Below are 922746 nucleotides of genomic sequence, written 5' to 3'. Positions count from 1 at the left end.
CGATGTTCGCCGGGCTGCCGAATTTGTTAAAGAAAAATTACAGGCAGCCGGTTTAGATAATGCTCAACTCTTTGAAACGCCTGGCCATCCAATCGTTTATGCGGAGAAGCTGATCGATCCGGCCAAGCCTACGGTGCTGGTTTATGGACATTATGATGTTCAGCCCGCCGATCCTTATGAACTCTGGCATACACCTCCGTTTGAGCCTACGATCCGGAATGAACGGATTTATGCACGCGGAGCCTGCGATGACAAGGGCCAGTTCTACATGCACGTGAAGGCCATCGAGGCAATGGTGGCAACGGATGGGCTGCCGTGTAATGTGAAAGTGATGATTGAAGGTGAAGAAGAGGTGGGTTCCGACCATCTGGGCATCTTTGTCGCTGAACACCGGGATATGCTGAAAGCGGATGTCATCCTGGTATCCGATACCAGCATCATATCGAACGATACGCCTTCGCTGGAGACAGGTCTGCGTGGCCTTTCTTACGTAGAGGTACACGTAACGGGTGCTAACCGGGACTTACACTCGGGTGTATACGGCGGTGGGGTAGCCAACCCAATCAATGTATTATGCGACATGATTGCGTCTCTCCACGATGAAAATGGTAGAATCACCATCCCAGGCTTTTATACGAATGTCGCCGATTTAAGTGATGCCGAACGGGCTGAACTGGCAAAAGCACCTTTCGACTTAACTGAGTATAAGCGTGATCTGGGCATTAATGAGGTGATGGGCGAGGCTGGTTATTCGACCAATGAGCGTACCTCTATTCGGCCAACGCTCGATGTGAATGGTATCTGGGGTGGCTACATCGGCGAAGGTGCCAAAACGGTATTGCCCTCTAAAGCATCGGCTAAAATCAGTATGCGGTTGGTGCCTAACCAAACGCCTGAGGAGATTACGGAACTGTTTACCCAACACTTTACATCCATTGCACCAGCCGGTGTCACGGTTACGGTTGTGCCACATCACGGTGGCATGCCCTATGTTACGCCCGTCGATTCCATTGAATTTGAAGCGGCCAGTAAAGCGTTTGAAGATGCCTGGGGAAAAAAGCCAATTCCAACACGGGGTGGTGGAAGTATTCCCATTATGGCTCTCTTTGAGCAGGAGCTTGGCGTGAAATCCATCCTGATGGGTTTTGGCTTGGACAGCGACGCCCTGCACTCACCCAATGAGAGCTACGGGCTGTTTAACTTTTACAAAGGCATCGAAACCATTCCTTATTTCTACAAACATTACGCCGAACTCAAACAGTAATCCTACCCCTTACCTAGCTTACTTATTAACCCCGATTTTTCCTTTATGAAACAAACGCTGTCGGTTCTTTTACTGAGTATTTTATTAGGAGCAGGAGCTTTGGCACAAACGCCGACCACACCACCTGCCCGTGTTTTAACACCTGCTGAGCAGCGGCAAAAAGAAAAAATAGATCGGGAAGTTCAGCGCGAACGCCAAATTCGGGCAGAATGGTTGCAGAAACAACGCGAATACGAAGCCAGACAGGCCGAGAAGGAGCGGCAACGGGCTGCCAAGAAAGCGGGTAAGCCTATTGCCCCGCCAGCGCCCGTTACTGCCCCGGCATCCACGGGCAACCCACCGTCGACAAGTACACCCGCACCAACTGTTGCTGAGCCAACGCGCAAGGAAAAGCGCGAACAACGCAAAAAAGAAGCGGCTTCAGCACCAACACCTGCTAACGCGCCCGTTGCCGAACCTGACGCTCCGCCGGCCCCGGCTGCCGAAGCTCCTGTTACAACGCCACGCCCCGAACGGGTTAAGCGGGAAAGAAAGCCCAAACCGGTTAGTTCAGAGCCTGTTGTTGCGGAAAGTAATCGCGACGCAAGCGTCGTTCGGCCGGGACGGGAATTTCTACCGAAGGGACATTTATTTGATCCGATCTTGCTGGACCCCCTCGAAGCGCAAACTTACGGGAGCATTCTGCCGGGTTACTGGACGGAAGGTAAAAAATACAAAGGAAGCATCGTGCCGTTTGCTTTTGGGTTTGCCAAGCCATTTTATCGTCGCTCAACCGACGCAACGCACGCAGAGGAATGGGTACTGGATTTAGCGTCCTTCACGCAGTTTGAGGCTTATCATGACGATGTACAGGATAAAGCCCGTCGGCAAATCATGAATACTGATTATAAAATCAGCATTATTTACAATGTTCGCCGGGGTGAAAACAACTACCGGTTTCGGGTTTATCACATCTCTTCTCACCTGGGCGACGACTATATCTACCGAAATAAACTGACCGCTCCATCGCCTAATTCAGTCAACTATGAACAGCTAGACGCTACCTACAGTCGTGTGGTTGATAACTGGCGTTTATATGGTGGGCTAGGCATTGTGTTGCGGAAAGCGGAAGAACGTAAGCTGATGAGCGCTCAGTTGGGTGCATTCTATAAAAAGCCTTCGGCTAGTGCGGCTCGTCTGGTAGGTGGTGTTGATATTAAATTCTGGCAGCAGACGGATTTTCGGCCCGGTATTCATGGCGGCATTGGTATTGAGTTGGGCCGTACACAAAATAACCTGACGTTTCTGCTGGAAGGCTATTCCGGTTTCCGGCCTTATAGCCAGTATGAACAACAACAAACATCGTGGATAGGGGTTGGCCTGTATCTAAACCCGTTTTAAGAAGGGTATGATATAAGTATATGCTGTATGATACATGGAAAGCTGATCTATATCATCCGTCATATACCCTCTATCATACATCATACATTTATCATAAACATGAATTTATCTGCATTAACGGCGATCTCGCCAGTCGACGGTCGGTACCGGTCCCAGGTTGACGCTCTAGCCCCTTATTTTTCTGAATTGGGCTTAATTCATTACCGCGTTCGCATTGAGATCGAGTATTTCATTGCGCTCTGCGAGTGGCAGGTTCCCCAACTGGCCGGTGTGGATCGGTCGCAGTTTCCAGCGTTGCGGGCGCTTTATGAAAACTTCACAGAGGGTGATGCGTTGCGCATAAAGGAAATTGAGAAAACGACCAATCACGACGTTAAAGCTGTTGAATACTTTATAAAAGAAAAGCTGGAAGGCTCGTCTGTGGAGCCTTTTCTGGAGTTTGTCCACTTCGGGCTAACCTCACAGGATATTAATAATACGGCGATTCCACTGCTTCTGAGCGACGCCCTCGATACAGAGATCGTTCCGCTCTATCGGGATGTATTTATGCGATTGCAGGTGTTGGCTGAACAATGGAAAGACGTTGCCATGCTCGCCCGCACCCATGGCCAACCCGCTTCCCCGACGCGTTTGGGCAAAGAACTCCTGGTGTTTGTAGAGCGAATAGAAAAGCAACTCCAGCTTTTGTCGACCATACCAACGGCCGCCAAATTTGGGGGCGCAACAGGCAATTTCAATGCCCATATGGTTGCTTATCCTAAAGACGACTGGAAGAAGTTTGGGGATACCTTTGTAGAAGGCTTGGGCATGGTTCGCAGCCAGTTTACGACCCAGATTGAACATTACGACATGCTGGCCGCTACGCTCGATGCCTTCAAGCGTTTGAATACCATCCTCATCGACCTTGACCGTGATGTGTGGACGTATGTCTCCATGAACTACTTTAAGCAGAAATTGAAAGAAGGAGAGGTGGGCTCTTCGGCGATGCCGCACAAGGTCAATCCCATTGATTTTGAGAACTCAGAGGGTAACCTGGGTATTGCCAATGCCTTGTTCGAACACTTATCCGGCAAGCTTCCGATTTCCCGGCTTCAGCGCGATCTGACTGATTCGACGGTATTACGAAGCATTGGCGTTCCGTTCGCCCATTCGGTTATTGCGCTGAAATCCTTGTTGAAAGGGCTGAGCAAACTGGAGCTAAACCCTGCTGCCATTGCGGCCGACCTGGAAGAAAACTGGGCCGTCGTTGCCGAAGGTATCCAGACCATTCTCCGTCGTGAAGGCTATCCCAAACCCTACGAAGCGCTTAAAGCCCTGACCCGCACGAATCAGAAGATTACGGCACAAACGATCAGCCAATTTATTGACGAGTTAAACGTCTCTGATGCTGTAAAGGCCGAACTACGCGCTATAACGCCGTTTTCGTACACAGGTTTGTAGCTATAGATGTGTTTCGGTAAGCGTCACAACGATTAACTAGTTTTGACTTCGAATGCCTATTTCCCGCATAAAATCATCTTTGTAATTACTCCCAATTGGTAGTTCTATTGTGTCAATAAAAACTCGATTGCCTTCAATATGAGTGATCCTGGATTTGTTGACGATAAACGAGCGATGTATACGAATAAAAACTTTTTGGGGAAGTAGTTCGGTGAAGGTAGAAAACGCCATGCTAGGTGTAATCAGGTTTTGCATGGTAACGATCTTTGTGTAATTGCCATTGGCTTCCGCATAGAGTAAATCATCGTGCAGGATCTTACATATTTTCCCGTCAAATTTGATAAAAAGGTAAGCGTCTCTTTTTGTGGAATCTGTTGTGGGCATGCCCTCCGGCGCTAATTTTTCGACCGCTTTATCAACAGCGACAATAAAGCGGTCCAACGAAAAGGGTTTGAGCAGGTAATCGCAGGCCGATAGATCGAACGCGTTGACAGCGAACTCTTTGTACGCTGTGGTGAAGATTACCTGCGGTTTACTTTTCAGCGTTTTTAAGAATGCGATTCCATCCAGTACAGGCATATTGATGTCCAGAAATAAAATATCAATTGCCTTTGTTTGCATGACCGCTTTCGCTTCCAGCGAATTGCCACACATGGCGGCCACGTGCAGATTGGGTAAATGACCGCAATAGGTTTTAACGATCTCGCGGGCAATCGGTTCATCGTCTACAATCAGGCAATTATAGGTGGTCATGTTATTTCATTTTTAGCTGCAAGCTTACGGTATAAAACTCGCTATCGTTTTGAAACTCTAGTATGTGTTCGTTAGGATATAGCAAGGTTAATCGTTTCGCCACATTATCCAGGCCCAGACCGTTGCCCTTTCCGGAAGGAGTAGTTTCTGCTTTGCTATGCGAGTTTTTCACGAAAAAGAGAATCATTTTTCCCCAAGTCTTTAACGCCACCTCAATAAATATTTTTTCATTTGCCGTATTCTTGGAATGTTTAAATGCATTTTCTATGAAAACAATCAATAGCATGGGCGCAATTTTTATATCCGTACGCGCTATGTTTTCAATATCTGTCTTTAGCTCCAGTCTAGTGCCAATACGTATTTTTTCGAAGTCAATGTAATTATTGATGTAAGCTAACTCATCGACTAAGGGCACAAACGTTTCCTTCACATCATATATAGAATAGCGCAATAGATCCGATAGTTTTAATAATAAGGGTGGAATTTTTTCATGCTGCGTCAAGGATAATCCATATAAATTATTAAGTGTGTTGAATAAAAAATGTGGACTTAATTGCGATTGCAAAAGTTGCAGTTCGCTTTGACTAGTAGCCGCTGATGCCTGCGCTTCCTGTAATTGGTTCTGGGTAACTGCACGAACCAGTTTTATGAGTATACCCAGAGAAAAACTTATAACGGCAAAGGGAATCCAAAATAATAAAAGGTTAATGGCTGCTCTGCCCTGAAGCGGAAAATCGGCGTGGAAAAATAGCCAGCAGATATTCGCTATAATTAAAATAAACAGTCCTCCGATAAGCACATTTGATACGGGCTTTATTCTTGCCGACCAGAGCTGAGCCATATACCGACCCGCAAAAACGCCGACAATAAAACAGCCCGTTGCGGCAGTGGCCACCGCTTCATCTTCGTGTACTTCAATCGATCTTACATACGTTTCGATGGCCAGGTATATGGGTACCGAAATGATAAGCGACAGAAAAAAATACAGGCTTCTGCCAAAAAAACTACTAACCCAATTGTTTGCTGTACGATTCATGTTGCACCTGTTTTCTTTTACTACTGGGTTGTAAAGTTGGGCAACTAATACAAGGTGAAGAAATTATACTGACGAACACCCCGGAACGGATGATAGAAACCGCGTGACAGTGTTTAAACGGTTTTAACACCGAAAAATGGTTTTCTGTCAGGTGTTATCCAAGGTACAACATAATTATTTCAGGCTGCATTTTGACCGATCAATATTTGCTGAGGATTTTTTACCAGTAACGCAAGCAAATAATGAAACGAATATGCTACACGCCCCTCCTCTGGCTTTTCATGCCAGCAGCCTTTGCCCAATCTGTGCCTAAGATGATTTCCGGAGCCGTAAAAGATGACAGAAATGACGTTATTCCAAGAGCAACAGTACGTTTATTGACCGCTGGCGATTCCGTCCTGGTGAAAGGTGAAGTTACAAATGCTGATGGGAAGTTTCAGTTAAGCAGTCTGGCTAATGGCACGTATATACTAGCCATTACGGCCATTGGTCAAAAGCGTTTTACCAGCGTACCGCTTACCATCGACGATGCGCATACGACCATCATGTTGCCCGCATTTGTTCTGATGCCGGCCAAAAATATAGACCTGAAAGAAGTGGTCGTATCGGCAAAAAAGCCTTTGATTGTCCAGGAAATTGATAAAACAGTTGTCAATGTAGACGCAATGTTAAGCAGTGCGACGAGTAACACGTTGGAGGTATTGGAGAAAACGCCGGGTGTAACCATCGCTAGTAATGGAGAAATTAGCCTGAATGGCCGGAGCGGTGTGACAGTGCTCATTGATGGCCGAAGTACATATATGTCGGCGCAGGATTTAACGGCTTACCTGAAATCATTGCCTGGCGGCATTCTGGATAAGCTGGAATTGATGGATAATCCACCTGCCAAATACGATGCTGCAGGCAATGCAATCATTAATATTCGTCTTAAAAAAAATAGAGTTGGTGGTTTAACGGGAAACGTATCGATGGGATATTCGCAGGGTAAATATGGCCGGAGTAATGACGCCGTTAACCTAAACTACAAGTATAAAAAAATCAACCTATTCACAAATCTGGGTTATACACAGGAAAAAACGTATAACCTTGACAACTATGATCGCCGGTTTTATTCGCCAACGGCTGAATTAATATCAACCGTCGATCTGAAAAATAACTTGCTGAACAGGAGCCACGGACAAAGTATAAATCTAGGTTTAGATTATGCTGCTTCAGCCAACACAACGATTGGGTTCATTGTCAATATAAATGGAGGTAGCGGAAAAAGTAATTTTGATTATACCAGTAAAAATTACGATGCTAAACACCAAGTAGATTCTATCGGAGCAGGAAAAACAACCGGTAATACATCACGGACAAACGTGGGTACTAATCTTAATTTTTTACATAAATTTAGTAACTCGGGCCGGGAGCTTTCTGCGGATATTAATTACCTCACCTACCGTTCAGAGACGAATCAGTCTTTGCAGAATTTTGTGTATCAGCCGAATGGAGCCTTATCGAATCGGACTGATTTTTTATATGCGATCCCCTCGCTTATAAATATCTACACAGCTAAAGCCGACTATGTCCACCCTTTTAAAAATAAAGCAAGACTGGATGCTGGATTTAAGTCGAGTATTGTCGATAATGACTACATCGCCCAATATTATGATGTGGTCAATACAGTTAGCTTCATTGATAATGCAAAGTCGAACCACTTCAAATACCATGAAAACATTAACGCTGCTTATGTAAATAGTCAGAAAGAATGGAAACGATTTGGCTTGCAGTTGGGCTTACGGGTCGAAAATACACAGGCCCGTGGCCAGCAATTAGGCAATGAAGCCGTAGGGCAGAGTAACTTCACTAAAAACTACACGGGTGTTTTTCCAAGTGCATTTTTGAGTTATAAACTGGATACACTTAATAAAAATACGTTTAGCCTAATGGCTGTTCGACGGATTAACCGGCCAAATTACCAGTTACTTAATCCGTTTGTCTTCTTTAAAGACCAATATTCTTATACGTCAGGAAATCCATTCGTGAATCCCCAGTATCAGAGCCGCTACGAGCTAAAATTTCAGCATAAACAACTCCTGAATATGGGACTGAGCTACAATAAGTTCACAAACGTAATCTTTCAAACGACGCAGGCTGTCGATAATATTTTTATTACTAAACCTGAAAACATAGCCAACGGGTATATGACAATCTTAAGTACCAGCTTGTCGATTTCGCCCAGGAAGTGGTGGTTTGTCAACTATACAGTCAGGTTTTTACACATGAACCTTGAAGGGCAGGTATATACCGAGAATTTGAATTTCAGCACCAATGTGGTCCGGTTTGAAGCTAATAATTACTTCACGATCAATAAAAACTGGAATGCCGAGTTTAGTGGCTATTATGCCAGTAGGGATTTGAATGGACAAACGGTTACGAGCGGCATGTACCAGCTAAGGGCTGCTGTACAGAAGAAAATATGGAACAACAAAGGCAGTATTCGTTTGAGCGTTGACGACCTGTTTCATTCGTGGATTTATCACAACCGGTCAGTCGGTTTGAAGCAGGCCGAGTATTTTCAAACCAGCAAGTCCGATACCCAGCGAATTGGTTTTGCCTTCACATATCGCTTTGGCAAAGACACATTTGCCCGCAAACGCAGGCATAACAATAATGCTTCAGAGGAGGAAACTGGCAGATTATAAGGAAATATAGTACGTTGACAAATAGCTGGCTATGAGATGAGCTATCCTTTCGACAATTCTGTTGAGCGGGTCTGGGCGGCCTTTATACCGGAAACGAGTGTATCGGCTAACCCACCGCTTTCAAACGCACGTAGGGCAGCTTCGGTGGTTCCACCTTTTGAGGCTACCGCTTTAATGAGTTCGTCAAGCGATTTGTCGGCGGTGTTGATGAGGTGATACGCGCCAAGCATGGTCTGTTTGACCAGTAAGGCCGACACGGCATCATCAAAACCCATTTGTTTACCGGCGTCGATCATGGCCTTCACCACATAATAAAAGTATGCGGGACCACTGCCACTAAGCGCCGTAACGGCATCGAGCATCGATTCGTCTTCCAAGAAAATAGACCGGCCCGTAGCATTGATCAGGTTTTCAACCCGGCGCAGGCTGCTCGAATCCACCTCTTTGGCGGCTGTAAAACCGGTTATGCCCATACCCAGCATGGCGGGCGTGTTGGGCATGGCCCGGATGACTAATGGATGCCCCAGTTTTTCCTGAATCTGCGCGATTGGAATCCCAGCCATGATCGACAGCACAATCTGCGTCGGTTGGATAACGGCCCGGAGGGCTTCATGAACGCTGTTGAAATCCTGTGGTTTCACTGATAAAATGATCAGATCCGTTTCGCCGATATGGGGCCCAATGGTGTCTACAACAACACCCGCTTTTTCGTTTTTAAGCGCTTCCGAGCGATCCGCGCTCTTTTCAATCAGCAGTAGGTTGTCTTTCTTTACCAGATCGTACTGCAAAAACGATTTGGCGAAAGCCATGCCCATATTACCACAACCAACGATAGCAATTTTCATTTTTTCAATGAGTGAATTAGTGAATGAATCATGGTTGATGAAGTATTTCCTTGACCTTAGCCAAAAGAAAAAGGGTCAGGTGTATAACCTGACCCCACAAAACTAATGACTTGCGATTAACCTATTGGCCACCTTTCAGAATTTCTTCTAATTTCTGTTCCAAAGCCTCGCCCCGCAGATTCTTGGCAATGATTTTTCCGTCTTTATCGAGCAGGAAAGTGGCCGGGATGGCCTGCACACCGTATTGCTGAGCGGCCGCCGATTGCCAGAACTTCAAGTCCGAAACATGAGTCCAGGTAAGGTTATCGTTCCGGATGGCTTTCGTCCAGTTGGCTTTTGCCTGATCGAGCGAAACACTGTAAATAGCGAAGCCCTTGTCTTTAAATTTGTTATACATCCGAACCACATTGGGGTTCTCAGCCCGACAGGGGCCACACCAAGATGCCCAGAAGTCGATCAGCACGTATTTTCCCCGTAATGATGACAGCGGAACGGGTGTACCTGTAGTGTCATTCAGCGCAATTTCGGGCGCTGGAGCGCCAACAGATACGCCTTTGATCCGGGCAACCCGACCGATCAATGATTTGGCATGCGGGCTATTGGGATTTTCCTTCTCGAATCGTTGCGCCAGGGATTCGTAGGTCGCAAAATCGCTGTCGATGTTAATGAAATTCAGCGCAAATAGCGACACAAGCGAGGTGCCCATTTCGGGCAACATCGCCTTCACTTTACTAACGACATCCTGTTCGGCGGCCTGATACGCCTGCTCGATCTGTGTAATTCGCTTGTTATCTTTCTTCTCGGTCGCTGCGGCAACTTCTTTGTTCCAGTTTTTCACCTTCGCTTCCATTTCGGTACGGAGAGCGGAAAGCTTTCCGTAGTACTCCATGTTTTTAGAGCCCGTAACGGTTGCTTTCCCGATCTGGCCTGTTTTGGCATCCATCACAAAGCCATCGGCCTGTACATTGAGCGTTTCACCCCCTTCTACCAGAAGCGCCATTTTCTGATTTCCGCCTACATTCAGCACAAATACCTCTCCGCCATCGGCTACCTTGCTGTTCAGGGTAAACATATTACCCGCTGTCACTTTGGCCGAGTCAATTTTGTGCGTGGGTTGCGAGTTCGTTTCCAGATAAACGTAGCTCCCCGGCGTGGCTTTGTTGATTTTGCCCGTTACCGTAAATGGCTTGGTGCCCTGGGCATTGGCTGTCAGGCTCAACGCTATCAAACTGGCGACACTAAAAAATAAGTTTTTCATGCTTTTTGTAAGGTCTTTGCTAATAACTCATTTACCAATTTGGGATCGGCCGAGCCTTTCGATTTTTTCATTACTTCACCAACAAATAAACCTAGTAAGTTCTTTTTACCTTTTTGGTATTGTTCGACTTTGTCGGGCCAGGCAGCCAGTACCTCTTCTACCAACGTTTGCAACGCGTCTGTATTGCGGTTCTGTATGAGGCCATTCGCTTTGGCAATGTCTGCGGGCCTGGCATCTGATTGCCCAACCATCAGTGTAAATACTTGTTGAGCAGCTGTTTGGCTGATTGTCCCGTTGTCGACCAGGTTGATCAGGTCGGCCAGTTGTTCGGCCAGGACCGGAAACTGGCGGTCACGCAGGCTTTTCTCATTCAGTTGCCCTTTCACTGGTCCCATGATCCAGTTCGACGCGGCCTTGTAGTTGGTCGTATGCACGCAAACGGCTTCGTAATAGTCGGCCAGTTCTTTGGCATCGGTCAATAAAGCCGCGTCATAGTCCGGAAGACCATACACCGTGGTAAATTTCTGATACAGGGCAGCTGGCAACATCGGCATAGCCGCCTGAATAGCAGCCAGCCAGGCATCGGAAATAACTACTGGCGTCAGGTCCGGGTCGGGGAAGTACCGATAGTCGTTCATCGTTTCCTTCTCGCGCATACCATAACTAAGCCCCGTGGCTGCATCGAACGTTCGCGTTTCCTGAATAATGCGCCCGTTCGTCTCTGTCAGTTCAACCTGCCGCAAAAATTCGCTCTCGACCGCTCGCATTACATTCCGAATCGAGTTCAGGTTTTTTACTTCAACCTTCGTGCCTAAATGTGTAGCGCCCTTTGGCCGGATGGAAACATTCACGTCGCAGCGCAACGAGCCTTCCTCCATGTTGCCGTCGCAAATGTCCAGATACCGAACCAGTCGCCGAACTTCGGTCAGGTATTGACCCGCTTCTTCGGCTGTGCGAATGCACGGGTCGGTTACCATTTCGATGAGGGGCGTTCCGGCGCGGTTGTAGTCTAACTGTGTTGCCCAGTCGTCGCCGTCGTGAATAGATTTCCCGGCATCTTCTTCAAGGTGAATGTGATGAATCTGGATCGTTGTCTGGTAGGGTTCGCCCGTAATCGGGTCTTTTGCTTTAACCAGAATGCCCCCACCAACGCAAATTGGCCCTTTATCCTGCGACAGTTGGTAGCCTTTTGGCAGGTCGGGATAAAAATAATTCTTACGGGCAAACACATTATGACGCGTGATGGAACTGCCACAAGCCAGGCCCATTCGGATGGCATAATCAACGGCTTTGCGGTTGAGTTTGGGCAGCGTACCGGGGTGCCCCAGCGTAATGACACTGATATGGGTATTTGGTTCAGCACCGAATGCATTGGCATCGGCCGCAAAAACTTTGCTTTGCGTGAGCAACTGACAGTGTACTTCTAACCCAATAACAGCTTCGTATTGAGACAGAACCTCCGGCGAAATAAGCACTTGGTCCACCATTGTAAGAACTAAATAAGTTTAGGCAAAGATAGGCAGAAATTAAACAGAGCATTGCCGCGTGTATGCTTTAGCCTAACGAAGTAAAACTACCAAACAATAAATAGACCAAACGGCAAGTGTCCATTTAAGTAGACGTGTAGTCTAAAAACTAATAAACATCAACCCTCCTGCCCAATGGCTACCCAGACAGTCGAATTAGTACGCGATAAGAATATCGTTGTGGAGAAAAAATACCACATGAGTTATGAAGAATTTGCGAAGGAGCATCTTTTTGCGAACTACCCGGTTGTGATTGGAGATGCCTGCGAAGCCTGGTCGGCAAAGAATAAATTTACCCCCCAGTTCTTCAAAGAGCGCTACAGTGACCGGGAGGTGAGCATAGCGGGGAAAACTTATAATTTCGGTGACTACATCGACTGGATGTTGACGGGCACCGAGGAGAATCCTGCGCCATACCCGTGTACGCTACAGATTGAGCGCGATTATCCTGAATTACTGCCCGATGTGCTGCCCCGACTGAAATACGCCCAGCCTGATCGTATTCACAGTAAACTCCTGCCAAATCGGTTGCTGTCGGGGGCAAACACACTGGAGATATTTTTTGGTAGCCCAGGGGCGCAGTTTCCTTATGTGCATTACGACTACATGAGCCTTCATGCATACATCACGCAGTTGTACGGCCATAAGGAATTTACGGTTATTCCACCCGACCAAACGCCTTATGTGTATCCAAAGCCGGACAATGCCTGGGTTTCTGAAGTAAATGATATTCGAAATCCTGACCTGGAGAAATACCCGTTATTTGCTAAAGCAACGCCAGTCACGTTTGTCGTTGGCCCCGGCGAAACCCTGTTTATTCCCTGTGGATGGTGGCATACGGCTCGTTCGCTCACGCCAACCATATCTGTAGCACTGGATTGCCTGAATGCCTCTAACTGGAAAAATTTTATGCAGGAAGTTGATACCAACATGAGCCAGCGCCGACCTGCATTAGCCAAAGCTGTTCAAACCTATTTATCAGTACTGGGGGGCGTGCTGGGAACCTTTGAACGGTAATCCGGATACGTGGATTCGGCAAAGTCCACGGATTAAAGCACATTCAGCCGATACTTCAGATATGTTTGGGCCAGCAGCGCAAATTTTTGTGGGTTAGGTACCCTGACTCGTTCCGTTTGAATGCGCGTGGCGGACAACTGCTTTATCTTATTAAACAAAGTTTGGTAATAAATGTACGCCAGGTAAACGCCCATTCTGGCTCCACGCGGCAGATTCATAATGCCAATATAGGCTTCATCGAAGTCACGCTGAATATCCGCTTCGATGAGTTGCTTGGCATCGCGCCCAAAATCGTTGAAATCCACACCGGGGAAGTATGTACGGCCCCGATCAACGAAATCGCTTTTCAGATCGCGGAGAAAATTCACTTTCTGAAAGGCCGAACCAAGCTTGCGGGCCGATGCCCGAAGGCGATCAAACTCAGCTAAATCACCCTCGCAGAAAACCCGTAAGCACATAAGGCCAACCACTTCCGCAGAACCATAAATGTATTCGTTATAGCCGTCAGCGTCGTAGTCCTGACAATACAAGTCCATTTCCATGCTTTTCAAAAAAGCTTCGATGAGTTCGTGTTCAATCTTATACTGACTAACCACTAACTGGAAGGACTGCAACACCGGATTCAGGCTAATGCCTTCTTCGATGGCCTGGTACGTATCGTGTTTAAAGCGCATCAGCAGCGTTTTTTTGTCATAATCGTGGAAGGTGTCCACGATCTCATCAGCGTACCGAACAAATCCATAGATAGCATAAATCGGCAAGTGGAATTTACGGTCAAGCGTTTTAATGCCTAACGTAAATGACGTACTGTAATGCTCCGTAATAAGCTTACTGCATTCCAGTGCGGTTTTGTTGAACAATGCCATCATAAAAATAGAGTGTATGGTAGTTTTTGAGGTAAGGAATGAACGATAAAAAGACTGTAAACGGCGTAAGTTACAAGGAGTCAGGCGGATTATAGACTGGGCCCTTTCGCCGGAACCAGTTGTAAATCGCTGAAATCAAGTAACTTCTTTAGCCACTTCATCGGCCACTACCAGTCCTGAGATAAGGGAAGGAGGCACACCCGGCCCCGGTACGGTGAGTTGACCGGTGTAGAACAAGTTGTTGACCCGTTTGTTCTTTAGAGATGGCTTCAATAAGGCTGTTTGTCGTAAGGTATTCGCGAGGCCATACGCATTGCCCCGAAACGCATTATAATCCTGTTTAAAATCGCTGTGTGCATAACTACGTTTGAAGACAATGTGGCTGCGAATATCTTCGCCAACATACGCTTCCAGCCGATCCATGATCATGTCAAAATAATACGCTCGGGTTGTTTCATCATCCGTAAGATCGGGTGCAACGGGTATGAGCAAAAACAAATTTTCATATCCTTCCGGCGCAACCCCAGGGTCCGTTTTTGAGGGTGCTGATGCATAGAATAAGGGTTTGGACGGCCAGCGGGGCGTTTCGTAAATCTCCTGGGCGTGAAGCTTAAAATCTTCGTCAAAGAATAGCGTATGGTGTTTCAATTTTGGCACACGCTTATTGATACCCAGATAATATAACAGCGAGGAGGGCGCCATAACGCGCGTGTTCCAATAAGCGTCGTCATAGTTTCTGTTTTCCGGGGTGACTAAACTGGTTTCGACGTGGTTATAATCGGCTCCAGCTACAACCGCGTCTATCTCAAAAATACCATCGGCGGTCACCACACGCCGGGCTTTATTTTTAAGTATATCAATCTTCTGAACCGTCTGATTCAGTAAAATCTTAACGCCTTTCTCTTCTGCCAGATTGACCATCGCTTTCACAATTTCGTGCATGCCACCCATCGGATACCAGGTTCCCAACGCCATTTCGGCATAGTTCATCAGGCTATACATCGCGGGTGTATTGGCAGGTGTGGCACCCAGGAACAGGACCGGAAATTCAATGATTTCGAGTAAACGTGGATTCGTAAAAAACTTCCGGGCGTGGCTGGCAAACGATTTGAATACGTCTAGGCGTGCAACATCGTAGAGTAGTTTGAGGCTGATAAACTCGGAAACTGACCGGCTCGGCTTCCAAACGAATTTATTCATACCTACCTCATACTTATAGGCAGCCTGCTTCAAAAACTCGCGTAGTTTGGGGCCGCTTCCGGGTTCCAGTTGTTCGAATAGGGCTTCCAGATTATCTAGCCCGGCAGGAAGATGGACCGCTTCATCGGGCCCAAAGACAACGGTATAGGAGGGGTCAAGACGAACTAGCTTGTAATAATCAGCGGGTTTTTTGCCAAAGCGGGCGAAATATGTTTCGAATACGTCGGGCATCCAATACCAACTTGGCCCCATATCGAAGGTGAAGCCTTCTGCCTCAAAAACGCGGGCTCGACCACCCGGCATGTCATTTTTTTCGAGGATAGTAACGTCGTAGCCTTTATCGGCTAGGCTTGTGGCTGCCGCCAGCCCGGCAAACCCGGCTCCTATAACAAGAACTCGTTTGGGCATTGATGGTTAAATGAGTAGGTAAGAGTTTAAAAAAGTTATTGATGAAGAAATTTGTTTGGGCTAAACTATCTAAAATTTCCAACCAATGGGCTCTTATCTACACAACGACCATGTCGTTTTAGGGGAGGGGAGGGGTAAACTGAGGGAATAATAAACCACATTGAGAAGATTCACTAATGCTAAACCTGTGGCGTTAACAGAGTTTCTATTTTACCTATTTTGCTTGTAATCATTGATAATGAGCGGGTTATAAAAGAAAAAAGTTGGGTAGAAACTACCCAACTTTTCGAACCTTCCTCTTTTTTAACCAAAAACTACTCAATCAATAAACCTTAGACGACTAACTTTTAAAAAGTATCGCTTAGGCGTTAAAATATGCGTAAACTTTTAGTTGGCCCTTCAATTCCTTACGAGCGATGTGAATCCGATTCTTCACTGTGCCAATGGGGATATTTAGTTTCGCGGCAATTTCGTGGTATTTAAAACCCCGGAAATGCATCATAAATGGAGTCTTGTATGTATCGTCCAAACCGTTTACAGCCCGGTTGATGTCATCCTGTGCGAAAGAAGAATAAGCAATGTTATCTGTGCTGCTCTCGATCGAGTTGATGTAATGCAGATTGTCAGTTGTGTCGATGAAGGTGTTTTTCCGCACCATACGCTGGTAGTTGGTGATGAATGTATTCTTCATGATTGTATATAACCAAGCTTTCAAATTTGTTCCATCCGTGTATTTGTCACGATTGGTAAATGCCTTCAATAATGTATCCTGTAGTAAGTCGTTTGCATCTTCAACATCTTTTGTCAAACGCAGGGCAAACGGACGCAACGATTTAGACACTTTGCCAATATGGTTAGTAAATTCGAGAGCGGTCATGGCTGTTTAAGTTTTTCTGTTGAATCTATTGAATCAAATACACATAACCATTAGACAAAAAAGAAACCAGTCTTTTTTTGTTAAAGGTCAAATACTTGAGTCACTGGCATAAATATCTGTAAGTCAAGCGTTTGGTAGTCATTAAAATTGTGCCAGTGCACCTATGAATAATCCTTACTTACTGTGGAGTGTGGAATATTTCCCCCATTGTGGGGAATCCACACTGTGGATTTTGTTTAACGTTTGCGCATCGGCATTAAACAAAAATAGGCAGAACTCTTCGCCCTACCAATATTTGCGGAAAGTCGTTTGAACTAGCCAGACATCTATAGGCAATAGGAATCGATAAAAGGTCAAACAAGACCCTCTTTGAGCAAATCATGCAGGTGGATAAAACCTAGCACTTGATTCGCTTCAGACACCACAAGCTGTGAAACGTCACGTTCCTGCATCAATTGCAGAGCTGCAGCCGCGTATTCATCCGGATCTACGCAGACGGGTGTAGGGGTCATGACATCTTTTGCGCAGAGTTCCCAGAAAGAAGCGTGGTCATAGGCCATCCGACGAATGTCTCCATCGGTAACAATGCCCTTCAACTGCCCATTTTCATCAACTACTGCTGTGGCACCCAGCCGATTAGCGGAAATTGTAAAGATCACTTCTCTCACTGGCGTTGTGAGTGCAACTTGCGGGCACTGGTTGTGTGGAAAAATATCCGCGACTCGCAAATACAACCGTTTGCCAAGCGATCCACCCGGATGGTAGCGGGCAAAATCCTGTCGGGTAAATCCACGGACCTCCAGTAAACTTACAGCTAGGGCGTCACCAACGGCCAGAGCTACCGTCGTACTGGTTGTGGGAGCCAGATTGAGCGGATCGGCTTCAACTTCGGCATAGGCATGAAGTACGTGATCGGCATGCTGGGCCAGATACGAATCACGGGCGCTTACTAGGGCAATTAAGCGAACGCCGGTTCGCTTTAATAAAGGCACCAGAACTTTTATTTCGGCCGTATTACCGCTCTTTGAGATCAGCATAACCACGTCATTTACCTGAATCATACCCAAATCGCCGTGGATCGCATCGGCCGCGTGCATAAATAGCGACGGTGTTCCCGTCGAGTTCATCGTAGCCACGATTTTCTGGCCGATAAGCGCGCTTTTCCCCACCCCCGTTATAACCAGCCTACCCGAACTGTTCAGTATGGTTTCAACGGTAGCATCGAATTGATCATCGAGTAAATCAACGGCATTTCGGATTGCTTCGGCTTCGGCCAACAAAACCGAACGGGCGATAGTCTTAGGATTTTTTATTACTTTCAACGTCAGGTTTGATAATCAGGAAGTGATTGGTACGTATATTCGCTAACTTTATATAGCAAAGATACGGCAAGCATATTGAGTAAAGTAACTTTTGTACGATTTGTAGAATGATGCAGGTTGATCAGTCGGTCCATTCAACTCTTAAAGAGCGGCTAAAAGAAATTTTTGGGTATAGCCAGTTTCGGGGCGAGCAGGAAGCCATTATTTATAGCATCCTGGCAGGGCGAAATACCTTTGTGATTATGCCCACCGGAGCCGGTAAATCGTTATGCTATCAGCTCCCTGCTATTGTCAGTGAGGGTACAGCCGTTGTTATTTCGCCCTTGATTGCCTTGATGAAGAATCAGGTCGATCAGCTTAATGCGTTCGGTATTAACGCGCAATTCCTTAACTCGACGCTCTCCAAGGCGGAGATGAACAAGGTCAAAAAGGATACGCTTAATAGTTCGCTTAAGCTCTTATACATTGCGCCCGAGTCATTGACTAAGGAAGAGAATTTGGATTTTTTGAAGAAAGCCAATATCTCCTTCGTCGCTATCGACGAAGCCCACTGTATTTCAGAATGGGGGCATGATTTCAGACCAGAGTACCGTAAAATTCGCGGCATCGTTGATAATATTGGCAACTTACCGGTCATAGCCCTCACAGCGACCGCTACGCCCAAAGTGCAGCAGGATATTCAGAAAAACCTGCAGATGGAAGATGCTAATTTATACAAGACATCCTTCAATCGAAAAAATCTATACTACGAAATCAGACCGAAGGTCGACGCTAAAAAGCAGCTCATAAAATACATCAAACAAAACAAGGGGAAGTCAGGAATCATCTATTGTCTCAGTCGTAAGACGGTTGAGGAGATTGCCGAGCTCCTGCGTGTGAATGATGTAAAAGCATTGCCTTACCATGCGGGTCTGGACCCCCAAACGCGGATGAATAACCAGGATGCGTTCCTGAACGAAGACGCCGACGTTATCTGTGCGACCATCGCTTTTGGAATGGGCATCGACAAGCCCGACGTTCGGTTCGTTATTCACTACGATGCGCCCAAGTCGCTCGAGGGCTATTACCAGGAAACGGGCCGGGCCGGGCGCGATGGTCTGGAGGGAAACTGCCTGATGTTTTACAGCTACGACGATATTGTTAAGCTCGAAAAATTCAACAAAGACAAGCCCGTTACCGAACGCGATAACGCCAAACATCTATTGGCTGAAATGGTTTCCTATGCCAACCTCGGCGTTTGCCGCCGTCGGCAGTTGCTTGGCTATTTTGGCGAGTATATGGAGAAGGACTGCGGTTTCTGCGACAACTGCCTGAAGTCGCCGGAGAAATTCAAAGCCCAGCACGAAGTAGTCCTGGCGCTGCAAACGGTTCTGCAAACGGATCAGCGTTTCGATGTGGCGCACTTAGCCGATGTGTTGACGGCTACGGGAAATCAGTATGTAACGAGTTATGAACACGACCGCCTGGCCGTGTATGGTAAAGGACTGGAATTTAATGAAGATTGCAACTTCTGGTGCTCGCTGATTAAACAGATCACGATTTACGGTTATCTCGAAAAAGACGTCGATAACTATGGGATACTAAAAGTGTCCCAGCGCGGCCTGAATTATATTGAAGATCCTTATCCAATCACGCTGACGAAGGATCACGATTATGAGCAGCAGAGTACGGAAATAAAGGAAGATGAGGACAAAGATTCGTCGCCGGCATCGGGTGGTGTTGCCTACGATGAAGAACTGCTCGGATTGCTGAAAGCCCTTCGGAAACGAATTGCCAAAGAAAAAAATCTGCCACCTTATGTTATTTTCCAGGAGACATCCATGGAAGAGATGGCGACAACTTACCCGACCACGCGCGAAGAGATGGCGCAGATCAATGGTGTCGGGATGGGTAAGGTGCAGAAATTCGGACGGCAGTTCATTGATCTTATAACAAAGTACGTTGAAGACAACGAGATAGAAACGGCGAAAGACGTCGTTATCAAGTCGACCGTTAATAAATCGAAAGTCAAGATTTTTATTATTCAGCAGATTGACCGGAAGGTAGACCTCGATGAGATTGCCGAATCGAAGTCGCTAACGATGGAAGACCTGATGGAAGAGATTGAACACATCTGTTACTCGGGCACGCGCCTAAACCTCGATTACTACATAAACCAGGTAATGGATGAAGACCGGCAGGACGAAATTTTCGAGTATTTCATGCGGGCCGAAAGCGATAATATCGCTGTAGCATTGCGTGAATTTGGGGGCGATGATTTCACCGAACAAGATCTGCGCCTGATGCGCATAAAATTCCTGTCGGAAGTAGCTAACTAAATGATGAGCGATGCGCAACACAGGGTGAATGGGTTCACATTAGTCATCCTGTAGTGCGCATCACTCATCATTCATCATTTTTTATGAATATACTAATACTTGGGTCGGGTGGGCGCGAACATGCCTTTGCCTGGAAATTAGCGCAAAGCCCATTGTGTGACGCGTTATTTGTTGCACCGGGTAATGCCGGAACTGCACAGGTAGCCACCAACTTGCCCATTAGTTATAATGACTTTCCGGCTGTTGCTGACGCTATCCGGGATAAAAAAATTGATTTGGTTATCGTTGGTCCCGAAGAGCCGTTGGTAAAAGGAATTGTTGATTACTTGCATGCACAAACCGGTTTATCTGGCCTGCGGATTGTTGGACCCGATGCCAAAGGAGCTCAGTTAGAAGGAAGTAAGGACTTTTCCAAGCAATTCATGCTTCGGTACAATATCCCAACGGCTGCGTCGCAAACGTTTACGGTGGATACGCTTCAGGAGGGGCTTAATTATCTGGAAAGTCATGCCTTGCCGATTGTGATTAAGGCCGACGGGCTGGCGGCCGGTAAGGGCGTTATTATTGCCGAAACGCTGGCGGAGGCTCAAATAGCCCTTCGGGATATGCTCGATGGGCAAAGGTTTGGCGAAGCGGGCAGTAAAGTTGTCGTGGAGCAATTTTTGCGGGGAATTGAACTGTCGGTTTTTGTCTTGGCCGATGGAACAGGGTATAAAATTCTGCCTGAAGCCAAAGATTACAAGCGTATCGGCGATGGTGACACAGGACCAAATACAGGTGGTATGGGTGCTGTCTCGCCGGTTGTATTTGCCAATAAGTCGTTCTTGCAAAAAGTTGAAGATAAAGTTGTCAAGCCTACACTGGCTGGTTTGCAGAAAGAAGGTATCATTTATAAAGGGTTCATTTTCATAGGGTTGATGAAAGTCAACAGTGAGCCCTATGTGATTGAGTACAATGCTCGGATGGGTGATCCTGAAACCGAAGTCGTACTACCGCGTATCCAGAGCGATTTTGCTGAATTGATGATGGCAGCCGCGGATGGGACACTGGATGATGTTGCGATTCAGGTGTCCTCTCAGACAGCCGTAACAACGATGCTGGTATCGGGTGGCTACCCCGCTGACTATGAAACGGGTAAACTGATTTCAGATCTGGAGCGTTTAGAAGATGTGATGGCGTTCCATGCCGGAACGCTGGGAAAAGACGGTCACGTGTTGACCAATGGCGGACGGGTACTGGCCATTACGGCACAGGCCAATTCGCTTGAAAACGCTGTTCGTAAGTCGCAGGAAGCGGCCCGGATGGTACAATTTGACGGAAAACAGTATCGAAAAGACATTGGGCTCGACCTAATTCGGTACTCCGACTAACGAAGTTATACTGTTATAGAGTTGTAAAGTTGTCGAGTTACTCTAGGGTAAAGCTTTATAACCTCATGGCGCTATGGCTTCATAACTATATATATATGTCCTGCAAATCTTGTGCAACCGGTGGGTGTGGAACCCAGCGAGGAGCATCCGACGGCGAGAAAACGGCCACTACCGGATGCGGTAGCGGAGGGTGTAGCAGTGGAGGCTGCAACAAATTGAATTCTTTCGACTGGCTCAGTGATATTGCGATGCCAGGTCTGCGATATGACGTAGTTGAAGTGAAATTTAAAGGTGGGCGCAAAGAATATTATCGAAACGTTCATCAGCTGGATCTTACAACGGGCGATTATGTAGTCGTTGAAATGCAATCGGGTTTTCACATTGGCGCTGTATCGCTGCAAGGCGAGTTAGTACGGCTTCAGGTGAAAAAGCGGGCCGTTAAAATCAACGACGACACAAAGGTCATTCATCGAATTGCGACGCCGAAAGATATGGAACGCCACGAACAGGCTGTTCTGCGTGACCTCCCTGCGCTGTACCGCTCCCGTGAAATTTCACGTGAGCTGAAGCTCAATATGAAACTGTCTGATGTCGAATTTCAATCGGACAATACCAAAGCAACCTTTTACTACTCGTCTGAAGAGCGGGTTGATTTTCGGGAGCTGATCAAAATGCTGGCCAGTGAATTCAAAGCCCGAATCGAAATGCGGCAGATCAGCCTTCGGCAGGAAGCTGGTCGGCTGGGCGGTATTGGTTCCTGTGGCCGCGAACTCTGCTGCTCGACCTGGCTGACCGATTTTAAAAATATTGCGACATCGGCGGCCCGGTATCAGAATCTATCGTTGAATCCGGCCAAACTGTCGGGGCAGTGTGGGCGACTTAAGTGTTGCCTGAACTATGAGCTGGATACGTACATGGATGCGCTGCGGGATATTCCAACGATTGAAAAACCGCTGGAAACGCAAAAAGGACGGGCTTATTTACAAAAGACCGACATCTTTCGTAAACTCATGTGGTTTGGCTACGGAGCAGAGAGCACCTGGTATCCATTGCCCATCAACCGTGTGCTGGAAATTGTTGAGTTGAACAAAAACGGAGTCATTCCCGAATCGTTCGATGTGTTGACACCCATGGGTGCCAAAGAGCCTGTCACTGCAGCGGCCCTGAATAGCGACCTGCAAAAGCTGGATGCCAAATACACCGCTCGAACCAGTAGTAATAAAAAGAAGAAAAAGAAATCGCGGGGGCCAGAGGGTGGCTCTCCGCGGCCCGCATCGAATGGCAAAATATAATAAAAAGCCCCGACTTAACAGATCGGGGCTTTTTATTGATAACGGTATTCGTGTTGACACACGAGGTGTGATGTCAGATGTAAGCATCTGACATCACGAAAAAACTCTAGAAATCACCCGTATAAAAGGGGCTAAAAACGTAGTAACTGCTATCCCGCTTGGCGCGTTTGGGGGACGTCTCGATGGACAATTGAAAGCGGGGTAAGGGATTGTCGGCGCGGAACCACTCGATATAAGGACGCTCTTTTGTGTAAAGGCGGGCCACTTCCCGAACATGAACCGTCTTGACATCGGCAAGGGTTGCCGGTAAATGGTTGATTTCAATTTCTACTGCATTGGCGTAGTCTTCATACACACTTAGGTGTTCGTTCTTGGTTCGTTCAACAAGCGCATTTTTGTTGTGGAAAAACGTCGCTTCGAGCAGTTGATTCATGTTGAAAGAGAACGACTCTCCCAAGGGATATTTTGACATAGCAGCCGCTTGTAAGAGTGTGAAAAACTGCTTCCGCTTACTATCAAATGGGACTGGTTTCGGGCTTGTTTCAATGAATATCTGGTAGGGTTTCGCCTGTTTGTCGGCGTTGGCCCTGTTTTCCCACTGATGCATCACAAATAATTCGCGGACAAACTCTGGAGATAGCTTGACTAATCTATCAACCGGAACCTCTTTGCCGTCAATATAGAGTGCCGACTCATATTTATAATCGTCGGGCAATACAAACCGATCCTGATTCAGCTGGAGTATAATGGGGTTACTTTCAATAATTTGTGTACTGAACTTGTCCCGGTATAGAGCCATATGGCGATACCAGGTTCCCTTTTCTTCCAGGTCGGCAACCATGGCTCGTGCCGGACTAATGGCAGGAAGCTCTTTCGACGAGAACGGTTGACCGGAAAAGTTAATCGTCTGATTCCGTTCGTGTTGACAAGCCAGAATAGTGGTGCCTATCAATAATAACCAAACTGCATACCGCCACCAGGCCGTTGGTCCAGAGGGTTGGCTGTTTATCATGCCAACGCGCTGGCGTAGAGATGGGCCATTAAACTGGTTGGTGATTGCCAATGGCCCAGCCGACAAACTCACTTTCAGAAGATTGTACTGATAAGCTTTTGCGTCGATACCTTCGGCTAGTACGGCACGGTCGGCGCTGAATTCTAGGGTTTGGTGAAGCAAATGGCGGAATAGATAAGCGGCTGGATTAAACCAGAATACGATGCAGACCAACTCCACCGCAAGCATGTCGATGCTGTGTCGTTCCCGCACATGGACCCGCTCGTGTCGGAGAATCTGGTCCAGTTCGTCAACTGTGTGCTGATTGGGATTCAATACAACCCAGTTGAAAAACGAAAAAGGTGAGGAGACAGCCTCATTCCGGACCAGAATAAAATCGTCGTAAGGATCATGTACCGATTGGTGGATGAGTTTCCGGAGCGATACTAGCTGGATGCCAAGCCGGATCAATAATAAGAGAACGCCAGTGATGTAGAGGCCAAACAGGCCCGTATACCACGACCAGGCAGTGCGTTTTGGCTGCGACTGAAAGGCACGAAATGTCTGTTGATTGGGGAAAGTAATCGTTATGTCTGGTTGGGCGGGTACTATTTTTGGCACAATGACCTGAGCCGTTTGTTGCATTGCCCTGCGTATGGGTTGAGGGCGCCAATCGGGTAAGTCAACCAGAGGGAGTAGGAGGGAACTTAATGCACCCAGCCATAATGCCAGTCGATTTGTACCGAAGAAGGTTTCGCGCCGAAGCAATAAATAATAGGTAACGCTTACCACGGCCAGCAGGCCATTGACTAACACCACATAGCGCAAAGTTTCCATAGTGGATAACGTGTCCTGGACAGACGTCCGGTTTGATTTTTTGTGAAACCGGACGGCTGCCCGGGACGAAGCTGCCTATTTTTTCTCAATCATAGCCAGGATTTCCCGTAATTCATCCGCCGAAATCTTTTCGTTTTTAGCGAAGTAGCTCACCAGATTCTTATACGAGTTATCAAAATACTCACCGACTACTTTGGTTAGCACAAACCGATTCTGATAGGCTTCTTTTGTAATAATTGGGTAGTATTCATGGGTGTTGCCATAGGCTTTGTGACCTATGTATCCCTTTTCTTCGAGGTTACGGACAATTGTCGAAACGGTATTGTAATGCAACGGTGGGTTAGTAAACTGGGGAACCATGTCTTTCACATAGCCTTGCTCCATTTTCCACAACACCTGCATGACTTCTTCTTCTTTGGCGGTTAACTTTTCCATAAAACAAAGCTAGAACTATTCATCTCGTTTTCAAACTAGTTACGTAGTTTTTTGTCGTTTGAAAAGCCAGTCCTACCGTCGTAGCTTTGTAAACTATTTAGGGATGTATATGAAACGATTGGGAATACTGCTGTGTCTGGCCTTGTTGATGGGCAGTTGCGACACAAATGCGGTCTATAAAGAATACACGGATATTGAGGGCGGAAAGTGGTACATTAAAAATGCACCCTCGTTCACATTCGAGATTACAGATGCCACACAACCCTACAATATTTATTATAACCTCCGAAACAGCCTTTCCTACGGGTATTACAACCTTTACCTAACTCGTTATCTGCGCGATGCCAACGGGAAAGAAATTGAATCCCGGCTAGATGAACTGATTTTGATGGACCCCAAAACCGGTAAGCCCAATGGCGATGGTCTTGGCGACCTTTTCGACCATAAATTCCTGATGAAGCGTAATTATCGTTTTCCGAAACCCGGAAAATACACCATGCAGATCAAGCAATATATGCGGCAGGACCCCTTGTTGAATATCATGAGCGTGGGCATTACCGTTGAGAAGGCTACTCCGGCCCATTAACCCGATTTTGTGTTTCTGATGGTGTTCGACTTGTTCCGAAAAAACCGGCTCTTTTTCCTGCCTTACGGGTTGTTGTTGGTGGTGTTTGGCACCTTGCAGGTAGTTTACTCACAGGAGCATCTGATGCAATGGGTCAACAGCCGGAACAGCCCATTGGCCGACTTAATCTTTCCTTATGTCACATATGTAGGCGATGGGGCCTTTTTTATCGTTGTCTGTCTTTTGCTTCTTGCCCTGGTCAACTGGCGGGTTGGGCTCATGGCGTTCGCTAGTTTCGCGCTGTCATCGCTTACATCGGAGTTTTTAAAGAAAATTGTTTTCGATGGTTCGCCCCGGCCGCTTAAATATTTTGAGCATTCTACCTTTCAATATCACGTAATTGAAGGCCTGGATATCCATAGCTACAATAGCTTTCCCTCGGGCCATACGACCACGGCTTTTGCCATGTTTGGGCTGCTGGCTTTTCTGGATCAAAAGAAGAGCAGAGGCTGGGTGTGGTTGTTGCTGGGGGTTTTGGCGGGCTATTCACGCGTATATTTATTTCAACATTTTGTTGAAGATGTTTTTGCTGGTTCGTTGGTTGGCACCCTTTCCTCGATCATCATTTACGGGCTAATGTGTCGCTGGGCGACACAACCGAACCCTTTAAAAGGTCATTAGCTTATCTTTTTTTGATTACATTTGTTCAGGGCACTGCCGAACCATTGCCTATGCAGCGCCGTTACCTCAGTACTACATAAATCAACGAGCTTCGAAAACTCTCTCATGAGCGACGCCATCAAACATGAGTGCGGTATTGCCCTAATCAGGCTACGCAAACCGTACCAATATTACATTGATAAGTACGGAACAGCGCTCTACGGAGCCAACAAACTCTACCTGCTTATGGAAAAGCAGGTCAATCGAGGCCAGGACGGAGCCGGAATTGCCAATATCAAACTCGACGTACCCGCCGGTCATCGGTACATCAGCCGCTACCGATCCGTCGATCAGCGCCCTGTAACGGACATCTTCGAAAAAGTTAATAAGAAATTCCGCAAGGCGCTCAAAGGCAACAAAGACAAGGCCAGAGACGCAAAATGGCTCCAGGAAAACATTGCCTTTACGGGCGAAGTATGGATGGGCCACCTGCGTTACGGTACGCATGGCGCCAACGAAATCGAAAATTGTCACCCCATGCTCCGCCAAAGCAACTGGCGCAGCCGAAACCTGGTTGTGGCGGGTAATTTCAACATGACAAATGTTGACGAATTGTTCGATAAGCTCGTTTCGCTGGGTCAGCATCCAAAGGATAAGGTTGACACCGTGACGGTGATGGAAAAAATCGGCCATTTTTTGGACGAAGAAAACCAACGCGTATTCGAACGATTCAAGGGTATCTATGAAAACCCCGACCTATCGGATATTATTGAGGATAACCTCGACATGCAGCGCGTTTTGCACCGGTCGTGCCGCGATTTTGATGGCGGCTATGCAATGGTCGGTATGACGGGCTATGGGGCCGCCTTTGTTGCCCGCGACCCAGCTGGTATTCGTCCAGCTTACTACTACGCTGATGATGAAGTTGTTGTGGTAGCCTCGGAAAAACCAGCTATTAAGACGGCTTTCAACGTCGATTACAGCGCCATTCAGGAAGTGAAACCCGGCCATGCCCTCATCATCGACAAGTATGGTGAATACATGGAGCAGGAGTTCGTGAAGCCAATCGAAAAGAAATCATGCAGTTTTGAGCGGATTTACTTCTCGCGGGCCACTGATCCTGATATCTATAACGAACGCAAAACACTGGGAAAACTGCTCATCCCGCAGATTCTTAAAGAGATCGATTACGACCTCGAAAACACCGTTTTCTCCTACATTCCCAATACGGCAGAAACGGCTTTCTTCGGCATGGTAGAAGGGCTGGAGGATCATCTGGCCAAACAGCGTAAGAAAGCCATTATGGATGGCATTCTTTTCGAAGAAGAACTGGATCGCGTACTTTCTTTCCGACCGCGCATCGAAAAGCTGGTTGCCAAAGATGTAAAACTCCGGACATTCATTACGGATGATTCCCAGCGCGACGACATGGTCTCGCATGTGTACGATACGACGTTTGAAGTCATCAAAAAGGGAAAAGACAACGTGGTCGTTGTCGACGATTCTATTGTGCGGGGAACAACGCTGGAAAAGAGCATTCTTCGTATGCTGGACCGTCTGGGACCTAAGAAAATTATTATTGTTTCATCGGCTCCGCAAATCCGATTCCCTGACTGTTACGGCATTGATATGTCGAAGTTTAAAGAATTCATTGGCTTCCGGGCTGCTCTTGAACTTCTCCGGGACAGAGGGCAGGAAGAACTGCTGGACGAAGTCTACGGCCAGTGCGTAGCCGCCATAGAAACGGGTAATGCATCGAATCAAAACTATGTAAAGGCTCTTTTCGAGCCCTTCACCCACGAAGAGCTATCGAAAAAAGTAGCGCAGATAATTACCCCCGCCGATCTCAACGCCGAAGTGGCTGTCGTGTATCAAACGGTTGAAAATCTGCATAAAGCCTGTCCAAATCACTCTGGAGACTGGTATTTCACGGGCGATTATCCAACGCCGGGTGGTAACGTCGTCGTGAATAAAGCCTTTGTGAATTTTATGGAAGGCAAATTAGTGAGAGCGTATTAAGTCACAAAAAATAAACAAAACGAGGCTTCTGAAACTAGTTTCAGAAGCCTCGTTTTGTTTATAGCTCGTCGCTATTTCTGCCAGGCCAGAGCATTGACATTGGTACCTATTTTCTTGCCTTCGGTGAGCCCGGTTTCATTATCCTGACGGGTATGAATGTTACCATAGAAACGAGAGTCGGCTGACTCCTGAGCCGCCTGTGTAAAGGATGTAAACGAACGGGCTTTGAACTCAATATTTCGCTGTGCATCTTTTGCCCGACCAATATGCGAATCATCTGTGAAAGCAAAGTTCTCCCCATACAGAGCCGTCAGCACCGTAGCGGCCGATGACGATTGGGTAGCATGGCCCGATGGAAAACCCGGAAAGGGAGGAGCAGGCCAGAATGCTGTCCAGCTAGGGTCAATGGCGAGTCGGATATAGGTGTAAGGCCGGATGTTGTTGTAGACATACTTACAGCGCCAGCAAAGGGTAAAGGCGTCGGCGACTGAAATGCCTGTGCGAGCAAACGTTTCGGCTGCTTTGGCCAGCGTCGCTTTGGCTGTTAAAGCCGCAATTCGGGCGATGCTATACGAGTGACCCGGTGGCGTAAAGGTTTCGGCGGGATTATCGGCCCACCAAACGGCAATCTCCTTTTCGGTTTGGGTTAAGTTTTTTGATTTGGTGTATACATCAAAATACTGGGCAAACGTAGCCGACTTTGCATCTGTTGAATAGGGCAGAGGCTTGGGCATGGGTAGTTCGTTATTGGCTTTTACAAACGTCCGATTTTGTCCCCAATATGGTTGCATTGGAATTTTCTGACCGTTTTCAGTAGGTTGCCATAGACCGGCACCTGTTGGGACAACGTAACTAGCTGGAAAATTACGCGAGTAACCAGCATCGCCCCCGTCGGTTTTGGACCAATCGAACAGCGCAGCTGCAATCTTCTTCCCAAACTCAGCGGAGCGCTGATTCACGGTTTCATCCGTTTCTTTGAAAGCGGTTAGCAGGGCTGTTTCCAGCGAATCAATCGTCGCTTTATTGGCCGCACTTGTGGTCGGATATAGGCTCCGGAGCATAGCAGCCTCGGCCGCATTGGCACTTAAAGCCCAGTTATAGATTTGTCCCGATTCGACTTGTGGTAAGGCGGTAAGCCCCTGCAACTGGCCAACAAGTGACTTGCCCGTTGGCATGCCCGGCACGACAGCCTCGTACATGGCTATGCCCGCATATCCATACGCCCGTGAGGCTACTGGTGGCGTAAAACCAGCCGTAGATTTAGTTATTTTTAGTTGTAAGGCAGCCCATTGAGTGGCTACGTCACCGGTATACTGGTCGGCAGATTTGCCACCGGGCGTAACAACAGGATCTGTATCGGGTTGAACACGGCAGGCCTGTAGGGACGCAAGCAGGAGCAGGCTGGCCAACAAGCCCAGATAGCTTCGGTAGATACTTGTTGGGATATAAGAGGGTTTATGGGTTACGGTGGGGAAAGGTACATTCATGATTGATTACGGTAAAAAAGTCGTGTCATTCTATAGTGGGGCTGAGTCTCAATAAGGACGGGTAGCAAAAACGCTGCCAGAATAAATTAACTTATGAATGCTTCCTGAGTAACCGGTAAACAAGCGCGAAACTTTCGCTGTACATTTGATAATCTATTTTAACCAGTACCTGATCAATGCGAATTCCTGAAGAAACAGTTGAGCGAATCCGTCAGTCAACCGACATTCTGGAGGTCATAAACGACTTTGTATCCTTAAAGAAACGGGGCAGTAATTACATTGCCTGTTGCCCGTTTCACAATGAGAAAACGCCATCATTCAACGTCAATCCCACTCGGCAAATTTATAAATGCTTCGGTTGTGGTAAGGCAGGTGATGCTGTCCGTTTTGTAATGGACATCGAAAATATTGGCTATGGAGAAGCACTGCGCTATCTGGCCAAAAAGTATGGCGTTGAGATTGAGGAACAAGAACAAACGCCGGAAGATTTACTCCGCCAGAATGAACGTGAGAGCTTATTGATTGTTCTCAACTTTGCGAAGACTTTTTTTCAGGAGACCATGCGAACGACTGACGAAGGGAAGAGCATCGGCCTGAGTTATTTCCGGGAAAGAGGATTCACAAACCCTACCATCGACGCCTTTGAGCTTGGCTATACATTAGACCAATGGGATGCCCTGTTGAAAGAAGGCCAGCGCCGGGGTTACAGTCGTGATTTGCTCGAAAAGGCCGGGTTAATTTTAATCAAAGACGGCACAGCAGGGGGCGAAAAAAAGGTATTTGATCGGTTCCGGGGGCGGGTTATGTTTCCTATCCACAACGTATCGGGGCGGGTCATTGCTTTCGGGGCCAGAATTCTGAAAGTCGATAAAAATCAGCCTAAATATCTCAATTCGCCCGAAACGACGGTCTACCATAAAAGTCAGGTTTTATACGGGATTTTTCAGGCTAAGCAGGCCATACGCCAAGAAGACGTCTGTTACCTGACGGAAGGGTATACCGATGTGATCTCCCTGCATCAGGCCGGTATAAAAAACGTAGTGGCGTCATCGGGTACGTCGCTCACGACGGAGCAAATCCGATTGATTTCCCGCTTTACGCCTAATGTTACCATTCTCTATGACGGTGATGCCGCTGGCATTAAGGCGGCTCTGCGTGGGCTGGACATGGTACTTGAAGAAGGGCTTAATCTTAAACTGTTGCTGTTGCCCGATGGCGAAGACCCCGACAGTTACGTACACAAGGTAGGAGCCGATGCGTTTAAAACGTATATCCGGGAACACTCACAAGACTTTATCGACTTTAAAGCCAGTCAATGGTTAACCGAAGCGGGTGATAATCCACTTAAGCGGGCAGAAGGTATTTCGGACGTTTGTGCCAGCATTACCAGAATACCCGATCCGCTTAAGCGTCAGACGCTCTCGCAACGGGTAGCGCAGGTGTTTCATGTCAGCGAACAGTCAGTTATTTCTGAGATAAACCGTCTACTTCGTAAGCAGCAGGATCAAAGCAAAAAGGATGTTGAACGCCAGCAGCGGGTAGGCGATAATGGTAAAAAAAACACATCGGGCTCGATGAATAGCCCGACCGAGCCATCTTTTGAGGATATAAATTCGCTACTCGATGGGTTTAGCGCTGAACCATTTGATCAGGCACCTACGCCCAACGGTTCAGAGCCAGACAGATTCTACAGAGATGAGCGTGTAAAGCCCGTTAGAACGCCTATATCCTATCAGGAAGAGGAGTGTGTCAGGTTATTGATTAATTACGGTACGCGTGAACTGGAGCCCGGTATAACGCTCTGTCAGTATGTGCTGAGCGAGCTGCACGAGATCGATTTTCAAACGTCACCTTATGACCTTATTCTAACCTTATTCAGGGAGGCTTACAGCCGGGGGGATATTCTGACGGCCAATGATTTTTTAAATCGCCGTTCCGATGCCCCTGAGCGATCGGATGATGTCGCGCTTCAAAGCCAGGCGATTCACCTAACAACCCCTCGATATGAGATTAGTGGTGGATGGCTGAAGCATGAGATTCTCGTGCCTTCAGAAGAAGAGGTCGGGATTCTGGCGGACTCGGCTTATCGGAATATTCTACGAATAAAAAAGATGCTGGCCGAACAGCGTATGGCCACATTACAACAACTACTTCGTGAAGCCAGTAATAAATCGGCAGATGAGGCTGACCAGTTGTTAGCGGAGTTTATGCATTTCAAACGAATCGACATTGAAATTTCAAGCCTTCTCGGTACGGTGATTTCTGGGTAGGCACCAAAGCCGATATAAAAAAAGCCCCGGCAATGCCGGGGCTAACCTTTATAGGAGGGGAGGGTGAACACTAAGCTTGAGCGACGTGCGTGACGCTAATCAGTTCGACATCAATTTGTCGATTCAACTCATCCAGCAAATTAGCATGTGAATAGAGTTGACCAGGTTTAGATAACTGAGCCGGTTGACCTGTCTTTTGGTTTGACATGTCAATCAGTAAGGTCATCAGTACATCGCCCATATGTTGCCGCAAGGCGACAAGCCGGTTCAACCGAGCCCGGTTCGCTGTGGGCTTCCGACGAGATGCTGTCTGTAACGTATTGATCAGGCGATCCAATTTAGCAAAGCGGTAATGAAAAGCTTCCGTTGCCTGCGCCCATGCTAAAATGACTTTTTGGATCTCCTCTTCTGAGGCTTCGTAGCCAAACGATATTGCTGATTCTTCCTGATTCATCATTCGATGGTCAAATATGTGTTGTGCAATTGGATGATCAAAAATAGGCGCCTATTTAGGCTGAAAGCAAGCCGGTTTGCGTGAAATCACCATTTTCCCGGACGAAATCACCCAAATAGTTTTGACTAAATAGGTGATTTCGTCCGGAAAAAGGTTGATTTCATCCGTCGAGTATTGCCGAATGGCCTTTATCGTTGTTACCTTGTTCCACCTATAGATGTAAATGATCATGAATCAAGTAGACAGTCGTGAAGAACTCACAAAAAAGTTCGCGATTCGGCGACGGGACTTCTCAATCCTCGTTGCCCAATCTGAGTTATTTAATTGCGAGGTTTTGAGTCAGCTATTGAAAGAGCAAGGCTATAATGTTGTAGGCCGGGCGGTTGAGATGGAAGACACATTACAGCAAATCAGAGTGAAGCGCCCGCAGTGTGTAATTCTGGAAGCGGAAATTTCAGGTCAGCAGAGCTTTGGGATTGTTGAGCAGATGCAACAATCGAATCAGCAAACAAAGTTTATCCTGTATACCCGCAATTCTGATTTGAGAATGGTAGCTAATGCTATGCAGATTGGCTTCTTTGGGTTTCTGTATGCTACAGATGGCCTGGATGAGTTGTACCGCTGCTTTCAGACGGTTAGCAATGGGGGCTGTTATTACAGTAATGGCTTTATGAACTTGCTGAAAGGGTATGGCGTAGACGTGATCTCTGATTCTACCCGTGCCGAACTCAGTCGCCTGACCCAGCGTGAACGGGAAGTATTACGCATGATTGCAAATGGGCATACTGCCACTGATATTGCTGATAAACTGAATATTAGCTATCGGACGGCTGTAAATCACAAAGCACACATAGCTAAAAAACTCCAGTTGAACAGCTGCCGTCAGTTACCAAAATATGGTATAGCGGTTAAAAATTACTTGTAAAATGCCTTTAGGTAGCCAACATAAATGAATCGGACGTAGCAAACGGCCCCTGACCACTCTGAAGCCATTCTCTAAATTCCTGCATTCGTGCGCGGGGAACGATAATGTCGTGGCCTTCAGGTGTGTTTACGCGGACAATATATTTCCCATTTTCCCAGTAGGCATAGTTTAAAACAGCCTGCCGGTTAACAATATAGTCTCGTTTTATCCGGAAGAACTGGGTGGGGTCTAACTCTGCCTCCAGTTCGTTCAGTGTTTTACTGATCATATATCTCCCTTTGGCCAACTCAGCGTAGTAAAATCGCTCCTCAATGGTAAAATAATAAACGTCGTTTACAGGGAAATCAAGTTCGCCGAGTAAGTTCTTTCCTTTTAGATAGGTAAGAAAAGAAGAAGGTACAATGGGTTTTGGCAGAAATGTTGCGGATAGCGCTAATGCTTCCTGAGCAGCTTTGGCAGCTTCTGCCTCAGCGATCTCTTGGGCTTCCCGGCGTTGGTGCAAGAAGTCCTGGAGAAGAGAAATGTTAAGAGCTGTGTAACCAATCAAAAGTACTGGGAAGAAATACATGAAGTAGACATGCCATGTATACGTATCGACTATATACGATTTCCAGTAATTGCTGAAGGAATAAGTAGGGTACTGTTCTAATAAAAAACGAATGGTCTGTGTAACCGGATCAAACAGCCAAAAGGCTAAGGCCAAAACTGGTAGGAAACGTAGCTCATAACGGCCTATTTCTTTCCAGGTGTTTTCGACGATTTCCATATTAAACCACTTATGGAAACGATTGACAAGCGATATAGTAATAAACAAGGTGAATAATTCCGGAATTAGGAACTTAACCAGAAATACGCCTACATAGTAGAAATAGCCGCCGGCTTTTTCCACCTTATGTGCTTTTATATCATAACCGATAGACCACGAAATAGCCTCAATAAGCACGATAATACTGAACAGTATGATAACACTGTTGGTCGGTTTATTTAGGAAGCCCCGTGTTAGTCGAATTTCCTTCATGCTGTCCCCTTATTCAAATATCATACTAATATACTAGTAATATTTAACTAATTCCAAGTTCGGATAGTGACTTTTTCTTCATTGATGACCCTTGCTTCAGCCAGTAGCTTTGTATCAACAAAAAGGCGCTGTTCAGGCGCTGATCAAACAAAGCAACTTCTAACTATCATTTAAACAATAGGTCATCATGAAAAAGCAATTCACTATCAAACCAGCTCAAGTTGTTAAAGCCATCACCAATTCGGTAGCTAAGTCAGAATCAGCCAACGTATTGAAATTTCTTGCAGATGGCGCTTGCTGCAGCAGCTTCGATCTGTCGAAAATGGTAGCAACCCGCTAATTTATATAGGTTATACTAACTGCAAAGCAACTTCTAACCATCATTTAAACAATAGGTCATCATGAAAAAGCAATTCACTATCAAACCAGCTCAAGTTGTTAAAGCCATCACCAATTCGGTAGCTAAGTCAGAATCAGCCAACGTATTGAAATTTCTTGCAGATGGCGCTTGCTGCAGCAGCTTCGATCTGTCGAAAATGGTAGCAACCCGCTAATTTATATAGGCCATGCTAACCGCAAAGCAACTTTATAAGCAAGAGCTGGAGAATTGCCGTAAACACTTTGAGCAGGTAGACCTCGAAAAAGAACAAGGATACCTGATGAAGTTTACAACGTTCTCAGCTACCGTTGGGAACCTCCTGCCCGATGTACCCCGCAACAGACATGCAACAATGTTCAGTCAATTATTGTTGCAGCAAGTTTTTACCACGTTTGATCAGGAATGTTTAGCTGCTGGCGATCTGGTAAAACTGCGTGGGGCGCATAAAATGCTGAAGAAGGAAGCGGGACCCCGTATTTATTGTACCTATCACCTCGGTTCTTACCGTCTACTGACCAGCATACTGTTTAGGCAGGGAGTAGATTGTGTATTGCTGGTGGGTAGTAACATGAATCGGGCCCAGGGCGATGGCATGGCAGAACATATTGAAGGATTACGCAAAAAACATGGGTTAACGAATGTTTTTCGCGTAGTTGAAACAGGAAGTCCCTCAGCTGGACTGACGGTTCTGCGGGAGTTGAAAGCCGGACGATCATTGATCGTATATGTGGATGGTAGCCCGGAAACGGCACCTGAAGCGGGTGACGAAGCGCAGTTTCTGTCCGTGCGATTCGGAAATCGTCGGGTTAAAACCCGCAAAGGGGTTGGTTATCTCTCGCATGCAACAGGTATTCCCATTATACCCGTCGTGAGCTATCGACAGCCCGACATGACCAATGTTTTACATTGCCTGAAACCAATTCGACCCATTGCGCAAAGTGATCGGGAGATCTATTGTCAGGAAGCTATGCAGCAGATTTATGATGCTTTTTGGCCATTCCTGAATCAATATCCCGAACAGTGGGAAGGTTGGAATTATATACATTCATTCTTAGAGCCTGAAATGCCTAAAGACGGGCTTTCTCGACGGGGAGGCATTCGGCCTGCCTTTAATGAAGAGCGATATTCACTGTGTGATCTTCAACAGGCACCGATCCTTTTTGATCGACAGCTCTACCAAACGTATGAGATAACTGAAGACTTGCGTGATTTATTACTCAACCTAAATGGAGTTGAGTCGGTAGAAGAAGTTGTAGGAGAGGAAATTTTCGGAGAGTTACTGGAAATGGAAGTGCTTCGTTAATCAACGTTCTGGTTTGACATAAATGAGGGCCGAATCTAGTACTAGATTCGGCCCTCATTTATGTCAGAAACGTAGTAAAATTTTACTACGTTTCTACCCATTTGTACCTACTTCGATTTCCTCTCCCGACTTGTTGAAAAATTTGAAATTCACAATACCAAGTGAGGTGTCCTTGACCAATTTCACCCATACTTTATACTTCATATACCACTGAACCTGCTTCGAGTAGATTCCTTTTGTGTAATAAGCATAAAGAAAGGGATTCATTGAGATCGAAATGCCACGCTCATTTTGCTTGGTCAGTATATAATCAAGATTGTTTTCAATGACGTCGGTTACTAGAACACTGGCTTGAATGGTGCCCGTGCCTCCGCAAGTTGGGCAAACTTCTCTGGTAACAATATTCATCTCAGGCCGGACACGCTGGCGCGTAATCTGCATGAGGCCAAACTTCGTTAAAGGAAGGATCGTAAACTTCGATCGCTCGGGTTTCATCTCATCGCGCATGATGTCCTGCAGCAGCTTTTTATTCTCTGCTTTCTTCATGTCGATGAAATCAATAACAATAATGCCACCCATGTCGCGCAATCGAAGCTGGCGGGCTATCTCCTTAGCCGCTTCGCGGTTGACGCTTACGGCAGTTGCTTCCTGGTCTTCTTCAGAATTTGATTTATTGCCGCTGTTTACATCAATAACGTGCAGCGCTTCGGTATGCTCAATAATCAAATAACCACCGCCTGGTAAACTAACAGATCGGCCAAATAACGATTTTAGCTGTTTTTCGAGCCCTAATGCTTCAAAAACCTTCGTTTTACCCGTGTGAAGTTTAACAATTTTCTCCTTGTCGGGGGCAATCGTGTGAATGTAATCTCTGATTTCGTCAAATGACTCGCGCGTATCTACAGTAATACTCTCAAATGATTCGTTGAGCATATCCCGTAAAATTGACGAAGCACGGTTCATTTCGCCCAGTATTCTATCGCGGGGCTTGGCATCGGCCAGGGACTTTATGGCCTGGTCCCACTTAGCTAGTGAGTTTTGCAGGTCTCGGTCGAGTTCTTCAACGTCTTTATCCTGGGCGACAGTCCGGACAATAACGCCAAAGTTTTTGGGTTTAAGCGACGACATCAGCCGCATCAACCGCGACCGCTCGGCACGGTCAGTAATTTTTTTAGATAGGTTTACGCCATCTGAAAAGGGCACCAGAACTAAATAGCGTCCGGCAATAGAAATGTCGCAGGAAAGGCGTGGACCTTTGGTTGAGATAGGTTCTTTAACTATCTGAACCAGAATGGGCGCGTTTTTCGTCAGTACCTTATCGATTTTCCCAATTTTTTCGATAACGGGCTCCAATTGATTCGCATTGAGCCGTCCGGTAGTGACGCGCTTGGCAATTACATCTTTGACCAGCTTGTTGAGCGAATTAATATTCGGCCCCAAGTCCTGATAGTGCAAGAAACCATCTTTTTCGTGACCAACATCAACAAACGCTGCGTTGAGGCCCGAGGATAATTTTTTGACTGTTCCTAAGTATAGATCGCCAACGGTGAAGCTGCTGTCTAACTCTTCTTCGTGATACTCCAGCAATCTCTTGTTTTGCAAGAGCGCAATCCGATCACCTTTCTGAGTCGAACTGATAACTAATTCATTACTCACAAGATGAATGTACGGTTAGAATGGCTGTATAAAAAGAAAGAAGCCACGTTCGGGCTTTGCAGACCGGCCGAGGCTTCTACAAAATAGTTTACAGTTTGTCATTTGCGGTTGGCTGACGCAGGAGTATATGGCGCGTCAGCCAACCGTAAACGACAAACTGTAAACTATTTTTTCTTATGCCGATTTTTTCTTAGCCGTTTCTTCCGCTTGTGAGTGGCAATCTTGTGCCGTTTCCGTTTCTTACCGCAAGGCATAGTTAAACAGTGTTTAATGGTTGAAAATACATATCGGCCGCCCACCCGGACGGCTTGAAAAGTTTATAGTGTTAAAGTTATACGGTTATCCTGTTGATAGACAGTTTCTTAACAACTTTTCTACTCTATAACTCAATGGGATAGTCGCTCTTCGTACTCGCGTACAGCGGCTAGAATCTGCGGGTCTTTCTCCTGCTTCTTTACCTGAGCGAGCACTTGTCTGGCCTCGGCTTTCTGACCGGCCTCGGCTAAACTAACGCCTAGATAAAACTGCGCTTTTCGGCTTGTTGGGTTATTCACCAAAATTTGCCGGAATCGCTCAATTGCCCGTTCGTACTGGTTCGACCGCATAGATAGCAGACCCAGGTTAAACAGGGCTAATTCATTTGTTGGTTCCTGTTTTAATACCTCGCGTAGCAGCATAATGCCCTGCATTGGCGTATCGGTATTTACATAGGTCATGGCCATATTTGCCTTGGCCGACAGCAGATTCGGGTTTTTAGCCAGCGCCTGTTGGTAAAACTGCCGGGTCTTCTGACCCAAAATGGCTGTTTTCTTATCGTCTACGGCAAATGTATACGCTTCGAAATACTCATCGCCAGCCCGTACCAGCGTTCGCTCATTGGGCTGGGCTAAGGCAACCAGTTCCGCATAATGCGCAGCGCTATCATAGCGGGTGGCTTCACGGAACAGGTTGATCAGCTTCAGGCCAACCGCTTCTTTCTGTGCCGGGCTAGCGGAGGCAAACGCTGTTTCCAGTGTTTCTATCTGCTTCCGTTGCGCTGGCGATACAGGCTTCTCGTGGATTGCCGACGCGTCGGCCCCGTTTCTGGTCGATTGTTCGTTGGGAGAATTCGTTCCTGCTTGAACAGTGTTGGGCGCTTGCATTGCATGACCTCCAGAGGTTGCTGTAGCAATCTGTTTATCTTCATTGCGTACGACCACTTTCGGGCGGGTATATAACCCAACCGTTAGAGCTGCAGCCAGCAGAATAACAAACAACACAGATTTGTTCATAGGAGATTTGTGTTACAAGGCAAACGCCCTGACCTGTTCGATTCAGGTTACTTGTCTTACTCCGCCGTTACTTTGGCTTTGTCGCTGGTTTTCACCTGCTCAACAAATACTTTGGCGGGTTTAAAGCTGGGAATAAAATGCTCATCAATTACCATAGCAGTATTCTTTGAGATATTCCGGGCTACTTTCTTGGCTCTTTTCTTGTTGATGAAGCTGCCGAACCCTCTCACATAAATGTTCTCTCCCTCGGCCAGCGAGTCCTTAACTACTGAAAAGAAAGTTTCCAGCGTGTTTGTCACTTCTGCCTTGTCAATTCCGGTCTTATCGGAGATCTCGGCAATTACATCTGCTTTCGTCACGACTTCTTAAACTTTAACGTTTACTGTATTGTTGAAAATTGGGGTCTCAAAAATGGGAGCACAAAGGTAGGGGTTTCCCATAAATTATAAAACCCTGTACTCTCGTTTTTCTAAGTAACGACTTAATTTTTCGTTTTATTTTGAATTGGCAATCAGACTCTAACGGTATCCGAACCACGTTTGCACCCATACTGGAACAGTGGTATGCGTTGCATAAACGAGACCTTCCATGGCGCCATACCGTTGATCCCTATCGCATTTGGTTGTCGGAAATAATTCTCCAGCAAACCCGCGTTGCGCAGGGAAAACCGTATTATGAACGCTTTGTCGAAGCCTACCCAACGGTAGTGGATATGGCCCAGGCTGATGAGCGGGAGCTGCTCCGCCTTTGGCAGGGACTCGGTTATTACTCCCGCGCTCGAAACCTTCACCAGACTGCCCGCTATGTAACTGATAAATTGGCCGGTAAGTTTCCGGATACCTACCATGACCTCTTGAAAATGAAGGGAATAGGTACGTATACCGCAGCCGCCATAGCTTCATTTGCGTTCGGTGAGCGAGTGCCTGTGGTTGATGGAAACGTGTATCGAGTATTGGCACGTGTGTTTGGGATTACCGAAGACATCACCACGACGGCGGCCAAGAAAACGTTTGCTAGCCTGGCCATGCAACTGATTCAATCGGCTAATGATCCAGCCACCTATAATCAGGCAATCATGGAGTTTGGGGCCATTCATTGTACGCCCGTTGCGCCCGACTGCCTTTTGTGTCCGGTTCAGCAGCAATGTGCCGCTTTTCTGACCGGTCGGCAGCACCTGCTGCCCGTTAAATCGAAAAAAGCACCTGTGCGTGAGCGGTTTTTCAATTACTTTATTTTCAGACACAATGGCCGCCTGGCTCTTCGGGAGCGAACTACCCGCGACATTTGGCAAAATCTCTATGATTTTCACTTGCAGGAAACCGATGAGCCAAAAACTGCGTTGCGAGACATACCATTAGCCGATCTGGTTGGCCAGATCATTCAGGAGGGCGTCCTGGTTGCCCCGCCCGTTGAATCGGTACAATTATTGTCCCATCAACGAATACGGGCTAAATTTTACCTGATTGATGTGCCGGATGCGTTGGCTAATAGCTTGCCGATTGACTTACAATGGTATTTGCCAACGGAGATAAGTAAACTACCTAAGCCTGTTTTGATTACAAACTATTTGGACCAGCAGTTTGGATAAGTTGCTATAATTCACTATCTTTAATTGTCTAAACGCTACCTATTTTTAAGAAGTAACCAACAAAACAAAGAGTATGGCAAGTCTTAATAAGATGACAATTATCGGTAACTTGGGAGCTGATCCTGAAGTACGTTATCTGGACGGCGGAGCTGTCGTCGCTACGTTTAACGTGGCAACTACCGAAAAATATACCAATCGGAATGGCGAAAAAGTGGAGCAAACCGAGTGGTTTCGGGTTGAGCTATGGAATGAACAGGCTAAAGTAGCTGAGAAATACTTAAAGAAAGGCAATTCAGTATACGTTGAAGGCCGTTTACGGACGGAGTTGTGGACAGATAAAGAAGGTAAAGAGCGGACTTCGTTACGCGTGCGGGCAAACACCATGCAACTGCTGGGTAGTCCAAATGATGGCCGTCAGGATGAGCCCTCGTACGAGGCTCCCCGGCAGCAGGCAGCGCCGACACAGCCAGCCAGCGCTCCCCGTCAGCCAGCAGCTCCAACCCCACGTCAGCAGCCAGTGCAACGTCGGGAGCCCGAACCAGTACCCTTTGAGAGCAATAGTAGCGATGACGATTTACCGTTCTAACCTACGTAGCGCGCTCACTTGTTGAACGAGATTTGATATACATGGACCTTAGTGATCCTCTTCCTCGACAGGTGCTCCTGGCCACAGACGGCTGGGGCACCTATTTTGATTTATACGGCCCCTATACGGCGCTTATTTTATTACTGCTTACGCTGGCTGGTTTAGTATCAGCTTCCGAAGCAGCCTTCTTCTCGTTATCGCCTGATGATCGGGCTTCCTGCCGGGATAGCCATTTGGCCGATGACCAGCGTATTGCCAGCCTTCTCGAACGGCCAAAAAGGCTTCTGGCTTCGCTGGTGATCTTTAATAACCTATTGAATATAGCTATTGTCGTTATTGTCACCTACCTGACCTGGGAGTTCTCCCAAACATCGCAGGGGCTGGGCTGGGTATTGCCTGTTGTCACATTGGCAACCACCATTGCCATTGTATTATTTGGGGAAATAGTACCTAAAGTATATGCTAGTCAGAACAACCTGACTGTGGCGCGTAAAACGGCATCGCTGGCAAAAATCGGTCTGGCCGTATTTCGGCCGCTGGCTATGGTTTTGGTTAATTTGAGCAATCAGGTTGACCGTCGAATTGAACGCAAAGGCTATAAATTGTCCGTTGAAGAGTTGAGTCAGGCCGTTGAATTGACGGGCACGAACGCTACAGTTGAGGAGAAAGAAATCCTTAAAGGAATTGTTAATTTCAGCAACCTGACGGCCCGTCAAGTGATGCGTGCCCGATTGGATATTTCTGCGGTTGAGGACGATCTGACATTTAGTGAACTCATGGAGCAGATTAATGCATCAGGCTACTCTAGAGTACCCGTTTTCCATGAATCGCTCGACCAGATCGAGGGTATCTTATACATCAAAGATTTGTTAACGCACATTCATCAGGATGATTCGTTCAACTGGCAATCATTGCTGCGGCCAGCATTCTTTATTCCGGAAAACAAGAAGGTGGATGACCTCTTGCAGGACTTTCAAAAACGCCGTGTGCATATGGCTGTTGTGGTTGACGAATACGGTGGTACGCGGGGGCTGGTTACACTGGAAGATATTATTGAAGAAATATTTGGTGAGATCAACGACGAGTTCGATGACGAAGCTCCTCTTGGCTACAGGAGGGAAGATGACAGTTCGGTCGTCTTTGAAGGGAAAATACCACTTACCGATGTATGTCGGGTCTTAAATGTCGACGCAACCACATTTGAAGCCGTTCAAGGCGATAGTGAATCACTTGGCGGATTGCTGTTAGAGCTGTTTAACCACTTGCCTAAACCTGGTGAAGAGATTACCTGCGCTGGATTTCTCTTCCAGGTTTTATCCGCAGATGATAAACGCATCAACGAAGTACGGGTCAAAAAAAGTAACCAGAACATAGAGGCTGGTTAGGAAGGACCATATCCTTATATACACTATCTACCGTTTAGTAATTAGTGGTCATGAAAACAGCTAGCTTTGAGTAAGTTTACTCGAAGCTAACTATCCAAACATATGACCAGTATTCTTACTAAATTGAAAACTGTTGCCAAACAGGTATTGCGTCCAGAACAAAAAGCGAAATATATTACAGAATTTGCCTATGATTCATTGCCCTGGATCGACAAGAGCGATGCTGACATTGACGCTTTTGTCAAGCAGTTTCCGGCAGCCAAAGAATTACCATATGATTTAGGTGAAAAACTACTATTCTGGCGCGAGAACGGATACGTCATTTTGGGGCAGGCTATCCCAACGGAATGGCTCGATCAGCTTTGGCGCGAAATTGAAGAATTGATTGAGCACCACGAAAAATACCAGACTCAGGTACGTATCGACCTGCCAGAATACCAGGCCAATCCGGTGCAGCCCGTAAAAGATGTTCCTAAATCTGTGTTGAACGGGCCGTTTCTCAAATTCAACGATTTCCACGATAATTCGGTGATTGGCAAAAAGATAATGCTTCACAAAAATATCGTTACTTTTCTGGAAGCTGTGTTTGGTGATAAAGTAATTGCTATGCAGAGCTTGTTGTTTAAATATGGCAGCCAGCAACCAACGCATCAGGACTTTGCTTATGTAGTCTCAGAAATTCCCAGCCACTTGGCCGCTGCCTGGATAGCCCTTGAGGATGTACACATTGATTCAGGGCCGCTATCGTATTATCCAGGTTCGCATAAAATCAAGAAGTTTGATTTTGGCAATGGTATCTTTTTCAACGGTAAATCAACGTTGAATCCGAATGATTTTGCCAAGTATCTCGATGCTGCCTGTCAGCGGGCCGGACTCAAGAAGAAAACGCTGCTTATCAAAAAAGGGGAGGTCTTAATCTGGCATGCTGCTTTAGCACACGGCGGGGAGGAAATTCGTAATCCAGCTCAAACCCGAAAGTCTTACGTATGCCATTACTCGTCAGAAAAAGCCTATAAGCATCATCGTCAAAGCCCGACCACTGAGCCTGTACGGCGTACGATGAATGGTGCCGACGTGTTCGTTAACCCAACAATGCCTGATCAGGAGGATATATTTGATCAAGGCAAGATGATGTAAGCAAAAAATTTTGCTTATGGCTGGTAGTGATTACACCCAGAGTCCGCGACCCTGGTTGTAATCGTTGCCGATACGCTGGATTTCGCTGGCAGAATACGTCAGGAAGCCTTTTTTGCGCAATTCGCGCAGCCGTTTCTTTTCAATAAAAGACAGCTTCCCATCCACGAGAACCCCAAAAACGATAAGTCGTTCAAGACTCCGGCGCACCTCAACGGGGGCCTGAGATACCTGCTCCAGAAAGTTACCGGTTAGGGCTGCATCAGCCTTCAGGTCAAAACGGTCAATGAGCGTTTCGGTGAGCAGAAAGTGGGCATAGTTGTATTGCCGCTTAAGGATTGCCACATACTGTAGCGCTTCCAGAAGTAAGGGCCGTAACTGGTCGTTCTTTCCCCATTCTTCGTGCAGTTCATGGACAAATTCCCGGATCGTTGTCGGCGCCATGACACGGACCTGGGCCTCATGAAGTACCTGCCAGGAAGCCCAGGCGTTCCAAAAGGCATAAATTGGCATGCCGGCTAAGTCTGTTAGCTGACGCAGCATGTAACGTCCCAAAAATCGTTTTAATAAAAACTTAAGGGCTAAATTACTCAACGCTGCTTTCATCATATTCAGCAGGAAGTAAATTGTGAGCCCCCAACGCGGCATATTCAAATAAGGATCGATGCCAAAACGTAAAATGCCCCTATTCGTTTTTTCGAGCGCAGCGTCGGCTAAGGCCTGCAAGTGTCGGTCATATTGTGCATCGTGGGCGTTGGGAAACTGACAAATACGCATGATTGTCTTTACCCCGCGGAGGTTTAACATAACCAGCATATTCACTTCCAGATACACCAGCAACACCCCGTATAGCATTGTAATCAGCGGCAACTCATACGTATTGCCAAAAAACGAAACGGTGGTATTGGAAAATAAATCCGGCCACATATACTGAGGTCCGTATAGCAGAACAACACCCATAATGCCGAGCACGGAGGCAATACTCAGGGTAACGATTTTTGTCCGTCTGATTACGCGACTCTCAATGGAATTCAGTACATACGGTTCATCGGCTGGATGTGATGTATCCAGGGATTGACGCAGGTAACGAAGCGCCAAATGGTCGAATGGACCTGTGCTGTCATTAGGTGGCCGAGTGGACATTATCTTAATGTTAACAGTGAGTTGATTTGTAAACTATCAAATGGCAACTGTTGTTGGCAAAACGCTCGTTTATTGAATAAATCGTTTGATTTTGTGGGAATTACAATCAAATAGGTAAATGTCGAACGTAGCCAGCTTTGTGATTTACCGATCAATATTTTTACTTATGAAACGCTTACTTTTCTGCTGGCTACTGGCTGTTCCGACGCTGGCTCAGCAAACGACAACCGCCCCAAAACCAACGGCGGCCCAACAACGAATTAAAGATGAAATGCTGGATGCCGTCACCACCTTTATGGGGACACTTACGGCCGATCAGCGAAAACTCGTGACCTATCCGCTCGATGATGCGGAGCGGTTCAACTGGCACTATGTTCCCCGTGAACGCAAAGGACTCCCGCTGAAACAGATGACCCCCGACCAGCGTCGGGCAGCTATGGCGATGCTCAAAACAGGGCTGAGCGATCAGGGGTATGAGAAAGCAACATCCATTATTGATATGGAAAACGTGCTGCGTGTCATTGATAACCGCCCTCCGAACGACACATACCGTGATCCTGAAAATTACTCCTTTACTATCTTCGGTGAACCGTCCGCCAAAAATCCGTGGAGCTGGCGCATTGAAGGGCATCATTTGTCGCTGCAGTTTTTATCACTTACTGGGCAGGTACTGGCACAAACGCCTACATTTTTTGGCAGCAATCCGGGGGTACTTAAGTACGACACGCACATGGCCGACAAACGGATGAGCGATCCACGCGTGGCCGATTTACCCCAGAAAGGACGAGAAATATTAAAAAAAGAGACAGAACAGGCTTTTGCTCTACTGAAAACGCTCGACGCTGAGCAGCGGAAAAAAGCAGTCATTGCCGCCGTCGCCTACCCCGAAATCGTAACTAGTAATAAACGAAAAGCATCGCTGGAAAAGATGGATGGACTAATGCTGTCCGACATGAACGCCGGTCAGCGTAAGCTGTTTTTAGACTTGTTACAGATCTACATGACCAATTATCGGATCACGCTGGCTAAGCAGCAAATGGCGAAGCTGGAGAAATCGGGGTTGGATAGCCTCCGGTTTGCCTGGGCGGGTGACCTCACGCCCGAACTGGGCGAGGGGAAAGGTTGGTATTACCGGATTCATGGCCCAACCATCTTAATTGAATACGATAACACCCAAACCAATGCCAACCACATTCATACCGTAGTCCGGGATTTGACCAATGATTTTGGTGAAGACTTATTACAGGAGCACTACAAAAATAGCCATGTAGCGAAGCCATAAAGAAGAAAACCAGACTCGTTTAACAAATTTTAAGGTAAACTTAAGCCAGGTTCTTCGTAATTTGTGAGGAATTTTTGTTCTTAATTCATGAAGAAACTCCTTATTAGCGCGTCTGTCTGTCTGTTCACAGTAGCAGCGTCGGCGCAGGAAACGCAGTGGTATCTGCGTGACAAAACCGATAATACAGCCGGTATCAGCGTTGAGCGTACCTATAGTGAATTACTGAAAGGGCGTAAACCAACACCAGTAATTGTTGCCGTTATCGACGGGGGAATCGATACGACCCACGAAGATCTGCGTCGGGTGTTGTGGGTGAATCCGAAAGAAGTGGCTGGAAATGGCAAAGACGATGATAAGAATGGCTATGTTGATGATGTCCACGGCTGGAATTTTATTGGTGGAAAAGACGGTCGCAATGTCGATTATGAAACGGCAGAAGTGACCCGGCTTTATGCCCAGTTGAAGCCAACCTACGAAGGTAAAGACCGTAAAACGCTTAAGCCCGAGCAGCAAAAAGAGTACGATCTGTACGTAAAAACGAAAGCGGAGGTCGAGAAAAACCAGGCGCAGTACAAGCAGCAGTATCAGGGCATCAGTCAGTTCTATACCCAATATTCAACGGCGGTTGCTACCCTGAAAAAAGCGCTGAACGTTACAAAACTCGATACGCTAACGCTTAGCAAAGCGGCTGATACACTCCGCGACGCAGCTCTGAAACGGCCCGTCACGGGTATCCTCCGCTTGCTGCGTCAACAAAAAGCCGCTGATACGGATGTGGTAATGAGCGAGCTTGAAAAAGCTAATGAGCAGCTCAAATCCCGCGCCGAATACAATTACAACCCGGATTTCAATAGCCGCACGATTGTCGGCGACAATCCGAATGATGTAAATCAGCGCGATTATGGCAACCCCGACATTGCGGGTCCTCGCCCCGACCACGGTACACACGTTGCAGGCATTATTGGTGCTGATCGGACCAACAATCTGGGCGTAATGGGTATTGCCGACGCCGTACAGATTATGGGGGTTCGGGCGGTGCCGGATGGAGATGAGCGCGATAAAGATGTTGCCAACGCCATTCGGTATGCGGTTGACAATGGCGCGCAGATAATCAACATGAGCTTCGGTAAAGATTACTCGCCCCAGCGCAAGACGGTCGAAGACGCTGAACGATATGCGCTTTCGAAAGGGGTTCTGATGATTCATGCTGCGGGTAATGATGGCAAAGACATCGATACCGCTGCCAATTACCCGGCTCCCCGCTTTATAGATGGGTCTGCCATTCCGAACGTAATCACGGTAGGCGCCAGCGCCGAGCCAAACACCGCCGACCTGGTAGCCAGCTTCTCAAACTATGGCAAACAGAATGTAGATGTTTTCGCGCCCGGTAAAGACATTTATTCGACGGTGCCAGGCAGCAAATATGAAAACAACAGTGGTACAAGCATGGCCTCACCCGTAGTGGCTGGTGTGGCGGCTGTATTGAAGTCGTACTTTCCTAAGCTGACATATGCCGATATAAAGCGCATCATTCTGCAGTCGGCAACGCCTTATGCAACCAAGGTGACGAAGCCAGAGTCGACCGATACGGTAGCTTTTGCTTCCCTGTCCAAAACGGGTGGTATTGTCAATTTATATGATGCGGTTAAACTGGCGTTGACACAGGAGGCTGCCGCTGGCAAAGGAAAATAAAAGCCTAACCCCGCTATCCTTCATTGGATATACAGGAATAGTGAACCGGTTTTTGAGGGCAAATGCCTCTCGAAAACCGGTTCTACTTTTTTATAAACTGAACTGCTTGAGTGAAATGGCCATCTGTCAGGTGAAGGACGTAGGTGCCGGCCGATAGGGCCTGAACAGACAGGTCGGCTTTTATGTGGCCATTCTGGGCGTTTACGAAAAACGGCGGTTGTTGCAGAACGCCCCGTAAATCAACGATACTGATGGTTGTCTGCTTGGCAAGCGAGCCCGTATAGCGTATGGAAAGCGTGTGCTCGGCAGGATTGGGATAAACGAAAACTTGATCGCTCGGATCAGTAGTCAGGGCTGTGACAAGGGATGCCGGACTTATCGTTCGAGCGGTTGACCAGGCCACACATTCCCGCTGTTTAACCTGTAGCTTATAAACACCCGGCTGCGTAACCAAAAGGCGATAGTCATTGGCCTTCGCTAACGCCTGCTCGTTTTGATACCATTGGTACCGGTACGATGAGTCGATGGAGGCTTTTAGGGTTACGGATGCTCCCACAGGTAGCATCAACTCTGTTTCTTCAGGGCTGACATTCAGGCTGTTAACAGAACTAAGCAATACATCTGTTTCGGTCGATAGCGCCTGACAACCATCTTTGGTGACCCGAACCTGATAGCGACCTGACTGACTGGCCAAGATTGTCGCTGTATGAGCAAAAACAATGCCATCGCGTAGCCAGTCAATAATGGCGTCATTTGAACTCGTTGAGGTTTGAAAAGAAACCGCTGGTTTATTCGGGCAAAGCCATTGATCACCACTTGGGCTGATGGCGGCCGTTGCGGTCCGTACTTGAACCTGTACCGGCTGCGAAGTGGCTGCACAACCTTTGCTGTCCGTAATCCGCAACAGATAAGAACCCGTCTCCGTGACCTGGTAAGCGTCTGCTGGCGCATTGGGTATGGCAATACCATTGCGTAGCCATTGGTATCGTAAGCCAGTTGGTTTATTGGCTGCCTGAAGAACAAGACGGGTTCCACTACAAATGGTGGTGTCCTGCGCCGGCAGAATAGAGGCCGCTAATTTGCAATCCGCTCTGCGTAAGCCACTAATAATGACGGTAAACGGCTGGCTGGAATAAGTCATTTTGCCCTTGTGCGAAACCACAAGGGTGTAGGTCTGGCCAGCGATGGGGCTGGCAATGTAGATTTGTTCAACATTGTCACGAATGTTATCTCCCCGCGTCGCTGCCTGCGCTGGTTGAGCTGGATTTAACACAAAGGGAAACTCACTTTGCTGATTCGTTTTCAGCCGCAAATCGAGATCGTTGATGAGTTTTGGGGTTCGGCTATTAACGGAACTGGCGGTTATGTTGGTGGCAACACCTTCGGGGTCCGTCCAGCAAAGCGTGACGATCAGCGGTTCATTGCCCTGGGCTGTAATGGATTGGATAAACGTGCTACCCGGCGTCAGGCTTTTTTCCAGAACCAGATTGGCCAGGTTTTCATTTAACAACAAGCGGGCCGCGGCTTCGGTATTCAACAAACCCCACCCTTGCCGGTAATCGGGACCTGCTTCTGGTTTGGCCCGATTGGCGGTGTGTAGGGCTAGCCCTTTCAACGTGGCCGCCCGCATAAATTGCCCACCAGTAGGCAGGCCTGGCGCTCGTTGACTAGCGTACAATTCCTGCAATAGAAACAGCGACCCGGTAACATTAGCGGCTGCCATTGATGTGCCACTGTAGGTGCCATAGGCTGTATCGCTGGTGGCCAATGACGACAGAACATCGGTGCCGATACCCAGTAGATCGGGCTTTATGCGGCCATCGTCGGTAGGGCCCCAACCGCTGAACGCCGTCGGTCCTGCCAATACAGCTTTATTTTGTCCGGTAAACGAAACCGTAGCGGCTCCCACGGTGAGTACGTTTTTGGCGTTTGCTTCGGCCGGAATAACGTCGTAGGCATCGTTGTGGCTTCGGGGCAGCACACTTTGGGTGGTTGTATTTTTTAGAAAATAAGGTGTTCCGGCGGGTGGGCCGGTTTCGCTTCGTTTGTTGTCTGCCGAGCGGACCATCAAGAAAAACGGATTGTTATAGGCTATCCGATCCAGGTCGCGGGCGTTGGCGGTGTAGAAACCAAACAGATAATCTTCTGTAGCGCTTATGGCGGTATTTCCCCACCACTCCCATTTCAGGTCCGGGTTGGCGCCGGGCCTCGATTCGTTGTAGACCCAACCGACCACCGGCCCATACGAATGATTGGAGACGAGCAGGTTTGGAGCCGCCGTGACTAGCTCCGTGATGTCGTTGGTATAATCCCAGACCGACAACTGTGAGCCGTAAGCCATTCCTTTGGCGGGGGCATTAACGCCTTTCGCAATGAGTGTACCGGCCAGGTGTGTCGTGTGGTTATTCAGGGTCGTCCCATCCTTCTGGAGAATTCGGGATGTGGTGCCTGTAGCCCCGGCAAATTCACTATGCGACCCCAATGCCCGGCCACCATCCCATAGCCCCAACCGACCAGCCACTGATGCCGAACTTCCTGATAAGGCGATGGGTAGTGAGCCAGTGCCATACAACGCCTGGGTTTGCGTGCCACGGGCAGCTTCTGTATTGTGAAGTGTATAATAAACGGGTTGGCCAAACGGGTCGATCTCCTGAAGGGTCAGGATGCGCTGATTGGAATAGTTTTTGCTAAGAGACCAGCTATTTGTTTTGGCGGCCTGGAGCGTACGTTCCCGAAGGCTTGTATGCCGGGTGGTTAGTTCTGTCTGCCAGCCTTGCCCAACCATTCCTGAGAGCGATTGAGCAGTGATTTGGGTACCTGAACCGATCAGAAACGACAAAACGAAGTACCCTGCAATTGGAGAAAAACCTCCTGCATTGCATTGTACCTCGCTTTCTCTCGAAAAAATACTTCGATATAATCGTTGCAGATACGTGGACAATTATTGTTTGCGAATCCGTTTTACCCGGACGCTCTGCGTCTGGTCATCTTCGACAACCACAAAAAACGTACCGCCGGGTAAATCGGCCACATCAAAACTTGTTGAATAATTTTTTCCGTCCCGTAGAAGCGTTCCGGTACGTACCGTTTGGCCGTTCAGATTCGTCAGGCGAACGGATGGCGGTTTGGGTAAAGCCAGTGAAGCGCCCAGCGATACAGTCACCTGCCGAACCGCCGGATTTGGATAAACACTCAGATTCCCGTCTTCGGTAGTCGGCTCCGTGCCTAGTATCGTCAGATATACTTCGTCGGAGATTGCCTCCCCGCAGCCATTGACGCTACCCTTGACCGAATAACGCCCTGTTTTAACAACCGTATAAGTAGGGGAGGTGGCCCCTGGAATAGCTACGCCGTCCACCAGCCATTGAATATTGGTCGTTACGTTGGAACTAAGCGAAAAGCCATTGGCCGTAATTAACGGTGTCTGGGTTGTTTTTACCGTTACCGCAACAGCCGTCGAGTTAACGGGCAAGCAATTATTGGCGACCTGAACAACGTAACTCCCTGCGGTTGCTGTTGCCAGCGTACTGCTGGTAGCTCCGGTAATCGGTTGCCCGTTCCGATACCACTGGTAAGAAAAGTCAGTACCTGTGTTGGCCTGAAGAATAAGGCTGGAGCCTTGGCAAATACTCGTTGACCCATTCGGTGTGATACTGGCCGTGGCCCCTGCGCCCGTTGTCGGTGTAACCGCTATCCGTTGCGGACTGGGACAGTCGAGCGCTCGAACCCGCATGTTGTAAAAGTAATACCAGGCCGTTTTCAAGGTATCTGTAGAGGTGCCATTATTGAAGAGCGAGCCTTTGATGGTAACGACAGGCTGACCTGTCTGCGTTTTCAACTGGTAAGGAAAGCCCGCGACCGAGACGTTACTGCGGAAGATAGACGCGCCATCGCCGTAATCAATCGTAATTTTATAATCGCCCGCTGCTGGAATGCGTAAATTCAGGGCATAGATAGCGCCCTGATCGTCGGGGTCATCGGGATAGGTACCGCCAGTCGATGCGGTTATGCTTTGCGTACGTGTAGGTGACACATCCAGCGTAACACTCGATACAGCCGTGTTATCGTATTTACGAACCGTGAAGGTCAGGGTGCCAGCCGAGCCGATATACAGGCGCGCACTTTCGATCAGCAGCGGAACCTGAGTCGAAATGAGGGGCGCGGGTTGAAACCCCGTTCCGTAGGAGCCTCCGCCATATACAGTTTTATCGACGGGGCCAATTGATCCCGAAAAATCGTTCAGCGTAGCATAGAACTGGCCGCTGGCAGGCAACGCTTTGACGCCAACCTGATTGCCCGCTGCCAGTAAATTACCACCCGTTGGCGCATCATACCAGAAGGCCGTACCGGTACCAATATTCCGCAGCGAGATGGCTGTATCGCTACCGCAACGAGTGACGGAAAAGATACCGTTGGCCGGTAGGGGGGCCGTAGCGCGCGTTTCGGTAATGGTATTGTTGGCCGTGTTCTGGTCGCTGTTGAGGTTTGTCGACACCGTGAACCGATACGTCTGTGTAGCCACGAGGGAAATACTAGCCGGTAATTTTAGTGAAATGGTACTTTCCCGGAACGCTGCAATTCGCGGTACAGTACCGGTCAATGTCGTTACCTCGTTGTTGTTGGCATCGGTAATTTTAACAGTCACGGGCACGTTGGTCTGGTTAGCGGTGCCGTAGTTATGGAGTCGCACAGAAACCGTTACATCGGTACCCGTTTGGCCGCAAAAATTCGCATCGGGCGACAGAAGTGCCGTTGCTCCCACATCGTTCGTCGTTTGAACCACATTCAGCACATAATCCTGTGTTTCGCCATTGCCGTAACTGCCACACGAAACCACGGCTGCGGGGTCGCTGGTTTCCACAGCTACGATCCGAAACCGGACGTTTTGGGCGGTTTGAACCGTGCTGGGAATGGTGACCGTTGCTATGAACTGAGCCGAGTTGGCCAGTACGCCCGACGTGGCCACCGTTTCATCGGCATCATCGAAGCTGCCGTTCTGGTTCCAGTCGGCAAAGGCTTTTACAATCACGTTTTTAACGGCTCCACAGGTGCCCAGAGACACTGTTAATGGAATCTGCTGGCCCGCCTGCACGGTGGCTACGGACTGCGAGAAATCATTGTAGGAAGTACATCCGCTGGCTCCGGCCTGGTTGATGCTGCCAAACTGAACCTGATTGATTTTCGTGTCGGCGGTGGAGGTCGCTCCTGATGCACAGTAGGCTTTGCCCCCAATGCCACTAACGAGCAGGGCATAATCCTGCTTACCGCCACTTAAGGTTCCTTTATTGGTAACGGTAATCGTGTAGGACCGTCCGGGTATGGGATTAGCTACTAAAACCTGCTCAACATTGTCGCGGATATTGTCGCCCCGTGTGGCGGCTGCCGATGGGTTATTCGGGTCCAGAATCCAGGGTAACGTGGTGGCCTGACCGTCGCTGATGCGGATGTCGATGTCATTGACGAGCTTGGGTGTCCGGTCGTTCAGCGTAGCTGTCGATGGTATAGACGCGGTTCCGGCGGGGTCTGTCCAGCAGATAGTCGAAACGAGCGGCCCCAGTCCCGACGCCACCACCGTAAGCGAATAGGTTTCGGCCTGATTGAGGGTTCGTTCATCGAGCAGATGATTCTGGTTGCTGTTCAGGATGACCCGCCCGGCCTTCTCGGCGTTCAGGAGTCCCCAGCCAAACTGGTAATCGGGGCCGAGTGTAGTGCCCGCTTCATCGGCGGTGTGAAGCGCCAGCCCCTTCAGCGTCGATGACCGCATAAACTTGCCGCTGTTGCGTTGCGAATACAATTCCTGTAACAGAAGCAGACTACCCGCCACGTTGGGCGATGACATCGAGGTGCCATCATACACGACATAAGCACTGTCGCTTTCCGAACTTGACGAAAGAATACCGACACCGATACCGGCAATATCGGGTTTGATGCGCCCATCGTCCGTTGGCCCCCAACTCGTAAAGTCGCTCAAGGGCACGTCGCCCGCCTGGTTGTATCCATAGTTTAAATTGCCAACAGCGCCCACCGTCATAATATTTTTGGCGTTTCCATATGTACTAATTTGGTCGTAACCATCCTGATTACTACGGGAGCGGGTACTTATAACATCCGTATCATCATTAGTTGGAATATAATAAGGTTGCCCTGCACCGGGGCCATCGGAACCATGGCTGTTTCCGCCCGATTTAACAATTAGATAGTAGGGCGCATTTTGGGCAATCCTATCCCAAGAAGCTGTTGTTGCATTATAAAAGCCAAATTTGTAATCTTCCGTTTTACTGACGGTAGTGTCGCCCCACCATTCCCACTTGGTTGCTGTGGTTCTGGCATCGTTGTAAACCCAGCCTGCATTAGAACCATAAGAGTGGTTTGAGATAAGCAAATTACCTGCTGCGGCACTCATCTCGCTTACATCGTTATTAAAATCATAAGCGCGCAGGTTTGTGCCAAAAGCCATGCCTTTTACATCGGGATTGACACCGGCCGCTATCAGGATTCCGGCGACGTGGGTGGAGTGGCTGACCAACGCGGTTGCGTTATCAACACTTGTAACCCGACTACCTGTGCCATTGCGAAATTCGACATGTGTAGTACGTACTTTACCGCCGTCCCAAACCGCAAGCTTATTGGCTAGTGTACTGCCGGAGAGCGAAACGCCCAGGCTGCCACCGGCGTAAAGTGAGTTTGTGTGGGTGCTTATTCCCGCCTTGGTAGTGCTGTAAGTAGCATCGTAGAGGAGTTCGCCAGTGGGGCTGATGCCGCGTAACATAACTACCCGCCCGGTGGGTGATATTTGTTGAATGGGCCGCTTAAGTTGCTGCGCTTTGGCAACGGCCTGGCGGTAGTTTTCAGTTTGTGCCTGCTCAATCGTTTTTTGCAGCTCTTTCTGCTGTGCCCGCTGGAGACTGCTGTATTGGGGTAACGATTGAGCGGATAAAAGTGCGCTGGCCGTCATGCCTAAAAAAACGGTGAGCCAGCCTGTGCGAGACCATAAACGTTGAGTCATATAACTGAAATAAAGCGGATGTCGGCCTAAGAATGAATATATATATCCAATACGGAAAAAGAATGTTTTCTGTTGCGTCATAAAGCGACTTTGTCATTCCTTTTATGCACTTTTAATGTGCCTTGAAATAAGCTCGTTCGTTTCGTGATAGGCTTGAATGGTATAGGTTAAGGCCTTGCTCATGACTAAAATTGTCATTTGTTTTTATTAGTCGGCGTTAGCCAGATGCCAGATGGATTGGCTCTTAAAACAGTTAAAGTTTAAACCAGTTCTAAACGATCATTTACGGGAGGTAGAGGGAAGTCTACTGTTTCGGCAATTTTGTTAAAACCTAAAGCTGATGACCTAACGGTTTACTTGACTCTTGTCCTGTCTAGATTATACTCGTCGGCGAACAGGCTACTGCAAAATGGTTGTGAAAACAGAATGAATACTCTGTCTCCACAACTATTTTGCACGTTTCATTTATTCAATACGCTTTGGTAACTGTACACCTATCAACTCGTTACCTAAATTTTAATCTTCAGCCTATTAAACGTTTGCCGTCTTGCCTTGTCATATGCCAATAGGCAACGGTTGACAGGCATGGATAAACTGACGAGACAGCAACAGATTCGCTACCTCTTTGCACGAGCGGGCTTTGGCGCTACCCTAACCGAACTGGACGAGGCATTTGATCGTAAATCGATACGGAAAGTTGTACGGCAATTGTTCGATGATAGTAAATCTGTACAGGCATTGCATGTCGTGGAGCCAGACGAAACCGAAACGAAAAAGCAGTTGAAGGGCTTGGTTCGGGATGGGCAGTTCGATAAGGACATGCTGAAAGAGCGCATCCGGCTCAATGCCGAAAAGGTGCGCGACCTGAACCTGCAATGGCTCGACCGCATGGCATCCGGCCAAGGAGCCCTGCGCGAAAAAATGGCTCTATTCTGGCATGGGCATTTCGCCTGCCGAACGCAGGGACGCAATCCGCTCTTCATGCAGCAATATGCCAATACGATCCGGCAAAACGCGCTGGGACGGTTTGGTGATTTGCTCATGGCGGTGTCGAAAGAACCGGCCATGCTACAATTTTTGAACAACCAGCAAAACCGGAAGAATGCGCCCAACGAAAACTTTGCCCGCGAGGTCATGGAGCTCTTTACGCTCGGCCGGGGCAACTATTCGGAGCACGATATTAAAGATGCCGCCCGTGCCTTTACGGGCTGGCAATTTACACCCGATGGTCAGTTTATTTTCCGGCAGCAGGTACACGACGAAGGAGAGAAAACGATTTTCGGGAAAACCGGCTCATTTACCGGCGAAGACGTGATCGCGATGCTGCTGGCCAATAAGCAAACGGCCCGTTTCATCACGGGCAAGATCTATCGCTTTTTCGTAAACGAAACCGAAGACAAAAAACAGATCGATACACTGGCCGAGCAGTTCTACAAAAACGGCTACGATATTGGTGATCTGATGGAGACGATCTTTACGTCAGACTGGTTTTATGAGCCTAAAAATAGGGGTGCCCACATTAAGTCGCCGGTGGAGTTGCTGGTTGGACTACGCCATACGCTGGGTATTCAGTTTGAGCAACCCCAATCGCAGATTTTTGTGCAACGCACATTAGGACAAGTCCTGTTCTATCCACCGAATGTGGCGGGCTGGCCGGGCGGGAAAAACTGGATCGACTCATCGAGCTTACTGTTTCGGATGCAGTTGCCAAACTATGTTTTGAACGCTACGGAAGTAGCGGTACAGCCCAAAGAAGATGGCGACGTGAACACCCAACTCTTAGCCCGACGAGGCAACGCCAGGTTCCGAACTAAGGTCAATTGGGCTGATTTTGAAACTGCCTTTGCCAAAATACCCGATACCGAATTGACCGACGCGCTTGCCCTAACCTTGTTGCCCTTTCCGCTTCGTCCAGACCAGCGTACCTTAATTGACAGTCAGACTCCCGGATCTCAAACACGTCCCGAACGCATTCAGACGCTGACGGTCGCCTTAATGAGCCTGCCCGAGTATCAACTTACTTAATGGCGAAAGAGCGAAAGCCGTCCGATTGGCTAGCGCTTTTTACACCGGACGGCTTTCGCTCATTCACTCATTCTTTCACTCTTTAAACCATGAACCGCAGGAACTTCCTTAAACAATCAGCTTTCACGACGGCGGGCACTATGCTGATTCCGCATTTTCTGAAAGCGTATGAATCGCAGATGCTTGGCAAAGGGCCAGCGTCGAATGGTAAAATTCTGGTGGTCGTGCAACTGTCGGGTGGAAATGATGGCCTTAATACTGTTGTGCCTTATCGAAACGACATCTATTACCGGGAGCGCCCTACCATTGCCATACGAGCCGAGAAAGTCCTTCCGTTAAATGATGAAATCGGGCTGCATCCCGCTATGGGACCTCTAAAAGCGCTGTATGACGACGGGCTGATGACCGTAATAAATAATGTGGGCTATCCGAACCCCGACCGATCGCATTTTCGCTCAATGGATATCTGGCAAACCGCTAGTGATTCGGATAAATACCTCAATACGGGCTGGGTTGGCCGGTATCTGGATGCGTCCTGCACCGGAAAAGCCCAGCAGCCTTTTCGGACCATTGAGGTAGATGACACCTTGAGCCTGGCCCTGAAAGGCAGTAACCTGAATGGGCTGGCCGTGTTGGACCCTAAGAAGCTGTATAACCAGACCCGCAGCAAATTCATAACGGGTTTGAGCCATGAACAGGCGCATACCCACGGAACCCACGAACCCGAATCGGTAGCGTATCTCTATAAAACCCTGGCCGAAACCGTATCGTCGGCCGATTATGTGTATGAAAAAGTGAGCCGTACCACACGGCCTGTTTCGGCGGCTTCCGCTCCAACCACACTGACAACCTATCCAAATCACGAACTGGGAAACCGGCTCAAAACCGTATCGCAACTCATCCTGTCGGGTGTCGAAACCAGCATTTATTACGTGTCCATCAGTGGGTTCGACACGCACATTAACCAGCCCGGTCAGCAGGAGCGACTGTTGGGGCAATATGCCGAAGCCGTCGGGGCGTTTATGGCCGATCTGAAAACGGCTGGCCGTCAGAAAGATGTCTTGCTGATGACCTTTTCGGAATTTGGCCGACGGGTAAAACAGAACGCCAGCAACGGTACAGACCACGGTACCGCGAACAATGTATTCCTGATCGGTGGTGGGCTACCGGCGCAACGGGTTCTAAACGAAGCGCCAAACCTTACCAACCTAACCGAAGGTGACTTGACTTATTCGGTCGATTTCCGACAGATCTATGCAACGCTGCTCCACGATTACCTCGGTGCCGATGATGTGGCCATTCTGGGGCGTAAATTCGATGGAATAAAAATTGTCTGATGGCGCAGGACCGTCGCTTCTTTGAGCTGTAAGCAACGGGTCTATCGGGTTGATTGGTGTACCTTTGCACCACTCACCCGGAAAGTGGCAGGATTTAGGGCCGGGAGAAAAAATTAGTTGTCATACGGCCAGAATCTGCGGTAAACTCCGTTATTTCGCAGAGAGTCAAATTCATAGTCTTCTGAATGGTAGGTATAATAATGGGCAGTCTCTCCGACCGGAAGGTCATGCAGGAGGCCGCCGACATCTTAACCGAGTTGGGCGTAACGTGGGAAATGGATATTGTGTCGGCCCACCGAACACCCGAGAAAATGGTCGAGTACGCAAAATCAGCCCGCGATCGGGGTATTTGGGTGATTGTGGCAGGAGCAGGTGGAGCCGCGCATTTGCCGGGTATGGTAGCCTCCCTGACCATATTACCCGTTATTGGCGTTCCCGTAAAATCCAGTAATTCAATTGATGGCTGGGATTCGGTCTTATCCATTCTTCAGATGCCCGGTGGCGTACCGGTTGCTACAATGGCGCTCGATGGCGCCCGAAATGCCGGAATTCTGGCTGCGCAGATTGTTGGCACGTTCGATGAAACGGTGGCCGCTAACCTGACCCGGTTCAAAGAAAGTTTAAAGGAAAAAGTGGCTGAAATGAGTCGCCAGTTATAACCACACCCCAATCCAAATTTACATTATGGAGGCTGACAACCCATCATCCAACCCGCGTCCCACTGGTAATTCCAGTCTTCCTGCCATCACTCTCGTTGTTTTAGTGGGGCTTATTGCGGCTCTGCTATATATTGGTTACGGCTACGTTACCGATGATACCAATGGCTCCGACGAACTGACCAATGTGGCGCTCGATACGGCTTCGCAACAGCCCATATCGCAGAATGACCCCGAAATGCTGATGGCACCCGAAGAGAAAGATACCTCGTCTCAACCGGCACCCGTCGACCTGTCGCAGGCTACACCGCCTGCCGATGCCCCTGAGGCAAATGCCAAAGCCGAAGAAGTAGCTGAAGAAAATCGCGAAACGACCGATGGTAAACCTGGTCCCGACGAAAAGCTGAAAGAGAAATCAGTTGCCGAAAAACCGAAAGAGAAGCCTGTTGAGAAAGCCAGCGAGCCTAAGCCCAAAGAAAAACCGAAAACCGAAGCTGCGGCCGAAAAGCCAGCGATCGTTCGGCCGAAGATTAAGCCGGGTGGCGTAGCCACTAAATATACGGTTGGGGCTGGTGAAACCTTTTACGGCGTAGCTAATCGCTATAACATGAAAATCAACACGTTGAAAGAACTCAATCCGGGTGTAACCGAAAGCGATATCAAAGCCGGGGTGACAAAGTTAAATGTGAAAGCGATGGCCGTTCATACGGTTGGGCCGGGCGATGTGTTACGCGTAGTGGCGCAGAAATATGGCGTTAGTAAGGAGGCCATCATGCGAGCTAACAAAAAAGACAAAGACATCGCCCAGCGGGGCGAAAAACTGATTATTCCTTTCCCGGAAAAACAGTAGCTATTCGTTTAAAAATAGCGAGGGGATGCAAACGCACTAATTTAGTGTGTTTGCATCCCCTCGCTATTTTCGTTCGTATACCAAGCCCACCGTAAATCGAAGATCATTGTTCTGACGACCGGGCACCACCAGACTCTCGTAGGCATTGGCCAACGTTGTGCGTAGGCTAGTGGCCGAGGTTAACTTTATCTGAACACTCAGGCTGGCGTTCCATCGGATGTTGTACTGGCCCAGCGCAGGCTGATAAAAAGCCGTGTGGGTAACAGTGACACGGTCATTCGCTAACGAATACTCACCAAAAACACGCAGCGAGTTACGGACAATATAAATGTCTTCCAGTTCAATAAAGTCCGTGTTTTCATTCATAATCACATCGGTAATCGAGATGTAGGCTCGTTTGTGATTAAGGAGTTTGTAGCCAATACCGCCTGCCGCTGTCCAGCGGTTATTGATCTGCCGGAGGTTGCTCCGCTCATACGATCCAAAGGCCAGGTAATAGAGTCTCTTTTCGTACCGATACGTCGTCCGAAAATCACCGAACCATTCCCGTTCCGCCAGTATCCCATTCTGTTTGCCATACACAAACGACGGACTGCTCGATAGCTTGAAATAATGGCTCAGTTCATAGTCGACGGCGCTGGTAAGTTGCAGGAGCGTGCGGTTAACATTACCCGATGTAATGGTGCCATCGGCCGTAAAGCGGTATCGGAAAATGTGTGTCTGTGTTGGAGTGGTTGTGTCTTTTTTGGTAGTACTGCTGCTATCTACCGCCTTTTTGCTTGAGTCTGCCGGGGTTTTGGCCTTTGTACTATCGGGCGTAATTGTCGATGGGCGCAGCGGGTCGGGCTGTTCGACAATTTGGGCGAACGAAGCAGTTTGCACCAGAAAAAAAAGAAAAGATAAAAAGAAGAATGGACTGCTTTTCACGGATTGTTGAGTTGTTGAGGGTGCAACTTAGAAAAAAAAGATACATTTGACGGCTGGCCAGATGGTCAATTTATTCAATAGCTAACCTCTCTTAACCCTTTACCATGACTCGCTGGGGAATTCTAGGACCGGGCCGTATTGCCCACAAATTTGCGCAGGATCTGCTTACCTTACCTGATGCTCAACTGTATGCAGTGGCATCCACGAATCAGCAACGGGCGGAAGAATTTGCTTCTGCGTATGGTGCACCGCATGCGTTCGGTTCGTACGAAGAGCTACTCACTTTGCCTGATCTGGATGTGGTTTATGTGGCCACCCCACATATCAAACACCACGAAAATGCGCTGATGCTGCTCAATGGGGGCGTTTCCGTATTGGGTGAGAAGCCCTTTGCCATGAACAGCGAACAGGTTCGGGACATGGTTGATCTGGCCCGTGCGAAGGGGGTATTTCTGATGGAAGCCCTCTGGAGCCGATTTATGCCCGGCATTGAAAAAGCCCTGGCGCTCGTTCAGGCTGGTGCTATTGGTAAGGTCGTCTCTGTGAAGGCAAACTTTGGCTTTAAAGCTCCTTTCTCGCCCGAAGGTCGGCTTTTCGATAAAGCGTTGGGCGGTGGGTCATTACTCGATATTGGTATTTATCCCCTGTTTTTATCCTATCTCATTCTGGGTAAACCCACGGGCGTGAAGGCATCGGCTATTTTCGGGTCAACTGGCGTCGATGAACAATGTGGCATGGTGCTAACCTATTCCGACGGAGCCATAGCGTTGCTGGACAGTACATTACAAGCGCAAACGGACTGCATAGGCCTGATTCAGGGCGAAACCGGGCAGATCCGTATTCATAGCCGATTCCACGAAACGATGGGTGTTACTCTTGTTAGGGAAAACGAGGAACCAACCGAATTTGATTTTACCCGAACGACGCATGGCTACGACTACGAAGCCCGGCATGTGATGCAGTGCCTGGCCGAAGGGCGGACCGAAAGCCCGCTCTGGTCGCTCGATGATAGCTTAAACCTGATGGCCTTGTTAGATGCCGTTCGGGCGGAGGCTGGCATCGTTTATGACAGCCATCAATCTTCAAAAGGAGCTCTCCTGTAACTTCATCAGGCTATTATAAGCCTCCTTTGGGGGTTGGGGGCTTTTCTCCTTACCTTTGTCCCATGACAGATCGGTATGCCCAGCGCGGAGTTTCCGCCAGTAAAGAAGACGTTCACAACGCGATTGCCCAACTCGATAAAGGCCTGTTTCCGAAGGCATTCTGCAAAATTGTGCCCGATACACTGGCCGGCGATCCAGACTATTGCACCATTATGCACGCAGACGGAGCCGGCACAAAGTCGGCACTGGCATATCTTTACTGGCGCGAAACTGGTGATTTGAGCGTTTGGAAGGGGATAGCGCAGGATGCAGTTGTCATGAATACCGACGACCTGATCTGTGCCGGGGCAACGGGCCCCATGCTCCTGTCATCGACGATTGGTCGTAATAAAAACCTGATTCCGGGCGAGGTTATTGCCGAAGTCATTAACGGCACGGAAGAGGTGTTGCAGATGCTGCGCGATCATGGCATCGAGATTTATAGTACCGGGGGGGAAACCGCCGATGTCGGTGATTTAGTAAGGACCGTTATTGTCGATAGCACAGTTATTGCCCGGATGCGACGCGATCAGGTAATCAGTAACGATCGAATTCAAGCCGGTGATGTTGTGGTTGGGCTTGCGTCCTATGGGCAGGCATCCTACGAAACCGCTTACAACGGTGGCATGGGCAGCAATGGCCTGACATCGGCCCGGCATGATGTGCTGGCTCATTATCTGGCCAACCAATACCCCGAAAGCTTCGATCCCGCCATTAATAAGTCGTTGATCTATAGCGGGTCCAAAAAGCTAACGGATACGCTGTCCCCCGTTTCGTCGGAAAGTGGACCGGCACAGCTCGCTGTTCCGGCTGGTGTTACTGTAGGGCAACTCATTCTATCGCCTACCCGTACCTACGCGCCTGTTGCCAAAGTGTTGTTGGACGAACTCCGGGCTCAAATTCATGGCATGGTTCACTGTTCGGGAGGGGCGCAAACGAAAGTCCTTCATTTTGTGGACAACCTGCATATCATTAAAGATAACCTGTTCCCAATACCTCCTTTATTTCGGCTGATTCAGGCTGAAAGTGGCACAAGTTGGCAGGAAATGTATAAGGTCTTTAATATGGGGCATAGACTGGAGATTTATTTGCCAGAAGCGAATGCCCAACGGGTTATTGATATAGCCGAAACCTTTGGTATTGAGGCTCAGATAATTGGCCGGGTAGAGCCATTCGATGGCAAGCAGGTAACAATAGAAAGCGAAGTAGGTAAATTTGTGTACTAGGTTACTTATATTTTTATAGGTTGCAGGCGAAATATGTGTTCTCGCACAAATACGCCTGTCTATGAGGAAATTTTCCGTCATTTTTGCGTTTGTCTGGCTGTTAGCCTTGTCGATCGGAAAAGCCCAGACAACCCCGTTTACGGCTAGCTGGACATTCGAGGGGAACGACAACGGTACCTCGTCGAGCGGGTTAGTAACTGCCTCAAGCGTTAGCTATGTGGGTGTTAATTTGCTGGCTGTGAGTCCGTATTCATCCGGTTACGTCAATTCAGGAGCCAATGTGCAAAACTGGTCAACAACGCGCTGCGACCAGACGGAGTATGTTCAGTTTTCAGTGCAACCAGCCGGTACAGCTACTATTACCTTAACTACTCTGTCATTTGCTTTCGCCCGATCGGCACAGGGGCCGCAGCAACTGACCGTTCGCTCGAGTGTTGATGGATTCAGTAGTGATATTCATTCACAAAGTACAGCAACGAATTACCAGGTGGCCTCAATTGCCTTGACCAGCGCCGGGTTTATTAATCAGTCAAGTGCCATCACGTTCCGCATTTATGCCTGCAATCCGACGGCAGGTGGTGGAACGCTTAAACTGGATGAGATTCAGATCAACGCTGTCGTATTGCCAGTTACTTTACTTTCGTTCACGGCCAAACCCGAAGGCGACCGCGTTCAACTGGCCTGGTCAACAGCCAGTGAATACAACGCCGATCACTTTCGGGTTGAACGTAGTGACAATTTAGACGAATTCATCCCTGTGGGTGAAATTGCAGCCGCTGGCACTATAAATGAGCGCCAATATTATGGGCTAACTGATCTTAATCCCCATACTGGAGCTAATTATTACCGACTGAAGCAGATCGACGTGGGCGGGAAAATTCACACGTACGCTGTTATATCAACGATCATACGGGCCAATGAACCGGTAGTCAGTGTGTATCCTAACCCGGCAAGTCCTACTCAAATTCATGTGCGGCTATGGAATACCGACGAGGCTACTATCCAACTAACAGCACCTACGGGACAGGTTTTGACCGGGCGGATTGACAGGAAGCCCGGCGAAGCTGATTTGATTTTTGACCAACCGCTGCCGTTGGGTCTATACTGGCTTAAGGTGTACGGAAAGGGTTATCGACAGACTTTTACCGTGCTGATTCGATAGCCGAACGGTAGGCGTAACAGGTAAAACGGTTTGCGCCAACACACAGCAGCCCGACCATCCAATGGTCGGGCTGCTGTGTGTTGGCGTACTTGTTTGTTAGCTTGACCGAGTCAACGCTTACTTAGCGTTGCTTAGAGCGCGTTGATATTTCGAACAAAGATGTTATTAGTCGAATTCCCGTCATATGTCTTGCTGGGGTCGTCATTAACGTTTACCGTAAGATTTGATGTACTCGGCGAACTTGCCCCTACTCGCGTCATAGTGAAACCAAGAGTAGCCGTGCCGAGGCCAGAAATTACCTGGCCTGCGTTGATGGTCAATGTTAATTGCCTGCTGCCCGATGTACTCGTCCATTTCGTGTTATCTACAGTTACAGGGTTAGTGAGCCCGCCAGAGACATTGATTGTAGTACGGGTGTTATCAAAGTCAAGGGTATAACCCAGTGGTGCCGTGATCGTAATCGCTACATTTCCACTAGATGTCGCTTGGCCATTGTATTCAGTTAGCTCTACCGTAAAGTTTCGTGTTGCATCGTCGCCAGATGCCGTAAAGTTGGCCTGTGGAAGCCGGATAATCGGAGATAAATCCGCAGACGGTATGGTAAACCGGGCTACGCTTGGATCATGGTCGCTATCCTGATCAAAGAATTCCGAGTTGATGTGTACGACGTCATATGCATCTAAGCGACTTCTCAATCCGCTACTGACCAGAATATGGTCAATCACCTGCGCATTTCCACCGAAATTATAGGTGTATTGTTCGTTTGATGGTAGGGTTTCAATCAGCGTTGTAAGCGAAGTAGGACCACTGCCTTTCAGAATGGTAAGTGGGTTCGAGAACTGAAAGTCGTTTAAATCACCAGCGACAAGGATGCTTGCATTCGGGTCGATTGCCTGGATGCTGGATACAAAATCCCGGACGATGGTCGCCTGCTGTCTGCGCTGGGTTTCGCTGCTGAGGACTGGTGGCTGTGTTTTCCCGAACAGATCCTGATCACCCCCTTTCGAGTTGAAGTGGTTCGCGATGACAAAAATCTTCTGCCCGTTAAAGATAAACTCACCGACCAGTGGTTTACGGCTGCTCGTGAAAGCCGAGTTGGTTGGATCGATTCGCCCGGGACTGAACGAGAGTTGAGGCTGGCCGCCCACGTTCGTTACGTTAACGGCTGCGGTAGACGTTCCGCCCGGACGGTCGACGAAAGAGACACGGGCTGCATTAAAGAGAAAGCCTACGCGAATGTTGCCGCCTGGCTCACCACCATCCTGCCCATTGACCGGGTCAATTTGCCGATAAGAGTACGTTGGACCACCAGCCGCCGTAATGGCACTAATAAGTGTCTGGAACGTGGTAGAGGCATCGACCGTACCATTGTTTGTGGCGCCGTTATTATCCTGAATTTCTTCCAGGTTGATAATGTCTGGCGAGCGTAGATTATTGACGATGCGGCTGGCTAAATTGTTAAATTTAGTTGCTCCATCATTGGGATCTAAATTTTCGACATTAAACGTACCAACTGTGAGTTGATTGGTTGTTGGTACCAGCGATGATATTTCGCGAGCCAGCGTGCTGGGTGTGATGGTCAGGGCAGTGGTCGGCAGAACTTCATAATCTCCACCGAAGTAATCCATAATCCCCGTTAGTGAGCTGATGCCCGCATTGACGTTGATGCCCGCAAGTGAGGTAGCTGGAAAACTGCCGCCACCGCCGGTATACAATAGAATCCGCTCCGGGTTAAAGTCGCTGGCGCTGATCGCAATGCCACCGCGTGGTGTGCGACCTGTCGCATTAGCCCCATTATCGGCTAATACCCAGATTGAGCTATTGTCAAGTGTGGGACTGGATGTGACAGGGTTGTTAATCGCTACTAGCATGCCCTCCAGACTCTCGTAGAAGTCAATCCCATCACTGGCCGGATCAAATGTTAAGCCGCTCGTTTCTACGTCACCCACCTGGTCTTCAATGATCTGGGTTGGAATGGCCCGTCCGCCATTACCCAGTATTGTTGCGGCTGGCAACGTATTCCCGGTGGTAAGGACTGTAATTGTTGGCGTACTAATCTGCGTAGTCGTGAGGTTATTTCCCCCGCTGCTACCACCTGACCGGAACTCAGCTACTGTACCGCCCACCGTAACCGATGCACCAATAGGAACCGTTGGTGTCGCATTCTGAAAGACGAAAATGCCTTCCGACGTGCGGTCGTCATTGTCTGGATTAGGGTCCTGCATGTAAAAACCGTTGCTCCGCAGGGCCGTAACGATACCCTGCACATTGGAAACAGTCTGCCCATTGAGTGGCGACAGATGAGTTATGCCCTGGATAGTACGAATAAGCGTTATCGCACTGTTATCGACAACTGTTCCATTTACTGGCAAATTGAAGCTAGCGCCCCCACCAGCGAAAGCCAGCGTAGTCGAATAAGTAGCTGCACTGAGTCCGGGGGCTAATTGCGCGACAAGTGTGGTACTGGTCAGGCCTGAATTTGTATAAGGGAGTGTGACCGAATTACCAAAACTTCCTCCGTTGGAGAGGGTAACGGCGGTGTTTGATGAGGTTACGGTGATGTCACCGGCCGCCGGATTCAGATTGCTGGCATTTACAGTTATGGTCTGCGAAGATGGACCACTACCGAGATTATAAGTCAGCGTAACCGGGTTAGGGGTGGCACTCACTGTTGGTGAGGGGGGACTTACTACGTCACTAGTTACACTTGCCCAGGTAGTACCAACCCGAATATAATCAACCCGAAGGCCAGCAGCGTTTGTTCCGCTACCCTGTCGTAGGGCAATTGAACCAATGTTGTCGGCAGGGTCTGTGGTTGATGGAACGACATTTATTAAGGATGATGGCTCTGGTTGCCCTAATGTTGGTGAGACGAATAAATCAACCTGATCATTTGAAGCACCAGTAATAAAAGAGTACTTCAAAACAACAAGATAGGTTACCCCAAAGTTGTAGACTGTTGACGCATAAGTGGGAGTTTCTGCACCAGCCGCTTTTGCCAGCCCAAATTGGAAACCTCCTGTTGTACTTTTTACAAAGACGCGTCCGACAAATGTGGTCCCTAATGTTGAAGGGCCTAAATGAATAAAATAATCTCCAGTACCCTGTGCCGTGGCAACATTAACCAGAAAGGACGCATAGACGGCCCCACTGGTCTGTGCTGTAAACTTGCGATTAATATCCTCGCCAGAAGTGGTCATTGTAGCTGATCCACCAGTTGTTGTTAGGCCTGTGAGGGTTAGCCCTGGATCAGTTGCCTGTATACTATTAGCGCCGGCGCTGTGTACTGACCAAGAGCTCGGAGCGCTGGTTAAAGAATAAGGTAGCGTGGTTGCATTAAAATCTTCCGTGAGCAGAGGGGTTTGAGCCCAGCTGTTCGATAATAATCCTAACCCAAATGAGAGGATTAAACATAAATGGAGAATGCGGACGACTTGCGTTCGTATAGTTTGTGTCATGAAATAGAGTTGATTTGTTTTCGCTTCTATTACAAAGTTAACCTAGTCGTTTTCTATTATGTCTTATCAAATTGTTATGTTATAAACATTTTTCTATTTACTTACATGTGCATACTTTTTGTTTATATACTAGTATCCTTTTAGATCAATTATGTGTAGCTAAAGTCGCATTTTTATTATTAATAACATCAAGTACAAGGAACTATAAATAAAGAAAATTTAATGCACCTGTCTCTTACATGAGTCTCACATAATTGCTCATTCAAACACCTTACTAAAACTTTTTTAAAAAGTATATTGAAGACGCTATTTGTATTGACTAATTTATCAAAATGAGCAATTTGTAAACAAGCCGAAAAGGCCTACATTTAAAGGTAATTAGACTATCGTGGCCGAAGCGGCAGTTGATCGTATGTAGATTAATCTTTTGCACGCGTTTACTATCTAATTATTAAACATTTAAACGATTAAAAATGAAATTATTCACGAGTTGGTCATTAGCTGGATTGCTGGTTCTGGTACTGACTCAAGTAGGGGCAGCCCAGAACACAAAAGGCTATAGTCTTGGCGATGCTGTAGCCGATCTTCGTTTAAAAAACGTGGACGGTCGCCAGATTACGCTGGCTGACTATCGGTCTCAGAAAGGACTGATCGTCGTTTTTATGAGTAATCACTGCCCTTTTTCAAAAGCTTACGAAGATCGTCTTATGGCACTGGATCGTAAATTTTCATCGCAGGGCTACCCGGTGCTGGCCATTATGCCTAACGACCCCAAGGCCTACGAAGACGACTCGTTCGAGAATATGAAAATCCGCTCGCGCGAAAAAAGTTACTCGTTTGCATATGCCATGGACGAAACGCAGGCTACCGCCCGTGCGTTTGGCGCCACCCGTACACCCGACGTGTATGTGTTGAAGCAGGCTGGCGGTCAGTTTATCCTCGAGTATATGGGAGCCATTGACGACAGTCCACAGGATAGTGCCAGTGTACAGCGCCGGTATGTCGATGAAGCGGTTAGCAGTCTCCTCAGCGGGCGTCCCGTACAATCCCCAATTACTAAACCGATTGGTTGTGCTATAAAGTGGAAGTAAAACAGGCCTAACTGAATCAGTTTGGTAAATGTTTTCAGTTGCTTTCTTTTCGGCGTTCTGTCTGTTTTGGCATATCGTTTGTCCGTTGAGTTGATGAAAATCAAACTACACGACGATTATGAAAAAATATCCATTGATGCTTACCCGGATCAAACACGTTGCTGGTACCGTAATGCTGGTGTCATCGCTGGCACTTTTACAAGCTTGTGGCTCCGATAACAAGAATGAATCCCGGACTGAGGACGCACTCGAAAAAACGGGCGATGCAATCGCTGCTGATACGAAGGATGCAGCGGCTGATGCAAAAGAAAATATGCATGAAGCGGGTGATAAAGCAGACGCTAAATCGGATGAGATTGCGGCAGATTTCAAACGCGAGCGCGACGAGGCTGTGGCAAAAATGAAGGTTCAGAAAGACAAGCTGGACGCTAAGATCGATGAATTACAGGCCAAAGCAGATAAACAGAGCGATAAAGCCAAAGCCGAAACCGAACGCCAAAAAGAGAAGCTTGAAGTAAAGCGGAGAGAGTTGGGCGAAGATATGGATAAAGCTCAAAACGCAACAGCCGACGCCTGGAAAGACGTTAAAGCCGGGTTCAAGCAGGCGGGTCATGAGATCGGGGATGCTTTCGATAAAGCAGGCGATAAACTCAAACGGGACGATAACGAATAGAAAGCCATCTTTTTTATAGATTATCCCATACGGTGCCGACTTTCGAAGAAAGTCGGCACTTTTTTTGTTTCAATGACTGTAGAGCCTTTTCCTCAGTTTTGAGGACAGATATGCAATTACTACTTGTATTCCAACAGGGAAAATTGTTATTTTGCGGGCTAAATTGACTGTTAAAAGCGAAATGTCTGTCATTAATAAGATCAGAGAACGTTCGGGGCTGGCTGTCGGTATCATTGCCGTCAGTTTGATCCTGTTCATTGTGGGTGGTGATTTGCTGGGCGGCCGTAGCTTGCTGTTCGGCGGAAACCAGCAGGAAGTTGGTGAGATTGCAGGTCAATCCATTGATTACCAAGAGTTCAACGCCAAGGTGGATGAGCTTCGGGCACAGTTTGAGCAACAATCCGGACGGGCTCCCGTCGAACAGGATTTAGCCCAGATCCGCGAGCAAGCCTGGAATCAGATGCTGTTTGATATTGCCTACCAGAAAGAATTCGACAAACTTGGCCTTACGGTTTCGTCTGAAGAACTTGTCGACATGGTACAGGGTAACAACATAAGCCCAGCCGTTCGCCAGGCGTTCACGAATCCGCAGACCGGCGTTTTCGACAAAAGCTCAATCATCAGCTACCTCAAAGGGTTGAAAAACCTGCCTGCTCAACAGCAGGCTGCCTGGGCTAGTTTTGAGAAGAATCTGGCTTCCAACCGGCTCCGGGATAAATACGAAGGCCTGATGCGCCTGTCCGTATTTGCCACGACAGCTGAAGCACAGAAAGAATACCAGGCTCAAAATTCGAAAGCAAATGTGAAAATGCTGTTCGTGCCCTATTACACGATCAATGATACGACGGTAAAAGTAACGGACGCTCAACTGCAGGATTACCTGTCGAAGCACAAAGATGAGTATCCTGGCACAGATAGCCGTTCAATTCAGTATGTGACCTTCTCGGTAGCTCCGTCAAAAGAAGATAGCGCAGCGCTTTATAGCCAGATTAAATCGCTGGCTCGTGGACTGGGAGCAGCGACAAACGATTCGAGCTTTGCTCAGCAAAACAGCGACGTTCGGGTACCGCTTTACCTGACGGCTGGCGAAATGCCAGAGCAGCTTCGGGCGGCTATTCCTACCTTCTCGCCAGGTGGTATTTACGGACCTTTCCGTGAAGGCAATACGTATTTCATTTACAAATACAGCGGAACCAAGAAAGACACCAACTTTACGGCTCGTGCTAGTCATATTCTGATTCAAACCAAAGGACTTGCCGATTCGGCTAAAGCCGATGCCCGTCGTAGGGCGGAAGGCATTCTGAAGCAGATTCAGGGTGGAGCCAGTTTTGAAGCGTTGGCTCAAACGAACAGCGACGATGGTTCGCGTTCGGTTGGTGGTGACCTGGGCTATTTCAAGAATAATGGTCAAATGGTGAAACCTTTCGAAACGGCAGTGTTCGGTGCTGCTTCGGCTGGGTTGATTCCTCGTCTGGTCGAAACCGAATTCGGTTACCATATCATTAAGGTTACGCAACCTAAAACAAACGTATTGTATCGCATAGCGGCTATTGGTAAATCAATAACGCCAAGCCAAACCACCCGCGACGAAGCGCTGCGTAAAGCTGATCAGTTTGCATCCGATGTAAATTCCAAAGAAGCGTTCGACGCTAAAGTGAAAGAAGATAAATCGCTGGTTGTGGCAACGGCTGATCGGATTCCGGAAGGCGCCAATCAAATTAATGCCCTGACGGGTTCGGAAGTCCGGCAAATTGTTCGGTGGGCTTTCAATGACAAAACAGATATTAACTCCGTTTCTGAGCCATTTGAAGTGGGTGATCAGTATGTCATCGCTGTGTTGACCAACAAAACGTCCAAAGACAAAGTCGAAGTTAATGACTACCGGAATGAGTTGACTGCTAAAGTTCGTAACGAGTTGAAAGCGGAGCAGATCATTACGAAGCTGGGAAATACCAGCGGGACGCTGGAAAGCATGGCACAAAAATTCGGTGCGGGTGCGCTGGTTGAAGTTGTCGATGATGTGAACCTGGCAACGGGGTTCCTGCGTAGCGCCGGTGTTGATCCTGTCGCCTTGGGAAAAGCGTTCGGACTGAAACCTGGTAAACACTCCAAGCCATTTGCCGGTGAAGGTGGCGTGTTGGTTATGGAAACGTTAACTTTGACACCAGCCCCGGCTGTTGCTGATTACGCCATGTACAAAACACAGATTCAGCAGAACAACACATCACGGATTGGTTTCTACATCAACGAAGCCATTAAAGAAGCCGCCAAAGTTGAAGATCGCCGGGCTAAGTTCTATTAGTCTTCTCATATACCTTTACAAAAATCCCTCGCCTGTGGATCAGGCGAGGGATTTTTTATGTAGCTTGGTAGTGCGGCATTCCGAGTTCTGGTCCGCGTAGCCGTGGGTTAAAAACATCCGATAACAACTAAGCCTACAGCTACGACGGCTAGAGGTCGGAATGCCGCACCACCAAACTACATGGTCTGCTCCTTCAAATACGCAATCATTTTGGCCAGCGCTTGTGCCCGGTGGCTGATAAGGCCTTTCTCATCAATTGTCATTTCAGCAAACGTACGGTCATATCCATCAGGTAGGAAAACAGGGTCGTAGCCAAAGCCGCCCGTTCCGCGTGGGGCTGTTAGTATCTGCCCGTTAATGATACCATCAAACTGGTGCTCAACCCCGTGTAGTACCAGCGTAAACACCGTAAGGAAGCGGGCTTTTCGGTTGCTTTCGCCGGCCAGGTTACTCAGTAGTTTCTGAATGTTCTGTTCGTGATTCCGGCTACCTGAATAGTGTGCCGAATCGACACCCGGCTCACCCCGTAAGGCATCGACCTCCAGACCAGAATCATCCGCAAAGCAGGAAACGCCGAAGTGTGTCCAGACATAATCAGCTTTTTGGCGAGAATTGCCTGGAATCGTTCCTGACGTTTCGGGTAGTTCATCGGTACAACCAATGTCCAGTAGTGTCTTTAGTGTAAAAGCATCACCAAGTTTGGCAGCGACTTCCGCTAATTTGTGTTCATTGTTTGTAGCAAAGCATAATTCCATAGGCAACAAAAAAAGCCGTTTACAGTCGCAACTGCAAACGGCTTTCGATAAAATTAGCGTGTTAGCTTACCGACCTGGCTGTGGCATGCCTGGCTGTCCCTGACCCGGTTGGCCTTTCTGGATATCGATCAGGTCGATGTCAAACAACAGAACGGAGTTTGGGGCGATACCCTGATTTCCGCGTGGGCCATAAGCCAGCGTCGACGGAATGATCAGCGTAGCTTTCTCGCCTTTGTGCAATTTGCTAACGCCCTCTTCCCAGCCTGGAATGACCATGCCAACCCCAATCTGAAACTGCGCCGGTTTGCCACCTGCCTGGGGGTTTGTTCGCGAACTGTCGAATACTTTACCATCTAACAGCTTTCCGGTGTAATGCACCTGTACGACATCCCCTTTGTTGGGCGTTGGGCCAGTACCGGGTTGTGTTACTACATAATACACTCCTGACTCGGTCTTTTGCGCTTTACCCGTCAGTCCATTTTTAGCGAGGTAATTTTCAATAACCTTGGCATCAATACCTTTCTGCTTCTCCATATCGATAGCCTGAGCTTTCTTATACTCCTCTTCGGTCTGTACGTTCAAAAGCTTTACGGCGATACCGATGTCGGTGCCTTTCTGAACACCTGGAGGTAATGGTTGCATGGCACGTGTGAAGAGCGAATCCGCGCTGACATAGAACGTGGCGCTATCCCCTTTGCCAAGCATTGTTAACCCTTCTTCGTAAGAGCCTTTAAAAGGAGGAACCTGCAACAGCATCTGGAAGGGAACGCCTTCTTTGTGGGTATCGCGCAGAACGGAATCCTTGTTATTCATCAAGGTCAGGTGGAGCGTAAGAATATCCCCAACTTTACCTTTCCGGCTTCCTTCGGTTTGTTCGTGAATTGTGTACTTCAGGCCGTTTTCCGTCACCTGTTGGCGGTTCTTACCGCAGGCCGCAACAACAGCGACAAGGAGGGCGGCTTTCCCGAAATTTTTAAGAGACATGAGAGATTACTTGGTTTATACTTAAAATGCGTTTACGCTGCTGGCGGTTCCCCGCCGGGATTTACGGTAATTATACTCGGACTACATCGGCTTACTACCGTAAACTATAAACCGAACACCGTAATTTTTACACTGTTTCCAGCAACAGCTGCTGGTATTCGGGCAAAACGGTTAGTAGTTTTTGTTCTGTTTCCGCCAGAGACAGTTTGGATCGTCCGCCGGAGGCATTGCGGTGCCCACCGCCATCAAAATGCTTATTGGCCAGGTCACGTACAGAAAAATTACCTATAGAACGAAATGAGATGCGGATCTCGTCGTTTCGGTCAATTAAAATTGCCGCCATCACCACGCCTTCAACTGCCAGCGCGTAGTTGACCATGCCTTCTGTGTCGCCCGTTTTAGAACGATACCGCTTTAGCTCAGCGTCAGTAAGGGTAATGTAAGCAAACTTGTATTCTGGTAAAACCCGCAGTTTTTCATTCAATACATACCCCAGCAATCGAAACTTATCAATCGTTACATTGTCAAAAATGCGTCGGTGAATGCTACTGACATCAATCTTAAGGTCTACTAGTTCGGCCGCCATGCGGTGAACGTTCCCCGTTGTATTCGGGTGCCGGAACGATCCGGTGTCCGTCATTAGGCCTGAATATAAACATTCCGCAATAGGAATATCGATCAGGTCTTTGTCGCCCAGTGCCACAATCAACTGGAAAACTAATTCAGCGGTAGCAGCTGCCGTTGGATCCCACAGGGCGAGGTCCGCAAAGGACTCCGGTTCCAGATGATGGTCGATCAGAATTTTACGGGCGCGGGACTGGCGCACGAGGGGGGCTAATTCACGAATACGGTCGAGGCTTGAAAAATCAAGACAAAAGATAACGTCAGCTTCGGCTATGAGTTGACTAACCGATACGCGTAGTTTTTCGTCAAACGCAATAACGCCGTCATTACCCGCCATCCAATGAAGGTTCTGAGAATAATCGGTTGGTGTAATAACCGTTACGTGGTGGCCTTTTTTGCGAAGGTAGCCCGCCAGCCCCAGCGATGACCCCATCGCATCAGCATCGGGATTTTGGTGAGTCGTAATCAGTACGGTTTGGGCTTGCCCAATAACTGCACCAATTGCTTCAATGTCTTGCATATAGAAATGGCCTTGGCCATAATCGAAACCCAAAAGTACGAATAATACTAATTCCGATTGATGATTTAGCTATCGTTGCCAATAACTTTGCTCCTCAATGCTCGGCGTTCTCCTTGTAGACAGGCTTGTAATAAACACAACATGACATTTATCGGGTAAAGCCTTACATTTGCGGGCGACCCGCGAAGGGAAATAAAATTTGGATATAAACATTTAGAATGGCAACGAACCAAACATTCACTATGATTAAGCCCGATGCTGTAGAAGCGGGGCATACGGGAGCAATTATTAAACTGATTGAGGAAGCGGGTTTCCGGATCGTAGCAATGAAAAAGACCCAACTAACGACCGAACGGGCTGGCCAGTTCTATGCCGTGCACAGTGAACGGCCGTTCTACAATGGCTTGCGTACGTACATGTCCTCGGGCGCTATCATCCCGATGATTCTGGAGAAAGAAAATGCAGTTGCTGATTTTCGTAAACTGATTGGTGCCACCAATCCGGCCCAGGCTGAAGAAGGTACCATCCGTAAGTTGTTTGCTAAATCACTTGAAGCCAATGCAATTCATGGCTCCGATTCAGATGAAAATGCAGCTATAGAAGGTAGCTTCTTCTTCGCAGGAACAGAACAGTATTAATGAGCGGTAAAGTAATAAGTGGCTGACGCAGGACGGTTGCTTTTGCGCGTCTGCTGATGCGCCAGCTACTTATCAGCTTACTACCTTCTCATAATACTTACAAAACTCCCTCAACTCACAAACTCCGCACTTAGGCGTTCGGGCAAGGCATACGTAGCGGCCGTGCAGAATGAGCCAGTGGTGCGCTTTTGGAACGTGTTGTTTAGGGATATGCGCCATTAATGCTTTCTCGACCGCCAGGGGCGTAGTGGCCGTTAACGGAGCCAAGCCCAGCCGATGCGATACCCGAAATACGTGCGTATCAACCGCCATGGTTGGCTCATTGTAAACTACCGATAAAATCACGTGAGCCGTTTTGCGGCCTACGCCCGGCAGTGTCTGCAATTCCTCTACCGTCGCCGGAATTTCTCCCCCATATCGCTCCATTAGCGTTCTGGCCATCCCGACCAGATGTTTGGCCTTATTATTTGGATAGGAAACACTACGGATATAAGTAAAGACTTCGTCGGACGAGGCCGCGGCCAGCGATTCTGCTTCTGGAAAGCGGGCAAACAGGGCGGGAGAAATCTGATTAATGCGCTTGTCTGTGCATTGTGCCGACAAAATAACTGCTACCAGCAACTCATAGGGGTTGCTAAAGTTCAACTCTGTTTTAGGCTCCGGGTAATGTACTGTGAAGTACTCGATGAAGCGCCGGAACCGTTCTTTTTTTTGCATGGTACTACGCATCTTAGGCTTTGCCTGAATACCCATCGGATACACAGGCAAAGCCTAGGACACTAAGATCGGCAAATCCATTTGTCGCTTACGTTTGGCGTAGGCGAGCAGGTGGATTTGCCGGATGGTTTTTTGAATAATTTAGGATTGACTGAACCGTATTTCGACGGGGTTCACGTTCGATCTTATTCATCAAAGCCCGTAATTCGAGGGCTTCGAGAAAGAACGTCATCAATTCCGGTTCCGTCATTAGGGAGTCTTCAATGAGCAGATTTTCCTCTGGCGAGGTCTCCTCATAGACATACCGGATCACATCATCTTGGGTAAAGGTTTTTATCATAACTCGGCGAACGTTTGCTTAGTTGTTTGCGCAAATTAATTAACGCATAACGCATACGCCCCAAAGCCGTGTTGATGCTGACGCCGGTTGCATCGGCAATCTCTTGGAAACTCATTTCCTCGTAGTGCCGCATGATAAGCACCTGACGCTGTTGTTCCGGCAATCGCTGAATCAGTTCGCGCAAATGCTCGTGTGTTTCCTGTCGAATCTGGAGTGATTCAACTGAATCCTCCGCAAACTCAAGCGTATTGAAAACACTGCTTCCGTCTTCAAACACCACACTAGGGTAGCGTTTATCTTTTCGGAAATAGTCAATGGCCAAGTTGTGAGCAATTCGAATAATCCAGGGTAGAAATTTTCCCTCCTCGTTGTATCTACCTGACTTAATGGTGTCCACTGCTTTAATAAAGGTGTCCTGCATTAAGTCTTCTGCAATGTACTGATCTTTAACAATCAGGTAAATTGTCGTGTAAATCTTCGATTTGTGCCGTTGCACTAGTTTCGCAAAGGCTTTTTCATTACCACGGATGTACAGGGAAATCAACTCACTGTCGTTTACCTGGGCTTTTTCCATTTTCAGTAAGACAATTAGGTAACGTAGAGCAGTGTTTCGATAGTGTATAGCGTATTAAGTTTTTGAGAATTTTTATTTTTCCAGCCTTAAAAGTAAGAAAAAAATAGGCATAACTGCAAATATATGTTGCAAAAAATCTGCCAAACGGTAGCTTTTCTACTAAAAACTTATTTTTTCTTCAGGAAAAGCACCGAGCCGTACTCCTTTAACCAAATATAGCTTATTCAGAGAATTAATTGTACTTACGTTCGATAGTTTTTTATAGATTTAAATGAATACGATACGTTTAAACGAACATTAAATTTTTAGCTTATTTTTTAATATGTCATCGAATGCTTTCACCGCCAATCTTAGCCTATACACGCTTCAGTGCATTGCCTTGTAAAATTGCGAATCGCCTGTCGATGGGTCATGAGTAGGATTACATTTTTTGCCCAACCTATTGATTTACTGTAGTAAATACTTACTTTAGAGTCTCCTATCAGCTGTTGGATAAGCTGATACATGCCCTATGAAATCACGTTGGCCTGTAATCATATTGCTTGGCTGCTATACGGCCTGCTTCGGACAAGCGTGTCCTAAATTGCCGGAATTAAACTTTGACCGGCGGGGCGATGCCGTTTACATGGATAGCTTACTTTCTCTGGGCCGAATACATCGGCAGATTGCCAGCGGGCTGCCCCGATCCTTGCCTAACGATACGTTACGTTTGGAGGGGTTACGGTTTATGGCACTGGTATTTAAGCAAATGCGTGGCACACAGCGTGATAGCAGCTTTCTCTATGCCAGGCAGTTGGAAGAGCAGGCTTTGCGCTATCACAATACGCTGTATGCCGTGCGGGCTATGATGTTGCAGGAGCATTACATTCGAACCATTAAAGGCGATTTCCCCCAGGCGCTACGCATTAATCAGCGGGCCTCTGAGTTATGTATAAAGCTACCCCGCGAAAGCTCTCCCCGCTGGCAGGTTCAGATGAATATGGGTGATATTTATCTCCTGCTGAAAGAATATGATAACGCCCTCCGAAGCTACCAGCTTTCACAGACTTTGCTAGGGTATAATACATCATTAACGCCCAAGAACAGGAAATTACTCACTAGTCAGGCAATTACTCAGCTCGGTGAGGTGTATGAAATTCGCGGTCAGTATGAACTGGCACGCCAGCAGTTTGAAACCAGTTTGAAGATTGCCCTGGAGGCACGCTCGCAAGTGAATGTGGCGTACACAAACGAACGTCTGGGCGATTTTTTCCTCAGTCGGCATCAGCCCCTGGAAGCTATTAACTATTTTAACGATGCACTTACCGTTTGGACCCAACTAAAGGATCGGGGTGGCCAGGCGGCTGTGTGGGCACGACTGTCGGAGGGGTATACGTTAACCAACAAGCCAGAATTGGCTATTGAGTTTGGCGAGAAAGCCGTTGCCGTAGCCCGCGAGCTGGGTTTTAATCGAATACGGCAGATGGCGACTCAATCGCTGTACCAGGCTTACCGATTGGCCAATCAACCCGCTCAGGCACTCACCATGTATGAAGAATATAGTACGCTTCGCGATAGTCTGACAAACCTGAAGCGGGTAGAAGAACTATCAACTGTACAAAAGAAGTACGACATCAACCAAATTCGTCTTGCTGCCGATAAAGAACGTGTTATTCAACAGCAGCAGTTACTGAATATTCGCCGACAGGCCGAAATTGCCCGGCTACGGGCTGAAGCTGAACGCGACCAATTAGCCGGAGAAACCCGTGTGAGCCAGCTTCGGCAACGAATCGAAACGGAGCGTCTCCGCGCCGAATCGCAGAAAAGCCGATTAGAGAATCGGGCACATATTGATAAGCTGAGGCACGACATTCAGCAGGCCAATCTGATGCGGGTCGTTATGGTCGGAGGGTTGGCCATGCTCCTTGGCTTTGTGATGGTTTATTACCGTAAAAATCGGCTGATCAACCGCCAGAAGTGGGAGATTGAAGGGCTGAATCGGGATCTGGAAGACAAAGTGTTTGCCCGAACAGTTGAGTTGAAATTAGCCAATGATCAATTGCGGGCTAAAAATCGGGAAATTGAAGAAGCACTCCTGCGTGGACAAACGCTTGAACGAAAGCGTATGGCTGCCGATCTGCACGATAGTTTGGGGGGCCTACTTGCGGCTATAAAAACCAGCATGTCGGCGCTGAACCCGGCACACATGGCCGAGGGGGAACAGAAGATTTATTACAATTTACTAAACATGACCAAAGAGGCCTTTGCCGAAATTCGTTACCTGTCGCATAATTTGCAGCCCGACGAATTAGAGAAGCAAGGCTTGTCGGAAGCCTTGGTACGATTAGTGACCAAACTCAACCTGACCCAGAAAATAACATTTCGGTTAGATAATAAAGAATTACCTCGCTTAGGCAAAACGGCTGAGTTTAACCTCTATTCAATCTGCATTGAGCTTTGTAGCAATATTCTTCGGCACTCGGAAGCTACGGAGGCCGATATTCTGTTTCGGCGTTTCAACAACGAACTGAATATGATCGTAAAGGATAACGGCTGTGGTATGGACCCAACCGATGCCACCGGTATGGGCCTTCATAATATTCAGGCTCGTATGGATCTTATTCAGGGGCGTTATGAGATTCACTCCAGCAAAGGAGAAGGCACCACATTTATTTTTATCCTGCCTGTTGCCTCAAATCTGGCCATGGCCTGATCGTCTGTAACCAGTCGTTATTGCAACCGCCCGTCAACCAGAAATTCATTCTTGTCGAAATAGGGTAGTTTCTGGAAACCCGATACTGTATAATGCCGAATACCCCAACCTGTATTGACGCCAGGCCCACTGTGGAGGGATAAACGACGTTCCGACGAATAAAGTGGGTTCTTGGTCTGCAAAACAGCGTCAATGCGGCTTGGCTTGTGCGTAGCCGCATCAAGACGCACCGTAAGCGACCGAACCGTCAACCGCTCCTCCGAATTTTTCAGAGTATACTGATACGTGAGCGAATCGGGCCGGGTAATCTGGTAGCTGCTACGAAGGGCGGGTTTGTTGATATCGGCCTGCGTGAATAATTCCAGCTCGCGCGTCCAGTTAATCTCGCGGGTCGTTTGCTGATTCCGCTTTTCATTGATGGCAACCGTCTTGCTGATGAGAGGTTTTTTGGCCGACAAGTCAGTGATCTGGCCTTTCACATAGCTTAACACATCATAATAAACGTTCGGTTGTGTTTGCTGAGCCGGGTCGTTGCAACTACTGACTACCAGTGTGGATAAGAGAAGAACAAGATAAACGAAACGCATAAATCAAGATAAAACGGCCCTTGATGAAGAGAACCTTACGATAGAACCAACACGATTTTTAACAAATCGGTTTGGGTAATCAAATTCTGAACCAAATTTGCAGTCAGAATGCTTTCTTGGTAAACAGGTTGATGTTTGTGGTTTGAGGTTTTCGGTTGTCCAGCGGGCAACGGATTTGGCCGTGAGCTAGCAACAAACCTCAAGCCACAACCATCAAAAAAATAATTTCATTCATGGAATACGATGTGATTTTCATTGGTTCGGGGCCGGGTGGCTATACAGGCGCGATTCGCTGTGCCCAACTCGGACTAAAAACGGCCATTATCGAAAAATACCAGTCGCTGGGTGGCACCTGTCTTAATGTAGGCTGCATTCCATCGAAAGCGCTACTCGACTCGTCAGAGCATTATTACAATGCTGCCCACACGTTTGCCGAGCATGGAATCAAGCTGGCCGACCTGCAGGTCGATCTGGCCCAAATGATTGCCCGCAAGGCTAGCGTGGTCGATCAGACAACGAAAGGAATCACCTTTCTGATGAAGAAAAACAAGATCGACGAGCTGCATGGTTTTGGCTCGTTTGTCGATCCGCATACCATCAAAATTACCAAGGAAGATGGCTCGGAACAGATTATCAAAGGCAAAAACATCGTGATTGCAACGGGGTCGAAGCCGATGTCGTTTCCCTCGATGCCAATTGATAAAAAGCGGGTGATCACGTCCACCGAAGCACTTACACTTTCTGAAGTTCCGAAGCACTTGATTGTGATTGGCGCGGGTGTGATTGGCGCGGAATTAGGGTCGGTATACGCCCGGCTCGGCTCGAAAGTGTCATTTGTGGAGTTTGCCGATTCAATGATTCCAACCATGGACAAAACGATGGGCAAAGAACTTCAAAAGGCTATCAAAAAACTTGGTGCCGATTTTTACTTCAGCCATAAAGTGACCAAAGTGGAGAACACGGGCGATGAAGTCGTTGTCAGCGTCGACACACCCAAGGGCGAACAGATCACTCTCACCGGCGATTACTGCCTGGTGTCGGTTGGCCGTCGCCCCTATACCGATGGATTAAACCTCGAAGCGGCTGGCCTGAAAACTGATGCTCGGGGGAAAGTTGAAGTAGACAATTACCTCCGGACAAGCGTTCCGCACATCTATGCACTCGGCGATGTTATTCGGGGTGCTATGCTGGCGCACAAAGCCGAAGAGGAAGGTACGTTTATTGCCGAAACCATCGTTGGGCAGAAGCCGCATATTCACTACCGGCTGATTCCGGGTGTGGTCTATACCTGGCCAGAAGTAGCATCGGTCGGATACACCGAAGAGGAAGTGAAGCAGGAAGGTATTCCGTATAAAGTCGGTTCGTTTCCGTTTAAGGCACTGGGTCGTGCCCGCGCGAGCATGGACGTGGATGGATTAGTGAAAGTGCTGGCTCATAAAGAAACCGACGAGATTCTGGGCGTTCACATGATTGGTGCCCGCACCGCCGATATGATTGCCGAAGCAGTTGTTGCCATGGAATTCCGGGCCTCTGCCGAAGATGTATCACGTATGTCGCACGCGCACCCAACCTATACCGAAGCGTTCAAAGAAGCCTGTCTGGCTGCTACCGACAATCGGGCGATCAATATGTAATTGCCAGAACATACATGCACACAAGCCCGGTTGCTGGAAAGCAGCCGGGCTTTTCTGTATATTGCCTTCTTAACCAATACAGCCGCTACAATGAAAAAAACAATTACGCTTCTCTTTACGGTGCTGGTCGGGTATGCCCAGGCGCAAAACGCCGACTCGGTCACCATCCGGAAAATCTATAACGAAGCCCTCGCCAATGGCAAGTCGTACGATTGGTTGCGTTACCTGACAAAACAGATTGGCCCGCGCCTGAGCGGTTCGGCAGGTGCTCAGAAAGCTGTTGACTGGACGAAACAGGTCATGGAAAAAGAGGGGTTCGACCGGGTGTTTTTGCAGGATGTGATGGTGCCGTATTGGGTGCGGGGCGCTAAAGAAGAAGCCTATATTCGCATTGGAAAACAGAAAACGACGGTGCCGATTGCTGCCCTGGGCGGTTCGGTGGCCACCGGTCCAAAAGGTGTCGAGGCTGGCGTTATTGAAGTGAAAAGCTTCCCTGAATTGCGGGAATTAGGGCCGGATAAAGTGAAGGGTAAGATTGTCTTTTTTAACCGCCCCATGGACCCGACCAAAATCAATACCTTCGAAGCCTACGGCGGAGCGGTCGACCAGCGGGCCAATGGCGCTACAGAAGCCGCTAAGTTGGGGGCTGTTGGTGCTATTGTACGCTCCATGACCAACATACACGACGATAACCCGCACGTGGGCGGCATGCGCTACGGCACCGGTGTTCCGCTGATTCCGACGGCAGCCATAAGCACCAACGGAGCCGATTTATTGAGCAAGTCTTTAGCGGAGAACCCAGGGCTGATGTTCTATTTCAAACAAAATTGCGAGTCCCTGCCCGATGCCAAGTCATACAACGTAGTGGGCGAAATCAAAGGCAGCGAAAAACCCGATGAAATCATTGTTGTGGGTGGCCACCTGGATTCTTGGGATTTGGCCGAAGGGGCGCACGACGATGGTGCGGGCTGTGTACAGTCTATCGAAGTTCTCCGAATTATGAAAGTCCTGGGTATCAGGCCAAAGCGTACCATTCGGGCGGTTATGTTCATGAACGAGGAAAACGGCCTTCGGGGCGGGGTGCAATATGCTGACCTAGCCAAAAAGAACAACGAAAAACACATTGCTGCCGTCGAGTCCGACAATGGAGGATTCACGCCACGCGGCTTTGGGATTGTGGGTACGCCCGATCAACGGGCAAAAGTAATGCCCTGGAAACCACTGCTGGCGCCCTACGGTCTTCTGGAAATTGGCGCTGGTGGGGGCGGAGCCGACATTGGCCCGTTAGCGCAATCAGGAACGGTCCTGTTTGGGTTTAAGCCTGATTCTCAACGGTATTTCGATTACCACCACACGACAATTGATAAATTTGAGACCGTTAGTCAGCGCGAACTTGAACTCGGTGCTGCTTCCATGGCGGCCCTGGTGTATTTGCTGGATCAACACGGATTATAGAAGTTGAGCTAAGCGGAAACAAGGTTAATTTGAACGCTGCTCTGGCCGCCATGCAAGTGTCAACACCCTGAAGACCAAATGCTGGTGGGCAAAATAAACGGTACCGTGCTGATTTAGCTGATCTACAGATTTTTGTCAATCAATTTCTTGACTTCATCAAACGCGCCCGGCAAGGGCGCGTTTCGTTTTACGATCTTTCCCGTTCGATTAATGACTGTTCCTGAAAGGTCATTGTCGGAGCGGAGCCGCTCAACGACATCAAGCAATTGATTATCCGTTAATAAAAGATGATCACCGGCGAGATTATACCGGGTAGAAATTTCAGGCCATAAGGATTGATCAGTACCCGGCAATGGCAGATAAACGAGCGAGAAATCGCGCGAGCTGTAGGCGTTTCGCAGGCGCTGGGCATCAATGGCCGCCTGCCGGGCGGCTTCGTCGGTCGGCGAAAAGAAAAGCAGGTAGATTACTTTCCCCCGGTTTGCATTAACCACCTTGTCAAAAAGCGAAAAGCCACCGGCAAGCGTCGATTTTGTGACGAAAACGCCGGGTGAAATTTCTAACGAAGAGGCCGTATTGCCGGCTTTTTTCAGCGTTTCGATAGCTGCCCGGATGCGGGTACTGTCTTTCACTTCAAGCCGATACAACTCGTCGAGTGATTGTGCCAAAGCGGGGTCTTTTACCTGCGGACGACCATAGTCGTACAGCAGCTCGGCAAAATTGAGCGTTAGACCAGGCAGGGAAGTCGCTAACCAGTAGGCGGCAATGTAGTTTACCGCCAAACTATCGAATTGCCGGATACTGCGCTGAATCAAGGTTTCGTAATTGACCAGCCGCTGAAGTGTATCGGGACTCCGTTTGATCAGGCCATCGAAAAACTTTAAATCCGATGATTTAGCCGAGTTTGCCAGCGCATAATCGCTAAGCCGAAGGCGTTCATCGGCCGTCAGATTCTTGCCATACCGTTCCAGCAAAATTGACAACGCGCGCACCGTAAGCCCGTTCGAGCGACTATTCGTTGACTCCGTCATCACGCGTTGGGTGGCGTAGCTGGCGAAGCGATTCATGGCCGAAGTACGGGCTGCGGTCAGTATATTATCATTGGCCGGACGGAGCGAATCCGTCAGCGAAACCGGGATCTTTTCGGCTTCATAAGCGGCTTTGTCATACAAGAAGGCGGCTGCATTGTAACGATTGCTCGACGTGATCCAGCGGGAAACCAGCGGAAACGCTTTTTCTTTTCGACTAAAGGCCACAAAAGGTGCCTGATAGGCTTTGGTGAGCACCTCAAGCGCTCGTTCGCTGGACAAACTAGCTACTTGTGTCGTGAGTTTCTTGCCGTCCGGCTTATCGGGAAAAGCCGCTTCAAAAGCTTTGTAGCGGGCAAACTGACTGTTCACCTGGGCGTTGACACCCCCAAATCGAAAGGGAACGGCTGCCGTAAACAGCGAGTCTGCATCTAGGTCAATCGTTAGAGCGCCGGGTGCGGCCAGAAACGCCGTTGATATGCGTCCGTAGTTAAAATACATTTCCTCCTGCGAATAAGTAAGCGGCAGCGATACCCGAAAGGTGCCATCGACAGCCAGGGGAGCCGGACGAACCAGCTCACGGCTGGCCTGCAGAATGTTATTGCGGCTCACCAAAACCGTAGGCGACTCCCGGTACAGCCGGGCCGACAGATTTCGAATTCGGCCCGTCACGATAACCGAGTCGGTTTGGGCAGGGCTTAGAAAAGAAATGAACAGGAGCGTACTTAACAATCCACTACAAAAGGGCCGGGAAAGATTTTTCATTGGTTTAGGCATACAGATAGAGCAATAACAACCGAAAACCGAAAACAGTCAACAAATGCGCTGAAATGTCGACAGCTTATTTTGTTTTTATTCCATGGTATTGCTCTTCTTCCTGATAATCGGTGCGAAGTGGATGGCCAATCCAATCGGTGGGTAGCAAAATCCGGCGTAGATCGGGATGGCCTTCAAACTGAATACCAACCAGGTCGAACGCTTCCCGCTCGTGCCAGTCGGCGGTTCGCCAGACATGGGCTACACTGGGCACAACGGGTAGTTTTGCACCACTCGTTGTGCGTGGCACCACTACCTTGAGCATCAGGTTGTGCTCGTAAGGAATGGACGTAAGGTTATAAATAACTTCCATGGTGTTGGCCTGCGCCCCATTATCGATGGCTGTAATACAAGCCAGCAGGTCGAAAAAGAGTCGTTCGTCATCACGCAAGAACTGGCAAATATCGACTAGTTGACCAGTTGGGACCGTCAGATAAGGCTGCAGATTCTGGGTGTTGTCTACTACGGTATCAGGCCCGAAGTGTAGCGAAAGGAGGTTAGTTATTTCAGCGAAGGTCATTATCGTTAAAAATATAGCTTGTAACACTACGCCAGCCAGGCCAGCCATTGCATCCAGTTTTCGATCCAGAACAAAAATTTAGTGGCAAATTTAGCCGCTGGGGCTGAAGATGGCGTTAAAGTTAAACTATTGTTATTCAGGTTGGTATCCATGTAAATCCTCTGTTTCGGATCGACATTGGCCCACACTGCTTTAGCATTTTCAGTTACAGTAAACTGGCGTTGACGGCCCTTGCCGTCCCAGAACAACAGTAGCTCACGCCCATTGTCAAAATGCACCAGCACATCAACGGGCATTGTTCCGTCGCCGTTGCGTTGGACCGTGATGACACTCTGTTTCCGGCCAGCCTGGGTTCTGTTTTTTAACGAAATAAGTTCGTAATCAATCACCTTGTCGCCATATAAGACCTGATCGAAAAACCAGTTCATATCAGGGCCATATTTAGTGCCCAGGCGCTTAGGCACAAGTTCATTCACGATGTCGATGAAGTTCTGGCCGTCGGGGTGTTTAAATTTCCACCGGTTAAAATACGTCTGCATGATTTCGTCCATCACCGGCCGACCGGCCAGGCCTTCGAGCGTCCGTAGCCAGGTGGCCGTTTTGGAGTAGGTCAGCACGCCATATTGCCCTTCAGGCAATTGCCAGGTATTGCCAAATGACGATCCAATGGCCGGGTTATCCTGATGCACATAGCTATCCCGCGAGCTTTCCAGGTCGCCCATTCCAAAACCCAACAAGTCGATCTGCGAGGAGCGAGCGCCATAAGTAGCGTCCATAATCCGCCCTTCATAATATTGGTTGAAACCCTCGTCGAGCCAGGCTTCTTCAAACTCGTTGGTTGCCAGTAACTGCATAAAGTACTGATGCCCAAATTCATGAATGGTCACCTCCTCCGGAAACCGTGCGCCGGCCGGCAGGAACCAGGCGCTTCCGGCGGTAATAAACGTGGGATACTCCATGCCGAAGGAACCCTGCGCATGGAATGGCGGGTCAACGATGGTCAGATTCGGGAACGGGTATTTGCCCAGGTGTTTGTCAAAATAGGCTAATGCCGCTTTAATCGCATCAAGATGTCGCTGCGCCTGGTGGGCGTGTTCCGGCTGCATCACCAGTTCCAGACTGACAAAACCACCATCGGGGCGTTTCCACTTGTCTTCAATAACCTTGAAATGGGGCGAGGCTGTCCAGGCAAAATCAACGACATCTTCGGCATGGTACAGAATCGTTTTGGTCCCGTTGCTATGCAGTTTCTCGGACTGATACAAGCCCGTGGCACTTACCCAATACGCTTTGGGTGTGGTGATGTTCACATCGTAAACGCCGTAATCGGCATAGAACTCAGAATTAGCGTGAAACTGGTGGCAGTTCCACTGGCCTACTTTCGCATACCGGGTTCCGGCGGGTTCGTAAACCCCAATTTTAGGAAACCACTGTCCTACCAGGAAAAAATCCCGGCTAAAACCGGTGCGGGCGAATATTTTGGGGAGCTTAGCTTGAAAGGCAATGTCAAGAACTACGGTCTCGCCCGGTCCAACGGGCTTGCTCAATGGTACCCGAATAACCGTATGATCGTCTTTGTTTTGGGTCCCGGCTGCCTGGTCGTCGGGCTGAATAAACTGGTAAGCCAGCGGCTCCGATGTGCCCGGCGCGTTCCCCGCCGACTGGCCACTGCGCCTGCTCATCGAAACAATATCGATGGAGCCATACGGATTTTCTTTCGCATTTCGGTCAATCACAGCACCCCGCAACTGCCCGCCCGACTCCCGCATGAAGGTTGATCTCTCATTGCGAAACGCGTTCAGGTAGAGGTGAAACTGCAACTCCCGGATAACATCGTTGGAAGGGTTACGCCAGGTCAGCGTTTCGCGGCCGTTAATTTTCTTGGAAACGGGGTCCAGCGTCACGTCAATCTGGTAGTTGGCCAGACGTGGGCTTAGGGGCGTTGGGAAAATAGGCTTGGCTGGCTGCGCAACGCTGCTCAACGACATACCCAGCAGGAGCAGGGACAAAATTTGATTCATAGCCGGGCTAATTCGGTACAAGTGGCTAAGTACCGAAAAACCACGCGGGATTGCAACCAACAACTGAGGTGCCTATGCCAGATGGCCGTCTGTTGAGCAGGCTTATCGATCACACACCCAGTTTTCCGAATGGCTGGTGTACGATCGCTTTCTGGGTGCCCAATTATATCGGAGTTGACTCTTTTCGAAAACCAAAATTTATAATCGCTCTTCCGGCGAGGCTGTGCGATAGCTAGTTTTGGCCTGGTGAGTGCTTCGTACAGCTGCAAAATTTCCACTACATTAGGTTAGAGTGGTTTTGTTTTCACCTGAAAAACAGCCACATTGATAACCGATTTATCTTTTATACAACCTCGCCAGACAATCAATGCATTATCGTTTCCTGCTTCTTTTCGTATGGTTTTTCGTCTCCGGTCTAATATATGCTCAGCCGTATGATCTTATTATCAAAAATGGTCGTGTCGTCGACGGGACGGGTAACCCCTGGATATACGCCGATGTAGCGGTTCAGAATGGCCGAATTGTTCGACTAGGTACCTTCGCGCCAACCGATGCCAAACGGACCATTGATGCCACCGGGCTCATTGTTGCTCCTGGTTTTATTGATGTACACACCCATGTAGAAGGCAGTCTGGAAGCTCAGCCCGGCGCTCCCAATTTCATATTCGACGGTGTAACCACGATGATCACGGGCAATTGCGGGGGCTCAAGCACGAATCTCCGTACGTATTTCGACACCCTTCGAATGCAGGGTATTTCGGTGAATTTGGGGTCGCTGATCGGGCATAATACCGTGCGGATGAACGTGATGAAAATGGCGTTTCGTGAGCCAACCGCCCGCGAGCAAACCGAGATGGAAAGCCGGGTGGAGCAGGCAATGAAAGATGGGGCCGTAGGCTTGTCAACGGGGCTAATTTACACCCCAGGCACCTATGCCCGAACACCCGAAGTGGTCAATCTGGCCAAAATGGTCTCGCGCTATGGCGGAGTTTACGCGTCGCATATCCGCAACGAGGGACAGAACGTCAAACAGGCGGTTGAAGAAGCGATTCTGATTAGTCGGGAAGCTAAGATTCCCGTCGAGATATCGCATTTTAAAGTCGCTAGTAAACCGCTCTGGGGGAAAAGCACCGAGACCGTTGAACTTGTAGAAGCGGCTCGTCGCGAGGGGCTCGATGTGACCGTTGACCAGTATCCTTATACGGCCTCCAGCACGTCGCTGGAGAGTATTGTTCCTTCCTGGGCGCTGGCCGACGGCGATTCTGCGGTGCTAGCCCGGTTTAGGAATCCTGTTTCCCGTGCTAAAATCAGGGCTGAGATGCTGGATGGTCTGGCGAAAAACCTGCGTAAGAACTATGAATATGCCGTGGTTGCCAGCTATAAACCCGATTCCAGTTTCAACGGAATGAGCATTAGCGCCATCAATCAGAAGTTGGGCCGGAAGAATTCCGCAGCCACGGAAGCCGATCTCATTATGGAGTTGATGGAGCGCGCCAACCTGAAACGAATACAGATGGTATACCACACCATGTCGGAGACGGATGTCGAAACCATTATGCGCTACCCAAATACTATGATCGCGTCGGACGCCGGAGTGGCTAAACTGGGGTCGGGCATGCCGCACCCTCGTGCCTATGGCACCAATGCCCGTGTATTAGGCCGTTATGTACGCGAGCGGCATGTTATTCCCCTGGAAGAAGCCATTCGGCGTATGACTTCCTTACCCGCGCAGCGATTTAAGCTCACAGATCGGGGGCTACTCCGGCCAGGTTATGCCGCCGATATCGTCCTGTTTGATGAAAAAACAGTTTCCGATAAAGCGACCTACGACCAGCCTCATGCTTACACCACGGGTATTTCCTGGGTATTAGTGAACGGCACGCCCGTTGTTGAAAATAACCGGCATACCGGCCAGCGCCCGGGCCAGCTACTCATGGGACCGGGTTATGTGAAGTGAGAAGAGGTCCATGACTTTACCAGACTTCTATTTAAGGCAGGTGTGGTTGATTATACAATAGTTTGGCGAATGTGATAAAGCACAAGGTAACAAGTGGCTAAACGAACAGGCTACGTCGCCCATTTGCCAGCAGAAACCCATCTCTGTCAATTAAACGAAGCTCTGAATGCCAAAGGCGATTGATTCGTTTTTGTCTTGAACAATTTACTGAACGATGGCAAGTGCTCGAAGCCTAATGCGTAGGCAATTTCACCAACCGATAAGTCCGTGGTTGAAAGTTTTTCTTTGGCCTTTTCAATCAGTTTTTCATGGATGTGTTGCTGGGTGTTTTGACCGGTCAGCGTACGTAGCAGATTACTTAAGTACTTCGGCGAAAGATTCAATTGGCCGGCAATATGCTGAACCGTTGGCAGCCCCCCTTTATCCCAGGAGTCATTATCGAAATAAGCATCAAGCAATTCTTCCAAACGTTCCAACACCTGATGATTCGCCTTTTCTCTGGTAATGAATTGGCGATGATAAAACCGATCGGAATAATTGAGCAACGTTTCCAGTTGTGAGATAATGATCTGCTTGCTGAAGCGGTCAATGGTAGCGTGGTATTCCTGCTCAATAGTTTCACTAATGTTGTTGAGCATGGCTTCTTCTTTTGCCGACAGAAACAAGGCTTCATGCAAGGTGTAACTCCAGAAATCGTAATGCCTGATGGTTTTAGCCAGGGGCGTATTCCACAGGAAATCAGGATGGATGTTTAACACCCATCCTGATTGGTTGACTTCATCATCGGTATTCACAAGGTCAAGGCTGATAACCTGTCCAGGCGCCATAAACGACAGAATACCTTCATTAAAATCAAAGGATTGCTGCCCGTATTTCATCTTTATATTAGATACTCGTTTTAGAGCAATGCTATAGAAATCAAACACCAGACTCGTCGGTTCGTCGTGATGTAATTGCTTCACATGATCAACATGGATGAGACTGATCAGCGGATGCAGCGGTTTAGGCAGATTTCTGAAAGTATGAAACTCGCTGATCGTTTTAAAATGCTTCATAGTGTCTGTTATTCCTGGCGTACTTCCAGAATCAATTTGCCTCGAACATGCCAGGTTTGACTTTCGCGGTGAGCTTCGGCCACCTGCTCCAACGGAAACACCTTGCTGACAAAAACCTTCACCTTGCCTTCGTCAATCAGCTGGGCCATTTCGGCTAACCAGTCCTGCCTGGGCTGGTTAACTGCAAGCTCGCCTTTAGCCTGTTTCCTGGACAAGGCTGCCAACACTGTATCATTAAACGGCAAGTCTATGTTGGCGGTTACGAATATACCTCCTTCCTTCAATACGGTCACTGATTTCAATCGCTCCTGGTTATCACGCAGTGGCGACGCTTCGAACACAACGTCAACATTGTGTACCAACTCGTCAAACGGCTGGCTCCGGTAATCAATGACCTCGTCGGCACCAAGCTGCCTTAGGTAATTCAGGTTGCTCGCCGAAGCAATCCCAATGACATAAGCCCCTTTTGCCTTGGCAAACTGTACTGCAAACCCCCCAACGCCCCCCGATGCACCCTGAATTAAAATGCGTTGTCCTGGCTGCAACTTTCCGTGTTCGAAGAGAGCCGTCCAAGCTGTGAGCCCAGCCAGGGGTACACCCGCAGCCTCCTTGAAACTGATACTTTCAGGCTTGAGGGCAAATTGACTTGCTTTGGCCACACAATATTCTGCATAACTACCATCGCCGGGGAAATTAGGAACACCGTACACAGCATCGCCTTTCTTCAAGGAGGTTACGTCGCTGCCTGTTGCTTCGACAACGCCTGCTGCATCCCAGCCTAGTGTCAAAGGCAATGTTAAATAAGGCCTTAACACGTCGTTGCCGCCTTCCCGAATTGCCCAATCTGTAGGATTGACGCCACTGGCATACACGTTGATTAAAATTTCATCAGCTGCTGGAACAGGACGCTCTATGTCTTCTAACTTCATGACTTCTGGTCCACCAAATTCGTGAATTCTCACTGCTCTCATACCAATCCGCTTTTAGTTAATTGATGAAGCAAATGTCATCAACCAATTGAAATCAGATTTAGTAAGAATGCCCTTTGTCTTAGCCAAAACAGCCTATAAGCAGCCCTATCGCAACAGTGGATCGCACCGGTGAACCAATTGTAACGATTCTCGTACCTTTCTGGGATAGTACCAATATATTATACGATCTTTCCATATCATACATTTTTCACTCTAATTGAACCCAAACGGTTACGTAGTCCTTTTGCGGTAAACTATCTGAAACGTCTTTTTGCATTTTGGCAAATTCAGCATTTCCTCAATCTCCCGATCAACTGTTCGGTAATCTGTTCAGTGATGTACAACTTAGCCGTGTTTTCGCCGACTCCAAAACATTTGTAGACTGTACGCCTAAACAGGCTCCGGCCGAAGTCGTTGCGCAATACGAGAGCCAGAAAAGCCAGCCTGACTTTGATCTGAGTGCGTTTGTGCATGCTTATTTTACTATGCCCGAAAAAGTGGCGGATAAGTATGTAAGCGATACATCCATCAGCACGGCTGAACATATCGACCGACTGTGGGATCACCTCACGCGCCAGGCCGATGGAGCATCAATCGACGGTAGTTCGCGCATACCGCTGCCGAATCCATATGTTGTGCCAGGTGGGCGGTTTCGTGAAATCTTCTATTGGGATACCTACTTTACTATGCTTGGCCTGAAAGAAGCTGGACGAGCCAATTTGATTCGGGCCATGCTCGATAATTTTGCGTTTCTGATTGATGAGTTTGGCTTTATTCCGAACGGGAACCGAACCTATTTTCTAAGCCGGTCGCAGCCACCCTATTTTGCATTGATGGTGGGTCTGCTGGCTGAGGCTGCGGGACCTGAAACATGGGCAACCTACAAGCCTCAATTGCTGCGTGAACACGATTTCTGGATGCAAAACCAGGAGAAACTTTCTGATGAAACGCCTATGGGTAGCCGCGTTGCGAAGGTAGCCGGTCAGTACGTACTGAATCGCTATTGGGACGATACCCCGCGGCCTCGACCGGAAGCCTACCGGCAGGAAGTTGACTTGTCGCACAGCGCCGAACCACTGGGGGTTGTACCTGACGAGCTATACAATCACATCCGGTCGGCCTGCGAATCTGGTTGGGATTTTAGTAGCCGCTGGTTTCGCGATCAGAAAACGATGACCAGTATTCACACGGCTCACATTTTATCCGTCGATTTGAACTGCCTGCTCTATTCACTGGAAACAGCCCTGCAAACGATACCCGACGAGCCTGATGCAGCAGGACCTCCAAGCGAAAAATTTGCTGAATTGAGTAACCAGCGTGCGCAGGCGATTCAGCAAACGTTCTGGAACGAAGACACTGGATTCTTTCATGACTACGACGTTGTCGAAGGATGTCAAACGGAGGCCGTAACGTTAGCGGGCGTGTTCCCTTTATTTTTCAAGCTTGCCACGCCCCAGCAGGCAGCCCGCGTTCATGACCGGCTCAAAGCTGACTTCCTGCAGCCGGGTGGCTGGGTCACTACACTTCATCAAACAGGGCAGCAATGGGACTGGCCTAACGGTTGGGCTCCCTTACAATGGATTGTTTATCAGGCCTTAATAAATTATGGCTTTGTCGAAACCGCGCGCGAAGGCCGAAACCGCTGGATGGATTTAAATGACAAAGTATTTCGGGCCACGGGCAAAATGATGGAAAAGTATAATGTTGTTCACGCGGCTCTGACCACCGGCGGGGGTGAGTACCCTAACCAGGACGGCTTCGGCTGGACGAATGGCGTGTATGTGGCGATGGAGAAGGATGTAAAGAGCGAAAGAGTTAATGAGTGAAAGAGCGAATAAGGCAGACGCGCGCATCCCTTCTGCCGGGCTATTTTGCGCTCTTTCACTCATTCATTCTTTCACTCATTATTTATGGCACTGAATTTGTAGAGTGAGCTTTATTACCTTACTCGATAAGTAATTAGCCATGAAAAAGCTCTTCATCACGGTGTTGGCCGCTGGTATGACCACCGCTGCTTTTTGTCAGAAGACGTTTATTTTATCGCATCAGGATAAAAAAGGATTTTTCTCCGTGTCGGCAGGAGCCAGTCTCCCCGTTGGACGGTATGCCAGTTGTGAACCCGCTGATGGACAGGCCTGTATGGCCGGCCAAGGGTTTGCCTTTAACGTATCAACCGGTTATCGGGTTGCTGGCCCCATTGGTCTTATGATTCGGGGAGAACAGCACAGAAATACAGTGAATACCAGCGCCATGCTCAGTGCGCTCTACCGCAACGACTCCGATGTCTGGACGGCTAAAGCCGATAACTGGTCTGTTCTCAGCGTGATGGCTGGCCCCTACATCTCTATTCCGATGGGTCTCTTTTCCATAGATGGACGCTTACTGGCTGGCCGGGCTTTGGCGGTGCTGCCCAATACGGCAATGGCTGGTAACTTCGGAACAACTGAAATGTCGGTGAAGACAACCGGTGCCCAGAGTACGGCGTTGTCGCTGGGGGGCGGCCTAACCCTGCGGTATCGCCTTGGCCGAAGCACAGCGCTTAATCTCAACGCCGACTACAGCCGTGCCGATTTTACCTTCAATAACCTGACGTCGACCGCTACGAACGGATCTATTCGTTCAGAAAGTTTGATTTATAGCAGCAATAGAGTCGTTAGCGTCGTTAGTGTATCGGCCGGTGTAACTATATTATTTGGTAACAGCTTCCGTCCCTTCTAGCGACCGTTGATTGACTAAGCCGACGGTTCATCCACATCGGGTTGTAACCCTCGGCTTAGCGCCGTAGTTTAGTGGCTGAACATCATATTATTCAGGCCATGACACCCCTTCGTCAGCATGCCGTTCTTCGGCGCGTAAAAGACATTACCCTCAGTGCTACTCTTAGTCTGGCGCTCCTCAATGGGGCCGCTATGTTGCAGAGTTGCGGCAGCAATAATTCCGACGAAGCGGGTGAACGAACCGAAACAAGCTTCCAGAAAGGCGTTCGAACCTACATTACTGAGACGGCTCCCGGCAACTTTAAAATTACCGACGAAGTACAAACAGGCCCCGGCCAGGCGGGGGCTATCGTTAGTTACTTCGATGGCCATCGGGACACACTGAGCGTTGAAGCCGCCAAGAAACTTGTTGAAACAGACCAGTCAACAAGCACCTATTTTAACAATCCCAATAGTTATCAGGCGCACCATCACAATGGTTTAGCCAACGCGTTGCTCTGGGGCAGTCTGGGCTATATGCTGGGTCGCTCCAATTCCTCTCAATACCGCGATGATCAACGTCGATACGGTGCTGGTGTGTATGCGAATCCAGGCCTCTATCAGCGGTCAACGCAGGTTGGCGAGAATATTCGTACATCGCGGGTAACCCGAACTGTCCGGCCATCGGGTGGCCGCAGCGGTTTTTTTGGTGGCCGTAGCCGGAGTTTTTCGGGCTAGGCAAGCGATTGGGGCGAGGTGCCGCATGTGGGTATGCAGTGAACTAAACGTCCTGTATTATACCTAATTAGACAGAGGTCAGATGATGTTCGTTGTTGATTAACTTAGCCAATAACCGTGTACCTTTACGTATGAATCGGAAAAAAAACTGGGAGCGGCTGCGGCAGGAAACGTTTGATATTTGTATAATCGGGGCGGGCGCTAGTGGTGCTGGTGCTGCTTTGGACGCAGCCTTGCGCGGTTACCGCGTAGCGCTCATTGACCGGGGTGATTTCGCCGGAGAAACCTCCTCCCGTTCCACAAAGTTGATTCATGGCGGGGTCCGCTATCTGGAACAGGCCATTAAAAAGCTTGATCTGGCGCAACTACGGCAGGTGCGTCATGGGCTGGCCGAACGCCGAACCGTCATTCGAAATGCTCCTCATTTAGCCCACCCGCTGGCCATCTTAACACCCGTATTCAGTTGGTTTGAGGGTATGTATATGACCATTGGGCTGTCACTCTACGACTTCATTGCCGGTCATGATGCCTTCCCCAAAGGCCGCTGGCTTAATCAGGTACAGGCCTTGGAAAAAAGCCCGATGCTCACGCGCCAGATGCACAGTGCGGTACTCTATTACGATGGCCAGTTTAACGATGCGCGCTACGCGCTAGCCCTGGCCCATTCGGCCGACGAAGCGAGTGCTGCGGTTGTTAATTATGCCGCTGTTACTGGCTTTGGGCGGGAAAAAGGCCAGCTCAAAACGGCTGTTGTTGAGGATCAACTGACAGGAGAGATCATTAACGTTCGGGCAACCGTATTTTTGAATTGTACCGGTCCTTATGCCGACGGGATTCGACTGCTGGCTAACCCCGACCTCGAACCGCGCATTCGACCCAGCAAGGGCGTGCATATTGTACTGCCCCGCGAAACCCTGCAAAGTGATTATGCCATACTGATTCCGAAAACGGCAGACGGACGGGTCGTTTTTGCCATTCCATTTGGCGATAAAGTGTTTGTGGGAACAACTGACAACGATTATTCGGATTTAGCGCAGGAACCGGTGCTGGAGCCGGACGAGGTCGATTACCTACTCGAAACCGTAAAGCCTTATTTGGCAAAAACGCCACTTGGGGCGGAGGTACAGGCTGGTTTTGGGGGCATTCGGCCGCTGATCGTGAGTAGCCGTGCCGATACAAAAACACTGCTTCGCGACCATGAAGTTGAACATGACTCGGAGTCGGGTTTGCTGAGTTTGCTGGGTGGCAAGTGGACAACCTACCGGCTCATGGCCCAAGACGCGGTTGACCGGGCGGGTGAACTCCTGAAACGAACGGTTCCCGGCCGCACGGAAACGCACTACCTGATTGGGGGCGAAGCCTATCGCTTCGAAGATTGGCAGGTCCTGCAAACTCAGTATGGCTTACCCGCCGATGTGTGCCAGCACCTGATGCAAACGTATGGAAACCGGGCTGAACGCGTCGCTCAACTCACCAGCAAGCAATCCCTTCTGGCCGAAAAGCTAACCGATAGCCAGCCCTTTATTAAGGCCGAAGTAGTGTACCAGGTGCGCGAAGAAATGGCCGTTACCCTGCGTGATGTGTTGGCTCGTCGGTGGCGACTTGAACTCTCCAACTGGCAGCTAACCGCTCAGCTAACACCACAGGTAGCTCGTCTGATGGCCAATGAATTAGCCTGGGACGATGCTTACCGGATTGAGCAGATACAAGCGTATCAAAACTTATTGGAGTCGTTTATCAGGCAGGCCGGCCTAACGGCCAATCAGTCAGCAGTAGAAACCAGCTGATTGGACTTAATCTCTCTCATTGACGCCAAACGGGAAAAGTGCCCAGCTTCATACTCCCTGAGCATTTAGTGGATTGGTTTGCTGTTTGGGGCAGTACAGATCACCTTGCGCAAAAGGTTAGAGCTTGTTCAATTAATGCTTGGTGTTATTATAATGCCATGCCACTTATATAACAACTATGAATCTATGCAATAGTAAGCTTTCAGGCATCTAAAAGAGTAGAATCTAATTTTGACTCAACCGATGCACTCAATTACCTACCCGCGCTTGTTAGCCATAGTTTTACCTATATGCCTATTAGTCTCTGTAAGTGGTTATGCCTGTAGCTGTCAAGACAGGGGCTCTATTCTTGACAATATAAAGGTATCATCCATTGTCTTTTCTGGAACAGTACTTTCCGTTAAGGAAAGTGATAATAAGGGATGGGTAGCTTATAAAATTAGAATTGATAGACTTTTTAAGGGCCAGGTTAAATCGAATGCAGTAATCATCTGGACTCCTAGCGAAAACACCTCATGTGGGTTAAAACTCGCGGCTAGAAAGGTGTTGATCTATGCACAAGATGCGGCTTTTTATCGGCTAAAGTCATACGTCAAAGGCTTCTCCTTTTATACCAATGTCTGCCTACGCAGTGGCCCTTACTTACTTTCTGAAGAAACGGGAATATTACAAGCATTAAAACGAATCTAGTTGAACTTAAGCTAGAAACGACACCAGCCATTTTATAAATATGGCTCTATATTAAATCACTTTACATAATCCTAATTATAATACAGCTCTGGAAAACATACAAATTATAGCCTGTCAGTTTAATTGTATGTTAGATAGGCGACGAATTTTTATGAAACAGCAAAACTATCCTTTTAACGGCTTTCGTGTGGAAAATCGCTCACTGGCGCCAGTAGGGCATTTCGGCCGAGGTAAAGAGTAGTTTGCGGTTTTGGGCGGGCTGGGCTGTTCCAGTCAACTCAATGGTGTATACCGACCGTGTGCCGTTGCCTGTATTGTCGACATTGGTAAACAGCAGTTGTGATCCATTGGGCGAAAAACGTGGGTCTATGTCATTTGTGCCGGTCGGCTTATTCGTTTGCCCTGTGTTCGACGACGAGCTTGGCGTAACCGATAAATCCGTCAATCCATTCGTTGATAAGTCGAGCAAGTATAGCCGGGCGTCCAACTGGCGGCCTTGCTCGTTCATAAAGCCACTAACATCAGCCGAGAACACCAATTGACGGCCATCGACCGAAAATACTGGATTACCGACGCGGCTGTCTTTCCGCACATAAACGGATTTTGCGCCAGAGCCATCGGCCAGGAACGTTGTAATTTCATTGTCGTACACGCTGGTCCCCGTTGTCCGGGCTGCCATTCGGTTCCCCTGCGGAGTCCAGTCGCAACCCGCAAAGATGCGTCCGGAAGGTGCCTGAGCCACTACCCTCAGGCCGGTTCCGTCGGTTCGTATGGCAAAGAGCCTGTCGTTGTTTGGATAGAGTAGCTGTGTACCGTCCGGCGACCAGCAAAAGGATAAATCGGTCTGATACAATCCGGCAATTGGCACGGTCGTCACTTGTCGGCTATTGCTGCCGTCGGCGTTCATAACAAACAATTGCAGGTCAGTATTGATGTTGGAAATGTAGGCAATCTGCTGCCGGTTGGGGCTAACGATAGGTCGCCAGTTGCTGCCATCACGCGTAAGCTGAGCCATAGGCCCCGTTGCATTCGCGGTGAATAGCTGGTATTGCCCATTGATCCGGCGGGCAAACACGAAACTGTAATCGGGCACCGGACCCGTGCTAAACGACCAGATTGAACCATTTACGGTATTGATCCCATCTTTAACAATCACTTGCCATAAATAGGTGGTGTTATAAAGCAGGTTCGACAGGTTCAGCGTATCGACTGTCAGGCCCGTATACGAAGCTGTAGGGGTGGCGCTCCCGGACTTAAACAGCAGCACATCGTAGGTTAGACTGTCTCTATTTGGGTCTGTGGCGGTCCATTTGAGCGTAACCATGTTTGAGGAAATGACCGTGGAAGAGTTCGGAGAAACCAGCGTTGGCGCGGTTGGCGGGCGATTTTGAGTTTGGTCGTCAGTTAGCAGAATCGTTACCAGGGGCGAAGCATCGGCCGTTACGGTAATGGTCGACGATTCGGTGCCGTAGTTGACCTTGGCTGCCCGGATCGTATAACTCCCCACCAGCACGCTATCGAAGCGAAAACTGCCGGACGAGTCCGTGGTGACGACCCGGCTAGTTGGCGATAACGTTACCGTCGCATTCCGAATGGGTTGTTGGTTAACACTATACAGAACCCGTCCCCGAACAGTGGACAGTTGAATGGGATCGACATAGGTGTCTTCGTTGCAACTCCAGAAAACCAGCAGGCTCGAAAAAAGAAGAAGTAGGTAACGCAAATGTTTCATTGATGGTGAGGAATCAGTTCGAAGTGTGTAATGAAGCCATGGTTACTTTTGGGGCGTCACGCGGGGAGGGACGGCATTTTGTTGAGGTGCTGCCTGCGGAGAAGAAATCGGCCGGGACTTTGGTAGCGAGAACCGGCCAATGTGAATAACCAACCCCAATGTGCCGCGCAGGTAATAGTCATTGCGCGCCCCCGCAACCCGCCCATCCAACGCATCGGTAAAGGGCTGGTTGTAGGATATAGTCGACCGGAAACCAATGGCTTTAGTGGCCGAGAACTGCACGCCTAAGCCTCCCTGCGCCTGCAAATAGCTGGCCCCCTGAAACTGAAAGGGAGTAGACCCACTTTGCGCTACTGCCCCCGCCCCAACAAACAGCAACGGTGTCCAGCGTTCATACGGCATTGTCCGAAAAATTAGATTACCCTCCAACGAAGAAATATTTCGGGAAAAGGCACCCTCGCTGGCCAATACGCCTGTAGCGCCATTTACTTGAATACCAAAAGCGGGCGTGATGTGAAAATCCAGCGATGCGCCATAGCTTCCCTTAAGCGTATGCCGGGCATAATCGCCGTAATAACGAACGACTCCGGCATAGGTATGAAGACTAAGGAATGGCGGAGCCACTTCTTTGCGGAGGCCATATACGTCCGTCTCGCTCATAACCGTTTTCTCCTGTTCATAGGCATCGAGCGTTTTTTTCATCGCTCCGGCCGATTTATCAGCCGCCACCCATAAGCCATCCCGAACACCTTCAATGATCAACCCTTCGACTGCTTTCTCGATGGCTTCGGTCACCGCCAGCTGACCGGGCTCGGTTGTTGTGAGACCCGTTTCTGTTTCGAGTAGCCGCTTAAAGGTTACGTAGCGAAACAGGCTGGCATTAACGGTCTGAGACAAAATGGTTTTGGATGTGTAAATTGTTTTGAGAATTTTTCCGGATTTAGTCGAGACCGCCCGCAGGTAAACCGTTACGCGATCTTGGCGGTATTGCGTAGAACCACCAGCGCCAAAGTACTGCACACCCCCGCCACCAGTAATGATATTGGCGTCGTACGAAACAACGCCACCCTCCAGAATAATACCGGCAAATAGGAGCGGAGGCAGGTTTTCACCTTCCTTAAACTGCGCAACACTAGAACGGACGATCTTGCGTTCGTTGAGCAGATTGCTCACGTTCTCCCGCTCAATGGCCACAAACCAGCCACTCTCTTCGAGCGCTTTAAGCAAGATGTTCGTAGTTCCCTGCGTAACGGCTGTTGAAAAGCCCGTTCCCGTTTCAGTTTGTTTATACTGGCCCGTCAGATCCCTGAATTTATAAACAGCGGCCACGATTTTTTCTTTAGCCAAGGGCAATTCACGAAGCGACACCGTGGTGGGCGTTTCTTCGCCCAGCCGGGCGCGCCGGGCCTGTGTAGGCTGGTGGAAGAAAGCCGAGCAACCGGCTAAACTGCCAACCAAACTACTCAGAATACAGGCCCGGATGGCTGCAACTAAACGTACGTTCATGATGTAAAAAAAGAGGAAGGATAAGCGCAATTAGTTTCCGCTAATGATTTAAAATCCTAAACGATGTACTTAAAAATAATTCAGGTAGCGAGATGGCAGGCTTATGTACAACAGATTGGTAATCCGTTGTACATGAGCCGCTAATGAACTAAGTCATGAGCGTATCCCGCAACTTGAACTAAAAATAGGGGATGGTAATGGACGTTTCGCCCCCTTTCCCATCCACAATACGGACGACAACGCCATCGGTCCCATTGCTAATCTGAACCTGATAATCGCCGAACGTGTAATTGCCGGGCTTTAACGTGCCTTCGCCAAACTGATTACCAACCAAGCTATTGGTAATTCGGTTGAGTAGCTGATTTTGTAAGCTCTGGGCAAAGTTATTGAGGGAATTTGGGGCACCGGCTGTGGTTCGGGACGCGGTGGTAGCCGTTGGATCTTTGGTTTTATCCTGCGCTTGAGCAGAGCTCAGCATCCACGAGTAATTGAACGTATTGCCCCCGAAATTTGGGTTATTCGGGTGATACACAAACGCCTGAGCTGACGAATGAGCTCTTACACCAAAGCAGAGAAGAAAGAGAAGTAACGTTTTTTTCATGATGAGTAGGGTTGATGAATGTGTAAGTCAATGGCTTCTTTCAGTACATTAAAATAGACCACTGCCTTTTTGGTCTTCATTTTCGAGAGACCGCTGAACATCCTGATAATTTAATACATACTGATTCACCACTTCGGCCGCATTGAAGGCATATTGTTCAAGAATTTCCTGTCGGATTTGTACATAATTCTGCCACACTACCTGATCATTCAGCGATACGGAAATGATGCTTGTGCCGATGCCAAACGCGGGTAATTCATCGATAGTAACAATGAATGCGTTGATGTCAAGCTCGAGTTTAGGGCTTATTTTAAGGGTAGTATCGGCCAGCGCAGCGGGCGAAACGGCTTTGGGGAGCTCAACGTAGTGTCGAAAGAAGGCTTCGTAAAAATCACGCCCAATTTTTGAGCGCGTATTATCCAGCAGTAACGTCTCGGTGCCTTCTTCCGCAACAACCGCTTCGGTCAATATTTCCTCTTCGAGTTTGCCTTCCAGTTCCGGGTCCTGTGCCCAGGTGGCAACGCTCAGCAGCCCAAACATGACAATAAGTAGCGCCCGTAGCTTTTTCATCGCATTAGTTTCCGAAAAGTCGTCCGTTTTGAATCGTTGCTGTGGCACCTCCGCTTTGCTCAATTCGCAGGTTGGGCAACCCCACTCCACTCGCATCCCGGAACAATGAGGTATTGTCAATGGTCAACGTATTGTTTCCAATGCCTTGAGCAACCTCAAGCCGGGTATTCGATTGCTGAAGACCGGTCATCTGTAGGCGATCACCGCCATCCTGGGTCAGCATGAATCGATTGTTGGCACCACTCAGCCCAAATGAAGTGCTGTTGTTGCCACCCGTCTGGTTCAACAGCACGCTGTTGTTTACGCCCGACAGCGTCACGTCGCTATAGTTATGCCCATTGGTTTGGTTCACCTCCAGCCGATTTTGAGCCCCCGATACGATAGATAATAAAGCTGTATTGTTGGCCCCATCCTGACGAGCTGTAACATCGTTTAAGGATGATCCTGGATCGGAAACGCTGTTTGTTCCTAGTTTAAGCGTTGCCTGTACCTGGCTCGGAACGGAGGTCAAGTTCCAGAAAGCATCCTGTGTATTACGGGTGCCTGACTGGCTCTGTGCCTGCGCTGCTATGCCCGCAATCCAGAAAGAAAATATGAAGAAGCGCTTCATAACCGACTCATATTTAGTTAGTTGAAATTACTACTTCGTTCAGCTGTGGTTGTATCTGCGGGCTTCAGCCGATATGTACGTCAAATCAACTGGCCATATCACCGACCCATATTATACACGGGCTGAAGCCGTGGGTACAACGTCAACACTCTAATTTCTAGGCTGTTTTTTCGCTGATCTCTTTTTCCGGTCTGTCGGGGCAGGGCCTGTTTGATAAACGCTGATTGTATTGCCGTCGTTTGTCTGGTTGACAATCGTTTCGCCCTCGCCCGATTGTGAGGTTACTACTGAATTTTTTGGTCCTGTGGTGCCATCCGGCATGCTCCCCTGCGTAATGGTTGCTACATTGCCGCCACCCAACTGAGAAATAACCACACTATTCGACGAGCCTGCGCCAGACTGGCTGATAACAGACGTGTTTCCAGCCCCCCGTTGTACTACCGATACATCATGGGTGTTGCCTTGCTGGTTAATAACGGCGGTATTTTGAGCCATAGCGGCTACGCTACCAAGCGCTGCAAAACTTAAAAAAATGGCCTTTTTCATATGCCTGCTATCTTGTCGTAATAAATTGGAATAAAGCGTAATGATGTAGTTTCCTGATCGGTTGGCTAGTTGCTGGTTTGGGTGATAACCGCTTTGTTACTCGTACCCATTTGGCTGACATGGGCTATGTTTCCGGCTCCACCCACGCTATTCTGCGTGATGTAAAGCTGATTACCAGAACCGATCTGACGAGCAACGGGATCACCGCCCAGCCCTTCCAGTATATTGCCGTTTCCGGCCTGATTGATGCTGGCAAAATTGTTGGTGCCCACTTGTTCGTTGCGGCTTATGTTATTGGCGTTTTCCTGAATGACGATCGTGTAGTTGCCGCCTGACACATCGGCACTGCCGCTTCCCTGGCTTACTTCGGCCACGTTGTTTCCATTGCTGCCACCGAAACTAAATTGGTTTTGTATGACGCGTGCCGTTCCTGACACCTGATTGGTTTGTCGGATAAGCGCCGTATTTGCCAGCCCAGACGGGAACTGATCGATGTAGGCGTCACTATTGCCTACGCTGCCGGTTTGGTATATACGTCCATCGTGCCCATTGCCTGATTGACCAATTCGGGCTATATTATCGTGGCTATTGTTACTCTGCTCAATAATCGCCGTTCCACCATATACGGGTGTCCACCCAGCCGGGTATATGCCGGTTGGCCCGTCTCCTCCCATGTCAATTGTCGCCTTATTATTGAAGGAGTTATTCGACTGAGTGATGCGGGTTTCGTTGTTACTATCGCCATATTGATTCAAATAGGCCTTATTGTTAAAGCTGGTGTTTGTTTGCTGAATACTGGTAGCCAGATTATTGTTGCCGTGTTGAAACAAAAGGGCGGTGTTGTCGACGGCCAGATTACGTTGATTAATTTCGGCCGTTTGGTATGTACCAATCTGAATGGTGGAGGCTGTATTGTAGGCGTTAATGGTTGTGTTTGTTCCAGTTCCCTGTGTTACTACTGAGTTTAGATGACTACCTGCCTGACTCTGCTGGCTGGTCTGCTGCGTACCAACCTGACTAAGGGTAGCCTGGTTTTGAGCAACAACCACTGATAAAGTCATGAAGGCAATGCCAGAAAGGAAAAGTTTTTTCATTGTGGGATAGACTGAACAACTGCGTTTGTCAACGCTTTAGCTGTTGATTGTAATGTCAGTGATGATGGGAACGCAACTTAATTTCTGAACTATTTACCCCAGGCAATACCTGACGTTTGTCGGTATTAACCCAGGGTAAGCTAGATTAGGTTGGATTAGCGTAATTAGTTGCCTGTCTGGTTGATTGTACCAACGTTTCCAGTTCCAAGTTGCTGAACCTGAGCGTATTGGCCAGGGCCACCAGCTAATGAAGCTTGCGCTACCGTCAGTGAGTTGCCGACGCCGATTTGCAGGCCAGCGGGACCAGATACACCCGTTACAACGTTCAGATCACCTGTCTGGCTGATGGCTGCCTGGTTGTTGGCACCGCCATATTGGGTAAGGTTAGCATAGTTGGCGTTACCTGTCTGCCCGATGGTTGCCGACGAGCCGCTCGTGAATGCACCGCCACCCCGCTGCTGGAGGTAAGCCTGGTTGCCGTTACCCAACTGGGAAATGAAACCAGTGGTAGATACAGTAGCGAAATCGGATTGATCCAGGAAGCCTATGTTGTTATTGCCATTCTGATTGATAGTGGCCACATTGTTTGGACCAGCGTCATTGCTTTGATAAATCTGAGCGTTGTTGTTATCACCCAGTTGGCTAATGGTAGCATCCTGAGGGCCAAACACGCTGTACTGCTGGATAGAGGCATAGCTATTTGAGCTGCCCTGACTGCCGTTACCCTGCGTAATCGTTGCATTGTTGCTGGCACCGGTCTGATCGGTAATAGCCACATCATTGATGGCATAATGCTGTACGACCGTCGATTTTAGGTTTTGTCCATTTTGAAGAACGGTAGCCTGTGAGTTGATAGTAAAGAAATCAGACTGATCGACCAAGGCCGTGTTGCCGCCAGCACCCGTACCATTCTGCGTAACCGTGATAAAGTTGCCTGGGCCCGCATCTGCGTTCTGATAGGTATTGGCCGTATTCGTCAGACCGGTTTGAGTAATATTGGCCTGTTGGGTAAAGTGGCTGAACTGTTGGTTGGTGTTGGTGTTGCCGGTTCCATTTTGCGACACGGTTACTGTTTGAAGCCGCCCAGCTTGAGCGGAGTTAGAACTGTTACTTGTACCATTCTGACTTAGGGAAGCGCTGTTTTGCGCGAAGGTTGTGGTGAGTGCACAAACGGCAACGATGGAAAGAATTATTTTTTTCATGGTTTATGAAAGAGAAAAATTAAAAAGAATGAATTGAAAATGAGGTCTTTGGCGCCTTTACGCCTTTGTGTGTCGTAGTACGGTTCAGCTGGGTGACTGTCTCCTGGCCAGCGAGCGTTGCCACCATGTTGTACGTGCGTTACCCAACGTTGATTCAGAAATCACCGTGGGTACATTCCTTAGCCCGAGCCTGATGTAGATCATGCCCAGCCACACGAATCATCGTTTGGAAACATGACAGTTTCCTGGGTTTGTCGAATAATCCAAACCCGCTATCGGTATGTTTATGGGTGTACTTGCACCATAAAGGACAAGTCGTCTGGTTTATTTTTCTGAAGATCGCCAGCTAATCGTGCTGTTAATTTTTGGGCAATAAGCCAGCGTATGATAAAGAGTAAGACAACCCGTTATTCGCTACACTTCAGAAAAATTGATAAAAATAATCACCGTAGAATCAGGTGATTATTTGAGATAATACAGACAAACTAAGATCCGCAATGGAGTCTTGACAATTGCGGATAAAGTAGGGAGAGAAATGTGTTAGCATAGTCAAGTGGATAGTTAACGTGAGCCTTGTTAATACTTGCTGTTAAGTCAAACTTTCAGAGCAAGTGATACAGCTTTCGCGTTTGGATGAATCAAAGGTATAGTGACAAACTATAAAATCAATATGTAGCTTATCTATCGGAACGATAGTTTAGATTTATTTAGATATCATTAAATTGTACAAATTTTTCTTGTAAATAATATAAAATAAATTTTTTCTGTTGTTTAATTGATTCATAATCAGTGAATAGTACCATTCAGTCAAATACTTAAAATAAAGCATATTTGTATTTATTCAATATTGTTATAATTTTTCATTAGCCCCTCTTTAACCCGTTTCATGTCTTCATATTTAGCAAGCGGTAGGTGCCGTATACTTTCACTATGTGGATTTACTTTATAATTATTTAAATATATACTGTAGATGGATATGAGTAATATATCAATAGAATTTGTATGTTTTTTAAAGTATTTTTAAGTTTTTTAATCAAAAAATCAACACTGGTAACAACTCAATCGAATTACTCCATCTGATAATTTATTGAATGATTAATTTATTATATTAAATATTGATAAAATCGGCAAAACTATAAACTTAGTGTATCAATTTGGCCAGGGCTTAATGTATGTAAACACAAATCCGGCTTAAGTAATCAAGCAACGAAGAACGTTTTCACACATCCGTATGCTTGATTACTCAATGGCTTCTGCCCGTTCCTACCAGGTTCGTTTGCTCATCACTTTGTCTAATTCCGGTTTGGTCATACTGCCCAGTTCAGGGTGCTTACCAAGCCAGGCAAGGAAATTCGTTTTGATCTCATCGGTCCATTGGCTGTCGATTTGACCGGTGGTGTACTTCCCCGATTTAACCATTTCGAAGCCAAACTGGTCCTTCCGAGTCACAAACTCGGCTGTGCTGACAACCTGCTCGGCCATATGCGCAGGTACGAACAGGACCCCCTCCCGCTGAGCGATGACCAGATCGCCGGGCAACACCATCACGCTGCCTATGCGAATGGGCGCATTCAGACCCATCAAAACCATCTCTTCCAGAAAGGACGGATGAAAATCACGAACAAAGGCATTGAACCCCTTAATGTTCTGAAGTTCCTGCAAGTCTCGGGCTGCCCCATTAAAAACGACTCCGTTGCCGGTTTTGCTGAAAATGGCATTGCCCAGAGTAGCGCCCATAAGCGTTCCCCCGCCAATTTTGCCGAAAGCATCGGCCACATAGACATCGCCCTTGGTCAGTATTTCGATGGGCCAGGTGTTGGTGTTGCCTTTGCGGCCTTGTTTAGAAATACCCCGTTCCTTAATCGTTTTCTCGACATCTGGTCGGCTGGGCATAAACATAGCGGTTACGGCCCGGCCTGTAACCGGCACGTCGTCGTGTATCAATTTCCAGTTTCCTTCAAATTGGTTGGTATAGCCTTCATTTTTTAAGACCGTCCAGGCATCATCAATGCCAATGTGTTTAGCCCGTTCGACCAGATCGTCCGAAATTTTCGGACGCCCATCCGGAAACCGATCGCCTTTCCACTCGGAGGTTAAAAAGACCAGTTCGTCTTTCGGGATGGTTTGTCCCCGTAAGGAGTGATCCGTACAGAATACGGTAATACACGATACTAAAAACGCAATTCTGAATTTCATTCGTCCGGTTAATTAATGGAGGTAAGTGAGTAAGCCTAAAATCGAACGTTGCCGAACCGTAAGAAACAGACACGTGGGTAGTAGCTCCGCGGTGGCTATTTACGATTCGGCAACGGGCCAATTTACGACGTATAAACGAAATCAATGCCCTTCTTTGGCCAAATAAGCCTCCAGGTCCTTATCGGTTATGGCTAGCTTCTTAGGATATTTGCCAACCCAGGTTCTAAATTCCCCTTTGATTTTGTCGGACCAGTCGCCATGAATCTCACCCGATGGGTATTTGCCTTGCTGCAAAAGTACCCGTTCGAATTCGTCGCGGAGAGCCGTCATTTCGGAGGCCGAGACTAGTCCTTCTACGAGGTGAGACGGAATAAATACGGTGCCGTATTCATTGGCAAACACCGCATCGCCGGGAATTACCGTCACATCACCAATTCGAATTGGGGCATTGATGGAAGTCGGCGTCATGTCTTTGATGTAAGACGGATCATGGCCCTTCACCCAGGCATTGAAGCCTTTGGTATCCTTGAGTTCCTGCATATCCCGTACTGATCCGTAGAAGATAACGCCCTTTCCGGTTTTGCCGTAAATGGCATTGCCCAGGCTCGACCCAATCAGGGTGCCATCTTTAATTTTACCGAACCCATCCGCTACATAAATATCGCCTTTTGTCAGTACATCAATTGGCCAGATATTGATACCTCCTTTCTGGGAGCGGCCTTCCGCTTTACCCTGCGACCGTACCAGGCTATCGAGGTCTGGGCGGGTCGGCATGAACTGAGCCGTAACGGCACGCCCGGTCATGGTCTCGCCGGGTTTGAGGATGATCCAGTTTTTCTCGACCTGATTTCGGTACCCTTTCTGGCCCAGATAACCCCAGATTTGCTCCAGCGTGCAATTGGCCAGCCGTTCCAGAACAATATCCGGAATCTTGGGCCGACCGTCGGGGAAGCGTTCGCCTTTCCAGTTGGCCGTCAGCGCTTTAACGTATTCTGGTGATGAGCCTACGCGTTGGGCCTGGGCTACAAAGCCGCCCATAAGGGTAATGGCCGTAGCGATTAGTAACGTTTTTTTTAGCATGATGTTAGTAAAGGTTAATGAGTTGAGGAGACAAGGACGTGCTCGATTGAGTAGGCAGTGTGCACTGCGGATATAGCATCACTTTTTGCATGAACGGAAGACGGGTTTTTAAGGGAATTTTAGTCAAAAAGACGTGAGCATAAGTAAAATACTGCTATAAACAGACTTATGTAACTATCGGAAAAGTTGTAGTAATCCGTCCTGCCTGATAGGGGGTAAGCCTGGAGCAAAAACTGTCAATTAACACCATAAACTCCTGAATCCTTTTTTGCCATGAAGAACATTTTCTCCCGATTGTCGGCCTCCGATAAATCGTCTGACCGCCGTGACTTTTTGCGAAATGCTGGCTTAGGCGGCTTATCTCTTGGTTTCATGTTCGATAAGCAGACCGCGTATGCTGCCGAACAGGAAATGGAATACATCACCCAAAAAGTGCCTCGTGACTCAAAACCCGCCGATCTGAAAATCACAGACATGCGGGTTGCCGTGCTGAACGGCGTACCCTTTAGTAGTCCAATTATTCGGATCGACACCAACCAGGGGCTTGTAGGTTGGGGCGAGGTACGCGATGGAGCCAGCGCCAATTATGCGCTGATGCTGAAAAGCCGTTTGCTGGGCAAGAATCCCTGTAACGTAGAGCAGATTTTTAAGCAGATCAAGCAGTTTGGTGGCCACAGCCGTGCGGCCGGGGGTGTTTGTGGCGTTGAAATGGCACTCTGGGATTTAGCCGGAAAAGCCTATAACGTCCCGGCGTATCAACTAATGGGGGGCAAATACCGCGACTTTATCCGGCTGTATGCCGATACACCCGAGGCCAACACTTACGAAGGGTTTGCCGAAAACATGAAGAAGCGCCGGGATCAGGGTTATACCTTCCTGAAAATGGACTTCGGCATCGGGATGCTGGCCGATCAGCCGGGTATGCTCGTAAATGCTAACAATTGGAGCGTAAAGCAGCAATGGAATGACAGAGAGTCGGGTAAGCTTGGTAACTATGCCAACACAAAGCATCCATTTACCCGTATTCAGGTCACCAAAAAAGGCCTCGATAGATTGGTCGAACACGTAGGGAAAGTGCGCGACATCGTCGGCTACGATACACCCCTGGCGGCCGATCACTTTGGCCACTTCGACGTGAACACAGCTATCCAGATTGGTAAGGCTATGGAACCATTCCGACTAGCCTGGCTCGAAGACCTCGTGCCCTGGTTCTATACCGACCAATGGAAACAGATTACCGACGCTATTGATACCCCAACTCTGACGGGCGAAGATATCTACCTCAAAGAAGGATTTATTAAACTCATAGACGCGAAAGCCATCGACATGATCCACCCCGATCTGGCTACGTCAGGCGGTTTGCTCGAAACCAAGAAGATTGGCGATTATGCGGAAGAAAAAGGGATTCCCATGGCCATGCACTTTGCCGGTTCGCCCATCTCGATGATGGCTAACGTGCACTGTGCGGCTGCTACCGAGAATTTCGTAGCCCTTGAACACCATGGAGTTGACGTGGCTGGTTGGGAAGACTTGGTTACGGGCATGAAGCCAATCGTTGAGAAAGGCTTTGTTAAAGTGCCCGACAAGCCTGGCCTGGGCGTTGAACTGAATGAGGATGTTGCCAAGAAATTTCTCAAAAAAGGCGCTACCTGGTTTGCGCCAACCGAAATCTGGAATACAAAAGATTCGGCCGACCGTGAGTGGAGTTAATAAGTTCGTAGCGTGGTGCGGCATGCCGCACCACGCTACGTTTACGTTAATAAATCCTGCAGTGCCGTTTTCAAATCGGAATGCTGATAGACAAAGTCTGTCTCGTCGGCGATTCGTTTATTGAGCACGTAGTTGCCACCGGTGACAACAATTGCCATTTCGCCGTAGAGCAGTTTAATGGCAAAATTTGGAATATTAGGCAACAAAATAGGCCGGTGAAGCACCCCGGCAATAGCCCGTGTCAAGGTTTCGTTGGTAACGGGATTGGGAGCAACCGCGTTGTAAACGCCCTGCCAGGTTTCGTCCGAAAGTCCCCGACTGAATAATCGACACAGGTCGTCGAGGTGAATCCAGGAAATGTATTGCTGACCCGAACCGATAGGTGCACCTGCGCCCAGCCGAATGGGCTGCGCCAATTTGGGCAACGCTCCTCCTTCCGCCATCAGCACCACCCCAATTCGAAGCTTTACGGTACGAATACCGAGTGCGGCTATTTGCTCTTCCGAACGCTCCCAGGCTCGCACCACCTGAGCCAGAAAGTCGGACCCACCCTGACTGGTTTCCGTAAGCGGCCGGTCGGCGGTGTCGCCCCCGTAATAACCAATCGCCGAAGCACCCACAAACGATTTTACATGATGTGGGTTCTTCGCCAGTGCCTGCACCAGTAAGTCAGTCGATTGGGTGCGGCTGTTTAGAATGTCTTCTTTCCGCTGGTCTGACCAGCGCTCATCGGCGATTGCTTCACCAGCTAAATGAATGATATGATCGGCTGTGGCAATGGCCTGCGGGTCGATATGCCCCTTTTTGATATCCCACTGATACACACGCACATCCGGAATAGACTTGGGCGACCTACTCAACAAGGACACCTGGTAGCCTTCCTGTCTGAGCATTTGCGTTAGGCGACGACCAATAGAGCCAGTGCCGCCTGTTATTAAAACAGTTTGATTCATACGTCAGCAAATTGATTGGTGGGTATAGCTACATAACACACCAAAGGGGTGTGGTGTTCGCCAAACAGTGGCCTATACCTGCCACTCTTTAGGTAAACCCAATTGCCGGGCGTAGTGCGCAGGGGCGGCTAAGACACGACGCTCGTTCGGCTATCAAGAATATTCAGGATGATAACCTGCCGTTCAACCACAGCATAATAGATCATGTTATAAGGCTGAAGGGGCAGCTTCGAACAGCCATTAAGGTGTCGAGTCGCCGTCCGATAAAGGGCATTGTTTCTAGAATACGCAGTTTGCTACTGATTGTATCTGTAAACCGGTCGGCTATTGCGAAACCAAATGCATCCAATAAGTATAAGGCAATACGCCGGTAGTTTTCTTTTGCTGCCTCCGACCAGACTACTGTGTAATCCATTGTTTTGCTTCGCTGGCCACTTGGTCGTGGGTTGTCAACTTAGTCGACTGAACTGAGGCTAACGCTTGTTCCAATTGGGCAAGCAAGGCTGGTGTTTCGGTAAAGATATTCGTACGCTGGCTGACAAACTCACTTACGGTCAAGAGCAGGTCCTGAACGTCTTGTGGGTCTTCAAGGCGGTCAATTTGCTCATGTAAAATTGACTTCAGATCAGCAGTAATCATGGTCTTGACGTTTTTATCAACTATAAATTATAAATCTCAGACCTGCCACTCTTTGGGTAGACCTAATTGCCGGGCGTAGTGCGCAGGGGCGGTATAATGCACCCAACTGAGTAGTTTATTGATCTCATCGGCAAACTCGATATGATAATCAGGGTCGAGCTTAAGCGCTTTTTTCAACACCTGATCGGTGCGTTTGGCAATGTATTCGGCAGCTTTGTCGGAGCGGGAATTGTACTTCTGCAACAGGTGGGCGTTGTGCTCGTAGAAGGTATTGAGCATACACAGCATCAATTCAACTTCGCCATATTTGTCTTTAGTGACTTTAAGGTGACGGCTGATATAACCGCTGGCGGTTCGCATGTCCATCATCAGCCAGCCGGGCGTGTCGGCATGCAGCCTGGAGGTCCGATCAATGAACTCCCGAATCAGGCTGCGCCGTTCGTCAATGGTTTTGCCCTCTTCAACCAGCTCAAATTGAAGCTTTTCGGTCAATACCGCATCTTTCGCGATCAGCCGAAGCAGTAATTTATCTTTCTCCCCGCCCGACATTCGAACGATGGCTTTTTTGAGATCAGGATCGAGAGCGGGCATTTTCAGTGAAGAATGTGAAATGAATAATAGAGGGTAGGAACTAGTAAAATTATTTATTCTTAACCATTCACTCAACATTCTTCATTAAACTCCTACCGTGTCGCCTTCGTCGGTGCGAATTTTGTCTTCGATGTAGGCGATGATTTGCGCGGCAACGTCGATGCCGGTAGCATTTTCGACGCCTTCCAGCCCTGGAGACGAATTGACTTCCAGTACCAGAAGGCCCCGGTCGGAGGGAAGCATATCGACACCAGCCACTTTCAGGCCGAGGGCGCGGGCAGCAGCAATGGCGGTTTGTTCTTCGTGCGGGGTCAGCTCGACCGCAACGGCGTTGCCTCCTCGATGCAGGTTGGAGCGGAAGTCGCCCTCCAGCCCCTGTCGCTTTATGGCCCCTACCACGCGGCCACCCACCACAAACGCCCGAATATCGGACCCTTTGGCTTCAGCAATGAATTCCTGCACCAATACATTCTTTTTCAGGCCATAAAACGCTTCGATGGTCGACTTGGCGGCTTTGGTTGTTTCGGCGAGTACGACGCCAATGCCCTGAGTGCCTTCCAGCAATTTGATGACAACGGGCGGGCCGCCAACGAGGTGAATGAGTTGCGTAATGTCGCCGTTTTTAGGGTGATTGGCGAACATGGTTTTGGGCAACCCAACGCCCGCTTTCGAGAGTACCTGCAAACTGCGGAGCTTGTTGCGGGATCGCATGATTGCCTGCGATTTGCCCGTTGTGAAGACATTCATCATCTCGAACTGCCGGACAACCGCACATCCATAGTCCGTTACCGAAGCTCCGATGCGGGGTACAATTGCATCGAACGAGTCTAATTCCTTGCCTTCGTAGAGCACAGAGGGTTTACCGCCTTCAATCATGACGTGGCAGTTCAGGTGGTTCACAAGGACGCCCTCATGGCCACGCCGATTGGCGGCTTCGAGCAGTCGTTGCGTCGAGTATAAGTTCGGATTGGCCGATAAAATGGCAATTCGCATTGATTCAGTGATCAGTTATTCGTGAGTAGTTGTCAGCGAGTAGGGGTGAGCGGTTTATTCGTTTGCTGGCTGCGTCGCTAACGTGTAGGCTTTACGGGCGATTTTGGCTTCGTATGACAGATTTTTCTCGGACACATCGACGATAAATCGATTTCGGAGCAGTTTTCGGCCCAAAAGTACAGGGTTTTTTAGTTGTTCGCGGTCAGCCAGAGTAAACTCTGCCCGAATGGTTCGTCCGAATAAAACGATACGGGTTGTTATGACATACCGTAATTCGGCCACCCCAAACGAGTTCCGGATCATCCGCTGGCTGAAGTGGTCGCTGCGAAATTTTCGGGCTGGTAGCCCCGTTTTGTCGATTAACCAGAAACTTAGCTTTGTTTTCAATCCCGATTTTACCAGCCGGACATCTTTACAATGGAGCGCCGACGTAAACGCACCCGTATCGACTTTCGCCTGTATATCGAACAAGCCCAGATCCGGAAAATCGACCAGATCGGTCATGCCAATAATTTGCTTGGGCTTGGGGGAACGGGGTTTCATGAGGAGAATGGGTAGTTGGTTTACGGTTTGTGGTTGGCTAGTTTGTGGTTTTACGGTTTGTGGTTTACGGTTGGCTGGCGCACGAGTGTTGCTAACGCGCCAGCCAACCGTAAACCACAAACCGTAAAACCACAAACCCTAAACCGTACTACGTGCGTATCAAACGGCTGAATGTGAGTGACATATCAAGCATGATCATTTTAGCCCGGGCGTTTCGTTCGAGGTGGTAAGCGGCTTTGTTAAGGTCATGTACAATGTGCTCGATGTGGTTGATGGTAAGGATTTTGGCGAAGTTTTTGACAAAGGCCATCTCGTCATCAGGCAACCGTAATAGTTCAGCGGCTCCCTGTTGCCACAAAAACAAATCGCGGTACAGGCGAATGCTATAGTCGAGTAACCCTTTCTGCTTCTCCTTGCTGAAACCATCAAACTGGTCGGCCTGTTTAACGAGCGCGATTAAATCCTGCCGATAGCAGGTACGCATCCATTCGGCAAACCAGACGTGCTGATCCGTTGAACTTGTATCATGCTGACCCAACTGCAGGGCTTCGGCCAGGTTACCATCGGCGAGGTAAGCCAGGCGTCGGGCCGTCGTTTCGTCCAGATTCAGGTGCTGGCGCAGGTAAGTGGCCACTTCTTCGTCCGTGAATGCCCTGACGGCTACGCGCTGGGTTCTTGACAGAATCGTGATCAGCAACTTATCCGACTGGTTAGTTGCCAGCAGAAACAGCGTTTGCGCCGGGGGCTCTTCCAGTACCTTCAGCAGCGCATTGGCCGACGTCACGTTCATGAGTTCGGGTAGCCAGATGAGCATAATTTTATACGCTCCTTCGTAGGCTTTCAGCGATAGCTTTTGCAAAATATTCCGGGCTTCTTCTGCCGAAATGTTGCCCTGTTTATTATCGGCTCCAACTGATTCGAGCCAGTCGGGCAGCGTACGGTAGGGCGAACTGAGCAGAAACTTCCGCCAGTCAGTCAAATACGTTTCGGATGTTTTCCCTTTTCCCTGATTGGTAACCGGGAAAACCATGTGCAGGTCGGGGTGCACCAGTTTCTGGACCTTTATGCACGAGGCACAACGGCCACAGGAATCCTGGCGCTGTTTGTCTTCGCAGTTGACATACTGCGCCAAGGCAAGGGCCAGCGCCAGATTGGCACTACCCGTTGGGCCATCGAACAGCAAGGCGTGCGCCAGGTGGTTCGATTGCACCGCCCGCAGCAGCAGCTGCTTGGTTTCGTCAAGACCGATTATTTCTGAGAATTGCACGTCGGTTTCAGTGATGAATGATTTATAACACCGCTCTTGCGGTGGCGTCAGATGTTAGCCCGTGGTGTCAGATGCTTACATCTGACTCGGTGAGGTTTCTCAAAACCTTGCAGTCTCAGCTTAAAGAACCTGACGCCACAACCACGCCACAGGAAATGGAAACTACTCAGTATGGATCATTGAAAAAATGGATCGAAGGATTGTTTCTTCTACGTCGTCGAACGCCTTATCGCGTCGGATAAACGCTTCTTTTGCCACTTGCAGCGCCTTCTCGATGCGGTAAGGGGTACTGCCTTCGGCGGCACCACCCCACGAAAAAGAGGGAACGTGTTTGTGCTGAAAACCCGCGCCAAACACGTTTGCACTGACACCCACCACAGTGCCTGTGTTGAACATCGTGCTTATACCGGCTTTGGTGAAATCACCCATCATCAGGCCGCAGAAAATCCGTCCGGTATCTTCCAGCCGGTTTGTAGCATAGGAGTGAAGCTTCACATTGCTATAATCGTTCTTCAAATTCGAATTGTTGACGTTGGCGCCCAGATTGCACCATTCGCCAATGACCGAATTACCCAGAAACCCATCGTGCGCTTTGTTACTATAGCCCAAAAAAACGGAGTTGCCAACCTCGCCCCCTACTTTGCAGAAGGGCCCGATGGTGGTGTTACTCCGCATCTTGCCGCCCCAGTTGACAGTCGATCCTTCGCCGAGCGAAAACGGCCCGATCACGATGGAACCTTCGCTGATCGTGGCATCACGTCCAATGTAAATGGGGCCGCCCTCTGCATTCAGAACAGCCGCCCGAATGGTAGCGCCGGGTTCAATAAAGATGTTTTCCGGTGCGTAACACCGGGTAAAAGGATCGGTAATTGGTTCGGATGTCCGTCCGGCGGTTAGTCGGGCGAAGTCGGCCCGGAGTTGATCGCCATTATTTACGAAAATATCCCATAGGTTGCGAACAATGGTTAGCGGCTCCATGAACGTACGGAACGGATAGCCGTCGTTTACTGTCGGCGGCTCCGACAGCGTTTGGGTTGTCCGTACAGCCAGAATCAATCCGTCGTGGGTAATCAGACCGGTATCAGATGGCAGAGCCGATATAGTTTCGGCCAGGGCATCGGTTGGGCAGACGGCCCCATTCACGTACCAGTTATCAGCGCCTGCGTTCTGCGGAAATTTGGCCTGCAAATAGGCTTCAGTCAGGTACGAAGGCGTTTGTGCTAGTGTATTCGCCCATTTTTCGGCCAGCGTGAGTGTACCGATACGGATACCTGCCACCGGCCTCGTAAACGTAAGGGGTAATAAAGCCGTGCGAATGACCGGATCGTCGAATAAAATCAAAGTTGGCATTGATTGCATCAGGGTAATCAGGCGGCAAATATCCAACCTTAATCTGGAAAAAGAGAACGAATGAAACGGTACTTTTGCGAAAATATGGCGGTTCTAACCCTCGACAGTATTATCCAGCGAATTGCTGATTTGCAGGCCGAAATGGGTCTGTTTCCGTCGTTTCGCCATAATCCGTCGATTTTTTACCGGCGTCCCGATACCAATGTTTTCTTTACGGCTGTAACTGTATTTACGTTGCAGCATATCCGTTCGGCAGCATCACCCGAAAGCCAGCAATTGATTGATCATATTGCCAGTCGGGCCGCAACGGCTTACCCGATTTTTCGGAATAAAGACGGGCTGAATACGTATAATTTCTGGCCTACACGCCCCTCGCAGCACTTTTCCAACGGCTATGTGTTTCGTCATTTCGAACACTTTCGTATTCCCGACGACATTGACGATACGGCCATGGTGTACCTGACCGCCCCGCCGGCTCCTGCCGAACGCCTTTGGCTGAAAGAAAAACTAAGCCAGCACGCCAATGGGAGTCAGTCGCAGCGCATTCGGAATACCTATCCGGAGTATCGTTCGTTGCGGGCTTACTCGACCTGGTTTGGCAAGCACATGGGCGTCGATTTTGATGCCTGCGCATTAAGCAATATCCTGTATTGCATCTACCAGTATGACTTACCCCGCAATGAGCACGATACGGATTCGCTGGCCTACCTGCGGTCTGTTGTCGAATCGGGTCGGTATGTAGCCGCCCCATTTCAGTGTGCGCCCCATTACGCGCGTACGTCGCTCATTATTTATCATTTAGCAAGACTCATAGCGGCTTTTCCTATTGCCGAGCTGGAGCCGATTCGCCCGCGCCTGATTGCCGATACGCGCTCACTGCTGACGACCTCCCAAAACCGGGTAGAGCACCTGTTACTGGCAACGTCCCTGCACCGACTAGGTGAGGACGTTCCCAAAATCAACCTCAATGGCATAGAACAGGATTTCGCTACTTTTCATTTCTTCATTGCGGGTCTGTTGACGGCCTATGAGCAACCCTGGCTACGTCAATTTGCCGACCGTCCGCTCATGCAGATGCGCTGGCAGTGCGAGGCTCACTGCTGGGCGCTGGTGGCGGAATATGTTATGATGTATGATGTATGATGTAGGGTTTATGAGGCTGTCGCTTTGGGACGCAGTGGCCCTGAATGGAGTGAGCGAACAAGGTATAAAGCCGTAACTTTACGAACGTGTAAATAACCAACTCATGATAACACATTGCCAGTCGGCTTTGCTGACTCTTCCTGGAAATAAGCTTATCACAGCTGGTTTTGCTGCCTTTGTCCTTTTATCGACTTGTGTGCAGCAAACAGTCGCTCAGCAACCGCTTCAGGCGCTTGTGAAGCAGGTCGAGTCTATTTCCGGTAAAAAAGAATACCTGGCATCGCCCTTCGTAACGGCTGGCAATCGGTTGTATATGGTTGGTCATCAGGACGGTAGGTTTCCGGATCTTGGCTGGCACATAACGGGCGAAATGGGCGGCATCTGGGATCATCCGATCAAATTAATGGATGGGTTTACAGCGTCGGTCGCCATTGATCAAAAAGAGGTTTGCCTCGATAAAGCCGATGCGTTCATCAACTATCCGTTTGCCAATAAGCACCTGTATCAACAGGTTGCCGATGGTCTGGACATGGAGCGCTTCCAGTTTGTGCCCGACAATAAAGAGAGCATGGTGGTGGAGTACACCTTCATCAATAAGCAATCCAGGCCGCTCACGCTTCAGTTTACCTGGACAGCCCATACGGACCTTCGTCCTACCTGGCTGGGCGAACGAACCAACATGGTCGATGCTCCAGACCAGGCTATCTGGGATGCAAAAAGCCAAGTCTGGGTCGCTAAAGATCAAAAAAACGACTGGTTCGTTGTTTTTGGTGCCAATGTTCCCGCCCGCCAGCATCATCAAAATAAAGGCTGCGAATTTGTATCGGCTGGGAAGGGGTGTGCGGCTTCGCTGGTGTACACGATTACGGTGCCCGCCAACAGAAAAACACAATTGCCGATCACCATTGCCGGTTCATACAAGTCGGCTGAAGCGGCCAGGCGGACCCTGGCTGACGTTCAGAAAAATGCTTACGTGTACCTGAAAAGCAAGAAAGACCGGTACGCCACCATCGACCAGTTGGCATCGGTGCATGTGCCGGACAAAAAGCTGGAGCAGGCCTTTCGCTGGGTAAAATACAATACCGATTGGCTAATTCGGGAAGTGCCCGAAATCGGTCGGGGTCTGTCGGCGGGTTTGCCCGATTACCCGTGGTGGTTTGGGGCTGATGGCTGTTACACCTTATCGGGTCTTATCACAACGGGAAACCGGCAACTGGTGTATGATTCGGTCGATCTGCTGAATAAAATCTCAGAAAAGGAAAATGGCAACGGCCGAATTATCCATGAAGTGTCGACGAACGGTGCGGTGTACAATCCCGGTAATTTGAACGAAGTGCCCCAGTTTGCCAGCATGATTGCTGCAGTCTACCGATGGACAGGCGACAAAAACTTTCTTCGCAAGTACTTCCCGACGGTAAAAAAGGGGATGAGCTGGTTGCTGGCCGAGAATGATAAGGATAAAAACCTGCTTCCCGACGGTTTCGGCATGATGGAAATACATGGCATGAACAGCGAGATGATCGATGTGGCGGTGTATACGCAGGAGGCTTTTGCCAATGCGGCCTACATGGCATCCGAACTCGGCGACAAAACGCTGGCGATGGATTACCAGCGCAAAGCGTCTACTCTGAAAACGAAAATAAATACAGATTTCTGGGTGCCCGAAAGCGGTTCGTATGCTGATTTTATCGGAACAAAAGCCGAGGCTTTGCAGCTTGTCGAAGGGGCCATTGTTCGCGCCGATACGCTGCACAAACCCTGGGCTGTTGAGGAACTGAAAGCAACCCAGCGCAAACTTCGTGCATTGCCCGACGACACCAAAAAAGGCTTTGTACTCCACCATAACTGGGTGGTTAACACCCCTATGGAAACGGGTGTCGCTGATCCCGATAAGGCTGATATTGCGCTTCGGACAGCCAGCAAATTTACGAACCCATTTGGCCTGTTTGTAACGGGTATTGATCGAGACGAATCGGCTGGAACCGACGAAGGGTCATTTACCCTGAACAAAAAAATATTTACGTATACAGGGGCGGTGATGACCCTGCCCACGGGTGTAGCAACGATTGGTGAAAATAAGTACGGCCATCCTGATAAAGCACTGGGCTATCTGAAACGAATGACTAAAACGTTTAGCTATGCCTTTCCGGGCTCTATTTACGAAGTATCGCCGGACTACGGCATGGTCACGCAGGCCTGGAATATGTATAGCTATGCGGTACCAATCATCAAACAGTTTTTTGGTATTCGCCCGGAAGCGTCCCGCAAATTAATTGTTATTCAACCCCAAATGCCCAGCGCCTGGGACAAAGCCAGTATTGAAAAAGTGGCTACAGGCGACAATATGGTATCGATGGATTATGCCAAAGCGGGCGAGCAGCTAACGTTGTTGATTAGGCAAAAACAACCGAACTGGACCGTGAGGCTGGCTTTTTCAAAAGGCAAGTACCGCAACTGGCAGGTAAATGGCAAAAAAGTGTCTGTACAGAGCGGTACCGATTCTGATTTTGTTGAGTTAAGCGGCAGTTCAATACGTGTGCAGTTGCAATAAACCTGACACAAATAAACACCGGCTGTTAAATTACGCCCTATCCATCATGGAAGCGATTGTAAAACCAGACTAGCGAATCACTTTTGACGATAGAAAGTATCGGTATGTACAACTTGAATTACTTTTTAACCACAGAGGCACGGAGAGCACAGAGATAGCTCAAATCAATAATGCATATCTCTGTGCTCTCCGTGCCTCTGTGGTTAACGATTAAGTTAATTCCCTAGTAAGTCTTCGTCATGTCGGCGGGTATGGCCAGAACGAAATCTGCCAGATTCCGATTATCGGTGCCGGGCTTCTCGATGTCGGCTAATTCGACGGAAGAAAGGGTCAGAATTTTCAAGGCAGGTTGTTGCTGGCGAAGATACCAGACAATTCCATCAAAGTTCTTGGAATGGTAGTCGCCGTTGAAATGCAGCAGCGTCTGGCCGGGTTTCAGGTTCTGCAAAATGAAGTAGGCCATCGTGGCGTCTTTAACGGCTTGAGCCCGCGCAAAATTAGCCGTCATGTCGGGCTGCGCTCCGTGTGGACTAGTGCCGGCCTTGCTATCCGTACCGCCCATCATCTCCATCATGGCTTTGTAGCCGGGTAAAGTCAGGTCAACAGATATGGGTAATGGCGCAATCTGACGTTTGGCATCAGCCGATACCGTATCGAGGGCTGACAGACCCTGCCGGGAGACCAGACGAGCATACCGACGCGGTATGTTGGTGGCCACGAACGGAATGTGCTGCTCACGGGCAAAATCAGTAATGGGTTTGTAGTCGGTATCGAAATTGGGCCACAAACGAGCCTGGGTAGCCAGTTCTTTGCTGGTCGTTTTACCCTGCACGTAATCGCTGAGGGCCAGCTGGTTATCGGTTTCAAACATTTCGGCTCCCAGCACCAGATTGCCTTTTTTGGCAGATTGTAAGTCTTTTGCCAACTGAAATTCCAGCCAGTGACAGATTGGGTTGTTGTGCAGTTCGCCGAATAAAACGACATCGGCTTCCGTTGCCTGGCGCAGCAATTTGGCGTAACTGGTCGCCTTCAGGCCTGGTGTATAAAAACGGTAAGCAGGTTTGTCATCCCTAAAGGCGAAAGCCAATAAACAAAGCAACAGGATCGTCAGACGCATTGGATAAGTATAAGTAGGCCGTTCGTACGTACTGCTGTAACCAATCTGTTTTATAATTGGTTACCAGTCTGTCTGTTAATGCCCTCCTTTTTATGAATCTGTTAGAAACGCTACACGAATTTCCGGCTTTCGCTAATGTGCCGGATGCGCAACTGCAATGGGTTATTGACCGGAGCGAAGAGGTATCTTACCCAAAAGAGACGGTACTTTATAAACCCCACGAGCCAGTCGACCACTTATTATTGTTGCTGAACGGCCGTATTCGCATTGATGCCGGGGCGAATGGAGCCGACGATGAATTGATTGTCTACGGCGATCACTCTATTCTGGGTGTGTTACCGTTTTCCCGGATGAAAAGCCTGTCAAACCGGTTAATCACTGAGCGGCCAACAACACTTCTGCGGCTTCATCGTGACAACCTGCCTGATTTGGCCAAAAACTGCTATGAGCTTACCGAATCGCTGGTGCATCAAATGACGACCCGTGTTCGGGACTATACGAAACTCACGCAGCAAAACGAGAAAATGGCCTCGCTGGGACGTTTGTCGGCGGGGTTGGCCCATGAACTCAATAACCCGGTAGCAGCTGTTGTGCGCTCGGTCGATACGCTCAATACGCATTTGCGGGCCACTCCCGAAGCATTCAAAGTCGTTATGAACCTCAATCTGACAAGCGATCAGGTCGATTGTGTGACAGACGTATTCTTCAAAAAACTTGACCAGCAATCAACCGTTGACACACATCGGTTGACCTTACTCGAACGGACGAGCCTGGAAGATGATGTGACCGATTGGCTGGACGATCATGGCGTTGAAGACCATATGGATCTGGCCGGTCCATTGGTCGGCTATGGGTTTACGGTCGACGATCTGGATTGGATACTCGAAAAGATTGGCGATGAAAATCTGGCGGGTGTAGCCAATTGGCTGGTCAATAATTTAGTAACCGAGAAGCTGGTGTCTGATATTGGGGAGGCTTCGAAACGGATAGCAACGCTGATTGATTCCATCAAAAACTACACCCAAATGGATAGGGGCGTGGGCAAGCAGGAAGTCAGGTTGGCCGAAGGCCTTCGCAATACGGTTACGTTGCTGGCTCATAAAATTAAAAGCAAACACATTGACCTGACGTTGACAATTGCCGACGATTTACCCGTTATTTGTGGCTGGCCCGGCGAATTGAACCAGGTCTGGACCAACCTGATCGACAATGCCATCGACGCGATGCCCGACGGTGGTAAACTCGAAATCAGCAGCCAACCCGACAAGCGGTCGGAAGACGAAGCGTTTGTACTAACCAAAATCATCGACAATGGAGCTGGTATCCCAGAAGACATTCGGGATAAGATATTTGACCCATTTTTTACGACCAAAGAAATTGGGAAGGGCACCGGACTCGGTCTTGATATTGTACAGGGCATTATGAAACACCATAACGGCTCCATCAAGGTACAGTCTGAACCCGGCCACACAGAATTCAGTGTTTGCTTACCAGTTTAAAGAGCGAAAGGGTGAATGAGCGCAAGAGCGAAGCCATCTGGCAGGTTCTTTCGCTCTTTCGCTCTTTTACTCATTCACTCTTTCCTATGAAGCTACCCATTATTTTCTCTATTGACGATGATCCGCAGGTCTTGCAGGCGATACAGCATGATTTACGACAGCAATACCGAAAGAAATACCGGATTCTTTGCACCAGCTCGGCGCAGGAAGCGCTTGATTCATTGGCTGAGTTGAAAAAAAAAGGGGAGGAGGTTGCGCTCTTCCTGTCCGACCAGCGGATGCCAAGCATGACGGGAGTTGAATTCTTAACCCAGGCCCGGAAGGTATTTCCAAATGCCAAACGGGTATTGCTGACCGCTTACTCGGATATCGATGCGGCTGTGCGGGCCATCAACGAGGTTCAACTGGACTATTACATTGCCAAACCCTGGGACCCACCCGAAGAAAAACTGTACCCGGTATTGGACGATCTGCTGAGCGACTGGTTTTCAGACTACAGGCCACCCTCCGCAGGGTTGAAGCTGGTTGGTTACCAGTTTTCGCCCCGTTCGCACGAGTTAAAAGACTTTTTGGCGGGTAATCTCTTTCCTTACCAATGGTTTGATATTGAAGGCAATCCCCAGGCGCAGGAACTGCTCGACCTGCACGGATTAAGTGCCAGTGATTTGCCCATTGTTATCCTTGAGGGTGGAGCGGTGCTACAACAACCGACGCTGGCCGATCTGGGCGAAAAGCTTGGCTTACAACCCAAAGCATCGGAAGGGCTCTATGATCTGGCTATTATCGGCGCGGGTCCCGCCGGGCTGGCAGCTGCCGTATATGGCGGTTCAGAAGGCTTAAAAACAATTTTGATTGATAAACGGGCCCCTGGTGGACAGGCCGGCACCAGCTCACGGATTGAAAACTACCTGGGCTTCCCCAATGGCCTGAGTGGGGCCGATCTGACACGGCGGGCTATTACGCAGGCACAACGGTTCGGAGTGGAGTTTCTGGCTCCGCAGGAAGTGGTGTCTATCAAGTCGCAGGGTCAATACAAGCACATCGCGTTAGGTGGGGGCAATGAAGTTGTCGCACGGTCCATTATCCTAAGTACAGGTGTTTCGTATCACCAGTTGGACAACGAAAGTCTTCAGAAATACACGGGTGCGGGTGTCTATTACGGAGCCGCTACTACCGAAGCCTTTGCCTTTAAAGGGCAACCTGTTTATATTGTTGGCGGAGGGAATTCAGCCGGGCAGGGGGCTATGTACCTCTCCCGAACGGCTTCCGAAGTATATATATGTGTACGTCGCCCCGATCTGTCTGAAACGATGTCGCAGTATTTGATTGATCAGATCGACAAGACCCCCAATATCACCGTATTGGGTTGTACTGAAGTCGTGGAGGGGCTGGGCAAGGAGCGGCTGGAATGCCTGGTGTTGGAAAACATGGACAACAAAGAACGCCGGACTGTGCAGGCGGGTGGCCTCTTCATTTTCATCGGTACAAAACCCCTAACCGATTGGATTGAAATGGACATTATCAAAGATGCTAAAGGATTTATTGCCACGGGCCGCGACTTAGCCAAGTATGCCGATTTCAAACAAGTCTGGCGATACAATCGGGAGCCGTTCTCGCTCGAAACCTGTAGCGCAGGAATTTTTGCCGCTGGCGATGTTCGGGCGGGGGCTATGAACCGGGTTGCATCGGCCGTTGGCGAAGGTGCCATGGCCGTAAGTTTCGTTCATAAATACCTGGCAGAGAGTTAGAAGAGATGTATGGTGTAGGCTGTATGATATAGGCAAAATACATCATACAGCCTACACCATACATCCCATATCCTCCAAGGGCCGTGAGGACACGGCCCTCTCAGGCGTCAGCAACGGGGTAACCATCCTGTAGGGAGGGCTGTGAGGACATAGCCCTTGGAGTGACGTTTTGCCATACATCCTACATCCCATATCCTATATCTTTCTTATGGTTAAGCCAACAATTTGCTCTCATTTATCCGCAATCACGGAGCTCCGGGTTGCCAGTGATTATGTTTGTGAAGAATGCATCAAAACGGGCGATTCGTGGGTTCATTTGCGTACTTGCCAGACCTGCGGAACAACGCTTTGCTGCGATTCGTCGCCCAATAAGCATGCAACAAAGCATTTTCGGGCGAGTGAACACCCGGTTGTCGCTTCTGCCGAACCCGGCGAGCGCTGGCTTTGGTGCTATGCTGATGAACAAATGGCTGAATACTAAACAAGGTGCTTCATTTATCGTTAAACAAATAGTACACTCTATAGACTTTTAGAGCGCTCATAACGACAAATCTGAATGATTGCCGAACAAACGCTTACCGAACAATACTATCGGGTACGGTTGCATTCTGAGGCCATATGCCGGGGTCTCGAAACCGAAGATTATGTCGTACAACCTGTTGCCGATGTTAGCCCGCCAAAGTGGCATCTGGGGCATACAACCTGGTTTTGGGAGACATTCGTGTTGAAACCCAATGTACCCGGTTATCGCATTTTTCACGACGATTTCAGCTACGTTTTCAATAGTTATTATGAAACGGTTGGGAAACGCGTCCTACGTACCGATCGTGGAAATCTCAGTCGCCCGACGGTAGCGGGCGTGTATGCCTACCGGGCTTATGTAGACGAGCAGATGAGCCGTTTTTTAGACACGGCTGAGCTATCGCCTGACCTCCATGCGCTGATTCTGCTGGGGCTGAACCACGAGCAACAGCATCAGGAGCTACTCATTACAGACATCAAGTACATTCTGGGGCATAACCCATTGCTACCGGCTATCGAGATGCCTTTTCAGGAGCACCAATCGCAGTTGCCAAGTCCCGATGCCGTACTTGCCGAAGGAATATACACGATTGGTTATCACTCACCAGATAGTCAGACTGGCGGCTCTTTTTACTTCGATAATGAGGTGGGATCGCACAAGGTGTATCTGAACAAAACGACGCTTAATGGAAATTTGGTGACCAATGAAGCGTATCTTGCTTTCGTCGAATCAGGTGGTTATCAAAACTTCCGGCACTGGCTTTCCGACGGCTGGGCGTGGGTGAAAGCAAATGATATTCAGGCACCTTTATACTGGCACCGGATCGATGGCGCGTGGTGGCAGTACACCCTCGACGGGCTGCGGCCCGTTGATCTGAATGCACCGGTTTGCCATGTAAGCCATTATGAAGCTGATGCCTATGCCCGATGGACAGGCCAGCGGTTACCAACTGAACTTGAGTGGGAAGCGGCTGCTCCACAACTTAACTGGGGTGCGCGGTGGGAGTGGACCAATTCAGCCTACTTGCCTTATCCCGGCTTTGTAACTGCCGAAGGAGCTGTGGGCGAATACAACGGTAAATTTATGAGTGGACAGATGGTTTTGCGCGGGGCATCTGTAGCTACGCCTGAGGGACATTCACGGGCCACTTACCGCAATTTTTTTCAACCAGACAAGCGATGGCAGTATACGGGAATACGTGTAGTGAAGAACTAGAAGCAATGGGCATAGGGCAATGTGCTGCTGAATTAGAGCGGGTTAGCGGGCCAATTGGGATGGGAGCAGCTATTGTGGATAGTCAACTGCCAGAGTCAGCAGCTCTTGCCGATGAAGTACGAACAGGTTTACAGACAACACCCAAGCGCTTATCGTCGCGTTTCTTTTACGACGCCGAAGGCAGCCGGTTATTTGCTGAAATCATGCACTCGCCGGACTATTACCTGACCCGGTCGGAGTATGAAATTCTGGAAACGCATAAAGCGGACATGTTGCGACAGTTTTCGCCCGGCAATCAGCCTTTCGAGTTAGTCGAACTTGGGGCGGGCGATGGCCTGAAAACAAAAATTCTGCTCGGTTTTTTTGAAAGCCAGAAAGCAGATTTCACCTACGCGCCAATTGACATTTCAGCCGATGCACTGGATGGACTGGTTGCCGACGTGCGAAGACAGTGGCCTGATTTGCAGGTAAATCCGCGCCACGATGATTACTTCAGCGCGCTGGAACTGCTTTCTCAGGAAACAGATAACCGCAAGGTTGCTCTATTTCTGGGCTCAAACATTGGCAATTTTGCGCCGGATGATGCCGTTGATTTCTATCAGCAACTGCATGACCGGTTACAACCCGGCGACATTGTGCTGACGGGATTTGACCTGCAAAAAAATCCTGCCATAATTCATACGGCCTATAATGACCGGGAAGGCTTAACAAAGGCGTTCAATCTGAATCTCCTCCGGCGAATTAACCGTGAACTGGAGGCCAATTTCGATCTGGATGCTTTTGACCATTATGAGACCTATAATCCTGAAAATGGTGAAGCGCGGTCCTATCTGGTAAGCCAGAAAGTGCAGACCGTAACGATTAAGGCATTGGATATGCAGGTGCCCTTTCAACCCGGTGAAATAATTCATACTGAAATATCACGCAAATTTAGCCGGACACAGATCGAGCAGCTAGCTCAACAGACAGGCTTCTCGGTGACGGCTTGGTTTACGGATAGTCAAGGTTATTTTGCTGACGTAGTATTCGAACGTTAGTTTATAAGTTGATAATTTACTTGTCGCTGGCCAGTCCGTCAAATACGAATAATCATATAAAATAGCGCAGTGCGTGTATCGCCTGAATTGCAGCGTTCGTAGTTGCAATTCAGGCGATATTTTGTGTAAAACCGTCTGTGGAAATTATTTATATTTTATTCGAAATACCTAAAGTAACTATTTATTTATTATGCTTTTCGTGAACATAAAATGTGAAGTAACAAAGGGCCTATACTTTATTGATTAATAATTAAAAATGATAGTTATAGATTTGGGTAAACTATGAACATATTATAGCCAATTATTCAAATTGCGTTAAGATATATATTTAGGTAGTTTATTCATTATCAGGCATTTAATTGCTGATTTTTATAGCAGTAAATATATTTAGCGGTTAGTTGTCCTGCCTCAGGTATTAAAAAATAGTAGTACTTTCAGCGTAGAAATTACTAAGTATATAGCGCTATTAGTCAGTTTGGTATATCCCTTCCTTGTTTACTGTATTTTACTATTGACGACTATGATTCCACAACTATTCACTCCTATTTTTAATGAAGCTGACCCTAAGGAAATTGCCGATGAACTTAGGACTAAAAAAGGATATCGTATTTTTGAAAAAGCTATAGCGCTAGGGACATTGGCAGATATTGTCAATAAAATTGAGATAAAAGATTATTTAATAAATAATAACAACGTAGGTGTTGTTCGTTCGTCCTGGAGTAACTTTCTCTCACATACACTAGCCGTATCGCAACAGTGTTATGACATTATCACGTCCGAACAGGTAAGGGCTATCTGTCGAAACTATTTTGATGGACCGTTTAAGTTAAGTAGTCAGCGCTTATACGAAACGCATACGCAGGCACACTTGCCGTGGCATACGGATAATAATCTGCTGGCGGAGAATAAATACAAAGCTAAGCATAGCATGCCTGGGCTCGTCTTTCTGTTCTACCTAAGTGATGTATCGGACATCAATCCGTTTCAATTAATTCCAGAGTCCTATACCTGGGCCGATACCAGCACGGATCGTTATTTTTCAGATAAATACATCAACGACAACTATGCGGATCAAATCGTATCTGTCCGTGCGCCAAAAGGAACGCTGATTTTATCCAATTCACATCTAGTCCATCGGGCAGAGCCGTTCAAATGCGCCGGTTTCAGACGGTATACGTTTATTTTTCAGGTAGACGAGATGTCGGAGAACTACGCTGGTCATGGCGAGCGGCTGCTGATCAATCCCGCCTTTGTGAACGATACAAGTCCCGAAGTCCTGCGTTATTTAGGATTCGGCACACGATCGGATTATGTCACGCTGCCGCAAACATCGGTGTCCACGTTGCTGCCACACGATCTGTTGTTGATGCAAAAGAATATTTTACCTCAGGCCTTTAGGGGTTTGATGCTCTCCGTAGCGAAAAGTCTGATTCCAGCCGTAATGTTGAACAGGATTAGAAACCGGGTTTTCTGAATAAATGGATTGCGTACTCTTTGTACTACAGGAACTGTGTCATCACAGCCCTCACGGGCGTCAGCAACGGAGTCGCCATCTGGAGAAGTGGGTTGTGTCCTAACGACCACGGAGAAGGGTTTCTGGAACGCCAGCCCGGTCAAAACCTCGTTAGCTTGACGGCAGGCTGACCGCCCATTCAACAGGTTTTAAGAAACTGACAGCACAATGGCAAAGCCCTCAGGTTAAGAGGCTGGAAACGAATAAGCCCAACCAGTTACGGTCGGGCCTGTTCATGTGGAATAGAAAGAAAATGGTTATTGCTTGTCCCACCAAACGCGGGTGTCGAGGTTGTCGGCTCCCTGCCGGGTAACGGCTTCCTGCCGGTTGGCCGTATTGACCGACTGCTCTGAATCGGGATACGACAAGCGATTGATGAAATTGCCCTTTATTTCCTTGCCCGGATAGGGGTTAGGCGTCAGCGCGGGGAAACCACTCCGCCGGAAATTAGCGAATACTTCAGGGCCATTCAGGAACGAAGCGATCCAGTACTGGGTGTTGATCAGCTCCAACCCTTTAGCTGCCGAATACGGATTCTTGGCTAAATAAGCGGTAATGTCGGCATCCGCTACCGCCGATGTAGACCCATAGTCGGCTAGCTGTTTCATGTGTGCTGTGACACCCGCATTGTAGAAATCGGCCGCATTACCGGTTGTCCAGGTGCGTTGAGCTGCTTCGGCCAGTAGCAGTTGAGTTTGCGCATACGTGACCAGATAGCAGGGAGCAAACTGGCTGCCCATGCGGGTACGATCCAACTGCGAATAACCGTAGAAAAATGGAATACCAAGGTCGGTGGTAGCGCGAGCCGTAATAGTGCCATTATCGTAGCCAAGTGGCATCCCGATTTGCATGGCCGGGTCGCGGGAGGCCAGGGTCGCCGTTTGTTCCGGTCCACTTTTGGCACCTACATACCGTACGGCAATGGATACCAGACGTGGGTCGGATGTTGATTTGAGGTAATCCACAAACGTCTTGGTCAGGTAGTAGTTGGCTGCTTCAGTCGAGTTAACGGTAGCGCCTACGGCATTGGTATAGTTGGCGTTGTTCCGAACCAGTGCATTGTCGGCGTTCGATTGCATAAGGCCTCCTGCAACGGCCTTCTGAACGGTTGACTGGGCCAGGGTTGGGTTCACTTTCGACAGGCGCATACCCACCCGAAGCAGAAGCGAGTTACCAAACCGTTTCCATTTCGTGATGTCGCCACCATAGGTAATTTCACCGGCTTCCGTCGGTTTGGATGCATCCAGAGCGGCTGTTGCTTCGGTTAGCTCCTTGATGAGATCGTTGTAAATACTCTCCTGCGTGTCATACTTCGGTAATACGTTGCCCGAAATATACCCTACACCAGCCTGACTGTAAGGAACATCGCCGTAGGTATCGGTTAGTACATGAAAGGTGTAGGCCTTCCAGATACGAGCCATATTATACAGATTTGTCCGGTTTGCATCAGATTTGGTCTGGTTGATCACGTCGACCAGATAGCGAACTACGTTCTGGTAATATTGCCGCCAGATGCCCCCATTCACGCCAGATGGACCCCGGTTGTCGATGTTGAAATTACCACCGGCAACGATGCCTGAGTTCGGTGTGAACATCTGCTGAACCGTGGGCTCCTCGAAGGTCAGTATACTACCCGGAAAGGACGTACCAACCATGGCATTGTTAAACGTAAAAACGGGGTTCAGTGTCGTTGCTGCTGTTGGGTTGACGTTCAGCTCATCGAACCCTTTGTCGCAACTACTCGTGGTAAAAAGCAGCGCAACCAGTGGTATATATAAGAGTGTCTTTTTCATTTTTGGAGTGTTTGTGGTTCTGATATTCAGTTTTCGGTATACGGTTGGCTGGTGCGTGATGAGTGTTTGCGTCAGCTAATTGTATACCGAAAACTGAATATTAGACCCCTTAAACTTGGTTAAAATTTAACATTCAGGTTAAAGCCTACACTGCGCGTGGTGGGTAGGCCCGTCGATTCCAAACCAATCAGGTTATCCGAGCTAAAGCCAAACTGTTCGGGGTCGATGTTGGGTACCCATTTTTTAATGATGGCCACGTTGTTCGCTACGGCACTCAGGCGTACGCCTTTAATGAACAGGGTTTTGGGTAGAAGTTTAGTGAAATCGTAGCCCAGGCTGATCTGGCGCAGTTTCCATAAACCGGCATCATACACGACCTGCTCGCCCAGGCTTTTGGACCGGCCCACCGAATAGTAATCCTGTACAAACGCCCGAACGGCATTGACCTCACCCTTTTCGTTGACACCCGGCCCTACCATTTTGTTATCCGCATCGCCACGACCAACTAGCGTTTCTTTTTGCAAGCCATGCCGGAAAGCATTCAGGTTAGTACCTGAAATCATTTTTCCACCCAGTTTAAAGTCAATCAGGAAGGATAAACTTATGCCTTTATAATTGAAGCTGTTGGTAATGCCGCCTACATAACGGGGCAGGGCTGAACCGAACGAGATAGGCGAATCTGTTCGTACAGGAAGACCATCACTTCCATTAATAAGTTGCCCCTGCTCATTGCGTTTATAGCCGTACGTATACAATTGGCCCAGCTGCTGGCCGACTACCTGGCGCAGTTCACCTACGTAAATGCCTGTACCGACTACGATTTGCTCGGGCAATTTATCGTTGTTATAGTCTTTGCCCGGTGTCCCGTCGTCATCAGTCAATAACCGGAGCAGTTTGGTCTGATTGTACGAACCATTCAGCGTAATATCCCACGAGAAATCCTTGGTCCGCACGGGCGCCAGGTTCAGCAATACTTCAATGCCCTGATTGCGGCTTTGGCCACTGTTGATGAGCGAACTTGTATAGCCAGACGCATCAGACGATTGCTTGGCAACAATCTGGTCGCTGGTAATCTTGTTGTAAACCGCCACATCCAGGCCCACCCGGTTGTTAAACATCTTCAATTCCAGCCCTAATTCGGTTTCAGCGACACGACTGGGTTTGAGTGTAGTACTGGGAACCGTATTGGACGTAATATAGCCCAGGGGCTGGCCATTACCGGCAGGATTCGGGAAGAGATTGGCATTGACCGCGTAGAACAGATTATTCGAATACGGCCCTACATCGCCGTCGCTGCCCACTTCTGCATAAGCGGCCCGTAATTTACCAAAATTCAGCCAGGTGGGTAAGTTATTGAAGGCCTGCGAAAAGACGAAACTACCCGTTACAGATGGATATAGGATACTGCGGTTTGCCGGAGATAGCGTCGAGAACCAATCGTTCCGAACGGTTCCGTTCAGGAAGAGAACATCTTTAAACGAAAATTCAGCGGCTGCATAGAGCGAGTTTACTTTGCGTTCGCTCAAACTGTACTGCGGGTCTTTTACCCGGCCATTCTGTGGTGTATAAAGCCCCCGGACAACGAAATCAGTAGCCAGAACGCTGTTCAGATCAGACCGGCGATAGAGCTGGTTCCCGCCCAGCGTTAGGTCGATGCCCAGAACACCAAACTTGTGGTTAGCCCCAATCAGGAAGTCGGTATTGACTTCGCGGAATCGGCGGGCTTCCTGCACATAAGCCCCATTCACAAAACCGGCTGGAGCGGCCGCCAGGGAAGCCTGCCCCGTGGGGAAGTTATAATCCTGGTCGCGTGACCAGTAATCCTGCCCGACCCGGCCCTGAATATAGAGCCAGTCGGTCACGTTGTAGCGGGCTGAAATATTACCGAACAGACGATCCCGGCGGATGTTCTCAAACTTGTTGTTGAGCACAAAGTAGGGGTTTGTCCGGTTCATAAACCGCGAATAAATAAACTCGTTGCCGGTAGCCGGATTGATCTGGTTGGCTTCCAGCACGTCGAGCGGCATGGAGTTGGCCAGCGTGTAAAGTACGGTAGGCGTACTGTTGTCCTGCTGAGCAATCTGGGGCGGGTTCTTGTTGTACTCGTTCGAGTAGTTCATCGTACCCGTGACCGTCAGTCTCGTCGACAGGTTGTAGCTGAAACCCAGGTTGATGGTTTTCCGGTTGAAGGTGTTGTTGCGGGTAATGCCCTTGTTATCCAGGTTAGAAACGGAGAGGTTGAAGCCCCCCTTGTCGCTACCCGACGAAACGGCAACGGAGTTGGTCATCGTTGACCCATCCCGGTAGAAGGCATTGATCCGATTCCGAACCGGTGCGTAAGGCAGCGTTATGCCACCAAACAGCACCTGTGTTTGCCCGGCAAATTTCTCACCGAAGCTCCAGACGCCCGAGGTTGGGTTGGGGGCCGTTGGCCGAACACCATATTCGCCCTGACCGTATTCATACTGATAGTCGGTGTAGTCCAACGGATGGTCGCTGGTGTAGTTCATGTTGTAGGTTACACCAATTCCCTGACCTGTCCCTTTCGTTTTGGTAGTAATCAGAATAGCGCCGTCTTTTGCCCGTGAGCCATATAAAGCTGCCGCCGTACCGCCTTTCAAAACGGTCATGCCTTCGATATCGTCCGGGTTGATGGACGATAGCCCGTCGCCACCATCGGAGTAGTTCCGGTCACGGTTACCAATGGAATTGTCGCTGCCGTTGTTGCCATTGTTCTGGCCGAAGTTGGTGTTATCGACCGGCACACCATTAATAACGATGAGGGGCGAGTTCTGTCCTGAGAAAGATGACTGACCCCGGATACGAATTTTACTCGTACCGGCAGCACCCGTACCAAGGCTGGAAATGTTTACCCCGGCAATTTTACCCTGCAGGGCATTTATAAAGTTAACGGACCGGTTTGTGGTTACCTGTTCAGGGTTGACAGTGGCTGTAGCGTAGCCAAGGCGTTTTGCTTCTTTCCTGATACCCAAAGCTGTCACAACGACCTCGCCCAGGCTTTGCTCGGCTTCCTGAAGTGTAACGGTCAACTGGGTCTGATTGCTTACTTCAACGGTATTTCCGGCATACCCAATGGCGCTGAAAACGAGCGTAGCCTTGGCAGGAACGTTCAGTGTAAAATTGCCATTGCCATCTGTCGTCGTACCTAATTGAGTATTTCTTACTAAGATGTTAACGCCTGGTATGGGTTGCTGGTCTTTTCCGGATAATACCCGGCCCGTAAGCCGGTGATCTTGCGCAAAGGCTGCCTGACTGATCAGGAATGAGATCCAGATGTATGCTAGACAGGCGCTAATCCTTGTCTGTAAATTATGTTTCATAAAAGTAGCAAGTTGGTTTTAGATTCATGTGTTCAAATAAGTGCAAAATAATCTTTTTTTTATTACAGAAGTCTAAAGGGTATTATTTGCTGTATCTACTTTAATTTTAGGAGTCAATAGGATGAGTTTTGAGAACACTCAATAAAAATTTGGAAAAAGAAAAATCATTATTCACCTTTGCCTATCAAACTAAGCGACTATTGCCTTATATAGTCCATTAGCTTATGAAATTTGACCAACAACCAGCCTATTTGTGCTCAGTGACCCATCTGGTAACCAATCATCTCACTATGATGATGGGTATGCGTTGTTGTTAAATTAGTCTTTCTAGCCTGTCTGAGCCCGAATAGGCTCCCGGTAAATTCCTCCTTTTTGTGGCAAATAATTAGTTGCCTTTTTTATTAGCAGTAATACTATACTTATTCTGTATAGTAAATAGAAAATAAGAATAAATCAGTTCAAACGACACTAACGTTCAACTCTATGGTAGCATTATCTGGTAATTTGGCTTCTGTTCTTCCTGCACAAATACTAAGCGCAGAGGAAATCGCTTTCTTTGAAAAAAATGGGTTTCTACACATTAGAAACTTCGTCAGCCGTGATACCGTGCAGGTTTTTCTCCATGAATTACAGCGCGTTGAAGCGGACTGGATTGCCGAAGACGTTGACAAAATCAATGGTATTCCCATTAAGTACGGTCGTGATGAAAACGGGCAGCGTATTGTTCAGCGATTTGCGTTTACATCTCTCTTTAGTCCTGTACTACACGAGTTTTTACAGGATGAGCGTCTGAAAGGCCTTACCAGTCTTCTGCAGCCCTATAGTGGCCGTATTGGCGAAGAAGAAAAGGATGGCCTGGTGGTAAACCATTATGTTCGCACGCCTGAGAGCAACTTCTCGCGTATGGGCTGGCATACAGATAGCCCGCGCGATTTGTTTCTTGGACAGCGAATCCGGCCTATGCTGAACGTGGGACTTCACCTCGACGACTGCCCGATGAGCAATGGAGGATTGCGCGTCTTGCCGGGTACCCACAAACAAAACACGTTGCTAACGCTGTTCCGTAAACGTCAGTTTATAGATCACCGCCCCGATCCCCGCGAAGTAGGGTTCGATATCGAAGCTGGCGACCTGACCATTCACAACGGCAGCTTGTGGCATCGGGTAGAGCAGTCGCCTAATATTGGGGCCGAGAGCCGCCGTCGGGTCATGTACATTCCGCTAGTTACGGGTGACTATCAGCCCAAAAATGCGGCCAGCAAAACGCCATTTTATCATCGGTTAGGGGCTAAGATTCTTCGGTAAGCAGTTTACTAGGACAGAAGACGCAAGGTGTTGCGTCTCTACAATGCATTGACGTATGCACTATAACTGGCTGGCTCTCGCGGTTCCGCTGTTTCTCTTCTTTATGGGACTGGAATACCTGGTGGCGAAACGGCAGAATAGATCCTACTTTCGGTTCAACAACTCGGTGGCTAATCTTAACGTCGGCATTGCCGAGCGGTTGCTGGATACGTTTACCACCGGTGCGTTCTTCTTTTTTTACGAGTACCTGCATCGCCATTATGCCCTGCTCGATATTAAGGCTACAGTTTGGGGCTGGCTGGCGTTGCTGATCGCTACGGACTTTGTCTGGTACTGGTATCATCGGCTGGCTCACGAAATCAATGTATTCTGGGCCGTGCATGTGGTGCATCACCAAAGCGACGATTTCAACTATACCGTTTCGGCTCGTATTACGGTATTCCAGGCGGTTGTGCGCACGGGCTTCTGGGCTATCCTGCCCATTGTGGGATTTCCGGCCGAAATGATCACGGGTGTCTTGCTGATTCACGGACTGTATCCATTTTTTATTCATACCCGCACCATTGGCAAGTTAGGGTGGCTCGAATATATTCTTGTAACACCGTCTCACCACCGAGTACACCACGCCAGCAACCCACAATACCTCGACAAGAACTACGGCGACATGTTCATTATCTGGGACAAACTGTTCGGTACGTTTGCCGAAGAACAGGAGGAGCCTGTCTACGGGCTGACCAAACCACTGGACAGTCACAGTTTTCTGTGGCAGCATTTTCATGGCTTGCTCGAAGTGTTCGTTGCCGTTCGACGGGCACCCAGCCGGCGGGCAAAACTGGCGGTGTTAATTAATCGCCCCGACTCTATTGATTCAGCTATTCGGGACCGACTGGAATGCCAGTTCCTGTCGGCCGACGCTGCGGGCCGCTCGACGGTTCATAACAGCAACTGGCGGTTTCGAGGCTATGTGGGTGGGCAGTTGGCCGGTACGCTGGCCATTTTATTTGTCTTTCTGCTGATTGAACGTTCCGTACCGGCTTCGCTTCAACTACTGACCAGCTTATTTATACTGCTGACGGTGATCAACTGCGGTGCGTTGCTTGAGCAACGTCGCTGGGTGCTGTACCTGGAAATTGGCCGGCTGGCGGTGCTGTGGATAGCGCTGTATGTGACCTTGGGAAATCCCATGCTGATTGTCCTGGCCTACATCGGCAGCTTGTCGATCTGGGCGTACTTTTCCCTCGTTCAAAAGCGCTATTTCCAGTTGGTGTATGGCGTACACTAAGCTTACCCATTCTCGAAAACAGAATAGGGTAGTATAAAACTAAAATCCAGTAAACACGTATAACTATGACGCTCGAATTTCAAAATGAACTGGGTGATATTCGTACAGTGAACGCACAGCAGCGCTCGAAAACGGTTCCGACCAATCCATTAAAAACGGGCGATCTGGCTCCGTTTTTTAGTCTGTCTGGCGCGCCGAACGATTGGCGGGCATCGGTTTTTGGTCAGAAACTATCGGGTGGCGAAACGTCGCTGCTCGATCTGGTCAATGAACGGCCGTTGGTGGTCAGTTTCTACTGCCCTTGTTGGGGACGCTACGCGCGGCCTTATCTGGAATCGCTCATCCGGCTCAACCAGTCATTACTGGCGGTCGATGCGGAGTTAGTTGTGTTTTCCAATGAATCGCCCAGCATTCTGGCGCGGCAGGTGGGTAGCCTGGACTTTCGGGTAGCCTACGATGCCGAATCGAGCGTGGCGCAGCGGTTTGGGGTTTATAGTGAAGATTATCCGGTTTGGGAGCGCGTGTCGGGTATTTCGGAAGAAGCCTTCACACCTGCTTTATATGTCATTGGCCAGGATCGGCGGATTGCTTACCATTTTCTGGACGAAAACTTTGACCGTACCCTCGACTCGGAAGCGATTTCTTCCGTTATTGACAACCTTAATCCTGTTCATCATGCAACGTATTAAGCAGGTATCGAGACCGCTGAATGGCTACTCACGCTGTTTTTTCGGCGTATGGTTTCTGGCAATGGCCGCGTCTGTGGGGTGGAAACACGCCGACGAACCATCGTATAAGGCACAAATTGATGAGTGGCATCAGCATCGGGTGAGTTCCCTCAAAAGCGAAACGGGCTGGCTGAACCTTGCCGGATTGTTCTGGCTGACCGAGGGTAAGAACTCACTCGGCCGTGGATCTGACTTCGATTTGGCTTTTCCGGCTGCCAATGCTTCCGTCGATTTAGGTACACTTTACCTCGAAAAAGGCGAGGTACGCTTTGCCCCGAATGCAGACAAAACCGTGCTGGTCGATGGGAAGGCGGTCACCGAACCACTCGTCATTTTTGCATCCAATACGAAACCAACGGTATTGGCTAATGGCTCGCTGCGGTGGTTCATTATTAAGCGGGGCGATAAATATGGCGTTCGATTACGCGACCTGGAAAGCCCTTATCTGAAAGAATTTCAGTCTATTGACCGCTACCCCGTTGATGAAAGCTGGCGGGTGAAGGCGCGTTTCGAAGCACCCGCTTCACCAAAAACCATTCCGATCATCGACGTATTAGGCATCGTATCGCAACAGCCACTGGCAGGTACGCTGGTGTTTGAGCGGGCGGGCAAAACCTACCGGCTGGATGCCGTTGGCGAAGGAGAAAAATTGTTTATTCTGTTCGGAGATAACACAAATGCGCACGAAACCTACGGTTCAGGCCGGTTTCTGTATGCCGATAAACCAATTGCTGCCGGAAACGGGAATTCACCATCGGAGAAAGAATGGGTAACGCTTGATTTTAACCAGGCCATTAACCCGCCCTGCGCGTTTACACCCTACGCTACCTGCCCCATACCGCCTAAACAAAACAAGCTGGCGCTGGCTGTAACCGCTGGCGAAAAGCGTTATGGGGATCATTGATCGGGACGCTGGGAAAGCCATGTAAATCAGGTGAGAATGAGTATACAAAAAATAGAAAGGATAGGAGCCGGACTTGCCTCCAAACTACCAAACGTAGGCACGACGATTTTTACCGTCATGTCTAAACTGGCAACCGAAACGGGCGCTATCAATTTATCGCAGGGATTTCCTGGCTTCGACTGCGCGCCCGAACTGGTGTCGCTGGTTGAGCACTACATGCGGAAAGGCTTTAACCAGTATGCGCCGATGACTGGCGTGCCAGTCCTGCGCGAAGCCCTGGCTCAGAAAACGTTTGAGCAGTATGGCGTAGCCTACGACCCGGATACGGAAGTGACGGTTACGTCGGGCGCAACGGAAGCAATTTTTGCCGCTGTTACGGCAGTCGTGCGGCCCGGCGACGAAGTGCTGGTCATTGAACCCGCTTATGACAGTTATGTGCCCGCCATCGAACTCAATGGCGGCATTCCTGTTTATGTGACGCTAACCCCACCGGACTACAGCATTGACTGGCAGGCCGTTCGTGAGAAAATTACGGACAAGACAAGGCTGATTTTAGTCAATACACCCCACAATCCAACGGGCCACGTCTGGACCACCGATGACCTGAATAAACTGGCAGAGTTGATCTACGACCGCAACATCTGGATTGTGAGCGATGAAGTATACGAACACATCCTGTTCGATGGCCGGACCCACCACTCCCTTATGACGCATCCGGTGTTGCAGGAGCGCACGTTTGTGGTGGGATCATTTGGAAAAACGTATCACATTACCGGCTGGAAAATCGGGTATTGTCTGGCCCCGAAAAGTCTCAGCGTTGAGTTTCGTAAAATTCACCAGTACCTGACCTTTAGTACCGTTACCCCAATTCAGTACGCGCTGGCCGATTACCTGAAACAACCGGAGCCTTACCAGCAACTGTCTGCTTTTTACCAGCGTAAGCGCGATTTGTTTCTGGATGGGTTGCGGAGTTCACGATTTACGATCAAACCAGCGGAAGGAAGTTTTTTTCAGACCGTTTCGTATGCAGCTATCACCAACGAACCCGATTACGACCTGGCCATACGGCTTACCAATGAGATCGGGGTTGCGGCCATTCCTGTTTCTGTGTTTTATCACCAGAAAAACGACTACAAAATCCTGCGTTTCTGTTTTGCCAAAGAGGACGCCGTCTTGCAGGAAGCTGCCGATCGGTTAAGTAAGTTGTAAGGACTCTTATATAGATTTAGGCCAGCAGAGCCTCTTCCACGGTCCGTGAGGACACGGACCGTGGAAGCAGTGAATGTGTTGACCTGCCTCTGAACGGGGACGACAAACCACAAACTCTTTTCTAACTCACCCAGCTATGCCTCGTATTACGCCCCTGTCAGCTACCGAAGTGACCCCTGCTATTGACGCGGCTTTTGAGGCCCACGTGACGGATTATCCGGGTAGCCGGATCACCAATATGAAAGCCACGCTGGGCCGCTCACTGCTGGCCTTTCAGGTGTATATGCAATGGTACCCGTTGTACGAAGAGGTCAAGAAAATTGTGGGAAACCGGCAGGCGTATCTATTTGCGCACGCTATTTCGGAAGGGTCGAACTGCCCGTTGTGCACGACCTTTTTCCGGCGAATCATCATCGACAATGGCGAACGTCCCGAAGATCTTCACCTAACGGATTCCGAACAGGCACTTATTGATTTCGGCAGTGCCATTGCGCAGCATAAAGGTGAGGTTTCGGATGAACTGTATGCCCCCATTGCGGAGCGTTACACGGATCAGCAGATTGTGGTGCTGGTGGCATTTGCGGGCCAGATGATTGCGACCAATGTGTTCAACAACGTGCTCGACGTCAACATTGATGAGTATCTGTACCCGTATCTGCCTTTAACCAACAAAACTCAACCCTAGCCAATGGCCGAATTACAAGGTGAAGTCGCGTTTATTACCGGAGCTGCTCATGGGCAGGGGCGGGCGGTGGCTCTGGCGTTAGCCCGGGAAGGTGCTCACATCGTAGCCTTCGATCTGGCCAAACCGCTGGCCTATCCCGGTTATGCGCTCGGCTCCGAAAGTGAGCTCGACTCGTTGATCCGTGAGGTGGAAGCCCTTGGAGTGTCCTGTGTGGCAGCCCAGGGCGATGTCCGGCGCGATGCCGATATCAAACAGGCCGTCGATGCGGCTATGACGCGTTTTGGCCGTATCGATATACTGTTCAATAATGCCGGTATCTGTGCCTATGGACTCGTTCATGAATTGCCCGAAGACGAGTGGGATGCCATGATCGACATTAATTTGAAGGGTGCTTGGCTGGTAGCCCGGCGCATAATTCCAGTCATGATGGAGCAGAAATCGGGCGTGATCATCAACAATTCATCCATTGCCGGGCTTCGCGGCATGAACCGACTGAGCCATTATGCCGCGTCGAAGTGGGGGCTGGTCGGCCTGACGAAGTCATGGGCCATTGAACTGGCTCCGCATAATATCCGGGTCAACTCGATTCACCCGACGGGCGTTAATACGCCGATGAACGATGGACTGGCTGAACTGGAAGGCACTACCACGCAGGAAATCGCCGAACGCTCGGCGGGAAACTTGCTGCCTGTACCCTGGGTAGAACCGGAAGACGTTTCGGCGATGGTGCTGTTTCTGGTGTCGGATAAGTCCCGGTATGTGACCGGTTCGCAGTTTGTACTGGATGCTGGCCTGCTGACGCGCTGATCGTGTAAGGCGGACATCTTGTCCGCACTATACCATCGGCAATAACGGAAACTGTCCCATTAATACCTTCTGCACATCGTCGGGCGGCAAATTGAGCCACTGCTGTAGAACGGTAGCGTAGACCGACCGGAAGTCGTGCTGCATGGCAATGTTGTCGTTTACGGTAGCATTGGCGGGTAGCTGCGGATTGGTGCCGATAATGCCCGCTTTAACGGCATTTCCAAAGTAGAAAACCGGGGCGGCTGCGCCATGATCTGTACCACCGCTGGCGTTGGATTTTATCCGTCGACCAAACTCGGAGAAAGTCATGCCCATCACCCGATCGGCTACATTAAGCCCCTTCAGATCGTCCATAAACGCGCTAACGGCCTCTGCCACCCGACCCAGCAATTGAGCATGGACGCCCGTTGTGGTGTCGTCGGGTTCGGCCTGCCTGGCGTGCGTGTCGAAACTGCCGGTACTCACCAGGTATACTTTTGTCCGAAGGCCACCCGCCACGAGCCGGGCAACAATTTTTAGCTGATCGGCCAGAGCGTTTTTGCCCGCTGCCGGATACTTGTCGGATTGCTTCGTAACGCTCAGGGCAGCTTTCCTGATGACGCCCGCATACTGGTCGGTTTTCCGGGATACTTTTTCGAGGTAAGCCAGCTGTTCGCCCCAGCGCGTGTTGCTGGTAGTATCGGTCTTATCTTCGATCAGGTTGTAAAAATTGCCTGGGTTACTAATCGCCAGCCCCATGGTAAACGACGGTCCCTGAAAAGCCGACGCCACCACCGACCCGACCTGAATGGCCAGCGGATCAGGCATGGTTTCATTAGGGTATTTATCGGGAAATCCTGGAAATATGTCGTTCAGGTAACGCCCTGCCCAGCCCGTCGGCAGTATCTTATCGGCGTCAGAACCCGTCATCCAGATGTCGGTGGCCCGGAAATGCGAGAAATTTGGCTTCGGGTAACTTACCGCCTGCACAATGCCTGCCTTGCCCTCATTGATCAACTGCTGAATGCCCGCCAAAGCCGGGTGCAGCCCCGTTGCGTCGGCACCGGTTAGTTTCAGGATTTTGTTCTGCGGTAGCGCAATGTTGGATCGCGCGGCCTGATAGGCACCGTATTGATCGATTGGAATAACGGTATTCAGGCCGTCGTTCCCGCCGTTCAACTGGATCAGAACCAGCACCCGGTCATTTGTCAGATCATGGCCGCTGGCTGGTATCAACGACGTTTGCGCCATGGCTTTTACGGAAAATCCGCTTAAAAATTGGGGTAGCACAACCCCGGCAATAGCCGTATTTTTCAGGAAGTCTCGACGTTGCATAAGAAAAAGAGCGAAAGAATGAATGAGCGAAAGAGTGAAAACTGCTATCAGCGAAATTCGCTCTTGTACTCATTCACTCTTTCGCCATTAAGTGAGTTGATACTGAGGTAAGTTCATGAGGTACTTATACAAACTCTTCAGTTTTCGGGTCACGTTGGTTTTGTTGACCGTGTCGTCGGGCTTGGCGGTTATGTTTTGCCAGGACTGCGTCCAGTAATGGTCCGACTTCATATCCTGTAGACCCGAGAGCAAAATGCTGGTTTTAATGTACTCTTTGTCTTTATCCGGCAGTTCCAGCATATACAATCGCCGAACGGCATCATCGATCAGGGCGACCGGGTCGGCGGGATTGGGCAGCGTTTGGGTGAAGGCAATAACATCAATGAGTAGCTTTTTGCCATTACGGCCAATGCTGCCGGTTGTCATGCCATCCGAAAACACGTTGCGCTTGGGTAACGTATCAGAGTTGACCCAGATCTTGTCGAACATGGGTTCCTGATAATAAGCTGGCCAACCGGCCACGTTTGGCGGATCACCGATGTTTTGCTGCATGGCCGAGGCTTGATTTTGAACCGCCAGCCAAAGCCCATATTGATCCGCGTAGTTTGTGGCATCGGGAAACGCGATGCCAAACTCCCGACAAAGGCCTACGGTATAATCCAGCGGACTTTTGATGATTGCCCCGCGATTATTGGCTTCAAAAAAATGGCGGCTTCCGAATAGCTCGCGCAACACCGGTTTGATCTCGTATTTATTGGCCCGGAAAACAGCCGCCAAGGGCGTAATGACGCTAACTTCGGTGTCGGCGTCGATCTGGTGGTAGACAAAAAAACGGTAGAGTTTTCGGCAGATGAACCGCGCCACCTCGTCCTGGGCAAAAATCATCGTGAGCAGATCATCTAATTCCTGTTCGCCTTCTGGTCCGCGCCGTCCTTTTATGATGGTATTCCCGTAGAAGTCTGAAAAGGTTTTGTCGCTGCTGTCATGCCGACCCGGATCGAAGAGGCTCACATACGTGATGGTATCATTCCGGAAGCCCGTCAGCACTTTGGCCGCTTCTTTTACATCGACTTCGGTGTAGTGCGAGCCGGGGCCTTTGCCTACGGTAAATAATTCCTGCAATTCGCGGCCGTAGTTTTCGTCGGGGGCTTTTTTGTTGCTGGCCGTACCGTTCAGGTATTTGAGCATGGCCGGGTCTTTGGTAACGGCTTTCACCAGTTCCTTAAAATTTCCCAGCGCATGTTGCCGCAGCAGCGCATTATGGCGGTAACACATCAGCGCATTGTCAACCATGTTGGTCTCGGTAACGAAATGGTTATGCCAGAAAACCACCATTTTCTCGCGCAGGCTCCGATTCTGGTTCAGCATTAAGCCCAGCCACCAGGCTTTGAACGAGTTTCGGCGCCGACCGTTGTTCATGCCGTCGTAATTGATGGATGTTGTCCAGGTTTCGCCGGGCTGAATCTCGTCGTCGGTATATTTCTCGTCGTTGTAGTTGTTGACGGGTGGGGGAGGAGCCGGTTCGTCCGTCAGCAGTTCGTTGAGGGCTTTGCGGATGGAGAGCGTACGCAGATGAGCAACATCCTGGGGCCTGGCCCCAAACGTTGTACGCTTCAGCAAATGCTTTACGTCTTCGTCGTCCCATTTGCCACGAAATGGCACTAGCTGAAGGGCGGTCTCGGTCGTTTCCATAAGGTCCATTTAGAATAGATAATGGCTTTACAGTCCCTATTTAACACCGACGAGCCATAACTGGCTCACTTTTAACGGAAGTTTAACTAAAGCTATCCGCGCCGTTTGCTCAGTCGGCCAAGCTTTCATCCATTCATCCTGTCTAAGAACCGTTCCAGTAGTTTGCAATGCATAGTACTGTCTGTGGCCCATATCTTTGTTTCACCAATCGGGAATGACCCGACCAGCATTTACTCCAAAAGATAAAACTATACAAACATGAAAACGCTCGTTAAAACATTCGTAGTTGCCCTTTCACTAGGTGTTCTTTCCTCAGTTGCTTCCTTTGCCGAAGGTAAACCCGGATCTCGTCCAGCAACGGTAGCTGCCTATAAGGCAGGTATCTATACATCGGTCGACGGTAAGCTTAACATTGGCCTCGATAAAGAAAAAGGAGGCCCGGTTGATGTTATGCTCAAAGGGACTGACGGTAAGATTTACTACAGCCAGCATCTTGGCAAAAATGAAAAAATCTATCGTAGCCGCCTGAATATGAGTGAACTGCCCGATGGCGTGTATGTCGTCGAAATTACAAACGGTGTTGAAACGACAAAACACCAGGTAACGCTATCGACCAAACAGCCAGAAGCGCCCACTCGCCTTGTTGCAATCAACTAACAGATTGTACCCGAAAGTTTAAAAAGCCGCCCCTGACTGAATAGGGGCGGCTTTTTAAACTTTCGGGTACAATCTGTTAGTTCGGTGAAGTCAGGTTTAAGAACCTGACTTGGGAGGTTTTGAGAAACCTCCCAAGTCGGTTATAAGTAACCGACATCACGGAGCAACAACGGTGCCTATCGGCAATCCATTCTATTGATGAGGGCTGGAGGGTCAGCTTGGTGGCATGTAATGATCCTCGTGGGTGTACCCATACTCGGCTACTTTCTGAGCCCGATAACGGTATAAGTCCGGACTTTCAGGAGCCCATGTATCCAAACCATCGACGTAGCGGTTAAACATGCAGAACGCGGCCGCAATCAACACCGTATCGTGAATATCGCGGTCGGTAGCGCCTTCGGTTCGGGCGTTTTCAATCTGCTCAGAAGTTACCTGTTTGCCGCCCTGTTGTACGCTTCCGGCAATGGCCAGCAATGCTTTTAACTTAGCCGAAATGGCCGCCTGGGCATAGTCCTGTTTCACCGATTGCACCAGCGACCAGTCTGCGTCGCCCAGGTGATGACTGGCTACCGCGCCATGAATGGTCTGGCAGAAAAAACAATCGTTACGGGCCGATACGTACGTGGCAATCAGTTCCCGTTCCCCTTCACTAAGTGTTGATTCAGGATGGGTTGCGTTCGCGCGAAGCAGAACGTTAACGAGGTCGTTGAGGGGGCGGGCCGTCTCGGGGCTAAACGCCATAGGTCCGCGAATACCCGGCAGTCCGGGGAGAAAATCGATATGAGGCATGGTATTCAGTTTGGTTTAGTTTGGTTTGGGTAAGACGTACCCCAGCGTTCCCATGCGTTCCCCCATAGCTTCGTAGGCGGCCGGGTCGTTGGGAGTGAGCGTAGCCAGCCCATCGACGTAGCGGTTATACATTGAAAACGAAGCGGCAATCAGGACCGTATCATGAATATCGCCATCGGTAGCGCCATGTGTGCGGGCAGCCGTGACCACATCGTCTGTGACCGTGCGGGCATCGGCGGTTACACGTGCGGCAATAGTGAGCAGGGCACGAAGCTTGGTCGAGATAGGTGCCGTTTCTGGGTTTTGCAGCGTCTGGTCGACGAGATGGGCCTGTTCGCCAAAAAGATAGCGTGAAGCGGCCGCATGGCTGTTCATGCAAAAATCGGTGCAGTTCTGATTCGATACAAACGCGGCAATCAGTTCGCGTTCCGCATCAGAAAGCGTACTGTCAGGCGAACCCGCACGAAGCAGCGCCTGAGCGAGTTCATAGAGAGGTTTACCTGTATCGGGCCGGTACATAACCAGACTGCGAATACCCGGCGCATCATTATTAAGTTGAATATGAGCCATTTGTGAATAATTGTTTAGCTGAAAAATGTTTGGTTTAATGACGTAGAACCGGGCTAAAGTGAAGGAGAACCGGGTTTATACCGGATAAAAACAGCAAGCCAGGCGACCAGAAACGCCAGGGAAAATACCAGTAATGCATTCCCGAATCCGCCCAGCCCGGCGACCATCATACCGACGAAGAACACGGCCGTTGCCGTAAAGAAACGACCGATGTTGAAGCTGATACCAGCCGCTGTAGCGCGAATCCGAACCGAGAATAAAGCGGGGATAATACTCGACAAAGCGCCCTGGCTGATGCCAAAAAACAAGGCGACGAAGGCGGTTTCGGCATAAATAACCGGCGAAAACTGACGGTTCGATAGAAACAGCAGCGCACAACCGCCTGCGCATCCGGCGAAGGTTAACAGCAGCGTTGTTCGTGAACCGAGCCGCCCAATCAGCGCGCCCGACAGCAGACCACCGACAATGCCCCCCATACCGAGCAGCATCATGGTCAGCCCCCGTTCCCGCCCACCCGTCTGGCCCGCTGGCAGGAGCGATTGTACCCAGGTCGGAATCCAGGAGAACGTACCCCACAGCCCGATCAGCACCGCTCCAAAAACCAGGACGCCCGTTAGCAGATTGGTCCGGTCGGTCCGTGTCCAGCTTTTTTCAGGGTTCGGTTGCTGGCGCAGACGTGCCCAGTGGGCTGATTCAGGTAAGCGAACGAGCATCAGAAGGGCGACCAGAACGGGAATCAGACCCAGCCAAAAGGCCTGCCGCCATGGAACCAGTCCGGCATTCAACCCGCCTGTCGCCACAATACCTACCGGAAACATGACGGCCAGAATGCCCAGTACCACCGCCCGACTTTTCTCGGGCCAGATTTCCGACAAATAAACGGTGGTAAGCAACAACACGCCACCTACACCCGCACCTGTCAGAAATCGGCAGAACAGTAGCACTGGCCAGTTAGGCGCAAAAACGGTACATAACATGGCCGCGCCGTAAAGGAACGTAACGAACGCTACGGCCCGCGCCCGGCCTAGCCGATCACCGATCAAGCCAAACAAAAGCCCGCCCGCCATCCAGCCGTACAAAAAAGCCGCATTGATGTAAGCCCCGACATCGCCCAACTGGGTTGCAGAAGCCGATTGGCCCAGCAACTCCGGGATGGCAACCGGTAGAAACGTAGCCATGAGTGTTGAGGCCGTGCCACCCAGCAAATACGATAGTGAACATAGACCAAAGGCGAACCAGTTGGCCTGTAGTGTTTCGGGTTTAGCTACGATTGTTTCCATATAGCGAAAGAGTGAATGAGCGAAAGAGCGAAGACCATTTGCCAGGCGCTCTTTCACTCGTTCACTGTTTATTTAAGTCCCTGGTCAAATACGATTGATACATAGTAAAGTCCGCCTACCGCCGGAGACCCATAGGCCTGCACGACATACTGATTCGTCAGGTTTGTCGCGCCAAGTTTCAGAACTGTTTTCAACGATGGTACCCGGTAGTTGACCTGCGCGTCGAGCAAGTGGTAAGCCGGTACGCGTCCGGGAATGAGCGCGTTGAACGAACTCACCCAGTCGAAACTTTCCTGCCAGTGCCACGCAACATTGAAACCGATATTCGGTGCAATATTGCGGTGGCCGAGCGTTACGTTGGTTTTGAAACGGGGCGTATTGAAAGCCGCTACGTTGTTAGGATCTGCGTTCCGTATGTTGAACGATGACCACGTACCGTTGGCTCCAATCTGGTAGCCGCCCGCTGTCCGATACGTCAGGCCGAGCGTGGCCCCCTGTGCCGATACCTTGTCGGGGGCGTTCGTATAAAGCTGGAACAACTGCGCCTTACCATTCAGAATTTCCTGGGCGGCTGCCGCATTGGGCTTGCCATCTGACCCCAGTACCGGACTATCAGGACGTAACACAACCGTGTTGAGAATGAAGTTGGTATAAACGCCGTAGTAATAATTGGCATCGACCGACAAGCGGCTATTGAGCAGACCACGGTACCCTATTTCGAAACTATTGACCCGTTCGGGCGCTATGTACGGTACGTTCGATTTCTGCAGTTTATCCTTGTTGTTCAAGAGCGCCTGTTGCGGCCCCACCTTGTTTACATCGGCTCCGAAACCAGCTCCAAACAGGTTGGCACTTGTAGCTGTATACGAATTTTCGTACACATTCATACCCGCGCTGTTGCTGGGCGCACCACCCAAAATCGTAACGGTTGGCCCTACCGAGAGTTTAATAAATTGATCAGAAGGAGTGGGGTTGCGGAAACCCGTCTGATAACTGGCCCGGAAATGGTGCCGGTCCGTTGCCGAATATACTGCCGAGGCACGGGGCGTGAAATATCCCGCGAAGTTCTGGTTTTTATCGTACCGGCCCGATACCGTTAGTTTGAGTTTGTCGGCCAGCAATGCTTTACTGATCTGGGCAAAGGCACCGAATTCGTGGTAGATAATCCGCCCCCCTTTATCGTCGAAAAGGGTACCGTTGGTGAACAAACTATACTGACGGAAATTACCGCCAACGAGCACATCCGCTACGTTGTTGAGCGCCGACGTCAAGTTATACTGACCGTCGGCATGCCACATGCTAGTCTGGCTTAGAATACCTGCACCCGCCGAACCCTGAATGGCCGTCAAGCGGTTTTTCTGCGCTTCGTATTCGGGCGTGCCAGGCAGCAATCGACCCTGATCGGCGAAGGTACGGGCCGCCGTTTGATCGGTACCGGTTACAGTCGGGATGGTGCCGCTATAGGCCGCCGTGTACCGGGCGAACCACGTATCATCGGCTTTGTCGGGCGTTACGACGTTGCCGTTCAGGTCGCGGACCCATGTCCGGTTGATTTGCTGTCCCAGCGACCGGGTGTTGTACGAATCGTGCGAGTCTTCGGCATTGCTGTACCAGCGGACAAAAAATTGCTTTCCGCGTATTTCCAGCCGGTGCTGCGTGAGCGAGAATCCATTGACCGAAAAGCGATTAGAGCCCGTGTAATTGGCGGTTCCTTTGGCGTAATTGACCGCATAAATGGCTTCGAGTTTAGGCGTAATTCGGTAGTGGAGCGCTCCGTTTAGTTTCAGGCTATACACGTTATAGTCGGTCAGGTCTTTTTCCAGATAGCCCGTCCGCGACACCTGCCCCGCGCCCGGCAAGGTTCTGACCACCTCATCGCCGTAAATATTGAGGCCATTCCGGGCCGGGTTCTGCGCGCCACGTTGCTCAGAAGGGGTCGATTGGTTTACGTCGGTATAATCGGTGGCAAACCAGTCGAGCCCCCGCATGTAGGACGCATTCACTTTAAAGGCAAACCGATTGCCAAACGCTTTGGCGTAACGGATGGCATGGTCATTGTAAATGGCTGCGCCTGTCGGTCCGGCGTTCCGGTTGGGGTCATTGAGGTGATTCACACCCACTTTGGCCTGGACACTCAATCCCTGGTACGTAAACGGGTCTTTACTCGTCATCAGCAGGGCTCCGTTGAAAGCCGCCGGGCCGTATAAGGCCGAGGCCGCACCGGGCACCAGCTCTACACTTTCGGCATCCAGATCACTCAACCCAAACATATTACCTACTGAAAAGCCGAACCCGGCGGGCTGATTGTCCACGCCGTCGATAAGTTGCAGAAACCGGCTGTTGCCTGTACTGGCAAAGCCCCGTGTGTTGATTTGCCGATACGTAAGGCCACTCGTCACCATATCAACGCCCTTCAGGTTATTGATACCCTCGTAGAATGTAGCGGATGGTGTTTCGCGAATGCTGCGGGCGTCCATTTTCTCGATCGTAACCGGAGCCCGAACCAGACGCTCTTCAACGCGGGAAGCGCCTACGACCACTTCATCCAACTCACTGGTGGCCGAATTCAGGTGAATCGTGAGCGGAGCGTTGGCGCTTGTTACCGAAACCGTTTGTGGTTCATAACCAACCATCGAAATCTGGAGCGTAAGCGGTCCTGTTCGATTGGTCGGGATGCTGAATGAGCCTGTATGGTCTGTTACCGTGCCTTTGTTTTGCCCTTTGATGATAATGCTGGCACCAGGCAGTGGTTTGCGCGTAACGGGGTCCATGACCAGGCCGGTTACCTTTACCGATTGCGCCATTGTGACGGTACTAATGAGCCAGAGCCATGCGTAAAGCAAGGCGTGCTTCTTTATGTTCATGAGTTGAAATGCTTGGTAAAGTGTACGCAGTCCCTCTCCTTCCCAAAGCCTACTGTGGGCAATGGAGAAGCTGGGAGAGCTACGTAGCGGTTTGAGTATAAATTTTTTGTGCCTGTTACTGAGCCGGATAGCCTCCCGGTGGACGGTTATATCCCCGGTTCACAATGCGGTCGCCCAGCGTGTCGTAATAGGCCGGATCGGTGGGCGTTACAGTCGCCATGCCATCAACGTATTTGTTATACAGACAAAACAGGGCGGCAAGCAGGACTGTATCGTGAATTTCACGGTCGGTGGCACCAGCGGCCTGAGCACGGCCGATGGCCTCCGGCGTGACAGCACGACCGGATTGCTGCGTCAGGGCGGCAATCTGGAGCAGTGCTTTCATCTTGTCACTGACAGGCGCAGTTTCAATGTCGGCTTTTACCGCAGCCGCTGTTTTATCGTCGCCCAGAAGCAGGTCGGCCGCTTTCGTATGGGCGGCATTGCAAAAGTTGGTGCAATTGCGCGACGAGACGAGAGCCGCAATCAACTCGCGTTCACCCTGTGTGAGTGTCGATTCGCCCCGTAGTAGCAACTGGGTCAGTTCCCGAATCGGCATAGCTGTATCGAGCCGGTATTCGAGCAAGCCCGTAATACCCGGCAAATGGTCCGGTAAAGGAATATGAGGCATGATTTAATCCAAAGTTGAGGTTGGTCACAGCCTGCTACATCTGATAGCGGTTTACGACCAACGTGTTTGTTATCAGTTAATGGCGTACACATGCTGTTTCTGTGCGCCTGATCGGGGCATAGAAAACAGTGCGAACGATTACAGATATCGTTCACCTGAACAGAAATAGGGGAGTGGTAGCGACGGGATAATCTTGTTCGTTGCCGGGTAAGTACGGCAAGCCCGTTTGGCTATTACGATTCTCGCAATAGCTATAGTTCTGTGTTCACGGGTGCGACAATATGTTCAGACGCTAAAGCGACTGATTTGAAACAGAACGAACAGGAAGTTCGCTTCAGACTTCGGGCGGTGGAGAAGAAATTCGCAAGGCTAACTGATGGCACAGAAACGGTTTTTCGGGAATCCGAATGTCGTTATGCCAACGGGGCGAAGAGAAATAAAAGGTAATTCTTGGGGTAGGCGAGTATTCTTTTAGTAAAAGTTTCAGCAATGTGTTGGTTTTATCAGGGGACTTACCCGCCCCGGATACGTGCTCTTGCATGAACGACAGCAAATCACCCTGCCAGAACGAATCGTTGTTCGTTTGAAGGCTAGCAATGAACAAGGTATCGCCCTGAATACTCATGCTGACGACTGAATAATACTGTCCTCGATACGTGAAGCCATCCGACGTCGTGCGGGTGATCGAATTGGCATCAGGCTTGTCTTTAAGTGGAATCTGAAATTCTACGATGCTATCGACAGAGCGGTATACCTGGAGCCGTTGAGAGAGGTCGTGTTCGGCCTGCCACCACGTACCTACGCACACCAGTACATACGCCAGGATATGGTGCAGGAGCAAACCAAACAAACCAATCGATATTGCCTTCTTCACACGAATACTACAGGGGAATTTTTTCCAATAATAATACTAAATTTTAAACAAAGCTACGGGTTCGTCTATTGGACATCCTAATGCATTCCAGATAACCAGACTGGGCGGTTGATCGCGATCGTATCCGTTTTTATCCGGTTGGTGCAGTCAGGTTTAAGAACCTGACTGCACAGCACCATCATTTACAATTTAATGCCCCATTCCTTATTCATGGGTCGGCCGAGCAAGGCATTGGCTTCGGGGTCATCCTTAAAGGATTCCTTTTTGGGGTTCCAGGCGAGTGAGCGTTTGAGCTGATAGGCGATGTTGCCAATGTTGCAGACCGATGCCGTCCGGTGGCCCACTTCTACGTCGCAAATGGGCTTGCTCCGTTTGCGCATGGCGTTCAAAAAATCCTTGTAATGGTTTTCGCTGGCGTACACGTGTTTTTCGGTTTCGCCAATAACTTTCGTTGCCAGCGAAGCGGGGGTTGTTTCCAGCTTTCTGCGCTGTACCCGAAGTTCGCCCTCCGTTCCGGTAAACAGAATCGCGTTGTTCCACTCCCAGGGCTGGTGAGTCATCGTAATGCCATTATCATAGCGATAGGTCAGAAATGGATGCTCTTTGCCATCCGGGGCAATGACTTCTACCGGACCACTGTTGTCCATATCCAACGCCCACTGCACAATATCGAACATGTGCGCGCCCCAATCCGTCACCATGCCCCCGCCGAATTCCCGATAGTTTCGCCAATTCGGAAAGACGTCCTTCGAAAGGGGAGGAGCCAGCTCAGCGTTGAACGGCACGGGTGCGTTTGGGCCAAGCCAGGATGGCCAGTCCAGTCCTTCAGGAACGGGTTCGGCCGGCAGATTGTAGGGAACCGGTGGTGGCCCTACATTGACCTTAATGCTTTTGACGTCGCCAATGTAGCCGTTTCGGATCAACTCAGCTGTCTGCCGAAACTCGGGCCAGGAGCGTTGCATGCTACCCGTCTGAAAAACACGGTTGTATTTCCGGGTAGCATTGACCATGGCGCGGCCTTCTTTAACAGTCAGTGCCAGCGGCTTTTCGCAGTAGATGTCTTTCCCGGCTTCGGCGGCCCGAACGGCCATGGCAGCGTGCCAATGGTCGGGAGCGGCAATCACAACGGCGTCGACATCCTTGCGCGCCAAGATCTCCCTGAAGTCCGCATAAACGGGAATATCGGAGAAGGTGCCAAGCTGGGTATTCTTGGCGTAATGGTCTTTAATCCGATCTAAAGTCAGTTGGGCTTTTGCTTTGTAAACCTCACTGATGGCCACAATCCGGGTTTCGTTTGTGTTCAGGAATGATGTTGTCAGCCCTCTTCCCTGCTTGCCTGTGCCAATAAAACCCAGTGAAATGACATCGCTGGGGGCGGTGTAGGCTGTGCCATCGGGTCGTTTGCCGCCCAGAACAAAGCGGGGAACGATCATAAATCCGGCCACGGCTGTGGCCGCTTTCCCGACAAAATCCCGGCGATTAATTGGCTGTTCCTTTTTCATTATTGAGTTGCGTTAAAGGTTTCGGTTTTGTAGACGATTTGTAGTCAGGTGGTTAGGTTTGAGCGGCTTAATCCGATGGCTAGTTCCATGACATGGAAATGGCCCCTGATCTGGTTTTTAGCCCATTTGCAGGGTCTGGTTTTCGCCATTAATAACCGGTTTGCGGTCAGACCCGCCGTATAGTCGCTCATCCAAATACTCATAGAAAACAGTTGTTGCCTGATTCAGCTCTTTTACTATGAATGTTCCCCGTTTTCTGGAGGCTGTGAGGACACAGCCCCCGGAGGATAACTAAAGCCCTTTCCCTTCGTTCTTTTACCCGGCCTGCGCCCGTTTACATGCCTGAAACCGTGGACCGCAATCAGAAAACACCCGGTCGGCCCACCAACAGTCGGCTGATGGGCCGGTAGTCGGTAAAGTCAATATCGGGGGCAACATAGCCCGGTTTTATGGGCTCTTCCCGAACCAAATCTGTGCTGAGGTATTTCTTGTTACTGTCGCAAAGAATCGTCACGACACGGGCTTCAGGGCCCAGTTCGCGCTGAAGGTTGATGGCCCCGATCAGGTTGGCACCCGATGAAATACCCACCGCTACGCCCAGTTGGAGGGCCAGTTTTTGGGCCACTAATATCGAATCGCCGTCATTGGCCTGGACAATGTGATCCAGTTCATCTAGTTTTAGAATATCCGGAATGAATTCGTCGAAAAAGCCCTGAATCCGGTGCGTTCCGGTTTTATGCCCTACCGAGAGTGTTGGCGACTCAGCGGGCTCGAGCGGGTGAATGCGAATGTCGGGTTTGCGGGATTTGAGGTAACGCCCCACACCCATAACCGTTCCGCCCGTTCCGACACCTGCCACAAACGCATCGGGAGTAATGTCCACGCTCTGGAGTTGCAGCCAGATTTCCTTGCCCGTAGTCAGGCGGTGGGCGTCGGCGTTGTATTTGTTGGCGAACTGACGAGGCAGAAACACCTGCGGATCGCTGGCGGCCAGTTCCTCTGACCGTCGGATGGCCCCCATAAAACCGCCTTCTTCTTTGGTAAAAAGCACAATGTCGGCACCCAGGCTCCGAATGATATCGATACGCTCCTGGCTGATGCCTGCTGGCATAATGATCGTGACGGGATGCCCCAACGCACGCCCCACCGCCGAAAACGCAATGCCCGAACTACCGCTGGTTGCTTCGACGATGCGGTCGCCCGGCCGGATGTTCCCTTCCCGATAGGCCTGGTGCAGCACATGCAGCGCCATGCGGTCTTTCATGCTGCCAGTCAGGTTGTAGTGTTCGCACTTGACGTAGAGCGAGCGCGGCTGGCCCCGGTCGGTATAGAATAATTCCAGCATAGGTGTATTGCCAACCAAATGCCAGAGGTGCTCAAATTTTTCCTGAATAGCCGGCTTTATAGTCGGTTCGATAGGTGACGTCATGCGGTTGATTATCAGGGTTTAGTCGCCAGGATTTCTTCTAATTTTTTGCCCAGCTCCTCGCCCCGAACATTTTTGGCCACGATTTTACCATCGGGACCAATTAGAAAGTTCTGGGGAATGGACCGGATGCCATACTGCCTGGCGACTTCATTATCCCAGAATTTCAGATCCGAAACCTGCGTCCAGTCCAGCCCATCTTTATGAATGGCTTTCAACCAGGCTTCCCGGGCGTTCGGCCGATCCAGCGAAACACCTAAAACGGTGAAGTTCTTGTCTTTATATTGGTGGAAGTTCTTTACCACATTCGGGTTTTCGGCCCGGCAGGGACCGCACCAGCTCGCCCAGAAGTCAACCAGTACATATTTTCCGTGGAAACTGCTTAAGGCTACGCTCTTACCCGATGTGTCTGCCTGGGTAAACTCGGGAGCCATTGACCCAATCGAAGTCGCTTTAATCGTTGCCAGCAGTTTTGCGTATTCCTGACCGCCTTTGCTGGTCTTTATTTTATCGGACAAGCCATCAAACAAGGGGCCTACCTCGGCGTAGTCTGGCGTATACGAGTACCGCTGTAAGGCGTCCAGGCTAACTAAGCTGGATGGATTCTCCTTAATGAACTGCGCCCGGATCTTCTTTTGATCGGCTTCAATGGCTTCGTAACGCTTGTCCAGGGCTTCTTCAAGTTCCTTCGACTTGCGTTGCTCCGGCGTTAAGGCCCGGTATTCTCTCATAAGTTGGGCCATTTTGTCGGTAGCGGGCTTCATCATCGCGTTCAGCTTCTGATAATCAGTATTCAGCGGAGTGCCACTGGCGATGGCATTATCGAGCGAATCGGAACTGGTTACGGTGATGGTACCTGGCTCCAGATAGAGACTGCTGGTGGCCGTGGGGCGGGTACGGCTAAAACCAGTTCCTAGTTTGTCGACGAACAGGGTGGCCTGGGCTGGGTTCTCAATCGTTCCTTTGAACGAGAATAAGCCGTTCTGGATTTTGGTTGAGTCCATTTTAGCCGTACCTCGTTCCATATAGCGTAGATACGCTTTAGCAGGCGCTTTATAAGCTGGTAATTTCCCGTTCAGGGTAAATGAACCGCCTTGCGCCCAGAGCAGCGAAGGGGTAATGAGCAGCGCGGTCAGAATGGAATGTCTCATAATAAATAGTTCGTTTGCTGGTTGTAGTGCTCAAACATAGCAGAAAAACGTAGGTTAAGCTATTGATAAACGCAGGATTGCCCGTGATACGCCCCTTGCCATGATTTGTGTAAATATCACTTGTAGGCCAGGCGGTAAGCGTCTGCACCGGTTTTGGCGCTACTATGGGTGGTTAGTCCTGCCCATAGCGTTGTCCATAAATCCATTGCGAGCCCAGCACTCAGGTAAAGACAGCTATCAGGTAAGGGTGACGACAAAAGATGGGAGCCGATTTCGGGGGCCTTTTCGGGATATAGACAGTGCCAACTTGTACGTATATGACAATTACTGGACGAACCGCATCCCCTTACAGTCGATTCGGCGGGTAGTACTTCGACGGGAGAGTAAAAAAGAAGTACAAATTACGGGGGCTATACTGGGGGGTTTAGGGGTCGGCTATGTCGCAACGGAAACACCCTACCGAAGCCCAGTCTTACACGGGGTAACGGTCACGTTTGCCGCAGCCGGAGGGGCCGTCGCGGGACTTTTGTTAAGTTCGGCCATCAGCAGCTTTGTTTCTCGTCGGCGGGTGATTCGCCCGCTCAACGTAGCCAATCCGACAATACGCTTGTACCGAGAATTGGAGCCGTTTTCAGACCGTTATCAGCGCGATTTACTGGATCGTCTACCGGCCAGAGAGCGCTAGGAAGCCATTTTTACAGGCCAATGAGTATACATGACCCGTTAACGGATGGCTGTATACTCATTGGCCTGTCGCCCGAATAGGCGAAATGAAAAGTTTAAAGGCATTAATCAGGCAGCAGGGCGGGAGCGGGTAAAATGGCCAACTCCCACCAATAGCGCCGTAAAGTATAAAAGCACGAAAGCCATTTATGGTAAACCGTAGGCTTGGTGATGTAAGCGGCTACACTGAAGCTATACGACTTGACAATGTCTTTGTAATCCTGGGAATGGCTCAGGGTGATAACCGGAATGTGTTGATACTGTGGATGCGCTTTGATCGACTTTAACAGCGCCCAACCATCTTCCTGGCTTGGGAGATAGGGTTCCAGCAAAATCAGCCGGGGTAACCGATTGCTGTCAGACAAACACTTGTCCAGGTAAGACAAGGTTTGGGAGCCATGATTCATCCAGATCGGTTCTACTTCAGGAAAGCACTGAGCCAGCGCCGAGCGGATGATGAGCCAGTGATCGGCGTTGCTCTCAACAACCAGGATCGGTGTCCGGGTTGCCTTCCGACGTTTTGGATTAGTAGTGGTAGCCATGAATGGGAGCGTGTTAAGTCGTTCGTTATTTAATAGTTAAGGATAAACGTAAAGAATCACCATATACATTTCTGGTGGGCATCGGACGCAGCGGACATGATATAAAGCGTATTTTTTTACGGATAGTCCGGGCTAAGACGCTAGTAAAAAAGCTTTTGCCTTTAGTTTATAATTTGTTGGTTTTCCTGGTTCAGCAGACCGTATTGATCGAAACCTTAGTCTGAGTTAGCTCTGCCGGATTGCTTCAGCGCACCAGATAGGGCAAACCTGTTTGGGGTTTCAGTGCGTTGTTGAATAGCCTAAGAGAGCGATCCTGAGAAGCTCCCCGTTTTCCGGGGCAGGATTCTGAGGGGTGAACTTACGAGTTGACCCAAGGGTGATAAGGAGAGGTGGCCGGGCAGGCGCGGGAGTAGAAAGAAGATGTTTCATAAGAGAGTAGTAGAGTCAATATAGCTTCCTGAGTATCCACTTCCGACACTTTTAGCGAAGTGTATACAGAGGATAAAAAGTCTTATGGCAAGACTACTCAATTAGATTATAGAAAGCAACTAAGGCTTCTGATTTACAGATAGTTACCTTTGTTTGAAACAAATAAACTTGTTTTGCCAGATGGCGGGTAGTTGTGAGGAGGTAGTCGGAATGGCCCTGTATACTATTGACAATAGTACAATTCTGTATATATATAGGATTCTTAAAAAAGATAAGTGTAGTAATTTAGTCTACCAGATTAAAATTATAGCGTAGCTATTTAATATTTTTAATAAGTGTGATCAATTATAACAGATAATCCAGATAATAACTTGTTAACCTATTGAGAATCAGCCTGAATTTCCATTCAGTAAAAAGGGTAAGATCAAGGTTGCCATTGCCGGATAAACCACTCTTTACCTGGCGATAAGTTTACCCGTATAGGCCAGATTGAGAACCAGGTTGGTTGTTATGTTAACGTGATTTTGGGGTTAGCTTTGTCGTTCTGGTAGGGCTTTAACCATTTTAAACGTGCCCGAACTAGCTATTTTTTGTCATTCATACTAAGGTCGAAATGATAAAAAATAGCTAAAAGTAAAAATTTAAACAGCTACGGTGCGTAACTGCCTACCAAGTGCAGGCTATGCCGAATACACGTTAAATCAAAATAGGTTGGTTAATTAAAATCAGAGTCTCTGCTTAATAAAGTTATGACTGATCATACCGCCTTCGTCGGGCTCAACCAGCAGAACGTACCTTCCGGTTGGTAGACTCTGTACATCCAGATCAATGACATTCGTTGAGGAGCGGGTATCGACAAGCAGCACGCCCGCCGTCGAATACACCTTAAACTTGGCACCCGCAGTAGACAACTGTACGTGTAATTCACTGGTCGCCGGATTCGGGTAAATCCGTACATCTGAGCGTGGTGTACCGATCGGGCTGGCTACGCATATCGTCGTTCCAATAGACGTCAGACTAGTCCCATCAAGGCGGTCATCTTTGAGCAAATTGGTTGTATTCTCTAAACTCATGCCACACACAAGTGTGTTGTGAGAGCCGGAATTTACATATAGCGCATTATCACAATTGGCGGCCGTGTTATTCTGAAAAACGCTGCCCAATATGGCCGGTATATTATCTTCAACATACGGTTTATGGAGTGGCTGAAACTGCAAGTAGTTTAGGTAACCTTCGGGGAAGGGCGCATCCACAATAGCCGGAATGTTGGGATGGGCCGTGAGTAAGTTATTGTTGCGGACCTCCAGCCCGATCACCGAGGTGCCAAACGTACGCTCCTGTATAGCTTGCACGGTATGCACCCCAATGAACACCCCGTTCGAGCCATCCGTATTCGAGACGGAATTGGCCATGATCTGATTGGTGTACATGGGAATAAACTTCTGACTGCCGTCGTCGACCTGGATAGGAGTCAAGTCGATCGAGCCGCTGTTGACCAGCGTGTTCATCACCAGAGCCACCTGGGTGGTCGCATTGTGATACAGAGTGATGCCTCGCCGGTTGCCCTCCATGTAGTTGCCCGACACCAGCCAGTTGCGCGAGCCCCAGTTGAAGATCGTGTACCGGCTCCCCCCTTCGGGCGCCACATCCCAGGCCCGGTCCAGACTCAGCGTGTTGCCACTCCGGCTGGTGATCCATCGCCACTGCCCCATGCCCCTCCCACTCACAATGGCCACCACCGGCCTGAGCCGGGCGGGGCCCCAGTTCTTGCTCTCGTCCCGCAGGTTTACACCCCCCGCCCAACTGACCGTCCCCGTCTCCTCATCGATGCGGTCACCGCCCCCCCCCTCACTGATGATGGTCTCCCCATCGTTGCGGTTCTGGGCCGGGCCGTTGATGACCTTGAAGACGTTGTCGAGCACCGCCAGGTTGTAAGTGAAGTTGACCACCAGCACGTGGTTGACCGTGCTGGTGGGGTAACGCGCCGAGCCATCCCGGTAGACCTGGTTGTTCTGGAAGATGCCATCGTGGGCGAAGTTGAAGTTGAGTCCATCGACCGCATAGGTGAACGTGTTGTCGCGGACCACGAAGTTGACGCAGCCATTGAGCATCAGCGGGCCGTGGTAGTTGGTGCGGCTATCGACGCCCTGGGTGAAGTCCGAGCCCGCGATGAGGATCTTCTCCGAGTTGGCCCACCACAGCCAGTCGCCCTGGTTGAGGGCGAAGCGCACCCGCAGCAGGAAGGCCTCCCTGGCCTGCCCCCGCATGTTGCCCACCTGCTCACTGCCCGAGTTGTCGACGTTGATCAGGGCCAGGTCCGCCAGCCCGGCCTGGGTGGTGATGGGTGGCCAGTAGAGGCCCATGTGGGGGGCCTCGAGCTGGTAGCCGAACTTGAGCAGGGTTCGGTCCTTGCCCTGGCCCTGCAGGACCACCCGGTCCCGCATGTGGATGTACTCGAAGTAGGGGGAGGTCAGCTTGTAGGTGCCCGCTGGCAGGTAGACGATGCCGCCCCCATCGGCGCTGGCCCGGTCGATGGCGGCCTGGATGGCGGGCTGGTCGTTGGCCTGCCCATCGCCGATGGCTTTGCGGGCGAGCCGGGGATCGGTCTTGACGTTGTAGACGTTGCCATAGAAGGTCAGCTTGCTGGCCCAGGGCAGGCCCAGCTGGAAGTAGTCGGTGGCGGCCGGGATGGCTGTCAGGGGCTGTTCGAGTGGGGTGAAGGCGTCGGCTCCACCGAGTCCATTGGAGACCTTGAGGGTGTAGATGCGTGCGGGCTGGATGGTGGCGGGCAGTTGGATGGTGAGGCAGAAGGCGTCGCTCTGGTTGGGGATGACGGAGGCCTGCAGGGTGTTGGCTCCTTCGGTGAGCTGGACCAGGGGAGTTCCCCGCTTGAGGAGCAGGTTACGGCCGAAGATGCGCAGGGTTCCTCCGGGGGTGATGTCGGGGGAGTCGGTGTGCATGGGCCAGGCCTGGTTGATGGTGACACGGGGGGAGTTCGCTCCCTGGTCCTGCAGCCAGATCTGGTATCGGTCGATGGGGGTGTTGGCTGGAATCTGGACGGTAGCCTGTCCGGTGGTCTGGACCAGGATGGGCAGGGTGGTGGTGGTGGTGGAAGCGCCGACGGTCATGAAGGCTTTGGCCGAGCTGGAGAAGTTTCCCTGCAGGCTGAGTGCTTCGCCGGGTTGGATGGATGGGCTGGTGTTGAAGATGACGGGTTGTTGAGCGCTGGCGGGGCGTGAGCAGGTCAGAAACAGAAACAGAAACCGAAGCAAATTACGATGAGTCATAAAGAAACAGGTTTGGTAGGAGAGTAAGCCTCCGATGTCGACTAATAAAAAGTTCAGATCAATGATTTATCAATGCCCTGAGACGAACCATCCACTACCCCTTCTTATCGAGTACATGTATCTCAAATAAAGATTTTAATAAACCACCAGATGGTCCTAGTTTTCAAAATACATAAAACGAATACGTGTATCCGGGTGGGTTATTTTTTGCCCAATCAGGGGCTTGGGTATAAGGTAAATATACATTTCTTAGCTAATGCTTTGCGACAGATAACGCATAAAAATACTATACGGTAGTTTTTGTTTAAGTCTGTATGTCAGCTATTTAGGTGACGATATGAACCGCTTCATCCGTTGTTATTATGGTCGGACGTAATTCGCCAAAACACATAAGGGCAATGGCATTCCAATAACAGGAATGCCATTGCCCTTACACGATTTTCTACTGTAATCAGCGCTTATTAATTACATCACGTACTCATCTTATACAGCTTAAAATGGACGCATGAATTTGATGGAAAATGAAGTTGTCTCAGCCATCCTGTTTAATAAAGTGCTGCTTGGATTGTGGCCCTTTGTCGGGTATAACGAGTAAAGTATACACGCCGGGCGCAAAACGATGTATGTCCAGTTTGGCCTCCGCCGTATCGGTACGGCTATCCATAAGAATTACCCCCATTTCTGAATAAATAAGCAGGCGGGCACCCGCACTGGACAGGCTTACATGCAATTCAGACGTAGCCGGGTTTGGATAAGCTTTTATGATAAGTTCTTCGGCCTCCGCCAGCCGACCCGATCGTTGCGGAAGGGGTGTGCAGGAAGTCGTGGCAACGGCGGCATGCGTAACCCGATCTAATTGGGTGTCCTTTAGTAAGTTAGGGGTATTGTCCTGGCTCAGATTACAGATATACGTATTGTAAGAACCCGAATTCAGGTAGAGGGCATTATCGCAGTTGGTCGCCGAGTTATTCTGAAAAATGCTGCCCAATATGGCCGGTATACGTTCATCGTTGTAGAACGTAATAGGGTGGTATTCGAGATAATTCAGGTAGCCTTCGGGGAAGGTGTCGTCCACAATGGCAGGTGTGTTGGGATGTCCGGCAACGACATTATTTCCACGTACTTCCAAGCCAATTACCGAGGTGCCAAACGTACGCTCCTGCGCATGTTGCACGGTATGCACCCCAATGAACACCCCGTTCGAGCCATTTGTATTGGCAACCAGATTACCAACGATCTGGTTGGTGTACATGGGAATGAACTTCTGACTGCCGTCATTGAGCTGCATAGGCGTCAGGTCAATCGAGCCGCTGTTGACCAGCGTGTTCATCACCAGAGCCACCTGGGTGGTCGCATTGTGATACAGAGTGATGCCCCGCCGGTTGCCCTCCATGTAGTTGCCCGACACCAGCCAGTTGCGCGAGCCCCAGTTGAAGATCGTGTACCGGCTCCCCCCTTCGGGCGCCACATCCCAGGCCCGGTCCAGACTCAGCGTGTTGCCACTCCGGCTGGTGATCCACCGCCACTGCCCCATGCCCCTCCCACTCACAATGGCCACCACCGGCCTGAGCCGGGCGGGGCCCCAGTTCTTGCTCTCGTCCCGCAGGTTCACACCCCCCGCCCAACTGACCGTCCCCGTCTCCTCATCGATGCGGTCACCGCCCCCCCCCTCACTGATGATGGTCTCCCCATCGTTGCGGTTCTGGGCCGGGCCGTTGATGACCTTGAAGACGTTGTCGAGCACCGCCAGGTTGTAAGTGAAGTTGACCACCAGCACGTGGTTGACCGTGCTGGTGGGGTAACGCGCCGAGCCATCCCGGTAGACCTGGTTGTTCTGGAAGATGCCATCGTGGGCGAAGTTGAAGTTGAGCCCATCGACCGCATAGGTGAACGTGTTGTCGCGGACCACGAAGTTGACGCAGCCATTGAGCATCAGCGGGCCGTGGTAGTTGGTGCGGCTATCGACGCCCTGGGTGAAGTCCGAGCCCGCGATGAGGATCTTCTCCGAGTTGGCCCACCACAGCCAGTCGCCCTGGTTGAGGGCGAAGCGCACCCGCAGCAGGAAGGCCTCCCTGGCCTGCCCCCGCATGTTGCCCACCTGCTCACTGCCCGAGTTGTCGACGTTGATCAGGGCCAGGTCCGCCAGCCCGGCCTGGGTGGTGATGGGTGGCCAGTAGAGGCCCATGTGGGGGGCCTCGAGCTGGTAGCCGAACTTGAGCAGGGTTCGGTCCTTGCCCTGGCCCTGCAGGACCACCCGGTCCCGCATGTGGATGTACTCGAAGTAGGGGGAGGTCAGCTTGTAGGTGCCCGCTGGCAGGTAGACGATGCCGCCCCCATCGGCGCTGGCCCGGTCGATGGCGGCCTGGATGGCGGGCTGGTCGTTGGCCTGCCCATCGCCGATGGCTTTGCGGGCGAGCCGGGGATCGGTCTTGACGTTGTAGACGTTGCCATAGAAGGTCAGCTTGCTGGCCCAGGGCAGGCCCAGCTGGAAGTAGTCGGTGGCGGCCGGGATGGCTGTCAGGGGCTGTTCGAGTGGGGTGAAGGCGTCGGCTCCGCCGAGTCCATTGGATACCTTGAGGGTGTAGATGCGTGCGGGCTGGATGGTGGCGGGCAGCTGGATGGTGAGGCAGAAGGCGTCGCTCTGGTTGGGGATGACGGAGGCCTGCAGGGTGTTGGCTCCTTCGGTGAGCTGGACCAGGGGAGTTCCCCGCTTGAGGAGCAGGTTACGGCCGAAGATGCGCAGGGTTCCTCCGGGGGTGATGTCGGGGGAGTCGGTGTGCATGGGCCAGGCCTGGTTGATGGTGACACGGGGGGAGTTCGCTCCCTGGTCCTGCAGCCAGATCTGGTATCGGTCGATGGGGGTGTTGGCTGGAATCTGGACGGTAGCCTGTCCGGTGGTCTGGACCAGGATGGGCAGGGTGGTGGTGGTGGTGGAAGCGCCGACGGTCATGAAGGCTTTGGCCGAGCTGGAGAAGTTTCCCTGCAGGCTGAGTGCTTCGCCGGGTTGGATGGATGGGCTGGTGTTGAAGATGACGGGTTGTTGAGCGCTGGCGGGGCGTGAGCAGGTCAGAAACAGAAACAGAAACCGAAGCAAATTACGATGAGTCATGAAATAATGTTTAAACGTATTGACTGCCCTGCAGACACAGTGATACCACCTATAAAATCTGAGCAGATTTTATACTACAGAAGTATATACGTTCAGTGAATGTGGGCTGATTAATTGATGAACTGGCCATAAGGCATGGATATTCGAGGACCAACTGCAAAGCCACAGTAGGCTGATAACCTCTATCCATTAAAGACAACGATTGACTAACTAATTCAGCCAGGAATTAGTAATAATTTGTGGGTTACTCGTAGCACTTTGTCTACATATATATGATAGTTAGTTGAAGAATTTATACAAACATAGTAAAACTACCGTTTAATAAATAAACTTTTTTCCGGGTGAAATAATGTCGGTAAAAAAATCAGGTAGGCTTGCCCTAATACGCTACTCGTCTTTTCCATTTTCACGTATATCTACAATGAATAATTGGTTATTTATAAATAAATTAAAAGCAAATCTGCTAACTACTTTTTGTGTTCACTGTTTCGGCATAAGTAGATAAATAGCCTGGTAATTGTCTGATTCTTTTATTAATTTGATTTCGTTTGCTCTGGTTATTTTTTGTAAAAATTAAAGTTGATTTGGTCTTTATTAAGAGTGAAAAAAATTTGAAATATTTTTTTCGAAGCATACTAGACAAATGATGTTTATTGGAAATGTAACTTAGACTATTGTTCGCAAATACAAAATTTACAAGTGCGTCTATTTACGTTTGTCTATATAGTAGCACTCATGGATACACTGTAATTGATAAATTTTTCAAGTTTAATTTAATAGCTTACGAGTGTCTTTTGTAAAGGAGAACTATCTAAGTGGTCGACTGAAGAGTTCATCTCTAATCCAGCCGACTCTTCTAGCAAAACTACTTGTTTTTATTAATGACTGATCATTTTTGGTAACAATGGTGGATATACAATCTACTATAGTAACCTTATTACCTGTATCTGTATAAATTTTTAAAGATAAAGTTTAGTAAATAGAAAAGTGTACTGACTAAGGCACAGTTAGCATCTAGTTGATTTTGTATAGTGCTGGATACTTTTTAATCATCAAATGGATATACCCCGATTGTAAGCGTCTTCAAATAAAACTATTGGCTTTATGTGGATTTAATTTTTTCATTAAAAAACGTGGTACTTTATTTGGCTAATTAATTAGCCAAATAAAGTACCACGTTTTTTAATGAATGTTTATATAGTACTACTTATTCCAGCTGACAATATAAGCTTAGTAGTTGAATAAGAATTGATGTGTACATATTATTATTCTTTACTATCTAACAGATTCTGGAGGATTCTAGCGAACTCTTTATCATTAGGTGGATTAAATAGACTGGCATGATCACCCGGTACTTTGTGGACAGTAACGCCCTTCAGAGCAAATGGTTTCCAGCCTAAGAATTCAAAATCTTGTATATAATACATCCGTTTCTCTGCCCGAAATAAATCTATACCTATATTCTGTGGCGTTAACCGGTAATTACGTGTGGCCTGCTGGTTGCTTCTGTATACTTTATACTGATTTCCGTAAAACATTTTATGGTAGTCTTCTGTATATTTTAGCTTTCCATAGATCTTATTAACTCTACGTTTTATGGAGCCTTTTTTGTAACTGATTGTTCCCGAAATATCATTCTTTAATAGAATAAAAGTGTACAGGTATTTCTTTATAGTCGACTGCACTGTTTTCCAAACCTTACTTACCCAGGGGCCAAGGTAATTTGATTGATCCGCGTGGGTATCAAACATGGCCAGCACCTTAACCTCTTTGCCATCCTGTTTCAATTGGCGGCACATTTCATACGCTATAATTCCACCAAATGAGTAGCCCGCTAATGAATAAGGTCCCGTTGGATTCTGTACTTTAATGGCGTCGATGTAATAGGTCGCCATGGCCTCGATACTGCTCAACGGTTCGTCAATGCCATTTATCCCTTTCGCTTGTAAGCCGTAAATGGGTTGGTCAGCATCCATGTTTTTCGCCAGCGTATTGAATAACATCACGTGTAACCCGGCGCCATGAATGATGTAAAGTGGTGTTTTGGTGCCTTGGGGTTTTATCGGGACAAGGGAATCCCAGACGATAAACTTTCCATCCATTTGTAACGCCAGGGATAGCTTCTCTACCGTTGGGTATTCAAACAACATGGACAGGGGCAGGTGTTTACCGGTCTCTTTTTCCAAACGAGTCATGATCTGAACCGCAATCAACGAGTGCCCGCCCAGCTCAAAAAAATTGTCGAGTACACTGATTTTGTCAAGCCGCAAGCTTTCCATCCAAATTTCGGCCACTTGTTTCTCGATGTCTGTTCGTGGGGCCGTTAGCGTAGCATGGCTTTCTGCTTCGTGCCGACCCACCGGCGGCAACGCCTTGCGGTCTATTTTGCCATTGAGTGTGAGCGGCAGGCTGGTTAGCATCACAAATTCGCCAGGAACCATATAAGCCGGGAGCGTTCGTCTAAGCTGCTGTTGCCACGCCTGACGCTGGGCTACGGCCAGGGTGGGCGCAAAGGGGTTTCGGCAGAAATCCTTCAACGATGCGTTAGCCGCTTTATCGATTGCTGGCGGACTGGGTATCTGTTTTGTGGGCTTACAGGGAATGTAAACAACATCCATTAAGTTATCCGTGCCGTCGGTAGACCATCTTACGTGAGCGGAGAAATTATGTTTCTCGCCTAACGACCAGAGTATAGCCGGGTCTAGGCCGGTTTGGATAGGGCTCATTTTTTGCCGGGCCTCCCTGAGTAAGCAATCATCCGCTAAACCGTCGATCAACAGGAGAAGGCCATAATCCTGCGCTGTACGATTATTGACGATGTTTCTTACCTGAAAGATGGCCTGTGGTTTTTCTGTAAGAGTCTGTTCAAGATGCGTCAGGGAGAAATCGGGATGCCAATCGATAACTGTTGTGGGGCTAACGACTTCCGGAGGATTACCGACATACAGCCAAACATCATAGTGGTATTTGGTCGTTTCGTTGAGAAACTTGCCTTCCCGAAGTTGAACATCGACTGCGGAGATCGACGGTATGTCATTTTGTAGCAAATAAAAATAAGCAGGGTCGGCCAGCAATTCATCATCAATCAGGACGCGTCTCTCCGTCACTTTTTTGAAATCAGCCACGGTAGTTTCGTCGGACGACCGCTGAAACTGATCGGAAGTATGGTGCATTCTCAGCGTATTTTTCCCCTGCATATCGCCAATGAAAATGCAGCCGCCCGGAACCACCGCTTTAGCTGCCCGCTCAATGACGCGTTGCAGGTAGTCGGTATCGGGAAAGTACTGCGCCACGCTATGAATAAGCACCAGGTCCAGTGAGGCATCCGGAATCATACTAAAATCATCGGCTGGTGCTACCGATGACGTTACAGCATGCCACCGGGCAGGATCTGTAGCCACCAGGGTCTGTAGCTTATCAATCGCAGCCTGCGAATAATCGGTGGCGGTGTACTGGATGACGTCGGGGGCCAGTTCAAGAAGCAATTGCCCATCGCCACAACCTACCTCCAGTATACGTTTTGGCTGTAAGCTCTTTATTCGTTTGAGCGACTGCCCTGCCCAGTCCTTTAGTTCAGCTTTAACATCTTTCTGGCTGCTGAACTGTTCCGCAACGCTCATGCCGGTGTTATAGATGGCGTCCCAGCGCTCCTGCCAGCTTACCGAGTCGCTGGACGCGATGGATGCTGGAACCACATAAGCGATCAATCGTTGCTCGCCCGGCCGATCTTCCTGCGCGACCACAACGGCTTCTTTTATGTCGCTGATAGTCAGCAGAGCAGTGTCTATTTCACCCAGTTCGATGCGGTGCCCCCTAATTTTTACCTGTTGATCGACCCGGCCCAGGTATTGAATTTCCCCGTTTTTTAACAATCTGCCCAGGTCTCCCGTACGGTAGAGTACGTGTTCGGGCTGTTTATCGAACGACAGTTTCACAAACCGTTCGGTCGTCAGGTCGGGCCTATTCAGATAGCCTCGGGCGACGCCATCACCGGCAATAAACAATTCGCCTACTGTGTCTGTCGCTACGGGTCTGAGGAATTTATCGAGGATATATACCTGTGTATTGTTGATGGGCTGCCCAATTGTAACCAACTCGTTTCTGTTGATCTTTTTAACCGTCGACCAGATCGTTGTTTCCGTGGGGCCATACAAATTCCATAACTCATGGCATCTGTCGGTAAGCTTTTCCGCCAGATCCTGCGGCAACGCTTCTCCTCCGCAAAGCGCTTTTAGCGGAAGTAACGTATTCCAGCCCGCATCCAGCATCATTCGCCAGGTAGACGGCGTGGCCTGCATGATGCTTACCCGCTTCGTGTCGGCCAGCGCCAGCAACGCACGGCCATCCCGGGCGGTGGCCGTGTCGGCCATCACGACCGTGGCGCCAGCCACCAGGGGCAGGTATAATTCCAGTCCGGCTATGTCAAATGAGATGGTGGTGATTGCCAGCAAAACATCGTCACTTGTGATGCCGGGTGCTACCAGCATACTCCACAAAAAATTAACCAGGTTACGGTGTTCGATTAAAACACCTTTCGGTTTTCCGGTCGATCCGGACGTGTAGAGCACATAGGCCAGCTCATCGCCAGAAACAGAGCGGTCAGGTTCGTCAACCGGATACGCCTTTAATTCCGCCAGGGCCTGCTCGATAAGCACTTGAGTGATCGGCGCGCTCAACCGTTCCTGATATTTCTCCGTGGTGATCAGCATGGCGGCTGCCGAATCCGTCAGCATAAACGTCAGCCGATCCGTAGGATACTCAGGATCGAGGGGTAAATAAGCCGCGCCGGTTTTCAGAACGGCCAGTAACGTAATGAGCATTTCCGGCGAGCGGTCCAGCGCAATACCGATAACCTGCCCCGCCTGAATGCCTTTCTGGATCAGCAGGTGCGCCAACTGGTTGGCGGCTTCATTGAGGGACTGGTAGCTGAATTCGCGGTTGTTGAACGACAGCGCAGTTTTGGCAGGATAGGTAGCGGCTGTCTGGGCAATCAACTGATGAACCGGGGTTTGACGTGGATACACCGTCTTCTCGGGCGTCCATTGCGACAGAGTATGGAGTAGCTTACGCTCAGAGACAAAGGCAATATCACTAATTAATATGGACGGTGTATCGACAACGGTTTTCAACAGATTGTTAAAATCGGTCATCATCCGATCAATTGTTTCCGCTTTATACAGGTTCGTATTGTAGGCCCACTCCAGGGTCAGGGTGCTTTCAGACCCGCTGGCATTAAAAAACAATTCGAAATTTTCGTATTCTTTCGGGTGGCTGATGAGGTGGTGGCTCAGGCCGTGGAAGTTCACCCCGTCGTTCATGCCCAGATCTACGTTGAAGACGGCAGAAACAAACGGCGTTCTTGACAGATCACGGGCCACATTCAGCTTTCTCAACAAATGACTAAACGTCAACCGCTGGTGTTCGTGGGCATCCAGAACAATACTTTTGCAGTTCTTCAGGAAGTCGGAAAACCTCAGATTCGGATCGAGATGGCTACGGATGGGTAACAGGTTTACACAATGGCCAACCAATCGTTTGTTACCCGTAGCGGACTGCCCGGCGGTGGGTAAACCGACGACGATGTCTTCCTGACCCGATAAACGGTGCAGCAGCACTTCGAAAGCGGCCAGTAAGGTTGTGACAAAGCTGCACCCGGCTTTCAGACCCATCTTTTTGACGGCCATCACTAACTCACCATCCATCGGATAATCAATTCGTTTGCTCTCGAATGTATGGACCGCAGGCCGTGGATAATCGGTTGGCAGATCCAACGAAGGAATCCTGTCTTTGTAGGTATCGATCCAGAATTTTTCGATTGCCCGATAAGCGTCCGTTTTAGTGAAATCAAGTTGTTCTTCTGCGTATTGAGCAAACGACGGGGCTGCGGGCAGGTTAGGGGTAAGGCCCTGCGCGTAGCTCGTGTAGAGTGCGCCCAAATCCTGTAGCATAATGCCCATCGACCAGCCATCACGAACAATATGGTGAGACGTTAAGACCAGATGGTGGACCTGCTCGGCCAGTTTGAACAACCCGACGTTGAACAGAGGCCCCTCGGCCAGGTTGACGACCCGCTGGGCATCCAGCGTTACATAGTGGGCAATCAACTGCGCCTGTTTATCCGTAGCGGCCGCTGAAATATCCTGATAGGCGATGGGCGTTTTGACGTCCCTCAGGATAAAGATGTGTTCGCCGTTGGCGCTGAATACCGACCGTAGGGCATCGTGCCGCTGCACCAGCGCCTGTATGGCCTGCTCCATGGCAAGCCTGTTGAACGTACCTTCGAGCCGCAGCGAGTTGGAAAGGTTGTAGGACCGGGTCGCGTTCTCGCCCCCGAGCAAACAGGCTATCCATATTTCCAGTTGTGGCTCGGTGGCGGGTGCAACGCGCACAATTTCCGGCCCGGCAAATGGATTAAATGCACTCGTGTTAACATCTGGGATAGTAAAGTTTTCAGTCATATCAGTGTGAATAAACTTGTATGTAATGGCTCGGGTGAGCCGGATCTGCAATAAACCACGCTGGGTTACCGGCCCGGTCTCTACCCAGTTTTGCATCGGGTACCGGGGGCTTGCTAAACACATAGGAGGAAGCCACGACAGGCACCTGAGACGTTATGGGCGAAATGGGTTGAGACCGTGTTTTCTGGAAAAAATCAGCCTCCATCAGTTCGGCGAGACTCTCGCGAAACAGGTCGATGAACTGGTCAATTTCTGCGTCGGTATGGGCTTCGGTAATAAAGCAGGGGAACCCATCCCAGATGTGAAATCCTTTTTGCCGCAGCAGCGTAAAGAGTAATTCGCTATAGGGTATTTCCTCCTGAACTTTAATCCGCCACAAGGAGCCGAACTGGGCCACAAACAGCGGAATCTGATGCCGCTCAAGCTCCGTATTCAGGGCGGTTGCCACACAATGCGCTTTATCGGTCAGGGCTTTTTGTAAGCCTGGCCCGGCGGCCTTTAGGTGCAGTAAAGACGCTTTGGCCGCAGCCAGCGCCAGCGGGTGCCGAACAAAGGTGCCCGCAAAATAGGTTACGCCCTGTTCGGGAATGGATGCGTCGCCGTATTGCCAGGAGCCGCCGTCCAGCGCATCCATGAACCCTTTGTTACCGGCAATGACGCCAATGGGCAGGCCACCCCCAATGACTTTGCCGTAGGTTGCCAGATCGGCTTTGATGCCGAACAGTGCCTGTGTGCCGCCGGGGTGCATTCGAAAGCCGGTAATCACTTCGTCAAAAATCAACGCTGTTCCGGAAGCTGCCGTAAGCTGCCGCAGTTCGTGAAGGAAGTCGACAGGGACAAATTCGGGTCGGCGACTCTGCACCGGCTCTACCAGGACAGCAGCTAATTCGTGCGCCCGCTTCCGGATGATATTCAGGCTTTTATCGGTGCCATACTCCAGAATGAGCATGTTCTGAACGGCTTCCGGCATGATGCCCGGTGAGGCCGGAAACGATTTTAACCGCTGGGAACCCCGGACGATGACCTCGTCGACAATGCCATGATACGAGCCGGAAAACGCAACAATCAGTGAGCGGTTAGTAACCGTGCGCGCAATGCGCATGGCCCCCAGTACGGCCTCTGAGCCCGTATTGCAGAGCGCCACTCGGTCAAAACCCGTAAAATCGCAGAGTAACCGGCTTACTTCACCCGCCAGTTCATGCTGCGGACCAATCTCGTAGCCGCTATCAATCTGGTTGTACAGGGCATGCCGGATAAAGTCGGGCTGGTATCCGAACATAATCGAGCCGAAGCCATTGAGCATATCGATGTACTCATTGCCATCCAGATCCCACAAGCGGCTGCCTCTGGATTTGTTGATGACAATGGGGTAAACAAGTTCTTTCGTGGCTGGCTTGAAGCCCGATACCACCCGTGGGTCGGCCATGTATGGGCGATGTTCCTGCGTATAGGCTTTGCTCCCCTTTGTTTTTTGGTTATACCGGTCCGTTAGCTGCCGCAGAAAAGCCTGTTGTTTGGGGCTTAGTTCTGTAAGCTGGCGCTCAATGCGGGCACTGGCACCAAATGGTTTTTTTAGCTCAATTTCTTCTTCGGGTGTCAACTCAGCCTTTGTCATTAAAACCGGCTCACGGGTTGTTTTCAAGCTGGCTACACCTTCTGGTATGGCGGTCGTTTTCTGGGTTCCGGCCTGCAGCAGTGCCACCTGCTTCGACAGAATCTGAAGTTGCTGGGCCATTAAATCCAGGACTGAACCGCCATCCGGTTGAGCGGGCGCCATGACCTGAGCCGTGGGCGAACCGTGTTGGGTAACGGGTGGCGGACTAACCGGCGGCTCATAGGCTCCGGCGGGTAAGTTGCCGTCGAGGTAGTTGACCAATGAATCGAGGGTAGCATATTCCTCATTCAACTGACGGAAGGTGATCGGTACATTGAATTGCTTTTTAAGGACTAAGGCTAGTTGGGTGAGCAGCAGTGAATCAAGACCAATTTCCAGAAAATGCATATCAGTCGTCACATTTTTCATCTCGATACCCGAGGCTTCTTCCAGTATTTCTTTGACCTTATCGACTAGTATATCTTTTCTCATCTTGATAGAATAGACAGGTTGTTCAGCAGGAAATTGGTCCGGTAGTCCCTGCGCCGTCGGTGTATCCCGAACGTGGTTCATTGGCGAAACTTTAACGGCTGGATCAATCCAGTATCGTTTCTTATCGAAGGCGTAGGTGGGCAGCGTCACCCGTTTTCTGTTCTGGTGGGCGTAGAAGGCTCGCCAATCGGGTTCGAGCCCATTCAGCCAGAGTTGACCGAGGGCATTTAGCACGGACTCGTATTCGGTTTTCGACTCCTTACGCTCCAGGCTGGTCAGGATGGTTGCCGCTTTGGAACCGGCTTGCTGGCGGGCAAATGAGGCTGTTGCATTGCCGGGCCCAACCTCCAGAAGGATAGGCTGATTTTGCGTTAGAACCGAGTCAAGCGCATCCGCAAAGCGGACCGTCAGGCGTAGGTGCGTGGCCCAGTAATGGGGGTCGGTGGCTTCGCTATTCGATAGCCAGGTGCCCGTAACCGTCGATACGATTGGTTTGGTCGGCGTGTTCAGGGAAACCTCCGCGAGTACTTTTTCAAAGTCAGCAATGACGGGCTCCATCATGACGGAATGGAACGCATGGCTGGTCGATAGAACCCGGTTGGAAATCTCCATGTTGTCAAGAACGCTGGCAAAATCAGCGATGTCTTCATCATGACCCGCCACGACGCAAAGCTTTTGGCTGTTGATGGCTGCAATGGACAAAGGCTCAGGCATGAGCGCGCCAATCTTCTCGGCTTCCATACGCACAGACAACATGCTGCCGCGGGGGAGCTCGCTCACCAGACGCCCCCGTATACTGATCAGTTTGAGGGCATCAGCCAGGGTGAAAACACCGGCCAGATGAGCCGCCAAGAATTCGCCGATACTATGGCCACACAGGATAGCGGGTTCAATGCCCCAACTCATCCATAATTTGGCCAGGGCATATTCTGTACTAAATAAAGCGGGTTGGGTATAGCGGGTGTTTTGCAGGCGTTCTTCAGCACTCTTGTTGCCTTTATCGAAGTAAAGAACCTGCCGTATGTCTGTTTCCAGATAGGCATCGAGCAGTTCGGCACATTCATCAATGGCGTTGCGATATACGGGTTCATCTTCGTATAATTCACGACCCATGTTTGGGTATTGGGAGCCTTGGCCAGGAAACATGAATACGATTGGTCCCGGAGTCTGTTTTACCGTTTGGACGTTAACCGACGATGGCGCATTGAGCTTTTCCAAACAGTCATCCGCCGAAGTCGCCACGACAAACCGGCGATGGGCAAAGGCTGACCGGGCTGTTTGCAGGGTAAAGGCGACATCGGCTAAATTGACCTGACGGGCCTGCCGACAATAGGTAGCCAGACTTTGAACATAGGTGTCACGGCTGTCAGCAGATTTTGCCGACCAGGTAATAAGCTGGTAGGGCCGGTTATTGTCGTTCGTGGACAGGGGCGCCTTTGTCTCAACTTCTTCCAGGACAACATGGACGTTTGTGCCGCCCACACCAAATGAGCTAACGCCCGCCCGGCGCACCGTGGTTGACTGCCAGTCTTTTAAGGATGCGTTGACATAAAAAGGACTGTTGCTGAAGTCAATAGCTGGGTTGGGCGTTTCATAAAATAAAGAGGGTGGAAGCTGCTGGTGGTACAAACTCAAAACCGTTTTTATAAATCCCGCAACACCGGCAGCGCTTACCAGATGGCCAATGTTGCTTTTGATGGAGCCCAGCGCACAAAAGGGCTGTTCGACCTGTGTGCCAAACGCTTTGCGTAGCCCCTCTATTTCTATTGGGTCGCCCAGGGGCGTAGCTGTACCATGAGCTTCAACATACGAAATAGAAGACGGGTCCACCCCGGCGTCCTGCATCGCCATGTTGATGGCACCCGCCTGCCCATCGGAACTCGGAGCGGAAAAACTGCCCTTGTCGCCACCGTCGTTAGTTACACCAACGCCCCTGATAATGGCATATATCGTGTCCCCATCTTTTTCGGCCTGCTGTCGGCTTTTCAGCAGAACAACCCCCGCGCCATCGCTGAATACGGTTCCCCTGGCGTTTGCATCAAACGGTCGGCAATGCCCGTCGCTACTCAGAATGGACCCCTCTTCGTACAAATGCCCACTGTTGACGGGTGCTGTAACGGTAGCTCCACCGGCCAGTGCCATCGCACACTGCCCTTTACGGATACTCTCTACGGCCTGCGCAATGGCCAGCAGTGAGGTGGAGCAGGCCGATTGCACGGTAACCGCAGGCCCTTTTAAATTCAAGGCATAGGCTGTCCTTGACGAAATATAGTCCTTGTCATTGAAGGTCATGACGTTGAAAAAGCCCGCCTTATCAACTAGATCCGGATTCGAAGCAAGATTATTCAGGTAATAGGAATTGAACCGGCACCCGGCAAAAACGCCAATCTGACCCTCCTGTTTTTCTGGTACATAGCCCGCACTTTCCAGGGCCTCCCAGGCTATTTCCAAAAAGATACGCTGCTGCGGGTCCATTAACTCCGCCATTTTTGGGTTAATGCCAAAAAAGGCAGGATCAAATTTGTCGACGTTGTCGATGATACCCCGGGCTTTTACATACATTGGGTCAGCTTTTACGTGATCAGGTATACTCGGGTCCAGTTCCTGATCGGAAAAGAAGCGGATGGCCTCTTTCCCTTCTTTTAAAAGTGTCCAGAGCTCATCAACCGTATTCGCGCCAGGGAAGCGCCCAGCCATACCAATTACCGCGACTTCATCGGTTCGCTGGCTAGCTGACGGCTTTTCTGGCTTTGTTTTTACCTGCCTGTCGTCTTTCCGCTCCAGAAATTGGGCTATGTTTTTGATCGTTCTGTATTGATACAGCCTGGCAATTGGTAATCGATAATCGAATCGCTCTTGTAGCGCAGCAACGAAGTTTACGGCCAATAAAGAATTTCCGCCCAGAGCGAAGAAATTGTCGTCCGTACCCACTTCGTCCAGGTGGAGTAATGATTTCCACAGATCAGCGATCTGTTTTTCCAGACTAGTTTCAGGAGCTCGGTACAGGGTAGCTAATTCGGGCCTTTTGATGGCCAACGTAGCCAGCGCTTTCCGATCTGTTTTGCCGCTGTTGTTCATTGGAAAACGATCTATTTCAACAACATAGGCAGGTGCCATGTAGTCGGGCAACTTATTTTTTAGATAAAGCGTAATGATTTCTTTGTCGAATTCTTTTTCCGGTATCACATAGGCTACCAACTGGTTGGCACCCATCGAATCCTCTTTCGTCACGACCACAGACTGACGAATCGACGGATGATGGTTGAGCACCTGTTCGATTTCGCCTACTTCGATTCGATACCCTCTGACTTTTACCTGATCGTCGGTTCGGCCTACGTAGACTAGTTCACCATCGGGCAGAAGCCGCACCAAATCGCCCGTTCTATACAGGCGTGAACCGGCCAAGCCAACTGCCGAATGCACAAACTTGCTGGCTGTTAATGCAGCCTGATTCAAATAGCCTCGGGCTACCTGAATGCCACTAACATGCAGTTCGCCCGTTCCGCCAACTGGCACGGCCGTATTATCGGCATCTAAAACATAGAATTGTGTATTCGGTAGGGGCTTTCCAATCGGGAGATGCGTTTCGTATTTTTTTTCCTGACTGTACGAATGATAGCTTACGTTAACGGCGGTTTCGGTGGGGCCATATTTATTGAAAAAGCGAACGTATGGACTCCACTGTTCGGCCAGTTCAATCGGGCAAGCTTCGCCACCCGAACAAACGCGTTTCAGGCGCGTGTAGGGTTGCGGTTTTATCGTTCTTAAAAAGGTTGGCGTGGTTTGGAAGTGCGTAATGCCCGCTTCGTCAATTGTTTTGGCTAATGTGTGCGGATCGAGCTGATCACTCATCGAAATCAAAACAACACAAGCGCCACTAATCAGCGGCACGAAAATTTGCTCGACGGAGGCATCGAATGTGAAATTGGCCAACACCAACTGCTTATCCGAACTATCGAAGCCAAACAGCGAGGAGTAGCTACTGATTTCATTCGCTATTGACCGATGCTCAATCAAAACTCCTTTGGGTTGCCCGGTCGAGCCCGACGTATAGATGACATAAGCCAGATTGTGAGGAGCCAACGCCGTATCTGGAGCTTGCGTTGATTCTTGTGCAATGGCTTCCCAATCCCGGTCAATGTAGATTAGTGGTTGCGTAAAGTCTGCCAACGCCTGGACCGATTGAACATTAGTAACGATGACAGTTGCCCCGGTATCCGAAAGAATATACTGTAACCGTTCCCGCGGATAATCTGGCTCGATGGGTACATAGGCACCCCCTGCCTTCAGAATAGCCAGCAGGCCAATAATCATTTCCAGGGAGCGGTTAAGGCAAATCGGCACAAGCGTTTCTTCCGTCACGCCACGCTTCCGGAGGTAATTGGCCAATTGGGAGGACCGCTCGTCTAGCTGGCGATAGGTCAGTTGCTGGCCGTCAAATTGTACGGCAACACACTGCGGGTGCTTACTAACCTGTTCAGAAAATAAAGCGGTGATCGTCTGCTCGTTTGGGTAGTTAGCTACCTCTTGAGGACCAGGCTCAGTTAATGCATTTTTACTAAGGAAATCGGTGTGGTATATGTCTCTCATCGCCTACAGAATTTATAACACTCGAAAGCGGATTTGCACAGGCCTTAGGCAACACCGGGTTGAAAGCCGGTGCAATGCATCAGGTAGGTCATTTGCACCCGGTTTCAATCCGGTATTGCCTAAGGCCTGTTATGAATAAAAAAAGGACGTAATGTTTCAGACTAGAGTAGTTGTGACAAAGGATCGGTATTGCGATGGCCGTTAATGGGAGCCACCTATAGGTTAATGGTATGGACTGCTTAGTTAAGGTAGTAGGTTTATGTATGATTTAAGAAAGCTTGGTTGAGCTACTATCATATGGGTAAAACGCTTTCCTCGATTGGGCTGGGCACGTTTTGTAAAGCCAATAGCTCTCGTTCGAACTGCTGAAGAATAGCCTGTTTTTCAAGGTTATTTCTGGCAAATAACCGTGCCCTCGCCTTTATTTCGGATAAGTCGAGGCTCAGCGCTTTGTTTATCCCCTTAATCAACGCTTCGCTCGATTCCGGCTCGATCAGCATACCGATCTGATGGCGGTTGATAATATCGTACAGCGTGGTGCCGGGTGTGGCAGAGACTAACGCGCACCCGCCAGCCGCCAGAATACCCGTTAACTTTGACGGAAGCACTAAGTCAGAGGCTGATTTTTTTTGCAGAACCAGATGAATATCAGCCGTGGCCAAAAGGGCTGATAACTTTTCATAAGGCTGTAACGGATGGAACCATACGTTTGTCAGGTTTCTCTCTTTCACTAGAGATTCCAATGATGATTTGGCTCCCCCGGCACCAAAAATCAAAAATTTGACGTTGCTTTTGACCGCGAAATGATTGGCGGCATCAATGATCAATTCCAGACCCTGTTTTTCACCCAGGCTACCGGAATACATAACCACTTGATCGTGCTCACTCAGGCCTAGCTCTTTCCGCAGCGATTCCTCACGCGGTAAGGGTTTGATGGAGAATTCATCTACCCAGTTCGGGAATAACAAGCAGGTCGATTGAATCACATTTTTTTGGGCTACTTTACGCACCATTCCCTCGCTGATGGTGGACACAACGGTGCATCGCTTCAGAATAAATTCTTCTATCAGAAACAGCAGTTTCAGGAAGTTCTTGTTTTTGAACATCTTCAGCTCTTTGGCCATATCGATTTGCAAGTCCTGTATATGACACCAGAGCGGTACTTTACGAAGCCTCGTATAAATAACGGGTAATATGCCGATGTGGAACGGTGGCGATATACAGATGACAACATCGTAACGCTTAGCGAAAAAAATACCCAACCAGTAAATCAGGCTGCTGGCCACAAAGGAGAATTCATGGAGAATTCGGGTCAGCGATGTCACCTTGGCAGGAACGTAGAACGGGCAGCGATTAACAGTTGCCCCCTCAATAGTTTCGGTAAACCATAGCTTTCCTCTATACTGCTTGTGCACTTTCCATTCCGGGTAATAGGGCATGCCAGTGATCACGCGTACCGAATGGCCCTGTTGGGCCAGCCAGGCACCCATCTCACCCGTATATCTGCCGACTCCTGTAAGTTCCGGCGCATAATTAATGTCGTAAATTAAAATGTTCATTAGCCTGTAAATGCTTTAAAAAGAGGAAGATTCTTTCAGGTTGTATAGTGTCGGGAGCTAGCTATTCAGATGCTCCTGTTCTCTTAATAACTCCTTCGTTTTCAGTACAATAAAATACTCGTAAATCGCCTGAAGGGTTGCGTTGGTTAAGCCAGCCTGGCCGTCGAGAAAAGAGAGACGCCAGAAAACCATGTAAAACCACTTGATCAGCGGCCGACCGGGTAACTTGTAGAAAAGGCCTTTCTGGTGGTAGCGCTGGTCGCTGAAATCACGGTTGAGTAAGGCCTTTTTTACCGAGAATTTGATATTCCCCTTATGCTCTTCAACCCAGCGCTTAGCCTCCATGGATGAGTACTGGTTGTGTTTGTTGAGCCAGTGCCGAAACCCTTTCGAAAACGGGTAATGGTTGAAATAGCCGTCGATTTCTTCTACCGTTCCGTCAACCTCCAGAACTTCATTAATTTCCCGATGATAATGGGCTTTCCCCAAACGGACCAGGCGAATATAAAAAGGCGTCATTTGAGAATATTTGAGCCATTTTTTGCCAATGTAATCTCTTCGCCTAAGCCGAAAACCGTTGGTTGTATCCGTTGCTTTTTGGATATGTTCCTGCATTACAGAAAGCAACTGACCGGGAATTTGCTCGTCTGCATCCAGAATAAACAACCATGGATATTTGTACGGTAAATCTCGTAACGCAGCGTTACGTTGGGCCGCATAACTATCGAATTTTCGCTGTGTAACGATTGCCCCCGCTTTCTGAGCTATTTCAACCGTTCGATCATTGCTAAATGAATCGAATACATGAATATCATCGCACCATGACACGGACTTCAGGCATTTGGGTAAATCCTGTTCTTCGTCTTTGGTAAGTATGAGAACTGATATCATAATGTATCGAACTAGTTTACTTTTAGATGAACGCTGCTTGTCGATAAATGCACTTCCTGATCGGTTATAGCATCTGCATAAAATGGCTTCTTACTTAGTAATTAATGAGCCTCATAGTTAAGATGACGTGTGGTAGAAGCCTTATGTAAATGGTGATTGTTTAATCGAAAAATTTAATGTACATGATGCCTACTCTACCTTGAAAATGATAACTGATTGGTCTGACAAATAGACTAGAAAATAAGCGCTGAGGATAGATCAATTAAGATGTAATTCCTGGATAGCACTTTTTTTATTCAGATTAGACTTCACCGATCAAAAACCTCGGAACTTGTGCGTTCATACTTGGCTAGCTGCTAAGCGAACCATTAAGATGCAGCCTGTTTTTTGGTAGCCTATATTGACGAACAGGTTCGCCTGGTATTTTTATGATTTCCACTTTTGTGAATACTGAATTAGAAGAGTGTTTCATGATCGGCGTAAATTACGGGTACTTCCTCAACGGTAACCGGGTAGGTTCATTCAGAAGAGAAATAAAATGGATAAAAAGTCATACTACAAGACTACTCATTTGATACAGAATAAACAAGTAAAACTTCTGATTTTCAGGTGGTTAATCGATATGAAAAATCAATATACTTTATTAAGGAAGATGACTGTCTTTTCAGGCAACTTGATGACTAAGGTCCAAATAAATATTACCAATAATTGAAAAACGTAAATAGTAAGCTTCTTAAAAAAGTTGATAGTCATTATTTAGTCTACTGTTTATTACTTTGATAACCGCTATTCTGATTTACCCGAAAAAGAGCCATTCTTTCTATAAATTAAGATGAAATTTAGCTTAACTGATTGATAATCAGTTTTTATTTCCGCTAAGTAAAATTTTTGCCAATGCGTTATTAATGACGTACTTTATTTTGCTGATTGTTTACTAAAATAAAGCATTTTTAGCCGTTGCCTGATTATAAGCAGATATGTAGAAAATGGTATACTATTTTTTGTTGATATAGTCTACTTGTTTCTCTTAAATTACAGGCCTGCTATGATTGATTAGCCAGTATTTTTTCTTTGAAAATAAACTTATTTCCAGTTAAAAGTATATGTAAAGTCGGTTACTTATAGCTGGCTTTACATATAGTTGTTTTATGTTTATCGATTCGGCTAACTGAGTAGTACATTTATAGTATACTATTATTGAATGAACGTATTGACTCAATATTATTTTTTAAATGTTGCTGATTAAACATCGAGCAAAGGACTACACTATTGGGAAAGTCTTCAAAAAGCTTGTTGAGCTTTTCGGATGGCGTCATGGTTTTTGTGCCTCCGCTGAGTGGTGAGAATAAAATATTAGCTCGTGAACCCCGCTCTGCTACCACATGATCGTATCCTGGTGAACCCGGAGAATTGTCGAATTGCAGAACATCGAAATTCGAGAGATAGGCTTTGTGGATAGGCTCCTGTGACCTAAAATAAGCTAGCCCCCAGGCCCGGATTTTTCCTTCCCTCTTCAATTGCTCGGCCGTGAGCGCTAATTCATCAAAGTAGATAAGATCCTCCTGGGGCTCATGAATGAAAAAATAATCCAGATAATCCGTGTTTAGCGCCCGCAAACTCTTTTCCAGACTTTGGCGCATCTGCATGGCCCGCAGTGGAATTCGGTCATGGAAACGATCAGCTACGCTAGTTGGCTTATTCGATGTCAATGTTATTTTTTCTGGCGAAGACTGCCTGCGCCAGGTATCCAGCATCACGCGGACCAGTGGTTTGACTGGTCTGAACAAGGCGGCTTTCCAGTTTGCCTGAACCCCAAATTTACTGGCCAGAACTACCCGGTCCCGACGGCCTTTGATGCGCTTTCCAACAAATTCTTCAGCTTCTCCGTACCCATAAGAACGGGCTAGGTCGAGGTGGGTAATGCCACAATCGAGAGCACAGTCGAGCGCTCGTTGCGCCTTTACTTTATCAACCGAGCCTAGTATTGGCGCACAACCAAAGCCTAAAGCAGAAGACTTAATTCCGCTGACTAATTCCACTGTTTTCATATACGTCGCTTAAGTATTCGGCCAGGCGTATGGCAAAAGCGCCCAAAAAGAAGGTTGGGTTGGCCTGCCCGGAGGTTGGAAAAACAGAACTGCTGCACACAAAGACGTTTTGCGTGCCCCACACCTTTAGGTTCTGGTCGACTACTCCTTTGGCAGGAGAATCGGCGATCCGGGTCGTACCCGATTGGTGAATACCATCGCGGGACATACTGCGGATGGCGGCAGGCAACTCGTCCTCGGTGTACCAGTAAATCAACTCGCCACAGCCACAGTCCCGCAGCCATGTATCGAGTACGCGGTGTAATTTGATCACCGACTGAATGTCAGCTTCTGTCAGATCATAATGAACGACCAGGCCTTCGCCATCAGGGCCAAGCTCCATGCGATTGTTGGCGTCAGGCACCTGTTCGGCGTGAAAATGAAGTGCATAGCGATTCTGCGGACTGAAGAGGAAAACGCCCGGTAGTTTCCGGTTCAAAAAATACCGTTTGTAGAAAATAGACGCCGGGGTTGTCAATGAGTTAGGAAAACCACGAACAATATTCCAAACGTGTTGAGGCACACCCGTTACCTTTCCTTTGGTGATCGAGTGGGCAATCGCGGGGGGCGCCAGCTTTTTGCCTAAAATGGGCATGATCATGGCGAGGTACATGAACGACATGGCCCCACTACGGTGCTTTGGGTTAAAGTAAAGCGGATTATCGAGCCAGATAGCTGTATTCAGCAGATTTTGTTCGGCAAGAAATTTAGAGGAAAACTGAAAACGCCGTCTCACATACGTCCCATCACTGTCTCGCAAGAACCCAAAGTCTGTTTTTGACGGGTTTCCGGTAAACTGGATGGAGGCAATTTTTCCCGAAATATGTCCTTGGTAATACTTACCTAAAGCGCTTGGAATAGTGCCCAGATTCTTGAAGAGCTGCGTATTTCGGAGTAAGATGCGCGTACTCTCCTGCGTTCCGGCGGCAAGTACAAACGCTTTGGCTTTGATTTCGTAGATTTTTTTGTCTTTGACATGCCGGATAAACATCGACGATACGTTACCCCTCTGGTCTGGTGCAGCAAAGTCACGGGCTTCGTATCCCTGAATCAGCGTAAGGTTTGCCTGTGCAGCAATATCATTGGCATAGCGGTCGCCAAACCGGGTGGGCATGCTCCAGCGCTCAACGACAGAGTCTGTCACGATTCCTTCCCGAAAGTTTTCGGCGATTCTGGCGTTCCCATAGTTGGATGATTCGTGGAGATCAAAAACGGGATTGCCGCATTCGAAATAGGTGGCTGCGCGGGGAATATACTTCGTCATTTCCCGATACAAATCAGGCCCCCAGGTGCAACCGTCTGCCACAATTGGGCGATCAATGAAGTCAATCTCGTCGTACATAACGCACCGCCCGCCCCAGGTGGCCGATGAACCGCCCAGCCCTTTGTTCGTGCATTCATAAGGGCTGTGATGATTTATGGCATTTTTGATCTCGATTGTATCGTCGAGACTATTCACGGGAGCTTGTCCTTTGTAGCCGTATTCAATGAGCAGCACTTGCCGTTCTCGGTTCAGACGGCTGTACTCAAGAGCGAGTGTAATGCCCGCAGGGCCGCTGCCTACCACACACACATCGTACTCTTTTTGAGGTAAAATTTCTGCAATCATATCAGTAAACTTCTTCCTTAACCGTAAAATTATGACGCTCTTTCAGGGGTTTGGCGGGGTTGCCACCGTAGACTGTCCACGGCTCAAGGCTTCTTGATGTGAGCGCAGCTGCCCCAAGGACGCTGCCTTCCCGGCAATGAACCCCAGGTAAGACAATCGCTCTGGCGCAAACCCATGCGTAGGGGCCAATGGTAATTTTACTTTTCAAATAGGTGAATTCGGCACTGTTATAATTATGCGTTGCGCCACACAGGTAAGCGTCCTGGGAAATGATAGAATGGTGGCCCAGGTAAATTCCGCCGGGATTGTAGATCTCGACCCCGGAGCCAATCGTAACAACATCCTCTGTCTCCAATAGCCAGGGTGCCCATATTTTACAGGAGGGATAAATGAAATTTGTCCGGCCGATTTTGGCCCCGAACTGCCGTAGCATCCAGATGCGCCAGGCGTGCATTGGGTTGGGCGTCCACTGGCAGAGTAAGCGCCAGGTAACGCTCCACAACAGTCGACGTAGCTTATTTCGGACCGAAAATGAAGGCCGCAGATAAGGGTCTGGATTCGAATAAGTATGGCTTGATAGCATTGACGTATGTAGTTGGTATTCTTTATCGGCCCCAGGAACGATGAGCCGCATCGACCTGGCTTATTTTATAGTTCCAGTCTTTTACAAGGCCATGACTCGCGAAGCTGAATTCTTTACCTTGCGCTCATCCATTCGGTAAAAGTGCATCGCAATCAACAAGTGCCGACAAATAGAAACCGTTTATGGATGGTTTGAAGAATAAAGTGCAGGGATATTAAGTCTCCGGCTCAAGAACGGGATGGCTTGACGTAGAGAATGTGTATTTTATTTTTGTGGAGAGTTTAGCGAAAGGTTTTTCGAACGTCCTGTAGAATATCCACGCTAATAAAGTCGTCACTAAAATGGTTAGAAGGAAAAGTATCCATTTGTTGACTGGAGAAAAATAAGGATTAAGTAAATTAATAAACTTGATGCCAAGCGGAAAATGAATCAGGTAAAATGAATATGATATTTCCCCTATAAAATTTGGCAACTTACCTATGGATCCCTGATACCCTAAAATAAAGCCAATTGTAACCGATGCAACCAACGCTTCTGTAGCTCCGTATACTACATATGTCAACGGAAGTAGGGAAATTAACGCAATGGTATTGAGTATTTTCGAGCCTTGGTTTGTGTAAATCATAAACCCGATAATGCCTATTAAAAAATAAACGATGTACGAGAAGAACAGAATATAGTCTATTAATTGTGATTGACCAATTAGTATCAGGATTGGCGTGAATACAAGGATGTATGTCCTGGGTAACTTTACAATTATAGTATAAAGTAAACCGATGAAAAGGTAATATTCTGCTTCGACAGCTAATGTCCAGAATACTGGATTGTCGTCTGGAAAATGAAAATAAAACAAACTGGCTATGATTGATTCGACTGTTTCGGGATAGTTTATGCCGCGTATTTTATAAGAGAAAAAACTTATTAGTAACGTAAGGGCGAGGGCTGCGAGGTAAGGTGGATGCAAGCGAAGAAGCCGTTTCAGGAGAAAACGGAAATAATACTCAATTGAATACCGGCCCATGTACAAACTTAAGGGTATGACAAAGCCCGAAACGACAAAGAAAATTTGTACACCGTATTTTCCATAGTCGTAGAAAAAGACAAATAAATCGTTATACGCGTTTTCGGCGTATAGCGGATACCCAAAATGACAAAAGCATACAGCAATTACGGCTATAGCTCTTAGGAGTATCAAACTGTCGAGTTTATTTCTTTTCATAACAAGGTTCAACACAGGATTAATAAATACGAGCCTGTATCAAGTTTCAATAGTGAGCTTACCAGAAATTCAAAATGGGTTAGCTGCTCATGATCTCGGAAAATAAGCGAACGTTATGACTTCGTTGCAATGACTATTTTAAAAACACCTGCCTTTTTCGACGTATTTACCTGATAAAATAGGGATAGAAAAACGTTTCCTGGATAATGGCAATTCGCCATAAAAAGATATGAAAGGCTGTCTTATCAAGTGCTGAATACATCAATTAGATGTTGAGTCGTAAGCACTATTGAAAATGTTTTTTGAAATGTTTCCAGGGCATTCTTGCTCATTTGTTGCTTCTCAGCCATTGATAAATTCAGCCACTGCTGTATTACCTGGTACACGCCATCAATAGTGTCGGGTGCAACAAAACCACTACATGACTGGTCAATTTCCCGCCAGATATTTACCTGATTCGAGATCAGGACAGGTTTTCCACAAGCCAGCGCTTCGACAACGGCAATACCAAAATTTTCCTGATGACTCGATAGCACAAAAGCCTCGCACCCATAAAAGGCGCCCCATTTGGCATCGCCACTGAGCATGTTGACAAAAGAAATTGCTGATTCCTGTGCCTGGTCTGCCTGCGCCAACTGCTGGACAGCCTGCCCATAGAGCGTATCCAGCCCAGGACCCGCAATGAGAAGTCTGGGTATACGTACCTCTTCATCAGGCAGGGCTTCATGCTGAGAAATGCCTACTTCGGCAGTTGCGTAATGATTGACGATCTGCTGGTAGGCTTTCACCAGCAGATCGACCCCTTTTTTTTGATTGATACGGCTCAGAAACAGGATGTAAGGCGTATCGCTCAGCTCCGGGCATTTCTCCAGAAAGGCTTCCCGCATGGCCGGCGTGTATACCGGCGGCTCCTCAACCCCCAGGCCAACCACAATCTCCGATTTTGGTTTGTAGGGGTGAAAAGGCTCCCGAGCGAGTTGCTTCTCCTCTTCGCAAGTGAACAATAAGCCATCGGCCTCATTAATTACTTTACTTTCAATTAGTTGCCAGTAAAGCCAATTGCGGAGTGCCTTCATTTTTCTGCCCGGGGCCTGTTGAAAATAGGGGTCCAGCATACCATGAGGCATGATGAAAAATCGTGGCCGTGCTTCATTCCCTGACTGGCTCCGGCAGGCCTGAATGGCTTTCCGCAAGGCATAGCCATGGTAAAGCCATAGTCCATGAAGTAGAACAATATCGAATCGATGAAGATTATCCACCAGCCAGGGCCTGAACTTAGCCCCATAAGACCAGGGCGTTTTGGCCGGACCCAACATGTGAATGAGCGCCGGTTCATTTAGCAGAAAAGGTTCTCCGGGACTATCAAGACCAGTTACTTCATTGTATATCCCTTGTTTCGAAAGCTCGGTACACATGGTTCGGACAGCTTGGCTTACACCGCCTAGGTTCGGATTCATGCCAGCAATAACATGGAGAATTTTCATGGATAAATGGTTGATTTCGAAGCCATTAGGGTTCACTGATACTTTACCATGACACTGTATTCAGGCTAAAAAGCCAGTCTGCTTTCGGATCGAAATGGTTTTCAGTATAGCCTCCTGCACTTCACTGACGGTGATCGAAAGGATGCATTTCTTCTGCTGCTCAACACAAACCTCAAGGCCGCAACCGGCGCACTCCGTTCGGTGATAAATAATTTGGTTTCTGGACCCTCGTGGAAACCAGCGACCGGGCAGATTCCTCGCCGAAAAAATGCCGACACAAGGCGTTCCAACGCAGGCCGCCAGATGCATTGGGCCACTGTCGTGGCCAACAAAGACGCTGGCCCGTTTCAGAACAGCGGCTGAAACTCTGGGCGTCAGTTTTCCGCAAAGGTTTAGTCCGTTACCTCCCCAGGCTTCCAGAAGTTTAGCCGACCGTTCGGCTTCTTCAGCGGCCCCGATCAACACCAGTCGCCAGCCCGGTAAGGAAGCCTGAAGCTGGTTGAAGAGCTTAGTCCAGTTGTGGGGCTCCCAATCATTGGCCTGGTTTTTTGTGCCAATACTGACGGCTATGATTGGGGTTCGGGATGAAATAGTAGACAGCGCCTGTTGGGCTAGTTGAAGCTCAACAGCAGTAAGTCGGAGGTCCCAATAGTGGTTGTCATCAAGCGGAACTACCCCCAGCGTATTTACCTGTCGGGCTAATCGAACAGCCTCCCATTCGGGTTCTCTGGAACTGTCAGGAGACGTACCGGAATTTTCGTCTGCAAAACCGATGAACTGGCTAATCCCGGCCGTTTTGAAGAAAAACCGGTCACGTTTGATCGCTAGTTGCGATCTGGCCGACATCAGACTAACCACAGTATCTATTTTCAGGGATCGTATTTTCCAGATTAGATCGGCAAAAACGAATGGATTTCTGGTGCCAACCGGATAATTCATCACCCTGTTAAAAAAATAATCTTTCCCTAATACGGTTTCCAGTGGAGCCGCTTTTGTGGCAACCGGACGATTGGTTAGCAAGGTTAGGTCAGCATCTGGAAAAGACTCTTTTACCTTATGAAAACATGGAAGAGCCATCACTGTATCGCCCAAACTGCCAAGTCTATAAATAAGAACTTTATTGCCAATTGCTTTCATAATATAGGTTGTATAGTATCGACGAAAAATTAATAGTATCAAGAATTTTTACTAATTGTCCCGGAGCTTAATGACCTTATGATAAACTGGCAGCATGTATTTTTCTGACTGCACATTTCGTAATTTCTTAATCGTTTGACCACTTATTCCCTTAATGAGCTTATCCAATAAACGGGTTGAATGATAAAACAGAATATACAGTAGTATTATCTGTATCCAGCCGCGTAATAAAAACGTACCTATGCCTTCTACACTTTCAATAGTCAGAAATCGAAAGATGTCTGTTAAAACCAGCAAACCGCATAAGCTAAAGGTTATTGGCGTTGATTTTTTGGTAGAGAATCGGGTCAGTTTTCTTATTGAAAACTTATCATAAAGTAAAAAAACCGGAATAATGCCTATGCCTAAAATAGCTAAATACCACCAGCCAAATGCCGACATGCTTACGCCAGAAAGATGCCCGGTTCGAAAGCCCCCAATGGCCCAGGGATTTCCCGTTACTTTATAATGGAAATAATCTCCGAATGAACCAGAACTAACAAATCCTTTGTCAACATTAATGCCGAGCGTTTGTAAAAAAGGCAGTGGGAGTATGGCAAAGAAGTGATCGATGGTGTAATTCAGCATATCCGAATCGGGGTTGCTGACCTTCGATGCCATTATAAGACTTAAGTCATTGTATTTGAGGTTGGAAAACCGGGCCAGGAAAATATTGTCCATATAATACTCGTCCCAGAATCGATTCTCTGCGATATCGGTGCCCATCAATCGAAATAATCGGATTCCTTCCTTGTCAAAAAAATTGATAAACGTTCGCTCCAGAAGTTCTGTATACGTAATGTTATGGCGGTCGTCCCGAACCATAACCATAGCCGTACTAACATCGGCAACAGGGCCGGTAATAATCCATAAACTTATCGCGCCAATAAATACGTTTTTTAATGTAAAAAAACGGGGCTTGAAATAATCAATCAGTAGCCCTAACCCATAAGCGAAACTGATGGATGTGAAACCGACTATAAACCCAGTCCGGTTGTTACGGGCAATGCTGACAATAAAAAGGAAGATGGTAAATACAAGTAAATAAATCGTCGTTCTTTTTGTGATTGTTTCCTTGCTGCCATAGAGCTTTCCAACCGGAATAAAGTAAGGCGCATATGAGAACGGAATCAATGCCTGAATGAACTTGTCGGATGCGGCTCCCGTTGGAGACCAGCCAACGGGCGTGTATATGTAACTATAAAATGTAGCGGCAACGCCCATCAAGCCCATCAGCCATAATTGAAGGCTAGTTGGTGGATTAAAAAAGCCGACTTTATTAAGGACGGAATGGGTTCGATTAATTGTTTTTTTAAAGACGAGTTGATAAAAAATATGCGCCAATACAATGACGAATAGCGAAGCCATTGAGTGGAGAAATACGTCATAGGGACGCTCCAGATTAAAGATAATTGGCTTGCTTTCAATTAGGGTGAATAATAAGGGAAAGTAGAATTGGGTTGAGGCAAAACCCAGGACTAAAATCGTAGAAAGCGGGTAGTTCAGTAAAACGCTTGAACGTAAAAAGACTTTTGTCGTAACGGCCCAGGCAATGAGTACGCATATAACGGCAACCCAGTTGGCAGTAACTTGGAAAAGAATACATTGCAGTACAGAAGCTATAATCAGCGTAATCCAGGACCACCTCACCACAATAAAAACAAACTTCTCAGTTGCTTCTGGGGCAAACTGCTCCTGTTCCGGGTAAGCCATTGGCCGCTCATATGCATCTGGTATCTTAGGGGTCATGCTGCTTAACGATTAATGTCCTGGATAGCTCAAACAGGCGATTGAAAGAAGTGAGAGTAGAGATAGGCAGGCTTTAGTCAGACAATTGATCGACGGGTTGCATTTTTCGTGCACCTGGTAAATTCATCAGGAGTTTTCGGATACGTTTTGTTGCAAACGCGGGTAGGATTTGCCAATACCGCCAGAAATTCCAGGAAAACAGAGCGATAGCCACCAGGAGGATCATCCACTTCATGTGGGGCAGTTGCGTCATGGCTCCCATGGCAAAGGCAGCGATCCAAATCGACATAACCGCTATACTGAATGGCTGCCTGGGCCACCGTAAGTCATTCGTTTCCAGCCAGCGCTTGGCCACCGTTTTATACCCAATGGCAGCGGCTATCTCGGCCAGCAGTAAGGCAACGCCTGCGCCAAGTATGCCATTGCTCGGTACCAGAATGAAGAGTCCGGCAATCACAATAAAGGCTGCCAGGGCCGGAAGCACGACCTGAGGCCCCAGCATATTATTGCCGATCACAACTGCCATGGCCGGTTGCGCTACGGCATAAACCAGAATAGCCAGCGAAAGGATGGCGAACAATAAGGAGTCGAAAGGAACCTGCCCACGAGTCCAGATTGTATACAGTGGCTCAACAACGGCCTGCAAAACAACGATGGCAGGTGCAATGAGCGCAACGACCATGATCCATATGATGCCAAACGAGGCATCGACCCGGTCCTGATCGCGCTGGTGTAAAAAACGTACCAGTTCGGGCATCAGCGGATTCGTTATAGTCCGCAATCCCTGCAAGGCAACATTGGCCCCCGTACGCATGGTTGAGAAAGCGACCAGTCCGGTAGCGCCGGATAAAGGCGCCAGAAAAAGCCGTACGCCCTGTTGCCGAACATTTTCAAGCAACACTTTCCCAAATATGGCTAATGAACGGACGAAGTTATACGAGCCTAATGCCCAGGATGGCTTGCTGAATTTGATCTTTTCCTTTCGGGCTAAAAAGAACAAATCTATATAGATCGGAATATTGAAAATGGTTATTGCGCAGGCTGTTATTAATCCCGTTGTCAATAAATCAGCCCCAAAGATTACAGCCGTAATCGGCGCGGCAGAATTTACAATTGCGGTAAGGAAATTCCACCAGAACATGCGTGGAGAATGTCCGTAAGGAGCCAGCGCTCGAAAAAATATTCCAGCTATACCGAAAACTGGCCAGGTAAAACTTTGGAATAATAAAACGAGTCCGGCGTCATGAATAAGCGTAGTATCTGTATTCTTTGCTTTGCTGATCAGAAAATCTAATGAATTCGTATTAATTAAAATAACGATCAGTAAAACTTCCGCCAGATTGATGAGTATGTTAATGAATATACCCGACCATAAATAATTACTTAATTCATGATTATTTTCTTTGCCGATGCGCAAAAATTCGTACCCTAAAAATTCCTGATGACCAAAATCCACTATCGATAAAATACTGATCAGTGCATAAGTAGACAGCCAGATACCATAGGTAATAACGCTCCAATGAGACAAATAAATTGGGACCAATGCTATCTGCGATACCATGGTGACTCCAATTTGTGCCCAGGATGCTGCACTGCCAGATAGTACCCGTGATGCTGTAGACATAAATGAACTAATTGAATTAAATTAGGCGCAACTTGCTTCTGAAATTTTTTTCGATAAGTAAACAACTAACTGACATGTTTATCGAATCAGCAATTACCAGGCGTTTTTATCGCCCTTAAGCATTTCTGTTACAGTCCACCAACAAATTTTTATATCGAACAGCAATGTGTGTTTTCTAATATAAAAAAGATCATACTGTAATCGGTGGTGGATTTTTACAAATTTATCCGTAATGCCACGTGAACCACGAACCTGCGCTAAACCAGTAATTCCGGGTAATGCCGCATAGCGATTATGATATCCTTTTAGAACGCCCCAGTAGTTCGCATCATGCTCGACGGCATGCGGCCTGGGCCCAACAACACTCATATTACCGAGTAACACGTTTAAGAACTGAGGCATCTCATCTATATTCGTTCTTCTCAGGAATTTTCCTATGCGTGTTACGCGCTCATCATCTTTTGTGGCTTGCCTAAAAACAGCGTTGTGCTCGTAAGTCATCGTTCTGAATTTAAAACAAAAAAAAGGTCGGCCATTACGCCCTGTTCGTAATTGAATAAAAAGTATAGGCCCTCGTGATTCCAGCTTAATGAGCAGGCCAACGAGTGGAATTAGCCATATCAGAATTGATACCGTCATTAGAATGGCTAACGATAGATCGAATAAGCGTTTATAGACACTGATATGTTTTTGTTCAATAAACAACGTATCATGTTCTACTTCTGGCTGAAAGGTTTTGACGTTAATAGAAGTTAACATAATTAATATGTTTTATTGATGGATAAAGAGGAGGCCACTTCAAGCTAATTAGCGTTTACTACGTTATCAGGACAGTATCCATTTTTTTCGGCCTGGCTTTCCGTACACGTAGTCTTCGTTTTGGGTATTACTGTATTGATAAGCGTCACTGCCGTCAACAGCGTTCAGGATAATATTTAACCGAGGAAACCGATTATCCATATGCAGCTTATCAATCATTCGCAGGTGGTTCTTCGGCGTTACGTTATGACGAACCATAAAGAACGTGGTATCAACCAAGGGTGCAATTATTCGGGCATCAGAAACGAGACCAACAGGTGGGGTATCAATAATTATATAATCAAATCGGTCGCGGAGCTCTGTAATTAATTGAGTAAGCCGCGGGCTACTTAATAATTCGGACGGGTTGATGGGTATATTTCCACTTGTAATGACATAATAATTGGTGCTGCCAGGTACAGGTGTCAACACATCATCAAGCGTAGCCTCTCCCTGTAAATAATCGCTAATGCCTATTGAGTTATTGAGACAAAAAACTTTATGAAGTTTAGGCGCTCTTAAATCCATATCCAGGATAACGGTCGGTTTATTCACATAAGCCAGACTCATCCCTAGATTGATCGATACAAACGACTTCCCTTCTCCACTAATGCTTGATGTAAAGAGCAGCGCCTGGCTTTCTGTGGCTTCATTCCGGAGAGAGGGCAGGCAGGCGCGCAGGGTTCTAATCTGTTCTGCAATAACGGATTGGCCTTTGGGGGTAATCACTAATGAGCCTTTTTGCCGTTTTTTTACCAGCTCACCAAGAATTGGAACCTGTGTAACTTCTTCAACATCAATCCGTCGTGTTACCCGGTTATTTAACGCGTCATTACTGGCCACCACAGCAATTGGTATAACAAGTCCTAATAGGCTGAATAAGGCGTAAATAATTGACTTATTAGGCCGTACAGGTTCATCTTCACTTAAGGCCGTATCAATCGTGCGCGTATCAGCCATTGTTGAGGCAAAAGCAACAGCTGTTTCTTCTCGTTTCTGGAGCAAATACGTATACAAGCTATTTTTTATGGCTTGTTGCCGGGTAATGTCCATGAGCACTCGTTCTTTCTGCGGAATTGTCCGAATAGCGCCCTCAACTGAGCCGTTTTTTTCGACGTACTGACGTTGCGTACTCAGCAGCATATTCTTCATAGTCAGGATTGTACTAGCCATATTATTTTTGGTTATTTTAATCTGGCTATCGACCGTTTCCAGCAGCGGATTTAATTCTGACGTAGTATGCAAAAGGTGATCCCTTTGCTGCTCAAGCTGGGTTAAATTATTAATGAGGCTCAAAAGAACGGGATCACTTAAACCAACGACGGCTGGTGTATTTCCTCTGGTATCGCCTTTGCCTTCTATGTATTTTTGCAGATCATTTAGCGTGGCAAGCTGAATTTGTACCTGGTTCATCAAGGCGTCATTTTGTTGTACTGTTTGCAGAAATGTTTGCGCTTGTACACTCAGGTCAGTAATACCCTGGTGTGATTTATATTGCTCTACATTTCTTTCGGCCGAAGCCAATTCACCCGAAACGATATTAAGCCTATCTTCTATAAATTTTAAAGTGCTGGCCGCCACTTTGTTTTTATCCATTATAGCAGCTTCATTATATTCTCTTATTAATTGATTTAATATAGCTTCGCCTTTGGCTGGTACGGCATCTTCAAGGGAAAGCAAGATTACTGTTGAGCCTTTTCCTGTCGGAATTGCATGGAGATTAGTCAGGTAATTTTTTACAGATGTAGCTCGTTTAGTGACCTGGATAGAATAGGGATTTTCGCTGTCAAAAGTTTGTTTTTTGGTTACGATTTTAAGGCGCCCGTAAGGTGTTTCTATCGCGTGATTTACGGGATAAACCTGTTCATTTATTTTTACTGCTTTATTGCTTAGCATACTTACTTCCAGCGGTTTTTTATACAGCTCGGGCTTGCCTGACTCAACAATTAATTCGATTGGTGAATCAGTATAAATTTCTCGCTTACCAAAGGTGGTATTCTGGAAGTAACGTACATCTAGATGAAGTTTATCTGCGACCCGGTTCATGAGGGTGAACGAGCGTAAAATTTCAATTTCGTTTTCGACAACTTGTTTATGCGCAAATACACCTAATTCTTTTAATGAACTGGATTGTTCGCTCCCTTTTTGCTGATCCTGAACCAGTAAACTAGCTTGTATTTTATATATTGGTTGCTTGTTTGATATATAAATGTGGCCAATAGCAAGCATTAATACTGTAGATAGTATGAACCAGGGCCATAATTTACTATACTTTGATAGCAACGCTCTAATATTTAGGCCATCTGATTCGACTAACTGATGTTGTGTGTATGTATACGTATTCGCTGACATAATCTGAAAGGTTATTTTAAACTATTGTTAGTACCAATAAACTATTGGTATTCATTGCTGATCAGGAAAACATAGTTCGTTAATGTGTAGGTAAAATTTATGGGCATGGTCTGTTCAAGCACATAAATTCCTGAGCGATAGTTAAAATAAAATCGCTTGTTATGTATAGTCTTTGCCGAAAAATAAAACTAATATGTAGGCAAACACGTAGTAACTGAATCCCGTAAGTCTTTGTAGACGCCCTGGAAATGCTTAAATGGCCTGGACTTCTTAGCTTGTAATTTTAGCTGAGGTGATAGGGAAAGACTATACATCCTAAACCAAAACCTTAGTACTGGACATTATAGCGTCTACTTGTATGAAACCGTATATTTTACGCTATACTTTATTGAGGTTGTCCGTATTGATAATTACTAAACGAACGACTCACAGAGTGCTACTAGGCAAATAATTGATAAGTGCGTTATTGAAATAACATTATGAAGGTAAAGAGCTTTTTATAATGTTGAAAGCTGTAAGTGTATGATATGAATTAGTTTAGTATTTCTAAGTTTCAAACCTTGGCTAGTTTGGGACTATATATTTTACTTAAGTTTATTCTTATGGAAAATGAGAAAATAAGCACTTGTATTTTTTAAGGTGCTAGTATGAATATTCCTCATTATAGCCACTGAATAGATTACCTCTGGATTTTGGGCTTCGGTGTGAAAAACGAGGAGGTTGTTCGAAAACAGGCTATTAAATTATTTTCTGGTCTTTAAGGTTACATGGGAGCAAAAATTATATATTTGTTAGTATAGTCAAAAAGTAGACTTATTGTATACAGGTGTTTTGCTGGCTAATAACCATGTAGGGAAATCAGGAGAGCTCTCCGCTTAAGTGATACAATTCTTGCTCGCAATGCCATTTTGCAAGCGTTAGTAGTGAAGGTTAAAACTTGTTTACATTGCTGACGCCTATCAGACAGGTTAGGAGATCCTCTCCCCATGTACCGATTACTTTTTTGCTTTTTACAAGTTTGTACTTTCCAAAATACGTACTTCGTTCGGGAAGTACGTATTTTGTAACAAACCGTAATGGCCTCATATTACTTGTATGAAGAAAAACCCCTTTGTGCCTGGCCCCTGGACAATCATATTTTCGATTGTTATTCTCGTCTTTATCCTGCTTGCTATCTGGCTGATGAGATTAATTTTTTAACCACTTGCCTATGCTATAGCCCTTGCGCTGTGGTAATCTGGAACCGGGCGTGACAGTAGGCTGTCACAACTAGTTCAACAATGAATGGATATAGATAATCAAAATCGCATAAGCAAGAAAGCCATGGTCGATAAGACCATGGCTTTCTTGCTTACAGGCAACATAATTTACTGATAAAGGACTTCACGCTTCAACCTAACGCCAGGCTATGTTTCAACGGTGGCCGTTACTTATCGGTAGGTGAAGCGCGGAGTTAAGGCTTCGGTTCACCAGCGGATGTGTTGCCGTTGGACGCTGCCAACGAATTGATCCAGGCTGCTATCTTGAGCGCATCCGCTTTTGGAACCTGTGGCATGGGCGGCATCTCGGTAGCATAGTCAGGCCAGTTTTTGGGTTTTGGACTGTAGATCAAATTCAAAATCTGGTCGTTGGTGTATTTGCGTTTGGCTACATCGGCAAATGCCGGACCTACCTGCCGTTTGTTGGCCTGATGGCAGGCCGAACAGGTATGGCGGTTAAGCAGGCCTTTTACTTCATCGTAGGTTGGCGCTTTGGCCATTGTTACGGCCTGCCCTTCCACTAGCTTAGGCTTAGCGCCCGTAACAGGTTTGGCACCGGCTTTGGCGGGCGTTGCCTTTTTGCTTGTTTCGGCAGCGGCTGGTGTGGCCGGCGTAGTCGCTGAATTTCGGGTACTTACCTCGCTCATTGCCAGTTTTTCGCCTTCGGGGATGTTGTTCAGCGTGTAATAAGCAATTGGGTGAACCAGCGAATAAGAGCCTTCGGCACCCCGAACGCCATCCAGTGTCAGTTGGTGAATGTAGTATTTACGAAGGTCGCCTACAATGATTCGGGCTTTGAGGCCGTCCGCCGACACTTTTACGCCTTTGAGGGGCAAGGCTTCCTTGTTGATCGTCGGGCTGCCGTATACCGCGTGGTATTTATACAGGAAACTCTCGACCCGGTAAGACGCTAAATCTTCGGCCGATTTCCGATCGACGGGTTTTGTGAATTCTACTTCGAAGCCATCGGGCATTGCTTTCACGGTACGCATCTCGAAAGGGATAGCGCCATTCCAGGCTACCCGCTGCAATCCTTCGTTGGCTTCGCCGGCTGATCCCCAGCCCCGGTTCGTTTCACCAACGAACAACGAGCCATCTTTAGCGAAAGCCATCCGCAAGACACCCGACCGGAAACCGTTGCGGAATTCGATGGCACCACCCTGATACTCGCCATTTATTTTCTCCATAAATACCCGCGAGATTTTGCTCATGCCCTGGTCACCAACCAGCAGTTGCCCCGCAAAAGGCCCGAAGGCTCCATCCGGAATTTGCACGATTTCGGAGTTTGAGATGCCCAGAATACCATGGGGCAGCCAAACGGCGGGCGTCTGGATTTCGGCGTTCGGAAACAGTTCTTTCAAACCATAGAGCACGTTTGGGGTCTCATTAACGACGTTCTCAGGTTTGATGGCCCGTCCGTTTTCATCCCGCCGACGCCGTTCGTCGATCTTCGCGTCAAACTGTTCGGTAGTGAGTTTAACCGGCGAGTTGGGCATGCCCGTCCAGCGCAAACCCGCCGGGTGACCTACGAAGGCCCCTTTCTTCACGTGTACGATGCCGCCGGAACCCATCCAGTCGCCCTGGTTATCGGCATAGAAGAGTTCGCCGTCAAAAATGCCCAGTCCGCAGGGAGAACGCATACCGGTAGCCCAGGGCTGCATGGTGCCGTTCTCGCTGATCTTCATGGTCCAGCCCCGCCAGGGGACCCGGCTTTCGCCCCGCCACCATTCTTCATCACCGAAGGCTACATTGCCCGTTACGAAGAAACTGCCATCTGGTGCAATCTTCGGACCGAAGCTATACTCGTGGTAATGACCCGATAGCGGCCAGGCATAAACGGTTTCAAAAATATCGGCTTTCCCATTTTTGTCCGAGTCGACCATTTTGGTGAGTTCCCCACGTTGAGCGCAGTAGAAAGCGCCGTCTTTGTAAGTAAGTCCCAGAATCTCGTGCAGACCCGATGCAAACTTGCGGAAGAATGGCTTCCGGCTGGTTGGATTCTCAACAATCCAGACATCACCCCGGCGAGTGGCTACCCCCAGGCTCCCGTCGGGCAGCACCGTCATGCCACCCACTTCGAGTAGCGTACCTTCGGGAGCCGACACTTTCAGAATCTTAAAAAAATCTTCTTCCTTCGGCGATTCCTGAGCCGAAGCAGCCGTTGTTGTAAAGGCGGCTATGAAGATGAGGGGAATTATTTTTTGTATAATTTTCATCGCTTAAACTACCCCTTTGGGGTTTGGGGCCTTTAAAACAAGATTGAGTAGGTCACTTTTCCTTTCACGGGAACGATCAGTTCCTGGCGTCCATTGGCATCCCGAATAGTTGGCTTGGCGCCAGAGGCATCGTCTATACGCACATACGCCTGCCCATCAATCAGGTACATGCCGCCATCCATGGGCGTAATGCTTGAGCCGCTGATGAGCCGGGCGTATAAATCGCCCGCGGGGTTGGTGATGGTCACTTCACGCTGAACACCCTTTCCTTCGGGCAACACCCGGATTTTATCGTCGATGGATGAGCCAAAGCTCTGGTACCGAAACGTGGGTCGATCGCTCTCGTCCAGCACGTATCCTTTTGGGCGGTAGCTGGAGCCGGTGGTATCGGCCGCCCAGTTCGCTTGTGGCGACGCCAGCTTGCTCAGGAAAAGTACTGGCGCACCCAACCGTTGAACCATGCCCATGGGCCTTGACGAACCGTCACCCCGATCATGCCACATGGGGGTTGCGTCCAGAAATGAACCTCGCCAAACCTGTACCAGGGCCCCTTTGTCCAGATCGTACGTATAATGTACTTGCTCGGGGCTGCCGACGGAAATCGCATGAACCACACGGAGCGTGCGGCCCTGCGTGTTTTTCTCGCCAGGCATATCCATAAAGCTGCGGAGAACCGTGTTGCCGGGCGCATCAATAATAATCGGGTCAACCTCTTCGCCGTTGCTACCCGCTCCTTCGCTGATAACAAACTCACGGACACCGGGTCCGGCAACAGTCAGGCCAAGGGCGGGCTGCGCCCAATCCACAAATTTGGCATAAAAGAGCTCGAAGGGCAGATCGCCTTTGGGTAGGGTCGCTTTACCGCTACCATTCCAGCCACCTGGTGTAATCACCGACTGGTTATTGATCTTAAGCATACCTCCGCCCCCTGGCACTCCGAGGTTGAAGCGATACTCGCCGGGCTCGGCCACGCGCAGTGTACCCGAGTACCGAATTAAAAACTCGTTCGGAATTCGGCTGACCGAGGCCGAAAGGACCTTGGTCGCTCCTTCCGATTCTGGTGCCGTTTTATCATAATCGGGTTCTTTCTCATATTTGCCCTTGTAGACCGCGTATTTAAGGTTGAGCAGTTCGGGGCGTGGCTTGTCGTAGGCTACATAACGTATGTTGCGGAAAGCTACCGCGCCATGATCACCCTGAAAGCGGAGCGGCCCCAGGGGTTTTTCATCCGCAAATGCCGAGCCACGGGTAGGACCAGTGAGTTCAACATCTTCCTGAATAGGCACTCCATTCAGCTCAATCCGGATTACGCGCCCATTCTCGGTTTTCTGCGGTACCCCGCCGGGCCCATTGGTGTTGAAGCGGGGTGCCTGGAACGAGATTTTCATGTGCTGCCATAAGCCCGGCGCACGGCTGGCATTCTGGCGGGCTGCGTGGCCTTCATAGCCTTTCTGGCCTTCGGGACGTTTATCGTCCCAGCGCTCATAAACGGCTCCGTTATCATGCACGTTTGGCGTCCGAATATCCCAGCTATCGCGTAGTTGAATTTCGTAACGGCCTTGCAGATACACGCCTGAATTTGACTTCGACGCCATCATATAGTCGAATTCCAGATCTAAATCGCCATGCTGAAGCGTGGTAACCAGATCGTATTTGTAGGGGTTTTTGGCATCGACTGGCATTTTTGCCAACGGGACATTCACTAAAATGCCGGAGCCTTTTTCGGTTGTGATGGTGTTGGCTTTGTTCAGATCAGCCCGAACGTTACCAACAATACGCCAGTTGTCGGTGGGGGAGGTAAACGCACTTAAGTCGTTGAGTGGAACGCTAATACCAGGCGCTGGAGCAGGTTGAGCAACGGCCAACCCAATGCCAACCGCCCAGCCTACGCCCATCGACCAGAAAAAACGGGTCGTACTAAAGGGGGTTATCATGAGATAAAAAATGGAGTTTTGAGGACTGAAAGTTACATTTTTTCCATGTAAAAGACCGCAAATTGACATTTAACCTATCTTTGGGCGTTTTATATACGGAATTCTTTAACCCGGATTTTTTCCATGAAAAACTTAAGTGTATCGCTGGCTGTCTGCCTGAGCCTTGCCTTTACGAATCAGGCTTTAGCCCAGCTTGAGCCAACCAAACAAACACCACAGTCTACTGAGATTTGGGAGCCAGTGCCGCCCGTTGTGACGCCCGGTAATTTTTCGGCCAGCACAAGCGGCACGACGCCCCCATCCGATGCCATTGTGCTTTTCGATGGTAAAAACACAGATCAGTGGGTTGCCATCAAAGGCTACGCGCCCGCCAACTGGGAGAAGACCAACGAAGGGCCGTTGAAATGGCCGGTAACCGATGGGGTAATGTACTCCACCAAAGGATTCTCGGCTCGCTCAAAAAAGGAGTTCAATGATTTTCAACTCCACATCGAGTTCAAAACGCCCGAGAAGGTAGAAGGCAACAGCCAGGGCCGCGGAAATAGTGGCGTCTTTTTGCAAGGCCGGTATGAACTACAAGTCCTCGACAACTACAACAACCCGACCTATGTGGACGGTATGGTCGGTTCGATTTACAAGCAGGCGATTCCGTTGGTAAACCCAAGCCGGAAGCCCGGCGAGTGGCAATCCTACGATGTCATTTATCAGGCACCACGGTTCAATAAAGCGGGTATGATGCTCGATTACGCTTACGTAACGGTGCTGTTGAATGGTATTCTGGTACAAAATCACGCAGCGATTCGTGGTACGACGGAGTACATTGGTTACCCGAAAGTTCAGCCACACGGTGCCGGGCCAATTCTGTTGCAGGATCACGGTAATCCGGTTGGTTTCCGCAATATCTGGGTTCGAGAGTTGTAACCACCTGTGTTCGTAGTCATTGACCGAACCACTAGCTAAAGCCTCCGGCATTCACCGGAGGCTTTTTTGTATACTTGTAGTCTACAGTTTGCACTCAGCCTATGCGTCTTTTTACTCCGAATTCGTTGCCCTGCCAGGTTTCAACCTGGCATGATGTGTCAATCAAACCAGGTGCCCAGGGGTCTGGCCCGATGTTGCGAAAAGTCTATGTTCTTTTTATTTTCCTGATTGTCCTATCAACGGCCTGTTCTACAACCACCGTCTACATCGTTCGCCACGCCGAGAAACAAAACGAAACGGATACGACCGACCTTACACCAGCGGGCTATGCGCGGGCGGACGCACTCGCTGAAAAACTGGCCAATCGTGGAATCGACTCTATTTTCTCAACGCCCTATTACCGAACCCGCCAAACGGCCCAGACCTTAGCCCAACGTATTGGCGTTCCGGTAGTAGACTATCCGGCCAAACCAACCGAAGCCATTGTAAACCGTGTTGTGGCAATCCGCCATAAAACCGTGCTGGTTGTTGGGCATAGCAACACGATTCTGGAAATTGCCAGAGGGCTTGGCGCGAAACCGACGATGACTAAAATAGAATCGGGCGACTTCGATAAATTATTCCGACTCCGTATTCATCACGGGCCGTTCCGTCGTTCGGTCAACTTCTTCCCCGATACATACGGACAGCCCACCGCTCCCTAACGGGCGGCTAAGGCCCGCTATCTACCGGTTCATCGCTTCATTCGCTCAATTCATACAAATGCAGTATTGTCCCGACAAACGCGAGTTTTTACTTTGCCAGACATTCTTTTACTTCTGATGAATCAACTATTCCTAAACTTACTGTCTGTTTTTCTGTCGTCGAGCCTGCTGCTCGCCCAGGGACAGCCTATTCGCGCCACTGGCGATGAGATGCCTGTTATCCGGGAAACGACCACAGCTACGCTCCCAACCACGTATACCGGCCGACAAATCCTGGTGGGTAGCGGGGGAGGGGTTACCGGCTTTTCCACGACATACTACCTGCTGGAAAACGGCAAACTCTTTGGGCGACGCAGCCGCGATACTACTTTCACGTTTATTGGCCAGCAGACGGCGACCAATACCAAGCGTGTGTTTTCCGTGGCAGAAAGCAAGTGTAAACTCAAAACGGCCAAATTCGACCATCCCGGTAATGTCTACACATTTATCGAGTGGAAAAAGGGCAAACAGGAACACAAGGTTGCCTGGGGTGCTACGGGCAAGGTAGTTCCGGCCAATTACAAGCAATTTTATAATTCGTTCATGGCCATGATTCCGGCTCCTTCCAGACTCAACTAGTTTCCTGCTTTGTACCGTAAACAACCTATTAAACGAACACTCACCTTATGAAACTACATCTACTGGCCTTAATCCTGCTAACAACCACATACGGGCTGGCTCAGCAACCCGACGCGGGCTTTAAGCGGAAAAGCAAAGTGACGTCCTCTTCGACAGGGCTCGCCAATCGACTCAACGCCGTCGTCATACCGGTGCCCAATGATCGAACCGGCCGGCAAACGCTCTCCAGGTCGCTGGGTACGAACCCGACCATGCAATCGCTGCGGCTGCATGTGGTAAATGACTCGACAACGGGACTGCCTGTCTTTATCGAGCGAAAGCCGAATAAACAAATCAGTAAAAACGCAGCGAAAAACAGCGGGGCACGGCTTTCGGCGGCGGCCGCGGCTTCCATGACGTACCAGTTTATGGGGCAGGTACGTGACTTGCTTAGGCTGGAGAATCCGGAATCAGCGTTTAGCGTTGCCCGCACTGAGACGGATGATCTTGGACAAACGCACGTTCGCCTAACCCAGACGCATCGGGGTGTACCGGTACTGGGGGCCGAACTGGTAGCCCATTTGACCGATGGCGAAGTGACTCTATTAAACGGACGTTATCAGCCCATACCAACAGAATTGACGACAACGCCCCGGCTGGCACTTGCCGATGCTGCCGACAGGGCACTGACTGACGTGCGTAAGACGTCCACTGTGCGCTCATTTGGGGATAATATTCTAAAGATGAAATCATCGGAGGGAATGTTATGCGTTTTTGCCGAATATGGGGTGAGTAAGCTGGCCTACCAGCTCACCATCCGGCCTAATATGCTCGAACGCTGGGAGTATGTCATTGATGCCCAAACGGGGGATGTGCTCGACAAGTACAACCATACCTGTACGGTAGTGGGGCCAATCAAGGCATCGGGCCGGGATCTGAACGGCGTAACGCGCACATTTGAGACGTACCAGCAGAGTAGCAATGCGTATTACATGATTGATGTGTCGCGCCCGATGTTTAACCCAACAGCCTCGAAAATGCCGGGCGATCCGGTCGGAGCCATCTGGACCGTTGATGCAAAGAATATCAAAGGCGATAACCCTAAATTATACCAGCTAACGTCGAGTAACAATACCGACTGGAGCCCGACGGCTATTTCGGCGCATTATAATGCGGGCGTTGCTTACGAGTATTACCAGAATACGTTCAAGCGCAATGCCCTGAATGGCAACGGAGCGACCATGGTCTCGCTCATCAACGTAGTAGACGACGATGGCAAGGGCTTGGATAATGCTTACTGGAATGGCCAGATTATGGCCTACGGAAACGGGCGATTGTTGAAGCCGCTGGCGGGCGCACTGGACGTAGCTGGTCACGAAATGACCCACGGGGTGATTCAGAACACGGCTAACTTACAATACAAAAGCCAGTCAGGAGCCATCAACGAATCGTTTGCCGATGTATTTGGGGCCATGATCGACCGCGACGACTGGACGTTGGGCGAAGACATTGCAACCCCGAGCGTACTGCCATCGGGTGCCCTGCGTAACCTGTCGAATCCCAATCAGGGGGGCAAGAGTAAAGATCCGAACGGGTATCAGCCCGCCACCATGTCGCAGTACGAAACAACGACCGAAGACAATGGCGGGGTTCACATCAATAGCGGGATTACTAATTTTGCATTCTATAAATTCGCTACCGTTGTTGGAAAAGACAAGGCCGAAAAGGTGTATTACCGCGCCTTGACAACGTACCTGGTCCGCACCTCGCAGTTTCTGGATTTACGTCTGGCGATCATCAAAGCGGCCGGGGATCTGTATGGAGCAACGGGGACGGAGGTAACAGCCGCTAAAAATGCGTTCGATGCTGTGGGCATTACCGAAGGTACCCAGTCGACACCCGGCAAACAGCCCGACGTTCCGGTGGCTGCGGGACAGGATCTGCTGTTGCTGGCCGATGCAACCAACTCAAAACTGTACTCGACAGTGGTGGGTGTTAGCCCCGCCAAATTTGACCCGAAATCAACGCTGGGTATGCGGCATCGCCCGAGCGTAACCGACGATGGAAAGACCGCGTATTATGTGACGTCCGATAAGCGCATTCGGGCGGTTAACCTGACCGGCACGCCAACCGAAACGGTAATTTCTGACGAGACCGTTTGGGACAATGTCGCTATCTCGAAAGATGGTACGAAACTGGCCGCCCTAACGGCCGACCAGGATGGGTCGGTGTATGTGTACAGTTACGCAAAAAAGAAGTGGGCCGAATTTAAACTATATAATCCAACCTATACCGAGGGTGTTCAAACGGGCGATGTGCGCTATGCCGATTCGTTTGAGTGGGATTTCGCCGGAGAGAACATCGTGTACGATGCTTATAACGAGCTTCAGAATACGAGTGGCGATGCCCTTGATTATTGGGATGTGGGTTTCATTAACGTCTGGGATAATAAAACGGGCGATTTTGCCGCAGGCGATATTGAAAAGCTATTTTCGGACCTGGAACAGGGCGAAAGCATTGGTAACCCGTCATTCTCTAAAAACTCGCCCGATATTATTGCGTTCGATTACTTTAACGAAAACGATGATACGTATTACGTCGTGGCTACGGACCTGAGTTCGGGTACCTTAAAGGCGGTTTATAAAAACAATACATTAGGATTTCCCAGCTATTCCCGGCTGGATAATAAGCTGGTGTTCAGCACGGAGTCGAGTACTGAAGACATATCGGGAATCAATCTGGGCGCCGACAAACTGACGCCTTCAGGGGGTGTGTCTGTCCTCTACACCAACGCAAAATGGCCAGTCTGGTACACACAGGCTACCCGAACGCTGCCGACGAAAACAGCGCAGACCATTACCTTCGATGCGATTGCTGACCGCTATAATAATCAAGGTGACCTGACGCTCAAGGCAAGTTGTTCCTCCAGTTTACCGGTCAGTTTTGAGGTAAAAAACGGTCCGGCTACGCTAACGGGATCAACACTCAAATTTACCGGAACGGGCCTCGTAACGATTCGGGCTTATCAGGCCGGTAACGCACAATTTTATCCTGCCACATCGGTTGAGCGTTCGTTCAATGTATTGACTGTTACGGGTACTGAACCGCTCTGGTCAGATGCACTGGTGTTCTATCCCAACCCTGCTCATGCGTCGTTGACTGTTGAGTTACCCGGTACGGAAACCTTTGAGCGGGTATTGCTCCGGAACCTCACAGGCGCAACGGTCGTTCAACCGCTCCTGCCTTTGCATCAGCGCACGGCTACACTGGATGTCGGGCATTTACCCAAAGGACTGTATTTTCTTCAAGTTCAAACACCCACCGGAACGGCTACCCGGAAAGTGGTTAAGGAATAGTAGATGCTTTTTGTTTGTACCAGACAGCACCTTGCTGTCTGGTACAACGCTTACTTAGCTGACTCCTCGGTCTGTGAGGACACAGGCCGGGGAGTAGTCTATAATTTACTTAGCCTGATCCGTGAAATCGACGACGGTAACTTCGGCCAGCCAGGGGCCAACGATGCCACCAAATGCTTTATGAGCTGGGTGAGGCAGGTAGGCATCCCGATCTTTCTCATTGTCGAAGGTCAGAATAAACGCGTGCGTCAACCCTTTATTCAGGTTTTCGGGGCTGTTGTTTGTTCCCCACTTGAATCCTTTGATCTGGCTGATCTTCGAGGGCAGGGCCTCGAAAGCCGCCACGATTTCTTTCACTTTTTCAGCCGTCGTTTCAGGCTTGAACTTAAAGAGCACGATGTGCTGAACAGAACTGCTTTTCATTTTTTTTACGGGTGGTTCGCCGGTTGGTGTATGGGCATAAGCCGCGATCGTAAGCAACGAAAGAACGGCGATTGTGAGTATGTACTTCATAAAGCGATTAGGGTTTGAGCGATAAAGATAAAAAAAATGCCGCCCCACTATGGAGCGGCACTATCATAAAAACTCGGTTACGCTAATTTCACTTTCAGATTTTCGTCCAGCGCTTCGAGGAAGTCTTCGGTGTTCAGGTAATGCTCACCCGCCACTAACTTCGTACCGGCCGGGTAGGCCGACAGGGCCAGATCTTTCGTCATTTTGCCGCTTTCAACGGTTTCTACGCAAACCGCTTCGAGGGCATTCGCGAAATCGATGAGCGCTTGGTTGTCATCCAACTGACCACGGAAAGCCAGACCACGCGTCCAGGCGTAGATTGACGCAATGGGATTAGTTGAGGTTTTGTTGCCTTTCTGATACTCGCGGTAGTGGCGTGTAACCGTACCGTGAGCCGCTTCGGCTTCCATTGTTTTGCCATCGGGGGTAACCAGTACTGACGTCATCAGACCCAGCGAACCGAAGCCCTGCGCTACAGTATCCGATTGAACGTCACCGTCGTAGTTTTTACAAGCCCACACAAAGTTACCTTCCCATTTCAGAGCTGAAGCAACCATGTCGTCGATCAGACGGTGTTCGTAATGAACCCCTTTGGCTTTGAACTCAGCGTCGTAGATTTCCTGGAAAATATCCTTGAAACGACCATCGTATTTTTTCAGGATGGTGTTTTTGGTTGAGAGGTACAATGGCCAGCCTTTTTGCAGGGCCATGTTGAAACAGGCTTTGGCAAAACCACGGATCGACTCATCGAGGTTATACATACCCATGGCTACACCAGCGCCGGGGAAGTTAAATACGTCATATTCTAAGACCGTACCATCTTCGCCTTCGAACTTCATGGTCAGCTTCCCTTTGCCTGGTACCAGGAAATCGGTGGCGCGGTACTGATCACCGAATGCGTGACGACCGACAATGATCGGGGCTTTCCAGTTGGTTACCAGACGGGGCACGTTGTTCATCACGATAGGCTCCCGGAAAACCGTGCCATCCAGAATGTTGCGGATCGTGCCGTTCGGCGACTTCCACATCTGCTTCAGATTGAACTCTTTAACGCGGTCCTCGTCGGGGGTGATGGTGGCGCATTTGATACCGACACCGAATTCTTTGATAGCGTTGGCTGCATCAATCGTTACCTGATCGTTGGTTTCATCGCGATACTCAATACCCAGATCATAGTATTTAATGTCAACGTCAACGTAGGGCAGGATCAGCTTGTCTTTAATGAATTTCCAGATGATACGGGTCATTTCGTCGCCATCCAGTTCGACAACCGGATTTGCCACTTTAATTTTTTCCATTTGACTTGATTATAAACGATTGAAAACGATACGAAAACTTAGCAGGGTCGCCTGCGCGGTGCAAAAGTAGTGAAAGCGGGGCAAGGGAGAAAATGAAAAAAAACAAGTCTGTGCCTGATTCGCCTACGTGTTCAGCGAATAGAGCAAGTCAGGTAAGCCTGGCTTATTTCCGGAGCTTGGCCTGTTTCTACGTGAATCATGGAAGGCATCGATTTTTGTTTACTTATTCGAACTAAGGTGATTTTTAATAATAGGTAATACGTCATTTAAGCTATTTATCAGTACATTTATTGGTTCGTATTGGAAAAGCCTAAACAAAATTTGGTATTACTTATGAAAAACTGTACAAAATTAGTACTCGTCTTCTTTTTGATCCCGGCCGTACTCTTCGGTCAGTCAAAAAAGGGAGCCAAAGGCGGAGACAAAATAGAAAAACTGAAAGCCGAAGCGGTAGCGGCTGTTGAGGCCAATAAAGACCAGGCTCAGCAAATCAACGATATGCTGTTTAGCTTTGCCGAACTGGGCTTTCAGGAGGAAGAATCGTTTAAATACCTGACGACGCTTCTCGAAAAAGAGGGATTTACGGTGAAGAAAGGTGTCGCTGGCATTCCGACGGCCTGGATCGCGACCTGGGGATCAGGGAAGCCTCTGATCGCGATTGGCTCCGATATCGACTGCATTCCTAAAGCGAGTCAGAAACCCGGTGTCGCCTACAAAGATCCGATTGTAGAAGGAGCGCCTGGTCATGGGGAAGGCCACAACTCCGGGCAGGCGCTTAACATTGTGGCGGTGCTGGCCGTGAAAAAACTGATGGAACGGGAGAAAATTCCTGGTACGCTCATGCTCTGGCCAGGCGTTGCCGAAGAACTCGTTGGTACCAAAGCGTTTTACATTCGGGATGGGTATTTCAAGGATGTAGATGCCTGTATTTTCACGCACGTTGGCAATAACCTGGGCGTTTCCTGGGGCGATAATGGTTATAACGGCCTGGTTTCCGTACGGTTCAACTTTGAAGGGCAGGCCGCCCACGCAGCGGGTGCTCCCTGGCGCGGTCGTTCGGCACTGGATGCCGTCGAACTGATGAACATTGGCTGGAACTTCCGGCGTGAACACCTTGAATTGACCCAGCGTTCGCACTACGTCATTTCTGACGGGGGCGATCAACCCAACGTCGTTCCATCCAAAGCTGCCGTCTGGTACTACTTCCGCGAGCGTACCTACCCGAAGATTAAGAAGCTTTTTGAAACGGGGGTGAAGATGGCCGAGGGGGCTGCCCTGATGACCGATACCAAGTTTACCTATGAGATTCTGGGCTCGGCCTGGCCCGTACATACGAACCGCCCGATTGCTGCGGCTATGTATGACAACATCAAGAAAGTGGGCCTGCCTACTTGGACCGACGATGATCAGTTGTTGGCGCGGGCTTCACAACTGGAATTACAGGCGCCTAAAGTAGAAGGTCTGGCGGTTAAGCTGGATTCGATGGGTATGCCGACGTCGACTGCCCCTGTTGTGATGATGGGTGGTCAGGCGATGACGCCCATGGGTGGCGGCTCGGACGATATTGCTGATATTTCGTGGTCACTGCCGACCATTGTTCTGCGCTACCCCAGCAACATTCCGGGTTTGCCGGGTCACCACTGGGCCAATGCGATCTCGATGGCGACGCCCATTGCACACAAAGGTATTGTAGCGGGTGCCAAAGCGGAGGCTATGACCTTGCTGGATATGCTGCTGAAACCGGAGATTATCAAAGAGGCCTGGGCGTATTATAAAGATGAACAGACCAAAGACATCAAGTATGAATCGTTGATTACGTCGAAGGAGCAACCGGCTATTTATCTGAATAAAAAGATTATGACCGAGTTCAAGCCTAAGCTAGAAAAGTTTTATTACGACCCAAGCAAGTACAAAACGTATCTGGAGCAATTGGGCATCAAGTACCCAACGGTTCGCGACGACCAGCGGCAAGCGGTGAAAAAAGAAGTGGAGAAAGCTGCGGCTAAAGTTTCGTCGTCTTCCTCCCGGTAGTTGGAGAAACCAGAACAGCAGCACGGCATAGCCGGCAGATTAGGATAAAACAGGTAGAGCACGTCCACGGTCCGTGGACGTGCTCTACCCTAAAACCAGAATACTCAAACGGAGACTTTGCTCACTGTGAGCAAAGTCTCCGTTTGAGTATTCTGGTTTTAGGGTAATTACTTCAGCACCACTTTCACCACGACCGGTTGGTGGTCGGAAGGGTAGCGCTGCTCTTTGGCGTCGGTCAGGACGCCGTATTTCAGGACATCGAATTGCTTACTGACAAAGATGTAGTCGATTCGTTGATCCATGGGCGCATCGAATTTAAAGCTATTGAATGTGCCTTCGGGGCCGTAGGGCGGCATTTTTGTTACGCTGTGTGAATCATTGAGCAAGGTCTGGATGGTCTTGATCTGCTCCGTGTCGGGCGTTGAGTTAAAATCACCCACGAGAATTGCCGGCGTGTTTTTGGCGATTCCTTTAATCTTTTCAACCATCAGCTTGCCCGATTGCCGCCGGGCTTCAACACCCTGATGATCGAAGTGGACGCTGAAGAAATAAAAGTCTTTTTTCGTTTTCAGGTCATTAAACTTGGCCCATGAGCATATCCGGTTGCAGCAGGTTGCATCCCATCCCTTACCCGGTTTATCGGGAGTTTCGCTCAGCCAGAAGTTGCCGGACTGGAGAACCTTGAACCGGTCCTTTTTGTAGAAAATAGCCGAGTGCTCGCCCGCTTCCTTCCCATCATCGCGCCCGGCGCCCAAAAAGGCAAACTCGGTCAATTCGGCCACATCAGTCAACTGATCGCGCAGGGCTTCCTGGGTTCCAAACAGGTCGAACTCATGGAACTGAATCAACGCTTTCACGTTTTCCTTTCGATTCGGCCAGGCATTTATCCCGTCGCCTTTGTTGTTGTAGCGGAGGTTGTAGGTAGCAACGGTGATCGGTGTATCTTTTTGGGCAAATGTCGTAGTCGTTGTTAGTAAACTGCCAAGCAGGAGAAAGATCAAAAGACGCATTTTTACTGAGTTTAAACGAGCAAATTAGTTTGTAGAGCGCGAAGTTATTTGTCAATTAGGAAGCTCCACAGATGACAAACCGCAAACTACCGGATTTCTACCAGCCTGAAGTATAAACACAAATACCCGGCGGTCTAAATCGACCACCGGGCATTCGCGTAGGTGAGGGTAGAAAATATTACTTACTCGTGTTCGTGTGCGCGTTCCGTATTTCGCGCGCCATGTTCATGAGTCGTTTCCAGCAACGGCCAATGGTCTTCTTATCTTCTACTTTTTTTTCTTTTGCAGCTGACGTCGCTCCTGCTGGTTCTGGTTTTACTGGCGTGTTTTTAACCAGCACAGGTGTTTTCTCCAGATTGACCGGCCGGGCCTGGGTATCTATAAGGGGGGCTTTTGTTGATGATGTAATCGTGAAGGCATCTCGCGCTGGCATAGCGCTGATTTCTGATGAGATCAGCGGGCTGGTTAGCAGCGAGGCAATGGCAAAACAACCCGTGGCAGTTCTTCTCAAATTAATTCTCATAAAGAAATTGGTTTTATAATCACTAATGATCTACATCCGTGACGACTGCAAACGGCAATGCCTTCATCACAAATATATGTAATAGTATTATTGCATCATATATTTGTATTAAGTAATTGTAAAATAATTAGTCTACTGTTGGCATATACAAACACAGTGCCAACTTTTTTTTGCCAGGCTACTAACTTGACCGATTATTATATTGCCAGAAAGAAAAGTTCTTATTTATCGGGGCGCAGGTGGGGAATTTTTCGCAATTCCCTTTCGATGGATGAAGAGCGAATGTGCGAGAATAACGTACAAGCTCATCTTAGTAGTATGTCACTGCAAAAACGCCCGCCAGAAACTGTTATCTTTGTGTCATTGTTTGTGATAGACTATGTTTGAGAACCTTCAGGATAAATTAAATAAGGCCATAAAGACCCTAAAAGGGCAGGGCCGTATTACCGAAATTAACGTTGCCGCGACGATCAAAGAAGTACGTCGTGCACTGACGGATGCCGACGTTAACTATAAAGTAGCGAAGGAAATTACGGATCGCATTCGTGAAAAGGCCCTTGACCGGAAGGTGCTCATATCGGTGGAACCCGGCCAGTTGTTCGTCAAGATCGTGCAGGAAGAACTGACCGAACTGATGGGGGGCGAAGCACAGGGCATTAACATCAAAGGCGATCCGGCGATCATTCTGATTGCGGGTTTGCAGGGGTCGGGTAAAACAACCTTTTCGGGTAAGCTGGCGTCGTATCTGAAAAAGCAGGGCCGGGGTGTGCAGCTTATTGCCGCCGACATCTACCGCCCGGCCGCTATCGACCAATTGAAAGTGCTGGGTGAGCAGGTTGGTGTGGAGGTGTACGCAGAGCCTGAAAACAAAAATGCCGTTGAGATTGCTCAAAACGGTATTGCGTTGGCGCGGAAGACCGGAAAGAAAATCGTTATTGTGGATACCGCCGGACGTTTGGCCGTCGATGAAGCCATGATGCAGGAGATTGAAGCGCTTAAACGGGCCATTTCTCCCTCCGAAACGCTATTCGTCGTGGATTCCATGACCGGGCAGGACGCCGTCAACACCGCCAAAACCTTTAACGAGCGCCTTAATTTCGATGGTGTTGTGCTGACTAAACTCGACGGCGACGCACGGGGTGGAGCTGCCCTTTCTATCAAGACGGTCGTTAATAAGCCCATCAAATTTATCAGTACGGGCGAAAAGATGGAAGCCCTCGATGTGTTTTATCCTGATCGGATGGCCAGCCGGATTTTGGGCATGGGCGATGTGATTTCGCTGGTTGAACGGGCTCAGCAGGCATTTGACGAAGACGAAGCCAAACGCATCAACGCCAAAATGCGTAAGAATCAGTTCGACTTCGACGACTTTCTGTCGCAGTTGCAACAGATCAAAAAGATGGGTAACGTCAAGGACCTACTCGGCATGATTCCGGGTATGGGTAAGATGATCAAAGACCTGGATATTGATAATGACTCGTTCAAGCCTATTGAGGCTATCATTAGCTCCATGACGCCTAAAGAACGCAGCCGCCCCGATATTATCGATGGAAGTCGCAAGAAGCGCATTGCTGCCGGTAGTGGTACGAACATCACTCAGGTAAACAACCTGTTGAAGCAATTCGATGAGATGCGGAAGATGATGAAGAAGATGAATACCATGCAGGCATCAGGCAAGATGAACAAGATGATGCGCTAGTTTCGGTTTACGGCTATAAAGTTTATAGTTTGTGGTTTACGGTAGGCTGACGCACGCATTTGCTGGCATGAGCCAACCGTAAACCACAAGCCTTTTAACCAAGCACTCCATGGCCTGTGTCCTCACAGGCCATTTTTGCGAATAGAAACAGTTGCTGACGCCCGAGTGGCCTGTGAGGGCGCAGGCCACGGAGTAAGATGTTTGTAGTTCGCGTCAGCCTACCGTAAACCAAAAACTGTAAACGACAAACCTTTACAACTTCAAATAGTAAGCTCGTTTTGCGGGCTCAAACCGCTCAATGGCGTAGCGAAGAGCCGTACGGGGCATCTTGCTGACGTGATCGTGCAGAAACTCCTCCAGGGCGTCTGAATTACGTTTACCCACCTCCCGGAGCATCCAGCCAACAGCTTTGTGAATGAGGTCGTGTTTATGCGGCAGCAATTGTTCAGCAATGGCAAATGTGTCGCCAAACTGTTCAACCCGAATTAGCGCTAATGTTGAGACGATTGCCATTCGCTGGCTCCATAAGTTATCTTCGCTAGCCAGTTCGTAAAGAATCGATCGATCTCCCTTGACCGCGTATCGGCCAATGATGTAGGTACAGGTAACATCTACCAGATCCCAGTTATTGATGAAGCGTCGATTGACCAGGTATCGTTCCCGGATGATGGCCTGTTGACTTGGAATGGCTTTACTGGATTGCTTTACCCAAATGAGTAATCCGACCATTCTGCATTCGTGGATTGGGTCCTGAACCAGCTTTTCTACTTCCGCTAACGAAAGATTGGCGTACTGATTGACAACCGTGTGTTGCTGCGGCATAGAAAGCCCCAGAAACTGGTCTCCTTCGGCGTATTGCCCTGGTCCGGTTTTGAAGAAGCGGGCCAGGGCAATGGCTCGCTGCGGTTGGGCCAGGCTTACGAGCGTACTTCTGGCATCTGTAAACGTCGATTTCATATGGACAAAAGAAAAGGCAGAAATTCGTGTGAATTTCTGCCTGCTAACGGAAATGTATTTTTTACACCCGATCAATCATTCAATTTCGAACGAACGAACTCCTGCTCAGACAGCATCGGCAGGGAATAGAGCATGGTCTTATTCCGCTCGAAAGTAGGCCGGTCGAGGTCAGCGGCTAGATACTGCCCTTTTGTAAAGGCTTCTACCATGCGCTTGATCATGTCGGCATCGCTGGGCCGTTCTTCATCGTCGAGCAGCAGCACATCGGCTTCATCCTGATAAGGGCGGATGATGCCGGGCGTTTCTGGACGAATGATCGTTGTGCCATTGTAACTGGTTGGCGTTTGCTTATCGTCCGACTTAATACTCAAGCCAGAAAGAGTAGGATCGATTTCTTCACCATCGCTATCAACCAGTACCAGTTCTTCTTTGGTATCTTCCTGCTCCTGGCTATCTTCCGGTAAATCAACGACGATAGCTTCTGGTTGGGCAGGAACCTCTGGCAAGGTTGTATCCTTCAACTGATCCATCAGGGTCGTCGTGCCGTCAAATCCTGCTGCAATGATGGTTACGCGCAGATTTTCGCCAAGGTTATCGTCCGTAATTGCACCGAACTTAAACATCTTGGCTTCGCTCTGAATCTTTTTGGCCACGTGCTCTGAGATGGCCATCTGTTCTTTCAAACGCATGGCATGCTCTTTACTCGATGAGATCGTGAGCAGAATACGTTTGGCTCCCCGGATATCATGGTCGTTGAGCAGTGGTGAATTCAGAGCCGCTTCGATAGCGCGCAGCGCACGGTCTTCGCCCCCAACCTCAGCCGATCCCATTACGGATTGCCCGGCCTGTTCGAGGACTTTCTTCACGTCGGCAAAGTCAGCGTTGATATCGCCCTGTGTGGTGATGATCTCGGCAATACTTTTCACGGCGTTTGCCAGCACATCATCGGCATGTGCGTAAGCTTCTGTCCAGGTTAATTCGCTGTATAACTCGGCGAGTTTGTCGTTCAGAACAACCAGTACTGTATCGCAGCTATTCTTGAGTTTTTCAATACCCTCACGGGCCTGTTCTTTCTTGTCCGTTCCTTCGTACCAATACGGGGCCGTTACAACAGCCACCGTCAGTAAGCCCATTTCGCGTGCCACCTCAGCGACTACAGGGGCTGCGCCCGTACCCGTACCACCACCCATACCCGCCGTAATGAAAACCATTTTGGTAGGAGGAGCCAGTAAATTTCGGATTTCGTCAATACTGGCACGAGCCGCATCTTCACCGGCTTTTGCTTCGGTACCTGCGCCCAACCCGTCGCCTAGTTGCAACTTGGTTGGCACAGGATTACTCATAAGGGCTTGGCGGTCAGTATTGCATACAGCAAAACTCACATCCTGCATCTTTAATTTGTGCATGTGCTTGACGGCATTGCCGCCCATGCCGCCCACGCCAACAACCTTGATAATGATTGGGTTGTCGTCTGGAAGTTCGAATCTATAGCCCTGACTATTCATCGTGTGGGTATATGGTGTCTGTTCGTTGTGAAAACTGCCTGCTTGCCTTTGCGCCGGCTCAAGCCGGTTTGGTTCCATCATCAATACGTATCGGTTTCGTTGCCCCGCGTTGGTTGAAGTGCTTCTTTAAGCTTATCAAACCAGCTTTTCTTCGGCTCGGGTTCAGGCGCCTTCACGCTGGGTTGTGATTTTGGCGTACTACCCCCGGTTGGGTACACGGGCCGAACGGGACCAACAGGCTGCTCGTCTTCTTTATAAGCCCGATTCGGATCACTGATAAACGAGATTCGGTTATCAATCGTTTTGTAACCTGCCCAAACCAGGCCTACAGCCGTGGCATAAGCGGGGTCACCCACTAAGTCGGCACGGCCATTGGGTTCAAGATGCTCCGGATAACCAACGCGAACTTCTTCAACCCCCGTCACCCGGCCAAATATATGCTCGACGCCTGGAATCAGAGCTGAGCCACCGGTCAATACAATACCGCCCAGTAACTTGCCATCGTAGCCCGACCGAATAATTTCGGCCTGAACCAGTGCGGCAATTTCACGCAGCCGATCTTCGATAATGACAGCCACGTTTTTGAGCAGTACATCTTTAGGTTTGCGATTGCTGAGACCCGGTACGGCAACAACTTCGTTGAGGTTATATTCGCCGGGGTTAGCACTGCCAAATTTTTTCTTGAGGAGTTCGGCCTGATTGGGGAGAATTTTGCACCCGGCCTGAATATCCGACGTCAGGCTGTTACCCGCCCACGGAAATACCGCCACATGGCGTAATACATTTCGGTAATAAATGGCCATTTCGGTGGTACCGCCCCCAATGTCCACCAGGGCAACGCCCGCGTATTTCTCTTCGTCAGTCAACACCGCCAGGCCCGATGCCAGCGCCGACAGCATCATGGTATCCTGCGCCAGATTATTGCGCAGAATGCACTTGCGAATGTTGCGGGCTGCGTTGGCCTGGGCTGTAATGAGTTGAAAATCAGCACCTAGTTTGACGCCATTCCGGCCAACAGGCTGGTTGACACTGGTTTCGTTATCGACCACAAAATCCATTGGCAAGACATGGATAATTTCCTTATCTGCCGGAATTGAGGTACGATACATATCGTTGAGCAAGTGGTCAATGTCTTCGATCTGCACTTCATCGCCCGAAGACGACCGGGTAATGCTACCGCTTGACTTGACCGACGTTACGTGCGAGCCGCTAAAACTGACATTGACCAGATGAATGTTTAGGTTCGATTGGTTCGATGCATCAGCGACCGCCCGTTTGATGGCATTTACGGTATTATTGACGTTGACAACAGAGCCTTTTGCTACACCGTCGGTCAAATTTGTTTCGCCCACACCCAATACTTCGAGTGTTTCCTGTTCTTTATTGTTTCGAATCAATCGACCGGCAACCGCACATACCTTGGTGCTGCCAATGTCCAGACCCACCACTATTTTCTCGTCCATGCCCGTTGGTATCATTCGCACACTATTTGATTTCGATACTGAACGCTTACCCGGCTGTAGCGGTCCCAACCTTTGGCCGGTAAAACGTCTGTATATACTAATTTCAGTTTCTTCAATTTCTCATCTACTTCCGTTGGTGGTCCAAAGTCGATAGTATGATTACCCACTTGAGGCCACATTGTTATTTCGCCCCGCTCATCGACCGATAATTCGGTAATCTGTGCCCGCCAGAACGGATCGTCATGAATCCGTTTCAGTAAGTTCAGCAGCGGTCTGTTTCGCTCATTGGCTAGTGAACGGTTCTGGGCAAAATAACGACCCGTCAACACCGGCACACGAGCCGAGTAATTCATTGAAACCGGAAAAAAACGCCCTTCTTCACTCACATACTGTCCTGATGCAGACCGAACGCCATCGCCCGAAGGCATTAGCCGAGCCAGCGGGTGAGGTTGTTCAATCACGACGAGCAGGCTACCGGCTAAGTCACGAAATACCTGACATTTCTTTACTAAGCCGTGTTGCTGTAACCTCGTTTCCAGCTTACGCAAATCAACCTCTCCGTAATTCTCGCCAATAACCGGGTCTGCTCCCTGATTGGTTAGGTACCCCATCACATCCCGACGCGTCAGAAAACGATGTCCATCCACCTCATCCAACTGCACGATTACGTCACGAACGTGCTTCTGGCCATGCCGAATTTCGGTAAACGCAATGAGCCCGAACAGGCATAAAACACTTCCGGCCGTGAGTAACCACTTTTTGGATGATTTAAAGGTAGAAAACATCTGTAAATAAGCTGGATTGTTTTTGGGATATATTTATCTATTGGTCTACAAGTGTGTCTTTTAAAAGTATTAACATTTGGTCAATGTCTCCCGCGCCAATGGTTACAAGTAGTGTGGGTTTCATTTTTCGCAAAACGTCGGGTAACTCCGCTTTGGTGCATTTTTTCTTTGTTTTCGAGTGTACGTCCCGAAAAATCAAGTCTGAGGTAACACCTTCTATGGGTAATTCACGCGCTGGATAAATATCCAGGAGAATAACATGGTCGGCCAGCGACAGACTTTCGGCGAACCCTTCCGCAAAATCCCGGGTGCGACTAAATAAATGGGGTTGAAAGATAGCCGTTACTTCTCGATCTGGATAAAGGGCCTTTACCGACGATAAAAATGCCTGCACCTCAGCCGGGTGGTGAGCGTAGTCATCGATAAATACGATAGAATCGGTTTTTAGGATGTATTCGAACCGGCGACGAACGCCCCGGTAGCTGTTGAGAGCCAGGCGAATAGCCTCGGGCGATACACCAACTTCAAGCGCAACCGCTCCCGCAGCTACCGCATTCTCGACATTGTGAAAGCCCGGAACGGTCAATCGAATATCGGTAATAACACCGCCTGGATAAACCAGGTCGAAGATGAATGTGGCTTGCTCGATCCGTAAATTCTGACTGTAATAATCGCCCTCTTTCAGTGAATAGGGCCGAACAGAAGCTTTGGTTTTATCGGCAAGTGACAAGCCTTGCTTCATGAACAGCACACCCTCGGGTTCGATCTGACTAACAAACTTGCCGAATGAGTCGAGCACAGCGTCGTGGGCTCCATAAATGTCGAGGTGGTCGGCATCGGTGGAGGTGACAATGGCGTACGTTGGAAAAAGGGTTAAAAACGAGCGGTCAAACTCATCGGCTTCAACCACACACACCACAGACCGGAGGTCATCGGCAGGTTGATTAAGCAAAAAATTTGTGCCATAATTATTTGTAATACCGCCCAGGAAAGCCGCACAGTTAACTCCGGCATCGCGCAGAATATGCGCCACCATCGACGATGTAGTGGTCTTTCCGTGCGTACCGGCCACCCCGATCGTTGTCATCTGGCCTGCCAGTAAGCCCAGCACCTGCGAGCGTTTCTGGAGAATAAACCCCTGTTCCGTCAGGTATATGTACTCCGAATGCGTTTTGGGAATGGCAGGCGTATAAATGACCAGCGTTTCGGCTGGGTTTTCTCGAAACGCGGTCGGGATCTGCTCAACATCATCCGTAAAATGGATAACCATACCTTCGGCCTGAAGGGCTTCGGTAAGAGCCGTGGGGGTTTTGTCATATCCGGCTACAGCATAGCCATTCACCTGAAACCAGCGGGCGAGCGCACTCATGCCGATTCCGCCGATTCCCAGAAAATAAATGTACTTAAATTGGTCTAATGTCATTCTTGTTGGGAGGAAGGAGCAGAAGCGCATGCGTATACGTCGCCTGCGTATATACTACTCCAAATAGCCTCATTTTGTTAATTTCACTACTTCATTGGCAATATCCCGAGCCGCGTTTGGTCGGGCAAATGTCTTAATCTGCTGGCTTAATTGCTGCTGTTGAGCCTGATTCGCCAGCAGATTAAGGGCCGCTGTAACCAGTTCCTGTCGAGCTGTTCGGTCGTTCACGAGTAGGGCAGCGTTATGATCGACCAAACTCATGGCATTTTTGGTTTGATGATCTTCGGCGGCTGCCGGAAACGGTACCAAAATGGCCGGGCGACCAACCAGACACAGCTCCGATACCGACAACGCGCCCGCCCGCGACACCACCGAATCGGCAACAGCGTAGGCTTTGTCCATATCGTAAATGAAATCATAAGCTTTGATCAGGTCTGAGCCAGTGGCAGCTATGGCTGTTTTCGCCCGTTCAATGAAGGCTGGTCCCGTTTGCCAGATTACCTGAATACCCGCGTCAACAAAGCGTTGCAGCCCGCTTTCTATGCTCTCGTTTATGCTGCGGGCTCCCTGGCTGCCCCCAATAATCAACAATGTGGGGCGGTTAGTTTCCAAGCTAAAGAGCGTTTGGCCAGCCGTTACCTTTTCACTGGAAAACTGAATATCGCTGCGAACGGGATTGCCTGTAACCTTGATCTTTTCGGCCGGAAAAAACGCGTCCATACCCGGATAAGCAACACAAATTCGTTTCGCCCAGCGGGCCAGGACTTTGTTGGTCAGCCCTGCATAGGAATTTTGCTCCTGGATTAGCGTTGGGGTACCATGCATAGATGCGGCCAGGAGTAGGGGACCACTGGCGTAGCCACCCACGCCCACGGCTACGTCGGGGCGGAAGTCGCGAACGATTTGCCGGGCCCGAAGTAAACTGGTCCCTAATTTAAACGGAAAGGCCAGATTTGCCATCGTCAGTTCCCGTTTGATACCCACAATGGGCAAGCCCACGATAGTATAGCCAGCGCGAGGTACTTTTTCCATTTCCATTTTCCCTTCAGCGCCAACAAACAAAATTTCTGTTGTTGCATCCATGGTTTTGAGTTCGTTGGCAATCGCAATAGCTGGATAGATATGCCCGCCAGTGCCGCCCCCGCTGATAATAACTTTCATCCAGTAAGTGGTTATGGAATACGGTTTACGGTTTTCTGTTTACGGTAAGACCATTCGGTAGGGCCAACGTCCGTAAACAGAAAACGGTGAACCGTACACCACGAAGGTTAAATTTTACTTTCGTCGGCTTCGTCGCGGCTCACGCTCAGCACAATACCGATTGCCAAACCCGTGAAAATGAGCGACGTGCCACCCATACTTAGTAGCGGGAGTGGCTGTCCTGTTACAGGGGCCAGGCCAATCGCTACGCAAATGCTGGCAAAGGCCTGAAAAACAATGCTAAAGGTTAAACCCGCCGATAACAGTCCTCCAAAGGGGCGGGTTGCCTTTTGGAGGGTTTTCATCCCTCGCCACAAAAACCAGATATAAGCCAGCACAACCGGAATGCCTCCCAGCAGCAGGCCATATTCTTCGACAATGATTGCGTAAATGAAATCAGAAAATGGGTTGGGCAGGGTATTCCGCTGGTGGCTGTTGCCCGGTCCCTGACCCGTTAGTCCACCGTTGGCCAGGGCGATATACGATTGCTCGACCTGATAAAAAATTGTATCGGAACTCATGAAATTCTTTACCCGGTTCGAGGCTGTGCCGAAGCGTTGCCCGGCCGCCAGGGCTATCCCACCAAACACAACACAGACCGCAATCATATAACCCAGGTAGCGCACCGGCACCCGGCCAATGTACATGAGCAAAAAGCAGGTTGCGCCGAGCAACAGGGCGGTTGACGTGTTCGAGAGGATAATGAGCGAGCAAATGACACCAATCCAGAGAATCAGGTTGAAGAGCACGATCGGGTCGCTCATGAAACGCTGCCGCTTGGCCAGCATTGCGGCCAGGTTGGAAATAAGGGCCAGTTTGGCCAAATCGGAGGGTTGAAACGTTTGGTTGATAATTGGAATTGTTACCCAACGCGAGGCATCATTGAGGGTTGAGCCTTTAAAGAATGCCCATAGTAATAAAGGAATGGAGAGCCACAAGCCAAATTTCGAGAGCCGGGCGTAATACACGTAATTGATCTTGTGCGCGAAATACGTACAGGCCAGCCCGATAAGCAGGAGGGACCCATGTTTGAGCAAAAAGATCTCGGTATTACCGTCGAGCTCACGAAAGGCTTTGGTACCCGTTGCGCTGTAAACAACCAGCACACTCATGATGGACAGATAAAGCACGATCCACCAGATTTGGCGGTCGCCTTTAAGATGTGTACGAATCCAGTCGCGAAGAAACATGATTTTTTGATGTATGATATAAGAGGTATGATGTATGCGAATCTGTAGTATAGAATATAGGCTCTATATCATGCATCATACATCTTTCTTACAGCTGCTTTAAACTGATTCCCGCGATCTTCGTAATTTTTGAATAAATCAAAGCTCGCGCAGGCGGGTGATAACAACACGACATCGCCGGGATTTCCCCATTCGAGTCCTTTCATTATAGCATCGGTAATGTCCTGTGTTTCGTAAATCAAGGGAACCATACCACCGAAATATTCTACTAATTTATGATTGTCTACGCCTAAACAAATCAGTGCTTTTACTTTTTTATGCACCTGTTCATCTAACTGACTGTAATCGTTTCCTTTATCCTGGCCCCCTGCAATCCAGATGGTTGGCGCGTCCATGCTGGAGAGCGCGTAAAAAACAGAATCCACATTCGTCGCTTTTGAATCATTGATGAACTGAACGCCGTTGATCGTACCGGCTAGCTCGAGTCGGTGGGCTGCATTCTGGAACGTTTTCAGGCCTGCCTCAAGAGCGTCGTTCGGGATACCCACCGATTGGGCCACCAGTATAGCCGCCAGCATGTTTAGGGCATTATGTGGCCCGCGTAAGGGCGTATCACTTTGCGAAATGGCAAACGAAGCCGTCTTGTTTCTCGCAATCAATTGCCCATCAATGACATAGCCACCGGGCGACGGGGTGGCTTTTAGAGAAATGGGCAGGTGCAGTACGTCTGGCTGTCGCTTTGCCAATTCGTCCGTAATGGGCTGGCTTTCCACAAAATAAATGAAGGTATCCTGCGGCCGGGCATTCTGTAAAATCCGAAATTTGGAATCTACGTAATTCTGAAAGCTGTAGTTGTAGCGGTCGAGGTGATCGGGTGTAATGTTAAGCAGCACCATGACGTCGAGATGGGTCTGATACATATCGTCCAGTTGGAAACTGCTCAGTTCCAATACATAGTAATCGAAGTTGTCCGTTATAACCTGAGCGGCAAAACTGTCGCCGATGTTTCCGGCCAGCCCTACATTCAGCCCGGCTGTTTTAAGCAGATGGTAAGCCAGCAGCGTGGTGGTGGTTTTGCCATTGCTGCCGGTTATCCCGATGAGGGTTGCCCGGGTGTATCGAGCCGCAAATTCGATTTCAGAAATCACAGGCGTTCCCTGGGCCCGGAGCTTTTGGACGAGTGGAACCGTTGCCGGAATACCAGGACTTTTGACGACTTCTGTGGCCGCTAAAATGCGTTCTTCAGTATGTTGACCCTCTTCAAAGGGAATACCGGCTGCCTGCAGGGTGGCTCTATATTCGGGCTTAAGTGCCCCTCTATCAGAGAGAAAGACATCGAAACCTTTGGCTTGCGCCAGCAGGGCCGCTCCGACGCCACTTTCGCCCCCACCCAGAATGACTATTTTTTGACCTGACATAAAAAAGCTTTACAGTCAGCAAAATAACGCATAAATGGAGAAGCCCTGACTATAGGTCAGGGCTTCTGGGGTAAATTTTTTCCTGGCAGGCGTCAGGCCTTAGGAGCCAGTGAGCTCGATAAACGGGCGCGATTGGCAAGTTTAACAATCAGAAAAACAACCCAGGCAATGATCAGGAACTGTATAAGTGTATTCAGGAAATTGCCGTATCGGATAGCAACTTCGGGAGTTGTACCAACGGCCTCTTTTAGCACAACTTTTAATTGACTAAAATCAACACCACCAAGAAGCAGCCCTAGTATGGGGTTGATGATGTCCTCAACTAAAGAGGTTGTGATCTTGCCAAAAGCAGCGCCGATGATGACACCAACGGCTAAATCTAATACGTTACCCTGGGCGATGAATGTACGGAATTCGCTTAGCATAAGGCTATTAATTTAGTTTAGAAAATTAATATACGCTAAAAGCGACCAGAAGTAGGGTCAGCCTTGTCTTTCTTTTTACGGAAAGAGCTTAAATTATAGGAAAGGCCAATTGCCACTGTTTGCTGAATTTGTAAAGAAGCGCTAAAATCTTTATTGTACAGGGCGATAAAGCCAAGCGTTGTGTTTAAATACCGACTCACTTTAGCCGTTAAAATAAGGTCGAGCCGGTGATTAATGTTATTGAACTGTGAATACTCGGTAAACAGCTGATAGCGAGTGTTTAAAGAGACGTTTTCGCTTAAATTTTTATTCAGAACAGCCTGCAATTGAAATGCCAGCCATTCCGTTCGGCTGCTTTTTCCCGGATCAACACCATAAACTTTTTGAGTAGGATCAGCCACATAATTACCCGTTGTAGCGTCTTGCCGCACACGTACACTTTGGTCCGCCAGGAACGTAAAACGGGGAGCCAAAGGACTTAGGCGGAGGGCAAACCAATCGGTGGGTTTATAGGCTAAACCGGCGGCAAAGGTCAACTGCGCCGGTGCGAAAAAGTTGGAAACTTTGAGACTGGTTTGATCGGCTGGAAGCTTGTCGTACCGATAACCGGCAGTGAAAAAAGTATTGAACGTGCCGGAAATGAATAAATCCCATTTGGGGGCTATTTGATGACCCAGCACAGAAATTACAATAATCTGGTCGGCTGCTTTGCGGGTATTTCCCAACTGGGTAACATAGCCTAGTTGAAGATCGGCGGTATTGTCCCAGGAAGTTTTCCCCTTTTCATACAAGGCGCGGGCCGCGATAACGCCCCCAATAGCTACCGAATTGACGCCCCCTCCCGACCAATTGCTGAAGGAGGCCTGATTGAAATTAAGGCCTCCACTGAATGAGCGCTGCCAATAAGAGGTATCAATTTTGACGGCTACCGTGTCCTTAAAATTTGTCGTTACTCTGGTCGAATCCTGTGCTGTTACCTGGCTTTGTATAAGCCAGCCCATCAGCAGATATACTACATTCTTCATAGTTAAAAGAAAAAACTTTGTGGGTAATCGCCTATAAATCAGAAGCCTGGAATAGCTCTACATTTTTCGTTTGTAAGACTTGTATAGGAATCACGGTGGTGGTGTCGCCGGTGCGAAGTGTCAATGACAACGAGTCAATTTTGATAATTTCACCCTTTACCTGATCGATTTGTACGGTCTGCCCTTCTTTGTATTTATTTTTTGTATAGAATGAGGACAGAATATTGGCCATCAAATCCCGTGAGGCAAAGCCATAGCCTATGGCAAAGGAGAATATTGTTCCTCCAATAATGAGATTGAAACTTGATTCCAGTAGTTCTGTATTGATGCCTGCCTGACCCAGTGCACTGATGATGGTAACAATCAGGAAAAAAACAAAGACAATCATACTAAGCAGCCGCCCCGAACTAATATTGAACGATTTACACAAGCCAAGGACTGCTTCCCGCAAGGCATCGGCCAGTAAAACGCCTACTTGTAACATAATGGCCGCCACGACCAGCTTGGGAATGAAATTCACCAGCGACGATACCATATCGGTGATCACCCCCACGCCCAACGTTTCAGTCGAAGCTGTAATGAACATCAGCAGAATGTAGTAATAGAGAATTTTGGCAATGATCTCGCTGAGTTTGATTTCGGTTTTGAGCTGTTTAATGATACTGATTTCGTTCAACCGGTTCCCAATTTTATCGAACCCTACCCGGCCCAGAATCCGCTGAATGATAAAAGCCGCTAATCGGGCAACACCAACGCCAATAAACAAAATCAGCACTGCTCCAAATATGCGGGGTACAAATTCAATGAACTGATTGATTAGGTTCTGGAATGTGTTACGGATTACTTCGGCTAGATTAGGAAGCTGTTTCATAAAGAGGGTTTTTTTTCAGTTGGCATTATGAGAAGTGGGTCTGCGAGGACGGCAGCCAGATCAAACAAATCGCCGATGTAGACATCGACAAGAGTGATTGCGTTTCTGATCAGATCGATTTCAGAAACTATCTCATTTTTTAAATGAGGTGGGCAAACAGCATCTGATTCGAATTCTTTAAAAGGATTTGGAGTTTCCATCGGGAGTTGTTTAGCGAAAAGGCCAGCGAATAGAAAGAGCTAGTTTAATGGCTATCAGTAGCCAGAATACAGCCCCTTCGAGGTAGTGTTTACGGAGTTTATCACGAGATCGTTTGAGCCGCATTTTAACTGCACTCTCTGTCAATCCATTCAAATCAGCAATGTCCCGGATGCTAATGTCATCCTGGTATTTCATAAGTAACATTGTCTGTTCTTCAGGAGGAAGTTGGTGGAGGGCTTTTTGAAGTTGTTTAGCCTCCAGTTCGGCTAATTCGGCCAGGCCGTCGTCATTGCCAACGTCTAGTCGTTCCCAACCGTCGTCCATGTACACTTCCCGGCGCAGATTTTGTGACCGTAACTGATCCGTACAGTAATTGTAAGTGATTGAATAGAGCCAGGTCGAGAATTTAGCCTGCTCGCGAAAGCTACTTAGTTTAACAACTAGTTTGAGGAAAATATCATGCGTCAGGTCTTCCGCGCGGACCGGATCTTTTATAAACGATAGGCATTTTCGATAAACTCTATCGCAGTATCGTTCATATAATCGCTCAAAATAGGCGTTCCGCTGTGTTTCTACGTATAAGCGTACTAACTCCTCATCTGAAATTGTCTCCATTCTTTACAGTAATGGTTGATAAGACATGAAAAGGTGCTGAAAGTAACAGCAACTTAAGGTCTGATAGTAAAAAATGTCGTTTCTGTTAAATTTTCCTCAAAAGGGTTACAACCTTTGGTTGAACCAGTCCAACATTTTGTAGCAGACTTTTAAATCCGGCCAATTTGGATAAGCCCGGTCAATGAAGTTATATAAAACAAGCTTATTAAGAAACAAAAATAGTCAAAAATGTCTATTTAAATATAGGTAAAATTTATACTATTGTATAATAAAAGGAAATTTATAGTGCATTGTGCATTGTTTGGGTATGAGCTTCCTTTACTGTGTAACAATGGCTAATCTGATTACTTTATGATGTACGAATACGCTTACTTTCAACGGTGTCCTTTCCATTCAGAAATGGAAACCCTATAAACGCAAAATACCCGGCTATTCAGCCGGGTATTTTGCAATGCTATTGATAAGAAATATTAACCAATCGATACCCGCTTGAAAGCCGTGACGGTTAATCCTTTGCTTGTTTTTTCTAACAATTGGGCAATCGTCAGTGAGTTGTCTTTAACAAACTCCTGGTTCAACAAGGTGTTGTCTTTGTAAAACTTGTTAAGCTTACCCAAGGCGATTTTTTCGAGCATAGCTTCGGGCTTACCTTCCTGGCGAGCCTGTTCTTTGCCGATTTCAATTTCGCGTTGTACGATTGTTGCATCAACGCCGTCTTTATCTAAAGCAACGGGCTTCATAGCCGCAATCTGCATAGCGATATCTTTGCCAACTTCAGTGACGTCTGTACCATTCGTATTCGTCATACCTACCAATACGCCTAACTTGCCGTTTGAGTGGATATACGATACAACTTGATCAGCAGTAACTGTTTCAAAAGAAGCAACATCGACTTTCTCGCCAATTTTACCCATCAGATCGGTGATGTGATCCTGAAGAGAACGACCATCGGCTTGTGGTGTAGCCAGCAAAGTCGCTTTGTCCGTCGCGTCTGTGGTAACGGCGGTGCTCATAACGGTCATTGCCAGATTCTGGAAATCGGCCACCTTAGAGACTGGCTCGGTTTCGCAGGCCAGAGCGATTACTTTACCGCTTTTGCCATCAGGACTAACGTGTGCCAGTACAATGCCTTCAGCCGTTGTGTTGTCAGCCCGTTTATCGGCTATTTTCTGACCCTGCTTACGCAGGATTTCTTTTGCTTTTTCAAAGTCGCCATCGGCTTCGGTGAGGGCTTTTTTACAGTCCATCATGCCGGCTCCGGTTTCTTGCCGAAGTTTATTTACGTCAGCAGCAGTAATTGCCATAATAATAGGGGATTGTCTAATTAAATTGCCAAAAAATGTTTGGTACTCAAGGCATTACATCCTGAAATGGAATAGCCCATAGCGGCTGGCTACGGGCTATTCCATTTCGGGTTTACGGTATTCAGTATATAGTTCCCAGTGCGTTAACAACCGTAGCGACGGACCGCCGAAAACTATATACCATAAACCTTTTTATGCGTCCTGCTCGTCGTCTTCAGCAACAGCAGCCGTAGCTTCAGGCTGAGTTTCGCCTTCGGCCTTAGCCTGGGCTAGATCTTCAGAACGTTTAGCTTCTTCCTCTTCCTGAACGCGCTGATCGTCTTTATCCTGTTTCCGCTCCATCAGACCTTCTTCAATGGCCTTACCGATGGCAAGCGTAATCAGCGAAATCGACTTATAAGCATCATCATTGGCTGGGATCGCGAAGTCAACTTCTTCGGGGTTCGAGTTCGTATCGCACATAGCAAATACGGGGATACCCAGACGGTGGGCTTCAGCAACCGCAATGTGTTCACGCTTCACGTCAACAACAAACAAAGCCGCTGGCAAACGAGTCAGGTCGGCAATACCGCCCAATACGCGCTCCAGTTTTTCTTTATCACGCGTACGTGTCAAACGCTCCCGCTTGGCAATGCTCTTGACGGTCTCCTCGTCTTTCAGCATTTTGTCCAGCGTTTGCATTTTCTTCAGCGACTTGCGGATTGTAGCGAAGTTCGTTAACATACCGCCCTGCCAGCGATCTGTCACGTAGGGCATTTTCAGGCGACGCGCTTCTTCCGAAACGATTTCCTGAGCCTGCTTCTTCGTTGCTACAAACATCACTTTCCGGCCTGAACGAACGATACCTTTGATCGCATTCGCGGCTTCGTCCAGTGCTGCCACTGTTTTGTTGAGGTCAATAATATGGATGCCGTTCTTCTCCATGAAGATATACGGAGCCATCCGGGGGTCCCACTTACGCGTAAGGTGGCCAAAGTGCACACCAGCGTCGAGGAGATCTTTATATTCAATTTGTGCCATTTCCGACTTGAAAAATGAATGTTGTTAAAAAATACGCAGCACCACCCGTCGGCATCATCTAAGGGTAGTCTGGACAAAATCGGTATAAGGTTTATCGCTTTCAGTGGTCGGTTATCAGCAAATAAGTTGAGAATCTGACAGAAAACCGTGAACTGAATACGTGAAACCAAATTAACGTTTCGAGAACTGGAACCGACGACGGGCTTTCCGACGACCGTATTTCTTCCGTTCTACCATACGCGAATCCCGCGTCAGGAAGCCTTCTTTTTTGAGGGCCGGACGGAACTCAGCGTTCATTTCGACGAGTGCACGGGCAATAGCCATACGCGTAGCTTCGGCCTGACCGGCCACACCACCACCACGAACGTTCACTTTTACGTCGTAACCACCAACACCGTTGACCGTTGCGAACGGCTGGTTCAGAATGATTTGCAGGACTTCGGTAGGAAAATACTGTTTGTAATCTTTTCCGTTCACCGAGATGGCTCCGCTGCCCGCCGACATGTAGATGCGGGAGATGGCAGTTTTACGGCGGCCAATGGTATTAATACGATCCATTATGACTTAGAATTTAACTTCTGTTGGTTGCTGAGCCTCGTGAGGGTGTTGACCACCGGCATAAACGTACAAGTTGGTATACAACCGACGACCAAGCCGATTTTTCGGCAACATACCTTTTACGGCGTGTTCGATGATACGCTCGGGATGTTTTTCAAGCAGCAACCGGGGCGATGCGAACCGTTGACCACCAGGATAACCTGTGTGGCGGACATAGACTTTGTCGGTCATCTTGGCACCGGTCAGGCGAACCTTGTCGGCATTGATGACAATCACGTTGTCTCCGCAGTCAACGTGTGGCGTGAAGTTGGTTTTGTGTTTGCCGCGAATCAGGCGTGCGATGTTGCTGGCCAGCCGACCGAGCACTTCACCCTGAGCGTCAACCACAACCCACTCCTTCTGCGCCGTTTCTTTGTTGGCAGAGATGGTTTTGTAACTGAGCGTATTCACTATTATGGAGACTAATTGTTTGATTTATAATACCTTATCTGCTTAAAAAACAGGTCCGTCCTGAAACGGGAGTGCAAATATAGGAGATATAGCACTGAAATACAAGGGGATAATAAGAAATCATGCCTACCGCAGCTTCAGCGTCGCTAAGGCCAGTACGGCCAGGATAATTCCGACGATCCAGAAGCGCGTGACAAGCTTGGCTTCGTGGTACCCTTTTTTCTGAAAATGGTGGTGCAGGGGCGACATGAGGAAGATTCGCCTGCCTTCCCCAAACTTGCGCTTCGTGTATTTAAAATAGCTGACCTGCATAATCACCGAGACCAGCTCGACCAGGAAAATGCCGCAGATAATGGGAATCATCAGCTCCTTTCGAATGGCCAGAAACAACACCGCTATAACGCCCCCCAACATCAGACTGCCCGTGTCGCCCATAAATACCTGAGCCGGATAGGAGTTATACCATAAAAACCCGACGCAGGCTCCCACAAAGGCCGCACAGAAGATTACCAGCTCGCCCGAATTCGGGATATACATGATGTTGAGATACTGCGAAAAAACTTTGTTACCCGACAGGTAAGCCAGTACCCCAATTGTAAGACCGATGATGACAGAGGTACCAGCGGCCAGTCCGTCGATTCCGTCCGTAATGTTCGCGCCGTTCGATACGGCCGTAATAATGAATATGCAGATAATGACGTAAATGATCCACGTATAACTATCCGGCACAAGTCCGAATAATAGCGAGTGGTAGTCAAATTCGTTATTTTTTATAAACGGCACCGTTGTCAGGGTAGACTTGATATCGGTATACACGTCGGGTACGTTGGAGGTGCTGAGCAGCCGGGGGGCATAGACCCGAATTTTAACGGAGTCGTTGAAGTACAACGTCAACCCGACAATCAGTCCTAAACCCACTTGCCCAACTACCTTAAATTTGCCTTCCAGTCCTTCTTTATTTTTCTTGAAAACTTTGATATAGTCATCCAGAAAGCCAATTAAACCTGTCCAGACGGTCGATACGAGGGCCAGGATAACATAGACGTTTGACAGTTTGGCAAAGAGCAATGCCGGAATCAACAGGGAGGCCAGAATAATAAAGCCACCCATGGTGGGCGTACCACGTTTCTGCATCTGCCCCTCCAGTCCCAAATCCCGGATCGACTCACCGATCTGGAGGTTACGCAGCGTGTCGATAATGCGCCGACCGAAGATGGCCGCAATCAGCAGCGAGGTAATAACAGCGCCAAGCGCCCGGAATGAAATGTATTGGAAAACTCCCGCGCCGGGGAAGTTGTAGCGTTCGTCAAGAAACTGGAAGAGGTAATAGAGCATTTTTAAAGAGCGAAAGAGCGAAAGAGTGAAAGAGTGAAAGAGCAGGAAAGGAATAGCGGGTTACGTACGCTCTTTCACTCATTCGCTCTTTCACTCTTTGTACGACCAAAGTTACTGATTTCGACGTTCTGTGAAAGCCTCGCGTAGTACGACCCGGTCGTCGAAGTCATATTTGACGCCTTTTATCTCCTGATAGGTCTCGTGGCCTTTGCCCGCGATCAAAATAATGTCATGCGGGCGGGACAGGGAAACGGCCCGGCGGATGGCCTCGTGCCGGTCTTCTATCGTGATTGTTTTCTTAACGTCAACAGGCGATACACCGGCCTGCATCTGCTCCAGAATCGCCATTGGGTCTTCGTTGCGAGGGTTGTCGGAGGTCAGAATGACCCGGTTGCTCAATCGGCAGGCGATGTCGGCCATAATTGGGCGTTTGGCCGCATCGCGGTTGCCTCCGCAGCCGACCACGGTGATAACTTGGGGCAAGTAATCCTGCTCGTCGGTAGCGCGTAATTCATTAATGGTTTCCAGCACGTTCAGCAGGGCATCGGGCGTGTGGGCATAATCCACAATACCCACAATCTGATCATCGGAAACCACCTGCTCAAACCGACCCGATGGGGGCGTAATGCCGGATAAGGATGTCAGAACTTCGGTCGGGTCTTCGCCCAGCAATACAGCTGTTCCGTATACGCTCAGAAGGTTGTACGCATTGAAACGGCCAATGAGCTTGAACCAAACCTCGCGGTCGTCGATGAACATATTCAGCCCAAACAGGCTGTCGGCAATTACTTTCCCCTTGAACGTGGCGAGGGTTTGCAACGAGTAGGTTTCTTTCCGGGCGGCCGTATTCTGAAGCATCACCAGCCCGCGCTTATCGTCCACGTTGGTCAGGGCAAAGGCGGACGCCGGAAGCTGGTCAAAGAATCCTTTTTTCGCCCGGATGTAGTTGTCAAACGTGCCGTGAAAATCGAGGTGATCATGCGTAATATTGGTAAAAATACCGCCGGCAAAGGTCAAACCGGCAATACGTTCCTGCACGACCGCATGCGAACTGACCTCCATAAACACGTGCGTACAGCCGTGCGCCAGCATTCGGGTGAGTAGTTGATTCGTCGTAATGACATCGGGCGTTGTGTGGGTAGCGGGTATCACCTCATCGTCAATCTGGTTTTGCACCGTCGAGAGTAACCCGCAGCGATAGCCCAGCGAACGAAACAGCCGGAAGAGCAGTGTGGCTACGGATGTTTTGCCATTTGTGCCGGTTACGCCAACCAGTTTCACTTTCCTGGAAGGCTGATCGTAAAAGTTGGCTGCCGCAAAGCCCATCGTCCTGGCCGAATCCTGCACCCGGACATACCCCACATTCGGGTTGATGTCTGTCGGAAAATCTTCGCACAGAATCGCGCTGGCCCCCTGTCGGATAGCGGTTTCTATGTACGAATGTCCGTCGGTGAGGGTGCCACGCACGGCAATAAATAAACTGCCCGGCCCGACTTTACGCGAGTCCATCGTCAGGCTCGTTACGTCGGTGTTCATGCTGCCGGAGGTCGCCAGTAGCGGAATTTTATAAAAGAGATCTTTGAGTTGCATTCGCGGGTCGAACGAACAACGGGTTCGTTTGTCGGATGCAAAAAAACAGATTAGGCTTAGGACTACCTAATTTTATCTGCTCGGGTTTAGCCCAGCGTCAGGGTTATTACTTTTCCTGTTGTTTTATCGGTTTCCTGACCCGGTGTGATCGACTGGTCTTTCACTTTGCCCCGCCCTTCAACCAACACCCGGAAGCCCCGGTTTTCGAGCAAGAACAGCGCATCGCGCAGGGGTAGGCCCCGCACATCGGGAACCCGGTCGGCACGGGTTGGCCGACTTTTCCAACGTCCATTGAGAGCCGTTTCAACCCAGCCTTCAGTCGACGGTTCGTTCGGTAGGTTCAGGGCCGAACTGATCGTATGCAGGTCATCGGCATAACCCGCGACCAGATCCGTCGATGAGCGGGGTTGCGAGGTATTGGCACGAATAGGCGCGTGCATTTGATAATCATAAGCGACAATCCGATCGGCTACGGCTTTAAAGACCGGTGCTGACACGGCGCCTGCATATAAACTACCTTTATTTTCTCCCTGCTGCGGATTATCAACCACCGCGATCATGCTGTATTTGGGCTTGTTAGCCGGGAAATAACCGATAAATGATGTATAATAACGGCCAACCTGATACTGTCCGTCAATGACTTTCTGCGCGGTTCCTGTCTTTCCGGCGATCTCATAAAACGGATTATTGATGTGTTTGGCCGTTCCATTCTGGACAACGCCCCGCAATAAATCCTGCGCCTTGCGCGCCGTTTCTTTTGAGCAGATCGGGTCGGGGGCTACGTATGGTTTGTTATCCTCAATAAGCTCGTCGGCCAGTTTGATTTGCTTCACAATGACCGGCCGGACCCAGCGCCCGCCATTGGCAACGGCATTGTAGAAGGCCAGCATCTGCAAGGGTGTAATCTGCATTTCATAGCCATAGCACATCGAGGTGAGCGATACTTTGCTCCAGCCTTTCATATCGGGATTTCGCACAATGGGCGTGGCTTCTCCTTTCATGTGAATACCCGTTGGCTGGGTCAGGTGAAACTTACGCAGGTAACGGCAATAGAGGTCAGGGCGCTTGTAGAAATAACTACGCATCAGCAAGTGAGTGCCGATGTTCGATGATTTTTCGAATACCTGACGGGCCGTGATTGTGCCGGAACCACCTCCGTTGGAATCCACAATTTTCAGCCCGTTGTACCGCACCGCATGCTGACCCGTTTCAACAAGCTGATTGAGCGAGATAGCTTTCTCTTCCATCAGCGCCATCATGGTGGCCAGTTTGAACGTAGAGCCGGGGTCGGTTCGGCCAGCCAGCGCATGGTTGAAATTTTCAACGTAACGAACTTCACCATTGTTGCCTTTTACTTTCGTCAGGTTGGCCATTGCCCGGATTTCGCCCGTTGCCACTTCCATGACGATCACACAGCCCTTGGATGCACTGTATTTTTCCAGCGTTGACCGCAGCGCCGATTCGGCCATGTCTTGGTAATTAACGTCGATGGTCGTGTAGAGATCCATGCCGGGTTCGGGCCGCATTTCGGGACCATCGTCAACGGGTTTGCGAATCCCTCCCGATAATACTTCCACCAGACCAACGGCATTTCGACCCGCCAGAGCGGGCTGAAAACTAGCCTCCAGGCCAATCAGGCCCCGCCCGGTTTTGGCATTAAGGTTACCGATAGTACGTTCAGCCATCTGGTCGTAGGGATGGTAGCGTTCGTAATACGGACGCAGTACGCCACCCCGCGCGGCAACTTTGTTGGAAGACCGGAAGAACGGCCATTTAAGCATCTGCTGGCGTTCCTGAAACGTGACCCGCCGACGGTTGAGCAACACATACCGGCGTTTATGGGCGCGGGCATCCCGAACAAGGTCAGTATAGTCACGCGCGGAGCGATCCCGGTAAATCCGGGACAGCAGCAGGCCTAAAGAGTCCACTTTTTTGTTGAAGTACTCGGTCTTTGCCATGGTTGGGTCCAGACCGACCACGTAGGTTGGTAAAGAGGTGGCCAGCAGGCTGCCATCATTGGCGTAAATGTTTCCCCGCATAGCCCGCACCGTATCCCGTTGAATCAGGGTAGCAGCCACGCGTTCCCGCCAGAATTTCCCTTTCAGGTCTTTCTTGAAATACTGTACCGAAACCAGCCGGATGACGACACCAACGGCTAGGAAAATGACAATGTAAAAGACGTGATTCGCCCGTTGAATGATATCCTGCTTAATGTTCATCGGTCTTGACCACTATTTTATGGGGTGGAGTCTGGCTATCGGCCAGGCCGAGTGTCGCCACACGTTTACTAATTTCGGATTGTTTGCCGCTCTTGTTGAAATCGGCCTGCAGGACCGTAAACTGCGATCTTAATTCATCGACCTGGGCTTTGGCTCGCAACGTTCGTCGAACCAGCCGTTCGGCGTTGTGATTCAGGCCAATGTAAAGAATGAGCAGAAACGTAACCCACAGAATGCGGTCAATGTGCTGAATGGGCCAGGCGTTATCTTCCCCAAACAGACGGTCTAACCCAATGAATTCATTGAGCCAGGAAGCCAGTTTGAGCTTGCGCCGTTGTTTTTTCTGCTTGGCTATACGCTCGGGTTGCCGGAAGGTATTTTTAGCCATGATGGGTTAGGGTACGATGTATGTACAAAGAAACAAAATCATCGCGATGGGCACCGCCCGGTCGTGGCTAAATTTTGAAAAATCCGAGTTAACTCACTCTTTCCACCGCCACTCGTTGGCAATTTGCAGGGGTGTACGGAGGCCCTGTGCCACCAGATAATCGCGGGTTTGCGTATCCGTTTGCCGATGCGCTGGAATGTCATCGGCATCGGCCAGGGCGTAGAGTAGCATGGACGAATACCGAACGGTGTTTTTTAACTGGCTGGCGTTGACGAGGTTGATGCGGTCGCAGTTGGCGTGATAGCAGTCGAGAACTTCTCGGGACAGGTGGCCATTCATACCCACCACCGGGACCCCTTCGAGCATAAATGGCTGATGGTCGGAGTGAAGCCCGGCCTGGTTTTCCATTTGATTAGGAAAAGCCGGTTCGACGTCTTTCATCGTTTCGCCAATGGTATTCAGAAACGAGACCATGTCCGAGTGGCCAAAGGCGTTCAGGCCGGTCGGGTCGTTGGTCATGTCGAGGTTCATCATATAGCGCACCTTGTCCAGTTCACCCGATTTTTTCAGCTTTTCGACCATCGCCCGCGAGCCGAGCAGGCCCTGCTCTTCGCCCATAAACAAGACGAACTCGACGGTGCGTTTGGGCTTTAGTTTCAGGGCTTTGAACGTGCGGGCAATGTCCATAATGGCAAAGGAGCCAATGCCATTGTCGATGGCGCCTGTGGCCAGATCCCAGGAGTCCAGATGACCGCCCACAATGATTTTCTCGTCGGGGTAGGTCGATCCTCGCAGGGTTGCCACTACGTTACGAGCCCGTATTTTCCGGCTCGTATTGGTCATGTGAATCTGCGCGTGTAATTTCTCATGTTCTTCCTGCATCCACGCCCGCAGCGCCTGGCCACTTTCAAGCGAAATGCAAACCGACGGAATGGGAATCAGCTTGCCCGTTACCGAAGCCGTTCCGGTTAGCAGCACATTGCCCGCAACCAGATTGACCATGATGACACCCGTAGCACCGTATTGAATGGCCAGAGCGGTCTTCTCCGATCGGTGCAGGTTTCGGGCACCTTGGGTTGGAGCCGCCAGACCAATATTCACCAACGCGACTTTCCCCTTTAGTTTGTTTTTAAGGGCCGCAAAATCACCTTCCAGCCCGTTGCCAACATCAACGATTTCACCCTGTACATGGGCTTCTACGGGCGAATGAGCCAGGGCCACCACCGGAACATCCCGAAAGTTGTCACTTTTGTTCGGGACAATAGCCAGGGTAACCGTGTCACGCATCCACGACTCTACTTCAAAAGGTTCGTAGCGAATTTCCTTAAATCCGTAGGATGACAGCAGGTTAAACGCATACGCTTCGGCGCGGGCTCCATTTGGGCTTCCCGTTAGGCGATGACCTACGCGTTGTGAGGCATCGGCCAGAGTTTCGTAAGCACGGCTGTGTTCGATTACTTCCGTGTTTATGCGGGTAAATGCCTTACGAAAGGAGAGTGTACCAGGGTAAAAAGCCGTTAATGTACTGGCAGTGCCGATACAGAGTAACACAAGTCGAAAACGAGGCACGTAAAATGTGCGGGCCATGGAAAGACAGATGGAAGAGTGCCTAATTAAAAAAGCTGATGGATTTAGATGCCGAAAGAGTAGACGCAAAGTAGGCCTAAAGCGTTCGATCTATTTCAGGAAAAATATATAATTCAGGTGTAAGGGCCTGTTTTCAATTTAGTTTTTATTTAAAGGTCCAAAGTCAGAACGTCGCGCAGGGGAAATCCTTTACTGAGACGGATTAACCTGCTGGTGCTTCATCTGTTTCAACTGAACGGTTTGGCGTCCAGCCAGCCAGTTCGGGTCAATACCAACGACACCAAATACACGGTCCCAGCTTCGTTCGAAACAGTGGGCTGCATCCGGAAAAGAAACCGAGATGTTCAGGGCATGTTCATAAAAAGAGCGTGGTCTGCTTTGGACAAGGGTTTTATGAACAGCAAATTGAGCACCCAGCACGAAGGTATAAAAATCGGGTCCATCGGTGCCAAACAAGGCATGATGAAACCCAATCAAATCAAGATCTCGCCCATCCTCGTTTTTACTCCAGGGCACAAAGAGCCGATGGCCCTGGTTATCATCGGTATCGATCAGATGCCCGAACCACCGGAACGATCGGAGTTGAGTGGCACCGGGATCAATTCCGGTGCCACTCAACTCCGATCGTTCCGAATCAAACTCCCGTATCGTTTTCTTGAAGTCATACGCATGATCGAAGGGTTTGCCCTGGCAAAAAATCGTCCAGTCGGCTAGCGAATCGTAGCGGCTGGCAAGGTGGTGCAAATAGGTGTGCGCTTCTCGTCCGATGTTGGGCAGTGGAAGGGTGTGGGGCTCGGTTATGGGCTCAGGACTTTTGGTGTAAACTGTTGTGCGTATGCCTGTTGGCAGGTTCCGCAACCAGTTTAGGTTTTCCGTATAATGAGCAACAACGAGTTCGAGCATGGCATCCTAACCGTCAGAACCTAACGGTTACGCAAAGATCGTGAAGAAATTAATGGTCTCTTTGTGCACGCTACTACCCGTTGCGCCCAAACAAACATTATTTTTACGGAAGAACTTCCGAAACGACCTAAAACGACGTCCTCTATGAAACGGACTTGTCTACTTTTCATTACTTCTCTCACGCTCTATAGCATGACCCAAGCACAACCCATTACACCGCCCAAAGCGGCTGTGAAACCTAAAGAACTGATCACGAACGGTCATAAACGAACCGACAATTATTACTACCTCAACGAACGCGAAAATCCGGAAGTCATCAATTATCTGAAAGCTGAGAACGCCTACCTCGATCAGGTACTGGCGCCGGTCAAGGATTTGCAGACTAAGTTGTTTGAGGAAATGAAAGGGCGCATCAAACAGCAAGACGAATCGGTGCCTTACAAAGAGGGGGCTTATTACTACTACACCCGGTTCGTTACCGGGGGCGAGTACCCGATTTATTGCCGCCGGAAAGGCTCGATGCAAGGGGCCGAAGAAATCATGTTCGACGGAAATGTGATGGCGAAAGGTCATAATTATTACCAGATCGGCGGTTTCGAGGTGTCGGACAACGACGAGCTGGCCATTTTCGCCGAAGATACCGTTAGCCGTCGGCTCTATACATTGCGGGTGAAAAACCTGAAAACGGGTAAACTATATCCCGAAGCTATTCCAAATACCGAAGCGGGGAGCTTTGCCTGGGCAACCGATAACAAGACGCTGTTTTATGTCAAAAAAGACCCGCAGACGCTGCTTGGCTATCAAGTCTATCGGCACGTATTAGGAACCGACTCGAAAAGCGATGTGCTGGTGTATGAAGAAAAAGACAACCAGTTCTACATGGGGCTGGGTCGTTCGAAATCAAAAAAATACATCGAGATCAGCTCCGATCATAACGGCGTAGCCACCGAGTACCAGTTGCTGGAAGCCAGCAAACCGACGGGGCATTTCACCACCTTCCTGCCTCGCCAGAAAGGGCATGAGTATGACATTGTTCATTACAAAGACAAGTTTTACGTTCGGACCAACTGGAAGGCCGAGAACTTTCGGTTAATGGAAGTGCCCGAAGGAAAAACGACAGACCGGACCGCCTGGAAAGAAGTGATTGCCCATCGGCCGGATGTGTATCTGGCCAATATGGATGTGTTTGCCAAGCACCTCGTGTTGGGCGAACGGAAAGCAGGGCTGACCAATATCCGGGTGATCAACCAGCAAAGCAAAGCCGATGAATACCTTGATTTTGGCGAGCCAGCCTATGTGGCGGGTATCAGTTATAACCCTGATTTCAATACCAACGTGTTGCGGTATAGCTATTCGTCGCTGACGACGCCCAACTCCACCTTCGATTATAACATGGATACGAAGGTGAAGACGCTCCGGAAACAGCAGGAAGTGTTGGGGGGCTTCGACAGGAACAACTACGTATCGGAGCGGTTTTTTGTGACGGCCCGCGATGGCGCCAAAGTGCCCGTGTCGCTGGTATATCGCAAAGGCACCAAAAAAGATGGCTCGGCTCCGTTGCTCCAATATTCCTATGGTTCTTACGGGTACTCGACCGACCCTGGGTTTAGTTCAACACGCCTGAGCCTGCTCGACCGGGGCTTCATTTTTGCCATTGCACACATTCGGGGTGGTCAGGAAATGGGACGCCGGTGGTATGAAGACGGCAAAATGCTGAAAAAGAAAAATACCTTCAACGACTTCGTTGACGTGTCGGAGTACCTGACCAAGAACAAATACACCAGTACCGACAAACTCTTTGCGATGGGTGGCAGCGCGGGTGGGCTGCTGATGGGTGCCGTAATCAACCAGGCTCCGCAGCTGTACCGGGGTGTGGTGGCGGCTGTTCCCTTCGTCGACGTGGTCACCACCATGCTCGACGAAAGCATTCCGCTCACAACGGGTGAGTTTGAGGAGTGGGGTAATCCAAAAAACAAGGATTATTATGATTACATGCTGTCGTACTCTCCATACGACAACGTTGAGAAAAAGGCTTATCCGAATCTGCTCGTGACAACGGGGCTGCACGATTCGCAGGTGCAGTATTGGGAGCCTGCCAAATGGGTGGCCAAGCTACGCGTCATGAAAACGGATAACAACCAGCTTCTGCTGCATACCAACATGGAAGCGGGTCACGGTGGCGCATCGGGCCGGTTCGAGGCCTTAAAAGAGATCGCCCTGGAATATGCGTTTATCCTGAACCTGGTAGGAGAGCGGCAGTAAGCGAGTAGCCTGGACGGCCACGTTCGGGAATGGACGTATGCATTCCTTTCACCCGGACGTGGCCGTCCAGGCTACGAATAATTAGGCAATGAGTACCCTTAAGCGATCTTTTTTTCAGCTTTATCAATACGCATTTATTAGTGCGGCTGTGTGGATAGCCGTTGGCAGTTGCCAATCGGGGAAGGACGCTGCCCTGAACGATCCGGCTCTTGCCGAAGGGAAGCAACTGGCACAGCAGCATTGTGCTGGCTGTCACCTTGTTCCATCGCCCGATTTGCTGAATAAAGAAACTTGGGTGAAGCACGTGTTGCCCGCTATGGCTCCAAATCTGGGACTTGAGGTATATTCAGAAGGGGTATATTATGCGGGCGCAAAGGCGTCTATTTCGTTCGACAACTGGCAGAAATTACTTCTTTATTACCAGACACTGGCGCCTGAAACCCTGGAAGGGGCCAAAGCGCCTGAACCCGTGACGAATGACTGGGCCATGTTTTCGCTTGAAAAACCCCGGCTCGACACAACGCAAACGGCAATGACGACCCTGGTGGCGATGGATACGATTAGCCATCAGTTGTATTCAAGTGATGCCTTTCAGAATAATCTGTATCGGTGGAATCGGGCGTTGCAACCAACCCTGTTCAATCGGCTGAATTCGGCCGGGGTTAGTGCTACGTTTTTCCGGGACAAAACAGGCATCGAGCATGGTGTGTTCAGTTGCCTGGGCACGATGCGGGCTGCCGATATTTCGAAAGGCGAGCTGATCTCACTGACCATAGCCGGTAAACAAGGGGCCGATTCGTCAGCGGTGGCTACCGACTTACCCCGACCCCTTCAATCGGTATCCGCTGACTTCAATAAAGATGGGCTGACAGATTGGGTTGTTTGTGGATTCGGACACAATATGGGCGGACTGTACTGGCTCAAACAAGGGGCGAATCATCAGTATACCAAATTGCCCATTCGGGAGGTGGCCGGAGCCAGTCAGGCCGTAACGGGTGATTTCAATGCCGACGGTTGGCCCGATTTGATGGTGTTGTTCGCCCATGCCGATGAAGGCATCTGGCTATTTCTGAATGATAAACGGGGCGGTTTCACGGAGCGGAATCTGCTTCGGTTTCCATCCGTTTATGGCTCGACCAGTTTTCAGCTGGTCGATTTTAATCAAGATGGCCGGTTGGATATTCTGTACACCTGTGGCGATAACAGCGACTACTCAAAAGTGCTGAAACCGTACCACGGCGTGTACATCTACCTGAACGAAGGTGGCGAACGCTACAAGGAAGCCTATTTCTATCCAATCAATGGCTGCACCAAAGCCGTCGCCACCGATTTTGATCAGGATGGCGATCTGGACATCGCGACAATTGCCTTTTTTGCTGATTTTAAACACAATCCCGCCGAGAGCTTTCTGTTGTTTGAACAGCAAAAACCGTTGCAGTTTCATCCCCATGCCCCGCCTGTCAATAGGCTTGGGCGCTGGATTTGCATGGATGTGAACGATTGGGATAATGACGGTGATGCCGATGTCATTCTGGGTAATTTCTCGAAAACGTTCATCATTCAGGAAGGACTAAAGCCAACCTGGGATACGCACTTGCCCTTGATCGTGCTGACGAATAAAACGCGGTAGTTGTCCCAAACAGCTATCCGGTTTACTGGTCTGTGTCCTCACGGACCAGGGGAGTCTAGTTGATCCTTCGTGATCCGTGTCCTCACGGACCACAGAGGCTTACTTCACATCAAATCCCAGCCTTTCCGATACTCTCGCGACAGCATCGCGTTGGCGTCGGCATTATGCCGGAACTTCTCTTTGCGGGCGTTCCATTCCAGCGGCTGGCCTAGTCGGTAGGAAATAAGGCCGAGGTGCATCGGCATGGTCATTTGGCGGGCGTAGGCCAGATTTGATTCCGGCTGTTCACGGGACTTCACCGCGTCCACAAAATTCTGCTGATGGCCCGGTGACCGCTCCAGCGTGATGGGAATCTCGGCAATATCATTCATCACGACACCATTGATGGTGATTTCGCGGGTGCTATAGTCGCAGAGAAGCGTTCCCTTGTCGCCCTCGAAATAAGCACCGATTCCCCGTTTTTCGGCACCCGGTACGTTGGGCGGTGTACTGGTCCAGTGCAGCGAAAGGTTATCAAATTGATAGTCAATGTCTATCCACTTGGGGGCATCGCCAATGCCTTCGGGGCCCGCTCCTTTGGCATTGATACTTTTTAGTCCGGTGGGGTTGATAGCCCACCAAACCACGTCGGCAATGTGGCACCAGAAATCCTGAAATACACCGCCCGAATAATCCAGAAAATAGCGGTAGGTAAAATGGCAGCGTTCGGGTGTGTACAAAGAAGCCGGCGCTGGCCCCTGCCACATGTCCCAGTTGAGGGTAGCCGGTGGCGTCTGGTAATTGGCCGGGCCCAGCACGGGCGGGAAGCCTGTTTTCCAAAGCCGTACGGTATGCACCTTGCCAATGGCCCCGCCCCGAATCAGCTCGACTACCCGGTGGTAATTATCGCCCGCGTGGATCTGCGTGCCCAGTTGAAAAATCCGGTCATAGCGATTAACGGCCTTGAGCATCTTTTGCCCCTCCCGAACACTGTAAGAAAGGGGCTTTTCACCATACACGTCTTTCCCGGCCTGAAAAGCCATGATCGCGATCTGGGCATGCCAATGGTCGGGGGTAGCGCAGGTGATGGCATCGATATCCTTCCGGTCGAGAAGGTGCCGGAAGTCGGCGTATGTTTTGGCGGTTGTGTTCGGTTGTATCCCCTGCAACGTATTGAGGGCTTTACTCAGATGCGTCTCGTCCACATCGCACAACCCAACGACGTCGACTTCAGGAAGTCGGGCAAACCAGTTGAGGTGATTGGTACCCATGCCGTTCAGGCCAATATGCGCTACCCGTAGCTTATCGCTGGGAGCAACTTTTCGTTTCAAGCTCGGAAACAGCGCCAGGCTGAGGGCGGCTGCACTTCCTTGTTTCAGAAAATCACGGCGGTTCGATTGGCGCGTCATGGCAGTAGAAGCAACTGGGTTTCCAGGTTTTAATTCTTGCCTAAAATGCCGTTCCGGCGATCTATCTACTGCATCGGGACATTAATTCTGAGCCAGTCAAATCTATTGCGTACATGAGCGGTAGGTTTTGCGTAAAAGCTGCTTACCCTAACTGATCGGGCTGACGAATAAGCTTATCCGGTTTAGTCTGGGAATTAGTTGGTTTAGTAGTCCATTTTTCATCTTGCATACTGCCAAAATAGGGTAGTACGCAGGATGAAAGTTTAGAATCGATACCCGCACAAATTCATACTATACGATGCCACGAGCCGCTTTTCTGATCATACTACTTTTGTGGGCCATGAGTGCCCAGGCGCAGGACTATCCCATTGTGCCGGTGCCCTTCACGAGTGTGACCATAAACGGCGGCTTCTGGCAACCCCGACTGGCCACCAACCGCACGGTAACCATTCCGTTCGATTTTAAAAAGTGCGAAGAAACCGGCCGAATCAGCAACTTCGCCGTAGCCGGAGGGCTTGCTAAGGGAACCTTTCGGGGGCTGCGGTACGACGACTCCGATGTCTTTAAAGTGGTGGAAGGAGCGTCCTATTCGCTTCAGACGAAATACGATCCCCAACTGGATCGCTACCTGGATAGTCTGATTACACTTTTTGCTGCCGCTCAGGAGCCGGACGGTTATCTGTATACCATCCGTACCATCCTGAAAGACAGTACGAACAAAAAAGATAACCAGGCCGGGCCAACACGGTTTTCGTATGTGGCAGGTAGCCATGAGCTTTACAATGTGGGGCATATGTACGAAGCCGCCGTGGCCCATTTCCTCGCAACCGGCAAGCGTTCATTCCTGAATGTGGCGTTGAAAAATGCCGATTACCTGATGCAGACGATCGGTCCCGACAAACTCATTGTGGTGCCGGGCCATCAGGAAATCGAACTGGGGCTGGTCAAGCTCTACCGGGTTACGAACGACAAACGGTACCTCGATTTTGCCCGTTTTCTGCTCGACATGCGCGGCCGGTCTGACAAGCGGACCCTCTTCCCCGATCCGGCTAATTCGGGTCAGGGAGCCAGCTACTTACAGGACCAGGTGCCAGTGACGCAACAAAAAGAGGCCGTGGGCCATGCCGTGCGGGCGGGGTACATGTATGCCGCTATGAGCGACATTGCGGCCATTCAGCAGGATAAAGCTTACATGAATGCGCTACTGGCAATCTGGAACGACGTTGTCGAACGCAAACAATACCTGACGGGTGGCTTGGGCGCGCGCGGACATGGGGAAGCGTTTGGCGCAGCCTACGAACTACCCAACGATGTTGCCTATGCCGAGACTTGTGCGGCTGTGGCCAATATGCTCTGGAACCACCGCATGTTTTTGCTGACGGGCGAATCAAAATACATGGACGTGTTTGAGCGGGTACTTTACAACGGGTTTCTGGCGGGTGTTTCCCTCGAAGGCGATTCGTTTTTTTACGTTAACCCGCTAGCCTCCGACGGTCAGCGTAAGTTCAACGTTGGGCAGGCCGCAACCCGCGCTCCCTGGTTTGGTACATCCTGCTGCCCCACCAACGTTGTGCGGTTTATGCCGTCGCTGCCCGGTTATGTGTATGCTACTAAAGGCGATAACCTCTTTATCAACCTGTTTCTAACCAATCAGGCGAAGCTGGTTGTCAATGGAAAACCCGTTCAGATTCAACAGACCACCAACTATCCCTGGGCGGGTAACGTATCCGTAACGGTTCGGCCGGAAAAAGCCCAGACGTTTACGCTCCAGGTTCGGATGCCGGGCTGGGCAGCGGGTAAACCCATGCCTGGTAACTTATATCACTATGTGAACACAGCGGCAAAACCCCTGGTCTTGACGGTAAACGGTCAGCGAGTTAAGTACACCACCGAAAATGGCTATGCGCGCATCAGCCGGACCTGGAAACCCGGCGACCGGCTTGAGTGGACACTAGACATGCCCGTTCGGGAAGTAAAAGCGAATGAACAGGTGGCCGATGACTACAACAAAGTAGCCATTGAGCGCGGCCCGATTCTGTATTGTGCCGAAGGCGTCGATAACGGCGGGAAAGCCCTATCGTTGGCCGTTTCAACTGGGCTGGCATTCCGTCCAACCCTGGAGTCCCAAAAGCTGGGTGGCATTGTGTCGTTGTCGGGCAACGCATCCGGCAAGCCGCTCACCCTGATTCCTTATTATGCCTGGTCGCACAGAGGGCCTAACGAAATGGCGGTCTGGTTTGGGCAAGTAAAGTGACGAATTGATTACTGACTCCGCTTTGAGAAAGCGGAAGAGCTAGATCATTACTTTATTTTCATGCCGGGCACCAGCGGAGTGGCCTCGACAAGTTCGAGCGACTTCACCATTTCGTTCGTAGTCGTCTTGTACTTTATGAAATGAGGTGTCTTTAAGTGCGCCTTGTACGCAGCTGTATCGGCATAAATTTCCAGGATGGTCATGTGGGTGGGATTGTCTTTCTCCGAAACAGCGTATAACGTCAGCACGCCGGGTTCAAGGCGTACAGATGCTTCTATCTCCTCCTTAAGGGCGGCTTTGTAGCGTTCTACCTGAGGGGAGTCAATGACAATTTTGGCCAGACGAACCATTTGTTTTTTATCCTGTGCAGAAGCGTTGTTGCAACCGGCGACTAAGAGTACGCCCAGGCTGAAAATAACGTAGTTGACGGCCCGTTTTCCCGTTATTACGATCATGAATGGTATTGTTTTGCTCTGTTTTAAACGTTCATTTCCAAATGAAAACAGGGCGTCTTTTGTCATTCCGACGATAGGAGGAATCTTAATTTCTCCTACAAGGCAAGATTGAGGTTCCTCCTATCGTCGGAATGACAAAAACGCTCATTTCGAGCCTGACTTTTAAACGCTTAAACAGCCACTTCTCCCTAGGCCCGTGCGGTCGGCGTTCCGGTCTTCACAGTCCGGGTAGGTCCTGGCTGACGCACATCAACCTACACGAGTTCCACTTCTTCCAATTGCTGATTGATAAATTCAATCTCGTCTGCCGATAATTGAATGTCAATAGCTTTGGCATTCTGGGTGGCCTGTTCCGCGTTGCGGGCACCCACCAGCGCCACAGTAATGCCAGGGCGTTCGATGGTCCAGCGAATGACTAACTGGCTCAAACTAGCATTTTTACTGTCGGCCAACGGTTTGATTTTTTGCAAAAAAGCATCGGTTTGTCGGATGTTCTCTTCTTTGAAGAATCGATAACCGGCACGGTGGTCGCCTTCGGCAAACTGGTGGCCGGGTTTGATTTTACCCGTCAGCAGTCCGCGCTCCATGGGGCTATAGGCCAGAATCGCCTTTTTGTTGGCAAGGCAGTAGGGAACGAGTTCCGCTTCAATACCCCGGTTGATCATGCTGAAGGGCACTTGGTTCGAGGCCAGGTTGAGCACCGTCTCGGCCTGTTTCATCTGATCGACGTTGTAATTACTGACCCCGGCCTGGCGCACCTTGCCCTGCTCGATCAGCCGGAGTACGGCTTCCATGCTTTCCTCGATGGGCGTCGTTACGTCGGGCCAGTGCATTTGGTACAGGTCGATGTAATCGGTGCCCAGCCGCTTCAGGCTATCTTCGCATTCTTTAATAATGCTCTCCTTGCCGGAGTATTTATAGACATCAATCGGATTGCCCTCGTTGTCCTGGCTCTTGAAGCCAAAATCACCTTTTGCCAAATCCCAGCGCATGCCGTACTTGGTCAGAATCTGCACTTTATCGCGGGGGATGTCCTTGATGGCTTCGCCCACAATTTCTTCACTCGTTCCCTGTCCGTAAACCGGCGCCGTGTCAATAGACGTAACGCCCAGATCATACGAAGCCCGAATGGCGTCGATAGCGCCTTTTCGTTCGGTTCCGCCCCACATCCAGCCGCCAGCGGCCCAGGCCCCGAACGTAATCACGGAAACGCTTAAATCAGATTCTCCCAGTTTTCTGTATTCCATAGGTTGTATTGACGCTTAGTCGCTTTTAGGTAATTATAAATAGTTGGCAAAGTTGAGGTTATAACCGATTGATTATCAGTGATATTCTTTCATTGATAGTCAGCATTATTCTACTTGGCTACTTGTGCAATCATGCAGAATTAATTTAACCACAGAGCCGCAGAGGACACGGAGCATAAATGAGTCAAAATAGACGCCTTAATCTTTGTGTTCTCCGTGTCTCTGTGGTTACTAATTTTGCTTAATCGCTCTTACCAACGGGTAGTACGTTGTTTTGTTAAATTTGCCGTCGTCTGAATTTAATCGGTTGCTGCTTCAGGAGCCCTGTTTGGCCTTGCGACTACGTGCTTTATTTTTGAGCGAATCGCTTTTTGTAACAGGAAGTGCCGGATTAACGACGGGTCGTCCACTCTGCCCACTCGCCCCGTCGTCTGTTGCACTCATCATGGCAGCGCTGTCGGCCACTGGATTACTATCCGGGGAGCGTCTGCTCGATTTATGTTGCCCCGTTTTGGCTGTGGTTTTGCTCCGATTCGCTGAATTGGTCGTTTGTGCTTCGACACTGAAAGCCGTTACCCCAACTAGTAAAATACCCATTATCATCAGCCTTTTCATATCCGTTGTCTATAAAGTGGTTACGTCAATTATCGTTAGAGTAACCACAGACAGGGCAGAAAGGCTAGCCCAAACGGGTATACTGAGCCAATGGCAACTGATTAGAGCAACAAACCTTTATGTTAGCTTCTAAGGCTGACGTTACCCGTCAAGGCTAGTAAGTTACCCAGTTGCTGGGCCGTGCGGACCAGATTCTGCCGGGTCAACTGCATGGCTGTAGGAATATCTGCTGGTCCATTGCCGATGGCCAGCAACACGTCGAAATACTGGTTTAATGCCTCGTTTGGCTCCAGAGGAACTTTGCCTGCTATACCCAGCACCGGCAATTTTTTTTGTTTTGCCTGGAAGGCAACGCCAAACGGACCTTTTCCATGCAGCGTCTGCTCGTCCAGGCTGCCTTCGCCGGTAAGGACCAGATCGGCCTGATCCAGCGCTTTTCCGAAGTTCGTAAACCCGAGAAAGAAGTCGACACCATTGACCAGGTTCGCCTTGAGAAATGTATGGAGTCCGGCTGCTACACCGCCTGCGGCACCACCATGTTTTAAGTAAGTCATATCCACGCCGGTTTGACGGTGTGCTACCTCGGCAAACCGGCGCAGGCTGGCATCCAGTTTGTTGACACTTTCGGGAGTAGCCCCTTTTTGCGGACCGAAAACGGCGGCCGATCCCTGGTCGCCAACTAACGGATTGTCGACATCGCAGAGGATGGTTATCGTACAGGCCAGAATGCGCGGATCAAGCCCGGATACATCAATGGTTTCCAGGTTGGTCAGGCTTTCGGGAGTGGTTAGCGCTGTACTATCGGCCGCCAGAAATTGGATGCCGAGCGCCCGTAAAATGCCGGTGCCGCCGTCTACCGTTGCCGATCCGCCAATGGCCAGTACCATTTCCCGGACGCCTTTGTCAAGAGCCAGCCTGATCAATTCGCCGGTCCCGAATGACGTGGCCCGAAGTGGATCCAACTCGTCGGGCTGTAGTAGCTGGAGCCCCGACGCATTCGCCATTTCGATGACCGCCGTGTGGCCGTTGTTCACCAGTCCGAAAGACGAGGGTATGGGGCGGCCAAGTGGGTCGTTGACGGTTGCTGAAACGAGCAAGCCATCGTGTTTTTGAATCATTAACGTCCCCGTGCCATCGCCCCCATCACCGACGGGAAAGCATTCACAAACGCAGTCGAGCGCGCTTTGCGTTAACCCTTGTTCAAGAGCAGTGGCTACATCCGTAGCGTTCAGGCTATGCTTAAATGCATTAGGAGCAATCAGGATACGGATGGGTTTCATGGCGGCTGGCTAATTGACGACATTGACGGGGTTTCCGTTCAAAAAAGCCGCCAGATTATCGACGGTGATTTTCATAAGCCGGGTTCGGGCTTCCAGCGTTGCCCAGGCAATGTGCGGGGTAATCAGACAGTTTTTGGCCCCGAACAACGGGTTGTCGGCGGAGGGCGGCTCGGCCGACAAGACATCGATACCTGCTCCGGCAATGACGCCTTCGTTCAGCGCATCGGCCAAATCCTGGTCGACAACGATGGGGCCGCGCGCGGTGTTCAGCAGGAAGGCAGAAGGCTTCATGCGAGCCAGGTTCTCTTTATTGATTAGGCCATTGGTGTCGGGCGTCAAAGGCGCGTGAATACTCACCACATCCGATTCGGCCAGCAATTCCGGGATGTCGGCCCACTTGAAATTTTTGCGGTGTGACTGGTCCGTAGGGTGCCGTTTTGAGCCGATGATGTTCATACCAAAAGCGGTGGCTACATCGGCCACACTCTCGCCGATACTACCAAAGCCAATAACGCCCAGCGTTTTTCCGGCCAGTTCGATGAGCGGGTAGTCCCAAAAACTAAAATCGGCCGAGCGAGCCCACTTGCCATCGCGCACAACATCGCTATGCCGCTGAACATGCAGGGTCAGTTCGAGAAGTAAGGCGAACGTAAGCTGAACCACCGACGCGGTGCTGTAACCCGGCACGTTGCTGACGGTAATGCCTTGTTTACGGGCCACATCGGTATTGACAATATTATATCCCGTTGCCAGCACACCAATGAATTTGGCCGATGACAGTTGTGTCAATATAGCCTCGTTCAGGGGCGTTTTATTGGTAAAAATGATGTCGGCATCTTTTGCCCGTTCCACTACGTTATCGGCCGATGTGCGGTCATAAACGGTCAGATCGCCTAATTTTTCCAGCCCTTCCCAGGATAAATCGCCCGGATTCAATGTATAGCCATCTAAGACAACAATCTTCATGCTTACTGTGTCGGTTTCGTTAATAATTGTCCGCCTGGCAGACTTGACTACGGATTAATGGACTGGCGCGCGTGTTTGTTTTCCTGATTCCAGGGTTCGTGTCCTCACGGACCTATGCCTGCGTCAGCAATGACAAGTAAAGGTCCGTGAAGAAGAACCCTCACCCGAGAATTCGTTTCCTTATTCATTTGTCAGGGCTGGCGATTGTTTTCTTTTGCTGGCTATCGAACGGATGGCGACGGCCAGCGCAGCGAGCAGCAAGGCCAAGATCAGCAAATATGTATGGCCACGGCTTAAGTCGGGGAGTGTTGTCAGCCTTTTGGTGTCGAGCATTTCATACGTCGGAATAATCCACTTCAGGACGTAAGCCTGCGCCAGGGTCAGAACGCAAATGAAAATCAGCATAAAGAAACTGTGTTTCACCGTAAAGCGGAACAGTTGCGACTCTTTGCCGACCAAGTCACCGGCAGCTGCGGCCACCGCAATGGACTGTGGCGAAATCATTTTACCCACCACCCCACCCGATACATTGGCGGCCACCGTTACCACAGGGTCGACGCCAATGGACTGCGCCGTAGCGTACTGAAGCTTACTGAATAGCGCATTGGCGGAGGTGTCGGAACCCGTAATAAAGACGCCCAGCCAGCCCAGAATAGGGGCGAAAAATGGAAACAGGATGCCCGTACTCGCCAGAACGGCCGCCAGCGTGAGCGTAATGCCGGAGTCGTTCAGAATGTAGGCGAAGGCCAGTACCGAGGCCACCGACAAAATAGGAAACCGCAACTGGATGAGGGTTTCCTTAAAGACGGTTATCCCAACTCTGTACGTCAGCCCGACCAGCGGAATGACGATGAGAGCCGCCAGCAGAATAGCCGTTCCGGCCGCCGACAGGTAGTTGACCTTGAAGAGCTTGGGGATTGGATTGCCATCGCTGCCCAGAATGGCGTTGTGCAAACCCGGAAACTCGAACTGAAGCATCCCGGTCATGTTGAGCACGTCTTTTATGGGTTGTATACCCCAGGCAATGATCAGAATCGTCAGGACAATAAATGGCGACCAGGCCCGGATCGTCTGGCCGCCTGTGTAGCTGATGTGGGCGTTGCTGGTTGCGGCAGGTTCATTGGCAAAGCGCCAGATGGTTTTGGGTTTCCAGACCCGCAGGAAGGTCATCAAACAGATAATTGACCCCAGACCGGCAATCACATCGGGCAGGGCCGGGCCGAGGAAATTGGACGAAACATATTGAAGAAAAGCAAACGAAATGCCGGACACCAGAACGGCGGGCCAGATTTCCCGGGCTTTCGTAATCCCGGCAATGATACTGACCAGGTAAAAAGGCAGCATGACGGACAGGAGGGGCAGCGTTCGGCCCACCATTTGCGAAATAGGCAGTTCGGGAATGCCTGATACCTGCGAGGCCACCGTAATTGGGATGCCGATGGAGCCGAACGCAACCGGCGCTGTATTGGCAATCAGGCAGATGCCCGACGCATAGAGCGGGTTGAACCCCAAACCCACCAGCATGGCGGCTGTGATGGCTACCGGTGCCCCAAAACCCGCCGTGCCTTCCAGAAACGAGCCGAACGAAAACGCAATCAACAACGCCTGTAATCGGCGGTCGGCGGTGATTGACCCCATGAAGTGTTTGATGATCTCGAACTGGCCACTTTTGACGGTGATATTGAACAGGAAGACCGCCATGATCACGAGCCAGCAAATGGGAAACAGCCCGTACAGCGCCCCATGCGCTGCTGATAAAAGGGCTAGCTTGACCGGCATGCCATAAACCAGCGTCGCAATGAGCATGGCAATACCCGTTGCAATCAAACTCGCCTGGTACCCTTTCATTTTTCGGATTATCAGCGCCCAGAAGATAAACAGAACGGGTATGGCCGCTACCAGTACCGAGAGCGTGATGTTTCCGAACGGATCAATAACTTGTTTCCAGGTCATAGGGTGAATGAGTTATCAGGTCTCTGTGATGTCGGGTTTAAGAACCCGTCCTCGCTTGTCAGTTTTAAGAAACTGACATCACGGAATTGAGAGATCTAGCCCAAATCCAGCGCCACAATTTCATGGTCGAGAATCTGGGGAACGGCTAGCGTTAATGCACCATTTTTGATCTCAAACTTGGGCGTTTGCTCACGCATGAGTAGTTTGACACTCGCTACGTTCGCTCCGGCTGGTAGCTTGATGGTTACCTGTGTATCAATGGGAATCATCTCCCGAAAGGGGCCTTTCATCATCATCGGATTGGTCAGGTTGACCAGGTGTACCGTCATGGATTTCGCCTGTCGCCAGACGTTCACGTCGATTACGCCGGGTCCTTCAATAGCCACAATCGGCTCTTCATCGAGCGCCCAACGGACAATATTGCCGAGCAGTTTCCCGTGATCAGTGCTCATCAGTTGCCAGAACGAGCGGTCCAGATCGCCGGGAATGTATGCCACGCGTCCTTTGCCCACCTGCCGAAGGTACAGCTCCCGTGTATCGGTTTCGGCGACACGCGGGTAAACATCTTCCATCGGAAGGTCAGGATAGCTTGGGATGAGAGTAATGGGGCTGGGAAACGCAGTGGTGGGTTTTACGTCGACCTGATAAGCCGTGTTGATGATGCGGGGCGTATCGTCCAGACCGGACAGAATTAGCTGCGTTTGGCTGTTTTTGGCATCCGGACGCAACTGTAAATAGCTATTCCGCATGGGGCCTTCTACTTTCTGATTGTAGGAAACACCAAATAAGCTGGCCAGTCCAAAGTCGGGGCGTTGCTTGCCGTCTTGGTCATAAAGCGACGTTTCGAAGGTGGCGACCAGGCTACCTCCGGCGTTCACGAAGGCTAGTAGCTGAGCGCATTGAGCGTCGGAGAGAGCGGCTATATTGGGAAGTATTAACAGCTTGAATCGCTTCAACTCGTCGAGCGTGAGCAAGCGGTCGTTGACCATATCGAAGGGAACCCGGCTTTCCACAAGCGCGTGGTACATACCATCCAGGTGATCACCGCTTTTCTGCTGCCAGGGTTGGCCGCCGTAATTGCGGTTGGTTTGTTCGGAGTAAACAACACCAACGCGGGCCATCGACGCCGTATTTCGAAGGTATTTCTCGTTTTTATAATAGCCTTCGTACAACCTGGCAACGGCATTCATCCATCGTTTGTCATAGATGTCGCCCCCAAACTTGACGAAGCAGGGGCGCATCCCATTGGCCGTGCCTTCGGCTACCCAAATCCGAATTTCGGCGTCGCTCTGTACCGAGTCTTTCCAGCGGAGTTCTTCTTCAATACCCACGCTGAAAATGCCGATCAGCGGTTTCTGGCCCAGCGTCGACCGAAGTTCCTTGGCCCCTTTTCCATTCGACCAGGGGGCCATCAGACCCCGCCGGGCCTGCTGATCGGCGAAGAAGAGATCAGCCTCTTTACCCGTCAACACCTTATCGGGAAATCCGTTGGGAATGAACCGGGAAGCTGGTCGTTCGTTGCGGATACCAGCGTCCCACAAGGCCCACAATTCCCGCAGCCGCGTCACGCGCCACTCCGACCATTTGCGGTACGTAGGGTCGAGCCGTTCTGCTTTCCGGGGGAGCGGCTGACCCGAATAGGCGGTAAAGTTCCGGGTACAATGCTCGCAGTAGCAAATGTCCGGACTTGCCCATCGGTTCGAGAAAATGCCTTCGGGCTGATACCGTTGCATGATCTCGGCATTCACCTGGGGCATAAACTCGAAATTGTACGGTCCTAATGAGCAGGTCACCCACAAATCGGGGTTGGCCCAGTGACGGCGTTTGGCGCCATCGGCATTGACTGCAATCCAATCGGGGTGGGCGTCGTACACAGCCTGCCGGGCGGCATGAGGATCGGTACGAAGCATGATCTTCATGCCCAGTTTTTTGCAACCAGCAACCAGATAACCCAGTGGATCTGTATCGCCCAGGTAGTCGCTCCGGTGGTGGAGCGGAATCTTCGTTGGATAAAAAGCGACCACGCCCCCGGCGCTCAGTAAGGCGCCATCGGCATGAATTCGTTTAAAATAGCTGAGCCAGAAATCGGGGTCATAATGGCCGGGGTCACGCTCGACAAACGCCAGTTGTACCCAGCGCATGGGCCCATCGAGCCAATACCCATCGGTCGGGGCGAATCCGGCAAAAGAAGCCTGTCCGATCAGTGCATAGGCTCCGCTTAAAAGACTGGTCGTCTTAATAAACTCTCTTCGTTCCATAGCGGTGAAAAGCAACCACACAGCTACGCGTGCAGCGATTCGGATGAGGGTGACTACAGCCCACAAAGCACACTCATCTTTCCTCTTTACTCAAACTGGCTGTCAGAAAGTTAGGCGCTGACGAATTTTGCCATCGCCAGGCCCGATGTAAACGCTCCTTCGACGTTGCCCATACCGAACCCATCACCGCCAAACAGCAGCGGGAGCGAGCCATCGACTGCCAGAAAAGGGGCCGGGTGGCGCTGGTCGGCCAGGCTATAGCGCCACCGATGTACCTGAACGGTGCTGAGGCTATCGGCCGGAATCAGCGTTGGTAACTGGCCGATCAGTTGCCGACCGATCGTTGCCAGATCATCATCGAAATGCGTTCGGCTGAAGTCGGCACTGGCATGGATCGTAACGGACGGCTGAGCAGGCGAGATGCCTTTCTGCCCGTTGTCGGCAACCCACGCAATGTCGCCGGTTTCGTACCGGACGGCACCGGGAGCGGGCAGGTTGCTGGGTCGGTTCAGGGCTACCATGACGGCGATACAGGGACGATAAGTTATAGCCGAGAGCGTCGACTGATCGGACGGTGTCAGTGCAAACCCACTTTTCTGAATCAGGGTGAGCGCCTGCGGAGCGGGTAGGGTAATCAGTAAAGCATCAGCCCGGAACGGCTTGCCCGATTCCGTCTCAACAAGCCATTGGGCATTCTCCATTCGAAACGAAACAACGGTTTCGCCCGTCAGCACGGTCAGGTTTCGACTCAGCGTTTTCGCCACAGCATTCATGCCTTCAATGCCAATATAGTATGGATAGCTGAATGCGGGATCTGCCATATTGTTGTGTTCGAGCGGCCATTGGGTAACGACCTGATCGGTTGCCAACTCCCGAACGACTTTCTGGAAATCGGGTGTGGTGGCGGAGAAGTACTGGGCGCCATGATCGGCGCGGGCCTGGTCAATTCGGCGGGTAGCCAGTCGGCCGCCCACACCCCGACCTTTATCGAGCACGACAACCTCCCAACCTTGTAAGCGCAATTCGCGGGCGGCCGTAAGGCCCGACATGCCCGCGCCAATGATGATAGAAGACGGCATTTGGTTGAAACGGATGGTTGACGTTTAGAGGTGAGTCAGCTTATCGTGGTGTCAGTTTCTTAAAACTGACGTGTCAGGTTTCTAAAAGCCTGACTTATATACTAGTAGCCTGACGAAGTTTGAAGAATCTTTGAGGGATTGTGTCTGGGCCAAGCCGGAGCTTGGCCCAGACACAATCCCTCAAAGATTCTTCGCCTTGAGCTGTGCCACGGCATAGCTGGCGGCTCGGGCTGTGAGCGCCATATAGGTGAGCGATGGGTTTACATTCGAGGCCGACGCCATCGCCGAGCCGTCTGTGACAAATACATTTTTGCAGGTGTGTACCTGGTTGTACTTGTTGAGCACCGACGTTTTCGGGTCTTTACCCATGCGGGCAGTCCCCATTTCGTGAATACCCAGCCCCATGTGTGCCGCCGGGTTATCGTATGTGGTGACGTTTTTGAACCCGGCAGCTTCCAGCATTTCGGCGCCATCGTTCATGATGTCTTTCCGCATGGCCCGGTCGTTGGCGCTGAAATCGGCGTCGAACACCACCTGCGGCAGACCCCATTTATCGGTTTTGTCGGGACTGAGGTAGAACCGGTTGTTGGGATCGGGCAGCACTTCGCCAAAGCCGGTCAGACTCATTTTCCAGGGACCGGGCTGCGTCAGGCGTTTCTTGAAGTCAGCTCCGAAACCCGGTTCTGTACTGCCCCTCGACCAGTCAGCGCGGGCGGCCCCACCCTGGTAGCCAAAGCCGCGCAGGTAGTCGCGTTTTTTGTCGTTGCCCCAGTTGCGGAAGCGTGGGATGTACAGACTGCCCGGACGAGCTCCGAAATAGTAATCGTCCTCAAAACCTTCGATATCGGCTCTGGCTCCAACGGCCAGGTGATGATCCATCAGGTTGCGGCCGAGTTGATCGCTGTCGTTGCCCAGTCCGTTGGGAAAACGGGCTGATTTCGAGTTCATCAGAATAGACGTAGAACCAATGGTGCCTGCATTCAGGAAAAGCACTTTGGCGTAGAATTCCCGCACTTCCATCGTGTTCTGGTCGATGACCCGCACGCCTTTGGCTTTCTGGTCATGATCGTCCAGGATGATCTCTTTCACAATGGCGTTGTGAAGGATCGTCAGCCGGTTGGTGCTTCGGGCGGCTGGCAGCGTGGCCGCCAGCGAGCTGAAATACCCCCCGTATGGACAACCCCGCGTACAGCGGTTCCGAAACTGACAACTCGCCCGGCCCACGGCCGTATGCCAGGGCTGCGGCTTGGTGAGGTGCGCCACCCGTCCAATGGTTATGGGCCGATTTAGTTTCTGTGCGACCGATTTTTTAAAATGCACTTCCGGGGCAGTCATCGCCATGGGCGGCAGAAAGGTGCTATCGGGCAACACGGCCAATCCTTCAGCCTGTCCGCTGATACCTACGAATTTTTCGATGTAGGTATACCACGGCACCAACTCTTCGTAGCGAATAGGCCAGTCTATCCCGATTCCCTCTTTGGTATTGGCCAGGAAATCTTCCCGGTTCCAGCGGTAGGTATGTTTGCCCCAGATCAGCGATTTCCCGCCCGTATGGTATCCCCGAATCCAGTTGAACGGCCGTTTCTGGATGTAGGGATGCTCTTTGTCGTTGGTGAAATTGAACTGACTGCCCTCTTTGGCCGAGAAGAACATGCTGGCATAATGTTCTTCGGCGGCTACCGTCGTGATTTTTCCCCGGTGTTCAAATTCCCAGGGATCCTGCATGGCGGTTTTATAATCCTCAACGTGTTTGATCTCGTAGCCGCGTTCCAGCACGAGTACGTTCAAGCCTTTTTCGGTAAGTTCTTTAGCGGCCCAGCCCCCCGTCATACCGGAACCCACCACGATGGCGTCGTAGGTTTGAGCTTTTTGTGCGTTTATATTCAGATTCATACAGTGAATGATCGACCTGGTGAGTGATGTTAAACCTGGTTGCCGTACATAAAATCTTTCTGACCCGGCCTGATCTTGATAGCCTCGAATTTTCCCGGAATGGGCTGATAATCGAATGAGGACTTGATGCCCGCTTCGGATGTAAAATACCCCCAGACGGTCAGCTCCTTGATCAGTTGCCAAAACGATACCGAACCAGCTTTGGCATTGGCCAGTGTCTGGGCTTCGACCTGTTTGAGGAGTGTTGTTTGCTGATCGGCCGAAGCGGTCAGGAACCCTTTACCAGCCAGATCGCCGAGGCCCGTCAGAAACGTATCCTGCACGGGCTTGGTGTAGCCCTCGCGCAGCATCAGTTCAATAAACGCTGGAACACCAACATCAATAGCGCCCGGCGTATCGGTTTTGGGAATAATGCGTTCGGCCACACGCGCCATAATTTCCCGCTGCTCTTCATTCAGGATTGATGGGCTGTTTACCCGGCTTTCCGGGGTCATCTGGTTCCAGCGATCAAAGGCCAGTAAGGTCGGGGCCGAGAGGGTACCGCCCAGCATCAGGCTCACCCGTGATAATGCTTCCCGTCTGTTCATCCGTTGTGTTTGGCTAAGTCTGTTCACAAAAGGCGGTTGATGGCAATTAATACCGCGTTGGCAACTTGATTTTGTTGGTGGTTGAGTTCCAGCGATGTTAGCAGGCGGCCGTTGCTTAGCGATAACGAAGTGACAAGACGGGGAATTTGTCTGTTGCTGGATTATATTTACCTGTTCCATATCCCTGTTTTATGCCTCCTTTTAACCAGACACAACTAACCATCTACACCCGAAAATTTACGAAGCTTAAACAGGGAGGAACTCCGTATGGAAAAGCTCCTCATAAGCCCATTTTTCTGCTTACGTTGATTGAGTTAATCGAGAAGCAACTCATCACCGAAAACCGGGTCACGATCACCCCCGAACTGGTGGCTACGTTCAAAGAGAACTTTTCATTGCTCGTTCAAACAGCGCACAAAGACGATTTCACACAGCCATTTTTTTATCTGCAATCCGAAGGGTTCTGGTTTCTAAGACCCAAGGTAACAGAGCGAATAGAGGTTTATATCCGTAGTGTTCAGACCCTCAGCGACCGGCTTGACTTTGGTTATTTTACCGATGACCTGTTTGATCTGCTGACAAACGAGTATGCCCGGCTATTCCTAAAAAATACCCTTCTTGATCACTATTTTGCAGATACCAAAGCCGAATTCATGCGTGTTAAAAACGCTGGACGCAGCTACCTGCTTGACCTGGAAACGTATCTGCTGAATGAGAAGGAAGCGGCCTATATACCGGTACAAGTAACCGACGATGAAGAAATACGCTTTATACGGGGTGGCTTATTCAAGAAACTGGTGCCCAAGGTCTATGATTTTACCTGTGCTATTTCGGGTATGAAGGTGATTGCCGTAGATGGTTCGTCACTGGTCGAAGCTTGCCACATTGTTCCTATCAGTATTTCCGGCGATGATAAAGTCACGAATGGAATTGCCCTGTGCCCGAATCTGCACACCGCTTTCGACAAAGGCATGATTGGCGTCGACGAGCGTTTGCGCGTGGTAGTCTCACCCTCGTTAGCTGATGAGATCACCAGTCCCTATAACCTTAAGCAGTTTCACGGCCAGCCGTTGCGACTGCCGTTTGGTGAGGTACATTATCCCAAAATGGATAGTTTTCGGTGGCACATGCGGGAGCGGTTTAAAGGCTGAATCAATAAACCGCTGGCCCCACATACCCCTGATGCAACTGCGCCACGGGAAAAATTAAATCCCAGTCCCGACCCCAAACGACGTTGCCCCGTTCTGCCTTAAATCGTTTGAAATTTGCCAATTTACGGTACTTATCATGCTGCGGATGTGGGTGTATTAATAAAAAAGGACCAAAGTCAATAACTTGTGAGGTTTCGTCAGAAAACGTTACTCTCAACCGGTATTGATCTATATACTCTGCTTCGGTAACTGCGAGCGTTCTCATAGTCTCTTTGTAATCTTACGAATTTTTGGTTTTTTCTTTAAAACAAAGAAGTCAAGCCATTTCTGGGCTATTTCATCAGCATACAACTCGACCACTTTAATCGCTTCTTTTTGATCTTTGGCTGGTAGCATTTCTACACCATCTGCCTTTCTTAACTGAACATCGGTTAGCTTGCCATCTTCAAAGAATAATTCAAAAATAGTTTCGTACTCAGCCTGGCTTACGTGTACATGAACAGCTATAGAAATAAAAAAATTAATCCAAAATATTCGATTAGTTTAGGCATACAAGTACGTTTTATCACTCAAATATACTGGCATTTTTCACTCACACCAGAGCCCGCAAGTCCTCCACAACGCCCTTGATGGCGTCGACCGTCGCTACCACATCGGCTTCAGTGTTAAACCGCCCTCAGGCTGAACCGCAGACAGGAAAGATCTTCCGTTTCGTCATGTATGTGTTAGAATCGATTTGGAAAACCGTTATTTGCTAAAAACTCATTCATGAAAAACATAACGATTACTCTTGACCTTAAATCCATTTGCGTGGGTGCCTTAAGCGTACTCGCCATTGTGTCGCTATCCAATTTCAACAAAGCCGATGAACACCGAAACGATGCCTCCGACGAAGTTCGTCGCTATCAGGCTGTAATGGGCGAAAAGGGTAGTATCATCATTCTGGACACGAAAACTGGCAATTATTTGATTGATAACAGCATGACCCCTAAGCCGCGCTGGTTAAAAGGAGATTTTACGGCTACGCATAAGAACCCGTCGATCAAAACAGATTGAGTAAGTTATTGACAAAAAAACAATCACAAGTACCCTTTCATGGCCGATCCACTGATGATGGGAGGGCTCGCTAATACGACGGCTGGGTTGAGTAATACCTACACTACCTAGCCTATATAATCAAAATAAAGTTTGCTCTATTTCTGTTGGTGACATTATAGTTTTCATTATGTTTGGTGCATATTCTTGTATTATGTTCAGTCGTCAGTTTTTACCGCTTGCCCTGGCCTTTGGCCTCTCTGTTTTATTCACTAATGGCTTATCGGGTTGCCAGTCCAAAGGATCTACAGCCACCGAAAACGCTGCTGGTTCGGCAGTCGATTCGTCGAGTAGCTCAAAAGCGGCCGAAAAAACAACCGCTAAGACCGCCGAGAAAACTGGGACCGCAACGCCGGCCAGTATTCCTGCTAATAAAATAGCCGATGCGGCTACAATCCTGGCTCGTCCGCAGGTTCCCATTTTGTGTTACCACCAGATCCGCGACTGGCGTGCGAGTGATTCTAAATCGGCGAAAGACTATATCATCCCTGTGGCGGCCTTCCGCGAACAGATGAAGATGCTGGCCGATAGCGGTTACCATACCGTGTTGCCCGATCAACTCTACGCTTATCTGGCTACCGGTGCTCCGTTGCCTCCTAAACCGATCATGCTCACCTTCGATGACGGTGATCTTGACCAATATACGGTGGCCGCTCCTGAACTCGAAAAGCACGGTTTCAAAGGGGCGTTCTTCATCATGACCGTCGCCATTGGCCGACATGGAAAACAGCCATACATGGACAAAACGCAGATCAAAGATCTGTCGGATCGGGGACACGCTATTGGCGCCCATACCTGGGACCACCATAACGTGAAAAAATACCAGGGCGACGATTGGAAAATCCAGATCGAAGAGCCTAAAGCGAAGCTGGAAGCGATTGTGGGTAAACCCATTAAGTATTTTGCCTATCCATTTGGACTATGGAACAAACAGGCGCTGCCCGAACTACAAAAGCGGGGCTATGCAGCCGCCTTTACGCTGGCCGATAAACGCGACGATAGCATGCCGCTTTACACGGTTCGGCGGATCATTGCCGGTGGACAGTGGAAGGCTACGACCATGTATCGGAACATGATTCAGAGTTTTGATTAAGGGTCAACGAATCATCTTGGTTGATAAAAGCGGCTTCGGTCGCTTTTGTCGTTTTAAAACTACAGCGCAGCTTGAAGCAAGGAGTAATTCCAGGCCGGGCTTACCTGATCAAGCGTAGTTACGTTGACCTTTGACAAAGCCGATCATGCTAATAATCAAAATAGGTATGGAGCACCGCTTTGTCAAAGGTTTCTGCCTTATTGGGTAGTATTTTTGCGGTTAAAATAGCCTTTCAGGTAGTAACTCCATTTGTACTTCTACTGACAATGACTGGCCGAATTCTACTTTTACTGACGTTTCTTTTTTCCGGCTTGTGCGCTGGTATGGCGCAATCGAATCCACCCCGTCTGCTTGTTCGGGGCGACGATATGGGCTACTCGCACGCGGGCAACGAAGCCATTCTGAAATGTTACAAAGACGGTATCGAAAAGTCTATCGAAGTGTTGGTACCCTCGCCCTGGTTTCCGGAAGCGGTTGACATGCTGAAGCAAATCCCGACGGCCGACGTGGGTATCCATTTAACCCTGACCAGCGAATGGGATAATGTAAAATGGCGGCCTTTATCTGACTGTCCCAGCCTGCGCGATGCCGATGGCTACTTTTACCCTATGGTTCGTCCGAACAAAAATTACCCCAAACGCTCGGTGGTGGAAAATGACTGGAAACTGGCCGATATTGAAAAGGAGTTCCGCGCGCAAATCGAACTGGCCATGCGGAAAATCCCCCGAATAAGCCATCTGTCGGGGCATATGGGTTGTACAAGCCTGAACGATGAGGTAAATACACTGGTCAAAAAACTAGCGCAGGAGTATCACATCCCTCAGTATGACGCGAAACTTGGCGAGGCTGGCGTTGTGCATGCGGGCTACATCGGTGCACACACGACATCGGAAGAAAAACTGCAAAGCTTCCTGAACATGCTCGAAAGCCTTGAGGCCGGGAAAACCTACATTTTTGTCGATCATCCCGGACTGGATACCCCCGAAGTGCAGGCAATCCATCACATCGGCTACGAGAATGTAGCGGCTGATCGTCAGGGCGTAACGGACATCTGGACGAATCCACGCGTTAAAGAACTGATCAAGACGAAAGGAATTCAGTTGATAGGCTACAATGATTTAGGGAAATAGACAGGTAAACGTATCGTGATGTCGGGTTCTCAAACCCGACATCACACAAACCCATGCGCCACTAGAACCGCCCGGCCCATTCGATGCCAGCGACAATGTGCGGCATGGCGTATTGGTCGGTGAAGGTTTCGTTGGTGTGGCCAAAGCCCGTATAAAACACCCGACCTTTCCCGACGACATTCGTCCAGGAAATAGGATGATCGCCACCCATGGCTTTTGGCCAGACTGCTTTGTAAGTGGCTTCGTTCAGAGTCAGCAATACCTGAATACTGTCTTTTCCCCGGACACTCTGCTTGAAGTTATACCATTCATCGACCCGGCGAAAGGTGGCGGGCAGGTGTTTGGTCGTTGGGTGCGTCTGGGTGTCGGTAATAATCTCGGCTTCGGGCAGGTGTTCAGGATATAACGGATGATCACGGAAGTGCGTCCCGAGCATGTGGTCGTACCAGTCCCATCCGTACTCAGTGTCGGAAGCAGCATGAATACCCACGTAGCCTCCTCCGTTCTCAACGAATTTCGCAAAGGCTTTTTCCTGCTCCGGCGTCAGCACGTCACCTGTGGTAGACAGAAACACGACCGTTTTGAACCGGCGGAGGTAATCGTCGTTGAAGTAAGCGCCGTTTTCGGTTGTCCGAACGTCCCAGCCTTTCTCCTTACCCGCTTTCCTGAGGGCGTCGATACCCGGTTCAATGGATTCGTGCCGAAAACCGTTTGTTTTTGAAAAAATGAGCACCCCTTTCTCGCCAACCGGGCCCGGATCGGCTGGCCGGGCGGTATCAAAAACGGGTTTCTGCCACGGCAGTTGCCGCGTCACATATAGGCCAAAAACAACAAACCCGCCCACCAGCAGGGCCAAAAACAAAACCAGGCCCAGCAGGATTTTTACAACGTTACGAAGCATATGCTAGGGAAAATGAAAAGACAGACTTAGGCCAATTCCGTACGTACGCGTTCGAGCAGCGTCTTGGTGGCCCGGATGCCCTCGGTAGTGGGTAAATAACCCCCCGTTGGGTTGTACATGCTCATGATGCCTCCCTCGTATTCAATGCCTACATAACCCTTAAAACCAGCGTCTTTAATAATCTTGAACATCTTCCGGAAATCCGTTTCGGTCTCATTGCCACTGGCATCGAACTTATGCGTTTTGGCGCTAATGCCTTTCGCATAAGGCATCATCTTCCTAACGCCCTCATAGCGGTCGTATTCCTTGATGCATTTGGTGCCCATGATGCCTTTGATGTCATTGGTTTCGGGGGTGCTGCGCTGCCGACAGAAATTGCCAAAATCGGGTAGGAGACCCGCGTTGGGCATATTGACCTGTTTGAGCACACCAACCAGCCAGTCAATATCGGTCGAATTGCCAAAGTGATTTTCCACAATGACGTTCATGTTCGATTTGGCGGCATATTCGAGCAATTTATGATAGCCATCAGCGGCAGACTTGGCGGCTTCATCGGCCGGATCATCGGCTACGCCCGTTATCGCTTTGGACGTATCGCCCAGATTGACCCGAATGGCAGGGCAACCCAGAAACTTGGCGGCATCGACCCAGGCATAATGCGCTTCGACAGCCTGCTTCCGTTTTGCTGCATCCAGATCGGCAATGTTTGCGCCATCGACCATGATCATATTGTTTTTCATGCCGAGGTCATCGCAACGCTGCTTAAGCTCTTTCAGGTAAGTTTGGTCGGTGTGCTTATTGTTGAAAAACATGGACACGTATTCCAGCACGTTGATTCCAAAGTCATTTTTAGCTCTGGCGGGGAATTCCATGTTGGTCATCTTTCCCGACATCAGTTCCCCGGCGAAAGAGAACTCTGCTAAGGAAATGTCGAATGTGAATTTGGTTGGGGCCATTTCGGCAAATAGATCAGTAGAGATAGTGGAGGCAAGCCCCATGCCAGCGGCTGTCAGGCCAAGTTGATTCAGGAAAGTGCGACGGGATTGTGTCATGGTTGAAAGGAGAAAGCCCTTCTCTTTTTTCGGGAGAAGGGCTGTATGTGAATTTAGTTAGAAAATTGAACTGTAGCGGGCACGAACAGAGGTGACTTACCCGCTTTCTCATTCTTAAAGACGAAGTACAAATTGTGCTGACCTGTCGTGGGCGTAATGCTGACCTTGGCCATGCTGGGCTTAAACATATCGGCCGGGTCGTTGCTTGTATTTGGCAAAAGCTCCTCGGTCTGTCCGAGCAGTGGGCCGTTAGGCGAGTCGATTCGTATTTCGATGCGGCCACCTACCGCAATGAGCTGCGCCTTAGGAACCGCTACGGCAAACTCCATCGTCTTGATGCCCGTCAGGTCGAGCTGGTCAAACTGCACGTAGGTATCTGACGCCATTACCACAACCAACGGATAGGGTTGGGTACCCATTTTGAAGAGGGTAATTCCTTTTGACTGGCTGCTGCTTGCGCCCATCGCCACCAGCGGGTTGCGTAACACCAGTACCTGGTCAGCCATTTGTGGCGGTAAACCATTGGCACCCTTGTCCTTGTACGATGCCCGGAAAACCAGACTTCCTTTCTCGTTTTCTTTGGGCATATACGTACCCTGCGGAGACAGCGACGGGCTCGCTACTTTTTTGTCCGATAGCGTTAGTATGTACTTGACAATCTCGTTTGCGTCGGGCATCGCCAGTTGTGGATGCGCTGTCATGATGGCATCTCCCCAGGAACCGCCCCCTCCTTTGATGATTTTGTTCGATAAACTGGCTACGGCATTGGCATCGTTTTTATACCGTTTCGCTACGTCGGTGAAAGCGGGTCCTACCGACTTTTTATCGGTGAAATGACATGCTTTACAGTCACTTTTCTCCATCAGAGTTTGGCCTGTCGATAGATACGTTGCTTCCGAGAATTTATGCCCTGACTCGCTCTTTGTCTGAGCGTTTGCTTCGTCCTGATAGGTGGCCTGCACCAGCACCTGCTTGGGCAGAATCCGGCCGTTGGCCAGGCTGCCGTCTTCTTTATCCGTTACCTTGACCTGATAAGCAATGGCCTGACCAGGAAAATAAAAGCTTTTGTTCCCTTTGGCTACGTCCAGTGTTACCTGGGGTGGCTGGTTGCCCGCCATGATATCGACCTCGCGGGAATCTTTCAGACCTTTCGCATCGGTTACGGTCAGAATCGCTTTGTACTGACCTGGTTTCTGAAACGTAAACGTCGGGTTGGGCTCCGTCAAAACGATTGGCCCATCCCCTTTTGCCCCTCCGGCCTGACTAACGATCTTCCACTGATACGTCAGGGCATCGCCGTCAAAATCTTTCGTGCCGTTGGACGATAAATTGACTTTCAGGGGAACTGCTCCTGCTGTCTGGCTGGCTGCAATCTGTATGTTGGGCTTACGATTACCCCCATTGAATTCAATGCGCACCAGGCGGGAATCATCGTTTTTAAGGAACCAGCCCGTGCCGTATTCGAGGACGTACAGGTCGCCATTTGGGCCGAACGCCATGTCGATAGGGTGACTGAAGGACATATTTGGCAGAAAGCGCTCCATTTTCGTCATAGCGCCTTTGCCATCGAAGCTAACGGCCAGAATCATGTCACGCATCCACTCATACATAAATACTTTCCCGTTGTAATAGTCCGGAAAAAGACGTTTTGCGTTCTTGAAATCGTCTTTGTAGTAGGTTGGTCCAGCCATAGCGCTACGGCCTCCGCTGCCCATGAGTGGGAATTTCTTAGTCTCGCCTGCCGTGTACGAAATTAAAGCCGGTTGGGCCGGAGGGAGGTCACGCAGGCCTGTGTTGTTCGGCGAGTCGTTGACCGGATGAGCCGGGTCAAATTTTGCGCCTGATTTATTCGATGCGAAATCGACATCGTTGTACGCTTTGTTATCGCCCACAAAGTAGGGCCATCCAAAATTTCCGGGCTTTTGAGCCTGATTGTACTCATCCTCTGCCGTTGGGCCAACACCCACCGAATCGACGCCCGCATCGGGTCCGACATCGCCCCAGTACACGTACCCCGTCCGCTTGTCCACCGAAATCCGGTAAGGGTTGCGGTGGCCCATGGTATAAATTTCCGGACGGGTATTTGGGGTCCCTTTGGGAAATAAATTGCCGTCGGGAATGGTGTATGTACCGTCGGCTTCGGGATGAATACGCAGAATTTTTCCCCGCAAATCATTGGTATTCCCTGACGATTTCTGGGCATCCCAGGGGCCGCGTCCGGGTCGTTCGTCGATGGGCGCGTAGAGGGTTGCGCGCGGGCTGGTGTTGTCGCCGGTAGAGAGGTACAGATTACCGTCGCGGTCCCAGTCGATGGAGCCACCCGTATGGCAGCATTGCTCGCGCTGGGTGGCCACGTCCAGTAAAACTTTTTTAGACGAAAGCACCAGTTCATCACCCCGCAGTTCGTAACGGGTCAGGCTATTCTTCGATTCAGCGCCAGCGGGCGAGTAATAGAGATAAACCCAGTGGTTTTTCTCAAAATTAGGGTCAATATTAACGCCTAGCAGGCCGTCTTCTGCTTCGGTTTCATTCCCTTCTTTATCTTTATATTTTGTGCTGACCGGAATTGTGGCAATCGTTTTGATTTGTTTGGTCGCCGGTGAATACAGTCGAACGTCGCCGTGTCGTTCAACGAGTAGCACACGCTCATCGGGAAGAATGGCCATCTCGAGCGGCTCGTTTAGCTTTTCGGCGAGCACTACCTTTGTGAAGCGATTCTCATCGGGTAAGTCGCCTGGATCGACAAGTGGTTTTGCCGAGTAAGACCAAAGGCCTATAGCCCCCAGGCACAAGACTGTCAATGTGCGGTAGGACCTTAATGAATAGGAGCTAGATTGCATAGTTGATGTGTAAAATCAACACAATAATAGTATTATTTTTCATTGTGTTGGTTTTACACACTATAAATAAGTTAAAAATTCCTCTATGGAGTACCAAAATGAAGTGCTGCGGTTCATTGACGAACTGAAAAATTACTTGCCCCATATATCCCTCGACTGTACCATCTTCGGATTTCACGATGGGCAACTGAAGGTATTGCTGTTGCGCTGGAAAGGAACAGAGGACTGGTGCCTGCCGGGCGGCCGGGTGCTTCATGGGGAAAATCTGGATGACGCAGCCCATCGCAACTTACAGGAACGGACCGGTCTGAGCGAAATTTTTCTGCAGCAGTTTTACACCTTTGGCGATGTAGAGCGGTATAAGAATTACTCGTTCCAAGAAACGCTGGCAAAGCTGGGGCTGCCCATTGAACTAGGTAAAGAGATCATTACCCGTGACGTGTCGGTGGGGTACTATGCGCTGGTCGAGTTTGCCGAAGTGACGCCTTCACCTGATTTCTTTACGGAAGAGTGTCGCTGGTGGGATATCGATCAAATTCCGCCCTTGCTGTTCGATCACAACGACATGGTTACGCTGGCACTGAAAACCCTGCGCCGTCAACTCAGCTACCAGCCTGTTGGCTACAATCTGTTGCCGACTAAGTTCACCATGCCCGATTTGCAACAGCTGTACGAAACAATTCTGGGGCAATCACTCGATCGGCGGAATTTTCAGAAACGGATGCTCGGATACGACATTCTGGAACGCCTGGAGGAGCGCAAAACGGGTGGTGCTCATAAGGCTCCGTATTTGTACCGGTTTGATAAAGAGAAGTATGAGAAAGCCTTGAAAGATGAAATTCTGTTTGTCGGGTAAGTAAGCCGGGCAATTCTGTCGATAAAGGTGGTAATTGATCTCAGATTTCGCGGATTTTAAGATTCCTACTAAATTATTCGCTTATTGACCTTTTCTTGCTAATGGCTTCGTATTTAAAAAAACCTTACATCGGTTGTGTGGTTAATTAATGGCAGCCGGTATATAGGTCGTTACCGTTGTTGTTACGTATACTAATGCGTTCGTTATCAGCAAATTAATTTGTTTAGAATGGCCTGCATGGCGACCCTTAATTTTTGATCTGGCCCATAAGAGCCGTAGCATTACCGTAGTATGAATACTCGCATTCGTTTAGCCCTTGATAGGACACCTAATACTAACCATACCGGCTTTTATGTTGCCCTGGCCAAAGGGTTTTACAGTCAGGTAGGGCTCGACGTAGAACTTATATCGCCCGATCAGGATGAGTACCGGACAATGCCCGCCCGGCGGGTATCTAAAGGAGAAGCCGAATTAGCCATCACTCCCTCAGAGAGCGTGGTTAGCTACCAGACAAATGGCGTGCCCCTAATAGCGGTTGCGGCCGTTCTTGCACGGGACATTAGCGCCATCGTTACCCTTAAAGAAAGTGGCATCAGCCGTCCTCGGGAGCTTGATGGTAAAGTTTATGGTTCGTATGGCGCTCGCTATGAGGACGATATGATTCGGCAGCTTATTCAGAATGATGACGGACGCGGGCAGTTTATCTCCCATAAACTCGGGTGGGACGGCATTTGGCGGGCTTTGTTAACCCGCGAAGTTGATGCGGCCTGGTGCTGGTTGACCTGGGAAGGGGTGCAGGCCGATATTCAGGGCGTTGATCTGAACCAGTTTTTGTTTGACGAATACGAAATTCCCTATGGCTATAATCCCGTGCTGACGGCTCACAGCCAGTGGACAGAACAAAATGGCGATGCGTTGCGCCGGTTTCTGGAGGAGACGGCGGCTGGCTATCGGTTTGCGATAAAAAACCCGGATGAATCGGTTCGGCTGTTGATGAAAACGGCCAATCATCCAACACTCACCAAGCGAAATTTTCTGGAGCAAAGCCAGCAACTGGTTTCGGGCTATTACCTGGATGGTGAAGGCCATTGGGGCTTCATGCACCGCAATGTATGGGTGTCTTTCGTCAATTGGATGATCCGCAACCACTTGCTCAGTGATCGAGATGGTGAGTTGATTCAGCGTATGGACGTTGACACGTTGTTCACGAACAAGTTTCTGGATGGTGTTCCCGCTATGATGCGCTAGAGCTTAAGTAAGCATCCATTAACGCTAGCTATTACCCGCCAATGGTAGACATCGACTCCGTAACAGTATCTCGTTGCTGTTCGGCTTCGAAGCCATTGGCCGGGCGGTGCGAAAAGGCTTTCAGGAAGGCAACCGTTAGCTCGTCGTCCGAAGCGCCACCCCGAAGCAAGGCCCGAACATCCAGCACTCCGTTGTCATACAGGCAGGTTTTTAAGGTACCCTGCGCCGTCATACGAATTCGGTTACAGGTGCCGCAGAAAGTCCGGCTGAAAGCCGCAATGACGCCAATAGTGCCCTGATGCCCTGGAACCTGGTAATTGGCTGAAGTAGAAAAGGGTGGGTCTGGTAACTTCTGTAGATCGGGAAAGTGGCTCTGAATTTCTTCGACAATTCGGCGGTGCGTCCAGTGGAGCACCGGGTAATGGCTGCCTTCGCCATTGAAGGGCATTTCCTCAATAAACCGGACGTCAACGGGCATGGTGCGGGTCATGTCCGTCAGCGGAACCAGATCCTGCGTATTCTGTCCGTCCATGACCACCGCATTAATCTTCGTATGAATACCGGCTGCCAGGAGCGCATCGAGGGTTTTCAAAACGGCGGGTAACTCATCGCGCCGGGTTATCTGGCGAAATCGCTCCCGATCGAGTGTGTCCAGGCTTAAATTTACCGACTTAACGCCCAGAGCAGCCAGTGCCCCGACGTGCGGAGCGGTTAAAACACCGTTTGTTGTGAGGGAAATGTCATTCAGGCCGTCAATCTCAGCCAGCCGATGCAGGAAATCCATCAGACCTGCTCGCACGAAAGGTTCTCCACCTGTAATCCGCACTTTTTGAACCCCTAACTGAGCCAGCACCCGTACCAGCCGCTCCATTTCTTCGTAGGTCAGTACCTGATGCTTCGGTAAATACTTAATGCCTTCTTCGGGCATGCAGTAGAAGCACCGTAGATTGCAGCGGTCCGTTACGGCCAGCCGGACGTACGTGATGGGGCGATTGTGGTTGTCGTAAATCATGCGGTAGTCTACTAACACAAATCTACAGCTTTTGATTGCAGCGGGCAATCTCATTTCTGGTGGTACTTGTCGGATAGACAGAAGGATAAAGTAGGTTAACGATGCATTCAGGCGGAAAAAGTCTATAAAGGGCGTGCATTGGCATACTATTTGGTTGACGGTGACCAGAAGCACTTTCTCCCCACCGTTCTATTGATCAATGCGTTACGTTTATCTCTTTTGTTTATTGATATATGGTCCGATAAGCCTGGCACAGGACTGGACATTTTATGGGTTTTTTCCGGCCCTCTCTCAATCCGGGAATCTGAGTAAGAAGTTTCAGTACAACCTATATCTGTCATCGACAATAGACGCGTTTCACCAAACCGTTGAAAATAAGGAGTTTCCGGCCACTGCCCTTCAGTATTACCTACAGCCGAGTCTGCTGTACAGAATCCGGCCAAACATGCAGCTTGGCGTCGGTTATGCCTATGTGAAGCACAACCTGTTTGGGTTGCATGTCAATGAAAACAGGCTTTGGGCGCAAGTTGCTGTTACACACGATGTGTCCAGTCTGGGGCGGTTGAAAGTGTCGCATCGGCTGCGGTATGAAGAACGATACCCGCTCAACATGAAAACCAGCCAATGGTCCTATGCTACCTTGTTTCGGTATCAGCTGGGCGTCAATCTGCCGTTGTATGATCCCAAACGTCAGTCGAAGGGGTTCTACGCATCGGCCTCCAATGAAGCTTTTCTATGCCTGTCGGGCGCAAAAAACAGCCCTATCAGTGCCAGGAATGCTTTTTACGGGGAGAACTGGCTGTATGGAGGGATGGGTTACAACACCGGTCGATTTGGCAAGATTGAATTGGGCTACATGTACCAGTACTTAATCCGAAACCCGCAGCAGGACCATCGCTATTTACACCTGTTGCAGGCTACCTGGATCACTTCGTTTGACTTATCGGAGGTGGGCGTCTGGTTTTTTACCCCTCAAAATTGAGTAAAATTACAGGAAACCCGGTTGGTATGTCTTTTGTTAAAAAATTTTGTATTATTTTTGAGAAAACTTTAACTCACTATAGTTTTGAAAAAAGCGGTTTCCATTGGTCTCTTTGGCCTGTTCCTCTACCACACACTGGCTTATGTGCTGGTGTTTGTCGGTACGTGGTGGCAGGCAGAGCATGACTTATCGGAACGGCTTATGGTATACCGCTCGGTCGATAGCATGGTGGAGTTTCAGATTCCGCTGAAAGACAAACCCGATGCCAATGCCCTTACCCGCACGACCTCCGACGGGTTCAGCTATCATGGCCAGTATTATAGTGTCGTGAGCCTGGAAATTCAGGGGGATATCCTGCATATCACCGGCTTGCAGGCCGAGAGTCATTCGTTCTGGCAGAGTGATCTACTCTCGTTCATGAATGACCACGTTTCCGGCGCGTCGGATTCGCACAAAAAAGCCAGTAAGCTGCTTAAGTTTTTACTAAAAGAGTATTCGCCCAACCCGCGCGACATTTTCAATTTTTGCTCTCCTACCTGGCGTGAAGCGATTCGTATTCCGAATCTGTTATTCGTAACAGCGGCCCGCGCCCTCCCCGTTCATTCGCCCCCTCCCGAAGTCTGAGGTGAATTCCTGATCGTGTTTCTGGCTGCGCTTTCTGGCGTGAGCAGGCTGTAATGATGCGTTTCGATGCCCCTGAGGGCACCAGCGAAACATCGGCCATACCGCTAGCTGACCAGTTCCAGGCGCGATTGCGAGCCTATTTATTCCTGTCAATGAGTTCATGTCCGGCCTCAGCTTGTGCCCTGCACTGGCTGGATGCTGCGTTGTCTCCTGTCGACAGGGATCATACGTCAATTCATTTTCTCTCATTCAGACTTTGTTATCCATGAAATCGATTTATACAATCGTTCTGGCGTTCGCTTATATCGTTCTTTTTAATGCGTCTGCGTTGGCGCAGGGTTGTGTGGCCGTTCGCCACATGAGTTGTGCCGCTCCCGCGGGCTCGGCTGATTACTTCAAACAACGGAATGGTCACTGGCAGGTATCGGCGGGCTACCGGTTCTATCGCTCCTACAAGCATTTTGTTGGCGACGAGGAGCAAAAACAGCGCGTTGAACAAGGCACCAACGTCATCAACGTGTCGCATGCCATCGATCTGGGACTTACCTACCTGGTCAATCAGCGGTTATCATTCTCGGTCAATCTGCCCATTCAATATAACGACCGTTCGTCGCTTTATGAACATTATGGCAACACCATTGCCCAGAATCCTCAACAAAAACGGTTTGATACCCAGTCGCAGGGAATTGGTGATTTGCGCCTTTCGGGTAGCTACTGGCTTGTGAACCCAGTAAAGTTACCAAAAGCCAATTTAGCGGTGGGTCTGGGTGTAAAACTGCCGACGGGCAATTATGGCGTAACTGACGACTTCCACCGACTGACCAAGGAAGGCACAGATTATACGATCAACAAACCTGTTGATCAGTCGATTCAATTGGGCGATGGTGGCGTGGGGGTAAGTGTTGAGCTTCAGGGGTATATGTCGCTTACTAAAACGCTGACCGCCTACGCAAACGGCTTTTATCTGTTCAACCCACGCGAAACCAACAGCACCGTGCGCAACCCGGAAGCCACAACGATTGATCTGGTAACGGGCAATTTCTCCGTAGCCGATCAGTTTGCCGCTCGCCTTGGCTTAAGCCAATCCATCAAAGCGATTCCGGGTCTGGCCGTTATGTTGGGTGGCCGCGTAGAAGGCGTGCCCGCCATTGATGCGTTTGGCGGTAGTAGTGGATTCCGTCGTCCTGGTTATATCGTGTCGGTCGAGCCGGGCCTGTCGTACATGCGTCATAAAACGTCCATCGCGGCCACGGTGCCGGTGGCTGTTTACCGCAACCGCATCACCAGCTATGCCGACCGACTCGATCCGCTGGGCCTGAAACATGGCGATGCGGCCTTCGCCGATTACCTGGTTTCAATTAATGTATCGCGCTGGTTTTAATTCCCTGACGTTGCGGGTGGAACGGAGAGTCATTGAATTGAACAGTCTCTCTGTTCTGCCCGAAAATCTGCTTATGAAAAATAGGGAAAGAATACGGCTTTGGCTGTTTAGTTTAGCCGTCTGTCTGACGGGTAATCTAATAGCTCAGCCGTTCACCCAACGCCTGGCATATGGGCCATTAACGGACTCGTTACCCAGCCGAACACTGAATCAGGTAACGGTAAAAGGGTTTCGCCCAACGGTAGTTGAGTCGTTGCCTGCTGTGCATGGTACTTACCTAATGAGCGGAAAGCGCAACGAAGTCATCCGGTTGGCCGACATTGATGCCAACGTGGCAGATAAAAGCCCCCGTCAGCTGTTTGCGCGCATCCCTGGCGTGTTTGTTTATGACATGGACGGCACCGGGAATCAGATCAATATAGCCACTCGGGGACTCGATCCGCACCGGTCGTGGGAGAATAATATCCGGCAGAATGGCATCATTACCAACTCGGATATGTATGGCTATCCGGCCAGTCACTACTCGCCCCCTATGGAAAGCATTAACCGAATTGAGTTGGTCCGTGGTACAGCCTCACTACAATATGGGGCTCAGTTTGGCGGTATGCTCAATTACGTAACCAAGAGCGCCGATACCACACGCCAGTTTGGCTTCGAGACCGTAAACTCCGTTGGTTCATACGGGTTGCTGAGCACCTACAACGCTGTGGGTGGTCGCGTAGGCAAGTGGACCTATTATGCATACTACTATCGGCGCCACTCGAACGGGTACCGGGAAAATAGCCGCTCCGATGCCAATGCCCAGTTTGGCCGCCTACAGTATCAGGCCACTAAGCGGTTGGGGTTTACGGCCGAACTGGGTCGGTCAACGTACAATTACCAGATTCCGGGACCATTGACGGATGCGATGTTTGCCCAGGACCCGCGCCAGTCGACCCGGAGCCGGAATTATTTTAACCCGGACATCTATATCCCATCGCTGAAAACAGACTGGCAACTGTCGGATCGGACTCGGCTTCTGTGGACGGTATCGGCTGTTTTGGGGGCTCGTAACAGCGTTCAACTGGATGCTTTCGCTACCGTTCCCGATACCATCAGCCGGGCAACGGGCCAATATAAAGCCCGGCAGGTTGATATTGATAACTTCAACAGCTATACCTCCGAATGGCGGTTGCTGCATCAATATAAACTGGGTAACGTTGGCTCAGTCCTGGCGGTGGGTGTACAACTAATGAACAATGACCTGCACCGTCGTCAGCTTGGCGTGGGTACGACCGATACGGATTTTGATCTGTCGCTGACCAGTCCGTTTAGGCGCGATCTGCATTACCGAACCCGAAATGTTGCAGCCTTTGCCGAAAACCAGTTTCACCTGACGGATCGGCTGACGATTTCGCCAGGTATGCGGCTCGAAAGTGGTAAGACAGAGATGCGCGGTACGATTACCTATTACGCACCGGAAAACTTACCGACCGATATCAGTCATCATTTCCTATTGTTGGGCATCAATGGCGAGTACCGCGTCAATGAGTCTGTTAAGGTATATGGCGGCTGGTCACAGGCGTATCGTCCGGTTGTTTTTAAGGACATCATTCCAGCGTCCGTCTACGAGAGAATCGACAAGAACCTGAAAGATGCCTACGGCTACAACGCCGAAATGGGGATTGACGGTCGCTGGCAGACTTTGCATCTGAATGTTACGGTGTTCGACTTGCTCTACCGGAATCGGCTGGGCACGGTCCTGTTAACCAACACCGATGGAACAAATTACATTTTCCGAACCAACATTGGCGACAGTCGGAGCACAGGTGTAGAGGCACTCGTAGAAACCCAGCTTGTGCGAACGGAGCGAATTATGATTAGCGGATTTACATCAACGGCCTATAACAAAGCGCGTTACCTGAAGGGTCAGGTATCAGCTGGCGCTGAAAATCGGTCAGTAGTGGGTAATCAGGTGGAATCAGCTCCGGAATGGACCAGCCGCAACGGACTGACCGCCCGCTACGGAACCACTAGCCTGACATTGCAATACAGTTATGTCAGCCAGACGTTTTCCGATGCACTGAACACACCCGTTGCGTCGGCTAATGGAGCCGTTGGCCCGGTCTCTGCCTATAGCCTCTGGGATTTGAACGGGACCTGGCATAGCAAACGTGGCCTGACGATTCGCGGAAGTGTGAACAACCTCCTGAATCAGCAATATTTTACCAAACGCCCCACATTTTATCCAGGGCCGGGTGTCTGGCCATCGGATGGCCGCAGTGCCGTATTGACGGTTGGCCTCACTATTTAACATCCATCGTATCAGAAACTAAACAAACCTATGAAAACACATCTCAACTACCTGCTCATCGCTTTTCTGCTGGCACCGTTTATCACCAAAGCTCAGATGCCTCAGGATGCTATCTACATGAATAAAAACCAGGTTTGCGTGGCGGGTATGTACACGCACAGTTCATGGGATCATTATTGGGAAAATAGCCTCAAGCGGGAGAACCTGAATATTGGTACGCAAACTACCCAAAGCTTTATGCTGATGCCCGTTATCGGCATCAGCAAGCGCGTCAACGTTATCCTGAGCCTACCGTATGTCTGGACGAGCACGAGCGCAGGTAACCTCATGGGCCAGCATGGCATCCAGGACTTATCGGCCTGGCTAAAAGTAAAAGCTGTAAGCGTCGGTGGATTTTCGCTCAACGCAGTCGTCGGTGGCTCGATTCCGCTGGGCAATTACGTACCGAGTTTTCTACCCATGTCGATTGGGCTGCAATGCCGCACGTTTACGGGTCGATTGCTGGCCAACTACCGGGAACCTAAAACCGGTCTTTATCTGACAGCCCACGGCAGTTACGGCTGGCGGGGTAACACGAAAATCGATCAGGACGCGTATCAGGCCGACGACCGGGTGTATAACACCAACCAGGTACAGGTTCCCAATACGTATGATGCGGCCGTTCGGCTAGGGGTATTGCGGAAGGGCTGGCAAACGGAATTCTGGGCTGAGCGTACGGCCTGTCTCAGTGGTGACAATATTCGCCGGAACGATATGCCTTTTCCAACGAATAACATGCAGGCCACATCGGTGGGCTGGTATGCCAAAGTGCAGCCGCATAGCATCGGAGTTAACGCCCGCGTGGGGTATGTCGTCGACGGCCTGAACGTGGGCCAGAGCACCAGTTACATGGTGGGACTGTTGTATCAAATCAATTTTAAAAAATAGGGAAGTTACCGTAGCCTCATGAAAAAATATAGTCAATTACTCACAATCAGCTGCGTATTGATCGGGTTGTCAGCCGCTGTTATTTCCTGCGACAAAAGCATTTCCGAACCGCAACGAGTTGGCTACACACCGGCCAGCATAGATGATAAAGCAGGTACCTGGAAAACCTACGTGCTCACGGCACCCACCGACGTAACGGTGGCAACGCCTGCATCGGTAACGTCAGCCGCGTATCTGGCCGAAGTGGCAGATCTTAAATCGAAATCAGCCAGTTTGACGCAGGAACAACAGGAGGCCGTCGTGTATTGGGGAACCGGGGCGGTTTACCGCTGGAATGAAATTGCGCGGGAACTGGCAGCCCGCTATAACGTGCCGCCCGCATCGACAGCCGACGGGAAATACCCGGTGCCCGATGCCGCCAATCCACTCGCTGATCCTCGGTTTCCGTTTGCCAATCCGCCGTATACGGCCCGCGCTTTTGCTTATTTAAGTGTCGCCCAATATGATGCGCTGGTGGCTGCCTGGAATTATAAATACACCTTCAAGCGGTCGGCGCCTTCGAAAGTAGATGCCACCATTCGGGTTGCTCTGCCTACCTCTGCACTACCCGCGTACCCGTCCGAAGATGCCGTGGTGGCTGCTGCGTCTTACACGGTATTAAAGGCCATGTTTCCAGGCGAAGTACCGTATCTGGATGCGAAACTGGCCGAACACCGCAACAGCCGCCTATGGGCTGGTATGAATGTCATGAGTGACCTGAATGCCGGTGGCGATTTAGGAAACCAGGTAGCGGCCAAGGTGATGGCCCGTGCTAAAACGGATGGCATGAGCGCGGCCAACAACCAGGCCCTTACGGCGGGTATGATCGCCGATGCCAAAGCACGGGGGCTAAGTGAGGTGTGGGTGAGTCAGGAAACGCCCGCCCGCCCACCGATGCTGCCCAATTATGGGGCTGTACAGAACTGGAATTTCGATGCAGCTACGAAAGTTAAACTTCGCCCTGGCCCACCACCGGCCATTGGTAGCCCGGAGTTCACGGCGGCCCTGGACGAACTCAAAACGATCAATAAAGGACAAACCCGCGAACAAGCCCGCATTGCTAATTACTGGGCTGATGGAGCCGGGAGCTACACGCCCCCCGGTCACTGGATGCGGACCGCAGCCAATGCAGCGAATGATGCGAAATACTCGGAGGTACGCATGGCCCGAACGCTGGCGCTGGTTAGCACCGCGCTGATGGATGCGGGGGTTTGCTGCTGGGATACAAAGTCGTTTTACTATTATCCCCGGCCTCAGCAGTTTGGTATGAAAACATCGGTGGGGCTGCCTAATTTTCCGTCCTATACATCAGGACACTCAACCTTTTCGGCGGCAGCAGCCGTCGTACTGGGCAGCATCTTCCCCGATCAGGCCGACGATTTCTGGGCAAAAGCGCAGGAAGCTTCGGATTCGCGTGTGTACGGCTTGATTCACTACCGGTTCGACTGCTCGGCAGGACTTGCCTGCGGGAAAAATATTGGCGCCTATGCCGTAGCACGAGGCAAAGCCGATGGCTCGGGCTTATAATCGAATAATTACGTTTTTATCATAGGTTAGGTTGATAGTCCCCAGTCATTCTATGGCTGGGGTACTTTTTTTTACTTCGGCAAGAAAATCGAAGAAATCCGGCGTTCGGTTAACCACTAACGAGGAAAACGGTCGTTCATAGGATATGCTCCTCCTGAACGACTACTTTTGTTCAACCTAAAATGGATTTATGCGATTAATAACCGTTACTGCCAGTGTGCTGGTACTGCTGAACCTCGCTTCGAAAACCCAGGCGCAGGGGTTAATAGACGGATTTATGCGTGGCCAACGAAAGGCCAGTCTAGCCCTAATCGGTTCCCAGTCGACCTTCGACACGTATTATGTCAATAAAACCGAAACAAAAAATCCGAACCTTGGCACTGTAACCACCCAGGCCCTCACCCTCGTTGGCACCTATGGGCTCGGCTACGACCTCGACCTGATCGTGGCGGTTCCTTACGTTCGTACACAGGCCAGTGCTGGCTATTCGCCCAAACAGGAAGGCTTTCAGGATGCCTCCGCTACGCTACGCTGGGAAGCCTTCGACTACAAATTTGGCAAGACCAAACTCTCCTGGCTATTCGCCGTAGGGTACTCGGTGCCGGTCGAAAACTATGTAAACGATGCGCTGGTTGCCATTGGCCGGGGGTCACGTAATCTCGATGGGCGCACCATGCTGCATTTTAAGGCGCGGTCGTTTTTTATAACGGGTCAGTACGGTTACATCCGAAATGGGCAGGTAACGCTCGATCATACCGTCAATTATTACGACCCTAGTCAGCTTAACCCAAACAGTGGTTCCGTCGTCAACGTACCCGACGTGACCGAGATCATCGTGCGCGGAGGAATCGTATCGAAGGTGTTTAACATCGATGTTTGGGGGCAGCAGCAAACGCCCCACAACCGGGGTACGGATATCGGTCCTGGTGTTCCCTTTCCGACGAATGCCGTTGGTTTCACCAGGGTAGGGGCAACCGCCTACGTGCGCCTGCTCAAGCAATTTGGGCTACTGGCAGGCTACAGCGCTACACTGGATGGGCGTAATATTGGCAAAACAACACAGGTCAATGGCGGCATTGTTATTGGCCACTGGACCGCTAACAATTAGGCTTCCGCAATTTTTGACTGTTTTCCGGCCTGGGGTGTAGCTCCAGACGAACGTTCTACAACTATGAAACTTATATTTTCGTCTATACTGCTGAGTACGTTGCTGATCTGGGTAACGGGCTGTAAAGAACCAACCATCGATGAAGGTATTTTGCCCTTTACCGCGCCGGGCTCCCCAGATGCCGACGGCGGAACGTGGCGCACGATTGTGTTGAAATCGGCCGCCGACATTACCGTCCCCCAACCTACAGCCATTACGTCTGATGCGTATCAGAAAGAGCTGAGCGATGTGAAAAACGGGCTGCTGAGCGCTGGTCCGGAACAGAATACGGCGGTCAACTACTGGGCAGCCGGGGGCGTTTTGCGCTGGAATCAGATTGCCCGGCAACTGGTAGCCAAATACAATACCCCGCCCGGTTATGACAATGCAACGGGGCAGGTTGTCACCTCTGATGCAGCTAACCAGTATGCCGGGTCGCCGTATGCGGCTCGGGTATATGCCCTGTTGAGCGTTGCGCAATACGACGCGCTGGTTGTTGCCTGGCGAGCCAAATACCAGTATAATCGACCCTCTCTGGAAAGCCAGGGCGTTATCACGAGGATTCCGGTGGTGGATGTGCCCTCGTATCCGTCGGAGGACGCGGCCATTGCCGAAGCGTCGTGTCAGGTGCTGACGTATTTATTCCCGAGTGAAGTGGCTTTTCTGAAGGCCAAAGCGGCAGAGCACAAGCAAAGCCGGGTTTGGGCAGGAACCAACGTGCCCAGCGATGTAAAAGCTGGCGAAGAACTGGCGGCTGCCGTGACCGCCAAAGTCATTGATCGGGCCAAAACGGACCGTTTCAGTCCATCGATCGACGCAACGAACAGTTGGCAGGCAAAGCTCGCATCGGCTCCTTACGATCAAAAGTGGCGTAGTCTGGAGTTGCCTGCCCGCTCGCCCGTTCTGCCCCTGGCGGGTAAGGTGAAAACCTGGTTCGATTCGACGGCTATTTTTCAGGCCATTCCGGCTGCGCCCCCCGCTACCAGTTCGGCTGACTTTCAGAAAGCGCTCAGCGAAGTGCGCGATATAGCCACTATGCGCACACGCGATCAATGGCGTATTGCTAACTACTGGGATAACGGGACCAATACCTACTCGCAATCGGGTCAATGGAATTTTCTGGTTGAAGACCTCACCCGGCAGAACAGCCAGAATGAGCTTCGGACCGCCCGTACGTACGCACTCATGAACCGGGCCATACAGGATGCCACAACGGCGGCCTGGTATACAAAATACACCTACTTTACGCCACGCCCTTCGCAGGTTGATGCGAGCATTAAAACGGCAACCGTCATTCCGAACAGCCCCGGCTATGTATCTGATCAGGCAGCGGTTTCGGCGGCTGCTACCACCGTGCTGGCTTACCTGTTTCCAGATGAGTCGACGAACCTGGCTGCGCAGGCTGCTGAAGCGGCCATGGCGGAATTGTATGGTGGAACGAGCTTTCGGTTCGATACCGAAGCGGGCGCAAAGCTGGGTGCGTTTATCGGGCAAACGGCCGTTGCTGGGGCCAAGGCTGACGGGGCAAAGTAGGCACAATCCAGCGGCTTAAGAAAACGACGAATGAGCCCAGTTCTGACCATTTGCGCGCTTACGCATGACCCGTGTAGCTGTTGGTAGAATGTCAGCCTTGTTAATCAAGGAGCTTACCGGGTAAATGCGTATATTTGTTAAACAGCAAAATTTGTCAACATGACTGATTCGATCGTCGAACTGCTTCGGCAAAAGAAAAAACAAGTTTTAACCACCTGGATGCGCGTTCAATTGGCCGATGATAGTCTTCGAGAGGATTTAATGCCAAATGATGAGCTTCGGAACCAGTCAAGTGAGCTTCTAAATACCCTCTTCGCCGTCCTGACCGATGCTAACCTTTCAAATATAGATGCGCCCGATCTCGAACCACTGATAAGCATGCTGTCGGGAATCTCGATGTCCCGGGCCCGGCAGGGCTATACGCCCCGCGAGACAGCCGTATATATCTTTAGCTTAAAGGATGCTCTACTGGAAACGTTACAGGCGGAGCTAACGAATGATTCGCAACGCCTTTACCTGGAAAGCCTGAAAATCAGTAAGTTTTTAGACAGCCTCGGTATTGTCACGTTTGAAACATTCATTCAGGGACGTGAGGATATCATTCTGCGCCAGACCGATGAGATGGCCAGTATATTAACACCCGTCGTGAAAGTATGGGATGGTATTCTGGCCATGCCCATTATTGGTACGCTGGATAGTTCCCGCACGCTGCTTGTCATGGAAAACCTCCTACAGGAGATTGTCAATACCGGCAGTGATATTGCTATTCTGGATATTTCGGGCGTGCCCATGGTCGACTCGATGGTGGCCCAGCACTTGATAAAAACCGTCAATGCCACCCGATTAATGGGTGCTGAGTGTATCATTAGCGGCATCAGACCCGAAATTGCCCAGACAATCGTGCACTTGGGTATCGACCTGTCGAACGTAGTGACCAAGGCTACGCTGGCCAGTGCGCTCAAATATGCTTTTCGAGTGTTGCGCCTGGAAGTAAAAAAAGCACCGTCGGGCGCAAGATCATCTGAAGAAACTAGCCTATTTTAATCCGTATCAGCAATGGAACGAATTCCTATTCTAAAAATGGGCCGGTTTCTGCTGGTAACGATTCAGGTTGATCTCTATGATCGGCTGGCGCTCGACCTGGAAGCCAATATTATCGGAGCCATCACAAAAAACAACGCCAGTGGAGTTCTGATTGATATTTCGGCTGTGTCTATTGTCGATTCGTTTATGGGTCGTATTCTGAGCAACATTGCCAGCATGGCCCGTGTGCTGGATGCCGAAACAGTAGTAGTGGGCATGCAACCTGCCGTTGCGATCACCTTAGTAGAGCTTGGTTTACCGTTAAAAGGCGTTTACACAGCGTTAAACGTGGAGAAAGGTATGGAACTTCTGCGGAGTAAGACCTTATCCGACGATGCCGAATCCGACGATTAAGGTTACGGCTACCGAAACAATGGCAATAGGAGTTGAACGGGATGTAATCCATCTCACGGCCTATGTTCGTATGCAGGCGGTGCTGATAGGTATGTCGGTACTAAATCAAACCAAGTTAATCACCGCTGCCAGCGAGTTGGCCCGCAATATGCTTAATTACGCGAATGGGGGCAATGTAACAATCGACCTGATGCATCGGGATAAACAAACAGGCATACGGTTAATTTTTGCGGATAAAGGTCCCGGCATTGCCGACATAGAACTAGCCATGCAGGACGAATATTCCACCGGTTCGGGAATGGGTTTAGGACTACCCGGTGCCCGGCGTCTGGTGAGTGAATTTTCTATTGAGAGTACGGTTGGGCAGGGAACAACCGTAACAATTATTAAATGGACGAATGGATAATACGCCCCACCGCTCTTTTATCATACCTGATCGTAGCTACGGGGCAACCATTAAACGAGATGTACGGTTAATGGCGAGCGGGCTTCGGTTCAACGAAAAAAAAATGGGAGAGCTCGATATTATCCTTGCCGAGCTGCTCTCCAATCTAGTTAAATATGCTACCAACGGGGAATTGCTGGTCAAGGCCATACCCAATTCCATTAATGCCAGCCTTGAATTAATTAGTGTCGATAGTGGCCCCGGCATGCTTGAGGCAAACCGGATGCTGATTGACGGCGTATCTACAGGCGGATCATTAGGGCAAGGGTTGGGTGCTATCAAGCGGCTGGCCAGTGAGTTTCAACTCTATTCACAACCGGAGCGCGGAACGGTTGTGCTGGTCCGGATGTATGAAAAAGCGCATCAGCCGGCTAACCCGCCCCTTCGGGCGGAGGTTCGCTGTATCTGCGTACCAAAAGATGGTGAAACAGTTTGTGGGGATGCCTGTTACAGTAAACAGACAAGTTCATCGCTAACGGTATTTCTGGGGGATGGCTTAGGGCATGGTTTGTTGGCTCAGCGCGCCGTTGAACAGGCAATTCGAACCCTGAGGCAGGACCTGGACCCTAGTCCCAATACCTTAGTCGGGGCTATTCATGAGGCTTCTATGGGAACCAGGGGCCTGGTAGGAACGTGCGCTGTGTTTGATTTTACTAGTCGAAAGTGGAAATTTTGTGGAGTTGGTAATATCATGACCAGGCTTAGCGGCTCATTGGGTGTGAAAGGATACATGTCTCAGAATGGTATTCTGGGGCACAATATCCCCGGAAGACTCCTGGTGCAGGAGATGCCTTATGAGCGAAATCAATTGCTGGTGATGACCTCTGACGGGTTATACACGCGGTGGAATCCTGCGCGTTATCCGGGTATTGTAAATTATGATCCGTCTGTTTTAGCGGCCCTGATTTACAAAGAATGTGCTCGCCATACTGATGACATGTCGGTGTTGGTGAGTAAGCTTTACTAACGTTATGCATGAGTTGACAAAATTAATGCTGGATAATGAAATGGACCTGATTCTGGTTCATAAGCGCAGCATGAAACTAGCCGAGTTGGCAGGGCTTTCATTAGCCGCTCAAACAACCTTTGCAACGGCTGTCTCGGAGGTTGCCCGACTGGCCGTAATCAGTGGCGAGCAGGCATCATTACGGTTGGGCGTGAAGAGCAACGACACAAAAGGCTGGCGCATTTTTGCTTACTTACACGACCGTCGGGAGTATTCAGCGGGGACCTTTGAAGCAGCTCTGGCACACGCCCGACGGCTGGTCGATGACCTTAGCATTCAGGTAAATGGAAAGGGGACCGAGATTCAGCTGTACTGCGCCGTTCAGGATTCGAAATCGGTTAATTCAGACCGCATCCATGGGTGGAAAAAAACATTCCTACGGGAGCCTCCTGCCTCTCCCTACGATGACATCAAACGCAAAAACAGCCAGCTCCAAGAACTGGCTGAGCGGCTTGGTCAGAGTGAACAGCAGTACAAACAGGTAACCAATTCATTGCCGTTGCTGATTTTTTCAATGACGTCAACTGGGCGGTTAACGTATGTAAACCAGGGATTTACCAATTTCTTGGGTAAATCGATGGAAGAACTGAATGAAGAAAGCTGGCTTCGTCATTTTCACGACGAAGACTACATCGACCTAACGCGGATTTGGGCGGATAGTATTGCTGCTGGTTTGCCCTTTAAAGGGGAAGGGCGCCTGCGTAATCGTCTAACTGGGAGTTATGTCTGGCATCTGGTTTCCGCTACGCCACTCCGGGATGCCAGTCAGGAAGTGATTCACTGGACCGGGTTTCTGGCCGATATTGATGTGCAGAAGGGTATTGAACAGACACTACGGGATAACGAAGAGTTACGGCAAAACAAGAGTCAGTTGGAAACTAGCCAGCAACAACTGGCCGACGATATCGGCGAATTGAGCCGGAGCAATACCGAACTATCGCAGTTCGCCTATGTTGCCAGCCATGATTTGCAGGAACCACTGCGTAAAATTCAGGCGTTTAGCAGCATGCTGACGGAACAGTATGGCCCGGCGCTCGATTCAAACGCACAGGATATCATTCGCCGAATGCAGATGGCTACGGGTCGTATGCAGGAGTTGATTCGGGGACTTCTGGCGTATTCGCGGCTTAATACCGAAAAGCATTCCTTTCATGTGGTGTCTCTTTCGGCCCTGGTAGCCGAGGTGCAGGGCGATCTGGAAACGGCCATTCGGGATCGAAATGCGCAGATTCAGGTTGATGCCTTGCCCGTTATTCAGGGAAACACGTTGCAGCTAAGGCAACTGTTTCAGAATCTGCTGAGTAACGCGTTGAAGTTTACCCCATCCGACCGTTCACCCATTGTTCGGGTCAACACCCGAACGGTTCCCGCCGATCAATTGCCTATACCAATTGCCGGAAAATCGACCAGCTATCTTGAGGTGAGTGTGGTTGATAATGGAATTGGCTTCGACGACAAATACGTCGATCGGATTTTTAATCTGTTTCAACGCCTGCACGGCCGTAGTGAATACGCTGGTACGGGTATCGGGCTGGCTATTTGCAAGAAAGTTGTCGACAATCATGGCGGTTACCTGACGGCGCGTAGCCAGCCGGGTAAGGGCGCTACATTTCTGGTATACTTACCCATGAACTAACTAAAGTGGCCAGTAACATCTACGTTTCACAGACGGGTAATTTTGCCATTTCGAACAAGCTCTTGGCGTTTTAAAGCCATTTGTATTCAGCTATCGGCCAATCGTTGACCAATGATAACCTTGCTGCTTTATCGTGGCGCTGGCCGGGCGGTTATGGTTATTCTTTACGGCCTGACGTTGATCAATAGATCTCATGCTACGGGGAGCGGGGCAGTGCCTCGTTTCATAGCCTGAACACAGGCAAAACGCGACAGTTTTACAAACGTATGACCAACACCATACGTTTGTAAAACTGTCGCACAAACTCATCTGTAATGCTGAAAAAGGTATGTTGATTTGTGAGATGGGTTTTTAAGACCATCGATCAAAGCTAGGAGCGATTACAGACCGATAGTTCAACGTCTCGCAGAAACGGGCATTTATTAAAACACTACCTCTTATAATTGCGGATAAAACAGTCAACTTACTTGCCTCGACTTTTGTCTTACAGCTGTAAGACAGGGCTTGTTTTTGTCATACATTCTGTAGTACTTAACATAATTCAGGTAGCTGTTGCAAAAGTCGGTACTGTTGTTAGTTGGCTCCTCGAACCGATTATAAGTAGCCATTTGTTTGCCTATAATTAGCCCACAATTTAGGTTTACTTTACCTATTACAATACAAGTTGCGAGATTAATCTGAATTGGGGGTAAGTCCGTCCAGACTAATCTCGCAACTTGTATTACTGATAAAAACTATGCCTTTAGGATCACACGTGTAGTGTAGACCCTAAAGGCATAGATGTATGTGCCAGGCTTTGAATTTTCTATCTAATCTACTGATTCAATTTTAGCGTTTAAGCATAGCTGAGATATTTTCTCTGGTGCCTTTTAGCTTCGCTTTTAAATATTCTGATAGTGGTGATGGCGATGACTGACTCACTGGCGCACTAGCAACGGGTCTAGCTGGGGCTACTCGCCGTGGGCCACCACTCGCTGCAGCTCTCGCCTGAGCAATTTGCTGTGGATTACCACTCACGGCTGGCATTGAGGCCCTTTCAACTGAGTCTTTGGGAGGAGATTGAATGATAGCATTTCTCCTTTGGATAGTTTTCGGTCGTTGAGGAATCATAGAAATAAAGGATTATATGTGAATAATTGGAAAATTACTTAATCAAAGCTTCTGCCTGTGCCTATATGCAGGAACTTCACAAAATGAAGATGACGGGGCCGCCCGCGCGGTGATAAATCAGGCTTTAATCGACGATTGCATCGCTTGCAAGCCACCCTCTTGATTATCTTTCGGGCACTGGGCCTGAGTTAGGCGAGCTACGCCCATCAGCAGAAACAGTAGCCACCCGATTGATAGAGGGTTGAAGGCAGCAGAGATAAGTTGTAGTCCTGAAAGCATATTGATTGATTTTGTTGACCAGGGCGTAGCAGCGCAAAAGGCTCTGTTCAACGCTGGGGCAAGATTACGGTTTACGCCAGCAAAGCAGTCGGAGATTTCACCCAAAAACTCGGAGAATTGTCCCGACCGGGCGTGAAAGCGACTATTTTTTGGTTAAATCCCGAAATTGACCCGGACTCCTCGGCCAAGACCCGGCCGAAGTAACCCGGATCTAGCGTTGCCATACAGGGTAATTAGTGGAAGAATCCGGGCTATAATTTAGTGAACCAAATAAGCATTTGTACGACAATTGTCGTACAAATCGGGCGTTTAATAATACAAATAAGCCAACCTCCGCTCATCATTCATCAGCCTACCCAGCCTGGCGCGGATCAGCCCTGGCAGCTATCAGGCTAACTGGACTAGTTAACCAGCCACGACCCAGCTTTGGGCAGTGTCCCACTCGCCGATGCGGTGGGCTCCTAGGAGCCCAGTTACTTCGGCCAGGTCTTTGCCGAGGAATTTGGCCTCTCGCCCAGTCAATACCGGGATGTGCACAATAAATAATCGCTTTCACCCCCGATTGGGACAATTCTCCGAGTTTTTGGGTGAAATCTCCGACTGCTTTGCTGGCGAAACGCATAATCTTGTCCCAGCGATAAATGGGGCATTTTGATTCGCTATGTACTGTACATCCGCTGGCTTATCTGGCTGTCCGTGCAATGGGCTACACCAGTGATCCCATAAATCTCACGCCAACCAATTCCCCTTTACAACGCTCAACTAAACGCCCTAGCTCACGAGCCCTGATTAATGCCGATGTCAACTCATTACCCTCTTCTTTTTAACTAGCCACTCGCGTAAACCTACGGCAAAGCAACCATTTAACTAATCTCCATCCCTTATGCAGCCAGTCGGTTAACTGATTGTTTTTTTCGTTTAAAACCAAATCATTCGCTACATGTGCACTGACGGCACCAGCCGCTAATCAATACCTTACCCATGATGAATTTCCTGAAAAAGCTATTTCAACAAGAAGAACCCCAGCCAACCGAACTGGACCCCGCCCTTGCTAAAGAAGTAGCTACGCGCTTAAAGCATGCTACTGAATTACGTCTGAATAAACACTATGAGCTGGCTATATTCGAATGCAATAAAATCCTGCAGTTCCACCCTACCTGTCAACTGGCTTACCAGATTCGGGCTCTAGCCAAATATGATTTGAATGATCAGGATGGCGCTATCCGGGACTGGAATCGGTTCAAATCGTTGCAAAAGTGGCTAAAATAAATCGGCTAGTTTTATGGCGTATGCGACTGATAGTATTGGACAGGTATTAAAAATCACTGTCTCAGAATACGCTCCCAACTGAGACGAAGAGAGATTGACGTACCCGTATTTCGAGTGTTTCGCGAAATGCTAAGCATCAAAGAAAGCATTGTCTATGAACCACACGGCTTGTCTAAATGCAAAAGAGCACCTCGAAATAGTCCTTTTCAAGGTGCTCCCTAAACATGAATGTGTGAACTAGTTCGCACCAATAATGATTTCAACTACCTCACGTTTCGTGTGAAGATTCCAATGCGTTTGGGCCACTTCGTCAACATGGATAGTTGGCATATGAGCCGGGAAATCACCTTTTGAGCCTAGGCCCTCACCAACCACGATGGCCCCAATCGATACGATACCCACGTAAATATGGTCCTGACGGAGATCCTCGTGAAGTAAACGCGCATAATTGAGTAAGGCCCCAGCCGCCACGCCAAAACTAGCTGTAGCCACGTTAGGACGCTGCGCGGCTGAGGCCGTAGTGAACAGGATACTGCCTGCCTGACGCTCGACCATCTGCGGGAGCACGGTTTGAACGGCCGTGATGGCCGAGAGCACCTGAAAATCTAAATGATATTGTCCATTCTCCACATCAATGTTTCGCGGAGTTCGCAGGGTCTGCCAGGCAGGCGAAGGACTGAACTCCAGTACATCAATCGAGCCATAGGCATCGATTACTTGATTGAGCGCCTGAGTAAGGCTATCCCGGTCCAAAATATCGACTCGGAAAATGCCTGCCTCAATGCCCTTGGCTTGCAGCTTGCTTTGGAGCGGGGCAAGCTTCTGGGTATTTCTGGATAAGAGGGCTACGTTGTAGCCCTGCAAACCAAATTTTTCAGCGATTGCCAACCCGACACCAGGGCCAGCACCGATAATGGCGAGTGTTTGTGCCATAACTAAAGACGATTGTTGGACGTGAGAACTACGAAATCTGGCGGGTGGCTTTAGGCTGAAACAGTCGCTGCCAGGCCCAATACGAAACTCCTGCAGCGGCAAGAATCAATAGGGTAACACCCCATTTTTCAGGGCCGCCATGGGTAGCCATCAGGGTGTAAGTTGCCCCCATGAAAGATAAATCCGAAATAGGCGGCTTGTTGGAAGCCTCGAAGCGCAGGGACCAAAATTGTAATGGCGCCAACCACTTTGACGAAACCCAAAAAGGGCATGAAATAATCGGGTAGTCCCAGCGATCGGTTGACCTGCACCAACTGGTCAACCATCAGGATGTTGAAGATACCCGCTAAGCCAACCAGGGCCAGCAATAGCGTGGATGTCCAATAGATGAGTCGTACGTGCTTGGTATTCATGATGGATTGATAATTAGAAATTGTATTGCACTGAACATTACTTACATGTGCTAATTGGTAGGGGGCGTCCGTTTGTTTCTTAACAAAAGTAGCTACATTTGATTACCTAAAGTTATCAGTTACCCATAGGTAATCAGTTACCTTTTGGTAATCAATTAAGAAAGCTATGCCTAATTACAGAGATTGTTTATCCGCTTTGATCCCCATTAGAGATGCGTTAGAAGTAGTGAACGGCAAGTGGAAACTGTTAATCTTAGTGTCCATCGGGGTAGGCAATCATCGGTTTCGCGAAATCCAGCGCAGTATTCCCGACCTAAGTACGAAGGTGCTGGCCAAGGAGTTAAAAGACTTGGAAGAAAATGGCTTGATTAAACGGACGGTTGACGATGGCTACCCGGTTCTGATCACTTATACCACGCTGCCTTATGCGGAAACCCTGGGGAGTGTGATTGAAGCGTTGAAGAACTGGGGCGCACAGCACCGGGAGCAAATTATGGGAGCCTCGGCCTAACAATCACCCAGCCAAGTAGAAGGGAATAAATACTGTAAAATTGGAACGGGGTAGCCATCATCAGACAGCTCTCTGTACGTTATGTCCATTCTCAAAAAAGGCTCCAAATTGAGACGAGGGAGTGGTTATGATTCGGGCGCTTAGGTGGCTGGTTTGTTTTAATAACTGTCAAGTGGCCCGCTACCGCGGTACTATCCGTAGAATACGATGATTGTTTCGCCTATAAAGGCTTTACCTGATTCGGGTATATGGTGATCTTACAAGTAAGCAAGCAGAATCCAGTTGGTCGGAGTGGCAGTGTTTAGGCTTGAACCAGGGGAAGCAAGACTGTAAAATAGCCGTCTGCTTCCTGAATAGCAATGTCAGGCTGTTCCATCATTTGAAATTTGATCGCAATACTACTCAGACCTACACCATGACTGAGCACTCGACCACTTTTACGTTGCAAATTGTTACGAACCATCAACTGGCCAGCCCGAGTCGTTTTAATTTCTACCAGTAGCGGGTACTTAACCTGCACCACATTATGCTTTACGGCATTTTCAACCAGCAATTGAAGCGTCAGCGGTGGTACTAAATACGTTTGATCGTGGGCAGGTACCTCAACCTGGAGCGAAAAGCCAGCTCCATAGCGCGTGCGCAGAAGATGGGCATAGGATTCAATAAACGTCAACTCGGCTTTTAGACTAGTCAACTCCCGTTCGTTGGCCTGAAGCAGATACCGATATACTTTGGCGAGTTGGTCTACATACTGCCCTGCCTGAGCAGGCGATTCGTCGATCAGGGAGGACAAGGCGTTCAGGGCGTTGAACAGAAAATGTGGGTTGACCTGGCTTTTCAAGGCATCAAAACGAGCCTGCCATTCAGCCTTTATCAGGCGTTCTTTTTCTTGATAAAGCTGTTGCCACTGCCGGAACAGATAGATGCCTTCGTAAATACCCCAATAAATACTATGATAGAAAAGTTGAATTCCGGCCGTCAATACATACTGCCGAAACGATGTAGTTCCGGCTGAATCCAACTCAAACCATTCGAATCCGGCGTTCGAAGTGGATTCAAGGCCAAGCCAGCCGAGCGGTTCAGTCCGCAGAAGGGTGCCGATGACGATCAATATTGGCAACAGCAAGCCGTAAATAGTCGAACGACGTCGAGTCCGCTCGATGCCGGGATAGCGAACCTGTAGCCTCAAGAGCACCCACCGAGCAATGTGCCAGTTAATAAACCCCGCGACTATGCCGACCAGATCATAGCGGTATAAATCGGCGTAGTTAAAATCAAGTACGGTGTTTAATCGAAAAAAGAGCGTCCCACATACAAACAATACGAGCGGCCCAATTAAGCGCAATTTGGTATCGATCGATGCGTTCAAGGCGTGCTCAAAAAGGATACGTTATATCGAAGCAAATTAATACTTTGTCTGGGTTTATCCAATCAAGGCATGTTCCAAGATAGCCCTATTTCTTGGGTAGCCTTTACCGAGTAGGCTAAAAATTGAATGGACTAGATAGTAGATTAGTAAGCCCCCAAAATTCTCACAAAATGCTCCCACCTGAGACGTATGGGCTCCTCATGTTCGTATATGGGGCGTTTCTTGAAACAATTAATACACGACTATATAGCTTAAATTTTTGTGCTTTGGTATGTTACCGTTGATAAACAGACTAACTAATTAGGGGTACATCCAAATCAGAACCTACAGCTTGTTTCAAAATCACATCCCGCAAACGGTCTTCGTGTTCATCACCCCATTGCCCTAATGCAGTAATCACTGGGATCAACGTCTTACCAAATTCGGTAAGGCTGTATTCTACTTTTGGCGGTAAAACGGGATAAATTTTTCTCGTAACCAGTTCGTGTTCTTCTAATTCGTTCAACTGCATAGTCAATACCCGGCGGGAAGCATCGGGGATTTTGCGTTGCAGTTCGCTTGGGCGTTTATGACCGATATGGATAAACCACAGCAAACGGATTTTCCATTTCCCGTAAAGGACTTCACCGATCAGGTCAAGTCCACAATTTAAGTTCGGTATTGTTTTTCTTTCATACATATTGCAAAATTATACGTATGTCCCAGTTGGGACAATAGGGGATAAATTTATCCCTATATGAATCGTAATACCGTACTTGTCCAAACTTCTTTTATACGCCACTTTTGCCCTATAGTTAATTCTCAAAAGTAGGGCTATAAAATGGACCAGTTTAATTTCAATAATGAATTATCAGGCAAGATTGCCCTGGTAACAGGAGGGACAAAAGGAGCCGGAAGAGCCATTGCAGAAAGGCTTTTACAAGCGGATGCAACGGTTATTATTACCGCCAGAAACGCACCGGAAAAAGAAAACAGCAAGTTCCATTTCATTCCCTCCGATTTAAGTAAGGCAGAAGGATCACAAAAAGTAATCAGCGAGGTGCTATCAACCTATGGGAGGCTAGACATCCTGGTCAACAACCTCGGTGGATCATCTACGCCTGCTGGCGGTTTTGTCGCCTTAACGGATGACGATTGGGAATCGACGCTACAGGCTAATCTACTGGCTCCTGTCCGATTGGACAGAGGATTTCTGCCACAGATGATCGATCGAAAAAGTGGTGTCATCATTCACATTGCTTCGATCCAGGGCCTATTGCCGCTTTACGATTCTACGTTGCCATATGCAGCGGCCAAAGCCGGATTGAGAAACTACAGTAAAAGTTTATCTAATGAAGTTTCCCCTAAGGGTGTTCGGGTGTTGACTGTTTCGCCAGGATGGATCAATACGACAGCATCGGGAGCCTGGCTGGGCGAAATTGCAAGAAACGCAAATAGTACTGTAGAGGAAGCGCAACAAAGTGTCATGGATGCCTTGGGTGGAATACCATTTGGCAGACCGGCAGAACCCGAAGAAGTTGCAGAATTTGTAGGCTTTTTGGTTTCGCCAAGAGCAAGTTACCTCACAGGGGCAGAATATGTCATTGACGGTGGAACTGTACCCACTATTTAACAACCTAACAAAGAAAAAGAATGAACTTACCGAAAGTAGTAGCCGATTTAGTCGAAGCGCAAAACCGCTTTGATAGCGTTGCTTATGCCAATTGCTTCTCTGAAACAGCCCTAGTTTTTGATGAAGGAAAAACGCACCATGGAAGAAAAGAAATAGAACATTGGATCGCCGATTCGAACGAGCGATACAAGGCTACAATGAAGCCTGTTGGCTTTGAAGAAAAAGAAACGGAAAGCCTTTTGAAGGCAGAAACTTCAGGAAATTTTGAAGGCAGCCCTATTGTATTAACTTATCATTTAGAGATAGTTGATGAATTGATCCAGTCATTGAAAATTACGGGATAACAGGGAATGGTTAATTTTAGGCATTCCCAAAGGAACGGCTAAAACTAGTCGTTCCTTTTCTGCTTATAACAATAAGAAAAGTAGCTAAAGAATGTCTTATATCGATCTGCAACGGGCGTTTCTAGTTCGTAATCCTTGTTTTATGGATTCTCACAAATCGCTCCCCAAAGTGAGAGGAGTAAGCGCTTATAAATCTGCTTTATAATTCGGGCGCTTTATGATTCGGTTATTTAAAGCAAGGAAATGGCATACCAATTTTTAGCTAATTCTCATATCGAACTACTTCTCGTTAATCAACTCAAATGGATCGCTTGATCTTCCTACCCGTGTTTTAGATCGATAGGCTTGACTTCGTTTGTAAATCCGAAGCATTTATGCCAAACTTCCTGTTGAAAGAAGCCGAAAAATGCGATAGATTTTCAAAACCAACTTCCAGATACACCTCGGAGGGACGTAGGTGTTTCTGAGAAATCAAATAGTAGGCTTGCTCCAACCGTTTCTGCTGTAACCATTTTTCCGGCGTCGTTTCAAATAGTTTCGTAAAATCGCGCTTAAAGGTGGACAGGCTACGTCCCGTCAGTTTGGCAAAGGACATCAGCGGGATGTTATACTGATAATTATGGTTCATATAGGCCTCCAAATCAATCTTGTAAGGTTCTTGGAAATCAAACAAAAATCCCTGAAACAGATCACCTGCCTGGAGCAATAATTCAATGGCTTCCTTAGTTTTAAGCGTCGCTACGTTTACGGTAAGTTTTTGGGGATTGTTGATATAGGGCACCAAGGAGTCAAAAAAACCTTTCAGAAACACATTTTCGCTTAAGTTGACCATGGGTGGACCTTTATAGGTACTTTGCTTGACGATCTTATGTTCGGTGGCATACTCGTGTAACGATTCCTGGTCGAGAAACAGGCTGATTAACGCAATGGGCTCCCCATGGGGACCCAGATTCTTCAATTTTTTAAATAACTGATGTCTACGCATCAAACAAATGGCCCCTTGGTTCATCACAAATGTTCCCTCGTTGGTGAAATACTGCGATTCGCCTGATAGCATGATGCCTAAAGCGTGCTCCGGAAAGTAATGTTCAGTACTCCTTATTTTTTGGTCGCTGTGGGAATACATAATGTTGTGTTGAAGGCGGATGGTGTTTTCCATAATCGGTCATTTTAGGGGAGTCATGATTCGTTTAATCAGTAAACTAGTCTGAAAAATGGTCTTTTTGCTAGCGGTGAAAATGGCCACGGAATAGCGATCAGGATGACCAATAGTCCTAGGGTAAACCAAATGGCCATTGTCTTAAATTTCTCCTGGTCATGGCGTTTGTTTTTCACTCTGACAGAACCAATTGAAATAAGTAGGGTGGCCATGATCATCATAAAGGCATGTTCAATGCCAAAAAAGCGCATTTCGCCCACGTGGACTGCCACTTGGTAGTGGTGCGAAAAATAGGTAGTAATTGGGCTAATTGCGTATAAAACAAGGCCGAGACTAACCTGGATATTGGTAATTGTTACCACAGCAAGCCTGACCGCTTCGTCAAACGTTGAAAACGCTTTGCCTGAATACCAGCCCCTAAAAGCACGTTGAATGGCAAAAAGTAAACTTGGCAGAACGAGCCATCGAGTTAATGAATGAATGGCCAAAAGTGTCGTATACATAGTTTTAGTGAATCGTCAATATCCTTACTTAACTGCTTGCTGCTTCGACAACACGTATCAATAGGATTCTGCCTATGATACGTGCTTAGCGAGGGGGGGGCTTTTATACTTTGTCATTTTGTTTGGCTCAGTATTAACCGATCCATCATTCTATCCGGTAATGTGCTTCGGAAAAACAACAACAGTTTTGCCATCGAACCACCTGCGTAGCGTGTTTTTGGCTGATTGGCTTCAATAGCTCTCTTAATCAATTTGGCAATCACAATCGGTTCGGAGTTATTGTTTTCTGTTCGTTGATAACTTTTTTGGGCTCCCTTAACCATGTCTTGGTAGGCCGAGCTTCCCGATACCCGAACTAAACTTTCCATAGCAATCTCACCCCATTCTGAATTTATGCCACCGGGTTCAATGACAATTACATCGATACCAAATGGTTTGACTTCCATCCGCATCGAATCACTTAAGGCCTCCATGGCAAACTTACTGGCGTGATACCAGCCGCCAAGGGGTAACGCAATTTTGCCGCCCACCGAAGAAATGTTGACAATTTTACCCGATCTGTTTTGTCGCATGTTCGGTAAAACCAATTGGGTTAAACGCATGGCCCCGAACACGTTTACCTCCATTTGATAACGGGCGTCTTGTATAGGCAGGTCCTCAATAGCCCCTTCTGAACCAAAACCGGCGTTGTTGATTAGGATGTCAATACGTCCGGCTTGGTGAAGAATCTGGTCGACACAAGCCGTAATGGTTTCCTCTTTGGTCAGGTCCAATGCGACCGGTTTAATGCCGTACACTTTAAGGTCTTGCATGTTTTCCGTCCTGCGGGCAGCCCCATAGACCTGGTAACCGTTTTGGGCCAAAAAAATAGCGGTTGCTTTTCCAATTCCCGCCGAAGCTCCGGTAACTAACACTGTTTTTGCCATGAGTATGAATGTTTTGTAAGGCAAAATTAGGCTAGGCCCGTTCGTGAGGGTTTGCTGAAACGTCCAAGTTTGTTTGCTGAAACGTTCAGTACAAACAGTTACCTGCAATAAGTTGAGCCAGCAGGGAACGCTGTCGATTTATCCCGCTTCTTTACAGCAGTAAGTACAAGCTCCGTCTTATAGGATGTTGCACTTTTAGCGAAGGCGTTTAATCTAAATAGATCTTTTGCGAGGTATGCTGAACTAAGCTGCTACTGGGTATAAATTAGTCAATCCTGACTAATACGATCAACCTAGGGTCGCCCAATTGGTTAATCAAATAGATAGTGTAGCTATCAGTTGTCCGTTCTCAATCTCAAATAATGCTCATTTATGAGACTAAGCGGCTTCTGCTCGCTGGGTCGCCTTTGTCAATCGTTTCCATTAGCCTACGTAGCTTTGTGAGTGCATGATTAGGTGCATTTCTAACTAGTCAAATCATAACAAGGGCTGTCCTCTCTGATAGGAGATCTTCTTAAAACATTAACGACATATAAACTCATGGAAGAGAAAGTCTTGACCCAACTCCGGTGGTTGAAAATTTATACGTTTACGACCACTGCCATCTTCTCCCTTTATTTGTTTACGGCCTTCAACCCGAGCAACGCCCCGAAGCGATTTGAAGAAATAGACGTAGAACGGATTAACGTGGTTGAAAAGGATGGAACCCTTAAAATGGTCATTAGTAATGAGGCAAAGCAACATCCCGGTATTGTGGATGGTAAAATTATGGCTCCTCGTAAGCGTTCTGCAGGAATCATTTTCTTCAATACGGAAGGAGATGAATGTGGCGGGTTGGTCTATGAAGGCACTAAAAAGCAGGCGTCCCTGGCTTTATCGATTGATCAATATAAAAATGATCAACTCATGCAGTTACAGTATGATGAGAAACTTGATGATCAGCAGCGAGCCCGGTCATATGGGTTGAAATTATGGGATCGGCCCGACCATTTCACGCTGGGCCAAGTTGTAAACCGACTCGACTCGTTAGAAAAACTGAATAACGAAACCTTGTACAAAAAAGGCCTGGCTGATCTGGAAGCAAAACGCCTTCTTGGCAAGGAGCGCCTTTTCGTAGGGAAAACGTATGGGTCAGAAACCGGTGTATTCATTCGTGATGAAGCGGGTAATGCCCGAATCAAGCTGTACGTCGATAAGAAGGGGGAAGCAAAATTCGAATTATTGGATGCCGCTGGCAAAGTCCTCCCTCTTCGTTGAAGAAGTATATCAAGCGTAATTACTATTGGTTCATGAATGAGACTGTTCAAGCCGGAATGCTTTTTGGAGTGATAGCTTTAACGTTGAAATCATTTACAAAAAGGGGCGTTATTTGAACCAACACTGTACGTCGTTAAATGAAAGTGGACATAACCAGGGTGAGCATAGTAAACCAGGTATGGGGCTTCTTCCGTCTAAAAAAACTACCAGTTTAGTCAGGCAATAGCGGGATCGACTTCTCCAACTGCGTGGGAGATCATGCCGCAGAGAGGCACTGGCCTTTTTGAGTGGATAAAAAAAGGTAAAACCATTCGTTCACTTTCTCTTTTCGGCAAATTCTGGCTGGAAGCCAATTAGCTGAAAGAGTTTACCCGATTGAGTTTTTGCCTGTAAACCAGTGAAGAAAGTAGTGTAAATGGAAAGAACGATGTTTACGCCATACCGATTTGCATCCCCGTCACCATCATGAATATCAATATGGTCGATAATACCGGGTGGAGGGGGCTCTTGACCTGAGCCAAACATTTGTATGTCGTCGACAAAAACGGTGTAACGAGCATGGGGCTCATACCGCTTTAAGCGAGGTATAAAATAGCGACTCAGGACGATTTCTAAGTTACTGAATCCACCATTGATTATTTTTTGGCGGTCAATGGCAACTGTTGGCGGGGTAACGAAAGCCCGTTGACGGGTGGGAATAGTAGATGCCTTAACGGTTACTGCTTGTAAGGTAATACCCTGTAACTGCCTAAGCTTATAACGATTCTTCTGCAATGCCTCCAAGCGGTCCTCAATCAATGTTGGTGGTAGGTTGCCGACTATGGTTGCCCAATCGATGGGAACGAGCTGGGCTTGGATGGGTGGTATAGTCAGCGAATCCAGGCGAATACGGGCAGCCGTATTCCCGATCTTTGCCGTCAGCAACGCATTATTGGTTCCATATACCTCGAGCCCGTTAAAACTAAACCGACCGGATGTATCCGTTTGGGTGACCAACAATTGGCGTTGATGGAGCGAATCTTCGGTCACGGGTACCACCAACAAAGACACGGCCACTGGCGAGAGAATTGATTTTCCATTCCATTTCGTAACCTGACCTACAACCGGTATACCGGACTCGGTAACAAACGGATAGCGATGCGGCTGGGTCAGATCATGCCAATTAAATAAGATGTTATGGCGGAACACTAACGCCTGGCTAATGGGACGAGCCTCCTGAAAAGAAATAGGCATATCTAATTCGTTATTCAGCCATGGCACCGAATGCAGTGAATCAACGGCTAAAGGAGGTTGATAAACCATTCGCTCGTTAAGGGCTATGTTCTGACTATCCACTAAGCTTAGATTCGTGATGCCTTCCGAAAGTGCTTTCCGGGCTATGTAGATGACTGTCACGGGAGACTGCCTGGGAATACGACTGTAGGCGATCACCTTTCCTCTATTCTGGGCGATGAAGGTGAGCGTGTCGGTAGCGCCTGGATACCGATTTTCAATCGTAATACGCAGCCGATCCGGGTAGGTACTATCATCGCAACGAAGGACAGAGCCCGCAGACTTTATGGTCGTCAGCGGAATACGCAAGTGCCCAGACTGGACCCAGTAGGTACTGGCTGTATCGGGCGTCAATTCAAAGGAAGTTAAGCCTGTCTTATCGGTTTGGAAGACGGCCACGGTATCACCACGGCCCCGACCAATAAACCCGTTGGTAGGGATGCCTCGGCCAAACGTGTCGCTGGCACAAATAACCAGCTTATTGTGTAGGTGAGCGACCAGTGTACCCCCTTCAGCGCCAACTTGGAGCGAATGAACATGGGTGCTGAGATCTATTCGTGCCCGAGATTGCGTATGTTTAGTTGGATCGATGACCAGTACAGCCAGTTGACCAAAGGCTTGGGACGAAAAATTGCGCATCCAATTGGTATAAGCTCGGATCTGGTAGTAACCTGGTGGTAATGAATCGGCCAGCGTTATCCTGAAGGAAGCCAGCCCCCGGTTGGGCTTCAGGATAACTCGATCCAGTAGCATGCCGTGTTGTTGGTCGATCCAGTCGATATACAGAGGGGCATCAAGTGAATCAGGTTGGTGCGTGGACGCATCGACGATGTGGGCCTGGCCAGAAATAGTTTCTCCAGGTAAATAGTAGACCTGATTCAGCTGACTCCTATTCTCTAAATCGAGTAGCACCGTCAGGCGATACGTCGTAAGTTGAGCGAATGTTAGGGTCTTACTAAACAATAGCCCTAAAAATAGAAGCGCCCCAACCGTTTTCATCGCTTTTGTTTTCATTATCAAACAGGCGACGGTGTAGTTGGTTATAGCCCCACTTCTAATTTAACAAGCTTATAATTTGTTCCTCCTAATTAGGCTGTATAGTCAAGTAATCATCAAGCAAAAAACGATCAATCGACGGTTCGATATTGATAGCTTGTTTTACCAGCTCCTGCTACTCCATCGTGCGGGATAAACAGGAGATTCTCTAAGAAACTTGACTAAGAAAAGTACCCTTTAAAAGCAACCAATTTGTTGACATGATGTGCAGAGAATCGTTCCTTTATGGCTGTACAATGACCAATGAGCCAACAATCTTTTTGAGAAATAGTTGGTAAGCCAGGAAAATTTCGAATTCTCTTAAAACCCTCAAATCCTGCTACTTCTTCCACAAAGGTGGGTCGTGAATAATGGACCGAAAACGCCAACACAACCCCAAGCGACGGCAGGTTGTGTGCGACTCCGAGACCAACCCTAAATTATCCCCTAGGATGGCCCCGTTTTTTTCGCAGAACTGTCCCTTTTTATGCTTAGTCAATTAACAACGTAAATAGATTACGTTTAGATAGAATTAATATTGACCAATTGAGGAAGACTAAGCCAATTTAGTTGATTACCTGGATTGATAAAGGCCTGTTTAGCCACGACGAAAGCACATTCCGTATCCCCTAAAGTTCTGGTACTCTACTCTATATAAGGGGATTGTACTGATAATCCATCAGTTAGCCGAAGAATAAGTCTGATCCATTAGTCACTGTGACGCGATTCAGTCATAACAAAACTACAGTCAACATGAGAAAATTAGTGTTGTTCGCCCATGTGTCTTTGGATGGGTTTGCCGCAGACGGTCAGAATGGCCTGGGCTTTTTATCATACACGCAGGAGCTTCAACAATTCGCCGACGAACTGGTCAAAACGGTTGGCGCTCCGATATACGGCAAGAATACGTATCAGTTAATGGCAGACTACTGGCCAACTGTTTTAACCGATCCAACGGCTAGCCAACCCGAACTTGACCATGCCCGATGGGTGCAGGAAATCCCCAAAATCGTTTTCTCCACCACCTTGCCCCGGGCAGAATGGCCTAACACCACCCTGATCAAGGACAATGTGGTTGATCAGGTAAACCAACTTAAACGGAAATCCGGCAAAGACCTGGTGATTTTCGGAAGTCCTGGACTGGCCAGAAGTCTGATGAAACTGAGACTCATCGATGAATACAAATTAACCCTGCATCCGATCATTTTAGGGCAAGGCATCCCCCTGTTTGACAGTTCTACGCCAATGAGTATGTTGACCTTAGTGACATCAAAAACGCTTGGCTCGGGCGTCGTGACATTGCATTACACAGGGCGATCATAAACGAAAACCAGCCACTCATCTGCTACTAGTCTCTATGAATACACAAGAACAAATCGAAACGTATCTAGCAAGCCAACCTGAACCCAAACGCAACGACCTACAAGCGTTGCACTACCTTATGCTAGAGGTTATGCCACCCGGCAAACTATGGTTCCTGGATGGTAAAAACAGTAACAATAAACTGGTGACTAATCCGGCTATTGGCTATGGCGTTCGCACCATAATCTATGCAGATGGAAAAACCAGGGAGTTTTATCAAATCGGTATCAGTGCCAACACGGCCGGAATCTCAGTTTATATCCTGGGTATCGATGATAAAACGTACTTAGCAAAACGGTTTGGCGAAACGATTGGCAAGGCAAGTGTGAGCGGCTATTGCATCAAGTTTAAGAGGCTAACCGATATAGACCTGGATACACTTAAAGCAGCCATACGATATGGGATTGAGATGACAAATAAAGAGTAAGGTCAACCCTCAATTTTATAAAAGCGCTCGCCTAGTTGAGAATTAGCGATCAGGCTACTGATGATCACGAGGTCTATCGAGCAAATTTTTATACCATGTTGAATCGGATGTTCACGCCTTTCCCCATTTTGAAAACGGAAAGGCTTACGCTCAGGCAAGTAGGAATGAATGACGAGCAGGAAATAGTTGCTCTACGGTCTGATCGTGAAGTAAATAAATATCTGGGTAGACAACCAAGCAATACGATTGATGAGGTCAGGAATTTTATCAATCAGATCAATGAGAATAGCCTAAAAAACGACTCGATCTATTGGGCCATAACGGTCAGTAACCACCCAGATTTAATTGGGGCAATTGGTCTTTTTGGCTTTTCCGAGAAGCAGGGTAATTGTGAAATCGGCTATGAACTGTTGCCTGCCTATCAAGGACAGGGGATCATGCAGGAGGCTGTTAGGGCCGTGATTGATTATGCCTTTGCTACCATTAATGTTCAAGCCATTGAAGCCACCCTTCACCCAACTAATCAACGTTCCATAAAGCTGTTGGAGAAATTCTCGTTTAGGGCTTCCAACCAGACTGGCAGTACAGATTCGGATATACTCGGTTATCAATTGAACAAGAGTAATTGACACCTCCCGGGTGGAAACGCCAAACACAAAACGTCAGGTTAACAACTTGTCGGGTATCTGTATCCTGAAAGGCTCCTACATGAGACGGTAGAATGTTTATAAGTCTGCGTCCTAAAAAAGGCAATTATTGATTACTAATTCGTTCTTAGTCAATGCCCCTACGTCATTTCAATGAGTAGTAAGAAATTGATTTTGGGGTTACTAATCTTAGGATTGAGTTGTGGCAGAAAGACGACAACTAATAACTTGTTAGGTACAGAACTTGATTCATGTAATTATGTTAATGACGTTGTGTCAGCCCATTCATTATTAGTCGGGCGTTGGCGCTTAGTGCGCTTTAAAGCCAACAGTTGGGGTAATACATCCGACAAGCCCCTGCTAAACCCGTTGAAATGATAGTTAGCCTACAAGGTCAATTAACCCTATATGAAGCGGACGAAGCTATTTGGTCAGGACGACTCCTCTTAACTTAACCTCATCCAGAGGTTGTCCGCTATGTAGTATTTGCCTCACCGACCGTAGACTATACGACGCAAAAGACATTATCTAGGCCCGTTTCATTTTACTTTCCACTAGATGGTGGTTTCCGTATTTGTATAAATCACTTAATTATAGGGAGTTCTGATCTTGATGGAGCTGATCTGTACTAGTTACGGATAAATGCTAGATGACCTCGTCCGATACGCTTTAGATAACACCGTTTGCACCTTTTTATCAGCACGTTTCAGGTCGTATGCGACTTACTGGAGTTTAGAGTTATTCAAAAAATAACCGTTTCAAAATAGGCTCTAATCGAGGCAGCATGAGGACCCTCCGTATCGGCCTCTTGAAACAAGTAATCCTTGAAAACCCCTGAATTATGTAGCGATCATTCGGCTTAGCCATCCCAGCACACAACCGGTTTGGCTCTCCCTACGGGAGCGGTTAGTTTTTTATGTACCTTTCACCACTCTATCCACTATAGAGGTTATCTGCTGGTATGAACGACCTGTCGCTGCCGACCTTTTCCCTTCCTGAACTTCTCGACTACGCTCCCTACGGCTTAGCCTATTTCGAACCGATTTGGGTCAGCCAAACCATTACGGATTTCAACCTGATGCGGGCTAATACCCCCGCCCAGGCCTGGCTGGCCCTCACGAGTGGGCGGGAGCCCTGGGTCAGCCTGAAAGATGGCTTTCCCGGGGCGTTGGAGGATGGGCTGCTCGACCGGCTCGTGACGGTTTTTCTGACCAAAACGGTCATTCAGTTTGAGCATCACGATGGGTCGGCCCGGCACTGGGCCCGGTGGTCGCTGCGCCCCTTGGGGACAGGACTGCTGGTAAGCTTTGAGAATCTAACGCAGGGTAAGATTGAACAGCAACTGGAGGCCCGGCAACAGGCCGAACTGCTGCTGTCCGTACTGGATGCTTCGCCGGCTATTGTTGTCGCCTACGAGTTGATCCTTGACCCGACCGGGGTAGTGACGGACTTGCGGTATGTGCTCCAGAACCATGCCCACCGGCAGGCTATTGGCATGACCGATGAAGAGGTCATAGGGCAAACCATGTTGACGTTATTTCCCTCCTTACGGGACAGTAACTTACTGACTTTATACACACAGGTCGCGCAGACGGGCCAGCCCTTTCGGGGGGAGCATCTGTTTCCCGATGGGTACTGGTACGATGTGTCGGCCATCAAGCGGGGCGATGGGGTAGTCGTCACGGCCACCAATATTCATGCCCAGAAAACGGCTCAACAGCAGATGGCCGTTTACCAAAGCCAACTAGAAGCGGCTAATCAGGAGCTTAAGCAAGCCAACCGGCAACTACAACAAACCAACCAGAATCTGCACCAACTGACCTACTCAGTGAGTCACGATTTGCAGGAACCCCTGCGTAAAATTCAGACGTTTAGTGACCTGCTGCAGGTCCGGTATCAGAGCTATCTGCCTCAACCGGCTCAGGCCGACTTGCAGCGTCTACAACTGTCGGCGGCCCGGATGTCAGTGTTGATCCGCGACATCCGGACTTACTCCGGGGTGGTGGCGAATACCGAAGCGTTCCGGACGGTTTCCTTATCGGCGGTGGTCCGTCAGGTAGCCCGTGCGTTGGCCCAACCGGTGGCGTCCTCGGGTGCCATTCTATCCATTGGTGAATTACCCCGGGTAGTGGGGGCTGCTGACCAACTTCAGCAGTTGTTCTATAACCTGCTGAGCAACGCCCTTACGTTTACCCGCCCCGGGGTCACCCCTGACCTGTCAGTAACGGCTCATTCGCTCGAACCACATGAGGTTCCCCTGCTCCTGCAGGGCCTGACAACGGTCAACTGGTGGGAGATACGCGTGCAGGACAATGGCCCTGGCTTCGAGGAGAAGTATCTGGACCGCATCTTCAGCTTGTTTCAGCAATTACAGGGCAAGAGCCGTCATGAGGGCAGCGGTCTGGGACTAGCCCTCTGTAAGCGGGTGCTGGATAATCATGGGGGCGCTATTACAGCCCGGAGTCAACCCGGTCAAGGGGCTACATTTATTATCTATCTTCCCGCTAGCTAAGTATTAAGGTTTTCATCAGGAATGAAGTGGTAAATGACCAATCTCAAGAAACGCTCCCTTTCGAGACGAAAGAATGTTCAAGCGTCTGTTTTTTAAACGGGCGTTTCAAGGTGGTTTGGATGATCAAACACTTAGCAATTTTCGTACTTTAAGAAGAAAAGTGCGAAAGCCGTCATTAAGATAGGGCAACAACGCAAGTGGTCGTTATCATGTTGCAAGGTAGATCACTTGTATTCATTGCTTTCTCTAGTTTACTACTTAGTTGATCCCTGATCATGCGCTCCACTACTTGGCAGATGAGTCTTGGCTGCCTACTTTGTCTGCTGCTACTCGCCTGCGTGGATCCCGAAGAGCTAATCTATAGGGGGACGGTGGATGTCATTGTAGTCGATGGTACAATTACCAATCTAGCCGAACCCCAGCTCATTAAGCTTAATCGCTCCCGAGCCGATCCACTTACGGGACGCTTTGGGGTATTACCCATTACCAAAGCCAACGTTCATGTCGTGGTCGATTCGGCGCAAATTATTTCGGCAACGGAAATTGCGGATGGTACCTATCAATTGCCCAGCGATTTTCGGGGCCAGGTTGGTCATGCCTATCAACTTCGGATCACGCTCAGCGATGGAAAACAGTTAGTATCTACCCAGCAGGTTATGCCTACTGTGCCACCGATTGATAACCTGTCGATCCGCTTTAATGCAACCGCGTTTGCTCCCGGCCAGTACCCCAATGGTTTTCGAGCGGGTTACAACTGCTTTATTACCACAAAAGACCCCGTTGATCAACATAACTATTACCGTTGGGACTGGAAATTATGGGAGAAACAGCACTGGTGCCGGAGTTGTTACCAAGGGTACTATGTTGATTCTGTTCAGCAGAATTATGTACAAAACGGGGTGCTTATATCGGTTCGAAGTGCCGTTGAAGATTGTGTGGGGTTTCCCCGAGATTTCGGACAAACTGAACGCGATCTCTGGTTTGAGTATACCTGCCGAACTCCCTGTTGGGATATTAGTCAGAATTATTCCCTCACTCTTTTTGATGACCAACTGACCAATGGTGGGGCTGTCAATGGTCGTCAGGTTGCTGTGGTGCCGTTTCTGACTCGTCAACCCGCCCTGCTTGAAATGCGTCAGGTCGCCATCACGGCATCGGCTTATTGGTTTTATGATCTTCTACAGCAGCAAACCCAAAAAACGGGGGGACTCGCTGATACACCCCCGACGGCCATCGTTGGGAATGTAACAAACCGGGCTAATGTGCGAGAAGCCGTAGTCGGCTTTTTCACCGCTAGCGCGGTTGCCACCACTCGTCGCTTTCTGGATAAGAACGATGCTACGGTCTTATCCTTTGGGGCCTATGATGAGCTGGGCAAAATCATTGAGGCTAACGATGAGTTATTCTACGTACAGACCCGCCGTATCCCAAATCCGGGTCCCGACGGAAAACCGTTTACAGCGGGTGGGCCAAGTCGGTTTATAACAGCGCCTTGTATTCCCGGTGAAACCCGAACGCCGACCAAGCCTGAAGGCTGGCCAAACTGATACCAGACGGCTCCAACCAAAGTTGCTCTATATAGGTCATCCGTATGTAATGGTTTGTCCTTTGCAAGGAGTAACCACATAACTAGCTAGCGTATGCGATGGATTGTATTAGACAGATACTAGAAATAGTAATGTCTTATATAAACGCGCCTGTTCGAGACAGCCGTGTACGCCAAATTGCCGTTTAGGAAACTACCCTCGACTGGATTAATGCCGCCATTACAATGAACCGCCTATTGACTAATCCAGTCGATGGCCGCTTGTAAAGCTCGATCTGTGCCTGTTAAATAGTCAGTAGCACTTGGTGTTGCGTCTATATCAATGGGGACGCCGGGGCCCAGAATTAACTGCCTCTCCAGCGTATAAACACCCCGCCCACTAAAGCGGGTTTGATAACCACCCGGAAACATCACATAACTCACATCACCGTTGGCACCCGCTGAGGGCGTGCCAATAATCTTGGCCTGAGGAGCCGTTCGAAGGGCCATGCACGTCGATTCTGCTGCGCTTTGTGTACGGCTGTTACAGAGAATGGCGACTTTACCCCGGTAGTAATCTGGGTTATTTCGCCCAACGTACTGTACCTCGCTCCAGGTAAACAGTCCGGGAGAAGTTGGATCGGGTTTGGTGTAAAGCGCAAACCCCTTAGGAACTGGATTTAAATACTCACAAATTCGCTGGAAGGTCCCTTTGGGGTAGGCCCGCACATCGAAAATAATGCCTTGCCGATTTCGGTACTGCTCCATGACTTGTTTGACCTCGCTTACCTGGAGCGTACCCAAGTCAACATAGCCAATGGTTGAGGGAATGGTTTCGGCCTTAAGGGGTAACGGGGGACGATAGTTCATTCGCTCGAACCGATATCGATGCATCGTTTTTCGGACCCGTTGGCCATCCCGAATCAGATCAATTTCAACCACAGGCTGCGAGCCAGTGAGCAAGACCGGCAAGATCTGCCGAATCAGCGCCGATCGATTCGAGCCCGAAAAATCTGGCGCTCGTTGATCGATCAGTTCAGTTACCGAGCGATCACCAATTTGAATCAGACGGTCTCCCCGGCGAATATCATCGAGTTGGCTTAATGAGTCATTGAGGTAGCCCGTCACCAGCAACGTATCAATCAGCAGTCGGTAATCAAAGGGCGGAAGCAGGAACGGTTTGGTCCAGGGGAGTCGATACGCTGGGGGAATAACCAGCTCGGCATGGCCGTCGTGAGTGGCACTAATTAACCGTTGCAACTCTTGTTGATAGCTCAGCGTATCAGTAGCCTGTTGGAAGCGGGGTACAAACTGGGTCAACACCTGATGCCAGGGTTGAGTCATGGCATATTTAGTGGGATGAAAATATTCGATTATATTCCAGTAACGAAACAGCCCCAACAGCCGGTATGATACGTTTGGCAAAGCCATGGCAGCATACTCTGCTTCAGAAAAGTCTAATCGATTCCGGAAGGGGTCCCAGTGGACATAGTAATTGGTGTGCTGGTTTCGATTGGCGGCAATAAAGGTTAGTTGCTGGCAAAGGGCTGGGTTAAACAGGGACGAATCAGCCAGCCAACTTAAATCCTGGTTTCGGCTAAAGCGAGCCAAGTCGGGCGGTGAACAGCGTGCACAAGGTTTAACCGGTCCTAATAGGTTAACCCAGCCTAGCAGTCGGGCGGACAAGTCAGCTTTGGAGTGGATAGTAGGGGATTCATTGATGAGTTGAACGAGCTGGCCATCCCAATCGACTTTTCCGGTAGCTACTTGAGGATGATAGTACTTAAGAAAGCCCCACACCTTCCCGATGGCCACTAAGGTCTGGGACTGCGTTACTGATTGAGCAAGTGCGGTTGATGACAGCAGAAGCAGGGCAAGAAGATACCGCATAGTTTGGGGTTTATCTATGGGTTTAAACCTATGAACAGTGACTTGTAAACGCTAGGCAAGACTAGTTAAAGTATGTTAAAGAAAGTTATAGATGCCTTCGCTAAACTAACTATCACTTGATGGCTATTCAACCTTGATACAGCCTATCATCGTAAGCTAGTTATTCTCACGAATCGCTACCTGTTGAGACGAAGGATCGTTCAGGTATCTGCTTCTTGAATTGTGTGTTTAATTAGATGACCTCTTTCAATAAAGGTTAATCTCCCTGTTGTTCTTTAACTAAATCTACTTTAGTCACACAATTTATTTGAACGTATGTGTTCTGAACCTAGGTAATGAGCCATTGGCCAATAAATAGATTGAGTTTTTTACCATAGAGTACTTCAATGTTAAATATCTCCACTGATGGTGTGGTCTAGGTATACAATGTGGGTAATTGCACTCTTTTTTGTGTTCAGTTTTAAACCCTTAAAGTTGACACCAGCAAGAAGTGTTGCTTATCCGGCTAGTCGTAGCCAGCTTGTAGTAACGGCTACAGATAGTATTGTTTTACTGTCCCGCGATTCATATTGCCGAGGAGGAAGTCCTGAGTTAACCGTTACCGGGACCAATGTAAACTGGTATGCTGATGCGGGAAAAAAACAACTACTTTATCAAGGGAACACCTATCATTCTCCTCCCCTTGACCAAACCACTACCTTTTATCTGACCCAAACTATTTCTGGAGTGGAAACTGCGCCAGTTGCCATCACGATTGAAATGGTTGAAGCTTTTCTTCGCAATACGGTTGTAACACCGGCCAGTTGTGGAAAAAGTGATGGTGCTATTTCAGTTACGGCTACCGGTGGAACGACCCGTAATCCCCTCTATTATAGTTTAAATAAGGGGCATGCCCAACGATCCCCCATATTTACAAATCTGGCAGCGGGTACTTATCTGCTCATGGATTCGGTGGCTGCGGGGTGTTGGGGAACCATTAATGTGGTCGTGCCGGGTCCCCCAGGTCCTAGCCTTTCAACTATTGCAGTGGTTGATCCCCATTGTGGCCAGGCAGACGGGACAATCACCGTTTCGGCGTTTGGGGGAAGTGGTTCCCTAAGTTATTCGTTGAATGGCGTCGATTTTAAGTCCAACAATCAGTTTACGAACTTGACCGGCGGAGCTTACACCATTACAATTAAAGACCAGGATCAGTGTACTGTTTCTAAATCCACGTCCCTGAAAAACTCAGTGCGTCTTTCAATAAACCAGATTGATAACATAGCGACTAGCTGTGGACAGTCGAATGGTCGTATTCGCGTAAATAGCCCGACAGGTAATGGACGTATTACTTATTCAATCGATGGCTTAACTTATCAGGTTTCTAATACATTTGATAACCTTACGGCTGGAAAGTACACCGTGTATGTGCAGGATGAAACGGGTTGTGGCGAAAGGCAAACGGTCCTAATTGACGCGAGTAAAGGGGCTATGATTACTCATATTCGTGCAGAAACAGCGACTTGTGGCGCTGCTGATGGTCAAATCAGTATTACGGCCACTGGTCAGGGTAGTTTATCGTATAGGCTTAATGAAAAGCCTTATCAAGGCGATTCGTCGTTTACCCAACTGTCAAGTGGAAGTTATGAAGTTCAGGTAAAAGATGAACAGAATTGTATTAGTCAGCAACAGGTTAGCTTGGGCGAACCTTGTGAAAATGCGATTTACCTACCGGATGCGTTCACTCCGAATCAGGATGGGATTAATGATAGCTGGACCATCTACTTCCCGTTTCCAAATTTACAATTGGATGCATTAACAATTTTCAACCGGTGGGGAGAGGTGATCTATCATAGTGATTCCCGTATGCTTACGAGTGGTGATTCACTTTGGAATGGCATGTATAAGGATCAACGGCAGGCGGGAATTTACACTTATCTATTGAAAGTTCAGTTTTCTCCTGCTGGCAAAATTTTCATTTACCAAGGTACTGTTTTGTTAACTCTGTAAAGATGGGGAAATCGAACTGGCTGTCACAGTTGATTTTTCAGTTTCGTTCACATATATATTGCCGTTAAACACCCAATCCCTATAAGAGAGCATTCTCTTTAAACGCTCCCACCTGAGACGAGGTGTACCTAATTTGGGCGTTTTATAAAACTGAAAACCTCCAATGCATCAAGCATTCGTCGATGCATTGGAGCGATCTTGTAATAACCCGTTGAGTTATTCGCTACGCAAACTTTTTACTGGATTCACTAAAGCCGCTTTGATACTTTGAAAACTCACCGTCAGCAAGGCGCCAACCCCTGAGGCAACGAATACCCAGGCGGATAGTGCCGTTCTGTACTCATAGTGTTGCAGCCAGTTGGTTAAATAATACTAGGCAACCGGGACGGCAATCAGGCAGGCAATAAGCACCAGCCAGGCAAACTCTCCTGACAGCATTTGCCATAAATTGTACATGGATGCGCCTAGTATCCTACGTACCCCGATTTCTTTTTTGCGCTGCTCGGCCATAAACGAGGCCAGGCCAAATAAACCCAGACAGGAAATAAAGATGGCCAGGATGGTGAAGAAGGTGGCCAGCTTGCCGATGCGGTCTTCGTCGGCAAATTTCTTGGCATAATCGTCATCATTAAACCGATAATTGAAAGGCAGACTGGGATTGTATTTTTTAAAGGCCTGTTCGATTTTAGACAGGGCATCTTTTATCGGCACGCCTGTTTTCATGGCCACCGTTACCGTACCAATCCATTCACGACTCGTTAAATAAACCATCGGCGTCACTGACTTGTAAGGCGATTCTTGGATGATGTCTTTCACTACACCAATCACCTGGTAATTTTTACCCTCGTACTGGATCGTCTGTCCCACAATGGCCTTCTTCATGCCGATTTGTTTCACGGCGGCTTCGTTCAGGATCATGGCGGAACTGTCCGTGCTAAACTCCCTGGAAAAATCCCGGCCTTCTCATGGTCCAGCGCGACATAGCAACGTTTTTAAAGTCGCTGCCGTACTTGCTGCGCAGTTCACCAGCAATGGGCTGGGGAACTAATGGATTGGTACTCATCGCTCCATTATCGCCAACCGTGGTCGTCATTACCTGAGCGAGTTGTTTATGGTTGATAAATGAGCGGTCATAGGTCAGCTCATCGTTGATCCATAAACCGATCAGCATGGCTATGGCCATGCCTGCTGCCAAGCCACCAATGTTGATAAAGGAATAGCCTTTCTGGCGGGTCAGATTCCGAAAAGCTATTTTGAGATAGTTCGTGAACATAGCACTGCGTTTTAATGGTCCGGGAGCCCAGTTGGATAGACTTTCTGAACGCAATACTACCGGCCTGATGCGTGAGGAAGTGGCCAACTTATCAATTGGCCATTCTTTTTTCAGGCTGTTTTTGTAGTCAATCGGGGTTTTGCCCGTCATCTGTTTAAAAACCCGGTTGAACGTTCGTTGAGAATTAAATCCCGACTCGTAGGCAATACCCAGCAGGGTGAGCCGGTCATAGGCCGGATCACGCATTTTCCGAGCAATTGCCCGAACCCGAAACTCATTAATGAAATCGCTGAAGTTTTTTCCAGCCCCAAGTTGATGATCCGGGACAACTCATGGGGATGAATCGCTAGTTTCTCCGCCAGCGCGGTCAAGGTCAGTTCGGCATCCTCATAGAGGTGGTTTGCCGCCACGGCTTCCTTCAGCTTTCGGCCTTTCCGTTTTGCATCCGATCGATCAGCGATTGACATTTCTGGCTTGACCGGGCTATCCGATTGGAGGATCACCTCAACGGCCATTCCCATCAGCACAACCGCAATAGCCAAAAAGAACGACTCACTCACTAGCGTTAACAAGCAGGACCAGCCGATCAGGATCAGCGCTTTTTCCAGCCTGCGGAAAGCATAACGCGGCCTGTCCATCAACACGGGTTGCAACCGCTTATAGAAATCCTGAATTAGCCGGTGTGAGAGAAACAAATAGGGGGTGACCGAAATAATAACGAGCCAGCCCGGCATCCAGCCTCCCCCCAGCAGCGGCCCAAAATGCAGCCACTCTTTGGGTTGAAATCGCCACTGGGAGCGAGTCAGGTGCTTAGTATAAAAATACAATAGCGGCCCCAGGGCTGGTAAAAAAGCCGCTGAAAGTCCACCGGTTTTTAGGACGATGACGCCAAGGGCCAAACTTAAAAACAGGTTCGCCCGTTGGGTAGACCTGTTAGCGAATCCGGCAAGTATGGCGAGCGTCAGCCCCGAGAACAAGGAGCCCAGGGCAGCCAGATCGTAAAGGCTTCTATGAAAAAAAACGGGTCTCACATGTTTACGAATTGCCAATAGCAATGTTGTGGATTTTCTGGCTGACTACTCTTTCTTAGAAAGTCGTTTCGGGTAGTCTACTTGATCGTCTACAAATCATTTGTCAAGCTAATGTACGGGTCAACCTAGGTTTTATGGATACGATCTGCCTCAATTTTAGGGTCATCTTGTCCAAAAATGGACACCTAAAAATGGGCTAAACACGTCTGAAGTTCCAGGTTGGCATCAGCAGCTGCCCGTCCATGGATTTCAAATCACCAGCCACTTCATTACGGTCAGTAAGGGCTTATAGCTGATGGTTACTTATCTCATAATAGGCTCCCAGGCGAGACGAAAGGACGTCCAACGTCTGCCTCTTTATTGGCATTTAAAGAGACGACTTGTTTTAGTACCTGTTAACGACTATCCCTAGGATAGGGTTGGTATTACAGCGTCCGCAATTTAATGTCTCGGAACCAAACACCCGTGTTCCAGTCTTGTAAACCGATTCGTCCACTTAATTTCCCTTTGCCAACAGGGGCATCTTTGAGCTTGCTGGCGGCCATGCGTTGTTTCCAGTCAGCGCTGGTTAGATCGTGCTCCTGAACGGTAAACCCGTTAATCAGAACAGTCAGCTTATTCTTCTTTAGGGTCAACTGCATTTGGTTCCAACTGCCCAGCGGTTTGGGCTCCTGCATTCGTACGTCGGCGATACCAAACAGATCGCCCGAGCTGTGCGGGTGATCGACTGGCTTCTGATAAAGCACGTCGTCGCCCACTTGTACCTCCATTCCCGTACTATAAACCTTTGGATTCTGTGGACTTTCCTGCACGAAGAAAAAGAAACCGCTATTGGTATACTTCTCAATTTTAAATTCCGCTTTGAACTCAAAATCACCGGAAAACACACCATCTGTTACCAAATCGCCTGCGTCGCGTGGCGTAGCAGATGCCGTTTGTGGAACATCCAGGTGCAAAACACCTTTCTCAATTTTCCAGGACGAAGGTACGCCTTTTCCGTTGTAGCGATGCCAACCCTTCAGGTCTCGACCATCGAAGAGAAGCTTCCAACCCTCTTTCTTTTCTTGAGCGGACAGGGTATTAGGCGTCTGTGCCTGTGTGCCCGCTAGGGTGAGATATAATAGAAATGCTAAAGCAATACGTTTGGAAACCATAAAAATTTGAGATAAGACTAAAATAGGACCGCTAGTACTATCGTAAAGAGTCAAGCGGCAATTACTTACTACTTTCAGGGCGTTGGGTTTAGTGGCGGAAATGGCGGAAAACGACGACAAAACGCTCCTATTCCTACGCTTGCAACTGGTCAGACAACCGGTTAGGAGGGAGGCCACCGGTTTCGCTTATCCTTTACGTAGCCTACACTTTACCCGCTGGTTGACTTATAGAATAATCCTTCCGGAACAGGTAAGGCGTCTATTGGCAAATTACTCAGCCAGGTTGGACGTGTTCTGGGCAGCCTGTTGCGTTTGACGGGTATTGATGGCGACTAGCCCGATCAGTGCGGTCATTAACGTATGTCACGAATAGTCTTGAACAGAAATTAAAAAGTTAGTGTCTCAGTAAAGGCTCCAATGTGAGACAAAGTAGATTCGCATGTCCGACCGTCCTTAAGTCTTCTTAACCCGAGCGGTAGAGGCCGCTGGCCTTTCAGCCTGTTTCTGTAATCGTTCATCGAACTCATGAGCCACTACTTCTACCACCTTCACCTGACTCATCAGCGGGTGTAAAGGATTGATCAGAATGTTGCGCGAAGGCGTATTCCTGACAATCACCGACGGGATGGCAAAGGCCAAAGCAGGATAGGTAGGCACTAGCTTGGGTAATAAAAACGACGGTAGGCTTTCGGGATACTTGAGCGCATCCCAACCTGTGGGCAGCTCAGATAATTGAATTGCCTCAATGGCGTCCGGTAGTTCGATGCTCATTCGTACAAACGGCGGCAAATCGCGCACAGGTGTACCATCTAAATGTACTAACGTTTCCAGCAAGGCCAACTCGGGTGTTATCGACGTGTAGACTAAGGGAGTACCTGGTGGATTCCAGCGACCACCGTTCAAACGCGCTCCTTCCCCCGTTAGTACTGACTCAATGAACTGCTTCTTTTGAATACGATAGACTAAAGGCATTGCTTAACTATAAACGCCGTACTCAATGCGGCCTAAGATCTGATCCACTACTTGGAAACCAGTAGCCGTATCCAGCAATTCTAGGGGGGATTGACCTTCCAGGATCTCCAAGGGTCGGCGCAACCAGCGGTTGAACTTACCTTGATCTTCGAACACGCGCAGGCCATGGGCCGCTACAGCTTTGAGCAACAGGAGTCGTTCAGATTCCACCTTGTTTAATGAGCCACTCAATAAGCGACGAGCCATCGTCCGCTCGTTCATCGATAGCAGGATGGCTAACTCCCGAATCGTCAGCTCCAACAAAGAAGCCAGTTGTCGCACCTCGGCATGGGCCACCCCTGAGCGCGACTGGGCAATGAGTTCGAAGGGGCCGGTTCGTTCGGGTAAAATACGAACTATGGTATTAGCTGCCTCAAATATAGGTTGTCGTGTGCTGCTGTCTTTAGCGTCCGGCCTGTCTTTGCGATCTTTCTCGGTAGTTGCTTTCATAGGCAACAATTTGTCAGCAACGTTACTGACATTTTACGTAACTGTAACCTATACAGTCAAAAAAAAGTTTGTATGATGTCTTTTATATAAATCCCTGCGATACTGACCGCGTTTCAGCAGGGAATCGTATGGTGGCTAGTGAATTGTTGAATCAGCAATTTAATCATTCTGTACCAAACTGATCACCGCTGGTCGGCTTTACGAAAGCTACTGGAAATTCTGCGAGAAGATGATACGGTCATTGTTTGGAAGCTTGACCGGCTAGGCAGATCACTAAAAGAACTATTTACGCTAGTCAACGACTTTCAAATTTAAGGACCGGGTCGCCGGAGCGATTGGCTTCCGCAGTCTGAATGATGCCGCGCCACGGTGGCCATAGATACCACAACTGCACAAGGCCGCTTGGTATTTAATCTATTTGCGTCACTAGCCGAATTTGATGGCACCGGCCACCCGGCGTGATCTGATCCGGGAACGAACTAAAGCCGGTTTAGCTGCGGCTCGAGCCAGGGGACGCATCGGTGGACGACCAAAAGACCTCACAGCCGAAGCCCAAGCGAAAGCACGGGCCGTGAAGTCTATGTACGCTCTTAAGACCCATACGATTTTAGAGATTGGTTAGTTATTTCACCTAAGTCGAGCAACGGTTTATCGCTACGTAGCTTGGCAAGAAGTAAAATAACGGTTGCTTCATAAAATGGGCGTTTAGGAAGACAAAAAATTGATCCGATCCAGAAAAGTCATCGTTTGAACAATCCATTCTAACCAACAGAAAATTATATTATAAAGCTATTAAATAGACTATAATTAATAGCTTTAGTGAATTCTGGACAAGCAAATAGCTACACGCTGCCACTTTTATAGCTACTACATTGCCACAACCCTTATGTTACTAAAAAAACTTATGATATTGTTCCCTCAGAATCTGATTGGTTAAATCCTCAATGGGCTTGGGATCGACTTGCTGGCTTTTGAGCGAAGCCATTGACCAACCATCTGAGAACTGTTCAGGAAGCTGATAGATATAGGTTGCAGCCGGATCATTGCCCAACTGATTGCAAGCTGTTAAGCCAATGAATACAGATATACGAGCCAGTACATGAAAAAACTTCATTCTTCTCTGTTAAGTTGTTCACAAAAGTGTGGCCTTCCAGAAATCAGTAAAAGCTTGACAGCCAACCTTAACTTAATTTAACAGGCTTTCGAAAGCAAGCTAGCCATATGTATCGATTGTCAACTGCTTCCCCTTTGGCATACTGTTTGGCAGTTTTACCCTATTCTCATAAAACTCTCCCAAATGAGACGACGATGTACTACAGGAACTCTCTGAAGTAGTTGCAACCGATCAAGACAAACGAAGTAAAGAGATGGCTGTTCTCAACCCAGAGTCGTCTCAAACTTGCTGGTAATGACCCGTGTCGACGGAAGGAATAGCCATATACGAATTGGATTCGTATATGGCTATTCCTCCGGAATCGAGCGAATAGCTTGGCGTATGCAGGACGGGGAAAATAGATTTTTCATTCATTTGACTCAAGAGACTACCGAGTTCTTTTTTGAAGATAGTCCGGGTCGAATCCATACTCTTTTGTGGCTCCGGTTAAGCGGATACTAAAGGTATCTTCCGAGTTGTCATCAGTGAAATGAACGTGTGCTGCGAACTCAATGTCTTTCATTTTCTTTGAAAGGAACACCAGCTAGTGGTTGGATTAACCTAAATTGACGGGTTATTATCATGTCTGGTTTTGTTGAACTACTCAACCTGACTTTCCTGTACCAGTGTCAATCAGTATTCCAGTCCTGTGGGTAATGTTTTAGCCTGCTCGATAAAGTCAGCAAGCTGCTCAAGCGAGGGGGGACGAAGCGTCAATTCTTTAGTCGAGTTAATTTCAGTAATTTTGACAAGTAAATTTTCCGCAGACCGCCGGGCTAATTCTTTAACAGTATCGACACCTGCCTCTTCCAATAAGTCGCTGTATACACCGCCAATACCTGTTATACGAGCCAGGTCTGCCCGGTTCGCTAAATCTAAAATTACACTTGCCTCTGTATTGGCCAGCGCTGCCAGCTTCTTCCGATCAGTGGGGGTACGGCTGGCTTCTAGAAGCGCTTCGCTATTGGTAATGCCCTGGCCTTTTAATGCGTCGATAAGAGCATCTGTGCTCCCTTTCAGTTCAGTTATTGATAAGCTCATCGATGTTAATTAGTTGAAGGAATACTATTAAGTTATTCCTAAGACGGCCTTTTGGGATAATGTAACACCTTTATAAAAAATGATCCTGCTTGAGCCGATGAAATGCTCATGAATAGGCTCCTGCCTGAGCCGACCAAGTGTTTATGACCTGCTCATTAATTCGGGTGTTTCTAAAGACGCTAGTGGTTCACGATCTTTTGCTCTCTAATATACTTTTGAATAAGGACAATTATCGACTAACTTGGTGGGCTAAAACCATATGGTAACTTAGTGGTTTGCCAAAGAGCCTTTGCCCGGCCATGAACAGCCTATTACAACCCGATCCACTGCAGGCTGCCGCTACACAGCGCACCCGAATCCAGAACCAGGCCTTTCAGGCGGCCGTCAACGGCGAGCCCTTGGTCAACTCCTTGAACATACTCGCTCGAATAGTCAAACTGGAGTTGGAAATCGGGGTGCGCACGGCCTTTTATCTGGCCTATCCCGACGGCAAACGCTTACATGCCATCGAAGGGGCGGGCGACATGGACCCAGCCTACACGGCCCCCTTGAATGGCTTTCCCGTTGGCGACGACTCGTTTTGCAGCGGCTATGCCATGGCTACCGGCCGCCCCGTTCACACCCAAGATGTGTTCCAGGCCCCACAATGGCAACCCTATCTGCCTATGGCCACCGCTCATCAGTTTCGAGCCGCCAGCTCCTACCCGATCCTGACCCGGCAGGGCAAAGCCATCGGTAGTTTGGCCCTCTACTTTCCGGACGTCCATCAGGCCACGGCTCAGGAAGCGGCCTTAGCCAAGGCCATTACCCAGGCCGCGGCCATCATCCTTTCCCAGGATACCCAAATAACGGAACACACCCGCGCCGAAGAAGCCCTGCGCCAATCGCAGGAAAAATACCGTACCCTGTTCGAAACCATCGACGAAGGCTACGCTTTCTGTCAACTCGTACGCGACCAGGCAGGGCGGGCCACGGATTACCGGATTCTGGAATTGAACCCCGCTTTTGAGCAACAAATCGGTGCCCGGCGCGCCGACTTTCTGGGACGCACCGCCCGCCAAGTTTTTCCTGGCTACGATGATTGGTGGATTGACACCTATGCGCGCGCCGTGGACACTAACCAACCGGTGCATTTCGAGCATCCGCTGGACAACACTGGGCGTTGGTATACCATTTCGGCCTACCCCCACGGGGGTGACCATTTCGCCGTTCTCTTCCAAGACATCACTGAACGCAAACGGCACGAGCGTCAGCAAGCCTTCCTGCTGAGGTTTTCGGATCGTTTGCGCTTGGAGTCCGACGCGGATGCTCTGGCCAACCAAGCCCTGCAACTGCTGACCGAGCATCTGCAACTGGATCGCTGTTGTATTGCCGTCTACCGGTTAACCGACGATCAAGCCGATATCACCCACCAGGTGGGTAACGACCGGCTGCCCCCGATGCCCCAGTGCCTTCGTCGGTCAGATTTGCCCGACGCCTTTTCGATCGTTTCGGAGGGGACACTGGTCATCGACGAGGTGGGCCAAACGAAAGGACTGACCGAGCTGGATCGACAGACTATGGGGGCTTGGGGCTTTTCGGCCCTGGTGGCGTCGCCCCTGCGGCAGAGAGCGCACCAGCCCATGTGGGTAATCCTCGCTGTCTCCGCGCGTCCACGGCCTTGGAGGCCGGTTGAGATCCAGTTGATCGAAGAGGTAACCGAACGCATCTGGGCGGCCATGGAACGTATCAAAGCCGATGAAGCGCTGCGCAACAGCGAAGCGCAGTACCGCCATTTATCGGCCCACCTCGATGAGCAAGTTCGGCAGCGCACCGCCCAGTTGGAGGTGTCGGTCCGTGACCTCAAACGTTCCAACGATAACCTTGAGCAGTTTGCTTCCATTGCCTCCCATGATTTGCAGGAGCCGCTGCGGAAAGTGCAGCAGTTTGGCGACTTGCTCACAAGCCAGTACGGTCCTCAACTTGGCCAGGGCGTTAGGTACCTCGATCGGATGCAGCTGGCAGCCAGCCGCATGTCCATCCTGATCAAAGACCTGCTGACTTTCTCGCGCATTTCGACCCGTCAAGAAGCCGGAACGCCCATTTCACTAAGCGAAATAGTGGCGGGCGTGCTGTCGGATCTGGAGCTGCAGATTGAGGAAACCGGTGCCCAGGTGATCATCGAACCCCTTCCCACCATCGTGGGCGAGGGCTCACAACTGGGTCAACTGTTTGCCAACCTGCTGGGTAACGCCCTCAAGTTCCGACGCCCCCAGGCCCAGCCGAAAATCCGGGTCAGCAGCCATCGCCTGGCGGCCGGGGGGCTACCGCTTACGGTGCGTCCAACTCGAATGGCCCCGGCCTACTACCAGATTGACGTCTCGGATAATGGCATTGGCTTTGAGCAGAAATATGTCGAGCGCATCTTTCAGATCTTCCAGCGGCTGCATGGCAAGGGCGAGTTTGCGGGTACGGGCATCGGCCTGGCGATTTGTGAAAAAGTAGTAACCAATCACGGAGGTGCTATCACGGCCCATAGTCAACCCGGAGAAGGGGCTATCTTCTCCATTTACCTACCCGCCTAGCTTATTGACTAGTTTACCTATCACTAAGGTTTTAAGAGATGCTTGTTTTCTAGCAACTGTCCAACATAACGCTCTTTATAACAGGCAAATAAACGCCAACGCCCGCTTTGTTAGAATAGATAGTAGTAAAGTAAGCTCGTAATGCCTTTATTTTAATAACGCATCCGTGATTGTCAATGGATAAACCACTTGCTTGCAGCCATAGTCAGCAGCCGAAGGATTGTGCTTTCGCTTGAGCCACAGTGAATTCTGCACTGGGTCTTGCTGATAAATCACGTTTTGTTGGCCAGCCACCAGCGTGTATAATCTAAAGCTGGAAAACGTATCGGCTGGGTGAGGACTAGACCTAAAATTGGCATCTTGCCCAATCAATATTCGTAACCCACTAGCAATGCTAGTGGCGGAATCAAGTTGCTGGTTAAGGAGAGGTCCCTCAAACTGAATCAATAGATTCCGGCTGCTTTGCTTATCCAGGATGTTAACCTACAGCAGAATAAGTAGATAAGTATATTGATTTTTCATCACAAGGAAATCAGCAGTTCCCTTTTATTGATTCGTTTAGAGTTAGTAGGGTTGGAATGATCCCGCTCTACTTATTGAATGGCGGCAAAGATCCTGACTGCCCTTTGCGGGTTTCTCCCGAGATGGAAATTGGTAATATAGGTTTTCTAGCCTACATTCGCTTATATTGAGATTGACCGTGGCTTATTCTCAGCGAACGCTCATTTAGAGCATCTACACTAACTAGAAAGTAATAGGTTATACAGCTCAGACGATCAAAATAGAACGTCAAATCGTAGCCCTTTCACTGCTCGGTAGCCAGCTTTTATTCGGGCAGGTACACTCGAAAGGTTGCTCCATGGCCCGGTTGGCTCTGGGCCGTTAACCAGCCCCCATGATTGGCTACCACTTTCTCACAAATGGCCAGGCCAATTCCCGTTCCGGCATACTCATTCCGAGTATGCAAGCGCTGAAAGACCTGGAAGATGCGATCCAGATATTTCTCCTCAAAACCAATCCCATTGTCTACTACGTCAATCCGATAATAGCCGCTGACCGCTCGGTGGGGCCTAAACTCCTTCGGTAAATCATGGGCCAACACACGACTCGACAGGATCTGAATCTGGGGTGCCACGCCTGGAGTACGAAATTTAAGGGCATTGGAGAGCAGATTCTGGAACAATTGTTCTAATTGGGAGGCATCACCGGCTAGCTCAGGCAAGTCACTCAGTTGGATGGCTGCACCTGTTTCATGGATCAGTGGCGATACGTTCTGGACCGCCACTTTTACGATCGTCGTGAGCGATACCAGCCGACTGGTATCTCGTTGGGTAGAGATCCGCGAATAGGTTAATAAGTCTCGAATTAGATTCGACATCCGATGGGCTGCCTGCTGCATGCGCTCTAAATACGTCACGCCTTGTCCTAACTCGGTGCGGTATTGATCCTGGAGAAGGTCACCGAATTGCTGTACTTTGCGAAGTGGCTCCTGCAAATCGTGCGAAGCGATATAGGCAAACTGTTGCAGGTTTTGGTTAGATCGCTTCAAGTCCTGAATCGAATCCTGCAACTGCAGTGTTCGCTCAGCCACTTGTTGGTCGAGGTCTCTGGATTGCTGATGTAACTGCTCTTCTCTCAACAGCAGCGCTTGATGAGTGGCCACCTGTTGGGTAATTTCGACGCCCGTCGCTATAATGCCATACACCGCCCCCTGCTTGTTTTTGAGGGCTTTAAATGAAAAATCAAAATAGACAGTCTTGGAGACTCCATTGACTACCATCTGGGCGGGGGTGTTGTTGGTGGCGAATGTAACGCCCGTGGTAAAGACCTCATCCAGGATGGCCAGAAAGGGTTGGCCTTCCATCTCGGGGATGGCTTTGGCTAAGGGCATACCGAAGACAGCATCTCCTTTCCCCCATACGGCTAACTGAGCTTGATTGGCTACAGTGATAATCAATTCCCGACCCACCAGCAGAGCAATCGGAATGGGCGATTCCATGACCAGGGCGCGGAAAATGGCTTCATTATCGAGCGTTTCAGGACTATCAACCATATAAGAGTAAAGATAAGCTACAGCGTTCTAATCATCATTGTCCGATTTAGTTTTTTGGATTATCCCTACTGAGTTAATTCATTAAACTATAGTTCTTAAAACGCTCCCAAGTGAGACGAGGAAACGTTCATAAATAGGCTCCCGTCTGAGACGACGGAGTATTCTTGTAGCCGCTCATTAATTCGGACGTTATGGTAAACGCCATTGTATCATATTGGAGGGCACCTTCGCTAATTCGTGTGCGTCGCTGGTAAATTGACTTACCCTGGTCCTACGAAGAGAAATGTATCCTTCAGCAGCCTCTTTTTACCATTTGGTAACTCGTATTCAGTCACACATGCGGAACTTTGTCGACGATATAACCCCCCAGTTATGCCTCCAATAAGGAGAGGGGCTAAATAAATTGACTTGGTTAATTACTTACGGATGGCTCGTATCTTTATTACTGGCTCCTCGGATGGGCTGGGCAAAATGGCAGCCGCGCTTTTGCTAGGGGAAGGCCATCAGGTTGTTCTTCATGCCCGCAATGAACAACGGGCAGAGATAGCCCGGAAAGCCAACCCTTCGGCAGAAACTGTGCTCATCGCCGATCTCTCTAGCCTGACCCAGACGGTCGGTCTAGCTGAGCAGGTCAATAGATTAGGACAGTTCGACGCCATCATTCATAATGCCGCCGTCGGTTATCGGGAACCCAACCGGATCACCACCGTCGATGGCCTGTCCCACGTGCTGGCTATCAATAGTCTGGCGCCCTATCTGCTAACGGCACTTATCCATAAACCTTCGCGGCTTATTTATGTAAGCTCTGGCCTGCATCGGGATGGGGACAGCAGCTTACGGGATCTTAACTGGGAGAAAAGGCCCTGGAATGGCTTCCAGGCTTATGCGGACTCAAAACTGCAGAATGTATTGCTTGCCTTGGCGGTTGCTCGCTTGTGGCCAGACGTATTCAGCAATGCCTTGGAGCCTGGCTGGGTGGCCACCAAAATGGGCGGAGCTTACGCGCCCGACAGTTTACAGCAAGCGCCACTAACTCAGGTGTGGCTGGCTTCTGCTACCGATCCGCAGGTGCTCACATCGGGCGGGTATTATTACCATCAGAAACCACAAGCCGTTTATCCGGATGCCAGAAATGTTACAATCCAGCAACGATACCTCACCCAGTGCAAGGAGTTTACGGGGGTAGAACTGCCAGCCTGAGTCATCCACAAATACGGACGATGACCGGTGTCACTTTGTAAAGCAGGCCGTTTAGGAAAAACAAATCGTACGCCTTAACTGAGCTACCCGTACCTGTACTTTTTTCTGAGCACCCGCCAGCAGCGCTTCCCTCACTTGTCTTCCCCTTGAATACAATCAGTCGTTTCCTGTTCCTGACAACGTGAGGTTTCGCCGGATCCGGCTCAGCGATTGCTGGGTTATGCCCAGATAGGACGCGACATCGCTCAGAGGAACCCGTTGCAGGATGTCAGGGTGCTGCGCCATAAATTTAAGGTAGCGAGTAGTCGCTTCTTCACCCATCAGGCTATTGCGGAGTTGAATCTTATCCAGCAGGGCCTGTTGGATGATGCCTTCAAAGAGCTCTTTAACCGAAGGAAGCTGTTGATAGAGTCGGTGTAACTGGGGTCTGCTAAAGACAAAGACCGCCCCGTCGGTAGCGGCCATAATACCTTCCTGAGAAACCACCTGCCCCATAAAGCTATAGAGGACCGTGCAAAACTTGTTTTCCTTCACAAAGAACTGGATCACCTCATTACCTTTCTCGCTGGTGGAGATAATTTTCAAAATGCCGTTGGTGACAAAAAACAATTCCCGGGCTGTTTTGCCCTGTTCCAATAGGTGGTCCCCCGCCTTTATTGTCCGCCACTGCATATGCTGACAAATCAGGTCAAAATCAGTAGCCGGAATCTGCTGGTATTGGTTCAGGAAGGTATGAAATAAGGCGAAGTCGAGGTTCATAATGAAGTACCTGGTTTACGAACGGTTACGCTACCACTTTCGGCTTGAATGACTACTGATCTGAATAAACAGGCAGCGTTGTCGCGAGCGTCTCTGCACCTGCTGCTTCTGCCCGTATACGTCGCAGTGGCAGAACCACTGTGGCTTTTCGTCAATGACACGTTGTCTCATCAAGCGTCGTACTGTTGATGGGTAAGGGTTACATCCCCGGGTTGTTAGTCCGACCCAAGCCACTTTTCGCCCCACTCGCAGAAGCGGGGAACCAGGGTTAGTAGTTCGTCGGCCTTTTGGGTCAGATAATACGTCACCACCACATGCTTGGGGTCAGCAGCGGTCACTTTGTTGACAAACCCCTCCTTGGTCAACTCGGTCAGCCGTTTACTGAGCATTTGGTCCGAAAGAGAAGGGTATACTTTTTTCAATAAGCTAAACCGGTTGTCTCCCCACTGGATCGAAAACAGAAGTTGCATCTTCCATTGGGGAGCAATCAGCCGCATGACTTCATTGAAACGACAGGCCTCTTCCAGCACCGCTTCGTTCAGACTCGTGGATGAATTTACTTTTTTAATCGTTGCCATATCCCTACTCATTTTCGGGTGAGTTATTGCCCCCTTCCTTGCCCTACGCTACGTTTGCTGAAACAAAAAAACAAAGGTATGGAAACTATTCAGGAGCAAACAACCGACACCATCACCGTCATTCAATCGCTGGTTGAGGGACTCAATGCCACGGACCGAAAAGACTTTACCCACTGGCGTACCTTACTCGCCGATGAATTGACCATTGATTTTGGCGGGGTCAAACCAGCACAGACCATTAAGGCCGATGACCTGGTGGCCTGGGCCAAGGTAGCCTACCAAGACATGATAACGATGCATATGTCATTTAACCATGAAGTCACCTTGGATCAGCAGCAAGCGCATGTTTACTCCTACGGTAGAGCGTTACATCGCCAAGCGGTCAGTGTGGGTGAAGACTACTGGTTTATTTACGCCCGGTATGAGCACCGGTTGATCAAGCAGGATGGCGTTTGGAAGATTACCCGTTTGCAAATGACGCCGGTCTTTGAGGAAGGCAATTCGAACCTGGTTAACCAGGCGTATGAAGATGCCCGCCAGCAAGACTAAGTAGCCATACCTTAGCTTAGACTGCAGGATCGTTCTGTTGACGGAACAGGTCCGTTGCGTTAAGCATAGCGGGCTAAGCACGCAGCAGGCTGTACCCCAGATGAATCAGTGCCGACCAGCTTGACCACTTGAACCGGTCCAAACCCGCCGAGAGCCGGGAAACGCGGATCAATTTCTGGGGCGGAAACGTCGAGGGAAGCCTGGCCATGGCCTGCACGGCTTGATCACGTCGTTGAGCAGCCCGCGTTGGATTCGCTTTGCTTAACAGAACCGGTAATTCATCCAGCGAAGCGTCCGTGCAGTAAGCGGGCTGGCCAGGCTGCTGCCGCCAGGAAGCCGCTAACCCACCCGCATCGTAGCTGGCGAAGCCAAGCGCTTTCACCAACGCCCCAACCGTTGCCCGGGCGAGGGGATCATCCCCCGAAACCGGCAAGGCAATTCGGTGATCAACCTGACCGGAGCTGGCGTTGTGATCCAGGCTATACGCCATAATACTGTTAAACGCTTTAACAACGGGGTGAGCCAATTGCTGCGCTGTCCACACGCTCTCGGGTAAGCCCTGATCGACTGGCCGTATCGCTCCATCCCGATCGGGGTAGTAGTTGCTGGCGTCCACGACGATGATTTTCTCGGGAAGCTGGAGCCCTCGACTCACCTCACTGATACGGCCGAAGGGTATCGCCAAGATCAGCATGTCCACCTCCTGCGTTATATCGTCAAGGGAAACGGCCTTGGTTCCTGTCTCGGCGGCAAACGCATGCATACTGCCTGGACCCCTAGAGTTCGTCGCCTTAACCGGGTAGCCCAGGGCAACCAGCCGTTTGGCTAAAACACTACCCACGTTCCCGGTACCAATGATCCCAATTGGTTGCTTCATCCTATTCATCTATATTTCCTACTTCGTTACCTGAACGGCTCTCTACAACCGATCGTCGACAGCCAGATTGCGTTCCCGATCTAGCGTAACGGTTGTGTTGGCGAGCCTGGGGCAAACTTATTTTAAACGAATCGTATCGTTACTATCCGTTACCCGTAGGTAAGTCCCTATTACTATGGCCCAGACAACATGCACACCCGATGAAAAGCGCTTAAACCAGCAGATGGTAGCGCTTCGTGATGCCATTGAGCTCTTGAGTGGCAAGTGGAAATTTGGCATTTTACTGGCCTTACACGTCCATGGAGCGTTGCGATTCAGCGCGTTACAGGAACGTTCAGCCGGTATTTCACCCAAGGTGTTAGCGGAAGAATTGCAGGACTTAGTAGCCAATCGACTGATCACCCGAACGATCAATAACACAAAACCGATTACCGTTACGTACGCCATTACCGAGCATGCCTTTGCCGCAGAGCCTGCGATTCTGGCCTTAATCGAATTTGGGTTGAAGCACCGACAAAAAATTATGAGCGAATAAGGCCATACGTCGTAGGCTTCTAAAAAAGAGCGCTCCCGTACCCTGTCCCCGACATAGTAGACCGGCATTTCGGGTTAGTGAAGGCGTTTTCTCCTGGCAGGGCTTACGGCTTCGCCCCTAATCCTTCTGTTACCTGCGTCCTGAGCATGTCCTCTAACAACGTTTCCCCGTATACAGGCTCGGCCTTACCGCCTTCAAAGACAATCCACTGTCGGTTGAACCCGTCGTTCATTTCGGCCATCAGCCGGGAGGCATCCTGAGTGAAGCCAAACGACGAATAGGTTTGTTCATAGTCGGCAGGTGAGATCGCCACCGCCCGAATCGGCCGACCGGTATGGTAGGCCAGTATCGAGGCTACGTTGTCGGCTGAATACCGGCAGGGGCCTTCCAGCTCGAGGATACGGGCTCCCGTCCAGGACTGAGTCAGCAGTTCAGCCGCTAGCTGACCAATATCCTGGACGGCAACCATTGGAATAAGTAGGTCGGTAGGGTTCAAAAAACTGTGTAGTTGTCCCGATTGAACCGCCCCCGGAATACTGCCGATAAAGTTCTCCATAAACCAGCCCGCCCGGATACCCGCGGTGGGTATGGGTAGCCGCGTAAGCGCCTGTTCCAGGTCATACAATTTACGGATGGCCCCGGTGCCATGGAGTAAATGACCACCAATGGAGGAGAGATAAACGACCTTTTTAGGGTGGGCACTTTTTAATGCCATACTGATAGCCGCTACCATCTGCTGGTGTTGCTCAAGGACGTTCTCCAAATCCAGCCCCGGTGGCGTCATAATAAAAACGGCTTCGGTACCGCGAAAGGCTTGGGTGAGCGCGGCTGCATCGAGTAAATCAGCGGCTACGACCTCCGCCCCCCGGGCTGCCCACTGGGTTGCCTTGGCCGGATTCCGAACAACGGCCCGGATGGGTTGGTGTTGATGGAGCAACAGTTCCCCGATTACCTGGCCAACCTGGCCGGTGATTCCAAGGATTGCAATCATGTTTTTTAAGGAATATAGCGAGAAAGAAATAAACGCTAGACCAATGAAGCCCCACCGTCTATCGTAAAGCACTGCCCCGTAGCAAAGGGCTGCTTCATCATAAATAAAAAGGTTTGGGCGATTTCTTCCGGCTCGCCGATCCGCTTGACTAACAACTGGTTACCAATTGATTCAAACAAATTTGCCCGGTCGGCCTCGTTCATGCCGCTCCATAAATTGGTTCTGACCAAGCCGGGCGAAACGATATTGACGCGTATGGGGGCCAGCTCAACGGCCATGGCCCGGCAGAATCCTTCCATGGCGCTGCAGATACTGGTTCCCAGCGACCAGCCAGCCCCCGGCCGCTGGCTGGTGATGCCGCTGGTCAGGCAAATGGAGCCACCTGACTTAATGTGCGGTGCCCCGTATTTTACGGCGGCAAAGGCACCCCAGAATCGAACGGCAAAATAGTCTTTGGCTTGCGCGATATTGAGAGTTTCAAGCCGATTGAGGCTGATGTTCTCTCCGGCGGTATATACCAAATGATCAAAGGGCCCAATGTGGTCAAAGAATTCGTGTATGTTCTCTTCCTGACTCAGATCGAGCGCAACCCCTAAACTATCGCTCGAAAGCTGAGCGAGCGCGTCATTGACCCGTTGCTGATGGCTGGATACAATAACCACATGAGCGCCCTCGGCTGCGGCTGCTTTGGCGGTGGCGAGTCCCAGGCCGGAACTTCCGCCTAGAAGAATGATTCGTTTGCCACTTAAGGAGAATGGCTTATCGGGTGTATTCATCATCGTTTGCTTTGTGAAGACAAAGGTCACGACGACAAATCGCCCACGATTTACCAAATGGTAAAAAACGATTTAAACGTAGCCAACTGAATGAGCCCTCTGAGGTAAAAAATGTAGTTGGGGACCGGCCGGTGCGCAGCCGGAGTTGGGTAAAGACTTCACGCAAGGCCTGCTGCTACTGGGGCCGCTCGTCGGCCTTCTGGGGAATGGCCACTTTGCCCAGACCCCGCCGGTAAGCCATGAGCTTACCCGGAATCTGGTCGACGGTCAACACCTCATCGGTCAGGTCGGTGGCAATAGCCTGGCTCCGCCGTTTTCCTTGATGCGCTTAAGACCCATGGATCCGTCGGTCCCCGTGCCTGAGAGCACCACTCCGACGGCCCGTGGCCCGTGCAAATCGGCCAGGGTACGAAAGAATATATCAACAACCAGTGCCCGGCGTTTCTCCTGGGTGGTGTTGGGCAAAACGGCCCGGTGGCCATCCTCCATCACCAGATGACCATTGGGTGAAATAACGTAGACCGAGCCGGGCTCCATCTTAAGCCTGTCGTTTACTTGGCGAATGGGGAGTGAGGTTACGGTTTGTAAAATGGGCCCCAACTGGCTATCAAAGTCGGGCGACAGATGCAGAATCACAATGAAGGCCAACCCCGATTAGGGGCACCTGTTCAAAAAAAGCCATTAGGCATACGGTACTTTTTTAGATATACCTACTTACTGTAAAAGCTCATTCTCAAGTGGCGCTTGTGCCTGAGACCACAGAGAATTTACGCTTAGTTAATGTTGGTCATAAAGGGTACTTACTATCATTTGTTTCGGCAATATTGTCGATCATTACAGGGAATTATTTAACCACAGTAACTCATTGATGCCAACCCATTCGATCCCAGTGGCTAATGGCTTACGGATGCTCTTTGACAAGGCCGTGGCCCAAGGAGGGCAACTGGTGGACGGCAATCTACAGTTGCCACCCAGCTTGGGTAAGGGCTTTATTAAGCTGGTCTCCATCGAACCTGGTCTACTGCTGACCATTCACCGCTACTGGCTGCAAGAAGAAACCCTCGTAGAACGCCTGGCCGAAGAGAATCAGTCGGAACGATTATTGGTTTCATTTCAATCCGTTGACCCTGCTCTATCCGCTGCGGGTCACCTGTCGACCGCACAGCTCGCTTCCACAACCCTTACCGTCAGGACCGTCCTACCCGCACACACTCTCATTTTCTTCGTTGGGCTAGTCGTGGAAAAAACCGTGTTGGCTTATTGGTTGGGCCACCCCCAGGCTGGACCATTAAGCCTATTCACTAATCAGCAACCCCGATTAGTGGAAGCTTTGCTCACGCCTGAAATCCAGATAGCCTTACAGCAGATAACGGCCCTACGTCCTGAGGATGAGTTGAATGGGTTATTTTATCGCATCAAGGTACAGGAGTTGCTTTATTGGCTGTTTCGAGAACTAGGCCAGCGCTCGATTGGTAATTCCATGGTATTGCATTCGACGGATGTAGCGCGCATTTTTCAGGTGAAGACTCTTCTGCTCGCTAAGCTAGACAAATCACCCAGTCTGGCTCAACTGGCTCAGACGGTGGGCTTGGGTGAAACCAAACTTAAGCAGTTATTCCATCAGGTATTCGGCACCAGTCCTTATGCCTACTATCAAGCAGCTCGCTTACAGCAAGCCAAGCGCTTACTAGCCCAATGGTCGGTATCGGAAGTAGGTCACCAGCTTGGCTTTACTAATTTGGGCCATTTTGCGCAGCTATTTAAACGTCAGTATGGCCTCACCCCCAAACGCTACCAGGCGGCCTTATTAATAAAGAAGGAGCCGTAGCTTCGCCGGATACGAATAGTAATACGCCTAAATAGGCTATTTTGTCCGTAAACATCATCAGACCTTTGTGAAAAGAATAATTAACTCAATACACTTTTCACGCATGGATGCTACGAACCAAACGCCCTCCACTCAACTCCGTATTGGCATTATCTTAGGCAGCACTCGACCTGGTCGCCGAGGTGACAAGCTGGCTTCCTGGCTTCTCGAGAGGGCCAACTCTTACGGTGGAGCTGCTTACCAACTCATCGACCTGGCTGATTATGAGCTGGGTAACCTGGATGAGCCCAACAATCCATCGCTGCAAAACTATCAACATGAGCACACGCGTCGATGGGGAAAATTAATTGACAGCTTCGATGGCTATGTTTTTATTACTCCAGAATACAACCACTCCATACCGGGAGCCTTAAAAAATGCGTTGGACTATGTCTACAAGGAGTGGAATGATAAGGCGGCCGGAATTGTCTGTTATGGCGGTTGGGCATCTGGCTCCCGCGCTGCCGAGACGCTACGGATTATTTTGCCAGAACTTCAAATCGCCACCGTACGGGCGCAGGTATGTGTGTCAACGCATGCGGTCTTTGGGACGGGTGACTTTGTTCCAACTGCCTCCCTAACGACTTCAGTCGAGTTAATGCTGGCCCAACTGTTAGCCTGGGCGAAGGGGATGCGCAACGTACGTGAGGAGAAGGCAAGCTTAGTAGCTTAGAACGAGTCTAGCCCGAGTGAGGGGTAGACCTTTGAGCACTGTGAAAAGCAAATTAACCTCGCCGTTTGGTAGAATCTCAAATAAGGCCCTATTTATTGAAAAGTCAGTTTTTATACGTTGTCAATTTTATTCTGAAGCATTCGGTCATATGCTTAAGGCTTTGCTCTCCCAACAAATCGACCATTTCCCAGCAAAAAATTGATTGCTCTGCCAACGTTTCGGTCAATGCTTTCCTGGTTTTTCAGCTTAGTTATGTAGCGCACGATCTCGTGTTGCAGCGAAGGGCGTAAGTTCTCAAATATTGCCTTGGCTGGTGGGTTTGCCTGCAGCGCTTCTTCTAACTGGGGGTGAAGTTTTAGGCGTCGGTCAGTGGGGTCAACCTCGATCGTAATCTCAAGGGTCTCACCAATTCGTTTGGGCGAATTTTTCAGCATTTTGGTGTTGATGTAAAGCCGCCAGTCACCCCTGTATTTGACTAAAGTCTGTTGGTAGGGCAGTTGGTTGATAGTGCCACGTATCGGAATTTTCCCTTTTTGGTTGCTGGGGTGGTTAAGAATTGGCTCCAAAATCTCTTGTGGTACAAACACAAAGGGGTTTACGCCGATTATGTTAAGGTCAGCAGTAAAGTTGTACATGGGATTTTTTAGTGACTGGACAGGGTGGCTGCCGCAAAGAATTACCTCATTAATCAGTAAATTAATTTGTATTGAGACGAAAAAGATTCTTCTATCCTTGCGAGGAGCGTCCATGCAACATAATATTCCAACAAATAAGAAAATGATATCATTGAGAACTTGGGCTTAGGACAGTCCAAGTGCGGATATATAGATCCTTTTTCATACTTTCAGTAGAAAGTACGAAAGCAAAACCGAGTTTGTCTTGCGCTTGCTTTAAAATAGAAATTATACCTGTGGTAGCTTTGTGCTAATCAGCAAGTTGCTATTTGAGTTTGGGCTATCTTCATTCTTTTTGTCGAATGCTTTAGCAATCTTCTTAAGAATAAGGTTGACGCCGATTCCATCAAAGAGCCAAAAAAGCCACTTGGCGAGCACTTCAAGTAGGTCCATAGCTAGTAGAGTAAGTAAATCAGAAAACAGTAAATCCTTTGCTGAGCGTAAGCATTAACCGCCGTCCATCTACTCTACGAGTATAAATTAACGTAAGCTACTATTACATACAAGAGAGAGTATATATCTTGGGGACAAATGGTTAGTCTTGTATCATTGGACAGGTATAAACTAATCGCTGTCTCTTTAAAGGCTTTATTTCGCTAGAAGATGATTTTTGAGTCGTGAATGTTTTTGTGCCTTTTTCAATTGTACCCCATTTAAGCAATCTCCGTCAGTTTGGGTAAATTGAACGCTTAACTGACATGCCTTTTTTAAACGTTAAATTTGATCAATTCGTCAAACGTCGATAGAAGTCATCCCGGTACGTGTCGCCTACGGGAATTATGGCTTGCCCAATACAGATTCGGCTCCGCTCGACCGAGTCAATTTGATCCAGATTGACTACATAAGATTTGTGCACCCGTACGAACTGAGTAGCGGGTAATTGCTGGACGAGTTGGTGGATCGGCTGTAAGGTCATTAGCCGCCCCTCGGTCAGGTGCAAAACCGAATAGTTTTGCATGGCTTCGATGTAGCGAACCGACCTGAAATCAACCTTTACCAGACGGGTTTCCGTTTTAACGAAAAAATAAGGTCGGTTCGGTTCGGTGGTGGGCGGTAAAGCGACCGTAGAAGCCAGGGAAGTAATTAGCGCACGGGCTTTAAGCACGGCTTTATAAAACCGTTCAAATGAAATGGGTTTCAGCAAGTAGTCGACGGCACTGTGTTCGAAGCCCTCCAAGGCATAGTCGGCGTAGGCCGTCGTAAAAATGAGTCGTACTTTAGGGGCGATCAGCCGGGCTAGTTGCAGCCCATTCAGCTGGGGCATCTGAATATCCAGAAAAAGCAGATCGATGGGTTCTTCACTGAGGTGCGTGAGCACCTCCAGCGGATTAGTCGTGGCTTGAACGAGCGTTAGAAACGGCACGTGCGTAATGTGGGCGCGCAAGACCTCGATAGCCAGCGGCTTATCATCAACGATACCACAACGGATGATTGGGAAGGCCATTACAGGGTTACAGTTAAATGAATAGCAAACGAAGCCGATGAATCAAGAATTTGCAACTGGTGTCGCCCCGGATATTCCAGCTCGAGTCGACGACGCAGGTTAGCCAGACCAATGCCGCCGGTAGCATCTTTATTTCCCATCCGTTTTGCATTACAGCAGCGAAACAATAATTGATTGGCCTCGACCTGACAGGTAATAGTAATGGGCTGCCGGGCATCGAAAAGCGAGCCATGCTTGAACGCGTTTTCCACAAACGGAATCAAGAGCATCGGCGCAATCTGTTGGTCACTGATCTGCCCGTCAATATGCGCATGTACCTGAGCCTGCCCACGCTGGGAAATTTGTTCCAGATCGATGTAGCTCTTCACATAGGCGATTTCGTCAGTCAGCGGTACGGCCGCTGACTGACTCCGGTATAATACGTAGCGCAGCAAATCTGACAATTTTAAGAGCGCGTCCGGGGCCTGCTCGGGACAGGTAAGCGTTAGGGCGTACATATCGTTGAGCGCGTTGAAAAGAAAGTGCGGGTTAACCTGTGCTCGCAATAGGGCTACCTCCGCCTTCATCTGCTCACGATCCCGTTGCTGCTGGCGCACGTATTGCTGGGCAAAGCCAAAAAGGGTGCCGTAAATGACCCAGTTCCAGTAGTATAGACACGCATTTTTCACAAACCATCCCCAGCTAAAATGGGCGTTGACCGCGTAATTATCGTAGTTGAGTAGAGGTTTGAGAAAGCCAAACTCAACCAGATAGCGCATCCCGACAATTAAACTAAGCGTTGTTAACACATGGCCCAGACCGACCCAGCCGTAGCGAATAAAGGAACGATAGACCAGCCCGTACCCTCCATAGAACGCGGTTAGGGTAATCAACAGGTAGGCTGAGCTAATGAGTAGCGTCTGTCCCGCCGACCGCTCAAAGCTGTGACGCGCTTGATGCTGGGCAACCTCGCTGAGCAGCCACAGGGTCCAAAATAGGAAATGGTATAAAAGTAGGTAGGGCCGTTTCATGCTGCTTACGATGGCTCAAATTACCAAAAAACTAGCGTGCCATCCGGTTCGACTTGACAAACGGCCGATTTATGACGACCAACGCCTGGTTAGCCGGGATCAGTCAATTGTTAAACTGGAACCGGTGTTCATCAAGGCGAATCCGGCGTTGGTCAATCGAAGTTGACCGGCAAGCGGAGCCAGTCTAGTTTTGACGGTTCATTTCCCGCTAATTCGCCTTAAACCCATGAAAACGATCCTTTTTCTTCTCCTACTCAGTTCCATCTGCTTCAGTCAGGTGCCCAGGTCGGCCCTGCCTTACGGAGCCAAAGCTGATGAGAAATTGACGGTAACCGTGCATCCTGGCGTCGAACTGTTGTCCATTATTCAGTACCTGGCCGGTCACGCCGGACCGGGGGCTTCCCCTTATCGAACGGCCGTTCGTGCTCATTTTGCTCAATTTCGTAACCACCCAGCCGTCCTGTTTCTCTTCAACTCCGACGCCCGCTTTGGCTACGATCTACCCGAACTGGGCTGGTGCTTCGACCATCCACTACACCCAACATCGTTTACCATACCTGATTCGACATACTGGCTCAACAACTTTTCCCGTTCCGATTTAACCCGCTATCTGACACTGTGTATAGACTTCGCCCAGCAGAGTCAATTTGCCGCCTTCTACCAGTCCCATCAAGCCGACTACGATCGTTGGGGACAAGCTTACCGCCGACAGGTCGATTCGGCGGGGGTAGTACAGAAATTAGAATCATTTTTCCACCAACCGACGGCCAGTCGGTGGTACATCTGTTTAGATCCGCTCAACAGTGCGGGGGCGCACGCCATCATGACCAAGACGCTGTCGCCGACATACGGTCAGTACATCGTCTACCAACAGGGGTATTGGAATCGGCAGGCCAAACCGACGATTGACCCTACCTTCGAGGCAGACGTGTACAACCTGGTTTGGCATGAGGGGAGCCACGTGTACACGAATCCAATTCAGCAAGCATACCGAGCCCAGATCGACTCGCTGAGCTATCTAATGCGCCCAAATGAGCTATTGAGTCGACAGAATATCACCGACTGGCCGCACTTCGTCGATGAGTCACTGGTACGAGCCATTGCGACGGCGCTTAGCCGGGCTTACCGGTCCCCTCAGCAAGCCCAGCAGCGACTGGTGGCCGAGCAGCGGAGCGGCTTCGTGTACACCGATCAGCTGGCTCAACTGATTCTGGAGGACTATATTCAAACGAGGACCTATTCAAGCTTTGCCGCTTACTTTCCCATCTTGCTAAAAAAATGGGCACGACTCAAGCCAGAAGTGATAAATTAAGAGACACCGCTATGAACCGTACCCTACGGCTTGAGTTAGACAAATATTAAAAAATAAGCTTGGTTTTCTAAAAGGCCCATTCTCATTAATGGCTCCCCAGTGAGACAAGGAAACGATCATGAATAGGTTCCCGCTTGGGACGACGTAGTATTCATGTATTTGCTCATTCATTCAGGCACTTACTGAAACGCCCGCCTAAATTCAAGCGGAGACTGGTTGGTTTTATTTTTGAATAACTTGCTGAAGGATGGCAGGTGTTCGAAGCCTAGTTCGTAAGCGATTTCGCTTACCGTTAGGTCCGTGGTAGACAGCTTTTGTTTGGCGAGGGCGATTAGTTTTTCGTGAACGTGTTGCTGGGTACTTTGTCCGGTCAGTGTTTTGAGCAGGCCGCTTAAATAATTGGGTGACACGTTAAGTTTTTCGGAAACGTACTGAACCGACGTAGCCCCATTGAGCACTTGTTCATTTTGATTAAAATAGTTGTCTAATAAGGCTTCTAGTTGCGAAAGCATCCGATGACTACTGATACGTCGCGTAATGAATTGACGGTTGTAAAACCGATCGGCAAGCGAAGAAGGCCTTCCAGTTGGGTAATAATGATTTGATGCGAGAACTGATCGATATTACCCTGGATCTCCCGACTAATGTTTTGACTGATTCCATGAATAATTTCCTCTTCTTTTCCGATAGAAAAAGGGCCTCATGACAAGCATAGCCGAAAAAATCGTGGCGACTGATGTTTTTCGATAAAGGGGTGTTCCACAGAAAATCGGGATGGATCAGCAGCAGCCAACCCGATGGCTTGCCGGTCGTATCTTCGACCGTTTCTATGCGCAGCACTTCCCGGGAGCCAGAAAGTACATAACTCCTTCATCAAAATCATAAGGCTGTTGCCCATACATAAGCTTACCAATCAAATCGCGCTTTACCGAAATCGAGTAAAAATCGAAGACGGCGCTGGCTGGATTGTTGCCCTGCGCATTCCAGATGAGGGAATAGTCGACTAGGCTGATCAGCGGGTGAAGTGGGGAAGGCAAACCGGTCACCCGGTGGAAATCGGTGATCGACTTTACTCGAAGCGGTATTGTAGTTGCTATTGGGGATTCAATTTCGAGCTTTTGCTTTTTGGATACTTGAATCAAGCATGTTTAGGGTGATATTCGGCGCAATCCGACTCATCGCTTTTAGCACTTTAGCTAAACCGGGTTTGATTTCACTCGTACCATTCATAATGCCTTTAATGGCGAGCTTAACTAGTTTATCCGTTATCATATTCATCCCGCTATCGACCAACCCTTTGAAAGGATCGCCTAAAGGTGTGTCGGTGGCGGGTGGGGCCAATTCAATGACCTCTACGTTGGTTTCTTTTAATTGCAGCCGTAATACCTGTGTGTAGGCGTGAACGCCTGCCTTGGCAGCACTATAAATTGGCGATACCGGAAACGGAATGAACGCTAAACCCGAAGAGACATTCACGATGGCAGCCGACGGCTTGGTAAGTAGATGGGGAAGGAATTGATGCACCATTCGAATGATACCGGAAAGATTTATATCGATCTCAGCGGTTATAGTCTCCAGGCTCAGACTAGCGTCCCGCACATCAAGGTTACGCATGATACCCGCGTTATTGATGATCATATTGAGTGTGGGAAACTGCTTGGTTACGAAGGTATATAAGTTTCTAATATCTTCTGGTTTACTGACATCACTCTGAATGGTATAAATCTGAGGGAGTTCTGTTTGAATCTTACTAAGCCTGTCGGCGTCCCGGCCAGTAATAATAAGGGTAGAAGCGCCCTGGGTCAGTAGCTGTTTAGCCAGTTCCAGACCAATGCCACTGGTTCCGCCGGTAATGAGTATCGTGCTGTTTTTGATGTCCATCTGACTTTTTGTTTTGATGGACAAAATTGGGACGTCATCACGGGTTAGGTTTATCCAGACCTATGTATAGTTTAGTCAAAAAGGGGTAGAAGAGCAATGAATTCAATCGGTTGATGAAAAGTGGTCGTTTGCCTTCCAATAAAATAAGAAATTGTTGGCCACGGGGAAAACCGACAGAGCGTGAATGGGCAGGCCTAGCCCCCGGTCGCGGGCCATCATGCTCACGGTGATGGCCATGTACCCTCCCGCACTTTCACCAGTAACGGCGACTTTGACGGGGTTACCGTTAAGCTGAGCGGCATTGTTTTTGACCCTCAAATGTAAATGTCGATGGGGTTGTCCAACTGTTTTCGCTGATCGCGTCCCGGCCGCTAGCGGCCGGGACGACACGGGGAACCGCACGGTGGTCAGATTAACTATAGGATAATCTTATAATTAACTATATATTGGCTTGAGGAGTCTGACGGTCACTTTGACACGAAATCAACCGCTGCGTCGGGCCGCTGGCCGAAAGCACTGAAATTTCCAATAAGGGATAAGTTTTTTATGAAAAATATGGGTCCGCTGACCATTCGTGTCTTAATCTGCACCCAGTGGTTGATCAAGTTACCTAGAATTTATAAGTTTAGTAGATACACACAGAAGACGACGCCTGCCGCGTAAAGCCGATGCAAGCGGGTTGATAATTCATTCTCAACTCATCTTGCTTATCTTGCAACCAACTGTACGGACACCAACCTAAGCAACGTCCGTTCCAGAAGTAACCAATGAGTGAACTAGAATCAACGGAGGCATTTTTGGCTGGCGGGGGGGAGATGGGCCAGCTAATCCGGACCATGGATTGGTCAACCACCCCCTTGGGGCCGATTGCCGATTGGCCACAAAGTTTACGTACCTCCGTTAGTTTATGCCTTTCCTCCACCTTTCCCATTTTGATTGCCTGGGGTCCTGAAACCATCCAGCTTTACAATGATAGCTACCGGCCGATCTGTGGGGCAAAGCACCCTGAATCGATGGGACAGAATTTTCGAATTTGCTGGGAAACGGCCCTGCCCGTGGTAGGAGATGCCTTTACCCGGGGCCAGCAGGGAGAAGGCACCTATATCAAGGATCAGCGAATGCTTTTGGATCGCTATGGGTACCTGGAAGAAGCGTTTATGACCTTTTCCTTCGCCCCTATCCGGGACGAAACAGGCCAGGTGGGCGGCATTTTTCACCCCATAACTGAGACCACCGATAAGATGTTGAGTGCCCGCCGGACCCATGTCCTACGGGAAGTGGCCGCTCGAACCGGAGGTGCCAAGACCAAAGATGATATTTACACGGGCTTAGGTGACTGGCAAACCGATTTAGCCCTCGACCTACCTTTTCTACTCTTTTATGAATTGGTCGATGTAGGTCAAAGGGCCAACCTAGTGCAAACCATCGGCCTGGTAAAACAGGCGATACCATCCCCACTTTGGTCGCTGGACGTGGAATCCACTCCCTGGCTAGCCAACCTAGACCAACAAGAGATTCTTTCAGACCTGATTTCTCTCTTTGGACCACTGGCCGTCGGGCCTTATCCAGAGACGCCCCATCAGGCTGTCCGATTGCCCATTCAACTGCCCGGCCAGGATCAACCCGTTGGTTTTTTACTGGCCGGGGTAAGCGCCTTACGGGCACTGGACGAGGATTACCTGAACTTTTATGGTTTACTGGGAAATACCATAGCGACGGCGTTTTCGAATGTGTATGCCTACCAGCAGGAACAACAGCGAGCGGAAGCACTGGCTGTCCTGGATCAGGCTAAGACTACCTTTTTTAGTAATATTAGCCATGAGTTTCGTACGCCCCTAACCTTGATGCTGGGTCCCCTGGAAGAGCTGCAGCAACTGCCAACCCTAGCCGCTACTGGCTACCAGGAGCCGATCGAGACGATCCATCGGAATGCGCTTCGTTTACTAAAACTGGTCAATAACCTGCTGGACTTTAGCCGACTGGAAGCGGGCCGGACGAAGGCCATTTTTCGGCCGACAAACTTGTGGGAATTTACGCAGAATTTAGCCAGCAGTTTCCGCTCCCTGATCGAGCGGGCGGGTTTACGTTTCGAGGTAGTAGGACATCCCTTACGGACTTTGGTGCCGGTCGATGCCGACATGTGGGAGCAGATCGTATTAAACCTGCTCTCGAACGCCTTTAAATATACTTTACAGGGAAGCATCCAGGTACAGCTGCAGGAAGATGCGGAATGGGCCGTTTTAACGGTGTCCGATACGGGTGTAGGTATTCCCGCCAGCGAATTACCCCACATGTTTGAACGCTTCCACCGGGTAGCCAATGCTGGGGGAAGAACCCACGAAGGCACGGGCATTGGCCTCTCGCTAGCCAGCGAACTGGTCAGTTTGCATCAGGGAACCATCGAGGTGCATAGCCAGGAAGGCAAGGGCAGCACATTCACCGTGCGTATTCCCATGGGGGGGGCAGCATCGACTTCCCCAGCGGTTGACGCCGAGCGTCAGCCCAAGCCAAGTGGACAGGGGAATCTCCTGCTACAGGAAGCCAGTGCCATGCTCCCTGAACTAAAGGAAACCAGCTCCTTAGTGAAACCGATCATGACCGACGGGGAGCCCCAACACCAAATACTGGTTGTCGATGACAATGCCGACATGCGGTCGTACCTGAAACGTCTGCTGGACCCTCATTTTGTTGTTAACACAGTAACCAATGGGATGCAGGCTCTTGAGTGGTTACAGCACAACACTCCCCAGTTAATTCTGAGCGATTTAATGATGCCCGTGCTGGATGGTAGCCAGCTCTTACAGCGAATACGTCTGAATCCCGCCACGCGTCATATCCCGCTCATCTTTCTGTCGGCCAGGGCCGGTCAGGAAGCTCGGATCGAAGGCCTGGAAGCGGGGGCCGATGATTACCTGGTGAAACCCTTTTCGGGCCCCGAACTATTATCGAGAGTGCGTACCCAGGTCAGTCTGGTCCAGTCACGTCGTCAGGCCGAACGGCGGCTGCGCAATTTGCTGGAACAGGCCCCGGTAGCCATCATGCTGGTCAGTGGCGAAGCGCTGCTGGTGGAACTCATCAACCCCGCTATGTTAACCCTAATTGACCGGGAGGAGGGTGTCGTGGGTAAACCCCTATTGGAAATCATGCCTGAACTGGATGGCAATCCGGCCGTCGACGCCTGTAAGCAGGTTTGGCGAACGGGGGTAACCTACCAGGGTCAGGCCTTGCCCGTTCCCGTCAAGCGGCAGGGTAAATTGGATACGGGGTACTACAGCGTTACCTATACGCCGTATCAGGAGGGTGGCCTGCGCATTGGAGTCTTACAGGTGGTCGTAGAGGTAACCGACCAGGTTAAAGCACTCAAGAAGCTGGAGATTAGTGAATCTCGGTATAAAGAGTTGGCCAATCACCTGGAACAGCAGGTTCAGGAACGAACGCATCAGTTGCAGGCTTCCATTCAGGAGTTACAACGCTCGAATCTAAACCTGTCGCAGTTTGCCTACGTCGCCAGCCATGATCTTCAGGAGCCCCTGCGTAAAATTCAGTCGTTCGGGGATCTGCTCAGTAGTCGGTATGCGGCATCGCTGGGGGAGGGGGCCGATTATGTGGCCAAGATGCAATCGGCGGCCAGCCGCATGTCCATTCTCATCAAAGATTTATTGTTGTATTCGCAAATCACTACCCGTCAGCAAAAAAGTAGCCCTGTGTCGATAACGCAGGTCATCGAGCGGGCACTGAGCGCGTTGGAATTTTCCATTCAGCAGACTGGAGCCTTTATAAGCGTCGAGACCATGCCAACTCTACTGGGGGATAGCTCTCAACTGAGCCAGCTGTTTCAGAATTTGATCAGTAATGCCCTTAAATTTCGACGTCCTAAGACTACCCCAACAATTCACATACAGTCTAACCTTATCTCGTCGGCCGCCTTGCCAGTCAGCTTTAAAGCGGCTAATCCGGAAATGAATTATCACCAGATAGACGTTACTGACAATGGAATAGGCTTTGAGGAAAAGTATTTGGATCGCGTCTTTCAGGTCTTCCAGCGACTTCATACCAAAAGCGACTACGCCGGCACGGGCATCGGGTTAGCTATCTGTGAAAAAGTAGCCGCCAACCATGGTGGTTTTATCACGGCCAGTAGTAAACCGGGTCAGGGAGCCACCTTTACGGTCTATCTTCCTGCCTAGCGCTGCGCTAATACCACTAGCAACGATAAGCGTAAACGCTCGCCAAACGCTCCCAACTGAGACGAGGAGTGCTGTCGGTAAATGGGGCATCTGGTGAATCGGTTAACTCATCAAAAGCTTCATCGTTTGACTAGCAGACAGGAAGAGTCTGTAGAACTTTCCCTGCTTTCCTAAGGCAAAGTTTTACAAAACGAGAGACTAGTTCTTAAATCATTTTCCTGATTAAACTTAATCGAATGTTCCTTTAAGTATTGTTTAACAATGCCTTTGTTTTTAGCGAATAAATGCAAGAAACCCACTTGGCTGGCCGGATGAAATTGGCCATTAGTATCCCGTAATCTGAACGCTGCTTTTTTTGAAAATACCATATCACTATGAGTGTCTAACCGGGCTATCGGTCCATTACTAGCTGAATACGTGGTCGTTGTTCGTATCGAGGAGGCACCCATTGACTGTTGGTAGCCGCCTTCCTTTTCTCGATCAATCAAAACCATTGTTCGTTTCGTTAGCAATTGAGCGGAACCATAGGTCCCTACCAACTGCCAATACGTCTTGGGATACTCGTAGTAAAACGAGTCGGGGCCGATAACCACCAGTTGAAGGGTGGGATCATTTTCCAGGGCGAGTGTATCGCCGGTAGCGTTGATAAACTGCATCTCGTTCAAAAAAAGATGATAGTTAAATCGAGCTGCTGCCGACTTGTTGGCTGCATAAACAAGCTTGCCCATGGTAAATTGAGGATATTGGTAGCGGTCCGTAAACGACAGGGAACCCGTCAAGTTCTCCCCCGCTTTAATCCGGATATATTGATTGCTTTGGGCAGCCACCTCCGAATACACCCCCATCAACAGGAAACCAACGAACGCTACAACTTTCATACCCGAGACTAGTAAATCGTATAAGATTTGGAAACGATAGGCCTTGGCGCCTGTTCTGTCAAATGCAAGCTCGATATTTCGGAAGGCATGTAAGTTAACGGGTTAACGTAAGTTAATGGGTTAACAGAATAGATGCGCTATAGGTGTTAAAAACACGGCAGGTGTTAGCTAACGGCATGTCGCTCAAAACCCTGGTTTTACTAGGCAGATCATATATCTGCACCTTAAAAGAGGCATTTGATTAAATGATTTTTGAGTAAAGGAAGTGAGTTGTTACCCATGAACGGTTTTGATACGTCTCAACGAGAACCTGAAGCATACGTAGCTAAGTTGACGGGTTAACTTCTTAACTCCAGCAAAATAATTTGTCAGCGTGGGTGATAAATAGGCCGCTTGATGATTAAGTATGTCGGCCCTTAAGTTAGGGTCTCCTTAAACAAGCATATTTATGCAAAAACCATCTGTTAAACTACTTTTACTTGCTGCCTGCTTACTAACGATTTGTTGTCTGTATTTTTTGTTTGGCCGCTAAACCCCTTCCCCTAAAACCGCCTGAGAGCATGAATATTTGGAACATCAAAGAATATGAAGGGGACGGGCTCCGTTGTCCTATTGTACCCCTTGACTTGCCATGGTATAAAAAAACAGTTTTGTTTTTCTTTCGATTTGGTATTTGCCCCCTGTGTGTAGTCAGCAGTATGGGGTATGGTCTGATGAAAGCGTTACGCAATCTAAAAACATAACGTGACCAATGGGTTTAACCAGACTTTCCGATGAGCGCCTGCTTGAACTGCTTCGAGCGAATAAATCAGAGGGACTCGTTTTTTTCTATCAGCACAGTTATCCAACCGTTGAACGGTACGTGCAGGCCAATCAAGGCACGGCTGAGGAGGCCCGTGATGTGTTTCACGATACGCTACTGATTGTGCTCAATAAAGTAGATAAGCCGGATTTTCAGCTCACTGCATCGCTTAATACGTATGTAGTTTCGATCAGTAAGCACTTATGGCTGCAACACCTCAAGCGCAAAAAACGGTTTGCCTCCCTTGACGTCGATGAGTTAGACCCGCCAGCCGACGAATCGGCCGACACGGCGGCTAAGTTATCCCCCTTTAAACTGATAGGGGCCATATTGTCCTCCATCACAGCAACTTGTCTTACCTTGCTAACCGCCCTGTTTTTTCAGAGGAAATCCATTGATGCGTTGATGCATGAGATGGGATATGCCAATCGACATACAGCTCAGAACCAGAAATATAAATGCCTGATGCAGGCGCGTCGTCAGGGCCGCGCTTTGTTGGACCGAATTGATGAATAGCCTGCCGGTTGCTTCATTGAATAGAGCAACTGTGACTTGTCTTGCGCTGGCTGGAATTGAAAACTATCAATTAAGGCTGCTATCGAGTACTAAAAGTGCTCATTTCCTTTACAGCATAGTACTAACTATTATTGACCTTTATAAACCCCAGTACCAATGACCGAATATCAAACACCCAAAGACCGAGCCTTTACTAACCTGCTGTTGAAATCAGCTCCCCAAGAGTCCGCTGCCTTTATGAATCTTAAGCATAGCGCTGAGCGTACCGATGGCGTCATTCCTATTAAGTATCGGGAGCTGATGTCAGTGGCCGTTGCGTTGACAACTCAATGCGGCTACTGCATCGAAGCTCATATCAACAACGCTGTGCAGGCGGGTGCCAGTCGTGAGGAGATTGCCGAAACGGTCTTTATCGCAGCCGCGTTGCGGGCGGGTGGTGCCGTGGGGACGGGCTTGATGGCGATGCGTCTGTTTGAGGAGGCTAGCTCGTCCAGCCAATGAGGACTCTCATTGCGCCTTTACTAAACCCCTGATAGGTTCAACTGACAATCACACCCACAGATCTTTATTCTCATAAAAGCCTCTTATTTGGGAGTAGACAGCATTTATGTATCTGCTATGCACGCAACTGGTTTAAGTGTATATCGTCAACTGAAAGTGGACAAAAAGGGTGAAAGTAGGAAGAGACAATTCAGTAAATTGTTTCACCCAAACCACCTTAGTTATGTCCAAATCGGTCAAATCCCAATGAAAACGTTCCGCGACCAACTCCTCAACTTTTGCTGAACGCAAACCAGCCCTATCCATTATTAAAGACAGCCAGCGTCAGACGCGTCGGCAGTATACCAAAGGCAAAATTGGTTTCGCTGCGCGTTTCAATGGTGATTATGTGTGCCGTGAAGATTGGAGCCTATTTAATCAGTTGTTACAATCGCCTGGTAGGCAACATCATTTTACTAATATAACGCGATAAATTACCAGGAAAACCCAGAGTTGCTCGTATCTCTTGTTGCTTTTCTCCTAATTCGTCGGAAGCCATATTCTGGAAACGCCTGGCGTAGTAGAATCAGCTTTTTTGTAACATTGCTCAGCCGTTTACGATTAACTAATCAAACGATTTTGTGATGAGCCTACCTACTTCGCTTTCCGGACAACCTGATTTTGGTCGTTCCCGTGTTGTTATCGAACGTGTCAGTCCCGAACTGGACGGTGGTCAATTTCCTATAAAAGCTATTCCTGGCGATGTGGTGGCCGTAGAAGCCGACATCTTTGCCGATGGACACGATTACCTAACGGCGGTTTTGTTGTATAAACATATTGACGAGGCCAACTGGACCGAAATGGCGATGGCTCCTCTTGTGAATGATCGCTGGGGGGCCTCATTCGTTGTCGAAAAACAGGGCCGTTACCTCTATACTTTCGAAGCCTGGATCAATCACCCTGCCTCCTGGCAGCACGAGATCCATTTGAAAGTAGCCGATGGGCAGCGAATTACCAGTGAACTACTGGCGGGAGCCACTTATCTGGACGGTATGCTCGAACGAGCCGGGGGTAAAAAAGCCGATGCAACTGCTGTAAAATCAAAAAGTAAAAAGAAGGTCGAGGTTAGCGAGGAAACGCCCGATGTTAAGGCACTCCGGGAGATGGCTGCTCTGTTTCGTGCCGGATCGGCCGCAGCCGAAGGCGACCCGTATAACGAAGCCGTATCCGTAGCCGAAAGTGATCAGTTTACGTTTTACGCCAACCGCTACCCCGAACGCAGCCACACCACCCGCTATGGGCATGAGTTGGGGGTAGAAGTCGACCGGGCACGTGCCGGATTCAGCACTTGGTATTGTCTTTTCCCCCGATCGGCTTCACGCCAGGAAGGGAAGCACGGTACGTTTCGGGATGTAGAAGCGTTGCTGCCCCGCATATCGGGCATGGGTTTCGATGTGCTCTATTTGCCCCCTATTCACCCCATCGGAACCGCTCACCGGAAGGGTAAAAACAATTCGGTCATCTGCCAGCCGGGCGAGCCGGGTGTACCGTATGGCATTGGCTCCGAAGCAGGTGGGCACGACACGATCCATGCTGAACTGGGTACAGTCGATGACCTCAAACACCTGATTGCCATTGCCAAAAATTACGACATGGAGATTGCCATGGACCTGGCTATTCAATGCTCTCCCGACCATCCCTGGGCCAAAGAACACCCGGAGTGGTTCAAGAAGCGGCCCGATGGCACCATTCAATACGCCGAAAATCCACCCAAAAAGTATCAGGATATTTACCCGGTCTATTTTGAAACAGACGATTGGCGAAACCTTTGGGAAGAATTAAAACGGGTATTGCTGGTGTGGGGATCGTGGGGCGTTCGGATTATCCGGGTCGATAATCCGCATACCAAGCCCTTCGTTTTCTGGGAGTGGATCATTGCGGAAGTCAAAAAAGAATACCCGGATATGATCTTTCTGTCTGAGGCCTTTACCAAGCCGAAGGTGATGCAGGAACTGGCCAAACGGGGTTTTACCCACTCGTATACGTACTACACCTGGCGCAATACCAAAGCCGAGTTGCAGGAATACATGACAGAGTTGACGCAGGGCGAAATGAGGCATTACTTCCGCCCTAACTTCTGGCCGACCACCCACGATATTAACCCCTACAGCCTGCAGTCGGGTCATGAGCCACAGTTTCTGATTCGTTATTTCATGGCGGCTACGCTATCGAGTAATTACGGTATTTATGGCCCGTCATTTGAGCTGATGGAGCATATTCCCTTCCCCAATAAAGAGGAATACCTGAATTCAGAGAAGTACGAAATCCGGCTGTGGGATTGGGACAAAACGAACAAACTCACGTACCTCATCACGCTTGTCAACCGGATCCGACGCGAGAATGCAGCCTTACAAACCACCAACAATCTGACGTTCTGCACCGTCAGCGACGACGCCATTATGGCCTATCTGAAAATAACGGGTGGTAATCGACTACTGATCGTGGTCAACACGGATGCCTATCAACGGCGGGCTGGTATGGTGCAGGTACCAATCTGGCAGCTGGGCATTGGGTATGATCAACCGTACAAAGTGCACGACCTGCTCACCGGAGCGTATTACACCTGGCAGGGAGAACAAAACTACGTTGAACTGGACCCCTACGTGCTGCCCATGCACTTGTTACGAATTGAACTGTAATCAATTTTTGTCATCCCGACCGATCCGCCAGTCGGGATGACAAAAATCGATTCATGGACACCTACAGCTTTACCAACGTGTTCGAATAGGAGAGTGTGGTCTCGGCTATTTCGGAGGTACCCGTTACGGGGGCGGCACCGATGGGTTCGGAAGTACAGGCCAGCGCAATGTGCCCTTCGGTAGCTAACATACCTGATGTTGGATCGAGGCCGATCCATCCGGCACCCGGAATAAATACTTCTGCCCAGGCGTGCAGTGCCAGCGAATTTTCTGTCAATTCGGAGGGCCCTTCTGGTACGACCTGGGCCAGATAGCCGGAAACAAACCGGGCGGCCAGCCCAAATCTCCGCAGTGTCTGAACAAGCAGCCAACCCGAATCACGGCAGGAGCCAATGGCGAGGTCAAGCGTTTCTTCAGCCGTTTGTACACCGGGCTCCATGCGCGTAGTGTAGGCAATATCCTGAAAAATGCGTTTATTCAGGTTAATCAGAAAGTCGATAGTGCCCTGCGTCGTTCGGTCAATTGTCTGAAGCCACTGTTCATAATGGGTTCCCTGCTCCGTAACCTCCAGATAAGGGGCAAGGTCTTTTTTTAACTGGGCCTCATAATCGAAAGGGAACGAGATGGCATAGGTGTCCAGAAAGAAATCGAACGGGTTGACCGGCTCCAGGCTGGCAATAATATCCACATCAATGGACATCGACTGCATGGGCTCCCAAAAATCAATACGGGCAATGAAGTTGCCGAAAGGGTCCTGCTGCCAGTGAATAGCGTGATTGGCGGGCTGAATCGTTAAGGAATAGGACTCAATAGTAGCCCGACTATGCGCCACGGGCCGGAGCCGGATTAAATGGGGCGAGAGCGAAACCAGTCGATCATAATCATACTGGGTGTGGTGGTGAATCGCAACGCGGGTAGACATAATTAGCGAAGGGCGTAGTTATACTTTTTCAAAAACCAGTCGGTAATGCTCCATCGTTTCCCGCTGAAAGCATACCCGGTTCGGACTAACTCTAAAGACAGCAATCAGGTCCTGAAAAGGTTTGTTAGTTAGTAACTTCGGCAATAGTGACACATAAAGCAGGTACTTTTTCAGATTGAAAGCCCGAAAGCGCTTACGCCACTGACCAATTGTTTCGATGTAATCGAGCCGTCCGCTGCTTTGAGAAACAAGCTTAAAAAGAGGCTGGGCATTCCGGATGATCTGTTCGGAGCCATACGGAAGCCAGGAGCCCGGAAACTGGGCAATCATCAGCGCCAGTGCATACGAATCCGAATCCTTAGGTGCATGCAGACTGATTTCGTCGAGGGGAATCATGTTCTTGGCAAACACCATCGTTTGCACATAAAACCGCCCGCCCAGAGGGAGCAATTCATACAGCTTTTTGAAGAAATCGGCGTATACCTGGTCCTGCTGACCAGCCCGATACTGTTCGATGGAACAGAAATGCTCCATGCCACCAATGCAGGTCACCGCATCGAAGGTGCCATAATCAGCCGGTGTAATGGTACGGCAATCCCTGACGTCAACCGTCAGTCCATTAGCCCGGCAAGCTTCGGCCTGTCCGCTGGAAAGTGTCACCCCCCGACAGTCGGCCCCGCGTTTTTTGATGTACGTCAGAAAAGGACCCCAGCCACATCCCATATCGAGCACTTTCGAGCCCGCCGTTACGCCCAGGCTATCGGCAATGAATTTATGCTTTTGCTCCTGGGCCTGCTCAAGCGTCAGCGAAAAGTCGCCGTTGTACATGGCCCCGCTATAATCGCCGGTTTGCCCAAGGCTCAGGCGGAAAACTTTGTCGATCGTGGTATACGTAAAATCGAGGTCTTGCTGTGATGCCATAATCTGGAAGAGGATAGGGTTGGGTACATTTTATGGCAAGCCTGACCAGACCTTATAAGGAAGGTTCAGGCACTCGTTGAGTCAGCGGTAATATAGTATGTTCTCCTGGTTTAGTTGATTCGACCTGGCCTAATGTTCGTAACAGGCGGAAGTGAGACACAAGCGCAGAGCCAAAACTGCGATTTTCCAGATAGGGCAGACCAAATTCATGGGCTGTTTCCTTGACAATTTTACTGATTGCCGGATAATGAATATGGCAAACTTTTGGGAATAAGTGGTGTTCGATCTGGCGGTTCAGGCCACCACACAGGAAGGCGGCCATCGCCGAATCGGGTGCGAAATTAGCCGTTGTATGCATCTGGTGTACTGCCCAGGCCGACTGAATATCGCCCCGTTCGTCGGGTATTGGAAAGTCTGTACCTTCTACGGCATGGGCCAACTGGAAGACCAATCCCAGAACCAGCCCTTCAGCTACGTGCATTAGCACAAAGCCTATGACCAGTTGCCACCAGGTCAGGTCAAGAATCACATACGGCAATACCAGAAAGCAAATGTAATAGATCGTTTTGGAGACAAACAGCTTGATATACTCGGCACGGGGGTGCGATGAGTTGTCGTGATGCCCAATCTTGCTCTTAAAGAATTTCAAAAAGTCCTTACGAAGCACCCACGATAACGACGCCAGTGCATACAACGGGAAGGTGTACCACTGCTGATACCGGTGCCAGGGGCGAAGATCTTCCTGCGAGTCCAGGCGTACGAGGCCCGGAGCCAGTTCGATGTCTTCATCATGGCCGGGTATGTTCGTGTACGTGTGGTGAACAATATTGTGGGTTATTTTCCAGATATAAGGGTTGGCTCCCAGTATATAAAAACTGTTGCCCATCAGCCGATTGACCCAACTGCGTCCCGAAAAAGAGCCGTGCAAACCATCGTGCGATACATTAAAGCCAATAAAAGCCGCGAACATGCCCAGCACAATCGCTAACCCGAGCATCGTCCACAACCCGAATTGGTTGGACAGAATCAGGCCATACAGGGTTGCATAGCCAATCAAAAAGAAGCTTGACTTGGCCCACATAGCCCTGTTGGCATGAGTGGAAAGGGCGTTTTCGACGAAATAGGCGTCGACTCGTTTGCGGACGGTAGGGAAAAATTGCGATCGGTTTTTGTCTTTGAATTTTAATGGATTTGACATTATGTATCAGTTAAGGGTTTGGCCGATTTACTGGACCTGTTTCAAAATAGGTAAAATCAGTCGGCCTCGTTTGGTGAGTATATAGTCGACTCGTAGAGGAACGTCAGTGAAAGCCTCCCGTTTCATAACGGCTAAAGTGCCGACGGCTTTTAATTCGCTGGCTAAAACTTTTTCACTGACTCCCGGATGTCTATTGTTGAGTTGACTGTACCTGAGCGTTTGTTCGCCTACTACCAGGATGATATAGAGTCGCCACTTACTGGAGACGATCACTAGGGCATTACTAACGAAAAGCAGGTCAGGCTCGAAAGATAGCTCGTTTCGGTTACTTTTTGGTATTCTGGTGTAAATGTTAACAGAACCGAAACAGGGAGGTGGCCCAGGCCTGGGCAGTGAATAAATGAATTTATTTACTCTGGGTCATGATCAGGCTGATTGCGGCTGTGCCATCAGGTAGGCCCAACGAATAACCTTAACGCTTAAAATTGCTTAATAAAAGGGCAGGTATGAGGGTTGTATAATAAGAAATAAAGAGAATTAGTATAGAGCAAGCCCGCTTGATTGAATGCGGTTTTTCCGAAAAAACTTAACGAGTGAAGAATGAAAGGAGCCAGAAATGATGAAAAATGGAAAGACTGGCTATGGGAAGATAGGCTAAAGAATCAGTAAGCCACTGTCTCATGGGTAACTTAATTACATACAGGTAAGTTCCTGACATAAAAGTTGCCGAGTTGCTTAGATCCTATATACACGTAGTTGTGAGCAACTCGGATTGCCCGACGTTCCTGTAAGCTGAAACAAAACGTCTGAAGCCTTTATTTGGCCCGAATGGCGATTACAGGGTCGAGACGAGCGGCTGAAAAGGCCGGAATGATACCGGATAGAATACCAATGACGCTCGAAACCCCTAATCCCAGGGCGATGTTGGCCGCTGTGAGTTGGAGCACCAGACTACCCAGGCTCATGAACGTAAGCAGGTAAACCAGTAAAATGCCGACCAACCCGCCAACTAGGCTCAGCAAGACCGCTTCGAACAGAAACTGGAAGAGGATCACGTAATTTTTGGCGCCTAATGATTTTTGAATTCCGATAATGTTTGTTCGCTCTTTTACGCTGACGAACATGATATTGGCGATGCCAAAGCCGCCAATTAAAATCGAAAAGCCCCCAATGACCCAACCCGCTACGGTCAGTACCGCAAAAATGCCACTGATGGCCTGAGCGGCCGCTTCGGGGCGGTTAATGGCGAAATTGTCGTCCTGCAGGGGGCGCACACCACGTCGGGTACGCAACAGTCCCCGAATTTCGCTTTCCAGTTCGAGGAGGCCCTCGTCGGTATCGTACCCTTTTATGGCAATGTCGATGCTGGGATTGATCGAGTGGAACATCTTGGCGAAGGAGCCGTAAGGAATCAGGCATTTGATGTCGGGGTTGCCACCTACGTTGAGGATACTTTCCCCTTTTTTGCGCTGCACACCGATAACGGTAAAATTCAGCCCGCTGATCTTGAAGGTTTTCCCGATCGGATCCTGACCAGGAAAAACGTTTTCGGCGACATCGGAGCCGATGATGGCCACATTGCGGGCCACGTCGATTTCCTGCTGGGTAAAATAACGACCCTGTTCAACGGGTACATCAGAGATTACATTGTAGTCGAGTGTGGTCCCCTGAATAAGCGCGGCCATGCTGTTATTCCCGTTTTTGACCGTCACGCGTCCCTTGAAGTCCATCGCCACAACGGCCTGCGCGTTTTCTAGCTTTTCCTTCAGGAACTTGTATTCTTTGTAGGTGGGTTCTGGCCGCTGGAAGTATTTCCACCATTGGTATTCACCCCCAAACGACCAGGGCCACTTTTGCACATACACGACCTTGTCGCCGATAAATGACAGACTTTCTTTGATATTTCGTTCCAGCGAATCGACCAGCGTAAACACGGCGATAATGGCAAAAATGCCGATGGTTACGCCTAACAGCGAGAGCATGGTACGCAGCAGATTCGACCGCAGCGCCTGCCACGCAAATCGAAAACTTTCAAAGGTCTGACGAATGAACTTCACGCAGATAGAAAAGCGAAAGAGTGAAAGCCGTAAAGTGCGTTACATCCGAACGACTTTACCAACGGAAAATACGATATGCGTTAGTATTCACCAAACCATTTCGGACAAGTGTGACCTTCAGGCGGATAAGTGGCTGATTTGGGTATCATGCGGATAACGTTATTTTTGTAAATTACTGTACAACCGCAATCTGAATACTCCATGCATAAACGTGTCACTCCTTATTCCTTATGGGTCCTCCTGGCGATAGTGGTCGGTGCCTGCAAAACCCAGTCGACAACCCAATCAACGGCTGATACGAAGGTAACCCAGAGTCAGGGGGTTTATCAATACCGCGACGAAGACCCCACGGTCAAACCTTTCTTCTCTGATCGGGTGGGTGTTATCGGGCGAAATGGTATGGTGGCATCGGCTCATCCGGAGGCCTCTCAGGTTGGGCTCAACATTTTGAAAGCGGGTGGTAATGCCGTCGATGCCGCCGTGGCGGTGCAGTTTGCTCTGGCTGTCGTTTATCCCGGAGCGGGTAACATTGGTGGAGGAGGCTTCATGGTCTACCGCGAGAGCGTCGGCAAAGCCTATTCGTTGGATTATCGGGAGAAAGCACCCGGACGGGCTACCCCAAACATGTATCTTGACTCGGCGGGCAACGTTCGGCCGGGACTCAGCATCAGCGGTCATCTGGCCAGTGGGGTGCCGGGTTCGGTCGATGGGATGGCCGAAGCGCACAAACGCTTTGGTAAGTTGCCCTGGGCGCAGGTGTTGCAGCCCGCCATCGATCTGGCCCAGAAGGGCTTCGCACTCACCGAACGGGATGCCGTTGGCCTGAACCGGATCAAAACGGACCTTACTACCATCAACCCCGGTAAAGCCTATTTTTTGAAAAGTACATCGGTGACCGATACGGTTAGCTGGCACAAGGGCGACTTGCTGGTGCAGGCGGATCTGGCGAAAACCCTGCAACGCATTCAGGTACAAGGCCGGGCTGGTTTTTACGAAGGTGAAACCGCACGCCTGTTAGCCGAAGAAATGGCAGGTGGTAAGGGCCTAATTACGGAAGAGGATTTGAAAAACTATCATTCCGTCTGGCGTGATCCCATTCAGGCTACGTACAAAAATTACAATGTAATTACCATGCCGCCAACCTCGAGCGGAGGAATAGCTCTGGTGCAGATGATGCGTTTCACGGAGCCTTTTCCCCTGCGTAAATGGGGTTGGAATCGCGACAGTACGGCGCAGGTTATGATTGAAGCCGAACGGCGCGTGTATGCCGACCGGGCCAAATTTCTGGGCGATCCCGATTTTGTGAAGGTGCCTGCCACGCAATTGATGAGCCCGGACTACCTGCGTACCCGCTGGAAAGATTTTTCCTGGGCGAAAGCAACCGACAGCCGGGCCATAAAGGGCGGATCGATTCCCGGTTACGAGAGTCTGGAAACAACCCATTTCTCGGTGGTAGACAAAGACGGAAATGCCGTTAGTATCACCACAACCCTTAACGGCGGCTACGGCAGCCGTGTCGTGATTGGTGGAGCCGGATTTTTTATGAACAATGAAATGGACGATTTCAGCGTGAAGCCGGGTGCGCCAAACATGTACGGATTGATTGGCAACCAGGCCAATGCCATTGCGCCCAACAAACGAATGCTGTCGTCCATGACACCAACCATTCTGGAGAAAGACGGGAAACTGTTTATGGTGGTTGGCACGCCCGGTGGCTCAACCATTATGACGTCGGTGTATCAAACGATTCTGAACGTGATCGAACATGGCATGACCATGCAGCAGGCGGTGAACGCGTTGAAGTTTCACCATCAGTGGCTTCCCGATAAAACGATTTTCGAGAATGGCGCTTTCTCCGACGCCACAATAGACGCTCTCAAAAACCGGGGATACATACTGGAAAAACTAACGAATACCCTTGGGCGAATGGATTGCGTACTGATTCGGCCTGATGGTTCCTACGAAGGAGCATCTGACCCACGGGCCGACAACACAGCGCGGGGCTACTGATTGGTTGTGCGTCTGTTCATCGAGTAGGTAAGCGTAAACTTTCCCCTACCCCAACCCTTAGTTCAAGGGGAGGGGTGGGGGTAAACGCTGAAACGATTGCACAAATACATAACTGGACCCGTCGGCCCGTAAGCTTAACGTGGCCAGGTAGCACTCCGGGTAATTATAAATTGCCCGGACGAAATAGCTCATCAATCCCCACTGGTCCTGATAGCTCGATAACTAGGTGAATTGTGTGCCGACCGACAGATAGGGTACGGCATTGGATGGAAAACCCGTTACGGATGCGCTGGAAGTAAACCGATCCGATTCCTGAACAGATTGCCCTACCAGTAAGACCGTGTTTTTCGTTCAGATCCGGCTTATAGGTCAGCGTGTTTTCCCATAGCCACATAACCTGCTGGTTTGTGCCCATGCGGGCGCTGTTATCTGAATACCGGGAACCTGACCCTATAGTGCCTGACCAAAACCAGCAACTGGCTGTCGCTCAATGGCCCGGCTGCTTACAGACGTGACGGCGGCCGGTAAGGCAGATGATTGTCTAGGAGGGTGGCAAGCTTTCCGGAAAGCTAACGAATCGATTCTGGCAATCAACTAAGTCAACGAATTTTTAGGGCTCATTCAGTAACCTCCTGGAGTTAGTACGACCCTTTATTTTGTTTTTTAGACGGCTGTTCGATTGGGTAATATAACTCATAGACACGGCTACGGTATAAGGCCATCCAGTGCCTAATGGAATTACCCATTTCGGCATTAGGCTTGAAGGGCTCCTGATTTTTTATTTTCAAATTTGGCTTTCCTGTCTCTTCTGGCTCCATCAGTAAAATTGCCGTTTATACTTAATTTCCTCGTTTATATTCATGAGTAACTTACTAAGTAAAAAGTGCAATTGCATATGGGAAAAAAGTGAGATAATGGTCCAGGCATAATTAAGTAAAAATGATACTGTAATTGCCGTTTTTATTTGGCCTTAGCTTGTTCTCAATATATAATTATGATAAGGGTTGAGGTTACTACTAACGTTATTAATTAATCTGTATGTAATGTTAGAAAACCTCTATTATTTTTACTAAATATGAATATAAACAATTGATAATGTTGGTATTAACTCCAGGGTTATATATATCACCATACCTAAAGGTAAAGACGTTGGATAGTGGTAATGGTTGACTAATGTGCGTGCCCTGTTTTTGCAATCAAGTTGACTATGGACTTACTGTTTAGATAAATAGACTGACTAAAAATATCTATTAAACATACCTATTTTTAGGTGGAAACTTACCTATAAAAAGATATTTATTAAATGGATTTGCAGTAACTTTATAATGCCAACATCTCCCTATGTAATATATGAAAAGTTTCCACGATCAAGTAAGGATTAAAGAAAATTTTAAACGAGCGAAAGTACTGGTCATTGAGGATAATGATGATCACTGGCTATTCATCAAACGTGCCATGCAGCAGTGCCTTTCAGAAATAACGCCTATCCGGGCAGTATGTCCACAAGAGGCCCTTACGTTCTTGCATGAATGGCAGCATCAGGAATGGGAAATTCCGAAGGTGATCATACAGGATTTATATTTACCCAATCGTACGGCCGGATGGCAACTACTCAGGCAGATTAAACAGATGCCTATCCCGTTTTGTCAGGTTCCGGTTATTATGCTGAGTTCGTCTAATGATAGCAACGATATAATGGAAGCCTACGCCTTTGGCGCTTCTTCGTATCTGGTGAAACCAATAACGTTTGACGGCTGGCTTACTTATTTCCTGGAATTACGCACCTACTGGTGGGAAACCGTTAGTTTACCTCCCTTACATTATGTGTTGTAATACACAACCTAAATGGCGCTGATGGCGCTTCCGGTTTGTCTGGCAGGCGGGGTTCAGGTTCTTTTAGAGTTGACTTCGCCTATCTTGTACGCATTAATACGCAGCTCCATCTTTTTCGTCTCGGGATCCTGATTCTATAACCTTTAGCCTAAAAAGCTGTTAATCTGTAAAGAACACAGGTAACTAGTTAGTACCGTCTTGCCCAGCCAAGATCGGCTGGGTTTGACAGGAGCCGTACAACCAGATGTTTTTATGGATACCCCTACCTTAGACCGCTATTCAACCACTTCAGAACTAGTCAAGTACATATTTGCCCGGCGAGAAGCCATTTTACAAAACTGGCGTGTAGCCTGCGAACAGGACCCGGCTTTAAGTAAAGTTTCCGTTCTCAGTCGGGAGGAATTCAACGACTTGCTACCCATCGTTCTGGATATTTTAGAGCAACGCCTGCTGAATCAACAACCGGAAGTTGATCTGAGCATAACGGCCAAATCGCATGGATTGCATCGCTGGCAAAAAGCGCTTGCTTTGGCAGAGACAATACGGGAAATTAACCATTTGACAAAAAGCCTGTTCAACGAGCTTCAGGCTTATCTGGAGTTATTTCCGCAAACAGATGCACGGGTGCTGCTCCTGGTACAGGAGCAGATCGTTCAGGTTATGAATGAAACCATGCATGGTAGTGTGAAAAAATACGATGAGCTTCAGCGACTTGAGGCCGCTAACCGGGTGGCTACGCTGCAGCAGGTCATCGATCATATGGAAGTACTTTCTCGTCAGCGAGGAGATATACTTCGCACTTCTTCCCATGATTTAAGGGGCAGTTTTGGGATTATCAATAGTGCTGCTTACCTGCTTAAAGCCGAAAATCTAAGCGATCAGGAACGGGAGAAGTATACAGAAATGCTGAGTCGTAACTTGACCAATGCGCAGTCGATGCTGGATAATCTCATGGCGTTAGCCCGGCTGGAAGCCGGTGAAGAAACGCTTCAGATGGAACACGTTAATGCCAGCGAGCTACTAAGGGGAATTGTCGAAGATGCCCAACCGATGGCCACCCAGCGAGGCTTGGTCGTCCAAGCTAGCGGCCCCGACTCTCTACTGGTTGAGACGGATAAAATTAAACTTCAGCGGATCGTGCAGAACCTGCTGGTTAATTCACTGACGTATACGGCCAGAGGATTTGTATCTGTTTCCTGGTCACAACAGGGTGATGCACGCTGGGTAATCGGTATTCAGGATTCAGGGCCGGGCTTGCCGCCGGGATTAACCGGCCTCCTGGTGAAGCAACTCAAACCAACCGTCGATGCCACCAGCACAACAGGTACCGATCAGGCAGAGCCAGTTTCGGTTCTACCTGATCAGGATCAGGAGATACCGCCCGGCCCAACGTTAGTTAAGGAAGTGGCTCGTACAGGCGGAGAAGGCGTTGGTCTTCAAATTGTTAAACGGTTGTGTGACCTGCTGGATGCAAACCTCGAAATTGAAAGTCAGTCTGGTCGAGGAACACTTTTTCGAATTCGTATGGCTATCCGGCAAGCAGAGTAAGGCCTGACTACGCAGCCTGTTTGAACGACAAATAACCCAGAAGACGCAAGCTCAGAAAGCTACTGGGTTGGTTGACCGGATAAGTGTTGCGGCTGTTGACTGCAACCTACAAGATGAGGAATCCATTGCTCATCGCTTGTTTCTGTGGAGAAATAACCACCACTCAAAATGGTAAATGTTGGGTAATTAGATCAATTTTTGGCAGGCCAATCAGGCAAAATACTATCCCTACTACAGGATGGCGCTTATCTTCAGGCCAGTGGCCCGTTGCCCCTCTTTTTACTTGGCATATATTTTTCCAGACACTGTCTTGTCGGCTATCCAATCAGGTCCGACTAAACAATAGACAGCGTTATGAAAAGGAATGTATGGTTAATGATTATGTGGCTTACGGCTGCCGGAAGCAGTGTACTGGCCAGGGACTCGGATGTGTGGAATCAGGGCGAACTGGTGTTGATGAATGGCACGGAACTGAAAGGGGATATTGATTATAACTGGAAAGCCGGGGTGGTACAGTATCGGGAAGGGAATAAAATCAGGGCCTATTCGGCTTATCAGGTTCGGGCATTCAGGTATTTCGATGATCATCAGAATGTCCTTCGGAAATTTGTCACCTTTGACTATGCTGACAAGTCTGGTAGTCGGCAGCGACCGCTCTTTCTGGAAGAAGTTGTTATGGGATCTTTACCCGTTTATCGGGAAGTACGTTCGGTTCATGAACCAATAAAGCTTAAGAACCTGTCGATGTTTAATTCGGATAAAGAATTGGTTAAGGACCTTGCAAACTTTACTTACCTGGTTTTATTGAATGGTGAATTAATTAACCTCAATTTGTTTTACCGGGCCATGTGGCCTGCGCTAAAGGAGAAGTACGAGGCTGAGCTTAACCGATATGCTATGCGCATTCAGTCGGACATTGCACCTACGCTGTTGCAACTGATGTTGATCAATCAATACAATTATTTGACCCAGCACCAAACTGAAGAACAAGAAAGTAATAGGCCTGTTGGGCGAGAATAAAAGCGTGACCGACTGTTTACTAAGGGGCCGTTTCCTCATTATATGAAACTTTTCAATTGGTTACTTGTCTTACTTGACAGTAAATTTATAGTACTACTTATTATTTATTTATTCCATGAAAAAACTCAACGAATTAATGCAGCCGATAGGTCCGGCAGTCAATGCTCACCGGCGGTCATTTTTGCGAACGGTTGGGGCCGCAGCGGTAACGGGCGGCCTGCTGACCGCCTGCTCCACCGCCGATCTTCAAGTTAGCCCCGATGGGGCCCGCGCTGCCGCTCCCGGCGACGTCATTACCCTACCCGGCGGAGACCTTGGTATTCTGAACTACGCCTTTGTGCTGGAGCAAATCGAGTCCCGTTTTTACGAATTAGTGCTGGCTAATCCCTATGAGAAGATTACTGCCATGGAATTGCAGTTGTTTCAGGACCTGCGCAACCATGAAGTAACGCACCGGGCATTTTACCGCGCTGCCCTAGGTAGTGCTGGCATACCAGACCTGACACTTGATTTCAGTAGTATTAATTTTCGGCAGCGTACCGACGTGCTGGAGGCATCGCGCATGTTTGCTGAACTCGGAACGGCGGCTTATAACGGGGGCGGCAAGTACCTGACCGATCCCGAGAATCTGGCAGTAGCCGGTAAAATCGTTTCGGTCGAAGCCCGGCACGTATCCATCATCCGTGAAATGGAGTACATGAATCAAACGGCTTTTGCCGGCGATAACATTGTGGTGGATGCCGGCCTGTTCATCAAACTCGAACCGATGGAAGTGCTGCCTAAAGCCCAGAAATACGTACGTGAAATAATCGATGCCCGCAACCTACCGACCAACGTCGCCTAAACCTGTTCAACAACTATGAATCTCCAATCTATTTTTACCGAACTCGACAAGGTTGACGAAGCGTTTTTTGACCGGCTGGAACATGTGTCGCGTCGGGGCTTATTCAGTACACTAACCCGCAAAACTGTAGCTGTGGCGGCTCCCGCCATTATGGCTTCAGCGCTGACTAAAGCCTATGGCCAAAGCAGTGAGTTGCCTCAGAATGTAGTAGACGTACTGAACTTTGCGCTGTTGCTGGAATACCTTGAATCCGACTTCTACGAATTTGGTACCAACGTACCAGGCCTGATTCCTAATGAATTTAAGCCAGCTTTCGAATACATCCGTCGGCACGAGGAGCTGCACGTTAAACTGCTGAAGACGGTACTGGGACCGAAAGCCATCGCTAAGCCACCTTTCGATTATTCGGCCAAGGGTATGTTTACGGATACCTTCACCAATTTTCAGACATTTTCAGCCGTTTCGCAGGCTTTCGAAGATACAGGTGTGCGGGCCTATAAGGGTCAGGCGCCTAATTTGATGAATGCCAAACCCATTCTGGAGACAGCTCTACGGATTCACGCTACCGAAGCAGCACACGCTGCCCGGATTCGGTACATGCGCGGACAAAAAGGCTGGATTCCACTAGCCAGCCTGTCGGGCTTACCTCAATCGGTTGGTTCTATGGTCTACATGGGTGAAGACAATGTGGTACAGAAGGGCATCAACCTGGCCAATTTACTTTCGGGCCAGGTACCGCTGGAAGGCATTACCGAAGCCTTCGATGAGCCACTGACCCGTGAGCAGGTGACGACTATTGTTAAACCATTCCTGGTGTAAGCAAGCGAGTTCACATACATAAGCATAAGCCGCCGATGCCGTTAATCCGTGCATCGGCGGTTTTTTTGAACACAGCAATGTAAAAAGGCAACCGAAAGTGGTTTACGTATATACATATCGTTCATTGAACCCACCTGTAGAACATAGTTATTAAATCCGTAGTTTGTCGTACAGACAATGATTAACGACAGGAAGTGAAAGAACGGATCATCGCCGAGGCAAGGCATCTATTTAATCAATTCGGCGTGCGTACGGTTCGTCTGGACGACGTTGCCCACCAACTGGGCATTTCCAAAAAGACGCTCTACCAGCATTTTATCGACAAAGAAGAACTCGTCAGGCTGGTACTGGAAACGCAACTGGATGAGAACTTACGGGAAGCCAGAGTCATTCATACACTGGCCTCGAATCCAATCGTTGGCGCCTTACGCATCTGGGACCGGCTTATTGCCTACCGCCAAACGACGAATCCAAATTTACTGCGTGATATTGAACGGCATTATCCAACCGTCTGGAGTGTATTTGAGGCATTTCGGACAACCTACATCAACACGATTCTGGCCGCCAATATCCGGGCGGGTATAGAGCAGGGACTGTATCGGCCTGATGTCGATGAACCCGCTCTGGCCTGGCTGTGGGCCGCCCAAAGTCAATGGGATATACCGTACACAGGCGCCGAAACGGCCATAAAGCATCATTTTATTCGTGGCCTGCTAACCCAAAAAGGCCTGACTTTGTATGAAGCTAAAGACGTGTGCTGAATTAGCTGTACCCACCCACGGGCTTCAGCCCGTGTTGTATACTCATTCATGAAACACAGGCTGAAGCCCGTGGGTACAGCTTTAATTTTTCAACCGATACCAGGCTGAACCATAGCCTGCCAGCTTAATCGAAACCGCCCCACTGCCACCAATGGTATTGTTTGTCTGGTCGAATAAATTGACCAGTGTAAGACCCGTTTTGATGGAGCTTTTCACCTGGCATTGCTGAGGCTCCGAACTAAAATTATAGACTGTCACTAAGGAGCGTCCCTGCCAGTCGTATTGAATGGCAACCACATGATCGGAGTTGGTGTCGAGAATTTTCCCATTTGCCCAGCCAATTTCGGGGCACTGTTTCCGAAGGCGGGCAAAGTGGCTAATCCGGTTTAGGAGCGAGGACGAGTCCGCGCGTTGAGCCGCTACATTAACGGTTTTATAGCTGTAAGGTCCCTGGCTAATGATGGGCCGAACGGGTTTGGCCGATGTCGAAAAACCAGCATTAGGCTCCGCTGACCATTGCATCGGCGTTCGAACCGACAGCCGCTCTTTCAGGCTAAGGTCATCGCCCATACCAATCTCTTCGCCGTATCGAATAACGGGCATACCAGGCAACGAGAAGAGTACACTATAGGCCAAATTGATCAGGCGTGGGTCGCCCAGCATGGGTGCCAAGCGCCGACGAATGCCCCGGTCATAGAGTTGCATGGTGGTGTCGGGGCCAAACCGGGCATACACTTTACTCCGTTCGGTATCGCTTAACCGACCTAAGTCAATTTCATCGTGGTTGCGGAGAAAGTTGGCCCACTGGGCTGTGGGGGGAATGTTCTTCGTTGCGTTCAGAGCCTCTTTTAGCGAGGCTGTTTCGCCGGTAGCCAGCGCATAGAATAAATGCTGATTGACGAAGAAGTTAAACATCGTTTGCATGCCCTGCCCTTCATTCCCAAAATAAGGCTCCTGTTCTTTGGGGTCTACATTGGCTTCGCCCAACAGGATAGCATCCCGTTTATGCCACTGGCTGTACTGATGCAGTTGGGTGATCATGTCGAACTGATGTTCGGGTTTGTCAGGGTCGAAGTCTGCATTGGCTACCTCGATCAGAAACGGAACCGCATCGACCCGAAAACCAGCTATGCCTTTGTCGAGCCAGTACCGGATAATTTTCCGCATTTCTCGCTGCACCGCCGGATTCTGCATATTCAGGTCTGGCTGGGCCTCATAGAAGCGGTGGTAATAGTACTCGCCTGCCTGTTTATCGTACGTCCAGATATCTTTTTGAACTCCCGGAAACACCATGCCACTATCCCATTTTTTCGGGCGCTCTTTGGCCCATACATACCAGGACCGGTAGGGCGAATCTTTGCTCCGACGAGCCTGCTGAAACCAGGGATGCTGATCGGACGTGTGGTTCGTAACTAAATCCATCATGATTCGAATTCCCTTTTGATTGGCCTGACGGATGCATTCGTCAAAATCCTGGCTCGTACCCAGGCGCTTATCTATGCCATAAAAGTCCGATATATCATAGCCATCGTCTTCGTTGGGGCTGGGCTGGAAGGGAGCCAGCCAGATGGTTTCGACGCCTATTGTTTTGAGGTAATCCAGTTGCTGGGTCAGCCCGTCAAAATCACCGACGCCATCGTTGTTGGAGTCTTTAAAGACCTCGACATCGACACTATACACGAGGCCGTTTTTATACCACAATTCCTCAATAAAATCAGTTGGGAGCGGGGCTGGGGGCGCTGTATTTGCGTCTGTTTTCGTATTGCTGGAATGGCAGGATACAAGGATACCGATAAAAAGAGCAAGAATGAGTTGTTTCATAGACACGTAAGAATGGCTCGACTACTAATCCAACCAGTTGATGAACCATCCTGTTACCCTTTTGCTCATTTCCTGATTGTCTGGCTTACAAATGAAGGACTGAACTTGTTTGGTTTTGTGTGATTGCCCTAAAGGAAAATTTGTCTGCCTAGGAGCCAAAGTCCCCTTTAGGGAATTTAGGAGCAAGTAGATCGGAAAGAACAGGCCAGGAAACGCTCTATACACCCTTTTTTCAACGGTACATGAATAAAGATAGATTTTTTCCTATTACTCAATCAATTCTATAGTACAGACAGTTAAGCGAAAATGAAAAAAGAGAATATCTGGTTGGAGGACTGGCAACGAATATTGATCGGGGATGCACCCGTCGAATTTTTACTGGAAGTGTTTCTGCGTACATCGTTCATCTATCTGGTACTACTGGTCATTATGCGACTGCTTGGCAAACGCATGAACGGACAGCTTACCAATCTGGAACTGGCCGTTATGCTTACTATGGGCGCGATCATGGCTCCGGCTATGCAGATACCTGATCGGGGGTTATTATCAGGGGTGGTGGCGCTGGTTTGCGCGCTTACATTTTTGAGAGGCACAAACTTACTGGGGTTCAAGAGCAGTAAAGCCGAAAAGTTGATTCAGGGAACGGAAACTGTTTTAGTCAAAGACGGCATTATTCAACTGAAGCAACTGACATCGAATCAGTTGTCGCATCAGCAAATTTTTGCCGCTTTGCGGAGCGAGAATGTGTATAATCTGGGTAAAGTGAAACGTCTCTACCTGGAGGCCTACGGAGTATTTAGTATTTACGAAAATGACCAGAGTAAGCCCGGCTTGTCGGTGCTGCCGCCCGCCGACGATGAAGTGCGAACTATTTACGAGCATACGGATGATAAGCAACTCGCCTGCACCAATTGTGGAAACACCGTTGCCGCCTTGCCAAAGCCGGGACCTTGTGCCGTTTGTCAGACTGATAACTGGGTAGACGCGATTCTTTAAGTTCATCATGAAAAAAGATGCAATTCACCTGGCCGACTGGCAACGGATTTTCCTCGGGGAAGTGCCGGGAAGTTTTTACGTTGAAATTCTGATTCGGGCCGCTGTCGTCTACCTCATTCTGGTCGTGTCGATGCGTTTGATGGGCCGCCGTATGTCGTCTCAGCTAAGCCGGAATGAAATGGCCGCTATGGTCTCGATGGCAGCCGCCATTGGAGTTCCTATTCTGGACGCCAGCAGAGGGCTTTTGCCCGCTGTCATTATTGCACTGGTTGTGGTAAGCACCCAGCGGCTTGTTTCGTACTGGGCATCCAGAAATGAGACGTTCGAAGGTATTTCTCAGGATATTAACAGTACGCTGGTCGAGAATGCCGTTATCCAGCTGAAAGCCATGAAAGAGGCCCGTATGACCCGTGAACTGCTCTTTGCTCAACTTCGCTCAAGCGGATTGATTCATTTAGGACACGTGAAGCGGCTGTATATCGAAGCGAATGGGGAATTTACGCTCATTAAAGAACCGGAGCCTAAACCGGGCCTTTCGCTATTGCCCGAATGGGATACCGACTTTATTGACGAACAGGAAAAAGCCCCGGAGCACTGTGTTTGCTACCACTGCGGAAACCCACAACCAGCATCCGGTCGGGAAGCCGATGCCTGCGCTCGTTGCGGGCATCAGGAGTGGGTTCCGGCGCTCAAGTAGTTAGCCTGACCAAGATACCCTCATCCCCACCCAAACTAATTGTCTCGCTAATAAAGCTGCCTTCCCATTCAGGCAACGTAGCCACTTCGACAATGCCTTTTAGTGCGTGATCCGTTAACGTAAAATAAGCGGGATGGTGACTTAGGTTCAGCACAATCAGGAACCTCGGGGCGTTCTTTATATGCCGGATGTAGGCAATAAGTTGTGCATCCGAATAGACTGGTAAATAATCACCGGCCTTTAGGGAGGGCTCCTGCTGCCGCAGGTCGATCAGCCGTTTGTAGAGCGCAAGCATCGAGTACGGGTCTGCCTGTTGCTGGTCAACGTTTTGGCGGGCGAAATCACGAGCCAGCCTGAGCCAGGGCTTGCCTTCCGTAAAACCGGCATTGGGTTGGCTGTTCCATTGCATGGGAGTTCGTTCGGGGTCGCGGCTCAGGTTCTTCTCCGGCATGTTCAGGCCTTGCGGGTCCTGCACCTCATCGAACGGAATTGCAACATCCCGCATACCGATTTCATCCCCATAATACAGCGTAGGCGTACCCCGAAGCGTCAGCAACAACAGAGCCGCCACCCGAGCCTGTTCTGTTCCTACCCGGCTCGCAATCCGGGGACGGTCGTGGTTACCCAGTACCCAGTTGGGCCACCCGTTGACGGGTAACGCCCGTTCATACTCTGCAATGGCCGTGGCGATTTGAGGAGCTTCCCAGGGTAACAGCAGCAATTGAAAGTTAAAGGGTAGATGCACTTCATTGCCATCAACACCATAATAGGCCATCAACTGCTGAACAGGCAGGTAAATTTCGCCAATCAGTAGTCGCTCCTCATACGTGTCTACAAGCTGGCGCATTTGCCGGATCAGGTCATGAACTTCCGGCTGGTCAGTGGAGTAGACGGGCACCAACTGATCGTAGGTAGCCATGTGCGGCTCATAATCAGGATTGACGGGGTTGTCGCGCAGTTGATTATCTTTTATCAGATGCCAGATCACATCGACCCGAAAACCATCGACACCTTTGTCCAGCCAGAAGCGTATGGCCGTAAACATGGCTTCCTGTACGACTGGATTTCGCCAGTTCAGATCCGGCTGTTCCTTCAGAAATCCGTGATAATAGTACTGCTGCGTTGGTTCGTCCCATTCCCAGCCACTGCCCCCAAATACACTGAGCCAGTTGTTGGGTGGCGATCCGTCGGGCCGGCCATCCTGCCAGATGTACCAGTCTCGTTTCGGATTGTCCCGCGAGGAACGGGATTCCAGAAACCAGGGATGCTGACTGGAGGTATGGTTGGGCACCAGATCAAGAATCAATTTCATGCCCCGGCTGTGGACTTCGGTCAGCAGCACATCAAAATCGGCTAGTGAGCCAAAGAGCGGACTAACGTCTTGGTAGTCAGAAATATCATAGCCGAAATCGGCCATAGGCGAGGGGAAGATCGGCGATAGCCAGATGGTTGTAACGCCCAACGACTGCACATAGTCGAGCCGGGTCGAGATACCGGGAATGTCGCCGATTCCATCGCCGTTGCTATCCTGGAACGATCGGGGGTAAATCTGGTAAATAATTCCTTCCTGCCACCACAGGTAGTTCTGATGCGGTTCGGTCATTTGTTGAGGCTTTGTTATAGCCTGAGTTTTACGCCGGGAATATGGGTGTTTTGTCTGGGCCAAGCCAGAGCCTGGCCCAGACAAAACACTTGTACTTGAATACTTATTAGCTCAGAACAGCCGATGGTTAACTTGGTTTTGCCCAGGAGTGTGAAATAAGGATGTGGCGCTACTCCCGTGGTCCGTGTCCTCACGGACCACGGGAGTAGCGCCATGGTTATCATCCCTGCGTTGCCAGCAGCGTCAGCAAGGCTTCTTTCACCTTGTTTTCAATGAGGAGTCGTTTGGCCCGTACATGGAGCAAATCCGGTAAATACTGGCAACCGTTCCGGGCTTCGTCAACTAATTCCGTCAATGCGCCGGACTCCCGGTAGGCCTTTATTTCCTCGGCAGTAGGAAAGGCCTGAAAGCTGCCGAGTTTTCCCAGGTCATTACCGGATAAAATGGCGCTGTTCCGAATATCGGCAGGCAGTTGATCGACGCCAATCCCGACTTGCGGCCGGGCTACCTCAAAAAGGGCATCCCCGTGGGCGCGGCAATACCAGTCAGCGCCCATACGCCCAATCAGGTCGAGTTGGTTTGGATCAATGGCTCCTTTGGCGTCGAAAATAGTATCGTGAAAATGGCCCATAACCACCTCACAGATAACCAGGCTACCCGCGCCGGGGCCATCGCCCGTATGAATGATTTGCTTCACGACGCACTCAAAAGCCGCCGGTGATTCGGCGACGCGGGGTGGGCGCACCCGATCCGACGAAATCGCTGTAAAACCCGCTTTATCGAACTCGTTGATGCCTTGTTCAAATTCGGCACTGGCCAGCGACATTTGCTCAACCATCGCGTAATTGACGATGTTGATCACGACTTCACCTACTTCCTCCAGGTTCAGGAGCGTGTGTTTTTTGTGGCCGTGCCGGTTCCGGCTTGGGGCGAAAACTAGCGTGGCCGGATTATAGCCAAAGATATTGAAAAAGCTGAAGGGGCTTAGGTTAACGGCTCCGCTGGCTCCTATCGTACTGGCAAAGGCAATGGGTCGTGGGCCAATGGTTCCGATCATGAACCGGTAGAATTCATTGGGCTGTAAATCGGCTGGATTGATTGTTCTCATGATTGAATAGTTCCTGTTACATCGCCTAGATCGGCCAGAAAGCCGTGCCGGAAACCCCGGCCCCGTAAGGTTACTGTATCGCCATCGGCCAAAAATGTCCGGGCCACCGAATGAGATACATGGAGGGGGCGTTCGCCATTCCAGCTTATTTCCAATAGTGACCCGTAACTGCCGGGATCTGGTCCCGAAATAGTGCCGGTGGCCAGCACATCCCCAATATTGAGGTTACAGCCATTGATCGTATGATGCGCAATCATCTGCGCAAAACTCCAGTACAGATACCGGGCATTGGAGCGGGCAATGCAGACGTCGTCACCATCGGCGGGTTGTAGCCAAACCGACAGATCGAGGTCGAAATGGCCGGGCTGGCTGCTTTGCAAATAGGGGAGAGGGGCTGGTTCCTGAGGCATACCCGCCACGCGAAACGGCTCCAGTTCATCAAACGGCAACACCCAGGCCGACAAGCTCGATGCAAAGTTTTTGCCCAGAAAAGGTCCCAGCGGTTGGTATTCCCAGCGCTGAATATCCCGCGCCGACCAGTCATTGAAGAGCGTGACGCCAAAGATGTACTCTTCAGCCTTATCAATGAAAATCGGCTCGCCAAGCGCCGACGATTTGCCAATGATCAGGCCCAGTTCCAGCTCAAAATCCAGGGCTTTCGTCGGGCTGAACGTCACTTGATCACCATCCAGAAACTGCCCACTCGGCCGACGGACAGGTGTTCCCGATACAACAATGGACGAAGCCCGGCCGTGGTAGGCGACCGGCAGGCGTTTGTAGTTAGGGAGCAGCGGGTCGCTTGTAGGCCTGAACATACGGCCTACATGCTCGGCATGATGAATTCCGGCGTAGAAATCGGTATAGTCGCCGATACGAACGGGCAAATGCATGCGTACCCGCGACGCGTGAATGAATACCTGGTCGTGAACGTCGGCCAGCGTGCTGGCTTCATTGTCGAGTAACTCCCTAAGCCGCTGTTTAATAGCCTGGTGGGTTGGCCTGCCAAGGGCGATAAACTCATTCAGGACGGGTTTGGTAAACACCACGGGGTCAACGGCGAGGCTGTCAAAATAACCAAGTAGCGCCACCACTTCGAGGTCGAGGACATAATCCTTGTGTTTAAAACCCACTCTGGGCGTCGACGTATCGTAACTGAAAATACCGTAAAGCATAAGACAGAAAAATGGCTGGTGAACGACTACGCGCCAACATCGACTGCCGCCCGTACCTGGGGCATAAGTCAATTATATAATGACAGTAGTCTTTATTATGTTTGCCTGACCGGCAAAGGTATCGCTGCGAATGAGGGGTAATGATAGCCTAAACTAAACAAATTCGCTACCCTTCTCTTGTTAACATGCCTTGTGTTAAGCCGTTTCGCATCCACATGAAAAACCTGATCGTTCCTGTTTTTTTTCTGGCGACATCGACTCTCTACGCACAAACTCAGTTGTTTGTCGCGCCATCGGGCAACAATGCCAATCCGGGTACGCTCGCCCGGCCGCTGGCGAGTCTGGAAAAGGCACTGACGAAAGTAAAGTCGTCGCCTTCCGATAAGGTTCAGATTTTTTTGCGAAAAGGCATTTACTATCTGCCCAAAACGGTCCGTATCGATCCGCAAATTACGCAGGGAAAGAGTTTGACCATTAGTAACTACCAAACCGAAACGGCCCAGCTAAGTGGGGGAAGACGGTTGCAGCTTCGCTGGAAAAAGAACCCGAACGGCATCTGGACGGCAGTGGTTACAGGACCTGCCTTCGAGCAGTTATTGGTCAATGGTCAGAAACAGGTGCTGGCTCGCTACCCGAATTATGACGCCAAAGCCCGTGTCTACAACGGTACAGCCGCCGACGCCTTGAGTGACGAACGAATCAGGCGCTGGAAAGCGCCAAAAGGAGGCTATGTGCATGCTCTGCACAAAGGCGAATGGGGCGATTTTCACTACCGGATAACGGGAAAAGAGGCTGGTCAGGTGAAACTCGAAGGCGGCTGGCAGAACAACCGCCCGGCACCCATGCATCCGCAGGAGCGGTTTGTCGAAAACATTGCCGAAGAACTGGACGCGCCCGGTGAGTGGTTTTATAACCGAACAACCCATGTGCTGTCGCTCATGCCGCCACCGGGCGTCAACTTAACGACCGCACGCATTGACGTATCGCGGTTGAAAGGGCTGCTTGAACTCAAAGGAAACCCGAAGGATCCGCTGAAAAACGTACACGTTCACACCATCCGGTTCGTCAACGCCGAGCGGACGTTTATGGAAACCAACGAGCCACTTCTACGCAGCGACTGGATGATTTACCGGGGAGCTGCCGTTTTTCTGGAAAACACCGAAAACTGCCAGTTTACCAATTGCGAGTTTACGGAGTTGGGCGGTAACGCGCTGTTTATGAGTGCCTACAATCGAAACTCCGTTGTGAAAGGGTCTTACTTTCATGCCATTGGTGCCAGCGCTATCTGTTTCGTGGGTGACTCATCGGCCGTTCGTTCACCGGCTTTTCGGTATGAGGAGTTTGTGCCGTATGCAAAACAGGATCGGTTGCCCGGTCCCAAAAGTGAGGCTTACCCGGCCCAGTGTGTGGCCGAGGATAATCTGATTCATCACATCGGACAGCTCGAAAAACAAGCCGCTGGTGTTGAGATTTCGATGGCTTCCGGCATCGTTGTCCGGCATAATTCCATTTATCAGGTGCCACGTGCCGGGATAAACATCAGCGAGGGCACCTGGGGCGGGCACCTGCTGGAATACAACGACGTGTTCGATACTGTACTCGAAACGGGCGATCACGGCTCGTTCAATTCGTGGGGCCGCGACCGGTTCTGGCATCCTAATCGGGCTACAATGGACAGCCTGGTGGCGGCTCATCCTGAACTGATCGACCTGGATGCAAAGGCGACAACGATCATCCGGAATAACCGATTCCGCTGCGATCATGGTTGGGACATTGACCTCGACGACGGGAGCAGTAATTACTTGATTACCAATAATGTTTGCCTGAATGGAGGACTTAAATTTCGGGAAGGATTCAACCGGGTGGCCGAAAACAATATTCTGGTCAACAATTCCTTTCACCCGCATGTGTGGTTCAAAAACAGTGGCGATGTTTTCCGGCGGAACATTGTCATGCGACCCTACGCGCCAATTGGCATCACCGAATGGGGAAAGGAGGTTGATTTTAATGAGTTCCCCGATCAGGCGGCCTTATTGAAAGCGCAGAAAAACGGCACCGACGAACATAGTCTGGCGGGTGATTCCCAGTTTATGAATGCCGCCAAGGGCGATTATCGGGTAATGCCCGATAGCCCGGCGCTGAAAATCGGGTTTCAAAATTTTGGGATGAACCAGTTTGGCGTACAACGACCCGCGTTGCGCTTCATTGCCGAAACGCCCAAATTACCCGTGCTGCTGAATGCACAACTGGAAGATACTGTCAAGGAAATGGTTTGGCTCGGCGCCACCATTCGCAATGTGCAGGGTTTGGGCGACCGGTCGGCGTTTGGGCTGCCCGATGAAAAAGGCGTTATTGTCGTTAACATCCCGACAGAAAGCCTGCTGGCTGCATCAGGGCTGCAAAAGGGAGATGTGATCCGGACGGCAAACAACGAAGAAGTGCCGACCATCGGCCGATTGATTGCTATTCAGCAGCAGATCAACTGGACGGGGCGTTTACCCGTGACCATTATGCGCAATCAACAGGCTCTTGGGCTGACTTTACCCTTAAAGTAGCGTTCCGGCGTTCCGATAACCGATATCACTCGCTGATGTTGCTGTAGATAGAATCCATGATCCGGACAAAGTGCTGGTAATCATCGTCACTTAGGTCGCCCCAGCCTTTGCGTCGCATGGCCGATACGACGGGTAATACCTCCGCATATTTCGCTTCGCCAGCTTCGGTCAGGTAAACCAGAAACTTACGCCGGTCGGTATCGGCCATGCGCCGTTCCGTTAAGCCTTTCTGACTGAGCAGGTCGATAATACGCGTAACGGTTGGAGCATCTTTGGTAGTCATTTCCGAAATGGTATTCTGACTGATGCCCGGATTGCGATACAGGTGGTCAATGATTACCCACTGATCGACGGTCAGGTCGAAACCCGCATCGGTAAATTGCTTTTGCAACGCATTCCGAATTTTCTTGATCGTGGTATCAATCTTGAAAAAATAAGCACGCGTATCAGATGGGTGGGTCATTGGCAGAAATCAGAGTCGGTTAGCAGGAAGCAACGAGTGCAACTGACAAAAATAACCAATCTAACTTACTAATAAGCTCTCCAGGGTCTCTTCGATTTGCGATACAGATTGATAAAGCTGTTCGAAGGACTCGATAACGAAGTACTGTTCCTGAAAATGATCGATGATGTACGGCGTTTTAAGCAATGTCTCCACGGCATAGGGAATTCGTTGCGGCTCCAGGCTAAACAAGCTGTACGTTGTTTCGCCAGGAGAGGACAAAATGCCCCCGCCATAAATTCGTAGCTGATCGCCTTCCCGAATCAACCCAAACTCAACGGTATACCAGTACAAACGGGAGATCATAGCAATGGCTTCCTCACTGTCGATATGATGCAGGGCGATCTGGCTCAGTGCAGCCAGAAAATCGCAGAAAGCCTGATTAGACAGCATGGGCACATGCCCGAAGGTGTCATGAAACATGTCCGGCTCCGGCAAATAATCCAGTTGATTGCGCTGACGCAGCCAGGTGGTCGCCGGAAAATTCCGGTTGGCCATCAGTTCAAAAAAATCACGGTTCGGAATCAATCCATCGACGGCCTGCACCCGCCAACCCGTTAACTGTTGCAAGCGCGGGTTGAGATCCCGTTCGAAATCAGGAATGCGATCCGCCCGAAAACCCGTTGCCGTAATCCCGTCCAGATAAGCCTGGCTGGCTTTGCCGGGCAACTGCGCCATCTGCCGCGAAAACAGAAGCTGCCAAACGGCCTGGTCGTCGGGGGTATAGTTGGAGTATGTCATTGTAAAAAGAGTGAAAGAGCGAATGAGCGAAAGGCGGATGAGTGAACGGGTAAATTGGTCATGAGCACTTCTGCGTAGCAATTCGCTCTTTCACTCATTCGCTCTTTCGCTGGTATTACAACGTTCCCCGCAGCGCCTGTTCGCGTTCGATGGCTTCGAACAGGGCTTTGAAATTGCCTTTCCCGAACGAACGGGCTCCTTTGCGTTGAATGATCTCGAAAAAGAGCGTAGGGCGCGGACAAATGGGTTTCGTGAAGATCTGGAGCAGATAACCCTCGTCGTCCCGGTCGACCAGAATGCCGAGCGGCCGTAAGGTGTCTATATCCTCATCAATTTGCCCAATACGGTTGGCAAGATGTTCGTAATACGTTTCGGGAACCGTCAGAAATTCGACACCGCGATCCCGAAGCGCCAACACCGTTTCTACAATGTTGTCCGTTGCTACGGCGATATGTTGAATGCCGGGGCCGCCGTAAAAGTCCAGGTATTCTTCAATCTGCGACTTCTTTTTACCTTCGGCGGGTTCATTGATCGGAAACTTCACCCGCCCGTTTCCATTGCTCATCACCTTACTCATCAGGGCCGTGTAATCGGTCGAGATGTCTTTATCATCGAACGACACGAGTTGCTGAAAACCCATCACATCCTGATAGAACGCCATCCATTGATTCATTTCGTGCCAGCCCACATTGCCAACCATGTGATCTACATAGTTCAGGCCCGTGTTGGCCGGTCGATAGGCAGGTGTCCAGGGCTGATAGCCCGGTAAAAACACGCCAGTATAGTCGTTGCGCTCCACAAATACATGCACCGTGTCGCCATAGGTATGAATGCCCGACCGAACGACATACCCATGCTCATCCTGTTCACGGGTGGGCTCTAGGTAAGGCTTCGCACCCCGTCGGGTTGTTTCGTTATAAGCCTGTTTTGCGTCATCAACCCACAAGGCCACCACCCGAACGCCGTCGCCGTGCTGGTCGAGGTGTCGGCCAATGTCGCTGTCGCCATGCAGGGGTGACGTCAGCACAAGCCGGATTTTACCCTGTTGAACGACATAGGATTCCCGGTCGCGCAAACCCGTTGCCAATCCCGCGTGCGCCACCGGCTGAAACCCAAAAGCCGTCTGAAAATAATGGGCCGACTGACGGGCATTGCCCACATACAGCTCCAGGTAATCAGTACCGTTTAACGGTAAAAAGTCTTCCCCCGACGATGTAACGGGTTGTTCTATTTCGAGCGTTTCCATAGTTGTTTGTTGATGGTTTGTTGTGCGGACGTCTGGGTCGCATAGCTTGTGAAGTGTTGATAATTAGGACTTAATCTATGGCTGTGCAGACGGAACGTCGGTATGCTGCATCACCCCATTACATAAGCCACGATTTATAGTATTTCCCATCGTCAAGCGCCACGGCTTGTTCGGTTAGCATGAGCGGGCGGAATGTATCGACCATGACGGCGTATTCCTGGGTTTCTTTTTTGCCAATGCTGCGCTCCATGGCACCGGGTGCAGGACCATGCGGAGTGCCGCCGGGGTGCAGCGTAATGTGGCCGGGAGCAATGTCGTTGCGGCTCATAAAGTCGCCATCTACGTAATAAATGACCTCGTCGGAGTCGATGTTCGAGTGGTTGTACGGAGCTGGAATGGCCTGCGGATGGTAATCGAACAGGCGCGGCACAAACGAGCAAACCACGAAAGCATCGGTCTGGAAGGTCTGATGAACCGGCGGTGGCTGATGGACCCGACCTGTGATGGGTTCGAAGTTGAAAATCGAGAAACCATACGGGTAATTATAGCCATCCCAGCCAACGACATCGAACGGATGCGATGCATAAACAAGCGAATGCAACGCTCCCTGTTTCTTGATTTTTATCAGAAAATCGCCCATTTCATCATGCGTTTCCAGGTTACCCGGACGGAGGATATCCCGCTCACAGAAAGGCGAATGTTCGAGCAGTTGCCCGAACTGATTCCGGTAGCGTTTGGGCGTGTAAATGGGCGAATGCGACTCGACGTACAGAAGTCGATTATCAGCAGAATCGAATTCGATCTGGTAAATTACCCCACGCGGAATAATCAGGTAGTCGCCGTATTGAAAGGGAATCGTCCCGAACAGCGTTCTGAGTTTGCCCGAGCCACGATGCACAAACAGAAGCTCGTCGGCATCGGCATTTTTGTAGAAATAGTCCGTTAAGGATTGGCGTGGAGCGGCCAATCCAAAAATCAAGTCATTGTTGACCAGAAGCGGTACCCGGCTGTCCAGAAAATCATCGGCTGGCTCGACACCAAATCCCAGCAATTTCCGCGATAGCATATTTTTCGCAACAGCCAATTTCGGTGTCATGTCCACGCTCTCCAGTACATCGCGCACCATAGTCGGTCGGTGAACATGATACAGCAGCGATGACATGCCCTCGAAACCAATGGTGCCAAACAACTGCTCGTAGTAAAAGGGGCCGTCGCCTGGGCTGGTAGTCCCATCGGGCCGGGCAAACTGCGTATGGCGTTTGGGCGGAATCCGGCCCAGTGTCTGATAAAAAGGCATCGCTTTATAACAGTTTTCCAACAAACTGACCGCATAATCAGGTTATTGGTAATAAGTAATCAATAAATCGTTATTATTTGCTAAGACAAATATTGTCTGGCATACAATTATACTAACAACTAATAAGAATTGCACATTGTTTAGATTAAATTTTATTAAAAGATGTGAGAAGAGGTAGTAGGGACTAAACAGCACTTTAAATAGTAAAGCCCATTGCCTTTTTTTAATTTTGGCGGGCAACCGTTGCCACAACTGACGATTGATAACTGTTTAACGCACCGGTGCTCCGGTGATAACTGAAATGCAACCTACCCTTTTGATTTTAGCGGCCGGAATGGGCAGTCGCTACGGTGGTGTCAAACAACTTGACCAATTCGGGCCAAATGGCGAAACGATTATCGATTATTCCCTTTTCGACGCCATACGAGCCGGTTTCGGTAAGGTTGTTTTTATTATCCGCGAAGAACTTCGGCAGGATTTCGAAGAGGTTTTCGCCGGAAAACTGGCGGGTAAAATTGACGTCGATTACGCAATTCAGGCGCTTGATTCCTATGTGCCGGAGGAGTTGGGCGAAGTGAAACGCACAAAGCCCTGGGGAACGGGGCATGCCATGCTATGCGCTAAAAACCATACGCAGACGCCTTTTGCGGTCATCAACGCCGACGATTTTTATGGGCTCGAAGCATTCCAACTCATCAGCGACTTTCTGACAACTGACACGGATGATCAACTTCATGCCATGGTAGGTTATGAAGTGAAAAACACGCTGTCGGAGAATGGTTCGGTATCCAGAGGGGTGTGTGAAGTCGCCGAAAACGGCAATCTGATTTCGGTCATTGAACGCACCAAAATTTATGAGCAGGAAAACGGGTCAAACGATAAGAAGATTGTCTTTGAAGAGGGCGATACGCTGACGCCTTTGGCACCGAATACGCCTGTGTCCATGAACTTCTGGGGTTTCAAGCCCAGTGTGTTTCCGTTGGTGCAGCACCAGTTCGAAAGTTATGCGATTGCGAACATCAACTCGCCCAAAGCGGAATTTTATATTCCAACCGTTATGTCTAACTTAATTCAGACCGATACGGGCCACTGCAAGGTTTTCCGGAGTCAATCGGCCTGGTTTGGGGTTACCTATCCCGACGATAAGCCCGTTGTTCAGGCTGCTCTGAAGCAACTCCACGACGATGGAGCTTACCCAGCGCAGTTGTGGTAGTTCGTTGTTTGTTGATGACGCAAGGCTGGAGCCTTGCGTCATCAACAAACAAAATCAAATAGGCCCAACTAACATAGTGTTAGTTGGGCCTATTTGATTAATGGAACACCTCCTTTAGCTGGTACGATCGGGAAACTTCTCCGCAATCCGCTCGGCTTCTTTTTGCAGTTGAGCCGCAATGCGGGCTGGATCACTAACGGCGTTCTGGACAGAGCCACGCCACACTAATTGACGGGTACGGGCATCAACCATATCGACAACCAGCGTGCCAGCCTGATATTGTTGCTGGGTGTACTGTTGGCCACCATAGCCCCACCAGCCGGGTCCCCAACCACCGTAGCCCCACCGGCCCCATCCCATGTAGGGCCCGTACATCGGTGATGGATTGGCCACTGTCTGGGTTTTATTTTCGACAAAGAAATGGTAGCCTATCAGCAAATCGGGCTTGGATGTTGTCTCCTTAAGGCCTTTTTGCTGCAAGACGCTCCCCATTGTATTTTCGACATTTTCAGTAGCTATCTGATTGTAGTACAAAGGGTTTTGTCCGGCTTTTACATCCGTATCCATCCAGGCGAACGTCTTGTACTTACTAAAGTCGGCTCGACTGTTTCTATCGACGGTAACCCGGGGAGCACAGCCGTAAACTAATGCTAGAAAAATAACAATACTGAGTAATCGCTTCATAACGTAGAGTTGTTTTGTTCACTCTACCTAACGCGTTTTTAAGTTGAAGGTTTGATTTTAATGAGGATACAGGGCTACTAAAGAACAGGGTGTTTTTTGTTCCAATCAGTAGCGTCCTGATAAGCTTTCGCTACTGCCAGCACCTTGCCTTCTTCGAATAACTGACCCATAAAGGTAATGCTCGTAGGTAGGTTTTGCTTGGTAAAACCGTTGGGCAACACCACGCACGGATGACCCGTGAGGTTAGTTAAAGTAAGATTTCCACCGGCATAGGCTGGCGATACATATACATCGATCTTGGCCGCCTTTAGTTGAGCCGCCATCTCATTGATGAGTTTGGTACGGGCGCGGTTGGCCTGAATATACTCAACCGCCGGAACGAAACGCGCCGAACGAAACGCATTAGGCCAAGCACCTTTGCCTTGTCGTACCAGCAAATCATCGCGGCCCGAGCGGGTTAGTTCATCAAACGAAGCCGCGGCTTCTACGGACAAGAGAAAGGATATTCGACCCGGCGGGACGCCTGTTGGCAGATCAAACGGAACCAGTTCCGCCCCTAATTGACGCAGCGTTTGAAGCGTAAGGGAATCGTTCGCCCGGTTGGGATAGTTGCTTTCAAAGGCTTTTTTGACATAGCCAACCCGCATGCCTTTCAGGGTAGTGAGCGGAGCATAGCGAAAAGGAGCAGCCATGACAGTCGGGTCATTCCCATCGGGTCCATAGATGGCGTTGAAAACCAGCGCGCAATCCTCCACCGACCGGGTAATGGGTCCAATTTTATCCATACTCCAGCTCAAGGCCATGGCACCATGCCGACTTACCCGACCAAAAGTTGGCCGTAGTCCTGTTGTACCACAAACGGTTGATGGTGAGACAATAGAACCTAAGGTCTCGGTGCCAATGGCAAACGGCAGCAGCCCTGCCGATACACTGGACGCAGACCCCGCCGATGAGCCGCTGGAGCCCGCCGTGGTGCTCCACGGATTACGCGTTATACCGCCGTACCACACATCGCCCATGGCCAGGGCGCCGAGGGTCATTTTGCCGCAGAGGACGGCTCCCGCTTTTTCCAGCCGCTGAATAACTGTCGCGTCGAGGTCAAGCGTCTGGTCTTTGTATGGAGTGGCTCCCCAAGTCGTCTTGTATCCTTTTTTAGCCAGCAGGTCTTTGGCTCCGTACGGAATGCCGTGCAAAGGACCCCTGTATTTACCGGCTTTCAGTTCATCATCGGCCCGTTTGGCCTGGCTCAGAGCCAGATCCTCGGTTAATGTGATCACACAGTGTAGTTTCGGGTCGTATGTTTTAAGCCGGTTCAGGAAAAATTTGGTGAGTTCGACGGAGGATATCTGCTTCGTCCGAATCAATTCGCCCAACTGCCCAACGGTGTAAAAGGCCAGTTCATCACGATTCGTAGGGAGAGCAACTTTCCCTGAGGAGGACGCTTTGAACGATGATGGACCCGTAGGCATGATAAAGCCTGCCGGAAGCGGGTTGAAATACAGGGCAGGTGCTATGTCGTTGGGCAAATCAATTTTGCGCAGAGCCTCGTAGTTTGTCCGGGCATTGTTCAGGTTGTCGAGCATCGAATCGCGCTCCGCAGCTGTAAACTCCAGGTCAAATAGCTTCGACGCTACCTCAACCATACCAGCGGTGAGGGGCTTTTTGGGATCATCGTTGGTAACAAAGGCACCGAGTAAAAAGCTGCTGGTACAGGCAGCAAGCAGAAGGAAAGTTCGTTTCATTTAATTTGGCTGATTGACGAAGTAATCGACCAAATTACGGCGGAAAGGGAATTAATTTGAGGCTTGTTGTAAAAAATCATTGTGAAGCCGAATTATCTGTGGCAACAGCAACTGGCTTTCATCGTTTTCGATCACATAATTTGCTAATTGTAAGCGCTCGTCGTCGCTAATCTGACGGTCGATGATCTGTTGAATTTCCGCTTCGGAGCGTTGCGGGTCACGCTTGCGAATGCGCTCAATACGAAGGGCAACGGGCGCCTGCACCACAATTACCTTATCAAGTGAATTTCCTGAGCCAGCGGCTTTCATCAGCGCAGCCTCTTTGACAACATAAGGTTTATCGGCCTGCTCATTGACCCAGGCTGCCGTGTCGGCAAGTACTCTCGGATGAATGACCGAGTTAAGCGCCGTCAACAGAGCCGGGTCGGCAAACACTTGTGAGGCTACCCAGGCCCGGTTGTAATGCCCCAGCGCATCGTAGGCATTGGGGCCGAGAACCCGCTGAATATCGGCTTTCAGGATTGGGTCATGCTCCGTCAACCATTTCGCTCGTTCGTCGGCGGCATAAACCGGAATCCCCAGTGATGCAAACACCGCGCAGACAATACTCTTGCCTGAACCAATGCCACCCGTTACGCCAATCTGGAGGGGAGTTTTCATAAAGAGCGAAGGAGTGAAAAGACGAAAGAGTGAGAGAGTGGCTTGCCAGATCACAGCCGGCAGATAGACCGCTCATTCACTCTTTCACTCATTTATTGGGGTGATAGCAGTTCGCCAACTTCAAAGCTAACAGCAACCCGGTCGGCGCTGGTGTGCAGGAGCGGATGGCGTAGTTGAGTCAGCGGAATCTCCTCGTCATAATTATCAGAAATCCGTTTGCGCGGAATCTTTACCCATACGGTATCGGGAAGGCCCCGAACCAGTTTTGCCGGGCCATTGATCTCGATTGTGCGGGGCGTCATATTGATAACACTCGACACCATAAACCGGGGAGCTAGGTTCAGATGCAGGCTGTCGGGAACCAGCCGAACCGTTTTGGTCATGCGCCGGTCGAAACTCATGGCAAGTGTATCGGCAACGACGTAATTGACGTGTAGTTTTTTAACCTGTTCGGCCAGGGCAGCTGCCAGTGAAGATGTATTGATAACGGTTTCCCGTAAAGGGTTCGCTACAATATAATCGACAGGTTCGACCCGGAAAGGCAACCACGAATGACGCAGCAATCCCCAGCCATCGCTCGATACGTTGACCCGAACGGCATGGGGGAGGGGCAAGGTAGGAATGAACAGGGAGTCGTCGTACACAAACCGGACAGGATACTCTACGTTGAGCGTATAGCCCGGTTTGTTGAGAGCGTTCAGAAACCAGAATAGCGCAGCGGCCCCTAAGCAAAGCAGCGCTTTGGTCGGTTGAAACGAGCGGACGTTTTGGGCAGTGTTCACACGTTATTGCTTCTCAGCTTCAACCGGTTTTACTGTTGCCTCGCGGGAAATGGAGCTTTTCTCAAACGTCATCTTAACGCCCCGGTCTACTTCGAGTGTAACCGTTGTCGCTTCTACCGAAGCAATACGCCCGTGCAGGCCGCCAATCGTCACGACGTTGTCTCCCTTTTTAAGATTGTCGACAAAACTCTTCTGATCTTTCTGCTTTTTCTGCTGCGGGCGGATCATAAAGAAATAAAACACGCCAATGATGGCTACCCAAAGCAGCACATTATAAATCATTGAGGTATTGGAGCCAGCTGCGGCCTGTAAGAGAATGGTCAACATAAATAGGTGAGTTTACGACGTTTTGGTAGTATCGGCCTTTGGTTTTACCAGGGCTTTGAATTGCAGGTCGGTCATGGCCGGTTCCGTATTGGCAAAGATGGTGACGGTTTTATTCTGTTCACCCATTTTGCCACGGCTATTAAAACGAACCCGAACCGACGATTTTGCGCCGGGAGCGACCGGTTCGCGGGGCCAGTCGGGAGTAGTACATCCGCAGGACGCGGTAACATTGTTGATAATCAGCGGAAATTCGCCTGTATTGGTGAAGGCGAAGGTGTGTTCAACGGTATCGCCTTCGGTCAGCGTTCCAAAATCGTAGATGCCTTTTTCCGAAAACGTGATTCGGGGCATCTTAGCCGAAGCCGTTTCTTTAGAGGCCTGGCCCTGCTTCCGGTTATCGCAACTAAGCTGACCGAAACTGATTCCGGCCACGGCCATAGCCACCAGCCAATGTTTAAGGTGCATTTTTGGTTCGAGGTTTACGGGATTCGGTTTGTGGTTTACGGCGGTCCGGAAAAAACAATACAGACGCGTCAGCTAACCGTGCGACGGACCGCCGTAAACCACAAACTACAAACCGAAATTACGCGTTTTGCTGCTTAATTTGGGCCATCAGCTTATCGACATCCTCCAGCAGACGTTCGGCTTTTTCGCGGGCGTCATTGACGACACGCTGCCCTTCATTTTTCGACGAATTTTCGGGTAAATCAGCCGAGTTGCTCAGGTCGTCTAGCAACTGATTAATTTGCTCTCTGTACTTCGACAGCCGGAACGATAGCCGATCGCGGGTAATCTTGCCCTTATCAGGCGCATACAATAAGCCAACAAGAGAACCGGCGGCAATACCGGTCAGCAAAAAAGTTAAGTCACGTCCAGTTCTGCTCATTTTTCAAGAAGGTTTGTGGTTTTCGGTTTACAGGTTTGGTTTTCGATTTTTGGCATACGGTGGATGACGGGTGTGTAACCACCGTATACCAAAAACCGAAAACCAAACCTGTAAACCGAAAACCCTTTATTTATTGTCCAACAACCCGCGTCCACTTTTACGCAGACGTCCCGAGGCAATTAGCTTCTCGGACAGGTTATCTAGTATACCGTTGACAAATTTACCGCTTTTAGGCGTACTGTATGCCTTTGCCAGCTCGATATATTCATTAATCGTTACTTTGACCGGAATGTTTGGGAAACTGAGCAACTCGCAAACGGCGAGTTTCAGAATGATTTTGTCGATAATGGCTACCCGTTCAACATCCCAGTTTTGAAGCTGATCAGCGAGTAACTGCTCATAGTCAGCATCGTTTTCAATTGATTTCTCAAACAGGGTGTTAAGAAACAATTCGTCTTCTTCCCAATCATCGGTGAGGGGTTCGAGTTTAAGGCCTGTTGGGCTTTGCACCGATTTCAAGGTTCGAATGGACAACCCCCGCACGACTTCGCTGTTTTCGGTCCAGCTCAAGTCAATTTCAGCCAGATGATCCCGGATAATCTCATGCTTGAATATAAGCGTACGTAGCACATGTTGTGCCAAAGCCTGATCTTCGTCGGCCGTATGGGTTCGTTGGTCGCAGTAGGCGCGGTAGGTATCGTCAGTTTTAAGGGCTTCGCGGAGCGCTTTACGAATAAATGGCTGATCGTCGACCCAGGAAATTCCATGGCGAACGGCCTCGTTGGTGAGCGGCTGGTGTTCGGCCAGAGCTTTTACGACCCGGTTATCGCTTAAATTTGATTCAAATGGAAAGACGGTTTCATCCACATCACGGTACTGACGCTCGCTATCCAGTTGGGCCGCGTGGCCGAGTTCGACGAGGAGCAGCATGACCCGCAGATAATCGTCGTAGATGCCATTGACCTGCTTAATCATCATCTGAGCAAGGTGCTGCCGATCTTTTCTCGTTCGAATTTGATAGAAGACAAAGCCGTCGTTGGCTGCTTTGAGCACATTCCGGGGTGCGTCGTCGTCCTGAGCCGATTGATTGTTTTTTACGGCCTCTTCAAACAGCAAACCGGCAAGCTTTCGGTAGCCTTCGAGTTGCCGCTTATTCTGCGGCAGCATCGAATTCAGGTCGGGTTGGAAGAGGTCATTGATGCCGTCTATGGCTAGTTGTTGATTGGAAAATTCGGCCTGCCGAAGCGCGTATAACGCCTGCATGACCTTTATTCGGAGTAGTCGCCGATTGAGCATCCCGCCTAAGTCTAATTGCTACCAGTAAGAAAAGAACTTCTTGAATCGGGTGCAAAAATACGATTTTTTCGAGGAAAAGGCAAGGTGTGTCGCAAAAAGCAGGTTGTAATGAGTGAATTACAGCCTGCCCGACACGATGTTTCGGGTGCCTGGGTCCGGCTAGTCCGGCTTCCTGTTCGCTGCCAACCACCTGCAACTTTTCGCCGGTTGGGGCGGTTACGAATAAAACGCTGTTTGGCTGTACTGTGAAATCACTTTCTTACCTCAATAAATACCTCGTCAAGTATAAATGGTACCTGATTCTGGGGACGCTGTTTACGGCGATCTCCAATCTGTTTGGTATTTTCCCGGCCCAACTGGTCCGCTACGCCCTTGATCTGGTTCGCGAAACGCTGGATGTTTATTACCTCTACGATAAATCTCCTTTGCAATCAAGTCTTTACGAGGTATTTACCTTCAGTATTTTGCTGTTTGGGATCATGACACTCGTGCTGGCGCTGTTGAAGGGGTTTTTCCTGTTTCTGGTCCGCCAGACGCTTATCGTCATGTCCAGGCATGTAGAATATGACCTGAAAAACGAGATATATAACCACTATCAGACGTTGCCACTGAGCTTCTATCGCCAGCACAATACCGGCGATTTGATGGCCCGTATTTCTGAAGATGTCAGCAAGGTTCGGATGTATGTTGGGCCAAGCATTATGTATGGTCTGAACCTGATCGTGCTGTTCATCCTGGTCATTACCTACATGGTTAGCATCAACGCGCGTCTTTCGTTGTATGTGCTGTTGCCGTTACCGGTTTTATCGATCGCGATTTACATTGTGAACAACATCATCATTCAACGGTCGGAAGAAATTCAGCGCTCTCTGTCGCGGCTTTCAACTTACGTGCAGGAAGCGTTTTCGGGTATTCGCGTCCTGAAGGCATTTGTACAGGAAACGAACTCTGCTGCTAAGTTCGAGATCGAAAGTGATGAATACCGGAGCAAATCGCTGAGTCTGACACGCGTCGACTCGCTGTTTTTTCCCATCGTTGCCATTCTGGTCGGGTTGAGCAACGTGCTGGTTATTTTTGTGGGTGGTCAGGAAATTCTGGCCGGCCGACTGACACCGGGCAACATAACCGAATTCATCCTGTATGTGAACATGCTGACCTGGCCCGTAATGGCCCTCGGCTGGACCACGAGCCAAACCCAGCGGGCGGCTGCTTCACAGGAGCGCATCAATGAGTTCCTGAATATCAAGACGGATATTGTTTCGCAAAAGGATATTCAGCGCACCATCAACGGCGAGATTGAGTTCAAACATGTTCGCTTCGTTTACCCGGATTCAGGGATCGTGGCCATCAAGGATTTTTCGATGCATGTTCGGGCGGGCGAAACGGTGGCGATTCTGGGAACGACCGGATCGGGCAAGAGTACCCTGGCGAACCTTCTGACCCGTATGTATGACGTAACCTCCGGTGAAATTCTGGTGGATGGGATTCCGATTAAAGACTATAACCTGACGTCGCTGCGGGAGCAGATGGGCTACGTGCCCCAGGATGTATTTTTGTTTTCGGAAACGATCAGCAACAACGTTCGTTTCGGGAAACCGGAGTTGCCGCAGGAGCGCGTTGAGCAGGCCATCCGCGATGCCGATTTGTACCAGAATGTACGGGAGTTTCCTGAGCAGTTCGATACCCGCGTTGGTGAGCGTGGGGTTACCTTGTCGGGTGGGCAGAAGCAGCGATTGAGTATTGCCCGCGCCATTGCCCGCGATCCTAAAATCCTGATTCTGGACGACTGTCTGTCGGCGGTGGACACCAATACAGAGAACATCATTCTCAATAATCTTCAGCGCATCATGGCCGACCGTACCTCAGTCGTGATTTCGCACCGGGTATCGTCGGCGAAACTGGCCGACTTTATCATCATGCTCGACGAAGGGACGATCATCGAGCAAGGCACCCACGACGACCTGATTTCCCGCAACGGCGCCTACCGCGAACTGTATGAGAAGCAATTGCAGACGGAAGAGGCTTAGGGGATGGTTTTCGGTTTATAGTTTTGGGTTGGGCGAAGATAGGTTGATATCTTCGCCCAACTTGTTTTTAAGGCACTCGGGATATGGCTACGGAAAGTCCCCGCGTCTGGTTCAAGCGTATTTCACTCGAAAACGTCCGTTCGTTTGGCACGAGGCATATACTTCACGGATGATGGATGGTACGGAAAATGGCAATGCTGCCCGTTGGAAACCAGCAACAATGGAAATCCGTTTTGGCCGGTTTCCATCCGTTACTCTTCACAACACGGTGTCGGTTGGGGGGCGGGACTATAACGAGGATCGTTGATGAATGCCAGAATCTCTTCAGTGGGGAGACAGTCTCCTAAAAACTGGTTGTAATAAACTCGTTTAAGTAATCCATCTTCGCTGATCAGGAAGTCGCCACCCAGTAGATTAGAATGTCCCTCTGGCTCGAAGGCATGCTTTGCCCGCTTTTTACCTTCTACTTTTTTTGCATATACGCCTTTGTACATGGAGAATAACAACTTCAGCGTATTCAACTCAATGGCATACATTTCATACAAGTCAAATTCCGGGTTTGCAATCAGCCGGGCATGGTAATGTTCATTTTCGCTATAGCGTAAAAGATTATCTGCGCTGCTTTCATAGACGGCAAGGACGACCAGACCCTTCTCGCGGAACGCCTGGTCGTGACTACTCAATTCCAGAAACCGGAGATGGTTAACCGGGCAGCCAACGTGCCGGTAAAAAGTCAGCAGAATCTTGTTTCCCTGAAACTGGCTAAGCTTTATCGGGTTGCCCTGTATATCGCGCACGGTAAAGTCGGGAGCAGATTGGTTGGCTTTTAGGATCATATTTAAAAAATTTAAGTACGAAATTGACCCTTCAACCTGGTACTAATTTTAACTTAAGTTAAAAAAGTAAGATGTTTTTGTGCCAAAGTTTGTACCATCGAACCGTTGAAAACCTCCATAGGTGTAATCACTCAGGTTTATAAGTGAGAGTATACCCAATCCATTCACCATGGGAAATGGTAGGGCCTAAAAAAACATACCGATGAGCCAACATCATGAAATTCTTAATGCGCACTTAAGAAACTTTGCTGCATTAAACGACAAGGATATTGTTGATGCCAGTAGTCTCTGGAAACCACGCAAGATCAATAAAGGTGATTTTTTTAATATGCAGTTCGTGGTTTGCAATGATCTCGGGCTGGTCGTTAAGGGTATTTTCAGGATCTATTACGTGGACCCGGAGACCAGTGAAGAAAAGAACCTCTTTTTCTTCTCCGAAAATCAATTTCTGGTTTCCTTCCGAAGTTTTATCTCTCGTAAAGCCTGTCATTACTTTATTCAGGCACTGGAGGATTCGGAGATTATATATATCTCTCACCGTGATCTGAACGGTCTTTATGAAACGCATCCTAACTGGGCGATATTCGGACGTTTGTTGGCGGAGTTGTTTTTTACCTATTCACAAACCCGAACCGAAGAGTTATTATTTTTTAGCCATGAGCATCGCTTTATCCGATTGCTAGACGAACACCCAAATATTATCAACCGTATCCCGGCCTATCATATCTCGTCCTTCCTCGGGATCACCAATCCGTCGTTGAGTCGTATCCGAAAACGGATAAACCGGTAGTCTTTATTTCTTTTCCATACCTAATGAGACAGACCTACTGTTAGGCAAATCTCATTAGGTATGGAAAACAAACAGATAAGTAGGCTTTGTTTAAGCGTCCAGCTTCATAAACAAATTATTCAGCGATTCTGAATAGGTCGGGTGAGCAAAAACGCAATACCGAATACGATCATACGTGATGCCACCCATCATTGCCATTTGAATCACTGTCATGACCTCTCCGCCTTCTTCCCCTAATATTGCCGCTCCAAGTATTTGCCTGGTTTTGGCATCGACGACTGCTTTCATCACACCCAGGGCTTCGCCGGTCTCCACCGCCCGCGCCACCTGGTTCATGGGCAGCTTCGCGACTTTGATGGTATAGCCCTGATCCCGTGCCTGCTTTTCTGTTAAGCCAATGCGCCCCAACTGCGGATCCGTGAACATACAGTATGGCAATGGCCGCTCGGTCGTCTTGTCATCAGCGCCTTCGAACAGGTTGCGATAGACGATAATATAATCGTTATAAGCGATATGCGTAAAGGCTGGCCCACCGTTTACATCCCCCAGCGCATAAATGCCTTTCGCGGTAGTTTCCAGTTTCTCATTTACCTGAATAAAGCCGTTCTCATTCAATTTGATACCCGATAGCTGCGGTGCCAGCGCTTCAGTTAACGGCTTCCTGCCCGTTGCTACCAGGATGTGTGAGCAACTAATTTCTTGTTGAATGCCGTTGACGACGATCGTTGCCTTAATGCTTTCGTCCTGCCTCTCAAACTTAACGGATTGGGCATTCGTATACACGTCCAGTCCCTCAGCCAGTAGTATTTTTGTCAACTCATCAGAGATATCTTCGTCTTCGCGCGCAACAATCCTTGGCCCACGCTCTAACACCGATATCTTACTGCCGAAGCGATGGAACATCTGGGCAAACTCCAGTCCCACGTAATTGCCGCCAAGTACCAGCAAATGCTCCGGTACTTCCTCTACATCCAGTAGTGTAGTCGAGGTAAAGTAGCCTACCTCCTGCAATCCCTCAATAACTGGAATGACCGGTGTCGTACCGGTATTGATGAAGATCAATTCGGCCTTTACATCGACCTCGCCACCCTCGTTTAGTTTTACTGTCAAGGTTTTATCTCCGGTAAACGTGGCCTCGCCGAAGATGAGATCAAGATTTTCGGTGTTCTCCATGGCTCTCCGGCTTCCGTTGCGCCAGCTCAACACAAGCTCGTCCTTACGGTGCCTGATCTGCTTCATATCGATATGATGGCCATCAATATGAACGCCCAGTTTATCGGCGTGTTTGGCCAGGTAAGCCGCCTTCGCCGAGCCGATCATGGCTTTTGTTGGCGTACAGCCATCATTCACACAGGTGCCGCCAATAAAGCGTTTCTCGATGAGTAAGGTTTTTTTGCCAGCTTTGGCCAGTTGTTTACTTAAAGGTGATCCGGCCTGTCCCGAACCGATCACGATAGCGTCGTACTGTTTCATATTAGTCAATTGTATGGTGTATAGGAGTAAGTTTGGAAAGGCGAATGGCTCTGCCAACGAGTGTAGCGTGATTATTACTCCAGTAGTTCAAGCTACAACCGAAGCAGCGTTGATGGTCTTGGTCAATCTGAAGGCGGATAGCAGAAAATAAAACGCTCCAAAGGCGGCATAACCGGCCAGTGTCGTGATGCCCTGATTTGGCGCGTGGGCCATGACAACAAAGGATACACCAGCCAGCATAGACTGGCCCCCACTGATAATCATTGGCCACTGGGCACCTAGTTGTTTCCTACGACGCAGGCCCAGGATGAGTTGGATCAGACCGGTCAGAAATGCCCAGGCTCCAAATACGATCAATGCCTCAGGAATGCCCTTTTGTAAAGCGATGATAACCGCCACCGTCGTGGTAATACTGATCGCGATGTTTACATACTGCGGCATTTTATTGGCTGTGGGCGGATTCGCGCGGATATCGAAGAACGTTGCCAGAGCGTCCCATGCCGGGTAAATGATGAAGAGAGCATTCGCAATACCGATATTGGTTTTTGCTAAAGCCAAAACTAGGATTACCCATACGATTGAAAATGCAGCACGAAGGAAGTAGAGCTTTCTTAATGATTTGGCCGTTTGAGCCGCCTGATCAGAAACAATGATGTTTGCTTGATTTGATGAATTCATGACGTGACGTTTTTAAGTTTTTTGCCACATCAAAGGTCACTGATACGAATTCGCCAGTTTTTCACTTAAGTTAAAACCAGCGAAAAAAATAAAACGCACGTCAATATCTTTCGCAGGCACCGAAATTCACAGCGACAGAGTTTACCCTAAATCGTTGATAGGCTGGTGTTAGACCGATGGCAAAGATATGTATCAACAAAAACTCGTTCGGCTGCGCAGTACTCCGTCCGGTGTATACCGAAAGAGTCGCGTTCTGTCACCGTGCGCTGTGTTAGGATCAGGCGAGTGAAAGCTTGACCAGCCGCTAGTATTGTAGTGGAATAATGGGTTGCTCTAATTGAGCCAAACTCCAATTCAACCCTGTTAGTATAGAAGAGAGCGCCAAATCCCACTCAAATTCTCGTTGCGTTCTGACTGAAGACTGCCATGTAGTAGCATACTGTTTTTGAAGGTAATAAGCCTCTGTTACGCCGTCTATCATATCCGTTGACCCAACGATGGAAATGTGATATAATCGTTTGTTCTTAGCAATCTTTAATGCGCCACCACTCTGGTCTGCTAAACATACAGGTAGATAACAAAGAGGCTGATCGGAGAGTAGCATCTTTTGCCATAACCTGATTAACAGAGAAATATCAGTTTTCTTGGCCGTTATTAGATCGTCATCAGTCCATGAATTGCCTTCATCGGTGTTGAAGAAAGCACCCAGCCAGGTTGAGTCTGCAATCCAGACGTGCGTTGGGCTTCCGTCAATTTTAATGAATAAGTCCTTGGTACCGCTTCCGTGGTCATCGAATAAAACTCTCAACATATTACTTCAAATCGGGCTATCTGGTGGCTGAAGCTCCATTTAAGGAGATAAAAATTGGGGTAAAATAAACGTGTTTTACCCCAGTTCCAACGCCAGCACCTGATCTTTATGTCGGTCGATGTGGAAGCGCAGGAATTCGTACCGTTGGTGGATGTCTAATGGGCCCGAGAGTGGATGAGGATGAATAATCGATTCATGATCTTCATTCGCTAAAGCAACAGACAGGTCGTGCAGGGGCTGTTGCAAACTGTTAAAAGCCGATAGCCAAAAAGCCAACGGGCCACCCATGCGGGGAGCCGCAATGGCGGGTACTTTCTCCTTCGGCTGCCAGGTGCGCTCAATAATGGTTTCAATGGGGAGGCCTTTGTGGATCAACTCACCTTCCCAAACGGGGCTGCCTGCCCGTTTGGCATAATAGGCCCGCCACATGCCCCAGATAGCTCCGTGTTCGGCCCAGTACAGGTGTTCTGTGTTGTCTAGGGCACTCCAGACGTCGGGCGAGGGTTTCCATTGGGCTTGCTGGTCGGTGAGTTTGCTGACGGCGTTGCTGTAGCGTACTCGCGCCAACGCTACTTCTTCGAGAAGTTGATTCAGGTGGGACATCGTTCGGGAAAAGAAATTTTAAGCAGGCCTGATTTGGCTACTTTTCCCAGAAAACTACACGTTGTCAGTCACATGGCCGCTACGTGATTTAGTTAATGGCCGTAATCGGGCTGAGGTCAACTAATGCACAACACTTCAATAAGGAAATTGCCGGGTGCCGTAACGTAGAATGACATCGTTCCCCGCCCTCCATAAGTATGAGGTTCTTTACCAACGTCGATGCCATTCGCTTTCAGATTCTGGTAGATGGCCATAACCTGTTCGGGTGTTTCCTGCACAAAGCCAAGGTGAAAATCGGCAGGATACTGGACTGTCTGGTCTTTGTGGAAGTTGCTGATCGACAAAATAAAGTCATCCTCGTCTTTCAGGATGGCAATGATGTTATCTCCTTTTACTTCCAGACACTGGAAACCAAAATACGTTTCGAAAAAAGCTTTTGTTTCTGCCACATCGGGCACCGATAAGTTCAGATGCTTGAGCGCCATATGCTTGTTTTTAACTGCTTCTACAAATGTACACATATAAAAGATTGTTCAGGATAACCCATGAAAAAGGCCGATCCTGCTGAATCGGCCTCGTTGGTCAGGCGTGTTGCCCTTTGTGTTTTCCTTCTCTGATTTCTTCAATCATTTTTCGATTGAAAGCCGGTATGTCATCGGGCTTGCGACTGGTCACCAACCCCTGGTCGGTGACAACTTCTTCGTCTACCCAGTTGGCGCCAGCATTCTTCAGATCCGTCTGGATAGATGGGTAAGACGTGAGTTTCCGCCCCCGAACAACGTCGGCTTCGATGAGCATGATTGGCGCATGGCAAATGGCCGCCACGGGCTTCTGCGATTCGAAGAAATGCCGGACAAACTGCACGGCCTGGGGCTCTGTCCGGAGGTTATCCGGGTTCATAACGCCACCGGGTAATAATAAGGCATCATACTGATTTGGGTCAGCGCCAGCCAGAGGCAGATCGACCGGGAAGCTGTCGCCCCAGTCCGTTTCATCCCAGCCCTTTACCTCACCGCCCTTCGGCGAGATAAGGTGCGTCGTGGCACCTGCGTCCTGTAGCGCTTTGCGTGGTTCGGTCATTTCGACCTGTTCAAATCCATCGGTTAGCAGAATCGCTACCTTCTTTCCCTGCAATCGTTGCTGCGTTTCCATAATACGTTGAGAATTTAGTTTTGGCAGGCTTTTATAATGAGCCTGATAAAGTATCAACTGCGGAAACAGGCTTAAGGTTATGTCTATGAAGCACGCTGTTAATAATCAACGTATCTTTAATTTCTGCCTGATAGAGAGTGGCGTTGAAGGTGCGTTGCTACCTGAATGACAGGGCTGGCGAGTCTGCTCAACGTCTTATAAACCCTTCCATACTGGTAAAAGGCGAGCCTGGTCATTCAGCACATTAACCCGCCGTTTTTTGTTACGTTTGTATTATGGATTCTAAATCATGTGAGAAAGCCACGGGGGCTATGGCCGATAAGTATCGGCTCTCGATCATACTGGAATTAGCCCAGCGGGAGAGTATGACTCCAACTGATATTCAGGAGCTAACGGGCCTGTCGCAACCTTGCGTGTCGCACCACGTCCGGCTGCTGACCGAGAGTGAATTGGTTTATGCGGCTAAGGAAGGACGCAATGTGCACTTGCGTCTCAATAAAGAGAAGGTTAAACAATTATCGACTTTTCTGGCAAAGCTGATCTAAAAATTTAGTTAAAGACATTCAAACTTTTAAATATATCAAAGCGTTTTCTGCCCGAATACTACACGCTAAATCCGTATCCGTCGTGATACTAACAGATGGCACAAAAACTTTTTTCAGAAGCGAGCCTTGGTAATCTGACTCTTCAGAACCACATCGTTATGGCTCCCATGACGCGCAACCGCGCAACCGTCGATCATGCTGTAACGCCTATTATGGCAACGTATTACGCGCAGCGGGCATCGGCTGGTTTGATCGTAACAGAAGGAATTGCTCCATCGCCCAATGGCAATGGGTATGCCCGCGTGCCGGGTCTGTACACGGCTGACCAGGTAGCAGGCTGGAAAAACGTGACAGACGCTGTTCATGCAAAAGGTGGTAAAATTTTCGCCCAGCTTATGCACTCAGGCCGCATTGGGCATACTGTCAATATGCACGAAGGGGGCGAGGTTGTGGCTCCATCTGCCCTTGCTGCCGGTGGACAGATTTACACCGATACCGATGGCATGCTGGATCACCCAACGCCCCGTGCCCTATCAACCGATGAGGTAAAGCAAACGGTACAGGAATTTGTGCAGGCGGCTAAAAATGCTATCGAGGCTGGTTTCGATGGGGTCGAAATTCACGGTGCCAACGGCTATCTGGTGGAGCAGTTTTTGCGTTCGACCACTAACCAACGGACTGACGAATACGGTGGTTCGGCTGAAAACAATGCCCGCTTTGCCCTCGAAGTTGCCGAGCAAACAGCGCAGGCCATTGGAAAAGAGAAGACGGGTATCCGGCTGTCGCCTTATGGTGTGTTCAACGACATGCCCTATTCGCCAGATGACGACAAAATCTATCATTATGTAGCCAAGAAGCTGTCCGATTATGTAGTCTACGTTCACCTGGTCGATCACGAATCGATGGGCGCGCCCGCTGTTGATCCGGCTATTGTCGAGGCTATTCGCGAGAACTATACGGGTACGCTGATTTTGAGCGGAGGCTACGATGCTGAACGGGCCGAAGTCGACCTGATAAGCGGAAAAGCCGACTTAGTGGCCATGGGCCGGCCATTCATTGCCAACCCCGATCTCGTAGAACGGCTGAAAACGGGTGCCGAACTCAATCAACCCGACTTTAATACGTTCTATACACCCGATGAAAAAGGGTATACGGATTATCCGGTGCTGGAAGAAGTGAAGGCATAACCTTCGCTCTGGTTTGTTATACAAGCGTGCCCATCTGACTGGTCAGATGGGCACGCTTGCGTTACAGGCTTTCGTTAAACCGGGTTTTCAATTTTGGCGTTTTGCTTATGTTCGCTCAACGATAAGAGAAGATTGTTGACTACTTCAAAGCAGGCATATAGGTGGTCTGGAATATTATTCCGGAACAGGAGGTGGTTTACGTCTACACCTCTCGTAAGCAGGTTACCATCGGTTTAGAAGGTGACGTTTGCTCAGCTTTCCCGGTTTTGTCTGATTTTATGATTACCGTCAACGACTTGTTCGCGCCATTCGTAGCTTAGGACGATTGATAGTATAAACGCCGAAGGCGTATCATGGAATACCTCTTTTCAGGATTACATGATATGCCTTCGGCGTTTATACTAGATTAAGGTCGGAATTAGACCAAAACTGCCTTTAAAATTTGCTCTAAAATAAGCCGTCCATTTATGTTGCCGAGTGCTGGGTCAGCAGCGCGCTCAGGGTGGGGCATCATACCGAATACGTTTTTGCTTTTGTTGGTTACGCCCGCAATATTTTCCAGACTACCATTGGGGTTGGCTTCTTCTGTTACGGCGCCGGTAGCGTCGCAATACCGAAATAGTACCTGGTTATTGTCGTTAAGCGCTTTCAACGTATCTGCATCGGCAAAATACCGACCATCGCCATGAGCGATGGGGATTTTGTAGGCGGGTTTAGTCAATTCGGCGGTTAAGAGGGCGTCGGTCGATTCGGGTTTCAGATAAATATTCTTGCAAACATATTTCTGGCTGCTGTTTTGCAGCAAAACGCCCGGCACCAGCCGAGCCTCGGCCAAAATCTGGAAACCATTGCAGATACCCATCAGGTAACCACCCCGGTTGGCATGGGCAATAACCTCGTTCATGATCGGCGAAAACCGGGCCACGGCTCCCGTGCGCAGGTAGTCGCCATAAGAGAAACCACCGGGCAGAATAATAAAATCGCAGCCTTGCAGGTCATGATCTTTATGCCAGAGTTTTACAACTTCCTGGTCCATCAGTTCCAGTGCGTCTACTGCGTCCTGATCGCAGTTGGAACCGGGAAAAACAACAACGCCAAATTTCATAGCGGGAGAATTGCTAAATCGAAGTAATACACAAAGATAACAGTTCAGTCGCTACTTCTACGACTCAATTGTCGTCTTCTCGCTAATTCAGCACCAATAAGTTATACGGCAGGTGCCCATATAAACAGACCGCCGGAGATTAACCCGGCGGTCTTACAATCTTCAGGAAGGCGATGTGGTATGTCTGTAGATAGAAATTACTCTACAAATATGATGGATAAGCCTAGTTGAGTATAGGGGAGATTTCACCAATGTAAGGCGGGAAAAACACGGTACTTAACATGGGAAATTTCCCGTTGTTCACCCCAAAAATTTGACCACTATTAGCTAACTTGTTAATAGTTAAGGCTATATGCAAAGTGCTATTCTAGAATAGACTTTTTGTTTGTGTCTACATGTATACCTTTGCTAAAATCGGCACCTTCACTCATTTTTAATCTTTGACTATGTTAGAGTTCGTGTTTAAAAAATCAGATATGATTGCGTTAATTGACGAATCGGGTGATCCTGCTGAGGGAAATGTGGTGGTCAGATTGAAGTTTGGCCACAAAGACGGCAACTCGTTTCCGGCTTTTATAACCGCCTACTGCGAACGAAACGCGGGCGAGATGACAACAGACGAAATTGATGGTTGCCCCCGGCCTCCTGGCTGTGATTAACCGGCTTATTATTTACACCCTTTACCCGATCGTAGGCAGTGGTTTCAAAAGCCATTAACTATCTTGATACTGTCCCGCCTTTGCTGTTACTCATCCTGGCCCTTCCCACGGTGCGTTGGCAAGAGCGGAACTATATCGTGTATTATCTGTGCGGCCAATTTTTTTTCAATGGCTATGCCAATTGGCTGAACGAACTGGAGAAGGATAACCTGTTTGCCTATTCACTGAATTTTTCCTGGGCTTATTACAGCCTGTCACTGTATTTTGCCCGGCTTTATGCATCCCGCAAATGGGAATGGTTTATTCTGGGCCTGGTTGCCTTGTACCAGCTAAATTTAATCTATACGCTACAGGCGTCGAGCACGGTGGCTGATTTCAATAGCGTATCCTTTGGGGTAGTTAGTTTACTCATTACAATTGCCTGCCTGTTTTACTACAGACAACGGCTGGCTGAACAACCAAAGGAAAATATTTTAACGGTTAGTGATTTCTGGTACGTCAACGGTATCTTCACGTATTACACCAGCAATTTCTTTATTTTCCTGACTTACAATTCACTGGTTAGTCGAAACTATGCCAATATTGGCATAATCTGGAAAATTCATAATGTGGTTTTTCTGGTGATGTGCGTTTACTTTTTTATTGGTATGCGATGCAAGCCCTTACCGGAGAAATAGAAATCGTTAGTATCGCTACGATATTTTTACTGTTCATAACGGGGGCACCCATTGCCTTTTTCATGATGCACCAGCGGCAGTATCTGCGCTATCTGCAGGATAAAGAACAGATTAAGAATCTTTACCAGCGCGAACTCCTCCAGTCGCAGCTCGAAATTCAGAACCAAACACTTCAGCAGGTGGGTAGTGACCTGCACGATAATGTTGGGCAACTGCTCACCGTCGTCGTGATGCGGCTCAACGAACTCGAAGACGAGATCATGGAACCAGCCAGGCAGGAAGGGGTTCAGCAAACCCGCGAGTTGGTCCGAACGGTCATCTCCGACGTTCGCGCACTGTCCAAAACGCTGGATCACGATACTGTGCGCCGGTTTGGGCTGTTGCCCAGTCTGACCCTTGAACTGGAACGAATTCAGCGAACCAAGCGGATACTGGCCGAATTGACTACCATAGGGGAACCCTATTCGTTGGGCGAGCAAACGGAAATGGTCCTGTTGCGGATGACCCAGGAATCCCTTAACAATGCCCTCAAACATGCACAGGCGAGAAATTTGCACGTGCTGACCGATTTTAAATCAGATAGCTTCGCACTAACGATCAGTGATGATGGCCGGGGGTTCAGCGTGACAGAAGCCACTACCCGGCAACTGGAAGCCTCGGGGGCGGGGTTGAGTAACCTGTATCGACGGGCGGGGTTGCTGGGTGGTACCTGCGTTATTCATAGTACACCTGGTGCCGGTACACGCGTTGAAATTCGCATCCCTTACCCCCAAATCAAGCAAGGATAATGGCCAGAAGCTATTAATGTAATGAGTACGGTATCGGAATTATATCTGAAGTTAAAAATAACCTAAGCGCTCTGTTGTGTAGTTTGATTTAGCGGGCTACTTTCAGCCGCCCATAATGCTTATACCAATCGCCCCATGTCTGTACTCATTGCCATTGCTGACGATCATACCTTATTGGCTTCTGCTTTGTCAGACATGATTCGAAAATTTGAGCACTACGATGTATTGCTCGTAGCCGAGAATGGGCGCGATTTGCTGGATCAGTTGGCGCATAGTACGCAGCTACCCGATATTTTACTGCTGGATTTGAGCATGCCTGTAATGGACGGGTTTGAAACGGCCATTCACCTGCGGCAACTGTATCCATCCATACGCGTATTGGCGCTTTCGATGGATGATCGTGAGGAACACATTATCAAAATCATACGCGACGGCGCCCGCGGTTATCTGCTTAAAGGGTGCCGACCGGCCGAGTTTCGTCTGGCACTGGACGAAATTATGGCAAAAGGGTATTACTATTCTGAATTTCTGACAACGCAACTAATCCGGAATCTGAATGCCCCAGCCGAGAGCATTCCTAAGCCGCCCTTTGCTCTGAACGGCCGCGAACTTGAGTTCCTGAAAATTGCCTGCAGCGAATTGACCTACACCGAAATTGCGGACAGAATGTGCGTTAGCCCGCGTACCGTAGATGGCTACCGGGAGGTTATCTTTCAGAAGATGAACGTAAAAACGCGCGTAGGTATGGTCATTGAAGGACTTCGGCACGGCTTAATAACGTTGTAGAAGCGTCCTTTCTCCTATCTTTACAGCATGCAATTGCTCTTTCACCGGGTCGATCTTCGGCTTAATCACACATTTACCATTGCGCACGATAGCCGCGACGTTCAGCCAACTCTGATTGTTGAATTACGGGATGGCGACTACCGTGGGTTTGGCGAGGCTACCGCAACCCGCTATTACGGAATTACCATTGATGGTATGATGGCGGCTCTTGAGGCCATCCGAAGCCATATCGAAGCCTACTCTTTACAGGATCCTGCTGATTTCTGGGCGGCTACACAGCCGTATCTGGCGCAAAATCCGTTTGCGCTCTGTGCGCTCGATCAGGCTGCCTGGGATTTGTGGGCAAAAAAACAGCACCAACCGCTCTACAAACTGTGGCAGCTGAACCCGGCGAACAGCCCGTTAACCGATTACACAATCGGGCTGGATACACCCGAGCGGATGGTCGAAAAAATGCAGGAACGCCCCTGGCCACTGTATAAAATTAAATTGGGACGGCCCGACGAGGACTTAACGCTTGTCGGAGCGTTGCGCCAGCATACCGATGCCGTTTTTCGTGTGGATGCCAACTGTGGCTGGTCGGCGGCTGACGCTGTGGCTAAATCCGGCCAACTGAAAGCGTTGGGCGTTGAGTTTATCGAGCAGCCACTCCCCGCCGACGATTGGAACGGGGCCAAACAGGTGTATGAGCAAAGCGCCTTGCCCGTTATTGCCGATGAAAGCTGCATTGTTGAAAGCGATGTGGATCGATGTGCCGGTTATTTTCACGGCGTAAACATCAAACTGACCAAATGTGGCGGACTAACCCCCGCCCGACGCATGATCAGCCGGGCACGCGCGCTGGGTTTACGCGTTATGGTTGGCTGCATGACCGAATCGAGCGTTGGTATTTCGGCCATTGCGCAACTACTTCCCCTGCTCGATTATGCAGACCTGGACGGAGCCATGCTTATTGGCAATGACCCGGCCACCGGTGTTACATTCGACTATGGTAAAGTCGTTTACCCTCCCGAAAATGGCACCGGGGTAAATTTATTGATAAGCGAATGAGTGCGATTTTTTACATAGACCAACTCCCCAACCGAACGATAGACCACGATGGGCAGGCGTATCTTTTCTTTAGTGGAACCGCTTATTTAGGGATACCCCAGCATCCGGACTTTCATCAGCTAATGGCCGAAAGTATGCGCCGGTACGGTACGGTTTTTGGCAGTTCCCGGAACGGAAACGTACGCATTAGCGTGTATGAAGAAGCCGAATCAATGCTGGCCACCCGAATTGGCGCTGAATCAGCCCTGACACTTTCGTCGGGAATGATGGCCGGTCAGGTCGTTATTAACTGGTTGCAAAGTCAGCACTACACCTTCGTGTACGCACCCAAGGCACACCCGGCGCTTTGGCATGCACCGACGGTTACGCTGCCTCAATTGGCCTTTGCCGACTGGACAGCCCAACTACCCGGCCAACTGAGCGCGCTTTCGCCGGGCCCGGTGGCTATTCTGGTCAATTCGCTGGATGCCGTTTGTTCCGACTATTACGATTTCGATTGGATCAATCAGTTGCCCGATAACCGGCCCATCACGCTTATTGTCGATGATTCGCACGGCCTGGGCGTATTGAATAATGGACGCGGAATCTGGCCAACGATTCTACAAAAATCAGTTGATAAGCCCGCATCTGTCCGTATCGTGGGCACGGGGTCGCTGGCGAAAGGAATGGGGTTGCCCGGCGGGGTGGTTTTCGGAGATGCAAACGCGATACAATCCATTCGTCAAACAGCCTTCTTCGGTGCCTGTTCGCCAATGCCACCCGCTTGTCTGGATGCCTTTTTGCGGGCGGATGCCTTGTATGCTGAAGGGCAGGAGCGACTTCAGCGGAATATAAAATTGGCGGAGCACTTGTTGTTACCAACCGGGTTGTTTCATCAGGCAAGCGGGTATCCCGTGTTTTTCACGGAACACGATGCGTTGTACGCGAACCTGCTTCAGAAGAATATATTGATTTACTCATTTGCGTATCCAACGGCGGCTGACCGGGCCAATACCCGTATCGTAATCAGTGCTTTTCACGAAGTAGCGGATATTGAATGGCTGGCGGAGTCGATTTTCGGCTAGTATGCTGGAGTCGGCTGGTCTATAGTATCTTGGCAAGCTCCAGTCTGGCCATCAGTATAAGAACAACACGGGCCAAGCTGGAGCTTGGCCCAGACAAAACATTCCTCATGAATCGACCCATCAACAAACTACTTACGTCGCCAGTACTCGTTATCCTGGTCCTCGCTTTGGGGCTTTTACCCGTTCAGGTGGTTACGCCATCGGCTACGTCCGGGCGGGCAGCAGCGCCCATCCTGACCGGGGCCGATCAGGTTGATCGCTATCTGCCTTACCTGAAAGGTAAGCGGATTGCTCTGGTTGTCAATCAGACGTCAATCATTGGTACGCGGCCTAGTGTCGATAGTTTGTTGAGTCGGGGCGTTAAGATTGTGAAAGTCTTCGGGCCTGAACATGGCTTTCGGGGAAATGCCAGCAACGGCGCGAAGGTGAGTGACGAAGTCGATGCGAAAACAGGCATACCGGTCATCTCCTTATACGGCAAAAACAAGAAACCTTCCCGCGAGCAGCTGGCGGATGTCGATCTGCTGATTTACGACATTCAGGATGTGGGTGCCCGTTTCTATACGTACATCAATACGCTGGATCATGTCATGGAGGCTTGTGCCGAAAATGGCAAGGAACTCATGATTCTGGACCGGCCTAACCCCAACGGTTATTTGGTCGATGGCCCTATTCTGGACGATCACCTGCATTCGGGCATCGGGATGCACCGCATCCCCATCAGCCATGGCCTGACCATTGCTGAGTTTGCCCAACTGATCAATGGGGAGGGCTGGCTTCCGAACCGGGCTCAGTGTAAACTGCGAATCGTTAAGGTTGCGAATTACGCGCACGACATGCCTTATGAATTGCCCGTGTTTCCCTCGCCTAATCTGAACACCCAGCAATCCATACTACTATACCCCAGTATTTGCTGGTTCGAAGGGACGATCATTAGTCAGGGACGAGGCACCTACATGCCGTTTACGGTGCTGGGTGCTCCGGCGCTCAAAGGGCAATACTCGTTTTCATTTAAGCCGGTTAGCCTGAAAGGGATGAGCGAAACCCCGCTGCATCAGGATACTGATTGTTACGGACTCGATCTACGGCAGTACGATACCGCTAAGCTTCGCAAAAGTAAACAGCTTAATCTGGCCTGGTTGATGGAGTTGTACAAGGCTTATCCAGATAAGGAACGCTTTTTCGACGCCACCCAAAGTAAGCAGATGGGTAATTTCGATAAACTGGCGGGTACCGAAAACCTGAAAAAGCAGATCATTGCGGGGACGCCGGAAGCGGAGATTCGTAAAAGCTGGGAGCCGGGCCTTTCGGGCTTCAAAACCCTGCGCAAGAAGTATTTACTATATCCATAACGGCGTACCAGGAACGCAAGGATAAGCCCGTTTTCTATAATCTTAAATGGATTGCCACAAAAGACACTGATATCGTGTATAGGGCAAACAAAGGTTATCAACTATGAAAAAACGGTACGCCCTCCTTGTCCTCGTTACACTGGCTTTTGCTGCCTGTAGCAAGAAATCAGACGTTACACCCGCTGACCCTGCCACGGTAGTCGCGGGTACGTATGCAATGACCAACCTGCGCTACGATTCGGCCGGTGTGAGTGTTTATAACATTACCTTACCCGCCAACTCGATATCCGGGACAATTGTCGCCCGGCGCGACTCCGCTACGGTCATCTATACGACCTACACCATCAAACAGACTGGGTACAGTGATTACAACGATACGTTTGGTCAATTGAAGTTGCAGGGTACTACGGCTCCATATGACATTTATTATGGAGCAAATAAAGTAGGTACTACGGATGGGAAAACGTTTACCATCGATTATTCCTATACAGATCAGGGCACGACTTACCGTGAGGTTTACGCCGGACAAAAGCAATAAGGCATTGGTGATGCCTTTTGTCATAGCGCCAACTTGCTCCGTTTTACCTGTCGGGATCAACTAATCACTTCAGTCCTGATAAAAAGGCCAGACTTGGGAGCATTTGTTCCATGGAGCGCGACGATTCGTCCTCGATGAAGAAATGCTTCACGCCTGATTTTTTGGCCTGTTTCATGATGGCCGCAATCCCCACATCACCCTGTCCCAGGGCCACGTTCGACTCAACGTCGGAATGGCCGTTGTTACTATCGGGGGTGCCGGGTTTGCGGTCCTTTAAGTGCATCAGCAGAAACCGCTTGTGGTATTTCTGCAACAGGGCCACCGGATCATAGCCGGGGGCTTTTACCCAAAAAACATCCATCTCGAAATTAACGGATTTTGGGTCCAGGTTCTCGGCTAAATAATCGAAAAACGTCCCGTCTTTGTAGGTCTGGAACTCATAGCCGTGGTTGTGGTAGCAGAACGTTATCCCGTTCTCGGCCAGTAGTTTACCCGCTGTATTGAACACGTCGATGGCTCGGTCGGCATCGTAAATGGTGAACGCATCGCCCGCGTGAGGAATCCAGGTACAAACCACATATTTAGCGCCCAACGCTTTGGCTTCGGCAATAATCTTCGGCACATTATTGTCCAGATCCTCATAACTGGCACCTGTACTAATGGCTTTGATACCATTTTGGTCCAGCAGTTTTCGGAAATCAGCTAAACTCAGGCCGTAGGTTCCCGCAATCTCTGCTTCGCGGAAGCCCATTTCTTTCACTTTCGCCATCGTTCCCGGAACATCTTTGGCGAATTGGGTGCGGAAACTATACAGTTGCAGACCCACAGGGGCCGGTTTCTGCGCCAGGGCAACCAAACCACTCAGGAGTAGCCCGGCGAGTAAGCAGGTAAATTTTGTGTTCATGGAGCGAAGGTTTGTGGTAACTGTTTTATGGTTTGTGGTTTACGGTTTTTGGTATTCGGTAGGCTGACCGCACCGGCGGACCGGCGAAAGCAAGACGTGTGTGTCAGCCACCGAATACTAAAAACCGTAAACCACAAACCATAAACTATTTACCTGTCTGGGTAGTGAACGTACTCTCAAAAATCTTGTCGGCGTTGCCAGTTTCGAACCCTTCGCGCCGGTGCTGACGGGTGAGCTGATCGGCGGGAAGGTACCGGAAGGGGGGCAGCACGCGCCGTTCAGCAAACTCAACATACGAACCCGCAATGCGGAAAATAGCCCCATCGGCAAACTCGGCGTCGATCATCTGGGCTACGGTAGAGGCCTGTCGCAGGTCGCCGTCCGGACTGACTTTAATAATACCACCTGCCGAATTGAGTCGTAAACCCCGCTCCTGCAGAAAAGCCACAAACTCGTCGATGGTGTTATAACCCGGCTTGAGGTTGTGTACACTGATGGTAAAATGATTCAGGTAATAGCGGTTGTAAATAACCCAAGCCGCGTATTCGCTTTCGGCTAGGAGCGTCTGGTAGTCGGCCAGTGTGGGCGTTTCCCAAAGTGGCTGGTGCAGAAACTGGTCAATGGCCTGGGCGTCGTTCAGATCCAGCGAATCGACGGGGTCGCTGGTTACCGTGTCTGTGTAGCGATGAATGATCCGCTGGGCTTCTACCGACAATTCATTGACGCGCAGCTCGCTGGCGAAAATCCGGGGCAGATCAGGCCGGGGCGAGTCCACGCCGGGCGGACTGTACCAGTAAGCGGACAATTTCTTCTCGACGAAATTGTAGCTATCGCGCCGTTCGTAGCCAAGATGCATGAATATCTTCTCGAACGAGGCCAGACCCAGATTGGGGACGCCCATTGTCCGGAAGGCAATATGGTCATTCTCAATCTCATTCGGCGACTGAATAACGCCCGCATCGAGCATAGCGTCCAGTACCTTCTGCACATCAGGAACGCGTTCGCTGTATCGGCGCATCAGTCCGCTCATTACAGCGTCAACCGTGGTGGTCGTTGGTGAAGTTGTCATGTTTTTCAGTTGTGGTTGTGGTATACGGTTTGTGGTTTAAGGCTCTCGACAAACCGTATACCACAAACCAAAAACCGTTAACTTTCCCGCCACCGGCTTCTGGCCAGGATAACATCTTTGCCCGATTCGGTCTGGACGATCCGATGACGTATCGACGAATCGGTCTCGTCCATCGACTGAATCTCCAGCCAATCATGCCAATGACTTTCAGTACGGTAAACTAAATCAATTTCGGCAATTTCCCGCGTTTGTAACACATCCGCATCAACGGCTTCGAGCAACCATTGTACATACGCCACATTATTGACGTGTTTATTCTGGTCGATGCTCAACCAACCGACTTCTACCCGTTTAGTATCCGTGGGCGAAAACGCAGCCATTTGAAAATCGGGTTTGGTGGGTAAAGTGGGTAACGGATCAACGTTGGTTGGTGGGCTCAGGCTCCGAATAAAATCGGGTAGCGCAACCATGCTCCGTTTTTCCATACTGAAGACAAGCCACGTACTGCTGGCATCGGCCAACAGGGTTCCATCTTCCGCAACGACCCGAAAATCACGATGAATAAAATACTTTTCAACCGTTGTAGGGTACGTCATCAACTGGATTGTCTGGCTGTAACGCGGATATTGGTGCATCCGGAGGCAAAAGCGCATCAGCATCCAGCCAAAGCCCTTTTGGGCCAGGTCGGCAATACCGATGCCGTAGTCAATGGCGTTGCGATTAGCCGACTCCTGCATCAGGTTCATCAGGGCCGGAATACTCATTCGCCCAAAAGCATCGCATTCGTAGCCGCGCAGGGTAAAGGTGTCTGTCTGGATAAAAGCCATAGTGTAAAGGTAAGCGGAAGGCACAAGAAAAAGCCCCATTGCGGCTGGCGCAATGGGGCTTTTTCTATGCTAACGAACCGACTACTGGGCAGTCGATGTTGGCGTTGAATTCTCTTTGGTACCGTACCGCTTGCGGAACTTGTCCACACGACCGGCCGTATCAAGCAGTACGTTTTTACCCGTGTAGAAAGGGTGCGACTGCGAGCTAACTTCAATCTTTACGAGCGGGTAGGTCTGGCCTTCATACTCGATAGTGTCTTTGGTTTGAACGGTTGAGCGGGTCAGAAATTTATAGTCGCTCGACAGATCGTGGAATACCACTTCGCGGTAATCCGGGTGAATGCCCTTTTTCATGATGAATCTCAGTTTCTTATCATCTTCTCGGTTTCCGACCGAAAAGGACTGCAAATGTACGGTCTTTCGCTGGAATAGCCAAGCCTTTTTTTGCTTCTTTTATGAGGTGATTATGAGGCAACTAAATCTGTGCCGTTTCCTAATAATTCGGTAACAAAGCCTTGTGGCTCTCTTTCTTTCTTCTTATTTTTCCAGTGAAATATACTTCCTTCTTTGAACAGTACAGGACGGAATCTGTCCAGCCGCCCGATTAATAAAATCTCTTTTTTTTATTTCCTAGATCAGTTCTCCAACGGGATATTGTTAAGTACCTAACACTGACGTCTTAACAATTTCTTAACCTGATTGGTAGAGTTGCACCTTTCAAGGATTGATCAATGTACCTGAACCTTCCAGGTTGCTTTTCCGTCTATTTCAAAAGAACTTTAGAACGCCATTCGATTCGGCAACAGCCCTTGGTTGTGGTTGATCTGGGTCGGATATGGTCTGCACCAATAGCCTTCAGAAAGGCAAGAATACTTTACCGTTGAATCTGAACGTAGTATAAGTCTATCTTAAATTGAATTAGTCATCTTTTTTATACATTAAAACTAACCCAAACGCTCATGTTTGTAGTTAAACGCGATGGCCGCCGGGAGTCGGTAAAGTTCGACAAAATCACCGCTCGGATCGAGAAACTATGTTATGGCCTCGACCCCGCTTATGTACAGCCTGTAGAGGTAGCTGTAAAGGTCGTTAGTGGTCTCTACGACGGAGTTAAAACCACTGAACTCGACAACCTGGCTGCCGAAACAGCCGCGTCGATGACGACAAAGCACCCGGATTATGCTATTCTGGCTGCCCGGGTCGCTATCTCGAACCTGCACAAGGAGACCAATAAGTCATTTTCGGGAACGATTAAAAAACTCTACCAGTACGAAGACCCCAAAACCGGTGAAAATGCCTCGCTGATTTCCAAAGAGGTGTATGACGTTGTGCGTCAGCATGCAGCCCTGCTGGATTCGACGATCATTTACGACCGGGATTACGGCTATGATTATTTCGGGTACAAAACACTCGAAAAGTCATATTTGCTGAAGCTGGACGGCCGGATTGCCGAACGTCCGCAGCACATGCTCATGCGCGTAGCCGTCGGGATTCACCAGGAAGATATCGATGCGGCCATTGAGACGTACCACCTGCTCTCCGAAAAGTGGTTTACGCACGCAACGCCGACCCTGTTCAATGCCGGAACGCCAAAACCACAAATGTCGAGCTGTTTCCTGCTGACGATGAAGGACGACTCCATCGACGGTATTTACGACACGCTGAAACAAACCGCCAAGATTTCGCAGTCGGCGGGCGGAATTGGCCTGAGCATCCATAACGTTCGGGCGACGGGTACCTACATCAAAGGCACCAACGGAACCTCCAATGGGATTGTACCGATGCTGCGTGTTTTCAATGACACGGCTCGCTACGTAGATCAGGGTGGTGGTAAGCGGAAAGGCTCGTTTGCGATCTATCTGGAGCCCTGGCACGCTGATGTATTCGATTTCCTGGATCTGAAAAAGAACTCCGGTAAAGAGGAAGGACGTGCCCGCGATTTGTTCTACGCCCTCTGGACGCCGGATCTGTTCATGAAGCGGGTGGAAGATGACGATGTCTGGTCGTTGTTCTGCCCCCACGAGTGCCCCGGTCTGGCCGACTGCTACGGCGATGAGTTTGAAGCGTTGTATACGCGCTACGAACGCGAAGGCCGTGCCCGCCGGACGATAAAGGCGCAGGAGTTGTGGTTCAAAATTCTGGAATCGCAAACCGAAACCGGCACGCCCTACATGCTGTATAAGGATGCGGCCAACAAAAAGTCGAACCAGAAAAACCTCGGTACCATCAAGTCATCGAACCTCTGTACCGAAATCATCGAGTACACGGCGCCCGACGAAATAGCGGTTTGTAACCTGGCCTCCATTGCGTTGCCGAAGTTTATCAAGCGCGATCCGGATGGAATCATGCGTTTCGATCACCAGAAACTGTATGAGGTGACCCGGACCGCTACCCGCAACCTCAACAAGATCATCGACATCAACTATTACCCGGTCGAGGAAGCCCGTCGGAGCAACATGCGCCATCGGCCAATCGGACTGGGTGTGCAGGGTCTTGCCGATGCGTTCATCATGCTGCGGATGCCGTTTGAATCGGAGGAAGCGCGTCGCCTGAACGAAGATATTTTCGAGACCATTTACTTTGGGGCCATGACGTCGTCGATGGAGCAGGCCAAAGAATCTGGTCCTTATGAAACCTGGAAAGGGTCGCCGATCTCAGAAGGGATCTTCCAGTTCGATATGTGGGGTGTAAAACCAAAATCAGGCCGCTGGGATTGGGAAAGCCTGCGGAAGGATGTCGTAGAACACGGCGTTCGGAACTCGCTGTTGCTGGCTCCGATGCCAACGGCGTCGACCTCGCAGATTCTGGGTAACAACGAGTGTTTCGAGCCGTACACGAGCAACATTTATACCCGTCGCGTGTTGTCGGGCGAGTTTGTCGTGGTGAACAAACACCTGCTCAAAGATCTCGTCAAACTGGGCCTTTGGAACGATGCCATGAAGAACAACCTGATTCTGGCCAACGGCTCGATCCAGGCGATTCCGAACATCCCGCAGAACATCAAAGACCTCTATAAGACGGTTTGGGAGATTAAGCAGAAGCACATCATCGACATGGCCGCCGACCGGGGTGCCTACATCTGTCAGTCGCAGTCGCTGAACATCCACATTCAGGATTCGAACTTCGGCAAACTGACGTCTATGCACTTCTACGCCTGGAAAGCAGGTTTGAAAACGGGTATGTATTACCTCCGCACGAAAGCGGCTTCCGACGCGGTGAAGTTCACGGTCGTTCAGCCACAAGCCGAACCCCAGCTGGAGCCGGTTATGGCCGAAGCCATAGCCATCGAAAAGCCCCTCGACTACGTGCAATACGCCAAAGATCACGCGCAAAACACGACGCCACAACCCGTACCGATGGTAACGGACCTCGAACAGCAGTATGCCGCCATGACCTGCTCGCTGGACGATCCGGAAGGCTGTGAGATGTGTGGAAGTTAGTGAATTAGTGTAATGAGATTTTCGCGCTCCCGGCTGTGGTTAACATGGCCGGGAGTTTTTTATTAGTTTTTACTTCGTGCTTCGCCTATTTATATTAATAGTTCAGAAAGTTGTAATGGAGTCGCAAACCGAAGGTTGTTTCAGTTTATGGAATAATTGCAATGGAATTCATTATGCTGTACTTTATAGCCTATTAACCTTAACTCACCTATAGAATGGAAAAAGTTATACCATCCTCGTCAAAGAAATTTATACCTACTCAACCGAAGTTTAACATAATAACCAATCCAACCATTATGGGCTGGATTGCGATAATTGGCCTGCCACTTGGGGCTTGGGGAATATATCTAGCTTATGCTTTTAATAAAGAAGCAAAACCTGTATATAGAGTTATTTCTGATGTGGTTGTAACTGAAAGCCGGTTAAACTCTAAAATAAAGGTATACTATGATTCAATCGAAGTTCAAAATGTCCGATCTGTAACTATAACCTTTTGGAATGCAGGTAACGAGTTTTTGGGTAAAATGGCCTTTTCTCAAGATAAGCCAATCTCCTTAAAAAGGACTACACCTGCTCAAATATTGGAAGCACAATTAGTCGCTACAACACGACCAAACTTGAAATTTTCTCAAGTTTATCAGAGAGGGAAAGTCCCTGGAACATTTGATTGTATTAATTTGCAAATTCAGGGTGACGAAGGATTAGAAGCGAACGACGGAGCAACTTTTTCCATACTTTATACGGGTAAGACAAATGGTAGTTGGTTCGTGGATGCCCGAATAAAAGGAGTACCAAAGGGAGTTCAGCAGGCAGTAGAACAAAATAGGAAATACGACTTTGGAGATATAATGGTTTTCGTAACGTTACTTCTAAGCCTATCAATTCCCTATGGTGAAGTACGTAGAAGAGGGATTACTCCGTTTAGTATATTTCTTTCCTTAATACTGGGCTCACTATTTATATATTTTCTATGGGATATAATTTATATTGGCTATCAAACTGCTACTTTATTATCACCACCTGAAGTATTAGTCAAGTAAAATAATATATCTCTACTTAGATAAGTATTTGATATAGACACAGACTACGCTCAGCCTAATCTGTGTCTGTATAGATTGCTGATACTGCCCTTTATTATTCTACCATATCGGCGTGCAGATACACTTTTATTAATCCTTCTATACTGACGATAGGCATGGCATATGTAACCCCATTACGGTCTGCAAATTCCAGCATATAGTGGCTGTTAGGACCGATGTCAATTAAAACACCAATATCACCCCGGCGGAGATTGTGTTCAGATATAGCTCTTGTGAGTGCTACAACATTATATAGTTTCAACTCGTCCATCGAGTTGTTCATTAGTCATTGATATAACAACTAGTTAATCAAGGAAAGTCTTTGGTGTTATGAATCAAGTAAACTTTAGTCTTTAATTCATTAGCATTATTTCCTTCTCAATCGCTCTTGTCGAATCCCGAATGACTAATTCTCCTTCGAGATTAGCCTGCGTGATGGTGTTATTTTTCTTGATGGCATTCAGCAGAATTTTGGTTGCCAACTGGCCCATTTCCAGCAGGGGCTGTTTTATGTAGGTTATCGGGGTTTGAAACAGGTTGTAGGCTTCGGCCTGATCGATGCTGACGACGGCAATGTCTTCAGGAACGCTCCGGTGCAAGGCGTTGAGCTGCTGCAACCCATACAAGGCAAGGGTATTGGACGCAAACAGAAGCGCGTCGACGGGTTTTGGACCTGTGGTAAGATCGCTCACCGCCTTTCTGACATCGGCTTCTATCGACCCGATGCCTAATTCTTTCACCCACGTTTTGCGAATCGGGATATGGTTATCCTTAAGAGCCGATAGGTAACCCTGTTTGCGATCCTGCAACGTGATTAGGCTCGTCTGAAATGTAATGAGCCCGATCCGCTGATACCCCGAATCGATCAGGTGCTGCACAGCTGTATAAATGGCTCCGTAATTGTCTAAAGCCACATAATTGGTTTTAAGGTCCGGGAAATAACGGTCGATCAGGACAAACGGAATACCTTGTCGTTGCAGCTCGGCAAGCTGTGGCTCAGCGCCTTCGGGGGGCGCAATCAATAAGCCATCGACTTGCCTGTTGAGCAAGGTCGTAATGAGCTTTTGCGACTTCTGAAGCTTTTCATCCGAGCTTCCAAAGAGGACGGTATAATTATACGTATCGGCTTCATCTTCAATAATACGCGCCAGCGACGACGAAAACGGATTCGAAATATCGGATACCACCAGGCCCAGCGTGAAGGTCTTATTTGTCTTGAGACTCTTGGCAATCTGGTTGGGCTGATAGTTCAGTGATCTGGCCACTTCCCTAATTTTCTCGGCCACTTGTTTGTTGATCCGGTTTATCTTCTGATTGTTAAGGACATACGAAACGAGCGTTGTTGAAACGCCCACTAACTGAGCAATATCCTTCAGCGATGTCTTCCTGGTCATGGGAGCAAACATAGGAAAAAGTCAATAAATAATTTAATCGTTTAAACAATTGAATTGTTCAGGTATCGCTCCTAAGGGCCGTATGTTCATCGAAAAGGAATAAAATTGCACTAAAAATTGTACTATTCCGTTAAATTTAGGCCGCTATATAAAGAACTTTCGCCGGTTTAGGCCTAAACCGTTGAAACGTTTAAACCAAACTAATTTGGCTGGGGTTTTATAGCTGACAAATCAGTACCATGTCGCAATGTGAATTCGCTTAGTAAGAGCGGCTTATCAAGTGTGAGTATAAGCATAGAGGAGTTGGATAAGCGCGCAGAAAATCGGTGACGAATGCATTCACAGACAAGCCAACAGGTCTATTCTTCGGGCTGCCCAAGTATGTACAGAGGGCATGGCCGAGTGGACTGCTAAACAAACAAAACGATGAACTTCATACACAATCATAATACAACGAACCAGGTAACGGCAGGTAACCTGAAAAGCCTGGTTCGGGAGTCAGTTTTAACATTTATCAATCGGCATGCTGGGGTGTTCGAGGCTTTGACCCGTCACCAGACCCCATTTGGCGGGTCTTTTCTGGCTGGCAATCGCTAAGCCGTTGTATTCACTTAATTTTCATCAGCATGAATCGTTTTTCTGTTTTATATATGCTTAACGGACAGTATCATCACATCGGCTCGTCTACTCATTCAGAAGCTATGTCCGTTTTACAAAACCTATCAAGAAATACAAAACGGGTTCCCGTTGGTATCTATGATGCTAAAACTGAGTTGTTCGAGTGGGAACCGGGTCGTCAACAAAACTACAATCAGGCCGACATTGAAGAGCAGGGTAAACTGGCCGATCAAATCATTACGATCGCGCAGGCCCTGCGTCGTCGGGATGCCAGTTGGCAGCCAGCAGGCACGTTTAAAAGGCCTAGTTTTTTTGCATAAGTAACGTTCTTTCACCTTCAGGCGTAGAAAACAACACCAGGACCAGAGAATCTATTTCTCCGGCCTGTCTGTGTTGTCTTCCTTCGTATCTACAGGCTTCAGCCCGTATTACCGTCCCATTAACATACGAGCTAAAGCCCGTTAGGACAACACCTGTATGGTGAAAATAGGCACGCGCTAATTCGACATCAACAACACGCAACATCAATTCTGTATGTTTACAACCACTCAGGAGGCCTCAACGCGCCCCCTCGTCAATGCGTCGCATAGCGTACTGGCGTATCCGGCTATTCTGGCCGGCCATCGAACAATACAGGAAGCTATGGGAGATGGCTCTATTAATACGTATCTGCGCACATTTTTAACGACAACGGGCAAATCACTGGCCTCAATGGCACTTTCCGACGATGTAGAAGAGCCAATCGTCCAGTTATTGAATTGCCTGTCAAAACCGGTAGAGGGTGATTCATTAAGCCATTTATGCCGCGATGGAGCGTCTAGGCTACAGGAATTCGTCATTCCAACTTTGCTTGACCGGCTCAAACAGGGGAAAGATATATCATCGCTGGCGTTTTTGCTGGCGGCTTACGGCCATTACCTGCAAGCGGGCGTCGATGATAAAGGACAGAATTATTTGGTCGATGAGCCTCAGCTTACTGACGCCGATTGGACTATGCTAAAAGAGGGTGATATTCTCTCTGTTTTAACTATCTCGCCTTTGGCTCCTGCGAATCTGCGGTCGTATCCGCAGTTTGTGGCTCCTTACAGATCCTACCGGAATCAGATTGCCTGCTATGGTCTTGCCTTTTCGCTGAAACAAACTCTGTGTGCTTTCTGGGAGGAGGACGCTGAACTGCACAAAGGGGCAACGGCCTGATCCAAAGTGGGTTTATGGGCACCTATCCTCGGCTCGTGTCTTTACGGACCGCTCACACCAGTCCGCCTTACTTACCAGACGTGCGGTTCGTGTCTTCATGAACCGTAGGAACACGAGGAGAAAAGAACATGTTCTGAAGATAACCTTTACCGGAGCCACGGCGTTGTGTCAGAAAAGCAGGCTGGAAAAGCTGGAAATGACTTAACTATGGACTACAGACAACTAGGTGGATCAGGACTACAGGTGCCGGTATTGAGTTTTGGTACGGCTACGTTTGGCGGAGGCAACGAATTTTTTAAGGGCTGGGGCAGCACTCAGGTTGACGAGGCCACGCGGCTGGTCAATCTGTGCCTCGATGCTGGCGTCAATCTGTTCGATACCGCCGACATTTATTCGGACGGGCTGGCGGAGGAAATTTTGGGTAAGGCTATTGTCGGCAAGCGCGATGATCTGCTGATCTCGACCAAAGCTACATTTCCCTTTGGGGAAGGCCCTAATAATCAGGGATCATCCCGCTTTCACTTGCTCAGGCAATGTGAAGGCAGTTTGAAACGCCTGAAAACCGACTACATCGATATTTACCACATGCATGGTTTCGACGGAGTTACTCCGCTGGAAGAAACCATACGTACGCTGGACGATCTTGTCCAGAGCGGCAAGGTTCGTTACATTGCCTGCTCGAACTATTCGGGCTGGCATCTAATGAAATCGCTGGCTATTTCCGAAAAATACGGCTGGAATCGGTTCGTAGCCCACCAGGTTTACTACTCGCTGGTGAATCGGGAATACGAGTGGGAACTGATGCCCCTTGGCCTCGACCAGAAAGTAGGTGCGTTTATCTGGAGTCCACTAGCGGGTGGTCGTCTGGGCGGAAAATATGGCCGCAACAAGCCCGCGCCAACCGAAGGGCGAGTGTCTGAAGGCAAAAGCCCGGTGCCGCAGTCGGCGGTTTCTGAAGAAGTTTTTTACACCATCACCGATGCGCTGGAGGAAGTAGCCGCCGAAACCGGCAAGTCGGTAGCGCAGGTATCACTCAACTGGCTGTTGCAGCGGCCAACGGTGTCGAGCATCATCATTGGTGCCCGCAACGAAGAGCAACTCCGGCAAAATCTGGATGCGGTCGGCTGGAATTTGACCCTAGAACAGCTAAAGAAACTGGACACGGCCAGCGATGTGCCAACCATATATCCCTATTGGCACCAGCGCCAAAATTTGACGTTGAATCCACTCCCAAGATTCTACTGAAACAATGATCCAGTTTACCCGCTTAGATCACATTCTCATATCTATTCCGGAAGGGAAAACGGCCGAGGCCCGAGCTTTTTACAGCCAGGTACTGAACCTTCGGGAAATTCCGGGCGAGCATCCGGGAGGAGCCATCTGGTTTGAGATAGCCGGTATACAATTGCACTTACGGGAAGAACCGGGAGGAAGTTTGTCGCTGCGGCATCCCGCCTTCGAAGTCGAAGACCTAGCCGGGGCGAAGCACGAATTAGAGCAGAAAGGAGTAGCTATTTCGTACTCGTCAGACATTGATGGGCGACAGCGGTTTTTCTTCCGCGACCCGTTTGGGAACCGTATCGAGTTACTTGAATTTACTAACTAGGCGGATGCATAGCGGCATCGTGTAGCACCATACGGCCAAGCGTTCAGCCTAAATTTCAATCTATATTGCCAGGGCCCTGGCGTTGATCCCATATTGGTACGGGTTAATGCCAGGGCCTACCTGCTTTGTATTAAAATAGCATTAAAAATTCGGCCAGTGAACATAGGGCATCTTGGTGGCCTGCTGGCGCGTAATTTTATGGCGTTTAAACGCTGTCAGGCCCCAAATGCCTACATTGAATGGGTGAAAAAGCACTGATGCCACAGCGCTTTTTCAGCCACTATTTTGGCTTATTGCTAGTCATCTTCTCAACAGAACATAAGCTTCAGCTATTTTTTGCGTTGAAATACAGTAAGTCTATATACTAGACATTAATTTTCCACACAATCGGCGAATAAGTGACACCTGCTCATTAGGCAACATTTGGCCTTGGGAACAGATGGGTATTGTCTTCATTACGCCTTAGCCTTGTGGTATTCTTCATCATACGTAGAATATCTTCCCAGAATCCAGTCTCCACATGCTGGTAATTCATCAGACCAAAACGACAAATTCTTTACGGAATCTCCGTCAGACTCCTTTAAACTCTAGCTTCTAAACACAGCCATTTGATGACTAAATTTTAATCTTTTCTAATTTTCAGGTTGTTTTTTCCAATGAACCGTATCGTCTGTACTATCTCTACGCTCCTTTTTTTATTGCCTCTATTGGGTTACTCCCAGATTACCATGCCGCTTTCCCGGATGGTTTTCCAACGCGATAATGGCAATCAGGCCCAAGTTCCTATTCAGGGTAACTGCCCGACCTCCGCTTCCAGTTTTCAGGTTAAAGCCACCGCCATCAATGGTGGGCAGTCGGTAGATTGGACAACCATTGGATCCGCCAGCAATGGTGCTTTCTCGGGTTCACTGACGCTGGCCGGCGGCTGGTACAGTCTTCAGGTTCGTGCGCTGGCCGGTGGCTCCGAAGTGGGCAACTGGACACTGGACCGGGTAGGTGTGGGCGAAGTCTTCATTACGGCTGGTCAATCGAACCAGTACGGCTCTCCTTATGCCAATAACCTCAACGCCCAGGATGATCGGGTGTCGGTGCTTGGCTACTATAACTGGCCTCAGGGGAATATTGACGAAACCGCATTGCCTAAACAAATGGTACAGGCCGGAAATGGTGCGCAGTCGGGTCCGCATGGTGCCATGTATATCTGGGGCGGCCTGGGCGACCGACTTGTGGCTCGCCTGGGTGTTCCGGTCATGTTCCTGGGCGCTTCCTACGGAGCAACTTCCTCGTCGGAATGGCGTGATGCCGCGAACGGTGTCGAAAACGTTGCTTCGTTCAATAAGTCGTCTCCGTATCGCCCATTCGGTGTAGCCCTTATGTATTACATCAAACGCAGTGGCGTTCGGGCGGTTTTATGGCATCAGGGCGAAGCCGATAACAATGTTAGTTCGCAGGGGGATTACGTCAATAATTTAACGACTGTCATTAATAAGAGCCGGTCGCAGTCGGGTATGGGTGCACTGAGCTGGGTTATTTCCAAAGTGTCGTACTTTCCTGGAAATGGGCACGACTACGATCAAAACATCATCAATGCCCAGGAACAGCTGATCGGTCAAATCAACAACTGTTTTGCGGGTATCTCGACGGATGGCTTTACGGGCCCCGACTGGCGGTCGGATGGGCTGCACTTCAAAGATTCGGTCTATCCTCAGGTCGCCGACTGGTGGAATCAGGCGCTTTCCGATGCCTTCTTTTCGCAATGCCAGCCAAGCCAGCCGGCCACTACGCCCAGCATTACGGCGGGTTATATATTCCCAATCAATCGCAACGGGGGTGAGCATATTCAACTCCCTTACATGGTTACGGCACCCATCAACTCCGGCAATCAGTATACCATAGATGTATATACCGAAGGGGGCGGTTTGGTGGGTAACGTACCCGGCAGCCAAATCGGTAACGTGCTGGATTTTGTGCTGCCGACTTGGGCGGATGGCCGGGTGAAAGTGCGGATCAAATCCAGCTCCCCTGCCTGGACAGGGGAGTTTTCGGAACTGTTTACGGCCCATCGAACGGGCGACAGACCATCGCAGAGCCCTATACTAACGACGCCTTATGCAGCCTTGAGCTTTGCCTTGGGAAGTCCCGTCAATACTTCTTTACCGGCTAATTTCTCTGATCCGAATAATTCAGCGCTCTCGTATTCCTGGCAAAACCTGCCTTCGGGTTTATCGGGTTCCGGCCTGACCCTCACTGGGACGCCTTCCGGTAATGCCGGGAACTATACGGCTACAATAGTCGCCACAAATGCATCAGGAGCCTCGGCTTCGGCGTCGGTTGTTATTCAGTACTATTCTTCCAGCCAGCCTCCCTCTTCGAACCAGGCACCAACGGTAGCGGCTACGGTAAACTTGGGCGTTGCAAGCCGAAATCAACGGTACGACCTAATGATCCCAGCCAATACCTTTACTGATCCCGAAAATGCACAACTAGTGTACACAATCAGTGGTTTACCAGCGGGTTTGTCGGCATCGGGTCTGACAATTAGTGGGACGCCTTCCGAAGCCGGAACCTATACGGTTCGGATTCGCGCGACTGATCCCGGCAATCTGTTTGCAGAAACAACAGCTACACTAGTCGTTAATGACGGGCAGATAACCGCGGCTGGAAATTATGAAGGCTACGTAGATGGAAAGGGCTGCTCGAGCCTGAATGGCTGGGTTTACAATAGCTCGGCGGGCAATGATCCCGTGGTGATTGAGGTCGTTACGGGTGGCCGGGTTGTATCGACGCAAACGGCTACTCAGTTTCGGGCCGATCTGGTAGCGGCAGGGAAAGGCAATGGCTATCATGGATATAGTTTCGATACACCCGATGCCCTGAAAACTGGCAGCGATATCAGTGTGATGGTTCGCGTTCAGAACAGCAATTACGTATTGAATGGCGGTACATTTACCCTCAATTGTGCCGGGAACGCTGTGCCGCCCACGCCCACCATGCCTGACCCCACGCCACCTGTTACTCCGCCTACGCCTGTCACACCTGCACCAACGCCGACGCCCGCGCCTACAACGTTGGTAAGCCCACAGGGCTGGGTCGATATCTCCGATTGTAACCGGCAATATGGCTGGGCCAGGGATGCAGGCACCCCCAATGCTTCGGTGCAGGTAAACGTCAGCTGGGATGGCGCTCTGGTAACTACCTTAACCGCAACTACATACCGGCAGGATCTGGCATCGGCTTTTGGCGATAATGGCCAACACGCGTTTAGTTATGACGCACCGGGCAACCTGGCTACGGCTGGAGCACATCAGGTTGTTTTGCAGATTGTTGGCGCGGCTAATCCGTTCCAAACCACGACGGTATATTGCAATACGGGTGCCCGACTTGCTTCCTTATCGGCTGAAGAGGAAGCGCTGGCGTGGCGGTTATTACCTAACCCCGCGGCCGATTATGCGCTGGTAACGATTCCGGCTGCGTATCAGAAAGCGAAGCTAAAGGTAAGTGTCGCCACTATGGATGGGCTGACACAACCGTTAGGCTACACCTCGGTGGCAAACCAGCTTAAACTTGATGTGAGTCAGTTCAAGACGGGGCTGTATCTGTTGCGGATCGAAGCCGATGGCCGACACATATCCAGCCTGAAACTGCTCAAACAGTAAGAGTCGTGAGGGTCAGCCAGATTAGTCCCAAGACTACCCGGCTGACCTTCACTATCCTTTCTTATCTTTGGTCAGAATAGTAGCCGGTAAATTGGCTGCTTTAGCCTTTCTGACTCCATTCTGTATGCGTCTTTTATTGATTCTGCTGGTTTGTCTGTTTGCCAGAGTAGCCATGGGGCAAACTCCTTTTGCTGAAGCGCTTGCCAAACATCGCGAGACCTACAAAAAAGATCTTATGGCTTCCGCGGGTGGACCATTGACCGCCGAGGCCGATTTGTCGTATGTCCAGTTTTACGCAGCCGACTCAACCTATCGCGTAACGGCTACGGTAGAACGGATACCCAACGCAGAACCCTTCGAAATGCCAACCTACAATGGTAAAACAAGACCACACGTTGCCTATGCGTTGCTGTCGTTCATGCTCCAGGGTAAGCCACAACAGTTAACCCTTTATCGAAATTTGAATGTTATTCGGATTCCGGAATACCGCGATTATCTGTTTCTGCCTTTTAAGGACGCGACGTCGGGGCAGGAAACCTACGGGGGCGGTCGTTACCTTGACTTACGTACGGGCGATATTCAGAACGGGCGTGTGACGCTGGATTTCAACAAAGCCTACAATCCTTACTGCGCTTTTAAAGAAGGTTATCCGTGTCCAATCCCGCCCAAAAACAACCTACTGACGGTGCCCGTTGAAGCTGGGGAGAAAACCTTTGGTAAAGACCATTGAGCGTCATCAATCATTTCTTTGCCCAGATCAGCCCATAGTCCATTTGCGTAGGAATGTTTTCCGACGTGGGCTTCAGACCAGCGTCGGCCAGCCAGCCTCTGTATTCGGCCCGGCTGTAACAGCGGCCTTTGGTGCCCCAGAAAAGTTGGGCGGAGTAGTCGGTTACGGGTAGCGGCCCATCGAGTGTATCGTTCAGGAAGGCATCGTGCACCCACAACTCTCCACCCGCGCGCAGGGCCGAGGCAAAGCGATGCGCCAGCAATTGACAGGTTGGCGTGGGCCAGTCATGGAAGAGGCTGGCGGCTAGTAAAATATCCGTTTGCGGAAGTTCATCGGTCAACATATCACCCGGCAGAAAGCTTACCCGCTCCGACAGCCCACTGGCTCCCGGACGGCCACTGCGGCTAAATTCGGCCAGTATTTCGGCGGCTACGTTCAGTACAGCAGGACGGTCGAATAGAGTCGCGGTTGAGTTGGGGTTGGCCAATAACCATTCGTAGGTGTAAAAGCCTGTACCCCCAGCGACATCGAGTAGATGACCTTCGCGCTTTGTCATACTTGCCGCGACGATAGGCGACAGGTGTCTGGCTCGTCCGGCCAGGCCCAGCGTGAACTTGCGGGCCAGCTCGGGATCGTCCATGGGCGAGGGGCCTTCCCCTTCTTTCACAAATGAAATACCCTCCGCTGTGTCTAAAGGGCCGTCGTTTCGAAGCCGGGCAGCCATTTCAATAACCCCTGCATCGTCTTTCTCCAAACCCGTGTAGCCTGTCAGGTTGGGCGTTTGTGACTGCGTCAGGTAACGACCCAACTCGGTAATGGCTAACCGCCCCGCTTCGTCGTAATCAAGGAGTTCCATAGCGCACAGGCCCGGAAGGAGAACCATGGCCGGGCGTTCACCAAGGCCTAGCCGATGACTGATTTCGGCTAATGGAAGCGGCTCATCGCTTAACTGGTCAAACACATGGAGGTGGTGAACAGCGGCTACTAACAAGCGAGAGCCAAACATGGCCCGCAAATGCCGGGTGATGGGTGCCAAATCGAGTGGAGGAGTGTTGAGCATATTCGTTCTATATGTACTGGCCGGAGCAGCCAGTTCGGGCGAACGCCAAAGATACTAGTGGTTTAGCAGAAATAGTTGTCTTCTGCTCGGAGACACGACCCACCTGTCGGATAGTATTGCTGACAAATGTGTGGACCGTGTCCTCACGGACCACATTCGCGTCAGCAACAGGCTCAATTGGGTGCATCCGCCACGCCCTTGACCGAAGCGGCTTTCGAATCGTGCTGCACAAACCAATTGTAGCGATCGATCAACAGCAGGCGTCCGGGTAGTAGACGGTCGTTTATATTGTGGGTCTGAACATACTGGCGTATTTCCTTCTTAAACGTCGTCATGAGTGGCTCGTAAATGTCAGTATAAAACCGATTCAGGGCCAACAGCCGACCGGCATCATACACGAAGTAGTCGAAGAGGTCTATATTTTCCGTCAAGCTGGGCTGATCCGTGGCGTGGGTTGGATGGCTAAGCAGGCGTTTCAATAAGCCGTGCGACTGGCGTAGCCGACGAACAACAGTTAATGAACCATCCATGCAGACTTCATAAAACACCTGGTTAATGAGGCCTTTATCTGCGGGATTTGCCAGCGCGACAAAATTTCTCAGCTTGTGCTGTGAATAATCGAACCATCCGAACCGGGCCACCTGATTGGCTGAGAAGGTACGAACCCGGCCGTCTTCCTGACGGATGGACACCATTTCGGCGGCCCAGTTGTAGGATAAGTCACCTTCCAGATCGGTTCTATCCCAAAGCTCTACATGACCCGCATGCCAGATAACTTTCGGGTAAGAAGCCTTGGAAGAGGTTAATGAGAATAGTACAAAAATTGTGGAGAATATAAATACGTATGCCTTTTTCATAATGATCAGAATTCAAGTTGTATAAGTAGAATTGCTCAAAGACGATCCCCTGATTTCTATTTATGGGATTATGGTCTTTGTTCCAATATAATAGATTACCAAAAGCCTTGTTTCTCGCTAAAAAATTGTCCTATTTTTGATTTTTCATTATATCTGGATTGAATAGAATCGATGCAAGAGGCTGAGGGGAGAGTTGGATTTTTCTCTTTTTAGAGTAGACGGAGATTAAAAAGCATATTTATTTTACGGTTCAAACTTCATGAGACCGTTTCCTCTAAGCTTGGTATAGTACAATAAAATAGAATGGTTTTCGCCGGACATTATGCCCTGCTTAGCGCCACGAGGCATCCATCTGGTGCAACTTAAATTGGGATTGGAAACTGATCGGGCTATCCGGATAGCCCGAGCGAGGCCGAATCAGGCCGGAGCTGCCTATGGGCGTTTTTAGCCGCTTACATTCAGCTGGCTAGTCAGGCAAAACGCATCAACCCTGCTCAATGGAGTCGATAAGAAGGAAAATGGAAATCTGGTGGTAGGCGACTTGCGGTGAGTTCGCTGGACACTTAGCTAATAAGCTCAGGGGCACTCTTTGAGAGGGAAATAGAGTATGATCGGCAGAAAACTTGCCGATCATACGGTCGAAAAAGCGGGTCTTGGTTTGGTATAAAGTAAGCTGACCGTTGGTACTGATTTTTACTGAATTCCGGGCTCGTACTTAACCCACAATTCCATACAGATTTGTACTCAGGAACGCATTCCGAAACTTACCCTTTGGGTCATATTCCTGCACGATCTGTTTGAACGCGGGCAGCTTTTCGTAGCGTGACTGAAGCTGTGCAGGAGCCATCGTAAATAACTTGCCCCAGTGCGGCCTTGGGCTGAAGGGGGCCAGTTCTTTTTCGATCAGTGGTAGTACCTTCCGGACGGCGGCCCAATCCTGTTTCCAGGTAAAATGAATCGCCAGACTGGGTTGCTTGTAACAGGGACTCATCCAGAGGTTATCGGCGTCGATAGTACGCAGTTCCGAAATCATCAGGTGTGGGCTGACCTGATCACGGAGCCGCTCAACAGCCAGAATCGCTTCTATGGCATTTTTTCGGGGAACGAAATACTCGGATTGGAGTTCTTTCCCGCTGCTGGGCGTGAAGCCCATACGGAAGTGCGGCATACGTTCGTACCAGGGGCCGGGCACGCCCATTTGCTCGGTGCAGTTCACGGCCGAAAGCTCAACAATGGGATGGACATTCTTTTTAGCCAGCGTAGCCCCAAAGTACGTTGGAGCCGCGGGTTCGACCTTAGCCCCTTTATCGATGCGCTGTTTGATCCAGACTTCGTTGATGCGGCCCTTCTGCCAGTCGGTGAACAAGCTTACGCTGTAGCCTGCCGATGCAATAGTCTCAAAATGATCCTTGAGTTGCGCCATGGGCAGGTTTTCGTAGACATACTGGCGCATCAGAAAGGTAGGCTGAATATCGAGGGTGACCTTCGTTACAACGCCCAGCGCGCCTAGGTGGACAACGGCGGCCCGGAAGGCATCACCGTCTTTAGCACGGGATAATGTCCGTATCTCACCTGCCGCAGTGATAATTTCCATGCCAGACACCGCCGTCGACAGGTTTCCGTTTTTCACACCAGACCCGTGTGTTGCCGTCGCGCAGGCACCGGCAATAGAAATATGAGGCAACGACGCTAAGTTATGCAGGGCAAATCCTTTCCCATCCAGGTAAGGGGCCAGTTGACCGTATTTCATACTGGCATCGACCGTTACGGTATGGGCTTTTGTATCCAGGGCCACCACGTCATCCATTGCTTTAAGCGAAAGCAGATTGTCTTTACTGTCTGCAATTCCGTTAAAACAGTGGCGTGTGCCCAGCACCTTTACCTTTGGGTATTTTTTGATAAGCTCCTGAACCTGCCCAATTGATTTGGCCGGGTAGAGCCGGTCGGTGCTGTATTCGTAATTACCAGCCCAGTTTTTCAATTTTTCGTCGGCCACCAGACCAACGAGCGGAGATAATACAGGGGTTGCCAAAAGAGTAGACGATAGTTTGAGAAAAGTTCTTTTTTCCATGGTTATAGGGATAGGGCTTTTGCCGTCTGCCTTGCTACGTTATTGATGTTCGGCAGCAACCCTTTCGGCAAAAGTCTCAGGGGTTTAACGCTAAACTAAGTGGATAATTTAACAAATTGGTCGCCAAGTCAGTAAAAGCTGATAAAATCAGCCGCAAAGCCACTTGGGTGGTTTGTGGCCTGCGTACCCTTTACCAACGAAAGCCTATGAATCCCTGGAGCCAGGTTCCCTACGCTGATTATGAACGCCATATGAACCACGAGACCGTTGAGCAACTGGCGTTGATGAGCGAGATTACCAAAGAGAAAGTGGAGCAGCGTTATCCGCAGACAGTAGCGGTTTATGGAGCCTGTACCGGCAATGGGTTTGTCCACTTTGTGGAGGCCCGGACCGTGTATGCCATAGATCTTAATACGGCCTACCTGGCTGTCTGCTATGAGCGATACGAGCCTATTTTGAATGAACTGATTCTGGTGCAGGCGGATATTAATCAGGATCCCGTTCCAATTCCTCCTGACTCGGTCGATCTGATTATCTGCCATTTGTTTCTGGAATACGTCGATCTGGACCGCGCGTTTGCCAGCATCCGACAAACGCTCCGGCGGGGAGGTCTGCTAAACGTTGTGCTTCAGCGAAGTAACGATAGCGGTTGGGTGAGCAACACGGGCGTAACGACGCTTCAGCCCGTGGCCGCCATTGCCCATGAACTAGCCGAAGAGACCTTATTGCAGCATACAACACCAGCGTTGCGTTTTGAGGGGCGGCAGACCTACCGAATGCCCAACGGCAAGAGCCTGATTTCGTATGATTTTATTAAGCAGTAGACACAGTTTTAAGTTGTTTTTTCGCAATTGCAGCGGTTTGGCCAGGCCAAACCGTGCCACAGTGAGTAGTCAACGCATAAGAACTGGTTTTATAACGGCAAGCTAACTCCAGGCCTGAACGAATGACTGCTTCCGACATAACGGCGCTCTTCCAACGATTTTCAACCATACGGGTGGGCGTTATCGGCGACTTTGCCCTCGATCTTTATTTTACCCTTCAAACCCAAACCGGCGAACGCTCTCTGGAAACCAAGCGGGATGTATTTTGGGGGAGTCATCCCAGAGCGTCCCTCGGCGCTGCAGGTAATGTTGTGCAGAATTTGATGGCGCTTGGTATAGCAAATTGCCGGGTGATCGGTTGTGTGGGCAATGATCTGTTTGGCCGCGAAATGCACTACCTGCTGAACACCCTCGGTGTCGATACGCGACACCTGTATACCGTTCCTGACGGATGGGACACGTGTTTATACACCAAGCCGAATTTGAATGGGCAGGAAGCGAACCGGATTGATTTCGGGGTAGCTAACCAACTCGCTGACAACCTGTTCGCTACACTGATTACTGGACTGGAGGAGGCTCTGACCGATCTGGATGTGGTGGTGATCAACCAGCAGTTTGCCAGTCCGCTCCTGACCGAAAGCCGGATGGCCGTGCTCAACGAATTGATCGCTCGCTTTCCAACTGTCCGGTTTCTGGCTGATATGCGCGATATGGGAACTCAGGTACGGGGAGCCACGCTGAAAGTGAACACAACCGAACTGGCTAATTTTCTACAGATCAAGGCGCCCGAATCGCCTGATCTGGATTGGTGCACTCGCCACGGAAACGCCTTTCGCGAACGGTCGGGTGGGCCGCTGCTCATTACGCGCGGTCAGGCGGGCATGCTTTATCTGGACCAACGCGAAACGCAACGGGCGGAAGGCTTGTCGCTCAGGGGCGAACTCGATACCGTTGGCGCAGGCGACACCGTGGTCGCTACCTGGGCCGCTTGTATGGGAGCCGGAGCCGCACCCACACAAGCTGTGCAAATCGCTAACCTGGCGGCTGCCGTCACCGTTCAGAAACTAAACCAGACGGGCACGGCCAGCCTATCCGAAATTCTGGCGTTGCACGCCATGCATGCTAACCATGACTAACGAAACCTTACTGCGGTGCCGTCAGGAACTGCACACCCACCTCACCACCGAGCTGTTACCGTTCTGGACAGCCCGAACCGCCGATTACGTAAACGGAGGCTTCATTACGCACTTCGATCAACACGGGCGTGATTCGGGTGAAGACGAGAAATCATTGATTGCTCAAACCCGCTCCATTTATACGTATTCGTCGGCACACCGGGCGGGATATGGCGGGGAAACTGAAGACCAGCCTTCTCTTGCTGATCTGGCCCGGCATGGCGTTGACTATCTGCTGACCCGCATGTGGGACAATGAACATGGCGGATTTTACTGGATGACCAACCGAAAGGGTGAGGTGCTGAACGATCAGAAAATCGTGTATGGGCAGAGTTTCGCCATTTACTGCCTGAGCGAATATACACTCGCAACGGGCGATCTGCGCGGGGTCGAGTACGCCGAAAAAGTATTCGATCTGCTGCAGAAATATGCATCAGATACCTGCTATGGCGGTTATTTTGAGATGTTCGACCGGGCCTGGACGCTTAAAGGACCAGGCGCTGCCGGCGGAAACCGGAAAACGCTTGATGCCCATATGCACCTGATGGAAGCGTTTACGAGTTTATACGAATGCACGCGTCAGCCCATTCATCGCCGGAAACTTCTGGAGGTGATTAGTTTATTGGTTGGGCGAATTATGCATCCCGTTTATGGAACAGGTGTGCCGCAGTTCTGGGCCGACTGGCGGGTAGCGCCCCAAATCAAATTCGACATTATCTGGGGCTGGGATCGCTTTACCGAAGATGGCGTTAAGCGGGAAGCCGAAGACAACACCAGCTATGGCCATAATGCGGAGTTTGCCTGGTTGTTGCTTCATGCGCTCGACGTACTCGAAATTCCCTACGAAACCTATTTCAACAAATTACAGAAAGCCTTGTCGCATGCGGCTGATCATGGCGTCGACTGGGAGTTTGGGGGCGTATTCGTCGAAGGGGCGCACAGTGGGCACGTATACGACCGGGAAAAGGAATTTTGGCAGCAGGCCGAAGTGCTCATCGGGTTTTTAGACGCCTATCGCATCTTCGGCGACGAAAAGTACTGGAAAGCCTACGAGAATGTGCACCGATTCGTGCTGGATAAAATGGTGAACCACGAAGTAGGGGAGTGGTGGCCCTTAATGACGCGGCAGGGGGTGCCAATCTGGACGCACATGAGCCATTCCTGGAAAATCAACTACCATACCGTTCGGTCGATGGTCCAGTCGATTCGGCGACTGGACAGATTAATCGAGACGTAAACGATACGTGGCTGACGCATCTGGATTCCTGACGCGTCAGCCACGTACTAACTAAGTTATGGGCTGTGCCGATACGGCCCATGGAGAACTACTTACCTAAGCCGAAGTTTTTCGAAATACCGAAACTGGCTCCACTACCGAAAGCAATACCAAAGGTGGTTGCGTTCGACGAGCTTCCATCGAATTTCTGAGACGAGAAATTGATTGATCCGAAGGAGAAGTTCAGGGCGAAACTATTTTTCAGATTCACGCCAATAGCCGGAAATAAAGTTGCGCCAAACCCATTGTAGTTGACGTTTGCGACTTTACCCGACAAATAGTTTGTATTGAGCTGGCCATAAATGGCAAAAACACCGGCTAACGGTTGCGTGTAACGTATGAAGGGACCAACCGAAAATGAAGATGTTTTATCGAGGCCCGTTTTCGCATTGCCTACGCTAAAATTCAGACCGCCCGTCCAGTTATCATTCCATTGATACCCTACTCCCGGTGAGAGACTGAAAGTATTGCCTGTTGTACCGTCTACCTTCGTAGTCGTATAATTGACGGTTCCGTACACCAACAGCGTATTACTTTGGGCCTGTACACTCGCTAATCCGGCTGCTGATAATAACAAGCTGAAAATCAATTTTTTCATTAATCGAAGTATTTAGTGAAACACACGAGCAGGCACTTTACCAGCCCGATTTGGTAGGTTCATAGACGAGAAAAGGTGAATAAGTCACGGAGTTTCTTTATTCACCTGGCCAAGTGTTTCCCTATTTTCGTAAAAATTGATTAATGTGTAAAAGGTAGCCGAGCGTATGACCAGGGGGTTTCCCTAGTTGAACACTGGGCAGAATACCTAATTCGTCAGTTGATGGAGTACTAAGCGTATGCGATTGGTATTTTGTTATCTGTATACTAAAAGTTCAAAATAATGATTGTATAATTTAATATAGTTCTATAACTTGACTGGTAACTAAACACTTACTGGTCATGAAAACGCTCCTTTTGGTAACTGCCCTAGTGCTGAGTTCCGTTGTGTGTGTGTTAGCTCAGGCTGACGACGATGCCATTAAACGTGTGTTGCGTAGTGAAACTGAAGGCTTTTTTAAGCGCGATAAAGCAGAGTGGTCGAATGCCTGGGCCCATACGCCCTACATTCATTTTGCGGCCAATTTGTATGGGGGCGATTTTATGCTGGTGAAGGGTTGGGACAAATTAGAGAAGCAGTTTGCCAGCCAGTTCAAAAGCTCTAAAGTATCGGATAAGGTAACCGTGCAAAATTCGAACTATACCCTTCATCAGAACGGGAATATGGCCTTTGTTGCCTACGATCAGACGCTGGTGGACAGTCACGGCAAAACGACATCGAAAGAGTCGCGAACCGTTGAGAAAATTAATGGGCAGTGGAAAATTATTAACGTCACGGCACTCACCAACCTGAAAAGCTTTGGGCTGGCGCAAAATTCAAAATAAGACGATTGCGGTTGTAAGTACTCAGGCTAATTTACAGTAGAGTACTTTGTCACTTATTTTTGTCATGCTGACGAAGGAAGCATCGTAAAGAAACCTACCGAAGATGCTTCCTTCGTCAGCATGACAAAAATCTAACCTATTTGCCCTGAACTTCCCCAGGCCTGTGTCCACACAAGCCATTCTCGCAAAGGCCATCCGGGTAAGTGGTTCGTGAGGATCGGAACACCGACCTCACGAACCACTGAATTAAATGATTAGTTGCCAAACTGCCTGACCAAGCCTTCCAGCGTAGTCAAGGGTTGAACACCCGACTGGCGCCAGACGATTTTGCCATCCTTGAACATAATCATGGTCGGAATGCTCCGAATCTGATATTGCTGGGCAGCCGCCTGGGCTTTGTCGACGTCAATTTTAACCACGCGTACCTTGTCGCCGGAGCGTTCGGTAAGTTGCTTCAGAATAGGAGCCTGCTGTTTGCAAGGCCCGCACCAATCGGCGTAAAAGTCAACCAATACTGGTTTGTCGCCGTTGATAAGCTCTTTAAACGATTGCTTGTTCATGATTATATAGGTTGTTCGGTTTACAGTTTGTGGTTGGCTCCTGCAGGTGTACTACTTTCGCCAGTGCCACCACGAACACTGTAGCGTCAGTCAACCACAAGCCATAAACCACAAACCAACTTATTGCTCTTCATTTACGGGCTCATTCATAATCGTATGACCCATTTTGTCGCGTTTTGTTCGCAGGTAGCGTTCATTGTGCGGATTCGGCTGGATTTCGATGGGGACGGTATCCACAATTTCCAGCCCGTAACCCATTAAGCCCGCCCGTTTTTTCGGGTTGTTTGAAATGAGCCGGAGTTTACGAACGCCAAGGTCGCGCAGGATTTGTGCACCTACACCATAATCGCGGGAGTCCATTGGCAGGCCTAAATCGAGGTTGGCCTCAACCGTATCGCGGCCCATTTCCTGAAGCTTGTAGGCTTTCAGTTTATTGATCAAGCCAATGCCACGCCCTTCCTGAAACATATACACAACAATGCCTTTTCCCTCCGCTTCAACCATTTTCATGGATGCATGGAGTTGTGGCCCGCAGTCGCAACGGCACGAACCAAAGATGTCGCCCGTAACGCAGGACGAGTGTACCCGCACCAGCACTGGTTCGTTGGGTTCCCAACTGCCTTTTATCAGCGCCAGGTGGGTATCGCCGGTATTGCTTTGTTTGTAGGCAATCAGATCGAAGTGGCCCCATTCAGTCGGCATATCCACGCCAATTTCGCGACGGATTAAGGTTTCGGTGCGGAGCCGGTATTCAATCAAATCCTGGATGCTGACGAGCTTCATCCCGAAACGGTCGGCCAGCACGCGTAGCTCTGGCAGGCGGGCCATGGTGCCGTCTTCGTTCAAGACTTCAATCAGGACACCCACCGGCGACAAACCGGCTAGCCGGGCCAAATCAACGGCCGCTTCGGTATGTCCTGCCCGACGGATAACGCCCCCTTCTACGGCACGTAGTGGGAAAATGTGACCGGGTCGGCCCAAATCATCGGGTGTTGTGTTGGGGTCTACCAGAGCCTGAATAGTCTTGGAGCGATCGGAAGCGGAAATGCCGGTTGTACAGCCATTGCCCAGCAAATCGACCGATACCGTGAACGGCGTGGTGTGAACGGACGTATTACTGGTCACCATCATGTCTAAACCTAGTTCGTCGCAACGTTCCTGGGTAAGGGGCGCACACATAAGGCCGCGGGCCTCGCGAACCATGAAATTAACCATTTCAGGGGTTATCATCTCGGCCGCGCAGATCATGTCACCTTCGTTTTCGCGGTCTTCATCATCGACCACCAGGACAATCTTACCCGCCTTGATGTCGGCAATGGCGTCTTCGATACGATCCAGCCGAATGGGATTTAGGTCGATAGTATTTCCCGGATTTTGGGCGGTGGTTTCAGAGTTGGTACTATTATTGCTCATCTTATTGGTTGATGCGTGTCTATGCAGGTATCTTTGAGGTGCAGTGATTCCGTTGGATTTTGAATGGAAAACTGATTTTAAGAAAGATACGTTTCGCGGGATGCGAAAATGTCGACTGAAGCCGTTTTCAGGTATAGAACCGACTTATATATACGAACGATAAAAATCTACTCTTCGTGCGAATTTTACGACTGTGGCTGATTGGAGCAAGAGTGAAGGCTGGCGGATTAGCTGGTTTTTTAGTGGCTTTCTTTATTCTAATCTCCTTTCCAATTAAATCAGTTTTTGCCCAGGACCCCAACAATAATTACTGTGTAGATCCGCAAGGTGCCGCTACGGGTGGATTTACGCTTGATAAATCCAGAGTTTGTGTTGGAACGGCCATTCGGGTTACGGGTGGTATTCCAACTGGCATGCTAAATATTGGCTATATAAAAGAATACGATGGGAAAGGTATTCCCGCCAACTTTGAACTTGGGCCTTTTCAATATACGAAGCCCGGGTCATATACTATTTTACAGGTAGGCACTATCAACGGGACCAGGGCATTGGCCTGCAAAATCGTTACTGTACTGCCGCTGGACCCTATTAAATTTACCGTTCAGGCCTGCCTTGGCCGTAGGGCGACGGTGACCATAGATCCCTCCACACTCGGTCAGTACGATAGTTACATCATTCGGTGGGGTGATGGCGTAGCTGATGAGAAAAGCCGGGCCGAGATGCAGGCTAACCCATCGCACACCTATAATAGTGGCGCATCGGCTTCACCGACTATAACCGTAGAAGGTGTCTATGGTTCGATCGCATCCCCGCTTTGCAACGGGCCACAAACCAGCCAACCCATCACGTTGCTAGCAGCCGCTACCCAGCCGGTGATCACCGCTTTGACCACCACTGGCGATAAGGCGATTGAGATCAAGTATCAGACCAGTACAGGAAGTTCGGTCCAGCTTTACCAGAAAGTAAACGGGACTTATACCGCTACGGGTCAGAAGGGTTCGGACGTTGGTACATTTACCGTTCAGACGGATGCCAAACAGGTACAATGCTTTCAACTCGTCACGCAGGATGCCTGTAACAGCACCGCTTCTCAGAAATCAGACGAAGTCTGTAGTCTGGTGCTGGATGTGAAGGCGGTCAACAAACAGAATATCCTGACATGGAAACGCTATGAAGGAACCTTATCGGCAACCTCGCAATTTCGCTACTACCGCGTTATGCGAAACAATGCTCCTTTTGGGGGAACTATAACTAATCCATTTACCAGCAGCTATTCTGATGCGTCGACTATTGATTGCGGAACCCAGTACTGTTATTCAATTGCTGCTACGATTTCGGGGGCTGGTCAAACGATTGTTACATCGGCACCCATTTGTGTGAATGGCATCAATGGCGATGTGCCAGGCGATGTCGGTACGGCTCTTGTCTCCATTGAGGATGGGCATCCCCGATTAATCACCACACCACCCACCGAAATTGGGCCGACAGACAGCTATACTATGATCGTCAGCCGGGCATCGGGTTCGTCGGGAAATTTCCAGCCCATTGCCACCCTTGACCGAAAGAGTACGTATACGGACGAAAGCGCTAACCCATCGGCGGGCTCTTATTGTTATCAGGTAACGTATCAGAACAGTTGCGGCCTGCAATCGAAACCGTCGACGCCCGTTTGTACGGTGTTTCTGGAAGCAAAATCGAGTACTGGAATTGACTGGAATACAGATTCACCGTTTACACCTGAGACAGTTGCCAATTACACCCTGGAGGTTGTCGACTCATTGAACGGAACAAAACAGGAAATTCAGCTTGGCAGCAATACGCACTACGAACCCGATCCAAATGATCCGAATCTGCAATCGCAGAGATACCGCATCATTGCCGTTTCAGATGGGGGAACCATTAGCTATTCCAACTATTACACCTTTCGTCGGGAAGCCCGAATCCTCATTCCCGATGCTTTTACACCCAATGGCGATGGCATGAATGACGAGTTCCTGCCGAAAGGTATTTACGTTGACCAGTTTATCATGAACATCTATAGCCGCTGGGGCGAGGTTGTCTATAGCACAACGAATAAAAGCCAGGGCTGGGATGGTAAAATTAATGGACAGAATGCCGCCACGGGTCAATACATGTATCGCATCGAACTCGTAGACCTGACGGGCCTCAAAACTGTTCGTACGGGTGCGTTGTTATTGATACGATAAAATAGGAACAAGTTGTCTGGCAAATCATGGTTAATTGACCAGCCTACAGCGTTATACTTAACCCAATACACGTATGAATATGATGGATATGTTCGGGAAGATGAAGGAAGTTCAGTCCCGAATGAAAGATGCTCAGGAAACGCTCAGCGCTGTGACAGAAACGGGCGAATCGGGTGCAGGCCTGGTAAAGGTCACTGTAAACGGGCTGAAGAATGTCCTCAAAATTGAAATCGACCCGGATCTCATAAAGTCGAACGCGCCCGCCGACCGCGAAATGCTACAGGATCTCCTTGTAGCAGCTACTAACAAAGCGATGGGTAATGTCGAGACAAAAGCCCGTGAACACCTGCGGCAGGCTACCGAAGGGCTACTGCCAAACATCCCCGGCCTGAACCTGGATGGGTTAATGTAGGAAAGTGTTCGTAAGTTTGTTGTTTATAGTTTACGGTTTTTGGCCTGATAGAAAACCAGAAACCGTAAACCGTAAAGTATAAACTACAAACCCGTTCTGTGGATACCCTTGCCATTGTCATACTTAATTACAACGGGCAACCGTTTTTAGCCAAATTTCTGCCTGCGGTACTGGCCAATGCCGATGGCCATCCGGTTTACGTGGCTGATAGTGCTTCCGTCGATTCTTCCGTTTCCTTTCTGCGTGCCAATTTTCCCGCTGTCCGCGTTATCGAGCTTCCCCGAAACGAAGGCTATGCCGGAGGTTATAATCTTGCCCTCGAACACATCCGAACGCAATACGGGGGCGCTAAATATTATGTTCTTCCTAACTCCGACATTGAGGTAACGCCAGGTTGGTTATCGCCCATGCTGGCTTTGCTGGAAGCTAACCCACGGATTGCAGCCTGCCAGCCCAAAATTCGATCCTACGATCAGCGTACCTTATTTGAACATGCCGGGGCGGCCGGTGGATTCGTCGACTGGCTTGGCTACGTATTTTGCCGGGGGCGGGTCTTCGCCACCTTCGAAACCGATACTGGGCAATATGACGACAATCGACAGGTATTCTGGGCTACAGGGGCTTGCCTGTTCATGCGGGCAGATGTGTTTCACCAGACGGGAGGCTTCGATGCATCCTTTTTCGCACATATGGAGGAAATCGACTGGTGCTGGCGCATACAACGGCTGGGCCATGAAGTATGGGCCTGCGGTCAATCAATGGTCTACCATGTTGGCGGGGGAACGCTGCACAAATCGAATCCACACAAGACCTACCTCAATTACCGCAATAGCCTCTTTATGCTCTATAAAAACTGGCCCGCTGATGGCTGGTTATGGCCTAAGATAATGCTTCGGTTAGTACTCGACGGGCTGTCTTCTCTTCTCTTCCTGAAAGTTGGACAGTGGCCCGATATCTGGGCTATTATACGCGCTCACTTTGCTTTTTACGGCCAATTGCCGCGCCTTCATCGACAGCGAAATCTTTTGAGAAGCCAGCAAACGACAGAAGTCGTTCTTTATCCGTACAGTATTGTCTGGCAATACTTCGTCGAAAAGAAGAAAACGTTTAAGGAAATGTAAGATCAATGGTGTGTGATATATGACATAAGGTGTATGAGTAGTTATATAACACATCATACATCACACACCATACATCCTCTACTACAGCTCCCAGATAGTCGGGTGAGCGTGCCGACGTAGGTGCTTGCTCATTTCCATCCAAAAGGCCATAATCAGGTATAAAATGACAGGTGAGCCCAGGGTGAGGAACGACGTATAAATAAAATACAATCGAATACTGCTAGCCGAAATGTTCATCTTCTCGCCCAGTCGTGAACAGACACCAAATGCCTGACTCTCAACGAAATACCTGATCTTATTCATGCCTTTAGTTTGCGAAGTCTGTATAAAGTTATTTACCGTCATTCAGAGAAATTAACGAAAACCATTTATAGAATGTTTGCCGTTTACACAGAATGTCAATACAAACGCAGTGAAAATAGCTAAAAAAAGGGTGTAATCTACTTGAAGTCGGAACATTTTTCTTTTCTTTGTAGTGTAACGACGTCGATGGTTTACACGAGCTATCTCCGTTTTTGCGACGACAAATCTCGCTGATTTTTAACAATGTATCTAAACTATTTAGATATCCTGATGTTTGGTTGGCAATTTTGTTAGTAACTGACCCTTTAAGTTTTTAATTGTTAAATTGTTTAAGTTTTATGCAAACAGGTGTAGTAAAATTCTTTAACGAAAGTAAGGGTTACGGATTCATTGTTGAAGACGATACCAACCGGGACATCTTCGTCCACATCACCGGCCTCAATGGGGTTACCATCCGCGAGAAAGATCGGGTACAGTTTGAAGTGGTTGACGGCAAAAAAGGACTAAACGCCGTAAAGGTGAAAAAGATAGATTCAGATTATTAAGTCTATAGCGCGTCTTTACAGAAACGTATAACCCTCACCTGATATCAGATGAGGGTTTTTTTATGGTCAAGGCTTCATTCAGAAGCTTAAGTAAGAAACAGGATGTTTTCGTCATTCCGACGCTAGGAGGAATCTTGGTCTTACCCTGTAGGCAAGTTCGAGATTCCTCCTAGCGTCAGAATGACAAACCAATCAGATTAGGAGCCTGACTTGCTGAGGTCAAACAACTACCAGCCCCTAGTTCAGCCAGCCTTTAACTTCATCGAGTGTTGGCATTTTAGCGGTTAACTTCAGCTTTTTCCGAACACCGCCCAGATCGTTGAACAGTTTGTTGGGATTTGCCGCCTGAAGTTGGTCTACTGTCATAAAGCCAAGCTTCTGTACGGCCGGAACCCACTCGACCGGAACGCCTGCCGAAACGAAATCGCTTTCGTCAGATTGCTCCTGCTTCTTCTCAGGGCGCATCTGTGGGAAAAACAGCACGTCCTGAATAGACGCCTGATTGGTCATAATCATGGCCAGGCGGTCGATGCCCAGCCCTACACCAGCCGTTGGCGGCATGCCGTATTCAAGCGCCCGCAGAAAGTCCTCGTCCAGGGCCATGGCTTCCTCATCGCCCCGTTCGGCCAGGCGCAATTGCTCCTCAAACCGCTCCCGCTGGTCGATGGGGTCGTTTAGCTCAGAATAGGCATTGGCAATCTCTTTCCCATTACAGATCGCTTCGAAGCGCTCGACAAGGCCCGCTTTGCTGCGGTGCTTCTTGGTCAGGGGCGACATTTCAACGGGGTAATCCGTAATGAATGTCGGTTGAATCAAATTGGGCTCGCAGGCATCGCCAAACAACTCGTCGATGAGCTTCGACTTACCCATGGTGTTGTCGACCTTAATGCCCCGACCTTCGGCTACCTGGCGAAGTTCCGCTTCGTCCATTGCCGATACATCCACGCCCGTATATTCCTGAATGGCTTCAAACATGGTTAGCCGTTTCCAGGGTCGTTTGAAGTCAATCACATTCTGGCCAACCGTCACTTTGGTGGTGCCCGCCACATCGAGCGCTACTTTTTCCACCATTTCCTCAATGGTGTCCATCATCCAGAGATAATCCTTGTAAGCCACGTAGAACTCGACCTGCGTAAACTCCGGATTGTGCGTACGATCCATGCCTTCGTTCCGGAAGTCTTTGGCAAATTCGAATACGCCGTCATAGCCGCCCACGATCAACCGCTTCAGGTATAACTCGTTGGCAATCCGCATATACAGCGTCATGTCGAGCGAGTTGTGGTGCGTACGAAATGGCCGTGCAGTCGCCCCGCCGTGGATGGGCTGAAGAATGGGCGTTTCAACTTCCAGATAGCCTTTTTCACTCAGAAACTGTCGGATTGAGTTGACCAGTTTCGTGCGTTTGACGAAAATATCGCGTACCTGTGGGTTTACGATCAGGTCTACATAACGCTGCCGATAACGTTGCTCGGGATCGGTAAAGGCGTCGTAGGTTTCTTTCTCGCCCTGCTCATTGACTACTTCTTTAACCACCGGTAGCGGCCGCAACGATTTGTTCAGGATTTTGAACTCCCGAACATAAACCGACAGTTCGCCGGTTTTGGTCGAGAACACGTTACCCCGAACCCCAATGATGTCGCCAATATCCAGTAACTTTTTGAAGACCGTATTATAGAGCGTTTTGTCTTCGCCGGGGCAAAGGTCGTCACGCCGGAAATAAAGTTGCAGCCGACCGGTCGAGTCCTGCATTTCGGCAAAAGACGCGCTTCCCATCACACGGAAGCCCATGAGCCTGCCTGCGAGTTGAACATTCCCCCAGCGTTCGTCGCCGGAAAGATCCTGTTCAGGCTCAATATCGCTACTGGGGCCATCAGGCTGGAATTGGGCTCGAATATCGGCAATGGTTGTGTTTACGTCAAATAACTCGGCGGGGTAGGGGTCAATGCCCATCCGCATCAATTCTTCGCGCTTTTGTCGGCGATTTATTTCCTGTTCACTCAGCAGCATGATCGTCAATGAGTCGGTTAGTCAATACGCTAACCCGTATTTTGAGGGGGCAAAAATAGTGAAAAGGATTGGCGTTTATAGCGATAACGGTGCGAATACGTTTGCCTGGTTAGTCAAAAACAAAGTTCACGGATTGAAAGACCCGCTGATGGACTGGCCCGACCGTTCCCACAATTTTTGTGAAAGTGAGCAAAAAGCTATTTATCATTGTGATATCAAAATGATATTACTTACTTGAACTATTATTTACGGTCATGCAGGAGAAAAAGCTTACGTCCGTTTCTGGGTACCTGTTTTTATTGGTCGCCCTTCTCTGTTTCGCTTTAGCTGGAGTTGCTTTCTTTAAGCTGTTCCAGAGCTATGGCCCACTGCCGGCCATGCTGTTGGTGTTTGTCGGTATTTTTATCCTGAAGGGCATTGTTATCATTTATCCAAAAGAGGGAATGACGGCCACTTTCTTTGGCGATTATGTTGGCACGATCAAAGAAACAGGGCTGCGGTGGGTGAATCCATTGTATAATAAAGTCAAGATCAGCCTGCGGGCCCGTAACCTGAACGGTCAGACGCTGAAAGTCAATGATAAAATGGGTAACCCCGTCGAAATTGCGGCTGTGGTTGTTTGGCAGGTGAAGGACACCGCCAGGGCCTTGTTTGAGGTAGACAACTACGTGAATTTCGTGCAGATCCAGTCGGAAGCAGCCGTGCGCAAGCTAGCCAATTCATACGCGTACGACCATATGGAAGACGAAACCTCTTCGGTAACCCTGCGCGACAGCACTGGCCAGATCAATGTGTTTCTGGAAGAAGAACTGAACGAACGGCTCGAACGGGCGGGTGTCGATATCATTGAAGCCCGCGTCAGTCACTTAGCCTATTCTTCCGAAATTGCCGGGGCCATGTTACAACGACAACAGGCATCAGCCATGATTGCCGCTCGTCGGTTAATTGTGGAGGGAGCAGTCGGTATGGTCGAAATGGCCCTGGAACGTCTGGAAAAAAATGGTGTTATTGCGCTGGATGAAGAGCGTAAGGCAGCTATGGTCAGTAACCTGCTGGTCGTCCTTTGCGGTGAGAAATCGGTAAGCCCGGTTGTCAATGCGGGAACGTTGTATAATTAGACAATAACAGGAGCGAGTCGTGAGAAGCAGGGAGGTTTAGATTTCTCTGCTTCTCACGACTCGTTTTTCGCTCCTTAAAAAAATGGCTGCTGAGAAAAAAGCATTTGTCCTGCGTATTCAACCCGAAACGTTGAAGGAACTAGAGCGCTGGGCACAGGAGGAGTTCCGGAGCGTGAATGGCCAGATTGAGTATTTACTAAGTGAGGCTTTGCGCAAGCGCAAGAAACCAAAGTCTGGCAGCACTGATCCAAGCCCGTCGGCCGAAGCTGAAGACTAACGGATTTTGGCTCCGTTACTGCTGTGAAGCGGTTACCAGCTCACCAATCAGGCGTATACCATCTAATGTCAGCGACGGGACAATATCCGTAAATACATCCTGTAATGAGGGAATTCGGCCCGACAAACCACCCGTAGCGACGGCAATGCAATCGCCGTGAAGCTCAGTTTGAATTCGGCTAACCAGCGAACGCACCAGTCCCTCATACCCTAACACAACGCCCGCCTGGATGGCGTGGGTCGTACTGATACCGAGCGCCGACGAAGGTACTTCGATGGGTACTTCGGGGAGTTGCGCCGTATTCGCAAACAGGGAGCGAATAGCGGTTTTTAAGCCGGGGGCAATGGCTACTCCCAATAGTTTTCCTTCGCCCGATACTGTAGTAAAGGTAAGAGCCGTTCCGAAATCAACGACTACGCACGTTCGTTGGTAGCGCGTGTAGGCTGCCAGAGCATTGGCAACCAAATCGGTACCAATTTCATGGGGACGCAGCACCTCAATTGGTAGGAGCGGATAAACGCTCGGCCCGACAACAACGGGATCATACCCGAATAAGTCAGCCAGCATGGCGCGCATCGTTGGCGTCAGATCGGGTACTACACTGCTCAGAACCGTTGCCTGAATCGCGCTAAGCGGAACACCCGCTTCGAGCAGCCACAGCCGCAGCCGACGTTCGTAAGACTGTGCGGGCTCATCGCGCTGGAGGTTCGGCTTTCCGATGGGTGTCCGCCAGATGTGCTGCCAGGAGTTTGGAGAATATAATCCGAAAACGGCGTCGGTATTGCCAATGTCAACGATGATCTGCACAAGCGATGGAGGTAGTTGCCGGGGCGAAATAAGGGGAAAAACAGCACATTCACACCGTATTGACGTCGTCATTCAACTACTTGAGCCGTCAGTGGCTCAAAACATCGGCTTTTTGGGCTTTATCGCCATGAAATCTTTCAGGTAAAACGGTTCAAACGTGGCGACATCTTCAAACTGGCCCTGATCAAAGGCGTCAATCGCCAATTGACCAATGGTGCGGGCTGAAGGCAGAACTGTGGTCGCCGGGAAGACGGCGTTTGGATGAACACCCAGTATGGAACGACATTTTTCGGCTCCATCGCCAAAAAAAATGATTGGTCTCTGGGTCAGTTCGTCAGCAAAGGATTGCTCATCGATGATCGTTGCAGCTGTCGGCTGGACCTCCCTTCCGTGGGTATCATAGAGTGCACAATAAACTTCCATTCGCCGGGCGTCGATCATGGGGCAGAGCAAATGAGTCGCTGGAACGTAGGGCCGGACCTGTTCAGCCATAGCCATTAGGGTATTTATCGCCAGCAGTGGTTTGCCTAAAGCAAAGCACAAGCCTTTTGCCGTTGAAACACTAATCCGTAAGCCCGTGTAAGAGCCCGGTCCCTTAGCTACGGCAATTGCATCCAGTTCAGGTAAGGTGAAACCAGCCTGCCCGACGATGTCGTTGATGAGCGTTGTCAGCATTGCCGAAGAGGTCCGTTCGATAAATAGTTCGTAACAGCCGAGCAATGGGTTTGCGGATGAGTCGTTCTGACGATGCAGAGCAACTGAACAAACCGTGGTGGATGTATCGAGGGAAAGAATAAGCGCCATAAGCCGGAAAACAAAACAGGTTTCAAAGTAAGCCCTGCCAGAAGAATTAACAAAACGGTTGTTGCTACTTCGTAAAAGTAATGGGGGCAATGGCCCTTTTGAGCGAATGAGGCCCTTTTTTGATTGATCTATTCCTGCAGTGGTCCCGTTCGTCAGGTAAACAAAATAGCCTGTTTTGACAATAAGATGCAACTGTTTTGATAGGTAGGTTTAGGCTTGCAGGCCTGCCAACGACTAAGGGAAGATACCACAAACAATGAGTATAAATGCTAAATAAATTGCTTTAAGTTCATTAGTTCATTGTTAATTATAGTTATGTACTTAAAATAAATAGTTGTTTTAAGGTGACTTTTTGTTAACTATAAATTCTACATTAGCAGTAAGTATCTAATGTTGCCTCCGATTATAGATGGAAAAAATCAGAAGAAACCGCGCAGAAACCACACAGCGCATCGTAAATGCCCTTGAGGATGTACTGGCTGAGCAGGGTCTTGAAGGGGCCAGAATCAATCAGATCGCCGAAAAAGCGGGCATTAGCAAAGTGCTGATCTACCGTTATTTTGGTGGTTTAGATGGATTAATGGAATATTATGTGCGTATGGGGCGGATGTTCCCACAGTTCACACCAGCAATGCTGGATCAAATTCGTCCGATTCATCATGATGATCTGGCGAAGGTGTGGTATCGGCAGGCTATTCAGATGTTTCGGTATATGCGGACATCGAAGGCGGCTCGCGAAGTACTAAAAGCCAATGTCGTTGAAAACGACCCAACGGCCGATGTCATCAGCAAAGCACAGGACGATGAACTGATGCGGTTGGTTAACCAGCTTTCATTCATTGAGGGTCCAGACATTCAGGCCGTTTCGGCGGTGATGCTGGGGGCTTTATCTTATTTGACTATTCAGGCTCAGAACAACCATACAATGGTTGGTATCGACCTGCGAAGCGAACAGGGATGGCAACGTATTGAGGGGGCGGTTAAGGTGATTTATCTGGCTTTAAATAAAATGGCCGTTGACTCCCAAGCTGTAAAACTGAGTGCTCAGACAAAAGCCCAACCTGCAAGTCAATGGTAAAACCTCTGTCTATGCTTGATGAATATGCATAAAAAAAGCTTCCAACTACTATGGAAGCTTTTTTTATGCCAGACTCTTTCTGTTTTGGTACGTCATAAACCTATTTAACGAGAATAATGGCTCCATTAATCGGCTGAATAGCTCTACTTGATACCCATTACTCGCGTTGTTTCTTAAAGAAGAGAGAAATTGAGCATTTCCCGACCAAATTTCTGAATCAATGATTCGATCTGGCGCGCCTGTTGACCAGAAGGGTAGCGCTTATTGGTCATAAACTGACTTAGCAATTCCTGCGAAATAGCTGTATGTTCAGCCAGACTGGTTACTCTGAACTGTTGAAGAAGCTCTCTGACTCGCGTCAGATCATACTGATAATCAAAAACGAACTCGGTAGGGGGCACTTGTTGGTTGTGGTATTCTGTGCGCGTATACGTCACAAATTCATTCAGTTGAACGGTCAATTTTTTCGTTACTGCTTCGGTGCTATTTCCTGAAGCAATCGCCATCATACCGTGCCATTCAATCCGGCCCCAGGATTGACTACTCTGCTTTTCAAGAATCACACGAATGACGGGAAGCTCCCCATCTTGAGGAGTCGTGGGTTCTTTTTGTATATAAGGTGATCGAAACATGGCTTCCAATGTGCCTGGAGGGATCTTTCCTGTACTTTTTAATGGTAGCAGTAAGTGTTGGTCTTTACTTCTATATATACAGCACGATCTTGTTTGGTGTACTAATTCCCAGCTTCTGTTTTGTAATATATATATTGAAGATTGTAAATTCATAGTATATGGATTATGGATTTTGCAAATATGCAACTTTTAAATACCGTCCCATCGGCCCTTTTATAGGATATTTGTTATATTTTATAATTTCAAAGAATAATATAAAAAGGGCTTTAGGATACACTGTTGTATCTATTTATAAGCATATGAGCTAGTCTAATCTGTTTTAATACCTATCAAATGGTAAGTAGTATCTACCTATATACTTAGCAGAATTGTAACTAACTGAAAGTAAACGCGGTATAATTGAGAGTAGATACACTATCATAAGTATGGTAGCATATTAGTTTATGTTTTTTTTAAAGTGTTAATATAATATATACCATAATCTCTTGCTACTACAGTTTAGATAAGATATATTTGAAAAGTGATAACAATGAAATAAGGGCTATAATCAATCAACTATGGTCAATTTACTAATAATAAAGAAGGTCAATTGATGCAAACCGGACTTAGGGTGATCAATTGCCAAAGTAGGATTCTTATCAGTTCAGTCGTTTACTATCGCTTTATTCCGCTTTCCCTAATTTACGCTTGCCATTTATGCTTTCACTTACGTATGTTAAAAAGCTACCTATACTGATTGGGCTAGTTTTAATTTCACTTGTATCGGGATGTGTTTCATCGAAGAAACTGGTCTATTTTCAGGGACAGCCAACCACCGCCGATTCAATAAAACTAATGGATCGATTTATACCAACGATCCAGTCAGGCGACATTTTAACCGTTCGGGTAAGTAGCTTAAGCCCAGAGGCTACGTCCTTTTTCAACCCACCCTCGGCAACCATGCCGGTCGATCGGATGATGACGCCAACTATGACGTCACTTCCGGAAATGACGGGTTATCTGGTTGGGCAGGACGGTACTCTGGAATTACCATTGATTGGAAAAGTAAAAGTAGGCGGATTGAGCACGGCCCAGGCTAGCGACCGGATCCGTGAAGAACTTAAGACATACCTCAAGGAGCCAACCGTGAATATACGGAACCAGAATTTTCGGGTTTCGGTCATGGGTGAAGTGGCCCGGCCATCGCTCTTTACTATTCCGAATGAGAAAATCACGATGCTGGAAGCCCTTAGCCTGGCCGGTGACATTACCATCTACGGTCGACGGGATAACGTGCTGCTTATCCGGGAAGTAAACGGCCAGCGAACTTTTACCCGCATTGATATGACTAGTCGGGAGCTCTTCCGTTCCCCCTATTATTACCTGCATCCCAACGACGTCATTTATGTTGAGCCTGGCAGAGCTCGTGTCGCCACTGCCGATCGAACGTATCAATTATTACCTATTGCTCTCAGTGCGCTTTCTTTTCTAGCTATCATCTTTAGTCGTTACTAACTAATACTCTTATGTCTGAAAATGCCTACTCGTATACGCCCTACCAGGTTTATGGCGCCGAAAATCAGCCCAACCTGCGTGTTATACTGCTTCGGTATCTGAAGCACTGGAAGTGGTTTGTCTTGTCATTATTGCTGGCTGGGGCTGGGGCCTATATCTATTTAATCTATCAAACGCCCATTTATAAGGTTCAGGCCAGCCTGCTCATCAAAGATGACAAAAAAGGCCTCGACGGCGAGAACATCCTGAAAGAAATGGATATTCTAAAACCGAAAAAAACGGTTGAGAATGAGATTGAAATCATCAAATCCTACACGTTGATGGATAAAGTGGTCAACAAGCTCAATCTGGATGTCCAGTATTTTCGGCCAACGAAAACGGTCGATCAGGAGGTCTACAGCGAGCTACCGATTCGGCTGGTTGTCGAGCAGCCATTTTCATCGCTATATGGAGAAAAATTGCAGCTTAGTTTCGTTAATAGCAACCACGTACGGATCGATGACCAGGTTTATCCGGTCAACCAATCAATAAAAACGCCCCATGGTCGTCTGCGGGTCTTTGCTAGCAAGCCACTAAGAGCTTCTTTAGAGCCCCTCAAAGTGGTAGTATCTCCCCGCACGGAAGTGGTAAATGGATATTTGAAAAACCTGACGGTTGAAACAACCAGCAAAGCGTCGACCGTATTACAGATCACGCTCGAAGAAGCTGTACCGGCCAAGGGAGAAGCGTTGATGAGACAACTGATCGAAGAATACAACCAGGCCGCTGTTGTCGATAAGAATCTGGTTGCAGCTAGCACACTTGATTTTATCGAGGATCGCCTACGGTTAATTTCCGGTGAACTGACCAACGTCGAGAAGGATGTTGAATCGTATAAAACGAGCGAAGGCATTACGGATTTGAGTGTACAAGCACAGTCGTTTCTGCAAACGGTTCAGGCTAACGATGCCCAACTTAATCAGGTAAACATTCAGCTGAGTTCTCTGAAAGATATTGAGCGGTATGTCGACAGTAAAGCTGATAGCCGCGGAACGACGCCGGGTTCAGTTAGCTTAAGTGACCCTGTTCTACTAGGCTTGGTAACAAAGCTGACTGATTTGGAACTTCAGCGCGATGTACTGGCTCGGACAACCTCGGAGCGTAACCCGCTTCTACAAACACTAGATGGCCAGGTTAAGTCGACCAAAGAAAGCATATCTGAAAATATCCAGACCATAAAGCAGCAACTGACCAGTACTAAAAACCAACTGACTTCCACTAATCGGAAAATGGAAAGCATGGTTCGTACGGTACCGCACAAAGAGCGGGCATTGCTCAACATTACCCGGCAGCAGGCCATCAAAAACAACCTGTATACGTACTTATTGCAGAAGCGGGAAGAAACGGCTTTATCGTACGCATCTACATTACCTGATAGCCGCACGGTTGATCTGCCTCGGCACGAGAAAAAGCCAATAAGGCCAGTACGAGCTACAACATTTATGCTGTTCGGCCTGATTGGTTTATTGCTCCCTGTGGGGGCTCTAGCGGCCAAAGATATGTTGAACAACCGGGTTGTACGCCGGTCAGACGTGGAAGATGTCTCCAGAGTGCCCATTCTTGGCGAGGTTGTCCAGTCTGACGGCAAGAAGGCATTGGTTGTTGTATCGAAGAGCCGGTCGGTTATTGCTGAACAAATACGAGCCTTACGCACTAACCTACAATTCCTGCGCAGTAATCCGAATGGCAGCCAGGTATTGTTGTTCACCTCGAGCATCAGTGGCGAAGGTAAATCGTTCATGTCGATGAACATTGGTGCCAGTCTGGCCCTGGTCGACCGCCCTACGGTGATTCTGGAGATGGACTTGCGGAAGCCTAAACTTCACATGTCGTTGGGTATGCGCAATGCGGTTGGTATAAGCAACTACCTGATTGGCGAGGCTACGCTGGACGATGTACTGCAACCAATAGATGGATTCCCTAACTACTTCCTGATCAGTAGTGGTCCTCTGCCGCCAAACCCATCGGAATTACTCAATGGTCCCTATCTGGGCAAATTATTTGAGGAGTTGCGCGCCCGGTTCGAATATGTGATTGTCGATTCTCCACCCATTGGACTAGTGACCGACGCACAGGTAATTGCCCCGTTTGCCGATGCAACGCTTTACATGGTCCGGCACGACATAACGCCCAAAACGTACCTGAAAATGGTTGATTCACTGTATAAAGAAAACCGGTTTCATAACCTCAACGTCATTCTGAATGCCGTAGGTGACGGAGAATCTTATTACTACAGTTACAGCTATGGTGGCTATTACGAGGACGATAAGTCGGACAAAAAGGCCCGTAAAGCACTGTCTTAGTTCAAGAACATATCCATGAAAAGCAAATCCCGAAACTTGTATGCTTAGTAATGCCTCTCTTTCCAACACCAAGCCTTACATCGACGCAGAGGACGACGTATTTGTGTCATCGGTTGATGAGCAGAGTATGCTCGGTAAACGCCTGTTTGACGTTGCGTTTTCGCTCATGGTTTGTCTTTTTGTACTGTCGTGGCTTATTCCAATCTTAGGGATGGCTATCCGGCTAAATTCGCCTGGCCCTATTTTGTTCGTTCAGTTACGTACGGGGCGCGGGGGCCGACAGTTCCGGTGCTTCAAGCTCCGAACAATGGTTAGCCGGCCGGAAACGGTATTTCAACAAGCCACTAAAAATGATCCTCGCATTACTAAGTTAGGGCAGGTGTTACGCAAAACGAATCTGGACGAACTGCCCCAGTTTTTAAATGTACTGCTGGGAGACATGAGCGTAGTTGGGCCACGTCCGCACCCCATTCCGCTGGATGCCCAGCATTGGTATACCCTACCGAATTATCCAGAACGCTACATAGTCAAGCCCGGTATAACGGGTTTGGCCCAGGTACGCGGTTGCCGGGGCGAAACCGATACGCTCCAAAAAATGGAGCACCGAGTCCGTTTAGATCGCTGGTACATAGCCAGACAGTCACTAGGGCTGGACTTGAAAATTTGCTGGTGGACAATTGCTAAGACACTACAGGGGGACGAGAAAGCACACTGAAATTACGCTAATCGCTCAAGATATTGATCTATACACATACAGAACGCTTAATAAAAGATATAATTAGAGATGGTAGCTGCTTTAAAAGGTAAGATTACTGGTTTTTTTATCAATGGGCATGAGAGAACATTAATTGCTAAGAAGAATATTGCTCTGTCTTTCTTGGTCAGAGGGGGGGGGATATTAATAGGCTTAATTTTAGTACCAATGACCATTGATTACGTGTCGCCTACGCAATATGGTATTTGGCTCACGATAAGTTCAATACTGGGGTGGCTTAACTTTTTTGATGTAGGTTTAGGAAATGGACTAAAAAATACATTAACTAAGTCTTTTGCTCTTGGAGAAATGAATAAGGCAAGAGAATATGTTAGTACCACTTACGTGGCACTTGTAATAATATCAACAATCTCCTTTGTAATATTTTCAATAGCGAATAACTATATAAATTGGAACAGCACCTTAAATGTGAACACAGAAAATGAAGAAACGTTAAAGCTAGTTATGTGGGTTGCTGTAAGCTGTTTTTGTATACAATTTGTTGCACAGCTTATCAATACTATACTAACAGCAACCCATCAATCAGGAAATTCTTCAATTATTACATTCATAGGTCAAGTTCTGACGTTAATCGTTATATTTTACTGTACAAAACTAAAATCAGGTGATTTGTTGACATTGGTTACAATTGTGGCAAGTATGCCTGTTATCTCGTTGATTATATCATCATGGGTACTGTATAAGAATAAACTTAAGAATTTGTCGCCTAGCTGGAGGCTTGTGAAAATTAAATATATATATAATCTTTTAAATACGGGTGGTAAATTCTTTCTAATACAAATCGGGGCATTGATATTATTTCAAACGAGTTATATCATAATAAGTCAGATACTTGGCCCTGAGAGTGTAACAATATATAGTGTATGTTATAAGCTATTCTCTGTCATGATCATGATTTTTACAATAATCATGACTCCTTTGTGGAGCTCATTTACGGATGCATATAGTAAAAGTGACTTTAACTGGTTGAAAAACAGTGTTGATAAAATGCGAAAGCTATGGATTGTTTTTTCGATATTTACGTTGATGATACTGTTTATGTCGGATTATCTGTTTAAATATTGGATAGGTAATAATATTAAGGTGCCACTATCTTTGTCAATATGTATGGCTATTTACGTAATTGCTTACATGTGGCAAATGCTACACGTCTACCTTCTAAATGGAATTGGTAAAATACGCTTACAACTAATTGCAGTCACAGCCAGCGCAATTGTAAATATACCCATTTCAATAATTATGGGAAGAAACTTTGGTCTGCCTGGAATCGTGGCAACAAATACAATATTATTTATATTAATGGGGACAATTTTTTCTGTACAATGTGAAAAAATTATTAAACAGAATGCTTATAATATTTGGGATAAATGAAAATAATAAGACGATTATACTGGGCCCTAAGAAACTTGCTTAATTTGTTAAGCGTGATGTCGAGATATGATAAGTTCTATTGGGATTGGAATGCGTGTAGGACTAACAACTGTAATGTTGATGACACTGCTATAATTTATGGTAATTATATGCTGACTAATGTGAATATTGGTTACTCGAGTTATGTTAGCTTCAACGCATTTATGGCTAATACGGACATAGGGAAATTTTGCTCAATTGGTCCCAATGTTGTAAGTGGGATGGGTATTCATCCTACTAATGGAATTTCAACTCATCCAGCGTTTTATTCTAGCAAAAAGAAAAGCAAAATAACATATTGCCATTCTACTTTTGTTGAAGAGCATAGACCTGTTCATATAGGAAACGATGTATTTATTGGTGCTAATGTAACAATATTGGATGGTGTTAAAATTGGTGACGGTGCGGTTATTGGGGCTGGATCTGTAGTCAGTAAAGATATTCCACCCTATGCTATTGCAGTAGGGTGTCCAATAAAAATAATAAAATACCGATTTCCAGAAAATATCATTGATGACTTAATGTCAATTAAATGGTGGAACCAAGAAGATGTAACGCTGATGAGGGCAAAGGAATATTTTTATGACCTAGAGGGATTTGTTAACATTGAAAAAGAAGAAAATCTAACAAATATTTAATAATTATATGCAGGCTAGAATAAAAGATTATCCTATCAAAGACATTTTATTTGTCTATTTCATTATTGCATACTCAACTGTGCCATTTTTCAGAAATAATTTTGGACAAGCCTTGCTTCTTATCTGTATTTTTTATTCACATAAAGAAATTTTAAGAGTATTAAGGATTGAAGGTTTGTATGCTTTATTATTAGTTTTTGTCTTAGAATTTTATCATTTTGTTTATTTTCCTGATTACGATACAGGTGTTTTTAGACAAGTTGTAACTTCATTTTTAATTTCCTTATGCGTAGTATACTATTTAAGATTAAATTTCTTTGATATTTACATAAAAATAATGTATATAACTGCAATTGTCAGTTTCTTTTTTTTCTTTAGCCTGTTAGTTAGTCCTAGTTTTGTTCATTCGATCGATGATTCAATTCCAAATATATTTCGGGTGGGAGCAAAACACGCTCAGTATTATGGGGTAGACCTGGTTAGGGTAAATCCAATTATATATAACTTTGATTATAATTTTTATTCAATAAGAAACAATGGTCCTTTCTGGGAACCTACTGTATTTGCTTCATTATTGTTAATAGCACAAATATTTAACTTTATTATTTATAAAAAATTATTTAATAAAAATGGTATAATATTTACAATTACTATTTTAACTACTCTTTCCACTACGGTCTTTGTAACATATTTCTTTTTTTTAGCAAGTACTATTCTTATTAACCCTAAAATAAAATTCATATTAAAAATAATATTGCTTGCTGGTACAGCTATAATTAGCGCATACCTATATTATGAAATGCCATTTTTACAAGAAAAAATAACTAAGCAAATAACTGAAGTTGATGAAAATATAGAGTTAACGGGTGATTCACGTATAGCAGGTGCTACATTAGATTTATTCGAAATATCTCAAGATAATTTGTATATACTATTTGGTAAAGGGAGTGATAGGGATTCAAGGATTGCGGGAAAAGATAAAACTGTGCAGAGAAACTGTGGCTTAACGGGATTGCTTATCGAATGGGGAATTTTCTTTTTCTTGATTTACATTGCTTTAATATATTATTCATTTTACCAGATAAGCCGTGTTTTTGGTACAAATACATTATTCGCTTTGCCATTCACTATATGCATATTAATTGTTTCTTTTAGCGAAGTTTTTTTTGAACTTTCTCTTTTTCATGCGTTTATGTTTTTTGGACTTGCATTGAAACACCATAATAAGCAGAATTACAACCATGTAAGAATCATGCAAAAGGCTAATCAAGATAATCATCATGTAATGATGGCTTAGGCGAAGAAAGGTATTGGAGTTAAGTTGCTTCATGAGTAATTCATGATTGAAGGCGCAATTAATGTATTATGTGTGTATAATTAAGTGATCTAGAAAATGAAAAAGTTTTCTTTAATAATTCCAATTCATAATAGGTTATTATTAACAAAAGTTGGAATTAAATCTCTGTATGATTCTCTTTCTTATTACGAGAGGGATAATAATTTAAAAAAACATTATTTTTCTATAGTAGTTGTCGATGACGGTTCTACAGACGGAAGTGAAGAATGGATAAAGGAAAATTATCCAGAAATTCATATTTTGAAAGGTGATGGTAATCTTTGGTGGACAGGAGCAATAAACAAAGGTACTAAATATGCAGTAGAGCAATTAAATTCTGATTACGTTATTCTTTGGAATGATGACACACAATGCGATATTTTATATTTTAAAGATTTAGTAGCAGTAATTGATAGTAATAAAATATATCAATGCTCTATTCTTGCGTCAAAAATATATTGGCTCAATGAGTCAAATACTATTTTTAATTACGGATGCTATTATTCGAGGAAGACAGGTAAGAAAAAGCTTATCGGTTGGAATGAGATAGATTCTAATCAATACAATGAAATTAAACTAATCGATTGGTCAGGTGGAATGGGTACAATAATCCCTGCTAAAATTTTAACAGAAGTAGGATATTTTGATGCTGATAAATTCCCACAATATCATGGAGATATTGACTTTTTTTTGAAAGCTGGTAGATTAGGTTACAAGTCGTATGCTATGCCAATGCTCAAAATATACAATAATCGCGATTCCTCAGGTCTGTCAAATGTTGAGAATATAAATGATCTAAAAAAAGTGCTCTCTTCAAATCGTTCAAACTATAATATTAAACAGAATTTCATATTTAATAGGCGCCATGCGAATACTTTTTTGAGTTGGTTGTACTTCGGGTTTAAATATTCATTATTAATTGTAAGTTCTATAAAAAAGATGAGATGGGCCTAACATTGTTGGAGTTTGCTAGATCACTGCGATTGTATTTATATAATGCATTTTTTTGTAAAATTCCTTTTTCTAACGTTCGATTATTTTTTATTCGTTTTTACGTTCAGCTGGGTGAAAAATCAAATGTATGCACGAACGTGAAGATATTAAGTAAGAAAATTAAACGAAACCACATCAGTATTGGGAATAATTGCATAATTAATCCAGGATGCTTATTGGATGGGCGGGAAGGTAGAATAACAATTCATAATAATGTTGATATTGCACGTGGTACATGGATATTTACTCTTGAACACGATCCACATTCGGATTACCATTCTACGAAGTCTGGAAATGTTATAATAGAAGATTATGTATGGATAGCTTCTCGAGTAACAATTTTGCCAGGTGTACGAATTGGTCGTGGGAGTGTTATAGCTTCAGGTGCTGTTGTCACAAAGGATATACCTCCAATGTCAATTGCGGGTGGTGTACCTGCTAAGATAATAGGCACACGAGAGTCCCAGCTTTTATACAAAAATAATTACTTTCCGCATTTGTATATATAAGGATATATTTGAAATACAGTATGGGAAGAATATTTAGAAAACTAAATATATCTACTCATATTGTATTATAAGTTCACTGAGAGATGCATTGTAATATGGAAAATTTGCCATTGAGCCCAATAATCTTGTTTGCTTATAAACGTGCAGATACGCTTGCTAAAACAATAGAGGCTTTACAGCATAATTCGCTAGCAATAAAAAGTAATTTATATGTATTTGTGGATGGACCTAAAAGGCCTAATGATGTTTCGAAAGTAAATGAAGTGAGGCTTTTAGTGGATAACATAAGTGGTTTTAAGTCAGTTGAGCGGTATTACAGTGAAGCCAACATAGGACTAGCTGATTCTGTTATAAGAGGTGTATCACAAGTATTAAAAATTTATCAATCAGTAATCGTATTGGAAGACGATTTAATACCAAGTCATAATTTTCTCGATTTCATGAATCAATGCTTAAATAATTATAGTAACAACAAGCAGATTTTTTCAATAAGTGGATATTCAATGCCTTTTAAAAAACCTGATGGTTATCAATTTGATGCATTTACATTTCCCCGAACAGGTTCATGGGGGTGGGCTACGTGGGCAGATCGATGGCAACTAGCTGACTGGCAAGTTTCTGATTATAATATATTTAAAACGGATAAAGAGGCTCAACGTAGATTTAACGAAGGTGGGAGCGATAGGACACGTATGCTTCGTCATCAGCAGCAGGGCACCATAAACTCTTGGGCAATCCGTTGGTGCTACAATCAGTTTAAACAGGGAGGATACACAATATATCCAACAGAATCTAAAATACAAAATATTGGGTTCTCTGAAGATTCTACACATACTAATGTGTACAATAGATACAAAACAATGCTTGATAATGGAGAACGACGGACTTTTGAATTACCTAGCGTTGTAACACCTATAGAAGCATATAAAAGGCAATTTAGAATGCAATATAGTATACCCATAAGAGTGTTTAACCGATTAAAAACTTACGCTGGTTTGCGCATGTAGCCGGAAATGAATGCTCTAATAATTATGAAAATACTTTTTATACATAATCGTTATCAACAACATGGTGGTGAAGACGTTATCTTCGATCAAGAAGTTAGTTTGCTGAAAGCTGCTGGTTTTGATGTGGAGGTTCTGATTTTTAATAACGAAAGTTTCTCTAAAGAGAAAGGCGCCTACAAGCTAGTTGCAGGTTTAAAAACATTTTACAATAACGAATCAGCTAAGATAGTAGAAATGACTATATGTACCTTCAAGCCAGATGTAGTACATATACACAATTTATTTTACACCGCTTCTCCATCAATCATATCAGCAGTAAAAAGATTAGGTGTACCTGTAGTCATGACACTACATAATTACAGATTGGTATGTAGTGGCGTTTTTCTAATGAGAGAAGGTGAAGTTCCATGTGAGCGTTGTGTAAGTAAAACAGTCCCTTTGGATGGAATTAGATATAAGTGCTTCAGAAATTCAAGGCTACAATCAGCGCAATTGACATTAGTTACATCATTACATAAAGTAATCAATACCTGGAAAAAAGTAGACAAGTATGTTGTTTTGACTGATTTTGCGAAAACTAAAATTTTGCAATCATCACTGAATTTATCATCTGACCAGATAACCGTAAAGCCAAATTCTATATCAGATTTGGGTTATGTTACACCATCTAGTAGGAAAAATTTTATTCTGTATATCGGCCGTCTGTCTCCGGAAAAGGGAATTAGTACCTTACTAGATTCGATTAGGAAGTTACCACCTATAAATATAAAAATTATAGGCGATGGCCCTTTGCGGGATAGTGTTGATGAATTAAGTCGAGGGTTTCCAATGGTCGAATATTTGGGACAACAACCTAGGGAGGTCGTCGTAGAATATCTAAAGCAATGTAAAGCACTCGTTGTCCCTTCTGTATGGTATGAAGGTCTACCAACAGTTATACTTGAAGCATTGTCTACTGGCACACCTGTATTATGCGCAGATAATCCTAATCTACGTTCTATTGTAGGGGATTGTGCTAGCTTTTTTGCTGCTGGTGATGAGCAAGATTTAGCTCGGAAGATAAGTCATCTCTACAACAATGAAATATCAGACTTGGATTGTGTTCGTTCAAGAGACCAGTATGAGAAGCGGTATACTCATGAGATAGTGTTACAAGAGCAAGTAGATATATACTCTTCTCTTGTAGTAAGGGCTCGTATTTCTGAGCATTACCTACCTGATACAGTTTAGCTAGCTTTATTATAGAAACGCCTATTATTAAACTTGCTGAATCACTTAACTAGTTTTATGATAAAGCCTTGCCTATATATTACGCCTAACCTAGCCTTCACAACTGATAAAATAAAAAATCCATATATAACTGACTTAGCGCAAGCTTGGGAGGTAATAGGGGCGGATGTTATACGTAGCCCATATGTAAAATGGCTACGTACAGCTGATCTATTACTCTTTTTAAGTAAAGCTGATATTTTGATGCTGAACTGGCCTGAAGATTTATATCATAGACCTTTAGGGCGTGTACAAGTGTGGGCTCTTAAGAGATTAATAGAAATCTTTAAACTAAAGAAAGGGAAAATCGTGTGGACTATGCATAACCGAGTTTCTCATCGTGCAGATGCCCGTGAAGAACAAAAAGAGTTTATAGAATGGATTGTAGACAAGTGTGACTTAATTGTTGTCCATGCTGAAGAAGGCTTGAGTTTAACTAAATATCCCCACAAAACTATCTATTATCCCCATCCATTTCGAGCAACAGTTCATCAGGGCCATAGTGAAAAGGATTTTAAGTACGATGCTTTAATATGGGGCAATTTGTCTCCCTATAAGGGAGTAGATGTCTTCTTAGAGTTTTTGTACAGTAAAGGTTTACAGGATAGTTACAAATTATTAATATGTGGTAATTGCAGTGATAAGGAATATGCTGATAAACTTAAGCAGTATCAGTCGTCATGCATTACAATTCAGATTGGATTTGTGTCAGATGAAGAACTTACAATTTGCTTTAATCAGTCAAGGACAGTATTGTTTACGCACTCAGGTGAAAGCGTTCTGACTTCAGGTACCTTGGCTGAAAGTCTATCTCACATGAAAACTGTTATTGCACCGAATAGAGGTAATTTTAAAGACTTTTCCGGACTAGGTTTAGTTTATACCTATGAAGATTTTGAAGAGGTACCATTGTTATTGTCATCCTGCAAAGAAAACCCTAAAACGTATCTGTTGTCTCAAGACGTTATAGGTTCTACTATTAATAAATATACATGGTCATCTTATGTTGAAACATTACGCAATGAGCTGTTGAGTAAAACCTAGGATTAAAAGTTGAAGATTATAGCACTATTTTGTTTTTATGCGTTGAAGATCTAAAAATCTGTTCTGCATAATAGAAGACGAGGTTCGAAACAAGCGTAGATAATACAAACTTGTTTTGAACCTCGTCCTTTTTTATAATCTATAAATATAGTGTTTTAATACTTATTGCTTGAGCGCATTCAGTATTCCATAAAAAGAAGACTTTTTGTTATACTCTTTATCAAATAGAGTTGGCATTTCTGGCTTCTGTGCAGTAACTAACCAGCTATCAGCGTCGCTCAAATCCCACATTGTAATGCCATATTGAAGGTAACTTGGTACATTCGATTTGTATAGCTTAACTAGGTTGTAGAATTTCAATGATTGTTCATTTTGAAGTGCGTTTGTACAGGTGAAGTTAGTTTCGTTCTGGACATTTACTTTAATATCTAGTTCTGAAATATGAATTTGAAGTCCAGTGTCAGCGAGTTTACGCAAAGAGTTTGCAATACCAGACTCAGGAGTTTTGATTGAAATGTGCATCTGCGTTCCTAAGCCGTGAATAGGAATTCCACTCTTTTTAAAATCATTTATCATTTTAACAACTGCATCTATTTTCGCAGCAGATACCTCATAATCAAAATCATTGTAGAACAGAAGAGCATTTGGATCTGACTCGTGGGCCCATACAAAACATTTTTTTATAAAGTTCATATAGTCTTCGTCATTTTTGTAAAGTTTTCGAAACGAAGTGTTTCTTAAAGTCCCGTTACCAGTAATAATCTCGTTTGTGACATCCCAGCTTTTGAATTTTCCTTTGTAACGACTTACAATTGTTTGTATGTGATTCTTTATAACTTTTTCAAAATCGTTAGTGCTACCCGAATAGTTGCTTAACCAATCAGGCGTTGCCATGTGATACAGTAAGCAGTGGCCATGCATTCTTATTTGCTTGTTATTGGTATAATTTGTCCAATAGTCGGCTTCACTAAAATTGAATTTGCTTGGAGCGTATTCAATGTTCATGTAAGCATGAGCAGTTACAGAGTTGAATTGATTTGAGAACAGATTGTAAACTTTACTACTGTTGACTAGAAGATGATAATTTGGCGCAGCGCCTATTGGAAAGGAAGCTACAGATCTTAAGGTCGAGTTACTGTCGACAACCATATTAGCTAGCTGGTTTGTCGACATAACGCTTGTTGATAGGTCTGCTGACTCTACTGCTTGGGGCGCAATTGCAGTATCTTTTGGGTTGCAGGCCGTCAGGAAGCTGAATAGGACGAAAGTGAACAAAACCGTGAATCCTTTATAAGAAGAAGTTGAAGAAACTTGGTTGCTCGAAGTAGATGACCGTAACATTTTGGCGAGTTGTTTTTGATTCGATGATCAAATCTCGCCTGCTACGCCCCCTCAAATCGGTCATTTTCGATGAATGACCTGGATCAGCGGTTTTTCTGATACTTATCAGATTTTTTCGGTTTTCTCATTTTTATCACTTTGCTAGGTAGTGAGCATTCTTTTAGAAATTGGATTTAAGTTAGTTTTTGATAAAATGTAAATAATAGGTTAACAGCCTTGTAAGCCTAATTACCGTAAAGTCTCTCTTATTGCTCGCTATAGAAACGCGGCTCGTTTCGCCTTTGATTTAGGCGAACGACGATTTTATAGGCTTTTTAATTCCTAGTCTGGGTAGTTAGTGAAGCAGGCTTATTATACGTGCCTATGAAGTTGATGCTTAGAAAGATAAGCTTACTTAAAGTCAGCATTATAATTGAATAATACAATAAATACCCTAACTGTAATTTTATTATACTTAAAGTTTATCATAATATGATTTGGTAACATTTTTTTGATTAAGTTTGAGTAGGTAAACATCCCTTGCCAGGCTACATAACTTGTAAACTCTATAAACGTTTTTAGGTGTTTTTACCCATATAGCTCCTTAGTTCAACCTCAACTTTTATTCATCTATGCGTATTGCTTTAATAACTGGCTCGGCCGGATTGATTGGTAGCGAATCTGTTGCCTTCTTTGCTGATAAGTTTGATTTAGTCGTTGGCATTGATAACAATATGCGCCAATACTTTTTTGGCGCCGATGCATCGACCGAGTGGAATCAGAACCGCTTGCAGGAGGCTCATACGAATTATATACACCGCCCTGCCGATATACGGGAGGTGAACCAGCTTGATCCCATCTTTCGGGAATTCGGTACGGACATTAAACTGATCGTGCATACAGCTGCTCAACCTAGTCATGACTGGGCCGCCCGCGAACCTTTTACCGATTTTACCGTGAATGCTAACGGGACACTAAACATGCTGGAAATGACTCGTCAGCATTGTCCGGAGGCTGTTTTTATCTTTACCTCAACGAATAAAGTCTATGGCGATAACCCAAATTACCTGCCGTTGATTGAGACAGAAACGCGCTGGGAGATCGATGAAAGCCACCCTTACTTTCAGGATGGGATCGATGAATTCATGAGTATTGACCATACCAAGCATTCGCTGTTCGGAGCTTCGAAGGTGGCGGCTGACATCCTGGTGCAGGAATACGGACGCTATTTCGGTATGAAAACCGGCGTGTTTAGAGGTGGATGCCTGACAGGCCCAAATCACTCAGGAGCGCAGCTGCACGGATTCTTGTCATACCTAATGAAATGTGCCATCACGGGAACGCAGTACACTGTTTTTGGCTATCAGGGCAAACAGGTTCGCGATAACATTCATAGCTACGACCTGGTCAATATGTTCTGGCATTTTTACCAGAATCCACGGGTTGGTGAGGTATATAACGCGGGTGGCGGACGTCACGCGAACTGTTCTATGCTGGAAGCGATTGCCCTCTGTGAACAAATTTCGGGTAACAAAATGAACTATACTTACTCAGAAACAAACCGCATCGGTGATCACATCTGGTATATTTCAAACTTGAACAAATTCAAAAACCATTATCCAGACTGGACCTGGAATTATGATCTGAATCAGACCATGGTGCAGATACACGACAGCATGGTTGCCCGGTTGGAGCAAACCGTTTAGCGTTTAAAAAGAGTATTGAACAAAGGTCGGCGGGATGAAGAACATATCTTCATCCCGCCGACCTTTGTTCGTTTTTCGCTGGAGAACTGGTTATAGCGTACCCCACTACAAAGCGCTGGAAATTCGTAGCCCCTTCTGCCTGTATAGTGCTATATACAGGCAGAAGGGGCTACAAACTGAATGATAATCTGGCAATCAGGCCTGCGCGCTGACCGGCGATGTTCGCTGGATTATAAACTGGCGCATGACATAATAAATGTACAGGGAGTTTGTGACAGCGTAGCGTTTGAACAACCGACGCGGTTCCTGCGATAAGCGGAAAAGCCATTCTAAACCAGACTGTTGCATCCAGGTCGGTGGACGTTTTATGTTGCCAACGAAGTAATCGAAAGCTGCTCCAACGGCCATCATAACGGCATTAACTTCGCCCAAATGTTGGGATACCCAAATCTCCTGACGCGGACAACCCCGGCCGACCAGAACGATATGTGCACCCGACGCATTGATTTTCTTGATGTCTTCCGCTTTTTCTTCCGGAGTTGCATCCCGGAAGCGGTCTACATGAATACCGCAGATCGTTACGCCCGGAAACACACGGGGTATGTATTCGCTGAGTTTTTCAAGTGTTGAAGCTGTACTGCCATACAAATAAACTCGTAGTTGCTTTTCACCTGCTGCTTTTAATACATGCCGGGTGAGGTCAGGGCCATAGACGCGGTCCTTCAGTGCTGCTTTGTTAAACGCATTCAGCGCCCATTGAACGGGTTTCCCGTCTGGAACCACCATGTTGATCCGGGATACGTGTCCGCCAATTGTTTCATTGCGCTTCGATTCCATTAAGCCATGAACGGCCAGCGCTGATACGCCGAAACTCGTTCGTTTCTCGGCGTACTGAATAATAATGTCTGTCGCCGATGTATAGTCAACCGACGCGTAGGAGATGCCGAATAAGGGCGTTGTGGCGAACTGTTTAGTCATAGTTATGTCAAAGACAGGTTGAAAAAGACCGATCTGGTTACAGAATAAATGGCGTTGATAAGACAGAAGCACAGAGGCCATAACAGGCTGAGCCGAGCGCTTCTGTTCAGGCATTTATCATACCTGGCGTGGGTGATACTTGATAATGGCAAGTGTATCACCCGTTTACAATGCTAATATATAGGCAAATGGCTTATAAAAATAACTATTTGTTTAAAATTATTATTTTTAGTAACATGTAGTATTGTAAAATGGATTATGTGTATAATTTGTATTGATTAACAGGTGTAGATAAGGTACCGTGTAGTTCTGACAGGTAAAAGCAACCTGATAGCCTTCGTGAAGCCATATATGAGTTTATAACTTATCACGTATAAATCCTCGATAAAGCTGGGACTTTTAGCCGCTTGATTATCAAAGTTATCCGCTTTATCAACGTGCAACTTGACTACTTAACTGGGTGCGCACGATCAATCAATTGTCAATACAACGCTACTGACTCCATTGGCACTGACGCACGGTATGTGCGCCGAACGATGTAATTCTTCTTACCCTGCGATTCGTGGTAAGTGCGCATCTGGAGATCAAGAACAAGGCCAAATGCAAGGAATTGCAGGCCAGCCAGTAACCAGACAATGCCGACCGCAAACCGGTCAAGCCCATTCACGTTTGCGTCAGTAACCCACAAAAAACGCATCGCCAGACATAGGCCACTGACCAGCAGAGAAAGGCCAAGGCCGCCAAACAGGTGCATGGGTTTGTTGAGGTAGCGTTTGAGGAATACCAGCAACAGCAGGTCGCTCAAAACCCGACCCGTACGGCCTAATCCATATTTGGACTGACCGATCCGGCGGGGATGATGGCGCACGGGAACCTGCACAATCCGTGCCCCATCAAAGTGGGCCAGGATGGCTATAAACCGGTGAAGTTCGCCGTATAAGCCGATCCGTTTGGCAAAGTCAGCCCGGAAGATCTTGAGCGCGCAGCCGTTGTCGCTGATGGGTAGTCCAACGGCTCGCCGGATAAGGCTATTGGCCAGCCGGCTGGGTAAGCGACGTAGCCAGGCGTTGTCCTGTCGGTTGTGCCGATGGCCAACCACCAGGTCCACATCGCGTTCTTCCGCCACTTGAAGCATCGGGATGATGTCGAGCGGATCATTTTGCTGATCGCCATCCATCGTCGCAATGAACTGGCCCCTGGCCGCGCTGATGCCGGCTGCCAGAGCCGCACTCTGGCCGTAGTTTTTCTGAAGGTCCAGGATCGTCAGCCGCTCGTGTTGAATCGCTAAGAGCTCGGCCAGCGTCGTATCTGTAGACCCATCGTTGACGTAGATGATCTCATAATCGAGCGTTTGTAGCGCTGCTGTTATCTGGGCAACGAGGGGTTTGCTATTGCCCGCTTCGTTATACGCACACACAACGACCGATACATACGGATGGTCCGTAATCGGCTGGTTAATCAAGGGCTGGTAGGTAGACATGGTTTTGCTGGTAGCTGATGACCATTCGGCGCAGGCCTTCTGCCAGATCGGTGGTCGGTTGATAATCCAATAGCTGGCGGGCTTTCCGGATGTCAGCGTGCGTATAAGGCACATCACCCGGCTGGTCCGTGAACCAGTTGAGCGGAACGCGCCGTTTGGTTTGCTGTTCAAGCAGGGCGATCAGTTCGAGTAGCGTAACCGGATTTGCACTGCCCAGATTGATAAGTTCAAAGCCTTTTACCCGTTCTATGGCCCGGCTGATACCCAGCACAATATCATCGACGTATGTGTAATCGCGCTGGCTACGTCCGTCTCCGAAGAGGCAAATGGGCTGACCTGAATGGAGTTGATGGATAAAGCGGGAAATGGCCATATCGGGCCGTTGCTGGGGGCCGTACACGGTAAAAAAGCGCAGGCAAAACACATTCAGGCCGTATAGCCGATGGTGCTGCTGGCACAATCGCTCGGCGGCCCGTTTGGATAGCGCATAGGGTGACACTGAGTCTTCTGCTGAATCGGTTTCCTGAAATGTTCCCCCTGCCCGAACCCCGTAAACCGATGAGGACGACGCAAAGACCAGCCGCTTCACGCCCGCGTTGCGCATGGTGTCCAGAAGCACCGCGGTACCGTTTACGTTATGGTCGAAATAGGCGGCCGGGTTTTGCAACGAAGCCCGTACGCCCGCTAATCCTGCCAGGTGAATGACCCCGTCGATGGCGTTCGCCTGAAAAACTTGGCGCATGAATCGCTTGTCGCGAATATCGCCCTGAAGCAGCGACCAGTTGGGCAAATGCCTGAGGGATTCGATATGCTGCCATTTAATAGCCGGATCGTAGCTATCATTAAAATTGTCCACCAGCAGCACCGTATGCCCCTGGTTCAGCAAATAGTTGGTCAGCGTATGGCCAATAAAGCCTGCCCCGCCCGTGATCAGGATTGTCATCGTGAGAATGGTTTACTCAAATTGAACAATAGACGCTGGGTGCCGGTCGAACAGCACCAGTTTACCAACCGGCCTATAACGCTCCCTGGCTAGGGTGAGCGAATCGCCGATGTAAAGAGCCCCCGGTATTTTCTTGCTGGTTCTGCGCAGGATCTCGCCCCTAGTCGCGGTGATGTGAAAGGAGCTGACGTCGGTAGCCGGACCATCGCCCACGGTTGTTTTGTAGCCATATAGCGGCCGTCCGAGCGTCAGGAGAGCGGCCTGCGTGGCACTATCCTGATAAAACTGGCGTTTCGTGGCCCGACCCGGCAGTACCAGCCAGTTGAAGCCCAGCCGAACAACCACAAGAACTGCGATCAACAGCCCAAGTCGGTTGGCCGACGGGCGGCTCATGAGCCAGGCTAAACCGGCGAGCAGTCCCGACAGAAAGGCTGTTTTCCAGAAGGCAGCGGGTAGAACACGTGTGGTTGGGTAAAAAACAGCCGTCCAGGCACCAATCGCCAGCACGATGGTCAGAATCAGCCAGACCCGCTCCACCCACCAGCGCCCCCGATCAGCCGGGCTGGAATGTTTGTGGTATAAGTAAGCCAGAACTGTAAAGAAGAGAGGCACTAACCCGATCAGGTAGCGGCCATACGCCTGTGGCGATGACCAATAGATGAGCACCGTTAGGCTGAAAGTCAACGTGTTAAAGACAATGAAGGGATTTTTTGTCAAGATTGTCCAGACACCCCGCCGGATGAACAGAACCAGCAGCAAGGTGTATGGCGCGAAGTGGTAAATGAACTCAAATGGAAACGTAAGCAGATGCAGGAGCGTTGGTCCCCAGCCAAAAGCAAGTCCGGTTCGTTTGGTGCTTTCGGTCAGTAAAACACCCGCTACATCCTGAAACGGAATGGCGTTTCGGCTGAAATAAGCCAGGTAATAACTCCCCGTAATCAGGAGAAAGACGCCAATCCCGACGAAGTGGGCCGGGTGGAAAAGCAGTTTAAATCGACGCGTGTAAATAAACCAGCCCAGCAGCGTCAACGCCTGAAACGCGAGTGGCGGTAATCCTTTGAGCAAAAAGGCAATGGCCGTAAGGGCATAGGTTGTGAGGTAGAGCAGCCAGTAGTTACGCTTCCGATCGTAATAATAGACCAGCATCATGGCCGTATAGGTGGCCAGCGAGAACGTGATCTCGATGAGGCCCAACATGGAGTCATAGAGCAGTACCCGGCCATTCGTCAGCGTCATGAGGGTCGCGGCCCAGGCAACCGTTGGACTGCTGTATTTGCGGACAAAAGTAAACATCGTTACCCCTAGCAGTACCAGCGAAACAAGCATAGGAAACCGAAGGGCAAACGACGAATAATTGCCAAACAGGCGGTAGGAGCCAATAATCAGCCAGTTGTACAACGGCGGCTTATTGAAATAGCGTTCGCCATGCAGGGTAGGGGTAATGTAATCTCCGGAGAGCATCATTTCCAGAGAAACCAGGGCTCGCCGGGCTTCGTCGCCTGTATCGAGCGGCATAAATCCCAGATGCGACACCAGCACAAGGAGCAGACCAGTGCTGATGAGCAGTGTCCATTGGGGTTTAGACCAGGCATACGCCTGGGGGGCTGTTGGATGAGGAACCATTCGGATGAGGTATAGTCGTTCTTATCGTCTCTGAATAACTTTTCGCAGACTCAGCCAGCCACCCACGTTGTTGGTCAGCCATTGACCCTGGTCGAGAGCCAGCGCCAGGTTGAGTTGAGAGCCGCCCAGCCAGTTTACAGGTAAAGACAGTTGAGCCATGCCCGAGAATTGGGAAAAAGGCGCTCGTGGATCACTTGTAATCGGTCGTCCAAAATTTCGGCTAAAGGAGAGCAGGGCGCGTAGCTGCGCGCCGGAAGGCCATTGACCCAGCAAGCCAAGATGGCTAACCTCGACGCGGTTATTGCTGATAGCCATAAGCCCGTGGTTCTTAAACCCTCCTTTCAGATCGTGCAAATCCGCGCGCGAATCCTGCCAGCGGGTTAGAAAAGGCGTTCCAATAACGTGCTGGCGGTGCGTCCAGCCATCAACGTACTGGTAGTTGTTGAAGTAATCATCAGCTCCATTATACAGACGGCTACCAATCTCAAAATTGAAGTTAGTCTGATTCATAGTGGTCAGGAATTCGGCTGTGACCTGGGTAAGGCGGAAGCCCGTGTGAGCGTCGTTTCGTTTGTTTTTCCAGCGAACACCATACAAGCCATCGGGTAAATTCTGGAAGGCGACGCCCGACTTATCTTCGAAAGGATGCTGATAATATAGATACCAGTTGGCCTGATCCGTATCCACTTCGAGGGCTACATCAATGGAGCCCAGGTGGTTACCCGCCTGATTGATTAAGTCAAAATTGCTATACTGCGTTGGGTCATTGGGAGGCTGCCTGACCAGGATAATATCTTTGTAGGTGGACAGTGAGCTCGGAATTTTTCCGTTCACTGTTATCCCGTCCTTAAAAATAGTCGATGAGCCGCCCCACTGCGCTACATGGGTCATTCCCCCGTACAGCCGCACCCGATTGTGAAAAAGATTGATTCGTACAAACAGGGCCTTCTGGTGCAGAAACGAGTTCTGGATGGAATCGGTATTGCTGAACCAGCCGTGGGCGTACATGCCGTTTACTGCGACAACGCCCTTTGTGAACCCCAGTGGAACATAACCACGCGTACCAAACTGAATTTTATAGAGCGGAAGGGCATTGCCAGACCAGGCATAGGAGCCCGATGAAAGCAAGGTATCAACGAGGCCAAATACTTCCCGCCGACGACCGGCGTATACTTCAAAATTCTTTGTAAATAAACTCGCATACGCCACCGGTAAAATGAGTTGCGAACTGGAGCCGACATTCGCGACGCCTTCAATCGACACTTTTGCGTGTAGTTGACGCTTGTTCTGCAAATCGCCGAATTGCCTCGTCACCCCAAGGCGCAGAATACCCGCGGAGCCGTTTAACGGGACCGTTCCATACTGTCGTGAGCGGAACCAGAAGGGGGTTTGGGCGGCTGAGGACCCGAATCCACCTACTTCAGCCAGGATGCTTTGCTGTGCGGTTACCGTGTCGGGAATGGCTTGTCCAACTAGTTGGTGAGCCGAAACTAGGCAGAGGGAAAAGAAGAGAGAAAAGAGTAGTTTATTAAGCATTGAATCAAAGGATTGCGTAACTCCCAGACCGTGTTTCTGATCAAATAAGCTGGTTCGAGCAAATTAGTCCAACGTTGGTCAGATGGGGTATATACAAACTAAGGGTGCATTATAGTATTTTTAAAGATAATAATTAGTATCCATATATTGTTAATTATATTGAATTAGTAAATTATATTATAAAAATGTTAACTAATCGACTGGCTATTTTCAAATAAGGTTTAGACATTGAATAGGGTTTCAGCAGTCCTATAATCTCGAGTAAAAATCAGTTGCTTAAAACGTCATACCGGCAACAGCCTGAAAGTTTTTGGTATTATCGCCATAGGCTTTTACGGCTACCCCGCCCGTAAATCCATTGCTAAACCTATACAGTAGGCCATATTTTTGATACGTAGCTGGCTTGTACCAAAGTGGGCGAGCTACATTCCAGCCCATGTGGGCCGTAAACGAAAAATGGCCCTGCCAAAATTCGTAGCCCGCCAGTAAGGTGCCCTGTCGATATGGTTGGTAACGACCTGTCCATTGCTTGATCTGCTCCTTGAAATAGCGGTCATCAAGGAGCTCGATTCCTCCTGACAGAACATGCGTTCGGGTTAAATGATACCCTCCAATCAGGTTCAGACCAAAAACGGGATAGCCTCGTTCGGGGTACTCTTTGTTGGCTTCCAGCACCTTAACGGAACCTAAAGCCATCACGCGGAACATCCAGCGTTTGCCCGGATCGACGTTACGCCAATTTTGCGGATTGGGTAAGGTCGATGAACCCATATAACGTTGTATACCAACGGCTAAGGCCGGTATGTTCAAGCCCTGATTCGGGAGCCGGACACCCGCATTGGAGATGTGCTTATAATCGAACCCGGCCAGCAAACGCCAGCCTGGCGCAAAGGCATAGCGGGCATAAAGCCCAGCCCCAATCAATCCATTGATGGCCGTTCCAAAAGCGCGGTTGCCTGGGTTAGTGATGGCATCGTAATGGCGCGACACATACGCTAATCCCGCCAGGGCGCGCACGGAAAGGCCCCAGCGAGCCCGATGCACCAAAATGGGTTCGTAAAAAAGTCCGGCACCAATCGACTGGCCGAGCGCTTCCGGATTGCGAAACGAATAGGCATTGACAAAAACACCCGACCGAAAAAAGCACTGGCATTGCTGCCAGGATTCTCTACGCATGTGTAAACGGCTGTACCGTAGCTCAATACCAACCGGCGTTTGGGTGGAAATGGGAGTAATGTAAGTGGGTTTACTTATTCCTTGCAAGGCAATAACGCCCAGTTCCCGTTCTTCATCGGGTTCATTTTCTTGGCCAAAAGCCAGCACAGTACTACTGATGACGAAGCAGGCGATTAATAAGTAGCGAGACGTAAACATATAGAAATGGCATCTACGAAAGGAGGCCGCTGGTGATTGCTTCCGCTATATTCATCCTTTTAAGTTAACTTTTAAAACAAATCAGATAAAATAAGGATGTAAATTAATAAAAATATAAATTTACAGTATGCTTACTAACGGCTCTAAGCCGAAACTGGTCGATACTATGGTTCGTATTTGCCTTTGTGCATTCGTGTGCTGGCTAAGTCAGAAGGAGCTCAAAGCCGCTCAGTTCGTGCCGCCAGATTCTATAATCACGCAGTCATTCTACCAATCAATTAGTGTTCAGATCGGTACGACAGGCCCCGGCGTTTACTACAATCGGCTGTTGAGTCGGTCCAATCGGTTGACGCTTCGGGTGGGCGGACAGTATTTTGCCTATCGCAAACTTATTCGGGTAGAAGCCGCCACGGATTCGTATATACAGATCAAGCCTGATTTAATGATTGGGATTGCCCAGGCCAACCTGAAATGGCATCCGTTTCCACGGAGTTCGTTTTTTGTTACGGGCGGACTAGGGTACACCTGGCACCCGGCTATGCGGTTTGTCATCACTGCCGAGAATACCCTGAACCTGGACGGGCTTGAGTTAACGCCCGAAGATGTAGGAACCGTCAATCTAGGGTTTCGCTGGCACCCGGTTGTGGGTTACCTCGGCTGGGGATTCGGTCGGAGTTTGCCCAACAAACGTTTGGGAGTTGGCTTCGAGATGGGCGTTTTTTATATCGGAAAACCAAGCGTGCAGCTTGATTATGAGGGTTTTCTGGAAACAACCACCATTGATCAGCAGGTGCCTACTGTGGAGCGGAACCTGTCGAATTACCGCTACCTGCCTTCCATTAATGTAACGCTTTCCTATAAACTCAACTAAACGTGAACGATCAAAAGAATGCGACGACACAACGGACGTTGAACGAGCGAAAGAGGGTTTGGCGTGCCCGCAGTCAACATGGGTTGCGGCACTCTTTTACTCATTCAACATCCGTTGCGGCACTCTTTCACTCATTTGTTTGCCTGCTGGTTTTTGTGGTCTTCGCCGGGTCCTGCCATAACCCCCTCGATGGCTTAACCATTGGCCTGAAAGATCCCATCCAGGAAGGGGTTGTGGAGTGTCGGTTTTATGATCCGGCTGGTAATCCGTTACCAACCGATAATCTGGTAAAAATAGCCGGTGCTGATGCCCCTAAGGTGGTAACGACATTGAACACGACAAAATTCAAAATTAACAGCGACGGGAATTTGTTGGTAGCAGCTTCCCCAACGGCTAGCCTTTCGCCACAAGATCCCTTCAAATTTACCGTTGTTGTCGAAGCCCCGGATTATTTAGCCGTTGTTCAACCGGTTGTGCTCACGAATGGTAGCCGGCAAACACGCACGATCCGGCGGATCAATATGCTCAAGCCACCCCGAACGCTCAACGCAGCCCGCACGACGGGAAGCGCCAGCAGCGATGGGACGGTGGCGGCCAACCTGAGTGTGACAACGGCGCCCCAAACTAACGACGCTGATCGGGCCACCGTCACCCTCCAGCCGGGGACTAAGCTCGCTGACCGCGACGGAAGCGCAGTAGACGGTGCCCTGACGCTGGCCATCATCCATACCAATGCCCGCAACGATGAAGCGACCAGTTACATTCCGGGTGGGGGGGTACTGACAGCAGTGGCAGGGCGGGATGGAGGCCCTGCGCCGGGAACAATGCGGCTTCTATCCGTGGCTGGTTCAGTCACGATTCAATTGTATAATGAGCGGTATGCATTAGCCAGAAGCTTGTCGCCAGCTGCTCAGTGGACAATGGATCTGAACCCGCTTGCCTACAATGTAAGCGAAGGCCGGTCTATACGGGCGGGCGATCCGATTCCTTTATACAGCTATGATGAGTTCACGAATCGCTGGCAGGAAGAAAAACCGGGTGTCGTCAGGCAGAATGCACAAACGGGCCGCTTGCAGTACCAGGCCGAGGCCGCCAATGCAGCCGCCTACGTAGTGGGCTGGACGGAGTCGATCTGCGATGCCGGACCCATTTTTAAAGTAAGCAGCAAGCTGTCTGGGGTAGATGTGAACTACCTCTGTAAGCTGATTGATGTGGCTACCGGCAAGCAGGTTGCTTCTTTTTATGCTAACGTAAACAATGGTTCGCTCATCCGAATCGGGAATCAGTCGAAAAACAAGAAACTGAAGTTGCAGGTATACGACGAAACCGATGCCTGGGGCAAAGGCGCCAAAGGCGGATTGATTGCCGAATCGGGGCCGGGCCTCACTTGTGATCAAACCCCGGTAGCGATCAACCTGGCGCCCTTACCCGTACCCCCTGTCATGAAACTTGAATTTTCCTTTTCCTGCCCCGGCGGTACCACACTGGATGAGTCCTCGTTACCGGCACAAATCAAAACCCAGTATAGCGAAGTTGGCCAGGAAAAATGGCATGACCTTATAACGGCTACGCGTACCTATCGAAAAGCGGCCTCCTACAAATTAAAGGTGGGCCGTTCCTACGATTTTCGAGCCAGTACCGATGGCGGTGCCACTTGGCCCCTGCATCAGAATAATTATTTAGTTGACAAGCCCGAATGGACACTTAAAATCCGGGCAGAGATGTACTGCAAATGAAAATCCTCATCCTACGCTTTTCGTCTATTGGCGACATTGTGCTGACAAGCCCCGTGATTCGGTGTTTGCGGCAAACTATGGAAGGAGCTGAGATTCACTACTGTACCAAGCGCCGGTATCAGGAACTGATTGCCCACAATCCATACATCGATAAGTGCCATTACCTGGATGATAGTTTGATGCAGTTAGTCGGGCAATTACGGAGCGAACACTACGATCTGGTCATTGACCTGCACAATAGTTTACGTACTCGCCTGATCAAAGGCATGCTGGCGAAGCGGTCGGTTACTGTCAACAAGATCAATATGCAGAAGTGGCTCTATGTTCGGTTCAAGGCCAATGTGATGCCACCCGTACACATTGTTGATCGCTACATGGATACCATTCGTGCGTTGGGCGTCAGCAACGACGAAAAAGGGCTTGACTATTTCATTTCGGCTGAAGACCAGGTGCCCCTTAGTCAATTACCGCCGACGCACCAATCTGCCTACGTGGCCTACGCACTGGGTGGGCAGCACGCTACCAAGCGACTGCCCGTAGAACGCATGATTGACCTGTGCCGAAAAATAGATAGACCGATTGTGTTGCTGGGCGATCAGCACGATCGCCAAACGGGCGAACTGATTTGTAGCGCGCTGGGCGACGACTTGATTTACAATGCCTGTGATTTATTTTCGGTCAATCAGTCGGCCTCGCTTCTTGGGCGGGCGCAGATGGTCTACAGCCATGATACAGGCCTCATGCACATTGCGGCAGCGCTCAAAAAACCGATTGTGTCGATTTGGGGGAGCACAACGCCCCAATTGGGCATGTATCCGTATAAAACCCGTCACCTGATTGTTGAGAACACGGCGCTCAACTGTCGGCCCTGCTCCAAAATAGGCCATGATAAATGCCCGCTTGGGCACTTCAAATGCATGAATGACTTATCGTTCAGCATTGACCCGGCTTTCATAGGAAGCAACGAAATGCAGAATCAGTACTGACGTATTAAACTGCCCAAACGGATTAGGGGATTAGCAAAGACGCGTTTCGTAAGGGTTGCGAACGGAGCAGGTCGTAGTCGGACAGTGAAAACAGCGAGCCCAGCGCCGGCAAATCTTCGGGTCGATGGAGGTCACTGCCGATGAAATCTACCCAGTTGTTTTTAAGGATTCGTTGCGCCTGCGACCGAACCTTATTGCCATACCGACCGGTTAAGGACAGCCAGTTGAGCTGGAACAGACACCCGACGTCGCGTATGCGGGCCAATGACGCGTCATCCCCATGGTAATAGGTATAGCGTTCCGGATGAGCCAGCACGGGTGTATAGCCACGTGTTTGAATACGGAATAAAATATCTTCCAGTTGTTGTGGGGCAGCCGCCCAGCCTGTTTCTACGAGCAGATAACGCTCGGTACCAAACGTGAGCAGATCATCGGTGTTGAGCAGATCCGGAAAAAACTCATCCAGCATGTATTCAGCAGCCACATCAATCTGAATCGGCAAGTCGTTGGCATCTGCCAGGGCCTGCAGTTGCGCCTGCCCTTCCCGTAAAACAGTTGAGGAGTTAGGATACCAGTCGCGGCTGACATGCGGGGTAGTGATGATCCGTTCAATGCCCCATCCCATCATTTGCCGTAAACAGGTAAGTGTTTGTTCAGGGTCTTTGACGCCATCGTCAACGGCGGGGAGTAAGTGAGAATGCATGTCTACCTTCCAGAAACAAGCCTCCTCTACTGATCCCAGGTCGTTACCTGAAGTCGGAATGAACCGTTTCTTAAATCGTTCCCAAGCGTTCATAGTTGCGTAATGTCCCCAAATTTACATAATCAGTCGGCTAACAAAAAACAGGATGCATGTAACCAACTTTCCTGAACGTGCGTAATGGCTCGTCTGGAGAAGGGAAAAGTCGATGGAAAGGCCGTCAAATACGTCAATTGAATTGATTTATGACTCCCCGCTTTGGTCTGTGTGTTAACCAAAATTTGTTATTCGGCTTTTAATTTTCCTTTAATGTCACATTAAGGGCTTGTTAAGGTGTCTTCCAGGCCTAAACGACGCTACTCATGCATGAGCGATAAAAACAATTAACGCTGGCGGGGGTTCTTTTACATAGTATACCAATAGGCGAACGGCCATTGAAACATACGTAAACAAGCCTTACTTTCTCCCAACGCCATGAAACGATTGCTAACCATAGTGGCCTTGCTTTTACTGGGTGTATCGGCAATGGCACAAACGAAGCCAGCAACGGCTACGCCACCATCCGTTGTGTCGGTGATTGAAGGGGTGTCGGGAAAGCGCTTCCTGCCTGATACGGCCTATGCGGCTCTGTCGGATGAAGACGAAGCCCTGATTGCGAAGGAACCCCTGGCTAACTGGGGGCTAATCCAGGCATCCAGCCGGTACATCAGTTATTCTAATCTGGTCATTGGCACTCGATCCTATCAGCTATTGATTGCCAAGTCGCCAAAAGAAGAATTTCCGGTAGCGACGCTCATGCGTTATACGACGCCCAAGTCGAAGCCAGAGCCGATTGCCCGTGGCACGCTAAAGCCTAAGGTGGACGACAAAGCCAAGTAATGCTTCCTGTATACCCAGAAATTGTAACTAGACGTTATAGAATAGTAAGCGCGCCCGCCTGTGGAAAACAGGCGGGCGCGCTGGCAGTGAGGAGTAGGCGTTCTTACTCTGCCTGCGATTCAAAAATAACCATGGCTTTATCGATCGTCTCGTCGTCTACGCCATCAATCGTCAGTTCGTTATCATTTTCCACGTTACTAACAATGGTAACGGTGGCCATGTCCAGGCCAGGGTCGGCCAGAAACAGCGCAGCTCGAAAGCGTTCTTCGATCCGACGATTCAACGCGTCGTTGATGTCGTGGGTAAGCGCGTTTGCTAGTTGGGCTTCGTCTTTATTACTAAGCATTCGTAAAGGTTATTTTAAGGTCATTTCGGTGATAAAGTTAACCAAACAAAGCTATAGACCAAACAGGTAGACCTGGTTTTACAATAAGATAATGACACCTTCATTCACGGCGTTGCGGTTGGTGTAGGTATACAGCTAGCCAGCCTGTGTATCAGACAATATGCTTTGCTTGTTTGATACACAGGCCATAAACCAGGAAAAGACAGGAAGAGGCAACTGCTGGCTTCTAGGCCATGTCATACATGCTGGGCTCCATGACAGACTCTTTCTGATTTAATTCTTTCAGGACAGCACGGGCGAAGGCCAGCCGGTCTGATTTACGGTACTGATCTATATGCAGCGCACCCGACGGTGGCGTGAAATGCTGGTTGACCCGCTGACAGGCGGCCCATAGTTCAGGATGCAACTTGATTTTATTCTGACGGATGGGGGTGTCCGCGCCGAACCAAAGATTTTTGATGTTATCTACCGTTGATTTCATATCAATAGACTATAGTATGAAGCCAAACCCGGGCGTAGGACTAATGTTCGAGAAAATTCTGTTTCTTAATTGAACCTTAATCGCTTTTTACGGGCTTCTGCTTCGAAATGTATAGTTTAAATTTTCTAACTGCTTTGACGGTAGATAAGTGACAAAGGATCGCTAGTTACTGATTAAATTATGATTAATGGGGAAATTATTATCAAAAAAGCAATAAGAACCCCTTGGCTAAAGTAGTTTTTATCAATCTGTATAGTTTAGTTGTACGATACTGCTAGTACTAAATTACACACCTATCCAATACCTTAAAGCTATACAAGCTGAAACCCAAACATTGCTCTGCTTTGCTATGGAACAATTTGACGAGTTTGAAAGCACCTTGTTTCGCCCTCCTTCTGATGTAAACACCACCCTTTGGCGCTACATGGATTTCACCCGGTTTATGGCCTTACTTAACTCGGGAAGCTTGCATCTGACCAGGTGCGATCAATTCGATGATCATTTTGAAGGGTCGGTAAGGCAGGACGATATACGGGCACGGCTGGAAGAACACCGCAACGAATTTACAAGCAAGAGCACCTGCACCCCAGGTGAATTGCCGGCTATACTGGGACGACTCTGGAAAAAATACCAGCGCCAGTATGTCTACATAAACTGCTGGCACATCAGTGATTGTGAATCGGCAGCCATGTGGCGACTGTATGCAAAGTCGGACGATACCATTGCCATTCAAACAACGTATACAAAATTAAGACAGGCGTTGCCCGCTGGTTTTCATATCGGGGAGGTCAATTACGTTGATCATCAGACCTACATGAACGAAGTGAAAGAGGGATTTTTCAACAGCATGTATAAACGGAAATCCTTTGCCCATGAACGGGAACTCCGTATTTGTTATATCGATATGTATGAATTTCAGCAGGATAGTAAAGACCCCAATGCGTTTTTCTTTAGCGATCCAACACGGGTATTCGAAACGGTAGCCGTCGATTTGCAGGCCCTGATCGAATCGGTACGAATAGCGCCGGAGGCACCCGCCTGGCTTGTTAAACTGGTTCGGGATTCGACTATTCGATTTGGTTACGATTTTTGCGTTCGCCAGTCGAGTTTCAGCGAGTACCCATTTACGTAAGTTCTGCGCTGGAAGGCAATTGGCCTCATTTGAAAAATCAAACGGCACCCAATCGGATACCGCATGAAAATAATCTCTATTAAAAACATAACCCGTACGTCATCGGGTGGTCGGATGTTGCACTTGAATTGAGAGTACTCAAAGTGACCATAATCAGATTAACTCTGTCTAAATCATTGGTTGAATTAATTTGATGGTACTTTAAGCCCGGCTACCCTGATGTGGGCGGGCTTTTTTGTTTTCGCTACTCAGTAATAACGTTAATAATGTTACCCGAAAGGTGGCTGACCCAGGTTAAAAAGGCATGGTCTGCTTCAACTCGCTACTCAACACTGCCAGATCGATAATTCGGGCAAGTTGCCAGATATCGGTCGAGTTTATGGCGGGCTCGGCGCCGTTGACGATAGCTTCGTAGAGATTATCATAAAAGGGCATGTAATTACCCTGCTCACTGGGGATGAGTTCAGTCCGGCCATCCCGGTAAAGCATTCCCCACCGATCGTCAGGTTCAGTGCCCCACGTGGCTTTGTCATTGGGTAACTGGTCCAGGCGAAGCCGTTCTTCCTGCGCATCCAACCCATTTTTTATAAAGGAGCCGCCCGTACCATGCAGGCTGTAGCGCAACTGATTATGATAGACCAACAGGCTGGATTTCAGCCGGGCTGCCTTATCTGAATAGCCCAGCTTTATGTCAAAATAGTCGTTAATGCGGCTATCGGGGCGAATGATCCGGATCGTGGCCTCTACGGTATCGGGTGTGCCAAAGAGATGCAGGACCTGATCGAGCAGATGCGGTCCAAGATTGTAGAGATTGCCGCGTCCTGCACCCGCTTGCTCTTTCCAGCTTTGCGCCCGCAAATTCACGGGTGAATAACGGTCATACCGGCTTTCGAACTCAACGAGGTTGCCTAAAGCCCCCTCCGCCAGTAGGCGCTTGATGGTTAGAAAATCAGAATCCCAACGCCGATTTTGGTAGGCCGTAACCACCCGCTCCTGCTTCCGGGCCAGTTCCAGAAGTTGATGGGCTTCCTGTTCGGAAAGCGCAAACGGCTTTTCAATGACTACATGCTTTTTGTGTTCCAGTGCCTGGCGGGCATAATCGACGTGGGTTTCGTTGGGGGTACAGATAAAAACCAGGTCGATAGTAGGGTCCGCAAACAACTCCTCCGCCGTAGCGACCCACTCAATCGCGGCATCGAATGCATGAACAGCCTCGGGCCGACTGCTGGCTATTTTCTTTAGACGAAAGCGCGGATTGACCGATAAAAACGGCGTATGGAAATACCGTCCGGACAAACCGAACCCCACCAAACCAACCTGAATAACGATAGACATATCAAATGAAGTAAGGATCAGAGAATAGAGCGTAAAGGTAAGATTTGCGGGTGTATCAGCGTTGCTATAGCGTACAGTTAACCCAACTCAACGACTGATGAAACAAATCCTGATTGCGATGGTCGCCCTAGTGGCCCTGGCCTCCTGCGAAGGCGGCTCCTTCAAGAAAAAGAACTGCAAAGAGTGCGAAACACTAACGTATGGTAAAACGGGGCTGGTTAACACCAACAAGCAGCAGGTTTGTGGCGATGATGAAGTATCAGCCTATACGATTGCCAACACCACCAATAACAGTAGCCTGACCGTGACCACAACCTGTAAGTAGCCCGGAGTTTGGTGGTTATTTCCTGGTCGATTTAGCGATAGTTATTTCTGAAAACAAAACAGCCGCTTTCTAAAAGAAAGCGGCTGTCAGTACCCCACCTTAAATTATACTACACAGTTGCAATACAATCGCGGGGCAGGCTTGTTCATATGGCCGTTGATAATGAGGAAATGGGGTAACGTCTTTCAGAAGCGATTGTGTCATTTTTAGTTGATCGTTTTTGTCATGCTTTCTTCCGAACCGGCGGATTGATCAGCATGACAAAACTATACACACCAAATAGGCTAACCGATTTGCGCTTTATTTTATATTAGGTAAACTTAAACACCACTTTAGTTTCACTATTTACTATTCGGTATACATTTTATTTATATAATATGTAGATTTGTTTTCATGAATGAGAACACAAACGAGCTAATTGCTTATTTCTCCGGCCTTGTCCTACCGGAAACTCCATTTCGAATCACCAAACAAACAGCAACATCTAACCTGCATAAATGTGTCACGTTGTCGATGGAGCTGGCAAAAGATGGGAATAAGACAAGTTTGATTAAGCTTAAGCGTATCCGGGAACTGCTGGAAAAGCATTCAGTGGACTTCTGCCGGAATGTGCGAGTGCAGTGATCCTGCGAGAAGCTAGTTCGATTTACTTACCTTTGTGCCGCGCCATCACCCCGAACGGCGCCAATAAATCGTTTGAGAAGCCATGTAATGCCCATAGACAACGCTTACTGCTGAAGAGCTTCCTCTCCGGGGGCTTATGTCTATTGTATTACCAAACCATCTTGAAAAATGGCTTTATCAACCAAGTACGGGCGAACGTACCATTATCCCTTTTCGCCCGGTACAACCAGCGATGATCGCATCAATCACGAATACGCATCTGACCTGTTTGCAATCAGAAATCTGATTCATACCGAGAAACTAGATGGTGAAAACAACTGTCTGAGCCGTTATGGCGTTTTTGCCCGCTCGCATACGGCCCCAACGGTATCTCCCTGGACAAGTGTGCTGCGGCAACGCTGGGCCCTGATTCGTCATGAACTGGGAAATCTGGAAATTTTTGGTGAAAATTTATTCGCCATTCATTCCATTGCCTACGACCGGCTCGACGCCCATTTTTTCGTTTTCGCCATACGTGAACACGATGTCTGGTTGTCGTGGGAGGAAACACAATTTTATGCTCGTCTGCTCGACTTTCCAACCGTACCCGAGCTAGCCCGCCGAACAGCACCTTTACAGCCGCAAATTATTGAGAACGAGGTGCTGGCTCTTGCTGGAGAAACAAGTCGATTGGGGTCATTTGACGCGTTAACGGGCGCTCCCTCTGCAATGGAGGGCATTGTTTCGCGGGATAGCGACGCCTATGCGACCGCGTTGTTTCCGCATCGTGTCTTTAAATACGTTCGGAAAGGGCACGTTCAGACTGACGAGCACTGGACACGAACCTGGCGACGTGCACCGTTGATGGGAGAAAGGAGGAACGCATGAACTGGCAACTAACCGACCGCACCGACTGGCCCGCTCTTCTGAACCAGTTTGACTGGGTACGTGCTATGGTGGGCGTGCCGCAGGACCCCGTCTATCATGGTGAGGGCGATGTGGCCGCGCACACACGCCTGGTACTCGAATCGCTGATCAATTTACCGGCCTACAACGCGCTTAGTACGGATGAGCAGGCCATTCTTTGGGCGGCCGCTTTGCTCCACGATGTGGAAAAACGCTCAACGACCGTACGCGAAGACGATGGCCACATTACGGCCAAAGGCCATGCCCGAAAGGGCGAACGCACGGCCCGTTTGCTGCTCTACGATGCGATTCCAACGCCGTTTGTCACACGAGAGGCTGTAGCTAAACTTGTGCGTTATCATGGTCTGCCGCTCTGGGCGCTGGAGAAGGAAAATCCACGTCAGACCTTGTTGCAGGCTAGTCTGGACGTAAACACGGCCTGGCTGGCGATGCTGGCTCGCGCGGATGTATTAGGACGTATTTGCCCCGATCAGGCCGATTTGCTGTACCGAATTGATCTCTTCGAGGAGTTCTGCCGCGAGCAGAATTGCTTTGGTAAACCCTATCCGTTTGCGTCGGACTTAACCCGGTTTCAGTATTTCAGACGCGACGATCTGGCACCTGATTATGCGTTGTTCGATGAAACTAAAACCGACGTTGTCTTGCTGAGCGGTTTGCCGGGCGTCGGTAAGGACTATCACATTCTGGCTAATTACCAGGATTGGCCCGTCGTGAGTTTAGATGGTATTCGGCGCCAGTTGGGCATCGATCCGACCGACCGACACGGAACGGGCCGAGTGGTGCAGGCCGCGAAGGAACAGGCACGGGTATACCTGCGAAAACAGCAGCCATTTGTCTGGAATGCTACCAATATTACCCGAAACATGCGGGCACAATTGATTGATTTGTTTGTGACCTACCGGGCTCGTGTAACGATCGTTTATGTAGAAGTGCCCAACGCCCTCCGGGCTGAACAGAACGCAAACCGAAAGCATCCGGTGCCGGAACCTGCCGTTAGTCGGATGCTGGAAAAATGGGAAGTTCCCGCTGTTTGGGAGGCTCATACGGTCATTTATGCCGTTGACTAGAACGAGATAAAGACATAAATGGACCCGTTACTGTATGGTGAGCCTCGGAAACGAAAAACCTGGTCAATGTCCTGCAGAACAGTGATGCTACTCGCAAGGGCGTTACTGTTCCGCACCCGGCCAGCGAAACATCTGCAAGCTTCCACCTGTTTACCGGGTAATTAATCACTCAACAGTATGAAACCAATCAAAGCAATCGCTCATAGTCTGTTTATGGTTGTGGCGCTAAGTGCATGCACGCCCAAAATGACCTTCCTCAATTCCACCATTGCTCCGGCAGCGACGGGGGGAGTAAGCGTAAAAAAAGATAAGAATAATAATTACGTTCTGAACGTAAGCGTCATGAATCTGGCAGAGCCAAAACAGCTTACGCCAGCCAAAGAGACGTACATTGTCTGGATGGAATCGGATGAAAACTCAGTGAAGAAGTTAGGCCAGATCGCTCCCCGTTCAAAAGCCCTCAAAGGAGAGTTGAAAACGACATCAACCGATAAGCCAAAGGAAGTTTATATTACGGCCGAAAACGACGCTACTATCACGTACCCAAATGGTGATATTATATTGACGACGAAGCGGTAAGATAACTTGTATTCCTGGGGCTCCTCGGTTTGTGAAGACACAGACCGAGGAGCCCTTAACAGTTAATCTGAACGCAAAGCCTTGACCAGACAGCTATGGTCTTCACAAAGCCTTATGCCGTATGGTCACACAATACATCCGATACGAGAATTCGAACATCATTGGGTCAGTACTAAAAGGTGTATGACCAAGTGGTAAAGAAGACCTACTTAATGGGACCATACCCTTATTGTTGACTAACGAAATATGTATACATAATGTATATACCTGTTTGGGTAAGGTCTCATAGTTTCCACGTTTATGGGGAATAACAGCCCCAAATAAATTAACGTGGTTTGGCAGCGTGTGCGCTTAAAATGAGTTTTTTAGCATGTACTCCTACTTTATGCGCCGATAGGTTACAGTGGCATGATTTTAATTGATATGAGTATATCCCGTCGGTATATCTCGGCGTAGCCAGGATGTACTCACCCTACCATCATTCCCACTCATCTGCTTGCATGAACCTTTCCGATCAGACAGAAGTACGCTTAGTAAGTGCTTTGCTAGACCCTACGTCCACCTCGTTTGCCCTGCTCTATGATGCCTACTCACCAGCCCTATACGGGGTTTTGCTGCGCTTAGTCCACGATCAGGCTCGAGCCGAGGATTTGCTTCAGGATGCCTTTATCAAAATCTGGTCAAATAGAGAACACTTCGATCCCAAACAAGGGCGGCTGTTTACCTGGCTATTAACCATTACCCGACACGTAGCCCTGGATGAGCTACGGGCCCAAAAGGTCCGGACCATTGCTAATGCCTATATCTACGACTGTTCGGATAAAGAAGTGAGACCTGTTTTCTCCGAAGGTAAGGTTAACCAAACGCTGGTGAGTCATCTGGCGCCTAAATACCAGGCCGTTATAGAGCTGATGTATTACCGAAACTACACCAGTCAGGAGGTTGCCGACAAGTTAAAGCTACCCGTGGGAACGGTTAAAACGCGGGCCCGGAAGGCCATGCAGGAACTCCGCCTGCATTTCAAAAAAGATATCGATCATTACCAGGCTACTTAAGTTTTTAGGGCTCGGTTTCCTTAAATTTTATCAGCATCAGCCCTATTGAGGATTTAGCTACCCGAACGACAGTTATGTTAACGCTGGGTCAGGAAACGGGACATGCGGCTATGGATTTGATTACTGGCCTGGAATGCATTATTGACCTATGTTTTATTCGTAGACGGTTCCTGCGGGTAGGTACCTGGCTCATGGCTATTCAATAGAATCCTAAACCACCTGGAAAGCAGCCAGCGTTGGTGCATGATGAAGTACGAATTCTCTATCCTGCACCAACACTAGTTGTTTATCGATAAGTGCTTTATTAGTAATAAGTACATCTATAAGTTCAAGTTATTTTTATTTAGATAACAAGAAGTATATATATATTCGTAACTTTATTATCTGGTGTCTACTCAACTTCTTCAGAATCCGCCTGATTAATTACCTTATACACAGTCTCTACCAGTGTCGTATAGCCACTTTAATGACCTCGTCCGGTTTACGAGTAATCCTGAGAACCGCTTGTATCGGCAGCGAAGGCTTGTCGATGTTGTATCGTTAATCCTTAAGGGAATACTGCTTCCACTGCTTTTATTGTTTATGGGTATGCCGGTCGCACAAGCCCAGGAACAACCCCTTGCTCATCAGGGAGTTCTCGATCTGAAGACGGTAGATTTTACGCAGCAGTGTGTCGAGTTAGCGGGTGAGTGGAAATGGTATTGGCATCAGCTTCGGTTGCCCAATCAGCCTGAATCGACGTTCGAATACACAAGCCTCCCCCAACTCTGGGCCCACAGTACATGGCAACAGAAAAAACTACCAGGTCAAGGTGTGGCTACCTATAGCCTCCGGGTTTTATTACCCAGCAGATCGGTGCCCCTTAGTTTGGAAGTGCCCGATCTCAACACAGCTTATCGATTATTTATTAATGGGAGGGAGGCCGCCCATAGCGGAAATCCCACCACAAGTTCTGAGACAACGCAACCGCGCTGGTCTACTCAGTTGATTTCGTTACCCGCTACTGGCGATACGATTACGCTTCTGTTGCAACTGGCTAATTTTCAGCACGCCAAAGGGGGCGTTACGAAGTCAATGATCCTGGGCGAGTCGGGAAGGATGGCCTCAAAGCTGGCTCTAGAGCAGGCCATGTCCGTGTTTCTGACCGGTTTTGTCCTGATGAGTGGCTTGTTTTTTCTGGGTTTATTCGCGTTCAGCTTCATGGACCGGCCCATGTTGTATTATGGCTTGTTTTGCCTGACTTACAGCTACCGGCTGATCGGTACGGAGCCTTATGCCCTGCATAACCTATTGCCTCAAATACCCTGGAGTATCAGTGTTCGGCTTGAGTACATTTCTCTGTATCTGGCCATCGCACTCTTTGTCATTTACACCCAGTCGTTATATCCCAAAGACACGCACCCTCGGATTATCAAGGCTATGACCGGGCTTTGTCTGGCGTTTGCGGTAACCGTTTTGGTGTTGCCGCCGATCTACTTCACCCGGCTAATGGACCCGTTCCTGGGATTGATGGTAATCTATATTGGCTATGCAGTATATGTGTATTGGAAAGCCTTTCGCAAACGCAGACCTGGTGCCCGTTTCTCCCTGGCGAGTACCGGCCTGCTATTAACCGTTTTTAGCCTGATTCTTAGTCAATACTTTGGGTTGACGTCTCCGCTGATGATCGAACTGTTTGTCGGTTATCTGGGCTTTTTCTTTCTACAATCGCTGGTGCTGGCGTTTCGGTTTGCTTATGCCCTGAACGAAGCCCGGTACACAGAGAAACAATTCCTGGCCAATATGAGCCACGAGATCCGGACACCCCTCAACGCCATACTCGGCTTCTCGGAAATGCTCGAAGCGGCCCCCCTGAATGGGGAGCAAAAAGAATCGCTGCACTATATCCGGACGGCCGGTAAAAACTTGCTTACCATTGTCAATGATATTCTGGATATTGCCAAGATCGAAGCGGGTATGTTGCCGTTGGAGTCCATTCCATTCAGCTTAAATTTGCTGGTGGATTCGATTCGAACCATGATTTTGCCCGTAGCTACCGATAAAAGCCTGTCGCTGGTGGTTGAAACCGATCCAACGCTACCTGCCGTCGTTTTGGGCGATCCAACCCGGCTGACGCAGATTTTGCTGAATCTGCTCAGTAATGCCATTAAGTTTACAAAGTACGGGCAGGTAACCGCCCGAATCGATAAGGTAGCAGAAACGGCCGACTCGGTTCGTGTGCGCTTCAGGGTACAGGATACAGGCATTGGCATGGCCCCCGATATATTGCCCCACATTTTTGACCGGTTTCGGCAAGCCAATGACTTTACTACCCGCTATTATGGCGGAACGGGTCTGGGACTCAGTATTGTTAAATCGCTCGCCGAGATGCAGGGTGGTTGGGTCCAGGTGTCGAGTGTGCCGGATCAGGGCTCGTGCTTTACCCTCGAGATTCCTTATAAAGTGACAACAGACGTGCAGGAGCCCACCGTCGGCCTGTCTATGGAACCGTTGTCTGCTGATGGTCAGCAAGTCAGAATTCTGGTAGTAGAAGATAACCTGATCAACCAAAAACTGGCGCTACAGGTACTCAAACGGTTGGGCTATTTAACCCAGATTGCTGAAAACGGACAGCAGGCGCTCGATTATTTACAGACGGGAAAGTATGATGTGGTTTTGATGGATATTCAAATGCCTGTCATGGATGGGTATACCGCTACCCGCCAGATTCGAACCACACTACAAAGCAACGTACCCATTATTGCTATGACGGCCCATGCGCTGGCCAGTGAGCGGGAGCAGTGCCTACAGGCAGGCATGAATGATTTCATCCCAAAACCGTTCCAGATCGAGGAGTTGCAAAGGGTGATGCGGAAATACACCCCATCGACCGGTAAATCGCCTGTCACTGAAGTGGCCAGAGCGCCGATAAAGCCAGTCGCTGGTTTTTCAATTGAGCCATTACTCCGTTCGGTGGATAACGACGTTGCGTTTGCTGCTGAATTATTAGATCTGTTTTTACAGCAGACACCCGCTGAGCTGGCACAGATCGAGCAGGCTCAGTCCGAACGAAACATTGCGGCTATTGGCTCGCTGATTCATACCCAGAAAGTGCCCATCCGTACCTTTGGCCTGACTCAGCTTAGTCAGTTGATCGACACGCTGGAAAAGCAGATCGCTGCGCAGAAAGATGCTGCCGAAATTGACGCGCTGATTAACCAGTATGTATCGATGCTCAAAAACGAGTTACCCACGATGCAGGTTGCTTTGGCGAGCCTTCAGAAAGATATCGTGACCGACTGATCCGGTTTGCATCGTTCTTGCTCGTTCAGTCTGGCTATATTGTTGGGTCATGTCGATAGGTACGCATAATAAGATTAAATTTTAAATCACAGAGGACACGGAGGTATAAAGCATTGGTCTTTAATTATTTAGTCTCTGTGTCCTCTGTGATTTAAAATTTGTGCAATATTGAAGTACGTCTTTTATTATTAATTATTGACCGAATGAATGAGGCTTCAAACAATTCGTCCGGCCTGCCGCCGACGCCCCCGGCTAACAGGAAGCCCCTACTGGGCATGTCCTTTCTGGTCGTGGAGGATTATCCGCTAAATGTCCTGTTTGCCAAACGATTGCTGGAAGGATGGTGCGGACAGATTGACGTGGCCAAGAATGGGCAGGAAGCCCTGGAACTGCTGAACCCAGCCAGGCATACGATGGTATTGATGGACTTACAGATGCCCGTTATGGATGGCTATGAATCGGCAAGACGGATGCGGGAGCGGGGCGAAACCCTGCCCATTATTGCCCTGACGGCGGATACAACGGTAGACATCGAGACGCAGGTTCAGGCAAACGGGCTGAATGGCATCCTGACGAAGCCCCTCCAGTCGGATCGTCTCCTAAAACTTATTCTCGACTATCAATCGCCGGAAACCAGATAAACAGAGCCCGAAATGAAACCTGTCAATGAAGCGGTGCTTATCCGTTTAAGCACCGCTTCATTGACAGGAACGAACGCTTTACAACAGTTTATCCGGAGTTATGGGCAACTCCCGGATGCGCTTACCCGTGGCATTAAAAATCGCATTGGCAACGGCGGCTGCCACGCCAACAATCCCTACTTCCCCGATTCCTTTTACGCCCAGCTTGTTGGAGGCCGTGTCTTCTTCCCGGATGAAAATGGCTTCCATCGAACCAATATCCAGGTTAGCCGGAACGTGGTAATCCGCTAACGAACGGGTGACAAAGTTGCCCCAGCGCGGATCAACAACCGATTCTTCAGTAAGTGCCATCCCAATACCCCAGATGTTTCCGCCAATAATCTGCGAACGGGCCGTTTTGGGATTCAGAATCTTGCCCGCTCCTGTAACGGCCAGAAAACGAGAAACCCTGACCATACCTGTCGACTTGTTGACCCGTACCTCGGCAAAGTTGGCGTTGAAACTATGCGCCGAATAGTCTTCTGCATTGTCTGGTGCTTTGGACTCTACTCGGGTCTGGTAGGTGCTGACCTTCTCCGAAATCATTAGCTGCGAAGCTGTAGGCCGGGCAAAATACTGTTTGCCCGATCGGGCGATCAGCTCGTCGGTGATTTTTAGGCAGGCATCGTTGACCACATTGGCATAACTGGTTGCCCCCACCGAACCCACCGAACCAGCAGCTGGCGGCAGATCGGAGTCGCCGATTTTAACGCTTATTTTGGCTAAGGGCAGATCCAGGGCATCGGCTGCCGTTTGGGCCAAAATGGTATAGGTTCCCGTGCCTAAATCGGCAGCCGCCAATTCAACGATTGCTGTAACATCGCTTCCTTCGCGGTTCAGTTTTACAAGGGCCGAGCTTGGCCGCTGGTGAGCGGGGTAGGTTCCGCAGGCCACACCGTAGCCAATCCAGTAATTGCCCTCCTGGTTCTGGCGAGGCTCCGGCTTCCGCTTCTCCCATCCAAAGGCTTTTGCCCCTTCTTTCAGGCATTGCACCGCTTTGCGTGACGACCAGGGCTTACCACTGGATGGGTCGCGTTCCGGCTCGTTCTTCAAGCGCAACTCGATGGGGTCCATTTTAAGCTTATAGGCCAGTTCATCCATGGCCGATTCGAGCGCGAAGCTTCCCGTCGATTTTCCCGGACCGCGTGTGTAGGTCGGCAGAATCATGTTCATGGGCACAACCCGGTAACTAATGAGCGAGTTGGGAACGTCGTACATGACTTTCGAGCAATCTCCGCAAGGCTCCACAAATTCATCGTGTATGGCGCAGTGCGTCGTGATCTCGTGCGACAGCGCGGTCAGTTTACCATCCTTCGTGGCAGCCAGACTCACTTTCTGGTAATTCCGTTGCCGTAGCCCGACCGAATTTACCATCTGCTGGCGGGTCAGGGCCATTTTTACGGGACGGTTGACCGCCTTTGCCGCAACGGCAGCCAGCACCAGATTGGCCCATTGTCCACCTTTGGAACCAAATCCGCCCCCAATGTAGGGAGAAACGATTCGGACATTTTCTGGCTTGATGCCCAGTGTTGCGGCTGCTGCACTCTGAGCACCATTGACAATCTGCGAGCTATTGTATAAGGTTACATGGTCGCCATTCCACTCAGCAATCGTGGCGTGGGGTTCCAGCGGGTGGTGGTGTTCAATCGGGGTTGCGTATACCTCTTCAACTTTGATGGCTGCCGAACCAAGGGCCGCCTGGGTGTCGCCCCGCTTTTCTTCTTTCGGGTCTTTGGCGGGTACGGCCTGGCTCGCCAGTTTTTCGAAGTCGACGTTTGGCGTTGTTTTCGCATACGTCACTTTAACTAGATGTGATGCATGGCGGGCCTGTTCAAACGTTTCGGCAACGACCAGACCAATGTGCTGGCCATAAAACTCAATGGTTGGACTTTGGAGCATGGCCCCTCCCCGAAGACCACCTTTTACATTGAGCTTTGGGGCGTTGAGGTGGGTGATTACGGCCAGAACACCCGGCGCTTTTTCGGCCTCGGCCACATCAATCGCTTGGATGGATCCGGCCGCAATGGTGCTCTTGAACAGAACGGCGTAGGCAACGTTCTTCACCGGGTGGTCGGTCGAGTAATCGGCTTTGCCGGTCACTTTCAGGATACCGTCAATACGACTGACCGGCGTACCGGTTATCTTGTTTCTTTCCTGCATGGCGATGGTTGATTACGGACGTTAGGCCTTGTTGCCTTCCAGAGCGAGTTGAAGCGCTCTCACGATACTTCGGTTGCCTAATTCGACTTTGAATTTATTGTGGGCCAACGGCTTTGCATTCGCCATTTCGGCATCGGCTGCCAGCTTGAAATTTGCTTCCGTTGCGTCTTTCCCAATAAGCATTTTTTCGGCTGCAAACGCCCGCCAGGGCTTATGCGCTACGCCACCCAGCGCAATGCGAGCCTGAACGATCCGGTTGCCGGACCGCGACGAATCTATTTCCAGGGCAGCGGCCACCGAAACCAGCGCAAACGCATACGAAGCACGATCACGAACTTTGAGGTAGTAGGCATGATCGGCCAATTTTGTTTTGGGTAGTTCAATGGCGGTGATCAACTCATCATGGTTCAGGTTGGTATCTTTCTCGGGCGAATCGCCGGGGAGTCGATGAAAATCGGCGAAATTGATCGTCCGTTCCTGCCCGTCTGCATTCCTAACATGGATGACGGCATCCAGGGCGGCCAGCGCAACGGCCATATCAGATGGATAGACCGCGACACATTTTTCGGACCAACCGAAGATGGCGTGCATCCGGTTAATGCCCTCCAGAGCACCACAACCACTTCCCGGCTCCCGTTTGTTGCAGGGCATGGCGACGTCATAGAAGTAAGGACAGCGGGTTCGTTGCAGCAGATTACCGCCATTGGTGGCCATATTTCTGATCTGACCGGATGCTCCCGCAAGAATCGCCTGGGTAAGCAGCGGATAATTTTGACGAATCAGCGGATGATTGGCCGCATCCGTATTCTTGCCCAGGCTACCAATGGAAATGCCGCCCTGATTGGCCCCCGCCGAAATAGGCTTGATTTGTGTAAGCGATAGCCGCGTAATGTCGATCAGTTCGTCAGGCCGTTCAACATCCTCCTTCATCAGGTCCAACAGGTTTGTACCGCCCGCCAGAAGCCGGGCATTCGGGTTAACCGTCAGGAGCTTTGCCGCCGAGGAAGCGTCTTTGGCGTTTGTATATTTAAAAGGTCTCATGGGTGCAATTAGTAAGAGGTTAGCCGACAAATTGCCAGATCTGTTCGACGGGTTTTCCGCTGTGTACTTCCTGAATCGCGGCTACGATGTTCGGATAGGCACCGCAGCGGCACAGGTTGCCGGACATCCGCTCCCGTATCTCTTCAGTTGACAACTGAACGGGTCCCGGTTTTTGACGAACATTTTTCGTTACATAACTGGCTTCCCCATTTTTGGCCTCCTCCATCAGCGCCACCGCCGAACAGATTTGCCCAGGCGTACAGAAGCCGCATTGAAAGCCATCGTGTTTCAAAAAAGCGGCCTGTACCGGGTGCAGTTGACTACCCCGCGCGATGCCTTCAATGGTTTTAACCGTCTTGCCCTCACAACTTGCTGCCAGCGTAAGGCAGGACAATACGCGTCGACCATCGACGATAACCGTACAAGCCCCACACTGGCCATGATCGCAGCCTTTTTTGGAGCCAGTCAGTTCGAGTCGTTCCCGTAGGGTATCCAGTAAGGTCATCCTGGAGTCAACTGTTAGCTTGCGAGCCTCGCCATTGACGTTGAACGATACATTGACCCCGTTCTCCAGGACTGCTGGTGCGTGCTCTACTACTGGACCGTTAAGGGATCGGGTAAATACCTGCTCGGCAACGGCGGACTGGGCCGTCAGAATGCCACCACCCACCAGGGTCATAAGTTTCAAAAAGTGACGCCTGTTTACACCTGTGTCAAGAATCTCGTTGAGGTCCTCTGGCATCAATTCTTCAAATAGCTTCTTTTCGTCCTCGGTCAGTTGAGGCACTTGCTTGTCTTCGTTCATGCACGTCCGGGGAGATACAGGGATTGACTATAAAAGGCTTGGAAATAGTAGGTTACGCGGTGAGATCAAGAGGGTTAACCCGTCGATCAGGCTTATTGTTATGAATGATACATTATAGACGATGTCATTCAGCCAGCAAGCAACCACTTCAGACGTACGGGCCGTGCTTCTACGATTCGTGCTGACGAATGATTTGGCTGTCAGCTAGTTCTTATGCGTGCTTTTCAAGGCCCAGAAGACCAGTACAGGCTGGAAAAATAAACGAACAAATCGTTTCAGATCCGTATCCAGCCCGAATGCACTGCGCCGATTGGCAAATTGGGCAATGTTGCCGGGGAAAACGGCCGTAAAGAACGCAGCGGCTACTTTTCCTACAGTTTCCTGATGCTTTTCGTTGGTCAGCACCAGACTACTACCCAAGGCGATTTCGGCAACACCCGAATACAACACCGTGTCTTCTTTCTTCAGCGGTATGCTATCTGGTACCTGCGCTCTGAATGCCTTCCGGGCAAAGGTCAGGTGGCTTACACCAGCAAAGATTAACGCACCTCCTAAGAAAATCCTGGCTACTTTTTTTGCCGTTTTATCGTCCATGGCTCTGTTGGTTTATACTCCATTAGCCAACTAGTAACTGCCTGTGTCGGCTTAGAGTTTAAAAGCTGCTTGAGTTAACCGATCCGCAAGGCATGATCGAGTTTTGCAAGGTTTGAGAACCTGCCCTCACTAACTCGGCGTAGCGAGCAGCGTGGATGCGTCAGAAGGAGAGGAAGATCATTGTCACATAGAATTGATCGCTGACGGTCGAACAAAAAAAAGCTCCACAGTAGGAGCTGTGGAGCAAAAGCAACGTAACAGATCTAAAACGGTAGTTCTGCCACTTTATTGTGCAGTCTGAAACGGAACAACCTTTATTTATCTATTTATTTTCGTGGGCTTTTACTGCCGCCCGAAACGATCATGGGCTTGAGGCCAGCTGCCATCCCGCTCTTTATCCGCTGGCTTTATCGTAAAACTAGTCTTCACCTGAGTCATTAGCAGTCCAATTGAGCCGCAATTCTCAAAAGTGTCAGCGATTGACTCATTTGTGACAGCCCCTGGCCGCTAACCTGCCGACCTTTGACCTATCCAAAACGGAAAAATAAATCATACAAACACATACATCATGAAAGCCCTCATCAATCCCCTCGTCATTGCTTTTGCCTTAACCCTGGCTACTTTTTCGGCTTCATTGGCCAACACCAATCCCGGTGGACGTCCCGCTCCTGTGGCTAGTTACAAAACGGGTATGTACACCACCGCAGAAGGCAAGCTTCAGATTGCCGTGGATAAAGAAGCGACGGGTGTGGTCGACATTCAGCTAGTAAATGCAGCCGGCAAAGTGCTGTTCACTCAGCGGGTGGCCAAGAAAGAAACGATAGCCCGCCTTCGGCTGACATTGAGTGATCTGCCCGACGGAGCTTATCAGGTTCAGATGAGCAATGGTGTGGAGGTGACAACGTACTCAGTGACGTTATCGACCAACCAGCCCAGTGCGCCCAGTCGTCTGGTGGCCATCAACTAAGCTCATTTCCTTCCCACCCTTACCCACACCAGAGCAAGGCAGCCATTCGAACGAGTGGCTGCTTTCTTTTGGTATCTGCCCAGTGACCCTACCGGGGAGAAAGCTGAACGACAACGCGCCTGCTGATTGTTTTTATAGCCTCCGGGCCGTCGGCTGATGCCTTTGTATCAGGCCCTTCCCAACTGGCTGCGATCTGGTTTGCCAGAACACCATGCTGTCTGAGATACTGCTCGACAGCCTTGGCCCGGTGCTTAGCTAAAGCCATGTTTAATTCGCGCTTGCCAACATTATCGGTATAACCGGTTACGGTAGCCATCAGCCTTGGTTGTTCTACCAGTTGTTGGGCAATTGAATCCAGCATCGTTTTCACGTTGGGCCGCAGTTGATGACTACTCTGATCAAAATATAAGATGGTAATACTCAACGGCAGGTCAGACGTTATCTGGGCTCGTACCCCCAGATTCACGCAGATGGTCAGTGCTATTGTCAGCAGAGCGGTAATCAAGGTCAACCTGCGTCTGGTTTGTATGCACCCACCTGACGTGCTCTGCAAAGCTATTGGTTGATCTCGCCAGTCAGTAACGAACATGTTGATTGTCAGCTTTTAGGTGAAGATGAGTAAAGTTTGCCAATAACAGCTTACATTTAACTGCTCAGGAGTGGCTTAGTTAACCGCCTGCCGCAACACAGCTTAACCCGCGACCGGCTTGAGTCACACCCTGGTACGTGTACGTTACCCGTATTTATAGAATCACGCTATCATGAAGCGCCGTAAATCTCCTAAAATAGCCTTGGTCGCTGCTCCTCTGGCGGCTTTGTTTTTGTTTAATTCGGCTCGTAGCCTTGTTTTTGACCGAAACGACGCTATTCCCGTTTGTGGCTATGGAACCGATGGACGTATCAGCCCGATGGAAAACGGGAAGTTCATCGTGCCCCTGCCGGGGTGGGGAAACCACTCTTATAAGATCACGACCAGTAGCGACAGTGCTCAGTTTTATTTCGATCAGGGCCTGACGATGTACTACAGCTACCACATGAAAGAAGCGATGGCTTCGTTTAAGGAAGCGGCTCGCCTTGATCCCGCTTGCCCGATGGCATTCTGGGGGCAGGCCCTGGCCGGAGGTCCTTATTACAATGCGGCTCATACATACACGGTTCCGGCAGACATGCCCGCTATTGTGGCACGCATGAACGAACTGATTGCGAATGCCAACCCGAAAGAGAAAAAGCTGATTCAGGCGATGAATACCCGCTACGATTTTGCGACAAACGCTGATCGCAAAAAACTCAATCAGGCGTATGCATCGGCTACCCGGCAACTTCTGTCCGAAGGTAACGACCCGGATATTAAAATGCTGTATGTAGATGCCATAATGCTGATACACGCCTGGGATTTCTGGACGAGCGAGGGAACCCCAAAAGCCTGGACGCAGGAGGTAGTGGACCTGTGCGAAAGCGTCCTCAATGAGCACCCTGATCATCCGGCCGCCCTGCATTATCAGATTCACCTGACCGAAGCATCCCTGAAGCCGCAGGTAGCGCTGGCCAACGCCGACAAACTTAAAACCCTGCTTCCGGGTGTCGCGCATATGGTGCACATGGCAAGCCACGAGTATCAGCGAAATGGCCTGTTTGCGCAAGGGGTGACTGTTAACGACGATGCAGATGACAATCTGCTGATCTATGATTCATTGGCGGCCAACCTTAGCCTGGTGAAGCATTCGCCCCACTATTTTGCTGTCCAGACGTATTGCGCCCTAAGCGGGGGTATGTACCAAACGGGCTTGACCGATGCCCTCCGCTGCCGCAAATCGGTGTCGCCTGTGCCCGAGAATACCTATGATCAATACCTGTATATGCTGCCCTCACTGACGCTGGTCAGGCTGGGTAAGTGGAGTGAAATTTTAGCAACGGAGAAGCCCAGCGAAACCTGGGCATATGCCAGCCTGCTGGATCATTTTTCGAGAGGCATGGCCCTGGTCGGTACAGGAAAAATTGCGGAAGCCAAAAAGCAGAGCCAACTGCTTGAGGAACGCTTAAAAGACCCCATTCTCGAAAAACGGCGGATACCGTTCAATGCTCCGCTCCCGGTGGCCAAAATTGCCGATCATATTCTGGCGTCGGCCATTCTGTTTGCTGAAAAGAAGCCTGAACAGGCGGTCACCAACCTTCAGCAGGCTATTTCCCTCGAAGATCAATTGATTTATACCGAACCTGCCGATTGGCCCTTACCCGTCCGGCAGTTCCTGGGCGCTTATTTACTTCAACTAAACAAAGTGAAAGAGGCCGAAGCCGTGTACCGTCAGGACCTGGTGCACCATCCGGGTAATGGCTGGTCGTTAGTAGGGCTTCACAAGGCGCTTAGACGCCAGCACAAATCCGCCGAACTGGCGAAGATTGAAACGGATTACCGATCTGCTTTTTCGAAGGCGGAGCAAATTCCTGCCGCGTCTGTTTATTGATGTCTGCGTTTAATGGGAATAGCGAGTATTGATTATTCATACTCAACGAGCTAAGTACCGTAGGTACGACATGATTGTAACAAATGTAGGCTGTCGGTATCCCAGCATGCCTTTAGGTACGCAACGAGTGTTACGGGTCGTATACCTACGGCATGCTTAAATGCCGACCGCTCACATGTACTACAAACATCCAATCGCTACGCGATTGAATTAAGTCGTTACCGGCGTTTACTTTGCTGCAACCAGCTTGGTGTCGAGTTCGGCTTTTAGCTCGGTCAGGCCAGCGCGTTTGAGGACAATTTCGCCTTGCTTGTACAGGATCAGGTAGGGGAAAGACGAAACCGTTTTCAGCGATGCGATCAGCGCCGGGCTTTCTTCCAGTTCGATTTCAACAATTTTCAGCGCATCGCTGTGTTGTTGACAAAGGGTTTCCAGAATGGGTTTCACCTTCTTGCACGAGCCACAACAGTTGGAGCCAATGTCGACCAGAACCAGTTTATGGCTGGCAAGAATCTGGTTGTATTCGGTTAAGGTCATCCCCATTTTGGCTGTGCTTATATACAGCTACTTAAATTAACATTTCGAGGTAGTGGGTCTTGTCTTACCGTCAATGATCCAATTGGTAAGGCCAACGCCTGGATGCCGGACTGGCGATTCGGGCTATACCCGTGTGATTAAAGGTAGATAAATGTTTTGGTGACAAGTTTGTAACGAAAAGAGCTATTCGTAAAGAAAAAAAAACGTTGTTAGTATATACTCGCTTGTATTTAGTAGTTTAATTTTTTTAATTGTCGCTTTGTTTTTCGGGCATAGTTTCTGCTCTCCACAAGGTTATTTAATGCATATGGGAAAAATTATACAACTAGTTAAACAACTAATGGGTGTACACCCTCAACAAGGGATTAAACCTCTTTCTCGATTGATTTACCTGGGTTCTTTGTACAACGGCTATCATATTCCCGACTCTTTTATCACAAAAGAGTCAGTTTGTTATTGTGTAGGTGCCGGCGCAGATATTTCGTTCGATGCTGAGCTTAAAATGAAATATGATGCCCGTATATTTATTTTCGACCCTACTCCTGAAGGTATTGATCACTTCGCACTGGTTAAGGAATATGCGGAAAAAGGGTATTTGCTGACAATTCATAATGTGGCCCCTTACAGTAAAGGAGCTTATACCTATCAGCTTACGCCAGAAGAAGTACAGGAAATGACATTTGTCGAAGTTGGCGTTTGGGATCAGAAAACAACACTAAAATTTTTTGCCCCCCAGAAAGATAATTATATATCCCGTTCTGTCTATCTATTCAAAGAGTCCGGTGATTATTTGGAGGCACCAGTCGACCGGTTAAGTAATCTGATGAAAACGCTTGGGCATTCAGCAATTGATCTGCTTAAATTAGAAATTGAAGGGGCTGAATACACCGTTATTGATACAATAATTGAGGATAAACTGGATATAAAAGTAATCCTGGTCGAGTTCGATGAAGTGCATAACGCTACCGACAAACGGTTTCATTTCAGAATCAAAAAAGCATGTGATAAACTGAAAAATGCTGGTTATGTATTAGTCCATTCTACCGAAAGTATGAAGCGTACATTTGTTCGGGAAGACGTTTATGAACAGCTTCAGGCAGCCTATAAGTAGGTTCTGATTTGTCGCGCGTTTGCTACCTTAATCCAGTTGTACAATCACATTGAGCAGACGCCCTGCTTCCTGACCAACCCCAATCTAGCCGTCGTTTGAAAACAGATTATTTGTCATCAGCCATTATCAGCTATAAAAGCGTCTGCCTGGTTTTGGCGCTGTTCCTGCTAGTTGCTCCTATGGCTTCCAGGGGGCAACAGGCCAGTGGCCGAACCCTTGTTACACCCCGAATGCGGGTGATTGTCGATAATGATTTTAGTGGAGACCCCGATGGTTTGTTCCAACTGGTTCACTTGCTGATGTCCCCTTCGGTCGACATAAGGGGCATTATTGGCTCACACCTCCGGGTCGGCGACGGGTTTGATAACTCGTCTACTCAAGCCGATAATGCAGCTAAAAAAGCCCGGGAGGTTCTACAACTGATGGCGATCAAAAGCCCAATTCCGGTTATGGCTGGCTCAAACACAGGCATGGCCAATGACACCACACCTGTACAAAGCGAAGCTGTTACATTGATCATAAACGAAGCCTTACGGACCGACACGCAGTTGCCGCTGTATGTTCTCTGCGGAGCCGGGCTAACCGAAATAGCCTCAGCCGTTCTGAAGGCTCCCCAGATTGCCGACAAACTGACGTTGGTCTGGATTGGAGGCCCCGAATACCCCGATTTGGCTCTGCCGCCACCCAACTACTCAAGCGTAGAGTACAATCTGAACATTGATCTTTCAGCCGCTAGGACCATTTTTAACCGAACTAGATTACCTATTTGGCAGGTTCCCAGAAATGCGTACCGGCAAGCTTTACTTCCTTACTCTCTGCTGCTAACGAAGGTCAAGCCACGTGGGAAAGTGGGTGCTTACCTGTCTAATACGCTTGAGGAGTTGATGCTTCGCCTGCAGCGCTATAAAGTAGCCATAGGCGAAACATACATTCTGGGCGATAGCCCTCTGGTCTTGCTAACGGCCTTACAGTCGTCCTTCGAGGCTGACCCTTCTTCCAGTACATATGCTCTCAAACTCGCACCCAGAATCAATTCGCAGGGAGGGTATGACTACAACCCCGTGGGGCGCCCGATCCGGGTTTATTCCCAGTTGGATATTCCGCTACTGTTTACAGACTTTTTTGCGAAGCTGGAACTTATGAACCCATAGGTAAGCGCAAAGGCTGGGCACCAGTGCCGCTTAACAGAATTCACCCGACCACAGGCAGCGACATAAAACATTTTCTTAACCCAGCCCGTTCAGCATAGGGCGTTAGCGCACTTATTGCCTTGACGTGAAAGTTTTATAGATTCCATTCAAGCTATTTTGCAACATACGTGAGTAAAGCAACTACTCGGCAAAAACGAAAATCCAACCGACTTCCTATCTTAGTTATCGAAGATAATGCGGATCAGTGGCTCATCATCCGGGCTGTCCTGAATCAGTGTTTTCCCGAAGTAGAACCTACCTGGCTGAATCATACCATGCAGGTACGATCGTACGTTGACGCTCAGATGAGAGATAATGCGAAGCTGCCGCTGCTAATCCTTATGGATTTGTATTTACCGACCCGGTCAGAAGGTCTGGACCTACTGGAGTTTATCAAAACCCACCCTACTTACCGGAAAATGCCGGTGGTGGTGCTCAGCTCTTCGGCCGCTCATGAAGATATGGAGTTGGCTTATGGCTTCAGTATAGCCTCTTATATAATTAAACCCGGAAGCTTTCACGACTGGCTGAACTGCTTTTATACTTTTCGGCGCTATTGGTGGGACACCGTTTCACTGCCTTTGCGTTATGAAGCCTGAATGGTATTCACCGCAGTGGCAACCAACGCCTGCAGGCGGAAGAAAGCGATTTGGTACTTCTCTTGCTGCTCTTCTTCATAATGATCCAGCATACTGGAAGCATCTTGCCAGCCCTGGTCCTGTAGCAGATGAAGGGCCTCGATAATACTCAGGTTATCTGGGTCAGTTTTTAGTAAATCTGTGATCAGCGTTTTTATTCCGACAAAGCCGACCATTAATGGGGCTGGGCCATCTGTCGTTTTTAGGCGTTGAAAGGCTTGGTTTTCAGTGATGATCGTGTTAATTAGGGGCGTATTCATGAAGTACTGTGTGGCTTTTCGGTACCCAATAGCGGACTAACTAAGTAAACATGAGCATAGCCATTTGATAAATAAGTGTCATGTTTACGTTCTACCGGACAAATCTCTGACAAGAACCGCTCATTTTTCCAGTAAGGCAATTTTATTGTGTTAATCGGTACCTAAAATGAATGCCTATCCATCCCGTCGCACGTTTTTGATGGCCTCACTGGGTCTTACCTTTGGCAGGCCCTTCAGCCCTCCCTTGCTTACAGTTGGTCAGGTTATTGATCGTGTCAAAGCTAATGTAGGAATTCCATGGCGCGAGCAAACCGTCGACAATCTGATTGCAGGCACTCCGGAAATACCCGTTAAAGGGGTGGCCGTCACCATGATGGCTACGCTGGATGTGCTGCAACGGGCCGCCAGCAAAGGCCTGAATATGGTCATCACGCACGAACCAACCTATTACTCCCACCAGGATCGTACAGAGCCTGTTCAGCAGGATTCACTGTATCAGCTGAAGCGCGATTTTATCCAGCAGAAAGGCATGGCTGTCTTTCATTTTCACGATCACTGGCACGGACGCCGACCGGATGGCATTGCTACAGGAATGGTTCGGGAATTGGGTTGGGAGAAGAACAACGACTCGCAAAATTCCCGATTGTTCACGTTTCCGGAAACCTCGCTGGCCCGGTTCGCGCAGGGGATGAGTACGAAATTAGGCATTCGAACGATGCGCGTAATCGGCGATCCCCAAATGCCCGTCAGGCGGGTTATGGCTAGTTGGGGTAATGTTAGTCTGATGCCGGGAGTTCCGTATCTGGCGCAGGCCGATGTGCTGGTTGTGGGAGAGACACATGAATGGGAACTGGTCGAATATGTGCAGGACGCCATCACGTCTGGCCAGAAGAAGGGCCTGATTATACTAGGGCATTTGATTTCGGAGCAAGCCGGTATGAAATACTGTGCCGAATGGCTGAAAGGGTTTATCACCGACACCCCGATCGAATTCATCTCAGCAAGCGAACCTTACTGGCGTCCCGATCAGCCGGTCAAATAAGGGGCACATGCTAATTGTTAGTGAATGCCGATTGCAGGCAGAAAAGAGAACGTGCTTTTCTGCCTGCAATCGGCATTTGATTACTCCTGGTTCATCAGGGCAAAGGCTTCATTGGGGGCCGTCAAATAGAACGCTCTGAAGTCGGCCGTTTGACCGATCTTGATTTCATATTCGTCCTTTTCAATGGCGTCTACCAGGCCTTGTGCGACCTCAATAGGTGGAATGCCGTTTTGCTCTCCACCAATTTCTTTTGAAAACTCGGTATTTACCAGCGGTGGCATCAATTCAAAGACTTTGATTGATGTGTCTTGGGCTAAGGTGTGCCGGAGCGAAAGCGTGTATGAGTGAACAGCCGCCTTACTATCTGAATAGGAGGGTATCCGGACCGACGGTGCAAAGGCAACAATGGAGGTTACATTCACGATGGCCGCTTCCGGTTGCGCTTTCAGGAGCGGAAGAAAACCTTCGGTCAAACGAACCAGCGAAAAGTAGTTGGTTGCAAATTCGACTGTCGATTTTTCAAAAGCGCCCGCGTTTTCAGAATGGGTATAGGCAAAAGCAAGGCCAGCATTATTGATGAGTACACTCAAGTCAGGATACTCCTCTGACACCCGTTGGATCAACTCGTTGACATCTTTTTCATTGGTAATGTCGCATCGAATAGCTACCGTGTTGGGTAGCCCTTCTGCGGCCTTTTTGAGTTTGCTTTCGGTTCGGCCGACAAGGAGGACTGTATTGCCCTGAGCACTTAATAGTTTGGCGACTTCGAACCCGATTCCTGATCCACCACCGGTAATCAACACTGTTTTGTTTGAGATATTCATTTGCTAAACGGATTATGTACTGCGTTTGTAATATTGTATCGATCGATACAATTTGGGTTAAAAAAAAGCCTAATCAAAGACCTGCAAACTGAAATCGATCATCGCCTTCAGTTTCGATGTATCCTTCTCAATCAATTTAGTTGTATTCAATCCGGTCCATAAGTTCAGGAGGTAAACTTTCCATAGCTCGCTGGGTATCTTCGGATTAATGATTCCGGCATCTTTAGCCCGCATCAAGGCCTGATAGAAGGCGTCAGAAACGGTGGAAATATTTTGCACGGCCGCTTCTTTAAGCTCCTTGTCGTCAGCCTGGAAAAGGGTATTGCTGAAATAACAACCAAACTGGCCAAACATCCCTTCTGGATCGGCCAGGACATAATAATACTGCCTGATGGCTTCCAACGGATTCTCAAAGGTGTCGAGCATGGCCAAAAAATTTTTTGGATAGACCGAAAAGAAGCGCTGCATCGACTTTCTGAATAATTCCTGCTTTCCTCCCTTGTAGGCCAGGTAAAAGCTCCCCATGCCGATTCCCATCGCTGTCTGCAAATCTCTGGAAGACGCGTTGTCATAGCCTTTTTCCCAGAATACCCTGATGGCAGCGTCCAGAGCTGCTTCTTCATCGTATATTTTCTGTCTTCCTGCCATGGTGTACGTTGATTCCCAGCGCTAATCTGATGCAAAGATATGTATTGTATCAATTGATACAATATTAAGGTTGTTTTTATTTTCCTACCGCACAAAACGATTGTCGGATCGGAAGAGGCATGCCAAAAATGTGCGTTGGGCGTAAATAAAGCTAGTTAAGTCATTGGTAATAATGACCTTATCTCTGGATTTGCGCTAGCGGGGTTGATAACAATCCGTTACCCGGTATAGTTTGCCATCAGTTTTGGTAAACAAATAAAGCCCGTGGTGCAACCCCATACCAAAGCGGAGATCCGTTTTTTTGCTGCCGCTTAATTTCTGAAAAGTGGTTAGCTGACCGTCTACTTCCAGGTCAACTTCCTGAACTGGAACCTGAGTGCCGGTTTTAAGGTCAGCACTTTCCACAAAAAATACCCGTCCGTTAACGACGTCGCCAAACACGTATTTCCCGTTGAGCAGGGGCAGTGACGTTCCCGTATTCACAAACCCGCCCGAAATAGCATTTCCCTCATCGTGGTCATACTGAGCTACCGGATATGAATAGGCAGACGAAGAGTCGTCGGAAGGTAGGGGGTAAACGACACTCATGTTGCCCCGGGGATTCATTCGAAACGTACCTTCCCGCTGTGGCCAGCCATAGTCCGCTCCGGCGATGCCAAGGTTGAGTTCTTCGGCATTATGCTGACCAATGTCCGTAATCAGCATCTTACCATCAGGAGACCAACTAATGCGGTTTGGATTGCGGAACCCCCGGCAGAAAATCTCTCCGAGTGTAGCCGGGTTCTGATCCTGTGCGTATGGATTTTCGGGCGGAATTCCATACCGGCCGTTTGTACTATTTCTCCCCCTGGGATCAATTCGCGCGACCGAACCCCAGATTCGACTTTTGTCATTACACAGAAAGTAATAGCCTTCTTCAGTGGCCCCGCCATCGCCCAGACCCATGTACAACAGGCCATAGTCGGGGCTTTTTGGACTGGCCAGTGGATTGAAGGTGATTTCCTGTAGTCCGTGAATAGCCGAAACGAAGTTGACGCGCAGCAGTTCGCGACCCGTTCCAGAAAAAATAGCCTCGGTTGGCTTGTTTACTTTCCATTCAGTGAGCACCCATTGCAACCGGACGGGAATCGTATCGGCGTAGGCAAAATCGGCCGGTGCTGTTCCCGCTTTTTCCGTGTGAGTGGTGTAGAGAAGACCGTTTTGGTAAAAATCAGGGTGAAAGGCGAAGCTGCCAAATCCTGTAGCTAAACCCGGTGCTGGAATGAAGTCCGGCCGTTCTTTCCGGATATCCATAAAGACGCGCAGTTCATTACCCACCAACTCATAAAGAATTCCCCGCAAGTCCTGAAGGAAGACCCGGTCAGGCGTGACCCGGTCAGGCGTGACCCGGTCAGGCTGACCAGGCAAGACCGCCATTTTGTTGATCCGGGCATGCGGAATTGCTGTTGACGTAGCGGGGGCTGTCAGCACTTCGCTAAGACGGAGTCGCAAACCTGATTTGGCGAGCTTGGCAGGTATCGGATTTTCCAGGCCTGCACCCAGCTTTTCGGCTGAACTGGCAAGCGACTCGGCTTTGTGGTTAGCATGAATGTAGGCCAGTAAGGCGGTCAAATCAGTTTCCGTTAGGTTGGAAAAAGCAGGCATGACCTGCTTGTACTCATTAAAAAGTCGGGTTGCGCGGTCGTCTTTCTGGCTAATCTTTTCCGGCGCATTCCGGATAAACTGTTTTAGCCAGGTAGCTGACACCTGAGTAGTGACCTGCCCAAGGTTGGGTCCAATTCCTTTCTGCAGAAAGTTGTGGCAGGGCGAACAGCTGTTTTGAAACAAAAGTTGCCCTTTTGCCACAATCCGTTTATCCGCAGAATAGGCAGTTGGCTCCACGCCGACTGTCGTTGCAGCTGGTTTCGACTGGCGAGCCTGCCCTCCACTGGCGGGTTGCTGAGCCATGGCAGACATATTCCAACTGGTAATTACCAGCAAAAAGAAACAGAACTTCAGTCGTTTTGAGTAGGCGTAGCGCGTAAGCATGGACGAGTTAAATAGATAGTCTGACTGTTAAGGGAGTAAATTAACGGTAGCAAACCTATATCACTTCCTCTGGAAGCAAAATTAATGAACTTGACGAGAATGGCTCTGTTGGGCGGTGTTTACATCATCTTGAGTCTAAACCGTAGCACTCGGCTAGGGAAATAGTAAAAAGTCGCTGATCATTGGCGACCAGCGACTTTTTAGGAGCAAGACGATATACGAAAGCTAGAGCTCCTGAACAGGTGATAACCATCGTTCCTTAATTGGGAATTTTAATTAAAGTAACCTCGTACTCATACGGCGTAGTCTCGAACGGCTCACTGCCCAGCTTGTAAGTACCCTTGCGTTGGGTCACATACCCATCGGCATTCCGTACATAGCTGTAGTAAATATGCTTTGTAGGATTCGGACTCTTTGGAAGAGTTTCAACAACGGATTGGATCAGGTGCTTACTCGGCTTGCCAAAATAAGGCAGGAATCCTTCATAAAGATCACTCCATCTCGAGCTCACCGGGTATAAATCATCCACCGGAGCTCCCCCGTTTGCATCGGTGTAGGAAAAGATAGCTGTCCGGTAGATAACCTGCTGGGCATCTAAGCTCGTAATCTTAATTAAATCCCCATCGGCGTTGTAGTCGTAGTGCTCTCGTCCCCTGACATTGCCGTTAAGCCACTGCAGGCAATCAACCAACTGCCCATTGGGGTTGTAGCCCAGGATAAACATGAGGGTTACGTCACCAGCAGGTTGATGGTCAACTTCTTGATATTTGTAGCAGTGCCCCTTCTCATTGAACCAGTAGGTTTGATTAATATTCACCGTATTGGGAGAGGGCGCATGGAGAATCACATCGATTGAGCCTGAGGAGTACATCGTGCCAGGCGTGTAGTTGTAGCTATACGTGGCGGTGAGGCCATAGGAGGGATACACATACCCCTTTATCCGTCCATCGGGGTAGTAAATCAGCTTTTGTTCGCCAAATTTGGTGAGTTTGTATTTCTTGGGCGCTCCCATCGCCTGGGCAAGGGCGACTGTCGAGGTCTGGCTTTGCGTTAATTCGGGATTGACCAGGCTATTTTCCTGGCAGGAAAAGACGCTTAGGGAAGCCACCAGATAAAGGGTCGTTTTGCTTTTGTCAAGCAACGTCTTCAGGTGTGCTGCGTTGCTCTTTAAAGCGATTGGGTGTAGCATGTTGATGTAGATTGATGAGCCATTGCTGGCTTTCCGGTTGCTTACTGGCAGCAAAGGTGCTGGTGGCAAGCGGATGCCCCAAAGATTTTACCACCAGTGGCCAGTAATCATCTCTTGAATCGTTGGTGGTTGGCAATGAGTCGCTCTGAGGCTCAGAAAATCGAAGAGGATGCTGCCGTAGGCCTATTGTGGTTGGTTAGTCGCTAGACTGCCGTGGCGGTCATTTTGTTGCGAAACGTACTCTTACAAGTCGAAGCGTCGACAGGTTTTGGCAAGTTTTGCCATCAGTCTTAACCCTTGGGAATAAAAAGTTGGACGCTGGCTATGCCCATTCAAACGGCCGTTTAAATGAATGGCAACAAGGAAAGAAGGGAGGAATCGAACTGATTATCAATTATAATGAGTGCGTATGGCAAACCAGTTGATTTGCCATACGCACTCATTTACCGGTTAAGAACTTGGGTTACGTTTGATCGTACTCCTGTTAAACTTGCTCGATAACATCGGTGCTTTTAACGGCTTTCAGCACAGAGGTTAAAACGCCCGGGAATTTTTTCTCTAGTTCATCAGATCGTAATGAAATCAGGCTTTGGGTGCCGAAGGGTCGTATGTGAATAATGCCAGCCTCGCGCAACACCCTGATGTGATGAGACATAGTCGACTTGGCAACGGGAGTTGGGATGGCGCCACATGACTGTTCGCATTCAGACTGAGCCAGACATTGCACATAATTTAACCGTACGGGGTCGCTAAGGGCGTGGAGCACACACGGCAAGGTGATCTGGTCAGCGGTAGGATGTTGGTACTGTTTCATAAATTAAAATCGTCTGATTGCTACTTCATCACGGCTACTAGTTAATGAAGTAGCTACAGTATTTGCTAACACAACAATGTGGTTAGGGAAAAAAATTCAATAGATTTTCAGAATTGAGAAACCATCTGCGAGGTCATCTTGTTCGACAACCATAAAACAATTAAAGTTCGATAATTGTAGAACATTAAAACAATACAACCTCACACAAAATGAAAACGCTCAACTTTCGAACCCAGTCCCTGATTGCAGGCCTGATCGTTTTGACAATCGCTCTGTTTCTAGTCACGCCAAAATTATTTTCTAATAAACCATCAGCATCCACAAGCGGTAAGACTGCGGCTCCGGCACCGGTGGCCGAAAGCAGGGTAGCTACTGATGCTTTTGTCGTAAAACGCGAAACCATCACCGACGAACTACAAACCACCGGAACTATTCAGGCGAATCAAGAGGTCGATCTCGTCAGTGAAGTGGCCCGTAAACTGGTCCGGGTTTATGCCCGGGAGGGTAGTTTTGTAAGCCAGGGTACGTTGCTCTATAAGTTAGACGACGCCGATCTGCTCGCTAAAAAACGCAGAGTAGCGCTTCAGGAAAAATTAGCGAAGCTGGATGAAAAACGCTTCCGCGAACTATTGGCAACGGAAGCAATCAATCAGCAGGAATACGACAAAGTCCTGACCAACCTGAACGTGTTGCAGGCTGAAATGGCTATGATTGACGTGGATCTGGCTAAAACGGAAATCCGGGCTCCGTTTGCGGGTAAATTAGGCCTTAAGCGTGTCGACGTTGGTGCTTACGTAACTCCATCGACGGTTCTCAGCTCGATCGACGATGTTAGCCGGGTAGAGGTCAACTTCACGATTCCTGAAAAATACGCGTCGGAGGTTCGGCCGGGTCAGGCCATTCACTTTACAACCGAAAACAGCAGTCAGCCATTCGTAGCAAAGGTTACCGCCACGGAGCCAAAGATGGAAGCCAACACCCGGAGCTTATTGGTTAAGGCCATCAGCGAAAACAAAGGTGGCAAACTGGTGCCTGGTTCTTCGGCTAAGATTGCGTTTGCGCTGCACGTCGTTCAGGATGGCATCCGGATACCGACCCAAGCCTTGATCCCTACCGCCAAAGGGTATTCTCTGTTCCGAGTTAAAAATGGAAAAGCAGAACGCCGGGACGTAACGACCGGAAGTCGGACCAAAGGAACGGTGCAGATTCTGGAAGGCTTATCGATCGGCGATACGGTGTTAACGACCAATCTGCTACGTCTGGACACGGGCGTACCCGTAACGGCATCGACAATTGACTAATTAGCCACGCTCGTTGTTCTCCTTCTCTTTGTTTTAAAAATACCCCACATGAGTTTATCGGAAATTAGTATTCAGCGGCCAGTGCTGGCCGGGGTACTCTCTGTATTGATTATACTTTTTGGTTTCGTCGGACTGACCTACCTCGGTATTCGCGAATATCCTGTTACAGATTCCCCCATTGTTACGGTCACCACATCCTATCCCGGTGCCAGCCCCGACGTAATCGCGTACCAGATTACCAAGCCACTGGAAGAGGCCATTGGTGAAGCCAACAGCATCCGGACCATCTCGTCTGTCTCGCAGGAAGCGGCCAGTGTGATCACGGTTGAATTCAACCTCAATGCAGACCTGGAAGCAGCCGCCAATGATGTGCGGGATAAAGTAACCAAAGCCCGGCGTCTGCTGCCCGCTGACGTTGATCCACCCATCGTGGAAAAAGCTAACAGTGGCGACATTGTCATCTTCATGGCAGTGGAAAGCAAAACCCGCAGCATTCTGGAAGTAAGTAACATTGCCTCCACCGTCATTAAAGAGCGTATGCAGACGATTCCGGGCGTGAAACGGGTCGGTATTGCCGGCGAAAAGAAGTACGCCATGCGGCTACGCATCGACCCGGCAAAACTGGCGGCCTATCAGCTGACACCGTCGGATATTGAACAGGCGCTACGGAAAGAAAACGTCGATTTGCCCTCTGGCCGGATCGAAGGTGACCGCAACGAACTGACGGTTCGGACACTGGGCCGCTTAACGAATGAGGACGATTTCAACAACATGATCGTCAAGCAGGCGGGAAGCAGTATCATTCGGTTCCGGGACATTGGCTATGCTGAGTTGGGAGCGGAGAACGAACGGACGGCCATTCTGAATAGCCTCAAGGGAAATTCACCGACCATTGGTGTGTTCGTTGAACCTCAACGGGGCGCCAACGCCATTGCCATTGCCGATGAGTTTTACAAGCGACTGAAGGAGCTGCGCAAAGAAATACCAGCCGATTATGAGCTGACCATCGGGAAAGACTTCACCGAGCCGATTCGGGATTCGATTTCGGAAGTGGAAGAAACCCTGTTCGTGGCGTTTGGGCTGGTGATTCTGATTCTGTTCCTTTTCCTGCGCGACTGGCGGTCGACGATCATTCCGGTCGTAGCCATTCCGGTGTCCATCGTGTCGGCGTTCTTCATTATGTACATCGCGGGCTACTCCATCAACATTCTGACGCTGCTGGCCCTGGTGCTGGCGATTGGTCTGGTAGTGGATGATGCCATCGTGGTACTGGAGAATATTTACGCCAAAGTAGAAGAAGGCATGTCGCCTTTACAGGCTGCTCGCAAAGGATCATCGGAAATCTACTTTGCTGTCATCTCGACCACCATTACGTTAGCCGCCGTTTTTCTACCTATTCTGTTCCTGCCGGGTATTACCGGAAAGCTTTTTCAGGAGTTCGCCGTGGTTGTCGCCGGGTCGGTGCTGGTGTCGGCGTTTGTGGCCCTGACGCTGTCGCCGATGATGAGCGCGTACCTGCTGAAACGGCATGACAAACCCAACTGGCTGTATCGCAAGACGGAGCCTTATTTTGTGGCCCTGAACCGGGGCTACGAACGGTCGCTGGGCTGGTTTATGCACTACCGATGGGTGGCTTTTCCCGCCCTGATCGTTACGTTCGGGCTAATCTATGTCATTGGAAAGCAACTCCCTTCGGAGCTGGCTCCGCTGGAAGACCGCTCGCAAATCAGTTTGGCTGTCATTGCGCCGGAAGGGTCGTCGTACGAGTATATGGAAAAGTATATGAACGAGATTTCTAAATTCTCGATCGATTCGACGGCGGGCATGTTCCAGTCTTATTCGATTCTGGCCCTGACATTTGGCCCACCGGCCCCGGTCAATATTGCCATTCAGAACACATTCCTCAAAAAAGCCGACCAACGCACCACGACCCAGGCCGATGTCTTTGCGACTTACGCCCGAAACATCCAGAATTTCCGGGGTGTCATGGTCTTTCCGGTGCAGCCGCCAACCATCGGGAGCCGATTCGGCCAGGCCCAGCCCGTCCAGTACGTCTTGCAGGGCATGAACCTGGCGGCTGTTACGGCCGTGTTACCGAAGTTTCTGGAGGAAGCGCGTAAAAGCCCGATTCTGCGGTTCGCTGATTCGGATTTGAAGGTGAATAAACCAGAATTGGTCCTTCAGATTAACCGCGATAAGGCGGCTGAGTTGGGTATCTCCGTCGCTGAGATTGCCCGGAGCTTGCAACTGGCGCTGAGTGGCCAGCGGTACGGGTATTTTATTTACAATGACCGCCAATACGAAGTAATCGGCCAGTTGCAGAAACAGGACCGCGATACACCCTATGATTTGAAAGCCATGTTTGTGCGGACCCGAACTGGTGATGTTGTTTCGCTGGATAACCTGGTCTCGTTCAAGGAAAGCATCAGCCCGGCCGCCATCTACCGGTATGATCAATCCATTTCGGCAACCATATCGGCTGGCCTGGCACCGGGCAAAACCATTGGTGATGGCGTCGCGGAAATGAACCGCATTGCCAAAATGGTTCTGCCCGCAACGATCAAAACGTCGCTGGCGGGCGAATCGCGGGATTATTCCGAAAGCTCGTCGAGTCTGCTGTTTGCCTTTGTATTTGCGCTGGTGCTGATCTATCTGGTGCTGGCCGCCCAGTTTGAAAGCCTGGTCGACCCGTTTATCATCCTGTTGACCGTACCCATGGCGATGACCGGTGCTCTGCTGAGTTTGTGGCTGTTTGGACAGACCCTGAACATTTTCAGTCAGATCGGGATCATTACCCTCATCGGTTTGATTACCAAAAACGGTATCCTGATTGTTGAGTTTGCCAACCAGCAAAAAGAAGCCGGACTGAGCACCAGCGAAGCCGCTAAAGTAGCGGCAGCCTCCCGATTCCGGCCCATTCTGATGACCAGTCTGGCCATGATCTTCGGTACCATCCCGATTGCACTCACCGTAAACAGTAGAAACTCGCTGGGTACGGTCATTGTCGGCGGTTTATTGTTTGCGGGTCTGCTCACGCTCTACATTATTCCAGCCGTGTATTCTTACTTCTCGCGGGTTCCGAAGAAAAAAGCGGAGGAGCTTGAACTAGTAGCCTAATCTGTATAGAACCGCACCGGCGGCCCGGCGGCCCGGCGGCCCGGCGGCCCGGCGCACCGGTGCGGTTCCATTTTGATCAATAGCATTTTTATGAGACACACCACGTATATCATTACGTCTTTCCTGGCAATTCCTTTTCTGAGCTTACAATTAGCTAAAGCCCAGGTTCGCCAACTGACGATGGACAATGCCGTTAAACTGGCGATAGACAAAAATCGCGATTTGCAGGTAGCAACGCTGGAAACAGCCAAAGCCGCTCAGAAAGTACAGGAAGCACGAGGGTATGGTCTGCCCACTGTAGCCGCTTCGGCGCAGTACCTGTACTATTTCAACAAACAAGTTTCGTTCCTGCCCGGTAGCTTTGTGGGGTTAGGCGACGATCAGTTAGCCACGTTTCGGGTCGGAGGGGCGAATGCGTTCCTGGGTGGCGTGGCGGTATCCCAACCCTTGTTTCAGACCAGCGTTCGTTCGGGTATTAAAGTGGCTCAGATCGATGGATTAGCCACGGATCAGGCGCTAGCTGATGTCCGGGCGACTGTCGTTACGGATGTGAAAAAAGCGTATCTGGACGTGTTGATCACGCAGGAACAACTCCGGTTGCAACAGCAAAGTATTACCCGCAACGAGCAGGCCCTGAAAGACGCCCGCTCCCTGCTGGCGCAAGGACGGGCCTCGCGCGTCGATACGCTACGCGCTTTTGTGACGGTCGAAAACCTGCGGCCAACGCTCATTCAGTTGACGAATCGAATTGGCATCGCAAAAACGGTGCTGAAGCGCACCGTGGGGCTGGACGAGCGGGAGGAGATAGACTTGCAGGATTCGCTGCGGTATGACGATGCTTTATTCGTCTCGCCGGGAACCGATGCTTTTCTCGATGCGGTGCAGGCCCGGCCCGAAGTGCGTCGGCTGGAACTAATCGAGCAGCTAAACCGGGAGCAAATTGCGCTGCAGGCAGCTGAGAAGCAGCCGAAGTTAGCTGCGATTGGCTCGGTACTGTCTCAGTCACAAGCCAATAATTTTCGGCTCGGTGATTACCGATGGCCCGTAAGCTCCTACCTGGGTTTGCAGCTCAGTGTGCCAATTTTCACTGGTTTTCGAACAAATTCCCGTATTCAGCAAGCGCAGGTAACTCGCCAACAAACTGAAAAACAGCTGGCTAACCTGAAGGAGATTGTGCGGGCACAGGTGAAAATAGGGCTGGCAAATGTACAGGAAGCCCGGCTACGCATCCAATCTCAACAACAGACAATTTCCGTCGCCGAGTTGGGGTACCGAATCACCCGCGACCGCTGGAAACAGGGCATTGCTTCCCGATTAGAGCTGACGGATGCTGAACTTTCGCTTACCCAGGCTAAGTCAAATTACCTCCAGGCCGTATACGATTATCTGACGGCTACTGTCGAACTTGACAAGGTATTGGGTCGAATTAAGTAGCGCAGGCGACGGATTGGGGTTGCCTATGGATTCGACAAACGGCATAAGTTGTAAACCTAATCAGCGCTTAGGGGTTAAGCACCCATGATCCCTATACACGCTTTATCGGCAACCATTGAAGAACTCCTGAGCGCTGGTCATTCCCCGGCCGATACGTTGAATCAGGTGGTCCAGACCGTTGGAATGGCCTTGGAAGCCGATCGTTGTTTTCTTTACGTGCGGCAACCTGAGCAGGAGCGGGGACGAACCGCTTTCTGCTGGCGCAGGAACCCGCAGATTCCCGACAAAAATACGATACAGCCCACCTGGCAACCCGATACGGATGAGTTGCCGACGGAGGACCCGCTGATTCGGGCCGGGCTGGCTATGAAACCGTCGGTTTATGTCGATGATGTTGACATGGCTGGTCCAGAAGTACTCAATCAGCAGTTTGAGCGGGAAACGTTCGGCCACCGGGCGTTGATTCATGCGCACATCCAGGCGGACAATCAACTGTGGGGAATTCTGCAACCCTGTATGTTTGGGCGTGCCCGGCACTGGACCGAGGAAGAAAAGACGCAGATTGAAGCCATCCTGCCGCGTTTGCAGCCAGTAATAGCGGCTTATGTGACGTCTGGCTGAGGTGGCACACAAACTGGTTATAGGTGAACCAATTTTAACGCACTTTGAGTACGACTCAAGGGTGCTGATTTACTAGGCCATTTCAGGGATTTCGTGAACGCAGGAAGCCAGCTTAGCTAGTGCACGCAAAGCAGAGCACCCTATTTTATGTTAGTTTTGCCTAATCATAAAACTAAAAAGCTATGTCATTGAAAACTGAAGAGGAGTTGGCCGGTATGCAGCAGATCAGCCAAGTCGTTGGCACCACCCTTAGGTGCATGCAACAGTATGCCCAGCCAGGAATGTCGACGTTTGAGTTGGATCAATATGGGCGACAACTGCTGGAACTGCATGGTGCCCGTTCGGCACCCAAGCTCACTTATGGCTTTCCGGGTTGGACTTGTATCAGTGTAAATGAGGAGGTATGTCATGGCATTCCTTCGGCCAAACGGCTTCTCCAGGAAGGGGATTTAGTTAATATTGATGTATCAGCCGAACTGAATGGGTATTGGTCAGACAATGGGGGATCGTTCGTCCTGGGGAAAGACATTCATCAGCGTGGTGACTTAGTAGAAACTTCGAAGCGAATCCTGGCCAAAGCCATTAGTCACATCCGAGGAGGAGTACAAATAGCTGAGATTGGGCGTTTAATTGACACTGAAGCCAGGCGAAGTGGCTACCGGGTCATCAAGAATCTGGCTGGGCACGGAATAGGTCGAAGCTTACATGAAGAACCGCTTGAGATTTTATGTTACTATGATCGGTCCAATAAAACGCGTTTCCGAACAAATTCGGTTGTGGCCATCGAGACGTTTTTATCTACCAACGCCACGTATGCTCAGGAAAAGGGGGATGGTTGGACACTAATCGCCAAAGGCAGTTTTGCTGTACAGCATGAACAAACGATAGTCGTTACGGACAAACAACCAATCATCCTGACAGCTGCGAATCAATTATGGAACTAAAGCCTGATTCGCTCATCACCACTTAACCTAAATTCAGTGGAGACGGTAACGGTTGTCTGAATGCCTTCATCCTAAGCTTATCTGCTTTTCTTGCCACATTCATTCTATAGCCTGGAAGGACGCCCGCCCGACACCTAAGATATATTCAGGACATTACATCCTGTTTTACCGAGTAAGCTCGTTGTTTTAGAACGAAAGCTGATGCTGAGTTATAGTTTATAAGTGCCTATGAATTTAGTAGAAAATGTTGCCTTCATTATCCTGTCTGGTTGGCTGATGACAGGTTTAGGCTTAAAGACATCACTTCTTGAAGAAAACGCTCCTCTCAAGCCCTTACATCATGCCGTGGATGTCGTGCTAACCGCTGACTTACCTGGCGAGAAGGAAGCCATTCTGGTTGCCACTAACCAGCAGCGAGTCCGTAAAGGCTTACCCGCGTTGACCCAGGACGCTAAGTTGATGCAGGCGGCTCAACAATACGCCGAACTAATGGCAGCCAAAGACCAAATGAGCCACACGTTGAACGGGCTGACCTTAGTTGATAAAGCTAAACGTGTTGGTTATTCATTTCGGCAACTGAGTGAAAATATTGCCCTCAATACCCGCCTGGATGGCCGGTTTGTGGTCATCGATCAATGGATGGAGTCGAAAGGGCACCGAAAAAACATACTGACCAGTGGCATAACCGATATCGGCATTGGTATTGCCGGCCCCAGTAAACAGAATCGGTACTACTACTGCCAACTATTTGGGGCCCAGTTGTAGCAGGATCTGTATGGTTCGACCTGGTCGGTGTCGATCAGAAATGCATTTTTGTGGTTGGCAACCGGCTTTGCAAGAGGGTTGTTGAATCTGCGCCGACTGAGTAGCTTTATAGAGTGTAGTGCTTGATTGAGTTAGCCTGTCTCATAAACAAATAACGTTAACCACTCAGGCGATACCACCAATATCTGCAACATGACTCGTTCGAATAAACTCACGTCTATGTCTATTCTCTCCAGGCTCTTCGTCATATGTATGCTGTTGACAGGTCTGATTTCTTATCCGGTAGCCGCCCAGCTTACACACGATTCGCTGCTCATAGAGGGGCATTATCGGGTGTTTCACTTTAACCAGCCGTCGGCCTCGCTCAATAAACCCAGCCTTGTTTTTGTGTTGCATGGGTCAGGCGGGGATGGTCAGGGCATGATGAAGGCAACGGGTAAGATGGAACAACAGGCGAAGCAAGTTAATACGCTGGTTGTTTATCCCGATGGCTATAAGCACTACTGGAATGAATGCCGAAAGTCGTCACCGGCTCAAGCTAACCAGGAGGATGTGAACGAGCAGGCTTTCTTTCAGGGCATGATTCAATATTTCCACCAGCGCTACGCCGTCAATACAGATCATGTGTTTGTGGTAGGAACGTCGGGCGGTGGGCACATGGCCTACAAACTGGCCCTGACGATGCCTCTTGCTTTTCGGGCCGTTACGGCTATCATTGCCAATCTGCCCGACAGCACGAACATGGATTGTGTACCGACGGGTAAACCGGTGCCCATCATGATCATCAATGGCACGCAGGACCCGATCAACCCCTACCAGGGAGGCCGGGTCGTTTTAGGCAAGAACATGGACATGGGCGTGGTACTGTCGACTGACCGCACGCTGGCCTATTGGGCTGGGCTGGCGCATTATCAGGGTAAGCCCACCATGGAGAAGCTACCCGATGTTGACCCGCAGGACGGCAAAACCATTGAACGGTACACATACCGGGCCGCCGGAAAACCAGACATTATTTTGCTGAAAGTTATTGGAGGTAAACACGACTATCCCAATGATGTGGATGTGCACGTAGAGGCATTGACGTTCTTTATGCATCAGATTCACCGGTAAAAAAAGTGATCAATGAGTTCGTGTTCAACCTGGGTTAAGGGTATAATTAACATATACTGACTTTTAAAAGTAGTAACAACTCAACTGCCTTTATTGGTCTATTGTGTCCTTAATGCGTATGAAAACACTACTTTTCTGTGGCCTCCTTTTGGGCATCCTCTCTTGCGAAAAGCCCGAATCGGATACGGTGTCGCCTGAATACAACGATTGGTACACCGTTAAATCACCCATCGACCGCGAGATTCAGGGCGTATGGGGTGACTACAACAAGACACTGTTGATTACCACGGTAGACCGTCTGTTCCGGTCCACTGACCAGGGAAAAAACTGGCAACAGGTTTATCGGCAATCGCTCGGTATGTTTGGTGTTGTGGAACATCAGGACACACTGTTTACCCTGAATGGCTTACTCAATAGTCGCTATTTGATTAATGCTGATAACTTCAGTATTGACGATGGCAAGACTTGGCAGCAATACACAAGACGAAATCCTATTTTTGAGCCATCGAGCGCAACGAGTACCTTCGCTATTAACCCGGTCACGGCTTCTACGGGTATCTCGTACCAGATCAATCAAGTCTTTTTAGGTGGTCCAACGGCCACAACGGGTGCGTTTGAGACGCCTGGTGTGGCTACATCTGATGGTCGACGAATCGATCTGCCCCAACTCCATCAACTGCATAGTTTGTATCTCGACAAGCAGGGGCGACTCTATATTTCCGGTACTGATGCGGTTTGTGGGCGGGGCCAAAACTTCGCCTTCTGCAATAGCCAGAACGGACGGGGCGTTGTTTACATCTCCAAGAAGCCCTTACCTTAATCAGGAAGCGGCTGATTTATTCCAGTAGTCCATAAATAAAAAGCCGCGTCAGGAGTGACCCAACGCGGCTTTTCTTTACATAAATTCCTGATCACTATGGCTGACCACCACCGCCTGCTGCTCCATACACCTGACCTGTAGCATAACTGCCGTCGTTAGCTGCCAGTTGAACGTAGATGGAAGCCAGTTCAGCTGGTTGTCCGGGACGGCCCAGTGGCGTATTCCCACCAAAGGTTTTTAGTTTTTCCTGCGTAGCTCCACCACTCGGTTGTAAGGGTGTCCAGATGGGCCCCGGCGCAACGCCATTGACCCGAATCCCTTTTGGGCCAAGCTGTTTGGCCAGCGATTTGACATAGTTCATCGTGGCCGCTTTCGTTTGGGCATAGTCGTACAAATTTGGCGAGGGATCATAAGCCTGCTCGGAGGTTGTGCCAATAATGGCTGAGCCAGCCGGTAAGTGAGGCAATGCGGCTTTGATGATCCAGAAGGGAGCATAAATATTGGTCTTCATCGTTGCATCGAAATCCTCCGACGAGACATCCAGGATGGATTCGCGGCTCTGTTGCCGGGCCGCATTACTAACCAGAATATCCAGACCGCCCAGCCCTTTCACGGCCTCGTCGACCAATCGTTTGCAAAAGGCTTCATCCCGAATATCACCTGGTATAGCGATTGCTTTTCGGCCTTCCTTCTTGATCAAATCGATTACCTCCTTGGCATCAGGTTCTTCGGCGGGTAGGTAATTGATAGCTACATCTGCACCTTCACGGGCATAGGCAATAGCCGCAGCACGGCCCATGCCTGAATCTCCACCGGTAATCAGCGCTTTGCGGCCCTGCAAACGCCCTGATCCTTTGTAACTGGTTTCCCCATGATCGGGGCGAGGGTCCATTTTGCTGGCTAGCCCCGGCCATGGTTGTGGCTGGGCTTTAAACGGAGGCTTTGGATATTTAGTCGTTGGATCGACCAGGGCGGCCGGAGCAACCGTATTGGGGGCTTCTCCCGGCGAAGAAGTGGCAAATACCGGAGCGGCTACGACGGTAGCGGCCAAACCGCTGCTAATTCCGCCAATCACCTGGCGTCTGCTTATGGGATGATCATTCATCATGGTTGTATTTTGTCGTTGAGTAAATAGTTGTTGCACTAAACTATATTTCCTATAGAATAATGGCTAAACAAGTCGTGTTAGACGAAGGTTAGATTTTATTTACATTTAATTCTGGCGTGCACAAACGAAGAATGCTGAACAGAATGCGGACTTTACCACTTTAGGTTGAAAAGGAATCATCCTTTTGAAGAATCCGAAAAGTAAAGTTTAGCTATGCAGAAAAAAGCATTGGTTGTTGGTGTCAGTGGTATCACTGGCAGTAATCTGGCCGAACAGTTGCTCGCTGAGGAATGGATCGTGTATGGGCTGGCCCGCAATCCAAAAACAGATTTAACTGGATTGACCCCTATTTCAGCGGATCTTCTGAATACGGACAGCCTGGCCACCGCTCTGTCCGAGGTTAGTCCGACTCATGTGTTTATTACCAGTTGGATGCGTAATGAAACAGAAGCCGAAAACATCCGGGTCAACAGCCTAATGGTGCGTAACTTGTTGGATACAGTGGCGCCAACGAAAACAGTGCAGCATGTGGCCCTGGTAACCGGACTTAAGCATTATCTGGGTCCGTTTGAAGCCTATGCTAAAGAAGGGACACTACCCATAACGCCGGTACGGGAAGAGCACCCCAGACTGGAAATCGAGAACTTCTACTATGCCCAGGAAGATGAAGTATATGCGGCTGCTGAGCGGGATGGTTTTACCTGGAGTATTCACCGGCCGCATACGGTAATTGGTAAAGCGGTTGGCAATATGATGAACATGGGGACAACGCTGGCCGTCTATGCCTCCATTTGTAAAGAAACCAGTAGACCTTTTCAGTTTCCGGGTTCCGGCGCGCAATGGAATGGACTGTCTGATGTGACGGATGCCCGTGTTCTGGCTCAGCAGATGATTTGGGCGGCTACTACCGAAGCGGCCCATAATCAGGCGTTTAACGTTACCAACGGCGATGTATTCCGCTGGAACTGGCTCTGGCTACAGTTGGCTGACTGGTTTGGTGTCGAAGCCAAAGGATTCGACGGTATCATTCACCCGCTGGAAACAGCGATGGCTGCTGACGGTCCGCTATGGAGATCTATCGCTTCCAGGTATAGCTTAAAAGAGCCAGATCTGGACCGTCTGGCATCTGCCTGGCACACGGATCTGGATTTAGGCCGCCCCCTCGAAGTGATGACGGATATGTCGAAAAGCCGTAAACTGGGCTTTACCGTTTATCAGGATACCCGTGATTCTTTCTTTAATCTGTTTGACACCCTCAGAGCGGAAAGGCTCATTCCCTGACTATAGTTTTGACGACAGACGCCCGCAAGAACTAAATAAATTGCGAGCTGGATCAGGAACGACAGACGTTGCGGTAATGCCAACCTCTGCGACCTCTGATAATATGTACTGGTTCACTTGGGCGATACGCTCACCGTAGACAAGGCGGGGATGAATGAAGGGCAGCCTGAGCCTGGTTGGTTAATGCTCATACCAACAAAGTATGGATGAGGAGAACTCGTGTTGAGTATATGGATAGGTCTGGTCGGCAACGGCGCTGTCGATCAATCAAACGTTATCTTTCTATAAATAGAGCGTTTGATTGATCGACAGCGCCGTTTTTTATTATAAGCACAATGTAGCTCGGCTTCAGTGCCGTTATCAGGGCCAACTCTGGCTCAAAACCTCATTCCGCTAGCTAGGAACCCTTTTCCCGCTTGGTGAGCGGCTTAATACAACTCTATGCTCCAATGAGAAGACTAAAGGGTTATATTTGTTTGAAAATAACGCCCTTCATGAAATACATTTTCTTCTCTTTTATCTTCATGAGTTCAACGCTGTGGGCCGCTATTAGGCCCGACAGCACGATAACGCCCAACGATTCGCTGCGTAAGGTTCAACTCAATGAAATAGTGGTTTCGGCGTCCCGCGTCGCGGAAAATATTCTCAAATCGCCCGTCAGCATTGACGTAATTGATGCCCGGCGTATTCGGCTCTCAGCCCAACCCTCGTATTTCGATGCCATTGAGAATATCAAAGGTGTTCAACTGCTTACCTCGAGCTTAGGCTTCAAAGTTTATAATACGCGCGGTTTTGCGGCTACCACCAACGTTCGCTTCGTTCAACTCGTCGATGGCCGCGATAACCAGGCTCCCCACATTGGCGCTCCAATTGCCAGTGCCCTTGCTCCATCGGACCTGGACATTCAGCAAGTTGAGCTGGTGCCCGGCGTTGCTTCCGCGCTGTACGGCATGAATGCGCTGAACGGGTTGGTCAATATTTTAACCCGTAATCCCTTCGATTCGCAGGGCCTGAGCATCGGCCAGAAAACCGGCGTAAACCATGTGAATGATGCGGCCATATCGCCCAAGATTTATTCCGAAACCAGCCTCCGGTATGCCCGCCGGATTGGTAATCGATTCGCCTTTAAGGTGAATCTGGTGTATCAGCGGGGCTACGACTGGGTAGCTGGCAACCGGGATGATCTGAACCCCAGCGGCAACGCTTCCCTGGGCTTGTTTGGTGCCGATAATCCCGCGTATGATCCCGTCAATGGGTATGGGAATGAAGCGGCCAACCGGCGAACGATCACATTAGGCGGGAAACGGTATAGCATCGGTCGAACGGGGTATTACGAAGCGGAGTCCACCGATTATGGCCTCCGGAATCTGCGGGGTGATTTATCGTTGCATTACCGATTCTCCCCAACCGTCGAGTTGGCCTACACCTATCAGGGGTCCACATTAAATAATGTCTATCAGCGCACCAATCGCTTTCGGCTGGAGAATTACCGGCTCGGGCAGCACAGCCTGACCTTAACAACACCCTCGGTGCAGCTAAGGGCGTATCAAACCCACGAAAACACGGGTGATTCCTATAATATCCGGTCGATGGCCGAAAACATCGACAAGTCGTTTAAGACCGATAATCAGTGGTTTTCTGATTTTACCAATCAGTTCAATGCCGATACCAAAGCGGGTTTGGCGGTACCAGACGCCTTGCGGGATGCTCGCGCCATCGCCGACAAAGGTCGCCCGGTACCGGGTACGCCTACCTTTAATGATCTGGTTGCCAAACTCCGCGACATCAATAACTGGGACATTGGCGCAGCGCTTCGGGTACAGTCCTGGATGTATCATGTTGAAGGGCAGGTCGAGCCGACCCGGGTACTCTGGCAGCGGTTTCGCCAACAAACGGGTATCAACATTCAGGCGGGGTTTGATTTTCGGCGATATGTCGTGTTCCCAGATGGTAATTACTTTATCAACCCCACCGAGGCCGGTAAAAACCTGGTGTATGGCAAAACCGGCGGCTTTGTCCAGTTTAGTCGATTGTTTTTTGACAATCAGTTGAAGGTGGCCGGATCGCTGCGGGTCGATAAGAATTACTACTTCGACGCCCGTTTGAATCCCAGGGCATCGGTTGTTTACTCGCCAACGGAAGCGCACAACATTCGCCTTTCTTACCAGAATGGATACCGGTTTCCCTCCCTCTTCGAAGGATTTACCAACATCAACTCCGGGGGAGTCAAACGGGTTGGCGGCCTGCCAATCATGTCGCAGGGAATATATGAGAATGCCTACTTAGTAACCTCCATCAATGCCTTTCAGGCGGCCATTACAACCGATGTCAATACGAATAAACTCACGACCGATCAGGCCATTCAAAAAAACAAAGGACTTCTCAAACAGAGCCTCTACACCTATCTGAAACCCGAACAGGTAAATAGTTTCGAACTGGGTTATAAAGGGTTGTTGTTCAAAAAACGGCTTTATGTGGATGCCGATGTGTATTATTCGGCTTACAAAAATTTCATTGCCCAGGTGAATGCCAACCTGGCCAAAGGTACGAATCGGGATTCGCTGGCGTATTACTTTTCTGCTTCGACTACACAGGACCGATACCGGCTGTGGACCAACTCACAAACCCAGGTATATAATTATGGAGCCAGCCTGGGACTTCGCTACAGCCTGACCCAGAACTGGTCGGTGGGTGGTAATGCCTCCTATGCCAAACTCGACCGGGCCGATAATGGCGATGGGTTAGAGAGCGCTTTCAACACTCCCCGCTGGATTACCAATCTGAGCCTCTCAAATGGCAATCTATGGCGCGGGCTTGGCTTTTCGGTAAACTACAAACACCAGGATGCCTTTTTGTGGCAGTCTGAATTAGCCACCGGCAACGTATCGGCCATTAATACGCTGGATGCCCAGGTGAGTTACCGGCTCTCAAAACTCAATCTTCTGGTGAAAGCGGGCGGTACCAATATCCTGAACCAGCCGTATTATACCTTCACGGGTGGTCCGGCGGTGGGCGGGCTTTATTACACAAATCTAGTCTGGGAGCCTGGATTTTAAGCTAGTCAACCCTAGGCCTGACCAACCGCTTCGATTCGGTAAACAGCTAAAGTTGCTTCCATCCGACTGTCCCTGTGACCCAGATATTGCCTAAAACGGATTCTAGCCGCACGTTTCGATCAGAGGAAGTTACAGCGCTGGGGCATCGCGGTCTGGAACATGTTTAATGCGTGCATTTAAATGAAAGGGCGTTTTAAGCAGCAGCTAACTCAACTACTTATTTTATCCGTGATTTATACCCCATATGTAGGTTTCCGCAATCGTTTTGCCACTTGGAACGTACCCGCTCGCCGGTAAGGTGTGCCCATTGCGACTTCGATTCGAATGGCCGTTTGACTGAACCATATTAGGCATGCAAAGCGGGTTTCCTTATCTTGTCATTCCATTGCCATTGGGCTCGCTTTTTTCCTCCTACGCTAATGACAAAACAAGATCCTCCGCTTACCGATCAGACCAGACCCAAAAGACGGGCCTTACTGGTGGGCAGTCTGCCCTTCGACAGCGATGAAGACTGCATGAAACGCGCCCTCGATGCACTCGGTCCAGCCTTGTTTTGTCTACCCGACGGAGAGGTGGGAGAGAAAACACCTGCTTTTCCCAAAGGCAACCGCATGGCCTGGGTAGTGTACGCCATCGAAAAGCTCACCCAGGATACCGCCAACTGGCAGATTCTGAAGGAGCCCACCCGTGGAACCGATGGAATGGCTGTCGATTACGATAGCTTCCAGAAGCTCAAACCCTTGCACTCACCGGCTGATATGCCCCAGCATGTCAGCCTAGGCTATGATGAGTTCTTTCGGCTAAATTACCCGATTTTTACCCAGCTGCGGGAGCAGTATGGCTTGGACCATCTGAAATTTCAGGTAGGGGTACCAACTGGCTTTGCCATGGGCTTTGCCTTCGCCAGCCCCATCACCTGGCTGCGTTACACTTACGCCTTCAACACGGTTATTGCCCGGGAGGTGAACGCCATCCTGGCCCAGGCCGGTCATGATGTGGTGATTCAGCTTGAAGTACCTCCCGAGCTGTATGCCGCCTACAAGTTACCTACCCCGCTCATTGGGTTAGCCCTGAAGCCCATTCTGGATTTGCTGCGCAAAATCAATCCAGGTGCCCAGATTGGGATTCATCTGTGTCTGGGTGATTTCCACAATGAAGCCTTAGTGCACCCCAAAACGCTGGACAAGATGGTCGCTTTCTCAAATAAGCTGGTTCAGCGCTGGCCTGCTCAGCATACCCTGGCTTACATGCACTATCCCTTTGCGGAAGGCTTGGTGCCTCCCTCAGTGGATGCGGCTCACTATGCCCCAGTCCAGCACATTAAGTTGCCAACGGGTACGCGCTTTGTTGCCGGGTTTGTCCATGAAAAGCGGACCCTGGCTGAGAACCGGCATATCCTCAACAGTATTGAAAGCGCCCGGGGCGGTTGTGTGGATGTTGCCTGTTCCTGTGGCTTAGGTCGGCGCAGTGCTAGTACGGCTGAGGAACTGATGACGATGATGGCGGAGCTGGCCAAAGCGGAATTTTAGCTTGTGTGGGCCTTTGCTGCTCAAGCAGACGGGGTTCACTGACTTGGGACGTGTTGACGATTAGGTAGATAGGAACCCAGCTCGCAAACCCGGGATGAAAAGACCACGCTCAGGTTACCTTGTCATTTATGTATCGGTGAAATTCTATTTGTTAGCTAATAGATGGATATTTATAGTTTAACAAGAAGGGTAATAAAACAAATACATTAATACAGCACTGGGGCCAAGTTGCCTGGCTTTTCAGAATTAGCTACACAATTAATTTATAACCGATTCCGCGCACATTGACGATCTGAACGGTTGGATCGTCGCGGAGGTGGCGACGAAGTTTGGTAATAAACACATCCAAGCTGCGGCCATTGAATAAGCTATCGTCGCCCCAGAGTGCCATCAAAACGGCGTTCCGTTCCAGCACATGATTCCGCTGCTCATACAAATGACGCAGCAATTCGGCTTCACGATGCGACAGGAGTACATCCTGTCCATCGAGCGAGAGTTTTTGTTTGTGGGCTTCGAACTGATACCGGCCAATATATACCCAGTCTGACTCAGCAACACGCGAACGGGAACCAATAGTACGACGGAGCAGCGCATTGATCCGTACAACCAATTCATCCAGACTAAATGGTTTTTTCAGGTAATCGTTGCCGCCCAGTTCAAAACCACGTACCACATCAGCCGTTTGCGAACGGGCCGTCAGAAACAGAATCGGTACATCGAGATCGGTTTGGCGAATTTGCTGCGTCAAGGAGAACCCATCCATATGCGGCATCATTACATCCGCGACCACAATATCAGGGTGTTCCTGAAGAAACATAGCCAGTCCTGCAACACCATCAGCCGCATACAGCACCGTAAAGCCACGCACCTCCAGACTATCCTTGACAATCATTCCTAGCGCAAGTTCATCTTCTATTAGCAAAACAGTGTACATGCGTTTTATTTTTTGGTTCATTGAGGCCACGGCTATGCCTGATGGAACAGTGACAAGTTAAAATGTAAGCAAAAACTCACTTCCTTTGCCGGGTTCGCTGCGTACCGACACCTGGCCGCCGTGCCGTTCGATTACTTGTCTTACATAGGCCAGTCCTAGGCCGAAGCCTTTTACTGGATGCAAATCGCCAGTTGGCACCCGGAAGAATCGGTCAAAAATGGCCGACTGATACGTTTTGGCAATACCAATGCCATCATCAGCAACGGCCAATTGCCAACCGGGCTCGTTTCGGTAGAAAGTAAGATGAACCGTGACCTGATCGCCCGAGTAGTTGATGGCATTGTCAATCAGGTTGTTGAGAGCATTTGCGAAATGAACGCGATCAACGGTTACGGTCGTGTCCGCAGGCACATTGACCAGGAACGTAACGGGTTTGGCCGACTTCAGTTGATGGCTCGTCACCAAATCAGTCACTACCTCGTTCAGGTTTATTGGCTCTGGTCGGAGTGCCAGTTCCTGCTTTTCTTCGACCGCCAGATTCAGCACTTTTTCGACCAGATCAGAAAGGCGTTGCAGGTTGTTTTGCGAAATCGCCAGATACGTCTGCGTTTTCTTAGGATCAGCTAAAGCACCAAAATGCTGTAAGGCTTCTACGGCTGCTGTTACGGTAGCAATGGGCGTTTTCAGTTCATGCGTCATATTATTGATAAAGTCGCTCTTTACCTCCGACAGCTTCTTCTGGCGCAGAATCGTACTGAGCATGAACAGATAACTACTCGTCGTCAATAGTAATAAAAATACCGAACTACCAAACAGCCAGCCCATTCGACGTAATAAATAGTAGGTTGGTGTATCAAAAGTCACCTGTGCAAACAGATTCCGAACCGGATTGATAGGCACAACAATCTTGTTCAATACGTTCGGCGTACCACGTTGCTTTAAGCGCGCCCCCAATTGATGAGCCAGTACAGGACCTGAAGGCTTTTGTGGAGGAACGTCCATCGTATCGAGTTTAAAGGTAGCGTTTATCCCTCGCTCAAGAAGCTCGGCGCGGTAGGCAGCCCGCAGCGTTGGCAGATCGATACGAGTCCCTTCGGCCCAGTCGTGCAGTACCATCGTTGAGATTCGACGGGCAAGCGCATCGGGCGATGCAAATACCTGTGTTTCTGCTCCAGGTGGGCCCGAATGAAATTCATCAGCGGCTAACGCCCGAACACCAGGCTGATTAGTAGCTTCTGACCTCAGGGGCGGCTTGGGGGGGCTCATAAAAACGCGAATCTGTCTCTGGTTTCTAATACCGTCAACGCTGCGAATAATCATGTGGGTCTGCTCCTGATTGCCCTGTTTGGCAAATAGGCGGTTCGCTTCGACTAGCTGGCGTTGCTGCAAAACCGAAAACAGGGCATCCCGCATCGTCTGATTATACTGCTGGCTATTAAGATGGTACGTTGTCCAGAGCCAATAGCCCTGAAATGCGTTGATGCCAATGATGCAAAGCGTCATCAGCCAGAATATGGAACGAATGCGTCGGTTCATGTACAAAGCTATATCGTCTGGGCGGGCTTCGCATGGGTGTTAACACTGTTTAACACTATGTAACAGTACGTTACACAAGGTTAAATGAACTTTGACCCGTCAAATCAAACCAGTAATTGTTTATGAAAACGCTCCTCCGAGCAGTTGTCAACGGCTTATTAGCCGTTCTGATAACTCACATAACAACCATCGCTCAAACAGCCTCTGCTACCTGGTCTGGCCAGATTACCTACGAAGGCATCCACAAGATTGACCCGGCGAGTCTGAGATTTAAAGATAGTAATGGCGAGCTGATGAAGCCCGGCGATCCTAACTGGCCAAAAGACATTCCCGATAATCGAATGTCGGAGCAGAAAGTTCTAATCAACGGTGCATACGCGAAAGTAACCGGTAACAATTATCAGGTGATGCCGACAGTCGGCGGCCGGCGTCCGTTTACAGAGCAGTTTTTTGTTGATCTGAAGGCCCTGAAAAAAGTAACGATACTTACGGTCGGCAATGATGCGGATGCGAAAACGTATCAGGCCGAAGCGCCACTTCAGCGAGTAAGTGGCTGGCAAATGACCGACCAAAGCAGGAAAATAGCTGGTTATATCTGCCGAAAGGCCACGGTCCCTTACAAAAAAGAAACCTATTCGGTCTGGATCACAACAGAGCTCCCCATCACCTACTCACCAATCCAGGAACTCACCCCCGATACCGGTACGGTCTTGCTGATTGAAGGGAGCAAGGAGCAATTCAAAGCCAGAAAAGTGGCTAAAACCGCACTCGATGCATCGGTAGCTAAACCCAGTATACAGGCGCAAGCCGTTACGATGGAGCAACTAACCGAGCTACGTCAAAAAGCCATTACTGATTTTATGCAAAAGTACGAACGTGTAGGGCACGGAGGTTAGGGCCAGGGTATTTCGCGCAGGAATGGCGGGGTGGACATCAGTCCGCTATCCGCTCACGAAGCACCCCTTCAATCCTGCTTTTTCCAGCTATCCCAGCCCAGACAGCCCCATGAAGCCATTTTTCTTTATTTTCTTCCTCTTTCTGACTACCGGTTTATTCGCCCAACGTAACGGAACGAAATCCGAGATTGGGGGGATGGTGGTTGATTCAGCCAGTGGCAAACCCCTGCGGCAAGCGTCTATCTCGCTGATGATGGATCGCGATTCGAGCTATGTAACGGGCACGATTACCGATGGCGATGGGATGTTTCAACTACGCAACGTAGCACCGGGACGCTATCGACTGCTTGTTACGTTCCTGGGCTATCGGAATAACGCTCAGTCGATTACTATTACGTCCGGCGTACCAGCGAATGGCGTGGGCATTCTGCGGATGGCCGAGCAGAGTAATCAGCTTCAGGAAGTTGTGGTTCGGCAGGAAAGCCCACCAGTTACGGTAAAACAAGATACATTGGAGTTCAACGCCGGGTCGTTCAAAACGCAGCCCAATGCCGCTGTGGAGGAATTACTCCGCAAACTACCGGGTATGCAAGTAGGCCGTGATGGGACGATAAAAGCACAGGGGCAAACGGTCAACCGAATATTGGTGGATGGGAAGCCGTTTTTCGGCCATGATCCGAAGATGGCTACCCGAAACCTGCCCGCCGATGTAGTCGATAAGGTTCAATTATACGATCAGTCATCGGATCAGTCGCAGTTTTCGGGTATTGACGATGGCAACCGGGAACGAACCATCAATATAACCCTCAAGGAGAATAAACGGAAAGGGTATTTCGGTCAGAATGAACTGGGTGCAGGCACGGCGCGCGGTGGGGAGGCCAATCGGTATCAGGCCCGATTGAACCTGCACCGCTTTAACAACCGGGGCGACGGACCGGGGCGCCAAATTTCCCTAATTGGTCAGGCTAACAACCTCAACCAGCAAAACTTTATGCTGGGTGCGGCCCAAGGTCCGGTTTTTGTAGGTGGCTTGGAGGGAAGCGGTCCTCCTGGTAGCCAAACGCCAACCAACGTGATCGAAGTACGAGCGGGTGGATTGAACTACCGGGATAAGTTGGGTCAGCGAGCCGAAATCGCAACGAGCTACTTTCTGAATCAGGCCATCACCACCACCGATCAACACAGTCGGCGCACTAGTATTTTGCCCGGCAATTCACTAACGACCGATCAGCAGAATTATTCGCAGAATCAGCAGTTGACGCATCGGTTCAATCTCCGTCTCGACTGGGTACTTGACTCGATGACCAGCCTCCGGTTAGCCCCCAGTCTGTCCTGGCAAACGACCGATTACACCAGCCGCCTTTCCAGCCGCTCCTCGTTACCGGGACCGGGTCTGGCGGGGCAAGTGAGTCAACTGGTTAATTCCGGCGAAACGGTTTATGGATCGACAGGCAACGGACTGAATGGCTACAATAACCTGCTGCTGATGCGTAAATTTCGGCGTCAAGGCCGCACTCTATCGCTCAACCTGAACACGGTATTGGGTGATGGCGAAACAAAGGCGTTGAATCAGTCGGCCAGTACATTTTACGATTCCACAGGTGCCAACCCCGGACGGAATCTCTTAGATCAACACAACCGACAAGCGGCTTATAACCTGCAAAACACGCTGACTCTGTCGTATACCGAACCGTTGTCGTTCACCCAAAAACTGGAGTTGCGGTATGCTTACTCGGCCAGTAGTAACCGAGCTGATCGAGTGGCTACTGACCGAAATGAAACGAACGGGCTTTACGACCGCGTCAATTTTCTGTTATCAAACCAATTTAGTAGCTCATTCGACTACCACCGGGCGGGTTCTACCTATCAGAACCAACGACTACGCTATAAATTTGCCCTTGGCCTGGACGTTCAGCAGTCGCAGCTGCAACTCGATAATCGTTCGGCGGATACCAGTCAGCGACGTCGATATGTCAATCTGTTGCCCAACGCCCTGTTCAGCTACACCTTTTCCGGCAATCGAAACCTGCGCCTGCACTACCGAACCCGCCTGAATACCCCCTCGATCACTCAGTTGCAGCCCGTAATCGACAATACAAATCCGCTAAATAGCCGAATTGGAAATCCACAACTGGCGCCCGAGTTTTATCACACAGTTATTCTGGCCTACAATGTGTCAAAAGACCTGGGGGCCAGAAGTTTTACGGCCTTTGCCAGCCTGAATCAGAGCGCCAACCGGATTGCAACGGCAACAACGATCAGTCCTTCGGGTGTGCAGACCACGCAACCCATAAACGTGGGCGGCTTTTGGTCGGCCAATGGATCGATGTCCATCGGGCGAATGCTTCAACCCTCGCAACTGGACCTTACCTTCATTACCAGCGTAGCGCTGAGTCGGGCGGTTAGTTTCATGAATGACCGACGTAATGACACAAAAAATGTCAGCGTGGGGCAGGGGTTTCGCCTGCAATCTAATTTCAGCGGTAATCTGGAATACGGGCTCAGTGGTAACCTAACGTACCAAGCGGCTTCGTATTCGCTGACCCCAAAACAGAACACGGCTTTCTGGTCACAGTATGCCACTGCCGACTTATTCTGGAAACTTCCTTTTCGTTTCGTGCTCACCAGCGATGTGACTTACACAGCCACAACGGGTTGGGCTGTGGGCTATAATCAGCAGTTTATGCTCTGGAATGTAACGCTGGCCCGGCAGTTTTTTAAAGGTGATCAGGGCGAACTGCGCCTGCAGGTATTTGATCTATTGAATCAAAATCGCAGTCTGGTCCGAAACACAACCGATACGTATATCGAAGACGTTCAAAGCCGGATACTACGTCGGTATTTGCTGGTGAGCTTCGTGTATAATCTGCGCAAGTTTGGCCTATAAATAATGCAGCGGAGGCAGAGTAAATAGAATGCTTGTTGATTCCGGATACCCTCTAATCTTCCGCTACTCTGGCCACTCAATACAAGTAAAATAATCGAATGCTCGCTTATTAGTAGGTACTCGTCTGCCTGAAAAAACGTATGAGAAGTGTTGGATTATTAATGACCGGTTGCCTGTTCCTTTTGTTCAGGCTCAACGCACAGCCAATTGGAGTGAGCCAAATCAGGAAAAATGTACCCCTGGATTCAATTCGGCTGAGCGACCCCTTTATTCTGGCTGACAAAAAAACAAACAGCTACTACATGACCGGCACAGGCGGTATGCTCTGGAAAAGCCCTGATCTGAAATTGTGGGAGGGACCCTACTTGGTGGCCCAGACCGACCCCAACTCGTGGATGGGACCTAAGCCAATGATATGGGCCGCTGAACTGCATTCGTTCAATAACAAATACTACTATTTCGCCACCTTCACCAATCGGGCGGTTAAGATTGATACCGTCGGAAAGAACGTCATCGAACGCCGGGCTAGTCATGTCCTTGTCAGCGACAAACCCGACGGCCCCTATGTTCCTATGCTTGATGCGACCTACCTGCCCGCTGCCAAGCCTACGCTCGATGGTACATTCTGGGTCGATAAGGATGGCAAACCGTATATGGTGTACTGCTATGAATGGTTGCAGAATAATAACGGCACTATCGAAAAAATCGAACTTAAACCCGATTTGAGCGGTAGCCTTGGCCCTGGTAAACTACTATTCAGGGCCAGCGATTCGCCCTGGAGCCGCGAAAAAGATTCGACTGGCCACGACCGGCCGAATAAAGTTACCGACGGACCGTTTCTGTTTCTGACTAAAACCGGCCGACTGGGTATGCTCTGGACGAGCTGGATTTACGACATCTACACACAGGGCGTGGCTTACTCGAAAAGCGGCACACTGGATGGCCCCTGGATACAGGAACAGGAACCGATTAGCCCGCCCAATTTTGGTCATGGTATGTTGTTTCGCAGGCTCGATGGTAAGCTGCTTATGGCCGTACATAGCCACAAAAGCGAGAAGGGGCGTACTGTCCGTATTCCCCATTTATTCGAAGCCGACTTATCAGGCGACAAATTGATCGTTGGTAAGCAATACGTACCTTGACGAGGAGCGCCAAAGGAGATAAAAATAAGCTTAATAAAAGCTTTGTAAATAGATTTATGAACTATGTTTTATGCCTTTTTTGTCATTGTCAGCCAGTAGTGGCCATTTTGATAGTGAGTGAATAGCCGGTAAATTAGAGGCAATATCATACAGAATGAGGCCAATAGCGACGCGTTCAGTAGAAAGGTAGCTACCGTTCTTAGCTATCCCGTTCCAGACGCTAAAGAATAAATAAGAACAGCCGAAAAACCTTGTCGATCCATCGATCCATATACCGTCGATTCGTACGCACACTCATTTATTGCGTAATGGCGTGGCTGGTAACCTCGCCCGCCCTCTATGCGCAAACGTATGGATTACGGTTTGTGGGACATGAGCAAATTCAGGATAAACGCACCTCCCTAGCTCTTACCCCTGATCATCCGTTATGCCTTACCGGTAATGTCGAGCTTTCGTTTGACATTACACTTGTCCCTAATTACCAGACATACTTCGGCTATGTTTTCAGAGTTATTCAGGAGGACAAGCGGAACCTCGACCTCTTGTACGATCAGAAGTCCAGGAGTTTCAAAATGATTATTGGTGATCGTCTGGCCCAATCGTTTATCCGCATTGATTCGGCCCAATTGTTTAGTCATTGGAATCACTTTACCATCAAATGGAATCTAAGCCAGCGCTCGCTCCATGTCTTTGTCAATAACAGGCTGGTTATCCGAGATACTATCGCTTTTCAAGAGACAGGCTGTTTTAAGCTGTTTTTTGGCAGTAATGAGTTTGGGCAATTCAAATCGAAGGACCTGCCCCCCATGAGCATTAAAGACATTGAACTGAAAGAGAATGGCCAGCGAGAACATTTCTGGCCATTACGGGAAGTGAACGGCATAACCACCAGAGATGAAGTTGATGGCCAACTAGCTACTCTTAAAAATCCAGTGTGGATTAAATCGTTGTATACTGAGTGGAAAAAGACGGACCAGTTCACCCTAAAAGGCTATGCGAATGTTGCTTTTGATCCCATTACCGAAACCGTTTATGTGATTGCTGCCGATAAGTTATATCAGTACGCCGTCCGGACACAGCAGGCCACTATAAAGCAACATAAAAACCCTCCACATAATCTGTTTCAGGGTAGTCAGACTATTTATAATCCGTTTACGGGCAGACTCTATTGCTTTTTCGTTGACCAAAAGTCCGTATATAGTTGTAACCCGTCCAGTAGCGACTGGATGGCAGAGTCTGTTACGCCAAACGCAGTTGAGGTAACCGAATACTGGCACGCCAATAAATTCATTTCCCGAGCCGATTCATCATTGTACATTTTAGGCGGCTATGGCCAGTTAACCTACAAAAACAGTATTCTGCGCTACCATTTTGCCACCAGAACCTGGGATACACTCGATGGAAACGGTGCTGCCTATACACCACGCTATCTAGCTGCCTTAGGCACAACTTCTTCGAGCGATACAGCTTATATGATAGGGGGCTACGGGAGTCTGACGGGAGAGCAGATGCTCAATCCTAAAAACTCGTATGATTTACTGGAATATCTGGTCAGGGAAAATACGTTTCGAAAGATCTATGCGCTAAACGTCCCGAAAGTAGATTTTGCCTTTGCAAATTCGCTGATGATTGATGTAAAATCAAACCAGTATTACGGGCTTATCTTTCCCAATCAGCAGTTTAAGGCGGAGCTGCAATTGATTCGTGGATCGTTGGCCAAGCCATCGTATGAAGTGCTGGGCAATCCTATACCTTACTCGTTTCATGACATACACTCATACGCTGACCTTTACTACTGCCCAATTAGCCAAAAACTAACAGCCGTTACTTTATATCAGAACGAGGCTACAGGCACAACTGACGTAAAGTTGTATTCGATTTCATTCCCTCCCAATGCCCTAACCGTTTCGGTAAATAAGGAAGGGCAAGAAACGATTTCGTATTGGTGGTTTGCTTCCGTTGCCCTCGTAGTGGGAGGAGCTGTTGTCCTGTATATTCGCCAACGGCGCCAATTGATACGCAAGCCGCAAAGGTCGGCGTCAGTTCCTGATCCACAACAGGCTCTAGTAACGGATGAGCAGTCACCACCAACTTCATTGATAACGCCGGAAACCACACCAACTCGTTTTGGCCTGGTAAACGAACCCGTGTTGATATCAAGTATTTTCTTTTTTGGCAATTTTCAGGTGCTGGATCACTCGGGTATAGACATAACAAAGTCCTTCACTCCCTTGCTGAAAGAGCTATTTTTACTCTTATCGCTCAACAGCATTGGTAAGCAACAGGGAGTAGCCTCCGAAAAATTAAATGAAATCCTCTGGCCTGATAAGTCGGGTCGGGAAGCCAGTAATAATCGTTCTGTCAACATTACGAAACTGCGAAATCTGTTGGAAAAGGTAGCGTTTTGTTCGCTTTCCAAGGAATCAGGCTACTGGAAAATAGACTTCGATTTTAGCCAGCAGTTATACGTTGATTATGAGCAGTATATGACCATTATTAATGACGAGACTGTTCTAACGAAACAGACTATCAGTGAGTTAGGCGAGATTACAAAACGAGGTCCTTTTCTGCAAAATACGGAGTATCACTGGTTGGACGATTTCAGAGCCGATATTTCCAATAAGATTATCAATACGTTTCTAAAGTATGCCAATACACTCCTGATCAGCGAAAATCCGGAGCATTTAATCCAGATCACAAATTTCATTTTCGATTATGATCCGGTCAACGAAGACGCTATCATTCTTAAATGCAAAGCGCTGTCGTTGATGGGGAAACACACCCTGGCAAAGAATACATTCGAACGGTTTATCCGGGATTATAAAGCCATCTACGGTGAAGAATACGAACAGACGTTTTCGGCCATCATCGACTAACTCACAGAAGCGTGTCAGTCATACGCCATTCGGTATACTATTCTGCATACTATTAAGACACTTTAACGAGTCAATTTTCATAATTAAGGTTTTATTAAGAGTTTATTAAGGTAATCAGCCGTATTTAGTGCCGGATTAATCCAGAAAAATAATGGATTTTTTAAATTAACAATGAAGAACTGGTGAATAGCCATTGATCTCATCCCAGCGAATAAAATGGCTACGAACTGCTTTTGCCGCACGGAGACTGATTTAAATCAGAATTTTTTAGCGCGTAGCAGCAAGTATTAAACCGGCGATTCTGCTTTTTTATACGTAAAATTCACCGTGCTATGGGTGTACTAAAGCAACTGACCTCAACGAAAAAAAATCCAGTGGCGGCTTCCGAGTCACTGGAGTTAGAACCTCTTTTTAAAGAATTCTATGATCGACTTGTGTACTTTTCTGTACAGATAATACGGGATCAGGTGCAGGCGCAGGACATTACACAGGATGCCTTTATAAAATATTGGCAGGAGCGAGAAGCTATATTCCCTAATAAAGTGGCTATCAAGAATTACCTCTATAGTACTGTACGGAATGCCAGCCTGAACGTAATCAGGCATAATAAAGTAGTTGATGACTATCAGGAGCAGCATGGATTCTTGGAAGCGGAAGAATTGACCATTATGGATGCCATTATTTCTTCTGAAGTAATGGCTGAACTTCATTCGGCTATTGAAGCACTGCCCGCCAATTACCGCACCATCTCTGAGATGAGTTATCTGGAGGGGAAAAAGAACCAGGAGATTGCCGATGAACTGAACATGTCGATCAATACGGTCAAAAAGCAAAAGCAGCGAGCGCTCGAGTTGTTAAGGTTGCGCCTTTCGCCAGAATTATTCGCTGTTCTACTCACCCTTGGGGCTGCTCAGTTGGTATAGTTCGCTGAAAAGCGATTCAGTAGGCGGCAACTTTGCTGCCCTTGTTCTGACATAAAAAATAGATTAAATTTTATATTCACTTTATCCTATTCTCTGGCTTGCGTGTCTCTATGGAGTAAAGCAATGCCATGGAAAATTATAGTCGTTATTTTAAACAGGGCGATCTGATTGCTAAATACCTCAAAGGCGAACTCAGTGATCAGGAACGAGAAGAACTTGACGCCTGGATCGCCCAAAGCGATCATAATCAGGCTTTGTTCGCCCGACTGACTCAGAAATCGGCTGTTGCTGGTGAACTGGAAAAATTCGGCTCGTCTGACAAAGCAGAGGCCTGGCAGAGAATAATAGCCGAAACAGAATACAACGCGACCAATCGCCAATCGTATATAGGTATACGTTTAGTGCCTTACGTAGCAGCAGCTGTCGTATTACTTATCGTTGGGGTGTTACGCTACCCATTTAACCGCCAATCGCAGCCCACTAATCCGGTTGCTCAACAACCCATCGATTTTGCTCCCGGTAGCAATAAGGCCGTTCTGACGTTGGCAGATGCGTCAAAAATAATACTGGATGATGTGGCAGATGGCCAGATTGCCAGACAAGCTGACGTTATCATTACGAAAACGGCTGATGGGCAATTATTGTACGGAGAAAGCTCAGCAACGGCTTCGGCCAAATTATCCAACACACAACCCAGCTATAACACCATCACGACTCCTCGGGGTGGCAAGTTCCGGATTGTCCTGCCTGATGGAAGCAGAGTCTGGCTCAATGCGGCTTCATCACTGAAATATCCAACAAAGTTCATGGGTAATGAGCGAGTGGTGACGCTCACGGGCGAAGCTTATTTTGAAATAATACCGCAGAAAAACGCGCATAAGCAGGCTTTGCCTTTCCGGGTACGTTCAGCTAGCCAGGTTGTGGAAGTGTTGGGTACACATTTCAACATCAATAGCTACGCTGACGAAAGCAGTATAAAAACAACCCTGCTGGAAGGCAAAGTAAGGGTTATAAAAACGAGCCCGCATCAGGCAGAAAACTCAACTGAAGTTATTCTTAATCCTGGCGAACAGGCCCAGCTAACCGCCGATGCAAAGCGCAGGCTTAATCTGATCAGAAAAGTAGATCTGGAAGAAACGATAGCCTGGAAGAATGGACAGTTCCAGTTTAAAGATACTGACCTGCCTACAATCATGCGGCAGATTTCCCGCTGGTACGATGTTAAGGTTGATTTCCAGGGTAAGCTGCCAGACACAAAATTCAGAGGTAAGATTTCGAGGGATGTGCCGCTCTCCCAGATTTTTCAAATTCTCCAGTTAAGTGGTATCAACTTTATAATAGAAGGAAAAAAAATAACCGTTAAATCCTGATCGACAACCGCTAAACCGGGCAAGGCTCGGAATAGCCACAGGGTATCTCATAAAAAAGCCGGAACGTGTTGCGAGCACTTCCGGCCAAAGGTGGGATTTCTCTGTCAAGAAACAGAAAAGCAAACCTGTTGACGTACAAGTTTTTACTAATCCCAAAACCAGTATAAAAGTATGAATTATTCTACTTTTTACCTACGGCTGTGGCAATATGAACCATGGGCACAGCTTAGGCAGCGAATGACTTCCCGACTAATTCCTATGAGTCGGGATACGAAACGGAAATGGATTATGCGGCTCAATTTTATCAGCATATTCATATTGGTCGCCTGTCTGCACATGTACGCAGCCGGTTATAGCCAGTTGATTTCAATTAATGAACGGAATGCACCGCTTGAAAAGGTACTGGATAAACTGGAAAAGCAAAGTGGCTATTCCTTCTTCCTGCAAACGAATTTGCTGGCCAGTAGCAGACGGGTTACGATTCGCCTGAAAAACACGCCGTTAGAGACAGTATTAGACGAAGTGTTTAAAAACCAGCCACTAAGCTATTCCATTGTCAGCAAAACCATTGTTATCAAAAAGAAGGAAGATGCCACCAGCCATAAACCCGTTGGTGAGCTGCATTCGCTCTTTCCCGATACTAAAGGCGGGCTAAACCTGGAGGCCAGTGCTGAATTTGAGCGGAAGACACTCACCCAACTGGTTGACCGCGTGCAGTCTATCAGGCACGTGTTCATTCCGATAACTGGTAAAGTCACAGACGAAAAAGGCGAAGCGTTACCCGGTGTGAGTATCGTGGTAAAGGGCACCCAGCGTGGAACCACAACCGATCCAAACGGGCAATTCCAGCTTGAGGTCCCCGATAAATCGACTACATTGGTTTTCAGCTTTGTCGGGTATGAAACGCAGGAAGTTAAACCGGGCGATCAGGCAACGTTAACGGTAACGCTAAAGGTCAGTGAGCGTGGTTTACAGGAGATTGTGGTAGTTGGTTACGGAGAACAACGCAAAAGCGATGTGACGGGCGCTACCAGTACCGTATCGGCGAAAGAAATTGCCAAGCGACCCCTGGTACGGGTCGAACAGGCCTTACAAGGTACCACATCCGGGGTTGTTGTTGCCAGCAGCAGTGGACAACCAGGCCGTGGATTAAGTGTACGTATTCGGGGCGCAAATTCCATAACGGGTTCAAATGATCCTTTGTATGTTATCGATGGGTTTATCGGTGGCAATATTGAGTCGCTCAACCCAAATGATATCGAATCGTTGGAAATTCTGAAGGACGCTTCGGCAACGGCCATTTACGGATCCAGGGGGTCAAATGGCGTCGTGCTCATCACAACAAAATCGGGTCAGGAAGGCAAAGCCAGAATTAACGTCAGCACGTGGGTCAGCAAAGCGATGATGCCTCGGGAACTCTCGTTGATGAACGCCTATGATTTTGCGCGTACGGTCAATACGCAGTTTGCCTCGACGGGCAACCCGCCCGCTTTTTCGGACGATCGGCTACAGCAACTGAAAGCCAATGGCGGTACCGACTGGCAGCGTGAACTGCATCAGGAGCCGCTTGTTCAGAACTACCAGATTGATTTATCTGGAGGGTCGTCGGCGGTTCGGTATCTGATCTCCGCCAATTACCTTGACCAGCCCGGTTTAATCCTCAATCAGTATTACAAACGGGCAACCTTTCGGGCAAACATCGACGCCAAGGTTAATGAAAAGATCAACCTGAAATTTAACGTAGCGGCTGTGGTGCCACAGAATCGTAATACAAACTATTCAGGCGACCTGACCGATCCGTTCACGCAGGCAACCGAATGGGACCCGACCTCACCCGTACGGGATCCCGCAACGGGTGCACTCGTATACACAGCGCCTTATGCGTCGATTCAGTATAGCCCTGTAGCTCGCGCACTCGGCCAGTTCGACGAAGGTCGGAATACAAACATTGCGGGAACAGGTATTCTGACGTACCAGATTTTGAAAGGGCTTACCTTCACAACGAATACGACCTATCAAATCTCGTCGCCGTTTAACCAGACGCTTTTTGGGCCGGGTACGGGCAATGGGGTGTTGTATGCGCAGGTCAATTCGTCAAGAAACTGGAATTTTCAGAACAGTAACTTCCTGACGTACAGAGGTGATTTTGGCGACCATGCCGTTACCGTAACGGCACTGTATGAACAGCAGCAGGGACAGGGTATGTCGGCAAACGCTCGGGCGAACAACCTATCTACGTATTCGCTGGGCTACTACAACCTAAGCCTGGGCGGAACGCAGTTTACGTCATCCGGTTACTCCGCCGACGCCCTGCAATCCTATATGGGCCGGGTCAACTATGCTTATAAAGAAAAGTATTTGCTCACCGCCAGCGTTCGTGTCGATGGCTCGTCGCACTTGACCGAGAAGTACAGTACCTTCCCGTCTCTGGCTCTAGCCTGGAACCTGTCGAAAGAGAGCTTCCTGCAAAACTCAAAATTATTTTCGGACCTGAAAATCAGAACCAGTTACGGGCAAACAGGAAATCAGGCTGTAGGGGCGTATGCTACCATTGCCCAGATCACCACGGGTGGAGGCCAGCCAGCTTACTACTTCGATGGCTCTACCCCCAGCGTGGCGACCCCACTTGGTGCACCGGTATCCAATAGCCTCAAATGGGAAACCACAACGCAGTATGATGCAGGTATCGACGCGTCGTTTCTGAACGGACGCTTACGGTTTACCGCCGATGCCTACTTGAAAAATATCAGCAATCTCCTCTACAGTTATCAGGCACCTTTCTATTTAGGTGGTGGCGATTACCTCCGCAACATTGGCAGTGTCGAAAACAAAGGCCTTGAGTTTTCGCTGAGCGGCACACCAGTTGCCACCGGGAAACTACGCTGGACCAGTAATTTTAACATCTCTTTCAACCGCAATAAGGTGACGAGTTTGGGGGGCCTTGACAACGTAATTGTAAACGGCGTTGGGTCAGCGCTGAACAGTGCATCTATTCTGCGGGTAGGTCGACCATTAGGCGAGTTTTACGGCTATCAGTTCCTGGGAACCTGGAAAACAAGCGAAGCCGATCAGGCATCCCAATTCGGAATGAAACCAGGTGACGCTAAATACGTGGATGTCGATGGCGATCATGCTTACACAGCAGCCGACAGAGTCGCGATCGGAAATGGGACGCCTGCTTACTCATTCGGTTTTATCAATGACGTCAGTTACGGCAATTTTACCCTCAGCTTTATGTTTCAGGGAACGCACGGCAATCAGATTTACTCACAGACACTGGCGTATTTGTGGGGGGGCTTAGGTGATCAGCGAAACGCGACAACCACAGAAGCGCTGAACATCTGGACGGCCCAAAACCAAACGGATAACCCGGCTTTCAGCAGTACCAGCAAGAACTTCAACAACAGCAGCCGCTATGTGTACGACGGCAGCTATACGAAGCTGAAAAACCTCTCGCTTACCTATCGGATACCCGATAATCTGCTGAAAAAGGCAAAAGTACGCAACCTTGAGGTGTACGTGAGTGGTCAGAACCTATTTATGATCACGAAATATCCGGGCTATGATCCAGAAGTTTCAAACGGAACAAACGCCATTACCCAAGGGCTGGAAATGGGCGTCATTCCCAATCCCAAAACCTATACAATTGGGTTCCGCCTTGGCTTGTAAGTGCTGTATGTACGATTAAAATTTCAATCAGAAGACAAAATCATGAACACCAACTATTCTTTATACCTTGTCTTTCTTGCCTTGATTTTGGTTAGCGGCTGTCAGAGTCTGGTGGAAGACCCCAAAGGCAGTTTGACACCCGGAACCTATTTCAAAACGCAGTCGGATCTGGATGCATCCGTATCGGCTATTTACATCCAGTTTGCGCGGGATGGCGCCTGGGGTTTTACCAACCGAAGCACGTCATATTTTGGTTCAGATGATTTTACAACCGATCCTGGCCTGAATAAAGAAGATTTTCGCCTGTTTGACCGCCTGAGTGGTGGCAGTGGTAACCTGAGTCTGGTTGCCCAATGGCAAGGTCCCTGGCAGGGGATTTATCAGGCCAACAACGTAATTGCCAATTACACAAAGGTAAATTCTACCGATGTTCAGAAAAACCAGGCCGCTGGTCAGGCTTATTTCCTGCGGGCCCTGGGGTATTATTACCTGGTACGCACGTTCGGCCCTGTCCCCATTATTCTGACCCAGATCGATGTAAACGACAGGCCCCCGCGGGATCCGGTTGATAAGGTCTACGCGGCTATAATCAGCGATTTACAGAAAGCGAAGGAATTGCTGCCCATTTCCTTCCCAAATCAACCGGGCAGAGCAAACCAAATGGCCGCTCGCTCGCTTCTGGCCGATGTATATCTGACCATGACGGGCTGGCCACTTAAGCAGGAGAGCAATTACAAACTGGCTGCTGACGAAGCTAACTCAGTTATTCAAGCGGCCGTCTACAACCTCAATACGCCTTACGCCAGTGTTTTCACCACCAACAATACCACCGAATCTATTTTTGGTTTACAGTATAATGTGAGCGGTGGGCTTCCCCTGCGTAGTTCAGGTTCATCGTCGGTGCCCCTCGACGAAGTCGCTACGAACGGTTCGAGTGGCTGGGACGATTATTATCCGGAAATCAACTTCTACAAAAATGCTCCCAAATGCCCCCGGACGGATGCTACGTTTTACACAACGATCAAGCTACGTCAACCGGATGGGAAGACGTTTAAGCTGGTTCCCTGGGATTCGCCCGAAACGCATGCTGGCCATCCCTATTACAAGAAGTTCCGGGCTGGCTTAAATGGGGATGGGGTTTCAGAAACGGAGACGACCATCGAGTCCATCAACCCCAGTACCAACAAAGTGTACGATATCATCCGCTATCCGCAGGTTCTGTTGATCTATGCCGAAGCGTCAGCGATGGCTGCTGGTGGTCCGACAGCGGCAAGCTATAGTGCCATAAATCAGGTGCGAAAACGGGCGGGCTTGCCTGATCTGACGCCTGGCCTTTCGGCAACTGCTTTTCGGGATGCGGTCGTATATGAACGGGCGTATGAATTTGCGGGCGAGTTTGGTGTACGATGGTTTGATATTGTTCGATTACAGCTATTGCCTCAGATTGTAGCCGCCAGAAGTTCAGCTGAAAATCCAATTCCAGCGAACACAAATTTTGCCCAGAAATATTTAGCGCCTATCCCTGTGAACGAAATGGCCAGAAATCCGACTTGGGCGCAAAATGATGGATACTAATATTGATTTCCAGGGGTGATCACGGCAAAATTGTATACGCCGTGATCACCCCTGATAGGTTCTTCTTTATGATAAGTTGGATTAGAACGCATAGTAGAATTTCTGCTATGCGTTCTAAAAATTAGAAATGCTTTTCGAGGAAATATAGACCGCTCTTTATTACGTTAATAATGAATACGACTAAGGACTATACGTCGCCGAAAAAGCAATCGTCAAAGCGGATTGTTCTGTTAAAAGTCTTGAGCGTTTTAGTCTCTTTTCTTTTATTAATTCTCGTTGAAATTTTACTGCGTCTCTTTGGATATGGTCATAACATGGATCTATTCGTTGAATGTCCAGATGATAAAGATTATTATGTATTAAATCCAGATGCATCCAGGAAATATTTTACGAATCAAAAAATCGCTACGCGAGGAAACGTTGAGCCCTTCAAAAAGAAGAAGGATAAGAATACAATGCGCATTTTTGTTCTGGGTGAATCCACGACAATCGGCTATCCTTATTTTCACAATGGGTCATTTCATCGCTGGCTCCAGTATCGGTTAACGCACACGTTTCCTGATCGAAATTTTGATGTCATCAACCTCTCGTTGACGGCCGTTAATTCGTATACAACCTACGGGTTTGCCCGTGAGCTAATCGATTATGAACCGGACGCGGTCCTGATTTATACGGGTCATAATGAATACTATGGTGCGCTTGGCGTTGGCTCGACTGAACAGATAAGTGGCATACCTCAGCTCGTCGACCTGATACTTTACCTACGCCAATTCCGGCTCGTGCAGTTACTGACGAATGGGTACGAAACCATACGGCGTAGCATCGGTGGTGAGGAGCCGAGTGCGGGCGGCACGAGAATGAAACTGATGGTGGCTGATCAGCAAATTCCCTATCAGTCAATGCTATACAAACAGGGAGTAGAACAGTTCCGCCGGAACATGGACCGGACTCTTCAACTGCTTGCAAAGCGTGCCATTCCTGTCTTCGTCAGCAACCTGGTCAGCAACGAAAAGGATCTGAAACCATTCGTAAGCTTTCCTGCTGAAACAGGCAACTTATTGCCGTTCAATAAGACGTACAACCTTGGCTTAACAGCACTTACCAGGGGCAATCTGCCGCTTGCTTACTCGTATTTCAACGCGGCCAATCGGTTGGATAGTAGCCATGCGCTGTGTACATATTATCTGGGACGAACCGCTTATTTGCAGGGTAACCTGGGGCAGGCAAAACGGTATTTTTCCAGAGCGAAGGATCTGGATGGCCTGCGATTTAGAGCCCCCGACGTTTTGAATACCATTATCCGCCAGCTATGCCAGCAGTACAAAAATACCCATTTCGTAGACACCAAAGCTCTTTTTGAAAGCCATTCAGTTAATTCGATTATTGGTGATGAATTGATTCTGGAGCATGTTCATCCTGATCTGAAAGGCTATGCGTTGTTATCAGATGCTTTTTACAATGCGCTGAAACAGGCAAAACTCATTACACTACAGGACGGACAGGAGATGAGTTTGGCTCAGTTGCTTCGGGATATGCCTATTACCAAAGTAGATTCGCTGGCGGGCCTGTACAAGGTGGCTAATCTTAAGCGAAACTGGCCGTTCAATGAAGCCATGTCAGCTCAATCGTTTGCCGTTGAATCGGTGGAGGAAAAACTAGCTTATAGCCTGGTGAAGCAACAGCTGTCATGGAGCGATGCGCTGAGCGATTTGTATGATTTTTACATGCGCAGCCGCGCGTTGAGCAAGGCACGACAAGTAGTTGAAACACTCGTACTGGAATATTCAACGGACGTGCGTTATTACGAAAAGGCAGCCATGCTCAGTGGGGAATTAAACGATCGGGAAACCGCTATTTTCTATTTTAAAAAAGCATTTGCGCTAGCCCCGACATTTGATAAAGCCCGGCACCTTTTTGTCCTTTATCTCCAGCTTGATCGGCCCAGCGAAGCCCTGCCTTATCTGAATTATGCCAGTCAGAACAACCAGTCCCAATTTGATTTAGGTTCGGTAAAAGCAACGACTGAACAGATTATTTCTCTGAAACAACGCTACCTGATTGATTCTACCAATGTGTCGCTTTTGAATCAGATTGCCAACGCATATTATCGGATGGATAATGCAAAAGGGGCATCAAAATATATACAAAAAGTTTTAAGGATCGATGCTGCCAATAAGGAAGCGCTGTCTATGGTAGCGTATCTCAATTCCAATCGTTGGGAGGGCAGAACAAGGTAAAAAATAGGTTGACTTATTGGTAAAAAATTAACACCACAGATGCCAGTTCTTTATCCATTTTCGCCCTTCACGTGTCATTATGGAGAATGTAAATCTGGCCAGCAATACGCAGCCAGCTTAGTGCGAATTAAACAGTTGGTAGCGAGCTGATTTTCCTGAGACGCAAGCAGCATTTTTTTGCAATAGGCCGTTTAAGTACGATTCAGACTAATCTGCTATTCGACAGATACTAATATTGATTTCTATGATTCGATTGGACCGAAAGAGGGCCATCATTGGACTGGTAGCCGGTGGCGCTCTTGCTGCCAGTATGGTGACAGGCGAAGGCCCTTTATCGACGGGTAAGGACTGGCCCAATTATGGGGGAAATAAAGCCGGGAATCGCTACTCGCCACTGACCCAGATTAATACCCGGAACGTAGCAAACCTTCAGGTTGCCTGGATGTATGATGCCTCTGAAAAGCCCGATGCCAACGGACGTCGGCGCGATCGAGCTATTCAATGCCAGCCCATTGTAGTGGATGGGATTCTGTACGGTACGACGCCGGACCTGAACCTATTTGCCCTGAAGGCAGGTACTGGCGAGCAACTCTGGCGATTTGAACCCGCACGTGATGATCGACGCAATTCCAATCGTGGGGTTGTGTACTGGCAAAATGGGTCGGATAAGCGGATCTTGTATACCGTTGGCTCCAGCCTATATGCGGTTAATGCCGTGACGGGGGAGTCCATTTCCAGTTTCGGCACCAATGGCAAAGCGGATTTACACGAAGGCCTACAAACCAATCTGAATCATGATGTTAGTAAGCTGTCGGTAAATGCGACCTCACCGGGAATTGTGTACCACAACACATTTATCATCGGATCGAGTGTATCTGAGTCGGGCGATGCGGCTCCCGGGCACATACGGGCCTTCGATGTAGTTACGGGTAAACTGACCTGGGTGTTTCATACCATTCCACAGCCGGGTGAGTTCGGATACGACACCTGGCCGAAAGATGCCTACCAGAAAATAGGGGCAGTCAACAACTGGAGTGGCATGTCACTCGATGAAAAGCGGGGCGTCGTGTATTTCGGGACGGGTTCCCCTGCATCCGATTTCTACGGAGGAGATCGCCGGGGACAGAATCTGTTTGCCAATTGCATCATGGCTCTGGAAGCTGAAACGGGTAAACTCAGGTGGTATTACCAGACCATTCACCACGACCTTTGGGATCGGGACCATCCCTGCCCGCCGAATCTTATTACACTGAATCGCAACGGAAAGCGAGTGGACGCCCTTGTGCAGACCACAAAAGACGGCCTTGTTTATGTACTGGACCGGGATAAAGGGACCTCCTTGTTTCCGGTGGAGGAGCGCAAGGTTCCAGTCAATGGGCTGCCAGGCGAATCCCCCTGGCCGACGCAGAAATATCCACTCAAACCATTACCGCTAACCCGGCAGGTATACACGGAAAGGGACATTACCGATCGTTCGCCGGAAGCACATGCCTACGTGAAAGAGCGTTTTCTCCAGCTCAAAACAGAGAATAAGTTTGCTCCTCCGTCCGAAAAAGGCACGTTGCTTTTTGGGTACAGCGGTGGGGCCGAGTGGGGCGGCAATGCCATCGATCCGTCAGGCATCCTTTTCCAGAACGTCAACGAAGAACCCTGGGAATTGGTCATGACCAAACGGGCTGACCTGGCTCAGCGTAACACCCCCGTTACGGCGGGCAATGCCATCTATATCGCCAACTGTGCTGCCTGTCATGGGCAGGACCGACGAGGAAGTGGTGCTGAATTACCTTCCCTCATCGATATAGGTAAAAAGCGGTCGCCGGATGAAATAAAAGCCATTCTAAAAACCGGCAGCGGTCGAATGCCGTCGTTTGGGCATCTGTCGGAAAAAGATCGTGACGCCCTCATTAGTTTCCTGCTGAATACCGAAACGGGATCATCAAAGGTTGCCCTAACGTCAACCAGTACACCCGCTTCAGAGAATAGAGGAGGCTTTCCTTATGTTCCCACTTACGTCAGTAAAGTCTGGCAACGCTTTACGGATAAAGACGGCTACCCAGGTATCAAACCGCCCTGGGGGACATTGAACGCCATTGATCTTAATACCGGTGACTACCTCTGGCGAGTTCCGCTGGGCGAATACCCGGAACTGGCGAAAAAAGGCGTTCCTACTACCGGAACCGATAGCTACGGCGGGCCCTTGGCTACGGCTGGAGGACTGGTATTTATTGCTGGAACGAAAGATGAAAAAATTCGGGCGTTCGACAAAAAAACGGGTAAGGTCGTCTGGGAGTACCAGCTTCCGGCGGGTGGTTTTGCGACACCCATCAGCTACGAAGTAAATGGGCGGCAATACATCGTTATTGCCGCTGGTGGCGGCCGAGGGCAGAAAATTGGTGGAAACTACATCGCTTTTTCTCTAAAATAGTAATGCCAAACGCAGAACAGGGCAAGCCCATTACCTGGCAAATCCCCTATCAATACTATGTAAACGATCTGGCAAAATAATGCCTGAACGCACAGATTTTCAGCTCTTAAACCGACTACATTCATATGGCAAAGCCAGAAGTACAATCTGAAACGAACCGCCGAAACGCGCTCAAACTGCTGGGACTGGGCTCAACGGCAGGCCTATTTGGTCTTTTCGAAAGCCCTAACGCCCGGGCTGAACAATACGCGACGCCTACCTACGCCAAAGGCATGGCACCCGTAACCATCAAAAGTGTACGGGCTATTGCAACCGCGCCCGGAGGATCCAACCTCATCATTGTGAAAGTTGAAACGTCCGAACCAGGCCTGTACGGGTTAGGCTGCGCTACCTTCACCCAGCGAGCTCAACTGGTCATCCCCGCGGTTAATACCTATCTTAACGAGTTCTGCGTCGGGAAAGATGTCGACAATATCGAAGACATGTGGCAGTCGGCCTACGTAAGCTCTTACTGGCGCAATGGACCTGTTCTGAATAATGCCCTTTCTGGACTCGATCAGGCACTTTGGGACATCAAAGGCAAACGGGCGAACATGCCTGTCTATCAGCTCCTGGGTGGAAAAACCCGAATTGCCGTGGATACCTATACCCATGCCAGCGGTCCAACGCCCGAAGCCATTGCCGATAAAGTGCAGCAATTTATGGACATGGGATTCCGCCATGTACGGATTCAGCAAGGTGGTTATGGCGGGGTCGGTGCGATGAATGATCTCAAACCCGACTTCAAAACAGCTGGCTTTGGCCGGGAAACCGATGACTTTTCGGATCAACGGACGTATCTGAAACGAGTGCCCAAAATGTTCGATACAGTCCGTAAACGGTGTGGCGAAGAGGTACAATTGCTGCACGATATGCATGAATTGACCGAACCCATTGATGCCATCAACATGATCAAAAGTCTGGAGGACTACCGGCCTTTCTTTATCGAAGATCCCTTCTCACCGGAAAATATGAGCTGGTTCAAGCTGCTGCGCCAGACAACGACAGTACCAATTGCCATGGGTGAACTGTTTAACAACATCAACGAGTTCAAAGAGCCGATGGCTAATCACTTGTTCGATTTCATTCGGATTCATATTTCTCAGATTGGCGGTATAACACCGGCTATGAAGGTGGCTCGTTTGGGTGAGTGGTTTAATGTTCGCACGGCCTGGCATGGTCCTGGCGATACATCGCCCGTGGGTCATGCGGCCAATAATAGCATCGATATCGCTGTCTGGAACTTCGGTATTCAGGAATCGCAGATGTTTAATGACCGGGTGAAGGAGGTCTTTCCCGGCTGCCCCATCATCAAGAATGGGTATTATCAGGTCAGTGAGTCACCGGGGCTGGGAATTGACATCAATGAAAAGGAGGCCGCTAAATACCCGATCGGGACCAAGTCGCGCTGGACAGTTCGTAAAAACGACGGTACAATTTTGAAGCCGTAGCCGCCATAGAGAAGTTTCTATTCAACTTCTGCTGCATGGCCCTTCCGAACCTATCGATGGGCACACCTATCCCGACGTAATGCCTGCTATGGGTGCGAGCGACGACGAGTGGATTGCCTCCGTGTTGAGCTATATCCGCTACGAGTTTGTTCCCTCACCCAGGCCATCTGTGCGGTCGGATGAGGTCAAAGCCATACGGAAACAAACCGCCGGACATGAGAAAGCCTGGACGTTAGACGAATTGCAAACCAGACCGAGCGATCGATAAAACAGATACGTTACCTATATGCGAACAACTCTATTTCTATCCTTCACCATTTGGTTACTGAGTAGCCCTATCGGTAGAAGTCAGCCTGTCGAGGTTAAGTACGACGAAAAGTGGTGCCTTTATACCAGCTACAACGGGTTAGTGATGGCAGGCTATCAGGGTTGGTTTGCCGCTGAGGGCGATGCATCTGAACGGGGTTGGTACCATTATCAGAAGCGGGGCAAGTTTGAACCAGGTTACGCGTCAATTGACTTCTGGCCTGATGTGAAAGAGTATCCAATCACCTATAAAACGGCTTTTCAATTTGCTGACGGGACCCCAGCATCGCTCTATAGCCCTTATGATGAAAGTAGTGTCGATCTGCATTTCAAATGGATGAAAGAGTATGGCATTGATGGTGTTTTTATGCAGCGATTTCTGGCGGAAGTGAAATCAGAAAAAGGCAAACGGCATTTTAACAAAGTGCTGGCAAATGCGTTGAAAGCCTCCCGTAAATACAGCCGCGCCATCTGCATCATGTATGATCTGAGTGGCTCGACCTCCGCCGATATGGACTTGCTCATAAAGGATTGGGAGGAGGTGCAGCAGCTTTTTTCACTGTTTAGCAACAAAGAAAATCCGACCTATCTACGGCATAATGGCAAACCCTTGCTAGCCATTTGGGGCGTAGGCTTCAACGACGGCCGCCGGTATACAACGGCCGATATTCAGACCTTGCTGAACCGGGTCAAAGGTCCCACGAAAAAAACATCGATTTTGCTCGGCGTACCCTACTACTGGCGAACGATGACCAAAGATACCGAAGCGTCTGACTTGCTTCATCCGCTCATCAAAAGCGCCGATATCATTATGCCCTGGGCGGTGGGTCGCTATACTTCCGAAACATACGCCACGGTAGCGAGCAGCACCCTGACCGGCGACCTGGCCTGGTGTCAAACGGCTAAGGTAGATTACGTACCGCTGGTCTTTCCGGGATTTAGCTGGGGAAATCTCAAGAACAGCCGCAGTGTCTACAATCAGATTCCTCGTCTGGAGGGAGATTTCCTATGGAAGCAGGTAGCTGGTAGTAAAACAGCCGGTGCGCAGAGCCTCTATGTGGCCATGTTCGATGAAGTCGACGAGGGTACGGCCATTTTCAAAACCCGCAAAGAAGGCGACCTGCCCCTAAATGGTGAAGGAAAGTTCGTTGGTATCGAAGCCGGTCTGGATTCAGATTATTACCTCTGGCTCACCGGGCAGGCAGCACACTGGTTTCACGATAAAAAAGGCTACGGTACACAAAAACCTGTCCGTAAAAAATAAGTTATTCGGGACTACTGGAGGTTTGTCCTTTGTAGCGACCTACCTGGCCTGGCTATATTGTTGCCTTAAATGCTTTCAAAAAGAGATTGAACAGTCAACTGTGCCCTAAGTTTACTGACCAAAAGGGCGTGTAGCGAATTGTGTGTTCGGCCGACTAGTTTACTTTTTTAAGATTCCTTTTTCAACGCTGTCATCGATCAACTGCTCTGCGTAGTGCCAAATGGTTGTAGACCCCTGTTGAATGACTTGTTTCTTGGCATATACCTTTTCATAATTCACCCCGAACTCCTTCCAGGTACCTCCCTCATTCGACGTGTTCTGCAGCAAGGGTTCCAATCGGTCCATGGCCCGGGCAAACTTTGCTTCATCAGTTTGATGCTCTTCAAATTCTTCCCAGATCGCGATCAGCTCAGCAGCTTGATCATCAGGCAATAACCCAAAGATCCGTTTGGCAGCCTTTCGTTCTTCTTCGGTGTTGTCGTGGCTTTTTTGATGGTCATAGATGAAGGTGTCACCCGCGTCAATTTCGACAATATCATGAATTAGCAGCATCTTGATAACCTTGAGCAGATCAACCTGAACATTTGCGTGTCCGACTAAAATAAGGGCCATCAAAGCCAGATGCCAACTGTGCTCAGCATCATTCTCGTTTCGGTTACTATTGAACAGTTTGGTCTTACGAAGGATATATTTGAGTTTATCCACTTCTTTTATAAACTCAATTTGCCTTGAGAGATTCGTCGATTCCATTTTGTAGTTTATGGCTTTTCGACAAAGTTGACAAAACTTTTTGAAGACCGAGCTAAGCCAGCAGGATTCACCGTCAATGGTTCTGCCTGATGCAATGGGTTATCCATATGACTGGTTTTATGTATAGACATGTCAAGCTATGGTAACTGGTCAGGCCGCTGACTGCTTGGTGCGGAAGGATTTTTCGATTTAGCTTACGTAAAGCACCGAGCCATACGTTATTTAGTGCGATTGCTCATTACCTCACGAACATGCTTGCCCCTGGCTCGGTTAACTAGAGTAATCGCATATTACGTGTCCAATTTCATGTATCTGTAAGGCGGCTTCCCTCAGTCTTTGTACACGAAAACGGTGAAATCATCTGGCCAGTAGCCAACCTGGATTTGCACCGTTTTTGATAGGGTTCGACAAAAGTTGAGGATGTCATCGGGTTGGTAAGCTCTCAGTAGTGCGTTCGACTCAACTCCTCCACTTAACAAGTTAAACCCTAATGCGATACGGCACTTGGCAAACAGGGTCTCGATAGCGTTGTAAACAAAATTGTCATCACTATGCCCATAAGTAAGTGAACCGCTAGCCAACACAAAATCGGTCACGGGCATAGCTGGATCAAGAAAATCCCCTTGTATTAGTACGACATTGTTCTCGCGTTTGTATCGCTGGGTAGCTACCTGGAGCAATTCGGGTATTTGCTCACAACCATAATAGGTGATTGAAGAAAACCTTTTTTTTAAGAAGGGGAAAAGATCGGCGTGCCCACATCCGGCATCCATCACAGAGTGTCCGCTTAGATCACCTATTTGGCTTAACTTGTCAAAGCGCATCGACTGCCCTTCTATTTTCTGCCAGCCCAGCGCCCGGGTTGTACCAGCACCATGCCGTTCGATCAGCTTTTTATGAAAGTGGAAAATACCAGTCGTACCGAACAGATTTATAAGCTCTTTATTCATAGTAAATTACTTCATATTTTGCTGGTGTACCGCTGTATTTCTCCTTTATGGAAAACAAAGCTGAGCTCGCCATGGCGAGTAGTCAGTAACTAACTAATGAACTGGTGCAAGATAAGGCAGAAAGTAACGTGCGCTATTAAACTCCTTTTAAAAGACATCCCCTGTCAGCAGAAGTCATACTCATTAAAGCGAACATGGATTCCACCCGAATTTACCGAATGTCAGTTGCCGGAGTTTATCCGCATTATATCCAAAAAGCAGAGAAGAAAGGGCGCACAAAAGCCGAGGTCGATGCCATTATCTGTTGGCTGACGGGTTATGATCAACAAGCCTTGCAACAACATATTGACCATAAAACGGACTTCGAATCGTTTTTCGCCCAAGCACCACAACTTAATCCGAATGTGTCAAAAATTAAGGGTGTCATTTGTGGGCATCGCGTGGAGAAAATTGAAGACAGGTTGATGCAGAAGATTCGCTACCTGGATAAGCTGGTGGATGAATTAGCGAAAGGAAAAGCGATGGAGAAAATTTTACGCCCCTAAGCACAACGGCAGGTAGGCTGGCGGGATCTGAGAGAGTGCTCCATAACGTAGGGCATTTCATTGGGGAGACTGCCCTTTGCTTTTGGGTCTTCATTGATCTAGATCAATAGTTTTTATTAACATACCTCATCTGTTTACCGTGATGAGCAGTCGTAAGTTTGCTCCTGAATAAAACGAGCAAATGAGATGATACAAAGGACTGTTTCCAGTCTATATACACCGCATGACGAACAAGGCTTTCTGGGCGCTGGCCATGTAGCACGCTCAGTTCTGAAAGGCGGCTTCGCTAAAACCGATCCGTTCATTTTCCTGATGGACGATATCCTGGATAAAAAAGATAATGAACCGGCTGGAGGACCACATCCTCATGCCGGTTTCGAAACAGTGTCTCTTCTGATTGATGGGGAAATAAAGGAGAAGCTGGAATCCATAAAAAAGGGCGACTTTCAGATCATGACGGCCGGTAGTGGCACGGTTCATACCGAAACAATAGATGGCCCTACCAAAGGGCGGTTGTTTCAAATGTGGCTTAACCTTCCCCGAAAAGATCGTTCGGTGGCGCCCCGTATTCAGATTTTGCCTGCCGAACATGTGCCGGTAGTAGACAAAGATGGTGTGTACATGCGCCTGTACAGCGGCACACTGGCCGGGATTCACTCCCCGGTACAGAACTACACACCGCTCATTGCCGCCGAGTTTGACCTGAAAGCAGGTGTTGACACCAGCGTTCAGTTTCCGGCCAGTTTCAACGCGTTTCTGTATGTCATCAGCGGTTCGATGCAGATTGCCGGCAAAGACATAAAGGCCGATCAGGTAGCCTGGCTGGATTTATTCGACACCGAAGAAGACAGTCGCCTGACGATGCAGGCAGGCGAAAATGGAGTGCGCTTTGTGCTGTATGCGGCAAAGCCAACCCACGAAGCCATTGTTTCCTATGGACCCTTTATTGCTGATACCCAGGCTGAGATTGCTGACTTGTATAAACGATACAGAAGCGGCCTGATGAAACACATCGCTACCGCCCCTGAAGCACAAAAACTGACCTATTAATTTTAAACAAAAACGAGCATGAGTTATACCATTGGCATTATTGGTTCAGGCCACATTGGGCGTGCACTGGCTACGCATTTAGCTAAAACGACATACCCGGTGTTGATTACTAACAGCCGGGGGGCAGCGTCGCTGACAGACTTGGTCGCTTCCATCGGCGGATCGGTGACGGCCGCCGACTTTTCGCAAACCATTGCCCAGGCCGACGTTCTATTCGTCGCCGTTCCCTGGACACAATTGCCGGAATTGGCCAGCGAACTGCAGGGTTATAGTGGAAAGGTTATTGTGGATGCGACCAACAATGTTCGCTCAGTTAGTCCTTTTCAATTAGCTGATACGGCAGGCAAAACAACGGGAGAATTTGTAGCGGCCTTGTTTCCAGCACATCGGGTAGTAAAAGCGTTCAATACCCTTGGGGCCGCCACGCTTGCCCAACCCTCGCAAACTAACCTGGGAGCGACGGTCATTATTATGAGTGGTGATGATGCCGATGCGAAAAAAGACGTAGCCGACATTACCAAAGCCATGGGTTTTGAACCGATTGATATTGGTACACTGAAGGAGGGCGGTCATCTTCAGGACATGGGCGGAGCTTTGTCCGGAATTGAACTCGTCAAGGTAAACCAGTAAGCAACGGGCTCCGCCGGAAGCAACACAACACCATCAGTAGTTTGTAGACGAGCAGTATTCACCTATGGATAGTCAGCATAAAGACAACGAAAAAAGGGGATCTTCGTACACACCGTATTGTCGTCAACTTACCCATCCGCGCCGGAATTGCCGGACAGCCACTGGGTGAGGTAAGTACCTTTATTGATAGACATCAACGTTTCGCATGAACGGCAGTGCCTACGTTTAGGCAGCAAACTTTACAGTCAATAAGAACTAACTAGCAGGCTTGCTTATGGATGCCCAATTACTAAACAAACTTCAACAGACTCATACCGCAGTCTGGAATGAAAAAGACCGTGCAACCCGTGATGCAATGATGCAAACCATCTATGCAGACGATATAACCATGTATGACAAGGATTCTATCCTTACCGGCAACACCGCCGTTTCTGACTTTATCGATAAGCTGTTTGCGGGTGATGCCAATTTCAATTTTACAGTAACAAAACCCATGGAAAGTACGCAAAATGGGGCCAGGCTATATTGGGACATTCGGACAGGCCCCCAGCCGAATGTCTTGACCGGCATGGATTTTTTTATTGTAGAAAATGAAAAAGTAGCGCATCTGTTTGTTTTTATGGATGCTTAGTAACGGTATGCAGCAAGCTAGCTGTATTTAACCCCGCATGGGGCATACCGCACAACGCGTTGATCCATGGGTAACCAATCTATTTTCTTATCGATTGATGGCGGATGCGGCTAAGTGTTTCTTTGGTTATACCTAAGTAAGACGCTATAATGTGCTGAGGAAAACGTTGAAAAAACTCAGGGTGAAGTTTGAGCAATTCTTCGTAGCGATAATCAGCGGAATAGTTAATCGACGTATTCAGGCGTTTCTGAGCAGCTATGTACTGATTATCATCAAGCTTTATCCGCATTTCGTTGAAGGCCGGAATGGTATTGACCCGTTCGTAATAATCATTTGTCTTTGGTAGTAACAGCAACTCGGTTTCTTCCCAGGCATCAATGTTGTAAATAGACGGTATTTCTTTATGAAAACTTTCGCGGTCAGACGTCCACCAGTTTTCGATGCATAAATTAAGTACATGCTCGTCTCCTTTTTCGTCGACAGTGTATTGACGGGTTGCCCCCTTCACAATAAAGGCGATGTATTTGCAGACTTGGCCTTCTTGTAACAGAAATTGCCTTTTCCTTAATTTTTTGGGAATGAACGCTTCCTGAAGCAAGCTAAGATCTGCCTCAGAGAGCGGGCTGGATGAACGTTCTTGAATATAATGGATAAGCAAAGAGAGCATCAAAATAGGATTGTGCGATAGGACCTATGTGGAATAAATTTTCAAATAGTTAGCTGGGTAAAGATAATAGCTGACAAAGCCGCGTTTATCGAGAAAGAAAGTTTATAAAGCCTTGATTACCCTTATAAATTCCAACCTGAAAAATAAACAAAGATAGAGACTTCCTTCTTTTCAGCCCACTCGCACGACCTGGCCCTACTAAGTGGCTGTTGACGAAACCCTTTCAAGAGAAGTGGGTAACGACCCGTTCGCTACTGGTTATGGATTCATTATCAACAGCTTACTGTCTTCTCTTGCCCTAATTCACGTTGATGGTAGGTTTGTCAGCCACTGTATGAGAATTTGGTCTTTAGCAGGTGAGAAACGGCTGTGATGGCAATGAGCGTTCATCAGCCAGTGGATTTAGCCGACTTTTCAATAACTTTCTAGCTTGCTTGCCACTTAAACGGCGTAGTGTCGAACGAACAGTGATCGGAGTATGACATTTTCGGTATTGATAGGGGTGAAAAATAACCTGGTGTATACGCAGTTTTTTTACCACCAGACCCGACTGCTTTATCCAACCGTTGAAATAGTGTTTGTCAGTTTTAACAGCACGGATGGCACACATCAATGGCTCAACTCGCTGCAGGACGACCAGGTTAAGTACCACTACGAAAATCGGGAGCGAACCCTGTCGGACACCTATAACAAGTGCATCCAACTGGCTACGTCGGACTATGTGATCTTTGCTCATAACGATATGGTGCTGGCTCCGGGGTTCGTTGAGCAACTGGCGGCCCTACAAACCGACCAGCGGGTGCTTTTTTACACGACCGTGGAACCACCTATTTTTGCTGATGACCCTCGTCCCGGCAAAATCGTTCGGGACTTTGGTGCCGACGTCAATGCGTTTCAGCGGGATAACTTTTTTCAGTTTGCACGGGCCGAACAGCAACGAAATGAGCAGGCCGGCCAGACGGCCATACCGGCCAGCAAAGGGATTTTCTTCCTGGCCGCATCCCGAACGTTGCTGCTGGAAATAGGCGGGCTGGACCCGCTGTTCAACCCTATGTTCTGCGAAGATGATGATTTACTGCTGCGACTTAGTTTGAAAGGACTGGAAATGGTTAGCGCCCTGAATGCGCTCTGTTATCATTTCGTCAGCAAAACGTCCCGGTTCTCAGACGAATACGTACACCGTACTCAACAGATCGAGCGACAATCGAACCGGAACTTCATTCGTAAGTGGGGCTTTCGTAACAGTGCGGGCATCCCGATAAAATATGACATTGGCCTGGTCCTGACCAACGCTACGACGGCTGCCTTACGGGAGCTGGAGCCCTGGGCGTCAACTATTTATACGGACCTCAATCCGGAGTCGTACATTCGCGACGAACAGCCCTATACGGCTATCGACCTGACGGGAAAAATCAAACCGCTGAAAGCAGAGCGGACCAACGGCGTCCTGGTTTCGCTGGATGCCCGTAAAGCCGACGCTGCCCAACTGGAACAGGTGGCGTTTCTTCCGGAGGTTATTCATCGCCGAATAACCAAACCCCAGCCTTTGCTGAAACAGCTGTGGTATCGTTTATTTCCGATATTTACCTGGCGTGGGTACCGTATCCGGATTATCGACCCGACTACGCACGAAATGCGGCTGATTCATAAAGACCTGACGTATGCTTAACCGATTGTTTTCCCGTCGTATCCGGCTTTCGTATGGCATTACCGTCTGTAACGAAGCGGTAGAGCTGGAACGGCTGATTCTTTTTTTACTGCTTCACAAAGAACCAGGTGACCAAATCGTTGTATTGCAGGACAGCACCCAGTCCGATGAGTGGGTTTCGGACGTCTTGACCCGTTACCAGGACAAGGTAACGCACCAATCCGCGCGACTCGACGGCGATTTTGCTACGTTTAAGAACAACCTCTTATCAATGGCAACAGGCGATTACCTTTTTCAGATCGACGCCGATGAGCTACCCACCGAAACGCTGCTTCGTTCCTTGAAAGATGTACTGCGTAAACAAACCAAGGCCGATTGTGTAGCCGTGCCCCGTATCAATCTGGTGAAGGGACTGACGCAGGAGTGGATCGACGCCTGGCAATGGCAGGTGGATGGGCGAGGGCGAATCAACTACCCGGATTACCAGCAGCGCATCTTCAAATTGAATCAGGTTATCCGCTGGAGAAATAAAGTCCATGAAGAATTAGAAGGGCATCAGAACGGCTATTTTTTGCCGGCCGATACAGACAATTTCTGTCTTATGCATCGAAAAGACATTGATCGGCAAAAGAGACAAAACGAGTTTTACCAGACACTCGGATAAGTTGCGCGATTCCGGCAAAATGAGCTGGCAGTGCACTAACAGCCCGGTATTGTCCGTTCGTTTTGTAGATGAAGAAAATAGCGTTTATCGTGCAGCGGTATGGCATTGAGGTCAATGGAGGAGCCGAATATCACTGTCGACTGCTAGCTGAGCGGCTAGCAACTACCTATGACGTTGACGTGCTGACGAGTTGTGCCCTGGAATACATTACCTGGGCCAACTGGTACCCGGCCGAAACCGTAACCATCAACGGGGTACGGGTTCACCGGTTTGCCACGAAGCACGAACGGCTGGTCAAACAAGCGTCCCGCGCTGAACACAAACTCAAAAAATGGTCCCAGCCCGAGCAGTGGCAGGGGCTGAACCGGCTCAGGATGTGGGCGCGGGCATTGGTGGGTAAGAACATCAGGCGTTACAGCCGCCTGTGGGCAAGATATCAGGGACCTTACATGCCCGGCTTGATCGCGTACCTGAAGCGGAATCATCAGCAATACGACGCGCTTATCTTCATGACATACCTGTATTACCCCACCATTGCAGGTTTGGAGGTAGCGCCCCACAAGTCAATCTTTATCCCGACGGCGCACGACGAAGTGCCGATCTATCTGCCCTTGTTCCGGCCGCTGTTTCAGAAGCCCCGTGTGATTTTATTTAATACCCCGGCCGAACGGAGTTTTGTGCACCAGCTGTTCAGGAATGAGTCCATTCAGAATGATATCGTTGGCGTAGGCATCGAACCGGCCACCGCGCTGGCGGAACAATCTGTAAGTGAGATACTAGGTACCGATGCCGATTATCTGTTATACATTGGCCGGATCGACACGGCGAAGGGATGCGACACCATGTTCGAATTGTTTACGCGTTACAAAGCCGAGCACCCATCGCCCTTGAAACTGGTGCTGGTCGGGCAGGCGTTCATGCCTATTCCCGAGCACCTTGATCTGTTGCCGGTTGGCTTTGTCGATGAGCCCGTGAAAGCGAGTCTGCTGCAGCACGCCAAAGCGCTGATCATGCCGTCGCCCCACGAAAGCCTGTCGATGGTGACGCTGGAAAGTTTTGCCGTAGGCATCCCCGTTATTGCTACGGCTGAATGCACCGTTCTCCGCGATCACATCGTGGGGAGCCATGCCGGACTGCTGTACCGGACCTACGAGGAGTTCGCAACGGCCGTCGATCAACTGCTAACGCAAGATTCGTACGAGATGGCCAGCAACGGTCGTGCCTACGTCCGTCAGTACTACACCTGGGAAACCGTGCTGGCGAAGTTTGGTGAAGCGGTGTCGTATGTGGCAACGCAACAGTAGCCCTACTGCAACACGACCTGCATGCTGTTTAGCCGTTTGTAGATGCTACCCGTGCGGTTGAGCAGATCATAGTGGTTGCCGCGCTCCACAATCTCTCCGCCTTCCATGATCAGAATCTCGTCGGCTTCTTTGATGGTGCTCAGGCGGTGCGCAATGACCAGCGTTGTCCGGCCCTCCATTAGGTTGTTCAGCGCTTCCTGCACAGATTTTTCGGATTCGACATCCAGGGCCGAGGTGGCTTCATCCAGGATAAGAATGGACGGCTTTTTGAACACCGCCCGGGCGATACTCAACCGCTGGCGTTGCCCGCCACTTAGGCGTATACCCCGATCTCCGATATTGGTGTTGTAGCCGTCTTCGGTATCCATGATAAAGGCATGCGCGTTGGCAACTTTGGCCGCAGCGATAACGTCTTCCAGACGAGCGTCCGGCTGGCCCAGCGCGATGTTATTGAAGATGGTGTCGTTGAAGAGAATGATTTCCTGTGTCACAAAACTCATTTGCTTGCGTAGCGATTCCATCGTGTAGTCGCTCACGTCGACGCCGTCGATGGTGACACTGCCCTGCGTGGGTTCGTAGAAACGGGGAATCAGATCGGCGATGGTCGATTTGCCGACGCCCGAGGGGCCAACCAGCGCTATTTTTCGTCCTTTCTCCATCCGGAAGCTAATGTTTTTCAGGACCGGTTTATCGCCGTATCGGAAGCTGACGTTCTCGAAGACAACCTCCCGCTGAAACCGTTCCAGAGGGATCGCATTCGGTTTATCGTTAATCTCGATCGGTTTGTCCAGCAGTTCTATAATGCGCTCACCTGCCGCCTGTCCCTGCTGAATGTTGGTGATGGCCACCACAATAGCTTTGGCAGGCCGAATTACCTGAGAGAAAATAGCAATGAACGCAATGAAGGAACTGGCCTGTAGGTTGCTATCGCTGTTGAGCACCAGACTACCACCGTACACCAGAATACAGGCCACCACAAAAACACCTGATGCCTCGGAGAAGGCAGGAGCCAGTTCCCGGCGTTTGAACCCTTCCAGACTGGCTTTACGGTAAAAGTCGTTTTCCAGACTGAACCGATGCAGTACAAACGGAGTCGCATTGAAGGAGCGAATGATCCGCATGCCCATCAGCGTTTCGTCCATCAGCGTAAGCATCCGGCCCATCGATGACTGTACGTCCTGGGCTTCTTTCTTGAGCCGCTTGGTGACGGCCGCAATGCCCACGGCCGAAATCGGAATGATGACCAGTGTAAAGAGCATCAGTTTGGCTGAAATCAGGAAAAGCGCCACGAAATAGCCGATCAGCATATAGGGCTCTTTAAAAACAACCTCGATCGAACTGCCCGCTACGCTCTCGATGGCATATACATCGCCGTTGAGCCGGGAAAGCAGATCACCTTTATGCTCTTTAGTAAAGTAACCCAGGTGCAGGTCATTGATTTTAGTAAACAAAGCTTCCCGCAATCGTTTGACCAGCAATGTTCTGGCCCCCAGCAGGCACTGCTGCGCCAGGAACCGAAAAAAATTGGTCATGACCACCGCCACCACGATCATGCCTGCCAGGAAATAAAGCGCATAAACCGGGTTTGTGGTTTTGTACTGGTAAATGAGGTGGTAGAAAATATCCTTAAAGTAATTTCCCGTCAGATGAAACTCGGGCATCGACGCGTACTTGGCCGCATCGGCGGTGTTGATTGGGTCAAACAGAAAATTGAGCAGTGGGATAATCAACGCGAACTGGAAGACGTTGAAAAACACACTGATAATGGTAAAGAAAAAGAATGGAATAATAAATTTTCCATAAGGCTTGGCATACGCCATCAGCCGTTCATAAACCTTCATTCGCTGGTCGTAACGTGAATAAATTCCATCGATCCGCGTTCGAACCAAATGGCCTTGATTGGATGGGTGCTGGTAGGTTACCCGAGCAAAGATCGGTAAACGTTCAGATATTTTCGAGCCGCGTCTTCCCAGTTAAACGTAGCGCTGTGGGCTTTCATTGCTTCCCGGATGTGGCTACCAGCCTTTTGATAGTGCAGCATCCCGGACTGAAAATCATCGTGCATGTTGTCAAAATCCTGAAAATAAAAGGCGAGGTCTTTGCCGATCTCCGTCATGGCCGTGTGTTTCGACAGAAACACGGGTTTGCCAACCGACATGGCTTCGGTGATGGGTAAACCAAAACCTTCGGCCAGCGACGGCATGACCAGGGCCTGACAGTTGTGATAGTACCACGATTTTTCGCCTTCCGTCACTTCATTGACCAGGTGCGTCCGGTCGTCTACGTTCAATGCAGACGCCTGCTTTCGGATAAAATTCGCGTAGGCTTTGTCCTCGTGCCGACCGGCCAGTACCAGTTCCATACTAGGATTGCTTTGTAGCAAAGGCAAAATTCGATGCTGATTTTTTTTGCGGGTAATGGCGCCAATGTTGAACAGGAAAGGAACGGCGGGGTGGTATGACTTCTCTTCCAGCACCGGCTTGGGTAAGCCGTTGGTGCCATTATAAATTACATGCACGGCCCGGTTGCCAACGTCGCAGTGGGTCAGTACATCGCTTTTCGTGAATTCGGAAATGCAGACAATGGCGTCGCTGCGGTTAATGTTCTCCTGTAAATGACTAAGGTAACGGGCTTTCTTCCGGTCGGTCTTATCCTCGTACAGGAAATTAAGGTCGTGGATCGTAAGCAGCACTTTTATCTTCCTGTTCCGGCGGGGTAAATAGTTGGAGCTTTGGAACGTACAATGCCATAACTGATACTGGCTAACGGACGGCATAAAGAATTTCTGCAGGGAGTGCTGCGGCAGGGCCGGGACTGAGGGACCAAACATGGGTGGTACGTGGCTCGGCATGTATACCGACAGCTTTTCCTGACGCATGATCTGCTGAAGGGATCTTCCCAGATTGAGACAGAAGTAGTACAGCCCCGTGTTGATGTACTTCATTCGCTCGCAGTCGAAAATGATTTGGTGCATAAAGAAATCGTTTTACTACGTTGAATAGCTGATCAGAAAGTTTGGAACGAGCGTCATGGCTAAAAATAAATGCACGCCTGTAGGAGTTATAAGCATGACAGTTCATTTATGAATGAAGAGTCTTAACGCTGATAGAAGGGTTGGAAAGCCGCCGGAACAATATTCTCTATACTTGAATACCGGCTTGAACCTAATAATGTTGCATAAACTGCCAAAATCTGAGTGTAAGCACGACGCAAACCTGCAATTCTACCCTATGTCTCATATCCTATTGGATTGCAACCTGATGAAGTATTCACATTCTGGGTTGTACCATTATTGCCAGCACCTTGGCAATCATATCAATCGGTTGCTTGCGGCAGAAAATCAGCCACTGATGCAAATGTATTTGCCCCCTCGGCGAAAACTAAAACTCGATGCCGAACCGCATCACCTGGTTGAAGAACGATGGCACAAGCTGTTTCGGCCGTTTCTGAAAGATTGTCGGGTGTGGCATGCGCCGTTTCAGTCCGGGCGAATTTTACCGGATAAGAAGCGTTATCCAAACATTAAGGTCGTGCTGACTATTCATGATTTGAATGTACTGCACGAAGGAAAACCGAAGGATGTTCAGCAAAAAAGTCTGGCTCAAACCCAGTCCTTAATCGATCAGAGTGATGCTATCGTTTGTATTTCTGAATTCACGAAAAGCGATGTGCTGACCCATTGTGACGTCGGTAATTCACCCATACACGTCATCTACAACGGCCTCAACAAAGTGGATGAACAGGTAGGGAGGGAACCCCTTTCTTACAAACCTGCCGGTGAGTTTTTGCTGGGCATTGGCTACCAGAACCAGAAAAAGAATTTTCATGTCCTGCTGCCTTTACTTGAGTCAAATCCCGACCTGGAACTAATGCTGGTGGGGCATCATGACGATCCGGCTTACGTTAACCAGATGCGGCAGTTAGCCCAAAGCAAGGGCATCGACAAGCGACTGCACCTGCTGGGAACCGTTTCTGAAGCCGACAAAGCTTGGTATCTAAGTCATTGCAAAGCGTTCCTGCATCCCTCGCTGGCAGAAGGCTTTGGGCTACCTGTCATTGAAGCTATGCAGTTTGGTAAACCGGTCTTTTTATCAACGGCCACATCGTTGCCCGAGATTGGAGGTGATGCGGCTTTTTACTTTCCGAGCTTTGAGCCTGAGGTAGTACAGGCCGTGTATGCAGAGGGAATGAAAACGTATGAGCGTACCCCGCGAACCGAAGCCATTATCCAGAATGCCGCGCGCTTCACCTGGGAAGAAAGCGCCAGACAATATGTGTCTGTCTATCAGTCATTAATGAGTTAACGTGCTCGTGTCCGGGATTTCAGTATAAACAGGGAACGTACGCTCACCTAAGGGCGTAGGTTAACGGGTGCTTAAGGTGTCCCTACCCGGTGCCACTCAACCCTTAAAGAACCCGCCCTTTAAGAGAGTAGGGGTCCCGCCGGTTTCGGCCCTGTTGCTGTCCCCTTCCTCTTCCTGGTCGGCTTACGACGAATCTCTTTTTGCCGTTCCGAAGCCGGTAAGCTATGTTTGGTCAGGATACGGGCCTGCTCGGCCTGGCCTATTTCGGTCTGGCGGGGCTGATGGAGTAGGAGACGGGCCTGGCGGGCCATGGCCGTCACATCGATGATGGGAGCGGGGTAGTCAACGCCGACCTCAAAATGCTCCATAGCCTGCTCCAGCGGGGGCATTGTCCAGGGATGATGAATGTAGGCTAGGGGACAGTTGACCAATTCGGGCACCCACTGCCGGATGAATACCCCCTGCGGATCATGGTCCTGCGACTGCTTGACGGGGTTATAAATCCGGATCGTATTAGTGCCTGTCATGCCCGACTGCATCTGAAGCTGAGCGTAGTGGATGCCGGGTTCGAAATCGGTGTAAAGCCGAGCCAGGTGCCAGCCTCCTTCCTGCCAATGCTGAAACAGATGGTGGGTGAGAAAGGAGGTCAGCATGGCCCGCATCCGAAAGTTGATATAGCCCGTGGCCGCCAGACACCGCATACATGCGTCGATGAGCGGATAACCCGTGCGCCCATCTCGCCAGGCAGCGTAGTGGGCGGAGTTGGTGTTTTTGGGGAGGGCATCGAAGGCCCGGTTCACATTCTCGAACTCCATACGATCTTCGCCCTCAAACTTTTGGATGAAATGGCAATGCCAGCGCAGCCGGGAGGCAAAGGCCGCCAACTGCCGACCCAGGCCGGGCTGCATTGGCTTTTTGGCGGCCTGTCGCTGGGCCTGGTAGACCTGCCGAATACTCAGACACCCCCAGGCCAGGTAGGGCGACAGGCGACTGCACCCCCGTCGGCTTTCCAGTGGCTTGGAGATGGAAGCCGCGTAGCGGGCGATTCGCTCGGTTAGAAAGCTGTCGAGGTAGCGATATCCATTGTACTCCCCACCAGGCTGAAACGAGGGATTCGGTCGTTGCCATTCGATTGGCAGCTCTGGCCCCCGCTCAGCCTCATACCAGGCCAAAGGCACCGGAGCTGGCAGCCAGCGGGTCAGCTCGGGCTGCTGCTGAGGGGCTAGCATGGTCTGTTGCCAGTCGGTGGCCCAGGTATCCCGGTTTTTCAGGCGTCGAATCACTCCATTGTTTTGGTATTCGTGCCAATGAATCCCTTGCTGACGGCAAAACTGGGCCACCGCTTTATCCCGCTTATAGGTTACGGCTAGTCCCGTCTCTTCATGAGAGAAGATAGTGCCAATGGTGAATTGAGTTTGCAGGGCAGCCAACACGTCTGTTACCTCCCGGTGAAACACCCAAACGGCAGGTAGACCCGTTTCAGGGGGCGGGCCATCAACCTGATCTTCAAATTCGAACGGCAACCATTCGTGCACCAACGGTTGGTTTGGCAACGGACGATCGTGGATCAATGGAATCGTGGCCAGTTGCTGCTGGATGTCGGTCAGGCATTCGTGAACGAATCGCCAGTGGCGCAGATCATAGTTGGGATTGGCGATGAGCGATGGTTCGAAACAGTACAGCAGGAGTAAAGGCTGTCTCAGGGCAATCGCTGCCTGGAGAGGGGCGTGGTCGCGTAGGCGCAGGTCCCGTTTGAACCAGAGTATATTAATGGTTGATTGGCCGGTCATAAGGGGCAGGGATACCTGTTTCGCCACAATTCGATTTTAGCTCGGCGTAGGAAGGGTATTTCCAGACCTTGGTAACGGTTTGAGTAAGGGGTGTGTTTGGCGGCAGAGTCTGGGTCGGAGTATACTATTGTATACTATGTTGACTTAATGAAGATGCCTAGGTAGCCCCCTCACACGCGACGGTTTATCCTTTGTAATTGAAAAGTTGCTTAATGGCATGAATTTTGTCTATAATTCAGAAGTTTTTGTAGCGCTAAAGCACATTTGCTCTCTTGAAAAAAGCAATTTCCATTGGTCTTGTTGCCTTATTAGGATGGTACACGCTCGCTTATATGCTCGTGGCCATAAGCAGTTGGTGGCTGGCTGAAAACGATCTGTCCGAGCGCCTTTCAGTCTATCGATCAGTGGACAGCCTGGTAGAATTCCAGATTTCCCTAAAAAACAAGCTTGACCTTACCGACATTACCCATACAGCTTCCGATGGCTTTACGTATAAGGGGCATTATTATTCCGTTGTCAGTTTGGCCCTTCAGGGCGATCTGCTCTACATAGCAGGCCTGGAAATGAGCCATCATTCGTTTTGGGAAAATGATTTACTTGCTTTCTTGAATGACCACATTCGTGAGGCCGGCCAATCGCCACAAAAGCCGAACCAATTTCTTAAATTTCTATTGAAAGAGTATTCGCCTGTTACGCAGGCCATATTTTGTTTTCTATCTCCTCACTGGCGCGTAGCGATTCGAATCCATAATGAGCCATTGCTATTGTCTGCCCGCGCCTTACCTGTCTATTCGCCCCCTCCGGAAATCTAAAAAAAACCGGCTACCCGTGTTGAGCGGGATTTTCAGCATTGACAGACGAAATACACGATCGTCGAGTTAACTGTATTATGTAGCTGGAAATCAGCCGTATACACCTATCCATATGCTGTTATCTCAACGCTGTCCCGTTTAGCTTTTCGAGCCAGTGCGACTGTAGTTACTACTTTTCTACTAGTCGTGCGCTGAAATAGTGGCTCTTCTTCAGCTCTCAGCCTATAAATCAGGGCTGAGCGCATGGATTATCCTGAGAGACTGGTAGCATACGTCTCTCTTGCGATTCTAATCGGACTAGGCCTGGTTCAGCACTAATCTATAGTCCAGAAGTTGGTAACCTATAATCAACTGTGGGCCTCTTAAAGCCTGGCTCCTTACAGGCTAACCGTACTTTTTTACCAGTTGAGCCTAATGGCTAATGTTCCTTTTGCAGGGCACGATTGTCGGTTTATGAATGAACACCATTCAGGCACTACGCAGCGCAGGGGTAGCGTACAGCCTATTCAGCTACGTCCACCTGTGTATACCAGCGCACGCATTTGTTATTCATGCTAAATTTTAGAGAGTAATGAACACATTTATACATTCATTAACACAAGCGTCCTATAGTATCCGAAGGGCCGTTTCCTACAGTTTGATGGCTATTTGCTTTATCGTGGCAATGGCCTGCCAGTCTCCAAAGCAAGAGGATAGTGTCATACCAGTCGCTACCGCATCAAAAGTTGATGCCTCGGTAGCCTTGCAGTGGATGGACCTCTTCCTGACTATAGATCGGTATGCGCCCGGATACCGCCCACCCGTGGCTGCCCGGGCTCTGGCATACATTGGGCTGGCCTCCTATGAAACCATAGTGCCGGGATCGTCAACCTATCAATCGGTTGCGTCTAAATTTTCAGGTCTTACTCTTCCTAAACCTGAAACGGGGCAACATTATCGCTGGGAAGTTGCCTTAAATGAGTCTTATTATGTGATGATGAAAGGCTTCTTTCCACACATTTCGGACGTTGACAAAGCTAAAATCGACTCACTGCACACCAAATTGACGATATCGACCAGTAATACTGACGAATTGAGCCGGTCGAAAAAGTTTGGGCAGGATGTAGCCACAGCTGTACTGGCCTATTCAAAAACAGATGTGGCAGGTGATGGCGCTTATCTTCGGAACCAGCCTGCCGATTATACTCCGCCAACGGGTCCCGGAAAATGGCAGCCTACCGCGCCTGATTACAGCCGGGCGCTGTTGCCCTACTGGGGAAAAGTCAGAACGTTTGTTGCCAGTGAAAGCGACAAAGTGGCTAAAGAACCCTTGAACTACAGTACCAACATCAAGTCGACCCTGTTTGCCCAGGGGCTGGAAATATATACGGCCACAACTCCCTTGACGAGTGAAGAAAAATGGATTGGCGAGTTCTGGAGCGATGATATCTATAAGCTGACCTTTGAACCGGCCGGGCGCTGGATCGCCATTGCGGAGGAGGTGGTTCGTCAGGAAAAATCCCCGCTCGATAAAGCGGTCTATACGTTTGCCAAGGTGGGTATGGGTCTCTGCGACGTTGGCGTAGCCTGCTGGAATTCCAAATATATTTACAATGTCGAACGGCCCATTACGTACATCCAGCGGACGATCGATCCAACTTGGCGCACTCGCTTGAATAACCCAATCAGTGTGCTGGTTGGGGTCACACCACCTTTTCCGGCTTATCCCTCCGGACACTCGTGCTTTGGGGCCGTTGCCGCCGAAATACTTACCGACATCTACGGAGCAGCCTATGCCATGACGGATCGGTGTCATGAAGGGCGCACTGAGTTTAACGGTAACCCTCGAAAATTCAATAGCTTTTATGAAATGGCTCAGGAAAACGCCTACTCACGGGTCGTACTGGGGGTTCACTATCGGATGGATTGCGAAGAGGGGCTTCGCATGGGCTATGCCATTGGTCGAAAAGTAAATCAGCTCCCCTGGAAGAAGTAATACGAATAGCGTACGAAGGAATAAAAGCTACCCCTACCGATTTTTACCGGTAGGGGTAGTCAATTTAAGGCCATTTAAAACGGGTTTAGCTTCCCGATTAACGCATTATCACTTCGTGGATAGCCCTGCAAATACGGTAGCTGGTCGACATACAGGGGTCTTATCGGCCGAAAAACGAAGTGGTTTGAGCGCTACGCGTTCCGGTTTTGGCACCCCTTCCGTAATATGCAGAAACTGGTTAGGACGAACGTTACGAAATACCTGAACCGTTTTGGACCCCTGCCAGCGGATTTCTATTTTGTCGATTAGAGCAGCTTGCCCAATGCCAATTTCCCGGCGGAGTGGCGAGGCTCCAAAGCTCCCTCCTGAGTTTACCTCCCGATATATACTCCGTTGTATGCCATTTTCCCGAAACGTCAGCTTAACCTGCGATCCAATCGCCATCCGGTTGGTATGTGTTCCCTCCAGCGTAAGACAAATCCAGTTGTTAGTATTCTGGCCTGGGTTCAGATAAAACGAGTTGGGGTACCGGTCGCCGATGTAAGCCCCTCCCATTTCGACATATACATCCTGATCTCCATCGTTATCCAAGTCGGCAAAGGATACGCCGTGCCCTTTTTGCAGGTGCCCCATCCTGGACGATGCGGTCACATCGGCAAAAGTCTTTCCCTGCTGATTGAGGAACAGTTTATTTGGCACAAGCGACCGATAGTTGGGGTTACCGGTGCCCAGATACATATCCAGAAACCCATCATTATTAATATCACCAAAATTGCCGCCCATCGAAAAAGCTGTTTTGCTGACATTCGCTTCGGCCGAAACATTCGTAAAGCTACCATCCCGATTGTTGCGATACAGGTTCACCATCCCGTTTCGGCCAACCGGCTGATGCAGGGCTTCGGCCGCTTCATAGTACGCCAGCGATTTCTGGAATGTATAATTACACACAAGAATATCCTGCCAGCCGTCGTTGTCGTAATCCCAGAACCAGGTCGTGAAACTACTGAACGATTCGTCATTGAGTCCTGCCATTGCCGTAACATCCTCAAAAGAAGGTTTTTCTGCAGGTATCCCTTTGTTTTTCAGGAGATACCGGTTGCCATCCATGGTGGAAATAAACAGATCTTTCCAGCCATCATTATTAAAATCGCCCGACGTAACCCCTTTTACAAACCCAGCAATAGCACAGTTGGCCTGCTGAGCGATCTCCGTAAACGTACCATCCTGATTGTTTAGATAAAGCTCGCAGGGGTGGCTTTTGCCATTGTTCCGAAATAAATTCGGTGTTTCATTGCCAATAAACACATCGAGCCAGCCATCGTTATTAAAATCAGCCCAGGTTGCCGTTTGCGTAGGATGAAAGGACAACAGGCCACTGATGGTTGTCACATCGGTAAAGGTACCATCGCCGTTATTTCTCAGCAGTGAATTGGGCTGTTCGCCAAACTCGCCCTGCCAGGCCCCTCGGAGAACAAAAATATCCGGATACCCATCGTTGTTATAGTCGGTCTGCATCATGTTCAGCCCACCGCTTAGTTGTTTAAGCCCCGACTGTTCTGAGCGATCACTGAAGGTGCCATCTGCGTTATTTTTATAATAATGCATCGGTTCATCCAGCCCCCAGGCCGACAAGGCTATATCCAGGTAACCATCCCGATCAAAATCCTCAATAATGACCCCGCCGGCCATATTATTAATACCGATCTTGAGGGATTGTGCTATATCCTGAAACGCATAGACCTGCACGCTGGTATCGGCCATAGTCGGAATGGCCCAGGGCTTGGGTACTCCCTTGGGATAGTTTCCCACGGTCATGTACGCCAGGTTGAGTAGCCAGCGCGATTCAAAATCGTCCGGGTCTTGGTTGAGCAAAGTTTCATAGAGCTCGATAGCCTTTTTCGAGCCGGTCTGAAGGGTATGAATCCCTTTTCCGCGAATAGGCAGAATACACGATTCGGCCGAATGGTTGGACCGGCAATTGGTCTTTTCGCCCAGCCTAAGGTAGGCCAACGCCAGGTCACTCAGAGTGATTTGAGCCGCCCGCCGATTAGTCGTATCCAGCTGGTTAATAAGGGTTTCCAGTAATGGAATTGCTTTTTCCTCCTCACCTAATTTGAGGAGAATATTCGCTTTCAGGAAGAGTTCAGTTTCGCTCGAGGTAAAACTTCCGGTGATCGAATCAAGATGAGCGAGTTGTGATTCGGGACTAAAGTCATTGCGGTAGTCCCGGAAACGAACATTCGACTGTCGGAGTAGGTCAACCATTTGTTCGTGCGATTTGGGCCGTGCTTGAAACCCGGCCACGACAGCCAGCAGAACGACTACTCCGAGAAGGAAATAGATTATTTTTTTCACAATGTATAAGCGCTTGCTTTAGCGTCCATTAAGCGTAATGAACGCGTGTTGTCTGATCCAATAAGAATTTGTTGAAGTTTTCCTGATTAATTTCACTCGGTTTACGAATTAATCAGGCATAAAAATCCCTGCCGCCTGGTCTATACGCAGGCGGAAGACTCCCAGCAGCAGATACGGGAAGTTGCTGGGCAGGTTTACATGACCAGTAGGATCAGATTTCTGGAGGGGGCGAATGAACGGGCAGGAATACAGTTGACAGGTGGACGGTAAAGGGGGGAATTGAGTAAAGTTGCCACCAGGAAGAGGGACAGAAATTGACGACCAATCGGACCCCCTGATAATAGTCCTTGAGTAATATCTTCAGTAAATGATGCGCTTTTAGCGGGGTACTGGTTGACTCGTTACCGCATTGGTGGCGAATGAAGTCCAGCAAGTCCTGTTGCCAGAATGAATCTTTTTTGTCGGCATACCCTAAAATTAGTAGGGTATCATTTTTTATTTCCTGCCGAACAATCTCATAATACGTATCCCGGTAAACAAACCCCTCCGTCGGCTGAGTGAGTTTAGTAGTCGTGGTAGCTTGTTGATGGAGAGGTATATAAAACTCCACCAGACTATCCACCGATCGATACACACGTAGGCGACTGGCCAGATCGCCTTCTTGCTGCCAACCGATCATCCTGCCAACCAACAGGAGGGCCAGGATATGGCACAGCAGTAAACCGAGTAAACCGATGGCAGCAAACGTTCTCAACCGATAAATCCGTCGTTTTATGAATAAAATAAGTATCGCCCTGGCAACGCTGTTCTTGCAGACTCTTACCCTGTCAGTAACAAGTATTTATCCGCAAGGACAGCCAGTGCCTGGGATGACGATCAATCAGACTAGTTTTTTCTCGGCCAGCGCTGTGCCTTCGATGCGGGCTTTGATTTTAGCAAACGCTATATCCCGTGCGGTAGACACGTCATCGGCGAAGGGCGAAAATCCACAATCATCCGTCGATCCTAACTGGTTGACAGGGATAATCTGAGCCGCTTCCAGAAGTAAATCACAGATTTGCTCGGCCGTTTCTACCCGAGGGTCCAGAACGTTGGTCACACCGAGAAATATCCGTTGATTCGGCTTAAGATTGGCTTTGATGGCGGCTAAGACATCCGGCTTGTTTGGTTCAGCCGCATATTCCAGGTAAAAATTACCGGCGTTCAGATCAAATAACGCAGGTAGTAGATCACCATAGCTGATATCGGCACTGTGCGTAGAATCATGATCGCCACCGGGACAGGAATGAACCCCGATTCGGGCCTGATCGGCCGGGCTAAATCGCGCCAGTACCTGGTTGTTCAAGTCAATAAACGAACGCAACAGTTGTTTGCTGGGATCTAATTTGAGCGCTAGCCGTCCTTCGGTAAAGTCGATCTGAACATTGTAAGCTCCGGCGCTTAAGCAATTTCGGATTTCTCTCTCGGCCTCGTTGACCAGGTCGGCCAAAAAAGCGTCCTGACTATATCCGTCGATTCCGTTTGGCGGATACAACAAGCTCAAGGCCGAAACGGCAATTACGGCTTGTTTGATTGGCCGATTCGTAAAGGTTTTCGCTCGTTTCAGATACGCATCGGCCGAAGTTGTATAGTGGAATGGCCCTTTCGAAATCACGGGTAACTGACGGGTATGTCCATCCGCAAAGGGAATGACAACACCATTGGGCAATAAGCCATCCAGGCCCGCGATGGGATACGTCGCAAAACTCGACTTTGCCTGCTCACCATCTGTAATCACGGGTGAACCGGTCTGTTCAAAAGCAGAGATAGTTTCCTGAAGTGCTTTATCCGTTAGTTGAGCCAATTCCTGCTGGGTAATCTGGGCATGGGCAAAAGCCACCATGGCTTCCTGCAAGTAGGCTGGGCGAGGGACACTGCCCACGGGTTCAGTTGGTATACTAAGCATAATGATGGAGAGTTCGAATAATTAGACAACCGATTGACGCTGTAAACGAGCGATGTAAGCAAATAGACCTAAGCCAATCCCCAGCGTCAGTAAACACAAACCCCATTGCCAGGCCGAAGGCCGGATCACGATCAGGGCACCAATGAATTGGACGAATAAGATTATGTACAGCAATCGGGCGATAATCGAGCGGGCCAATCGGGTTATAACAAAGGCGCCCAGGGGTGCAAAAAATACGACGACCGGAATGCAGGTCAACCACAACTCGAACGACTCCTGACTAAAGTCGTGGAGTATCTGGGCATGCAGAAAAAAGCCGAGTATCGTCTCAATGGTCATAATGAGTACCGACGAAGGCGTGGCTACTTTTTCGTTCAGCCGGTAATAAATTGTAACCAGGCAGAACGTGAAAATATTGATCCCGGTCCCGAAGATGGACGAAATGATTCCGCCCACCAGACCAAACAGGATCAAACGAATCTGATCTGCCGATTGAAAGTTAGGAATAGATTCAAACACGATGCGGGAAGGGTTACGATTCTCGCGCCAGAGTGTGACGCCAAAGCTGAGCCAGAGAGAAACAAAAAATAGCTTAGCCGCAGCGGGAGATATTAGTGGCACCACGTAATAGGTTCCAAAAATCAGCCCTACGATACCGCCAATGGTTACGAATCGGATATAATTCCAATCCACCCGGACACGCAGTCCCAAAATCAGCAGAGACGCCGAGGTCATGCCAATGCTTTGAATGGCGAATGAGAAATTGCGGGCTACAGATGGTGGAATTTTCAGGAGCAAGGTGAATACGGGGTAGGAAATAGCCGCGCTCCCCTCCGGACTTGACCCGGCAATGAACGAGCCAAAGACCATGGTCAGAGCAGCCGCCCACCGGCGAGCCAGAAAACTCACATCATTCTGTGTATGCATGTACCATCCCCAGCCAGTCAGTACGCTGAGCATAAAGACCAGGTACAACACAGGAATACGGCGAGCAGGACGCATAGTCTTCAGTATTAAACGTAAGAAAAATGGATGTTAGAAAGAAGAAATCAACCACTGTGATGAACAGTGGGCAGTCGATTCGCTGCCTACTCACTGTTCGTCACAGTGATCAGACGACTACCTGACTAACCGACTCAGTATCGTTTCCTGATTAGCCACAATGGTGTCCAGCAGATCCTGATTTTTGAGAATGGATTGCTGATTTCCCAGAATACTCTCCTGATTAGCAATAATCGTTTGTTGGTTACTCAGAATAGAATCCAGGCTGGCCTGGTTTGTCAGGATCGACTCCTGATTTTTAAGGATAGTTTCCTGATTGGTCAGAATCGACTCTTGGTTTTTTAACACTTGCTCGTTGGATGACTCCATAGTTTGATTTGGTTTAGATAATGGAACTAATTGGTGAAACGATATTGACTTAAATAAGCTATAATGAATGATGTAGGGCTACTAAAGGCAGCTGTAGCTACGCAGCAAACTGTACAGATTAACCGGGTAGCGATTGCTCAAGCGTACCGGACATGGCTTGCCCAGCATGCGTAGTTTGTTGTAACCATTTCTGAAAACGCTGCGTCAGAAAAGGCAGGGCCAAACACACCATATACGGTACTAGCAGACAGGTCAGACAGAACGTTCGGACGAATACAGGCCAGTGAGCAGTAAAGGGCAACTGGGCCAGACCATAACTTACGGCAGTGCTGTATGGAAACATTGCCGACCATACGAGCAGCGCCATTTTCCACTTATTTGTTTTCATGAGATCGACAGATTAAAAAATGCTGGTAATCAACGCTTCTTCAGAAGAACTGTAGGTATTTTTCGGCAAGACTACTATGTTTGTTGAGGGGGATGTCCTCACCAGCAAAACTGGTGAGGATCATGAACTACCAACCTATGAGTATTATGGAGCCGGGCCAGTACGCGATGTATTGGGCCGGTTTTATAGTTTATGAGATACGACTCTCCGGACTAAGCCCGGTTCATCCAGGCATTGACCATTGATAAAGCACACAGAAGCTACGATCATCGATCGTTCAGAACAACCCAGTGGAATAGATAACCAGCGAAGTACATCACTCCGTGATAACCACTGTTTTTTTGGGCGCAGGCAAGTAATTGCTTACGACCTTAAACAGACGGACTACCGCCGATGTATAGTAAACCAAATGAACAGCGGACACATATGGGTACAGACCCCGTGCTGGTGCATCGGCTTAAAAACCACTGGGAAGTATGTAGAAAGGAGAATAGCATACGCCTGTAGACAGTCCACCTGGCATGGGTTTAAAACCCTGCGATTTTGTCGAATACAGGTTATAAGCTATTAGATGGCCCACTCGGGCGGAGGAGAATGAATGGAAGCGGAGTGGGAGACGAAAGCGACCGGCTTCTCAGGAATCCGGATGGATTGTTGCCAGGTAGACGGACGAAAATGAAGCACAATCGACGACCCCAGCGAATACTCTTTAAGCAATAATTTTAGTAGTTGACCTGCCTTCTGATGGGTATCCGATGAGGTTGCCAGATGGTCGTTCAGAAAGGCAAGTAGATCATCCTGCCATACAGAATGACTACGGGCCTCCAAGCCGGCAATGTGCAGGGTATCGCCCGCTAGTTCCAGACTCACAACGGTATAGTAATGGCCCCGGTAACTAAACCCATCTTCCGTTGTGCGCGCAATTGTCTTACCCTCGGCTTGATCGGTAAGCAGTACCTGAAACTCAACGATGCTATCGACAGACCGATATACGAGCAATCGTTCTGACAGGTCACTCTCCGCTCGCCACCAACTCACCATACCCACAATGGCACTGGCCAGAATGTGGCATAGGAGGAGGGCTAGTAAGCCTATTGAAACCTGTTTTTGCAACATGATCGTACTGGATTCTACACAAAAGTAGTATTCATAGCGAATAATCAATACCACAATAGGATTAAATCTTGTTTTTTTTGAATGGACTGTTCATGCAGCTTTGAGCGGAAATGCTTCGTAAACTTAGAGAGGACGCCCTAAATACTAATAACCTACTGGCAAAGGTTTGCCAGTAAGTTGTTGAATTAATAAAGAAGAGAATGGATCACTTAATTCGACAAGGTATTGCTCAGTTTTGTTTACTGTTCAGTGTAAGTTTTATGTTAAAAGCACAAGCTAGCTCACCTGTTTTAACCAGTCAACAGATTGCTACCATCTGGGCCTATGTGACCGTAGGGATCATAACCAAGGCTCCTCAAAATACACCGACCTACGGGTCGAGAGCCATTGAGTGTATGGAATAGGCCATGTACAAAACCGTGGTTTACGCTTTAATCAAACATAAGTCGGTCGTTCGAAGGCTTGCCAATACCCTAAGTAGGGAAGGGGGAAGTGGCCTAAAACAAGTCTTTTCAGGTTTAATAAACCCGTTCAGTTTAATTGTTCAGCATTTTTGCCTGTTCCATGCTTTTTCTGAACGATTTGTAAAAGCCTATATTAAGTGTAACAGCTTTAGTACAAACAAGTAACATATTCAGGATTAATCCCGCTACTTTTTCTTCAAAGGTCAACCTACTAGGTTTCTAGAGGTGTTAATAGTTTTAGAAACCCAGTAGGTTAGTGTCTGCTTGAATACAGTAGAATGAAGTCACTGGTGATACGAGCAGACTCGCTGTTTATAACCTAATCGCTGGCTTAATAAATAGGGAGCAGAATTATGTATCACAAAAAAAGCCACTTACAGTTTTTATACTATAAGAGGCTAATATTCAAGCTCCCGAAGCTGAGGTATATCCTATTCAGTAACTTACTGATAATGAGTATTATAGCTATACGTTATACAAGAAAGGGTAAATGAATCATAGTATTAATTGTATAAAATATTATAATCCTATACATAAAATTCTGATTGTCAACAGTTTAGGTGTATAAATTATAATATTTTGTATTAGTATTTGGATGTAATTAATAAGACTATTAGGTAGATATTGTAATAAATACTCAATAATATACGGGAAAATTACCCTTTATGTTAAATCATCTGAAACATAAATTTGAGCATTGGTTAAGTGGATGGTTGAAGTCTGTGACTCTAATACTCTTGCTAGGAAAGTATATTCTATTTATTAATGAAAAAGGTATAGTATGAAAGCTTATTTATTCTCGTTGTTCTTATTTCTGATATATATTAACAGCTACAGCCAAGACTCGCAGAGGAGAGTTTTGGGTGCGTTTGTTTATAATCATAATGTATATAATTACGAATTTGTTAAAGAGAATATAGATATCTATTCACTTGAGATTAGTACTAAAGCCTTTAGTTCACCTAATGTAACAACTGCTGGAAGCACATCAGGGGTGAGCACATCAGGGGTGAGCACATCATCTACTGTTAAATCAATTACCAGCAAATCAAATGAAAATAGTGACGATAATAATGTTTTCAACGAATTCACCAAAGAAACTTTTGTTGAAGTTTTTTTGAAACAGATGCGAGAAAAATTCAATTATGATACCTTAAAATTCTTGTCCTTGAAAGATCAAGGGATAAGTCTATTCTTTAAGATAAAAACAAGGCTTGAGTTTGCCGACGATGAACCATTGACAGCACACTTAATTTTAAGGAGAGATACAACTACAAGTTTATTGATAGCAAATGATCTGGTAAATCATTATACAGGTGCACTTTCCATACTGAAGCTTAGCCATAAGGTAGATAGGGTTACAATTGAGATTGAAGATGGAGCTATGAAAAACATTGTTGCAAGATTAATAAAAATGAAATATGCTGATAACGAGAAAAGTCCACGTGAGTACCTAGAATTTAAAAATCTATTTCCTGTTAGTATTTCAGGGAAATTTGATCCAGAATATTTTTCAACTATTAATTTATTATGCCAAAATTGTGGAAGCGTGAAAGGCGTGACAAGAAGTATGTCTTTGTCGCAACTATTAACATTTAGTATCACACTGGAAAATGATAAAGAAGACTATAGTCCTGCAAATAGTGTATTTAGCCTATCTCCTAAAAACTCAATCCAAGAACTTAGAAAGGAAAAACGGTCTAAAATATTAGAGGTCGCGGCTTTCACAGACTTTTTAGGGTTAGATGGTAGCCAGCCCAATGGATTGATCCAAATTGAAGCTAGAAGAAGAATAAATATCAATACACATTTTCACCTGAACAAAAAAACACAAAGACGTATAGACTCCTTAGGATTATTAGCAGATGCGCAATTTTATACAGCAGACCTTATATCAGGAAGTACAGTTATTGCTAAGGAAAAAAATGGTGTGAGACAGGCAATTCCGATTTCTACCACAGGTGTTAGGGAAGGTGAAGGATTATCGAGTAGGCCTTCTAATAATACGGCTATTAGAACAGAAAAGAAAGATTATTATGAATATCAAGTAAAGCTGCGTGTTAACAATGGTTTGAATCAAAGTAATTATGATTTAGGTTCTGATTCAACGATTGAAGATACAACAATAAATCTTAGAGTTAACAGACATGATAATTCATACAGATATACTAATTGGCTCGGAAGTATAGAGCCAAAGCTGCTTTTTTCTAAATTAGAAGAAACTAATAAATATCTCCTAGCCCAAAGAATTAGTAATCAAGCACTTGTAAGTCCAAAGGATATTTATAGATATCAGCTTTCTTCTTTTGGATTTAATCTGAATGTGTTAAAATACACATACCCACAAATTAAATTTAGCTGGACGATTCCTTACATAGGAGTTTATTGGTTTAGAAATAGCATTATCAGTTATGATAAAGATAATGCAAATCAAATATCTAATAGAGATACAACTAAATTTGTTAATAGTGTATACTGGCAATTAGGTACTAGTTTTCAATTTAAACCAGATAGTAGGTGGGGCTTAACCGCTGGTTTCAATTATATGTGGATAAACATATGGGACTCTAAAATTGACCTTACAAATAAAAACGGTTTGCTGCAGTATAATCTTGACGCTTTCTTGAAAACTAATGAAGATTCGAATTCTAGATTGTTCTTTCGATTTAGACTGACACACGATATTAAAAGTGTAAATTCTAACTTTACTCAAATGCAACTTGGTTATTTATTAGATATATTTAAGGGCGCAAAACCAGTTAATAAAAATAATGTACTTTGAGCTATAAAAATCTGCTTTTATGAAATTTATAGAACGAAATGGTAGTGGCCTAACTGCGTTGAATGTGGTATCTTTGTGAATGGTATTAGAAGCAGTCACCTGTAAGCATTGTGGGCAAACCCAACACGTCAAACGCTATGGCACTACTCGTGCAGGCACCCAACGCTACCGATGCTTTGACTGCGGCCGAACCTTTGTTCAAACATACACTCACAAGGCCCGTGACCCCTTAGTCAAAGAGCAGATTACGCAGATGGTCCTCAACGGAGCAGGCATACGGGATACTGCTCGTGTCTTAGGCGTTAACCGGAACACCGTCAGCACTCAGTTTAAAAAAAAGTAGTGAAGTGGTCCAGGTTAACCCCTTGTACGTCAATAGAGGCTTGAAAATGAGTCTCAAAGTCGACTAGATGTGCCGGGCCGCCGGAGCGGTCGTACGTAAGTAAGAAAAAACAGCCACGTTGGCTGTGGTGGGTCGAGGATGCAGTGACAGGGGAGATTATTGCCTTCGTTTTCGGACGACGTACTCACCAAACGTTTCGCCATCTACTTAGCTTTTTAGAGCAGGCCAAAATCGAGGTAATTAGATGGATAACAGACTCCTGGTGGGCCTACTTTGACTGCTTAGATCAACGCTTACGCTTGGTTCGTAAAGCGGCATTACAAGGGCTTGAACGGAAGCACCTTACTCTTCGAACACGCTTAAAGCGACTGATCCGTCGAACCATTTGCTTCTCAAAGTCAGTGGCGGTCCACGATACGACAATCGGCCTATTCATTAATCAGTTCTTCTTCGCCGATAAACGCAATTAAGCCACTACCATTATATCAACTAATATCCACTAGCTTTCAGAGAGGAGAACATTTCTGAAATTTTAGAGTCTATATCTTCTGGAAAAAAAGAATCTACATTTATTTCATCTTCTATGTCGCTGTTATGCTCTTGGAAATCTTTGTATTGATTTTCAGTAATTTCATCGTCAATTTGTTGTGCAAAGTTGTGAAAGAAGCCATAATCGAGATTAAAGTATTTTGCTATTTTTGATATAGTTTGTAAAGTGTCTTCATTTATATATATTGGTTTGTTGCGAAGTTCGATTTTTGCCCATTCTGTTACCAAGTATCTGAAAAATTCGTTATTAGTAACAAATTCAAACTCTTCATGGAAGTTGTTTTTTAATTTATAAAACAATTCTACCATATCTAAACTTTTCAAATTCTGTATTATTCTTTGTAAAAATTTAATTTTATTTCCTTCGTAATAAGCACCTAATTTTTCTGCTAACAAAATAAATGAATAAGGGTCTTTTATTAGTTCATCATTATTTTCTGCAATCTCATTAAATTTTACGATAACAAAATTTTTGTAAAGATTACTTTCACTGATTGGGATAATGTCTAATAAATCATCTAAAATATTAGCGCGTGAAACGTAAGAGTTCATAAACTCGTTTTTGTAATCTCTTATTCTAGAAAACCTCCTTCTTAATGTAGAAGATGGTATATCATCAAAATTATTAAACACTTTATTTAAAATTATTTGCTTTATTCTTTTTGTAAGAACTAAATTGAATTCTTTAAAAGTTTCGTTGCTTTTATCATCATACTCTGTCACATAGTTTTTAGTGAAAGGCTTAATTAGTTGGTTTATAAATATAGCTACATCTATTGTATCTTCTATTTGTATTGATTCATCTTTGTAATAGTACATTAGAAAATCTTTAACTGATGGGTTTTTAAATTCAATATATGATAATAAGTTGTCATCTGCTCGAACGTTTATGAATGTATTCTCTAATTCTTTTATACTTAGGTTTATAGATGCCGTGCTAGAATTTACATTATACTTATTGCTGTATTTTTCAGAAAAAGAACCAATTAACTGATTTAAGTCCGATTTTGCTATTGGAGTTCCAGTTGTAAGTATAATAGTAAGGATACAACGAGATAAGTTAGTAATGTGATTTTCAAAAACAGCTTGCCAAACTTGCTCAGGATTAGATAAAAATTCCATAATCTTTGCTGTAAACTCGCTAGGATTTATGGTTTTTAAGTACTCGTGATTAATATATATATCTAATATTCGTGGATTGAAATTCGGATGATTTATTATTTTATTGTAATTACCATTAAATGTTGTATTCTCTATAAATTTATAATCTACATTGTTGTATACTAAGAAGTTATAGAATATTTTAGCTCTTACTAGCTTTGTATAGTTTTCTAAATCGATCACGCAATTTGAAATTTCTAAATCTTTCCTATTGAATATTTCAAACTTTGCTTTGGCTTGTCTATAAATATATTCTCTAGAAGTTAATATTAAAAATTTGTTACTTGATTTAGATATTTTTTCAATGAACGAAACTATTTTCTTTTCTTCGTTTATTTTTAAGTTATTGTCTAAAAAGTTCCCTCCAAGAAAATCATCAAACAAAAAAAATTGACTTTCGCTTTCAGAAAACACTTCTGTACCTTCATCTACTGATGTTGACATATATACGTATTCATTGCATTTCTTTTCGCCCAAATATTTGTACGCAAGCATTCTTGCCAAAGTGCTCTTGCCAATACCTGGTATTCCTGTGATTATAACATATCTTTTTTCATTTAATATTTTGATTGCGTTACTATAACTAGGATTCATTACATATCTTTCTGCTATTGATTTAATAGTATCTTTGTCAAAATTTGATTCATTATAAACTTTACTGTGGAGAATATTATTCAATATATTAAAGCTTGAAATCCACAGCTTGTAATATTTTTTCTCTATTTCTGGATTTTTGCCTAAAAGGTTGTTTAAATCATTTCTACCTAAAATGTCTTTAGTAGATTTTATATATTTTTTGAATAGTTCTTTTATTTCTTTTTTTTGCATAGGCGTTAAGCCTACTGACGTAGTAATTATATACTTTGATGGCGATAAATTATCTAATACGTTAGCTTCTCTTTTTAAAACATATATAAGATCTTTGAATGTTTTATATCTTTTACATTGAACAATAATAGCGTTTTCTTTTGTAGAAGAATATCTAAAGTCTATCCCACCATCCTTACCGTCTGTAAATGACTCTAAAAAAATATTTAAATGATTTTGAATCAAATCTCTTGATATTTCCTCAAATTCGATGGGTGAGAGTATTTGGAAATCGTAGTTTAGCATAGTTTGGTGGGGAATATCTAAGATAGTTACTTTTTATTCAAATTATTTAATTCAATACTTACTCTCAGTGTTTCTACCACATTATCCAGTGTTTGTATATGCCTATCTAACTTATCAATTTCTTTGATTTTGCTTTCAATGATTGCATCTTTAACTTTTATCTTTTCTATCAAATCTTTATTCTTTGATTTAACTGCTTTTATCTCGTTATCTTTCCTACTCCAACTCTCCAATTCATTCTCTTCTAAATCGGATATTTGCTTTTTGTATTTTTCTATTTCTTTTTCAAGTTTTTTACAGTAATTGATATAATACGTTATGTCTTCTGATGTAAGTTGTTGCCCCGTTTCGTAATTCAAAATAGATGAAACAGTCATTTCGAAAACTTCGGCAAGTTGTTCTAACCTGTCTACTGTAATCTGTGTTAGTCCCTTCTCCATACGTGCATAGTTACTTTGAGCCATGCTTAGTCTTTGCGCCACTTCCTCCTGTTTGAGGTTCTTTGCTATGCGAATGGCCCTGATTCTATCATAGGTTTTAGACATATCTTATATATAATTATTCTAAATTTCGTATTTATAGTCTTAAATCGCATATATATACTTGATGTATATGCGATATTGGTCTAAATTTGTTTGCATAAATCAATCAATGATATATGCAAACAAACGTTTTAAAGCCAATCAGGGAGCTTATTAATGAAGCTTTACCTGCAAATATGCAATTTAAGCCTACTAAGGACTTTTACCAACAAGTAGGCATAAATAAGCACCGTTTCTCTAAAATCATGCGTGGAGAAATACAACCACAGCGAAATGAGCTCTATACAATCGCAGCTCATTTTCAGATTCCAGCTCATAAGCTTCTTTAAACTCAAAAGCCCTGTACCGCGGTCAGGCAGTACAGGGCTAACTCTCAACCAATCACTAAATTGATTATGCCAAAGGTAAAACATGCTGAGTCGCCAGCAAAGGAAAAGCGAATGAACCGCTTAAGTGTTCAGCCGTATTTACGCGTTACCAATCTGTATTTTAAACTGTCTTACAATGGGAAAAGCATCTCATTTTCTACTGGCTTGTCATGCCGACCAAAGCAATTAGATAAAAAAGCCTTTAGCATTGAAGGGAATGAATCAGCCACGAACTTACTGCAAAGCTTACGAGCAGACTTTCAACGGACGTTTACTGACTTCTTACTAACAAAGCGAACGCCTGATTTAAGAAAAATAAAGGACGTTGTTTTACAGAAGCTAAGTGCAGACCCAACGATACCAACGTTGAATGTTTAGAGACCTTTTTCAAGAATGAATTTGAAGCTCTAACGGGGATTGACTATGAACACAAGACCGTTGAGAAGAAACGGTACATTGTGCAACGTATAAAGCAATACGTTATTACGCATCACAATAACCCACATCTTAAACTGAGCGATCTTAAGTTAGTCGATGCTCAGAATTTGGTCAACTTCTGCAAACGTACTTTCGGTCATGGTCATAACCATGCTGTTCTACATGCTGAGTTTTTAAAGCGTACCTGTAATTATGCCATTGCAAATGAATGACTGGATAGAAACCCTTTTGCCTTCTTTCGGCCGAGAAGGGAACGTAAAGACGTTGTTTCTCTGCGAGAAGTCCACATACGAGCTTTAGAAGATGCCGTTTTCGTTGGTCGGGAGTACAATTATGTAAAAGACGTTTTCCTACTGTGTTGCTATACAGGTTTGGCTTACGTGGACGTCAGTCGGTTAAGTAGTGTGCATGTGGTAACAAAAGAAGACGGTAGCCAGCTGCTTAAAATAAAGCGTGGTAAAAACGATAATATGTGTACAATTCCGCTAGTGCCTAAAGCATTACGGATTCTACAGAAGTACGCCAATAACCCTGATTGCCTAGAGAAGAATCGACTTTTACCCGTTTATGCCAATCAAGTTATGAACCGTATTTTAAAGGAAATACAAGCTATTTGTAAGATTCCTGTTCGACTTACCACCCATGTAGCTCGTAAAACATGCGCTTCTTATTACATCGCTAATAATGTGCCTTTAACCAGTGTAGCCACCATGTTAGGACACAAGAAGACAAGCACAACAGAACAGTATTATACAAAGCGCACAGAAGAAGCCGTTATACGCCACATTAAAGAATTTCAAGACCGCCAAAATGATGAAGAGCCATTGAGCGAAGCCGTTTAACAAAAAAGCACGCTCTGGCAGGAGCGTGCTATACTTTTCAATATTTCAAAACAATAGTAAAGATATGAAATCTAGTTCAAACAATGACGAAAACACTGAAGGGCAACCTATTATCCAGCGTATTCAGAAGTTTTTATTTGACAAGCATGAATACCGCATCAACATCGTATCCAACCAGTTAGAGCGGAAGAAAAAGACTACTTCTGATTGGGAGTTAGTCAACATGGCTGACATTGAGTTTGAGCTATTCAATGCGAATTTTAAAGGGTTTAAGGACCCCCTGCGAGCATTATTTGGCTCAAGGTTAATTCCCAAGTATGACCCCTTTATAACCTATTTTGAAGGCTTATCAAAATGGAACGAGTCACAACCTGATTATATTGACGAGTTAGCTGACTTTGTCGAAACCAATGACCAAAAATGGTGGAAACGGATGTTTAAAAAATGGCTTGTTCGGGCTGTTGGTCAAGCAGTCGGTAAGATTCCGTTCAATAAGCAATGCTTAACATTGGTCGGAAAACAGAATGATGGTAAGACTACCTACTTAGATTATCTCATTCCCGATGGCTTAAAAAGCTATGCTAAAAAAGGATTTGATTTTGGTAGTAAGGAGGGCAAGTTTTCGCTGATTCAAAACTTCTTCGTCAACTTAGATGAACTGGCTTCTTTCGACAAAAGAGAGCTAAACAATGAATTTAAGTCTGTCCTTTCAGAAAGTACGGTCAAGTTTAGGCTACTGTTTCAGAACATCGAAACCCCTTTTGCTCGTCGCGCAAGCTTTGTTGCCAGTACAAACCAGAATGAGTTTCTAACCGATGAAACGGGAAACGTTCGCTGGCTTCCATTTGTGGTCAAAAGTATAAATCACGATGCTGGAGGGCCAAAGGGATACGCAGCTGTAATTAAGATTGATCGTGTCTGGGCGCAAGCTCATACGTTATTAAATGATCCTGCCTTTGAATGTAATATGACTCCCGCTGAAATTAATCAGCAAGAGCTTCTAAATCGTCGTTTCTTGCGTACAACGACCGAAATGGAAGTAATTGGTAAATACTACATACCAGGCGAAAAGGGGGACATTGAATCCATTTTTAACACAGCTTCAGATATTGAAGAATACCTGAGGGGTAAGGTTTCCTTACGGCTCCATCGAACGCAAATAGGCAAGGCTATGCAAGTAATGGGTTTTAGGCAGCAAACGAATTACAACCCAAAGAAGAACTACTCAGAGAAAGGGTATTTTGTAAAAATGAAGTAAACCTACCGACTCGCTTACTCGAACTACTATTACTATATGTAAATCAATTACTTATGAATAAAAAGTAGAGTAGAAAATAAAGTACTCGATTTTAGTTGGTTCTCGAAAGAAAGCCTAAAAGCGAGTAAAGAGCAAACAATAGGTACTCGAAAAATATGCTTTAAGTTGTTGATTATCAGAAAGTAACTTAAAGAGTAAGCGAGTGATAGATTTTTCACCGCTAAAGAAAAAGGCATGAAAACCAAAGAGCAAATTGAGCAATTGAAGGCAATACCGATAACCCATTATTTGAGTGAGCAAGGCTTACAACCTGTAAAAGCAAATGGGGCTGAGTTAGTTTACTATTCTCCTAAGCACGAAGAACATACCCCTTCATTCTTTGTCAATCCACAGAAAAACGTATTTCACGATTATAGTGGGGTAGGAGAGCAAGGGGATATAATCCGACTCATTCAGTATATCAATGGCTGTAGCTTTATGGAAGCTATAAACGCGTTGGAAGCGATCAAACCGGAAAAGATACAATCCTTTTCTTTTAGCGGTGTTAATCCCTCTCAGGCTAAGCAATCATCAACTGTCGAGATTGTAAAAGTACAGCCATTACGAGACCGGGCTTTAATGGATTATGTAACTAGCCGTAAAATCTCTCAAGCTCTAGCTTCGACCTATTTGCAAGAGATTCATTACCGTATCAATCAAAAACAGTATTACGCAGCTGGATTCCGAAATGGTAAAGGTGGGTATGAATTACGTAGCTACAATTTCAAAGGGGGTACTTCTCCAAAGTGGTTTACCTATTTGCCCGTTCAAGGTTCAAACGGAATCAACCTTTTCGAAGGGGTATTTGATTTCCTGTCTTGTTGCCAGTATTTCAATACAGTAAGGCTAAAGAATTCGACTATCATCTTAAACTCACTCTCCTTTATCAAAGATGCTTTACCCTTATTAGCATCACATAAAAAGATAAACGTTTTTTTGGATAATGACAAGGCTGGTAGACGAGCTTTAGAGCAACTGGTAAAAGAAGAATTATTAGTTCTGGATTGCTCCTTTTACTACATAAATAGTAAAGATTTTAACGAGTATTTGGTAAACCATAGCGTTGATTGAAAGCTCAATACTCACCGTATAGGCTTACGGGTAGCTTAGGGTAGGCTTACGGCAGGCTTTTATAGGTTTACCGGATGGCTAAAGCAAAGCTACGACAAGGCTAACAAAGGTTTTACACAGATTTAACGCGTACATTCGAATGAAAACAGATAAAAAGTTAGTTCAAGGGAAAAACGGTCTTCGAAACTACCACTTTGAAGAAGTGAAGAAGGGTAAAATTATTAACCACTATGACCCTAACTTTGGGCACTATACTGAAGTATGGAAAAGCTTCTTTTATAAAAAGAAATGCCTATATTGTAGTAATGAGTTTGAAGGGAAGAGATTAGATGCTACTTTTTGTAGCCAAAGTTGTCAAAAGGCACATAAGAGATTAAGAAAGAATATAGATATAAGTTGAAATTTTTAGTGTATTGTATGATGCATAAAATTCAAATAGATAATTTATTTAAGTTTATTGCATCATACAATACACTAAAATGTGTCATTTTTATTTAACCCTTTAATGAGCTTTTCATATAGAGTTAATCTTTTTTGATAATCATATGGTATTAATACATTGTTGCCTATATATTTATGAAGTATATCGCTGAAAAGTTTCGGCTCAAAAATGCTATTAAATGTTTTCTTTTTTACAATAAAATCAATGCCTAATTTTTCGACTACATCATCTCCTTCTTCTTCATATATATCTTCAGATAATAAATAATAATTTTTTGCCTTTCTTAATGGTTTACTGAAAAGTGATGAGATAATCTGTAAGTTATCCCTTTTTTCGTACTCTCTATATACTTTTTGATTAATAAAAATTTCAAAGTCAGGAATATAATTATCTTCGTTAATTGTTGATCTCTTTTTAGGCTCGCCATAATTATGCTTCCTCTTCAGAATTCTTTTTGCTAGTGTGTCATTTTTGAATTTATTTGTAACAAAGAATTCTGGTAAAGTAAGAGCAAAGTCATTTTTCGTGCCTATACTTTTCGTGGAGTTCACTATTTGTATATAATAGTCATCTAGATCTCCAACAATGTACTTTTTTTCATTTTTTCTTTTAATGTTATTTGATAACAAGGCTACATATATAGCTTTTGATTCTATTCTATCTGTGAAATAGGGAAGATTAGGAAAAAAACCGTCTTTACCGACTATTAGATTTATTGACCTTCTTATGTTCGAATCTGCAAGTGTAGTAATTGCTCCAAGTCCTATACCTGCTTTATCATTACCAAAAGAAGGATGACGAATAGAATATGGATTGTCATGTTCTAGATGTGAAGGCTTACCATCGACAAATTTTGAAAATATTAACTCATGAATTATATGTTTATAAATTTTACCTCTTAGCTCATTATCATATGGTAAATCACCTTCTATTTTATCTCTACTAAGGTTAAGTCGCAAAGAAGCCGATAAATCAAACATACTAATCAGAGGCCCATTACTTATCAAGCCATCATCTGAGAAGTTATAACTTGAAGGAATTTTAATTCCATTACAATAAAGTTTACTTTCGTAATCTTTAATATTCCAATCGATTTGCGGGAATTCAGTTGTTTTAAACCTAGACCAGCCGTCTAATATTCCGCCACTAAATTTTGATAAACGAATAGGCGATTCATACCATTCTTTTTTCTTTTCATCAAAATCGTTTGAGTACAACACTAACGGTTCTTCTAATCCATACCATTCATCCCATTTGGGTATCGAAATAAAAGAATTTCGGGATGTTGTATTTTTCAATAACGATTGAATTATTTCAAAAGATACTTCAATTAAAATTTCTGTGCCAATAGGTATAGGGTTTACTTTTGTTATTTCAATTTGTTCATTATTAATGTACGTTGAGAATGTAAGACCGTAATCTTCTTTATATGATCTTGTAGTTACTGTTATTTTTGATCCTATCAAGAAAGCAGCCAGTAGTCCTATCCCAAATCTTCCGTTTCTGACTATTTTTACTTGACCAAGCTTATTTTGGAATTTCCTTTGCCACTCTAAACTATTTCTATAAGACGATCCAACTGTAAGGAAATAGCTCTTAATTTCCTTTAGATTCATCCCTTTACCGTTATCATTTATACAAAAGTAATACTTTTCCGCACGACTAGATATTGACACGCTTACCTTACTTTTGTAGGTGGTATTTCCCGATAAATTTTCTAGCTCTTTTCTTTCTCGGCAAGCATCTGTAGCGTTCTGAATTAATTCTCTTACTCCAAACGATGGGTTTTCACCATATAACGGAGCTATCAGTATTTTAGGTAGATCTGGGTCAATATTAAAGTTGATTTTTTCTGGAATGTATTCAAGATTGTATAGATATGGACTTTTTGGATCTAGATTTGACTTTATTCTTCTATAAATAATTTTAGGTTGATCTTGTGTTTCTTCTTTGCCATATACTTCTCCAAGTATTGCCCAAGACATATCTAATTCACTTTGAATGTCTTTAAATAAATCGTTTAGTTTTACAAATAAATAACTATCTTTTGGCTTAGCAGATATGTAGAGGGATTCTTTGTCTTCAACATATGTTTTAGTGAATTCTATAGATAAATGCTTGTTATGCTCGGTTTCAGATATTGGGCTTGAGAAAGATTTAAATCTAAGCAAGAAACTATCAGTTCTTGTAGCGTCTATTTGAAAGTAATCAGCAATTCTTATTACAGCCATTAAAAAAATAATCTGTATATTAAAAGGTTGCCTCCATTCATGGCTGTATCTTTTCTCCAAATATTGAAAAGTATCTCTAATATCCATGCCATGACTTCTAGCAATCAAACCAGCTAAATCTTTAAATTCTGTTTTTAACTCGTTTGCAAATGTAATGTACTCGCCTTTATGATCTAATAAACCTTTTATTGCAATTTCGTGGGCAAGTCTTGGATGATTTCTTCTGATAAATTCTCCAATTAACATTTTATCTACATTGTTGATAAGTAGCTTGTTTTCTAAAGGAGGACGTTTTATTACTATATCATGCTTACCAAATAAATTTATTTTTTGCTTGTCACTAAACTTTTGGGCATCTTCTAAGTAGTCTTCCCAAAGTTGGGGCCAACTTTTGCTATCTAGTTCAGGTATCAAAATTGACGAGTTAGACACATTAATTAACTTCTCAAATGTTTCTAGTGTCAAATGCATGCCAAAGTCATGCAGCAAAATTGATAAAGTTAATAATGATATATCTTCAGCCTTTAATAGATGTTTTAGTGTGTCATGCGATATTAATCTCTCGGCTGAAAAAAGAACATTCTCAACGTGATTGATTCCATGGTCCGTATATTCTGGAAAGAATGTAAGTTTATTTTCTTCTAATATCTTTCCATATGTAGAGCAGGAAATCTTTATTATACCTTCTAGTTTTTGATTATCTTTTAACTTTAAATCAAACGAGGGTGGGATCTTCATGACAAATAGAGTGTAATTAATATTCTTTCAGTCTTATTAATTAATAATAAAGGTTTTAATTTACTTTCTAAATATGAGAAAGATTTTATTGCAGTATTTCGGTTTATCCGAATTTCTAAATACTAATTTTAGGGAAGGAATATGAATCTATTAACTATCACAGACTTTATAGAAGAAACTTAGTTTTTACAAAAAAATCAAAGTTACATTTTCGTGTACAGAATAAATGTAAAAGCCCCAAAACTGAGTGTTTTGAGGCTTTTTGCTCCCGAAGCTGGGCTCGAACCAGCGACCCTCTGATTAACAGTCAGATGCTTTATTGTTCTATGTTTTTATCGTTATTTACTTTAACTTACTTATAGTGCTGACATTCAAGAGTATAAGTAAGCTAATTGAATAGTTGTTTTATTGATTTTTATAGGTATTTGTTATATTTGTGTATCAAAATGTGTTATAAATACCTCATGAAAATTCATACTGCTACAGCTGCCGTCATTCTAGATATTCGAAGGAACAAGGCTGATGGAACCTTCCCACTCAAGTTAAGAATTACCTTCCAGCGTGTTCGTCGGTATTATAATATTGGGATCGATATGCTGGAAACTAAATGGGCAGAGGTTCAAGATAAGTCAAAAACTCGACAGGAACTCCGCTTGCTTCGGGAGCGTATTGCTGCCTTCGAGGCAAAGGCTGAAGGTGTGCTAAAAACTTTAGAAGAATTTACCTTTGAGGCATTTGAACGGAATTATTTTCAAAGCGAATCTGAAACGCTTAAGGAAAAAGCGAAGAGACGTGATATTGCTTCTGCCTTCCAAATATATATCGATAAACTAAAGAAAGATGGCCAGGTTAGTACAGCTTCTAGTTATGAAGGTGCTTTAGCTTCAATTAGCCAAGGGTATAGATCTCTATCATTTGAAGATATTACCCCTGAATTTCTGAAAAAATATGAAAAAAGCATGCTTCAAAAAGGGCGTTCATTAACAACCGTAGGGATTTATCTCCGGTCTGTACGCGCCATCATGAATCAAGCTTTGGACAAAAGCATCATTACAAAAGAGCAGTATCCTTTTGGAAAACATCGTTATCAAATTCCGGCCAGTCGAAATATAAAAAAAGCTCTGACACTAGCTGAGGTTGAAAAAATTTTCCATTTCTCGGCTCAACCAGGTAGCTCGGAGGAAAAAGCAAGGGATCTATGGATTTTCTCTTATTTGTGTAATGGTATGAATGTTAAAGATATCTGTCGTCTCAAATGGAAGAATATAAATGAGGATAGCTTACAGTTTATCAGAGCAAAAACGGCTAACACCGCTAAAACAAAGTTGAAGCCAATAGTTGTAATTCTGAGTCAACCAGCTCAAGAAATTATAGACAAGTGGGGTACACAAGAACGACATCAAGAGTCATTCGTATTCCCATTTTTAGAATCTAATGTAACCCCTAAACGAGAGCGTGACCTTGTTCAAAATGTAACTAAATTTATTAATAAGTGGATGAAGCGTATAGCTAATAACTTAGGAATTGCTAAGCCAGTAAGTAGCTACTATGCAAGGCACAGTTTTGCCACAGTTTTAAAACGCTCTGGTGCGCCTACCGAATTTATTGCTGAAAGCTTAGGGCACACAGATTTAAAGACCACTGAGAATTATTTGGACTCCTTTGAGGATGATGTGAAAAGAAAGTATACAAAAGCATTATTGAAATTTAATGATTGATATTATGTAACCTATATATATTAAATGATTGATTAGACGCAATTTTATTGCGCCAATATTGAAAGCTGGATTGAGTATACTCTAAATAATGCACTTTAGGCTAGATGAACATGCTTGACTTAAAAGTTCATCTAGCCTATTTACTTGGCAATCTTACGTTTGCTAGTAGAATGATTAATTTTTAAGGTATTAAAGGTTAGCTATATCTAATGATTCACAGCGTTTACAAAAATAGAGTAATTGAACGCACAGATTAGTTAGAACGTGTTAGGGAGAGATATTCGTTGCAGCATCACTCGCATGTCAGCTAAATAAAGCCAGCTGACCGAAGAAGATATGGTATATTCATAGTCTTTTGCTAAGCGTCGGAAGAAATTTGTCCATGCAATCGTTCGTTCAACGACCCAGCGTTTAGCCACGGGAACAAACTCTCGTTTTGATTAAGGACGTAAGGCTTTTCAAATACCAGTCCCCAATACTGGAATGCTTAGGCAAATACGCCATTTTAGGCCTGATCACCATTGATCTTCTCCAGTCGATCATTTAGGTAAGCAATGTTAGCTACCAAACTTGTAGAAGCGGCTCAATCAGCTTGGTTGGCAGCATGCACCTTAGCCACCCAGAGCCGCCCATCACAGTCAACAACAAGTTGACGCTTACGGCCGTTGACATTCTTATGTCCTTCCTAGCCCCCGCTGTTCATAAAACCTGGGTGTCAACTTAGCAGGCTGGCTATCAATACTAAGGAGGGATGGATAAGCGGCTCGACCTTCTCGTTGGCAGTATAGGTGATTCAAAGCTCGATTAAGTTGCTCAAACAAACCATTCGTCTTCAAGCGACCAAAGTAATAGTAAACTGCTTGCCAATGAGGAAAATGAGTAGACAAATTACGCCATTGGCAACCTGTTCGCAGGACATAAAACAAAGCATCAACGACTTGGCGCAAAGCAACTGTTCGTTTTCGTTGTAAATCAAAAAAAGGCATCATAACTTGCCACTGAGCGTCTGTCAGGGCTCGGTAACAGGTCTGCATATCTATTTAAGTTCGGCGACTTGAAGATAGACAGACGCTTATTTAGTTCAGATTACAGTATTCCCCAACACGTTCTAGTTGGGCTAAAAAAGCGCAAAAGTTTGATTTCAAAAACAGTAATTTGCTCGAATTAAAGGTATGGGTTCAAGAACGGCAACAGAGCTTAGATATTGCTGATTACATTTTAGGATATGATCCAAGAAGCAGCTATAAGTAATATTAATAGCTGTTGGTCGACAAGTACAAGTAGATCAAATTAAGAAAGCTTAAGTGGAATGCTTCCCTTTTGTATTATATAGCATATTTGCCCACTTTTACTTGACGATTTATAATGTATATTAAACTAATAATCTCATAGCTCACGTTAATTTAATATATTTAAAAAAATATAAAACTATGTCCAAATCTATACTTTTTATAAGTTTCATCTTGCTTTCCTTTGTTTCAATTGCAAACGCCCAGTCTCCCAGCCCTCGGCTAGTGGGTATTCAGACAGTTATGGCATCTGCTTTTTCACCAGATGAGCGTCTTTTAGCAATCTCCAGCATAGGGGAAATTATCATTTGGGATATTACTCTACAGAAAGAAGTGTACCGATTTGGAAAACCAATTGGAAAGGATCCGACAGGAGCCTTGCTAGCCTCTAAATTAATTTTTTCAAATGATGGTAAGCGTCTGGCTGCCATAACAGAGGAAGTTAGCCAAGAGCATGTAATTAAGATTTTTGACCTTACTACTTATAAAGAACTGAATTCATTTGATGGAAAGCGTAGTGCTCTTACCACTATTTCTCCCTCATTTCATTATGCAACAATTTTATCAGATGAAAATAAATTAATTGTTTGGGACCTCACAGTCAACAAACAAACTAACGCAATCGATATTGCTAGTGACGTTTTAGAAGATTTAGATAACGATTACGAACCTGTTTTTACAAATCAAGGAAGAAATTTGCTCATTTATACGTACACTAATAACCAACTTTTAGAATATGACCTTACAACAGGTAAATTGATAAAGAAATTTCAAAACAAATTTCGATATGATAACCTTGCACACACGACAGACACTAAATATCTATTAACAATTATCGATAATGTGTTATACACTTTATCATACCCTGATTATAAAATGACTTCTAAAGCTAAATTGAATTCCCTAGAAGGGCGAGATTTGGCATTAAAAAATACTCATTTCCTTAATGATGGGAAATCATTAATTGCTGAAAATAATTTCCCACCCTCTCCAAGCTGGTTCAAATTAGATTTTTCAAAAGGTAAGCTAATAACTTATATAGAATCAAAGAAGATTGTTAGAGAAGGCTTGGAGAAAATGGCTCTTTCGCCCTCAGGGAAATATGTTTTTACAAGTAGTTATATAGCAAAAAGCCAATTAAGAGACTTTGATGGTAATATAGTAAAAGATTTGTCAGAACCTGCTGCAGTTATAACTGCCATGGGGTTTTCATCTGCGAACTATCAACTTTATATAGGAACATATGACGGCAGACTACAACAATTAGATATTGCTACAGGGAAAGTGAGCGAGGTGATGCAAATGGATGGGCCCATTATGCATGTTAGTTGTTCAAAGGATGGGAAACAATTTACTGTTGCTATTGAAGATGAAGTAGAAGAAAAGGGAGCATTTCATGTTTTTGATATGTCAACTAAAAAAGAATTAAAAAAATACTTTGCTGATATTCAGATTCAAGGACAAGTTTATTCTGCAGATAAAAAGCTTACGGCTTTTAAATCAGGTTATGGGCTCGTCCTGATGAAATCAGCTAATGCGCCAAAATCATATTTTATTGCGCTTTCAAAAAACGATAAGGCAGATTATGCTATTGTAAGTACAGATAACCATATAACAGGAACGCCTATAGGTATGAAGACCCTAATTCAATTCTTACGAGAAGGTAAAATAGTCATAGTAGACCCTTTAAAATATTCTGGTTATTTGCCCAATTTACTTACGAAAGATCTATTAACCCCTTAAGAACTATGATCAAATCGAAATATATATTTCTAATAACGCTACTTTCGCTATACTCATTTCATTGTACTTTCGGACAGACAAATAATATTTCCATTAAGCCATTCACAAACGATGATATAGAGCAAATTACCTATTCTCCAGATGGTAATATTATAGCAACATCTCAAGATGGCGTACTTCGAATTTGGGATTATAAATCTGGACAAATTATACGCCAGATGAATGATAATAAATTCGAGGCTGTTACATTAGCTCCTATTCGTCGTGTTTTCTTTGTCTCTCCGACTGTGATTGGACTTCTTGGGTTTAGAGAATTAAGATTATTTGATGTTGGAAATGGTAAATTATTAAGAACTGATACTACTGGGACACCACGAGGAATATCAATTTCATCTAATAAAAAGTTTGTTATAAAGTCAGTTTCAGGCCAGACTGAAATAACTTCATTAATAACTGGTAAAACTGTTGCTACACTTCCTTATACTTTTGAGGAAGGCTATGAAGTTTCGAATGATGGCTCTTTCCTTTATAGACCAAATGGCAATAAAATTGAAAAATTATTATTACCTATTGGTAAACTTATAAATACGTATAGTAGCCCAAGTGCAGGAATAATTAAAAATATCAGACTAAGTACAGATGAAAAAATAATATTGGGTTTTACCGATGAAATTGCCAGGATTTGGGAGAATCAGTCAGGAAATTATATAAAAGGACTCCGTATAGATTCCTATGAAAATGTTGAGTTAACTCAAGACGCAACTATACTTGCAACTTTAAATAAGCGTACAGTTGAATTGCGTGGTTTAGAAAGCACATTTAAGCCTCACCTTTTTCAGATTGAAGGAGAGGGTAATTTCAATACAATTGCTTTTTCGCCGATAAGTAAACGATTGCTTTTTGCTGAAGGTAATCAAATGTATGAACGCGATATACTGACTGGCAATATTACTAACCAGTACGGAGGTAAGTCAGATCAATATGTGAGTGCATGTTTTTCTCCTGATGGATCCATTCTATTACTTGGTACGAGTGATGGATACATAAAATGGATAGACATACGTACTGGTACTTATCAGGGCGTATATCGAAAACTTGATAAGCCAGCATTGTTTCTACAATTTAACAAAGACGGAAAAGAATTAGAAATTGGTGATGGATCTTCTGTTGATATAGTTCATGTTAAGACTGGCGATTTGCTTCGAACTTATTCAGAAGAAAAATATAGACAATTGGGCTTGCGTGTTAGTAAAACAGGGATGCAGCTTCATTTATTAACTGATAAATGCGTATTTATTAATAAATTAAAAATATTAACATTACTTACAAAACGAGGTGACAATCTGGATTTTCTAGCACTTGATAGCCGAACAGGGTTGTTTGATGGAACTTCTGATGGAATAACTCAGCTTGGCCTGTGGAGTCTGAAAGAGCAAACGTTATCACCAGAGCAATTAAAAAATCGTTTTTACAAACCACGTATGTTACAATCTTGGTTTACTGATGGAGCGATTTTGCAATCAGCACCAACATTAACATCAATTGAAGCCCATCCAATCGTTACACTAAGCCCTTTGACGAACAAAGTAAAAATTAATGTAATAAATCGGGGTGGAGGAATCGGACGTATTGAAGTTTACTTAAATCAGAAATTAATTATTGAAGATGCTCGTACAACAATTACGAATGATATTCAATCCCTGGCCGGCCGGCCGTCAATTGAAATAGCCCTTGACTTAAAAAAATATCTTCGATTTTACTCAGGGGAAGAAAATTTAGTTGAAGTAGCAGCTTATAACCAGTCAGGTTCTTTAATCAGCCCACGAATTCCAATTGCACTATTAGGTACTGCCCGAGGTGCTGGAGAAACACCTTTAGGGAAAGTGATTAGTTCAAAATCAAATGCGCAACCTGAGTTGTGGGCTTTAATTGTGGGCGTTTCAGAATATTCGGAGTCAACTCTTTTCTTACCATTTGCGGCAAAAGATGCGGATAATATTTATCAGGGTTTAGAGGTGGGAAGCAAGCAATTCTTTAACAATCGCGTGCATCTATTTAAACTTACATCCACAAATCAGGATCCCGCATTAAAGCCAACAGCCTCCAACATTCGCCGGGTGCTAAAAGATATCCAACCAAATCGGAATGATGTTTTGTTGATCTATTTAGCTGGGCATGGTGTATCAAGTACAGTAGATGAGACTTATCATTTTTTAACAGCTGAAGCAACTTCCTTAAATAGTGTTAATATGGGGCAGTCTATTTTGGATAGTGAACTTCGTACGTTATTACAAACATCTCAATGCAACAAACAAATACTTATTTTAGATGCTTGTTATTCAGGGCGAGTTATAGATAAGATTCAGGCTCGCTCAGTATTAGGTAATGCTGATAAAGCGCTGGATTTGATGAAAGATAGAGCCGCCACTTATATTTTAGCCAGTTCTTCCAGTTCGCAACAAAGCTGGGAAAGCTATGATTTTCAACAAGGATTGTTAACTCATTTTCTTTTGGAAGCTATGCGTGGAGGGGCCTTAGATCCGCAGGATGGTAAGCTGGAGGTCACCAATTGGTTGCAATATTCTCGGAGAGGAGTTGAAGAATATACGCGTAGAGAAAAAGCAGATGGTCGTACGAAAATTACTCTTCAAATTCCTCAATTTGCTTCTTTGACTAAATTAAATGATTTCTGGATAGCGAAGTATCCCGACCAGCTTCATCGAGAGCAAGTACCAATTAGCCAGCCGTTGCCTGTCGTCAGCCTTGCACAGATACGTGATGAACAATTAAGTGACCGATTTGATCTGCAAAAACAGCTTAATGAAGTACTAATGACAAATAGTTTAGGCCGTCCTTTCTATGGAATTGAAATAAATGATTATCCAGAAAGCTATAGATTATCAGGATCTTATACGTATAAAAATGATTCAAAAAGTATTAATTTACTTATGAAGGTTTTTAAAGGGAAAGAGGAAAAGATATCGTTTGTCGTCAGTGGTGATACTGATTCTGTGATTCGACAAACAATTAGCCGTTTTTCTGATTATTGTAAAAAATTATCTATTCCGAAAAAATAATAATTAATTTCGCTTTAATAAGTAATAAGAAAGGCAGAATAAGATTTAGGAATTATTATAATTACTTGATTTTCCTCTTATAAACAGATATACAAAATCTGAAATTCAATGATGAATAACGGCTTACAACTGAAAAGAAATTTAGATTGAAATTTGATTTACCTTTTCTGAATTGATTCAAGTACATTGATTCTAATAATCTGCTGATACACTTCAGATATCATGCTCCGTTATTTGATGAAATTATTATTTGTAAGTTTATTATTGAATTAACTTGCTTATGCCGCGCTTAAAAAGACTTCTAAAAAGGCATTTTAGAAAATCAAAAGTAAATAAATTTCGAAGCTTTAACATCCGATGCAAAAGTTATTTGAGTCTAAGGAGACAGCAACTCTACTTAATTTATTTATCAATAAAACAAAGTTTTGTTGATAAAGTAACAAAAATTAATATCTGGTATGTAAAATGTAAATGGCCTTTTAGATTAGCTTTGAAAGCTTTTGTACTAATTCTGGGAGGGCTACTACTTAATGAAAGTATATTTTCAAAAGTTAATGTAAGCTTTCTCAGTCCAACGCAAGGCTTTTTCGATGTTCAGCTGAGTGATTATTGGGTATCTTTCGCCCATAAGTCAAACAATAAATCATATAAAAGTCCCTTTACTCTTGTCGATATTACTGGTTTAGAACGTACAGAATTAGCAAATTTGCTTAATTTAATTGCGGGTTACGATCCTAGCGTAGTAGGTCTTGATGTGTTTCTTGAGCGAACAGGAAATAAGGCAGAAAACATATTACTTAAGCAAGCGCTATTGTGCCAAAAACAACTAGTTCTAGCAATAAGACTTACTAAAACTGGAAAGCCTATTCCGCTTTCGCCTACTTTTCAGGATATTAATACAAAGGGTGTTACAAACTTTATAGCACTTGATTCCACAAGTGTCATCCGGTTTATCCCTACCGGAATCTTAAAACAGAATCAGTACTCTTTTGCGGCTGTAATAGCTGCTAAATATAATCCGTCTACGCTCATTAAATACAATAAAAGGTTGAACGATAGAGAGCGTATTTATTATGCTGCTAATCTCGATTATATTAACGTAACTGCAAAACAGCTTCTGGCCATTACTGACACATTATCTTTAAAATATTGGTTGAAGAATCGAATTGTCCTATTAGGTAATATCGGATTAGAAGCCGACTCGCGTTTATTACAGGACATTCATTTTACACCAAAGAATACCACTTATGTGGGTAGGTCATTTCCAGATACGTATGGGACAATTATACACCTTTATGCCGCTGATGCACTAATCAGAGGTGAGTATTTCAACGAGTCGCCTTACTGGTTAAATTTAGTACTTGTATTTACCGGAATCGTTGTAAGCCTTTTAGTAGATAGACATATATCAAGCCGTTTTACAGATAAACCAATTGTTGCCGAATTGTTGTTAGGTCTGGTAACTTTTTTTGGATTATCTATGCTAGCAATTGGTTATCTGATTTGTTATACTTGGTTTAAATTCGTATTTGATGATGATTTTTTCATTAAGTTAATAGCTTTGTCATTTTTAGTTGATAAAGTTATTACTAAGCTAATTACATTATTATATAACTATATTAATAAAAATTAAGGTATGAAATTGCTACTTACAATACTAAGTATATCTATTTTTAACTTTGCCTTTGGCCAAAGTAGAAATACTGTGGGGCTTATTTGCCGATTAGGAAAGGCTCAATATTATCGGCATAATGTTGGATGGAAAAATTTTACAGCCATCGAGCTTGCTGCTAATAGTAAAATTCGAATGCAGCCCGGTACAGAAATTGAAGTTTATGAGCTTGTACCCTCCAAAACAGATCCATCAAAAAATCAGCCTGAACGATGGTATGTACGCAAGTGGCAAAGCTTGCGTGATACAGCAATAGCAACACAGGGCCTACTGAACGGATTTAACAATCTAACTTCGCCCAATGAATCAATCACTGGTCTATTGAAACAAATATTTTCTGAATTATTCAGCAGAGACCCACCTGATATGCAAATGGGAAGCCAAGGAGGTACCTCTCGAGGTCTAAATTGCCCGAATGTAACTTTGGTGTCCGATGATAGTGAAAGTAATTTCGTGTCTGATACCCTGCATCTTTCCTGGCTGTCTCCCAAAGAACCTGTTAAAACGTATTTTGTTACCTTTTATAGTGATAATCGCATTTCGTCTACTATCTGGAAACAGACCGAGATTTCTGATACCATTGCGCATATTAAGATTCCATTATCAGATTTTAAACCAGGCGAAGTATATTATTGGGCTGTAAGTACAAAATTAGGCTTGGTCTGCAAACGTTACTCTTTCCGTTTATTAACCTCTGATGAAAAGAAGGAACTGGATGCAACGTGGAATAGCTTCATAAAGAAGTATTCATATCCTGAGCCATTACAACAAATAATAAAGGCTGAGTATTATGCAGCGAATGGATTATTTTATGAAGCTAATTCTATTTATAAAAGGTTCGATAATAAACCAAATCTTCTACAACCTGAAGTACTAATTATGCGCCGACGCTTTTTTGATCATATGGGAATGAAATAATACATAAAATATCAAAGTCTCTACTATTATTCCAAAGGAATTGGGGATTTGTATTTGCATACTGCTAAATGTATCATTATATAGTTTTTATTACCTTTTACCACATATCTTCTAATTTGACCCCTTTGTACACATATTGTAATAATCCTATTGTCATGAAACCATTCTGTTTACTACTAAAAGGAAATGAATCTCCTGACAACTAGGACATGAAAAATTAGTAGTAACTGATAAACTTTGAATTTGTCCAAATCCTCCAATGTTAACTTTAACAGTTGACCCTTTTAAAGGACGAAATCCCCTTACTCTTGTGGTATCAGTAGTTGAGCCCTCTTTAGGACGAAGCTCCACACCTCTTCCTTGACTCCATGATCTAAATGGATTGTTGCTGCTCGCGTCAAGAAAAACTAACTTGATCTTAACCTCACTGTGTGTCGTCAACCAAAAGTGGACAGATGCGAGTGAAAAAAGAAGAGACGCTTTTACATACTTTGTAGTTTCTGAGAAAATATGACTTTTCCGCCGTTGGGCCATCGATTGCTTCTTGATTTTTTCCGTTCGGCTACGATTTGCTCTTGGTGGCCCCAATACGCATCGGCGGGACGTACATTCTCGAGTGACTCATGATAGCGCTGGTGATTATAATAATCCACCCATTCGGTTAAGCGCTTCCTCAACTCATCGGGATTATAGTAGTGCTCCAGTAATAGTACATTTTTCATCAACCTGTGATACCGCTCAATTTCGCCCTGGGCCATGGGGTGAAACGGCGCCTGCGAATATGCTCAATGATTTTCCTTTTTAGATATTGGTTTAGATACCCAGACACATAGGCCGACCCATTGTCGGACAGCATGCGGGGCCGTTGACCGCTTTTCAGACTACTCGCTTTCAGGGTCGATTGCACGGTTCTCTCTACATCTGTTGCTTGCATACCTGGGCACAACTCCCAGGCTAGGATGTAACGTGAATAGTCATCCAGCACGGTCGAGAGATAACACCAGTCCTAGTGCTTGATCTTAAAATGGGTAAAATCAGTCTGCTAGAGCTGGTTGGGAGCCGTAGTGGGATTATAGAACTGATCGACTGCTTCCATCAATCGGTAGGCTGGGGTCGTAATTAAACCTCGGCTTTTCAGGATACGATAAACCATAGACTCCAATACAAACCATTCCTCATTATTAACCTATATTAATGGAAATAATGAGGTTAATAAAGCCTATTATCAACTATGTGGCCACCTATTGATTGATAGGCAATTAAACAAATCATATCAACAAGCTCGAATTAAGCGTACATACCCTACTTTTTAAAATATTAGTTGTTCATCAATTGAGCCATATTGAAAGGGACTTTGCTTGTTATGTGTTTGTTCCCTTACTGTATGTATTGTATTACGCCAAAAATCGTCTAATGAAATATTACGCCGTAGATTTTGTTTAATGCCGTATGTAAAACTTCCGTTTCGGCCAGATCCATTACCAGCAACTTCTTTCGCTCCAGTTGCATAATATACCCCCACATTTTCATGGAGGTTCTTAGGGGAACCTAATGCTGTTACACGCGCTAAAATAGATGGATCATTCGTACGCCCTACCTCCCAATTTCGAAAAGGATTGTCTCGGCAGGCATCCAGAAAGACCAGATTAATAGCTGCCTTAGCTTTATGAAGAGATTCGAGCAGCTCATCTAAACTCACCCCTTCATTACGTGCATCTTTTTGCTCAATAAGCCTAGCATCCACAGGAACTAGATAATTTACTCCATCTACTTCAATACCATGACCTGCATAAAATACGGTTATAACGTCAGCTCTTAGAGCCTGAGTTTCTTTCACAAAGCTATTCACCACATTAATCATAGCTTGCTTATCTAAATCTTTGCGCGCCGTTACTTTAAAACCTAAATCTTTGAATAATTTTTCCATGTCATCGGCATCGTTAAGTGGGTTATTTGACAACGGAGCAGAATGGCGATAAGTTGAGTTCCCCATTACTAAAGCATGGCGATTCAAAAAATTAGGGATCAATTTTACGGTAGAACTCGAGGTATTAGGGTTTAATACTCGCGTAACACGGTCAAGCCAATCGCGGGCAGGTTGATGATCCGCTTTTAAAGCAATTGCCTGATTAAAGTTAAGCTGTGCTTCCTTATATTTCTCCAACTTGAATAGGGCTTCGCCCCGGTTGGTATAAGCTAAATAAGAAGCTTCATTGGGAAGCGCAATACTGCGATCAAAGTCTTTTATAGCTTCAACGTAACTCGGGTGAACAAGTTGCATTAATAAATATCCGCGAGTATTGTAAGTTGCCGCATCTTCACCAAGTTGAAGAATTGCCGAACAATCTTCTATAGCGTTTCCAATTTTACCTAGTGCATAATGACTTAATGATCGCCCGAACAATGCATCTATATTCGTTTTATCAAGGCTTAGTATTTTGCTAAAACAAATAATAGCCTCTTTGTGGTAGTTGAGCGCAGCATTTGCCTGGCCTTTAGTAAACCAAGCATTTATATCGTTTGGATCCTGGGCAATGACACGATCTAAAACATTTAGAGCATCCTGATTATTACCTGCTTTTTGCAAACACCAGCCTTTACGAAATAAGGCGTTAGGTGTAGTTGGATTAAGTTTGAGTGCAGCATCAAGATCATCTATTCCATTTTGATATTCACCTGATAATGCAAATGCCCATCCCCTATTATTGTAAACGTAATGTGGAGTACGGCTTTTGTTGGCCAAGCTTTGGCCGAAATCATCAATTGCCTGTTGATAGTTCTCGCCTTGCAGATATGCATAACCACGGTTATTATATCCTTCTGGATCTTTTGGCCTGAAATCGATATATCTGCTGAAATCCTTAGCAGCCTCGTCAAACTTGCCTAATTCAACTAATGCTCGTCCCCGCAAATCGTAAGCCTCAATTAAAGTATTGTCGGCCTTGAGCGCATCATTAAGATATTTTATCTGGCTTGTTAGATCCTGTTCAGATTGAGCTTTTTCAAAACATTCACGCGCTTGGGTATTAGAAATCACTCTATCATTTTGTTCTGGGTCGTAAACGCTTACTTCCGAGCGACGTGTATTCACATTATTTCCGGAAGTCTGTGATTGACCGGTTTGTCCTTGCTGCTGCCTTGCTTCTTTTTTCCGTTTTCCAATCGGCAGCATGCCCCCCAATTCCTTTAAATCTTTAATTACAGTAGAAGCTCCTTGGGTATAATTCTTGGCATCTTGAAGTGCTCTTTCTATCGGATTCTGAGCATTGACCAGATGTAAAAAACATGTAATAGTTAATAGCCCTAACAAGCAATAGTAATTTTTCATGATTACAGATCAGCAATGGTGTAAGAAAGTATTTCTATTGTTTAATACCACCAATTCCACCTTCTTATGTAGTATTTGGCAGTTACCTACAAAATACTACATAGGGAGATGGAACTAGCCGTGGTGATCAAGCCTTGAAAATCTGTCAGTTATATAAATTTATCTAACATTGATTACAAAAAAAATTTATTTCCAACTAATGGCTACATTTCTAAACTCGACAGGAGTACTACCTCTATCAGCCCGCCAGAGATTTATTTTTAATACTTGAAAGGTTTTCACTGAACTGGGTACCCGGCCAAGATTACAGTAAGCTTTTGTCATAGCTTCAGTAAATAAAGGATCAACTTTATACTCAGGCATTGGCGTATTATAATAGTTATAAGCATCACCTTCAGTATCTACGGCCTGGGCACCTCCAATATGAGTGTCCGTGTTTGCCTTGTGATTAGTGAGTAAGAAATGAAGGGTAACAGTTTGATCGCTTGCACTCCCTTCAACTCTTTTCAATATGACTTTTGTATCTGCTACTTCGCTAACGTATTCCGCAGGCATATTAGCGGCTGTAGGCAAACTAACTGGCGCTTGCGTTGAAGCTGTAGAATTTCCTCTTGGTACTGAGCTAGAGCGTGGACTTATCTGGCTTATAGCTTTATTGCTAATAAGTAACAGGATCGGTAAAAGCACAAAATACTTGGTTAGTTGCATATGGCTGATAGTTAAAGTGATACCTTTTAAAGATAAGAAATTAATAAATAAATTGCGTATGTCATCAACCAAAAGTGGGCTGATTGAGATGGAAGCTTTTTAAACATGCCGTTTTCGGCTGATTTATCGCAGGAGAATGACCGAGAATGCGATAAATACAAACTCATCCAATTTTTACTAAAAATTTAAACTGCACTAAGAGGGCTTTGAAGCTATCAATCCAAGCATTGGCCTTCTCAATGACTAAACGATCTTGATAAAGTTTGCCATTAAAAATTTGTGTACCACTTTCATAGCGCTCGGGTTCCTAATTGGCTGAGTTGGCGGATTTCCTTGCCAATGGCAATGATTTCCTCTTTTTCACAAGCGGCCACGACATCAGTCGAGTCAAAGCCTGAATCGGCGTTTAGAAACAGCCCTTTCAGATTAATTCCAGCCTCTTTTGAATAAGGTGCATATTTTATCAAACAGTATCCGCATATAGAATAAGTCTTAGTGCTGGCCTAATCACAATTGATCCAGGTGCTGGACCGCAAAGCGGGTTGACGCCCCGGTTCGCTTCCCTTCTTGCATCCCAGTTATTCCTTGTTGCTGGTATTTTTTAGGTTCGAATCACCCAAGGTTGGGTTAACCCGAAGGCCTGAGCAATGGCGGCTTGCTGCCAACCGGCCTGGCTAAGCTCCACACAGCGTCGACGGAACGCTTAGTAATCGGATTGTCTGTAGATTGCCATAGAAAGCAAAAGCCACTCAAATAACAGATTTACTCACGCATCAACAAAGTATCAGAGCATAAGTATACATAATAATTAGAAACGTTTACAAAAGCTGAGTAGTTGAAGGCACAGATTTCTTATAAAACCTCATTTCCTGTAAATAGGCTCGCAAGGCAAATTTTTATTTGGTTATTTATATATACGTTTAGCGATACTCAATTTAAATTGTATTAAAATATATATAATTGAAAATATTATTTTAATTTTTTTTTAGGACAGTATAAAAAAGCCCTAAAAGTGGGGCTTTTCCCACATAAGAAGAACTTTGCTTAGTTTTTTTGTTTATCATATTTTGTTAATATTATTTTGTGTCTACAAAATTAGATAAAAATGGCACAATTATTCTCGAATGAAATGGAATCAGAAGAACTACTTAGTTCTATTCGCGAAGTAATTCAACAGGAACTCTCCAAATTTCATTTAGAACTACAGCAAAAACCTATTAATAGTATAGGCGGTATCGAATTAGCACAACAAATAACTGGACTTGCTCGATCGACAATTTATAATCTCGTAAGTCAGCGGAAAATCCCCTTTTCTAAGCCCCAAAATTCAGGACGTCTTTATTTTGTTGAATCAGATCTCCGAGCTTGGATTCAAGAAGGCCGTTGGCAAACAAAAAATGAGATTGCTCAAGAGGTAGAAATATTTTTAGGGCGTTCGGCGAAAGCCGCCAATCGCCGGAATTAAATCGATTAAAAGCCTAAAAATTTCTAGCCGGGTAACTGAAAGTCTTTATCAAGACTTTAATTATTCAAATGTTATCGAATATAAGTAGATTATATATAGCCTGTTTGATCTTTGCTCACTTTACTTAACGAACTATTTGATCTTCTGATTTAAATTCAGCCTAAGAAGATCTTAAAATTACAAGTGCAAATTGTATCATTTTAGGTTTTCATAAATAATTTAACGGTTTTTTTTCTATGAAGAATTCTTCAATTCAATTTTATAAAAATCAAATAAATCCTTAGTGCGAGTTGTTATAGAATTCATACCCATACAAATGGGCTTACTCACAATCAATATTCATGCAAATCTAAAATGAAAGCATTATTACCGGAAGGATTCGATTTAACCAAGCACATTGCTCAATATCTTCCGCATATGTATGGCATCACAAAGTTCAAACCGGATTACGCGCTGTATATCTTAACCCAAATCACACTTGTTCCTGCGAGGAATAAATCTATCGCTGACGAAATGAAGGATGGGCTTACTCCTCTTTCATCTAGATTATTGCAGAAAGTAGTACGAGATTATAATAAATATCTTTCATACTTCGTCAAAACCGGCGTTATCTATACTAATAAGATGTTTAAGCCTAGTTCAGTTGAAAGTAAGGGATATAGCCGCGGTTATCGATTTACTGATACGTATAAAACAACAGACGTTATTGTGGTTGATTATACAAAGGAATTTGTGAGGCACTTGCGGAAGAAGAGAAAAGAAGATTTTGCCCAACTAAAAGAGGATTATGGTCATCTAACGAAATGGCTGTGGCCCGATTGCCGCCTGCGAATTGATGGGCAAGCTGCAATGGATTTCCTAAATGTTCGTCGTCAAGCGCAACAGGGTAATCCCGCCTTAGTCGAAAAGAAAATTCACCCAGTATTTGGTCACGAAATTCCGAAAGATCCAGAAGTGCAATACAAACATGCGAAGGCAAACGTTGATTGTTTGCTGTCGGGAGATTTAGGCTGTACGGTAGATAGTAAAGTAGGGAGAATGCACACGGTTCTCACCAATATAAAAAGCGACTTACGAAATTTAATAACTTTCGATGGAAAACTACTTGTAAACATAGACATAAAGAATAGCCAACCCTATCTATCGACTCTACTATTTAATCCTTCTTTTTGGGATTTACAGCTAGCAAAAAATAAAATCAAGATAAATACAATAAATAAAGAAATATATGAAGAAATAAAACAAATAACAAATACTACCCTTATTTTAGTAAAATTAAAGCAAGTTCTTGATAATCAAGACTTTGTGTTATATTGTGAATTAGTGGGTGCGAAGAAAAGCCGTAATGGGCCAGATCTCTATACATTTATGGGAGACCGAAGCGCTAAAGTGATGAGAGTGAATTTTTTAGACCGGGCCGAGGTAAAAAAGGGAATGTTCGAAGTGCTTTTTTCGAAGAATTCGAACTACGGAAGAACGAAGGTCAAACGCCTTTTTAAAGAGTTATTCCCATCGATCAACCCCCTGTTCGAACTTTTGAAAGAAGGTGATCATTCCCGCTTGTCGCGCCTGCTTCAAAGCATAGAATCATATATCGTTCTGAAAGTAATTACCAAATCTATTCATCGGATGAACAAAAATATTCCATTGTTCACAATCCACGATAGTATTACGACGACTGCTGAGCATGCAGAGACAGTAAGAGTCATTATGGAGAAGGAACTTACGCGGCTGGTTGGATTGCCGCCAAAGTTGAAAGTAGAGACATGGCATCCTGATTCATTGAGTTGGGTAAAATATCAGAACCGCAGTTCTGCCGGTGAGAGTCATTTTATCGATGAACAATTGGCCGCATGACACATCATTCTGGCTAACTTAGGTTTGTGTTGAAAGGTGTCTCGGAACAAGTCAGTAGCTAATAGTCGCAGTCGTAAAAGTATCACACTTAAAGAATGGCTAACTGTAGCGTACCTATAGAGCCATCACAACTTGTATGTTGAAATTCGATATTAGAGGTAATCTTATAGAAGGCATCCACTGGTTGACTTGGCAGGAGCTAGGCAGCAACTTTGGTTTTACCTGGGGTAGGCAGAGGTTTCTAAAAAAAATGGAGATGGGTTTAAAATCGTTAAGGCAAGCGGGCTGTCAAGCAGTATATATTGGGGGCAGTTTTGTAACGCGGAAATCGATACCAGATGATTTCGATATATGTTACGACGATTCTGCGGTGGATGTTGACCTACTCGCTGCAATCGACCCAACAATATTATCATTAGATAATTCGAGAGCAGCCCAAAAGGCGAAGTATGACGGTGAATTCTTGCCATTGTCAAGAGAATATGGACCAGGTGTATCGTATCTTGATTTGTTCCAAGGTGACGAAGATACAGGTGACCCAAAAGGTATTGTTGGTTTAAAACTGACAACAATTGAGTTTAACTATGATTACCTTGACCTGTTGGACTTCAGATTTGGCTCACTCCCAGTAAATTGGCCCAGGATAAAGTAGATAGTTTGGGCGATTTTTGAAATTTTAAAAATCAAAAAATCGCTTGAGAAGACTAAATTCATCGAAGTGCAGTGGGGTGGCCCATGCTATCGTTTTTTGCGCCTGGCCAAGCTAATACTGGTACGGTTGTCGCTGAAGTTTGCCGCAAGATGGGCATCAGTGAGGCCACCTTCTACAACTGGGAATAGAGATATGGAGGAACAGGCGTTCTCAAACTTCGACGGCTTCGTCAGTTGAAGGAAGAGAATCTACAATTAAAGCAGTTAGTGACCGATCTAAGTCTACAAACAGACGCTTCAAGATGTCATCAAAAGAAAGCTTTAAGACTGATCCAAAAGCGTGGATTGGCCCGAAGCCTCATGGGTGACTATCGGATCTCGCAGCGCCGAGCCTGCAAAGTACATCTGCATCGACGCTCGATTTGGATTTATAAAGCGCACTAACGAGATGATTCCGTGCCGAGAAAACGTATCCGGGAGATAGCTAAAACACGTGTTCTTGATGGCTGTCAACGTATTTTAACTTTACTCTAGCGTGAGAGTTGGCGCGACGATCATACTCATGTGCATCGCCTATTTTGCCTTGAAAGGCTTAACTTACTTGACAAGTGGCCATGAGGGAACCGCACAGCTGTTCAACGATTAGACCAACCTGAGCTTTCTATTATTCATCAGTGTTGGAACAGTCCGCCGTAGCGTTATATACTTAGTGTCGGACCAATTGTTTGATGGTCGAAAAATACGGGCTTTAACTATACTGGATGATTGTAGCCGACTGTGCGTGGCCAACCATGTCAGCCAGTTGTAGATAAGCGATGATGTATTAGAATTAATAGTGATACATTTGGCTGTAACCGAGCGAATTCAAGTAAACAATGGCAGTAAGTTCATCCTGAAGGCACTGGACATGTGGGCGTATGATAACGGGGTATCACTGGATTTTTCTCGGCCTGGTAAACCAACTGATAACCAATTTTTAGAATCACTTAATCGCATTTTTCGAGATGAGTCTTAAACGCTCACTTATTCTTGTCTTTGGAATATATGAAGGAAAAAATTGAGCGTTGATGAGAAGAAAACAACACCTTTCGGCCTCAAAGGTCACTTAGCGGACGGACTCTGAACGGATTGGGAAAGGATATCCAAAAGAGATTAAATGACTGTCCGATCCCCAATCGCTGAGCGGTTCAATATTTGTGGGGAACTCAACTGCATCTTTACGCCCGTTTTATATTCTGATTTTTCATAATTATTACTGGTTATAATTAACTTGACGGAAATCTCCTAAATAAAAATTGGGTAAGCAATTATATTTATATTTACTATTTAGAATGAATTTTATTTGAAAAATGATATTAAAATATGGAGCGAGCCATTTGTAAATCTATCGAAATTTTAGAAAGTTTAAGAGTTTCATATTTAGATGAATATCCTTTTATAGGATTGAAACCTAATATTCGTAAAGTTACCTATAATGACTCAACACATTATGGCTTAACGAAATGTATTACAGATTTTATCAATATGTCAGATGGAATAGCCGTGAGTATAAATTCCACTAAAAATTATAGGCTATTTATAGATTACTTAGATCGAAAAAGCCGAATAGAGCTTGGTGATATACTAGCTATATATAAAGGCAAAATGATGATTATCGAAGTTAAGAAAAGTAATAATTACGCAAAACACATTCGAGCTGAAATTCAATTTGAAATAAAAGTACAAAAAGGCTTGTATTTTAATGCGAAAACCTTTCAAGCCTTTTATGAATGGTTTTGCGAAAAATTTAAGTAACTCCAAAACGCAACTAAAAAAAAATAAGTTAACTAGAATTTTACAAAAGATATTATCTAAAGTATCATTGATAGCCAAATTTAAAATCTTCGCTCACTATCTTTTTCGTTGCTTTGATAACTTAGCATCCTGCCAAAGTCGTCTAAATTTGAACTACATATTTAAACGCCAAAATTTAAGCTGTGATAGCTTTTTTGTTTTATGCATATTAACGTCGAATTTTAAAAAATTAGTAATGTAGTACATTTGTTAATAACTTAATTATATCGATCAATTCATTATAATTTAAAAATATTACTATATTGAACTCACCTAAATTGTCAAACTGGTGAATTAATTAAATCAACTAATTGATCAATAACTTCTTCTTGAATGAAAGGAACTTGGCCAAACACTAAATCAGGTTCGCCTTCTAATTTTGCAAGAAGGTGCCCCTTGCCCAGTAGACGTTCGGCCCCTTTTTGACTAAGTGCAATCTCAGAAGTGCCTTCTGAATCAACTTTTAATATTAAGCGATTACCCAGATTGGTTCGTAGTTGCATAGGCATCACGTTTGCGTCCGGGCGTTGAGCCGCGAAAACAAGGTAAATGCCAGCGGCACGTGCCTTAACTCCTAATCGGGATACAACATTTATTACCTGCTGTTTATATTCGTCTATTTGCATCCAATCTGCAAATTCATCATGAATTAACCAGACGACAGGAAGGCGTTGGTCAGGGCCAACTTTATTATTATAGGCTGTAATATTGGCTGTTCGCGCTTCTCGGAAACGCTTATAACGGGATTCCATCTCCTCAACTAGAGCCGTAAGCTCCGCTAAGGCTTCTTCCTGATCCACGATGATGGCACCGCCTTTGATATGAGGCAATGGCTCTAATGCAAAATAATCTACACCCAACTTAGGGTCAATAATGATCATTTTCGCCTGCTCGGGAGTATTAGTTGCCGCGATGCATAGGATAATGTTCTGAACTAATACAGATTTTCCACTTCCTGTCGTACCCGCAATCAAGGTATGGGGAGCATTCTTTTGAGGAGAGAGCGTTAGAATTTCTCCATTGTCCTCGCGAATGGCAATGGCTAAGGTCTGATTGCCATGAATTGAAGAAGGATTCCATCTGCTCCAAATATCCTCAAGACGTACTACTTGTCGTTCTGGACGTTCAATGGCCACAGAAATTGCCCCTAACTCTGGTCTAACAGAGACCACACTTAAGCCATAGGTAGTCTTAAATTCTACTTGTTTCTTTACAATTTGATCTACTGTAAGATTGGCATTGCCTTGAAATTTAAGCAAAGCTGCATTCGGCGTTAGTTTGCTATCCTGAAGCTTAGCATGCAAATTGAACCCTTGAAGTGCTGATTTTGTGCGTTGTCCTGTGGCCTGCAGCCATTCAACATCTGCTGTAGCTTCGGGCTTTACAATATCCTGTTTAGTAAGAAGTGTCTGAATTAATGGATAGGCCCATCTTTCGTTAACTTGAACCGACATTTCAGTAACTACTGGTGTACCCACAGAATTTAGTATACTCTCGTTTAAAATATCTCCAGGTTGATCGCTTACTAAAGGTTCCAAAATCTTATTTTGAGTGTGAGCTGTTATTCCAACACTTGGAATAACAACTGAGGATAGGTTGCCCGTTGGCTGAGTGAATTCTTGTGAAGTCCATATAGCGGTATTCCCATTCGCAGAACGTATTGGCATAGGGTCCTTTCCGCTTGCGTAAAGGGTAACCAATTCTCTAACTTGGTCGCGGCAAAAGATTTCTTGGTAAGCATTTTCTACTTCTGATATCTGGCTAAAATCAGCGTCACTGGGATCATTTTCTACACCGGAAATGAAGACATGAGAGTAGCCTCGAAGACTGATCTGACAATTGCCTTGTCGAATTGCCATTCGCCAGTCCGCCAAATTGATGTTAGAACCGGCGGGGAATTGTACTCCATCAAGAATCAAGTCTGATAATCGGGCAAGCCAAAGAGTACGATCTAACCGCTCTGGAGCACCGAATAAGGCGTCATAGATCCGTTTAAGGGTATCACGCAATTGGTTGCGTGAGGTTCGGGCACCCGCAATTAAGCCACTGCGGTCAATAAATTTTGCTTCACTAACGATAATGGTGAGGCGCAACTCCCCATTCTCTCCTCGGCTAGGACTTAACATTAGAATATCAGCTAACTGCTGCTCTCGTTGGCCAAGCCATTCTGCATAATCATCTAGAAAATACCAGCCAAAATGGCCTTTTTCACCACCAATATAAGCTTGCATTTCCTGTCTAATCAAGAAGCAGCTTAGCACAACGCCTATAAGCTCGCTGGCGCTACGCCCCCGTCGCGCGGCACGAAGGACAATGTCACCAGATATTTTGTTTGCCGCTTCAATTAACTGTTCTGTTAATTTATGCTGTGCAGGTTTATCTAATCCTAATTCTAAGCTACCAATACGGCGCAAAACCATCGATTGCAAAAGACCTAAAGAAGCAGTTGACGATACGATGAGACTACGGCCTTGCGTAGAAGACTGTTTATAACGAATGACTCGTACTTTGCGATCTAATAACTGCCGCCGATCTAACAACTCATCGTAGTTTACGACCCAATGTCCTAGGTTATGCGTCTCCTCAAAAATGTGACTCATTTCTGGATCTTGGAAATCCAGTTGGCGTGCAGGCAATAAGCGATGCTGAGTTTCACCGTCCCAATTGCCCTTAATAAACGTAGTAATAGCAGTTAGATAAGCCCAGCCTTCCGGTGTCTGGACTGGGCAGCATAAGTATACGACTGATTTCATATCGCCAGTGGGCGAGGGACGGCGCCTAGACCAATGGGCAGGTACTAGTTCCAATAATGGAATTGTGTGAACATTTTCTCTAAACCAGTCTACTGTGGCATGCCGGGCAATAACATCCTGAAGGAATACAATGTCGTTTGGTGGTCCCTCGTGTTCATTGGGAGCAGGAGCTTGATCAGCGGATATACTAATACGTAACCGTGCCATAAAGCCACGTGTGGCCTCACTGGTACTGTAAGCATCCGGGTCAGTGTCCGATGCTTCGACAATTCGTTCGTACAAGGAGTGCAGTTTCTTTGGGTCATGATGGCGCAAAACGATCTGACACCGCACATCCTCATCCTCCTCATTCATACGGCCAATCTGATTTACAACTGCTTGTGGCAAGCGAGCCGAGTCACAATCATATAGCACTACAGAAAGGTTTGCACTCTCGTGAGGTTGTAGTGCTAGGTATCGAGAAACCAATTCAGCTACACGTTTAGATGACTCTGCTGGGTTATCACTAGTTTCCGGCCCCGTTGCTACTGGCGGCTCATGCAGTGTATAATCTCCGCAGGTGTCTGCTAGAGATAACAGTTCTGGTTTGCTTTCGTAACGGCCCAGAACTACCTCTGGATAGAATGGATGGGCAAGTTCCTCCCGTAAATCTTTAAAAAATAAACGTCCAGCATCACCAAACCGTATTTCATCTTCGGTTAAATAGGCTTTTACTAATTCCCGTACACGACGGGCTTTAACGTACATGACCATCATACGCAATGGGTGCCAAGGCGTAATAATTTCTGTGGACGAATCACCTGCTACTGAGACTGAACCGATGCGCAGTAACGGTAAAAGCAATAACGACCGGTTTCGATCCCCAATGGCTTTTTTGCAAACAGCCATCAATAATGCAGCATATCGATCAGCTTGATCTTGTAACATTTCGCTAGCAAGACCAACGCCATACTGTCTGAACTCTGTAATTGCCGTGGTGTATGCAGTTTCGAAATTAAGCCACAGTTCTTTCAGCTCTTGTTCTACAGCTATGGATATCAATTCTTCGGTGCGCGCCAATTTTAAGTTGGATTCCCATCGAGAAGCTAGGTTATTGGCAGCCTTATATATTCCAACAAAGGAACCTCGGTGCTGGCCAAAAGCGGGAACCAATGTTCTCACATCATTAATATCAACAGATTGAAACCGTCCCTTCGCGCTCATCGCTTCTCGGCCTGCTGTACATAATACTAGTGGATGCTCAACTAGGCGTCCCCAGTCCGCTGCAAACTCTCGGGTAACCTTCATTGGATTAAAGGTCCAGATCAATTGAGTAGCTGAAGCCGTGGAACCACTGGCTTGTCCTTGCGTTACAGAGTCCATCTGCAACTCGAGGGTGAACTTAAGTTGTAATGCAAGTTTCGCTTCGGAACGGTTTCGAGTGTATTTAGCGGACTTTCGCCATTCATCAAGCAGGGATAAATAGTTTAATAACTCACCCACATCCCATTCTACACTACTACCTAGTAATTCGCGTAAGCCGTTGTAGCGAGTTGCGAAGTAAAGCCCAGCTTCGGTATTGAGTTTTTTTAAATCGCCTTTGCTTTTAGCATCTAACCGAATCTTAAGCTTCCGATTTGTGCTATAGTCTTCAACTGAAAGTCTCTCCAGACACAAGGCTAAACCGGTTAAAAAATCCTCATTTTCGTAAGGTCGACCAAAGGCAAATTTATCCCAACCGGCTTTTAGGTTCCGGTTCTCTGCTATTTGGTGACGATGCAAATCATAAAAGAGCCGATCATCGTCGGTAGCCGAAGAGGGATTTCGTTCTTCTAACCCTTTTAAATAATCCCGCTCATCTTGAGAAAGTAAATCGTCATCCTTGTCATCAAAAAATACCTTTGTCTGCTTACCTAGATTATGTTTCTCCCGTTTTAAGCCGTCAAACAATGGACGTACTTGCTCCCATTCAATTTCGGCGAGAGCTTTGGCAGCTTCATTCCACTGGCCATCAGCTGCAATGAATTCATCAATCGTTGCATGATGTTCCTCTGCTATTACATCGCGAACCTTATTAAAGGAGGCTCGCAAGTTAGTCGATGTGAGCAACGATTGGGCAAGTGTTTGTTTACGTAAAAAAGGGGCTCGCTTCTTATGGGCATCCATGAAGAATTGTTTCCAGCGGGATGAGTGCCGGTGGAATTTTACTGGAAGACCTATGAATAGATTTGTGTCACGAGGCATCGCTAAAGCTGGTAAAGCTGCCCCTAAAGCTGATAGTAAGGGTTCACCTTCTTCTATTTCCCGACGGGTACGCAACACGTACTCGGCAATATGAGGTAAAGAACGAATACTTAATTCCATCAGCGCCCGTAGCACACGGCTCCACACGTCAAAATTCTCTTCCGTTAGACCCAGCTCAACTGAAGCCACTTGAATCCACAATTCAGGTTGGGATAATAGAACCGCCGAGCCTATTGGCTCGATTAGATTTAATGATTGTGCTTCATCATCTCCTGTATTTGCCAACAGTAAAGCCGACCGCTGACATTCAGCGTTACGTAAGTAAGTTGCTCGTTGAGTTGTAAGAATTGTCTCGGGTAATCCATACTCTGTTAAATAGGGAATTAGTTTAGCGTATGGCAACTGAATTTCTACCAAATCCGCAAGAAATTGATTATCCAAAATAGCCCGCGCGATAGCAGCCATTTGCTCCCCTTTTAATTGGTCCAATATGAAACGGGCAGTACCTGTCTCCGTTTCATTACCTTGAATGCGATTAGCTAAGTATAAAGCTGCCACTTGTCCAATAAGCGTCGAGGCAGTAAGAGAATACGGCACCTCATGGCCTGTGCTTAACCTGCTTGTTTCCATAATGGGTAAAAAATTAAGCGTGGCCGTGGGGATTAATTACGTAAGCGCATCCATCAGACAATCGGCGTAACAGGCCAAGACTAGCTAAACGCAACTCCAACCGGGCGGCATTCGCCGCAAAAGGTTTGGGATCAAACTCATCTTCAGCAATAACATTAACGGCCTCCCGCTCACTAAAGACCAAACCGTAGCGTTCGAATAGTAGTTGGAAGAATTCTTTGAGTTCCATTCGAAGTGGAACTGTGGCAAAAATAAGTGTCTTTAAAAAGCTATCGGTAGGAGCGTACCGATACTTATTCGTGCCCCGGCGTGAGACTAGACCAATTAAACGACCTAAGGAGCGGTGAACCTCCCCAGCATGTTGCTGGTGACGAAGCTGCGCTTTATCACGCAAAAATTCAAGTAGGTCATCTGGATCTAAACTTCGATCGTAATCGCCAACATTATCCCACCAAATCTCCCGTTGAAGAATTGTTTGGCAGACGGCGAAGATATCGGCGGGAGAAGGAAGTAGTAAGGCCAGTTGCCAAGCATCTGATTCTTTTATACTGGTTAAATAGGTTTGAATGGCTTCACCAGATAGGCTATTATTTTCTTGAAAGTTGATTATGGATACTTCACGCACCAGTGTCTTCTTTGGAGCCACCACCTCACATAAAAATGTAATCGGTTCGCTTTTATTCGCCCACTCTGCCGCCACCTTCAACTGGTACAAAAGCACGTGAAATGCGCTAAGTGTAACTAAATGACTCAATACATCAAAGTTGGGCAAACCCAGTTGGAAAAGATGTAACCAGTCTTCTCCTAAAGCATTAAAGCATGGATGTTGACTATAAGGCAAATAGCTGTGTGCCCGCTCTGACTTACTTTCCTCTATCTCTGGTTCCAGTACAGTGAGTAATTGATTCCATTCATTATCTCCCCGTAAATAGTCTAAGAGGTAAGGACGTAGTTCATTTACAACAGAGCTGCGACATAGCATCAAATAAAGTAGCTCTCCAGTACGGGTGAAATTAGTATAATCATGCTTGCCATCTAGCCCCAGATCCTCATAGATGGCATTGGCACCAAAAGGGAAGAGGAACCGAGAAGTCCATCGTTTATTACTCTCGCTTTCCACTGATGCGTCACGCAACATACCAACAAGAAATGCGAAGTCACTGAAGCGTTCAAAGCGACCTTTTAGGTAAGAAAAATCATTGACCGTCAAGTTTCTGGCATTCTCCTGCATCCAGGCAAGCCATTTTGCCCATGAACTGTTTGAGTCTAATTTATCATCCTCTAAGGTTTTTATAATGTCGTTGTTCCACAGAATATTGCGTAGGTGCATCCGACGCAAGGGATAAAACACCAGCGGGTAAAAAGATCCTTGCTCGTTTAAAAGAGTGCCTTTCCGCGCGAAATATTCAGCCACCGTTAGGCATTCTAAAAACATGAGCCACGGCGTCTGAGGATAAATACGGTGACCCCAAATCTGCTCGTCAATCCAAAAGTCGATTTTCGTGTAATGACCTTTAGGGGGACGAGCAACGAGCGTATCAGCGGGTGTAGGTAATAACATACCTTTTATAGTAAGAGTGGTGTGAAGGAAAATTTAAAAGGATGAAAATCTATACTGTATGACTATCTTTTATGGACGGGAAAAATTTAATTGAATTGTTCGATGTTCAGGGTTACCGTTTTCATCCAGACGCAAGCGTTGAAAACGAAGGACAAACTCATCACCAGCTATTTGCTCGGTCTGTCGGCGTTTTTTTAAAGCTTTTAACAGTCGGCTCTTAAAAGAAAGAATGTCTTCATAACATTCTTTCGAAAAACTACTAGGCAAGGCCCCTTCTGCCACGCGTGAGAGAAACTCGTATCGAACTAAATTCAGAGGAAAAGATTCAGAAATATTTTCGGCTAAAGTGACTTGAAGCGCTGGTTTATTACCGTACCACACAATTTCCACACGTTCTCCTTTGCTTGGGACAACGGATATTGAATCTTCGTAAATGCGGGACACTTTAGCACCAGTTGATTGCAGGCTAGTTCCTAAACATAATTTCCGATCATCGTTGATTAGCATACCTACAATAACGCGATTTAGGCCTCGAACTAATCGGCTAACAATATGCCGATCCACGCGCCCATTTATCGTGGGATGTACTATGCGGATAACCCTTTCTAGAAATTCGCCCGCAAAACGAAAGACGGTCAGTTCCCATAAATGTAAATCTTGAGATTCAGAGGAAGATATTTTAAAAAAAAGAGCTCTACGTTGTGTGACTAACATTTCCAGGAACTGACTATTGCTGATATCTTCATCAGCAGATTCCACGTAATCACTTTGAGCCTGCTGATATCGAGCGTCAGCACCATAGAATTGATCGTTGCCTAAATACTGTTGATAATAAGGATGCAATGCCTCATCTGCTTCACCGAAGATGAGAATTGAATCAATACGGTTTGTTGTTTCATGACCAAGACGAAATCGATCTAAGTAATTGAACACCCCGATGCTTTCCCTGCGACTTTCACGTAGGTTTCCTCCAATCAAATTATTATAAATACTTGCCTCTCCTACCGATCCATCCGTTATAATCCGAGGGATATCAGTCGGTACCATTAATTGATCCTTGCAATTTTTGCCAGCGTAGCCTAACACCGCATTGACTAATAAGGCTAAAATCTCACGAATTGGAATGTGAAGATCGTTATAATCGCAGAGTTCTAACAAGTCCCGGAGTCGTTGTTGCAACAAAGGAGTTTGCAATAACTCAAAATTCCGACGAATGGGTGATTGTTGTCCATATGCTAGTGAGGAGCCAGCTTCACCTTCAAAACAGAGTTTCCAACCTGGATGGGATAGAAATGCTTCTAGAGCGCAATCAAAAAGCTCAGCGGAAGAACCACGCGATAGGTTAAAAAAACGTATACTGATCCCTGGCTGCTCTTCCTGATCCTCAACCAGTAACTGTTCAAAAAGACTTCGGGCACGGCTTACAGTAGGAGAATCTGGCAAACGTCGCCATGTTTCGATCAGTTGTCCATCATTGGCAGCAATGAGAAAATAGTCAGATGTATTATTCTCGAATAGACTATTTGAGAATAACTCTAGCAGCATTCTACCTTCAGTTTCCCATTCGGCTCCTTGCTGTGGTACCCAAGCACTCAAATCCCTAATCACATGCAACGTTGCCCCTGATGTCAATGTTAAATGGATATAAGGATTGTTGGAGGACCATGTTGCTCCATCGCCTTCTAAGTATTCCCAAACTTTGCTGCATAAGTGAGTTTTGCCATCGCCAGCAGTACCAGTCAGAATAACAGAAACAAGCTCTCGTCCTGCAAAACACTGTAGTACTTCCGAAAATCGGGGATGAGTAAAGGCAATAGGTGTCACGCCAGCACGCCGTGCAGCTCGGCCCGTATGCTCTTCAAACGCTGAATCATTGGCTGGAATCGGGCCATATTTACGAACGAATCGAATCCAATTGTTCGCTGACGGAGAAGTACTTGTGATCACATTCAATAAAAATAAGTAGTCGCTTTAGATTTGGCAAATGAGGCACCCCGTTTTTTCCTCATAGTCATCCACTCCTCCAAGTATGTTTAATAATGTCTTATTCGGTGCGTTGCGACGGGCGCGTTCTTTTGCTACTTCATGTTCCCGAATGATTTGCGCCATTCGTTCTGGCTTTTCCAATTCCGCTAATGGCTCGTTACCGCACCAGTAAAATGTAGTTATCGCATTTTTACCAGGTTTCTCATAAGCTTTGGCCTCTTCAAACAAATCAGGGTGCGCAGCTTTAAGCCTCACCCATTCTATTTTTTGCTGGTAGAAACAGAAAAAACAGCCAGAGCGGGTACGTCCCCATTCAGTATAAGGAGGCATACCCAGACCTGATTCTTCTAGAATACGCTCAATATCAGCTTTGATTAGACCGTCCTCACGGAAAGGGTATACGGGCACAATATTCGGTTTTTGGCTGATATAACCGTCACGATTCTCGTCAGCTCTAAGTCCCACATAATTGTAGCAGAATTCATTACCAATAAACCGCTCAAATGGAACCAGCTTCATCTTACGTGTGCACCAACGGCGATGGCTAGAGGGTAGCATTCCTCCGTAAATTTTGAGCAGTTGATCAAAGCCAATAAAGTCCCCATTTTCAACGGTACTTTTATGGATAGGTTTACCAAGTAGTGCTTCTAATCGGCCTAGATAAGCAATTGTTTCAGGCAGTTCCTTACCCGTATCATGAAACACATACTCCATTTCGGGTACTCGATCACGCATGTAAAACGCTAGTGCGGCACTGTCTTTGCCTCCAGATAAGCTCAATATATGTCTTGGCTGCTGATTAGTTTTCATGGTTAATGGGTGGGTTACTAGTTGGTGAAATAGAGGGCGAATCGTCAGTTACAATATTAATAATAAATGCATTTTGCCCCACAAATACATCTTTGGGTGAATCAAGTGAAAGCCCTAAAGAACTAGGAGGTAATAGGACAATAGGTTTGTTACCACTTGGGTAAAGAAAACCTTTCTTACTAAAAAACCAATTGTCAAATTCGTCTAACAATAAATTTATATTCGAGAATAATTTTTTATCATAATTAGCCAAACGCCCTCCCTCTACTTCAGCCTTTTTAAGTATTAACTCACGTTGTTTAGAAAGGAGAGCTTCTTTAAAATCTAAAGCGAAATGCAATGTTAAGCGAACGGTTTTATCTCCTACTCTAGTAATAGGTAAAAAAGCATATTCGACGCTTTCTTCTAAAAAAATACCTGCTGAACTGTCCTCTTTCCTATAGAGAACTTCCAGTCTTATTTCTTGAGTAAATGGTGGTGATACTGGTAAACCTATTCGGGAAATAGAAGCAGAAAAGGCTTGTTGTATCTCCAACGCAAAAGGCAGTCGCAAACGAAAGTGTCGTTCTAACTCTAAAATTTTCTGCCATTCAATGAACTTATTATGTGGGACTGTATCAACCTGTTTTACATTCCACTTGATTTGGTATTGAACTCCCTCAAATAAAAAGAAATCCGTTTTCTGATCGCTAAGAGCAAGTGGCTTCTCAAATGGTACTAATGTACCGCGCACTAAGAAAATACTTCTTTCTGCATTTTTAGCTTCTGGGCGTTCAAGATCACATTGTGCATTCAAAACCATCCACACATCTGTTGTCTCAGATTTAGTAAATAAGTCTCCTAAGTGCAAATAAGGTAGCTTGGCTAATTTGCTGTTTGTAGACCCTTCTAAAGGGTGAAGCTCAATTGGACCTAAACCCTCTTCAAATAGTGCACTCATATAAATGGCCGACACTTTTGAAGAAGGTAGTCGATGATGAAGTGGCGGTTTATCGGAGAATACCTTATCAATAATAGATTGTTGAACTTTTAAGTCGGTGTTCCGTAGTAATAGATTAGCCCAATGAGTACCATACAGCCAAGCTAAATAATCACCTAATGGTTGTGCCTGATCCCGTAAAGCAGAATTTTGGATAAATACATAATCCTCTATACGAAGCATTTGTACTTCTTTCTCAAATTCATTTAGTGCACCTTTGGCTGCACTTATTAGTGCATGAATATAATCCTGAAGAGCATGATTACTTTCAAATTCTTCGGAATATGCGCGTATTAATAACGAAACTTTATTCTGATCACTTAGTTGATCTTTGGGTGAAAAACGAAAGACTCCTTCAATCATACCCGCCTCATCTTGAAATCGATCAATCAACTTGATGAAACCAGACTCTGAAGACATCAATATTGTGACAGGCTTTTTCCCCTTAGGACATGTATTGTATATCTCCCGTGCTTTAGTTTTGGCATTAGCCACAGCTAAAGGCCCTGGTTCAATGCCTAAGTTATAATCAATGAAGATGTAGACGAATTCACCGCTTGAAAAAATACTGGGGTCTTCGACTCTAGAATTGATTCGCTTAACATCTAAATTCTGATTTTCAAGATTTTTACAAATTGTCTCAAGTTCATTTAATTTATCAACTTTTTCGGTAAACAGATTTTTATCAACTAATTCCTTTAATCTGGCATGACTGGCTCTTTCCCTCCACAGTTCCTGCAAAAAATCCAAAAAATTTGCAGGCGCAGGTTCATCTATATATACCTCTGGCAGTATTAGACCAATCTTAGAAACTAAATCGTCAAATTCGCCTTCTTGGTTCACCAGTTGATAAAATTCTAAATACTGCTTTATTTTGATTTCGCCCTCTTCAACATCATCAAAGGCATCATCAATAATAGCCGCTTTTTGTTTAGGTTCCTTGGTAGCAGCAACCGTTTCTATTAAAATGGGGGAAGAAGATGACATAGGATACTCACTTATTGTTTTGCAAATCAAGAATGAACGTATGTAAGACAGATTTTCCAGTATCCTGGAGATACAAAGAGGAGCCATGATATTGAGCTATTTCCCGTGAAATGTATAGGCCTAGTCCTTTTCCTTCTCCAGGCGGCTTTGTGCTAACAAAAGGTCTAAAAATATCGTCTTTTTTTGCAACTGGAATCCCAGGACCATTATCTGAAAATAAAACGAACTGTCGATCACGATCAATTTTTACTTTTATTTCAGCGTTTGAAAGTTTATTAATGATTTGCTCCTGTTTTAGCCAATAAACAGAATTAGTAATCAGGTTCTCAATCACTTGTACAATCATTCCTGGAACTGCCTGTATACTCCATTTTTGATCAATATAACTGTCTTCAATTACTAAATTTATTCGATGGCGTTCAAACTGGTCATGGTGGTATAGTAAAGTATCCTGTAACAGCTTTTTTAAATCTACCAATGTTTTGTGCTGACGGCCTGAAGGGCCTAAAGGATCAATAACTTTCAGACGTGTTTGTAAAGTTGTTAGCTGTGATCTTAGTGTACTCATTGAGCTTGCCGTGCGTTGGGTAAGCTCTTGGGATGGAAGAGTATTTATTGTTTTAATAGCTTGATGTGTAGCCCGGTTTAGTTCATGGGCAATAACGTCAATCATTAAGCCTAAGCCAGCCAGATTTATCGTAGTACTCAGTCGTTGTTCAAGTACTTTTGCTGACGCTTTAGCACTTTTAAACAAAGCTGAGCTTTCTTCCAAAACTTCTTCAATTGTATTAATAATTTCAGTTTCCTGGTTCAGTTCAGGATAATTTGTAATTAGATATTTTATCGCTTGCCTTATCTTATGCTGGCCTAGATCTATTCTTTTTTCTATCTCTCCTAAACTTAATGCAGCGAGGTTTGCTTGTTCGTCGCTTTGAACAGCGTTGAGAAAAACTTTAAGCTCTTTCCAAATAAAATATTGTAGTAATGTAACAAGGACTTGTTTTTCTAAATTATCTCGCAAACCTTCTCGGTTTGTCTGATCAAGAAGAAACGGATTACCATTGGAGGTAATATCTACCTTTCCAACTATCTGACGCCTGTTCAATTTATAACCTTGGGAACTTAGGGCTATATGGTCAATGTCCAACCAATCATCATTTGGACCACCAAATGGATTAACACGGAAACCATCTCGGTAAACCATTAAACCGCCACCCCATGTGTCAACCAGCTCCTTAACGTATTTCGGATCTATTACACCTTGATTTTTAGTCAGTAACCTCCGGTTAAACCAGTGTAGTTCAAAAGTAAATGGGCCCAAACTTCTCAATATTGCAAATGCTTTATCTACATCTACAACCTCTTCTAAGAGTACTGCAAGATGTGTTCCAGTTATTGAGAAAGTTTTATTTCGATCATAAACTCTGTAATGCATCTCTCCAAGTAGAGTCGCATTACCATCCGTATCGAATTTTAGTTCGCCTTTAGCTGACGCATGTGCATTGGCGAATAATGTTTTATCGATGCCCGAAAGCAAAATAGGTTTTTTATTAAACCAGAGAGTAATAAAATCACGGTTTGTTCGACTAAACGGGTCAATAAAACGACCTATCTGTTCCTGCTCGATTGCTTCTATTTTTTCTTTTGACCAAATTGACTTTAAGTCAAAGATTCGAATACTGGTTCCTTGTGTTAGTGGATTGTCTTTTAATGTTCCTATTTTCGGCTCAACGACTATGCTATCTAGCATTGCATCTGAGTCGTGCGAAAACATGTTCCAGTCGATTTCTAATATGTTATAATTATTTTCGCCAGCTTTAGTTGTCTCTACCAGAAGTCCATCTCCTAATCGCATTACTGAAAGACGGCCAAGACCTTTTTCGCCCAGTATTGGACGTTTGCCTTCACTTGTTGGGACTATATTTTCATTTTGACTACGCTGCTTTTGTCGATTACGAGTCCCTAATGTTAAATATATATCCTCCAGGTCAACTAAAGACATACCTTCTCCCTGATCCTTAATAAGAATATAGTTCGCCTTTTTTAGAAGTAAGAGAAGTTGATCTGAAGTAAGATTATTATTTAAGGCTATTTGTAATTCACTAGCTTCTGGTGTCTCTAAATCAATGCTACTAATTAGTTGGTTAAGTATTTCTTTTTTTACTGAGTTATTTACTGGGTTATTGTCTAATGTAATACGTTTAATTGTGTCTCTAACAAGCAATTGTGGTAATCGGATTACGACTCTTACCTCCACCTTTCGTGAACCTGCATCAAATGCATTTTTAATAAGTTCATAAAAAGCAATAGCATCAGAGCTGATGAGCTCTGCACCTAACTGTAAAATAGTACGGGCAGTAACCTTAAAATGCATGTTTCGGTGGATATGAGCGGAATTTTAAATTGACTGGCTGGAGTATTCATTATTTTTGAGCCATCATCTCCCACAGGACACGTGTAGCAGCAGCCATACCGAGCTGTCCCTGATGTCTAAGTAATGTTCTCAGGTGTTCTTGTAGAGCTTCCATATCCTTAACCTGTTCTTGCGCTAAATGAATAACTTGATCACGTTCCTCTCCGTTCGGGTGAGTTAGAGCCAGTCGGACAGACTCCACATTCTGTTCAGTACTTTTTTTACTAAACACAACAGCTTCTACTCGCAAGAATTGAGCGCTCAGCTTGTGGATTTCTTGCTCAAACTTATATTCATCCGCATCACGCCACTTGGCTGGTGGCATTGAGCAAACTAGATTACCCAAAGATTCCAGCCATTTATTTTCTACTAGTGATGTATCAGCTAGCCGTAAGCAAAAGCTCTTTAATCGAATCTCAGTCACCGAGATGGCCAACGCTTTCGCCCGGCTGGCCAATATAGGTCGGATTTGATCAAATCCACCACTTAACTGCAATTCTTTCATCAATTGTGAACATAAGCTCTGCAACAAATTCGGGTAGGCAGCACGCAATTCATCTACAATACTTTTTAAAGTAGATACAAATTCCTGGATATGATTTAGTTGTGTATGTTCATCACCAATAATGTGGGCATTGATAGGGGATAGGCCACAGGCTTTTGGCAAATCATAGAAGATAAGTTTAGCCGGATCAACAGTTGCTACCAGAATAGACCGGACGGCCTTGGCTTTAGGAGATAAACGTGTCGTTTTTAGCGCATATTCTGGAAGATTTGCGATAAATATGAGTAGTGGTTTTACGACATCCAGTATGTCGACTCGGTTCGTGTTTTCAGCCCTTAGCCCTAATTCACGGATCAATTGTTGAAACAAGTCGTTACGGATACCTGTGTATGGATAATATTGGACCTCAAACGTTTCCGGAGCTTTAATGAGCCGTAAGAAGTTAGTACCAGTTATTCTTGGAATAAAAGAACCATCTTCGTAAAATGCTAATTCTTGCTCGTGTATGACGGCAAATACCGCCAGTAGTAGCGGTGTTAAACCATCTCTAACACCATAAGGCGCTAGCCGTAACGCATCAAACACTACTGTCACTGGCACACGTGCATCCGGTTTTTCCAAAAGAACCTCATGAATACGATGCATCGCCGGTAAAATACGGCAATGAGCTTCGTCATATTGTTCACTAGGTAAAGCAACTTCCCATATGCCTTCTTTCTCTGTTTGCTGGTGTAAGCCTGCTTCTTGCAATACCGATAAATACATGGACATTTCAGGTGGATGCTTATCCGGGTCCATGCCCAATAAAGGTTGACTGGCTGATTCAAAGAGTTTCTCACATAGCCTTAACCGTGCAGCAGCACCGTTCGACGATAAAATCCTTCGATTGATCAGTTCATTATGTATGAACGGGGAGAAGGAATAGACATTATTACAAATTTCGGTTAACAACGTCAGTACATTCCTTCCTGTGTGAAGATTGGGTACTAGCTGCCCTTTATGGAACCAAGCCAAACGGCCTTCTCCATCGGCATTAAGTAGACCTATACTTACTTGTAATTTTTTTGTTAACGTTTGCTGAGAGAGTACTAATTTACGGGAGACTTCTTCTCGTGCATATCGATCATGACGTAGTTCACCGATCGACCGCTCTACCCACTCCCATTGACGAAGCTCCTCCAACTCTGCCGTAAGTCCTCGAAGGGGTCGAGGTACAGCCACAAGTACGTGGGCACGTTGGGCAATTTCCGAATTCGATATGAACTTATGAGCAGCTTCGACATCTGTAGGTGTCTCACAGAGGGGAACAATAATTAGTCCATCTGCTGATGTATCCGTATTAAGTTTATTGGACAAGGAGGCCACTTCTACATACTTTACATCAAAATACCGCAGATTACCTGTGCTGATGTAATGACGACGGGCAACAAGTGGCCGCACCTCTAGGCGCTCCCGAATAAGTGCTGGCAGATTAGTAACAGTTCCTAAGGCTTTTTTTGCTTCGGCACGGGCATCATTTAAATTAACACTTGAGGTAGACCACACACAAAAACCACCGGCGATACCTCTAAAGTGCAGCATATGCAGCTCCTGCAAACGAATGAGAGCGGCCTCTATATCATTTCCTATGTCCAGGGCAAGCGACAATGCTTGCTTCGAAGCAACTAAGTCGCTTGTGTTCAGGAGATTCATTAAGCCAGTTATTTTAAGCACCGCTAGATCTTGCTCCTGTTCTCCTTGGTAGGAATTTATAATGCTATCGATTTCTTTCCAGTGGTAGCTGAGCGAGGCCAAGCGACCACCAAAGGCACTACGCGCATAATCGAAAAGATTATTTAACCGAAAAAACTGTTTTCCCTCAGTACGAGCGGTAAAGTCTTGCAAGCCGTGTGGATCAGAACCCAGCAAAAACGAATAGAGTGACCGTTCATTTTGACCAAAACTGGCAAATAGCCGGACCAAGGGTGGTAAAACGGTAGGATGAAGAGGGTATATATTGGCCGCTAAGTCTATTAGAGGCTTGGCTGCCACGTCAACCCCATACCAACGCAATTTTAGCGTCTCCTGCATAGCCGATCTAGCCTGTTCCTGTGTTTGCGGCTTAACCTGGTCAAGTTGGGTTTTTAAGGCATTAGCGACTAACGAGGCAACTTGCTCGACTGGGTGGTACCAGGTAATTTCTTCGAAACGTCCAGCTACTTTTTCCCATTCTCGCTGTTGTGCTTTAGTGAGACTTTCCGTGTAGGCGCTTACCCCCTGGTGTAATAGAGCTAATATAAATAAAGGTAAGTCACCGCTACGTGCCGACGCTTCAGCGAGACTTTGCAGTAAAAAAACATCCTGCTGATCAGGGCGATCAGCCGCGTATTCTAAAAATTTACCAGCTTCGTCAAGGATCAATAGTAGTCCATTTGCTCGATCAGTAACTACTATATACCGCTGTATACGCTGCACCCAGTGAAGCACAAGTCTATCTGAGCAGATCTCAGGGTTAGACGTTACTTCCCCTAATTCTGTTAACAAACTTTCGTCGGCGTCAATGCTTCGCAGAGCTGTAAGCAACGCCCTAAGAATAGCCGGGCCCATTGGTTCCCGACTTCCCGTTACCAATACAGGTAACAAAGCGGGGGCTTTGGGGAAGGCGAGCCCTGATCCGGCTCGACGCAGCTCAGTCTTAAACACTGTAGGCAATTGCGACAATGGTTGAGAAAATAACTTTGCCACCAGTAAGGCAAATGAAGATTTTCCCGAACCATAATCCCCAGTAATACGCCATGCACGTAGACTTGATTTTGGCCTTAAACCTTCTCCAAGACGCTCTAAGGCTTGTTTCGCATGTGGGGTAAGGGTATAGTTCTCTAATGCTTCTGGATCATTCCAGTCACGTTCCAAGTCCGTAGAACGTAAAAAACGTCGATGTATCGCGAATAAGCTGGTGGTTACGGTATTAATCATGGCCTATTCCTATTCTAAATTTTTGTCCGTGTGCTAACTGCTGAGCCTCAAAATAGGCTTCCATCGGTTGACCATAAATTCCTGTGAACAGGGTTGCTTCCATTTCTTCATTCAACTCCCCCTGTTTTAATAAACGTGGTAGAGCCGCCGAGTCGCGATAGTCAAAAAAAAGCTGTGAATCGTGTTGTAACGAAACTAATCGACCTTGTAAATCCGGTTCCGATAGTTTAAAAATCTGGCCCACACTACCGGGTCGTGCGTAAATGTCCCGAAATGATAAGCTCTCTTCCTCTCTTTGGTGATTGCGCCAGAAATCAAACAAACAATAAGCTAGTAGTGGGCCAGTGATGTCAGGCTTTCCATCCTGCCGGAATACGTATAAATGCTCCCGTTTCCCCGGTTCAGCCATTGTTCGTTCACCAGCGGGAATAACTAATTGAAGTTCGGTTAACGGGCAATCCAAACTCTCCTCTAGTATTTCATTGCCTTTTCTTGCCCGTACTGGGACATAGGTATGCAGAAATATAGAAAAGTGTTGTTCTTTCGTAAAATCGGATAAAGGGCGCTCCATTCGGTCCGATTCAATGCTGAATGCTTCAATGACCTCAGTCTGAGAAAACTCTGGTTTCTGCCACTGATTTAGCAAGAAATACCACGCAAAAAGCGGATCATCAATGAGCGTTGAGATTTTCCAATGCAGCAACCATAAGGTTCGAATGTCTTCCAAGAAAGGATCCTGCCCCTTTTGGGCCTGAAAGATGGCGTGGCCGAAAGGCGTGATATAAAGGCCAGGTTTATCCGGTTGCTGTTCGGCTATACCGAACGATTGTACCCAAAATCGAATGGATTTAACCATGTTTTTTCCAACGCCTAACTGCACCATTGCATGATTATCATTGGCGAATAGGGTAGGGTCTGCGTGAATGGCCCGATATGCTTTTGGTAGCCAAGTATATCGGCATGGAAAACTCTCATGACCAGAAAATCTAAATCGCATTATTCTTAAATTATTGGATACCGTGAAGGTATGGATGGCAAGATATACCGTCTAAATTGCGTACTTTATAATAGAATTGCCGCCTGTTGCCACCAAAACTACATATAATTAAGTAGGTTTCGAGCTTGTTGTTTACCTTTCCAGATGATTTATCTTGACAATCATGCCACCACGGCTTGCGATCCCTTGGTGGTCGACGCGATGATGCCTTTTTTCTCAGGTAGTTATGGAAACTCATCCAGTCCTCACGAATTTGGCCAAGCAGCGGCTGCTGCCGTTAGCCAAGCTAAGGAACAGGTTGCTGCCTTACTAGGGGCCGACCCAGGTGAAATTGTATTTACTTCAGGGGCAACCGAAAGTAATAACATCGCATTGCTGGGGGCAACTCAACAACACAAAAATTTAGGCGGAACTCGTAGGCGATTGGTCACAACGGCGACTGAGCATAAATCGATAGTAGCCCCCCTGCAATACCTGGCCCAGCAAGGCTGGGAACTGGTGTATTTACCAGTAGATAGGACGGGGCGCGTAGATTTGATTGAAGCTAAGAGGCTGATTACACTAGATACATTACTTGTTTCAGTACAAGCGGCAAATTCCGAAATCGGGACGATTCAACCTGTTGCTGCACTGGCTGACTTGGCACATGCGAACGGAGCTTTGTTTCATTGTGATGCCTGCCAGGCAGTAGGTAAGATTAACCTTCAGGTTGATTCATGGAGATTTGATCTACTTTCATTAAGTGCCCATAAGCTGTATGGACCTAAGGGCGTTGGTGCTGTATGGATCAGGGGAGGGGAGAAGCAATTGCCACTGGTACCACTAATGTACGGGGGTGCTATTGGTAGTTTACGGCCTGGTACACTGCCGGTACCGCTGCTTATTGGATTTGGTAAAGCCTGTGAGGTAGCATCACACCTACTTGCGCAAGAAAGTCAAAGGATTGGTGCTTTGCGCGATTCATTTGAGCACAACCTCCTAACAGCCTTACCGGAAGTGACTGTAAATGGAGCACTGACAGAGCGACTTCCCAATAACAGTAGTCTCACATTCGGCGGTTTAGAAGCGGAAGTGCTATTAGCTAATTTGCCAGATATAGTCGCTAGTACTGGTTCTGCCTGTGAATCCGGCAGTATAGAACCTTCCCGGGTGTTACTAACGATTGGCCTTACTCGCGAACAAGCCTTTAGCACCATTCGCTTTGGCTTAGGACGGTTTACTACGGAAGCAGAAATACGGGCGGCAACGGCTCAACTCATTGCGACATACCGGGAAGTCTCCATGTGGTTGGCTTGATCCCATTAGATGTGAACGCTGTATGCAAACGGGTATATAAACCCCAAGTTTTGAGCTGTCTGTAGGCGTGGCAGTATCTGGCCATGCAGTTGATCTCGAAACCAAGTAAAGGGCTGTTGTCGAATAGATGATAGATCCCGTGCAAACAAGAGGTGATAATCCTCTAGTAATTTGGTTTGCCCTTTGTTCGCGTGAAACTGGAATGCCGCATATTGTAATTGAGCATATTGTTCGAAGTATAACTCCATGGAAGGTAACAAGTTACTTTTGGCTGAGTTAACTGGCTTAGAGGTAGGAATGATATTCCATAATTGGTCATGAGCCACAAATGACCAAGGTAAAAAATGGTCTAGGCTGAGGTTGTCCACGGTTAATCGTAAGCCGGAATAAATGCAGTTAAAGTCGGCTTGCTCGGCTAGGAAGGATTTCCAAAAGCGACTAGCCACCGATAAATCTCGAACCCCAGGCTTTTCCAATTTCTCGGTTAATCCAGTGATATTTGGATTGTTCTTTTGTAAAAATCGCACCAAGTGCCAACTCGTAAACCCTCGTAGAATTGTTTGATGACGCTGAAAGTAATGCATCCAAGCTGGATGAAGGAGAATACTATCCCCGTCGAACTGGTAAGGCGACCGCCCGGAAGCGTTCGCCAGTTCTTTTACTAACGCATTTACCTTAGGGTCATGCAAGCCCCGGGATTCTATGGCAAACATAGGCCTGATAAAACGGTAGGGTACCCAATTCATTAACTTTTTAAGTAGACGTTGCAATTTCACTTGTTGCGTCAATGACAGCCCATTCAGTTGCACCAATAATCCTGGTGCTGAAGGGCTATTGTCGACAATTATATGCTGGGAAACATAGCCCGCTATGGGCTTAAAGCTGTCTCGTCTCCCAAAGGAGAGTTTGAAGTAATCAAGTGGGTACCAAACACTAGTCAACATGCGTAACGACAAGTCTTGCAAAGCCATACGGGAACTGCCATTTTCCCGTAGGTTATCCAGAATGGCTAAAAACCAGTAGAATTTGTAGGAGTTTGTTGTATCGGAAAATACCGCTGATAAGGCGGCCACATCTAGATCATCACTTTCGGGTAACTGCATGCTATTAGTGGGCTATAACACAAAAGGGAAGTCAATTGAATACATCGTAAATCAAGAAAAAAATCAACGTATTTAGCAATGGAAACTTATAATAATCTAATCAATGGATAACGTCGGTGAAGTCAAGAAACCCTAAATTTAGATTTTATTCACCTATATAAGCTTAAAGCCATCAACTTCTAAGAAGAATGCTTCATAGCCTAGTAATCGACAATCGAGCATAGGCACAACAGATCGATCATTGGTATGACTTTATTGTATCAAATTGGCTAGATTCGCAAAGGCTGGGATAGAAAGACGGATTCGAGCAATGGCAAGTCGGTTGACTAATAGACCAAAGCTAAATTGTTTTACGGACTTGTACAGCCCCGGCTACCCGGCACTAGTCAACATTGACATCGTCAAAGCAACGCTAGAGTGGGCCGTTTACTCGGAACAAGGCAACCAATTGTATTTTCAAACACCCAATTCGATGGCTGGAGCCAAAATAGGCCTACGAAATTTGAAAGCGCTAGCGAATAGGCAACCAACTAAAGCCGTGTTCTGTACGGAACATACGGGTACCTGTAATGCCCATCTGCTGGAATATCTAGACAAACTTCATCTGCCGATTAAGTTAGAGTCATCTTTAGTTAGAGTTATCGCTGCAAGTCAAACAGGCTAGCGGCTTGCCGCGAGGTAAAATCGATAAAGTAGACGCTCAGCGAATCGCCGAGTATCCCTATCATTTTCGGGATAAAACCCGTTTGGGGCAACCTCCCCGCCCGATCATATAATAATGAGCCTTTTTGAGTGCGGCTCGTCAACGTGTGATCTTGGTATATAATCAACTGGCTGAACCGCTGGATGAACAAGATACGTTCGTGAGCTACACTATGCAGAAGCAGGTCCGGCACAGTTATAAATCCTCCTGCTCTAGAAAAAGATGGCACCGGCCGCCTGAGCGATACTCAACGCGGTCAGCAATAAACTAATCCACCGAGTGTATGCAGTCGTTAAACGGGGTGAAAAATATGACAAATTTTATTAAATTTCCCTTGCATAGACCATAGCATAGAAATCGGAGCGGGCCTGTTTTGATTGCTAAGATCAATGCTTGCGCTTAATACGAAAAGCATTATTACAAGGTCTTGAACGTAAGCATTTAATCCTTAGAACGCGCTTGAAACGATTAACTCGTCGAACCATTTGCTATTCAAACTAGGCCGCTAGAGCGGTCAATCGTGGTTCACGACATGGATCGGTCTGTTTATCGATCAATTTTTCTTTGCCGATCAACGCACTTAAGCCACTACCAGATAATTAGATTAGTAACGATTTAGGTCTGTTGAAACGATGAAATATGTACTTTCCCGCTGGATTACTCTATTAACCTTAAGCCTATAGATGGATATCAACCTTCCTATTAAAATGGACCAACAGATATTTTATCATTTCAATAATAAATTGACTAGTGATCGATCTTGCATAGGCAGCATCCTAATCGGAAATGATTTTTGTGGAAGTGGATTTGTAGTACATAATAGTCGATTGATCGTTACGAGCGCACATAATCTTGAGTCGATTGACGGAACGATTACATATCTTACCGCTTCTGATGACGAAGGTAAAAACGTTAAATCATACGTACTTACAGTAATTAGAATTTTAGAAGAGTACGATTTGGCACTTTTGGAAAGCCATGAAAAGGTAACCGACGCCTTTTTTTCAATTGCTCCCGAGTTTAATGTAGCTGTTTATCAAAAGATCTATTATTATGGATTTGACAAGAAAAAGCAAGAAGACCAGGAGTTAAATAGAGACAATGATGGAAATCCAGAAGTACGACCTCAGGGGCGCCATATTTATGAAAGTACAATTTCAAGTATTGCTAAAACCAGAATAGGGCATGGGCCCCTTGTCGATTATATTGAGTATTGTGGATATTGTGTACCTGGTTTTTCTGGGGGGGTAACAATGAATATAAATGGAGAAGTTATTGCTGTAAACACGCGGGTTTGGGTTGGATATGGGCCAAGGAGAAAAAAGTATTTTATGTTAAGTCAGGCGTTTTCAATTCAGCCCCTCCTCCAGATCATAGATTCTTTACGGGCTTAAGCTATTTAAATCCTGGGTTAGCTGAACCAATACAGAACCTCATAAATGGTAAGATGGGTGATCGTTTGTGCGACTGTTAGTAGGGTCAATCGTTCGCCTAATTAGCGGTGACCAGTTTGGACTTTTTTGCTCGCTGCACAGAAGCGCTACTAACTCCAGACTCATATTGGCGAAGTAAACCTTTGTTTATACCTGACAATTCTGCTATCGAGCTAATTTTTGTGGTATTATATACTTCAAAGAGTGTAATTATGTATTATTCAATATTGAAATAATGTCTTTGGCTTTAATGTTATTCCACTGAGGTAGATGTTTCCCCTCGTTTGCCTTAAAGTCAGTGATCTGACTCCTTATGTTTTGAACTAATTCTGCTTAAGTTTATCCGACAGTACCTTGCTTTATACTTTACGGAAAAAGCCTAATGATTAAGCCAGAAGCAGTTTATAGCTCAATAGATTGATAACACGATAATTTATTCTGCCTTAGAAGCCGTTTTCTCCGATGGTAATCCAAGATACTCCATGTATTCATTGTAAGTGTACATGTTATATCGGCTACGAACTTCAAGGGCCACTTTATTCATAGCCTTGTCAGTCGAGACTATTATCACTCTCCCACCACCGATTGAATGCCCACCGACAGCAAACATAATTAGGATATCCCATATAAAATTGGCATTCTTAGAGATATAAGGGTCAAACTCGCCATCTATCATTCTTTTAAATACATCTTTCCAAAGCTTTATCGGAGCTTCAAAATTCTTTAAGAAAAAATCTAGCCGATCTACGTCTGGTTGTAGCGCAATTGGGGATAGCATCTTGGCGCTAATAAGTTGATTGTAAATTTCATTATAATACTGTTGCGCGACGCCAAGACTAAATGCTTGAGAATCAATATAAGTTCTAAAACTCCTTCGACTAACATCATCAGCAGCAAATAGCTTCCAACTTTTAGCTGTTGGATCAACATGAGTATAAAAAGACTTTACTTTAGTAGAAAATTTTTTTTCCTGCTGATCAACATATTGACGATTTTGAATGATTGTTGATTGAAAACGCTTTAATACTCGCTCAGAATCTCGCGTAATAAGTTGGAAAGCAATCTGGCCTAGATGCTTTTGCTCGTTTTCTGCTCGTGGTAGAACTGTATCGAACAAGGCCTTGCTGATTAATAACTCAGAATCAGCTATCATCCTAAAATTATCCTTATCACCACAATGTAGATACAATGCTCTAATAGCATTTAGACACTTCTTAAAAGTAGGGTCTTTTCTGGAGCTTAGATGGGCCATTAGTTCTCGCAATACTACTGGGCTCATCATAGCAACAATATTATTTTCTTTTTCCCGGTCAAGAACCCTGCCCATAGTTCTACGGATTTGCTTTTGAGACTTCACTGCAACCAAATACCTATATGCATTACTGTCAAAAATGACGACCTCTTTTCCGGTGAAACTCATGGTGATAAATATGGAATAATATTGGATTAACCTGCAAATATTTAGAACTGGGGCAGTTAACATAAAACCGCCTTTTTCATTACTAATTCGATTCAATCATTTATTTTAGACTGTCTTATACTGAATTAGGTTTTCAGAATTTCTAAAAATCGACGACTATTGAAGACCACATTCGCGACCTATTGAGCCGTTTTTCAATATAGCGAACAACTGAGAGAAACCACCGTCTTAAGCATCCTCTTCAGCGGAGAAGATGTAAACCAAGTGATGACGGATTTGGTTATTCACAGTAGATACACGATTTGCAGCTGAGCCCAACTCTACCGGCAGAAGATAGCAGACGGGACTGCTAACGCGGGAACGCGTCCACACAGAGAGCTTAATAACAAACATTTCACTTTATGTTTAAAATTCTTTTTCCATTTCTTCAAATTCAATTGATGAGCTAACATCAGGATGCACTTTACCCTCATAATTTTGGCCGTCCCAACGATACGTTTCTATTCGAGTCAGATTATTCCTCTCATTGAAGAAACCCGTGTCCCAAAGAGTATACGATTTAGGGCAAATAATCTTTAATTCATCATCATTTGTATTATAAAAGATTTTTCCAACTTTACCCGAAATACTAAAGGGTAAATCATATCGAACTGAGTATACTCCAGGTACTTTGCAAGAAAAATTCATAATAAACTGTTCAAATTCGCCGGGCTGGAGCGTGTAGAATTTATGGGCATCAAATGGGACCGAAATTTTCTTCTCAGCATTCGCTGGATCAAGTGCAATAATTGTTTTTGAATAGCGCGGGTCTCGGCCGTCCCCACATTCCCCCATGAGCACCACATCTATATCTTTCGGTGCAGTAGTTGTATCAACACTAAACGTTACAGTGAATTTATTGCCTAATTTTATCCAGCTATTTTCTGCTCCTCTTACTGTGCTCTCTATAGTTATGAAATGGTTATATATACTATGTATATCAGCAACAGCTGGCCAATTGGAGTAATCGGAAGGGTGATTATACAAACGCTCTTGAATCTGCGCAGACCCCTCGACTAATTTGATACCGGCGGGAGGGATAAAGTATTTAGGACACGTCTCGTCTGAAATTTGAACGTCCATATATCGCTTCCAGTCATTTAAAACTTGGCTTTTTTGCATAAATACTTCTTCAAATGCACTTTTAAAGGCTATGTAAGCTGTACTGCTTGTATTAGCTGGTTTGACTATATCAATATGATTGGCATCAATTGGGTCAAATCGTTTATTACATAAATTTGTGGCACTTTGTTGTTGAACAATCTTCTGCCCATAAGTATTTTGAATTTCATAGGCGCAATAGCAAGGAAAAGAGATTCCGGCAGCCTGCCAGTCACGTTGTTTATCGGCTAAATAACTATCTGAATCCATGGAAAGCATTTTCCCAAATTGCGGATTATTGCTAAGAAGATTTGCTATTCCCGCTACTTCACTACCTGTTGTAGGAGTCGCAAAAAAGTAGGCCATTAATACTTTAGGAATAAAATCACGGTTCTTTAGCAAAAAACTGCGGGTCACTAAGCCGCCCATACTATGAGACAGAAAGGCAACTTGCTTATGATTAAATATTTTATCGTTGTTTAATACAAGCCTCATATTTTCCGCAATCTCGTCTATATTGTAACTTTTCCCTAAGACAGGTGATGGGTAATTATAGACATAGATATTGAAGTTCTTGAACGTACTATCCTCGGCGATAAGTTTTGGCCAATAAGCGCCTGTTACCTGGTTAGTCCAAGTATCTCTGCTATTACCAGTTACTCCGTGCACGAATACAATTATTCCAGCATTTTTGCTGTCATTGCGAATGTATTCTGATACTACATTATCAGTCTCCTGAGGTACTCCTGAACATCTACTGAGCACTACTTGAACAATTAACAGAACAGTTAATATGCTGAGCCAAGATTTCATCTTTTCTATAGTTTGTTATCAATTATTTGGCATTTTATAATTTCAATCATTAAATCTTTAGCCAATCTATGTAAAAAGGGACTGCTTTCGTATAGAAATTAGGGATGCTGCAAGTAGGCCAGATAGACAGGGTAAAGTAACAATGCTCAATTCACTAATCTAACTCTCTTTATTATACCAATGGTTGAAATAGCAAGAACTGTTTTTACTATCTATTTTACAATAGGAAAAATCCATTTTTAGATTACTCTCACTTAAAGTTTGATTAATAAGGTTTAACCTTAAGACTAATTACTTTAGGTGTTTAGCAGTTCGCCGCCTTTTCAATTGCCCTAATACAGGGCATTTTCTATCCGGTTAGAGTCGTATGTATTTTTGTACCGCTCATTCCTTATGCTTCGCCAGAACGAAATGGCGTACAGGCCACCACCGAGTGGGTCGAGCCAGCGAAGCCAGAGCGATATGCCAAAGCCCCGACCAGCGAGCGGGGCACTGATCGGCTGATGGAGTTAATTTGCAAATTCTCGTGCTTTTTCTCGCCTTAGTATAATGAAAATTTGTAAATACCTGAATAAGAGTGGTTTTCTAACACTGAAAGGGCGATCTGTGACGATAGGCCAATTTATCATAGGGATACTACGTAAAAATCGGGTGTTTTTCACGTTTTTCGTAATCGGGCTTATTCATATCTTCGGCCTCAGATGCTTCTGAATTTTGCGGAGCCGTAACAAGCAACTGAACACTAAAAACTAACTTATGGCCGCTATACCTGTACTCCGATTTCGTGTTAAAATTTCACCTGCTGGAGGCTTTATTGACATAATAACTGCCAATGGTAATTTCCCCAACTTAAGCATTTCAGGGGGATCACTCGCTGCTGTTATTGCTATCCTCAATGGCCGTTCTCCAACTTACGATCCTTCCAACAACGGTTTCTCTAGTACTGGAGGAGTAGGGCATGAAGCTACTGAGCATATTATAGCCCTTAATGCTGGAGGAGAATTAGGAGGTAATAATTTCGAAACCGGCGAAGGACACATTTTCTAACCACTAATCAATATGCGCCTCCTTTGTTTATTTATACTCACATTTTTTGTTGGAACCTTTTCTTCTCGTCCTGTAAAAGCTTTAAAACGGAGTTTAAGCAAGCAAGGCTTCTAAAGAATGACACTTTACTTGCTTGGACAAAGCATCAGTTTGGAGGAGATGGCGGACTTGGTGCTTATCGCACCATTGATGTAGTGAAAGTTCAGATTAAAGAAGATCTTGAAGGTTTGTTCCTAACAGTGATCGATAAAAACGATATTGAAGGAATACAGGATGATAATCCAACGGCTACGCAGTCAAACTCAGCAAAAATCGAATTTTTAAAGGAAAAGAAAATAAAGACTCCTGACTTAAGCGGTTCTTTTTCAGAAACGAAAGGTGCCACTATTCCTCCTAATTTCTTTTTTAACACATCCGATGAGAGAGTTTATTTCGGATTTAAAAACAGAACATTACGCTACAGACAACTAAGACCATATGTACAAGCGATGGCTACAGCCTTCAAGCATAGGGGCAAAGTCGGGAATGTGCAGGCCCAATTTGAGAGCGGATTGAGTGGTGCACTCGCTGGTGGCTTAAAACATTCATGGAATAAGTTTACTGGAACGAAAAACGCTCTAGGTTTTAGTACAATTTCTAAGTCGTTGGCGGGCGGCGTTTTGGTTGGTTTAAGTACCGCGGATATTAATGCCAAATCTACGCAGCAACGAGTGGATGATGCGAATGCGACAAAAAATTTAACGTTTCCAGTTGGAGCGCATATAGTTGTTGGTTACAACAATATCAATTTCGGCATTGCGGCTGGTCAAGATATTATTATCGGATCGAACTGTGAAAAATGGAATTATCACGGTCAATGGTGGTGGGGTGTGCTAGTTGGTTTGGACATTATAAAATAATCCATCTAACTGATGCCGATTTAGATTGAAACCTATTTTTATAAATTCAACTACTTCAATGCTCGTAGGTCAGGACTTTGTTTCTAGCCCTACTGACACTGTGTCGACAAAGCACTTCGTAGTCTGCTTGTTTGTTTTTTGCCATAAAACAGCCAGTTATAATTATTAATTTATTTACGCATCAATAAAATCAACCGTTTGATAAATAAGTATTTAGTTACTTTGAACGTATTTATTATAGATTTAAATTTCAATAACACTTAACAAATCAAACAAATGGCTAAGAAAAAAAGTGAAAAAATAGATATTGAAAAACTAAGAAAGATGAACTCACCTTTAGTGAGCGTATGGGAAGCTTTCGCCGTTGGTGGTACTTTTCGAGATAGAGCCGCTGCATTTCAAGCCGATATTGATAGCGCATTAAACGAAGAGCATGATGAAAACTCATTTATGGGAAAAGCGATAAAAGAATTACAACATTCAATCGATGAGAGCGGAAATGCAAATTTAATACAGGATCACCTTAATCAAGCTAAACAGCAAGATGAATAAATGGATCAAATATGACTCGTACTTCATTATCAGTTGCTTTAGTGAATCCTCCGAATATAAACAATACTGGCTTAAAAGATGAAAATGGCACTCCTCCACTTGGACTAGCATATCTTGCTGCTTCTTTAAGGAAAAATGGTTATACAGCTGACCTATTTGACTTGGCAGACATGTCAATTAACGAGGCATCTGAAATATTATTGAAGTATCAAAAAGGCTATAATTTATTTGGTTTCACGTCCTATACTAAATCTTTTCCATCGGCTGTAAGCTTGGCAAGGGATTTAAAAAAAAATGACGGAAGCTGTATTACATTATTTGGCGGTCCACATGTATCTCCGTTAAGCTACGAAGTGTTAAACGAACATTCTGAAATTGACTTCGTGATTCAAAATGAGGGAGAAATTGCAATAGTAGAATTATGTAATGAAATTACGAGTATTAATCCTAAGTTTTGCAATGTCTCAAACCTTGTTTATCGAGAAGACGATAAAAACGGAGATAGAGTAATTAGAAACAGTATAAATCAAACAAAATTTCCACCGCTAGACTCATTACCATTTCCTGTAAGAGACTACAAAATTGAACCGTCTAGAGTGGTTATTAAAAATACTATAAAAAATAACAATTCGAGGATTGAATTTTTTAGTAGTAGCCGAGGATGTCCGAAACGATGTTCTTTTTGCTCTATAGTTGTTATGGCTCCTAATTATACATTTAGGACAGTAGAGAATATGATGTTAGAAATAAAAGAAGTTTATAATCGCTTACCTTTTGGACATATAGCTTTTCTAGATCCCAATTTTTTTGCGCATTATAAAAGAGCACTAGATTTTTCTATAGCGTTGCACAATTGGAACCCTGATATTACATGGTCTGGAACAGCAACGGCAGATACTATTTGTAAAAATATTGATGTGATCGAAAAAATTTCAGATCTAAATTGTATTTCATTAGAAATAGGCTTAGAGAGTGGAAGTGATACTGTATTAAAAAGATTTAATAAAAAAACCAACGTACAACAAAATATTCAAGCAGTTTCAGAATTAAGAAAATATAATATTGCCATTGATCTTGATTTTGTAATGTATGATCCTGAAACTGAAATTGAGAATTTAAAGGAAAATTGGGAGTTTTTGTCTACAACAGATCTCATTGATTACTATCCTAGTGATCATTGGTTCAATGCATTAAAAATCTATCCAGGTACCCCAGATTCAACTAAATATGGACTTGCTACTCAAGAAATATTTGGATATAAATCAGTAGTACCTCCTTTTAAAGATAAGCGCGTAAATATAATTTATAAATTAATGATTTCTTATTATCAAAATTGTCAAATAGACGTAGATAATTTAGATTCAATTTGTAATAACGCTATATTTTATACCTCGAACTATAAAAATGGATCACATAATTGTATTAATACAATTCTTAAGTTATCGCATACTTTTTTGAGATTACTTCCTGCAAACTTTTTTTATGAATGTATTAACGGAGAGGGGCTTGAATTATCTTTCTATTTACATCAATTAGAGAAGTATAAAAAAATGTTTTTTACAATTAAATCTTTAGTATCAAAAATAGAAAGAGGAGATGAATTTGATGAAATATTAAGTTTGAAAACGTTAATAGAAATAGTTTCTACAGGATTAATTGAGATATATATTAATGTTGAAAATGAAAACAAATGCTGGATTGTAAATTTCGGTGATTTATCATACTATCATTTTGAAAACTTTCCTTCGATACGATTGTCAAAAGAAGGAAATAAAACTCTAAGTTATTTTGAAACTGAAGAAGACAACACTTTATTAAAGAATTCGCTTTCGACATCTGAATTTAACCTTTTTAATAATATTTTATTACCTACCAAGCGAAAGGCTAAACTAAGCTCTTTATATGCTAAGTGATAATTTCTTTAAATATTTTTGGGAGGAAAGGCCAATATTACTTAAGGGGCTCTTATCACCTGAAAAGCTTTTTCCAATTACGAAAGGAGAGTTTTTCAAATTATGTGTTAGCCCCATTCTTGTAAGAGCTTACCAAAGAGTTGAAAATGAGGACACTGGGAGTGCTTTGTCTACAATAATAGATGATTATGGTTTAATTAAACCTTTCTATGAATCAGCATTAGAATTTAAACAGCCGATTACATTGCTTCTTAATAATGTGGAAAAGGTCTCAAAAAAGCTTTTAGATTTAAGAGATTCATTTAATGTGAAAAGGAGTTGGCGCTATGATGATATCGTATTGACATTGTCAAATGTTAATAGCGGAATCGGATTCCATGCAGGCCATGAAGATGGGTTCATCTGTCAGATGAAGGGTAAAAGGATATGGAATGTTTATGAACCTTCGACTTTAAGCCCTTCTTATATTAGGTCAGTATTAGGCTCGAAAGAAGAAATAGTTTCGCAACTAAAAAGACCAAAAGAGGATCCTATCTTGTCTGTTATTTTAGAGCCCGGAGATGTATTATATTTACCTCCGCTGTATGGTCATGAAGGAATCACTTTAGAAGAGTCTATTAGTGCTTCTATTGCGTGGCGTGGTATTACCCCAGGATTTATACTAACGAAACTAGGCGTAAAATACTTGAATTTAAGTGTAGTTAAAGATAATAGAAAAGATTTCTTTAAAATTTACTCTGAAAGAGAGTTAGCATTTGCAAAAATACATGAAGAATTAATACAAGTTTATCATGATCGCTTTAATTTAGATTTAAAATCTAAATTTATTAGTGAAAAACTGGGGAAAATTATTGAAACGTTTTAACAGGGCTTCGTAATATTGGACGTTATCGAATGCGTTCTTCAAAAGAATAATGATTTTACCATTTATGTTTTTATAATTGGTATAATTATAAAAACATAAAAAACTGTACTAGTTGGCGGTTAGGTTTACAGACAAATTAAAGATTACATAAGTAATTCATGATAATGTGTGAAATTATCCGTAAATTAGTTGACTTATAGAGGCAATTTTACTTACATTGAAAATCTAATGGAATATTCTAAATTTACAAAGTTAGTTGTGAAACAATAATAGCGTGTTGAGAAATTAATTATGTTTGGCAAAATATCATAGCCTATTTAACTGTGTGTTAATGTGTAATAAATGTAATCTTAAGCTAGTTTAGGCCTTCTTTAACAAAAGGGAACAGTTTTTATCACACACTAATGTATAAGTCAATAAGTAGCATAATTTTATAAATTTGGATTGCCTTATTACTTATTTCTGTTTTACTGTATCATTTTAATAAACTAACACATGAATTTTAAAGCTGGTGATCCTGTAGTAGTAAAAAAATCTGGAATGAAATTAGTCGTATCAAGGGTGGATGTATCTATAAATACAGTTTTTTGTATTGTGAATAAAAATGGTAAATCGACTGAGGTAGGGTTCTCACCTGAATCGTTAGAGAAAGGAATTACCATAGATCCAGTTGAACCTGAAGATTAATTGATAAAGTACGGTGTTTTCTAAAAGCATGTTTAAAAATGATATGCAATACAAAGGCCTCTTTAACAACTGTCCAACTTATTCAGTAGCATACAATGAATAACGTTTATTTGCACAGCACTTGTTCGTCAGCTATGATATTGCAAAACCAATGTTAGCGGTAGGTTTATTATTAACTACTGACCAAAATTCTATTATTGTTATGATGCAAGATGACTATTGAGGCTAAGTGCTAACTTTTTTGATATATCTATCACGTTTAGGATTTCATTAACATCAAGAGGGATTATTTGCCCTACTCGTATAGAGGTATCTCCGGTATTATTGATGTAGTCTTGGTCGATAACTCCCAAAGAATGAGCAACAACATGTCGTCGTTGAAAATATTTAAATAATAAACTCCACTCGTTCGGCTGAACAAAGTCCTTTATCCTTATTTGAAATTCTTTCTCAATATTCTTGTTCGCTCCTGCCAGATTCAGAAACGAAATTGATTTTACTCTTGCCGGAATAATGCCTGCAAAATACTGAACTCTAATTGCCGCCCTACCATATCCGTCAATCAGAGATACCAATTTTGGAGTAGCGTCACTTAAATTGTCCCAATCGTCGTTTGCTTTTACTGAGGATTTTATTTTCTCAATTTGTTCTAAAAGAACTTGTCGAGAGTTATGAATTACACAATTCGGGCAAATAACGGTTACACCAGTAATAGAATATGTCAACTCACATCGACAAGTTCTGGTTGTGTCAAGATGTACTGGAGGTGTATCATTGCTGAAAAAGTGGTGATAATAATCTTGGTGTCCGCAACAGGGACAATGAATTGCTAGATGTTTTATAGTATCATCAATTCTGTCAAAAGATAGGGACTTGATTTTAAAAATTTCACTGCAACCTGGACAAATACCTTTGTAAAATTCAGTACTAATTTCTAAATCGCTTAAATATTTTTGATAAGCTGTTCATCAAATCTATCTTCCTTCTAAAAAACATGTTCAATCATATTGGAGTGATGAGTTTTGGTTTTAAATTAAAGGACTGTCAATCTGTTTACTGATAACTCGCCGCTTGCCGTAACTAAAACTCAAAATATGGCATGCGTATTTTGAGTTGCTGAATTTACAAAACCTGTTGTTAGAACGTGATGCTGTTCAAAAGAGAACCGTCGAGCCAATATAAACACTGACGGTCAAATTACTTCTCGTGTCAACCGCGACTTGCTGAATCAGCGAAAGCTCAATCTCTGCGGCCTGTAATCTTTTGAACGGAGCCACCGAATACGCACAGCTTAGATGGGCCTCCCAACATATTGTTGGACACGATTTTGCGGAATTCTTGTTGACTAAATTGCGGCTAGTTAACAATTACTAGTTCCGTGGTTTTTTACGTATCTATAGTCAAAGCGGAATCCTGATAGCAAAGAAACCCTCTTTGCAACATAATGTCAAGTCTCCTGGAATTACTGCCATCCTTTATCAATTTACCACAAAGCCTCTTTTAACGCCCATTTTTCCAAGACTACTTAAATTTTTATACGGCGCTATTACTGGCTTTAGTCAATAATCTTAAATGTCCGTCTCATTAATCAAGATTTCATTTTGAAATTACAGATGAGTATCTGAAAATTTTTACAGATACGTGGTTGAGGTATCCGCTTATGATATTAATGTTCATTTGATCTCAACTAATACCATCTATAGCAGTGCCAAGCTGAGTCGGTCAGATCAGTAGGGTACATCTTTTCCGGGCCGCCGATGTAGTAGGATTAACCTATAAGGTAGGCTGACTCCGTCCTTTTAACCCCTCCCTGCTCATTTTTAAACTTGCTCTAAGTAATTTACTTGAAGATTCCAAAGTCGCTAGACTTATTGATGCGTGAGTAAGCTTGTAATAATTGTATCTTGTTGTCGGTATGGCAAAATACAAACAATCAGATTACGAACTACTTCGCCGACGCTGTGTCGAACTCGATCAGGCTGGCTGGAAGCAAGGCTCTATCGCTCAGGCCTTAGGTTTAACTCAAGGTTGGGTTAGTCAAACCCTAAAGAAATACCGAGAGCAAGGCGTGACAGCCTTGCAATGGCGAAAACCTACTGGTGCACCGACTCGGTTAACAACTGACCAACTACAGCAGCTCGTCGATGAACTCAATAAAGGCGCTGTATATCATGGATTTGCGGGAGCAATTTGGACAAGACCTCGTGTCAACGAGATCATCAGAAAGCTGTTTGGTGTCAGTTATGACCCCTCCCAAGTTGGACGATTACTCAAAAAGATGGGATGGACGCGCCAGAAACCACAGTCTAAAGCTCGGCAGCAAGATTCCTTGGCGGTGGCACAATGGCGGGATGATCGCTTATATGAACTCAAAAAAAGCGCAGGATGAACAGCGGGTCATTTTATATGTTGATGAGTCAGCTTGCTATCTGTTACCTTTATTAGCCCATACTTGGGCTCCGCGTGGTCAGACACCCCTACTTATTGAGCAGGCGGGTCGAACCCATCTTAGCTTAATTGCTGCCATTGCCCCGAATGGTCGTCTGTATGTGGCGGGTCAGGATCAGCCCTTTACCAGCGAGGATATCGTTTGGTTTCTGAATAAACTTTGTGGTCGCTATCGCAAACGAAACCTATTAGTGATCTGGGACGGTGCAGCTATCCATCGAAGTGAGGCCGTCAAGACCTTGTTGAAAGAAAAAACGGGGCGAATTCACTTAGAGCGCTTACCTGCTTACAGTCCCGAACTGAATCCAGTCGAGTTGGTATAGAGTCACCTAAAGCGTAGCCTGAAAAATCAGGTGTTCACTAACTTAGAAGAGTTAACTACCGCAGTCCTTGAACAAATAAAACGTTTGGAGGAAAATCCAAAACTGGTGCAAGCCTTCTTCCACAAAAAAGAAATAGGCTTCATTACAAACTAATTCACAGGCCTATAATATTGGGTTTTCACAAATGAAACTGTTAAAGCTAATAATTGAATTTAAGCAAGAAGTAGAACACTATGGGCTTATAAATCAAGCATTCCCTTAGATAGAAAAATTTCAAGAGAGGATTCACTGCCCAGTTACTGTATCGTCCAAAGCCTAGCCGACAAACGTAAACGCAAATAGTCCCTGCGAGCCATCCTTAACGCTCTACTCTACGTTACCAAAACAGGATGCCAATGGCGGCAAAGCCTAACGATCTGCCACCTTGGCCAATCTTTTACTACTATTTCTGGAAGTGGCGCAATGACGGCACATGGGAACGTCTCAACAAAACGCTAGTGGAACGTCGACGGCAAAAAGCAAATCGTCAAACTTCGCCCAGTGTAGGAGTCATTGATTCCCAAAGTGTTAAAAATATTGAATGGGGCGTAGTGCCTAAAGGATTTGATGGCAATAAGAAGGTACAAGGTCGCAAGCTTCATATTATTGTGGATACATTGGGTTTAGTATTAGTGGTGGTAGTTCATGCCGCTAATCAGCACGATAGCCCAGCCGCCCGTGGCGTATTAACTTCGCTGGCCCGGCTGGGCTACGAGCGTCTGAGTAAAATACCGGCTGATAGTGCTTACGGCAAGAACTTAGCTTATTGGGCCAGTAAATCGTTTGCGTTCAGTTTAGAAGTAGTTAAAGTGAGCGAGTTCGAGTTAGCTGACTTTCAGCAGGGCCGGCTGGCGGTAGTACCCATGCGGTGGAAAGTTGAGCGAACGTTTGCCTGGATGAATTGGTCACGCCGACTAAGCAAAGATTATCAATGTGGCTGCTCCTCGCATGAATCGTTTGTTTATTTATCCAATATCAACCGAATCATAAAGCATTTTTAAACAGGCTCTTAGAATTAATCCCGATACCTTTTTCTTCAAAGGCCAACCTACTGGGTTTTTAGATGTGTTAATAGCTACAGAAGATTGGTAGGTTGGTGTCTGCTTTAGTATGGTATAATGAAGTTACTTGGAACACAAGCATTCTGGCTGTTTATAACTTAACAGCTGGCTTAATAAATAGGTAAGAGAATTGTGTATCAAATTGTGTATCACAACAAAAAGCCACTTACAGTTTTTAAGATGTAAGTGGCTGATAACCAATGCTCCCGAAGCTGGGCTCGAACCAGCGACCCTCTGATTAACAGTCAGATGCTCTAACCGACTGAGCTATTCGGGAATCGTGGTGCAAAAGTAGCCCGTAGAACCATATTGCGCAAGCATCACACGAAAAAAAAATAACTTATTTCTCAATCGTATGATAATCAGACGGTACTTTAGCGAAAGGCATCGGGCCGATTGCTGGGCACTTTCTCCAGGATCAACTCCTTGATGCGCCGGGCGTCACCTTTCGAGAAATTCCGGATCACAATCTCGGGCCGGGCGCGTGGAATCACCCGGATTGTTGAGAAGAAGACACCATTGTCGATCTCTACCCCCGAAATGTCAGAGTAGAAGACGAAGTTGTCGGTGCCGCCAATCAACTTGCGCGCACGAAACGTAACCCCCTTGTCGTTGAACTCAACCTCATCGGGATTGAGCGGGTCTTTGAAACTGCTGGAACGGAATTTTTCTGCCATGATGTCTGAGCCGCTCAGGCGGCCCTGCGAGATATTTGTGATTTTATTAATTTGTCGGATCGACTTTCTGTGGAAGCAAAATCAGTAAAATCACAAAAAGCCGCAAGGTCGCCTAAGCGATTATTTTTTAGGTATGTAAATTACTTTTTTGGTTTCAAAGAAGGGCTCCTCATAATAGTCGGAGAGGTCGTAGACGCGGTAACGATCCGGCACCTCGGCCAGCTCCTCGCTCAAGTCGCCCCCTTTGAGGTACAAAACTCCGTTTGGCCGGTCGTTGTTACCTGACTTGTGGATTTTATAGCGTATCCAGCCTAAAAAGGGCTTTAGACGGGTAACCGCCCGGCTCACCACAAAATCATAGGTCGTGTTCAACTGTTCGACACGGATCTGTTCGGCTTTCACGTTTTGAAGGCCCAGCGCATTGGATACCTCCTGCACGACCTTTATTTTCTTGCCAATACTGTCGACCAGATGAAAGTCGACCATGGGGAACAGAATGGCTAGTGGAATGCCTGGAAAACCACCGCCCGTGCCTACGTCCAGAATTTCGGTGCCGGGCTTGAACGACACGATCTTGGCGATGCCCAGCGAGTGCAAAACATGCTTCTCGTAAAGGGCATCTATGTCCTGCCGGGAAATAACGTTGATCTGGGCATTCCACTCGCGGTATAGTCCATCCAGAGCCGCAAAGCGTTCTTTTTGCTCAGCCGTCAGGTTGGGGAAGTATTTTAGAAGAAGGTCGATGTTCATGGCCATAGCCCGGACGGCCACGTCCGGGTGTAAGTTAACGGATTTTATCCCGAATGTGGCCGTTCGGGCGGCTTTATCGCCAGTAAAGACGTTTTTTTCGACGCCTGAACAGTGTTTTTAGGCCTGCCAGGCCGTAGTACGCGGCCAGCAGCAGATCGACAAACGGAATAATGGCCCAATGTACGGTATGCGCAAGCCGGTAACTGATGCGCCCGACGATGCCCCAGAAAGCGAGCTTCCGGAAAATGAACAGGCCCGTGCCGATCAGCAAAAGTAACCATTCGCTGGCGGTAAAGGAACGGTGCTGCACTTCATGCACCAGCACCACAATGCCGACCACCAGCCCCAGCAGCCAGCTTAGTACATGCGAACCCGTCAGCAGCCCCAGCCGGAACTTGTGGCCTGGTTTATAGTATTTGCCCACGTTAAGATGGCGTCGTTTCTGGGTTCGCCAGTCTGCCCAGGCTTCTTTGGGCTTCGACCACATAAAGGTGTCAGGGTCCAGACAAACGGCGGTGTTGCGGGCGGTGGCTACCTCATTGATGAACAGATCATCGTCGCCACCGACCACATTTTTGTGGGTATAAAAACCCCGATTGGCAAAAAACAGGCTGGTTCGGTAGGCCAGATTCCGCCCAACACCCATATAGGGACGGCCCGCCAGGGCCAGCGAAAAATACTGTACCGCCGTCAGTAAAGTTTCGGACCGAATCAGCAGGTTCAGAAAGCCGGGTTGATAGTCGTAAGGCGAAAAACCCAACGAAATAGCCTTGTTATCATCCTGCAAAGAAGCTACCATGCCCGCCAGCCAGTCGGTTGAGGCCGGGCGGCAGTCGGCATCGGTAAGCAGTACGGTGGGATAAATGGCTTTTTTGAGGGCAATCGTCAGGGCGTACTTCTTGGGCGTTACATGCTCGTGTTCCCGGTCGATTCGGATGAACCGGACCCGCGAAAGTGCTGTAATGTCGTTTTCCAGAAAGAGCTGAGTGCCATCGGTTGAGCGGTCGTCCATCACCAATACCTCGAAGGCGGGATACTGCTGGTCGTTCAATAGCGGTAGTAACTCGATCAGGTTTGCCCGCTCATTGCGGGCGCACACGATAACGGTGACGCCGGTTTGGACTGGATCGGTGGATTTACCCGATGGAACTGGTAGTAAAGTGGGATCGCTTCGGTAAGGCTGACGGTAGAAGGCTGTTCTTGAATAAACAAGTAAAATGTAAATAAGCTGAATGCCGACTAACAGTAGCCAGGTTATCAGCAGGGCCGTAATCACAAAGGGGAGACGTTTACTCGCTAATGCGTTGATTTTGATTGAACGGGCAAAGATACGTAAAGAAGATTGTTCCACGGTCAAGGTTTCAGGAACCAGGTGTTGGGAACATTGATGCTGAACGCATACCGGCGACTGTTGAACGAGGCCGGGTGCGTATCTTTGCCGTATGACATTTTCGATTACTGCCAACGACCCACAGTCAAAGGCTCGAACGGGAACGCTGACGACGGAGCACGGCCCCATTCAAACACCGATTTTTATGCCCGTTGGCACGGCAGGTACTGTGAAGGCCGTCCATCAGCGCGAACTCGAAACGGACATCGACGCCGAAATTATTCTGGGGAATACCTATCACCTCTACATGCGGCCGGGACTGGAGGTACTCAATCAGGCGGGAGGACTGCATGGCTTCAATGGCTGGCGTCGCCCTATTTTGACCGATTCGGGGGGCTATCAAGTCTATTCGCTGTCGAATACCCGGAAGATTAAAGAAGAAGGCGTCACGTTCAAATCGCACATCGACGGGTCTAAACATACGTTTACGCCCGAAGGCGTGATGGATATTCAGCGAACCATCGGGGCCGACATTATCATGGCTTTTGATGAATGTACGCCCTATCCCTGCGAGTATGGCTATGCGCGCCAGTCGATGGAGATGACCCACCGCTGGCTCGGCCGCTGCATCGATCGCTTCGATTCGACAGAAGGCTTGTATGGCTACAAACAAACCCTGTTCCCGATTGTGCAGGGGAGTACCTATGCTGATTTACGCCGTCAGTCGGCAGAAGTAATTGCGAGCAAAGAGCGCGAAGGAAACGCCATTGGCGGCTTAGCCGTAGGCGAACCAGCCGAGGAGATGTACGCCATGATCGAACTGGTGAATGAAATTCTACCGGCCGATAAACCCCGGTATCTGATGGGCGTGGGAACACCCGCCAACATTCTGGAAGCGATTGCGCTGGGCGTAGACATGTTCGACTGTGTGATGCCGACGCGCAACGCCCGACATGGCCTGCTGTTCACGACGGAGGGCATTATGAACATTAAGAACGAGAAATGGAGTCGCGATTTTAGCCCTATCGACGCGGGTCTGGGCGGATACGCCAGCACGTTTTACTCAAAAGCGTACCTGCGTCACCTGGTCAAATCGGAGGAGTTGCTGGGCGGTCAGATTGCCAGCCTGCATAATTTGACGTTTTACCTTTGGCTGGTGCGTCAGGCCCGTGAACACATCGCGGCCGGTGATTTTGTTGCCTGGAAGAACGAAATGGTTGTCCGGCTGATGCAACGTTTGTGAACTGACACAAAGCTCTTTTGCTGAATCCGGATACAAAAGTCTCCTCCGTAATCGGGTAGGAGACTTTTTCGCTGTTCCGCCGTCATAGGGTCATTTCAGCGGCTGCGCCCTGTCAGGTGTCTACTTCTAACTCTATTGCATGATCGTTTCGACCGAATCCAGCCCGACGTTACCAACCAATCGCTGGGTGCGTTTGCCCGGCGATGTGGTTGTACGGACGCTCTGGCTGGAACGGTATAAGCTCCTGCTGGCAATGGGTTTGGCTATTGGCATCGGCGTGGCCATCGCCCTGATACTAACGCCCGAGTTCAGATCAGAAGCACGGCTGATGCCCGAGATGAACAATGGGTCGGGCGATGTACTTAAGCGGCTGGCTTCCATGGCGGGCTTTTCGGGGGTCGATTTTTCTGACGCTGACGAGCTGGACGCCGTTCGGCCCGATTTATATCCTCATGTATTGCAGAGCACGCCTTTTGTTTTATACCTGATCGATCAGCCGGTTACCACAACGGCTGGTCAGTCGCAACGACTTGGCCAGTTTCTACTGCCCGATACTAAATGGTCATTCCGGAAGTTAATGTCGTTGCGGAAAGGGGATCGGGCAGACTCGCTGGGCACATCGCCATCCGACAAAACGGTACGCCTATCGGTTCGCCAGCAGGCGTTTGCTGAAGAAATCAGTGAGCGCGTCAGGGCTAAGTTCGATACCCGGTCGGGCATTATTACCATTACGGCTACAATGCCCGATGCCAACGTGGCAGCAACGGTAGCGGCTCTGGCCATGAGCTATCTGACAGACTACGTAACGACTTACCGCACCGAGAAAGCCCGGCAGGATTTAACTTTTTACCGTAAGCAGTTAAATGCGGCCCAAAATCGGTATAAACAGGCGCAACTCGCTGTTTTTCAGTACAACGATCACCACAAAAACATTGTGATGCTGGCCACAACCATGGACCGGCACCTGATGGAGGCTGAACTGAGTATTGCCCAGACTGTTTATACAGAACTGGCCCGTCAGTTTGAGCAGTCGAAACTCAGGGTGCAGGCACGAACCCCAATCTTTAAAGTGCTTGAACCACCGGGCGTGCCGCTCAAACGAATCTCGCCCAGGCGAACGGTAATCGTCGTGCTTTTTGCTGTCGTCGGGCTGGTGTCCGGCGCCTTGTATGTACTCGTCCGGAAGGCTGATGTCGCCGGTCAATTGCAGGCGATGGTAGCCAATACACCGCCCGAAAAAGTTTTATCCCTTTAACGAACCCGACCCGTTGCTGACCGCTCTTCGACAGAAAGAAAAACAAATTGCCGTTATCGGCCTGGGCTATGTAGGCCTGCCGCTTGCGCTTGCCTTTGCCCGCCAGTTTCGGGTCATTGGTTTCGATACTAACCCCGACCGGATAACCCGTTTACAACGATGGGAAGACCCGTCCCGGCAAATAGCCGCCGAGGCATTTGAAGGCGCTGACATTACGTTTACGGCGAATCCTGACGATCTTCAACAAGCTCATTTCTTTGTTGTTGCCGTGCCTACGCCCGTCGATGATTATAAAGTGCCCGACCTGAAACCGCTGCAACGAGCGTCTGAGCTGATCGGGCGGGCGCTGAAACCAGGCGACTATGTCGTTTATGAATCGACGGTGTATCCGGGCTGCACCGAGGATGACTGCCTGCCTGTTTTAATCCAGCAGTCTGGTTTAAGGCTGGGAGAGGAGTTCAAACTGGGTTACTCGCCCGAGCGCATCAACCCCGGCGACAAAGTGCGAACGCTGACGGATATTCTGAAGGTCGTTTCGGGAAGTGATACCGAGGCCGCTCAGACCATTGCCGATGTATACGGCTGCATTATCCGCGCGGGCATATACACAGCACCGAGTATCAAGGTGGCCGAAGCGGCCAAAGTAATTGAAAATGTGCAGCGTGACCTGAATATCTCGCTGATGAATGAGCTGGCCATCATTTTTGACAAGCTCGGTATCGACACCCAGGAGGTTATTAACGCGGCATCCACGAAATGGAATTTTCTGCCCTTCACACCGGGGCTGGTTGGTGGCCACTGCATCGGCATTGATCCGTATTATCTGCTTTATAAAGCCCGGCAGCTTGGCTACGATCCGCAGGTAATTAACTCCGGTCGGCGGATCAACGACGGTATGCCCGCTTTTGTTGCCACCAAACTGGTGCAGATGTTGCTCCATCGCGATACCAATCCGGCCCAAACGAAAGTGCTGGTTATGGGGCTGACGTTCAAGGAGAATATCGCCGATATTCGAAACTCCAAAGTGGCTGATCTGGTGCGGGAGCTGATGAAATACGCCATCAACGTTCACGTTGTTGATCCGTATGCATCGCCCAATGAGGTTGCCCAGACCTACAATATGAGCCTGCTGGATAGCCCCTCTACACAGTATGATGCTGTGATTGTGGCTGTTGGGCATGATGCCTATCGGACGCTTGATATCGCCTACTTTAAGTCGCTGATGAAAACGGCTCCTATCCTGTTGGATTTGAAGGGGTTATATGCCGTGCGAAAAGACGATGAAATCGACTACTGGCGACTTTAATTGGGATAATGCGATGAATGTAGTCCTTGTTGGAAGCCGGTTGTTCGATTCGTTCGAGTACCATCTGTGGGACTCCTTCAAGACGCTGGGGCATGACGTTACCGTGTTGGATATACCGGATGTATTGCCTGTTTCGGCCCGCCTACATTACTGGCTGTCCCGCTTCAACGAACCTTACGACCGGCTGGTGAACGCCCGATTGGCCAGTAAAATTGCTGCACTTCGGCCCGATCTGGTAGTTATTGTCTACCGCCATCTGCATCCGATCCTTGTGGAACACATCAAGCAATACTTGCCTGGCGTTCCCGTGGTTCAACTGAATCCCGATGCCCTCTCAAATCTGGAGAAGCAGCAGATTATCGCGGCTGATTTCGATTATTATTTCTCGAAAGAACCGTACATCGTTGATTTCCTGCGGACCAAACTTGGCGCAAACGCGCATTACCTACCCGAAGGATTTAATCCACGCATCCACCAAAAGCCAATTATTGACAAGGCCGCTGCCGAAGCACAAACCAATATTGATGTGCTGGTTTACGGCAATTTGTACGCCTATCGGGCCCGTATGGCTGACCGGCTTCTGCGCGCCGGTATCCGTGTAGCCGTGTTTGGTGCCGAAGGCCCCTATTTGCGTCGGGCTGTGCAGTCGGCCTATCGTGGGCAGTATTTGGTTGGCGCGGAGAAAAACCGGTTGCTGTATGGTGCCCGAATCGTTTTCAATAATCTGCATTATGCCGAAGTCACGTCCGTTAATCAGAAGTACTTTGAAATTAACGGCATTGGCGGGTTTCAACTCTGCGACTACAAACCAACCATTGTCGATTATACGGGCGTTCCGGCCGATGCAGTGACCTTTCGAACGATTGACGAAGCCATTGATAAAATCCGGTATTACCTGACGCACGCCAACGAACGGCACGAATTAGCCAACCGACAGTACACTCATTTTCAGCAGTACCATACCCTCGATCACCGCGTCGGGCAGCTAATCCATACGTTGGGAATGCACTCGCTGGTGAGTTCGACAGGAATAAAACTAACTGTCTGATGAAAGCTCTGTTAGCGAGCGTTGGTCTCATTGGGCTGGCCATGTATCTGGTGGAAAGTACCGTTTTAGAGGCCTTGGCGGTAGCAGTATCAGCCCATGTATTTCTAGTATTCGTAGCGAAAATTGGCAAAACGATAGCGCTGTTGCCCTGCATCAGTTTCATTGCGTCGCTGGAAATTTTGCTGGTTCCGGCCCTGACATACTGGGTGTTTCCGTCGTCGATGCCGATTGACTCAACGGTTTATTTTAGCTATGCGTTACCGGCTTTCCTGGCGTTTTATGCGGGTCTGAACAGGTTTAGTAGTCGTGATTTGGGGCGTACGCACGTAGTGTATATGCAGGCCGGGACCGCGTATCTCCAGACAAAGCCAGCAACCTGTATCGTTTTGTTAGCCATTGGTTTGCTGGGGTTTATTATTAAAATGATTGTGCCGACAGCACCTGCAATGGTCGGCACGATACCGTCGTACTGCCTGTGCATCAGTGCGTTTTATGCTTACTATTCCCGAAGCCCCTACCGGTTTGTCGTGATCGGTCTTGCTGCAATGGTCCTGCTGGTCAATACGGTATGGACTGGCATGTTCGGCGATCTATTCTTTTGGCTCCTGCTGGCGGTTCTTTTCCTGGCCGCCGGTATGCCGGATCGGATAACCACTTCGTTGAAAACAACCGTTATCCTTTCTGCTTTCGCCTTTTTGTTACTGATTCAGTCGATCAAAGGCGAATACCGGTATAACACCTGGGGCTACAGTCGGGCGGAGCGGACGGCAAATACGACGCTGATGGCTGAACTGCTCGCGGATCGGCTTACCCACCCTGAAAAACTGCTGAACGCCGATCATGCGTTTCTCTCCTTTGTTCGGTTTAATCAGGGCATTATGATTGGGAGCGCTATGGCCAAAGTACCGCTGCACGAAGACTATGCCAGGGGAGCGGTATTGCTGTCATTGATCTACCCGTTTATTCCCCGGCTGTTCTGGGCGAATAAACCGCAAACGGGTGGCTATGAAAACATACGGCGCTTTACGAGCCTGCGACAGACCGAAAATACGAGTATTAATTTGTCGCCGTTAGGAGAGGGCTACGTGAATTTTGGGTATGGCGGTGTGCTCTTCGCCCTGTTCTACGGATTATTGCTGGGTGGCGCTTTTCATTACGTCCTGCGCCTGGCAGAACGCATGCCTTCACTGATCTTTTGGTTACCAATGCTATACATCGGCTGTCTAACGATGGAAACCGATCTGCTCTCAACCTGGGGCAGTTTGCTGAACAACGCCCTGTTTATTGCGCTGCTTTTTTGGGTATCCAAGCGCGTTGGCATTCACTTATAATTCGCCTATGACTGTTCTATACCTGTTTCGAAGCCCCGGCACTGGCTATAGCATCGACCAGTTGTTCGATAGTGTTCGGGTTGAGGTGGCGGGTCTGGGTGTAAACACACAGGCCATTCGCTTGCCGTATGTGAGTCGGGGTCTACGACCGGTCTGGCAAAATCTACGTTTCATAAAACAGCTTACTGCCGATCTTTTTCATATTACGGGCGATATTCATTATGCGGCACTGGCCTTACCCGCGTCGCGCACGATACTGACCATTCACGACTGCTTTTTATTGACCAATAACCGCAAACGACCAGTCCGGTACCTGATTTTCTGGCTGCTTTGGTATTACCTGCCCATTCGTCGGGCCGGTGTTGTGACGGCCGTTTCGGAAAACACCAGGCAGGAGTTGATCCGGTATGTAGGGCGTATAGCTCATAAAGTGCAGGTTGTTCCCAATGGCTATGATCCTTTGTTCACGCATCGTCCCAGGGCTTTTATGCACCAGCAACCGAGACTGTTGCAATTGGGAACGGCTCGGCATAAAAATGTAGCCCGCCTGATGGCGGCCATCGAGGCAATGCCCTGTATGCTCCTCATTGTCGGATCCTTAACCGATAAACTGATTGCTGAATTACAGCAGCGGCAGATTCAATATCGGCAGTATGTTAGCTTACCCAAAGAGCAAGTCGTTGAGCTATACAACGAAAGTGATATTATTACGTTCATCTCGACCCAGGAGGGCTTTGGCCTGCCCATTCTTGAAGCCAATGCTGTGGGGCGGGTCGTGATTACGGCCAGGGTTTCGCCAATGCAGGAACTGGCCGCTGATGCAGCTCATTTGGTTGACCCAACTGACATAGCCGCCATTCGAATGGGTATAGAGCGGCTTATTCAGGATGATACTTACCGACAAACCCTGATCGATGCCGGCCTGAAAAATGCGCAGCAATACACCATCAACCGGGCTGCTGAGCGCTATAAAGTGCTGTATGACCAACAGTATCAGCTTAGTCACGTCTATTCACCAACTTTTTTATGAAGATAGTTATATCGGCCGACCGATTTTATCCGGCTCAGGCAAGTGGAGCTGCCAGCACCATCCATTGGCAGGCCAGAATGCTGACCAGGGCTGGGCATGAGGTAGCCGTGGTGGCTACCTCAGAGGATGTCCCCGTATGCACACCGCTGGATAGCTGGTTAATGCGGGATTACGGGCGGGTGATTTATACACAAAACCCGCACTTTTACCTGCCTATCAAACACATCTGGTATGGTTGGAAAGCCATCCGAGAAGCGGATGTGGTGCATGTGAACAGCCTGTTTTATCCCGCTTCATTTGTTTGGGTCGTCCTGTGTCAACTTCTGAATAAGCCCGTTGTGTGGTCGCCCCACGGCGAACTAAGCCCGGCGGCACTCCAGTTTCGGCCACGCCTGAAGCGGTTCTTACTGCCCATTTTTAAGAGGTTCCGGTCGAGCGTTTTGTTTCATGCTACTTGTGCAGAGGAGGCCAATCAAATACGGCATCATTTTGGTCCCTATGCACGGGTCGGTGTGCGCCGAACGATGATGGAACGGCCAGCTTTAGCCACTCGGGTAGCACAGCCGTATCTATTGTTTATGGGTCGGTTGCACCCTATAAAAGCCATTGATCGTTTACTGAAAGCCCTCAGTGCATCAACAGTGTTTAAGCAAAGCCGTTATTCACTGGTGGTGGCTGGCCCTGAAACAGACAAACTGTACGCCCAAAAATTGAAGGAGTCCCTAATAACGTTGGGCCTTTCTGGAAAGGTATCGTTTGTCGGGCCGGTGCAGGATCAACGCAAAGAACAACTATATGCCAATGCGCACGTGTTGATTTTACCCTCGCATTCCGAAAACTTTGGTAACGTCGTTATCGAAGCGCTGGCACAGGGTACACCCGTCATCGCTTCAGCCAATACGCCCTGGCAGGTGCTGGAACAGGAGGCTGCCGGCCGTTGGGTGCCCAACGAACCCGCTTTACTTCAGCAGGCTATCGAGCCATTCCTGACGATGCCGCCCGACCAGTATGAGCGCTATCGGACACAAGCCCTTTGTTTGGCCCGCCGGGATTACGACAGCTCGCTTAACCCGCTTGTCTGGGTGGATTTCTATCAGGCCGCCAGAATGCGAACCGTACCTGAATCCTTATGGACTATACCCAGCAACCGATACGCGTCAGTCTCCGGAAAGTAATTCGGTATGTTCGACTATTCGGCCTCGCCCGAACCTGGATGAAAGTGCAGGCGCATTACCACATGAAAAAAGAGTTTACTGGGCAGCAGCCACTGTCTGTTCCTACCGAGTCGACGGGTAAACACGTGGGCATACTGGGTTGTGGAAAGTTCGCTTATGCCAACGTGGCCTATTACATTCATAAAAACTTCGGCGCGGTTATTCGGGGTGTTATGGATACCGACTTAAACAAAGCCATTTCGCTGGCTCAGCGATACAGGACCGATTATTACACAAACTCCGCCGACGATCTCATAAACGATCCACACATTGACCTGATCTATATTGTTTCCAATCACGCATCGCATGCTGAGTACGCTATGGCTGCCATCCGGCAGGGGAAGGCCGTGCACATCGAAAAACCGCATGTAGTCAGTGAAGATCAACTGGTGCGGTTGTGTACGGCTATACGCGCGTATAAAGGGTGCGTTAGGCTGGGTTTCAATCGGCCCGAAAGCAAACTTGGGGAGTTCTTAAAACAACAATTAGACACACAGACTGGCCCTGCGATGCTAAATTGGTTTGTGGCGGGCCATGCTATTCCTGATGGACACTGGTATTTTGCTGAGGAAGAGGGCGGGCGAATTTTGGGTAATTTATGCCATTGGATTGATTTCACGATGCGGTTAATCCCTGAGCCGAATCGGTTTCCCATCCAGATTATTCCTGCCCGTTCGCGCCGGGCCGACTGTGACATCAGCGTTTCGTATCTATTCGCTGATGGCTCCATTGGAACCATTACCTTCTCGGCCAAAGGACATACGTTCGAGGGCGTTCGGGAAACGCTGAATGCCCATAAGGGAAATCTGCTAGTCAGCCTGACGGACTTTCAAACGTTGCGGCTGGATAATAACGCCAGGGTGATCCGCCGTCGGCTGTGGTTTCGGGATCACGGTCATCAGCAATCCATCAAAACTAGTTACCTGATGCGGACAGATGCGTCAAAGCAGGAAAGCCTGAAAATGATCTGGGAGACGGGTTATCTGATGCTCAAAACGAAAGAGGCACTGGATACGAATACGACAATCCGTGTAACGGGTTTTCACGATCCATAAATCAGATCTAAATAAACTCGATATGAACGTCCTTAGCATCGTTGGTGCCCGTCCGAATTTCATGAAAGTGGCGCCCCTGCATCGGGCTTTTCTATCGCAACCGAACACCCAGTCTAAGATTGTTCATACCGGTCAGCATTACGATCATCTGTTGAGCGATATATTCATTCGGCAGCTCGATTTGCCACAACCAGATCATTTTCTGAACGCATTACCCGGCTCACCGACGCAGCAGATGGCGGATATGATGCACAAATTCGACGCGGTGCTTCATGCCGAGCAGCCCGATTGGGTACTGGTGGTGGGTGACGTGACCAGTACGCTGGCCTGCGCACGGGTGGCGGCTCAACGGGGTGTTCGGGTGGCGCATGTCGAAGCGGGCCTGCGGTCGGGCGATGACCGGATGCCTGAGGAGTTTAATCGAATTGAAACCGACCGGATCGCCGATGTATTGTTCGTAACCGAACAGTCCGGGCTGGATAACCTTCGGCGCGAAGGTATCTCCCATGAAAAAGTCCATTTTGTCGGTAATGTCATGATTGATTCACTCGTACAGTATCGGCAGAAAGCGACTAAGCTAAACACGCTTACGCTGTTGGGCGTATTTCCCCAGCAGTATGTACTGATCACCCTGCACCGGCCGGCTAATGTGGATACAGAAACTGGTCTGGAAAAGCTTCTACAACTGATTCGGGGCATTGCTCAACACAAAACAGTGCTGTTCCCAATTCACCCGCGTACCCGCGCCAACCTAACTCAATTTGGCCTGATGGACCGTTTGGTTGCCATTCCGGGTGTGCGTCTTCTGGAGCCACAGGGATACCTCGAATTTCTGAATTTGATGGATAATGCGAGCCTCGTCATTACGGATTCGGGTGGGATTCAGGAAGAAACGACTTACCTCAACGTGCCTTGCCTGACCTTTCGCCACTCGACCGAACGACCGGTAACCGTCGACCTGGGTACCAATCAGCTACTTGATGACCTGAAACCCGAAACGGCACTACGGAAGGTGAAGGAAATTCTGGACGGTCGCGTCAAAACCGGGCAAGTGCCGCCTTTGTGGGACGGACAGGCTGCTGGCCGCATTGCCAGAATACTAACTTCATTATGAAACAGCTCATCCAGAACGTCAAAACCGGTGAGACGCTGCTCATGGATGTGCCAACGCCCCAGGTACAACCGGGACAGGTGTTGATTCAAACAGGGAGGTCGCTGGTATCGTTGGGTACGGAACGAATGCTGGTCGAGTTCGGCAAAGCCAGCCTGCTGAACAAGGTTCGTCAGCAGCCCGATAGAGTAAAGCAGGTCGTTGAAAAAATTCAGTCGGATGGCCTGCGAACAACGATCGGTGCGGTGATTCGTAAATTGAATCAGCCGGTGCCGCTGGGCTACTGCAATGTCGGGACCGTACTGGCCGTGGGCGACGGGGTTACTGATCTTTGCGTTGGCGACCGGGTGGCATCCAACGGATATCATGCTGAAGTCGTTTGTGTGCCACGAAATCTGGTGGCGCTCATTCCCGATGCGGTGAGTGACGACGAAGCGGCTTTTACTGTTATCGGAGCCATCAGCCTGAATAGTATTCGGCTCCTGGCCCCGTCCGCTGGCGAAACGGTTGTGGTCATTGGATTGGGTCTACTTGGCCTGATGACGGCGGAATTGCTCCGAATCAGTGGTTGTCAGGTTATTGGTATCGAAATTGTCGAAGCAAAAGGCCAGTTGGCGACAGCACGCGGCATAACCGTTATCAACCCGGCACGGGGAGTGGAGCCGATCAACGCGGTTATGTCAATGACTACCGGCCTAGGAGCCGATGGGGTGATTATTACCGCTTCTTCCCGGATAGATAAACTCCTGTCGCAGGCGGTTCGTATGAGTCGCCGAAAGGGAACCGTTGTTCTGGTGGGCGTGACAGACCTAACGATGAGTCGAGCGGATCTATATGAAAAAGAGGTCGTCCTGCGGGTTGCACGTTCCTATGGACCCGGTCGTTATGATGAAGCGTACGAACAAAGAGGTCAGGATTATCCAGTAGACTACGTTCGCTGGACGGCGAATCGTAATTTTCAGGCTATCCTCCAATTTATGGCTACGGGCCAGCTACAGGTAATGTCATGGATCACTGAAGTGGTGCCGTTGACCGATTACCAGAAAATATACAGTGACCTACAGTTGTCGGGGCGGATTGCTTCGCTGCTCACGTATCCTGAACAAGCCGCGTTAACTCCCGTGCTCAGGTTGCTGGAGCAAGCGTATGAGCCGCGTTCGGGGACCATCGGAATCATTGGAGCCGGGAACTTCACGGGGGCGATACTAGTATCTGCTCTGAAAGCGGCTGGCGCAGAAATTAAAACCATCGCCAGTGCTGGCGGTCTGAGCGCAACCGTGTTGGCCAGAAAGTTCGGCATTACCCAAAGCACCACAGACTACCAGCAAATTCTCAACGACCCGGACATTGACCTATGCGTGATTACAACCCGCCACGATAGCCACGCCCGACTGACTAGTGAGGCTCTGAAAGCCGGTAAACATGTGTTTGTGGAAAAACCACTGGCTATTTACCCACATGAATTACCCGCGCTGATTGAACATCAGCAACAAGCGGGCCGGATCTTGATGGTTGGCTTCAATCGGCGTTTTTCGCCGTATGCGCAAAAAATGAAGACGCTGCTCGGTGGTGAACGGTCGGCAGATTTGCCGATGAATATTGTTGTCACCGTCAATGCAGGATCGATTTTGGCTGCATCGTGGGTACATGATCGGGATGTCGGGGGGGGTCGTATCCTGGGCGAGGCTTGTCATTTTGTCGATCTGATCACGTTTCTGACGGGTAGCCGGGTCATGAGCGTATGCCTGAACGCGATGGGTCGTCAACCCACCGAAACAAGTGATTCGGCCTCTATACTGTTGCGCTACGAGAACGGTTCCACCGCTACGATCAATTACTTCAGCAATGGCAGTAAAGCCTACGCTAAGGAACGAGTAGAGGTTTACTGGCAGGAACGAACGCTGGTGCTGGACAACTTTCGAACGTTGACCGGCTACGGATTTAAGGGGTTCTCCAAGCTATCGGGACGGCAGGATAAGGGCCATGTCGAGCAGATGAAGCGCTTGATTAACCAGGTTCGCACGGGTCAGGAGCAGACGAATAGACAAATTAAGCCAGAAAAATCGCTGATTCCATTTGACGAACTTATCAACACCACACAAACCCTGTTTGCCGCTTTACAAAGTTTGCGGGAAAGGCGGTTTGTCGCCGTTGCAGGTATGGGCATCACTTCACAGAAATTAAATGGCGCCGATCGACCTGCGTAAGCCCGGATTAATCTGGCGAACGGTCAGGTACCTGACTGTTCGCCAACTGGTCTTTCAGGTGCTGACTCGTCTGCGGAGCCGACCACGGCTCCGCTTACCCCGGACGGCCCCAGCGGCTTATTTCCTAAAGGTGCCTGATGCCGAAAAGCCCATATCGTGGCAAACCGGGACGTTTCTATTTCTCAATCAGTCGTATTCGCCAGGTAGCCAGCCGATTAACTGGAACTACCGGCATGCTGGAGCAATGGATTATGGTAAACTCTGGACCTATAATCTGAACTACTTCGATTTTCTGAACCAGCCCGGTATGAGTCCTGTATCAGGGGTTCGGCTCATTCATGATTTTATCCGGCAATCCGATGCATTGCAGGATGGGTTGGAAGCTTACCCAACGTCGCTGCGGATTATAAACTGGGTAGAATTTTTAAGCCGGAATCGAATTCAGCAAGCAATGATTGACCGTCATTTATTCGCTCAGGTAACCTTGTTGCGCCATCGGCTGGAATACGCTATTGGTGGGAACCACCTGCTCGAAAATGGCTATGCCTTATTGCTCGGCGCCCTTTATTTTCGGCATCAGCGGTGGTTTCGCCTGGGTGCAAGGCTTGTGCGTTCTGAGATGAACCGGCAGATTTTAACCGATGGTGGCCACGACGAACGTAGCCCTATGTACCACCAACTGCTGCTCGACCGGCTGTTGACTGTTTTGCTGGCTTTGCAGCACGACACCTGGCATAAAGACGCCATGCTTGTTCATGATCTGTCCGACAAAGCCTGCCAAATGCTCCGCTGGCTTACGGTCGTTACCTTTCGCAACGGCGATATTCCCCTGGTGAATGACTCCGTTTTGGGCGTTGCACCTACAACGGCACAACTTCTGGCGAAAGCCGAGCGGGTATTAGGTAACCGATTTGGCTTGACACGCGCCATGGTAACTCGGCTACAGGACAGCGGCTATCGTATGTTTCGGACTGACCGGTACGAACTTTTTGCCGATGTGGGGCCGGTTGGGCCCGATCATCAGCCTGGTCATGCCCACGCCGATACGCTCTCCTTCGTGCTCCATGTGGATAACCTTCCGCTGGTTGTGGACAAGGGCGTATCTACTTATCAAATTGGTCCGCGTCGGGATCGGGAGCGGAGTACGGCTGCCCACAATACGGTTTGTATAGACAGTGTGAATTCCTCCGAAGTCTGGTCGGGTTTTCGGGTGGGCCTCCGTGCTAGGGTAATCGTGCTGACCGACACACCAACCAAATTAACAGCCCGGCATGATGGCTACCGTAGGCTTGGGGTTATCCATGAACGGACGTGGGCCGTTGAACCGAATCGACTTTTACTGACCGATCGTCTGATTGGCATTTGGAATCATAAAAATCGGGTGGGAACAGCTCGGTTTTATCTCCATCCCGACGTTCGGGTACAACTATCGGACGATCGAATTCTCGTTGGGCCGCTGCAACTGTCGGTTTCGTCGGAAACCCAACCGGTAGTGTCCGTTATAAACTATGGCTTTGCCGAAGGCTTCAATCGGTTGCGCACCGGCCAATGCCTTGAGGTGCTATTTACCGACTATTTAGACACCACAATGTGGCTTATCGAATGAATGTACTTTACCTGACTTTTTATTTTGAGCCCGACATCGGGCCGGGTTCATTTCGAAACACCGCTTTGGTGCAGGAACTATCCCGCCAGCTTCGTTCAGATGATGCCATTCACGTCATCACGACCCGGCCCAATCGGTACCAAGCGTATAAACCAACGGCTCCAGAGCACGAACAGCAAGGCTACGGCAATTGCCCGGTTACCATTGATCGTATTCAGATTCCAACGCACAAAAGTGGCCAACTGGATCAAATCCGTGCCTTCTGGACCTATTTCCGGACTGCCTACCGACTAGCCCGGCGACAGAAGTATGATCTGGTTGTTGCTTCCTCATCCCGTTTGTTCACCGCTTTTCTGGGCGCTGTATTGGTTCAGCGAATGAATAGTGGACGGAATCATCGCATCCCATTCTATCTCGATATTCGGGATCTGTTTCGGGAGGTCATGCTGGAAATGCACCCAAATCTACTGGTGCGTTTTCTGCTGAATGTGGTGCTGAGGCCTGTTGAATGGTACACGTTCAGCCGTGCCAATCATATTAATCTGGTCTCTGAGGGATTTCAGACCTATTTTCGTTCTTTTCGACAGGCAACATACAGCTATTTTACGAATGGGATCGACAATGTATTTTTGACTATACCGAAAAGCGTGCCTGGTCCGCCAACACGCATTAAAACCCTTCTCTATGCGGGTAACATCGGTCAGGGGCAGGGGATGCATAAGATTATTCCACAAGCGGCCCGGCAATTGGGCGAAGGCTATCGGTTCGTAATTTTTGGCAGTGGTGGTGCGAAAAACGAACTGGAATCCAGGCTTCGGGCAGAGAACGTTACGAATGTTGAGATCCGCGAACCTGTTAGCCAGGCAGAGTTGGTGATTCATTATCAGAACGCTGACTATTTGTTTTTGCATCTGAATGATCTGGCGGCTTTCACTCGCGTTCTTCCCTCAAAGCTATTCGAATACGGCGCGACGGATAAACCCATTGTCGCTGGCGTGGCGGGCTATGCCGCTTCGTTTGTGCGTCAACACCTCCCCAATGCCGTCGTTTTCGTTCCTGGCGATGTCGCTGATTTGGTCAGGCAGGTGCACGAAACGCTCTATTGTACTTGCCCCAGAACAGATTTTAGAGCAACTTTCCGGCGGGAAGCAATCAGTCAGGCAATGGTTCGGCAATTGCTCGAAACGCTAGGTAATCGATTGCAGATTCAACTAAACAGGCCTAACGAAACCCCAGTATGACGATCTTACTAACAGGTGCGTCCGGGTTTCTGGGCAGCCGGATTTATCAACAACTGGTGCCGGAGCATTCCATGACCACGGTAGGCCGAACCGCCTGTGGTTCCCGTCATATTCATTGCGATTTGGCCGCGCAGGTGCCGGACTTACCGGGCAGTCAGTTCGACCTGGTTATTCACGCGGCCGGGAAAGCGAATGCCGTTCCTCGTACTGCGAGTGAACGCGCCGATTACCAACGGGTTAATGTACAGGGCACGGCTAACCTGCTAAGTGCATTGGAGAAGCTGCCCAGTCCGCCAACTGCTTTCGTGCATCTGAGCACGGTGTTGGTGTATGGGTGTTCGTCAGGACAAGCGCTTCGGGAGTCGACCCCCCTTTTAGCTACCGATCCGTATGGAGCCAGCAAAGTTGAAGCCGAAATGTTATTGCAGGCATGGGCTACCCGAACGGGCGTTCGGTTGGCCATTCTACGCTTACCACTGGTTGTTGCCGAGCCGCTAAACGGGAATCTGGCCACTCTGCAAACGGCTATTCGGCGCGGGTATTATGTTCGGATTGGCAACGGTCTGGCTCGCCGAAGCATGGTGCGGGCCGATGATGTCGCGGCTGTACTTACCCGTGTGGCCAACGTTGGCGGCACATTTAACCTGACCGATGGCTACCATCCAACTGTTCGCGAACTGGAAGATGCCATTGCCCGAAAACTTGGCCGGAAGAGACCGATTCCTTCCGTTCCGCTGTCGTTGATCAACCCCATGGCTCGCCTGGGCGACGGCATCAATGCCGTTATTGGCCGGCGGTTTCCGATTGACTCGATTGCGCTACAAAAACTAACCAGCACGCTGACGTTCTCCGACGAACGGGCACGCCAACAGCTTGACTGGCGTCCACGCCCGGTACTTGACTTGCTCCAATGAGCCTACGCCATTATTTCTATTTAACTCTTTTTCTTATCGGCGCTGAAGCGCTTTGTATTCTGCTTGCGCGTTCGGCAGGGTTGTTCGATAAACCCAATGAGCGCTCCGCTCATCAAAATGAGACGATCGTTCGGGCGGGAGGCTTCGTGTTTTATTTGGCGGCTATGGTGGCTGTCGGGTCAGGAGAAGCCAATCGGTTGTATTTCGGGTTAGGTCTAACCGCTAGTATGATCGTCAGCTTTTGGGATGATGTCTCTCCGGTACCCAAACGCTTTCGTCTGACCATCCATGTGCTGTCGGTGGGGTTGCTGTTGATGCAGGAGCGAGATGTGTTAACTAGTTGGTGCTTCATTGCCGGGCTGCTGGTGCTGGGCGTCGGCATCGTAAATGCCTACAATTTTATGGATGGCATCAACGGCATGACGGCTTTTTATAGCCTGGTTACTGTTGCAACGCTCTGGTTTTGGCAAGCCCGGTTGCTGAAAGAAACCGATAATCTGTTTTCTTGTCTATTTATCGCGCTATTGATCTTCAGCTATGTCAACGCCCGCCGACAGGCGATTTGTTTCGCGGGTGATGTAGGGAGTATCACCATGGGAATCAGTATCTTGTATGGCCTTATGGAGATTATTCACCAGAGTCATACTTATCTACCCATCTTATTTCTTTCGGTTTATGGCGTCGATACAGGAACAACCATTGCGTATCGGCTTTATTTACGGCAAAACATCTTTCGGGCGCATCGACTGCATCTTTTTCAGCTGCTGGTTCACCAGGGGCGTTGGCCGCACCTGCGGGTTTCGGCTCTTTATGCGCTGATGCAGGCGGGTATCAACATACTGGTGATTAGGGCCGTGAACTGGTCGCTGTGGAGCCAGTTCGTGTTAGCCGGGTCTGTTTTAGGCAGTTTGATGATGGCGAGTGTATGGGTCAGAAATAAAGTGAGTGAAACAAAAGAGGTCGGTTTCGAAAAACCGACCTCACGTTACCTATAAAAACGGATTATTTCCAGAAGACACGGGCAGTTGTTATTTCACGCTTTTGCCAATGGCAATCAGGTTTTCTGGTGTTTGAAGGCCCAGGACCTTTTTCAATATTTTTCCGTTGCCGTCAATAAACAGCAAAGTAGGGTAGGCTTCCAGCGGATAAACCTGCGACAGCGCAGGACCTTCGCCCTTTTCCATATCCATTTTTACGTTAATAAACTTCTCATTGTAGAAGTCACCAACAGCTTTTTTGGTGAATACGTTTTTCTGGAGCAGTTTGCAGGGCCCGCACCAGCTAGCATAGGCGTCCAGAAAAATCACCTTTTTTTCGGCTTTCGCCTTCTTTAAAATTTCTTTCCAGGAGGCCTCTGTAAACTGAATGCCCGCGGCATCATCGCTCAAAACACGTTTGCTGTCGCTTGTCCGATGCACTTTTGGTGGATGAAGAGCAGCGTGGGTCGGTAACGAGTGGACTCCCACCAGCAGAATCGCCAGTAGCCAAATAACTTTTTTCATAGTCGAACCGGGAAACCGGCAGTCTTTATGGTTTTCGGGATGATAACGAACGGACCGGCAACTTTCGTTTCAACGGGTACGTCGTTTTATAGAACATAGTTAACGGATAGAACGGCAAATTACAAATCATGTGCCATTCTCCTTAATCTTTCCGAACTTTGCGGCCGTTTTAGTCCATTACACTATGCCTGTTAAGCAAGCCGAATTCCTGGTCAGCAACTCCGACCCGGCTCTCTGTCCTAAGCCCGACCGACCCGAGTATGCCTTTATTGGCCGTTCGAATGTTGGCAAATCGTCGCTAATCAACATGCTGACGAGTCGGTCGTCGTTGGCTAAAATTTCGGGTAAGCCCGGTAAAACCCAGCTGATTAACCACTTTCTGATCGATAATGAGTGGTATCTGGTTGACCTTCCCGGCTATGGCTACGCTCAGGTAAGTAAAACCGAGCGCGAGAAGTTTGCGGCCTTAATCGACGGCTACCTGACGAGTCGCCCGAATCTGCTGTGTATCTTCGTGCTGGTCGATGCACGCATTGAACCGCAGAAGATAGACCTCGATTTTATGGCCAATCTGGGCGAGCGGGGGCTTCCTTTTGTCATTGTCTTTACGAAGACGGAAAAACTTAACGCGACCAAACTTCAGACTACACTGGCCAATTACCGCGCTAGATTACTTGAAGAGTGGGAGGAAGCACCACAGTTTTTTGTTACCTCAGCCATCACGGCCGCCGGCCGGGAAGACCTTCTTGCCTTTATCCGGCCGTTAAATGAAGGGTACAAAAAGTGATTGAACTAGTGAATGATGGAGTGACTGAATAAGGATGTATAGCCTCTTTAATCACTCCATCATTCACTAATTCAATTATTAAAAGGGCAATACACGCAGCAAAATACACGTTACCAATTTACAAAGTCTCTCTATGGAAGCATTAAAACAGATTGCCAATGTGGCTGGCTACAGCGGCCTTTACCGAATCCTGAAACCCGGTCGGGCGGGTGTTATTGTTGAGTCTTTGGATGAAAAGAAGGCGAAGACGATGATGGGCCCAACGGCTCGTGTATCCGTCCTGAATGATATTTCGATTTACGTAGACGACGATGAGGAACAATCGATACCATTAAGCGCGGTATTGACCGAAATCAATTCAAAATACGGGGAGACTCTGCTGGTCGATCCAAAAGGGTCAAACGAAGAGTTAGCCGATTTTATGGCATCAGTTGTACCTGCTTACGACCGTGAGCGGGTTCGTCCGGCCGATATCAAGAAGCTAATTATCTGGTACGGTATTTTGCGGCAATATGCGCCTGATGTGTTTACCGCAGCGGCTGAAGAACCTGCCGAAAGCACACCGGAAGCGGCCGTAGCAACCGAAGATGCAGTCGTTGAAGAAGCCCCGGCTACTGACGCTCCTGTTGCTGAAGAAAAGAAGGCCGCAAAAACGTCAAAAGCGCAAAAAGCTTAAACATACCTCGTCGTACCAGGTTAGGTAATCAGGTAAGACGAATAAAATTCTTCATTTTCAGTGAGAACAGAAAAGCCGCGATGACCCTTGGTTTCGCGGCTTTTTAGTGTGCAGTAGGTGGTAAGTGAGCACTTACCACCTTGGTTTAATCTACCGTGCTTAGTTTCACCGTATTGGTGCGACGGGCCTGAGTGAGCGGCATGCTGAGCGTATTGATGAAAATATCGCCCGAGGCCAGGTGTTTCTGGCTGACAAGCGTTTGCTTAATGCCTTCTACCGTCTGATCAATTGTCAAATTCAAATCTGGCTCGTAAGGCATCACCTGAACGCCCCAGTACAGACCCAGTGTGTTCCGCAGCTGAGCATCATTGGAGAAAACAAACAAATCAGCTTTCGGGCGGTGGTGCGACAGGCGAACAGCCGTGTAGCCCGAGTTTGTGATGCCGATGATGGCTTTGGCTTTCGTATCACGTGCCAGTCGGCACGCGCTCATCACGACATTATCGTTGATGGCGTTCTCACTTGGGTGCTCGTTTACCTGAGCGTGGTACCGGTAGTAAATCTTATCTGTAGACTTTTCAACCTGCAGAATGGTGTTGGCCATGCTTTCGACGGCCAGAACCGGGTATTTTCCCGAAGCGGTTTCGGCGCTTAGCATGACGGCATCGGCTCCATCCATTACGGAGTTGGCAATGTCGTTGATCTCCGCGCGGGTTGGCCGTGGGGAGTCAATCATGCTTTCGAGCATCTGCGTCGCCACAATAACGGGTTTGGCGGCTCGGTTGCATTTCTCTACCAGCATTTTCTGAATCATCGGAACCTCTTCGGCCGGTAATTCAACGCCCAAGTCACCCCGAGCGACCATCAGTCCATCCGTAGCGGCAATAATTTCGTCAATATTCTGAATGGCTTCCGGCTTTTCGATTTTAGCGATCACGCGGCTATTCTTGCCTCTCGACCGGATGTATTCTTTGATTTCGAGAATTTCGGAGGCTTCACGAACAAACGACAGGGCGATCCACTCGGCATCGTGCTCCAGGCCAAATTCCAGGTCGGCCCAGTCTTTCTCCGTAACGGCAGGCATGGACACCTTGGTGTTGGGCAGGTTTACGCCTTTTTTGGATTTCATGGAGCCACCGTAAACGACTTCCGTCACAACATCGGTGCCTTCTGTCCGGAGTACCTTCACTTCCAGTTTGCCGTCGTCCATCAGGATGCGTTCGCCTGTGTGCACATCGCGGTACATATCTTTATACGGTGTGCTGACCCGCTGGGCTGTTCCAATGATTTCGTCATTGGTAAAGACCAGTTCCTGACCAGCCTCGATCAACACGCCATCTTTATTTTCAACGTTACCGATGCGGATTTTAGGACCCTGCAAATCCTGCAATACGCAGAGGTTAAGGTTATGCTCTGCATTCAGTTCGCGAATGCGGTTGAGCCGCATCAGGTGATCTTCGTGGGTGCCGTGGGAAAAATTGAGCCGGAATACGTTTACTCCTGCTTTGGCTAAGGCCAGTAGTTGCTCTTTCGTTTCGGAAGCCGGGCCAACAGTAGCCACGATCTTGGTTTTCTTAGACATGAGGGGCGGAAAAAAATTGGGCAAAATTGGCCAATAGCCAGTGCAAAAATAACTGGCTGGTCTGATAAACGGTGGTATTTGTGTAAATTTTACGAGAAGCCTTCTTGTACTGTGTTTCCAAATGGGTTCAATTAGGTCGTTATAACGCGGAAAACCATGACCGGATGAACCGATTGGAAGGCGCTCGGTAAGGGGGCAGTAAATACGATATGTAAAATCCTACAAACAATCCACATCGGTCACGATGCTTACCTGCCGCAAACCCTTGTCGGTCAGGATGTCGTTGATACGGTCCTGAATGAATGTCTTCACGGCCTTTATATTTACTTTATCCCGCTCAATTTTGATTAGTATATCGTACAGAAACTGGTTGCGAATTCGTTCGACCAGCGGTTCTTCGGGTCCTAAAACGCGACTACTCCCCAAGGCATCCGTTAGTTCAGTAGCCAGTCGGCTGGCGGCCTGTTGGCTTATGGCCCGGTCTGTATGCCGGACGGTTAGCTTGATCAGGCGGCAGAAAGGCGGGTAATTAAAGTTCTGCCGTTCCTGAAGCTCTTCTTCGTAAAGGCCCTTGTAGTTATTCTCGATCACTTTTTGCAGAACGGGCTGCTGCGGGTTACTGGTCTGAATAAGTACCGTTCCCTGCCGACCTGCTCGTCGTCCTGCCCGTCCGCTCACCTGCGTAATCATCTGGAAAGCCCGTTCTGTAGCACGGAAGTCAGGAAAGTGAATGAGCCGGTCGGCATCGAAAATACCCACCAAGCTAACGTTGTCGAAGTCGAGCCCTTTCGTAATCATCTGGGTACCGACCAGAATATCGACCTGACCACCTTCAAATTCCTGAATAATTTGCTGATACGCATTTTTGGCCCGCGTCGTATCCAGATCCATACGCAATACCCGCGACTGTGGGAAGAAAATCTGCAGTTGATCTTCCAGTTTCTCCGTACCAAAGCCAATCGTTTTCACTTTCGTCGAGCCGCAGGTCGGGCAGACGCGCGGAACGGATTCTTTATGGCCGCAATAGTGGCAGCGCAGTTCAGCGTCTCGCTGGTGGTAGGTCAGGCTAACGGCGCAGTTCGTACATTCGGCGGTCCAGTCGCAATCTTCGCATTGCATGTAGGGCGAATACCCCCGGCGGTTCTGAAACAGGATACTTTGTTCTTTCCGCTCCATATTGGCTTCCAGGGCGCCCAGGAGCGCCGATGAAAACTCTTGCTTCATCGTCTTTTGCTTTTTCTCTTGCTGCACGTTGACCAGCACGATATTGGGCAGCGTGGCGTCGCCAAACCGCTGAAAAAGCTCAACTAGACCATAGCGCCCCTGCTTGGCCTGATAGTAGGTTTCGAGCGAGGGCGTCGCCGAGCCAAGCAGGACTTTGGCCTGTTGCCAGTGGGCCAGCATGATAGCCACATCGCGGGCGTGATAGCGGGGCGCCGGATCGTGCTGCTTGTAACTGGTTTCGTGTTCTTCATCCACGATAATCAGGCCCAGGTTGTCGAATGGCAGAAACACCGCCGACCGGACCCCAACCACAAACTGATATTGCTCGGATACAACGCCTTTCCAGACTTCTACTCGTTCGTTGTCCGAGAACTTGGAGTGGTAAATTCCCATTTTATCGCCAAAAACCCGTTGCAGACGAACTACGATCTGGGTCGTTAAGGCAATCTCGGGGAGCAAATACAGCACTTGTGAGCCGCCGGACAGGGCTTGCTGAATAAGGTCTATGTAAACCTCGGTTTTGCCACTTCCGGTAATACCATGGAGCAGTACGATATTCTGGCTGTCGAACTGGCTCATAATTTGTACCGAAGCAGCCCGTTGTGCGTCCGTCAATTTGATCTCTGCCTGGGGCGTTCCGGCGTCGGTATCCGCAAAACGCGGCTGGATAACCTCAAACGTTTCGAAGACCTGGTTTTTGATCAGTGTCGACAGCGATGACTGCGAGAGTTCATCATCCTGATTAAGGATCGTTTTATCGAGCCCCTTCTGATTGAGGGAGGGCGTGCGCTGCATCGGGACATGGCTCAGGTAGCGCATCACGACCTCCTGCTGTTTGGGCAGTTTTTCGAGTCGTTGCAGCAAGACCAGAAGCTGCTCCCGTTCTTCGTAGGTACGGTGCAGGCGTACCTTCCGAACCATTTTTGGGATATACTTTTCCCGGACTTCTTCAAAAACAATAATGGCTTTTTTGCCCACCAATGACTTGATGAGGGCGGCTACGTTGCTGCCTTCACCCATGAGTCGCTCCAGTTCTTCATAGGATAAGGCCGGGTGTTTTTTCAATTCGGTGAGTAAAGTTGCCTCAAAGTCGGTGAGTAGTTCGGGGTAGTCAAAGTCTGGATTGAACTGCACCTTCGACTGACTCGAAATTTTCAACCCCGATGGTAACGCGACATTCATTACTTCGCCAATACAACACATGTAATACTCCGAAATCCACTTAAAAAGCTCTAATTGGTAACTTGTGGTTAACGGATATTCATCTAGTATTTCATTGATGTAACGGGCCTGATAACCCGTAGGTGGCGTATTATGGAGCTTGGCGACAATGGCTGTAAGCACACGGCCATTCTTTTTTCCAAAGGGAACAATAACTCTGGCACCAATTTTGAGAACCTCCGCCATCCCGCGAGGAACGCGGTAGGTAAATAATTTAGGGACAGGGATGGGTAAAATCAGATCGGCGAAGAAGGTGACTTCTTCACTTTCGAATGATAAAAATAATGTATTGGCTTTGTTTTCCACAATAAAGACGAACGTCAAGTAAATATACATACAAAACGGCTCGCCACTGGCAAACCTTTTGCCTAAAAAGGACTGGTCTATCTAAGCTTGTTAACACAATTGGCAATAAAGGAACGATGTTGTGGTTTAAAATGCCCTGTTTCGTATACATCCGTATACTTTTTTGCAGACAAGGCCGGTAACATAATTGCCTAGTTAAATAATAGCCTCTTTTTATGATACAACTTTACCGATTTGTAGCCTTGTTGGCTGTTTTTACTTGTATTGGAACGGCGCATGCGCAAGTTAAAGGCGTAGTCTTTCGGGACTTTGACCTAAATGGCGTTCGATCTGATACATTACCCATCGAGCTTGGTGTTGCTGGTGTAATCGTCCGTGCATTCGTTGACTTGAGTAAGGTACCCATTCAGACGACGACCGATGCGCAGGGTAATTATGCTTTCAGTGCTGTCGATGTTCCGGCGGGAAGGCCGGTACGGATCGAATTCGCTAACCTGCCGACCGGCGATTACAACGGTCCTGCTGGTAAGGGCAGCGGGACAAGTGTGCAGTTCATAAAAGCACCCGCCGTCAATGTAAATGTCGGCATCAATTATCCCGCCGACTACTGCCAGCCGAAGGGGGTGCGGTTGGTCGTTCCCTGCTATGTCAATGGAAATACGCAGAGTACGACGGATGCGAATGGAAACCCCGTTCCCGACGATAAACAGGCGGCTAAGGCAGATGTGCTGGTCGATATCGCTTATCAGGCGAGTGGCGTGGCAGGAGCCTCTAATTTTCCACCGGTTCATCTGGCGTCTGGTAATCAGATCGGCGCTGTCTGGGCGTTGGCTTACCAGCGTCGAAGCAGAAAAATGTTTAGTGCAGCCGTCGTCAAACGGCATATGAGCTTTGGGGCCCTTGGTTCAGGCGGGATGTATGTCACAGACATGACCACACAAACAACCTCGAATTTTTTGGATGTCAGGGCGCTGGGCATTGATACGGGCAACGATCCTCATAGTGGTATTTTCGGTGATAAAACCCAGGCCAGCACCGATCCGGACGCTATGCACGCCGTAGGGCGACAGAGTTTCGGGGGGATGGATATGTCGGAAGATGACAAAACCATTTACTTCATCAACCTCAATGACCGGAAACTATACAGCGTTTTTGTCAATTCGCCAGCCGTGGCTCCTACGTCACCAGAAGCCGTGAAATCGTGGTCAATTCCTGATCCTGGCTGTTCGAATAGCGATTTTCGGCCCTGGGCGCTTAAAGTATATCATGGTAAAATTTATGTGGGTGTAGTTTGCTCGGCCGAAACGTCGCAACGACAGAGCGACCTGAAAGCAACAATTTATCGGTTTGACCCGAACGAAGCGGCACCCACGTTTACCGAAGTATTATCCTTCCCGCTTGATTTTCGCCGGGGGGCGGCCGATTTGACCACCGATCCGCTGAACCCGGATAATACGTGTGCTAAATACGATCATTGGTTGCCCTGGACCGATGCCTGGCCAACCCCATGTGGCCTGGGTAACACCCCGAAGTTCGTTATGTATCCGCAGCCCATTCTGACAGATTTGGAATTTGATGATGATGGGTCTATGCTCATTGGCTTTATGGATCGGTTTGGCAATCTTTCTGGCGTAGCCAACCACGATCCGCAGGGAAACGACTTTTATGATGGTTTCACTGGGGGAGATCTGTTGCGGGCCTATTTTAATAACGGAACGTATGCATTGGAAAAAAATGGTCAATCAGGCCCATTGACAGGTAGTGGTGTGGGAAATGGCGAAGGGCCAGTGGATGCCAGCAATGTGGGCGGTGAGTTCTTCGGCAATGACAAATGGTTCTTTATGGATCATGAAGCCCATGCCGAAGTAACCAATGGCTCCCTGTCGTTTATCCCTGGCTACGCCGAAGTAATGACATCCGCTTTTGATCCCATCACTGATGTCTACCGGTCAGGGGGAGTGAAAGTATTTAATACGCAAACCGGACGTACTAACCGGGACTATGTCCTATATACGCTGGATAGCGTGCCTGGTTCCTTCGGAAAAGCCAGTGGTTTGGGCGACATAAAAGCGCTATGCGATCCGGCTAGTGTCGAAATTGGAAACCGGGTGTGGTTTGACGATAACCGGGATGGCATTCAGGACGCTTACGAACCGGGTATCGATGGGCTTGTGCTGACGCTGCACGATATGGAAAAGGGTGGTACCCTGATTGCTGCCCAAACGACCCACGACGGTGGCCAGTTCTATTTCAACAACAGTACCGTACCCGGCGGCCTCCAGTATGACCATAAGTACGAGATACGAATGGATACGATCCAACTACCGACGTTGGATATTACCCTGGCAGGGGTCAAACCGCTTGCATCGGCGGGTGGGCGGCTGGCGGCCCGGTCGGCGGGTGCCCGGCAAGGACTCACTAGCCAGCAACGGTACTATATACTATCACCAGCTAACCGGGGAGGTTTTCCAGATTCTGATCTGCGCGACTCCGATGCCAATCTGGTTGGTGGTTCGGCCGTCATTGCTGTAACAAGCCTCAATGCTGGTCAAAATGATTTTACCAATGACCTTTCGATCTATTCGTGTCCCGAACTCAGAAATGAAAGAGATACCATTTCACTCTGTCCGGGCGTAAAACTCGATTCAATTGCCGCTGTAGGAACGCACCTGTGCCGGGTTGATTCCGTTCGGTTTGTCTCGTTCAGCAGTCCCCAGTCGGGGACGGCCATGTATGGGAGTGGGGGCGTAGTGCTGGGTACTGTATTACCTGATATGGCCACAGGCCGGGCTGTGTTAAAAAATCCACTTATGAACACGTCGGGCGGGTCGTCCAATCAATACATCTACGCCATTATCTACCCAATGCCTGAGAATCCTGCTTGCCGCCAATCGTCGGCCACCGTGATTCGCATCCTGCCCGCGCTGGTGGCCCAGGCAACGGGTGGCGTGCTGACTTGCTCTCAACCCTCAGTAACGCTGGCGGGTGCGGCCCAGTATAGAGATGGCTCGCCGGCAACGCAGGTTACGTATAACTGGAGTGGCCCCAATGGATTCACCGCTTCGATTCAGAATCCAGTCGTTTCTCTAGCGGGTACGTATACGCTGACGGTGAGCGATCCGGCCTGCCCCGCCAGTTTCACCACGGCTACGGCGGTGGTCACCTCCAACACAATCGTGCCTATGTTGAGCACCTCCGTGGTGGCTAAACTCTGCCCCACCTGTACGGCTACCATCTCGGCCAGTGCTCCGGGTGCCAGCCTCATCTGGACGGGTCCCAACGGCTTCACTTCGGTCAATGTGCAGATCGACGTGCAGGTCGATGGGTTGTACAGTGTGACGGCCACGGGCAGCAATGGCTGCTTTGCGACGGCTCAGGTTAGCGTCGTACCCAGCTTCTGTCCCAGCCTGAGCAGTGGCGTATCATCAGTGTCGCTTTGCGCGGGCAGTCAACTCGACTCACTGGTGTCGGTAAGTCAATACCTGAGTGCAGGTGAATCCATCCGGTTTGTGATGTTCAGCAGTCCCCAGTCGGGGACGGCCATGTATGGAAGCGGGGGTGTAGTGCTGGGCACGGTGTCACCGAATGCTGCTACGGGCCGGGCTGTGCTGGTAAATCCAGCCCTGAATACGACCAACACCACAGGTAGCGTTTTGAGTCAGTATATCTATAGCATCGTGTTTCCTACTCCTGCTCAAGGGCAGTGTCGGCAGTCGTCGCAAACCATTGTTCAGATTTTACCTTCCTTGGTGGCTAAAGCTATGAGTGGCGTGCTGACCTGTTCCCAACCTTCGGTAACGTTGGTGGGCTCGGCTCAGTTTGCAGATGGATCACCAGCTGCCAAGGCCACGTATAGCTGGAGCGGGCCGAATGGGTTCGGTAGTTCGGTTGCTTCGCCCACCGTCTTGCTGGCGGGTAGTTATACGCTGACGGTGAGCGACCCGGCCTGCCCTGCTAATCAGTCGTCAGACCTGGCCGTAGTACAGGCCGATACGATCCGACCAGACTTGACAGCCTTTGGGGCTGCTTTAGGCTGCGTTGGTTGTAGTGCAACGCTTTTTGCCGAAGCGCCGGGCGCCACATTGCTTTGGACCGGGCCAAATGGATTTACCAGTACAGAGGCTGAACCTGTCGTCACGGTTCCTGGTGAATACACCGTTACGGCAACAGGAATAAATGGTTGTCGTGTTTCTTTAACGGTTGACTTATCTCCCGTCGATCAGGACCCCTGTGCCGATAGACGGCCTACTTGTATACCTTTCACAATCAAGCGCATAAAATAGGCGACAAGGAGGGGTAGTTGGTTTTACCGCAAGCCCCAGGTCAACTTCTATAAGGATGGACACCATTTTTATAGAAGTGGCCTGGGGCTTATTGCATGGCCCTACGGGTACATATACCTGATTGTTTTGATATCCGTTGTTGACAGGCTAACGCGCTGGCTTGCAAACGTTGAGCCATCCTTTTTAGTCATTGTAGGCTGGCCATTCTTAGAGAAGTCATACGAGCCGTATAGCATAATTGACCCGAAATCAAGTCCGCCCTGATAATCAAATCCATCCAGTCCCCGTTGCGTATACGTTTGAAAATCAGACTCGTACCCGGTTGTTATGTTGGCTGTGTTAATGGTCACGTATGCATCCCGGTCAACACGGGAATGTTCATGCCAGAGCCCGATAGTATGGCCAATTTCGTGGATGGTATTTCCAGTAGTACAATTGCTGCCCAGGTTTATGTACTGCTGGCTGCCTGAAAATCCCACGTTCGATGAACAGCCAGAACCTACCCGAAAGAGCACATACCCACGTTGTGTTGTGCGTTGAACGAATCGGATGGGGGTGTTAGCTTCCCAGTGAGCGATGGCATCTTTTACGCGTGTCTGATTCGGAAGTGCGGGATCAATAGCGTAATAAATGATTTTGTTCGGCCAACGAGATGAGGCTTTTGCCCGTCCGGTGCCATCCATATGCACGTCATTTCGTTCCTGCAAGTTGTCTGGAGATAAAAGTATATCACTCTCAAACACAGCTTGATCGCCAATAAGCTGATAAGTTATTTTTTGCCCATCGAGGTAGGCGCTTTGCAGGGTTCCCCGCTGGTTGGGAAAAGCTTCTTCGGGCCTTGACAGGTGCGAAATGGGTGTCAGAGTGCCCGGCGCTTTTTCGGCTGGATCTTGTGAGCAGCTAACTAATGTAGCTGCAAAAGCATAAGGAATGGTAAGGTAAAAATTAGCTTTCATTGTTGAGGTGAGTTAGAATTTAATTATGAAACAGAATGGTTTACACTATGTTTATTTACGCAAATGGTTATAATTAGATTTATAGGTTACTATTATTTTAAAATAGTTATACATGCTTATCGTTATAATGGTTTGATAATGAACATTTCTGTATTAAAAAACCATTGATTCGTTGCGGATAGGGCCTACATATCTAGTTGAAACGAGCCTATTTAAACTGATGCAACGTATATTTTTTGTTAACTAAATATTTATAATACGGTATTATAATTACTAATAAGTTAGTTATGGATTTAATTGTATAGCCACGATGAATTACTTAACCGATAGACGTGGGGTAAAAAGAACAGCTAAAAATGGGTTGGAAAAGGCTTAGTTAACGCAACCTTTGGGGACTTTTTGCTTGTTAGTATAGTAGGTTATGCCTGTAGGACATACTCCTACAAATTATCCCGATTACTGATCACTATATGCAAACATACGATGTCATTATTGTTGGCGGAGGGCCCTGTGGGCTGGCGGCTGGCATTGAAGCGGCTAAAGCAGGACTAAGTCATTTAATTCTGGAGATGGGCAGCCTGACTGAGTCCATTCGGCAATATCCACGTCGTATGCGCTTCTTTTCAACCGCCGAAAATATTGAAATTGGTGGTCTACCGTTTGCTATTTCAGACGTAAAGGCCGGTCGCGATGAAGCCCTTCAGTACTACCGAAAAGCAGCGGCCTATTATCACCTGAACTTCGAATTGTTTAAGGAAGTCTGGGCTGTGCGGAAAGAAGCCGATTGGTTTGTGGTGACAACCACGGCTGGCGAGCACTTTCAGGCGCGGAAAGTCATTATGGCAACGGGTTACTTTACCCGGCCTCGCTGGCTTAACATTCCCGGCGAAAACCTGCCGCACGTATCCCACTATTACGACGAGCCGTTCAAGTATTCATTTACCAATGTAGTGATCATTGGTGGGTCGAATTCGGCGGTCGAAGCGGCTTTGGAGTTATACCGGCATGATGTGCACATAACGGTGGTGCATCGGGGCGATGACTTCCGCAGCACGGTGAAATACTGGCTGGTTCCGGACGTGAAAAATCGGGTGAAAGAAGGGAAGATAAAAACAGCTTTTAACGCCTGCGTGACCCAGATCAAGGAGAAATCCGTACTGATTAATGATTTAAAAACGGGTACAGAAACCGAACTTCCGGCTGATTTTGTCCTGGTTTTAACCGGGTATATTCCTGATGCAGACCTGTTACGCCGGTGCGGCATTGAGCTTGATCCGGTTACACAGGTGCCAACCTATAATAAGGAAAACTTCGAGACTACGGTGCCTGGCCTATACGTATGCGGTACGGTTATGGCGGGCATCTATACCGAAAAGGTGTTTATCGAAAACGGCCGCGAACATGCGCAGGCCATTATCGACCACATCATGGGCCGCGAAGTGCATAAGGTGGCCGAGTTGATTCAACGCATTTAAGTGGTTTGCTGGGGCCGTGCAGGAGCCTGGCCCCAGTAAAATTTAGGTCGGCTAATTAGATTTGGCGTACTTCGATAACATCCGCCGAACGGCAAACCAACGGCGACGGGATACGGGCAGAACGGCCCCCGATCGTAAGTGAACCAGCCCTCCCTTATCGGGGTCAGCGCGTTCCATCCGATCTATATAATGAAGATTGACAATGCAGTTGCGATGCAGGCGAACAAACCAGTTATCAGGCAGCTGAGGCACGTAATATTTTAATGTACGTGGCATTAGCATACGTTGCCCGTCCTTCCAGTAAAGCCAGCTATAATTGCCCGTAGCCTGCAAAAACATAAGATCGGATACCGGAAGGTCAAGATGCCCGCTAGTTCGTACATACATTTTCAGGGCGCCTGCGGGCATGGCAACCAGGGGAGTAGGGTAGAGGTTTGAATTCATAGATTTGGGTAGAGAAAAAATTAAACACGTCGTTCAAGTAAAAATATAGACGAGTATACTCACCTGCGAATTCTCAAAAGTAATCTCCTATAGAGACCAGATAGGATTTATGTTGTCAACAGCAAAAGATCGTAGCTGAATAACTAGATATCGTTAGTGAACAACAGAAGGCCCCATCTACGGCTATTGGTATAGATGGGGCCTTCTGTTATTTGCGCTAGTCGTTAAATCGTTAGTGCGTGATGCTTGCGGTTGAACATCCGGTAGATGATCGGGAAGATAAGCAGCGTCAGAATCGTAGCCGTAATGAGACCACCAATAACGACGATAGCGAGTGGTTTCTGAGTTTCCGAACCAATGCCGGTCGAAACAGCCGCTGGCAACAGGCCAATGGCCGCCATCAATGCCGTCATAACCACCGGCCGAATGCGTGAACGGACACCCTCCCGAATGGCCTGATCGAGCGGCATATGCGCTTTGCGGTTGTTATTGAAAACCGAGATCAGAATAACGCCGTTCTGTACACAAATACCGAACAGGGCAATGAAGCCTACCCCCGCCGAAATGCCAAAGTTCATACCGGTTATGTGCAACGCCAGAATACCCCCGATGAGGGCGAACGGAACATTGAGCAACACAAGCCCCGCATCTTTAGCGCTCCCAAACAGAATGAACAGGATAACAAAAATGGTAGCCAGACTGATGGGCACAACTTGCCCTAATCGGCCGGTTGCCCGGACCTGGTTTTCAAACTCGCCAGTCCAGTCAATACCATACCCTTTAGGTAGATCCTTGATGGCTTCATCGACCCGTTGCTGGGCTTCGGCAACGGTACTGCCAAGGTCGCGCTCCCGCACCGAGAACTTCACACCAACAAACCGTTTGTTATTATCCCGGTAGACGAAGGCAGGGCCTGTAATTTCCCGTAATGTAGCAATTTCGCGCAGCGGTATCTTATCCCCGCGCAGCGTTGGTACCATAAGCCGCATGATGTCGTCGCCTGTACGCCGGTAATCTTCGCCATAACGAACTCGAATATCGAATTTGCGTTCGCCCTCGTATAAAATAGACGCCGTTTTGCCGCCAATGGCCATTTCAATAACGGATTGAGCATCAGCCGTCGATACGCCATACAGCGCCATTTTTCGGTCGTCGAACAACACGCTGATTTCGGGCTGGCCAACGTTTCGCAGAATACCCACGTCTTTTACGCCCGGCACATCACGGATGGCCGCCGTTACCCGATTGGCGTATTTTTCAAGTTCGTCCAGGTCGTTACCAAAAATCTTGATCCCATTGCTGGCCTTAAACCCGGCTACCGCTTCGGCAACATTATCAATGATTGGTTGAGAGTAATTGTAATTAACGCCCTGGTAACTCTTTAGGCGAGCGTCCATCTCTTCAATCAAATCATCAACCGTAATGGTCCGTTTCCAGGACGACTTGGGCTGAAGGTCGACCTGGAACTGGCAGAAATAGAATCCATTGGGGTCAGTGCCGTCATTAGAGCGGCCCGTTTGCGAGAGGATTTGCTTTACCTCCGGAAATGTTTGCAGGTCTTGCCGTATCGAGCGAGCCATCTTGATACTTTCGGGCAGCGACATGCTCATCGGCATTTCGGCCGTTACCCACAGGGCGCCTTCGTTGAGAGTCGGCAGGAATTCTGAGCCTAGTAACGTTGACGAGAAGAAGGTCATCGCCATGAAAGCTATGCTGGCCACTAAACTTAGCCGCCGACGGGAAAAGCACCAGTTAAAACCAGCCATTACAGTGCGGTCAAAGAAGTTAACCAATGGGTTATTCTTCTCCCTAATGTCTTTTTTGAGCAGGATTGAACATAAAACCGGAACCAGCGTGAGGGTGAACAGTAAGGCACCCAACAGAGCAAAACCTAATGTCCAGGCCAAGGGCGAAAACATTTTTCCTTCCACTTTCTGGAACGAGAAAATGGGCAGTAAGGCCGTAATGATGATCAGCTTGGAGAAGAAAACGGCTTTGCCTAACTCACCCCCGGTTTTTTTGATCAGGCCCAACTTGGCCATGCGGTTAAATCGGGGCATGCCGACTCGATGCGCCTGGTGGTCGAGCGTCACAAAAATTCCCTCGACCATGACCACGGCGCCATCGACGATGATGCCAAAATCGACGGCACCCATGGAGAGCAGGTTCGCTGACATGCCCCGTAGTTTGAGACACATGAAGGCAAACAGCAAGGCCAGTGGAATAACAATCGACACAATGACGGTTGTGCGCCAGTCGGCCATGAACAGAAACACAATGACCGTCACCAGAATTATACCTTCGGTCAGGTTATGAAGTACAGTTTTGGTGCAGAACGAAATCAGGTTGTCGCGGTCATAGAAAGTAACCAACTTGACATCGGAGGGTAAAATGCGCGTATTGAGGTCGTCAATTTTGGCTTTGACGCGCTCCAGCACTTCGCTGGGATTTTCGTTTTTGCGCATCACCACAATCCCTTCCACTACGTCATCGTCGTTGTTCAGGCCTACCTGACCTACGCGTGGCAGGTTCGATTCAGCTACTTCGGCCACGTTTTTGATGAGCACGGGGTTACTGCCTAAATCCTCAATGATCAGGTTTTCAATGTCGGTAATGGAGGTTAACAACCCGATACCCCGCACGACATAAGCCTGTCCGTTCCGCTCAATGACATCGCCCCCCACGTTGATGTTGCTGCGCGTGACGGCCTGATAAACTTCCAGGGGCGTGATGTCATATTTGGCCAGTTGGGTCGGATTGACCCGAATCTCATAACTTTTTTCCCGACCACCGAACGCGACTACATCGGCCACGCCCGGCACACTGCGGAGCTGCCGGTCAATGACCCAGTTATGCAGGGTGAGCAGTTCGCGACTGTCGCGGTTGGGCGATGCCAGCGTGAACCGAAAGATTTCGCCGGTGGGACCGTAGGGGGGCTGCACGTCGGGAGCCACACCATCGGGCAGCGATACCGAACGAAGCTGGTTATTGACCTGCTGGCGGGCGAAAAAATCGTCAACGTCATCCTCAAAAATAATCTTGATAACACTCAGCCCAAACATGGTAACGGAGCGAACGCTGGTTTTGCGCTGTACGGAGTTCATCCCAATTTCGATGGGCACCGTCACGAAGCGCTCAATTTCTTCGGCAGAGCGGCCATTCCACTCCGTTACGACAATAATCTGGGTGTTTGTGACATCGGGAAAGGCCTCGAGTGGCGTGGTGAGGTAACTGGCGACACCGGCAATGATGAGGCCAATGGTCATGAAAAAGATAAAAAAGCGGTTCTTCAACGAAAAACCCACTACGTTACGGATGAAAGCATTCATAGTTGCGTTGGAGGGGTGGGTTAATCATTCAGCGCATCGTACACCAAAAGCTGATTTTTGGCAATGACCCGTTCGCCCGGTTTGATGCCGGTCCGGATGTAGGCCACGTCGCCAAGGGATTTTAATAGGGTTACCTCGCGGGTTTCAATGTCGGTGCGGCTGCGAAACACCATGACATAGTGCTTGGATTTATCGAAAATGACCGCTTCGGCGGGTACCGTGGCCATTTGTCCACCGTCTTCGTAGCGAATGGTTACGGTAGCGTGCATTTCGGGGCGCAGTTTCAAGCCGGGATTCGGGAGCCGGATGCGGACTGTCATGGCCTTTGTGCCGGGGTCGAGCACCGTATAAAGTTTGTCAACTTTGCCCCTAAAAAGCTCATCGGGATAAGCCAGCGTCTGCATGTCGGCGGTCATGCCAGGCTTCACCCGACTGATATCGCTTTCGTTGACATTGGCCAGAACCCATACGTCGCTGATTTGCCCAACCGTAAACAGGCTATTGGCATTATCCGACCGGAGCTGCGTGCCCTGATTTACATTTTTCTGGATAATGTAGCCCGCAATTGGGGCTTTGACGATATAGGTTGATGATTTGCCGACGCCATAGATTCGATACACTTCTTTTATCCGATTCACTTCGGCCTGCGCTCGTTCCACTTCTTTCTGGGCCGCAATAACTTCGCGCTGGGAGTTGAGTTTGCTTTCGAACAGATCCTGAGCTACCCGAAGGTTCTTTTCAGCCAGTAATAAATCAGCTTCCGCCTGGGTATTCTGGCGCTCAAAATCAGCGACTTCTCCCGAGCGTATGGTGGCCAGTGTCTGGCCTCTCTGGACATAATCGCCGAGTTCTACTTTCACGCTTTCGACGTTACCACCGACTAATGGAAACACTTCGATAACCCGGTTTTCGTCGGCTATAATGCGGCCCACAAGTGTTAATTCACTGCGTAATGGCTGAGTTCGGGCGGTGTCGATACGAATTCTATGGAGCATTGTATCCGACAGCATAAACGCCGTAGCCTCTTCGGGGGCGGGTTTGGGCTGGCAGGCTGGCAGCAGACCCGTAAGACCGGCCAGACAAAAAAAAGTGAGAGCGCGCATGGCTAGCGTAGCGTTCATAATTAATAAAACAAAGAGTGTATTAGTTGAATAAGTCGTCGCCAATGAGGTAGTTAAGTTCCTCGTACGCGTTGACGCGGTCGGCTTTCAGGCGGTTGAGCTGGCGAACGCTCTCATTGTAGGTTTCGATCAGATCGACAAATTCCAGCAACGAGATATTCCCTTTCTGAAAGCTCGTGACAACGCCCTGGTTGAGTAACTCGAACTGGTCGGTGAAGCGCCCCTCGACTGACTGGACCATTTGCTCCACATCCCTGACTTTTTGCAGTGCGGTCGATACCTCGTTCGTTATCTGCATGGCCCGCTGTTTCTGGAATTGGCTCTGGTAACCGATCTGGCTGCGAGCGGCCCGAATGGCTCCCTGATTGCGGTTAAACACCGGCAGGTCCATACCGACTGACAGCCCCACATAGTTCGGAATGTAACTGCCATTCTGGTCGTAGGTGCCCCCCACGCGCAGGTCGGGCTTGGCCAGTGCTTTCTGAAGGGTGTAGTTTAATTCGGCCTGTTTGCTCAACGACTGGGCCGCCTGTAAGTCGGGTCGGTTGCGTAGCGCCAGTTGACGAAGGGAGTCTTCGGGTTGCGATGGGATATGGTAACGGGTCAGCGCGTCATTGCGAACAATGGGCCGAATGGGTTGCTCCACGGATAATAAGGTTCGGATACTCCGCTGATCTTCGGCCAACTGAAAGCGGATTTCGGTGCGGTCATTACTCAACTGAAATAGCAGAGCTTTGAGCCGAAGCAATTCCCGCAGAGACACATTGTTACGCTCATATTCGCGCTCGTAGGCCGTTACGGTCGTCTGTATCGTGGCAATCTGTCGGTCATAACGGGCCAGCGTTTGTTGCTGAAAATAAATGGCGTAGAACCGGCTGCGCAACTCGAACCGAAGGCCACGCAGCAGATCAAGCAGTTCGAGCTCAGTCAGGTGAGCCGCTTCGGTAGCCAGCGCAACCCGTTTATTGCGCTTGCCAGCTGTGTAGAGTAATTGCTGAATGGCGATGATTTTTTCGCCCCCGCGCCCCACATCCAGCACTCGGTTTGTCTGATTATTGTATGTGCTGATCTCAATGTTGGCGGTGGGATTGTCACGCAGGCCCGCCTGTATGATCTGTGCCTGACCAATGTCGATCCGAAACCGTTCGGCCAGGAGCAGGAGGTTATTTTTGATGAATAAACTGTCAGCCTGCTGCCGGGTGAGCCGCAGTGAATCCTGTGCTCTGGTCTGACCGGCCAGCAGCACAAGTGTAACGAAAAGCCAGGAACGCATTACGGGTGGTTTTGTTGATACCAGCCACAAAGGTGCTAAGGCTAATCAGGACGACCGATTTTAAGCGATTAGAAAAAAATTAGATTTCCTTAATTGTCCTTAAGGACGGGGTAGGCGAATCGTAAATGTGCTTCCTTTACCCGGTTCACTCTCTACACTGATTTGGCCATTGTGTAACTCTGTAATGCGTTGACAGACAGCTAGTCCGATTCCAAATCCGTTGAATCTGATGGCGCCCGGTGCCCGGTAAAATGGTTCAAAAATGTGCTTTTGTTCGTCAGTACTCAGGCCAATGCCCGTATCGGTCACGCTCAGCCAAACTTGTTGCGCATTTTTACCAATGCTTACGTTCGCCTGTTGATCGGCGGCATATTTACAGGCGTTATCAAGCAGGTTTAGTACGACACGAATGAGTAGCGATTCGTTACCCAGCACGACCATATCCGTTTCCGTTTCAGGAACCTGATCGTACTTAAACTGCACGGTATAACTGGGATGGGCGGTGCGTAGTTCTTCCTGAGCGGTAAAGAACACATCATCCAGCCGAACTGATGTCATAGTCACGGCTTCGAGACTTTCGAGCGTGCGGGCCAGCAGTAACAGGCTGTTTGACAGGGCAATCAGCCGATCCGTATCAGAAAGCAGATTCTGGAGGATCTCGGTATGGTGCTCGGCCGAAAGTGGTCGGCGGAGGCCCAACTGAATTTCAGATTTAAGGGCCGCCAACGGGGTTCGGAGCTCATGCGATGCGTGAGATACGAAACTCCGCTGCTGCTCAAACGCCTGTTCAAGCCGCTGCAAAACGGCATTAAAATTAACGGCCAACTGGTCAATCTCATCCTGCCGGGGACCTTCATCGAGCCGTTGGCGAAGATTGCGGGCCGTAATGGTCTGCACCTGCCGGTTAATGTGGCCAATGGGTTGCAGCGACTGGCCGGCAAAGAAGAAACCAAGCCCAATGGTTAGCCCAATACCACCCAACAAGCCCCAAACGAGTGTTATATACAGGTTTTGCAATTTACTTTGCCCGAACCGGTCATAGGCCGACGCCAGCACGACCAGGCGTCGGCCGTTCGCTTCATACAGGATGCCAACCAGTTCATTCTCGCCATTGGTCGTCTCTATTTCCCGCTCCCGGCGAACGGCGTCCAGTAAATCAGGTTTATAGCGGACAGGGTAGTCATCTACGCTACTATAAACCAATTTATTGTTGTCATCCAAAATCAAGACCTTTTCGTCAATCATGGCCGTCAGTGTATTCCGGTCGATGATCCGAAGGAGATCCCGGTCAACCTCTTTCACTTCAACCAGAAACCGGACTGTTGTTCGGGCCTTGCTTTTGAGCCGTTCATAAAACTCTTCGCGCCGGTAGGTCGCCGATACCAGATAGATCAATAACGAAAACCCGATTAAAATCGACGCGACGATTAACGTAAACTGGCCTGAGATGCGGTTGCGAATAGTCATGCTTATTCTTCTTTCAAGACATACCCATAGCCGGAGCGGGTATGGATAAGTTTGGGTGAAAAATCGCGATCAACCTTTTTACGCAGGTAATTTACGTAAACCTCCACCACGTTTGTGCCGGTGTCGAACGGTATACGCCAAACGTGTTCGGTCAGTTCAAGCCGCGATATCGTCCGGCCTGTGTGCTGCATGAGGTATTCCAGCAACACGAACTCTTTGGTTGTCAGTTCAATTACGTTCTGATCCCGAAACACCTCCCGCGTCGTACGGTTCAGGGTTAGGTTAGCCACGGTAATCACGTCGTCGGCCTGGTTGGGCTCAGCGCGTAAATCAGCCCGGCGTATGCAGGCGGCTACCCGAGCCAGGAGTTCCCGAAAATCAAATGGCTTAACCAGGTAATCATCAGCGCCAACGCCCAGCCCCGTTACTTTATCTTCGATCTCCCCAAGTGCGGTCAGCATTAACACGGGTAACTGAGGATTGACCATTCTTAACTCGCGGCACAAATCGTAACCGTTCAGCCCCGGCAGATTTATGTCCAGAATAATCAAATTAAAGGCGTTCGAGAGGGCTAGTTGCCTGCCTTCGAGCCCGTCGTAAGCAATGGTTGTTTCATACCCCTCATCGGTCAGGCCCCGGCTTATGTTCTGGGCAATACGCCGGTCGTCTTCAACAAGCAGAATCGTCTTCATGGGTTTAAACGCTAGCAGGACTTTGGCGACACGAGATTGATTTGACTAAATTAAACACCGAATCGAGTCTTTATCAGCCCACCACTAAAGCGGAGAGTTTAGTCGAATTTGACCCCATCTCCTTAACCGTTTCAACGGTTTAGCGCGTGCTGAAACCACTGAAACGGTTGTTTTATGCGTTTTATTTGCCCGGACCCACCGCTAAAGCAGTGGGCTAACAGGCACCGGTAATAGGTTGATCATTATTCGGTACAAATCGATCAACCCGGCGTCGCTAAAATCCTAACGATACAAAACTGCAAAAAAAAGCCCGGCATTGATGGGCCGGGCTGTGGTATCTCAAACAAGTAAGTCACTAAATCCGTCTCTTACCGCTTCCGCTTCACTGACGTTCTGGCTGCAACTTCGGCCTGAAATTTTACCTTTAACTTCCGATCAAGCTCTTTATCACGGGGTACAAAGATACTTGTTTTGCCATCCGACGATTTGAGCATCCAGTAGACGCTATCTGAGGTTGGTGGAATGGAAGTGTACGTCTGTTGGCTCATAACCTAGGGGATAATAGTGAGTTCATGTGACCGTAATGGTACATGTCTATCCAGTCAACCCTATTTATCGCCAATTAGTGTCATTTATAATCAAAGAGCCCTTAGAATAATTCTAAAAACTACGCGGCCTGCTTGGCTACGCCAACGGCACTTTGCCCTTTGGGCGTCATTTCAATGGTAAATGACACTTTATCGTGTTCTTTAATGGGTTCTTTTAATCCATTAACGTGCACGAAAATACTGTCCTGCGACTGAAGATCTTTAATGAAGCCGTACCCTTTCGAATCGTTGAAGAAGGTCACTACGCCTTGTCTGATCAAATCTTGGGGGTCAGTCGGTTCCTGTTTCGCGACACCGATCTGGATATCTTCCTGATCGATTCGTTTCTTCTTTCTGGGGTCAGGCGGAGTCGAGGAAATGTTTCCGTTCTCATCCACATACGCCATCATTTCGTCAAGGCCCAGCCCTTTCACGGCATTTGCTTTCCGATCTTCTCGTTTTTCTTCTTTATCTTTTCTCTTTTTTTGTCTAGCCTTCTCTTTTTCTTTTTTACTAAATGTCTCCATTCTTTGGTTTTATTCGTGTGAGGTTAACCTACCTGAACCAGGTATGGTATTTTCAGAAAGAGGTGGCTAGGTAGATTGAAAATGGATATACGTGGCGACTTTAGACGCCCCACCATATACAGAACCAAAAAGAAGCGAAATAAGTTGGTCATCGCCAATTCATGACAGGATATTATCAACTACGTCTATTTTCGAATCAATTTGAGCGAAGTTAGCTCGCTAAACGAGCGGCCGACGCCTGCTAACGTTCGCCAGGAACAGGCTTTGGCAGATGAGTTTACCGCTCGCCATAACCCTGGTAAGACAGGCAGACCTGAAGAAACAACACCGGCACTCTGGATGTGGGCCGCTAAGAAGTTTAAACAATAAAGCCCCATTACAGCGTAGTGGGGCTTTATGTTACTATACCTAATTTTTGTTAAAGCAAGTGCTAAACGATCGGCAATCTAAATAAACATATTCCCTTTTCATAGAATTCGAAAAGGCCTTTATCTAGCGGGTCTTTTGCGGGCATAAGCTTTCGTTTACAGGAACTTAGGTAAGCATTATTTTTCGGATTCCGTCGAGCATGTCGCTGGCTACGGCTTGGGGTGAATAGGGGGCGATAATTTTTTTTGATGCCTCCTGCATGTTCGTCTGATCAACTTTACCATTCATAAACCGTAGGAGCAGAGCCGTGAGCTGGTGTTGGTTTTGAGGGTCGAATACAAAGCCGTTTTCGCCTTCCCGAACCAGATCGGAGGCACATCCACAACGGTCTGACACAATAACGGGCAGGCCACAGGCCATCGCTTCATTGACGACCAGGCCCCACGGTTCCGACACGCTGGGCAAGACCAGCACATCACTCAAAGCCAGCACATCAGGAACCTGATACCAGGGGCGGCTTGGAATCAATTTGACTTGATCCGCCAGATGCAGCGTGTTAATCTGTTTGTTAAGGGAGTCGTGATCGGGGCCTTCGCCCAGCAAAATAAGCCCCCACTTGGCCGATTCTGAGGATTGGGTCAGGGCTTCGGAAAAAGCCGAAAGAAGAGCGGGTAAGTTCTTGAATGCAATAAATCGACCCACAAACACGAAGTTATTCGGGCGCAGGCCAAGGCGATTCTGTTCCTGACTTCGCTTGACCAATGCACGTTCATAAGCGATCTGGAGGGTATTGTTGTCGACTGCGTTTTTGCGAAGCAGAATTTTTTCCGCGCTGACCCCTAATTGAATCAGGTAGTTGGCCGACTGTGTTCCGAAGCAAAAGAAGCCATCACATTGTCTGAAAATCCAGCGTTTGATATGCTCTTTCCAGCCACCCCGTTCGTGGTCTGCCGCCGTACTCTCATTCTGCATGATTACCCGAATACCTTTCCACTTCGCCCACCCTAATAAAAACACCTGGGCGAGGTCATAATAGCCCGTCAGTACGAGGACATCAGGCTGAAAGGCCTGGGTGCGGCCCAGAAGCGCCCTGATTCGCTCGGGCAGAGTAACCTCTTCCACAAAGCGATCAAAAAGTAGTTCGTAATTGTAGGTGTAAGATGGTGTGTGCCCATCGGCTGGGGCAATTTCCAGTTTAGCCCTGGATTTTTCGTTACGGGCAATCTGTAAAACCTTAAGGCTGGTATCTGGTTGGTGGTCAGTAAGTTGTTGTAACGCTTGAAAGACACTGGATTTGTAGTGGGCCCAGAGAATATTATGAACAATCAGAATGCGCATTCGGAAAAAAAGAGTCGTGATCAATGGATAGGGAGGTACTGCCTGTAAGCGTACCCACCCATCGGTTGGTCAGCCAGATAAGGGGTGCTTCACCTATAAAGGGACTAAAATTACCCTTTTCGGTTAAATATGTTTGATCAGGTGAAGAAAAAAGGTGAAAGCAGATTCGTTAAATAAAAGGCGCAGGCAGGTTAGTTTTCAGCCGATATTGACTTAATGGGTGTAGAAAAGAACTATCGGGTTTATTTATGAACAATTATAAAAGGGTGGGAATTATAGTGGCAATTTCTCTGGCCGTATCCCAGAGTCTGTTTAGCCAATCGACCACTATGACACAGGCTGAGACTGAATCAATCATTGCGCCAAACGCGACGCTTCAAAAAATATCGAGCCAATTTAAGTTCACCGAAGGCCCCGCCGTCGATAAAAATGGGGCTGTTTATTTTTCCGATCAACCCAACGACAAAATCTGGAAGTATGATACAGATGGTAAACTGTCGGTTTTTTTAGATAAGACGGGCCGGTCCAATGGCATGTATTTCGACAAAAAGGGCAATCTGATTACGTGCGCCGATGAGAAAGATGAGTTGTGGTCCATTAGCCCGGACAAAAAAATTACGGTCCTGCTAACCGACTTCCAGGGGCACCGGCTCAACGGGCCCAATGATTTGTGGATTGACCCCAAAGGTGGTATCTATTTTACGGACCCCTATTATCAGCGCGATTACTGGGAGCGCAAGAAACCAGACATCGACGGGGAGAAGGTTTATTACCTGCCCAAAGGCCAAAAAGAAGCTATCCTTGTTGATGGTGATTTGAAACAGCCGAATGGTATAATCGGCACCCCGGATGGCAAACATCTGTATGTGGCCGACATTCGCGATAACAAGACTTATCGATACGACATACAGGCTGATGGTAGCCTGAAAAACCGCCAGCTTTACGTTAGCCAGGGATCTGATGGCATGACGCTCGACAACCGGGGGAATCTTTATCTGACAGGCAAGGGCGTCACCGTGTATGGTCCTGATCGGGTGAAGCTCCAGACAATCCCGGTTCCGTCTGGCTGGGTCGGTAATATCTGTTTTGGTGGCAAAGATCGAAACATGCTCTTCATCACGGCATCGGAGTCCGTGTATACGCTGCAAACACAGGTAAAAGGCGCTAAATAAAGGGTTACTTATTCTTTTATACAGAACGGCCCCGGCACTTGTCGGGGCCGTTCTGCGTATGGGTATCTGCAGAACCCTGGCCGCTACATTGCACAATCACACGTAGCCAGAACCCTACGGCCGAACATAGGGTTACGTGAGGGTCGCTAGATGATTTACGTGTTTGAAAAAAGTGATCCCGGTTTTTCTACTGTTCAGGCAAGCGTTTACCAGCTTGCAGACCAACGACCCCATTCGCATGGCTGGGGCAACGGCATTTTTTTCTTTTTTCGCCTTGCCGCCTATTATCATCATTCTGAGCAGTGTTCTGAGTCAGCTTTTCAACGACCGCTACCAGCGCGTAAGCGGCCAGTTGTTCGACGAACTGGCTGATTTGTTCGGGCCTAAAAGCGCCAATCAACTGGAAGATATTTCGCATCGGCTTCAACTCCCCAAGCCAAGCCTGCTGTTAACGGTAGTGAGCTTTGTGTTGCTGTTTATGGCATCGACCACCTTATTTACAATTCTTAAAAACTCGCTTAACCAACTCTGGAACGTTAAGCCCAAAGCCGGACGAGGAGTGCTCAACGTACTAACCGACAAGCTGATCGCTCTGGCCATCATTTTGGGCTCTGGGTTGTTATTCAGCACATTTCTGGCGGTGGAGCAGCTTATGAACCAACTGGGGGGAGCGCTGGCTCTGTCGTCGCTGGCTTATTATAAGGGGCTGGTCAGTATGGCCCATCTGGTGGCGTCGGTGCTGGTTCGTACGGTTTGGTTTGCGCTCCTGTTCAAATTTCTGCCTGATGTTAAAATCGCCTGGAGAGCTGTCTGGCTGGGTGCTTTTTTTACAAGCTGTCTTTTCAAATTAGGGGAGGGCGTGTTGAACTACTTGCTCATCGATAGTCAGGTGGGGTCGCTCTACGGCACCGCAGGGGCTATTATTCTCCTGCTGTTATTCGTTTTTTATGCGTCCCTGATTTTTTACTACGGAGCCGCCTTTACCCGTCGGTTCAGTGAATGGACTCATTTGTCGGCGGAGCCCAGCAACCATGCGGTTGCCTACACGATTACCGAGATAGATCCCGTGGAGTCGAAGAACGAAGGGCCCAATTGACGAAAGATACCCGAACGGTTATAGTTGCCAGAATTTTTCAGCCGCTGCCAACACGATACGACAGGATTAGTTACTAAAGAAAACACGGGTTTTTCCTGTCTGAAACGTAAAGCTATGGGCATCTACATTGGCACATCGGGTTGGAGCTATGATCATTGGCAGGGCGTCTTGTACCCATATCCTACGCCGGTTCAGAAACGGCTTGGTTATTATGTACAAAAATTCCAGACAGTTGAACTCAACAGTAGCTTTTACCGCTGGCCTAAACAAAGCACCTTTGCTGGTTGGGAGCAACGATTACCCGATAATTTTCTGCTGACCGTGAAAGCGCCCAGGGGGCTCACCCATGCCAAAAAGCTCCTTGAGCCAGAGGTCTGGATGGAGCGCATAAAAGCCTGCTGGCACGAACTACTGCATAAACGGGCGGTGCTGCTCGTACAACTGGCTCCGCAACAAGCCTGCGATTACCCGCGGCTGGCTTACTTTCTGGATCAGGTGCCCCACTGGATGCGTGTTGCCATCGAATTCAGGCATCCAAGCTGGCATACTGATGCCATTTTTGCCCTGCTGGAACAACATCAGGCTGCCTACTGCATCATGAGCGGTGCTCAATTGCCTTGTATTTTACGCGTTACGGCTCCTTTTGTGTACGTTCGGCTACACGGGCCGGATACGAACCATTTGTATGGCGGCTCCTACTCCGATGCGGATCTGCACTGGTGGGCCGACCGAATCCGGGAGTGGGCAGGCATGGGTAAGGACGTATTCGTATATTTTAACAACGACGGTGCTGGCAATGCCGTACGGAATGCCCTGACCCTACAGCACCTGGTGGCATAGGCTGTTGGCCGCCCAATGGTCGCCGGTTACAGCGTGTGTCCCATTCCAGATTCTTCTTCCAGTTTCTCAGAGGCATCCTTGATGGCTTCTTCGATCGAGTGTGATCGGCGAAGATCAGACGCTTTCTGCGTAATTTCGGCCATCGTCTGATAGTGCTGCTGCAACACACACAGTTCCTCTTCAGTCAGGTCTTCTACCGATACCAGCCGGTTGCTGGCTCCCTTAGTGGCCGCAATCAGCTCATTGAGTTTTAACTGAACCGACATCGACTCTTTATTTTGCGCTTTTTGAATCAGGAAAACCATCAGGAATGTGATAATGGTCGTACCTGTATTGATCACCAATTGCCAGTTTTCTGAGTACCCAAAAATAGGGCCCGTTATGGCCCAAAGAATAACGGTGCCGAGAGCTAGCAAAAAAGCCGCCGAGCTGCCTGTGGCTTTCGTTACACTAGACGAAAAACGTTCAAATATGCCCTTGGAAGGAGTATGAGAGGTGTTTTGCTGAGTCTCCATGGTCAATCAGAAAGTAGGTGTAGGTCTATTGTTTTAGTTATTAAACAGAATAAGAGTAGGTTTGGCTTAGTTTAATGAACTTTTAATTAACCGATTGCTGAGTAACTACGCATTTAGGCAGTAGGAAAAGATGCCGAGAGGCAACATGTAGCCAAGTTGTCGGTGATGCAGATGGAACACTAGCTAGTGTATGATAATTGATCGATGTTTTAATCTGTAAGAGGAGTAAACCATCGCAACTTATTTTCCTGTAATTTGGATTGTTATTACCTAATATCTGGATGAGGGGTAATCAGAAACGTGTGGACGAGCAGATACTCGCCCTCCAGAAAGAACTTCAACGAGTTAAGCAACAGACGGCTTCTGCCCTGGAAGCCGTTGGTATTGGCTTGTGGGTTATGTATCCTGACCAACGCATTATCACCTGGGACGAACAGTGCCAGAAAATTTACGGATGGCCCCAGGCAACGGTTTCACTTGATGAACTGTTTCGTCAGTTACACCCTCAGGATCTCGTTCATCTGCGGGCATTAGTCGCTGATCCGCCTAGTCGGAAAACGCAGAAGCCGACAACCGTCGATTACCGCATCACCAGCCCCGTAGATGGGATCATGCGCTGGATACGCATAACAGGCCGGGTAGCTACGCACCCATCCGGACCGGGTGATTGTTTTTCAGGTACTGCCCAGAATATTACCGACGAAAAACGGAAGGAGGCAACGCTGAAAACAATAGAACAACGCTTTCAATTGGCTTTCATGAATGCCTCCGTTGGGGTTGTTATTCTGGATACGGAAAGTAACATTCAACTTATTAATAAATCGTTCGCTAATCTGGTTGGTTATTCACAGGATGAACTGCTCGACCGGCATTTTGGTACCATCAGCCATCCCGATGATGTAGAGGAGAATGTGGCGCTGGTTCAGCAACTTATCCGGGGTGAATCAAACTCCTATGTTTTTAATAAACGCTATCTGCACAAAGATGGTACCATCGTATGGGGACAGGTTAGCTCAGCCCTCATTCGGGACCAGGAGGGGAAGCCAGACAGCTTTATCAGTATTGTGCAGAACATCACGGCCGAACTACAGGCGCAGGCGGAGCAGAAAAAGCTTGTATCGCTGCTGAAGACCAGCGAAGAACGCCTGCAAGACGCCATCGAACTAGCCGAACTGAGTACCTTTGAAATATGCCCTGGCGACGGCACCATTCTGCTCTCCGGGCGAGCTAAAGGGTGGCTGGGTTTCAAACCGGCTGAGACGCCTTCACTGGATCAGGTCCTCAACACCATTCGGGACCGGGATAGTGTTGAAGCAGTCCTGGGACAGACAGTAGCCGATGGAATCGGTACGGCTATGGATATTGAGTTCTGGGCCGTTAATCAGCAAACGGGCCAGGAGCGGTTGTATCATGCCCAGGGGCGTGTGGTGCGGAGTAGCCCGGACAATACGGCACTTTCGATACGGGGTATTGCCAAAGACATAACCGCCCAACGGCAGTATGCTCAGGACCTGGAACAGCAGGTTCAGGGCCGTACGCAAGCCTTGCAGCGAGCTAATCTACTAATCAAAACCCAGGCCGACCAGCTTCGGTTCGTGACCGATAGCTCGTTGACGGCTATTGCCCTTTACGCTATTGTGCGTGATGAAGCGACAGGCGATGTTGTCGATTTACGGTACGAACTGATCAACCAGATGGCGCAGCGCATGACGGGTCGACAGGCGTCCGATTTACTGGGGCACACCATGCTGGAAGTATTTCCGGGTATGAAGGAGAATAGTATATGGGAGCGCTATATCGAGCTGGCCCAAACGGGTGTTCCCCTGCGTTACTACAACCACTATACGCAGGATGGGTACGACATCTGGTATCAGGTCCAGGGAGTCCGCCAGGGCGAACTGCTGGTCTTATCGTTTCTCGATATTACCGAACTAAAACAGACCCAATTCCAACTCGAATCACTTAACAAAGATTTGCTGGAGGCCAATAACAACCTGGAACAATTTGCCTTCGTGGCCTCGCACGATTTGCAGGAACCATTACGGAAAATTCAATCGTTCGGTACGCTTTTGCTGGAGCAGTACGCCGAGCGGCTGGGCGATGGAGCGGACTTGATTCTGCGCATGCAGGTGGCCGCCGAACGCATGTCCATTTTGATCAAAGACCTCCTCACCCTGTCGCGCATTACAACACAGCATCATTCGCTCGTTGAGATTCCATTGTCGCGGGTGATCCAGCGGGTTATCGACGATTTGGATATTGTGATCGAAGAGGCTGAAGCAAGCCTTCATATTGAACCACTGCCTTCGGTAAAAGGGGATGAATCTCAATTACGGCAGCTCTTTCAAAACTTACTGTCCAACGCCGTTAAATTTCGTAAGCCAGGGGTTGAGCTACAAGTCCAAATCAGCGCCCGGCTTGTGGCAAAAGCTGATTTGCCAGCTACCGTAAAGCCAACCCGGCAGGCAACTCACTACCATCAGATTTGCATCGAAGACAATGGCATTGGCTTCGATGAAATGTATCTGGACCGTATCTTCCAGGTATTTCAACGCCTGCACACCAGGAGCCAATATGCGGGTACAGGCATTGGGTTAGCCATTGTGCAGAAAGTGGCTGCCAATCACGGCGGGGCGATCACCGCCATGAGCCAACCCGGCCAGGGGGCTGCGTTTTTTGTGTATTTACCGATATGATTCAAACCTATAAGCCAGGCCGCCGGAGCGGTTTCTAAAACCTTATCGCTTTGCCCTGTCGTGGTGTCAGTTTCTTAAAACTGACAGGTGAGGTTTCTTAAAACCGACACCACTTGGTACACCACCGACATCACTTGATACACCACAAAAGATATACCTCCGTTTTTTTATTGTCCGGTAGCAACGTAGTTTTGAAACCCATCGACTACAACCGTTTACTTGTTTCTTTATGTTAGCCAAAACGTTCGGCGCAGCCGTGTATGGTGTCAATGCCAGTCTGATTACCATTGAAGTTGTTGTTGCACAGGGGCTGCATTTTCATCTGGTAGGCTTACCCGATAGTGCCGTCAAAGAAAGTGAACAGCGGGTCGAGGCCTCGCTGAAATTCTTCGGTTACCGAATGCCCCGTCAGAAAGTAGTCGTTAATCTGGCCCCCGCCGATATTCGAAAAGAAGGGTCCGCCTATGATCTGCCCATTGGGCTTTGCGTGCTGCAGGCTTCCGAACAGATCACCACGACCCGCAATCTGGAAGACTATGTTATTATGGGCGAACTGGCACTGGACGGTACACTGAGGCCCATAAAAGGCGTGCTGCCCATTGCCATCGAGGCCCGTAAACGCGGCTACAAAGGCTTTGTGTTGCCCATCGAAAATGCCCGAGAGGCCTCTATCGTCAACCAACTGGATGTGATAGGGGTAACTACTATTCAGGATGCCATCGAGTTTTTTGAAGGAAAAAAAGAGATCGCGCCGTTGGAAACCGATACGCGCGATTTGTTCATGAGCCAGATCAATGCCTACGATGTGGATTTTTCGCACGTACAAGGGCAGGAGAATATAAAGCGGGCCATGGAGATAGCGGCTGCCGGCGGGCACAATGTGATCATGATTGGCCCACCAGGTGCGGGTAAAACCATGCTGGCCAAACGGCTGCCCAGCATTTTGCCTCCGCTCACGTTGCAGGAAGCCCTGGAAACAACAAAAATTCATTCGGTGGCGGGTAAGCTTGGTACCCAAGCTACTCTGATTGCAACCCGCCCGTATCGGTCACCGCACCATACCATTTCCGATGCTGCGCTGGTGGGCGGTGGAAGCTTTCCGCAGCCGGGCGAAATCTCCCTGGCCCACAACGGCGTGTTGTTTCTGGACGAACTACCTGAATTCAAACGGTCGGCGCTGGAAGTGATGCGTCAGCCACTCGAAGACCGGAAGGTGAGTATTTCGCGCGCCAAATGGGCCGTCGAATTCCCCGCCAGTTTTATGCTCATTGCCAGCATGAACCCCTGTCCCTGTGGCTATTATAACCACCCCGAAAAAGAGTGTGTGTGCGGACCGGGTGTCGTTCAGCGGTACCTGGCCAAAATAAGCGGGCCACTGCTCGACCGAATTGATTTACACGTTGAAGTAACGCCCGTTTCCTTCGATCAGATGACGGCCAATCGCCCCGCCGAAACCAGTGAAGCCATTCGAGAGCGAGTGATTCGGGCCCGCGAGATTCAAACGACTCGCTTCGCCACTCAGCCGGGCATTTATTCCAACGCCATGATGCCTTCGCAACTGGTGAAGGAAGTCTGTCTGATTAACGACGCTGGTCGCGCTTTGCTCAAAACGGCCATGGAGCGCCTGGGTTTGTCGGCCCGCGCCTACGACCGCATTTTGAAAGTATCCCGTACTATTGCCGACTTATCGGCCAGTGAGGAGATTCGCATTGAGCACCTGGCCGAAGCTATACAGTACCGAAGTCTGGACCGGGAGAACTGGGCTGGCTAGAAAAGGTGAATCAGATGAGAAATTTAAATCCAGAAAAACAATAAATGGGCTATTTTGCATCGAGCATCCTAAACTTCTCAGGCAAATAGTCCCCGTTTTGCTTGCCTGATCGGACGCATGCATGCCTATTTGGCCATAGCTAAATCCTAATATGATTCGACTTTACAGTGCCCTGGTCTTCACGCTGTTACTCGCTCTGGAGCAACCGCTCCAGGCGCAATCCATTACTTTTGAAAAGGGCAAATGGAAAGATATGCTGGCCCGAGCCAAAACGGAAAAGAAGTTAATTTTTGTCGATGTGTATGCGGTCTGGTGTGGCCCGTGCAAAATGCTTGATCAGCAGGTATTTACCGACAAACAGGTTGCGGCTACGTATAATGCCTTTTTTATCAATTATAAAGTTGATGCCGAACGGGGAGAAGGGCCTGCTCTGGCCCGACAATACAACGTTAGGGCTTACCCAACAGCTTTGTTCATTGATGGCGATGGACAACTGGTTGATACTTGGACGGGATTCATCCCGCCAGTTCTTTTCAAACAACAAGGCGAACGGGTGTTTAAAAAAACGCCCCTTGGCCTGACGCTTTCCCTACACGAAGCCGCCTATCAGGAAGGGAATCGGTCTGCCGCCTTTATGAAAACGTATTTGTGGCTGCGCCGTCAGGCGGGTCTTGGTGTAATGGATGTATTGAACGACTACGTGAGCCACATACCCGCCGACTCCCTGCAAACGCCTTTGTTCGCCACGATTCTTCTGGCCAACACGACCTCGTCGAAAGGGCCTGCCTTTGAGCTAATGATGCGTCGAAAAGACGAGCCCCGGTTTCGGTCGGCCCTCGATATGATCGTTCACCGAGACGTTAGTTCCGCTGGTAAAGAGCGGAACCGATCCGAGTTCAAGACGCTGTCTGGTGTGATCCAACAGCTGGCAACTACCGATCAGGTGGCTGAACGACTGGCTCATTATCAACTCGTCTACGACGTGGAGGCTGAAGACTGGAAGGGGTATGCCGAACATGCCGAAGCCTATATGAAGCAGTATTTACTGCCTAACTTAACTACCCAGGCCCAGCAACAGCAGCCCGCATTGTTCCAGGATCGCTATGACCAGTTGTGCAACATGGGCTACTTTATCTGGAAAAACAGCAAAGACGATGCCCAGCTTTCGACCTTGTTAACGACCCTGGTTTCGGTCGGTCAGATTCACGCAAGCCCACTTAACATCAGCTTGCAGGCGTGTCTGCATTATGCACTGGGTGAGCGGGATGAAGCCGTAGCGCTTCAAACAAAGGCCCTCGAACAGGCACGCAACCTGGGTGAAGATGCATCCAGCTACGAAGCAACTCTGCTCCGAATGCAGAAAAAGAAATCCCTTTAAAGAATTTATAATATTCAGTTAGACACTGTGTTAACGGTAGCCTTAGTGTCAGGTTGAGTCAACGTAGCCAATCAGGTCGACCCGCTACAGGTTCATCTATTTTGTCTTTATTATTTGCATGATCGAACATTAATGAATAAAAAAGGTAGTTCTAGTATCCCTACATACGTACAGGATTAACTAGCACTGCCATGAGTACAGAACAAAACCGAACCAACACAAACGATAAACTTGACGAACTGGAGCAGAACCGGGAATACAGCACGGGCGAATTCCTGACCACTAACCAGGGCCTGCGGGTTAACGACGATCAGAACTCCTTAAAAACCGGACCCAGAGGGGCCACGCTGCTGGAAGATTTTATCCTTCGGGAAAAAATTACGCACTTCGATCATGAGCGTATTCCCGAACGGATTGTCCATGCCCGAGGGGCTGCTGCCCACGGTTACTTTCAGGTTTATGAACCGCAGGCCGGTTTAACAAAAGCCAAATTCCTACAGGACCCTTCCGTAAAAACGCCCGTGTTCGTGCGTTTCTCTACTGTGGCTGGTTCGCGCGGCTCATCCGATCTGGCCCGTGATGTACGGGGCTTTGCCGTTAAATTTTATACCGAAGAAGGTAACTTCGACCTGGTTGGCAACAACATGCCAGTCTTCTTTATTCAGGATTCCATCAAGTTTCCTGACTTTGTGCACGCCGTAAAACCGGAGCCTAACAACGAGATTCCACAGGCGGCTTCGGCACACGATACCTTCTGGGATTTTATCTCCATAACGCCCGAATCGATGCACATGATTATGTGGGTCATGTCGGACCGAGCTATTCCCCGGAGTTACCGCATGATGGAGGGCTTTGGGGTTCATACGTTCCGATTCATTAATGGCGAGGGTAAGTCGAGCTTCGTAAAATTCCATTGGAAACCGTTGCTGGGTGTTCATTCGGTGGTTTGGGACGAAGCCCAGCTTATTTCGGGTCGTGACCCCGATTTTCACCGGCGCGATTTATGGGATTCTATCGAAGGCGGGGCTTATCCGGAATGGGAACTGGGCGTTCAGATTGTGGCCGAAGAAGACGAACACAAATTCGACTTCGATTTGCTGGATGCGACGAAGATTATCCCCGAAGAACTGGTGCCGGTTCAGCGCATCGGAAAGATGGTACTCAACCGCAATCCCGACAATTACTTTGCCGAAACGGAGCAGGTGGCGTTTCACCTGGGGCATCTGGTTCCCGGTCTCGATTTTACCAACGATCCGCTTTTGCAGGGGCGTTTGTTTTCCTATACCGATACCCAGTTGAAGCGTTTGGGTGGACCAAATTTTCACGAAATCCCCATTAACCGGCCCATCGCACCGGTACACAATGGACAGCGTGACGGCCATATGCGGCAAACGATCAACGTGGGTCGCACCAGCTATAGCCCAAATGGTATCAATGCCGATTCTCCCGCACAGGCTAAGGAGAGTGAAGGTGGTTTTGCGAGCTATGCTGAACGAATTGACGGCCATAAGGTGCGCGCCCGGAGCAAAAGTTTCAGAGATCATTACAGCCAGGCTAAACTGTTCTGGAATAGCCAGTCGGACACGGAGAAAACGCACATTGTGAAAGCACTACGGTTCGAGTTAGGCAAAGTGGCCGTGGAAGAAATTCGGGAACGCATGCTGATTCACCTCGCCCAGGTCGACACGACGCTGGCTACGCTGGTGGGCGAAGGGCTGGGGCTGACAGTACCATCAGCTCAGGGCGTTCAGTTAAATAAGGGTGTTCCGGCTGATGCTAACCCCGCTGATTATCAACCAACCACCGCCCGTACGGATGTAGGTCAGTCGGCAGCGCTGAGTATGGCTAACCCGCCCAAAGTAGGCATCAAGACGCGCCAGGTAGCGATTTTGGCTGCCGATGGCGTAGATAACACCGAATTTGACGTGATAAAACAGGCGCTGTCGGCCGAAGAGGCCGTGATTGCTATCGTAGCTCCCCGGCTGGGTAAGCTTAAAACCTCAACGGGTGAGGCCGTTAAAATCGACGCTAGTTTACAGACAACGGCCTCGGTGTTATTCGATGCCGTTTATGTGCCCGGCGGTCAGACCAGTGTCAACTCATTGTTGCAGGAAGCTGACGCGGTCCGGTTCGTCCACGAAGCCTTCATGCACTGTAAACCCATTGCTGCCACCGCCGAAGGAGTTGACCTCCTGAAAGCAGCCGCTAATGGGGGAGCCGAGAAGCTGTTGAGCAGCGAGGGTGTCATCACTGGTGAAGGCACCAACGCTGAGGCTGTCCCCCAAAAATTCATTGAGGCCATTGGGGAGCACCGTTTCTGGAGCCGGGAGAAAACGCTGGTGTAAACCTGCGAATATATCGAGTGATTAAGACGTCCGTGAGGGCTGTTTTCTCACAGCCCTTACAGGCGTTAACAAAGGTTTTTCCCACGGTCGGTGTCCTCACAGATAGCACATTTAAAGGCAAATCTGGCTGACGTATGAGCAGTTCGTGTTCTCACTGACTGTGGAAAGGCTATTTGTTATACCTCAATCAAACGGTTATTTTGGCCCACGATTCCTGGAAATTGCTCAATGCAGGTAAGTAGTATCAAGTAATGAAATATCCCGAACTAGATTGCGATACATAGCCTTCCGGACCAACTTATCGGGCGTATTTAGCCTGCATCTCCTGAATAAACTTTAACCCATTTTCGGCAATGTTCCAGGGGTCGTTGTATTCCCGCCATACATTGATCGAATTGGCAAAATCAATGTCATTCCGGGTGAAGGCTTCGATGGTCATCCAGCCATTGTAGTTCAATTCAGCCAGCGTCCGGAACGTGTCATCCCAGGGAATGTGTCCATCGCCGGGGGTGCCGCGGTCATTTTCGCTGATGTGCACATGGGCCAATACCGGGGCAATGGTACGTATGGCGTCCGGAAAACGTTTCTCCTCCATGTTGGCATGATGCGTATCGAACATAGCCCGGACGTTCGGATGGTCGGCTTGTCGTATCAAATCCAGCAACTGGCTCATGGTGTTGCAGAGGTAGCATTCGAAGCGATTCAAGGCTTCGGGCGCTAGGATAATGTTTGCCTGTTTGGCGTGTTCGCCAGCAGCATGAAGCACCTCGGCACTACGCGCATATTCGTCGGGCTGGGGCTCGCGTCGGCTGAAGGTAGCAAAGGCCGAGTGCATAGGCCCGCAAATGACGGTAGCGCCCATGGCGTGTGCCCGGTCGATGGCTTCTTTCAAAAAGCTCACGGCCTGCTCCCGAATTTTGGCCGATTCGCTGACCGGATTTTGATCGGGGCCCACCACCATCACGCACGTACGCTGTAAGCCCAGTTGTGTCAGGTGATCACCAAACCGGTGGTAAGCGGCCACGTCCTGATTGTCGATAAAGCATTCGATACCATCATACCCAATGTTCTTCAGGCGTTCGGTTATTGGATTCAGTTTCTCCGACATAACGGCCGACCAGGCCAATACATTAAAGCCAATGGGAGACGTTGAACTTGAGTTGGGAACTGTGGCTGCTTCGGACATAGACGGATAAGATTAACGCAAATGCATTTGTACGATAACTAAGTAAAGCGTTATGGAGCGTATTTTTCCTGCTAGGTAGCCAAAAATAATGTTGCCTCTTCATTGATGGAATTGATTAGCACAAGCAACCGGGTGAAGACGCCTATCGGCAGGCACATACTACTTGTCTTAGTGGAAATTTACTTGTTTATTGTAAACGTAATAGACACCTGTGCATTCGTAGGCTTTGAGTACTTAGCCGGTGAACAGTCGTACATTTGGGTTTGAATTGTATCATTAACACAACCTATGTCATTAAGGGGGCCCATTATTTCAATTGAGGATGACGAAGATGATCAGTACCTGATTGGTCAAGTCATTCAGCAGCTAAACCTTCCCAACTCACTTCGTTTCTTCTCAAATGGACAAACCGCTCTACACTACTTGAGAACCACGGCCGAACAGCCATTTCTGATCCTGTGCGACATTAACATGCCCATCATGAATGGTCTGGAATTACGGAGAGAGATCAATGAAAGCGAATATTTAAGGACCAAGTCTATTCCGTTTGTCTATTTGACAACAGCCGCTAACAGCCAGTTAATTAAGGAAGCCTACGATAGCATGGTTCAGGGCTTTTATAAGAAAGCCATTGATTATTCGGGGCTTAATCAGCAACTCAAGCTTATCGTTGAGTATTGGCAGAGCTGCCTGCACCCAAACAGTCAGCTTTAACGCCTGCGAATGAACGTAGTTTCAGGATTATTTCCGCCGGTTCTCCAGTACAACAAACGGCAGAAAACCATTCCAGGTAGGTGTAAATCGAACTTCGTTCAGGAAACCCGGTGCGTAGTTTCCCAGTACGATGTCAACGTCGCCGTCATGGTCCCAATCGCTGGCATCCATAGAAATCCAGCGCCCATACTGGCTCACCGGAATGGCATGCGGGATAAATGATACGGGTTTCTCCTGTTCAAAATAGATAAACGTTTCGGCTGGATTGTTTTTTAAATCGCCGAAGAACGCAATCGTGGCTATGTCCAGATCACCATCCAGATCAAAGTCGGCGGCAATCGCTTTTGTACAGCCATTAATGGGGTAAAAATAAGTCTGTTTGTACTGGCCGCTTCCCTGATTGGTAAAGATATAAACGCCATGAAACGGCTTCAGAACACGCGAGTAGTCGCTGTTATCGCCACAGGTATAGAGAATATCCAGACGGCCGTCTTTGTTCATGTCTACCAATTGAAAGCTGGTTGATCCATAAACAGGCGGAAATCGTAGTAAATTTTTCTCAGAAAAGCCACCTTTATGGTCATTTGTGAATAGCCAGATGCCTTCATCAGCGTGTGCGAAAAGCGCCATAAAGTCAAGCCAGCCATCCTGATTGAAATCGCCGGATATAACCTGCGATGCGCCCGCCACTTCTTTAATAACCGTTTTCTCAAACGTGTGATCGGGGCGCTGTTTGAGCCAATACAAAGCCCCTGCTTCATGGCCAAATCCGCAAACAATCCAGTCGGTCAATCCATCTTTCGAAAAGTCGCCGGGAACAGACTGAATCGGGCGGGGGAGTTGGCTGGCCAGCACTACCGGAGCCGATGTCGATGCTTTGTCCAGGCCAATGTCCAGAAGTTCGCCTGAGGGCCGGTCAACAGCCAGCATCGTTCCGATGCACGTAAGCTGCACTCGTGGCGAACCCGATGCATCGGCCGTGAAAGTGGCCTGAACGGCCGGAGAGGGCAACTGTTGAATCAGCGTTGGCGTCAGAGCTGAATTCCATTGATACAGGCCAGCGTCGGATTCATTGCTGGTGTAGAGTTGATGCCGGGCCGAATCAAAAGTGACCATCGTCGTGGTGGCCAGTTTGTTGGTCTGTTCGGCGGGTTTCATTAGTTTGAAAACAGACCAGTCGGTCATCAATTTAACCGGTGGAGTTGCCTTTTTGGGTTTCGCCGGAGCCAGCGTTTCGTAATAATCAACCAGCTTTAACCAGTCTACCTGAGAGATAGCGGCCGTGGGTGGGTAATAGTAATGCGTTTTTTGCCAGACCTCCAGCCCCAGTTTAAGGGCCATCGCTGGTAAAACATGCTTGCTCCAGGTTTCTTTGTCCAGGGCATCAGGCGAAACGGGCAAGTGGCAACGGCCGCAGTAGGTCTGAGCCAATCGTTCTCCTTCCGTTGCTCCCGGTAATTTGGCGGTCGATGAGTCATTACCAGATTGACAACTGACTATTAAAATAAACAGCCCTGACAATGAAAAGAGCCAGAACTTTTTAACCAGAAAAGATAGTCGTTGCATTTGCGTAAAAGCTGGCAAGGGTATTTAACAAAAGAGCAGTCCAAAGACTGCTTTAAAAATTTTAACCACAGAGGTACGGAGAACACAAAGGGTTTAAACATATCGTGCCTACGGCACTTAATTCACTCAGTATCATTTATTGATACCCACTACTCACATTATGTTTAAAACCTCTGTGTTCTCCGTGCCTCTGTGGTTAAAATAATTGCTCATAAATTAATTATACCCTGGATTCTGAGTCAGTGTTGACTTGCCGCCCGATGTGCTCAGGTCAATCTGCCGTTGTGGAATGGGGTAATAGTCATTTTTCCCGGCAATAAAGCGGCCACCCCGAATATCCGTTGTGATGGTGCTTTCGTAGCTGAAGTATTTGTTCAGTTCGCTCTCAGCGACACCCCAACGAACCAGGTCGAAGAAGCGGTGACCTTCTGTCGCTAATTCCAGTTTGCGTTCGAAGTAAATGGCATTCAGCGCACCTGTCTTTCCTAAACCGGCAAATGCGCCCGCTGGATACACCGCAACTTTGTAGTTAGCTGCGGGCGTTGTTGAATAACCGGCCAGGGGTTTGGTATCATCTGCGTATCTGTAGACGAAATTGACCGGATTCGCGGCCCGCGCCCGTACCTGATTCACATACGTTTGCGCCTGTGGCAGGTTACCCAAATTGGCTTCCGCTTCAGCGGCCATCAGCAATACATCTGCATAACGAATAATATTCCAGTTAATGGCCGTGCCCGGTGCCCAGGAATGGTTATCGGCGTACTGATCCTGCGTTGCCTGCATATAAATGTTTTTCTTGGGCGAGTAAGGACCCGCATACGTTTGACCTGGGCTCCGAATCCAGTCGGCGCCTGGGTGGTTACCCCAATCCAGATAGGGCAGACCCCGGCGACCAATCGTCCAGTCGATGCGGGGGTCCAGCGGTCCGGCATCGGGCGTAAAGGGCTGAGTCGATGCAATGCCCTGATCGTTTTTCACCGGGTGACTATTGTAATCACTCAGGTAAGGCAGACCCGTCGCATCGGTCCGGTACGAGTTAGCCAGATCCTGCGAAGGCTGAAAAAATCCACAGCACCGGAAAGGGCTGTTCCCGTACGGGAAGTTCAGCATATCGCCCTGGTTGGCATTGGCAATCGTTCCCGTTCCATCATTAGCCACCATCTGAATCTGGAAAACAGATTCAGAATTGTTTTCTGTAGCTGCATCGAAGTTGTCGTGGAATCGGGTCATCAGCGCGTATTTCAACCCGTTGCTGGTTACGCCCTGACTAATTACCTGATCAAAGAGGGCTTTCGCTTCGGCGTATTTGTGTTCGTACAGATACGTCTTGGCCAGATAGGTCATGGCAGCCCACTTGTTGACCCGTCCTACTTCCGATTGCGTAGCGGGTAAATTATCGACTGCGTATTTGAAATCAGCCTCAATTTTTGGCCAGATATCCTCCGTGTTTGTCTGGGCACTGGCAGCTGTTGTTTCAACTGTTTCGTCAATCCAGGGTACTCTGTTGAACATCCGCTTCAGCTCGAAGTAGTAATGTCCCCGCAGGAAACGGGCCTGAGCGGCCAACAGAGCCCGGTCGGCATCCGAAATAGTCGTTGCCTGCCCCAGCAGACGTAAGGTCGAGTTTGTTCGGTTGACCCCTTCGTATACCGTACGCCATTTTCCATTAAAAAAGCCGTTGCTGGCGTCGGTCGTAAATTTGGCGATGGCATCGATAGCCGGTTGATCACTACCGTCGCTTCCTTTATGAGCCTCGCCCCCGGCAACGCTACCGTATACCCAGTTACTGGGCGACGCCTGCCAGGCATCTGAGCCGCTCAGGTTCAGGGCCGAACCGTTGTTATACTGGCCATCCAGAGCGGCATAGGCACCCGTCAGCAGGGCGTCTACCCCAGCTCGAGTGGCTAGTACCTGATCGCTCAGGGCACCCTGAGCCGGTATTTCCAGGCTGTGTTGGCAACCGTTGACTGTCAATCCAACGGCCGTAACAGCCATGATCGTTATATACTGTGCTACTTTCATTTGTGTTGAGATAATACGAGTTAAAACGTCACGTTCAGACCGAATAAAAACTGACGCTGGTTAGGATACACGCCCTCGTCGATACCGAACGAAGTGGTGTTCGAGAACGATTGATTCAAACTACCGCCCGAACTGTTGTTCGTGTTGGCCGTAGTGCCAATCTCAGGATCCAGACCCGAGTATTTGGTGATCGTAAACAGGTTGGCCGACTGAACATAAACCCGCAGGCGCTCGATACCCAGCTTTTTCAGCGTGTTGGCGGGCAGCGTGTAGCCGAGCTGCGCGTTTTTAGCCCGCAGGTACGAGCCATTTTCGACGAAATAAGAGTTGGGTACGTTAGACGAACTGAACGAACCAACCGTTTCCTGGATCGGTGCTTTGGCATCGTGGTTTTCCGGTGTCCAGGAATCATACAGAGCGGTCTGGCTCTTGGCACCCTGGAAGTTGGCGTTGAAATCGGTCCACCAGCGTACGTTGTTCCAGATGTCGTTGCCCTGCGTACCGTAGAAGAAGATGCTGAAATCGAACTTCTTATAAGTCGCCCCCAGGTTCAGACCGTAGCTGAACTTCGGGTTTGGGTTGCCCAGGAAAGTGCGGTCGGCTTCGGTAATTTGGCCATCGCCGTTCACGTCGGCGTAGCGGAACCGGCCCACGGCCACATCACTCTGGTAAACAGCACTGGTATTACCCGTCTTCTGTTGTGCCTGCGCGTTCGCTGCGTTGATTTCCTCCTGCGAGTTCCAGAAACCAGCGGTCTTGTACCCAAAGAACTGACCAATCGAATGACCAACGGCATTGCGAACAATGTAGCTTCCGTTGAACCGGCGGCCTTCCTGATCGAAGTAGTCGATGCCATCCGCCAGCGAAACAATCTTGTTGTTATAGGTGGTGAAGGTCAACGTTCCGGTCAGTTTCAGATCGCTCGATACGTTAATAGCGCTCGATGCCGCAATGTCAAGACCCTGGTTTCGCATCCGGGCTACGTTAACCGCGGGCGCAGTGCCTAAACCGGCTGTTCCGGCCAATTCGAGCGTGTAGAGCAGATCGCGAACCTGTTTGTTGTAATAATCAACGGTCAGGTCCAGCTTGCCTTTCCACAGGCTGGCATCAAAGCCGATGTTAGCGTTGATGTTCTTCTCCCAGCGCGCGTCGGGGTTACCGATGCGGGTGCGCTGAAAACCGAGCGAGTTAGCCGAATTGGAGCCCGATATGGCGTAGTAAGACGATGTGCGGTCACCACCGTAGGTTGTGTAGGCATTGGCTGGGTCAACGTTCAACTGGTTACCCATGATGCCGTAGCCTCCGCGAATTTTCAGATCATTTAACCAGGTCAGTCCGCTCATGAAATTTTCCTGCGAAATCCGCCAGCCCGCACTCACCGCCGGGAACCAGCCATACTGGTAATTCAGAAAACGGGATGAGCCGTCGCGCCGAATTGTTGCGCCAAACAGATACTTGTCCTTTAGCGAGTAATCGACCCGGCCAATCAGTGAGAACAGGGCATCTGCATAGCGGTTACTGTAGTTCGTTGGCGTTCCCGACCCCGTCGAAAGGTTAGTGAAGTTCGGGTCGAACGAGAAATAGCTCTGTGTTGTGCCCCCTACGTTACGGCCCTGATTCTGGTATGCTTCTGTACCCACCAACACCTTCAGATCGTGCGTATTGTTGAAATTGTGCTGATACTGGACGGTGTTGGTCCATGTCCAGTTCGACCCGTTGAAGGTATTTTCCGTGTACGAGTTGGTCGTGGTATTTTCCTGGTTCTCATACGTAGGATAGGTAAAGGAATGGAAGTTACCCATGTAGATTTCACCGCCGAAACTGGTCCGGGCCGTGAAGTCTTTCAGAAAGTCGACTTCAGCATACATATTACCGAAAAGCCGATTGTTCAGCCCCCGGTTATTGACGGTGCGCTGCTGAACGGCAACCGGGTTGTTGGCATTGCCCAATCCCTGGCCATACCCCCCGGCATAGTTTCCGGCAATATCATAGACAGGAATAATGGGTTGCTCGCGGAACGCCATCCCAATGGCGCTACCTTCCTGCAGGGCGTTGACGCGTGGGTTGTCCGACACCGAAAAGGCGATATTTTCACCTACCCGGATGTTCTCCCGAAGGTTGTATTGGCTGTTTGACCGGATCGTGTACCGCTTCAGATACGTATTGATCAGCGTACCCTGCTGGTTGAAATAGTTGAACGAGAACAGGTAATTACCTTGTGGGCCCCCACCGCTAACGGCCAGGTTATGGCTCATAATTGGCGCTGCTTTGAAAATCTCGTGGAACCAGTCCGTCCCGGTTTTATTAGCCCGTGTAATCCGGTTAAACGCGTTGTACTGCGAAGCATCGTTGTAGGTCGGATTCACATTGTACCGCGATGGGTCAACGGAAGGGTCACCTTCTTTGGCACCTTGAGGAGCAATGTAATCCGGCAAAACGGGGGTCGTGCCGCTGCCGTACAGCGGATCGTTAATGGCTGCATTGGGGTTGGCATTGCGCAGGGCATTAAACTTCAACTGAGCCGTTTCCTGCGGATTTAGCAAGTGCCAAACGTTGCCGCCTTTTGGAATTTGCGTTCCGTAATACGCATCGTACTGAACCTTAACTTTACCGTTTCCACGACGAGTGGTGATGATAATGACACCATTGGCGGCCCGTGAACCATAAATCGACGCCGAACCGGCATCTTTCAACACTTGCATAGAAGCAACGTCGTTCGGGTTGATGTCGTTGATGTTCTGTGTAGGCACGCCGTCCACCACATAGAGCGGCTGGTTATTACCGAATGTATTCAACCCCCGGATACGAATCTGGGGAGCTTCACCCGGCTGACCCGATCCCAACACCGTAACGCCCGACGCCCGGCCCTGTAACTGGTTGGTAATTTGCGCCGTTGGTTGTTGTTGTAACTCCGTTACGTTAACGACCGAGACAGCCCCTGTCAGGTCTTTCTTGCGCTGTGTACCATACCCAACCACGACTACTTCGCTCAATGACTTCACATCAGATGCCAGTTGAATATCAGGTAGGGTAGTGCGGTTGTTGATCGCCACCTCCTGCGTTGTATAGCTGATCGACGAGATGACCAGCGTTCCGTTGCCGTCTGGTACGTTCAGGGTAAAGCGCCCATCGGCGTCCGTTGCCGTACCGACATTGGCGGTTCCTTTGACCAGAATGGTTGCCCCTGGCAAACCCGTCCCTTTTTCATCGAGAACCCGGCCCGTGACGGTAATAGGCGGAACGGGTTTTTCGACGTTTGGGTCGGCTACCGCGCGTGAACTGGTTGATGAGGCATCGGCGGCCCGTTTCAGAATGATCGTTTTACCCCCAACTTCATAGTTAATGGCAGCGGGCCCCAGCACGGCGTTGAGTACCTCCGAAAGCCTCTCGTTGGTAAACGTAAGCGAGCTGATCCGTTGTTGGGTAAAAATGCGCGGGTTATACATGAACTTCACATCAGCTTCTTTGCCAATGCGGCTAATGGCCTGCTCAATGGTCAGATTGGATAGCTGAAGGCTCACCCGGCGATTAAGTAATTCCTGACCATACGTGTCGTGTGCTCTTGCTATGGTCGCAAAGGCAGTCACCACGAAAAACAGGTAAAAACTGACGCGCATAATTTTGAGCAGCTTTTGCTGCTTTTGTATTCGAATTGTCATACTTTTGAATTGGTTGTCGGTTTACATCGGCAATAAAAATCCCTTACCCCACCAGGGTATGCTTTTTTCGCAGAGAGCAATTGGGAGACTAATTCCAGAGTCAGTGATGTTGGCGCATTGCTGACTCTTTTTTTTTGTATTCTAACGTGAGTGTTTTTTGGACATAGGCTAGTTTAGAGTGTTGAGTAATTTTATGGGCATCCTTTACTGGTAATTAAAATTTTTCCGTCCATTTGTTCATACTGGGCATCCAGCGTCTGACAAATCATCGTCAACTTCTCGAAGAGCGGTTCATCGTCCAGCGAAGCGGTCAGGTAACAGTTTTTCATGACCTCGGCATCAAAAACAATCTCGACACCGTAGGCCTTTTCAAGGGCCGCAAAAACCTGGTTGATGGGCGTTCCGCTGAACTCAAACATGGCCTGCTGAATGGGCATGTCCAGCAGCGTCGGCGAATCGACCAGCGACCGCAACAGCCGACTCTCGTCCCGGTTAAACTGTACACGCTGATTTGGGGTCAGAACCAGCCCGATCAACTGGCGGGATTCCTGCTTTTCAACGCGTTCCCGATCTGTGCGGGTAAAAACAGATACCCGGCCCGTTTTCACCGTTACATCAACGGCTTTTCTGTCGTAAGCCCGAACTGTAAAGCTTGTGCCCAGTACTTTAGTGATCAGGTTATCTGCATAAACAAAAAAGGGTTTGTCCGGATTTTTCGCGACTTCAAAAAAAGCTTCTCCTACCAAGTACACCTCACGCTTGTTGTGGCTGGCAAACGCACTGGGGTAACTAATGCGGCTGTCAGGCTGCAACAGAACCGAACTACCGTCGGCCAGTAGCACCAGTTTCGTTTTAGCGCCGGCGTTAATCACTTCTTTCATCGGCACCGTAGAGGTAGCGACCAGCTTCTGGTAAACCACCGTCGGTTTATCCTGACCGCTGTACCAGCCAAACCAGGCCAGTACAATCAGGGCTACCGATGCTGCGGCAACCCAGGCCATTCGCCCATACGACAAAAAAGGCGCCGATTCTCGCGAGGTCGGCTCTGTATCCTGCATGATCTGTTGAATGTTCCGCTGAGTAAACTCCAGGGGTGGTTCAATCGTATCTTCTCCGATGGTCTGCAAGGTTTCACGCGCCTGAATCATAAGCATGGCTTTCTCCGGAAACAGAACCGGAAAACGCTCCCACCACTCAGCTACCGGGGCCGGTGCCTGGTCAAATACCCATGACCGGAATGATTCGTCTTCCAAAAAATCATATAGCTCGAAATGATCAAATGATTTCATAGAAAATGTCTATTTTTTGGCTGCATTACTTATATAATTAGCCAGCCAGCGCGTCATACCCTCCAATTCCGATATTTTTTTGAAGTAAGTCAACTTTTAGCTCACGGGTAACAAGTGAGCGGAGGGCTCACCAATGTTCCCGCAGAAAATTCAGCGCCTTATGCAGGTGGTTGGAAACGGACTGACGACTGATGGCCATCACGTCGGCGATGTGCTCAATGTCGAGTTCCTGAAAGTAGCGCAGATGGAGCGCTTCCTGCTGACGCTGGGGGAGGAGGTCGAACAGGGTTTTGATTTTTCGGGCCGAGAGTTGCTCAGCTTCTATTGCAACAAAGAAATCTTCAAAGGGTTGTTCGGGCGTAACGTCCAGGGCTTCGTCTTCATCGACCCACCCCCGGCGCTGGGTCCGTTGGAGTTCCAGCAGGATTTTATGGCGCAATGATTTAAGCAGGTATTTTTTGATGTTATCGGTGCTGCTAACGTGCAGGCGTCGTTCCCATAGGTACACGAACATATCGTGCAGACAATCCTGAATCAAATCAGTGTCTTTGCTGTAACGGGTTCCGAATCGGAACAGCGATGCATAATGTACCGAGATAATCTGCTCGAACGCCTGGCGGTCACCTTTCTTGAAGCGCTCCCAAAGCGCTTCGTCATTCGGCAAATTAGTTGAGAATAAACTCTTCATTTTTAACGTGAGCCACTGCCTGCTCTATACGTTTAACAGTAATTCTATCTTTGGGAATTCCGTGAAAATCTGGAAATTCATCAAGAAACTATAAAACGTAATGGCTCTGCGATTAGTAAGTTGCCGGTCTAATTTACCCGGCTTGTAGGGGGATCAATACCAACGATCAGACGAATTTACGGATTTAACAATAGGGATGTCCGATACCTACTAAACGGCAGGCCGGTTTTTCAAAATCCGCTTAAACGAAGTTCGGAGAAGCCGGCCTGTCAACAGACTATTTGCGGTGTATCGTTGTGGCTGCCGCCTGGGCTGCGGCCAGAATGGTCATGTCGGCAATCGTGACATTGGCTGGTGCGGTTACGGCATACACAATCGTATCGGCAATGTCGTCGGCGGTGAGGGGGGCATAGCCCTCATACACTTTAGCAGCCCGTTCTCTGTCGCCTTTAAACCGCACGACCGAAAACTCCGTTTCGACGGCACCGGGCGCAATGTTGGTTACTTTAATACCATGCTGGGTCAGATCCAGGCGCATGCCTGTGCTAAGCGCTTCTACCGCTGCTTTGCTGGCACAATAGACCGCACCATTGGCATAGGTCTGTTTGCCCGCCACCGAACTCAGGTTAACGATATGCCCTCGCTGGCGTTCGACCATGCCGGGTATAACCGCTTTCGATACATACAGTAACCCCTGCACATTGGCATCGATCATCTGATCCCAGTCAGCGGGGTCACCCTCCTGAATCGGCGACATGCCGTGTGCATTACCGGCATTATTGATCAGGATATCAATGGCTTTCCAGTCATCAGGCAAGGTGCTGATTGCGTCATTGACCTCGGTCCAGTTACGCACATCGAAGGTGAGGGTTGTTACAGCGGTCTGTGTGCCAAGCTGGTCGGCCACTTCATCTAAACGGTCTTGCCGACGGCCGCAAAGAATTAACCGGTAATCGAGATCCGCAAAGGCCTTAGCGGTGGCGTGGCCAATGCCAGAAGTTGCGCCGGTAATGAGAGCAATACGAGACATAGAAAGGTAAAGAATAAATGATTTTACAAAGATAAACGGGGGTGGGCAGGTTTATGGACTACAAAATACAATTATGGGCTTATCAGTCCGATTCGTAGAGTTTTTCAGGCGTAAGCATTTTATTTTCAAGCTATTGTGTAAAATATTTCTGATTAAAAAAAGCCTTTTAGTGAATTTGGTCGGGTTTTTGCAACAAACTGGTTATGATTTGATTCCGCGAATGTGAACGATATGCCTAGCCTCTTTTCGGCTACATAGGCGCCTTGTCTGGGATCAATACTTCCTCTTTTTATAAAAAACATTGCTCGTTGCTATGCTACCTGAATTCTCGGTTGTAATCCCAACTTATCAGCAGCCCGCTTTATTGCTCAAATGCCTGGATGCATTGGGGCGTCAACGCTTATCACATGATCAGTTTGAAATCATTGTTGTCGATGAAGGGAACTCGCCTGAAACGGAAACGGCCGTTCTACTTTTTGCCAGACAAATAGCCCGTGATGGGACTCCTATCGAAGTACGCTATCTGGGCCAGCCACAACGGCGTGGCCTGGCCGCTGCCCGTAATCGGGGCTGGCGGGCGGCTCGTGGGCGAGTGATCGCGTTTACTGACGAAGATTGCCTGCCCGAACCTACCTGGCTTTCAGCGGCCTTAACCTGTTTCCAGCGCGGGGCGCAGGTGCTGAGCGGCCAGTTACGGGTACACCTGCCGAACCAGCCAACGCCCCTCGACCGCACCGCTACGTTCCTGAAACGGGCTGAGTTTATGGCTTCCAACTGTTTTTGTCGAAAATCTACGCTGGACCGCGTTGGCGGATTTGAAGAAGCCTTCGATACCGACTGGCGTGAAGACAGTGACCTACAGTTCAAGTTTCTCCAGGTCGGTATTCCCATTGCGAAGTGCCCCGAAGCCGTTGTCGTTTACCCGATTCGCCCATGCCCCTGGTATGAATTGTTGCAGGATGAGCGCAACAACTGTTACGATGCACTGCTCTATAAGCGTCATCCTGATTTATTTCGGGAGCGGATTCCAACCTACCGACGGCAGGTAATCGGCTATTATGCGTCTGTGGGCAGCATTGTCCTTGGCCTGGTTGGTTTGCTGAGTGGTCAGATGAACATGGCCATTATGGGCTTGTGTATATGGGCTGTTTTATCGGTCGATCGCGTGCTGCATCATTTACCCAGTACGCCCTTAACCTGGCCCATCCTTAAACAGGTTGTAGCAACGGCTCTTGCCACGCCCTTTCTATCGGTCTACTGGCGACTTTACGGGGCGGTGAAATATAGGGTGCTGTATTTCTAGATGACCACACCTGCGCTAATTGCGTAAAAAATACATGCTGGAACCTATTTTCCTGTGTATAAACGACACAATAAGGAACCATTAACGATTTGATTGTATTTTTGAGGGATGAAGCCAGTACTACTCAACTGGCTTCATCCTTTCATGGATCACTTGCATCAAACTTTCAGCGTTCGGTTTACCTATAGTGTTCTTTTTACCGAACGTCTTTTCGATTATACCAATCCGTTACTCGCCGACTTTTTTAGCCAGCAAGCGACCGCCGATACGCGGAAAAAGCTTCTGTTTATTATGGATTCAGGCGTTGTTGATACGCACCCGGATGTACAGGATGATATTCGGACGTACTTTGCCAAACACGCTGATCTTGTGGATCTTTTGGCTGACTTTCTGGTTATTCCGGGGGGTGAAATAGCCAAAAATGACTCCGATTTTGTCGAGCAGATTGTTGATGCTGTTGATCGTTATGGTATTGATCGTCATTCGTATGTGGCGGCTATCGGGGGCGGTTCGGTGCTGGATCTGGTGGGTTATGCGGCTGCTATTTCACACCGCGGTATTCGCCATATTCGAATTCCGACAACGGTGCTTTCGCAGAACGACTCGGGAGTGGGCGTTAAAAATGGCGTCAATTACCGGGCAAAGAAAAATTTTCTCGGCACCTTCGTCCCGCCCGTAGCTGTGTTCAATGACAGCCAGTTTCTAACGACACTCGATGATCGCGACTGGCGGGCGGGTATCGCCGAAGCCATTAAAGTGGCGCTTATCAAGGACAGGCCGTTTTTCGAATGGATTGAAGCACATGCCGAGGAATTGGCCGCCCGCGACATGCCGGCGATGCAATACCTCGTTCATCGGTGCGCCGAGATGCACTTACAGCATATTGCAGGTGGTGATCCGTTTGAAATGGGTTCCTCCCGGCCGCTTGATTTTGGCCACTGGAGCGCACACAAACTGGAACAGCTCACCAACTTCGAGATTCGGCACGGCGAAGCAGTTGCCATTGGTATTGCGCTTGATAGCCTATACTCACAGCAACTTGGCTGGCTTACTGAATCGGATACGAACCGTATTCTGACGACACTCCGCACACTTGGCTTTGCTCTTTACCAGCCCATGCTCGATGCCGACAATAGCGCCGGGGTATTGAAAGGACTTTCCGAATTTCGCGAACATTTGGGCGGCCAGCTGACCATTATGCTCCTGAAGGGCCTTGGGCAGGGAGTAGAAGTGCACGAGATGGACGCCGACCGTATTCGGCAGGCCATTGCCACGTTACGAAAAACAGATTCATTAGCTTTTCAAACCTACAAGGTGTCTGAAACCCTGTAGGTTTTCTCGTATGAAAACTTCCCTCGGCCATCTCGGCTATTGCACGAATATTCATGCTGGTGAAACCTGGGCGGACCATTTTATGGCCCTGCAACAGGCCGTTCCGGAATTGAAGCAACGACTGTCGCCAGAAGCTCCCTTTGGTATTGGGTTGCGCCTGTCGAATATAGCAAGCGAGGAACTGGAAATTCCCGAAAATCTGGTTGCTTTTCAACATTGGTTAGCGCAAAACGACTGTTACGTCTTTACCATGAACGGCTTTCCATTCGGGGGCTTTCATGACGTCGTTGTCAAGGATCAGGTGCATGCCCCCGACTGGACCACCGAAGCCCGAGTGGAATACACCAAACGGCTGTTTCGCATCTTATCCGTTCTGTTGCCGGTCGACGAACTGGGGAATCCCATTCAGGGGGGCGTGTCTACCTCGCCACTGACTTACCGGCACTGGTTTGAGTGGGAGCAACCGGCCGCCCGCGACTATATCTTTTCCCAAACGACCCAAAATGTACTTGAGGTTGTGGCGGATCTGGTCCGTCTAAGAAAACAAACTGACCGGCTCATGCACCTGGATCTGGAGCCGGAACCAGACGGCGTTATTGAAACGGCCGACGAGTTCATTCGCTGGTTTACCGACTATCTGCTGCCAATGGGCATTGAGCAGTTAAGCGAAGAATTTGGGCTCACTGATGAAGAAGCCGAGGCTATCATCTGTGAGCATGTTCGGTTGTGTTATGATGTCTGCCATTTTGCGGTGGGCTACGAACGTCCGGCTGAAGTGCTGGATAAACTCAAAAATTATGGTTTGCGCGTCGGTAAAATTCAGATTAGCGCGGCTTTAAAAGCGGAGTTCCCCATAGCAGCCAATGAGCGCGAAACGGTTCGGCAGGCGTTTGGAGAATTTAACGAACCGACGTACCTGCACCAGGTGGTGGCTCGAACGCAGGCTGGTGAGTTGGTTCGCTTTCCCGATTTGCCCGACGCATTGGCTGGATTTAATGAGACGCATGCCGAATGGAGGGCGCATTTTCATGTTCCGCTTTTTGTGTCGGATTATGGTGTGCTGACATCCACCCAGGACGATATTCGGGAGGTGCTCCAGTTGCAGGCCGATCGGATGTTTACCAATCAACTGGAGGTCGAAACTTATACATGGGGCGTACTGCCGGAGGATTTAAAGAAAAGCCTGGTCGATTCAATTGAGCGGGAAATGAAGTGGGTGCTTAAAATAACGATGAGTGAAGAATGATGGATACCGTGTCTGGTATAGCATATATCATTCTTCACTCCTGATTCATCATTATGAAAAAGACCGTAGTCCTCGACGTTGTAGGTTTGTCGTATTCGCTGATTGGCGAGCATACGCCTTTTCTGAAACAGTGGTTTGCCGGTAAAAACCAGGCGACCATTGCCCCAATGCTTCCCGCCCTGACAACGTCGGTGCAGTCTACCTACGTAACGGGCAAATGGCCCAGCGAAACCGGTATCGTTGGCAATGGCTGGTATGATCGGACGGATTCAGAAGTGAAATTCTGGAAACAATCGAACAAACTCGTTGCCGGGGAAAAGATCTGGGAACGGGCCAAAAAGCTGGACCCCAATTTTACGGTCTCGAAAATGTTCTGGTGGTATAACATGTATTCGTCGGCCGATTATTCAGCTACGCCCCGGCCGCAGTACCCATCCGACGGCATGAAGATCCCCGATTGCTACACCCAGCCCGGCGACCTGCGCGACCGACTCACGAACGAATTGGGAACATTTCCGCTCTTCCAGTTCTGGGGGCCGGCCACAACGATTAAGAGCACCCGCTGGATTGCCGATGCCTCTATGCTGGTTGATAAATGGCACAACCCGACCCTGACGCTAATTTACCTGCCCCACCTCGATTATTGCCTGCAGAAGTTTGGCGGTCCCGCGTCCGGGCAGGATTTCTCAAAAATTAGCAATGACTTACGGGAAATCGACGATGTTTGCCGTGACCTGATTCAGTACTATGAACAGCAGAACGCCGAAATCATCGTTCTGTCGGAATATGGGATAACGAACGTCAGCAAACCCATTCATATCAATCGGATTCTACGCGAAGCAGGCATGATCCGCTACCGGGAGGAGCGTGGCCTGGAATTGTTCGACGCGGGTGCTTCGCCCGCTTTCGCTACGCCTGATCACCAGATTGCCCACGTGTATATCAACGACCAATCTGTCTTCAGTAAAGTTCGGGCGTTGCTGGAAAAAACACCCGGCATTGAACTCGTGCTGGATAAAGAGCAGCAGAAGCAGTACCACATCGATCATGAACGCTCCGGCGATCTGGTGGTGGTCGCCGATGCCGATAGCTGGTTTACCTACTACTACTGGCTCGATGATGCCCGCGCCCCCGACTTTGCCCGGCTGGTAGCTATCCATCAAAAGCCCGGCTATGATCCCGTCGAGATGTTCATGGACCAAACCAATCCGTTTATCAAACTAAAAGCGGGGTATAAGTTAGGTCGTAAACTGCTTGGGTTCCGGTATCTGATGAACGTCATTTCGCTGGATGCCACCCTCGTGAAAGGATCACATGGGCGAATCGGGACCGCTCCCGAACACCACCCTGTTTTTGTGAGCAGCCAGAACGTGGGCAAGACGTTGACAGCCACGGAAGTATACGATAAAATATGGGAGACGCTATCCGTCGGAATAGTTGAAAAACAGACGAGCTAAGTTGTTGGTTATTTGGACGAAAGCACGTAATTTAACTTTATGAAAGCCCTCGTCGCCCTCATTCTGTTGGTCTCTGCCTGTACGTCGACCCGGCCCGTAGCCACAAATGCGCCGGCCGATGGTGCTGAATACTACCAGCCCAATCAGCCAGTATCGGCGGTTATGCCCCGGCTCTATCCCGATCCACAAGGCGGGCTTGGCCATGCACAGGATCCCGATATTCGTGTGACGGACATTCGCCTGACGGCTAGCTACACAGTACTGTATATGACGTTTGGCAAAAACAAGGACGATCGGTATAGCAATTACTACGGCACCAGCAACATTTCGTTCAACCCTAAGGCGGTGCTGGCGTCGGCCGATGGTAAGCGCACGTATGCATTGGTGAAGACGGAAGGCATTCCTATGTCGCCGGATAGCCGCGAAATCAAGAATGACGAAAAAGTGGTGTTTGTGCTCTATTTCGAACGGCTGGATAAGGGCGTCGAATCGTTTGATTTATTTGAGTGCAAGAGCGATAATATGAATTCATGCTTCAATGTCGCGGGCATGACCGTTCAGAATCCGCTTAATTCGGAAGCCAAGCAGAACTAGTCATTTCCAGCGATAAGTTTTCCAACGGCTTTTTTCTGAGCACCTATACACCGAATGGCTTAGTCGGACGTTAACCAAGTATGGTTATCATTTAGTTTTTGTTTGATTATGTCCTCTTTTGCTTCATTTTATCGCCATTTACGCATTCCTCTTCTTGTCGCTATCGGTCTGTTTTCCAGTTTATTCGTTCTCGCCCAAGTGAACCTGACGTACCGTTTACTGACAGGCTATACCCTCAACCCCGATGCGCCCGTAATCAAAGGGAAGCCCACACTTTTTGTCTTTGAGCAAGCCGAAACGTTCAGTCAGGTGTTTCAACCTGTTTCAACAGGTTCAGTTCGTAAACGCGATGCTCCCAATTTTGACAAAGAAATGGCCATCGGAATTGCCTTGCCTTCGACCAAAACGCCACCAAAGCTCTCTGTAAGCAAAATATTTGTGCAAGATTCAACTTTAACGGTGCGCTATATACGTATGGCTGATACCATTCTGACCAAATCGCCATTACCGGAAGCTGTACAGCCAATGTTAGTCGTGATGATTCCTAAACAGACAGTATTGAAAACAAGGCTGGTTGAAAACGGAAAGGTTGTGCAGACGATTAAGAAACGGGAAGAATAAGAAACCCCTAAGCTGACAGTAAATCTTGTTTGTGGAAAGAAATAATTTTTTGTCAAACTATGAGTATTGCCTAACGCAAGTAGTCACAATTGATCGCTTGTGAGCGTTACTTTAGAAATAGTTTGGCGGCATACATACAATTCATTTTAATTTCTCTTAGTTTGTAACTAAAATTAAAAAGAATGAATTGGGTAATTAACGCAGGATATTTCTGCGTTAATTCTTTTTTGGGCTTTCTATATGAAAACGACCCTATCTGCTTCTGTATCAGTTGGTCAATAAATGGGTCCTTTCGATTAATCAACCTGCTGTGTATAGGGTGCCAATGCTTTTATGACCTCGTTGCGGTAGATTTCCAGCATGGCTATCAGCTGTTTGTGGCTGTAGGCTGACTCCGCAAACTGACTTTGTAAATCGGACGTAAAATCGCTGGCACTCAACTCGCTATATCCTTTCGGTAACCTCGATTCAAAAAAAGCCAGAAACTTGCGGCTATTGGCCAGGTTATGTTCAAGCCTGTATTTCTGTTCTTCCAGATGCGCCTTGTTCTGTTTGTTTATTGTGTTCATGTCCTTTGTTGTTGACAAAGCCTCCAGAATGAGGGCCCGTTAACAGAAGATTCACCTGATAACTTGATGTATAAAAATAGTTACTGCCACATATGTTTAGACTCTATATTGTTACCATGGTCACTGAGTATATATTATTATATTATTAAAAAAATACTGGTATGTAATTTAGTTAATATATGGAATTAGTGTAACATTGATTAAGCCAAATAAAGGAAAGGAATTTATAGCCAAAAACAGCCAAAATAGGCTAGAATCATACCGTTTAGTCAATCTATGAAAAAGCACGTCTCCGTTTATTAACTTTGTTACGAACAAGCAAAAAGCGGAGATTCTTGATTTAAAGTAAGCTCCGTTGAATTACTACAAGGTAATTATGACTAGTGATGCATTTAACCAGTTGCTGGGTGCTTATCGGCAACAGACTATTGAGATGAATGTGTCTTCCATCACGCCAGGCTCAGAAGAGGCTACCCTAACCTGGGTGCAACTTCTTCAGCGGCATGTTCAGGAGTGGAAGCAACATTATAGGCTTGAGAGCCAGGCCGTTGAACAGGTTCGGGAAAATTACAGACATATTCGGCGTCAGGTGGGGTCATTGAGTATCTTGGATCAATCGGCCATACTGGCTGCTGAATCGCAGGAGTCGAAGGAAGTGTCCATGTCTTTTCAGGCAAAGCGGGACTTAATCTGGGCGCGTCATCAACAGGAATTGAACATAAGTCGGTTTGTGGTCTAACCACGTGCTTTCAGAACCCGCCGTTCTGTTTAAGTAAAGACCTAACACGTAGGCTACTCTGCGCGTGCAAAGAGCTCTGGCTATAAAGTCAGGGCTCTTTTTTTTATCTGCCGACCACTAAGAGCGGTATTTTGTTTTCAAATTATCTCAAATGACTCTCTGTAGTCTTTCTCTCACATTTTGCGTAAAATAAAAACAATACTGACGTACCGCTTTTTAAGGATAACCACAGATCTGTTAAAAACTGCAGTTTCCTGACTTTTCAACCAAAAAACGGGCAAAACCGACAGTTCATCGAAAAGGCAGGCTTCTTCGGCTCATTATTTATCAATCTTGTACTATAAATCGCTCGCATAAACCACTAAGCACTAAGGCATAAACGTACACTCATGAACCCTGCTATTTCAATCATCCGCCCTGCTTTGTCAACTGTCGTTATATCAGCTAATCAACATGGAAATAGTCGTAAGCTGGATGAGCTATTAGCCATCAGTCAGGAGACATATTCGTGTTACTCGATGGATGAGCCATCATCATACTGGGTATCGGGTAGAGACGTCGTTGGATTGGATGAAAACAACCATTTAATGTATAGTCTGACACGAAAAGAAAGCTGGCTGTTTTCGGCTGGTGTCATCGCCGGGTTAACTGTATTAGGGTTTGTCTGTAAATTGTTATTAATGTAATAGTTGGGTAAAATAATAGCAGCTAACAGAGCACACGTTTATATCAGCCAGCTTGTACGACCAAGGGAGGTAAATAAACTACGCATGGCCTACATTAGTTAGGTTTTCTGTTAACTGCACAAACGAGGTAATCCTAGCTTCTCACGTATATATAAATGGCCAGGCCAGATTCTTCTACAAGAGTCTGGTTTTAGCTTATAGTGGCAGGAAGATTTAAAAGGTAAACGTCCTGCGATCTACTTCTGTCAATATCCCCGAAGTTTCTTTCTAGTTTAATTCCGTCTATCGAAACTGGTCACGATAAGCTTACGTATAAGCGTTGGCGGCTAGTTGTCTGTACCCACGTGGGGTTTACTTATTGTTTATACCTCAGGGTATATTGCTCAATTAAAATTATCAGCCCTTATCTGTCTGAATGAAATGAAGAACTTGAAAACCCAAAACTATATTAAGGCGTTACTGTACTATAAACACTAATTTTTTATCAATGACTGGCGAGCAAAAGCCATATAATCAAGACAAGGCCCTCAACGAGCGTTTAGATGTAAATTTTGCCTTGAAGGCAGCCCGGCTTGGCGTTTGGGAAGTAGACCCGGCAACGTCTATAGTGCACTGGGACGAGCGCTGTCAGGAATTATATGGCATGGCTCAGAGCAATCAAATTCTCTATGATCAGGCTGTCCGGCATATTCATCCCGATGATATAGACCGAGTAAATCAAGCCGTACAACTAGCCATTGACCCTCAGGGCAGTGGTGAGTATGATGTTACCTATCGCACAATTGGTGCCAGAGATGGCCGTCTGCGCTGGGTTCGCTTTATGGGACGGAGCTATGCTAACGAGGCAGGCGAAGTGTTCAGATTTTCGGGAGTTGCACAGGATGTTACCGAGGACGTCCTATCTCGCCAGCGTATTGAACTAAGCGAACAGCGGTTCAGGGGATTGATTAAGGAGGCTCCGTTTGCAATTGGTGTTTACGCAACGCGGGAGCTTATTATTGACATGGCCAATGATACCATGATTAAGGTGTGGGGAAAAACGCCTGCGGTCATCGGCATGAAACTGGCCGAGGCCCTGCCCGAACTGGAGGGTCAACCCTTTATTGGCTTGCTGGAACAGGTTTATGACACCAATGTCGCATACCAAACCGACGAGCAGGAGGTATATCTGGTGGTGGATGGACGTCTGCAAAGCTTTTGGTTTACATTCACCTACCAGCCTCTCACCAACGAAGAAGGAAACGTTTATGCCATCCTGAACATGGCGGTTGATGTGACCGACCGGGTATTGGCGAATCGGAGGCTAATAAATACAGAAGAAACCCTTCGGGGAGCGATCGAACTGGCTGAGTTGGCGACCTGGAGCTTGGATATTGAAACAAACACATTCAGTTATTCGAAGCGGTTTATGGGCTGGCTTGGTTTTACTGCTGAGACCAAAACGCTGGATGAAGCCTTAGATACGGTGCCTGTCGAATATCGGAATATGGTTGCCTACACCATCGATTCCGTTATTCAGCCGGGTTCATCCGGTCGTTATGAAAACGAGCATCCAATCATCAACCGGCTTACGGGTCAGGTGCGAATCATTCATACACAGGCCCAGTTATTCTACAATGAAAAGGGGACCCCTATTACATTAAGTGGGAGTGCCCAGGATGTTACTGAGCAGAGAAGACTTCAACTGGCACTGGAACAACAGGTTAGAGAGCGTACTGAAGAGTTAGAGATAACGAACGAAGAACTAGCCGCCACAATTGAAGAACTGGCGGCTACCAATGAAGAACTAGCCGCTACTAACGAGGAACTGACCGAAGCGAATCAGGGACTTGCTGAATCCAATCAGCATCTTACCCGTTCCAACCAGAATTTGGAACAGTTTGCCTACATTGCCAGCCACGACCTGCAGGAACCCTTACGCAAGATTCAGCAGTTTAGTGATCTGCTCAAAACGCGCTATGCGTTTTCGTCATCGGGCGATGAACTTGTTTATCTGGAACGGATGCAGGTTGCCGCCAGCCGTATGTCGCTGTTGATAAAGGATTTATTGGCATTCTCGCGCATCTCGACTAGCCCGGCACCAGCCGCTCGGGTATCGCTCTCTCGGGTTGTTGGCGAAGCGCTCGAAAATTTGTCGGTTGCTATTGACGAAACGAATGCGCAAATTGAGATAGATCCGCTACCAACGGTATTGGGCGATGCCTCGCAATTGGGTCAATTGTTTCAGAACCTTTTCTCAAATGCGCTCAAGTTTCGACGGCAGGACGTTTCTCCTCAAATTAGGGTCCATGTGGGTGTTGTCCAGTTAGAAGATTTACCCGCTGGTGTGAAACCTACCCGGCAGACGGCCGCCTATCATTCAATAGAAATCACTGACAACGGCATTGGTTTTGATGAGAAGTACGCTGACCGTATTTTTCAGGTTTTTCAGCGGCTGCATGGCAGGAATGAATTTGCCGGTACTGGTGTTGGATTAGCTATCTGCCAAAAGGTAGTAACAAATCACGGAGGGGCCATCTCCGCCATGAGCCAACCGGGATTTGGCGCAAAATTCAGTATCTACCTGCCCGTATGAGGGCGTATATCGTCGAATAAATAACCATGGCAAAGACAATTTTCATAACGGGAGCGTCGTCGGGCATTGGCAAAGCCGCAGCTATTTTATTTTCCAAACAAGGTTGGAACGTTGCCGCAACTATGCGTAACCCACAGCATGAGAACGAGTTACAGCAGTATCCGACTATTAAAGTGTACGCCCTTGATGTAACTCAGACCGACAGCGTAACCCAGGCGGTCGAGCAGGCGCTGGCCGACTGGCAACACATCGATGTGCTGCTGAACAACGCAGGTTATGGGTTGGCGGGGCCACTGGAAACGGCATCGGAGGAGAAAGTTATGGATCAATTCAACACCAATATGTTTGGGGTGATGCGAACCATTAAAGCACTGTTGCCCAATTTCCGCGCCATAGGCGGGGGCACCATCATCAATATTACGTCAATTGGCGGTCTGGTCGGCTTACCTTTCAACTCGATTTACCACGCCACTAAATTTGGGGTTGACGGGCTATCGGAGTCACTGAATTATGAACTTCGCCCGTTCAACATTCGGGTTAAGGTCGTTGCGCCCGGTGGCGTAATCACTGATTTTGCTACCCGTTCGTTACAACGGACAATGGACGGCGCAAGCGTGTATGACGCGGCACTGGAGAAAGTGTTTGCCGCCTTTGGTACGAATGCTGCCAACTACTCAACCGCTGATCAGATTGCCGAGGTCATTTATCAGGCCGCTACCGACGACACCGACCAAATACGGTATGTGGCCGGACAGGATGCGCAAGCGTTATATGGTGCCTGGAAAAGCATGAGCAACGAAGAGTTTTTTGCAATGGTGAATCAGCGGTTTGGATTGTCGTAGACTGACTGGGCAATCCAACGAGGAGCTTATAGCTAAAAAGAGCTACTTTCAACTCGAAATCAAACTTAAAATCATGGCTGTTACTGAACACATTCGGCTTGAGTTACCGGTTCCTTGTTCCGAGTCTTGGCAAGAGATGGATTCTGTAGCAGAGGGCTGCTTCTGCAATAGTTGCCAAAAAACGGTAGTTGATTTCACCGCTATGAACGATGCGCAGCTTGTGTCATACTTTTTGAGTAAAAAAGAGAACGTATGCGGTCGATTTTTAAGTAAGCAATTGAATAGAGTGCTAGTTCACACACCTAGCGCGCCCAATAAATCAATAAAACAGCGCTGGTTAGGACTAATAACGGCTGGATTGATGAGTTGGAGCACGGCTTATGGAGAGCCAAAACTGGTAGCAAATAAAAACGGGTTCAAGAATGAAACGAGAGCACTTACGGCGTTGACTGATCGTACCAGCGTTAAGAACAACGACGAGACTCGAGTTTGCACTGATACCACCTGGGTGGTTACCGGTCGGGTTACCGAAAGAAACGGCTTGAGTCCTTTGCCAAGTGTAATACTTCTGGCAAAAGGAACAGATAAACAAGTCACAACAGACGTTGACGGTCTGTTCAAAATTTTTTTAGTAGACTATCAGTCCGATAAAATTATCTTAAAGGTAGGAGCGATTGGGTATGTATCTCAGGAGATACAGCTTGATCTAACGCAAAAGCGGCAAGTAGATGTCATTCTGGCTGAAGATTTGCAAATGTTGGGCGAAGTCGTTGTCACAGGCGGTGTAAAATATGTGCAAAAGCCCGGGTTTTTACAAAAATTACGAAACAAGCTTCGATCTAGCCACTAACTGTTGCAGCACCTCGGTCTCTACCTTGTGTCCACCGTCAAACGCCGTCATTTTTAGCGCTGGCAAATCGGCTTGTATACGGTTCAGATAACCCTTTGCATCGTCCATCTGGACAATGTATTCATCCTGGCGGCCATAGACATAATGCGTGTCAATAGCCGCTAATTTGGCGGGGTCGATTAGCTCACGCAGGCCATTCGGGAAGTAGCCCGCCCATAAGATCAGCCGGTCCACGCGAAGTCGGTTTGCCAAATTACCAGGCTGGTTGAGCCAGCGACAGGCAACAGCCGCGCCCTGTGAGAAACCCAGTACCGTAATATGAAGACTTGACGGCTCTCTTCCATTCAGAACGCTGGCATATAAGGTGTTTAAATAGCTTAGGAAATCACTGATTTCGTGTTCTTTGTCCTCCCGCGTGAGCCAGGATGCGCCAACCCGACTGTATGTACCATCCAGATAGGAGCGGGATAAGCCTTCCGGTAGAATAACGAACGTATTGCCATCAGCCAGATTAGTAAATTTCCGGCCGAAATACGTGGCCAGCTGGCCGAAGCCATGCAGGCAGAACCAGACGTGCGTTGTCGCTGGACTCAGTTCGCCAAGCGTATAATAACGGGCCGTTCGTGGGACGGTCAGGTGATGTTCGGTGGCCATAGGCGCTCAGCGTTGAAACCGTGACTGTTGTCTGTCGTTCTTCCGTTCTTCGTAGTGCTTTTTATCGGCAACGTAGCAAAGTCGTTCGATTTGCGCGTGAACAACCCCGTCAGCATTCAGCCATTGCAAAGTAAAGGTCTGCTCTGTTTGCCCATTTTCTGCCACGGCCTGCCGTACGGTAATCAGTTGTTCGTCGGTGATTTCAAAGCGGGCATACAGTGTTTGCCGGCCCGGTTTTCGAAAGCGGATACTGCCCGTTTTATCCCAGACCACGTATTGGTTGCCCAAAATCCGAAGAAGCATCAGCATGTAAAACGGGTCGGCAGCCGCAAACATACTGCCGCCAAAAATGGTCCCAACATAATTATAGGTCCACAGATTTCGACGCAGCCGCAAGTGAACTTCCCGTGAGTCACCCGACCAGAACAGGATTTTACCGCCCGTTCCGAAATACATCGGATACCAGTTCATGAATTGACGAAATCGCCATGATTTGAACGATTCCCGACGGTTGGTTTGCAGAAAAGCGGGTGTCATAGTGAGTAGATAGATACAGTTGTTAGATCACAGGGCAAACTCTTTTCCTTTTTTGATTGCCTGCGCAATTTGTCCGGCATGGTAGGAGTTGTGGTGCATCAGGAAGGTAAGAAGCTGCAGCCGCGACACCTCCCCAAAGGGAGATTGTACCCGTTCAGCCCATTGCGTGTCGCTTGTTTGCTGAATGTGGTCAGCAATCATGGCGTAACTATCTTCAACCAGCTGCTTAACCGCTGCCAGATCGAGGAGCTTTCCGTCGTCTGAAACACCACCAACTGCCTGTAGTTCAATACCCAGTTCGCGTCCGAATAACATGGTCGCTAACCGGTGCATTATCTCGGCAGAATGCAGGGCAACAAAGCCGGCCGAAGCGGTTTCGGGTGTCAGGCGATTTCTAAAATTTTCGGGTGTAAGCTTACGAATGGCGCCTGATGCAGCCCCTTGGTTAAATTGCCATAGCTGGGTTATGAGTTCGGTGGTCATGGTGGTAGGGTTTAATCAGTTGGGGATAAAAGTTTAGTCAGTACATTAGCCGAAAAAGCCGTCAGGCCATCAATGGCATCGGGTCCCAGTTTCAGGCGAATCTGTTCATTGAGTACCTTCCATATTTTGTGGCATCGTTTGGCTAACGCCCGACCTTCCTCAGTCAGAAACAGACCATTACGAAGGTTATCGGTGAGCCAGCCGTTTTTCTGGAGCAACTGGACATCGCGGCTCATGGCTGATTTTTCAATCTGAAGCAATTTGGACAACTCCGCCTGCCGCACGCCCGGTTGGGCAAAAATCCGCATAAGCAAACCCGCCTGTGCAAACGTAACGCCCTCAGACACAAACGCATCATTGTATCGTCCCGTTACGACCCGCGCCAGCATCCGCAGCCGACCAGCAACACAATAGGTTTCAGGTGAGTTGCGATTATTATCAGTGTGGTCGGCGTACATATCGTAAAAATAAGCACCAAAGTTGTATATGCAACTTTGGGCGGCCGAAAAAAGCTATTAAGCCGGTTATCAGATTAATAGCTTTTCATGAGAAGTAAACACAAGATAATACTCAAATATCTTGAGAAGACACCGACTTAATGGGCGTTGCTTCAGTATCCAGCACCTCTTTAGGTGGATGCTGACTCCAATAGGTAGCCAGTAGTGAACCAGTTGTGTTCATAATCGGGCCGAATAGGGCAGGCGCAAGGCCCACGGTAGCTACTTTGCCCATTTGAACCGCAATGCCCGAGGCTAATCCGCCGTTCTGTAAGCCAACTTCAATAGCGACGGTACGACAGCTCTGCTCGTCCATACCGAATATACGGGCACTCCAGTAGCCCAAGGTGAAACCCGTCAGGTTATGAATCAACACGCAAAGGGCTAATGTCCAGCCCACGGTCAGTAAACTATCCCGTCCAGCCGCCGTAATGATGGCGACAATCAGGACAATGCCGGCCATTGAAATCAGGGGCATGATTCGGTTTAAAATGACGGCTGACTTATGAAAAATACGGTTCAGTGCTAGGCCGATTATAACCGGCAAAATGACGATCTCCATAATCTCGACCATCATTTTTAAGAAGGAGATCTCGATAAACTGGCCCGCCAGCAGCGTCATCAGGGCAGGCATCAGGAAAGGGGCCAGCAGGGTCGATAAGGTTGTTACGGTGATGGACAGGGGCACGTTTGCCTTAGCAATAAAGCACATCACATTTGAAGCCAGCCCGCTAGGCGAACAGCCGATCAGCACCACGCCAGCTGCAATTTCGGGCGGAAACTTGAAGACATTAGCCAAGGTAAATCCCAGCAAAGGCATGATAAGAAAATGACACGAGACACCCACAAATACTGCCCGCGGCTGCTTGATAACCCCTTCAAAATCTTTAATCGACATGGTTGTGCCCATGCCGAGCATAATAATCTGCAGCAGCGGAACAATCAATTTCTTCAGCGGGAAGTCGCCTATTTTGGTGAATGGCTCCGGAAAGGTAAGGGCTATGGCTACGGCCGAAATAATGAGGGCCGTGTAAATTAAGTTACTGTAAGACGAGCGTTCGTTGGTTTCGGCTTTCATTTCCTCACTGGCTTATCGAAGGTGTTTGACAGGGATGTGTATCAGAAAGTAAAAGCTTGTTTGCGGATAAACTTACCCGTTCTGATAATATGGATCAGGTTTTACCAAACAGACAGAGGCCGTTTGGTAAAACCATTAACCTTGGAGCGAAGCCAGAACGCCCTCTTTCAGGGAGTAGGTGGAGGTTCTGATTTGTGATATGCCGTAGGTTTTCAGGACGTAGTCGATCAGGCAAACGGCAACGACAATCATATCAACGCGCAGTTCGATCATACCGGGAATCTGCATCCGCTCAGCATGATTTCGGGTGATGAGTAGTTCATAGACCCGATAAAACTCACTGACAGGCAAGGTAAATGACGATTGGGCGGAGCTGGGCAGGTGACCGTATTCGTGCATGGACCATATATCGACCAGCGTGTCGAACGAACCCGATGAGCCAACCAGAACCGTGGGCTGGTATTGGTGGATCGCATTGGCCAGCGGTAGCAAGTTTTCCTGAAAATAGTCGTGGAGCCGACGAATACTGCCGGAGTTGATCGGGTCCGTAGTCATAAATCGTTCCCGCAGACGCTGTCCGCCTATTTCAAAACTTTGTTTCCAGAACGTCCGTGCTTGATTGCCCAGAATAAATTCAACGCTGCCGCCACCAATATCGATGACGAGTGAGGTAGCCTCGTCCAGTGCACCCGCTGCCCGTACGCCCTGATAGATATAATCGGCCTCCTGCTCGCCCGAAATAACGATAATCGGAATGCCGGTTGCTTCCCGAACCCGGTCAATGAATTCAGCCTGATTACGGGCAACGCGAATGGCACTCGTGCCCGTGGCAATCACCTGACCCGGATCGACGCCGTGCTGGTCGAGCACCTGCCGGAAGTACGTTAGAACGCCCAACGCCCGCCCAATGCCCTCCTCGGTAATGAAGCCCTGATTGATACCGGCCTGTCCAATTTTGGCGGGCAGGCTTTCCCGAAACAGAGTTGTATATGCGGAGCCGTTTTTCTCAACGATCAGCAGATGAAATGTATTGGTACCTAAGTCGATAATGGCTTGTTTCATAGTTGCAAATCTATTACCTTTGCCGTCCGGTTTTTAGCTAAAACAGAATATTTAGAACATGCTTATCATTAACGTAAAAGACAACGAGTCGATCGACAAGGCCCTAAAACGCTTCAAAAAGAAATTTGAGAAGACGGGTGTGTTGCGGCAGTTGCGGTCGCGGACAGCTTTCCAGAAGCCATCCATCAAGCGTCGCACAGAGATCATCAAAGCCACGTACAAAGAACGCATGTACGGCAATCACACCGAGCAATAGGATTGTTTGGTGGTGTGAAGTTGGTTGTGGATGAATCGTTGAATGCGCAGTCAACGAGGATGAATCGCCAAATGGTATGACACGACACAGAAGCAGTAAGCAGCCATGCTTGCTGCTTTTTTTTATCCGGATTTTTGTGATTTCACGGATTTGCATGAACATTGGCGCCTGTCTGTTGAGTTGTAACTTTAAGCCGATTCATCAGCGCAAGATGAGTAAATTTGACCTGATAAACTCAATGGAATCAAATGGATCAAACACAACTGGGTCAGGACTTCCTGCAGCACATTCGGTTCGAAAAACGACTCAGCCATCATACCCTAACCGCGTATACGAAGGATTTAGAGCAATTTTGCACGTTTCTCCTTACTGAGTGCAACATCGGCCAACCCGAACTTGCTGATTTTCGGCACGTTCGCTCCTGGATCGTGAGCCTGGTGGAAGGGAAAACCGATAAATCGTCCGTAAACCGGAAAATCGCGACACTTCGCGCTTTCTTTGGTTTTTTACTTCGCCGAAAAGTGATTGACTTCGATCCAATGTCGAAAATTCAGGCGTTGAAAACCAGTAAGAAACTGCCCCAGTACGTGGAGGAAAAGCCAATGGACATGTTGCTTAGCGATGTCGATTTTCCCGATACCTTTGAGGGGGTGCGCGATAAACTGGTACTCGAATTACTGTATGGGACGGGCATCCGGCTAAGTGAGCTAACGGGCCTGAAAACAGTTGATGTAAACCTCTATGAAAAGACAATTACGGTGCTGGGCAAGCGGAATAAGCACCGGATCATTCCCCTGACCGACCCTCTGTTTGCGCTCATCCAACAATACAGTCGGCTAAAAGAGGAAACGTTTCTGGGCCAGGCAGATCGTGTGCATTTGATTGTGAGTGACAAGGGCGTTCCGGCATACGCTATGCTGATTCAACGCATAGTGACCCGGCACCTGACGCTGGTCACGACGCTTGAAAAGAAAAGCCCGCACGTGTTGCGTCACTCCTTTGCCACGCACCTGCTCAATCGGGGAGCCGACTTAAACGCCATTAAAGATTTGCTTGGACACAGTAGTTTAGCCGCCACGCAGATTTATACACATACCAGCCTGGAACAGTTGAAGAAGACGTACGATCAGGCCCATCCAAAGGCCAAGCGCTAAATTAGATTGGGTGGATGTGCGTCATAACCGGCTTGGATTCCTGTTATTTTTTGTCCCATGAATATTCTTACAATGAGTCAAACGCTGTTCTATTTGCTTGAACAGCAACCCAATTCTGAAAAGGCAGTAAGCTATCTTAAACAACAGGCCGATGCCTTCAATGAGAAGCAGCAAGTCGCTGTATTTTATCGTGTGTTTACGGCCATTCCCCGTTTCGTTGGGAAACAACCTATCAATGTACCGGCTGACATACAATTTGCGCTGCAACGGGTTCGCCCAGGATTTACAGTTGATGGCTGGACGTTAGATCGGCTGGCGCGGGTTTGGTGGCTGCTGCAACTCCCGGCTGACAATCAGAATACGTATGTGAAAACGATCAGTGAACTATTCAAAGCCGGGGAGTTGAACGAATTGGTCGCGCTTTATTCGGCGTTGCCCGTGCTGGCCTATCCCGAAGCGTGGACGTTTCAGGCCACTGAAGGTATCCGCAACAACATCGCTGATGTTCAGTCAGCGATTATGCTTCATAATCCTTTTCCTGCCGACTACTTCAGTGAAGCGGCCTGGAATCAGTTGATCATGAAAGCGTTTTTCACCGACAAGGATGTGACACAGATTACCGGCCTGCAGGATCGTAAAAACGCCCGACTTGCTCAGACGCTGGCCGATTACGCTGCCGAACGCCGGGCTGCCGGGCGTAGTTTGCCTGACCATATTGGTGAGTTGATGTAATGGCGGTTCTTGGTTTACAGTTTGTGGTTTACGGTTGGTAGTTAAATGACGGCGGAGTGTTACCATATCCATGGCCTGTGTCCCCACGGGCCATTCTTGCGTCAGCATTAGTTTGGTTCGAAAAATAGCCTGTGAGGACACAGGCCATGAATGGTCGAAGGCAATACAAATGCGTTAGCCAACCGTAAACTACAAACCAAAAACCTAATAGAACCGGTACGATATGCCGGCCGACAGCATCAACGAAGGGCTGTTATTTTTCAACAGGTCATAGTTGAAGAAAACATTCTGGTACTGGGCCTGAATCTCAGCCCCTAAACCCTGTTCACGCTTGCCATAATACTTTACACCAACAGCGGGTGCAATCGCACCTTTAAAACCATGCGATTGATCGGCCAGCGTTCCGAAGTAGTTTGTGTAATCCACATAGGCACCACCACCAGCAAACTGCACATACGGCCGGAGGGCTGCGGCATTATCGGCAAAGTAATAGGATAGGGAAACCATGGCCGGAATGACCGACAGCGTACGCGTTTGCACTGCCGAAATAGACTGATTGTCATATTCGTAGACCTGACGAGGAAGACGCTGCTTGTTGTATTGGTAACCCGTTTTGAGGCCAATGGAGAATCGCTTCGGAAAGAGCCATTCACCGTCCAACGCTAGATTCGTTGGCGATACCTTATCAATATACCCTTTAGTGCCGCCCATCGGGAAAGCGACCCCATACCGGGCCGAAATGTTGAACGTTACATATTCCTGATAAGGCGATGGGAAATTGTAGTTTCCTTTATTGTCGTTCTGATACTGTGCCCAGGTCGTTGTTGTTAACGCCATCAGGGCAACGAAGGCTATGATCGGTTTCATACGTGCTTATTCTGTGGCCTTCAAATAAGGCGATTGGTTAAAAATAGCGGTCACGGCTGTGTCGACTGCTTGCTGATCGGTGATGTCGGTGCCGCGGATAGTGGCGTCATAAATGACATTTAACTGGGCTTGTGTTGAGCCCGTGGTGCCCGTTGCGGGGCGATTTTTCAGATCGACAATCTGAATTTCCCAGTATTGATCCGTAACCTGGTAGGTGTAGTAGCTCGGGTAATAAGGGTAATAGCCATACCCGCCAAAGCCTCCGAATCCCCCTCCCCAGTAGTTCGAATAGTACGAATAAGGGTCGGAGGCAACGCCCGTATACTGGTTATTGACCCGAATAATAGCTACCCCCAAATCGGCGTTTTCACCTCGATTTACCCGCCGGAATCCCTTTGCTGTCAGGGCATTGGCTACATTCGTTACAAATCGGCCTGAAACATCCGTTTGAGTCATGCTATACGAATCGTTCGACTCAATGATGACCGAGTCGGGCAGACTAAACGTTTTATACTGGCCGAAGTTAACCGAGCGGTCGTAGTTTGTAATATAAACTGGACTATCGGCGGGGCTCAGGTCGTTGACCGCATTTTCGCGGCAGGATGTCAATCCGCCAACGCCCAGAAGCAGTAAAACTGCCCCAAGTTTCCACTTTCCTACTTTACGTTGATGATGCGTCTTCATGGTTGCATTTGTTGTACGGTTAATTGTCGAGTTTTTATAAAGAATCTTACTACTTGTATAAGCCGACGGCCAACGCGAGAATGACTCCCTAAAAGCTCTATCTATAAAACGAATAGACTAGAGTGAAGTTTGTTGATCAGGATTAAATGTTGCTAAAAAACGTGCAGAAGGGGGCTATTTTTTGCGGAACTTTACAACGCTATTGACGCTTGCTTAATGCCTTAACGTAGTACAATTATGGATTTTATGGATTCAATTCGTGGCATGTCTTTTTTCGACATGCACGTCCACATGACCTCCCGGACCACCGACGATTATCAGGCTATGGCCGATGCGGGTGTGGTGGCCCTAATTGAACCGGCTTTCTGGTTAGGTCAGCCCCGGACAGGTATCGATTCGTTTCGCGATTATTTCGCCAGTCTGGTCGGGTGGGAGCGGTTTAGGGCTTCTCAGTTCGGTATTCGGCATTATTGCACCATTGGATTAAACTCCAAAGAAGCCAATCAGGAAGAATTAGCGGAGCAGGTTATGGAAATCCTGCCTTTATTTATCTATAAAGAAGGTGTGGTAGGCGTTGGGGAGATTGGCTTCGATGACCAGACACCCGCCGAAGATAAATATTACCGGGCTCAGCTGGAGCTTGCCAAAGAAGCCAATCTGCCGGTTCAGATTCACACCCCCCACCGCGACAAAAAGCAGGGAACCAGCCGCAGTATGGATATTGCCATCGAGCACGGTATTGCGCCCGGCATGGTGATTGTCGATCATAATAATGAGGAAACGGTGCGCGAAGTACTGGACCGGGGTTTCTGGGCAGGCTTTACCATTTATCCGTTTACGAAAATGGGAAATGAGCGGATGGTAGACATTGTAAAGCAGTATGGCCCGGAGCGGATTATGATCAACTCAGCCGCCGACTGGGGCATCAGCGACCCGCTGGCGGTGCCCAAAACGGCCGCTTTAATGAAACAGCGGGGTATTTCAGACGAGGCCATTAAGCTGGTTACCTTCACCAATGCCATCACGGCTTTTGCCCAAAGCGGGCAGCTTAGCCTCGACGAACTCACCCAGCCAATGGGTGTCGATCAAAGTCAACGCTTCAATGGCAGCTCAATCCTGCGCGGTGGACAGGCCCCACGGGTTGATAAAGAATCCACAATCATAAAATAGAATGACAAATGATGAATCTAAAATCATTTATCGTTCATCATTTATCATTCACCCTTCATCCTTGAAAAATTTCAAAGCGCTTCTCTCCCTTACCCGCCCGGCTAACCTGGTTACGGCCGTTGCCGATGTGCTGGCGGGTATGGCTATTGCGGGTTATTTTCAGGTGTTTGACCCGGCTCCGGCGCCAGTGGGCTGGCTTTGTTTGGCCACCGTTGGATTATATGGCGGGGGGGTCGTATTCAACGATGTTTTTGATGCTGAACTGGATGCCGTCGAGCGTCCGGAACGCCCTATTCCGAGTGGAATTGTCAGTAAATCTACCGCTGCTTTATTGGGGGCTTTGCTGCTGGTCATTGGTATTGTTTGCTCATTTCTAGTCAATCAAACGGCAGGCTTCCTCGCGATTGGAATCAGTGTGGCATCGCTTGTGTATGACCGGTTTGGTAAACATCACAATTGGCTGGGTCCAGTCAACATGGGCCTCTGTCGGGGACTGAATCTGTTGCTCGGCGTCAGTATTTTGCCCGATCAGGTATTGCCCTGGGCGTGGGTCGGGATCGTACCGATCGCCTACATTGCCGCAATTACCATGATTAGTCGGGGGGAGGTGCATGGGGGGAGTCCCACTACCTTACGGTTTGCCGGTATCCTGTATGCCCTTGTCATTGGCTGTGTAGCGGCTCTGGCTCAACGGCAACAACAGTTGGGTACGGCTTTACCTTTCCTGCTTTTGTTTGGTTACTATATTTTTCCGCCACTCTGGCGGGCTGTAAAAGAACCCGTTGGGCGAAATATCGGCCTGGCAGTGCGGGCGGGGGTGCTATCGCTCATTGTCATGAATGCGGCCTGGGTGGCTTCTTTCGCGTCTTTTCCGCTGGCTATGTTGGTATTTTGCCTATTACCGCTGTCGCGGTTTCTGGCGAAAATTTTTGCCGTAACCTAAAACAAGAATCCGATGCTAAGCTACAGATGTAGCTTAGCATCGGATTCTTGCAATGATTACCTTATGCGTTTGCTGGCGTACAGAACTCTTCCAACGCCATTTCGAGATGTTGAGCAATCATTTGCGCCGAACGACCTTCAATGTGGTGCCGCTCGATGAAATGTACCAGATCACCATCTTTAAAAATGCCAATTGCTGGTGACGATGGCGGGTAAGGCAGTAAGTATTCCCGCATTTTAGCGGTAGCTTCCAGATCGCCACCCGCAAAAACAGACACCATTTTGTCTGGTTTAACCGGACTGGCTGCCAGAGCCGCTTTTACACCTGGGCGAGCAGCGCCGGCCGCACAGCCACAAACCGAGTTTACCACAACGAGCATGGTGCCCGGGGTATTTTCCATTGTCTCCACTACGTCTTCGGCAGTGGTCAATTCTTCAAACCCAACGCTTGTCAGGTCTTCCCGCATGGGGATAAGCAAATGAGGAGGATACATAATTGGTTAAATTTAGTCGAAGTTAGTGAGTTATAAGTTTATGCATTGCGCAGGCTTACAACTGTTTTTTTACATAAAGCCAAGTTCCAGTTTTGCTACTTCCGACATCAGCTCGGTTGAATACGGTGGATCGAACGTCAGTTCAACACTCACATCGCTAACGCCGTCTATAGCCCGTACTTTCTCTTCAATTTCAGCCGGAATGGAGCCTGCCGATGGACACGACGGTGACGTCAGTGTCATCAGGATATACACATTGTTGACCGGGAATATCTTGATGTCGTAGATGAGGCCTAACTCATACACATCTACCGGGATCTCAGGGTCGTAAACACCCTTCAGGGCTAGTACAACTTGTTCTTTTAATTCTTCGTCTGTCATGACAACGGTTAAACAGTTTTTTCAGTGTATGCGCGGCCGAAGGCTTTCATTCGCTCAATCATCGAAGCTAATCCACCAGCCCGTAACGATGTAATCAGATTGCCCATTCCTACGCGTGGAATAAAGTACAAATCGGCGTTGGCGATGTCTTCGGGTTTTTCGCCCGAAAGAACCCGAATCAGCAAGCCAACTAATCCTTTCGAAATTTGGGCTGTTTGTTCACTGTCTCCATAAAAGTACAGCCGGGCGCCGGTTTGATCATCATCTTTCAGTTCAGCATCGACCCAAACTTTTGATTGACAGCCCATAATCCGGTTCTCATCCGTTTTTTTTGAATCAGGCATCGGCGGTAGCTTTTTGCCCAAATCAATAATGTATTGTGTCTTGTCGAGCTGGTCTTCGAACAAGTCAAATTCCTCTATAATCTCGTCCTGCTTCTCGTTAATAGTCATTTATTTCTTTTCAATTTCAGGCCGGTCGTTTAGCTGTACCATGTCAAAGCATCATTTTCTGAACCCGGCGAAGACCCTGAACAAGCCGGTCAACTTCATCTTTGGTGTTATAAACCGCAAATGACGCCCGCGTAGTTCCGGCAATGCCGAAGCGCTGCATGAGCGGTTGCGTGCAGTGGTGGCCCGTGCGAACGGCAATACCCTGTTGATCCAGAATAACGCCCGTATCCTGATGGTGAATGCCATCCAGGACAAAGGAAATTACGCCGATTTTATGCTTTGCCTGCCCAATGATACGCAGTCCATCCAACTCGCTCAATTGCTCAGTAGCATATTGAAGCAGGTCGTTTTCGTGAGCTGCAATGTTCTCTTTTCCTAAACCAGCCATGTATTCAAGGGCCGTTTTAACGGCAATAACATCCGCAATGTTGGGCGTCCCCGCTTCAAACTTGTAAGGGATCTCGTTGTAGGTCGTTTTGGCAAATGTCACTTCCTTGATCATTTCGCCACCGCCCCGGTAGGGAGGCATGGAGTCGAGAAGTTCTTTTTTGCCATATAGAACACCCATGCCCGTTGGGCCATAAAGCTTGTGGGCCGACAAGGCGTAAAAATCAGCGTCGAGTGCCTGAACGTCGAGGTCAAGGTGCGAACTGGCCTGTGCGCCATCAATCAACACAACCGCGCCAACGGCGTGCGCTTTGTCGATGATCGTTTTGACGGGGTTGACCGTTCCGAGTGAATTGGAAACGTGAACACAGGAAACGAATTTGGTGCGTTCTGACAGAAGTTTTTCGTATTCTTCCAGAATCAGTTCACCGGCGTCGTTTACGGGGATGACTTTGAGGATGCATCCTTTTTCTTCGCACAGCATTTGCCAGGGCACAATGTTGGAGTGGTGCTCCATTGTTGAGATGATGATCTCGTCGCCCTCTTTCAGAAACCGGCGTCCGTAACTCTGCGCTACTAGATTAATGCTATCAGTGGTGCCGTGGGTGAAAATAATTTCCTGCCAGTGTTTGGCGTTAAGAAACTCCTGCACTGCCCGCCGGGAGGCTTCAAAGGCGGCCGTAGCTTTTTCGGCCAGGTAATGGATACCCCGGTGAATGTTGGCATTGTATCCTTCATAATAGCCGGTTAGCGCATTGATTACCGCTGTTGGCTTCTGGTTCGTGGCTGCATTATCGAAATAAACCAGCGGCCGACCGTTCACCTGTTGATCGAGAATGGGAAAATCCCGGCGGATCTGCTGAATATCGAGGGTTGTTTCTATCGCTGATTGCATAATGTGTTCGTATCGAAAAGAGGTTGAATGATTGAGCCATTCACCCAAAGGTTACTCTTAAAACGTAAATAGCGGGCTGTTAGGTTCGTATGAATGCTACCGTCTTTTTAAAACGATGACCTGATTGCGCAGGGTCTTGTTGACCCGAAAGTTATCATCGGCCATGACAACCAGCGTCTGGTGCTGTTCGTCGGCCCAAGCCATTGCTTCCAGATTACAAACGGTGCCCGGAAACTGACGATTGAAATCGAAGGCTAGTTCTTTGCGTAGCGTATGGGTAGATTGATCCGGCGTTGCCAGATAGAGATTGGCCGTCACGCGTTTTTGGGCGGCATCGTAACATCGTTCCAGGACCAGCAGGCGAGTCTCGTCAACCGCTATGATTTCAGAAATTCCGCCGATGCGTTCCTCCCCCTGTGCAAAAGGACACCGATCGATGGGGTAGGCATACCGCTCTACAACCGGATCGGAAGCAAGTGGATTCGGGTATCGGAAAAATGTGATTGTATCCTGGCTCATATGGGTTTCGCCTTCCCAACCCGCTTCTGGAGCAACCCAAAGCGCTCCCAATGGCGTCAATGCCAGCCCTTCGAGCCCTTTGTTGGGGCCAGGTAACGGGATTTTCAATAGCACCTGTGCGGCACTGTCGCGTATGGTTTTTCCATATTGAACAGACGTGACATATTCGTGTTCGTCGGTCCAGAAGTAAGTTCCGGTCTGGGCATTAAAGCGAACGCTTTCAAACCAATAAGGCGTTTTTTTTGCTTTTATGAGATGGCTACCATCGCTCAGATCACGGATGGTCTTGATGGCCGAAAAGGTGTAGTGCCAGCCTCGGTCGCTCACCAGATGCCACTCGCCCGTAGTTGAAACAATTTCAAGACCCGAAATCCCCCGCAGACTATCACGCACCAGCGGCATCGTGATCGAGTCGCCCTCGAAGACAAACTGAACCTTCTGCGCCTGAATGGAGCAGGTGAGTGATAAGCAGACAAGTAGGTAGAGAAGTCGCATGGGAAATAAAAAAGGTGTCGGGTTTACGAACCCGACACCACAAAAACTACTAGAAAACGGACCTATTTCGTCAATTTTTCACGAACAACTCCTTCCAGATACTCGCGAATAGGTGCAATTTTGATCTGGCTCAGCACGTCCTGCGAGAAGGCATATAGCAATAACGTTCTGGCTTCATCTTTTGGAATACCGCGCGAACGCATGTAAAACAGCGCTTCGTCATTCAACTGACCGGTTGTAGTGCCATGCGAACATTTTACGTCGTCGGCATAAATTTCCAGTTGCGGCTTGGTGTTCATCGAAGCACCCGGCGACAGCACCACGTTCTTACACGACTGGTAGGCATTGGTTTTCTGCGCGTCGGGCCGAACGAAGATTTTACCGTTGAAAACGCCCGTGCTGTTATCGTCCAGAATGCCTTTATAGAGTTCATTACTGTACGAATTTGGCATCGCGTGGTCCACAAGGGTGTGGTTGTCTACGTGTTGCCGGCCGTTGGGCATGTATAGACCATACATAAAGGCTTCGGCGTGTTGGCCGTTCAGGACAATGTTCAGGTTGTTCCGAACGAAGCTGCCATTAAGCGTTATCGAAGCCGAATAGAAGTGGCTATTATCGGACTGGCTCACCTGCGTGGTACCAATGTGATAGGCATTCTCCGTTTCATTCAGCACTTTGTAGTACTGCATCCGGGCATCGCGTTCGAGCACGACTTCCGTTACAACATTGACAAAGCTGGTTTTCTCGCCCAGTGTCCGGTAAGACTCAGCCATCATCACTTCGGCGTTCTTGCCAATAACCACCAGATTACGAGGCTGCGAGGCAATATTTTTTTCGCGTGTGTCGGTAATGAAACGCAGGATAATGGGCTGCTCGACGGTGGTATTATCGGGAACCCGAATAACGACACCATCGCTGGCCATGGCGGTGTTCAGGGCGGTAAACGCACTGTCCTGATAATCGGCATAGCTGGCAAAATGCGAACCTATAAAATCAGGGTCAGTCTTTATCGCTTCAGCAAAACTTGTAATCTTTACCTGATTGGCCGGACTAATGATGCGCGACAGTTCAGGATGGTAAATGCCGTTGATAAAATAAAGAATATTACCGTCGAGATTCGGTATTTCAAGCGGGCTAAGGTCTTCGGCTGTCAGCGTAGATGTCGTATCGAGGCCAAACTCCTCTTTAAGCAGACCGTTGACATTCGAGTATTTCCACTCTTCGTGCCGAATTGTCGGGAATCCCAGCTGCTCAAACTGTTTCAGGGCCGACCGCCGAAGCTGGTGTAAAGGCGATTTTCGTTCGCCGTTCATGCGCTCTTCGTTGTCCCGAAAAGACGCCAGCAACTGCTCTTTAAAATCGTTATATGATGCGTAAGAGGGAGTCATTCGTTTTTAAATATGATGTATAAGAGTGTATGATGTATGATGTATTATATAAACTATAGCATACATCATATATAATAGATCATACATCAGATGGCTTCGGCTTCCGCCTTTATCCAGTCGTATCCTTTCTCTTCCAATTCAAGGGCTAATTCCTTCGGTCCCGATTTGACGATGCGACCTTTGTATAACACGTGTACATAGTCGGGCACAATATAATCCAATAAGCGCTGATAGTGGGTTACAACGATGGTTGACCGTTCTGGTGACCGAAGCTTGTTGACCCCATCGGCCACAATCCGTAGTGCGTCGATATCCAAACCTGAATCCGTCTCGTCAAGAATAGCCAGTTTCGGTTCGAGCATCGCCATTTGGAAGATCTCGTTCCGTTTTTTCTCCCCACCCGAAAAGCCTTCGTTCAGGGAGCGGCTCAGCAGCGACTGGTCGATGTTGACGAACTTCATCTTCTCTTTCATCAACTTCAGAAACTGGACTGCATCAAGTGATTCCTGACCGCGGTACTTACGAATTTCGTTAAGGGCTGTTTTCAGGAAGTTGGTTGTGCTGACGCCCGGAATCTCAATTGGGTACTGAAAAGCTAGAAAAATACCTTCGGCGGCCCGTTCTTCAGGTGCCATATCTAATAAGTCTTTGCCATCAAATACCACGCTGCCACTCGTTACATCATAGTCTTCACGACCGGCCAGTACCGAAGCCAATGTGCTTTTTCCAGCACCATTAGGTCCCATAATCGCGTGAACCTCACCGGGGTTGACTTCCAGGTTGAGGCCTCTCAATATCTCTTTTTCGCCGATGGAGGCATGTAAATTACTGATGGATAACATAATAGGTTGTATCGTGACCGCGCTAAATAAAGCCGCAAAGTTAACAGATGAAATGGCATCTGTGCTGTTGGATAACAAAATCGGGTAGTTAAAAGTTGGCCTACATTCAGCTTATTGATTGATAATCAAAAAACTCCTGCTGTGTACCGACCAAAACGGTCTTGGATCGTACACAGCAGGAGTTTTTACTCCTTTACGTTTATTGAGGACTCTGACAAGTCGCTTATGGGTAAGCGCTTGATTAATGTGGGTCGCTAATGCGCCGGGCTCGCTTCGTCTGATTAATGACGAACGGCACACACACATCGGCCGGACAACCACACACCGCCGGTATCAGCAATACTGTTATGTCTCGATAACAGCCCGAGGCATTGTAGACCCGAATGGTGTAGGCTTGTGCAGTGGCCGGATTCGCCAGGGCGCTGGTCAGCACTCCACCCGCCGGTATGGCTTTGGCGACTCCCGACGAAGAGGCTGCTTCATTGAAGCTGCTGCCTACTGAGTACTGGTAGGTGTAGCTGGGCTGAAAGCCACTGATGACCAACTGGCCGTTGGCTTGTGCGGTGCTGCCGACACAGGTGGCAGGGCGGGCGCTGGCCTGGAATGTGGGCAGGCTATCTTCTTCCACAATAAAGGGACAACAGCTGAAATCAGGACACTGCCCTACCTGATTATCCACCGTTAGCTTGTATTCTCCGGGTTGGGTGACTTCGAGCACGTTGGTGGTGAAGCTCGTCAGTTGGGTAGTCACTCCTTGGAAGGTGCGGGACCACAGATACTGACTGCGTCCCGGAGCGGCTGTTAGCCGGAATAGGTAACTTTCCCCCACACAAACCTTAGCGGGTATAGAGGTACAGACCCTGGCCGTATCGCCGGGAATGGAAGCTGTGTTCTGGAAGATACCTGAGCTGTCAGCCATAGCCTGATAGGTCAAGCTTAGACTTTGCCCGGCGCTAATTGAGGCTATTGTCCAACTGCTGACTGTGACCCCTGGGTTAAAGGTAGTACCGGCTGGTGGAATAGCCGAGTTGGCGACATAAACTAATCCGGCTGCTTTTGTTAGCTGAACGGTTGTTGCAGTCGCTGAACCAACACCTGTGTTGGTGAGCACAATGGTGTAGCTTATCAATTCACCAATTTTAGCTCTTGATTTATCAACTACTTGCTTAAGAGCAACGACCGCTGGAACTGACGAAGCAACAGTACAGGATTCAGGAGCAACATAGGTAGTACTGGCGGATTGGCTGACAAAATAGACCGTCACAGTATGTGCCCCCGAACCGCTCGGTAAACCGGTTAGGCTATAAGCCACTGAGGTAGCACCGGCACTAATCAAAACGGACGTAGTGGTTGTCCCATCGGTTACGGTAGCCATGCCTGCTGGGGCATTCGCGAGGGCAATGACGCCAGTTGAGGTGTAAAGATTGCTCCCTGGATTGCAAACGCCGGGATCTACCACGCTCAGCGTTAAGCCCGATAAAGCCGGGGCCACCGAGCAGGAGGCCGGGGCGGTATAGCTAGCTGCTACCTGAGCATAGCCCGCTCCACTGACGGTGAGGGTGTGGGAGCTTGAACCTGAGAGCAGTCCATCCAGAGTGAAGGGGGCACTGGTCTGGCCGGCCGTCACGGCCAGGGTGGTCGAGCTGGTCCCATCGGTGAGGGTGAGGGTGGCGGCCAGGGCAGCACTCAGGCTGATGGTGCCCGAGAGGGTGTACTGGTTGGTGGCTGGCACACAGGCGCCTGGGCTCACACTGAGGGCCAGGCTGGGCTGGGCCGGAGCCACCGAGCAGGAGGCCGGGGCGGTGTAAGTGGCCGAGGTTTGGGCATAGCCCGCTCCACTGACGGTGAGGGTGTGGGAGCCTGAGCCTGAGAGCAGTCCATCCAGGGTGAAGGGAGCACTGGTCTGGCCGGCCGTCACGGCCAGGGTGGTTGAGCTGGTCCCATCGGTGAGGGTGAGGGTGGCGGCCAGGGCAGCACTCAGGCTGATGGTGCCCGAGAGGGTGTACTGGTTGGTGGCTGGCACACAGGCGCCTGGGCTCACACTGAGGGCCAGGCTGGGCTGGGCCGGAGCCACCGAGCAAGACGCCGGGGCGGTGTAGCTAGCTGCTACCTGAGCATAGCCCGCTCCACTGACGGTGAGGGTGTGGGAGCCTGAGCCTGAGAGCAGTCCATCCAGAGTGAAGGGGGCACTGGTCTGGCCGGCCGTCACGGCCAGGGTGGTTGAGCTGGTCCCATCGGTGAGGGTGAGGGTGGCGGCCAGGGCAGCACTCAGGCTGATGGTGCCCGAGAGGGTGTACTGGTTGGTGGCCGGCACACAGGCGCCGGGGTTCACACTGAGGGCCAGGCTGGGCTGGGCCGGAGCCACCGAGCAGGAGGCCGGGGCGGTGTAAGTGGCCGAGGTTTGGGCATAGCCCGCTCCACTGACGGTGAGGGTGTGGGAGCCTGAGCCTGAGAGCAGTCCATCCAGAGTGAAGGGGGCACTGGTCTGGCCGGCCGTCACGGCCAGGGTGGTTGAGCTGGTCCCATCGGTGAGGGTGAGGGTGGCGGCCAGGGCAGCACTCAGGCTGATGGTGCCCGAGAGGGTGTACTGGTTGGTGGCCGGCACACAGGCGCCGGGGTTCACACTGAGGGCCAGGCTGGGCTGGGCCGGAGCCACCGAGCAGGAGGCCGGGGCGGTGTAAGTGGCCGAGGTTTGGGCATAGCCCGCTCCACTGACGGTGAGGGTGTGGGAGCCTGAGCCTGAGAGCAGTCCATCCAGAGTGAAGGGGGCACTGGTCTGGCCGGCCGTCACGGCCAGGGTGGTTGAGCTGGTCCCATCGGTGAGGGTGAGGGTGGCGGCCAGGGCAGCACTCAGGCTGATGGTGCCCGAGAGGGTGTACTGGTTGGTGGCCGGCACACAGGCGCCGGGGTTCACACTGAGGGCCAGGCTGGGCTGGGCCGGAGCCACCGAGCAGGAGGCCGGGGCGGTGTAAGTGGCCGAGGTTTGGGCATAGCCCGCTCCACTGACGGTGAGGGTGTGGGAGCCTGAGCCTGAGAGCAGTCCATCCAGAGTGAAGGGGGCACTGGTCTGGCCGGCCGTCACGGCCAGGGTGGTTGAGCTGGTCCCATCGGTGAGGGTGAGGGTGGCGGCCAGGGCAGCACTCAGGCTGATGGTGCCCGAGAGGGTGTACTGGTTGGTGGCCGGCACACAGGCGCCGGGGTTCACACTGAGGGCCAGGCTGGGCTGGGCCGGAGCCACCGAGCAGGAGGCCGGGGCGGTGTAAGTGGCCGAGGTTTGGGCATAGCCCGCTCCACTGACGGTGAGGGTGTGGGAGCCTGAGCCTGAGAGCAGTCCATCCAGAGTGAAGGGGGCACTGGTCTGGCCGGCCGTCACGGCCAGGGTGGTTGAGCTGGTCCCATCGGTGAGGGTGAGGGTGGCGGCCAGGGCAGCACTCAGGCTGATGGTGCCCGAGAGGGTGTACTGGTTGGTGGCCGGCACACAGGCGCCGGGGTTCACACTGAGGGCCAGGCTGGGCTGGGCCGGAGCCACCGAGCAAGACGCCGGGGCGGTGTAGCTAGCTGCTACCTGAGCATAGCCCGCTCCACTGACGGTGAGGGTGTGGGAGCCTGAGCCTGAGAGCAGTCCATCCAGGGTGAAGGGGGCACTGGTCTGGCCGGCCGTCACGGCCAGGGTGGTCGAGCTGGTCCCATCGGTGAGGGTGAGGGTGGCGGCCAGGGCAGCACTCAGGCTGATGGTGCCCGAGAGGGTGTACTGGTTGGTGGCTGGCACACAGGCGCCTGGGCTCACACTGAGGGCCAGGCTGGGCTGGGCCGGAGCCACCGAGCAGGAGGCCGGGGCGGTGTAAGTGGCCGAGGTTTGGGCATAGCCCGCTCCACTGACGGTGAGGGTGTGGGAGCCTGAGCCTGAGAGCAGTCCATCCAGAGTGAAGGGGGCACTGGTCTGGCCGGCCGTCACGGCCAGGGTGGTTGAGCTGGTCCCATCGGTGAGGGTGAGGGTGGCGGCCAGGGCAGCACTCAGGCTGATGGTGCCCGAGAGGGTGTACTGGTTGGTGGCCGGCACACAGGCGCCGGGGTTCACACTGAGGGCCAGGCTGGGCTGGGCCGGAGCCACCGAGCAGGAGGCCGGGGCGGTGTAAGTGGCCGAGGTTTGGGCATAGCCCGCTCCACTGACGGTGAGGGTGTGGGAGCCTGAGCCTGAGAGCAGTCCATCCAGAGTGAAGGGGGCACTGGTCTGGCCGGCCGTCACGGCCAGGGTGGTTGAGCTGGTCCCATCGGTGAGGGTGAGGGTGGCGGCCAGGGCAGCACTCAGGCTGATGGTGCCCGAGAGGGTGTACTGGTTGGTGGCCGGCACACAGGCGCCGGGGTTCACACTGAGGGCCAGGCTGGGCTGGGCCGGAGCCACCGAGCAAGACGCCGGGGCGGTGTAGCTAGCTGCTACCTGAGCATAGCCCGCTCCACTGACGGTGAGGGTGTGGGAGCCTGAGCCTGAGAGCAGTCCATCCAGGGTGAAGGGAGCACTGGTCTGGCCGGCCGTCACGGCCAGGGTGGTCGAGCTGGTCCCATCGGTGAGGGTGAGAGTGGCGGCCAGGGCAGCACTCAGGCTGATGGTGCCTGAGAGGGTGTACTGGTTAGTGGCTGGCACACAGGCGCCTAGGCTCACACTGAGGGCCAGGCTGGGCTGGGCCGGGGCCACCGAGCAAGAGGCCGGGGCGGTGTAAGTGGCCGAGGTTTGGGCATAGCCCGCTCCACTGACGGTGAGGGTGTGGGAGCCTGAGCCTGAGAGCAGTCCATCCAGAGTGAAGGGGGCGCTGGTCTGGCCGGCCGTCACGGCCAGGGTGGTTGAGCTGGTCCCATCGGTGAGGGTGAGGGTGGCGGCCAGGGCAGCACTCAGGCTGATGGTGCCCGAGAGGGTGTACTGGTTAGTGGCCGGCACACAGGTGCCTGGGCTCACACTGAGGGCCAGGCTGGGCTGGGCCGGAGCCACCGAGCAGGAGGCCGGGGCGGTGTAGGTGGCTGAAGTGCTGGAACAGCCCGCTAGACTGGCTGTTACGGTATGAGTACTCCCGTCTGATGTAATACCCGTAAAAACAGCCGTCACTGTACCGCTGCCCGTTGTCGCTACTGTTTGACTAAGCGGCCCATCATTGATGGTGAGGACACCTGCCGTGGGATTGACGACGGTAACAGCCACCGTATTGGAAAACGTGTTAGTCACTACATCACAGGTACCGGGAGTCGCTGTGGCGACAAGACTACAACAGGATGCTGGAACCAGGGTTACTGTTTTCTCTACGTAACAGCCCGATTCGTTGTAGACCCGGATGGTATACGTTTTGTTCGTTACTGGGTTTGGTAGATTCGATGCAATTAGGCCATCAGAAGGAATAACAACTGGCGTTCCAGACAAAGACGCCGACGGATTAAAGTCTGTTCCTTCAGAATACTGATAGGTATTCGTAGCACCGAAGCCCGTTAATTTGATTTGCCCATTAGCCTGTGCTGTAGAGCCCGAACAGCTTGCTGGTAGCACGCTGGCCTGAAAAGCAGGTAATGCGTATTGCTCGATAATAAAAGGACAAAGGGAAAAGTCCGGACATTTACCAGTCGTATTATCAACGGCCAAACTATAGCTACCGGGTGCGCTTACGTTCAATACACGCGTGGTTTGACCGGTAATTTCTACTCCATTCTTGAACCATTGATAACTGCTTCGTCCGGCCGGGGCGGTTAGTTGAAAAAGATACGTATCGCCCTCACAAACTTTAATTGGAATGGATGTGCACGATGCCGCCGTATCGCCGGGGATGGTCGCTAGGCTATACAATACGCCTGAACTATCGGCAACTGCCTGGTAGGTCAGACTTAGACTCTGCCCTGCGCTTAACGATGCTACCGACCATGTACTGATAGGTACGCCAACTGTGAACGTAGTGCCGGGAGGGGTAGATGACGTATTAGGTACGTAACGCAGGCCAGTTGAAATCGAATCGCGAACAACAAGGCCATTTACAGTAGTTGTGCCCGTGTTTGTTAAAACCAACGTATGCGTGATCGTCTGACCCTGGGTGGCCTGCGATTTGTCGGCAAAATTGGTTAGGGTAACGGAATTCGCCGTGGTTTGGGCACCCGCTGGTCTACTCAGGCCTATTAACAGGCTAAAAAGGAGCACCAATCTTTTAAGGAAAAAATTTAATTCATACGTTCTAAAAAGGCCATTTGTGTGCCGGTAATCCATTGCAAAAGAACCTGTTTGCTTGGCCGGCCCTACCTTATTGATGTGTATTTTCATGAAAGATATGTATAACACAGTATGAAATTGTTGCTATGCGTACCCCCACTCAAACTGTGTGCCATTCTTCATTAAAACTGCGTTTTAGTGTTACTAAATATGTTATATGGTATATTGTAGTATGCTCTAGTTCGTAGCTAAAGCTAGTATGGAGCTATATATATTGACTCTCCAGTAATTCCTGGCACATCTTTATGGACAAAAAGTTGACGGCATGCCCAGAGCTTTTTATTTCCTAATGCAAACGAGTACCTTGCAATTGAAGCCTGCTAAAGGGTATAAAGTCGAATGGATATATGGAGAACCGAGAAACTAATGCTGTTACCGAACTGGTGACTAGACAGGACGATAAGCAGGCTCATCGTGCGTCACGCATCCATGTATCATCGGAAATTGGTACGTTAAGGCGGTTGCTTATCCATAGCCCCGATCGGGGGTTGGGCAAAGTAGTACCGTCAAAGGCGCAGGATTGGCTTTTTGAAGACATCGTGCATTTGGATATGATGCGCCGTCATGAATACGATTATTACGTTAAGATTCTGTTATACTTTCTGGACCCCGATAAGGTAAAAGGGAAAATTGCGGATCTTGGGCCTGATTCTGATCGGTCGTTTTTTAAGCCCGACCATGCCAATTATTTTAAGTCAGATAAAGTCGTTGACATTCAGTGCTTGCTTTCCGATATCCTCGCGGACGAAGTCATCAAAACCCGGCTGATTGCGGCCATATGCGGAATCGAACGGACGTCGTTTCGAACCCAGCAGCACCTGAGTCAGTATGAACCGGTCGAACTGGCGAAAATCATGATTTCCGGCTCGCTGCCTGATCTGACGATGCTGTTTGCACCCCTGCCTAATTTTATTTTTACGCGCGACATTGGTATTGTTATTAACGACCATATTCTGCTTAATAAACCCGCTAAACTGGCCCGCACCCGCGAGGCTCTGCTGGCGCAGTATATTTTCTTCAATCATCCACTCTTTGTTGATTATCAGGATAAAATACTGGAGATTCCTGATAATGAGCACGCCTTTTTGCTCCCAGATGCAGATACAAAGCGCGATGTTACCCGCACAACCCTCGAAGGGGGCGACGTGATGATGATTGGGAAGCGACACCTGATTGTTGGCGTTAGCGAACGGACGACCTTATACGCGGCTCAGCAGGTGATGCGACTTGTATTCAATAAGGGAGTAGTTGATAAAGTTACGATTCTTCAGATTCCCAAGAAGCGTGATTACATGCACATCGACACCGTTTTTACGCAGGTAAAACGAAATGTGTGGGTATTACTGGGGTCGTTGGCGCGTACGGGCGATGAAGGCCAAAAACGCGATGTTATTCACTTCTTTGCGCCGAAAGATGTATCGGAAGATCTGCGGATTATGCAGTTCCGCAAAGGGCAGGAACATAAGCCCGTCGAAATTGAAAACCTCGAAGATCTACTGGCCGACATTAGTAAAAATGACCTTGGAGCCACCGAACCGATCCAGTTTATCTATTCCGGGAATAACGAGTTTCCCTTTGGGGCCCGTGAGCAATGGACCGATTCGTGCAACCTTCTGGCGCTCAAAGATGGCGTCGTTGTGGGGTACGATCGGAATGAGAAAACCGCCGATGCGTTTCGAAATGCGGGTTTCGAAGTGATTGGCGCGGCTAAACTGCTCGACCGGTTTGAACGGGGCGAATCCTCTCCCGAAACCATTGAAAATACATTTATCATGCTGCCGTCGGCCGAGCTAAGCCGGGCGCGGGGTGGCTCTCACTGCATGAGCTTACCCCTTTTTCGGGAGGAGCTATGAGGGGAGAAGCCGGGAAAGCGGCTGAGGGATTTCATGAATGGGCTAGCCCTTCGAAAATCATTGTCAAAATGCCAGCCAGGTGCTAATTTGCAGAAGATTTAGCCTTTATTGGCCTAACAACTTTACGATTCCTACTCATTTACTACTCAGTATATGCAATCACAGGCTACTTCCCGAATCTTGATGATTCGTCCGGTCAATTTTGGTTTTAACACCGAAACGGCCGAGTCGAATGCATTTCAGGATATTAAACTGGCTGCCCAAACAAAGGACATAGCTCAGGAAGATGCCCGACGTGAATTCGATGAAATGGCTGGTCAGCTTCGGGCCATCGGGGTGGACATAGTGATCTATGACGATACGGCTGAGCCCTATACACCCGATTCGATTTTTCCGAACAACTGGGTTTCCTTTCATGCCAGCGGAACAGTCGTCCTCTATCCGATGCAAGCTGAAAACCGGCGTCTCGAACGTCGGCAGGATATCATCGACGATCTGGCCAAACACTACCATGTCGCTAAAGTCGTTGACCTGACGCATTTTGAACAGGAAGGTAAGTTTCTGGAAGGGACCGGCAGTCTGGTACTTGACCGGATGCACCGTGTCGCTTTCGCCAGTCTCTCTCCCCGAACGCACCCCGACGTACTGGCTGAGTTTAGTAAACAGACTGGCTATCGGACGGTATCCTTCCACTCAGCGGATGCAGGTGGGAAGCCTATTTACCATACCAACGTGCTCATGTGCATTGCCGATACCTTTGCCGTGGTCTGCCTGGCTGCGATAAGTGACCCCGACGAGCGACTGATGGTACGTCAGGAACTGGAGAAGCTAAAGAAGCGCGTTATCGATATTTCGCTGGAGCAGATGGCCAGTTTTGCCGGGAACATGCTTATGGTACAAACGCAGAAAGGCCAGAAATTACTGGTTATGTCTACACGGGCTTATGAGTCCCTAACGCCCAAACAGATTGATCTGCTGGACGACTATGCTACCCTATTTCACTTCGACCTGTCTATGATTGAGGGTAACGGGGGCGGGTCTGCCCGCTGCATGATGGCAGAAATTCATTTGCCAAGAAAATAAAAAGAGTTTAGGCTTTATGACTGTAAATAGTAAGTGGCTGGTAATTAAGCGATAATGCTCATGTGCGTCACATACCACTTATTATTTACTAAATTTTTTCTAATTCTTGTTTGCACATACAAATAACGTGCTCTATCTTTGTAGCATACTTTTAGAAGGACGTAATGACGGACGAAAAAACAGTTATCCTTGCCGATGAAGAAAAATCCGTAACGCGCTTCAGTGCCTGCCTGCTGTTTTCAGCCAATGCACTATCGAGAGCTATTACGGCCATCGGCGATGAAGAATTTGGTCGGTTTGGTCTGTGCTATTCGCACGCTTATATGTTGTGTGAAGTAGTTGGTCAACCAGGCATAACGCCATCCGAATTAAGTGAAACGCTTTATTTGACGCCATCAACGATTACTCGCCTGGTCGAGAAACTGGAACAGAAACAGTTGGTCCGGCGGGAGTCAGAAGGAAAGAAAACGCTGATTTACCCAACAAGTGAAGGCATTGCCCTTCAACCGGAAATTGCTGAAGCCTGGGATCGGGTAGGAAAACACTACTCGGAGCTAATCGGAGAAACGGATGTTTGCCGGTTAACGCAACAGGTGTTTAAAGCGGCTCAGGCACTGGGCTAGGCCGCAATAAAATTTACTAAAAAGATTGTTTGCACATACAACAAACCAAACGCCATGAAAACGAACGAAGAAACTATTGGACTAGTCAGCAGTAATGCGACGGAAACCACGAAAGACATTTGCCGCTCATTGGCTAAAAAAGGCATTTCGGCCATTGTTGTGCAAAAGGACACGAATCAACACGATGTTCAGGAGCCTGCTGATCAGCACGCCTGGTCGGGTCAGCCAGGAAAAGACCTGTTCTTTAATGGTTGGAAATTGATGTTCTAGCGTGTCGCTCAGAGCTTTGCGAACATACATGAGAAACAACGCAGATTGGATACCGTCCTTTATTGGTAGATTCCTAGACTGTCCGTTTTCATCCATGACCACCTCCGTTTAGCATTTCCAGTAAGAGCACTGCCTTTTCAAACAGATTCGAGCAGACTAGTTCATCGATGAACTAGTCTGCTCGAATCTGTTTTTTTATACGGGAATTATTCATAAATCGCTATTCATGAAAACGGCATTGATTACAGGCGCAAACGTGGGTATTGGTCTGGCAACGGCAAAAGCGTTGGCCCGGAAAGGTTTCAACCTAATTTTACTTTGCCGCAATAAGGCGAAAGGAGAAGAGGCTGTGAATGTTCTGCAACGGATTAACTCCGCTATAACGGTTGACCTGTTGCTGGCCGATCTGACCGATGCTGACTCCGTCCGTCGGGCGGCCGAGCAGGTCAAGCGGACACACCAGACGCTGGATGTACTGATCAATAATGCAGGTTACTCGCCAGATCGAATTGAATTTGTTGATAACGTCGAAAAATCGTTTTATGCCAATCACATCGGTCATTTTATATTGACGTATCACCTGCTTGATTTGCTCAAGGCATCCGGCGAGGCTCGTATCATTAACCTGTCATCTGCTGCGTATGGTCTGGGCAATGCATCCCGGTTTTTTCAGCGGGACCCAAAGTTATCCATTCTATCGGCGTATGGCGATGGTAAGCTGGCCAATATATTGTTTACAAAAGAGCTGGCCAACCGATATGCCGATTCCGGTATTACGGCCTATTCCGTACATCCGGGCGTAGTCAATTCCGGTTTCGGTAGCAATTTTACGGGTGGCATTAGCTTGCTTATGAGCCTGGCGCGCCCTTTCATGCGGACACCGGAGCGGGGAGCCGAAACATCCGTTTATTTAGCGACGGCACCACTGGCGGTACTAAGTAAAACAGATGGAAAATCGGGTGGCTCAGGTGGCTTTTTCGCTGATGCAAAACCTAAGTCAGTTAAACACAATGATCTGACAAACAAACGGGCCGCTGACTTATGGAATAAGAGTATGGAGTTTGTGTGAGCGGCCTGATGTTATCCCAAACATCCACCGGACTTCGTTCTATTTTTCACCAACGAAGCAACGCCAGTCTATAATGATCATCTTTACCCTGTATATATAAATAGAACCTTTAGCTTCCCGGATATGAAAACGCTAACAACAACTTTCTTTATTGCCTTAACTACGTTTCTGACGCAGATCGTTTATGCCCAAAATACGATCACCGGCAATGGCCAGATTGTAAAGCAGCAACGCACCATCGGTAGTTTCAACAAATTAACAGTCCGGGTAGGCATGCGTGTTCACATCGCAGCCGGTAATGCCAGCATGGCCGAGTTGGAAGGAGAAAGCAACATCCTAGAGCATGTGGTGACAGAAGTGAAAAACGGCGAACTGACGGTTATGCTGGACAAAAACAAAAGCTTCAATCAAACAAAAGGGGTGACCGTAACCATTCACGTAGCTAAACTCAATGAACTTTTGGTTAGCACAGGCTGCAGCGTCGAGTCTGATTTGCCGATCGAGAGCAGCAAATTAACGACAACTGTTGAAACCGGTAGTCGCCTGACCGCACCCGTTTCAACGAAAAGTCTGAAGTTAACGGTGAAAGAAGGTTCGCAGGCTAATTTACAGGGAACGGCTACTGAAGCTGATATCCGATTGTCGGGGGCGGGTAAACTAAACGCTGACAAATTAACGATTGCCCGCGCCAGCGTCCGGGCCGATGGAGCTAGCCGGGCCGATATTCATGTTACGGAAACCTTGTCAGCTTCAGCCGATGGGGTTAGTACCGTCAATTACACCGGTAATCCATCAGTAACGTCGCAGGAAGCGACGGGCCTATCGAAGATTCGGAAGCAAAGCTGAGCGCCTGTACTTTTTCATGGAAAAACAAAAATGGCGACGATCAACCGGTCGTCGCCATTTTAAAACCCACTCTATGAGAAATTTCGTTATTTACTGACCACCCAGGGGAAATATATAACCGAGCGTTCCTTGCCCAAAAATTGTTTTTGAATCGGTATTGAATCCACTATCGGTATTACCCAGCGGATACAAACCTCTGACTTCGACCGTCACGTGACCTGGACCAGCTTTTATAGCTGCGCCAACACCGGCTGCCGCGCCAAATCCAAATCGCCCTTTGGTCCCATCGAGCGATATTTTCTTGCCGTCTTCACTGGCACTCATGGCGTAGGCGGCATAAGGGCCTACATTCAGAAAGAAACGGTTTCCTGCATAAGTTCCTGAGGATATTTTTAGGAGTAAAGGTACTTCTAAAACATCATTCGCTCTTTTTGTGGTGAAGCCAAATGCGTTTACTTTTTGACTGTATCGCGTATAATTGACTTCCGGTTGAAACGATACAGTACCAGTCCCAAAATTAAACGTTAGTCCACCCACAAAGCCCAGAACTGGATCAACACCTACTGGCTTTTCCGTGAAGAACGGATAGGTTACACCACCCCGAATACCAATTCGGGTGCGGGATGTACTCCCATCCATCGATGCCTGGCTCGACGGACTCCTGTCCACAGTTGATTGGTCAGTAGCAGACTTTTCAGTTGGCGAAACAGCGGGCGCATTGGTTGTCGTTGCTTTTTTTCTGTTAATGCCGTGATGTTCATCGTATAGATCCTGCATGCGGTTTGTACTGCCCGATGTGGTCGTACTCGTTGGCGTCGTTGATGTACTCTGTGCTATGGATAGTCCAACAGGCAGAAGTGTAAGCGCCAAAAAACAAGAAAGCGAATTCATTAAATACTTCATTAGGAATTGACTTTGTAAGATTAGCTGCTAATCTACTAATTTATACAACAGCACTTAGGGAACGGTTAATGAGTTTGAGGATACGGTTATTTTTACAAACATTTTACCCGGAAGTGGAGTAAGTAAAGGAGAGTAAATCAGTAACTATGAAAACGGAACACCAGCGCACTGCCCTCATTACGGGAGCCAATAAGGGAATCGGTAAAGAAATTGCCCGGCAATTAGCCCAGCATGGGTTTGCCGTTTTTATCGGTGCCCGCGACATAACCAAAGGGCGGGAGGCCGCCGAAGAGCTTTGTCAACAAGGCTATGAGGTAACGTTCATTCAACTCGATGTAACAGACCCAGTTAGCATCCGAACAGCCTGTGGAACCCTGTCCCAAAAGGCTGATCATCTGGATGTGTTGATCAATAACGCGGCCGTTCTGGAAGATCATGGCGAGAATATTATCGACCTGAATCCGGAAATGCTGGATCGAACCTTGAAAACGAATGTTTCCGGACCGATTATGGTCATTCAGTATTTTCTAGAGCATTTACAGAAAAGTCATGCTGGCGCCCGAGTCATCAATGTTTCGAGTGGGGCTGGCTCATTAGCTGGCATGGGTACCTATGCACCCGCTTACAGCATTTCCAAAACGGCGCTCAATGCCGTAACCAGGCAATTCGCCGGTGCCCTAAGAGGACAGAACATTGCTGTCAACTGCGTTGATCCTGGCTGGGTACGCACCGACATGGGCGGTTCCAGCGCCAGCCGGCCTGTTGAAAAGGGAGCTGAAACGATTGTATGGCTGGCTACGGAAGCTCCTCAGTCTGAAACCGGTAAATTCTGGCATGATAAGCGAGAGGCTACGTGGTAGTCTGAACCGCCCGGCGGCCCGGCAGAATGTTTAGGCTCTCTCCTCATACAAGACAGACAGCAAGCGTTGTGCGCCAAGTAAATCTCCATGTGCCCATCGACTAACGACGACTGCGCCTGTTAGGTCAGTCGCTCACCGCCTTGCTCAATGTCTCCCATGCTGGCTTGAGCCCTTAAAGCCGTGCCCTGGAACGAATCGTTAGCTAACCGAATCGATATAAAAAAACTCCAGCTATGTATGCGCTTTCTCCGGCGATTCTATGCCGATCCAGCCGTTGGTTATGGTGTCTGAGTATGTTTTGCTGGAAACCAGACTACTTGCAGGATATGTAGCTCAATCAGGCTGATTACAAAACGGTCATAGCACTTTTGCCTTGTACTTAAGTGAGGACAAAGACAAGGAAAGCTCACCCTTATAGTCAATCAAATCTTTAACCTGACGGTTGCTCTGTCCCTACAACCGCAGAGCAACCGAGGGCAAGCTAAGTAATAGCGGGCAGAGAGTAACGTTTCTTTATGAATGCCTTTTGACTGGGAAAGTACAGGAAGGATGTAGTTTTATGTTCTTTACATTTGTTGAGTAAAGCCGCCCTGTTTTACCCGATGCTTTTTGGGAACTGTTAGTCTGAATCGAACATGAAAGTTGGCCTGTTTATTCCTTGTTACATTGACCAGTTCTATCCAAAAGTAGCGATTGCTACGCTTAATCTACTGGAAAAAGTTGGGTGCGAGGTGTCGTATCCACTCCAGCAGACCTGTTGCGGTCAGCCCATGGCAAACTCTGGCTTTGAGCATTTGACGGGGGGCTGTAACGAGAACTTCGTTCGCAATTTTGCCGACTATGAGTACATCGTTTCGCCGTCGGGAAGTTGCACGTTGCATATTAAACACCACCTGCATTCGGTCAACGAAGAGGTTGCCAAGGGCATCCGGTCGCGAGTGTATGAACTTACTGAATTTTTGACGGATATTCTGCACGTTTCGGCGCTGAACGCTACGTTTCCCTATAAGGTGGGCCTGCACCAGAGTTGCCATGGCCAGCGTGGGTTAGGGCTGGCGCAAATGTCGGAGCTGGTGGCACCACCCTTTTCGAAGCCCGTGCAGTTACTCAACCTGGTGAACGGGCTGGAGCTGGTGCAGCTTGACCGGCGCGATGAGTGTTGTGGTTTTGGTGGCACATTCTGCGTAACGGAAGAAGCCGTTTCGGTAAAAATGGGCAAAGATCGCGTGGCCGATCACCTGCGTCATGGTGTAAACTACATTACCGGCGTAGACGTCTCGTGTCTGATGCACATGGAAGGCATTCTGAAACGGGCAAATTCAACTGTACAGGTCAAACACATCGCAGAGATTTTGACAGCGACACTTTAGAAACTGACCACCCCCGACTCCCTCCTTGAAAAAAGGAGGGAGTCGGGGGTGGTCAACTGGTTTTAAAACAACAAAACCTGATGAACAAACAGCTTACCTTAGATCATGCCGACGCAGCTGTCGAATTCAATAAAAACGAAGCCAAAGTCGACTGGCACGACGAAACGCTTTGGTTTGTGCGCACCAAACGCGACCGGGCTGTAGCCCAGATACCCGAATGGGAGCAGCTACGCGAGGCTGCCTCGCAGATAAAAAACCATGTGCTCTCCAACATGCACGATCTGCTGATCCAGTTCGAGCAAAATGCGATCCGTAACGGCATCAAGGTCCACTGGGCAGCCGACGGTGAGGAACACAACGCGATCATCCACCAGATCATTCAGCAGGCAGGCGCTACTCAACTGGTGAAGTCGAAGTCGATGCTGACAGAAGAATGCCACTTGAACAAATACCTGATTGACAAGGGAATCGACGTCATTGACAGCGATCTGGGCGAGCGAATTGTGCAGATGCGGGGCGAACCACCTTCCCATATTGTCTTGCCCGCCATTCACCTGACCAAAGCCGATGTGGGCGAAACCTTTCACCAGCATCTGGGTACCGACAAAGGCGCGACCGACCCGCAATATCTGACCGAAGCGGCCCGGCAACACCTGCGGGAGACATTCCTGACGCGAAAAGTAGCGCTGACGGGCGTCAACTTTGCCATTGCCGAAACGGGTGGATTTGTGGTGTGTACCAACGAGGGCAATGCCGATATGGGCGCTCATCTGGCCGATGTGCACATTGCCGCTATGGGTTTTGAAAAGGTCATCCCCCGTGCTGAACATCTGGGCGTATTTTTGCGGTTGCTGGCTCGTTCGGCTACGGGCCAGCCTATTACAACATTTTCCAGTCATTTCCACCGGCCCAGGTCGGGCCAGGAGATGCATATCGTTATTGTGGATAACGGGCGGAGTCGCCAACTGGGTCGGCCTGATTTTCGTAATTCGCTCAAATGCATCCGGTGTGCAGCTTGCCTCAATACCTGTCCCGTTTATCGGCGGTCAGGTGGGTTTAGTTACCACAGCGCCGTGGCCGGGCCAATCGGGTCTATCCTGGCTCCGAATCTGGACATGAAACAAAATGCCGATCTGCCATTTGCCTCCACGCTTTGCGGGTCGTGTTCCAACGTATGTCCGGTTAAGATTGATATTCATGAGCAACTGTATAAATGGCGGCAGGTATTGATGCAGGAAGGCTACGGCCCTACGACCAAAACCGTGGCTATGAAAGCGATGGCCACCGTGCTGGAGTCGCCCCGCTTATACCGGATGGCGGGTAAAGTAGGGCGGGGTGTCCTGCGGTTCGCGCCGATCACGGTCGAAAACGGCCTTAATCCCTGGTACAATCAACGGGATATGCCCGAGCCCCCCGCCGAAAGTTTCCATGATTGGTACGTTAATCAGAAGAAAGCATGACCACCCGCGATCAGATGCTGGCTAATATTCAGGCTAATCAGCCAGACTTACGCCCCATTCCCACTCAGTTCACCTTTACGTCGGTATTTCCAGACCTGACGAAGCAATTTATCGACGTACTCACATTTGTGGGAGGTGCCGCGGTCATTGTGCCTAATTATGAAGCGATTAAAGATGATATACGGAAGAAGTATCCTAATCTGACGAATGTAGCGACGGCCTGCCCGGAACTGTCTGAACTGGCCGATGTGACCATGAACGTCAGTGATCCGCATGAGCTATCCGGGTTAAATCTGGCCATTATCGAAGGGCCGTTGGCAGTAGCAGAGAACGCGGCTATCTGGGTGGATGAACGTCAGATTCCTCAGCGGGCCGTGCCGATGATTACCCAGTTTTTGGTCATCATCATTCGGCAGTCGACTATTGTGCCCAACATGCACGACGCATACAAATTGTTGACTGTCGATGATACCGGCTTCGGAACGTTTATCTGTGGCCCGTCTAAAACGGCTGATATTGAACAAAGTCTGGTCATTGGTGCCCACGGTGCCCGCTCGCTGGTGGTGTATCTATTGCCTTGATAGGATAGAACACTGATTTTTAAGATTGTTAAGATGCTTTTATGATTTTTAGTAAGTATCTTAATAGTTATGAATAGTAACTACCAGCACTCTGACATTACGCAATTAATATTAAAATCTTTTTATAAGGTTTACAACACCCTGGGATATTGTTTTTTAGAAAAGGTTTATGAAAATGCAATGCGTATTGAACTGCGCAAAATAGGGCTAGTCTGCATAGCCCAACAGCCTATTGATGTTTTTTATGATAGCGAGAAAGTTGGTGTATACTATGCAGATTTAATCATTAATAGTTGCGTTATAGTCGAATTAAAAGCTGCTGATGGACTAGCGCCTGAACATGAAGCGCAGCTCACTAATTATCTCAAAGCCACTAATATTGAAGTGGGCCTGCTACTTAATTTTGGTCGTCAACCGCAGCATAAACGCAAAGTTTTTACCAACGATCGAAAAGATCATAACTAATCTTAAAAATCATAAGAATCTGTGTTCTAATTTATTTCCCTTTCAAAATTGTCCCGTAGCGGGGCATGTCTTTAAATAAGTCGAGAGCCGCTTTCATTTCGGGGTCTGTTGAGAACGAGGCTTCTTTAAGCCCTTTTTGCAGATAATAATGACCCGCTATTTCCTGCTCCAGAAGCGTTTTCAGTTCAAGCTTGAACGTGTTCAGATCGGCATCTTTGCTGTGCGACATTTTCGTTTTAAGCGACTTGAGCTGATCCTGAATCTGATCGAAGTATTTTTCTTTCTTAGCCGACGCTTCGAGTGTGCCGAGGTCTTTCTCTACCTGGGTGGTGTAATCATACTCTTTATCGCCCAGCCACTTGGCAAATTCGCTGTATTCAGCATCCGTCAGATGAAACTCGCGGGCGGGCTTGATGCTGGCGTGCTCGTGGCGATACTTCACCGCATAGTCAAAAATCAGGCCTTTGTTGGTTAAGCTGAGCGCTACCGGCGAAGGCGTTTGGGCTTCTACAACCACATCGGGAAGTACACCCCCACCATCATAAACGACCCGACCCGCTTTGGTTTTAAACGCGGTTTTGAGGGAATCCGGAATTTTGCCAACGCTACCATCCGGGTTGCGATGGCTATAGTCAATGGCCTGAATACAACGCCCGCTGGGAATGTAGTACTTAGCCGTGGTGATTTTCAATTTGGTATTAAACGATAACTCGCGGGTGGTCTGAACAAGGCCTTTTCCGTACGTGCGCTGGCCAACCAATACACCCCGGTCGTAATCCTGAATTACTCCGGATACGATCTCGGCCGCTGATGCGCTATGGCTATTTGTCAGTACAACAATCGGCATCTCAAGGTCCAGCGGTGGGTTCATGGCCGTGTAGGTCTTGTTCCACTCCGTCACTTTCCCTTTCGTTGTGACCACCTCCGAATCCTTCGGAATAAAAATATTGGAGATGTCGATGGCCATGTTGAGCAAGCCACCTGGGTTTTCCCGGACATCGAGAATGAGTTTTTTCATGCCCTTGCCCTTCAGCTCCTGAAACGCAGTCCGTACCTCCCGAGAGGCTGTGGCGGTAAAATCCTTAAGATCAATATAGCCAACATCGTCGGAAACCATGCCGTAGTAGGGCACATTCGTCATTTTTACCACATCGCGGATGACACTAAGCTCTACCGGATCTTTTTGCCCATACCGTCGAACGGTCAGTTTCACCGCTGTGTTATTCTGCCCTTTTAGCAGCTTTCCGGGATCGGCGTCTTTGCGAGCTTTCAGGTCCACGCCATCCACTTTGACTACTTCATCGCCAATTTGCAGGCCGGACTTTTCGGCGGGGGTCCCTTCGTATACCATCAAGACAATGCTTTTACCCTGCCGCTGACCAATTAGGGCGCCAATGCCGTTGTAGCGGCCGGTGGTCATGGTCATGTAGTCCTCAATCTCGTCTTCAGCGAAGAAGTTCGTGTAAGGATCGAGGGCTTTCAGCATGGCGTCGATACTGGTTTTGACCATGCGGTTTGGGTTCACCTCATCGACATAATAGAGGTTGAGTTCCTTAAACAGCGTGGCATAAATATCGAGGTTACGGGCTATCTCGAAAAACCGGTCATCGGTCTTGAACGAAAAAAAGCCAATGCCACCCGCCACAAGGGCCGAGGAGGCTAACAGGGTAAGGCGTTTCGAGAAGCGCATAGGAGTAGTACGAGTGAAACCCGCAGTTAGCTAAATACACGGGCCGCATCGGCGACCCATCCGCATTACATTTTCTTTAAAGCTAATTTCATACCTTTTTCTATCTCTTCAAACGAAATTATTTGTTTGGCCGTATAAAGAAAGGCAATGTAGGCGGGTGGGGTTTTTTCTGGCCCCAGTTTATCTTTATTCAGGCGGTAGGCTTCCCGAACCCGACGACGGATCAGGTTGCGGTCAACGGCTCGTTTAAAGATACGTTTGGGAACGGTAATGACAATGGCGGGTGGGGATGTCTCACTGTCCGGATTGGTTTCGGACTGGGGGATATAAAGCATCCGAAACGGAAAAAGGTAGAACGTCCGCACGGAAGTACTACCTTTTTTAAATAATTCACTCAGGATTTTTTTGCTACAAAGCCGTTCAGATTTCGCAAAGGTTTGTGGCATGAATTCGGTTTGAGGGTTCTAGTTTACGGTAGTTCATACGTTTGGTCGTACTGTCAACCATAAACCGAAAACCAAAAACAGATTAAATTTTGAAGCGTTCGCCTTTTTTCTCGTCAGAGACAGTCAACTTGTGGCGGCCTTTGGCGCGACGGCGAGCTAGAACCTGACGGCCATTAGCAGAGGCCATCCGCTCGCGGAAGCCGTGTTTGTTTTTCCGCTTCCGGTTCGATGGTTGGTACGTTCTTTTCATGATATATGTTCCCTAAAACCTTTATTTTTCCAAATGAGTCCGCAAAGATAGGAGAATGCTCCGATTTTACCAAGCCTCAATTCATAAAAACGATTTGATTAGCTGGGAGTTACTTTTGTACGAATCTACTCGCTCTTACCTGTATGCACTATCGCTTGTCTGCCGACTCTCATGCCGCCCATTATATCGCTGTTGATGCCCGATTGACGGATATTACCACACCAACGGTTGACTTACAATTGCCTGCCTGGCGCCCTGGTCGTTATGAATTACAGCAGTTTGCCAAAAATATTCAACGATTTGAGGTGGTTGATGGCGATGGGAACCCCCTGGTTTTTTATAAACTGACTAAAGATCGCTGGCGGGTGCAGACGAACGGTGTCTCTGAATTGGTGGTCCGGTACAATTATTATGCCTTGCTGGCTGCGCCTAATCAGCTAAATGCAGGCAGCAGTTTTATTAGTGATACGCTCCTGTATGTCAACCCGGTAAATCTCTGTTTGTACGCAGAAGGCCGGATCCAGGAACCGTGCACCCTCGAATTAGCCATTCCCGATAGCTGGACAATTGCTTGTGGATTAGCCGAATCCAGCCCGTATCCTACCGGAACCAGACAACTACAGGCTGCGGATTTTTATGAACTGGTCGACTGTCCGCTGATTGCCGCACCGGTGATTCAGCACATTCAGTACGATGTAGATGGGATTCTGTTTCATGTCTGGATTCAGGGTGGTCGCCGAACGGACGGCAATCCTACCTTCGATACCCAGCGCATCATTGACGATTTCAGCCGGTTTTCAGCCAGGCAACTCGAACTTTATGGGGAATTTCCCGAGCGGGAATACCATTTCCTGACGCTCATTTTGCCAGTTCCTCATTATCATGGCGTCGAGCACCGGAATTCGACCATGCTGGTGCTTGGCCCAAATGATGAGGGAGAAGGGCTTTATCAGGATTTACTGGGTGTGTCGTCGCATGAGTTGTTTCATGCCTGGAACATTATCCGTATCCGTCCCACTGAATTGCTTCCGTACGATTTCACGAAGGAAAATTACTTTTCCACCTGCTTTGTCGCTGAGGGCGTAACGACCTATTACGGTGACCTGATGCTTCGGCAGTCGGGCGTTTTTTCGGATGAAGCGTACCTGAAAGAGTTGCAGGTCTTATTCAAACGGCATTTTGAGCACAACGGGCAGGCGTTTCAGTCGCTGACCGAATCGTCCTGGGATTTGTGGCTCGATGGGTACGATAAGGGCGTTCCCGACCGGAAAGTGTCGGTTTATCATAAAGGCGCCATTGCGGCTCTGATTCTGGACTTACACATACGGCAGCTGACCAACCACGCCCGCTCATTAGACGATGTCATGCGACTCATGTGGGAGCGTTTTGGGAAGCCATTCATTGGCTATACGCTGGATGATTACCGCGCTGTGACCGAGTTCGTAGCGGGCGAACCGCTGAATTGGTATTATGATCTCTGCATCTTCGGTAACCAGCCCCTCGAAGCCAAACTGAATGAATACTTAGCCTGGGTAGGTTTACTCATCGGGTATGAAGAGCCTACTTCTGAGCAGCCTGGCGGTATTCGCTTGCTGGAATTAGACGACTTGGAAGGTCGCCAGCAACGGGCGCGCTGGTTTAATGGGACATTTATCAAACCAACGTCAGATGGCCATGTACAGGCTGTCTCTGAAGATAAGCTCGGTAAAAATGTGGTGGCGGAATAATTGAGATGCGATGGCGCAAGGCTCTAACCTTGTGCCATCGAAGCCATTCTCCTAGTATCTACGGACAACTATTTGCTTTAATCAATAAGCCCTTATCTTTTCATGATGTATCGTTCGTCTTTATTTTTCCTTCTCCTGCCAAGCTTACTGCTGGCTCAGCCCAAACCCGAAAAGCCCTGGATGCTTGGTCCATTTCGAAAGGAGAATGCACAGAACCCAATTCTAGAGGCTAAAGCCAATACCGAGTTCTATTGCCCAATTCGAAAGAAGAACGTTCGCTGGGAAGAAAAAGATGTGTACAACCCGGCAGCGGTGGTTCGCAACAATAAAGTGTACATGCTTTACCGGGCGGAGGATACCGTTCGGAGTGTGGGCGGTACGTCACGTTTGGGGCTAGCGGTCAGTTCCGACGGGATTCACTTCAAGCGGATGCCGAAGCCGGTATTCTATCCCAACAACGACGCTATGAAAGTGTATGAATGGGAGGGCGGTTGCGAAGATCCGCGTGTTGTCGAAAGCCCTAATGGTGTGTATATAATGACCTACACATCCTACGACGGCGATAAAGCCCGGCTCTGTGTCGCAACATCGCGCGACCTGATGAACTGGACGAAACAGGGACTTATTTTTGGGGATGTCGATAACGGTAAGTACCGCGATAGCTGGTCAAAATCGGGTGCTATTGTGTGTAAACGAATCGGTAGCCGGCTCGTTGCGCAGAAGATCAATGGAAAATACTGGATGTATTGGGGAGATCAGCCGCAGCTTCGCCTGGCTACTTCCAGCGATTTACTGCACTGGACACCGCTTGAATCCAGCACGGGCCAGCCCACGGTAGCGGCTGAGTCGAGAAAGGGAAAGCACGATGTTCGGTTGATTGAGCCGGGTCCTTTCGCTATGTTAACCGCTAAGGGTATCCTGCTGATTTATAATGGCATGAACGATGCTAAAAATGGCGACAAAACCTTGCCCGAAGGCGCTTACGCTGGGGGCCAACTTCTGTTTGATGCACAGGATCCAACCAAATTGCTTGATCGGTCGGAAACCTATTTTATCAAGCCTGACCAGCCTTATGAGATGGTTGGGCAGGTGAATCAGGTTTGTTTTCTGGAAGGAATGGTTCCTTTTCGGGGTCGCTGGTTCCTCTATTATGGCACCGCCGATTCTAAAATCGGTGTAGCCGTCGCGAAACAGTAGCCTAAACGATGGCGCAAGGCTCCAGCCTTGCGCCATTAAAACACTAAACATATGCACCCAGCACGCTCACAAACCCTGCCGTTTAAAGAATATGTTAAACACGACGCAACGGCGCTGGCTGAACTGGTTCGTGCAGGTGAGGTGTCGCCTGGGGAGCTACTGGAAACGGCCATTGCGCGTGCCGAAGCCGTCAATCCACAACTGAATGCTATCGTTACGCCCTTGTACGACAAAGGAAGAGCGATGGCGAACCAACTGCCGGAGACAGGGCCTTTTCGTGGGGTACCCTTTTTGCTGAAAGATCTGGAGTTTGAATGGGCCGGAACACCGATGAAGTCGGGTTGCGAAGGCTACAAGAACTATATCTCGACAACCGATAGTGAACTCATCAAGCGGTTAAAAGCCGCCGGACTCGTTTTTTTCGGTAAAACCAATACGCCCGAATTTGGCCTGACGCCCTATACCGAATCGAAGTTGTACGGCCCTGCCCGAAATCCGTGGAAAACAACTCACTCACCGGGCGGATCGAGTGGCGGATCGGCGGTGGCGGTGGCATCGGGAATCGTTCCGGCGGCAACGGCTTCCGATGGAGGGGGCTCCATTCGTATTCCAGCGTCCTGTTGCGGCTTGTTTGGCCTGAAACCGTCACGGGGGCGCATTACCCTTGGTCCACGGTATGGCGAGTTATGGAATGGTGCCGTGACGGCTCATGCGCTCACGCGTAGTGTGCGGGATAGCGCCCGCTTGCTGGATGTGGTGGCGGGTGGACCAACGTATCGACCTTTGGCGGGTGACCCGTACGGTATTGCTCCGCCCGTACGCCCGTTTGCCGACGAAGTTGATCGGGAGCCGGGAACTTTGCGAATTGCTTTCTCAACACAGGCGCTCATGCCTTCGCAAACCATCGACCCGGTTTGTATCAAGGCCGTTCAGGAAGCCGCCCGTTTGCTGGAAAGCCTGGGTCATACGCTTGACGAGGTGCCGTTGCCTTATGAAAAGACACTGGTCACGGAGGCCTTTTTCCTGAATGTGCTAAGCGAAACGGCCGCTACCCTTCGGGAGTTGGGTAATTACCTGGGCAGACCTGTTCGGCGTGACGATGTGGAACTAAATACGTGGGCGCAGGCCCGGCTGGCCGAAGGTTTCTCGGCGGCTGATGCCGCTTACCAGAAACGTCGCTGGAACACGCTCAATCGGAGTATGGGACAATTGCACGAGACGTACGATCTGTTCCTGACGCCAACGCTGCCCCGTCCGCCTATTGCTATTGGAACGTTTCAGAACACAGAATCAGAAAAGCGCTTGCTCAAACTGGTGGATTCGCTCGGTGGGCTGAAATACATGAAAGGCAGCAAAACAGTGAATGACCTGGCCGAACGCTCGCTGGGCTACATATCCTTTGCGGTTATCACCAACATGACCGGACAACCATCCATGTCAGTGCCGCTTTATTGGTCGAATGAAGGCGATTCGGCAGGTTTGCCGATTGGGGTTATGTTTGCCGCCCGGCCGGGTGATGAAGCCACCCTGCTTCGATTGGCCGGACAGTTGGAACAGGAACGCCCCTGGTTCAATAAAACGGCGGTTTTATAGGGTTGATGAGCTGCTTTTTAAACGACGTCAATCTTGATCAAGCCTCGAATCACGGCATTCAGAAACGCCTTTACTTCTGCTTTTAGTTGGCTTAGCTGCATAATTACATCATTACGTTTGATCGTTCCATGTCTTTCGGGGTTATAAAGTCTATGCTATTACTGCTAAAGGCTACTATGCAGCTAATTACGCGCTTACCTTCATCAGCTATTCACTATAGTCCAGTTCTTTACCAAAGGTTTCTTCCATTGTTGCCAATGACCAGTAGCCAATGGCGAAGCAAAAAAATGTGACAACGGCGCCTGCTTCCAGGACGCCAAGGCTTGGTTTCATTGCCTGAAAAGCCGGAATCGTTAGTAAGGTCGTAGCCCGCACGTTGTTGGCAACGGATGTCGTCGCTGTAGCCCGAAGGTTCGTTCCGAAGCTTTCGGCCGTAATGGTCAGGAACATAGCGATATAGCCAATGCCAAAGCCCATGGCGACACAAATGGCGTAAAAAGCACCGGATGAGTTAATGCCGCCAAACAAATAAATAACGACAAATACGAACGTCAGGCTCATCATCAGGCCAATGGCTTTCCGACGGGATTGTAGGTACTGACTAAGCAATCCACTCGTTAAGTCGCCAACAACGGTGCCTACATACGTGAACATTACGCAGCGACCGGGTTGTATAGCTTCGGTAATGCCCAGTGCTTTACCAAATTCATTGCCAAAGGTGGCCAAAATGCCAATGACGAGATACGTGGGCAGGGCAAGGCCCATGCACCGCAGATAACGCAGAAGCCGCTCACCTCCCTGGAACAGCGCCCAGAAATTACCTCTCACCACGCCCGTTTGCTGTACCCGTTTGAACATTCCCGATTCAAACACACTCACCCTCAAAATCAGCAAGCCCAGTCCCAGGCTACCGCCAATGAAGTACGTTGTCCGCCAATCGAAGAGCGTGACGGTGAAGTAGGCGACTACGGCGCCAAGCAGCCCAACACTTGCCACCAAAGACGAGCCGTAGCCACGCAGATGCGGGGGTAAAATCTCGCTTACCAACGTAATACCGGCCCCTAACTCCCCGGCCAAACCCAGTCCGGCCACAAAGCGAAGAATAGCGTATACCTGCGGATCATGCACCCAGCCACAGGCAATGTTGGCGAGTGAATACGTGATGATGCTGCCGAACAGCACCGACAGACGCCCCCGTTTATCGCCCAGAATCCCCCACAGAATGCCGCCCAGTAACAAACCTGCCTGTTGAAAATTGAGGATCTTTCCACCAGTCAACGAAATGTCTGCTTCCGACAGGCCCAACTCCTTCAGGCTTGGCACCCGCACAATGTTGAACAGGAGCAGATCATATACATCCACAAAGTAACCAAGAGCGGCTACAATGACAGGCAGCGCAAATAACGGACGGAGGGAAACAGGCTGGGTGGGGGAGGTTTGCATAAGCAATGAACGAGAATTGATAACTAGCCGGGTACCGTAAGCGGATGAACCGGATCGATCACAAGCTTTACGAGTGACAATCCGGTCCATCCGCTAAATTGGTATACTTGAAACGTCTTACCAGAGTCGGACGTAGAGAACTGTAATCAGCAGCATGATAATAACCGCTAACGCCGTTGCTGATGGATTCAGACGGAACATGCTCGCGTCAATCGCAAATCCTTTTGGATTGATGCGTGGCCCAACCAGGCTTATAACCACCATCATCAGCACCGTGAAGAAAAATGCCCAGCCCATACAGATCAGGAAGGGGATTTCGTAACCACCGTTGCCATTCGGGTAAGCCGTGTACAGGATCGTTTCATTACCAAACAAAGCGGGTGCGAAGTTATTGAACAGCACCGCCAAGCCAAATCCACCAAGAATACCCGCTACGGCAGCCGATCCCGTGGTGCGTTTCCAGAAGAAACCCAGAATGAACACCGCGAAGATGGCCGGGCTCAGATAACCCGTGTATTTCTGGATAAAGGTGAAACCACCCTCGCGACCAATACCCAGCGCATCCTGCCACGTCAGGGCAATAGAGAGCAGCATCGCTGCGAAAATGGTGATTCGGCCCACCCAAACCAGTTGGGTCTGGCTAGCGTCTTTTTTGATGTACTTCTGATAAATATCGAGGGTGAAAATGGTCGAAATCGAGTTGGCTTTACCTGCCAGCGATGCGACGATAGCCGCTGTCAGAGCAGCCATCGAGAGACCTTTCAGGCCATTGGGCAGGAAGGAAAGAATGGCCGAATAAGCATTGTCGGCAAGGAGTTTGCCGCCGGGTGCCATTTCATTTTGCAGGCTTCCGTTCTTATACAGCACGTAAGCGGCAATGCCTGGCAGCATCACGATCAGCGGCATAAAAATTTTCAGCAGGGCTGCAAAGAGAATACCCGTACGAGCCGTTTTCAAATCCGCACCGAGCGCCCGTTGGGTAATATACTGGTTACAGCCCCAGTAATTCAGGTTTACAATCCAGATACCCGCAAAGTACATTGCGAGGCCGGGCAGCGTCAGGTATTTGTTGATGTCTACCTGCGATGTATTGGGACCTGGTTTTTCGAAAATCATGTGGAAGTGATCGTCCGCATCGCCCATCATGGCCGAGAAACCCGCAAGCACATCGTTGCCCAGGCCAAACTTCTGACTCACCAGCGTCAGCGCAATGTAAGACGTTACCAGCCCGCCAATGATGAGAACGGCCACCTGAATAACGTCGGTATACCCAATGACTTTCATACCCCCCAGCGTAATGACGATAGCGAAGATACTCAGGCCAATAACAATCGGGTGAAACGATTCGCCCCCAACTAAGGTGCTGATGGCCAATGCGCCCAGGAAAAGAATAGAGGTTAAATTAACGAACACGTAGAGGAACAGCCAGAAAATGGCCATAATCAGACTCACCGTTTCGTTGTACCGCGTTTTCAGAAACTGCGGCATGGTATAAATGTGGTTCTTGAGATAAATCGGCATGAACCAGACCGCCACAATAATTAGTGCAATAGCCGCAAACCACTCATATACCGCCACGGCCACTCCGAAGGTGAAGCCGTTCCCCGACATGCCAATGAACTGTTCAGCCGAAATGTTGGAGGCAATCATTGAAGCTCCGATAGCCCACCAGGTTAACGACCCTTCGGCCAGAAAAAAATCTTTGGTGTCAAGCTTTGTTGTTTGTTTTCGTTTGTAAATCCAGTAGCCGTAGGAGGAGACACCAATGAAATACAGGAGGAAAATAATGTAGTCTATTTGTTTGAGTTGGTTCATTTCAGCACGTATAGAATTAGTTTTGGATTCAGCCTGTAAAAAAGCAATTAATTCTCCAAATAGGCTTACTGTTGGATAAAATCATTTGCAGATTTATAGAACCAGTACCAGGGGACAACAGGCATTCAGCCAGAATCGGGCGACTTTTCCCGTCGCCCGTTAGCCCAAAACCATCTCGCAGTCAGTATCAGCTATAGCAAAAAGGCACGGAAGCAATTCCGTGCCTTTTTGCTATAGTATGTAAGGAGGAAGCGCTTATTTTATGGCAATAAGCCGTGTGGGTTGTATAGCCTCTACGGCAGGTGTAATGAGTTTAAACGAGAATTCTTCCTTTTGAGTCCCTGCCGTTATACGAAAGGTGTAGTTCCCATCGGTAAGTGCGCCCATGTCGAATTGTTGCCGGTAAGCATTTAGCTTACTATTTTTTCCACACAGAACTTCCTGAAACAGGGTCTCGCCCTTTTCGCTGATCAGCGTCAGATTGATTTTGTTCTCCGCTTTGTATTTCTCCAGGCATAACCAGAGCTTGTTGGCATTGGCTGCCGGGAACATGGCGGCTGAGAATACTTTGTTTTGTGATTTGTGATCATCGGCCAGAACAGGCGATGAAACAGAGACGGTTAGGGCTACAAATAGGGCGCTAGCGAGTAATTTGATGGACGTTTTCATGGGATTGATAAGATTAAATGGAAACCTTTAGCTGTCAACCCAATGATGTCGGTAGGCTCGTCAAACGCCGTTGTTCTGGAGCAACGGTTTAGAAAAATGATGAGCGGTTCATGGTCATTCTACGAAATCCAAATCCCTGCCGAATGTTTCCTCCATGCGGCTGAGCGACCAGAAAGACAGGCCATACACCACAACACCCAGTAATCCGGCCGCCACTAAAGCGCCCATTGACGGCTTTAGAAATTGAAACAAAAGGGTCATTGGAATGAGGGTGCCCCGGACAACGCTCGGCACTGATGTGGTAGCCGTATTGCGGAGGTTGGTGCCATACAGCTCAGCAACCATTGTCAGAAACATAGCAATATAGCCCGTACAGAAACCAGCCAGTAAGCAAACCGTGTATAGTCCGCTCGCTGTCCTGATGCCGCCAAACAAATAAATGCCACTCAATAAGGCGCTCATAATCAACAACCCCGTAATGGCTTTCAGGCGTGATTGCAGCCAGTGGCTTATGGGCCCTGACAGCAGATCGCCACCCGCTAAGCCAACATAAATCATCATGACGCAACGACCCGGCTTTACAACCTCCTCAATGCCCAGCGCCTGACCAAATTCATTGGCAAACGTGGCCAGAATGCCGACTATGAACCAGGTTGGAACGCCCACGGATACGCACCGGATGTATTTGATAAATTGTGGCCAACTACTGAAGAAATAAAGAAAATTACCACGGCTGACTTCTTTGTGGTCGGTCTTCATGCGGTTAAAAACGCCGGATTCGAACACACTTACCCGCAGCAGCAACAAGGCAATGCCCATGCCACCGCCCACCCAGAATGCCGTTCGCCAGTTAAAATACTCAACCGTCAGATACGCTACACCCGCGCCCAGATACCCAATGCCCGCTACCATCGACGAGCCATAGCTTCGGATGGCTTTCGGGAGTATTTCCGATACGAGCACCATAGCCGCGCCTATTTCGCCGGACAGCCCAATACCCGCGACGAACCGCAATAAGGCATACACATTGACATCCTGCACAAAGCCACAAGCAATGTTTGTGACTGAATAGGTAATGATACTGCCAAACAGGACCGACATTCGGCCGCGCTTGTCACCCAGAGCACCCCACAAAAAGCCACCTACCACCAGACCCGCCTGCTGGCAATTCAGGATAAACGTACCCGCTTGCGAAACTTCCGCTTCCGACAGCCCCAGCGATTGCAGACTTGGCACCCGAACGATGCTGAAAATCAGCATGTCATAAACGTCGACAAAGAAGCCCAGCGCCGAAACAATGACAGGCAAGGCAAACAACGGGCGGAACGAAACGTGGGGAGGAGAAAGAGTTTGCATTTATCAACCAGGATTTACAGGATTAGGTACTATTCTTCCAGATAGTTTAAATCCTTGCCGTGGGTTTCAGGAATGGTCAAGATTGAGTAAAAGCCGATGATGAAACAGATCAGACCAACAACGGCTCCGGCATTGATTACCGCCAGCGACGGTTTGAGGTACTGGTAGGTTAGCGTCATCGGAATCACCAGACCACGTACCATGTTCGGCACGGTGGTGGCCGCTGTAGCGCGCAGGTTGGTGCCAAACTGCTCGGCCCCGATCGTGACAAACATGGCCCAGTAGCCAATGCCAAACCCCATGGCCAGACAAAGACCATACAATACGGTAGACGACTTAATGCCTGTATATAAATAGATGAGGCTGAATACCAGCGCGATGGCCATGAGCAGGGCAACTCCTTTTTTGCGGGAAGCCATCGCCTGGCTGATAAATCCACTGGCCAGATCGCCGGTGGCCAGCCCAACGTAACACCACATAATGGCGAGTCCTGGCTGAATTTCTTCGGTAATGCCGAACGCCTTGCCAAACTCATTGCTGAAGGTGGCCAGAATGCCGATCACAAACCAGGTTGGTAACCCAATTCCAATGCATTTGAGGTAGCGGCTCAGTCGACTGGCATTGGTAAAAAATGAAAGAAAATCACCCCGATTGACGTGTTTCTGATCGGACACATCTTTGAACATACCTGATTCAACCACGCCTACCCGCAGCAACAACAGACCAAAGCCCAGGCCACCGCCCACAAAAAAAGCCGTTTGCCAATCGAATAATTTTACGGTGAAATAAGCGACTACTGCGCCAAAAAGACCAATACCCGCTACCAGCGATGTGCCGATCGCACGTTTTTCTTTAGGTAGCACTTCACTGACGAGCGTGATGCCCGCGCCCAACTCACCAGCCAGCCCGATACCCGCGACGAAACGCATCAGCGCGTAGTACATAGCCGGGTCCATAAAGGTAACGTGTTTGACAAAGCCGCAGGCGATGTTGGCAACCGAGTAGGTAATGATACTACCGAACAACACCGAAAGACGCCCACGTTTGTCGCCAATAACGCCCCATAAAATCCCACCGAGCAGCAGCCCACCCATCTGCCAGTTGATGATGCTAGCCCCAACGGTCGAGATTTGGTCGGGGGTAAGGCCAAGGTCTTTCAGACTGGGCACCCGAACGATCCCAAAAAGAAGCAGATCATAAATATCGACGAAGTAACCCAGGGCGGCTACAATGACGGGCAGGCCAAAGTACCCAACGGTGGGAGGATGTGGTTTAGGCGAAACAGCAGGAATAGCCATACGGCAAAAAGCAGAAGTTAAAAGGCGAAACAGTTCTGCAAGTATACGAAATGACCAAAGAAGATTGTGTAGAAATGCCTTCAGGAAATCGAAATCCGGCTGTAAATGCCAAAGGCCGCTTAAGTTATAACGGTTTACACCGGTTTGCCCATACCGATTCTGACGAAATGGGGTATCTAGATCGTATTGACAAGCGTTGCTGAGCGACTAATCAGGAAGCCGCGGACTCAATGGCGGCTCCGGTTCGGGCTCGGTCGTTTGCACGGCGAGTGGCGATGGCCGAGGGGTAGGCAGGGGTTTGGGAAGCGTCTCGTAGCTGGTGTGCGCTGTGCCTAACCACCAAACTTTCAGGGCTACCCGCGCAAAAATCAACGTCTGCTGAATAACAAACATGATCAGGATAGTAGGCCAGTTGCTCATTAGAATCAAGTCATCGAGCAGAAAATAGATGCCGAACAGGCCCGTTCCTACTAAAATCGTTAGCCAGTAGAGGCCATACGTTCGGGTCAGGTTTTTTAGAACCAGGCGCCCGGCCTGCCCGAAAGCGCGGAAGGCGTTGTGCTCATCTTCCCGAAACATGATCACTTTTGCGTAGTCGCCAATGCACAGAAACAGGGTAGCTGTGAGGGCGAAGAGCGCAAAGAAGCCCGCGCCAATCCAGAACAGGCCACGTTCGGTAAAGCTATCGTTGACCGCGACACTGACCAATGAGCCAATGACCAGCCACAGCCCAGCCCCAATCACGACAAAGAGCATTGTGACGCCAAAAAGGCGCAAAAACCGACCTACATAATGCGCACATCCCTGCCAGAACAGCCCACTGCTAAATAAATTGTACGGTTGAGAAAAGCGCAGGAGGATGCCACCTGCGAAAAATAGACTCAGAAATACATAGAGACTGCCCAGCCAGCGACCTACACTCATAAGCGGGGAAATGGTGCGTTCGCTCCGGTGCATGAAGTCCGAGTAGATCGTGTAATCGAAGCCCTTCAACAGATTCATGAAGGCTAGTGAATTCTGGTCTTCTACCTTAAGGGTATTGTAAAACGGGAAAGCAACCAGCAACCCCATCACTAGCGTGATGCCGTAAATCAGCCATAGTAGCCGAAACGAACGTCGTGTTTGTTGAAGGGATGTGCGTAGTGCGTTCACGTTTCTAGAAGTTAGCCTGCTCGTCTTTATTCGTAGACAGCGGATGTTCGGTCCTGATTTTTTCCTGCAATTTCAGAAAGCCATCAATCAGCGCTTCCGGTCGGGGTGGGCACCCCGGTACGTATACATCGACTGGAATGATTCGATCTACGCCTTTTACGACATGGTACCCGTGCTGCCAGTAGGGGCCGCCACAGTTAGAACAGGAGCCCATGGAAATAACATACCGAGGCTCGGCCATTTGTTCATAGAGCCGTCGGATACGGTCGGCCATCTTGTAGGTTACCGTGCCAGACACAATCATAATGTCGGACTGCCTGGGAGAAGGGCGCGGAAAAATACCAAACCGTTCGAGGTCGTAACTGGCGGCAAAAGCCTGCATCATTTCGATAGCGCAGCAGGCCAGTCCAAAGCTCATTGGCCACATTGATTTCTCACGCGACCAGTTGAGTAGGTCTTCTGAATGCATCAGAATAACGCTGGCTTCGCCGGTTTTGTCGGTTGTCTGAGGGGGCATACTTGGGCAAACGATGAATAAGTTCTTGTCGATTCTGTTAGCTCTAACGCTTCCGCAAATACGATCCTGACTGGTGCGTAGCGCGTCAGCGTTTGTAGCGTTCGTTTACCTGCTGATACAGTTGAGCTGGTACTTTAGTTTCCACCGATGGGATCTTGGGTTGCGGTTTTACCCAGTCAAGGTAACCTTTTGCCCACACATAGGCAAGGCCTAAGGCCAGGATAGCAACAAACAGAAAAACTTCAGTAAGCGCAAACCAACCCCACAAACCACCTGTCTCAGCAATGAGCCGTTCCTGGCCAAATACTGTAGCCCAGGGAAACAGAAAAACCAGCTCGACATCGAAAAGAACAAAAACCAGAGCCACAATGTAAAACCGTATGTTAAACTGCACGTTAGCATTGCCGACAGGCTCTTCGCCCGATTCGTAGGTGCTGTTTTTCTCGATGTTTGGCTTATCAGGGCGCAGCATACGCGCCACAAACAGAACGACGGCAATAAAGGCGAAGGCCGCCAGAATAAACAGAAGAATAATGCCGAAGTCAGAAAGCATGCGGGGGCGTTTGACGGTTTGTGGTTTGTCGTTTACGGTTTAGGGGGGCCATTATCACGGCAAGCTTTTCCGTGATTTGTGCAGTTGGCGTTCCCGTTCCGTGGTTCGTGTCCTCACGGACCACTTTTGCATCAGCCAGGTTTGCTTATCAGAAGTAGCATTCGTAAGGATCGAAACGCCCTCAAACTGACCTACTTTTTCTTTTTCTTAGGGAAAATGTTATAAACGAGACTCACCTGTAAGTTCCGGTTGTAATAAGAAGCTGTTGCTTCATTGGAGACATTGGTGAACCCGTATACGTAGCGAATGTGCAGGCTGAATTTGCTCAGCATATCCAGAAAATCATAATGAACACCCAACACGGCACCCAGATCGTTTTGAGCTCCAGGCCCGTTCGTTGAGCCCGAATTGAGCGCATAACTAAACTCTGGACCTGCCTGTATGGTTAGGCCCTCGGTTGGAATATACCCAAGCAGAATAGGGGCGCTCACATAATAATAGGAATGACTTGAGGTTGACCGCCCGCCGACCTGTTCCTGCTGAAACGTGCCGCCTTTAACTGCCAGAAGCACTTCGGGCTGCAGCACCAACCGGTTATACCGATATCGATACATAACACCGAGGTTAGGCTCTAACGCTCGCTTGGGAATGTTGACAGTCGTTCCCGAGATAGACACCTGAGTGAATGAAGCCCCTAACTTTACTCCAAAATGGCCGCCAATCGGTTTGTCACTTTGTGCCCGGATGAGCAGGGGAGATGTCATTAAAAAAAAGAAAAATAGTAAGCGAGATGTATACATGCAGGACTGTTGACAGGCGAGTCGCCTTCAATAACAAGTTTTTATCTGAAACGGCGGCCCGCCCGAAACGTCGGACCGCCGTAAAATTGGTGAAAAAAGTTAAGAAATCGTTGTAGACCCTTGGTGTGCGGCTGCGTTGACAGGCTAATTGAGCCGGGGGTCGACGGGATAATGGGCAATGGCTTTGTATTCACCTCCCTTGCGTTTCAACACTTCGCGCCAGAATTCGGATGTTGGCGTATCGAACAGAAAATCAGCTTTTGTGCGGCTTATAATCCAGGCTTTTTGCACTAATTCGCTATTGAGCTGACCTTCGTTCCAGCCCGAATAGCCGATAAAGAAACGGATATCCCGCTCGGTGAGGGTACCCAGGTTGACCGCCTGTTTAATTTGTTCAAAATCGCCACTCCAGTATAAATCATCAACGACACGAATCGAACCGTCGATTAAATCGGGCCGGCGATGAATGAAATGAAGCGTGTTTTGCTGAACAGGACCACCGACAAACAGCGGTAAATCCGTATGAATATCGTCAATAACATCGCCCAGGTGAATATCGGTCTGCTGATTCAGTACCAGGCCAAATGTGCCAACTGCATTATGTTCGCAAATCAGGACAACACTACGTTCAAAATTATTGTCGCCCATGTAGGGTTCGGCAATCAACAGATCGCCATTCTTAACAGGTTGCGGAGACGTATCCATGAGTCATAAAGCAGTTAACGATTGATACTACAAAACGCCTTTCCTAGGGATGATATTGGTTAAGAACTGTTAAATACGCTGGTTAACCCGTTAATAATACGGTATTAGCTGAGTTTGCGATAAAAAATTATCGACAGGGCTTGGCGCAGCGCTCTACCAACGCATTCCTTTTGATTTGTTGGGCTAAAGCTCCATAAAACAAAAAAGTCGAAAGTCTGGATGCGTATAGTTAAGCTGGTATTCGCCAACTTTGTCTACTCAAGAAAACTAAACTGAATCTATGCACCACCAGATTCACGACCGGCGGGGGTTTCTCCGGAAAAGTGCTTTGGCTACGCTCACAACGTTGGTTGGCTCTCACATCGTTTTTGCCGACCGGATACCGCCTTTTTACACACCGCTGGGGTTCGACTACGACCCGCTGAAGGAAAAAAGCCCCGATATGAAAGTGCTGGGTGATAAGCCCTGGAATGTGGAATCACCCATTCATTTGCTGGACGACGCGGTTACGCCTGTCGAAAAAATGTTTATACGCAACAACGGCCTGATTCCCACCGAACCCATTAACCCTGAAACCTGGACGTTGACCATAAAAGGGGAGTCGGTAAAAACGACAAAAACATACACGCTCAACGACCTTAAGAAACGATTCAAGCCCTACACCTATCAGCTTGTGCTTGAATGCGGGGGCAACGGCCGCTCGGGATTCGAGCCGCAAACGACAGGTAACCCCTGGGGTCAGGGGGCTGTTAGCTGCGCAGAATGGACTGGTGTTCGGCTGAAGGATATTCTGGACGATGTGGGGCTGAAAGATGATGCCGTTTACATTGGTTATTATGGCAAAGATCCGCATCTGAGTCAGGACCCCACCAAAGTGGCGATCTCACGGGGCGTACCGATGAAAAAAGCCCTCGAAAACGAAACCCTCATTGCCTGGGCGTTGAACGGCAAGGATATTCCGCTGGCGCACGGCTACCCACTTCGGTTAGTGATTGGGGGCTGGCCAGCGTCGGTATCGGGCAAATGGCTGCACACGATTGCTGTGCGGGACAAAATTCACGATGGGGCCAAAATGGAAGGGCACAGTTATAGAATGCCCATTCGGCCTGTACAACCGGGCGAGAAAATTCCAGAGACGCCCGAGAACTTCCGCATCATTGAGTCGATGCCGGTTAAGTCGCTGATCACGTATCCCAAAACGGGCGCAATGGTCGATTTGAAGAAGCCCCTCGCTTTACGGGGACATGCCTGGGCGGGCGATCGAACGGTGAGTGCCGTGGAGACATCCATCGATTATGGCGCTACCTGGCAAAAAAGTAAACTCCAGGCACCCAGGAATCGACTTGCCTGGCAGCACTGGTCAACCGAACTGACGTTTCCCCAGCCGGGTTATTACGAAGTGTGGGTACGGGCTACGGATAGTAGTGGTGTTGCACAGCCGGTAGTTATTCCGCAATGGAATCCTGGTGGTTACCTCAACAATGCCTGCCATCGAATTGCCGTGAAAGCAAGCTAGCTCGTCTGCTCAAGGGTAGCCTGTGAGCTTATAGACTAATGAACAACCTATAACACCATGAAGCATGTAACCGCTTTTTTTCTGATAGGCGTCCTGGTCATAAGCCTGGCCAGTTTTCGAAACGTTTCCATTCGCCAGAAGCCATTGGGTACCAGCTCAGTAATGTCGGCTGCCGATACGGTAAAAATTGATGCTGAATCGGGAATGATTAATGACCCTAACCTGATGATGGTCAAAGCGCAGTGTACGGCCTGCCATTCATCCAAGCTTATTTTGCAGCATCGCTTTACACGGGCGGGCTGGCAGGAACGTATTCGCTGGATGCAGAAATACCATAAACTCTGGGATCTGGGCGAGTCCGAAAAAGTGGTCCTGGATTATCTCGAAAAATATTATGGGCCCGAAAATGCAGCAAATATCAATACCTTCCGGCGTCAGCCATTGAAAGATGTTCAATGGTACAGATTGCCTCAATAGCTTATTCCAACTGATCCTCTGGGTCGGCTACGACTATTTTACTTATGCTTAGTGAACCTATTCAGGCTGTAGCGGCTCGAACTGAAAAGCGCGTTTGTGAAGTCGCCTGGTTCGATGATTTATGCGGGGGCGATACGGCCTTTCTGGGTACACTTGATCCCGACCGACGCAGTAACTATGCCCATTGTGCCGATATAATGAAAACGGCCGACCGCCTGGGCTTCGAGAATATTCTGTTGCCGACCTCCTACATTGTGGGGCAGGAGGTCATTCCGTTTGCGGGGGCTATGGCTCCTCAGGTGGCCAATATTTCGATGCTGGCCGCCATTCGTACCGGCGAAATTCATCCGCCTATGCTGGCTCGCCACATTGCTACGCTCGACCATTTGTTGCAAGGCCGATTAACGATAAATATCATCAACTCCGACTTGCCGGGACTGAAAGAAGATCCTGCGTTTCGGTATAAACGCTGCGAGGAAGTAATCGACATCCTGAAACAGGCCTGGACCCAGGACCGGATTGAGTTTGACGGGGAAGTTTACGGGAAAATCAGTATGAAAACGGACCCCGTCAAACCCTACCAGCAAAACGGGGGGCCACTCCTGTATTTCGGGGGTATTTCGCCCGGCTCAAAGGAGGTCTGCGCGAAACACTGCGACGTATTCTTGATGTGGCCCGAACCCGAAGACAACATCTACGCAACCATGCAGGACATGAGCGAACGAGCTGCCCGGCATGGTCGAACCATTGATTTTGGGCTGCGGATTCATGTCATTGTGCGCGAAACGGAAGAGGAGGCTAAGGCCTACACGAAAACCCTGATGTCGAAGTTCGACGCGAGCGTGGGTGAACAACTCAAAAGCCGGGCGCAGGATTCACAGTCGGCGGGTGTTCTTCGGCAGAATGAGCTGCGGTCGCAGGCCGACCCTGACGATTTTATTGAACCGATGCTCTGGATGGGTATTGGTCGGGCCCGGTCGGGCTGTGGCGGTGCTTTAGTAGGTACACCGGCGCAAATCATCGACAAGTTGAACCGGTATATGGACATGGGCATTCGGGCGTTTATTCTGTCGGGTTACCCGCTTATTGAGGAGTGTGAACTGTTCGGTAAGCATGTATTGCCGCATTTGCCAAACGTCAAATTATCCGTGGAGCAGGGGAGAACCCCCGCGACCACGCCCGTTACTCCCCTGACAACCGGTGACTTACGGGTATGAGACCACGCTCGTGTTATGACGAGTTGACCGAACGATACGTGTTAGCATGCTTCAATCCCTGAGTACCCTCGATCTGGTCGTGGTTGTGTTGCTGTTGCTGTTTTTGGTGACGGCCAGTATGTATTCCAGCTTTAAGAAGAAGAGCTCGGAGGAGTACTTCATGGCTGGCCGCTCGCTGAAATGGTATTCCGTAGCCGGGTCTATATTCGGCACCAATATTCATGCCCAGCAAATAATTGGTATGATGGGGATCGGTTATTCAATCGGTTTTGTCCAGAGCCACTACGAAGTTTGGGCTGTACCAGCTATTCTGGTCCTGGTTTATTTATTCATTCCCATCTACCGAAAGCGGCAGTTTTTCACCCTTTCGCAGTTCCTCGAAAATCGCTACAGCAGCCAGACCCGCCTGGTGTATACCGTGCTGATGATTGCGTTCATTATGATCCAGCTGATCGGTGGGTTTTATATTGGTAGCCGGACGCTGGGTATTCTGTTTCAGGGCACAAGCTGGGAGCTAACTTACCTTCAGGGCATTCTGGTGATTGCTACGGTTACTATCCTCTTTACAGTATTTGGCGGTATGGAGTCCGTCGTTATCGCTGATAATATCCTCACCGTTGTGATGATTATCTCGGTGCTGTTGATGGGGACGTTAACGTACAGGCAGCCCGAAATCGGCGGTCTCTCGGGGTTGCTTGCCCTAGATCATGCCGAAGCGAACAAGATGCACCTCTATCTGCCCGCTAACCATCCGAAGCTACCCTGGCTGGGCATCTTTACAGGGCTGACGATCCTCAATTTTTTCTATTGGACAACCAACCAGTACCAGGTGCAGCGGGTGCTGGCCGCTCAGACGGAACGCGATGCCAAGTTAGGTTCGATAGCTGCCGGTTTTCTGAAGCTGATTATTCCTTTCTTTTCGATCGGAGCGGGTACGGCCGCCTTTTATCTGTTCAGGAGCCGGTTTGGCGAAAACGTAATCAAGCCCGATGATACGTTCCTGACGCTCCTAAGAACCGTTGTGCCGATGGGCTATGGCTTTGTGGGGCTAATTCTGGCTGGGCTGATGTGCGCGATTTTTTCGGCCATCTATTCCATGATGAACTCCGTGTCGACCATGCTGGCCTACGATGTGTACCGCAAGTACATGAAACCCAATGCCTCCGATAAATCAACGGTTCGGTTTGGGCAACTGGGTGTTTTTGTCATGTGCGTCATTGCAACGGGGCTGGCGTATACGACCTTCGATCCAACGTCGTCGGATAACTTTTTTCTGATTCTGGCAAACCAAACCTCGTATCTAAAACCTGGTCTGGTCGTTGTCTTTTTCTGGGGCGTACTCTGGCGAAAAACCAACCCAAAGGCCGCCGTTATTGTCCTGATGAGTTCGCCGTTTATTGGCTTTGGCTGCGATTGGTTATACGATCATGTGCTGGTCAACTCAGCCTGGGTGCGGGAAACCTTCGGTCTGACCCTCAATTTCCTATATCGGGTTTTCCTGATTTTTGTGATTGGTTCGGTTCTGATTGCACTGCTCAGCGTTTATTTTAACCGCCGGACCGGCCAGGTAAAAGACCATGATATGACGGTCTCGGTAAATGGAATTGGCAGCGCCTTGCTGCGTTTCTTTCTGCTTCAATTGCCCCCAGTCTGTTTGGTGTTCATGCACGTCATTACGCCCCAGCAGGGAGCCATTCCGGCCGCTTTGCTGACCTTTGCGCTGTTTTGGTGGTACATGAAACGGGAGAAAGAGCGGATTGCTTTCTATCAGTCCGATATTTTCTACGCCGGTTTACTGACAAGCGACATGATCTGGATCATGTATTATTTTGCCTGATCCTGAAAGGTCAGCCCTACTTTTTTGCCAGAAATGCGTTCCAGTAACGGACGCAGCATCTGATTGGCGTTCTGCCGGGTTTGGTTCAGAATGCCGCCAGTCAAGGCCGATTGTTTGACCTGATGCTCAGCCTTGCGGTAGGCATCGCTTACCAACTGCGATTCGTTCAGGAATGAGAAGTGAGTGTCATACACCCTCGATCGGTCATGGTTGATTTTCCAACCACAGAGTTCCGGTTTAGGTAACTGAACCGTAATCGAATCATCGGTGGTCGTAATGTTTTCCAGCTTAATTTGGGTAAGATCAAGGCAACCCGTGGCTTCTCCTTCCACAATTAAAACGGCGTTTGCATTGGGCAAAAACGTGTTGACCTGTTCGTGTTCAACAATGTCTTTGAACGTGTAGCGCACCAGTTCCAGTTTACCCAGCGCCTTAATTTCTTTCAGGACAATACTTTGCGTTGTGTTGTCACCCCGCCGGAAACGGCTCAGCATTATATTCCCGCGTATTTGCTCCCAAATGGCAATCAGGCCAGCTACGAGCACGGCAATGAGGAACAGGCGGAACAACGTATTGATGAGTGGGGACATAATCGAGTGGTGAACCGGTAAGCGTGTAGGGATTTACTTAAGCTCTATAAAACGTAAAACTCCCGAACCGATACCGATTCAGGAGTTTTATTAACGGAAAACCGTAGGAATTAATACGTGTGTTTCTGTTCGTCGACTGGTTGCTTTTCCAGGTCGAACAAGTCATTCAGCACATCGATAAGCGTTTCGGCTTCGCCCCGTTTGCAGGCGGCTTTGAGTTGAAGAACGGGTAGTTTGATGATCTTCTGCATGATGCCCCGCGTGATCTTATCTATTTTCTCCGACTCATTGGGGGTAAGATGCTTCATATGGCGGGCAATTTCGTCGCGACGAATCTGCTCCAGCGCATTCTTTAATTTATTGATCGTTGGTGATACGACCATTTCTTTAGACCAGTCGCCGAACTCGGCTACGGCCTGCGTAATGATCGCTTCAACTTTCGGAATAGCCGCCAGACGTTGATTCAGGGCTTCGTCGGCACGGTTACGAATGTGGTCGATGTTGTAAACAAGTACACCCGGAATTTGCTCCACGGCCGCATCGACACTGCGAGGGACAGATAAGTCGATGAAGTATTTAAACGTCAGTACGTTCACGTCGCGGAGAAGGTCGGGCGTAATCAGCGGATCATCGCGCATGATGGACGAAATGATCACGTCGGCCCGACGAATCTCATCGGTTAGGTTCGTGAAGTCAGCAACGCGGAATCCGTATTGGCTGGCCAGCACATCGGCTTTGGCCTGCGTGCGGTTGCACAGGGTGATGTTCGTTAATTTTCGGGCTTCGAGATTTTTACAAACGTCAGTACCAATTTCGCCCAGACCGATAACCAGAACATTCGGGTTTTGCTTCTCGCCGATCAGCTCGTCGATCAACTCAACAGCCGCATAAGAAACCGAAGCGGCTCCGTCGCGGAACGGAGTTTCCTGAGCTACCCGTTTATTGGTAAAGAAAATTGTGTGCATCAGCCGGTGTAAAAATGGCCCGGCCATGTCTAAATCAGCCGACCATTGATACGATTGCTTCACCTGATTAGGGATCTGCATATCGCCAACAACCTGCGAATGCAAACCAACGCATACTTCAAACAGATGCCGGACAGCCTCATCATGAGCTGCGAAAAACTGGAAATAAGGCAAATAGTTATCGGTATCCGTCAGGCCTTTTTCAATAAGCAACAACCGGGCGATATCGGCGTTCAGGTCCTGTTCAAAGGCGTAATAGACCTCCGTACGGTTGCATGTTGAAATAACCAGCAAATCGGTTAACCCAAAAAAGTCTCGCAACCGAAGCATTAGCCGCTTAGCCTCGTCTTCGTTAAGTGCAATTAGTTCACGTACCTGCAGAGGGGCCGTTTTATGCGATAAACTAATTGTTTTGAAGGTGTCTAACATTATGGTAAATCACGCAAATTGGCTTGTAGCCTTGACAAAATTACGGCATTATTGCCGTACATGAACACACCAACGGCAATCGAATTTGCTATTTAGAATTCGTCCAAATAGTTGGCCGGATTCTTTGTTCAATCCTATTCAAATTTGTAACGTAATGGTTCGGCTGGTGGTTCGGTTTTACACAATTAAAGCGCTTTTGCCGTTTATAAAGTAAGGGTAGGGACAGGCGCACTCATCGCTGAAAAAAGCGATCTGTTTAGTGGCCGGATACGCCTACTTTTACGCGACCACACGAGCGGCTTTTAGGCAATGATCCTTTCGATCATTGGTACAAAAAAGCAGCGAAACACTATGCTGAAGTCATTTGATATTTACAATCAGAATAATATTCTGAAAATTATTGTGGCCCTCAATCTACTTCTGGTTGGAACGGGATCCGTACTTTATACAAACCGACTGATCAATAAGCTGGAAGACCGCGAAGAGCAGTACGTGCAGCTTTATGCCAAAAGTATTGCGTATCTGGTCGATTCGAGCCACGTCGATGCCGGTGACCTAACCTTTGTGACAAGTGAGATTCTGGAAGCCAACAGCACGATTCCGGCTATTTATATAGACCCCGATGGTCAGGTAGCCATGAAGCGGAATATAGAAGTTCCGGCTGAGTACACCCCGGAGGAAACAGAGAAATTTCTGCGGCAGAAAACTATTGACATGCGTAAAAAACACCCGCCATTGGTGGTGGAGATGGGAAATGGTGTACGTGGACTCGTCTATTATACCAACTCGAACTTGTTACGGCAACTGACGTATTTTCCCTATGTTTTACTACTGATTCTGGCCGCACTGGGCGTGTTGGCCTATCTGGCCTTTAGTTCGTCGCGACGGGCGGAGCAAAACCGCGTCTGGGTAGGATTAGCGAAAGAAACGGCGCACCAATTAGGCACACCCATGTCGTCGCTTATGGCTTGGATTGAGTATATGCGTTCTGATCCTGACCAGTTTGACGGGTCGATCACAGATGAAATTGAGAAGGATGTTCAGCGATTGGAAACCATCACGGCTCGTTTTTCGAGCATTGGCTCCGTGCCAACTCTGAAAGAGGAGAATGTGAATGACGTTGTTCGGCAGTTTACCGATTACCTGGGAAAGCGGATCTCAACGAAAGTAAAAATGAGTGTTACCAGTCAGTTGCCGCCCAACCAGATGGTACAAATTAATAAGTTATTGTTTGAATGGGTAATTGAAAACATCTGCAAAAATGCCGTTGATGCCATGAAAGGCGTGGGCGAGTTACGGCTAAATATGGTTCCGTTGCCGCATAACGAGGTAGCCATCGACATTACGGACACCGGCAAGGGAATTTCTAAAGCTAATATGCAGAAGGTGTTCTCGCCCGGTTTCAGCACCAAAAAAAGGGGCTGGGGATTGGGCCTGACGCTGGCCAAGCGCATTGTTGAAGAGTACCACAACGGCCGACTCTACGTCAAAAGCTCGGAAGTGGGCAAAGGCACAACGTTTCGAATTATCCTGAATAAAAAGTAAGAAGTAATTTCCGTTAAGTAATCAGGTAGAAACCTTTGACAAAGCTGTGACCATGGCTGTTCAGTTGTCAAAGGCCAGCTTAACAATACATTTTACTAACTGACGTGGATGGCTCTCTTTTTACAAGATTTGAAAGACTCTGAATAAACATTCAGACGGCTTATTCATTGGTCCAGGGAACCGAAATCGTATCGGTTTCGACAGTGTTACTGACGTTGAGCGTACGGTCGCGAATTTCAATTTGGTATTTGGTCGGGAAAAACTTGTAACCAGAACCATACTGATAGATTTGATTGAAGTCGAGCGATCCCTCAATAGCTCCTTTAGGCTTTCCTTTTGTCAAGTCAGGAATAAAAAGCGCGTTGTTGACGGCCAAATTCACTTCTTCGTACACTTTATTTCTCAACCGAAACGTACGGATGCGGTAGCTACCCCAGTTGCCGTTTGTGGCGTATTGGAGCGAATCGGCTCTGGGCAAGGGGATGCTGTTGCCAATGTTACCATCGCCATCTTTAAACCCGATGGTGATCACCACAGAGTCCCGTTTCCCTTTACCAACCCCCTTACTGGCTTCAATTGTATACTTAAAGATCCCTTTGTAATCAATGGCCGGCGTATCGGAGTAGTTTGGCTCGTTGAAGCAAGACGATAAAGTGAGGGCAATGCCCACTACGAAGATATACGGTTGAATTAGTTGCCGTCGCATACTGTTGTATTCCTTGTGCAATAAACGCTTTTGGTATTTTGTCTTTTTTATCAACACTCTCAGCCGAGACCGCTGCACGTCGGCAATCGCTTCGGCAACAAATTCTGACGCTCAACGCTGGTCAGCCTGTCCGCGAGTCATTCGACGCACTGTCTTTGGCCGTTTTCCGCTACCAGGCGGTTCATAACCCGGTTTACGCAGCCTATGTACGTTACCTGAACGTCTCGCCCGAAAACGTTACCAAAGTCAGGCAAATACCGTTCATGCCGATTGGTTTTTTTAAAACGCATACGGTTCTTACAGGTATCGTCACGGACTCAAAACTAGCTCCACCTGATTCAATGCTCACTTTTGCCAGCAGTGGTACTACAGATCGTAGCATTGGACCTGTCGTAACCAGCCGTCATGTGGTACCTGATCCAGCCCTATATGATGCCATTAGCACCCGAATTTTCGAGCAGACGTATGGCCCACTCAGCAATTTCCACATTCTGGCCTTGCTGCCGTCTTATCTTGAACGAAATAACTCCTCGCTCGTGTATATGGTTCAGCGATTTATGGAGCAAACTAATTCAAATCAGTCTGGTTTTTTTCTCCATAATCACACCGAACTGACGGAACGACTCCGGCAACTTTCTCAACAGCCTGACCAAAAACAGATTTTACTCATTGGCGTTACGTTTGGCTTGCTGGACTGGGCCGAGTCGGAGCCAGATTTGTCATTTCTTGGCCAATTTCCCGGCCTGGTTATTATGGAAACCGGTGGCATGAAAGGCCGCCGGAAAGAACTCCTCCGCGAAGAGGTACATGAAATCCTGACCAAGCGATTAGACGTCAAGGCCATACATTCCGAATACGGCATGACCGAGCTACTTTCGCAGGCTTATTCGGCGGGTGAGGGTATTTTCAAACCTAGTTCAACCCTACGTGTCTTGTTGCGTGACATCAACGACCCCTTCTTCATTTATCCGGATGACTCCCGCCAGACCGGCGAGCGTCGCACCGGGTCACGCCAGACCGGCGGCATTAATGTTATTGATCTGGCTAATCTGGATTCGTGTTCATTCATCGAAACCCAGGATTTAGGTCAATACGTTGACGAAGAAGACGGGCTGGTACCAGGTAGTTTCCGGGTCATCGGCCGTTTCGACAATTCCGACGTTAGAGGGTGTAACTTGTTGGTAATAAACTGATTCCTGTAAAAAAAACAGATGGGTGAGCCGTAAGTTTCTGATTGTTTAGTCTTACGGCTTACCCGTTTATTCGTTAGGATCGTTTAGGCGTATAACTTCACATCGTCCAGCATAATTTCGTCTCCGCACATGATGACCAGACGCTCTACAACGTTACGCAATTCGCGTACGTTACCCGACCAGGGCAGCGATTGCAGGAAACTCATGGCGTCGGGTGAAATTTCTTTCACAGGGGAGCCATATTCGGTGGCTATGTCGTGAAGGAATTTATCGGCCAAAAGTGGAATATCACCCCGCCGTTCGGTCAGTGGGGGAACGTGAATCATGATGACACTCAGTCGGTGAAATAAATCTTCCCGAAAATTGCCATTAACGATTTCCTGCCGCAAATCTTTATTGGTGGCCGCAATAACCCGTACGTTGACTTTGATTTCTTTGTCGCCCCCAACGCGCGTAATTTTGCTTTCCTGCAACGCCCGAAGCACTTTCGCCTGTGCTGACAGGCTCATGTCGCCAATTTCGTCCAGAAACAAGGTTCCTCCATCGGCTTGTTCAAACTTACCGACGCGCCGGGCAGCCGCGCCCGTGAAGGCACCCTTTTCATGGCCAAATAATTCACTTTCAATGAGTTCGCTTGGAATGGCAGCGCAGTTCACCTCAACCAATGGCTGGTTTGCCCGGCTGCCTTTTTCATGAATCTGCTTGGCGACCATTTCTTTCCCAGAACCATTGGCACCCGTCACGAGCACCCGTGCTTCAGTAGCGGCAACCCGATTAATCGTATCTTTAACTTTCTTGATTGATTCGGATTCGCCGACAATCTCGTTCAGTTTGTAGATGCGTTTTTTGAGTGTTTTAGTTTCCTGAACCAGTTTTGCCCGGTCAATAGCGTTACGGACAGTAATCAGCAGCCGATTTAAATCGGGTGGCTTGGTGATGAAATCGAAGGCACCACGTTTCGTTGCTTCAACTGCGTTTTCGACATTACCGTAAGCCGAGATCATGATGATCTGCGTACTCTTTTCGGCTTCGCTGACTTTCATGAGCAATTCCAGCCCATTCAGTTTGGGCATTCTGATGTCGCATAAAGCTACATCGTAGCTGGTGCGCATGATCATGTCCAGTCCTTCTTCGCCGTCTTTCGCTTCGTCAACATCGTAGCCTTCATACTCTAAAATATCGCGTAGAGCCGCCCGAATAGGTTTTTCGTCGTCCACGATAATCAGTTTGGCCATACAACTGGAGTAAATTTAAACAATTGGTTTTAAGTAAGTAAAGCTAGCGGTAGTGAATTCGGGCTGTATCCGGTAACGTACTTTGTTAAAGAGTCGTTGATAACCAGATAGTTACAATTAATTCTATAATAAAGTAACGATTCGCTACTACTTAGTATAGCCCGAAAATAGGGGATTTTGCATCGGCATACGTTATACTCGGTCTGAAATTTGCTAAAATCTCCGTTCTTTTTTATAAAGTACGCCCATACTATACACGCAGTCCATTTTTAGACGTATATAAATATGAAGGGATCTAAACTGCAGAAGTTGTAAACATAACTTGTCGGTGGCTGGCCAAGACCAATCGGTTGGTGCTACATCTATTTCCCATAAATAAACTACCAATTCAAGAGTCGGCTTGTGCATAGCCGTTATTTCGTTCTAAATTGAATCCGAATTCAACCGTTTCCTGAAATTAATGGCTGTGCATAGGTTGCTGATTTGCTTAATAATGGTCCTGATGGTTCAGGCGGTTTCGGCTCAATCGCGCCGACGTGCCCAACTGACGGCCCCACAAACGAATGGGCCTGTTCCGGTAGTAGCGGCTCCACAAGCCCGGTTGCTGGAAAGCATGACAATGAATAGTTCATTGATGAACCGGGCTGTTAAATTTTCTATTTACCTTCCCCCCGACTACTATGTGTCTAACCGGCGCTATCCGGTCGTTTATCTGCTGCATGGATATGGAGATAACGAAACAAGCTGGGTTCAATTCGGTGAAGCTGACCGCATTGCTGATACAAACATTAAGGCGGGCGAGTTACCACCCATGATTATCGTTATGCCTAACGGTGGAGCAACCTTTTTTGTAAACGACTACCAGAACAAAGTTCGATACGAAGATATGTTTGTGCAGGAGCTGATTCCGCACATAGACTCGACATTCAGGACCCGAACCCAGCGCGAGTTTCGCGCTATATCTGGTTTGTCGATGGGTGGTTTTGGATCATTAACACTAGCTATGCACCACCCCGACCTGTTTGGCTCATGCGCAGCTCTCAGTGCAGGAATTCGTACGGATGAAGGATTTATGAGCATACCCGACGATCGATACAATCTTGTTTTTGCCCCGGTTTTCAGCGGTCCTGCTAAAGGCGATGAGCGACTGACGGTTGCCTGGAAACGAAATAGCCCTATTACGCTGGCCAAATCGGCACCGGAAGGCGATCTGTCAAAAGTTCGCTGGTACATTGATTGTGGCGACGACGACGCCTTAACCGTAGGTAACTCCGTGCTGCATATGGCCTTGCTCGAGCGTAAAATTCCGCACGAGTATCGGGTTCGTGATGGTGGACACACCTGGACATACTGGCGCACCGGATTGCCCGATGCGCTCCGGTTTATTGCCGCCAGTTTCCACCAGTAGCTTCGGCTAACAATTGTTGTCGCGATTACCGCTTCTGGATGGGCACAACGGCTTCTGTTTCCTCCCAGGCCAGGACCATATCGACTCCGTTGGTTGCTGGACGGAAGGTGATGTAAAACTGTTCGGACATGGGGCTGTGCTTTTGAGAAACGACTGGCACACGCAGAACATCCTTTGTCTGGTCGTAATTAGTGCCCCATTGACCCGTTTCTCCGTTAAAAATGGCAATCCAGCCATTCTGCGAAGGAATGGTCCACAACGAGTATTCGCCTTTATCTAAGGGTTGGCCTGCCACGATCACATTCTGATCGAAGTCAATAACCGTGGCTTCGTTGGCTCCTGTGCGCCAGACCTGACCGTAGGGTACCAAGCCGCCAAATATTTTACGCCCTTTCTTGTAGGGCTGGCAATAATCAACCTTGATTTGCAAGCCGTTCTGGTCAATCTGCGCTATGGCTTCGGGGCTACTGGATTTGGTCCAGCTACGTAGCGTAAAAAAGCCAACCAGGGCTATTGCGGCAATGACACCGAGAATAATAAGGATGCGTTTCATGGCTATTCAGTGATTTGATTCTGACGGATTGCAAGGTATGAAGTTTTTATAACTTGCGAACTTTCGTATAGTTTCCTCCGGGTTAGAATGTCCCTTATCGAGTACCCGCTCATTTATCCAGACTCTCGCAAGGACGAAACCGAGCCGTCTGGCGGTTATGTAAAAATCGCATTAAGCCCGCTGATATCCGTATTGGTACGATTGAGCATAAAATACAATGAGGTGACACGGTCGAACCGCATCACCTCAAGGTAGGGGTCGAGGCTTTCACCCCATCCGCTGCAAAGATAAATATTAATCCAAGTCGCGCTATAGTCCCATAGGGACTGAATGTTTGTAGAAGAGGTGATCTTGAAGTAGGTGTTGGCCGCGTAGCGATCTAACTGGTCATTTGCCTGATCGCTACGCGACCAAACTACTTCTAAGCCAACTCTTCTACCGCACGGGTGGACCCGAAACATTTGATTGCGACCGCCCTCGTATCTCGCGACTTGGGTTAACTGATAACGAAATGTAAACCAGAGGGTGAATCCTACACCGTTTCTTTCTTCAACTTGTCCCGCAACTGAAACAACTCGTCGCGCAGGCGGGCCGCTTCCATAAAGTCGAGGTCTTTGGCGGCACGCTCCATTTTCGATTGGGTTTCGTTGATCATTTTCTCCAGATCACCTTTACCCATGTAGCGCACCACCGGATCGGCAGCAATCCGGATTTCTTCGGGCTCTACGTAGAAATGTTTGGCCTTCGAATCGGCCACTTTGGTTTGACCCATAATGGCCTCACGCGATTTCAGCACCGTTGTCGGTGTAATCCCGTTGTCCATGTTATACTCTAACTGAATGGCCCGGCGTCGGTTGGTTTCATCGATGGCTTTTTCCATCGAACCCGTGATTCGGTCAGCATACATAATCACTTTACCATTCGCGTTTCGGGCTGCACGGCCGATGGTTTGAATCAACGACCGAATGTCACGCAGGAAGCCTTCTTTGTCGGCATCCATAATGGCAACCAGCGATACTTCGGGCAGGTCAAGCCCCTCCCGAAGCAGGTTGACGCCCACGAGCACATCAAAATTACCCAGCCGTAAATCCCGCAGAATCTCGACTCGCTCCAGGGTTTTTACCTCAGAGTGAATATAGCGGGTTTTTATGCCCACCCGGTCCAGGTATTTGGTCAGTTCTTCGGCCATGCGTTTGGTTAGCGTAGTAACCAGAACCCGTTCCCCATTTTTGATGCGGCTGTCGATGGATTCGAGCAGATCGTCGATCTGGTTCAGGCTAGGACGGACTTCAATTTCGGGATCGAGCAAGCCCGTTGGCCGGATGAGCTGTTCGACCACCACGCCTTCGCTTTTCCGAAGTTCATAATCCGATGGTGTTGCCGATACGTAAATGGCCTGGCCGGATAAATCTTCAAATTCCTGGAACGTAAGCGGGCGGTTGTCCATGGCCGAGGGCAGGCGGAAACCATAATCGACGAGGGCGGTTTTCCGGGAGCGGTCGCCCCCCCACATGGCTCGGATTTGCGGAATTGTCGCGTGACTTTCGTCGATCACCATCAGGTAATCATCCGGGAAATAGTCGAGCAGGCAGAAGGGGCGCTGGCCTGGTTTTCGTTTATCAAAATAGCGCGAATAGTTCTCAATACCAGAGCAGTAGCCTAATTCACGCATCATTTCGAGGTCGAACTCCGTTCGTTCGCGTATGCGGGTAGCCTCCTGTTCACGAAACTCCGATTCAAAATAACGTACCTGCGCTACCATGTCATCCTGAATCTGGTACATGGCATCGTTGAGGGTGTCGCGGCCAGTTACGAAAAGATTGGCCGGGAAGATGGTCACAATGCTTTCGGCCGATATTTTTTTGCCCGTGCCGGGATCGATTCGCTGAATGGTTTCGATTTCGTCGCCGAAGAAAATGACACGATAGGCAAAATCGGCGTAGGCGACATAGAGATCGACCGTGTCGCCCTTTACACGGAAGTTGCCCCGTTGAAATTCACCTTCCGTGCGGCTGTACAGGATGCTGACCAACTGGTGTAAAAACTGGTTGCGGCTCATTTGTTGACCGACGCCAATCGTCACCACGTTTCGTTTGAACTCTTCGGGATTGCCCATGCCGTAGATACACGATACCGAAGCTACTACAATGACATCGCGCCGACCACTCATCAGGGCCGAGGTGGCCGCCAGCCGAAGTTTATCAATTTCTTCGTTGATAGCCAGATCTTTTTCGATGTACGTATTGGTAGTAGCAATGAAGGCTTCCGGCTGGTAATAGTCGTAGTAAGAGATAAAATACTCGACCGCATTTTCCGGAAAAAATTGTTTGAATTCACCGTAAAGCTGCGCTGCCAGGGTCTTGTTATGGCTCAATACGAGCGTTGGCCGGTTGGTTCGCGCGATGAGGTTAGCGACCGTAAAGGTCTTTCCGGAACCGGTTACGCCTAAGAGTACCTGTGCTGGTTCGCCCTCGTTTATACCTTTAACCAACTGTTCGATGGCCTTTGGCTGATCGCCGGTTGGTTGAAATTCAGAGGTTAGTTTAAAGTCCATTATTGCCGTTTAGAATCTGGCTAATTTACGGAAATCTGGGGTAGATAACAAGGGCAGTCTGGAAATTAGCCGGCTATTTATGGATAGTCTGAGTTCATAAACCGTCGATGGAAAAAACATCCAGCGTTGTTTTTTGAATGTTTCGAACGCGAGCATAAACGCCTGTTCCATTGCTGCCGCCCTGCGTATCCGTATTGCCCTCGATTGTCTCGATGGTATCACCCGATACCGCCGTAATCAGTCCCGTATGAAACCAGTCGGTTGGCTGGGTTGCTCCATGCGTGTGGGCGCGAAGCAGAAACAGATCGCCTGGCTGAATCTGTTTGGGATTTTTTCGTACGGTCTCACTAGGCATCAGTCGACCATTTTTCTGACCACTCAGGGCCAGCACATCGCAGCTTAATGTACGGGGCATAATGTCGGTAAAATTGCGCCCAAGGTTCGAGGCTGCCTGGTCCAGAATGGATTGGACAAAACCAGCGCACCACTTGAAAAGTGATCCATCAAGCCCATCGCAGTAACTACGTACCCAGGGACCAAGATTTTGTGCATCATTGGTTCGCAACTCTGCTGAGCGCTGTTTCAGATGCGTTTGGGCAAGCGCTACGACGGCTTTGCGTATAGCACCGGTTGGCTGCTTCTGGAAGCTGGTAGCCAGTGGAGTACTTAGTTTATTGAAGAGATCAGGCGATACTACGCCCGTTTGAGGCATTTTTAACAGCGACTGAAAATTTTGCACGGCTCGTTTAGTCGCTGGTCCAAACTCACTATCGAGGCTTGTTGAGAGGGCTGCGTTTGGATAGCGTAAGGCATTGAGGCAGAGCCATTCCTGGACCCGTCGAACATCGGTTCCGGTGCTTCCTTTCTGAATGGTGGACGTAAAGAGTAGCTCATTTTGAAACGCGGTTTTTAGCATGACAGTGAGGAAGTTGGCGGATGTCATGAAAAGAAGCAGGCCAGGATTTCCTACGCATGTCATCCTGGCTCCCGGTTAGGCCTTTCCTGGATCTCAGCCTTGCCAACGCTACCGATAAATGGTGCAAACTAACGGCTGAATGCTTTCCTCCCCGGGTTCGCCTAGGGAGGAAATTCCTTACTGAATAGATGGCAAAGGATCTGCTTCGTTGAGATCCAGTTGATCTAAGTAAGGGTCTAACCGTTTTAGCTGCGTAAATGAGCAGACGCAGGTTAATTTGCCATTTGTGTTATCGTAACAGGCTTCGGCAAAAAAATCATTAAAACTGTAAAGCTGACGAGTTCGACATAAGTCAGAACGTTTGGCCAGGGGAACACCCCAGAGTTTTAAGGCACCCTGTCGGATCAACAAGGGTTGACGGTCGTAGGCTTCTCTTGTTATATTCATGAGAGGATATTGGGAAGGGTTAAGGTCTATTTTCTGAGCGGTACCCAACAATGAATGGGTTATAATAACCATGCCAATTTATAATAGTTCGCGAAAAACTAACTCGGAAAGGCTACAACATGGATTATATAATTGGCCAGAAAGTATGCACATATAGGCTAGCGTGCCAGCAAGTCTAAAAAAACAGCCGCTATCTAATCAGACAGCGGCTGTGTATCTCACCGTAATGTATTTGTAATCGGACGTTTACCTTCTACAGCGAACTTTGTTGAGTAACAGATGGAATAGTGAGGGAATGGTCCTGTTCATGCCGACCGCCTGCTCGGCGTTACCAAGTCAACTTTACCAGCGAAACGCCCTGTCCGGGCAGCGTAAAGGGAATGTGTAAATCGCCATTTTTGACGTTGAGCCAGGCAGGGGAAGTCAGGAGCTGCAATTGCCCGGCCTTTTCCAGCTCGGCAACCTGTTCGGCGGTTGGCGATTTAGGGGAACCCATTTTCTTCCAGACTTCGTAGGAATTACTGAATTGCTGGTCGATGCGATAATGCTGAACAAGTACCCGTTGGGCGGGAATGCCTTTTAGCCGTACATCCACCGGTGCATTGGGGCCCAATACGTTGTCGTCGTGGTAGTTCCAGACCAGTACTGTAGCGGATTTGCTGTCTTTAGCTGCCAGTGCATTAATATCGCGTTCACCGCGGACACTCTCCTTTTTGATTTTGTTGAAATCATAAGCCAGATCGGTGTTGATCTCCACGCGATTGCCTTGCATCATACCAAACATCCGAAACACATTGAGCACGGGTTTGTCAACACCATTCGTGGCTAAGTCCCGGAATCCCCGAAACCAGGGCTGGTCCTCAAACTCAAACGCCCAGGTTACGGCGCCCAGCAGATTGACCCCGCGCGCCTTGGCCAGATCGTATTTTCGGGCAAAAGCAGCCGCTGTATAGCTGGCGTACATGGTGCCATTACGATAAGCATTTTCCGGGTGCAGGTCTTCCGAACAGGCCGCGCATCCTTCGGGGTCCGACTCGCCGATGATGATCGGCAGATTTTTCAGGGTAGGGTAGGAAGCTACAATTTCGAAGCCTTTATCAATGTCACGAAACTGGGTTCCCATATTCATCTGCACCACTCCGTTTACTAGTTTGGGGGCGCCTTTGGCATGAAAGGTAACAAAATCGAGCGGAGCGCCGGTTTTGCCCGTAACGGCATTCGTACCGCTCACGATATGATCCATGAAGGCCCGAAAAAACTTGGCAGAGCCTTCACCTCCCGGCCCGGTTACTTCGGGACCGCCCATTTTGGCGGTAGGTAGCGCCCGCTTGACGGCGTCAGCCGTATAATCATACAATTTGATATACTCTTCAACCGTGCCTTTCCAGTAGCCGATATTGGGTTCGTTCCAGAGTTCCCAGTACCAGCTTTCTACTTCTTTCTGGCCGTACCGGGCCACCGAGTGTTTGACCCACTGGTAGACCAATTCGCTCCATTTTTTGTAATCTTTTGGCGGGTAAGCCCAGCCGGTGAATATGTTGTTGTACTGGTTACCGGGGCCCCAGTTGTGTTTATAGGGCTCGGGCTTTGTTGAGAGGGCTTCGGGCATGAAGCTGATTTGAGCAATCGGTTTCATGCCTCGCTCAATATACGTGTCGAATATCCTGTCAACGATTGTCCAGTCATAAACAGGGTTGCCGTTCTTATCTTCGGTATAGGCGTTGGTCGAACCCCACTTCAGCGCTGCTTTGCCATCACCCGTAACCAGCAAACTATGCGCCCGGACAAACACCGGAACCTGGCTCAGACTGGCGATTTCAGATAATAGCTTTTTCCCATCCTTCATGTAGGTATAATTCGGCTCGTCGTAGCCAAACCAGGCCCAGATCGGTTTCAGTGGTTCTTTAGTTTTAGTCAGATCAACCCGAATTTCAATGGGTTTAGGTTGGGCTAGGCTGATGCTGCCAGCGATAGATAACCAGCTTAGCAGCAGGAGAGTAACAAAGGGCTTTGCAAAGCTCGGCATACGGATTGATTGAAACATAAACAGTAAGGGTACGGAATAGGAAACTTGTCGAAGCAAACTTACTTAATGAATGGTGGTTATGAAGGCGCTATAGCTGAAGTGAAGCCGGTTTTAGGAATAAACTGTCCAAGTAGACGAATTCTACTCGAATCTATTGCCTGTAAGGCTAGGGAAGGCGTTGTTTAACCCGAGTCTGTGTGTTTATTTGCGCGCTTGCTCAATCAAGAATCATGTCTAACGGCTTTTTAGTATACTTATTTTTTGCGGTTTGTCGTAACTCATCTCTCCGCTAACTAGTTACTAAATGGCTGTTTCTCAATAGACGCAGCATTTTTAATGAATAATTAGAACTATATGAAGGTTATAAACAAGGCCAGTTTTACTTATTTGGTTATGTAATATAATAAAACTTATAATTTAATCAAATGATTAAATTTTTTGATTAAATCGTTTGGTTTAGTTCACTTGCTCATTTACTTTTGACCTAACAACAAAGCACAACATGAACGATACAGTATTATCCACTGAAGAACGCATCAAAGAGGCTGCGAAAGCGGTATTCCTTGAGAAGGGATTTGATGGTACAACCACACGGGATATTGCCCAGGCTGCCGGAATCAATAGTGCGTTGATGAATTACTACTTCCGGAGTAAAGAGAAGCTGTTTCAGTTCATCTTCGACGACTTGTGTCATCTAATGTTTGCCGGTATGATTGACACTTTCAATCAGCCGATTAGCTTGAAGGAAAAAATATCGGCCCTCATCGATCACCAGTTTCAGATGATGATGTGCAACCCGAATCTCACCATATTCATTATGAATGAGTTGCACAAGAATCCCGAGCGGATGGCCGCTACAATTGGCATGGCCAAAAAAATACCTGAATCCATCTTTCGGCAACAGGTCGACCAGGCGATCAGTGAGGGTAAAATTGCGCCAGTTAGTGCTCACCATATCATGACGATGATCATTGCCAACATTCAGTTTCTGTTCGTCTCTAAACCAATGACCATGTTAACTCAGGGTCTCGATGAAGCCGGTTTTGACAAATTTGCTAAGGAACATATGGGCTACGTGAAAGAAATGATCTGTGAGTATCTTTTTGCGCCCCAGGGGAAAACCTGATTTTTTTTGCCCAACGTTTAATCAAATGTTTAAATTAAATGATTAGTTAAATCAATCTGATAAATGAACATGAAGCCGTTAACGAAAGTGTTAAGTGCCTTAAGCCTGTTGCTTAGTTTGGCCGCTCAGGGCCAAAGCCTTACGCTCGAGCAATTGATTGATAAGGCGCTGACTAACAACCTGAGTGTTCAGGCTGCCCGATTTGACGAAGCGAAAACAGAAGCCCGGATCGCCGAAGTAAAAGCCGGGGCTCTGCCATTAGTTAACCTGACAGGTGATTACAAACGGTATCTGAAAATTCCTGGACAAGTCGTACCCGCATCGGCTTTTGGCGGGCAGGAAGGAACGTATCAGGTGCTTGCCTTCGGATTGCCTTACAATCTCTCCACGTCCGTGCAGGCGTCGCAGGCAATTTATAATCCATCTCTGACGATTGGGTTGAAGGCCGCCAAAACGAGTCGGGAGGTATCGACGCTGCAAACCCGGCAAACAAAAGAAGACGTTGCTTATAATGTGGCCGCCACGTATTACAACCTGCAAACGACAGTACAGCAAATGGCTTTCCTGCGCCGGAACATTGTCTCGTCGGATCGGCTGATTCAGATCACCGACCTGCAACGGCAGAATCAACTGGCGAAAGGCGTAGATGTCGACCGGCTGCGGTTGAGCAAAACAGCGTCCGAAACACAGATCGAGTCGCTGCAGGCTACCTACAATCAATTGCTCAATATGCTGAAGTATCTGACCGGAACGCCCCAGTCGGAGCCGCTTACGGTTCAGACAACCATTGACGAAACCATTCCGGCGGTCACACTGGACGCACCAGCCATTAACCGAACTGATTTGCTGCTGCTGGATCGGCAGAAAGCACTCAATAGCCTGGATCAGCAAAACATTAAAGCTGGTTTTATGCCCATCGTATCGGCTTATGGCGTTGCCAACAGCACCGTGTATGCAACGGGTGGTGAGTATTCATACATCAAAAATGTACCGGGCTACTGGCTGGGGCTACAACTCAACTGGAGCGTATTTGATGGATTTGCCCGAAAAGCGAAGCTGACGCAAAAGCGGCTCGACAATCAGAAACTCGATACGCAACTACAGCAAACCCGTGAGTCTATTACGATGGACATCACGAATGCCAGGAATAAACTGCTGGTAGAACAACGAAACCTGACAACGAATGGCGCGCAGGTTAGTCTGGCCGAAAAAATCTATAGCCAGACACAGCTGCAGTTCAAGGAAGGTACCGTGAGTGTGAGTGAGGTGATTCAAACCGAAGACGAACTCCATAATGCACAAAACAACTACTTAAGCACACTCGTGAAGTTCCGTTCAGCCGAACTCGACTGGAAGAAAGCCACGGGCAATCTCATTGCTACTAAACAATAAACACAACCTGTCAAGATTATGAAACGCATTGTTATCGTACTTGCTCTGGTCGGAACGCTCGGTCTAACCGCCTGGACACTTCTGACGAATAAGAAAGAAGTAGAAGCGAAAATCTACAAACCCAACCCTGACCAGAAAGTAGGAGTACGCACAGCCATTGCCGAATTGCGCAACCTGGCGCAGGAAACCGAATTTTTAGGTTCTTTTTCGCCAAACCGCGAGGTTGAAATCCGGCCCCAGGCAGGCGGACAGATCATTCAATTGCCTTTTGAAGAAGGCCAGCTTGTTGGAACGGGCCGCCTGCTTGCCAAACTGGACGATGAGCAACTTCGCTATCAGGTAGAAGGATTGCAGGTGACCCTGGAAGGCTACCAGAATGACCTCAAGCGGTATGAGAACCTGGTGAAAGGAGACGCTACCCCAGCCGTCAACGTAGAGCGGGCCCAACTGAATATTCGGGCTACCGAAGCACAAATCAAACAACTTAAAAAGCAGATTGCCAACACCACCATCACGGCTCCTTTTGCGGGGATCATTACCGAGAAAATGGTTGAAAAAGGCTCAGTTGTCTCTATTGGCTCGCCGATTGCGAAAATCACGGATATTTCGTCGCTGAAACTGGTCGTTGATGTGCCCGAAAAAGCAATTAACCAATTCCGTACGGGACAGTCGATCGCTGTATTAACCGAAGTATATCCTAATGCGAACTTCACCGGACGGGTTTCGATGATTGCGGCTCAGGGCGACGCGGCCCACAACTATCCCGTTGAGATTACGGTGAATAACTCCGGTAAGCACCCATTAAAAGCAGGTATGTATGGCTCAATTGCCAATACCGATAAATTGAAGACACAAGCCTTAGCCGTTCCTCGTCAGGCTATCCTCGGATCGGCAAAACAGCCGCAGATTTACGTAGTTGAAAATGGTAAGGCCGTGCTGAAATCCGTGGAGATAGGTACAACAACGAATGAATATTACGAAATAACGAAGGGGCTGCATTCAGGCGATCAGGTGGTTACGAGCGGTCAGATCAACCTACAAAACGGCACCCCGGTTGTCGCCCAATAATTTAAAGAGCGAAAGAGTGAATGAGTGCAACCTCATTTCGGCACTCGCTCTTTCGCACATTCACTCTTTGACTGTTTGACGAATGAATTTTGTAGAAACGATCATCAAACGCCCTTCGCTCATTATCGTTCTGTTTGCGGTATTGACCATTGGTGGCCTGTTCAGCTATAAACTGCTGAGCTACGAGTTGCTGCCGGAATTTTCGGTGCCAACCATCACAATTACTACGGTATATCCAGGAGCCGCACCGTCGGAGGTGGAAACCGAAGTCAGTAAAAAGATTGAGGATGCGATGTCGGGACTGGATAATCTGGACGACATAAAATCCAACTCGTACGAGAACGCATCGGTTGTTATCGTTCAGCTCAAGGCGGGAACCGATATTGAGCTGGCCATGCAGGACGCACAGCGGGAAATCAACAAAATGCAAAGCGATCTGCCAGAGGATGCAGAGACCCCTTCGCTGGCTAAGATATCGCCTAGCGATCAGCCAATTATGCAACTGCTGGCAACATCGACGCTGCCGAACGAAGTTTTCTACCAACAGATGGAAGACCGGTATTTGCCCCAGCTTCAACAAATTGGCGGTGTTGCCGAAATTACAATGGTAGGTGGCGATAAGCGTGAGATTCGTGTCAACGTCAATGACGATAAGTTGAACTACTACGGCCTGTCGCTCCTGCAGGTCACGCAGGCCATCAACCAGGCCAATGTCGATTTCCCGACGGGGAAAGTGAAGAGTACGACCGAGAACATGACGCTGCGATTGGCGGGTAAATTCCATTCGCTGGACGATATCCGGAAGCTGGTGATTGTAACCCCTGCATCGGCCGGCCGGCCCAATGGTAGCCCCATTCGCGTGGGCGACGTAGCTGACGTAACCGACGGCCTGACTGAACCAACCAGTATCAGCCGTTACAATGGACAAAATGGTATCGGTATATTCATTAAAAAACAATCCGATGCCAATGCGGTCGATATCAGTCGATTAGTGCAGGAAAAGCTGGCTGTAATCTCAAAAGAAAATGCCAAAGACCATGTGAAGTTTGTTATAGCCGACGATACCAGCATCACCACGCTGGCGTCTGTCGAAGCCGTTACGCACGATTTGTTTCTGGCCATTGCCCTGGTTGCCATTGTGATGCTGCTCTTTCTGCACAGCCTACGGAACGCCTTTATCGTAATGGTATCCGTACCGGCATCGCTGATTTCCGCTTTCCTGTTCATGTACGTGATGGGCTATTCGCTCAATCTGATGACCCTGCTGGCCCTATCGCTGGTAATCGGGATTCTGGTCGATGACTCAATTGTGGTGCTGGAAAACATTCAGCGACATATGGAAATGGACGGTCCGACGGGTCGGAAAAATCGCTGGCAGGCTACGCTGGACGGAATGAAAGAAATTGGTTTTGCCGCCGTCGCCATCACACTGGTCATTGTGGTGGTGTTCGTTCCGATTACGTTCGTGAACTCGGTCATTGCCGACTTACTGCGCCAGTTTTCGCTGACAGTGGCCTTTGCTACGATGGTAAGCTTGCTGGCCAGTTTCACGCTAACTCCCTGGATGACCTCGCGGTTGGCCAAACTCGAAACCCTGAATCCGAAAAATCCTTTTCAGGCGTTTCTGCTCTGGTTTGAACGGCAATTAACGAGTCTGACCAAATGGTATCGTGGCAGTCTGGAGTGGGTATTAAGCCACAAACTGGCTTTCACGGGTATTCTGATTGCCATTTTTGCGGCCACTGCCTGGGTAATGAGTCTGGGAATTATCGGTTCGCAATTCGTTGCACAGGGTGATCAGGGTAAGTTTCTGCTGACCATGAAAATCGACAAAAGTGCGTCGCTTCAACAAAACAACCTGACAGCCCGACGCATTGAAGAATACCTTCAAAAGAAGCCGGAAGTACAAAACATATTTGCCAATGTGGGCGGAGCCAGTACGGGTGTCAACAGTACCGGGCAGGGCGAAACGAACCGGACTGAGCTAACAGTACAAATAGCCGAAGCCAGCGAACGGCCCGGTAACGTACCTACAGAACAGTACATGATCAACGTTCGGAAGGAGTTGGAGGCCCGTTTTCCGGCCATCGAATTCAACTCATCCATCATAGGTATGGTGAACACCGGGTCGCCTATCGAGATTTTCCTCAGTGGCGACGATCTGAATCAAAATCTGGAAGCCGCTCAGAATCTGGCGAACCGTATCGCCAAAACACCGGGTGCCAACGACGTAAACGTATCCATCGAGTCGGGTAACCCGGAGGTTCGGGTCGAAATAGACCGCGAGAAAATGGCCAAGTTAGGACTCGACATAGCGACCGTGGGTGGAACGCTGCAAAATGCATTTGCAGGGAACGACGATTCTAAGTTTCGCGATAAGGGTGAAGATTACGACATCCGTGTGATGCTCGATGCCTTTGATCGGAAGAATCCGGATGACGTGAAAAGCATCAACTTCTTCAGTCCCACGGCCAACCGTTCGGTACGTCTGGCTGAGTTTGCCAACGTAAGCCTAAGCAATGCCCCTTCACTGCTGGAACGGAAAAATCGGCGTTCGGCCGTAACGATTACGGCCAATATGCTGGGTACCGGATCAGGTACGCTGATTAGTGCGATTCGGGCCGATTTGATCAGAAATCCAATGCCCGCCGGTATCTCGGTGAGTTGGGGTGGCGATGCCAAAAATCAGGACGATGGCTTCGGCTCGCTGGGGCTGGCGATGCTGATCGGTCTGATGCTGGTTTACTTTATCATGGTACTGCTTTACGACAGCTTTATCTATCCGTTTGTGGTTATGTTCTCCGTGCCGGTGGCGGTGGTCGGCGCCCTGCTCGTACTGGCGCTTACCTCGTCCGACATTGGTATCTTCTCCATGCTGGGTTTCCTGATGCTGATTGGTCTGGTGATAAAAAATGCCATTCTGATCGTCGATTTTGCCAACCAGCAGAAAGCCGAAGGCGTACCTTTTCGGGCCGCTATCCTGCATGCCGGTGAAGAACGCTTACGCCCCATTCTGATGACGACCATCGCTATGGTGATTGGAATGATTCCCATTGCCACGGCCAAAGGGATGGGTGCTGAGTGGAAAAACTCGCTGGCCTGGGTCTTGATTGGCGGCCTGAGTAGTTCGATGATCCTGACGATTTTTCTGGTACCGATGATGTATTACATCGTCGACCGGATACAGGAAAAATGGGCCAGCTTCCGTGGTAAGGCAAAGAGGGCTAATGATCAGCCGGTGACTGTTGCCGAGCCCGTTCATTAAAAATTCAATCGACCGGTTACTATTTCAGTAACCGGTCGTATTAAGTGCTTCGTGTAACTCTGTAAACATTTAATTATCAGTTGCCATCATGACACGTCAACAACTAAACAATCGCTTACTGGACGTATTCACCAGCATTGGCCTGAGTGTAACCGCTCTTACTGACCAGGCCCATTTCAGTCGGGATCTGGGCCTCGATTCGCTGGATAGTACCGATTTAATGTTACAGATTGAAACCAGTTTCAGCATTCGTATTCCCGATGAAGACTGGTGGCGTATTCAAACAGTTGGTCAGTTAAAAACCTACCTTGCTGGCGAAGTGATTTTCAATGGTGGTTCGCTTACGTAATGCATCAACCGTACAGAAGATAACGTATAGGCTAGAACGTTTAACAAGTCTTAACAATCAACGAATGGAAACTTCGCATTCAGAGCTCTCGACAGCAGTACTTCTGGCCGATTATGAACGTTGGTTAAATTTTGTAACGGTGTCGAGGTCCATTATCCGTACTTATGACCGTCAGCTTGTTCAGATCGGGAAAAGACACGCCGACCTTAGCCCATTGAGCCAGTACCTGCGCGAGTGTATGCACCAGCGCAGTCAGTTTTTTGGTGAGTTAGCCCTTTTGCTGACCGAAAAAGTGGCGCAACTTCGGGTTGACCTAACCAATGAAGAGCTTATCCGAAAACTTGCACAGGCGCACTTAGCCATGCAAACGCTGATTGCTGAGTTGACCGATACCTTTTCCGAAATAGAAGAATCGTACAGATCACTGGCGAAACCGGCCTATTCGGCCTTAGAAAGGATATTTCTGCCGATTTGTGATCAGTAAAATATTCGTTACTAAGCAGGATTCTCTGACAAAGCTGGTACTCCTAGTTGTTTATTGATCAGAATTATCAGCTTTGTTAAAGTTCAGTTACCTAAATCCTGTCCCATTTTCACGTGTTCGGCTCCAGACGAAGAACACCACTGGGAATTGATCCTATTGTTTATGTGTTTCGCTTAAATGCCACAGGGCGGTCTGGCTACCGCCCTGTGGCATTACCGTATCGACCTGATCTGGCCTACTTCATAAAATGCCAGCTTACACGATACCAATCATGAATTGCCATGGAACCATTGTACGATATTGATCAGGTTGGCCCGCCGATTACTTTTCAGTTATCCTTTCAGCCATTTGTAGACTATCTGAACGATCAGCGTAATGAGGCACCCTCCACCGCCCTTGCCCAGTTCTACAGCTATCTGATTGACCAGTTTACGCCCGTTTCACTGTCCGATAGACCAACCGATTTGTTGGATGCCGACCAGCTCAAGGAGCTCTTTCAACTGGCAACGGTTGCGGTATTACCCTTGACGGGCTCAAGCCAGAACATACCCTTTGCGTTCGGCCTGCCTCAGCCTCTGACGATGTATTACCAGTCAAACGCATTTTCAGACCTAGCCCAGCAGTTCCCGGATCTGTTAGTCGGGTTACGTGATCACGCCAAAACCACAAACAAACAACTTTTAATTTATCAGCTCATTCTGGAAAAAATCTACGGCATCCGAACGACCAAGCAGGCCGTTCTTTCTGTTGACTTCCAGCGCGACGTAAATGGGCTAACGAGGTCTTACCGGATGGATGTGAACCTATCGTTCATGAACGTGAGGGCCAATGGAGTAGTGCCCCCGTTGCAGCGTGCCTGGGTTGACTTTGCCAATGGTATTACTAAAATGCCTCCGGTAGCCGATCCTTTAGTCGTCAGTGACTTCATCTTTGAGGGTTTTGCGTTTTTTAGAATCGAGGATATAACCGAAGCGCAGACTATCCAGCAGTTGCAGGAGGTATTCGCCCATCTTCAATCAGACACCGAAGCCGCTATTTACCAACGGTTTGAAAAAGCGTTACGTAATTTATGCGGAGAACCTGATCTTCAGATCAGTATTGTTCCGTTGCCGCAGGTGAATGGATTATTTGTTGATCATCCTGAGCTACGTTCGCGAAGTGTTTTTCTGCGCCACTCCAGTAGCAATTTCCGGGGAGCTATTAGCGATACGACGGCCCAGCAAAAAATACAAAACTTTATTCAGCACTCGATCCCGATTCTGTTTCCCGATCTTGATGGGATCCCCGAACCAGAACGGGCGTTACTGCATCAGAAAGGCATTCGTAGTTTTTTGATGTATCCGATTACGACCACCAATGAAGTGCTCGGTATTCTGGAAATGGGTAGCCGGCATCGTAATGCACTCAATGAGGAGGTCCTGACGAAAATTGAGCGTATCATGCCCTTGATCCAGGAACTGCTGCGATACCAGTTGCGCCAGTTTCATGACACACTGGAAGGGCTGATAAAAAAGCAGTTTACGTCGCTGCAACCCGCTGTCGAATGGAAGTTTTATGAAGTTGCCTGGGAGGCATTGCGGTCGAGGCAGAACCTGGCCGCCACAGGCAGCAGTATGCGGGTCGAATTTTCGCAGGTGTATCCCTATTACGGTGCTATTGACATTCGCGACTCATCGATCGAGCGGCACAAAGCCGTTCGGCAGGATTTGCTGGATCAGCTGACCGCTGTGAACGAACTGTTTAGCCAGATGCCACTTCCCGCTGATACAGATCACTTCAACCGGATTTTGACTCAATGTCAGCGCTGGCAGACAAAGCTGGCAGCCAGTCTTAACTTTAATGATGAGCAAAATATTACTGATTTCCTGGTGCAGGAGCTACACCCCTTTTTGCGGCAGTTGCTGCCGTACGAGGAGGAGTGGGGCGTTTCGCTTCAGCAGTATTTTAACCGAACTGATCCTCAGACGGGACAATTCAATTACGCGCTGAACGTATACGAGCGGAGCATGAACTGGATCAATGCAACGATAAACGATTACATTAACCAGGAGGAAAAAAAGTTACAGGCCATTTATCCGCACTACCTCGAACGGTATCGAACGGATGGTATGGAGTACACCGTTTATGTGGGCCAATCCATTGCTCCCATGCAACCATTTGATCAGGATTACCGCCGAAGGTTATCCGAATGGCAATTAACGTCGATGGTGGAAATGGCCCAATTGACGCATCGGCTGGTTCCGTTGCTGCCCTTACCGCTGCAAACGACTCAATTGATTCTCGTTCATACGCACCCTGTTAACATCGCTTTTCGGCAGGACGAGCGCCGGTTTGACGTAGAAGGATCCTATAGCATTCGGTACGAAGTACTCAAGAAACGGATCGACAAGGCCTATATCGACGGTACTCGCGAGCGCCTGACGCAACCCGACACCATTGCCGTGGTTTACAGCCATAGTATGGAATTGACAGATTATCTGCCATTTATTGCTGAACTACAGGAGCGCGGTCTACTACAGCCAGACATGGAATACCTGGATATAGAGCCCCTCCAAGGCGTTTCCAACCTGAAAGCGTTGCGGCTGCACATAAAATACGATGCGGTAGCATAACGGTTGATAAGATAACCGTTATGCTACCTTACACGTCACGCCATCGATAGCCTCTAGCGCCCGCAGAAAGGTGTTGGCCGGTGATACTTTTAACGTGCGCGACTGCAGGCTGACTTCGATGCGCTCGTTATGGTCAATGACGTTCAGCGATAGGGTACAGGTGCCGGGGTGAGCGTTGACCAACTCATTGATTTTGGCCACAAGTTGCGCGTTCAGTGCATCGATGGTTAGGGATACACGAAGTTCTTTGCAGAATTTTTCGCGCATGTCGTTCAGTAGCCGGATACTCGTTGGCTTGAACTCCAGTTGTTCTGAACCCCACTTATTCTGGGTCTTGCCGGTAATGTGCAGAAAACGACCTACCTCAATGTATTGGACCAGCCGAACGTAGTCATCCCCGAAGAGAGCCATCTCCAGCGAACTGTTGTAATCTTCTAACTTGAAGATACAGAACGGGTTACCGCTTTTGGTTACCCGCATTTGCACGGCCGAAACGATACCGCCTACTTTAATTTCGGCCTGTTTCGTCTCAAAAATATTGGCTAGCGTACAGTTGCAAAAGCCTTCCATTTCGAGCTTGAACTCGTCAAGTGGGTGACCGGTAATGTAAAAACCAACAACGTCCTTCTCAAATTTTAGCTTCTCAATCTGGTTCCACTCCGTTACAGTAGGCGCTTTGGGTCGGGAAAGCATAGGTTCGCCACCCATCATCGCGCCAAACAGCGACTGTTGGGCGGCTGCTTTTTCGGCGTGGTAGTTGTTCGCGTAGCGGATAATTTTATCCAAGAATGGCGACGTATCGCCTTCGCCCATCTCGAAATATTGTGCCCGGTGGTACTCGTCGATGCTATCAAAAGCACCTGCGTAGGCCAGCGATTCCCACGTTTTTTTGTTCACCGTTCGCAAGTTGACCCGAATGGCAAAATCAAAAATATCCTTGAATGGCCCGCCCGCTTTCCGCTCCTCAATGATGGCTTCTACAGCCGCATCGCCAGCGCCTTTGATACCACCCAGCCCAAATCGAATTTCGCCTTTCTTATTGACCCCGAAAAAGCGTTCGGATTCATTAACGTCCGGACCGAGAACCGGGATGTTTATATTCTTACATTCCTCCATGAAGAACGTAATTTTGTCAATCGTGCCAAGGCAGCTTGTCAGGACGGCCGCCATGTACTCCGAACGATAATGCGCTTTTAGATAGGCCGTTTGGTAGGCGACGAAAGCGTAGCAGGTTGAGTGCGATTTGTTGAAGGCATACGACGCAAAGGCTTCCCAGTCGGTCCAGACTTTCTCGCAGACTTTCAGAGGAAGGTTATTGGAGGCACAGCCATCCATAAACTTGCCCTTCATTTTATCCAGCGTGGCTTTATCCTTTTTCCCCATCGCCTTCCGCAGCACGTCGGCGTCGCCTTTGGTGAAGTTGCCGAGTTTTTGCGACAGCAACATCAACTGTTCCTGATACACGGTAATACCGTATGTATCTGCCAGATACTCCTCCATTTCGGGCATGTCGTACTTGACTTCTTCCCGCCCGTGTTTCCGGTTAATGTAGTTTGGAATGTAGGCAATTGGGCCCGGACGATAAAGGGCGTTCATGGCAATGAGATCACCGAAGCGGTCAGGCTTCAGGTCCTTCATGTGCTTTTTCATGCCGTCGGATTCAAACTGGAACACGGCGTTGGTTTCGCCCCGCTGGAACAGCTTATAGGTTTCTTCGTCGTCCAGCGGAATATCATCAATGTCGGTTTCTACCCCGTTGACGTAGAATCCCCCGTGATTTTGCTTGATCAGTCGCAAACATTCCTTAATGATCGTGAGGTTGCGCAGCCCCAGGAAGTCCATCTTGATAACGCCCGCATCCTCAATGACTTTGCCCTCATACTGGGTAATAATCAGGTTCGTATCTTTCGATGTAGAAACCGGGACAATATCTGAAAGATCACTGGGCGCGATGATGATTCCGGCCGCGTGCAAGCCCGTGTTCCGTACGGTACCTTCGAGTTTACGCGCTTGTTTGAGGACGGCCGATACCTTTTCGTAGTCGACAATCCGCATAGCCTGGGCGGCACTTTTGTCACCTGCTTCGAGTGCCCGCATCCGCTTCACATTCTCAAGCTCTTCGGGCTGAATAACGTTCGACAGTCCACCCGGTCCTTCGAGCGGGTCCTCGAAGATGCGTTTGAGTGTCATGTTATACGTTGGCTTGTCGGGCACGAGCTTCACAACGGCGTTGGCGTCCTGTAACGGCAAATCCATCACCCGCGCTACATCCTTAATGGACGATTTCGACGCCATGGTGCCATACGTAACAATCTGGGCCACCTGCGACTTGCCGTATTTCTGCACCACATAATCAATCACCTTCTGGCGGCCTTCGTCGTCGAAGTCCGTATCAATATCGGGCATTGACTTCCGGTCAGGATTCAGGAATCGCTCGAACAGCAAGTCGTACTTGATGGGGTCGATGTTGGTGATTCCCGTGCAATAGGCCACGGCGCTACCAGCCGCCGAGCCACGGCCGGGCCCAATCATAACGCCCAAATCGCGCCCCGCTTTAATGAAGTCGGCTACGATGAGAAAGTACCCGGCGAAACCCATCGTTTTGATGGTAAATAGCTCAAAGTCAAGTCGTTCCTGGATGTGCGGTAGAATGTCTACGTAGCGTTCCTTAGCCCCCGTGTAAGTCAGGTGGCGCAGGTACTCCCACTGATTCAGTACATCGTCGCTATGCTGCTGGAACTCCTGCGGAATCGGGAAGTTGGGCAGCATGATGTCCCGCTTGAGCTTCAGCGTATCGACTTTACCGACGATCTCATTAGTATTGTCAATGGCTTCGGGCAAGTCATGGAAAAGCGTCGTCATCTCCTGCGTGTTCTTAAAATAGAACTGATCGCTGAAGAAGGCAAAGCGCGTATTTTTAGGCATCACGTCGTCGTCGCTGAAATCCTTCATCGACGGCGTACTTTGCTTTTCGTTGGTGTTTACGCAGAGCAGGATGTCGTGCGCTACCCAGTCGTCCTGATCGACGTAGTGCGAATCGTTGGACGCTATAATCTTGACATTGTACTTCCGGGCAAACTTGATCAGTATCTCGTTAGCTTTAATCTGATCCGGAATTTCGTGGCGTTGTAGTTCAACGTAATAATCCTCGCCAAAGCGGTCGAGCCACCATTTGAATTCAATTTCACCCGCTTCTTCGCCCTTCTTAAGAATGGTCTTCGGAACGGACGCTCCGATGCAGCAGGTGGATGCAATGAGGCCCTCTTTGTATTGGTCGATCAGCTCTTTGGTAACGCGGGGGTATTTTCCATATAGCCCCTCCATATAGCCGAGCGAGCAGAGTTTTGCCAGGTTTTTGTAGCCCTGGGCGTTCTTCGCCAGTAGCAGCTGGTGGTAGCGAACGTCTTTCTGCTCTTTGGTAAATTGTTTTTTGGTATGGTCTTCCACCACATAAAACTCGCACCCCACAATAGGCTTGATCCCCTGTTTGCTGGCTTCGGCCACAAACTCAAATACGCCAAACATATTGCCGTGATCCGTGATGGCAACGGCAGGCATATTATCGGCTTTTGCCTTCTTAATCAGCTTTTTAATGTCGGCCTGACCATCGAGCAGCGAGTATTGGGTATGGCAGTGGAGATGAGAGAATTGCATATGTCTGAATTGGCTGAACCAGGATTGTTGCGATTTTCCTGATTTACAGGATTACGTTGGTCTGTAAAAATAGACAAACCAGCGGGCAACCTATGCTAGCTTCCAGGGATTTTTGAAAAAGAATTTGGTAAAAGGCTGATGATGAAATGACTGCGAACGGGCTCAGAGTAAACCTCTCACGGCTTGTAAAACGCGCTGCTTCACTTGGGGCCATGTAATGCCATTTAGTGTTATTGGGTCGGCCTGCAGTTCGGCATCATCAAAATAAGTCAACGAGCGGACGACATAACCAGGGTCACTATTGCTGTACTTCGCTGTGAAAAACTGAAGCATTTGTGCTAACGAAAAATGGTTCAGCAACTCAGCCAAATCCCAAAAATCTTTTTTGGCTCCTCGTCCACTAACTGCTCCTAACTTCATCGCAATCACATCTTCAGCAGACCAAAGTCGGACATCCGAAATTTTTGTAAAATCAGTAAGTAGTGGGTAACGGTGTGCTATTAAATCAACTTTAACACCTTCAATAAATAGACTGAGTGTGTTCTTTGACTCATCGGTTTTTATAATTGTTGGAAAGCCAATTACCAATTGATCAAACACCTGTTGCTCATTGAACGACTGACTTGTAAATAGATCAAGATCAATGGATAATCGGTGGCCATATCGTAAGGCTAGATTCGTGCCACCTGCTAACGCGAATGGGGCAAGAAAAGGCTCTTGCATAAGCCTCTTCAATAATTCCAAGGTGTTGGGTTCGACTGTTGCTGTGTATAGCATCGAAACTGATCAGGAGTGAGATCAAAGATAGCGCAACAAAACGATAGCGTTTTCTTTTTGAGATAACGTGCCTGAACGACCTCCGCTTTTACGCGTTCGTGGCCGTAGAACCGCAAAATTTCCAGTATATCCGCCCACAAACCATAATTCATTATTTTTTCAATAACAAATCGGGCATTGTCGTTGTAATTCAGCTTCTGCATGTCCACATCCCAGAAGGCGATGGAAGAGAGGTTAGGGCGAGGTGCTGTCATTGCGGAAAGGCGGTATCTAAAATTTGCTGTGCTTTCTTAAGGTTTTCTAAAGTTGCGTCAAAGTCTAGCTTATTATCTTTTTGGGACCTATAATCACCTTTCCAGCGTAGAACTGTCATATAGCGTCCACTCCCCATACGGGTTGGTCGGCTAAGTTCTACACCAAGTTGGCTGCTAGCCTCAGTTAATTTTTGATAAGCTTCTCCCCTTGATTCTTGTCGTTTAGTTTCGTCTTTTACCTCAATCTTAAAACACAAAGCGTCATTTTCCAACTGAAGGTATGGTGTAAATGGGCTATTTTGGATTGTCTTAAAATACCACCAAAAACCGAAGAAGCCACCCGATGGGTTGGCAATGTAGCTCCAGTTAGCTGTATCGTCCTCAGTAACTTCATAGAGCTGGTTGCGTTTGTCGTATAAGCTCATAAAGAACCCACGCCAATCATCGGGGTCCCAACCATTGCTACCATCTGTTTTAATTAAATCTTTAACACTGTATTGATTAACGACATACTCCATATGCTCTAAATGAGATAAGAAGTCACTGTAAATGGCGTTCTTAACTCTTTCACTTCCACTTTTCAATAGGGCTAAAAAATCCTTCCGTAAGTAGGTTTTGTAGTTGCCCACATCAAATTTTGACTGGTAGCCCGTTTTAAAATATATTGGTATAATCTGCTCAATAGCGAAACTCTTAGTAGCGTTCTCGTAATATCTCCCCAACTGGCCCGAATGGTGGTCAGTATGCGTTTTATCTTCAATTAAGATAGCTAATTTATCGTCTGAATTTTCAATGATTTTGATTAATACGTCTAATTTCTCAACCTGCCTCTCAACATTGACACTATTAATCCTTGAGACGTCGTAATGCGGCTTATGTCTATGAATTAATGAAGCGATGAAGTCACTGGCAACTTGATGTAAAGCAGGATCAGCGGTTTTGAATTTCGGGTCAGCCCAAGCAGCCAGCCCGCAAATGAAGGCATCCTGCGACAATTCACTGGTTGCATAAGTGAAAAGATTCGGCTTATCTGATTCTTTCATCGTCATCGTTTATGGTAGAGCTTACTGGATAACAGTCCGAAGTTAACCGATCCTGCTTTCTACTTCAGCCTCTCTTAACCCTAAAGGCCATTGGCTCAACTTATCCGAAATTTAGTCATAGCCTATAAACCCTATGGCTAAACATGTGATTCCGTCTGGACAACAAAACCTGAAATCTCATGCAAACGCAACAACGCGCACTGACTTCACTTGAAGTGGATAAGCTGAAAGACAAAATCAAGGACATTCGGATTGCTATGCTCACGACGCAGGAGTCCGATGGCGATTTTCATACGCGTCCAATGGCAACTCATGAAATAGAGCCCGATGGTACCATGTGGTTCTTTACCTATGAAAACTCAAACAAGGTAAGCGAATTACGCCAGAACGACCGTGTCGCTCTGGGCTTTTCGGACCCCGGATCGGAGGTATACGTATCCACTTCAGGATACGCAGAGGTCGTAAAAGACAAAGCTAAAGTAGACCAGTTGTGGAGCGATTTCCTGAAAACGTGGTTTCCGAATGGCAAAGATGATCCGGATATTGCCTTGCTAAAAGTAACGACTCACGCTGGCGAATACTGGGATCGGCCGGGTGGAAAAATGGTGAAACTGTTCGAAATGGCGAAGGGAGCGATTACCGGCGACTCCGACAAGTCGGGACGTAACGAGAAATTTGGCGACGAGCCTCAGTAGCAAACGTAGTACGGGTAAACGGCGCTGGCAGATGCGACTTTAGAGCGGGTCTGTCAGCGTCGTTTATCTATTCAAAAAATACGTTCGGAATTCAGCCATTTCGCGTTCTTCAATTTCGAGGTATTTTCCGAACAATTTATCGCCTACCTGCACACGTAGAGCCGAAATGCCTGCGTCGATCAGTCGCAGACCCTGATTCGTCAGGAATACATTGTCATAGCGCTCGCCCGACTGGTCAGAAGGTTGTCTAACATCCCGGTGGACAAAGCCAGCCTGGTGCAATTGGCGCAGTTCATCCTCGAATACATCCAACAGCAATTCTCGTTTGCTGATTTCCAGACTTCGAAAATCAAGCGGGTATAATCGCTCCATAATCAACATGTCCCAGCTGTGCTCATCGTCGTAATCGAGTCTGATGAAACGTACCATGAGTTCGTTTATGCGATTAGCTACTTTTAGTTTTTCGGCTTCAGAGCCAATGTCAGAGCGCGTGTCGCCCCGAAAAATCTTGGCGACTTCTGTTTCCGAAAGCGCAATGACCAGATTGTTAGCTCCATAAGAGAGCTGGTTACTGTACCGTTCTGCCATACTGTAAACCTACGCAAATTTGTAGTTTTGCACTGGTTTTATACTTCGTAAACCCGGCACGGCGTTTGATAGACAACGTCTGAACATAACCCAATACACATATCAACTCATGGCTACTGCTTATGCCGTTCGATCCATACGAAATACATGTCTTGCTTTAATGATCCTTGGTTCGCTGACCACAGCCTGCAAAAAATCAGGTGGAGCGGATGAGGTCGATCCCCGCGATCAGTATGTAGGTGTATATGATGGTGATTATAAGTCGACAACATACATCAATAACAGTCTTCAGGCTTCTGATCCGGAAGCTGGTAAGGTCCAGATTACGGTCACAAAGGCACAGGTCGCCAATCAAGTTTACTTAGAACTGCTTTTTAATAGTACAACCAAGCAAACATTAACGGCTGAATTGGTCGATGCGACGTACACCATTATCGACAAGCAAAGCGAACCACTAGTATTTGGTGGGAAAACATACGATGCTACCTACACAGCCCAAGGTCAATTTGTGATACAGGATAAAGCAATTACCCTCAACACAAAAACGGAAACGCTGCAGCTTGGGGTTACACTTACCAAGCGGGGAGATATTACTGGGGTTAAGAAATAACTACCTTCGCACCGGTTCCTAAAACTTCCGGTTTTCATGAAAACATGTATTATGACCGGCCTGTTGGCCGGTTTTTTTGTATCGGCCACTGTCCAGACAGGCATGGCTCAAACGGCAGTAGTCAGTCCTGTCTTAAAAGAAGCCACCGCCGAAACGGTCGGGATGAGCACCAGCCGACTGCAGCGAATGGATGCCGTGATCAACGAGTACATCGCAAAAGGGCGTCAGGCAGGAGTTGGCGTACTAATCGCCCGTCATGGTAAAATTGTTTACCACAAAACATACGGCCTCGATGATCTGGAGACTAAATCACCGCTTAAGCGCGATGCGATCTTTCGGATTGCTTCACAAACCAAGGCACTGACCAGTGTTGGCCTGATGATGTTGTTTGAAGAGGGGAAGTTTCTGCTCGATGATCCCATTTCGAAGTACATACCCGCCTTCAAAAATCCTAAAGTCCTTGATAAGTTTAACGAGAAAGATTCTTCCTACACGACTGTGCCAGCCACGCGGGAGATAACCATTCGGCAGTTGCTGACCCATACATCGGGAATTAGCTACCCCGGTATCGGGACCAAAGACGCCGTTGCGTTGTACGCAAAAAACAAGATTCCCAGTGGCATTGGTACGCCAGATGGAACCCTGGCCGATGCCATGAATCGGCTGGCGGTCTTGCCGCTTCTGCATCAGCCGGGCGAAAAGTGGACGTATGGATTGAGTGTCGATGTAGTAGGTTACCTGATTGAAGTGTTGTCGGGGCAGTCGCTTGACCAGTTTCTGCATGCGCGGTTATTTGATCCGTTAGGGATGAACGATACTTATTTTTACCTGCCGACCGCCAAGCAGAATCGACTGGCAATGGTGTATGTCGAAGATGAAGCAAAGGCTATCCGGCCGCTCCCATCACTTCGGGATTATCCGAAAAAAGCGGGTACCTACTACTCGGGTGGAGCCGGTTTATCGTCAACCATGTACGATTACGCTATTTTCCTGCAAATGATGCTGAATGACGGTGAATACGCGGGCAAACGCTACCTTAGCCCAACGACGGTGCGGTTGATCACAATGAACCAGATTGGAGACCTGAACCAGGGGAACAACAAGTTTGGGTTAGGCTTTTCGATAACATCGGAGAAGAGTGCGTCTCTGTTACCTGTATCGGCGGGTTCGTTCGATTGGGGAGGCTTCTTTGGCACCACGTACTGGGTCGATCCAAAAGAGGGTATTGTGGCTCAGATTTACACACAAAAGGTGCGGAATAGCTATGGCGATCTGACCGATAAATTTAAGGTACTGGTTTATCAGGCCATCACCCAGCTGAATACAACGGCGCGGTAAAATGCGATGCCCGCATTTCTAATTGATTCCTTCTAAAAATTGTCCAATGAACTATATACTGACCCTTTGCCTACTTCTTTCACTCCGCCTGGTGCAGGCACAAACGCCCGTATCGCCCTCGGCGGCTGCTACGACAACCGTTGCTCAAACAGCCGATGAAAAAGCCGTTATAGACGTCGAAAAGCAACGGTTTGCCGCTCAGGTAAGCAAAGATATTACGGCTCTGAACAAGGTGCTGGCGAATGATCTGGTCTATACGCACTCAAATGGAGGTGCTGATAGCAGGCAGTCGTATATCCGGTCCATTCAGGATGGAAAAATCGCTTATGAGTCAATCAATGTAGAGGAGCAAAATGCCCGGATTTACGGAAATACCGCGGTCATAAACGGAAAGTGCTTAGTGAAAGCCATTAATAAAGGGGAAACAGTTAATTCTCATCTTCTTTATTTATCGGTTTACGTTCGTAACGCCGGTCAGTGGCAATTAGTAGCCTGGCAGTCGACGAAGCTAGGGAATTAAAGTACGCTTATAAGGCTGTCATTCTGTGTAAACTCATTTTATATAGCATAATCAAAAGGCTTTATTGGATTATCTAATTGATTTGTCGAAAAAGCTGGCGAAAAGCGCAGCCGGCCATTAGTTCTCCCGATTTATGTACGAAGTGCTCCAAGCCTATATCTCTGGCTTGGGGCACTTTTTTTATGCCTTGACTCTACTCAAAGTGATGAAAGAACACGTCTAATTTATCCGGTAAATTCGACAAAAAATCGGCTTCATCGTGAACTATTTTTTAACTTATTTAATTGGTTTAAACAACTGATTAAAGTACTTGTTTAATCGAATGAAGCTGTCTTATAGCCTAATGAAAATAACTACAACTTATTTAATAGGTTATGGTTAGTACACATTATCAGAAGCGTGAACGAGGTCGGTGTTTTATAAACCTACTAACTGACTTAGCCGTGAGAATAGGTTATAAAGACCACTAATTGACCAAGATGAACTAAAAAATTACCTGAATGAAACACTGTTTTACAGCACTATATGGCAAACCAGGTGTCATGATCGCGGGAGGTAGGATAATTCCGATGACCGTGGGCTGGAGGTTTATGAAGAACGACGTAAACCAAGTCGTTCATGCATAAATTAATCGCCACCGGTCTGGGTATTGGTTATATCCGCAAAGGCGGAGGTACGGTAGCCTCGGTTGTGTGTTGTGCCGTCTGGTATATGACACAGCTTCATGCAACTCATCCTGGTGGTTTTACGTTTTTTTTTCCAGTGCTGATCACCGTTGTTCTAACCGTGGTTGGTATCTGGTCAGCAACGGTCGTTGAACAACAATGGGGCAAGGACAATTACCGGGTTGTTATTGACGAAATAGCGGGGATGTGTATTAGCCTGCTGTTTGTGCCAATTACACTTAAAAGCCTGCTTACGGGTCTGTTTCTCTTCCGTTTGTTCGATATAGCCAAGCCGCTCGGTATCCGGAAGCTAGAGCAGTTGAAAGGCGGCTGGGGTGTCATGCTGGATGATGTACTGGCGGGACTTTATGCCAATGTGCTCCTACAGGTTGTATGGGCAACCGGCCTATTATAAACGTATAAATGCAAACGTTTTTTAAAGCACAGCTTACTTCTTTGATTGCGTCAGGAGTCGACTTTCTGACAACTATTGCCTGCGTTAGTCTGGTGCATTTCTGGTATCTGTCGGCTAGTGTAATAGGAGCCATTGGCGGAGGTGTGGTTAGTTTCGGCCTCTCCAAAGCGTGGGTTTTTGCCCAGAGCAACCAGCCGGTTGGGCTCCAGTTGAGCCGGTTCGTACTGGTATGGTTCGGCAATGCAGGACTCAATGCGGCCGGGCTTTTCGTCGCTACTCAATTTATGGGTATTCAATATCTGGTAGCGAAAACAGGTGTAGCCATTTTAGTTGGCGTGAGTTACAATTACTTTTTTCAGAGAGACTTCGTCTTCAGTTTATCATGAATATACTTCTGCGCTATACTTCACTCCGGTTATCAATCCTGCTCGTAGGCGGATTGCTGCTTTTTAGTAGTCTAACCAGAGCGCAGACAACCACCGTTACCGGGACTATTACTGATGCGACAACCAATCAGCCTCTGTCCTTTGCCAACATTGTCTTTTTTGGAACCAATATTGGTACCACCAGCAATGAAAAAGGGCAGTATACCTTAACGGGAAATGGCAATTTTACCAAAGTAGCCGTTTCGTTTATTGGCTATAAAATGGCTACCCGAGCCATCTCTCCCGGAACGACCCAAACCCTGGCGATCAAGCTGGAACCAGACGCACAACTCCTGAACGAAGTGGTGATCAAGAGTGGTAAGCGGGAGCGCTACCGCAACAAAAACAACCCGGCGGTTGAATTGATCCGAAACGTTATCAGCCACAAAGAGCAAAACCAAATCGGGAATTACGCCTACGCAGCCTACGAAGAATACGACAAATTACAGTTCTCTCTCAGCAGCTTATCGACGAAAATATCCGAACGAAAAATATTTCAGAAGTATCGCTTCCTGCTCGATAACCGGGATACGACGACCTTGCCGGGAAAATCGCTGCTGCCAATTTATCTGGAAGAAAAGATAGCTGACCATTACTTTCGCAAAAGCCCACTGCGGGAAAAAGTGATTATCAAAGGGAGCAAACGGGTCGACTTTGGCCAGTATTTCGATAACAACGGGCTTAGTCTTTATCTGAACAGAATGTATTCGAAGGTGGATATTTATTCCAACTCGATCTTTCTGATGACCAACCAGTTTCTGAGTCCAATTGCCAACAGCGCCCCCACCTTTTATCAGTTTTATCTGGCTGATACCATTGTCGTTAACAAGACGAAGCTTGTTGGCCTGAACTTCGTGCCCCGCAATCCAACCGATATGTTGTTCGAGGGGAAAATGTACATCACGCTGGACAGTAATTATGCAGTTCAGAAAATCAACCTGACGATTAACCCCAGGATCAACCTGAACTGGGTTCGGGAGTTGCAGATTCGTCTGCAGTTTGAGCAGAATGTAGACGGTCGCTACTTTCTAAGCAAAAGTGACCTACTGGCTGATTTTGGCGTTAGCAAAAGCAAAGGGGGCGGTATTTTCGGGCAGCGCACCCTATCTTACCGGAACTACAAAACGGACGAAGCCCTGCCCGCTCAATTTTATGACGGTCAGCAACAGATCGTCGATGCCGAAGCGGCCACGCAACCCGATGAGTTCTGGAAAACGAACCGCCATGATTCATTATCCTCCGCCGAATCGAAAGTATACACCAACATTGACAGCCTGAAGCGAATGCCGTCGTTTCGGCGAACCATGGAGGCCCTGACGTTTGTCATTGCGGGCTACAAATCCTTTGGTCCGTTTGAGGTTGGTCCAGCCAACACATTTTACAGTTTCAACCCCGTTGAGGGATTTCGGTTGCGGCTGGGCGGGCGCACAACGCCGGAGTTAAGCAAGCGCTATTACGCCGAAACGTACGCAGCGTATGGGTTCAAAGACCAGCGATGGAAGTACTTTCTGAGCGGAACGTACTCAATCAACAACAAGTCTATTTACCAGTTTCCGCAAAATTACATCCGGGCGAGTTTCCAGCGTGACACCAAAATTCCTGGGCAGGAACTCCAGTTTGTGCAGGAAGATAACTTTCTGCTGTCATTCAAACGGGGTGTAAATGACAAGTGGCTTTATAATGACACCTGGCGAATCGACTACGTTCACGAGTTTGAAAACCATTTCTCTTACAGCTTTGGGTTTAAAAACTGGCAGCAGGCACCAGCGGGAGGATTGCAGTTTAAGCGGCTGGGCGACGACGAAAATACGCCTTCACCTACTGTAACAACTTCCGAATTCTCTGCTGAGGCCCGATGGGCACCCAATGAGCAGTTTTATCAGGGTAAAATTTATCGAGTGCCCATTGTTGGCCGCTACCCAGTATTTACGCTGCGTTTTGCTGCCGGAATAAAAGGTTTACTACAAGGCGAATACAATTACCAGAACCTCACCGCGACAGCCAGCAAGCGTTTTTGGCTTTCGCAATTGGGTTACTCAACCGTGACGCTCCAGGGCGGCTACATTTTTGGCCAGGTTCCTTTTCCTCTCTTAACCATTCACCGGGCTAACCAAACGTATGCCTATCAGTTAAACTCATACAACCTGATGAATTTCCTTGAATTCGTTAGCGACCGGTATGCCAGCGTTAGCATTGACCACTCGTTCAATGGGTTTTTCTTCAATAAAATTCCTTTGTTCAAGCGGTTAAAGTGGCGGGAAGCCGTCTCCTTCAAAGCGCTGTATGGCGGGCTGCGTAGTGAGAACGATCCGCAGCAGCATCCATCGCTCTATCAGTTTCCGGTCAATGCGATGGGCGTTCCCTACACGTACACGCTCAACCGAACACCGTATATCGAAGCGAGTGCGGGTATTGCCAACGTGTTTAAGTTTTTCCGAATTGACCTGGTCAAACGACTCAATTATCTAGATCATCCTAATGTGTCATCATGGGGCATCCGGGCTCGTGCTACGCTCGATTTTTAATGATTACGTATTATGCAACAGGCGCTTACACTCCGAACGAAAATCCAACTGGGGATTTATACTGTCATAAACCCATTTGTTAAACTATTAATCCGGTTAGGTTTGACGCCTAACATGGTTACCACCATTGGACTTGTCTTAAACATTGGCGTAGCGTTCATATTTATCGCGGGTGCCGAGCAGGGTAACCGGGGCGATTTCAGCTACATCGGGTGGGCCGGGGCGCTGGTGCTGTTTGCTGGTTTGTTCGACATGCTCGACGGACAGGTGGCCCGGTTGGGTAAAATGAGCTCTTTGTACGGTGCCCTGTTCGATTCGGTGCTGGACCGGTATAGTGAGTTGATTATGTTTCTGGGCATTTGTTACTACCTGATTTCTCATCACTATTTTTTCAGTTCCCTGTTTGCGTTCATTGCCCTGATTGGTTCCATGATGGTGAGCTACACCCGCGCCCGCGCCGAAGGGTTGGGAATCGAGTGCAAAGGCGGGCTTATGCAACGCCCGGAACGGGTCATTACCATTGGCGTATCGGCACTGGCCTGCGGCTGTTTTGCCCCGCTGCTAGGGTCTGATTTTAAAGTTTACATACCCGGCATACCGATACACGTCTTCGAGACCATGTCAATTTTTACTCTACCGCTGGTAGTAATGGCCATTATGACCAACATAACCGCCTATAACCGGCTCATGGACGCAAAACGAGGACTTGAAGAAAAAGAGAAGCCGTCTTCTCTGAAAACATTCGCTGTGACTTTTTTGCTTCTTGGCAGCGTTTTGGGCTATTCTGTACCGACTAGCGCACGGGCGGCTAGTGCCTTGTCAGACGATAGTCATCAGGAAAAAGGGAAAACAAGCTTTCCCATACCAAAAGGCATTCCCAATCAGTTGTTTTATATCCAGCGGGACCCCAATCCGAATACAATTATTTGCACGCTGAATTTGAAAAATGGCCAACTCGATAAGCAGGACCCGGTTCACGTTTTCTGGATTCGGTACACCGAACAGAGCCAGCAAAAGGAGCTTTCTTACATTCAGCGCACGTTTGCTTATGGTGTAAAAGCCCGGCCTGTCGCTAATGAGCAATATGAACTGACCTTTGTATCGTACAAAAAATTGCCCCTGCACCTGGTAAAGTCGGACCATGACGCTGGCTATTACGTCTACGCGACCGTGAACCAGAAAAAAGTGATTCTTAGGCGCATTTATCTCCATATAGAAGGCGGCACCATGTGGATGCCGAATGTAAAGTACATTCAACTGGAAGGCACGAATGCGTTGACGGGTGAATCGACAGTAGAACGGATTATGGTCTAGTAATGAATCAACCTACTGAAATTGGTCGCCCATTTATCAACAAAGGCGTAGTTGGAGTAAGTGCGGCATCCGTGGCTTATCTACTTCTGTCATACACATTGGTTGGCTTCAAATCCGATCAGCTTGTCTTGGTTGGGTTGGTAAACGGATTGTATTATGCATCCAGCCAGAGCCGTAAGTTCATCATTGGTTTTTCCATTTTCGTTGTCTATTGGATCGTTTTCGATTACATGAAGGCGTTCCCTAATTACCAGTACAATTCGGTACATATCGAATCGCTTTATGCACTGGAAAAGAGGCTGTTCGGTATTGGATACGGCCAGTCGATTCTGACGCCTAACGAATACTGGCTAATGCATAAAACAACCTTCCTGAATATATTGACCGGGTTATTTTACTTGACCTGGGTGCCCATTCCGCTGTCATTTGCTACCTATCTTTTCTTTAAAGATCGTCCCGCGTTTTTTCCCTTTGCCCTGACGTTTGTGCTGGTCAACCTGTTGGGCTTTGTTCTGTATTACGTGTACCCGGCGGCTCCGCCCTGGTATATACAGGCGCATGGGTTTGCTTTTGAGCCGCATACGCCTGGAAATACGGGTGGTTTGGCCGCCTTTGATCAGTATGTTGGTGTGCCTGTTTTTGCATCCATATATGCCAAGAGCTCAAACGTGTTTGCGGCTATGCCATCGCTCCACTCATCGTACCCGGTGATTGTCCTGTATCATGGGATAAAGAAAAGGATGGGGTCGATCAATTGGTTTTTCGGCCTGATTATGGTGGGTATTTGGTTCTCAGCAGTTTACACAAGCCACCATTATGTGCTGGACGTTCTGGCGGGAATTACCTGTGCGCTGACAGGAATCGCACTCTTTCGCCAATTACAGAAGATGAGTTGGCTGCAATCCTTTATCCGGAAAATGGTGGCGCTAACCGCTTAAGCCAGCTGTATATTACACCTTCAAATAATCCCTTAATTCTGTGGCGTCCTGCGCGTTCATGCGGCCTGCCAGTACCAGGCGCAACTGCCGCCGACGAAGGGCACTGGCATACCGGTCTTTTTCTTCATCTGTTTCGGGAATAACGGCCGGCACCTCGATAGGCCGGCCACTCTGATCGACGGCCACAAACGTATAATAGGCGCTATTGGTGCTAACCCGGTGTCCGGCCGGAATGTCTTCTGCCCAAACCTCAATAAAAATTTCCATTGATGAACTGAAAGCCCTGGTTACCTGAGCTTTCATGGTTACGATGTTGCCCAGCCGGATCGGTTCCGAAAAAGAGACATTATCGACGGAGGCTGTTACGACCAGCCGGTTCGAGTGTTTCTGGGCGGCAATAGCAGCCGCAATATCCATGAAATGAAGAAGTCGCCCACCCATCAGGTTATTGAGTGTATTGGTATCATTGGGTAATACCATTTCGGTCATAACCGTAATGGATTCGCGGGCATGTTTGGGTTGAGGCATTTGTTGATGATGCGTTAGTGACAGACCGTTTTAAGGTACGCAAACCAACGACCAAAAAAGCACACTGACAAACGAAGCGCTGAATTTGACGCTATGAGGAATGCCAAATCAGCGATCGTGCCGAATCGCTAGCGTAGTGGTGTTGTCGGGCAATCAATTTTGGTAAGAACGTAGGCGTACCCCGCTTTAGGGTCTTTAAGTACCCATTTGCCCTGTCGTTCAATTCGTTCGCCCTCCAGCCAGGAAATACTGTCTCCTTTCGTAACTAGATTGAGCGTGTACGGTTGAGTTGTGCCTTCGCCCGAACGCTTCCAGTCAACCTGAATTTGACCAGACTCCACTGTTCCCTCAAGCGGGCCCTGCGCCCGGTCTTTTTCGTAGGGATTACTGTCTAAATAACCCCTAACCTGATTGCCATTAATGACTAATTGAAGTGTGGTGGTATCCCGGCTCAGGATCTGGCGGAAGCAGAGCGTATCGGAAGATACGGTTGCTTTTTCGGATGATTGTGAAGTTGTCGATTGTTCAGATGTGCGACTCTGGCAGGCAAGCGTACCCGCTAGCAAGCCAATAAGGAAGTAAGTATGCATAGTGAATGAGGTGGGGTTTTAAAAATAACCGTTGTCATCATTAATAGTTTGAGAGTACAACCTGGCTATTCTTTGAATACATGACGAAAAGCGAACAAAATAATTCATTCCTTGTTGTTTGCAGAACGGATAGCCGCTACCATTCTTTTACAAACACCCAATCGCTTATGTTACCAACCAATAACGCATTCGCAGGGCGGAAGTGGGCCTCACTTGTCGTCTTACTAGCCACCCTGACTTTTTCGTTCACCGCCTGTAAAAAAGCAGATACGACCACTCCTACACTTTCGACGATTGGCGAGCTGATCAATACCGGAAGTAAGTTTACCTTATTGAAAGCAGCCCTTGTTCGGGCTGGGTTGGATGGAACGTTTTCCCAACCCGGAACCTACACCGTTTTTGCGCCAACCGACGACGCCTTCAAAGCCTTTGGCTATGTTGATGCTGCGGCCATTAATGCGGCCCCCGTCGATCTGTTGAAAACCGTTCTTCAATACCACGTACTCAGCACCCGAGTTAGTGCGTCAGATATCCCGGCGGGCATTAACACGGCCCAGCAAACGGTAGCCGGACTGCCCCTGTATGTATCGAAGGCAACCTCAACATCCACTACGTCGTCCACGGTTTCCATCAACGGGGCACATATACTACAAGCCGACGGATTTGCCAGTAACGGCGTTGTACATGCCATTGATCGCGTACTATTGCCGCCTGTTTTTGGCAATATTGTCGCCACAATTCAGGGAATTCCTCTCTTGTTGCCAACAGCCTCGTTCAAGTTGCTTCAGGCGGCCGTCACGAAAGCAGGCATTGGTGCTTCGCTAACGGCAGTGGGTCCGTTGACCGTATTTGCGCCGACCGATGCGGCCTTCAAGGCAGTAGGGATCGACTCGGCAGCTATTGCCAAAACTCCGGTCGCGACGCTGACATCCATATTAAGTTACCACGTACTCAATAGCCGTACCTATACGCCACTCATTACCAACGGAGCCAGTCTGTCAACCTTGCAGGGAGGTACCATTACAGCGGGTATCAGCACAACGGCCCTGACCGTTACAGGCAAAGGAAATGGGGGTACACCATCGAACATTGTTGGCCCCGATATTACAGCCACAAACGGCGTAGTGCATATTATTGACCGATTGCTATTGCCGCAATAAGCTGATTTAACCGCCAAAGGAGCAGCGGTGGCGTAGGGATCGTACAAGAGGAATAATCACTTTTCTTTACGGTCCCTGCGTCACCGCTGCTCTTTTATCGCTGTTCTATTTGGCCGTATTTATGCCTTTGGAAGCCGCAATCACCCCCTTTTTCTGGAATCAAAACCCCTGTATACCTGTTATGATTAGAAGGGATTTTTCCCTCTTTTCTTCGCAATTTGTAAGGCCAGAACGGCGCGATTGTCGCCAAGACTTTCGACCTTTGACTTACTGACCCGTTACTCTTATCGAATGGCCAAACCGACTAAAAAACTGTTTTTGTTAGACGCGCTTGCTCTCATCTACCGCGCTCATTTTGCTTTCAGTAAATCCCCTCGTATTTCGTCGCGGGGTATCAATACCTCCGCCGTCTTTGGGTTTATGAATGCCATGATCGAGGTATTGACCAAAGAGAAGCCAACCCATATCGGTGTCGCTTTCGACTCGGCCAAGAAGACATTTCGGCACGAGTCGTTCCCGATGTACAAAGCGAACCGGCAGTCGCAGCCCGAAGATATCAGCGTAGCCATGCCATACATCAAGCAGATTGTAGAGGCCATGCACATTCCCATGCTGATTCTCGACGGGTACGAAGCCGACGACATCATTGGTACCATTGCTAAAAAAGCCGCGCTGGCTGATTTTGAGGTATATATGATGACACCCGATAAAGATTACGGACAGTTAGTCGAAGAACACATTCATATTTATAAGCCCGCCTTTATGGGCAAGCCCGCCGAGAAACTGGGCGTAGCCGAAGTTCTGGAACGCTGGCAAATCGAACGCATTGATCAGGTGACGGACATGCTCGGCCTGATGGGCGACTCGGTCGATAACATTCCGGGTATTCCCGGCATTGGCGAAAAAACAGCGCAGAAATTGATCGCCGACTTCGGAACGGTCGAAAATCTGATTGCCCGCGCCGACGAACTGAAAGGAAAGCTCAAAGAAAACGTTGTCAATTTTGCGCAGCAGGGTTTGCTTTCGAAAGAGTTGGCAACCATTCATTTAGATGTCCCGGTGCCATTTGATGAAGAGCACCTGCGCCATACGGAATACGATAAGCCCCGCCTGGCGGCTTTGCTGGACGAACTGGAATTTCGGCAGATGAAAACCCGTTTGCTGGGCGGTAGTTACGACGAAAAACCAATGCCAGCCGCCTTTAAAACGGGTGATACATCGCAAATGAACCTGTTTGATTCGCCCGGTGGAGACTCACCTGCGTTTCTGCCTTTCCCAAACATGGGGGCGTTGAATCCTTCCGGTGCTGACGATCTTCCGTTCGATTTTGGCTCTGGTACTGCGCCCGCACCTGCCCCGGCTGAAAAGCCGAAAAGTAAACGGACGCCCGTGAAAGTGCCTGTGGCATCGGCTACCGAGGCTACCAGCAAAAAAGTGTCGGATACTATCACAACGGACGATGCCGCCGGGGGCGAGGTGACCGAAATCGAACCGTCCGACGGACAGACACCGGCTTATCTGGATGTGTATCCAGATTATGAACTGGATGAAAATCAGCCCGAGCGACGCAAGACGATTCTCTCCGTCAAACACGATTACCGCCTGGTCGATACGGCCGAACTACGGGCTAGCTTGGTTCATTACCTGAGTTTGCAGCCAAGTATTTGTTTCGATTCGGAGACGACGGCCCTTGATCCCGTCGAAGCCGATTTAGTTGGCCTGTCTTTCGCTTATCGCACCGGCGAAGCGTTTTATGTGCCGGTGCCGGCCGAGCGTACTGAAGCGCAGGCTATTGTCGATCAGTTCAAGCCGGTTTTTGAAAACCCCGCCATTGAGAAAATCGGGCAGAACTTGAAGTACGACCTGTTGATGCTGAAAAAGTATGGCGTGGAAGTGCAGGGGAAACTGTTTGATACCATGATTGCCCACTACCTGATTGAGCCGGAAATGCGCCATAATATGGACATGATGGCCATGACGTACCTCAATTATAGCCCGGTTGAGATCGAATCGCTGATTGGTAAGAAAGGGAAAGGCCAGCTCACGATGCGCGATGTGGACATTCAGAAGGTAGTCGATTATGCGGGTGAGGATGCCGATGTTACGCTTCAGCTCAAAGAAGCGTTTGCCCCTCGTCTAGAGAAAGATAATCTGCACAAGCTGTTCGATCAGGTAGAAATGCCGCTCGTTCAGGTCCTGACCGACCTCGAACTGGAAGGTATCACGATTGATACCAATGCCCTGGCTGAACTCTCTGCCACGCTCGATGTCGATATGAAGCAGGTGCAGCAGGAGATTTTTGCTATTGCTGGTGAGCCATTTAACATCGGGTCGCCGAAGCAATTGGGCGAAATCCTGTTCGATAAACTCAAGCTCGACAAAAACGCGAAAAAGACCAAAACAGGCCAATACGCCACCGGGGAGGAGATTCTGTCGAAACTGGAAGCGGAGCATGAGATTGCCCGTAAGATTCTCGATTACCGGGAGTTGATTAAGCTCAAAAACACGTATGTCGATGCGCTGCCGTTGCTCATCAGCAAGCGCACAGGGCGGATCCATACATCGTTCAACCAGGCTGTAGCGGCAACCGGTCGCTTGTCATCGACCAATCCAAACTTGCAGAACATTCCCATTCGCACGCCACGCGGACAGGAAATTCGCAAAGCGTTCGTGCCACGTGGACCGGAGTTCGTGATTATGTCGGCCGATTATTCACAAATCGAACTGCGGATTATGGCGGCCTTCAGTGGGGATCAAACCATGCTCGAAGCCTTCAATAACGGCGTTGATATTCACACCCAAACGGCTAGTAAAGTATTTCACGTTGGATTGGACGAGGTAACCGGCGATATGCGTCGGAAGGCGAAAACCATCAATTTCGGCATCATCTACGGTATTTCATCGTTTGGCTTGTCGCAACGGTTAAAGATACCGCGCAAGGAAGCTTCCCAGATTATCGAAGAATACTTTGCTGGCTTTCCGGCAGTAAAAGATTACATCGACCAATGCATCGAAAAGGCGCGGGGCTTTGGTTATGCCGAAACCATCCTGGGCCGTCGCCGGTACCTCCGCGACATCAATTCGCGCAACCAGACCGACCGAATGTTTGCCGAACGAAATGCCGTCAACGCGCCTATTCAGGGAAGCGCTGCTGATATGCTGAAGATTGCCATGATTCAAATTCATGCGTTTATGCAGGCCGAGCGGCTAAAGTCGAAAATGATTTTGACGGTACACGATGAATTGGTATTCGATGCTCACCGCGACGAAATTGATTTGCTTCGGGTTCGCGTCGATGAGATCATGAAGAATGCCATCCCGATGGGCGTGAAAATGGAAACCGGTATCGGCATCGGTGAAAACTGGCTGGTAGCGCACTGATCGTTCGTGGCGCTGGCAAATCAAAAAATTCTGCTTCATGGAGTGTTTAAAGAAACCGGTACTCTATGAAGCAGAATTTTTTTGTGCCATCTATCAGCGCATTTTGCCGACAGCTAACTTTTGGTATGCAGCAAAATAGAAAGTGCTGATCTTGACAGGTAATCACCTTTCCAGTATCCCACATGAAGAACAAACCTGTACAAAAACTCATCTTCCTAACCGTTGCTGTTGTTTCACTGGTTACATCAGCGACGTTCGCCCAGACGAAAGCGGCTAAAATCGATGCGCTCGTCAAGCAATACGTGACCAATCGTCAATTTAATGGCTCGGTGCTGGTGGCCGAGAAAGGACAGGTAATTTTCAGGAAAGGTTACGGGATGGCCAATATGGAATGGAACATCCCGAACGCACCCGATACAAAGTTCAGGCTTGGCTCCATTACCAAGCAGTTTACAGCCATGCTGATTATGCAGTTGGTTGAGCAAAACAAGCTTAAACTAACTGGAAAAATCACGGACTACTTACCGGACTATCCGAAAGCAACCGGCGATATAATCACTATTCATCAATTGCTGACACATACGTCGGGTATTCCGAACTACACCAATGTGCCGAAGTTTTTCGAGACGCTCGCTCGAAACTACTATACACCCAGCGACTTCGTAAAAACCTTTTCGGCGCTGCCGCTGGATTTTACGCCAGGTTCCAGGTTTAACTACAGCAATTCCGGTTATTTTCTGCTGGGCGCTATTATTGAAAAAGTAACGGGTAAATCGTATGCGCAGGTCTTGCAGGAAAATATCCTCATACCCCTTCAACTTCGCGATACGGGCTATGATCTATTCAGTCCAATATTACCTAAACGGGCGTCGGGCTACGAAAAAGAGAAAGGGAGCTATGTAAATGCACCTTATCTGGATATGTCGATTCCGTACGCAGCCGGGTCATTGTATTCTACCGTTGAGGACCTGTATCGTTGGGATCAGGCTCTGTACACGAATACGCTTTTGTCGGCGGAGGCAAAAGCAACGCTATTTACACCGTTTTTGGGAAGCTATGAAGCGGGTTTTGGGTACGCCTATGGTTGGATCGTTGGTAAAACAAAGGTTGGTGAACGGAAAGATAGCCTGCTCCTGATCGAACATGGTGGCGGTATTAACGGCTTTAATACATTGATCAGCCGATTGCCTCAGGATAAACAACTGGTTGTGTTACTCAATAACACCGGCCGGGCTCCGCTCGATGCCATGCGTCAAAACATTCTGCGTATTCTCTATGATCAGCCGGTACAGGCTCCCAAAAAGCCGGTTACTGATCTGCTGCGCCAGTCGATCTCAACAGAATCAATCGCTGGTGCCCAGCAGAAGTTTGCCGCCTGGAAAGCCGATAAAGCGTATAGTGTGAATGAAGATGAATTGAATAGTCTGGGTTATGAGTTGCTACGGGACGGAAAGACGAAGGAGTCGATCACTGTGTTTACGTTCAATGTTGACGCTTTTCCAAACTCTTACAACGTGTACGACAGTCGGGGTGAAGCGTATATGACAGCCGGAAATAAAGCAGCGGCTATTCAAGATTATAAAAAATCGGTAGAGCTGAATCCGCGCAACATGAATGGCTATGATAAGCTGAAAGCGTTGGGCGAGACGGCTGAAGCGCCCAAACAAGCCGTTGTGCAAGTCGATACAGCGACGCTGGCTTCGTACGTCGGGAACTACCAACTGGCACCATCTTTTTCGATCGAAATTACCCGGAAAGGTGATAAACTGTTTGGACAGGCAACTGGCCAACCCGCATTTGAGTTATTTGCTGAATCCAAAACCAAGTTTTTCCTCAAAGTAGTTGACGCCCAGGTAACGTTTGTCAGCAACGACAAAGGTGAAGTAGAGCAGCTCATTCTGCACCAGAATGGGCAGAACCTACCTGGCAAACGAGTGCGTTGATTGTTTGATTAATTGAATAATTTTAAGGTAAAGGGGATCAGTCCGGAAGTGGTTTAAAACGCTTTCGGACTTTTTATTGCCTAACCTTCCCAATACTTCTGTCTGAGGGGTAACGCTTAAAATGGGGAGATATATTGTTTTTTAAGACTTTAGTGTAACTCTCTATTCATTTAATAGACAGTACAGATGAACAAATTGTACAGGCTGGCTATTAAATTAGAACATTTGTAGAGCGGGGAACAATTTTGCACTTTTTCTATTTGTCTGATCAAATAGACTGTTTATCAAAGCGGTCTATAGTGAGCTTTCTGTGTTGAAAGCTTACCCAAGCTGTCAGAAACTAGTACGCTGCAAATGAAAAAAAGTCTGTTACCCCTCGCCATAGGCGGCTTCGGTATTGGTATGACGGAGTTCGTTATTATGGGCATTTTACCCGACGTGTCCAGTTCATTACAAATCTCCATTCCCGTAGCGGGTCACCTGATCTCGGCCTATGCACTTGGCGTTGTGCTGGGTGCTCCGTTGCTGGTTGGTATCGCCGGGAATTATCCACCAAAGAAAATTCTGCTGGGCCTGATGGCTCTTTTTACTTTTTGTAATGCTCTCTCCTCGTTTGCACCAAATTATGAAATCATGATGGTCACCCGACTGCTATCTGGGTTGCCCCATGGCGCATTTTTTGGCGTAGGCGCTGTTGTCGCCAGTCGATTGGCGGGCAAGGGCAAAGAAGCCCAGGCCATTTCAATGATGTTTGCGGGCCTTACGGTTGCAAACATCATTGGTGTGCCGCTCGGAACGTATATTGGTCACACCATGAGCTGGCGGATCACCTTTATTATTATAGCCGCTGTAGGACTAGCGACCATGTTCAGCATTTATAAACTACTGCCGGTTATGCCCGTAGTAGGCGAGTCAAATTTGCGTAAAGATTTAAAGCTATTTACCAAAGTGGAGCCATGGCTCATTCTGGGTATCACCGCCATCGGTACCGGTGGTCTGTTTGCCTGGTTTAGCTACATTGCTCCCTTACTGACGGAGGTAGCCCATTTTAGCAGCAGTCAGATCACCTGGATTCTGGTGCTGGCGGGCCTGGGCATGGCTACGGGAAATCTGATCTCCGGACGCATTGCCGACTTGATTTCACCCAGTAAAGCCACGGCTTTGTTTTTACTGTTAATGACCTTATCGCTGATCGGCGTTTATCTGGTGTCGTCTTATCAGATTCCTCTGTTAATCATGACGTTCATAACGGGGGCCATTGCGTTCTCGTTAGGAGCGCCTATTCAAATCCTGATGATTCGCGCGGCAAACGGCTCCGAAATGCTGGCTTCGTCGGTTAGTCAGGCGGGGTTCAATATGGGAAATGCACTAGGTGCTTACCTGGGTGGTCTGCCCATTGCGGCTGGTCTGGGCTATGCTTCGCCCGAATGGGTTGGTGCTGGTCTGGCCTTTGCCGGGTTTCTGCTGGCGGTAGTCGTCTATTTCCGGCAGAGAGAAAAAGGAGTGGTGGAGCATGAAGAGGTAGATAGCTACGAGCTGGTCACGGGGCATTAGTGTACCAAATAATTGGCTCATTTGACCGTAATAGTAGACCGGTCCGGCAAAACTTTTATTATCCTATCAACGGATTCCGTACTTTACACGGAATCCGTTTTTTATGTTTAACCAGTTAACCTCATGAATTTTCTACTCTTACTTCTTGGACTGGCGCTTGTCGTTGTCTATCTCTCCGTGGTCATTGTGCAGCAGGGTACTGTGGCCGTAATCACGGTTTTTGGAAAATATGCCCGTGTTCTTCGGCCAGGGCTGAACTTCAAAATTCCCTTTATCGAGGTTATTTACCGGCGGATTTCCATCCAGAATCGCTCCGTCGAATTGGCGTTTCAGGCCATTACCGCCGATCAGGCAAATGTTAACTTCAAAGCCATGCTGGTGTATTCGGTGCTGAATCAGGAAGAAGAGACCGTTAAAAATGTAGCCTTTAAATTCATTGACGAATCGTCCTTCATGCAGGCCCTAATTCGCACCATCGAAGGCTCCATCCGGAGTTTTGTGGCCACCAAACGGCAATCGGAAATTCTGGCGCTTCGCTCCGAAATTATCGAACATGTAAAAGCGCAACTCGATACCCTGCTCGAAAGCTGGGGCTATCACCTAACGGATTTGCAACTGAACGATATCGCCTTTGACGAAGTCATTATGCGGTCGATGGCGCAGGTGGTGGCTTCGTCAAACTTGAAAGCCGCGGCCGAGAACGAAGGCCAAGCGCTCCTGATCACAAAAACCAAAGCCGCTGAGGCTGAAGGTAATGCGATTCAGATTTCGGCTGAAGCAGAAAAAACAGCCTCTCAACTGCGTGGACAAGGCGTTGCGCTGTTCCGGGAAGAAGTTGCTAAGGGCATGGCCGAGTCGGCTAAAGTGATGACCGAAGCGAAGCTGGATGCCTCGCTGATTCTATTCTCGATCTGGACAGAAGCTATTAAGCACTTCGCCGAAAATGGGAAAGGCAATGTCATTTTCCTGGATGGTTCAACCGAAGGAATGGATAAAACAATGAAGCAGCTTCTAGCAGTCGAAAAAATGAATACCAACGGCGATTCGGGTGGCATCATTACGCCCCCATCGGTACCAGGAAGACGTTAGGCCGGTAAGAATCCGGAAAAAATATTGGGAACGTTGGCCGTTTTGTTTGTTCTCATTAACAAACCCTGATTCACGCACAAATGACAAACTTGCTTTTTCCCACAGATTTTTCGAATCATACATCAGCCGCTTTGGACTGGGTACGGTTATTTGCGCACAAAACGGGTGCAACCATCACGCTTTTGCATGTGTACCAGCCCATGATTCCCGATTCAACTTTGCCTACGGTCGGTGATCCAGGGCTGGGTATCCTGGCCTCACAGGAAATTGAAGAGATCAGCCGTCAACAGATCAATAAACTAGGGACAACGCTAGAGGCTGAGGGCCTGTCGGTCAATGTCGAATGGCGGATTGGTGCAGTCGATGATGGTATCCTGGAAGTGGCTAAAGAACGTGCTGCTGACCTGATTATCATGGGGCGCAGCGATTTGAATACTTTCTTCGATCGGTTGGCCGGGAGCGCCGTTACGGATGTCGCCGATGACGCGAGATGTCCCGTGCTGATCGTTCCGACTACGGCCGATGGCGCATCCATCCGTCCGGCGCAGGTGCATACCATTGCGTATGCCATGCAGGCGCAGACGACCCAGGCGCAGGTAACGTTTCAGACCGAGTCGCTGCTGAAGGCGTTTGATGCACAACTGGCGGTTCTAACCGAAGATAAGCTCGATGACGTTCATGCCGATCTGATCGTCATGGAATTGTCGCCTAAGGCGGGCTTCCTAGACAACCTGTTCCACCCCAACCATACAACAGCGCTGATTGAAAAATCCGATATACCCGTACTGGTCTATCACGCAAAAAAATAGCATGGTTTATACATAAAGAAAGGCCACTTCGGAAATGAAGCGGCCTTTCTTTATGTATAAACCATTTATGTTATCCAACGCTACCTTCCAGACTGATCGCCAAGAGCTTCTGGGCTTCTACGGCAAATTCCATCGGGAGTTGGTTCAGTACTTCTTTCGCGTAGCCATTGATAATGAGGGCTACCGCCTGTTCCGTTGGAATACCGCGCTGGTTGCAGTAAAATAACTGATCTTCCCCAATTTTCGAGGTCGTGGCTTCATGTTCTACTGTCGCTGAGGGGTTGTTTACCTCCAGATACGGGAACGTGTGAGCACCACATTTATCGCCTAACAGCAACGAATCGCATTGTGAGTAGTTGCGGGCGTTTTCAGCACGCTTCATTACCTGTACCAAACCGCGGTACGAGTTCTGGCTCTTACCCGCCGAAATGCCTTTCGACACGATCCGGCTTTTGGTGTTTTTGCCAATGTGAATCATTTTGGTGCCCGTATCAGCCTGTTGCATGTTGTTCGTCACCGCAACCGAGTAAAACTCACCAATCGAGTTGTCACCTTTTAGAATAACCGAGGGGTATTTCCAGGTAATGGCTGAACCGGTTTCAACCTGCGTCCAGGAGATTTTGGCATTCGGGCCGTCGCAGATACCTCGTTTGGTCACGAAGTTATAAATGCCCCCTTTACCGTCTTTATCGCCGGGATACCAGTTCTGTACGGTCGAATACTTAATTTCGGCATTACCCATTGCAATCAGTTCAACAACGGCTGCGTGAAGCTGGTTTTCATCGCGCATAGGAGCCGTGCAACCTTCGAGGTAACTCACATACGATCCTTCATCGGCAATGATCAGCGTCCGTTCAAACTGACCGGTTCCGGCCGCGTTGATTCGGAAATAGGTAGACAGTTCCATCGGGCAACGAACGCCTTTAGGAATGTAGCAGAATGAACCATCCGTAAAGACAGCCGCGTTCAGAGCTGCAAAATAATTGTCTTTGGCGGGTACGACGGAGCCCATGTATTTTTTCACCAGTTCAGGGTGCTCATGAACGGCCTCCGAAATAGAACAGAAAATAATGCCCCGTTCGGCAAGATCTTTCTTAAAGGTCGTGGCTACTGAAACCGAGTCCATAACGGCATCGACGGCTACCCGTGGGCGTTCACCCGATGCCGCATCCAGCCCCGGTACATCTACGACACCCGCCAGCCGTTTCTGTTCGTTCAGCGAAATACCAAGCCGGTTGAAGGTATCGATCAATTCAGGATCGATTTCGTCGAGTGAGTTGACTGTTTTCTTCTGTTTTGGAGCCGAGTAGTATTTAATGGCCTGATAGTCTATTTTAGGATAGCTAACATTGGGCCATTTTGGCTCGGTCATCTCCTGCCACATTCGAAAGGCCTTCAGCCGGTTTTCGAGCAGCCAGTCAGGTTCATTCTTTTTGGCAGAGATGAAACGAATCGTGGTCTCGTCAAGACCCATCGGGGCCTCGTCGGCTTCGATTAATGTCTCAAACCCGTATTTATATTCGGCGTTGGTTATGCTTTCTAAAATATCCGCGTCCTTGCTCATAGTCTCGGTTAATTGCGTGGTTTTTGCACCACTGCAATATATTTTTAACAATCTGCCCGGTGGGTACGTTCCGGGCAGGTTGGACAAATATCGGAAACTTTCCGCTATTTCAGTCATCTCACTTCTCTAGTCTATCTGCTTATGGATATGTACAAGTTGAGCAGGCTCTACACCCATCAGTCGGATGCCTATAAGATTATCCATTCTTTTTGTATACCAGGACCTGGAGAAAGGAAGGGCTTCTGTAATACACCGGAATAAAGTTTTATTTGTGAAAAAAGAACAATGAATTTGACGTATAGATTAGCCACTGAAGCAGATTTGCCCGAGATTGTCAGCATGCTTGCCGATGATAAATTAGGGGCCACTAGAGAAACCTTCCAGGAGCCGTTGCCCATGGCCTACCTCGAAGCTTTTCGAAGTATAACCAATGATAAGCAACAAGAACTGACCGTTGTTGAGGCTGACGGGGTCATTCTGGCCACCTTTCAACTCACGTTTATTCAATACTTGACGTATCGGGGCAGTATACGGGCTCAGATTGAAGCAGTACGCGTGAAATCTACGCACCGCGGACAAGGGGTTGGCACTGAACTTTTCCAATATGCCATTCAGCGAGCGAGAGAAAAAGGGGCTCACATTCTTCAGTTAACAACGGATAAGAAAAGGCCCGAGGCTAAACGGTTCTATATCTCACTCGGGTTCGTTGATTCCCACGAAGGCATGAAGTTGGCTATTAGCTAATTAGAGTTTACTTTTTTTCCCTGGTCCGTGAGGACACGGACCAGGGAGGTGGAATCTTTTCTTTTGCTCAAGCCGTAACCTCACGGCCCAATTTTGACCGGAGAGTTTTGCTGATACGAAAGTGGTCCGTGAGGACACGGACCACGGAGGTGAAGTTTTCTCTAGTCCATGTCCTCAAGGACCAGGGAGGTAGGGAGATAATTAGCCAATCGTTAAAATAGACTTCGTTCAATCCCCATTTCGAGGCCACGCAACTCGGCCAGACCGCGCAGTCGCCCGATGGCTGTATAGCCGGGGTTGGTTTTCTTGGCCGGGTCAAGGTCATCAAGCATTCGGTGACCATGATCGGGCCGGAAAGGTAACCGATAGTCTTCCCGTCCTGCCTGCTTCCGACGGTGTTGTTCCGTCAGTAAGGTTTTCATCACGCCATACATATCCACATCACCCGCCAGGTGGTCGGCCTCATGGAAATTGCCATCGGCGTCGCGCTGGGTGGCCCGCAGGTGAACAAAGTTAATGCGGTCGCCCAGCCGGTCGACCATCCCGACCAGGTCATTGTCGGCGCGTACACCATAGCTGCCTGTGCAGAAACACAGGCCGTTATACGAGCTTTCGTAAGCCGCCAGCAGTTGCCGGGCATCGGCCTCCGTACTGACTACACGGGGTAATCCCAGAATAGGAAACGGCGGGTCGTCGGGGTGAATGGCCAGCCTGATGCCGGCGTCTTCCGCAACGGGCGTTAGCTCCGCAAGGAACGTGTATAGGTTTTGCCGAAGTACGGCCTCATCTACGATTTTATAGCTTTGCAGTATGTCGGCAAACGCGTCAAGGGTAAAGCTCTCCTCGCTGCCGGGCAGGCCAGCAATAATGTTGCGCGTCAGGCGATGCACATCGGCATCCTGAGCGGCATCGAGCCAGTGCCGGGCTCGGGTTAGCTGCTGTTCCGAATAGCTTTTCTCCGCATTGTGTCGTTTAAGAATATACACCTCAAAGGCACAAAACTCGGTTGTGTCGAATCGAAGGGCCGTTGATCCATCCGGCAGGCGGTAATCCAGATCCGTGCGGGTCCAGTCCAGTACAGGCATAAAGTTATAGCATACGGTGTCGATGCCACAAGCTGCCAGATTAACCAGGCACTCTTTGTAGTTATCGATGTATTGCCGGTAGTTGCCCGACCGTTTTTTGATGTCTTCATGAACGGGGACGCTTTCCACCACCGACCAGCGTAACCCCGCTTTTTCTATACTGCTTTTTCGCTCATTAATTGCGTCGCGGGTCCAGACCTGCCCGTTTGGGATTTGGTGAAGGGCAGATACGACACCCGTTGCACCGGCCTGCCGTACATCCGACAGCGATACGGGATCATTCGGGCCGAACCACCGCCATGTTTGTTCTAATGCCATTTATAGAGATTATTTTTCGTAAGTCAATCCATCGCCAAAGGTAAACAAGGCATAGCCTTTTGGCTTCATATAGCCCGGTACATCCGACTGATTGTCGAGCACAGCCTGCCGCGAAATAGGTGTTGTAAACGGCATTTTGCCAGTTGGTTTAAACACTCCGCTCAGCACGTCCAGTACGGCATCGGTGGTTGTGCCAAAGGTAGCCAAAACGGTTTTTACGTTTGCATTGTCCACTTCGTCAATTACCCAGGGGCTGGTGTAATTGACGAGTAAAACGGTTGGTTTAGTGCTGGTGATCGCGTTAACATGCGCTACATCGATTTTATTCTTCGATAACTATAGCTCAATCGGTGCACCGGTTGAACTGAATAAACTGCCGCTATTGGGCGTGAGCCACAGCACCACCACATCGGCTTCTTCCTTTGTGCCGACAAAGACCAGACTTCCTGCATTTTTCTGTGGCCTAATGACGGTGGTGGCCGTTTGGGAGCGACCATTGTCGTAGTACGACTCTATGTACACCTTTGTTTTTGGGGCCAGGGGCAAGAGTTTCGCACTGTTCCGGAGCAGCACGATGGATTTGCGCATAGCCAGATCGCCCCGTTTCTGGAATTCGGTATTACCGACCGTTTTCTGGGCCACATCTGCATCGACGTAAGGGTTTTCGAATAAGCCCAGTACGAACTTTTCCCGTAGCAAACGAGTAATCGACTCGTTGATACGTTTCTCGGATACCAATCCTTTTTTTACCGTTTCCAGCAAAATGGATGGGTCGCCTGAACCCGAAAATAAATCGACGCCACAGTCGATGGCTTTCTGATAACGCTCCGGGATACTGAGCTTTTCAACACCCCAGGGCATCATCTCGATAGGGCCGGTATCGGAGTTGATGATGCCCTGAAACCCCATCTTATCCCGTAGTAAGTCCTTAATGATCGCTTTGTTGTAAGCAAAAGCTACTTCCTCATACTTCGTGCCGATGGGTTTGGCATAATAGGGCATGATGGCCGACGTACCGGCATCAATGGCGGCCTGAAACGGTTTGAGATGGTAGGCGAACATGTTGCCGGGGTAATGCTGATCTTTCCCCCAATCGAAGTGTGGGTCCTGGCCCTCTACCTGTGGCCCACCGCCGGGAAAATGCTTTGTTGTCAGTCCTACCGAATGAATCCCCAGCTTGGGTCCCTGAAAACCCAGAACAACTTCACGGGTCATGTCGGCTGTCCAGTCTGCACTTTCGCCAAAAGTGCCTTCAATCCGTTGCCAGCGTGGTTCGGTAGCGAGGTCTGCCATGTATTGATAGCCCTTCCGAATGCCGACAGCCGCCCATTCCTGGCGGGCAATATCGGCAAACTCGCGGGTAAGTTTCAGGTCGTGCATGGCCGACAGCCCCAGTTCGCCTGGCCATTTGGAGAAGACCGTTGTGCCAACGCTGAGCCCAATAGCAGCATCGACGGTTATGTGGTTGCGCGGATTCGAGGCAACAATGGCCGGTATGCCCAGACGGGAGCTTTCGCAAAGCGCCTGCAACTTGTTACTCCAGTCGGCCATGATTTTAGCCGATGTATTGGCGCGCAGAATAAAGTGGCGCAACTGGTTTTGCATTACCCCTTTGGTTGTTCCGGCAGCCATCATCATCGGGTATGGCAAGGGCTTCCGGGTGAACATATTCATGTTCTGCACCAGGTCTTCCTCATTGAATTCGCTGGTAATCTCCGACTTAGGGGCTCCCTGCTGGAATGAGTTATCCCCAGCCAGTCGGGTGGTACTAATGAGCATGAAACCAATTTTCTCCTCAAGGGTCATCTGCGAAATCAAGTCCTGTATCCGCTTGTCAACAGGCAATCGCCAATCTTCGTATTGATCGAGCTTTCCGTTTTTATTCAGGTCTTTGAACAACAAACCGGTTTGCGTTAAGGTCTTTACGGATCGGTATCCCAGCGTCGGTTGTGTTGGTTTTTGAGCCAGCGCGTTGGTAACAAGCACGGAGCAAGCCATCAATATGACTTTCTGGATAAAGAATGACTGTCTGATTGGATGCATGCGTTACGTGCGGTTAAACTCTATTCAGTGTTAGGGATACTTGTCGGTAGTCAATGCCCTTCGGCCGATACAAACTTTAGTCTGACCAGCTTCGTGACGCGTTGGTACAATGGTGTCTATAGGATTCTCAGGCTAGGCTTGCAGACTGTTAATTGTAGAAAAAGAAGAAAGTGGCTCGCAAGAAGTCGTTTTAAATAACCCTATTTTGTATTAAGTGTAATTGCCTTTTCTGATCATTACAAATTAAGTTGCGCAAAAAAGACCCTATTTTCACGCAAACGTTCCCGAGATCCTTTGCGTGAACTTATAATTTTCTAATTATTTCTAATGAAAGTAGTATAATGTAGAAGCCATGTACTAACTAGAGAGGAAGTGATAAGGCAACGTGCCCTGTGTAGAATATAATTATTTTGTTATCGGATCTCGTATGAAAACGGTTACCATCAAGGATCTGGCTCGCTCATTGAATCTATCCACGTCGACTATTTCAAGGGCCCTGCGGGGTAGTTCGGAGATAGGGGTTGAAACAAAAAAGCGGGTCCTGGAACTGGCCCAGCGTCTAGATTATAATCCGAATCCGGTAGCGCTGAGTTTGTTAAGTAGTCAGACAAATGACATTGGCGTTATAGTCCCGGAAATTGCCAATCCATTCTTCGCCATCGTCATTGCGGGTATTGAAGATGTGGCGTTTGCTCAGGGATACCATGTTGTTATTTACCAGAGCCACGAAGATTATGAACGGGAGGTGCTGAATGTCAAACACATCTACAACCGTCGTAAAGATGGGCTACTCGTTTCCGTGTCTACATCAACGAAAGATTATGCGCATTTCAAGACCATTCATGAACGGGGATTTCCTATTGTGTTCTTCGACCGAATTTGTGAGGAGATAGACACGCATAACGTATCGGTTGATGATTTTGAAGGGGCCTATAAAGCGACGGAGCACCTGATTAAGCAGGGTTGCGAACGCATTGCTCATGTGTCGGGGCCTGCTCATCTGCTCATTAGTCGCCGGAGGTTGCACGGCTACCGGGCCGCCTTGCTGGATTATGGCCGCCCTATTCAGGATGACTGGGTAGTTGCCGCAGCGTATAACACGACCAGCGCGCTGGTGGCTACCCGTGGCCTGCTTGCAAAACCAGAGCGGCCCGATGGTATTTTTGCCTCCAGTGATAACATTGCTATTGGCTGTCATTCAGCCATAACGGAAGCGGGTTTAACGATGCCCGATGATATTGCCTTAGTCGGCTTTTCGGATCTGCCGATGGCTGCTTTGTTAAATCCACCGCTAAGCTCAGTGGCGCAACCTGCCTTCGAAATGGGTCGCTCGGCTGCGGAGTTATTGATCAACCTGATCCGGAATCCGCGCGAACACAGCACATCGATCAGCAACGTACTAAAGACCAGCTTAGTCGTCCGGAAGTCATCGCTTCGGGGGACTGCCGTCGTTAAAAATGATGAATAATAGGCTGATTGTTAGAGACGTAAGGGGTGTGCTCAGGCGCTCCAGCCCGTGGTTTTTCTAGTTCATGTATGGACTGAAGCGCCTGAGTACAACCCTTACAACGTCGCCTTAGTTGTTACGTTGATCCTGCTATAGTAAAGCGTCGTTAATCCCTCGAAGCCTGAGTCTGTACCAACCAGCAGCCAGAGTTCTCCTTTGTCACTACTACGGGCCACAAACGGCTTATTGACGTTAGAGCGGCTAATAAGCTTGTAATCTTCTGTCTCGGCCCCGGTGCTGATATCGCCCAGTAGAATAGCGTCTTTTCCTTCATTATTTTGGGAGCCTTTATCCACATTGATGGTGTAAAAGCCATCTTTTAGGACCTTGACCGGCTCAACGGCCGAAGCCCCCGCTTTGAGGAAAACACTGCCGCCCGGCGACCCACCAATCCCAATCGAATTTCCTGGATATTTCGATGCTAGTTCGATATCAAAGACAAGGGAATAATCGGTGTTGGGCGTCAAGCCCGTAATTTTTCTCTTCAGAAACATGAACGCATCGTCACTGCGATTCATGCTTTCGACCAGGATTGATTTGCGGGTTGTGTCAAGTGGCGTTGGTAATCCTTTGTAGGCCGATTTGAACTCCATAATGTCGGATTGTGCCGTGCCATAATCCGTCAGCTCGGCTGTCCAGCCATCTGTATTTCGTTGAAAAGAAGATTGATAGGGGAGGCCGGGTTGTAAGGGAGTGCTCTCCTGATGACAAGCGGTGAAGGTGAGTAAACTGCCTGTGAGAGCGGCCAATAAGAACAACGTTGATTTCATTATTAACTCGGTTTGTTTCCTTTAGTGACTCCCCCGAATTAGTAACCGTTGTAAACTTACCGCAAAAAACTACCTGAACCGACCTCGTCCCGAAGAATCCAGGCCACGCAAGGCGAGGTAAAATGCTATCACATAAGTCATTTGCAGGCCTGCGCCCGACCAGTCTTCTTTCAGAGTAGTACCAAATAAAAGTGCAGCAATAACGAGCCCACCCGCAAAATAGCCCCATTTCGTGAATTGACCACCTAGCAAAATTGCGATGCCGACGGCCAGTTCAACAAAAGGGAGTGTATATAGGAAAGCCCTTGTCAGTAAAGCCGGCAGAATGGTACTGGCGAAGCCTGCTTCCGTCTTAGTCACAAAGGTGCTGAGTTTTGGCAGACGAACCAGCCCATGCATGAGCATGTTGATGCCAAGTCCAATGCGTATGACGAGTTGAGCGAGTTGGTTATTCGTCATCGCTCTCGTCTATGTCGCCCTCTTCAACGTCTTCTTCTGCCAGCATGTCGTCGTTTACGCCATTGGCTTCTGTATCCGAATCATTGACTTCTTCCTTTTCTGGCTCAGGTCCCTGATTCACGACGGGACTCAGGTACTCAGTCTGTGCTACGCCACCACCGGCGTTTTCGCCCTGTATCATCTTGGTCATTATGCCCTGATTTTCATCGTCAGCAGGGTCATACTTAATCGTTTCGTTAGGGTTCATGTGGTTGGAATTTAGCGGAAATGGTAAAATTCTGGAATTGTTAAAGGCCACCTGACCGGGTTACATGGCCGCCTAAGGCGTAGTTGTCATCCTGGTGGTGATCGTGTTCGCCGGTGGGATCGCCATCTTCATCCGTGGTCTCCTCGTCGAAGTCGCTCTCTACTAACTCGTCATCATCTTCATCCAGATCTGTTTGATTCGTGAATAGGTTCGGATCAATGCGGCCTATTCTGGAACCGACTATTTCGGCATCCATAGGTAACGGCTTGTTTTCTAGCGTTGTCATAGTCAAAGTGTGTTTAGCTGTGGTAAACTATAACCCGGTAGAATAGCGAAAGGTTAGACTTATTTCGGGGATACAAAATTCACTACTGATCCATGTTCTGCATAAAATCCTTTTTCGTAGTTGCCAGCCTGTTGCTTTCCGGTCTTGTTTACGCGCAAACATCCCGTGAGCCGTTATTTACGTCATTTGACGGGACAAAGATTCACTACGATGTGCTGGGGGAAGGAAAGCCGGTTGTTTTGTTACATGGCTTCATCTCGAACAGCGAAAGCTGGAAACGAGCCCCCGTCCGACAAGCGTTGGCCAATGCTGGGTTTAAAGTCGTTATGCTCGATTTACGAGGCAATGGCTTGTCTGATAAACCGCACACAGCCGAAGCGTATCGGGACAATACTGAGTTAAAGGACGTCATGGCCCTCATGAAACACCTGGGCCTTACGAACTACGATGTGGTGGGCTACTCGCGCGGGGCCATTCTGACGGCCAAATTGCTGACCATGGATAAGCAGGTGCATCGAGCAGTTATGGGCGGTATCAGCGTCGATTTCTCGGACCCAAACTGGTACCGGCGCAAGAATTTTCATGAAGCATTGACCAAGCCCGGTAGCCATCCAGAATTGCAGAGCGCTATCGATTACGCCAAAAAGTCGGGGGCCGACACGGTTGTACTGGCTCGTTTGCAGGAGTTTCAGCCCGTCACCACCAAAGCGGAGCTAGGCAAAATCAAGGTGCCCGTGCTGGTGGTCAATGGCGACCAGGATAAGGACAATGGCGATCCGCAGACGCTGGTTGATGCTATTCCCGGCTCCCGACTGGTCATTGTGCCGGGCGATCATGGCGGAGCCATGCGTACCCCCGAATTTGCCAAAGCCGTAGTGGAGTTTTTGAAAAAGTAACTCTTCATGGCGAAACGGACTCGGCTTTAATACGGCATAACCAACAGGAAGAATAAGCCAGCGAAGCAGACACTCAACCAGGGATTAAGGCCAAGCCGGTAGCTACGAATGAAGTGCTGACCCATGGTAAGCGCACAACCGATCTGAGCCAACGCGGGCCAGTGCATGCTGAAGCCAATGGCCGAAACGAAGCCACCGATGAACAAACTCATGCCAAGATGTCCAGTATAATCCAGCACTGTTTGAAGAAAATTGTCATCGTGACGCTGGGCTAAGTAAAGGCAAGCAACAAGCAACTGGCTGATTATTAGCACTAAAGCGGCAGGGAGCCAGATAGGGAAGTGGACGATGGTGGCCAATCCGCCGACCAGGCCAAAAACAGTGAGGATAAACGCGAGCCGATAACCGAGCCGAAAATCGGGCTGGAGGTCCAGGAGGTTCCATCGGCCCGGTGCTGAGGTGATGATGATTCGCCGGTTGTAGGAAATGAATGCGTAAAGCGTTTTCAGACTGGATTTGATCCAGTTCAGCGATAACAGTTTTTTAAGTTGTTTATTCTGTTTTCCGAAGGCGTAAATCCAGGTGTCAACACCATACAGCGTCTCACCACCGTCAAGATCGACCAGGGGTATTTCGTGCCGGGCTCGTTGTCGATCAATGCGATTTATCGTTTCCGGTGTCAACTGACTGCTACTGAGCCGTGTAAGGCAACCACTTGTGTCAGCCGCTACCATGCCCTTTGTATAGAGCTTACACATTGGGCAGCTTTCGTCATAAATGATCAGCTTTTTCATGATTATTAGTATTTTGAACTTTCAGAAATAGTTGAAATTTAAAGGCAAAAAATTATCGAAATACGTTCAGAAACTGACTCACCAACCAGTTTTCTTCCGCCTTGATGACTGCATTGAGTGTATTATCCGCAAAGCCAACAACATTACTGAGCCCGGTCATTACCCGATGAAATTCCTGCGCTTCGGGGGTATCGGTAGGGATATTTTTAAGCTCATTTAAGACCTCTACAACAGGCGTGATTTCCCGTCGACGGCGTTCTTTGGCTACCTGCCGGGCTACTTTCCAAATGTCTTTCTCTGCAATGAAAAACTCCCTGCGTTCGCCGGGCTTTAGCTGTTTATAGATAAGGCCCCAGTCCATCAAATCGCGAAGATTCATGCTGGCATTACCCCGCGAAATTTGTAGCTGTTCCATGATATCTTCGATGGCCAGCGCATCGGGTGAGATCAGCAGTAGGGAATGTAACTGGGCCATAGAACGATTGATGCCCCATTGAGTGGCTAATGTTCCCCACGTATGAATAAATTTCTCCTTAGCTTCTTCAAATGTCATAGGGCAAATATATATGATCGTTTTTAAGCTTTCAAAATATTTTGAAAGTTTAATTTCTAAGTAGTAGGTAACTGGATTGTCTTGGCCAAACTCCGGCTCAGCCTAGACAATATGATTGGAAAAGTACTAGCCTGTTCGGGCCGCAATCGTTGCGTCGCTACTGTTCAAGTCAAGCCGGGAATACCTAATAACTCATTGGGATTTGGGCAGATCGATAAAAACTTAGCCCGGTCGGATAGGGAACAAACGCCGGGGAAATCGCCTGTTAAGCCAAGCATATCGGTCATTAGCTGGAAGTGCAAATGCGGGGGCCAGTCGCCGTTTTCAGGGAAAGGGCCAATCTGACCAAGTTGCTCACCGGCGCTGATGGCCTTACCAACAGATAAGTCGTTGAGCGATGTGCGGGTAAGGTGGCCGTAGAGTGAGTAAAGCAGTTTGCCATCCAAATTGTGCTCAAGTATGATGGTTGGCCCGTAGTCGCCGAAGTTATTATTATCCTGAAAGCTATGAATAACGCCATCCAGCGGGGCGAAGACTGGTGTTCCGGCGGCTGCCCAGAAATCAATACCCAGGTGGATTTCGCGAGACTCTTCAGTACCCGAAAAGTGTTCACTTCGGCGGTAAATAACCCGGTGTTCGTTGTATCCGCCCACGCCAACCTGTACGCCCGCCGTTCGCATTTTGCCAAACACGTAGTCCGAAAAGACAGCGGTATTGGTCAAATCAAGGCCGGTTTGCCGCTGTGATTCGGGAGCGAGGTCCGGGTTTGTCGCGGAGAAGTCAAGAATAAGGAACGGGTCTTTCTGAAAATCGAAGGGGAGTAGCATGGGTAAAATTAATCGACTGTAAGGCCAACAATAAGCATCGGTTAAACATAAGAAACTTTGCTTAAAAAAAGTAAGCGTCAGGGTACTAACTCGTTCGATGACCGATGGACTTTTGCCCCTAGTCTGTAGTCGGCGAGTGTTGGCGGTCTCAGCAATCAAGGATATATTTACACCTATTTTTTTATTTATGGTTCGCAGCTTAACGAACTTCGAGCAACATTATTCTTCGGCAAACTGACTACTTAACCTAATTTTATGGAAGTTACTGATGTAAAGCCTGTTCGCACGGCCACCTTGTTTGGCCACCCAATGGGCCTTTTTGTCTTGTTTTTTACCGAGATGTGGGAGCGCTTCAGCTACTACGGCATGCGGGCTATTCTCCTACTGTTTCTGATCGATACGGTTCGGGGTGGCATGGGCCTGAGTGAAGCTGATGGAGCTGCCATTTATGGTATTTATACTGCATCGGTTTACCTTCTGTCGCTGCCTGGCGGCTGGATTGCCGATAACCTGCTGGGGCAACGTAAATCTATCTGGTACGGCGGAATCATTATTATGCTGGGGCATATTATACTGGCCATTCCCTCTGGCAGTGGTCTGTTTTACAGTGGCTTATGCATCGTAGCCATGGGGACGGGGCTGCTCAAACCGAACATCAGCACCGTTGTTGGCGAATTATACCCCGAAGGCGGGGCTCGTAAAGATGCGGCTTTCTCTATTTTCTACATGGGAATCAACACAGGGTCTCTACTGGGTATTTCAATTGTGGGCTATCTGGGTCAGAAAGTCGGTTGGCATTACGGCTTTGGGGCAGCTGCCGTAGCGATGGCATTAGGCTTAGTCACGTACCGTCTGTTCGGGCAGCGTTACCTCGGCGACCACGGTCATTATGTGGCCCAGGAAGCGACAACAGAGGAGAAATCGGCGGATGGAAACCGCTCATTGCTCCTGTTTGTGGCATTCATCGTGGCCTTAATGGCAACCCTACAACTAACGGGTGTTCTCGATCTAACAACAGCACAAGGACTGGCCAAAGCGATGGGTACGATCATTTCGCTGATTGCCCTGTGTTACTTCGCGTATATTTTACTGACGGGTGGGCTGGATGCGACAGAAAAAAAGCGAGTTGTCGTATTATTTATCTTCTTTCTGGCAGCGGCTTTGTATTGGGCAGGCAATGAGCAACAGGGCTCCTCGCTGCAGATTTTTGCGGATCGATACACCGAATTATCGGTTTTTGGCTGGCAGATGCCATCGAGCTGGTTCCAGAATCTGAACCCCGCCTTTATCCTGATCTTTTCGCCCGTATTGGCCGCTCTGTGGGTTTTTCTTGCCAATAATAAGATCAGCTTCCCTGTGCCGGCCAAGTTCGCTGTCTCTCTATTATTGCTGGGATTGGCGTATGTGGTGATGGTGTTCGGAGCAAAAGTCGCTCTAACAGGCGTTCGTACTTCTCCTTTATTTCTGACCTTTACGTACCTGTTTTTTACTGTTGCCGAATTGTTTTTAAGCCCGGTAGGACTCAGCGCGTTTTCTAAATTAGCGCCCAAACGGTATACCAGTCAATTGATGGGACTCTGGTTCGTAGGATCGTCGCTGGGCAACCTCATTGCGGGGCTGTTTGCGGGTGGCTTCGATGAAAAAAACGTTCAGCAAATGCCTCAACTGTTCCAAAGTGTAGCGGTGTTTACATTGGTGTCAGGGTTTATTCTGCTGCTGTTTACCAAACCCCTGAAAAGATGGATGGGCGGGGTGGAATGATATAGGGTGTATGCTTATTCCGTGGGTCTTGTCCTCACGGCCCACTCTCGCGTCAGCAATCGCGTAACCATCCGGATAAATGGGCCGTGAGGACACGGCCCACGGAGTAGTAGAGCAGGCCAATACATCCTACATCCTATACCATACATCCCCCTCTACCCTCCTGCTTTTTTTGCTTTATAGCCCTTGCTGGTGAGCCATGCCAGCACTTTGTCGCGGTGGTCACCCTGAATCAGAATTTCGTTGTCTTTGCTTGAGCCGCCTGCCCCACAGGCGGCTTTCAGTTGTTTGCCCAGATCGGCTAGATCAGCTTCGGTACCGACAAAGTCGCGCACAGTCGTTACCACTTTGCTGCCTCCCAGTTTAACAAGCCAGATCTTAAGGTTCTGCTGAGCGGGCGGCAACGTTTCGACTTCGGGCTCGTGGCTGGATTGATACTGAAAATCCGGATCGGTGGAATACAGGATGCCCGTTCTGTTTTTCTTACTCATAAAGGGATCATTTACGCGTAAAAATAAGCCCTTTCCTTGAGTGCGCATTAAGCTTTGCGCCACCATTTTTTGACCCGATAGCCCTGCCATAACCAGAAGCCCGAAAGAATCACGGCGGGTAAGATTACATACTTGACCGCAAAGGCCGGTTCGGGCAGAGATGCTACAGGGCCGTAGATGTAGCCAAGAATGGGAATACTGGCCAGCATGTGAAACCAGCGAATGAGTTTACGTTCGGTAGCCGCTTTCATGAGGTTGGGTGTCAAAGTTCCAGTAGTTGCCGGACAGTGTCACCGTAGGTACTGCCAGAAGTGAGTTTTGTTCCTTTTTTATCACTCATGCCCAGCAGGAATTTGCCGTCAAAATGCCGGTGCACTTCGGCAATTTTGTGCCGGTTCACCATTACAGATCGGCTGATGCGCACAAACGTGTCCGGGAGTTTCTCGTTTAGTGTTGTCAGCGTATACGTCGTCAGAAATTTTTGTCCGTCCATGGTTGCTAGAAAGACATATTTATCTTCCGCTTCAAAAAAGGCAATGTCGGAAAGGGGGACCAGCTTGATCTTTTCGCCGGTTTTCACCGAGATCGAATAGATTTCTTTCTTCGGCTGCATTTGGGCCAACAGGCGCATGACACTCTCCGACATGGGGTTAACCGCGGGTTGTGCCATATCCTGCCGGTCGACCAGCGTCCTGATTTTCTGGACTGTGCGGGCCAGCCGCTCGGCTTCGATCGGTTTCAGTAAATAATCAATGGAATTTTCTTCGAAGGCACGTATGGCGTATTGATCAAAGGCGGTGGCAAACACGACCATCGGCATGGTTGTCAGGCGAGACAGCATCTCGAAACCATTTAGCAACGGCATTTCAATATCCAGGAAAATCAAATCAGGTTGCAGGCTTTCAATGAGCGTCAGGCCTTCGGCGCCATTGGCTGCTTCGCCAATAACGTCTATACTGTCGCGGTGCTTGTTCAGCAAGCGACGCAAGCGGCTAACAGCCAGCGATTCATCGTCAATCAATATCGTTTTGAAGGGAAGTGTCATGATCTGTTCGGTTAAGCATTGGGTGTTTCAACATCGCGAACACTCCGGATTTTCGTCATCAAAATAGAAATCAAGACCTGTTTGAGGGGCCAGTTTTGTAACTCAACTTTGGCCTCATCGCCGTAGAGAAGTTTGAGCTTATCCTGGATGCTGCGCAGCCCATACCCACCGCTCATATCATCGGGGAAAGCGGGCCCATTATCATGGACGCAAAGGTGTAATTCTCCGTTTTTCTCATAAATACGAACATCAATCCGACCCTGGTCAGCCCGCTTGGCGATGCCGTGTTTAATGGCATTTTCAACAACGGGTTGCAGCAGGAATTGCGGCAGACGAAGTTCACTAAGTGCCGGGTCGCTGATTTCAACACTGAACGTAAGCCGGTTACCAAACCGAACCTTCTCCACCTGCAAATACGTACGGACCATTTCCAGTTCGTCGGCCAGTGTTGCAAACAACTCGCCATCGCGCCCGGTCGAATAGCGAAAGAGTTTGGAAAGCAAAAGCGTCATTTCCTCCGCTTTGTCGGGGTCTTCGTGGACCAAACTGGCAATGCTGTTGAGGGCATTGTAGAGAAAATGCGGATTTATCTTGGCCTGTAACGCATCCAGTTCGGCACGGGTCTTTAGCTTTTCCAGATTGAGCAGTTGAAACTCCTGTTCGGACAGTTTGCGCGTCAACTGCCGTCCTTGTTGCAGTACGTATAGAAAACCATTGGCAACCAGCAGATCCCCGGCTATGTAAATATACCAGTCGGCCGTACGTTCAATGCCGCTGGGTAGCTTGGCCAGCGCGTCGATAAAGGGCTTTCCCAACGCATAATACAAGGCCGTATTAATCAGGAGAATGCTGAACATGACGCTTATGGTGATAATGAGATGCCTTGGCCAAACGGCTCGAAACTGACGAGCCAGCCAGCCTGAAAGTGCCCAGGTTATTAGAAAGCAGGCCGCTCCATCGACCATGTTCTGAGTGATCAGGAACTGATATAAACCCACCATCAGCGGGTTAGCAGCCTTCAAAATTAAATCTGAAAAGTAAATGATGGCATTGCATCCATACACCAGCAAGGCACCAATTAAGGCGCCGATAAGGGTTCCCCATCCTGGTTTTTGCAGAATGGTCGTCAGCGTAATGGGCTCTTCCCGGATATTGGTGGGTTCGGGGCGGTACTTACTGCGCCCCGAGAAATTAAATGAAGCTCCTTCAACGTTGGCTCCGCTCAAGTTGACATCTTCCAGCGAACTGAAGTTGAAATTGGCTTCGTAGAGGTCAGCGTCTGTGAAGTCAGCTCCGCTCAGGTTCGAAAAGCTCAGGTTTACCTGCCGGAGGATAGCCCCCCGAAAGTTAGCTTTGCCGAGGTTGGAAAAGCTAAGGTCAGCCCCCGTTAGGTCGAGCCCGCTGAAGTCAAATTTAGCCAGGTCGGTACCCCGCAACTGAATGCGTTTGCCATTCCTGCCAATGGTACCAATAAGTTGTTCGCGGGTCATACGCCGATAAGTCAAGTTTATTTACACGTTGCCAGGCGTGGCTCCATTTGTCTCAGGCCCCCTGTTGGCAACAGGGAACTGGCTGGTTTAAAAGTAGCAAATTTTTCAACGGCCTGTTTCAGTGCCGGGCAACCAGTATCAGGGCCACCAAATTGTTCGGATGCGTGCATAAGTAATAGTTTATCGATTAGGCGACAATTCACTGATTTTGGCCGCTGACCGGGTCAAAACTAGAGTATACCGCGAGGCATTGCCTGTTTTTTCCGACGAATGCCGGTAAGAACAGTATGAAATAGGGGAGGAGTGGGATAAATTTGGGTTAACATTTGGATTCGTACGTTGTTAGTGACGTAATTACCCATCTGCTTCCATTGACCTTGACTACCACGTTGATTACGTTTCCGCTTTCTGTTGGCCAATTGCGTCCCTGGCGTGAGGGCGACGAAGATTCGCTGGTTCGACACGCCAGTAATCGCCACATCTGGAACAATGTCCGCGATTTTTTCCCGTACCCGTACACACCACGGGATGCTCATTCGTGGGTTCGTTCGAACAAATCGTATCAGCAGCCCAACAACTTTGCCATTGAGGTTGATGGGCAGGCCGTAGGCAATGTTGGCTTCACGGTAAAAGATGACATTTACCGGTACAATGCCGAGATTGGTTACTGGCTCAGCGAGAGTTATTGGGGCCGGGGTATTATGAGCGAATCGCTGCCCATCATAACAAAATATATTTTTCAGTATTTTCAGGTAAACCGCATTTTTGCCTGCGTGCTCGAAGGGAATATTGGGTCAATGAAAGTGCTGGAGGCCGCCGGATACCAGCACGAAGCGATCCACCGAAAAGCTGCGGTCAAAAACAATCAGTATCTGGATGAGCATATTTTTTCAATGCTTCGGTCAGAACATCGGGAGCTAACCTAGTCAGTCACTGCGTATTCAGGCCAGAGTTTAAAGACAATACCGAATGCCTGAGGTGAATGAAGTAGAATCTTAAGCGTCAAAACGTCATCTTTGTAATTCGTTTGTCTAAAACAGTACCGCTTCGGCGGGAAGATTCGTTCATGCCGAAGATAGTGATTGCAATTGACGGGTATTCAAGTTGCGGCAAGAGTACAACCGCCAAGGCCGTAGCAGCTCGTATGAGCTACGGCTACATTGACACGGGTGCTATGTACCGGGCTGTCAGTCTTTATTTTATTCAGGAGCGAGTTTCTCTCTCCAATAGTAGAGAAGTAACGGCTGCGCTCGAAAAAATTCACATTACATTCAACCACAACAATCGCACGGGCAAAAACGAAACGTGCCTGAACAGCCTGAACGTTGAAGACGAAATTCGGAAAATGTACATTTCCAATATTGTCAGCGAAGTAAGTGCCATTCCAGAAGTGCGTTGGGCCATGGTGGCCCAGCAACAGAAAATGGGCCGTCGGCGGGGCGTTGTTATGGATGGACGCGATATCGGCACCAAAGTATTTCCGGATGCCGAGGTAAAGGTGTTTATGACCGCCGACACCTACACGCGCGCCCGCCGTCGACAGCAGGAACTCCTAGCAAAAGGCGAGTTGATAAACCTGGACGATATTATCCAGAACCTGGAGAAGCGTGACCTGATTGACACCACCCGAATTGAAAGCCCGCTCAGGCAGGCGGACGATGCTATCCTGCTGGATACATCGCACATGACCATTGAAGAGCAAGTCGATTGGGTGATCGAACTGGCCGACCGTCGCTTGGCTGAGTTGCACCGAAAAAAACAGGAATTAAAAAAGAAAGCGTAAGCCCCGAATGTGTAGCTAATTGGGTTAATGATGCAGTGCTCATGCGTTAACTACTTACGGCTTTTATACTCAGCGACTTCTACGACGCACGACGTCTATACCAAACCAAATGGCTGTTGATTTTCTGATTGTCGGGCAAGGAGTAGCCGGTTCGGTGCTGGCCTGGACACTCGACCAGCGCGGATGTACCGTGTTGCTAGTCGATGCACCGACGCTCCCATCAGCGTCGGCGGTGGCGGCTGGCCTGGTGAATCCGCTTACCGGTCGAAAACTTGTTCGCACCTGGAAGGCTGATGAATTGTTTCCTTTCCTCCACCAATTTTATAGCAATATTGAGCAGCAGCTTGGTGTTACGTTCTTTCATCCCAAGCATATCTACCGCCCCTTCAGGTCCGTTAGCGAACAAATGGATTATTCCGCCCTGGCGGCTGACCCCGACACGCAGCCGTATATTTATAAACCTGTTGATGATCAGGCTTATAGCTCGTTTATCAATAATCCCTTGGGTGGTCTGGAAGTAACACAGGCCGGGTGGGTCGATTTAACTGAGTTTGTTCGAATTGTTAAAGGCTATTTTGTTCGAAAAAATCAATTTTTTGAAGGAACAGTAAGTGTCAATGATCTGACTATAAACGATAGGAGCGTAAAGTGGCAAGGCGTCGATATTAATAAAGTTATATTTTGTGACGGGGTTCAGTCGCGCGAGAATCCGTTATTTGACTGGCTTCCTTACAATCCTGTGAAAGGACAGATTCTGACGGCCGTTGTCGACAATTACTCGATCAAAAACATAGTCAATCAGGGCGTTTTCATTCTGCCCGTCCGACCAGGTCTGATTCGGATTGGCGCAACTTACAGTTGGCACGATCTGGATTGGCAAACAACAGAAGATGGTCGTGCGTTTCTAGAGACGAAAGTGGCGGCTATCCTAAAGACTCCTTTTCAGATTGTCAATCAACAGGCGGGTATCCGGCCGTCGACTAAAGATCGGCGCCCGATTATTGGACTTCATCCAACCAAGCCAGCGGTGGGCATTTTTGGTGGTTTGGGTACAAAAGGCGTATCACTGGCGCCCTATCTGGCCGAACAGTTTGCCCGATACCTTTTAGATGGTGAAGATTTGGAGCCGGAAGCGAATATTAGCCGGTGCATTTCGTTATATCATGGCAGTTGATTAGTTTTCCGATTAAGGATTTTAAGTCGACCGAAACGTAAAACCAGATAAGTGGATTTGCGGTAAACGGTGAACCGGAAAGTTCTTGATCAGCGTCTTTTATACCTGTATGCGAAATCAATACATACTGATGTTGGGCCTGTGGCTGGGCGGATTGGGCGTGGCTACGGCACAAAACTATCCATCGCTGGAGCGGTTTGGGAAAAACCGTATTCAATACCGTAGCTTCGAATGGAAGATCATCCGAACGTCAAACTTTGAGATTTATTATTATCAGGATGGCAACCAGATTGCTAACCTGACGGCCCAGTACGCCGAATCGGAGTTTGACCGGATCACTGAGCTGTTGGGTTATACGCCCTATAATCGCGTCAAGATCTTTCTGTTCAATTCGCCGGAAGAACTGGCGCAAAGCAACATCGGGCTTACGGCGCAGGGTGGTTTGAGCAGCCGGGAACAAAATCTATCTAAATCCCGCGTTGAACTGGCCTTCACGGGCGATCAGATCAGTTTTCGTCAACAGATTATTCACGACATAGCCATGCTGTTCGTGTATGACATGCTCTACGGAGGAAGCCTCAAAGATGCCCTTCAAAGCTCTCTTTTATTGACGTTGCCGGATTGGTTTATGCCCGGAATCGCGTCCTACATTGCCCAAGGCAATAGCCTGGAATTGGACGATTACATGCGTGACGTTTCGCTGAATCGCCCCGTCAAGAAACCCTCGTTATTGTCGGGTGCTGATGCCGAACGGGTTGGGCACTCCATCTGGAACTACATCGTTCAGCGGTATGGTCGCGATAATGTCTCGAATATCCTGAATTTGACACGTATTATTCGAAATGAGCAAAATAGCATTTCCAGTACACTGGGTGTGCCATATAGTCGGTTTCTGCGCGAGTGGCGCGAGTATTACGCGGGCATGGCCAGTAGCGTAGCGCAATCGTATCGGGCCAGCACCGACGATTTTCAGATGAAAGTGGGCTCGTCCGATGACAAGACCTTGCTGATCAGCCTGAAACTAAGCCCTGATAAACAATTTATTGCCTATTCCGTCCTACGCGATGGCAAGTTCAGCGTTGAGGTTGTGAACACAACAAATCGGAAAAAGATGACTGTGCTCACAGGAGGTTATCGGCTCGATGGGCAAATAACTCAGACGAGCACCCCGTTGCTCGCCTGGCAGCGCGACAATAACCTGCTCGTTGTTACAGACGAGTTAGGGAAAACAAATCTGTACCAGTTCAGTGGTTTCGAGAAACGGCCTAAACGGGAATTCAAGCGGACGGTCAATGGGCTCTCGCAGGTTGTCTGGATGAATGCGTCGGACGATGGCGGTAGCCTGATTATGAGTGCTGACCGGAAAGGACAGAACGACTTATTCTTATACAGTATCAATCGGGGGTCTTATCAGCAGTTGACCAACGATCTGTACGACGATTTATACCCCGCGTTTGTTGGCCGTACGGCCCGTCAGGTCGTATTCAGCTCGAATCGGAAAGACGATACCCTGGGTGTCGATAAGGGCTCTTATCGTACCATTCGCGACCGGTTGAGTTTATTTTCACACGAAGGTAGCGCCCGTGATTTATCGCTGGTCCGCCTGACTGATTCACTATCTCAGGCAACACAGCCTATTCCGGCCAGCGAAACAACGATTTATTTTCTCAACGATGCCAATGGAATCCGGAATCTTTACCGGCTCGAAACCGAAAGTAAGTCGGTTAGTCAGTTAACCGCTTTTCCAGAAAGCATCCGGCTCTATGACCTCAAACCAGCGAATGGCGGGTTCGTTTATAGCAGTCTGAAAAATGGGGATGAATACATTGGATTCCGTTCGCAACTGAGCCTTACTCAAACGGCCCAGGCTCCGCCCACACAGCGAAGTATTGCCCTCAACAGGGCAAATCCATCAGCGGCCCCGCGGGTTAGCCCCGCAAAAACTGATTCGACCCAGCAGCCCAATCGGGCCACAACCGATTCAACGGCGGCAGGCCGTACTGAAGCCGGTGCACAACCTGCTTCCGGTTCAAAGCTGGCGCTGGAGCCGGGTGAAGTAGATACCGATAATTACCGGTTTGACCCTGAGGTAGTCAAGGCGGCCGAGTATCGCCAACGACGGTCGGTGACGGGTGTTTCGCCCGGCCTGACCACCCCGCTTCCCCGTAACCGACGCCGGGAAAATATCACAATTCGCGGTCCGTTCGACTACAAGGCTACTTTTGGTATCAACGAAGCGCCATCTAACTGGCGTGTCGACCCAATCAAGGGTTTTGGGTATGCACAAGAAGTTACGCTTACTGATCTGTTGGAAAATCATGTACTGCGAGCTGGTGGATTTCTTAGCTTAACCAACACACTGCGGAACAGCGATCTATTTGCCGAGTATACAAACCTAACACACCGCATTGATTATGGCGCCCGTGTAGATCGACAAACGCTTTTTGCGGAGGGGTCCGGTATCCTGCAAAAGTATCGATATAACCGGGTGGCCGTCTCTGCTTCATACCCAATTTCAGTAAATAGCCGGTTTACGGTGTCGCCATTCTACGCCATTACCCGGTTGATAGATCTATCGTCTTTTTCGGAGCCGGATCGTGTTTCGGATTATGCCGGTTTACGAGGTGAGTTTGTTTTCGATAACACCAAAGTAAACGGTATGAATATGACGGTTGGTACAAAAGCCAAGCTTCGCTATGAGGAGTATGCTGGTTTACGAGGGCCATCGCAGGGGTTCCGGCGGTTGTCGCTCGATTTGCGGCATTATCAGCGCATACACCGCGATCTGATTCTGGCTACCCGGTTTTCATTCAGTCAGTCGGGAGGAGCTGCCCCGAAGAAAAGTACATTAGGGGGAATGGAAAACTGGATTGGCGGACAAAAAGAACCCATTGCATCGAACCCCCTGCTGGTACCGAATACGATACAAAACGAAATTCCGTACGATTATCGGGATGTTTTTTTCCTGGATTTTGCTGCTCCGTTGCGAGGCTTCAATCAGGGCAAGCTAACGGGTAATAGTTACATGCTGTTCAATGCTGAACTTCGTTTACCGCTGATTCGGTATCTGTACCGCGGGAATATCACATCCAATTTTTTGCGTAATCTACAGCTGGTTGCTTTTACTGATATTGGAACCGCCTGGACAGGCAGTGGGCCATTCAGTCAGCAGAACAGCCTGAATACAGAAATTGTTGGTGGAGGAAGTATACCCTTCAGAGCAACCGTAACCAACTTTAAAAATCCATTCCTGATTGGTTATGGTGCTGGAATACGAACAATGATTTTTGGTTATTTTGTAAAGTTCGATTATGGTTGGGGATTAGAGGATCGCACGGTAAGCAAGCCGATTCCCTATTTAACCCTTGGGTATGATTTCTAAGTCAACGTACTGTTGCAGGCTAGCCGCTCCGAAAAGAGCGGCTATTTTTTTGCTCATCACACCACCGAACAATAAATAGGTACGATACTACCCTGCTTCATATCTATATTCGCCCACCCATAACAGGCAGTAGGTGAAAATGACTGCCATCTTCCTCTTTTCCTCTCTTTATCCTATCAAGTTGGTTAATAGACACCACTAGGTCATCCTCCTTGAGCCGCCTTAATTGAAGTAAGTAACCAAAATATAAATGAATATTTCACACTTGGCATAGTTTTCGCTAATCTCCTGCCACCATCTTCATGATCAACCCATTCCAGGTAATTGGCTAATAAGTGTCTGATAGTTCAACTGTATGAATGGTCAATCATGTTATAATGCCTTAATAACTAGGCTATTAATGGTTATTAACGGCAAGCCCATAGGCAAAAGTGTGGTTTGGCATAGTTTTAGTTGAATTCTAAGGGAGCATAAGAGCCCCTGGATTGCTGAGTAATAAACCGTGACCAATTGCCGGTCCGTCGGTCTGAATTATTTATGAACCTGCAGCTCTCAATTTGCAAACAGTAAACCGTCCAAAATTAAGTTGCAGATGGAAGAAGTATCTACGCTATATAAAACCCGTTTCAAGCCATTGACTCGTGCTAGATCAGCAACCGGCTATGGCTTGTCAGTTGGTCGGCAAAATCAGGTAGTTGCCTTTACCGGACGGTTAATCAGTTATATTCTGGGAGCACTGCATGGACCATTACTGTCCCTGGAGAAATCTATGTCTTCACACACGGTTAAGTTGTTGGCGACAACGACAACCACCTCTTCTGACAGTGCAGAGTGTCTATCTGATGAATTTGGCAGGTTTGATGGCGAGCCGCCTGATATACCTGGTTTGAGCCCATCTGGTTTTCGAACCCACCATTCACAAAAAGCCTCTACTAATTTTGCGCAACATCCAATGAATGAGCAATTTATACTAAAAAAATTAATTCACGGAGATCACCCACAGGCGGTGGCAGACACAGGTGGAGGGACTGTGCCGCTGAGACCGAAGCGAGTAAGGAAGAGCAGCTTTTTGGAGCTGCTATCCGCATTTACCTGCACGTCTCAGGGCATGTCTCTATCCCTTGGGAAGGGGGCTTGTTCGGTGCTGAGTCTACTAATGCTTTGGCTGGTAAGCTCATCGTCACAAGCGCAGACCCCAACAATCAATTTAAGTCTTCACAATGCAATCAGTAGCCAGGCACCGAAAATTGGGGACGTTGTTACGTATACAATTATCGTAGCGAATGCGCCTGGCTCAATTACCGCTACTTCGGTGTCTGTTAAGGAAGAGTTACCGAGCGGGGGAGTGGCGTATGTGCCTGGTTCTGCCAGTGTCGTCCGCGGTGCGGGTACATACGATGCTAATACGGGTATCTGGAACACCCCATTGATCGTTCCGGGTGACTCCGCCGTATTAACGTTAAAGGCAACTGTACAACAACAGGGCGTTTGGTTTAATAAGGCGGAAGTTGTAGCCGCTGGCCAGACAGATTCGAATTCAATCCCCAATAATCAGAGTTTGACCGAAGATGACTACGATGCAGTCTGTTTTTCGGTTCCTATTCTCTGGTACCCTGGTGACGAATATACCGTAACGATCCCATCTGGCTACGACCAGATTGTGTGGTATCGCAACGATGTGCCGATTAGTACATCGGCCGTATCAACCTCACTTGCTGAGGTGAACAGCGACCTCTCATTGACAATCAAAAGTACAGGTACCTATCGGTTTGTAACCTATCGCACGGGTTGTCCGGCGACAAATTGCTGTGACATTCAGGTCATTCAGGGTCCGTATGGTAGCCTGGGTGATTACGTATTTAATGACGTAAATAAAGATGGTGCTCAATCAGCAGGAGAACCAGGTATAGATGGTGTAAAAGTATATTTATACGATCAGCTTGGGACAACAAAGCTAGATTCGACGATTACCGCTGGTGGTGGTAAATATTTGTTCGATAGTCTTACCGATGGTAGTTATGTTGTTCGATTCATTGCGCCAACAAATTATCAATCGACAACTGCCAATGCCGCCGGTGTTCCAGATGATCTGGATAGCGATGCAGGTGTAGGTGGATTTACGGGCGTTTATACCATTGATACAAGTCAGCCAACGTCCAGTACAGCCCGTAATAATCCAACCGTGGATGCTGGATTCTATATTCCCTCGGCCAGCTTAGGCGACTTTGTGTTTGTGGATACCAACAAGAATGGCATTCAGGACGGGGGTGAACCGGGCATACCCGGAGTGGTGGTTGTCTTACTGAATGGGACCAACACGCCCATTGCCTCCACCACCACCAACAGTTCAGGTATCTACTCCTTCACAGGCCTGACACCGGGTGTTCCTTACTCGGTAAGCTTTGTGACTCCGACGGGGTACGTCTCCACCTCGGCTCTGGTGGGGGGCAACGATGCCAAGGACAGTGATGCCAACCCGGCTACGGGGCAGACCCGGTCGGTGACTCTGGCAGCGGGGGAGAACAACCCAAACCTGGACGCTGGTTTCTACCTTCCCTCGGCGGGGCTGGGTGACTTTGTGTTTATTGACTTGAATAAGAATGGCATTCAGGATAGCGGAGAGCCGGGTCTGGGCAATGTGCTGGTAACCTTATATGTTAATGGCGCAACGTCGTTAACGACTACGACCAACTCCAGCGGCTTCTATTCGTTCACGGGCTTGACCGCTGGCAGCAGCAACAACTATTCGGTGGGCTTCACGGCCCCAGCCAATTACACCGCTACGCTGGCCAACGCAGGTAGCGATGACACCAAAGACTCGGACGCTGACCCCATCACGGGCAAGACCCAGTCGGTGACGCTGGCTAATGGAGAGTTCAACCCCACACTGGATGCTGGATTCTACATTCCCTCGGCCAGCTTAGGCGACTTTGTGTTTGTGGATACCAACAAGAATGGCATTCAGGACGGAGGTGAACCGGGCATACCCGGAGTGGTGGTTGTCTTACTGAATGGGACCAACACGCCCATTGCCTCCACCACCACCAACAGTTCAGGTATCTACTCCTTCACAGGCCTGACACCGGGTGTTCCTTACTCGGTAAGCTTTGTGACTCCAACGGGGTACGTCTCCACCTCGGCTCTGGTGGGGGGCAACGATGCCAAGGACAGTGATGCCAACCCGGCTACGGGGCAGACCCGGTCGGTGACTCTGGCAGCGGGGGAGAACAACCCAAACCTGGACGCTGGTTTCTATCCATCATGCCCAACTGACTTTAGCGTAGTCGTATCGAATGATGCAACGATCTGTAATGGCGACACAACGCAACTGATTGCGTCAACGCCTGTTCCGGGTGCTAAAATCTGTTGGTACTTAACGCCAACGGATGGAACAGCCTTTGCTACGGTTGACACTGGAGTGCCGGTTTCGGTCCACCCAACGATGACGACAACCTACTACGTTGAGGTGACAACAGAAGGGGGATGTAAGAGCGCCCGTAAGCCAGTTACTATAACGGTTACAACGGTGCCAACGCCGACCATTCTGGTCAATGTACAAAATACGTGTCCGGCAACGACGGTTGATCTAACTAAGATTAATGTTAGCAACTCCGCTACAGGTATTACTTACGAGTGGTATACGAGCATAAATCGGTCGACATCAACACGGGTAACTAACCTGACGGCTGTTGGCGCTGGTCAATATTACCTCTTTGCAAAATCAGGCAATTGCTATAGCAGCCCAGCGGTATTGACGGTTGGCATTGTTGACTGTAATTGTCAAAATGTTGCGGGCGTGAATGTCGGTCCAGGCGTGACCGTGTGTGCTGGGGATGTTATTCCGGTCAAAGCGGTTCTCTCTGGTTCGGCCACAAGCGTTATATGGGCAACGAATGGTACAGGTACATTTGGTAATCCAACCAGTCTGACAACAACATACACACCTTCGACAGCCGATATTACAACAGGGAATGTCCTGTTAACGGCAACGACCAATGATCCGGATGGACCAGGTGGTATTTGTCAGTCGGCTGCCAGCTCATTGATTGCTAAGATTAATGCACGGCCAGCCGCTCCTGTAAACGTTGCCTGCGATGATACACTGGTTTGCCAGGGAAGCAGCACTAAGCTGATTGGCTTTGCCCCGGGTGCCAAAATCAACTGGTACGACCAGGATGGTAAGCTGATTGGTACAACCCAGAGTGGCGGTAAACTGGTTGTCACGCCCACGAAAGCAGGTGCCGTTGTGTACTATGCTGAATCCTTCACGGATGCCGGTTGTGTAAGCACCCGTACATCGCTGACGATCTCGGTCGGCACATGTCTGGCTGATCTGGCCGTCGTGAAAACGGTAGTGACCCCAGGGCCGTATAGTATAGGCCAGAAAATTACCTACGCGATCACGGCAACGAACAATGGCCCAATCACGGCTACCAGTGTCAATATAAGCGACGTATTACCAACTTCATTGACGTACGTAAGTTCGACACCCGCTGGACAGTACAACCCGGCAACGGGTATCTGGACCATCGGTACAATGACGAATGGATCGAATCGTAATTTGCTGATTGAAGCGACCGTTGTCAAGGCAGGTTCCATCAAAAATACGGCGATCATCTATAGCCCGGATAACGATCCGAAATATCCTCAAAACGATACGTCGTCCGTTACCATCGATGTCAATACCTGTGTGGTTCAGCCCCCAACGATCCTCTGTGCTATCTCCGAGATTTGCAAAGGTGGAACAACGACGCTGAGTGCTACCGGATGTGCTGATGGTATAGTAAAATGGTCGGATGGAAAAACAGGGTTGACGATCTTCTCAACACCTGCAATGACGACTACCTATACGGCCGTTTGTGTGGTTGGGAACTGCGTAAGTGCAGCATCGAACCCAATTACGGTGGTCGTACTGGATCCGAAAACGCCAACGATTACAGCCAGCGCAGACAATGTTTGCCCAGGCACATCCGTGACCCTAACGGCATCAGGTTGCGAGGGTGGTGTAATAGAATGGTCTGATAAGGCCCAAACCGGTACGTCAATCGTGGTAACGCCCTATGGTAAAACGACCTATACCGCTCAGTGCCGTCAGGGCAGCTGTTTGAGTAGCCCAGCTACAAAAACGATTAATATTGCAACGGATATCCCGACACCGACGATCGTTTGTAGTACAAGCGTTGTTTGCCCAGGCGAAACGCTGACACTAACGGTTGAAAATTGTGTTGGAACGCCCGTCTGGAATAGCACAACCGCTACGACGAGCAGTATTGTTGTGACGCCAACCATTGGCAACAACACCTACTCGGTATATTGTAAGAATGGTGCTTGTGTAAGTAAGTCGTCAGCCATATATACGATCAACATTGTGGCGCCAGTTATCCCAACGGTAACCGCCAGCGCTGATACGATCTGTGCAAAGGGCGCAGTTACCTTAACGGCGGCTGATTGTAACGGAACGGTTGTCTGGAACGTAAATGGCCAAACGGGTCCGAGCATCACGGTATATCCGATGGCTAACATCAGCTACTTCGCGCAGTGTAAATACCGCACTTGCCTGAGCGCTCAGTCAAATACGGTAAACATCACCGTAGTGACACCAGCAACCCCGATTATTTCGGCAAGCAGCACAACACTCTGTAGTGGCAATAAATTAACCCTCACCGCAAAAGGCTGCGCTGGCACGGTGCAGTGGCATGGGGTTGATAAAATCGGTGCGAGCATCGACATTTACCCAACGAGTACGGTCGAATACTATGCAACCTGTAAGCAGGGTACTTGTGAAAGCGAAGCCTCGAACAAGGTTCGTGTAAGCGTTAGCTCGTCTACGTCTCCAGCACCGGTTGTCACGGCTTCTACCTTAGCCGTCTGCAACGGTGGTCTGGTATCGCTGACCGCTACGGGTTGTACCGGTGGTACCGTGAAATGGTCTGACGGCCAGACGGGATCGGTAGTTTCGGTAACGGCAACACCGACCAACCACGAGTTCTACGCACTTTGCCAGGTTGGCACCCAGTGCGGGACCGGGAAGTCGAATGTGATCAACGTAAACGTGACGCCAACACCAACGCCATCCATCGTTCGTTGCTTGTGTAGTGCGGATACGATCTGTCCGGGTGAACACGTGAAGCTGTCGGTGAAGGACTGCCAGGGTACGCCTTACTGGAGTACAGGTGAAACCACAACCAGTATCATTGTGTCCCCAACGGTAACCACTGGCTATACTGTATATTGTCAGGATGGTGTCTGCAAAAGCGCAAGTACGCAGCCCTACACCATTACGGTAATTCCAGTAGCTGCCCCAACCATTACCGCTTCGGCTACGGTTGTTGAGCCAGGCAGCACGGTTACCCTGTCGGCATCTGGTTGCGCCGGTACCGTGATCTGGTCAGCCAATGACATTAACGGGAACAACAAAGGTACGTCTATCGTCGTGCGGCCAGAAGGTACGCAGACTTATTACGCACAGTGTCAGTTCCGAGAATGTCTGAGCGATCCGTCAATAACGATTATCGTTAACCCCGGCGACTGCTCGGCTAAAGCCGGAACGCTGGTTGCCGTGAATCCAACGGTGTGCGGAGGATCCAGCACAACAGTAACGATTGGGGCTTCCCTAAATGGCGGTTTAGTACAGCCAGCGGGTTACTCTATTCTGTATGTGTTGACGAAAGGAGCTGAGAAAATTGTTCAGCAAACCAGCTCGACACCACAGTTTGTTGTCCCATCAACTGCGGCAGACTACACCATCCATACACTGGTCTACAATGCCAACGCAACGGATAAGAACTACCTTGATCTGTCGGTCGTCAAACCAGGCATTACCACAGCTACGGATGTGCTGCAACTGATTGGTACCAAGTGTGCCAGCCTGGATGTAGCGGGCGCCAAGGTGAAGGTGAGCGTAGTTAACCCGCCAACGTTATCGAGTGGCCCATCCCTCACGGTTTGCAACGGTGGTCTGGTATCGCTGACCGCTACGGGTTGTACCGGTGGTACCGTAAACTGGTCTGACGGTACAGTAGGAACTACCTACTCGAAAGCGATTTACAGCGACAAGACGCTGACGGCTACCTGTACAGTTGATGGGTGCACAAGTGTACCATCGGCAAGCGTGCACATTACGCTAGGTGCGCTGGCTATCCCAATCATTGTGAGTAACTCACCGGCTGTTTGCGTAAGCGAAACGGTATCGTTGACGGCAACAGGCTGTGTAGGAGGTACATACATCTGGTCCGACAATAAGACCGTTGGCAGTACGCTCACAATAACTCCAACGGCCGATGTGAGCTACCGCGTGAAGTGCAAAGTGGGCGAATGTGAAGGTGAATGGTCTGCCTACACGACCATTAAGGTTGGTGTTCCGGCCGCTCCAACAATCTCCATCATTGGGTCAACCGCCAGCACGACAACTTGCTTCGGTACACCAGTGACCCTGGTTGCTCAAGGTTGCTCGCCAAACAGTTACGTGACCTGGTCGAACAATCAGGTTGGCTCATCGATCACAGTGTCCCTGGCCAGCTCCACGACCATCACGGCACAGTGCTGCAACTCGAACCAGTGTAAGAGTGCTCCATCGAACGCGATCGCCGTAACGGTGTTGCCGAAAGTACCGCAACCCGTAGTGGTCGATAAAACGAATGCCTGCCCGTTCGTAACCGTCGATCTGGCTACCGCAGTGACCAGCAAAGCCGCAACAACCGGTGGTGTATTTGAATACTACACGGATGCTACGCTGAGCAGTGCTTCGAAAGTGGCTAACCCTGCAGCGGTCGGTACAGGAACGTATTACGTGGTTGAGAAAACGGTCAATGGCTGTTTGAGCCTGCCCGTTGCGATTCATGTGCAGATTAACACCTGTAATGAACCAACGCCTTGCGATACGCAGAATCCGGCGACAGCAAATGCGGGTGCAGACGCCAGCGTTTGTGCAACGAAAACATATCAGTTGAATGGTTCCATGGGTGGCGCGGGTAAAACCGCTCACTGGACTACTAGTGGTAGCGGGTCTTTCGATAACTCATATGCGTTGAACGCCGTCTACACGGCTAGTACGGAAGACATCCTGTCGGGTAAAGTAACCCTGACACTGTCGGTAAGCACCAACAACGCAGCCTGCCCGGTTGCCAAAGACGATATGTTGTTGACAATTGACGGTATCAAATCTGTACCCGTAATCACGGTAGTGGGTGGCACTAAACTTTGCTTTGGTGACTCTGTAACCCTGAAAGCACCGGCTGGTGCTTCGGGATACAAATGGAGCAATAATGCAACGACACCATCCATCGTCGTGAAAACAAGCGGGGTGTATGATGTTCAGTTATTTGACCCGAAAGGCTGTAGCTCGGTCAAATCGGAGCCTGTAACGGTAAATGTTGCTGAACCGGTTAAGACACCAATTGTGTCTAACCTGCGGAATGAGTGCCCGTCTAAAATCGTCGACTTAACGAAAGCGTTGTCGACGACGACGGCAGGTAGTTCCTACATTTATCGGATTTGCGAGTGCAATACCTCGAACATCGTTATCCGGCCAGACTCGGTTTGCGAAGGCAGCTACTGGATCGTTGAGCGGAGTGCCTCGGGTTGTTTAAGTGCACCGGTTAAAGTAGTTGTGAAAGTCTTCAACTGCGCTACCGATACACTGGCCACCGACGTGAGCATTGCTAAACTAGCCAGCACGGCCTTTGTGAAAAATGGGGCTCCTGTCACGTATACCATTACGGTAAGCAACGCAGGACCACACACGGCTCACAACATCGATGTTCGGGATATTCTACCGAAAGGACTGGAGTTACTGCCAGCTTCACAAGCCAGCTATAAAGTATCGAACGGTGTGATCACCAAACGGATTGATAGCCTGAAAGCCGGACAGTCTGAACAGATCGTCTTTGCTGCCCGCGTGACGATCAAAGGAGAACAAGTGGTGAACAAAGCCGAGATTACGTACCTCGACAATAAAGACACCAACCTGGCGAACAACACATCGAGCGTAACGGTGAGAGATACATCGACACACCGCGCCAGCCAGATCGGTTTAGCGAAAGCGGTACTGGGTCAGCCAGTGGCGGTAGGCGATTCACTCATCAAGGTTTCGTATAGCTTCCTGGCAACGAACTTTGGCGATGACACCCTGCACAATGTCAAGGTGACGGATGATCTGGCCTATGCGTTTGCACCCAATCAGATCCAATCGGCGAAAGTAACGCTGGCGACTGGCTCCACTCTGAAAGCGAACCCTGCCTTTACCGGGCTGGTACCGAACTTCCATCTACTCGATACATTGAGCACGATTTTGCCCGGTGCTTCGCAGACCTTCAGACTGGATGTGATAGTAAAACGCAAGGCTGGCGATACAACCATGACGTTCAAGAATATAGCCAATGCATCGGCTATGAACAGTCTGACGCTGGTAACGGACATGTCGACCAATGGTGGTGATACTGATCCCGATAATGACGGCGATCCGACCAATAACATGGGCTTCTCAACCTTCACGTTAGGCGCCCAGCCAACCCAGTCTCCAAGCCTTGGACTGGCACTGGCGGTTGTCAAAGTAGAGTCGTTGCCCGACAGTTCGTACAACATTACCTACAAAGCAACGCTTAAGAACTTTGGTGATGTCGATCTGAAAGGAGTCGTGCTGACAGATAGCCTGGTTCGGGCGTTTGCTTCACCAGCGTCTTACAGCGTTGTTGGTGCCCCTGTCGTTGGTGCTGGTAGTACGTTAGTCGCCAATGCTGGATTCAACGGGAACACGCAACCGAACATTCTGACAAGTGCCAGCCAATTAGCGGCAGGTGTTCAGGATACAGTGTTGATCACGGTAAATGTCAGACCGAACGGAAACAATGGTCCGTTCTACTCTAGTGCTACAGTGGTTGGTCATACGGCTGATTCGAGTCAGGTGGTTAAAGACATCTCGAACAACGGAATTGACCCGGCTCCTGCTGGTTCTGTTTCAACAACGGTTCGCTTCGATCTGCCAAAAGGATTGCTGGGTGTAGCTAAATCCGTTGGGACACCAACACTGGTTGAAGAAGGTATCTATGATATCCCGTACACCATTACGCTGAGCAACATGGGAACTGTACCACTGAAGAAGGTGCAGGTAGTGGACAACCTGTCTCAGGCGTTTGGGCATGGTGCGCTAATTGTAAGCAACCGCGTTAAAGTGACGAGCACCGGCAACCTCGCCGTCGATTCGCTCTACACAGGACAAGGGTTGGTTACTAAAATGCTGGTCGATTCGATGAGTACGCTAGCCGTAGGCGCCAAGAGCATGCTAAGCTTCACGGTTCGCGTAAATGTGAAGAATGCCGATTCGCTGACATTCTTTAACATTGCCGATGCAACCGCCTTAACGCCAACGAACGATGTTGTAAACGATATGTCAACGGCTGGTATCAACAATGATCCGGACAATGACCTTGACCCACGCAACAACAGCACGCCAACACCGGTTTCGCTGAATAGCCTCTCGACCTCATCGTACATTGGTCTGGCAATGAGCATCCGGGATACGGTTCGGCAAACGGATGGTAGCTTCAATGTTACCTACCAGATTGTGGTGAAAAACTACGGTTCGGAGAATCTGAAGAATGTGAGTATTAGCGACACACTATCGAAGGTCTTCAATAGCCAGACTGGCTCGACCTTCAGCCTGGTGAAAGCACCTTTCACAACTTCTACCGGTAGTGCGCTGAAGCTGAACCCGAATTATAATGGCGGTTCTGACCCTGTACTGGTTCTTGGCGACAGCACCAGTACGTTAGCTGCGGGTAAGGTAGATACGCTTCAGATGGTTGTCAATGTGGCTAGCAATGGTAGCACGACTACCTTCCTGAACTCGGCCTACGCTGAAGGAGTGGCGAAATCAGGTAAGGTAAGCGACGTGTCGACGAGCGGGTTGAATCCTGATCTGAATGGCAATAATAACCCAACGGATTCGAACGAGCGCGAGGCTACTCCGCTGAACTTGCCACAAACGTTCCTGTCGATCTTCATTCCGGAAGGCTTCTCGCCAAACGGGGATGGTGTCAACGACCTGTTCGTCATTCGGGGCACAGCCGGGCTGACCGTCAGCCTGGAAGTATACAACCGTTGGGGGCACCTGGTCTATAAAAACGACGAGTACCACAATGATTGGGACGGTAAGCCAAATCAGGGTATCTCCATCAGCTCGGATGCGAATGGAGTGCCGGATGGAACGTACTACTACGTGATTAATACCAGCGACGGACGCAAGTTTGTACGATACATGACGATTAACCGCTAATACCGATGTCAAACAAGTTTTCAATAAAACATTCGGCAGTCGCGCTGCTACTGATCCTCGGGGTCGGTAGCAGCCAGGTCCGGGCACAGCAGGACAAGATGTTCTCGCAGTACATGTTCAACATGATGGCCCTTAACCCGGCTTATGCCGGCAGTCGCGACGTGCTGAGCATGTCAGCCCTTTATCGGAATCAATGGGCTGGGCTGCCTGGCGCTCCGCAAACGGCGACGTTTACGGCCGATATGCCTCTCAATAATGAGCGCGTTGGTGTCGGTTTACAACTGTACGGCGATAAAGCTGGTGTTATCCAGGAAACAGGCGCTTTTGCTTCTTACGCATTCCGCATTAAAGTCGGTGCCAAGAGTACACTGGCGTTGGGCCTGCAAGCGGGTGCATCCAGCTATCAGGCTAATTTAACGGAGGTGAAAACGTCGCCCGATGGGCAGGTTGACCCGGCGTTTGCCAGTAATATCTCGAAGATCCTGCCGAACTTTGGTACAGGTATTTACCTGAGTAACGACCGGACCTATCTGAGCATTTCGGTGCCCCGCCTGATCAAAAACAAGTTGAGTGAATACAACGTCGGCGATCTGCGATCCGTACAGGCCCGTCAGGCGTATTTAGCGGCTGGTTTCGTCGTGGGAATCAGCCCGGTGGTCAAGATGAAACCATCGTTTCTGGTTAAGTATGCGGAGAACGCACCGCTTGGATTTGATGCGAATATTAATTTCTGGTTTGCTGACCGTATTGCACTGGGAGCATCGATTCGCCGGAATCAGTTTTCATCCTGGACTAAGTACACGACTGACGCAGTTGTAGGTCTTTTGGAGATTCAGTTGACCGATCAGTTCCGGTTTGGCTATGCCTATGATCGCACCATGAGTAACCTGCAAAGTGTCGCACCAAGTTCGCACGAAATTATGATTCGTTACGAACTTGGCTTTGGTAAGAATCGTATCCTGACGCCGAGGTATTTCTAAATTCGGCTCAGTATTTGCTTATCGAAAAGGTATAGACTCCTGTATAGTGAGGATATACCTTTTCTGTTTTTGCTGCTTCCCAATTTTCATCGTATATGACACGTATTCTTCCTATTCTAGTGCTTTTCTGGCTAGCGATCTCCCCATTGTTGGCCCAATCGCTCACTAAAAAGGCTGATCATCAATTCGATCAATTGGCCTACGCGCAGGCGATTGAACTGTATGAACAGGCGCTCGCCAAACCTACCAGCTTAACTGACGATGAACGCCGGAATGCAAGAGCTAAATTAGCCTATAGCTATCAGCAAACGCGTGATATGCAGAATGCTGAGCGGGTATATCGTGAGTTGATCAATAGCGGTGCGTTGCCGGCCGATTACAACAAGTGCTATTTATTTTATGCACAGTCTCTGGCTAGTAACGGCAAATACCATGAAGCGCAGGAGGCTTATGATAAATACGGTAGCGTGCAATCGAGCGATAAGCGCAGTTTGTCGTTCTCGAGGCTCTATAGTGACGTGGGCGCCCTCACCCGAAATGCAGGCAGCTACAAGGTCGAATTTTTAAGCATGAATACCCGCAAGGCCGAATTTAGCCCGATAATCTATAAAGATGGCTTGGTATTCGTTTCAGCGGGTAACGGAGGGAATGGCGTGAAGCGTGTGTTTAAATGGAATAACACCCCATTTCTGGACTTGTATTACCTGCCGGATCTCAAAACATTACGGTCGTCAAAGACGTCCAGCCTGGGCGGCAGTAGTGCTTCATCGGCAAAACGGGCACAAACGCGTTTGATCCGGCCGCTGGGTAGTGATGATTTTACCGCCCCAACCGCCAACGATACGCGTACAGTTGGTTTCTACGGCGGTACCAACATCAGTATGGGCTACGAAGACCAGCCGATTAGCGAATCCGACAAGTTTAGCCGGACATTGAACACCAAGTATCACGAAGGTCCCGCTACGTTCAGCAGCGATGGCTCCCGGGTTATTTTTACGCGAAACAACTTCAATGAAGGCCATTATCGTCAGAGTTCCGACGGCATAAATAAGCTAAAGCTGTATACCGCTACCCAAACAAATGGCGTTTGGAGCAAGGCAGAAGAACTACCGTTCAATAGTGACGAGTATTCGACGGGGCACCCTGCCCTGGCAAAAAAACGCAATGGTGAACCGGATCAACTGCTATATTTTTCGTCTGACCGGCCCGGCGGGTTTGGTGGCACGGACATTTATGTGTCCAAATGGACAAGTGGAAAATGGGGGGAGCCCGTAAACCTCGGTAAAGAAGTCAACTCAAAGGGAAATGAGCTTTTCCCATTTGCCGACGAAAAAGGAAATATTTATTTCTCATCGGACGGACGTGCCGGATTAGGTGGTCTGGATATTTTTTACGCACAACTGTCGGACGATGGCCTGCAAGGCCAGGTTGTTCGCAATTTGGGCGAGCCAATCAATTCTCCCCAGGATGATTTTGGCATTGTTACCGATGGCGATCGGAATGCGGGTTATTTCAGTAGCAACCGCAAGCACGGTGGGGCCGACGATGATGTGTACCGATTTACCCGCGAAGGATCTCTGTATCCGTGCCGCGAACTGACCGTAAGTGTCGTGGATGCTACTTCCAGAGAACCCTTGGCCAATACCGGCATTGTCATGGACAATCCGCTTAACGATAAGCAGAAAAACCTGAAGACCGATGCGGATGGGCTGGTGAAAATTTGCCTTAATGTTGATAGCGATTTTAAATTTCTTGCTACCCACGAGGGATACATGGACAACAAAGTTGGGTTTTCTACCAAAGACCTTTCTGATGACCAGCCATCACGTCTGGAAATTCTGCTGGATAAACCGAAAGCTTCTGATAAACCAACGACGACAACCCTGCGAGGCCATGTAACGACTCAAACCGACAAATTGCCCATTGCCGGTGTAAAAGTTGTGTTGGTAAATGGCTGTGATGGTACTACTCAGGAAGCCATTACCGGCCCTGATGGTAGCTATGAATTCCCGGTGCAGCCCGGCTGCGACTACTCGCTCGAAGCCATGAAAGACAATATGGGAACCATTGGCGGGCATGTTGCTAAAGATGGGACGGGTGTTGCCGACCTAACGATGTTCAAGAAAGGGGACGTCATTAAAATCGACAATATTTACTACGATCGAAATAAGTCCACTATTCGACCGGATGCCGCTGCTGAGTTAGATAAGGTAGTGGCCCTGTTAGCGAAGTACCCGAATATGACCATTGAAATGCGGTCGCACACCGATAGTCGGGCTACGGCGGCCTATAACAAAACTTTATCGAGCAATAGGGCTAAGGCGGCAGTGGGGTATCTGAAGTCGAAAGGTATTACGTCGAAACGTTTAGTGGCCAAAGGCTATGGCGAAACGGAATTGCTGAACAAATGCAAAGACGGCGTAAACTGTCCGGAAGAGGATCACCAGCAAAACCGTCGGACGGAAATAAAAATAATGAAATTATAAGGTCTGGGTACACGCTCCTGACTTATGTAGCTACCTCTTAGTAATCAGGGATTTAAAGCCGGGGTAGGGGCTATAGTACCAGCCAGCTAGTAAACGCCGGGCATCCTGTACGTAAATAGGATACCCGGCGTTTTAGGTTTTTAGTAGTAACTCCTGCAAATTGATTGCTTATTCGACGTCCCTATGCGTTTTACTCACTACCCTTTAGTTAGTTGCATGCTGGTAAGCAGTCTAATTCTGTTCATCAGCCAACATGTTCAGGCCCAGAAAGAAGTCCTTTATTCGCAGTACCTGTTAAATCCGCTGAGCATCAATCCAGCTTATGCTGGTAGCCGGGAGTCCTTTCAATTATCGGCTTTTCTTCGGCGCAAATGGATTAGCGTTCGCTATGCACCAATAACACAGAGCGTGTCGGCCGACGGAGCCGTTGCTAACGGTCGAATTGGATTGGGATTTCAGGCGTTAAACGACCGGATGGGCCTGTTTGCGACAACGGGCGCCTATGGGAGCGTGGCGTATCGCTTCAACATGCCTGCATTGGCTAAACTATCCATTGGCTTTCAGGGGGGCGTCAATGTACTGCCCATTTATGATGTTACGACGGCTGCGAGTATCAACCGGGCCGTTGCCAGCCTGGGTGTAGGCGTCTATTACCAGTCGGATCGCTTTTTCGCGGGTGTCTCCGCCCCCGAATTAGGCGGACAAATAACGGATGCAACCGGCCGCTATATCTATAAAAGTGTTCGGCCAGTTATGTTCCAGGCGGGTGTGCCCATTGAGGTTGCCGAAACTACCGTGCTGATTCCGTCCATCCTTGTTTCGAAAATTGCGGACCGCCCGCTTGGGGTGGACGTAAACCTGCGGGCCTGGTTCAATGAAGAAGTGGGCTTAGGGCTATCGTATCGGCAAAACAGCCCTGGGATTGTTCAGACCAACTACCTGCAGGCCTTTGTCGAATACCAGCTAACGAAAGCCATCCGGTTAGCGTATACATTCAACTCGCAAACGCCCGAAAGCCCGAATGCCATGCAGTACGATCAAAAAAGCGTCCATGAAATTATGCTTCGTTTTTCGCCCAATGGCCTTAAATTCACGTATTAATTGAGTGACCGGCCTCGTCCTCAATCCATAATAGAAATTTCGATACCTTCGTACCCAGATAAACGTAACGCTGCGCCTGATTGAAATCCTACAACGAGGTTTCCAGGGCCGATATGTTGCGCTATTTGTCGGCCAACAGTCGTATGCCTAACCAAACCACCATTCAAAATTTGTATATTCCCAGCGATCTCGACCGTGAGTTTCCACTGGCGCCCCATTACGTCCAAACGTTCGGTAGCTATCCGAATTACCTTCACTTCAACGATGATTTTAAGCCCTCGGCCCAGCAATTGCTGGATAGCCGTGGCTTTACGCTGGTAAACAGTTCAACACGCGTGAACGATGAAGGCTGGCATGTGATTGAGCGGATTTACCAGCATGAGGATGGGATGATTCTGAAGGCCGAATATGTAGGCGATCGTTTCTTTCGGCTTTATGGCTACTACCGCGATGAAGCATCGGCCAAAGTGCTGATGGACGGGCTTCAGGAGCACAAATACGTCCATGAAGACAATCAGACACACATTTATCTGATTCAGAGTGGATTGGGCGGGCTGCACACGGAACGGGTCGAGATTCTGCCTCCCAAGATAGACCTTGATCTTCATTACAACGATGACTTTCCGGCCGTTCATGAGCGGTTGGTCAGCTTATTGGCGCAACCCAAAAGTAAAGGCCTGATCCTGCTCCATGGCGAACCCGGCACCGGTAAAACGACCTATATCAAACACCTGAGTTCGCTGGTTAAAAAGGATATGCTCATCCTGCCTCCTTACATGACGAACTACCTGACCTCACCCGAGATCATTCCGTTTTTGCTGGAAAACAAAGAGTCGGTACTCATTATTGAAGATGCCGAGCGGATACTCCAGTCGCGCGAAGCGGGAGGAGATACCAACAGTGTCTCGAATATTCTGAACCTGACTGACGGTCTGCTGGCCGATTGCATGCACATTCAGGTTATTGCAACGTTCAACGCCAGTAAACATCTATTAGACAAGGCCTTACTTCGGAAGGGACGCCTGATGGTCGATTATGCGTTTGGGAAACTGATGCCGGCCAAAGCCAACAGTCTGCTCGCTCAGCTCGGTGTAGAGTACCGAACCGACCAACCCATGACTCTGGCTGATATCTTTAACCTTGATGAGCAAACGGTGTCAGGAGAGCGTCAGGAAACGAAAAAAGTTGGTTTTTGAACTGTCTCCCATAGCTATTGAAGCCGATTCGTTTTCCACTTACTCCCTTTCGCTTTAATCGAAACATTTGTTCCACTCTGTTTCGGCTTATTGTTATCCAGTAACCAGGCTGCCAGCACAACCGCCAACTGCTCTTCGGTGGTATTGGGCGGAGGGATAAGGTCATCAGGCGTAAAGTATTTACTCACAAAGCCCGTGTCGAACTGACCCGACCGAAAAGCGTCGTGTTCCATTACAAACCGGCAGAAAGGCAGCGTTGTCTGTACACCTGAAATCTGGTATTCGTCAATCGCCCGAATCATTTTCTGGATGGCTTCCTCGCGGGTGTCGCCATACGTAATAAGTTTGGCGATCATTGGGTCGTAATAAATGGGAATCGCCATGCCCTGCTCGAAACCATCGTCTACCCGCACGCCATTTCCTTGTGGCCGCACATACGTATCGAGGGTGCCCACATCGGGCAAAAAATTGTTCGCCGGGTCTTCGGCATACACCCGGACTTCCATAGCGTGGCCCTTTATTTTTAAGTCATCCTGCTTAATTGTCAGGGGTTTGCCTTCCGCAATGTAAATCATTTGCCGCACCAGGTCTACCCCCGTAATCTGCTCCGTAACGGGGTGTTCCACCTGCAGGCGCGTGTTCATCTCGAGAAAATAAAAGTCGAGATCATCGTTAACAATAAACTCAACCGTGCCCGCACCGTAATACCCACAGGCGCGCGCTACATCGACAGCGGCACGGCCCATCGCATCCCGGATTTCGGGCGTCAGAATAGACGAGGGGGCTTCTTCAACCACTTTCTGATGCCGGCGCTGAATGGAGCACTCACGTTCAAATAAATGAATAATCGTCCCATGCTGATCGCCCAGCACCTGAATCTCGACGTGCCGGGGAGAGGTGACATATTTCTCAATAAATACCGATCCATCGCCAAAGGCTGATATGGCTTCGCTGACGGCACGGTCCATTTGCTCATCAAAATCAGCTTCATTTTCGACCACCCGCATGCCTTTGCCACCACCACCCGCACTCGCTTTGATCAAAATCGGATACCCAATCGTTGCCGATATGCGTTTTGCTTCGGCCCGATCCGTGATGGCCGACGGCGTACCCGGAACCATTGGGATATTGTAGTTCGCAACGGCTGCTTTAGCGGCCAGTTTGCTGCCCATGATCTCGATGCTTTCGGGCGATGGACCAACAAAAATTAATCCTGCTTCGCGTACGGCACGGGAGAAGTTAGCATTTTCTGACAGAAAGCCGTAACCAGGGTGAATGGCATCGACGTTTAGTCGTTTACAGACATCAATAATCATGTCGGTCCGCAGGTAAGACTCGGAGGAAGGGGCAGGCCCAACGCAAACCGATTCATCCGCATAGCGAACATGGAGAGCGGTACGGTCGGCTTCGGAATAGATGGCTACCGTTTGGATGCCCATTTCCCGGGCTGTTCGCATAATCCGTAAAGCGATTTCGCCCCGGTTCGCGATGAGAAGTTTTTTTATGGTTGGCATAGGGTTATCAAACGGATGGAGCCTCCCTGTCGGTGTATGCAGTGACCCTGTTTTGAGCCATAAAGCGACTAGAAATTAGCGAATTCAGCGCAACCTGATGGCTCACTGGACTGGGGCTCTGTTGTACGATAAACCAATAATACACATTTGTCACAAAACGATTATCAAATTGAATTTTACGGGCTCGAATTTGTGCTACCGAAAGTTAACCGTATTTTTGCACTTACTCTGTAATAAAGTAAGGGTTTGCCCTGATAAACAATAGCAATAAGTGGATTTATTTGAGAAACTACGTAACAACTTAGGCCCCATTGGTTCACCGGCACGGGAGTTCAATGGCCACCATTATTTCGCGTTCCCTAAGCTTGAAGGCGAACTTGGCCCACATATGCGTTTTCGGGGGAAGGAAGTGCTGAACTGGAGCCTGAACAATTACCTGGGTTTAGGCAACCATCCCGACATCCGGAAGGCAGATGCCGAGGCTTCAGCCCAGTGGGGGTTGGCTTACCCAATGGGTGCCCGGATGATGTCGGGAAACAGCGACCTGCATGAGCAATTCGAAAAAGAGTTGGCCGAGTTTGTTGGTAAAGAAGACTCGTTCCTGCTGAATTACGGGTATCAGGGGGTTATGTCGGCCATCGAAGCCGTTGTTGACCACCGCGATGTAATCGTTTATGATGCCGAGTGCCACGCCTGCCTGATTGACGGTATTCGGTTGCACAAAGCCAAAATGGGCGAATACTATAAGTTTAACCACAATGACATGGCCAGCCTGGAGAAAAACCTCCAGCGGGCAACCAAAAAAGCTGCCGAAAAAGGAGGAAGTATCCTGGTGATTACAGAAGGCGTATTTGGTATGTCGGGTAAAGTAGGTAGCCTCGATAAAATTGTTGCCTTAAAAGAAAAATACGAATTCCGGTTATTGGTCGACGACGCTCATGGCTTCGGTACGATGGGCGCAACCGGTGCCGGTGTTGGCGAAATGCTGGGTTGTCAGGATGGTATCGATCTGTACTTCTCCACCTTTGCCAAGTCGATGGCAGCTATTGGCGCCTTTATTGCGGCCGACCATGACATCATCATGTACCTGAAGTACAACATGCGGTCGCAGACTTACGCGAAAGCCTTGCCGATGCCGTATGTAGTGGGCGGGTTGAAGCGATTGGATATGATTCGTAACTCGTCGGAGTTTCGGGATAAACTGTGGGAGAATGTGCACGCCCTGCAGAACGGTTTGCGCGAACGGGGCTTCGATATTGGCGATACCCAATCGCCGGTAACACCGGTTCTCTTGCAGAATGTAAAAGGCGGAATTCCAGAAGTGACGGGCCTGATTCGTGATCTGCGCGAAAACCATGGTATCTTCTGTTCCATTGTTGTTTACCCGGTTGTGCCTAAAGAAATTGTGATGCTGCGAATCATTCCAACGGCTGCTCATACGCTCGCCGACGTGCAGTATACACTCGAAGCATTCTCGAAAGTAGCCGCTAATTTGGAAAAAGGGTATTATCGCCAGAATACGACCGAAATTGCCCCAGAAACCGTCGAAGTATCTGCGGAAGCAGCCAGTGAGTAGGGTTTTTGTAAAAAAGTTGCATTTTTTGGCTATTTTTTTGACTTGCCTATTGCGCTGTATGAGAGAATGACTAAATTTCGATCTAAAACCGCGTTTTTAGCGGAATTTGGGCATTTTTATACACTTAAACCCATACACATCGCTATGGCACGCTTCGATGAAGTAAAGAATTTGGTTATGTCGCTTGAAGGTGATTTCGAGAAATTCTACGAAAAAAATAACCAGGCTGCCGGAACTCGCGTTCGTAAAGGAATGCAAGATTTGAAGACGTTAGCACAGGAAATTCGTTCTGAAGTTCAGAATGCCAAGAACAGTGCTGCGTAAGTAAACGGTCGCTTTGACCATCAAGTAAAACTCCCTCGTCTGGCATATGCACAGGCGAGGGAGTTTTTACATTTAGGTCAATCAACCCGGCGTTACGAAATCTTTTCCCGGTGCATGAGCGTGGCAATGCCCTTTGTGGTGACCTTGCCAGTTTGCTTATCCCGAATTTCACCCAGAATTTGAGCTATGTGCTTCGCCGAATCAATCGACTGTACTGTAAAGGTGGCTTCATAATCAGTATCCACAAACATGGGCCTTAGAAACTCCAGTGTTTGACCCAGGTAAACTGATCCATACCCCGGAAACTCGGTACCAAGCACTTTCGTAAAAACGCTGGCGCCCAGCATGCCGTGGATAATGGGTCGCTTGAAGGGCGTTTGTGCCGCAAAGTCAGCGTCGAGGTGGAGCGGGTTGTTATCTCCGGTAACCCGGGCAAAGTCAGCTACATCGGCCTGGGAGAAACGAAATGAATAGCGATGGACGGCATCGAGGCCAAAATCAGGAACCATATCGAAAGGTGAATGATAAATTAAGAATGATAAGTGATGCAAAAGTCGGTAAAGTTCGTAACGCACTACCAAATCATTCAGGATTCATCATTCTTAATTTATTATTCGCTTGTACCTTCGTAGTAATTATGCTGAGAAAATTAGTTGAACTTGATACGGCGACAGCAAAGCGCGTATTTGGCTTAGACATCATGCGGGCGGCTGCTATTCTGATTGTAGTGGATGCACACGCAACCGTTGCGCTGAAAGAATACTATAGCGGAGCCTTCTGGCATCACCTCCTGCCCGATGGTGTGGAATTGTTTTTTGTCCTGAGTGGCTTCCTGATTGGGGGAATACTCATTCGGTCGTATGAGAAAAAAGCAACGTTTGATCGGCAGTTGCTGCTAAATTTCTGGACACGCCGGTGGTTTCGGACGTTGCCTAATTATTACCTGGTTTTGATTGGATTGATTGCCTTTGCTTTGCTCCAGGCATTGCGAAGCGGTCTCCATCACAAACTGCCTGACAAGGGCACCCTGATTACTTATTTCTTTTTTCTGCAAAATTTCGCGCATTACATTCCTGACTTCTTTCCCGAAACCTGGAGTCTGGCCATTGAAGAATGGTCGTACATAACCTTGCCGTTGGTGTTATGGGCGTTTCATAGCCTGTTTTCAGCTCGCTGGCCGCGACAGCGCATTGTGTTGACAACGATATTGTTTATTATCATCGGGACCAATCTGTACCGGTTTATCGCTGCACTTCAAATTCCGATTTCCGAAGGGGAACTGGGCTACCGGGGGATTGTGATTACCCGACTGGATGCTATTTCGTATGGAGTTCTGGCCGCTTATGTAAAAAACTATTTCCCAACGAGCTGGCGAGACGACGCCTTACGTCGCCGGTTTTTATTGATTGGTCTTGCGCTAACATTAACAGCCGCTTTTACTTCGTCTATATTTATCATAAAATACTACGGCGATTTTGGCCTGTTTCATGCCTATACGTTTTATAAACGCACCTTCTATTTTCCGGCGATCGGTCTGAGTATGGCGTTGTTGATGCCCTACATGGACGGGTGGCGCACGGCGACGGGCTTATGGACGCGATTCGGAATTGCCCGAACCATTACGCACATTAGCCTGATTTCGTATTCGATGTACCTGCTCAATCTGACACCCATCATGGTAACCTTCGTTGAGCGGATACCAACCACCTCCCTGGCTGTTGGCTGGGGCAAAGTTGGTCTGTTCTGGGTGCTTGTTCTGGTGTTGTCAACCTTGCTGTTCAAATTTTTCGAAAAACCTGTTACCCAACTCCGCGAACGCATATCTGCGAAGGAGCCAACTCAGTTGGTTAGTGAGCGAGTGAACGAATAAACGACAACAGTTGGTCTTTCGCCGGTTTAGCTGGAATGGTCGCTAATAATTACCCATCGGTTTTTAATCTTGCGCCAGAGTAAGGTGAAATGTCCTTCGCTATTGCCAATTTCCGGGCGTGTAAGCTGGAACCGGCCGATGACGTACGCCAGGGTTGGTGTTAGTAAATCCAGTTGTAAAATGTCGAATTTGAGGCTACCCATCGACGCTCGGTCCGGGTAGCGCTTTTTGTAGTTTGCCAGTGTGGGCTGATACCCGTAAGTAACGCCCACTTTGCTCACAAATGTGAGCGAGTCAGAATTCCAGTAACTTACCATAAACTTCTCGATGCGCCCCGCATTCCAGTCATCGGTTTGGCGTTTTAGAGCTTCCAGAATGATTCGGCGGTCGCGGTTCGCGGCTAATTTTTGAGACAATGGTTGGCACACAGCAGGGAAAGACAGCAGACTGAGCAACAGAATCAGAAAGAGTTGTTTCATACAAAGAGGGTTGTTGGGTGAAGGAACGGTCGGCCAGACAACGTTGAAGAAGAGTCTGGATTCGTTCGTTAGTTGTTTCGTAAGATTAACTATTATTTTAACACTGAGTTATGAGACTACAGGATAAAGTCGCGATCATTACCGGGGCCGCCCGGGGTATTGGCCAGGCTGCTGCCGAGTTATTCTGCCGGGAGGGCGCTACGGTTGTTATCTGGGATGTGCTTCCCGAGGGCGAAACGACGGTCCAAACGCTTCGTGATCAGGGGTTCAGGTGCGATTTCAGGCACGTTAGTACAACAGATGTACCTGGAATCGAAACGGCTGCCAAAGCGGTATATGACCAGTATGGGCGAATTGACATTCTGATTAACAATGCGGGCATCACGCGGGATAAAACGCTGCTGAAAATGTCAGTTGATGAATGGCAGCAGGTTATTGATGTGAACCTGACGGGTGTGTTTAACTGCACCAAGGTTATTGCTCCCTACATGGTCGAGCAAAAATACGGGCGTATCATTTGTACCTCATCTATCAACGGTGTGCATGGCGCTTTTGGACAGACCAACTATGCTGCGGCTAAAGCGGGCATCATTGGCATGGTACGCTCCTGGTCGAAAGAACTTGGCCCCAAGGGCATCACTGCTAATGCGGTAGCACCCGGATTTATCCAAACCGCTATGACAGATGCTATGCCTGATGAGGTTCGCAATCAGGCCGTGGCGACCATTCCGGTACGGCGCATTGGCAAACCCGAAGACATTGCCAATGCCTACTTATTCCTGGCCTCCGACGAAGCCTCGTTTGTCAATGGACACGTGCTGGCCGTCAATGGCGGGCAGGCTTTGTAGGGTTATTCCTGCGATCCGGGTTCCTATGCAGAATCGCACCGCCCAGTAGCCTGAGTAAGTCCTGACACCTGTGTAAAATCCTCATTACCTGCCAGATCCGTAATAGAATAAGCAAACTACCTGCTAAACAAAACGGCAATTATGTTTAACTTTCCTTATAAGTTAACATGATTGCCACTTATACAACAGCTTTAGCTTATTATTGAACCATAAAATCGATATGACTCATGAAAGCGATTGCATTGATTTGCCTCTTATGCCTGAGCACATTATTTAGCTTTGGTCAGGCTCTTACCAGTAAAATCTTTATAGTTAAGAACGGAGCTCAGACATTAGGACCTACTCAGTTTTATACTACACTTGACCCAAATCAAGTCATTAGTGTGAAAAACAATGGGTATGTGCAGATTGAAACGGATGCGGATAGCTTGGGCGTTTTTAAAGGAAATAACTATTCGGATACTGAGTCTCAATTATTTGCTAAAAAGCCTGAACCAGTCTTCATACAGTTAGAAAAAGGGAAGTCCTATTACTTCAAGATTGGCCCTATCATGTCTAGTCAACATTTGGATATCGAAGAAATGACTGAGCGATCTTTTCAATTGTATGTTGGCTTGAATGAATTAAGCGGTCATCTTAAGAAATACACGTTGAGTAATTCAAAGGTGTCATTAATGAACTCGAAATAATGAGAGTATATCAATCACTGAAAATTTGTATTATTAATTCATTTCGTAAAAACAAATAGACGTTGTTTTCTGGCAATATTCTCTTTACATAAAATTAGTGGCTGTTGCAAAAGTCCCGCTTGAACGAAAGAGGCATTAGTTGTAAGCCGATTATGGCCTGAATTTAGGATTATAATTAGCGGTGTATAGAGCCAACCCATACTCGAATCGAGTTTTGCAACAGCCACTATGTTAACCCGTCAGAAATAATAAACTAGATTTGACGCCCAAGTACGGTTAAACTCTTTATAATCATTATAATAGGTATGTGTTTGATTGTCAGGTTTATTAATAGGATTTAGGCCATAGTAGTAGCGGCTCTCAATGACAAAATGTCTTCCAAGACGATACCCAATGCCAGCCGTCAACCCAGCATCGAACCGGTGCATTGAACTCAAGTTCCACCGCTCGGCAGATCCTTCCCCAAAACGAGCAGCATACCATTCGGCCTTCAGGAAGTACCCGATCTGAGGACCACCACTAATGAACACCCGTCTGACCCCGAACTGGTAACGAAGCATAGCCGGTAGAGTAAGATAGGACAGCTTAGAAATCATCTGATCGCTACCGAGGCCTAGCTTACTCGTAATTAGTTCAATACCGCCTTGACGTGAATAGAGTAAATTATATGTTACCGTAAAGCTCGGTGTTAATCGATGTTCTAGACTTATCCCCCCCGTATAATCCCAAAGTCCTTTCGATTCCGAATTAGGTCCTAAGTAGTTAGCATGGATCAAGTTGCCGTTTAGGCCACCACTTAGGCCCAAGCGAAGCGCAGATTGAGCCAGAATAGGTTCTTTAAGGCCTGTTAGTACCAATAACAAAACAATCAGTTTAGCCTTCATGAATTTGTTGAGCTTATAGCCGTTATATGATCCAGCATTATGATAAATCAGAAGCCATTTCAGGTGGTACTTCACTCAACATTAACAGGGTTCATCTACGAATATTCCCTTAACATAATGCAGCGCTTTCTTCTCTCTTTCCAAGTTACAAGCCGGCCTGTTTTTAGGGCTTGTATAGAGTGGGTGGTCTAGGAATATTCTCTTAACATAAAGCTAGTGGCTGTTGCAAAAGCCAGATTTCGCCAATTTATAGAGTTTTGAGTGTTAGTTTTCCGGCTCAAACCAACTTAAAATATGATTTGCTTTTAGTCTTCTCAACGATATGCCTACTTTTGTAACAGCCACGCTAGATATATAATAGTTATATAAAAAGTCTAGGCAACATATAACTCACGTTGGGGTGGTGAGTTGTACGTTGCCTAGTTTTGTTGTATAACTAACTTATTGGGGCCGTGTCTTCAGGGTCTCACTGCCGGATGGTTACGCCATTGCTGAGGTCTGTGTCCGCACAGCTCTCGCAAATCAGATCAATAAAAGACGGGTATTGTCACCGCTACATAAGCCATGTTTGCGCGGTTGCGGAAACGATTGTTGTCCGCCACAATATCCCGGTTAGATACGGTCGTTTCGGTCGTGAGCCATTGATAGCCCAGTTTAATACCAATTCGTTGGCTAACCCGAATACGGGCGTACACCTCTGTCGATAAGGTCCCGATGTCATTATCGCCGAGTAGGCGCACATTCAGGATACTTGGGCGAGACTTCTGAAACGTGTTTGCTCCTCTAAAATAGGCCGTCGTTGAATCTGATCCTGTAGATGATTTTATCCGAAACTGGCCATCGGATGACTGATAGCGGCCTATGCGTGACTTGCCGAACGAAAATCCCAGCAGATCCGCGCTTACGCCCAGTTCCACTCTTCCCAGATTAACCTGCGCCCGGATGCCAACATTCAGCGAGGTATTGGACATGTAATCGTAGCGGACGGTGTCTATGTTACTAACGAGAACAGGGCCTGATAACGCATTGAAGCCGGTTTTGCCGCGCGTTAGTCGGGCTGGGGCGGTGTAGTAATTTATATTGTCGCCGTAAAAAGCGCCCAAACGAGCTGTCCAGCCAAGCGAGAACCGTTTGCGTTCGCCAATATTGATTAGCTGATAGTAGGTAATGGACGGGTTGTAATTGCTTTTTGAGTAGGCCATGCCCAGATCATAACCACTGCTGAGACGGGCCGATACCGGCGATTGGGCGAAGGTAAAAAGGGGAAACGCACTGATTACTAGTAGACCAATTAATTGCTTCATCAATACAAATAGGCTGTTGCTGGGGCAAAGATAGTTAAGGAAAAGGAGCCGACAGGTACAAGCTGAAATGGAATACGGGCGATGGGTTGAGCGAATGCCGTTGATTAACTCTACCGACATCCGCTCAACCCATCGCCCGTACTTCTTTAAACTAACTCATTTTTAGCACCACTGCACCCAGGGGTGGAATGTTCACATTGATTGATTGCGGCCGACCGTGCCATAGTTCAGCTTCGCTGGAGATTGGGGTGGGATTCGATACACCACTCCCGTAAAACTCAATGGCATCGCTATTGAAAATCTCTTTATAGGAACCTGCCGCTGGCACGCCAATCCGGTACTGGGTACGCGGAACGGGCGTCATGTTCAGAACAATCAGCAAATTATCTTCCGGACGGTTGCCTTTACGCAGGTAACTAATGACGCTGTTTTCCCGGTCGGAGGTATCGATCCATTCAAAACCATCCGACGAGAAGTTGCGCTCATGCATCGCTGGTTCTGTTTTGTAGAGCGAGTTTAATGCCTTCACACAGGCCAACGTGCCTTTATGGGGCGCATACTGAAGCAGGTGCCAGTCGAGGCTGGTATCGAATTTCCACTCCGCTGTTTGCCCGAATTCGCCACCCATAAACACCAGCTTCGTGCCAGAGTGAGTAAACATATAAGAGAACAGGAGCCGTAGGTTAGCAAACCGCTGCCACTCGTCGCCGGGCATTTTGCCAACCAGCGAGTGTTTGCCATAAACCACTTCATCATGCGAGAGAGGCAGCATGAAGTTTTCCGTGTAGGCATACACCGTGCTAAACGTCAGTTCGTCCTGATGAAATTTACGGAAAGCCGGATCGCGCTCGAAATAGCGAAGCGTGTCGTTCATCCAGCCCATCATCCATTTCATGCCGAAGCCCAGTCCTCCCGTATACACGGGGCGGGATACGCCCGGAAAAGCAGTGGATTCTTCGGCAATTGTCTGAGTATCTGGGAAGTCTTTATAAATCGCTTCGTTAATCTCTTTAATGAGCGAAATGACTTCCAGGTTTTCACGTCCGCCGAACATGTTGGGCTCCCATTCGCCGGCCTTGCGGGAGTAATCCAGATAAAGCATAGAGGCTACCGCATCAACGCGCAACCCGTCAACGTGGCAGCGGTCGAGCCAGAACATGGCATTACTCATTAAAAACGAGCGAACTTCTGGCCGACTGTAATTGAAAATGTAGCTTTTCCAGTCTGGGTGATACCCTTTGCGGGGGTCAGGGTATTCGTAAAGGTGTGACCCATCAAACTCATACAGGCCGTGTGCGTCGCCCGGGAAGTGGGAGGGAACCCAGTCCAGAAATACGCCAATGCCCGCCTGGTGCAACCGTTCGATGAGTTTCATAAACTCCTGTGGCGTGCCAAACCGGCTGCTGGGGGCAAAATAGCCTGTAATCTGGTACCCCCACGATGGCGCATACGGGTACTGCATTACGGGCATGAACTCAACGTGCGTAAAGCCCAGATCCTGTAAATACGGTACCAGTGCGTCGGCAATTTCGCCATAGGTCAGTTCCCGATCTGGGTTGCTAGGGTCTCGGCGCCAGGAGGAGAGGTGCATTTCGTAAACAGAAATAGGCGCATCAAGAGCATTTTTTTCTTTTCGGCTCCCCATCCAGTCCTGATCCTGCCATTCATAATAGGTATCCCAAACAACGGAGGCCGTTTTGGGCGGAACTTCCCACCAATGGGCGTATGGGTCGCCTTTCTCCAGTTCGCGGCCGTTCTCGTTGACGATAAAATATTTATAGGTTTCGCCCCGGCCAATGTTCGGAACAAACACTTCCCAGATACCCGACGAATCCCAGCGGACATTCATCGGCTGGCTTCCTTTGTTCCAGCCATTGAAATTGCCGATGACAGCAACGTATTTGGCCGAAGGTGCCCAGACGGCGAAATAGGTGCCGGTAACCCCGTTATGATCAACGACATGAGCGCCAAATTTCTCGTAAAGCCGCTGATGTTTTCCACTACGGAACAGGTGAATGTCGAAGTCGGAGAAGCGGGAATATATACCCGCATCCTGGGAGGCTTCGCCTGCCGTGTCTGGTGTGCTCGCAGGTTGTTCGGGTAGCGTAGGTTGCACCGTTCGTTCGGTATCGGTCGAAGGTGTAGAAGTTTTGCGTTTTGCCATTTGTTGGAACTAATAGATACGTTGTTGAACGTAATCAGAAGCGGAAAGTTAGAAAAAAACTTACCCTTACCTACTAAAACGTTCGGTCAATTTGTCGGTCCGATGGTCGCATGTGGTTTCAAAATAGCTTTCTCTTTACGCCGGTTGCTGTTTTCAGGTTAAAGAATTCTTCCTATTTGGTTTGCAGTAAGTTTGTTTGCAGCATAGCCACATGAGGAACGCTGTTGCCGTCGCTCAGGCGGATTTTCTCGATATCACGGATCACATCAATGATGCCTTTCAGCGGAATTTTTACCCACGATGGCCGGTAACTTATTTCGTAACCCAGTTCATAAACGGCTTTTTCGAGTAGGTAAATCAGGAGCAGGAAGTTTATTTCGCTATTGTTTTTGAACAGGGGATGCGGAGCGCCAAAGACATCGAGATAGGCATTCAGAAACGTATCGCGAATTAGGTAAAACCAGCGGTCCGATACCCGTTGCAGATGGTCGGGGTCCAGTGCGTCGGTTTCTGTCGAGTTGAACAGCTTGGCTGAAACGGCATAGTGATAGGACCGAATCATTCCGGCTACGTCTTTAAGGGGCGAGTGCTTTATCTTTCGTTCGGTAATACTGCTTTCTGGCTCACCTTCGAAATCAATAATAACAAAATCGTTTTCGGTTGCCAGTACCTGCCCAAGGTGATAATCGCCGTGAATACGGACCCGAAGCGACTCGATGGGGCGCGTACGGAAGTCATCAATGAATGTATCGATCATTTCCTTTGCCTCCATAAACACCCAGGCCAGCCGTTGCGCCTGTATATCCAGCTTTGTATAATTGTCGATGAGTAGGGCGTACCGGCGGTCAAGTAAGTCTTCGAAGCGCTTGATGAGAAACTCACGATAGTCGTCCGTAAAGGGTTCCGGCGCAAAAGCCGGATCGGTGGGCGCGTTGGGACGGGAGGGTTTATACAAAGCGCAGTGCATTTCGCCCGTTCGTCGTCCCAGCAACTCAACTTTATCGAACACATCTTCCCGAATGGCAAACAGGCGTTGCGGCACAGCGTATAAAAAATCGTTCAGGTAATCGCCGGTTTGCATCCACGAGTCCTTGTCGTTAGGCACCATGCGCTGCACCATTCCTAGGGTAATATCGGGTCTGTGTTCGCCTTGCCAGACGATGCTTCCGCCAAAAGCCGGAATGTGGTCGAACTTGCTTTCGTCGGTCAGGAAGGCAACCATATCGACTTCCGGGTTTGTTTCCTGGAAGAGTTTTCTATACAGCTTAAGGAAATACTTATCGCCAAACGTCATGGCTGAGTTGCTCGAATCGACGGGTAACACGCGTGAGGAGAGCCGTTCGTCGCCTTCTTCCAGCCCATTTCCCCGATGAAACATCAGGGTGCCGTCGGGCTGCGGTAACGTACGACTCTGGTAAATAGCGGAAAATAAAGCTTCCCGAAATCGTTCATCGTAGATGGCATCGATCAGCAGACCCGTTTGTTTGGCAAGAGTAACATCGCCAATACGCCCTTTCTCGGGAACATCAGCAAGTCGAAAGGGCAATGTATGGGCAGTGTGATCGGCCAGAAACGAAATGGGTAACAGGTAATTTTCAGGAATACCATCGGTATAGCGGGCTTCCAGAATCAGTAAGTAGGCAACATCGCCATCGGGTAGAGGGAGCGTGTGTACCGTTTTTACCGAAAAGCCCGTTTGTTGCCTGGCTTTTCCGGCGAACCACCGGCATGAATTGACGTAAGATGGCAATACCGTTTGCGACAGAGTTTCCCAGAATGGGTTATTCGAACCTGCGTCGATCCAGGAACTAAGCAGACTTATAGGTTGCGTTGTGAGCATAGACAAAAAGCGAATACGTTAGAATGGCACACAGCACAAGTCAAAAATTTCTTGAATATACACTAAAAAAGAAATTGGCAGCGTCAACGCAGAAGACCCGATAAATGTGCCTGTGGGTAGTTAAAGTTTAGGTTGTTAGCCGTACCAGCATGCTTTCCCGTTAACGAATAACCGTGCCGGGGCTCACAACAAGGTCTTAACTACAAAAAGCCTCCCCTGTTTAGGCAGGGGAGGCTTTTATGATAGAAAGGAATGCTAGGAGACGCGTTAGTTCAGCGCAACGACACGGTTGGGGATGGCAGGCTGTTTTGTCGCGATAGTCACGGTTTGCGTGGTGGTTTCAACGCCGTTTGTAATTTCCAGGGTGTAAGCACCATCCTCCAGATCGCTGAGATTCAACCGGACCCGGCAACCTTTTTCGTTCTTACCAAGGTGCTGCGTGTACAAGGCTTTGCCGTCAGCGTCGATCAATCGAATATCAACCCGGCCACCCGTTGCTTTGTCGAGCGAGATATGCAGTCTTCCGGTCTTCGTTGAGTACACACCCGTTTTATAGGATGCTACACCCGATGGACGGCCAATAGGGTTCGTTCCGGTAGAAGCCGCTAAGGAGGCAGCCGATGTCAGAAAACCCAGTGAAAGGGCTAGAGCAAGGGATTTGATAAGCGTTTTCATAATGGTATGTTTTAATTTTAGTGTAAAAGCGAGTCGGTTTATTGCCGTTTGGTGAAACAAAGATATAGGCTATGATGGGTACTATGTAATACAAACTACTGGAACGGCTTTTTTGCCAGATGAGCGGTTCGCTGCTGTTTAGTGCGGTGTGCAACGCGGTCGTGCGGCAGCCCGCTTCTAACCATGAGGCTGATTAGAGTTTGAGCAAATAGTTGGGAAAAGCTGGTAAGAAAAGGGAGAAATAGTACGTGCCAGCATAGGATAGACCTATGCTGGCACGTGTTGCCTGATAAAGCAGAAACAAAAGCAGATGTTAATTCGGACTAGACTCATTACCCGGCGTAAGCCGTGATCAACCGGAAGTACATCTGCAAAGGGGAGAGGTGTGGATAGAAATTATAGTAGATCAAATGTCGATAGAAACACGTAAATACACTTTCTGATTTGGGACAAATGCTGTCAAATTGGGGACAATCGAATGGACATACGCCTTAACATAGCTTATTCACTACTTTTTAGGCTGTGGGCTATGAATTCAGTAGGGGTCTTGTGATAAAATTCTTTAAAAAGAATCGAAAAATGCGATGGGGTTTTGAAGCCCACCAGATAGGCCGTTTCTGCGGCACTATGTCCCGACCGCAACAGATCTGCCGCTTTTCGAAGCCGGTATTGACGGATTAGTTCATTGGGCGCCAGTTGAATCAGGCTATGGATTTTTCGATAGAGAGTTTTGCGGCTCATGGCTACCTGGTTGGCCAGCCAGTCTACATTGATTGTTGAATCGTCGAGGTGTTTGTCCAGTAGTGTATAGATCTGATGCAGAAACGGGTCCTGCGTGAGTTCCAGCGGGACAGGCGCATCCGGTTGAGTAAGTTGCCGGTGGTATTGATCGCGTAGCTTTTGCTGGCGGGTAATCAGATTATGGAGCCGTGCATGCAGTTCGTCTAAATGAAAAGGTTTGGCTAAGTAATCGTCGGCCCCTTTCTGTAAGCCCTCCATACGGCTTTGGTGAGCCGCTTTAGCTGTTAACAGAATAACGGCAATATGGTCCGTATCGGCCTGATTTTTGATGCGATGCGTCAGTTCATAGCCATCCATTTGGGGCATCATTAAATCCGAAAGGACAATATCCGGCAATTCGGTTTGTGCCAGTTGCCAGCCTACTTCTCCATTAGGGGCGCTCATGACCTGATAAGAAACGGCCAACTCGGCAGACAGGAACTCGCGTAATTCGGTATTGTCTTCGACAACAAGTACCAGCGGTTTTGGTGTATCATCAACCGGCGGTTCGTCGACGGTAGTTGGCTTAGTAATAGCTTTCGAATCGACGAATTGGGGCTTTTTAGCATACAAAGTCACGTAAGGCGCATCGGCCTTCTCGTGTACTGGCAAAACGGGCAAGGTCAATAGGAAGGTGGTGCCTATAGTAAGCTGACTTTCTACGACAATGGAGCCCCCCAACAACTCGATCAGTTCCTTCACTAGCGCCAGACCAATACCGGTGCCTTCGTAAGAACGGGTACGCGAATTATCGACCTGATAAAAGCGGTCAAAAATATGCGGCAGGTTTTCGGGTGGAATGCCAATACCCGAGTCGGTAATTCGGAGCTGTACGCTGGTAGTCTCTTGTGTATCTGGCGCTGGGCTTGCCTCAAACGCAACGGTTACCTGGCCGCCCTCTGGCGTAAACTTCAGGGCATTCGAGAGTAAGTTGGTCAGTATTTTCTCCCATTTATCGGCATCGAATAATTGTTCTTTCGGTAAAAGAATCGATGTTGTGTAAATAAGTCGTATGTTTTTCTGTTGAGCTCCCTGCCGAAACGACTCAACAAGATGGTTGACAAATTCCGTTACTTCACCCCGCATCAGTGATACGTTCATGTGGTGGGCTTCCAGCTTTGAGAGGTCCAGCAACTGGTTGATCAGCCGGAGCAACTGATCGGCGTTGCGCTGTACCAGGGCCAGAATCTGTTGGGTTGATGCGTCAAGACGACCATCCTGCAACAGCTTCTCCACAGGCGAAATGATGAGGGATAACGGTGTACGAAATTCGTGGGTGATGTTGGAGAACAAGCGCGTTTTTAACTCGTCGACCGACTTTAGTTGTTCGGCTTCGCGCCGATTGAGTTCCAGTTCCTGTTGCTGCCTGATCCGGTTTGTGTAGAACCGAAAATACGCCCATACAGCGCCCCCTGCCAGCAAGGCATACAGACTATAGGCCCACCAGGTGGCCCACCAGGGTGGATAAATAAGGACATGAATTGAAGCCCCTTTACTGGTCCAGATACCATCGCTGTTGGCTGCCTTGACGCGAAATGTGTAGTGACCAGGCGACAGGTTGGTGTAGTTGGCAAAATGGCTGTTGCCATTCTGAACCCAGTTTTCTTCTACACCAACGAGTTGGTAAGCATACTGATTCTGCTGTGATTGATTATACGACAGAGCTGAGAACCTGAACGATACAAAGTTTTCATCATGGTTCAGCCTAAGCACGCTATCCGTTAGCGGTCGTTTCTTCCCCAGTACGTTAATCTCTGTTATGTAAACAGGAAATGGGCGTTTGTCATCGCGAATGCTGTCCGGGTTAAAACAAACTACTCCGTTCAGGCTACCAAAATAGAGCTGATTTTGCTCCCGAAAGGTCGCATTTCGGACAAAATCATTGCTCGGCAGATCGTTATTCAGTTCATAATGACGAATAGCCTTAGAATACGGATCAAATCGGCACAGTCCCTGATCGGTACTTAGCCATAGATGCCCGGCACGATCGCCCGTGATACCCAGCACATTGTTTCCCGATAGGCCATCCCGGTGGGAAATAACGGAGAATAACCCCGTTCGTGGATCGAACCGATTAAGGCCTCCCTGATGCGTGCCAACCCAGATAACGCCATTGGTGTCTTCGTAAATGGACTGAACATCGTTACTGCTCAACTGCCCTGCGGGCCCTGCCGTGTAACGTGTGAAGCGCCCCGTTTGCGGATGAAGGCGGCAGATTCCCTGCCGTTCGATCAATACCCATACGTCACCTGTTCGGCTCGCCATCACGCCATGTACATACTTATCAGGTAGGGCATTGGGGCCTGTTTTATAGTAGGTATATTGATGCGTGCCGGGATTAAACGAAGCAATGCCGCCCTCTCCACCAAGCCACAAGTCGCCAGAGGGGGACCGATCCAGAAATTGGGCAGGTACCTCGGAGGGGTAGCCGTGAAAATGTCCGGTCGCCTGATCGAACTGGTACAGGCCATCCGTGGTGCCTAGCCAAATACCATCCGATTTATTTGGTAATAAAGCACATATAAAATTCTCGTGCTGGCCGACTGACCCAAACTCAGTCCGAGGTATGGCCTCGAAGTGGTCCTTCCCGGCTTTGGTTCGGTAAACAACATGCAAGTTACTGACCCAAAGCTGGTCGTAGCTGTCCTTCACCAGCGCGACAACCTTGTTCTCGGGCAAGTTCGCCGTACCCTTATTGGAAATTACCTGATACGTTTGAAAGGGTTTTATGGTGATGGCTTGCCGGTCAATGCCGTTGTCCGTGCCCACCCAGAGCATACCCGTTCGATCATGATAAACCGCCTGGGCGTTAATGCTACTGATACCCCTGGAGGCATTGGCTTGAGGGCGGTAGGTGAACACATGGTCAGTCTGTGTATCGATGCCTTGCAGGCCGTTCGTTGTGCCTACCCACAGAATTCCTTTGGCATCGCGATGGACGGAATTCATGTACACAAACGGATTGATTATCCCCCCCGGATTATACGGGATTAATTGCCAGGGCTGACGGCCTAGATCGAGCCGAAAAAGACTATGACCTGCCGTACCTAGCCAAAGTACATCGTTGGCATCCAGATGAAACGAAATGAACGTAGGCTGATTGCCTGTTATGCCTGGAACGGGTAGCGGTGTAAATCGGCCTGTTGGCCGATCGAAGAGATACAATCCCCGGTTCGTTGCCACCCAAAAGCGGTGCTGATTATCTTCAAAGACCGTCTTGATGGGCACGCCTGGTTGGGGCGACGAATAAAGCGTGAACTGATGCTGTGCTGGTTGGTAGCGGGCCAGACCGGCAAATGTGCTTATCCAGATCACCCCGCCTTTGTCCTCGTAAATGGAAAGCTGCTTATTCCACTTATGAGCTTCTCCGGCCTGAATGAGATGGGGCGTAACGAGTCCCGTTTTTTTGTCTACTTCATGGAGCCCACCGCCTTCGGTTACAACCCATAGCCGGCCTGAATGATCTTCGCAAAGGCCCGTTATGTTGTTATTCTGAAGGCTCTGTGTTGGGTGGTTCGGGTCATGTTGCAGGACTGTAAAGGTATAACCGTCATACTTGTTCAACCCTTCGCTGGTACCAAGCCAAATAAATCCTTCCCGATCCTGAAGAATACAGTTGACCGAATTATTAGACAGACCGTCTCTAACGGACAAGTGGTCAAACTGATTGGCGATCGGTTGCCCCTGCTCTTGGCTGGTTATTTTGCTACCAGCCTGGTACACCTGCGGAAAACCCTGCCCTGATGAAATCAGTAACGTAAAAAGCAGGAGTAAACGTACCATACGGTTAAAAAGAGGATTTATACCGATAAAACTAAGCAGAATTGACCATATTTCGTACTATATTGATACTCTTTGTCAAGCGCTTTCTATATAAAAGCTACGGTTCACCTATTTTAATGCAAGTAGTAAAGAGAAATCATAGACGACTTCTCCTGTATTCGCAAAGTAGATTTTTAGGCAATCGGCCTGAACTGCTACCATCCTGCTGTTTTGGATAAAACAGGCCTGCCCAGTACTTTTGACTACCTACGAATTAGTTGACAGCAGGCTTCAACTTGATTAATAAATCACCTCATGACCGACGAAACAACGCACACGTTTTTATATACTTCACCGGCTATCTTTTCCAGCTTTCCCCAACTAGTTGCCGCCGAAAGTACCCGGCATGGGGGCGTTAGCCCTGCCCCGTTTGCGTCGCTTAACCTGGGCATTAACACCGCCGATGAGACAGCAAATGTTGACGAGAATCGCCGTCGTTTTTTCAGCGCTATTGGGGGCAGCACGTATCCGTTTGCGTCCTCGTACCAGGTTCACGGCACCGAAATCTTATATGCTACGGAAGCAGGCCGTTATACGGGTCACGATGCGCTCATCACGGATAAGCCCGGTTTACTACTTGGCGTCACCGTTGCCGATTGTGTGCCCATCCTGATTTATGACCCAGCACATAAAGCGGTTGCCGCTATTCATGCTGGCTGGCGTGGCACGGTGGGCGGTATTGTCACCAAAACGCTGACTCAAATGCAGCAACAGTTCGGGACAACTGCCGGGCAGTGTTACGCCTACGTAGGGACTTGCATTGATGAATGCGCTTTTGAAGTCGGGCCGGAGGTAGCCGAGCAGTTCGATGCTGCCTTCAGGCGGGCGAATGCCGACAGCGATAAAAGCTTTGTCGATCTGAAAGCGGCTAACGCGTACCTGCTATTAACGGCTGGTATTCCCGAGAAGCAGGTTGAGATTTCACCCTTTTCGACAGTCCTTCATAACGATAGTTATTTCTCATATCGGGCAGAACAGGGCCAAACCGGACGTATGCTGGCCGTAATCGGCCTGGCTGCTTAAACAATACGTAGTCCTGTTGAGTTATGTATCTGTTTTTATAACATACTTTTTACTCAACACTCAAACGTCATGGGAATCTTAGTATCAATTCTGGTAGGTGCAGTAGCTGGCTGGCTAGCTGACCTTGTTTTCAAACGGTTTTCGTTCTCCTTATTCGCCGAAATCTTACTTGGTATCGCTGGTGGATTTGTTGGCGGCTGGATTTTTGGCCGTGATGGTGGTATAGTCGATCAAATCCTGACGGCGTTTGTCGGTGCTGTCATCATTCTTGGCATCGCAGCCCTCATCAAAGGTTCACGTCGTACGGTATAATCATCAGAAGCGGGATTTATTTGCTTACACTGATTTTTGAAAAATTGGCGTAAGCAAATAAATCCCGCTTCTGACTATTTCAATATCTGCCTCGAAATGACAAGTTTCTGAATTTCGCTGGTACCTTCTCCAATTGTGCAAAGTTTCGCATCGCGGTAGAATTTCTCGACAGGAAAATCCTTCGTATAACCATAGCCGCCGAAAATCTGCACCGCTTCATTGGCCACCCGCACGGCCGTTTCCGAAGCAAACAATTTCGCCATCGCTGATTCTTTTGTTACGGGTTTCCCCGCATCCTTTAGCGCGGCTGCCTGATAAGTCAAAAGTTTGGCTGCTTCAAGATCGGTCGCCATGTCGGCCAGTTTAAAACTTATCCCCTGAAAGGTAGCAATGGGTTGGCCAAACTGCTCACGCTCTTTAGCGTAGGCCAGCGCGGCATCGTAAGCCCCCTGTGCAATCCCCAGGCTAAGAGCAGCAATTGAAATACGGCCCCCATCGAGCACTTTCAGTGACTGAACGAAGCCGTCACCTACGGCACCCAGTCGTTGACTGTCCGAAATTCGACAATCTTCAAAAAGCATCTCGGCGGTTTCCGAGGCTCGCATGCCCAATTTATCTTCTTTGCGCCCACCCGAAAAACCGGCTGTGCCCCGCTCAACAATAAACGCTGTTGCGTTGTGGGGTGCGTTTGGTTCACCAGTTCGGGCAATGACAACAGCTACATTACCGCTTCTGCCGTGGGTAATGAAGTTCTTGGACCCGTTCAAAATCCAGTCGCCCTGGTCGGTGCGTACGGCTGTCGTTCGCATGTTCCCCGCGTCCGAACCCGTATTCGGTTCAGTCAGGCCCCAGGCCCCCAGCCATTCGCCAGAAGCTAGCCGTGGTAAGTACGTTTGTTTCTGATCTTCGTCGCCGAATAATAAAATATGGTTGGTGCAAAGGGAATTATGAGCGGCCATTGAAAGGCCGATCGAGCCATCAATACGCGCGAGTTCGACGATACCCGCTACATATTCGTAATACCCCAGGCCAGCACCGCCATACTCGGTAGGGACTAACATACCCATCAGGCCCTGCTCACCCAATTGCCGAAACAATTCTGCCGGAAAGTGCTGAGTATCATCCCAATGACGTATATTCGGCCGAATAAGCCGTTCGCCTAAATCACGGACTGATTGGGCAATTAATTCTTGATTTTCTACAATTTCGTTTGTCATAAAGTGAAGCCTCCTGATAGAGTGACCAGTGAGTAATTTAAACATTTTCTAGGAGAAGTTCAATCTTTTTTTTGAGCTGAATTAGCCCAACATTTTTTGGCGAATAATACCGTTAGCTAAGATATTTATTAATGATTTTCATATATTTGAAACTACAAAGGCATTTGAATTACGATTTGGTATCATATTATGTTTGCGTTAGCCTTAGAATTAAGTAAAAGCCGTTGTAAATAGGTGTGTAGACCGATAAGTCACTATTATATCGTAGATGAGGGTGCTTATTGAAAAACTCCTATTTTTGTGACATTGCTTATTTGGACGAGCCTGTAATTATGTTATTGGGAAATTTTATTAATAAATAGATATGAAATTAGCAGTTGTTGGAACCGGATATGTAGGACTTGTTACCGGCACGTGTTTCGCCGAAACGGGTAACCAGGTGACGTGCGTTGACATTGACGTACGCAAAGTCGAAAAGCTTAACAATGGTATCGTTCCTATATACGAGCCGGGCCTTGAAACCTTGTTTCACCGGAACGTTGAGGAAGGTCGGTTATCTTTCACAACGGATTTGGAAGAAGGCATTAAAGGGGCGGAAGTTATTTTCCTTGCCTTGCCGACCCCTCCGGGCGAAGATGGTTCGGCCGATTTGAAATATATCCTGAAAGTAGCCAGCGACCTGGGTCCAATCCTGAGCCAATACGCTGTTATCGTTGACAAAAGCACGGTTCCTGTCGGAACGGCCGAAAAAGTACATGCTCACATTGCCGACAACGCCAAAGTGGATTTCGACGTTGTATCGAATCCTGAATTCCTTCGGGAAGGGGTTGCCGTCGAAGATTTCATGAAGCCCGACCGGGTTGTCATTGGTACGAAATCAGACCGGGCCAAGGCGGTTATGAATAAACTTTACGCGCCTTTGGTGCGCCAGGGAAACCCTGTTATTTTCATGGACGAGCGTTCGGCCGAAATGACCAAATATGCCGCTAACGCATTCCTGGCTACGAAGATCACCTTCATGAACGAAATCGCTAACCTATGTGAGCGGGCTGGCGCCAACGTCGATGACATTCGCCGGGGTATTGGTACGGACAGCCGGATCGGTAAGCGTTTCCTGTTTGCTGGCATTGGTTATGGTGGTAGCTGCTTCCCGAAAGATGTGCAGGCACTAGCCAAAACGGCCAAGGATTTCAATTACGATTTTAAAGTGCTTAAATCGGTTATGGATGTGAACTACGAGCAAAAAACAAAGTTGATGCCGCTGATCCTGAACCACTTCGGTGGTGACCTGACGGGTAAAACGATTGCTGTTTGGGGCTTGGCGTTCAAACCTTATACGGATGATATTCGCGAAGCACCAGCGCTGGACAACATCCAGGCCTTGCTGGATGCCGGTGCTAAAGTGACGGTCTATGATCCCGAAGCGATGGAAAATGTTCGGGGCGTGATTGGTAACTCGGTGACCTACGCACATACGCAATATGCTGCGCTGGATGATGCCGACGCCCTGGTTATCGTTACGGAATGGCCCTTGTTCCGCACACCAGATTTCGACAAAATGAATCTGTTGCTGAAAAATAAAGTGATTTTCGACGGTCGTAACGTATATGAACTCGACCAGATGCGCGAAGTGAATTATACCTATTACAGTGTTGGACGCGAAGCTGTTTTAGCACCCGTTGAACAGAAAGTCTAACTTTTTTTGCGCATAAAGACAAAATACACAGAGATTTGCACAGAGTATATATACTGTGTACTCTGTGTATTTGTGTGTAATCCTTTTCTAAGCAATATATGAAACGTGTACTGATTACGGGTGGAGCCGGATTTCTGGGGTCGCACCTTTGCGACCGGTTTATTAAAGAAGGTTATCACGTAATGGCCATGGACAACCTCATTACGGGCGACATCCGTAATATTGAGCATCTGTTCCATCTGCCAAATTTCGAGTTCTATCACCACGATGTATCCAAGTACATCCATGTACCGGGCGAGCTGGATTACATTCTTCACTTTGCTTCCCCAGCCAGCCCGATCGATTACCTGAAAATCCCGATTCAAACCCTGAAAGTGGGTTCTCTGGGCATTCATAACTGCCTGGGTCTGGCGCGGGTGAAAGGTGCCCGTGTATTGATTGCTTCCACATCGGAGGTATACGGTGATCCAAATGTTCACCCACAACCTGAAGAGTATTGGGGCAACGTAAACCCAATTGGACCACGGGGTGTCTACGACGAAGCAAAGCGGTTTCAGGAAGCAATCACGATGGCTTACCATACGTATCATGGTCTGGAAACGCGCATCGTTCGTATTTTCAACACCTACGGCCCACGGATGCGTCTGAACGACGGTCGGGTATTGCCCGCTTTCATCGGTCAGGCCCTGCGAGGTGAAGACCTGACGGTCTTCGGCGATGGTAGCCAAACCCGTTCATTCTGCTATGTCGACGATCTGGTAGAGGGTATTTACCGCCTGTTACTCAGCGATTACGCGTATCCGGTCAATATTGGCAATCCATCGGAAATCACCATTAAGGAGTTTGGTGAAGAGATCATCAAACTTACCGGGACTAAGCAAAAGCTCGTGCTTAAAGACTTACCGGTTGATGATCCGAAACAGCGCCAGCCCGACATAACGAAGGCAAAAGCAATTCTGGACTGGGAGCCGAAAGTGTCACGCGAAGAAGGGCTTCGGATCACGTACGACTACTTCAAAAACCTGCCAGAAGAAGAATTATATACAGCGGCCTACCACCGGGAGTTTTCAAAAAAGTAAGCGAACGGGCGTCGATTCCCGAAAACATCGTAGATTTACTTTTTCGTAACTGCCTTAGGTGGTTACCTTTAGCTGTCTAATGAAAACCTGCACACGATATCGTATGCAGGTTTTTTGTTTGTATTCTTGACAGAACAAGCGCTCTCGTTGGCCTTAGAGCCGGTCTTTGAAGCTTTCGTAGCCGAACGTTTTGAGTAGCTCAAACGACTCATTTTCCTTCCATACGCCGATAGAAGGCAGGTTTACGCCATTGAACGTGGTGGTTTTCACCATCGTGTAGTGAATCATATCGTCGAACACGACTTTGTCGCCCACGGTCAGGGGTTTATCGAACGAATAATCGCCCATGAAGTCGCCCGCCAGACAGGTCATGCCACCTAAACGATAGGTTGGTTTGCCCGCAACCGGCTCATGATAGGACCCAATAATGCGTGGCTTGTACGGCATTTCGAGCGTGTCGGGCATGTGGGCCGCAAACGAGGTATCCAGCACCGCCACAGAAATGCCCTGGCTATCAAAAACATCGAGTACGGTAGAGGCCAGCACACCCGTTTGCCAGGCAATAGCCGAACCGGGTTCCAGAATGACATCCACATTGTATTTCTGGCGGAAAGCAGTCAACAATCCGATCAGGTGATTGATATCATAGCCTTCACGAGTCATCAGGTGGCCCCCGCCAAAATTGACCCATTTGGCCTGGTGCAGCAAGGTATCAAACCGGCTTTCGAGCGCTTCGAGCGTGCGTTCGAGCGTAAACGAATCGTTTTCGCAAAGGGTATGAAAGTGGATACCTTCTAGCCCCTCCGGCAACTGATCGGGTAGTTGATCGCGGGTAGCGCCCAGTCGGGAGCCAGGCACACAGGGGTTATACATATCCGTTGCCACTTCCGAATACTGCGGATTGACGCGAATTCCGCAGGAAACGGGTTTACCTGCTACCCGATCCTTGAAGCGCTCCCACTGCGTCCAGGAGTTGAACGTCAGGTGGCTGCTTCGACTGACAACTTCATCGAATGTAGCATCCTGATAAGCGGGTATGTAGGTATGTGCCTGCACGCCCATGTATTCGTTGACGAGCTTGATTTCGTTGAGCGAACTGGCTGTAGCACCGCTCAGGTACTCGCGCACCAGCGGAAACGCATTGTACATGGAAAAACCTTTCAGCGCCAGAATAATGGTAACTCCGGCCGCTTGCTGCACCGAATCAATCAACTGAAGATTTCGGCGAAGTTTGGCCTCCTCAAGGATAAAGCAAGGGGACGGAATAACTGATTCGTCGGTTGAATCGAGGTGTTGAAGCAGAGTCGTATTCATGCCACAAAGGTATAACTAATGCCCTTTCCGTTTGGGATAGTCGACGCCGAATAGTATGGGTAATTTATACGGCTTTTCCATAACGCGATTATTCTAGCGTAAACGAGATGGGTAAGTTGTATTTCACCCGAACCGCACGACCAGCCTGTTTGCCGGGTCGCCAATGAGGCATCTTTTGCATGACCCGCACAGCTTCTTCATCACAGCCAAACCCGATACCTTTTAACACCTGTATATCCGTCAGGCTACCGTCCGTATTGACGACGAAACTAACATACACCCGACCCGATACACCCGCTGAAGCCGCTGACCTTGGATAGTTAAGATTCTTGCCCAGAAAGGCTCGTAGGGCATCCAGTCCGCCGGGATACTCCGGTTGTTGCTCGACCGTCACAAAGGGCGCTTCGGGTTTACTCTCTACTTCCAGCGCTTTCTCTTTTATAGTAGGAGTACTTGCCTCTGGTGCCGCAATGATGTCAATATCACCTGTACCCTGGGCTGTTTCAGTACCCGACGTGGCATTCTCTAATTGATCCGTTGTGGGTGGTAAATCCTCTTCGATAACATCGGCTTCGGGCATGACGACGAGCGGTAAGTTTTTGACCGTATTGACTGCCGGAGCCGTTTCGGTGGGCGGCAGGGTAATGGGCGGTTCAACGGGTGGCTCGGCCAGTTTGGTTAGGGTTGCCTCGGTCATGGATTGGTCATGACGCATCAATGCCTGAGGCCAAAAGTGGGCGTACAGCGTAGGCGCAGCTAAGGCGCCTAAAAACAACGCAATGCCCAGCCCCAAAGCGCGGCTGAGCGTTGGTCGGTACTGTCTGCGGAGGTCGAAAGCGCCGTAGGCTCGGTTGCGGGCCTGAAAAATGATGTCATCGTAAGTAGGTAAAGCCGTCTGAGAAGCTGTAGATTTATACATGGCGAAAGGCGATTTGGTTTGCTTTATCAGGATGTTCGCACCCGCCAGATTCCACAGTTAGCCTTACAGACTATCGTATTTTTTTATGAGTAAGATAGCGTCATTGTCGGTTTTGAACGTCAGATTTTCCTGCTTGACAAACGCTTTCAGATCGTCTTTTCGGTCTCCCAAGGCATCGATAATCGACTTGTCTGAAAGCTTGACTTTGGTCAGTGTCTGGTCGGGTTTGAGCAAATAGTAGGAAAACGCATTCTGGTAGGCGTCATAACGTACATCGCTTGCGTACGGGTTTTTGTAATCGGCCGATTTGAATGTTTTGGCGACTCGTTTCAGAAGGGCATTCTTGCCTGCGTATAGTACTAGAAAATAACCGTCTTTGAGGGCCTGATCACTGGTTTTTGCCATGGGTAATCGTTCAAAAACATACGCTTGCCCATCGTTACTGTTCAAGGTAAACCGCTTCACCTGATTGGCGTCGACAATGATTGAGTCATTCCCGGCCCCTGTGCGCAGCAGAATCAACTGTTGCTTATGAGCATTGAATTTGAGCGGCACATTGGTATAGTTCTTCCCGGTCGTCATCTCGACTTGCCCCTTTATCCAGTCGGGCAAAAAATATGGCGTACCCTTCAACCCTTCGTAGCGGGTATCAATGGTGTTAACCATACTATTTGGCCCAGCGCCAACAATCTGATTTGTAGATTGATAAGTTTCGTAGCCATTCCGCTGGTTGAGGGGCGTGGAGCTGTTCGCTTTGGTGGTGTCGCGGGTTTGGGCATGGCCAATCGAAAGGGAGAGAAAGACGACTGTAAGATGAAGAAGTGTTTTCATAAGGGCAAAGATTAGTCGATATGATTGGCTGCCTAAATAACGAAAAATCCCGCCATCTGAGATGAACGGGCCATGGATAAGTCGTGCCAATTAACAGGTTGGGCGTTAATCGCTACATAACGAACGCCCAACCTGCCAATCAACGCCCTAATACTCGTGTGGCAGTGGGATGTTGATACGCTCCTGAACGGGTAGCCCCTGTCTGTTCATTTGCTCAATGAACGGGTCCGGGTCCAACTCTTCGCAGTTCCAGACACCCGGTTTCATCCAGACGCCGGTCAGCATTAGCATGGCGCCGATCATGGCCGGAACGCCCGTCGTGTAGCTAACGGCCTGTCCACGCACTTCGCGGTAGGTTTCGGCATGATCGCAGTTGTTCCAGATGAAGCATGTGCGCTCTTCGCCATCTTTCACACCTTTGATCTGGCAACCAATGCTGGTTTGGCCCGTGTAATTTTCGCCCAGCGAATCAGGGGCAGGCAGCACTGCTTTCAGAAATTCGAGCGGGACAATGTCCATGCCCTGGAACTGTACCTTGTCGATGCGGGTCATGCCCACGTTCTGGAGCACTTCCAGGTGAGTCAGATACGCCTGACCAAAGGTCATCCAGAAGCGAGCCCGCTTCAGAGTCGGGAAGTTCTTCACCAGCGATTCCAGTTCCTCGTGATACAGCACGTACGACTCACGAGCGCCGATTTCGGGGTAGTCAATGGGTTTATGAATACTCATCGCCGGAATCTCGATCCATTCGCCATTTTCCCAATAGCGGCCAGGCTGAGTTATTTCCCGGATGTTGATTTCGGGATTGAAATTGGTGGCAAACGCTTTGCCGTGATTGCCTGCATTACAGTCTACGATGTCCAGATAATCCATCCGGTCGAAGTAGTGCTTGTTGGCATAGGCGGTGAATACCTGCGTGGCACCCGGATCGAAGCCACAACCCAGAAGGGCCATCAGGCCAGCCTGCTCGAATCGCTCTTTATAGGCCCACTGCCAGCTATATTCAAACTTGGCAACATCTTTGGGTTCATAATTGGCCGTATCCATATAGTGCACACCCGCTTCCAGGCATGCGTCCATAATGGGCAAATCCTGGTAGGGGAGGGCCACATTTATAACCAGCACGGGCTTGAATGAGCGGATCAACGCGACCATCTCGGCCACCACATCAGCGTCTACCTGCGCTGTTTGAACCGTGACGCCGTGCATCTCCTGAATTTCGGCTGCAATACGGTCGCACTTTGATTTCGTGCGACTAGCCAGCATAATCGTTGTGAAGACATTGCTGTTCATGGCACATTTATGCGCCACGACACTACCAACACCACCGGCTCCAATGATGAGCACGTTTGCCATCTATCTGAATGATTAGTTTGTATATCCTTTCGGCCGCAAAGATAAGGAAAGTGACTACTTGGAACAGTGACTAACGGTGGAAGTTAACGGATTGATAAACTTTCCCGTTGGATAGAATTGGGTACACGCCTTATAAATAGTTCATTTTTGCCGAAAATCTGTAACAACACAATTAGTATATTTGTTAGGTAGAGAATAGTCGCTCTCCCTAAATTATATCGTTATGAAATTTATATCGTCTGCTAACTCTCTCGATTCTTTTGAGTTTGCCATCCTTGGTTACGGTCAAGCGACAAAAAGCTGGCGTGACCGAAATCGGCTTCAGTGCCGTTTCTCGACTTTCTGGCGGCAACAGACTGATACACAGTCGGCAAGGTTGCATACCTGGGAGGTTAAACGGCTGCTGACAGGACTTCGGTCGCTCTGGAATAAAGCCACCAATCATGTTGCTTTAACCTTCTCCGAGCCAGGGCTAAGTATGCATGCCAAGGCTTTGTCTGACGACAGCTACCGGCTACAAATCCAGTTGGGCCACGACCTGACACCCGCGTGGCACGAGTATCCTGACTTTCCGGTGGAAATGGATATTGTGCTGAGCCGTACGCAACTACAGGAAGCGATACAGGAGTTATCAGGACAGATCGAAACCTATCCTGAACGGTAGCGCTCTCAAAACAGCTAGTTATCCAGGGCCTGGTAAATCATCAGGCTAAACTTATCATCAAGTTCCCCGCCGTAGCTTGTTCCCCACATTTGTTTCATGAGTACTGCGCAGATTTTCTCTTTGGGATCGGCAAAATAGTCCGTGCTAAAAGCCCCGCCCCAAGAAAAAGTGCCTATGCTGCTCAAATCTTTGGTGTGCCCTTTCTCATTGACAACGGAAAAGCCCAGACTGAAATAGCCGTGTGGATCCGGGAAAAGTGTGCCCGTCTGGTTCGAGTTGGTAAATAGGTCAACGCCTTTCCGGCTCAAAAACCGCTTACCATTATATACGCCGTTGTTAAGCAGCATCTGGAGAAAAATGGCGTAGTCATAGGCCGTACTCGATAAGCCGCCCCCGCCCGAAAAATAAGCTTTAGCCCCCACAATTGGGAAATCAGGATCGGTGGGCAGGCTTTTTAGGGTAGATGTCTTGACCAGTTTTTTGTCCTTATCTTCTGAGTAGATCGGTACCAGTCGGTCTTTTTTCGAGTCGGGCAGATAGAAATACGTGTCTTTCATGCCCAAGGGTTCGAAGATGCGTTTCTGAAAAAACTGGTCCAGCGGCATTCCCGACACTACTTCCACCAGCGCCCCTAACACATCGATGCTCAGGCCATACGTCCACTTTTCGCCGGGCTGGTGATTCAGCGGCAGCTTTGCCAGCGTTTTTACGGCATCGCCAATTTTTATATTTTGGGTTGTAAAAGCATCAATTACCCCCGCTTTCGTGTAGATGGCCCGCATGTGGGGATCGCTCGAAATGACATTGTAATTAAGGCCCGACATGTGGGTTAATAAATGCCGAATTGTAATTTCCCGCTTTGCCGGAACAGTTGTATAGGTGCTGTCTTTATCATTGAATTTATCGAGTACCACCGGCTTGGCAAACTCCGGAATGTATTTGCTAATCGGATCATCCAGCATGATTTTGCCTTCTTCGTGAAGCATCATCACCGCCAGTGACGTAATGGCTTTTGTCATAGAAGCAATCCGGTAGATCGCATCTTTCGCCAGCGGCTTGTTGACATCCAGATCAGCAGTGCCAAACGCTTTGTAGTACACAATTTTACCATCTTTCACCACCAGCGCAGCGACACCCGGAAAGGCTTTTTTGTCGATGTACGATTGAATAAGCCCGTCGATGCGGTTGAGTCGTTCGCTGGAGAAACCGACCGTTTCGGGTGCCGCTGCGGCCAGGAGCGGAGGGGCCTGCTTAGTACCTGTTTGTGCATAGACCGAAATGGTGGTGAGCACCAGCAATACGCTTGCCCGGAAAGTAGTCGTGAGGTTCATGTCGGTAAGGGGAAGGATATGAATGGCTATTTTGCACCGGGTTTAAACCCGATGCAAAATAGCCTCACCATCAGTCGGTAAATAACGAAAAAATCTTTGTGAAACCCAGTTGGCCTAATTATCGACGTCTTTAATGATAGGTCGATTATCGTTCGTCCGTTTCTCATACGGAATCCGGAACGGATTCAGGTTGGGCACGTGTGTTCGCTTACGGTTCAATTCATGCTGGTAGATTGTCTGGCCAAGCTGATACAGGAACGGGTGGCCCACGGTCTCGTACTCATATTTATCGTCATTCAGAATGCCATCGCTGTTGGTATACAGAGTTGCCGTCAGCATGTACTCGACTTTATGTTTAAAATCCACTACGTAAGACGCGTCCGTCAGAAAGCCGTAGGCCCAGCCAACTTTGTTGAATACCCGGACATCCTGAGGGAGTTGATGATGCAGACTGTCCATGAAAAAGAACTTTACGTAACTGTCGTAATACTGTTGAGCGTCGTATTTAGGATAATTAGTTTCGCGGGGAAATTGCGACAGGTACTGATGCAGAAAGGCATAGTCGTCGGGCGTGAGGTCGAACCGTTGTTTCTTCGGCACGGAGAGCGGAAACATCACGGATTGCAGAATCTGCTGGAGACTTTCCAAGGGTAGCTTATTCCGTTCGGTGAAGTGGAAAGGTTCCTGAATCAGACTGTCTTTGGCATAATAGCCTTTGCCAATTTTAGCCACTCGACTGAAGTCAAACGGGTCTTTGTTATACGCTGCGGCCTGCGCATACAGGAGCTTCCCATCGGCCTGAATGAATCGGATGGGGTTGGTATGGCGGTTTTCTTCCGATGTCATGCGCACGAACCGATGCGTAATCCGTGTATCCAGATACCCTTTGGCGTGTAAATTTCGGTTAATACCTTCCTGCCCGACAAACTCATACATGCGGCTATAGGCGTCATTGTCACTCACTAAAAAGGCCTTCCGAATAAACTGAGCAATCGACGGATACCCCGTTTGGGCTGTGTTGTCGTGCCACTCTTTAGTTTGGCCGCTATACGCACTGTCAAACTGCATGGCCGTAAACTTGGTCACGCCAGGCTTTTTTAATCGGTTTAGTTTCTCAAGCGACAGCAGGGACAGCGGTAATTTGACCGTTGAAGCCGGGTTGAAATACTCCGTACTATCGACCCGGAAGTAGTAGTTCTTGAAAGACGGTTTATTGTTGGCATCCCGGTCTATCTGTGTGTAAATGATTTGCAGCCGATAAGCCTCCGGATGCTGGATGACTTCCTGAAAAACAGGGTGTTTGTTTGTCGTAAGCAAATCCTTGAGCAGCCTATCCGTGCGCGGTTGGGCGTAACTACATACGGTGAGGAGAGACAAAACGGTAGCGAGATAATTCATGTAGGTTGTAGCGTTTGCATGATGTAAGGTAGACAAGATCGGGCGCCCGTGCGAGCCACCTTACAGAACCAACTGCTCAAACAATTTCTCCAGCGTTTCCTGAGCACTTACGCACAGGCCGGGGTGAACAGGTGACGTTTGCACCACGGTGCTGCGCGTTGCGGTCAGCCAGCGAAAACGACCGGCTATGGGTAACTGACCGATGGTGCCGCCTTCCTTACGACCAGCGCAGATGCGCTCAAAGGCCAGCAGGCGCTCTTTCAACTCCTGGCAGTCAATCTTGTCTGAGAAAGCACAAAGCCGATCTTCGTTCAATGTATACATTGTTTTCAGAAAGCCTTGCGCAGAGCAATACAGAATGACGCCGACGTTAAGAAATTCTTCCCGTTCGACGCGCGGCATGACGCGGATAACGGCGTACTCAAACAAGTGCTTTTCTGGCATTGGTAGCTTCTTTCACAAAGATTTCGGATGAGGCAACTCGTGACGCTAAAAATTGGGCGTATACCGCTCGCTGTTCGTCGGGTGACGCCAACGTTGACTCGTTCATCAGCCATTCGTCAGGAATTAATCCAACAATAGTTTGAATGCGCTCGGCGGAGAGAATCGTTCGAAACTCAGCGTCGACGGCATCAAGTTCGCTAGCCTGCGGGAGCAGCACATGGTCTTTCACCTGAACAAACGGGCGCTTGCTCTGGGCTTCCCAGTTCTCCCAGGAGTGGTGAAAATAAAGGGCTGCGCCGTGGTCGATCAGCCATAATTCCTTATGCCAGATGAGCATATTCGTGTTGCGGGCCGTACGGTCAACATTCGTGACCAGGCAGTCGAGCCAGACAATTTGCGACGCCAGTTTTGCCTCGACGGTGGTAACCAGTGGGTCAAAGGTAATAGAGCCAGCCAGATAGTGCAGGGCCAAATTAAGACCCTCGCTGGCCCGGAGTAAATCCTGAATTTCTTCGTCGGGCTCCGTGCGGCCAAACGCTTCATCGAGCGTAGCGAACACAATCTCCGGAATCCGTAAGCCAAGCAGGCGAGCAATTTCACCCGCAACCAGCTCAGCAATAAGTGCTTTGGCTCCTTGCCCCGCTCCACGAAACTTGAGTACGTACAGAAAGTCGTCGTCGGCCTCGACAAGGGCGGGCAGCGAGCCACCCTCCCGCAAAGGTTTGGCGTAGCGGGTTACGTTGACGGTTCTGAGTTCGGGTTGATAAATAGGCACAATAGGTCAGTCGAAATAGAAATCACTTTTTAATGAATTGATCACCCCTACCGTGAAGTCAGGTTCTTACCCCTGACTTCACGGCCGATGGCCTAAATTTATGGGGCATTCGGTACTTTTACTACAATTGCGACAAATACCAGAACGAAGTCACGGATTCTTAGAGAAGTTGGTTTAAACGTAAATAATCAAGCCCCAATCATATCGTTTTTTGTCATTCCGACGACAGGGGAATCTTGAAGTTGCCTGATTGGAGAGAGTAAGATTCCTCCTGTCGTCGGAATGACAAAAAACGATATAGTCTTTTACTTTAAATAGCTTTAAAAAAACCTTTTTGCTTCTATTCAGGCACTTGTTGATGGATGTTGTGGTAAACATGTATTTTTACTGGCGTCCTTATACAACCTGCTCATTCATGAAAATCAATTTACTTACTTATCTGTGCTTTATCGGCGTATCGGTAAACTTTTGTGCCAATGCCCAGCGGTCACTCGAAGCCGACCTCAACAAACTATTCGCCGGCACGCCCGACTTCAGTGGTGTGGTGTTGATTGCCGATAAAGGCAAACCGATTTACGAAAAAGCATTTGGCTACAAGCGATTCGAGACGAAAGCTCCGCTCGCCACATCGTCTATTTTCGAGCTGGCTTCCGTTTCGAAGCAGTTTACAGCCATGACCATCATGATGTTGAAACAGGCCGGTAAACTCGGCTACGACGACCCGGTCGAGAAGTATATCCCCGGCTTACCTTATCCGGGAATAACCATCCGGCATCTGCTCAATCATACGTCGGGGTTGCCTGATTATCAGGATGTGATGGATCAGCACTGGGACAAAAGTAAAGTTGCCAACAACGCTGATAACATTGCTTACCTGATTCAGTACCACCCTGCCCGGTTGTTTGAGCCGGGGGCTAAATACACCTATAGCAACACCGGTTATATGTTGCTGGCCAGCATCACCGAAAAAGCATCGGGGCAGGATTTTATCGAGTTCTGCCGGACGCGTATTTTTAAACCCCTAGGGATGACGCATACCGACATCCGCACGCGCGAGGAGAAGTTAAAACTAGCTGATGTGGCCTGGGGGCACATGTACGTGGCCGATAAGAAGCGCTATGTGCAGGCCGATTCGTTCCCCGAGTTCAATTATGCTATCTGGCTGGGAAACCGCAAAGGCCCCGGACGAATCAGTTCAACCGCCGAAGATTTATTGAAGTGGGACCGCGCACTGTATACCAACAATCTGGTTAGTCAGCAAACATTAGCCGAAGCCTTTACACCGGCCAAACTAAACAATGGGTCGCTGACATCGTATGGATTCGGGTGGGAGCTGAGCAAAAGCGAAAAGCTTGGAAGAATAGTGTGGCATGACGGAGACAATCCAGGCTACAAAACCCAGATCACCCGCTACATCGACGCCGACAAAACGGTTATTGTACTCTGCAACAATGCCCACGAAAAACTGCCGTCAATTTTGAAAACAATTGACACGTTACTTGGCCGCTAGGCGCCAGGAGGGAAACTTGTTTGCATTAAGCTAAGTCAGACCATCCTGTTTTGGTGGCTCTGATTCTAGGTTAAGGATTTCGTTGGCTATACAGGCGTATTTTTCCCGATCTGTGGGACATAGACCTTTACCGCCAAGACCATCAGATTCCCCCGTCCGTGTCTTCACGGACGGGGGAGTTCGCACGACCAGATTACCCGAATGACTATACTCTTGCCGTAGGGTAGTTCAGTTAAAGTTATTGATGGTCAGTTAGTTATACGCTAAGCTTCCCTTCGATGGAGTCGTCCAGCGTTTTACCCATAATAGCACCAGCGGCCATCTTGACAAATGCCACAGCATTGCCATGTTTGTTGTCCCAGTAATAGCCTTCCAGGGTTTCTACTTTTATGGCCGTAATCCGCGGATCGTCGACGCCTTCGGTAAACCATGTTTTGACAATCGGCTCCCAAAGCTCCTTGATAAGTTCTTTATCGGTTGAGATGGTCGCCAGCCCGTATACACTCAGAAAATCCGAATAATCGGACCCCTGGAAGAGCAGTTGGACCTTGTTATCGGTCTGTATATCGGCATTTTTATGGCTGTCATTGGCACTTAAAAACCAGAAATTACCAGCTTCGTCTACTTTTTGCACCGACATAGGCCTGGTTTTCAAAGGCTCGCCGGTCGTGATCTTCGTGCAGAAATAACACGTACTGCTTTTGTCGACCAGCTCTTTTATTTTCTTTCCGGCTTCGCTGCCTGACAGGTCTTCGTGATTCTTTTCGGGTTGCTGTTGATTGATGCTATCCATGGCCGTTGAGTTAAATGATGGATCGTTAATCCACTACTAACAAAAAGTTAGGCGAACTCTCTTTTACGAATGGGCAGATACTTCATTTCCCGAGTGTACGGTTAAATTCGGACGAAGTTGATTTTAGACGAGCCAGCGATTTTGAGTATAAGCATCATTCCAGAAATACCATTCTAGGCGGCTCGATACCCGAAACGCATCCCGCATTTTTTCCCGTTCAGCCGCACTGGCATTCTCCGCGTATTGATCCGTTAAGGCCAACATCTGCGAAACCGATTGGTCAAAGGCTTCGCTCGCGTAGGTATCAATCCAGCTACGGTAAGGATTCTGCTGAGAAGCCCGTTGGTGAATATAGTTGCCTACTTCCCGATAAATCCAGAAGCAGGGTAGAACGGCAGCTGCACCAACAGCTACCGACTGGAGGGAAGTTGTTGCCAGCAGGTAATTTATATAAGCAAAGCAGGCCGGCATTTTAGCCGTTTCGGGTTGAATATCGTACAGAGTGAAATATGATTCGTGCAGGGCTCGCTCAACCAGAATCGCATTCTGGGCAAACTGCGTGAAAGACAGCATGTCGTTAGGCGTCGTGGCCCGTGCCGCCAGTTGGTTAAGAGCTCGGCTGAAATCTGTTAAATAAAGCGCATCCTGTTGAATATAGTACTGAAACGTGGACGAGGGCAGACTGCCCAGCGTTAGTTCGTTTACGAAACCGTGGGTAAGAATAGCCGAATAGATGGGGCTTATTTCCTGCCAGAGTTGTTCAGTAAATTTCATGTCGATTCTAGCTAAACCTATTGATAGAAGGGGGCTCATTGCCAAATGTTGAAGAAATGGTGGACAGGCCCATGACCATGTCCCAGTTTATAAACAGCTCCCACGCGGAGAGCCTGGGTCAGGTAATCTTTGGCGGTAGCTACCGCATCAACAACTGATAGACCTTTGGCTAATCCGGCGGCAATAGCTGAGGAGAGTGTACACCCTGTCCCGTGCGAATTATCGGTCTGGATTCGGCTCGTTGGAAACCAATGTTGTTCGCTGGGGGAGAGGTATAGTAAATCGGTGCTTTCGGCTGTGGGCAAATGACCGCCTTTTACCAGAATCGCGCCCGGACACAGGGTGCTCAGATCAATAGCCGCCTGCTCCATCTCGGCAAACGTTTCGACGGGTCGACCCAATAACACACTGGCTTCGGGCAAATTGGGTGTGATAACGGATGCGATGGGAAGCAGATGCGTTTTGAGCGCATCGACCGCTTCGTCCTGTAAGAGCTTATCGCCACTTTTGGCAACCATAACCGGGTCAAGGACAATGGTTTTTACGCCAAACTGAACCAGGGTTTTAGCCACTTGCTCGATGACTTCGGCCGAATGCAGCATACCAATTTTAACGGCGTCGGCCCCAATGTCGCTCAGGACAGCGCTCATCTGTTCCGCAATGAACGTGGGCGATACAGGCATTATACCCGTGACGGCTTGTGTATTCTGGGCTGTCAGCGCAGTAATCACCGACAGGCCATAGCAGCCCAGAGCCGCGAATGTTTTGAGATCGGCCTGAATACCAGCTCCACCACCACTATCAGATCCTGCAATCGTTAGGGCACGTGCGTATGTTTTCATGAGTTTGTTAGATGGATGAGTTCGCGGGTGGCCTCGTACGGAGACGGTTGCCCGCAAATGGCTGAAACCACAGCCGCCCCCGAAACCCCGGCCTGACGAACAGATTGAATATTGGTGGCATTGATACCGCCAATCGCAAACGTTGGCAAAGTAGTCTGCTGACAAATAGCCCGTAAGCCATCCAGCCCCAACAGGCTGGATGTATCCTGCTTGGTGCCGGTTGGGAAAACGGTGGCAATGCCGAGGTAATCCAGATCAGCCCCGCGAGCGGCTTCCAGTTCAGCTAAATTATTGATCGACAGACCAATGATTTTGTCTGGCCCGACCAGCGAACGGACGATCTCATGCGGCATATCATCCTGCCCAACATGCACACCATCGGCATCGATGGCGAGGGCGATATCAACCCGATCATTGATAATGAGGGTAGCGTTGTAGGTCTGAGTGATGCGTTTGAGCGCGAAGCCAAGGTCGAGAAAAGCGCGGGTGGAAAGGTCTTTCTCCCGCAACTGTACCCACCGGACCCCAGCCCGGCAGGCTTCTTCCACCACGAAGGGGAGCGTGTGACCCGCCTGCCGGGCAATGGCGCTGTCGGTTACCAAATAAAGTCTGTTCACGCTTCAGTCAGTTGAAGGCGATTGCTGATACTCGTTTCAGTCAACTCATATAAGGTATCCAGAAAGTTGACCTGCAGGCTACCCGGCGACGATTTTTTAGCGACCGCCAGTTCCCCCGCAATGCCCATAACGGCCATGGCGTGCGTAGCCGCCAGGAAATAATCGGCGTTGACGGCAGCAAAAGCACCCGTCAGGGCAGTGGCCGTGCAACCCATGCCGGTTACTTTGGTCATCAGAGGATGTCCGTTGGCAACCACGGCTGTTTTATCGCCATGAATGATATAGTCTTTTTCGCCACTGATGACCACCACGCTTCCCCAAACGGAGCTTAGCCTGCGGGCCGCGTCAATGGCCGCTTCGGAGCCGTACAGGCTGTCGACGCCTTTGGTTTGGGCGTTAAGGCCCGCCAGCGCCATAATTTCAGAGGCATTTCCCCGAATCACATCCGGTGCCGCCACAGTCAGTAGTTCTTCACTAATCTGATTGCGGTAGGCGGTAGCGCCCACGCCAACCGGATCGAAAACGATGGGTTTGCCTAAGGTTCTGGCCTTACGCATGGCCAGTCGCATACCCGCCACGAACGTTGCATCCAGCGTGCCGATATTGACGACCAGGGCCGAGGAAATATCAATAAAATCTTCGACTTCTTCGGGGGCATGCACCATGGCGGGTGAGGCTCCTAAAGCTAGTAGCGCATTGGCGGTATTGTTCATGACCACGAAATTGGTAATGTTATGAATAAGCGGGGCCTGAGCGCGAATACGCTCAACGTCGGTCCAGATTGATTGAGGAGATTGGGTCATATTGCTGTTAATCGTTTAGTAAACAGCAACTTTAGGAGAGCGGAGCGCATCTCGGTAACTTTTCCCTACGGCAGTACAAGCTGCATCAGGTAGTGAGGGTATTCTCTCAGTCAGTTCAATCAGGAACTGACACCCCTAAAGTTGTCTGGCAAAGGTAGCGGATAATGAGTTACGAAATTGTAAAAAATGCATCACCATCTGCTGACTTTAGAAAGTTTGGGATAGCTTTACGGACAACATTTCTATTCGTATATTCTGTGAAATTAACGTCTATTCGTTACCTGTTTCTCCTGCTCTTTACGCTGGGAGCGGCCTGCCATACCATCGCTCAAACTCCTGACAATACCTTTGTCAATGGTGATCTATTGCCTAATTCGCCCGAGCTGTCGGGCCGTGGTACTTACGGCGTTGGCGTGCGCACCCTGAAAGTGGTTCATAAAGACCAGGTCGATGTGCTGCACATGAAAGAGGGCAAGCACCCGCTATACGACCGTTCCCTTACCCTTGAAATCTGGTATCCGGCTCGTATTTCGGCCAGTAAACCGGCTATGGTTACGTACGAATCGGTGCTGGGCCGGTCCAATGATCCTAAACGTCCGCTTATTCCATTCACATTCATGGGGCGGGCCAGTCGTGATGCTGAACCAGATGTCAGCGGAGGAGCCTATCCATTGGTTATCGTCTCACACGGTTACCTTGGCTCACGGCTGCTGCTTACCTACCTGACCGAAAATCTGGCTTCGAAAGGCTATGTGGTCGTTGCCATCGACCATACGGAATCGACCTACAGCGATGCCGCCGGATTTCCCAGTACCCTGATGAACCGGGCACTCGATGATCTGTTTGTGCTGAACGAAATGGCCCGGCTAAGTGCAAAGAGCAGCAATACTTTTGTGGCCGGGTTGCTGAATGCCGATAATACGGCCCTGGTTGGCTACTCGATGGGTGGCTATGGGGCACTCAATGCCGTAGGAGCGGGTTACAGCCCGCAGGCCGTCAAGCTATTCGGCCAGCTTGCCGGAGGTAGTACGGCTCTTGAGGTTCGGGCGATGGACTCCCCAGCGTATAAGGCATCTCTGGACCCGCGTATAAAAGCGGTCGTTGCCTTTGCGCCCTGGGGCATGGAACGGGGTTTTTGGGATGCTGCCGGACTGGCGGGGTTAACTTTACCCACGTTATTTGTGGCGGGTAGTAAAGACGATGTATCGGGTTACGAAAAAGGCATAAAAGCTATTTACGATGGTGCCGTCAACGCGGATCGTTATTTGTTGACCTACGTCAATGCCCGGCACAATGTGGCTCCCAATCCTCCACCAATAGCCTCCTTACAACCCGGTGTATCGCCTGATGAATACATGCATTATGCCGAACCAGCCTGGAACGAACACCGAATCAATAACATCAACCAACACTTTGTGACGGCATTTTTGGGCATACACCTCAAAAAAATGGATTACGCGAAGTATCTAAATCTCCCCGAAACAGACGCTGGCGGACCCTGGACGGGCTTCAAACCCCGAATGTCTGTCGGCCTGGAAATGCGCCATGCCCTGAAGCCTTAGGTCTTTAAGTAGTACATTTAGCATTTTTTTTCATGCTTCCTTCCGCACCAGCGGACCGGCCAGCATGACAAAAAAACTTTTCGGAAATAATATATACTGCTTTAAACCAATCATTTATGTACTTGAGCTGAACGTTGACAAAACTGGGGACTGTATTTTGTTGGTCATCAGAGTCACCAGCTTTGTCAACGTTCATCCCAAACCTGCTTCCTTAAAAGGTGACTTTTAACAATGCTCCGTCGCCCATACTGGTTATATAGGCCGTATGGCTGTTAGTCAATTTCAAATCGGTTGGCAGGTTCAGTTTATCGAGTAAAACAGTGCTGCCTGTTCCGTTGGCCCGCAGTAAACGGCCCGTTTTTGGCGTGAAACCCATTGGCCCAAATACCGCATATTCGAGTACCAGCGGTTTGCCGTTGCCATCGTTCTCCACGTCGACCAGGCTGTTGAACGCTTGCTGATAAATACTAAGTTTTCCTGTCAGGTCCATCTGATAAACAATTGCCTTACCAGCCGGAAAAGGGAAACCCAACAGGGTGCTAATCAGAAACTGGCGACCGTCGTAGGTGATGCATGTAGGCACCGATTGAATGAACGGTGGGCCAGGAGGAGGACCCGACGGATTTGGATTGACAATACCCGGTACGTCTGTTACTATGCTCAACTCACCGGTTTTCGATCGGCGGACGATGGCGTTTGCAGCTGCGTCGGTAATGTAAAGCGCACCATCGGGGCCAAGGGTTAAATTGTACAGGTGTGATTCGCCGGTATCGTTTGTAAAACTGTAGTCGATGACAAATTTTTGGATGTTTTCGGGTACCAGGCTGGAAAACGGTATGGTGGGCGTTACATCGGTTTTATATGTTGCGAGGTTGACTTTACAAAGTCCTTTAGGATTTAAGAAGTAAAGCATTCCATCGGCAACCAGCAAATGATCGACAGCATCGAGGTCGCCTGTGTTATTGGTTTGGGAATAGATGCCCGTAACAATTGGATGCTTCTTGCCGTCCGGTGTAATTTCAGATACGGAGCCATCATTGTTGCCGGTACCTTGCTCGGCGACAAAAATACGCCCACTTGCATCCGTCTCTACACTAATGGGAGCCGCTAGGCCTGTCGTTAGTGGAACGACCGCGAACGTGGGGTCTGGAGAAGCCGGTATGCGATGATCCTGGCAACTGGTAATGAAAAGTATAGACACCAGGCTGGTGTATAGCCCTACTTTGCGCTTCATAACAAAGGAATGGTTGAGAGAGGATAGACTGCACTACGCTCTTTCCAGGTAATGGAAAACAACCTGGCGATAGGACCTAGCGCAAATAATTAAGAGGGGTGAATACTACGAATGAGTTAGTTTTTAGGCTGGTTCATCTCGAATCAGACTTTTTATGCCAGCCGCTAGTTCAGGTGTGACCGTGACACCATGAACAGTCTGAGCGTGTACGGCCGCCTGGTTTAAAACTTCCTCTTCGGTTGTTGCTTTTACTACGGCTTCACAATCGAAGCCAGCGTCTCGGCAGTGTAACGTCTTCATAATTGTGGGATTGGGGTTTTGAAATAATGAGGCTTTTGCTTTACTGGTCAGGAAGTTAAGGTAGATGGTAGGTTGCCTGTACAACTTTTGAGTGAACGGTGAGAATTACTGAGCGAATGAACCAAACGCGTTATAATGTACGGTTTGGCCTAGGGAAGAGCGGAGAAGCAAGGTAAAAATTGACCTTGCAGAGAAATGAAATTAAGTAGAAACAGCAGCGGGAATTCCTTAGTGGTATTAAATCTACGCTTCCGGGTGCTGTCAATCATACTGGATACTCGTAGGTAGGTCACTCACTTAGCTAACCAGTTCACTAATTCCCGTTTCTTATTTTCGACATGATACGTAAAACCCTGTTGTCAATTCTATTTCTGGCTGGTTCATGGACTATTCAGGCGCAACCTTTTGGTAAACTTGTTCAGAAAACGCCCGGTATCGTTTCCTATACCCTGCGTGATAGCTTTGGTAAAGATGTTCCCGGCACGTTAGATAAGATCAAAGCCTGGGGTATTACGGATATTGAGTTTTCGAGCCTTTTTGGCAAAACGGCGCCTGAACTTCGTGCACTCCTCGATCAGCGCGGACTTAAGTGCAGTAGTTATGGCGTGAGCTACGATGCCATTGATCAAAAGCCGGATTCAATCCTGCAAAATGCGCAGGCGCTGGGCGTTCAGTACATCCGTATTGGGTCGATTCCGCACAAGACGGCTGCCACACTGGAGATGATGCAGAAAGCCGCTGAGGTATTCAATCGCTTTGGCAAGAAAGCACACGAAAAAGGCATCATGTTCTGCTACCACAATCACGGGTTTGAATTTCAACCGTATGAAAACGGTACGCTGTTCGATTACCTGGTGAAGGAAACGAACCCTGAGTATGTGGGCTATGAGATGGATGTAACCTGGACCTATTTGCCAGGACAAGACCCAGCTGCGTTATTAACCAAGTACCCCAAACGGTTTCGGCTCATTCACCTGAAAGACGTTCAAAAAGGTGTTGCCCGCAGTGATAAAGGAAGCATGGCCAACGAACAATCAGTAGTGCTGGGAACGGGCCAAATTGATTGGCCTGCTGTTTTGAAAGCCGCTCGCAAGAGTTCAATTGCTCACTTTTATATCGAAGACGAAAGCAAGGCCGCCGAACAGCAGGTGCCACAGAGTTTAGCGTATCTGAAAAGTTTATAAAATTCCTAACGGAAAGGCCACCCTCAACGGGTGGCCTTTTTACTTGAAAATAGCTTCTAACCTATATTTAATACTGGGTACTGCATGATTTTGAGCTTCTATTCGTTAGTAACTTGCGCGCCTGTCTGGTGTCAAACGAACAGATAGCCAACGTACATGCTATGAAAAAGACCATTACTGTTGGGTTGCTGGCCAGTGTCGCTTTAGGACTGGCCGTTTTTGCCTGTAATACAAACGACCCATCTATAAATCCCGTGTCCACGGGTCGTTTGCGCGTATCTTTCGATAACGTAGCCGGCACGTCGGATCTGGCGCTTGGTTCGGGCACGTATCAGAATGCCGTTGGCGAGTCGTTTGCCGTTACCAAATTCAATTATTTTGTGAGTAACATCCGCCTTCGTAAAGAGGATGGCAACGATTACGTAGTGCCGCAGGATAGCAGTTACTTCCTGATTCAGGAAGAAAAGCCAGCCTCACAAACCATCACACTGGCCAATATCCCGACGGGCAATTATACGGGTATAACCTTCACCGTTGGGGTCGATAGCCTGCGTAGCCTGGCAGACATCAGTAAGCGCACGGGTGTGCTCGATCCGGGGCTCAACGACGGAATGTACTGGGAGTGGAACTCCGGCTATATCTTCCTAAAGCTGGAAGGTACATCAGCAGTGGCGCCAGCCGCCCAGAATAACGCATTTTACTACCACATTGGCGGATTTGGCGGTGGCTATAACGGGAAGAAAACAATCAACAACCTGCGTACGATTACAGTCCCCTTTAAAACGGACGTAGCCAATGTGCAAGCTACTATGACGCCATCCGTGCAGCTAAAAACGGATGTACTGGCGCTTTTCAATGGCTCAACCAAGTTGAGTATTGCCCAAAATCCATCCGTGATGTTTGATGCATATTCAACCAATATTGCGGATAATTATGCACAGATGTTTAGTTACGTCCGTCTGCAGCCTAATCAATGAGCTCGTTACGCACGATATCGCTAAAGCGGGTTGGCTTAACGGCCAGCGTCTGTTTATTTGTTCTGGCCATTGCCTGCCAAACCAATAAGGGAGGTGAACCAACGCCTGAGCCCAATCCGCCCACGCCAGGAGGAATCACGTATCAAACAACCCCCGTAGCGTTTCGGAAGCCAGCTAATTTTCCCGATGTCGCTTACGATTTAAGCCAGAATCCACTCACTGTCGAAGGGGTAGCCCTGGGCAAGGCCTTGTTCTACGATCCGGCCCTCTCGCGCGACACAACCATTAGCTGCGGATTCTGTCACCAGCAGTTTGCGGGCTTTGGCCACTCCGACCACCCACTTAGTCATGGCATTGGCGGAAAATTTGGTACGCGTAATGTACCGGGCTTGCAAAATCTGGCCTGGAGCCGGGAGTTCTTTTGGGATGGGGGCGTTACGAACCTGGATGAGTTGCCTATATCGCCAATCCAGAATCCAGTAGAAATGGATTTGAAATTTTCGGACGCTTTGAACCGGGCCCAGAAAAGCCCGAAATATCCGCCGATGTTCAAAGCAGCCTTTGGGTCAGACACGGTGACGACGGCGCGCTTTCTGAAAGCCATTTCGCAGTTTTTACTGACCCTCGTTTCGGCCGATTCACGGTACGACAAATATGTGCGGAAAGAAGCTGGGGGTGATCTGAGTACTGATGAACTGGCGGGGTTGTCTTTGTTTCAGCAAAAATGTGCGGCCTGTCATGCCACCGACTTATTCACCGACAAGAGTTACCGTAACAATGGGCTACCAGCCGCCAGTAACGGCATAAACGATCAGGGGAGATACACCATTACGCTGAACGAAGCCGACCGATTGAAGTTCAAGGTGCCTAGTTTACGTAATGTAGAGAAAACGTTTCCCTACATGCACGATGGTCGTTTTGCTACGCTGGATCAGGTGCTGAACCATTATACAACGGGTGTTAAGGACAGCCCATCGCTCGATCCGCTCCTGAAAGCCAACGGACAGCTCGGCATTGCCCTGACCGACACCGAAAAAAAACAGGTCATCGCCTTCCTGCGCACCCTGACCGATGATACATTCATCAATAACCGGGCATTCAGCGCAAACTAAACCCAGATTTAGTTGATTACACTGATTTCTGACCGCTAGGCGGCCCTGCGGGATTTGTGTGATTCATCTGAAAATCCTGATTTTTCAATAAGCTTTTGCTCCTGGCAAAATCAGTTCAATCAACTGAATGATATAAATCTCGCAGGAACTTCAGACTAATGCGTATGATTCAGCCTGTGCTGTTTGATATTGATCAGGTGCGTGATGACAAGACCGGCGGATGCCGCGTAGGCGAGGTACTCGAAAAAGGGCGCTACGTCTTCCAGCAAAAGGGCAACCGTAAAGAGAGCTAAGAATCCCCAAAGACTTTTTTTAATGGCCGGAGCCGCGTAATGTCGGGTAGCGAAATAAACGGCTACGATGTTTACGCCGATAAATACATAGTCCAGACTCAAATAGCCAACGCGGAGCGTTGAGTTCTGAAAAACGGAGCTAGTTAGCAACAGGATAGGAGTGATCAGGCAGTGAATAATGCACAGCACCGAACCGGTTATGCCAATATAGTCAGCTTTGCGGGAGAGAGTATCTATCTTCATGAGCACGCACAAAAGTACGATGCTTTGGGCAAACGTACGCTCCCTTAACTTACTTTCTTGCAACAAAGTTGCGTAAACTGCTTTGCACTTATAAATAGTGAGGTACGATGCCCGCATGTCAGCCGAATCATGCCTCACTATTTGGCTCCCGTCAATCAGTTCGTTTTAGTCAGCAGCGAGTAGCCCATCAGCTTGCCGCTTTTATTGTACGTCTCTGATTTTATGTCGAACAGCTGATTATCAGTACGGTAGCTAACAATATGCATGGTGCTTCGAATCGGCATGCCCATTACTCTGTTTTCCATGTTCATGTCCGACGAAATTTTGTAGGCATTGAACGTGCCAGCGGGTGTTGTCAATGGGGCCTGGCTTTCTACCTGACGATTTGCCATGATCATGTTCATCGTCATCATTGTGTTGCCACTTGTGTTCATTTCGACCTCCATCTGGCCGTCACTCAATTTTTGACCTACACTCAGCTTGCCTGGATAAACGAGCTTGTTGGTTTTTAGCTTCATTTCCATGTCTTTCATGCCGCCGTTCTGCATGGCCTGCATCATGCCCGACATATCGGCTATCAGTTCGTCGCCCGTACAGGTATAGTGAATGGTGTAAGGTGGGCGTTGTTTCCCTTTTTCATCCTCTACCTGAGCCGTAATATCCATAACCGTCGAGCTGCCTTCTTTATGAACATCTTTAACCTGATAATTAATTTTGCCAATGGGCTTGTCTTTAGCATTGAACTGGCTCAACTCGAAGCTCATTCCCGACTTAAAATTCATGCCCATACAGGCTTGTGCCAGACTTGAATTCCATGTAATCGCGGCCAGAAGTAATGAAAGAAGCAGTGTTTTCATGTGAATAGAGGTAAGTTTAACGATGTAAAAAAGAATGTGTGCTGTAAGATACAGGATATAGGATGCAAGATATATGCTGTAAGAGGTATGGAATAAGATGTGTTATATATCATACATTATTTAAGCCCATATCATACTGAGTACGCCCATCAGCATAATGACTTTGCAGAGGTTACTAAGATAGCCGAAATCGTGTCGGGTGTCCGCGATGATAAGCCGATAGGTAAGCCAGGCAATTGGAAAAAGCAGCAACCCGAAAATAAAGGTGAGCCGAACGTTATGGAGCGAACTGGCAATGAGAAACAGGCTCAAGAGAAATGCTCCAATCAGTACGTATAGCAGGTATTTCGTGCGTCGGAGGCCCCACACAATGGGCAATGTACGACAGCCGAAACGGGCGTCGCCCCGAATGTCCTGCATGTCTTTGATGATCTCACGAATAAGCGAAATACCAAACGAAAACAAGGCATAGATCAGGAGCATATCCGTATTCTGGCGATAATAAACGGCCAGAACAATAAATGACAGGGCGGTTAATAGCGAAATGATAATATTCCCGACGAGCGGCTGCCGCTTAAATTGAGCGGAATAAAACCAGAGTAATGTAACGGACAACACATCAACCACAAATACCCAGCGACTTAGGTACAGACCGATCAAACAGCCAACGACATTCAGCCCCTGGTGAACACCCATTGCCACTCGGCGCTTAAGATAACGCCCAATCACCACCCGTTGAGGCTTGTTGATGAGGTCGATCTTTACATCGAAATAGTCGTTGATAATGTACCCGGCGGCTGCTATACAAACCGTTGATAAGGCAAGAAGCCAGAGTTTGGGATCGGTAAGCGATTGGATAATGGTTGATTTATCACCAATTAAAAACAGCCGCGCCAGAAACTGCGTTAGAACAACAATCAGCAGATTCTGCACGCGAATAAGCCGCAGAAAGCCGAATGTAAACGCCGAGAAAGGAATGGACTGCCGTGCAACCATGACTGTTTTTTTACAAAATTAAGCGTTTTGAAAAGCCGGAAAGCAGTTACGGAAGGGAGATCGCAAAGAAACAACAAAAACACTTCATTTTGCCTCTTCCCCTTTCTTCTACGCTTAGGGATTCTTTTTACTCCTGTTTGATGTTGAGAAGCAAAACCGTTCTCTCACGCATGAAAATTGGTATTGTGTGCTACCCGACCTTTGGAGGCAGTGGCGTTGTTGCCACTGAACTTGGCAAGGGATTGGCCAAAAGTGGCCATCAAATTCATTTCATTACCTACCAGCAGCCACCCCGGCTCGATTTTTTTAACGAGAACGTCTTTTACCACGAAGTAAATATACCATCCTATCCGCTGTTTCAATACGCGCCTTATGAATCGGCGCTGGCCAGTGCGATGGTTAATGTGGTAACCAACGAAAATGTTGATTTACTGCACGTTCACTATGCTATTCCGCACGCATCGGCCGCCTACATGGCCAAAATGATTCTACGGTCGCAGGGGCGAAATGTGCCTGTCGTCACAACGCTGCATGGTACTGATATTACGCTGGTCGGGAAAGATGCTTCCTACGAACCCGTTGTTACATTCAGCATCAACGAGTCGGATGGCGTGACCGCCGTGTCCGAAAATTTGCGCCAGGATACCTACAAGCACTTCAATGTTCACCGTGAAATTGAAGTCATTCCAAACTTCATTGACCTGAGCCGTTTCAAGCGTCAGCAAAAAGACCATTTCAAACGGGCCATTTGCCCGAATGGCGAAAAACTGATTGTCCATACGTCAAATTTTCGGCGGGTAAAGCGCATCGACGACGCCGTAATGATGTTTTTTTACATTCAGCAGCAAACGCCAGCCAAGCTTCTGCTGGTAGGCGACGGTCCCGAACGGGCCCGCATTGAACGACTGGTGCGTGATCTGGGTATCTACGATCAGGTTCGTTTCCTGGGCAAGCTGGATGCGGTAGAAGAAGTACTGTCTGTGGCTGATTTGTTCGTGATGCCGTCCGAAAACGAAAGTTTCGGTCTTGCTGCTTTGGAAGCGCTGGCTTGCGAAGTGCCGTTGATCACATCGAATGCCGGCGGTTTACCCGAACTAAATATACAAGGGGTAACAGGTTTCCTAAGTCCCGTAGGCGATGTGGACGACATGGTCAAAAATGCGCTTTATGTTCTGGACGATGAACATCTGCCAACCTTCAAAGAAAACGCCCTGGCGCGTGCTAAGGAATTTGAGCTATCGCGTATCTTGCCACTTTACGAGGCCCATTACGAGCGCGTATTGCAGGCGGTCCAACCGTTGGTGTCCTGAAACTTAGTAACAGATTTACCGTTTTAGGTTTACGGAGAAATGCCATAAACCAATACCGTAGATCGTAAACGAAGACAAATGAATCCAAACATACCACAAACAGACCGCAAGCGCGTTGTTGTTGTCGGTGCTGGTTTTGGTGGCCTAAGGCTGGCCCGCTACCTGTCGCGCCGGAAAGAGTTTCAGGTAGTACTGCTCAACAAACAGAATTATCATGAATTTCAGCCACTTTACTATCAGGTAGCCACGGCCGGGCTAGAAGCCAACTCCATTTTGTTTCCCCTGCGGGCTGTGTTTGGTAATTGCCAGAATGTACATATTCGGGTTACCAACGTAACGGGTATTCGGCCAGCCGACAAAGCGGTTGATACCGAGCTTGGCCCCGTCACATACGACTACCTCGTGATGGCGACGGGTGCGGATACTAACTTTTTCAATCAGCAGAACATTATTGAAAAGGCACTACCCATGAAGTCGGTGGCTGAGGCCATTGCACTTCGAAACCGGATGTTACAAAACTTCGAAGATGCGCTGAGCGTCGAAACGCTTGATGAACGGGAAGGCTTGATGGATGTTGTCGTGGTGGGTGGCGGACCAACGGGGGTGGAGCTTTGCGGTACGCTGGCCGAGATGCGTAAAACGGTGTTGCCCGCCGATTATCCGGAACTGGATTTCAAGATGATGGATATTTTCCTGATCGAATCCGGAGGTGAATTATTAGGCCCCATGTCGGTGCAGTCGCAGGAGCATTCGCTGGCGTATCTGCAAAAGCTGGGTGTGCATGTACGGCTGAATACGCGGGTCAAGGATTTCGATGGGCGCGTGGTGACTATGAACGATGGCACGTCGCTCCGGACCAACAATCTCATCTGGGCAGCTGGCGTCAAAGCCAATCCACTGGCGGGTTTGCCGCCGGAAGCGATTGGCCGGGGAGGGCGAGTGCTGGTCAATCGATACAGCCAGGTGCAGGGCTTCACGGATATATTTGCCATTGGCGATGTGGCCCTGATGACCGAAGAAAAGTGGCCCAATGGACACCCGCAGATTGCGCAGCCCGCTATTCAGCAGGGAAAACACCTGGCTAAAAACATGATTCGCTGGGTGCGCAATGAGCAGCCTGAGGAGTTTACCTACCGTGATTTAGGCACCATGGCTACAATTGGGCGGGGGTTGGCCGTGGTCGATTTGCCTTTTTTCAAGTTTCAGGGATTCTTTGCGTGGATAACATGGTTATTTGTCCATCTCATGGCAATTGTCGGCGTTAAAAACCGGCTGGCCATTTTTCTGAACTGGATGTTTAACTACCTCACATACAATAATTCGCTGCGGCTTATCATTCGCCAGAAAATGCCGAAGGGCGATATGGCGGCTATGCAGGAAAAACTTTCTGATCAATTAGAGGTCAGTAAAACATAGGTCGGATAGTAAATATAGTTTACTATCTGACCGAAAACTTGATTTTCGTTTTATTTTTGTGTCATAATACTCTTTGTTAATTGTTCTCTCTATGGAATCAACTACTGAAAAGCTACAAACCATGGCTGGCCACGGCAAAACCCGGCCTAAAAATAGTGGTAGTAAAAAGCTATTCGACAATCCGATTCTGGAAGCTCTTTCGCGGACGCACATCATGGTGCCCATTTCAATGTGGTTGGTACTATCAGCGTTTTTAGGATGGTATGCGTTCACCTATACAGATATGGGAACCACCACCATTGCTACACTATTTGCAACGGGCTTATTGGTTTTCTCTTTGTTTGAATATGTCTTACACCGGTATTTGTACCACTTAGCTCCAACAACGCCCCAGCGCGCCAAGATTCAGTATACCTTTCATGGTGTTCACCATGAATACCCGAAAGATAAAACCCGGCTGGCTATGCCCCCGGCGCTGGCTATTTTTGTGGCCGCTGCGTTTTTTGGCTTATTCTTCCTGCTTATGGGTGAGTCAGCCTATGCGTTTTTCCCTGGCTTCCTGGTTGGTTATTCAGGGTATCTGGCGGTGCATTTTATTGTACATGCCTATGCGCCACCCAAGAACTTCTTCAAGCAGTTATGGATCAACCACAGCGTACACCATTACAAAAATCCGGAAAGTAATTATGGCGTATCGTCTCCATTCTGGGATTATGTATTCAGATCTTTTCAGAAGTAATTGATCTTTCTGTTAGTTATAAAAAATGCCCGCTGAGTTATCAGCGGGCATTTTTCGTATAAGGCGGAGAGGATTCCGCCTTACAGTAGTTTTTCATTATTCAGATGACGGGTAGCATCCCGTATGTTTTTCTTGTCCAGGTTTTTTCGGAAGGCATCAGTGAGGTCGACACCCGTTTGATTAGCCAGACAAATGAGTACCCAAAGCACATCAGCCAGTTCGTCGCCCAGGTCTTTATTCTTATCGGATTCTTTTTCTGACTGCTCTCCGTAGCGCCGGGCAATGATTCGAGCCACTTCGCCAACTTCTTCAGTCAGTTGAGCCATATTGGTTAGCTCGTTGAAATAACGAACGCCAACGGTTTTGATCCAATCGTCAACGGTGGTTTGGGCTTCTTTTAGGGTCATGGCTTTACGGTTTGTGATTTACGGCTTGTGGTTGGCTGACGCACCAGTTGCTTTCGCCGGTCCGCTGGTGCGGTTAGCCAACCACAAGCCGTAAATCACAAACTATTAACTGTCCTTACTTCTCCGGTACAAAAGTCAGGTAGCTGAATTGATTTTCATCAAAAACTTCCTGAGCGAGCGTTTGCAGCTGCGCTGCTGTCACTGATTTTATGTCGTTGAAAATGTCGTTTAACGCTTCCACTCGATCGATGTCGAGCAGACTTTTTGCCATCATCAGCATAAAGCTGTTGTTGCTTTCTTCGGCCATGGCCAACTGCCCAATGAGTTGCTCTTTAGTTTGGTGCAATTGCAGCGTCGTGAGCGGTTGCTCGCGTAGCCGTTTCAGTTCCTTTATAATCAGCGCCTGGGCTTTGTCCACTTTCTTGGGGTCGGTACCGAAATAAATACCCAGAAAACCCGTATCTAAATAAGGCGTATAGCTGGCATCGATGGAATAAACCAGGCCGTATTTTTCGCGGAGGTTCAGGTTCAGCCGGGAGTTCATGCCGGGGCCGCCAAGGAGGTTGACCAGCATGAAAAAGGGAAGCCGCCTTGGGTCAGTCAGGCCATAGGCAGGCCGTCCGAGGGCGCACTGCGCCTGGGTAATAGGCCGTTCTACTTTCGTGTGACGCGGCACATAATCGGTGGGCTTGTTTCGCTGACGGGCCGAATGCTGTGCTGGTACGTCCTGAAAATACTTTTCGGCTACTTTTACGACCTGGCTGAAGGTTAATTTACTAACCGAGGCAAAGACAATTCGGCTGGTGTCGTAGTTTTCGGCGATAAATTGTTGCAGATCTTCGCGCTTGAATGAGCTGACGGTATCAATGGTGCCGAGAATATTACCGCCCAGGGCATGATTTGGAAAGACCAGCTCATCGAAATCATCCTGAATCGCATCTTCGGGTGAATCGTAGTACATGGCCATTTCTTCGAGGATAACTCCCCGCTCTCGTTCGATTTGTTTTTCAGGAAAAACCGAATGAAATGTGATATCTGCCAATAACTCCGTAGCTTTCTCGAAATGTGCATCCAGTACAGACGCGTGGAAACACACTTTTTCTTTCGTTGTGTAGGCGTTTAATTCGCCCCCAACGGTTTCTAAGCGCGTAATGATGTGGTAGGATTTTCGTTTCTCCGTACCTTTGAAGGCCATATGCTCCCAAAAATGGGCCAATCCCTGCTGATGCGGTTGTTCGTCGCGGCTGCCGATGTCGAGCATAATCCCACAATGGGCAATTTGCGTATATGGCATTTGTTTGTGCGCAATCCGAATTCCGTTGGGTAAAGTATAAACTTCGTAATCTTCCATTCTTAGCTTTTACGCATTGAGCGTACTAATGATAACCGCTACCAATCCACCTCGGTTCCTGATTATTCAAACCGCCTTCATCGGCGATGTAATATTGGCTACGGCCATGCTTGAACAAGTGCATGAAGCATACCCAACTGCCGTACTGGATATTTTGGTGCGCAAAGGTAACGAGGGTTTGCTGGCTAATCATCCCTTTCTGAACGAAGTCCTGATTTGGGACAAAAAGGGAACGGGTGGAATGTTTGCCAAATACCGGGATTTCTGGCGGTTGCTCAACATCATCCGCCCCCGCCACTACGATGCCGTGCTGAATTTACAACGCTATGGCACGATGGGTTTACTGACGGTATTGTCGGAAGCAAAAAAGACGATCGGTTTTGATAAGAACCCATTTGCCCGGTTTTTTACGCATCAGGTCGAGCACCGGTTTGAACCGGGGGTACACGAAGTTGATCGTAACGCGGGTTTGCTCAGGGCGTTGGGCATAACCGGCGGATTTGTACGTCGTCCTAAACTGTATCCATCGCTCAATGATTATTCGATTGCCCAAACGTATCAGAGCCAGCCTTACGTCTGCATAGCCCCGATGTCGGTCTGGTTTACCAAACAGTACCCAGCCCAACGCTGGGTGGAACTGATCCGGGCTTTACCTCAAGACCTGCGGGTTTACCTGTTGGGTGCTTCATCCGATTTATTAGCCTGTAAGGCTATTAAAACGATGGTAGGCCCCCAAACGGATATTGTGAATTTGGCCGGTAAGTTAAGCCTGTTGCAGTCGGCAGCTCTACTGCAGGGGGCCGTGATGAATTACGTTAATGATTCGGCTCCACTTCATTTGTGTTCGGCGATGAATGCACCGACAACGGCGGTCTTTTGTTCAACGGTTCCCGAATTTGGTTTTGGACCCTTAGCTGATGGATCGCGGGTAGTGCAAACACCGGAACCACTGGATTGCAAACCCTGTAATCTGCACGGTCGAACCCATTGTCCGCTGGGTCATTTTCGCTGTGCCTGGGGCATCCGAACAGAAGAACTGGCCCAGTTAGATTAATGACGCTGTCTTAGCCGATTCCAATTTAATATCATTTTTAGTCGCTGGTTGGACTTTGTCTGGGCCAAGCCAGAGCTTGGCCCAGACAAAGTCCAACTATAATTAAATCGCTGGTGAATGATGCGTATATAGCCATTGACCCAATATTGTTGTTGATGGCCATCTCGCTTATGAGATACTATTTATACTTTATTCGGATAAAATTGATTTATAGAGATTATATGTGCTAATTAAGGTTATATTGCAGAATATTATTTGAAAAATATTCTTGATTGGCATATATTTGGTCTGTTCATGTAGAGAATACAACAAAACAGTTACTATACGGCTTACTTACCTGCTTACGGCGAGCCGTTCCTTAATCGATAGTCTCTTTATTCATTTATTGATGCGGTAAATTATCCTTTCTGCTATGTCTATCAATCGTCGTGACTGGCTACGGGCCAGTATGTTATCTGGTCTGAGTTTAGCGGCTGCTCCAGCGGCATTCTGCGAGTCAGAACCCGAAATGCCTAAGGGGTACATAATTCCGAAAGGGGGGCTGAAAGCCCGCTTATCCGCGAACGAGAATCCTTATGGCCCTTCGCCCAAAGCTTTGAAGGCCATTACGGAGGCTGCGCCCGATGGCTATCTGTATGCGATGGAGTATTCGAAGCAATTTCGGAAGCTGGTTGCTGATACGGAAGGCGTTCCGGAAGAGTATGTACTGCTGGGCGCCGGATCGGGCGAATTGCTGACCGCGGCTTCGCTTTGGGCGGCCTATCGGGCCAATGCCGGCCGGACCATTGTGGCGCCTGACCCGACCTTTGATGCTTTACCAAGAACGGCCGTTAAACATGGTATCACGATGGACCGTGTCCCGCTCGTGGCAGCGGATGGCTATGACATTAACCTGAACAAGCTGAACGAGCGCGTTGGTAGCCAGACGGGTATGGTTTATTTATGCAATCCCAACAACCCAACCGCCATCACGGTTGACCCGGCCAAACTGCGGGCCTTCTGCGAAGCGGTAGGAGCCAAGACGCCCATTCTGGTCGACGAGGCTTATATCGACTATACACCCGATCCTAAAGCTTACACCATGGTCGATATGGTGAAGAAGGGGAGCAACGTGATCATCACCAAAACGTTTTCGAAAGTACATGGCTTTGCTGGTTTACGGACGGGCTACATGATTGCGAAACCCGAGTTGCTAGAGCAAATCAGTAAGTTTGCGACAGGAGGCAGCTCTATGAGCATGACAACCCTGCGGGCGGCTATGGTTAGTTTACAGGACAAAGACTTTATCAAATACTCACTGGGCAAAGCACAGGAATCCAAAGATTATCTATACGGCGTTCTGAAGCAGCATAATTACGAACCCCTACCATCGGGGGCCAACTTTGTCATGTTCCCGATTCGGATGAAAGGCGAGGATTTTGTCAGCCGTATGCTGGATCAGGGCGTCGGTATCCGTCAGTGGAAATTTGACGGCCAATACTGGTGCCGCGTTAGCCTGGGTACAATGCCTCAAATGCAGGCTTTCGCCGACGGCTTGAAAACCATATCATAAGCCTAAGTAATTCAACACCACAAAAAATGGCGACATACTGTGTCGCCATTTTTTGTCTTTATTGGGCTACTTCACTGAACGTTAATCACTCTGAAGAAGCAATAAATGAGCTATTGCTCCTGTTCAATTAAATCTTCTTGAACTTCGTAATTGTTCCAATGTTCTGGCCAGCAGGCGTATAGTAATAACTAATAACATTTTCTTCGGTGCAAGTCATTCTTAGAAAGTCCGACTGAGATGAAGCCGCGGAAGTTAGATTAATCGAATAACTAACGCAGCCTTTTTTGACATTTACAGTGCTGATTAACTGGCTTATACGTGCTTTGTTATACGTGATGCTATCCGCAGGCTGGCCATTTACCGTAGCCACTAGAGACACACTAACGGAATCTTTCGACAAGCTTTTAATGGATAATTTTACTGTCTCGCCCTGGATTGGAAAAGGCTTATTAATGCTTACTGCCTGATACGTGCCTTCCAGCGATGGCGCTGGATCGGGCAAGGTTAGCGTATTTTTGGTGCAACTGCTGGTGATCACCAAAAGCAAGAAATTGATCCAGAAAAGGCGGTTGATAGAACGCATGTTGGGGAGAAGCTTGGTTCCATTATACTAACGACATGCCTTTAAAATAGATATAGCCTGGATAGTTTATTTATATTAACAATCAGTAAGAGTGACGATCTGAAAACGTAAAAACGATTTGTTTTGTCGATGTTTGACCGAGAAAGAAAGCTTAACAATAGACCGTCTGCACGAACCCAACCTATCACGATGAAAGGCTATTCGGTAAGTTTGGTGAAGCAACTTCTTTCGTATTTGCTAACTGTTGTAAAACAATGGGTAAGGTATTGATACCCCAGTGTTCAATATATTTTCCGTTGCGTAATCGTATCACGTCAATTACGTCGATACTTATTGACCGATCAGTTGGAGGTATGCCCATCAAGGTTCCTTTATGGGTTCCTGTAATGGTTTTGCGAGTAGTAACTAAATCCCCTTCAGCAATTTGATCATGAATGATTACCCGCATATCAGCGAGAGCTGGGCGAAGGATATTGTTGAAGGTATTTATCATCCCCTGAGGACCGTTATTAGCTCCCGGTGGGGCGGAGTGATTGATAAACTGATCATCCATTAATTCGTTGAAGCTATCGAGATTGCCTTCTGCAATCACTTCTTGGTTGAAACGCCTGACCGCTTCTTTGTTTAGCTGAGCCTGTAAATCCATTTGTTGTATAAGTGACGTGGCTGTTGTAAAAGTCTCAGTACTGCTTGTTTTTGTAGTTACTCGGCTAAAAGCCGAGTAACTACTGGCTCTAATACAGCCTTCAGGACGGTTCGCTAAGCGACTGACCGATTTTTGCAACAACCACTGACGTTAGGTTAACTAATCAAAAATGATATAATTCCTTATTCAGATGGTATGATTCAATAACCTCTTTATATCGACTACCCGTCACACCTTGATCGTCACGGGTTTAGTCGGGTCAATACGGAACCAGAGTAAGGCGCTGACCAGTAAGCAACCCGCAATCATAAACAGAGGGTAACTGAAATTATTCGTGTGTTTGACGATGATGCCGAAGAGGATAGTAATGAAAAAACCACCGAGTTGCCCGGCAAAATTCATGGCTCCTGTTACAGAACCGGCGTTGCGCTGGCCAATATCTACACAGACTGCAAACGCAACAGGTAAGGCCAGATCTTTCGCTAGCACGCACATGGCCAGAAAATAACCCGCCGTCTGATTATCGGTGGTGATACCGGCCAACAGAAAAAATAAGCTCGATAAGCCCAGTCCACCGACGCCCACCGCCCGACGGCCTATTTTCAGCCCGTATCGTTTGGTTAGGGCGTCGCTCAGGACACCGCCAACCAGACAGCCAACCGCGCCCAGGAAATAGGAAAGGGAGATAAAGTTTTTCGTTTGATCTTCGCTCATGCCACGACCTTCCTGAAAGTAGACCGACGACCAGTTCGTGAAAAAGTAGGAGCCGTAAAAGAACAGATGGCACATGAGCATGAGCGCCCATAAATCGGGATTACGGATGATGGTTTTCCAGGGAATCAGGTGGTCGGACGATTTGATTTTACGGCCCCGTTCAATCTCCCGAACTTCTTCAAGGCTGATACTTTCCTGAGCTGCGGGCTCGTCGCGGAACCAAATAAACCACCCAATGGCCCAGGCAACACCCAGCAAACCCAATGCCGCAAAGGCCCAGCGCCAGCCAGCCCAATGCACCAGTGGAATAACCAGCAACGGTGTCAACGCCCCGCCCAGCCGTCCGGCAGCCCAGATCACCGATTGGGCCCGACCCACTTCAACCGCCGGAAACCACCGCGCAATAACGATGGAGGAGTTGGGATAAGCGCCCGCTTCTCCGGCACCAAACAGGAACCGGACCACCAGCAAGTAGATAAAATTGAAGGCCGTGCCTGTCAACATCGTAAAGCCAGACCACCACAGCACGACCCGCGTCAGCACGCGTCGGGGACCAATTTTGTCGCCGAGGGAGCCCGTTGGAATTTCAAAAAGCGCATAGGCCAGTGAGAACGCACCGAGTATCCAGCCAAACTGCTCGTTATCCAGATGAAGGTCAGCTTTTACGTATTTACTAACCACGTTCATGCAAACGCGGTCGAGGTAGGTTATGGTCGAAAGGAGAAATAAGCCCGCAAGAACGCGGTAGCGAACCTTCATAAAGTGTAGGAAAAGAAGATAGGAATAAGGTGTCAGGTAAAGATAAGTTTGCCTGATGGAAAAACAACAGATGTCATTGATGGCCAGCGATTGAATACGTACAGTCGGCGTGGATTTTATCATTTTTTAACGAGCTTGTGATCGGTTTGGAAAAAATAAGCCGGATGGCCTTCCGACCAATCGTTGCCCGATGTACTTTTACGGCATGTCAACCGTAACGATTGCCCCACTTGCCGAAAGCTTACCTGCTTTCCTTGATTCCTACGATTTTTCGGCCATTGCCGTTATTGCCGACAACCACACATTCCGTTTCTGTTACCCCGATTTAAAGGCGTTGCTACCTAAACACACGCTGGTTCGGATCAAGTCGGGCGAAGAACAGAAGCACATCGCTACCTGCGAAATGATCTGGGATGCCCTGACACGGGCCAACTTTGATCGCCACTCGCTGGTGCTTAACCTCGGTGGTGGAGTCATTGGCGATATGGGCGGGTTCTGCGCGGCTACTTACAAGCGCGGAATTGCCTTTGCCCAGATGCCTACTACCTTACTTTCTCAGGTCGATGCCAGCGTCGGGGGTAAACTCGGCATCGACTTCCGTGGCTTTAAAAACCACATCGGCGTGTTTCAGCAGCCCAACGCTGTGCTAATCGACACGACCTTTCTGACGACGCTGCCTGAGCGCGAACTCCGGTCAGGATTTGCCGAGATCATCAAACATTGTCTCATTGCCGATGCCGCTATGTGGGACGAAATACGCCGTCGTGATCTCGATGAGCAGGATTGGACTACTTTGGTTGCGCATTCAGTAGCGGTAAAGCAGCGGGTCGTGGCGCAGGATCCTACCGAGAAAGGCCTTCGTAAGATTCTCAACTTTGGTCATACGCTGGGCCATGCCGTAGAAACGCACTACCTGATGCAGCCCCGGAAGCGCCTTTTGCATGGGGAAGCGATTGCCGTTGGGATGGTTGCCGAAGCCTTCATTGCCTGTCATAAAAAGATGATCGACCAATCGTTGCTTACACAAATCGAAGAATACGTATTTTCCGTATATGGAAATGTGCGCTTGGTAGACGAGGACATCGAGCCCATTTTAGCATTGACCTTGCAGGATAAGAAAAACCGGGGACGCGAAGTTCGAATGTCTTTGCTTGATGGACCCGGAAGTTGTGCCTTCGATATACCCGTTACGGCCTCCGAAATGCGCAAAGGTCTGGAGTTTTACCGAGGCCTAAATAAGTAGTGGAAAGTTGGCGTACTGTATTGTTTAAGAAACAATTACGATTATATTTGGGTTTGACAAAAATATTATCACTACAATCTATTTAATACTCATTATCTATTGAAAACTCTTTACAAACGGTAGTATGAAAAAGTGCATCGGAATTCTGTTTACATTGGCTGTTGTCGTTATGGCGGGCTGCTCGCCGAGTAGGTTGTTTGTAGAGCATGACTATAGCTACGAGGGCCACTTTAAAAATTACGAATCGTTTAATTTCCTGGAATGCGAATTCGTTGATT

Annotated in this window: 761 protein-coding genes, 1 tRNA gene, 2 pseudogenes and 1 riboswitch (2 of these 765 running past the window's edge); of the genes and pseudogenes, 374 read left to right on the top strand and 390 right to left on the bottom strand. The window is 48.4% G+C overall.

Features of this window, described 5'->3' with window-relative positions; all coding sequences use genetic code 11:
- The 3 genes from SD10_RS23155 to purB form a co-directional block, all read left to right on the top strand.
- On the top strand, nt 1-1264 hold the 3' portion of the coding sequence (locus tag SD10_RS23155; protein ID WP_046577124.1) for a dipeptidase. The gene continues 98 nt to the left of window position 1, outside the view; only the last 1264 of its 1362 coding nucleotides appear in the window; its start codon lies off the left edge, out of view; it ends in the stop codon at nt 1262-1264.
- Nucleotides 1265-1309: 45 nt separating this feature from the next.
- The gene (locus SD10_RS23150) at nt 1310-2644 is read left to right on the top strand and encodes a DUF1207 domain-containing protein (RefSeq protein WP_046577123.1); all 1335 of its coding nucleotides are present in this window, start codon (nt 1310-1312) and stop codon (nt 2642-2644) included.
- Between the two features lie 99 nt (nt 2645-2743).
- Nucleotides 2744-4084: an adenylosuccinate lyase gene (purB, locus tag SD10_RS23145; protein ID WP_046577122.1), complete on the top strand. Its 1341-nt coding sequence runs from the start codon at nt 2744-2746 to the stop codon at nt 4082-4084.
- A gap of 36 nt (nt 4085-4120) precedes the next feature.
- Here the strand turns inward: purB and SD10_RS23140 are convergent, their stop codons facing one another.
- Entirely contained in the window at nt 4121-4837 is a 717-nt protein-coding gene (locus SD10_RS23140; protein ID WP_046577120.1) for a LytR/AlgR family response regulator transcription factor, read from the bottom strand.
- 1 nt (nt 4838) lies between these two features.
- Nucleotides 4839-5873, bottom strand: a complete 1035-nt coding sequence (locus SD10_RS28910; protein WP_052731274.1) for a sensor histidine kinase — start codon at nt 5871-5873, stop codon at nt 4839-4841.
- A gap of 242 nt (nt 5874-6115) precedes the next feature.
- Between SD10_RS28910 and SD10_RS23130 the strand changes: the two genes are divergently transcribed.
- Nucleotides 6116-8560, top strand: a complete 2445-nt coding sequence (locus SD10_RS23130) for an outer membrane beta-barrel protein (protein WP_082111676.1) — start codon at nt 6116-6118, stop codon at nt 8558-8560.
- A gap of 41 nt (nt 8561-8601) precedes the next feature.
- On the opposite strand, the gene proC is transcribed toward SD10_RS23130, so the two are convergent.
- The 3 genes from proC to gatB form a co-directional block, all read right to left on the bottom strand.
- The gene (proC, locus tag SD10_RS23125; RefSeq protein ID WP_046577116.1) at nt 8602-9405 is read right to left on the bottom strand and encodes a pyrroline-5-carboxylate reductase; all 804 of its coding nucleotides are present in this window, start codon (nt 9403-9405) and stop codon (nt 8602-8604) included.
- A gap of 121 nt (nt 9406-9526) precedes the next feature.
- Nucleotides 9527-10663 (bottom strand): TlpA disulfide reductase family protein, encoded by a 1137-nt coding sequence (locus SD10_RS23120; RefSeq protein WP_046577114.1) that lies wholly within the window; start codon nt 10661-10663, stop codon nt 9527-9529.
- Entirely contained in the window at nt 10660-12150 is a 1491-nt protein-coding gene (gene gatB / locus SD10_RS23115; RefSeq protein WP_046577111.1) for an Asp-tRNA(Asn)/Glu-tRNA(Gln) amidotransferase subunit GatB, read from the bottom strand. Before gatB ends, SD10_RS23120 begins: the two co-directional genes overlap by 4 nt.
- Nucleotides 12151-12324: 174 nt before the next feature.
- On the opposite strand from gatB, the gene SD10_RS23110 reads away from it, so the two are divergent.
- Nucleotides 12325-13206, top strand: coding sequence for a cupin-like domain-containing protein (locus SD10_RS23110; protein WP_046577108.1), 882 nt, complete (start codon nt 12325-12327; stop codon nt 13204-13206).
- Between the two features lie 32 nt (nt 13207-13238).
- Here the strand turns inward: SD10_RS23110 and SD10_RS23105 are convergent, their stop codons facing one another.
- The 4 genes from SD10_RS23105 to SD10_RS23090 form a co-directional block, all read right to left on the bottom strand.
- Nucleotides 13239-14075 carry a phytoene/squalene synthase family protein gene (locus tag SD10_RS23105; protein ID WP_046577105.1) on the bottom strand — a complete coding sequence of 279 codons (837 nt, stop codon included), beginning with the start codon at nt 14073-14075 and terminating at the stop codon, nt 13239-13241.
- A 132-nt stretch (nt 14076-14207) separates the two neighbouring features.
- Nucleotides 14208-15680, bottom strand: coding sequence for a phytoene desaturase family protein (locus SD10_RS23100; protein ID WP_046577104.1), 1473 nt, complete (start codon nt 15678-15680; stop codon nt 14208-14210).
- A 361-nt stretch (nt 15681-16041) separates the two neighbouring features.
- The gene (locus SD10_RS23095; protein ID WP_046577103.1) at nt 16042-16557 is read right to left on the bottom strand and encodes an RNA polymerase sigma factor; all 516 of its coding nucleotides are present in this window, start codon (nt 16555-16557) and stop codon (nt 16042-16044) included.
- A gap of 353 nt (nt 16558-16910) precedes the next feature.
- Nucleotides 16911-17879 carry a KpsF/GutQ family sugar-phosphate isomerase gene (locus SD10_RS23090; RefSeq protein WP_046577102.1) on the bottom strand — a complete coding sequence of 323 codons (969 nt, stop codon included), beginning with the start codon at nt 17877-17879 and terminating at the stop codon, nt 16911-16913.
- A 107-nt stretch (nt 17880-17986) separates the two neighbouring features.
- On the opposite strand from SD10_RS23090, the gene recQ reads away from it, so the two are divergent.
- From recQ to SD10_RS23075, 3 genes are all read left to right on the top strand, one after another.
- Nucleotides 17987-20197, top strand: a complete 2211-nt coding sequence (recQ, locus tag SD10_RS23085) for a DNA helicase RecQ (protein ID WP_046577100.1) — start codon at nt 17987-17989, stop codon at nt 20195-20197.
- Nucleotides 20198-20280: 83 nt separating this feature from the next.
- Nucleotides 20281-21567, top strand: a complete 1287-nt coding sequence (gene purD, locus SD10_RS23080) for a phosphoribosylamine--glycine ligase (protein ID WP_046577098.1) — start codon at nt 20281-20283, stop codon at nt 21565-21567.
- A 95-nt stretch (nt 21568-21662) separates the two neighbouring features.
- Complete coding sequence (locus SD10_RS23075) at nt 21663-22859, top strand: PSP1 domain-containing protein (RefSeq protein WP_227699051.1); 1197 nt, start codon at nt 21663-21665, stop codon at nt 22857-22859.
- 106 nt (nt 22860-22965) lie between these two features.
- On the opposite strand, the gene SD10_RS29220 is transcribed toward SD10_RS23075, so the two are convergent.
- On the bottom strand, nt 22966-24687 hold the full coding sequence (locus tag SD10_RS29220) for a M56 family metallopeptidase (protein WP_082111675.1): 1722 nt from the start codon (nt 24685-24687) through the stop codon (nt 22966-22968).
- Nucleotides 24688-24762: 75 nt separating this feature from the next.
- Nucleotides 24763-25122 (bottom strand): BlaI/MecI/CopY family transcriptional regulator, encoded by a 360-nt coding sequence (locus tag SD10_RS23060; protein WP_046577094.1) that lies wholly within the window; start codon nt 25120-25122, stop codon nt 24763-24765.
- A 109-nt stretch (nt 25123-25231) separates the two neighbouring features.
- Here SD10_RS23060 and SD10_RS23055 point away from each other — a divergent pair, with 109 nt between their 5' ends.
- The 3 genes from SD10_RS23055 (at nt 25232) to SD10_RS23045 (ending at nt 28366) form a co-directional block, all read left to right on the top strand.
- Nucleotides 25232-25708 (top strand): gliding motility lipoprotein GldH, encoded by a 477-nt coding sequence (locus SD10_RS23055; protein WP_046580022.1) that lies wholly within the window; start codon nt 25232-25234, stop codon nt 25706-25708.
- Between the two features lie 18 nt (nt 25709-25726).
- On the top strand, nt 25727-26368 hold the full coding sequence (locus tag SD10_RS23050; RefSeq protein ID WP_046577091.1) for a phosphatase PAP2 family protein: 642 nt from the start codon (nt 25727-25729) through the stop codon (nt 26366-26368).
- A gap of 105 nt (nt 26369-26473) precedes the next feature.
- Nucleotides 26474-28366 (top strand): amidophosphoribosyltransferase, encoded by a 1893-nt coding sequence (locus SD10_RS23045; protein ID WP_046577088.1) that lies wholly within the window; start codon nt 26474-26476, stop codon nt 28364-28366.
- Nucleotides 28367-28437: 71 nt separating this feature from the next.
- On the opposite strand, the gene SD10_RS23040 is transcribed toward SD10_RS23045, so the two are convergent.
- The gene (locus SD10_RS23040) at nt 28438-29853 is read right to left on the bottom strand and encodes a vanadium-dependent haloperoxidase (protein ID WP_082111674.1); all 1416 of its coding nucleotides are present in this window, start codon (nt 29851-29853) and stop codon (nt 28438-28440) included.
- A gap of 176 nt (nt 29854-30029) precedes the next feature.
- Here SD10_RS23040 and dnaG point away from each other — a divergent pair, with 176 nt between their 5' ends.
- Nucleotides 30030-32123, top strand: a complete 2094-nt coding sequence (gene dnaG / locus SD10_RS23035) for a DNA primase (protein WP_046577086.1) — start codon at nt 30030-30032, stop codon at nt 32121-32123.
- Nucleotides 32124-32193: 70 nt separating this feature from the next.
- Here dnaG and SD10_RS23030 read toward each other — a convergent pair whose 3' ends face one another.
- Nucleotides 32194-32580 carry a hypothetical protein gene (locus tag SD10_RS23030; RefSeq protein WP_227699050.1) on the bottom strand — a complete coding sequence of 129 codons (387 nt, stop codon included), beginning with the start codon at nt 32578-32580 and terminating at the stop codon, nt 32194-32196.
- A gap of 226 nt (nt 32581-32806) precedes the next feature.
- On the opposite strand from SD10_RS23030, the gene SD10_RS23020 reads away from it, so the two are divergent.
- Nucleotides 32807-33502 (top strand): LuxR C-terminal-related transcriptional regulator, encoded by a 696-nt coding sequence (locus SD10_RS23020; protein ID WP_046580019.1) that lies wholly within the window; start codon nt 32807-32809, stop codon nt 33500-33502.
- Nucleotides 33503-33509: 7 nt separating this feature from the next.
- On the opposite strand, the gene SD10_RS23015 is transcribed toward SD10_RS23020, so the two are convergent.
- The gene (locus tag SD10_RS23015; RefSeq protein ID WP_046577083.1) at nt 33510-34520 is read right to left on the bottom strand and encodes a LytTR family DNA-binding domain-containing protein; all 1011 of its coding nucleotides are present in this window, start codon (nt 34518-34520) and stop codon (nt 33510-33512) included.
- 187 nt (nt 34521-34707) lie between these two features.
- On the opposite strand from SD10_RS23015, the gene SD10_RS29840 reads away from it, so the two are divergent.
- The 3 genes from SD10_RS29840 to SD10_RS23010 all read left to right on the top strand — a co-directional run bounded on the left by SD10_RS29840 (nt 34708) and on the right by SD10_RS23010 (nt 36202).
- Entirely contained in the window at nt 34708-34860 is a 153-nt protein-coding gene (locus SD10_RS29840; protein WP_169750813.1) for a hypothetical protein, read from the top strand.
- A gap of 61 nt (nt 34861-34921) precedes the next feature.
- Entirely contained in the window at nt 34922-35074 is a 153-nt protein-coding gene (locus SD10_RS29835) for a hypothetical protein (RefSeq protein ID WP_169750813.1), read from the top strand.
- Nucleotides 35075-35086: 12 nt separating this feature from the next.
- Entirely contained in the window at nt 35087-36202 is a 1116-nt protein-coding gene (locus tag SD10_RS23010) for a lysophospholipid acyltransferase family protein (RefSeq protein ID WP_046577081.1), read from the top strand.
- A 93-nt stretch (nt 36203-36295) separates the two neighbouring features.
- Here the strand turns inward: SD10_RS23010 and SD10_RS23005 are convergent, their stop codons facing one another.
- The 3 genes from SD10_RS23005 to SD10_RS22995 form a co-directional block, all read right to left on the bottom strand.
- Nucleotides 36296-37858, bottom strand: a complete 1563-nt coding sequence (locus SD10_RS23005; protein ID WP_179945475.1) for an Rne/Rng family ribonuclease — start codon at nt 37856-37858, stop codon at nt 36296-36298.
- 386 nt (nt 37859-38244) lie between these two features.
- A complete protein-coding gene (locus SD10_RS23000) occupies nt 38245-39129 on the bottom strand; it encodes a tetratricopeptide repeat protein (RefSeq protein WP_046577078.1) in 885 nt (294 codons plus the stop codon).
- Nucleotides 39130-39185: 56 nt separating this feature from the next.
- Entirely contained in the window at nt 39186-39488 is a 303-nt protein-coding gene (locus SD10_RS22995; protein WP_046577075.1) for an HU family DNA-binding protein, read from the bottom strand.
- A gap of 140 nt (nt 39489-39628) precedes the next feature.
- On the opposite strand from SD10_RS22995, the gene mutY reads away from it, so the two are divergent.
- From mutY to SD10_RS22975, 4 genes are all read left to right on the top strand, one after another.
- Nucleotides 39629-40717, top strand: coding sequence for an A/G-specific adenine glycosylase (gene mutY, locus SD10_RS22990; protein WP_046577073.1), 1089 nt, complete (start codon nt 39629-39631; stop codon nt 40715-40717).
- Between the two features lie 73 nt (nt 40718-40790).
- The gene (locus tag SD10_RS22985) at nt 40791-41303 is read left to right on the top strand and encodes a single-stranded DNA-binding protein (protein WP_046577071.1); all 513 of its coding nucleotides are present in this window, start codon (nt 40791-40793) and stop codon (nt 41301-41303) included.
- Nucleotides 41304-41344: 41 nt separating this feature from the next.
- Complete coding sequence (gene gldE, locus SD10_RS22980; RefSeq protein WP_046577069.1) at nt 41345-42688, top strand: gliding motility-associated protein GldE; 1344 nt, start codon at nt 41345-41347, stop codon at nt 42686-42688.
- Between the two features lie 102 nt (nt 42689-42790).
- Complete coding sequence (locus tag SD10_RS22975; protein ID WP_046577068.1) at nt 42791-43825, top strand: phytanoyl-CoA dioxygenase family protein; 1035 nt, start codon at nt 42791-42793, stop codon at nt 43823-43825.
- A 30-nt stretch (nt 43826-43855) separates the two neighbouring features.
- Here SD10_RS22975 and SD10_RS22970 read toward each other — a convergent pair whose 3' ends face one another.
- Nucleotides 43856-44965 (bottom strand): LBF_2804 family protein, encoded by a 1110-nt coding sequence (locus tag SD10_RS22970; RefSeq protein ID WP_046577066.1) that lies wholly within the window; start codon nt 44963-44965, stop codon nt 43856-43858.
- 166 nt (nt 44966-45131) lie between these two features.
- Here SD10_RS22970 and SD10_RS22965 point away from each other — a divergent pair, with 166 nt between their 5' ends.
- Both SD10_RS22965 and SD10_RS22960 read left to right on the top strand, forming a co-directional pair.
- A complete protein-coding gene (locus SD10_RS22965) occupies nt 45132-46247 on the top strand; it encodes a DUF3500 domain-containing protein (protein WP_046580017.1) in 1116 nt (371 codons plus the stop codon).
- Between the two features lie 87 nt (nt 46248-46334).
- Nucleotides 46335-47939, top strand: coding sequence for a S8 family peptidase (locus SD10_RS22960; RefSeq protein ID WP_046577064.1), 1605 nt, complete (start codon nt 46335-46337; stop codon nt 47937-47939).
- Between the two features lie 82 nt (nt 47940-48021).
- Here SD10_RS22960 and SD10_RS22955 read toward each other — a convergent pair whose 3' ends face one another.
- Together SD10_RS22955 and SD10_RS22950 are read right to left on the bottom strand one after the other, a co-directional pair.
- The gene (locus tag SD10_RS22955; protein ID WP_046577062.1) at nt 48022-50778 is read right to left on the bottom strand and encodes a S8 family peptidase; all 2757 of its coding nucleotides are present in this window, start codon (nt 50776-50778) and stop codon (nt 48022-48024) included.
- A gap of 102 nt (nt 50779-50880) precedes the next feature.
- Nucleotides 50881-54945 (bottom strand): GEVED domain-containing protein, encoded by a 4065-nt coding sequence (locus tag SD10_RS22950; protein ID WP_046580016.1) that lies wholly within the window; start codon nt 54943-54945, stop codon nt 50881-50883.
- A gap of 585 nt (nt 54946-55530) precedes the next feature.
- Between SD10_RS22950 and SD10_RS22945 the strand changes: the two genes are divergently transcribed.
- From SD10_RS22945 to SD10_RS22930, 4 genes are all read left to right on the top strand, one after another.
- Entirely contained in the window at nt 55531-56970 is a 1440-nt protein-coding gene (locus SD10_RS22945; protein WP_046577060.1) for a DUF1800 domain-containing protein, read from the top strand.
- An 89-nt stretch (nt 56971-57059) separates the two neighbouring features.
- A complete protein-coding gene (locus tag SD10_RS22940) occupies nt 57060-58307 on the top strand; it encodes a DUF1501 domain-containing protein (RefSeq protein ID WP_046577058.1) in 1248 nt (415 codons plus the stop codon).
- Between the two features lie 185 nt (nt 58308-58492).
- Nucleotides 58493-58966 (top strand): 5-(carboxyamino)imidazole ribonucleotide mutase, encoded by a 474-nt coding sequence (gene purE, locus SD10_RS22935; protein ID WP_046577057.1) that lies wholly within the window; start codon nt 58493-58495, stop codon nt 58964-58966.
- 25 nt (nt 58967-58991) lie between these two features.
- A complete protein-coding gene (locus SD10_RS22930) occupies nt 58992-59813 on the top strand; it encodes a LysM peptidoglycan-binding domain-containing protein (protein WP_046577056.1) in 822 nt (273 codons plus the stop codon).
- A 63-nt stretch (nt 59814-59876) separates the two neighbouring features.
- Here the strand turns inward: SD10_RS22930 and SD10_RS22925 are convergent, their stop codons facing one another.
- Nucleotides 59877-60740 (bottom strand): DUF481 domain-containing protein, encoded by an 864-nt coding sequence (locus tag SD10_RS22925; RefSeq protein WP_052731273.1) that lies wholly within the window; start codon nt 60738-60740, stop codon nt 59877-59879.
- A gap of 104 nt (nt 60741-60844) precedes the next feature.
- Here SD10_RS22925 and SD10_RS22920 point away from each other — a divergent pair, with 104 nt between their 5' ends.
- The 3 genes from SD10_RS22920 to SD10_RS22910 all read left to right on the top strand — a co-directional run bounded on the left by SD10_RS22920 (nt 60845) and on the right by SD10_RS22910 (nt 64270).
- Nucleotides 60845-61843 (top strand): Gfo/Idh/MocA family protein, encoded by a 999-nt coding sequence (locus SD10_RS22920; protein ID WP_046577055.1) that lies wholly within the window; start codon nt 60845-60847, stop codon nt 61841-61843.
- 62 nt (nt 61844-61905) lie between these two features.
- A complete protein-coding gene (locus tag SD10_RS22915; protein WP_046577054.1) occupies nt 61906-63108 on the top strand; it encodes an AIR synthase related protein in 1203 nt (400 codons plus the stop codon).
- Nucleotides 63109-63169: 61 nt separating this feature from the next.
- Nucleotides 63170-64270 carry a T9SS type A sorting domain-containing protein gene (locus SD10_RS22910; protein WP_046577053.1) on the top strand — a complete coding sequence of 367 codons (1101 nt, stop codon included), beginning with the start codon at nt 63170-63172 and terminating at the stop codon, nt 64268-64270.
- A 131-nt stretch (nt 64271-64401) separates the two neighbouring features.
- Here the strand turns inward: SD10_RS22910 and SD10_RS28905 are convergent, their stop codons facing one another.
- Nucleotides 64402-67470 (bottom strand): endonuclease/exonuclease/phosphatase family protein, encoded by a 3069-nt coding sequence (locus tag SD10_RS28905; RefSeq protein ID WP_052731272.1) that lies wholly within the window; start codon nt 67468-67470, stop codon nt 64402-64404.
- Between the two features lie 731 nt (nt 67471-68201).
- Between SD10_RS28905 and SD10_RS22900 the strand changes: the two genes are divergently transcribed.
- The 3 genes from SD10_RS22900 (at nt 68202) to SD10_RS22890 (ending at nt 71794) form a co-directional block, all read left to right on the top strand.
- Complete coding sequence (locus SD10_RS22900; protein WP_046577051.1) at nt 68202-68819, top strand: thioredoxin family protein; 618 nt, start codon at nt 68202-68204, stop codon at nt 68817-68819.
- Between the two features lie 118 nt (nt 68820-68937).
- The gene (locus SD10_RS22895) at nt 68938-69492 is read left to right on the top strand and encodes a sll1863 family stress response protein (protein ID WP_046577049.1); all 555 of its coding nucleotides are present in this window, start codon (nt 68938-68940) and stop codon (nt 69490-69492) included.
- 181 nt (nt 69493-69673) lie between these two features.
- Complete coding sequence (locus SD10_RS22890; protein WP_046577048.1) at nt 69674-71794, top strand: peptidylprolyl isomerase; 2121 nt, start codon at nt 69674-69676, stop codon at nt 71792-71794.
- A gap of 176 nt (nt 71795-71970) precedes the next feature.
- On the opposite strand, the gene rdgB is transcribed toward SD10_RS22890, so the two are convergent.
- The 3 genes from rdgB to SD10_RS22875 all read right to left on the bottom strand — a co-directional run bounded on the left by rdgB (nt 71971) and on the right by SD10_RS22875 (nt 74677).
- Entirely contained in the window at nt 71971-72549 is a 579-nt protein-coding gene (gene rdgB / locus SD10_RS22885; protein ID WP_046577046.1) for an RdgB/HAM1 family non-canonical purine NTP pyrophosphatase, read from the bottom strand.
- Between the two features lie 66 nt (nt 72550-72615).
- Entirely contained in the window at nt 72616-73533 is a 918-nt protein-coding gene (locus tag SD10_RS22880; protein ID WP_046577042.1) for an FKBP-type peptidyl-prolyl cis-trans isomerase, read from the bottom strand.
- Nucleotides 73534-73660: 127 nt separating this feature from the next.
- A complete protein-coding gene (locus SD10_RS22875) occupies nt 73661-74677 on the bottom strand; it encodes a DHH family phosphoesterase (protein ID WP_179945474.1) in 1017 nt (338 codons plus the stop codon).
- A gap of 218 nt (nt 74678-74895) precedes the next feature.
- Here SD10_RS22875 and SD10_RS22870 point away from each other — a divergent pair, with 218 nt between their 5' ends.
- Complete coding sequence (locus SD10_RS22870; protein WP_046577038.1) at nt 74896-75315, top strand: nucleoside-diphosphate kinase; 420 nt, start codon at nt 74896-74898, stop codon at nt 75313-75315.
- A 72-nt stretch (nt 75316-75387) separates the two neighbouring features.
- Here the strand turns inward: SD10_RS22870 and nth are convergent, their stop codons facing one another.
- From nth to SD10_RS22855, 3 genes are all read right to left on the bottom strand, one after another.
- Nucleotides 75388-76032, bottom strand: a complete 645-nt coding sequence (gene nth / locus SD10_RS22865; protein WP_046580011.1) for an endonuclease III — start codon at nt 76030-76032, stop codon at nt 75388-75390.
- Nucleotides 76033-76120: 88 nt separating this feature from the next.
- The gene (locus SD10_RS22860; RefSeq protein WP_046577037.1) at nt 76121-76372 is read right to left on the bottom strand and encodes a hypothetical protein; all 252 of its coding nucleotides are present in this window, start codon (nt 76370-76372) and stop codon (nt 76121-76123) included.
- Complete coding sequence (locus SD10_RS22855) at nt 76347-76946, bottom strand: RNA polymerase sigma factor (protein WP_046577036.1); 600 nt, start codon at nt 76944-76946, stop codon at nt 76347-76349. Before SD10_RS22855 ends, SD10_RS22860 begins: the two co-directional genes overlap by 26 nt.
- Before the next feature lie 511 nt (nt 76947-77457).
- Between SD10_RS22855 and SD10_RS22850 the strand changes: the two genes are divergently transcribed.
- Nucleotides 77458-79638 (top strand): tetratricopeptide repeat-containing sensor histidine kinase, encoded by a 2181-nt coding sequence (locus SD10_RS22850; protein ID WP_046577035.1) that lies wholly within the window; start codon nt 77458-77460, stop codon nt 79636-79638.
- 17 nt (nt 79639-79655) lie between these two features.
- On the opposite strand, the gene SD10_RS22845 is transcribed toward SD10_RS22850, so the two are convergent.
- On the bottom strand, nt 79656-80225 hold the full coding sequence (locus SD10_RS22845) for a hypothetical protein (RefSeq protein WP_046577034.1): 570 nt from the start codon (nt 80223-80225) through the stop codon (nt 79656-79658).
- A gap of 233 nt (nt 80226-80458) precedes the next feature.
- Between SD10_RS22845 and lpdA the strand changes: the two genes are divergently transcribed.
- Nucleotides 80459-81859, top strand: a complete 1401-nt coding sequence (gene lpdA / locus SD10_RS22840) for a dihydrolipoyl dehydrogenase (RefSeq protein WP_046577032.1) — start codon at nt 80459-80461, stop codon at nt 81857-81859.
- 90 nt (nt 81860-81949) lie between these two features.
- Nucleotides 81950-83314, top strand: a complete 1365-nt coding sequence (locus tag SD10_RS22835; protein ID WP_046580009.1) for a M28 family peptidase — start codon at nt 81950-81952, stop codon at nt 83312-83314.
- 122 nt (nt 83315-83436) lie between these two features.
- On the opposite strand, the gene SD10_RS22830 is transcribed toward SD10_RS22835, so the two are convergent.
- The 3 genes from SD10_RS22830 to SD10_RS22820 all read right to left on the bottom strand — a co-directional run bounded on the left by SD10_RS22830 (nt 83437) and on the right by SD10_RS22820 (nt 87699).
- On the bottom strand, nt 83437-85107 hold the full coding sequence (locus SD10_RS22830) for a hypothetical protein (protein ID WP_046577030.1): 1671 nt from the start codon (nt 85105-85107) through the stop codon (nt 83437-83439).
- Between the two features lie 76 nt (nt 85108-85183).
- Nucleotides 85184-85678 (bottom strand): NADH-quinone oxidoreductase subunit C, encoded by a 495-nt coding sequence (locus SD10_RS22825; RefSeq protein WP_046580008.1) that lies wholly within the window; start codon nt 85676-85678, stop codon nt 85184-85186.
- Between the two features lie 26 nt (nt 85679-85704).
- Nucleotides 85705-87699: a M1 family metallopeptidase gene (locus SD10_RS22820; RefSeq protein ID WP_046577028.1), complete on the bottom strand. Its 1995-nt coding sequence runs from the start codon at nt 87697-87699 to the stop codon at nt 85705-85707.
- A gap of 367 nt (nt 87700-88066) precedes the next feature.
- On the opposite strand from SD10_RS22820, the gene SD10_RS22815 reads away from it, so the two are divergent.
- Entirely contained in the window at nt 88067-89656 is a 1590-nt protein-coding gene (locus SD10_RS22815) for an N-acyl-D-amino-acid deacylase family protein (RefSeq protein ID WP_046577027.1), read from the top strand.
- Between the two features lie 146 nt (nt 89657-89802).
- Here the strand turns inward: SD10_RS22815 and SD10_RS22810 are convergent, their stop codons facing one another.
- Together SD10_RS22810 and SD10_RS22805 are read right to left on the bottom strand one after the other, a co-directional pair.
- Nucleotides 89803-90711 (bottom strand): helix-turn-helix domain-containing protein, encoded by a 909-nt coding sequence (locus tag SD10_RS22810; RefSeq protein WP_046577026.1) that lies wholly within the window; start codon nt 90709-90711, stop codon nt 89803-89805.
- 8 nt (nt 90712-90719) lie between these two features.
- The gene (locus SD10_RS22805) at nt 90720-91682 is read right to left on the bottom strand and encodes an NADP-dependent oxidoreductase (RefSeq protein ID WP_046577024.1); all 963 of its coding nucleotides are present in this window, start codon (nt 91680-91682) and stop codon (nt 90720-90722) included.
- Nucleotides 91683-91960: 278 nt separating this feature from the next.
- On the opposite strand from SD10_RS22805, the gene treF reads away from it, so the two are divergent.
- The 4 genes from treF (at nt 91961) to SD10_RS22785 (ending at nt 96903) form a co-directional block, all read left to right on the top strand.
- Complete coding sequence (gene treF, locus SD10_RS22800; protein ID WP_046577023.1) at nt 91961-93508, top strand: alpha,alpha-trehalase TreF; 1548 nt, start codon at nt 91961-91963, stop codon at nt 93506-93508.
- Nucleotides 93509-93647: 139 nt separating this feature from the next.
- Complete coding sequence (locus SD10_RS22795) at nt 93648-94400, top strand: outer membrane beta-barrel protein (RefSeq protein WP_046577022.1); 753 nt, start codon at nt 93648-93650, stop codon at nt 94398-94400.
- A 98-nt stretch (nt 94401-94498) separates the two neighbouring features.
- Nucleotides 94499-95116, top strand: coding sequence for a hypothetical protein (locus SD10_RS22790; protein ID WP_046580006.1), 618 nt, complete (start codon nt 94499-94501; stop codon nt 95114-95116).
- A gap of 131 nt (nt 95117-95247) precedes the next feature.
- On the top strand, nt 95248-96903 hold the full coding sequence (locus SD10_RS22785; RefSeq protein WP_046577021.1) for a glycerol-3-phosphate dehydrogenase/oxidase: 1656 nt from the start codon (nt 95248-95250) through the stop codon (nt 96901-96903).
- Between the two features lie 889 nt (nt 96904-97792).
- Here the strand turns inward: SD10_RS22785 and SD10_RS22780 are convergent.
- From SD10_RS22780 to SD10_RS22735, 10 genes are all read right to left on the bottom strand, one after another.
- Nucleotides 97793-99325, bottom strand: coding sequence for a carboxypeptidase regulatory-like domain-containing protein (locus SD10_RS22780; RefSeq protein WP_046577020.1), 1533 nt, complete (start codon nt 99323-99325; stop codon nt 97793-97795).
- Nucleotides 99326-99367: 42 nt separating this feature from the next.
- The gene (locus tag SD10_RS22775) at nt 99368-100831 is read right to left on the bottom strand and encodes a CsgG/HfaB family protein (protein ID WP_046577019.1); all 1464 of its coding nucleotides are present in this window, start codon (nt 100829-100831) and stop codon (nt 99368-99370) included.
- Between the two features lie 178 nt (nt 100832-101009).
- The gene (locus tag SD10_RS22770; protein ID WP_046577018.1) at nt 101010-101432 is read right to left on the bottom strand and encodes a curli production assembly/transport component CsgF; all 423 of its coding nucleotides are present in this window, start codon (nt 101430-101432) and stop codon (nt 101010-101012) included.
- Between the two features lie 48 nt (nt 101433-101480).
- A complete protein-coding gene (locus tag SD10_RS22765; protein ID WP_046577016.1) occupies nt 101481-102002 on the bottom strand; it encodes a CsgE family curli-type amyloid fiber assembly protein in 522 nt (173 codons plus the stop codon).
- Between the two features lie 4 nt (nt 102003-102006).
- The gene (locus SD10_RS22760) at nt 102007-102612 is read right to left on the bottom strand and encodes a hypothetical protein (protein ID WP_046577014.1); all 606 of its coding nucleotides are present in this window, start codon (nt 102610-102612) and stop codon (nt 102007-102009) included.
- 150 nt (nt 102613-102762) lie between these two features.
- Nucleotides 102763-103158, bottom strand: coding sequence for a hypothetical protein (locus tag SD10_RS22755; protein WP_046577012.1), 396 nt, complete (start codon nt 103156-103158; stop codon nt 102763-102765).
- 65 nt (nt 103159-103223) lie between these two features.
- A complete protein-coding gene (locus SD10_RS22750; RefSeq protein WP_046577011.1) occupies nt 103224-104252 on the bottom strand; it encodes a hypothetical protein in 1029 nt (342 codons plus the stop codon).
- 164 nt (nt 104253-104416) lie between these two features.
- A complete protein-coding gene (locus SD10_RS22745; protein ID WP_046577010.1) occupies nt 104417-105454 on the bottom strand; it encodes a hypothetical protein in 1038 nt (345 codons plus the stop codon).
- Nucleotides 105455-106717: 1263 nt separating this feature from the next.
- Nucleotides 106718-107650 (bottom strand): RraA family protein, encoded by a 933-nt coding sequence (locus SD10_RS22740; protein WP_046577009.1) that lies wholly within the window; start codon nt 107648-107650, stop codon nt 106718-106720.
- A 141-nt stretch (nt 107651-107791) separates the two neighbouring features.
- On the bottom strand, nt 107792-108730 hold the full coding sequence (locus tag SD10_RS22735) for an RraA family protein (protein ID WP_046577007.1): 939 nt from the start codon (nt 108728-108730) through the stop codon (nt 107792-107794).
- A gap of 273 nt (nt 108731-109003) precedes the next feature.
- Between SD10_RS22735 and SD10_RS22730 the strand changes: the two genes are divergently transcribed.
- Nucleotides 109004-110440 carry a mandelate racemase/muconate lactonizing enzyme family protein gene (locus SD10_RS22730; RefSeq protein ID WP_046577006.1) on the top strand — a complete coding sequence of 479 codons (1437 nt, stop codon included), beginning with the start codon at nt 109004-109006 and terminating at the stop codon, nt 110438-110440.
- Between the two features lie 41 nt (nt 110441-110481).
- Here the strand turns inward: SD10_RS22730 and SD10_RS22725 are convergent, their stop codons facing one another.
- From SD10_RS22725 to SD10_RS22690, 8 genes are all read right to left on the bottom strand, one after another.
- On the bottom strand, nt 110482-111393 hold the full coding sequence (locus tag SD10_RS22725) for a TIGR01777 family oxidoreductase (protein ID WP_046577005.1): 912 nt from the start codon (nt 111391-111393) through the stop codon (nt 110482-110484).
- A gap of 202 nt (nt 111394-111595) precedes the next feature.
- Nucleotides 111596-111808, bottom strand: coding sequence for a type II toxin-antitoxin system RelE/ParE family toxin (locus tag SD10_RS22720; RefSeq protein ID WP_227699049.1), 213 nt, complete (start codon nt 111806-111808; stop codon nt 111596-111598).
- Nucleotides 111793-112032 (bottom strand): hypothetical protein, encoded by a 240-nt coding sequence (locus SD10_RS22715; protein WP_046577004.1) that lies wholly within the window; start codon nt 112030-112032, stop codon nt 111793-111795. The genes SD10_RS22720 and SD10_RS22715 overlap by 16 nt, the downstream gene beginning before the upstream one ends.
- Nucleotides 112033-112068: 36 nt before the next feature.
- Nucleotides 112069-112623, bottom strand: coding sequence for a hypothetical protein (locus tag SD10_RS22710; protein WP_046577003.1), 555 nt, complete (start codon nt 112621-112623; stop codon nt 112069-112071).
- Between the two features lie 84 nt (nt 112624-112707).
- Nucleotides 112708-113616 (bottom strand): 30S ribosomal protein S6--L-glutamate ligase, encoded by a 909-nt coding sequence (rimK, locus tag SD10_RS22705; RefSeq protein ID WP_046577001.1) that lies wholly within the window; start codon nt 113614-113616, stop codon nt 112708-112710.
- A gap of 54 nt (nt 113617-113670) precedes the next feature.
- The gene (locus tag SD10_RS22700) at nt 113671-114159 is read right to left on the bottom strand and encodes an ATP-dependent zinc protease family protein (RefSeq protein ID WP_148562494.1); all 489 of its coding nucleotides are present in this window, start codon (nt 114157-114159) and stop codon (nt 113671-113673) included.
- A gap of 148 nt (nt 114160-114307) precedes the next feature.
- Nucleotides 114308-115426 (bottom strand): DNA polymerase III subunit delta', encoded by a 1119-nt coding sequence (gene holB, locus SD10_RS22695; protein WP_046576999.1) that lies wholly within the window; start codon nt 115424-115426, stop codon nt 114308-114310.
- 162 nt (nt 115427-115588) lie between these two features.
- Nucleotides 115589-116776, bottom strand: coding sequence for a putative sugar nucleotidyl transferase (locus SD10_RS22690; protein WP_046576997.1), 1188 nt, complete (start codon nt 116774-116776; stop codon nt 115589-115591).
- A gap of 84 nt (nt 116777-116860) precedes the next feature.
- Here SD10_RS22690 and SD10_RS22685 point away from each other — a divergent pair, with 84 nt between their 5' ends.
- Nucleotides 116861-117919 (top strand): hypothetical protein, encoded by a 1059-nt coding sequence (locus tag SD10_RS22685; protein ID WP_046580004.1) that lies wholly within the window; start codon nt 116861-116863, stop codon nt 117917-117919.
- A 103-nt stretch (nt 117920-118022) separates the two neighbouring features.
- Nucleotides 118023-120470 carry an alpha-L-rhamnosidase-related protein gene (locus tag SD10_RS22680; protein WP_046576995.1) on the top strand — a complete coding sequence of 816 codons (2448 nt, stop codon included), beginning with the start codon at nt 118023-118025 and terminating at the stop codon, nt 120468-120470.
- A 223-nt stretch (nt 120471-120693) separates the two neighbouring features.
- Here the strand turns inward: SD10_RS22680 and SD10_RS22675 are convergent, their stop codons facing one another.
- Complete coding sequence (locus SD10_RS22675) at nt 120694-121587, bottom strand: ChaN family lipoprotein (RefSeq protein WP_046576993.1); 894 nt, start codon at nt 121585-121587, stop codon at nt 120694-120696.
- Nucleotides 121588-121679: 92 nt separating this feature from the next.
- Between SD10_RS22675 and SD10_RS22670 the strand changes: the two genes are divergently transcribed.
- The 6 genes from SD10_RS22670 to SD10_RS22645 all read left to right on the top strand — a co-directional run bounded on the left by SD10_RS22670 (nt 121680) and on the right by SD10_RS22645 (nt 129083).
- Entirely contained in the window at nt 121680-123086 is a 1407-nt protein-coding gene (locus SD10_RS22670; RefSeq protein WP_046580003.1) for an ATP-binding protein, read from the top strand.
- Between the two features lie 86 nt (nt 123087-123172).
- Nucleotides 123173-124834 (top strand): FAD-dependent oxidoreductase, encoded by a 1662-nt coding sequence (locus SD10_RS22665; protein ID WP_046576992.1) that lies wholly within the window; start codon nt 123173-123175, stop codon nt 124832-124834.
- A 208-nt stretch (nt 124835-125042) separates the two neighbouring features.
- The gene (locus SD10_RS22660) at nt 125043-125315 is read left to right on the top strand and encodes a UBP-type zinc finger domain-containing protein (RefSeq protein WP_082111672.1); all 273 of its coding nucleotides are present in this window, start codon (nt 125043-125045) and stop codon (nt 125313-125315) included.
- Nucleotides 125316-125390: 75 nt separating this feature from the next.
- The gene (gene egtB, locus SD10_RS22655) at nt 125391-126572 is read left to right on the top strand and encodes an ergothioneine biosynthesis protein EgtB (RefSeq protein WP_046576989.1); all 1182 of its coding nucleotides are present in this window, start codon (nt 125391-125393) and stop codon (nt 126570-126572) included.
- A complete protein-coding gene (gene egtD / locus SD10_RS22650) occupies nt 126536-127609 on the top strand; it encodes an L-histidine N(alpha)-methyltransferase (protein WP_148562493.1) in 1074 nt (357 codons plus the stop codon). The genes egtB and egtD overlap by 37 nt, the downstream gene beginning before the upstream one ends.
- A gap of 520 nt (nt 127610-128129) precedes the next feature.
- Nucleotides 128130-129083 carry a phytanoyl-CoA dioxygenase family protein gene (locus tag SD10_RS22645; protein WP_046576985.1) on the top strand — a complete coding sequence of 318 codons (954 nt, stop codon included), beginning with the start codon at nt 128130-128132 and terminating at the stop codon, nt 129081-129083.
- A gap of 296 nt (nt 129084-129379) precedes the next feature.
- Here the strand turns inward: SD10_RS22645 and SD10_RS22640 are convergent, their stop codons facing one another.
- Both SD10_RS22640 and SD10_RS22635 read right to left on the bottom strand, forming a co-directional pair.
- The gene (locus SD10_RS22640) at nt 129380-130915 is read right to left on the bottom strand and encodes a SusD/RagB family nutrient-binding outer membrane lipoprotein (RefSeq protein WP_046576984.1); all 1536 of its coding nucleotides are present in this window, start codon (nt 130913-130915) and stop codon (nt 129380-129382) included.
- Nucleotides 130916-131034: 119 nt separating this feature from the next.
- A complete protein-coding gene (locus SD10_RS22635) occupies nt 131035-134256 on the bottom strand; it encodes a SusC/RagA family TonB-linked outer membrane protein (protein WP_046576983.1) in 3222 nt (1073 codons plus the stop codon).
- A gap of 483 nt (nt 134257-134739) precedes the next feature.
- Between SD10_RS22635 and SD10_RS22630 the strand changes: the two genes are divergently transcribed.
- The 7 genes from SD10_RS22630 to SD10_RS22600 all read left to right on the top strand — a co-directional run bounded on the left by SD10_RS22630 (nt 134740) and on the right by SD10_RS22600 (nt 141176).
- Entirely contained in the window at nt 134740-135561 is an 822-nt protein-coding gene (locus SD10_RS22630; protein WP_046576982.1) for a phytanoyl-CoA dioxygenase family protein, read from the top strand.
- 55 nt (nt 135562-135616) lie between these two features.
- Nucleotides 135617-136843, top strand: a complete 1227-nt coding sequence (locus SD10_RS22625; protein ID WP_046576980.1) for a sterol desaturase family protein — start codon at nt 135617-135619, stop codon at nt 136841-136843.
- 65 nt (nt 136844-136908) lie between these two features.
- Nucleotides 136909-137532 (top strand): redoxin domain-containing protein, encoded by a 624-nt coding sequence (locus SD10_RS22620; RefSeq protein WP_046576978.1) that lies wholly within the window; start codon nt 136909-136911, stop codon nt 137530-137532.
- On the top strand, nt 137519-138475 hold the full coding sequence (locus SD10_RS22615; RefSeq protein WP_046576976.1) for a DUF1684 domain-containing protein: 957 nt from the start codon (nt 137519-137521) through the stop codon (nt 138473-138475). The genes SD10_RS22620 and SD10_RS22615 overlap by 14 nt, the downstream gene beginning before the upstream one ends.
- Before the next feature lie 117 nt (nt 138476-138592).
- Nucleotides 138593-139684 (top strand): methionine aminotransferase, encoded by a 1092-nt coding sequence (locus tag SD10_RS22610; RefSeq protein ID WP_316933117.1) that lies wholly within the window; start codon nt 138593-138595, stop codon nt 139682-139684.
- A gap of 136 nt (nt 139685-139820) precedes the next feature.
- Nucleotides 139821-140369: a carboxymuconolactone decarboxylase family protein gene (locus SD10_RS22605; RefSeq protein ID WP_046576974.1), complete on the top strand. Its 549-nt coding sequence runs from the start codon at nt 139821-139823 to the stop codon at nt 140367-140369.
- Between the two features lie 3 nt (nt 140370-140372).
- On the top strand, nt 140373-141176 hold the full coding sequence (locus SD10_RS22600) for a mycofactocin-coupled SDR family oxidoreductase (RefSeq protein WP_046576973.1): 804 nt from the start codon (nt 140373-140375) through the stop codon (nt 141174-141176).
- A 27-nt stretch (nt 141177-141203) separates the two neighbouring features.
- Here SD10_RS22600 and SD10_RS22595 read toward each other — a convergent pair whose 3' ends face one another.
- Complete coding sequence (locus tag SD10_RS22595) at nt 141204-142490, bottom strand: DUF1501 domain-containing protein (protein ID WP_046576971.1); 1287 nt, start codon at nt 142488-142490, stop codon at nt 141204-141206.
- A gap of 87 nt (nt 142491-142577) precedes the next feature.
- Nucleotides 142578-144182, bottom strand: coding sequence for a DUF1800 domain-containing protein (locus tag SD10_RS22590; protein ID WP_046580001.1), 1605 nt, complete (start codon nt 144180-144182; stop codon nt 142578-142580).
- 258 nt (nt 144183-144440) lie between these two features.
- Here SD10_RS22590 and SD10_RS22585 point away from each other — a divergent pair, with 258 nt between their 5' ends.
- Nucleotides 144441-144839, top strand: a complete 399-nt coding sequence (locus SD10_RS22585; RefSeq protein ID WP_046576969.1) for a hypothetical protein — start codon at nt 144441-144443, stop codon at nt 144837-144839.
- Between the two features lie 213 nt (nt 144840-145052).
- Here the strand turns inward: SD10_RS22585 and SD10_RS22580 are convergent, their stop codons facing one another.
- The 10 genes from SD10_RS22580 to SD10_RS22540 all read right to left on the bottom strand — a co-directional run bounded on the left by SD10_RS22580 (nt 145053) and on the right by SD10_RS22540 (nt 155965).
- Entirely contained in the window at nt 145053-145628 is a 576-nt protein-coding gene (locus tag SD10_RS22580) for a carboxymuconolactone decarboxylase family protein (RefSeq protein ID WP_046576968.1), read from the bottom strand.
- Nucleotides 145629-145643: 15 nt separating this feature from the next.
- Nucleotides 145644-146198 carry a carboxymuconolactone decarboxylase family protein gene (locus tag SD10_RS22575; RefSeq protein WP_046576966.1) on the bottom strand — a complete coding sequence of 185 codons (555 nt, stop codon included), beginning with the start codon at nt 146196-146198 and terminating at the stop codon, nt 145644-145646.
- Nucleotides 146199-146251: 53 nt separating this feature from the next.
- A complete protein-coding gene (locus SD10_RS22570) occupies nt 146252-147478 on the bottom strand; it encodes an MFS transporter (RefSeq protein ID WP_046576964.1) in 1227 nt (408 codons plus the stop codon).
- 68 nt (nt 147479-147546) lie between these two features.
- Nucleotides 147547-150342 (bottom strand): TonB-dependent receptor, encoded by a 2796-nt coding sequence (locus tag SD10_RS22565; RefSeq protein ID WP_046576962.1) that lies wholly within the window; start codon nt 150340-150342, stop codon nt 147547-147549.
- Nucleotides 150343-150457: 115 nt separating this feature from the next.
- Nucleotides 150458-151012, bottom strand: coding sequence for a carboxymuconolactone decarboxylase family protein (locus SD10_RS22560; RefSeq protein WP_046576960.1), 555 nt, complete (start codon nt 151010-151012; stop codon nt 150458-150460).
- Nucleotides 151013-151346: 334 nt separating this feature from the next.
- Nucleotides 151347-151886, bottom strand: a complete 540-nt coding sequence (locus SD10_RS22555) for a hypothetical protein (RefSeq protein ID WP_046576958.1) — start codon at nt 151884-151886, stop codon at nt 151347-151349.
- Nucleotides 151887-152068: 182 nt separating this feature from the next.
- Nucleotides 152069-153388, bottom strand: coding sequence for a Gfo/Idh/MocA family protein (locus SD10_RS22550; RefSeq protein WP_046576956.1), 1320 nt, complete (start codon nt 153386-153388; stop codon nt 152069-152071).
- A gap of 44 nt (nt 153389-153432) precedes the next feature.
- Complete coding sequence (locus SD10_RS29735) at nt 153433-153591, bottom strand: hypothetical protein (RefSeq protein WP_158500591.1); 159 nt, start codon at nt 153589-153591, stop codon at nt 153433-153435.
- A gap of 158 nt (nt 153592-153749) precedes the next feature.
- The gene (locus tag SD10_RS22545) at nt 153750-154817 is read right to left on the bottom strand and encodes a PLP-dependent cysteine synthase family protein (protein ID WP_046576954.1); all 1068 of its coding nucleotides are present in this window, start codon (nt 154815-154817) and stop codon (nt 153750-153752) included.
- Between the two features lie 11 nt (nt 154818-154828).
- Complete coding sequence (locus tag SD10_RS22540; RefSeq protein WP_046576953.1) at nt 154829-155965, bottom strand: redoxin domain-containing protein; 1137 nt, start codon at nt 155963-155965, stop codon at nt 154829-154831.
- Between the two features lie 205 nt (nt 155966-156170).
- On the opposite strand from SD10_RS22540, the gene SD10_RS22535 reads away from it, so the two are divergent.
- Entirely contained in the window at nt 156171-156650 is a 480-nt protein-coding gene (locus SD10_RS22535; RefSeq protein WP_052731270.1) for a hypothetical protein, read from the top strand.
- Between the two features lie 103 nt (nt 156651-156753).
- Here the strand turns inward: SD10_RS22535 and SD10_RS22530 are convergent, their stop codons facing one another.
- From SD10_RS22530 to SD10_RS22525, 3 genes are all read right to left on the bottom strand, one after another.
- Complete coding sequence (locus tag SD10_RS22530) at nt 156754-157230, bottom strand: response regulator (protein WP_046576950.1); 477 nt, start codon at nt 157228-157230, stop codon at nt 156754-156756.
- 279 nt (nt 157231-157509) lie between these two features.
- On the bottom strand, nt 157510-157659 hold the full coding sequence (locus SD10_RS29730; RefSeq protein ID WP_158500590.1) for a hypothetical protein: 150 nt from the start codon (nt 157657-157659) through the stop codon (nt 157510-157512).
- A 725-nt stretch (nt 157660-158384) separates the two neighbouring features.
- The gene (locus SD10_RS22525) at nt 158385-160193 is read right to left on the bottom strand and encodes a T9SS type A sorting domain-containing protein (RefSeq protein ID WP_262507429.1); all 1809 of its coding nucleotides are present in this window, start codon (nt 160191-160193) and stop codon (nt 158385-158387) included.
- Here SD10_RS22525 and SD10_RS30185 point away from each other — a divergent pair.
- Entirely contained in the window at nt 160104-160898 is a 795-nt protein-coding gene (locus tag SD10_RS30185; protein WP_227699266.1) for a hypothetical protein, read from the top strand. The genes SD10_RS22525 and SD10_RS30185 overlap by 90 nt on opposite strands.
- A 580-nt stretch (nt 160899-161478) precedes the next feature.
- Here SD10_RS30185 and SD10_RS22520 read toward each other — a convergent pair.
- Nucleotides 161479-163302 carry a T9SS type A sorting domain-containing protein gene (locus SD10_RS22520; protein WP_262507428.1) on the bottom strand — a complete coding sequence of 608 codons (1824 nt, stop codon included), beginning with the start codon at nt 163300-163302 and terminating at the stop codon, nt 161479-161481.
- Between SD10_RS22520 and SD10_RS30180 the strand changes: the two genes are divergently transcribed.
- Nucleotides 163213-164007: a hypothetical protein gene (locus tag SD10_RS30180; protein WP_227699265.1), complete on the top strand. Its 795-nt coding sequence runs from the start codon at nt 163213-163215 to the stop codon at nt 164005-164007. The genes SD10_RS22520 and SD10_RS30180 overlap by 90 nt on opposite strands.
- A gap of 1313 nt (nt 164008-165320) precedes the next feature.
- On the opposite strand, the gene SD10_RS22515 is transcribed toward SD10_RS30180, so the two are convergent.
- The 16 genes from SD10_RS22515 to SD10_RS22440 form a co-directional block, all read right to left on the bottom strand.
- Nucleotides 165321-170609, bottom strand: coding sequence for a non-ribosomal peptide synthetase (locus SD10_RS22515; RefSeq protein WP_082111671.1), 5289 nt, complete (start codon nt 170607-170609; stop codon nt 165321-165323).
- Entirely contained in the window at nt 170515-177189 is a 6675-nt protein-coding gene (locus tag SD10_RS22510; RefSeq protein WP_082111670.1) for a type I polyketide synthase, read from the bottom strand. The genes SD10_RS22515 and SD10_RS22510 overlap by 95 nt, the downstream gene beginning before the upstream one ends.
- Before the next feature lie 293 nt (nt 177190-177482).
- Nucleotides 177483-178748 (bottom strand): WcaI family glycosyltransferase, encoded by a 1266-nt coding sequence (locus SD10_RS22505; RefSeq protein ID WP_046576946.1) that lies wholly within the window; start codon nt 178746-178748, stop codon nt 177483-177485.
- A gap of 57 nt (nt 178749-178805) precedes the next feature.
- Nucleotides 178806-179639: a glycosyltransferase family 2 protein gene (locus SD10_RS22500; RefSeq protein WP_046576943.1), complete on the bottom strand. Its 834-nt coding sequence runs from the start codon at nt 179637-179639 to the stop codon at nt 178806-178808.
- Nucleotides 179640-180820: 1181 nt separating this feature from the next.
- A complete protein-coding gene (locus tag SD10_RS22495; protein ID WP_046576941.1) occupies nt 180821-181687 on the bottom strand; it encodes an aldo/keto reductase in 867 nt (288 codons plus the stop codon).
- On the bottom strand, nt 181656-183335 hold the full coding sequence (locus tag SD10_RS22490) for a GMC oxidoreductase (RefSeq protein ID WP_046576939.1): 1680 nt from the start codon (nt 183333-183335) through the stop codon (nt 181656-181658). The genes SD10_RS22495 and SD10_RS22490 overlap by 32 nt, the downstream gene beginning before the upstream one ends.
- A 1-nt stretch (nt 183336) precedes the next feature.
- On the bottom strand, nt 183337-183918 hold the full coding sequence (locus SD10_RS22485; protein ID WP_046579995.1) for an LbetaH domain-containing protein: 582 nt from the start codon (nt 183916-183918) through the stop codon (nt 183337-183339).
- A gap of 214 nt (nt 183919-184132) precedes the next feature.
- Entirely contained in the window at nt 184133-185137 is a 1005-nt protein-coding gene (locus SD10_RS30550) for an acyltransferase family protein (protein ID WP_046576937.1), read from the bottom strand.
- Nucleotides 185138-185382: 245 nt separating this feature from the next.
- The gene (locus tag SD10_RS22475) at nt 185383-186621 is read right to left on the bottom strand and encodes a glycosyltransferase (RefSeq protein ID WP_046576936.1); all 1239 of its coding nucleotides are present in this window, start codon (nt 186619-186621) and stop codon (nt 185383-185385) included.
- Nucleotides 186622-186681: 60 nt separating this feature from the next.
- Nucleotides 186682-187758, bottom strand: a complete 1077-nt coding sequence (locus SD10_RS22470) for a glycosyltransferase family 9 protein (RefSeq protein WP_046576934.1) — start codon at nt 187756-187758, stop codon at nt 186682-186684.
- 51 nt (nt 187759-187809) lie between these two features.
- Complete coding sequence (locus tag SD10_RS22465) at nt 187810-189546, bottom strand: hypothetical protein (protein WP_046576932.1); 1737 nt, start codon at nt 189544-189546, stop codon at nt 187810-187812.
- A gap of 73 nt (nt 189547-189619) precedes the next feature.
- Complete coding sequence (locus SD10_RS22460) at nt 189620-191170, bottom strand: lipopolysaccharide biosynthesis protein (protein ID WP_148562491.1); 1551 nt, start codon at nt 191168-191170, stop codon at nt 189620-189622.
- 93 nt (nt 191171-191263) lie between these two features.
- Entirely contained in the window at nt 191264-191929 is a 666-nt protein-coding gene (locus tag SD10_RS22455; RefSeq protein WP_046576927.1) for a sugar transferase, read from the bottom strand.
- A 66-nt stretch (nt 191930-191995) separates the two neighbouring features.
- Nucleotides 191996-194320, bottom strand: a complete 2325-nt coding sequence (locus tag SD10_RS22450) for a GumC family protein (RefSeq protein WP_046576925.1) — start codon at nt 194318-194320, stop codon at nt 191996-191998.
- A 1453-nt stretch (nt 194321-195773) separates the two neighbouring features.
- Complete coding sequence (locus SD10_RS22445; protein WP_046576923.1) at nt 195774-197795, bottom strand: c-type cytochrome; 2022 nt, start codon at nt 197793-197795, stop codon at nt 195774-195776.
- A 32-nt stretch (nt 197796-197827) separates the two neighbouring features.
- Nucleotides 197828-199729 carry a family 16 glycoside hydrolase gene (locus tag SD10_RS22440; protein WP_046576922.1) on the bottom strand — a complete coding sequence of 634 codons (1902 nt, stop codon included), beginning with the start codon at nt 199727-199729 and terminating at the stop codon, nt 197828-197830.
- Nucleotides 199730-199852: 123 nt separating this feature from the next.
- On the opposite strand from SD10_RS22440, the gene SD10_RS22435 reads away from it, so the two are divergent.
- The 4 genes from SD10_RS22435 to SD10_RS22420 all read left to right on the top strand — a co-directional run bounded on the left by SD10_RS22435 (nt 199853) and on the right by SD10_RS22420 (nt 205307).
- Complete coding sequence (locus SD10_RS22435; RefSeq protein ID WP_046576921.1) at nt 199853-200650, top strand: 3-keto-disaccharide hydrolase; 798 nt, start codon at nt 199853-199855, stop codon at nt 200648-200650.
- Between the two features lie 101 nt (nt 200651-200751).
- The gene (locus SD10_RS22430; RefSeq protein ID WP_316933116.1) at nt 200752-201354 is read left to right on the top strand and encodes a SixA phosphatase family protein; all 603 of its coding nucleotides are present in this window, start codon (nt 200752-200754) and stop codon (nt 201352-201354) included.
- A gap of 117 nt (nt 201355-201471) precedes the next feature.
- Entirely contained in the window at nt 201472-201972 is a 501-nt protein-coding gene (locus SD10_RS22425; protein WP_046576919.1) for a hypothetical protein, read from the top strand.
- 47 nt (nt 201973-202019) lie between these two features.
- Nucleotides 202020-205307 (top strand): M4 family metallopeptidase, encoded by a 3288-nt coding sequence (locus SD10_RS22420; RefSeq protein WP_046576916.1) that lies wholly within the window; start codon nt 202020-202022, stop codon nt 205305-205307.
- Between the two features lie 105 nt (nt 205308-205412).
- Here SD10_RS22420 and SD10_RS22415 read toward each other — a convergent pair whose 3' ends face one another.
- Both SD10_RS22415 and SD10_RS22410 read right to left on the bottom strand, forming a co-directional pair.
- Nucleotides 205413-205820 carry a Dabb family protein gene (locus SD10_RS22415; RefSeq protein ID WP_046576915.1) on the bottom strand — a complete coding sequence of 136 codons (408 nt, stop codon included), beginning with the start codon at nt 205818-205820 and terminating at the stop codon, nt 205413-205415.
- A gap of 77 nt (nt 205821-205897) precedes the next feature.
- Nucleotides 205898-207118 (bottom strand): NADP-dependent isocitrate dehydrogenase, encoded by a 1221-nt coding sequence (locus SD10_RS22410; RefSeq protein ID WP_046576914.1) that lies wholly within the window; start codon nt 207116-207118, stop codon nt 205898-205900.
- A gap of 333 nt (nt 207119-207451) precedes the next feature.
- On the opposite strand from SD10_RS22410, the gene SD10_RS22405 reads away from it, so the two are divergent.
- Nucleotides 207452-209149, top strand: coding sequence for an amidohydrolase (locus SD10_RS22405; protein ID WP_046576912.1), 1698 nt, complete (start codon nt 207452-207454; stop codon nt 209147-209149).
- 167 nt (nt 209150-209316) lie between these two features.
- Here the strand turns inward: SD10_RS22405 and SD10_RS22400 are convergent, their stop codons facing one another.
- Both SD10_RS22400 and SD10_RS28900 read right to left on the bottom strand, forming a co-directional pair.
- Entirely contained in the window at nt 209317-210159 is an 843-nt protein-coding gene (locus SD10_RS22400; protein WP_046576910.1) for an endonuclease/exonuclease/phosphatase family protein, read from the bottom strand.
- Nucleotides 210160-210337: 178 nt separating this feature from the next.
- Nucleotides 210338-210682, bottom strand: a complete 345-nt coding sequence (locus tag SD10_RS28900; protein WP_052731269.1) for a hypothetical protein — start codon at nt 210680-210682, stop codon at nt 210338-210340.
- A gap of 379 nt (nt 210683-211061) precedes the next feature.
- On the opposite strand from SD10_RS28900, the gene ffh reads away from it, so the two are divergent.
- Complete coding sequence (ffh, locus tag SD10_RS22390) at nt 211062-212381, top strand: signal recognition particle protein (RefSeq protein ID WP_046576906.1); 1320 nt, start codon at nt 211062-211064, stop codon at nt 212379-212381.
- Between the two features lie 252 nt (nt 212382-212633).
- On the opposite strand, the gene SD10_RS22385 is transcribed toward ffh, so the two are convergent.
- From SD10_RS22385 to SD10_RS22275, 23 genes are all read right to left on the bottom strand, one after another.
- A complete protein-coding gene (locus SD10_RS22385; RefSeq protein WP_046576904.1) occupies nt 212634-213338 on the bottom strand; it encodes a DNA alkylation repair protein in 705 nt (234 codons plus the stop codon).
- Nucleotides 213339-213409: 71 nt separating this feature from the next.
- Nucleotides 213410-214843, bottom strand: coding sequence for a cell division protein FtsZ (gene ftsZ, locus SD10_RS22380; RefSeq protein ID WP_046579990.1), 1434 nt, complete (start codon nt 214841-214843; stop codon nt 213410-213412).
- An 80-nt stretch (nt 214844-214923) separates the two neighbouring features.
- Nucleotides 214924-216306 carry a cell division protein FtsA gene (gene ftsA, locus SD10_RS22375; protein ID WP_046579988.1) on the bottom strand — a complete coding sequence of 461 codons (1383 nt, stop codon included), beginning with the start codon at nt 216304-216306 and terminating at the stop codon, nt 214924-214926.
- An 11-nt stretch (nt 216307-216317) separates the two neighbouring features.
- Nucleotides 216318-217091: a cell division protein FtsQ/DivIB gene (locus tag SD10_RS22370; RefSeq protein WP_046576902.1), complete on the bottom strand. Its 774-nt coding sequence runs from the start codon at nt 217089-217091 to the stop codon at nt 216318-216320.
- A gap of 37 nt (nt 217092-217128) precedes the next feature.
- On the bottom strand, nt 217129-218514 hold the full coding sequence (gene murC / locus SD10_RS22365) for a UDP-N-acetylmuramate--L-alanine ligase (protein WP_046576900.1): 1386 nt from the start codon (nt 218512-218514) through the stop codon (nt 217129-217131).
- A gap of 69 nt (nt 218515-218583) precedes the next feature.
- Nucleotides 218584-219675: an undecaprenyldiphospho-muramoylpentapeptide beta-N-acetylglucosaminyltransferase gene (gene murG / locus SD10_RS22360; protein WP_046576899.1), complete on the bottom strand. Its 1092-nt coding sequence runs from the start codon at nt 219673-219675 to the stop codon at nt 218584-218586.
- A gap of 107 nt (nt 219676-219782) precedes the next feature.
- Entirely contained in the window at nt 219783-220904 is a 1122-nt protein-coding gene (locus tag SD10_RS22355; protein ID WP_046576897.1) for an FtsW/RodA/SpoVE family cell cycle protein, read from the bottom strand.
- A gap of 68 nt (nt 220905-220972) precedes the next feature.
- A complete protein-coding gene (gene murD, locus SD10_RS22350; RefSeq protein ID WP_046576896.1) occupies nt 220973-222322 on the bottom strand; it encodes a UDP-N-acetylmuramoyl-L-alanine--D-glutamate ligase in 1350 nt (449 codons plus the stop codon).
- Between the two features lie 92 nt (nt 222323-222414).
- The gene (gene mscL, locus SD10_RS22345) at nt 222415-222747 is read right to left on the bottom strand and encodes a large-conductance mechanosensitive channel protein MscL (protein WP_046576894.1); all 333 of its coding nucleotides are present in this window, start codon (nt 222745-222747) and stop codon (nt 222415-222417) included.
- A 35-nt stretch (nt 222748-222782) separates the two neighbouring features.
- Nucleotides 222783-223772, bottom strand: a complete 990-nt coding sequence (locus SD10_RS22340; protein ID WP_046576893.1) for a DUF3078 domain-containing protein — start codon at nt 223770-223772, stop codon at nt 222783-222785.
- Between the two features lie 31 nt (nt 223773-223803).
- Complete coding sequence (locus tag SD10_RS22335) at nt 223804-224643, bottom strand: mechanosensitive ion channel family protein (RefSeq protein ID WP_046576891.1); 840 nt, start codon at nt 224641-224643, stop codon at nt 223804-223806.
- Nucleotides 224640-224843, bottom strand: a complete 204-nt coding sequence (locus SD10_RS22330; protein ID WP_046576890.1) for a hypothetical protein — start codon at nt 224841-224843, stop codon at nt 224640-224642. Before SD10_RS22330 ends, SD10_RS22335 begins: the two co-directional genes overlap by 4 nt.
- Nucleotides 224844-224853: 10 nt before the next feature.
- On the bottom strand, nt 224854-225459 hold the full coding sequence (locus SD10_RS22325) for an RNA polymerase sigma factor (protein WP_046576888.1): 606 nt from the start codon (nt 225457-225459) through the stop codon (nt 224854-224856).
- A 470-nt stretch (nt 225460-225929) separates the two neighbouring features.
- Nucleotides 225930-226763, bottom strand: a complete 834-nt coding sequence (gene tsf / locus SD10_RS22320) for a translation elongation factor Ts (protein ID WP_046576886.1) — start codon at nt 226761-226763, stop codon at nt 225930-225932.
- A gap of 192 nt (nt 226764-226955) precedes the next feature.
- Nucleotides 226956-227783: a 30S ribosomal protein S2 gene (rpsB, locus tag SD10_RS22315; RefSeq protein ID WP_046576884.1), complete on the bottom strand. Its 828-nt coding sequence runs from the start codon at nt 227781-227783 to the stop codon at nt 226956-226958.
- Nucleotides 227784-227954: 171 nt separating this feature from the next.
- Nucleotides 227955-228341, bottom strand: coding sequence for a 30S ribosomal protein S9 (gene rpsI, locus SD10_RS22310; protein WP_012929223.1), 387 nt, complete (start codon nt 228339-228341; stop codon nt 227955-227957).
- 6 nt (nt 228342-228347) lie between these two features.
- Entirely contained in the window at nt 228348-228791 is a 444-nt protein-coding gene (rplM, locus tag SD10_RS22305) for a 50S ribosomal protein L13 (protein WP_046576880.1), read from the bottom strand.
- A 126-nt stretch (nt 228792-228917) separates the two neighbouring features.
- On the bottom strand, nt 228918-230126 hold the full coding sequence (gene mraY / locus SD10_RS22300; RefSeq protein ID WP_046576878.1) for a phospho-N-acetylmuramoyl-pentapeptide-transferase: 1209 nt from the start codon (nt 230124-230126) through the stop codon (nt 228918-228920).
- A 111-nt stretch (nt 230127-230237) separates the two neighbouring features.
- The gene (locus SD10_RS22295) at nt 230238-231716 is read right to left on the bottom strand and encodes a UDP-N-acetylmuramoyl-L-alanyl-D-glutamate--2,6-diaminopimelate ligase (protein ID WP_046576875.1); all 1479 of its coding nucleotides are present in this window, start codon (nt 231714-231716) and stop codon (nt 230238-230240) included.
- 86 nt (nt 231717-231802) lie between these two features.
- Nucleotides 231803-233935, bottom strand: coding sequence for a penicillin-binding protein (locus SD10_RS22290; RefSeq protein WP_046576874.1), 2133 nt, complete (start codon nt 233933-233935; stop codon nt 231803-231805).
- Nucleotides 233925-234323 (bottom strand): FtsL-like putative cell division protein, encoded by a 399-nt coding sequence (locus tag SD10_RS22285; RefSeq protein ID WP_046576873.1) that lies wholly within the window; start codon nt 234321-234323, stop codon nt 233925-233927. The genes SD10_RS22290 and SD10_RS22285 overlap by 11 nt, the downstream gene beginning before the upstream one ends.
- 93 nt (nt 234324-234416) lie before the next feature.
- Nucleotides 234417-235910 carry a M20/M25/M40 family metallo-hydrolase gene (locus tag SD10_RS22280; protein ID WP_052731268.1) on the bottom strand — a complete coding sequence of 498 codons (1494 nt, stop codon included), beginning with the start codon at nt 235908-235910 and terminating at the stop codon, nt 234417-234419.
- A gap of 189 nt (nt 235911-236099) precedes the next feature.
- On the bottom strand, nt 236100-236813 hold the full coding sequence (locus tag SD10_RS22275) for a DUF3431 domain-containing protein (RefSeq protein WP_046576871.1): 714 nt from the start codon (nt 236811-236813) through the stop codon (nt 236100-236102).
- 144 nt (nt 236814-236957) lie between these two features.
- On the opposite strand from SD10_RS22275, the gene SD10_RS22270 reads away from it, so the two are divergent.
- Together SD10_RS22270 and SD10_RS22265 are read left to right on the top strand one after the other, a co-directional pair.
- Entirely contained in the window at nt 236958-239075 is a 2118-nt protein-coding gene (locus SD10_RS22270) for a S9 family peptidase (RefSeq protein WP_046576870.1), read from the top strand.
- 88 nt (nt 239076-239163) lie between these two features.
- The gene (locus tag SD10_RS22265; RefSeq protein WP_046576869.1) at nt 239164-240705 is read left to right on the top strand and encodes an FG-GAP-like repeat-containing protein; all 1542 of its coding nucleotides are present in this window, start codon (nt 239164-239166) and stop codon (nt 240703-240705) included.
- Between the two features lie 104 nt (nt 240706-240809).
- Here the strand turns inward: SD10_RS22265 and SD10_RS22260 are convergent, their stop codons facing one another.
- A complete protein-coding gene (locus SD10_RS22260) occupies nt 240810-242093 on the bottom strand; it encodes a Gfo/Idh/MocA family protein (RefSeq protein ID WP_046576866.1) in 1284 nt (427 codons plus the stop codon).
- A 298-nt stretch (nt 242094-242391) separates the two neighbouring features.
- On the opposite strand from SD10_RS22260, the gene SD10_RS22255 reads away from it, so the two are divergent.
- Entirely contained in the window at nt 242392-244347 is a 1956-nt protein-coding gene (locus tag SD10_RS22255; protein ID WP_046576865.1) for a glycoside hydrolase family 127 protein, read from the top strand.
- Between the two features lie 47 nt (nt 244348-244394).
- Here the strand turns inward: SD10_RS22255 and SD10_RS22250 are convergent, their stop codons facing one another.
- The 10 genes from SD10_RS22250 to SD10_RS22205 form a co-directional block, all read right to left on the bottom strand.
- Entirely contained in the window at nt 244395-244802 is a 408-nt protein-coding gene (locus tag SD10_RS22250; protein WP_046579984.1) for a putative quinol monooxygenase, read from the bottom strand.
- Nucleotides 244803-245056: 254 nt separating this feature from the next.
- Nucleotides 245057-246049: an aldo/keto reductase gene (locus tag SD10_RS22245; RefSeq protein WP_046576863.1), complete on the bottom strand. Its 993-nt coding sequence runs from the start codon at nt 246047-246049 to the stop codon at nt 245057-245059.
- Nucleotides 246050-246364: 315 nt separating this feature from the next.
- Nucleotides 246365-246664, bottom strand: coding sequence for a hypothetical protein (locus tag SD10_RS22240; RefSeq protein WP_046576861.1), 300 nt, complete (start codon nt 246662-246664; stop codon nt 246365-246367).
- 122 nt (nt 246665-246786) lie between these two features.
- Nucleotides 246787-247944, bottom strand: a complete 1158-nt coding sequence (locus SD10_RS22235) for a glycerate kinase (protein WP_052731267.1) — start codon at nt 247942-247944, stop codon at nt 246787-246789.
- 9 nt (nt 247945-247953) lie between these two features.
- Entirely contained in the window at nt 247954-248910 is a 957-nt protein-coding gene (locus SD10_RS22230; RefSeq protein WP_046576859.1) for a D-2-hydroxyacid dehydrogenase, read from the bottom strand.
- Nucleotides 248911-249090: 180 nt separating this feature from the next.
- Nucleotides 249091-250863 (bottom strand): L-lactate permease, encoded by a 1773-nt coding sequence (locus SD10_RS22225; protein ID WP_046576858.1) that lies wholly within the window; start codon nt 250861-250863, stop codon nt 249091-249093.
- A gap of 95 nt (nt 250864-250958) precedes the next feature.
- A complete protein-coding gene (locus SD10_RS22220; RefSeq protein ID WP_046576857.1) occupies nt 250959-253121 on the bottom strand; it encodes an alpha-amylase family protein in 2163 nt (720 codons plus the stop codon).
- Nucleotides 253122-253231: 110 nt separating this feature from the next.
- A complete protein-coding gene (locus tag SD10_RS22215; protein WP_046576855.1) occupies nt 253232-254200 on the bottom strand; it encodes an NAD(P)/FAD-dependent oxidoreductase in 969 nt (322 codons plus the stop codon).
- A 180-nt stretch (nt 254201-254380) separates the two neighbouring features.
- Nucleotides 254381-256093, bottom strand: a complete 1713-nt coding sequence (locus tag SD10_RS22210) for a GMC oxidoreductase (RefSeq protein ID WP_046576853.1) — start codon at nt 256091-256093, stop codon at nt 254381-254383.
- Between the two features lie 29 nt (nt 256094-256122).
- Nucleotides 256123-256680 (bottom strand): gluconate 2-dehydrogenase subunit 3 family protein, encoded by a 558-nt coding sequence (locus tag SD10_RS22205; RefSeq protein WP_046576851.1) that lies wholly within the window; start codon nt 256678-256680, stop codon nt 256123-256125.
- Nucleotides 256681-256871: 191 nt separating this feature from the next.
- Between SD10_RS22205 and SD10_RS22200 the strand changes: the two genes are divergently transcribed.
- Nucleotides 256872-257831, top strand: coding sequence for an HNH endonuclease (locus tag SD10_RS22200; RefSeq protein WP_046576850.1), 960 nt, complete (start codon nt 256872-256874; stop codon nt 257829-257831).
- A gap of 1 nt (nt 257832) precedes the next feature.
- Here SD10_RS22200 and SD10_RS22195 read toward each other — a convergent pair whose 3' ends face one another.
- Entirely contained in the window at nt 257833-258096 is a 264-nt protein-coding gene (locus SD10_RS22195) for a DUF2442 domain-containing protein (protein ID WP_046576849.1), read from the bottom strand.
- Nucleotides 258093-258296: a hypothetical protein gene (locus tag SD10_RS30545; RefSeq protein ID WP_394330479.1), complete on the bottom strand. Its 204-nt coding sequence runs from the start codon at nt 258294-258296 to the stop codon at nt 258093-258095. Before SD10_RS30545 ends, SD10_RS22195 begins: the two co-directional genes overlap by 4 nt.
- Before the next feature lie 303 nt (nt 258297-258599).
- Between SD10_RS30545 and SD10_RS22190 the strand changes: the two genes are divergently transcribed.
- The 3 genes from SD10_RS22190 to SD10_RS22180 all read left to right on the top strand — a co-directional run bounded on the left by SD10_RS22190 (nt 258600) and on the right by SD10_RS22180 (nt 261149).
- Entirely contained in the window at nt 258600-258887 is a 288-nt protein-coding gene (locus SD10_RS22190) for a hypothetical protein (RefSeq protein WP_046576847.1), read from the top strand.
- 193 nt (nt 258888-259080) lie between these two features.
- Entirely contained in the window at nt 259081-260019 is a 939-nt protein-coding gene (locus SD10_RS22185; protein WP_046576844.1) for a polysaccharide deacetylase family protein, read from the top strand.
- Nucleotides 260020-260285: 266 nt separating this feature from the next.
- On the top strand, nt 260286-261149 hold the full coding sequence (locus tag SD10_RS22180; protein WP_046579980.1) for a polysaccharide deacetylase family protein: 864 nt from the start codon (nt 260286-260288) through the stop codon (nt 261147-261149).
- A gap of 61 nt (nt 261150-261210) precedes the next feature.
- Here the strand turns inward: SD10_RS22180 and SD10_RS22175 are convergent, their stop codons facing one another.
- From SD10_RS22175 to SD10_RS22165, 3 genes are read right to left on the bottom strand one after another with little or no spacing between them, the layout of a single operon-like run.
- Nucleotides 261211-262050, bottom strand: a complete 840-nt coding sequence (locus tag SD10_RS22175; protein WP_052731266.1) for a ThuA domain-containing protein — start codon at nt 262048-262050, stop codon at nt 261211-261213.
- Nucleotides 262051-262076: 26 nt separating this feature from the next.
- Nucleotides 262077-263102, bottom strand: coding sequence for a sugar phosphate isomerase/epimerase family protein (locus SD10_RS22170; RefSeq protein ID WP_046576842.1), 1026 nt, complete (start codon nt 263100-263102; stop codon nt 262077-262079).
- 53 nt (nt 263103-263155) lie between these two features.
- Entirely contained in the window at nt 263156-265942 is a 2787-nt protein-coding gene (locus SD10_RS22165; RefSeq protein WP_148562490.1) for a PQQ-dependent sugar dehydrogenase, read from the bottom strand.
- A gap of 85 nt (nt 265943-266027) precedes the next feature.
- On the opposite strand from SD10_RS22165, the gene SD10_RS22160 reads away from it, so the two are divergent.
- Nucleotides 266028-266798, top strand: coding sequence for an NUDIX hydrolase (locus SD10_RS22160; RefSeq protein ID WP_046576840.1), 771 nt, complete (start codon nt 266028-266030; stop codon nt 266796-266798).
- A 291-nt stretch (nt 266799-267089) separates the two neighbouring features.
- Nucleotides 267090-268046 carry an ABC transporter substrate-binding protein gene (locus tag SD10_RS22155; protein ID WP_046576839.1) on the top strand — a complete coding sequence of 319 codons (957 nt, stop codon included), beginning with the start codon at nt 267090-267092 and terminating at the stop codon, nt 268044-268046.
- 31 nt (nt 268047-268077) lie between these two features.
- Here the strand turns inward: SD10_RS22155 and moaA are convergent, their stop codons facing one another.
- Entirely contained in the window at nt 268078-269058 is a 981-nt protein-coding gene (gene moaA, locus SD10_RS22150) for a GTP 3',8-cyclase MoaA (RefSeq protein WP_046576837.1), read from the bottom strand.
- Between the two features lie 199 nt (nt 269059-269257).
- On the opposite strand from moaA, the gene SD10_RS22145 reads away from it, so the two are divergent.
- The 14 genes from SD10_RS22145 to SD10_RS22080 all read left to right on the top strand — a co-directional run bounded on the left by SD10_RS22145 (nt 269258) and on the right by SD10_RS22080 (nt 286693).
- On the top strand, nt 269258-270040 hold the full coding sequence (locus SD10_RS22145; RefSeq protein ID WP_046576834.1) for a DUF2490 domain-containing protein: 783 nt from the start codon (nt 269258-269260) through the stop codon (nt 270038-270040).
- Between the two features lie 84 nt (nt 270041-270124).
- The gene (locus tag SD10_RS22140) at nt 270125-270664 is read left to right on the top strand and encodes a hypothetical protein (protein WP_046576833.1); all 540 of its coding nucleotides are present in this window, start codon (nt 270125-270127) and stop codon (nt 270662-270664) included.
- Nucleotides 270665-270929: 265 nt separating this feature from the next.
- Complete coding sequence (locus SD10_RS22135) at nt 270930-272045, top strand: hypothetical protein (RefSeq protein ID WP_046576832.1); 1116 nt, start codon at nt 270930-270932, stop codon at nt 272043-272045.
- Nucleotides 272046-272118: 73 nt separating this feature from the next.
- Nucleotides 272119-274338: a TonB-dependent receptor family protein gene (locus tag SD10_RS22130; protein WP_046579975.1), complete on the top strand. Its 2220-nt coding sequence runs from the start codon at nt 272119-272121 to the stop codon at nt 274336-274338.
- Nucleotides 274339-274368: 30 nt separating this feature from the next.
- Nucleotides 274369-275265 (top strand): hypothetical protein, encoded by an 897-nt coding sequence (locus tag SD10_RS22125; RefSeq protein ID WP_046576831.1) that lies wholly within the window; start codon nt 274369-274371, stop codon nt 275263-275265.
- A gap of 18 nt (nt 275266-275283) precedes the next feature.
- Nucleotides 275284-276831 carry a phosphatase PAP2 family protein gene (locus tag SD10_RS22120; RefSeq protein WP_046576830.1) on the top strand — a complete coding sequence of 516 codons (1548 nt, stop codon included), beginning with the start codon at nt 275284-275286 and terminating at the stop codon, nt 276829-276831.
- Nucleotides 276832-277021: 190 nt separating this feature from the next.
- Nucleotides 277022-277939: a hypothetical protein gene (locus SD10_RS22115; protein WP_046576828.1), complete on the top strand. Its 918-nt coding sequence runs from the start codon at nt 277022-277024 to the stop codon at nt 277937-277939.
- Between the two features lie 63 nt (nt 277940-278002).
- Nucleotides 278003-279511, top strand: coding sequence for a phosphatase PAP2 family protein (locus tag SD10_RS22110; protein WP_046576825.1), 1509 nt, complete (start codon nt 278003-278005; stop codon nt 279509-279511).
- Between the two features lie 159 nt (nt 279512-279670).
- Nucleotides 279671-280555: an STAS domain-containing protein gene (locus SD10_RS22105; protein WP_046576823.1), complete on the top strand. Its 885-nt coding sequence runs from the start codon at nt 279671-279673 to the stop codon at nt 280553-280555.
- A gap of 12 nt (nt 280556-280567) precedes the next feature.
- The gene (locus SD10_RS22100) at nt 280568-280948 is read left to right on the top strand and encodes an STAS domain-containing protein (protein WP_046576822.1); all 381 of its coding nucleotides are present in this window, start codon (nt 280568-280570) and stop codon (nt 280946-280948) included.
- Nucleotides 280929-281354: an anti-sigma regulatory factor gene (locus SD10_RS22095; RefSeq protein ID WP_046576821.1), complete on the top strand. Its 426-nt coding sequence runs from the start codon at nt 280929-280931 to the stop codon at nt 281352-281354. Before SD10_RS22100 ends, SD10_RS22095 begins: the two co-directional genes overlap by 20 nt.
- Nucleotides 281347-282360: an ATP-binding protein gene (locus tag SD10_RS22090; protein WP_046576819.1), complete on the top strand. Its 1014-nt coding sequence runs from the start codon at nt 281347-281349 to the stop codon at nt 282358-282360. Before SD10_RS22095 ends, SD10_RS22090 begins: the two co-directional genes overlap by 8 nt.
- A 4-nt stretch (nt 282361-282364) precedes the next feature.
- Nucleotides 282365-284035: an ATP-binding protein gene (locus SD10_RS22085; protein ID WP_046576817.1), complete on the top strand. Its 1671-nt coding sequence runs from the start codon at nt 282365-282367 to the stop codon at nt 284033-284035.
- Between the two features lie 2370 nt (nt 284036-286405).
- Nucleotides 286406-286693, top strand: coding sequence for a tetratricopeptide repeat protein (locus SD10_RS22080; RefSeq protein ID WP_046576815.1), 288 nt, complete (start codon nt 286406-286408; stop codon nt 286691-286693).
- 237 nt (nt 286694-286930) lie between these two features.
- Here the strand turns inward: SD10_RS22080 and SD10_RS22075 are convergent, their stop codons facing one another.
- Nucleotides 286931-287626: an SDR family NAD(P)-dependent oxidoreductase gene (locus SD10_RS22075; RefSeq protein WP_046576813.1), complete on the bottom strand. Its 696-nt coding sequence runs from the start codon at nt 287624-287626 to the stop codon at nt 286931-286933.
- A 128-nt stretch (nt 287627-287754) separates the two neighbouring features.
- Nucleotides 287755-288039 (bottom strand): DoxX family protein, encoded by a 285-nt coding sequence (locus SD10_RS22070; protein WP_052731264.1) that lies wholly within the window; start codon nt 288037-288039, stop codon nt 287755-287757.
- Nucleotides 288040-288205: 166 nt separating this feature from the next.
- On the opposite strand from SD10_RS22070, the gene SD10_RS22065 reads away from it, so the two are divergent.
- Nucleotides 288206-288550, top strand: coding sequence for a winged helix-turn-helix transcriptional regulator (locus tag SD10_RS22065; protein WP_046576811.1), 345 nt, complete (start codon nt 288206-288208; stop codon nt 288548-288550).
- Nucleotides 288551-288851: 301 nt separating this feature from the next.
- Here the strand turns inward: SD10_RS22065 and SD10_RS22060 are convergent, their stop codons facing one another.
- Together SD10_RS22060 and SD10_RS22055 are read right to left on the bottom strand one after the other, a co-directional pair.
- Nucleotides 288852-289919: a sensor histidine kinase gene (locus SD10_RS22060; protein WP_046576809.1), complete on the bottom strand. Its 1068-nt coding sequence runs from the start codon at nt 289917-289919 to the stop codon at nt 288852-288854.
- 292 nt (nt 289920-290211) lie between these two features.
- Nucleotides 290212-290598, bottom strand: a complete 387-nt coding sequence (locus tag SD10_RS22055; protein WP_046576807.1) for a winged helix-turn-helix transcriptional regulator — start codon at nt 290596-290598, stop codon at nt 290212-290214.
- 141 nt (nt 290599-290739) lie between these two features.
- Here SD10_RS22055 and SD10_RS22050 point away from each other — a divergent pair, with 141 nt between their 5' ends.
- Nucleotides 290740-291531, top strand: coding sequence for an SDR family oxidoreductase (locus SD10_RS22050; protein ID WP_046576805.1), 792 nt, complete (start codon nt 290740-290742; stop codon nt 291529-291531).
- 20 nt (nt 291532-291551) lie between these two features.
- On the top strand, nt 291552-291875 hold the full coding sequence (locus SD10_RS22045; protein WP_046576803.1) for a Cif family virulence factor: 324 nt from the start codon (nt 291552-291554) through the stop codon (nt 291873-291875).
- Between the two features lie 331 nt (nt 291876-292206).
- Here the strand turns inward: SD10_RS22045 and SD10_RS22040 are convergent, their stop codons facing one another.
- The 3 genes from SD10_RS22040 to SD10_RS22030 all read right to left on the bottom strand — a co-directional run bounded on the left by SD10_RS22040 (nt 292207) and on the right by SD10_RS22030 (nt 294463).
- A complete protein-coding gene (locus tag SD10_RS22040; protein WP_046576798.1) occupies nt 292207-293034 on the bottom strand; it encodes a helix-turn-helix domain-containing protein in 828 nt (275 codons plus the stop codon).
- A gap of 35 nt (nt 293035-293069) precedes the next feature.
- Entirely contained in the window at nt 293070-293537 is a 468-nt protein-coding gene (locus SD10_RS22035; RefSeq protein ID WP_046576796.1) for a hypothetical protein, read from the bottom strand.
- Nucleotides 293538-293650: 113 nt separating this feature from the next.
- Nucleotides 293651-294463: an oxidoreductase gene (locus tag SD10_RS22030; RefSeq protein ID WP_046576794.1), complete on the bottom strand. Its 813-nt coding sequence runs from the start codon at nt 294461-294463 to the stop codon at nt 293651-293653.
- Nucleotides 294464-295003: 540 nt separating this feature from the next.
- Here SD10_RS22030 and SD10_RS22025 point away from each other — a divergent pair.
- Nucleotides 295004-295720 carry a hypothetical protein gene (locus SD10_RS22025; protein WP_046576792.1) on the top strand — a complete coding sequence of 239 codons (717 nt, stop codon included), beginning with the start codon at nt 295004-295006 and terminating at the stop codon, nt 295718-295720.
- Nucleotides 295721-296035: 315 nt separating this feature from the next.
- Here the strand turns inward: SD10_RS22025 and SD10_RS22020 are convergent, their stop codons facing one another.
- On the bottom strand, nt 296036-298006 hold the full coding sequence (locus SD10_RS22020; protein WP_046576791.1) for a hypothetical protein: 1971 nt from the start codon (nt 298004-298006) through the stop codon (nt 296036-296038).
- A 774-nt stretch (nt 298007-298780) separates the two neighbouring features.
- Between SD10_RS22020 and SD10_RS22015 the strand changes: the two genes are divergently transcribed.
- From SD10_RS22015 to SD10_RS21995, 5 genes are all read left to right on the top strand, one after another.
- Nucleotides 298781-299350 (top strand): dihydrofolate reductase family protein, encoded by a 570-nt coding sequence (locus SD10_RS22015; RefSeq protein ID WP_046576789.1) that lies wholly within the window; start codon nt 298781-298783, stop codon nt 299348-299350.
- Between the two features lie 34 nt (nt 299351-299384).
- Entirely contained in the window at nt 299385-299816 is a 432-nt protein-coding gene (locus SD10_RS22010) for a DUF1801 domain-containing protein (protein WP_046576787.1), read from the top strand.
- A 107-nt stretch (nt 299817-299923) separates the two neighbouring features.
- Nucleotides 299924-300445, top strand: coding sequence for a GNAT family N-acetyltransferase (locus SD10_RS22005; RefSeq protein WP_227699048.1), 522 nt, complete (start codon nt 299924-299926; stop codon nt 300443-300445).
- Between the two features lie 979 nt (nt 300446-301424).
- Nucleotides 301425-302975: a sensor histidine kinase gene (locus SD10_RS22000; RefSeq protein WP_052731263.1), complete on the top strand. Its 1551-nt coding sequence runs from the start codon at nt 301425-301427 to the stop codon at nt 302973-302975.
- Nucleotides 302976-303250: 275 nt separating this feature from the next.
- Nucleotides 303251-304522 (top strand): DUF4249 domain-containing protein, encoded by a 1272-nt coding sequence (locus tag SD10_RS21995; protein ID WP_046576785.1) that lies wholly within the window; start codon nt 303251-303253, stop codon nt 304520-304522.
- Nucleotides 304523-304755: 233 nt separating this feature from the next.
- Here SD10_RS21995 and SD10_RS21990 read toward each other — a convergent pair whose 3' ends face one another.
- A complete protein-coding gene (locus SD10_RS21990; protein WP_046576782.1) occupies nt 304756-306390 on the bottom strand; it encodes a S41 family peptidase in 1635 nt (544 codons plus the stop codon).
- 426 nt (nt 306391-306816) lie between these two features.
- Here SD10_RS21990 and SD10_RS21985 point away from each other — a divergent pair, with 426 nt between their 5' ends.
- Nucleotides 306817-308379, top strand: a complete 1563-nt coding sequence (locus SD10_RS21985; RefSeq protein ID WP_046576781.1) for a T9SS C-terminal target domain-containing protein — start codon at nt 306817-306819, stop codon at nt 308377-308379.
- 372 nt (nt 308380-308751) lie between these two features.
- Here the strand turns inward: SD10_RS21985 and SD10_RS29725 are convergent, their stop codons facing one another.
- From SD10_RS29725 to parS, 6 genes are all read right to left on the bottom strand, one after another.
- Nucleotides 308752-309297 carry an ABC transporter permease gene (locus tag SD10_RS29725; protein ID WP_052731261.1) on the bottom strand — a complete coding sequence of 182 codons (546 nt, stop codon included), beginning with the start codon at nt 309295-309297 and terminating at the stop codon, nt 308752-308754.
- Nucleotides 309298-309313: 16 nt separating this feature from the next.
- Nucleotides 309314-309898 carry an AraC family transcriptional regulator gene (locus tag SD10_RS29720; protein WP_227699047.1) on the bottom strand — a complete coding sequence of 195 codons (585 nt, stop codon included), beginning with the start codon at nt 309896-309898 and terminating at the stop codon, nt 309314-309316.
- On the bottom strand, nt 309799-310683 hold the full coding sequence (locus SD10_RS30175) for a hypothetical protein (protein ID WP_046576778.1): 885 nt from the start codon (nt 310681-310683) through the stop codon (nt 309799-309801). The genes SD10_RS29720 and SD10_RS30175 overlap by 100 nt, the downstream gene beginning before the upstream one ends.
- A 425-nt stretch (nt 310684-311108) precedes the next feature.
- Nucleotides 311109-311837 carry a 3-keto-disaccharide hydrolase gene (locus SD10_RS21970; RefSeq protein WP_046576776.1) on the bottom strand — a complete coding sequence of 243 codons (729 nt, stop codon included), beginning with the start codon at nt 311835-311837 and terminating at the stop codon, nt 311109-311111.
- A 453-nt stretch (nt 311838-312290) separates the two neighbouring features.
- Nucleotides 312291-312809: an RES family NAD+ phosphorylase gene (locus tag SD10_RS21965; RefSeq protein WP_046576774.1), complete on the bottom strand. Its 519-nt coding sequence runs from the start codon at nt 312807-312809 to the stop codon at nt 312291-312293.
- 3 nt (nt 312810-312812) lie between these two features.
- Nucleotides 312813-313298 carry a type II RES/Xre toxin-antitoxin system antitoxin gene (parS, locus tag SD10_RS21960; RefSeq protein ID WP_046576772.1) on the bottom strand — a complete coding sequence of 162 codons (486 nt, stop codon included), beginning with the start codon at nt 313296-313298 and terminating at the stop codon, nt 312813-312815.
- Between the two features lie 150 nt (nt 313299-313448).
- On the opposite strand from parS, the gene SD10_RS30540 reads away from it, so the two are divergent.
- Both SD10_RS30540 and SD10_RS30165 read left to right on the top strand, forming a co-directional pair.
- Nucleotides 313449-313613, top strand: coding sequence for a recombinase family protein (locus SD10_RS30540; protein ID WP_394330478.1), 165 nt, complete (start codon nt 313449-313451; stop codon nt 313611-313613).
- Between the two features lie 124 nt (nt 313614-313737).
- Nucleotides 313738-313920, top strand: coding sequence for a hypothetical protein (locus tag SD10_RS30165; protein WP_052731259.1), 183 nt, complete (start codon nt 313738-313740; stop codon nt 313918-313920).
- A gap of 270 nt (nt 313921-314190) precedes the next feature.
- On the opposite strand, the gene SD10_RS21950 is transcribed toward SD10_RS30165, so the two are convergent.
- From SD10_RS21950 to SD10_RS21940, 3 genes are all read right to left on the bottom strand, one after another.
- Nucleotides 314191-314412, bottom strand: coding sequence for a hypothetical protein (locus SD10_RS21950; RefSeq protein ID WP_046576771.1), 222 nt, complete (start codon nt 314410-314412; stop codon nt 314191-314193).
- A 279-nt stretch (nt 314413-314691) separates the two neighbouring features.
- A complete protein-coding gene (locus tag SD10_RS21945) occupies nt 314692-314880 on the bottom strand; it encodes a hypothetical protein (protein WP_046576770.1) in 189 nt (62 codons plus the stop codon).
- Between the two features lie 204 nt (nt 314881-315084).
- Nucleotides 315085-315492 carry a DUF4332 domain-containing protein gene (locus tag SD10_RS21940; RefSeq protein ID WP_046576768.1) on the bottom strand — a complete coding sequence of 136 codons (408 nt, stop codon included), beginning with the start codon at nt 315490-315492 and terminating at the stop codon, nt 315085-315087.
- A 299-nt stretch (nt 315493-315791) separates the two neighbouring features.
- Here SD10_RS21940 and SD10_RS28885 point away from each other — a divergent pair, with 299 nt between their 5' ends.
- The gene (locus SD10_RS28885; RefSeq protein ID WP_052731258.1) at nt 315792-318056 is read left to right on the top strand and encodes an ATP-binding protein; all 2265 of its coding nucleotides are present in this window, start codon (nt 315792-315794) and stop codon (nt 318054-318056) included.
- 826 nt (nt 318057-318882) lie between these two features.
- Here SD10_RS28885 and SD10_RS21925 read toward each other — a convergent pair.
- Nucleotides 318883-320109, bottom strand: coding sequence for a sensor histidine kinase (locus SD10_RS21925; RefSeq protein WP_046576766.1), 1227 nt, complete (start codon nt 320107-320109; stop codon nt 318883-318885).
- Nucleotides 320110-320535: 426 nt separating this feature from the next.
- On the opposite strand from SD10_RS21925, the gene SD10_RS21920 reads away from it, so the two are divergent.
- Nucleotides 320536-321309, top strand: a complete 774-nt coding sequence (locus tag SD10_RS21920; RefSeq protein ID WP_046576765.1) for an SDR family NAD(P)-dependent oxidoreductase — start codon at nt 320536-320538, stop codon at nt 321307-321309.
- Nucleotides 321310-321465: 156 nt separating this feature from the next.
- Here the strand turns inward: SD10_RS21920 and SD10_RS21915 are convergent, their stop codons facing one another.
- Together SD10_RS21915 and SD10_RS21910 are read right to left on the bottom strand one after the other, a co-directional pair.
- Entirely contained in the window at nt 321466-322068 is a 603-nt protein-coding gene (locus SD10_RS21915) for a Crp/Fnr family transcriptional regulator (protein WP_046576764.1), read from the bottom strand.
- A 215-nt stretch (nt 322069-322283) separates the two neighbouring features.
- Nucleotides 322284-322646 (bottom strand): winged helix-turn-helix transcriptional regulator, encoded by a 363-nt coding sequence (locus tag SD10_RS21910; RefSeq protein ID WP_046576762.1) that lies wholly within the window; start codon nt 322644-322646, stop codon nt 322284-322286.
- 78 nt (nt 322647-322724) lie between these two features.
- On the opposite strand from SD10_RS21910, the gene SD10_RS21905 reads away from it, so the two are divergent.
- Entirely contained in the window at nt 322725-323195 is a 471-nt protein-coding gene (locus SD10_RS21905) for a nuclear transport factor 2 family protein (RefSeq protein WP_046576760.1), read from the top strand.
- 73 nt (nt 323196-323268) lie between these two features.
- On the opposite strand, the gene SD10_RS21900 is transcribed toward SD10_RS21905, so the two are convergent.
- A complete protein-coding gene (locus SD10_RS21900; RefSeq protein ID WP_046576757.1) occupies nt 323269-324072 on the bottom strand; it encodes an NADPH-dependent F420 reductase in 804 nt (267 codons plus the stop codon).
- A gap of 175 nt (nt 324073-324247) precedes the next feature.
- Between SD10_RS21900 and SD10_RS21895 the strand changes: the two genes are divergently transcribed.
- Nucleotides 324248-324607, top strand: a complete 360-nt coding sequence (locus tag SD10_RS21895) for a winged helix-turn-helix transcriptional regulator (protein WP_046576755.1) — start codon at nt 324248-324250, stop codon at nt 324605-324607.
- Between the two features lie 103 nt (nt 324608-324710).
- Here SD10_RS21895 and SD10_RS21890 read toward each other — a convergent pair whose 3' ends face one another.
- The 3 genes from SD10_RS21890 to SD10_RS21880 all read right to left on the bottom strand — a co-directional run bounded on the left by SD10_RS21890 (nt 324711) and on the right by SD10_RS21880 (nt 327022).
- A complete protein-coding gene (locus tag SD10_RS21890) occupies nt 324711-325598 on the bottom strand; it encodes an NmrA family NAD(P)-binding protein (protein ID WP_046576753.1) in 888 nt (295 codons plus the stop codon).
- A 35-nt stretch (nt 325599-325633) separates the two neighbouring features.
- The gene (locus SD10_RS21885) at nt 325634-326404 is read right to left on the bottom strand and encodes an SDR family oxidoreductase (RefSeq protein WP_227699046.1); all 771 of its coding nucleotides are present in this window, start codon (nt 326402-326404) and stop codon (nt 325634-325636) included.
- A 252-nt stretch (nt 326405-326656) separates the two neighbouring features.
- Nucleotides 326657-327022, bottom strand: a complete 366-nt coding sequence (locus SD10_RS21880; RefSeq protein WP_046576749.1) for a chemotaxis protein CheB — start codon at nt 327020-327022, stop codon at nt 326657-326659.
- 220 nt (nt 327023-327242) lie between these two features.
- Between SD10_RS21880 and SD10_RS28880 the strand changes: the two genes are divergently transcribed.
- Both SD10_RS28880 and SD10_RS21870 read left to right on the top strand, forming a co-directional pair.
- Complete coding sequence (locus tag SD10_RS28880) at nt 327243-328202, top strand: helix-turn-helix transcriptional regulator (RefSeq protein ID WP_052731257.1); 960 nt, start codon at nt 327243-327245, stop codon at nt 328200-328202.
- 103 nt (nt 328203-328305) lie between these two features.
- Nucleotides 328306-328914: an NADPH-dependent FMN reductase gene (locus SD10_RS21870; protein ID WP_046576747.1), complete on the top strand. Its 609-nt coding sequence runs from the start codon at nt 328306-328308 to the stop codon at nt 328912-328914.
- A 152-nt stretch (nt 328915-329066) separates the two neighbouring features.
- On the opposite strand, the gene SD10_RS21865 is transcribed toward SD10_RS21870, so the two are convergent.
- The 4 genes from SD10_RS21865 to SD10_RS28875 all read right to left on the bottom strand — a co-directional run bounded on the left by SD10_RS21865 (nt 329067) and on the right by SD10_RS28875 (nt 332042).
- Complete coding sequence (locus SD10_RS21865; protein ID WP_227699045.1) at nt 329067-329663, bottom strand: YdeI/OmpD-associated family protein; 597 nt, start codon at nt 329661-329663, stop codon at nt 329067-329069.
- Nucleotides 329664-329816: 153 nt separating this feature from the next.
- Nucleotides 329817-329981: a hypothetical protein gene (locus tag SD10_RS29715; RefSeq protein WP_158500589.1), complete on the bottom strand. Its 165-nt coding sequence runs from the start codon at nt 329979-329981 to the stop codon at nt 329817-329819.
- Between the two features lie 331 nt (nt 329982-330312).
- Entirely contained in the window at nt 330313-331032 is a 720-nt protein-coding gene (locus SD10_RS21860) for a LytR/AlgR family response regulator transcription factor (protein ID WP_046576741.1), read from the bottom strand.
- Nucleotides 331032-332042 (bottom strand): sensor histidine kinase, encoded by a 1011-nt coding sequence (locus SD10_RS28875; protein ID WP_052731256.1) that lies wholly within the window; start codon nt 332040-332042, stop codon nt 331032-331034. Before SD10_RS28875 ends, SD10_RS21860 begins: the two co-directional genes overlap by 1 nt.
- A 10-nt stretch (nt 332043-332052) precedes the next feature.
- Here SD10_RS28875 and SD10_RS29710 point away from each other — a divergent pair, with 10 nt between their 5' ends.
- Entirely contained in the window at nt 332053-332208 is a 156-nt protein-coding gene (locus tag SD10_RS29710) for a hypothetical protein (RefSeq protein WP_158500588.1), read from the top strand.
- A 60-nt stretch (nt 332209-332268) separates the two neighbouring features.
- On the top strand, nt 332269-333354 hold the full coding sequence (locus tag SD10_RS21850) for a DUF4932 domain-containing protein (RefSeq protein WP_046576739.1): 1086 nt from the start codon (nt 332269-332271) through the stop codon (nt 333352-333354).
- Between the two features lie 179 nt (nt 333355-333533).
- On the opposite strand, the pseudogene SD10_RS21845 reads toward SD10_RS21850, so the two are convergent.
- From SD10_RS21845 to SD10_RS21835, 3 genes and pseudogenes are all read right to left on the bottom strand, one after another.
- Nucleotides 333534-334451: pseudogene (locus tag SD10_RS21845) on the bottom strand (helix-turn-helix domain-containing protein).
- 7 nt (nt 334452-334458) lie between these two features.
- On the bottom strand, nt 334459-335235 hold the full coding sequence (locus SD10_RS21840; RefSeq protein ID WP_046576736.1) for an SDR family oxidoreductase: 777 nt from the start codon (nt 335233-335235) through the stop codon (nt 334459-334461).
- Nucleotides 335236-335337: 102 nt separating this feature from the next.
- The gene (locus SD10_RS21835; RefSeq protein ID WP_046576735.1) at nt 335338-335553 is read right to left on the bottom strand and encodes an alpha/beta hydrolase; all 216 of its coding nucleotides are present in this window, start codon (nt 335551-335553) and stop codon (nt 335338-335340) included.
- A 449-nt stretch (nt 335554-336002) separates the two neighbouring features.
- On the opposite strand from SD10_RS21835, the gene SD10_RS21830 reads away from it, so the two are divergent.
- The gene (locus SD10_RS21830) at nt 336003-339422 is read left to right on the top strand and encodes an ATP-binding response regulator (RefSeq protein WP_046576733.1); all 3420 of its coding nucleotides are present in this window, start codon (nt 336003-336005) and stop codon (nt 339420-339422) included.
- 170 nt (nt 339423-339592) lie between these two features.
- On the opposite strand, the gene SD10_RS21825 is transcribed toward SD10_RS21830, so the two are convergent.
- Nucleotides 339593-340300, bottom strand: coding sequence for a hypothetical protein (locus SD10_RS21825; RefSeq protein WP_046576731.1), 708 nt, complete (start codon nt 340298-340300; stop codon nt 339593-339595).
- A gap of 751 nt (nt 340301-341051) precedes the next feature.
- Here SD10_RS21825 and SD10_RS21820 point away from each other — a divergent pair.
- The 3 genes from SD10_RS21820 (at nt 341052) to SD10_RS21810 (ending at nt 344797) form a co-directional block, all read left to right on the top strand.
- Complete coding sequence (locus tag SD10_RS21820; RefSeq protein WP_046576730.1) at nt 341052-341618, top strand: RNA polymerase sigma factor; 567 nt, start codon at nt 341052-341054, stop codon at nt 341616-341618.
- Nucleotides 341619-341774: 156 nt separating this feature from the next.
- Nucleotides 341775-342119, top strand: a complete 345-nt coding sequence (locus tag SD10_RS21815; protein ID WP_046576729.1) for a carboxymuconolactone decarboxylase family protein — start codon at nt 341775-341777, stop codon at nt 342117-342119.
- Between the two features lie 623 nt (nt 342120-342742).
- Nucleotides 342743-344797: an alpha-1,4-glucan--maltose-1-phosphate maltosyltransferase gene (locus SD10_RS21810; protein ID WP_046576728.1), complete on the top strand. Its 2055-nt coding sequence runs from the start codon at nt 342743-342745 to the stop codon at nt 344795-344797.
- A gap of 61 nt (nt 344798-344858) precedes the next feature.
- Here the strand turns inward: SD10_RS21810 and SD10_RS21805 are convergent, their stop codons facing one another.
- The 5 genes from SD10_RS21805 to SD10_RS21790 form a co-directional block, all read right to left on the bottom strand.
- A complete protein-coding gene (locus SD10_RS21805; RefSeq protein ID WP_046576725.1) occupies nt 344859-345719 on the bottom strand; it encodes a transglutaminase family protein in 861 nt (286 codons plus the stop codon).
- 18 nt (nt 345720-345737) lie between these two features.
- Nucleotides 345738-346640 (bottom strand): class I SAM-dependent methyltransferase, encoded by a 903-nt coding sequence (locus SD10_RS21800; protein WP_046576723.1) that lies wholly within the window; start codon nt 346638-346640, stop codon nt 345738-345740.
- Nucleotides 346641-346692: 52 nt separating this feature from the next.
- Complete coding sequence (locus SD10_RS21795; RefSeq protein WP_046576722.1) at nt 346693-347838, bottom strand: fatty acid desaturase family protein; 1146 nt, start codon at nt 347836-347838, stop codon at nt 346693-346695.
- Nucleotides 347839-347865: 27 nt separating this feature from the next.
- Nucleotides 347866-348111, bottom strand: coding sequence for a winged helix-turn-helix transcriptional regulator (locus tag SD10_RS29200; protein ID WP_227699044.1), 246 nt, complete (start codon nt 348109-348111; stop codon nt 347866-347868).
- A gap of 542 nt (nt 348112-348653) precedes the next feature.
- Nucleotides 348654-349895, bottom strand: coding sequence for an ABC transporter permease (locus SD10_RS21790; RefSeq protein ID WP_046576720.1), 1242 nt, complete (start codon nt 349893-349895; stop codon nt 348654-348656).
- A 201-nt stretch (nt 349896-350096) separates the two neighbouring features.
- Between SD10_RS21790 and ggt the strand changes: the two genes are divergently transcribed.
- The 7 genes from ggt to SD10_RS21750 all read left to right on the top strand — a co-directional run bounded on the left by ggt (nt 350097) and on the right by SD10_RS21750 (nt 358730).
- A complete protein-coding gene (gene ggt, locus SD10_RS21785) occupies nt 350097-351905 on the top strand; it encodes a gamma-glutamyltransferase (RefSeq protein WP_046576719.1) in 1809 nt (602 codons plus the stop codon).
- Between the two features lie 1350 nt (nt 351906-353255).
- A complete protein-coding gene (locus SD10_RS21775; protein ID WP_046576716.1) occupies nt 353256-353738 on the top strand; it encodes a response regulator in 483 nt (160 codons plus the stop codon).
- 252 nt (nt 353739-353990) lie between these two features.
- Nucleotides 353991-355286, top strand: a complete 1296-nt coding sequence (locus tag SD10_RS21770; RefSeq protein WP_046576714.1) for a sensor histidine kinase — start codon at nt 353991-353993, stop codon at nt 355284-355286.
- Nucleotides 355287-355640: 354 nt separating this feature from the next.
- Nucleotides 355641-356306: a hypothetical protein gene (locus tag SD10_RS21765; RefSeq protein WP_148562489.1), complete on the top strand. Its 666-nt coding sequence runs from the start codon at nt 355641-355643 to the stop codon at nt 356304-356306.
- Nucleotides 356307-356421: 115 nt separating this feature from the next.
- Nucleotides 356422-357150 carry a ferritin-like domain-containing protein gene (locus SD10_RS21760; RefSeq protein ID WP_046576711.1) on the top strand — a complete coding sequence of 243 codons (729 nt, stop codon included), beginning with the start codon at nt 356422-356424 and terminating at the stop codon, nt 357148-357150.
- A gap of 15 nt (nt 357151-357165) precedes the next feature.
- On the top strand, nt 357166-357969 hold the full coding sequence (locus SD10_RS21755) for a ferritin-like domain-containing protein (protein WP_046576709.1): 804 nt from the start codon (nt 357166-357168) through the stop codon (nt 357967-357969).
- A gap of 194 nt (nt 357970-358163) precedes the next feature.
- A complete protein-coding gene (locus SD10_RS21750) occupies nt 358164-358730 on the top strand; it encodes a TetR/AcrR family transcriptional regulator (protein ID WP_046576707.1) in 567 nt (188 codons plus the stop codon).
- A gap of 81 nt (nt 358731-358811) precedes the next feature.
- Here SD10_RS21750 and SD10_RS21745 read toward each other — a convergent pair whose 3' ends face one another.
- A complete protein-coding gene (locus SD10_RS21745; RefSeq protein WP_082111663.1) occupies nt 358812-360551 on the bottom strand; it encodes an alpha-amylase family protein in 1740 nt (579 codons plus the stop codon).
- Between the two features lie 306 nt (nt 360552-360857).
- Here SD10_RS21745 and SD10_RS21740 point away from each other — a divergent pair, with 306 nt between their 5' ends.
- Together SD10_RS21740 and SD10_RS21735 are read left to right on the top strand one after the other, a co-directional pair.
- On the top strand, nt 360858-361547 hold the full coding sequence (locus SD10_RS21740) for a DUF421 domain-containing protein (RefSeq protein ID WP_046576705.1): 690 nt from the start codon (nt 360858-360860) through the stop codon (nt 361545-361547).
- Nucleotides 361548-361554: 7 nt separating this feature from the next.
- Nucleotides 361555-362244 carry a DUF421 domain-containing protein gene (locus tag SD10_RS21735; RefSeq protein WP_046576702.1) on the top strand — a complete coding sequence of 230 codons (690 nt, stop codon included), beginning with the start codon at nt 361555-361557 and terminating at the stop codon, nt 362242-362244.
- Here SD10_RS21735 and SD10_RS21730 read toward each other — a convergent pair.
- The 3 genes from SD10_RS21730 to fahA all read right to left on the bottom strand — a co-directional run bounded on the left by SD10_RS21730 (nt 362237) and on the right by fahA (nt 366127).
- A complete protein-coding gene (locus SD10_RS21730; RefSeq protein WP_046576700.1) occupies nt 362237-363847 on the bottom strand; it encodes an alpha-amylase family glycosyl hydrolase in 1611 nt (536 codons plus the stop codon). The genes SD10_RS21735 and SD10_RS21730 overlap by 8 nt on opposite strands.
- 220 nt (nt 363848-364067) lie before the next feature.
- Nucleotides 364068-364955 (bottom strand): flavin reductase family protein, encoded by an 888-nt coding sequence (locus SD10_RS21725; RefSeq protein WP_046576698.1) that lies wholly within the window; start codon nt 364953-364955, stop codon nt 364068-364070.
- Nucleotides 364952-366127, bottom strand: a complete 1176-nt coding sequence (fahA, locus tag SD10_RS21720) for a fumarylacetoacetase (protein WP_046576696.1) — start codon at nt 366125-366127, stop codon at nt 364952-364954. The genes SD10_RS21725 and fahA overlap by 4 nt, the downstream gene beginning before the upstream one ends.
- Before the next feature lie 215 nt (nt 366128-366342).
- Here fahA and SD10_RS21715 point away from each other — a divergent pair, with 215 nt between their 5' ends.
- Complete coding sequence (locus SD10_RS21715) at nt 366343-368682, top strand: right-handed parallel beta-helix repeat-containing protein (protein WP_046576694.1); 2340 nt, start codon at nt 366343-366345, stop codon at nt 368680-368682.
- 25 nt (nt 368683-368707) lie between these two features.
- Here SD10_RS21715 and SD10_RS21710 read toward each other — a convergent pair whose 3' ends face one another.
- The 4 genes from SD10_RS21710 to SD10_RS21695 form a co-directional block, all read right to left on the bottom strand.
- The gene (locus SD10_RS21710) at nt 368708-369145 is read right to left on the bottom strand and encodes a MarR family winged helix-turn-helix transcriptional regulator (protein ID WP_046576692.1); all 438 of its coding nucleotides are present in this window, start codon (nt 369143-369145) and stop codon (nt 368708-368710) included.
- Between the two features lie 60 nt (nt 369146-369205).
- Nucleotides 369206-369925: a phenylalanine 4-monooxygenase gene (phhA, locus tag SD10_RS21705; protein WP_046576689.1), complete on the bottom strand. Its 720-nt coding sequence runs from the start codon at nt 369923-369925 to the stop codon at nt 369206-369208.
- A 115-nt stretch (nt 369926-370040) separates the two neighbouring features.
- The gene (gene hppD / locus SD10_RS21700; protein WP_046576687.1) at nt 370041-371171 is read right to left on the bottom strand and encodes a 4-hydroxyphenylpyruvate dioxygenase; all 1131 of its coding nucleotides are present in this window, start codon (nt 371169-371171) and stop codon (nt 370041-370043) included.
- Nucleotides 371172-371289: 118 nt separating this feature from the next.
- Nucleotides 371290-372468 carry a homogentisate 1,2-dioxygenase gene (locus SD10_RS21695; RefSeq protein ID WP_046576686.1) on the bottom strand — a complete coding sequence of 393 codons (1179 nt, stop codon included), beginning with the start codon at nt 372466-372468 and terminating at the stop codon, nt 371290-371292.
- Between the two features lie 301 nt (nt 372469-372769).
- Between SD10_RS21695 and SD10_RS21690 the strand changes: the two genes are divergently transcribed.
- A complete protein-coding gene (locus SD10_RS21690; protein ID WP_046576684.1) occupies nt 372770-373681 on the top strand; it encodes a nucleotidyltransferase family protein in 912 nt (303 codons plus the stop codon).
- A gap of 114 nt (nt 373682-373795) precedes the next feature.
- Here SD10_RS21690 and SD10_RS21685 read toward each other — a convergent pair whose 3' ends face one another.
- From SD10_RS21685 to nusB, 8 genes are all read right to left on the bottom strand, one after another.
- A complete protein-coding gene (locus SD10_RS21685; protein WP_046576682.1) occupies nt 373796-374365 on the bottom strand; it encodes a DUF4136 domain-containing protein in 570 nt (189 codons plus the stop codon).
- 77 nt (nt 374366-374442) lie between these two features.
- The gene (locus tag SD10_RS21680; protein ID WP_046576680.1) at nt 374443-376107 is read right to left on the bottom strand and encodes an amidase; all 1665 of its coding nucleotides are present in this window, start codon (nt 376105-376107) and stop codon (nt 374443-374445) included.
- Between the two features lie 51 nt (nt 376108-376158).
- The gene (gene coaE, locus SD10_RS21675) at nt 376159-376767 is read right to left on the bottom strand and encodes a dephospho-CoA kinase (RefSeq protein WP_046576678.1); all 609 of its coding nucleotides are present in this window, start codon (nt 376765-376767) and stop codon (nt 376159-376161) included.
- 92 nt (nt 376768-376859) lie between these two features.
- Complete coding sequence (locus SD10_RS21670) at nt 376860-377549, bottom strand: hypothetical protein (protein WP_046576677.1); 690 nt, start codon at nt 377547-377549, stop codon at nt 376860-376862.
- Nucleotides 377550-377552: 3 nt separating this feature from the next.
- The gene (gene yajC, locus SD10_RS21665; protein WP_046576675.1) at nt 377553-377876 is read right to left on the bottom strand and encodes a preprotein translocase subunit YajC; all 324 of its coding nucleotides are present in this window, start codon (nt 377874-377876) and stop codon (nt 377553-377555) included.
- A gap of 12 nt (nt 377877-377888) precedes the next feature.
- On the bottom strand, nt 377889-378341 hold the full coding sequence (locus tag SD10_RS21660; RefSeq protein ID WP_046576674.1) for a DUF1573 domain-containing protein: 453 nt from the start codon (nt 378339-378341) through the stop codon (nt 377889-377891).
- A gap of 118 nt (nt 378342-378459) precedes the next feature.
- Nucleotides 378460-378762: a YtxH domain-containing protein gene (locus SD10_RS21655; RefSeq protein WP_046576673.1), complete on the bottom strand. Its 303-nt coding sequence runs from the start codon at nt 378760-378762 to the stop codon at nt 378460-378462.
- Nucleotides 378763-378888: 126 nt separating this feature from the next.
- The gene (nusB, locus tag SD10_RS21650) at nt 378889-380025 is read right to left on the bottom strand and encodes a transcription antitermination factor NusB (RefSeq protein WP_052731255.1); all 1137 of its coding nucleotides are present in this window, start codon (nt 380023-380025) and stop codon (nt 378889-378891) included.
- Between the two features lie 278 nt (nt 380026-380303).
- On the opposite strand from nusB, the gene SD10_RS21645 reads away from it, so the two are divergent.
- Nucleotides 380304-382085, top strand: a complete 1782-nt coding sequence (locus tag SD10_RS21645; RefSeq protein ID WP_046576670.1) for an ABC transporter ATP-binding protein — start codon at nt 380304-380306, stop codon at nt 382083-382085.
- A gap of 251 nt (nt 382086-382336) precedes the next feature.
- Here SD10_RS21645 and SD10_RS21640 read toward each other — a convergent pair whose 3' ends face one another.
- Nucleotides 382337-382921 carry a redoxin domain-containing protein gene (locus tag SD10_RS21640; RefSeq protein WP_046576668.1) on the bottom strand — a complete coding sequence of 195 codons (585 nt, stop codon included), beginning with the start codon at nt 382919-382921 and terminating at the stop codon, nt 382337-382339.
- 202 nt (nt 382922-383123) lie between these two features.
- Between SD10_RS21640 and SD10_RS21635 the strand changes: the two genes are divergently transcribed.
- Nucleotides 383124-383711 carry a Crp/Fnr family transcriptional regulator gene (locus SD10_RS21635; protein WP_046576667.1) on the top strand — a complete coding sequence of 196 codons (588 nt, stop codon included), beginning with the start codon at nt 383124-383126 and terminating at the stop codon, nt 383709-383711.
- A 90-nt stretch (nt 383712-383801) separates the two neighbouring features.
- On the opposite strand, the gene SD10_RS21630 is transcribed toward SD10_RS21635, so the two are convergent.
- The 6 genes from SD10_RS21630 to SD10_RS21605 all read right to left on the bottom strand — a co-directional run bounded on the left by SD10_RS21630 (nt 383802) and on the right by SD10_RS21605 (nt 388428).
- Nucleotides 383802-385184, bottom strand: coding sequence for a mercuric reductase (locus SD10_RS21630; protein ID WP_046576666.1), 1383 nt, complete (start codon nt 385182-385184; stop codon nt 383802-383804).
- 87 nt (nt 385185-385271) lie between these two features.
- Nucleotides 385272-385862: a hypothetical protein gene (locus SD10_RS21625; protein WP_046576665.1), complete on the bottom strand. Its 591-nt coding sequence runs from the start codon at nt 385860-385862 to the stop codon at nt 385272-385274.
- Between the two features lie 304 nt (nt 385863-386166).
- A complete protein-coding gene (locus SD10_RS21620) occupies nt 386167-386673 on the bottom strand; it encodes a hypothetical protein (protein ID WP_046576664.1) in 507 nt (168 codons plus the stop codon).
- 75 nt (nt 386674-386748) lie between these two features.
- Nucleotides 386749-387276: a DinB family protein gene (locus tag SD10_RS21615; RefSeq protein WP_046576661.1), complete on the bottom strand. Its 528-nt coding sequence runs from the start codon at nt 387274-387276 to the stop codon at nt 386749-386751.
- 116 nt (nt 387277-387392) lie between these two features.
- Nucleotides 387393-387761: a VOC family protein gene (locus SD10_RS21610; RefSeq protein WP_046576660.1), complete on the bottom strand. Its 369-nt coding sequence runs from the start codon at nt 387759-387761 to the stop codon at nt 387393-387395.
- Nucleotides 387762-387858: 97 nt separating this feature from the next.
- A complete protein-coding gene (locus tag SD10_RS21605) occupies nt 387859-388428 on the bottom strand; it encodes a type 1 glutamine amidotransferase domain-containing protein (RefSeq protein ID WP_046576658.1) in 570 nt (189 codons plus the stop codon).
- Nucleotides 388429-388703: 275 nt separating this feature from the next.
- Between SD10_RS21605 and SD10_RS21600 the strand changes: the two genes are divergently transcribed.
- Nucleotides 388704-388973 carry an ArsR/SmtB family transcription factor gene (locus SD10_RS21600; protein WP_046576657.1) on the top strand — a complete coding sequence of 90 codons (270 nt, stop codon included), beginning with the start codon at nt 388704-388706 and terminating at the stop codon, nt 388971-388973.
- A 95-nt stretch (nt 388974-389068) separates the two neighbouring features.
- The gene (locus SD10_RS21595) at nt 389069-390160 is read left to right on the top strand and encodes an alkene reductase (protein WP_046576656.1); all 1092 of its coding nucleotides are present in this window, start codon (nt 389069-389071) and stop codon (nt 390158-390160) included.
- Nucleotides 390161-390578: 418 nt separating this feature from the next.
- On the opposite strand, the gene purQ is transcribed toward SD10_RS21595, so the two are convergent.
- Complete coding sequence (gene purQ / locus SD10_RS21590; RefSeq protein ID WP_046576655.1) at nt 390579-391265, bottom strand: phosphoribosylformylglycinamidine synthase subunit PurQ; 687 nt, start codon at nt 391263-391265, stop codon at nt 390579-390581.
- Nucleotides 391266-391711: 446 nt separating this feature from the next.
- Here purQ and SD10_RS21585 point away from each other — a divergent pair, with 446 nt between their 5' ends.
- The 8 genes from SD10_RS21585 (at nt 391712) to SD10_RS21550 (ending at nt 398179) form a co-directional block, all read left to right on the top strand.
- Nucleotides 391712-391924: a hypothetical protein gene (locus tag SD10_RS21585; protein WP_046576652.1), complete on the top strand. Its 213-nt coding sequence runs from the start codon at nt 391712-391714 to the stop codon at nt 391922-391924.
- 80 nt (nt 391925-392004) lie between these two features.
- Nucleotides 392005-392601, top strand: a complete 597-nt coding sequence (locus tag SD10_RS21580) for a hypothetical protein (RefSeq protein WP_148562488.1) — start codon at nt 392005-392007, stop codon at nt 392599-392601.
- A complete protein-coding gene (locus tag SD10_RS21575) occupies nt 392577-393389 on the top strand; it encodes a sensor histidine kinase (protein WP_046576649.1) in 813 nt (270 codons plus the stop codon). Before SD10_RS21580 ends, SD10_RS21575 begins: the two co-directional genes overlap by 25 nt.
- Nucleotides 393390-393524: 135 nt before the next feature.
- Nucleotides 393525-394175: a response regulator transcription factor gene (locus tag SD10_RS21570; RefSeq protein WP_046576648.1), complete on the top strand. Its 651-nt coding sequence runs from the start codon at nt 393525-393527 to the stop codon at nt 394173-394175.
- Nucleotides 394176-394202: 27 nt separating this feature from the next.
- Nucleotides 394203-395225, top strand: a complete 1023-nt coding sequence (locus SD10_RS21565; protein ID WP_046576647.1) for a dipeptide epimerase — start codon at nt 394203-394205, stop codon at nt 395223-395225.
- Nucleotides 395222-396289, top strand: a complete 1068-nt coding sequence (locus SD10_RS21560) for an aminotransferase class I/II-fold pyridoxal phosphate-dependent enzyme (protein ID WP_046576646.1) — start codon at nt 395222-395224, stop codon at nt 396287-396289. The genes SD10_RS21565 and SD10_RS21560 overlap by 4 nt, the downstream gene beginning before the upstream one ends.
- A 107-nt stretch (nt 396290-396396) precedes the next feature.
- Nucleotides 396397-397641 carry an exo-beta-N-acetylmuramidase NamZ family protein gene (locus SD10_RS21555; RefSeq protein WP_046579956.1) on the top strand — a complete coding sequence of 415 codons (1245 nt, stop codon included), beginning with the start codon at nt 396397-396399 and terminating at the stop codon, nt 397639-397641.
- A 103-nt stretch (nt 397642-397744) separates the two neighbouring features.
- The gene (locus tag SD10_RS21550) at nt 397745-398179 is read left to right on the top strand and encodes a hypothetical protein (RefSeq protein ID WP_046576645.1); all 435 of its coding nucleotides are present in this window, start codon (nt 397745-397747) and stop codon (nt 398177-398179) included.
- A gap of 64 nt (nt 398180-398243) precedes the next feature.
- On the opposite strand, the gene SD10_RS21545 is transcribed toward SD10_RS21550, so the two are convergent.
- The 4 genes from SD10_RS21545 to SD10_RS21530 form a co-directional block, all read right to left on the bottom strand.
- Nucleotides 398244-399083 (bottom strand): sugar phosphate isomerase/epimerase family protein, encoded by an 840-nt coding sequence (locus tag SD10_RS21545; protein WP_046576644.1) that lies wholly within the window; start codon nt 399081-399083, stop codon nt 398244-398246.
- 145 nt (nt 399084-399228) lie between these two features.
- Nucleotides 399229-400152, bottom strand: a complete 924-nt coding sequence (locus SD10_RS21540) for a DUF1338 domain-containing protein (protein WP_046576642.1) — start codon at nt 400150-400152, stop codon at nt 399229-399231.
- Nucleotides 400153-400229: 77 nt separating this feature from the next.
- Nucleotides 400230-400979: an acyl-[acyl-carrier-protein] thioesterase gene (locus SD10_RS21535; RefSeq protein ID WP_046579954.1), complete on the bottom strand. Its 750-nt coding sequence runs from the start codon at nt 400977-400979 to the stop codon at nt 400230-400232.
- A gap of 81 nt (nt 400980-401060) precedes the next feature.
- Entirely contained in the window at nt 401061-401333 is a 273-nt protein-coding gene (locus SD10_RS21530) for a type B 50S ribosomal protein L31 (protein ID WP_046576640.1), read from the bottom strand.
- A gap of 605 nt (nt 401334-401938) precedes the next feature.
- On the opposite strand from SD10_RS21530, the gene SD10_RS21525 reads away from it, so the two are divergent.
- Together SD10_RS21525 and SD10_RS21520 are read left to right on the top strand one after the other, a co-directional pair.
- Complete coding sequence (locus tag SD10_RS21525; protein ID WP_046576639.1) at nt 401939-404419, top strand: ribonucleoside-diphosphate reductase subunit alpha; 2481 nt, start codon at nt 401939-401941, stop codon at nt 404417-404419.
- A gap of 215 nt (nt 404420-404634) precedes the next feature.
- Entirely contained in the window at nt 404635-405459 is an 825-nt protein-coding gene (locus SD10_RS21520) for a hypothetical protein (protein WP_148562487.1), read from the top strand.
- Nucleotides 405460-405553: 94 nt separating this feature from the next.
- On the opposite strand, the gene SD10_RS21515 is transcribed toward SD10_RS21520, so the two are convergent.
- Together SD10_RS21515 and SD10_RS21510 are read right to left on the bottom strand one after the other, a co-directional pair.
- On the bottom strand, nt 405554-405769 hold the full coding sequence (locus tag SD10_RS21515) for a DUF4926 domain-containing protein (RefSeq protein WP_046579952.1): 216 nt from the start codon (nt 405767-405769) through the stop codon (nt 405554-405556).
- 82 nt (nt 405770-405851) lie between these two features.
- Entirely contained in the window at nt 405852-406892 is a 1041-nt protein-coding gene (locus tag SD10_RS21510; RefSeq protein ID WP_046579949.1) for a LacI family DNA-binding transcriptional regulator, read from the bottom strand.
- A gap of 426 nt (nt 406893-407318) precedes the next feature.
- Here SD10_RS21510 and SD10_RS29705 point away from each other — a divergent pair, with 426 nt between their 5' ends.
- From SD10_RS29705 to SD10_RS21480, 7 genes are all read left to right on the top strand, one after another.
- Nucleotides 407319-407489 (top strand): hypothetical protein, encoded by a 171-nt coding sequence (locus SD10_RS29705; RefSeq protein ID WP_158500587.1) that lies wholly within the window; start codon nt 407319-407321, stop codon nt 407487-407489.
- 29 nt (nt 407490-407518) lie between these two features.
- Entirely contained in the window at nt 407519-407830 is a 312-nt protein-coding gene (locus SD10_RS21505) for a hypothetical protein (RefSeq protein ID WP_046576635.1), read from the top strand.
- Nucleotides 407831-408044: 214 nt separating this feature from the next.
- Nucleotides 408045-408707 carry a mannitol dehydrogenase family protein gene (locus SD10_RS21500; RefSeq protein WP_046576634.1) on the top strand — a complete coding sequence of 221 codons (663 nt, stop codon included), beginning with the start codon at nt 408045-408047 and terminating at the stop codon, nt 408705-408707.
- Nucleotides 408708-408914: 207 nt separating this feature from the next.
- Nucleotides 408915-409952, top strand: coding sequence for an aldo/keto reductase (locus SD10_RS21495; protein WP_046579948.1), 1038 nt, complete (start codon nt 408915-408917; stop codon nt 409950-409952).
- Nucleotides 409953-409956: 4 nt separating this feature from the next.
- Nucleotides 409957-410313 carry a VOC family protein gene (locus tag SD10_RS21490; protein ID WP_046576633.1) on the top strand — a complete coding sequence of 119 codons (357 nt, stop codon included), beginning with the start codon at nt 409957-409959 and terminating at the stop codon, nt 410311-410313.
- 656 nt (nt 410314-410969) lie between these two features.
- Nucleotides 410970-413969, top strand: a complete 3000-nt coding sequence (locus SD10_RS28870; protein WP_052731253.1) for a putative Ig domain-containing protein — start codon at nt 410970-410972, stop codon at nt 413967-413969.
- A 124-nt stretch (nt 413970-414093) separates the two neighbouring features.
- The gene (locus SD10_RS21480) at nt 414094-414699 is read left to right on the top strand and encodes a DUF1684 domain-containing protein (protein ID WP_046576631.1); all 606 of its coding nucleotides are present in this window, start codon (nt 414094-414096) and stop codon (nt 414697-414699) included.
- A gap of 10 nt (nt 414700-414709) precedes the next feature.
- Here SD10_RS21480 and SD10_RS21475 read toward each other — a convergent pair whose 3' ends face one another.
- The 3 genes from SD10_RS21475 to SD10_RS21465 form a co-directional block, all read right to left on the bottom strand.
- Nucleotides 414710-415759: a methyltransferase gene (locus SD10_RS21475; protein WP_046576630.1), complete on the bottom strand. Its 1050-nt coding sequence runs from the start codon at nt 415757-415759 to the stop codon at nt 414710-414712.
- A 173-nt stretch (nt 415760-415932) separates the two neighbouring features.
- Nucleotides 415933-416616 carry a hypothetical protein gene (locus tag SD10_RS21470; protein WP_046576628.1) on the bottom strand — a complete coding sequence of 228 codons (684 nt, stop codon included), beginning with the start codon at nt 416614-416616 and terminating at the stop codon, nt 415933-415935.
- A gap of 715 nt (nt 416617-417331) precedes the next feature.
- Nucleotides 417332-418687 carry a D-arabinono-1,4-lactone oxidase gene (locus SD10_RS21465; RefSeq protein WP_046576626.1) on the bottom strand — a complete coding sequence of 452 codons (1356 nt, stop codon included), beginning with the start codon at nt 418685-418687 and terminating at the stop codon, nt 417332-417334.
- A 206-nt stretch (nt 418688-418893) separates the two neighbouring features.
- On the opposite strand from SD10_RS21465, the gene SD10_RS21460 reads away from it, so the two are divergent.
- From SD10_RS21460 to SD10_RS21450, 3 genes are all read left to right on the top strand, one after another.
- Complete coding sequence (locus SD10_RS21460; protein ID WP_046579946.1) at nt 418894-419511, top strand: class I SAM-dependent methyltransferase; 618 nt, start codon at nt 418894-418896, stop codon at nt 419509-419511.
- A gap of 122 nt (nt 419512-419633) precedes the next feature.
- Nucleotides 419634-420647, top strand: a complete 1014-nt coding sequence (locus SD10_RS21455; protein WP_046576624.1) for a bifunctional heptose 7-phosphate kinase/heptose 1-phosphate adenyltransferase — start codon at nt 419634-419636, stop codon at nt 420645-420647.
- Nucleotides 420640-421923: an AGE family epimerase/isomerase gene (locus tag SD10_RS21450; RefSeq protein ID WP_046576623.1), complete on the top strand. Its 1284-nt coding sequence runs from the start codon at nt 420640-420642 to the stop codon at nt 421921-421923. The genes SD10_RS21455 and SD10_RS21450 overlap by 8 nt, the downstream gene beginning before the upstream one ends.
- A gap of 88 nt (nt 421924-422011) precedes the next feature.
- Here the strand turns inward: SD10_RS21450 and SD10_RS21445 are convergent, their stop codons facing one another.
- On the bottom strand, nt 422012-422560 hold the full coding sequence (locus SD10_RS21445; RefSeq protein ID WP_046576622.1) for an outer membrane beta-barrel protein: 549 nt from the start codon (nt 422558-422560) through the stop codon (nt 422012-422014).
- 341 nt (nt 422561-422901) lie between these two features.
- Between SD10_RS21445 and SD10_RS21440 the strand changes: the two genes are divergently transcribed.
- Complete coding sequence (locus tag SD10_RS21440; RefSeq protein WP_046576620.1) at nt 422902-423384, top strand: hypothetical protein; 483 nt, start codon at nt 422902-422904, stop codon at nt 423382-423384.
- 254 nt (nt 423385-423638) lie between these two features.
- Here SD10_RS21440 and trxA read toward each other — a convergent pair whose 3' ends face one another.
- Together trxA and SD10_RS21430 are read right to left on the bottom strand one after the other, a co-directional pair.
- A complete protein-coding gene (gene trxA, locus SD10_RS21435; RefSeq protein WP_046576618.1) occupies nt 423639-423944 on the bottom strand; it encodes a thioredoxin in 306 nt (101 codons plus the stop codon).
- 120 nt (nt 423945-424064) lie between these two features.
- Nucleotides 424065-425357: a bifunctional 3,4-dihydroxy-2-butanone-4-phosphate synthase/GTP cyclohydrolase II gene (locus tag SD10_RS21430; RefSeq protein WP_046576616.1), complete on the bottom strand. Its 1293-nt coding sequence runs from the start codon at nt 425355-425357 to the stop codon at nt 424065-424067.
- Between the two features lie 176 nt (nt 425358-425533).
- Here SD10_RS21430 and SD10_RS21425 point away from each other — a divergent pair, with 176 nt between their 5' ends.
- From SD10_RS21425 to SD10_RS21415, 3 genes are all read left to right on the top strand, one after another.
- Nucleotides 425534-427564, top strand: a complete 2031-nt coding sequence (locus tag SD10_RS21425) for a T9SS C-terminal target domain-containing protein (protein WP_046576613.1) — start codon at nt 425534-425536, stop codon at nt 427562-427564.
- 73 nt (nt 427565-427637) lie between these two features.
- A complete protein-coding gene (locus SD10_RS21420; protein ID WP_046576611.1) occupies nt 427638-427976 on the top strand; it encodes a YbaB/EbfC family nucleoid-associated protein in 339 nt (112 codons plus the stop codon).
- A 98-nt stretch (nt 427977-428074) separates the two neighbouring features.
- Nucleotides 428075-429097: a glycosyltransferase family 2 protein gene (locus SD10_RS21415; RefSeq protein WP_046576609.1), complete on the top strand. Its 1023-nt coding sequence runs from the start codon at nt 428075-428077 to the stop codon at nt 429095-429097.
- A gap of 81 nt (nt 429098-429178) precedes the next feature.
- Here the strand turns inward: SD10_RS21415 and SD10_RS21410 are convergent, their stop codons facing one another.
- Nucleotides 429179-429400 carry a PspC domain-containing protein gene (locus tag SD10_RS21410; protein WP_046579945.1) on the bottom strand — a complete coding sequence of 74 codons (222 nt, stop codon included), beginning with the start codon at nt 429398-429400 and terminating at the stop codon, nt 429179-429181.
- 338 nt (nt 429401-429738) lie between these two features.
- Between SD10_RS21410 and SD10_RS21405 the strand changes: the two genes are divergently transcribed.
- Nucleotides 429739-429945 (top strand): cold-shock protein, encoded by a 207-nt coding sequence (locus SD10_RS21405; protein WP_046576608.1) that lies wholly within the window; start codon nt 429739-429741, stop codon nt 429943-429945.
- Nucleotides 429946-430182: 237 nt separating this feature from the next.
- Here SD10_RS21405 and lysS read toward each other — a convergent pair whose 3' ends face one another.
- On the bottom strand, nt 430183-431952 hold the full coding sequence (gene lysS / locus SD10_RS21400) for a lysine--tRNA ligase (RefSeq protein WP_046576607.1): 1770 nt from the start codon (nt 431950-431952) through the stop codon (nt 430183-430185).
- 254 nt (nt 431953-432206) lie between these two features.
- Between lysS and SD10_RS21390 the strand changes: the two genes are divergently transcribed.
- Nucleotides 432207-433070: an SPFH domain-containing protein gene (locus tag SD10_RS21390; protein ID WP_046576604.1), complete on the top strand. Its 864-nt coding sequence runs from the start codon at nt 432207-432209 to the stop codon at nt 433068-433070.
- An 82-nt stretch (nt 433071-433152) separates the two neighbouring features.
- The gene (locus SD10_RS21385; RefSeq protein ID WP_046576602.1) at nt 433153-433347 is read left to right on the top strand and encodes a ribbon-helix-helix domain-containing protein; all 195 of its coding nucleotides are present in this window, start codon (nt 433153-433155) and stop codon (nt 433345-433347) included.
- A 15-nt stretch (nt 433348-433362) separates the two neighbouring features.
- Here SD10_RS21385 and SD10_RS21380 read toward each other — a convergent pair whose 3' ends face one another.
- Both SD10_RS21380 and tsaB read right to left on the bottom strand, forming a co-directional pair.
- The gene (locus tag SD10_RS21380; RefSeq protein WP_046576601.1) at nt 433363-434154 is read right to left on the bottom strand and encodes a type III pantothenate kinase; all 792 of its coding nucleotides are present in this window, start codon (nt 434152-434154) and stop codon (nt 433363-433365) included.
- 96 nt (nt 434155-434250) lie between these two features.
- A complete protein-coding gene (gene tsaB / locus SD10_RS21375) occupies nt 434251-434958 on the bottom strand; it encodes a tRNA (adenosine(37)-N6)-threonylcarbamoyltransferase complex dimerization subunit type 1 TsaB (protein WP_046579944.1) in 708 nt (235 codons plus the stop codon).
- 409 nt (nt 434959-435367) lie between these two features.
- Here tsaB and SD10_RS21370 point away from each other — a divergent pair, with 409 nt between their 5' ends.
- On the top strand, nt 435368-436036 hold the full coding sequence (locus SD10_RS21370) for a TetR/AcrR family transcriptional regulator (RefSeq protein ID WP_046576599.1): 669 nt from the start codon (nt 435368-435370) through the stop codon (nt 436034-436036).
- 173 nt (nt 436037-436209) lie between these two features.
- On the opposite strand, the gene SD10_RS21365 is transcribed toward SD10_RS21370, so the two are convergent.
- The gene (locus SD10_RS21365; protein WP_148562486.1) at nt 436210-436668 is read right to left on the bottom strand and encodes a hypothetical protein; all 459 of its coding nucleotides are present in this window, start codon (nt 436666-436668) and stop codon (nt 436210-436212) included.
- A 696-nt stretch (nt 436669-437364) separates the two neighbouring features.
- Here SD10_RS21365 and SD10_RS21360 point away from each other — a divergent pair.
- From SD10_RS21360 to SD10_RS21315, 11 genes are all read left to right on the top strand, one after another.
- Nucleotides 437365-438162: a polysaccharide biosynthesis/export family protein gene (locus SD10_RS21360; protein ID WP_046576595.1), complete on the top strand. Its 798-nt coding sequence runs from the start codon at nt 437365-437367 to the stop codon at nt 438160-438162.
- A gap of 11 nt (nt 438163-438173) precedes the next feature.
- Entirely contained in the window at nt 438174-440504 is a 2331-nt protein-coding gene (locus tag SD10_RS21355) for a GumC family protein (protein ID WP_046576593.1), read from the top strand.
- A gap of 40 nt (nt 440505-440544) precedes the next feature.
- Nucleotides 440545-441219, top strand: coding sequence for a sugar transferase (locus SD10_RS21350; protein ID WP_046576592.1), 675 nt, complete (start codon nt 440545-440547; stop codon nt 441217-441219).
- A gap of 69 nt (nt 441220-441288) precedes the next feature.
- Nucleotides 441289-442650 carry a lipopolysaccharide biosynthesis protein gene (locus tag SD10_RS21345; RefSeq protein WP_046576591.1) on the top strand — a complete coding sequence of 454 codons (1362 nt, stop codon included), beginning with the start codon at nt 441289-441291 and terminating at the stop codon, nt 442648-442650.
- Nucleotides 442651-442853: 203 nt separating this feature from the next.
- Complete coding sequence (locus SD10_RS21340) at nt 442854-443327, top strand: CatB-related O-acetyltransferase (RefSeq protein ID WP_227699043.1); 474 nt, start codon at nt 442854-442856, stop codon at nt 443325-443327.
- Between the two features lie 7 nt (nt 443328-443334).
- Entirely contained in the window at nt 443335-444624 is a 1290-nt protein-coding gene (locus SD10_RS21335) for a hypothetical protein (protein WP_046576588.1), read from the top strand.
- Between the two features lie 96 nt (nt 444625-444720).
- On the top strand, nt 444721-445617 hold the full coding sequence (locus SD10_RS28865; RefSeq protein WP_052731252.1) for a glycosyltransferase family 2 protein: 897 nt from the start codon (nt 444721-444723) through the stop codon (nt 445615-445617).
- The gene (locus SD10_RS30385) at nt 445608-446165 is read left to right on the top strand and encodes an acyltransferase (RefSeq protein ID WP_082111660.1); all 558 of its coding nucleotides are present in this window, start codon (nt 445608-445610) and stop codon (nt 446163-446165) included. The genes SD10_RS28865 and SD10_RS30385 overlap by 10 nt, the downstream gene beginning before the upstream one ends.
- Nucleotides 446166-446260: 95 nt before the next feature.
- On the top strand, nt 446261-447172 hold the full coding sequence (locus tag SD10_RS21325) for a glycosyltransferase family protein (protein ID WP_046579941.1): 912 nt from the start codon (nt 446261-446263) through the stop codon (nt 447170-447172).
- 24 nt (nt 447173-447196) lie between these two features.
- On the top strand, nt 447197-448402 hold the full coding sequence (locus SD10_RS21320) for a glycosyltransferase (RefSeq protein WP_046579939.1): 1206 nt from the start codon (nt 447197-447199) through the stop codon (nt 448400-448402).
- Nucleotides 448403-448459: 57 nt separating this feature from the next.
- Nucleotides 448460-449485 (top strand): glycosyltransferase, encoded by a 1026-nt coding sequence (locus tag SD10_RS21315; RefSeq protein WP_046576586.1) that lies wholly within the window; start codon nt 448460-448462, stop codon nt 449483-449485.
- A gap of 162 nt (nt 449486-449647) precedes the next feature.
- Here SD10_RS21315 and SD10_RS21310 read toward each other — a convergent pair whose 3' ends face one another.
- The gene (locus tag SD10_RS21310) at nt 449648-450658 is read right to left on the bottom strand and encodes an endo-1,4-beta-xylanase (protein ID WP_227699042.1); all 1011 of its coding nucleotides are present in this window, start codon (nt 450656-450658) and stop codon (nt 449648-449650) included.
- 779 nt (nt 450659-451437) lie between these two features.
- Between SD10_RS21310 and SD10_RS21305 the strand changes: the two genes are divergently transcribed.
- Entirely contained in the window at nt 451438-452511 is a 1074-nt protein-coding gene (locus SD10_RS21305; RefSeq protein ID WP_046576583.1) for an NAD-dependent epimerase/dehydratase family protein, read from the top strand.
- A gap of 195 nt (nt 452512-452706) precedes the next feature.
- Here SD10_RS21305 and SD10_RS21300 read toward each other — a convergent pair whose 3' ends face one another.
- The 6 genes from SD10_RS21300 to SD10_RS21275 all read right to left on the bottom strand — a co-directional run bounded on the left by SD10_RS21300 (nt 452707) and on the right by SD10_RS21275 (nt 460445).
- Nucleotides 452707-453489, bottom strand: a complete 783-nt coding sequence (locus SD10_RS21300; RefSeq protein ID WP_046576581.1) for a WecB/TagA/CpsF family glycosyltransferase — start codon at nt 453487-453489, stop codon at nt 452707-452709.
- Between the two features lie 481 nt (nt 453490-453970).
- Nucleotides 453971-454969, bottom strand: coding sequence for a glycosyltransferase family 2 protein (locus tag SD10_RS21295; RefSeq protein ID WP_046576580.1), 999 nt, complete (start codon nt 454967-454969; stop codon nt 453971-453973).
- Entirely contained in the window at nt 454944-455912 is a 969-nt protein-coding gene (locus SD10_RS21290; RefSeq protein ID WP_046576578.1) for an NAD-dependent epimerase/dehydratase family protein, read from the bottom strand. The genes SD10_RS21295 and SD10_RS21290 overlap by 26 nt, the downstream gene beginning before the upstream one ends.
- Nucleotides 455913-455924: 12 nt before the next feature.
- Nucleotides 455925-457535 (bottom strand): ArnT family glycosyltransferase, encoded by a 1611-nt coding sequence (locus SD10_RS21285; protein ID WP_227699041.1) that lies wholly within the window; start codon nt 457533-457535, stop codon nt 455925-455927.
- Between the two features lie 21 nt (nt 457536-457556).
- The gene (locus SD10_RS21280; RefSeq protein WP_046576576.1) at nt 457557-459071 is read right to left on the bottom strand and encodes a capsule assembly Wzi family protein; all 1515 of its coding nucleotides are present in this window, start codon (nt 459069-459071) and stop codon (nt 457557-457559) included.
- A 276-nt stretch (nt 459072-459347) separates the two neighbouring features.
- On the bottom strand, nt 459348-460445 hold the full coding sequence (locus SD10_RS21275; protein WP_046576574.1) for an acyloxyacyl hydrolase: 1098 nt from the start codon (nt 460443-460445) through the stop codon (nt 459348-459350).
- 166 nt (nt 460446-460611) lie between these two features.
- Between SD10_RS21275 and SD10_RS21270 the strand changes: the two genes are divergently transcribed.
- From SD10_RS21270 to SD10_RS21260, 3 genes are read left to right on the top strand one after another with little or no spacing between them, the layout of a single operon-like run.
- A complete protein-coding gene (locus SD10_RS21270; RefSeq protein ID WP_046579936.1) occupies nt 460612-461316 on the top strand; it encodes a hypothetical protein in 705 nt (234 codons plus the stop codon).
- A gap of 2 nt (nt 461317-461318) precedes the next feature.
- A complete protein-coding gene (locus SD10_RS21265) occupies nt 461319-463052 on the top strand; it encodes a hypothetical protein (RefSeq protein ID WP_227699040.1) in 1734 nt (577 codons plus the stop codon).
- The gene (locus SD10_RS21260) at nt 463049-464038 is read left to right on the top strand and encodes a glycosyltransferase family 9 protein (protein ID WP_046576572.1); all 990 of its coding nucleotides are present in this window, start codon (nt 463049-463051) and stop codon (nt 464036-464038) included. The genes SD10_RS21265 and SD10_RS21260 overlap by 4 nt, the downstream gene beginning before the upstream one ends.
- Nucleotides 464039-464060: 22 nt before the next feature.
- Here the strand turns inward: SD10_RS21260 and SD10_RS21255 are convergent, their stop codons facing one another.
- Nucleotides 464061-464834 (bottom strand): tyrosine-protein phosphatase, encoded by a 774-nt coding sequence (locus tag SD10_RS21255; protein ID WP_046576570.1) that lies wholly within the window; start codon nt 464832-464834, stop codon nt 464061-464063.
- A 378-nt stretch (nt 464835-465212) separates the two neighbouring features.
- Here SD10_RS21255 and SD10_RS21250 point away from each other — a divergent pair, with 378 nt between their 5' ends.
- Entirely contained in the window at nt 465213-465617 is a 405-nt protein-coding gene (locus SD10_RS21250; protein WP_046576568.1) for a hypothetical protein, read from the top strand.
- 103 nt (nt 465618-465720) lie between these two features.
- Here the strand turns inward: SD10_RS21250 and SD10_RS21245 are convergent, their stop codons facing one another.
- Both SD10_RS21245 and SD10_RS21240 read right to left on the bottom strand, forming a co-directional pair.
- The gene (locus SD10_RS21245) at nt 465721-465963 is read right to left on the bottom strand and encodes a hypothetical protein (protein ID WP_046576566.1); all 243 of its coding nucleotides are present in this window, start codon (nt 465961-465963) and stop codon (nt 465721-465723) included.
- A 226-nt stretch (nt 465964-466189) separates the two neighbouring features.
- The gene (locus SD10_RS21240) at nt 466190-466444 is read right to left on the bottom strand and encodes a hypothetical protein (RefSeq protein ID WP_046576563.1); all 255 of its coding nucleotides are present in this window, start codon (nt 466442-466444) and stop codon (nt 466190-466192) included.
- A gap of 349 nt (nt 466445-466793) precedes the next feature.
- Here SD10_RS21240 and SD10_RS21235 point away from each other — a divergent pair, with 349 nt between their 5' ends.
- On the top strand, nt 466794-467576 hold the full coding sequence (locus SD10_RS21235) for a hypothetical protein (RefSeq protein ID WP_046576561.1): 783 nt from the start codon (nt 466794-466796) through the stop codon (nt 467574-467576).
- A 294-nt stretch (nt 467577-467870) separates the two neighbouring features.
- Here the strand turns inward: SD10_RS21235 and SD10_RS21230 are convergent, their stop codons facing one another.
- Nucleotides 467871-468911 (bottom strand): Gfo/Idh/MocA family oxidoreductase, encoded by a 1041-nt coding sequence (locus tag SD10_RS21230; protein WP_046576560.1) that lies wholly within the window; start codon nt 468909-468911, stop codon nt 467871-467873.
- A gap of 97 nt (nt 468912-469008) precedes the next feature.
- On the opposite strand from SD10_RS21230, the gene SD10_RS21225 reads away from it, so the two are divergent.
- The 8 genes from SD10_RS21225 to SD10_RS21190 all read left to right on the top strand — a co-directional run bounded on the left by SD10_RS21225 (nt 469009) and on the right by SD10_RS21190 (nt 477390).
- Nucleotides 469009-469236 carry a hypothetical protein gene (locus tag SD10_RS21225; protein ID WP_046576558.1) on the top strand — a complete coding sequence of 76 codons (228 nt, stop codon included), beginning with the start codon at nt 469009-469011 and terminating at the stop codon, nt 469234-469236.
- Between the two features lie 393 nt (nt 469237-469629).
- Nucleotides 469630-469860: a DUF6965 family protein gene (locus tag SD10_RS21220; protein ID WP_046576556.1), complete on the top strand. Its 231-nt coding sequence runs from the start codon at nt 469630-469632 to the stop codon at nt 469858-469860.
- A gap of 168 nt (nt 469861-470028) precedes the next feature.
- Nucleotides 470029-470727 carry an RNA ligase family protein gene (locus SD10_RS21215; protein ID WP_046576554.1) on the top strand — a complete coding sequence of 233 codons (699 nt, stop codon included), beginning with the start codon at nt 470029-470031 and terminating at the stop codon, nt 470725-470727.
- Nucleotides 470724-471833: an ATP-binding protein gene (locus SD10_RS21210; RefSeq protein WP_046576552.1), complete on the top strand. Its 1110-nt coding sequence runs from the start codon at nt 470724-470726 to the stop codon at nt 471831-471833. The genes SD10_RS21215 and SD10_RS21210 overlap by 4 nt, the downstream gene beginning before the upstream one ends.
- A gap of 177 nt (nt 471834-472010) precedes the next feature.
- Nucleotides 472011-472412 (top strand): hypothetical protein, encoded by a 402-nt coding sequence (locus tag SD10_RS21205; RefSeq protein WP_046576551.1) that lies wholly within the window; start codon nt 472011-472013, stop codon nt 472410-472412.
- 500 nt (nt 472413-472912) lie between these two features.
- Nucleotides 472913-473467, top strand: a complete 555-nt coding sequence (locus SD10_RS21200; RefSeq protein WP_046576550.1) for an RNA polymerase sigma factor — start codon at nt 472913-472915, stop codon at nt 473465-473467.
- Between the two features lie 588 nt (nt 473468-474055).
- Nucleotides 474056-476749 carry a response regulator gene (locus SD10_RS21195; protein ID WP_158500586.1) on the top strand — a complete coding sequence of 898 codons (2694 nt, stop codon included), beginning with the start codon at nt 474056-474058 and terminating at the stop codon, nt 476747-476749.
- A 203-nt stretch (nt 476750-476952) separates the two neighbouring features.
- A complete protein-coding gene (locus SD10_RS21190) occupies nt 476953-477390 on the top strand; it encodes a response regulator (protein ID WP_046576548.1) in 438 nt (145 codons plus the stop codon).
- Between the two features lie 78 nt (nt 477391-477468).
- Here the strand turns inward: SD10_RS21190 and SD10_RS21185 are convergent, their stop codons facing one another.
- The 4 genes from SD10_RS21185 to SD10_RS21170 all read right to left on the bottom strand — a co-directional run bounded on the left by SD10_RS21185 (nt 477469) and on the right by SD10_RS21170 (nt 482029).
- The gene (locus SD10_RS21185) at nt 477469-479589 is read right to left on the bottom strand and encodes a xanthine dehydrogenase family protein molybdopterin-binding subunit (protein WP_046576545.1); all 2121 of its coding nucleotides are present in this window, start codon (nt 479587-479589) and stop codon (nt 477469-477471) included.
- Nucleotides 479590-479610: 21 nt separating this feature from the next.
- Nucleotides 479611-480630, bottom strand: coding sequence for an FAD binding domain-containing protein (locus SD10_RS21180; RefSeq protein WP_046576544.1), 1020 nt, complete (start codon nt 480628-480630; stop codon nt 479611-479613).
- 19 nt (nt 480631-480649) lie between these two features.
- Nucleotides 480650-481435, bottom strand: coding sequence for a 2Fe-2S iron-sulfur cluster-binding protein (locus SD10_RS21175; RefSeq protein ID WP_046576542.1), 786 nt, complete (start codon nt 481433-481435; stop codon nt 480650-480652).
- 204 nt (nt 481436-481639) lie between these two features.
- Nucleotides 481640-482029 (bottom strand): DoxX family protein, encoded by a 390-nt coding sequence (locus tag SD10_RS21170; RefSeq protein WP_046576540.1) that lies wholly within the window; start codon nt 482027-482029, stop codon nt 481640-481642.
- A gap of 568 nt (nt 482030-482597) precedes the next feature.
- On the opposite strand from SD10_RS21170, the gene SD10_RS21165 reads away from it, so the two are divergent.
- Nucleotides 482598-482996 (top strand): T9SS type A sorting domain-containing protein, encoded by a 399-nt coding sequence (locus tag SD10_RS21165; protein WP_046576538.1) that lies wholly within the window; start codon nt 482598-482600, stop codon nt 482994-482996.
- 88 nt (nt 482997-483084) lie between these two features.
- Here SD10_RS21165 and SD10_RS21160 read toward each other — a convergent pair whose 3' ends face one another.
- Nucleotides 483085-483501, bottom strand: coding sequence for an OmpA family protein (locus SD10_RS21160; RefSeq protein ID WP_158500585.1), 417 nt, complete (start codon nt 483499-483501; stop codon nt 483085-483087).
- Between the two features lie 256 nt (nt 483502-483757).
- Here SD10_RS21160 and SD10_RS21155 point away from each other — a divergent pair, with 256 nt between their 5' ends.
- A complete protein-coding gene (locus SD10_RS21155; RefSeq protein ID WP_179945470.1) occupies nt 483758-485458 on the top strand; it encodes a tetratricopeptide repeat protein in 1701 nt (566 codons plus the stop codon).
- A 228-nt stretch (nt 485459-485686) separates the two neighbouring features.
- Here SD10_RS21155 and SD10_RS21150 read toward each other — a convergent pair whose 3' ends face one another.
- On the bottom strand, nt 485687-485995 hold the full coding sequence (locus SD10_RS21150) for a thioredoxin family protein (RefSeq protein ID WP_052731251.1): 309 nt from the start codon (nt 485993-485995) through the stop codon (nt 485687-485689).
- 307 nt (nt 485996-486302) lie between these two features.
- Between SD10_RS21150 and SD10_RS21145 the strand changes: the two genes are divergently transcribed.
- From SD10_RS21145 to SD10_RS21135, 3 genes are all read left to right on the top strand, one after another.
- On the top strand, nt 486303-487106 hold the full coding sequence (locus SD10_RS21145) for an FkbM family methyltransferase (RefSeq protein ID WP_158500584.1): 804 nt from the start codon (nt 486303-486305) through the stop codon (nt 487104-487106).
- 95 nt (nt 487107-487201) lie between these two features.
- Nucleotides 487202-488257, top strand: a complete 1056-nt coding sequence (locus tag SD10_RS21140) for a nucleoside hydrolase (RefSeq protein WP_227699039.1) — start codon at nt 487202-487204, stop codon at nt 488255-488257.
- A 167-nt stretch (nt 488258-488424) separates the two neighbouring features.
- Nucleotides 488425-488895: a response regulator gene (locus tag SD10_RS21135; protein ID WP_046576532.1), complete on the top strand. Its 471-nt coding sequence runs from the start codon at nt 488425-488427 to the stop codon at nt 488893-488895.
- Here the strand turns inward: SD10_RS21135 and SD10_RS21130 are convergent.
- A complete protein-coding gene (locus SD10_RS21130) occupies nt 488883-489194 on the bottom strand; it encodes a hypothetical protein (RefSeq protein ID WP_046576530.1) in 312 nt (103 codons plus the stop codon). The two genes, SD10_RS21135 and SD10_RS21130, sit on opposite strands and share 13 nt — an antisense overlap.
- Before the next feature lie 166 nt (nt 489195-489360).
- Here SD10_RS21130 and SD10_RS21125 point away from each other — a divergent pair, with 166 nt between their 5' ends.
- Nucleotides 489361-490236 carry a Nif3-like dinuclear metal center hexameric protein gene (locus tag SD10_RS21125; RefSeq protein ID WP_052731250.1) on the top strand — a complete coding sequence of 292 codons (876 nt, stop codon included), beginning with the start codon at nt 489361-489363 and terminating at the stop codon, nt 490234-490236.
- A gap of 80 nt (nt 490237-490316) precedes the next feature.
- Here the strand turns inward: SD10_RS21125 and SD10_RS21120 are convergent, their stop codons facing one another.
- The 5 genes from SD10_RS21120 to SD10_RS21100 all read right to left on the bottom strand — a co-directional run bounded on the left by SD10_RS21120 (nt 490317) and on the right by SD10_RS21100 (nt 495739).
- Entirely contained in the window at nt 490317-491060 is a 744-nt protein-coding gene (locus tag SD10_RS21120) for an SDR family oxidoreductase (protein WP_046576528.1), read from the bottom strand.
- Nucleotides 491061-491129: 69 nt separating this feature from the next.
- Complete coding sequence (locus tag SD10_RS21115; RefSeq protein WP_046576527.1) at nt 491130-491708, bottom strand: TetR/AcrR family transcriptional regulator; 579 nt, start codon at nt 491706-491708, stop codon at nt 491130-491132.
- A gap of 195 nt (nt 491709-491903) precedes the next feature.
- Entirely contained in the window at nt 491904-493736 is a 1833-nt protein-coding gene (locus tag SD10_RS21110; RefSeq protein WP_046576525.1) for a PQQ-dependent sugar dehydrogenase, read from the bottom strand.
- A 259-nt stretch (nt 493737-493995) separates the two neighbouring features.
- Complete coding sequence (locus tag SD10_RS21105) at nt 493996-494925, bottom strand: DUF4595 domain-containing protein (RefSeq protein WP_148562485.1); 930 nt, start codon at nt 494923-494925, stop codon at nt 493996-493998.
- A 484-nt stretch (nt 494926-495409) separates the two neighbouring features.
- A complete protein-coding gene (locus SD10_RS21100) occupies nt 495410-495739 on the bottom strand; it encodes an ArsR/SmtB family transcription factor (protein WP_046576522.1) in 330 nt (109 codons plus the stop codon).
- Between the two features lie 209 nt (nt 495740-495948).
- Between SD10_RS21100 and SD10_RS21095 the strand changes: the two genes are divergently transcribed.
- The 8 genes from SD10_RS21095 to SD10_RS21060 all read left to right on the top strand — a co-directional run bounded on the left by SD10_RS21095 (nt 495949) and on the right by SD10_RS21060 (nt 505851).
- Nucleotides 495949-497040 carry an efflux RND transporter periplasmic adaptor subunit gene (locus tag SD10_RS21095; protein WP_046576520.1) on the top strand — a complete coding sequence of 364 codons (1092 nt, stop codon included), beginning with the start codon at nt 495949-495951 and terminating at the stop codon, nt 497038-497040.
- 48 nt (nt 497041-497088) lie between these two features.
- Complete coding sequence (locus tag SD10_RS21090; protein WP_046576518.1) at nt 497089-500157, top strand: efflux RND transporter permease subunit; 3069 nt, start codon at nt 497089-497091, stop codon at nt 500155-500157.
- 90 nt (nt 500158-500247) lie between these two features.
- Entirely contained in the window at nt 500248-501591 is a 1344-nt protein-coding gene (locus SD10_RS21085) for a TolC family protein (RefSeq protein WP_052731249.1), read from the top strand.
- 84 nt (nt 501592-501675) lie between these two features.
- A complete protein-coding gene (locus SD10_RS21080) occupies nt 501676-502212 on the top strand; it encodes a GAF domain-containing protein (protein WP_046576516.1) in 537 nt (178 codons plus the stop codon).
- A 182-nt stretch (nt 502213-502394) separates the two neighbouring features.
- A complete protein-coding gene (gene map / locus SD10_RS21075) occupies nt 502395-503156 on the top strand; it encodes a type I methionyl aminopeptidase (protein ID WP_046576514.1) in 762 nt (253 codons plus the stop codon).
- Nucleotides 503157-503384: 228 nt separating this feature from the next.
- Nucleotides 503385-503921: a CAP domain-containing protein gene (locus tag SD10_RS21070; RefSeq protein WP_052731248.1), complete on the top strand. Its 537-nt coding sequence runs from the start codon at nt 503385-503387 to the stop codon at nt 503919-503921.
- Between the two features lie 252 nt (nt 503922-504173).
- Nucleotides 504174-505031 (top strand): alpha/beta hydrolase family esterase, encoded by an 858-nt coding sequence (locus SD10_RS21065; protein ID WP_046576513.1) that lies wholly within the window; start codon nt 504174-504176, stop codon nt 505029-505031.
- A gap of 118 nt (nt 505032-505149) precedes the next feature.
- Nucleotides 505150-505851, top strand: a complete 702-nt coding sequence (locus tag SD10_RS21060) for a beta propeller repeat protein (protein ID WP_046579917.1) — start codon at nt 505150-505152, stop codon at nt 505849-505851.
- Between the two features lie 94 nt (nt 505852-505945).
- On the opposite strand, the gene SD10_RS21055 is transcribed toward SD10_RS21060, so the two are convergent.
- The gene (locus SD10_RS21055; RefSeq protein ID WP_394330477.1) at nt 505946-506956 is read right to left on the bottom strand and encodes an SDR family oxidoreductase; all 1011 of its coding nucleotides are present in this window, start codon (nt 506954-506956) and stop codon (nt 505946-505948) included.
- Nucleotides 506957-507172: 216 nt separating this feature from the next.
- On the opposite strand from SD10_RS21055, the gene SD10_RS21050 reads away from it, so the two are divergent.
- The 3 genes from SD10_RS21050 (at nt 507173) to SD10_RS28860 (ending at nt 512825) form a co-directional block, all read left to right on the top strand.
- Nucleotides 507173-508240, top strand: a complete 1068-nt coding sequence (locus SD10_RS21050) for an SDR family oxidoreductase (RefSeq protein ID WP_046576509.1) — start codon at nt 507173-507175, stop codon at nt 508238-508240.
- 494 nt (nt 508241-508734) lie between these two features.
- Nucleotides 508735-511296, top strand: coding sequence for a TonB-dependent receptor (locus SD10_RS21045; RefSeq protein ID WP_052731247.1), 2562 nt, complete (start codon nt 508735-508737; stop codon nt 511294-511296).
- Nucleotides 511297-511715: 419 nt separating this feature from the next.
- Nucleotides 511716-512825: a hypothetical protein gene (locus SD10_RS28860; protein ID WP_052731246.1), complete on the top strand. Its 1110-nt coding sequence runs from the start codon at nt 511716-511718 to the stop codon at nt 512823-512825.
- 250 nt (nt 512826-513075) lie between these two features.
- Here SD10_RS28860 and SD10_RS21035 read toward each other — a convergent pair whose 3' ends face one another.
- Entirely contained in the window at nt 513076-513759 is a 684-nt protein-coding gene (locus tag SD10_RS21035; protein WP_046576507.1) for a response regulator transcription factor, read from the bottom strand.
- Nucleotides 513760-513816: 57 nt separating this feature from the next.
- Nucleotides 513817-515295 carry a sensor histidine kinase gene (locus SD10_RS21030; protein WP_046576504.1) on the bottom strand — a complete coding sequence of 493 codons (1479 nt, stop codon included), beginning with the start codon at nt 515293-515295 and terminating at the stop codon, nt 513817-513819.
- Nucleotides 515296-515417: 122 nt separating this feature from the next.
- Here SD10_RS21030 and SD10_RS21025 point away from each other — a divergent pair, with 122 nt between their 5' ends.
- From SD10_RS21025 to SD10_RS20965, 13 genes are all read left to right on the top strand, one after another.
- Nucleotides 515418-516191, top strand: a complete 774-nt coding sequence (locus tag SD10_RS21025; protein ID WP_046576502.1) for a hypothetical protein — start codon at nt 515418-515420, stop codon at nt 516189-516191.
- 109 nt (nt 516192-516300) lie between these two features.
- The gene (locus SD10_RS21020; protein ID WP_046576499.1) at nt 516301-519078 is read left to right on the top strand and encodes an outer membrane beta-barrel protein; all 2778 of its coding nucleotides are present in this window, start codon (nt 516301-516303) and stop codon (nt 519076-519078) included.
- A gap of 140 nt (nt 519079-519218) precedes the next feature.
- Nucleotides 519219-520220 carry a glycoside hydrolase family 43 protein gene (locus SD10_RS21015; RefSeq protein ID WP_046576497.1) on the top strand — a complete coding sequence of 334 codons (1002 nt, stop codon included), beginning with the start codon at nt 519219-519221 and terminating at the stop codon, nt 520218-520220.
- 308 nt (nt 520221-520528) lie between these two features.
- Nucleotides 520529-523096, top strand: coding sequence for a Kelch repeat-containing protein (locus SD10_RS21010; RefSeq protein ID WP_046576496.1), 2568 nt, complete (start codon nt 520529-520531; stop codon nt 523094-523096).
- 332 nt (nt 523097-523428) lie between these two features.
- Nucleotides 523429-524019 carry an RNA polymerase sigma-70 factor gene (locus SD10_RS21005; protein ID WP_046576495.1) on the top strand — a complete coding sequence of 197 codons (591 nt, stop codon included), beginning with the start codon at nt 523429-523431 and terminating at the stop codon, nt 524017-524019.
- Between the two features lie 128 nt (nt 524020-524147).
- Nucleotides 524148-525389 (top strand): FecR domain-containing protein, encoded by a 1242-nt coding sequence (locus SD10_RS21000; RefSeq protein ID WP_046576494.1) that lies wholly within the window; start codon nt 524148-524150, stop codon nt 525387-525389.
- 237 nt (nt 525390-525626) lie between these two features.
- Nucleotides 525627-529058, top strand: coding sequence for a TonB-dependent receptor (locus SD10_RS20995; RefSeq protein WP_227699038.1), 3432 nt, complete (start codon nt 525627-525629; stop codon nt 529056-529058).
- Between the two features lie 42 nt (nt 529059-529100).
- Complete coding sequence (locus SD10_RS20990; protein WP_148562484.1) at nt 529101-530633, top strand: RagB/SusD family nutrient uptake outer membrane protein; 1533 nt, start codon at nt 529101-529103, stop codon at nt 530631-530633.
- A 314-nt stretch (nt 530634-530947) separates the two neighbouring features.
- Nucleotides 530948-532870 carry a hypothetical protein gene (locus tag SD10_RS28855; protein ID WP_158500582.1) on the top strand — a complete coding sequence of 641 codons (1923 nt, stop codon included), beginning with the start codon at nt 530948-530950 and terminating at the stop codon, nt 532868-532870.
- A 244-nt stretch (nt 532871-533114) separates the two neighbouring features.
- Nucleotides 533115-535295, top strand: coding sequence for an outer membrane protein assembly factor BamB family protein (locus SD10_RS20975; RefSeq protein ID WP_046576491.1), 2181 nt, complete (start codon nt 533115-533117; stop codon nt 535293-535295).
- Between the two features lie 125 nt (nt 535296-535420).
- A complete protein-coding gene (locus tag SD10_RS20970) occupies nt 535421-536785 on the top strand; it encodes an enolase C-terminal domain-like protein (protein ID WP_046576490.1) in 1365 nt (454 codons plus the stop codon).
- A gap of 79 nt (nt 536786-536864) precedes the next feature.
- Nucleotides 536865-537053 (top strand): hypothetical protein, encoded by a 189-nt coding sequence (locus SD10_RS29515; protein ID WP_148562483.1) that lies wholly within the window; start codon nt 536865-536867, stop codon nt 537051-537053.
- An 18-nt stretch (nt 537054-537071) separates the two neighbouring features.
- The gene (locus tag SD10_RS20965) at nt 537072-538355 is read left to right on the top strand and encodes a glycoside hydrolase family 71/99-like protein (RefSeq protein WP_082111655.1); all 1284 of its coding nucleotides are present in this window, start codon (nt 537072-537074) and stop codon (nt 538353-538355) included.
- A 159-nt stretch (nt 538356-538514) separates the two neighbouring features.
- Here SD10_RS20965 and SD10_RS20960 read toward each other — a convergent pair whose 3' ends face one another.
- Nucleotides 538515-539105: an HD domain-containing protein gene (locus tag SD10_RS20960; protein WP_046576488.1), complete on the bottom strand. Its 591-nt coding sequence runs from the start codon at nt 539103-539105 to the stop codon at nt 538515-538517.
- Between the two features lie 329 nt (nt 539106-539434).
- A complete protein-coding gene (locus SD10_RS20955) occupies nt 539435-540055 on the bottom strand; it encodes a class I SAM-dependent methyltransferase (protein WP_046576487.1) in 621 nt (206 codons plus the stop codon).
- A 194-nt stretch (nt 540056-540249) separates the two neighbouring features.
- Here SD10_RS20955 and SD10_RS20950 point away from each other — a divergent pair, with 194 nt between their 5' ends.
- The 4 genes from SD10_RS20950 (at nt 540250) to SD10_RS20935 (ending at nt 542911) form a co-directional block, all read left to right on the top strand.
- Nucleotides 540250-540600 carry a DUF2200 domain-containing protein gene (locus SD10_RS20950; protein ID WP_046576486.1) on the top strand — a complete coding sequence of 117 codons (351 nt, stop codon included), beginning with the start codon at nt 540250-540252 and terminating at the stop codon, nt 540598-540600.
- Nucleotides 540601-540786: 186 nt separating this feature from the next.
- A complete protein-coding gene (locus SD10_RS20945; protein WP_046576485.1) occupies nt 540787-541650 on the top strand; it encodes a pirin family protein in 864 nt (287 codons plus the stop codon).
- A gap of 18 nt (nt 541651-541668) precedes the next feature.
- Nucleotides 541669-542280, top strand: coding sequence for an NADPH-dependent F420 reductase (locus SD10_RS20940; protein ID WP_046576483.1), 612 nt, complete (start codon nt 541669-541671; stop codon nt 542278-542280).
- 274 nt (nt 542281-542554) lie between these two features.
- Nucleotides 542555-542911, top strand: coding sequence for a nuclear transport factor 2 family protein (locus tag SD10_RS20935; RefSeq protein WP_046576481.1), 357 nt, complete (start codon nt 542555-542557; stop codon nt 542909-542911).
- A 79-nt stretch (nt 542912-542990) separates the two neighbouring features.
- On the opposite strand, the gene SD10_RS20930 is transcribed toward SD10_RS20935, so the two are convergent.
- Nucleotides 542991-543578 (bottom strand): Crp/Fnr family transcriptional regulator, encoded by a 588-nt coding sequence (locus SD10_RS20930; RefSeq protein ID WP_046576480.1) that lies wholly within the window; start codon nt 543576-543578, stop codon nt 542991-542993.
- Nucleotides 543579-544080: 502 nt separating this feature from the next.
- Between SD10_RS20930 and SD10_RS20925 the strand changes: the two genes are divergently transcribed.
- The 3 genes from SD10_RS20925 (at nt 544081) to SD10_RS20915 (ending at nt 547194) form a co-directional block, all read left to right on the top strand.
- The gene (locus SD10_RS20925) at nt 544081-545247 is read left to right on the top strand and encodes a glycosyltransferase (RefSeq protein WP_227699037.1); all 1167 of its coding nucleotides are present in this window, start codon (nt 544081-544083) and stop codon (nt 545245-545247) included.
- Nucleotides 545240-545890, top strand: a complete 651-nt coding sequence (locus SD10_RS20920; RefSeq protein WP_046576476.1) for a glycosyltransferase — start codon at nt 545240-545242, stop codon at nt 545888-545890. The genes SD10_RS20925 and SD10_RS20920 overlap by 8 nt, the downstream gene beginning before the upstream one ends.
- Nucleotides 545891-545958: 68 nt before the next feature.
- The gene (locus tag SD10_RS20915; RefSeq protein WP_046576474.1) at nt 545959-547194 is read left to right on the top strand and encodes a glycosyltransferase family 4 protein; all 1236 of its coding nucleotides are present in this window, start codon (nt 545959-545961) and stop codon (nt 547192-547194) included.
- A gap of 2 nt (nt 547195-547196) precedes the next feature.
- On the opposite strand, the gene SD10_RS20910 is transcribed toward SD10_RS20915, so the two are convergent.
- Entirely contained in the window at nt 547197-549035 is a 1839-nt protein-coding gene (locus tag SD10_RS20910; protein ID WP_046579900.1) for an ABC transporter ATP-binding protein, read from the bottom strand.
- A 77-nt stretch (nt 549036-549112) separates the two neighbouring features.
- Nucleotides 549113-550168, bottom strand: coding sequence for a glycosyltransferase family 4 protein (locus tag SD10_RS20905; protein ID WP_052731243.1), 1056 nt, complete (start codon nt 550166-550168; stop codon nt 549113-549115).
- Between the two features lie 256 nt (nt 550169-550424).
- Here SD10_RS20905 and SD10_RS20900 point away from each other — a divergent pair, with 256 nt between their 5' ends.
- Nucleotides 550425-551498 carry a glycosyltransferase family 4 protein gene (locus SD10_RS20900; protein ID WP_046576472.1) on the top strand — a complete coding sequence of 358 codons (1074 nt, stop codon included), beginning with the start codon at nt 550425-550427 and terminating at the stop codon, nt 551496-551498.
- Between the two features lie 119 nt (nt 551499-551617).
- Here SD10_RS20900 and SD10_RS20895 read toward each other — a convergent pair whose 3' ends face one another.
- Nucleotides 551618-553288, bottom strand: a complete 1671-nt coding sequence (locus tag SD10_RS20895) for an FAD-binding domain-containing protein (RefSeq protein ID WP_046576470.1) — start codon at nt 553286-553288, stop codon at nt 551618-551620.
- A gap of 272 nt (nt 553289-553560) precedes the next feature.
- On the opposite strand from SD10_RS20895, the gene SD10_RS20890 reads away from it, so the two are divergent.
- Both SD10_RS20890 and SD10_RS20885 read left to right on the top strand, forming a co-directional pair.
- Nucleotides 553561-554100, top strand: coding sequence for a hypothetical protein (locus tag SD10_RS20890; protein WP_046576468.1), 540 nt, complete (start codon nt 553561-553563; stop codon nt 554098-554100).
- Nucleotides 554101-554740: 640 nt separating this feature from the next.
- Nucleotides 554741-556075, top strand: a complete 1335-nt coding sequence (locus SD10_RS20885) for a vanadium-dependent haloperoxidase (protein WP_046576466.1) — start codon at nt 554741-554743, stop codon at nt 556073-556075.
- A gap of 108 nt (nt 556076-556183) precedes the next feature.
- Here the strand turns inward: SD10_RS20885 and SD10_RS20880 are convergent, their stop codons facing one another.
- From SD10_RS20880 to SD10_RS20850, 7 genes are all read right to left on the bottom strand, one after another.
- Nucleotides 556184-558430 (bottom strand): FG-GAP-like repeat-containing protein, encoded by a 2247-nt coding sequence (locus tag SD10_RS20880; protein ID WP_052731241.1) that lies wholly within the window; start codon nt 558428-558430, stop codon nt 556184-556186.
- A gap of 211 nt (nt 558431-558641) precedes the next feature.
- A complete protein-coding gene (locus SD10_RS20875) occupies nt 558642-559184 on the bottom strand; it encodes a hypothetical protein (protein WP_046576464.1) in 543 nt (180 codons plus the stop codon).
- Between the two features lie 126 nt (nt 559185-559310).
- Complete coding sequence (locus SD10_RS20870; protein WP_046576462.1) at nt 559311-560375, bottom strand: cobalamin-independent methionine synthase II family protein; 1065 nt, start codon at nt 560373-560375, stop codon at nt 559311-559313.
- A 21-nt stretch (nt 560376-560396) separates the two neighbouring features.
- Entirely contained in the window at nt 560397-561377 is a 981-nt protein-coding gene (locus SD10_RS20865) for a sulfite exporter TauE/SafE family protein (protein WP_046576460.1), read from the bottom strand.
- Between the two features lie 117 nt (nt 561378-561494).
- Entirely contained in the window at nt 561495-561746 is a 252-nt protein-coding gene (locus SD10_RS20860) for a hypothetical protein (RefSeq protein ID WP_046576459.1), read from the bottom strand.
- A 118-nt stretch (nt 561747-561864) separates the two neighbouring features.
- On the bottom strand, nt 561865-562134 hold the full coding sequence (locus SD10_RS20855; protein ID WP_148562481.1) for a hypothetical protein: 270 nt from the start codon (nt 562132-562134) through the stop codon (nt 561865-561867).
- Nucleotides 562135-562701: 567 nt separating this feature from the next.
- Nucleotides 562702-563250, bottom strand: a complete 549-nt coding sequence (locus tag SD10_RS20850; protein ID WP_052731353.1) for a hypothetical protein — start codon at nt 563248-563250, stop codon at nt 562702-562704.
- Between the two features lie 1245 nt (nt 563251-564495).
- On the opposite strand from SD10_RS20850, the gene SD10_RS20845 reads away from it, so the two are divergent.
- The 3 genes from SD10_RS20845 (at nt 564496) to SD10_RS30530 (ending at nt 567309) form a co-directional block, all read left to right on the top strand.
- On the top strand, nt 564496-566496 hold the full coding sequence (locus tag SD10_RS20845; RefSeq protein ID WP_046576455.1) for a porin family protein: 2001 nt from the start codon (nt 564496-564498) through the stop codon (nt 566494-566496).
- Nucleotides 566497-566575: 79 nt separating this feature from the next.
- Entirely contained in the window at nt 566576-566839 is a 264-nt protein-coding gene (locus SD10_RS30535; protein WP_082111651.1) for an IS1-like element transposase, read from the top strand.
- 143 nt (nt 566840-566982) lie between these two features.
- Complete coding sequence (locus tag SD10_RS30530) at nt 566983-567309, top strand: IS1 family transposase (RefSeq protein WP_394330453.1); 327 nt, start codon at nt 566983-566985, stop codon at nt 567307-567309.
- Between the two features lie 19 nt (nt 567310-567328).
- Here the strand turns inward: SD10_RS30530 and SD10_RS20835 are convergent, their stop codons facing one another.
- The gene (locus SD10_RS20835; protein ID WP_046576453.1) at nt 567329-569662 is read right to left on the bottom strand and encodes an nSTAND3 domain-containing NTPase; all 2334 of its coding nucleotides are present in this window, start codon (nt 569660-569662) and stop codon (nt 567329-567331) included.
- Nucleotides 569663-569688: 26 nt separating this feature from the next.
- Nucleotides 569689-570207: a helix-turn-helix domain-containing protein gene (locus tag SD10_RS20830; RefSeq protein ID WP_046576452.1), complete on the bottom strand. Its 519-nt coding sequence runs from the start codon at nt 570205-570207 to the stop codon at nt 569689-569691.
- Nucleotides 570208-570320: 113 nt separating this feature from the next.
- On the opposite strand from SD10_RS20830, the gene SD10_RS20825 reads away from it, so the two are divergent.
- The 6 genes from SD10_RS20825 to SD10_RS20800 all read left to right on the top strand — a co-directional run bounded on the left by SD10_RS20825 (nt 570321) and on the right by SD10_RS20800 (nt 574620).
- On the top strand, nt 570321-570533 hold the full coding sequence (locus tag SD10_RS20825) for a hypothetical protein (protein WP_046576450.1): 213 nt from the start codon (nt 570321-570323) through the stop codon (nt 570531-570533).
- Between the two features lie 66 nt (nt 570534-570599).
- The gene (locus SD10_RS20820) at nt 570600-570950 is read left to right on the top strand and encodes a hypothetical protein (protein WP_046576447.1); all 351 of its coding nucleotides are present in this window, start codon (nt 570600-570602) and stop codon (nt 570948-570950) included.
- Between the two features lie 440 nt (nt 570951-571390).
- Nucleotides 571391-571852, top strand: coding sequence for a tyrosine-type recombinase/integrase (locus tag SD10_RS28850; protein ID WP_262507327.1), 462 nt, complete (start codon nt 571391-571393; stop codon nt 571850-571852).
- A gap of 64 nt (nt 571853-571916) precedes the next feature.
- On the top strand, nt 571917-573110 hold the full coding sequence (locus SD10_RS20810; RefSeq protein WP_046576444.1) for a VapE domain-containing protein: 1194 nt from the start codon (nt 571917-571919) through the stop codon (nt 573108-573110).
- Nucleotides 573111-573344: 234 nt separating this feature from the next.
- Nucleotides 573345-574220, top strand: a complete 876-nt coding sequence (locus tag SD10_RS20805) for a toprim domain-containing protein (RefSeq protein WP_046576442.1) — start codon at nt 573345-573347, stop codon at nt 574218-574220.
- Nucleotides 574221-574359: 139 nt separating this feature from the next.
- Complete coding sequence (locus SD10_RS20800) at nt 574360-574620, top strand: hypothetical protein (protein ID WP_046576441.1); 261 nt, start codon at nt 574360-574362, stop codon at nt 574618-574620.
- 74 nt (nt 574621-574694) lie between these two features.
- Here the strand turns inward: SD10_RS20800 and SD10_RS20795 are convergent, their stop codons facing one another.
- On the bottom strand, nt 574695-577631 hold the full coding sequence (locus tag SD10_RS20795; RefSeq protein WP_046576439.1) for an HD domain-containing protein: 2937 nt from the start codon (nt 577629-577631) through the stop codon (nt 574695-574697).
- A 464-nt stretch (nt 577632-578095) separates the two neighbouring features.
- Here SD10_RS20795 and SD10_RS20790 point away from each other — a divergent pair, with 464 nt between their 5' ends.
- Nucleotides 578096-579349: a site-specific integrase gene (locus tag SD10_RS20790; protein WP_046576438.1), complete on the top strand. Its 1254-nt coding sequence runs from the start codon at nt 578096-578098 to the stop codon at nt 579347-579349.
- A gap of 674 nt (nt 579350-580023) precedes the next feature.
- Here SD10_RS20790 and SD10_RS30145 read toward each other — a convergent pair.
- The gene (locus SD10_RS30145) at nt 580024-580335 is read right to left on the bottom strand and encodes a transposase (RefSeq protein WP_262507426.1); all 312 of its coding nucleotides are present in this window, start codon (nt 580333-580335) and stop codon (nt 580024-580026) included.
- Between the two features lie 546 nt (nt 580336-580881).
- Between SD10_RS30145 and SD10_RS20785 the strand changes: the two genes are divergently transcribed.
- From SD10_RS20785 to SD10_RS20770, 4 genes are all read left to right on the top strand, one after another.
- Nucleotides 580882-582381, top strand: a complete 1500-nt coding sequence (locus SD10_RS20785) for a WD40 repeat domain-containing protein (protein WP_227699034.1) — start codon at nt 580882-580884, stop codon at nt 582379-582381.
- Between the two features lie 5 nt (nt 582382-582386).
- On the top strand, nt 582387-585458 hold the full coding sequence (locus SD10_RS20780; RefSeq protein ID WP_046576435.1) for a caspase family protein: 3072 nt from the start codon (nt 582387-582389) through the stop codon (nt 585456-585458).
- Between the two features lie 280 nt (nt 585459-585738).
- Nucleotides 585739-587091, top strand: coding sequence for a CHASE2 domain-containing protein (locus tag SD10_RS20775; RefSeq protein ID WP_082111648.1), 1353 nt, complete (start codon nt 585739-585741; stop codon nt 587089-587091).
- Between the two features lie 3 nt (nt 587092-587094).
- Nucleotides 587095-588048 (top strand): hypothetical protein, encoded by a 954-nt coding sequence (locus tag SD10_RS20770; RefSeq protein ID WP_046576432.1) that lies wholly within the window; start codon nt 587095-587097, stop codon nt 588046-588048.
- 482 nt (nt 588049-588530) lie between these two features.
- Here SD10_RS20770 and SD10_RS28845 read toward each other — a convergent pair whose 3' ends face one another.
- From SD10_RS28845 to SD10_RS29700, 5 genes are all read right to left on the bottom strand, one after another.
- Nucleotides 588531-588770 (bottom strand): integrase core domain-containing protein, encoded by a 240-nt coding sequence (locus SD10_RS28845; RefSeq protein WP_227699033.1) that lies wholly within the window; start codon nt 588768-588770, stop codon nt 588531-588533.
- Nucleotides 588770-589033 (bottom strand): DDE-type integrase/transposase/recombinase, encoded by a 264-nt coding sequence (locus tag SD10_RS30525; protein WP_082111647.1) that lies wholly within the window; start codon nt 589031-589033, stop codon nt 588770-588772. The genes SD10_RS28845 and SD10_RS30525 overlap by 1 nt, the downstream gene beginning before the upstream one ends.
- 324 nt (nt 589034-589357) lie before the next feature.
- Complete coding sequence (locus SD10_RS20760; RefSeq protein WP_082111646.1) at nt 589358-591376, bottom strand: caspase family protein; 2019 nt, start codon at nt 591374-591376, stop codon at nt 589358-589360.
- Between the two features lie 186 nt (nt 591377-591562).
- Nucleotides 591563-592156 carry a hypothetical protein gene (locus SD10_RS20755; protein WP_148562480.1) on the bottom strand — a complete coding sequence of 198 codons (594 nt, stop codon included), beginning with the start codon at nt 592154-592156 and terminating at the stop codon, nt 591563-591565.
- A 218-nt stretch (nt 592157-592374) separates the two neighbouring features.
- Nucleotides 592375-592551 (bottom strand): hypothetical protein, encoded by a 177-nt coding sequence (locus SD10_RS29700; RefSeq protein ID WP_158500581.1) that lies wholly within the window; start codon nt 592549-592551, stop codon nt 592375-592377.
- Nucleotides 592552-593189: 638 nt separating this feature from the next.
- Here SD10_RS29700 and SD10_RS20750 point away from each other — a divergent pair.
- The 6 genes from SD10_RS20750 to SD10_RS20735 all read left to right on the top strand — a co-directional run bounded on the left by SD10_RS20750 (nt 593190) and on the right by SD10_RS20735 (nt 597851).
- Nucleotides 593190-593549, top strand: coding sequence for a helix-turn-helix transcriptional regulator (locus tag SD10_RS20750; protein ID WP_052731238.1), 360 nt, complete (start codon nt 593190-593192; stop codon nt 593547-593549).
- A 354-nt stretch (nt 593550-593903) separates the two neighbouring features.
- Nucleotides 593904-595406: a hypothetical protein gene (locus SD10_RS20745; RefSeq protein ID WP_046576427.1), complete on the top strand. Its 1503-nt coding sequence runs from the start codon at nt 593904-593906 to the stop codon at nt 595404-595406.
- 136 nt (nt 595407-595542) lie between these two features.
- Nucleotides 595543-596058, top strand: coding sequence for a DUF6932 family protein (locus tag SD10_RS20740; RefSeq protein WP_052731237.1), 516 nt, complete (start codon nt 595543-595545; stop codon nt 596056-596058).
- An 83-nt stretch (nt 596059-596141) separates the two neighbouring features.
- Nucleotides 596142-596246, top strand: coding sequence for a transposase (locus SD10_RS30520; protein WP_148562479.1), 105 nt, complete (start codon nt 596142-596144; stop codon nt 596244-596246).
- Nucleotides 596247-596964: 718 nt separating this feature from the next.
- On the top strand, nt 596965-597072 hold the full coding sequence (locus SD10_RS30515) for an integrase core domain-containing protein (protein WP_394330476.1): 108 nt from the start codon (nt 596965-596967) through the stop codon (nt 597070-597072).
- Nucleotides 597073-597419: 347 nt separating this feature from the next.
- On the top strand, nt 597420-597851 hold the full coding sequence (locus tag SD10_RS20735; RefSeq protein ID WP_046576425.1) for a hypothetical protein: 432 nt from the start codon (nt 597420-597422) through the stop codon (nt 597849-597851).
- A gap of 320 nt (nt 597852-598171) precedes the next feature.
- Here SD10_RS20735 and SD10_RS20730 read toward each other — a convergent pair whose 3' ends face one another.
- The 8 genes from SD10_RS20730 to SD10_RS20695 form a co-directional block, all read right to left on the bottom strand.
- Complete coding sequence (locus SD10_RS20730) at nt 598172-603496, bottom strand: FtsK/SpoIIIE domain-containing protein (protein ID WP_046576424.1); 5325 nt, start codon at nt 603494-603496, stop codon at nt 598172-598174.
- 13 nt (nt 603497-603509) lie between these two features.
- Entirely contained in the window at nt 603510-605057 is a 1548-nt protein-coding gene (locus SD10_RS20725) for a hypothetical protein (RefSeq protein ID WP_046576422.1), read from the bottom strand.
- Nucleotides 605058-605126: 69 nt separating this feature from the next.
- Nucleotides 605127-607004, bottom strand: a complete 1878-nt coding sequence (locus SD10_RS20720; RefSeq protein ID WP_046579886.1) for a hypothetical protein — start codon at nt 607002-607004, stop codon at nt 605127-605129.
- 24 nt (nt 607005-607028) lie between these two features.
- Complete coding sequence (locus tag SD10_RS20715) at nt 607029-607853, bottom strand: phosphoadenosine phosphosulfate reductase family protein (protein ID WP_046576421.1); 825 nt, start codon at nt 607851-607853, stop codon at nt 607029-607031.
- The gene (locus tag SD10_RS20710) at nt 607843-609819 is read right to left on the bottom strand and encodes a hypothetical protein (protein WP_046576420.1); all 1977 of its coding nucleotides are present in this window, start codon (nt 609817-609819) and stop codon (nt 607843-607845) included. The genes SD10_RS20715 and SD10_RS20710 overlap by 11 nt, the downstream gene beginning before the upstream one ends.
- A 7-nt stretch (nt 609820-609826) precedes the next feature.
- The gene (locus SD10_RS20705) at nt 609827-612193 is read right to left on the bottom strand and encodes a sensor histidine kinase (RefSeq protein ID WP_046576418.1); all 2367 of its coding nucleotides are present in this window, start codon (nt 612191-612193) and stop codon (nt 609827-609829) included.
- A gap of 49 nt (nt 612194-612242) precedes the next feature.
- On the bottom strand, nt 612243-615692 hold the full coding sequence (locus tag SD10_RS20700) for a hypothetical protein (protein WP_046576416.1): 3450 nt from the start codon (nt 615690-615692) through the stop codon (nt 612243-612245).
- A complete protein-coding gene (locus SD10_RS20695) occupies nt 615685-616689 on the bottom strand; it encodes a DUF4007 family protein (RefSeq protein WP_082111645.1) in 1005 nt (334 codons plus the stop codon). The genes SD10_RS20700 and SD10_RS20695 overlap by 8 nt, the downstream gene beginning before the upstream one ends.
- Before the next feature lie 144 nt (nt 616690-616833).
- Between SD10_RS20695 and SD10_RS20690 the strand changes: the two genes are divergently transcribed.
- Entirely contained in the window at nt 616834-617985 is a 1152-nt protein-coding gene (locus SD10_RS20690; protein ID WP_046576413.1) for a cysteine desulfurase family protein, read from the top strand.
- A 5-nt stretch (nt 617986-617990) separates the two neighbouring features.
- Here the strand turns inward: SD10_RS20690 and SD10_RS20685 are convergent, their stop codons facing one another.
- The gene (locus SD10_RS20685) at nt 617991-619088 is read right to left on the bottom strand and encodes an HNH endonuclease domain-containing protein (protein ID WP_046576411.1); all 1098 of its coding nucleotides are present in this window, start codon (nt 619086-619088) and stop codon (nt 617991-617993) included.
- Between the two features lie 1096 nt (nt 619089-620184).
- Here SD10_RS20685 and SD10_RS30510 point away from each other — a divergent pair.
- Both SD10_RS30510 and SD10_RS20675 read left to right on the top strand, forming a co-directional pair.
- Entirely contained in the window at nt 620185-620292 is a 108-nt protein-coding gene (locus tag SD10_RS30510) for an IS1 family transposase (protein ID WP_082111644.1), read from the top strand.
- 182 nt (nt 620293-620474) lie between these two features.
- Nucleotides 620475-621185 (top strand): S1 family peptidase, encoded by a 711-nt coding sequence (locus tag SD10_RS20675; RefSeq protein ID WP_046576409.1) that lies wholly within the window; start codon nt 620475-620477, stop codon nt 621183-621185.
- Nucleotides 621186-621657: 472 nt separating this feature from the next.
- On the opposite strand, the gene SD10_RS20670 is transcribed toward SD10_RS20675, so the two are convergent.
- Nucleotides 621658-622644 carry a hypothetical protein gene (locus SD10_RS20670; protein WP_148562478.1) on the bottom strand — a complete coding sequence of 329 codons (987 nt, stop codon included), beginning with the start codon at nt 622642-622644 and terminating at the stop codon, nt 621658-621660.
- 405 nt (nt 622645-623049) lie between these two features.
- The gene (locus tag SD10_RS20665; RefSeq protein ID WP_046576406.1) at nt 623050-624597 is read right to left on the bottom strand and encodes an esterase/lipase family protein; all 1548 of its coding nucleotides are present in this window, start codon (nt 624595-624597) and stop codon (nt 623050-623052) included.
- Nucleotides 624598-625353: 756 nt separating this feature from the next.
- On the opposite strand from SD10_RS20665, the gene SD10_RS20660 reads away from it, so the two are divergent.
- The 6 genes from SD10_RS20660 (at nt 625354) to SD10_RS29495 (ending at nt 630560) form a co-directional block, all read left to right on the top strand.
- Nucleotides 625354-625644, top strand: a complete 291-nt coding sequence (locus SD10_RS20660; protein WP_046576403.1) for a hypothetical protein — start codon at nt 625354-625356, stop codon at nt 625642-625644.
- Nucleotides 625645-625667: 23 nt separating this feature from the next.
- A complete protein-coding gene (locus tag SD10_RS20655; RefSeq protein WP_046576402.1) occupies nt 625668-626543 on the top strand; it encodes a hypothetical protein in 876 nt (291 codons plus the stop codon).
- Nucleotides 626544-626819: 276 nt separating this feature from the next.
- Nucleotides 626820-627095, top strand: coding sequence for a hypothetical protein (locus SD10_RS20650; protein ID WP_046576400.1), 276 nt, complete (start codon nt 626820-626822; stop codon nt 627093-627095).
- A gap of 11 nt (nt 627096-627106) precedes the next feature.
- Nucleotides 627107-629008, top strand: a complete 1902-nt coding sequence (locus SD10_RS20645; RefSeq protein WP_046576399.1) for a B12-binding domain-containing radical SAM protein — start codon at nt 627107-627109, stop codon at nt 629006-629008.
- On the top strand, nt 628998-629873 hold the full coding sequence (locus SD10_RS20640) for a JmjC domain-containing protein (RefSeq protein WP_046576397.1): 876 nt from the start codon (nt 628998-629000) through the stop codon (nt 629871-629873). Before SD10_RS20645 ends, SD10_RS20640 begins: the two co-directional genes overlap by 11 nt.
- Before the next feature lie 495 nt (nt 629874-630368).
- On the top strand, nt 630369-630560 hold the full coding sequence (locus SD10_RS29495) for a hypothetical protein (RefSeq protein WP_148562477.1): 192 nt from the start codon (nt 630369-630371) through the stop codon (nt 630558-630560).
- 200 nt (nt 630561-630760) lie between these two features.
- On the opposite strand, the gene SD10_RS20635 is transcribed toward SD10_RS29495, so the two are convergent.
- Nucleotides 630761-631285, bottom strand: coding sequence for a hypothetical protein (locus tag SD10_RS20635; protein WP_046576396.1), 525 nt, complete (start codon nt 631283-631285; stop codon nt 630761-630763).
- Between the two features lie 1190 nt (nt 631286-632475).
- Here SD10_RS20635 and SD10_RS30135 point away from each other — a divergent pair.
- The 3 genes from SD10_RS30135 (at nt 632476) to SD10_RS20620 (ending at nt 634371) form a co-directional block, all read left to right on the top strand.
- Entirely contained in the window at nt 632476-632949 is a 474-nt protein-coding gene (locus SD10_RS30135) for a helix-turn-helix domain-containing protein (protein ID WP_046576394.1), read from the top strand.
- On the top strand, nt 632924-633331 hold the full coding sequence (locus SD10_RS30130) for an IS630 family transposase (RefSeq protein ID WP_046579881.1): 408 nt from the start codon (nt 632924-632926) through the stop codon (nt 633329-633331). The genes SD10_RS30135 and SD10_RS30130 overlap by 26 nt, the downstream gene beginning before the upstream one ends.
- Nucleotides 633332-633720: 389 nt before the next feature.
- Nucleotides 633721-634371 carry an IS5 family transposase gene (locus SD10_RS20620; RefSeq protein WP_082111643.1) on the top strand — a complete coding sequence of 217 codons (651 nt, stop codon included), beginning with the start codon at nt 633721-633723 and terminating at the stop codon, nt 634369-634371.
- A 263-nt stretch (nt 634372-634634) separates the two neighbouring features.
- Here the strand turns inward: SD10_RS20620 and SD10_RS20615 are convergent.
- From SD10_RS20615 to SD10_RS20600, 4 genes are all read right to left on the bottom strand, one after another.
- Nucleotides 634635-634708 (bottom strand) — tRNA-Asn (locus tag SD10_RS20615).
- A 97-nt stretch (nt 634709-634805) separates the two neighbouring features.
- Nucleotides 634806-635108 (bottom strand): hypothetical protein, encoded by a 303-nt coding sequence (locus SD10_RS20610; RefSeq protein ID WP_046576393.1) that lies wholly within the window; start codon nt 635106-635108, stop codon nt 634806-634808.
- A gap of 120 nt (nt 635109-635228) precedes the next feature.
- Entirely contained in the window at nt 635229-635858 is a 630-nt protein-coding gene (gene rsmG, locus SD10_RS20605; RefSeq protein WP_179945469.1) for a 16S rRNA (guanine(527)-N(7))-methyltransferase RsmG, read from the bottom strand.
- A 73-nt stretch (nt 635859-635931) separates the two neighbouring features.
- A complete protein-coding gene (locus tag SD10_RS20600) occupies nt 635932-637134 on the bottom strand; it encodes a glycosyltransferase (protein ID WP_046576391.1) in 1203 nt (400 codons plus the stop codon).
- A gap of 166 nt (nt 637135-637300) precedes the next feature.
- Between SD10_RS20600 and tgt the strand changes: the two genes are divergently transcribed.
- The 14 genes from tgt to SD10_RS20530 all read left to right on the top strand — a co-directional run bounded on the left by tgt (nt 637301) and on the right by SD10_RS20530 (nt 654744).
- Complete coding sequence (gene tgt / locus SD10_RS20595) at nt 637301-638431, top strand: tRNA guanosine(34) transglycosylase Tgt (RefSeq protein WP_046576390.1); 1131 nt, start codon at nt 637301-637303, stop codon at nt 638429-638431.
- A 139-nt stretch (nt 638432-638570) separates the two neighbouring features.
- Entirely contained in the window at nt 638571-639686 is a 1116-nt protein-coding gene (locus SD10_RS20590; protein ID WP_046576389.1) for a GNVR domain-containing protein, read from the top strand.
- Nucleotides 639687-639699: 13 nt separating this feature from the next.
- Nucleotides 639700-640992: a nucleotide sugar dehydrogenase gene (locus SD10_RS20585; RefSeq protein WP_046576387.1), complete on the top strand. Its 1293-nt coding sequence runs from the start codon at nt 639700-639702 to the stop codon at nt 640990-640992.
- Complete coding sequence (locus SD10_RS20580) at nt 640967-642040, top strand: CgeB family protein (protein ID WP_227699031.1); 1074 nt, start codon at nt 640967-640969, stop codon at nt 642038-642040. Before SD10_RS20585 ends, SD10_RS20580 begins: the two co-directional genes overlap by 26 nt.
- Nucleotides 642040-643371 carry a hypothetical protein gene (locus tag SD10_RS20575; RefSeq protein ID WP_046576382.1) on the top strand — a complete coding sequence of 444 codons (1332 nt, stop codon included), beginning with the start codon at nt 642040-642042 and terminating at the stop codon, nt 643369-643371. Before SD10_RS20580 ends, SD10_RS20575 begins: the two co-directional genes overlap by 1 nt.
- 7 nt (nt 643372-643378) lie before the next feature.
- Complete coding sequence (locus tag SD10_RS20570) at nt 643379-644401, top strand: glycosyltransferase family 4 protein (protein ID WP_046576380.1); 1023 nt, start codon at nt 643379-643381, stop codon at nt 644399-644401.
- Complete coding sequence (locus SD10_RS20565; protein WP_046576379.1) at nt 644398-645576, top strand: glycosyltransferase; 1179 nt, start codon at nt 644398-644400, stop codon at nt 645574-645576. The genes SD10_RS20570 and SD10_RS20565 overlap by 4 nt, the downstream gene beginning before the upstream one ends.
- On the top strand, nt 645531-646670 hold the full coding sequence (locus tag SD10_RS20560) for a Gfo/Idh/MocA family protein (RefSeq protein WP_046576377.1): 1140 nt from the start codon (nt 645531-645533) through the stop codon (nt 646668-646670). Before SD10_RS20565 ends, SD10_RS20560 begins: the two co-directional genes overlap by 46 nt.
- A gap of 22 nt (nt 646671-646692) precedes the next feature.
- Nucleotides 646693-647784 carry a non-hydrolyzing UDP-N-acetylglucosamine 2-epimerase gene (gene wecB, locus SD10_RS20555; protein ID WP_046576376.1) on the top strand — a complete coding sequence of 364 codons (1092 nt, stop codon included), beginning with the start codon at nt 646693-646695 and terminating at the stop codon, nt 647782-647784.
- Nucleotides 647781-649988, top strand: a complete 2208-nt coding sequence (locus SD10_RS20550; RefSeq protein WP_046576374.1) for a bi-domain-containing oxidoreductase — start codon at nt 647781-647783, stop codon at nt 649986-649988. The genes wecB and SD10_RS20550 overlap by 4 nt, the downstream gene beginning before the upstream one ends.
- Nucleotides 649966-651594: an alginate lyase family protein gene (locus SD10_RS20545; protein WP_227699030.1), complete on the top strand. Its 1629-nt coding sequence runs from the start codon at nt 649966-649968 to the stop codon at nt 651592-651594. Before SD10_RS20550 ends, SD10_RS20545 begins: the two co-directional genes overlap by 23 nt.
- Nucleotides 651591-652835 (top strand): glycosyltransferase family 4 protein, encoded by a 1245-nt coding sequence (locus tag SD10_RS20540; RefSeq protein WP_046576371.1) that lies wholly within the window; start codon nt 651591-651593, stop codon nt 652833-652835. The genes SD10_RS20545 and SD10_RS20540 overlap by 4 nt, the downstream gene beginning before the upstream one ends.
- Nucleotides 652832-653749, top strand: a complete 918-nt coding sequence (locus tag SD10_RS20535) for an NAD-dependent epimerase/dehydratase family protein (RefSeq protein ID WP_046576369.1) — start codon at nt 652832-652834, stop codon at nt 653747-653749. Before SD10_RS20540 ends, SD10_RS20535 begins: the two co-directional genes overlap by 4 nt.
- The gene (locus tag SD10_RS20530; RefSeq protein WP_046576367.1) at nt 653746-654744 is read left to right on the top strand and encodes an MraY family glycosyltransferase; all 999 of its coding nucleotides are present in this window, start codon (nt 653746-653748) and stop codon (nt 654742-654744) included. Before SD10_RS20535 ends, SD10_RS20530 begins: the two co-directional genes overlap by 4 nt.
- Nucleotides 654745-654777: 33 nt before the next feature.
- Here the strand turns inward: SD10_RS20530 and SD10_RS20525 are convergent, their stop codons facing one another.
- A complete protein-coding gene (locus tag SD10_RS20525; RefSeq protein ID WP_046576364.1) occupies nt 654778-655251 on the bottom strand; it encodes a thioredoxin family protein in 474 nt (157 codons plus the stop codon).
- 184 nt (nt 655252-655435) lie between these two features.
- Between SD10_RS20525 and yihA the strand changes: the two genes are divergently transcribed.
- Nucleotides 655436-656038, top strand: coding sequence for a ribosome biogenesis GTP-binding protein YihA/YsxC (yihA, locus tag SD10_RS20520; protein ID WP_046576363.1), 603 nt, complete (start codon nt 655436-655438; stop codon nt 656036-656038).
- Between the two features lie 133 nt (nt 656039-656171).
- Complete coding sequence (locus SD10_RS20515; protein ID WP_046576362.1) at nt 656172-656714, top strand: DUF5606 family protein; 543 nt, start codon at nt 656172-656174, stop codon at nt 656712-656714.
- A 145-nt stretch (nt 656715-656859) separates the two neighbouring features.
- On the opposite strand, the gene pyk is transcribed toward SD10_RS20515, so the two are convergent.
- Together pyk and priA are read right to left on the bottom strand one after the other, a co-directional pair.
- A complete protein-coding gene (gene pyk / locus SD10_RS20510; protein WP_046579875.1) occupies nt 656860-658296 on the bottom strand; it encodes a pyruvate kinase in 1437 nt (478 codons plus the stop codon).
- Nucleotides 658297-658515: 219 nt separating this feature from the next.
- Nucleotides 658516-661077: a replication restart helicase PriA gene (gene priA / locus SD10_RS20505; protein ID WP_227699029.1), complete on the bottom strand. Its 2562-nt coding sequence runs from the start codon at nt 661075-661077 to the stop codon at nt 658516-658518.
- A 185-nt stretch (nt 661078-661262) separates the two neighbouring features.
- On the opposite strand from priA, the gene SD10_RS20500 reads away from it, so the two are divergent.
- A complete protein-coding gene (locus SD10_RS20500; protein WP_046576361.1) occupies nt 661263-665330 on the top strand; it encodes an SdrD B-like domain-containing protein in 4068 nt (1355 codons plus the stop codon).
- A gap of 101 nt (nt 665331-665431) precedes the next feature.
- Here SD10_RS20500 and SD10_RS20495 read toward each other — a convergent pair whose 3' ends face one another.
- The gene (locus SD10_RS20495; protein WP_082111642.1) at nt 665432-666286 is read right to left on the bottom strand and encodes a M12 family metallopeptidase; all 855 of its coding nucleotides are present in this window, start codon (nt 666284-666286) and stop codon (nt 665432-665434) included.
- Between the two features lie 470 nt (nt 666287-666756).
- Between SD10_RS20495 and SD10_RS20490 the strand changes: the two genes are divergently transcribed.
- Nucleotides 666757-667761 carry a YpdA family putative bacillithiol disulfide reductase gene (locus SD10_RS20490; RefSeq protein WP_046576360.1) on the top strand — a complete coding sequence of 335 codons (1005 nt, stop codon included), beginning with the start codon at nt 666757-666759 and terminating at the stop codon, nt 667759-667761.
- Nucleotides 667762-667812: 51 nt separating this feature from the next.
- Here the strand turns inward: SD10_RS20490 and SD10_RS20485 are convergent, their stop codons facing one another.
- The 9 genes from SD10_RS20485 to SD10_RS20445 form a co-directional block, all read right to left on the bottom strand.
- Nucleotides 667813-668205: a LytR/AlgR family response regulator transcription factor gene (locus SD10_RS20485; RefSeq protein WP_046576359.1), complete on the bottom strand. Its 393-nt coding sequence runs from the start codon at nt 668203-668205 to the stop codon at nt 667813-667815.
- A gap of 224 nt (nt 668206-668429) precedes the next feature.
- Nucleotides 668430-671534 carry an efflux RND transporter permease subunit gene (locus tag SD10_RS20480; RefSeq protein ID WP_046576358.1) on the bottom strand — a complete coding sequence of 1035 codons (3105 nt, stop codon included), beginning with the start codon at nt 671532-671534 and terminating at the stop codon, nt 668430-668432.
- A gap of 20 nt (nt 671535-671554) precedes the next feature.
- Nucleotides 671555-672637 (bottom strand): efflux RND transporter periplasmic adaptor subunit, encoded by a 1083-nt coding sequence (locus tag SD10_RS20475; RefSeq protein WP_046579869.1) that lies wholly within the window; start codon nt 672635-672637, stop codon nt 671555-671557.
- Nucleotides 672638-672677: 40 nt separating this feature from the next.
- Nucleotides 672678-673928 carry a TolC family protein gene (locus tag SD10_RS20470; RefSeq protein ID WP_046576356.1) on the bottom strand — a complete coding sequence of 417 codons (1251 nt, stop codon included), beginning with the start codon at nt 673926-673928 and terminating at the stop codon, nt 672678-672680.
- A gap of 99 nt (nt 673929-674027) precedes the next feature.
- Nucleotides 674028-675395 (bottom strand): sensor histidine kinase, encoded by a 1368-nt coding sequence (locus SD10_RS20465; protein WP_046576355.1) that lies wholly within the window; start codon nt 675393-675395, stop codon nt 674028-674030.
- A gap of 2 nt (nt 675396-675397) precedes the next feature.
- The gene (locus SD10_RS20460; RefSeq protein ID WP_046576354.1) at nt 675398-676087 is read right to left on the bottom strand and encodes a response regulator transcription factor; all 690 of its coding nucleotides are present in this window, start codon (nt 676085-676087) and stop codon (nt 675398-675400) included.
- 368 nt (nt 676088-676455) lie between these two features.
- Nucleotides 676456-676635: a hypothetical protein gene (locus SD10_RS20455; protein WP_046576353.1), complete on the bottom strand. Its 180-nt coding sequence runs from the start codon at nt 676633-676635 to the stop codon at nt 676456-676458.
- 119 nt (nt 676636-676754) lie between these two features.
- Nucleotides 676755-677201, bottom strand: coding sequence for a cold-shock protein (locus SD10_RS20450; protein ID WP_046576352.1), 447 nt, complete (start codon nt 677199-677201; stop codon nt 676755-676757).
- Between the two features lie 534 nt (nt 677202-677735).
- Nucleotides 677736-678908 carry a glycosyltransferase gene (locus SD10_RS20445; RefSeq protein WP_046576349.1) on the bottom strand — a complete coding sequence of 391 codons (1173 nt, stop codon included), beginning with the start codon at nt 678906-678908 and terminating at the stop codon, nt 677736-677738.
- Between the two features lie 329 nt (nt 678909-679237).
- On the opposite strand from SD10_RS20445, the gene SD10_RS20440 reads away from it, so the two are divergent.
- The 3 genes from SD10_RS20440 to SD10_RS20430 all read left to right on the top strand — a co-directional run bounded on the left by SD10_RS20440 (nt 679238) and on the right by SD10_RS20430 (nt 682016).
- A complete protein-coding gene (locus SD10_RS20440) occupies nt 679238-680080 on the top strand; it encodes an SMP-30/gluconolactonase/LRE family protein (protein WP_394330452.1) in 843 nt (280 codons plus the stop codon).
- A 172-nt stretch (nt 680081-680252) separates the two neighbouring features.
- Entirely contained in the window at nt 680253-681176 is a 924-nt protein-coding gene (locus SD10_RS20435) for a YihY/virulence factor BrkB family protein (protein ID WP_227699246.1), read from the top strand.
- A 114-nt stretch (nt 681177-681290) separates the two neighbouring features.
- The gene (locus tag SD10_RS20430) at nt 681291-682016 is read left to right on the top strand and encodes a DUF72 domain-containing protein (protein ID WP_046576344.1); all 726 of its coding nucleotides are present in this window, start codon (nt 681291-681293) and stop codon (nt 682014-682016) included.
- Between the two features lie 26 nt (nt 682017-682042).
- Here SD10_RS20430 and SD10_RS20425 read toward each other — a convergent pair whose 3' ends face one another.
- A complete protein-coding gene (locus SD10_RS20425) occupies nt 682043-682531 on the bottom strand; it encodes a low affinity iron permease family protein (protein ID WP_046576343.1) in 489 nt (162 codons plus the stop codon).
- Between the two features lie 302 nt (nt 682532-682833).
- Here SD10_RS20425 and SD10_RS28835 point away from each other — a divergent pair, with 302 nt between their 5' ends.
- The 4 genes from SD10_RS28835 to katE all read left to right on the top strand — a co-directional run bounded on the left by SD10_RS28835 (nt 682834) and on the right by katE (nt 690721).
- Nucleotides 682834-685227: a PAS domain-containing sensor histidine kinase gene (locus SD10_RS28835; protein WP_227699028.1), complete on the top strand. Its 2394-nt coding sequence runs from the start codon at nt 682834-682836 to the stop codon at nt 685225-685227.
- Between the two features lie 229 nt (nt 685228-685456).
- Nucleotides 685457-686998: a YifB family Mg chelatase-like AAA ATPase gene (locus tag SD10_RS20415; RefSeq protein ID WP_046576342.1), complete on the top strand. Its 1542-nt coding sequence runs from the start codon at nt 685457-685459 to the stop codon at nt 686996-686998.
- Nucleotides 686999-687149: 151 nt separating this feature from the next.
- Nucleotides 687150-688376 (top strand): thioredoxin family protein, encoded by a 1227-nt coding sequence (locus SD10_RS28830; RefSeq protein WP_052731233.1) that lies wholly within the window; start codon nt 687150-687152, stop codon nt 688374-688376.
- Nucleotides 688377-688567: 191 nt separating this feature from the next.
- Entirely contained in the window at nt 688568-690721 is a 2154-nt protein-coding gene (gene katE / locus SD10_RS20405) for a catalase HPII (RefSeq protein ID WP_046576341.1), read from the top strand.
- Nucleotides 690722-691019: 298 nt separating this feature from the next.
- On the opposite strand, the gene SD10_RS20400 is transcribed toward katE, so the two are convergent.
- Complete coding sequence (locus tag SD10_RS20400) at nt 691020-691907, bottom strand: sugar phosphate isomerase/epimerase family protein (protein WP_046576339.1); 888 nt, start codon at nt 691905-691907, stop codon at nt 691020-691022.
- Nucleotides 691908-692195: 288 nt separating this feature from the next.
- Here SD10_RS20400 and SD10_RS20395 point away from each other — a divergent pair, with 288 nt between their 5' ends.
- Nucleotides 692196-692621, top strand: coding sequence for a response regulator (locus SD10_RS20395; protein ID WP_046576338.1), 426 nt, complete (start codon nt 692196-692198; stop codon nt 692619-692621).
- Nucleotides 692622-692648: 27 nt separating this feature from the next.
- Here SD10_RS20395 and SD10_RS20390 read toward each other — a convergent pair whose 3' ends face one another.
- The 6 genes from SD10_RS20390 to SD10_RS20365 form a co-directional block, all read right to left on the bottom strand.
- Nucleotides 692649-694187 (bottom strand): FG-GAP repeat domain-containing protein, encoded by a 1539-nt coding sequence (locus SD10_RS20390; RefSeq protein WP_046576336.1) that lies wholly within the window; start codon nt 694185-694187, stop codon nt 692649-692651.
- Nucleotides 694188-694403: 216 nt separating this feature from the next.
- A complete protein-coding gene (locus SD10_RS20385; protein ID WP_046576335.1) occupies nt 694404-696209 on the bottom strand; it encodes a RagB/SusD family nutrient uptake outer membrane protein in 1806 nt (601 codons plus the stop codon).
- 20 nt (nt 696210-696229) lie between these two features.
- Nucleotides 696230-699868: a SusC/RagA family TonB-linked outer membrane protein gene (locus SD10_RS20380; protein WP_052731232.1), complete on the bottom strand. Its 3639-nt coding sequence runs from the start codon at nt 699866-699868 to the stop codon at nt 696230-696232.
- Between the two features lie 191 nt (nt 699869-700059).
- Nucleotides 700060-701157 (bottom strand): FecR family protein, encoded by a 1098-nt coding sequence (locus SD10_RS20375; RefSeq protein ID WP_046576333.1) that lies wholly within the window; start codon nt 701155-701157, stop codon nt 700060-700062.
- A 127-nt stretch (nt 701158-701284) separates the two neighbouring features.
- Nucleotides 701285-701845, bottom strand: coding sequence for an RNA polymerase sigma factor (locus tag SD10_RS20370; RefSeq protein ID WP_046576332.1), 561 nt, complete (start codon nt 701843-701845; stop codon nt 701285-701287).
- Nucleotides 701846-702122: 277 nt separating this feature from the next.
- Nucleotides 702123-702875, bottom strand: coding sequence for an SDR family NAD(P)-dependent oxidoreductase (locus tag SD10_RS20365; RefSeq protein WP_046576329.1), 753 nt, complete (start codon nt 702873-702875; stop codon nt 702123-702125).
- Nucleotides 702876-703188: 313 nt separating this feature from the next.
- Here SD10_RS20365 and SD10_RS20360 point away from each other — a divergent pair, with 313 nt between their 5' ends.
- The 6 genes from SD10_RS20360 to SD10_RS20335 all read left to right on the top strand — a co-directional run bounded on the left by SD10_RS20360 (nt 703189) and on the right by SD10_RS20335 (nt 709428).
- Nucleotides 703189-704178, top strand: coding sequence for a glycosyltransferase family 2 protein (locus SD10_RS20360; protein ID WP_046576327.1), 990 nt, complete (start codon nt 703189-703191; stop codon nt 704176-704178).
- Between the two features lie 144 nt (nt 704179-704322).
- Nucleotides 704323-705510, top strand: coding sequence for a 3-dehydroquinate synthase (locus tag SD10_RS20355; RefSeq protein ID WP_046576325.1), 1188 nt, complete (start codon nt 704323-704325; stop codon nt 705508-705510).
- 10 nt (nt 705511-705520) lie between these two features.
- On the top strand, nt 705521-706756 hold the full coding sequence (eboE, locus tag SD10_RS20350; RefSeq protein WP_046576323.1) for a metabolite traffic protein EboE: 1236 nt from the start codon (nt 705521-705523) through the stop codon (nt 706754-706756).
- A 53-nt stretch (nt 706757-706809) separates the two neighbouring features.
- The gene (locus SD10_RS20345) at nt 706810-708213 is read left to right on the top strand and encodes an alkaline phosphatase family protein (protein WP_046576321.1); all 1404 of its coding nucleotides are present in this window, start codon (nt 706810-706812) and stop codon (nt 708211-708213) included.
- A gap of 39 nt (nt 708214-708252) precedes the next feature.
- Nucleotides 708253-708807 carry a hypothetical protein gene (locus SD10_RS20340; protein WP_046576319.1) on the top strand — a complete coding sequence of 185 codons (555 nt, stop codon included), beginning with the start codon at nt 708253-708255 and terminating at the stop codon, nt 708805-708807.
- A 108-nt stretch (nt 708808-708915) separates the two neighbouring features.
- The gene (locus tag SD10_RS20335) at nt 708916-709428 is read left to right on the top strand and encodes a hypothetical protein (RefSeq protein WP_046576317.1); all 513 of its coding nucleotides are present in this window, start codon (nt 708916-708918) and stop codon (nt 709426-709428) included.
- A 296-nt stretch (nt 709429-709724) separates the two neighbouring features.
- Here the strand turns inward: SD10_RS20335 and SD10_RS20325 are convergent, their stop codons facing one another.
- On the bottom strand, nt 709725-709997 hold the full coding sequence (locus SD10_RS20325) for a hypothetical protein (protein WP_046576314.1): 273 nt from the start codon (nt 709995-709997) through the stop codon (nt 709725-709727).
- A 376-nt stretch (nt 709998-710373) separates the two neighbouring features.
- Here SD10_RS20325 and SD10_RS20320 point away from each other — a divergent pair, with 376 nt between their 5' ends.
- The 5 genes from SD10_RS20320 to SD10_RS20305 all read left to right on the top strand — a co-directional run bounded on the left by SD10_RS20320 (nt 710374) and on the right by SD10_RS20305 (nt 715689).
- A complete protein-coding gene (locus SD10_RS20320; RefSeq protein WP_148562475.1) occupies nt 710374-710736 on the top strand; it encodes a hypothetical protein in 363 nt (120 codons plus the stop codon).
- Nucleotides 710737-711125: 389 nt separating this feature from the next.
- Nucleotides 711126-711422 carry a hypothetical protein gene (locus tag SD10_RS29485; protein WP_148562474.1) on the top strand — a complete coding sequence of 99 codons (297 nt, stop codon included), beginning with the start codon at nt 711126-711128 and terminating at the stop codon, nt 711420-711422.
- Nucleotides 711423-711909: 487 nt separating this feature from the next.
- Complete coding sequence (locus tag SD10_RS20315; protein ID WP_046576310.1) at nt 711910-713997, top strand: PAS domain-containing sensor histidine kinase; 2088 nt, start codon at nt 711910-711912, stop codon at nt 713995-713997.
- Nucleotides 713998-714023: 26 nt separating this feature from the next.
- Nucleotides 714024-714839 carry an SDR family oxidoreductase gene (locus SD10_RS20310; protein ID WP_046576308.1) on the top strand — a complete coding sequence of 272 codons (816 nt, stop codon included), beginning with the start codon at nt 714024-714026 and terminating at the stop codon, nt 714837-714839.
- A gap of 73 nt (nt 714840-714912) precedes the next feature.
- Nucleotides 714913-715689, top strand: a complete 777-nt coding sequence (locus SD10_RS20305) for a carboxypeptidase-like regulatory domain-containing protein (RefSeq protein ID WP_148562473.1) — start codon at nt 714913-714915, stop codon at nt 715687-715689.
- Here SD10_RS20305 and SD10_RS20300 read toward each other — a convergent pair.
- The 6 genes from SD10_RS20300 to SD10_RS20275 form a co-directional block, all read right to left on the bottom strand.
- Nucleotides 715660-716343, bottom strand: a complete 684-nt coding sequence (locus tag SD10_RS20300; protein WP_046576306.1) for an alpha/beta hydrolase — start codon at nt 716341-716343, stop codon at nt 715660-715662. The genes SD10_RS20305 and SD10_RS20300 overlap by 30 nt on opposite strands.
- 6 nt (nt 716344-716349) lie before the next feature.
- On the bottom strand, nt 716350-716880 hold the full coding sequence (locus SD10_RS20295) for a DUF4442 domain-containing protein (protein ID WP_046576303.1): 531 nt from the start codon (nt 716878-716880) through the stop codon (nt 716350-716352).
- 27 nt (nt 716881-716907) lie between these two features.
- Nucleotides 716908-717363 (bottom strand): DinB family protein, encoded by a 456-nt coding sequence (locus SD10_RS20290; protein ID WP_046576302.1) that lies wholly within the window; start codon nt 717361-717363, stop codon nt 716908-716910.
- An 11-nt stretch (nt 717364-717374) separates the two neighbouring features.
- Nucleotides 717375-717821 (bottom strand): MarR family winged helix-turn-helix transcriptional regulator, encoded by a 447-nt coding sequence (locus SD10_RS20285; protein WP_227699027.1) that lies wholly within the window; start codon nt 717819-717821, stop codon nt 717375-717377.
- 112 nt (nt 717822-717933) lie between these two features.
- Entirely contained in the window at nt 717934-718938 is a 1005-nt protein-coding gene (locus SD10_RS20280; protein ID WP_046576300.1) for a bile acid:sodium symporter family protein, read from the bottom strand.
- A 135-nt stretch (nt 718939-719073) separates the two neighbouring features.
- On the bottom strand, nt 719074-720000 hold the full coding sequence (locus SD10_RS20275) for a Ppx/GppA phosphatase family protein (RefSeq protein WP_046576298.1): 927 nt from the start codon (nt 719998-720000) through the stop codon (nt 719074-719076).
- 58 nt (nt 720001-720058) lie between these two features.
- Between SD10_RS20275 and rpsU the strand changes: the two genes are divergently transcribed.
- From rpsU to SD10_RS20260, 3 genes are all read left to right on the top strand, one after another.
- Nucleotides 720059-720256, top strand: a complete 198-nt coding sequence (gene rpsU / locus SD10_RS20270) for a 30S ribosomal protein S21 (RefSeq protein WP_046576296.1) — start codon at nt 720059-720061, stop codon at nt 720254-720256.
- Between the two features lie 248 nt (nt 720257-720504).
- A complete protein-coding gene (locus SD10_RS20265) occupies nt 720505-721410 on the top strand; it encodes a tyrosine-type recombinase/integrase (RefSeq protein WP_046576295.1) in 906 nt (301 codons plus the stop codon).
- 57 nt (nt 721411-721467) lie between these two features.
- Nucleotides 721468-722142: an EboA domain-containing protein gene (locus SD10_RS20260; RefSeq protein ID WP_046576293.1), complete on the top strand. Its 675-nt coding sequence runs from the start codon at nt 721468-721470 to the stop codon at nt 722140-722142.
- Nucleotides 722143-722346: 204 nt separating this feature from the next.
- Here the strand turns inward: SD10_RS20260 and SD10_RS20255 are convergent, their stop codons facing one another.
- Both SD10_RS20255 and SD10_RS20250 read right to left on the bottom strand, forming a co-directional pair.
- Nucleotides 722347-723009 carry a porin family protein gene (locus SD10_RS20255; RefSeq protein WP_046576291.1) on the bottom strand — a complete coding sequence of 221 codons (663 nt, stop codon included), beginning with the start codon at nt 723007-723009 and terminating at the stop codon, nt 722347-722349.
- A 6-nt stretch (nt 723010-723015) separates the two neighbouring features.
- Nucleotides 723016-723693, bottom strand: a complete 678-nt coding sequence (locus tag SD10_RS20250; RefSeq protein WP_046576290.1) for a DUF4136 domain-containing protein — start codon at nt 723691-723693, stop codon at nt 723016-723018.
- A 237-nt stretch (nt 723694-723930) separates the two neighbouring features.
- On the opposite strand from SD10_RS20250, the gene SD10_RS20245 reads away from it, so the two are divergent.
- Complete coding sequence (locus tag SD10_RS20245; RefSeq protein WP_046576288.1) at nt 723931-724863, top strand: TatD family hydrolase; 933 nt, start codon at nt 723931-723933, stop codon at nt 724861-724863.
- A 61-nt stretch (nt 724864-724924) separates the two neighbouring features.
- On the top strand, nt 724925-725806 hold the full coding sequence (gene eboC, locus SD10_RS20240; RefSeq protein WP_046579860.1) for a UbiA-like protein EboC: 882 nt from the start codon (nt 724925-724927) through the stop codon (nt 725804-725806).
- A 61-nt stretch (nt 725807-725867) separates the two neighbouring features.
- Here eboC and SD10_RS20235 read toward each other — a convergent pair whose 3' ends face one another.
- The 8 genes from SD10_RS20235 to SD10_RS20200 all read right to left on the bottom strand — a co-directional run bounded on the left by SD10_RS20235 (nt 725868) and on the right by SD10_RS20200 (nt 737947).
- Nucleotides 725868-726299, bottom strand: coding sequence for a BrxA/BrxB family bacilliredoxin (locus tag SD10_RS20235; protein ID WP_046576287.1), 432 nt, complete (start codon nt 726297-726299; stop codon nt 725868-725870).
- Nucleotides 726300-726368: 69 nt separating this feature from the next.
- Nucleotides 726369-726680 (bottom strand): DUF59 domain-containing protein, encoded by a 312-nt coding sequence (locus SD10_RS20230; RefSeq protein WP_046576286.1) that lies wholly within the window; start codon nt 726678-726680, stop codon nt 726369-726371.
- 8 nt (nt 726681-726688) lie between these two features.
- Nucleotides 726689-727132, bottom strand: coding sequence for a SufE family protein (locus SD10_RS20225; protein ID WP_046576285.1), 444 nt, complete (start codon nt 727130-727132; stop codon nt 726689-726691).
- A gap of 43 nt (nt 727133-727175) precedes the next feature.
- Complete coding sequence (locus SD10_RS20220; protein WP_046576284.1) at nt 727176-728414, bottom strand: cysteine desulfurase; 1239 nt, start codon at nt 728412-728414, stop codon at nt 727176-727178.
- A gap of 96 nt (nt 728415-728510) precedes the next feature.
- Nucleotides 728511-729428, bottom strand: coding sequence for an esterase-like activity of phytase family protein (locus tag SD10_RS20215; RefSeq protein WP_046576283.1), 918 nt, complete (start codon nt 729426-729428; stop codon nt 728511-728513).
- A gap of 62 nt (nt 729429-729490) precedes the next feature.
- Complete coding sequence (gene sufD / locus SD10_RS20210) at nt 729491-730816, bottom strand: Fe-S cluster assembly protein SufD (RefSeq protein ID WP_046576282.1); 1326 nt, start codon at nt 730814-730816, stop codon at nt 729491-729493.
- A gap of 86 nt (nt 730817-730902) precedes the next feature.
- Complete coding sequence (gene sufC, locus SD10_RS20205) at nt 730903-731658, bottom strand: Fe-S cluster assembly ATPase SufC (protein WP_046576281.1); 756 nt, start codon at nt 731656-731658, stop codon at nt 730903-730905.
- 241 nt (nt 731659-731899) lie between these two features.
- The gene (locus SD10_RS20200) at nt 731900-737947 is read right to left on the bottom strand and encodes a DUF11 domain-containing protein (protein ID WP_046576280.1); all 6048 of its coding nucleotides are present in this window, start codon (nt 737945-737947) and stop codon (nt 731900-731902) included.
- 296 nt (nt 737948-738243) lie between these two features.
- Here SD10_RS20200 and SD10_RS20195 point away from each other — a divergent pair, with 296 nt between their 5' ends.
- The 6 genes from SD10_RS20195 to SD10_RS20170 all read left to right on the top strand — a co-directional run bounded on the left by SD10_RS20195 (nt 738244) and on the right by SD10_RS20170 (nt 743640).
- Nucleotides 738244-739749 (top strand): arginine deiminase family protein, encoded by a 1506-nt coding sequence (locus tag SD10_RS20195; protein WP_082111640.1) that lies wholly within the window; start codon nt 738244-738246, stop codon nt 739747-739749.
- A gap of 153 nt (nt 739750-739902) precedes the next feature.
- Nucleotides 739903-740832 carry a citrulline utilization hydrolase CtlX gene (gene ctlX / locus SD10_RS20190; protein ID WP_046576278.1) on the top strand — a complete coding sequence of 310 codons (930 nt, stop codon included), beginning with the start codon at nt 739903-739905 and terminating at the stop codon, nt 740830-740832.
- Between the two features lie 164 nt (nt 740833-740996).
- Nucleotides 740997-741455, top strand: a complete 459-nt coding sequence (locus SD10_RS20185) for a MarR family winged helix-turn-helix transcriptional regulator (RefSeq protein WP_052731231.1) — start codon at nt 740997-740999, stop codon at nt 741453-741455.
- 54 nt (nt 741456-741509) lie between these two features.
- Nucleotides 741510-741725, top strand: a complete 216-nt coding sequence (locus SD10_RS20180) for a hypothetical protein (protein ID WP_046576277.1) — start codon at nt 741510-741512, stop codon at nt 741723-741725.
- Nucleotides 741726-741951: 226 nt separating this feature from the next.
- The gene (locus tag SD10_RS20175; RefSeq protein WP_046576275.1) at nt 741952-742794 is read left to right on the top strand and encodes an SDR family NAD(P)-dependent oxidoreductase; all 843 of its coding nucleotides are present in this window, start codon (nt 741952-741954) and stop codon (nt 742792-742794) included.
- 123 nt (nt 742795-742917) lie between these two features.
- Nucleotides 742918-743640 (top strand): head GIN domain-containing protein, encoded by a 723-nt coding sequence (locus SD10_RS20170; RefSeq protein WP_046576273.1) that lies wholly within the window; start codon nt 742918-742920, stop codon nt 743638-743640.
- Nucleotides 743641-743730: 90 nt separating this feature from the next.
- Here SD10_RS20170 and SD10_RS20165 read toward each other — a convergent pair whose 3' ends face one another.
- Nucleotides 743731-744510, bottom strand: coding sequence for a porin family protein (locus tag SD10_RS20165; RefSeq protein ID WP_158500578.1), 780 nt, complete (start codon nt 744508-744510; stop codon nt 743731-743733).
- Between the two features lie 179 nt (nt 744511-744689).
- Between SD10_RS20165 and SD10_RS20160 the strand changes: the two genes are divergently transcribed.
- The 5 genes from SD10_RS20160 (at nt 744690) to SD10_RS20140 (ending at nt 749279) form a co-directional block, all read left to right on the top strand.
- Nucleotides 744690-745403: an SDR family oxidoreductase gene (locus SD10_RS20160; protein ID WP_046576271.1), complete on the top strand. Its 714-nt coding sequence runs from the start codon at nt 744690-744692 to the stop codon at nt 745401-745403.
- A 635-nt stretch (nt 745404-746038) separates the two neighbouring features.
- On the top strand, nt 746039-746773 hold the full coding sequence (locus tag SD10_RS20155; protein WP_046576269.1) for a (Fe-S)-binding protein: 735 nt from the start codon (nt 746039-746041) through the stop codon (nt 746771-746773).
- Between the two features lie 80 nt (nt 746774-746853).
- Complete coding sequence (locus SD10_RS20150) at nt 746854-748233, top strand: lactate utilization protein B (protein ID WP_046576268.1); 1380 nt, start codon at nt 746854-746856, stop codon at nt 748231-748233.
- Nucleotides 748230-748814 carry a LutC/YkgG family protein gene (locus SD10_RS20145; RefSeq protein WP_046576266.1) on the top strand — a complete coding sequence of 195 codons (585 nt, stop codon included), beginning with the start codon at nt 748230-748232 and terminating at the stop codon, nt 748812-748814. Before SD10_RS20150 ends, SD10_RS20145 begins: the two co-directional genes overlap by 4 nt.
- 69 nt (nt 748815-748883) lie before the next feature.
- Nucleotides 748884-749279 (top strand): GxxExxY protein, encoded by a 396-nt coding sequence (locus tag SD10_RS20140; protein ID WP_046576264.1) that lies wholly within the window; start codon nt 748884-748886, stop codon nt 749277-749279.
- Nucleotides 749280-749310: 31 nt separating this feature from the next.
- On the opposite strand, the gene SD10_RS20135 is transcribed toward SD10_RS20140, so the two are convergent.
- The 3 genes from SD10_RS20135 to rpmH form a co-directional block, all read right to left on the bottom strand.
- On the bottom strand, nt 749311-750969 hold the full coding sequence (locus SD10_RS20135) for a S41 family peptidase (RefSeq protein ID WP_046576262.1): 1659 nt from the start codon (nt 750967-750969) through the stop codon (nt 749311-749313).
- Nucleotides 750970-751034: 65 nt separating this feature from the next.
- Nucleotides 751035-751415: a ribonuclease P protein component gene (rnpA, locus tag SD10_RS20130; protein WP_046576259.1), complete on the bottom strand. Its 381-nt coding sequence runs from the start codon at nt 751413-751415 to the stop codon at nt 751035-751037.
- An 82-nt stretch (nt 751416-751497) separates the two neighbouring features.
- On the bottom strand, nt 751498-751665 hold the full coding sequence (gene rpmH, locus SD10_RS20125) for a 50S ribosomal protein L34 (RefSeq protein ID WP_046576258.1): 168 nt from the start codon (nt 751663-751665) through the stop codon (nt 751498-751500).
- Between the two features lie 143 nt (nt 751666-751808).
- Between rpmH and SD10_RS20120 the strand changes: the two genes are divergently transcribed.
- The 3 genes from SD10_RS20120 (at nt 751809) to SD10_RS20110 (ending at nt 756182) form a co-directional block, all read left to right on the top strand.
- Entirely contained in the window at nt 751809-753392 is a 1584-nt protein-coding gene (locus SD10_RS20120) for a M61 family metallopeptidase (protein ID WP_046576257.1), read from the top strand.
- 105 nt (nt 753393-753497) lie between these two features.
- Entirely contained in the window at nt 753498-754589 is a 1092-nt protein-coding gene (locus tag SD10_RS20115) for a glycoside hydrolase family 130 protein (protein WP_046576256.1), read from the top strand.
- 51 nt (nt 754590-754640) lie between these two features.
- Nucleotides 754641-756182, top strand: coding sequence for an amidase (locus tag SD10_RS20110; RefSeq protein WP_046576255.1), 1542 nt, complete (start codon nt 754641-754643; stop codon nt 756180-756182).
- A gap of 207 nt (nt 756183-756389) precedes the next feature.
- Here the strand turns inward: SD10_RS20110 and SD10_RS20105 are convergent, their stop codons facing one another.
- The 10 genes from SD10_RS20105 to SD10_RS20060 all read right to left on the bottom strand — a co-directional run bounded on the left by SD10_RS20105 (nt 756390) and on the right by SD10_RS20060 (nt 766490).
- Nucleotides 756390-757625 (bottom strand): MFS transporter, encoded by a 1236-nt coding sequence (locus SD10_RS20105; RefSeq protein ID WP_046576254.1) that lies wholly within the window; start codon nt 757623-757625, stop codon nt 756390-756392.
- 117 nt (nt 757626-757742) lie between these two features.
- On the bottom strand, nt 757743-759440 hold the full coding sequence (locus SD10_RS20100) for a sodium:solute symporter family transporter (RefSeq protein ID WP_046576252.1): 1698 nt from the start codon (nt 759438-759440) through the stop codon (nt 757743-757745).
- A gap of 255 nt (nt 759441-759695) precedes the next feature.
- Nucleotides 759696-760109, bottom strand: a complete 414-nt coding sequence (locus SD10_RS20095; protein ID WP_046576250.1) for a hypothetical protein — start codon at nt 760107-760109, stop codon at nt 759696-759698.
- A 114-nt stretch (nt 760110-760223) separates the two neighbouring features.
- Nucleotides 760224-761465: an MFS transporter gene (locus SD10_RS20090; protein ID WP_046576249.1), complete on the bottom strand. Its 1242-nt coding sequence runs from the start codon at nt 761463-761465 to the stop codon at nt 760224-760226.
- A gap of 29 nt (nt 761466-761494) precedes the next feature.
- Nucleotides 761495-762763, bottom strand: coding sequence for an MFS transporter (locus tag SD10_RS20085; RefSeq protein ID WP_046576247.1), 1269 nt, complete (start codon nt 762761-762763; stop codon nt 761495-761497).
- A gap of 207 nt (nt 762764-762970) precedes the next feature.
- Complete coding sequence (locus SD10_RS20080; protein ID WP_046576245.1) at nt 762971-763915, bottom strand: hypothetical protein; 945 nt, start codon at nt 763913-763915, stop codon at nt 762971-762973.
- A gap of 4 nt (nt 763916-763919) precedes the next feature.
- Nucleotides 763920-764432, bottom strand: a complete 513-nt coding sequence (locus tag SD10_RS20075) for an NADH-quinone oxidoreductase subunit B (RefSeq protein WP_046576243.1) — start codon at nt 764430-764432, stop codon at nt 763920-763922.
- Between the two features lie 85 nt (nt 764433-764517).
- Nucleotides 764518-764985 carry an NADH-quinone oxidoreductase subunit A gene (locus tag SD10_RS20070; RefSeq protein WP_046576241.1) on the bottom strand — a complete coding sequence of 156 codons (468 nt, stop codon included), beginning with the start codon at nt 764983-764985 and terminating at the stop codon, nt 764518-764520.
- Nucleotides 764986-765176: 191 nt separating this feature from the next.
- A complete protein-coding gene (locus SD10_RS20065; RefSeq protein WP_046576238.1) occupies nt 765177-765785 on the bottom strand; it encodes a porin family protein in 609 nt (202 codons plus the stop codon).
- A gap of 144 nt (nt 765786-765929) precedes the next feature.
- On the bottom strand, nt 765930-766490 hold the full coding sequence (locus SD10_RS20060) for a YqgE/AlgH family protein (RefSeq protein WP_046576233.1): 561 nt from the start codon (nt 766488-766490) through the stop codon (nt 765930-765932).
- 280 nt (nt 766491-766770) lie between these two features.
- Between SD10_RS20060 and SD10_RS20055 the strand changes: the two genes are divergently transcribed.
- Genes SD10_RS20055 through SD10_RS20040 form a run of 4 tightly spaced genes read left to right on the top strand, consistent with a single transcriptional unit; the run spans nt 766771 to nt 771537 of the window.
- Nucleotides 766771-768006 carry a sulfite oxidase gene (locus SD10_RS20055; protein ID WP_046576228.1) on the top strand — a complete coding sequence of 412 codons (1236 nt, stop codon included), beginning with the start codon at nt 766771-766773 and terminating at the stop codon, nt 768004-768006.
- A 57-nt stretch (nt 768007-768063) separates the two neighbouring features.
- On the top strand, nt 768064-768483 hold the full coding sequence (locus SD10_RS20050; protein ID WP_046576227.1) for a hypothetical protein: 420 nt from the start codon (nt 768064-768066) through the stop codon (nt 768481-768483).
- A 44-nt stretch (nt 768484-768527) separates the two neighbouring features.
- Entirely contained in the window at nt 768528-769700 is a 1173-nt protein-coding gene (locus SD10_RS20045; RefSeq protein ID WP_046576225.1) for an LLM class flavin-dependent oxidoreductase, read from the top strand.
- Between the two features lie 46 nt (nt 769701-769746).
- Entirely contained in the window at nt 769747-771537 is a 1791-nt protein-coding gene (locus SD10_RS20040; RefSeq protein ID WP_046576223.1) for an SLC5 family protein, read from the top strand.
- Here the strand turns inward: SD10_RS20040 and SD10_RS20035 are convergent.
- Nucleotides 771525-772127 carry a DUF4230 domain-containing protein gene (locus SD10_RS20035; RefSeq protein WP_046576221.1) on the bottom strand — a complete coding sequence of 201 codons (603 nt, stop codon included), beginning with the start codon at nt 772125-772127 and terminating at the stop codon, nt 771525-771527. The two genes, SD10_RS20040 and SD10_RS20035, sit on opposite strands and share 13 nt — an antisense overlap.
- Before the next feature lie 110 nt (nt 772128-772237).
- Entirely contained in the window at nt 772238-773521 is a 1284-nt protein-coding gene (gene hemA, locus SD10_RS20030; protein WP_046576219.1) for a glutamyl-tRNA reductase, read from the bottom strand.
- Nucleotides 773522-773872: 351 nt separating this feature from the next.
- On the opposite strand from hemA, the gene SD10_RS20025 reads away from it, so the two are divergent.
- Entirely contained in the window at nt 773873-775066 is a 1194-nt protein-coding gene (locus SD10_RS20025; RefSeq protein WP_046579850.1) for a sensor histidine kinase, read from the top strand.
- Between the two features lie 160 nt (nt 775067-775226).
- Here the strand turns inward: SD10_RS20025 and SD10_RS20020 are convergent, their stop codons facing one another.
- Nucleotides 775227-775772, bottom strand: a complete 546-nt coding sequence (locus SD10_RS20020) for a hypothetical protein (RefSeq protein ID WP_046576217.1) — start codon at nt 775770-775772, stop codon at nt 775227-775229.
- Between the two features lie 38 nt (nt 775773-775810).
- On the opposite strand from SD10_RS20020, the gene SD10_RS20015 reads away from it, so the two are divergent.
- Nucleotides 775811-776965 (top strand): acyltransferase, encoded by a 1155-nt coding sequence (locus SD10_RS20015; RefSeq protein WP_046576215.1) that lies wholly within the window; start codon nt 775811-775813, stop codon nt 776963-776965.
- Nucleotides 776966-777048: 83 nt separating this feature from the next.
- On the opposite strand, the gene SD10_RS20010 is transcribed toward SD10_RS20015, so the two are convergent.
- Nucleotides 777049-778200, bottom strand: coding sequence for a sigma-54-dependent transcriptional regulator (locus SD10_RS20010; protein WP_046576213.1), 1152 nt, complete (start codon nt 778198-778200; stop codon nt 777049-777051).
- Between the two features lie 502 nt (nt 778201-778702).
- Here SD10_RS20010 and SD10_RS20005 point away from each other — a divergent pair.
- Nucleotides 778703-779608 (top strand): alpha/beta hydrolase, encoded by a 906-nt coding sequence (locus SD10_RS20005; RefSeq protein WP_394330450.1) that lies wholly within the window; start codon nt 778703-778705, stop codon nt 779606-779608.
- A gap of 25 nt (nt 779609-779633) precedes the next feature.
- Here SD10_RS20005 and SD10_RS20000 read toward each other — a convergent pair whose 3' ends face one another.
- From SD10_RS20000 to SD10_RS19975, 5 genes are all read right to left on the bottom strand, one after another.
- Nucleotides 779634-780161, bottom strand: a complete 528-nt coding sequence (locus tag SD10_RS20000) for a DUF2911 domain-containing protein (RefSeq protein ID WP_046576209.1) — start codon at nt 780159-780161, stop codon at nt 779634-779636.
- Nucleotides 780162-780693: 532 nt separating this feature from the next.
- A complete protein-coding gene (uvrB, locus tag SD10_RS19990; RefSeq protein WP_046576205.1) occupies nt 780694-782715 on the bottom strand; it encodes an excinuclease ABC subunit UvrB in 2022 nt (673 codons plus the stop codon).
- A 94-nt stretch (nt 782716-782809) separates the two neighbouring features.
- On the bottom strand, nt 782810-783631 hold the full coding sequence (locus SD10_RS19985) for a peptidoglycan-binding domain-containing protein (protein ID WP_046579847.1): 822 nt from the start codon (nt 783629-783631) through the stop codon (nt 782810-782812).
- Nucleotides 783632-783808: 177 nt separating this feature from the next.
- Nucleotides 783809-784078 carry a hypothetical protein gene (locus tag SD10_RS19980; protein WP_046576203.1) on the bottom strand — a complete coding sequence of 90 codons (270 nt, stop codon included), beginning with the start codon at nt 784076-784078 and terminating at the stop codon, nt 783809-783811.
- A 328-nt stretch (nt 784079-784406) separates the two neighbouring features.
- A complete protein-coding gene (locus tag SD10_RS19975) occupies nt 784407-786122 on the bottom strand; it encodes a GH39 family glycosyl hydrolase (RefSeq protein WP_227699025.1) in 1716 nt (571 codons plus the stop codon).
- 484 nt (nt 786123-786606) lie between these two features.
- Here SD10_RS19975 and SD10_RS19970 point away from each other — a divergent pair, with 484 nt between their 5' ends.
- The 7 genes from SD10_RS19970 (at nt 786607) to SD10_RS19940 (ending at nt 796400) form a co-directional block, all read left to right on the top strand.
- Nucleotides 786607-787230, top strand: coding sequence for a TetR/AcrR family transcriptional regulator (locus SD10_RS19970; RefSeq protein ID WP_046576200.1), 624 nt, complete (start codon nt 786607-786609; stop codon nt 787228-787230).
- A 69-nt stretch (nt 787231-787299) separates the two neighbouring features.
- Nucleotides 787300-788622: a TolC family protein gene (locus SD10_RS19965; protein WP_046579845.1), complete on the top strand. Its 1323-nt coding sequence runs from the start codon at nt 787300-787302 to the stop codon at nt 788620-788622.
- 18 nt (nt 788623-788640) lie between these two features.
- Nucleotides 788641-789690: an efflux RND transporter periplasmic adaptor subunit gene (locus SD10_RS19960; protein ID WP_046576198.1), complete on the top strand. Its 1050-nt coding sequence runs from the start codon at nt 788641-788643 to the stop codon at nt 789688-789690.
- A gap of 82 nt (nt 789691-789772) precedes the next feature.
- Complete coding sequence (locus tag SD10_RS19955) at nt 789773-792955, top strand: efflux RND transporter permease subunit (RefSeq protein ID WP_046576195.1); 3183 nt, start codon at nt 789773-789775, stop codon at nt 792953-792955.
- A gap of 88 nt (nt 792956-793043) precedes the next feature.
- Complete coding sequence (locus tag SD10_RS19950; protein WP_046576194.1) at nt 793044-793304, top strand: acyl carrier protein; 261 nt, start codon at nt 793044-793046, stop codon at nt 793302-793304.
- A gap of 64 nt (nt 793305-793368) precedes the next feature.
- Nucleotides 793369-793788, top strand: a complete 420-nt coding sequence (locus SD10_RS19945) for a hypothetical protein (protein WP_046576192.1) — start codon at nt 793369-793371, stop codon at nt 793786-793788.
- A 281-nt stretch (nt 793789-794069) separates the two neighbouring features.
- Entirely contained in the window at nt 794070-796400 is a 2331-nt protein-coding gene (locus SD10_RS19940) for a GAF domain-containing protein (protein WP_046576190.1), read from the top strand.
- Between the two features lie 18 nt (nt 796401-796418).
- Here SD10_RS19940 and dnaE read toward each other — a convergent pair whose 3' ends face one another.
- The 4 genes from dnaE to SD10_RS19920 form a co-directional block, all read right to left on the bottom strand.
- Nucleotides 796419-800054 carry a DNA polymerase III subunit alpha gene (gene dnaE / locus SD10_RS19935; protein WP_046576188.1) on the bottom strand — a complete coding sequence of 1212 codons (3636 nt, stop codon included), beginning with the start codon at nt 800052-800054 and terminating at the stop codon, nt 796419-796421.
- A 162-nt stretch (nt 800055-800216) separates the two neighbouring features.
- Complete coding sequence (locus SD10_RS19930; RefSeq protein ID WP_227699024.1) at nt 800217-800798, bottom strand: nucleotidyl transferase AbiEii/AbiGii toxin family protein; 582 nt, start codon at nt 800796-800798, stop codon at nt 800217-800219.
- A complete protein-coding gene (locus tag SD10_RS19925; RefSeq protein ID WP_046576184.1) occupies nt 800786-801085 on the bottom strand; it encodes a DUF6922 domain-containing protein in 300 nt (99 codons plus the stop codon). Before SD10_RS19925 ends, SD10_RS19930 begins: the two co-directional genes overlap by 13 nt.
- The gene (locus tag SD10_RS19920) at nt 801082-802128 is read right to left on the bottom strand and encodes a PD-(D/E)XK nuclease family protein (RefSeq protein WP_158500577.1); all 1047 of its coding nucleotides are present in this window, start codon (nt 802126-802128) and stop codon (nt 801082-801084) included. Before SD10_RS19920 ends, SD10_RS19925 begins: the two co-directional genes overlap by 4 nt.
- A gap of 179 nt (nt 802129-802307) precedes the next feature.
- On the opposite strand from SD10_RS19920, the gene SD10_RS19915 reads away from it, so the two are divergent.
- Nucleotides 802308-802823 carry a pyridoxamine 5'-phosphate oxidase family protein gene (locus tag SD10_RS19915; protein ID WP_046576181.1) on the top strand — a complete coding sequence of 172 codons (516 nt, stop codon included), beginning with the start codon at nt 802308-802310 and terminating at the stop codon, nt 802821-802823.
- Nucleotides 802824-802886: 63 nt separating this feature from the next.
- Here the strand turns inward: SD10_RS19915 and SD10_RS19910 are convergent, their stop codons facing one another.
- A complete protein-coding gene (locus SD10_RS19910) occupies nt 802887-803411 on the bottom strand; it encodes a protein kinase family protein (protein WP_046576179.1) in 525 nt (174 codons plus the stop codon).
- 109 nt (nt 803412-803520) lie between these two features.
- On the opposite strand from SD10_RS19910, the gene SD10_RS19905 reads away from it, so the two are divergent.
- From SD10_RS19905 to SD10_RS19870, 8 genes are all read left to right on the top strand, one after another.
- Nucleotides 803521-804021, top strand: coding sequence for a hypothetical protein (locus tag SD10_RS19905; protein WP_046576178.1), 501 nt, complete (start codon nt 803521-803523; stop codon nt 804019-804021).
- Nucleotides 804022-804057: 36 nt separating this feature from the next.
- Nucleotides 804058-805359 carry a serine hydrolase domain-containing protein gene (locus SD10_RS19900; RefSeq protein ID WP_046576175.1) on the top strand — a complete coding sequence of 434 codons (1302 nt, stop codon included), beginning with the start codon at nt 804058-804060 and terminating at the stop codon, nt 805357-805359.
- 46 nt (nt 805360-805405) lie between these two features.
- Nucleotides 805406-805879, top strand: a complete 474-nt coding sequence (locus tag SD10_RS19895; RefSeq protein ID WP_046576173.1) for a nuclear transport factor 2 family protein — start codon at nt 805406-805408, stop codon at nt 805877-805879.
- 618 nt (nt 805880-806497) lie between these two features.
- Nucleotides 806498-806959, top strand: a complete 462-nt coding sequence (locus SD10_RS19890) for a phosphatidylglycerophosphatase A family protein (protein ID WP_046576171.1) — start codon at nt 806498-806500, stop codon at nt 806957-806959.
- A gap of 8 nt (nt 806960-806967) precedes the next feature.
- Nucleotides 806968-807345, top strand: coding sequence for a GtrA family protein (locus SD10_RS19885; protein ID WP_046576169.1), 378 nt, complete (start codon nt 806968-806970; stop codon nt 807343-807345).
- Complete coding sequence (locus SD10_RS19880) at nt 807342-809909, top strand: DUF5686 and carboxypeptidase-like regulatory domain-containing protein (protein ID WP_046576167.1); 2568 nt, start codon at nt 807342-807344, stop codon at nt 809907-809909. Before SD10_RS19885 ends, SD10_RS19880 begins: the two co-directional genes overlap by 4 nt.
- Nucleotides 809910-810023: 114 nt before the next feature.
- Nucleotides 810024-811223: a DUF4833 domain-containing protein gene (locus SD10_RS19875; RefSeq protein ID WP_262507324.1), complete on the top strand. Its 1200-nt coding sequence runs from the start codon at nt 810024-810026 to the stop codon at nt 811221-811223.
- 2 nt (nt 811224-811225) lie between these two features.
- Nucleotides 811226-812161, top strand: coding sequence for a phosphatase PAP2 family protein (locus SD10_RS19870; RefSeq protein WP_046576163.1), 936 nt, complete (start codon nt 811226-811228; stop codon nt 812159-812161).
- A 12-nt stretch (nt 812162-812173) separates the two neighbouring features.
- On the opposite strand, the gene SD10_RS19865 is transcribed toward SD10_RS19870, so the two are convergent.
- Nucleotides 812174-812689, bottom strand: a complete 516-nt coding sequence (locus SD10_RS19865) for an acyl-CoA thioesterase (RefSeq protein ID WP_046576161.1) — start codon at nt 812687-812689, stop codon at nt 812174-812176.
- Nucleotides 812690-812817: 128 nt separating this feature from the next.
- On the bottom strand, nt 812818-813279 hold the full coding sequence (locus SD10_RS19860) for a hypothetical protein (RefSeq protein WP_046576160.1): 462 nt from the start codon (nt 813277-813279) through the stop codon (nt 812818-812820).
- A 167-nt stretch (nt 813280-813446) separates the two neighbouring features.
- Here SD10_RS19860 and SD10_RS19855 point away from each other — a divergent pair, with 167 nt between their 5' ends.
- The 6 genes from SD10_RS19855 (at nt 813447) to SD10_RS19830 (ending at nt 823215) form a co-directional block, all read left to right on the top strand.
- Nucleotides 813447-814439, top strand: coding sequence for a fasciclin domain-containing protein (locus SD10_RS19855; protein WP_046576157.1), 993 nt, complete (start codon nt 813447-813449; stop codon nt 814437-814439).
- A 291-nt stretch (nt 814440-814730) separates the two neighbouring features.
- Nucleotides 814731-817820 (top strand): DNA polymerase I, encoded by a 3090-nt coding sequence (gene polA / locus SD10_RS19850; RefSeq protein WP_046576156.1) that lies wholly within the window; start codon nt 814731-814733, stop codon nt 817818-817820.
- A gap of 182 nt (nt 817821-818002) precedes the next feature.
- Entirely contained in the window at nt 818003-819763 is a 1761-nt protein-coding gene (locus SD10_RS19845; RefSeq protein ID WP_046576153.1) for a serine hydrolase, read from the top strand.
- A gap of 354 nt (nt 819764-820117) precedes the next feature.
- Nucleotides 820118-821317, top strand: a complete 1200-nt coding sequence (locus SD10_RS19840; RefSeq protein WP_046576151.1) for an MFS transporter — start codon at nt 820118-820120, stop codon at nt 821315-821317.
- A 123-nt stretch (nt 821318-821440) separates the two neighbouring features.
- Nucleotides 821441-822406 (top strand): SPFH domain-containing protein, encoded by a 966-nt coding sequence (locus SD10_RS19835; protein WP_046576150.1) that lies wholly within the window; start codon nt 821441-821443, stop codon nt 822404-822406.
- An 80-nt stretch (nt 822407-822486) separates the two neighbouring features.
- Nucleotides 822487-823215 (top strand): universal stress protein, encoded by a 729-nt coding sequence (locus tag SD10_RS19830; RefSeq protein ID WP_046576149.1) that lies wholly within the window; start codon nt 822487-822489, stop codon nt 823213-823215.
- Between the two features lie 70 nt (nt 823216-823285).
- Here the strand turns inward: SD10_RS19830 and sufB are convergent, their stop codons facing one another.
- Nucleotides 823286-824779 (bottom strand): Fe-S cluster assembly protein SufB, encoded by a 1494-nt coding sequence (sufB, locus tag SD10_RS19825; RefSeq protein ID WP_046576147.1) that lies wholly within the window; start codon nt 824777-824779, stop codon nt 823286-823288.
- Nucleotides 824780-825064: 285 nt separating this feature from the next.
- On the opposite strand from sufB, the gene SD10_RS19820 reads away from it, so the two are divergent.
- The gene (locus SD10_RS19820) at nt 825065-825523 is read left to right on the top strand and encodes a GNAT family N-acetyltransferase (protein ID WP_046576146.1); all 459 of its coding nucleotides are present in this window, start codon (nt 825065-825067) and stop codon (nt 825521-825523) included.
- A 212-nt stretch (nt 825524-825735) separates the two neighbouring features.
- On the opposite strand, the gene uxuA is transcribed toward SD10_RS19820, so the two are convergent.
- Together uxuA and SD10_RS19810 are read right to left on the bottom strand one after the other, a co-directional pair.
- Nucleotides 825736-826926 (bottom strand): mannonate dehydratase, encoded by a 1191-nt coding sequence (gene uxuA / locus SD10_RS19815; RefSeq protein ID WP_046576145.1) that lies wholly within the window; start codon nt 826924-826926, stop codon nt 825736-825738.
- A gap of 9 nt (nt 826927-826935) precedes the next feature.
- Nucleotides 826936-828924 (bottom strand): annotated as a pseudogene (locus SD10_RS19810) (glycoside hydrolase family 3 N-terminal domain-containing protein).
- 472 nt (nt 828925-829396) lie between these two features.
- On the opposite strand from SD10_RS19810, the gene SD10_RS19805 reads away from it, so the two are divergent.
- Complete coding sequence (locus SD10_RS19805) at nt 829397-830437, top strand: LacI family DNA-binding transcriptional regulator (RefSeq protein WP_046576144.1); 1041 nt, start codon at nt 829397-829399, stop codon at nt 830435-830437.
- A gap of 95 nt (nt 830438-830532) precedes the next feature.
- Here the strand turns inward: SD10_RS19805 and SD10_RS19800 are convergent, their stop codons facing one another.
- From SD10_RS19800 to SD10_RS19785, 4 genes are all read right to left on the bottom strand, one after another.
- Entirely contained in the window at nt 830533-831246 is a 714-nt protein-coding gene (locus SD10_RS19800; RefSeq protein WP_046576143.1) for a hypothetical protein, read from the bottom strand.
- A gap of 69 nt (nt 831247-831315) precedes the next feature.
- Nucleotides 831316-831705, bottom strand: a complete 390-nt coding sequence (locus tag SD10_RS19795; RefSeq protein ID WP_046576142.1) for a hypothetical protein — start codon at nt 831703-831705, stop codon at nt 831316-831318.
- Nucleotides 831695-831952, bottom strand: a complete 258-nt coding sequence (locus tag SD10_RS19790) for a hypothetical protein (RefSeq protein ID WP_046576141.1) — start codon at nt 831950-831952, stop codon at nt 831695-831697. Before SD10_RS19790 ends, SD10_RS19795 begins: the two co-directional genes overlap by 11 nt.
- Before the next feature lie 40 nt (nt 831953-831992).
- Nucleotides 831993-832238: a hypothetical protein gene (locus SD10_RS19785; protein ID WP_046576139.1), complete on the bottom strand. Its 246-nt coding sequence runs from the start codon at nt 832236-832238 to the stop codon at nt 831993-831995.
- 92 nt (nt 832239-832330) lie between these two features.
- On the opposite strand from SD10_RS19785, the gene SD10_RS19780 reads away from it, so the two are divergent.
- Nucleotides 832331-833134 (top strand): alpha/beta fold hydrolase, encoded by an 804-nt coding sequence (locus tag SD10_RS19780; protein ID WP_046576137.1) that lies wholly within the window; start codon nt 832331-832333, stop codon nt 833132-833134.
- Between the two features lie 26 nt (nt 833135-833160).
- On the opposite strand, the gene SD10_RS19775 is transcribed toward SD10_RS19780, so the two are convergent.
- The 3 genes from SD10_RS19775 to SD10_RS19765 all read right to left on the bottom strand — a co-directional run bounded on the left by SD10_RS19775 (nt 833161) and on the right by SD10_RS19765 (nt 835308).
- On the bottom strand, nt 833161-833928 hold the full coding sequence (locus SD10_RS19775; protein ID WP_046576134.1) for a thiol-disulfide oxidoreductase DCC family protein: 768 nt from the start codon (nt 833926-833928) through the stop codon (nt 833161-833163).
- A gap of 52 nt (nt 833929-833980) precedes the next feature.
- Nucleotides 833981-834481 carry a GbsR/MarR family transcriptional regulator gene (locus SD10_RS19770; protein WP_046576132.1) on the bottom strand — a complete coding sequence of 167 codons (501 nt, stop codon included), beginning with the start codon at nt 834479-834481 and terminating at the stop codon, nt 833981-833983.
- 164 nt (nt 834482-834645) lie between these two features.
- Complete coding sequence (locus tag SD10_RS19765) at nt 834646-835308, bottom strand: peptidoglycan DD-metalloendopeptidase family protein (protein ID WP_046576130.1); 663 nt, start codon at nt 835306-835308, stop codon at nt 834646-834648.
- Between the two features lie 255 nt (nt 835309-835563).
- Here SD10_RS19765 and SD10_RS19760 point away from each other — a divergent pair, with 255 nt between their 5' ends.
- Nucleotides 835564-837069, top strand: a complete 1506-nt coding sequence (locus SD10_RS19760; protein ID WP_046576129.1) for a peptide MFS transporter — start codon at nt 835564-835566, stop codon at nt 837067-837069.
- A 155-nt stretch (nt 837070-837224) separates the two neighbouring features.
- Here the strand turns inward: SD10_RS19760 and SD10_RS19755 are convergent, their stop codons facing one another.
- The 5 genes from SD10_RS19755 to SD10_RS29695 are packed head-to-tail and all read right to left on the bottom strand — an operon-like array spanning nt 837225 to nt 840265.
- Nucleotides 837225-837560, bottom strand: coding sequence for a translation initiation factor (locus SD10_RS19755; RefSeq protein ID WP_046579843.1), 336 nt, complete (start codon nt 837558-837560; stop codon nt 837225-837227).
- 47 nt (nt 837561-837607) lie between these two features.
- The gene (locus SD10_RS19750; protein WP_046576125.1) at nt 837608-837811 is read right to left on the bottom strand and encodes a hypothetical protein; all 204 of its coding nucleotides are present in this window, start codon (nt 837809-837811) and stop codon (nt 837608-837610) included.
- Nucleotides 837812-837822: 11 nt separating this feature from the next.
- Entirely contained in the window at nt 837823-838605 is a 783-nt protein-coding gene (locus SD10_RS19745) for a LytR/AlgR family response regulator transcription factor (protein WP_046576124.1), read from the bottom strand.
- Between the two features lie 11 nt (nt 838606-838616).
- A complete protein-coding gene (locus SD10_RS19740; protein WP_046576121.1) occupies nt 838617-840095 on the bottom strand; it encodes a histidine kinase in 1479 nt (492 codons plus the stop codon).
- A gap of 17 nt (nt 840096-840112) precedes the next feature.
- Complete coding sequence (locus SD10_RS29695) at nt 840113-840265, bottom strand: hypothetical protein (protein ID WP_158500576.1); 153 nt, start codon at nt 840263-840265, stop codon at nt 840113-840115.
- A gap of 207 nt (nt 840266-840472) precedes the next feature.
- Between SD10_RS29695 and SD10_RS19735 the strand changes: the two genes are divergently transcribed.
- The 9 genes from SD10_RS19735 (at nt 840473) to SD10_RS19695 (ending at nt 863469) form a co-directional block, all read left to right on the top strand.
- A complete protein-coding gene (locus SD10_RS19735; RefSeq protein ID WP_394330449.1) occupies nt 840473-841021 on the top strand; it encodes a GNAT family N-acetyltransferase in 549 nt (182 codons plus the stop codon).
- 140 nt (nt 841022-841161) lie between these two features.
- On the top strand, nt 841162-841878 hold the full coding sequence (gene cmk, locus SD10_RS19730) for a (d)CMP kinase (protein ID WP_046576120.1): 717 nt from the start codon (nt 841162-841164) through the stop codon (nt 841876-841878).
- Between the two features lie 109 nt (nt 841879-841987).
- The gene (locus tag SD10_RS19725; RefSeq protein ID WP_046576118.1) at nt 841988-843052 is read left to right on the top strand and encodes an NAD(P)/FAD-dependent oxidoreductase; all 1065 of its coding nucleotides are present in this window, start codon (nt 841988-841990) and stop codon (nt 843050-843052) included.
- A gap of 109 nt (nt 843053-843161) precedes the next feature.
- Nucleotides 843162-846434, top strand: coding sequence for a hypothetical protein (locus SD10_RS19720; RefSeq protein WP_046576115.1), 3273 nt, complete (start codon nt 843162-843164; stop codon nt 846432-846434).
- Between the two features lie 1108 nt (nt 846435-847542).
- Nucleotides 847543-857706: a T9SS C-terminal target domain-containing protein gene (locus SD10_RS19715; RefSeq protein WP_046576110.1), complete on the top strand. Its 10164-nt coding sequence runs from the start codon at nt 847543-847545 to the stop codon at nt 857704-857706.
- Between the two features lie 5 nt (nt 857707-857711).
- The gene (locus SD10_RS19710; RefSeq protein ID WP_046576108.1) at nt 857712-858686 is read left to right on the top strand and encodes a PorP/SprF family type IX secretion system membrane protein; all 975 of its coding nucleotides are present in this window, start codon (nt 857712-857714) and stop codon (nt 858684-858686) included.
- Between the two features lie 95 nt (nt 858687-858781).
- On the top strand, nt 858782-861172 hold the full coding sequence (locus SD10_RS19705) for an OmpA family protein (protein WP_046576107.1): 2391 nt from the start codon (nt 858782-858784) through the stop codon (nt 861170-861172).
- 183 nt (nt 861173-861355) lie between these two features.
- The gene (locus tag SD10_RS19700; protein ID WP_046576105.1) at nt 861356-862273 is read left to right on the top strand and encodes a PorP/SprF family type IX secretion system membrane protein; all 918 of its coding nucleotides are present in this window, start codon (nt 861356-861358) and stop codon (nt 862271-862273) included.
- A 113-nt stretch (nt 862274-862386) separates the two neighbouring features.
- Nucleotides 862387-863469 carry an AAA family ATPase gene (locus SD10_RS19695; protein WP_148562560.1) on the top strand — a complete coding sequence of 361 codons (1083 nt, stop codon included), beginning with the start codon at nt 862387-862389 and terminating at the stop codon, nt 863467-863469.
- A gap of 14 nt (nt 863470-863483) precedes the next feature.
- On the opposite strand, the gene accC is transcribed toward SD10_RS19695, so the two are convergent.
- Complete coding sequence (gene accC, locus SD10_RS19690) at nt 863484-864983, bottom strand: acetyl-CoA carboxylase biotin carboxylase subunit (RefSeq protein ID WP_046576100.1); 1500 nt, start codon at nt 864981-864983, stop codon at nt 863484-863486.
- Nucleotides 864984-865254: 271 nt separating this feature from the next.
- Here accC and SD10_RS19685 point away from each other — a divergent pair, with 271 nt between their 5' ends.
- A complete protein-coding gene (locus SD10_RS19685) occupies nt 865255-866559 on the top strand; it encodes an aminotransferase class I/II-fold pyridoxal phosphate-dependent enzyme (RefSeq protein ID WP_046576099.1) in 1305 nt (434 codons plus the stop codon).
- Between the two features lie 144 nt (nt 866560-866703).
- Nucleotides 866704-866883: a hypothetical protein gene (locus tag SD10_RS19680; protein ID WP_046579839.1), complete on the top strand. Its 180-nt coding sequence runs from the start codon at nt 866704-866706 to the stop codon at nt 866881-866883.
- Between the two features lie 92 nt (nt 866884-866975).
- On the opposite strand, the gene SD10_RS19675 is transcribed toward SD10_RS19680, so the two are convergent.
- A complete protein-coding gene (locus tag SD10_RS19675) occupies nt 866976-867392 on the bottom strand; it encodes a MaoC family dehydratase (protein WP_046576097.1) in 417 nt (138 codons plus the stop codon).
- A 128-nt stretch (nt 867393-867520) separates the two neighbouring features.
- On the opposite strand from SD10_RS19675, the gene SD10_RS19670 reads away from it, so the two are divergent.
- Nucleotides 867521-868753 carry an acyltransferase family protein gene (locus SD10_RS19670; RefSeq protein ID WP_046579836.1) on the top strand — a complete coding sequence of 411 codons (1233 nt, stop codon included), beginning with the start codon at nt 867521-867523 and terminating at the stop codon, nt 868751-868753.
- A gap of 26 nt (nt 868754-868779) precedes the next feature.
- Here the strand turns inward: SD10_RS19670 and SD10_RS19665 are convergent, their stop codons facing one another.
- A complete protein-coding gene (locus tag SD10_RS19665) occupies nt 868780-869232 on the bottom strand; it encodes a YybH family protein (protein ID WP_046576094.1) in 453 nt (150 codons plus the stop codon).
- A gap of 110 nt (nt 869233-869342) precedes the next feature.
- Here SD10_RS19665 and fabG point away from each other — a divergent pair, with 110 nt between their 5' ends.
- Together fabG and SD10_RS19655 are read left to right on the top strand one after the other, a co-directional pair.
- Nucleotides 869343-870080: a 3-oxoacyl-ACP reductase FabG gene (gene fabG / locus SD10_RS19660; RefSeq protein ID WP_046576093.1), complete on the top strand. Its 738-nt coding sequence runs from the start codon at nt 869343-869345 to the stop codon at nt 870078-870080.
- A 227-nt stretch (nt 870081-870307) separates the two neighbouring features.
- Entirely contained in the window at nt 870308-870769 is a 462-nt protein-coding gene (locus SD10_RS19655) for a hypothetical protein (RefSeq protein ID WP_046576091.1), read from the top strand.
- A 239-nt stretch (nt 870770-871008) separates the two neighbouring features.
- On the opposite strand, the gene SD10_RS19650 is transcribed toward SD10_RS19655, so the two are convergent.
- The 6 genes from SD10_RS19650 to SD10_RS19625 form a co-directional block, all read right to left on the bottom strand.
- A complete protein-coding gene (locus SD10_RS19650) occupies nt 871009-871653 on the bottom strand; it encodes a porin family protein (RefSeq protein WP_046576088.1) in 645 nt (214 codons plus the stop codon).
- Nucleotides 871654-872180: 527 nt separating this feature from the next.
- A complete protein-coding gene (locus SD10_RS19645) occupies nt 872181-872957 on the bottom strand; it encodes a hypothetical protein (RefSeq protein ID WP_179945467.1) in 777 nt (258 codons plus the stop codon).
- A 151-nt stretch (nt 872958-873108) separates the two neighbouring features.
- The gene (gene glgB / locus SD10_RS19640; RefSeq protein WP_046576085.1) at nt 873109-875121 is read right to left on the bottom strand and encodes a 1,4-alpha-glucan branching protein GlgB; all 2013 of its coding nucleotides are present in this window, start codon (nt 875119-875121) and stop codon (nt 873109-873111) included.
- A 172-nt stretch (nt 875122-875293) separates the two neighbouring features.
- A complete protein-coding gene (locus tag SD10_RS19635) occupies nt 875294-876961 on the bottom strand; it encodes a putative maltokinase (RefSeq protein WP_046576083.1) in 1668 nt (555 codons plus the stop codon).
- Nucleotides 876962-877228: 267 nt separating this feature from the next.
- Nucleotides 877229-877636 carry a T9SS type A sorting domain-containing protein gene (locus SD10_RS19630; protein WP_046576081.1) on the bottom strand — a complete coding sequence of 136 codons (408 nt, stop codon included), beginning with the start codon at nt 877634-877636 and terminating at the stop codon, nt 877229-877231.
- A gap of 501 nt (nt 877637-878137) precedes the next feature.
- A complete protein-coding gene (locus tag SD10_RS19625; RefSeq protein ID WP_046576078.1) occupies nt 878138-882199 on the bottom strand; it encodes a hybrid sensor histidine kinase/response regulator transcription factor in 4062 nt (1353 codons plus the stop codon).
- 294 nt (nt 882200-882493) lie between these two features.
- Here SD10_RS19625 and pgeF point away from each other — a divergent pair, with 294 nt between their 5' ends.
- Both pgeF and SD10_RS19615 read left to right on the top strand, forming a co-directional pair.
- Nucleotides 882494-883261: a peptidoglycan editing factor PgeF gene (pgeF, locus tag SD10_RS19620; RefSeq protein ID WP_046576076.1), complete on the top strand. Its 768-nt coding sequence runs from the start codon at nt 882494-882496 to the stop codon at nt 883259-883261.
- 69 nt (nt 883262-883330) lie between these two features.
- Nucleotides 883331-883573: a GlsB/YeaQ/YmgE family stress response membrane protein gene (locus tag SD10_RS19615; RefSeq protein ID WP_012928057.1), complete on the top strand. Its 243-nt coding sequence runs from the start codon at nt 883331-883333 to the stop codon at nt 883571-883573.
- Between the two features lie 74 nt (nt 883574-883647).
- On the opposite strand, the gene SD10_RS19610 is transcribed toward SD10_RS19615, so the two are convergent.
- Entirely contained in the window at nt 883648-884790 is a 1143-nt protein-coding gene (locus SD10_RS19610; protein ID WP_046576073.1) for an acyl-CoA dehydrogenase family protein, read from the bottom strand.
- Nucleotides 884791-885154: 364 nt separating this feature from the next.
- Between SD10_RS19610 and SD10_RS19605 the strand changes: the two genes are divergently transcribed.
- Entirely contained in the window at nt 885155-886486 is a 1332-nt protein-coding gene (locus tag SD10_RS19605) for a UDP-glucose dehydrogenase family protein (RefSeq protein WP_046576071.1), read from the top strand.
- A 98-nt stretch (nt 886487-886584) separates the two neighbouring features.
- Entirely contained in the window at nt 886585-887565 is a 981-nt protein-coding gene (locus SD10_RS19600) for a UDP-glucuronic acid decarboxylase family protein (protein ID WP_046576069.1), read from the top strand.
- 153 nt (nt 887566-887718) lie between these two features.
- On the opposite strand, the gene nspC is transcribed toward SD10_RS19600, so the two are convergent.
- The 4 genes from nspC to SD10_RS19580 form a co-directional block, all read right to left on the bottom strand.
- Nucleotides 887719-888879, bottom strand: coding sequence for a carboxynorspermidine decarboxylase (nspC, locus tag SD10_RS19595; protein WP_046576067.1), 1161 nt, complete (start codon nt 888877-888879; stop codon nt 887719-887721).
- Nucleotides 888880-888967: 88 nt separating this feature from the next.
- Nucleotides 888968-889798 carry an energy transducer TonB gene (locus SD10_RS19590; protein WP_046576066.1) on the bottom strand — a complete coding sequence of 277 codons (831 nt, stop codon included), beginning with the start codon at nt 889796-889798 and terminating at the stop codon, nt 888968-888970.
- Between the two features lie 63 nt (nt 889799-889861).
- On the bottom strand, nt 889862-890629 hold the full coding sequence (locus SD10_RS19585; protein WP_046576065.1) for a hypothetical protein: 768 nt from the start codon (nt 890627-890629) through the stop codon (nt 889862-889864).
- 147 nt (nt 890630-890776) lie between these two features.
- Entirely contained in the window at nt 890777-891985 is a 1209-nt protein-coding gene (locus tag SD10_RS19580; RefSeq protein WP_046576064.1) for a saccharopine dehydrogenase family protein, read from the bottom strand.
- Nucleotides 891986-892208: 223 nt separating this feature from the next.
- Here SD10_RS19580 and SD10_RS19575 point away from each other — a divergent pair, with 223 nt between their 5' ends.
- Nucleotides 892209-892649, top strand: a complete 441-nt coding sequence (locus SD10_RS19575; protein WP_046576063.1) for a WapI family immunity protein — start codon at nt 892209-892211, stop codon at nt 892647-892649.
- A gap of 14 nt (nt 892650-892663) precedes the next feature.
- Here SD10_RS19575 and SD10_RS19570 read toward each other — a convergent pair whose 3' ends face one another.
- The 4 genes from SD10_RS19570 to SD10_RS19555 form a co-directional block, all read right to left on the bottom strand.
- The gene (locus SD10_RS19570; RefSeq protein ID WP_046576062.1) at nt 892664-893980 is read right to left on the bottom strand and encodes a serine hydrolase domain-containing protein; all 1317 of its coding nucleotides are present in this window, start codon (nt 893978-893980) and stop codon (nt 892664-892666) included.
- Between the two features lie 114 nt (nt 893981-894094).
- Nucleotides 894095-895378, bottom strand: coding sequence for a serine hydrolase (locus tag SD10_RS19565; protein WP_046576061.1), 1284 nt, complete (start codon nt 895376-895378; stop codon nt 894095-894097).
- A gap of 60 nt (nt 895379-895438) precedes the next feature.
- The gene (locus tag SD10_RS19560; RefSeq protein ID WP_046576058.1) at nt 895439-895822 is read right to left on the bottom strand and encodes a DUF3037 domain-containing protein; all 384 of its coding nucleotides are present in this window, start codon (nt 895820-895822) and stop codon (nt 895439-895441) included.
- Nucleotides 895800-896597, bottom strand: a complete 798-nt coding sequence (locus SD10_RS19555) for a HipA family kinase (RefSeq protein WP_046576056.1) — start codon at nt 896595-896597, stop codon at nt 895800-895802. Before SD10_RS19555 ends, SD10_RS19560 begins: the two co-directional genes overlap by 23 nt.
- A gap of 415 nt (nt 896598-897012) precedes the next feature.
- Between SD10_RS19555 and SD10_RS19550 the strand changes: the two genes are divergently transcribed.
- A complete protein-coding gene (locus SD10_RS19550) occupies nt 897013-898107 on the top strand; it encodes a serine hydrolase domain-containing protein (protein WP_046579834.1) in 1095 nt (364 codons plus the stop codon).
- Nucleotides 898108-898363: 256 nt separating this feature from the next.
- Here SD10_RS19550 and SD10_RS19545 read toward each other — a convergent pair whose 3' ends face one another.
- The 5 genes from SD10_RS19545 to thiM all read right to left on the bottom strand — a co-directional run bounded on the left by SD10_RS19545 (nt 898364) and on the right by thiM (nt 901936).
- Nucleotides 898364-898900 (bottom strand): pyridoxamine 5'-phosphate oxidase family protein, encoded by a 537-nt coding sequence (locus tag SD10_RS19545; RefSeq protein ID WP_046576055.1) that lies wholly within the window; start codon nt 898898-898900, stop codon nt 898364-898366.
- Between the two features lie 123 nt (nt 898901-899023).
- Nucleotides 899024-899674 (bottom strand): thiaminase II, encoded by a 651-nt coding sequence (tenA, locus tag SD10_RS19540; RefSeq protein WP_046576054.1) that lies wholly within the window; start codon nt 899672-899674, stop codon nt 899024-899026.
- Between the two features lie 35 nt (nt 899675-899709).
- The gene (gene thiD / locus SD10_RS19535; protein ID WP_046576053.1) at nt 899710-900516 is read right to left on the bottom strand and encodes a bifunctional hydroxymethylpyrimidine kinase/phosphomethylpyrimidine kinase; all 807 of its coding nucleotides are present in this window, start codon (nt 900514-900516) and stop codon (nt 899710-899712) included.
- Nucleotides 900513-901133: a thiamine phosphate synthase gene (gene thiE / locus SD10_RS19530; RefSeq protein WP_046576051.1), complete on the bottom strand. Its 621-nt coding sequence runs from the start codon at nt 901131-901133 to the stop codon at nt 900513-900515. The genes thiD and thiE overlap by 4 nt, the downstream gene beginning before the upstream one ends.
- Nucleotides 901130-901936, bottom strand: coding sequence for a hydroxyethylthiazole kinase (gene thiM / locus SD10_RS19525; protein WP_046576050.1), 807 nt, complete (start codon nt 901934-901936; stop codon nt 901130-901132). Before thiM ends, thiE begins: the two co-directional genes overlap by 4 nt.
- 45 nt (nt 901937-901981) lie before the next feature.
- Nucleotides 901982-902083: riboswitch (TPP riboswitch) on the bottom strand.
- A 110-nt stretch (nt 902084-902193) separates the two neighbouring features.
- On the opposite strand from thiM, the gene SD10_RS19520 reads away from it, so the two are divergent.
- Nucleotides 902194-903498, top strand: coding sequence for an alpha/beta hydrolase family protein (locus SD10_RS19520; RefSeq protein WP_046579832.1), 1305 nt, complete (start codon nt 902194-902196; stop codon nt 903496-903498).
- A gap of 211 nt (nt 903499-903709) precedes the next feature.
- Here the strand turns inward: SD10_RS19520 and SD10_RS19510 are convergent, their stop codons facing one another.
- Both SD10_RS19510 and SD10_RS19505 read right to left on the bottom strand, forming a co-directional pair.
- On the bottom strand, nt 903710-904732 hold the full coding sequence (locus SD10_RS19510) for a ScyD/ScyE family protein (RefSeq protein ID WP_046576048.1): 1023 nt from the start codon (nt 904730-904732) through the stop codon (nt 903710-903712).
- A gap of 123 nt (nt 904733-904855) precedes the next feature.
- Nucleotides 904856-905032: a DUF1059 domain-containing protein gene (locus tag SD10_RS19505; protein ID WP_082111748.1), complete on the bottom strand. Its 177-nt coding sequence runs from the start codon at nt 905030-905032 to the stop codon at nt 904856-904858.
- Nucleotides 905033-905370: 338 nt separating this feature from the next.
- Here SD10_RS19505 and SD10_RS19500 point away from each other — a divergent pair, with 338 nt between their 5' ends.
- From SD10_RS19500 to SD10_RS19490, 3 genes are all read left to right on the top strand, one after another.
- Nucleotides 905371-906216, top strand: a complete 846-nt coding sequence (locus SD10_RS19500) for a sugar phosphate isomerase/epimerase family protein (RefSeq protein WP_052731229.1) — start codon at nt 905371-905373, stop codon at nt 906214-906216.
- A 161-nt stretch (nt 906217-906377) separates the two neighbouring features.
- On the top strand, nt 906378-907193 hold the full coding sequence (locus SD10_RS19495) for an MbnP family protein (protein WP_046576044.1): 816 nt from the start codon (nt 906378-906380) through the stop codon (nt 907191-907193).
- Complete coding sequence (locus SD10_RS19490; protein ID WP_046576042.1) at nt 907190-908305, top strand: cytochrome-c peroxidase; 1116 nt, start codon at nt 907190-907192, stop codon at nt 908303-908305. The genes SD10_RS19495 and SD10_RS19490 overlap by 4 nt, the downstream gene beginning before the upstream one ends.
- Before the next feature lie 155 nt (nt 908306-908460).
- On the opposite strand, the gene SD10_RS19485 is transcribed toward SD10_RS19490, so the two are convergent.
- The 3 genes from SD10_RS19485 to SD10_RS19475 all read right to left on the bottom strand — a co-directional run bounded on the left by SD10_RS19485 (nt 908461) and on the right by SD10_RS19475 (nt 910694).
- Complete coding sequence (locus tag SD10_RS19485) at nt 908461-908841, bottom strand: MerC domain-containing protein (protein WP_046579826.1); 381 nt, start codon at nt 908839-908841, stop codon at nt 908461-908463.
- Between the two features lie 155 nt (nt 908842-908996).
- Nucleotides 908997-909698: a TapB family protein gene (locus SD10_RS19480; RefSeq protein ID WP_046576041.1), complete on the bottom strand. Its 702-nt coding sequence runs from the start codon at nt 909696-909698 to the stop codon at nt 908997-908999.
- A 120-nt stretch (nt 909699-909818) separates the two neighbouring features.
- A complete protein-coding gene (locus tag SD10_RS19475; RefSeq protein WP_046576039.1) occupies nt 909819-910694 on the bottom strand; it encodes a geranylgeranylglycerol-phosphate geranylgeranyltransferase in 876 nt (291 codons plus the stop codon).
- 170 nt (nt 910695-910864) lie between these two features.
- Here SD10_RS19475 and bshA point away from each other — a divergent pair, with 170 nt between their 5' ends.
- The 3 genes from bshA (at nt 910865) to SD10_RS19460 (ending at nt 914159) form a co-directional block, all read left to right on the top strand.
- Nucleotides 910865-912004, top strand: a complete 1140-nt coding sequence (gene bshA, locus SD10_RS19470) for an N-acetyl-alpha-D-glucosaminyl L-malate synthase BshA (RefSeq protein WP_046576037.1) — start codon at nt 910865-910867, stop codon at nt 912002-912004.
- Between the two features lie 78 nt (nt 912005-912082).
- Entirely contained in the window at nt 912083-913420 is a 1338-nt protein-coding gene (locus tag SD10_RS19465) for an NAD(P)/FAD-dependent oxidoreductase (RefSeq protein WP_046576035.1), read from the top strand.
- A gap of 91 nt (nt 913421-913511) precedes the next feature.
- Nucleotides 913512-914159 (top strand): sterol desaturase family protein, encoded by a 648-nt coding sequence (locus SD10_RS19460; RefSeq protein ID WP_046576034.1) that lies wholly within the window; start codon nt 913512-913514, stop codon nt 914157-914159.
- Nucleotides 914160-914239: 80 nt separating this feature from the next.
- Here the strand turns inward: SD10_RS19460 and SD10_RS19455 are convergent, their stop codons facing one another.
- On the bottom strand, nt 914240-914566 hold the full coding sequence (locus SD10_RS19455) for a nucleotide pyrophosphohydrolase (RefSeq protein WP_046576032.1): 327 nt from the start codon (nt 914564-914566) through the stop codon (nt 914240-914242).
- Nucleotides 914567-914681: 115 nt separating this feature from the next.
- A complete protein-coding gene (locus SD10_RS19450) occupies nt 914682-915917 on the bottom strand; it encodes a M16 family metallopeptidase (RefSeq protein WP_046576030.1) in 1236 nt (411 codons plus the stop codon).
- 28 nt (nt 915918-915945) lie between these two features.
- On the opposite strand from SD10_RS19450, the gene SD10_RS19445 reads away from it, so the two are divergent.
- A complete protein-coding gene (locus tag SD10_RS19445; RefSeq protein ID WP_046576028.1) occupies nt 915946-916971 on the top strand; it encodes a glycosyltransferase family 9 protein in 1026 nt (341 codons plus the stop codon).
- Nucleotides 916972-917383: 412 nt separating this feature from the next.
- The gene (locus SD10_RS19440) at nt 917384-918523 is read left to right on the top strand and encodes a pyridoxal phosphate-dependent aminotransferase (protein WP_046576026.1); all 1140 of its coding nucleotides are present in this window, start codon (nt 917384-917386) and stop codon (nt 918521-918523) included.
- 127 nt (nt 918524-918650) lie between these two features.
- Here SD10_RS19440 and SD10_RS19435 read toward each other — a convergent pair whose 3' ends face one another.
- The 3 genes from SD10_RS19435 to SD10_RS19425 form a co-directional block, all read right to left on the bottom strand.
- Nucleotides 918651-919106, bottom strand: a complete 456-nt coding sequence (locus SD10_RS19435) for a hypothetical protein (RefSeq protein ID WP_046576024.1) — start codon at nt 919104-919106, stop codon at nt 918651-918653.
- 184 nt (nt 919107-919290) lie between these two features.
- Entirely contained in the window at nt 919291-919752 is a 462-nt protein-coding gene (locus SD10_RS19430; RefSeq protein WP_046576023.1) for an ester cyclase, read from the bottom strand.
- A 228-nt stretch (nt 919753-919980) separates the two neighbouring features.
- Nucleotides 919981-921225 (bottom strand): MFS transporter, encoded by a 1245-nt coding sequence (locus SD10_RS19425; RefSeq protein ID WP_046579824.1) that lies wholly within the window; start codon nt 921223-921225, stop codon nt 919981-919983.
- Between the two features lie 205 nt (nt 921226-921430).
- Between SD10_RS19425 and aroB the strand changes: the two genes are divergently transcribed.
- Nucleotides 921431-922468 carry a 3-dehydroquinate synthase gene (gene aroB, locus SD10_RS19420; RefSeq protein WP_046579822.1) on the top strand — a complete coding sequence of 346 codons (1038 nt, stop codon included), beginning with the start codon at nt 921431-921433 and terminating at the stop codon, nt 922466-922468.
- A 124-nt stretch (nt 922469-922592) separates the two neighbouring features.
- Nucleotides 922593-922746, top strand: partial view of a DUF4136 domain-containing protein gene (locus SD10_RS19415; RefSeq protein ID WP_046576021.1) — the beginning only. Its footprint extends 380 nt past the window's final position; only the first 154 of its 534 coding nucleotides appear in the window; its start codon is at nt 922593-922595; its stop codon lies beyond the right edge, outside the window.

The organism is Spirosoma radiotolerans, assembly GCF_000974425.1.
Taxonomy (GTDB): Bacteria; Bacteroidota; Bacteroidia; order Cytophagales; family Spirosomataceae; genus Spirosoma; species Spirosoma radiotolerans.
The sequence above is the reverse complement of the archived record's forward strand: the minus strand, read 5'-3'. Positions and strand labels throughout refer to the sequence as shown.

What these genes read in the sequence shown, in the direction of transcription:
- SD10_RS22755 (WP_046577012.1), bottom strand. Translation starts at nt 103,158, where the DNA reads ATGAAAAAGGCCATTTTTTTAAGTTTTGCAGCGCTTGGTAGCGTAGCC.
- SD10_RS20780 (WP_046576435.1), top strand. Translation starts at nt 582,387, where the DNA reads ATGATCAAATCGAAATATATATTTCTAATAACGCTACTTTCGCTATAC.
- SD10_RS21535 (WP_046579954.1), bottom strand. Translation starts at nt 400,979, where the DNA reads ATGGCTTTTATCCAGACAGACACCTTTACCCTGCGCGGCTACGAATGC.
- SD10_RS22850 (WP_046577035.1), top strand. Translation starts at nt 77,458, where the DNA reads ATGAAATCACGTTGGCCTGTAATCATATTGCTTGGCTGCTATACGGCC.
- SD10_RS21460 (WP_046579946.1), top strand. Translation starts at nt 418,894, where the DNA reads ATGAATCCCTGGAGCCAGGTTCCCTACGCTGATTATGAACGCCATATG.
- SD10_RS22110 (WP_046576825.1), top strand. Translation starts at nt 278,003, where the DNA reads ATGAAACTTATATTTTCGTCTATACTGCTGAGTACGTTGCTGATCTGG.
- SD10_RS20235 (WP_046576287.1), bottom strand. Translation starts at nt 726,299, where the DNA reads ATGTATCCTCCTCATTTGCTTATCCCCATGCGGGAAGACCTGACAAGC.
- SD10_RS22700 (WP_148562494.1), bottom strand. Translation starts at nt 114,159, where the DNA reads ATGAAACCCCGTTCCCCCAAGCCCAAGCAAATTATTGGCATGACCGAT.
- SD10_RS22225 (WP_046576858.1), bottom strand. Translation starts at nt 250,863, where the DNA reads ATGACCTGGAAACAAGTTATTGATCCGTTCGGAAACATCACGCTCTCG.
- SD10_RS20225 (WP_046576285.1), bottom strand. Translation starts at nt 727,132, where the DNA reads ATGACTATTAACGAGAAGCAGGACGAGATTATAGAGGAATTTGACTTG.
- SD10_RS20390 (WP_046576336.1), bottom strand. Translation starts at nt 694,187, where the DNA reads ATGCAACGACTATCTTTTCTGGTTAAAAAGTTCTGGCTCTTTTCATTG.
- SD10_RS20445 (WP_046576349.1), bottom strand. Translation starts at nt 678,908, where the DNA reads ATGCGCATTCTGATTGTTCATAATATTCTCTGGGCCCACTACAAATCC.
- parS (WP_046576772.1), bottom strand. Translation starts at nt 313,298, where the DNA reads ATGAAAGCAACTACCGAGAAAGATCGCAAAGACAGGCCGGACGCTAAA.
- SD10_RS22900 (WP_046577051.1), top strand. Translation starts at nt 68,202, where the DNA reads ATGAAATTATTCACGAGTTGGTCATTAGCTGGATTGCTGGTTCTGGTA.
- trxA (WP_046576618.1), bottom strand. Translation starts at nt 423,944, where the DNA reads ATGAACAAGCAATCGTTTAAAGAGCTTATCAACGGCGACAAACCAGTA.
- SD10_RS22635 (WP_046576983.1), bottom strand. Translation starts at nt 134,256, where the DNA reads ATGAAACATAATTTACAGACAAGGATTAGCGCCTGTCTAGCATACATC.
- SD10_RS22055 (WP_046576807.1), bottom strand. Translation starts at nt 290,598, where the DNA reads ATGTATGAAAGAAAAACAATACCGAACTTAAATTGTGGACTTGACCTG.
- SD10_RS19820 (WP_046576146.1), top strand. Translation starts at nt 825,065, where the DNA reads ATGAATTTGACGTATAGATTAGCCACTGAAGCAGATTTGCCCGAGATT.
- SD10_RS20730 (WP_046576424.1), bottom strand. Translation starts at nt 603,496, where the DNA reads ATGGAAACAAGCAGGTTAAGCACAGGCCATGAGGTGCCGTATTCTCTT.
- SD10_RS20340 (WP_046576319.1), top strand. Translation starts at nt 708,253, where the DNA reads ATGAAAGCCCTCGTCGCCCTCATTCTGTTGGTCTCTGCCTGTACGTCG.
- SD10_RS20825 (WP_046576450.1), top strand. Translation starts at nt 570,321, where the DNA reads ATGCAAACAAACGTTTTAAAGCCAATCAGGGAGCTTATTAATGAAGCT.
- SD10_RS23040 (WP_082111674.1), bottom strand. Translation starts at nt 29,853, where the DNA reads ATGAATGTACCTTTCCCCACCGTAACCCATAAACCCTCTTATATCCCA.
- SD10_RS21730 (WP_046576700.1), bottom strand. Translation starts at nt 363,847, where the DNA reads ATGACCGAACCGCATCAGAACTACCTGTGGTGGCAGGAAGGAATTATT.
- SD10_RS28855 (WP_158500582.1), top strand. Translation starts at nt 530,948, where the DNA reads ATGGATCTATTCGTTGAATGTCCAGATGATAAAGATTATTATGTATTA.
- SD10_RS20120 (WP_046576257.1), top strand. Translation starts at nt 751,809, where the DNA reads ATGCACTATCGCTTGTCTGCCGACTCTCATGCCGCCCATTATATCGCT.
- SD10_RS28900 (WP_052731269.1), bottom strand. Translation starts at nt 210,682, where the DNA reads ATGAGAATTAATTTGAGAAGAACTGCCACGGGTTGTTTTGCCATTGCC.
- SD10_RS20495 (WP_082111642.1), bottom strand. Translation starts at nt 666,286, where the DNA reads ATGAAAGCTAATTTTTACCTTACCATTCCTTATGCTTTTGCAGCTACA.
- SD10_RS19900 (WP_046576175.1), top strand. Translation starts at nt 804,058, where the DNA reads ATGAAAACATGTATTATGACCGGCCTGTTGGCCGGTTTTTTTGTATCG.
- uvrB (WP_046576205.1), bottom strand. Translation starts at nt 782,715, where the DNA reads ATGGACTTTAAACTAACCTCTGAATTTCAACCAACCGGCGATCAGCCA.
- gatB (WP_046577111.1), bottom strand. Translation starts at nt 12,150, where the DNA reads ATGGTGGACCAAGTGCTTATTTCGCCGGAGGTTCTGTCTCAATACGAA.
- SD10_RS20200 (WP_046576280.1), bottom strand. Translation starts at nt 737,947, where the DNA reads ATGAAAATACACATCAATAAGGTAGGGCCGGCCAAGCAAACAGGTTCT.
- SD10_RS20365 (WP_046576329.1), bottom strand. Translation starts at nt 702,875, where the DNA reads ATGTCTCGTATTGCTCTCATTACCGGCGCAACTTCTGGCATTGGCCAC.
- SD10_RS20450 (WP_046576352.1), bottom strand. Translation starts at nt 677,201, where the DNA reads ATGGAGACATTTAGTAAAAAAGAAAAAGAGAAGGCTAGACAAAAAAAG.
- SD10_RS20805 (WP_046576442.1), top strand. Translation starts at nt 573,345, where the DNA reads ATGAAAACCAAAGAGCAAATTGAGCAATTGAAGGCAATACCGATAACC.
- SD10_RS20320 (WP_148562475.1), top strand. Translation starts at nt 710,374, where the DNA reads ATGACTAGTGATGCATTTAACCAGTTGCTGGGTGCTTATCGGCAACAG.
- SD10_RS20245 (WP_046576288.1), top strand. Translation starts at nt 723,931, where the DNA reads ATGGATTTTATGGATTCAATTCGTGGCATGTCTTTTTTCGACATGCAC.
- SD10_RS21220 (WP_046576556.1), top strand. Translation starts at nt 469,630, where the DNA reads ATGAATGAGAACACAAACGAGCTAATTGCTTATTTCTCCGGCCTTGTC.
- uxuA (WP_046576145.1), bottom strand. Translation starts at nt 826,926, where the DNA reads ATGGCATTAGAACAAACATGGCGGTGGTTCGGCCCGAATGATCCCGTA.
- SD10_RS19495 (WP_046576044.1), top strand. Translation starts at nt 906,378, where the DNA reads ATGAAAAAGACCATTACTGTTGGGTTGCTGGCCAGTGTCGCTTTAGGA.
- SD10_RS19430 (WP_046576023.1), bottom strand. Translation starts at nt 919,752, where the DNA reads ATGGATTTACAGGCTCAGCTAAACAAAGAAGCGGTCAGGCGTTTCAAC.
- SD10_RS21180 (WP_046576544.1), bottom strand. Translation starts at nt 480,630, where the DNA reads ATGAGACCTTTTAAATATACAAACGCCAAAGACGCTTCCTCGGCGGCA.
- SD10_RS21560 (WP_046576646.1), top strand. Translation starts at nt 395,222, where the DNA reads ATGAGTGCGATTTTTTACATAGACCAACTCCCCAACCGAACGATAGAC.
- SD10_RS22090 (WP_046576819.1), top strand. Translation starts at nt 281,347, where the DNA reads ATGGATAATACGCCCCACCGCTCTTTTATCATACCTGATCGTAGCTAC.
- SD10_RS29720 (WP_227699047.1), bottom strand. Translation starts at nt 309,898, where the DNA reads ATGCGTGATCCGGCCTATGACCGGCTCACCCTGCTGGGTATTGCCTAC.
- SD10_RS20785 (WP_227699034.1), top strand. Translation starts at nt 580,882, where the DNA reads ATGGCATCTGCTTTTTCACCAGATGAGCGTCTTTTAGCAATCTCCAGC.
- SD10_RS20290 (WP_046576302.1), bottom strand. Translation starts at nt 717,363, where the DNA reads ATGACCACCGAACTCATAACCCAGCTATGGCAATTTAACCAAGGGGCT.
- SD10_RS21200 (WP_046576550.1), top strand. Translation starts at nt 472,913, where the DNA reads ATGAACCTTTCCGATCAGACAGAAGTACGCTTAGTAAGTGCTTTGCTA.
- SD10_RS20695 (WP_082111645.1), bottom strand. Translation starts at nt 616,689, where the DNA reads ATGCGATTTAGATTTTCTGGTCATGAGAGTTTTCCATGCCGATATACT.
- SD10_RS19510 (WP_046576048.1), bottom strand. Translation starts at nt 904,732, where the DNA reads ATGAAGCGCAAAGTAGGGCTATACACCAGCCTGGTGTCTATACTTTTC.
- SD10_RS19960 (WP_046576198.1), top strand. Translation starts at nt 788,641, where the DNA reads ATGAAACGCATTGTTATCGTACTTGCTCTGGTCGGAACGCTCGGTCTA.
- SD10_RS20380 (WP_052731232.1), bottom strand. Translation starts at nt 699,868, where the DNA reads ATGACAATTCGAATACAAAAGCAGCAAAAGCTGCTCAAAATTATGCGC.
- SD10_RS20860 (WP_046576459.1), bottom strand. Translation starts at nt 561,746, where the DNA reads ATGGAGTCATCCAACGAGCAAGTGTTAAAAAACCAAGAGTCGATTCTG.
- SD10_RS20050 (WP_046576227.1), top strand. Translation starts at nt 768,064, where the DNA reads ATGAAGCATGTAACCGCTTTTTTTCTGATAGGCGTCCTGGTCATAAGC.
- SD10_RS22870 (WP_046577038.1), top strand. Translation starts at nt 74,896, where the DNA reads ATGGCAACGAACCAAACATTCACTATGATTAAGCCCGATGCTGTAGAA.
- SD10_RS20315 (WP_046576310.1), top strand. Translation starts at nt 711,910, where the DNA reads ATGACTGGCGAGCAAAAGCCATATAATCAAGACAAGGCCCTCAACGAG.
- SD10_RS21825 (WP_046576731.1), bottom strand. Translation starts at nt 340,300, where the DNA reads ATGAAAGTTGTAGCGTTCGTTGGTTTCCTGTTGATGGGGGTGTATTCG.
- fahA (WP_046576696.1), bottom strand. Translation starts at nt 366,127, where the DNA reads ATGCTTTACGGTATTTTCAGTTACGATACGTCGACGCCCAGAGTGGGT.
- SD10_RS20425 (WP_046576343.1), bottom strand. Translation starts at nt 682,531, where the DNA reads ATGGAGACTCAGCAAAACACCTCTCATACTCCTTCCAAGGGCATATTT.
- SD10_RS22075 (WP_046576813.1), bottom strand. Translation starts at nt 287,626, where the DNA reads ATGGCACAAACACTCGCCATTATCGGTGCTGGCCCTGGTGTCGGGTTG.
- SD10_RS22410 (WP_046576914.1), bottom strand. Translation starts at nt 207,118, where the DNA reads ATGGAAAAAATTAAAGTGGCAAATCCGGTTGTCGAACTGGATGGCGAC.
- rpsU (WP_046576296.1), top strand. Translation starts at nt 720,059, where the DNA reads ATGCTTATCATTAACGTAAAAGACAACGAGTCGATCGACAAGGCCCTA.
- SD10_RS21515 (WP_046579952.1), bottom strand. Translation starts at nt 405,769, where the DNA reads ATGGACGAGTTGAAACTATATAATGTTGTAGCACTCACAAGAGCTATA.
- SD10_RS21555 (WP_046579956.1), top strand. Translation starts at nt 396,397, where the DNA reads ATGAATCGACCCATCAACAAACTACTTACGTCGCCAGTACTCGTTATC.
- SD10_RS21495 (WP_046579948.1), top strand. Translation starts at nt 408,915, where the DNA reads ATGGACTACAGACAACTAGGTGGATCAGGACTACAGGTGCCGGTATTG.
- SD10_RS21290 (WP_046576578.1), bottom strand. Translation starts at nt 455,912, where the DNA reads ATGACAATCCTGATCACGGGCGGGGCAGGCTTTATTGGCCATACGCTG.
- SD10_RS22445 (WP_046576923.1), bottom strand. Translation starts at nt 197,795, where the DNA reads ATGAAAATTATACAAAAAATAATTCCCCTCATCTTCATAGCCGCCTTT.
- SD10_RS20355 (WP_046576325.1), top strand. Translation starts at nt 704,323, where the DNA reads ATGGATCACTTGCATCAAACTTTCAGCGTTCGGTTTACCTATAGTGTT.
- SD10_RS22265 (WP_046576869.1), top strand. Translation starts at nt 239,164, where the DNA reads ATGAGTACCCTTAAGCGATCTTTTTTTCAGCTTTATCAATACGCATTT.
- SD10_RS20160 (WP_046576271.1), top strand. Translation starts at nt 744,690, where the DNA reads ATGAAAACGGAACACCAGCGCACTGCCCTCATTACGGGAGCCAATAAG.
- SD10_RS22200 (WP_046576850.1), top strand. Translation starts at nt 256,872, where the DNA reads ATGCCTCCTTTTAACCAGACACAACTAACCATCTACACCCGAAAATTT.
- SD10_RS20745 (WP_046576427.1), top strand. Translation starts at nt 593,904, where the DNA reads ATGAAAGCATTATTACCGGAAGGATTCGATTTAACCAAGCACATTGCT.
- SD10_RS20715 (WP_046576421.1), bottom strand. Translation starts at nt 607,853, where the DNA reads ATGAAAACTAATCAGCAGCCAAGACATATATTGAGCTTATCTGGAGGC.
- SD10_RS20300 (WP_046576306.1), bottom strand. Translation starts at nt 716,343, where the DNA reads ATGGCCACCGAACATCACCTGACCGTCCCACGAACGGCCCGTTATTAT.
- SD10_RS22880 (WP_046577042.1), bottom strand. Translation starts at nt 73,533, where the DNA reads ATGTCTCTTAAAAATTTCGGGAAAGCCGCCCTCCTTGTCGCTGTTGTT.
- SD10_RS19700 (WP_046576105.1), top strand. Translation starts at nt 861,356, where the DNA reads ATGCGTTTTACTCACTACCCTTTAGTTAGTTGCATGCTGGTAAGCAGT.
- SD10_RS19865 (WP_046576161.1), bottom strand. Translation starts at nt 812,689, where the DNA reads ATGCCTCAACCCAAACATGCCCGCGAATCCATTACGGTTATGACCGAA.
- SD10_RS20375 (WP_046576333.1), bottom strand. Translation starts at nt 701,157, where the DNA reads ATGAAATCATTTGATCATTTCGAGCTATATGATTTTTTGGAAGACGAA.
- SD10_RS30130 (WP_046579881.1), top strand. Translation starts at nt 632,924, where the DNA reads ATGAACTCAAAAAAAGCGCAGGATGAACAGCGGGTCATTTTATATGTT.
- SD10_RS21745 (WP_082111663.1), bottom strand. Translation starts at nt 360,551, where the DNA reads ATGAAACAACTCATTCTTGCTCTTTTTATCGGTATCCTTGTATCCTGC.
- SD10_RS20545 (WP_227699030.1), top strand. Translation starts at nt 649,966, where the DNA reads ATGGCGCCGATCGACCTGCGTAAGCCCGGATTAATCTGGCGAACGGTC.
- SD10_RS21410 (WP_046579945.1), bottom strand. Translation starts at nt 429,400, where the DNA reads ATGAATAAGATCAGGTATTTCGTTGAGAGTCAGGCATTTGGTGTCTGT.
- SD10_RS19550 (WP_046579834.1), top strand. Translation starts at nt 897,013, where the DNA reads ATGAAAATCAATTTACTTACTTATCTGTGCTTTATCGGCGTATCGGTA.
- SD10_RS21390 (WP_046576604.1), top strand. Translation starts at nt 432,207, where the DNA reads ATGCAGGAGAAAAAGCTTACGTCCGTTTCTGGGTACCTGTTTTTATTG.
- yajC (WP_046576675.1), bottom strand. Translation starts at nt 377,876, where the DNA reads ATGTTGACCATTCTCTTACAGGCCGCAGCTGGCTCCAATACCTCAATG.
- SD10_RS23130 (WP_082111676.1), top strand. Translation starts at nt 6,116, where the DNA reads ATGAAACGAATATGCTACACGCCCCTCCTCTGGCTTTTCATGCCAGCA.
- SD10_RS20135 (WP_046576262.1), bottom strand. Translation starts at nt 750,969, where the DNA reads ATGCGCTTCTCGAAACGCCTTACCCTGTTAGCCTCCTCGGCCCTTGTG.
- SD10_RS21585 (WP_046576652.1), top strand. Translation starts at nt 391,712, where the DNA reads ATGTTAGAGTTCGTGTTTAAAAAATCAGATATGATTGCGTTAATTGAC.
- SD10_RS20800 (WP_046576441.1), top strand. Translation starts at nt 574,360, where the DNA reads ATGAAAACAGATAAAAAGTTAGTTCAAGGGAAAAACGGTCTTCGAAAC.
- SD10_RS20250 (WP_046576290.1), bottom strand. Translation starts at nt 723,693, where the DNA reads ATGAAGACGCATCATCAACGTAAAGTAGGAAAGTGGAAACTTGGGGCA.
- SD10_RS20950 (WP_046576486.1), top strand. Translation starts at nt 540,250, where the DNA reads ATGGATTCCACCCGAATTTACCGAATGTCAGTTGCCGGAGTTTATCCG.
- SD10_RS22130 (WP_046579975.1), top strand. Translation starts at nt 272,119, where the DNA reads ATGAAAAATAGGGAAAGAATACGGCTTTGGCTGTTTAGTTTAGCCGTC.
- SD10_RS20010 (WP_046576213.1), bottom strand. Translation starts at nt 778,200, where the DNA reads ATGGCCAAACTGATTATCGTGGACGACGAAAAACCTATTCGGGCGGCT.
- SD10_RS22165 (WP_148562490.1), bottom strand. Translation starts at nt 265,942, where the DNA reads ATGCAATCTAGCTCCTATTCATTAAGGTCCTACCGCACATTGACAGTC.
- SD10_RS21800 (WP_046576723.1), bottom strand. Translation starts at nt 346,640, where the DNA reads ATGGCATCACAGCAAGACCTCGATTTTACGTATACCACGATCGACAAA.
- SD10_RS20195 (WP_082111640.1), top strand. Translation starts at nt 738,244, where the DNA reads ATGGAGAACCGAGAAACTAATGCTGTTACCGAACTGGTGACTAGACAG.
- SD10_RS22145 (WP_046576834.1), top strand. Translation starts at nt 269,258, where the DNA reads ATGCGTTACGTTTATCTCTTTTGTTTATTGATATATGGTCCGATAAGC.
- SD10_RS19885 (WP_046576169.1), top strand. Translation starts at nt 806,968, where the DNA reads ATGCAAACGTTTTTTAAAGCACAGCTTACTTCTTTGATTGCGTCAGGA.
- SD10_RS23010 (WP_046577081.1), top strand. Translation starts at nt 35,087, where the DNA reads ATGCTAACCGCAAAGCAACTTTATAAGCAAGAGCTGGAGAATTGCCGT.
- SD10_RS21305 (WP_046576583.1), top strand. Translation starts at nt 451,438, where the DNA reads ATGCGTATTGCTTTAATAACTGGCTCGGCCGGATTGATTGGTAGCGAA.
- SD10_RS20310 (WP_046576308.1), top strand. Translation starts at nt 714,024, where the DNA reads ATGGCAAAGACAATTTTCATAACGGGAGCGTCGTCGGGCATTGGCAAA.
- SD10_RS22915 (WP_046577054.1), top strand. Translation starts at nt 61,906, where the DNA reads ATGACAGATCGGTATGCCCAGCGCGGAGTTTCCGCCAGTAAAGAAGAC.
- SD10_RS21300 (WP_046576581.1), bottom strand. Translation starts at nt 453,489, where the DNA reads ATGACTAAACAGTTCGCCACAACGCCCTTATTCGGCATCTCCTACGCG.
- SD10_RS20790 (WP_046576438.1), top strand. Translation starts at nt 578,096, where the DNA reads ATGAAAATTCATACTGCTACAGCTGCCGTCATTCTAGATATTCGAAGG.
- thiD (WP_046576053.1), bottom strand. Translation starts at nt 900,516, where the DNA reads ATGAAAACATACGCACGTGCCCTAACGATTGCAGGATCTGATAGTGGT.
- SD10_RS20795 (WP_046576439.1), bottom strand. Translation starts at nt 577,631, where the DNA reads ATGAAGATCCCACCCTCGTTTGATTTAAAGTTAAAAGATAATCAAAAA.
- SD10_RS22295 (WP_046576875.1), bottom strand. Translation starts at nt 231,716, where the DNA reads ATGCAACTCAAAGATCTCTTTTATAAAATTCCGCTACTGGCGACCTCC.
- SD10_RS21010 (WP_046576496.1), top strand. Translation starts at nt 520,529, where the DNA reads ATGGCGTGGCTGGTAACCTCGCCCGCCCTCTATGCGCAAACGTATGGA.
- SD10_RS20515 (WP_046576362.1), top strand. Translation starts at nt 656,172, where the DNA reads ATGGAAGCATTAAAACAGATTGCCAATGTGGCTGGCTACAGCGGCCTT.
- SD10_RS21550 (WP_046576645.1), top strand. Translation starts at nt 397,745, where the DNA reads ATGAAAAAACGGTACGCCCTCCTTGTCCTCGTTACACTGGCTTTTGCT.
- SD10_RS21250 (WP_046576568.1), top strand. Translation starts at nt 465,213, where the DNA reads ATGAAACGATTGCTAACCATAGTGGCCTTGCTTTTACTGGGTGTATCG.
- SD10_RS22825 (WP_046580008.1), bottom strand. Translation starts at nt 85,678, where the DNA reads ATGACCTTCGCTGAAATAACTAACCTCCTTTCGCTACACTTCGGGCCT.
- SD10_RS19780 (WP_046576137.1), top strand. Translation starts at nt 832,331, where the DNA reads ATGTTCTGCATAAAATCCTTTTTCGTAGTTGCCAGCCTGTTGCTTTCC.
- murG (WP_046576899.1), bottom strand. Translation starts at nt 219,675, where the DNA reads ATGAAAGTTATTATCAGCGGGGGCGGCACTGGCGGGCATATCTATCCA.
- SD10_RS22640 (WP_046576984.1), bottom strand. Translation starts at nt 130,915, where the DNA reads ATGAAAAAGACACTCTTATATATACCACTGGTTGCGCTGCTTTTTACC.
- lpdA (WP_046577032.1), top strand. Translation starts at nt 80,459, where the DNA reads ATGGAATACGATGTGATTTTCATTGGTTCGGGGCCGGGTGGCTATACA.
- SD10_RS22815 (WP_046577027.1), top strand. Translation starts at nt 88,067, where the DNA reads ATGCATTATCGTTTCCTGCTTCTTTTCGTATGGTTTTTCGTCTCCGGT.
- SD10_RS22205 (WP_046576851.1), bottom strand. Translation starts at nt 256,680, where the DNA reads ATGAACAGACGGGAAGCATTATCACGGGTGAGCCTGATGCTGGGCGGT.
- SD10_RS20095 (WP_046576250.1), bottom strand. Translation starts at nt 760,109, where the DNA reads ATGAAAACGTCCATCAAATTACTCGCTAGCGCCCTATTTGTAGCCCTA.
- SD10_RS30520 (WP_148562479.1), top strand. Translation starts at nt 596,142, where the DNA reads ATGCTATCGTTTTTTGCGCCTGGCCAAGCTAATACTGGTACGGTTGTC.
- SD10_RS19440 (WP_046576026.1), top strand. Translation starts at nt 917,384, where the DNA reads ATGTCTATCAATCGTCGTGACTGGCTACGGGCCAGTATGTTATCTGGT.
- SD10_RS19790 (WP_046576141.1), bottom strand. Translation starts at nt 831,952, where the DNA reads ATGAACCCTAACGAAACGATTAAGTATGACCCTGCTGACGATGAAAAT.
- SD10_RS21020 (WP_046576499.1), top strand. Translation starts at nt 516,301, where the DNA reads ATGAAGCCATTTTTCTTTATTTTCTTCCTCTTTCTGACTACCGGTTTA.
- SD10_RS29695 (WP_158500576.1), bottom strand. Translation starts at nt 840,265, where the DNA reads ATGCACGCATCCGAACAATTTGGTGGCCCTGATACTGGTTGCCCGGCA.
- SD10_RS20175 (WP_046576275.1), top strand. Translation starts at nt 741,952, where the DNA reads ATGAAAACGGCATTGATTACAGGCGCAAACGTGGGTATTGGTCTGGCA.
- mraY (WP_046576878.1), bottom strand. Translation starts at nt 230,126, where the DNA reads ATGCTCTATTACCTCTTCCAGTTTCTTGACGAACGCTACAACTTCCCC.
- SD10_RS29710 (WP_158500588.1), top strand. Translation starts at nt 332,053, where the DNA reads ATGGCTCAAATTACCAAAAAACTAGCGTGCCATCCGGTTCGACTTGAC.
- SD10_RS19485 (WP_046579826.1), bottom strand. Translation starts at nt 908,841, where the DNA reads ATGAAGATAGATACTCTCTCCCGCAAAGCTGACTATATTGGCATAACC.
- SD10_RS22845 (WP_046577034.1), bottom strand. Translation starts at nt 80,225, where the DNA reads ATGCGTTTCGTTTATCTTGTTCTTCTCTTATCCACACTGGTAGTCAGT.
- SD10_RS20645 (WP_046576399.1), top strand. Translation starts at nt 627,107, where the DNA reads ATGACTCGTACTTCATTATCAGTTGCTTTAGTGAATCCTCCGAATATA.
- SD10_RS21295 (WP_046576580.1), bottom strand. Translation starts at nt 454,969, where the DNA reads ATGTCTACCTACCAGCCCTTGATTAACCAGCCGATTACGGACCATCCG.
- SD10_RS19435 (WP_046576024.1), bottom strand. Translation starts at nt 919,106, where the DNA reads ATGCGTTCTATCAACCGCCTTTTCTGGATCAATTTCTTGCTTTTGGTG.
- SD10_RS19545 (WP_046576055.1), bottom strand. Translation starts at nt 898,900, where the DNA reads ATGGATAGCATCAATCAACAGCAACCCGAAAAGAATCACGAAGACCTG.
- SD10_RS22010 (WP_046576787.1), top strand. Translation starts at nt 299,385, where the DNA reads ATGAATACACAAGAACAAATCGAAACGTATCTAGCAAGCCAACCTGAA.
- SD10_RS28905 (WP_052731272.1), bottom strand. Translation starts at nt 67,470, where the DNA reads ATGACCACTTCTGGCGAGGATATTAATCGCAAGTTTACAGCACAGACC.
- SD10_RS21440 (WP_046576620.1), top strand. Translation starts at nt 422,902, where the DNA reads ATGAAAACGCTCCTTTTGGTAACTGCCCTAGTGCTGAGTTCCGTTGTG.
- SD10_RS19575 (WP_046576063.1), top strand. Translation starts at nt 892,209, where the DNA reads ATGAAATTTATATCGTCTGCTAACTCTCTCGATTCTTTTGAGTTTGCC.
- SD10_RS22185 (WP_046576844.1), top strand. Translation starts at nt 259,081, where the DNA reads ATGTTCAGTCGTCAGTTTTTACCGCTTGCCCTGGCCTTTGGCCTCTCT.
- SD10_RS21225 (WP_046576558.1), top strand. Translation starts at nt 469,009, where the DNA reads ATGAAACAAATCCTGATTGCGATGGTCGCCCTAGTGGCCCTGGCCTCC.
- SD10_RS23150 (WP_046577123.1), top strand. Translation starts at nt 1,310, where the DNA reads ATGAAACAAACGCTGTCGGTTCTTTTACTGAGTATTTTATTAGGAGCA.
- SD10_RS20025 (WP_046579850.1), top strand. Translation starts at nt 773,873, where the DNA reads ATGCTGAAGTCATTTGATATTTACAATCAGAATAATATTCTGAAAATT.
- SD10_RS21065 (WP_046576513.1), top strand. Translation starts at nt 504,174, where the DNA reads ATGCTGTTGACAGGTCTGATTTCTTATCCGGTAGCCGCCCAGCTTACA.
- SD10_RS20620 (WP_082111643.1), top strand. Translation starts at nt 633,721, where the DNA reads ATGCCAATGGCGGCAAAGCCTAACGATCTGCCACCTTGGCCAATCTTT.
- polA (WP_046576156.1), top strand. Translation starts at nt 814,731, where the DNA reads ATGGCCAAACCGACTAAAAAACTGTTTTTGTTAGACGCGCTTGCTCTC.
- SD10_RS21630 (WP_046576666.1), bottom strand. Translation starts at nt 385,184, where the DNA reads ATGAAACAGTACGACGCTATCGTGATCGGTTCGGGACAGGCCGGATCA.
- SD10_RS30385 (WP_082111660.1), top strand. Translation starts at nt 445,608, where the DNA reads ATGGGCCTAACATTGTTGGAGTTTGCTAGATCACTGCGATTGTATTTA.
- SD10_RS20525 (WP_046576364.1), bottom strand. Translation starts at nt 655,251, where the DNA reads ATGAAAAAAGTTATTTGGCTACTGGCGATTCTGCTGGTGGGAGTCCAC.
- SD10_RS19945 (WP_046576192.1), top strand. Translation starts at nt 793,369, where the DNA reads ATGGAAACTTCGCATTCAGAGCTCTCGACAGCAGTACTTCTGGCCGAT.
- SD10_RS21260 (WP_046576572.1), top strand. Translation starts at nt 463,049, where the DNA reads ATGAAAATCCTCATCCTACGCTTTTCGTCTATTGGCGACATTGTGCTG.
- SD10_RS22540 (WP_046576953.1), bottom strand. Translation starts at nt 155,965, where the DNA reads ATGAGACATTCCATTCTGACCGCGCTGCTCATTACCCCTTCGCTGCTC.
- SD10_RS19475 (WP_046576039.1), bottom strand. Translation starts at nt 910,694, where the DNA reads ATGGTTGCACGGCAGTCCATTCCTTTCTCGGCGTTTACATTCGGCTTT.
- SD10_RS19680 (WP_046579839.1), top strand. Translation starts at nt 866,704, where the DNA reads ATGGCACGCTTCGATGAAGTAAAGAATTTGGTTATGTCGCTTGAAGGT.
- SD10_RS19560 (WP_046576058.1), bottom strand. Translation starts at nt 895,822, where the DNA reads ATGCCAGAAAAGCACTTGTTTGAGTACGCCGTTATCCGCGTCATGCCG.
- SD10_RS22785 (WP_046577021.1), top strand. Translation starts at nt 95,248, where the DNA reads ATGAATCGGAAAAAAAACTGGGAGCGGCTGCGGCAGGAAACGTTTGAT.
- SD10_RS20440 (WP_394330452.1), top strand. Translation starts at nt 679,238, where the DNA reads ATGACACAGGCTGAGACTGAATCAATCATTGCGCCAAACGCGACGCTT.
- SD10_RS21945 (WP_046576770.1), bottom strand. Translation starts at nt 314,880, where the DNA reads ATGGATTCGACCCGGACTATCTTCAAAAAAGAACTCGGTAGTCTCTTG.
- SD10_RS21715 (WP_046576694.1), top strand. Translation starts at nt 366,343, where the DNA reads ATGAAAAACCTGATCGTTCCTGTTTTTTTTCTGGCGACATCGACTCTC.
- SD10_RS19880 (WP_046576167.1), top strand. Translation starts at nt 807,342, where the DNA reads ATGAATATACTTCTGCGCTATACTTCACTCCGGTTATCAATCCTGCTC.
- SD10_RS22790 (WP_046580006.1), top strand. Translation starts at nt 94,499, where the DNA reads ATGACACCCCTTCGTCAGCATGCCGTTCTTCGGCGCGTAAAAGACATT.
- SD10_RS21095 (WP_046576520.1), top strand. Translation starts at nt 495,949, where the DNA reads ATGAAAACGCTCAACTTTCGAACCCAGTCCCTGATTGCAGGCCTGATC.
- SD10_RS22025 (WP_046576792.1), top strand. Translation starts at nt 295,004, where the DNA reads ATGGAAGAGAAAGTCTTGACCCAACTCCGGTGGTTGAAAATTTATACG.
- SD10_RS21605 (WP_046576658.1), bottom strand. Translation starts at nt 388,428, where the DNA reads ATGGAAACGCAGCAACGATTGCAGGGAAAGAAGGTAGCGATTCTGCTA.
- hemA (WP_046576219.1), bottom strand. Translation starts at nt 773,521, where the DNA reads ATGTTAGACACCTTCAAAACAATTAGTTTATCGCATAAAACGGCCCCT.
- SD10_RS20255 (WP_046576291.1), bottom strand. Translation starts at nt 723,009, where the DNA reads ATGAAACCGATCATAGCCTTCGTTGCCCTGATGGCGTTAACAACAACG.
- SD10_RS21450 (WP_046576623.1), top strand. Translation starts at nt 420,640, where the DNA reads ATGACTAACGAAACCTTACTGCGGTGCCGTCAGGAACTGCACACCCAC.
- SD10_RS20170 (WP_046576273.1), top strand. Translation starts at nt 742,918, where the DNA reads ATGAAAACGCTAACAACAACTTTCTTTATTGCCTTAACTACGTTTCTG.
- phhA (WP_046576689.1), bottom strand. Translation starts at nt 369,925, where the DNA reads ATGACATACTCCAACTATACCCCCGACGACCAGGCCGTTTGGCAGCTT.
- SD10_RS21195 (WP_158500586.1), top strand. Translation starts at nt 474,056, where the DNA reads ATGCCGGTCGCACAAGCCCAGGAACAACCCCTTGCTCATCAGGGAGTT.
- SD10_RS22220 (WP_046576857.1), bottom strand. Translation starts at nt 253,121, where the DNA reads ATGGAACGAAGAGAGTTTATTAAGACGACCAGTCTTTTAAGCGGAGCC.
- SD10_RS29495 (WP_148562477.1), top strand. Translation starts at nt 630,369, where the DNA reads ATGAATTTTAAAGCTGGTGATCCTGTAGTAGTAAAAAAATCTGGAATG.
- SD10_RS22930 (WP_046577056.1), top strand. Translation starts at nt 58,992, where the DNA reads ATGGAGGCTGACAACCCATCATCCAACCCGCGTCCCACTGGTAATTCC.
- SD10_RS22175 (WP_052731266.1), bottom strand. Translation starts at nt 262,050, where the DNA reads ATGCTTCGTAACGTTGTAAAAATCCTGCTGGGCCTGGTTTTGTTTTTG.
- SD10_RS20220 (WP_046576284.1), bottom strand. Translation starts at nt 728,414, where the DNA reads ATGCAATCAGCGATAGAAACAACCCTCGATATTCAGCAGATCCGCCGG.
- SD10_RS19450 (WP_046576030.1), bottom strand. Translation starts at nt 915,917, where the DNA reads ATGGAAGATTACGAAGTTTATACTTTACCCAACGGAATTCGGATTGCG.
- SD10_RS20180 (WP_046576277.1), top strand. Translation starts at nt 741,510, where the DNA reads ATGAAAACGAACGAAGAAACTATTGGACTAGTCAGCAGTAATGCGACG.
- coaE (WP_046576678.1), bottom strand. Translation starts at nt 376,767, where the DNA reads ATGAAAACTCCCCTCCAGATTGGCGTAACGGGTGGCATTGGTTCAGGC.
- SD10_RS19920 (WP_158500577.1), bottom strand. Translation starts at nt 802,128, where the DNA reads ATGAAAGAATCAGATAAGCCGAATCTTTTCACTTATGCAACCAGTGAA.
- SD10_RS20465 (WP_046576355.1), bottom strand. Translation starts at nt 675,395, where the DNA reads ATGACTATTCGCAACCGCATCTCAGGCCAGTTTACGTTAATCGTCGCG.
- SD10_RS19950 (WP_046576194.1), top strand. Translation starts at nt 793,044, where the DNA reads ATGACACGTCAACAACTAAACAATCGCTTACTGGACGTATTCACCAGC.
- SD10_RS20480 (WP_046576358.1), bottom strand. Translation starts at nt 671,534, where the DNA reads ATGAATGCTTTCATCCGTAACGTAGTGGGTTTTTCGTTGAAGAACCGC.
- SD10_RS19855 (WP_046576157.1), top strand. Translation starts at nt 813,447, where the DNA reads ATGTTACCAACCAATAACGCATTCGCAGGGCGGAAGTGGGCCTCACTT.
- SD10_RS29220 (WP_082111675.1), bottom strand. Translation starts at nt 24,687, where the DNA reads ATGGAAACTTTGCGCTATGTGGTGTTAGTCAATGGCCTGCTGGCCGTG.
- SD10_RS21270 (WP_046579936.1), top strand. Translation starts at nt 460,612, where the DNA reads ATGGTTCGTATTTGCCTTTGTGCATTCGTGTGCTGGCTAAGTCAGAAG.
- SD10_RS22465 (WP_046576932.1), bottom strand. Translation starts at nt 189,546, where the DNA reads ATGACCCCTAAGATACCAGATGCATATGAGCGGCCAATGGCTTACCCG.
- SD10_RS21230 (WP_046576560.1), bottom strand. Translation starts at nt 468,911, where the DNA reads ATGTCTATCGTTATTCAGGTTGGTTTGGTGGGGTTCGGTTTGTCCGGA.
- SD10_RS20280 (WP_046576300.1), bottom strand. Translation starts at nt 718,938, where the DNA reads ATGAAAGCCGAAACCAACGAACGCTCGTCTTACAGTAACTTAATTTAC.
- SD10_RS22975 (WP_046577068.1), top strand. Translation starts at nt 42,791, where the DNA reads ATGACCAGTATTCTTACTAAATTGAAAACTGTTGCCAAACAGGTATTG.
- SD10_RS28830 (WP_052731233.1), top strand. Translation starts at nt 687,150, where the DNA reads ATGATTCGACTTTACAGTGCCCTGGTCTTCACGCTGTTACTCGCTCTG.
- SD10_RS20640 (WP_046576397.1), top strand. Translation starts at nt 628,998, where the DNA reads ATGCTAAGTGATAATTTCTTTAAATATTTTTGGGAGGAAAGGCCAATA.
- SD10_RS22575 (WP_046576966.1), bottom strand. Translation starts at nt 146,198, where the DNA reads ATGGCTCATATTCAACTTAATAATGATGCGCCGGGTATTCGCAGTCTG.
- SD10_RS20915 (WP_046576474.1), top strand. Translation starts at nt 545,959, where the DNA reads ATGAAGAAAATAGCGTTTATCGTGCAGCGGTATGGCATTGAGGTCAAT.
- SD10_RS22875 (WP_179945474.1), bottom strand. Translation starts at nt 74,677, where the DNA reads ATGCAAGACATTGAAGCAATTGGTGCAGTTATTGGGCAAGCCCAAACC.
- SD10_RS21850 (WP_046576739.1), top strand. Translation starts at nt 332,269, where the DNA reads ATGAAAACGATCCTTTTTCTTCTCCTACTCAGTTCCATCTGCTTCAGT.
- SD10_RS19460 (WP_046576034.1), top strand. Translation starts at nt 913,512, where the DNA reads ATGGAATCAACTACTGAAAAGCTACAAACCATGGCTGGCCACGGCAAA.
- SD10_RS21770 (WP_046576714.1), top strand. Translation starts at nt 353,991, where the DNA reads ATGGATACCCCTACCTTAGACCGCTATTCAACCACTTCAGAACTAGTC.
- SD10_RS19785 (WP_046576139.1), bottom strand. Translation starts at nt 832,238, where the DNA reads ATGACAACGCTAGAAAACAAGCCGTTACCTATGGATGCCGAAATAGTC.
- moaA (WP_046576837.1), bottom strand. Translation starts at nt 269,058, where the DNA reads ATGATTTACGACAACCACAATCGCCCCATCACGTACGTCCGGCTGGCC.
- SD10_RS22340 (WP_046576893.1), bottom strand. Translation starts at nt 223,772, where the DNA reads ATGAAGAATGTAGTATATCTGCTGATGGGCTGGCTTATACAAAGCCAG.
- SD10_RS22550 (WP_046576956.1), bottom strand. Translation starts at nt 153,388, where the DNA reads ATGAAAAAGGAACAGCCAATTAATCGCCGGGATTTTGTCGGGAAAGCG.
- SD10_RS22005 (WP_227699048.1), top strand. Translation starts at nt 299,924, where the DNA reads ATGTTCACGCCTTTCCCCATTTTGAAAACGGAAAGGCTTACGCTCAGG.
- SD10_RS22890 (WP_046577048.1), top strand. Translation starts at nt 69,674, where the DNA reads ATGTCTGTCATTAATAAGATCAGAGAACGTTCGGGGCTGGCTGTCGGT.
- SD10_RS20665 (WP_046576406.1), bottom strand. Translation starts at nt 624,597, where the DNA reads ATGAAATCTTGGCTCAGCATATTAACTGTTCTGTTAATTGTTCAAGTA.
- SD10_RS19725 (WP_046576118.1), top strand. Translation starts at nt 841,988, where the DNA reads ATGGCTGTTGATTTTCTGATTGTCGGGCAAGGAGTAGCCGGTTCGGTG.
- rpsI (WP_012929223.1), bottom strand. Translation starts at nt 228,341, where the DNA reads ATGGATCGTATTAATACCATTGGCCGCCGTAAAACTGCCATCTCCCGC.
- SD10_RS21525 (WP_046576639.1), top strand. Translation starts at nt 401,939, where the DNA reads ATGTTTGTAGTTAAACGCGATGGCCGCCGGGAGTCGGTAAAGTTCGAC.
- SD10_RS22285 (WP_046576873.1), bottom strand. Translation starts at nt 234,323, where the DNA reads ATGGCTAAAAATACCTTCCGGCAACCCGAGCGTATAGCCAAGCAGAAA.
- tgt (WP_046576390.1), top strand. Translation starts at nt 637,301, where the DNA reads ATGACATTTTCGATTACTGCCAACGACCCACAGTCAAAGGCTCGAACG.
- SD10_RS20045 (WP_046576225.1), top strand. Translation starts at nt 768,528, where the DNA reads ATGCTTAGTGAACCTATTCAGGCTGTAGCGGCTCGAACTGAAAAGCGC.
- SD10_RS23030 (WP_227699050.1), bottom strand. Translation starts at nt 32,580, where the DNA reads ATGATGAATCAGGAAGAATCAGCAATATCGTTTGGCTACGAAGCCTCA.
- SD10_RS21810 (WP_046576728.1), top strand. Translation starts at nt 342,743, where the DNA reads ATGAGCCTACCTACTTCGCTTTCCGGACAACCTGATTTTGGTCGTTCC.
- SD10_RS21000 (WP_046576494.1), top strand. Translation starts at nt 524,148, where the DNA reads ATGGAAAATTATAGTCGTTATTTTAAACAGGGCGATCTGATTGCTAAA.
- SD10_RS22250 (WP_046579984.1), bottom strand. Translation starts at nt 244,802, where the DNA reads ATGATCGTAATAACGGGAAAACGGGCCGTCAACTACGTTATTTTCAGC.
- SD10_RS21895 (WP_046576755.1), top strand. Translation starts at nt 324,248, where the DNA reads ATGGCCCAGACAACATGCACACCCGATGAAAAGCGCTTAAACCAGCAG.
- tenA (WP_046576054.1), bottom strand. Translation starts at nt 899,674, where the DNA reads ATGAAATTTACTGAACAACTCTGGCAGGAAATAAGCCCCATCTATTCG.
- SD10_RS22385 (WP_046576904.1), bottom strand. Translation starts at nt 213,338, where the DNA reads ATGAAATCGACGTTTACAGATGCCAGAAGTACGCTCGTAAGCCTGGCC.
- SD10_RS22160 (WP_046576840.1), top strand. Translation starts at nt 266,028, where the DNA reads ATGGAGTACCAAAATGAAGTGCTGCGGTTCATTGACGAACTGAAAAAT.
- SD10_RS23120 (WP_046577114.1), bottom strand. Translation starts at nt 10,663, where the DNA reads ATGAAAAACTTATTTTTTAGTGTCGCCAGTTTGATAGCGTTGAGCCTG.
- SD10_RS21335 (WP_046576588.1), top strand. Translation starts at nt 443,335, where the DNA reads ATGCAGGCTAGAATAAAAGATTATCCTATCAAAGACATTTTATTTGTC.
- SD10_RS21455 (WP_046576624.1), top strand. Translation starts at nt 419,634, where the DNA reads ATGACTGCTTCCGACATAACGGCGCTCTTCCAACGATTTTCAACCATA.
- SD10_RS20485 (WP_046576359.1), bottom strand. Translation starts at nt 668,205, where the DNA reads ATGAATTCAAACCTCTACCCTACTCCCCTGGTTGCCATGCCCGCAGGC.
- SD10_RS21575 (WP_046576649.1), top strand. Translation starts at nt 392,577, where the DNA reads ATGCAAGCCCTTACCGGAGAAATAGAAATCGTTAGTATCGCTACGATA.
- SD10_RS19710 (WP_046576108.1), top strand. Translation starts at nt 857,712, where the DNA reads ATGTCAAACAAGTTTTCAATAAAACATTCGGCAGTCGCGCTGCTACTG.
- sufB (WP_046576147.1), bottom strand. Translation starts at nt 824,779, where the DNA reads ATGAGCAAGGACGCGGATATTTTAGAAAGCATAACCAACGCCGAATAT.
- SD10_RS21125 (WP_052731250.1), top strand. Translation starts at nt 489,361, where the DNA reads ATGAATGCCTATCCATCCCGTCGCACGTTTTTGATGGCCTCACTGGGT.
- SD10_RS22580 (WP_046576968.1), bottom strand. Translation starts at nt 145,628, where the DNA reads ATGCCTCATATCGATTTTCTCCCCGGACTGCCGGGTATTCGCGGACCT.
- SD10_RS21025 (WP_046576502.1), top strand. Translation starts at nt 515,418, where the DNA reads ATGAAAACGCTCCTCCGAGCAGTTGTCAACGGCTTATTAGCCGTTCTG.
- SD10_RS20490 (WP_046576360.1), top strand. Translation starts at nt 666,757, where the DNA reads ATGCAAACATACGATGTCATTATTGTTGGCGGAGGGCCCTGTGGGCTG.
- SD10_RS19940 (WP_046576190.1), top strand. Translation starts at nt 794,070, where the DNA reads ATGGAACCATTGTACGATATTGATCAGGTTGGCCCGCCGATTACTTTT.
- SD10_RS22470 (WP_046576934.1), bottom strand. Translation starts at nt 187,758, where the DNA reads ATGAAAGCAATTGGCAATAAAGTTCTTATTTATAGACTTGGCAGTTTG.
- SD10_RS19860 (WP_046576160.1), bottom strand. Translation starts at nt 813,279, where the DNA reads ATGCATACTTACTTCCTTATTGGCTTGCTAGCGGGTACGCTTGCCTGC.
- SD10_RS21445 (WP_046576622.1), bottom strand. Translation starts at nt 422,560, where the DNA reads ATGAAAAAATTGATTTTCAGCTTGTTATTATCAGCAGCCGGATTAGCG.
- SD10_RS22330 (WP_046576890.1), bottom strand. Translation starts at nt 224,843, where the DNA reads ATGGAAACTCCAAATCCTTTTAAAGAATTCGAATCAGATGCTGTTTGC.
- SD10_RS20185 (WP_052731231.1), top strand. Translation starts at nt 740,997, where the DNA reads ATGACGGACGAAAAAACAGTTATCCTTGCCGATGAAGAAAAATCCGTA.
- SD10_RS20060 (WP_046576233.1), bottom strand. Translation starts at nt 766,490, where the DNA reads ATGGATACGTCTCCGCAACCTGTTAAGAATGGCGATCTGTTGATTGCC.
- SD10_RS21055 (WP_394330477.1), bottom strand. Translation starts at nt 506,956, where the DNA reads ATGAATGATCATCCCATAAGCAGACGCCAGGTGATTGGCGGAATTAGC.
- SD10_RS21405 (WP_046576608.1), top strand. Translation starts at nt 429,739, where the DNA reads ATGCAAACAGGTGTAGTAAAATTCTTTAACGAAAGTAAGGGTTACGGA.
- SD10_RS22420 (WP_046576916.1), top strand. Translation starts at nt 202,020, where the DNA reads ATGAAACTACATCTACTGGCCTTAATCCTGCTAACAACCACATACGGG.
- SD10_RS21615 (WP_046576661.1), bottom strand. Translation starts at nt 387,276, where the DNA reads ATGTCCCACCTGAATCAACTTCTCGAAGAAGTAGCGTTGGCGCGAGTA.
- SD10_RS19750 (WP_046576125.1), bottom strand. Translation starts at nt 837,811, where the DNA reads ATGAAAGCGGCTACCGAACGTAAACTCATTCGCTGGTTTCACATGCTG.
- SD10_RS20670 (WP_148562478.1), bottom strand. Translation starts at nt 622,644, where the DNA reads ATGAGTTTCACCGGAAAAGAGGTCGTCATTTTTGACAGTAATGCATAT.
- SD10_RS21475 (WP_046576630.1), bottom strand. Translation starts at nt 415,759, where the DNA reads ATGCTCAACACTCCTCCACTCGATTTGGCACCCATCACCCGGCATTTG.
- SD10_RS22710 (WP_046577003.1), bottom strand. Translation starts at nt 112,623, where the DNA reads ATGCCCGCTCTCGATCCTGATCTCAAAAAAGCCATCGTTCGAATGTCG.
- SD10_RS28910 (WP_052731274.1), bottom strand. Translation starts at nt 5,873, where the DNA reads ATGAATCGTACAGCAAACAATTGGGTTAGTAGTTTTTTTGGCAGAAGC.
- SD10_RS21470 (WP_046576628.1), bottom strand. Translation starts at nt 416,616, where the DNA reads ATGAAAAAGGCATACGTATTTATATTCTCCACAATTTTTGTACTATTC.
- SD10_RS21130 (WP_046576530.1), bottom strand. Translation starts at nt 489,194, where the DNA reads ATGAATACGCCCCTAATTAACACGATCATCACTGAAAACCAAGCCTTT.
- SD10_RS21480 (WP_046576631.1), top strand. Translation starts at nt 414,094, where the DNA reads ATGCGTCTTTTATTGATTCTGCTGGTTTGTCTGTTTGCCAGAGTAGCC.
- purQ (WP_046576655.1), bottom strand. Translation starts at nt 391,265, where the DNA reads ATGAAATTTGGCGTTGTTGTTTTTCCCGGTTCCAACTGCGATCAGGAC.
- SD10_RS21155 (WP_179945470.1), top strand. Translation starts at nt 483,758, where the DNA reads ATGAAGCGCCGTAAATCTCCTAAAATAGCCTTGGTCGCTGCTCCTCTG.
- dnaG (WP_046577086.1), top strand. Translation starts at nt 30,030, where the DNA reads ATGCGAATTCCTGAAGAAACAGTTGAGCGAATCCGTCAGTCAACCGAC.
- SD10_RS19635 (WP_046576083.1), bottom strand. Translation starts at nt 876,961, where the DNA reads ATGCTCACAACGCAACCTATAAGTCTGCTTAGTTCCTGGATCGACGCA.
- murC (WP_046576900.1), bottom strand. Translation starts at nt 218,514, where the DNA reads ATGACATTAGACCAATTTAAGTACATTTATTTTCTGGGAATCGGCGGA.
- SD10_RS20820 (WP_046576447.1), top strand. Translation starts at nt 570,600, where the DNA reads ATGCCAAAGGTAAAACATGCTGAGTCGCCAGCAAAGGAAAAGCGAATG.
- SD10_RS22630 (WP_046576982.1), top strand. Translation starts at nt 134,740, where the DNA reads ATGGTAGCATTATCTGGTAATTTGGCTTCTGTTCTTCCTGCACAAATA.
- SD10_RS22030 (WP_046576794.1), bottom strand. Translation starts at nt 294,463, where the DNA reads ATGGCAAAAACAGTGTTAGTTACCGGAGCTTCGGCGGGAATTGGAAAA.
- nusB (WP_052731255.1), bottom strand. Translation starts at nt 380,025, where the DNA reads ATGCAGGCGTTATACGCGCTTCGGCAGGCCGAATTTTCCAATCAACAA.
- SD10_RS21050 (WP_046576509.1), top strand. Translation starts at nt 507,173, where the DNA reads ATGCAGAAAAAAGCATTGGTTGTTGGTGTCAGTGGTATCACTGGCAGT.
- SD10_RS28875 (WP_052731256.1), bottom strand. Translation starts at nt 332,042, where the DNA reads ATGAAACGGCCCTACCTACTTTTATACCATTTCCTATTTTGGACCCTG.
- SD10_RS20090 (WP_046576249.1), bottom strand. Translation starts at nt 761,465, where the DNA reads ATGCAAACTCTTTCTCCTCCCCACGTTTCGTTCCGCCCGTTGTTTGCC.
- SD10_RS21340 (WP_227699043.1), top strand. Translation starts at nt 442,854, where the DNA reads ATGGCTAATACGGACATAGGGAAATTTTGCTCAATTGGTCCCAATGTT.
- SD10_RS22510 (WP_082111670.1), bottom strand. Translation starts at nt 177,189, where the DNA reads ATGAGAGACATATACCACACCGATTTCCTTAGTAAAAATGCATTAACT.
- SD10_RS19895 (WP_046576173.1), top strand. Translation starts at nt 805,406, where the DNA reads ATGAACTATATACTGACCCTTTGCCTACTTCTTTCACTCCGCCTGGTG.
- SD10_RS21500 (WP_046576634.1), top strand. Translation starts at nt 408,045, where the DNA reads ATGTTTACAACCACTCAGGAGGCCTCAACGCGCCCCCTCGTCAATGCG.
- tsaB (WP_046579944.1), bottom strand. Translation starts at nt 434,958, where the DNA reads ATGGCGCTTATTCTTTCCCTCGATACATCCACCACGGTTTGTTCAGTT.
- SD10_RS19755 (WP_046579843.1), bottom strand. Translation starts at nt 837,560, where the DNA reads ATGAGTAAGAAAAACAGAACGGGCATCCTGTATTCCACCGATCCGGAT.
- SD10_RS21870 (WP_046576747.1), top strand. Translation starts at nt 328,306, where the DNA reads ATGGATGCTACGAACCAAACGCCCTCCACTCAACTCCGTATTGGCATT.
- SD10_RS19500 (WP_052731229.1), top strand. Translation starts at nt 905,371, where the DNA reads ATGATACGTAAAACCCTGTTGTCAATTCTATTTCTGGCTGGTTCATGG.
- SD10_RS19800 (WP_046576143.1), bottom strand. Translation starts at nt 831,246, where the DNA reads ATGAAATCAACGTTGTTCTTATTGGCCGCTCTCACAGGCAGTTTACTC.
- fabG (WP_046576093.1), top strand. Translation starts at nt 869,343, where the DNA reads ATGAGACTACAGGATAAAGTCGCGATCATTACCGGGGCCGCCCGGGGT.
- SD10_RS22910 (WP_046577053.1), top strand. Translation starts at nt 63,170, where the DNA reads ATGAGGAAATTTTCCGTCATTTTTGCGTTTGTCTGGCTGTTAGCCTTG.
- SD10_RS20910 (WP_046579900.1), bottom strand. Translation starts at nt 549,035, where the DNA reads ATGAAGGTTTATGAACGGCTGATGGCGTATGCCAAGCCTTATGGAAAA.
- SD10_RS21890 (WP_046576753.1), bottom strand. Translation starts at nt 325,598, where the DNA reads ATGATTGCAATCCTTGGAATCACCGGCCAGGTTGGCCAGGTAATCGGG.
- SD10_RS21695 (WP_046576686.1), bottom strand. Translation starts at nt 372,468, where the DNA reads ATGCCTTTTTATCAGACACTGGGCCGGATTCCGCCCAAACGCCATACG.
- SD10_RS20830 (WP_046576452.1), bottom strand. Translation starts at nt 570,207, where the DNA reads ATGTCTAAAACCTATGATAGAATCAGGGCCATTCGCATAGCAAAGAAC.
- SD10_RS20295 (WP_046576303.1), bottom strand. Translation starts at nt 716,880, where the DNA reads ATGACACCCGCTTTTCTGCAAACCAACCGTCGGGAATCGTTCAAATCA.
- murD (WP_046576896.1), bottom strand. Translation starts at nt 222,322, where the DNA reads ATGTCAGGTCAAAAAATAGTCATTCTGGGTGGGGGCGAAAGTGGCGTC.
- SD10_RS28880 (WP_052731257.1), top strand. Translation starts at nt 327,243, where the DNA reads ATGCCAACCCATTCGATCCCAGTGGCTAATGGCTTACGGATGCTCTTT.
- SD10_RS29715 (WP_158500589.1), bottom strand. Translation starts at nt 329,981, where the DNA reads ATGGACCTACTTGAAGTGCTCGCCAAGTGGCTTTTTTGGCTCTTTGAT.
- SD10_RS22120 (WP_046576830.1), top strand. Translation starts at nt 275,284, where the DNA reads ATGAAAAAATATAGTCAATTACTCACAATCAGCTGCGTATTGATCGGG.
- SD10_RS20725 (WP_046576422.1), bottom strand. Translation starts at nt 605,057, where the DNA reads ATGTTATTACCTACACCCGCTGATACGCTCGTTGCTCGTCCCCCTAAA.
- SD10_RS21205 (WP_046576551.1), top strand. Translation starts at nt 472,011, where the DNA reads ATGAAACCAATCAAAGCAATCGCTCATAGTCTGTTTATGGTTGTGGCG.
- SD10_RS22280 (WP_052731268.1), bottom strand. Translation starts at nt 235,910, where the DNA reads ATGGCCCGCACATTTTACGTGCCTCGTTTTCGACTTGTGTTACTCTGT.
- SD10_RS20275 (WP_046576298.1), bottom strand. Translation starts at nt 720,000, where the DNA reads ATGAAACAAGCCATTATCGACTTAGGTACCAATACATTTCATCTGCTG.
- SD10_RS19480 (WP_046576041.1), bottom strand. Translation starts at nt 909,698, where the DNA reads ATGAAAACACTGCTTCTTTCATTACTTCTGGCCGCGATTACATGGAAT.
- SD10_RS22765 (WP_046577016.1), bottom strand. Translation starts at nt 102,002, where the DNA reads ATGAAAAAGCTACGGGCGCTACTTATTGTCATGTTTGGGCTGCTGAGC.
- SD10_RS21345 (WP_046576591.1), top strand. Translation starts at nt 441,289, where the DNA reads ATGGTAGCTGCTTTAAAAGGTAAGATTACTGGTTTTTTTATCAATGGG.
- SD10_RS29835 (WP_169750813.1), top strand. Translation starts at nt 34,922, where the DNA reads ATGAAAAAGCAATTCACTATCAAACCAGCTCAAGTTGTTAAAGCCATC.
- SD10_RS30515 (WP_394330476.1), top strand. Translation starts at nt 596,965, where the DNA reads ATGTGGGCGTATGATAACGGGGTATCACTGGATTTTTCTCGGCCTGGT.
- SD10_RS29725 (WP_052731261.1), bottom strand. Translation starts at nt 309,297, where the DNA reads ATGATCCTGAACGAAGCCGCCGTGAAACAAATCGGCATGAAGAAGGCC.
- SD10_RS21530 (WP_046576640.1), bottom strand. Translation starts at nt 401,333, where the DNA reads ATGAAAAAGGGCATTCACCCGGATTACCGCGAAGTGGTATTCCACGAT.
- SD10_RS21210 (WP_046576552.1), top strand. Translation starts at nt 470,724, where the DNA reads ATGAACTGGCAACTAACCGACCGCACCGACTGGCCCGCTCTTCTGAAC.
- SD10_RS20140 (WP_046576264.1), top strand. Translation starts at nt 748,884, where the DNA reads ATGAATAGTAACTACCAGCACTCTGACATTACGCAATTAATATTAAAA.
- SD10_RS22405 (WP_046576912.1), top strand. Translation starts at nt 207,452, where the DNA reads ATGAAAAACTGTACAAAATTAGTACTCGTCTTCTTTTTGATCCCGGCC.
- SD10_RS20305 (WP_148562473.1), top strand. Translation starts at nt 714,913, where the DNA reads ATGGCTGTTACTGAACACATTCGGCTTGAGTTACCGGTTCCTTGTTCC.
- SD10_RS29730 (WP_158500590.1), bottom strand. Translation starts at nt 157,659, where the DNA reads ATGAAACATCTTCTTTCTACTCCCGCGCCTGCCCGGCCACCTCTCCTT.
- SD10_RS22675 (WP_046576993.1), bottom strand. Translation starts at nt 121,587, where the DNA reads ATGCGTCTGACGATCCTGTTGCTTTGTTTATTGGCTTTCGCCTTTAGG.
- SD10_RS21015 (WP_046576497.1), top strand. Translation starts at nt 519,219, where the DNA reads ATGAGAAGTGTTGGATTATTAATGACCGGTTGCCTGTTCCTTTTGTTC.
- SD10_RS22455 (WP_046576927.1), bottom strand. Translation starts at nt 191,929, where the DNA reads ATGTTAACTTCTATTAACGTCAAAACCTTTCAGCCAGAAGTAGAACAT.
- SD10_RS22530 (WP_046576950.1), bottom strand. Translation starts at nt 157,230, where the DNA reads ATGGCTACCACTACTAATCCAAAACGTCGGAAGGCAACCCGGACACCG.
- SD10_RS21795 (WP_046576722.1), bottom strand. Translation starts at nt 347,838, where the DNA reads ATGTCAAATCCATTAAAATTCAAAGACAAAAACCGATCGCAATTTTTC.
- recQ (WP_046577100.1), top strand. Translation starts at nt 17,987, where the DNA reads ATGATGCAGGTTGATCAGTCGGTCCATTCAACTCTTAAAGAGCGGCTA.
- SD10_RS20580 (WP_227699031.1), top strand. Translation starts at nt 640,967, where the DNA reads ATGAAATCGACTACTGGCGACTTTAATTGGGATAATGCGATGAATGTA.
- SD10_RS20735 (WP_046576425.1), top strand. Translation starts at nt 597,420, where the DNA reads ATGGAGCGAGCCATTTGTAAATCTATCGAAATTTTAGAAAGTTTAAGA.
- gldE (WP_046577069.1), top strand. Translation starts at nt 41,345, where the DNA reads ATGGACCTTAGTGATCCTCTTCCTCGACAGGTGCTCCTGGCCACAGAC.
- SD10_RS20700 (WP_046576416.1), bottom strand. Translation starts at nt 615,692, where the DNA reads ATGATTAATACCGTAACCACCAGCTTATTCGCGATACATCGACGTTTT.
- SD10_RS21105 (WP_148562485.1), bottom strand. Translation starts at nt 494,925, where the DNA reads ATGCTACACCCAATCGCTTTAAAGAGCAACGCAGCACACCTGAAGACG.
- SD10_RS20475 (WP_046579869.1), bottom strand. Translation starts at nt 672,637, where the DNA reads ATGCGCGCTCTCACTTTTTTTTGTCTGGCCGGTCTTACGGGTCTGCTG.
- SD10_RS21805 (WP_046576725.1), bottom strand. Translation starts at nt 345,719, where the DNA reads ATGTCTACCCGCGTTGCGATTCACCACCACACCCAGTATGATTATGAT.
- cmk (WP_046576120.1), top strand. Translation starts at nt 841,162, where the DNA reads ATGCCGAAGATAGTGATTGCAATTGACGGGTATTCAAGTTGCGGCAAG.
- mscL (WP_046576894.1), bottom strand. Translation starts at nt 222,747, where the DNA reads ATGCTAAGCGAATTCCGTACATTCATCGCCCAGGGTAACGTATTAGAT.
- SD10_RS19455 (WP_046576032.1), bottom strand. Translation starts at nt 914,566, where the DNA reads ATGACCCTAAAAGAAGCCCAAACCACCGTTGACGATTGGATCAAAACC.
- SD10_RS20385 (WP_046576335.1), bottom strand. Translation starts at nt 696,209, where the DNA reads ATGAAAGTAGCACAGTATATAACGATCATGGCTGTTACGGCCGTTGGA.
- SD10_RS21740 (WP_046576705.1), top strand. Translation starts at nt 360,858, where the DNA reads ATGAAAAAAGAGAATATCTGGTTGGAGGACTGGCAACGAATATTGATC.
- SD10_RS19695 (WP_148562560.1), top strand. Translation starts at nt 862,387, where the DNA reads ATGTTGCGCTATTTGTCGGCCAACAGTCGTATGCCTAACCAAACCACC.
- SD10_RS23015 (WP_046577083.1), bottom strand. Translation starts at nt 34,520, where the DNA reads ATGAAGGAAATTCGACTAACACGGGGCTTCCTAAATAAACCGACCAAC.
- SD10_RS21610 (WP_046576660.1), bottom strand. Translation starts at nt 387,761, where the DNA reads ATGGCGCTCAAGCATCTGAACTTATCGGTGCCCGATGTGGCAGAAACA.
- SD10_RS21145 (WP_158500584.1), top strand. Translation starts at nt 486,303, where the DNA reads ATGGGAAAAATTATACAACTAGTTAAACAACTAATGGGTGTACACCCT.
- SD10_RS21520 (WP_148562487.1), top strand. Translation starts at nt 404,635, where the DNA reads ATGGAAAAAGTTATACCATCCTCGTCAAAGAAATTTATACCTACTCAA.
- thiM (WP_046576050.1), bottom strand. Translation starts at nt 901,936, where the DNA reads ATGACCCAATCTCCTCAATCAATCTGGACCGACGTTGAGCGTATTCGC.
- SD10_RS21640 (WP_046576668.1), bottom strand. Translation starts at nt 382,921, where the DNA reads ATGATCCTAAAAGCCAACCAATCTGCTCCCGACTTTACCGTGCGCGAT.
- SD10_RS20040 (WP_046576223.1), top strand. Translation starts at nt 769,747, where the DNA reads ATGCTTCAATCCCTGAGTACCCTCGATCTGGTCGTGGTTGTGTTGCTG.
- SD10_RS21385 (WP_046576602.1), top strand. Translation starts at nt 433,153, where the DNA reads ATGGCTGCTGAGAAAAAAGCATTTGTCCTGCGTATTCAACCCGAAACG.
- aroB (WP_046579822.1), top strand. Translation starts at nt 921,431, where the DNA reads ATGTCAACCGTAACGATTGCCCCACTTGCCGAAAGCTTACCTGCTTTC.
- tsf (WP_046576886.1), bottom strand. Translation starts at nt 226,763, where the DNA reads ATGGCAATTACTGCTGCTGACGTAAATAAACTTCGGCAAGAAACCGGA.
- SD10_RS29515 (WP_148562483.1), top strand. Translation starts at nt 536,865, where the DNA reads ATGCCTGCTATGGGTGCGAGCGACGACGAGTGGATTGCCTCCGTGTTG.
- SD10_RS22620 (WP_046576978.1), top strand. Translation starts at nt 136,909, where the DNA reads ATGACGCTCGAATTTCAAAATGAACTGGGTGATATTCGTACAGTGAAC.
- SD10_RS21310 (WP_227699042.1), bottom strand. Translation starts at nt 450,658, where the DNA reads ATGTCGACAAACCAGCTAGCTAATATGGTTGTCGACAGTAACTCGACC.
- SD10_RS20065 (WP_046576238.1), bottom strand. Translation starts at nt 765,785, where the DNA reads ATGTATACATCTCGCTTACTATTTTTCTTTTTTTTAATGACATCTCCC.
- SD10_RS19580 (WP_046576064.1), bottom strand. Translation starts at nt 891,985, where the DNA reads ATGGCAAACGTGCTCATCATTGGAGCCGGTGGTGTTGGTAGTGTCGTG.
- SD10_RS21490 (WP_046576633.1), top strand. Translation starts at nt 409,957, where the DNA reads ATGATCCAGTTTACCCGCTTAGATCACATTCTCATATCTATTCCGGAA.
- SD10_RS21925 (WP_046576766.1), bottom strand. Translation starts at nt 320,109, where the DNA reads ATGGTTGATAGTCCTGAAACGCTCGATAATGAAGCCATTTTCCGCGCC.
- SD10_RS19910 (WP_046576179.1), bottom strand. Translation starts at nt 803,411, where the DNA reads ATGGCAGAACGGTACAGTAACCAGCTCTCTTATGGAGCTAACAATCTG.
- SD10_RS19740 (WP_046576121.1), bottom strand. Translation starts at nt 840,095, where the DNA reads ATGACCCGCGAACAACTTATTGGTACCATTGGCAGGAATGGCAAACGC.
- SD10_RS19570 (WP_046576062.1), bottom strand. Translation starts at nt 893,980, where the DNA reads ATGAACCTCACGACTACTTTCCGGGCAAGCGTATTGCTGGTGCTCACC.
- SD10_RS21625 (WP_046576665.1), bottom strand. Translation starts at nt 385,862, where the DNA reads ATGAATTCATCAAATCAAGCAAACATCATTGTTTCTGATCAGGCGGCT.
- SD10_RS23140 (WP_046577120.1), bottom strand. Translation starts at nt 4,837, where the DNA reads ATGACCACCTATAATTGCCTGATTGTAGACGATGAACCGATTGCCCGC.
- SD10_RS21540 (WP_046576642.1), bottom strand. Translation starts at nt 400,152, where the DNA reads ATGACAACTTCACCAACGACCACCACGGTTGACGCTGTAATGAGCGGA.
- SD10_RS20070 (WP_046576241.1), bottom strand. Translation starts at nt 764,985, where the DNA reads ATGCTTTCTGACTTCGGCATTATTCTTCTGTTTATTCTGGCGGCCTTC.
- SD10_RS22370 (WP_046576902.1), bottom strand. Translation starts at nt 217,091, where the DNA reads ATGTTTTCTACCTTTAAATCATCCAAAAAGTGGTTACTCACGGCCGGA.
- rnpA (WP_046576259.1), bottom strand. Translation starts at nt 751,415, where the DNA reads ATGCCACAAACCTTTGCGAAATCTGAACGGCTTTGTAGCAAAAAAATC.
- SD10_RS22490 (WP_046576939.1), bottom strand. Translation starts at nt 183,335, where the DNA reads ATGATTGCAGAAATTTTACCTCAAAAAGAGTACGATGTGTGTGTGGTA.
- SD10_RS20535 (WP_046576369.1), top strand. Translation starts at nt 652,832, where the DNA reads ATGACGATCTTACTAACAGGTGCGTCCGGGTTTCTGGGCAGCCGGATT.
- SD10_RS20100 (WP_046576252.1), bottom strand. Translation starts at nt 759,440, where the DNA reads ATGAACCAACTCAAACAAATAGACTACATTATTTTCCTCCTGTATTTC.
- SD10_RS20930 (WP_046576480.1), bottom strand. Translation starts at nt 543,578, where the DNA reads ATGCTCTCTTTGCTTATCCATTATATTCAAGAACGTTCATCCAGCCCG.
- nspC (WP_046576067.1), bottom strand. Translation starts at nt 888,879, where the DNA reads ATGAATACGACTCTGCTTCAACACCTCGATTCAACCGACGAATCAGTT.
- purE (WP_046577057.1), top strand. Translation starts at nt 58,493, where the DNA reads ATGGTAGGTATAATAATGGGCAGTCTCTCCGACCGGAAGGTCATGCAG.
- rpsB (WP_046576884.1), bottom strand. Translation starts at nt 227,783, where the DNA reads ATGGCACAAATTGAATATAAAGATCTCCTCGACGCTGGTGTGCACTTT.
- ffh (WP_046576906.1), top strand. Translation starts at nt 211,062, where the DNA reads ATGTTTGAGAACCTTCAGGATAAATTAAATAAGGCCATAAAGACCCTA.
- SD10_RS20935 (WP_046576481.1), top strand. Translation starts at nt 542,555, where the DNA reads ATGGATGCCCAATTACTAAACAAACTTCAACAGACTCATACCGCAGTC.
- SD10_RS21350 (WP_046576592.1), top strand. Translation starts at nt 440,545, where the DNA reads ATGCTTAGTAATGCCTCTCTTTCCAACACCAAGCCTTACATCGACGCA.
- SD10_RS22820 (WP_046577028.1), bottom strand. Translation starts at nt 87,699, where the DNA reads ATGAATCAAATTTTGTCCCTGCTCCTGCTGGGTATGTCGTTGAGCAGC.
- SD10_RS30145 (WP_262507426.1), bottom strand. Translation starts at nt 580,335, where the DNA reads ATGCCTTTTTTTGATTTACAACGAAAACGAACAGTTGCTTTGCGCCAA.
- SD10_RS30535 (WP_082111651.1), top strand. Translation starts at nt 566,576, where the DNA reads ATGGTATTAGAAGCAGTCACCTGTAAGCATTGTGGGCAAACCCAACAC.
- SD10_RS23045 (WP_046577088.1), top strand. Translation starts at nt 26,474, where the DNA reads ATGAGCGACGCCATCAAACATGAGTGCGGTATTGCCCTAATCAGGCTA.
- SD10_RS22500 (WP_046576943.1), bottom strand. Translation starts at nt 179,639, where the DNA reads ATGATATCAGTTCTCATACTTACCAAAGACGAAGAACAGGATTTACCC.
- SD10_RS20000 (WP_046576209.1), bottom strand. Translation starts at nt 780,161, where the DNA reads ATGAAACGCATCCTTATTATTCTCGGTGTCATTGCCGCAATAGCCCTG.
- SD10_RS20285 (WP_227699027.1), bottom strand. Translation starts at nt 717,821, where the DNA reads ATGTACGCCGACCACACTGATAATAATCGCAACTCACCTGAAACCTAT.
- SD10_RS19625 (WP_046576078.1), bottom strand. Translation starts at nt 882,199, where the DNA reads ATGGTACGTTTACTCCTGCTTTTTACGTTACTGATTTCATCAGGGCAG.
- SD10_RS20155 (WP_046576269.1), top strand. Translation starts at nt 746,039, where the DNA reads ATGAAAGTTGGCCTGTTTATTCCTTGTTACATTGACCAGTTCTATCCA.
- SD10_RS19465 (WP_046576035.1), top strand. Translation starts at nt 912,083, where the DNA reads ATGAATCCAAACATACCACAAACAGACCGCAAGCGCGTTGTTGTTGTC.
- SD10_RS19655 (WP_046576091.1), top strand. Translation starts at nt 870,308, where the DNA reads ATGAAAGCGATTGCATTGATTTGCCTCTTATGCCTGAGCACATTATTT.
- SD10_RS19760 (WP_046576129.1), top strand. Translation starts at nt 835,564, where the DNA reads ATGGAAGTTACTGATGTAAAGCCTGTTCGCACGGCCACCTTGTTTGGC.
- SD10_RS21915 (WP_046576764.1), bottom strand. Translation starts at nt 322,068, where the DNA reads ATGAACCTCGACTTCGCCTTATTTCATACCTTCCTGAACCAATACCAG.
- SD10_RS21115 (WP_046576527.1), bottom strand. Translation starts at nt 491,708, where the DNA reads ATGGCAGGAAGACAGAAAATATACGATGAAGAAGCAGCTCTGGACGCT.
- SD10_RS22835 (WP_046580009.1), top strand. Translation starts at nt 81,950, where the DNA reads ATGAAAAAAACAATTACGCTTCTCTTTACGGTGCTGGTCGGGTATGCC.
- SD10_RS20230 (WP_046576286.1), bottom strand. Translation starts at nt 726,680, where the DNA reads ATGACAGACGAAGAATTAAAAGAACAAGTTGTACTAGCCCTGAAGGGT.
- SD10_RS20920 (WP_046576476.1), top strand. Translation starts at nt 545,240, where the DNA reads ATGCTTAACCGATTGTTTTCCCGTCGTATCCGGCTTTCGTATGGCATT.
- SD10_RS23100 (WP_046577104.1), bottom strand. Translation starts at nt 15,680, where the DNA reads ATGCCCAAACGAGTTCTTGTTATAGGAGCCGGGTTTGCCGGGCTGGCG.
- SD10_RS20675 (WP_046576409.1), top strand. Translation starts at nt 620,475, where the DNA reads ATGGATATCAACCTTCCTATTAAAATGGACCAACAGATATTTTATCAT.
- SD10_RS21755 (WP_046576709.1), top strand. Translation starts at nt 357,166, where the DNA reads ATGAATCTCCAATCTATTTTTACCGAACTCGACAAGGTTGACGAAGCG.
- SD10_RS22065 (WP_046576811.1), top strand. Translation starts at nt 288,206, where the DNA reads ATGCCTAATTACAGAGATTGTTTATCCGCTTTGATCCCCATTAGAGAT.
- SD10_RS21430 (WP_046576616.1), bottom strand. Translation starts at nt 425,357, where the DNA reads ATGAGCAATAATAGTACCAACTCTGAAACCACCGCCCAAAATCCGGGA.
- SD10_RS22335 (WP_046576891.1), bottom strand. Translation starts at nt 224,643, where the DNA reads ATGAAACAGCTTCCTAATCTAGCCGAAGTAATCCGTAACACATTCCAG.
- egtB (WP_046576989.1), top strand. Translation starts at nt 125,391, where the DNA reads ATGATTGCCGAACAAACGCTTACCGAACAATACTATCGGGTACGGTTG.
- SD10_RS20530 (WP_046576367.1), top strand. Translation starts at nt 653,746, where the DNA reads ATGAGCCTACGCCATTATTTCTATTTAACTCTTTTTCTTATCGGCGCT.
- SD10_RS22855 (WP_046577036.1), bottom strand. Translation starts at nt 76,946, where the DNA reads ATGGAAAAAGCCCAGGTAAACGACAGTGAGTTGATTTCCCTGTACATC.
- sufC (WP_046576281.1), bottom strand. Translation starts at nt 731,658, where the DNA reads ATGTTATCCATCAGTAATTTACATGCCTCCATCGGCGAAAAAGAGATA.
- SD10_RS22180 (WP_046579980.1), top strand. Translation starts at nt 260,286, where the DNA reads ATGACTGGCCGAATTCTACTTTTACTGACGTTTCTTTTTTCCGGCTTG.
- SD10_RS19630 (WP_046576081.1), bottom strand. Translation starts at nt 877,636, where the DNA reads ATGAAAACGCTTATCAAATCCCTTGCTCTAGCCCTTTCACTGGGTTTT.
- SD10_RS22170 (WP_046576842.1), bottom strand. Translation starts at nt 263,102, where the DNA reads ATGACACAATCCCGTCGCACTTTCCTGAATCAACTTGGCCTGACAGCC.
- SD10_RS20335 (WP_046576317.1), top strand. Translation starts at nt 708,916, where the DNA reads ATGTCCTCTTTTGCTTCATTTTATCGCCATTTACGCATTCCTCTTCTT.
- SD10_RS19490 (WP_046576042.1), top strand. Translation starts at nt 907,190, where the DNA reads ATGAGCTCGTTACGCACGATATCGCTAAAGCGGGTTGGCTTAACGGCC.
- SD10_RS20085 (WP_046576247.1), bottom strand. Translation starts at nt 762,763, where the DNA reads ATGGCTATTCCTGCTGTTTCGCCTAAACCACATCCTCCCACCGTTGGG.
- ggt (WP_046576719.1), top strand. Translation starts at nt 350,097, where the DNA reads ATGCATAAACGTGTCACTCCTTATTCCTTATGGGTCCTCCTGGCGATA.
- SD10_RS21655 (WP_046576673.1), bottom strand. Translation starts at nt 378,762, where the DNA reads ATGAGCAGAACTGGACGTGACTTAACTTTTTTGCTGACCGGTATTGCC.
- SD10_RS20265 (WP_046576295.1), top strand. Translation starts at nt 720,505, where the DNA reads ATGGATCAAACACAACTGGGTCAGGACTTCCTGCAGCACATTCGGTTC.
- SD10_RS22670 (WP_046580003.1), top strand. Translation starts at nt 121,680, where the DNA reads ATGAATCTGTTAGAAACGCTACACGAATTTCCGGCTTTCGCTAATGTG.
- SD10_RS22660 (WP_082111672.1), top strand. Translation starts at nt 125,043, where the DNA reads ATGGTTAAGCCAACAATTTGCTCTCATTTATCCGCAATCACGGAGCTC.
- SD10_RS21820 (WP_046576730.1), top strand. Translation starts at nt 341,052, where the DNA reads ATGGGTTTAACCAGACTTTCCGATGAGCGCCTGCTTGAACTGCTTCGA.
- SD10_RS22460 (WP_148562491.1), bottom strand. Translation starts at nt 191,170, where the DNA reads ATGTCTACAGCATCACGGGTACTATCTGGCAGTGCAGCATCCTGGGCA.
- SD10_RS22645 (WP_046576985.1), top strand. Translation starts at nt 128,130, where the DNA reads ATGATTCCACAACTATTCACTCCTATTTTTAATGAAGCTGACCCTAAG.
- SD10_RS20660 (WP_046576403.1), top strand. Translation starts at nt 625,354, where the DNA reads ATGGCCGCTATACCTGTACTCCGATTTCGTGTTAAAATTTCACCTGCT.
- SD10_RS21710 (WP_046576692.1), bottom strand. Translation starts at nt 369,145, where the DNA reads ATGACCCACCCATCTGATACGCGTGCTTATTTTTTCAAGATTGATACC.
- SD10_RS21080 (WP_046576516.1), top strand. Translation starts at nt 501,676, where the DNA reads ATGATCCCTATACACGCTTTATCGGCAACCATTGAAGAACTCCTGAGC.
- SD10_RS23050 (WP_046577091.1), top strand. Translation starts at nt 25,727, where the DNA reads ATGGTGTTCGACTTGTTCCGAAAAAACCGGCTCTTTTTCCTGCCTTAC.
- SD10_RS20970 (WP_046576490.1), top strand. Translation starts at nt 535,421, where the DNA reads ATGGCAAAGCCAGAAGTACAATCTGAAACGAACCGCCGAAACGCGCTC.
- SD10_RS22965 (WP_046580017.1), top strand. Translation starts at nt 45,132, where the DNA reads ATGAAACGCTTACTTTTCTGCTGGCTACTGGCTGTTCCGACGCTGGCT.
- SD10_RS23105 (WP_046577105.1), bottom strand. Translation starts at nt 14,075, where the DNA reads ATGATGGCATTGTTCAACAAAACCGCACTGGAATGCAGTAAGCTTATT.
- SD10_RS20960 (WP_046576488.1), bottom strand. Translation starts at nt 539,105, where the DNA reads ATGGAATCGACGAATCTCTCAAGGCAAATTGAGTTTATAAAAGAAGTG.
- SD10_RS21165 (WP_046576538.1), top strand. Translation starts at nt 482,598, where the DNA reads ATGAAAGCCCTCATCAATCCCCTCGTCATTGCTTTTGCCTTAACCCTG.
- SD10_RS20105 (WP_046576254.1), bottom strand. Translation starts at nt 757,625, where the DNA reads ATGCAAACCTCCCCCACCCAGCCTGTTTCCCTCCGTCCGTTATTTGCG.
- SD10_RS22435 (WP_046576921.1), top strand. Translation starts at nt 199,853, where the DNA reads ATGAAAAACTTAAGTGTATCGCTGGCTGTCTGCCTGAGCCTTGCCTTT.
- SD10_RS21905 (WP_046576760.1), top strand. Translation starts at nt 322,725, where the DNA reads ATGGAAACTATTCAGGAGCAAACAACCGACACCATCACCGTCATTCAA.
- SD10_RS21965 (WP_046576774.1), bottom strand. Translation starts at nt 312,809, where the DNA reads ATGCCTTTAGTCTATCGTATTCAAAAGAAGCAGTTCATTGAGTCAGTA.
- glgB (WP_046576085.1), bottom strand. Translation starts at nt 875,121, where the DNA reads ATGGCAAAACGCAAAACTTCTACACCTTCGACCGATACCGAACGAACG.
- SD10_RS21245 (WP_046576566.1), bottom strand. Translation starts at nt 465,963, where the DNA reads ATGCTTAGTAATAAAGACGAAGCCCAACTAGCAAACGCGCTTACCCAC.
- SD10_RS20055 (WP_046576228.1), top strand. Translation starts at nt 766,771, where the DNA reads ATGCACCACCAGATTCACGACCGGCGGGGGTTTCTCCGGAAAAGTGCT.
- ftsZ (WP_046579990.1), bottom strand. Translation starts at nt 214,843, where the DNA reads ATGAATAGTCAGGGCTATAGATTCGAACTTCCAGACGACAACCCAATC.
- rpmH (WP_046576258.1), bottom strand. Translation starts at nt 751,665, where the DNA reads ATGAAAAGAACGTACCAACCATCGAACCGGAAGCGGAAAAACAAACAC.
- SD10_RS22735 (WP_046577007.1), bottom strand. Translation starts at nt 108,730, where the DNA reads ATGCTAAAAAAAACGTTACTAATCGCTACGGCCATTACCCTTATGGGC.
- SD10_RS21660 (WP_046576674.1), bottom strand. Translation starts at nt 378,341, where the DNA reads ATGCACCTTAAACATTGGCTGGTGGCTATGGCCGTGGCCGGAATCAGT.
- SD10_RS19650 (WP_046576088.1), bottom strand. Translation starts at nt 871,653, where the DNA reads ATGAAGGCTAAACTGATTGTTTTGTTATTGGTACTAACAGGCCTTAAA.
- SD10_RS19645 (WP_179945467.1), bottom strand. Translation starts at nt 872,957, where the DNA reads ATGAAGCAATTAATTGGTCTACTAGTAATCAGTGCGTTTCCCCTTTTT.
- SD10_RS28845 (WP_227699033.1), bottom strand. Translation starts at nt 588,770, where the DNA reads ATGAAAAATGTACTATTACTGGAGCACTACTATAATCCCGATGAGTTG.
- SD10_RS22895 (WP_046577049.1), top strand. Translation starts at nt 68,938, where the DNA reads ATGAAAAAATATCCATTGATGCTTACCCGGATCAAACACGTTGCTGGT.
- SD10_RS22260 (WP_046576866.1), bottom strand. Translation starts at nt 242,093, where the DNA reads ATGACGCGCCAATCGAACCGCCGTGATTTTCTGAAACAAGGAAGTGCA.
- SD10_RS20705 (WP_046576418.1), bottom strand. Translation starts at nt 612,193, where the DNA reads ATGCATTTTAAGGTTACTGCCCGTACTATTTTACAGTTAGGTGCAGAG.
- SD10_RS21950 (WP_046576771.1), bottom strand. Translation starts at nt 314,412, where the DNA reads ATGAAGTTTTTTCATGTACTGGCTCGTATATCTGTATTCATTGGCTTA.
- SD10_RS19905 (WP_046576178.1), top strand. Translation starts at nt 803,521, where the DNA reads ATGGCTACTGCTTATGCCGTTCGATCCATACGAAATACATGTCTTGCT.
- SD10_RS22050 (WP_046576805.1), top strand. Translation starts at nt 290,740, where the DNA reads ATGGACCAGTTTAATTTCAATAATGAATTATCAGGCAAGATTGCCCTG.
- SD10_RS22610 (WP_316933117.1), top strand. Translation starts at nt 138,593, where the DNA reads ATGTCTAAACTGGCAACCGAAACGGGCGCTATCAATTTATCGCAGGGA.
- SD10_RS20570 (WP_046576380.1), top strand. Translation starts at nt 643,379, where the DNA reads ATGACTGTTCTATACCTGTTTCGAAGCCCCGGCACTGGCTATAGCATC.
- SD10_RS19830 (WP_046576149.1), top strand. Translation starts at nt 822,487, where the DNA reads ATGACAAACTTGCTTTTTCCCACAGATTTTTCGAATCATACATCAGCC.
- map (WP_046576514.1), top strand. Translation starts at nt 502,395, where the DNA reads ATGTCATTGAAAACTGAAGAGGAGTTGGCCGGTATGCAGCAGATCAGC.
- SD10_RS22245 (WP_046576863.1), bottom strand. Translation starts at nt 246,049, where the DNA reads ATGGAATACAGAAAACTGGGAGAATCTGATTTAAGCGTTTCCGTGATT.
- SD10_RS22085 (WP_046576817.1), top strand. Translation starts at nt 282,365, where the DNA reads ATGCATGAGTTGACAAAATTAATGCTGGATAATGAAATGGACCTGATT.
- SD10_RS19610 (WP_046576073.1), bottom strand. Translation starts at nt 884,790, where the DNA reads ATGACAAACGAAATTGTAGAAAATCAAGAATTAATTGCCCAATCAGTC.
- SD10_RS21280 (WP_046576576.1), bottom strand. Translation starts at nt 459,071, where the DNA reads ATGCTTAATAAACTACTCTTTTCTCTCTTCTTTTCCCTCTGCCTAGTT.
- SD10_RS21910 (WP_046576762.1), bottom strand. Translation starts at nt 322,646, where the DNA reads ATGGCAACGATTAAAAAAGTAAATTCATCCACGAGTCTGAACGAAGCG.
- eboE (WP_046576323.1), top strand. Translation starts at nt 705,521, where the DNA reads ATGAAAACTTCCCTCGGCCATCTCGGCTATTGCACGAATATTCATGCT.
- SD10_RS20560 (WP_046576377.1), top strand. Translation starts at nt 645,531, where the DNA reads ATGGACTATACCCAGCAACCGATACGCGTCAGTCTCCGGAAAGTAATT.
- SD10_RS19445 (WP_046576028.1), top strand. Translation starts at nt 915,946, where the DNA reads ATGATAACCGCTACCAATCCACCTCGGTTCCTGATTATTCAAACCGCC.
- SD10_RS22940 (WP_046577058.1), top strand. Translation starts at nt 57,060, where the DNA reads ATGAACCGCAGGAACTTCCTTAAACAATCAGCTTTCACGACGGCGGGC.
- SD10_RS21635 (WP_046576667.1), top strand. Translation starts at nt 383,124, where the DNA reads ATGAGCCAACATCATGAAATTCTTAATGCGCACTTAAGAAACTTTGCT.
- SD10_RS20325 (WP_046576314.1), bottom strand. Translation starts at nt 709,997, where the DNA reads ATGAACACAATAAACAAACAGAACAAGGCGCATCTGGAAGAACAGAAA.
- SD10_RS22565 (WP_046576962.1), bottom strand. Translation starts at nt 150,342, where the DNA reads ATGAACATAAAGAAGCACGCCTTGCTTTACGCATGGCTCTGGCTCATT.
- SD10_RS21215 (WP_046576554.1), top strand. Translation starts at nt 470,029, where the DNA reads ATGGCTTTATCAACCAAGTACGGGCGAACGTACCATTATCCCTTTTCG.
- accC (WP_046576100.1), bottom strand. Translation starts at nt 864,983, where the DNA reads ATGCCAACCATAAAAAAACTTCTCATCGCGAACCGGGGCGAAATCGCT.
- SD10_RS21420 (WP_046576611.1), top strand. Translation starts at nt 427,638, where the DNA reads ATGAATATGATGGATATGTTCGGGAAGATGAAGGAAGTTCAGTCCCGA.
- SD10_RS22425 (WP_046576919.1), top strand. Translation starts at nt 201,472, where the DNA reads ATGAATCAACTATTCCTAAACTTACTGTCTGTTTTTCTGTCGTCGAGC.
- SD10_RS19970 (WP_046576200.1), top strand. Translation starts at nt 786,607, where the DNA reads ATGAACGATACAGTATTATCCACTGAAGAACGCATCAAAGAGGCTGCG.
- wecB (WP_046576376.1), top strand. Translation starts at nt 646,693, where the DNA reads ATGAACGTCCTTAGCATCGTTGGTGCCCGTCCGAATTTCATGAAAGTG.
- SD10_RS22255 (WP_046576865.1), top strand. Translation starts at nt 242,392, where the DNA reads ATGCCACGAGCCGCTTTTCTGATCATACTACTTTTGTGGGCCATGAGT.
- egtD (WP_148562493.1), top strand. Translation starts at nt 126,536, where the DNA reads ATGGCAGTATACGGGAATACGTGTAGTGAAGAACTAGAAGCAATGGGC.
- SD10_RS23060 (WP_046577094.1), bottom strand. Translation starts at nt 25,122, where the DNA reads ATGGAAAAGTTAACCGCCAAAGAAGAAGAAGTCATGCAGGTGTTGTGG.
- SD10_RS22920 (WP_046577055.1), top strand. Translation starts at nt 60,845, where the DNA reads ATGACTCGCTGGGGAATTCTAGGACCGGGCCGTATTGCCCACAAATTT.
- SD10_RS22775 (WP_046577019.1), bottom strand. Translation starts at nt 100,831, where the DNA reads ATGAACGTACGTTTAGTTGCAGCCATCCGGGCCTGTATTCTGAGTAGT.
- SD10_RS22015 (WP_046576789.1), top strand. Translation starts at nt 298,781, where the DNA reads ATGAGAAAATTAGTGTTGTTCGCCCATGTGTCTTTGGATGGGTTTGCC.
- SD10_RS22210 (WP_046576853.1), bottom strand. Translation starts at nt 256,093, where the DNA reads ATGAATCTGAATATAAACGCACAAAAAGCTCAAACCTACGACGCCATC.
- SD10_RS21120 (WP_046576528.1), bottom strand. Translation starts at nt 491,060, where the DNA reads ATGAATATCTCAAACAAAACAGTGTTGATTACCGGTGGTGGATCAGGA.
- SD10_RS21985 (WP_046576781.1), top strand. Translation starts at nt 306,817, where the DNA reads ATGTGGGTAATTGCACTCTTTTTTGTGTTCAGTTTTAAACCCTTAAAG.
- SD10_RS20650 (WP_046576400.1), top strand. Translation starts at nt 626,820, where the DNA reads ATGGCTAAGAAAAAAAGTGAAAAAATAGATATTGAAAAACTAAGAAAG.
- SD10_RS21620 (WP_046576664.1), bottom strand. Translation starts at nt 386,673, where the DNA reads ATGTTGAGAGTTTTATTCGATGACCACGGAAGCGGTACCAAGGACTTA.
- SD10_RS22795 (WP_046577022.1), top strand. Translation starts at nt 93,648, where the DNA reads ATGAAAAAGCTCTTCATCACGGTGTTGGCCGCTGGTATGACCACCGCT.
- SD10_RS20540 (WP_046576371.1), top strand. Translation starts at nt 651,591, where the DNA reads ATGAATGTACTTTACCTGACTTTTTATTTTGAGCCCGACATCGGGCCG.
- SD10_RS20995 (WP_227699038.1), top strand. Translation starts at nt 525,627, where the DNA reads ATGACTTCCCGACTAATTCCTATGAGTCGGGATACGAAACGGAAATGG.
- SD10_RS22235 (WP_052731267.1), bottom strand. Translation starts at nt 247,944, where the DNA reads ATGAAACCCATCCGTATCCTGATTGCTCCTAATGCATTTAAGCATAGC.
- SD10_RS20900 (WP_046576472.1), top strand. Translation starts at nt 550,425, where the DNA reads ATGTCTCATATCCTATTGGATTGCAACCTGATGAAGTATTCACATTCT.
- SD10_RS20740 (WP_052731237.1), top strand. Translation starts at nt 595,543, where the DNA reads ATGTTGAAATTCGATATTAGAGGTAATCTTATAGAAGGCATCCACTGG.
- SD10_RS21920 (WP_046576765.1), top strand. Translation starts at nt 320,536, where the DNA reads ATGGCTCGTATCTTTATTACTGGCTCCTCGGATGGGCTGGGCAAAATG.
- proC (WP_046577116.1), bottom strand. Translation starts at nt 9,405, where the DNA reads ATGAAAATTGCTATCGTTGGTTGTGGTAATATGGGCATGGCTTTCGCC.
- SD10_RS19975 (WP_227699025.1), bottom strand. Translation starts at nt 786,122, where the DNA reads ATGTTTCAATCAATCCGTATGCCGAGCTTTGCAAAGCCCTTTGTTACT.
- SD10_RS20260 (WP_046576293.1), top strand. Translation starts at nt 721,468, where the DNA reads ATGAATATTCTTACAATGAGTCAAACGCTGTTCTATTTGCTTGAACAG.
- SD10_RS22570 (WP_046576964.1), bottom strand. Translation starts at nt 147,478, where the DNA reads ATGGAAACAATCGTAGCTAAACCCGAAACACTACAGGCCAACTGGTTC.
- SD10_RS20400 (WP_046576339.1), bottom strand. Translation starts at nt 691,907, where the DNA reads ATGTCCGAAGCAGCCACAGTTCCCAACTCAAGTTCAACGTCTCCCATT.
- SD10_RS22115 (WP_046576828.1), top strand. Translation starts at nt 277,022, where the DNA reads ATGCGATTAATAACCGTTACTGCCAGTGTGCTGGTACTGCTGAACCTC.
- SD10_RS29485 (WP_148562474.1), top strand. Translation starts at nt 711,126, where the DNA reads ATGAACCCTGCTATTTCAATCATCCGCCCTGCTTTGTCAACTGTCGTT.
- SD10_RS21685 (WP_046576682.1), bottom strand. Translation starts at nt 374,365, where the DNA reads ATGAAGCGATTACTCAGTATTGTTATTTTTCTAGCATTAGTTTACGGC.
- SD10_RS22230 (WP_046576859.1), bottom strand. Translation starts at nt 248,910, where the DNA reads ATGAAGATTGTTGTCTTAGATGGCTATACATTGAATCCGGGCGATTTA.
- SD10_RS28860 (WP_052731246.1), top strand. Translation starts at nt 511,716, where the DNA reads ATGACAAAACAAGATCCTCCGCTTACCGATCAGACCAGACCCAAAAGA.
- SD10_RS22035 (WP_046576796.1), bottom strand. Translation starts at nt 293,537, where the DNA reads ATGTATACGACACTTTTGGCCATTCATTCATTAACTCGATGGCTCGTT.
- SD10_RS22685 (WP_046580004.1), top strand. Translation starts at nt 116,861, where the DNA reads ATGGCGGTTCTAACCCTCGACAGTATTATCCAGCGAATTGCTGATTTG.
- SD10_RS22440 (WP_046576922.1), bottom strand. Translation starts at nt 199,729, where the DNA reads ATGATAACCCCCTTTAGTACGACCCGTTTTTTCTGGTCGATGGGCGTA.
- SD10_RS19615 (WP_012928057.1), top strand. Translation starts at nt 883,331, where the DNA reads ATGGGAATCTTAGTATCAATTCTGGTAGGTGCAGTAGCTGGCTGGCTA.
- SD10_RS20770 (WP_046576432.1), top strand. Translation starts at nt 587,095, where the DNA reads ATGAAATTGCTACTTACAATACTAAGTATATCTATTTTTAACTTTGCC.
- SD10_RS21725 (WP_046576698.1), bottom strand. Translation starts at nt 364,955, where the DNA reads ATGAGAACAATCAATCCAGCCGATTTACAGCCCAATGAATTCTACCGG.
- SD10_RS20500 (WP_046576361.1), top strand. Translation starts at nt 661,263, where the DNA reads ATGATACAACTTTACCGATTTGTAGCCTTGTTGGCTGTTTTTACTTGT.
- SD10_RS20870 (WP_046576462.1), bottom strand. Translation starts at nt 560,375, where the DNA reads ATGCTTAGTATACCAACTGAACCCGTGGGCAGTGTCCCTCGCCCAGCC.
- SD10_RS22970 (WP_046577066.1), bottom strand. Translation starts at nt 44,965, where the DNA reads ATGTCCACTCGGCCACCTAATGACAGCACAGGTCCATTCGACCATTTG.
- SD10_RS20455 (WP_046576353.1), bottom strand. Translation starts at nt 676,635, where the DNA reads ATGAGCCAACAGACGTACACTTCCATTCCACCAACCTCAGATAGCGTC.
- ftsA (WP_046579988.1), bottom strand. Translation starts at nt 216,306, where the DNA reads ATGGACGAGAAAATAGTGGTGGGTCTGGACATTGGCAGCACCAAGGTA.
- SD10_RS21070 (WP_052731248.1), top strand. Translation starts at nt 503,385, where the DNA reads ATGAATTTAGTAGAAAATGTTGCCTTCATTATCCTGTCTGGTTGGCTG.
- purB (WP_046577122.1), top strand. Translation starts at nt 2,744, where the DNA reads ATGAATTTATCTGCATTAACGGCGATCTCGCCAGTCGACGGTCGGTAC.
- SD10_RS20415 (WP_046576342.1), top strand. Translation starts at nt 685,457, where the DNA reads ATGTTAGCCAAAACGTTCGGCGCAGCCGTGTATGGTGTCAATGCCAGT.
- SD10_RS22290 (WP_046576874.1), bottom strand. Translation starts at nt 233,935, where the DNA reads ATGAACATTAAGCAGGATATCATTCAACGGGCGAATCACGTCTTTTAC.
- katE (WP_046576341.1), top strand. Translation starts at nt 688,568, where the DNA reads ATGAGTACAGAACAAAACCGAACCAACACAAACGATAAACTTGACGAA.
- SD10_RS22430 (WP_316933116.1), top strand. Translation starts at nt 200,752, where the DNA reads ATGCGTCTTTTTACTCCGAATTCGTTGCCCTGCCAGGTTTCAACCTGG.
- SD10_RS19875 (WP_262507324.1), top strand. Translation starts at nt 810,024, where the DNA reads ATGGTTACCACCATTGGACTTGTCTTAAACATTGGCGTAGCGTTCATA.
- SD10_RS19775 (WP_046576134.1), bottom strand. Translation starts at nt 833,928, where the DNA reads ATGAAAAAGCTGATCATTTATGACGAAAGCTGCCCAATGTGTAAGCTC.
- SD10_RS20905 (WP_052731243.1), bottom strand. Translation starts at nt 550,168, where the DNA reads ATGCACCAAATCATTTTCGACTGCGAGCGAATGAAGTACATCAACACG.
- SD10_RS23110 (WP_046577108.1), top strand. Translation starts at nt 12,325, where the DNA reads ATGGCTACCCAGACAGTCGAATTAGTACGCGATAAGAATATCGTTGTG.
- SD10_RS20885 (WP_046576466.1), top strand. Translation starts at nt 554,741, where the DNA reads ATGGCTATTTGCTTTATCGTGGCAATGGCCTGCCAGTCTCCAAAGCAA.
- SD10_RS22585 (WP_046576969.1), top strand. Translation starts at nt 144,441, where the DNA reads ATGAAAACGCTCGTTAAAACATTCGTAGTTGCCCTTTCACTAGGTGTT.
- SD10_RS22545 (WP_046576954.1), bottom strand. Translation starts at nt 154,817, where the DNA reads ATGACGTCACCTATCGAACCGACTATAAAGCCGGCTATTCAGGAAAAA.
- SD10_RS22190 (WP_046576847.1), top strand. Translation starts at nt 258,600, where the DNA reads ATGAAAAACATAACGATTACTCTTGACCTTAAATCCATTTGCGTGGGT.
- SD10_RS21940 (WP_046576768.1), bottom strand. Translation starts at nt 315,492, where the DNA reads ATGAGCTTATCAATAACTGAACTGAAAGGGAGCACAGATGCTCTTATC.
- SD10_RS19720 (WP_046576115.1), top strand. Translation starts at nt 843,162, where the DNA reads ATGCGAAATCAATACATACTGATGTTGGGCCTGTGGCTGGGCGGATTG.
- bshA (WP_046576037.1), top strand. Translation starts at nt 910,865, where the DNA reads ATGAAAATTGGTATTGTGTGCTACCCGACCTTTGGAGGCAGTGGCGTT.
- SD10_RS19565 (WP_046576061.1), bottom strand. Translation starts at nt 895,378, where the DNA reads ATGAATTATCTCGCTACCGTTTTGTCTCTCCTCACCGTATGTAGTTAC.
- priA (WP_227699029.1), bottom strand. Translation starts at nt 661,077, where the DNA reads ATGTATATTTACTTGACGTTCGTCTTTATTGTGGAAAACAAAGCCAAT.
- SD10_RS21170 (WP_046576540.1), bottom strand. Translation starts at nt 482,029, where the DNA reads ATGGACGATAAAACGGCAAAAAAAGTAGCCAGGATTTTCTTAGGAGGT.
- SD10_RS19425 (WP_046579824.1), bottom strand. Translation starts at nt 921,225, where the DNA reads ATGAAGGTTCGCTACCGCGTTCTTGCGGGCTTATTTCTCCTTTCGACC.
- SD10_RS22830 (WP_046577030.1), bottom strand. Translation starts at nt 85,107, where the DNA reads ATGAAAAATCTTTCCCGGCCCTTTTGTAGTGGATTGTTAAGTACGCTC.
- SD10_RS19585 (WP_046576065.1), bottom strand. Translation starts at nt 890,629, where the DNA reads ATGAAAACACTTCTTCATCTTACAGTCGTCTTTCTCTCCCTTTCGATT.
- SD10_RS21240 (WP_046576563.1), bottom strand. Translation starts at nt 466,444, where the DNA reads ATGAAATCAACGGTAGATAACATCAAAAATCTTTGGTTCGGCGCGGAC.
- yihA (WP_046576363.1), top strand. Translation starts at nt 655,436, where the DNA reads ATGCCTGTTAAGCAAGCCGAATTCCTGGTCAGCAACTCCGACCCGGCT.
- SD10_RS22040 (WP_046576798.1), bottom strand. Translation starts at nt 293,034, where the DNA reads ATGGAAAACACCATCCGCCTTCAACACAACATTATGTATTCCCACAGC.
- SD10_RS22730 (WP_046577006.1), top strand. Translation starts at nt 109,004, where the DNA reads ATGAAGAACATTTTCTCCCGATTGTCGGCCTCCGATAAATCGTCTGAC.
- ctlX (WP_046576278.1), top strand. Translation starts at nt 739,903, where the DNA reads ATGCAATCACAGGCTACTTCCCGAATCTTGATGATTCGTCCGGTCAAT.
- SD10_RS20575 (WP_046576382.1), top strand. Translation starts at nt 642,040, where the DNA reads ATGAAAGCTCTGTTAGCGAGCGTTGGTCTCATTGGGCTGGCCATGTAT.
- SD10_RS19925 (WP_046576184.1), bottom strand. Translation starts at nt 801,085, where the DNA reads ATGACAGCACCTCGCCCTAACCTCTCTTCCATCGCCTTCTGGGATGTG.
- SD10_RS19795 (WP_046576142.1), bottom strand. Translation starts at nt 831,705, where the DNA reads ATGACGAATAACCAACTCGCTCAACTCGTCATACGCATTGGACTTGGC.
- SD10_RS20075 (WP_046576243.1), bottom strand. Translation starts at nt 764,432, where the DNA reads ATGCCCCCTCAGACAACCGACAAAACCGGCGAAGCCAGCGTTATTCTG.
- SD10_RS28870 (WP_052731253.1), top strand. Translation starts at nt 410,970, where the DNA reads ATGAACCGTATCGTCTGTACTATCTCTACGCTCCTTTTTTTATTGCCT.
- SD10_RS22615 (WP_046576976.1), top strand. Translation starts at nt 137,519, where the DNA reads ATGCAACGTATTAAGCAGGTATCGAGACCGCTGAATGGCTACTCACGC.
- SD10_RS21690 (WP_046576684.1), top strand. Translation starts at nt 372,770, where the DNA reads ATGCAACCTACCCTTTTGATTTTAGCGGCCGGAATGGGCAGTCGCTAC.
- SD10_RS22560 (WP_046576960.1), bottom strand. Translation starts at nt 151,012, where the DNA reads ATGCCTCATATTCCTTTACCGGACCATTTGCCGGGTATTACGGGCTTG.
- SD10_RS21595 (WP_046576656.1), top strand. Translation starts at nt 389,069, where the DNA reads ATGGCACAAAAACTTTTTTCAGAAGCGAGCCTTGGTAATCTGACTCTT.
- SD10_RS20215 (WP_046576283.1), bottom strand. Translation starts at nt 729,428, where the DNA reads ATGCGACTTCTCTACCTACTTGTCTGCTTATCACTCACCTGCTCCATT.
- SD10_RS20145 (WP_046576266.1), top strand. Translation starts at nt 748,230, where the DNA reads ATGACCACCCGCGATCAGATGCTGGCTAATATTCAGGCTAATCAGCCA.
- SD10_RS29840 (WP_169750813.1), top strand. Translation starts at nt 34,708, where the DNA reads ATGAAAAAGCAATTCACTATCAAACCAGCTCAAGTTGTTAAAGCCATC.
- SD10_RS20685 (WP_046576411.1), bottom strand. Translation starts at nt 619,088, where the DNA reads ATGCAGTTACCCGAAAGTGATGATCTAGATGTGGCCGCCTTATCAGCG.
- SD10_RS21865 (WP_227699045.1), bottom strand. Translation starts at nt 329,663, where the DNA reads ATGGACGCTCCTCGCAAGGATAGAAGAATCTTTTTCGTCTCAATACAA.
- SD10_RS20975 (WP_046576491.1), top strand. Translation starts at nt 533,115, where the DNA reads ATGATTCGATTGGACCGAAAGAGGGCCATCATTGGACTGGTAGCCGGT.
- SD10_RS21465 (WP_046576626.1), bottom strand. Translation starts at nt 418,687, where the DNA reads ATGGAAAAAAGAACTTTTCTCAAACTATCGTCTACTCTTTTGGCAACC.
- SD10_RS23075 (WP_227699051.1), top strand. Translation starts at nt 21,663, where the DNA reads ATGTCCTGCAAATCTTGTGCAACCGGTGGGTGTGGAACCCAGCGAGGA.
- SD10_RS19770 (WP_046576132.1), bottom strand. Translation starts at nt 834,481, where the DNA reads ATGACATTTGAAGAAGCTAAGGAGAAATTTATTCATACGTGGGGAACA.
- SD10_RS20775 (WP_082111648.1), top strand. Translation starts at nt 585,739, where the DNA reads ATGCCGCGCTTAAAAAGACTTCTAAAAAGGCATTTTAGAAAATCAAAA.
- SD10_RS22355 (WP_046576897.1), bottom strand. Translation starts at nt 220,904, where the DNA reads ATGTTTCTTCGCGACTGGATTCGTACACATCTTAAAGGCGACCGCCAA.
- SD10_RS20955 (WP_046576487.1), bottom strand. Translation starts at nt 540,055, where the DNA reads ATGAATAAAGAGCTTATAAATCTGTTCGGTACGACTGGTATTTTCCAC.
- SD10_RS22125 (WP_046576831.1), top strand. Translation starts at nt 274,369, where the DNA reads ATGAAAACACATCTCAACTACCTGCTCATCGCTTTTCTGCTGGCACCG.
- SD10_RS21545 (WP_046576644.1), bottom strand. Translation starts at nt 399,083, where the DNA reads ATGAACACAAAATTTACCTGCTTACTCGCCGGGCTACTCCTGAGTGGT.
- SD10_RS22690 (WP_046576997.1), bottom strand. Translation starts at nt 116,776, where the DNA reads ATGCCAACTTTGATTTTATTCGACGATCCGGTCATTCGCACGGCTTTA.
- SD10_RS22325 (WP_046576888.1), bottom strand. Translation starts at nt 225,459, where the DNA reads ATGGAGACAATTTCAGATGAGGAGTTAGTACGCTTATACGTAGAAACA.
- SD10_RS22600 (WP_046576973.1), top strand. Translation starts at nt 140,373, where the DNA reads ATGGCCGAATTACAAGGTGAAGTCGCGTTTATTACCGGAGCTGCTCAT.
- SD10_RS22590 (WP_046580001.1), bottom strand. Translation starts at nt 144,182, where the DNA reads ATGGAAACGACCGAGACCGCCCTTCAGCTAGTGCCATTTCGTGGCAAA.
- SD10_RS19605 (WP_046576071.1), top strand. Translation starts at nt 885,155, where the DNA reads ATGAAATTAGCAGTTGTTGGAACCGGATATGTAGGACTTGTTACCGGC.
- SD10_RS20345 (WP_046576321.1), top strand. Translation starts at nt 706,810, where the DNA reads ATGAAAAAGACCGTAGTCCTCGACGTTGTAGGTTTGTCGTATTCGCTG.
- SD10_RS19870 (WP_046576163.1), top strand. Translation starts at nt 811,226, where the DNA reads ATGAATCAACCTACTGAAATTGGTCGCCCATTTATCAACAAAGGCGTA.
- SD10_RS20710 (WP_046576420.1), bottom strand. Translation starts at nt 609,819, where the DNA reads ATGTCATCTTCTTCCCCCATTTTAATAGAAACGGTTGCTGCTACCAAG.
- SD10_RS22400 (WP_046576910.1), bottom strand. Translation starts at nt 210,159, where the DNA reads ATGCGTCTTTTGATCTTTCTCCTGCTTGGCAGTTTACTAACAACGACT.
- SD10_RS21760 (WP_046576711.1), top strand. Translation starts at nt 356,422, where the DNA reads ATGAAAAAACTCAACGAATTAATGCAGCCGATAGGTCCGGCAGTCAAT.
- SD10_RS20115 (WP_046576256.1), top strand. Translation starts at nt 753,498, where the DNA reads ATGTATCGTTCGTCTTTATTTTTCCTTCTCCTGCCAAGCTTACTGCTG.
- SD10_RS22415 (WP_046576915.1), bottom strand. Translation starts at nt 205,820, where the DNA reads ATGAAGTACATACTCACAATCGCCGTTCTTTCGTTGCTTACGATCGCG.
- rsmG (WP_179945469.1), bottom strand. Translation starts at nt 635,858, where the DNA reads ATGAACATCGACCTTCTTCTAAAATACTTCCCCAACCTGACGGCTGAG.
- SD10_RS23055 (WP_046580022.1), top strand. Translation starts at nt 25,232, where the DNA reads ATGAAACGATTGGGAATACTGCTGTGTCTGGCCTTGTTGATGGGCAGT.
- SD10_RS22985 (WP_046577071.1), top strand. Translation starts at nt 40,791, where the DNA reads ATGGCAAGTCTTAATAAGATGACAATTATCGGTAACTTGGGAGCTGAT.
- SD10_RS20460 (WP_046576354.1), bottom strand. Translation starts at nt 676,087, where the DNA reads ATGAAGACGATTCTGCTTGTTGAAGACGACCGGCGTATTGCCCAGAAC.
- SD10_RS21110 (WP_046576525.1), bottom strand. Translation starts at nt 493,736, where the DNA reads ATGCTTACGCGCTACGCCTACTCAAAACGACTGAAGTTCTGTTTCTTT.
- SD10_RS20360 (WP_046576327.1), top strand. Translation starts at nt 703,189, where the DNA reads ATGCTACCTGAATTCTCGGTTGTAATCCCAACTTATCAGCAGCCCGCT.
- SD10_RS21680 (WP_046576680.1), bottom strand. Translation starts at nt 376,107, where the DNA reads ATGAAACGAACTTTCCTTCTGCTTGCTGCCTGTACCAGCAGCTTTTTA.
- SD10_RS19835 (WP_046576150.1), top strand. Translation starts at nt 821,441, where the DNA reads ATGAATTTTCTACTCTTACTTCTTGGACTGGCGCTTGTCGTTGTCTAT.
- SD10_RS20845 (WP_046576455.1), top strand. Translation starts at nt 564,496, where the DNA reads ATGAAAGCTTATTTATTCTCGTTGTTCTTATTTCTGATATATATTAAC.
- SD10_RS20110 (WP_046576255.1), top strand. Translation starts at nt 754,641, where the DNA reads ATGCACCCAGCACGCTCACAAACCCTGCCGTTTAAAGAATATGTTAAA.
- SD10_RS19675 (WP_046576097.1), bottom strand. Translation starts at nt 867,392, where the DNA reads ATGGTTCCTGATTTTGGCCTCGATGCCGTCCATCGCTATTCATTTCGT.
- SD10_RS22020 (WP_046576791.1), bottom strand. Translation starts at nt 298,006, where the DNA reads ATGAAAACAAAAGCGATGAAAACGGTTGGGGCGCTTCTATTTTTAGGG.
- SD10_RS22745 (WP_046577010.1), bottom strand. Translation starts at nt 105,454, where the DNA reads ATGAAAAAAATAATTCTTTCCATCGTTGCCGTTTGTGCACTCACCACA.
- SD10_RS19505 (WP_082111748.1), bottom strand. Translation starts at nt 905,032, where the DNA reads ATGAAGACGTTACACTGCCGAGACGCTGGCTTCGATTGTGAAGCCGTA.
- SD10_RS19845 (WP_046576153.1), top strand. Translation starts at nt 818,003, where the DNA reads ATGAAGAACAAACCTGTACAAAAACTCATCTTCCTAACCGTTGCTGTT.
- pgeF (WP_046576076.1), top strand. Translation starts at nt 882,494, where the DNA reads ATGACCGACGAAACAACGCACACGTTTTTATATACTTCACCGGCTATC.
- nth (WP_046580011.1), bottom strand. Translation starts at nt 76,032, where the DNA reads ATGCAAAAAAAAGAACGGTTCCGGCGCTTCATCGAGTACTTCACAGTA.
- SD10_RS20590 (WP_046576389.1), top strand. Translation starts at nt 638,571, where the DNA reads ATGATCGTTTCGACCGAATCCAGCCCGACGTTACCAACCAATCGCTGG.
- SD10_RS21570 (WP_046576648.1), top strand. Translation starts at nt 393,525, where the DNA reads ATGTCTGTACTCATTGCCATTGCTGACGATCATACCTTATTGGCTTCT.
- SD10_RS21510 (WP_046579949.1), bottom strand. Translation starts at nt 406,892, where the DNA reads ATGACCAGGAAGACATCGCTGAAGGATATTGCTCAGTTAGTGGGCGTT.
- SD10_RS22515 (WP_082111671.1), bottom strand. Translation starts at nt 170,609, where the DNA reads ATGCAAAACTGGGTAGAGACCGGGCCGGTAACCCAGCGTGGTTTATTG.
- SD10_RS22680 (WP_046576995.1), top strand. Translation starts at nt 118,023, where the DNA reads ATGATAACACATTGCCAGTCGGCTTTGCTGACTCTTCCTGGAAATAAG.
- SD10_RS22495 (WP_046576941.1), bottom strand. Translation starts at nt 181,687, where the DNA reads ATGAAAACAGTGGAATTAGTCAGCGGAATTAAGTCTTCTGCTTTAGGC.
- SD10_RS21600 (WP_046576657.1), top strand. Translation starts at nt 388,704, where the DNA reads ATGGATTCTAAATCATGTGAGAAAGCCACGGGGGCTATGGCCGATAAG.
- SD10_RS21005 (WP_046576495.1), top strand. Translation starts at nt 523,429, where the DNA reads ATGGGTGTACTAAAGCAACTGACCTCAACGAAAAAAAATCCAGTGGCG.
- SD10_RS29705 (WP_158500587.1), top strand. Translation starts at nt 407,319, where the DNA reads ATGAACTTCATACACAATCATAATACAACGAACCAGGTAACGGCAGGT.
- SD10_RS21325 (WP_046579941.1), top strand. Translation starts at nt 446,261, where the DNA reads ATGGAAAATTTGCCATTGAGCCCAATAATCTTGTTTGCTTATAAACGT.
- lysS (WP_046576607.1), bottom strand. Translation starts at nt 431,952, where the DNA reads ATGCTGCTGAGTGAACAGGAAATAAATCGCCGACAAAAGCGCGAAGAA.
- SD10_RS21255 (WP_046576570.1), bottom strand. Translation starts at nt 464,834, where the DNA reads ATGAACGCTTGGGAACGATTTAAGAAACGGTTCATTCCGACTTCAGGT.
- SD10_RS20020 (WP_046576217.1), bottom strand. Translation starts at nt 775,772, where the DNA reads ATGCGACGGCAACTAATTCAACCGTATATCTTCGTAGTGGGCATTGCC.
- SD10_RS21735 (WP_046576702.1), top strand. Translation starts at nt 361,555, where the DNA reads ATGAAAAAAGATGCAATTCACCTGGCCGACTGGCAACGGATTTTCCTC.
- SD10_RS20895 (WP_046576470.1), bottom strand. Translation starts at nt 553,288, where the DNA reads ATGACCGGCCAATCAACCATTAATATACTCTGGTTCAAACGGGACCTG.
- SD10_RS22770 (WP_046577018.1), bottom strand. Translation starts at nt 101,432, where the DNA reads ATGAAAAAAACGTTACTTCTCTTTCTTCTCTGCTTTGGTGTAAGAGCT.
- SD10_RS21775 (WP_046576716.1), top strand. Translation starts at nt 353,256, where the DNA reads ATGAAAAGTTTCCACGATCAAGTAAGGATTAAAGAAAATTTTAAACGA.
- SD10_RS22810 (WP_046577026.1), bottom strand. Translation starts at nt 90,711, where the DNA reads ATGAAGCATTTTAAAACGATCAGCGAGTTTCATACTTTCAGAAATCTG.
- pyk (WP_046579875.1), bottom strand. Translation starts at nt 658,296, where the DNA reads ATGTCTAAGAAAACCAAGATCGTGGCTACTGTTGGCCCGGCTTCCGAA.
- SD10_RS30165 (WP_052731259.1), top strand. Translation starts at nt 313,738, where the DNA reads ATGGCACCGGCCACCCGGCGTGATCTGATCCGGGAACGAACTAAAGCC.
- SD10_RS22750 (WP_046577011.1), bottom strand. Translation starts at nt 104,252, where the DNA reads ATGAAAAAACTTTTCCTTTCTGGCATTGCCTTCATGACTTTATCAGTG.
- SD10_RS22605 (WP_046576974.1), top strand. Translation starts at nt 139,821, where the DNA reads ATGCCTCGTATTACGCCCCTGTCAGCTACCGAAGTGACCCCTGCTATT.
- SD10_RS21765 (WP_148562489.1), top strand. Translation starts at nt 355,641, where the DNA reads ATGAAAAGGAATGTATGGTTAATGATTATGTGGCTTACGGCTGCCGGA.
- SD10_RS21190 (WP_046576548.1), top strand. Translation starts at nt 476,953, where the DNA reads ATGAATGAGGCTTCAAACAATTCGTCCGGCCTGCCGCCGACGCCCCCG.
- SD10_RS21360 (WP_046576595.1), top strand. Translation starts at nt 437,365, where the DNA reads ATGCTTTCACTTACGTATGTTAAAAAGCTACCTATACTGATTGGGCTA.
- SD10_RS21320 (WP_046579939.1), top strand. Translation starts at nt 447,197, where the DNA reads ATGAAAATACTTTTTATACATAATCGTTATCAACAACATGGTGGTGAA.
- SD10_RS19890 (WP_046576171.1), top strand. Translation starts at nt 806,498, where the DNA reads ATGCATAAATTAATCGCCACCGGTCTGGGTATTGGTTATATCCGCAAA.
- SD10_RS28885 (WP_052731258.1), top strand. Translation starts at nt 315,792, where the DNA reads ATGAACAGCCTATTACAACCCGATCCACTGCAGGCTGCCGCTACACAG.
- rdgB (WP_046577046.1), bottom strand. Translation starts at nt 72,549, where the DNA reads ATGGAATTATGCTTTGCTACAAACAATGAACACAAATTAGCGGAAGTC.
- SD10_RS22740 (WP_046577009.1), bottom strand. Translation starts at nt 107,650, where the DNA reads ATGAAATTCAGAATTGCGTTTTTAGTATCGTGTATTACCGTATTCTGT.
- SD10_RS22595 (WP_046576971.1), bottom strand. Translation starts at nt 142,490, where the DNA reads ATGCAACGTCGAGACTTCCTGAAAAATACGGCTATTGCCGGGGTTGTG.
- SD10_RS22665 (WP_046576992.1), top strand. Translation starts at nt 123,173, where the DNA reads ATGAAGCTACCCATTATTTTCTCTATTGACGATGATCCGCAGGTCTTG.
- SD10_RS21900 (WP_046576757.1), bottom strand. Translation starts at nt 324,072, where the DNA reads ATGAAGCAACCAATTGGGATCATTGGTACCGGGAACGTGGGTAGTGTT.
- SD10_RS21275 (WP_046576574.1), bottom strand. Translation starts at nt 460,445, where the DNA reads ATGTTTACGTCTCGCTACTTATTAATCGCCTGCTTCGTCATCAGTAGT.
- SD10_RS20750 (WP_052731238.1), top strand. Translation starts at nt 593,190, where the DNA reads ATGGCACAATTATTCTCGAATGAAATGGAATCAGAAGAACTACTTAGT.
- SD10_RS19715 (WP_046576110.1), top strand. Translation starts at nt 847,543, where the DNA reads ATGTCTCTATCCCTTGGGAAGGGGGCTTGTTCGGTGCTGAGTCTACTA.
- SD10_RS23020 (WP_046580019.1), top strand. Translation starts at nt 32,807, where the DNA reads ATGAATCAAGTAGACAGTCGTGAAGAACTCACAAAAAAGTTCGCGATT.
- SD10_RS22720 (WP_227699049.1), bottom strand. Translation starts at nt 111,808, where the DNA reads ATGGATTACACAGTAGTCTGGTCGGAGGCAGCAAAAGAAAACTACCGG.
- SD10_RS30550 (WP_046576937.1), bottom strand. Translation starts at nt 185,137, where the DNA reads ATGAAAAGAAATAAACTCGACAGTTTGATACTCCTAAGAGCTATAGCC.
- SD10_RS21175 (WP_046576542.1), bottom strand. Translation starts at nt 481,435, where the DNA reads ATGAACGAAGACAAGCAAGTGCCTCAACTGACCGAGGACGAAAAGAAG.
- SD10_RS21830 (WP_046576733.1), top strand. Translation starts at nt 336,003, where the DNA reads ATGAGTGAACTAGAATCAACGGAGGCATTTTTGGCTGGCGGGGGGGAG.
- SD10_RS19955 (WP_046576195.1), top strand. Translation starts at nt 789,773, where the DNA reads ATGAATTTTGTAGAAACGATCATCAAACGCCCTTCGCTCATTATCGTT.
- SD10_RS20430 (WP_046576344.1), top strand. Translation starts at nt 681,291, where the DNA reads ATGGGCATCTACATTGGCACATCGGGTTGGAGCTATGATCATTGGCAG.
- SD10_RS19985 (WP_046579847.1), bottom strand. Translation starts at nt 783,631, where the DNA reads ATGCTAAAAACCGCGTTTCAAAATGAGCTACTCTTTACGTCCACCATT.
- SD10_RS22625 (WP_046576980.1), top strand. Translation starts at nt 135,617, where the DNA reads ATGCACTATAACTGGCTGGCTCTCGCGGTTCCGCTGTTTCTCTTCTTT.
- SD10_RS19600 (WP_046576069.1), top strand. Translation starts at nt 886,585, where the DNA reads ATGAAACGTGTACTGATTACGGGTGGAGCCGGATTTCTGGGGTCGCAC.
- SD10_RS21505 (WP_046576635.1), top strand. Translation starts at nt 407,519, where the DNA reads ATGAATCGTTTTTCTGTTTTATATATGCTTAACGGACAGTATCATCAC.
- SD10_RS20855 (WP_148562481.1), bottom strand. Translation starts at nt 562,134, where the DNA reads ATGAAAACAAATAAGTGGAAAATGGCGCTGCTCGTATGGTCGGCAATG.
- hppD (WP_046576687.1), bottom strand. Translation starts at nt 371,171, where the DNA reads ATGGAAACGCTCGAAATAGAACAACCCGTTACATCGTCGGGGGAAGAC.
- SD10_RS21990 (WP_046576782.1), bottom strand. Translation starts at nt 306,390, where the DNA reads ATGCGGTATCTTCTTGCCCTGCTTCTGCTGTCATCAACCGCACTTGCT.
- SD10_RS22275 (WP_046576871.1), bottom strand. Translation starts at nt 236,813, where the DNA reads ATGCTCGAACTCGTTGTTGCTCATTATACGGAAAACCTAAACTGGTTG.
- SD10_RS21090 (WP_046576518.1), top strand. Translation starts at nt 497,089, where the DNA reads ATGAGTTTATCGGAAATTAGTATTCAGCGGCCAGTGCTGGCCGGGGTA.
- SD10_RS19745 (WP_046576124.1), bottom strand. Translation starts at nt 838,605, where the DNA reads ATGACACTTCCCTTCAAAACGATATTGATTGACGATGAATCGCTGGCT.
- SD10_RS21045 (WP_052731247.1), top strand. Translation starts at nt 508,735, where the DNA reads ATGAAATACATTTTCTTCTCTTTTATCTTCATGAGTTCAACGCTGTGG.
- SD10_RS21860 (WP_046576741.1), bottom strand. Translation starts at nt 331,032, where the DNA reads ATGGCCTTCCCAATCATCCGTTGTGGTATCGTTGATGATAAGCCGCTG.
- SD10_RS20940 (WP_046576483.1), top strand. Translation starts at nt 541,669, where the DNA reads ATGAGTTATACCATTGGCATTATTGGTTCAGGCCACATTGGGCGTGCA.
- SD10_RS20945 (WP_046576485.1), top strand. Translation starts at nt 540,787, where the DNA reads ATGATACAAAGGACTGTTTCCAGTCTATATACACCGCATGACGAACAA.
- SD10_RS20865 (WP_046576460.1), bottom strand. Translation starts at nt 561,377, where the DNA reads ATGCGTCCTGCTCGCCGTATTCCTGTGTTGTACCTGGTCTTTATGCTC.
- SD10_RS22450 (WP_046576925.1), bottom strand. Translation starts at nt 194,320, where the DNA reads ATGTCAGCGAATACGTATACATACACACAACATCAGTTAGTCGAATCA.
- purD (WP_046577098.1), top strand. Translation starts at nt 20,281, where the DNA reads ATGAATATACTAATACTTGGGTCGGGTGGGCGCGAACATGCCTTTGCC.
- SD10_RS22475 (WP_046576936.1), bottom strand. Translation starts at nt 186,621, where the DNA reads ATGAAAATTCTCCATGTTATTGCTGGCATGAATCCGAACCTAGGCGGT.
- SD10_RS21355 (WP_046576593.1), top strand. Translation starts at nt 438,174, where the DNA reads ATGTCTGAAAATGCCTACTCGTATACGCCCTACCAGGTTTATGGCGCC.
- SD10_RS19670 (WP_046579836.1), top strand. Translation starts at nt 867,521, where the DNA reads ATGCTGAGAAAATTAGTTGAACTTGATACGGCGACAGCAAAGCGCGTA.
- SD10_RS21030 (WP_046576504.1), bottom strand. Translation starts at nt 515,295, where the DNA reads ATGAACCGACGCATTCGTTCCATATTCTGGCTGATGACGCTTTGCATC.
- SD10_RS30135 (WP_046576394.1), top strand. Translation starts at nt 632,476, where the DNA reads ATGGCAAAATACAAACAATCAGATTACGAACTACTTCGCCGACGCTGT.
- SD10_RS22240 (WP_046576861.1), bottom strand. Translation starts at nt 246,664, where the DNA reads ATGAAAAGGCTGATGATAATGGGTATTTTACTAGTTGGGGTAACGGCT.
- SD10_RS21100 (WP_046576522.1), bottom strand. Translation starts at nt 495,739, where the DNA reads ATGAAACAGTACCAACATCCTACCGCTGACCAGATCACCTTGCCGTGT.
- SD10_RS22100 (WP_046576822.1), top strand. Translation starts at nt 280,568, where the DNA reads ATGGAACGAATTCCTATTCTAAAAATGGGCCGGTTTCTGCTGGTAACG.
- SD10_RS21235 (WP_046576561.1), top strand. Translation starts at nt 466,794, where the DNA reads ATGGAACAATTTGACGAGTTTGAAAGCACCTTGTTTCGCCCTCCTTCT.
- SD10_RS21285 (WP_227699041.1), bottom strand. Translation starts at nt 457,535, where the DNA reads ATGGTTCCTCATCCAACAGCCCCCCAGGCGTATGCCTGGTCTAAACCC.
- SD10_RS22505 (WP_046576946.1), bottom strand. Translation starts at nt 178,748, where the DNA reads ATGAACATTTTAATTTACGACATTAATTATGCGCCGGAACTTACAGGA.
- SD10_RS20835 (WP_046576453.1), bottom strand. Translation starts at nt 569,662, where the DNA reads ATGCTAAACTACGATTTCCAAATACTCTCACCCATCGAATTTGAGGAA.
- SD10_RS22095 (WP_046576821.1), top strand. Translation starts at nt 280,929, where the DNA reads ATGCCGAATCCGACGATTAAGGTTACGGCTACCGAAACAATGGCAATA.
- SD10_RS19665 (WP_046576094.1), bottom strand. Translation starts at nt 869,232, where the DNA reads ATGAAACAACTCTTTCTGATTCTGTTGCTCAGTCTGCTGTCTTTCCCT.
- SD10_RS19705 (WP_046576107.1), top strand. Translation starts at nt 858,782, where the DNA reads ATGACACGTATTCTTCCTATTCTAGTGCTTTTCTGGCTAGCGATCTCC.
- SD10_RS20550 (WP_046576374.1), top strand. Translation starts at nt 647,781, where the DNA reads ATGAAACAGCTCATCCAGAACGTCAAAACCGGTGAGACGCTGCTCATG.
- SD10_RS22080 (WP_046576815.1), top strand. Translation starts at nt 286,406, where the DNA reads ATGATGAATTTCCTGAAAAAGCTATTTCAACAAGAAGAACCCCAGCCA.
- SD10_RS22000 (WP_052731263.1), top strand. Translation starts at nt 301,425, where the DNA reads ATGAACGACCTGTCGCTGCCGACCTTTTCCCTTCCTGAACTTCTCGAC.
- SD10_RS22045 (WP_046576803.1), top strand. Translation starts at nt 291,552, where the DNA reads ATGAACTTACCGAAAGTAGTAGCCGATTTAGTCGAAGCGCAAAACCGC.
- SD10_RS23000 (WP_046577078.1), bottom strand. Translation starts at nt 39,129, where the DNA reads ATGAACAAATCTGTGTTGTTTGTTATTCTGCTGGCTGCAGCTCTAACG.
- SD10_RS20470 (WP_046576356.1), bottom strand. Translation starts at nt 673,928, where the DNA reads ATGCGTTCCTGGCTTTTCGTTACACTTGTGCTGCTGGCCGGTCAGACC.
- SD10_RS21085 (WP_052731249.1), top strand. Translation starts at nt 500,248, where the DNA reads ATGAGACACACCACGTATATCATTACGTCTTTCCTGGCAATTCCTTTT.
- SD10_RS20760 (WP_082111646.1), bottom strand. Translation starts at nt 591,376, where the DNA reads ATGAAAAATTACTATTGCTTGTTAGGGCTATTAACTATTACATGTTTT.
- SD10_RS22945 (WP_046577060.1), top strand. Translation starts at nt 55,531, where the DNA reads ATGGATAAACTGACGAGACAGCAACAGATTCGCTACCTCTTTGCACGA.
- SD10_RS21150 (WP_052731251.1), bottom strand. Translation starts at nt 485,995, where the DNA reads ATGACCTTAACCGAATACAACCAGATTCTTGCCAGCCATAAACTGGTT.
- SD10_RS19915 (WP_046576181.1), top strand. Translation starts at nt 802,308, where the DNA reads ATGCAAACGCAACAACGCGCACTGACTTCACTTGAAGTGGATAAGCTG.
- SD10_RS22270 (WP_046576870.1), top strand. Translation starts at nt 236,958, where the DNA reads ATGAAACGGACTTGTCTACTTTTCATTACTTCTCTCACGCTCTATAGC.
- SD10_RS22960 (WP_046577064.1), top strand. Translation starts at nt 46,335, where the DNA reads ATGAAGAAACTCCTTATTAGCGCGTCTGTCTGTCTGTTCACAGTAGCA.
- SD10_RS22215 (WP_046576855.1), bottom strand. Translation starts at nt 254,200, where the DNA reads ATGCCGTCTTCTATCATCATTGGCGCGGGCATGTCGGGCCTTACGGCC.
- SD10_RS20810 (WP_046576444.1), top strand. Translation starts at nt 571,917, where the DNA reads ATGAAATCTAGTTCAAACAATGACGAAAACACTGAAGGGCAACCTATT.
- SD10_RS19805 (WP_046576144.1), top strand. Translation starts at nt 829,397, where the DNA reads ATGAAAACGGTTACCATCAAGGATCTGGCTCGCTCATTGAATCTATCC.
- SD10_RS21970 (WP_046576776.1), bottom strand. Translation starts at nt 311,837, where the DNA reads ATGGTTTCCAAACGTATTGCTTTAGCATTTCTATTATATCTCACCCTA.
- SD10_RS20990 (WP_148562484.1), top strand. Translation starts at nt 529,101, where the DNA reads ATGAACACCAACTATTCTTTATACCTTGTCTTTCTTGCCTTGATTTTG.
- SD10_RS22725 (WP_046577005.1), bottom strand. Translation starts at nt 111,393, where the DNA reads ATGAATCAAACTGTTTTAATAACAGGCGGCACTGGCTCTATTGGTCGT.
- SD10_RS21840 (WP_046576736.1), bottom strand. Translation starts at nt 335,235, where the DNA reads ATGGACATCAAAAACAGCACGATACTCATTACCGGCGGAACCAGTGGC.
- SD10_RS20370 (WP_046576332.1), bottom strand. Translation starts at nt 701,845, where the DNA reads ATGAAGAGTTTATTCTCAACTAATTTGCCGAATGACGAAGCGCTTTGG.
- SD10_RS20965 (WP_082111655.1), top strand. Translation starts at nt 537,072, where the DNA reads ATGCGAACAACTCTATTTCTATCCTTCACCATTTGGTTACTGAGTAGC.
- SD10_RS20565 (WP_046576379.1), top strand. Translation starts at nt 644,398, where the DNA reads ATGAAGATAGTTATATCGGCCGACCGATTTTATCCGGCTCAGGCAAGT.
- dnaE (WP_046576188.1), bottom strand. Translation starts at nt 800,054, where the DNA reads ATGCAATTCTCTCATCTCCACTGCCATACCCAATACTCGCTGCTCGAT.
- SD10_RS22860 (WP_046577037.1), bottom strand. Translation starts at nt 76,372, where the DNA reads ATGATAAAAACCTTTACCCAAGATGATGTGATCCGGTATGTCTATGAG.
- SD10_RS22485 (WP_046579995.1), bottom strand. Translation starts at nt 183,918, where the DNA reads ATGCTATCAAGCCATACTTATTCGAATCCAGACCCTTATCTGCGGCCT.
- SD10_RS19765 (WP_046576130.1), bottom strand. Translation starts at nt 835,308, where the DNA reads ATGCTACTCCCCTTCGATTTTCAGAAAGACCCGTTCCTTATTCTTGAC.
- SD10_RS21995 (WP_046576785.1), top strand. Translation starts at nt 303,251, where the DNA reads ATGCGCTCCACTACTTGGCAGATGAGTCTTGGCTGCCTACTTTGTCTG.
- SD10_RS22135 (WP_046576832.1), top strand. Translation starts at nt 270,930, where the DNA reads ATGAAATCGATTTATACAATCGTTCTGGCGTTCGCTTATATCGTTCTT.
- SD10_RS21565 (WP_046576647.1), top strand. Translation starts at nt 394,203, where the DNA reads ATGCAATTGCTCTTTCACCGGGTCGATCTTCGGCTTAATCACACATTT.
- SD10_RS19980 (WP_046576203.1), bottom strand. Translation starts at nt 784,078, where the DNA reads ATGAATATAACAAGAGAAGCCTACGACCGTCAACCCTTGTTGATCCGA.
- SD10_RS19965 (WP_046579845.1), top strand. Translation starts at nt 787,300, where the DNA reads ATGAAGCCGTTAACGAAAGTGTTAAGTGCCTTAAGCCTGTTGCTTAGT.
- SD10_RS21185 (WP_046576545.1), bottom strand. Translation starts at nt 479,589, where the DNA reads ATGCAGGAAAGAAACAAGATAACCGGTACGCCGGTCAGTCGTATTGAC.
- SD10_RS20035 (WP_046576221.1), bottom strand. Translation starts at nt 772,127, where the DNA reads ATGTCCCCACTCATCAATACGTTGTTCCGCCTGTTCCTCATTGCCGTG.
- SD10_RS20150 (WP_046576268.1), top strand. Translation starts at nt 746,854, where the DNA reads ATGAACAAACAGCTTACCTTAGATCATGCCGACGCAGCTGTCGAATTC.
- SD10_RS22155 (WP_046576839.1), top strand. Translation starts at nt 267,090, where the DNA reads ATGAATACTCGCATTCGTTTAGCCCTTGATAGGACACCTAATACTAAC.
- SD10_RS21365 (WP_148562486.1), bottom strand. Translation starts at nt 436,668, where the DNA reads ATGTTTCGATCACCTTATATACAAAAAGAACCCACGACTCCTCAAGAT.
- SD10_RS22780 (WP_046577020.1), bottom strand. Translation starts at nt 99,325, where the DNA reads ATGAAACATTTGCGTTACCTACTTCTTCTTTTTTCGAGCCTGCTGGTT.
- SD10_RS19590 (WP_046576066.1), bottom strand. Translation starts at nt 889,798, where the DNA reads ATGTATAAATCTACAGCTTCTCAGACGGCTTTACCTACTTACGATGAC.
- SD10_RS22760 (WP_046577014.1), bottom strand. Translation starts at nt 102,612, where the DNA reads ATGAAGCGCTTCTTCATATTTTCTTTCTGGATTGCGGGCATAGCAGCG.
- SD10_RS19840 (WP_046576151.1), top strand. Translation starts at nt 820,118, where the DNA reads ATGAAAAAAAGTCTGTTACCCCTCGCCATAGGCGGCTTCGGTATTGGT.
- SD10_RS22950 (WP_046580016.1), bottom strand. Translation starts at nt 54,945, where the DNA reads ATGACTCAACGTTTATGGTCTCGCACAGGCTGGCTCACCGTTTTTTTA.
- SD10_RS22195 (WP_046576849.1), bottom strand. Translation starts at nt 258,096, where the DNA reads ATGAGAACGCTCGCAGTTACCGAAGCAGAGTATATAGATCAATACCGG.
- SD10_RS22105 (WP_046576823.1), top strand. Translation starts at nt 279,671, where the DNA reads ATGACTGATTCGATCGTCGAACTGCTTCGGCAAAAGAAAAAACAAGTT.
- SD10_RS22805 (WP_046577024.1), bottom strand. Translation starts at nt 91,682, where the DNA reads ATGAGAGCAGTGAGAATTCACGAATTTGGTGGACCAGAAGTCATGAAG.
- SD10_RS20395 (WP_046576338.1), top strand. Translation starts at nt 692,196, where the DNA reads ATGTCATTAAGGGGGCCCATTATTTCAATTGAGGATGACGAAGATGAT.
- SD10_RS21815 (WP_046576729.1), top strand. Translation starts at nt 341,775, where the DNA reads ATGACCGAATATCAAACACCCAAAGACCGAGCCTTTACTAACCTGCTG.
- SD10_RS28865 (WP_052731252.1), top strand. Translation starts at nt 444,721, where the DNA reads ATGAAAAAGTTTTCTTTAATAATTCCAATTCATAATAGGTTATTATTA.
- SD10_RS21035 (WP_046576507.1), bottom strand. Translation starts at nt 513,759, where the DNA reads ATGTACACTGTTTTGCTAATAGAAGATGAACTTGCGCTAGGAATGATT.
- SD10_RS29735 (WP_158500591.1), bottom strand. Translation starts at nt 153,591, where the DNA reads ATGAGTATTTGGATGAGCGACTATACGGCGGGTCTGACCGCAAACCGG.
- SD10_RS21315 (WP_046576586.1), top strand. Translation starts at nt 448,460, where the DNA reads ATGATAAAGCCTTGCCTATATATTACGCCTAACCTAGCCTTCACAACT.
- SD10_RS20850 (WP_052731353.1), bottom strand. Translation starts at nt 563,250, where the DNA reads ATGTTGCAAAAACAGGTTTCAATAGGCTTACTAGCCCTCCTCCTATGC.
- SD10_RS21060 (WP_046579917.1), top strand. Translation starts at nt 505,150, where the DNA reads ATGAAAACACTACTTTTCTGTGGCCTCCTTTTGGGCATCCTCTCTTGC.
- SD10_RS20690 (WP_046576413.1), top strand. Translation starts at nt 616,834, where the DNA reads ATGATTTATCTTGACAATCATGCCACCACGGCTTGCGATCCCTTGGTG.
- SD10_RS20610 (WP_046576393.1), bottom strand. Translation starts at nt 635,108, where the DNA reads ATGGCAGAAAAATTCCGTTCCAGCAGTTTCAAAGACCCGCTCAATCCC.
- sufD (WP_046576282.1), bottom strand. Translation starts at nt 730,816, where the DNA reads ATGACTCCCTCTTACGCATCATATAACGATTTTAAAGAGCAGTTGCTG.
- SD10_RS20005 (WP_394330450.1), top strand. Translation starts at nt 778,703, where the DNA reads ATGGTTCAGGCGGTTTCGGCTCAATCGCGCCGACGTGCCCAACTGACG.
- SD10_RS22715 (WP_046577004.1), bottom strand. Translation starts at nt 112,032, where the DNA reads ATGATTACTGCTGATCTGAAGTCAATTTTACATGAGCAAATTGACCGC.
- rimK (WP_046577001.1), bottom strand. Translation starts at nt 113,616, where the DNA reads ATGCGAATTGCCATTTTATCGGCCAATCCGAACTTATACTCGACGCAA.
- SD10_RS22070 (WP_052731264.1), bottom strand. Translation starts at nt 288,039, where the DNA reads ATGAATACCAAGCACGTACGACTCATCTATTGGACATCCACGCTATTG.
- SD10_RS23095 (WP_046577103.1), bottom strand. Translation starts at nt 16,557, where the DNA reads ATGACCGCTCTCGAATTTACTAACCATATTGGCAAAGTGTCTAAATCG.
- SD10_RS21370 (WP_046576599.1), top strand. Translation starts at nt 435,368, where the DNA reads ATGGAAAAAATCAGAAGAAACCGCGCAGAAACCACACAGCGCATCGTA.